Origin of the sequence: Nocardia sp. BMG51109, from assembly GCF_000526215.1 — a bacterium.
Lineage (GTDB): Bacteria > Actinomycetota > Actinomycetes > Mycobacteriales > Mycobacteriaceae > Nocardia.
The window spans coordinates 4,821,766-5,744,511 of sequence record NZ_JAFQ01000004.1 but is presented as its reverse complement, the minus strand read 5'-3'; the positions used below and the strand labels follow the sequence as shown (position 1 = coordinate 5,744,511).

Below are 922,746 nucleotides of genomic sequence, written 5' to 3'. Positions count from 1 at the left end.
CGAGCGCGGCCTCCGAGCCGCGGGTGTTCCGGGAGCTGCTGCCCGCGTCCCGCGACGTCACCACGGCGGTGCTGCTGGACGGCAGTTCCTCGCTCGGCGTGCACGGCGGGCGGATCTTCCGGCTGGAGCTGGACTGCGCCGACGCGCTCTCGCGTGCCATGGCGCTGGCCCGGGAACGGCACGGCCTGTTCGTCTTCACCGGCAACACCCGGCATCGGGTCGAGGTTCGGTGCCTGAAGGACTTCGGCGATCCGCGTTTCGTGGATCCGGGCGGTCTCGGGCTCGGCACCGGCGGCTACACCCGGCTCGGGGCGCCACTGCGGCACCTGACCCGGCGCCTGCTCGCGCAGCCGTCCGAGCGACGGCTGCTGCTCGTGATCGGGGACGGGCTGATGTCCGACGAGGGCTACGAAGGGCGTTACGCCTGGGCGGATGTCGCGCATGCCGTCGAGGAGGCCGACGAGGCCGGCGTCTCGATCTACTACCTCGGCGTGGGCCCGACTCGGGTCGATCCGCTTCCGGAGGTGTTCGGGGCGCGCCGATCCCACCGGATCCGGCGGGTGGACGAGCTGCCCCGGGTGCTGGCCCGGGTGCACCGAGAGTTGGTCGCCCCATGACGAATCAATCCTCGGGAGGTTCTCCGGTGAATACCGATTTCTACCTTGCCACGGGCACCGAGGTGCAGCTGTTCGAGCGCGCCTTCCACCAGCGGATGCCGGTCATGCTCACCGGACCGACCGGGTGCGGGAAGACCCGCCTGGTCGAGCACATGGGCCATCTGCTCGGCCGGCCCGTGGTCACGATCAGCTGTCACGACGATCTCACCAGTTCGGATCTCGTCGGCCGGTTCCTGGTGTCCGGCGGCGACGTCACCTGGACCGACGGCCCGCTGACCAGGGCGGTCAAGTCCGGTGCGCTGTGCTATCTGGACGAGGTGGTCGAGGCCCGGCACGATTCGCTGGCCGTACTGCATTCGCTCACCGACCACCGGCGCACGCTGTTTCTCGACCGCGCGGACGAGGTGGTCGCGGCGCCGGCGTCGTTCATGCTGGTCTGCTCGTACAACCCGGCGTATCGCAGCTCCCTCAAGGAGCTGAAGCCGTCGTTCCGGCAGCGCTTCGTCACCCTCGCCATGGACTACCTGCCGGCCGAGCGCGAAACCGAGGTGCTGGTCGAGGAGTCCGGTGTCGCGTTGCCGGTTGCCCGGCGACTCGTCCACTGCGCCAACACCATTCGCCATGCCGACGACGTCTTCCACTTCGAGCCGCCGTCGACCCGCGTGCTGGTGGCCGCGGCGCGGCTGGTCGCCGCGGGCGCCGACGAGCTCGAGGCCGCCGAGGCATGCGTGCTGGCGCCGCTGAGCGGCGACGGCGCCATTCACGAAGGTCTGCGTGAGATAGCGGCGGCAAGCCTGCTCGCCGCGGACGACTCACCGGTGTGATCACCAGGAGGACACCTTTATGAACGAACAGGACCGCAAGCGCCGCCGGGCGCTGATCGTCTTCCAGATCGCCATCTACGGATTCCTGCTGGCGATGTTTCTCATCCAGTTACAGATGTACATGACCAGGGACTGGTAGGTGCGCTCATGAACATGCCGACCTTCACCCGGCGCCGCGGTGCCGGAAAAGCACCGGGGGCCAACGGGAATGCCTCGGTCACCTACGACGAGCACCACGACGAGAGCCGCCGGGCGCAGCGCCGGGCCGACCGCTGGCTCACCACCGGCACCGCACTGATGGGCACCTTCATCTTCGGATTCATCGGCCTCCCGTTCTTCCTGCGCGGAGTGTGGTTGCAGCGCAAGGCACAACGCGACGGCCTGTCGGTACGGCCGATCATCGTCACGCTGATCGGTTACCTGGTGATCCTCGACGCCTTCCTCAACAGCATCGGCTGGGTGCTGGACCTGTTCGCCAGCCACACCCTGGTCACCCGCGTATTCTTCACGGCCTGGGGGAATTTCGTCGACGCCGGCTACTTCTGGCACTACAACGAGCTGGGCATCGGCGGCGCCGGGGCGCCCGGTGAGAAGGGCTGGGAGGTCGCGCTGATCCTCACCGTCTTCCCGATGCGGGTCGCCGCCGCGATCGCCTTCCTGCAGATGAAGCGCTGGGGCCACCAGTGGCTGATCGTCACCTGCTGGTTCGGGGTGGTGATCTGGATCGGCTACGTCGTGAACATGACCATGTACGCCGACGTGCGCTTCGACGGCGTCGTACTGCCGGTGACCGGATGGTGGTTGTACGACATCTTCTACATCACACCGTTCCTCGCCATCCCCTACCTCCACACGGTCAACCGGGAAATCTTCTCCGACTGATCCGAATCACCCTGTGCGCCAGGAGAACATCATGAGCACTCAACCATCTGCCGCCGAGACCTCGCCGGAGCCGGAACTACCGCTCGGCACCACCGCGCCGTTCGCGAGAATGCACAGGTGGCTCAAGCGGGGCATTCTCGTCTGCCTGGTCGCCCTGGTCGTCGAGGGATCGCTGACCGTGCCCGCGCTCGCGCTCTGGTACGGCTGGCCCACCTTGTCGCTCACCGAGATCTGCGACGAGATGATGAAGGTCCGCTATTCCGACGACACCCTGGAATGCGAGCAGGGTGCGTTCAACGCGCCGCCGCTCGGTGGTAAGCCGGAGGCCGAGGGCCAGACCACGGCCCGGGACCAGTGGGGCGTCCAGCCCAAGCCGGAATGGAAGCGGATCGGCTATCGCGAGCTCGTCCGCAACCACGACGAGCGGATCGCCCGGCAGCAGGCCGGGCACCCCTGAGGCAGCGTCGTGCCGGTGGGCGCGCTCATGAGCGTGCGATGGTTCACGACGGGTCTCGCTGTGGGACTGGCTGCGCGAGAAGGGCTTCGGGCCGGGCTCGATCGCGTCGTGCCCGGCCCGGCAGCTATTCCGCGGCGAGCCGAGGAGATCACCGCACGCTGGCTCGCGACCGCGCTCGGTGCTCCGCCGGGCGCGATCGACTCGGTGCGCGTGCTGGAGTCCGGCTCCGGCACGGCGGCGCGCGCTCGCATGGCCGTGAAATCCGATCGCGGCGATATTCCGGAGCAGTTGTTCGTGAAACTGCCGCCGCGGGATTATCTTCAGCACGTCTTGATGAACGTCTTCCGGCTGGGGACCCGGGAGGTGCACGCCTACCGCGCGCTGGGTCCGAATCCGCCGGTCCGGGTGCCGCGATGCCATGTGGCGCAGCATGATCGGATTCGGCGGCGGAACATTCTGGTCCTGGAGGATCTCTCGGAGGTGGCGCAGTTCCGCACCGTTGTCGACACGGTGACGCGGGACGAGGCGGAGGCCGTCGTCGACGCCATGGCCGATCTGCATGCCGCGTTCTGGGGGACCGGCCGGTTCGCCGGTGATCTCCGTCCGCTCGCCGTGCGGACGGCGGCCGATATCCGCCTCGGCGATCTCATCCGCCGGCAGTTCCTGGGGCAGATCACCGGGCATGCCGCCGATCTCGTCCCCGACGCGATGAAGCAACGGTGCCGAATCTTCTACCGGCGCAGCGCCGCTATCGATACCTTCTGGGCCGCGCAACCGCGGACGCTCATCCACGCCGACCCGCACCTGGGCAACCTCTTCTTCACCGAGGGCGGGCCGGGACTGCTGGACTGGCAGATCGCGACGGCCGGTGCGGGTATCCGCGATATCGCCTACTTCGCGAATGCCTCGGTCGAGCCGGTGCTGCTGCGACGGATCGAACGCGCTCTCGTCGAGCGCTACACCGCCCGGCTCGACGCCGCCGGTATCGGTGTCGACGCCGAGCGGATGTGGACGCTGTATCGGGCGGCGATCACCGAACTGTTCCTCGCCGCCGTCTGCACCGCCGAGGCCGGGGAGCGCATGCAGCCGTTCGAGGTGTCGCGGGTCGGTGTCGAGCGCGCGGTCGCCGGGGTCGCGGCGCACGACAGCTTCGACGTACTGGCGGCACTGATCGACGGCAAGCAGGTGTGACGGGGCTCAGGTGAAGTCGGAGCCGCCGTCGACGTTGACGTCCGCTCCGGTCATGTAGGAGTTCCGTCGCGAGGCGAGGAATGCGACGACCGGTCCGATCTCCTCGGGGCGGCCCGCGCGGGGCAGCTGGGCCGGATGGCCGTAGTGGCCGGCGATCGCGGACATCAGCTCGTAGGGGTCGTCGCTCTCGACACCGACCGAGCGAGCCCAGCCGATCAGCGACGGGGTGACGAACGTGCCGGGCGACACCACGTTCACGAGGATCTCGTCCGGGGCGAGCAGCAGCGACAGATTCTTCGACGCGCTCGTCAGCATCGCCTTCGCGGCCGTGTAGGCCGCCAGCGGAATGCTCTGGCGCTGAGTCGAATGCGCCGAGAAGTTGACGATCCGGGCCCAGTCGGCGGCGCGGAGCAGCGGCAGTGCCGCGCGCACGCAACGGGTCATCGACAGCACGCCGTCGTCGACGGCCTCGTGCCACTGCTCGTCGGTCAGCATGTCGAAGCGGCCCTGCACCGTCGGCCCGACGGTATTGATCAGTACGTTGAGCCGGCCGTCCCAGCGACTTCCGAGTTCGGCGAACGCGGCATCGATCCCGGCGGTGTCGCGCACGTCCGCGACCAGGCCGAGGGCGTCCGGACTGCCTCGGTGAGCAAGATCACCGACCGCGTTGTCGAGGTCGGCGCGGGAGCGGCCGACCACGGCCACCCGGGCGCCCTCGTCGGCCAGGCAGCGCGCCGTGGCCAGGCCCATTCCCCGGCTGCCGCCGACCACCACCGCGGCGGCGTCCTTCAACCCCAAATCCATTGCACTACCGCTTCTTCCGTTGTTCTCGAGTTCCGCTGCGGCAACTGCCGACAGGGCCTCCGGCATGCAGCGAACGCGTTCTCCTGCCGTCGGCCGGCACAGTGACCGATACACTTACTGTATTATATTCCGTAGCAATCCGCGGAGCGTTCGCCTCGGCACACCCGCGGCTACACCGCCCCGGCGCCGGCAACGCGCCGGTAGAAGACCTAGCGGTATGCGTTACGGTTACGTGTACGATCGGTGTTCCCCGCCGGTCCCCCGGACCGGAAACAGCTGCATCGGAGCGGACTTCACGGAGGTGGTCACGAACATGGCTAAGCGGGCAACCGCGGAGAAACGACCGCGGCGCGAGCGCGGTTCCCTCAATCCCGAGGATATTCTCGACGGTGCGTTCGAGCTGGCCGAGCAGGTGTCGCTGGACAACCTGAGCATGCCGATGCTGGGCAAGCATCTCGACGTCGGCGTCACGAGCATCTACTGGTACTTCCGCAAGAAGGACGACCTGCTCAACGCGATGACCGACCGCGCCCTGCGCCAGTACGTCGACTTCGTCACCCCGTTCGTCGAGGCCCGCGGCTGGCAGGAGTCGCTGCGCAGGCACGCTCGCACGATGCGGGATACGTTCCGGGGCAACCCGATCCTCTGCGATCTCATCCTGATCAGGTCGGCGCTGAGCCCCGAGGCCGCGCAGCTCGGCGCCCGCCAGACCGAGCAGGTGATCGCCAACCTCGTCGAGGCCGGGCTGTCGCTGGACGACGCCGTCGACACCTACTCGGCGGTCCAGCTGCATGTCCACGGAACCGTTGTGCTGCAACGCCTTTACGATAAGAACAAGGAATCCGAGGCCGGCCCGAGCGCCTACTACGAAAACCTCACCATCTCCCCCGACACCACTCCCCTACTGGCGGAAGCGAGTTCGAAGGGCTTGCACAGCGGCGCCCCCGACGACCGCAACTTCGAGTACGGCCTCGACTGCGTCCTGGAGCACGCCGCCCGGCTGATCGAATCCGGCTCGGCCACCAAGCCGAAGAGGTCCGCCGCCAAGAAGGCCCCGGCGAAGGCCGCGACCACGAAGGCCGCGACCACGAAGACGACAGCCAAGAAGACGACGACGGCCGCGAAGGCACCCGCCAAGAAGACGACGGCCAAGCGGACCACGACGGCCAAGACATCACCCCGCCGTCCCGCCAAGGCGGCCGCGCGAAAGTAGTTATATCGCTGCGGGCGAAGACAGTTCGGCGTCGCCGATCCCGGCCGCCGCCCGGACGACCGCGGCAACCGCCGCGGATCGACTGTGCGGCGGCCACGCGATCACCGTCGTGACGTCCGGCGCGTCGACGACGGGTACCGCGACGTGTTCGGGCCACTGCCAGGCCCGGCTGGAGGCGGGGATGACGAGCAGCGTCCTACCGAGCGCCACGAGCTGAGCGAGTTTCGACTGGGTGTGCACCTCCGGTCCGGGCCCGTCCGGGTAGGTCCCGTCCAGCCGCGGCCATCGAGCGATCGGCAGGTCCGGCACATCGCGGACATCCGCCAGCGTGAGCCGCTCGCGCGACGCGAGCGGATGCTTCGCGGGAAGGATCGCGACTTGGCCTTCGACGCAGAGGTTTTCGGTATCGAACCCGGCGAGGTCGTCGAACGGGCGATGCATGAGCGCCACGTCGGCGTGCCCGTCGCGCAGCAGCCCCGCCTGCTCGCCGACCTCGCACAGGAGGACCTCGACGGGTGGCACGCCGGGTTCGCCCGCACACACGTCGAGAAGCCGGCTCAGCAGCTCGTGCGACGCCCCGGCCTTCGTCGCGAGCACCAGCGGCCGCTCCGGATTTCCGGCACGCCGCGTCCGGCGCGCGGCGGCCGCGACCGCATCGAGGGCCGCTCGGGCCTCCCGCAGGAGCGCCCGGCCGGCCTCGGTGAGCGCCACGCCGCGGCGATCGCGGTCGAAGAGCCGGACGCCGAGCCGGTGCTCCAGCTGCCGGATCGCCCGGGAGAGCGGCGGTTGCGCGATCCCGAGCCGGTCGGCGGCGCGACCGAAGTGCAATTCCTCGGCGACGGCGACGAAGTACCGGAGCTCGCGGGTCTCGAGGTCGTCCACACGAGAAGCCTACCCGGCTGATACCTGGCGGGTATCGCACCGAACCGGATCGGTCTTGGACCGCAAGCGCGCGGCCCGCCGACCATGGACCGCGTGAACGACACGAAGACCGCGCTGGTCACCGGCGCGAACAAGGGAATCGGCTTCGCCATCGCCCAGGGCCTCGGAGCGATCGGCTTCACGGTCGCGGTGGGAGCCCGCGACGACGCCAGGCGCGAGGAGGCCGTCCGGCGGCTGCGTGCCGCGGGCGCCGACGCGTTCGGGGTCGCCCTCGACGTCACCTCCGACGACAGCGTCACCGCGGCGGCGGCGACCGTCGAGCAGACGGCAGGACGGCTGGATGTGCTGGTCAACAATGCGGGCATCGGCGGCCGGACCGACGGTGGCGCGCAGGACCCGACGACGCTCGATCTCGACGTCGTCCGCTCCGTCCTCGACACGAACGTGTTCGGGGTCGTTCGGGTGACCAACGCGATGCTCCCGCTGCTCGCCCGTGCCGACTCGCCGCGCATCGTCAACATGTCGAGCAACATGGGCTCCCTGACACTGCGGACCGGCCCGATCCTGGCCGCGTACGCACCGTCGAAGTCGATGCTCAACAGCGTCACGGCGCAGTACGCCCGCCGCCTCGCCGACACGAACATCATCGTGAACGCCGGCTGTCCCGGTTACGTCGCCACCGATTTCACCGGCTTCGACGCACCCAGGACACCCGCGCAAGGCGCCGCCATCGCGATCCGGCTCGCCACCCTGCCGGACGACGGACCGCGCGGCGGCTTCTTCGACGACGAGGGCGTCGTCCCCTGGTGAGCCCGGATCAGCCTGCCGGGCAGGACAGGTCGTCCGCCGGCATCGTTCCGTCGACCAGGAAGGCCGTGACCGTCGCCTTCGAGCAGGCGTTGTCGTGCAGGACATAGGCGCCGTGGCCGCTCTGGTCGACACTCACCAAACGCGCACGGTCACCGAACTTCTCGCGCAGCAGTTCCGCATTCCGGTACGGCGTCACCGGATCTCGCCGGTTCTGCACGAGCAGGACGTTGTTCGGCCCCTGGTTGCCGACCCGGACCGGCGGCTCCGCGGGCTCGTTGTGCCAGAAGGCGCACGGCATCACGTTGGCACCGGCCGCGCCGAAGAGCGGGTACTTCCCGCGATCCTCGGCGACCGCGCGCCGGTACGGCTCGACCCCCTTCGGCCACGCGACGTCGTTGCACGTCACCGAGATGAACACCGACCACGAGTTGTCGACCGGGTGCGGCCCCGTCGCGGGCGGCGCCGCGCCGTCCACCCCCAGCGCCCGCCGGAGGCCCTCCGCGTCGTTGTCGCGCACCGACCGCCAGATGTCCGCGGTCGAGCCGTATTTCTCCGGGCTGTAGAGCCCGAAGTAGGTGATGAACCGGAAGGCTCGGCCGTCGAGGTCGGGCATCGGGGTCTTGTCGAGATGCTCCGCGAGTTCGAAGTACTTCTCGCGCACCGCATCCGGCGTCGAACCCAGGTGGTACTCGCCGTCTCGCTCCGCGAGCCATGCCGCGAATGCCGGGAACGTATCCTCGGCGCCGAGGGCGAACCGGCGGATTCCGTCCTGATCGAGATAGGTATCCGCGAGGTTGCTGTCGAGCACGATCCGGTCCGACCGCTCCGGGAACATCGACGCATACGCGGCGCCGAGCGCCGAGCCGTAGGACGCGCCGTAGAAGCTCGCCTTCTCCTCGCCGAGCGCCGCCCGGATCCGGTCGAGGTCGCGGGCCATGTTCGCCGTCGACAGCGTGCGCATCCGGCCGTCCTTGTCGTTGGCCGCGCACCGGTCGGCGACATCCTCGGCGACCTTCGCCTGCTCGGTGACCGCCGCGTCGTCGACCGCATACGGCGGGATATTGCCGGTGTATTTGCCATCGATGGTGAAGCCGCAGCTCACCGCCGCGGAGTGGCCGATGCCGCGGGTATCCATGCCGATCAGGTCATAGCTGTCCCGGACGCTCTCCGGCAGCCCTCTCGACGCGAGCAGCGTCGCCATGGTCAACCCGGACCCACCCGGCCCACCGGGATTGAGCAGCAGCACACCGCGCCGCCCGGCCGGATCGGTGCTGGGCATTTTCGAGATCATGAGATCGATCGTGCCGCCGTCCGGTGCGGAGTAATCCACGGGCACCGGCACAGTGGCACACTGCAATTCGGGCGATTCGGCGGCGACCTCCGCGGGGCACGCACCCCACTGCACCTGTGCCGCCGGGTTCTCTTCGGCCGAGGCCGGTGCCGCGACCAACGCCCCCGCTACGATCGCGGCGGCCGCCAGTACCGCGCTACTTCTTCGAATCATTCCGATCTCCCGCACTCGTGCCGATACCGCCACAACTCCACCCGGTGCCGCAGGGGCACAGTCAATTCGTCTCGTCATCAGTTCGCCGCGCCGTCGAGCAGCCAGTTGTAACGCAGGCGGAGCGCCCGTTCCGTGCTGCCCAGCGCGGCAGCGAGCCCGAGTGCGATGTTGAGCCACACCGGCAGGCTGATCGGCGATCGGAAGCTCCCGATGGATTCGGCGATCGGCGGGATCGCGGAAACGGGTTCGATAATCTGCACGGCGAGAAGTGCCGCGCCGATCAGCAGCATGACCAGCGAGACGAAGCCGATCGACCGACTCACCACCGGGTGCTTGCGGTCGAGGTTGGCGCGGCGTCCCTCGGCCGAGCGAGGGTCCGGGACGAGCTGCCGCTCGGTGCCGTCAACGCCGACGTAGTGGCACCGCTTGATCCCGAAGCCGCTCATCGCCACCTCGATCGCGCCGCCCTCGACGGGAAAGAGCGCGGGCAGCTTGGACTCGGCGTGATGCCTGCCGTCGAGATACAAGTGCGCCTTCACGTCGCCGGACCCTTGGTTCTGCCAATGCCGGACATCGACGGCGTACGCCCACTGCCGGCCGTCACCTCGCTGCGGCCCCAGATGGAACAGCGCCCGGCCCGGCAGCTGCCACCAGCGAAAACGTTCGAGAGCCCGACCGTCCCCGCCCTTCACGCGCTGGGCGGCCCTACGCCGCCGCCTCTCCTCGAACACGACTTCTCCTTATTTCCCGGACATGGACTAACACGCTGTACTACCGGCGTCGGCGCAACACTAACACAGTGTGCTAGTACATTGTGTTAGTCGGATGTGAGAAGGTGGTCGAGATGACGAACCAGGGCAAGCGCGGTCTCAGCTCCCGAGAGAAGGTCATCGTGGCGGCCGCGGAGATGATCGGCGAGGATGCCGGCGCAGCACTGACCGTGCGGGCGGTCGCGGCGAGGGCCGGGGTGAGCACCGGCTCGCTCCGGTATCACTTCCCGACGCAACGCGAGCTACGCGACGTGGTGCTCACCACCATCTACGACGTCGCCCTCCCCGACAACCAGATCATCCACGACCGCTCGAAACCGGCCCGCGACCGGCTGGTCGAATGTCTCCGGCAGGTGATCGCGCCCGCCGGAGTGGGCCGGCAGGCGCGCGAGGCTTGGGCCAAGGTCACCGAGGCCTTCATCACTCCCGAGCCGACCGACGAGCGGCGCGCCGCATACCTGGCCATGGAGCAGCAGGGACAGCGCCGCGTCGAGTACTGGCTGACGGTCCTCACCGCCGAAGGCGCACTGACCGAAGGCGACACCGCACGGCGCGCCAGATTCCTGTGCACGGTCCTCAACGGACTCTCGATGGAGCGAGCACTCCCCGCCGAGGACTCGATCCTCGAATCCGAAACCCGAACCCTGTACACCGCCGTCGACGCCATCCTCCGACCACCCTCGTAGCCCAGGTGCACCGTTGCCGGAGCGGCGGCACGTCGCCGGAGGTGGTTTGGCACAGTGGTTCGGAGGCGGGCCCGAGTTGAGGAGTGGAGACGATGAGCGGACGTACCCCCAGCCAGTGGGAGGAACTCACTGCTGCCGATCCGGCGCATTCGACGTGGTATGTGGAGCGGTTTCGGACGATGGCGGCCGAAGGCCGGGACATCGTCGGGGAGGCGCGGCTGGTCGATGCCATGCTCGAGCGCGGCGCCCGGATCCTGGACGCGGGGTGCGGTCCGGGGCGTGTGGGTGGCTACCTGCACCGAGCCGGTCACGTCGTGGTCGGCGTCGACGTCGACCCGGTGCTGATCGCCGCCGCGGAGCAGGACCATCCCGGCCCGACCTGGATGGTCGGCGATCTCGCCGCACTGGATCTGCCGGGCCGCGGCATCGCCGCCGACTTCGACGCCATCGTGTGCGCGGGAAACGTCATGACATTCCTGGCGCCGTCCACGCGGGAGGCCGTGCTGGCCGGGTTCGCCCGCCACCTCGCCCCGGACGGTCGAGCGGTGGTGGGGTTCGGCGCCGATCGCGGCTACGAGTTCCCGCAGTTCCTGGCCGACGCCGAAAACGCCGGACTCACAGTGGATCTGCGGCTGTCGACATGGGACCTGCGCCCGTTCACCGACGAGTCCGACTTTCTGGTGGCGGTGTTCTCGCGCACGGCGTGAAGCTCAGGGAACCGGAGGCCGATCAGCGATCTCGGTCGTCCGGCGGGCACCGAATCGGGTTCCCGGCAAGGCAGTCGGCTGCATGGCGACCGCATTCGCCTGGCCGATGCAGAGGACCTTGTCGTCGCGGAGGAGGCGGGCCGTCGAATCGATACCGGACTCGCCGACGGAACGGGTTATGTCGAAGCGCAACTCGGTGAGCAGGGGTGTGGGGCGGCGGTAGGTCACCGTCAGGGTGCGGGTCTTGCCCGCGAGACCCGCCGCGCAGTTCTGGTGTTGCACTACGCAATCGAAGAAGACCGCCAGGAAGCCGCCGTGCACCAGGCCGGGTGGACCCTCGTACGGCAGGGGGAAAGTGACAGTGCCGTGGGCCTTCTCGGGATCGACGTGGTCGAAGCGGTATTCCGGGAAGCACGGGTTGAAGGCACCGATGTCGAAGGCGTGGTCGAGGTAGACGCGCTGGGTGTCGGTGCCGGCGGGGCCTATACGCGGTGCGCTGTCCGGCGGGGCCGCCGCCGTCAGGTCACGTTCCCAGTCGGTGAATCGCGCCAGCATGTCGTCGACCGCCGCGTGCGGCTGCTCCAGCGACAGCAGCAGTCCGGTGAGCCGGCGCATCGCGTCCGCGGCCGCGCGGGTCTGAGCGAGCGGCGGTGCGCCGAATCCGGTCCCACCGCCCGAGGGGTTCGACTGCCCGGTGTGCGGCATATGCCCTCTTTCTTCGGCGTGGGTTGCCTCGAGCAAATATCGACGGTATCACATACCGTATGAAAAACAGTATGCGTCTCTTCCCGACGTGGACGTAGGACTTTCACATCCTCGCGATGGCGCTCGCCGACATCCACAACAATAGTTCCCGGTCGGTGCCGTTTCAGATCTTCGGCCTGTCCTGCTTCGGGGCGGTTCGCGGCCGGAGGCCGTCGAGGGCGAGGGCGACCAGTCGCCGCCAGTCGCCGCTGCGGGTTCGGATGGTCGCCGAGATGGCGCCGACGAGTAGATAGATGTCGGCGGTGCGGCAGTCCTCTCGGAGTGTGCCGGCGGCGCGGTCGACGGCGATGATCTCGCCGATGACCGATTCGAGCCGGTCCCGCGCCGTCCCGCGCGGTTCGCTGCCCGTTGACCGCCGCGTGAATTCGATGGCCGCCGACAGCCCGCGGTCGGTGGCGAGCACCTCGCCGACGTGGTGCAGATAGCGAACCAGCGCCTGTCCGGGCTCGGTGTGTTCGAGGCATTCGGTGCGGGCGAAGGTCTCGATCTCGTGGAAGCGTTGTTCGGCGGCGGCCTCGATGAGGTCGGGCAGTGTGGGGAAGTGGCGGTAGACCGTGCCGATGCCGACCCCGGCTGCGCGTGCCACCTCGGGGAGCTGTACCTGAGATCCACGCTCGGCGAACAACATTCGAGCCGTCTCCAGGATGCGTTCTCGGTTGCGTGCGGCGTCGGCGCGAGCCTTGCGCGGGGCCGGTGGTGTTGACACGCGTCGTTCCTCTCGGGATAGACTAAAAACGGAACCGGAATCCGATTCCACTTTGTTCGAGAGGATAGCACGCGATGTCCGATGATCGTTTTCTCTGCCTGTCTGCCGGTGAGGTCCGCCCCGGTCGTGTTCCACTACCGCCGGCATTCGCGGTGAAGGCCGCGACGGAGGACACCGAAGGGCGGTTCTCCCTGCTGGAAGTGGCTCTGGCGCGCGATATTCCGCGCCACACCCACCACGTCGCCGACGAATGCATCTATGTGCTGGACGGCGAACTCGGTGTGGACTTCGACGACCGGACGTTCACCGCGACGGCGGGCATGTTCGTGCTACTGCCACACGGGATTCCGCACGCGTTGCGGTGCGTCTCCGATCCGCCGCCGCGGATGCTGCAGATCTCCTCGCCCGGCGGGTGGGAGTGCTACCTGCGGGATCTGTTCGAGGCCGGCCCGTCGGTCCTGACCGACGGCGTGCTGGACCCGGTGAAGATCAACCCGATCGCCGCCAGGTACGACATCCGCTACGAAGAGCGGTAACGGGCATCAGAGCTCGCAGAGTGCCACCCGCATGACCTACCCCCATCAATCGTGCACAGCCCCGTTGGGGACTGTCAGACGGACGGCTCCGGCTCGATCGCGGGTGCCGGCGCTGGACGCATGCGGAGGGCGACGATCAGGGTGAGGAGGACGATCACGGTCATGATCGAGAAGACGTCGGAGTAGGCGGCGGCCGCGTGGCCGGTGTGCCAGGGGTTGAGGGCGACGCTGCCGCTGTGCTGCCGGGCGGTCACCAGGATGCCGAACAGGGCCGGGCCGGTGCCGGCGCCGAGGAACTGGGCTCCCTGCAGGATTCCCAGGCCGACGCCGACCTGGTCGGGCGGCAGCGCCGTGGCCGCGGCGCTGATGATCGGGGTCATCACGAGGATGAAACCGACACTGAGACCGAAGATTCCGACGCCGGCCGGGATCACCGACGCCCCTGCCGCGAACGTCGACAGGAACAGGGCGAACAGGCCCATGAGCGTGAGGCCCGTCAGTACCAGCGACCGGGTGCCGATGCGGTCGGTGAGGCGGCCGATCAACGGCGACAGGACCGCGACGGCAACGCCGGCCGGGATCATGACCAGGGCACCCGCCCCCGGCTCGAGACCGTTGACGTCGACGACGAGCAGCGGAACGAATACCAGGCCGCCGAGGTTGACGATCATGGCCAGAAATCCGACGCCCACCGCGGCGCGATAGACCCGGTTGGTGAACAACGCGGGCGGGACGAACGGCTGCGCGACGCCGACGGTGCGCCACCCGAACAGCGCGAGTGCCACGACCGCCACCACGAGACTCCCCCACGCCGAGGCGGCGCCGAAGCCGGCGGCCTGCGCCCGGGTCATGCCGAACAGCACCGACCCGGCGCCGAGACCCAGCAGGATGCCGCCGAGAAGGTCGAACCGTTCCGCACCCGCCGGGGGCTCGCCCGGCAACACGCGCCAGGCCGCGGGGAGCAGGACCACCGCGACCACCAGCATGAGCCAGAACAATGCGGGCCACCCCAGGAGCTGGCCGATTCCACCGCCGACCGCCGGGCCCGCGGCGGTCCCGATCCCCGTGGCGGCGGAGACGATGCCGATTCCCATGCCGCGCTTGGTCATTGGCAGCACCTTGGTGACGGCGATGATCGAGAGCACGGGTATCGCCGCCGCGCCCATCCCCATGACGATCCGGCCGATCACGAGCACGAGCAGATCGGGGGCGAGCGCGCAGACCAGGCTCCCGGCGGCGTAGGTCACCAGGGCGAAGACGAACAGTCGCCGCAGGCTCACCCGGTCGGAGATGCGGCCGTACAGCGGGACACCGATCGAGAACATCAGCAGGAAGCCGGTCACCACCCACGCCAGCTGCGCCTCGGAGGCGCCGAACTGCGCTCCGATGGACGGCAGCACGAGATTGACCATGTCGCTGGCGATGACCGTGGCGAGCATCGCGGGCAGCAGCACCGCGAACAGGGCGAGCCCCGAGGTGGCCCGCGCGGGCGTGGTCGACGTGGTTGTCATGTGACGCGTCCTCCGTATGGAAACTACTGCAACCATCTTGGTTGCAGTTAGGGGAAGAAAATGGCGGAGGGGCTGCCTCCGCCGACGTTCAGCTAGCGATTCCGTAGTGCGACTTCACGTTCCCTCGCCAGCACCTGCCGGGCCAGATCCGCGATCGTGGTCCGGCCGAGCCGCTGCTCCATGGCTTGTTCCGCCTCCCGGAACTCCGCCTCGAGCAGGGCTTGCATATGGCGCCCGACCTCGCACGCATCGCTGGCCGGATGGGCGTGCCGCGACAGGATCGGTCCCTCCTCGACGGCGGCGTACGCGTCGTAGAGCGAGATCTCACGCGCGGCACGCGCGAGCGACCAGCCGCCGCCACGCCCTTCGGTGGACCACACCAGGCCGGCATCGCGCAGGCCACCGAGGATGCGCCGCACCAGAACCGGATTGCTGGCCAGGCTGTCCGCGATCTCCGCGGACGTGAGCGACCGATCCCAGCGCGCCAGCATCGTGAGCGCGTGAATCGCGACCGCACTCCTACTACTGAGACCCACTGCGCCCCTTTCGCACTCGTCACGGACCGACTGAACTGCAACTAGACTAGTATCAGTTCGGGTGGCCGTCAATCCCGGCCGAGGTTCGAGTCCGGAAGTGCCGGTGCGCCCGGCGGGGAATCCACAACAGCGCGAACACCGTGAGCGACACCGCCCACCCGGCGACCAGGGCCACATGCACCCCGGCCTCGGGGAACAACGCCCACACGACGAAACGACCGGCGAACTGGCAGCCGAGCAACACGGTGATCACGACGCGGGCCCAGTTGCGGCCGCGCAGCACCGGAAGTATCAGCGCCGCGTACACCGGTGCGCTGATCAGGTGATAGACGGTTCCGACGTGCCAGCTCACCGGCGGAATCAGCGGGACGATCACATGATTGGTCGCGTGGAAGGCGATACCCGCGGCGGCGATGCGCACGACTGCCGGTGTCACAGGCATCGAAATTGTCCCCTCGCAGCCGGTTTCATCCTGTCGACCGAGAAGGCTATGGGTGCGGCGGCGAGGCCGTCTTGGAAGAATGGGACATATCGCTCCGCACCAGGTGGCCCGGTGTCGTCCCGGCGAACCGCCGGAAATCCCGGGTGAGATGCGATTGGTCGTAGTAGCCCAAGGTGTCGGCGATCCGGGCGAGGTCGGGCGTGTGCGTCTCGTCGGCACGGGTCAGCAAGGTCAGTGCCGCGGTGAAACGGCTCAGTGCCGCATACGATTTCGGCGACAGCCCGACCTGATCGGCGAAGCGGCGGGAGAAGTGACGCCGGCTCCATCCGGCGTCGGCGGCCAGGTCGGCTATCGGCACCGACCCGCGGGTGGTGTGCAGCCTGCGGACGGCGGCCGCCACGACCGGGTCGGAATCCGCGTGTGCGGAATGGTCTCGCAGGTAGGCGGCGATCAACGCGAAACGGCCGTCCCACGTGGGTGTCTCGGCGAGCCGTTCGGCCAGCCCGCGCGCCGACCGCCCGAACAGATCGCCCGCGTCCAGCGTCGTGTTGCGGAACTCCGACAGCGGAACACCGAGCAACCGGCGGGCGGCCAGCGGCCCCAATTGCAGTTGCGCACTCCACATCCGGCCCTCGTGCGTGGCCGTCGTGCCGCGGTCGTACATGCCGACCACCAGTCCGGCCGGGTCGCGCCGCACACCGTCGACGGTGCCGTCGAGCGCGAAGACGATCTTCACGGTCCCGCCGGGAATCTTCCTGCGCCGCACCTGTCCGGGTTCGACGACATCGAACCCGAACGCGCGGTGCGTATGCAGCCCCTCGAACAATGCCGGCCGCGCGTACACGACATGTTCGGCGGCCACCTGCAAGGTGCCCCGGACCTCCAGCAACCGCCTACCGTCCACCCCGGCCAGACTACCGCCGGCGCCCCGGTCCGCTGCCGGAACGACGGCCGCCGCTCCGGGCGTCACGCTCGGCCTGGCGGTCAGCGCGGGCGGTCTGTTCATGCCGCTGCTCGGGACGATCGCCGACCATCAAGGGCCACAAGCGGTTCCGACCACCTTGTGCTTCGTCCCGATCATCGCGACCGCACTGGCACTGCGGCCCATCGGATGGCGCCTCGCGCTCGCGCACCCCGAGCGGATCTCCGCCGTCGTCACCCAGAACGGCAACGGTGACGAGGACGGTTTCGTCGAGTCGTTCTGGGCCGACGTCCGGGCCTACGCGGCGAACCCCGGCCCCGGCACCGAAACCGCCGTCCGCGCCGCGCTGAGCCTGGCGGCCATCCGCTGGCAGTACGTGCACGGCGTGCCCGATCCGAGCCTGGTCAGCCCGGACACCTGGGAACACGACTTCGCCCTCGTCTCCCGCGCGGGCAACGACGAGATCCAGCTGGCGCTGCTGCGCGACCATCGGAACAACCGCCCGCTCTACCCGCTGCTCCACGAATTCCTGCGCACCGGCGGGGTTCCGGTGCTCGCCGTGTGGGGCCGCAACGACGAGATCTTCGGCCCAGCCGGTGCGGTGGCCTTCGCCCGCGACGCCGAGGACGCGGAGGTGCACCTGATCGACGGCGGCCACTTCCTGCTGGAGAGCCACCTGGACGTCGTCGCGGGGTACCTGCGCGGCTTCCTCGGACGGGTGCTGAGCCGAACGGCTGTCTCGTGATGCGCTGACGCCAGAATCCTTGTCGTGCAGGATCTTCCATGCGAGCCAGCGTGTCGCGAGGCCCAGGCCCTCACCCCGGCAGGGCGGCCAGTATCTCCGTGCGGGTGGCGCGCAGGTGGGCGATGGCGAGTTCGGCAGCGCGGCCTGCCCGGCCGGTGGCGATGGCCTCGGTGATGGCGGTGTGTTCGGCGAGGATCCGGTGGCTGTCGCCGCTGTGCCGCAGCAGGCATTGGACGCGGCCGCGGAGCGGGGCGAGAGTGTGGTCGAGGACGTCGTTGGCGGCCAGGCGTGAGATCTCTTCGTGGAGTGACATATTCACGCCGTTGGAGACCGGGCACTCGCCCGCCGCCAGCCCGGTGCGGCCCACCTCCAGCACGGTGCGCAGCCGATGCGCGCCCTCGGCGGTGATCTGTTCGGCGGCCTGCCGGGCGGCCAGCGCCTCGAGCGTCTCGCACACGTCGAACAGGTTCGCCACGGACGCCGGATCCAGGGCCCGGACGCGGATCCGGCGGCCGTGCACGGTCACGTATCCCTCGGCCTCGAGCATGCGGATGGCCTCCCGGACCGGCACCCGCGACATATCCAGGGAGACCGCCAAATCCTGTTCGTACAAACGCATTCCGGGAGCGAGGACGCCGTCGGCGATCCACTCGCGCAGCACGTCGCGCACCCGTTCCCGCAGCGGTGGCCGCCCGGGGCCGTAGGCGTGCAGCATTCCCTTCAGCGCGGGCGGTACCGAGGGTGGTGTCGCATGCCGCGGTTTCGCATGCCCTGGAACGGGTGCCGGTAACGCCATGATCGTAGTGTTATCACCCGGATGCTAATTGTTCGCGCCATTCACGTTTCGGCCGTGTTTCCGGCCCGGTATACGTGGCGAAGTATACGTGGATACCCGTTGACTTCGGCTGCCGCACATTCCCAGAATGTCGAAATCGACGCTACGGAAAACGAGCCGGAGGAACGCAATTCATGACGGCACCGATTGCGGACCGGCACGGACCGGACCGGGATTTCACGGGATACGGTCGCGGCGGCGCGGGAGTGCGCTGGCCGAACGGCGCGCGGATAGCCGTATGCCTGATCGTCAATTTCGAGTCGGGTGCGGAGGCGTCGTACTGGGCCGGTGACGGCCGCAACGAACCGCCGCAGGAGTTCGGCTATCCGCCGCCGCCGATCCGGGATCTGGGCAACGAGTCGATCTTCGAGTACGGCAGCCGGACCGGGGTGTGGCGGTTGCAGCGCCTGTTCGACGCCTACGGGCTGCGGGTCACCTTCCACGGCTGTGCCCGGGCGTTCGAGCTGGTGCCCGAGGTCGGCGCCTATATCGCCGAGGCCGGGCACGAGGTGTGCGCGCACGGCTGGCGATGGGAGGAGGTCAGCCGGCTCGCCCGGGACGTGGAGCGCGAGCACATCGCGTGGACCGTCGAGTCGATCCGGCGCACCTGCGGGCACCGCCCGGTCGGGTGGTACAGCCGGTGCCCGGCCTCGCTCAATACTCGGGAATTACTCGTCGAGGAGGGCGGATTTCGTTACGACAGCGATTCTTTCGCCGACGACGTGCCGTATTTCACCCGGGTCGGGCAGACGCGGCATCTGGTCGTTCCGTATTCCTTCGTGACGAACGACTCGCTGTTTCATCCGGGACAGGCGTATTCTTCGCCGTCCGATTTTCTGGACAGTTGCCGACGCACCTTCGATCTGCTCTGGGAGGAGGGCGCGCAGCGGCCGCAGATGATGTCGGTCGGGATCCATCCGCGGCTGATCGGACAGCCCGGCCGCGCCCACGCGCTGCGCGAGTTCCTCGACCACTGCCTGGCGCACGACGGGGTCTGGTTCACCCGCAAGGCGGATATCGCGGAGTGGTTCCACGAGCACGCCGGCGAGTTCGGCCGCACCGGGGAGTTCGCGTGAGCACGCACCGGCGAGTCCGCGTGAGCGACATCGAGACACTCCACGCCGATCCGGCGTTCGCGCCGTTCACGCGGCGGCAGATCGGTTACACCTCGGTGGTCGCCTTCCTGGCGTGGACGCTGTCGGTCTACGACCAGATCACCTTCGGCAATCTGCTGCCGGTGATCCGCGACGATTTCCACTGGTCGTCCAGTACGGCGTCCTACGTCGCGACCGCCGTCTCCGCGGGCTCGGTCGTGCTGGCGCTGGCGGTGGGGCCGATGATCGACCGGCTCGGCCGGCGGCCCGCGCTGCTGCTGACCACCTCCGGCGCCGCGGTCAGCTCCGGGCTGGCGGCCGTGGCCGTGGGACCGGTCAGCCTGGTACTCGCCCGGGCGCTGTCCGGCTTCGGATCGGCCGAGCAATCGGTGAACGCGGCCTATCTGAACGAGGTCTACGGTCCCCGCCGCCGGGGTCTGCTGTACGGGATGGTGCAGGCGGGCTGGCCGGTCGGCGTCATGCTGTCGGCCGGGCTGGCCGCGCTGCTGGAGCCGGTGATCGGCTGGCGCGGAGTGTTCGCGGTGGCGCTCTTCCCGCTGCTGGTGATGCTCGTGCTGCGGACCCGGCTGCGCGAGTCGCCGCATTTCCTGAAGCTCCGGCGGCTGCGCGAACTGCGTTCCGCGGGTGCGACGGCCGAGGCGGCCGCGCTCGCACGGGACTGGGGCATGGAAGAGCCCGGCGCACAACGCAATACGTATGCCGAACTGTTCCGCGGCCGGCTGCGGCGGCCGACGCTGTGCCTGGCGCTGGGCTTCTTCGTGAAGCTGATCGCCGACTCGCAGCTGACCGTGCTCGCGACCACGGTGCTCGGCGACGTCAAGGGCGTATCGGTGACGAGTGCGCTGTGGATCGTGGTGGTGGCCAACCTGGTTGCCCTGGTCGGCTACCTGGTCCTCGGCCATCTCGGCGACCGGATCGGGCGGCGCGAGACCGTCGCCGCCGCCCAGCTGCTCGCCGGAGCCCTGACCGTCTATCTACTGTTCGGCGCCACCGGCAGCACGGCCGTCATCGTGTCCTATTCGCTCACACTGTTTTTCGCGCAGGGCGCCGCCGCACCGCTGTTCACCTATCTCGGTGAGGTGTTCCCGACCCGGGTGCGCGGCAGCGGAGCGGCATTGATCGGCGCGGTCGGACCGCTCGGCGGAATCGTCGGGCCGCTGCTCTACGGCGGGTTGCAGGACCTGGGGTGGAGCGCCACGGCCGCCGCCGGTTCCGGGGCCATGGCCTGCGCGGTGGCCGCCGTGCTGATCCTCGGCGCGCCACGGATCCGGCCCGGCCACGCCGTGGAGGGAAGCGCCCGATGACCACCGAACCCACACTGCCCGGCCACTTTTCGAGGAGTCGTCCGATGCCCGAACCGCCGGCCTCGCGCCTGCGCAATCCCGATCTCGCGCCGGCCACGGTGAAGAGCTGGAGCGGCTACAGCGTGTTCGCGCTGTGGATGTCGGTGCTGCACAACGTCGGTGCCTACACCTTCGCCATCGGATTCTTCTTCCACGGCCTGGGCACCTGGACCGTCCTCGCGGCGATGCTCGTGGCGCTCGTCCTGGTCTACGCGCTGATGAACCTCAGCGGCGCGATCGGGCAGCGCACCGGCGTCCCGTATCCGGTCGTGGCGCGCATCAGTTTCGGCGTCTTCGGCGCCAACGTCCCCGCGCTGGTGCGCGGCGTGCTGGCCGTGTTCTGGTACGGCGTGCAGACCTATCTGGGCTCGGTGGCGATTTCGGCGCTCGCGTTGCGGTTGGCGCCCGGACTGGAGTCGTGGAACCGGACCGGCTTCCTCGGCCTGTCCGCCCTGGGGTGGTGCGCGTTCCTGGCGCTGTGGGCGGCACAACTGCTGGTGGTGCGGCACGGCATGGAAGCGGTGCGCAAATACCAGAACTGGGCGGGTCCGGCGGTCTATCTGGTGATGTTCGTGCTGCTGGGCTGGGTGCTGGTGCGCACCGGGTTCGCCCCCGGCGTCGAGGTCTCGCCCGAGCGGGTGCACGGCGGGTCGGCGGTGCTCCAGTTCGCCTCCATCGTCGGGCTGATCGTGTCGTTCTTCGGCACATTCCTGCTCAATATCAGCGATTTCACCCGCGCCAGCCCGTCGCCGCGGTCGATGCGGCGGGCGAATCTGTGGGGGCTGCCGGTGAATTTCCTGGTCTTCGCGGTGACGGTCGCGGTGGTCACCACGGCGAGCGTCACACTGTTCGGGGAGCCGATCACCGATCCGATCGAGCTGGTCCAGCGCATCGACAACACTCCGGTGCTGGTGTTCGCCACCCTCGTGTTCACCGTCGCCACCGTCGGTGTCAACGTCGCCGCGAACGTGGTGTCCCCCGCATTCGATTTCGCCAATGTGGCGCCCCGGTACATCACCTTCGAGCGGGGCGGATTCATCGCCGCGGTCGGCTCGATCCTGGTGTGCCCGTGGGCGTTGTACTCCAGTCCGGTAGTCGTCGACTATTTCATCGGCGGTCTGGGCGCGCTGCTGGGCCCGTTGTTCGGGGTGATCATGTCCGATTACTACCTGGTGCGCCGCACCCGGGTCGTGGTCGACGAGCTCTATGTCGAAGGCGGCGGGAGGTATTGGTACCGGCGCGGGGTCAACCCGCGGGCGATGCTGTCGGCGGCGATCGGCGCCGCCGTCGCGATACCTGTCGCGCTGGTGCCCGCATGGCATGCGGCCGCGCCGTTCTCGTGGGCGCTGGGTGCGGCACTCGCCGCGGGAACATACCTGGCGGCGAGTCGCGTCGCCGCGCCCGGACCCGCCGGCAGCGCGCCGGAGGCCACCCATGTCTGAGCACGGGAACGCCGGCGCCGGCCCGCGTCGCGATTTCGTCGGCTACGGCCCGGTGCCGCCGCAGGTGGTGTGGCCGGGCGGCGCGCGGATCGCGGTCAGCATCGTGGTCAACTACGAGGCCGGCGCCGAGTACAGTTTCGCCGCCGGAGACGGGCGGCGGGAGGCGGCGGGCGAATTCGGGGTCGCCATCAACCCCACCCGGCCCGGTATCCGGGACCTGTGCGTCGAATCGAGCTTCGAATACGAGAGCCGTTCCGGAACATGGCGTCTCGGCCGAATCCTGGACGAGTACGGGTTGCCCGCGACGTTCAACTGCTGCGGGCGCGCGTTGCGGGAGAATCCCGCGATCGGCGAGTACATCGCGGCGGCGGGGCACGAGCCGATGGCACACGGCTGGCGCTGGGAGGAACTGTGGCGGCTGTCGGAGTCCGAGGAGCGCGACGATATCGCCCGCGCGGTGGCCGCCATCGAAACGGCCTGCGGCACCCGGCCGGTCGGCTGGCATTCCCGCTGCACACCCACGGCGCACACCCGGGAACTCGTCGCGGCCGAGGGCGGATTCCTCTACGATTCGGACGCCTACAACGACGATCTGCCGTACTTCACCGAGACCGCGGCGGGCCGGCATCTGGTCGTCCCGTACTCGCTGACCTTCAACGACATGCGGTTCGCCTTCCCCGGCTATGCCGACCCCACGTCGTTCTTCCGTTACCTGGCAATGGGTTTCGACGACCTGTGGGATGAGGGGGCGACGCACCCCCGGATGATGACGATCGGCCTGCACGGTCGCTGGGCCGGCATGCCCGGCCGGGCCCGCGCCGTCCGCGATTTCGTCGACCACGCCCTCGCCCGCGGCGACGTCTGGTTCGCCCGCCGCGCCGACATCGCCCGATGGTGGCTGGACCACCACGAGGAATTCGGCTGACTCGGAGCCCCGTCTTCCCGAAGTGACACTGCACTTCGCCAGCCCGGCGGGCTTCGGCCGAGATGACCACAACGCTCGCGCCGGAATGATGCCACCGCGTGCACCGGACGCCGGTCACCCTCGCGCGTGACCGGCGGGGACCGGTAACGACTGCCGCGTAATCACCTGTGCTGCCCGGTAATCCATTCGGAGAATCGGCGGCGTGGCAGGCGTGGACGTCGGTACAGTAACTGCGACGGGGCGTGCGAGCGCGACCCGGAACGGACGTTGCGCGCCGCCGGGCCCGAAGGACCGAATCCGGGCGATTCGGATTGCGTACAGTCGGGTTCGGCGCCCGTGGCGCACGGGCATCGCCGCCCCCGAGGAGGATCCGATGGGTATCGCACTGACCGACGACCACCGCGAACTCGCCGACGTGGCGCGTGCGTTCCTGATCAGCCACAAGGCGCGCGGCGCGGCGCGGGAACTGCTCGACTCGCCCGAGGAGAGCCGGCCCGGGTTCTGGCCGGAGCTGGCCGAACTCGGCTGGCCGGGCCTGCACATCGGCGCCCGGTACGGCGGCTCCGGGTACGGGCTGCCCGAACTGGTGATCGTCGTCGAGGAGCTGGGGCGCGCCGTCGCGCCGGGCCCGTTCGTCCCCACCGTGATCGTCTCGGCCGTGCTGGCGGCGCGCGGCACGGAGGAGCAGCGGGCCGAATTGCTGCCCGGGCTGGTCGACGGATCGGTCACGGCCGGTATCGGTTTCGGCGGCGATCTCACCGTGCGCGACGGCCGGGCGAGCGGCGCGGCCGGTGTCGTGCTCGGTGCGGGGCTCGCCGATCTGCTGCTGCTCGCCGCGGGCGACGACATGCTGATCGTGCGGCGCGACGCCGCCGGTGTCCGGGTCGAGGTGCCGGAGAATATGGATCCCACCCGCCGCTCCGGCCGGGTGACCCTGACCGATGCCGCGGTCGGCGTCGTGGCGGGCGCGCGTCCGGCCGCACTCGCCCGCGCCCGGACGGTCCTGTCCGCCGAGGCCGTCGGCGGCGCGGCCGAGTGCGTCGAGACCGCCGTCGAATACGCCAAGGGGCGCAAGCAGTTCGGCCGCACCATCGCCACCTTCCAGGCGGTCAAGCACCACTGCGCCACCATGTTGATGACGGCCGAATCGGCGGTGGCCACGGTGTGGGACGCGGCGCGCGCCGAGGGCGCCGACGAGCGGCAGTTCGAGCTGATGGCCGCGGCCGCCGCGGCGCTCGCCCTGCCCGGATACGTGCACAACGCCGAACTGAACATCCAGGTGCACGGCGGCATCGGCTTCACCTGGGAACACGACGCGCACCTGCATCTGCGCCGGGCGCGAACCGCCCAGGCGCTGCTCGGCGGCGACGGCCCGGCCCACGACGTGTTCACCCTGACCTCGGCGGGCGTGACCCGGGACAACAGCCTCGACCTGCCCGCGGGCACCGATGAGCTGCGCGCCTCGGTCCGCGCGGCCGCCGAGCGGATCGCCGCCCTCGACGCGACGGCGCAACGCGACGAGCTGATCGCGACCGGATACATCATGCCGCACTGGCCGCGCCCCTGGGGCCGGGCCGCCGGCGCCGTCGAACAGCTGGTGATCGATGAGGAGTTCACCCGGGCCGGCGTGCGGCGCCCCGACTACTCGATCACCGGCTGGGTCGTGCTCACCCTCATCCAGCACGGAACGCCCGGCCAGATCGAACGATTCGTCGGCAAGGCACTGCGCCAGGAAGAGGTCTGGTGCCAGCTGTTCTCCGAACCCGGCGCCGGATCCGACGCCGCGGCGGTGCAGACGCGGGCCACCCGCGTCGAGGGCGGCTGGAAGATCACCGGCCAGAAGGTCTGGACCAGCGGCGCGCACTACAGCCGCCGCGGCCTCGCCACCGTGCGCAGCGACGTCGACGCCGCCAAACACGCCGGCATCACCACGGTGATCATCGATATGCAGGCGCCCGGCGTGCAGGTCCGCCCGCTGCGCATGCTCACCGGCGGTTCGGAATTCAACGAGGTGTTCTTCGACGACGTGTTCGTGCCCGACGAGGACGTCGTGGGCGCGCCCGGCACCGGATGGACCGTCGCGCGGGCAACGCTCGGCAACGAACGCGTCAGCATCGGCGGCGGCTCCGGGGCGGCCATGTCCGCCGCGGCCACCCTGGTGCCGCTGGTCGCCCAGAATCCCGGCCGGGTCGCCGACGCGCCCGTCCGGGTCGGCCGATTCCTCGCCGACGACCACGCCCTGCGCCTGCTCAACCTCCGCCGCGCGGTGCGCAGCATCGAGGGCACCGGGCCGGGCCCCGAGGGCAATGTCACCAAGCTGAAGCTGGCCGAGCACGTCGGCGAACGGGCGGCGATCCTGGCCGGGCTGATGGGCCCGGATCTCGCACTGGCGGAAGGCCCCACGGCGCTGGCGAACCTCGTGGTACTCGGCGCGCGGGGTATGGCCATCGCCGGCGGCACCTCCGAGGTCACCCGCAATCAGATCGCGGAACGAATTCTCGGCATGCCGCGCGATCCGCTGATCGATTGAGCCACCCCCTATTTCATCCGTTTGCGCAACCATTCCCCTTGTTCGGGTGTCAGCAGCGATTCTTCGATACCGGCCTCGACCACGGATTCCATGCGGATTCTGGCGCAATCCTCGATCATCTTGTCGCGCAGATCGGCATCGATCGTCACGCCGACACGACCGTACTCGAGATCGTGGGGGTACAGCGGGATCGGGTCGTCGTACCGATAGAGCGAAGCATCGGCAATCAATTCGACGAGTGCACGATCCTCGTCGAATCCCGCGATGACTCCCTGCGAACCGTGCAGATGCGCCACCCCGTCGGAGCTGCCACGCACGGTGACCGCGTCGCCGACCTGTAGTTGCCAGCCGAATCGGTCCAGCACAATTCCCCCAGATGTGTCGATGTAATTGTCGGAGTATAGATTCCGGAATACCCGGGCGGTGGCGTTCTACGCCCGCAGGCGGACCGGCAGTTCCTCGAGTCCGCGAATCAACGCGCCCCGATGCCATTCGGGTGCACCGGACCATGCCGGCCGGAGGCCCGGAAAACGCCGCACCAATTGCGTGAACGCGATCTCCGCCTCCAGCCGCGCCAGCGGGGCGCCGAGGCAGAAGTGGATGCCGTGGCCGAAGGCCAGGTGCCCGGAGGTCTCCGCGCCGATGTCGAGACGGCCGGCGTCCGGGTGATGACCCGGGTCGTGGTTGGCGGCGGTGAGCGCGACGTAGACGAGCTGGCCGCCGGGGATCTCGACACCGGCGACCCGCACCGGCTCCTCGGTGTAGCGCACCGTCGCCCAGCCGACCGGGCCGTCGAAGCGCAGCAGCGCCTCGACCGCCGCGGGCACCCGGGACGGGTCGGCGCACAGCGCCTCGAACTGGGATCTGTTGCACAGCAGGGCGTATGTGGCGTTGCCGATGAGATTCGCCGTGGTCTCGTAGCCGGCCACCAGCAGCAGGAACGCCATCGCGACCAGTTCCCGCTCGGACAGCTGATCGCCGTCGTCGCGGACCTGCAGCAGGCCGGAGAGCAGATCCGCACCGGGCCGGGCCCGCTTGGCGGCCACCAGATCTCGCAGATAGCCCGCCATGGCGGAGAACGCCGCGGCGATCTCCTCGGCGCCACCGGACGAACTCACCAGAGTCCGTGCCCACGACTGGAATTCGGCGCGATCGTCGTACGGCACGCCGAGCAGTTCGCAGATCACGGTGATGGGCAACGGGTTCGCGAACGCCGTCACCAGATCGACCTCGTCGTGCCGGGCCATCTCGTCGAGCAGGTCCGCGGTGATCTGCTCGATGCGCGGCCGCAGGGCCGCCACCCGGCGCGGGGTGAAGCCCTTGGTGACGAGCTTGCGCAGCCGGGTGTGGTCGGGCGGATCGCTGTTGAGCATGTGCGATGCCAGCACCTGCGCGTCGGAGTCGGCGCCGTTGACCTCGGTGGCGGCCTCGGAGTCCGCCGCCTCGGCGGCGGCCTTCGCGGAATCGCCGAACAGCCGGTAGTACCCGGCCGCGCTCTTGCGCAGCCGCGGCTCGGTCAGCGCCTCGCGGGCCTCGGCGTGGCCGATGATCACCCAGCCGCCGGTGCCGTCGGAGAACCGCACCCGGTGGATCGGGCCGCGCTCCCGCCAGCGCCGGTAGTATCGATGCGGATCGACGTGGAAATCGTCGCCGACTTCTTCGATACGGTCGCCGATCTCGGTCTCGACCATGTTTTCCTCGCTAACTCCCATGCGATGATGCGTGGTCGCCGAGCCCCCGGTTCAGTGCACGGCACCCCCTCGACAGCACCGTGGCTTTCGCACTTCTCGGCACCGCACCACATTCATAGCGCAGGACCGGCCCGCGCACAACCACACATTCGGCCCGAGCGGGATTCCCCGGCCTTTGCCCCGAGTATTCGGGGCACCCGTCTGCCCCGAATACTCGGGGCATCTCACAACCGCTCCCACCGGCAAAGAGGCAACGGTCACACGGCAGTTGCCAACCCCGTGAGGATCTGTTTGACTGTGGCCGAGACGCAGAACATGAAGTAACCCGGGGGGTTTGCCAGATGTCGCAGTGTCCGGCCCATGATTCATCGGTCCTGGAGGCTTTTCCCACTATTCGGCGGGAGCTGTTCCATCCCGCCGAGGAATTGCAGATACGGCGCGAGAACGAGCCGATCAGTAGATTTCGATTCCCGGACGGACATCTGGGATGGGTGATTTCGGGATATTCGGCCGGGCGTAAGATTCTCGCCGATTCCCGTTTCAGTTCGCGCAGCGAACTCATCCATATTCCGATGCCCGGACCGTTCGTGCCGAACCGGCCGGCCTATCCGGGATTCTTCATGGAAATGGATCCGCCGGAGCACACCCGGTTCCGCCGCCTGCTCACCGCGCAGTTCACGGTGCGCCGGATCAATCAGCTCGAGGCGCGGATCGAGGAGATCGTCGAAAGCCACCTCGACGAGATGGCACGGGCGCGGCCCCCGGTCGATCTGGTGTCGATGTTCGCCATGCCGATCCCGATGCTGGTGATCTGCGAACTGCTCGGGGTTCCGTATACGGATCGGGAGTTCTTCCTCGACCGCACGGAGACCGCGCTGAGCCTCGGCTCCGATCACACGAAATCCGAAGCGGCGCTGGGCGAGATCGTGCAGTACATCGCCGATCTCGCGGTGCGCAAGCGAGCCGAGCCCACCGACGACCTGCTCAGCGGCCTCGCCGCCGATGCCGAACTCACCGAGCTGGAACTCGGCAATATCGGGATGCTGCTGTTGCTGGCCGGCCACCAGACCACCAGCGACATGCTGGCACTGGGCACGCTCACGCTGCTGTCCTATCCGGAACAGCTGGTGAAGCTGCGCGCCGATCCGTCGCTCATCGAGGGTGCGGTGGAGGAGCTGCTCCGGTTCCTCAGCGTCGTGCACATCGGCCCGAGCCGGACCGCGCTGGAGGACGTCGAGGTCGACGGCGTGCTGATCAGGCAGGGTGAGACGGTCACGCTGTCGCTGCCGTCGATCAACCGGGATCCGGCGCAGTTCGCCGACGAGCCGGACGCCCTGGACGTCACCCGGGCGCCGCGCGGCCACCTCGCCTTCGGCCACGGCGTGCACCAGTGTCTCGGCAAGCAGCTGAGCCGTATCGAGCTGCGCATCGGATTCGGCGCCCTGCTGCGCCGGTTCCCGGGTATCGCGCTCGCCGTGCCGCCCGATCAAGTGCGCATGCGCGACCAGGTCGCCATCTACGGCGTCGAGCGGCTGCCCGTCACCTGGCCCGACGGGTCGGCCGACTAGCTTTCGGCACCCGCCCCGATCGGGGCGGCAGTGCATTCGCGGGGTGTGCTCGGCACACCCCGATACAGACGTGACATGTTCGAGTGAGGTTGCGGTGGGGGAAGATTCGATCGAATCCGGTGTGTTCGGCGGCGCGATCGCCGTCGTGGGGATGGCCTGCCGCCTCCCCCGGGCCGCGAATCCGGAGGAGTTCTGGGCGCTGCTGCGCGACGGCGTCGACGCGATCGGCGAGCCGCCCGAGGGACGCGATGTCGGTATCCCCGGGTATCGGGGCGGATTCCTCGACCGGGTCGACGAATTCGACGCCGGGTTCTTCGGTATCGCGCCGCGCGAGGCCGCCGCGCTGGACCCGCAGCAGCGCCTGATGCTCGAACTCGCCTGGGAGGCCGGCGAAGATGCCGGGATCGTGCCCGGCGCCCGGACCGGTGTCTTCCTCGGCGTCGCCGCGGACGACTACGGCGCGCTGAGCGGCCGGCAGGACGCGGATGCCCTCACGCCCCATTCGTTCACCGGTGCGCACCGGAGCATGACCGCCAACCGCGTCTCCTACCACCTGGGGCTGCGGGGCCCGAGCTTCACCGTGGACGCCGGTCAGTCGTCGTCGCTGGTGGCGGTGCATCTGGCCGGTGAGAGCCTGCGTTCGGGCGAATCGGAGATCGCGTTCGCCGGCGGCGTGAGCCTGAATCTGGATCCGGTGGCGACCGCCCGGATCGCGAAATTCGGTGCGCTGTCGCCGGATTACCGCTGCTTCACGTTCGATGCGCGTGCCAACGGCTACGTACGCGGCGAAGGTGGCGGCGTCCTGGTGCTCAAGCGGCTGTCCGCGGCCGTCGCGGACGGCGACCGGGTGTACTGCGTGATCGACGGCAGCGCCGTGGGCAACGACGGTGGTGGGCAGACCCTGACCAGCCCGAACCGGTATGCGCAGGAGGAGGTGCTGCGGCTGGCCTACGAGCGGGCCGGGGTCGATCCGGCCGCCGTGCAGTACGTCGAATTGCACGGCACCGGAACGAAGGTCGGGGATCCGATCGAGGCGGCCGCGCTCGGTGCGGTGGTCGGCACGGCGCCGGGGCGGGTCCGGCCGCTGGCCGTCGGGTCGGTCAAGACCAACGTGGGGCATCTCGAGGGTGCGGCCGGAATCACCGGGCTGCTCAAGGTGGTGCTGAGCATCCGGAACCGGAGTCTGGTGGCGGGGCTCAATTTCGACAACCCGAATCCCGGGATTCCGCTGGGCGACCTGAATCTGCGGCTGCCGCGGGCGACCGAGCCGTGGCCCGGGGATGAGGAGCGGCTGATCGCCGGGGTGTCGTCGTTCGGGATGGGCGGCACCAATTGCCATGTCGTGGTGTCGGAGTGGGCCGGGGCGGCTGCGATGCCGGATGCTCTCGGCGATCGTGATGCGCACGGTGTCGTCGGTGGCCGATCCGGTAACGAGCCTTCCCTTGTGCCGCTGGTGGTTTCGGCGCGGACGCCGGCGGCACTGCGAGCGCAGGCCGCGCGGATCGCCGGGCATGTGCAGGCGGCTCCGGCCGGGCTGCGGGATATCGGGTTCTCTTTGGCCACCACGAGATCGGCGATGGAGTACCGCGGCGTCGTGCTGGCTTCCGACAGCCGATCGGCGCTGGACGGTCTGCGCGCGTTGACTCGCGGGGAGTCCGCGACGGGCGTGTTCGAGGGGTCGGCACGCGCCGAAGGGCCGGTGGCGTTCGTGTTTCCCGAGCGGGGAATGCCCTGGCCGGGTGTGGGTTCCGAGTTTCTGCGGCGGTCCCCGGCCTTCGCCGAGGCATTCGATGCCGTCTGCACCGCACTGGACACATATCTGGACCGGCCGTTGCGTGACGTGGTGTCCGACGGCGACCTGGTCCGGCGCACCGAATTCGCACAGCCCGCACTGTTCGCCTTCCAGGTGGCGGCCGCCCGGATGGCCGAAACCTGTGGCATCGTCCCGGGACTCGTGCTCGGGCTGTCGAGCGGTGAATACGCCGCCGCGCATCTGGCCGGGGTGCTGTCGCTGCCGGATGCGGCCGCGCTGGTCGCCGCGCGCACCCGGGTACCGGCGGAGCTTCCGGCCGAGGGCGCGTGGGCGGAGCCGATACTCGAGGAGTTCCGGTCCGTCGCCGAGACCGTAGGCTGCCAGGAGCCACGGATCGCTGTTGTTTCCGGCGTCACCGGTGAGGTGATCACCGACGAACTCCGCGCGGCCGGACACTGGGTCGACGCCATCCGGCAGCCGGCGCGGTTCGCCCGCGCGGCGCGTTCGGCGCAGGCCTTGGGGTTCGGCCACTTCCTGGAAATCGGGGCGGATGATTCGCTGTCCGGGCAGGTGCGTGACGTGCTGGCCGACGTGGGTGCCGTGGCGGTTCCGCTGTTGCGCAACGACTCTCCCGAAACCAGCCTTCCGGAGGCCGCGGCCGCCCGGCTGCACGCCGAGGGCGCGCGACTCGACTGGCGCCGCGTATTCCCCGGCGCCGCGCGAGTCGCCCTGCCGACCTATCCGTTCCAGCGTGCGCGGTACTGGTTCGACGAGGCACCGGTCGGTCAGCAGGCGGAACGCATCTCGACCACGGGTGCAGACCTGTCCGGCGTCCTGTCCGATGTGCGGCGGCAGGCGGCCGCCGTGCTGGGGCACGCCGATGCGGAATCCGTTGCGGCGCACCGGACTTTCAAGGATCTCGGATTCGATTCGCATCTGCTGGTGGAACTGTGTCGGGCGCTGGGCAGGCGATTCGGGCTGCGGCTGCTGCCGAGCGTGCTGTTCGATCACCCCACGCCCACCGAGCTGGCGCGGTATCTGTATGCCGAAATGTCCGGCGCTCGAACGGATTCCGGCGAGCACCTGCCGGAGCGGGACAGCTTCGCGGACGAACCCGTCGCGGTGGTCGGGATCGGCTGCCGGTATCCCGGTAACATCGCCTCGGCCGGCGACCTGTGGAACTTCGTCGCCCGAGGCGGAGACGCCATCGGGCCCTTCCCCGCCGACCGTGGGTGGAACATCACCGAACTGTACGACCCGACGCCCGGCACGGCGGGCACGACCTATGTCCGCGAGGGCGGATTCCTCGCCGACGCGGCCGGATTCGACAACGACTTCTTCGGCATCTCGCCGCGCGAAGCCACCGCGATGGACCCGCAGCAACGTATCGCCCTCGAAGTCACCTGGGAGGCGATCACCCACGCCGGTATCGACCCCGGCTCGCTCCGCGACAGCCCCACCGGTGTCTTCCTCGGCGCCACCCACAGCGGCTACGGCCACAACTCCGCCGACAGCGACGGCTACCGGCTGACCGGCACCACGCCCAGCGTCATCTCCGGCCGCATCGCCTACAGCCTCGGGCTGCGCGGTCCCGCCGTCACCCTGGACACGGCGTGCTCGTCGTCCCTGGTGGCCCTCCACCTGGCCACCCGCGCCCTCCGCACCGGCGACTGCTCCCTCGCCCTCGCCGGCGGCGTCACCGTCATCGCCACCCCCGACGGGTTCATCGAGTTCTCCCGCCAGCGCGGCCTCGCGCCCGACGCCCGCATCAAGGCGTTCGCCGCGGCGGCCGACGGGACCGCCTGGAGCGAAGGGGCCGGGGTCCTCGTTCTCGAAAAGCTCTCCGACGCAAGGCGACACGGGCATGCCGTGCTGGCGGTCGTCCGCGGCTCGGCCGTCAATCAGGACGGCGCCGGCAACGGGCTCACCGCGCCCAGCGGCCAGGCCCAGGAACAGGTCATCCGGGCCGCGCTCGCCGACGCCCGGCTCTCCCCCGGCGACGTCGACGCCCTCGAGGCGCACGGCACCGGGACTACCCTCGGCGACCCCATCGAGGCGCAGGCGCTGCTGGCCGCCTACGGGCGGGACCGGCCGGAGCACCGGGCGCTGTGGCTGGGGTCGGTGAAGACCAATATCGGCCACACCCAGGCCGCCGCCGGGGTCGCCGGTGCGATCAAGATGATCATGGCGATGCGGGAGCGCACCGTGCCCGCGACATTGCACGTGGACGCGCCGACGCCGCACGTCGACTGGTCGGCCGGCGCGGTGCGGCTGGCGACGGAGCGGGCGCCGTGGCCGGAGACGGGGCGGGCGCGGCGGGCCGGTGTGTCGGCGTTCGGGATCAGCGGCACCAACGCCCACCTCATCCTGGAGGAGGCGCCGGAGCCAGAACCCTTGAACCATCCTGTGCCACTGCTGGTCTCGGGCCGGACACCGCACGAACTCCGGGCGTCGGCCGACCGCCTCGTGCCGCAGGTCGACACGCGCCGGCTGGCGGACGTCGCCTACACCCTGACCCGGCAGGCGGCCTCGGAACATCGTGCGGTGGTACTCGCGGCCGACGCGCGGCAGGCCCGCGCCGGACTGACCGCGCTGGCTCGGGAACAGCCCGCCCCCACCGTGATTCAAGGCACCGCGGGGCAGGGGGACGATCGCGTCGTCTTCGTGTTCCCGGGCCAGGGCTCGCAATGGACCGGCATGGCGGCGGACCTCCTCGACACCCACCCGGCCTTCACCGCCCGCCTCGCCGAATGTGACTCCGCGCTACGGCCTTTCGCCGACTTCTCGGTCATCGACCTGCTCCGCGACGGCACACCGCTCGAGCGGGTCGACGTCGTGCAGGCCGCGCTCTGGGCGGTCATGGTCTCGCTCGCCGCCGCCTGGGAGTCGCACGGCGTCCGGCCCGCCGCCGTCGTGGGCCACTCCCAGGGGGAGATCGCCGCCGCCTGCGTGGCCGGCGCGCTGTCGCTCGACGACGGCGCCCGCATCGTCGTCACCCGGGCGCGCGCCATCGCCGAAAGCCTGTCCGGCCACGGCGGTATGGCGACGGTCGGCCTGTCCGCCGACGAGACGGCCGCCCGTCTGACGCCCGGGCTGTCCGTGGCGGCGATCAACGGGCCCACCGACACCGTCGTCGCCGGGGATGTCGCGGCCCTCGACGCCTTCCTCGCCGAATGCGAGAGCGCCGCCATCCATGCCCGCCGCATCCCCGTCGACTACGCCTCCCACTCCCCGCACGTCGACGGCATCACCGACCGGCTCGTCGCCGACCTCGCCACCCTCACCCCGCGGGCCGGCGAGATTCCGCTCTACTCCACCGTCACCACCGAGCCCGTCGACACGACGACGCTCACCGGCGACTACTGGGCGGCCAACCTCCGGCAGACCGTCCGGTTCGCGCCGACCATCCGGCGGCTGCACGGCTCCGGCTGCCGGAACTTCGTCGAGGTCAGCCCGCATCCCGTCCTCACCCCGGCGCTCGCCGCCACCACCGGGGACGACGCCACCATCCTGCCCACCCTGCATCGCGGGCACGACGCACACGACGAACTCCTCACCGCCCTCGCCCTGGCCCACACGCACGGCCTCACCGTCGGCTGGTCCCCGCTCCTCCCCGACGCCGAAGCCGTCGAACTTCCGGCCCTCGCCTTCCATCATCGACACTTCTGGCAGGAACCCGCGAGCGGCCGGACCGCCGGTGTGGCGGATGCCGGGCACCCTCTCGCCGAGGGCGTTGTGCCTCTCGCGGACGAGGATTCGGTACTGCTGACCGGGCGGTGGTCGCTCGCCGGGCAGACGTGGTTCGGCGATCATCGGGTGGCCGGAAGCGCGGTGGCGCCGGGCACGGTGTGGGTGGAGCTGGCCCGGTTCGCCGGAACGACGGTGGGCTGCCCGCTGATTCAGGAACTGACCCTGCACACCGCGCTCGTGCTGCCGGAGGACGCGGCGGTCCGGGTGCAGGTCCGGGTCGGCGCACCGGACGGGTCGGGGGTCCGCGAGGTCGGCATGTACTCGCGTCCGGACAGCGACGCATCCGAGCGGTCGTGGACCCGGCATGCGTCGGGATTCGTTGCCGCATCATCGGATTCGCCGGAGTGGCGGCCGGGCAGCTGGCCGCCCGAGGGCGCGCGGCCCGTCGATGTCAGCGACTGCTACGACCGGCTGGCCGAGCGAGGGTACGGCTACGGGCCCGCGTTCGCCGGGCTCCGCGCGTGCTGGCGGCTCGGCGCGGAGACGTACGCCGAAGTCTCCGTTCCGGTCCGGGGCGCAGACGAATGGTCCGGCCCGGCGCCGATGCTGCTCGATGCCGCTCTGCATGCGGTGCTGGCGGCGCCGTCCCAGGACGACGACCGGCTGCTGCTCCCCTTCTCGTTCGGCGGGGTCACGCTGTCGGCGGTGCCTACGGATGTGCTTCGGGTGCATGTGATTCCCCGCGGCGACGCGGTCACGGTCGAGCTGGCCGACGGCACCGGGGCGCCGGTGGGTTCGATCGAATCCCTGAGCCTGCGGCCCGTCTCGCCCGACCAGCTCGCGGTCGGCGAGGATTCCCTGTTCCGGCTGGACTGGGTTCCGGTGCCGGCCACGGAGATCCGGCCGCCGCGGTGGGCGACCATCCGCACCGTCGACGATCTCGCGGCCTTGGCAGAGTTCGCCGATCCGCCGAAGATCGTGCTGGCCGTCTGCGATCCGATGCCCGGCGGGCTCGCCGAGTCGGTGCATGCGGCCGCCGCCGAGGCGCTCGGTCTCGTACAGGCTTGGCTCGCCGATCCCCGGTGGGAAGGCGCGCGGCTGGTTTTCGTCACTCGCCATGCCGTGTCGGTCCACGACGAGGATGTGGCCGGCCTCGGCCATACGCCGGTGTGGGGGCTGGTTCGCACGGCGCAGGCGGAGAACCCCGGGCGCTTCGGGCTGGTCGACACCGACGGTTCCGATGTCACCCTGGCGGCGGACGAACCGCAGTTGGCGATCCGGAAGGGACAGGGTTATGCGCCGCGGCTGGTCCGGAAGCCGCGCGGTGGCCTGCCGGTGCCGGACGCGCCCGCCTGGCGGCTGGGCACCACTGGAGCGGGGACGCTGGAAAACCTTGCGCTGCTGCCGGATTCCACGGGTCTCGCGCCGCTGGAGCCGGGGCAGGTGCGGGTCTCCGTCCGGGCGGCGGGAGTCAACTTCCGGGACGTGCTGATCGCCTTGGGTACCTATCCCGGTCGCGCCGAACTCGGGCTCGAAGGTGCCGGTGTCGTGACCGGCATCGGTGCCGGGACGACGGGGTTCGCGGTCGGCGACCGCGTCTTCGGCTTGCTGCCCGAGAGTCTGGGGCCGGTCGCGGTGGCCGATCGTCGTCTGCTGGCCCGGATCCCGGACGGCTGGTCCTTCGAGCAGGCGGCCTCGGTGCCGGTAGCGTTCCTGACCGCGCACTACGGATTCTCCGACCTCGCCGCGCTGTCCGCGGGAGACACGGTCCTGGTGCATGCGGCGGCCGGTGGTGTGGGAATGGCCGCGGTGCAGCTCGCTCGGCACCGGGGCGCCGAGGTGTTCGGCACCGCCGGCCGCGGCAAGTGGGACCTGTTGCGGGACATGGGACTCGCCGACGAACACATCGCCTCCTCGCGAGATCTCGAGTTCGAGGAGAAGTTCGGCGCGGCCACCGCGGGCCGCGGCGTCGACGTGGTGCTGAATTCTCTCGCAGGCGATTTCGTCGATGCCTCGCTACGGCTGATGCCGCGCGGCGGCACGTTCCTGGAGATGGGGAAGACCGACCCGCGCGACCCACGAACCGTGTCCGCCGCACATGCCGGAGTCGGCTATCACCCGTACGACCTGACCGAGGTGGCCCCGGAACGTCTCGGCGAGTTGCTGTCCGAGCTGGTGACGCTGTTCGAGCGGGGAGCCCTGCGGCCGTTGCCGGTTCGGGCCTGGGACGTCCGGCGGGCGCCGGACGCGCTGCGCACGATGAGCCAGGGCCGGCACACCGGCAAGATCGTGCTGCGGATGCCGCGGCGCCTCGATCCCGAAGGCACCGTGCTGATCACCGGAGGCACGGGCGTGCTGGGTGGTGTGCTGGCACGGCATCTGGTCGCCGCGCACGACGTGCGGCACCTGGTGCTGGCCGGACGGCAGGGCCGCGCCGCCGCCGGCGCCGACGAGCTGGCGGCCGAGCTCGGTGCGCTCGGCGCCTCGGTGACCGTCGCCGCGTGCGACGCGGCCGACCGCCGTGCGCTCGCCGCGGTGCTCGACGGAATTCCCGCCGAGAACCCGCTGACCGCCGTCGTGCACACCGCCGGGGTCCTCGACGACGGCCCGATCGAGTCGCTGTCGGCCGAGCAGGTGCATCGCGTGCTGCGCGCCAAAGTGGATGTGGCGGTGAACCTGCACGAGCTGACCGCGGACCGCGATCTGGCGGCATTCGTGCTGTATTCGTCGGTGACCGGCGTGCTCGGCAGCCCCGGCCAGGCGAACTACACCGCGGCGAACGTATTCCTGGACGCGCTGGCCGCGCACCGCCGCGCCTCCGGCCTTCCCGCCACGTCGATGGTGTGGGGGCTGTGGGAACAGGCGAGCAACCTGACCGGCGCCCTGCAGCGCGCGGATCTCGCGCGGCTGCGGCGCGCGGGTCTCGTGCGGATGCCCACGACCCGCGGGCTGGCATTGTTCGACGCCGCTTTGCGAGCCGGCGAGGCCGTATCCGTCACGGCGGCACTGGATCTCGCCGCCTGCGCCTCCGGTGAGGTGGGCCGGGCGTTGACCAAGGGACAGGTTTCCGCACCGCGGCGCACCGAACCCGCGGAACCCGCCGGTACCTCGTTCGCCGACCGGATCGCCGGACTGCCGGCCGCCGAACGGGACATGGCCCTGCGCGATCTGGTGCGCCGGCACGCGGCGGTCGTGCTGGGCCATGCGACCTCGGACGTGATCACCGGCGAAAAGCCGTTCAAGGACACCGGTTTCGATTCGCTGACCTCGGTGGAACTGCGCAACCGGCTGAACACCGCGACCGGGCTGCGCCTACCGGCCGGTGTCCTCTTCGACCACGCCACGCCGGACGCGCTCGCCGCCTACCTCGGCACCCAACTCGCCGGCGTGACACCTGCGGCCGAGGTGCCGGAGTCCGATACCCCGGCCGACGATGCGGCCCGCCACGAGCCGATCGCGATCGTCGGCATGACCTGCCGGTTCCCCGGCGGCGTCGAATCCCCGGACGACCTGTGGGATCTCGTCGCGGCCGGCCGCGACGCCATCGGCGAGTTCCCGGCCGACCGCGGCTGGGACCTCGAGCACCTCTATCACCCGGATCCGGATCGCTCCGGCCACAGTTACGCCCGGACCGGCGGATTCCTTTCCGGCGCCACCGATTTCGATCCGGAGTTCTTCGGCATCTCCCCGCACGAGGCGCTGGCCATGGATCCGCAGCAGCGGCTGATCCTGGAATCCACCTGGGAACTGTTCGAACGCACCGGAATCGACGCGTCGACGCTGCGCGGCAGCGGCACCGGCGTGTACATCGGCGCCATCGCCAGCGGATACGGCAGCGACAAGCGCCAGGTCCCGAGCAGCGTCGACGGCTACTCCCTCACCGGCAACGTGCTGAGCGTGATCTCCGGCCGGGTCGCCTACACGTTCGGCCTGGAGGGCCCGGCGGTCACCGTGGACACGGCGTGTTCGTCGTCGCTGGTGGCGCTGCACCTGGCCGTGCAGGCGCTGCGGTCCGGCGAATGCTCGATGGCGATCGCCGGCGGCGTCTCCGTGATGCCGAATCCGGATATCTTCGTGGAGTTCAGCCGTCAGCGGGCGGTGGCCCCGGACGGCCGGTGCAAGGCGTTCGGCGCGGCGGCCGACGGGTTCGGCCCGGCCGAGGGCGTCGGCCTGCTGCTGGTGGAGCGGCTGTCCGAGGCGCGGCGGCACGGGCATCGAGTGCTCGCGGTGGTGCGCGGCTCGGCGACCAACTCCGACGGTGCGAGCAACGGGCTCACCGCGCCGAACGGGCCCTCGCAACAGCGGGTGATCCGGGCCGCGCTGGCGAACGCCAGCGTCGCGGCCGGCGCGGTCGACGTCGTGGAGGCGCACGGGACCGGCACCGCACTCGGCGATCCGATCGAGGCCGAGGCGCTGCTGGCCACCTACGGGCGGGACCGACCGGCGGATCGTCCGCTGCGGCTCGGTTCGGTCAAATCGAATATCGGGCACACCCAGGCCGCGGCCGGGGTGGCCGGACTGATCAAGGTCGTGCAGGCGATGCGGCACCGGATGCTGCCGCGCACCCTGCACGTGGCCGAGCCGTCGCGCGACATCGACTGGTCCTCCGGCGCTGTGGCGCTGTTGACCGAGCCGGTGGAGTGGGCGACGGACGGGCCCCGCCGGGCCGCCGTGTCGTCGTTCGGGATCAGTGGCACCAACGCGCACGTCATCGTCGAGGAGGCACCGGAGGAACCGGCCGGTCCGGACCCCGCCGAGGCGCCGGATTCGGTGGTGCCCCTGATTGTCTCGGGAGCATCGGAGGCCGGATTGCGCGCCCAGGCAGGACGATTGGCCGCCGCTCTGGGCACCGGGTCCCGGCTCGCCGATGTCGGATTCACCTTGGCGACAGCGCGAACGGCCTTGCGGCACAGGGCGGTCGTCCTCGGCGGCGAGGGAACGGACCCGGTTCGCGCGCTGGGCACGCTCGCCGGGCCGAACGTGGTCTCCGGCGTCGCGGATGTCCGGGGCGGCACCGTATTCGTCTTCCCCGGGCAGGGCTCGGAGTGGGCGGGGATGGCGGAGGATCTGCTGGAGCGGTCGCCGATCTTCGCGGCGAAGTTCGCCGAATGCGCACGGGCGCTACGGCCGTATGCGGACTGGTCGCTGACCGAGGCGGCGCGGGACGCGGAGTCGTTGCGCCGCATCGACATCGTGCAACCGCTGCTGTTCTCGGTCATGGTTTCCCTTGCGGCACTGTGGCGTTCGGCCGGTGTCGCCCCAGCGGCCGTGGTGGGCACCAGTCAGGGCGAGGTGGCCGCAGCCCATGTGGCGGGCGCGCTGTCGCTGGACGATGCGATGCGCATCGTCGTGCTGCGCAGCCGCCTCTTCGCCGAGGAACTCACCGGACGGGGCGCGGTGGCCGCGGTGGCGCTGCCACCGGAGTCGGTCGAGCCACGGCTGGCCGCGTGGCCGGGCGAACTTACGATCGCGGGCCACAACGGGCCGAACGCGGTGACCGTGGCCGGGGCTTCGACCGCGCTGGACGAGTTCGTCGCGGCCTGCGAGGCCGACGGGATCCGGGCCAAGGTGGTGGTGACCACGGTGGCCTCGCACTGCGCGCAGATCGATCCGCTGCGCGAGCGGATGCTGGAGATGTTCGCGGAGGTCTCGCCCCTGCGGGGCGACGTGCCGTTCTATTCGACGGCGAGCGGCGGACCGGTGGACACCACGGCCCTCGACGCGGAGTACTGGTTCGACAACGCCCGCCGCCCGGTGTCGTTCGATCCCGCCGCGCGCGCCCTGCTGTCGGCCGGATATCGGTTCTTCGTCGAGGTGAGCCCGCACGCCGTGCTCGTCCCCGCACTGCGGGACATCTTCGACGACACCGCAACCGAGGCCGTCGCGCTGAATACCCTGCACCGCGACCACGGCGGCCCGGACCGGTTCGCGACCGCGCTCGCCGAGGGTTTCGTGCGCGGCCTCCCGGTGACATGGGACGGGTTCTTCCCCGGAGGACGCCGAATCGACCTGCCCACGTACGCATTCCAGCGCCGCCGATTCTGGTTCGATCCGCCGCCGGCCGAGGCGGCCGGGCCGGACGTCACGAGCGGCGACGACAACCTGTGGGGCGCAGTCGAACGCGGCGACGTCGACGCCGTGGCGGCCGAACTGCGGATCGACGACCGGTCGCTGGCCGGCGTGGTGGCGGCGCTGCGCCGCCGGCGGCTGCGGACGCGAGCCGACCGGTGGTGGTACCGGGTGGTGTGGCGGCCGGTGACGGGCACCGCGGCACCGACCGGGACCTGGCTGCTGGTGGTTCCCGGCGACGATACCGAGCACCCGTGGATCGGCGGCTGCGCCCGGGCACTGACCGATCGCGGAGCCCGCGTCCGGACGGTCACCAGAGGCGAATTGCCCACCGCCGCAACCGAGGAGAACGACCTTGGCGGAGTGGTGTCACTGCTCGCACTGGATGTGACGCCGCACCCCGAACATCCCGGATTGACCGTGGGGCTGGCAGCGACCGCCGAGCTGGCCGCGCTCGATCTCGGCTGCCGGCTGTGGGCCGTCACCGCGGGCGGTGTGGTGACCGGGCGCGATGATCCCGCCCCGAGCCCGGTCCAGGCGCAGATCTGGGGGCTGGGCCGGGTGATCGCGCTGGAGCGGCCCGAACGGTGGGGTGGCCTGATCGACCTGCCGGACACGCCCGGCCGGGACGCTGTGGCCGGGCTGGCGGCCGCGCTCGGCGGGATCGGTGACGAGGACCAGCTCGCGGTGCGGCCGTCGGGGATTTTCGCCCGCCGGCTCGTGCGCGCCACCCCCGGCGACGACCCCGCGACTCGTCCGTGGCGGCCGAGGGGCAGCGTCCTGATCACCGGCGGCACCGGGGGAATCGGGGCCCACGTGGCCCGGTGGCTGGCCGCCAACGGGGCCGAGCATGTGGTGCTGGTGGGGCGGCGCGGTCCGCAGGCGCCCGGCGCCGCCGAGCTGGCCGCGGAGCTGGAGGACCTCGGTGCGACGGTCACCGTCGCCGCCTGCGATGTCGCCGACCGGTGCGCCGTGGCGGCCTTGCTCGCGGGCATCCCCGGCGACCTTCCGCTCACCGCGGTCGTCCATGCCGCCGGCGTCGCGCAGCCGTTCGCCGACGTGACGGAGACCGGCCTCGACGAGTTCGAGCAGGTGGTTTCCGGAAAGGTCGACGGCGCAAGACATTTGGATGAACTACTGGCGGACACGCCCCTCGACGCCTTCGTGCTGTGCTCGTCCAATGCCGGTGTCTGGGGCAGCGGCGGCAACGGCGCCTACGCCGCGGGCAACGCATTCCTCGACATGCTCGCCGAACGGCGCCGCGCCCGCGGGCGACCGGCGACGTCGATCGCCTGGGGCGCGTGGGCCGGCGGCGGAATGATGGCCGCGCTGGACGGTGTCACCGAGTACATGGACCGGCGCGGTGTGCTGGAGATGGCGCCGGAGGCGGCGGTGTCCGCGCTGGTGCGGGCCGTCGAACGGGACGAGACCTGTGTCGCCGTGGCGGATATCGACTGGGCGCGTTTCGTTCCCGGGTTCACCTCCGGCCGGCCGAGCCCGCTGCTCGCGGAACTTCCCGAGGCACACCAGGTTTCCGATCCGGTAGTGGCCGACGCCGGTGAGGCACAGGAGAGGTTCGCCGAAAAGCTCGCCGGCCTGTCCGGCGCCGAGCAGACCCGGCTGCTGGCCGACACCGTGCGCTCCGAGGCGGCGACCGTGCTCGGACATACCGATGCGATTCCCGCGAGCCGGGCCTTCCGGGAACTCGGCTTCGATTCGCTCACGGCCGTCCGGCTGCGCGACCGGCTCCGCGGCGTGACCGGGTTGCGGCTCCCGGTGTCCGTGGTGTTCGACCACCCGACCCCGGCCGCCCTGGCCAAACATCTGCGGGCGGAACTGGTCCCGGCCGACGAACCGAGCCCGGCCGGTGCGGCGCCGGAGGAGTCGGGCACCGAACTGGACGCGGCGTCGGCCGAGGAGATATTCGCCATCGTCGACCGCGAGCTCGGTGAGGCGTGAGGAGGGGAAAACCCGTGGAAGAGAACGAAAAACTGCTCGCCTACCTCAAACGGGTGCTGGGCGATCTGCGCGAGACCCGGCAGCGGTTGCAGGAGGCCGAGGCGGCGAACGACGAACCGATCGCCGTCATCGGCATGGCCTGCCGGTATCCGGGCGGGGTCGGCTCGGCGGACGAGCTGTGGACCCTGGTGGCCGAGGGGCGCGACGCGATCACCGAATTCCCCGCCGACCGCGGCTGGGACCTGGACAACCTCTACGATCCGCAGGCCGCCCGCCCCGGCACGCACTACGTCCGCGGCGGCGGATTCCTGCACGACGCCACGGAATTCGACGCGGAGTTCTTCGGGATCTCGCCGCGCGAGGCGCTCGCCATGGATCCACAGCAGCGGCTGCTGCTGGAGATCTCCTGGGAGCTGTTCGAACAGGCGGGTATCGATCCGAAGTCGTTGCGGGGCACCGCCACCGGCACCTTCGTCGGGTTGAGCATGGCCGACTACTCGTGGGGGCACCGGCCGGTGCCCGAGATCGTCGACGGCTACCTGGCGACCGGCAACTTCACCAGCGTGGCATCCGGGCGGATCGCCTACGAACTGGGCCTGACCGGGCCGGCGGTAACGCTGGACACGGCGTGCTCGTCCTCGCTGGTGGCCCTGCATCTGGCCGGACAGGCACTGCGTTCGGGTGACTGCTCGCTGGCCGTGGCGGGTGGTGCGACGGTGATGTCCAGCCCGATGGGGTTCGTGGAGTTCTCCCGGCAGGGGGCGCTGTCGCCGGACGGCCGGTGCCGGGCATTCGCCGCGTCCGCGGACGGGTTCGGCCCGGCCGAGGGCGCGGGAGTTCTTCTGCTGGAACGGCTTTCGGATGCCGAACGGAACGGGCATCGCGTGCTGGCGGTGATTCGCGGCTCGGCGGTCAACCAGGACGGCGCCAGCAACGGGCTCACCGCGCCGAACGGCCCGGCGCAGGAACGGGTCATCCGCGCGGCACTCGCCAACGCCCGTCTCGGCCCCGCCGATATCGACGCCGTGGAGGCTCACGGGACCGGCACCAGCCTCGGCGATCCCATCGAGGCCGCCGCACTGCTCGCCACCTACGGGCGGGACCGGGCGGCCGATCGGCCGTTGTGGCTCGGGTCGATCAAATCGAATATCGGGCACACCTCCGCGGCCGCCGGAGTGGCCGGGGTGATCAAGATGATCATGGCCATGCGGCACGACACCCTGCCGCGGACGCTGCACGCCGACACGCCCACGCCCCATGTGGATTGGGCCTCGGGTGCCCTGGAACTCCTCACCCGTGCCACTGCCTGGCCGCACCTCGATCGCCCGCGGCGCGCGGCCGTTTCGGCCTTCGGCGTCAGCGGCACCAATGCTCATGTCATCCTCGAGGACGCGCCCGGGCGAGCCGAGCACGGCGACGACTCGGCGAGGACGACGGTATCGGCCGGGCGCACAGACGGCGAGCCGGAGCAGACGGTGCCGCTCCTGATCTCGGCCCGCACCGCCCGAGCGCTCCGAGACCAGGCCGGCCGTCTCCTCCCCCACATCGATACCGGACGCCTGGCGGATGTCGCCTACGCCCTGACCCGGCGCACGGCATTCGAACACCGGGCCGTGATCCTGGCCGACGGCCCCCGGCAGGCACGCGACGGCCTCGACGCGCTCCGCTCGGAAACCGCGGCGCCGCAGGTGATTCAGGGCGTGGCCACGGTGGACGACGAGCTTCCCGACACGGTTGTCTTCGTGTTCCCCGGCCAGGGGTCGCAATGGCGCGGCATGGGGGCCGACCTGCTCGATTCCAGTCCCGTCTTCGCGGCCCGATTCGCCGAATGCGAGGCCGCGCTGCGGAATTTCGCCGACTTCTCGGTCACGGAGGTGGTGCGCGACGGTGCCGCGCTGGACCGGGTGGAGGTGGCGCAGGCCGCGCTGTGGGCGGTGATGGTGTCGCTCGCCGCGGTCTGGCGGTCGCACGGGGTGGAACCCGCGGCGGTCGTGGGACATTCGCAGGGCGAGATCGCCGCCGCCTGTGTCGCGGGCGGATTGTCCCTGGCCGACGGTGCGCGCATCGTCGTCACCCGGGCTCGGGCCGTGGCGCGGGAGCTGTCCGGGCGCGGCGGCATGGTGTCGGTGGCGGCGGCCGCCGGCCGGGCCGCGGAACTGGTGCGGCCGTGGGGCGAGGCGCTCGCGGTCGCCTCGGTGAACGGGCCGGCCAGTGTGGTCGTGGCCGGCGAGAACGGGGCGCTGGACGAGTTCGTCGCCGCGTGCGAGGCCGACGGCGTTCGGGTGCGGCGCGTCGAGGTGGACTACGCGTCGCATTCGCCGCAGGTCGACGCCGTCACCGCGGAGATCACCGAGGCGCTGGCCGGGCTCGCGCCGGCCCGGGGCGAGATTCCGTTCTTCTCCACGGTGCGTGGGGAATTGGTCGACACCGGGTCGCTGACCGCGGAGTACTGGGCGGCGAACCTGCGCCGGCAGGCGGGTTTCGATCCCGCCGTGCGCGCGCTGGTGGCGGCCGGACACCGGTTCTTCGTCGAGGTCAGCCCGCATCCGGTGCTCGTGCCCGCACTGCACGACATCTTCGACGACGCCGGTGCCGACGGTGTCGCCGTCGGCACGCTGCGGCGCGGTGAGCCGGGCGAGCGGCAGCTGTCGGCCTCGATGGCCGAGGGCTATGTGCGCGGCCTGCCGGTGGATTGGCAACGGATGTTCGACCCCACCGAGCATCGCGCGGTCGGCCTGCCGACGTATCCGTTCCAGCGCCGCCGCTATTGGCTCGACGCGCCCGAAGCCCGTCCCGCCGCCGTCCACCACGTCGGCACCACCGAGCGGGACGAACCGGATTTCCGCCGGCGGCTGGCCGAGACGCCCGGAACCGGTCGGTACCGCCTCGTCCTCGAGGTGATCCGCGGGCAGGTGGCCGCCGTGCTGCGGCACGCCACGGCCGACGAGGTGAGCGCCGACCGCAGCTTCAAGGAACTCGGCTTCGACTCGGTCACCGCGGTCGAACTGCGCAACCGGCTCGGTGCCGCAACGGGTTTGGCCCTGCCCGCCGCGCTGGTCTTCAGCTATCCGACGCCGACGGCGCTCGCCCGGCACATCCTGGACGCGCTGGAACTCGAGTCGCCCGGTGACGCCGCCGAACCGAGCCTGCCCCGGCACTCGGACCCGCACGAGCCGATCGCGATCGTCGGGATGGCATGCCGGTATCCGGGCGGCGTCGAATCTCCGGAGCAGCTCTGGGAACTCGTCCACTCCGGCCGGGACGCCCTGTCACCGTTCCCGTCCGACCGCGGCTGGGACCTCGGCGACGGCGACTATGCCCATCGGGGCGGATTCCTCACCGACGCCACCGCATTCGATCCCGAGTTCTTCGACATCGCGCCGCGCGAGGCGCTGGCCATGGATCCGCAGCAGCGGATCCTGCTGGAAGTGTCGTGGGAGGCACTGGAACACGCCGGCATCGACCCGCGATCGCTGCGGGGCAGCCCGACCGGCGTATTCGCCGGGATCGTCGCCCAGGACTACGTGTCGCGGCTCGGTGCCACGCCGGAGTCCGTCGAAGGGCATGCGGTGACCGGCAATATGGCCAGCGTCGCCTCGGGCCGGGTGGCCTACACGCTCGGGCTGGAAGGCCCGGCCATCAGCGTGGAGACGGCATGCTCGTCGTCGCTGGTGGCGCTGCACCTGGCCGGCCAGGCCCTGCGCTCCGGCGACTGCTCGCTGGCGCTGGCGTCCGGTGTCGCGGTCATGTCGACTCCGGCGTCGTTCGCGGACTTCGCGCGGCAGGGGGCGCTGTCCCCCGACGGCCGGGTGAAGGCGTTCTCGGCGGCCGCCGACGGGACGACCTGGGCCGAGGGCGCCGGAGTGGTTGTCCTGGAACGGCTTTCGGACGCACGCCGGAACGGTCATCCCGTGCTGGCGGTCATCCGCGGTTCGGCCGTGAATCAGGACGGTGCGAGCAACGGGCTCACCGCGCCGAACGGGCGGGCGCAGGAGCGCGTCATTCGCGCCGCACTCGCCAACGCCCGGCTCTCCGCCGCCGATATCGATGCCGTCGAGGCGCACGGCACCGGGACCACCCTTGGTGACCCCATCGAAGCCGAGGCCCTGCTCGCCACCTACGGACGGGACCGCTCACCGGAGCACCCGGTGTGGCTGGGCGCGATCAAGTCCAATATCGGGCACTCCGGACCTGCCGCCGGGGTGGCCGGGGTGATCAAGATGGTCATGGCCCTGCGGCACGGCATCCTGCCGCCGACTCTGCACGCCGATACGCCCACGCCCCATGTCGACTGGGCCGTCGGAACCCTCCGGCTGCTTGCCGAATCCACCCCCTGGCCACCGGACGAACGCCCGCGCCGAGCGGGAGTCTCCGCGTTCGGCGTCAGCGGCACCAACGCCCACGTCATCCTCGAGGACGTCCCCGCACCACCGGCCGCCGAATCCGGGCCACCGGAAAACCCCGTACCACTCACGGTTTCGGCCCGATCGCCGAAAGCGCTCCGGGCACAGGCCGATCGGCTCCTCCCCGCCGTCGACGCGCACCACCTGGCGGATATCGCCCACGCCTTGGCCGCGCGCACGGCGTTCGAGCATCGGGCCGTGGTCCTGGCGTCCGACGCGCGGCAGGCCCGACTCGGGCTCGCCGCGCTCGCCGCGGACGAACCGGCGCCGAATCTGGTGCAGGGCCGGGCTTCCCGCGGCGACGACGGCGTGGTGTTCGTGTTCCCGGGGCAGGGCTCGCAGTGGGCCGGCATGGCGGCGGACCTGCTGGACTCCCATCCGGTCTTCGCCGCCCGGCTGGCGGAGTGCGATGCCGCGCTGGGCGCCTTCGCCGATTTCTCCGTGGCCGATCTGCTGCGCCGGGGCGACTCGCTGGAGCGTGTGGACGTCGTGCAGGCCGCGCTGTGGGCCGTGATGGTCGCGCTCGCCGCCGTCTGGGAATCGCACGGCGTGCGTCCTGGTGCCGTCGTCGGTCATTCGCAGGGCGAGATCGCCGCCGCCTGCGTCGCGGGCGGGCTGTCGCTCGACGACGGCGCCCGGATCGTCGTCACCCGGGCACGGGCGATCGCCGACAAGCTTTCCGGGCGCGGCGGAATGGCCTCCGTCGCCCTGTCGCCGGACGATGCCGCCGCCCGGCTCGTGCCCGGGCTGTCCGTCGCGGCGGTCAACGGGCCCGCCGATACCATTGTCGCGGGCGACATTCCGGCGCTGGAGAAGTTCCTCGCCGACTGCGAGGCGGCCGACGTGCGTGCCCGCCGGATCCCGGTCGACTACGCCTCGCACTCCCCTCATGTCGATGCTGTCACCGGACGACTCGTCGCCGATCTCGCCGGCATCGCCGCGCGCGCGGGCCGGATTCCGCTGTACTCCACGGTGACCGCGCAAGCCGTCGACACGGCCGCGCTCACCCCGGACTACTGGGCCACGAACCTGCGGCAGACCGTCCGATTCGGCGCGGCCGTCACGGAACTCCTCGAGGACGGTTTCCGGCATTTCGTCGAGATCAGCCCGCATCCGGTCCTCACGCCCGCGCTGCACGGCGGCGTGGGCCACCGCCACGACGTCGCGGTCCTGTCCACGTTGCAGCGCGACCGCGGCGGGCGGCAGCAACTGCTCACGTCCCTCGCGCACGCGCACGCCCAGGGTCTGCCGGTCGCCTGGGGGCCCTTCGTTCCGGGCGGCCGGCACATCGATCTGCCGACCTACGCCTTCCAGCGCCGCCGATTCTGGCTCGACGGGCCGGCACCTCACCGCTCGTCGATCGACGACTGGCGTTATCGCGTGGAATGGCAACCGATCACGGTGCCCGAACCGGCCGGCGTGCACGGTACGTGGCTGGTGGTGGCCGAGGATCGGGCGCTCGCGCAGTCGTGGACGTCGGCGCTCGCCGGACAGGGTGTCCGGGCGGAGCCGGTTTCGCCCGCGGACGTTCCGGAAGCCGTGCGCGGCAGCGACATTGCCGGAGTGCTGTCGTTGCTGGCGCTGGACGAGACGCCGCTCCCCGGCCACCCGGCCCTGCCCGCCGGTCTCGCCTCGACCGTCGCGCTGATCCAGGACCTGATCCGGGTCCGGGAGCAGCACGGCGTCGAAGCACCGCTGTGGTGCGCCACGCGCGCCGCGATGAGCGTGCGGCCCGCCGATTCGCCGTCGTCGCCCGTGCAGGCGCAGGTGTGGGGACTCGGTCAGGTCGTCGCGCTGGAGCATCCCCGGCTCTGGGGCGGCCTGATCGATCTCCCCGACGAACCGGAAGAGGCGGTCGCGCCGCTGGTTTCGGTGCTGGCCGGCGCCGGCATCGAGGACCGGCTCGCGATCCGGTCCGGCACGGTGCACGCCCAGCGCTTCGTCCGCGCGCCCGCGACACCGCCGTCCCGCGCCTGGAAACCGCACGGCAGCACGGTGATCACCGGCGGCACCGGCGGCGTCGGCGCGCACATCGCCCGGTGGCTGGCCCGGGCGGGCGCCGAGCACCTCGTGCTCCTCGGCCGCCGCGGAGGGGAGGCGCCGGGCGCCGCGGAACTCGCCGCCGAACTGACCGAACTCGGGGCCGCGGTGACCATCGAGGCCTGCGACGTCGCCGACCGGGACGCGCTCGCGCGGGTGCTCGCGAGAATCCCCGAGGAGCATCCGCTCGACGCCGTGTTCCATGCCGCGGCGGCGCTGGACGACTGCGTGGTCGAGGCGCTGACACCCGAACGGATGGATCGGGTGCTGCGCGTCAAGGCGCTCGGTGCGCGGCATCTGCACGACCTGACGCTGGACGCGCCGCTGTCGGCATTCGTGCTGTTCTCCTCGTTCTCCGCCACCTTCGGGCTGCCCGGGCTCGGGAACTACGCCCCGGGCAACGCCTACCTCCAGTCGTTGGCCGAAGTCCGTCGCGGACAGGGGCTTCCGGCCACGGCGGTCGCGTGGGGCACCTGGCGGGCAACGGGTATGGCGGCCGACGGCCTCGGCGCGCGCGGCCGCCTCGAGGGTATTCACGAGCTGGCACCGGAACCGGCCACCGCGGCCCTGCACCAGGCGCTGGACCGGGAGGACTGCGTGCCGATCCTCGCCGACCTGCGCTGGGACCGCTTCGCGCGGACGTTCCGGGCCAAGCGGCCCACCGCGTTGTTCGCCGAACTCCCGGACGTCGAGGCCGAAACCACCGGCGACGAACCGGAATTGCCCGCCCGGCTGGCCGGATTGCCCGCGCCCGAACAGGATCGGATCCTGCACGATGTGGTTCGCGCACACGCGGGCGCCGTGCTCGGCCATCTCACGCTGGACGAGGACGCCCGCGACGCGATCGAGCCGAGCCGCCCGTTCCGCTCGCTCGGCTTCGATTCGCTGATGGCGGTCGAACTGCGCAACCGGCTGAGTTCGGCGACCGGCGCGGGCCTGCCGTCCACGCTGGTGTTCGACTTTCCCACACCGGATGCGGTGGTGGCCCACCTGCGGCGCGAACTCGGTCTCGACAACGGCGCCGCCGCACCGGGACTCGCCGAACTGGACCGGCTGGAGGCGTTGTTCACCGGCGAGCGCCCGGCCGACGAACTGGCCGTGCTGGCGAAACGACTCGACACGATGCTGTGGACCTGGCGGGAGAACTCGGCCGGACAGCTCGACCACGCCGAGTTCACGACCGCGACGAACGACGAACTGTTCGACCTGATCGACCGGAAACTGGGGGGCTTCGACGATGCCGAACGATGAGCGGAAACTCCGCGACTACCTGAACCGGGTCATGGCCGAACTGCGCCGGACCGAACGGCAGCTGCATGCCGCCGAGACCAGGAACCACGAGCCGATCGCCATCGTCGGCATGGCCTGCCGGTTCCCCGGCGGCGTCCGCTCCCCGGAAGAGCTGTGGCGGCTGGTGGCCTCGGGCGGCGACGCCATCGGCGAACTGCCCCCGGATCGCGGCTGGGATCTCGACGAGTGGTACGACCCGGAACCGGGGCGGGAGGCGCGGACCTACGTCAAGGTCGGCGGATTCCTGGACGCCGCAACGGCATTCGACCCCGAGTTCTTCGAGATCTCGCCGCGCGAGGCGGTGGCGATGGATCCGCAGCAGCGGCTGCTGCTGGAGGTCGCCTGGGAGACGTTCGAGCGGGCCGGAATGGATCCGGTTTCGCTGCGCGGCAGTCGAACCGGCGTCTTCGCCGGGCTCAGCCATCAGGGTTACGCGGCACAGGCGGGCGAGGTCCCCGAGGAGTTGCGCGGATATCTGGTCACCGGGGAGGCGGCCAGCGTCGCCTCCGGCCGGATCGCCTACGCCCTCGGGCTGGAGGGACCGGCGGTGACCTTGGATACCGCGTGTTCGTCGTCGCTGGTGGCGGTGCATCAGGCCGGGGCGGCGCTGCGGGCGGACGAATGTTCGCTGGCGCTGGCCGGAGGCGTGACCGTGATGTCCGCACCGGACGGATTCGTGGAGTTCTCCCGGCAGCGCGCGCTGTCCGTCGACGGCCGGTGCAAGGCGTTCGCCGAGGGCGCCGACGGGTTCGGCGCCGCCGAGGGAATCGGCCTGCTGGTACTGGAACGACTGTCGGACGCCCAACGGTACGGGCATCCGGTGCTCGCCGTGCTGCGCGGGTCGGCGATCAATCAGGACGGCGCCAGCAACGGCCTCACCGCACCCAACGGTCCCGCCCAGGAGCGGGTCATCCGGGCGGCATTGGCCAACGCGCGCTTGACGACCGGTGATATCGACGCCGTCGAGGCGCACGGCACCGGCACCGCGCTGGGCGACCCCATCGAGGCCCGCGCGCTGCTCGCCACCTACGGCCGCGACCGGTCCGGGGCGCCGCTCCGGCTGGGTTCGGTGAAGTCGAATATCGGGCACACCCAGGCCGCCGCGGGGGCCGCCGGTGTGATCAAGATGGTGATGGCGCTGCGGCACGGCGCGCTGCCGCGCAGCCTGCACACCGAGGTGCCGACCTCGCACGTGGACTGGTCGCCGGGTGGCGTCGCGCTGCTGACCGAGGGCATCGACTGGCCGGAGACGGGGCGGCCGCGCCGGGCGGGCGTCTCCGCCTTCGGGATCAGCGGCACCAATGCGCACGTCGTCCTGGAGCAGGCGCCCGCCGCGGAACCGGCCGATGCCCCGGAGCAGGCCGACACCGACGGCCCCGCGGCGGTGGTGCCGATAGTGTTGTCGGCCAAGACCTCCGACGCCCTGCGCGCCCAGGCATCCCGGCTGGCAACGCATCTCGCCGAGGCGGATCCGAAACCCGGTCTGCGCGATCTCGGATACTCGCTGGCCGCCACCCGGTCCCGCTTCGGGCATCGCGCGGTCGTGCTGTCCGGCGACCATGCTGGTCTCGCGCGCGGACTGGCGGCGGTGGCCGCCGCGGAACCGGCGGCCGAGGTGATCTCCGAGGTGGCCGACGGCGATACCGGCGCACCGGTGTTCGTCTTTCCGGGCCAGGGTTCGCAATGGGCCGGCATGGCCGCCGAACTGCTCGATTCGCATCCGGTCTTCGCCGATCGGCTCGCCGAATGCGATGCGGCGCTGCGGCCGGTCGTGGACTGGTCGGTGGTGGAGGTGCTGCGCAACCGGGAGCCCCTGGACCGGGTGGAGGTGTTGCAGCCCGCGCTGTGGGCGGTGATGGTGTCGCTGGCCGAGGTCTGGCGGTCCTACGGTGTGGAACCGGCGGCCGTGGTCGGGCACTCCCAGGGCGAGATCGCCGCGGCCTGCGTCGCGGGGGCGCTCGGTCTCACCGACGCGGCGCGGGTGGTCGTGATTCGGGCGCGGGCCATCGCCCGCCGGCTTTCCGGCCGGGGCGGCATGGTGTCGGTGGCGTTGCCCGCCGAGGCAACCGCCCGCCGCATCGAAGCGTGCAGCGGGACGCTGTCGATCGCGTCGATCAACGGGCCGGACAGCACCGTGATCGCCGGGGACACCGCGGCTCTCGACGAGTTCGTCGCCGGCTGCGAGGCCGACGAGGTCCAGGCCCGCCGCATCGCCGTCGATTACGCCTCGCACTCCGCGCACGTGGACGCGATCACCGGCGAACTGTCCGGAGCGATGGCGGGAATCACCGCGACGGCGGGCGAGATCCCCTTCTATTCCACGGTCACCGGCGAACGGTTCGACACCGCCGGCCTCGACGGCGAGTACTGGTGCACGAATCTGCGGCGCACGGTGAACTTCGACCCCGCGATCCGGTCGCTGCTCGCGGACGGGCATCGGCGCTTCGTGGAGATCAGCCCGCATCCCATCCTGCTCCCCGCGGTGACCGGAATCATCGAGGACGCCGGCGGTGACGGCACCGCGCTGGCCACCCTGCGACGCGACGAGGACGGCACGCGGCAGCTGCTCGCGGCCCTCGCGCAGGCGCACGCCCGCGGGCTGTCCGTGGACTGGCGGCGGCACTTCACCGGGGCCCGGCGGATCGACCTGCCGACCTATCCCTTCCAGAGCCGGCCACTCCGGTTGCGCGGCAACGCACCTCGATCGGACATGCTGTTCCGGCTCGACTGGGCACCGGCACCGCTTCCCGGACGCGGCGCGGACTGGGCCGTCCTGGGCGACGACGCACTCGGCGTGCTGTCGCGGCTGCGGGAATCGGGGGCGTACCCGCGGTCGTATGCCGACCTGACGGACCTGCGCGCGGCCGTGGACGCGGGCGCGGCCGTTCCCGAACTGGTGGCCTTGTCGCCCGCGACCGGAGAGCGGACCGCCGTGGCGGCGGTGGCCGATCTGCTCGCAGTCGTTCAGGAATGGTTGTCCGACAACCGGTTCGGCGGGTCGACGCTGGTCGTTCTCACCCGTCGCTCCGTCGAGGCCGATCCGGGCGAGGGTGTGGACGACCCGGCCGGTGCCGCGGTGTGGGGCCTGGTGCGGTCGGCGGAGGCGGCCTTTCCCGGGCGGTTCCTGCTGGCCGACCTGGACGAGAATTCCCCTGCGGCCGTGCTCGATACCGTGCCCGCCGCGGTGTCGGCCGGGGAGCCGCAGCTGGCGTTTCGCGGCGGCGAGGCCCTGGTGCCGCGACTCGCACCGGTCGGCAAGGCCCCGGCGCCGCGATGGGACCCCGAGGGCACGGTGCTGATCACCGGTGGCACCGGCCTGCTCGGTGCGCGGGTCGCGCGGCACCTGGCCGGTGAGCACGGCGTGCGTCATCTGGTGCTGATCAGCAGGCGAGGCGACTCCGCCCCGGGCGCCACGGAACTCGCGGCAGAACTGAACGGCATGGGAGCCTCGGTCACCGTCGAAGCCTGTGATGCGGCCGACCGATCCGCGCTCGCCGGAGTGCTGTCCCGGATACCGGCCGACCATCCGCTCACGGGAGTCGTGCACGCGGCCGGGGTTCTCGCCGACGCGAGCGTGGAATCGCTGACCCGGCGCGACCTCGACGCCGTCTTCGCGGCCAAGGTGGACGCCGCGCGGCACCTGGACGAGCTGGCCGGAGACGTGTCCCTCTTCGTGCTGTTCTCCTCGGCGTCCGGCACGCTGGGCAGTGCGGCACAGGGCAATTACGCGGCGGCGAATGCCTATCTCGACGGCCTGGCCGCCCGGCGGCGGGCCCGGGGCCTGCCCGCGGTGTCGCTGGCCTGGGGGCTGTGGGGCGAACGCAGCGAGCTGACCGGAACGCTCGGCGCCGCCGACCTCGCGCGGATGACCCGCATGGGCCTGCTCCCGCTGTCCACGGCGGACGGATTGATGCTCTTCGACGCCGCACTCGGCGCGGAGCACGCTGTGCCGGTGGCGGTCCGCTGGGACCGCCCGGCCCTGCACCGGCTGGCCGAGTCCGGCACCTTGCCCTCGGTCCTGCGGAATCTGCTCGATCGGACCGAATCCGCCGTCGCGATCAGCGGGCCGAAGGCCCTCGCGGCCGAGCGCTTCGCGGCGCTCCCGGAAGCCGAACGGGAAGGCGCCGTCCTGGATCTCGTGCGGCAGCACGTCGGGATCGTGCTCGGCCACTCGGGGCCCGGAGGGGCCGCCGCCGGGAAGACGTTCAAGGAAATGGGTTTCGACTCACTCACCGCGGTCGAACTGCGCAACCGGTTGAACGCCGCCACCGGACTGCGGCTGCCGGCCACCCTGATCTTCGACGAGCCGACCCCGGCGGCGCTCGCGCGCTTCGTGCGCGCCGAACTGTTCGGCACGACCGACACCGCGCCCACGACCGCGGTGGCCGCCGTGAACGACGACCCGGTGGCCGTCGTCGGCATCGGCTGCCGCTTCCCCGGCGGTGTCGAATCGCCCGAACAACTCTGGTCCCTGCTCGCCGACGGCCGCGACGCGATCGGTCCGCTCCCGCTCGATCGCGGCTGGGACGTGGCCCGGCTGTACGATCCGGTGCCGGGCACGATCGGGAAAAGCTATGTGCGCGAAGGCGGATTCGTCTATCAGGCCGGCGAGTTCGACCCCGGATTCTTCGGGATCTCCCCGCGCGAGGCGCTGGCGATGGACCCGCAGCAGCGGCTGCTGCTCGAGGTCGCGTGGGAGGCCGTGGAGCGCGCGGGCATCGACCCGAACTCGTTGCGCGGCAGCGCGACCGGGGTGTTCGTCGGCTCGACGCACGGCGACTACGGCGGCGGATGGTCGTCGGCCGCCCCGGACGGCGACGGATACCGGCTGACCGGCACCGCGGGCAGCGTGACCTCCGGCCGGGTCGCCTACGCCCTCGGCCTGGAGGGCCCGGCGGTCACCGTCGATACGGCCTGTTCGTCGTCGCTGGTGGCGCTGCACTGGGCGGCCTCCGCGCTGCGGGCGGGTGAATGCTCGCTGGCGCTGGCCGGCGGTGTCACGGTGCTGTCCAGCCCGGAGGGCTTCATCGAGTTCTCCCGCCAGGGCGGCCTGGCCCCGGACGGGCGGGTGAAGGCGTTCGCGGGCGCCGCGGACGGCACGGCATGGGGCGAGGGCGCCGGAATCGTCGTGCTCGAACGGCTTTCCGAGGCGCGGCGACACGGGCACCGCGTGCTCGGGGTGGTCCGCGGAACCGCGGTGAACTCCGACGGTGCGAGCAACGGGCTCACCGCGCCCAACGGGTCGTCGCAGCGCCGGGTGATCGGCGCCGCGCTGGCCGGTGCGGGGCTGACCGCCGACGAGGTGGACGCCGTGGAGGCGCACGGCACCGGCACCACCCTCGGCGACCCCATCGAGGCGCAGGCCCTGCTGGCGACCTACGGCCGGGATCGGCCGGCGCCGCTGTGGATCGGCTCGATCAAGTCCAATATCGGCCACACCCAGGCGGCCGCGGGCGCCGCCGGGCTGATCAAGATGCTGCTGGCGCTGCGGCACGGTCTGCTGCCCAGGACCCTGCACGTGGACGCGCCCACCCCGAACGTCGACTGGTCGGCGGGCAACGTGCGCCTGCTCACCGAGCCGGTCGAGTGGCCCCGCCGCGAACGTCCCCGTCGCGCAGGGGTTTCCGCGTTCGGGATCAGCGGGACGAACGCACACGTCATCCTCGAGGAGGCACCCGAGCAGGACGATCCCGAAGCCGTGCGGGCACCGGACCCGGCCGTGGTGCCGTGGGTGCTGTCGGCCGCGACGCCGGAGGGACTGCGGGCGCACGCCCAGCGGCTGGCCGACCACCTGGCCGAACGGCCGCACGGCCTGACCGAGGTCGGGTTCTCGCTCGCCACGACGAGGGCGGCGCTGCGGCACCGCGCAGTCGTGCCGGCCACCGACCGTTCCGAGGCCCTGGATCGGCTGCGGGCGCTGGCCCGGGGCGAGGCGACGCCGGGCGTGGTCGAGGGCAAGGCCGGGGACGGCGGGCCGCTCGCGGTGGTCTTCGCCGGGCAGGGGACCCAGCGTCCGGGGATGGGTTCCGGGTTGTACGAACGGTTTCCGGTCTTCGCCGAATCCTTCGACCGGACATGCGCATTCCTGGACGCCGAACTCGGGCTTTCGCTCCGCGATGCGGTGTTCGCCGCCGACGACGCCCGCCTGCACGGCACGGGGCTCGCTCAGCCCGCGCTGTTCGCCGTCGAGGTGGCGCTGTTCCGGCTGCTCGAATCCTGGGGCATCGCACCGGACTACCTGCTGGGCCACTCGATCGGTGAGCTGGCGGCCGCCCATGTCGCGGGCGTGTTCTCGCTGCCCGACGCCTGCCGGCTCGTGGCCGCGCGCGGGCGGCTCATGCAGCAGCTGCCGGAGGGCGGCGCCATGGTGGCGGTCCGCGCGGATCCGGACGAGGTCGCGCGCTCGCTGACCGGCCGGGACCGGGTGAGCATCGCCGCGATCAACGGCCCGGCCGCCGTGGTGATCTCGGGCGATGCCGACGCGGTCACCGATATCGCCGGACAGTGGCAGGACAGGGGGCACAAGACCACTCGGCTCACGGTGTCGCACGCATTCCACTCGCCGCATATGGATCCGATGCTCGACGAGTTCCACCGTGTCGCACAGGGCATCACGTACCGGGCACCGCGAATCCCGCTGGTGTCCAACGTGACCGGGCGGCTGGTGACCGACGAGGTCTGCTCGCCGCGCTACTGGGTCGACCAGGTGCGGCAGGCGGTGCGGTTCGCCGACGGGGTGCGCACCCTGCGCGAACACGGCGTCCGGCGGTTCGTCGAGGCCGGTCCGGACGGAGCGCTGTCGGCGATGGTCACCGACACGGCGGGCCGCGACGCCACGGCGGTCCCGCTGCTGCGCAAGAACCGGGACGAGCAGCTGACGGTGTGCACGGCGGTAGGCCGGTTGTACGCCGAGGGCGCCGAAATCGACTGGCGGAACCTCTTTCCCGCCACGGGCTGGGTGGACCTGCCGACGTCGGCCTTCCATCGCACGCACTACTGGCTGCGGACCGACCGCGGGCCCGGCGATTCCACGGCCGATTGGTGCTACCGCATCGACTGGAAGCCCCTGACCTCGGCCCCGGCCTCGCAGCTGAGCGGTACGTGGGTGCTGGCCGTCCCGGCGGACGCGGATACCGAGGCCGCCCCGATCGATCCGCGGGATCGCAACCATGGCCGCATGCGGCTCCGCCCCGCGGGAGCGGGAGTCGAACCTACTGTTGCACAAGCCGACACAACGGCTCCGCGGGAGCCGACGCAGCGTAGGGGGACGGGGATCGACGCTGCCGACACCCGAGCTGTGGCGGAAGCGATGACCCGGCACGGCGCACGGGTGCTGGTTGTGCGGGGCGATGATCGGGCGGCGTTGGCGCGGCAGATCGGCGCGCTGTCCGAGGTCGACGGTGTGGTGTCGCTGTTCGGCGGCGACCTGGCCGCCACGCTGTCGCTGATCCGGGCGCTCGGGGACTGCGGAGTTCCGGCGCCGCTGTGGTGCCTGACTCGCGGTGCGGTGCCGGTCGGCGAGCCGATCGACCCGGCGCAGGCGCGGATCTGGGGGCTCGGCCGGGTGGCCGCGCTCGAATACCCGCATCGCTGGGGCGGATTGATCGACCTGCCCGAGACGCTCGACACGGCGGCGCTGGATCTGCTGTGCGGACTGCTCGCCGGTGGCCACGGCGAGGACCAGCTCGCCCTACGCCCGAACGGGATTCATGCCCGGCGGCTCGTTCCCGCCGGCAGTCCGCCCACCGCGACCACATCGTGGAAACCGTCCGGCACCGTGCTGATCACCGGCGGCACAGGCGGACTGGGCGCGCACGTCGCCCGCTGGGCCGCCCGCGAGGGAGCCGGTCACCTCCTGCTGATCGGCCGCCGGGGCCGTGCGGCACCGGGCGCCGACGAACTCACGACCGAACTGGAAGGCTTGGGCGCCAAGGTGACCGTCGCCGCCTGCGACGTCACCGACCGCGACGCCCTCGCCGAGCTGATCGCCACCGTGCCCGCCGACCATCCGCTGACCGCGGTGGTGCACGCGGCGGGGATCGCCGACGGCGGCCCGCTGGCCGAGACCTCTCCCGCCGACCTCGCCGACCTCACGGCCGCGAAAGTCGTAGGCGCACAACACCTGGACGAGCTGACGGCCCGGGCGGACCTGTCCGCGTTCGTGCTCTTCTCCTCCGTCGCCGCGGTGTGGGGCAGTGCGAACCAGGGTGCCTATGCGGCCGCGAACGGCTATCTGGACGCGCTCGCCGAGCACCGCCGCGCCCGCGGCCTCCCGGCGACCTCACTCGCGTGGGGCCCGTGGGACGGCGAGGGAATGGCCGCCGGTGCCGAGGCTCGCGACCGGATGCGTCAGCTCGGCCTGCCGATGATGGCGCCGGAGTCGGCGATCCTGGAACTGTGGCGGGCCCTCGACCGGGACGACACCGCGGTCGTGGTGGCCGACGTGGACTGGGCGCGGTTCGAGCGAATGTTCACGATGGCCCGCCCGAGTCCCCTACTGCGAGAGGTCGTTTCCGCCACACCGCCCCGGCAGACCGGCACGGACGGCGCGGAGTCCGCGTTGCGGAAGCGGCTGTCGGCACTGCCGGACGCGGAACATCTGCCCGTCCTGCTGGATGTGGTGCGGTCCTCGGCCGCGGTCGTGCTCGGCCATCCGAGCGCCGCGGAGGTGCCGGAGGATCAGGCGTTCAGCGATCTGGGCGTCGATTCGCTCGCCGCGGTGGAACTGCGCGACCGGCTCGGCGTGGAAACCGGCCTGATACTCGCCGCGACAGCGGTCTTCGATTATCCGACCCCGATCGCACTGGCCGAATATCTGCACACCGAACTGGATGTGAGCGGCACCTCGGTCTCGCTGCTCGACGAACTCGACCGGCTGGAGGAGGCGTTGTCGGCCGCCGCGCCGGACGAATCCGTTCGCGCGACGGCGGAAAGGCGGCTGCGCATTCTGCTCCGGAGACTGCGGGACGGGGCGGAACCCGACATTCCCGACGACGATGCCGCCGGGCTGACCACCGCCACGGACGAGGAAATGTTCGATCTGCTCGGCAAGGAATTCGGTATCTCATGATTTCGTACGTTGATCTCCCGAACGACCCGAGGAGTGTGTGAATGTCCAACGAGGAAAAGCTCCGTCACTTCCTGAAGCAGGTCACGGTCGATCTCCGGGAAGCAAGGAATCGCATTCAGGCGCTGGAGAGCGGCGCGAACGAGCCGATCGCCGTGGTCGGCATCGGCTGCCGCTATCCGGGCGGCATCGCCTCCGCCGACGACCTGTGGGCCTTCGTGGCCGACGGCAAGGACGCCATCGGCCCCTTCCCCACCGACCGCGGCTGGAACACCACCGAGCTGTACGATCCGGCACCCGGAACGACCGGCAAGACCTACGTCCGCGAGGGCGGATTCGTCTACGGCGCAGCGGGATTCGATGCGGACTTCTTCGGGATCTCACCCCGCGAAGCCACCGCGATGGACCCGCAGCAGCGGATCGCCCTGGAGGTCACCTGGGAGGCGGTCGACCACGCCGGCATCGATCCGCACGCCCTTCGCAACAGCCCCACCGGTATCTTTCTCGGCGCCACCTACAGCGGTTACGGCCACGATCAGACCGCCGCGACCGATGGCGACGGCTACCGGCTCACGGGCACCACGCCCAGCGTCATCTCCGGGCGCATCGCCTATTTCCTCGGCACCCACGGCCCGGCCATCACCCTCGATACCGCGTGCTCCTCGTCCCTGGTGGCGCTGCACCTCGCGACGCGGGCGCTGCGCACCGGTGAATGCTCGCTCGCGCTGGCCGGCGGCGTCACCATCATCTCCACCCCGGACGGATTCATCGAATTCTCGCGACAGCGCGGACTGGCGGCCGACGGCCGCATCAAGGCCTTCGCCGACGCGGCCGACGGCACCGCCTGGGGTGAGGGCGCCGGGGTCCTGGTTCTCGAAAAGCTTTCCGACGCAGAGCGGCACGGTCATCCCGTGCTGGCGGTCGTGCACGGTTCGGCCGTGAATTCCGACGGGGCGAGCAATGGTTTGACCGCCCCGAACGGACCTTCCCAGAAGGCCGTCATCCGCGCCGCGCTCGCCGATGCGGGCCTGACCGCCGACGAGGTGGACGCCGTGGAGGCGCACGGCACCGGCACCACCCTCGGCGACCCCATCGAGGCGCGGGCGCTGCTCGAGACCTACGGCGCGTCCCGCCCCGCGGACCGGCCGCTGCTGCTGGGCACGGTGAAATCCAATCTCGGGCACACCCAGGCCGCCGCCGGCGCGGCCGGACTGATCAAGATGATCATGGCGATGCGGCACGGCGTGCTGCCCGAGATCCTGCACCTGGACCGCCCGACCGCGCACGTGTCCTGGTCGTCCGGCGGTGTCGTCCCGCTGGCCGAGCCGACGCCGTGGCCGGACACCGGGCGGGCCCGGCGGGCGGCGGTGTCGGCGTTCGGGATCAGCGGCACCAATGCGCACGTGATCGTCGGGCAGGCGCCGAAGCAGCCCGCCGCGGAGCGGGGTGACGGCCCGATTCCCGTGCCGCTGGTGCTGTCCGCCAAGACACCGGCGGCGCTGCGCGCGCAGGCCGACCGGCTGCTGTCCGTCATCGACGCCCACGATCTCGCGGATGTGGGTTTCTCACTGGCAGTGGGCCGGTCGACATTCGGGCACCGTGCGGTGGTGCCGGCGGACGACGTGGAACAGGCGCGCACCGGACTGGCGGCGCTGCGTGCCGGAGAGACCTCCCCGCACGTCGCGGAGGGAACCGCCGTCGCGGGCAAGGTGGTCTTCGTTCTCCCCGAATCGCCGCAGGCGGGAGCGGCCGAGCTGCTGGACGCCAGCCCGGTGTTCGCCGCCCGCCTCGCGGAATGTGCTGCGGCCGTGCGGTCGATGACGGATCGATCCCTCATCTCGGAGTTGCGGACGGCCACCGCACCGGACGCGGTGCTGTCCTGGGCGATCCTCGTATCGGCGGCCGCACTGTGGCGCTCACGCGGCGTCGAACCGGATGCCGTACTGGGCCGAGGCAATACCCGGATCGCCGCCGCCTGCATCGCCGGTGCACTGTCCCTCGAGGACGGCGCCAGGGCGGTGTGTTCGGAAGGGCACCAGGAGATTCCCGGCGGCACGATCGCATGCTATGCCACCGACGATCTCCCCGCCGAGGTCCGCTCGTTGCTGGACGGCGGTCATCGGCACTTCGTCGACCTCGACCCCGCCGCGGCGCTCGTTCCGGCGATCGAGGACGTCGTCGGCACCGGCGGCACGGTGCTCGGCACACCGCACGCCGACCACGTTCCGGCCCTCGCCGAGGCGTATTCGCGTGGGCTCCCGGTGGACTGGAGCCGGCACTTTCCGCACGGCCGCCGCGTGGAGTTGCCGCCGTATCCCTTCCAGCACCGGCAGTTCTGGCTCTCCTCGGGGAATGCCGAACGGGCCGAGGAGGAGTGGCGATACCGGATCACCTGGGAACAGCTGATCACCGAACCGGCCCCCGCGCCGTCCGGCACCTGGCTGCTGGTGGCCCCCGAGGAGGCCGCCGAGCTCGGGACCGTCACGGAAGCGCTGACCCGCCACGACGCCCACACCGTCGTCCTGCCCGCACCGCCGGAACCCGACCGCGACTCGCTCGCCGACCGGATTCGGGAAATACAGCGGGACACAGTGTTTCGTGGCGTGATCGCTCTGCTCGGAGACGACACGGTCGCCACTCTGTCGCTGATCCAGGCGCTCGGCGACTGCGGCATCGACGCGCCGCTGTGGTGCCTGACCCGCGGCGCGGTGCCGGTCGGAGAACCGGTGACCCCGACCGCGGCGCGGGTCTGGGGGCTCGGCCGCGTGGCCGCGCTGGAACATCCGAACCGGTGGGGCGGCCTGGTCGATCTCCCGCAGACCCTCGACCCGGTGGCCGTGACCCGATTGTGCGGCGTACTGACCGGCGACCACGGCGAAGATCAAGTGGCGGTGCGCCCGACCGGGATCTTCGCCCGGCGGCTGGTTCCGGCGGCCGGCCGGTCCGCCTCCGCCGAGCGCTGGAAACCGGCCGGAACCGTCCTGATCACCGGCGGCACAACGGGATTGGGCGCACACGTCGCCCGCTGGGCCGCCCGCGAGGGCGCCGAACATCTCCTGCTGATCGCCCGAGCGGAGACCGAGGACCAGGCCGCGCTGGAAGCGGAGCTGCGCGAGCTGGGCGCGGGCGTCGGCGTCGCCGTCTGTGACGCCACCGACCACCAGGCCCTCGCCGCGGCGGTCGATGCCCACGACGGACCGCCGATACGGGCCGTCGTGCACGCCGACGCCCACCGCGAACCCGCCCCGCTCGCGGCCACCACACCGGCGATGCTCCGCACCGCGATCGCCGCCAAGGCGACCATCGCGGCACACCTCGACGCGCTGTTCGACGACGAGGACCTGGACGCCTTCGTGCTGTTCTCGTCGGTCGCGGGAGTCTGGGGCAGCGGCGAACTCGCCACCTACGCCGCCGCCAGCGCCGAACTCGACGCCCTGGCCGAACGGCGGCGGGCCCGCGGACTGACCGCCAGTTCGATCGGCTGGGGACTGATCGACCTCTCCGGCGACGAACCGCGGGACGGGAAACGCACGGGGCTGGGCCATCTTCCGGTGGATCCGGCGCTGTCGGCCATGCGGCACACCGTCGAGCGCGACGAAACCGCGGTCGTCGTGGCCGATGTGGACTGGGAACGGTTCGCGTCCACGTTCACCCTGTCGCGGCCGAGTCCGCTGCTGCGCGGCATCCCCGCGGCGAATCCCGCACCGGCCGAACAGGATTCCGTCACCGCCGCCGGCGATGCCGAGCTGCGGCGACGACTGGAGGCGATGCCCGAGGCCGGGCAGCGCGCCGCCGTACTGGAGATCGTGCAATCCGCCACGGCTTTCGTGCTCGGCCACGGCGGCGTCGCGGACGTCGCGTCGAACCGGCCGTTCAGCGATCTCGGCTTCGATTCGCTCACCGCGCTCGAACTGCGGGACCGCCTGGACACCGAGACGGGCCTGCGGCTGCCGTCCACGCTGATCTACGACTACCCGACACCCGCGGCACTGGCCGAGCAGCTCCGCACCGAACTGCTCGGCGTCGCGGACGACACCGCCACCACCACCCGCACCGGGGCGAGCACCGACGAGCCGATCGCGATCGTGGCCATGGGCTGCCGTTTCCCCGGCCACGTCCGCTCGCCGGAAGACCTGTGGCAGTTGGTCTCCGAGGGCCGCGACGCAGTGGCGGAGTTCCCGTCCGACCGAGGCTGGGACGTGGAGAACCTCTACGACCCCGCGCGCGGCGTGGTGGGCAAGTCCTACGTGCGGCACGGCGGATTCCTGGACGACGTCGCCGATTTCGATCCGGCGTTCTTCGGCGTCAACCCGCGCGAGGCGCTGGCCATGGACCCGCAGCAGCGGCTGCTGCTCGAAATCTCCTGGGAGAGCCTGGAACGCGCCGGCATCGACCCCGCCGCGCTGCGCGGCAGCGACACCGCGGTCTTCGTCGGCACCAGCATCCAGGACTACGGCGATCGTGTCATGCGCAGCGCCGACGAGGCACTGGCAGGCTATGCCGGAACCGGGAATTCGGCCGCCGTGATGTCCGGCCGGGTGTCCTACGCGTTCGGATTCGAGGGACCCTCGGTCACCGTGGACACCGCGTGCTCGTCCTCGCTGGTCGCCATCCACATGGCGGTGCGGGCGCTGCGCAACGGGGAGAGCGCGCTCGCGCTCGCCGGCGGCGTCACCGTCATGGCCAGTCCCGTGATGTTCATCGAATTCAGCAGGCAGGGTGCGCTCGCGGCGGACGGGCGGTCCAAGTCGTTCTCCGACGACGCGGACGGCACCGGACTCGCCGAGGGCGCCGGAATGCTTGTGCTGGAACGTCTTTCCGACGCACGCCGCAACGGGCATCCGGTCCTCGCGATCCTGTCCGGCACCGCGATCAACTCCGACGGCGCGAGCAACGGCCTGACCGCGCCGAACGGTCCGTCCCAGCAGCGGGTGATCCGCAACGCGCTCGCCGACGCCGGCATCGGGCCGTCCGAGGTCGACCTCGTGGAGGCGCACGGCACCGGCACCGCGCTCGGCGACCCGATCGAGGCGCAGGCGCTGCTGGCCACCTACGGCCGCAACCGGTCCGGCCACCCGCTGCGGCTCGGCTCGCTGAAGTCGAATATCGGCCACACCCAGGCCGCCGCGGGCGTGGCCGGGGTGATGAAGATGGTGCTCGGCATCCGGAACGGGGTGCTGCCCAAGACATTGCACGCGGCCGAGCCGAGCACGCATGTCGACTGGTCCGCGGGCACGGTCGAGCTGGTGACGGAGTCCCTCCAGTGGCCGGAGGTCGACCGGCCGCGCCGGGCCGGGGTGTCCTCGTTCGGGATCAGCGGCACCAACGCCCACGTGATCGTGGAGCAGGCGCCCGCCGAGGAGGCGGCCGTCGGCGTGGCCGGTCCCGCGCCGACCGCGGCGTCCTGGCTGTTGTCCGCCAAAAGTGAAGCGGCTCTGCGCGATCAGGCCGACCTGCTGCGGCGCTACGTGACCGAGCATCCGGACCGCTCGACCATCGACATCGCGTACTCACTGGCCACCCGTTCGCTTTTCGAGCACCGCGCGGTCGTGATCGGAGGCCGGGACGAACTCACCGGCGGCCTTGCCGCGCTGGCCGAGGGCGCGCCCACCGACGGCGTGGTCACCGGGATCGCGCCACCGGATGCCAAGGTGGTCTTCGTCTTTCCCGGCCAGGGCTCGCAGTGGGCCGCGATGGGCCGGGAACTCCTGGACAGTTCACCGGTGTTCCGGGCGCAGGCCCAGAGCTGCGCGGAGGTCTTCGATCCGCTGCTCGGCTGGTCGCTGCTGGACGTCTTGCGCGGCGCCGAGGACGCGGCCGCGCTGGACCGGATCGACGTGGTGCAGCCGGCGCTGTTCACCATGATGGTGTCGCTGGCAGCGCTGTGGCGTTCCTACGGAGTCGAACCCGCCGCCGTGACCGGCACCAGTCAGGGCGAGATCGCCGCGGCGTACGTGGCCGGCGTCCTCTCCCTGGAGGATGCCGCGCGGATCATCGGCCTGCGCAGCAAGGTGCTCGCCGACCGGCTGGTCGGGCGCGGTGCGCTCGCCTCGGTCGCGCTGTCCGCGGCGGACGCCGAAGCGCGGATCGCGCGCTGGGACGGACGGCTCGAGGTCGGCGGCATCAACTCCCCCGGGCTCGTCACGGTCGCCGGTGACCGCTCCGCGCTGGACGAGCTGACCGCGGAGCTGGACGCGGAAGGCATCCGCGTGCGGGAGGTCCCCGTCTCGGTCGCCACGCACTGCGCTCAGGTGGACGAGATCCGCACCGAGCTGATGCGGATTCTCGAGCCTATCGCCCCGCGCGAGGCCGAGATCCCGTTCTATTCGACGGTCACCGGCGCACTCCACGACGCCGCGATGGACACCGAGTACTGGTTCGCCAACACTCGCGAGCCGGTCCTGTTCGAACGGGCGACGCGGGCCCTGCTCGCCGACGGCCATACGGTATTCATCGAGGTGAGTCCGCACCCCGTCATGGGATTCGCGGTCCAGGAAACCGTCGACGCCCTGGACACCGGCGTCGCCGTCCTCGGTTCGCTGCGCCGGGAGCGTGGCGATCCGAGCCGGTTCCTGACCTCGGTGGCCGAGGCACACGTGCACGGTGTCGGCGTGCGCTGGGCCGCGGCCGCCGCCGAGGCGGGCGGACGGCGAATCGACCTGCCCACCTACGCCTTCCAGCGGCAGCGGTACTGGCTGAACGACGACACCGCGACCGCGGACGTGGCCGCGGCCGGACAGCGCTCGCTCGGCCATCCGCTGCTGCCCGCCGGGCTACCGCTGGCCGGCGACGGCTATCTGGTCACCGGCAGGCTGACCTCCGCGGCGCTCCCCTGGCTGCCGGACGACTCGTCGATGGTGCCCGGCGTCGTCGTCGAGCTGGCGATCCGGGCGGGCGACGAAGTGGGGTGCGGGCGACTGGATGCGCTCACCCTCGATGAGCCCCTGGTACTTCCGGAATCCGGCGGCCTGGCGGTGCAGGTGTCGGTCGCGGCTCCGGATGCGTTCGGGCGCAGGGCAATCGATGTGCACTCCCGCGCCGAGGAAGCTCTGGCGGCCATGCCGTGGACCCGGCACGCCACCGGAGTGCTCGCGCCCGAGGCGAAACCGGCATCGTTCGATCTCGGCGAATGGCCGCCGCGCGACACGTCCGCGACCGGTTCGACGTGGCGGCGCGGGGACGAGATCTTCGCCGAGGTCACACTCGACGAGGCGGACCATGCCGACGCCGCCCGATTCGGACTGCACCCGGCATTGATCGACGCCGCATTGTCGGCGACGCTGGGCGAGTCCGAGACGCCCGCGAGCATCCGCGGAATGTCGCTGTACGCCACGGGCGCAACCACCGTGCGGATCCGGGTGACCAGGATCGATACGGACACCGTAGCGGTCGCGATGGCCGATCACACCGGCGAGCCGCTGGCCGTCATCGACTCGCTCACGCTGAGGACCGCACCCGGGGTGCGGCCGGAGGTGACCGACGGTGCGCTCTTCGACGCCGAATGGGTGCCCCTGCCCGCCGACGCCGATGCCCCGGCCGGCCGCTGGGCGGTGCTCGGCACCGACCCGATCGGCGTGGCCGCGGCACTCGGCACGGCCGGAATCCCGGTGAACACCTACGAAACCCTGGCGTCACTGCGGAAGGCCCTCGACGTCCCGGACGTCGTGTTCGTACCGTGCGACCCCGCGCTCCCGACGGACGCCGCCACCGTGCGCGAGGAAACACACCGAACGCTCGAACTGGCCCGAACATGGCTCGCCGACGAGCATTTCGCCACCAGCCGCCTCGCCTTTGTCACCAAGGGCGCGACCGCCACCGGCACCCACGACGACATCCCCGACCTGGTACACACCGCCACCTGGGGCTTGATCCGCTCGGCCCAGTCCGAAAACCCGGACCGCTTCCTCCTGATCGACCTGGACGAAGCCCCGTATCCCGCCCTCCCCGCGGCCGTGACCGGCACCGAACCCCAACTCGCCCTGCGCAACGGCACCATCCACGGCCGCCGCCTCCGCCCAGCGAACCGCTCCCGGCCAGCCGACCAGACCCGCCCGGCGGACCACTCCGAGCCGGCCGATCGCTCCCGCGCGACGAACCGGTCCCGCCCAGCGCCCGACTCCGGCACGGCGGATCACGCTGACGCGACAGGCCACTCCCACACGGCAGACCAGTCCCGCCCAGTGATCCACCCCAGCACGGCTGATCACTCGGACCCGACCGGCCGCTCCCGCACAGCGGACCAGTCCCGCTCAGCGATTCACCCCAGCACAACCGGCCGCTCCGGCCCGACCGACCACTCCGACCAGGCCGACCAGACCCGCCCGGCAGACCAGCCGGGCTCGGTAATCCACCCAAACACGGCCGAGTGCTCCAACCCGGCCACCCGATGGCACCTGGACCCGACCGGCACCGCGCTGATCACAGGAGCCAACGGCACGCTGGGCGGACTGGTCGCCAGGCATCTCGTCGCCGAACACGGCATCCGGCGTCTGCTGCTGATCAGCCGAAGCGGCACGGGGACAACCGATTTGGAAGCGGAACTGGCAGACCAGGGCGCCACCGTCAGCACGGCGGCATGCGACGTGGCCGACCGGGACGCACTCGCCGAGGTGCTGGCCGACCACCCGGTCAGCGCGGTCTTCCACACCGCGGGCGTCCTGGATGACGGCGTGCTGGCCTCGCTGACCCCGCAGCGGCTGGACAAGGTGCTGCGGCCGAAGGTGGACGGCGCCCTGAACCTGCACGAACTGACCGGCGACCTCGACGCGTTCGTGCTGTTCTCCTCGTCCGCCGCCACGTTCGGCAGCCCGGGCCAGAGCAACTACGCCGCGGCCAACACGTTCATGGACGCCCTGGCACAGCACCGGGTCGTGCGTGGGCTGCCCGCGACCTCGCTCGGCTGGGGATTCTGGGCCCAGCGCAGCGGCATGATCGGCGAACTGGACCACGAGGAACTCGAAAACCGGATGCGCCGCAACGGCATGCGGCCGATCCGCCCGGCCGAGGGCCTCGCCCTGATGGACGCCGGAATGCGGTCGGGCCGCGCCGCCGTGCTCCCCTTGCGGCTGGATGCCCCCGCACTGCACCAGCTCGCCGAGACCGGCCTGCTGCCACCGCTGCTGCGGGACCTGGTCCGGATCCCGATGCGCCGGCAGGTGGATGCCGCTGCGGGCGAGGATATTTCGCTGCGGGAACGACTGGCCGGCCTGACCGGCGCCGAACGCCGCACCGCGCTGCTCGGCCTGGTCTGCGAGACCGTGGCGGCGGCGCTCGGCTACCCGTCCGCGGACGAGGTGGCGCCGGCCCGGGCGTTCCGGGATCTCGGATTCGACTCGCTGACCTCCGTCGAACTGCGCAACCGGCTGAACGCGGCCACCGGCCTGCGGTTGCGGGCGACGGTCGCGTTCGACTTCCCGAGCCCGGCGGCCATCGCCGAACACCTGGCGGCCGAACTGTTCGGCACCGCCGAACAGACCACCGGCGGACAGACCACCGGCGGACAGACCACCGGCGGACAGACCACCGGCGGACAAACCACCGGCGGACAGACCACCGGCGAGCAGGGCACCGACGACCTCGAACCGGACTCGGCGATCGACGACATGGACCTGGCAACACTCGTGGACCTGGCGCTGGAGAGCGACGGCCCGGCGCCGGAAAGGATGGCGTGATGGCGATTTCGGCCGAAAAGCTCGAGGCGGCGCTGCGGGCCTCGATGAAGGAGAACGAGCGGCTGCGGCGGGAGAACTCGCGGCTCACCGAGCCGATCGCGATCGTCGGGATGGCCTGCCGCTTCCCGGGCGGGGTGTCCGCGCCGGACGAGCTGTGGCAGCTGGTGGCCGCGGGCGGCGACGCGGTCTCCGGGTTCCCCACCGACCGGGGCTGGCCGGACGCCGAGTACGCCAGTTCCGGCGGCGGATTCCTGTACGACGCAGCCGATTTCGATGCCGGACTGTTCGGCATCGCACCGCAGGAGGCGACGGCGACCGACCCGCAACAGCGACTCCTGCTGGAGATGTCGTGGGAGGCATTCGAACGGGCCGGGATCGACCCGCTGTCCGTACGCGGAAGCCGGACCGGCGTTTTCGCCGGGCTGATCTTCCACGACTACGGGTACCGCTTCGCGCAGCCACCCGAGGGAGTACTGGGCTACAAGTACTTCGGCAGCGCGGGAAGTATCGCGGTCGGCCGGGTCGCCTACCACTTCGGCCTGGAGGGCCCCGCCATGTCGCTCGACGCGGCGTGCGCCTCCTCGCTGGTGTCGCTGCATCTGGCCTGCCAGGCCCTGCGCCGCGACGACTGCTCGCTGGCCCTGGCCGGCGGGGTGGCCGTGATGTCCACCCCGGAGCTGCTCGAGGAAAGCACCCGCCAGCAGGGTGGACTCGCGCCGGACGGCCGCTGCAAGTCGTTCTCGGGAGCCACCGACGGCATGGGCCTGTCCGAGGGCGTCGCGATGCTGCTGGTCGAGCGGCTGTCGGACGCGCAACGCCACGGCCGTCGCATCGCCGGGATCGTGCGAGGCAGCGCGATCAACCAGGCGGGCGCCGGCAACGGGTTCACCGCTCCCAACGGCCCGTCGCAGCAGCGGCTGATCGAACGTGCCCTCGCCGACGCACGGCTGGCGCCGTCGGATATCGACGCCGTCGAGGGGCACGGCACCGGTACGACGCTGGGCGATCCGATCGAGGCCCAGGCCCTGCTCGACACCTACGGCCGGGACCGTCCCGCCGGCCGGCCGCTGTGGCTCGGCTCCCTGAAGTCCAATCTCGGCCACACCCAGGCCGCGGGCGGCGCCGGCGGGGTGATCAAGATGGTGCAGGCGATGCGGCACGGCCTGCTGCCGCGCACGCTGCACGCGGATCCTCCTTCGCCGCAAGTGGATTGGGGCGACGGCACGGTCGCGCTGCTGACCGACGCGGTCCCGTGGCCGGACGCCGATCGGCCCCGCCGGGCGGGCGTCTCGGCGTTCGGGGTGAACGGCACCGCCGCCCACGTGCTGCTGGAACAGGCTCCCGAGCCGGAGGCCCGGTCCGGCGCCGCGTCCGCCGCCCTGCCCTGGGTGCTCTCCGGCAACACCGGCGAAGCACTGCGAGCGCAGGCGGAACGCCTGGCGTCGTTCGTGCACGACCACCCGGATGTTCCGTCGGCGGACATCGCGTACTCGCTGGCGACGGGCCGCGCCGCCCTCGCACACCGCGCCGCGATCGTCGCCTCCGACCGGGCCGGCCTCCTCGCCGGACTGACCGCGCTGGCCGGGAATCGTGAAGCGCCGCAGGTATTCCGGGGTGTGGTGACGAAACCGGGCAGGGTGGCCTTCGGCTTCTCCGGCACCCGCCGCACCGGCGAGAGCGGGCGCGAACTCCACCGGACGTTCCCGGCGTTCGCGGCGGCATTCGACGCGGCGCCCGCCGAATTCGCTGCCGAGGTCGGGCTTTTCGCGCTGCTGGCCTCCTGCGGAATGGTGGCCCCGCTGTCCGCCGACAAGGCCGCCGCACTGGCCGCGGAGGGCGCCCGGTGGCCGGCCGGCTCCGACGGATCCGTCGTCATCGACGCGGGCGACGTCCTCGACCGGGATCCGGCGCGCGGCACGGCCACCGCGCTGGCCCGGTCGTACGTGCACGGTATCGCCGTGGCGTGGCGCGAGCTGTACACCGGACTGGACGTCCGGCACGCGGACCTGCCGACCTATCCCTTTCAGCACCAACGGTTCTGGCTGGAATAGCCGGCCGCGAACAGCTCAGTCGTCGTCCCGGCTGCCGAGCATGCGACGCAGCGGGAACGACGCCAGATAGCCGAGGACGGCGATCACGCCCACCGTCGCGGTGCCGATCAGCGCGACGTTGCGGGCGGTGTGGTCGGGTTCCGGCGGCTCGGCCGGCACCGGCAGCTGCGCCGAGACGCCGATCGCGGCGGTGGGCTTCTTCTCCAGCACGTCGTTCGGGTCGACCTCGTGGGTCAGCGCCGCCAGCGGGTCGATGGTGCCGAAGCCCACCGAGGTGTTCCAGCCCTCGGGCGGATGCTGCGCCGTCGCCTCGATGCGGGCGATCACCTGCGACGCGCTCAGCTGCGGGAAGCGGGAGCGCACCAGCGCCGCCAGCCCGGCCACGTACGGCGCCGCGAACGAGGTGCCGGCCAGCTTGCTCTCGCCGTTCTGCGCCACCGTGCCGTCCATCAGGCCCGGCCTGGTCGGGTCCAGGGACACGATCTGCTCGCCGGGCGCGGCGACGCCGACCCACGGACCCGGCACGGTGAACTGCGACGGCTGCCCGTTCAGGTCGACCGCGCCGACCGACAGCACGTACTGGTCGTACCAGGCCGGGGTGACCGCGGTGGTGAGCGAGGCCCAGGGATCGGCGCCCGGATGGATCGGGTCCAGGCCCGGATTGCCCGTGCACGCCTTGTTGTCGTTGTTGCCGGAGGACGCGACGACCACGATGTCGCGCACCGTGGCCGCGTACTGCACGGCCGCGCCGAGCGCCGCATCGTTCAGGCTCGGGGGACCGCAGGCGACCTCGGACAGGTTGATGACGGTGGCGCCCATATCGGCCGCGTGCCGCACCGCCTGCGCGAGGGTCGTGGTGTTGCCGACGCCGCCGCCGTTCTTCGGGTCGTTGGGATCGGGCTGAGTGCCCTTGGCCCGGTACAACTCCGAGAGCTGACGGATCGCGATGATCTCCGCCTCCGGGGCGACACCGGAGAATCCGTCGCCCGGCGCCGGCTGCCCGCCGATCAGTCCCGCCACCGCGGTGCCGTGCGCGTCGCAGTCCTGGGTGCCGTCGCTGGTGCCCACGTAGTCGCCGGCGCCGGTGAGATTCGGCAGGCGCGGATGCCGGGCCACGCCGGTGTCGATCACGGCCACCGTCTGCCCCGCGCCGCGGCCGAACTGCCAGGCGCCCGGCAGGCCCAGGAACTGCTGAGCCGGCGGAATGGACGAGGAGCTGCTGGCCTTGGTGATCGTGCACTGGTTCGCGGGCTCGATCTCGAACGGCGGCCGCGGGGCGCTGTCGGGAGGGAGCGCCCCCGGATTGATCGGCGGCGGGCCCTCCGCGACCGCCCCCGGCGCACAGATTCCGGCCGCCAGTCCGGCTACCGCCGCGACCGCCGCCATCCGGATACCCGCGCCGCGCGCCCACCGGCGCCAACCACCCCGTGCGGGGCCCACCCCCGCCCTACTTCCTCGCACCGCCGCATTGTTGCACACCACCGAACCCGCCGGTCAGCCGAACTCCTGCCGCAACCGGCGGCGCACCAGCTTTCCCGTTGCGTTGCGGGGCATTTCGTCGACGAACACCACATCGCGCGGCACCTTGTGGCGGGCGAGACGGGCCTTGACGTGGTCCCTGATCTCCTGCGGATCGCGGGCGGCGCCCTCGGCCGGCACGATGAACGCGCGCAGCCGGGTGCCGAAGTCGCGGTCGTCCACCCCGACTACGGCGGCATCGAGCACGTCGGGCCGTTCGACCAGCAGGTTCTCCACCTCCAGCGGGTAGACGTTCTCGCCGCCGGAGACGATCATGTCGTCGTCGCGGCCATCGATGAACAGTCGGCCCGCGGCATCGAAATGCCCGACGTCGCCGCTGTTCAGCAGGCCGTCGACGATCTCCTTGCCGCGGCCGTCGGTGTAGCCGGTGAAACTGAGCCCGCTGGAGACGAAGATCGTGCCGACCCGGCCGGTCTCGGTGATCCGCCGCCGCCGCTCGTCGTACAGGGCGACCCGGCAACCGACCGGCGGCCGCCCCACCGTTCCGGGCGCCGCGCGCAGATCCTCCGGGGTCGCGACCGCCGCCACGGCGACCTCGGTCGAGGCGTACAGGTTGTAGAGCACGTCGCCGAAGGCCCGCTCGGTCCGGCGGCCGAGATCCGGCGACACCGCCGACCCGGAGGAGAAGATCACTCGCAGCGACGAGGTGTCGTATTCACTCAGCACGTCGGCGCCGAGATCGATGATCCGCTGCAGCATCGTCGGCACCAGCACCAGCGTGGCCGCGCGGTATTTCGCGATATCCGCCAGCACGCCGCGCGGATCGAACTTCCCGTGCCGGAACACCACGGCATTACCCAGCGCCCACCCCAGCGTGAGCTGGGACAGCCCGGTCCCGTGGAAGGTGGGCGCCGCCATCACCATGGTGTCGTCTCGCGGCAGCGGGATCCGGTCCAGGAACTGCGCCGATTGCAGGGGCGAAACCTTGTCCCGCGGGGCGCCTTTGGGTGTTCCGGTGGTTCCGCTGGTGAGAATGACGGTGCCGCCCACGCGCTTCGGCGCGGGTAGCGCGCCGGTGTCGTGGTCGGCAATGAGCGAATCGATGGTTGCCCCGGGGAGATTGCCGGAATCCGAATCGTCCGCCCAGGTCAGGACGCGCGGGACGGTTGCCGGAACGGCCTCCACCAAGCCGAGGAACTCCTCGTCCAGCAGGATCGCGCCGACCTTCTCCCGCTCGACGACGGCGGCGAGCTGCGGCCCGGCGAACCCGGTGTTCATCAGCACCACCCGGACGCCGAGCTTGCCCGCGGCCAGCAGGCCGAGCACCATGCCGCGATGATCGCGGCACAGCACGCCGACCACTGCCCCGCAACCGATTCCGGCCGCCGCGAGCCCGCGGGCGAGCGCATTCGACTGCGCGTCGAGTTGATCGAAGGTGAGCGTCCCGCGCGCGTCGACGATCGCCGGCGACGACCCCTTCCGCCTGCACACATGCCGGAGCACCGTGACGAACGGGCCGTACACGGCCGCGTCCCGCACCGTGCGGATCGTGTCGACCGGGCGCAGCGGATCGACCGCCCCTCGTTTACGCAGAACGGTGGCGGCCGACAACGAGTCGGACACCGACCGCGCGGCCGTCGAGACAGCCGCAGACCAGTTCGTCACATACCACCTCCGGGTCACGCGAATCAGGACGCCGAGAACCCTCCGCGTCCGAGGGTTCTGCCGCTTCCGTAGCGAGCGGAGTCTATCAATCCGACAGAATGACGATTAACTTTTCGGGCAAGAGTTCCGAGAAATATGCCGTTGCCAAGACCTCGGCAAGCTGACAATATGTAGTAACATCCTTCTCATCGAATCGTGGAGTACCGATGCCCGACCGCGCGCGAACCACGACCAGGAACGACAGCGACACAACCACCCCGGACGACCGCCGGCGCTACATGTCCGGTCCGGCGGCCCTGCTGGGCGGCCCCGCCAACGTGATCATGCAGCTGAGCCACGCGCCCGTGGGCCGCGGCGTCGTGGAGAGCACCGTCGAGAGCGGACGCTTCGACCTGCATCCGCGCAAGCGAGGCCGCACCACCCTCACCTACCTGGCGGTGGCGATGCTCGGCACCGACGAGGACCGCGCCGCCTATCGGGCGGCGGTCGACACCTCGCACCGCCAGGTGCGGTCCGCGGCGGGAAGTCCGGTGCGGTACAACGCCTTCGACCCGCACCTGCAGCTGTGGGTCGCCGCCTGCCTCTACCGCGGCACCGCCGATTCCCTCGACTTCCTGTACGGCGGCATCGAGGACGACGTCGCCGACGAGCTGTATCGCGACGCCGCCGCGTTCGGCACCACCCTGCAGATGCCCGCGGAGCTGTGGCCGGCCGACCGGGCGGCGTTCGCCGAGTACTGGGATCGGATGACGGGCGAGATATCCCTCGACGACGAGGTCCGCCGCTACCTGCTCGAGCAGGTCGTCGACCTCGGCCCCTACCGCTGGTTCGAGCGGCTGGCCTTCCGGCGGGTGAACCGATTCTTCACGACCGGCTATCTGCCCCCGGCGTTCCGCGACGAGCTGGGCCTGGCGTGGAGCCCGCGACGGCAGCGCGCGTTCGACCTGGTCATGCGGTCCATCGGCCACCTGACGGCGGTCATGCCGCTGCGCTGGCGGCTGCACCCGTTCGAGACCTACCTGCACGACATGCGTATACGCCAGGCCGAAGGCAAGCACCTGGTCTGACGGAGTTCCCCTCGCCCTCCGGCTCGGCGGCCTCCCGCCGGCGGGCCGGATTTCGTGCCGCCTTCCCGGCCCCGATCGGTGCTGCTATCTTGAAACTAGAATTGATTTCAGTTTGGAGGTGGCGTGGTATGACCTCGGTGCTGAGTTCGCATACCGCCGACCCGGCCGACACCCGGCTGTCGGCTCAGTCGGCCGACACGAGACTGCCCGCGCAGTCGATGGCCGAGCGGATCACGCTGATCATGGACGTCTTCGACCGTCCGCAGACCGTGCGGACGCTGGAGGAGGTGGCGCGGCGCGCCCGGCTGCCGCGGTCGACCACCTATCGCATCCTCGATCAGCTCGCCCGGCTCCGCTGGGTCGACCACACCGACGCCGGATATCGGCTGGGCCAACGGTTCCTGAGCCTGGGCGGCCGCGCGATCGACCACGACCGGTTGCGGGCGGCGGCCGCGCCGGTGCTGCACGAACTGGCGGTGCGCACCGATCTCGTCGTGCACCTGGCGGTCCTGGACGGCCCGGAGGTGCTCTACCTGGACAAGATCGGCGGGCGCGCCGCCGGTGCGGTGCCCTCGCGCGTCGGCGGCCGGGCACCGGCGCACTGCACGGCCCTGGGCAAGGCGATACTGGCCGGCCTCGAACCCGAACACATCGACCGCGACTACCCGCGCGGCCTGCCCCGGCGCACCCCGCGCAGCATCGCCGACCTGCCGCGGCTGCATCACGAACTCGCCCGCATCCGCGCCCGGAACGGACTGGCGTTCGACGACGGCGAATGTGCTCCCGGAATCGCCTGTCTCGGAACGGCTTTGCGTGGTCCGACGGGGACGGTGGGCGCCGTCTCGGTGGTGGGCGACCGCCGTGCCGTCCTGGAGCGCCTGGCACCGCAGGTGATCGCGGCCGCGCAGGCGATCTCCGCCGCGCTCGAACGTCCGGTGACGTAGATGGCGCGCATCGCCGCCGCGCGCACACCCGCGTCCCCGGCCTCTCGGAGTCAGGCCGCACGCCGTGCGCGAATCCTCGACGCCGCAGCGGAATTCGGCGCCACCGCGGAATTCGACCGGGTGCAGATGGCCGATATCGCGAAGGCCGCCGGTGTCGCCCTCGGCACCCTGTACCGGTACTTCCCGGCCAAGACACACCTGTTCGCGGCGGTGTTCGAGGACCGCATCGCCCGCTTCGCCGACCAGCGGTGGACGCGCACCGACGACGGCCCGGTCGCCGATATCGGCGCGAACCTGGTCGCACTGAACCGCGCACTGTTGGAACAACCGCGGCTGTGCGAGGCGATGCTGCGCGCTGCCGCCGCCGGGTTCATGAAGGACCTGCCGGCCGAAACCCTGTGGCTGGACTCGGGATCGGCGTTGACCACCGCCATCCTGGAGACTCTCGGCGTGCACGAACCGGGCACACACGACCGCAGCGTCGTCGGCCTGCTCGTCTACAGCTGGTGGGGCGTGCTGGCTTCCAGCCTGAGCCACCGGATCTCGTCCCGGCGCGCCGAGAACGACCTGCGCCTGGCGGCCTCGCTGATCCTCGCCGGGTACGCGGAATGAACCGTCGGCGCCGTCCCCGCGACGCCGATTCCGATGAGTGAGAACGGTATTCGCCGACGGCCCCGCACCGGCCTAGCGTCGGCCGAGCCACCATCGGGCAGCGACGCCCGCATCGAATCGGAGGTTTTCGCATGGCGCAGCACGAGGTCGTCCGCCGCGTGGAGGAACTCGCCGACCGGCTGGCGGCGACCGCCGGCGACACCGAACGCCTGGGCCGGTTGTCGGACGACAGCGTCGGCCTGCTCCGCCGGGCGCGGGTGATGCGGCTGCTGCAACCCACCGAATTCGGCGGGTACGCGGCACATCCCCGCGATTTCGCCGAGGCCGTGATGGCGGTGGCGCACCGGTGCGGTTCGGCGGGCTGGGTGTGCGGGGTCGGCGGCGTGCATCCGTGGGAGATGGCGCTGCTGGACCGCAAGGTGCAGAACGAGGTGTGGGGCGAGAACCCCGACACCTGGATCGCGTCGCCGTACGCCCCGCAGGGCGTGGCCGTTCCGGCCGACGGCGGCTACCTCCTGACCGGGCACTGGAACTTCTCCTCGGGCACCGACCACTGCGACTGGGTCTTCCTGGGCGCCATGGTCGGCGGTGCCGACAGCGGCGTCATGGTCGGCGGTGCCGACGGCGGCACCACGGTCGGCGGTGCCGACGGCAGGCTCGCCGAGCCCCGCAGGGTGCTGCACGTCGTGCTCCCCCGCGCCGACTACACCATCGTCGACGACTCGTGGGACGTCATCGGGCTGTGCGGCACCGGCAGCAAGGACATCGTCGTGGACGGCGCGTTCGTCCCCGCCTACCGCACGATCGGCGCCGACGAGGTCGCCGAGGGCGAGCTCGCCGCCGAACGCGCCGGCCGCACCGAAACCGTCTACAAGCTGCCGTTCTGGGCGATGTTCCCGCTCGGCATCACCGCCGCGGTCGTCGGGATCGCCGAGGGCGCGCTGGCCGCGCATCTGTCCTATCAGCGCACCCGGGTGGCGGCGACGGGAACGAGGATCAAGCACGACCCCTACGTCCTGTACTCGATCTCCGAGGCGGCCGCCGAGATCGATGCCTCGCGCACCCAGCTGCTCGACGGCATCAGCCGCCTCTACGACCTGGCCGACACCGGCCGCCCGATCACCTTCGAGGACCGTTCCCTGGTGCGCCGCAACCAGATTCGCTGCGCCTGGCGTGCGGTGTCGGCGGTCGACGAGATCTTCGCCCGCTCCGGCGGCAACGCCGTGCGACGCGAGAACGTCATGCAGCGCTTCTGGCGCGACGCCCACGTCGGCCTGCAGCACGCCATCCACACGCCGGGCAGCCTCTACCACTCGGCGGCACTGACCTCCATGGGAGTGGAGCCGACGGGCTTCCTGCGCGCCATGATCTGATGCTCCCGGCCCGCCGGGCATGGGCGGGTTACCACGGTAAGTAACCAGACATTCGATCTATCCACCGGCACCGGCCCGCCTCGGCGCCACCGGACACCGCCGACCGCCGCGGGGGCGGCCCCGCGGCACGGAAACTCCACGAATAACCGTTGCTTACAGGTAAATACATCGGAGGAGCCCCGCACCGCGGGTGCCGATCGATCGTCGCCCATTCTCCGTACAGAAGTGGACCACGCCATTACTATGTTAATGGAGATTCCACAACTAAGGAGCGCGATGATGCGTACCCCCTTCCGCTGTGCCGCCGCCTCGATCGCGGCGGCCGCCCTGGTCGTCACGGCAGCCGGGGCGACGGCCGAGCCGATCGGCTCGGCGCCGGTGACCCCCGTCGAAGGCGGAACCGGCTCGTCGACACTGGACTCGGGATCGGCGGCGGCGCAGACGGCCGTGTACTTCATCCAGACCGGCAACGTCATCGGCTTCCTCACCCTGCTGGTCGCCACTCCCCTGCAGATCATGACCGGCACCGTCTGCGAGATGGCCACGCTCTCGGCCCTCCCGAGCCCCTGCCCCAAGCCTCGCTGACCGAGGCCGAGCCCGTCGCGGCGGCCGACCGCCGAAAGCGTGCGTTCCCAGGGTATTTCGGCGTCAGATCAAGCCGAGTTCCTGGGCGCGGGCGCCGGCCTGGAAACGTGAACTCGCGCCCAGCGCGGCCATGAGTTCGGCGACGCGGCGGCGATAGGTGCGCACCGACAGGTCGAGCGCGCGGGCGGCGGCCTCGTCGGTGGCGCCGGTGTTGAGGTGGTCGAGGATCCGCGGGGCGAGGCGGCGCAACTCGGCGGCGTCGCGGTCGTAGACGGCGAAGTCCGTGGCCGCGCGCCACGCCGCGTCGAACAGCGACAGCACCCCGTGCACGACCTCCGGCACGGCGACGATGCTGTAGCTGCGCTCGCCGTGCGAGGTGTCGCCCGCGAGGATGGCCACCTTCCGGTCCAGGATGATGGTCTCGCTGATCTCCTCGTCGCTGATGCGCACGCCCGCCCCGCGCTCGACCATGGTGTGCAGGTGCTGCGACAGCGACGGGTCCAGCAGCGCCGAGGGCCGATAGAGTTTCCGCAGCGCGACGCCGGCGCGGATGCTGTCGTGCCGGGCGTTGTGCCAGGTCACCAGGTCCTTGGCGGCACAGTCGAGGCTGCCGGTGGTGCGCTCGAACAGGTGCGAGGTGCGCTCGTAGAGCTCGCGGGGGCCGCGCACGACGGTGACCTGCTGCGTCTGGATCATCTTTCGAGTGTCGCGACCCGGGCGGTGCGAAGCAACCTCTGGCAGTTTGCTGCCAAGGTCCCCGGATGCGGAGCCGATCGTCCCATGCTGGATGGCATGACAGAGACACTGGCGGCCCGCGCGGCGGGCGAAGGACGTTTGGGATCGTTCCGGGTGAACCGGATGGGCTACGGCACCATGAAGCTGACCGGCTGGCCCGAGGGGAAGCAGCCGGCCCGCGAGACGGCGCTGGCAGTGCTGCGCCGCGCGGTGGAACTGGGCGTGAACCACATCGACACCTCGCAGTTCTACGACCGCGACGGCCTGAATGCCAACGAGCTGATCCGCGAGGCATTGCACCCGTACCCGGACGGCCTGGTCCTGGTCACCAAGTTCGCCGCGTTCGATCCGGGACTCACCCCCGACGGCCTGCGCAAGAACGTCGAGATCAACCTCGAGACGCTCGGCCTGGACCGGCTCGACGTGGTGAACCTGCGCGTCGGCGACGCCGCCGCACCGGCGGAAGGCTCCCTGGCGGAGCCACTGACCGCCCTGGCTCGATTGCAGGAGGAAGGGCTGATCAAGCACCTGGGCATATCGAATGTCACCCGGCGACAGTTCGATCAGGCCCGCGACCTCGCACCGTTCGTCTGCGTGCAGAACGCCTACAACGTCGCGATGCGCGATGCCGACCCGCTGATCGACGCGTGCGAACAGGCCGGAATCGCATTCACCCCCTTCTTCCCCGTCGGCGGCTTCCAGCCCCTGACGGCCGAGCACCTCGACATCGTCGCGAAGCGCCACGACGCGTCGCCACAGCAGGTGGCGCTGGCGTGGCTGCTGGCCCGTTCCCCCTCGATCCTGTTGATCCCCGGCACCTCGGATCCGAAGCACCTGGAGGAGAACATCGCCGCCGCGAGCCTGAAGCTCACCGACGACGATCTGGCCCTGATCGGCTGAGCCCCGCGCGACGAGGACCGCCGTGCGGTTCGATGCGCGGTCACCGCGGCGGTTGTCTCCCCCGTGCACGACGAGCACCGTGACGTCCCAACCGGCCACGGCCCGATCGAACAGCCGGCCACCCGCGGGCTCGACGACGTCGTCCATGCTCGTGGCGACCACGTCGAGCCGATACCGCGAGGGACGCGGATACGGTTGCGCGACAGGCAGATAGCGGACCGGAGGCAGGTCCGGGCCGGACGGTTCGTTACCGGTCGTGGGAACTCCGTCCGGGGGTGCGGGCTGACGGTCAGCCCTCGGGCATCGGCGGCGCGGATTCGGTGTCCCGCCGGTCGGCCCGGTACCGCCGGCGATACTCGATCAGCCCGGAGACGGCGACGACGGGAAGCCGGGCACCGCGACTGAGTCCGGCCAGTTCGAAACCGCGCGCGAATCCGCCGTCGGGGCCGCGCACCGGGCACAGCACGCCCGCCGGGGTCAGTCCGGCGAGTTCGGCCAGGTCGGCAGCGGCCTCGGCGATGCCGCCCCAGGCCGGCGCGCCGGCGTCGCATTCGATCGGAACCACCTGTCCCGGGCGGATGAAATCCCCGGCGGCGCTGCGGATATCGACGAGCGCGCGGACCGTCTCCGCGCGACCCTCGGCACTCGCGGCCGGAGCCGTCGCCGTGGCCAGGTCGACCGGGGCACGAAAAACGGTGCGGCCGTTGCCCGGCACCGGCACATCGGCGGGCGGGATCTCGAGCGCGTCCAGTAGCGCCGCCCGCATCGCCACGCAGACCGGTCCTCGGGCAACGGTCGCCATGAATTTCACCGCGTCGACGGTCACGTGGCCCGCGGCCGTCACCAGCACCCCGATCGTCCGGTCCCCGAGGTCGTCGATCATGAGCACCGTCCGCCCCGCCCGGATCGCCGACAACGCGATCGCGATTCCGCCACCCGCGGGCATCCCCGGCGCGGCGCCGCTCACCGGTGCCTCCGGACATGCGGCCCGCCCGGACCGTTCACGGCCCCGGGCCGCCGTCGGCTCGCCGTCGAGGACAGTTCATCGGCCACGATGCGGACTTCTCTCCCCCGGCACGAGGCCAGCCACGAACTGGCGTGCTCCGAGCGCCTCGAGCCGGATACCTGCAGGAACGATTACGTTCTTCTCGGATTGGGAGAATCTAATACTCAGTTAGACACTTGTCAATTTTCATACAGATGTCTAGGTTGAGGGCATGCGAGAAGAGTCGGCGCGGGCCGCGGCGGCCGGCGACCGCCGCGTGCACCGCACCCGTGCGGCCCTGTTCGCGGCCGCCGTACGGCTCGTGTCGGAGCACGGCACGACCTCGATCTCGGTCACGGAACTGGCCGACGCGGCGGGCGTGAGCCGCCAGGTCGTGTATCTCCACTTCGGCGACCGGGAATCGCTGTTCGCCGCGGCCGCAATGGATCTCGCCGAGCGGGAGCTGTATCCGCTGTTCGCCGAGCTGGATCAGGGCAGCCTGCGGATGCGGATCCTGTCGGCCGCCCAGCACCTGTCCCGCTATCACCGGTTCTTCCGGGCGCTGGTCACCGGACCGTGCGCGTTCGCCGTCAGAGCGGCGGCAGTCCGCTCGTTCGAGGCCCTGCACGGCCGCGCCACGGTGCCGGTCTTCGACGAGACGGGACCACCGGACGCGGCCGTCACCGCCACCTTTCTCGTCGGCGGCGCCATGGCGGTCATCGACGACTGGCTGCTGGCCGACGCCCACGAGCCCGACCCTCAGATCCTGACCGACCGCCTCCTGGCGGTAATCGCATACCTCGGCCATCGGCCTCCGGCTACGTTCGGATCAGGGCTCGAGAGCGATATCCGGTAGCGAGGCAGATGCTCGGGAAAGACGTAGGCCGGTGCTCACGGAATCAGCACCGCGCGCCCGCGAATCTCCCCGCGCGCCAACCGATCGAATGCCACACGGCCCTCGGTGAGATCGAACCGTTCCACGGCGACCCGCACCCGCCCGGCCCGAGCCAGCTCCACCGCGGCGATGAGGTCACTCTTGGTGCCGCCGTAGGACTTTCGTACCGTGGCGCCCCACGGCCAGCCCGGCCCACCGGCCGGCCCCGCGGTGAGTTCCGGTGCGCCGCCGCCGAGTCCGACCATCCGGTAGGCGCCGTTCGGCGCGACGGCCCGCACGGCCAGCCCCGCGGTGGCGTCGGTGCCGACGAAGTCGAAGACGGCCTCCGCGCCGCGGCCCCCGGTCAGTTCCAGAATTTCCGCGGCGGTGTCGGCGCCGGCGAGCAGGCCGAGATCGGCGCCGCATTCGGCCGCCAGCTCCAGCTTGTCCGGCCCGACGTCGACGGCGATCACGCGCACGGCGTCGGTCGTCTTCAGAATCTGCACGGCCACGTGCCCGAGCCCGCCGATCCCGATACACACCGCGGTCGCACCGGGATACAGCTGCTCCCGCGCGCCCCGGACGGCGTGGTACGACGTGAGCGCCGCATCGGCCAGCGGTGCCGCGGCACCGAATTCGAGATCGTCACCGATCGCCACGAAAGAGCTTGCGGGCACCCGGATATACTCGGCCATACCACCGTCCGGCCCGAGCCCCGGGCACGGCGGCATGGCGGTCCGTCCCGCGGCCCGGCACACATTCTCGTTGCCGCTCACGCACTCCCGGCACATCCCGCACGACCAGCACAGGTAAATCAGCCCGCGCTCCCCCTCGGCGATCCCGCCGACGGCACTACCCACCGCGGCGACGGTCCCCGCTACCTCGTGCCCCATGATGAGCGGATTCGGCAGCGCGAACGGCAGTTCGAGCACGTACAGATCCGAATGGCAGATCCCGACCGCCCCGACCCGCACCAGCAGATCGTTGGGCCCCACCTCCGGTACGGGCACCTCCCGCACCTCCATCGTGCCCGGCCCGGTCAACTGCAAGGCCCGCATCATCGAGGTCTCGCCCATCCCACACTCCTGTCCGCACCGGCACGACGAGCCCGGTACTGGCACGCTAACAGCCCGGCCCGAAAAGCATTGGCGCATCACGCCGATGAGTGCCCCGGCGCGGCACCGGCCCCCGAGGTTCGCCACCAGGACGGCGCCGGGACGACCCGGCGGAGGGGCGGCACCCGATCTCCCGGGCGCAGATCACCGGACGCGATGCCCGCACGGATCTCCGCGGCGAGTGTTCGTCACGCCGCATCCGGGCGCCGCGCGGGTCAGGCAGTTCGCAGCACCGCGGCGGCCATGTCCTTGGCCAGCAGGATGGGGGCGACGCTGCGGGTCGCCTTCGAGCCCGCGAGCCCGCCGTCGTAGAGGACGGCGAGTTCGGCCGCGCGTGCGGCCGGATCCGGGATGCCGAGTTCGGTGAGGGCGGCGGTCCACAGGGCGTCGAGCCACGCGCGATGGTCGCGCACCACGGAGCGGACGGGGTGGCGGGCATCGGGGAACTCGGTGGCGGCGTTGAGGTAGAGGCAGCCGCGGAAGTCGCGGCGGCGGGCCGCCTTGGCGGCGAGGTCGAACACCAGCAGGATGCGTTGCGCGGGGTCGGGGGTCCGGGCGGCGGTGCGCCGGTAGGTCGCGCGGTCGTGGTCGTCCTGGCGGCGCAGATACGCCTCGATCAGCGCGTCCTTGGAGCCGTAGGTCTGATAGAGGCTGGCGCGAGCGACCTTGGCCTGCTGCAGGATTCGGTCCACGCCGACGGCCCGGATCCCTTCCCGGGCGAAGAGATCGGAGGCCGCGTCGAGGAGCCGTTCGGCCGGGAGCGCGCGGTCGTGCGTGGTGGGCATGGCGGACAGCATAACCATTGCTCTTGCAGACCGAACGTTCTATCCGCTAGCGTGAGTCGGGTGAACCTTTTCGCGCTGGTCCAGCGTCGGCATGTCGACCTGCAACGGGTCGCCAGCGCCGCCTGTCTGTAGGTTCTTCGCACGCTCCGCGGCGCCGTGGCGCCCGGATTCCCGCAACGCGATCACAGCGGATTCCCGCGTGGAATCCGCTGTGCGCTCAATGCATTGGTAGGAGTCGACGATGTCGCTGTATCTGTTCGAAGTCGTGCCCTCGACCGCCGACCGCACCGGCGCCCGGCAGGTGCTGGAGCAGATCGCGAAGGCGGCCGCCGCGGCGGGTGTCGACCTGATCGAAGCACAGGTCACCGCCGATCACGGCCGGGTGTTCGCGGTGGTCGAGGCCACCGCCGAGACCGCGGCGCGGCCCGTGCTCGACGGCCTGTCGGCGGCCGGCCGGGACGTGTCCGGTCCCGACGAGGTGCGGCTCGTCGGCGCCGATCCGGACGAACTGAAGGCGGCCCGGCCGCACGCCGGATACCTCGTCGAATGGGATCTTCCCGAGGACCTCGACATGGAGACCTACCTGGCCCGGAAGCAGGCCAAGGCGCCGCGGTACGCCGACGTGCCGGAGGTCAGCTTCCTGCGCACCTACGTGCGCGAGGACATGGACAAATGTCTGTGTTTCTACGACGGCCCCGACGAGGGCGCGGTGCGGTCGGCGCGCCGGGCGGTCGACACCCCGGTCGATCGGCTGCACGCGCTCGAGGATCCGGAGTGCGGCGGATGAGCGCACCGGACACGATCTCGGTCGCGGACTTCTTCGCCGAGCGGGCGCGGCCGGTCGACACCGGCGCGGCCGATGTCCGCGACGGCCTGCGCTATCTCGGCGATCGAGATCTGCTGGCGCTGGGCGCCGGAAGCGACGGTGGCGCCGATCTGGTGGCGGCCGTGGAACTGCTCGAGTCCGTGGCGGGCGAGTGCCTGAGTTCGGCGTTCGCGCTGTGGGCACACCGGATGGTCCTGGAATATCTTGCGCGAGCGGAGGATCGCGGTGTCGCCGGGCGCGTGGCCGAGCCACTGCGGTGCGGCGAGCTCACCGGCGCCACCGCCATGGCCACCGCGCTGCGCGATGTCGCGGGCCTGGCTCCGGTCCCGGTCTCGGCCGAGGCGTCCGGGGGCGGGCTGCGGCTGCGCGGCCGGATCCCCTGGGCGTCGAACCTGTTTCCGGACGCCGTCGTGGTCCTCCCGGTCCGGCTGCCCGAGCAGGGGCGAGCCGTGGTGGTGACCCGCGTCGGCACCGCGGGAATGACGGTGGAGCGGTCGCCGGAGTTGTTGGCGCTCAACGGCACCGCATCGTCGTCGGTGCGATTGCAGGACGTGCGGGTGCCGCCGGACGCGGTGCTGAGCACGGATCTGCGGGCATTCGTCGACTCGTTCCGGCGGCCGTTTCTCCTGTTGCAGACGGCATTCTGCGCCGGTCTGGCCCGCCGCTGCCTGACGGAGGCGCGAGCGGCGTCGGCGGACACCGGATCCGAGTTCGGCGCCGACCTGTCGGAGCAACAGGCGAGCGTCGGAGGTCTCCGGAAATCTTTGCGGGAGCTGGCTTCCGACACTCGCGGCACGGGCGCCGCGGACTTCGTCCGGTTGCGTCTGGCCGGGGCCCGGGCGGCGGTGGCGGCCTCGCGGCTGGAGGCGAGCGTGCGCGGCGGGGCGGGATACGTGGCCGCCAGCGGTACCAGCAGGCGACTGCGCGAGGCCGCATTCCTCCCGATCCAAGCGCCCACGGAAGGACATCTGCGGTGGGAACTGTCGCGCTCCGGCTGAGCGGCGGGCACAAGTCCTATGCCGGCCGGCCCGTCCTGACCGGTGTCGATCTCGAGCTCGAATTCGGCGGGCGGCTGGCGATTCTCGGCCCCACCGGTGCGGGAAAGTCGACGTTGCTGCGCATCCTGGCGGGCCTGGAGCCGCCGGACGGCGGCGCTCTGGTGACCGATCCCGACGCGACCAGGGCCACCGTATTCCAGCGGCCGCTGCTGCTGCCGTGGCTGACCGTCCGCGAGAACATCGAGCTGGGCGGCCGCTACCGCGCGAACCGCGAGCGCTTCGATCCGGCGGGCATCGCCGGGCTGCTGGCCCTGCTCGGCCTCGCCGACCTCGCCGATATGCGGCCGGACCGGCTCTCCGGCGGGCAAGCCCAGCGCGTGGCGATCGCGCGGGCGCTCGCGGTCCGGCCCCGCGTGCTGCTGCTGGACGAACCGTTCAGCGCCCTGGACCCGGCCACCCGGACGGACCTGCGGCGCCGGCTGCGCGACAGCCTGGACCGGCTGTCCGTGTCGATGGTCCTGATCACCCACGACGTGGACGAGGCGCTCTACCTGGCCGATACCGTCGCGGTGCTCGACGGCTCGGGATCGATCCGGTCGATCGAGGTGACCGCGCACGACGGAGACGGCGAGCATCCGCTGCGGGAAACGCTTCTGGCCGAATACCGTTCGCAACTGGGCGCGGCCGGGTGACGGCCGGGTGGACCCGGCGCGCCGCGCTGCGCGCCGGGCTGGGAGTGGGCGTCGCCGGCGGCATCGCGGGCATCGCCGATCTCGCACCGGGCGGTACCGGTGGCCGCGGCGGCGGCTCGCTGCGCATCGGGTACCTGCCGATCACCGATGCCGCGCCGCTGCTGGTCGGCCACGAACAGGGGTATTTCGCCCGCGCCGGGCTCGCGACCGAACGTCCGGTGTTGTTCCGCGGCTGGGAGTCGCTGGCGCAGGCGTTCCTGACGGGGGCGGTGGATGTGGTGCACCTGCTGATGCCGTTCGCGGTGCAGCTGCGGTATGCGCTCGGCGCGGACATCACCGTGCTGGGGTGGAATCACACCAACGGCTCCGCGGTCACCGTCGCACCGGATGTGCGCGAGCTCGGGCAGCTGGCCGGGCGCTCGCTGGCGATCCCGTTCTGGTGGTCGATCCACAACGTGATGGTGCAGCGGATGCTGCGCGCCGCGGGGCTGCGGCCGGTCGTGCGCGAGGACCCGTCGGCCCGTGCCGGAACGGTCCGGCTGGTCGTGCTCAGCCCGGCGGATATGCTGCCGGCCCTGCACACCGGGACCATCGGCGCCTATGTGGTCGCGGACCCGTTCAACGCCGCCGCCGAGGCCGAGCACGCCGGGCGGATCCTGCGGTTCGTCGGCGACGCCTGGCGCGACCACGCCTGCTGCGTGGTGGTGGTCCGCGGCGAGCTCGTGCGCACCGCACCCGATCGGGTGCAGGCCCTCACCGACGGGCTGGTCGCCGCGCAGCGCGGCATCTCGGGCGACCGGCGGGCGGCGGCCGGCCTGCTGTCGCGCAGTCGCTATCTGCCGCAACCACTTCCGGCGATCACCCGGGCCCTCACCTATCCGGAGCCGACCGCGACCGCGGCGCACCCCGGCTGGCAGGGCCAGCGCATCGGATTCGCCCCGTACCCGTTCCCGAGCTTCACCGACAGCCTCGTGGACGCCATGCGCGACACCGTGGTCGACGGCGACCGCGGCTTCCTGGACGGCATCGGCGGGCGCACCGCGCACCGAGAACTCGTCGACGACCGATTCGTCCGGCATTCCCTCACCGATCTCGGCGGTCCCGCCGTATTCGGACTCCCCCCGTCCCTCACCCGCATCGAAGAGATCCGACCGTGACGAACACAGATCCGCACGTGACGAACACACCGACGACATCCCCGTGGCGATTCGGCCTCCCGCTGGGCGGGGCGGCCGTGGCGGTCGGGCTGTGGTGGCTGGGCACGACCGTGCCGGCGGCCGACGGAAGCATGGTGTCGCGGTTCGCACCGCAACACGCCGTCCCGGCCATCGGCGACCTCGCCGCGCGGGGCGTCCTGATGGACGACATCGTCACCAGCGTCGGCCGTCTGCTGACGGGATTACTGATCGCCGGCGTGGCCGGTGCGGTCGTCGGCATCGCGGTCGGCTCGTCGGACCGGGCCGACCGCGCCACCCGTCCGGTCTTCCAGTTCCTGCGCATGGTCTCGCCGCTGTCGTGGGCGCCGGTCGCGATCGGGCTGTTCGGCATCGGGGACCGCCCGGTGTACTTTCTCGTCGCCGCCGCCGCGGTGTGGCCGATCGTGCTCAACACCGCGCAGGGCGTGCGCGGCATCGATCCCGGCCACCGGCTGGTCGCCCGCTCGCTCGGCGCCACCCGCCGCGAGCTGTTCGTGACCGTGACCGTCCCGGCCGTGCGCCCGCACCTGCTGACCGGCCTGCGGCTCGCGCTCGGCATCGGCTGGGTGGTGCTGGTTCCGGCCGAAATGCTCGGGGTCACCTCGGGTCTGGGCTACCAGATCCTCAACTCCCGCGATCAGCTCGCCTACGACCAGGTGATGGCGGTGATCCTGGTGATCGGGGCGCTCGGCTATCTCCTCGACACTCTGACCCGCTGGGCGCTGACCCCGCGTACCCCGTGAGTCCTTCTGTGCCGCGGTGAAAGCCGTTATGTCGCGGTGAAAGCCGTCATGTTGCGGGGTCCGGCCGGGTGGCCGCGTCGATGAGCGTGCGGGCCATGGACTCGGCGCGGTGGATCGGCGCTACGGAACGGTCCAGCTTGGAACCGGTCAGGCCGCCGTCGTAGAGCAGCTGTACCGACTTGGCGATATCGGACGCACCGGCGAGGCCGGCGGCGGCGAGCAGCCGGCCGACCTCCTCGCGCACCCACCGGCGATGCTCCCCGACGGCCCCGTGCACCGGATGGGTGCGATCGGGAAACTCCGCTGCCGCATTGAGATACAGGCATCCGGCGTAGCGGCGTCGCTTGGCGGCCTTGGCCGCACAGTCGAACAGTGCCAGCACCTGGTCCACCGGATTCGCACCGGCGTCGCGCGCGGCCGCCTGCCAGGCGCGCCGGTCGATGTCGTGCTGGCGCCGCAGGTACTCCGTGATCAGCTGATCCTTCGAGCCGAAGGCCTGATACAGGCTGGCGCGGGCCACGCCGGCCTCGCTGATCAGCCGATCGATACCGACGGCCCGGATACCCTCCGCCGCGAACAGCAGGGCCGCGGTAGCCAGCAGACGTTCGGACGGCGATGGCGAGCTCGGCGGTGTCATACCCACATCATGGCAGATGAGCGTATAGAACGGTCCGTCCGGATTGTCCGGAAACCGGTTGTGCCACAGTACCATTCATCCTAATTTGAACGGTTAGGACAGATCGATCGGTCTGCCACACTGAGGTGGCCGACAATGACCGGGAGGGTCGGTAGGGGGGCTTCCATGGCTTTGTGCTTCCGCCGCAACGTGATCGACGTCGTATCCGAGACTTCAGGACTTTCAGGAGGTTGCCGAATGCTGTCCTCGGTAATAGCGGACAACGAGAGATTCCGAACGATCATCGATCGACTGAGCGAGAAATCGGTCGACGACTACTACAACCCGTATCAGATGTTCCGCTGGCCCGACACGCTCCCCGCGGACATGTGGTGGATGAGTCCGCATCTGACCACATTCGCCGGCACCGACCTGGCGGATGAATTATCCGAACAGCAACAGCGTGCGGTGTCACGCTACGAGAGCATCAATTTCTACAGCCTGAATGTGCACGGCATCCGGGAGCTGCTCGTCGAGGTGACCCGGCGCATCCACACCCGGGGCTACGAGTCGGCCTCGGAGTTCTTCCACCACTTCATCGGCGAGGAGAACGAGCACATGTGGTTCTTCGCCGAGTTCTGCCTGCGGTACGGCGGCAAGATCTACACCGCGCCGCGCGGCGGGGCGAGCGTGCCGCGGTCGGACGAGGTCGAGACGCTGCTGGTGTTCGCCCGCATCCTGATATTCGAGGAATTGGTGGACTATTTCAATTCCACGATGGAGCGCGACGATTCGCTGCACGAGACGATCCGCCTGGTCAATCGCATTCACCACCAGGACGAAACCCGGCACATCGCCTTCGGGCGGGAGCTGGTCTCGCTGCTGTACCGGGATCTGCGGCGTACCGCGACGACGGACGATCTCGCCTTCGTCGACCATTACCTCGAACGGTATATCCGCTACAGTTTCGAGTCGCTGTTCAATCCGCGGGTCTATGCCGATGCCGGTCTCACCGACCCGCTGCAGGTGCGCAACCGGCTGCTGCGCGCCCACGAGAACAGCGATTTCCGGCACCGGATCTTCCGTAAGCCGCGAAGCTTTCTCGAGAAGACCGGTATCTTGGCGGGCCGGGTGCTCGCCGAGGAACCGGCCGGGCGGCAGGAGGCGCGATGACCGCGTCGCCGGCCATCGGTTCGGGATCGGCGATCCAGATCCTCGACCCGGTGCACACGCAGCTGTTGCGGACGCTGGACGCCGTCTTCACCGGGTGGGCGACCGATATCGGTGCGGCCGAACTGCTTCCGCCACCGCTGTACGACGTGGCCGACCTGGACCGGTTCGACGTGTACCAGAATTTCCCGCACCTGGCGCTGGTCGCCAGTCCGCTTGTCGCCGAGTCGGTTCCGGCCGACGGCAACCGCGCGTTCGAGGCCGGCCGGCTGGGCACGGCGCGGTTCGGGCTCTCCACGGCAACGTGTTTCGGCGCGTACCTGTACTTCGCCGGGCGAGCGGTATCGCCGGAGACGACGGTGACGCTGGTCAACCGATGCTTTCGCAACGAGCAGAAGTTCGAGGGGCTACGGCGGCTGGTCAGCTTCCAGATGCGGGAAATCGTGGCACTGGGATCGCGGGAGCACGCCGGCCGGCTGCTCACCGCCTTCACCGAACGCATCGTCCGGTTCGCCGCCGACCTGTCCATCGACCTCACCGTCGTCGCGGCCTCGGATCCGTTCTTCCAGCAGGACGGCTCGCGCGCACTGCTGCAGAAGCTGAGTCCGGTCAAACACGAATTCCAGCACCGCAGCGGGCTGGCCATCTCCTCGGTGAACATGCACCGGAACTTCTTCGGCGAGCGCTGCGAGATCACCGACGCGGCGACGGGTGAGCACGTCTTCACCAGTTGCGTCGCCTTCGGCCTGGAACGATGGGTGTCGGTGCTGGTCGAGGAGTCGGGCGGGGATCCGGCCGCGGCGCTGGCACGCCTGCGCGACGTGACCGGCGCCGGATCGGGCGGCGCACCGTGAGTGTCCGGGTGGGAGTGGACATCGTCCCGTTCTCCCGTGTGCGGCAACTACTTTCGGACGACTCGAGCCTGCTGTCACGGTATCTCACGGCGGCCGAGATCGAGGTGTCCGGCACGGCCTCCGGCTGGGACGTCGCGGGCATCGCCGGTCGGCTCGCGGCCAAGGAGGCCTACTTCAAACTGCTTCGGACCCAGGGCAAACCGGTGCCCTGGCTGGCCATCGAGGTGCTGCGGGGAGCGGGCGGATGGCCGGTACTCACCACCCGCGACCCCCCGATACTGCGCGACATCGACATCAGCATCACCCACGACGACGGATACGCCGTGGCCGTCGCGATCGGCGCGACCGCCGCCGAAACAACCCGACCCCGAGGAGGAAACAGCAATGAGCACGACCGTGGGCAGCATCGATGACGTCCGGGCATGGATTCTCGAGAAGAATCCCGGCGTCGAGACCGTCGAGCACACCACCGACCTGATCGAGAACCGGCTGATCGATTCGCTGCGATTCGTCGAGTTCGTCTTCGTCATCGAGCAGGCCAGTGGTGCGTCCATCGACGTGGAGGAGATCGACGTCGACGACTTCCGGAGCCTGGCGGCGATCGAGCGGAAGTTCTTCGGCCCCGACGACCCGGCCGTCCGGCCGCGGTGACCAGGAAGGAACCGATCAGATGACCCGAACACCGGACGCGACAACCGCTTCCACCGCCGCGCTGCGCGAGGTGTCCTACACCTCGCAGTGGACCGCCGCCGCACGGGCGCTCGAGACCGAACGCGAGGGCGAGCGGCTGTTCGAAGACCCCTACGCACGAGAACTGGCCGCCCCCAAGGGCTTCGAACTGCTGGACAAGTACGGCGGCGGCGGATTGCGAGAATTCGTCGCCATCCGCACCCGATACCTCGACGACGCCATCCGGGAAGCCCTGGCCGACACCGACATCCGGCAGGTCGTGTTGATCGCGGCGGGCATGGACACCCGGGCGTTCCGGCTGACCCCGCTCCCCGACGACGTCACGGTCTACGAGGTCGATCACGCCGACCTGCTGACCGAGAAGCGCCGCCGGCTCGAACGGCTCGGCGCCCAACCGACGGTGCGGCGGCAGGAGGTCGGTGCCGACCTGGCGACCGACTGGCTGCCCGCGCTCACCACCGCCGGCTTCGATCCGGGCCGGCCGACGTTGTGGATTCCCGAGGCGCTGCTGTTCTTCCTCACCGAGGAGCAGTCGTCGACCTTGCTGCGGACGCTGCGGTCCGCCTCGGCACCGGGCAGCCGGCTGGCGGTGGACATCCTCAGCCGCTCCCTGCTGGTCAATCCGGCGACACAGCTGTTTCTGGCGGCGCTGCGCAAGGACGGCATTCCGTGGCTGTTCGGCACCGACGAACCGGCGGGCTTCCTCGCCGGCAACGGCTGGACCGTGCGGGAAGTGAAGGAGCCGGGGCAGGCCGGCGCGGGCGAAGGGCGCTGGCCGTACGAGGTGCAACCGCCGAATGTGCCTGGCGTCGCCCGCAATTGGCTGATCACAGCGGAGCCCGACAGCGATTGACCAAGACGATAACGATCGTTACCATCTGAGGGCATTGCGCCACGGGCGACGGTCGGCCCGCGCCGTGGCGCCGCTCGACCCCGCACCGTGGCGCTGCTCGACGGGGAGCCGGCGGGATCGGGCGACCGGCGCCACCCGGTCCCGCCGCGGCCCGCAGCGGATGAACAGTGTGACAACCGACAGGAATCTGGTGTGAGCGACAACGAAAACACGCCCTCCGAGCAGGGGTGGCGGGCACGGACCGCAATCCTGACGCTGGGCGCCTTCGCGGTGGGGACCGATGGCTACGTCATCGTGGGACTGCTGCCCGAAATCGGCACGACATTGCATGTCAGCAGCGCCGCATCCGGTCAGCTGGTGAGCACCTTCGCCCTCGTCTACGCGCTGTTGTCGCCGGTTCTGGCCACGGTGACCGGACGGTGGCCGAGGCGGCGAGTTCTCGTGACCGGGCTCGTTCTCCTCGGCCTGGGAAACGCCGTCACCGCGGTGGCCGGCGACTACGGACTCGTGCTCGCGTCGCGAATATTGGCGGGCGCCGGGGCGGCGTTGTTCGCCGCGAGTGCGGTGGCCACGGCCGCGTACCTGGCCGGTGACCGGTACCGGGGGCGCGCCATCGCCATGGTCACCGCCGGATCGACGTTGTCGCTGGTCCTGGGTGCCCCGTTGGGCACGGTCATCGGGAAGGCGTGGGGCTGGCAGGCGGCGATCTGGTTCATCACCGCCATCGCCGGTGTCGTCGCGGTCGCCCTCGCCGTCCTGCTACCGGCCACCAGGCTCGATCAGGGGATCACGCTGCGAGAACGTCTGGTGCCGCTGACCGATGGGCGGGTGCTGAGGGTCCTGGTCGTCACGCTGCTGGCATTCATCGGCATCTTCCTTCCCTTCACCTATATGAGCGCGGTCTTCGCGCGCGCGACCGGTGGTGACCAGACTCGGCTCGCGCTACTGCTGATGATTTTCGGCATTGCCGCCACCATCGGAAATCTGACGGCCGGTCGAGCGGCGGACCGATACAACCCGCGATTCGTCGTTATCGGCGCCACCCTCGGCATCGCGGTGGTTTTCCTGACCATGCTCACCGTGCGCGACAGTTTCGTCCCCGTGGCCGTCCTGCACGCGGTAAGTGGTTTCGTCTGTTTCTCGGTCATCGGACCGCAGCAGCATCGCATCATCGCGTATGCGCCCGCCGGCGGTGCGCCGCTGGTGACATCGCTCAACATGTCCACCGCCTACCTGGGCAACTTCGCCTCCAGCGTGATCGGCGCACTGATTCTCTCGGGGCCCTCCCCGTCCGGGGCCCTCATCCTTCCCGTGGCGGCCGTATTCGCCTTGGCCGCAAGCATTCTCGCCTGGTGGTCCGCGCGATCGACCGGGGCACGCGGCGAACGCGCCGCCGCGGAAATCGGGAAGCCGGCGGCGACCACGGGGTGACCCTCGCCGGAATCCGTTCCGGCACAAGCCGTGTGACACGGCCGAACGACATCGGGAGTAATCGAATGACGCAACCAGACATGCGGAGTATCGAGGTCGCCGGAATCCCCGTCGGCTACTTCGTGCAGGGCGAGGGCCCGGAGATCGTCCTCGTGCACGGCGCCGGCGGACATCCGGAGTCGAGCTTCACCAACCTGCTCGAGCACCTGGCACAGAGCCGCACCGTGATCGTGCCCGGCTACTCGGGCAGCAGCTTCACCCCGCTGCCCGAGGAGAAACTCACCTTCGAACTGCTGACCGAGCAGATCCTGGGCGTCATCCGCGCCGCCGCGCGCGGGCCCGTGGACATCATCGGGTTCTCCACCGGAGCGGTCATCGCCGGTGTCGCGGCGGCCAAGGAACCGGAACTCGTCCGCCGGCTGATCTCCTGCGGCGGCTTCCTGCACTACCGGCAGCCGCGGCAGCGCATGTTCGTGCGGACCTGGCTCCGCCTGGCCGACGCGGATGCCAACGCCTTCGCCGACTACACGGTCATGCACGCGCTGTCGGATCGCTACCTGGACTCGATCAGCGCCGCCGAACGATTCCAGATCCGGATCGGACTGATGCCGACCACGGGACTGGTCGCGCTGTGCCACCTCGTCAACGACATGGACGTCACCGAATACTGGCAGAACATCACCTCCCCCGCGCTCGTGATCGCGCCGAAGGAGGATCACCTCGTGCCGATCAGATACGCCAGGCAGCTGCACGACACGATCCCCGGCAGCGAGTACGTGGAAATCGACTCCGGCCACCTCGTGCCGGTGGAGAAACCGGCCGAACTGCTGAAGATCATCGACGAATTCTTCGCGCAGCCCACCCCATGAAGGTCCCCCTGACCAGACTCTGGCTGGCGGTGCTGGCCGGCTACCTGGCGCTGGGCGCCACCATTCAGGAGATGCCCGCATTCGTGGCGGGCCGTTTCGACGGCAGCGTCGTGCTCAGCGCCACCGCCGTCGGGATCGCATTCCTCGCCACCGCGCTCGGACGACCGTTCGCGGGCACCGCGGCCGACAACGGCCGGGCCCGCCCCGTCGTGCTGCTGGGCGCGACGCTCACCGCGGTCGGCGGGGCCGGGCACCTGGTGGCGCTCGATCCCGCCGTGCTGCTGCTGTCCCGGCTGGTCATGGGGGCGGGCGAGGCGGCACTGTTCTCCGGGGCGCTGCCCTGGGTCCTCGCGGGCACGAACCCCGACAGGCGCGGCCGGGTGGCCGGATGGTTCGGATTGTCGATGTGGGGCGGACTGTCCGCCGGACCGGTGCTGGCCGCCGGGGTGGACTCGACGTACGGATACCGCGGCGTCTGGTGGGCGGTGGCAGCACTGGGACTGCTGTCCGCCGGGCTCGTCGTCACGACCCCGAGTCAAGCACGGGCGGCCCGGGCGCCGTGGTGGTCCGGTACGGTGATTCCCGCCCGAATCGCGGTGCCAGGCTTGGTATTCGGCCTGTCGGCATACGGGTACGGCACCGTGTCCGCGCTCGCCGTGCTGTATCTGCACAGCATCCGCGGCGGCGGCGAAACGGCGGTGCTGGCACTGTTCGCCGCCGCCTTCCTGGTGACGCGGTTCGCCGGGAGCCCGCTGGTCGACCGGATCGGCGGCGCGGCCGTCGCGGCCTGGTCACTGGCGGCGGAGACGTCGGGCCTGCTGGTGGCCGGCCTGGCCGGATCGGAACCCGCGGTGCTGGCCGGGGCGATGCTGGCGGGCGCGGGGGTGGCGCTGATGTACCCGGCCACCGTGGCGGTCACCCTGCGCCGGACCGAGACCACCCGGCCCGGCGCGGCGGTCGGCGCGGTCACCTCCTTCTGGGATCTGGGCATTCTCGCGGCCGGTCCGATCGGCGGGGTCCTGGCCGCCACCGCGGGCTACGGGATCGCGTTCGTGGCCGCCGCGGCGCTGGGGGCCGTCGCCGCCGTGCTCGCGGGTACATTGCTGCGCAAACCCGTCCGGGAAGCCGTCGCTCGGTCACCGGACACCACGGAGGTGAGGTGACGCCATGCCGGTGACAGCCGGATCGACGATGGATCCCGACGCGACTCGCGCGCGCGTGCTGGACGCGGCCGCGCGCCTGTTCTACGAACGCAGCCTCGCGGCGGTGGGGATGCGCGAGGTCGCCACGGCCTCGAACGCGTCGCCGCTGACCATCTACCGATACTTCGAATCCAAGGAAGGGCTGGCCGCGGCGGTGGTCCGGGAGCGCAGCGACCGCATCCACGCCTGGCTGGAGGCCGGCCTGGCCGACATCCCCGCGGGACGCGAGCGCGTGCTCGCGCTGTTCGACCTGCTGACACGCTGGTTCGCCGAACAGGGATTCCGCGGCTGCGCGGTGATCAACTACGCCGCCGACAGCCGCGGCGGGCAGACCGTGCACGAGATCACCCGCCGGCACCTGGCCCGGTACCGGCAACTGCTGGAGCGACTGCTGACCGAGGCCGGCGTCTCTGCACCGGGCCCGCCGGCCCGGCAGCTACTACTGCTGATCGAGGGCGCCACCGTGGTCACCCAGATCGATGGCGACGGCGCGGCCGGCGCCGACGCCCGCGCGGCTGCCGAGGCACTGCTCGACGCCGCCGGCCGACCGCAACGGCGGTGACAACGCCACCCACACCGTGAGCAGGGAGAGCGAATATGGGACGTTACGCACATCTGGCCTACACCGACTCCGTGCGGGAGGTCCAGCGCGAAAACGGCAGCGCCGCAGCGGTCGAGCGCCCCCTGCGCCAAGGCGCCGACCCGGAACCGCTGCTGGACAACGAAACCGCGTTCATCGAGTCCCGCGACGGGTTCTACCTCGCCAGCGTCAGCGAAACCGGCTGGCCCTACCTGCAATTCCGTGGCGGCCCGCCCGGCTTCGCGCACGTACTCGACCAGCACACCCTCGGTTTCGCCGACGTGCGCGGCAACCGGCAGTACATCACCACCGGGAACGTCCGCGCCGACGGCCGGGTCGCCCTGTTCCTGATGGACTATCCGAACCGCATGCGGCTGAAGATCTTCGGCCGCGCGACGACCCACCCGCTGACCGAGAATCCCGCCCTGACCGAGCGGCTGTGCTCGGTGCGCACCGACGGCCGCCCGGAACGGCTGGTCGTCATCCGAGTCGAAGGCTGCAACTGGAACTGCCACCAGCACATCACCCCGCGCTACACCCCCGCCGAACTGGAAGCCGCGCTGACCCCGATCCGCGAGAAGCTGACCGCCCTCGAGGAGGAGAACTCCCGGCTGCGCGCGCAACTCCCGGCGACCCCGTAACCGGATACGCGCGGTGATGCAGGCTCCAGCCCGGTGTCACAGCGCGTTGTGGAGCGCGATCCGGAGTTCGGCCGCGTGATCCGGTGCGCCGATGGTGCGCAGTTGCCGGATCAGACGGTAGAGCTGGATTTCGGTTCGGGTGGACTGGGTTTCGGCGACGATGGCGAGGGCGTGCTCGGCCACGTCGAGCGCTCGGTCGGGTTTGCCGGTGCGTGCCAGGGCGAGGGCCAGGAGGGCCAGGCTGCGGCCCAGGTCGCGGCGGTTTTCGGGATGCCAGCGGGAGAGCCGGGGTTCGAGGGCGTCGATGGCCTGTTCGGGGCGGCCGAGGTCGACCAGGCAGTCCGCGGCCTCCATGGCGATGTACTCGGTGGTGCAGTGCCGGGCGGGATCGTCGGCGCGTTCCTCGGGATGTGCCACGTGCCGGGCCGCCTGGTCGAGATCACGGAAACAGCTGTCGGCGTGGCCGAGACGGGCGTGGCCGTGGGCGAGCTGGCACAGCGCCATCGCGCGCTGCCGGTGGGACAGATCCACGGGCGCGTACAGCGCCGCCCGGGCCAGTTCGATGGCGGCGTGCGCATTGCCGGCATCGGCGGCGAGACTGCTCTGCCGGGTGCGGATATAGGACAGCAGCCGATCGGCGCGTGATTTCTGCGCCAGACTCGCCGCGCGGGACGTCCACTCGGTGGCGGCGGCGAGATTCCCGGAATCCTGGTGCAGCCAGCCGAGGAACTCGGCGAACCTGGCGTGCACGATGCGCAGTTCCGCGCGGGTCCCCTCGCGACCGGTGCGCTCGAGGTGCTCGATGAACTTCGCCTGCTGGGTCACGATCGGCAGCAGGGAATGCGAGCCCGCCAGCCGGTCGGCGAGCACGTACTCGCCGAGGGTGCTCAGCAGCGAATCGGCGAGGACGGGCTCCGGAGCCGGTGTGGCGGTGGCGATCACGGCGCCGTTGGGCAGCTGGAGCCGCTCCGCGGGAGCGGCGGGCGACGGCGCCGGATCGTCGAGTTCGAACCACAGCAGTTCGGCGGGCACGCCGAGGACCCGCGCGTAGTGTGCGAGCTTGTCCAGATCACGAACCCGGTTGCGACCGTTCTCGATCCGGCTGAGCTGTCCCTGCGTGATGCCGAGCGAGTCGGCGAGTTCGGTCTGCGGGATCGGACGCGGCCCGTGGGCCTCGTGGTGCCGCCAGGCACGCATCACGGCGCCGATATCCTTGCCGTGCAACGCCTTGCGCATCTCGTCGCTGCGCCACGCCGCCGGCGGCAGCTGGGGTATCCGCCGACCGGCCCGCCCGCAGGCGGCACAGCACACCGACGTGTTGTCCCGGGCCAGCCGGGCTCCGCATCGCACACACATGCGGAACCCGCTGTCGGCCTGACGTTTTCCACTATGTCCGCACCCCGTCACCATTCGGCTACCGATGTGGGCACTATCCGATACCGTCATGTCACGAACCAGCCTTGCCAGTCGTCGCCCCCGACGCGACTATCCTTTCCTTTCAGCACGCAATAATGCGTTCTCAAAATTGCGTGCAGCCGATAGCCCAATGGTATCCGGAATGCCCTCGGAAACATCCGATACACAAGCCTTGTTCGGAACCTATGCGACACACGCATATTTCCACCGAAACAATTGATCTTCGAGCTACCCGTCCACCACTCGACGCCTCGGCGAATAACATTGCGCCACAAGGAGAAAGCTCCACCGAAAGCCCAATACCCCTGACCTCAACCAGAATCCGAGCCAACCGGTCGACTTGGTAAAGCCCCCTTCAGCCCCCGGCCTCCGTTGATCTCGCAACACACGGGCGTACTCGAAGATTGATCAATTACCCACCGGCACCGCGCCGCCCGTCACCGGACCCCGGAACCGGTCCCCTACCCGCACCGATCCGCAACGCCCAGCGCCGCTCCCACAGAGTTCCCGCGCGCCGCACCCACCGCCGCGAGCAACCGGCCCGCAAGACCTTGCCGACGAACCGGGGGCACCCCACCCGCCCCAACGCAGGTTTACCCCCACCGGAAACCGATCTCCAACCAACCGCCCGCCACCCACACCGGCCCCTGACCGAACCAGCCCGCCGAAGCGGCAGCACCTCCACGGCCGGCCTTCTCCACCCCTGCGAGTCCACCCCCGCCCCGCGAAACCGATCAGCCCCACCCCGACACCCCGAAGCCGATGCCATGCCGATTTGGCTCCCGGAGGGGGTCCTGGGGTAATCTCATCGAGCACCCGCACCAGCGGGAGCAACGGGCTGTGGCGCAGCTTGGTAGCGCACCTGACTGGGGGTCAGGTGGTCGCAGGTTCAAATCCTGTCAGCCCGACCAGGTCAGAGGGGGTTTCCCCCTTCTCGGGTCCTGTTCTGTGGACCAATCGTGGACCACGGGCAGGAGCCCGGGTACGCCGAGACTGCCATGCACAGGCGTCATTATCGGGTGCGAGGCACTCGATCAGCACCGCGGTCCCGCTCACTCGAGTCCGAAGTCCGACACGGGTCGGTCACTCCCCCAACCAGGGATGCTGGAAGGTTGCGGGCATGTCGCGCACGGACTTACCGTAGAGGTGCACTCCAGTTCGTGGAGGTTCCCGGCAACCGCCGCAGGGCCGAGCGCATGCGCAAACTCGCTGCCCGCGGCATCGACCCCGTCAAAGCCGACATCACCCTGCTCGACTACGGCGCCAACAACATGGACACCGCCCCGGTAGGGCTGGAAGACAAAAGCAAAGACCCCTACCTGTGCGGCTGGCGCCAGCGGGTCGTACCAACGCTCGGCCACCTCCAGTACCGACGATCACCAACGGCGTCGTCGACCGCGCAGTGGTCCAGTGGATCGCCGAAGACGGCTGCGGCAAATCGACCATCAAGAACACCCTCGCCGTCCTGGTCCGCGTCATGGAGCAGGCGCGCCGTGACGGCCTGGTCGATCTCAACCCCGCCCGCGTCCGCGGCTGGCAGGCGCTGTATAAACAGATCGAAGACGAGCTGAAAGACCCACGCACACTTGCCATACCGAACTGGCAGGCGCTCGGGGACCTCTGCGATGCGCTGGTGGCGGCCACTTACGTGTTCACGCTGCCGAACCCTCGTCCGGGGCAGCTGTTGGACCTGACCTGGGCCACCGTTCGGCTACGGCGTGGAACGGCTGTCCGCGCAGATCAAGAATGTCGGACGACGGCTCGACGTCGATGTGTGCTTCGGGGTCAACGAGGCCGGTCTAGTGATGGCCAGCTTCCTGGCGTCGTCCCGCTTCTCCCGCTGCAAGATCGGCTACCTGCGCGGCAACAAGATTCCGCGACGGCATCGACCTCGACGACGCCTCGTTCTTCCCCGCCACCGAAACAGCCACCACCATCTTCATCTGCGATTTCGAGATCAAGCACGCCGACGTCATCGGATACCTCACCTGCCGAGTGCGCGAACACTACCCGACCGCAGACCTGTACTTCGCCGTGTTCGGCGCCATGACCAAGAGCCGCGACCTGCGAGTGACAAGCTTCGACGACCTGACCGGAGCGAAAATCATGCACGCCGCCGACCTCGAAGCCGTCTTCATCGCTGCCACAAGGAGCCCGCCCGGAATCGAGCCCCCGCTGGAGTTGCGATGGCTCACCAAGAAAGCGTTCAGCCAGCGACCGAACCGAACACCATCCCCGACCTCGCGCAGAACATCGCCGGCCTCGTACGTCGGATGATGCTCGAACTCCGGCCACGACTGATCGACGCCGCCCTCACCGGCCGCCGCGCGGAAAACGAGAACCTGCGCCACACCGACAACTTCCTGTCCGACTACGACCTGTGGATGCACCAACGCTACAAAGACCTACTGGTCGAACACATTCCAGCCTTCGTCTACGCCTCCGAAGAAGCCGACCCCGAAGTCATCGGCGACGAAACCGACCCCGACCTGTGCGTCCTCGTCGACCCCCTCGACACCAGCGAACTGGCCGTGCGCGGCCTCTACGGCTACACGCACATCCTGATCTACTCGCGCTCTCAGGCGCGGCCGATCATCGCTGTCGTCGGCGACATCTTCCACCACGTCCAGCTCTACCTCGCCGCCCGGGACGAAAACGGCACCGATCGAGCCTTCATGATCACCGCCGACAGCATAGAACACACCCTCGACCAGCCCTCACAGGCCACACTGCCCGACGCGCTGGTCACCAACTATCTGATGCGTCCCGAACAACGATTCCAGCCGCTGGCTCGGCAACAGCAATTCCTGACCGCACCGAGCGCCGCACCCGGCAACGGCAAGGCAAAAGGCTGCATCGGTGTCGACTTCGGGTCCGTCGGCCTCTGCCACGTAGCCACCTCGCAAACGAACCACTTCGCAAGATCGTCAGCGCGAACCCCACCCAAGCGGTACCGCCCGTCGACACGGCTCCCGAACCAAAGTGGACAACAATAGGACAGCTGAACTTACCATTCTTATCGAACCAACCGCGCCTCGCATGTCCAGCCAGGTGATGAAATCCGCTGCTCACCACCGCAATAAATACTCTCGTATGGACAAAGTTGATCGCAATAACTGTTGCCATTAACGGTCACTTCATCTATCCTTCCAACATCATCGACGGCGGCACGCACACAGGCCGACGCCAAGCTGACACCAACTGTCGGCTCGCGTAAGGCCCCACCCGAACCGCCGGTCGTTCCGCAGTCAGTGGTGGACGAAGGAGTCCTTCGGCGACCACCGCCAGCACCGAAGATTGACGAGCCGCCGACCCAAGGAGTAAATCGTTGACACGTCTGACCGGATACGCCGACAAGCTCAGCGTCAAGAACGGCGAATCGATCACCTTCTTTGTGAACGCCCCGCGTGGCCGCTACGACTGCCAGGTCAAACGACTCTTCAGCGTCGACGATCGCCCCCACGCGCCGGGATGGTCCGAACAGGATGTCCCGAGCCCGATCGACGGCAACCATGCTGGACAGCCGCAGGAGATCGTGTCGGGGTCATACCTTGTCGCTCCCGCTCCTGGCGTGCTCGATGGCGACGAGGGTTGGGCGCTGGCCCTCGCGGTCCAGCCGTCGAGACTGTCACGGGAAGAGCGCACACCTGTGCTGACACGAGCGGCGGGCACGGCGGACGTCGGACTGTACGTTTCGCCAAGCGGCTTCGAGTTCACCTACCTCGAGTCCGGTGAACACACAGCACTCACCGCGAAGCTGCCGGTCGAATGTGGCCGCTGGTACGACGTGGTCCTCGGCCGGCGGGTGCAGAATGCTGGTAGCAGCGCGGTGGATCTGATCATCCGTAGCTCTCCTGCACGTCGCACAGGAGCGACGAGCATCCGCGTGAGCGCCGTAGCCAGCTCGTTCGAGTTCGGATCGGGCGAGCTGTTCGTGGCCGCCACGATGGGAGCAGAACGACCAGCTCGGCTCTTCGACGGCAAGGTGTCCTCCCCCGTTCTGACACGAGGCAACCGCTCCGAGGACGAGCTCGACTTGTTGCTGACAGACCGGACCCCGCATCGCCACCGCGCCGTCGCGGCCGCCTGGGACTTCGCCGCCGAGCCGCACGCCGACCGCGTCCGCGACGTCTCAGGAAACGAGCTGCACGCACGGACGGTCAATCTTCCCGCCCGCGCGGTCACCGGCCCGAAGTGGGACGGCACCGAACATGACTTCCGGCACTACCCGGAGCACTACGATGCCATCCACTTTCACCACGAAGACCTCGAGGACGCGCGCTGGCAGCCATCCCTCGAGCTCACGATTCCTGAAGGCTGGGACAGCGGCGCCTACGTTGCCGCCCTCACCGACGCCGAGTCCACAGAGTACGTGCCCTTCTACGTCCGTCCCCGCATCGCGTCCGGCGACGTCCTCTTTCTCGCACCGACGAACACCTACCTGGCCTACGGCAACCAGCAATACCAGAACGACGCTGCGGAAAGCTCGCTGTCGCTGATGAAAGACGAGCCCATCGTCGGCAACAGCTATGACCACTACCTCGCGCAGCATCCGGAGTACGGCCTCTCGCTGTACGACCTGCACGCCGACGGAGTCGGAGTGCGTTACTCGTCCGCCCGGCGCCCCATTCTTACCTGGCGGCCTGACTACAGCGCATGGCTCACCAGCGCACCCCGGCACTACGCGGCAGACTTTTACATCATCGGTTGGCTCGCCCACGAAGGCTTTACGGTCGACATAGCCACCGACGAGGACCTCGATGCCGAAGGAACCGACCTCCTGAACCAGTACAAGGTCGTCATCACCGGCTCCCATCCCGAGTACTACACCGGCAAAATGCTGGACTCGCTCGAGGAATTCACCGAGCGCGGCGGCCGAATGATGTATCTCGGCGGCAACGGCTTCTACTGGGTCACGAGCTACGACCCCGAACGACGCCACGTCATCGAAGTGCGCCGCGGCTACGCCGGAAACGCCGACTTCCGATCGCCCTACGGCGAAGCCCGGCACTCCACCACCGGCGAGATGGGCGGCATCTGGCGACTGCGCGGACGAACACCGAACGAGCTCACCGGTGTCGGCTACACGGCCAATGGCTGGTCAAGGGGATCAGGATACAAGCGTGCCGAGCCGAGCGCGTACGACTGGGTGTTCGACGGCATCGGGTCCGAGGAAACCATCGGCGACTTCGGACTCGTGCTCGGTGCCGCGGGCGGCGACGAACTCGATCGAGCCAACACTGCGGCGGGCACCCCACCTCACACCGTCATCCTGGCGACTACCACGGGCTTCTCCGACTACTACCAACCTGTGAGCGAGGAGCACAGCGTCTTCGTCCCCGGACAAGGCGGCACGAAGAACCCCAACGTCCGAGCCGACATCACCGTAGTCGAGACCTCCTCTGGGGGCGCCGTCTTCAGCGTCGGCTCTATCTCGTGGGCAGGAAGCCTGGCTTACAACAAATATGACAACAATGTCGCAAAATTGACGTTGAACGTCCTTCGCGGCTTCCTGAGTCGTCGCTCCCTGAAGGATTCAGCTAGCTGACGATTGACCAACGATCTCGTATCCAATTACGCGAACATACACCGGCAGACCCGGCAGGACCTACGATTATGTCTGACGAATCAATGACGCTTCAGCATGCCTCAAAACCATCCATCCCTCCAGAGGACCTTCCGGTGCTCGAAGAGCAGCACCGGCCACTCAGTTACTTCCTGGGATTTTTCGCAGGTGAAAACATTGCCGGCACCGCCTTCGTCATCGGCGCGTCCTTTGTGGCATGGGGTGCCGGAGTCGTACAGACGCTTGCGGGCATGCTGGTCGGCGCAACGCTGGGAGTGCTGAGTTACACACTTGTCACCACCAGGATCAGTGTAGATGTACGCGTTACCCTTTATACCTACCTCAAACGAATAGCCGGCCCATGGTTTACCAGGGTCTACAACATCACCAATGGCGTCATCTCCTGCATCATGGCGGGCGCGATGATCGCCGTCGCGGCTTCGGCGATCCGAATCGTACTTGGTATACCACCGCAGACCGAGTGGTTCCCCTCGAGCGTCAGCTACGTACTAGTGGTTGTCGCCGTCGGCCTACTCATCACGGTCGTCGCTGCTTATGGATTCAACTCTGTCGCCAAGTTCGCCACGGTGTGCACCCCGTGGCTGGTGGTTGTTTTCGTCGTAGGGCTCATCGTCTCCTATGGCACCCTGATCCAGGGTTCAGACACGAGCGGCGGCTTGTGGAATAGCATCGGTGACGTCAGTTCATCGATGATCTGGCCGTCCGGAGTCGGTGAGGGGCTCACCTTCTGGCACGTCGCTGCGTATACCTGGGGCGTGACCGTCGTATTCCATCTCGGTCTGACCGATATGGCCGTCATGCGATACGCGAAGAGCACCTGGTACGGCCTTGCCTCCGCGACCGGCCAGTTCGGCGGCTTCGTGCTGTCCTGGATCAGCGCCGGTGCGATGGGGGCAGCGGCAGCCTTCTCTCTCGAAACGACCATTGGTCAACTCGACGCCGGAACCCTGGCCTATTCCACGCTAGGGATATTCGGGATCGTGGTCGTCATCATTTCCGGCTGGAGTACCAGCAACCCTGCCATCTATCGCGCTGGACTCGCATTTCAATCACTCAAGCCAGGATTCAGCGAGAAGAAGGCTATCTTCGCAACAGGACTCACTGTCACCTTCATCGCATGCTTCCCCTTGGTCTTCAATAAACTCGTCGATATCATCGCAATATACGGACTGGTCCTCATTCCCGTCGGCGCACTCGTTTCCGTCGAACACTGGATATTTCCCAGGATTCGTTTTACACGATACTGGTCCTACTTCAAGGGAAATCGCTGTAACCCCGCTGCGTTCGCGACCTGGCTCATCAGTGCACTCCTCACGACCGCACTCATCGTGTGGTCGCCGATCCACATGTACTTCCTCTTTCCCATCATCTATATCTTTGCCGCCGTGCTCTACACGATTCTGGCGGGTATGGCGGGCGCGCGGAGGAGCTACCCCACGGAATCTCTGCAATTGCAAGCCCTTGACGAGGAGGCAACCGCGGCCGCGCGCACAGCCGGAGAAGCGACGCCAAAGGTGGTCGAAGCCTCCTTCATCGACGGACTGACGCGGCGGCCACAGGCGAGGGTCGTGCTCACCATGATGGCGACGACCACTTTGGCTCTGGTAGTCGTCGTGTCGGCACTATGGGCAGCCGGAGAAGTCACCTCCACGACTTATCAGACGGCGGTTCTAATCCTCACCGTGGCGTACTTCGGAGCCTCTATCCTCTTGCTATATGCACTCGAAGCGCGGCGCTCTTGCGAATCACGGACCAGCGATCACCCTAAAACTGCTATCGGTAGTTGACATCTGGTCTGTTGACCATATGGATTCCGTGCGAGTGAGCCCGTGTTGGACCGCGAGTTGCGCCGATGTCTCGCCCTGGCAGTACTACGAGCGAGGGTGACTCGTTCTTAACCTTGGCGATTCACGCTGGTGAGCCGACGGTGCCCCGGAAAATGGCGAAAGGTGCTCTGAACTGCGATAATTCAGCGTGCTGAGGGCTGGATTTTCGAGTTTGCAGGAGCACCTTTCTGGTGAGGGATTCTACGTGGTACCCGCGGCTGGCCGCCGACGGGGACGGGCAGTCAGCGGAAGAGGCGGAAGAACCCGCGGACCTGCTCGACCAGTGACTCCGGCTGCTCCAGCGCGGCGAAGTGGCCGCCTCGCGGCAGTTCTTCGAACCAGCGCAGGTCGGTGAACCGCAGCTCGGCCTCCCGCCGCGACGGGCGGGTTATGTCGCGCGGGTAGACCGACAGCCCGGACGGCGCGGTGACCTTGTCCCGGAAGTTGGCGAAACTCTCCCAATACAGGCGCGCCGATGACGTGGCCGACGCGGTGAACCAATAGACCGAGATCTCGTCGAGGATCGTCTGCCGCGACACCGCGTCCTCGGGGTGGCCGTTGTTGTCCGTCCAGGCCCAGAACTTCTCGGCGATCCAGGCGGCCTGGCCCGCCGGGGAGTCGGTGAGGCCGTAGCCGAGCGTCTGCGGCCGGCTCGCCTGCAGCGCCGAGTACCCCCGGCCGGTGCGCTGGAACTCCTTCTCGGCCTCGAGGTTCGCCAGCTCCGCGGGCGTCGGGTCGTCGAACGTGCCCGCCGTCACGGACCCCAAGTTCAGGTGCACGCCGGCAACCCGGTCGGGCGCCACCTCGCCCAGCGCGCCGGACACCGCCGAACCCCAGTCACCGCCCTGCGCGCCGTACCGCTCGTAACCCAGCGAAACCATCAATGTGTCCCAGGCGCGCGCGATGCGAGTGATGCCCCACCCGGTCGTCGACGGCTTGTCACTCCAGCCGTATCCGGGCAACGACGGCGCGACCACGTGGAATGCGTCCGCCGGGTCCCCGCCGTGTGCGCGCGGGTCGGTCAGCGGGCCGAGGACCTCCAGGAACTCGAGCACCGAACCCGGCCACCCGTGCGTGAGCACCAGCGGGAACGCCTCCGGCTCCGGCGAGCGGACGTGCAGGAAGTGGATGCCCAACCCGTCGATTGTGTCGCGGTACTGCGGGAAAACGTTCAGCCGCTCGGCGAACCCGAAGTCGTAGTCGTCGGCCCAGCTGCGGCAAAGCTCCTGTGCATAAGCTAGCGGCAATCCCTGCGACCAGTCGTCCACCGGCTCGGGCTCGGGCCACCGCGTCCGTCGCAACCGTTCGCGCAGATCCGCGATCTCGGCTTCGGTGATGCTGACCTGGAACGGCTCGGCGGCCACAGCGGGGCTCCTTTTCCTCGGCAAGACGTTATCGGATCAGATGTAGGTCACAGGGTGAAGCCGTCGATCGGCTCCGAGGTGTGGACCGTCATCGCGGGCTCCCACACGTGTCGTCAGGTTCGGGTCGGCGGCCGGCGCCAGGGCGCCGGGTCAGGCTGAGGACGAGTCCGGTTAAGGGAAGTGCCGCGAGCACGGCGAGCGCCACCGGCACGGACACGACGCCGGACAGGCCTGCGACAGCGGCCGGACCGATCCCGCCACCCAGGAAGATCATGAAGTTGAGCAGGCCCTGTGCGGTGTTGCGGTCGCGCGTGGCGACCAGTTCCGGCGCGAGGCTCACCAGAACGGCCTGAGCGCCGGCGAACCCACACACGGTCAGCGCCGCGCCGGCGACAACCGAGATCGGCCCGGTGAAGACCGCGACCACGAGCACGCCGACGACGGTGAGTGCCGCGAGCCCGGCCGACACCTGCCAACCGGTGAACCGGTCGGTCAAGGTGCCGACCAGCCGCCCTGCCAGCACCGAGCAGGCGGCGGCCGGGACCAAGAGTGCGCCGGCTTCGAGGGCGCCACCGCCCGTGGCCTGCTCGATCAGGGACGGGGCGAGGAACAGCACCCCGTAGTAGCCGGCGAAGACCGTCCCGCCGACGAGCCCGGCCGACAGGAAGCCGCGGGCCGATATCACCCGCCGAGGCACGAACCCGTCGGGCGTGCGTCGCACGCGCCACCAAAGCCCCACGGCGGCGAGCGCCCCGGCGGCAGCCACGACGAGCGTGATCGGAGCGGGCAGCCCGACCGAATGCGCCTGCAGCAACGTGATCACCGAGCCGGCGAGTACCGAAAGCACGGCCGCGCCGGCGATGTCGAGTCGCCCGGCCGAGCCGTCCCACTCGCCGCCACCGATCCGCGTGAATGTGCGCCTACCCGCCATTGCGGCCAGCAGAAGGGGCAGCGCGAGGACCGGGATCGCGAGCACGGCACGCCACCCCAGCCATGCGGTCACCGCCCCGCCCAACAGGGTCCCGCACGCCGACGCCGTCGCGCTGGCGGCGGCAATGACTCCCAGCGCGCGGATCCGTTCCCGCCCGGGAAGTGCGGTGGCCGCAGCGAAGACGGCGATCACGGTCGCGCCCGCACCGGCGCCACCGATCAGTCGACCGACGATCACGACCGGCAGTGTCGGGCCGGCTCCCGCGAGCGCCGAGCCCGCGGCGAGTGCCACGACCCCGGCGACGAGTACCCGGAAGGGGCTCCACCGGGCCATCAGCCGACCCGCGACCGGCATCGCAAGCGCGGAGGTCAACGACCATGCGGCAAGAATCCATGCCGTGGCCCCGAACGGCACCGCGAGCGCGCGGCCGATGGCCGGCAGCGCCACCGACGGCGCTCCCAGCGCTACGTACTGTGGCAGCACCAGTATCCCCAGGGCCAGCCCCAGCCAGCGCCCATCGGGGCCGTGGTTCGACACGCCGCTGAGGGCCCTTCCGGACGGGATCGTCTGCGGCATCGTCGTCTCCTCCCCAGGTACGTTGTGACATGTGAAAGCTACTATGGGTGTCACGTTACGGAGCAATGAGGAGACACGTCAAATGCTTGATGCGTGTTACACCGCCTCGGCGGTCCAGACGGCCGTCGATCTTGCCAACACCTTGAAGCCGATCAAGGGAGAGGACGCGCTCGAAACCGTGGAGCAACTCCGGGACTTCCTCGATGAGCATTTCCCCGCAGGCCCGGTCGAGCCTCCGAGTTCGGCCGCAGACCGATGGGCCGGTATGCGGCAGCGTCTCACCCGCGCCGACCTAGCGGAGGTCCGCGCGTTGCGGGAGACGGTTCGTGCCGTGCTCGAACAAGCGAGCACCGACCCGGTTGGGGCCGCAGCCCTGATCAATGACGGCCTGCGTCACAGCCGCGCCACCCCGGCGCTGCGCCACGATCACGACCGCTGGTGGACCGAGGTCACCTCCGACACCGACCACTGCTCGGCGCACCTGGCCGCGGCCACGCTCAGCGCACTGGCCTCCGTGATCGCCACGCTCGGTCCGACTCGTCTCGGCGTATGTGCCGGGCCGAACTGCCGGGCCACTTTCGTGGACCTCTCACGCAACGGCTCGAAGCAGTACTGCACCCGAACCTGCGCGCACCGGGCCAGCGTCGCGGCCTACCGGAGTCGGCACAACCCGCGTTGAGTGCCGCCACATGACCCAGTCAGGTCCGCTCGGGTGTCCCGTCCGGGCCGGTGAGAGGGTTCAGCGTCGCATTCGCGATCCTCCCGTGCAGGGCCGATGGGCACGACCGAGCATCCGGACAACCGCCGGGTTCGTATCGATGATGGCGAAAGGTGCTCTGAACTGCGATAATTCAGCGTGCTGAGGGCTGGATTTTCGAGTTTGCAGGAGCACCTTTCTGGTGAGGGATTCTACGTGGTACCCGCGGCTGGCCGCCGACGGGGACGGTGCCGGTCTGGTGTCGCAGGCTGGGGCGGTGCTGCTGGTGCGTACGGCGGAGAGGATCGGGCTGGTGAAGAGCCTGTCCGAGGTGCTGGCGCCGTGGCAGAAGCCGCTTGCGACACATGATCCGGGCAAGACCGTGCTGGATCTGACGATCGCTGTGGCCGCGGGCGCGGACTGCGTGTCGGATGTGATGGTGCTGCGGGACCAGCCGGGGGTGTTCGGCCCGGTCACGAGTGCGGCGGGCCGGTGGTCTCCCGGATTGTGAGGTTCCACGGCAGGCCCAGGTGTCCGGTCGGCGCGCCGTTGATCGCGGCGAACAGCATCTCCGCCGCCCATTGTCCCTTGTCCATCAGTGGTTGGTGCACCGTCGTCAGTCCCCGGTGCTCGGCAGCAGGGATATCGTCGAAGCCGACCACCGACAGCGCGGTGGGAACGCCTATCCCCCGTTCGGCACAGATGTCGAGAACCCCTACGGCCATGACGTCGCTGATCGCCAGAACCGCCGAGACCGCCGATTCGTGGCTCAGTAGGATTTCCGCAGCCCGCCGTGCGTGCGTCGAGGAGTACCCGCCGGCCTCCACGATCGGCACCTCGGCGATCGGCAGCCCCCGGTCGGCGAAGGCGTCGGCGTAGCCGCGCAGGCGTTCCCTCGCCACGAGATCGCGGCCGCGGCTCACTCGAGCCTCCGATACCGCGCCGACGTAGCCGTCCGGCGAGAGCCGGTCGACCAGTACACCGATGCGTCGATGCCCCTGCGCGAGCAGGTGTTCGGCCGCAGCGCCGGCGGCGGCACGCTCATCGATGCCGACCCAGCCGACTCCCTGGATCTTCGGCGCGTCGACAATGACGAGTGGCGCACCCCGCTGCCGCACGCTGCCGACAGCGGGATGCTCATCGGGCAGATTGAACGCGATGAACCCGTCGACCACCGCCCGTTGCAGTATCGACCGCGCACGCTCGCTCTCCGACCGGCCGCCGCGGCCGGCCGCCCCACCGAGCGGCAGCAGTGCGAGTACCGTGTCCGCGGTCTGGCTCGAGTGCGCGATCCCCTGCAGGAGCAGGGTGCTCGCGGGGTCGTCGACCGCGTATGACAGCCAGTCCGTGATCATGAATCCGATCGAACCGACCGTCCCCGTCCGCAGGCTGCTCGCGCCGGGGTGCGGCCCGCCGTACCCCAGCGATTCCGCCGCAGCGAGGATTTCGGCGCGTTTGGATTTCGACAACCGCTCCGGATGATTGAAGGCATTCGACACCGTGGCCACCGACACCCCGGTAGCCGCGGCGATCTCCTTCATCGTCAGCACCATGTGAACACCTCCTCGAGAACAATACGGCGTTCACAGGACACCGGACGAGTGGATCAGGCGTTGGTGTACAGCGCGGCGCCCAGGCCGCCGTCGACCACAATCGCGGCGCCATTAACGAAAGACGACTCGTCCGAAACGAGGAAACGGACGACATTGGCGACCTCGGCAGGGTCGGCGATCCGCTCCACCGGGTATGCCGACGCGACCTGTCTGCGCGCCTCCTCCGGATCGTCGTGAGCGGCGAAGTACTGCTGCACCATCGGGGTGTCCATATCGCCGGGTAGCACCGCGTTCGCGCGGATTCCACTGCGAGCGAGCGAACGGGTGACCGCAATGCTGCGGGTGAGCCCCAGCACGGCGTGCTTGCTCGTGGTGTAGGCGGTCAGCATGGGATCCGCGGACACCGACAGCACCGAGGCGATATTGACGATGCTCCCGCCGGTCCGCGCCCGCAGCATCGCCTGCGCACCGTACTTGCAGACCCAGAACGCGCCGCGAACATTGGTGCGGTCGATCTCGTCCCAATCCTCGTTCGTGGTCTCCAGGAAGTCGCGCTCGATCTGGCGGCCGGCATTGTTGACCACGTAGCGCAGCGCGCCGAACTGCTGCTCGACGGCCTTGATCGCGGCGCGGACCTGCTCTTCGTCGCCGACATCACCCTGCCGGGCGATCACCGAGCCGGCGAGACCTTCTGCCAGAGCGGCGGTTTCGCTCAGACCATCCATATTGCGGCTCAACGCCAGCACATCGGCGCCGGCGGCGGCGAGCGCGAGAGCGGTCGCGCGGCCGAGCCCACCGGACGCACCGGTCACCAGACCGGCCATCCCTGCGCATGAGGTCATGAGAGTTCTCCTTCTCGAATGATGAAGTGGGAGATTGATCCCGGGCAGCCCGGAATCAATCCATCAGCAGACCGCCGTTGACGTTGATCGCCTCGCCGGTGATCTGGCGGGCACGACGGGACGAGAGGAAACACACGGCATCGGCGATGTCACCGGGCTCCTGGAACTCGCCGAGCGGCATGTCCTTCAGCCAGTTCTGCTCGATGGCCTTCGGATCCTCGCCGGTCAGGCCGGAGATGATCTGGTACTCCCGCTGTTGCATCTCGGTGTTCACGACGCCGGGGCACACCGCATTGACCCGGATTTCCGGCGCGGCCTCCAGCGCTGCGGTCTGGGTCAACGAGATCACCGCCGCCTTCGAGGCACAGTAACCGGCCAGGTTGACCATGCCCTTCTTGCCTGCCAGCGAGGAGAGGTTGACGATGCTTCCGCGGCCCTGGGCCTTCATGATCGGCAGCACCGCGCGCATACCGAGGAACACGCCGGTGACGTTGACATCGACGACCCGCCGGAACGCCTGCGGTTCGGTGTCGACGATCGGGCCGATGTGCAGAGTGCCGGCGTTGTTGATCCAATGATCGATGCGGCCGAACTCCGCGACCACTCGCTCGGCGAGAGCCGCCACCTCCGCCGGCGCGCTCACATCGCACTGCTGAGCGAGGGCGCGTACACCGTGCGCCGAACCGAGCTCCGTCGCGACGGCCCGCGCCTTATCGCCGTCCAGGTCGCACACCGCCACGTCGGCGCCACGTCGAGCCGCCTCCACGGCGATCTCTCGGCCCAGCCCCTGCGCGGCCCCGGTGACGACAAAGACCTCACCTGCGAACTCGCGAGAAGTGTCCGGCCGTTGCTGGTTCTCGGTAGACATGACCCTCCAGGTAAATCGATTAACTAACTTGTATCGCAGAATGCCAGATCAACACGATGAGAGCAAGATTTGAGCAGGAGAAACTCCGACTCATAGCAGTGAAACGATTTATCTCACTCAATCCACCAGCGGGCTCCCGCGGTGGCCAGGGCTACACGGTGTATCTCTCCGACACCAGCGGGATCAGGGCGCGAAAGTACTCCGCCTGTGTCCGGACCATGTGCAGCAGGACCAGCGGAGCACTGCTGCCCGCTTCGAGATAGCGCAACTTTCCCTCATGCCCGTAGTGTCGACGGCACGCGAATCCCGGGACACGGTGCGCCAGCGATGAATTGAGGGCGTGCTCCGAATTCGCACGGGGAGCACGCCCTCGTTCCGGCTGGGCAGAGTCTCAGCCGGAGATCGTGACGGTGCCTTCGCCTCGGTCGGCAACCACCTCGACACGACTACCGCTCTGCAAGAGCCTGTACTCCGCTTCACCGACGACTACCACAGGGCATCGCACGCCGTAGAGTTCGTCGCCGACAACGGCGCCGACGCACAGTACGAAGTCGGGGCGCGCGAGTACGACGGCCGCGGGGCCATGACCCGAGGCCCAGGTCTGGGCGAGAACCTGGGCGTTGGTGCCCGACCCCCGCGTCTCCTCCAGCACGAGCACACAGCCGGTGATGTCGGTGTCTCGTTGCGGATGACTGTGATGAACGATTACACCGGTAGCCGGGTCCAGTCCGCCCCATGCGTTCAGCGGTTCGGTGAGCACGCAGGCGGTGCCGGCTCCACGGCCGTCGACAAGGGCGGTCGCGGCCAGGTGGAGTTCAGAGTGCGTGCTCACGGACGATCCGTCCTTCCACCGCCGATTCGACACAACTGCGCAGGTTCGCGAACAGCACGTCGACCCCGACGTTGCGGGGGGCGTACCAGGCCCATTTCGCCGAGTCGGTCATGACCAGGCCGTCCAGCTTGCCCAGGATCGGCGTGTTGTAGGTGCAGGTGTCCGTCACGATTCGAACACCCAGCTCCCCCAGGGCAGCGGCCCACCCTCGAGTTTCGATCTCGTGGTACACGAACCGGCCGGTGTTCACGTACAGCGGCGAGTTCTCGTGAACCCGACGGTCGTCCAGCATGTCGAGCAGAATTTCGAACTGCCGTATCGAATAATGCGGGGTGCCGAGGCATACCGCTGCCAGTCTTCCGTCGGCGCGGGTGCACAGCTGCTCGAATGCCCGCCGCAGATCGGCGACACCGATATCGACGATCGGCAACCGATCTCCCTCCGGCAGCACCGATTCCAGCGTGGGGGCTTCGGGGGTCACCCCGACGACATGGAAGAGCGCGACCGCACCGGAGGAGGCCGAGGCGGCACCGAACGCTTTCAACTGATCCTCGTTCGCCTCCGGTACGCCGACCACGACCGGAATTCGGCTGCCGCAGATCTCACCTACCACGTGGCCGAGCAACGGAAACACGGCGTCGTCGTCGAACGCGGTCGGCGGCAACCCGCGGACATCGATGACGACTTCGGCCCGGCGACCGCTGTCGAGGTGCAGACCCGCCAGCGGTGCGCGTCCGACGATCGCGGCAGCGATATCGACGAAATCCCCGTAACGCTGAGTTCGCGCTCCCAGGACGCTGTTGGCGAACACGATCGCGTTCGATTCCCCCCAGGCCACGTGAGCGCCGAGCCCGGGACGCTCGGAGAGCTGATAGGGCGCGCACGTCCAGGTGGGCGAACAACCCAGCGCAGCGTACAAGTCCATGAGCTCACGGCCGCGGGCCGCCAGTTCGGCGTCACCGTTCCACAGTTCGGGGTGCAGCAGGTCGACAGCGCCGACGTTCAGCGTGGTGGGTACCGAAACCTTCGCACCGCCCTCGACGAGCCGACGAGCGAAATCGATGGACACCGGCCCGATGTAGATACAGCCGTCGACGTGCGCACTGTCTATATCGATCAGCCTCTCGGCACCCATAGCGCGAGCGACGGCCACGAGTACCCGCATCGCGAGGGCGGCACCCGGTCCGTGATCACCGGCAAGGTAGGACCGGTCTCGAGCGTCGAGAACGAGTGCGGGCGAGGCGGTCATGCTCGCAAGGTCCTTTCATTCGGTCCCGTCACACGGGTCGCGTCGGCGGCGCCATCGGACCTGGGCGCTGCGCTCGTCTCGTGGATAACGCCGGGTGCGAGCGCACCGTGCGCGTCGTGGGCCGCAGCAGTCGCCCGCATCTGCTCGGCGACGGCGATCGCGTCCCCTTCCGGACCGGTAGCGTTCGCATCGGGGTTCCGGGTGAACAGGTAGATCGCTCCGACACCCGCCACCACTACGAAACCGATCAGGGCGATCCATCGGTCGTAGAAGGGTCCGTCACCGGACGGCATACACAGCACCACGATCGAGAACACGCCGTAGACCAGCGCCGCGATCGTGATCGGCAGCCCGAGGCGACCCAGGCCGAAGGCGCCCGCGGGCTTCCAACCACGCAGCCGCATCCGCAGGCTCGCGAAGACCACCATCTGGAAAGCGACATAGACGGCGACCACTTGGAAAGCCGCGATGCGGTACACCGCATCGGGTGCGAAATAGACGAAGAAGATCAGCAGCGCCGGAATGATATTCACCGCAATGAGTGCGTTCACCGGCACCTTGTGCTTCTTCGACATGCGGGCGAAGCGGGCGCTTCCCGGGAACATGTTGTCGCGGGCGAACGAGTACACCAAGCGACTCGCCGCGGACTGCTGGCCCATGACGCAGGCCAGGAACGAAGTCAGCGCGATGACCAGGAACACCTTCATCCCGATCACACCCAGGCTCGCCTCGAGGATGGCCGGAATCGGATTGCCGACCGCGCCGGACACGATCGCAGCCAGATCGGGCGCAGCCAGCAGATATCCGAGGAAGGAAAAGAAGGCGGCACCACAGCCGACCACAACCGTCAACTGCATGGCGCGGGGAATCCGGCGGCCCGGATCGGCCACCTCCTCGGCCACCTCACCACACGCCTCGAATCCGTAGCACAGCAACAAGCCGACCAGCGCAGCACCGATGAAGGCACCCGCGTAGCCCTGGCCATGGCCGGCACCCAGTGTGTCGAACAGCACCGAGAACGACTGCTTGCGCTCGAAAACCAACAGGTACAGGCCCACCACGATGACGCCGCCCAACTCGGCGACGAGGCCGATCTTGGCGAAGCGGGCCAGCGTCGTCGTGCCCCTGGTGCTCAGCAAGAAACAGACCGCAACCATCCCGCCCGCGATGAGCACCCGGGCCAGCGGGCTCGCTCCGGTATCGAGCGAATCGGCGTCGGAGAACAACGCCAGGACGAAATCGGGGCTGAACAGCGCCGTCGTCGTGATGGCCACGATGACCGCGAACACGTAGATCCAGGACACGATCCAGGCATATCGCCCACTCCACAGTCGCCTTGCCCATTGATAGAGACCTCCGGCGAGGGGATACTGCGACACGATTTCCCCGAACACCAGGACGACCAGGAACTGGCCCACCCCGACAATGACGATCCAGAAGATCGACGGCGGGCCCGCCGTGGTGAGTCCCAGTCCGAACAGCGAGAAGACACCGACCATCGGGGACAGGTACAGGAACCCGAGCGCGAAGTTCGCCCAGAGACTCATCTTGCGATCGAAATTCTGCTCGTAGCCCAGCGACCGGAGATGCTCTTCTTCGGCGGTAAGAGTACGCGGATGGGCGGATTCATCGGACATGGCAACCTGCCTGATATCTTTGCTTCCCCGGTGGCCGAGGACAATATTCGAAGTGGGACGGTGGAGCGCTCAGCGGGTCGAATTGTGGGCAAGACTCGATAAGTAGGCGTCACGAGTCAGTCGGCCAGATTCATCGAGTTCCGCCGGTCGGAGCGGTGCGCGGTGACGAGATCGTGTCCGTGGCCGGTCAGCTGGTCGTGCCGAGCGCTTCCGATTCGGCCCCCACCTCCGGTGACGGCGACTCTTCATTCTGCTGCTCCTCGGTTCACGAATGTTCGGCAACAACGATCTGCAGCCCGACGGTGCCTCCCAGGTCATCCGGCCGGCTGAAGTTGCGGAACTGCCGCGCATACCCCTCATCTGCACGCGCGAGCACTGCGCCGACAACGAGGACGCCTCGCGGAACTGTGACATCGCAGGACTACCTGGCTGCCTGACCGGCGGGCGGTACTCGTCTGCGACGGATTCGGCCGCGCTCGGCCGCTCAGCGAGCAAATCCGTGAAGTGCGACATTATCGATCCGATCTGTCGAACCAGGCGGAGTCCGGCCTGGACTGACGAGCACCAAGACCCGAGTGTGATCGGGCTTACCCTCAGTAGGCTAAGTGAACAGACCTTTAAAGGCAAGGAATGTGGGTTAATTCCTTGCAACTCCTCCGACGGCCTGCGAATCCTGCGTCACAGAAGGTCAGCTCTACTAGCCACCCGTCTCCGGCCACATGTCGCGAAGGACGGGCAGCCGGGTTACCGGTTTCGACGTCGGGGGTGCCCTCGTCGAGCGCGGAGGGCTCCGGCTATGGAGCCGGAGCTCCCGGCATTCGCCAAGGCGGCCACAGTTGGCCATGGCCGGGTGTGCACCGGGTCGCCCTACCTGAGGGGCTGAGGCACTTCGAGACTGCCTCGAGGGAAGCGGAGTGGGCGTTCGGAAATGCAGGAATGCACGATCATGGCTCAGCGGGTCCGCCGAGGCAGTGGGCGCCGTCGCTACGCTCGGTCGGCTGCGGTCAGCCGACGTTGTAGACGCGGCCTGTGTGCACGCCTTCGACCGATTTCACGAAGGCGCGGGCCACTTCTCGGGCCGGCGTGGGTGCGAATCCGGGGAAGAACGCGCCGTACTTGGGCAGGGCTTCTTCGACCACGGTCGGGCTGACGGCGTTGATGCGCACACCTCGGGGCAGTTCGGTCGCTGCCGCGGCGACGAAGGATTCGAGGCCGCCGTTGACGGTCGCGGAGATCGTCCCGGTGGCGATCGGTTCGTGGGCGAGGATGCCGGTGATCAGAGTGAACGACCCGTTGTCGCGGATGTGGGGCAATCCGTGGAGTACGAGGTTGATCTGACCGCCGAGTTTGTCGGCGAATCCGTTGCCGAAGTCGGCGGGGGTGGCGTCGGGCAGGGCGACGAACGGGGCGCCGCCGGCGGTGCAGACGACGGCGTCGACGGGGCCGATCGTCTGGTAGAGGGCCTCGATGGATGCCGGATCGCGGATGTCGACGGGGTTGAGGCCGCGACGGGATGCGCGCACGACGTCGTGGCTGTCGCTGAGGTGATCGGCGACCGCGCGGCCGATCGTGCCCGTCGCTCCCACCAACAAAATCTTCATGTACTGCTCCTCCTGTGTATGCCACCGGCGGCCGGACGCTCGCCCGGATGTACCGGGGACTGGTCAATTGATTCCCGACATGCGGCGGATGTGGGTCGCCGCGACAGACAGCGCCGCCAGGTTATGGGTTTCGGTGGCGCGCAGTTCGGCGAGGGTGCGCCGGGAGCGTTCGAGCAGTGGGCGGTTGCGCTGCTCCCAGGCACCGATGTTCCCGGCCGGACCCGGACGGTGATCCGGTACCGTCCGTGCGACGTCGACGGTGAGTGTGCGCAGGGAACGATAGAGGTCTTCGCGTAGCGCGAGCCGCGCCAATGCATGCCATCGGTCGCCGCGGGGCAGCGAGGACACGGCCAGCAACAGGACGTCGATGCCGAGGTGGTCCGAGAGTGCGTAGTAGGTCGCGGCCAGCTCTTCCGGCCGGCCGGTTCCGTCCAAGTGGGCGGCCTCGATGATGTCGAGGAGGCTGTATGTGTACAGCGCTTCACTCAGCGCTCGCGCGATGGGGTCGGGCACACCGGCGTCGCGGTAGCAGCGGCGCGCGGCCGCCACGGTGTCGGCCTCCTGGCCGCGCAGCATGGCCCCGACCTTGCCTTCGAGGAGGGCGACGTCCTCGGCGAACCGTGCGATCTCGGCCTCGATATCGAGCGGCTGGGGCCGGTTTCCGAGGAACCAGCGAGCGGAGCGGTCCAGCAGGCGCCGGGTCTCGGCGATCAGCGAGTTCGTCAGCGGCGACGGCAGGCCGGCGTCGCGGATGGCCCGGATGCGGGACTCGATATCGAAGATCTCGGCGGCGATGGTGCAGGCCCGCACGGCATCGGCGGTGTCCGCAGCGGTTTCGTCCATCAGGCGGGCCGTGAAGGTCGGTCCGCCGATCGCGACGATCCGGTTGACCACAACGGTGACCAGGATTTCCCGGCGCAGTGGATGCCGGTGGATGTCCTCGCCGAGGAGTTCGGTGAGCCGGTGCGGGAAGTACTCCTGCAGCAGGGTCGAGAAGTAGGGCTGGTCGAACAGGTCGCTGCCGGCGAGGTCGGCCTTCAGGTCGAGCTTGACGTGGGCGAGCAGGGTGGCGAGCTGGGGTGCGGTGAGTCCCTCGCCGCGGGCGGCGAGTTCGGCGAATTCGTCCGGCTCGGGCAGGTTTTCGAGTTTGCGGCGCAGGCCCCGGCGAGCTTCGAGGTGCTCGACCATCCGAGCGTGCACCTCGACCATCCGGGCAGCCTCGTCACGGGACTCGCCGAGGACGTTGTTGTGGTCGCGGTTGTTGGTGAGCACCAGTGCTGCCACCTCGTCGGTCATCGATGCGAGCAGGTCGCCACGGTGGCCGGGAATCCGTCCGCTGCTCGCCGTCGCGTCCAGGAGGATCTTGATGTTCACCTCGTGGTCGGAGCAGTCGACACCGGCGGCGTTGTCGATGGCGTCGCTGTTGATCCGGCCGCCGCGACGGGCGAATTCGATCCGTCCGCGCGGGGATACGCCGAGGTTGCCCCCTTCGACGATGACCTTGGCGCGAACGTCGGCGGCGTCGACGCGCACCGAGTCGTTGACCTTGTCGCCGACCTCGGAGTGCGGTTCGGCGCTTCCCTTGATGTAGGTGCCGACGCCGCCGTTCCACAGCAGGTCGACCGGCGCGCTGAGCACGGCGCTGATCACCTGGTCCGGGGTGAGCTCCGTGACGCCGTCGGCGATACCGAGTGCCGCGCGCAGCTGTGCGGTGACCGGCACGGCCTTGGCTTCGCGTGCCCACACGCCGCCGCTGGCGCTGATCACCGTGCGGTCGTAGTCGTCCCAGCTGGATCCGGGCAGCTGGAACAAGCGGAGGCGTTCCTGGAACGAGGTGTCCGGGTCGGGATCCGGGTCGAGGAAGATGTGCCGGTGATCGAAGGCGGCGACGAGCCGGATGTGGGTGCTGAGCAGCATGCCGTTGCCGAAGACGTCGCCGCTCATATCGCCGATGCCGACGACGGTGAAATCGTCGGTGGTGACGTCGATTCCCAGCTCACCCAGGTGGTGGGTGGCGCTGACCCAGGCGCCCCGGGCGGTGATGCCCATGGCCTTGTGGTCGTAGCCGGCCGATCCGCCGGAGGCGAAGGCGTCGCCGAGCCAGAATCCGCGCCGGGTCGCGATCTCGTTGGCGGTATCGGAGAACCGCGCGGTGCCCTTGTCGGCGGCCACTACGAGGTAGGGGTCGGGGTCGTCGTGGCAGACGACCGATGCGGGCGCGACGATCGTGTCGCCGTCGCGGTTGTCGGTGAGGTCGAGCAGGCCGCCGATGAATTCCCGGTAGCTGTGCAACCCGTGCTCGAGGGAGGTGTGTGGGGAGCGGGTCGCCCGATCTGCCGCTGTGCCCGGCGATTTCGCGATGAACGCGCCCTTCGCGCCGGCGGGGACGATGACGGCGTTCTTCACCGCCTGCGCCTTCACCAGCCCCAGAACTTCGGTGCGGTAGTCGTCCACGCGGTCCGACCAGCGGATACCGCCACGCGCCACCGGGCCGAACCGCAGATGCAGCCCCTCGGTCGCCGGCGAGTAGACGAAGGTTTCGAACGCGGGGCGCGGGTGCGGCAGCTCGCCGACCAGCTCACCGCGGATCTTGAACGCGAGGTACGGGCACTGCGTGCTGAGCACGCCCTCGCGGTAGGCGTTGGTGCGCACGCCGGCATCGATGACGCTGCGGTAGCCGCGCAGGATGCGGTCGGCGTCGAGATTGATCACCTGCCGGACGCACTCGTCGAGCCGCTGACGGGCCGCGACGATCCGCTCGACGCGTGCGGGGTCTGCCGCGTCGATGCCCGGGTCGGCAAAGCGCGCGTCGAGCAGCTCGACCAGCCGATGGGCCGCCTCCGGGTTGTCCAGCAGGACGTCACGAATCCTGGCCTGGCCGTAGGGCAGCCGCGACTGCCGCAGATAGCGGCCCAGACAGCGCAGCACCGCGACCTGACGCCAGCTCAGGCCCGCGGCGAGGATCAGCGCGTTGAGCCGGTCGGCCTCGGCGAGCCCGAGCCACATGGCCTCGAACACCAACCGCACCGGGCCGGTGACGTCACCACTGTGAACGGCCGCGGCCGCGAGTTCGCCCGCCTGCAGCGTCAGCCGGTACACATACACCGTGGAGGCCTCGGCCAGCACGGTGGTGTGCTCGTCGAGAGCCTCGAGGTCGAGGCTCTCGAGCAGTGGCAGGATTCGGCGTAGCGGCACGGGCCGACGTGCGTACAGCGTGAACCACAACCGCCCGTCGGCGATGTCGGGTGCGTCCACGCTGATCTCGATAGCGTCCGGAGACAGGTTCTCGATCGCGTCGGTGTCGAACATCGCACGGCTGCTGCGGATGTCGGCAGCTCCGTGCGCCACGACCGGCTCGGCCGCTACGTCGAACGAACTCATGGGTCCTCCACCCGGATATCGCGTAAGGCGTGGTCGCGCTCAGCGCAGACTCTGATCGGCGAGGTCGAGCGCGGCGTCGAGGATCGCCAGGCCCTCCCGCGCCTGTTCATCGGTGACCGTGCAGGGCGGCACCACGTGGATGCGGTTGAAGTTCGCGAACGGCAGCAGCCCGCGTGCCTTGCAGTCGGCGAGCACGGCATTCATCGCCGGGCTCGATCCGCCGTAGGGTGCCAGCGGCTCCCGGGTGGCCCGGTCGGCGACCAGCTCGATCGCCCAGAACACGCCGGTGCCGCGCACGTCACCGATGCTGGGGTGCCGGTCGGCCAGCTCCCGCAGTCCGGGGCCGAGGATCTGCTCGCCCACCCGGGCCGCGTTCTCCACCACGCACTCCTCGGTCATCGCGTTGATGGCCGCGACGGCGGCGGCCGTGGCCAGCGGGTGACCGGAGTAGGTCAACCCACCGGGATAGGACCGGTCGGCGAAGGTGGCGGCGATGGCCGGGCTGATCGCAACACCGCCCAGGGGCACGTAGCCGGAGTTCACGCCCTTGGCGAAGGTGAGCAGATCCGGGACGACGTCGACATGGTCGATCGCGAACCATTTCCCGGAGCGGCCGAAGCCGGCCATCACCTCGTCCGCGATGAAGACGATGCCGTACCGGTCGCACAGTTCCCGCACACCGGCCAGGTAGCCGGGCGGCGGGATCATGATGCCCGCGGTGCCCGGAATCGATTCGAGCACGATCGCGGCGATGGTGGACGGCCCCTCGAGCCGGATCACCTCGTCCAGATGCGCGAGCGCCCGTTCGGTTTCCTCGACCTCGGTGGTCGCGTGGAAATGCGACCGGTACAGGAACGGGCCGAAGAAATGGACGACGCCGCTGTTGGCGTAGTCGTTGGGCCAGCGTCGCGGATCACCGGTCAGGTTGACCGCGGTATCGGTGCCGCCGTGGTACGAGCGGTACCGCGACAGCACTTTGTACCGGCCGGTGTGCAGCCGAGCCATCCGGACCGCGTGTTCATTGGCGTCTGCGCCGCCATTGGTGAAGAAGATCTTGTTCAGCTCGCCCGGGGTGCGGTCGGCGATCAGTCGCGCCGCTTCCGAGCGGGCGCTGTTGGCATGCTGCGGTGCGATCGTGCACAGCTTCGCGGCCTGTTGCTGGATCGCCTCGACCACACGCGGATGCTGATGCCCGATATTGGTGTTCACCAGCTGCGACGAGAAATCGAGCAGCCGATTGCCATCGCCGTCCCACACATAGCAGCCTTCGGCGGCGGTGATGGCCATCGGGTTGATCTGTGCCTGGGCCGACCACGAGTGGAAAACATGGGCACGATCGAGGCTGTAGGCCCGGTCGGCCTCGGCGCGCAATGATTCCGGCGTCGTTTCGGCGGGCAGGTGACCGGTGTCTGTGGTGAGTGCCATGATCAGTCCTCTCGATCAGACGTTCTGCGGGAAGCCGAGTTCGATGCCACCGTGGCTGGGGTCGAGCCAGCGACTGGTGACGGCCTTGGCGCGGGTGAAGAAGTGCACGCCCTCGGTGCCGTGGGCGTGGGTGTCGCCGAACAGCGAGTTCTTCCAGCCGCCGAAGCTGTAGTAGGCCATGGGAACCGGGATCGGGACGTTGATACCGACCATGCCGACCTCGACCTCGTTCTGGAACCGCCGCGCCGCGCCGCCGTCGTTGGTGAAGATGGCGGTGCCGTTGCCGAACGGGTTGGCGTTGACCAGTTCCAGCGCCTCGTCGTAGGACTCGACGCGCACGACCGACAACACGGGCCCGAAGATCTCGTCGGTGTAGACCGACATGTCCGGGGTGACCTCGTCGATGAGGGTGGGCCCGAGCCAGAACCCTGCTGCGCCGCCGTCCGCCTCGACGGTGCGGCCGTCGACGACGATCTTCGCGCCCGCGGCCTCTCCCGCATCGATATAGGAGGCAACCTTGTCGCGGTGCGCCTCGGTCACCAAGGGGCCCATGTCGACCGCGCCGGTACCGTCGCCGGTCTTCAGGGTGCGGGTGCGCTCGGCGATCTTCGCGACCAGATCGTCGGCGATGGGCCCGACTGCCACACACGCCGAGATCGCCATGCAGCGTTCACCGGCGGAGCCGAAGCCCGCGTTCACCATCGCATCGGCGGCCAGGTCCAGATCGGCGTCGGGGAGCACCACCGCATGGTTCTTGGCTCCGCCCAGGGCCTGCACCCGCTTGCCGGCTGCCGTGCCGGTGGCGTACACGTACTGCGCGATCGGGGTCGAACCGACGAAGCTGACCGACTTGATCTTCGGATTGGTGAGCAGTTCGTCGACCGCGGTCTTGTCGCCCTGCAGCACATTGAACACACCGGCCGGCAGCCCCGCCTCCGCCCACAGCGCGGCCAGCCACAGCGACGCCGACGGGTCCTTCTCACTCGGCTTGAGCACCACGGTGTTACCGGCGGCGATCGCGAGGGGGAAGAACCACATCGGCACCATCGCCGGGAAGTTGAACGGGCTGATGATCGCGACCGGGCCGAGGGGCTGGCGAACCGAATACACGTCGACCTTGGTCGAGGCGTTCTCGGTGAACCCGCCCTTGAGCAGATGCGGGATGCCGCAGGCAAATTCCACGACCTCCTGGCCGCGGCTGACCTCGCCCAGGGCATCCGAGCGCACCTTGCCGTGTTCGCGGGTGATGATCTCGGCCAGCTCCGGCTTGCGCTCGTCGAGCAGCTCACGGAACTTGAACAGCACCTGGGTGCGCTTGGCCAGCGAGGTGTCGCGCCATTCGGGATAGGCTGCCGCGGCCGCATCGATCACCTGCCGGGCATCGGCGACGTCGGCCAGAGCCACCCGGGCTGTGATCTCCCCGGTCGCCGGATTGGTCACCGGTGCGGTCTGCCCGGAACCGCCGGCAAAGATCTCGCCGTCGCGCCAGTGCTGGACTGTGTCGGTCATGGATAGCCCTTCCTCGATCGTGGTGCCACGCAGGCTGCGCGTGTCCCGTCGGCATTCAGCCTCCCCCCGCCGACACCACCCGGAGGCGAGCAATCTGTATTGGCAGACCGATTCCGCGATACACTTTGTAACGTGACGCTGACCGTGGCCGAGATCGTCGCGCTGCCGGTGATCCAGCGCGGCGAACCCGCGATCCTCAGCGCCCGCGGATTCGACACCAGAGTCCGGTGGGTGCACGTCAGCGATGTCGCCGACCTGTCCGGCCTGCTTCAAGGGGGCGAGCTGGTCCTCACCACCGGCTCGGCGCTGCGCACCGATCCGCACCGGTACCTCTCCGCGATCGCGGCGGCGCATGCGGTGGGCGTGATCGTCGAACTGGGACCGGCCGGCCCGCTGCCGACCGTCGTCGGCGATATCGCTGATGAGCTCGGCCTGGCGATGGTGGCGCTGCCTCGAGTGATCCGGTTCGTCGAGGTCACCGAGCAGGTCCACCGCGCGATCGTCAACGATCAATACGAGGAGGTCGCCTTCGCCCGCCGGGTGCACGAGGTTTTCACCGACCTCGGGATGCGCCGCGGGTCACCCGCCGACATCGTCGACGCGACCGCCCAGCTGCTCGACGCACCGATCGTCCTCGAAGACCTGTCCCACCAGGCGGTCGCCGTGGCCGCGGCCGGACATCTCACCGCGGAACTGCTGCACGACTGGGGCCGCCGCTCGCGCTTGCACGCCGCCGACGCCGATCGGCCCGAAACGCGGGAATGGGTCGACACCCCGGTCGGTCGCGGCGGCGAGTCGTGGGGACGGCTGATCGCCTTGCGCGCGGCCGCCTCACCCCGGACCACCATGGTGCTCGAACGCGCCGCGCAGGCGCTGGCGATGCACCGCATGGCCGAACGCGGCCGCTTCGACATCGAACACCAGGCCCAGGCCGGACTGCTCGACGACGTCCTGCGCGAACGCATCCGCACCGAAGAGGACGCCACGGCGCGCGCCTTCGCGCTCGGATTGCGCGCGGCACCGGAGTACCTGCCGGCGGCCGTGCGGGTCGGCGGCTGGCCGCAAGACGGCGACCCGGTCACCGCCCACCGGCACAACACGCGCCTGCTCGACACGATCGTGCGGGCGGTGCGCGCATCCGGGCACACCGGCCTGTTCTCGCTGCGCAGCCCGGGTGAGGTCGGAATGGTGCTGTCGTTACGGACCGGCCGCGGCCGGTCCCAGCACCACGTGCTGACCGCACTCGGTGACTCCCTGCGCCGCGATACCGAACGCGCCACCGGCGCCGGTGATCTCGTCCTCGGCGTCGCGGCACCGGCATCCGGCCTGGTCGAGGCCATCCAGCAGATCGCCGACGCAGCTCACGTCGCCGAGGTCGCGCTCGCCATGCCCACCCGCGAGCGCAGCTACTTCCGCGTCGCCGACATCCGGCTACGCGGCCTGGTGACGCTCCTGCGCACCGATCCCCGCGTGCAGCGGTTCGCCGAAACCGAACTGCGGGCGCTGATCCTGCACGACCTCGAGACCGGCGATCGCTACCTCGACGTTCTGCGCGGCTATCTGGAGTCGGCAGGTAACAAGTCCGCCCTCGCGCACCGGCTGCATATGAGCAGGCCCGCCCTGTACACCAAGCTCGACCGCATCGAAACGCTGCTCGGCGTCGACCTCACCGATGGCGAGTCGATGACGTCCTTGCACGTAGCGCTGATGATCCTCGACGCCCAACCGGCACCGGCCCCGGCGGGATCCTGATCCCGCCAACCCCCATCGCACCGCGACCGAGGACGCGCTTGCCGGAGGGCAACTCGCCGGCTCGGTTGACATGACCACGCTGCCACCCGCATAGTAATCGCCAGCACTGTCTGATTGTCAGACATCCGATGTTTACCAGGTCGTGGGGAATCGCTGCCGACCTGACTCGGATTCGTTTGCCACGGAGCCGCCGCCCGCCTCATGAGACGAGTGCCCTCGCCAACTCCCCTGCACCGAAAGCGGACAAGACCACATGAGCTGGACCATCGCCACACTCACCGATCCATGCCCTTGGCCGGCGCGCGCACCCATCGGCCGAACGCAGGCAGGAGCCGAGCGGACAGGAGTCCAGCGATGACCGCCGCACGCTTCGCCAAGGTACTGGTGGCGAACCGCGGCGAGATCGCCATCCGCGCCTTCCGAGCCGCCTACGAACTCGGCATCGACACGGTCGCGGTATTCCCGCACGAAGACCGCAACTCGGTGCACCGGATGAAGGCCGATGCGGCGTATCAGATCGGCGAGGTCGGCCACCCGGTCCGCTCCTATCTCTCCGTCCACGAGATCGTCTCTGCCGCACGGCATTCCGGCGCCGACGCCGTCTATCCCGGGTACGGGTTCCTGTCGGAGAATCCGGATCTGGCGCGGGCGTGCCGTGCCGACGGCATCACCTTCGTCGGGCCCACGCCGGAGGTACTCGAGCTGACCGGGAACAAGGCGCACGCGGTTGCCGCGGCGCGCGCGGCGGGCCTGCCCGTGCTCGCCTCGTCGGCGCCGTCCGCGGATGTCGAGGAACTGCTCGCGGCGGCGGAGAACATGGACGTGCCGGTATTCGTCAAGGCCGTCGCCGGTGGCGGCGGTCGCGGGATGCGCCGGGTTACCGACCGCGACCGGTTGCGTGCGGCGATCGAGGCCGCGTCGCGGGAGGCCGAATCCGCGTTCGGCGATCCGACAGTGTTCCTCGAGCAGGCCGTGATCGATCCGCGTCATATCGAGGTCCAGATTCTCGCCGACCAGCACGGCGACGTCGTGCACCTGTACGAACGTGATTGTTCGCTGCAGCGCCGGCACCAGAAGGTGATCGAGTTGGCGCCCGCGCCGAACCTGGACGCCGCCGTCCGAGACCGGATCTGCGCCGATGCGGTGGCCTTCGCCCGCCACATCGGCTACTCGTGCGCCGGCACGGTCGAGTTCCTGCTCGACGCTCGCGGCAATCATGTCTTCATCGAGATGAACCCGCGCATCCAGGTCGAACACACCGTCACCGAGGAGATCACCGATATCGATCTGGTGCAGGCGCAACTACGGATCGCCGCCGGGGAATCGCTGGCCGATCTCGGGGTGAGTCAGGACCGGATCACGGTGCGGGGCGCGGCATTGCAGTGCCGCATCACCACCGAGGACCCGGCCAACGGGTGGCGGCCCGACACCGGCCGCATCACCGCCTACCGGGCGCCCGGCGGCGCGGGCATTCGGCTCGACGGCGGCGCGAACCTCGGCGGCGAGATCAGCGCGCACTTCGATTCCATGCTGGTGAAGCTGACCTGCCGCGGGCGTGACTTCCCCACCGCGCTGGCACGGGCGCGGCGCGCGGTCGCCGAGTTCCGCATTCGCGGCGTCGCCACGAACATCCCGTTCCTGCAGGCACTGCTGGACGACCCCGACTTCCGCGCCGGACCGGCCACGACATCGTTCATCGAACAGCACCCACAGCTGCTCACCTCCCGCGGTTCGGCCGACCGCGCATCGAAGATCCTGCACTATCTTGCCGACGTCACGGTCAACAAGCCGCACGGTGAGCGCCCGACACCGATCTACCCGCACGCCAAACTGCCCGAGATCGACCTCACCACCGCGCCGCCCCCGGGATCCCGGCAGAAACTGCTCGCCCTGGGACCCGAGGGCTTCGCCCGGGCCCTGCGCGACCAGGAGGCGCTCGCGGTCACCGATACCACCTTCCGCGACGCACACCAGTCGCTGCTGGCCACCCGCGTGCGCACCGCCAGCCTGCTCGACGTCGCGGGGCATGTCGCGCGGATGACTCCGGAACTCCTGTCGATCGAGTGCTGGGGTGGCGCGACTTACGATGTGGCGCTGCGGTTTCTGCACGAAGACCCGTGGGAGCGGCTGGCCGCGCTGCGCGAGGCGGTGCCCAACATCTGTTTGCAGATGCTGCTGCGCGGGCGCAATACCGTCGGATACACGCCGTATCCGGAAAAGGTCACGCGCGCATTCGTTTCCGAGGCGACCGCGACCGGTGTCGACATCTTCCGCATCTTCGACGCGCTGAACAACGTCGACCAGATGCGACCGGCGATCGACGCGGTGCGCGAAACCGGCACGGGCATAGCGGAAGTGGCGATGAGCTACACCGGTGACCTGGCCGACCCGAGCGAGAACCTCTATACACTCGACTACTACTTGAAGCTGGCCGAGCAGATCGTGGACGCCGGGGCGCACGTCATCGCTGTCAAGGACATGGCCGGGCTGCTGCGCCCACCCGCCGCCCACACCCTGGTGACCGCGCTGCGGGAGAACTTCGACCTGCCGGTGCACGTGCACACCCACGACACCCCGGGTGGCCAGCTGGCGACGTACCTGGCGGCCTGGCACGCCGGGGCCGACGCGGTCGACGGGGCGTCGGCGCCGATGGCGGGCACCACGTCTCAGCCCGCGTTGTCGGCAATCGTTGCGGCGGCGGCGAATTCGCCGTTCGACACCGGACTCGACCTGCAGAACGTGTGCGATCTGGAGCCGTACTGGGAGGCGCTGCGAAAGGTGTACGCGCCGTTCGAATCCGGGCTGCCGGGGCCGACCGGGCGGGTCTACCACCACGAGATTCCGGGCGGGCAGCTGTCCAATCTGCGGCAGCAGGCCATCGCGCTGGGTCTGGGCGACCGGTTCGAAGAGGTGGAAGCCAAATACGCTGCGGCGGACCGGTTGCTGGGACGGCTGGTGAAGGTGACGCCGTCGTCCAAGGTGGTCGGGGACCTAGCGCTGTCACTGGTGGGTTCGGGTGTGACAGTCGACGAGTTCGCGAGCGACCCGGGCCGCTTCGACATCCCCGATTCCGTAATCGGTTTCCTGCGTGGCGAACTCGGCACACCGGCCGGCGGCTGGCCGGAGCCCTTCCGCACCAAGGCACTCGAAGAGCGCACCGAAGTCCGGCGCGCCACCCGAGAACACAGCCTGGACCGCGCGGACGAAGCCGCGCTCGACGGTGATTCGACCGGCCGCCGCGCCACGCTGAACCGGCTGCTGTTCCCCGGTCCCACCGCCGAATTCCTGACCCATCGCGAAAAGTATGGCGACACCGCACTGTTGTCGACCAACCAGTTCTTCTACGGCCTGCGCCACGGCGAGGAACACCAGGTCCGGCTCGAACCCGGCGTCGTCCTCATGATCGGTCTCGAAGCGATCTCCGAACCCGACGAGCACGGGATGCGCACTGTGATGTGCATTCTCAACGGACAACTGCGCCCCATCGCCGTCCGCGACCGGTCCATCGCGGCCGAGGTACCGGCGGCGGAGAAGGCCGACCAGAACAATCCCGGTCACATCGCGGCCCCCTTCGCCGGTGTCGTCAGCCTCATCGCCGACGTCGGCGATGTGGTCAGCGTGGGTGACACCATCGCGACCATCGAAGCGATGAAGATGGAAGCCGCCATCACCGCGCCCCGCACGGATCATATCCACCGCGTCGCCATCGGCGCGGTGCAACAGGTCGAAGGCGGTGACCTACTCGTCGAAATCAGCACCGACCATGGCCGGACCAGCGAACTTTCTGTCTGACCCCGGCGATCAGGACCACATCCCATGCACCTGTCCGGCTACTGTCCTCCGGCCGACCACACCGTCATCCATCACCGAGCCGACCCGGCAGCGGCACCCGCCCGCCGCTGCCGACGGGTCGCGGACCTGCCCGCCGTCGGCGACCGGATCGATTGCCCCGACTGTTTTCGCAGTGAGGGCATCGGGCACGACCTGGCCTGTGAATCCTGTACGGCACGCCTGCTCATCGCCGAGGCGTTCGTCTCGATCGACATCGCATCGATCCACGGCCGGTGGCTCTCGCGCGCCATCCGATTCCTGCGAAAAGTGTTGTCGCATCTGCACGGTTCTCAGCCGTGCACACAAATCTGGCACGTTCCCTGACCGCACTGCCGACGACGGCCGGACTCCCTACCCCGCCTCGCTCAGCGTCCGTGCCAGAAACTGCGCACTCTCGAGAGTGTGCGCCGCGAAGGCATCCCGAATGAGATCTCGCTGTCCGGATTCGACCGCGTCGACCAGCGCCTTGTGCATGGCCAAAGCCCGCTCACCGTCCTGCCGGGTCGCCTGATCGTGCGCCAGGACCACCGTCATATGCGCCTCGGTCGCCGGCCACAGCGCCATGAGGAACGAGTTCTCCGATGCCTCCCACATGCCCCGGTGAAAAGTGATATGGGTTTCGTGCAGAACCAGCGGGTCGGTGGAGCGTGCCTGGCGCTGGTAGGCGTTCCAGACATCTCTCAATCGTGCCATCCGCCGCCCGCTGCGGTCGGCGAGAATCGCTTCAGCGGCTTGCAGGTCGAGGGCGACCCGGACGGCGGCGATGTCCAGGATCTTTTGCGGATCCAGATCGGTCACCCGCAGGCCCCGATACGGCTCCTGAACGAGCAGCCCGTGCCGCGACATCTTGGTCAACGCCTCGCGCACCGTAGGTCGGCTGACGCCCAGGGAGCTGCACAGATACGCCTCCGTGAGCTTCTCTCCAGGTTTGATCCGGCCCAATACGATTGCTCGCCGAACCTCGGCGATCACCGCATCCACTCGCGTCGATGTCGGTATCGGCGCCAAACCGCGCCGCGGGGATACGTTGGCCTCGTCAACCACCAGAACTCCATCCAGCTTGCATCGCTGGGGGCCGACCCGCGCCGAGACAGCCCGATTGCCTGACAATCTTACGTGCAACGGGTCTCGATCGGTGCAGACGCTTCTGCTGTGCCGATGCCGCTCTGCAGCGGCGCAGCAGCGTCGAGCGCTCAGTCCTGGTTCATCCAAGTGTCGCTGGGCGTGTAACCGTGCGGAAACGGATCGGAGGGATCCAGGACGAGCTGATTGAACGAGGTGATCCACGACCGGCCGGAGACGCTGGGCACCACTGCCGGATAGTCGCCGACCGCAGTGGTCTCCTCCACCCGGGAATCGAATTCCGATCCGATCAGCGACTCGTGCCGGAACAGCTGCCCCACCTCGATCTCGCCGCGGGCGTGCAGCAGCGCCAGCCGCGCGGAGGTGCCGGTGCCACAGGGCGATCGGTCCACGCGCCCGGGCGAAACGATCACCGCGTTCTTCGACCGCAGGAATTCCGTGCCGTCCTCGTCGCGCTCGCGGAAGACAGGACCGGTGAACGCGGTCTGCGTAATCCCCGGAATGTCGGGATTCACCGGATGCCGGACCGGCAGTTGCTCGGCCGCGGCGACCTTGATGCGCTGACCGGCCTCACACAGCGCGCGGGCCTCCGACGGCACCAGGTCGAAGCCGACCTTGGCGGCCTCGACCAGGACATAGGTCATGCCCCCGTAGGCGACATCGACGACGAGCGAGCCGATACCGGGTACGTCGATGCTCTGCTGCTGGTGGTAGACGAAAGCGGGCTGGTTGAACAGCTTGGCACGCAACACCTTTCCGTCCCGGCATTCGCACTCGACGCGAATCAGGCCCGCGGGAGATTCGAGTACCAGCTCGGTGACCGGTTCGGTCATGGGCAGCATGCCGGTCTCGAGCAGAACCGTCGCGACACACATCGTGTTGGACCCGGACATGGCCGGATATTCGGTCGACTCGAGGATCACATAACCCAGCTGGGCGGCCGGGTTGCCGGAGGGCAGCACGATGTTGGCGTTGTGCCATACCGCACCGCGCGGCTCGAACAACAGCAGCTCACGCAGCTGGTCGAGGTGGGTCTCCAGATACACGCGCTTGTCGAACATGGTCTCACCGGGAACGTTGCCGACGCCCCCCACCACAACCTTGCCCGATTCCCCCTCGGCGTGACAGTCGACAACATTGAGCATCCGACTGAACTTCACAGGTCCTCCATCCGGATTGGCGGCGCGATGGCCGATGAGGGCCGCCGAACACCGTCAGCGAACCAGAAATCACCCTTAAAGGTAAGTTAGAATAGCCTTTATGTAAACTGACGATCCAGGACCAGCGTCGGCCACGGGGCGAGATTGTCGGGCTCCCGCGATCGGCAAGTCTTGTTTACCATTTGCATACAGGCGCGACAGGAGGCAGTGTGGTTGCGATGGCGGAGTTTCATCCGGTCCGAACACGAAGTGTCACAACGGACGTCATCAACCAGATCGCCGACCGGATCCGCGCCGGGGAACTCAAGGTCGGCGACGTCTTGCCGGGTGAGCGAACCCTGGCCACCCAGATGGACGTCTCCCGCCCCACCGTGAGTGTCGCGATGACACGGTTGGCCGATGCCGGGATCATCACCCGCCGGCCCGGACGCAACGGCAACTCCGAGATCGTCTCGATCTGGATCCCCGATGGGCTGATCGACAGCCCTCAGCTCGACGGGGGCGAACTGAAACCCGACGATACCTTCCGCATCCTCGAAGCACGCAAGACGCTCGAGCCTCGCATCGCCCAGCTCGCCGCGTTCCGCGCCACCGAGCAAGACTTCACCGAGCTCCAGGAGTCGATCGACCTACTCGCCGCCAACAGCGACAACATCACCCGCGCCGCTCAGGCGGAGTCTCTGTTCCATCGGATCATGTGGCGGGCGGCGCGCAACGCGTCGCTGCAGGCGATGATGCTCGGCCTGGAAAAAGAGCTCACCCCGATCCACGACATGATGCTGCGGACGCCCGAGGACTACACGGCCGGCATCGAGCTGCACACAGCCACACTGGCCGCGCTCCGCCGGGGCGATCCGGCCGAGATCGAGCAAGAGATGTATCGCCACCTGGGCCATTTCGAGTCGATCGTGGCCGATGTGCTGCGGCAAGCCCCGCGCCGCCAGAAGCCGGACTTCGTCGTCGCCGACGCCTGATCCGCCTCGGTGGCGGCATGCCCGGCGTGCCGTCACTCGACGCCGATGAACCCTGCGGACGACCGTGCCCCGGAGCGCCCGGTGACCGTGTCGTTTCCCGCCGCTGGAGTGTCCACCGCACGTAGCCCTGCCTGCATCCCTCCACCGCGGTTGCGGACACGGTAATTGCCATTAATGGCTATTTGATTTAGCCTTATGGCACCTCTCGCACCGAAGGAGTTCCGATGAGCAGGAGTGTGTCCACAACCGAAGCCGACCGTGTCGACGTCCTCATCATCGGCGCGGGCCCCTCGGGCGCTGTGGTCGCTCAGCACATGGCTCAGCACGGGTTCTCGGTCACCTGCCTCGAGCAGAGCCGATGGTTCAATCCCACCGAGTTTCCCGGTGACAAGCCGGAGTGGGAGCTGTTGTCGCAGCAGAAGTGGCATCACGAACCCAACATCCGTGCGCTGGCCACCGATTATCCGACCAACGTCTCGGAATCGGATGTCCATCCGGTGATGCTCGGCGGCGTCGGTGGCAGCACCCTGCTCTACGGCGGGCATTGGATGCGGTTGCTGCCGTCGGACTTCCGGACCTACACCCTCGACGGTGTCGCCGAGGACTGGCCGATCTCCTACGGGGAACTCGCACCGTACTACGACCGCATCGATCGGGCAGTCGGTGTCGCCGGGGTCGAGGGCGATCCGATGTATCCGCCGATGGAGGTGCCGATGCCGCCGCATCCCATCGGCGCGGTCGGCCGTATCGCGGCCCGCGGGATGAACAAACTCGGCTGGCACTGGTGGCCGGCGCCCAACGCCATCGCCTCCCAGCGGATCGGCGAACGCGCACGGTGTGTCCGATGGGGCACCTGTGAGACCGGATGCCCGGAGGGCGCCAAGGCCTCGTTCGACATCACGCACTGGCCGACCGCCATCAAACACGGCGCGAAGCTGGTCACCGGCGCCCGGGTCCACAAGATCCTCGTGGACGACCGTGGCCGAGCCGACGGCGCGCTGTACTTCGACGCCGACGGCACCGAGCATCGCCAGCGTGCGCGCTTCGTGGTGCTGGCCGCCAATGGCATCGGCACGCCCCGGCTACTGCATCTGTCGGCGCACCCGGGCGCACCGGACGGGCTGGCCAACTCCTCCGGATTGGTGGGCAAACGGCTGATGCTGCACCCCAACGCCGAGGTCACCGGCGTCTACGACGAACCGCTGGAAAGCTGGCTCGGCCCGGCCGGGCAGTCGATCCATTCACTGGAGTTCTACGAGACCGACCTGTCGCGTGGATTCGCGGGTGGGGCGAAATGGCAGGTCATGCCCACGGGCGGTCCGCTGCGGGCGCTGTCGCTGTACGACCGCGACGATTTCGACACCCAGTGGGGACCGGCCGTGCACCGGCGCATCGACGAGACCTTGGGACGCAGCCTGCAATGGGGGATCAACTCCCAGGACATGCCCGAGGAATCCAACACTGTCGATCTGGACCCGGAACTCACCGACAGCAACGGCATCCCGGCACCACGCATCCGGTACCGATTGTCGGACAACACCCGCAAGCTGCTCGCGTTCAACATCGAGCGCGCCACCGAGGCGCACCGCGCCGCCGGTGCCGTGGCCACCATGGCGACCGATCTGTGGCCGGACCAGCCAGGGCATCTACTGGGCACCGCCGCGATGGGTGACGATCCGGCGCGCTCGGTGGTCGACCGCTGGAACATCACCCACGACGTGCCCAACCTGGCGATCGTCGACGGCAGCGTCATGACCACCTCCGGCGCGGTCAACCCGACCGCCACGATCACCGCGCTGGCCCTGCGCGCTGCGGAACATCTCGCCGAAACAGCCAAGAATGTCGAGGTAGCCCAATGATCGCGCTGACAGCACCGCAACTGAAGACCGCGCTGGCCATCGCCGATGTCCTGGTGCCGGAAACCACCGACCGGCCCGCACTGCGGTCGGCCGACCCCGATCACGAGTGGCTCGCGCGAGCACTGCGCGCTCGCGACGACATGGCCACCGAACTCACCGCCCTGCTGGATCGGCTCACCGACAGCAATTCACTCGACGCCGACCTACGCGCTCTCCGCGACGACCACCGCGAGCTGTTCGACACCCTCGCGGGCGTCGTCGCCGGGGCGTACTACATGACGCCGATCGTTCGCGACCTCATCGGCTACCCCGGCCAGGAGCGCAGGCCGGCACCGGTCTCGCTGGCCGCCGACGAACTCTCCGACGAGGTTTTCGACGGCGCGACGGCCTATCACGGCGGCTTTCGACGCCCACCCGATTTCGACCAGACGATAAGGAGCATTCCATGACCGCGGTCACCGAAACCGGCTACGACCAGGCACTGACGGCGATAGCCCGCCGTATCGACGGCGCCAATTTCATCGACGGCACATGGCAGCAAGCCGACACCACCGAACGCATCACCGTGTTCAATCCCTCGACCGGCGGCGAACTCGGCCGGGTACCGGCCTCCACACCGGCCGACGTGGCCGGCGCGGTCGAGGCGGCCCGCCGCGCCCAGCCCGGCTGGGCGGCACTGACACCCGGGCGGCGCAGCAAACTGCTGCTCGACGTGGCGGCAGCCATCGAAGCGCGCCTGCCCGAATTCTCCTACGTCGAGGCGATCGACGCGGGTAAGCCGCTCCAGGTCGTCGTCGACGAGGAACTGCCCGGCGTCGTGGACGCCATGCGGTTCTTCGCCGGTGCGGCACGCACCCTGCCCGCGCCCGCCGGCGGCGACTATCTCGACGGCGTCACCTCGATCATGCGGCGTGAACCGCTCGGCGTGATCGCGGGCATCACCCCGTGGAACTACCCGCTGCTACAGGCCGTCGCCAAAGTCTTCCCCGCACTCGCCACCGGCAACACCTTCGTCCTCAAACCGGCCGAGACCACCCCGTACTCCACCGCCCTGCTCGCCGAAGCGATCGCCGAGCAGTTGCCGCCGGGTGTTTTCAACGTCGTGTTCGGCACCGGGGCCGTGGCCGGGGACGCCTTGACCCGGCATCCGGCGGTGGCCGCGGTGTCGTTCACCGGATCCATCGAGACCGGGCGACGCGTCGGCGCGGCCGCCGCCGACGGGGTGAAGAAGTCGATCATGGAGCTGGGCGGCAACTCGCCGGTCCTCGTCTTCGACGACGCCGATCTCGAGTCCGCGCTCGACGCGATCGCCGCCGGCGGCCTGTACAACACCGGCCAGGAATGCATGGCGGCCAGCCGCGTCATCGCGCACTCCTCGATCGTCGACGCGGTCGTCGAGGGCCTGAAGGTCCGGTGCGAACGCGAGAAGGTCGGCGACATCCTCGACCCGGCCACCACGATCGGCCCGATGAACTCTCTCGCGCAGCGCGATCGCGTGCTGGACAAGATCGCGGGACGCAGCCCCGGCGCACGGATCGTCACGGGCGGCGGGATCGTCGAAGGGCCCGGCTACCTGCTCGCCCCCACGGTCGTCACCGACGTCCGCGACGACGAGGAATTGGTGGTCGAGGAGATCTTCGGCCCGGTGTTCACGGTGCAGTCCTTCGATTCCGAGGACGACGCCCTGGCCAAGGCCAACGGCACGCGGTACGGACTGGCCGCGTCCGTATTCACCACCGATGTCGGGCGCGCGCAACGGGTGCAGAACGCACTGAACTTCGGCACGGTCTGGGTCAACAATCATCTGGTGTTCGCCGCGGATCTGCCGGTCAGCGGATTCGGCGCCTCCGGAGTCGGCACCGAGAACGCCGAACTCGGACTGCTCGAGTTCACCCGGCTCAAGCACGTCATGGTCGACACGCGCTAGCGGCGGAAGGACTACACACATGTGGAAAGAACCACTTCAGTTCGTCAACGGCCGCTTCGCCGACGGCACCGGGACCGGCGAGGTGATCGTGATCGACCCCTCGACCGGAGCCGAACTGGCCAAGGGCCCGGCCGCTGATGCCGCCGACGTCGACGCCGCGGTCGCGGCCGCCGGTGCGGCCTTCCGCGGCTGGAGCCGGGCCACCCCCGGCGAGCGGTCCGGTCTCATGCTCGCCTGGGCTCGAGAGCTCGAACGTATCCGCGACGACCTGGCCGCCGTGGAATCGCGACAGGCCGGTAAGCCGATCCGGTTGACCATGAACTTCGATGTGCCCGGCGTTATCGACAACGTGTCGTTCTTCGCCGGTGCCGCCCGCAATCTCGAGGGTAAGGCGGCCGGTGAATACTCACCCGAGCACACGTCGACGATTCGGCGCGAACCCATCGGAGTGATCGGATCCATCGCCCCCTGGAACTACCCGTTGCAGATGGCGGCGTGGAAGATTCTGCCCGCGGTCGCGGCGGGCAACACCATCGTGCTGAAGCCGGCCGAACTCACGCCGCTGACGTCGCTGATGTTCGCCGAGGCGGCCACCCGCGCCGGTATCCCGGACGGGGTGATCAACGTGGTGACCGGCTCCGGCCGCGGTGCCGGGCAGGCGCTGGTGACCCATCCGGACGTCTCGATGGTCTCGTTCACCGGATCGACGCCGGTGGGGCAGGCTATCGCCGCGACGGTGCCCGGCAAACGCCTGCATCTGGAGCTGGGCGGTAAGGCGCCCTTCGTCGTTTTCGACGATGCCGACCTGGAGGCCGCGGCCCAGGGCGCGGTCGCCGCCGCGCTGATCAACACCGGCCAGGACTGCACCGCGGCCACTCGCGCCTACGTGCAGCGACCCCTGTACGAGAAGTTCCTCGACCGGGTCGCCACGATCATGTCGGCGGTGACCCTCGGCCCGACCGGCGACCACGACACCGACCTGGGACCGTTGATCTCATGGACCCAGCAGCACCGGGTCGCGGCGATGGTCGACCGGGCGCGCGATGACGGTGCCCGAATAGTCTGCGGGGCAACGATTCCCGGTGATGATCTCGACGCGGGCAGCTACTACGCTCCCACGCTGATCGCCGATGCTCGTCAGGACAGCGAGATCGTCCAGCAGGAGGTGTTCGGCCCGGTCCTGGTGGCCCTGCCGTTCGACAGCGACGACGACGGCCTCGCATTGGCCAACGACACCGTCTACGGACTCGCCGCCTCGGCATGGACCAAGGACATATACCGGGCGGGCCGCGCCGCACGCGACATCCAGGCGGGGTGCGTGTGGATCAACGATCACATCCCGATCATCAGCGAGATGCCGCACGGCGGATACAAGGCATCCGGCTACGGCAAGGACATGTCCACCTACTCACTGGACGAGTACACCAACATCAAACACGTGATGACCGACATCACCGCCGAGGCCCACAAGCCTTGGCACCGAATGGTTTTCACCAACACGATGTAGGACACCGCCGCACCGAAGCGCTCCCCGGCGCGAGCAGCTCGGGCCCGCCGGTGAGTCATCCCTCGGGTAGAGCATCGGCGGGCCCTTTTACACAAGACAATCGTGGCCGGCCTGGTCTACCTGCTCGTCGCGCGCCCGGGCGAGGACTCGGAGGCGCCCGAAGGCGACGCCGTGGCATTACGCGCAGGACGTGCCTGAACAACCTTGCACCCCGCGGCCAGACCACACGGCTACCGCAACCCAACTCCGCTGTCCGAAACATGGTCAGCACCAACCACATTGGAGGAAACCATGGCTACCAAGCTCGCCGGCGTGTACTCGGCGGTTGCCACGCCTTTCACAGCCGATGAGAAGCTCGATACCGCTCGTCTGCGCACCCTGGTCGACCACACCCTCTCCGAAGGCGTGCACGGCCTCGTTCCCTGCGGATCCACCGGTGAGTTCTCGACCCTGTCCCGAGCCGAGCGCGAAGAGGTGCTCGAAGTGGTGATCGAGGCGGCCGACAGCCGGGTTCCCGTCGTCCCGCAAACCGGCGCCACCAGCACCGCCGAGGCCATCGCCTTGTCCAAGCACGCCGAACGCCTCGGCGCCCAGGCCATCATGGTCGTGGCACCGTACTACGAGCCGTTCAGCGTCGAGGAGATCAAGAGCTACTACAAGGATGTCGCCGCGTCGGTGTCGATCCCGGTCATGGCCTACAACCTGCCGGCGGCCACCGGCGTCAACCTCACCCCCGCCATCCTGGGCGAACTCATCGACGAAGTACCCAACGTGCAATACGTCAAGGACACCAGCGGCGACTTCACCGCCGCCGCCCAGCTCATTCACGAGTTCGGCGACAAGGTGTCGGTGTTCGTCGGCTGGGACACGCTGTTCTGCGCCGCGCTACTCGAAGGCGCGGCAGGCTCCGTTATCGGCGCCGCCAACGTCGTGCCCAGGCAACTGGTCGAGGTCTACGACGCGGTCACCGCCGGCGATCTCATACTCGCCCGCAAACAGTGGCACAGCATCTTCCCGGTCATGAGCAACTTCGTCAGCGGCGGCTACAACGCCGCGATCAAGGCCGGTATGGAAATCATCGGCCGCCCCGCTGGGCCGCAGCGTTCGCCCGGAGCTCCGCTGCCCACCGCGCAGCATGCCGCGCTCGAAGCGGCGCTGGCACCGTTCGTCTGACAGACTTCCTGCCCGGACGCCACCGCCACGTCTCCGGAACGGTGGCGTCCGGGCAGGCATCCGGCCCAAGGGTAATCAATTCCGATCCAGCCAGGGGCTGCCGCTTCATCGTAACCGTGACGAACGTTGCGGTGATCGCACGGGTTGCCGCCATTGTGCTCGGCGACGTGGATCCGGGTCGACCCGCGAGATGTCGGCGACCGCCGCCGGCTTGGCGCCTTCGACGCCCGGCTCGGTCCTACGGCGATGGGAGTCTCTCGACGCCGTCGCCAGATCCTTCTCGCCGTACCCTGTACGTGTTCTGTCCGCCGAACGCCTGTACGGTCCGGTCGAGTCTGGATCCTGTTGTTTCCCAGATTGTTTGGAACTTTGCAGGGAGGTTGTGGACCGGACTACGGCGTCCTCGGTCTCTGCGCCGCCCGCCTTGTCTGCCGGGCGCGGCATGAGGCCGTTGCCATTCGACTGCACCGGGCTTCCGGCCGGAGAAGGTTCTCCGTCAAGCCCGGGGTGACACTCGATACACAGTCCGTCGCGTAGCTGCCGCCAGTCCTGGCATTGGTCGCACACACCGTTCATGTCCTGCTGGGTGGGTTCCCCCGAAAAAGTGGACGCGGTTAGCTTGCTTCGGGGGCGACGTTGAGGGACTGCTCGTAGTCGATGGGTGAGAGCATCCCGATCGCCGAGTGCCGCCGCTGATGATTGTAGAAATGCATCCAATTATCAACTGCGGCAACGAGTTCGGTCTTCGTAGCGTAGGTGTGCCGGTAGTAGCATTCGTGCTTGAAACTCGACCACAGGCTCTCGGCGCCGGCGTTGTCCCAGCATATGCCGGTGGCGCCGGCAGAGCGGAGCAGGCCGTGCCGGGCGCAGGCGGCAGCGGTGGCCTGCGCGGTGTGATGGCCGGATTCAATCGGTCGAGTTCACCGCCCACCTCACCGCGAAAGCCTGCGAACGTCACGGCCTTCGCCGGTCGATGGGCGCTACCGGCATATGCTGGGACAACAGCCCCTCCGAATCGCTGTGGTCAACCCTGAAACACGAGTTCTACTACCGCCACACCTTCACCCGGAAGCCCGAACTCGTTGCCGCAGCTGACAAGTGGATACACTGGTACAACACTACGAGACGGCACTCCGCGATCGGCGGCATCAGCCCCATACGCTACGAGCAGTCCATCACGACAGTCGCAGCGAACGGTGCGTAACCAACTGTCCACGGTTCGGGGTGAACCTCACACGCCCGAGAGACTGTCCGAGATCTGGCTGTGCCGCACTTCGGTGGTAACCGGCCGCGGTCCACAAAGGAGTATCCAGTGTCGAAGTAGCCAAAATCCGGCACGGCCGTACAAGTGGCCCCCGGACTTTCCTCGAGGAGGTCGACGGGGGCCCGACAATGGGCTGCTGCAACACGTTCCGCGAGCAAGTGGCTGCGCCCCGCTGATGCGTGATCGCCGTGTAGCGCCCCCGGGTATCGTCAGCGTCCATGTGGCCCAAGAGAATTCAGTGGCGCGATCGCAACGGGAACGACCGCCAAGACTACAGCCCGGCCCCATTCGCCATCACCTACACCGGGATGCTGGCACTTGGGCTGCTCGGTTCCTTTGTCGCCTACCTCTTGTTGCATCAGCTCGACCACACAGCCGCGCGTCTGGACGTGATCAAGACCGCGCTTGCCGTTGTCGCAGGATCCGGTGCCGGAGCGGCGCTCTATGTCTCGTATCGCAAGCAACGCACCGACGAGGCCAACAGCCTTCGCGAGCAAGACAGGCTGTTCACCGAGCGCTACACCAAGGCCGTCGAGCAACTCGGTCACTCTGCACCGGCGATCCGCCTCGGCGGCGTCACCGCCCTGGTCCGCATTGCCGACGATTCTGCTCGTGACCGGCCGACCTGCCTCAGTCTACTGTGTACCTACCTCCGTCTCGCCGCCGGCGACGAGGCCGTTGTCCCGGGTGAACGCCACGTTCGCGACACCATAGTCAGAGAGCTGGCGAACCGGTTGCGGCCCGATCACCCCGGATTCTGGCATCACGCAGTGATCGACCTCTCCGGAGCGCGCTTGGACGACCCGGCCGACTTCAGCGGCTGCACAATAGACCGGTGCGTATGCATCGGCACGATGTTCGGAGACGACGTCTCGTTCCGCGAGGCGACATTCGAGGGCAACGCCTCATTCCGCAAGGCAGTGTTCGAGGGCAACGCCTCATTCCGCAACGCGACATTCAAAAGTATGGCCTTGTTCGCCCAAGCAACGTTCGAACGCCGAGCCACCTTCGAAGACGTGGAGTGGACCGGCGAACGCAACGTGCGCACCGCCACCTTCGCTCAAGGCTCCCCATTCCCGGACCAGCTTGCAAGCCCGTAACAGGCATATACCGCGCCGACCCATGGTCCGCTCGCCAACCGAGCGGTCCGCAGCCAGGTGCCGACGGATTGGTCAGCTGCTGTCGATACCGCCTCCTGATCGAAACCACCGCCGCCTTCCGGGGGTTCGGTTCTGGTGCTTTCGGGGGCCTCGTAGCTCGGGAAATTGTTCACAGATGAGGACTCCTTTGGTGACCGCGTGCGTGGAGTGTGTCGTAGACGGTCTGGCGGACCCTTGCCGGAGCCCGGAACCACGAGGTTGATCAGCGCAGGCCGTCGAGGGAGATGCGCAGCAACCGGTGCCACATGTGCGGGCGAGCGCGAATGCAGGCCGAACGAGATTTCTGTGGACCTACAGGTTTCCTCGGGCGCCTACCGGGGCGCTACCTCAGTTCGATTCCGGTGGGTGCAGATACCGTCGGGCAAGCCCGCTGTGGGACTCGGCTCCATGCGCTGCGGGACCGGCGGTGGGCAGTACGTCTTTCTGTCCCAGTGCAATTCGAGCACCACGGTCAGGATCTTCGCCGAGGCCGGCGGCGGAAGCTGGGAGATGACCTCACTGACCACTTCGGGGTTCATGTCGACGAGCATGGTGGCGGCCACCCGCGGTCGGCGTTCGGCCGATGTGCCGGGATGACGGTGGTTGATTTGGCCGTTCGGCGATCGCGCTACGCGGCCGACACTGTGTGCTGGGGCTGGATGTGGAGGGCCTCTGGATTGTCGCAGGCGCAGTAGCGGACTTCCGCGGTGAGGGTGTCGATGCGTCTTTGCAACGCGGTGAGGTCTGCTCGGACGTCCGGTGGTACGGCCATGGGTGGTAGATGTTGGCCGACGCGGTCTTCGCAGCAATAGGGGGCACCGAGTGCGAGATCGTCGAACAGGTCGGTGACCCGCGCGTAGTGGGGTAATCCAACGGGGCCGATCTTGCGGAGCCGGCAAGCTGTCAGGGAATCGCTCTGCCGGTATTCGACAGCCGTCCACGCACGGTCGATCATCCCGATGGTCATGACTCGGCGTGGTTCTGCGGGGTCGGTGAACCGGACGGTCAGGCCTTGGTCGAGCACCCGATCCAATGCCGCCACTGCCTTGCGCGCCGGGTCTGCCGGGACGTTGACGGATCTTGCGGTCCGGCTGCTGCGCCCATCCGATGTCGGCGAAAGCACCAAGTCGTCGAGTTGCCGGGCCATCGCGAGGGCCGTGCCGACACCCATGTGGCGGATCGGGCGCAGCCGTTGTACACGGGATTGGTCGATGACGATGCTTGCGCCGACGATCGCGTCATCCGCGAATGTCATTCGCCGCGCGCGGTCGCGCAACCAGATCAAGGCGTCGCGGTCGGAGCCGAAGCGTGCGGTAGCCGGCACGGTCGCCTTGTCCGGGTGTCCCAGGTCGACAAGGATCGATGTAGCAAGGTAGCGGTCGCCGCGGTGCAGCGAGTTGGTGAGGCTGATCACGGCTGGCCTCTTCTCGGTTCGCGGGGCTTGTCACAGGCGCGAACCGCATGGGCGTTGGCGGATCGTTGCCGGTAGCCGCCGCATGTGTTGTCGGCATGGTTGTGGGGTGGCTGGTGGCGCGTGCGCGGCTCGTCCGCGCACCTCGTGTTCAGCGCAAGCCGGATCCCGGTGACAATGCGGGGTTCGATGGCGGCGACAGTGTTCTCGGCGGGACCTATCCAGGGGTGTAGGGCCTGCAGGTAGTGGTCCACTCGATCCGGAGCGGTGACGATGCGGGCCAGGCCGGTGACCATCACGCTCCATCCGGTGTGGTGGACCGGATCGAGATTGTCGGCCTCGTACGCGACCACGGTTCCGCGGTCGGTTCCGCGGTCGCGGACGAACATCGCGCCCTCGGAGGACGAGATCACTCGGAGGCAGACGATGATCTTGCCGTCGGCGACAAGGTGATTGACCGGGCGTATCGCAGGCAATACGCCGCGGCTGAACACAATTCGTCCGTAGCCGGTACTCGCCAACAGCCCCATGGCCTGAGCACGATCAAGATCGACGATGGCATGACCACCGCTGTCGAATCCGGCGCCGTCCATTCTCTGCTCTCCTTCGCTTGGAGCAAATCCCCGATAGCCGATACCGCAAATCTTGGGAACAGGACCAGCATCACGCATCGGTAGCCGACAGGGCGGACATACCTACAGACTCGCCTGCGTCCTGGATCTCGGTCGAAATGCGCACCACAGTGTCCAGCTCGGCGGCACGAAAAAAGCAGAGCGCGGCCCTGGGCGAGCCTTCCCCTGTCGCAACCCGAATCCGAGAACACCAATTGCCTGGTCTACGAGTCGGTGCACACCCTCGGCCCACAAAGCATGGTCGGGGTGACTACATAGGTATGCCCGCCCTTCGGCTACCGATGTGTGGACGTCGTCGTGATCCAATAATTGAATTCTGGTATCGGCCATGGGGCCATGACGGAAAGAGACTACAGTACGGCGCACGTACATTGTGGGAGCGCTCATCGGCATTCCGCACCGCGGTCTTACTGCTGAGGAGAAAGGTAGAAATGAACGGTACGGTCAAGCTCGGTGGCGGCGACCGTAGTGTCGCGTTCGCCCGCATGCGGTGTTCGCAGTCCGACCGGACTATCACCTCGTTGGCGGCGGGCGAGGTCATTCGCGTGTGGACGACGGTCTCGTCAACGGAGACGAGACCGTCCTCCACACCCGAGTGATCCCGACCTCCGGCACCGCGGTCCGCCGTCAGCGACTGCGAAATCGGCCCGATCTGCCACATCGGATGGGACGTGAGGGGCATCAGCCCGGCAGGTCGGTGGCCGAGCTGTCACTGTTGCCGTGGCTTACGTGGTCGTTCGCCTGTTCGGCGGGGCCTGCTGGCTACTTCCGCCCAGACCTGACCGATCCGGTCTCGCGGAACAAGACCGATGATGTCCTCGCGGGAGGAGACCATCAATTTCTGCAGGATCGCGGCCATCTGCGCGTCGACGGTCTTGCGGGAACTACCCCGGCGGGCCGCGATCGCAGAGTTTGCCCACCCCGCCGCCGCCAGGATGGCGACCTGCTGCTCGGCACCCGACAGCTCGTCCCACAGCGAGCGGACGGACTTCTTCGGGGCGGAATGGTCCGGCTTGACGGACTGGTTGGCCGGCAGCTTGTCTGCGGGCAGCGTGCCCAGGGCGAGGAGCTGCACCTCGCCCAGCTCGGGCCGTAACAGGGCGCCCTGTGTTTCGGCAGCCGTGCATGCCTCACGGCCCAGTACTCGGCGGGCAACGTCGATCGCGTTGCTCGTTTCGTCGGCGACAGGTCCCAAACCATTGATATCGATGCCCATCTCCACCAGCTCCCGTGTGGTTCCTCCCGCGAGGTGAGCGACCTCGGTGGCCAATGCGCTGAGCCTGGCCCGGTCGGCGTTCCCGGCCGCGATCGAGTCCGTGATGATCTGTGCCAACGACCACATCCGAATGCGCACCGCCAAATTCGCACCCCATGCGTCGCGCGCAGCGACCTGATATGCCAGAGCGGTGCGCCCGACGGCCAACGCCTCGGTGGGATCACCGTGTCTGGTCAACGCGATCGCCCACGTCAACTCGGCCCATGCTTTCGCCCACCCGACCTCGGTCCCGGTGGCGTGATCGAGGTGACGCCGGGTGAACTCCAGGGCCTGCTGGGCCGGCCCCAAGAAGCTCGCGGCCAACGCCTCATGCAGCTCGCTCCACGCCTCGCCGCGGAGATCGCCGAGGTCACGGTATTTTTCGCGAGCGCGGCCCAACACGGTCACGGCCCTCGGATCTCGATGCGCGTGCATCAGTATCGTTCCCCATGCGAGTTCGACGGGAGGGGGTAGGCCGATGTCGGTTTCCGGGGTGTGCCGCCAGCTCTGTCCGGCCTTCGGGTCGCCGATACAGGCGGCGACGCAGCCTTCGAGCAGCCGTTCAGCGTCCTCGATCCTGCCCTGGAACACGGCCAGCCACGCGATCCAGGCCATGGCCTCGATGTGAAGTTCAGTCGGCTGCGGGGTCAGCGTGCGGGTCGCCTGCAGCGTGCGCTCGGTCCACGCGCGGATTTCCCACAGTGAGCGTCTGAATATATGCAGGCCCCTAAGGCCCATGGCGATTTCCAGACCGAGTGTGGGCTCGCCCGCGGTGAGGCTCGACTCGATCGCGGTCACAATGTCGGCCCGCGCGCCACGAGCCCACAACTGCAGGTCCTGCTCGGCAGAACCGAACCACTCGAGCCGTACCTGAGCGACTTTGTCTCGGTAGTATCGGCGGTGACGCTGGGCCAGTCGTGCCGGTTCGTCCACCGTGTCTGTGGAGTGTTCGGTCAGCCGTTGCTGCGCGAAAAGCCGGATGCTTTCCGGTAGGGAGTATCGCACCGTGGTCGGGGTGAGGTGCACGGTCACCAGCGACTGGTCGGCCAGCCGCTCCAGCAGGCTCTCAACCTCCTGCTCGCTCAGGCTGACGTCCGGCGCGTCGCTGCTGCGTGCGGTGTCTTGATCGTGTCCGGGGCCCGGATCGTCGTCGGCGCAGACCGCTTCGATGGCTTCGAGGTCGGCGCCGACGTCCAGGGCCGAAGCGGTGTGGCCCTCGGGGTTGGTGTCGTATCCCGCGGCGAATACCGACATCCGGTCGAGCAGCAGCTGTTCCTTGTCGCTGCACAGGTCATAGGACCAGGCGATCACGTCACGCACGCCGCGGTGCCGTTCGTCGGCGCCCACCCGCGGCCCGTGTGACCACCGCATCCGCCTGTCGGTCGGCTCGCCACTGAGCTCGGCCAGGATCCCCGTCAGCGGCTGCCGCAACAGCCGCGCCGCCGCCAACCGGATATACAACGGATTACCGTGCACATGCCGGCAGATTTCACCGGCGATCGCGGCCTGCTCCCCCTCGGCGACCGGGTGACCGGTGAGTTCGGCACGCTGCCGGAACAATATCAACGCCTGCCCTTGCGTCAATGGGGGAATCGCCACCAGATTCTCGTCGGCCCACCCCACGGCCTCCCGGCTGGTCGCCAGAATGGTCAACCCCGGCACCACCTCCAGCAACTGCGCGATCACACGGCCGGCACCGACCAGGACGTGCTCGCAGTTGTCCATCACCAGCACCGTCTGCAGGCTGCGCCCTGTCCCGTCGGCCCGGGTCAGCGCGTCGACAAGCGCCTCCCATGCCGACCGGCCGGAGAAATCGGCCTCCACCACCGACCGCGCGACTTCCTCCTCCACCGCGACCACATCGGAATCCTTGGGCAACCGCAGCAGCCGCACCCAAAACACCGGAGTGTCGGTGGCCTTCCGGAAACGACGCACAGTCTCGGCCGCGAGCCGCGTCTTCCCGATCCCACCCGGGCCGATCAACGTAATCAACCGGGCCGAACCCAGCAGCAGAACACTGGTCCTGTCCCGCTCCGGCTCCCGGCCCACAAACCGATCCGTAGCCGCCGCGTCCCCCACGCGTTCTCGGCGCGACGCCGACATACCGCCGAAGTGTAACCACCGGCCATTCGACCGACCACAACCCGACCGGGGTACGAACGTTTGCAATCGGCCGTCGCGGACCGCCGACTACGACAACGTACCCGGTGCCGTCACTGTCGAATCCGCCACCGAAATTCACTGCCGCCCAACCACATCCGAGTTCGCCGGCCGCCTCCTGCTTCGCATCCGAGGATCCCGTGCCAGGCCCCGGCCCGACTCCGGTCTCGATACGCGACCGTCGGGCGGGCTATACGATGCCGAGCGAGGTGAAACTACCGGAGGCCGACCGGACCGGCGAGAAGGCACAGGAAACCGAACCATTTGCCACACAGCCGGATCCGGGCACGCGCTGGTGGCTTCCGGTCACCGCGCCACCGACATCTACCTGGGTGTCGGCGCACGCAGCCGACCGCTGCGCTGAGCACTATCGGGCCCGAGCTATCTCCGCAGCGGTGCCGATCCCGGCACACATGCTCGGTCGCACCGTCGCGGCCACGGCGTCGTTGCCGCCTGCATATGCGTGTGCCGGCATCGATGTCGCTCGCCGTAGTTCCCGATAACCGACACTGAAATCGTCAGGGAACGACGATGTCCCCGCATCAATGGATGAAGAGCGGGCATACCTACGGGGGAACGAGGCGCCGATCCCGTTCCATCATTCGCACCGCAATCGCCGCGGAGCATCGGCTCCGACCCGCCATGGGCGTGCTGATACCGCCCGGCGAACTACCCAAGACGTCGTGACGAGGGCAAGGCCGAGCGGTTGCGTTGTGCGGCGGTAGTCCCGGCCGTTGGTCGGCCGATCAGTCGGGAAGGTCCGTACCCGCGCGGGCAGCTGCGGCAGTGACGGCGGCAGGGAAGATGTTGCGGAACAGGTAAAGGTCGCTGCCCAGGCGCCAGCGCGGGGCGAGGGCTACTGCGTAGCGCTCGAAATAGCTGAGTTGTTTACCCATCAGGATGAGCGGTTGGGGGCCGATCATGCCACGTCGACGGCCGAACTCGACCAGTTGCCCGGTGAGCGTACCCAAATCCAAATGCGCCAGTTCGCCGGACAGGAGCGGGCCCAGCACGATCGCCAACTGCGCGCCGATCGCGGCGTCGTCGGCGTTGTGGTCCTCGAACAGTTCCAGTTCTCGCAGGGCCCGCGCGACCGGGGTGTAGTCGCCGTCGATGGCGCTGGCGTGGAACATCGCCTGCAGTAGTGCGCGCCACGCCCGTGGCATGGTGCCGACGATGCCGAAATCCAATATCGCCAGCCGGCCGTCGTGCAGTAGCCAAAGATTTCCCGCGTGCACGTCGCCGTGGAACAGTCCGTGCACCATCACGCTTTCCATCCATGCCTTCACCAGTCGTCGAATCAGCAGCTCGGGATTCGGATGCGTCGAACGTACGGTGTCGAACCGGTCCAATGGCACCCCGTGAACGCGCTGCATGCAGATCGTGCGGGTGCCGCAGTACCGTGGATACACCTCCGGTATGACGACGCCGTCGTTGTCGCCGAACGTCGACAGGTTCTCCCGGATCCTCGCCTGGTTGTCTGCCTCGGCCCGGAAGTCCAGCTCGGTGATCGTGGATCGGTACAGGTCGTGGGCGACGCCGACGGCGTTGGCGATACGGGCCGACTCGTATCGCCGCTCCAGCAGGGTGGCCAGTTTCCATGCCACTCGTAGGTCGACGATCATGCGACGGGCGATGCCCGGGCGTTGCACTTTCATCACCGCCTCGCGGCCGTCGGCGAGTACACAGGCGTGTACCTGCGCCACCGAGGCCGCCGACAGTGGCTCGTCCTCGAAATCGCGGAACATGGCCGACATCGGTTGCCCCAGATCGGCTTCTATCACGGCGCGGGCTTCGGCTGCGGAGAACGGCTGCAGGTCGTCGAGGCAGCGTAGGCAGGCATCCGCGAGCGGGCTCGGGAACACTCCGGGCGAGGAGCCGATCAGCTGGCCGAGTTTGACGAACATCGGGCCCAGCGCCTGGAATCCGTCCACCACGCCGTCTGCAGTGACCCGTGCCCGGGCCCGGGCATCCATCGCGTCCCGCGGAGACCGCCCGAACCGCAGGCCCATCCGCCGGCCGACCGCGCCGCCGAGCGTACCGGCCACTGCCGCGGTCCGGACCAGTTCACGCGGGCCGAACCGCTCCATCGGTGGTCCGGTCTCTCCGGGCCCTGTCTCGGTGAACGTCGATGTGACACGGTCGGGAACCCGTTCGGCCGTCATGACCGCGTCACATCCGCGTCCGAGGCGTGGGTGGGTACGACGTCCGGCCGTTGCCCGGCCGGGCTGTCCTGCCGGTCTGCCGCGGTGTCGGTGAACCGGGCGCGGATCCGGGCTTGCCACTGCGCGTACTCCGGTCCGCCCTGCGGATCCGCCGGCGGCTCGGCCTCGGCTTCCGCCAGCTCCCCGATGACGGCAACAGTATCCCCGCACAGCAGCTCACAGGCGAGGGCGGTGCCGTCGGGTACATGGTCGGCGTGCCGGCGGGCTGCGGTGGCCATCACCGCACCGACGGCGAGGTCGGCGGCGTACGCGCCGGACTCGCGGATCAGCGTCTCCAGTCCCGGCCTGTCCGGGCTTGCGGAATAGGTTGCGGCGGCGGCGATTCCGCTCCAGATGTCGGCGCGTCGGTCCGGATCGAACTGCATGGCCGCGGCAGCTACCGCCTCGGCGTCTCCGCCGTGGAAGAACCACAGTGCCCGGCCGATGCCCTGGTCGAACACGGGCGCGAAATGGGTGTCGTCCCCGGCCCAGCGGTGCTGCGGCGGCCGTTGCCGCCGGATCAGCCAGCGCTGTGGGTCGAAGAATGCGCGGTCGAATCCGTAGCCGTCGACGGCCAGCCAGTGCAGTTGCTCGACCAGGGGGTTGGAGTCGAGCCGGGGTATCGCCTGCTGCCACATCCGGCGCGGCAGGCGTGACATGACCAGCCCGTAGCCTATGTACGCGAGGAGGGAGTACGGTTCGCCGGGACCGCGCATGAATTCCTCGGCGAGCCGAGTCCTGCCGAACGCCATCGCATCTCGAATCGCCAGGGCCGCAAAGGCCCCCTCGTAGGCGAGACCCCGGTAGTGCGGGTCGACCCACTCCAGCCGACGCGCCACCTCGTCCGGGTCGGTGATATCGGCACCGTATTCGAAACCTTCCATTACCGCCCTCGGCACCCCCTCGAGCAGTCGGCTCATTGCGTTCGCGGTTACCGGGAAACCGCGGTCGGCGAATTTCATGTCCCGCATCGACGGTGCCGGCACCAGATGCCTGATCACAGTCAGTACAGTAGCCATCGAATTACCTCTTGTCATCAATTTTCGAAGTCTTCAGAATTTTCCGAACCGGAATCTCACCCCACCCGAAACATGTTGTATCGCAGGCCGAATCCCTCGATGAACCGACCCTCACCGACGAAAACGGTGTGATTGACCCAAGCAAGGTCGTTGTCACCGGTCTCCAGTCTGGGTGTCACTCGAAAGTACTGGTCGCCGAAATCTGTTGCCGAGCCCTCGGAGAACGCCTGCTGAACCCTGTCGTTCATCTCGAGGAGGCCGGGGAAATTGGCATAGATCACGCCACTGCCGACGGTCTGGAACTGTACCCGCACGTCCAATCGCACCCAGCCGTCGGCGCCGATCAGTGCCCAGTCGCCGCCGCCGGACAACACTTTTCCGGTGATCGATTGTACTGCAGTGACATTCGGATCTCCCTCCAAGACTCCGTCGAGGATCTCGACGAATATCCGCAAACCGTGGGGGCCGGGTCCGATCATCACGGGTGGTTTCAGGTTCGCGGTGACGGTGCCGATTCGGGTCAGTTCCATCTCAGTCCTCGCTGTCGTTGACATGGCGCAGGGCGAGGGTCACGTTGTGGCCGCCAAAGGCGATCGAATTCGACAGCGCCACATCGACTCTCGTGGTCCTTGCGGTGTTCGGTACGTAATCCAGATCGCATTCGGAATCCGGCTCGGTATAGTTGATGGTCGGTGGCAGTTGGCCGCGTTCGAGTACCAGCGCGCAGATCGCGGTCTCCACTGCTCCGGTCGCGCCGAGCATGTGTCCGGTCATCGGTTTGGTGGAGCTGATCGGCACGGTGCAGGCGTATTCGCCGAAGGCCCGGTGCACGGCCCGGGTTTCGGCCGGGTCCGACAGTTGCGTGCCGGTGCCGTGCGCATTGATGTAGCCGACCTCGGCGGGGCCGACGCCGGCCTGGTACATGGCCAGCATCATCGCCTTGGCTGCGCGTTCGCCGTTCGCTCGCGGGGCGGTAACATGATGGATGTCATTCACCGGCCCGTAGCCGCACACCTCGGCGTAGATGTGTGCGCCGCGGGTCCGCGCCGAGTCCAGGGGCTCCAGCAGCAGTATTCCGGCGCCCTCGCCGAGGACGAACCCGTCGCGGTCGGCCGAGAAGGGCCGCCCCGCCCGTTGGGGGTCGTCGTTGCGCTTCGACAGCGCCCGCATACTGGTGAACCCGGCCAGCACAGCGGGAGTCACCGGGGCTTCGGCACCACCGACCACAGCCGCGGCGGCGTGGCCTTCGCGTACCATTCGGTAGCCTTGCCCGACCGCGTCGGCCGATGATGCGCACGCGCTCAGCGGGGCATAGCTGGGCCCGCCGAGTCTGTGCCGGAAGGCAACGGTGGAGGCGGAGAAGTTCGCCATCACCATCGGAATGAACAACGGCGACACGGTCTTCCCCACCATCTGCGCCCGGATTGTGGTCATAGCCGTCCCGGCGCCGCCGAGGCCGCTGGAGATGACGGTGGCGATTTCGTCGCGGTCGAGGCCGTCGAGGCCGGAGTCGACCAGAGCCAGATCCGACGCGGCCGTCGCAAGGTGGCCGACTCGGTCGAAGCGGCGCACATCTTTATATTCCAGCCATTGTCCTGGGTCGAAATCCGGTATCTCCGCGGCAATCTGGACATCGTTGAACGAGGGGTCGAAGACAGTGACGCGGCGTGCGCCGCTGACGCCGTCGACGAGGCGTTTCCAGAACGGATCGGTGCCGATGCCGATCGGAGTCACCAGGCCGATACCGGTGATGACCACGCGTCGCGCGCTCATCGGGTTGCCCCGGGGTCGGCCAGGCCGAAGAAGGTTTCCATCTTCATCGCCACCTGCACGTTGCCCTGCACCCGCAGTTCACCGCGCATCATGAGTTCCAGGCCGCGCACCAGGGCCGTGGCGATACGGGTGAATCCGATCGCGTCGAGAGATATGCGCAGATCCGGTTCGACTGCGGGATCGACCTCGCGGACATGGCAGAAGTCGGGACCGAACACCACGTCTTGTTCCACCGGGTTGCCGGCGCTGCGAGTCACCTCGTAACGCACCGTGACCGGGGTGTCGAAGCCGCCGGGCCGGTAGTAGGCCGGCATGAGCGCGAACGCGTTGCGGAGCGCCTGCTCACCGATCTCGGTTCCCAATGCCCAATCCAGCTCCGGCGCCGGCAGCACCTCCACCACGGCACGCACCCGGGCACGTTCACCGGAAAGCAGGTCCTGTATCTGCTCGCGGCTGGCCTTCCCGGTTCGGGTCGCCAGCGCAATGGCGCCCTCGAGGGCCTCGACGTCCAAGGACTCGGTCATATCCTGATCACCTCTCTTGTCGAATCTGTTGTCACGGCCGCGATCACGGCGAAGACGAGTTCGCTGTACGGATCGACGCCGGGCAGTACGGCCGCGACGTGCGCGTCCGGCCGCAGCAGCACGGCGCCCCCGTCGCGCAAGCGGTAGGCGCCGAGCATGCGCCCCGAGTCATCGGTGAGTTCGGCATCGTCGTCGGCGGTGCCGACGATCACTGCCTGCACCGGCACCGTATTCATCAGACGCACGTATCCAACTGCGTCCAGCCAGATTTCGGCGGCCGCTGTGCCCGCGACGACGGCGAACTCGGTGCCCGGAAGGTCGAGCGTGGACACCAGTGTGCGGTCCGCGCGTCGTAACCAGAAATGTGGTGCGCGACAACCGGGTTCGACGCAGGGGAGGTAGTTCACCACGTCCTTGACGACAGTTGTTGCACCGTACCGGAATCCGAGGGCCTGTCCGGAGAAGTCGAAATGCGGTCGTTGTGCCTCGATGCCGGTTGCCAGTTCCCTTCGTGCCCGCTCGGTCAGCGCATCGAAGTGCTCCGCACCGGTCAGCTCGGCGGCTCGGTCACCGAACTTCTCGATAGCGTGTGCGTTTCGCTCGCTCTGCTCGCCGTTGAACCGGGCCACCGGGCGCCGCTCGTTCTCGTAGCTGCTCAACAGTTGCGCAGGCGCCCAGCCCTCCACTACCCCGGCCAGTTTCCAGGCAAGGTTGTGAGCGTCCTGAATTCCCGTGTTCATCCCGAACCCACCGGTCGGCGGAAACGTGTGCGCCGCATCCCCGACGACCAGGACCCTCCCCGAGGGGTCGTCCCAATGATCGATTCGTGTCGTTGCCATCGTCCAGCTGCGGGCGGACAGAATTTCGACCGCCACGGCAGGTTCTCCGGCCGGGACGGCGGACCGCTCTGCCGTGTGGACGGGCACTCCCAGTGCGGCTTGGAGGAGCGTACGCGGATCGTGCTCTGAATTGCTGCTCCTGCACGGGAGTTCCAACAGCCACTCGTCGGTGTCGGGCGAGACGGTGATCAGTACGCCTCGTACCAGGTCGTTCATCAACCACGTCAGCACACTGTCGATACCGTCGAGCAGCGGCCGCAGGTCCGCCCGGAAGTGGATATCGAGCAGCGTGCCCAGGGTGGACGCAGTTGTCCCGGAGATGCCGACGGTCTGTCGCAACCGGCCGTGGACGCCCTCGGCGAGCACCACATACTCCGCCCGCAGATGGTGCTCTGTGGTGCTGTCGGAACGGTAGACCAGGTCGACCCGGTCATCTTCCGGCCGTAGCTCCACGACGTCCGCCCCGGTGCAGACGCTCACCGAAGGCCGGTCACGTAGCCGTCCCGCAAGGACCTGCTGCAGGCGATTCTGTGGGCAGATGACCGGCAACGTTGGACTCTGTCCCGTCAGGCGCATCAGCTTGTCCGTCGACTCCACCAATTCGAGGCAGCCGAGTTCGGGACCTGCCACCGCCCGCTTGAACCGGATACGTGCGGCACTCTCCAGACTGGTGGACTCGGCCAGAACAGCATCGAGCAGCCCGAGTTCGCGGAAGATCTCGGTGGTGCGCGCGTTGACCATAGTCGCCTGCGGATGTGCCGACGGCTGTGAACGACGTTCCAGCACTATGGTTTCCACGCCGTAATGGCCGAGGCAATGTGCCATCGCCAGGCCGGCCGGGCCACCACCGACGATCGCAACGGGGACCGTCATTCGCGCGCTCCTCTCGGTTCGATCGCCGCTACCACTCGAGCGGTCACGACCGCGTCGAAGCGGTGTCCGGCCACCAGCCGCGCCAGCGCCAACGACGGCAGCCCTATCGCGATACTCGCTCCCAACCAGCCGACAAACGCGGCTAGCGCCGCTGTGCGGGCGGGGGTCCCGCGGTCCGCGGCCCACCGCACGACCGATCCCCAGCGGCGGAACATGGCGCCGGCCAGCAGATCCGCCGCAGCGATCACCGGCTCCACCGGTGCTGAATCGGTATCGGCGAGCACCTTCGCCAATTCCTCCGAGGATCCGGTCGTTGCGATCCGTTCGCCCACGGCCCGCACCCGCGCCAGTTCCTCCGCACCGACCCCGGCACGTCCGAGTCGGCCGTCGCGGTTGCCGACCAGCAGCCAGCGCAGGGTGGTGACGAAGGTGATCGCCTGCGGCCGAGTATCAGTGGCTGCGACGGTGCCCAGATGCCTGGCGCCCGCATCGTTCAGCCGCCTCCGCACCTCCGCCGCCGCGGAGTACCACATGTTGCGGCAAGCGATCACTGTGAGCACATCGCGCCCCGCGAAGGCATCCGCACGCGTGGTCAGTAGCGCGCGCACCGGCAGTGACGGCGCCAGATACCAGACCTGATAGGCCAAGATCACCAATTCGTCGGGCTCGGAACGAGTTTCGCGGCCGTCTCCGGCCAGCGGTACCGTCGCACGCTCGTCCGCGCACTCCGGAAACACTCCGAAAAAGCGGGTGAGCGGCCACGGGAACGGGAACGGGTTCGCCGGAGCAACCGGCACCCGCCGGACCCGCCATCCGGAATCGATCAGCGGACCGATCAGTGCGTCGACGACCTCGGCCAGCTGGCCGGTCTGGGTGTACTCGAAGACGACGGCTCCGGTCATTGCGGGACCACCGCTGTCAAATGCATGAACGAGATGGCGAATCGGCCGGATTCGGGAACCATGCACAGGAGCGTGTCGCCCGGACGCACCAGTCCCTCGGTGACCATTTCGTCGAGGATGACGTAGATGCTGGCGCTGCCGATATTGCCGACCCGCGTGAGGTTGCTGTACCACACCTCCGGGCGGGCGGGCGACACGTTTCGGCGCTTCAACTCGCCGATGAGCATCGAGCGCATACGTTCACTCGAATAATGCACCGGGAACCACGTGACGGAGTCCGGGTCGAATTTTCCGGCAGCCGCCAGTCGCTCGTATTCATCTATTCCGACACGCACCAGGTGCGGCAGCAACGACAATTTTTGCCGGGCCACCAGTGCACCATCGGCGGCTGCCGCCGCCGCATTTGGATAGTCGGCCCAGCACTTTTCCGCCTCATTGGACCTGCTGCCGAAATACATACACGCCTTCTCAGTATCGGCGTACGATGTCAGCGAAATCCAGTCGATACGCAGGCTGACCCTCTCCGGGGGCGGGTTCGCCGACACGACCACCGCACCAGCGCCATCGGAGAGCATATAGCGCAGGAAGGCCGTCTCCATCGGCAGCGAGCCATCATCGGCAGGCACCTTGATATCCTCGTACCGGGTGCTTTTGAAGCCGCGTGAGGCCAACTCGCTGGCGACCGCGACCGCGGTCCGTTTCTCTCCCACCTTCACCTGCAGATAGGCGCTCTTCAGTGCCATCATTCCCGAACTGCAGATGCCGTGTGTGGAAATGATCTCCATCGGCGGAAACCCCAGCTCGCCGTGTACCATGCTGGCGTGCCCCGGACCCATCAGATCCGGCAGTGTCGTAGCTGCGGCCAGCATTTCGACATCCCCTGGCACGATGCTTGCGCGTTCGACCGCGTTGCGCACTGCAGAGGCGGCCATCGACGCATTCGACACAAGTGTGCGCTGTTGTTTGTCGATCGCGTAGTGTCGCGTCTTGATGCCGCTGTTGTGTACGATCTGGTCACGTAGATCCGAAGACGCACGACCGACTTTTCCGATGTAGTCTTCGATCTCGTCATTCGAAATCGGTTCACCCGGAAGAAACCGGCCCGTCGCGGTGATATAGGCTTCCACAGCATCCCCTCAGACGTTTTCTGCGGCTTTGATCCGGATCAGGTCCAGCAGATCCGAAAAGGAGCGCACCGATGCGATTCGTTCGTCGTCCAGCGAGATCCCATAGTCGTTCTCGATCACAGAGGCGACGGCGAGCACACCGAGCGAATCGACACCGATATCGGCCAGATTTGCGTCCGAATCCATCTGGTCCAGGTCGATGTCGTAATGGGTTTTCAGATACTCACCGATATTCTGACGAACGTCTGAAACGTCGATCCGCATGATTACACCTTCTTCTAACTATTCGTACGTAACATTTCTGAACGGGAGAGTCCGAGCGGGGCGTCGAGCCCGCGGTAGCGGACACCCGAAATCCTCGGGCAGGGCGGACGTACCCGCATCGGTACGTGACGGGGCTGGCATACCTATGGATTCGGCCGCGTCGCCGGCTTCGGTCGAAATGGCATGGCGTTGTCGCGCCGGATGGAACCTGGTGTGCTACCCGGACCGGTGACGTGCGGATACGGCGGTGGACCGCGGCCGCGTGCTGGCTGAATGTCCCGATGGCAGATCGAGTGCCGACTCAGGCGCCGGCGGCTCGGACCAGGGCCGCGAGCGGCTCCGGTAGCATGGCCGCGGCGCGATCACGGCTGGAGTTGTCCATCAGATGTGCGATCGCGAGAATGGCCTCTTCGTCGAGGGCGGCGAGGCAGGCCGACAGGGCCGAATCGGACACGATCGTCATAGCACCGGACAGGGTCAACCAGTCCTGTTGTGCGGAAAGGTTTTCGGCGACCGACACCATGATCCGTTCGGGCAGCCCCCGGATGACAGGTGCGGTTCGGTCCAGGTCGAGCAGGCTTGCCACCTGGGCGAGGTACTGCGGCGGCAGCCGCGTGGCGACGGCCGTGGCTCGATCCGGATCGAGCACGGTGGCCAGATACGCGGTCATCAACGGCGCAGCGTTGTGGGCGACCATCTTCGCCACCATCTGTGGCGGAATGATACGGGCCGCCGCCGCAGCCTGGCGCAGCCTCGGGGCGGCGATCTCGAACAGGTGATCACAGATGCGACGCCGGAAGGAGTCGAGGTCGGCGGGAGGTACGTCGGTGAGATAGCCGAGCCGGTCGACCGGCACGTCGAGTACCCGTGCCAGTCGTTGCAGGGCAAGGGAATTCGTCACAGCCCGACCGCCTTGCGCACGGCGGGGCGGAGGAACACCGGGATACTGTCGAGGGCGCGGTGAGCGGCCTGTTCCAGGTCGGTGGTGCGAGCCCGTTCGGCGGCGCGGATCAGGTCGGCGAGATCGGCGTGCCGATCCGCGGGCAGGGCCGAGATACTCGGTGGCAGCGGGCCGGGGAGCAGGTTATCGAGTGGCGATCCGCGGTCGTCGGCGATATCTGGGCTCATGGGAATTCCTGAACAATGAGAGCTGCTGGCGCAACGTGATTCAACGGCGAGTTGGTCCCCGGGCGGACCCAGGGACGAGCCCAGCCAGAAGACATCCGACAACCGGAATCTTCGGATGGGGACGATGATTTCGCATCGGTAGTCGAAGGGCGGACATACCCATGCGGATCCATGGCGCAGTCGAACTCGATCGGTGGCGTCGTCGGAGCATCAGGCTCGGCCGGCTCGTTGTCCGAGTTTCGGGTTGGGGTTCGACGTTCGGTCCGCATCCCCTTGCCAGTTCCCGCACCTGCTCGTAGTTCCGGGGCTGCGGCGCCCGTTCCGGGCGCCCACCGGGCGTGACGGGTGGTTCCGGGCCTTCTGCGAGGCCCGGTGCCCGTCCTACGTGCTCGATGTCCCGATCCGCCAGACCGGTAGCCGATCTCGACGGCCGCCGCCGTGTCGACTCCGCCACCAGCAGAAACGATTATGAGACAACGAAATACAGCTGTCGTGCCAGGTGTACTGACCTGAGAGGTTGGGAACGCGGCCGGCTGGCGGGTTGCCGCCGAGTGCGGTGTGGCCGCGGTGGTGATTGTAGGTGTGTAGCCAGTCGGTGAAGGCGTGCAGCGTTCGGTGTCACTGCGGTAGAGGCGGGCGTAGGCCCATTCGACATGGACCAGGTCACCGGGCCGGGGGTGTTCGTAGCGGCGCACCGCCCGGCCGGTGGCCCGGTCCAGCCACCGCAGCCTGGCCAGCCCGTAGCGGGCCGGTACCCGGTGCACGGTCGAGGGATTCAGCCCGAGCAGGTAGGCGATGCGGGCCGGCCCCCAAGCGGCGCAGCACACGGACTTTGATGATGCGCCGCTCGGTCCGGGGCGTCGGAGTCCGGTACGGACTGCGGCGTGGACGGCTGGGCCGGTCCGCCATCCCGGCGCAGCCGTGGAGGCGGTAGCGGTCGGCCCACCGCTTGGCCGTAGTGGCGCACACCTGGAACCGCTCAGCTGCCCGCCGCAGGGGCCGGCCCTCCTCGACAACACAACGCGCGAGCCGCAACCGGCCCAACTCCGACAATGGAGCATTGCGGTGGGACACGAAGACCTCCGGCAGGTGAGTGCTTTGCTTGGCAGCTCGCACTGCACTCGGAGGTCTTCGCCATGTCAGCTCGCCACGTCGTCACCAACGTCCATGGTCGGTACAGCTAGGCCGGGTCGAAGGTGAGCGTGACCTTGTTGCCCGGTGAGGTCATCGTCCACGTGAACAATGGGTCACTCAGGAGCCCGCAGCCGGTGAATCGGCCCATATCGAAGGATCCGGTGGCAGTGAAGCCGTTGCGGGGGTCGGTGACGCCGGGGGCGGTGAGGGTCATGACCGAGTCGTCGGCGGTGTTGCAGGCTTCGCCGGAGGACCAGTTGATCGCGGGGATCCAGTCGAGGGTGAGGTTGGGGACAATAAAGCGGAAAGGCTGGGTGAGGGTGAGTCCGTTCGCATCGACATGTCCTTTGGCCGAAGCGGTCGGGACGATGCCGATGTCGCGGCTGGTGTAGGGGATCAGTCCCCACTGGCGGCCGCGATCCATCAGCCGGGGCAACTGGATGTCGACGGTAACGTCGCCGGTGTCCGGATCGAAGCTCCCTACGGCGGTGCCGGGATCGATGGGGGCGTCGAGGTTCTGGACGGCCATGTGAGCAGCACCGTGAATGGTGCCGGAGAAGGCAACCGGATCGGCCAAAGCCGCAGGCGCCTGCGCGAGGACCGAGCCGCAGACCGCGGCGGCGACGGCCGCCAGACCGAGTCCATATCGAATCATTACAGGGACCTTTCGACTGGAAATCGTTGTTGTGGAGAATATTTCGACTCATATCGGTCACCTGTCCGGTGCCGCCCCGTTTGTCCGCCAAAGGGGTAACGCATCATCACATCCCTCTTCCACTCGCGGTCGGTGCGAAATAGCTGACACGAGAGATCTTCGGAGCGAGACATGAGCGCCGCATCGGTGACCGAGGGGTACTCATACCTACGAGCTCGACCACTGCCCCGCCGACAGGAGGGCCTGAACATCACACTGGCGCTTCGGCATCGGTGAGATTGACCCGTCGACACCCACTTCAGAAGATCCTGGGCACTCCTCGTCACATTCCTCCATGCTCTCGGCAACCGGTCAGTTCGGCTCGCTGCCGAACAACACCAACGCCTGCGTCGTCGCCGGTGGTGCTAGCCCGTGTTTTGAAAGTGATTCGAGCTGAGGACGCCGCTGCGGGGCGCCTCAGCTGGGGTGTGTTGGAAGACGCTGTCTGCGTTGGTGTGTCGGTGGCCTGACGAGACGAGGTCTCCGGTAACAACTAGGGAATTGTCGGAAACGTATTAGGCAACAGCTTGACGCTCGCCGGTGATGACCAGCATCGCCGGGTCGGCGCGCACGACACCACACTGCTGAACTGTGCCGCGACACCGACGAATCGAGTTACGCGGGCGGTCACCGCCCCGGGTATTGCAACGCCCGATACTCACCCGGCGTCATTCCCGTCTCCTGCTTGAAGACGCGGTAGAAATGCCGATCCGAGGCGAAACCGCATGCCGCGGCGATCGATTCGAGCGACCGGACACCGTCCGCGCAGAGCCACGCCTGGGCGGTACCGATGCGCCGCCGCCGCACCATCGCGCCGACACCACCCTCGACATCCTCGAACAATCGATACAGGGTGCGCCGCGACACCGCGCACGCCCGCGCGATCTGGTCGATGGTGAGGTCCGGTTCGGTGTGATGACTCCACACGAACGCCAGTGCCTGCTGCCGGGCCAGCGCCTGCGCCGACCGTTCGGTGAGCCGGGCCCCGCACGCCAGCAGAACCGCCGAGGCCATCAAGTCGACGGCGTGCTCGCCCAGCACCGCCGCGGCCGCCGGATCGCTCTGCTGCACCTCCAGCAGATCCCGGAAGAACCGCTTGATCACACCGACCGCACCGGTGGTCGGGATCCGGACATTGATCGGCAGCCGACCGATCGGCACCCCGGTCCGCTCCACGATGCTGGACATCGGCGCCCGCATGGACATTATTCCCCACGTACTGTTGAAGTGCGTAGCCGTCGGCCGGGCGCTGTCGTAGAGGAGTAGCCCGCCCGGCTCGAACGCGCTCGTCCGGCCGGACCCTTCCACGGTGCCGCGGCCGGCGATCGCAAAGGGCGCCGACAGAAACTGTTCGTCGGGCCGATGCATATGCCGCCGCGACCGGTACACGCATTGCGGCGTGCCTTCGATCAACGAGACGCCCACGACACCGTAGGTGACAGCCCTGATCCGGCAGTGAAACCTCTCCACCTGCGGATTACTGATCCCCATAGGGTAGTAGGACTCGGCGAGCGCACTCTCCCATTGCTCGAGCGCCCGCTTGGGCGCAAGCTCACGTGTCGATCGTATGTCGACGAGCGTGTTCCTCGGGGCGTCACCCACGCGACAATTCTTGCACCGGGATCGTCGGACCGGCGCCGAAATCCAGCCTCCTATCACAACTTCGGCAACACCACACCGACAAATCACGCCTCGGTACCGATGGGTATACAGCCGGATCACGTACCTGGCACCTCCCCCGCCACCGCAGCCCACGCTTCTCGCCGAACGCCTGCGGCCCCCATGCGCGTCCTCGCTCGTGTAACACCGACCGAGGCGTGCTGGGCAGCCTGGAGTGGGTACCTGGAGAGTTCGCGGACAACCTGCCGCGGTGGCGTGGTGGGGGACGGCTTTACGATCGGGGAGGCTATCGGGGAGGCCGTGGTCAGGTTTTCGCGCCGACCGCGGCGTAGAAGGACACTTTCGCGTCGAACGAGGCAGGTAACTCGATACCCGTTGGCCGCCACCGGTGCGGCACGACGATCCCGGGGTCGACGAGAGTCATGCCGGTGAAGAACTTGGCAATTTCGTCGTGGGTGCGGACTCGGGTGCGTAGACCGCGGTCGCGGTAGACTGCCTCGGCTCGTGCGGTGCCTTCCGGGTCCAGATCGCCGGTGGCGTGACTGATCACGAGGTAGGAGCCGGGTGCAAACGCGTCCATCAGCGTCGCGACCGCACCGTAGGCGTCACGGTCGTCCGGGACGAAATGCAGCAGGGCAATCAGGCTCAGCGCCACCGGCCGACTCGAGTCCAGTGTCTCGTGCAACGCGCGTGTGGCCAGGATGGCCCCGGGATCGACGGCATCGGCGTGTACGTAGGTAGTGCGGCCTTCGAAGGTTCCGGTCATGAGGGCGCGTGCGTAGGTGAGCACCAGTGGGTCGTTGTCCACGTACACCACCCGGGATTCCGGGGCGATCTGCTGGGCCACCTGATGCAGATTCGGCTCGGTCGGGATTCCGGTGCCGATGTCGAGAAACTGCCGGACACCGGCCTCGCGTACGAGGTATCGGGTGGCGCGGTGCATGAAGTCCCGGTTGGTGCGGGCCATGATCTCGACCGACGGGAATGCCTTCTTGACCTGTTCGACCGCAGCCCGGTCGACATCGTAGTTGTCTTTCCCGCCGAGATACGCGTCGTACATTCGGGCCGTCGACGGCATGGTCACATCGACGGTGGGACTCGGATCAGAAGACGTCACAGCTCCTACTCCGACTTCGGCTCGTTTGGCCCCGAACGACCGCGTCCACAATCGTAGTCGGTTCGTGTGGGCAGTGGGCGCGGGTTCGGTCCGACAGCATGGCCGGCTCGTGACGCTCCACGTATCTACAGAGCGGCCGGCACCGCGCGGCGGGCGAGTACCTCTGCCTACCCGGACGGCATGTGCTGTCGCGCCGCCAGCAGCACCGCCGAGTTCAGCAGTCCGGCACCGTGTCCGGCCAACTGGGCGGCCTGATCGATATCGACGGTGTTCAGTTCGGCCAGCCCCGAGAAGAATCGGGTCAGCACACCGACCGCACTGCTACCCGAAATCGAGAGGGCCGTCGGCAGCTCGTCACCGGACAGACCGGTCTCGTCGAGTACGTGCTGCAACGGAGCACGTACCACTACGGACTCACCCCATTGGTCGCTCCGGCAGGTGAAGGGGCGGCTGGTGTCACAGAAGGTTATCGAACCCGGGACAGTGACGGTCACCCGGTTCTGCTGCTCGATCCGGCAACTCCCCGCCGTCGGCATGATCGCCACCAGGTACTGCTCCCCCGACCGCACGACCTGCCGCCGCGTCCGTCGTACCTGCTGTGGACTACCTCCGACCATGGACATGCCGAACCGGTCGAATTCGACGTCGGCGACGCTACCGACGAACTCACCCGACCCGACACGCTCGACGGACACCGGCACAAATATGTTGCTGACCAACGCCTCCCACTGCTCGCACGCATGCTCGGACGAGAACTCTGTGGACGAGCGAATCTCCACGGTGCTGACACGTGCAGCCACACCATCCGGCCCTGATGTGGGCGCCACGACACCCCCTTGCCATTCCGATGAGTCCTTCGGATCCCCGGTATCGGTCGACCGATACTGCCAGTCTGCGACGCTCGGTTCTGCTACGGACCGGCCACCTGTGCCGCAATGCTGACGAGCCGTGCCGAATCGGCACACCTGGTCACCTGAGGGGCACTGCGGGTCGGTGTGCCGCCCCACCCGACACCGCATAGTAGTTATGGGTCGATGTGAGCAAGATCGGTATCCGCGAAACAGGAGGCACACACGGTGTCGATGATGCGAGCGTCGGGCTGTCCGGTCGGCCGCAGTGAGTGCACAACGACGTGTCGAACACGGCAACGACGCCGAGACTGCGGCAAGCCGACAACGGGGCGTCGAGGAGTCCACGGCCGACTCCAGGACGGCCGAGGAAGGCATCCACACACCGCCGACCGGAGAATCCCCGGCTCCTGCGCGGCGGCGCAGCCGAACAGGAGGGCAAGCAGCGATGCCGCGGCGGCACATCAACAACCACAGTCCACGCGCCGGCGAACGGACCACGGTGCCGCCGACCCCGATCACCGATCTCGCTGGTGCACGAGCCACACGACGGACGACGACCGAGGCCACGCACAAGACCGTGGCAGCGCGTGACATCGCGCCCGACGAGGCGCTGCGGCTGCTGGCCAGTGTCAACTTCGGTCGAATCGTGTTCTCCCGCCACGCATTACCCACCATCCGCCCGGCAAACCACGCTGTCGTCGACGGCTCCGTCATCACCGACGCCCCCCTCGCCACATCGATGACACCCCATCGACAGGTCGTCGCCTACGAGGCCGACATCATCGACCACACGACTCATCTCGGATGGTGCGTCATCGTCACCGGCCCCACCGACGAGATCACAGACCCACACCAGCGAGAACGCTACCGTGCCCTGCTGAACCCGGGGCTGCCCGGACCCCGCGATCGGGTGATAACGATCCGCCCCGACATCGTCACCGGAATCCGGTTCATCGATCCGGACGAGGCCGCGACAAAACGACCCCCACAGTGAACCGACCACACCGGCACCCTGCTTGCGGGGCCTTTCCGTAATCCGCTGTGGGCCAACCTGTCTCGGTTGCCGCGCCCGGGTGTTCCGAGCGGACGGCAACAAGAAGGGTGTATTCATCCGCGATCGCCGTCCCAAAGCGGCCGCGTTCAGCCTGCGCCGACGCTGGCGTGAGGGCACACGGCAGTGAGCGCGGAAACCGAACCCATCGAGGCGCGAATGCAACGTTCGATTGGGCATCTCGTCAGATTCTTTGCGAGTGTGAATCGAATGTGTGAACTGTGGAGCTCAGTGTGCGACCACGGGCTCGCCCTCGGAGGGAGCCAGGGCCGCATTGGGCACCAGGATCGCCGCGAGTACCGCACCGGCCACGAATATCCCGATGCCCCACCGGAAGGTGGCCGTGTAACTCTCGATGTGGGCATGCAACACCGTCAGCGCGCCCGGCTGGTGCGAGTGCAGATAGTCGGTCATCGCCGAGGTGGCAACGGTGGTCAGCAGCGCCGTGCTGATCGACCCACCCACCTGCTGACTGGTGTTGATCAGCGCCGAGGCGACACCCGCGTCCTCATGGTGCACACCTGCGGTCGCGCCCTGGAACGCGGTGGTCATCACACCACCGAGGCCGATACCCAGCAGGATCAACCCGGGCATGACGTGAGTGGCGAAGCTGCTGCCCAGTTCGAGCCGGGCCAGCAATGCCATACCGACCGCGGAGACCAGGAAACTACTGCTGATCACGATCTTCGGCCCGACCCTCGGCAGTAGGAGCGAGGGCAATGTGGTCGATGCCGCGACGATGCCTGCGACCATCGGCAGGAACGCCAGACCGGACTTGATCGGCGAGTAGCCCAGGCTGACCACCAAGTAGTAGGTCAGGAACAGGAAGATCGAAAACATCCCCATCCCGATGACGAACACCGCCAGGAACGAGCCACCGCGGGTCCGGTCCAGCACCAGCCGCAGCGGCAGCAGCGGATGCTCGGCCCTGGTCTCCAGCACCACGAACACCGCGAGCAGCACCACGCCGCCGATCAGGAAACCGAGGGTGACCGGGCCAGTCCAGCCGGCGGATTCGGCATGCGCGAACCCATAGACAATGGCGAACAGCGCGGTGCTCACCACGAGCGTGCCCGGAATATCCAGCTTGGGCCGCTCGTCCGCCACATGCTTGGCCAACAGCAGCACCGCACCGACCAGCGCAACGGCCGCAAAGCCGACGTTCACGAACATCACCCACCGCCACGACGCCCATTCGGTGAGCATGCCACCCAGCAGCAGCCCGATCGCGGCGCCCGCACCAGCCAGTGCACTGAAGATGCCGAACGCTTTCGCCCTCTCCGCCTTTTCGGTGAAGGTCACACTGACCAGCGAGAGCGCCGCGGGCGCCAGCAGCGCGGCGAAGACGCCCTGACCGACACGCGCCGCGACGAGAATTCCGAAGCTGCCGGCCGCACCACCGACGACGGAGGCGCCCGCGAAACCGATCAGGCCGAGCATGAAGGTCGTACGTCGGCCGAACAGATCACCAAGGCGCCCACCGAGCAGCAGCAGGCTGCCGAAAGCCAGGGCGTAACCAGTGATGACCCACTGCCGGTTGCCGTCACTGAAACCGAGATCCTGCTGCGCTGCGGGCAGCGCGATATTCACCACCGTCGCATCGAGCATGACCATGAGCTGTGCGACGCCCAGGACGACCAGCACCCACCAGCGCAAGGCATGGGATCCGCGGCGGCCCCGGTTCGATTTCACGGAGGCGAGTGCCCCCTGGCCGAAAGTGGTAGTCATTTGTCCTCCTTGTCTCTGACGTAGGCCCAACATGGGCAGAAAACCGATCTGTTTCCCACCAAGGGAAACAGATCGGTTTCCAAAGCGCAAGCTGATGAGTAGCCTGTGGTCTATGACTGATCCGACAACGCCCGTGGCGGCCGCAGGTGCCGTCTCGACGCGCGACCGGCTGCTCGACGCCGCCGCGCGGCTGTTCTACGAACAGGGCGTCCACATCGGCGTCGACACTCTGTGCCGTGCCGCCGGGGTCTCGAAGCGTTCGATGTACCAGCTGTTCGACAACAAGGATGAGCTGGTGGCCGCCAGCCTGCTGGAACGCACCGCACCCGACTATCAGGCCACGCTGCTACCCGCCGAAGACGACAGCCGTCCGCCGCGAGCACGAATCCTGCACGTCTTCGAACAATTGGAAGTCCTCGAACAACGGCACGACTTCCGTGGCTGTCCATTCGTCGCAGCGGCGGTCGAAGTCAAGTCGCCCGAGCATCCGGCGAGCCTCGTCGCACGTCAGCAGAAAAATAGGTTGACCGCATTCTTCCAGCACGAAGCCGAACGCGGCGGCGCTGCCGACCCCGCCCGGCTGGCCCGGCAGCTGACCTTCGTGTTCGACGGAGCCAGCGCTCGGTCCGTCGTTCAGGCGCAGTCTCTCGACGGTCTCGCTATCGCGACCGCCTGCACCCTCCTCGATGCCGCCGGCATCGGCGATTCTGCACCTGACAACGGCTAGCTGTTACGGGTCATGACGTTGGTGACGCCGGGTTGGGTCGGGTGAGCTGAGGGGCGATTCTTCCGGCGGCAGGATGTGAAGCGCCAACGACACGTCCGCCACGAACTCGAAGACATCGCTGGTGCGTGGTGCGCTCGACATGGCCATCATGTCTCGCTCACCAGTGGTCACCTGGCTTGCGCCCCAATCACGCGGCTGCGCGGCGGCATGCCTCGACGGCATGCTCTCGGGCTACGTCAAGAGAGGAAAGAGCATCGGTACAGCCACCGCCGAAGGGGTTCTCGCCGCCCGAGCACGCGGCCTCTACCTGCTGGCGAGCGGTATAGCCGAGACTTTCCAAGTACGCCACGCAGTCAACCGGATCGGCCTGGGCGGGTGCGGCGGCGGCGAGGGTGAAGGCTGTCGCGGCGAGGAACGTCGCGCCCGACGCCGCGATCATTCGAATAGTCTTGTGCATCAGCATGTCCCCTCAGCTCGGTTTTCGGGCGCGGTGGATTTACGCGCCGGTGAGAACCGTCCAGCTCCTGATCGCTCCGAGCGGATCGACACCTCGGTCTCGAGGTCACTCTGTCAGGACCGGAAGCGCACGTCCTTGTCTGTTCACGCACGGTGCTTGTCTGTTCGCGCAGGCGAGCCAGGGATGAACCGTCGACTTGTCTGGAGGCAGTTCAAGATTGCCTTCGCGCGGTCAGCACTCGCTGACGTCGACGGGGACGTTGACCGCGAGTCCGCCGGTCGAATTCTCCTTGTACTTGTCGCTCATGGCGCCCGGTGGCGCGCATGGCATCAATGACCTGGTCGAGGGAGACCCGATGAATGCCGTTGCCGCGCATCGCCATTCTGGCGGCATCGATCGCCTTGCCTGCGGAGATGACGTTACGTTCGAGGCAACCGGATCTTCCCCATGGCGAGCAAGCCCGAATCCAAGCCCCCTCTGGCCCCTCCGGTGTCCGGCGGCATGCTCGTAGTTCGGGAAAGCCCGGGTCAGGGCTGGGCCGAACCCGATCGATGACGACATGATGCCGCCGATCAGCTCCGTGAGGCTCGAGAAGGTTGCGGCGAGCGAGGAGAGCGGATACGGCAACGTCGTTATGATCGGATCCGGCGCGACGGCATCGGCCGGAGCATCCCCTCGGTGCGAATCGTGGCGCTGACGCGGAGGCATTGCCTGCCGGCTACCTGGCGTGACCGGCTGACCGGACCGGTGAGACTCCGTCGAGTCCTCAGCGCACGGTGATGTCGAATTCACGCGAAATTTCCGACTTGTGTTGTTCGGCAATGTGATTCGACCTCATAAGGTATCTGTAGCCGTGTCGTTGTGTTATCGTGCCTGCACAGTGTTTTGGGAGGAGCACGTGTGGATCCGTTTACCACCATCATTACGGCGTTGATCGCGGGGGCGGCAGCCGGGGGAAAGGATGCGGCGTCCACGACCGTTCGGGACGCGTATTCGGCGTTGCATGATCGGCTCACCGGTGGTGGCGACGATTCCGGCGCCGTCGCGGTTATCGAGGCGAACGAAGCCGCGCCGGGCGGCAATGTCGGTGAACTCGAGGACACGCTGCGACTCCACCGTTGGATAGGGGACGATGAACTGCGGTCGGTCGCGGAGACCATAGTGTCCCAGTTGCCGTCGGACCGCGTCGAGGACGCCCGCAGCAGGATCGATCTGCGCCACGCTCAGGGTATACAGATCGGCGATCACGGCACCCAGCACAACATCTTCGGATGACCGGCGGCGATCGCGATTCCGGTGCAGAGGTAGGTGGTATGGGCGACGAGTCCGGCACCTCTGCCGACCGGTTGGTGGATGCCCGTGCGGCACAGGGTGTACAGATCGGTGACCACAACACGCAGGTGATCTACAGCTACCGCGGGACGTGGACCGACGGGGTGGCACCGGCCCCGCTGATCGGTGTCACCGGTGAGGTCGAGTCGCCGTATCGGGGGCTGGGCTGGTTTTCCGAGCGGGACGCGCCGTTCTTCTTCGGCCGCGACTCGGCGGTCGACGAAGTGCTGCACCGGCTTTCGCGGCGTGTGCGGCAGCCCGGGATTGTGATGGTGTCGGGGGTGTCGGGCGCGGGAAAGTCGTCGCTGGTGCGTGCCGGTGTCATACCCCGTATCCGCGGGCAGGGCTTGGACGGGGCGCCGCAGGCACACGCGTGGCCCTGCCTGTTGCTCACAGCCGGGCACTCCCCGGTCGACGAGTTGGCGGTGGCCACCGCGCACCTGGCCGGACTCGATGCGGCGACCGTACGACGCGAAGTGCGTGACGATCCGGCCGGATTCGCCGTGACCGCCGCCCACGCCGCCCGCAAGTTGTCTGCGTCCGAGTCGGGCGACGCCGGCGGACTGGTGCTGATAATCGATCAGTTCGAGCAGTTGTTCACCCAATGCTCGGACTCCACACAACGCCAAGCGTTCGTCACCGCTCTGCACGCGGCTGCCACGACCCGTCATGCGGATACCACGGTGCTGGTGGTGCTCGTGGTGCGCGCCGATTTCGAGGCCGACTGCGGCGACTACGAACAGTTGACCGATGCGATCCAGCACCACTACTTCGTCACGGCGATGACCGAGCGGCAATTGCGGATGGCGGTCACCGAACCGGCCAAACGAGCGGGCTCCCGGGTCGAGGACGATCTCACCGACCAACTGCTGCGGGAAATCCGCACCCGCATAACCGATTCCACGGTACGAGTAACGGAGCGGTCGACGGCGGGGGTACTGCCGTTGTTGTCCTATGCCCTGGACCGGACATGGCACACTCGCCGCGGCGACATGCTCACGGTTGCCGACTACGAAAACACCGGGGGGATAGACCGCGCCGTCGCCGACAACGCACAGCGGGCCTACGACTCGCTGACCCTGCCGCAGCGCACGGTGGCACGGCAGATCTTCACCCGGCTCACCGTCCCCGGCGCCGACGGCACCGATTACGCCAACCGCCTGCGGCGGCGCGATATCGCCGGCGTCGGCGACCCCGGTGATATCGCGGTGGTATTGGAGGTATTCGCGGCCGAGCGGCTACTTACCCTGGGGGCCGACACCGTGGAGATCAGCCACGAGGTCCTGCTCACCACATGGCCGCTGTTGCGGGATTCCTGGCTGGCCGAGACCCGGGCCGACCGTGTCGTTATCGCGCGCCTGCGCGCCGCCGCCGAGGAATGGTCCCGTCACGCCTGCGACGCGTCCTACCTCTACACCGGCAGCGTACTGGACGCTGCCACCGCGGCTGTGGCCCGCGCCACCGCCGATCCCACCCGGCATGCACCGCTCGGCGACATCGATACGCGGTTCCTCACCGCCGCCATCGGCGCCGATCGTGCCCGAGTCCGCCGCCGCCGAGCATTGGTCGCCCTCCTCGCGGTATTGGTCGTCGTCCTGGCCGCCACCACGGTCGTCGCGCTCCGGGCGAACAACGAATCCGCGCATCAGCGCGATATCGCTGTCGCGCGCCAGCTGATCGGCCAAAGTGAACTTCTCGCCGGGACAGACCCCCTCGGCGCCAGGCTTTCCGCCCTCGCCGCATGGCGCATCGACCCGAGTTCCAAGTCCGCGTCCCGGTTCGCCATGGTCACCGCGGCCCACAACCCCTTGACCGGCAAGATAGACGCCGGCAATCCGTGGAACACACCCGTCGCCAATCGTCCCGACCGCGGCGCCCTCGTGAGCTTCGCCCCGGACGGCCGAATCATGGCCGCGGGCAACATCTATGGGGTGACGTTGTGGGATTCTGCGGCCCGACGACAGATCGGCGAGTTCATACCTGTCCCACTCGTCACCGCACTGCAATTCGCGCCGGATGGGAAAACTCTCGCGATCGGAACCTTCAACGGAATCGAGCTGTGGGATACGCAGACCAGGCAGAGCATCATGCAGCTGCCAGTATCGGCAGACCCCAGCGGCGTCGCCTCGATCACGTTCGCCCCGGACGGCGGGACGATGGCCGTCAACAACTTCGGCAGCAAGTTCACGCCGTGGAAAAGCGCGGTGACGCTGTGGGATGTGCACACACGGAAACAGCTCAACTCCCTCGCCGATCTGGGCCGGGTCCAGTCGATGGCGTTCACGCCGGACGGCACGTCCTTGATCACCGGTGGCGATACGCTGCAACAGTGGGATGTCCGGACCGGAAAGCCGCTCGGCGACCCTCTTCCCGGTACCGACGCCGCCACGATCTCTGCGGTCGCCATGGCGCCGGATGGCAAAACCCTTGCCGTAGGCAGGGTTTCCGGCATTGTGCAATGGCGGGATGTGACGAGGCCTCAGCAGGTCGGTGGCGAATCGTCCGGCCACATCGGTGCCGTCTCCTCGATGGCATTCACTCCGGACAGCAAGACTCTTGCCACCGGCGGCAGCGACGACACGACGCAACTATGGGATGTGACCACCGGGGAGAAGATCGGGGCCCCCGTCACCAGCCATTCCGGCGGTGTCTCGTCGGTGGCGTTCTCCAGGGACGGTGGGACTCTGAGTGCCGGTGGTCTCGACCAGAAGGTGACGTTGTGGGACGCGCGGTCTCGCAGGCAGATCGGCGACGCGTTGCGCGGCCACGCCGGACCGGTTTCGTCGATGGCGTTCACTCCGGATGGAAAGACGCTCGCCACAGCCGGCGACGACGGAACAACGCGGCTGTGGGACACGCAGATCGAGCAGCAGATCGGCGCCCCGCTGCGCGGTCACGATGGCCCGGTTTCGTCGGTGGCGTTCTCTCCGGATGCAACGATGCTCACCACGAGCGGCCACGATCGGACAACGCTGCTGTGGGACACGCGGAATCGGCAGCAGATCGCCACTCTGCCGGAAGAGTCGGGCAGCTGGCTCAGCTCGGTGGCGTTCTCCCCGGACGGCAAGGTGCTCGTCACCGCCGCCCACGACGGCAGTGTGCGATTGTGGAACGTGCAGAACCGGCGGCAGATCGGTGGCCCGCTGCGGTGGGACGGCTCCGATACCATCTCGTCGGTAGCGTTCTCCCCGAACGGCGGCATCCTCGCCGTCGGAAGCGTCCGGGGCCTGGTGGCGTTCTACGACATAAGCGGACACCGAAATATCGGCAAGCCCTCCCCTGATATCTCCCACCCGGTGTCGTCGGTGGCGTTCTCCCCGAACGGCGAAACCCTCGCCGCCGGCGGTAGCGACGGCACCGTGCGGCTCTGGGACGCGCAGAATCGAACCGCCCCCAGCCAACTCGGCGAGCAAACCCGCCCGGTGTCGTCGGTGGCGTTCTCCCCGAACGGCGAAACCCTCGCCGCCGGCAGTGACGACGGCACCGTGCGGCTCTGGGATATGCAGACTCGGCGGCAGATCAGCGACCCCATCGCCGGTCAGCCCGACGGAGTCACCTCGGTGGCGTTCTCTCCGAACGGTGACACCCTCGCCGTTGGCAAGAAGGACGGCACCGTGCAGCTCTGGGACGTCACGTTCACGGCGCAACCCGAAAAGCAGCTGTGCGACTGGGCCGACGGACGCTTCACCCGCGACGAGTGGGACCGCTACGTGCCGAAAGAACAGGAGTACCAGCAGCTGTGCCCGTGATACCCTCGGGTTTCAGCCCGACCGAGTGTGCCGCGAGCCGGCAGACGAAGCCGACATGCCGTCGGCGACGACCACCTCCTCAGCGGTGGACGAGCCGATCGACAGGGCACTGCATGACCACGTGCCCACCCTCGAGGCGCTGCTCGGTCGCGAGGACATGCTCGGCCTCGACGTCACCACCGTGATCCCCGAGCTGACCATGGTGCCCCACGCCCCGGCTCTGGCCGCGCTGCTGCCGAGGCACGAGGCATCCATGGCCGGCGCCCACCACCGTGCTCGCGAGCTCGCCGCCACGATCGCCGGCGGCACGACCGCGCCTGCCATTTCAACAGCGCGGTAAGGGCCTTCGCCTGAGCGGCAGCGATATCGGTAGCGTTCACTCGCCGAAAATCGTCTGCCAATCACGGCGCATGCTCACGATGGTCCATCCCTCCTGCCCGGCGTGATCGAGGGCATCCTCCGCGCCTGTCACGTAGTCGAACTCGCGGTCGAGGTCGTCGTGCAGGATCAACATCCGCAGGGCCGGTCGGCTGTCGAGTTCGGAGAACGCCAGCATCGGGATGTCTCCGTTGGAGTTGCCGACCGAGAGAATCGGGCGGCGGCCGATTCTGCTCCAAATTCGGACCGGTTTCTCGGGACCGTCATCGAAGTAGTCCATCACCGGCTCGTAGAGCAACTCGGCGCGGTCGCCGGTATCGCGGTAGATCAACCCCAACGTACTGCCGATCACCCGCTCGGGTGGGACGCCGTAGAGGGCCTCGGCGACCGGGCGCATGAAATCGCGATCCCCACCGGAGGCGATGTAGTTGGTGAATCCGTGACGGCGCAGGTACGTCATCAACTCGACCATCGGCGTGTATCCGCACGCACGATACGGCCTGCCGAGGCTGGGATGGTCGGTGCCGGAGAAGAACTCGTGGACACGGCGCTGGTATTCCTCGACGGTCAGATCGCCGAACGCGCGGCTGAGCCCGTCCATCAATACAGCCATGTCGGTGTCGTCACCCCGATAGTGCTTGATCAGTGCCTGGGTCATCCAGTCCGTGTCGCCGTCGAAGGCCGCCCGCCAGGGTTGGCGCGACCGCAACTCCCGGTCGGCTTGCGCCATCTCCCGTAGTCGGCGAATGGTGAAATCGAGCTGCGGCTGCATCGGCCTCTCGCACCACAGGGTTCCGTCGTTGTCGAAAACCGCTATGCGCGAATCCGGTTCGACGAAGTCAGCGCCGTTCGAGTCGGTGACCCGATCGACGAATTCGCGGACCGTCGCGGCCGCGCCGTCCGTGCTCCACGTCCCCAGATCTCCAGCCATGCTCAACCTCCCGCCGACCTGTCGCATCGCTGCGGCCGATCAAGATGTTCGCGTGCCTACTCGCGGGCGAGCATGGCCTCGGCTTCGCGTTCGAGGTCGACGTAGGGTTCGCCGCTGACGTCGACGGCGATGCTGTGCAGGGTGCCTCCGGTGAATGCCCAGGGGGCGTCGCCCGGGTAGCGGTCGGTGACGGGGTCGCCGCCGTCGCGTCCGGCGTTGAGCCCTTCTCCGGCGAGGGTGAATTTGCCGGGCTGGGTTTTGATGCGGGCTGCACCGACTTTCCGGTCGCCGTGGTAGAGGCTCAGGATTCCGGTCGCTACGCCGGGTGTTTCCTCGCCGTCTTTGTCGAATGAGGCTGCGAGGAGGATCTTTTCGCCGACGGGCAGGTCCTCGGTCGCGTCGACGTGTTGCTGTTCGATGCCGAGGAAGTTGTACACGTAGCGCAGCCGGTTGTCGCGCACGTACAGGGCGTGCCCGCCGAAGCGTCCGCCGTGGGAGAACAAGACGCCGGAGGCGCCGGGCGCGGGGAGGTCGACCAGGGCGCCGATGGAGTAGGACCGGTTGCGTACGTTGACGGCGACGGCTTCGGGAACCTCGGATCCGCCGGGGTGGTAGGTGTAGCGGTTGCGTGGCGGGGTGGGTTGCGGCCGTGGCGTGGACAGGATTTCGAGGGCGGAGCGATCGTCGAGCGGGAAGGCGTGATTGACACCGGCCTCGTAGTACCAGAGCCCGATCAGTTCGGTGAGCCGCTGCGGTTCCTGTTCGGCGAGATCGTATAGTTCGGAACGGTCCTCGTCGGTGTGGTACAGCTCCCAGGTATCGGCGGAGTAGCCGCCCCAGCCGCTGATCGCGGGGTGGGTGGTGACGGCTTTCCAGCCGTCGTGCCAGATTCCGCGGGTGCCCAGCATCGAATAGAACTGGGTGGCCTTGGCCGAGGGAATGTCGGGGGTGTCGAAGCTGTAGCGCATGCTGACCCCTTGCAACGGCACCTGGGGGTGTCCCTTCACCGTGCCGGGCAGTTCCAGGCCCAGGCAGTCGAGGACGGTGGCGACGATATCGACGGCGTGGTGGTATTGGCCGCGGATCTCGCCACGCGAGGCGATCCCGGCCGGCCAGGAGATGATGCACGGATCGCAGGTGCCGCCGTTGAACGAGTACCGCTTCCACATCTTGAACGGGGTGTTGAAGGCCATCGCCCACCCGTTCGGGTAGTGGTTGTAGGTTTCCAGTCCGCCGAGTTCGTCGATCATCGCCAGGTTCTGGGTGATGTCGTCGGCGACGTTGTTGAAGAATTTGTTCTCGTTGACCGAGCCGTCGGGGCCGCCTTCGCCGCTGGCGCCGTTGTCGGAGACCAGGACGATGATCGTGTTGTCGAGTTGCCCGATATCGGCCAGATGGTCGAGCAGCCGGCCGATCTGGTGGTCGCAGTGGGAGACGAATCCGGCGTAGACCTCGGCCATGCGGGCGAACAATCGTTGTTCGTCGACGCTGAGTTCGGACCAGGGGCGGGTGTAGTCCAGGGGCGGGAACGGCTCGCCGTCCGGGCCGGTGCGGGTGTCGGGTTCGCCGATCGGGTTCAACGGTGGCAGTTCGGTGTTGTCGGGGACCAGGCCGAGTTCCTTCTGGCGGGCGAGGATCTGTTCGCGGATCGCCTCGTAACCGGCGTCGAAACGGCCGCGGTATCGATCGATCCATTCCCGGGGCGCCTGATGGGGTGCGTGCGCGCAGCCGGGAGCATAGTAGAGAAACACCGGCCGTTCGGGCGCGATGGCCTTGACGTCGTCGACATAGCCGATGGCCCGGTCGGTGATGTCTTCGCTGAAGTGGTAGCCCTGCTCGGGTGTCTTCGGCTGCTCGACCGGGTGGTTGTCATGGACGAGATCCGGGTACCACTGGCTGGTTTCGGCACCGAGGAATCCGTAGAACCGCTCGAATCCGCGGCCGAGTGGCCAGTTGCGCCGCGTCGCGGCGAGGTTGGCCTCGTCTTCGGGGCACAGGTGCCATTTGCCGACCATCGCGGTGCTGTAGCCGTGCTCGACGAGAACTTCGGGCAGGGTGGCGCATTCGGCGGGGATACGTCCGTTGGCGTTCGGGAACCCGACTGCGGCCTCGCTGATGCACGCCATCCCGTTGGTGGTGTGATTGCGGCCGGTCAACAGCGCCGACCGAGTAGGCGAGCACAGCGCGGTCGTGTGCCACTGGCTGTACCGCAGACCGTTGTCGGCGAGCCGGTCGATATTCGGCGTCTCGATCGGTCCGCCATAGCAACTCAGCGCACCGAAGCCGATATCGTCGAGCACGATGTAGACGACATTCGGGGAACCGTCGGGGGCTTTCGGTGGCTCGTAGGGCGCCCAGTCCGGGACCGAGTCCCGGATGTCTTCGTTGATCACGCCCCGGAAAGTCCCCGCCATGATTCGCCCACCTTTCGCCACTTCATGCGCTCACGTCAGAAGAAATGCAGGATGGTGCATGCCCATGCTAGGGAGCGGGCGGTCCCGCGGAAAAGGATGTGTTCGCGAAGTAATCGGATCGAGACCGCAGAAGACGTCCGAACTGCGTCGATACCGACTAGAGGGCGCTGGAATCGGCGGATCGGCGGATGACGCACCGGAAGCCGAGGTGAAACGTCGAGGTGTCCTCGGACTGCCCGGCTGTTCGCCGGGCCGAAGGGCGGGCGCATCTTCACCGGAAGTCTGCGCAAGGCCACCCACTGGGATGACGAGGACGGGACCGGCGCCTTAATCCGGGCCGGCGGACTCGTCCGCAACAGGCGCGAAAACCGGGACATACTCGTCGGTTTCGGCCGGTCCGGACTTCGGGAATACCGCGCGAACTCGAAGTCCCTCCGCGACGGCGTCTCGGTCGACGCCGACCAGCTGGGTCCACCACCACGGGCCCTCGTCCAGTTCGACCACGCCGATCGTGAGCTCCACCGGGCTGTCCGAACCGGCGACCCGCTGCGGAACGAACGCCCAGGACACGACTCTTCCCCTCCCCGATGCCTCCATCCAGTCCAGATCGGTGTTTCCCACACTGTCCTGCTCCGCCGACGGGGTCACGATTTCGCCGGATTCCGCGGACCTGCGCAGCAGGAAGACCCCCCGCGCGGCGCCGTCGAAGAACGCCGCCGTGGCGGCATCGCGCACAACAGGCTGAATGTTCATCGGTTCTGGGAGTCCCTCCGCGGTGTCCGGACCCGGCCGACTCACGAGCCCACGATCAAGGTCGAGTGATGGTCGAGAATCCCCCCGTTGCCCGAGACCAGGATGAGTTCGTTCCGGTCCTGCTGCCGGGCGCCCGCCTGTCCGCGCGCCTGAAGAACGGCTTCGGACAGGGGGGTCATACCCCACATGTAATACGAAGACAGTTGTCCCCCACCGGTATTCATCTTCAGCTTGCCCTCCGGGCCGAGGTTTCCCGGCGTCGACACGAACTCGCCACCTTCGCCCTTGCCGCAGAAACCGTAATCCTCGAGGGTGACCAGAGCGGTGTAGGTGTAGCAGTCGTAGATCTCGACGATATCGATATCGTCGGTGGTGACGCCCGCCATCGCCATGGCGGCCGGCCCGGATCGGGCCGCACCCGTCACCAACCCGAAGTCGTCGTTGCGGCGCAATCTCGTCCCCGGATGGCTTTGCGCCCACCCGAGTACGTGGACCGGCGGTTGCTTCAGGTCGCGGGCACGTTCGGCGGTCGTCACGACCACGGCGACACCACCATTCGATACCAGGCAGCAGTCGAAGAGGTGGAACGGATCACTGATGATGCGCGAGTTCTGGTGGTCGGCGAGGGTGATAGGCGTACGCATCTGTGCCAGCGGATTGAGCACCGCCCAGTCACGCTGGGCCACCGCGATCGCGCCGAACTGTTCCGAAGTCGTTCCGTACCTGAGCATGTGGCGCCGCGCGGCCAGCGAGTACAGCACGTTCGGGGTCACGGCACCGGTCGACCGCTGGATCCCCGCCCATCCGGCGGGCGTGCGGTGACCATCGGAATAGGCATTGCCCGCCCCGCTTCCTTCCGCGAGCGGAGCGTCGCCGAAGACACACACGACGACCTCGGCCATCCCGGCCTCCACGGCCATCGACGCGTACTGGACCATCGCTCCGGCTGTCGATCCGAACGCCTGCATCTGTGTCAGGACCGCGAGATCGCGCAGGCCGAGTTCGACCTGCAGCCCGAGGCCGACATCGTTGGCGACGCCCGCCGAGACGAGTAGACCGTCGACATCCGACAGCAGCAGACCGGCGTCGGCCACGGCCAGTCGAGCGGCCTCAGCGGCGAACCGGCTGCTGGATCTGCCGTATACCTTTCCCAGCTCGGTCATTCCGAGACCGGCTATGACCGGCGATCGCGACGTTCGAGGTCGTTGTTTCATCGTCCCGTCCAGTTCGGTGGTCGTTTTTCGACGAAGGCCCGAATCCCTTCCTCCGCGTCCTGCGAGAGCCGCACGCGCCCCGCTTCGACACGGTTGCGAGCCCAATCGGCGGCGTCGCGCTCCACACCTCCATCGGTGATTCCACCCGCAATACGCTTGGTGGCCTGCACCGCCAGCGGCGCGTTGGCCGCGATGGCGTCGGCCAGTTCGAGTGCCGCCGGAAGGACCTGGTCCTGCGGAACGACCCGGGTTACCAGTCCCAGCTCCAAGGCCCGTGCGGCCGAGATCTGCGCACCGGTGAACACCATTTCCAAGGCGACCTTGCGGGGAATCTGCTGCGCCAATCGGAACGCGCCACCCGCGGCGGCCACCAGACCGCGCCGCACTTCGGGCAGGCCGAACTGGGCGGTGTCCGCCGCGACGACCAAGTCGCTGGCCAGCGCCAATTCGGTGCCGCCACCGAGGGCGAACCCGTTGACCGCGGCGATGGTTGGCTTGCTGACCGGGTGATCGACATACCCGGCGAAACCCCAGCGAGCGCGGGGGCCCGCAGGGTGGATGTCTTCCCCATCGGCCAGCGCCTTGAGATCTGCCCCGGCGCAGAATGCCCGATCACCCGCACCGGTCAAGACGATCGCTCGCACCGCCGGGTCGGCCTCGGCGGTGTCGAGTGCCTCGCCGATGGCCTCGGCGACCACGCGGTTGATGGCATTGCGTGCTTGTGGCCGGTTGATCGTGATCAGCAGGACATTGCCGCGCTGCCGGGTCACTACGTCATCGGTGTGCGGCTCGCGACCGCCTCCGAGCGGGTTCATCATCGGACCGAATCCGACGTCACCGTCGGCACATCACTACCCAGCACATCGAGCTTCATCGTCCGATACCGCTCACACATAGCCAACAACTCCTTCGAAGGCGTCACCAACAACGGCCACATCAAGATCAAATGTCACGCCGGACCCTCCGTCCCCCACCACCGAACGTCACTCACGAGGGCCGCGCCCTGGAGGGATCGAACACCGGGCACGGTCGGGCAGCGGCGCGCCGTCGCTATACTGACATATTTAGTCCAAAACAGGAAGCGGTCGAGAGTCCGGGCCGCAACGGATCGACGAGCAGCCCGGAGCGACCTACTCGAAGCGCCAGCGCCCCGTGAAGGTCGGCGTCGTCTTGGCCTTGAAGGCCCGCAGCCCGCTCTCGATGTCCTCGCCGGCGAAGTTCACCGCTTGAGCCATCGCCTCGGCCTCGAGGCTGCCCGAGAAGTCCGTGCCGGCCGCATGGTGCAGGAGAGACTTCGTCAAGGACATGGCGACCGGCGGACCGGCGGCCAGGCGCCCGGCGAGCGATTCGACGACGGAATCGAGGTCGCCGGGTTCGACGACCCGGGTGACCAGCCCCAACCGTTCGACCTCCGCCGCAGTCAGGACATCGCCCGTCATCGTCAGCAGCTTCGCCTTCTGCATCCCGATCAGACGGGGCAGCAGCCACGACCCGCCGACATCGATGGACAGCCCCCGCCGCGGGAAGATCTGTGCGAACGTGGCGTTGCTCGAGCAGACGACGAGGTCACAGCACAATGCGAGGTTCCAGCCGCCGCCGATCGCCGGGCCCGGCACCTTCGCGATCGTCGGCTTCGGGAAGTCGTGCAGGGCCACCGCCGTCGCCGAGATGATCCGCATACGGTCCAACGGATGCGCGGGACCGTCGGCACCCAACTCACCCCCGGACGAAAACACCCCGTTGGCGCCCGTCAGAACCACCGCGCGCACGCTGGTGTCGTGCGCTGCGTCGCCGAGCGCGACGGCCAGGCGGCGCCACTGGCCGGCATCCAGCGCATTCTTCACCGCGGGCCTGTTCATGGTGAGGGTGAGGACCCCGTCGACCAGCCTGCTCTCCAGCGGGGCGGACGTCGGATCGTTCGGATTCGCCATCGGACTTCCTCTCGAAGGGGTGGATTGCGCGTGAGTTCGACCGGCCGACCGGAAGCAGACCTCGGTCAATTTTGGACGAAACTTATCAGAAATATACCGCGAGTGGCGGGACCATCGCGCTGAGCCGGACGGACGGCTTCGCCCGCACCGCGAATCGCGGTATGGTGCAAGCTATGACGTCATCGTCACGCACGGTCGGACGGCCACGAGAACCTGATCTCGACGAGCGGGTCCTGGACGCAGCCAGGACGGTGTACGGCGATCGCGGGTGGAGCGGTTTCACCGTGGACGAGGTGGCCCGGCGCGCCGGTGTCGGCAAGGGGTCGCTGTACCTGCGCTGGCCCAACAAGGCGGCACTGCTGGTCGACGCCGTTCGCTCGGCCGCCCCCTCGGTGGGAAACATCAACCTGGGCAACCTCGAGCTGGATCTCCGGGAGTTCGCCAGGCAGTGGATGGCGTTCGTCCGGAGCGTCGAAGGCTCCATGGTCACCCGCCTTTCGATGGACAGGCAGTCCAACGAGGAGCTGGCCGCGGTCATCGGCGAGCACGACTATCCGGACTACATTCGTTCGACCCGGGCCCTCGTCCGGCGAGCGATCGAGCGTGGCGAGCTGGACCACAGCGTCAAGCCCACCCTCATCGCCGATCTCGTCGCAGGCGCCATCACGACCCACGTTCGGAGCACGCCACCGGGGTTGGCCGAGGTCGCCCACACCGAGAGCTATGTGACGGAACTCGTGGACACGGTGCTACGCGGCGTGGGCTACCGCAATCCTTCCGCGCAGGACTCCCCCGCATCGTGACCTCGACGGCCGGTAGATGCGCCGGCCGCAGCAGGGGACAGAAGGATATCCTGTATCGCAAGGATTTCCGTATCGCAGCGTTCACGCCGGTGCGGCTCCCGGTGTACCCGTTGTCGTGGATCGAGTTCGAATAACCCAGCAGCGGTGACGATTTCGTCGTGAGCACACCCCCGCTTCGCTGCCGCAAGCGTCACCGCTTCGCGGGCAGATGACGTGATTTCACGTCGCGTATTTGCAGAAGAACGTGACAACCATAATACTGACGGCTAATGTCCATATTAGGATGATCCAGCCCGCGGCGCGCCGGACTTGCCCGGTGGGACCTCACTCGACAAGCACGGAGGTATGAACATGCAGGTGTCCCTCGAGGGGAAGGTCGCGCTGGTGACCGGATCGGGTCAGGGCATCGGAGCCGCCATCGCCACGCAGCTGGCGCAGTCGGGCGCGCACGTCGCCGTCTGCGACCTGAGGGGCGACCGCGCGGACGCCGTGGCACGGGACCTGTCGGAGCGGGGCCTGCACGCCCGCGCATTCACCTGCGACGTCACCTCACCGGAGGCGGTGTCGGCATTGGCGCGCAGCGTCACCGCCGACCTCGGTCCTATCGATATCGTGGTGAACAACGTGGGATGGGCGGGCGATGACCCGTTCGTCTCACTCGGCGTCGAGCAGATCCGCAACCTCGTCGATGTCAATCTCATGTCGACGATGTTCGTCTGCCACGAAATCGGCGCGGGCATGATCGAACGTGGCGCCGGCCGAATCGTCAACATCGCCAGCGACGCCGGCCGGGTCGGTAGCGGCGGGCAGGCCGTCTACGCCGCCACCAAGGGCGCAGTCATCGCCTTCACCAAATCACTGGCCCGAGAGTGGGCCAAGCGCGGTATCACCGCGAACTGCGTGTCCCCCGGCGCCACCGACACGCCGCTGTGGGCCCACGACACATCCGACCGCATCAAGTCCACGCTGCTGTCGACCATCCCCCTCAAACGAGTCGGCCGGACCGAAGAGATCGCCACCGCGGTCACCTTCCTCGTCTCCGACCAGGCCGGCTACATCACCGGTCAGGTACTCAGCGTGAGCGGTGGCCTGACCATGGTCGATTGATCCGCAGCATGCCGTACTCGCCACTATCCGATCAGTCGGGTCGGCGGTCCTCGGTTGCGGTTCAACGTCCTCTACGAAGACGAGTACGCGAAGGTCGACTCCGTGTGGCTGATCTCCGAGAGGGGGCTTGTCACGACATTCGAACCGGGGCAGGTAGGGCAGGTCCCGGCCTGACCTGCCCTACCCATGTCCGATTCCTTGCATTATCCGAATCGACGACAAGGTGCCCCGGTCTGCCCGTCATACAGCTGTCCAACCGCCATCGATGACGAGCGTTTGCCCCGTCATATACGACGACGCGTTGCTGGCGAGGAACACCAGGGCACCGTTGAGTTCGTCCTCCCGTCCCCCGCGCCGCATCGGCATACGGCGGAACCGGCGCTCACCGGCACTACTGGTGAACAGCTCTTCGGTCAGCTCGCTGCGAAAGTATCCCGGCGCCAGGGCATTGACCCGGATACCGCGGTCGGCCCACTGCGCGGCGAGTTCGCGAGTCAAGCTGATCACCGCGCCTTTGCTGGCGCAGTAGCCCGCCTGGGGAATCGACCAGCTGGCCACCAGGCCGTTGATCGAGGCGATGTTGATGATCGTTCCCTCTCCCTGTTCCAGCATGCGACGTCCGGCGAGGTGGCACAGGCGATAGAGCGCGACCAGGTTCACGTCCAGTACTTTGCCGAACGTTTCCGCGTCCTCGTCCTCGGCCGGCTGAATCGAGGTGATACCGGCGTTGTTGACGACGATGTCGATCGTGCCGCGCCATTCTACGGTGCGGTCGATGACGTCGCGGATCCGGTCGTCCTCCGTGACATCCGCCGAGACGGCGAGGATGTGTTCCGGGTATTGCTCGACCAGCGCGAAGAGCGGATCGGCCCGCCGTGCCACGGCCACAACGTAGGCACCACGCCGGGCCAGAGCCGTGGCGAACTGTCGACCGAGACCGGAGCTTGCGCCGGTGACGATCGCTACTTTATCGGCGACATCGAACAGCGGGTCGCTTATTTTCGATGCCGTTGCTGCGAAATCGTTCATGCGAGCATATGTCCTGAATCCCCCAGGGGTGATAAGTTTTCTGATTCGACCGGAACAGCCGACGCCACGAGCACGCGCTGATGTCAGGCGCGCTTACCGAGTGCGCCGAAAGCCTCGTAGGCAAGCCCGAGCCCCAGCAGCTCGAGCACCTGCTTCTTGAGGGGCTGAATCATGAGCGCACGGGTGAAACGCAGCGTCGTATCCGATTTTTCGGCAATTCCACGTGCGATCTCCCGAGCGCGCTCGAGCACCTGTTCGGGAGGAAGTACCTCTTTGACGAGGCCCCAGCGAAGCGCCTCCTCGGCGGTGATGATCTCACCGGTGAGCATGTAGGAACGCGCGCGGTTGATTCCGAGCAGTGCGGTCGTCCAGATGTGGGAACCGTCGCCCGGTGCCATATCCTCGAACGCGAAGTGTCCCGAGTCCTCGAACGACGCCGTGTCGGAAGCGATGATGATGTCGGAGAAAAGCGGGATCTCGCAATGCCGTCGAGCGGGACCGTTCACCGCCGCGATCACCGGTACCTGAATATCCAGCAGGGCGTTGACCAACTCGCGATGATCCGTCCACGCATCCTGCTCCCACACCGAATATTCCGCCGAATAGTCGGGGATCACCGTCATGATCTGGCCACTGTCGGCGGTCGGTTGCGGACCGATGAATTCCGCTCCGGTTCCGGTGATGAGCACGACCCGGTTTTCGCGATCGAGTGCTATGTCACGGAATGCACGCGTCAATTCGCGATGCTGCGGGACCAGCAGCTGAAGCGAGTCGTCATCGGAATGTAGCCGGATCTCGAGAATTCCGTTCTCGTCGCGGCCGAACTTCAGGTGCCGGTACTTCTCGCGGTAGTCGTCCAGTACGGTCATGTAAACCATCTCCTTCGAGGTTACAGGGGTAAAAAAATTTCCCGAGGCTCCGGCGGCAGCGTGGGGCGTCAGGCCGGATTCTCGAGCGCCTCTCTCAAGGTCTTCTTGTCGAACTTTCCGGTGCTGTTCCGCGGAATGCTCTCGACGAGACGGAAATCGTCCGGGATCCACCACTTCGCCACGCGTCCCGTCAGGTGGTCGCGTAGCTCGTCCGTTTCGACCGTTCCGTCGGTCACGACGAAGGCGGCCGGTCGCTCGCCCCAGCGCTCGTCCGGGCGGCCGACGACGGCCGCCTCACGCACCGATGGATGGGCCATCAGCGCCGACTCCAGGTCCAGGGAGCTGATCCACTCGCCACCGGACTTGATCGCGTCCTTGAGCCGGTCGGTGATCCGCACCCACCCGTTCGCATCGATGGTCCCGACGTCCCCGGTGCGCAGCCAGCCGTCGTGGAACCTGTCCGCACCGACATCGGAGTCGAGATAGGCGCCGGCCACCATGGGACCGCGAATCTCCAACTCGCCCACGGTGTTTCCGTCTCTGAACAGCTCCGCGCCGTCGGCGGCGACGGCACGCATCTCGTAGAGGGGCGAGATGCGGCCGGCCGACGTGCGCGCCCGCCACCCGTCGTCGGTATCGGCCATGGCCGACGGCGTGACCATGGTGGCTCCGGGGAAGACCTCGGTCATGCCCCAGCCCTGGACGAAGTCGATCCCGAGGGCGGCGTAGGCGCGCATGAGTGCCTCCGGCACCGCGGTCCCTCCGCCGACGATGGTCTGCAGACTCGACGAGTCGACCGGGGAGCTGCCCGATGCCCGCTCATGGATCACTCGCAGCAGGTCCATCCAGACGGTGGGTACGCCGCCCGCCCAGGTGACGCGGTGCTCGGAGATCAGCTCGGCCACCGCCTCCGGCGCCAGGTTCGGTCCGGGCAGGACCATGTCGGCGCCCGTGAGGCCGCAGACGAAGGGCAACCCCCACCCCAAAGCATGGAACAGCGGAACCAGCCCGAGGACGGTGTCCCGCTCGCTGATCCGGAAGACGTCGTGACCGGCCATGGACAATGCGTGCAGGACGATCGACCGATGGGAGTACAGGACCCCCTTCGGGTTCCCGGTCGTACCGGAGGTGTAGCAGAGGGCCGCCGCGGCCCGCTCGTCGACGTCGACCGGCGCCATCGGCTCGCGCACCTGCGCGATCAAATCCTCGAAACCGATCTCGCCGGGAGCGAGGTCCTGGTCGGCAGCCCCGATGACGACCACCTGCCGGAGGTGCGGCAGCCGATGCCGCAGACCTTCGATCCGGGATCGGAACCCCGGCTCCACGATCAGCACGGTGTCCCGCGCGTGGTCGATCGTGTATGCCAGCTGGTCCTCGTGCAACCTCGGGTTGGCCGTGTGCAGCACCGCACCCATGCCCATGACCGCGTAGTAGATCTCGAGATGCTCCTGGGTGTTCCACGCCAGACTGCCGACCCGGTCCCCCGGCTGCACGCCCAACCGCGCCAACGCCGCGGCGAGGCGCTCCGAACGATCCAGGACCGCACCGAAGGTCGTCTGCCGCGAGGGCCCGCCGGGACGGCTCGCCGACCTGGAGAACACCCGCGACCCGTGGTGGATGGCACGCATCCTCCGCAGCAACAGCGCGATGTTCAGGTCCACGTCCATCATGAGGCCCGGCACGGATGCCGGCTCGAGTGGTTTCACTGTCGGACCGCGGTCTGCGCACGACGACGAGCACGGGCCTCGAGCGCCGCCCCGACCAGATGCTGGTGATCCTCGGACACCGCGGAAAACCGCTCGGCCTGAAACCCGAGATCCAGCGTCACACCCGACAACAGGTGCAGCACACCGTTGAGCGCCTTCTTCGTCCCCTGCACCGCAGCAGGCGGCGACGCCGCCATCCGCTCGGCCCACTCCTTCGCCCGCGGAACAACATCACCCACCGGACACGCCTCGGTGACCAGACCCCACTCCGCGGCCACCCGGCCCTCCACCGGATCCCCGGTCAGCAGATACCGTTTGGCGCGCGCCATACCGACGAGAATCGGCCACATCATCGCCCCGCCGTCGCCCGCGACGAGTCCGATCACCACATGCGGATCCGACAATCGCGCATCCTCGGCGACGATGCTGAAATCACTCATCAACGCCATCGTGAACCCATAACCGGCCGCGGCACCGTTGACCGCCGCCACCACCGGCTGCGGAACATTCAGCAGATCATCGACGATCTTCCGGGCCTCGAAAAACGTGGTCTCCCTCGTCACCGGAGTCTCCCCCGCGATCCATTCCAGATCACCGCCGGCACAGAAGGCCCGCCCCGAACCGGTCAGGACCACCGCCCGCACCCGGCGATCCATACCGATATCGGCAAACACCGTCGACAGCTCACGATGAAATTCGGCATCGATCGCATTCAACTTCTCGGCACGCAAAAACGTCACCGTCAGCACACCACTGTCCGACAGCTCGAACTTCATCGTCCGATACCGCTCATACCGTTCATCCATAATCAGCAACTCCTTCGAAACGACAACGCGAAGAACCACGCCGGGAGCCGGACACCACACCGACCACCCACCCGGACGTGACTCCGATCATACTGACATATTTTGTCCAAATTAGGAACGCAGCTGCACCACCGGCCCGAACCACCAGGCTGTTCTCCTGTAATCCGTTGTGGCAGTTGGTGTCAGCCGTAGGCCCGACTAGTCTTGCTCAGCACGTTCGGGCCTCGCCTGTCCGGTTGACTCACCCGGCCTACGGGCTCGATCGATGGTCGACAACCCGAGAACGGTGCGGGGTCCGGGTGTGCGGATTCATAGGCGTCGAGGCCGATGAAGTCGTGGCCCATACGGTCGCGTTTGGTCCGCAGGTAGGTGAGGTTCTCGGCGTTGACACGCAGCGGCATCGGCACGCGCTCGGTGACATGGAGCCCGTAGCTGTCGAGCCCGACACGCTTGGCGGGGTTGTTCGTCAGCAGCCGCATCGTCGAGATTCCCAGGTCGGCGAGGATCTGCGCCCCGGTGCCGTAGTCGCGGGAGTCGGCGGGCAACCCGAGCTGGAGGTTGGCGTCGACAGTGTCCGCTCCGGCGTCCTGCAGCTGGTAGGCCTGCAGCTTGTGCAGTAGGCCGACGCCGCGGCCTTCGTGGCCGCGCATGTACAGCACGACTCCGCGACCCTCCCGCGCGATCATCTCGAGGGCGGCGTCGAGCTGGGGCCCGCAGTCGCAGCGCAGCGATCCGAACACGTCACCGGTGAGGCATTCGGAGTGCACGCGGACGAGAACGTCGCTGCCGTCGCCGTCCGGTCCGGCGATGTCTCCGCACACGAACGCGACGTGCTCGACCTCGTCGTAGATGCTCCGGTAACCGACTGCCCGGAACGTGCCGTGGATGGTCGGAATGCGCGCGTCGGCGACGCGGACAACATGCTTCTCGTGCTTGCGCCGCCACGCGATGAGGTCGGCGATCGAGATCAGGGCGAGGCCGTGCTCATCGGCGAAGACCCGAAGCTCACCGGTCCGTGCCATCGCGCCCGCGTCCTTCTGGCTGACGATCTCGCAGATGACGCCCGCCGGACGGAGCCCTGCCATCCGGGCGAGATCGACGGCGGCCTCCGTGTGACCGGGGCGGCGCAGCACGCCGCCGTCTTTCGCGCGAAGTGGTACCACGTGGCCGGGCCGGGTGAAGTCGGCGGCGCCGGTGGTGGAGTCGGCGAGCAGCCGCATGGTCGCCGCCCGGTCGGCCGCGGAGATGCCGGTGCCGATGCCTTCCCGCGCATCGACCGTCACCGTGTACGCCGTACCGTGTTTGTCCTGGTTGATGGCGAACATCGGCGGCAGGCCGAGGCGATCACAGTCCTCGCCGGCAAGCGGGACGCACAGATATCCGGACGTGTAGCGCACCATGAAGGCCACGAGTTCGGGCGTCGCCTTCTCCGCGGCGAAGATCAGATCGCCCTCGTTCTCGCGGTCCTCGTCATCGACCACCACCACGGGCTTGCCGGCGGCGATATCGGCAACCGCGCGCTCGATTCCGTCGAGCCTTGTCACGATCTGTACTCCCAACTCTCGTTCCGCGCCCTGACCGGACGGACGGCGGCGGTGTGTCGCCTACTCGACGTCGACCGACCGGGCATCGACCAGCTCGCGGAATTTCGCGCCGTGCCAAATGAGCGGCTCGTTCTCGCCGAGTCCGAGCTTGTTCACCTCGAGCAGGGCCAGCCAGTGGTCGCCCGCCTCGGACACCTCGTGGATCGAGCACTCCAGCCACAGCGCCGCGTCCTCGAGGAAGACGGCGCCCTGCGCACCGATCTCGACGGCGACCTGCTCGAAACGTGCCGCGCGGTCCTTACTCGCGAGCTTGCGGGTCAGGTCGCTCTGTCCCTTGCCCAGGATCGATACGCCGATCGAGCGGGCGTCCTCGAGCAGGCCCCACGTCTCGGACGACTTCTGCACCGCGACCGCGCCGAGACACGGATCGAGCGACACTCCGACCATGAACGACGAGGCGACGAGCGCGTGCTTCCTGCCGTCGATGTCGACCGCGAGCACCGCCACACCCGAGGGGAATTGTGCGAACGCGTTTCGCGCGACCGCCGGATCGCCGTCGAAAATACGCACCTTGGTCCGAGTCATCAGTTCTCTTCCTTATCGCCCGGCCGGCTACCTAATTGCCGGAAACATCCGCCGCGTCCGCCGGGATTTCCTTCGCCATCTCCGGCGCGAGGAAGACCATCTGTGCACGGAGCGACTCGCTCGCGTCGAACAGCGGAGTGAGATCTCCGTCCCGCATGAGGTTCGCAGCGTTGTCCGCCCAGGCTTCGGGGGTGGGTTCGGCGACCTTGAGCCGCGGCATAGCGGTGATCACGGTCCGGGCGGCCGCTACGCCACCCACCTCGAAGGCTTCACCATGAACAGTCGTGTCCTGGTGGGCGAGCCACGTGACGAAAGCCGCGACGGCATCGGCCGGAAACTGTTCGCGCATGAGCTTTCGAACGACCGAATCGCTGTTGCCGAAGGCATCTTCCGTCATAGGCGTCCAGGCGACCGGCAGCAGCGTGGTGACTTGGACACCGACCTCGCGAGCCTCGGCCACGAGGGAATTTCCGAGGCCCCAGATCGCGGCTTTGGCAGCGCCGTAGGACGTGTCGTTGGGCAGGCCCATCAAACCGTTCGAAGAGATATTGATCAGGCGTCCGCTACCGGACTCGATGAGATGCGGCATGGCGTGGCGCGCGACCTCGACAACACCCCGGAAGCTGGTATCGAAGACGCGCCACCACAGGTCACTGTCCATCTCCCAGAAGCGGCCGTAAGCGTTGATCCCGGCGTTGTTGACCACGATGTCCAGGCGCTCGAAATTCTCGATCGCCGTCTGCACCAGATCCGCCGACTCGGTGACGATATTGTGGCTGTCGGGTACCGCCGTCCCACCGGCTCCGGTAATCCGTTTCACCGTCTCCTCGGCGCGAGCTGCGGCAATGTCGTTGACCACGACTCTCGCGCCCCGGGATGCGAGCATGACGGCGTGCTCACGGCCCATTCCCTGCCCGGCCCCGGTGACGATTGCCACTCGTCCGCCGAAGTCGAGTTCACTCTGCCCTGTCATTTCATATACCTTTTTCGATCTGTGGATAATCTGCTCGGCCGTTCGAGTACATGCGACACGCGGCGCTAGGCATTGGGGGTATTGACATAATCGCGTTGCGCCTCGGCCGGAAGGTACTTTTCCTCCGTGCCTCGCACATACTCCGCCGACGGCCGCCCGAGGCGAGCGCCCCAGCCGAAGTCGTAAGCGGTGCCCTTCGCTTCGTTCATCTTCTCCACATAGGCCGCGAACGGAGTAGCGTCGCCCGCTTCCTTGATGTCCAGGAGCAAGCGCCACACCTCATGAACGCCGGGCAGCACGAACGGCACTGCCTCGATCGCCTGCCCCACCGCGGTCAGCTCGGCGAGCGGCCGCCGACCGATGAGATCCGCACCCATCACGTAGCTCGGCCCGGGCGTTTCTCGCAGCGCCAGTTCGGCCTGCTGCCACGTCTGGAAACCCTCGAAGAAGATGGCATCGACGCCCGTCTCGGCACGGTAGAGCCGTGCCCGCCGAATCGCCTCGTCGACACTGCCGCCGGCAGCACCGAATCCGTCGGTGCGCGCGACGATGACGAAGTCGGCGTCCAGGCGGTCACGCGCGTCGACCGCCGCGTTCAGCCGTCCGATCGCTTCCGCGTCCGATACCAGTTCGATTCCGGTCGTCCCGCCGGACTTCTTGGGCTCCCGCTGATCCTCGATATGGATACCGGCCACGCCGGCATCGATGAACTCCGCGACCGTGCGCTGGACGTTGATCGGGGCACCGAACCCCGTATCGGCGTCGCAATACACGGGGATGTCGACACTTCGCGCCACGCGCCTCGCGTGCGCCACCACCTCGGTCAAGGTCAGCCAGCCGACATCGGAAGCACCCTCGGCCCACCACGCCGACATACCGCCCGAAAGCTCGAACGCCTCGAATTCCGCGTGCTGGGCCATCTGAGCGTGGATCGGTAGCGAGCCGAACGGCATGACAACTGTTTCGGGCCGCTCGAATATTTCGCGTAGCGCCGCACCGGGCGAACTCGGACCCATGATTTCTCCTTTTATCCGGATGGTCCTGTGTGAATTGTTGCGGCGGCTAGTGCCCGTCGTTGTAGCCGATCGTCACGACGATGTAGACACAATCCTCGTCGTACGGGTTCTTCCAGGCGTGGGGCACGCCGGCCAGGACGAGCAGGTCGCCGGGTCCGAGAGTTCGCACCTTGCCACCGGGGAGTTCGAGATCCACCTTCCCCGAGATCACGACCTCGTAATCGATCGTGTCGCTCGCGTGCATGTTGGGGTCGCCGTCATCGCCGGTACCGGACATACTCGGATCGAGTTGCTCGGGATCCAGCTCGTTTCCGGCCGAGCGCGCCGGGAAACTGCTCACACCGAACGTCGAACCATTCGGCCCGGCCAATTGAACGCGGCTGGGAGGCCCGCCGATGTTCTCTTTACTGTGCCCGTCCGCTACGGCCCAGTAAAAGGCCCCGTCGGCGATGCCCGGCATATTGATCAGCGCCGGACCGCCGACCTCCAGGAAGTCGGCTTCGCCCGAGTCGGTGGTTCCCGCAACGACCAGGCGGAATTCTTTCGGATCCGGAAAATTCATCTACCTTCACTCCCTTGTAAAGGATCTTCGGGTCGTCCGTGGTCAGGCGCGGAGCCCGGCGCTGCGCATCAGCGGGAAAATCTGCTCGTTCAAGCGATCCAGCCCCTCGTCGTAGTCGACCAGCCCGGTGCAGACACCCGCTATACCGGCGTCGGACAGCTTCTGGAGCCCCTCGACGATCATCTCCGGCGTACCCACCAGTGGAACGAGCCCGGCCCGCATGAAGGTGCGGACGGATTCGTCCTTCTTGAAGTCCTTGTCCCGCTTGTAGTCCTCCCAGCGCATGCTGCGGGCATCACCCGAGGCGAGGATCTGCTGATAGCGAACGGCGCTCTCCCAGTCGCCCTTTTCGTCGACGACGTACTTCACGTAGTCCTGCGCCTCTTTCTCGGTGTCCTTGCACACGATATGGACGCCCGCCCACAGCCCGAGATCCGGCCGCCCCGCCTCGTCGGCACTCGCTCGAACTTTCTGCGTGACCGCTGTGCTGCTGTCCACGTCGGCGACCATGATGAACAGGATGTTGGCGTGTTCGAACGCGAATTTCTGACCCGCCGGGCTCGCGCCCGCACTCATCACCATGGGCCCGGGCGATTGAACGGGCTTGGGGTAGGCCTGCGCGCCCGCCAGCTCGAAGAACTCGCCGTCGAAGTCGAACTCGAATTCATCGCCCTCATCGGACCAGAGTCGCTCGACGATCGTCATCCATTCTTCGGCCATCTCGTAGCGCTTGTCGTGCTCGGGGAGTTCGAGACCGAACATCCTGTACTCCGGCTGGTGGTAGCCGGCGACAGCGTTCAGGCCCATCCGACCGCCACTGATGTGATCGACCGTGGCGCTCATCTTCGCCGCCATGAGCGGGTGCACGAACGGGACGTGGCAGGTGGCGAAGATCTGGATGTTCCGCGTCGTCGCTGCCAGACCCGCCGCCCAGGTGAACGTCTCGTGCTGCCTGCCCCACGGCCGATCGGGACCGGAAAGCCCCTGCCATCGCGCGATCGGGATGAACCCCTCGACGCCGTACCTGTCCGCCTTTTCGGCAAGGCCCCGAACCTCGTCCCAATTGCCGAGCGCGATCGTGTTCTCGGCGAGCGTCAGGCCGCCCTGACCGGTAGAAACGTTCGCCCCGAAAATCGCGAATTTGAATTTGTTCGGTCCGTCGACCATGGGTCGTCGATCGCGTTCGACGGTGTGATCGGCGACAAATTCCCGCGCAGCGTCGCTTCGGGTCATTTCGGGGACACTCATTGAACTTCTTCTCCAGATTCTCGTGGTTTCAGGCGCCCACAGCACCTCGAGTTATGACGGATTGCGCGAGCCGCATTGACGGATCTTCCTCGCCGCCGAGGCGCCGGTGTCCTTGCTCACATTCGCTACGGCTCAGGTTAGGAGCCGTCGGCACCGGACCGGCATGGCATTCGACGCCAACAAGGCCGGAAAGTGCGTCAAGTGCCTCCTATTGCCGCGTAATGGCGCAGGATGCAAAGCTACTGGCGGGACTTCTGATGCCTACCGGTACTCCAGCCGCCGCGGCGCTCCTCAGCGGCGGCCCGGTCACCTCAACGAAGAGGAGAGAGATGCGTCGTGGGACCGCCTCCCGCCAGCCGGTCGAACACGGCGCGCGAAGGAGGCCGCGATGAAGTTCAACTCGTATCAGAACCTGCGCGTCGCGAACTTCAGCGTCCATGCGCTGTGCCGGCTCCTCGAGGAGGCGAATCTCGACTGGCGAACGGCACTCGCCGAGGCGGACATCGACCCCGACGCGGTGAACCGCCCGGGGGGCACTATTCCCGCGAAGAAGGAGTTGGCCTTCCAACTCCGGTTCGTCGAGCTGACAAGAGAGCGTGCCGACCTGTGGGTGCGCGCCGCGCGCGCCTACACCACGGCCACCGTCGGCGCACGCGGAATGGCCCTCGCCACCGCGCCGACCATCGCGGCCTGGGTGGAAGTCGTCAGCGCAGCGGATTACGCCCCCGGGCTCCTCGACATCACACCACTGCGGACCTCGGACGACACGGTGACGGGGATCGAGTACACCTACCCCGAGGCTCCGGAGGAGTTGCTCCCGTTCAGCGCCTACCGCGAGGTCTATGTCACCACCCGGTCGTTCGCGTGGCTGTACGGCGGCCCGTTCCCCTTCACTCGTATCGAGTTCCCACTGCCGGAGATCTCGCCCGACGTCTTGACGTATGTCTCCTGCCAGGTCGACTGCGGCTCCGACGTGCTGCGGCTGTGGTGGGACCCGGCGATATCGTCGGAAGAGCTTCCCTTCGGTAACGCCTTCCAGCATGCGGCCTGGGTCAAGGCGGATACCGAGGTTCTCGAGTCGTTCCGGGCGACCGACGACTGGCCCGACACCGTCGCCAGAGCCATCAGGGCCGCGCCCGCGCTCAACCGCAAACTGGCGAATGTGGCCGCCGCGCTACAGGTCTCCCCACGCACCCTGCAGCGCAAGCTCGAACTGACCGGTCACGACTTCGCCCGGCTGCGAGACGAGATCCTGGGCGATCTCGCCTCCGATATGCTCTCGAATACCGATCACTCGGTATCGCGGATATCCCGCACGCTGGGCTACAAGGACGCGGCCAGCTTCACGATCGCCTTCAAGCGGTGGCGGGGGATGCCTCCGACCGCGTACCGGGAGGCGTCGCACTACAGGAACAACAGCAGCTCCGAGGAGTAGCTCACACCCTGCCGGAAACGCACCCTTCCCTGTTCGGACGATACGTGTCATCCGCTGGGCGCCTTTCGGCGGCGCCGACTCCGGCGAACTGCTCGTCGCGTTCGGCGTCGATCGCCGCCGCTTCGTCGAGACCCTCGGCACCGCCCTCCGGCCTCGCCGAACCGACTGGCACGAAGCGGCCTGGCTGAAGCGAGCCCTGTGGGAGGCGTTGGCGTCGGCGTGGCACGCCGATATCACCCTCTCGGCGGTGCCGGTGCGGTGCTGACATGCGCCGACTCGGCGTCCGATGCCTACCCTTCACAATTTGGACGATATGTGTCAGTATGGTGGCCATCACATCGCTGGACGCCCGTGTTCGGCGGCTCGATGTGCTCCGGACACTCGAACGTCCCGTGCAGCGGCTCCAGGCCGGGCACCACTACCAGTCAGGGCGCGGTAAACGCCCTTCTTCTACCCGAGATCGGAGTTTCAGCAATGGCTGGACGCATGGACGGCAAGGTCGTCTTCATCACCGGCGCCGCACGCGGTCAGGGCCGCGCCCATGCGGTCCGCCTCGCGGAGGAGGGCGCGGACATCATCGCGATCGACATCTGTGCGTCGATCCCCACGGTCGTCCAGTACGACGGCGCCACGGCGGCGGACCTCGAGGAGACGGTGCGCCTCGTCGAGGCACGCGGTAGGCGAATCGTCGCAGAACAGGCCGACGTGCGGGACGTCGCGCGGCTCGACGAGGTCGTGCGCGCCGGAGTAGCCGAGCTCGGTCGGCTCGACGGTGTCGTCGCCAACGCCGGCATCGAAATCTTCAAGCCCTGGGACAAGTTCAGCGAGCAGGAATTCCGGGACGTCATCGACGTCAATCTCATCGGAGTGTGGAATACGGTGCGGGCCACCGCGCCGGTCCTTGTCGACGCCGGTGCGGGCGGGTCGATCGTCCTCATTTCGTCGGGCAACGGACTCAAGGGCGGTCCGTTCAATCTCGCCTATACCGCGTCGAAGTACGCCGTGAACGGGATCGGGAAAACCCTCGCCGCCGAACTCGGCAAACACCGCATCCGGGTCAACACGGTGCACCCGGGGCCGGTCGATACGGAGATGTCCCGGCACATCGCCCCCGCATTCGGCGAGATCGCCGCCGGCAACGAGGCACTGCTGGGCACCTACGCCCACTTCCACCCGGACAACATGATGGATCCCACCGAGATCTCGCACGCCGTCGTATATCTGCTCTCCGACGAATCGACCTGGACGTCGGCACTCTCGATGGCCGTCGACGGCGGCGTCACGGCGTTTTGAGAACCAGCCGAAAGGAAAGGAGCGCGCCCGCGCCATGGACGTGGTCATCGAGAAGAATCTCCGGGTGGCGATGCGCGACGGCGTCGAACTCGCCACCGATGTCTACCGTCCGGCCACCGGCGGACCCTTTCCCACGCTGCTCGAACGCATCCCGTACAACAAGGAGAGCTACGGGATGATCAGCGGCTGGGTCGATGTGCTGCGCGCGGCGCGCGAGGGTTTCGCGGTCGTCGTCCAGGACACGCGGGGCCGGTACCAGAGCGGCGGAACCTTTCGTCCATTCGCCGACGAGCGGACCGACGGCGCGGACACCATCGCGTGGGCCGCCGGCCAGGCGTGGTCCACGGGGTCGGTCGGGATGTTCGGCAGCTCCTATACCGGCGCCACACAGTGGCTGGCCGCCGCCGAGCGACCGCCTGCCCTCACCACCATATCGGCGGCCGTCACCAGCAGGGACTACTACGACAACTGGCTGTACCAGGGCGGCGCGTTCCGCCTGGGATTCGCCTTGCAGTGGGTCACGTCGGCGCTCGGCCCCGGTGAGCTGTTGCGCAACGCCGCTGCCGAGGAAGGGCACGTCACCGACCTGCGGCGAATGCTCGACAACATGGAGGAAGTGTTCCGCACGCTGCCGGCGCGCGAGCACCCCACGCTGACCACGATCGCGCCGTACCTCGCGGAGTGGCTGGATCATCCGGAGCGCGACGACTACTGGGAGCGTCTTTCGGCCCGTGGCCCGGCCGTCCCGGATATCCCGGTACTCAACATCGGCGGATGGCACGACCTGTTCCTGGGCGGCACGATCGACAACTATCTCGCCCTGCGGACTCGCACGGCAGGACCGGACGCGCGGCGCCAGCGACTGATCATCGGTCCGTGGGCGCACGGCGCGACCAGCGGGGTGTTCCCGGAGCGCGCCTTCGGGATGCGGGCCGGGTTCGACGGGGCGGACATCACCGGCATGCAACTCACCTGGTTCGAGGAACACATGACGGGCGCGCCCGCGGCGACGCCGTCGAGCCCGGTGCGGATCTTCGTCATGGGGCCCGATGTCTGGCGCGACGAGCCGGATTGGCCCCTGCCGGACACCGAGTACGTCGACTACTTCCTCGGCAGCGCAACCGATGCGCGAACCAGCGGTGGTGACGGCACGCTGTCCACCTCGACCGGATCGGCGACGGTCTCCGACTCCTTCGCCTACGACCCGGCCGACCCGGTCGTCACCTGCGGCGGCGCGACGTTCTTGCCGGGCCTGTTCATCGGAGCCAACGCGGGACCGCGGGATCAGACGCGGACCGAGGCCCGTCCGGATGTGCTGTGCTACACCAGCGAGCCGCTCGACCGGTCGCTGGAGGTGACCGGCCCGGTCCGCGCGAGACTGCACGTCTCGTCGAGCGCGGTCGACACCGACTTCACGGCGACGCTGGTGGACGTCTCCCCGGACGGCCGGGCCGAACTCGTGTGCGACGGCATCCTGCGATGCCGCTATCGGACGTCTACGACGGGTCCGGAATTCCTGGAGCCGGGCGCTGTCTACGAGATCGAAGTCGACCTCGTCGCCACCGCGTACGTGTTCGCCGCCGGGCACCGCCTGCGGCTGGACGTGTCCAGCAGCAACTTCCCGAAGTTCGACCGCAATCCCAACGCCGCCGTTCCGGTCGCCGACGCCGGCCCCGCCGACCTGGTGGTCGCCACCAACACGGTGTGGCACGACAGCACCCGGCCGTCGCGGCTCGTGCTTCCGGTCGTCCGGCGATCGGCGTAAGTCCGGTCGAGCCTGCGAGTAATGATGAATTTCGACCTGAGAAAGGTGCGGTTATGAATTCGGTGGATTATGACGCCGTGGTGGTCGGTGCCGGTGCGGGCGGTATCTACGCTGTGCACAAGCTGACCCAGGAGGGGTTTCGGGTCATCGCATTCGAGGGTGCGCCCGAAGTGGGCGGCGTCTGGTATCACAACCGCTATCCGGGAGCGCGCGTCGACATCGAAAGCTACTTCTATTGCTTTCCGGACGAGGAGCTGTATCCACGCTGGTCCTGGAAGGAACGCTATCCGGCGCAACCCGAGATCCTGGCCTATCTGAACTTCGCCGCCGATACCTGGGGAATCCGCCCGCACATCCGCTTCTCGACATGGGTCACCGGTGCACAGTGGGAGCCGGACGCGCACCGCTATCGCGTGCGCACCAGCAGCGGCGAGTCGGTCACGGGACGCTATCTGATCATGGCGTCCGGACAGCTCTCGAAGGCTCGCACGCCGGCCTTTCCCGGACTCGAGGATTACCGCGGTCGCTGGGTCCAGACCTCCCATTGGCCGACCGACCACGTGGAGACGGCGGGTAAACGCATCGCCGTCATCGGAACCGGCTCCTCCGGCGTCCAGGCGGTGCCGGCGCTGGCGCGGGACGCCGACAACGTCACCGTCTTCCAACGCACCGCGCACTACTCGGTGCCCGCGCACAACGGTCCGCTCGATCAGCAGAAGTACTCGGATCTCGCCGGCCGGGTCGGCGAGATGCGAGAGGAGATCCTGCACCATCCGACCGGCTCGGACATACCGCTCGGCGCCGGCCCGGCAGGCGCCTACTCGCCGGACGAGCAGCAGGCGCTGCTACGGGAGCGCTGGGCCCGCGGCGGGCACACGATGAACGCGGTCTTCACCGACCAGGGCACCGATATCCACGCGAACACCATCGTGGCCGACTTCGTCCGGCAGCACGTGCGCGACACCGTGCGGGACCCGGCAACGGCCGACATCCTCACGCCGCATGCCTATCCCATCGGCACGCGGCGCCTGTGCGTGGACACCGGCTACTACGAGGCGTTCAATCAGAGCAATGTGCATCTGATCGATATCAACGCCGATCCCATAGAGCGAATCACCGCGAACGGCATACGAACTCGCGACCACGATCTCGAGTTCGATCTGATCGTGTTCGCGCTGGGATTCAACGCATTCACCGGCGCCCTCGACGAGGCGAACATTCGCAACGAATTCGGGGAGCAACCGACCGACCGGTGGAACCGCGGGCCACGAACCCTCCTCGGGCTGATGACGCGGGGGTTCCCGAATCTGTTCCTGCTGACCGGCCCCGGAAGCCCCTCGGTGCTGGCCAACATGATTCTGGACAATGTCCAGCACGTCGACTTCGTCGCCGACCTGCTGCGCCACATGGGCGAGCGGGGCCACACCCGAGTCGAACCCGAGGAAAAGGCCCAGGACGAGTGGACCGCCCATGTCGCCGACGCCGCCTCCACCCTGCTCCGGCTCAACGTCGAGAACTACATGGTGCACGTGAACCGCGACGGCACCAGGGTTTTCATGCCGTATGTAGCGGGACTCGATCGATACGTCGCCGAATGCGAGAAAGTCGCTGCCGACGACTTCGCCGGGTTCGCCCTCTCCTGAGCCTCGAACGGACACCGGGGTATAACGTAACGAGGCATCCGGTAGCTGAACACTTGCTCGACAAGTCCTCGGATCGATCACTTCGAGCGCTCTCCGGCGGGGCGATCCGTTCGTCCGCCGATCCCGGAAAGGACGTATGAGAACCATGAAATCTTGGCGATTTCACGGAACCGGCCGGCCCCTGACACTGGAAGAGGTGGAAACACCACACGCGGGCCCGGGCGAGGTCGTCGTCGACATTCGAGCAGCCGGACTGTGCGCCTCCGATATGGGCGCGCTCCACGAGCCGGAATGGATGGCGTCGTTCCCGCGGCTGCCGATGACACTCGGGCACGAGAACGCCGGCGTGATCAGCGAGGTCGGCCCCGGGATGGACCGATGGCAGGTCGGTGACCGGGTGGGGCTGTCGCCGTCGATGCCCGACGGCGATGCCATCGGCTACGGCGCCTGGGACGGCGGCTACGGGCCCAAGGTGCGCGCCACCGAGGCAAATCTCGTCCGGCTGCCGGAGGAGCTTTCCTTCGAACTGGGAGCGGTGGCGACCGATGCGGGCCTGACGGCGTATCACGCCATGGTCGCGCTCGGCGGCGCGAAGGAGGGCATGCGGATCGGAGTGATCGGCCTCGGAGGTCTCGGATACCTCGGCGCCCGCATCGCCGTACTGACGGGTGCCGAGGTATATGCCGCCGAAACGAACTCGGCCACAAGGGAACTGGCCGCCGAGATCGGACTGGCGGGCGTAGCCGAATCGATCGGCGAGTTCGCGGACAAGAACTTGACGCTGATCGTGGACTACGCCGGCTTCGGGACCACTACCGCCCAGGCAGTACGGACACTCGCCAAATCCGGAACACTGGTGCAGGTCGGTCTGGGCCGACCGGAGTCCACTGTGGACACCCAGGCGATCGTCTTCAAACAGCTACAGATCCTCGGCTCGCTGTCGGGCACCCGGCAGGACCTTACCGAGTTGTACGAGCTCATGCGCGGCGGCGAACTCGAGCCGCCGATCCACCGGATCACACCGGACCGCATCCCCGAAGGACTGGAGCTTCTCCGGCAGGGTGGGGTCGTGGGACGCCTCGTCGCCCTCTACGAGGACTGAATGACGAACCCCGGGTGAGTGGAAAACCCTGTACCGCTACGGATTTCCACTCACCCGGGGTCGGCGTATCGCCTGACTACCGGGGGAATTCGGTCGGCGGGCTCTCGATCCAGTCCAGGTAGATCGGATCCTCGGGATACCAGGCTCCCCAGTGCGACACGCGAGGCACGTTGACGATGTCCCAGTCCGAGTTGATCGGCCTGACGTCGATCCAGTCCCAGACGCAGGTGCGGTGCAGGATCTTCCACACGCCGTCCCGTTTCTCGCACAGGTCGCGGTAGCGGCCGGCCTGGAACATGGTCACCTCGGGCTCTTCGAACGGGACCACGCACACGAACATGCTCTCGCGCCTGGCCCGGTTGCCGTCGATCTCGGACAGGACGTTGGAGACGTGATGGTTGCAGCTGTAGATCTTGTCGTGCCAGGTCATGGCCGCATCGGCCCACCCCTGGCCGTCGCCGACGTAACCACCGTGGTCGTCGAAGGAGTCCGGCCAGTACGTCGACCTCATCAGCTCGCGGTCGTGCCGGTCCGCACCCCGCACATACATCATCAGGTTGTCGTGGAGCGCCTGTTTGTCCCACAGTTCGGTCAACTGTGCATCTGTCAGCGACATATATTCCGTTCTCTCGTCGAGCATCGGCGACCTGTTCGGATTATTTGAGGAGGGAACCCGCGTCTACCGGCAGAGCCACACCGGTGATGTACCGGGAGTCGTCGGAGGCCAGAAAGAGCACGGCGTTGCTGACGTCCACGGAATCCACCCAGGGGATCGGGAGCGCGTTCACCGTTTGCGAGGCCGGCGCGAAATCCTCTTTCGTCGGATGTTCGAGATCGGGCCGGAACAGCCGGCGCATAGCCTCGTTCTGGATCATGGGCGTGTCCACCTGTGTGGGATTCACCGCGTTGGCACGGATGCCGTGCGGCGACAATTCCAGCGCGAGCGCACGCATCAATCCGATCACGCCGTGCTTGGCCGCGACGTAGTGCCCGATATTCGCGTACGCCTTCTGCCCCGCCGCCGAACTGGTGAGAATGACCGAGCCGCCGTTGTTCGCGAGGAGGTGCGGAACCGCCGCCTTCGCCGTGTGCCACACCCCGGTCAGGTTGATGTCGATCATCGTCTGCCACGTTGCGGCGTCGTACTCCCAGACCGACTGCGGCCGGCTGGTGATCCCGGCGATTCCAGCGTTGGCGCAGACGATGTCGAGCCTGCCGAGCCGAGCGACGCCGTCGTCGACCACCTGCTGCAGCCCCGCGTAGTCGCGGACGTCGGCCTTCCTCGCCACGATGCGGCGGCCCAGGGCCTCGACCTGTTGCACCGTCTCGGCGAGGTCGGACTCGGTGGCTCCCGCATAGGGACTGTCCGGGATGTCCTCGCAGATGTCCACCGCGATGATGTCGGCGCCCTCCTGCGCCAACCGGATCGCGTGGCTGCGTCCCTGACCGCGCGCCGCACCAGTGATGAAGGCGACCTTGCCGTCGACGCGTCCCGCCATTGCGAAACTCCGTTCTCCTGTAGGACCAGGGCGGCGTTTGCGGGCCCACCTGGTAGAAGTGCTCGGCCCGAGCCGTCCACTCGGGACGATCGAGCCCTGGAAGTGAGTCGATTTCACCGAGCCCGACAGTCCATGCGATGTGACGGCCACTATACTGACATGAGTCGTCCAAATTTGGAAGGGTGCCGCGCTTTCCGTCGGACCGTTGACACCTCGGATATGCCCCTACCTGCACCCAGGCCCTGCACCGCTACTATAATGATCGGATAAACGGCTTCGCCAGAACCTCCATATACCTAGCAACACGCTTGATTTGGACAAGTTTGGTCAGTATTGTGGCCGTCGCATTCCTTCCACCAGTGCCACACGCCGGTGATGCAGACTCCCTGCCACGGGGACGACGGGCGCGGCGCCCGGTCACGACGAACATTCATCAGGAGAGCTAGTGAGCCCCGAAAGAGCGCAGACGGCCGAGGCGTACCCCGACATGATCGCCGAGATCGCCGCGGAGTCGCCGGACGCCGTCTGCCTCGAGGAGGTCGACGGGCCCGTCCGCACGTACGGCGAGGTCCACGCGAACGCTCTGGCGTGGCGGCAAGCCTTGAACGACCTCGGGGTGGCCGCGGGCGACACCGTCCTGACGTTCGTGGCGTCGTCGGTGGCCTCGGTCGAATTGTGGTGCGGCACAGCCTACGTCGGCGCCATCGAGGCGTCGGCGAACCCCGCGTACCGGGGTGCGGTCCTCGATCACATCGTCGGTGACACCCGGGCCCGGGTCGCCGTCGTCGACCATCGGTACTTCGCCGGAGTCCGAGAAGCGCTGGTCCGAGCGCCGAATGTCGAGCACGTCATCGTCATCGGCGGCGACAGCGATCTCCGTTCCGAAGGCTCCACGGTAGTCGTCCGGGCAGACGCCGTCCTCGGTGCGGCGAGGGACGCCGCGGGCACGTGGTCCGGCGGCCCGATACCGGGGCACGCGGCCGCCTGCATCCTCTACACCTCGGGCACGACGGGCTTGTCCAAAGGGGTCGTCGTACCCTTCGCCCAGTTGAAGGAGGCGTCTTTCGGGGTCTTCCCGCCATCCGTCCTCAGTCATGAGGACGTCGTCTACCTCCCGTTTCCGCCGTCCCACATCACGTATCGTGCCAACTTGATCACTGCGGCCCGGGTACGTGGGCGAGCTGTGCTTCGCGAGCGGTTCTCCACCGATGCCTTCTGGGCGGACATCGAGAAGCACCAGTGCACCCTCACGCTGCTGCTCGCAGCGATGGCTAATTTCGTCAACCGCCACGACGTCCAGCCGGAGTCGACGCCGCTGCGGCTGGTGCAGATGATTCCGGTGATCCCGGAGGTGGAGGACTTCAAGAAACGGCACGACGTCCTGGTGACCACGCAATGGGGGATGACCGAGGTCTGCGCGCCGATCGCCGCGGTCGACTGTGACGTCAGCATCCCGCAGAGTTGCGGTCGCTTGCGCGACGGGTTCGAGGCCAGGATCGTCGACGAGTTCGATCACGAGGTCCCGGACGGCGAGGTCGGCGAACTCATTCTGCGGCCGCGGGAACCGTGGCACTTCGCGACCGGATACTGGCGAAACCCGGAGGCGACCGTCGCCGCCTGGCGCAACCTGTGGTTCCACACCGGCGACCAGTTCCGTCGTGATCGGCAGGGCAACTACTACCTCGTAGATCGTCTCAAGGATTCGCTGCGCCGCCGCGGTGAGAACATCTCCTCGGTCGAGGTCGAGGCGGCCGTGCTGCAGCATCCCGACGTGCTGGAGTGCGCGGTGGTGGGCGTGGACTCGGAGTGGGGCGAGCAGGAGGTGATGGCCTTCGTCGTCCCGAGACCGTCGCAGCGCATCGACGAAGCGGCTCTGGCCGAGTTTCTGTCCGGCCGGTTGGCCGAGTTCATGCGGCCGCGCTTCATCGAGGTTGTCGACGGACTGCCGAAGACGGCGACCGAGCGGGTCCGCAAGGGCGAACTCCGTGAGCGTGGCCGAGGGCCCGGCACCTGGGCCCGGCCCGAACGCGTCCGTCCGGCGGCACCGAAGTCCGACGGCGGTGCGTCCTGAACGACCTGAATCATGGAGGAGCTCCCGTGAGCACAGCAGTCATCGTCGACGTCGTACGCACTCCGTCCGCGAAAGGAAAGCCCGGCGGCGCACTGTCGGCCGTGCACCCGGCCACTCTCCTCGCCGGCCTGCTGCGGACACTCGTCGAGAAACACGACCTCGATCCGGCACTGGTTGACGACGTCATCACCGGCTGCGTCACGCAATCCGGCGAACAAGCTTTGAACATCGGACGAACCGCCGTCCTGGCCGCGGGATTCCCCGTATCCGTACCGGCCACGACGATCGATCGCCAGTGCGGATCCAGCCAGCAGGCAGCCGCTTTCGCAGCGCAGGGTGTCGCCGCAGGCGCGTACGACATCGTGATCGCGTGTGGTGTCGAATCGATGAGCCGCGCACCGATGTTCTCCAACGCCGGCGACGAGGACCCCGCGGCCGGTCCGCTCGCCGCCCGGTACCCGGACGGACTCGTGACACAGGGCATCGGCGCCGAACTCGTCGCCGCCCGGGGGAAATTCGACCGAGAACAGCTCGACGAATACGCGGCCCGCTCACATCGCCTGGCCGCCGAGGTCGCCGCGGCTCAGCAGGCCGCACAGATCGTCGGCGTGCCCACCACCGACGCCGCGGGCGCACCGGCCGTCATCGACCTCGACGAGACAGTACGTCCCGCAACCACTCCCGAGTCGCTGTCGACGTTGCGGCCGGTGTTCGAGAGCGCCGAGATGACGGCCCGCTTCCCCGAGATCAACTGGTCGATTACCGCCGGTAACTCCTCGCCGCTGACAGACGGCGCCTCGGCCGCACTCATCATGAGCGAAAAGCAAGCAGCCGCACTGGGTCTCACACCGCGGGCCCGGTTCCACAGCTTCGCGGTCGTCGGCAGCGATCCCCTGCTGATGCTGACCGGCCCGATTCCGGCCACCGAGAAGATCCTCGACCGCAGCGGATTGCGACTGTCCGACATCGACACCTACGAGGTGAACGAGGCGTTCGCACCCGTTCCGCTGATGTGGCAGAGCCACTTCGACACCGACCCGGAACGCCTCAATCCCGCCGGCGGCGCAATTGCCCTCGGCCATCCGCTCGGCGCCTCCGGCGGCCGGCTCCTCGGATCGATGCTCGCCTACCTCGAAGCGACCGGCGGACGGTACGGGCTACAGACCATGTGCGAGGGCGGCGGCATGGCCAACGCCACCCTCATCGAACGACTCTGAAAGAACGTAATCATGAAGCTGGACAACACGATTGCACTCGTGACCGGCGGTGCGTCCGGCCTCGGACTCGCCACCACCGAGGTCTTGCTCGAGGCCGGCGCCCATGTCGGCGTGCTGGACCTGCCCTCCTCCCCCGGCGCAGAAATTCGAGAAAAACACAGCGGGGCACTGACTTTCGTGCCCGCGGATGTCACTTCCACCGACGACGTGACCCGGGCGCTGGACATCCTGGCCGAGCGTGGTCCGCTCCGCATCGTCGTCAACTGCGCGGGAATCGGGCCGCCCGGAAAGGTCCTGGGCAAGGATGGGCCGCTCCCCCTCGACGGCTTCGAGCGCATCGTCAGGATCAACTTGACCGGCACATTCAACGTCATCAGGCTCGCCGCGGAGAGAATCGCGGCGACGGAGAGCGTCGACGGCGAACGCGGCGTCATCGTCAACACCTCCTCGGTCGCGGCCTTCGACGGGCAGATCGGCCAGCCCGCCTACGCCGCCGCCAAAGGCGGAATCGTGTCCATGGCGCTGCCCATCGCACGCGAACTCGCCAGGCACCGGATCCGCGTAGCGACGATCGCTCCCGGCACCTTCGACACGCCGCTGCTGAAAACGCTCCCGGAGGACGTCAGACAGTCCCTCGGCGCACAGGTACCACATCCGTCCAGGCTCGGAGACCCGGCCGAATTCGGTGCGCTGGTACGACATATCGTCGAGAACCCGATGCTCAACGGCGAGGTCATCCGGCTCGACGGGGCGATCCGGATGGCACCTCGATGACCGGGCCCACAGCGTACGTTCGAGATCGGAGAAGGAGGAGTCTGCGATGACCGAGATCAATTTCGGCAGTCGTGTCGGCGTCTGGTGGACCAGCGATATGGTGCCGATCACCGACGTGATCGCCCGAGCCCGCGAGATCGAGCGACTCGGCTACGCTTCGCTGTTCTACGGTGAAGCGGGTTTCAAGGAGGCGTTCACCCAGGCCGCCGCGTTGCTCGGCGGCACCGAGCGGCTGGTGATCGGCACCGGGATCGCCAACATTCACGCGCGTGGCCCTCGTGCCGCCGAATCCGGGGCTCGCACGCTCGGGGCACTGTACCCGGGCCGTTTCGTTCTCGGACTGGGTGTCAGCCACGCGCCGTTGGTGGAGCACAGCTACGCCGGCTCGTACAGTAAACCGCTGGCCACGATGCGGGAGTACTTGGGAGCGATGGAAGCGGTCCCCGCCGAGGTCGAGCCGGGCGCACAGCGTCCCGCGCGGCTGCTGGCGGCGCTGGGCCCCAAGATGATCGAGCTGTCCGGCACCGCCGCGGACGGTGCGCACCCCTACCTGGTGACCCCGGAACACACCGCGGGCGCTCGCGAACTACTGGGCCCCGGCAAGTGGCTGGTGACCGAGCAGGCCGTCGCGCTCACCTCCGACCGGGAGACCGGTCTGCGTCGCGCGCACCAGCATCTGCACGTCTACTCGCAGCTGCCGAACTACCGGAATTCGTGGCGACGCCACGGGTTCGACGAGTCCGACCTGATCGTCGGTGGCTCGGACAAACTCGCCGAGGCCTTGGTAGCCATCGGCACCGTGGACAGTGTCGTTGCGCGAGTGAACGAGCACCTCGACGCGGGCGCGGACCAGGTGGTCATCCAGATCCTCGGCGACGACCCCGCCGCCGACCCACTACCCGCGCTGCGCGAACTCGCACCGGCGCTGGCTCGAGTTTCCGGCCCAGCGGGCGGATAAGCACGAGCCGTTCGAGCGTGAACAAAGGTTGCTCGGACGGGACGAGAACAGGCGCGACGCGCCACGCAGGAACGGCGACCGTGCCCACGGTGGGCGCGCGGTCGCCGTCCTTATCCGGGCCTCGAGCCGGTCAGCGGGAGCTGGTCCGGTGGTGCGCGGCGCGGTTGGTCGCGACGACTTCGTCCAGTGCAGGTGCCTGCGTGAGGCTCGCGAAGTGCTCCATGAGCCGGTCGCGAGTACGGGGCGCTTCGTCCTTGTCGGCCTCGGCCAGGGCTCGTTCCAGCTCCTCGGCGTTCAGTTCGGTGCAGTAGGCGGGCGTTCCCGGCTGCTGCCGCCACGATTCGGCCAGCACGCCGGCATCGACGGGATCGAAGCCGGTGTCGTCGACGAGCCGCATGACGGTACGGCGCGCCCGGTCCGAATCGGCGGCGACGGGAATGGCGATCCGGCCCGGTGATCCGGCGGGAAGGCCCTTGGTCTGCTGCGTGCCCGCGAGCGCGGCATTCCACGCCTTCACGATCGGGCGGCCGAGTTGTGCTGCGCTCCATAAGCTTTCGACCTGCCCGTCATCCACCGCCCGGATGTGGCCGGTCAGGCCGGGATAGTAGTTGGACGTGTCGACGATCACCGTCTCACCGGGGACCGTGGCGAGCAGGCCGGCGAGTTCGGGTTGCTTCGAGAACGGAATCGACAGGATGATGACCTCCCTGTCGTGCGTCGCGTCGTCCGGATCCACCGCGCGAGCGCCTGCCGCCAGGACGTCGGCCGCGACGGCCTCCGGCCCGCGGGCGTCCGCGACCAGTACCTCATGTCCGGCCTCGCCGAGCCGGCGCGCGATGTTGCTACCGATCACTCCGGCACCGATAACGGAGATTTTCATAGTGCGCCTTTCCCTGGTCCATCTCATTTCGTTGACAATACGGAGGATGCCTCCGAATTCTTGATTAGAAACGGACCTAGCCTCCGTTTTGTTCCGGAGCCCGCGCGCAGTACGGGCTCAACCAGTGGCCCCTCGGAGCCGCTGGTTCCGGCTGCCGGATGTCCGGGTTACGGTCTGGCTGTTCCGTGCCGCAACGCGTCGTCGAGCCATCGGTCCAGGCGGGGGCTCGCGCGAAGGGTGCCGCGCCAGGCCAGGTGTGCGTCGGGGCGGACCAGCCAGACGTCTCGCCGGTGGGGTGTGTCGGGGATGAGGGGCGTGACGGTGTCGCCGAGGTATTTCCTTATCCCGGCGAGGAGGTCGGTGAGATCGTGGGACGGGAGCAACAGCGCCCACGCCCGGCCCAGTTCGGTGTGCAGGGTGGTGCGGCTGCCGTCGGAGCGGGTGCAGGGCAGGTCCGGGACACGGTCCCCGGGCCGTGGGCCGCGCCCCGTCCGGGAGCGGACGCCTCGGCTCAGCGGGCCGCGGCGATAGGTTACCCACAGTTGCGACGCGATCCGGCTGGCGCGGCGCTGCGTCGACGGGAGGGCGGCGACCGGGATCAGCAGCCGCCGGCGCAGGAAGCGCATGAGTGCGCTGTCGCCGACCTGGAGTCGTGTCGCGGTGGTGGTTCGCCGCAGCACATCGGTTGCCACCGGGCGGCGTTCGGCTTCATAGGTGTCCAGCAGCGCGTCCGCGGCTCGTCCGTGCGCGACGAGGGCGAGTTTCCAGGCGAGGTTTTCCGCGTCACCGATTCCCGTGACGATCCCTTGCCCGCCGAGCGGGCTGTGCACATGGGCTGCGTCGCCGACGAGGAAGACCCGGCCGTCGCGGTAGCTGTCGGCAAGGCGGCGGTGGATGCGGAACACCGATGTCCATGCGGCGCCGGTGATTCGGATGTCGGTGCGGCCGGTGCGTTCGGGTACCAGCCGGCGGAAGCGGTCCAGGATCTGCTGTGTGGTCTGCGCGTCGTCGTCTCCGGCCGGGTCGTAGGCCATCAGCCGCCACAGGTTGTCCGGGCGGCCGACCTCGCGCATCGGCACGGCGAACAGCGGCCCGTCCCGGTGCGGCCAGCCGTGTCCGCCGGCGCGGTCGACAGGCCAGTCCGCGTACACGTCGGCCAGCAGGAATCGTTCGGTGAGGCGGACGCCGGGGAATCCGATACCGGTCAGCTTCCGCACGGTGCTGTGCGCGCCGTCGCATCCGGCCAGCCATCGGCATCGCATGGTGCGGCCGTCGCCGAAGGTAGCGGTGACGCCGTGCTCGGTGCGGACGAGGTCGGTCACGGCGGTGTTCCATTCGATCGTGACGCCCAGTTCCTGCAATCGACGGCGCAGCTGGGCCTCCACGTCGGCCTGTGAGGCGTAGAGCGCCGGGCGAGCCGTGCCCAGGCCGGCGTCGCCGAACCGGACCGTGATCGCGGGCCGGCCGTCGAGGTACTGGGTGATGGTGAGCGCGGTGAGCGAACGCTCCGGCAGATCCCCGAGGCTGCCGAGGCGCTCGAGGACCTCGACGCCGCGCGCATGCAGGATATTCGCCCGCGACGTCGATGCCGGGCCCGGCGCGGCATCGACCACCCGCACCTCTATGCCGTGCAGGCATAGCGCACAGGCCAGGGCCAGTCCCGCCGGGCCGGCGCCGACGACCAGTACCCGGGTTTCCGCAACGTCCATAGCTACCTCACGATCTACATGCGTCGGAACGGTTCCGTTCCGAACTCAGGGGAGCGTATTCTCGGATGCGTCGGAACGCAACAGTTTCGTTCCGGTCTAGACTCGTCGCATGACCGATTCGACGCGACGTCCCGTGGCCGGCGCGGCCCTGCTGCGAGAGCACGTCACCGAGGCGATCACCGCGGCTGCCCTGGACGAGATCGCCGAGTCGGGCTATGCGCGAATGTCGATGGACGCCGTGGCGCGACGTGCAGGGGTCGGCAAGGCGGCCATCTACCGCCGCTGGGAATCCAAGCAGGCCCTGGTCGAGCAGATCGTGTCGGAGCTGACCTGGAACGCCGTGCCGATACCCGACACCGGAACCCTGCGCGGCGACGTCGACAGCTACGTCGCCCACGCCACCGAGGCCCGCGAAGATCTGCGCACGACCCGCATCGTCGCCGATCTCGGCGCCGAAGCCATCCGCAATCCCCGGCTGGCGCAGGCATTTTCCAGCGCGCTGCGTGAACCGCGCCGCGCGTGCGGGAAAGCCATGCTGTACAAGGCGGTCGAACGCGGCGAACTCCCTGTCGACCTCGATACCGACCTCGCCCTGGACTGCTTGGTCGCCCTCACCCACGCGCGGCCGCAAAACCTCACCGCCGCAGGTGATCTCACCGACCCCTATCCCCGGCGACGCCTCGTCGACGTCATCCTCGCCACGCTCGCCGCCTGCCGTGCCCAGGCGGGTACGTCGACCGGATAGACCGGACACCGGCGCACCCGCCGCGGGTGATCATCGCCGATGACCGGTGCGCCTGCGCGAATCGGGATTTCCGGCAGGGTCTTACGCTGCGACCGCGGCCTCTGCGACCAGGTCCGCCACCTGGTCCAGCTGGTCCTCGGTTGTCAAGTGCCCCATCCCTTTTCGCACCCGCAGCCAGCACCTCCGCCCACGACGATGGCATGGCCGCGTTGAAGTTCGTCCCCGGCACCGGAAGCCCGCAGGACAGCAACGTTGGGACACCCGGTGGAAGGCAGCCTGAACGCTTTCGACATCACCTTCGAAGGCCGCCTGTCCGCCGGCCGGAAGTAGAACACTGAAAACCCTTGTTACACCGCTGGTTAGATGGACACTCCCGATCCGGGGATGGCGCGTGCCCGATGCCGGCGCCTGCTTGTGTCTGCTCGGGCTCGGCCGGATGCCGGGTCCTCGGTCTTCGGGTGGCGATTCGGGCTGGTCTTGCGCAGGGACGGTCTTTACGGCATCTTTACCGTCAGGAGCGCCGGGAAGTCTGGTCGGCAGCTCGGGCCGCGCGAGGCGGGTTCGGGTTTGTCGCGGAACGAGGTGCGTGGCCGGTGCTACAGCGGGTTGCTCGGGAATTGTTGTCCGGCCTGACGGTGGCCGTCGTGGCGTTGCCGCTGGCGATCGCGTTCGGTATTTCGGCGACCGGCACGCCGGAGGGGGCGCTGGTCGGTCTCTACGGCGCGATTTTCGCCGGTTTCTTCGCCGCGGTGTTCGGCGGCACACCAGGGCAGGTAACCGGCCCGACGGGACCGATCACCGTCGTCGCCACCGGTGTCATCGCCGCACACGGCCTCGAGTCGGCGTTCGTCGCCTTCGTCATGGCAGGCATGTTCCAGATCCTGTTCGGCCTGACCAGGCTGGGGTCGTTCATCCGGTTCATCCCGCACCCGGTGGTGTCGGGGTTCATGGGCGGCATCGCGCTGATCATCATCCTGGGCGAGCTGGACCAGGCCGGCAAGAGTTTCCTGATCGTGGCCGCCACGATCGTCGTGATGCTGGCAGCGGGGCGGGTGATCAAGTCGATTCCCGCCAGCCTGATCGCGCTCGTGCTCATCACCGCCGTGCTGCTGCCGGCCGGCCGGTGGCTGGAGGACGTGCGGATCGGGCCGCTCCCGATCAACACCGCGATCGACTACATCGGCCGCATCCCCGAAGCCGTCCCGGCCGTCCACGTTCCGGAACTGGGTGGGTCACTGATCGTTTCGCTGATCCTGCCGGCGCTCAGCATCGCGCTGCTGGGATCGATCGATTCGCTGCTGACCTCGGTCGTGATGGACAACATCACCGGCGGCCGGCACCGCAGCAACCGCGAGCTGATCGGGCAGGGGCTGGGCAATATCGCCACCGGGCTGTTCGGTGGCATGGCCAGTGCCGGGGCCACGGTCCGGTCGGTGGTCAACATCCGCAACGGCGGCCGCGGCCGGTTGTCGGCCGCCACCCACAGCGTCATCCTGCTGGCGCTGGTCGCCGGTCTCGGCGGTGTCGTGCAATACATTCCGCTCGCCGTACTGTCGGGAATCCTGATCCTGACCGCCGTCGGCATGTTCGACTGGGACACGATGAGAAAGGCACACGTGTCGCCGAAAGGCGACGTGCTGGTGCTGTTCGTGACGATGATCGTCACCGTCGTCGTCGACCTCACGGTCGCGGTCGCGGCCGGTGTGGTGCTGTCGCTGATCGTCCACGGTGTCTGGTCGCGGCAACGGAAGGCGTCGGTGATCGCCGACGGCGATGCGGCCTACCGCATCCACGGTCCGCTGTCGTTCCTGTCCGCCGACACCGTGTTCACCGCACTGCCCACCGATGGCCGGAACCTGTCCTTGAACCTGGAGAGCGTCAGCTACCTGGACATGTCGGGCGCGAAAGCACTGCTCACCTTCCTCGATCACTCCGACCGGTCCGGGACCGAGGTGAGTATCACCGAGATGCCCGCTCATGTGGAGGACAAGCTCGTCGCGCTCGCCACCACCGCACAGCAGGACAAGCTCAAAACCAGCTGATCCGCGAGTTCCGGTGGGCGACCGGTACCGTTCCCGGTCGCCGAGGCAATCGTGGACGCAACGGATCGGATGGTGCGCGACACCCGTGTATCCGGTGCCTTCCAAACGGTCAGCGGCGGTTCGAGCCTAGTGTGCGGTGAGTCCGCGTACCGCGGCGAGTTGGGTGGGGGTGCCCAGGATGATCAGGACGGTGCCGGGAATGATCGCGGTGTCGTCGGCGGGGTTGGCGACGAACCGCCCGCCGGGCGTACGGAGAGCGAGGACGAGTGCTCCGGTGCTGGGGCGCACAGCGGCGTCGGCAAGGGAGCGGCCGTCCAGCGGAGACTGCGAGCCGATCGTGATCTCCTCGATCCGGTACTCGAGGGCGTCGTCGTGCATGACGACGTCGAGGAACTCGGCGACGTTCGGTTGCAGGGCGAATGCCGCCATGCGGCGGCCGCCGATCAGTTGCGGGTTGATCGCACGGTTCGCTCCCGCTCGGTGCAGCATGGCCTTGGCGTTGTCGCTTCCTGCTCGCGCGACGATCACCAGGTCCGGACGTTGCGAGCGCGCCGACAGCGTGACGTAGACGTTGTCGGCATCGCTGTCGAGTGCGGCGATCATGGCGTGGGCGTGCTCGATACCGGCCGCGCCGAGGACGCTGTCGTCGGTGACGTCGCCGAGGACGTAGGCGAACTCGATGTCGTCGAGCCGGTCCGGGTCACGATCGATGACCACGATCGCTCTGCCGAGGCTGCTGAGGTACTGCGCGGTGGAGCGGCCGACCCGGCCCCAGCCGCACACGATGACGTGCCCGCGCATGCGAGCTATCTGCCGATTCATTCGTCGTCGCTCCAAGCGGTGCCGTAGGTGTCCGTCGATGAGGGCCTCCAGCAGGACCCCGAACATGTAGAAGACGGTGCCCGCACCGACCAGGATCAGCGCCATCGTGAAGACCTGCCCGAGCGGGGAGAGCGGGTGGACCTCCCGGAAGCCGACGGTCGATATCGTCGTCACCGTCTGGTAGAGCGCGTCGAGGACACCGAAACCCAGGATCACGTAACCGACAGTCCCCACCAGGGTCACCAGCAAGAACGCCACCATCACCCGGGCAAGGCGTCGCAGCGGGCTCACGCGACGATTGTGACACCGGCGCCCCCGGCCCGCTCTCCGGGCGGGCGAGCACAGCCGGTTCGTGGCGTTCGGCACGACTGCTGCACAACTCGCCCACACCGGTACGCCGCTCAGGATGGTCTCGACGTCGTCGCCGAGACCACCCCGACCGCCGCCCGGCTCCACGAGATGCGCGACTTCTACAACTACATGGCACAGGAAAATGCCCGCACTCATCGAACGCTGGCGAGAACGCTACGACCCCGACCCGCACCCGCCCTCCGGGCTGAGTCCCGGTAGCCGGGAGCCATAGAGATCCTAGAGTCGACTCGAAACAAGTAGTGGGAGAATAAGATTCGACAGTTGATGGACACCCCCCAACTGACGACCACGGCCGGTCCGCCCCCCACACCGAACCCATCTCGAGCGAATACTCTTCCGCCACAGGGAAACGAGGCACGGAAGAGCGCAGCGTGGCCGGCGCGATCGGGTTGGTGGTGCGGCAGGCGGGGGTCGGGTTGGTTGGTCCTGCGTTAATATCGGAGTCCGATATCGGTTTGGTGATCGTGAGGGTGGTGGTTGCGGTGCGGGAGTTTCAGCGGGGTGCGGTGCGGCTGCACATCCTGCATCACGCGGACGAGGACGAGGTGCACGGCGCCTGGTTGACCAAGGAGCTGGCCGGCCACGGCTACGAGATCAGTCCGGGCACCCTGTATCCGACGTTGCATCGGCTGGAGGCCGAGGGGTTGCTGATGTCGCGGCAGGTGGTGGTCGATGGCCGGGCGCGGCGGGTGTACCGGGCGACGGCGGCGGGGCGGGCGGCGCTGGCCGAGGACAGGCGCGCGTTGCGGGAGCTGGCGCGCGAGATCCTCGGCAAGGACGCCGCCGACGGTCGGCCGGGCCGTCCAGGACCGGGGCGTGGGGTATGAGCAGGCCCCCTCATTCGGTGTTCCGCATCGGTGATTGCCGTTCCGCTGTGTCGTTGGCGGGGTTGTCGGTGAGCAGGCGGCGCAGGCCGTAGACGCCTGCTCCGGCGGCGACGACCGCCGCGCCGGTGAGCGCGGCCGACAGCGGCAGGGTGAGCGCGAGGGTGAGGCAGCCGAGCAGGCCGAGGACCGGAATCACCCGTGGGGGCCGGTTCTCCGCGCGGGTGAGTGTCCAGGCCGCCGCGTTGGCGACGGCGTAATACAGCAGCACACCGAACGAGGAGAAGCCGATCGCCGCCCGCAGATCGGCAGTCGCCGCGACCACAGCGACCACGGCGCCGACGGCGATCTCGGCGCGATGCGGCACCCGGTAGCGGGGATGCACGGCCGCCAGCGGCCGCGGTAGGTGCCGGTCGCGGGCCATGGCCAGGGTCGTGCGGGACACGCCGAGGATCAACGCGAGCAGCGAACCGAGAGCGGCCACCGCGGCGCCGGCCCGCACCACCGGTTCCAGCCGGCCCACGCCCGCCGCTGCGACCACCTCCGACAGCGGAGCGGTCGCGGCAGCGAGGCGCTGCGGTCCGAGTACCAGCAGGGCGGCGACCGCGACGACCGCGTACACGCCGAGCGTGACGACCAGGGCGATCGGGATGGCGCGCGGGATGGTGCGGGCCGGGTCGCGGACCTCCTCACCGAGGGTGGCGATACGCGCATACCCGGCGAAGGCGAAGAACAGCAGCCCCGCCGCCTGCAGCACCCCCGCCACCGTGACATCGGAGCCCAGGTCGAGGAAGCCGGTGTCGGCGGTGCCCGACCCGAACGCGACCACGGTCACGGCGGCCAGCACGGCCAGCACGACCGCGACGATCAGCCGGGTCAGCCACGCCGATTTCTGCACCCCGGCGTAGTTCACCACGGTCAGCGCGACCACCGTCGCGGCAGCGACCGCGTGCGCATACTGCGGCCAGGCATACAGGCCGACGGTGAGTGCCATCGCCGCACACGAGGCGGTCTTGCCGACCACGAACGCCCACCCCGCCAGGTAGCCCCAGAATTCGCCGAGCCGTTCCCGCCCATACACATAGGTGCCGCCGGACGCCGGGTAGCGTGCGGCCAGCCGCGCCGACGACGTCGCATTGCAATAAGCGACCACCGCCGCGACCGCCAGCCCGATCAACAATCCCGACCCGGCCGCGCGGGCAGCGGGAGCGAGGGCGGCGAAGATCCCGGCACCGATCATCGCCCCCAGCCCGATCACGACCGCGTCGCCGACACCGAGACGGCGGGCCAACCGCCCCGCCTCTCCTGCGGGCGGGGTGCTGGTTCGGGCGGAGTCGGGCACCGGCACTTCTCCTATCGCCTTCCGATATCGGATGACGATATCCTCTACCTCGGCCGACCACCAAGCTCGAACGATTTCGGCTCGGGTGATCGCACCGGCGCGTGCACGGCGGCCTCCCCGTCCGACGACGAGCCGGGCCGGTCAGCCGCGAGCCGGGAGCAACTCGGCAACCAGATCCTCGACGAGCTTGCGGATCTGATCACGGATCGGCCGCACCGCCTCCACCCCGAGACCGGCCGGGTCGTCGAGAACCCAATCGCGATACTCCACACCCGGAAAATACGGGCAGGCATCCCCGCAACCCATCGTGATCACCACATCCGATGCCTGCACCGCGTCGGGAGCGAGGATCTTCGGGGCCTGGGCGGTGAGGTCGATCCCGACCTCGCGCATGGCCTCGACCGCGGCCGGATTGATCGACTCCGCCGGCGCCGACCCCGCCGAGCGCACCTCGACCCGATCCCCAGCCAGATGCGTGAGGAACCCGTAGGCCATCTGGGAGCGGCCCGCGTTGTGGACGCACACGAACAACACACTCGGCTTCACCGAGTCACCGGGTGTGGGAGTCATTGCGCGGCAGGCCCTTCCGGATCGGGGAGGTCGAGTTCGGTGAGCAGGATCCGCACGCGGCCCTCGATGTGGTCACGGATCCCGCGCACGAGATCGGCGTGCGCGAGCGGGTTGCCGGTCATGACGGGGCTCCGGAGGGTTCGGTCGCGGATGTGGTGGCGGGGAAGCGTTTTCGCAGCGCGAGGGACACGTAGACCAGGCCGACCAGGACCGGCACCTCGATCAGCGGGCCCACCACCCCCGCCAGGGCCTGGCCGGACGCGGCGCCGTAGGTGGCGATCGCGACCGCGATCGCGAGTTCGAAGTTGTTGCCCGCCGCCGTGAACGCCATCGTCGTTGTCCGTGCATACCCGAGCCGCATCACAACGCCGAGCAGGTAGCCGCCGCCCCACATGAGCGCGAAGTAGATCAGCAGCGGGAACGCGATGCGTATCACGTCGAGCGGTCGGGAAGTGATCTGCTCGCCCTGCAACGCGAACAGGATCACGATCGTGAACAGCAACCCGTACAACGCCCACGGCCCCAGCCGGGGCAGCAGTGTGGACTCGTACCAGGTGCGGCCCTTCGCGCGCTCGCCGAGGCGGCGGGTGAGGAACCCGGCCAGCAGCGGGATACCGAGGAAGATCAGCACCGATTTCGCGATCTGCCACGGGGAGGTATCGATCGTGGTCTGTTCCAGGCCGAGCCAGCCGGGCAGCACGGACAGGTAAAACCAGCCCAGCACGGCGAACATGATCACCTGGAACACCGAGTTCAGCGCCACCAGCACGGCGGCGGCCTCGCGGTCCCCGCAGGCGAGGTCGTTCCAGATGATCACCATCGCAATACATCTCGCGAGACCGACGATGATCAGCCCGGTGCGGTACTCGGGCAGGTCCGGCAGCAACAACCACGCGAGCGCGAACATCAGCGCCGGGCCGATCACCCAGTTCAGGATCAGCGAGCCCAGTAGCAGGCCGCGGTCGCCGGTCACCGAATCGAGGCGGTCGTAGCGCACTTTCGCCAGCACCGGATACATCATCACCAGCAACCCGACCGCGATCGGCAGCGAAATCCCCTCCACCTCAACAGCACTCAGCGCATCACCCAAGCCAGGGACCAGACGCCCGAGCAGCAGGCCCGCGGCCATCGCCGCGCCGATCCACACCGGCAGGAACCGGTCCAGCGTCGACAGCTTCCCGACCACCGCAGGATGCTCAGCAGTCGTGGTCACGCGGTCACCCCCAGCCCGGCCTCGGCCGCCAACACGTCCGACAACCGTCGCAGCGCGGCGGGAACCACCCGGTAGTACACCCACGACGCCCGCCGCTCACTGGTCAGCACACCGGCCTCACGCAGCACCTTCAGATGATGGGAGATCGTCGGCTGGGATACCTCGAGACCGTCGGACACGTCGCACACGCACGCCTCCTGCCCCGCACGAGCCGCGATAGCCGACAGCAACCGCAACCGCACCGGATCCGACAACGCTTTGAACACCCCCGCCAGATCCTCCGCATCCGCCGCGGTCAACGGCTGACGGACCAGTGGCCCCGGGTCGCAAACTCCGGTCACAGTGAGGGGCAACCTCGGTTTAGACATGCCTCGATATTGATCGATATCGAATCCGATGGCAAACGAACATTCGGTGAACCGGCGCATACCCAGTCCACCCCGCACGGAAAGGGCACCCGGGCCGAAGTTTTCGTAGGCGCTGCCTACGCCTCGTCGCGTGCTCGTCATCGGATGGCCGTTCAGTGTCACGGGTCGGCGGGCGGCTGTCGATAATGGGTGCGTGACGAGCGGAGACGTGTGGAAACCCGGGGATCCCGACCTGGGCGAGGTTCAGCGTCGGCATCGGCAGGCCACCTACGAGGCGAACCCGGAAATATACGGGCAGGCACCGTCGCAGACCGCGGTGCAGGCTGCCGGGGCGTTCGGAGCGGCCGGAGCACACCGGGTCCTCGAGTTGGGTGCGGCCGCGACACCCTGTATCTGGCCCGAGCGGGATTCGCTGTTCACGCAACGGATTTCAGTGAGACGGGACTGCGGCAGTTACGCGCTCGTGCCGAGGCCTCGCCGATGTCACCACCGAGACGGTGGACGTCCGGCAGTCGTTGCCGCTGCCGAGCGAGTCGGTGGACGCGGTGTATGCCCGCATGCTGCTGTGCACGGCACTGTCGACCGCCGAGATCCGCGCCCTGGTCGCGGAGATCCGGCGTGTACTGCGGCCCGGCGGTGTCCTGTTCTACACCGTCCGCCACACCGGAGACGCACACTACGGTGCCGGCATCGACCACGGCGACGACAGCTACGAGCACAGCGGATTCGCGGTGCACTTCTTCTCCCGGCGCCTCGTCGACGACCTCGCCGCCGACTGGAAACCGCAGCAGCTCAGCGAGTTCGAGGTGGAACAGGTAGTCGGTCGCAGCAGTCGCAGGCGTGCCCGGCCCGCTGTCGTTCACCGGTCACGAACGTGGCGGGTGCGGGGCAGCACGTGTCGCCGCGCCAGGCGTTGATGCCTTCCCTGAGGGCGATCGCGGCGATCACGAGAGCGGCGATCGGGTCGGCCCACGACCATCCGAACAGGCTGTTGAGCAACAGTCCGATGAACAGCACGGCCGACAGGTAGGTGCACAGCAGGGTCTGTTTGGAGTCGGCGACCGCGGACGCGGAGCCGAGTTCGCGTCCCGCGCGGCGCTGAGCGGCCGACAAAACCGGCATGATCACCAAACTGGCCGCGGCCACACCGATTCCGATCGGAGAGGGCTCGGCTTCGCCGACGCCGAGCAGCCCGCGGACCGAGTCGACGGTGACATAGGCGGCGAGGGCGAAGAACGAGAACGCGATGATCCGCAGCGCGATCTTCTCTCGTGCCTCAGGGTCGCGGCCGACGAACTGCCATGCCACCGCCGCCGCGGAGGACACCTCGATCACCGAGTCCAGGCCGAACCCGATCAACGCGGTCGACGACACCCGCGCGCCTTCGGCGAGGGCGATGCTCGCCTCGACGACGTTGTAGGAGATGGTGGCGGCGACGAACCAGCGGATCCGCCGCGCCAGCAGCGCCCGCCGCTGTGCCGACGGGCCCGCCGGCGGAACGGCCGAGGGCGACGGCATCCCGAGCGGCGCGGACATCAGCAGCATCCTTCCGAGTCGGCAGTCGGGCAGCAGGCCGGATCGACGGCCAGCACCAGCCCGAGCAGGTCGCCGAGGGCGGCGGCGATGCGGTGGTCGGCAAGTTCGTAGCGGCTGCGCCGCCCTTCCGGAACCGCGACAACCAGGCCGCAACCACGAAGACAGGCAAGGTGATTCGACAGAATCTGCCGCGACACCCCGATCTGCTCGGCCAGCTCCGACGGATACGCCGGACCGGCACGAAGGCTCAGCAGGATCTGAGTGCGGGTCGCGTCCGACAACGCGTGCCCGAAGCGGGCCAGCGCGTCACGCTGCAACACGGCTTCCACCAACCGAATAATACAGATTCCAGTGTATTCATCAATATCTGGACTGTGCGTGGAACCAACCCTGGCTCCCTGAGTTACTGTCCCGTCCTGCTGATCGTGAGGCAGATTGCCGAATGCCAGGGCCGAACGGTGATCGACGATCTGCTCACGGCCTGATCCGCGGTCTCCCGGCCCACGGTAATTCGGTGGCTGCACTCCAGCGCGACAACTAGTTTCGGGCCGTGGCCTATGAACATCCGCTGGCGTATGTGCTGGGACTGGAAGGGATCGCGCTGCTGCGCGCATTCGCGGGGGAACACGACCGGGACTTCGTCGACGCGCGCATCGCCGAGATCCGGCGGGTACTGGCCGACCACGCATTCGAGGGTGTGGACGTCGAACACCTGAGCACCGTCGACGGCTACCGGATCTGGTCCGCGACCTACGACAATCCCGATAATCCGGCGTTCGATTTCGACGAGGGGATCGTTCGCGCGGTCGCGGGCACTGTGCCGCACGGTGTCGCGCTCGATGCCGCGTGCGGCACCGGGCGGGTCGCGGCAATGCTGGCGGACTGCGGGCACCGGGTCATCGGCGTCGACAATTCGGCGGAAATGCTCGCCCACGCGGAAAAGCGCTTGCCGCGAGCCGACTTCAGGCCCGGCGAGCTGCAACAGCTACCCGTCGAGACCGACGGCGTCGACGTGGTGGTGTGCTCATTGGCCCTTACCCACGTGCCGGACCTGGCGCCCGTTTTCGGCGAGTTCGCCCGTGTGCTCCGGCCCGGTGGCCATCTGGTGATCGCGGACATCCACCCCGAACAGGTTGCGCGCAGCCGAGTCCCTGCCATCCGCGGCGCCGACGGAGCGGCCGGACGGGTGCGGTCCTACCACCACCGCACCGGCGACTACGTGCGCGCCGGTATTGATGCAGGCCTAGCCATCCGGAGCTGCGACGAGCCCGTCACTGCCTCGCCCCTCCGCGACCGGACCGCCGACCCGGGCCCGTGGGAAGCCTGGCCCTGGTCACTCGACCTTCTCGCGCCGGAGGCGGCCCACGCCGCACACCTCGGCGTTCCATCGATGATCCTGTGGCACTGGCAGGCACCGGCGACCACTGCCCTCGACTCGGCCAACGCCTCCACTCGCCGACGGCCGGGACCGCGGCGATCGACGATGTAGGCCCCGACCACACGAGACGAATTCGGCAACTGCCTCGATTCACCGGGACTGCCGCATGATCAACGAGATCGGACAGTTACCGCAACCCGAGCACTACCCTTGGCCCGGAAGCCTTCCGCCCCTGGGGTTCCCACTGAGATCGAGCACCGAGTCGGCGTCTGTCTCGTCAGCGATGCCGATGTAGAGGTCCAGATCCTCGCGATCACCCTCGAACTCGTCGACATGCTCGATCCACGGGTAGCGCGCGGACAATGCGCCCCTACCCTGGGTATGTCACGACAGGAGCCGCCCATGACAAAGCAACGCCATCTGCATCTGAACCTGGTAGCCAACGACCTCAACTTGCACCAGGGAGCCTACAAATACGAACGGGCGCAGGGCGTTCCCGAACGCAGCACCTTCGAGCGCCTGCTCGAGTACGGCGCGTTCGGCGACGAGGGTCTGTTCACCGCCTTGTTCGTCGGCGACATCCCCGGCATGCAGGGGTCCCCGGCATTCGACGGCGGACCGGCCGAGCCCATCACCGCACTGACCGCGATCTCCCAGCACACCGAGCACGTCGGCCTGATCGCGACGGCGTCGACGACCTTCTACGACCCGTACAACCTGGCCCGGCTGCTGGCCTCGCTCGACCAGGTCTCCGACGGCCGCGCCGGATACAACGCGGTCACCTCGGTGATCGATCGGTTCGCGCTGAACTACAGCCTGCACGACCATCTGGATCGCGCGGCGCGCTATCAACGCGCCGACGAGTTCCTTCAGGTCCTGCGAGCATTGTGGGACAACCGAGCGATGCGCCGCGATCCCGACGGCCGCACCCGGTTCCACGCCGAACCGATCGACCACCGGGGCAACCTGTTTCAGGTCTCCGGACCACTCAACATCGCGCCCAGCCGACAGCACCGGCCGCTCATCGCGCAGGCCGGCGGGTCGGGTCCCGGTATCGCAGTCGCCGCCAAACACGCCGAGATGGTCTTCACCAACTCCTCCACCCGCGCGAGCGCCGCGGCCTACCGCGAGGCACTGGACAAGGCGCTCGTCGAACAGGGCCGGACCCCGGGCTCGGTTCCGGCCGTCCCCGGTCTCATCCCCTACCTCGGCCGGACCGCGCAAGAGGCCGAGGAGAAATTGCGGGAACTGGACAGTCACGTCGATTGGGAACCGCTCGCCCCATTCGCGCTGGGACAGTTCGGCATCGACATTCCGCTCGACGACATCACCGAGCCGTTCCCCACCCATCTGCTACCGCGCCCGGAAGACGTCGAGGAGACGATCAAGAGCACCTTCGGCAACTACGTCGGGCTCTACAACTGGATTCAGGAGCGCCCCGATGTCACCGTGCGCGAGGTCGTCGCACAGGCGGTCGGCCGCGGCGGCGCGACGCACCGCAAATTCGTAGGCACCTACGACGACCTCGTCGACGACTTCGCGGCCTGGCACGACGACGGCAACGTCGGCGGTTTCAACCTCATGTTCGCAGCGGGTTCGACAGCCATCCGGGAGTTCATCGACGAGGTCGTGCCCCGCCTCATCGACCGCGGCATCTATCCCAGCACCCCCACCGATCTCCCGCTGCGTGAACGATTCCGAGACTGATCCGCAACGGCCCGAGATCATCTCGGGGTTTCGGTCGGTGCGGGCCCCGGCAGCGCCCGAGGTCTAGACAACCTTGGCGGCGATCAACAGGTTCCAGATCTCGCCTTGGTCGACGACCTCGACACCCAGTTTCTCCGCCTTGGCCAGCTTGCTCTCGCCGACCCCCGCACCGGTGACGAGCAGGTCGGTGTTCGCCGACACCGAGGACGCTGCCGTCGCGCCCGCCTTCTCACACAGGCGCTGGAACGTCGGGCGAGCGACCTTCTCGCCGGAGCGTGGGTCGCTGAGAGCGCCGGTGATCACCACGGTCTTGCCTGCCAAGGGCGCACCGGCCGCGACGACCGGTGGCAGATCCTCCTCGCGCACGTCCAGACAGACGCCCGCCGCGCGCAGCCGTTCCAGTTCCGGGCGCAGGCGGGTCAGGTGCTCGACCAGGGAGGCAGCGACCTTCGGTCCGATGTCTTCCACCGCCACGAGCCGTTCCTCGCCCGCGTCGGCGACCTCCTCCAGAGAACCGAATCCCGCCCGGGCCAGGCGGGCGGCGGTGCCGTCGGAGGCCATCGGGATCGCCAGGCCGATCAACGCGCGGCGCAGGCCGACCCGGCGACTCGCCTCGATCGAGTCGATCATGCGGGCGGCCGACACCTCGCCGATCCGGTCGAACTCGAGCAGGCGCTCCCTGGTCAGCGTGTAGAAGTCCGACGGGTTCTCCAGGATGCCCGCCTCGGCCAGGCGTTCTATCCACACCTGCCCGATGGCGTCGATATCCGCCGCGGCCCGCGACGCCCAGTGGATCAGCCTCCGCACCGTCTGCGCCGGACAGGAGACGTTGGTGCAGAACAGTTCCCGGCTGTTGCCCTGCTCGGTCACCGGCTGCCCGCACGACGGGCAGACGGCGGGCGGCACGATCTCACGCTCCTCGCCCGTGCGCCGGGAAGCATCGAGCACACCGGCCACGAACGGGATCACGTCGCCCGCGCGCCGCACCAGTACCGTGTCACCGACCTTGATGTCGCGGGCGCGGATCACCTCCTGGTTGGCCAGTGTCGCCTTCGTGACCGTCGTGCCGCCCACGAACACCGGCTCCAGCCACGCGACCGGAACGATCTTGCCCGTCTTGCCGACGTCCCACACCACCTCGGCCAGCACCGTGGTCTTCTCCTCAGCGGCGAACTTGAACGCCAGCGCACCCCGCGGGGAACTCGACCGAGTCCCGGCCGCCGCGTAGGCATCACGATCGGCCAGCCGCAGCACGGCGCCGTCGATGTCGTAATCCAGCTCGTTGCGGCCCTGCTCGATCGCGGCGATCGCCGCCTGCGCCCGCTCCGCGTCGGCACAGTGCCACATGTGCGCACCTTCGATCCCCAACGCCCGCAGCCCCTCCTGCAGGTCGACCGCCGCACCGCCCGCAGAGGCTTCCAGGTCGAAGCCGAAGAACTGCAAGCGGCGCTCGGACACCGTGGCCGGATCCTTCGCGCGCAGCGTGCCCGCTGCGGCGTTGCGCGGATTGATCAGCGGCTTGTCCGGGTGCGTGGTGTTGTAGGCAGCGAAGGTCGAACGCAGCATCACCGCCTCACCACGCACCTCCACCCGCCCCGGGACGCCGATCCGCTCGGGAACGCCATCGACCAACGCGCGGACCAGCACCGTCACATCGTCACCGGTGCTGCCGTCACCCCGGGTCACGGCACGCACCAGCCGGCCCTCCTCGAACACCAACGCCAGCGACAACCCGTCGAGCTTCGGCATCACCACCACCGACTGGCCGGGAAAACGGCCGAAGAACGCCACGACCTGCTCCGGCTCGGTGGCCTTCTCGAGCGACAACATCGGACGCGAGTGCCGGATCGGGGCGTGCAGCACCGCGGGCGCGCCGACCTGCTCCAGCGGATTCGGGTCCGGCGTGAGGTCGGGGTGCGCCTCGACCAGACCACGCAGCTCGTCTTCGATCGCGTCGTACTCGGCGTCCGCGACCAGCGGCGAGCCCCGATAGTAGGCATCGCGCAGCGCCACGACACGGTCCGCGAGCTCCCGGATACGTTCCCCAGTCTCCACAGCACGTGACGCTACCGAAACCCACCGACACCCCAGGCGACACCACGTATCCGCCCACAACGGTTCCGAGGGGACAGTCGAGCCTGTTGCTGCGTCGGGTTCCGGCGTGTGCCGCAGTCGGAGCCACCGACGAGCGGCCACCACCGCGATGGTCACCGGCCACAAGCCGACGAGAACGACGTGTGCGGCGACGAACCCACCGCTACACGGCCCTGCCGCACCTCGGGTTCGCCCCGGTGGACCGAGCCCGCCTCCCTGCCGGTGCCTCGCTGCGCCGGACGAGCACGGAACTCTCGAATCTGTTGCGCGAACTGGCATTTTATGCCCAGTCCGGCGGGCCGATAGCGTCGGATGCATGGACTGGAGTTATCGGTCGGCCGAAGCGCTTTCGGCTGCGTTGCGCGCTGGTGAAGTGAGCTCGGTGGAGCTGACCGAGGAGACGATCGCTCGTATCGAGCGGGACGACAAGGCGATCAACGCGATCTGCGTGCCGGACTTCGACCGTGCGCGGGCCGCCGCACGCCGGGCCGACGAGGCGCGCGCCCGCGGCGAGGACCGGCCGCTACTCGGAATTCCGGTGACGGTCAAAGAGTCCTACAACATCGCCGGGCTGCCCACTACCTGGGGTATGCCGCAGTACGAGGACTATGTGCCGACCGAGGACGCGGTGCAGGTGGCGCGGTTGAAGGCGGCCGGCGCCGTGGTGCTCGGTAAGACCAATGTGCCGTTGATGCTGAAGGATTGGCAGACCTTCAACGAGATCTACGGCACCACCAACAACCCGTGGGATCTCGATCGCACGCCGGGCGGATCCTCCGGTGGATCGGCGGCGGCCCTGGCGGCCGGATTCGGCGCGCTGTCCCTCGGCTCCGACCTCGCGGGTTCGTTGCGCACACCCGCGCATTTCTGCGGCATCTACGCACACAAACCGACCTTCGGGCTGGTGGCGGCACGCGGTATGGTCCCGCCGCCCGCGCCGGCCTTGCCGGCCGAAGGCGACCTCGCCGTCGTCGGCCCGATGGCCCGAACCGCTCGCGACCTCACGCTGCTGCTGGACGTGATGGCGGGCCCGGATCCCCTGACCCTCGGCGTCGCGTTCGACCTGGCGCTGCCGGCCGCGCGTCATCTAGAGCTCCGCGACTTCCGGGTCCTGGTCCTCGACGAGCATCCGCTCCTTCCCACCGGTTCCGCCGTGCGGGCCGCGGTGAACCGCGTCGCCGATGCGCTCGCCGCCGCCGGCGCCCGCGTCGAACGGCACAGTCCACTGTTGCCCGACCTGACCGAGGCCGCCACGCTCTACACGCAGTTGATGGTTTCGAGCGTCGCCGCGAGTTTTCCCGCGGAGAGATACGAACAGCTGCGGGCCGCCGCGGCCGGACTCGACGCCGAGGACCGGAGCCGCGACGCGGCATGGTTGCGTGGCACGGTGTTCAGTCACCGCGACTGGATCGAGGCCAACAACCGTCGCGAGCTGCACCGCCACGGCTGGCGGCAGCTCTTCGCCGAGTTCGACGCCGTGGTGTGCCCGATCACGCCGACTCCCGCGTTCCCACACGACCACACCCCCGACGCGCGGGAACAGCGAATCGACACCGACGGCGTCGCGTACCCATACGGCGACCAGATGGTCTGGCCCGGTGTGGCGACCATGCCCGGCCTTCCCGCCACCGCCATACCCGCGGGCCGGTCCCCCGAAGGCCTGCCGGTGGGGGTGCAGCTGATCGGCCCGATGTTCGAGGACCGCACGCCGCTGCGGCTGGCCGAACTGCTCGAGCAGAACATCGGCGGCTTCGAGATACCCAGGTAGGGCGCGAACTTCGGTTCGGAGCCGAAGCCGCCCCGGAAGAACGTGCTCCCGGGGAGGGTGAAGTCGCGGTCGGGGCCGGCCCGGTACGGGAGGCAACGACGTGAATCCTCCACGGGTGATCCGATCCTCCCGCGTCTACGTGCTGGAGGACTGCGGCGTGCCGAGGACCCGGTCGTAGGTGAGGAAGGCCGCGCCGCTCTCGAGGACGGTGTGGTCGATGAGCCTCCAGGCGTTGGGCGCGAAGGCCGCGTTCCGTCCGAAGAGGGGTATGCCGGTGCCGATGGTGAGCGGGCTGAGTTTGACGATCATGCGGTCGATCTCGCCGTAGAGTGCGCCGGCCAGTTCCCCGCCGCCGACGAGCCAGATGTCTTTGCCGCCATCGCGTTTCAGCTCCCGTACCGCCGCTACCGGGTCGTCGGCGACGAGTTCGATTCCGGGGTCCGGGCTTTCGGTCAGCGTGCGGGAGAAGACCAGGTGCTCGAGGTGGGCGTAAGCGTCGGTTACGCCGGCCGCGAGGCCGACCTCATAGCTTTTGCGGCCCTCGACGACGGTGTCGAAGTGGACGCCTTCGGCGGTGACACCGAGCGCGGCCCGGGCCGGGCCCGGCAGGGTCTCGGGGTACTCGTCGATGAGGTGCTGCACGTAGTCAGCGGACGGGGCCCAGAAGCCGCCGGGACCAGTGGGGTCGGAGCCGTCGGGACCGGCGATGAAACCGTCCAGAGTCGAGGCGATGAAGTACACGAGCTTGCGCAAGAGTTGGTCCTTCGTTGATCGGTCGGCACGGATGGTACGGCAGGACGGCTGCCCACCCCGTGCGCGCCGCCAGGGATCCATGCCATCACCCGGCAGGACGGCGGCGCACCTGTCGAGTCCTTCGGTCGGAGCAGGTGACCAGGCTGAGCAGCACGGTGGTGAGGGTCGATCGGGCGCTGTCAGGACTGATCGTTCCGCGAGCGGCCGCATGGCCGAGTGCATCCGCCGCGCCTATGAATGCGATCGCTGCTTCCTCGTCGAGGTCCGCGGCGCCGTCGGCGCTTCGTATGCCTTGCCGGCAGATCTCTACGTAGCGGCGTTCGGATTCCCGCCTGGCACTCTCGAGGTCCGGTGTGCCGACCAGTGCGGCCACCACTCCACCGAGTTCGGCGCCTTGGGCGACCACGCACGCAATATGAGCCGTCGCAATCGCTTCGACCCGCTGCCGCAGATCCAGCGGGGTGCGCGCTATCGCCGCACGCAGATCAGCGATGTGCCGATGGTCGAAGTCCTCATACAGCGACAGCAGCAGCGCCGAGCGCGAGGAGAAGTGATCGTAGACGACGGGCTTGGAGATCCCTGCCCTGCCGGCCAGGTATGCGAGCGTCAGCGCGTCGGTACCTTCGGCGGCGATGACGTCGCGGGCAATGCCGACGAGCTGGGCTCGCCGGTCGGCGCTGGAGAGTCTTCGCCCGGTCATGTCCAGCAGTCTCTCACTCATAGGTAACCTACTAGTAGTAGGTTACTCTTCGAGCGGACGGAACTTGTCGATGCACACCTTGCTGGTCGCCACGAACCCGGACCCCCGGTCCCTGACACACCACGTGCTCGACAGAGTCGAGGCAGCACTCCATCCGGCGTCGGTCGAGGTCGCCGACCTGTCCGAGGAACGGTTCGACCCCACGTTCAGCCCGGCCGATCGCCGGGCATACCACGGCGGCGACTATCCGGCCGAAATCATCAATGAGCACCGTCGTCTCGAACGTGCCACCGACCTCGTATTGATCTTCCCCGTGTACTGGTGGTCGATGCCCGCCCAGCTGAAGGGGTGGATCGACCGTGTCTTCATCAACGGCTGGGCCTTCGAGTACTCCCCGGCTTCGGGCCTGCGACCGAAACTCCAGGCGCTCACCACGCATCTTCTGCCGATCGCCGGCGTCGACTCCGGCGTGTACGAGCGTCACGGGTACGAGAGAGCACTACGGACGCAGATCGAGCACGGAATCGTCGACTACTGCGGCAGCCGACGCGGCGCCACAGCGTTCATCTACGAGTCCGAGCAGGATTCCGCCGAGGCCACAGCGCAGAGCGTCGACCGCGCGGTGCGGACCATCAGCGGAGCCATTCGTGGGCCGAGTGGCCGGGCGGGCACGGTGGTGTATCCGGTTGCCGGGTAGTTCGACGTCTTTTCATCACGCGGACGACGTACAGCACGAGGGTGGTCAGGCCGGCGACCAGCCACAACGTGCTCACCGCCGCCGTTCGGCGGCGGCCAGCCAGACCGCCGGTGCGCCATCCGAGTTGTCGGCGACCGCCGGTGTGTCGCGCCCCAGTTCGGCAGCAACGCGGTTGAAGTCGACGGTCTCTGCGGTCCAGCCGTGGCCGGCCGGCCAGCCGAGTGGGCCATCGACCGTCGACAACCAGCTCGCGCCGACCCGGCCCAGCGCGCCGATCTGCTGTGACCGGTGTTCGGCGAGCTTCCACACCCGCGAGCTGAACTGGTCGGCCAGCAGGATGCCGCTGGCCGCGGAGTCGCGGTGAACGCTCCGGTGACGGTGATCTTCGTGGCCGCATCCATCCGGGCGGTACCGAAATCGGTGAGTACGGCGCGTTCTGCGCGGCCGACGTCGACGGCGGCGAGCAGGATGTTGGCCGGTTTGATATCGCGATAGCGAGAATGTCCGAAATGGCCCGTTGGGGTGCGAGCGCGGCGAGGTTGCCACGCGGGAACCGGGAATCAGGACACTAGGTGAGGGTGTCGAGGAGCTTGTGGAGGAAGAGAGGGGTTTGTTCGGGGGGTTGGGCGTAGCCTGCGCACAGGATGTCCATCAGTTTCCGGTAGCGCTGTAGGTCGGCGTGTTTGTCGAGATAGAGTGCGCCGGTGAGTTGTTCGAGGTAGACGACGTCGGGCAGTTCTTCTTCGGGGAAGCGCAGCATGCTGAAGGAACCGCCTTCGGCCGGGGTGGGGCCGGCGGTTTCCGGGAGCACCTGCACGGTGATGTTGGGCTGTTCGATCAGCTCGAGCAGATGCCGGAGTTGATTGCGGGCTACCCGCGGGTCGGGCGGCTGCCTGCGCAGCACGTGCTCGTCGATGACCGCCCACACGGTGGGCGGGTTGGGTGTTCGGGTGAGTATGCGCTGGCGCCGCATCCGCATGTCGACCAGGCGCTGGGCGTCCTCGCGTGAGTCGAGACCGAAGATGTAGCGGGCGTAGTCGGCGGTCTGGAAAATGCCTGGGATGTAGTGGGTTTCGTAGATGCGGATGCCGAGGGCGGCCTGTTCGAGGCCGACGTAGGTTTCGAACCAGGAGGGTAGAAGGTCGCTGTAGCGGTGCCACCAGCCCGGCCGGTTGGCTTGGCGAGCCAGAGCCAGGAACCGGTCGCGCTCGTCGGCGTCGTGCACCCCGTACAGCGTGAGCAGGTCGCTCATGTCGCGTTCTTTGAACCCCGTCTGCCCCAACTCGAGTCGGGTGATCTTGGTTTCGGACGCGCGCAGTGCGTCGCCGGCGGCCTGGCGGGTGATCTCGCGTTCCTCACGCAGCTTCCGTAGCTGCCCCCCGAGCGCGATTCGCAGGACGGTAGGGCCGCGGTCGGCGAAGGCGTGGGGCACCACGCTGCTGTCACGATCGGCCCTGGCTGTCATCGAGTCGACTCCCGTGTAGTAAAGAATCCGCAGCCTCGTGGAGGCACCACCGCAACACTTTACAGCATGAGGCTATCGAAGCAGCCGCTCTTGATGTCGCGCACCAACGCGGCGAACTCCGCACGCGTGCAGGTCAGCACGGAGCCCTGCGGATCTCGGGAGTTCCGCACTCCGATGCAGTCGCCGGAAAGCCGGGCCAGCTCAACACAATTGCCGTGCGGACCACTGTATGAGCTTTTCCGCCAGGCGATTTCACTCCGCTCTAACGGGGGCTCGGCGGTGGGATCGGACATGACACTCTCACAGTTCCTATCGATGAATGAGACTCGCGGTAACACTGTACATGCAGTCGCACGTGCAGTTGCATGTCCGTTCGCAGGTGCAGATGCAGCTGCCGTTGCATCTGCGCCCCGAGTTTGGAACACTGTCGTCAATCGGACACGCCCGATACGGGTGGGCGGCCGAGTACTGTTCTGCGACAGGAGGAAGCGGGATGAGGGGCCTCGCCGGACGAGCGGTCGACGCGTTACCTGCCCCGAGTGTCTCGTTGCCGGTCCGAGGCCGCGAGGCGGCAGGCATTCTGGGTTCTGTTGCTGCGGCCCGATTTCCCGTTGCCGGTGAATGGTGTTGGGGGAATACCGATTCCACTCGGCATGCGGGAGCCCGAGTCTTTCCGGTGCGGGAGTGCAGCGTCCTCCCGCACCGGGAGCCACTAGCTGCGGGACAGGCCGAATGAAGCGAAAAGGACTGCGTACGACGACAACCGCCGACGGGAGGAAAGTCGCGGACTGGTCGCTGACGCGGCGGCGGCCGTGGATTCAGCGCGTATTGCTGCTCGGCGACTCGAGCCCCGCGGTGCAGTGGCCCGATAAGCTGTTGCCACTGGCGCAACGTGGCATGATCGTCTTCGCCGGAGACACGGGTTCGCTGGATCTCGCCGATGCCCGTGAGGTGTTGCCGCAGCATCAGGACCTGTGGGATGCGGTACAACACGAGTTCTGGACGGCCCTGCTCGATACCAGCCAAACCCGGGCGTAGGTCTGTCGAATCCCTGCCGGGCCGTCATCGGCCACGCCCGCGGCGGGTGTGTCGCGCTGTTGGGGCAGCCGGTATCGCCGCCGCCGACCTGACCGCCAGGACGAGCCGGTCGGGCCCCGGAGTTGCGGATCGACAAGTTTCCCTGTCGCGCGCCGAGGCCGCCCTTCATGCTCGGCGCCTGGTCAGGCCGGGGTGTCCGGGAGCGGGGTATTGCGTCCGACTGCGGCCCACAGCCAGTCGGTGCGCATCTCTTCGTTCTCGTACTGTGATTTCAGCCAGGGCTGCCATTGCCATGGGTGGACCAGGCCGGGAGCCGCCAGGTGGAACCCGTCGAACATGCGCTCGATCTGCGGGCCGGAGCGGAAGACGATCGGGGAGGTCGCCGCCTTGTACACGTCGACCACGCGCTGGACCTGGTCCGCGGGGACGATGTCGGATGTCAGATGGGACAGTGTCAGGTAGCTGCCGGGGGCCAGGACGTCGCGGAACGCTGCGATCGCACGGTAGGGGTCGGCCTCGTCGGGAATGAAGTGCATGATCGCGACGAACAGGATGGCGCACGGGCGGGTGAAATCGATCAGCGCCTGCAGGTCCGGGTGTCCGAGGATGCTGTCGGGCTCGCGGATGTCGGCGGTGATGACGGTGGTATTCGGATTGGTGGCCAGCAGGGCGCGCCCGTGACTGAGCACGATCGGGTCGTTGTCGACGTAGACCACACGCGCCTGCGGCGTGATGGCCTGGGCGATCTCGTGCACATTGCCCTTGGTCGGCAGGCCGGTGCCCAGGTCGATGAACTGGTCGATTCCCGCCTCGGCCAGGTACCGGACGGCACGTTGCAGGAAATACCTGTTCTCCCAGACGATGTCGCGAGTATTGGGCAGTGCGGCCTTGACCTGCTCTGCGGCGTCGCGATCGATGTCGTAGTGGTCCTTGCCGCCCAGGAAGTAGTCGTACATGCGGGCGGGGGTCGGACGATCGATGGCCAGGTTCTGTGTGCTCGGATCGGTGCGCCGGGAATCGTTCACACCGGACAGCCTAGCCACTCCGGCGGAAACGTTGTGCTGCTGCACCTTTCAGTACGAGCGTTGGCGGATCAACCGGCCGGAACGGCCGCCCGCCCGGAAGTCCACCAGCGCGGTTCCCAGCAGCTCGCGCTCGGTGTCGTGCCGTGACCCGGTACTCGACCAGAGGTCTGTCGCATGCCGGTAGCCGTTCGAATGCGGCCGGTGTGTGATGGTGCGGTGAGCCGGGCGCGATAATCGGCCGATGACGTCTCCGCAGCTCGGTCGCCGGGTGCCGGCACGATGACGAGCACACTTCTCGCGATCCTCGCCGCGGCGGTAGTGACCTGTGGTGTCCTCATGCTGTGGTTGCGCACGCGGCGCGTGGTCACCACGCCCGCCGAGCGCGCCGTGCATTCGGCGCTACATACGGCCTCGCTGGCGGCGGTGCCCCTGCGGCGGGGGCTCACCGAGGAGTCGGCGCGCGCCGCGGCACCGCATCTGCGGACGCTCACCGGGGGCGAGGCACTGGGGATCGCGGACGCCGACGGCGCCGTGCTGGCGTGGGAGGGACCCCATGCCGATCTCGCCGCCGCTTTCTCCGAGGCCGCCGAGCGCGCCATCTCGGGCGGCCGGGCGGTGCTCGTCCGAGGGAAAGGCAACAGCGAACAAGCAGGCCGGACCCTGATAGCTCAGCCGCTGGTCATCGACGGTACGGGTGTGGCCGGGGCGTTGGGCGTCGTGATCATCGGACCGCCGGGGCCGGGGCGGCTCGGCGCGCTGTCGGACGTCGCCCGGTATGCGTGCGGTCAGCTGGAGCTGGCCGAGCTGGATGCGTCGCGGGCGCGGTTGGACCGGGCCGAGGTGCGGGCGCTGCGGGCCCAGATCAGCCCGCATTTCATCTACAACGCGCTCAACACCATCGCCTCGTTCGTGCGCACCGACCCGGACCGCGCCCGTGAGCTGATCCTCGAGTTCGCCGATTTCACGCGGTACTCGTTCCGCACGGCCGGCGAATTCACCGTTCTGGCAGATGAGCTGCGCAATATCGAGCGCTATCTGGCGTTGGAGCGTGCCCGCTTCGGCGACGCGTTGCAGGTTCGGCTACAGGTCGCACCGGAGGTACTGGGTGTGGTGCTGCCCTTTCTGGCGTTGCAGCCGCTGGTGGAGAACGCGGTCCGGCACGGATTGGCGGGCAGGCGGGGCGGCGGCACGGTGAGTATCGTCGCCGACGACGCGGGCACCGACTGCGTCATCAGCGTCGAGGACGACGGCGTGGGCATGGATCCCGAGCTGTTGCGATCCGGTGTTCTCGACACGGTCGACACCGGCCCCGGGCCTGCCCGACCCGACGAGTCCGCACACGTCGGACTGACCAACGTCGACGATCGCCTGCGCGCGGCGTTCGGCGACGACTACGGCCTGATCGTGGAAACCGCTCCGGGCGCCGGGACCAAGGTGAACCTGCGCGTACCGAAATTTCGCCCGGGCGTCAGGGCCTGATCCGCTGCCGACCTACGATGGGTGAGTTGTGATGTGGGCCATCGAAGAGGCCGGCGCGAGGCTGCGCGTGCTGGCCGTAGACGACGAGAAGCCGGCGCTGGACGAGCTGGTGCATCTGTTGCGTGCGCAGCCGGAGATCGGCGAGGTGCACGGGGCGGACGACGCGACCACGGCGCTGCGGTTGTTGCGCGCGCATCCGGTGGACGCGGTGTTTCTGGATATCAATATGCCCGGTCTCGACGGGATGGAGCTGGCGGGGATCCTCTCGGAGTTCGCGAATCCGCCCGCGGTGGTCTTCGTGACCGCACACGACGACCGCGCCGTATCGGCCTTCGACCTCGGTGCGGTCGACTACCTGTTGAAGCCGCTGCGGGAGGAGCGGTTGGCCGCGGCGGTACGGCGGATCGTGGACTCGCAGGCGGCGATCCGGCCGCACCGGGACCCCAACGAGGTCATCCCGGTCGAACTGGGTGGTGTGACCACGTTCGTCCACCGGTCGACCGTGACGTGGGTCGAGGCCGACGGTGACTATGCGCGCCTGCACACCGGCACCGGATCTCACCTGGTACGGATTCCGTTGTCGGCGTTGGAAGCCCGCTGGCGTGACGCGGGGTTCCTGCGGGTGCACCGTTCATACCTGGTGGCGCTGTGGTCGGTGACCGGGCTGCGGACGGTCGGCACGGGCACGGTGGTGTGCCTGCGCGCCGACGGCTCCGGCGACGCGGTGGAACTGCCGGTCAGCAGGCGTCAGGTACGCGAGCTCAAGCAGCGACTCGTGCACGCACCGCCGCAGGCACGGACCGAGCGGTGACGGGGCCTCAGCGGCGGCCGCCGCGCCAGCGGGTGGTGCTGGCCGAGCGGCGCGGGGCGCGCAGGGTGCGCACACGGGTCGAGGTGGCCGAGCAGACCGAGATCGGTGCCGCACTGATCGGTGGCCTGATCCGCGCTCAGTTCGCGTTGGCCGTGCGGATGGGCCTGCTCGCCGTGCTGGTGCTGAGTTCGCTGCCGCTGCTGTTCCGCCTGGGCGAGTCGGGATCGCTCGTCGTGCTCGGCATCCGCCTGCCGTGGCTGCTGCTCGGGGTCGCGGCGTATCCGCTGTTGTTCGTTGCCGGTTGGGTCTTCGTCCGCCGGGCGGACCGCAACGAGAACGACTTCCTCGATCTGGCGGAGGACTGATATGCGCGGCACCGTGGTCCGGCCGGCGGCGGAACGGTCCCGGCTCGTCGCACGTGCTGTGGCCGGCCGAGGCAGTGAGCGACGATCGTGAGCACCGCGACGTCGCCGGCGCTGACCGTCGCCGCACTGGTCCTGGCGGCCGGCGCGACCATGGCGATCGGCATCTACGGCGTGCGGCTGGCGCGCACCACGTCGGATTTCCTCGTGGCCTCGCGCAGCGTCGGACCTCGCTGGAACGCGGCGGCAATCTCCGGCGAATACCTCTCGGCCGCATCGTTTCTCGGCGTTGCGGGCCTGATCGCGAAGTACGGCGCCGACGCGCTGTGGTATCCGGTCGGTTTCACCGCCGGGTACCTCGCCCTGTTGTTGTTCGTCGCGGCGCCGTTGCGACGGTCGGGCGCCTACACCGTCCCCGACTTCGTCGAGTTCCGGCTCGGCTCGGTGCCGTTGCGGAGGCTGGCCGCCGTGATCGTGGTGCTGATCTGCGCGGTGTATCTCATCCCGCAGTTCCAGGGTGCGGGGCTGACGCTCCGGATCCTCCTCGGCGTCCCCGGCTGGGTCGGCGCGGTCGCGGTGGGCGGGCTGGTGATCGCCAATGTCGCCGGCGGCGGGATGCGTTCGACCACACTGGTGCAGGCGTTCCAGTACTGGCTCAAGCTCACCGCGGTGGCGCTGCCCGCCCTGGTGCTGCTCGGGCACTTCCTGGACGCGGACCGGGAGCTGGGCCGGCCGGCGCCACCGGTGGTCAGCGAACACACCGCGGTCGACATCTCCACCGACGTCGTAGTGCAGGTCGGCGCCGCCCAGCAGGTGTCGATCACCGGCACACTCGACGGGCGTGCCGTGGACGGCCCCACCGTCCTGGCCGCCGGGGAGCACGAACTCGGATCGGGCACGCGGCTGGTCCTGGCGGCGGGCGACGCGGTGCCCGTGGTGGCCGGTGCCCCGACGGACGGTGACGCGTGGCTGTCCCCGGGCGGCGGTTTCGGCGGGAAACATCCTCTGTACCAGGTGTATTCACTGATCATCGCGACGTTTCTCGGCACCATGGGACTACCGCACGTCCTGGTGCGCTTCTACACCAACACCGACGGCCGTGCCGCCCGCTCCACCGCGCTCGCCGTCATCGGACTGGTCGGCGTCTTCTACCTGTTCCCGGTCCTGCTCGGCGTGTTCGCGCGACTGTACGTACCGCAGCTGCTGATCACGGGAACATCCGACGCGGCCGTGGTGCTGCTGCCGGGGTCGGTGCTGGCGGGACTGCCGGGGCAGTTGCTGACGGCGGTGGTCGCCGCCGGTGCGCTGGCGGCGTTCCTGTCGACCTCCTCCGGTTTGCTCGTCAGCATCGCCGGTGTGCTCAGCACCGACGTGCTGCGCGGGCGAATCCGCGACTTCCGTGCCGCCGCGCTGGCCGCGGGAATCGTGCCGCTCGGCCTGTCGCTCGCGGTGACCTCCCTCGACCTGTCCCGCACCGTGGCGCTGGCCTTCTCGGTGGCGGCCTCCACACTGTGCCCGGTGCTGGTGCTCGGCATCTGGTGGCGCGGTCTGACCGCGGCCGGCGCCGCCACGGGGCTGATCATCGGCGGCCTCACCGCCGGCGGCGCCACCACGATCTCGGTCCTGGGCGGCATCTCCGACGACGTCGCCGACGGCTGGCTCGCCACTCTCCTCGATTACCCGGCCGCGTTCAGCGTCCCGCTCGCCTTCCTGTCGATGATCATCGTCAGCTCGTGCACACGGGGGCAGGACCCCGTGCGGGTCGGCCGCATCTTCGTACGGCTGCACGCACCCGAGCGACTCGGTATGGGCGCCGACCGCGAGCGCACCCTGCGCCCACGGTGATTCCACACCCTGCGCCCACGGTGATCCCTCACCCTGCGCCCACGGTGACCGATCACGCGCCGACCGTTCGTCGCGTCCGACCGACCGCTTATCGCACAGTCGGCCGCCTTCGCCGAGTGACCGCCGCCACATGCCGCGGCCGGCCGGGACGGGCCGATAACGTCGACGACTCGTAAGACCCGTCACATGCGAGGAACCCGATGACCGACATCGACAGCGCTCCGGCGGCGCCGCGGCCGACGCCGAGCGCGGCGGATTTCGAGACCGTCCGCTCCAGCCCACAGTTCCAGGAACTGCGAACCCGGTTGCGGCGCTTCGTGTTCCCGATGACCGCCGTATTCCTGCTCTGGTACCTCGCCTACGTGCTGCTCGGCGCCTACGCGCACGACTTCATGGCCACCAAGGTGTTCGGTGATATCAATACCGGATTACTGCTCGGGCTGGCGCAGTTCGTGTCCACCTTCGTGATCACCGGGCTGTACGTCCGTTTCGCCGGGCGGCAGCTCGACCCGCGCGCGGCCGCCCTCCGCGACCGGCTCGAAGGAGGACGGGCGTGAACCGGACATACCTCGCCGCCGCCGAAACGGTGGGCAATCCGGCCGCGAACATCGCGATCTTCTGTGCCTTCGTCGCGATCACCATGGTCGTGGTCATCCGGGCCAGCCGCAACACCCGTACCGCCGCGGACTATTTCACCGGCGGCCGCGGCTTCACCGGCCCGCAGAACGGCATCGCCATCGCGGGTGACTACCTGTCCGCCGCAAGCTTTCTCGGCATCGCCGGCGCCATCGCCGTCTACGGCTACGACGGGTTCCTGTACTCCATCGGATTCCTCGTCGCGTGGCTCGTCGCCCTCCTGCTGGTCGCCGAAATGCTCCGCAACACCGGCAAATTCACCATGGCCGACGTGCTCAGCTTCCGGCTGAAACAACGTCCGGTCCGCACCGCCGCCGCGCTCACCACGCTCGCCGTGTCCCTGTTCTACCTGCTCGCCCAGATGGCGGGCGCCGGCGGCCTGGTCGCCCTGCTGCTCGACATCTCCAGTAGGACCGGGCAATCGATCGTCATCGCCGTCGTCGGTGTGCTGATGATCGTGTACGTGCTCGTCGGCGGCATGAAAGGCACGACCTGGGTGCAGATCATCAAGGCCGTGCTCCTCATCGCGGGCGCGGCACTGATGACCGTCATGGTGCTCGGCAAGTTCGGCTTCGACGTCTCCGCCATCCTCCGCTCCGCGCAGGAGTCGGTCACGGGCTCCGCGAGCAAGACGGTGGCAGCCCGCGACGTACTCGCACCCGGAGCACAGTACGGCGGCAGCGCCACCTCCAAGCTGAACTTCGTCTCTCTCGGTCTGGCGCTGGTGCTCGGCACCGCCGGTCTGCCGCACGTCCTGATGCGGTTCTACACCGTGCCGACCGCGAAGGAGGCGCGCCGGTCGGTCGTGTGGGCGATCGGACTGATCGGCGCGTTCTACCTGTTCACCCTCGTCCTCGGCTACGGCGCCGCCGCCATCGTCGGCCCCGACCGCATCCTCGCCGCTGCCGGCGGACAGAACTCCGCGGCGCCGCTGCTCGCCTTCGAACTCGGCGGTGTCGTCCTGCTCGGCGTCATCTCCGCGGTCGCCTTCGCCACCATCCTCGCCGTCGTCGCCGGCCTCACCATCACCGCCGCGACATCCTTCGCCCACGACATCTATGCCGGAGTCATCAAGCGCGGCACCGTCGACGACGGTAAACAGGTCCGGGTCTCCCGGATCACCGCGGTCGTGATCGGCGTGCTCGCCATCGGCCTCGGAATCCTCGCCAACGGCCAGAACATCGCATTCCTGGTCGCGCTGGCCTTCGCCGTCGCCGCCGCCGCGAACCTGCCGACCATCCTCTACTCGCTGTTCTGGCGACGGTTCAATACCACCGGCGCGCTGTGGAGCATGTACGGCGGCCTGATCTCGACGCTCGTGCTGATCGTGTTCTCCCCCGCCGTATCCGGCGACAAGGCCGCGATGATTCCCGGCGCCGATTTCGCCTGGTTCCCGCTGTCGAATCCCGGAATCGTATCCATCCCACTGGCTTTCGCGCTCGGTGCGGTCGGCACGCTGCTCGGGGCGAAGGACGACGACGGCAAGGCCGCCGAGATGGAGGTCCGCTCCCTCACCGGCGTCGGCGCGGAGAAGGCCGCCGCGCATTGACCGGTGTCCGGCGCGTTCGCCGCGGACAACCGAACGCGCGTGCCCCAGGCGGCACCAGCACCACGCGAAGCACTACGCACTAGTCCAGCAGTACAGGAGATCGACGTTGACCGACACAGTCACCGGTAATGGCACCGCAACGGATACGACTTCGCCACCGGCGTATCCGCCGACCGCGGAGTTCGCCGCCGCTGCCAACGCCGACGCGTCTCTCTACGACCGGGCCACCGCCGACCGCGAGGCGTTCTGGGCCGAGCAGGCCGGCCGCCTGCACTGGCACCAACCGTGGACGCGGGTCCTGGACTGGGACGACGCCCCGTTCGCGCGCTGGTTCACCGGCGGGAAGCTGAACGTCGCCTACAACTGCGTGGACCGCCACGTGCTCGACGGCCACGGCGACCAGGTCGCCCTCCACTGGGAAGGCGAGCCCGGCGACTCCCGCGCGATCACCTACGCCGATCTGCTGGCCGAGGTGTCCCGCGCCGCGAACTACCTCACCGAGCTGGGCCTCGAGGCCGGTGACCGGGTCGCCATCTACATGCCGATGGTGCCCGAGGCGATCGTGTCGATGCTGGCCTGCGCGCGGCTGGGCCTGACCCACTCGGTGGTGTTCGCCGGGTTCTCCCCCACCGCCCTGCGCCAGCGCGTCGACGACGCCGAGGCCCGCCTGGTGATCACCACCGACGGGCAATGGCGGCGCGGCAAGGCGGCACCCTTGAAGGAGGCCGTGGACGAGGCGCTCTACGCGCACGCGGGCGCACCCGCGTCAGGCCCGGAGGAGGCAGCGGAGCGTCACCACGCAGGGCCCGCGGGTGCGCCCCGTGAACACAGCACACCGTCGAGCGTGGAGCACGTGCTGGTGGTGCGGCGCACCGCGATCGAGATCCCGTGGACCGAGGGCCGCGACCTGTGGTGGCACGACACCGTCGCGAAAGCCTCCCCCGAACACGAGGCCCAGCCCTTCGACGCCGAGCACCCGCTCTACATCCTCTACACCTCCGGCACCACCGGCAAACCGAAAGGCATCCTGCACACCTGCGGTGGCTACCTGACCCAGGTGTCCTACACCCACCACACCGTGTTCGACCACAAACCCGGCCGCGACGTGTACTGGTGCACCGCCGACATCGGCTGGGTCACCGGGCACAGCTACATCGTCTACGGGCCCCTGTCCAACCGCGCCACCCAGGTCGTCTACGAAGGCACCCCGAACTTCCCCGACGAGCACCGGCACTGGCAGACCATCGAAAAATACGGCGTCACCATCTACTACACCGCACCCACACTGGTACGCACGTTCATGAAATGGGGCCGCGAGATCCCCGCCGGCCACGACCTGTCCAGCCTGCGGGTCCTCGGCTCGGTCGGCGAACCCATCAACCCCGAGGCATGGCGCTGGTTCCGCGAGGTCATCGGCGCCAACCGCACCCCGGTCGTGGACACCTGGTGGCAGACCGAGACCGGCGCCATCATGCTCTCCCCGCTGCCCGGCGTCACCGCCACCAAACCCGGCGCCGCCATGCGCCCGCTGCCCGGCATCTCCGCGAAAGTCGTCGACGAAGAAGGCACTACGGTGCCGCTCGGCGACACCGAAGCCAACGGCTACCTGGTACTCGACCAGCCCTGGCCGTCCATGCTGCGCGGCATCTGGGGCGACCCGCAACGCTTCCAGGCCACCTACTGGCAGCGCTACGCCACACACGGCTGGTACTTCGCCGGCGACGGCGCCAAACTCGACACCGACGGCGACCTGTGGATACTCGGCCGCGTCGACGACGTCATGAACATCTCCGGCCACCGCATCTCCACCGCCGAGGTCGAATCCGCCCTCGTCGGACACCACGGCGTCGCCGAAGCCGCCGTCGTCGGCGCCAGCGACGACACCACCGGCCAGGGCATCGTCGCGTTCGTCATCCTCACCGGCGCAGCGACCGACACCGGCCAGGACCTCGTCGACGAGCTGAAAGCCGAAGTCTCCCGCGAGATCTCCCCGATCGCCCGCCCCCGCGAAATCCACACCGTGCCCGAACTACCCAAAACCCGCTCCGGCAAGATCATGCGCCGCCTGCTACGCGACGTCGCCGAAGGCCGCGAACTCGGCGACACCTCCACCCTGGTCGACCCCCACGTCTTCGAAGCCATCCGCGCCCGCAAAACCAACTGGTAACCAGTGCAATGTACTGCGAGAAGCACGAGAGAGCCGGAGCGGTTGCGGTCGGCCCGGGCACAACATCCTCGACGGAGCGCTGCTGCCGGGCAACGCCGCGACGTACTGCCCCGCGACAACCATCGCCGCTGTCGCCGGACGCGCACCGGATACCATCGTCGCCCATGACATCGGCCACCGCATCCGACCGGCATCAGGACGACGGCGCGGCAGCACACCGCCGGTCCCGCCGTAGTCTCGGCCCATAGAGGTCCTCGGCCGACCGGTATCCGAATCGGAAAGTTCACAACGAAGTGAAATGAGAGTTCGACCATGAGCACCACACGTAGGCCGTCTCGGCGGTCACGCACACGGCTGGTCTCGCCCCGCACCTCCTTGCTGGCCGCCACCGTACTGGCATTCGCCTCGGCCATGACAGCGACACAGCCCGCCGCGGTCCACGCGCAGGAAAACGATTGCGGCGGGACGCATTTCGTGGCGGCGTGGACAGGTAGCCCCACCGATGCCGTGACTCCGCTGGACGCGACAGGCGGACCGGTCCCACTCGCCGTCGATGATCAGACCTTCCGTATGGTCGTCACCCCGCACCTGGGCGGATCACAACTGCGGGTGCACCTGACGAACCGATTCGGACTCGCACCCGTCACGTTCGACAACGTCAGCATCGGCAACCAGGTATCCGGCGCGGCGGTTACCGATATCCAACCGGTCCTGTTCGACGGGAAGGCGGCTACCACCGTGGCCGCCGGCGCCGATGTCGTCAGCGACCCGGTGTCGTTCCCCGTCGCGGCATCCGCACCGCTTGCCGTCAGCATCCACGTGGCCGATCGGGCCGGGCCACCGACCAAGCACTGGAACGCCAATGCCACCTCCTACTATTCGCCCGCCGGCAGCGGCGACCTGACCGCACGACCAGGCCCCGAACAGTTCACCTCGACCACAGGATCCTGGTTCTACGTCAATGCGGTAGACGTCCTCGCACCCGGCGGCACCGGAGCCGTCGTGGCCTTCGGCGACTCCATCACCGACGGCTTCGTCGGCACGAGCCCGCTCTCCGTTCCGGCCGACCGCGCGGTGGCCGACACCAACGGCCGCTACCCCGACATCCTGCAACGCCGCCTCGATGCCGAAGGCATCCCGATCTCGATCGTCAACGCCGGAATCGGCAGCAACCGTGTACTCACCAGCGGTGAACCGCTGCTCCTCGGCCCGAGCGGCCTGTCGCGGTTCGAACGTGACGCCCTCGGGCAAGCCGGCACCGGCGGCGTGCTCGTCCAGGAGGGAATCAACGACCTCGGTCTTCCCCCGGCCGCCGACGCCTCGGCGATGATCGCCGGATACGAGCAACTCATCGCCACCGCGCATCGCCACGGTAAGAAGATCTGGCTGGGAACGCTCCTGCCTGCCTCCGATGCCCTCGTCGACGGCGTCCTGATCGCGCCCCGCAGCGAGACCAACCGCCAGCAGATCAACGCCTGGATACGTGATCAGGCCCCCGCCGACGGCATCGTCGACTTCGACGCGGCACTCCGCGACCCCGCCGACCCGACCGTCCTGCGAGACATCTACTCCAGCCCCGACCACCTGCACCCCAGCCCCGCCGGTTACCGGGCCATGGCCGAGACGATCGACCTCGCCATGCTCGCTACTTCCCGGCCCCCCGCTTGCTGAACGGAATGACCGTCGTCCGTCAACAGCGCGACCTACCGAAACCGCCGCTCCGCGAGGGCCATTCGAATCGAGGAATCGGCCGCCGTCCGCACCCGGCAGACAGGCTGAGCCGCCCTCGCCACCGCCGGCACACGGTTCGGCCGAACCTCTACGGCCCAGATGTTTTCCGTTCCAGCCGGACGTCCGAATACATCGCGCTGGTGACCTGACCGTGTGCACTACAGATCGGCTGGACGAGGGATGTCAAGTGATACCGGGATCCGGAGCGCATGAAGACAATTCCGCCGTCCTCGTCGTCGCCCTGCGTCATGAGCCGGTAACGAACGCCCTGCCGATCGCCGTCGACCTCGATCCACCCGTCGCCTTCGGCGGCTTCGGCTGCTTCGCCGGAATCGCCTGTCAGATGGACGATGGTATTGCCTCCGACATACTCGGCCTCCTGCCCATCGCCGACCCAGCTCTCCAGCGTCGTACCGCACCGCGACTCGGAGGCGTCGGCAATCGGTGACGACAACGTCACGATCGCCATCGCTACAAGGACGGGGGCCATTCCGGAAATTGCGAACCGTGGCCTCACGGAGATCCTCCAAATCTATGACCGGAGCGAATCAGGTGCGCGCCGATTCGTCCCGATCTCCCCGGATTCGACACGCGATCACAAGCTATCGAACCGGAACCTCGCCACCTCGGAGGTAGGTCGCGCAGGGTGTCGGGGCCGAACTTTCCCATTCGATTCCCTATGCCACCGCATCATTTACGGACGTTGGGCTTTCGCACGGTAATCCGGGTACGCCGGTCCCGGTTCGGCCCGGCCATGCGCGCCCGGAATAGTGGAGATGCGCGGACGGGTCCTCCGTTCGGACCGTTGCCGGACGAGGATGTATCCCACTGGCTTTCGTTGGTCGAGCCATGGTGGTGCGGAAGGTGTTCCGTCGATATCTCGCACCGTTCCATACCCTCATCGGATGTGACAGGAGGGCGCCATGATGTCGATGGATCCGGCGATCACCCGTGATTCCGGGGACTTCGGGCAGTGCGAGTCAGCCGAGCGGTCACGTTCGGTTTCCCAGATCCTGGACGAGGCGCGGCAGCTGACGGAGCCTTCCTACCGTGCCGCGATCGAGCGCCTGCCCGGTCCGCTCGACGCTGTCGCCAAATACCACATCGGCTGGGCCGACAGCGACGGAAATCCGGCCCGCGCCACGGGAAAGGCGATCCGCCCGGCCCTGACACTCCTGTCGGCGCGTGCCGCCGGTGGCCGGCCGGTCCGGGCCGTACCGGCCGCGGTGGCGGTGGAACTGATCCACGACTTCTCCTTGCTGCACGACGATGTCATGGATGGCGACCGGACCCGGCGGCACCGCCCGGCGGCATGGACGGTGTTCGGAACCGGCACCGCGGTGCTGACCGGTGACGGTCTGCTGGCCCTGGCCTCGGATCTCGTCGCATCCGTGCCGGTGCCGACCGCACCGGTGGTACTGGCCCGGACCTTGATGGATCTGTGCCGGGGACAGGCCGCCGACACATCCTTCGAACAGCGCAGCGACGTGACCCTCGCCGACGCGATCGCGACGGCCGAGAACAAGACCGGCGGTCTGCTCGGGGCGGCCTGCCAACTGGGCGCGCTGACCGCCGGCGCCGATCCCGGTGCCGGGCTGTGCTATTGGGAGTTCGGCCGGCAGCTCGGGATGGTGTTCCAGCTGGTCGACGACCTGCTCGGCATCTGGGGCGACTCCCGGCGCACCGGCAAACCCGCCGGTGCCGATCTGGCGAGGAAGAAGCAGACGCTGCCGGTGGTCGCGGCACTGGCCTCCGACAGTGCGGCCGGGAAACGCCTGGCACAGCTGTATCGCAGTGCACGGGTACCGGATCAGCGCGCAGTCGGCGAGGCGGCGATGCTCATCGAGCAGGCCGGAGGCCGGGACTGGGTCCGCACGGAGATACCCCGCCGGTGGAAGCGCGCATTCGATTCCCTGGCGGAGGCCGATCCCGTCGACGACGACGCCGTCACCGAGCTGAGGGCGCTGGCCCGCTACCTGGCACATCGGTCGAGCTGACACGCGCCGCCGGCGGGCAGAGGCCCCACCCGATCAGCCCGGCGAACGGTGGCTGTGACGGACTCCGGCAGCGGACCGCCGGAATGGGGGGCGGGCCGCCGGCGCACAACAACTATGCAAGCCGCTCATCACCGTCATGCGGGCGATGACGTTCAGCTTCGACTGCCGGTAGGTGAGTCTGGAATCAGGGTTGCCGCCGCGCTCGGCGCGTTGCGAGCCCGCCGCGATCACCGCCGAAGCCCGCGCCGCCCTGTACGCCGTCGCCCACGCTGCCACCACACCGCAGCCACCCGACCCGACAGAAAGTATCGATCGTGCCCTCGCTCGCACCGGACAACACCGGCCACCCATATCCCGAATCGCTGCCTCGACCAGCGGCCGCCGCCGACATGGACGGGTTGTCCCGGATCCTGTTCGGGCACGCGGCCTTCCAGTACCTCCACGCAGCTTGCGAACTCGGGTTGTTCGAGTTGCTCGGGGAGAACGTCGGCCGCACCAAGGGCGCCATCGCGGCCGAACTCCGGCTCGAACCACGGGCCGCCGACATTCTCCTGCTCGGCTGCACCGCGTTGCGGCTGCTCCGCAAAAAAGGTGACCTCTACATGCTCGGCGAAACCGTTTCCACCCTGATGGGGGCCGGGCAATGGAAGCACATCGAGAACACCGTCTTCTTCGAGCACTACATCACCTACGAAGGGCATGCGGATTTCGTCGCCTCACTCCGCTCTAACACCAACGTGGGCCTGCGCCGGATCCCCGGGACCGACACCGACCTGTACCGGCGCCTCGGCGAGAATCCGCACCTGTCGGGTGTGTTCTACCGGTACATGCGCTCGTGGTCGGAACTGGCCAATCAGCACCTGGTCGCCAACCTGGACCTCACGGACACGCATCGGATCCTCGACTGCGGCGGCGGTGACGCGGTGAACGCGATTGCCGTCGCCAGGGCCAATCCGCAGCTGAAGGTGACCGTCTTCGAGATTCCGGCCTGCGTCACCGTGGCCGAACAGCGCATCGTCGAAGCGGAACTGGCCGACCGGGTTTCCGTCGTGGCCGGGGACATGTTCACCGAACCGCTGCCCGGCGGGTACGACTGCATTCTCTTCGCGCATCAGCTTGTCATCTGGACGCTCCAGCAGAACACCGTGCTGCTGCGCAAGGCCTATCAGGCGCTGCCCGAGGGCGGGCGCGTGGTCATCTTCAATTCGATGTCGAACGACGCCGGGGACGGCCCGCTGGTCGCCGCACTGGACAGCGCCTATTTCGCCGCGGTACCCGCGGAGGGCGGCATGATCTATTCCTGGCGTCAGCACGAGGAATGCCTGCGCGAAGCCGGATTCGCGCGTTGTGAACGGATCAGTTTTCCCGGGTGGACGCCACACGGGATCATCATCGCGACGAAATGAGCAGCACGATGACCGGGGCGCATCCGGCGGCCGTCACCGCGGGCCGGCCGGGCCCGCTGGCCGCCTTCCTGGCCATGGGCCGATTCAAGTTCCTCTTCCAGAGCCTGCTGGTGGTCGGTTTCGGTAGCTCCTTGGCGGTACACGGCGGTGCCCGTTTCACCGTCGGCTGGTACCTGGTCACGGTCGCGTTCGCCTGGTGCGCCCATCTCATGACGCATTACTGCAACGAATACTTCGATCTGGAGGCCGACCGCGCCAACGACACCCCCACGTCGTGGACCGGCGGCAGCCGGGTCCTGGTCCGCGGGTTCCTGGACCCGATCGTCAGCCTGAGCGCCGCGTTCGTACTCCTGTTCCTGGCGATCGTGCCGATCGTGTACATGCCCGGCGTCACCTCCCGGACCATCGCGCTGCTGATCCTGCTGCTGGCGTGGTTCTACACGGCGCCACCCCTGCGGCTCAACTACCACGCGCTCGGGGAGATCACCTGCGCCTCGGTGCTCTACGCGCTCGGACCGGTACTCGCGTTCTCCCTCCAGACCCCGCGATTGTCCGGGATGCTCTTCTCCTGCGTCGGGATCGTCTTCGTGCTCCAGTTCCTGCGCTGCCTGATCATGAACCTCTCCGATATCGAAGGCGATCTCCGGGTCGGGAAGAAGACCCAGGCCGGGGTCCTGACCCGCACCGGGGTCGCCCGCGTCTACGCGGCCGGTCAGCTCGCCACCTACGCCGCGTTGATCGTGGCGGCGGTCGCGGGCCCGATACCACCGGTCACCGCGGCGATCATGGCGGTCACCCTGCCGGTGCCGCTCTGGGTCGTGCACCAGGTGCACACGGGAGCCATGGGCGACGCGCGGCGCGCGAACCAGGTCACCCTGTGGTCCTCACTGCATATGCCGCTCATGTCCACCGCGATCATCGTGGGCCTCGTGGCCGACATGGCCGCACACGGTCGCGACCTTCCGGTGCTCTGGCTGGTGTGTTGCGGCGTGTCCCTCGCACTCTTCGCCGTCTGGGTGACACGCACCCTCGTGCTGGGCAGGAGATCGTGATGACCGCGCGAGCCTCGTCGGCGGCCGAGAGGTGGCGGCGCACCGGAGCCGACCTGCCCTTCGGCGATCCACTTCCGTTGCACGGCACCGAAACCGAGGGGTACCTGTGGCGGTTCACCGACGCCGCGAACGGGCGCGTCCTGCTCGCGGCGTGCACCGTCAATCAGCACCCCGAAGGCGCCTGGGCCGGCATCGTGCTGGCCGCCGAACCCGGCGGCTTCCAGCGGACCATGGTGGTCGAACGGGACGTCGCCGGCAGTCCCGGCTTCGGTTTCCGCGCCGGGACCCGGTTCCGGTACCGGGAGGGGCAGCTGGACGTGAACCTGGGCGAGGAAGCCGAGCTCAGTACCGCTGTCCTGCCGACCTCGTCGTGGCCGGGCCGAGGGCTGCACGCCGGCGGGCTGTTCTCGGTGCTGCCCGGCCTCCCCCACTACTGGCATCCCCATGTCTTCGACGCCCGGCTCGACGGCTACGCCCGGGTGGGCACCGAGTCCTGGAAGCTCGGGGAGTTCACGGCCTACGCGGAGAAGGCGTGGGGCAGGGGATTCCCGACGCGGTGGTGGTGGGGCCAGGCACACGGCTTCGACCGGCCGGACGTCTGTGTCGCCTTCGCCGGCAGCGCGCTCCGGCTGGGGAACGTGTCGGCCAATCCTTCCGTGCTCGTCGCGAGGGTCGGCCCCCGGGTGATCCGCCTGGCGCCACCGTTCGCCGGCGTGCGGACCAGGATCGGCCAGGGCACCTGGCAGGTGACCGGGCGGGATCTCCGCTCCCGCGTCGTCGTGACCGCCGACACCGGCGGCAGCGTCCCCCGCACGCTGCCACTGCCGATGCCCGCGCTGCGCCGCACCCGGCCCGCCACGCACTACCTCACCGGCCGCCTGCGCCTCGATGTGGAACGCGACGGACGGCCGGTGTTCGCCGGCGAGACCCCACTCGCGAGCCTCGAAGCCGGAGGGTTCGACACATGAACTCGTCCCCGCCGGATCTGGAGCTGCTGCTGCGGCGCACCGACCGGATCGAACCGCCGCCCGGCCTCGTTCGGTCGGCGCGAACGCTGCCGGTCCGGCCGGTATCCCTGCCCGGAGGCTCGGCCGCGTACCTGGTCACCGACTACGACGCCGTGCGGGCGGTCCTCGAGGACCCGCGGTTCAGCCGCGCGGCCTCCCAGATCCGATTCACCGGGTTCGAAGGCGGCGGCGGGCAACTCGTCGACATGGACCCGCCCGCGCACACGGCGCTGCGCAAGGTCCTGATGCCCGCCTTCTCCGCGAGACGGATCGCGCGGCTCCGGCCGGCCGTCGAGCGCGTGGCGAACGGTCTGCTGGACGACCTCGTCGAGCAGGGTCCGCCCGCCGACCTGATGTCCTCCTTCGCGATCCCGTTCCCGCTGATGATCATCTGCGAGATGTGGGGTATCCCGGACGCGGACCGGGACCGGATCAGGCAGTGGACCCTGGAGGCGGTCGACCTGACCTCCGTCGAGCGGTCCCGGCGTGCCGCGCGGGAGATGACGGCCTACGTCGAAGGGCTGATCGCCCTGCGGCGCCGGGAACCCGGTCCCGATATCGTCACCGAACTGCTCGCCGCCCGCGAAACCGGTGCGCTGACGGACATTCAGCTGACCACGATGCTCGCGAGCATCGCCTGCCTCGGTTACGAGACCACGATCGCGACGCTCGGCCGGAGCGTCGTCCGGCTGCTGCGCGAGCCGGACCTCTACCGCGCCCTGGCCACGAACCCGGACACCGCGGCCCACGTCGTCGAGGAGTTGCTCAGGCTCGCTCCCCCCACGCAACTGGTCCTGCCGCGCGTCGCGACCAGCGACGTGGAGCTGTCCGGCGTGCCGATCCCCGGCGGCTGCCCCGTTCTGCCCTGCACCTCGGTCGCCAACCGGGATCCGCACCGGTTCCCCGCCGGCGACCGGCTCACCGGCACGCGCGCCGACACGCACCATCTCAGCTTCGGACACGGGCCGCACTACTGCCTGGGCGCGTCCCTCGCACGGCTGGAGCTGACCGTCGCGCTCACCGAGTTCGCCCAGCGACTGCCGTGGCTCCGGCCGGCCGTCGGCGAGGAGGAGCTCCGCTGGACGGACGGATCGCTCACCGAAGGGCTGCACGCCCTGCCCGTCACGTGGTAGCCGAAGGAGGCGACGACCGTGGGCGAATCCCGCGACACCAGGAAGACGGCATTTCTCGGCCAGGTCACCACCGAACTGGGCATCTCCCTCTCGGCCGTCCTCATCCATCTCGGGGACCTGCTGGGCTTGTACCGCGCGATGGGCGACAGCGCGCCCGTGACCTCCGGGGAACTCGCCCACCGCTGCGGCGTCGCCGAGCGCTACGTCCGTGAATGGCTGCACAACCAGGCGGCCGCGGGCTGGGTGGAGTACCGGCCCGGGGACGGAACCTTCGTCCTTCCCCCGGAACACGCGGAAGTGGTCGCCGACCCGGACAGTCCCACCTATCTGCTCGGCGGCTTCGACGGAGTGGCCGCCGCGTGGGCCGATGCCGGGATGCTCGCCACCGCGTTCCGCACCGGGGCGGGGATTCCGTGGGGCGAGCACGATCACCGCCATCTCAGCGGGCTGGAGCGTTCCTTCCAGCCGTTCTACCGGGAGCTGCTCGTGCGGTCGTGGCTGCCCTCGATAGAAGGCCTCGTCCCGCGGCTGCGCCGGGGCGCCCGGATCGCCGATATCGGCTGCGGGGCAGGCGGTTCGGCGATCCTGCTGGCCAGGTCCTTCCCCGCCAGCAGGGTGACCGGATTCGACTTCGACGACGCCACGATCACGACCGCGCGCTCCCGGGCCCGGGACGCGGGCGCACCCGCCAACCTCTCCTTCCAGCTCGCGGACGCGCGCGGTTTTCCCGGCACCTACGATCTGATCTGCGCCTTCAACGCGGTGCACGACATGGGCGACCCGGTCGGGACCGCCCGCCACGCCCGCGAGCACCTGGCCTCCGACGGCGTGCTGATGCTGGTGGAACCCACCGCTTCCGACCACGCCGAAGGCAACCATCATCCCCTCGGTCGCTTCTTCTACGCGGCGTCGACGATCGTGTGCGTGCCGGGCGCGCTCGCCCAGGACGGCGAATTCGACCTCGGCAACCAGGTCGGCCCGGCCCGGTGGACCGAACTGCTGACCGAAGCCGGCTTCACCTCGATCCGGCTGGCGGCCCACACACCTGTCCTGTCCGTTTTCGAAGCCCGGCCGTGAGCCCCAGTGAAAAGAAGAGTCATGTCCAGTCACACCACGCTCGGCGACCGCACGGCCCGGACCGCCCCGCGGCTGCCGTTCGACATCATCGATATCGACCACATCAGGTTCCAGGTGGGAAACGCCAAGCAGGCGGCACACTTCTACGCGCGGACGTTCGGCATGACCCCGGTCGCGTACCGGGAACCGGCCGCGGGCACGCGCGACGGCAACGTGGAGTACCTCCTCCGGTCGGGTTCCGTCCGCTTCCTGCTCACCGGAGGGGTCTCCCCGCGGTCGGCACCGGCCGCCTGGGCCGCGGCCCACGGCGACGGGGTCAGCGACATCGCCCTGACCGTGTCCGATGTGGACGAAGCGCACCGGCACGCGGTCGGTCAGGGTGCCACGAGCCTGGCCGAGCCCCGCGACATCGCCGACGAGCGCGGTGTGGTGCGGCACGCCGCGATCGCCGTCTACGGCGACCTGCGCCACACCCTCCTGGACCGCTCCCGCTTCACCGGCTCGTCCCTGCCCGGCTTCACCGAGTACCCGGCACCGGCCGAGCCGCACGCCTGGTACCGGCGGATCGATCACGTCGTCGGCTGCGTCGAGGTCGGCGGCATGGACCAGTGGGTCGACTTCTACCGGCGCGTCCTCGGATTCACCACCATGGCCGAGTTCATCGGCGACGATATAGCCACCGAATACTCGGCCCTGATGAGCAGGGTGGCGGCGGACCCGGCCCGCCGGATCAAGCTCCCGATGAACGAACCCGCCGCCGGCAAGCGCCGGTCCCAGATCGATGAGTACCTCGAGTACCACGCGGGTCCGGGTGTCCAGCACATCGCGCTGGAGACCGACGACATCCTCGGCTGCACCGACTTCCTGCGCTCCGGCGGCATCGAATTCCTCCCGACACCGGACTCGTACTACGAGGACCCCGAGCTCCGCGCGCGGATCGGCACCGTACGCGTGCCCATCGAGGAATTGCGGCGGCGCGGGATCCTGGTCGACCGCGACGAGGACGGCTACCTGCTCCAGATCTTCACCCGCCCGCTCCTCGACCGCCCCACGTTCTTCCTGGAAATCATCGAACGAAACGGCTCGGCAGGGTTCGGCAAGGGCAACTTCAAGGCTCTGTTCGAGGCCGTCGAACGCGAGCAGGGGAAACGGGGAAATCTGTGACTCCCGGCCGCACCCGGGGGAACGCGCGGCGCCGCGCCGTCGTGATCGGCGCCGGGCTGACGGGCTGCCTCGCCGCGCACGTCGTCGCCCGGCACGTCGACGACGTGATCCTCGTCGAGAGCGACACGATCCCGGAGACAGCGGAGAGCCGCGGCGGAGTACCGCAGGACCGCCTGCCCCACATGCTGCTGCCCGGCGGCCAGCGGGCACTGCAGCAGTTACTTCCCGGAATCGTCGAGGAACTCGTGGACGCCGGCGCGGTCACCGTCGGCCTGCCCAGCGGTATCCGGATTCTCACGACGGCGGGCTGGCTGACGGCCACCCCGGCCGACCGGACCCTGCTGACCTGCACCAGACCACTGATCGACTGGACCGTGCGCAGACGGGTACTGACCGATCCCCGGATCACCATCAGACAGTCCACCGTCGTCACCGGCCTACTGGGGACCAGCACGGCGGTGCGAGGCGTCCGCACCCGCGGCCGCGGAGCAGCCCGCGACCGTGCCGCCGGCGAACTGGCGGCGGATTTCGTCCTCGACGCGAGCGGCCGCAGATCCCGGGCCCCGGACTGGCTGACCCGGCTCGGCCTGCCGCCGACCGCCGCCGACTGTGTGGATTCGGGCGTGGCCTACACCGCCAGGATGTACACCCGCCCGGCCGGCGCCGAGGCCGATGCCGTACTCCTGCAACCGAAATCCGAGGAGACGACTCGCTGCGGGCTCCTTCTTCCGGTGGAGGGTGACCGGTGGATGATCGGCCTCTGCGGGATGCGCAACGACGAACCGCCGACCAGCGAAGAAGGCTATCTCGGCTTCATGGACCAGCTCCGCGATCCACTCCTGGGCAGGCTCGCGGGCACCGCACGGCCGCTCGGCCGGATCAGCGGTTTCCGGCCCCGGCCCAGCAGACGGCTTCGCTTCGAGCGGTCGTCACGCTGGCCGGACGGCTTCGTGGTGCTGGGCGACGCCGTCTGCACCTTCAATCCTATTTACGGCCAAGGGATGTCGGTCGCCGCGGCCAACGTGCTCGCGCTGCGCACCGTCCTCGCCGCGCACGGCCTCGACGCCGGCGCCGCCTTCGCCGCCCAGCGAGCCGTCGCCAAGACGGCCGACGCCGCCTGGCAGCTGGCGTCACTCGAAGATGCCCGGTACGAGCACACGACAGGCGGTCCCGGCGGGCCACTGGTCCGCCTCCAGCATCGCCTGCTCGACCGACTGGCCGCGCGCGCCTGTCGGGACGCCGACGTCGCGGGCCGCTACATCGACGTCATCTCCCTCACCGCGCCACCGACCGCCCTGCTCACCCCGAAGATCCTCGCGCGGGCGCTGTGCTCGACGGCCGCCACGTGAGAACTATCGCTCCGGTACCCATCGGACCACCGCTCCGTGATGGTCGGGAAAGGTGAGCCGATCCGGTCGGTCCTCACCGAGGTCGAGGTCCGACCCGGCGCGGAGGGAAAACGGTGCCGAGCCGGCGAACTCCCTCCGTGATCTGCTCCGGCGTCGGGCGGCAGTAGGCCAGGCGCAGCTGTCGCGTGCCCGTCCGATCGGCATGAAACGCGGTGCCCGGTACGTAGGTAACTCCCCGGTCGATCGCATGGGGCAGCATCGTCTCGGTGTCCAGCCCCTCGGGCACGGTAAGCCAGACGTAGAAGCCGCCGTCCGGTTCGGTCCAGGAGCAGCCGGTGGGCAGGTGCCGGGCGAGCGCGGTGAGCATCGCGTCTCGGCGTATCCGGTAGGTCTCCCGGTCGCACTCGATTCGGCCTTTCCAGTCGTTCTGGTTCATGTAGTAGCTGACCAGATACTGCGTGAGTCCCGAAGGGCAGAGCATTGCGGATTCCGATGCCCGGAACAGCCTTTCGCGGATCGAGGGCGGAGCGAGTACCCAGCCGACCCGCAGTCCTGGTGCGAGGATCTTGGAAAACGAGCTGAGGTAGATCACATTGTCCGGCGCGATGGCACGCAGCGCCGGATATGTTCGGCCGTCGAAGCCGAGCAGGCCGTAAGGATTGTCCTCGACCACCAGGAGATCGTGCTGGGCGCAGATCTCCATGATTTCCGCTCGTCGTCCCACGGCGAGTGTCACCCCGGCCGGATTGTGGAAATTCGGAACGCTGTAGAGGAATTTCGGCCGACGGCCGCGGACTGCCGAGGCGCCGAGCACTTGTCGCAGTGCATCGGGGACGAGTCCCTCGGCATCCATCTCGACATGAACCACATCGGCCTGGTGGAAGGCGAACGTGCTCAATGCGCCGACGTAGCAGGGCGCCTCGGCTATCACGACATCGCCCGGGTCGCAGAATGTCCGGGTTATCAGATCCAGGCCCATCTGCGAACCGGCGGTCACGACGACATCGTCGGCACGCGCGTGGATTCTCTCCAGCGTCGAGATCTCGCAGATCTGCTCGCGCAGCGCGGGGATGCCCTGCGGCGATCCGTACTGTAGCGCGTCCAGGCCATCGTCTCTGATCAGCCGCGACGCCTCCTCGGCCAGGCCGTCCAGATCCAGGGCGGTGAGGTCGGGCATACCGCCGGCGAGCGAGACGACCTCCGGCTTCCCGGCGAGGCTGAACAACTCCGGGATCTGCCACCTGGCCATCACCGCGGCTCGCTGTGCGTACCGGTGCGCGTGCGGGTCGCTCCGGTGTGCGGTATCGGGAATGCCCATGTCGTCGTTCCGGATTCTCTCGAGTCGGGATCCGGCAGTACAGCCTGCTTCCAGATTCGGGCACGAACCACGACAACTGAATATCGTCGTGCGCTTGACGAAAATGCACGTCCGGCATACCGATCCGTCGACATCGGACTCATCCGGGTCAGCGGTGCGGTGGTCGTGCGGGGGTGGATGGCAATCGATTCCCTGGGAACCATCAGTCACGGGAATGACCAGCCACCAAGCGAAAAACTATTCGGTCTGTATTGTCTGATTGCTCGACTGCTCGATCGGATGAGGATCATGAGATTTCCCAGACTGGCCGCGGTGCTCACCGCCGGCATGATCGCGCTGCTGCCGTCCGCTCTCCCGCAGATAGCGCAGGCGGCCCCGGATCAGCCCCCTCCGCAGTACGCGCCGACGATGCTCGTCCTGGATGCTTCGGGTTCGATGCAGCGACCGGACCCGGCCGGCACGATGATGGATGCTGCCAAGAACGCGGTGCGCACCTTTGTCGGTTCCGCACCTGCCGAATCCAAGGTGGGCCTTGCCACCTACGGCACCGGCACCGGCAACAGCGAAGCGGAGAAGTCGGCGGGGTGCCGCGATGTCCAGCTGTTACGCCGGCCGGACAATGTCGACAAGGCGGCGCTCACCGGTGCGGTCGAGGGCATCCAGGCGCGCGGCTGGACCCCGATGGGTACCTCGTTGCGTGCGGCCGCCGAGGCGCTGCCGAAATCGGGACCGCGGTCGGTGGTGCTGGTCTCCGATGGAGATGACACCTGCTCCCCGCCCGACCCCTGCGATGTCGCTCGCGAACTGAAGCGGGAGGGGCTGGATCTGATCGTGCACTCGATCGGCTTCGCGGTGGACACGAAGGCCCGTGCGCAGCTGACCTGCATGGCTCAGGCCACCGGCGGCACCTATTCCGATGCCGCCGACGGACGCGCCCTGGAGCGGATCCTGCCCCGCGTCACCGCGGCAGCGCTGCGCAACTACCAGGCGACGGGAACCCCGATCACGGGTACTTCGAACTATCAGTCCGCGCCGGTGGCCGTGCAGGGCCAGCACGTCGATACCATCGGGCAGAGGGAGAAGCGGTACTACGCCGTCGACGTCCCGGCCGGTGCCACCGCGTATTTCAGCGGCATCATGTCGTTCCCGCGCTTACCCGGCGTCGACACCGTCGACGACTTCAACAGCCTCCACCTGGACGTCTACGGCCGGGACGGCAAGGACTGCCTGACGTCGGAGGTCGAGCAGGTCGCCAATTCCAGCGACGGCGCGACGCTGACGATCGGCAAGGCGTTCGACGGCGCGACAGAACCCGCGACGGGCGGCAGCGCCGACAAGTGCAAGGGCGGTGGCCGCTACTACGTCGCGCTGACCTGGCAGCGAGTGTCCACCGGGGTGCCGGAGCGGCTGCCGCTCGAGTTGCTCGTCGGAATCGAGCCCGCCGCAACCGATCCCGGCCCGAAGGCGATCCTGCCGACGGCCACATTCTCCGAACCGGGCAATGCCGGGACGCCTGTTGCCGGCGGCGGCTCGTTCACCACCGCGGCGACACTCGATGGCAGCGGCCGCTACACCGATACGCTGCGGCACGGCGAATTCGTCTTCTACCGGGTGAAACTGGACTGGGGCCAAGGGCTGGCGTATCGGGTGCACTACGACGCCAACGGCGCGGGCGGGATCGGCGCTCTGGCGCACATCTACACCGCCGTGTACTCCCCGCTCGCCGAGGAAATCGCTTGGGAATCAAGCGTTCACGGCGGCCAGGACACTGTGCTGCCGACCAGCGACCCCGCCGTGAGCACCGTCCCGGTCCGGTACGGCAACCGTAACGCCGACGATACCCACGCCCGCAGCCAAGCCCTCGCGGGCTGGTACTACATCGCGGTGAAACTCGGCTCCGCCCGGGAGGCGGACGGCGACATCCCGGTGCCGATACGGCTGGACCTCACCGTGTCCGGCACCCCGGAACCGGGCCCGACATACGCGACGGCGGTTCCCGACGGGATCCTCGGCAAGGCATCACGCGGCGGCGGCGATGCCCCCCGCGACTCCGTCACCGCCACAGCCGAATCCGAGACGACGTCGTCGCCCACCTGGATCGTGGTCGGTGCGGGCGCTGCGCTCGTCGTGGTCGTCGTCGTGGCCGCCACCGGCTTCTCGGTCCTGCGAAAACGCCGACGCTGAACGATCGACCCGCCGCCCTCGGCAGCAGACGAGGGCGGCGGGTGCGGCACCTTCGGATGCTCGCTCCTGGATACGGGGTACAGGTTGCGGGAGGCGTCGCGACATCCGAACTGCCATATGGCTTCTGATCTACGGGTACGCGATGTAAGGTGAGGCTCTATACCCCTAGAGGGTATAGAGTCGATGGCGTGGATCCACTGAAGCCGGGAGAGTGGTGGTCGAAATGAGGTGGCCGGAGCGACCATGTCGCCTGGTCCCCGCGTCGTCGGGTCGTATCCGCGACTCGCGGCGTCAGGTGCGGTTTCTCCGGTCCTGCTACAGTCGGCTCACTGTGAGGCCCATCCGTCGATTGCGACATGGTGGCTCGGTGGCGGCGCTGCTGGCTGTGGTGCTGCTGGTCGTGCCGATGGTCGACTGCTCGACAGCCCGAGCCCATGCACAGACTCATGCCTCCGTCCACGTGGGGGCCGGGCATTCCGCACACTCGGCGAACGATCACGCGCATGCCGTGGTCGTCGACGTGCTGGATGGTCACTGTGTGGCGCACTTCGATCACTGTGTCGCGAAATCGGTGCTGCGTGCTCCCGAGAATCTCGCGCCGCAGCATCTGCTGCTGTTCGCGCTGATGTCGGCGATTCTTGTCGTCGGCGGCGTCCGCCGGACCGTTTCCGGGAGTGTGCGTGGTCCACCGATCGCGTGGGTGCCCGTTGCCGGTGGCCGGGCCATTGTGACGCAGTTCTGTATCGCTCGACGCTGACAGGTCAGCGCCAGGCCGACGTTTATCCGTCGGCCGGTGTCCGCTGCCTGCTCACGTCCGCCTGCGGGCGGTTCGATACAGAAAGCGACAGTCATGAACAAGGTTGTGCTCGATGCGCTCACCGACCGTTCGGCGGCCCTGGTGGGCGCGCCGGCGGCTGCCCGATCGCCGCACTCGCTGATCGGCAACACGCCCGTGTTGTGGGTCGGTGCGCCGTTGGCGCCCGAGGGGCGCGGGTTCTGGGCCAAGCTCGAAGGATTCAATCCCGGCGGTATGAAGGACCGGCCGGCGCTGCACATGGTGCGCAGAGCCGAGGAACGTGGTGATCTGGTCGCGGGGGCGCGGATCATCGAATCCACCAGCGGCACTCTCGGATTGGGGTTGGCGCTGGCGGGGATCGTCACCCGTCACCCGGTGACCGTGGTGACCGATCCGGGTCTGGAGCCGATCGTCGCGCGGGTGCTCGCCGCCTACGAAACCCAGGTCGATGTGGTCACCGAGTTCCATCCCACGGGTGGTTGGCAACAGTCCCGCCGGGACCGGGTCGCGGAGCTGCTCGCGGGTGAGCCCGATGCGTGGTGCCCGGATCAGTACAGTAACCCCGACAACGTCGACGGCTACGAATCGCTCGCGCTCGAACTGGTCGAGCAGCTCGGCATGGTGGACGTGCTGGTGTGCGCGGTCGGCACCGGAGGGCACTCCGCGGGCGTCACGCGGGTGCTGCGCCGGTTCAATCCGGAGATGAGGCTGATCGGAGTCGATACCGTCGCATCCACGATCTTCGGCCAGCCCGCGGGCCCGCGGCTGATGCGGGGCCTGGGATCGAGTATCCACCCGATCAATGTGGACTACGACGCGTTCGACGAGGTGCATTGGGTCGCGCCGCCGGAAGCGGTGTGGGCCTGCCGCACGCTGGCCGCGACCCATCACGCGACCGGCGGCTGGAGCGTCGGCGCCGTGGGGTTGGTCGCGGGCTGGGCGGCCCGCACCCACGACACCGACACCCGGATCGCCGCGGTATTCCCCGACGGGCCGCACCGCTACTTCGACACCGTCTACAACGACGCCTACTGCGACGAGCATGGGCTGCTCGACGCGGACCCACCGGTGGAACCGGACACGATCACGCATCCGGCCGAGCGAGTGGCGCGGTCGTGGACACGGACCACCACCGTCGTCGATCCGAGACAATTCGTCCACGACCGGGGGTTGGCATCGTGACCGTCTTCGCGAAATTTCGCACCTTCGACCTGCCCGCCCGGCTGTTGATGATCAATCAGTTCGGCATCAACCTCGGTTTCTACATGCTGATGCCCTATCTGGCCGGGTACCTGGCGGGGCCCCTCGGCCTGGCGGCGTGGGCGGTGGGGTTGGTGCTGGGCGTGCGGAACTTCTCCCAGCAGGGCATGTTCCTGATCGGCGGCACGCTGGCCGACCGGCTGGGATACAAGCCGCTGATCGTCGCGGGCTGTCTACTGCGCACAGCCGGGTTCGCGCTGCTGTTGTTCGCCACCTCACTGCCGGGACTGCTGATCGCCTCGGCAGCGACCGGGTTCGCCGGAGCCCTGTTCAACCCGGCCGTACGCGCCTACCTCGCCGCCGACGCCGGCGAACGCCGGGTCGAAGCGTTCGCGGTGTTCAACGTCTTCTATCAGGCCGGCATCCTGGCCGGACCACTGGCCGGTCTGGCACTGATGGCCCTCGACTTCCGGGTGGCCGCCGGCGTCGCGGCAGTGGTATTCGCGATCCTGACCGCAGCGCAGTTGTTCGCGCTGCCAACGCGGGCGGCGCACACCCCCGCACAGCAGGCTTCCGTGCTCGAGGACTGGCGCACGGTGATCGCCAATCGCCGGTTCGTGCGGTTCGCGCTGGCGATGATCGGCTCCTATGTGCTGTCGTTCCAGGTCTACCTCGCACTGCCACTACAGGCCGAGTTCGTCGCCGGTGCCCGTTCGCAGGTGCTGGTGTCGGCGGTATTCGTGATCTCCGGTGTGGTGGCGGTCGCCGGTCAGCTGCGCATCACGGCCTGGTTCCGGGCCAGATGGGGCACCGGGCGCAGCCTCGTCGTCGGGTTGGGGATCCTCGCGGGCGCATTCGTCCCGCTCGTGGTCGTCCCTGATCCGGAGCGGTTCGGTGCCCCGGCCGCAGCTGCCGCGCTGCTCATGTCGGCGGCATTGCTGGCCGTGGGGACAGCGGCCGTGTTCCCGTTCGAAATGGACACCGTCGTGTCCCTCTCGAACGGGAAGCTGGTCGCGACACACTACGGTTTCTACAACACCGTCGTCGGTGTCGGCATCCTCGTCGGCAACCTCGCCACCGGCACCGTGGTCGGCGCCGCGCGCGATGCCGGGATCAACTGGGCGGTCTGGGCCGGCCTGAGCGTGATCGGTGTTGCCGCGGCATTCGCCCTCCACCGTCTGGACCGCCCGCAGCTTGCCGAGGAACACATCGTCGGAGCTGCGTCGGCTGATCAAGAGTTCGAGTACACCGGACACGGCCACTGGCCGACAAAGATACCCACCGGGCGCCGCTGACCAACCGCCGTCAACGCGTCGGTAGAGCGTCGGGGGCGCAGGCAATTACGTCCTCGTTGTCGCGACCTACGTTCTCGATCACCGTGATGTCGGCAAATTCCGAAACCACGTGGATGGGGTAGGTGGGCCCCTGGTCACGGTACGCGCGCATGCGAGGGAGATGGTCGTTCTGGAAGAGGACCGTTCGTTCGGGGTGTTCCTCGACCCAGCGGGGAAAGAAGATGACGCCGTGCGATATGCGCCGGGCGGGGACGAGGGTGAGGCACACGGACGTTCCCGTGGGTTCGTTCCACGATATCTTGTAGACACCGTCCGTCAGGGTGACGAGGTCGATCGTCTGGTCTTTGACCCAGCGACCGCCGACCATGCCGCTGTGGATGCGGTAGTCGACGGTGGTGGCGTTCTTCACATACAGTTCGTAACGCCATCCGTTGGCGTAGGTGTACTCGAGTCGTCGGCCGATGATTCCGTCACCGTCGTTCCGCGGAAGGCCGAGATGGTGAGCCAGTTCGGTGGTGGTACAGCCTGGATGGCGATCCAGTATGCCGAAAACGTCCAATTCCACTGCGGTTGCAAGGGCTTTCGAGGCCCACAGGCCGGAGGCCAGTTCCATGATGCGTCGTGGGCCGGTCACGCCGCCGGGTTGTCGGGTCGCGAGTCGCTCGGTCACGATGGTCCTTCCATCGGGTGGGTGTCAGCTGTCGTGCTTGCGGGCGAGGGTCAGGCCGTCGGCGATCGGCAGCATGACGCTGTCCACACGGTCGTCGGCGCGCACGTGGCGGTTGAACGCGTCGATCGCCGCTGCGTTGCCGACCGGTTCGTCGTCGGCGGCTTCGCCGTAGTAGAAGACGTTGTCGGCGAGCAGTACACCGCCCGGGCGCAGCCGGGGAACGAGTTGCTCCCAGTAGTCGATGTATCCGACCTTGTCGGCGTCGAGGAACACGAGGTCGATATTCGCGGTCTCGGGGAGGCCGCGAAGGGTCTCCGCGGCGGGCCCGAGGCGTAGCTCGATCCGGTCGGCGACACCTGCGTCCCGCCAGGCATCCTGCGCGATGCGGGCCCACTCGGCCGACAGATCGCAGGTGATCAGCCGGCCGGCCGGTGGCATTCCGAGCGCCAGTGCCAGTGTCGAGTAGCCGGTGAAGGTTCCGACTTCGACGATTCGTTGCGCTCGGATCAATCGTGTCAGCAGCGTCAGAAAGGCTGCCTGCTCGTGAGGTACCTGCATCTCCGCAGCGTCGCCGAGCGTGGCGGTAATCGAGATCAACTGTCGCTGAACCGGATCCGGTGGCTCGACGTGCGACAACAGGTAATCGTGCAGCCGCGGAGTCATCGCGACGGTTTTGAGGTCAGGTGGGTTCATCGATGAGCCTCTCCAGCCGATTGAGGATGGCGACGCCGTCGCGGTGGAACCGATCGACTGCGGCGGTGTAGGTGTCCCGCGTGTTTTCCCAGCCGCACGGCACAGGCAGCGGGTTCCGCGTCAGGTCCGACCGGACCTGACCGATCCTGGTGCATAGTTGTGCACGGAATTCATTGCGACACAATGGCATTCGAGTGACTCGAAAGAAGCCGTCGAAGATGTCCCGCTGCGCTCGGGTAGGTGGCGCATTCGTGTCCTGGCCGGACTCGCGCAGCAGGGACTCCCCATCCGGGACGAGACGGTCGGCCACCGCCATATGAACTACGCGATTGGATTTGACCGCAGCAGTGAGCGGTTCGAGCAGGTCCGGCGGGAGGACCCGGCGAACCGTAGGCAGCAGCGGGACGACATATTCGTAATCCCGCGCCCATCGGCCGCTGAATGCCGGATCGGCGCGCATCATCTGCGGGCGGATCGCCTCGCCGTAGACGGCGGGCGAGCAACTGCCGCAATACAGCAGCAGCACCGAATACCCGTCGTAAAGCGCTGCGGCGGTGGAAATCGCACTGTCGTCCGGTGCTCGGCTGTCGGCCAATGTCTGCAAAGCCTCGGCCAGCCACTGCCAGGCGCAGAACACCAGCTGATGTCCGACAAGCCAACGGTACTGCGCGAGCGGCACCGGCTCCCCGACCGGCGGCGGGCACCGCACGACCGTATGCCACGGAACACCTCGCGGCGACAGGTCGGCATGACGGCAGTGCCGGAAGGCGGTGCCCGGCCGCGGCAGGTACAACGTCTCCGCCGGTACGAAACGAACGTCGGTCTCGCCGTATCGGCTACGGATCGCGGTTGTCGCGCTGATCATCGCAATTCCCCCGATTCGTCGAGCAGCCGGCCCGCACACCGGTCGAGCACATCGGCCGCGGCGTGGACATCGCCGCGAAGCGGACGATCCGGGTCGATGGCGGGCACCACCGCCGCCAACCGGCCGATCAACTCCGCGCACTCGGGTGCGGTCGGTTTCCGGCCCTGCAGGTAGACCGCCTGACGCAACGCCACGGCCAGCGACCCGTGCAGCCATCGCAGTGAATCGGCCAATTCCAGCGCGTTGAGCGCTGCCTGCGTACCGAAGGGCACCACATCCTGGTTGTGCCCATTGGTCGGCAGACTTTGAATCGACGCCGGCATCCCGGCCCTGCGCATGGCCGCGATTGTTGCGGTCGCAGCCAACTGGACCCCCTGCAAGCCGTGTTGACGGCCCGGGGACACCGACAACATCGGGGCCAAGTCTCCGTTGCGACGAGCGTCGAGCATCAGGTCCAATTGCCGTTCGGCCAGATTGCCCATTTGAATCAGGCCCGACGCCAGCAGATCTGCGGCGAACGACACGGGCTGGCCGAAGAAATTGCCGCCGTGGACGACGACACCCTCGTCCGGAAAGAACAGAGGATTGTCGCTGATGCCGTTGAGATCGTCCTCGATAACTTTCGAGGCATGGGCGGTCGATGTGCCGACAGCCCCGAGCAGTTGCGGAGTACACCGGATGCTGTACGGCTCCTGGAGCGGCCGCCGGCCGGTGGGGCGGCAGCCGGCGAGCATATTCCGCAATAGTTCCGCCACAGCGGCCGCGTGCGGATGACCGAACGCGTCGAGAAGGGACGCCGACGCGAACTGCGCGGGATCAGATCGCCACTCGCTCCGACCGATCCGATTCGGGGTACCGCCGGAGAGAAATCCGTCGCCAACGCGTCCACCAGAGCCGAGACCACCCCGACCGACACTCCCGAGTGCCCCCTCGACAACGACCACAATCGCGCGAGCAGCGCCGCCCTTACCACCGCACGGGGAAGGTCGGGTCCCTGGCCGGCAAGAAGATGCTCAATGGCGTTGTCGCACTGATCCTCCGAATCCGGACGACCGTCATAGGCCACCAACGGTCCGAATCCGGTAGTACTGCCATATATTTGGGCACCCGCTGAGATCCGGTCCTCGAGAAAACTACGACATTCGGCCACGCGACTCATGACCTCGTCGCCGACGGGAACGGCCATGGGCGATTCCGCGCGTTCCAGCATGTGAATTGTCAGTCTGCCCGGCGTGCGGGAGTCGACGGTGCCGACACGGTGAGGTGCTGACTGCATCGTATTTCGCTCCTCCGGTGATATGTCGTGCCGTACCCATTGCGCTGTCCGGCATTTGGGTGTCGATCCCGCACGAATCCCCTTGTCGACATGTAGAAGCACATCCCGGCCGACCCCAGCGCTCGACCCTCAGAATCGTGCAGAGCAACGAGATCGGCAATTCAATTCGACACATGACGAGAATGCGTACGACACATACGCTTCACCGCGAAGCAGCCAAGCCGCCCGGCGGCCGCCCGGGGCCGCCCGGAACCCCTCGATCCGGACGGCCGGCGCCTCCGGGCGGCCGCCCGGCGGTCTTCGGTGGTGGTCGCAGCCGCGCGCTTGTGCCGTCATCGGGCGACCGGGTAGGCCCCGAAGAAGGGCAGCCGGGCAAGCGAGTTGCCGCGCCCACAAGTACAATTCAGATGATAGCAACATCAGGATGGCGAGAACATCCGAAATACCGCTCGGAGAGCGCTCGTTCAGCTAATCGGTCCGATCGCCGAGCGGGCGCCGCCGGGCATCGGCCCGAGGCCGGCACCCCCGCCGGCCATCACCACAAGGATGGCAGAGGGAACCGATGGGACGGCGCACCAGGGCGGAACAGCGGAAATTCACTCGACAGCGGGTGCTCGAGGCGGCCCTGGCCGAGTTTACCGAGTTCGGGTTCCGCGGTGCGACGGTCGACGGGATCGCCGAGCGGGCGGGGGCGACCAGGGGCGCGGTCTATTCCAATTTTCCCGGGAAACGTGCACTCTATCTGTCGACCTTGGCGCAGGTCGCCGAGTGCGCCCCGTGCCCCTCCCCCCGCGCGCCCGGCGAGACCCCCGAGGCCGCCCTCCGGTTGTTCGCCGCGACCTGGGCCGAGCGGCTGCCACGAACCAGCGACTATCGTTGCGACGCAACCGAACAGCTCCGCTCCCCGATGCTCAGCATCGATCTGATTCCGGAGATTCAGAGCGACCAGCGGATCCGCCGGCCGTTCGCCCAGCTGATCGAGCTCGATGCGATCCTGCTCGGAACGGCCCTGCAGGCACTGAGTCCCACGCCGACGCGCTCGCCCGAGCCGTTCGTCCGTATCGCGGAGTCCGTATTGACCGTTCTCTACGGCGCCACGCAACTGTCCCTCGCCGCACCGGGTTTCGTGGACCCCGCTCGGCTGGAGGGTTTCTGCGAACAGATCGCGCACCTCGATCCGGGCGCCGACACTCCGGCGCCCGAGCCGCCGATCCGGCCCGCACTGCACCGGGTCTGCGAAACCTGGCCGGCCCCGGCCGGTTTCGATATCGTCCGGGCCACCCGCTGCGGCCTCGACGGCCACCGGATGGTGGCAGTGCTCGGCATGCACCGGGTAGCGGCGATCCAGGACGCGCTCGGGCCCGGTCCGCGCCCGGGCGCGGTCACGGCCGTGCTGGTCACCGACGATCGCACCGGTGAGTTCGTTCCCCTGGCGCGGCTGGCGCTCACCGATCTCAGCCGCTCACTGCGCTGCGCGTTCCCGCTGTCGGCGCTGCCCGAACTCCAGGTCGTCATCGACGAGGACCGCACGATCGCGAGCGCGTGCGGATTCGATTCCGTCGACAACGATTTCGAGGCCGCCCTCACCGTCGGCGACGGCCGGATCACGGCCCGCGCCCAGGGCCCCGGTGCGTGCCTGGCGGTGGCCGCCGCGGTGATCGCCAGCTACCCGTAGTCCCGCAACCGATCCGCATACCGCGCGGCAATTGTTGATACCGAACTTCTTTCGGTCTTCACCAGCACGGATACCGCGCGCATCCGGCCCGCACCGCCTGCGGCGCAACGGTTTCTCATCGAAAGTGCGGGCCAGTTACCGGCTGGTTGCGTACCGTGGGTTACGGGACATCTCACCACGAGGGCAACGGATAGGCGAATTCCTTCGAGGCAGGGGAGGATCCATGTGGTGGGCGTGGGTTGCGCTGTTCGTTCCGGCGATCACGATGGCCGCAGGGGCCATCGTGATGCGCCGATGGCTGCGGTACGGGGCGCCGGCCGAGCACAACAATGTTGCCGGGACGTTGTTCCAGACGATCGGCGCGCTGTATGCCGTGTTGCTGGCGTTCATCGTGGTCAACGAGTGGACCTCGCTGGAGGAGGCGAAGGCCAATATCTTCACCGAGGCCAACGAGCTGGGCGCGCTGTACTGGGACGCGCGCGCCCTTCCGCCGGAGCTGGGCCGCGCCCTGGAGGCGACGACCCAGCGGTACGCGCGGGTCGTCATCGACACGGAATGGCAGGAGCTGGGCAGGGGCGGCTACAGCACGGAGGCCACCGAGCTGGTCTATCGCATGCGCGACGAGATCAACGCGCTGCCGAGCGACAACCCGAGGGTGCGTTCGGTCTTCGAGCACTCGCTGGCGACCGTCAACGAACTCGAGGCGGCACGGCGCGAACGGCTCAGCCAGACCGGGCACAACGTGCCGACGGTGATGTGGATCGTGCTGGCGGTCGGCGCGCTGGTGACCGTCGGCTTCACGTTCGTCTTCGACCTGCCGCGGTTCTGGATGCACCTGCTGCTGGTGGGCTCGCTGACCTCGCTGATCGTGTTGTCGCTCTCGCTGATCCTGATACTGGATCAGCCGTTCGTAGGCGCCGTCGCCGTGAGCCCCGACGCATTCGAGATCTTCCTGCGCGGCCTCCCGGCACAGCGCTGACGACCGAAACTGCCCGGCGGCTGTGACTATGAGCCGCCCGGCGGCTGTGACTATGAGCCGCCCGGCGGCGCTGTCACCGCATCGATCTGCTCGCCGAGATAGCGCACCACCACGGCGATCACGGCCGCCACCGGCACCGCGAGGAACGCGCCCACGATCCCGAACAGCGAACCACCGGCCGTGACGGCGAGCAGGACGACGACGGCGTGCAGCTTCATGCTGCGGCTCTGCAACACCGGTTGCAGCACATTGCCTTCCAGCTGCTGCACCGCGACGATGATGCCGAGCACGATCAGGGCCGTGGTGAATCCATTGGCCACCAACGCGACCAGCACCGCCAGCGCCCCCGCGACGAAGGCGCCGACCATCGGGACGAAACCACCGATGAAGGTGATCACGGCCAGCACCCCCGCCAGCGGCACGTGCAGGATCATCAGACCGGCTCCGATGAAGACGGCGTCGATCAGGCTCACCAGCGCCTGGGTGCGGATGAATCCGCCCAGCACGGCCCAGACCCGGTTCAGCACCTCCTCGACGTGCCGGCCGCCGCGGCTGCCCAGCAGGGCGTGCAGCCACGGCAGGAATCGCGGGCCGTCCTTGACGAAGAAGAACGTCAGCACGAGCACCAGGAACACGGTGATGATCGCCGAGGTCGCCGTGGTGACCCCGGTGAACACGCCGGAGGCGATGCGTTCGGAGCTGGACTGCAACCGGTTCACGATCGCGTTCACCGCCGAATCCAGTTGCTCCTGGCGGATGTTCAGCGGCGGGCCCTGCAGCCAGTCCTGCACCTGGCGGACGCCCGCACTCGAGCGGTCGGCCAGCTCCGGTGCCTGGTCCACCACCGAGGGCACGATCAGCGCGATGATGCCGGAGAACAGGGCGAGAAAGCCGACGACCGTGGTCGCGGCCGCCGCGGCGGGCGGAAAGTGGTGGTTGGTCAGCCATCGGGTCGGCGGCCACAGCACGGTGGCGACGACCAGCGCCAGCAGGACCGGCAGCAGCACCACCCACAGCTTCGCGACCAGGTAGGCGAGCACCCAGGCGCCCGCCGCGATCGCCACGATGCACACGCCCCACTTGGCGAGCCAGAGCAGACCGTCGCCGATCACCCTGCCGCGGTCGGGGCTTGTGGCGGTCGAATTACTCACGCCCGCAGGCGAATCCGCGGACCCGGCCGGTGCGGAGGACTCGCTCCCGGACCCGCTCGATGCGGAAGTCCCGCGCGCCGGCTCATCGGAGGCAGACGATCCGCTCGACGCTGCCGACACACCCACAGACCCGCTCCCGGACTCGTCCGAAGCCGACGGCTCCCTCTCAGGCTCACTCACGGGCAACAGTCTGACACGCCGACCGTCCGGCGTGTCGACGCAAATCTCCGCTCAACGCACCCGCACCGGAAAAGCCGCCAGATCGTTCTGGGTCAGCACGGGAAGGTTGCCGATCTCCTCCGCCGGGGCCGCGAGGCGGAGATCCGGGAAACGGTCGAACAGCGCGGGCAGGGCGACGGCGGCCTCGAGCCGCGCCAGGGCGGCGCCCGGGCACACGTGCGGGCCGTAGCCGAAGGAGATGTTGCGGCCCGCGGTCGGGCGGGAGATGTCGAATTCGTCGGCGTCGGCGCCGTGCACCGAGGTGTCGCGGCCGATCGTGCGGTACGACATCACCACGCCCTCCCCCTGCTCGATCACCGTGTCGCCGACGACGATGTCCTCGGTGGCGAACCGCATCAGCAGATGGATCACCGGGCCGTCCCAGCGCAGCGTCTCCTCGATCGCCTGCTTCCAGTCGATCTCACCGCCGCGGACCCGCTCGAACTGATCGGGATGGGTCAGCAGGGCGCGCACGGTGGTGAGGATCAGGCTGACAGTGGTCTCGTGCCCGGCGGCCACCAGCGCCTTCAGATTGCCGACCACCTCTTCCTCGGTCAGCGGCTCGCCGCCTTCGTCGGCCTGGATGAGCGCGGTGGTGAGATCGTCGGCCGGGTGGGCCGTCTTGTCCCGGACCATGTCGAGGTAGTAGTCGTCCAGCTCGGCGATCACCCGCAGCCGCTCGTCCTGCGGGGTCAGCATGGAGAAGAACTTCTTGTACGACGCCAGCAGCATCGGATGATCCGACCGCGGCACGCCCATCAGCTCGCTCACCACCCGCATCGGCAGCGGATAGGCGAACACCGCCTTCAGGTCCACGCCCTCGCCCCCGGCCGCCGCGGCGTCTAGATCGTCGAGCAGCTCCCCGGTGAATCGTTCGATCATGGGCCGCAGCGCCGCCAGCCGCCGCGGCGTCAGCGCCTGCGTGGTCTTGATCCGTAATCGGCGGTGCTCGGCGCCGTCGACGGTGAACATGGAGCGGCCGGCGTCGATCATGCCGATCAGCGGCCACTGCCTGGTCACCACGCCGGACTGCCACAGCGACCACGCGCCGATATCCTTCACCAGCCGGGGATCGACGAGCAGTTGGCGGGCCAGCGAGTGCTCGGTGATGGTCCACGCCGGAACACCGAGCAGCTCGATCCGCGTGATCGGGCCGGATGCTCGCAATCGCGTCGTCTCGCCGGCCAGATCGCCGATCATCGGGTCGATGACGAGGGGGCATTGTGCTGCTGCGCTCACGGCGTACCTCCGACTGCGCGAACGGGAGTGAAATGGACTGGGAGGGAGGTCATTCCGCGCAGGAAGGGCGAGGGGCGCCGGACCAGGTTGCGGGCGGGCACCGCCAGATCGATATCGGGGAGCCGATCCAGCAGCACCTCGATTCCGGTGCGGGCGATGATCTCCGCCATCTGCTGCGCCGGGAACGGGCAGCGATATTCGCCGTGGCTGAACGCGAAGTGCGCGCTGTTACCGGAGTGCGCCGGCTCGGCGTCGGTCAGGTGCTGGCGCACGTGCGGGTCGCCGTTGGCCGCCGCCAGGCCCAGCAGCAGCATGTCGCCGCGGCGAATCACCTTGTCCGCCAGGCGGGTGTCGCGGGTCGCCCAGCGCCCGGCCAGGATCTGGGTCGGGGTGTCCTCCCAGAGCGCCTCGTTCATGGCCTGCCCCACGCTGCGCCGCCCGCCGCCGAAGGCCGCCGCGAAGCGCTCGTCGGTGAGCATCAGGCGCAGCGAGTTCACCAGCCAGTCGGCGGTGGGGAGGTGACCCGCGGCGATGACCGCCTGCAGGTCGAGCGCGTACTCCTCGTCGGTGAACGGTTCCGGGTGGCGCAGCATCTCCGAGGTCAGATCCTCGGCGGGCAGCCCCTGCTGCCGCGCCGCCTGCTTGGCCGCGACCAGCCGCCGCATCAGCTCGTTGAAGCGCAGGTACGCCGACTGTGCGTCGGCGCCGCCGTCGGCCAGCGTCTTCATCGTCCAGGCCAGTTCGGGGGCCTCGTCGTCGGGGATGCCGAGCACCCGCGCCAGCGCCAGGACCGGGAGCGGCTCGGCGAATTCGGCCATCAGATCGGCCTCGCCGCGGCCGCAGAACGCATCGATCAACCGGTCGGCCCGCTCCTCGCAGCTGCGCCGCAGTTCGAACGGATCGACCGCTTCCAGGGCCGGTTCGACCATCGACACGTGGCGGCGGTGTTCGGCGCCGGCCGTGAAGTAGATCGACGGCATCGGCCGGCCCACCATCGGGATCAGCGGCCAGTCGTCGGGAATGTTCGGCCACTGGTTCCACAGCGCAACATCGCGCGGGAACAGCTCCGGATCGCTGGTCACCTGGTGCAGTTCGCGGTAGCCGATCACCAGCCAGGCCGGGATGCCCCCGACGAGCTCGACCGCGACCACCGGACCGTGGTCGCGGCGCATCTCGGTGTAGAGATGGTGGGGGTCGGTGTGAAAACGCGGGCCGCTCAACGGAACCAGCGACGATTCGGTGCGGATCGGGCAGCCGGTGGCGGCGGGCTCGCCGCCGGACAGGTCGGTGCCGGGAAGGCTCATGACGCGGTCTCCGGGATCAGGGCGGCTGCGGCGTAGAGATATTCGACCAGCGTGATCAGCACCGTCTTACACGACTCGCGGGAGCGGGCGTCGCAGCCGAGCAGCGGGACGTGCGGGTCGAGATCCAGCGCCTCGCGGATCTCCCCGGCCTCGAACGGCTCGCCGCCGAAGTCGTTGCACGCCACCACGAATCGGGTGCCCTGATGCTCGAGCCGGTCGATGGCGTACCAGCAGTCGGCGATCCGGCGCGGGTCGACCAGCACGATGGCGCCCAGCGCGCCGGTGAACAGGCGGTCCCACAGGAACCAGAACCGCTCCTGCCCCGGGGCGCCGAACAGGTACAGCACGTTCTCGTCGTCGATCGTGATGCGCCCGAAATCGAAGGCCACGGTGGTGCTCGACTTGCCCGGCGCCGCCCGCGGATCGTCCACGCCGACACCGAGACTCGTCATCGTGGCCTCGGTGTCCAGCGGGCGGATCTCGCTGACCGACCGGACCATCGTCGTCTTCCCGACGCCGAATCCGCCGACGATGACGACCTTCAGGCCCAGCCGCACGGTGTCGTGCAGCGGCGCCTCGGCCCGGGCCGGTGCGGCGGCGGGAACGGAATCAGAGGTTGCGTAGTCCAACGAGCACCTTCTCCAGGGTGGCGGCGTCGGTGACCGAGGCCCAGCTGCCGGGCACGGCGGGGTCCTCGTCCATCGGCCGTGGATGACGCACGGTGATCTTGCCGGCGTGCAGCAGATCGGCGAGCAGGATCGTCGTGATACCGACCGGCAGCCGCAGTTCGGCCGCGATCTCGACGACGGCGGTCGGAGCGCGGCACATGTCGAGCACCGCGGCCAGTTCCGACTGCATGCCGGGCGTCGGATCGCATTCGCTCATCACGAGGGTGACCAGGTCGAACGCGTCGGAGTCCGGCGTGCTGCGGCCCCCGGTCAGCGTGTACAGCCGGTCCGGATCCTCGTCGCGCACCGCCCCGGTCACGGCGTCCCTCTGTCTCGGGGCGCCGCGGCCAGGTATTCGCCGAGCTGTTCCACCAGCTCGCGCATATTGTGCCCGACCAGTCCGGCGTCGGCGTCCTCGGCGGCGATGACCGCGATGTGCGCGCCCATCCCGGCCTCGACGATGAACAGGATGCCGCCGTAGAACTCTGTCATGGATTGGCGCACACCGCTTTTGCCCGAACCGAATTCGGCGGACGCGCCGTGCGACAGGCTCTGGATCCCGGCCGAGATGGCGGCGAGCTGATCGGCCTTGTCGGCCGAGAGTTCCGGGCTATGGCAGATCTTCAGCCCGTCGCTGGACAGCAACAGGGCGTGCCGGGTCTGCGGGGTACGGGCCAGCAACTGCTCGAGCAACCAACCCAACTGCGACGGCGCGGACGTTGTCATCGATCGTTCTCCACTGTTCCGGAAGGGGTCTCGGCCACGGTGTCTCGCCCGGACATGGCGCGCTGGAACGCGCCCAGTGCGGACGACTTCGCCGGCGGCGGGGGCTCGGTCCTGGCTGCCGGACCGTTCGGATTCGACAGGCCGTCCGGGTGGACCGCCGCCAGCGTGTCGCCTCGGCGCCGCTTGGGCAGCCGGGGCCCGGCCGCCGCGGGGGCGTCCTCGGACGACGTGCTCTCCTTACTGTTCTCCTTACTGTTCTGGGCGAAGGTACTGTTCTGGGCGAGGGCGACCTCGGGAGTGGCGCGGCGGGGTGCGCCGTCCGCGAGTTCTCCGTCGCCGGCCGGGGAGCCCGACAGCTGCTGCCGGGAGTCGTTGCGCGGCACCGCCGTGGGGGTGCCGGTGACCGCCGTGCGCTCCATGCGGGTGATCAGGTCGCGCGGCACGATCACGACCACCGCGGTACCGCCGATGGCCGACGGCCGGTAGGACACCGTGAGGCCGTGCTTGCGCGCCAGATGCCCGACCACCGACAGCCCGAGACGGGTTCCGCTCAGCGACGAAAGGTCCACTCCCCCACGGCCTTCGGCATCGGCCCCCGAGACCGCGCGCTCCGCCTTGCGCAGCGCGGACTCGCTCATCACCAGGCCGCTGTCCTCGAGGGTGACCACCACGCCGGCCGGCACCTCGGCGGCGTAGACGTGCACCTCGGTCGTGGGTGGCGAGAAGTTGCACGCGTTGTCGAGCAGCTCGGCCAGCGCGTGCATGACGCCCTCGGCGGCGTGCCCGGCGACGCCGACGCCCGCGACGGACCGTAACCGGATCCGCTGATAGCCGGCGACCCGCCCCATGGCGCCACGCAGAATCGATTCCATGGCAATGGGTTTGGCCCACCGCCGGCCGCTGCGCGCGCCGCTCAGCACTGCGATGCTGTCGGCCAGCCGCCCGGCCTGGGCGGTGCGGTGATCCAGTTGCAGCAGATCGGCGAGGACCTCGGGGTCGGCGTGCCGGTGCTCCATCTCGCGCAGTTCCGCCAGCATGCTGGTGGTCATCGCCTGCATGCGTCCGGCGGCGCCGGCGAAGGCGGCCAGCGCTGCGGCGCGGCGGGACTCGCTGTGGCGCACCTCCCGCGCCCGCACGGTGGCCTCGCCCTCGGCGGCCGCGACCCTGGCCGATGCCGCCGCGGCCGCCGCCGCGATCCGCTCGTCGGCCCGCTCGGCCACCCTCCGGTACCGGCCGGCCTGCGCGTAATAGTGCACCGCTATGGTCACCGTGGCGCACAGCAGGATCGCGACGAGGGCGGCGCCGCAGGCCAGCGGGATGCGGAAATCCGCCGGGGCGGCGAGGATCGCGGCGACGGCGGCGCAGCCCGTCACGACCGCGCAGATCACCAGGGCAGAGTAGGTCGCGCGGTTCTCCCGACCCTCGTGCCCGGCCTCCGGACCGGCCTCGTTCTCACCATCGGCAAAGTCACCGGGCTCGACACTCGTCGAGTTCACCGCGATCGCCACATCCCGCAATTCAGGCCCCCATCACCGGGCGGAAACACCAGCACACTGCCCCCTGAGACTTATCAAACGTCCAGGTAGAGAGGCCATTTCAAGACCCGGGCACGAGCTTAACCGCACCGGCCCGCCGCCGCCACCCGAACGAAGACCGAGTGGTACGCGATCCGCCGGGACACCTCCGCGCCCTGCCCGGTTCCGTGCCGCACCAGATTCCAGAGCCCCCGCGCCGACGCCGCCGAGGCGCACACCCTGGGGCACACGCCGTCGGCGACGCCGACTATCCGAGATCGCCTCTCCACACGTGAGAGACGAGTACGAGCCGAAGGGACGGCCCGCGTCGAGCCGGTTGCGCCGCCGTGCGCAACCGCCAAGCAAACATATCCCCCATAGCCGCGTCGCGACAGGCCGATCGAACGAATTAGGGGGTGATGTGTGTAACCCGGGGTAACAGTGCTGGTCGGCGGCGATGCCGGGCGAGCCGGCGACCGACCGTACCGTTAGGGGATTCCCATACTGGGCGCATGCTCGAGACTGGATCGCGGCCACACTCCCCCCTCAGCGCACTCGGCGGACGGTGCACTCAGCGGAGGAGACGGATCCACCGCCGGGTGTCGGCCGGGTCGATCACGTCGTCCAGTTCGTTCACGGTCGCCGCGGTGAGCGCCTTGCCGCCGTCGTAGGCGGCGCGGACGAGAGCGTCGAAGGCGGCGCGGCGCTCGTCGGGATCCTCGATCGCGGCCAGCTCCTTGGCGAATCCCAGCCGGACCGCGCCCTCCAGGCCCATCCCGCCGATCTCGCCCGTGGGCCAGGCGACGACGAAGCGGGGAGCGCGGAAGGTGCCGGCGGCCATCGCCTGCGCCCCGAGGCCGTAGCCCTTGCGCAGGATGATCGTGCCGAACGGGACGGTCAGCGCGGCGGAATCGATGAACAACCGGCTGAACCTGGTGACGGTCGCCTCCTTCTCCGCCTCCGGCCCGACCATGAAACCCGGTGTGTCGCACAGCGAGACGATCGGCAGCCGGTGCGCCTGGCACAGGCGCAGGAAGGCGCCGAGCTTGTCGGCGGCGGGCGCGTCGATGGCGCCGCCGAGGTGATGGCAGTCGTTGGCGATCACCCCGAACGGGCGGCCCTCCACCCGGGCCAGCGCGGTGACCACGCCCACGCCCCACTCGCGGCGCAGTTCGAGCACCGAGCCGACGTCGGCGACGGCATCGATCGCCGCGCGGATGTCGAAGGCGCGCAACCGGTTCTCCGGCACCACGTGCCTGGCCGACCGCGGATCCGGCGACTCCCAATCGGCCAGCGGCCCTTGGAAATACGACAGGTACCGGCGGGCCGTGGCCACCGCCTCGGCCTCGTCCGCGGCGACGACGTGCACGACCCCGTTGCGCCGCTGCACCTCGATCGGGCCGATGTCCTCCGGTGCGCACGCCCCGAGCCCGCCGCCCTCGATCATGGCGGGCCCGCCCATCCCGATATTGGCGTCGGGGGTGGCGATCACGACGTCGCACATGCCCAGCAGCGCGGCGTTGCCGGCGAAGCAGCGCCCGGACACGATGCCGATCAGCGGCACCCGGCCCGACAGCGCGCCCATCGCCCGGAAGGTCGTGATGTCGAGGGCGGAGATGCCGGACCGGTCGGTGTCGCCCGGCCGCCCGCCGCCGCCCTCGGTGAAGAACACCACCGGCAGCCGCTGGTCGGCGGCCAGTTTCAGCATGCGGTCGGTCTTGTCGTGATTGCGCATGCCCTGGGTGCCGGCCAGCACCGTGTAGTCGTAGGACAGCACCACGGCCCGGGCCGCGTCGGCGCCGAAGCGGTCGGCGCCGATCGTGGCGACGCCGGCGACGAGCCCGTCCGCCGGGGTTCGGGCGATGAGATCCTCGAGGGTGCGCCGCTGTCGCTGAGCGGCCACGGCCAGTGCGCCGTATTCGACGAAGCTGTCGTCGTCGACGAGGTCGGCGATGTTCTCCCGCGCGGTGCGCCGGCCGAGCCGGTGGCGCTTCGCGACCGCGTCGGGGCGGGCCGCGTCCCGGCCGATCTCGTGGCGCTCCCGCACCTCCGCCAGGTCGGCGCGCACGAGATCGGGATCCACCGGACCGGACGCGTCCGGGGTGTCGTCGTGCTCGGCCTCGGCCCAGATCAGCAGCGCGGCGTGCGGATCGACGACGTCGCCCGGCGCGACGGCGTGGCGCAGCACCCGCAGCGGGCGCTCGGCGCGCACCACATGCTGCATCTTCATCGCCTCCAGCACGGCCACCTCGGCGCCGACCGCGCAGACGGCGCCGGGTTCGGCCAGGGCGACCACGGTACCGCCCATGGGAGCGCGGACCGCCTGCTCGCCGACGGGCAGCGGCACCGTGTCCGCGCCGCGCGATGCGGGGGAACCGGCCGGATGCGGCTGGGCGTAATCGGCGGCGCGCGTGAGTAGTTCGCCGATACTGTCTTCGAACCAGGAGGTCGGCACCGGACCGTCGAGTTCGGCGAGCGCCGCGCGCAGCACGGCGATATTGGTGTCGATGCCCGCGACGGCCGTCTCCGCCAACGCATCCGCGCAGCGCCGCACGGCCGCCGGATACGACGAGCCGCGGGCGACCACCTTCGCCAGCAGCGAATCGAATCGCGCGCCCTGCCGCAGCCCCGCGACGCAGGCGGTGTCGACCCGCACGCCCGGGCCGGACGGCGCGGTGAACTGCGTGACGACGCCGGTGCTGGGTAGCGGATCGCCATCCGCGCCAACGGTTTCCGCATTCACCCGGGCCTGTACGGCGCAGCCGCGGGGCGGGTCGCCGGGCAGTTCCAGATCGGCGAGGACGCGGCCGCGCGCCAGGTCCAGCTGGATCGCGACCAGATCCACGCCGAACACCTCCTCGGTGACGGTGTGCTCGACCTGCAGGCGCGGATTCACCTCCAGGAACCACGCCTCGGCGCCGTCGACGAGGTACTCCACCGTGATCACGCCCCGGCACCGCACCGATTCGGCGAGCCGCACCGCGTCCCGGTGCAGCCGATCCCGCAGTGCCGCATCCAGATCCGGCGCCGGGGCGATCTCCACCAGCTTCTGCCGGCGGCGCTGGACGCTACAGTCGCGGTCTCCCAGCGCGACCGCGCGCGCACCGTCCGCGATCACCTGCACCTCGATATGCCGCGCCGGCGACACCAGCGCCTCCGCGTACACCGTGTCGTCACCGAAGGCGGCCGCCGCCTCGGCGCGGCACAGCCGGTGCGCCTCCTCGACGCCGTCCGCCGCGCAGACCACCCGCATGCCCCGGCCGCCACCGCCCGCGGCGGCCTTGATCACGACACCGCCCGGGTACTGCCGCAGCAGGGCGCCGACCTCCGCGGGGCCGGCGCCGGCCGCCGTGGCGGCCAGGACCGGAACGTCCACCCGCCGCGCCGCCTCGCGGGCGGCGACCTTGTCGCCGAAGATCCGCAGCACCTCCGGATCCGGACCGGCGAACACGAGGCCCGCGGCCGCGCAGGCGGCGGCGAAATCCGCGCTCTCGCTGAGGAATCCGTATCCGGGATGCACCAGCGCGCCGGCCCCCGCCTTGCGCGCCGCCGCCACGACCGCGCCGGGATCGAGATAGGCCGCGGCCCCGTCCCCCGGCAGCGGCACGGCGTCGTCGGCGAGCCGCACCGGCAGCGCATCGGCCTCGTCGGCGGTGTGCAGCACCAGAGTGGGGAACCCCTGGTCGCGCGCGGTCCGCAGGATCCGGACCGCGATCTCTCCCCGATTGGCCACTACCAGATGCATAGCGCCACGATCGCACACCGGCGCCGCGCCTTGACGACCACTCACCAGGCGCTCCCCGTCTGCTCGGGCGCACCGTGACCGTACGGGTATTTACTGATACTAAGAGTACCGGTAAATTCGTCCGGGTACGGCCATCACTGAGGAGGCATCGATGACGCTGTCCACTGCACCGCCCACCGGACCGTTCGGCGAGGCGTACCGGGAGACGCTGCAGACGTTGTCGGAGGGTTCGGTACATCGGCGCTTCGACCCCTACCTCGACATCGACTGGGACGCACCGGAGATGCGGCTCGACCCGGACGATCCGCGCTGGGTGCTCTCCCCCGTGTCCGATCCCCTCGGCGCGACGCGCTGGTACCGGGAGTTGCCGCGGGAGCGGCAGATCGAGATCGGCCGGTGGCGGCTGGCCAACGCGATCAAGGTCGGCGCGGCCTTCGAGAGCGTGCTGATCCGCGGGCTGATGCAGTACATCATGAAGCTGCCCAACGGATCTCCGGAGTTCCGCTACTGCCTGCACGAGATGACCGAGGAGTGCAACCACATCCAGATGTTCCAGGAGCTGGTGAACCGCATCGGCGACGACGTGCCCGGCATGCGGCCGCTGTTCCGGAAGCTGTCTCCCCTGATCGGCGTCGCGGGCGGATATGCGCACGTGGTCCTGTTCATCGGGATCCTCGGCGGCGAGGAACCCATCGACCATTTCCAGAAGGCGCTGATCCGCGACGGCGCGAACCTGCCGCCGGCGGTGCTGCGCGCCATGCAGATCCACATCGCCGAGGAGGCGCGGCACATCTCCTTCGCCCACGAATTCCTCGAGGCGCACGTCGAGCGGATGAGCCCGGTGTCGACGGCGGTGTGCGGGCTGGCGTTCCCGCTGGTGATGCGCTGGCTGGCCGGCGAGATCATGACGCCGCCGCGCTCGTTCGCCCGCCGCTTCGACATCCCGCCGGAGGTCTTCGCCGAGGCGTTCTGGCGCGGCCCGCAGTCCCGCGCCATCCTGTCCGGCTACTTCGGCGAGATGCGCTCCCTCGCAGACAAACTCGGCCTGATGAACCCCGTCACCCGGTCGGTGTGGAAGCTGCTGCGCATCGACGGCCCGAAGGCCCGCTACAGGGGCGAGCCCGACCGAGCAGGACTCGCCGCGGCCTGAGCGCCGGAACTCAGCCGGACGCGGCCGAGCAGCGCACCCGCTCGCCGGGCCGCCGGATACGGCTGCCATCAGGTGTCGTAGAGACGTCTCACCCGGCCACATGCCACGGCGGCGCACCGTAGCGCCGCGGCGGGCGCGGGTCGGCGGGAACGGCGAGCACACCGTGCCCTCGACCCTCGTGTGCGGGCCGAGGGTATCCAGGTCGGCCGACAACCGTTACGCGGTCTCCGCGACGCCGAATCCGACGCGCCCGCAAGGGCTTCGGTCTCGATCACGAGCGTCGGCAAGATCCGCCGGGTCGTCTTGCGGTTCCGACTTCAATCGGGGTGGGCGGTGGTGTGATTGCCCCACCGGTTCCAATGCGTGACTGTCCCGGCAGGGACTCGGGGACCCCGGTGGAAGGTCGTGCCGCGGGTGTAGGCGACAGGGAGCAGGACCGTCTGCATGACATTGTCGTAGTCGATGCCGAGCAGCTCGGCTACCTCACGTTCGTGGTGCAAGTGACCGGGAAGCCACACCGTGCCGAGGCCGTGTTCGCGGGCCGCGAGCGCGAAACTCCACGCGGCGGGCAGGATCGAGCCCCACACGCCGGCCTGCTGCACGACCGAGGGATTCGGGGTACGCACCATGCGCACACACGGGAGCACCATCACCGGCACCTCGTGCAGCCGGGCGAAAAAATCCTGGGCTCCGTCGAGGAGTTTCGATCTGGCGACCGGATCCCAGCGGTCCGAGTCGTCGAAGTACACCGGCTGCGTCGGCCGGGTCATTCCGTTGAGACAGTAGGCGGCCAGCGCCTTGCGCAGTCCGGGATCGGTGACCACGACGAACTCCCAGTGTTGCCGGTTGCGACCGGTCGGAGCCTGCGTGGCCAGGTCGAGACATGCCTCGACGACCTCGGGCGGTACGGGCCGGGTGAGATCCATCCGGCGGCGCACACTGCGGGTCGTGGACAGCACTTCGGTCGCCGACAGGCCCAGTGACTCGATCATCGTCGACACCTCCTCCGGGACAAGATTTCGATGGTTGTCGAAATCTAAGAGTGGCATCAAATTCGATATGTGTCAAAGTCTCGAAATCAAGTAGCATGGGTGGTGTGCGGGCACTGAACCATCCGAATGCCGACTCGATCGAACTGGCCGGCGTGCTCGACGCGCTGGCCGATCCGATCCGGCTACAGATCGTCGGGCAACTGGCGGCGGCCGGCGGTGTGGTATGCGGTGGATTCGATGTGCCGGTGAGCATGTCGACGCTGTCGCACCATCTGAAGGTGTTACGGGAAGCCGGCCTGCTGCGTGTGACGCCCGACGGCAGTTTCCGCCGGCACGAGTTGCGCCTGAACGAGGTGGAGGGGCGTTTTCCGGGGATTCTGTCCGCGGTGGTCGACAATGTGATCGGCGAGTTCGCCCGGCCTTGACTTCGGTGCGCGCGACCATGGGTATATCTGACGGCATGACCAGTGCCACTGTGCCGGAACATGATCCGCGCACCACCACGCAGCGCGACGGGCGTATACGAACCCGGACCGGCACCGGACTGCATCCCGGCCGCTGACATGCCCCGGGTACATGACATCTCGACGTGCACTACTTTGCCGCATTGTGGAAGTACCGATCGTCCCACGGGCTTCAGGCTGGTTGCCGACGCAGCGGAGCACAGTGCGGAGGAGGGCCTGTCAGGATTCGGCTTGTTCTGTCAGGCATTCGGTGATGCCGTGCACCATGTCGGTCAGGGGTTCGAGGGTGCCGGAATCGACTTCGAGGCTGTATCGGCGGGTGGTGCCCACGCGCTGGACGCCGAGGACTCCGGCGTCGCGCAGGATCTTGAGGTGGTGTGATACCGCGGGCTGGGAGAGCTCGATGGCGTCGGCGATCTCGCCGACACTGAGCACGCCGCCCGCCTCGATCAGCCGTTGCACGATTTCCTGGCGGCGTTCGTCGCCGAGCGCGATCAGCAAGGGTCGGGCCGCCCGAAACAGTGCGGAGATGTCGTGCCTGGTCATGCTCACAGTGTTCCGGGTCGTTCGCGGCCCGCGGGAAGGGGTGGCATCGACGCTTCGAGGCTGCGCAGGTGTGTCACCGCCAGCCCGCGTTGCTCGCCGAGATCGGCCCAGTCGCGCAGCATCGCCCGTGTCTGGGGGCCGACCTTGGTGAAGTGCGCCCGCAGGAAGCTTTCCGTATCGAACGGGGCCAGCGCGGGCAGCATCCGCAGCATCACTCGCATCTGCCGATCGAGCACCCGGCGGTACGGGGCGCGCAGTCCGTGTTCGGCGGCCACCACCGTGGCGGCCTCGACTGCCGCCCGCGATGCCGGCGTGGTGTCGGCGCGTAGCGCGGCGAGTGACCAATCGGCGACCTCCAGCGACGCCACGTACGGGACGGTGCGTGCGGCATAGGCAACGCCGTTGCCGACGCGACCGGTTCGCGCCGCAACCCCCGCATTCCGCAGTAGAGCCCGCACGGGTGCGACTCGTTCCGGTGAACCGGCCAGTACCGCGGCACCGCCCGGCGGGCGGTAGTAGGCGGTGTGATCGGGGTCCGGGGCTCCCAGTGGTGCGGCCCACGCCAGGTCCGGGACGGTCAGCGAGACCAGTTGCTCGGCGGGCCATACCGCCGTGAGTGCGGGCCGGTCGCCGAGGCTCTGGTCGAGTGACACGACGGTGCTGCCGCCGACGGCCCGGCGCAGCGGCCGCAGCCAGGCGCCCTGCAACGCTGTCGAGTCGACGAACAACCAGACGCTGTGCCAGTCGGTGTCGGCGACGGCGCCCGGATCGGTGTACACGCGCGCCGGTGTCAGCGACATCGCGGCCGGCTCGCGCAGGCGACGCAGCCGCGCCACCCTCGCCCCGTCCCGGACGCCGTCCGCGCGGCCGGGCTTGACCAGATAACTGACAGTCGCTGCGCCGCGCGCCAATTCGGCTCCGTAGACCTGGCCGAGCGCACCCGCGCCCACAATCAGTACGTCCATATCCCCACCATCCATATATCGAAATGTTCGGATGTATGGATCATAGACGGGTTCGGGTGCTACGGCTACGTGTCACGAGCGCAAATCCTCGTCGGCGTGTTTCACGCCCGGCCGCGAGCAGCGCGGTCGGCAGGGCATCGGGAAAGTCCGTCGATCCATCGGGCACGGTGGGCACGTATCCGGTGCGTCATGTAGGTGTGCGGAGCGCATGGAGTCGCACCATCGAGCGATACGTCGTAGGCTCGCCAGCGTGACGGCTGGGGTATCGGTGTGGGTGCCGTTGGGAGTAGCAGCAGTCGGTTTCGCCGGAGTCATTGCGGCTCAATTGATTGCGGCGTGGCGCGAGGATCTGCGCTCGCGGCGCGATCACGAACGGCACGAGACCGACCGGCTATTCGCCGCTCGCCAGGAATCGTATGCCAAGCTGCTCGGGACGATCGAGCATTGGGACCACGTTCTCTACCCGATGGTGAGGGGCCACGCGAACGAACGCACCGTGACGCAGTCGGACGAACAGCGGCTGCGGGATGTCCAGGACGAGGCGAGCCGAGCCTTGGGGATGGTGGTTCTCGTTGCGCCCGAACCCATTCGGTATCGGACTCGCGACGTCATGATCCCGCGCTCGCAGATGACCCGCCGGCTCTTGTCCGATGGACAGCGAAGCAGCGAGTTCGACCGGCTGTGGGCCACAGGCCAAGCGAACTATCGGACGATGCGTGCGTTGATGCGCACCGATCTCGGCCTCGACGCCGAGCAGGCATACCTCCAGCGCGCCGAAGAACAGCCGGTCCCGGCGCGGACCGCGGCCGACAGCCAGGAAGCATTACCCCCGGCCGATCCATCGGAAGCGGCAACGTAGCTCGAGGTGCACCGTCATGCCGCGACCCGCGCGTTCGACCACAGACAAACGTTGGCTAGCAGTTGATCTCGCGAACGCGCACTCATGCCGACAAGCGTCCGATTTTCAAACGTCTAGAACGGCCGGGGCCAGGCGCTCGAGGATGTCGACGGTGGCCGGCAGGTCGGGAGCGACGGGGTTGATCAGGACGTGGTCGGCTCCTGCGGACAGGTGTTCGTGCAGGCGTTCGGCGATGGCCGATTCGTCGCCGTGGGCGATGATGGCGTCGATGACCGTATCGTCCACCGTACTGACCTGTTCCTCGGTGTAGCCGAGCCGAATCAGGTTGCGGCCGTAGGGTGAACCGGCGGCGCCGCCGATCACCTGGAGGGCGGACAGCGACTGCGCTCGGTATGCGCGCGCCTGCTCGCGGGCCTGTGCCGGGTCCGGGTCGTAGATGACGAGTTGCTCCGGGATCACCAGCTTGCCGGGGCCGAGAATGGCTCGTGCCCGCGCGGTCGTTGCGACCGGTGCCGCGTACGGGTGGGCGCCGTCGGCGCGCTCGCCCGCCAGGGCCAGCATCTTCGGCCCGACCGCGGCCAGCACCCGGGGATACGGTGTTTCGGCACGGGAGGCCGCGGGTGTCAGCGCCGCCTCCGGCCGGGTGTCCATCTCGTCGAGGTACTCGCGCATGCGGGCCAGCGGGCGGCCGTAACTCCGCCCGACACTCTCGGCCTGCCTGGGGAATCCGACGCCGACGCCGAGGACGAACCGCTGCGGATACGCCTCGGCGAGGGTGGCCGCGCCGGCGGCCATCGTGATCCCGGGCCGCGCCCACATATTCGCCACCCCGGACCCGATCACCAACCGATCGGTAGCCGCCAGCCAGACCCCGAGTTTGGCGAAAATATCCCTGCCGCCGGTACTTTCACCGGTCCACGCGGATCCGTACCCCAGCTGCTCGATCCGCACCAAGGCCCGCCTCTGGTCGTCGGCCGGAGCAGTCGCGGTGATCGCGTTGTTCAGCCACACACCGATCCGCCCCAAGCGCCGCCGCGCCTCGGTTACCGTCGTCATCCGCTGACCCTCTCGCCAGTACCGGAGAGAATTCTCCGTTTTCAGCCGCAACTATACGGAGAGATACTCCGTTTCCGCAAGGGTGCAAGCACCCGAGGGGCGTTGCCGAGCCGCACCGTCGGCGACGACGCGGCGATGCCCGGACAGCTCGACCACCTGACCGAAAACCATCGCCCACCCACGTATCCGGCTCGGCATCTTGCCGCTCACTGCCGAATACCGCTTGCCTGCAAAATATCTCGTCAGCCATGACCGCACCAAGCGGACAGGACCGATGAAGTCTTCGATGCGTCTAGGGTGGCTGCCATGACCACAGCGCCGGTGTGGACAGTCACCTCCACGACACCGACCGAAGAGGACGGACGGACCATTGCGAGGGCGGCGGTGGGCGAGCGGCTCGCGGCGCGAGGACCTCGAACGGCTTCTAGTTCAGTATCGAGTCATCCGCGACCCGGATCTCATTCATTTAGATCGAAGGTGGCACACCGGAATCCGGTGTCGTCGTCACACATTGTGTGGTCGGCGTCGTTGTGGGCTGCGGGTGCTGCTCGATCGAAAGGGGAGGTGAAGGCGCTGCCTTTGAGTTCGTACCTGCCGCCGGTGGTTTCGCTTGCTTGCCATTCCCACACGTTGCCGCACATGTCGAAGGCGCCGAATGGACTGACACCGCTCTTGTAATTGTCGACAGGTGTGGTTTTTCCGGGGCCGCTGCCGCGTACGTTGCATTTCGCGGGGGTGGCCTGGTTTCCCCAAGGGTACATATTGCCGCGGGTGCCGCGTGCGGCTTTCTCCCATTCCAGACTGTCGGGGAGCCGTTTGTGCGCCCACTGTGCGTAGATGGTGGCGTCGTCGTGGGTTACCCACACGACGGGATGTTCGTCGATCTCCGGTGGTGGGCACCCGTCCGGCCAGTGCCGAGGCGGTGTGTAGCCGGTGGCGGCAACGAATCGGGAATAGTCACGGTTTGTGACAGGAAAGGTGTCGATCCAGAAACCGGGCACCCATTCGGGTTTGTCTTGTGGCCCGGACAGATAGACTCCTTCGGGGATCCAGATGATCCATTTGCCATCGACTGGGTGACGGGTTCGGGGCGGCTGGCTGAAGGCGTCGATATCGCGGTCGTTGCCGATCGCTTCCGGTGGCACGAGTTCGGTGAATCGCGCGGATTCGTCGGCGGTCAGCCTGGCCAGGGAGGTATCGAGAGCTTCCTGGTTGACTGGCCGTGGCGTTATCTCGTCCCCGCCAGCTTCCCATTTCGATACCAGGCGCTCATTCACCCCTAGGTGTGCGGCGAACTGACGCAGGCTCATCCGCCGTGCGTCACGCAGCGCGCGTGTTTCGGCTCCGGTCCAGGGCCGAATCAGGCCGACCATCGCTTGTGACGCCCCTTTCCCTCGTCTTGGCGCATCAGCCTAACTACCGCCGGGACGAGCCGCTGGTCAGATCCGCTCCGGCGGAATGGATTTGTAATCCTTACGCAGGGTTTCGATCAGTTCGTGGTCGGCCGGCCACCACATGTCGTCGATGCGGGACACCGCGCGCACTCCGACCGCCGCATTGGTCGCCACCGCCCCGACGAACTCTCCGAGCCGGTCCAGCGTCACCGGCTCGGTGACGACATCCTCGTCGCGAGCTCGTGCTAGCAACCGCATGGTGGTGCCGACCAACATGTCGGCACAAGGCCAGACCAACTGGCCTTCGTCAGTGATGAATCCGATGTTGCTGGTGGTAATTTCGGCAATTGTGCCGTCGGGCCGAGTGAACACGGCATCGTCGAACCCCGCCCGCTGCGCGTTGGCACGATGATGCAGGGCACCGAACAGACCGGTGTGCTTCACCCTGGGCAAGTCACGAGCGTAGACCATCGCCTGCAGAGTCAGTGGCTCTTGCGGCGCGGACGGGGCGTTGCGCATAGTGACCAGCAGCTGCGGACTCGCGGTTGCGCCCGGATGACCAAGCGGTATGGCCGGGTCGTACACGGTAACCCGCACGGTAACCGGTTCGGTGACACCACGCAGCGCGTGGCGGATGTGCTCACGTACGCGGTCGGGATCGAGTTCGATGTCGAATACCTCGCGGCAGTCGCGGGTGAGCCGGTCCAGATGCAGCGAGAATCCTCGGGTCGAGCCGTCCTCCACACGCATCGACGTAAAGTGCCCGTAGCCGACCAGCCCCAGAGGAGCCAGGTCGGTGAGTGTGACCGGTGCACCGTTGAGTTCCATGCCGCCAGTGTTCCACCGCTCAACGACGCCGCAGCACAGGGTGGTGCTGAAGTTCGGCAAAGGGGCGGTGCGGTTCAGTGCACAGGCGGTTCCCAGTCTGCGGACCTGCGCCAATGCTGAAGTGCATGAAAAACGCGTACGGGGATCTGAATCGGTTCGCCGGGCGCGGCGGCGGGGTCGGCACGAATGTTTCGGCCACTGAGCAGGACGACGGTTTGCCGGATTGGCATGTGCTGGAAGCGGCGTTCTTCAGCGGGAGCCCCGCGAATGCGCATCCGGTCGCGCTGTATGCGTATCGATTGGGTCGACTACACCGGCAGCGGTGCGCGGTACCAGGCATGGCAGTAACGCGCCGCCAAGCGATTTCGGCGATCGATGCATGGGCGACCGAGCATGTGCACGAGTCGACGCGGGTGCCGTCACTCGGCGCCTATATCGACCAGATGGCGATGTCGTTCGTCCGCGCGTACGAGGTTCTGCGCAGTTGTGAGTCGGTAGGTGATGCGGTGCACGCGGCCGTGGTCGATGCGGCCGAGTGGGCGACAGGGTGGACCGAGATCGTCCTCAACTCGGCACCGCTCGCCTACAACGAGCGGTGGAGAGTGAGCTATCCGTGACGCCCCACCATTTTTCCCGTGGGAACTGGTTCTCGTAGCGTGCCGCAGGATTTCCTACACGGGATCATTAAAAAACAGTCTTCAAGGGTTTGATCCGAACGTATCCGGCTCGCGACATGCAATCCCATCCAGCCGAGCCGGGTACACCTTACACACCAGCATCGAGGACCAGGGGGTCAACGATGATCTACCCCAGATACGAAGGTGCACAACGAGATCCGGGCGAGAGCATGGAAGTGTTCGGCCCTCCCGTCCTGGCGGATCTACTGCTGCGGCTGGAACCGGATGAGATCCCGAGATCCTTCGATGAGGTCACGCCGGAACTCCTGCGACGGACGCGCGACGGATTGGAGGCGTGGGATTCGGAATCTTCCGGGCCCCGGGGTGTAGTGGCCCCCGGGGCCTGGAGGCCAACCTCCGAGGACGGGCTGTCATGAGCTTGGGGGGAATCTTCGGGAGCCCCGGGGCTGTCGGCTACGTGGATCGGGATGTGTCCGGGTTTCGTCAGATGGCCGATGAGGAACGGATCCGTTCGCGTGCAAGACGTCTGGGCTACAACCTTCTCAAGATCGTGGCCTTCGGCGTCCACACCGATCGGCCGATGGAACGCCTGACCAACGTGGTGAAACATCTCGAGGTGGAGGCGGTGTTCACTCCGAATCTGCACCATTTCGATGGCTTCGAGATTCCTCGGGAGCTTCACGCGATTGCGACCGTGTACACGGTGGATCAGGAGAGCGAGTACAAGCGCAAGCGTCGGCGGGCTCACCAAGGCCGGAGGGCTTAACCAATGGACCATACGAGGAATTACAGGTGGTGGGATGACGACACCAGCGGATACACCAATCTCGTCGCTCGGTTGACAGAACACCGCAATTGCTGTCCCGGTCCAGCGGGAACCGAGGAGTCCTGCATTGCCAAACGGTCACTTCTCGGAATTCGCCGCACCATGGGGTATTCAGGGCTTGAAATACCGCAGGACGACTCCGGAGACGTGCGAGATGAGCCTAAGCCTATACCTGTCAAGCCGGAAGACATCACAACGAAAGGACTGCGGATCGTTGCCTTTCCTCCCGAACGGTAACCATGCCTTCTCCCCGCACAAGCGCCGGATATTCGAGGCCATGGACGATGGCAAGGCGCACACCGCCGCCGAGTTGAAAGACAGCGCAGAGATAAGCCGAATAGGGCATGTTTCCAGGACGCTTAATTGGATGGTGAAATACGGCTTCGCTGTAGAGCGTAAGGGGTTGCACAAGCTTACGCTCAAAGGCCGTGAAGCGGCCCGGAATCTCGATGACGGATACGACTACGTTCCAGGCTGAGACCGAGGACACCAGCGAGTAGCAACCACGGCGACGCGGGATGACGGGGAGGCACGAACCGAAAGACGGAACGTACGTAGCGGAATGCGGAAGCCGGGGCCGGCCGCGAGGAGGTCGCGCTGTTGGCCGGGGTGAGGGGTTCACTACACCCTACTTAGCGGTGCGCCTGGGCAGCTCGCACGGACGCCGGATCAGAACGGCGTGATGCCACACCACGCCGCGAAGCCCCGGATGGTCTCAGTGCTCCGTATTTCGTCGCGAGCGAGCTGCCGCACTGTCTCGTGGACTTGGGGGTGGTACCTGGTTTGTGTCGGCACGATCCGCTTGGCGATGTGCAACGAATGCAGCGCGCCCTCCCGGTCTCCGTGCAGCAGGAAGCCTCTGGCGAGGTCGATGTAGTGGTGTCCGGCCCGCTCCTTCGGCGTCTGTCTCGGAAGCTTGATCGACTGTGCGCGCTTGACTGCCTCGGTGCCGTCCATTCCTTCTACGGCCAGCCCGACCCGCCAGATATCCACGTTGGTCGGTCCGAAGCAGAGCTGATAATCGTTTCGGTCCTCGCCGATGCGCTGGGCGGTCTCGGCGGCCTCGACCAGGTGCGCGTCGGCGACATCGCGCCGCCCGGCTCGAGCGGCGGCGAGGCCACTCTTCAGATGCAGGTTTCCCCACATGCTCAGTACCGCCGGATCTCCGGCACTGAGCTGACCTTCGATCCGTGATCGGCTGCTCTCGAGGAGCCGCTCGGAGGCGGCCCAGTCGGCACCCATGATCAGCTCTCCAGCGCGCTGGTAATCGCCCGCGAGAACCATCAGCTCGTCACCTGACTGGGCGGCGGCCCATTCGTACCGCTCGACGGCAAGTGAGGACAGATCAATGTAGCCGAGCTTGTAGACGACCTGGCTGGTTGCGGCGTACGCCTCGGCAGCCAGCCCGAAAACGCGTTCCCGCACGGAACCCGATGTCGAATACCAGGCTGTTCGAAGATCGGACAGCAACCCTGGCAACATGTGGCCGAGTTCGCCGAGCTTGACGCCATGCCGATAGGCCGATGCGGTCGCTACCTCGTTCGCGAGCTTATCGATCGGCTGCACCGGAACGTCCCCGAACGGCTCGATGCGATACGACGCGAGCTCGCGGCGGATGCCCACGACACCGGCATGTACCTGCTGCTCATCGCGAGTGTTACGCGGGAACGGCTGATCGGTGAGGTCGTCGATACCAGTGTTCAGTGCTCGGGCGGCGGCGCTGATGAAGGCCGGTGAGGCCGGTTTGTCGCCCTGCTCCACTTTCCGAATCAGCGACAGCGAAATATTCGATCGCTGTGCCAGTTGCTGCTGCGTCAATCCGGCAAGCTTGCGCCGCTCCTTGACGTGCCCGCCGACTCCGTCGACCGTTTGGGTCATCGTTTTCACATCCCCAATTGGACAGTGCCCCTGGCGCCAAGGGTGCCACAAACGGTGGCACTCCGTCTCTCTCCCGCCGATCAGGCTCTATTACAGGCCCCGCCGCCGGGTCGATGCCGCACTCTTCCCGGCACATCGACCGACAGCTCTGAGACCCCGGTCGGTGGCGAACGCTCCTCGGCGGCGGGTGCCTTCCGACGACGGACGGGGAGCGTGATGGGCAGGACGAACGGCGGCAAGCTGCCGCAGCGACTGGTGCACGTCGATTCGGGCGGGTCGAAGCACCCGGCGATCGTCTACACCGCACGCCCGGATGTGATCGTGAGACTCCTTCGGGCACTACGGGATTGGAATCCCAGGTACCAGGCCGAGGTCGAACCGGTCGAGGCTGAGGACGACGGGAACGTTCCGCCGCTGCCGTTGTGGTGCCTGCGGGCGTGGGAGAACTGATGAGTGCCCCGGCGGCTTGCTCGGTTCTCGTGGCGCTGCTCGCGAAATCAAGCCCGACACGGGCCGGACCTACTGACCGGGGCACCAGTGCGATTGGAGGCGGAATGCGTTGTGCGGCAATGCTTATCTGAGTCGTCGCGGTCGTGAGCGGGATCGTGGTCTTCGGTGCGTGGACGAGATCCGGGGAGCGCATCGAGGATGAGGACGGTCGCACCGACCGACGAATATAGTGACGGCCAACCGACCACAGAGGGGATCAGACGTGGGTGACGACGAACAATTGGGCATGGATCTCGGTGTTCCAGTGGAGCAAACCGAGTGGGGTAAATGGTTCGACCCGGACCGCCGGGCGGCGCAGGTACGAAAGTTCTTGGACTATGCGGGGTTGCGCGCTATTCCGTCCGAGCCGTGGCCCGAAGGGGCGCAGGAACTGACGAAGCTCGATGCCGTCGTGTCCGAACTGTTCCCGGATATGGCTACCGCGATGAAGCCTGAGAACGCCGATATGGCCGATGCGTTCATCTGTTTCCTCGGCGAGTGCTTCATCAAGTACGCGGGCGCCCATTGGGAGGACTATGAATGGTTCGGTCGTGAACATTCGTTCTACGACCACGTCAACCCGATGCTGGAATACGGATTCGATACCGACGGCGACACCGCCTATGGGTTGATGAAACTCATGATCGAAGATTACGACCCGACCGAGGGAGGCATGTTCTCCGGTATGGCCGAGATGATGCGCGAATTCGCCGACGAGTATGCAGCGGCACGTGACCGTATGTAGGGCAATACTTTTCACCTGAGCTTATCACCACATTCGGGGGGTGGGTGCCACCATGCCTGACGAGTACGACAAAATCCGGGACCGGTACAAGAATCCCGCCGTTCGCGGACGGATTTTCGAGCGCGGATTCGGACTGTCGCCGGCGAGCAGATATCGCCGAAATACCGAGAACTGCTGAAGGCATTGCAGCGAGAATTCGGCGGCCGAGTGGTGCATCACGAGCTGACACGGGAACAAGCCCGTGAAGCATTCGCGAAGGGACTCGCTCACGAAAAGGATTCCCGGCAGCTGGAATTGAGGACGCGGTACGAACTGAACCGCGCCGAACGTGCCCGTAAGCGGCTGGAAAAGATCCGTGCGATAACGCGGGAGCGCGAAACCCGGGAAAAAGCGGCACGAGAACGGACCGAACGGCAACGCGAGGTACGCACAGTTCCGACTCGGGCCGAGCGGGAACGGGTCATTCAGCAGGCGAAAGAGCGTGCGGTGCGTGAGTGGATGGACGAATGGAACGCAGCACTCGGCCTCGAACCACGCGAGCAGCAGCCCGAGCAGACCGGACAGCAGGAGCGGGAACGGGAAGAGCGAGAAAAAGCGCGCGCGAAAGAACTCGAAGCGGCTGGCAACGCCGCACATCGGCGACGACTGGAGGCCGCTGCCCGGCTTGCGGAGGACCGGGAACGGCATCGGGAGGCGGCCGAGCGCGGACAATACAGCCCGGCGACGGCCCGCGAGATCGTGGACTTGTTGGCCGTGGGGCCGGCTACGCCGATCGAGCAGGAACGGCGGCGGGACGCGCCGACTCCACAGATAACGCGGGATCGGGGCGAGCGTGGGCGGGAAAGGGTGCAGGAACGGGATCGGTGGTGAGAGCGTCTGTGCCGCAAGAGTTCCTGCGCTGACTCGAGGAGTCGACTTCGCCGCTCCGCATGGCCTCCAGTCGATGCTCCAGCGCATCGTGTTCGGCCTCGGTGTCGCGCCGTCGTCGGCGATAGCAGGCGGCCTCTGTGCCAGCGTTAGCGGGACCGCCTAGCGAATGCCGAAGCCGGGCCCCGACCGCACGCGACGCCGGCGCGGCTCAGATCACTCCGTGCAGTGGAGGTGGGGTGTCGTGCAGCAGGGCTCGGCCGAGGTGGTGGTATTTCCAGCGGACCGGGTCGTGCAGGGTGTGGGTGCGGGCGTTGCGATTGTCGTGGCGCAGCAGCAGTTCACGGCCGCCGTGCTGAGCAACTGCCCGCCGGGTCTACGCCCGGATGTGTTGTCGCTGTATGCCGAGTGGACCGGCCTGGCCGGATCGCTGGCCTGGGACGCCCGCGATCACGCAACGTCGGCCCGGCTGTACACCGAGGCACATATCGCGGCAACTGCCTGGCAGTCCACGGTGACGCGCGCCCGGCGGCTGAGGCGTCGCGACAGGCGCTGGCAACGATGCGAGACAGGGGCGGTCACACTGCTGGAGTTGGAACGTGCTCTGATTCAACTCGATGAGATCGAGGAAGCCGCCGATGTTGTCGGGCACTCTGCGGAGCTGACAGACCAGAACCGGTCGCCCCGGCTCGCCGCCGCCATCATCGAGGGTCGCCACCAACTCGCCCCTTGGGCCGATAGCCGGTCGGTGCACGAACTCGACCAACGGCTCACTGCCCGGGATATCGTGGTCGCATGAATACCGACCGCGTATCCGAGGTGCTGACGAGGATCGCGCGTGCCCACGCCGCTATTCACGCAACGGGCGAACTCCAAGAGGTCGGCCGAGGAGGTCGAATGTCGTCCAGATCGGAGGCATTCACGTTGGCATCGGCAGAACTTCACGCCGCCGAGCAGGCCCGCAATCGGCTGTTTGTGGAGATGGCAGGCGATACCGCGACTGTGTCATTCGACCTGGCGGACCGCTTCGGGCTCACCGGGCGCGAGGCCGCCACCCTCGTGAACGTGGCGCACGGAGGCCCCCGACGGCTCCGGGACCACCTGCTCGGCGAGTCAGACGCCACACAAGTGGTGTGGACTTCGGAAGGTCACAACCCGCCATAGGGACCGATTACCTCAAAAGGCGGCCGGTGTGCAGCAACCGGAAAATCGGTATACATGATTCGGCTCCATATACACGAAAGTCCGTATATTGTCCTGGAGAAATAATTTGGGAGGAACTGGCATACCGACCGACAATTGGGGGCGTTGATATGCACATGACGACCGGCGAAGTTATCCGCCGTGTTCGGAAATCGCTCGGTATGACGGTGATCCGGCCCAAGCCTACGCGTTGCTGAACGCCGACTACGCGACGATCGGGAACGTGGGGTCGGCACGGTTACAGCGGAAGTTGGACGCCATCGCCACGGCGGTGCGGCCACACGCGGCAACGCCAGAGGTACAGGAATTCTTGGATCGGCCGGGCGGTAGCGCGTAGCGACCTGCTCAGCTTGTCTCGGTGGCAGAATCCGGGGCCTGCCGCACCCGACGCCGGCGCGGCTCAGATCACTCCGTGCAGTGGAGGTGGGGTGTCGTGCAGCAGGGCTCGGCCGAGGTGGTGGTATTTCCAGCGGACCGGGTCGTGGAGGGTGTGGGTGCGGGCGTTGCGCCAGAACTGGTGGAGGTTGAGGTCTGCTGCGGCGCTTCTGGTTCCGGATACTTCGAACAGGGCGGTGGAGACCTCGTTGGCGGCGCGGTCGGCGAGGATCTTGGCGGCCGCGACGGCGAGGGATGCGGCGGCCACCGGGTCGGCGGGCTCCCCGTTCGGGCTCGGCGCGAGCGTGGAGGCTTGCGAATTCTCCTCGGGCCGAACGGCTTCGGCGCCTGTGCTCGGCACGGCGATCGCGGCGTCGACGGCGGCGGCCGCGGCGGTCAGGGTGGCCTCGGCGGCCGTCACCGTCACCGACAGTTCGCCGAAGCGCTGGATCAGTAGGGGGTCGTCGACGGCGCGGTCGACGCCCGCCTCGAACCAGGGGCGGCTCTTGGTGCGCACGAATTCGGCTGCGGCGGTGAGGGCTCCGCGCGCGATACCGGCGTCGATGGCGACGTGCAGCAACTGCGCGAAGGCGCCGTAACCGGTCGGTGCGCGCACCGCCGACGAGCGCGGGACGAGCTGATCGGCGTCCACCTCGACGCCGTCGAACGAGACGGTCCCGCTGCCGGTGGTGCGCTGGCCCATACCGTTCCAGTCGTCGATGATCCGCACACCCGGCGACTGCGCCGGGAGGTAGGCGATGTACTCACCGGGGGCCAGGCCACTGATCTCGTCCGGGTCGTCGAGCCGGGCCAGCACCGCCAGCACATCCGCGAAAAGCGAACCGGTGCAATAGTATTTGACGCCGTCGACGCGGAACCGGCTGCCCGCCGGGCGGATCGTCGTGCCGACCTCGGCGACCGTGGCGCCGGACCGCTCGGACTGCGCGTTGGCGATGCGGCCACCGTCGAGCACCCGGCCGAGATAGCGGCGGCGCTGCTCGTCGGATCCGGCCAGCCGCAACAGGTTCACGTACACGAAGTGGCTGTGCGGGATCTGCGCGATATTCGGGTCGGCGGTCGCCAGGATGCGCACCACCTCCGCGACCGCGCTCGGCGGCAGATCCGCGCCACCGAGGTCGGCCGGAACCGTCACGGCGAGCAGCCCGCTCGCCGCCAAGCGCTCGATTTCCTCGTACGGCAACTCGCGCTCGCGATCGCGCCATCCGGCGTGCACCGCGAACTCGGCCGCCAGCCGCCGGGCGACCTCACGGGCCTGCGCCGCGGTGCCGATGCGTTCGGCCGTCTCGACGGTCATCGGGCGGCGACCGGCGTGCGGGCCGCCTCCAGTTCCCGCACCAGCGGCAACACCTTCTCCCCGAAGTATTCGATCTCCTCCTGGAAGTGCAGGAACCCGCCGAGGATCAGATCGACCCCGAGGTCGCGGTAGGCGACGATGCGTTCGGCGATCTGCTCCGGGGTGCCGATGAGCTGGGAACGGAACCCGTCGTTGTACTGCACCAGATCCTCGAACGAGGAGTCGGCCCACATGCCCTTGCCGTCCCGGGTGGAGGCGCCCGCTTGCTGGACCGAGTCCCGGAACCCTTCCACGGCAGGGCGATTCGCCTTGTCGACGATCTCGCGCAAGGTGTCGCGCGCCTCCTTCTCGGTGTCGCGGGCGATGATGAACGCGTTCAGCCCGAACCGCACCTCGCGCTCGTTCTCCCGCGCCACCGCGCGCAGATCGGCCAATTGCTCGGTGACGCCGTCGAAATCCTTGCCGTTGGAGAAGTACCAGTCGGCGTAGCGGCCCCCGTTGCGGCGCGCGGCGGTCGAGTTACCCCCTTGGAACAGTTCGGGATTCGGCCGCTGCGGGGTGTTGAGCGGTTTCGGCTTCAGCGTGAAGTCGCGGATGCGGTAGAAGTCGCCGCCGTAGTTCACCTCGTCCTCGGTCCAGATCTTCCGGATCGCCTCGAGGAATTCGGCGCTGCGCCGGTAGCGTTCGTCGTGTTCCAGCCACGGCTCGCCCAGCGCGGTGAACTCGCCCGCGAACCACCCGGAGACGACGTTGATGGCGAACCGCCCGCCGGACAGGTGGTCGGCCGTGGCGCCGAACTTGGCCAGCACCGCCGGATGCCACAGGCCCGGATGCACCGCCGCGATGACCTTCAATCGCTCGGTAGCGAGCAGCAGTGCCAGGCTGAAGGAGGTGGACTCGTGCTGGTACTCGGCGCCGTAGGAGGCCATGTAGCGCACCTGCGACAGCGCGTAGTCGAATCCGTTGCGCTCCGCGGTCTGGGCCAGCTTCTTGTTGTACTCGAAGTCCCAGCCGGTGCGCTGCTCGATGGTGCTGGTGACCAGTCCCCCACTGACGTTCGGCACCCAGTAGGCGAACCGGACCTGGTCGGCGATGCTCTCGGTGGTCATAACCGCCTCTCGGTGATCGGGGCAGGGCCGGTCGTGTGCGAACACCGGGCGCGGCAACCGTGCGCCCGGGTGTTCGCTCCACCTCAGCACCGCGGGCATCGGCACACGAGGGTTTGAATCGGTGCGATCCGATCCCGGTGCCGCGACGCGAGCCGCTCCGGTCACCGCGACCGTCGCGTATTCGGCCGCTCCGTCCCGAACGCGCTCCGTCCCGAAGACGCTGTGTCCCGAAGACGCTGTGTCCCGAAGACGCTGTGTCCCGAATCGTCGCAATGTCCCCAAAACGCCGCTCTGTCTCGAACACGCCTCGCCATCCCGAGTATTCGAGCCGCGGTGTCGCTGATCACCGCGACACCATCCGGCTGCGGCTCGCCGGCTACCGCGTCGCGGTCGCGCTCGGTGCGGCGGTCGTCGAGTCGGGTTCCGTTGTCGTGACCTGTGTTCCGGCGGGCTGCCGGATCTCGGTGGTCGACCGCACCGCCGTGCGGGCCGGTGGTGCGGGTGTCGTGCTGACGGTGACCGAGGATTCCGTGGTGGTCGATCCGCCGCCGGTCGTCGTCGGGACCGAGGTCGTCGTGCGGCCCTCGGCATCGGTCGTCGGCGACGAACTCGTGGACGAACTCGTGGACGCTGTCGTGGGCGCTGTCGTGGACGATCCGCTGCCGGACGTCGCCGCACTCGCCGGCGGTGTGGCCGAAGCACTCGTCGACGCTGCCGCCGCCCGGTACGCGGCCGCCAGATCCTCCTCCTTCGGCACGGCCTTCGTGTCCACCGGCTCGCCCGCCTGTGCCTGCCGGGCCAGCTGGGTGAGCCAGGCGGCGGCGTATTCGGCGGAGGTCAGGGGCTTGCCGGCGGCCGGGTCGGCGTCGTTCCAGTAGTCGAAGTGGCGGCCGGTGTGGTTCGGCCCGAAGGTCTGCTGGTACGGGTCGCTCAGCAGCACCGGGATCGTGTTCCGGTTGGTCAGGATGAGGCCGACGACCTCGTTGAACAGCTTCTGCGGCAGGTAGGCCAGCGGCGACATCTCCTCGACCGCGATCGACCCGGCCTGTTGCGGCGCCGTCGGCGCCTGCCCGGGCCGATACTCCGGATCCGACACCCGCAGCAGCACCTGGAGGAAGGTCTCGTCGCTCGCCATCCAGTTCGGCTGCGACCGGATGTCCTGGAACGCGAGGAATGCGATGCGTCCCACGACCCCGGCGACGTCCTGTCCGGTGGCCGGGGTGAGTCCGTCGCGCTCGAGCGCGTCGACGTTCAGCTGCCGGCCCACGTTGACCGCCAGTTGCAGCAGCGAGATGTTCTGCGGCGCCGAGCAGGTGAGATCGCCGTCGGAGCAGAACGACGCGACCTTGCCGTTCAGCGCGCCGAAATCACCGCTGGTGCCCGGCAGGACGCCCTGACCCGCAACGGGTTTCGCGGCGTTCTGGTAGCGCTGGTCGAAGCCGTCCGGGCTGCCGTACGGGTCCTGCGCGCCGGGGAACGGGCCCTCGCCCGCCCGGCGGCCCGCGTCGGCGAGGATGACGACGCCGGTGACGGCGGCGGGATCGACGATCCCGTACTTGCCGTCGGCGCCCGGTTCCTGATGCCCGATCGTCGTCGCGACGCGGCGCACGACATCGGCGCCCTCGCTGTAGCCGACGATCGCGAACCGGGTGTCGGGGCATGCCTGCGAGATCTCCCGCATCACCTGCTGGGTATTGGCGACGCCCGCGGTGACGGCGTCCTCGTAGGAGTCCATGTTCGCCGGGTAGGCGACGTAGACGGCGGCGTACGAGCCGGGATCGACCGATCCGGCCGGTGCGTTCACCACCGGATCGACCCATTCGCTGTGGTAGTCATCCGACAGCGCGGCGGGCAGTTCCGCGCCGTTCGCGTCGACCAGCAGTTTCGTCGATCCCGCGACCGGAGTGTCGCCGCGGCCCGCCACCGAGATGGTCACCATGTCGTGGCATTCGGTGACCGACGAGGTCAGCCGGGTGTCCCTGGTCTGCGGCGCCGAGGTGAGCGCGAACGACGCGGCGACGATCGCCGCGATCCCCAGCACAGCGGGCGCGGCGACCGCCGACGCGATACGGTGACGCGCGAAGAAATTACGGTGACGCGCGAAGAACTCGCGAAGAGCCATGTCCTGATCCCCATTCCGGTTGAGACAAATGGACGGACGGGCCCCCCGACGGGCCGGGTGTCACCGGAAACGTCGCGGCCGGTGGCCCGGGCGTTACCGGCGATCCCGCAGGCCCGGACACGATGTGTGCGATACCACTGTCCGGCGGACCGCACGGTAACGTGACGGGACCATGCCAGGAATCGGGTGTCCGTGATAGACGTACGAATCGGAAAGCCCGCTTCTCGAGAGGAAACCAGCCTGATGATGAAACGCACCGTCGCTGCGGCAACGGCAGCGGTCGCGGCCTCGCTCTTCGCCTTCGGCCAGTCCTGGGCGCAGGAACCGACGAGCCAGTTCGTGGTCACCGAGAACGCCACGGCGATCGCCAATATCACCGATCCGGCCGATAACACCTGTCACCCGGCGGTGGTCACCGCCGACGCGCCGCGGACGGTGTACTGGGTCAACAAGACCCCCCTCTACGCGACGCTCTACATCCGCGCGGCCGACGGGCCGGAATGCGGCGGCGCGGTGCTCAACCGGCTGCGCCCGGGCGCGGTGGGGGCGGCTCCGGCCACCCTGCAGGGGACCGTCGTCGACGTCAGGTTCTCGTCCTACCAGTAGGTCTCGCCCCGTTGCGGGACGGTTCGAACCCGAGCGCCGGGATCCCTTGTGTGACAAGGGGTCCCGGCGTTGTCATGTCCGCGGTCGCCGGGCGGCAACGGGACCCGGCTAGCGCGCGGCGGCGCCACCGGCGTGCGGTGACCGGCCCCGGCCGGCACTGGTGCGGCCGTAGCTCGCGGTGATCGCGGCCAGCTCGTCCGGGCCGAGCACGTCCTCGATGCGGCCGAAGCCGTCCGGGGCTCGTTCGGCCACGGTGCGCAGGATGCGGTCCATCGGCATATCGCGGTTGGCGAGCACGATGTCGTTGACCGGCTCGCGGCGAACGGTCTCGTAGCCGATCGCACCCTCGCGCGCCCCGCCGGTGCGTGCGAGCTCGGCGGCCAGGACGCGCGCATCGATGATCGACTGGGAGCCGCCGTTGGAGCCGATCGGATACATCGGGTGGGCCGCGTCGCCGAGCAGGGTGATGCGGCCGAAGGTCCAGCGCGGCAACGGATCCCGGTCGACCATCGGATATTCGAGGATGGTTTCGGTGGCCGTGATCAGCGCGTCGATGTCGAGCCCGGCGCAGTGCCAGCCCCGATAGAACGGCAGCACGTCCCCGACCCGGCCCACCCTGTTCCAGTCCGCGGGATCCTCCTCGGCCGCGGGCATCCGGACCTCGGCGACCCAGTTCGTCAGGCAGCGGTCGGAGGGCAGCGCCCGCGAGATCGGGTAGGCCACGAACTTCGCGGCGTGGTTGCTTCCGGCGAACATCATCGTCGCCCCGGACAGGAACGGAGGCGCCGGGGTCACGCCGCGCCACATCCGGATGCCGTCGCCGCGCGGCGGGCCCTCGTCCGGATACAGCTGGGCGCGCACGGCCGAATGCAGGCCGTCGGCGCCGACCAGCAGATCGGCGTCGAACTCGACGTAGGTGTCGCGGCGGCGGTCGTGCAGGCGGGCACGCACACCGCCCGTGTCGTCGGCTGCGTCGGTGGTGTCGGCGGTGTCGGCGGCGGAGACGAATCGCAGGCCCGTCCGTACCGCGTCCGGGCCGAGCCGGTCGCGCACCGCGGTCAGGAGCATGGCCTGGAGCTTTCCCCGGTGCACCGAATACTGCGGCCAGTCGTGTCCGGCCGCGATTCCCCGGGGCTCGCGCCAGATCTCGTTGCCGAACCGGTCCAGATGCACCACTTCCGCGGTCGCGACCGCGAGTTCGGCGAGACCGTCGGCCAGCCCCAGCGCGCTCAGCTCGCCCGTCGCGTGCGGCAGCAGGTTGATGCCGACGCCGAGCGGGCGCAGCTCGCTCACGCTGTCCACCACCAGCGCCTCGATACCCACCGCGTGCAGGCTCAATGCCGTTGTCAGGCCGCCGATTCCGGCGCCGATGATCAGGACGCGCATCAGTCGGCACACACCGGAACGTAGGCCGGATTGAACCGCTCGTGCAGGTAGGCCACCGCGGCCGAGGTGTGGTCGAGCAGCACGCTTTCCTTACAGGCGCAGGGGATTCCGCCCGCGTCCTCGTCGGCCGGCCAGATGACCCGGCCGGTGGACAGCACGGTCCGGCCCAGATGCCGCCCGGCGGCGGCGAGGCTGTGCCCGATGGGGAGCCGCTGCTGTGCGAGCAGCGCCGTGAGATCGCGGTCCGATCCGGTGATCACCACCGCGTTCACCGACACCAGCGCGCCGGCCTCCGACGACAGCCTGGACCGGCGCACGATCACCGGATCATCATCGGTGGCGCAGCGCAATGCCGTGCGTATCGTCTCGGAGAGGGTGACTGCCGTCGCGGCGCGCTGGTCGATCACCTCCACCGTGAGCCGCTGCCCGGTCAGCGCCTCCAGCAATGTGGTGGTTGAACCGTCGGCCGACAGCAGCATGCGTGTCACCGGCGGCCATGTAGATTCGCTCGTCTCCGTGTGCATTTCGATCACCTGACCCGGGAATGGGGCCACCCCGGCGTTGCGGCGGCCGGACTGCCCGACCGCACCGACCCGTCCCGAGCGACCAGCAGGACCTCACTGCCGTCGAAGTTACCCGGGGATCCCCCGCACCGCCCGCCCTTGCCGGGCCCGGACGACTCGACGGCGGCGCGCGACCTGCGGGCGCGCCGGCCGACGATCGGTTATAGCTTGGCCAGGCGGGGCTTTCGCGCGTTCTGTCGAGTCCGTCACATCCCTACCGACCAGCACGTCTCCGCACGGGACCGGATTCGTCCGCCTGGGCCGTGGAGAGGCGCAGTATGCCGTCGTCGTCGATGGACATCCCCCATCCATATTCTCGCGAGGGACAGCTGGACCTCGACATCGTGCAGTGCGCAGGAGCGCGGCCGGTCCCCGTCATCGGTGGCACGGTTCCTCCTCGCAGCCGGTGAGGCTGCCGGAACCGGCCCGGTCCCCGCGCGGGGACCGGGCCTTCTCGGTGTCGAGCGAGGGAGCACCACTTGCCCGGGCCAGGACGCCGACGCACGGACCGGGCCCGGAGAATCGCTAAGCCGTCGCCGCGGAGGCGCGGTAGGCGGAGCGGGAGAAGCGGCCGGCGGGCTGGAAGCGTTCCACCAGTTTCGCGGCGTCCTCGCCCGTTGCGGCGGTGATGAATTCGGCTGCGGCGTCGGTGGTCTCGATACCGGCGAACGGCTGCGGGCGGTGCAGCAGGCCGACGAGGGCGGAGGCGAACCTCGGCTCGACCGCCGCGGCGGCGAAGAGCTGGTTGGCGACGTCGCCGAGTTCGGGGTCGCTGAGGAACAGGCGGGTCACGTGGGCGGCGGCCTCCGCGCGGGCGGCCAGGAAGTCGTTGTGCTGTGCGGTGATCCACGCGTCGTCGAACGGTCCCTGGTGGGCGGCGGCCGCGGCGACCAGTCGCTGGGCCTGGATCAGGCCGCTCTGCGCGCCCTGCCCGGCGATCGGGTCGTAGGCGACGGCCGTATCCCCCAGTGCGGCAACGGCGTGGCCGCCGGCCGTGTGCCCCAGGCCCGCACGGAACACCGGGCGGACCGCGCCCTTCAGCCACGAGTGCCGGTCCTCGGCGATCGGCCGGGTGGCCAGCACCTCGGGCAGGTCCCAATCGAGATAGTCGCGGTAGAGGTCGACCACGACACGGTGCGCGGACTCGGCGGAATCGGCTGCGGCGAAACGCTTTTCCCAGTCGCTGCCGGGCCGGGCCCAGCCGAGGAAGGCCCAGGTCGGCCCCGCGTCCTTGTGCAGGTACGGTCCCCACCAGCCCTCGCCCTGATCGGCCAGAATGGAGAATCCGCTGCGCGCGCCGCCGGCGGGGCTGCGGTGGGCGAAGACGTCGCCGTCGAAGCCGAGCCCGGTGACGGTGACCGTCAACAGCTTTCGTTGCGGTGCGTCGTAGACGGTGCGGTCCGCATCGATCGGGAACAGGTCCGACAGGCCGCCGCGTCCGGTGGCGACGAGCGTGAGATCGTGTGCGGCGGCGATGGTGTCGAGCTTCTCGGGCGTCACCGTGTCGACGACGAAGCGACCGCCGCCCTCCTGCAGCGCGGTCAGCCGGTCGTCGGCCTTGAGCCGGGTGTCGACCGCGACACCGGTGTAATCGTCGAAGGCGCCGTCGAATTCGATGAGTTCGGAACGGTCGGGTCCGGCGATGCGAACGGTGAGCCCGCTGTGCAGCGGCGCCGTATCGGTGTAACTCGACAGGCCGAGTGCCTTCTCGGCGTCCTGGGCCTCGCCGAAGATCAGCGCGGTGCCGGTGGCGGGCACGTCGTCGCGCAGCGCGCGCTGATCGCGGTCGCTGTACACGGTGACATCGAATCCGGCGTCGAGCAGGCCGAGCGCCGCGGTGACGCCGGTCTGGCCGGCGCCGATGATCGCGGCCGAGCGGGTGGAATCGGGGCGGGGAGTCTGTGTGGTCATAACGAGATGGTCCGGGCCGGAGCATCGGGAGTGGAGTATTGCAATCACCGGGAGTTTCTCTGGTCCCCGACCAGCGCCGCCCCCGGCCTCGACTCCTCGTCGGGCAATACCGTGGACCCGGGCCCACCGAGCCGGTATCGCGCCCCGCGGTGATCGCCCGGCAGCCGGTCCCCCGCACCGAACAGCGCGTTGCGCAGCGTTCCCGGCACATACTCCTGCGGGTACGCGCCCCGTTCCGTCAGCACCGGAACCACATGCCGCACAACGTCTTCGAATGTTGCGGGCGTGACGGCGTAGGCGAGGTTGAAGCCGTCCACGTCGGTGTCGGCCACCCATTCCTGCAATCGGTCGGCGACCGTGGCGCCGGAGCCGGCGAATACCGGGCCGATGCCGCCGATCCCGGCCCAGCGGCCGATATCGCGCACGGTCCACTCCCGCCCGTCGTCGTCGAACTCCTGGAAGGCCGCCACGGCCGACCGGATGGCGTTGCTCTCCACCTGCCCGATCGGATCGTCGAGATCGTAGCGGGACAGGTCGATTCCCATCCATCCCGACATGAACACCAGCCCGCCCTCGATGCTGGCGTAGGACAGGTACTCCTCGTGCTTGGCCCGCGCCTCGGCGTCGGTCGCGGCGGTGATGATCGTGGACAGCGCGTAGACCCGCGCGGCGTAGCGATCCCGGCCGGCCGCCTCCAGCGCGTCGCGGATGGCCGACACGGTCTGCGCGAGAACACGTTTCGAGGGCGCCGCGACGAATATCGCCTCCGCATTCTCCGCCGCGAACCGCACGCCGCGCGGCGACGCGCCGGCCTGGTAGATCACCGGCGTCCGCTGTGGCGACGGCTCGGACAGATGGATGCCCGGCACGGTGTAGTGGCGGCCGCGATGCCCGATGTGGTGCACCTTCGCGGGATCGACGTAGATGCCCTGCGCGACATCGCGAACCACCGCGTCGTCCTCCCACGACCCCTCCCACAGCTTGTACAGCACCTCGAGGTACTCGTCGGCCCGGTCGTAGCGTTCGTCGTGGTCGAGCTGATCGTCGGCGCCGAAATTGCGTGCGGCGGAGGGCAGGTAACCGGTCACCACGTTCCAGCCGACGCGGCCGCCGGTGAGGTGATCCAGCGTGGACAGCCGGCGGGCGAACGGGTAGGGATGTTCGAAACCGGTTCCGGTGGTGACCCCGAAGCCGAGATGCCGGGTCACCGCGGCCATCGCCGACACCAGCAGCAACGGGTCGGCCACGGGGATCTGGGCGCCCTGGCGCAGCGCCGCGAGGTCGTTGCCGCCGTACACGTCGTAGGTGCCGAGCACGTCGGCGATGAACAGTCCGTCGAATCGCCCCCGCTCCAGCAGGGTCGCCAGCTCCGTCCAGTAGCTCAGCTCCTTGTACCGGTGCGACTGGTCGCCGGGATGCCGCCACAGTCCGGGTGACTGGTGGGCGACGCAGTTCATGTCGAAGGCGTTGAACCGGATCCGCCGCGTCACCGCGCACCTCCCGCGCTGCCCGGGCGCTCGCCCGCGCTCCACGCGAACGGCAGGTCGGTTCCGTTGATCAGGTGGTCGCCGATGGCGCGCGCCTTGTAGATGGCCGGATTGTGCAGCGAGATGGTGCGCGCGTTGCGCCAGTGCCGGTCGAGCCGCAACCGCTCCGAGGTCACCGACGCACCCCCGACCTCGAAGAGCTCACTGGTCGCCGGCAGCACCGTGCCGATGACCGACAGCTGCGCCTGGGCCGCGCCCAGTTCCGCGGCCACCAGCAACTTTTCGTCCCGGGCGCCGTCCGCCAGCACGGCGTCGAGGGCGTCGGCGACGGCCAGCACGCTCGCGCGGGCGCCGAACGCGGCGGCCGACAACCGGCCGATCACCTGCTGCACCAGCGGATCGTGGCGCGGCAGGTCGGCCGGCGCGTGGGTGTAGCTGCGGGTACGTTGCGACACCCATTCCCGGGCATCGCGTTCGGCGCGCTGGGCGATGCCCGCGAGCACCGCCAGCTGCACCAGTTGCAGGTACGCCGTGGCGTGCGTCGGCCCGGCGACGCCGTAGCCGGGCCCCAGGACCCGGTCCTCCGGCACCACCACGTCGGTGAATTCCGTTGTGCCGCTGGCTGTCAGCCGCTGCCCGAAGCCGTCCCAGTCGTCGTGCTGCCGCACCCCCTCGGCCGTCGCGTCGACCAGCACGCCGACCCGCTCCCCGTCCCGGTCGGCCGCGGCGAGGATGTGATCGGCGAACAGCGACCCGGTGCTGTAGTACTTGGTCCCGTTGAGCAGCAGGCGATCCCCGTCGCGGGTCAGCCGGGTCCGATAGCGGTCGACCGCCCCGACGCCGGGTTCGCTGATCGCGTTGCCCACCAGCACGCCCTCGGCGGCCGCCCGCAGCCACCGCTCACGCACCGGCCCGGGCTCGGCGAGCAGCTGATCCTCCACGAACGAGAAGTGCACCCGCAGCGCCTGCGGGATATTCGACTCGGCCGCCGCCAGCTCGATCAGCTGCCGGAACAGCTGCCGCACGCTCGCGCCGTAACCGCCGAATTCGACCGGCACGCGCAGGGCCCCGAACCTGGCCTCGCGCAGCGCTTTCACCTCGTCGTAGGGGAGCTTTCGGTCGATCTCGCGGTCGACGGCACCGGCGGCGATGCGCTCGTAGATCGGCGTGAGGACCGCATCGAGCTCGGCGTCGGTCACGGAGGACGCAGCGGTGGAAGTCATGCCCCACTCTCACCCGGACCCCCCTGGTCACTCACCCGTTGCGCGCACCGCGATCGAAATTCGCCGTGCGCGGGCCACGCTATCGGCGACCGTCGTGGCGGCATAGCCCTTTTCGGGGTGGTTCCGGGGCCGGTGCCGCGGAGCCCGCACGCGGTCGGCAACCCCTGCGCACCATCAGCCCCGATAGATGCGATCGACCGTCGTGTCCAGCAGTTCCCGCAGCATCGCGAGCGAGGCGTCGGCGTCCCCACTGTCGTTGAGCCCGTCGGCAATTCCCAGTTCGACCGCGCCCCGCACCGCGTCGCGGGGCACACCGCTGCGGCGGCAGTGGGTCGCCGCGTGCTCGAACCAGTCCAGGGTCGACACCCCCGACGCCTCGACCGCCTGCACCACCGAGAGCGCGGCGTCGAAGCCGGCCCGCACGGTGGCATCGTGCGCGGCCCGCACCGTGGCATCGTGCGCGGCCCGCACCGTGGCATCGTGCGCGGCCCGCACCGTGGCATCGTGCGCGGCCCGCACCGTGGCATCGTGCGCGGCCCGCACCGTGGCATCGTGCGCGGCCCGCACCGTGGCATCGTGCGCGGCCCGCACCGTGGCATCGTGCGCGGCACTGCCGAAGGCATCGTGCGCGGCACCCCCGAAGTCGCGGGGACGGGACGAGTATCGATCACCGGAATCCGCGTCGTATGGTCCTGCGCTCATCCCGCTCCTTCCACCCACCGGCACCTACCCTCGACGGTACGACATCCGGTCCAATAAAGTCGGACCGATGTCCAAATTCCCTTGGGCGTCCTAATGTCGTACGACCATCCGGCCCGCCCGCGCTGTGGCCGCTCACAGTCTCGTTCCCGCACGACTCTGCGCTGTTCACAGAACCTGCGCCGCTTGTTGTTTCGATTCATGACCATCGCGTTACGGTGAAGTACTCGCGAGTGCCGCGGCGGCGGAAGGGAATCGACGATGACTGCTACCGATCCGACTACTGCTGACAGCCCGATCACTGCTACCGGCCCGGTCGCTGCCCCCGGCCCGGTCACTGCGGCGGGCGCCGAATCCCTGGACCTCACCGTCTCGGGACGGCCGGTCAGCTCGCCGCTCAAGGATGTGCGCGCCCTGGCCCGGAAGATGGTGGGGCACTTCGTCGACAACGTCGCCCCCTGCGGAACGCTGCCCGGCGACGCGCTGCGCGGCGACATCACCGCCGTCACCCGGGCCTGCCTGGAGCTGGCGATCAGCATGCTCGACGGCACCGACATTCCCGACAAGACCGCCCGGCTCGAGCAGGCCGCCGCCAACTGGGCCCGCGAGGGCATCCCGATCGACACCATTCAGCACGCGCTGCACGAGGGCTTCCGGATCGGCTTCGACCTGGTCCTGGACCGCGCGACGCCGGACGACTTCGACAGCCTCAAGGGCGCGTCCCGCCGGCTGCTGGACGTCCTGGACATCATCAACGCCACCGTGTCGCACGCCTACGTCAAGGAACTGCGCGGGGTCGTCAGCGAACATCACACGGCGGTGCACACGCTCACCTCGGCGCTGCTGGCCGGGCACCCCACCTCGGTGATGGCGCGGGAATCCGGGATCGAGATCGCCAGCGCGTATCACGTTGTCGCGCTGGCCGTTCCGCAGCATCCGGACGAGCGCAACCCCACGCTCAACGGGCACGTCGTGGCGCGGCGCAAGCTGCGACGGATGCAGGCCGCGCTGGCCGACCGCTGCGCCGGCGCGGCGCTGTCGCTGCTGAGCGTGGACGGCGGCACGGTGCTGATCCCCGCCGACGCCCTCACCGACGACGATCTCGACGAGTTCGCGGCATCGCTGTCCCGCAGCGCGCAGGTGCCGATCACCGCCGCCGTGGTCGACTCGCCCGCCGGCGAGATACCCACCGCCGCCCAGCGCGCCCACGAGCTGCTCGACATGGTGCAGCGCCTGCAGTGCCAGCCGGGGCTCTACCGCTTCGACGAGCTCGCCCTGGAGTACCAGCTCACCCGCCCGGGCCCCGGCCGCGAACATCTGGGCGCGCTGGTGGACATCCTCGACGAGCACCCCGAACTGCTCGACACGCTGCGCCGGCACATCAGCACCAACCTCAGCCGACGGCAGACCGCACGCGCCCTGCACGTGCACGCCAACACCGTGGACTACCGGCTCAAGCGCATCGCGCAGCTCACCGGCTTCGATCCCACCCAGGCCGCCGGGCTGTGGTACCTGCGCTCGGCGCTGGTGGCGCGCACCTACCGGTGAGATCCGGAGTTCTCGGCGAGGGCGGCGAGCCGGTCGAGTGAGGCCAGCAGCCGCTCGGCGGTGGTGGCGCGGGCCCGGACGAGACGCTTCTCGTCGGTCAGCTCCGACCAGTCGTAGGTATGCGTGACCCGGGTGCGCGACTCGCCCAGTGGCTCGATCTCCCAGCGCCACAGGTGCCCCGGCGGCCGCGCGCCCGGCTCCGCGGGACGCCAGGCGATGCGGCGGCCCTCCTCGAACTCGACCACGTGATTCTCCCGCACGCTGCCCATCGTCAGCGTCGTCACGAAGACGTCGCCCGCGGCGCGCGGGCGTTGCCCCGCGGCGGCCTCCGCCAGGTTGTCATTGCCGTCCCAGCGCGGCTGCTGGGCCGGATCGGCGATGAGTTCGAAGACCGGGCCGGCCCCCGCGGCGATCTCGCGGGTGGCCGATACGATGCGCGCTCGAGCGGTGTCGGTCATATCACGATCGAAGCACTCCGCCGCCGGTCGCGCCACCGTACGGCTATCGCATTCCGGACGGGGGATTGGACCCGTATTCGCGCACCGTGGTAAAGAGAAATACCGTGCCGTGTCCAACCCCCGTCCGCCTCGCACCCGGTCTCCGCTATTGCGGATTCGCGCAGCGGTACTTCCCGCTTCCGACACGGTGACGGGGCGATCGGCGGGGGCATCCAGCGGCGCGCGCGCCCGGCGAATCGGCCCGGCGCGCCGGCCGGATGGCCCCGGTGCGGCCCAGGGCCCCACCGTCGCACCCGATGCCACCGCCGCACCCGATGCCACCGCCGCACCCGATGCCACTGTCACACCGAATACCAGCGTCGCACCGAATACCACCGTGTCCCACCAATCCGCCCGCGGCCCCGGAGTTTCCGACGGCACGACCTACCGGCTCGATCTGGACGGGCTGCGGGGCGTCGCCATCGCACTGGTGGTGGTCTTCCACGTCTGGTTCGGGCGAGTGTCCGGCGGTGTGGACGTGTTCCTCGTGCTGTCGGGGTACTTCTTCACGGGAATGCTGTTGCGCCGAGCCGATTCCGGGTCGGTGGGCGTCCTGGCCACCCTGCGGCGCACGGCCCGGCGGCTGCTTCCGGCGCTGGTCACGGTGCTGGCGACCGTCGTCGCCGCGACCGTGCTGCTGCGCCCGTACACGCAGTGGAACGAGCTGTCCGGGCAGGCGCTGGCCTCGCTGCTCTACTACCAGAATTGGCAGCTCGCGCTGACCTGGTCGGATTACGCGGCCGCCGATCCCGCGGTCAGCCCGCTGCAGCATCTGTGGTCGATGTCGGTGCAGGGCCAGTTCTATCTGGCGGTGATCCTGCTGGTCGCCGCGCTGGCCTGGCTGTGCGCGGCCCGTGGCGGGGCGGCGATCCCGCGGCGGCTGTCGGTGACGGTGTTCACCGTGCTCGCGGCCGGCTCGTTCGTCTACGCCACGCTGGGCACCGCGAGCCATCAGGGCTGGAACTACTACGACAGCGTCGCCCGGGGATGGGAACTGCTGGCCGGGGCGGTGCTGTACCTGGTCGTGCCGTCGCTGCGGCCGTCGCGGGCACTGCGCGCCGTACTGGCCGGGTTCGGGATCGCGGCGGTGATCGCGTGCGGATGGTTGTTCGACGGCTCCAGCCTGTTCCCGGGCCCCGCGGCACTGCTGCCGGTGTGCGCGGCGGCGGCGCTGATCGTGGCGGGCAATACCGCCGATCCGGACGCCCGCCCGCTGCCCAACCGGATCCTCACCCGGCCGGCGGCGGTCCGGCTCGGCGACCTCGCCTATTCGCTCTACCTGTGGCACTGGCCGATCCTCATCTTCTACCTGGCCGAACGGGGCAGGGCCACGGCCGGAGTCGGGGACGGCCTCCTGGTGATCGCCGTATCGCTGGCCGCGGCGTGGGCCACCCACCGGTTCATCGAGCAGCCGCTGCGCAGGCGGGATGCCGCGCCCGCGCCGTCGGCCGCCTACCGCCGCCGCCTCACCGGCGTGGTGTCGGTCGCGGGGTCGGCCGTCGCGGTGCTCGCCACCGTCTGGATGGTGGTCGTCGGGTCCAATCCGCCGGAGCCGGTCGGCGCGCTGGACCACGCCACCTACCCCGGCGCGGACACGCTCGCGGCCGGGGCCGGGGCGCCGAAGGCCCCGATGCGGCCGTCGATCGTCGACGCACCCGCCGACCGGGCCTATCCGGCGCGCGACGGATGCATCGCCGACTTCGACACCCGCGACGTCGTCACCTGCACCTACGGCGACGCCCACGCCCAGCGCACGCTCGCCGTGGTGGGCAGTTCACACGCCGAGCACTGGATCCCGGCGCTGCAGGAACTCGGCGAGCGGCACGGCTTCCGCATCGTCGTCTACCTGAAGATGGGCTGCCCGCTGACGGTCGCCGAGGAGACGATGTACAAGGGCGAGCGCATCCCCGACTGCCGCGACTGGTCCCGCGAGGTCATAGACCGCCTCGGCGCCGAACAACCGGACTGGGTGTTCACCACCGGCACCCGCCCGCGCGACGCCGGAACCGGCGACGAAACCCCGCCCGACTACGCGGACGTCTGGACCCAGCTGGCCGACCGCGGCCTCAATGTCGTGGCCATCCGGGATACGCCGTGGCTGCGGCACGACGGGATCCGCTACCGCGCCATCGACTGCCTGGCCCGCGGCGGCGACGGCCACAGCTGCGGCATGCCCCGCGCCGAGGCCCTCGATCCGGTCAACCCCGCCGCGACCGCGGCCGCCGCCTACCCCAACGTCTTCCCCCTCGACCTCACCGACGCCGTCTGTGATCCCGAGACCTGCCCGGTCGTGGCCGGCAACGTGCTGCTCTACTTCGACGAGCACCACCTCACCGCCACCTATTCGCGCAGCCTCGCGCCGGCGCTGGAGCGGCAGTTGCAGCCGATCCTGAGCTGGTGGTGAGGAGAGGGCCGCGCGGACGGCGGGCCGGTGGCGCGGCAGCGCAGGTCACCGGAGCGGCCGGCCCGGGCGGCGGGGTTAGGCTCGACAGCAGCACCGATCCCGACTCCCGCGGAGGCCGACGTATGCGTCACCCGTTCCGACATCTGCTCATCGCATCGGGTGTGCTGCTCGCGGCGGCCACCTTCGCCGCTCCGGCGGGTGCCGACCCCTGGCCGCCCGCGCAGATCACCCTCACCGTCACGCCGGGCGACGGCTCCGCGCCGCCGCTGCGGACGGTGACCCTGGACTGCCCGCCCGGCGGGACGCACCCGAATCCCCTGGCCGCCTGTACCGAGCTGGCCGCCGCCGGCGGTGACTTCGACGCGCTGACGACCCAGGCCCCCCATCGCGTGTGCACCATGATCTGGGATCCGATCACCGTCACGGCGACGGGGCACTGGGGGACGCGGGCGGTCGACTACCGGCACACGTTCGCCAACAGTTGCGTGCTGGAGGGGGCGGCGGCGGTGTTCCGGTTCTGAGCGGCGGCCCCGTGCGGGCGTCGCGTCGCTCCGTAGCGCGTACGGCCCGGCGAGGCGAAACCCCTTGCCACGTCAGGGGTGTACCGAATCGGAGTCGGGTTCCAGCAGGTCGACGAATTGCGGCGGTCCGTCGGGACTCATTTTCAGGATCGGTACCGGCTTGTTCACCGGGTCGCCGGGCTCGACGAGATTGATGAAACGTACGGGCTGCGGAATTTCCCACCCGGCAACGCTCCGAAACACCCTGCCGTGCCGCCAATTCCCGGGGCAGGCAGACGATTGCGCGAATCTGCCGTCCACACAACGCTTTCGGGGCCGATCCCGGGCGGTCCCTGTCGCCACGTCAGGGTGCGGAGAACGTCAGGGTGCGGAGAAGTAGTGCTCCGAAATCCGGCGAAGCGTGCGAAGCGTATCGATGGCTTGCTCGTCGATATCGATGGGGGCGCCGGTGGCCTCGCCGAGCAGGAAGACGAACTCGACGAGCCGCATCGAGTCGATCAGGCCGGAGTCTATGAGGTCGAGATCCGGATCGATCGCGTCCGCGGGGGCTGTGTCGAGGACCCGGCTGCGTTCGACGAGCCAACGCTCGACGATCGCCAGACCTGCGCTGTCGCTTACCATTTCAGGTCAACTCCTGCCTGTCGGACTGCGCGCACGCGGCCGCCGCCCGGGCAACCGCGTCGGACATGTCGCCGAACCTCCCGTCGTAGCGCTGCCCGATGGCCTCGATCCACCGTTCGAGGCCCATGCCGACGCAGCCCGTCGAGACCACGGCGCCGGATTGCTGCCCGATGATCCGGCAGGCCTCGCCGAAGAATTTGCGATGCTCGTTGATCGAGGCGAGTGCGAGACCGTCGGCCCGGATCTCGTGCTTGCCCGGCCGCAGTCGCTGCCAGCGGGCGGCCTGCCCGGCCGGGGAGTAGAACGGGTCGGACGCCACGTCACGGGTCACCGGAATGTCCAGCTCGCAGGCGAAACGCAGCAGCTGCGTGCCGAACATCGTCAGCTTCTGACGGATCTGGCTGGGCGTTCCGAGCACAACGATCTCACGCATCCGGAAGGCACGCAGCCGACGCAGACCGGGTTCGCTGCGGGTCTCGTTCCGGAAACAGATTCCCCGTGCGGTCACCAGCGTCGGCTCGGCCACCGCCTGGTCGCGGAAGTGCGGATACAGGCCGTAACAGACCGCGGTCGGCAGACACAGCCGAGCCGGTTCCAGCAAGTCGGCGGGGATCTCCGCGCCGATTCCGTCCACATCGGTCGCGCTGGGACACAGCGGAGCCGCCGCCCACATCAGGTGGGGGAAGTTCCGGAACACCTGGAAGTCGGCCAGATCGGCGGCCTCGACCAGCGCGGGGGCCGTCATGGGCGCCGCACCGGCGCGCCGCGCCCAGCCGAGAAATACGCCGTCGAGCTGGTCGAGCAACCGGGTCGCATCGGACCCGAGCGTCGCGATCCCGTTGCGCACCACGGTATCCGCCCGGGCCGCCCCGGTGGGCCGGGTCATACCGGCACCTCCTCGACGAGACCGATCCTGCGCAGGAACGAGGTGGGCCTGCGCAGCAGCCTGGCCTCGGCCGCCCGCCGGCCGGGATGCGCCATCACCGCGCGGCGGAAGGCGACGGGGTCGGCGATGCCCGCGTCCCGGTATGCCTCGAGGCTGTAGAGCAAACCGACGCAGTACGACAGGTAGTCCCGCAGGTACCGCGCCACCTCGGTGTGTTCCGGTTCGGTCAGCCGGTCGCGCAGCCGCCCGTTCAGCAGCCCGACAAGCTCCCGGTTGAACGCGATGTGCCGGGATTCGTCGCGGTGGTGAATCGCGTTGATCTGCCTGATCGTCTCGTGCAGGGTCTCGTCGCGCGAGAGCACCTTGTTGCAGTGGTCGACGATCTCCTCGAACAGCAGGATCTTGGCGAACACCAGGAAATCCTCGACCTCGCGGCGGTGCAGCGGTGCGGTGCGGGCCCGGGGAAACCGGTAGACCTTCCCCCCGTAGCGGCGGCAGAACTGGGCGAAGAACCACATGTGTTCGTTCTCCTCGCCGATCAGGTGATGCAGATACTCCGACGGAATCTCGAATCCCGGCGTGTGCACCAGGCCGATCACCTCGATGAGCAGTTCCCGGATGCCGTGCACGTTCAGGCTGTAGAAGTTGACACTTTCCCATCTGCCGAGCCGGAGCAGCTGGTCGGCGGGGAGTTCGTCGCCGTACGGGGTGTTGTGGACGCTCAGGAGTTCCGGGGTCATCCACGGCCGGTCGGCGGGCAGCGAATCGGGCCACTCGAACATCCGGTACGGGTTGTAGTAGTCCTCGACCGACATCCGGCCGAGCCGGTCGAGCAACTCGACGAACCGGGAGTTCTCCAGGTCGTTCGGGATCAGGGTCATGCGCTGCCTCCTCGGCTCAGATCGACGGGGAGCGTGCTGAAGCCGCGCAGGAAGTTCGAGTAGATCGGGCTGGGCCGCCCGGCCGGCTCGATACCGTGCGCGGCGAGGCGCACCTCGTCCAGCACCACCGCGAGCTCGAGCCTGGCCAGCTGCGCGCCGATGCAGAAGTGCGGGCCGTACCCGAACGACAGGTGCGGATTGGGTCTGCGGCCGAGCCGGATCCGCTCGGGCTCGGGGAAGCGCTCCTCGTCCTGGTTGGCGGATACGTTCCAGAGCGTGACGACGTCCCCCGAACGGATCTGCCGCCCGCCGAGTTCGACATCGGTCAGGGCGACCCGTCCGAAGTGCATCGCGGGGACGTGCCAGCGGATGATCTCCTCCACCGCAGTGCCCAGATCGACTGTCCCCGAACGGAACTCGCGCCACAGCTCCGGCCGTTCGGTGAAGGTGTGGATCGCGCCGATCATCGACAGCCGGCTGGTCTCGTCCCCGCCGAGCAGCAGGCTGTAACAGTTGGCCACCACTTGCTCGTCGGTCAGCGGGGTTCCGTCGATCCGGGCCCGCACGAGCGTGCCGACCAAGTCCGAACCGGGGCAGTCCCGTTGCCGGGCAACATATTCGAGGAAATACAGCAGGATCTCCTGCCGACTCGCCAGACCGTCCGACTCCGGCCGGCCGGAACCCTCGGAGCTCAACGCCCGCTTGATCCAGGACAGCAGCATGTCGTGGTCGGACTCCGGGACACCGAGCAGGTCGCAGATCGTCCAGATCGGCACCCGGGACGCGATGTCGGCCGCGAAGTCGAACGCCCCCGCGCCGACCCGTTCGGCGAGCAGCGCCCGGGTACGCTCGCGCAGCCGCTGCGCGAGCCGGGACACGGCCTCCCTGGACAACGACGGTGCCATCAGCGCCCGGATCCGGCCGTGCCGGGGCGGGTCGGTCACCGCGAGCATCCGGCCCGCGGCGGAATCGTATCCGTTCAACAGGGTCAGCAGGATGTTGCCGCGCTGCGAGGTGAACCTGGCCGTATCCCGGTAGACCGCCAGGGCGTGCCGGTGCGTGCTGAGCACCCAGAAACCTTGGGCCCCATCCTGTCCGGGATGCCAGTGCACCGGCTCGGTGGCACGCAGCCGGCGCCAGTAGTCGGCGAGGTCGGGCCGCAGATGCGTCAGCGGGTCGGTGAGGTCGACGACGCCGGATCGGTCACCGGCCGGGGCCTCACCGAGCCGCGGCATGGGTCCGCTCGTTCCGGTCCAGTTCGCCGGCCAGCAGCCGGCCGATCTGCGCGATACTCGCAGCCTGGGTCAGGCCGCCGTGGGTTCCCGGCACCCGGTGCTCGACGGTATCCCCGTCGACGTGCGCCGCCCACCGATCCACCTTGTGTGCGGTGTCCTCGCCGCCCTCGCCGAGTGCCCGGACGTAGTCCAGCCGGCCGTGCAGCTTGCGGCGCGGCACGTACCTGCGCGACAACACGTAGTTTCTCTTGTGCAGTTCGAACATCCGCTGGAAGTGGTTGTCCGACAACAGGGAGTACGGGCCGGCGAGCCGGTCGAGTTCGGCCTTGATCTCCGGCAGCGGCGCGTCCCGGTACGCGTCGTCCGAGATCGGCGAGGTCTCGGCGAGGATCGCCAGGAAGTATCTGCGCAGGGCGTCGTCGCGGTCGAAGTCGGCGGTGGACGCCTCGAACGCCACCGGCGGGGGCGGCGAACTGTCCAGCAGGACAACGGATCCCACCTCATGCCCCATCCCCTGGAGCACGGTGGCCATCTCGAAGGCGACCCGGCCGCCGAACGACCACCCGAGCAGGTGGTACGGACCGTTCGGGGTGCATTCGCCGACCCGCGCGAGGTAGTCGGCCGCGAGTTCCTCCACCGACTCCGGCCGGTAGGCCGGGTCGCCCATCGCCCGGGCTTGCAGGCCGATCACCGGCCGGTCCGGCAGATAGCGGAGCAGCCCGGCGTAGCACCAGCTCAGGCCCGTGGCCGGATGCACGCAGAACAGCGGCGGCCGAGTTCCCGTGCGGCGCAACGGCAGTAGGACATCGAGCGAGCCGGACAGCCCATCCGGCGCGTGCATCAGCTCGGCCAGGCCCGCCGGCGTCGGCGCCTCCAGCAGGGTCCGCATCGACAGATCGATGCCGAGCACGGCGCGAACCCGCAGTACCAGCCGGGCGGCGGCCATCGACTGCCCGCCGAGATCGAAGAAGTCGTCCGACCGGCCCACCCGCTCGTGCCCGAGGACCTCGGCGAACAGCCGGCACAGCAGATGTTCCTGCGGCGAGCGGGCGGCGTCCGGGGCAGCGGGCGGGGCAGCGGCCTCGGCGCCCGCCGCCAGGGCTCCGTAGTCGAGCTTGCCGTGCCGGGTGAGCGGCAGACGGTCGCAGCGGATGACCCGGTCCGGGCACAGGTGGCGCGGGAGCCGTTGTGCGAGATGGGCTCTGAGCGATCCCGCGGCCACGGTGCCGGCGGCGACGGCGTAGGCCACCAGCTGTTCGCCCGCGGCGACCACGGCGGCCTGCCGGACCGCCGGATGATCGACCAGCGCGGCCTCCACCTCGCCCGGTTCGATGCGCCGGCCGCGCAGCTTGATCTGCCGATCGAGCCGTCCCGCGAATTCGAGCTGCCCGTCGGCCAGTTCCCGGACGAGATCGCCGGATCGGTAGCGGCGCACACCGTCGGCGCCCGGCACGAACCGGGCGGCGGTCAACTCCGGCAACCCGAGGTAGCCGAGTGCGACACCGTCGCCGCCGATGAGCAGTTCACCGACCTCGCCGGGCGGAACCGGCCGCAGGCGCTCGTCGACGACCCGGACGGTGGTGCCGGGGATCGCCCACCCGATGGGTGCGGGAGCCGCGCCGCCGGATACCTCGCCGATCGTGGTGCACACCGTCGCCTCGGTCGGCCCGTAGGCATTGCGGACCCGGTGCCGCACACACCACCGGCTCAGCACGTCCCGGCTCGGCGCCTCGCCCGCGACCACGATGCGCAGGCCGCCGGGCACGCGGTCCTCGGGTACCGTCGCCAGCACCGAGGGCACCATGATCAGGTGGGTGACACCGTGGGTGCCGATCAGTTCGGCGATCGCGGACCCGCTGACGGGCTGCCCGGGTGGCGTGAATACCGCTGTCGCACCGGAACACAGCGCCAGGGTGAGTTCGGCGATCGAGGCGTCGAACGTGGTCGCGGCGAATTGCAGCACGCGGGCGCCGGCTCCCGCGTCCAGCGCGGCGGCCAGGGCGCGGGCCATGGCCGGGATGCCGCGATGGCCCACCAGCACGCCCTTCGGCGCGCCCGACGAGCCCGAGGTGAACAGGAGATACGCGCCGTCGCCCGGCGCGATCGGCACCGGTGGCGGCGCGGCGGCGTCGCCGAGTTCCCCCGCGGGCATCGCCTCGACCCGGATCACCCGGATATCGGCGCAGCACTCCGGTAATACGGTGTCGGCGCCGGTCAGCAGCGCGACCGGCGTGGCGACCGAAAGACGGTGCCGGACTTGGTCTTCCGGCTGGTCGAGGTCGAGGGGCAGATAGATCGCGCCGAGCCGCCACAGCGCCGGTACGGCCGCGGCGGTCAGCGGTGCGGGGCCGCCGGCCACGGCTACCACGTCCCCCTTGCCGACGCCCTGCTCGCTCAGCCGCCCGGCCAGCCGCCCGCACCACCGATCGAGCTGCCGGTAGCTCAGCGACCGGTCGCCGAGCGCGACCGCGGGGGCGAACGGCGTCCGGTCCACCTGCTCGGCGAATGTCGTCGGCCAGCCCTGCCACCGGACCGCCGCCGGTGCGGCGACATCGCGCACCCGGATGTGCGGCGAACCGGCCGCCCGGGCGATGAGTTCACACAGCCGATCCAGCAGCGCCCGCAATTCCGGCCTGCGGTATCGGGCGGGATCACCGGCCAGCTCGAGCGCGAGGGCGCCGCCGGCCACCGGACGATGGACGGTCAGCTCCAGATCGGCAACCGGGCCGTAGTTCCAGGGCAGGATCGCCGCCGCGGCCGTGCCGAAATCCGGTCGCTGCTCGTCGAACAGCATCATGTTGACGCCGGCGCCCGTCGACACGGGCAGACCCGCGGCGAGCAGGTCCCGGCGCATGTCCTCGCGCCGGTAGCGCTGGTGCGGCAGTGCGCGCCAGATCGCGGTCCTGGCCGATGCGGTGACCTCGGCGAGGGTCGCGGCGGGGCGCACCGTCAACAGCAGCGGCACCCGGTTGGCGGTGACGCCGGTGGTGCGCCGCAGCGCATCCGAATCCCGGCCGCTGACGCTGAGTTCGAGCCGGACGGTGCCGCCGTCCTGGACGACACGGCCATTCGCGGCGGAGCCGAGCGCGATCGCGAAGCAGCCGACGACCGTCGCGGAGACCCCCGGACGTTGTGCCGCACGGGATTCCACCGCGACGGACAGCTCCGCCCCGAGCGAGCGACGCACTCGGACCGGAAGCCCGGACGGCTCGGCCGCCGGACCGGCCGTGCCGCCCCGCCCGAGGGCGGCCAGCCAATGCGCGCGGTCGGCGGCGTAGGCGGCCGACTCGCGGTAGGCGGATTCGGCACGCAGAACCGTGCCGACACCGGGATCGTCGGCGATCGATGGCGCCGTGCCGCGGCACAGCGCCCGGTAGGCCGCCGCGATCCGGCTCAACCGCAATCGGGCGGTGTGCCCATCGAGCAGCACGTGATGGCCGCGCCACGCCAGCAGGTTCCGATCACCGGCCAGCCGGACGAGGACGAGGGCCCAGGCCCGCTCGGCGGCGGCGCCCACCGGGGCGGACAGACGCCCCGACAACAGCCGCCACGCCGACGTCCACCCGTTCGGACTGTCGCTCAGATCGACGATCTCCAGCGTCTCGCGCGCGTCCGGGGACGCCGCGAAGCGCAGCTCACCGGCGTCGTCGGCGACGATCCACGAGGCCGTCTCGTCGTGCTCGGCCACCCACCTCGCCGCCCGCGCCAGCAGGACGGTGTCCAGCGGCCCGGTGAGGACGACGATCTCGGCGGCCAGGTACGGATCGCGCCGGCCGAGCGGAGACTGCGCCAGCCAGATCTCCTCCTGTGCCCGCGACAGCCGGATGCCGGTCATGGCCGAGACCTCCTGCCCGCCGCCGCCCGGAGGTTCAGGACGCCCTTGAGCATGCAGCGCTCGCCCCAGAACGAGTTGCGCCCGTGCAACACCCTGCGGTTGTGCACGAACACCGCGTCGCCCGGCGTCAGCCGGACCGGTGTCACCAGTCCACCATCCACGAGACGGTGTTCACAGAACTCGGTGAAGCGCCCGCACATCTCGATCACGCGGGCCGGGTTGTCCGGGGCGACCCGGGTACTGCTCCAGGTGAACACCGGATCCGCACCCTCGTATCCGATCACCTTCCCGCTCGCCGACCGCTCCCCCTTGACGAAGGTGACGTCCAGATTCAGCAGCGACTCGAGCAGGTCGGGGTCGTACGCGGCGAGATAGTCGACGACGACGGCGCCGTCGACCACGAAGGTCGCGCCGCCGAACCGGGCGGCGGTGCGGCACCGGAGGAAGAAGACGTCGAAATCGACATCGCTGTAGGCGCCGTCGACGTGCAGGGGCATCCGGTGGTCTCCGTAGCGGTAGGGCGAGGTGGCCACCAGGTCCGGTTCGAAACGGATGTCCAGCCAGCCCGGCCGGTCGAGCCCGGCGCTCACCGGATCCTCGTCCCGGAAGTGGAACTCGCCGATCGCGTCGGCCAGGCCCCGGTAGAAACCGTCGTCACCGGAGGGGGCCCGCCGCAGCACCACGACCTTGTGCTCGGACAACGCCGTGCGCACGGTCTCGGCGACGCCCGAGATCTCCCCGGCGGCCGCGAACTCAGTGAGAAATCGCATCGACGGCCCCTCCCCGCAGTTCCCTGGACGGTGCCCGCCCGTCGCTGACCAGCACGCGATGGATCTCTCGCCGCCGACCGTGGTAGTCGTTCAGCGCGTGGTGCTGCACGCACCGGTTGTCGATCACCACCACGAGCCCGGCGGACCAGCGGATCCGGCCGGTGAACCGGTCGTCGACCAGGTGCCGCGAGAGTTCCGCGATCAGCCGTTCGGCCTCGGCCGGCGGCAGCCCGACGATGCCCGACATGTGACAGGCACTGACGTAGAGGCCCTTTCGGCCGGTCTGCGGGTGCCGCCGGACCAGCGGATGGGCGAACGTGCGGTCCGCTCGGTCCCGGTCGTCGATCCGCGCCACGTCGCCGATCGAGAAGTTCGTCGCACGGCCGCTGCCGTGCACCTTCGAGGCGGTGAACACGCCGTCCAGGTCCTCGATGCGCTCCTTGACGTCGCCGGGGAGGGCGTCGTAGGCCGCGCACATGCTCGCCACCAGCGTGTCCCCGCCGCGCTCCGGGATGTCGACGCCGCGCAGCACGGTATATGCGGGCGGGACCTCGTGATACGGCGAATCGGTATGCCACACACCACCGAAATTGCTGCTCGAGTCCCTCTCCTTGATGATGCGGAAGATTCCCGGATACCCGTCGAGCGGCCGGCCGAACGGATACTCCTCGACGGTGCCGAGCCGCCGGGCGAAGGCCAGATGCGCCGACGGATCCAGGTTCTGCTGCCCCTCCAGGCAGACGACGTGCCGGTCGAGCACCAGCCGCGTGATCCGGTCGAACTCCCCGGGGCCGAGCCGGTCCAGCCGAACGCCCGTGACGCGGGACCCGATCGCCGGTGCGATGTCGGCGGCCCTCATCGCGTTCCCTCCCGCACGGATACCGGCCCGAGGTCGATCCGGGGGAACTCGCTCGTGACCCGGCGCAGCCGGGTCGCGGACGGTTCGGTGGTGATCATCTGACCGCAGCCGGCGTCCACGTCGCGCGCCTTGCTCGGGATGACGTAGGCCGGTTGCCCCTGGTCGGCGAGCCAGTCGGCGAAAAGTACGGCGTGCTCGTCCGGCACCCGCTCGAACGGCAGGCCCGCAACCTCGTTCCACAGCAGGACCTTGACCGTGAACAGGTCCGGATCCAGCAGGGCGGCCAGCTCCCGGGCATCGCCGGCCGAGTCGTTGATCCCGCGCAGCAACAGGTAGCTGATGTCCACCCGCCGCCCCGTACTCGTCGCGAACTCGGTCGCGGCGGCCAGCACGGCCTCGATCGGATACTTGCGGTTCAGCGGCACCAGAGTGGTGCGGAGCGGGTCGGTGGCGGCGTGCAGCGAGACATAGAGATCGACGGTGGGCGCCTCGGCGGCCAGCCGCCGGATCGCGGGCACGATCCCCATCGTCGATATCGCCACGTTCCGGATGTCGTCGTGCCCGGCGAGCCGCAGCGCGGCGTCGCGCACCGGCTCGTAGTTCAGCATCGGCTCGCCCATCCCGGCGAACACCACCCGGATACCACCCGAGATGCCCTCCTCCCGCGCGGCGGCGAACACCTGCGCGGAGATCTCCTCGGCGGACAGGTTCTTACGCATCGGTTGCAGGCCGGTGGCGCAGAAGCGGCATCCGACATTGCAGCCCGCCTGGCTCGAAATGCACACCACCGCACCGCTCGGCAGATCCAGCCGGCGCTCGCCGCACTGCGCGGCGGGCTGGATGAAGCTGGTGGGTGTCGTCCGGAACAGGACGCTCTCCACCTCATGGCCGCCTTCCAGCCGCCAGACGAACCGGACGCTGCCGTCTTCGCTGCGGGATTTCTTGGCGAGTTCCACCATCACCGGTTCTCCTCCCAGGCTCGGGAAACTCCGCACTGCTGCGGCTTTTCCAGACGTTTGCCGGACATCACTTCTTCGTGCGTGCGGACCGGATCCAGCCGCCACGCCTCGAGCTGATCCCTGTCGAGGGCCGATCGATACCGCCAGGGCAGGCCGGGGTAGTCGGCGGGCACCGAGGTGATGGTCGGCACGGGGAGCCGGTCGCCGTACAGCCTCCCGGCCCAGAGATCCCCGCTGCCGTCGAGCACCCCGACCCGGTCGTGGTCGAGCAACCGGCTCACCGGCAGGTGCGGAGGGATACGCAGGCTGTTCTCGGCACCAGGGAGATCCTCGCGGCCGATCCAGTCCACGAGTTCGTCCTGCCGGTCGTTGAGGTGGTCGTCGGCGTACAGCGTGGACATCACGATGGGGACGGCGACGCCACCCGCCGCGCGGAAGGCCAGCAGTCCGGCGCGGCGCTGCCGCGCCTGGTTCGGGGTGTCGAAGGCGCTCACCGAGACTCGCAGCTCGGCACCGGCGGCGACCAGCCCGGCCAGCGTGTCCGGATCGATGGGCCGGAAGTGCTTGGTCACGAAGACGGGGCAGCGGTCCGAGTCGCGGACCAGGCGGGCCAGTTCGAGCGCCTTGGGCCAGTTCCAGGACGCGTCGCTGTTCCAGCCGTTGCGCAGGAATCTCTGGTTCGCGGGCAGGGCCCGCAGATCCGCGGTGAACACGGCGGCATCCAGCACGTTCTCGACGCGGACGCCGAAGTCGTAGCCGGCGTCGAACGCCCCGCGAGCCGCGAAACAACTCCCGTAGCAGATCTGTGTCGCCGGCAGGCAACCGAGATAGAGGTCGGAGGTCAGGCTGTCGAACGGAAGCCCGCCGGCGCGTCCGGCGCGGATGGTGGCGGGGGCGGGGGCATGGAGTTCGCGGTCTCCGATCATCGCCCGGGAACTCTTCGCGACTGCGTCGCGGATCTGTTGATCCGCACTGGTGACGACCTTCATCCTGCAACCACCCTTCCGGTAGGTACTGCGAAGATTTCCTTGGGCGCGAAGATCTTTGTCGCTTTCAGCCACCGCCGGCCGCGGAACTCCTCGCGGCGGTGCAGGAGCTGTGCGTTGTCGTAGAGTGCGAGATCGCCCGTCGACCAGCGATGGGAGTAGATCGCGGCGGGGCGGGTGAGCCGCTCCAGCACGCATTTCTTCAGCTCCGCCGAACGTGCCTCGTCCAGGCCGCTGAAGTCGATGGTGTTGTCGCTGACGTAGGCGCACCGCTTCCCCGAGGAGGGGCTGACCAGCAACGCCGGATGCGACACCCGCACCCGCGGCACGTTGTCGTGGTTGTGGGCCGGCTCGTAACCGGCTCGCCGCGTGGCGAGTTCGGTGATGCTCGCGCCGTCGAGTCCGGTGCTGTCGACATCGGTCGACACGAAGCTGGTCGCACCGCCGGAGCGAGCCGGGACGACACAGTACAGAACGGCCAGCGTCGCCGGTTGCTCGCGATGCTGCTGATCGGAGTGCCAGAAGTCGGTGGTGTCGCCGGGAAAGCCGATCGGGTCCCCGCCGTCGTCGCGCAGATTGGACAGGTATCCGATGGCGGGATAGTCCGGCGACAGGCACACCTTCCGGGAGGATTCCTCCAGCGGGCCGATGCGCCGCGCCAGCCGGAACAGGTCGTGGTCGTCCAGCGACTGGCGCCGGAAGATCACCAGGCCGGCCCGCTCCACCAGTTGCAGCACCTCGGCCAATTCGTCGGATGAGCTGTCCTGTAGCGCGATATCCTCGACCAGCACACCGAACGCGCGGGTCAATGGTGTGACTCTCATGCATCCTCCCCTGGTAGCGACGAGACGTGTTCTTCGCCGAGATGCAGGCGCCACAGGGCGGCGTACGGGCCGCCGCGGGCCACCAGCTGCTCGTGTGTGCCTTCCTCCGCGACCGCTCCGCCGTTGTCCAGCACGACGATTCGATCGGCGCGCCTGGCCGTGGACAGCCGATGGGCGATGACGATCAGCGTGCGGCCGCGGGCGAGTTCCCCGAGCGAGCGCGCGATATCGGCCTCGGTGCTGTTGTCCACCGCGGAAGTGGCCTCGTCGAGCACCATGATCGGCGCGTCCTTGACGATCGCGCGGGCCAGGGAGATTCGCTGCTTCTGCCCGCCGGACAGGGCGACCCCGCGCTCCCCCGTCCTGGTTTCGTAGCGCAGGGGCAGGTTCTCGATGAACCGGTCGGCCACGGCCGCCTTCGCGGCGGCGGTGATCCGGTCCTCGTCGGCACCGCGGCTGCCGTATCCGATATTGCCGGCGATCGTGCCGTCGAACAGGAACGCGTCCTGACCGACGAACGCGATCGTGTTCCGCAGATCGGCCAGGTTCAGCTCGCCGATATCCTTGCCGTCCAGCAGAATTCGGCCCGCGTCGGCCTCGTGCAGGCGCAGCAGCAATTTCGCGATGGTCGTCTTCCCGAGGCCGGAGGCACCGACGATCGCGGTGACCCGGCCGGGCGCGATGCGCAGGGACAGGTTCCGCAGGACCGGGGGCCGCTGCGGGTACGCGAACGTCACCTCGTCGAAGACCAGCTCGCCCCGGACCGCTGCGGGAGACAGCCGCGCACCGTGACCGTTCGGCTCGACCGACAGCTCACGCAGCAGGAGCAACCGCCGCAGCGACGCGACCGTGCGCTGGTACTCGCCGATGTTGCCGCTCAGGGCCGGCAGCCGCCACAGCAGTTGCTGGGGCAGCATGAACAGCGGATAGAACGACTCGAAGGCCAGCGCACCGCCCGTGACGGCGAGCCCGCCCCCGAACAGCGTCGCACCGATCGAGGCCGTCACGATCGCCCGCACGGTCTCGTTGTAGGTCGCGGCCGCCCTGTCGATGCGGTTGTTGCTCGCGCGGGACTCCGCGCTCAGTTCCCGGATGCGCCGGGCCTCGTAGTCCTCGGCGCCGAAGCTCTTGACCGTGGTGCCGGCCTCCAGCGTGTTGATCAACCGGCTCATCAGCTCCGACCGGCTGTCCATGGCAGTCCGGTGACGCGGCGCCGAAACAGTGTTGTGCCGCACCGACATCCAGACGATCAGTGGCACCGGCAGGAAGACGATCCAGGCGATCACCGGGGCGAACGCCGTGAAGGCGAGCAGCAGCACGGTGAAGCTGGTACCGAGCTGGACGATGTCGTTCGCCGAGGTCGCCAGGAATCGGCCGAACTGCTCGGTGTCGGCGGTCAGCATCTGCGCGATCCTGGTCGTGCGCTCGTTCTCGAGATGGCGTAGTTCGATTCGCAGTGCGTGCGAATACATCTCGTGCCGCCACTCGTGCTGTACGGCCTGGGCGAGATCGCGCCAGAGCGTCGCGGCATGGTAGGCGAAGATCGATCCGACGGAGTACACCACGGTCGCGGCGCCGGCCAGGAAGGCCAGCTGGACGCCGGCCGTCTCCAGGCCCAGCCCGAGCAGCAGGCCGGCCGGACCGTTGAAGAACACCAGCCCGATCCATCCGATGCACATGCTGAAGGTGGTCGTCATCACCTGGGCCAGTACGGAACAGGCCGAGGCCGCGTACAGGCGCTGACGATGCCGGCCGACCATGCGTAGCAGCGGATTACGGACGATCGCCGTCGTGTCCGAGCCCGCTCGCGAGGTGTCCGAGCCCGCTCGCGAGTCGTCGCCTCCCCGGGCCGCCGGTTGCGACCGGCGCCAGGCATAGCACACCGCACCTGCCGTGCCCGCGAGCACGACACCGAGGCGCACCAGCGGTTGCGCGGCGATCAGCGCCATCGCCACCGAGCCGCCGCCGGTCGCGAACAACGCCAGCGGTGTGCCCGGGGACCTGCGGCGCGGTGGCACAACTGGACGGGTGATCGAATCCTGGTGCGCGGCAACGGCATCTCGAATGAACCCGCCGATCTCGGCCTCGCTCAGCGCCGGATCGTGCAGCACCAGCACCCGCCCGGTGACCGGATTGACGCGCACCTCCAGAATGCCGGGCAATTGCCCGATCGTATGCTCGACCCGGGCCGCGAGGGCCTTTCTCTTCCGTAAGGGTTCGACATGCCAGCGTTGCCGTCCCGGAATGACGGACCGCGGACATATCGAATGTCCAATAGAATTCATATCGCCTCAACCGTTCACTCAGATCTCACGCCATTGCCTGAATGGCATATGGCGCAAGATTTTTCGAACGCCCATATCACGGTTCGAATGAACCGCGTGGCGGCGAATTGAAGAGAGGGGTATCCGTCAGCGGGTTGTGTTGCGCGCCTTCGATGACGGCTTGACCTCGCGGGTACGGTCACCCTCGGGCGACTCCGCGGCCGGCTCGGTGAAGGTCGCCTCGGCGGCCGCCTCGGCGACGATGTCCTGTAAGTCCTCACTCACCTCGGCCGCAGCGCGTTTGGCCTCGATGGCAAGTCCCACAGTGGTTTTCACGGCTCCGCGTATCACGGGCTTCACGATTTTGGTCGCCAGTGGCGCCGCCACCATCCCGACAAGAAATGAGACCGCAGGCACAGGAAGCATGAGATTTCACTCTTTTCCGCCCGCTACCAACCCACCCGGCGGGCATTCTGGTGTCGACCGTCATGAACTGTTGAAATCCGATGACGCGGACGGTCTTCTACAAGATAGCCCGCCGCTTTGAGAGGGGTCAAGGGATCCGGACCGACTGGCCGCATCTCTTAAGCTGTCGCCCTTGGCTTTTGCGGCGGCGGCACCACCGCGCGGACGTCCGGCGCCGTAGGATGGTGGTGGTATCCGAGGCTGTCCCGCGCGGCTACCGGCAGCATTGGCCCGCAGGTCGCGGCATGGTTGCCCGGTCACGAAGAGCACTCGGTCGCAGGGTTCCCGCCGCAGACGTTGCCCGATCGACGAACGGTGTGTGCAGCCGATGATCCCGAACACGCCGACCTACAACCCGCCCTCCGTCGGCGTGCCCCGCGGCCGCCCGCGGAAACCATTGCGTGCCTTCGGTTTCTACGCCATTGCCACATCGCACACGCCACCGGCCGGAGCACGCCGGCAAGCCCCGATCAGGCGGATCGATCATCCGGGGAGTCGCCGACGACATACAGCGGCAGGCGCAGCGCGGCGGGCGCGTCCGCGGGAACCACCGGCCGCCGCGGGCGGACCGGGCGGATGCGGCGGTAGGTCTCCCCCATCGCCGGGCGGGTGTCGTCCTCGTCCTTGTTCGGCCACAGGGAGGCGGCGCGTTCGGCCTGGGCCGCGATCGTCAAGGAGGGATTCACGCCGAGATTCGCCGAAATCGCCGATCCGTCAACGACACTCAGCGTCGGATAGCCCCACACGCGGTGGTAGGGATCGAGCACGCCGTGCTCGGCGTCGGCGCCGATCGCGCAGCCGCCGATGAAATGGGCCGTCATCGGGATGCCGAAGATATCGGGCCAGGTGCTGCCCGCGGTGGCGGCGAGCTTGTCGGCGACGCGGCGGGTCACGTCGTGGCCGGGCGGGATCCAGGACGGGTTGGGGTCGCCGTAGCCCTGCGTGCTGGTGTAGCGGCGCCCGAGCAGCCCGCGCTTGGTGTACGTGGTGATCGAGTTGTCCAGGCTCTGCATGACCAGCAGGATCAGGGTCCGCTCGCTCCACCGGTGGGTGCGCAGCAGGCGCACGGTGCGGAGCGGATGCGCCGCGGCCGTGCCGAGGACCCGAGCCCAGCGCGGCGTCCGGTGACCGCCGTCGACCATATAGGTCTGCAACAGCCCCATCGCATTCGAGCCCTTGCCGTAGCGGACCGGCTCGACGTGGGTGTCGGAGGTCGGATGGATCGACGAGGTGATGGCGACACCGGCGGTGAGATCCAGCGACGGGTCGACCTCCGTGCGGCCCGCGCCCAGGATGGCCTCGGAGTTGGTCCGGGTCAGCACCCCCAGCCGCGCCGAAAGGTCCGGCAGCACACCACGATCCCGCATCCGGAACAGCAGGTTCTGGGTGCCCCAGGTGCCGGCGGCCAGCACCACCTGCCGGGCGGCGAACGTGCGCGGCCGGCGCCGGACCCAGGAGCCGGTGCGCCGGGTGTCGACCAGCCAGCTGCCGTCGGCCTGCGGGCGCAACGCCGTCACGGTGGTCAGCGGATGCACCTGGGCGCCGGCCCGCTCGGCCAGCCCGAGATAGTTCTTGACGAGGGTGTTCTTCGCGCCGTGCCGGCAGCCGGTCATACATTCGCCGCACTCGACGCAGCCGGTGCGGTCGGGCCCGACACCGCCGAAATACGGGTCGGGAGCGGACTTTCCGGGCTCGCCGAAGTACACGCCCACCGGCGTCGGCACGTAGGTGTCGGCGACGCCCATATCCTCGGCGACCGATCGGATGATCTCGTCCGCCGGCGTCTCGTGCGGATTGCGCACCACGCCCAGCATCGCCTGCGCCTGCTCGTAGTGCGGGCTCAGTTCGGCGTCCCAGTCGGTGATGCCGGCCCACTGCCGATCACCGAAGAACGCCGGACCCGGCTTGTAGAGCGTATTGGCGTAGTTCAGCGAGCCGCCGCCGACGCCGGCCCCGGCGAGAATGAAACAGTCCCGCAACCGATGGACCCGCTGAATTCCGAAGCAGCCCAGCCGCGGCGCCCACAGATAACGGCGCAGATCCCAGTTCGTCGCGGCGAAATCGGCATCCGTGAATCGCCGCCCGGCCTCCAATACCGCGACGCTGTAACCCTTTTCCACCAATCGCAGCGCCGTCACGCTGCCACCGAATCCGGATCCGACGATCAGCACGTCGACATCGAAATGCCGCTCTGCGGCCATGGCCACCTCCTGGCCTCGACGCTAACAGCCCGGACCGTCGCAGAAACCACATTCTGTGGCCGCTACCAGCACGCCGCGCCCTGATTTCCAACAGATCACAGTACCCGCAATTCACACCGCACCCGCACGCCGCCCCACCCGCGCCGAGTCCACCAGACGCGCGATGAAACTGGCCCGCAGATACCACAGATCCGCCGGCGCGTCCGGATCCAGGCCGGTCAACGACGCGATCCGGTCGAGGCGGCGGCGCACGGCACTCGCCGAGATGCCCAGGATGCGGGCCGCGGATTCGCGCTTGCACTGGGCGGCGAAGAAGGCGTCGACGGTGTCCAGCAACTCCGGTTCGGCCTGCAGCGGGTCCAGCAGCGAGCGCAGCTGCCGGTTCGCCGGGCCCGGCTGCACGAGCTGATACTCGCAGGCCAGCTGCCGGAACCGGTGCAGGCCGGGCCCGCGCCCCAGGCCCAGCGCCAGGTCCAGCAGGCGGTGCGCGCGTTCGGCGGCGTCGGGGATCCGCTCGGGCGTCGCCGCCACGAACGTCGCGGTGACCGGCGCGGCCGCGGCACGGCCGAGCCGGTCGATCAGCTCGGCCAGCCGCGTTTCCGACGAACCGGGCGCCGCATCCTCCGACGGCTCCCCGACCAGCTCCTGCGGCGGCTCCGCGACCAGCACCGTGCCCCCGTCGACGCTCAGCAGCGACAGCACCCCCGGACCGCGCTCCCGGGCCAGTTCGGCCTGCACGCGGCGCAGTTTGCGGCGCGCGACCACGCCGCCGTCGAGCAGCGGATCGTGCTCGTCGGGGTGCGCGCCCAGCGCCATCGCCACCACCAGGTACGTCCGCGCGAGCTCGATTCCGCGGCGGCGCACCAGGACCGAATCGGCACGGCCGGTCAGCAGCGCCGACACCAGCGTCTGGGAGGCGGCCCGCTGGTCACCGGACATCGCCCGCACCTCGGTGGCGTAGCCGCGCGCCACCGAGGTCGACAGCGTGCGCAGCGACTCGATCAGCACCGCGCCGGCCGCGGGCAGCCCCGAGGCCGCGCACGCCCGCTCGGCGCCGCCGACCACCTGATCGGTGACGGCCTCGGCCGCGGCGTGCACCGCGTGCTGGATCACGTCGATCGGCAGGTGCCGGTCGGCCCAGCGGGAGGCGATCGCCGCCAGCCGCTCCGCCGTCCGTTCCGGCACGGCCGTACCGGTCTGGGCCGCGATCACGATGGCCTCCAGGGCGCAGCGCACGACCGTGACCAGATCGCCGCGCACACCCACGTCCGATCGCATCGGCTCGCCCAGAGCCGCGAGATCGAGCCCGTCCACGATCCGCCGGGACAGCACCTGATAATTCGGCGGTATCCGGGACGCATCGGCCGCAATTCCCGGACGCGCCACTCCGTCGGTCACGGTCACGACGAACTCCCCGGCCGAGAAAATTCACCGATAATGACCGAATTATTTTGTGACACTTCCTGTATCGGCCGCTGGATTATCATGACATTTCCCCGTTCGACGACGCGAGGGCACAGTGCACGGCGAATTCACCAAGCAAAAACTCTATCCCGAAGTCCTACAGGGAGAACAGGGCTGAATGCACACTACTGCACCGGACCGTTGTGCAGTTTCGCATCGGCGACCGGTCCGGTGGCACAGCCGCACCCGACGCGCCTCCCGGTCCGGCCCTGTCGGTTCGGCCGCCCGGGTGCGAGCCGTCGGCCGCCACCGCGCCGGCCGGCGGCAGGCCGCGAGCCACGGGCAGGGTGAACAGCTGGAGCGCGATCAGCAGCACGTGACCACTCATCACGACGGATCCTCCGAGAACGGCGAGGGTGGACGCCGCGGCCGGGCGGTCACGGCGTGAGCATCGAACAGTCGCTCCGGTATCCGGCCGCGTCGCCCGGCGCCGCGAGCAGGTCCGCCATCGCCGGACGGTCCTCCAGCGAGACGGTGGTGGTGTGCCGCCGCCAGCTCGCGCCGTCCGGACGGTACTGGGTCAGCCCGATACCGGAGTCGTCGATGCCGAGCCGGTCGAGCAGGGTGGCCACGATCTGGCGGCTCATGACGGCCAGCTCGTGGGTGGGCCGGTTGCGGTGTACCCGGACGCCCAGGTCGACCTGACCGATGGCGCGGGCCCCGTGCCGACGCCAGGCATCGATCAGAATACCGATCTCGACACCGTACCCGGGCGCGAACGGTATGGCGCTCAACAACTCCCGGGTGGCGGCGTACTCCCCGCCCAGCGGCTGCACCACGTCGGCGAGTTCGGGGACCAGCGCGGCCAGCAGCGGGCGCGCGGCCAGCTGGGTGACCCGTCCCCCACCGTCCACGTCGCCGGACGGATCGTTGCCCAGCGGCCGCCGATAGCAGCCCTTCACCAGCCGCACCTCGTCGTCCAGCAGCAGCGGCGCCACCAGCGAGGGCACGAAGCGGGGGCTCGGATCGCGCAGATCGGAATCGATGTAGACGACCAGGTCGCCGGTGGCCACGGCCAGCGACCGCCACAGCACCTCGCCCTTGCCGGGGCGCGGCGGCACTCCCGGCAGCGCCTGCTCGCGGGTGTAGACGGCGGTGGCGCCGGCGGCCCGGGCCCGCGCGATGGTGGCGTCGGTGGAGCCCGAGTCGACCACGATCAGCTCGTCGACCAGCGTGCCCACCAGGCCGCGGATCGAGGCGAGCACGCCGCCGACGGTGTCCTGTTCGTCGAGCGCCGGGACGACGACCGAAATGCCCCGCCCGCCTTTGTATTCCATCAGCTCCGACAGCGAGTATCCGCACCCGAACCAGGTGATGCCGGTGGACTGCGTCATCGAATCTCCTCGTGGGTCAGATGCCCGCGTCGAGCACGGTGGTGGTCAGCCTCGGCCAGAGGGCGGCCCAGGACTCGCGGGGGCCGTCGCAATACCAGACGACGAGGCCGCGATCGATGCCCGGGAAGCCGAGCGGATCGTCGAGCCGGACGGCCGGGCGCACGGCCGAGAACGTCCGGCGCAGCAGCGGTTCGGCGGCCTCGGCGGCGACGTACAGCACGGTGGTGGCGGTCTCCGGCGGCGTCCCGAGGTAGGCGAATCCGCGATTCGGGCTGTACACCGGCGGCAGGTCCGCCGACGGCCGGTCCAGAGCGCCTGCCTGCCAATAGGTCTGGGTCACGAGCACGGCCCGTTCCCGCTGTTCCGGCGGCAGCCCGCGGTGGGCGGTGCGCGCGGCGTCCGCCAGCCGGTCCCAGCCGCTGGTGCCGAATGTCCGCATGCGGGTGGATAATCGGCTCTGCGATTCGGTCGGCTCCCGCAGCGCGGTGTGCGGGCGCGGCAGCGCGAAGACGACGGTGAGGACGATCGCCGCCGACAGCGCGCAGACCACCGGCGCGGCGACCCGCGGCCATCGCGTCTCGCGCTCCAGCACCCACACCGCCCCCGCCGCGAAGACCACCGGGAACAGCGCGGTCAGATAGTAGGGCCGGGTGCCGGTCGCAACCACGAACCCCACCTGGCACAACACGGCGACAGCCAGAAATCCGTACGGGCGCAGCGCGGCGGCTCCGAGACGCTCCGTCGCGGCAGGGGTATCGAAAGGCCCTGTCGCGCCGGTGAATCGCGTCCGCCGCACCGCCGCACCGCCCAGCACCCACAGCCCCGCGAGGGCGAGCAGGCCGCCGAGCAGGCCCACCAGCAGGATCACCTGTAGCGGCAGCCCCGCGACCCCGCCGGTCGCGGCCTGCTGTTCGGCGCGGATCACCCCGCCCATCGCCACCTGGGGCCACCCGTGCCGGGCCTGCCAGAGCACGTCGGGCAGCGCCGCGACGGCCACCAGCAGCAGCCCGGCCCACAGCGCGGGCCGGCGCAGCAGTTCGCGCGGCCCGCAGCACAGCACGCCCAGGCCCAGTCCGGCGAGCAGCACGGGCACCAGCAGCTTCACCTGGACGTCGACGGCGGCCACCGCCGCGGCGGCCGGCAGCAGCCGATCGTCGCGAATCCGGTTCCAGCGCACCAGCAACCAGATCACCGCCGCCGCCAGCGTGGTGTCGAAGGCGAAGGTGGACAGCGTCGCCGCCTGGGTGATCAGGTACGGGCACGTCGCGTAGGCCAGCGCCGCGAGCGTCTGCGCCCCGCGCCGCCCGCCGAACTCCCGGGCCAGCGCCGCGGTCACGATGATCGCGGCCACGGTCGCCAGGATGGCCGGAAGCCGCAGCACGACAAGCGAATCCGGGGCGAGCGCATCGGCCCCGCGAGCCAGCAGCGGCAGCAGCGGCCCCTGGTCGACGTACCCGAACGCCGGGCGGCGGCCGGCCGACAGGAAATACAGTTCGTCGCCGAAGTAGTCGTAGCGCCCGGCACGCACCAGCAGGATCACCGCCGTGACCGCCGCGGTCGCCAGGACCGGCCGAATCGCGAACGGCGGCACGGCCTTCGACGCGGGTTCCGGATCCGCCCGGGCCCGCGGCGGCCCGTCGGCCGCGGGCTCGCCGGCGCGGGACGTCGTGGTCACCGGCGCCTCCGCCCGGCCGGGCGCGCACCTCGGGCGGCGCGGGACGGACCGGTCATGACAGCAGATCGGCGCGCACGCCGTAGTCCCCCTCCGCGGCCACGGCGGTCACGATCGAGGTCAGCGCCTTCACGTACCGGTCGATCGACTCGTGGGCCTGCGGGGTGTCGGGGAACAGCAGGCTCAGCTTGGTCACGTCGTTGAACCGGTTGACCCAGGTGTAGACCTCCCCGGCGGACGCCCGGTTGCCGTAGAGACCGCCGTTGATCTGGTCGAACATATCCGCGCCCGCGATCTTGCGGACGTCGACGTAGGACAGCATCGGCGCCGACCAGCCCGGCCGCGTCCGGATGCCGAGGTCGGGTGTGGCCAGCTCCAGCACCCGGTGCACCGAGACGTCGAGCAGATCCTTGCCGCGCTCGGTCGCCTCCTGAGCGGCGGTGACCAGCGTCGTGAACGTGTCGTCGGGCCGGATCGACACCGTGACCGGGATCAGATTGGTGTACCAGCCGATCGACGCCGCCTCCCCTGGCGTGCCGCGGGTGTTGACCGGCGTGAGCCCGAAATACCGGTCCCGGCCGGTCGATTCGAGTTCGGCGAGCGCGATCGCCGCGAACAGGCCGCCGATGAAACGCCCGCCGTGATCGAGGCAGACCTGCTCGAAGCGCAGGGCGTCCTCCTCGCTCAGCAGCGGCACCGTCACCTGCGAGCCGCGCGTGTATCCGGTGCCGCCACCCAGATCCAGCGGAAAGGCCGGCAGGTCACCGTCGTTGCGCTGAAGTAGCTCGACCCAGCGGCGAACCTGCGGCGAATCCAGGGTCAGCTGCTCGTTGTGGCGGCGTTCCCGAAGGCAGTGGTCGATGTGACCGTCGACGGGCGCCACCGGCACCTGCCCGCCGGACAGTTCGTTGCCGTAGAGCGCCAGCAGGTCCACGCACGACAGCGCCTGCCCGACGCCGTCGGTGTGCAGGTGATCCACCACCGCGTACACCGTGAACGACTGCTCGTGTTCGATGACGCCGAAACTGAAGCAGTCCCAGTCGAACGGGCCCGGCGTCTCGTTCTGCACATGCGCGCGGATCGTGTCGCTGTCGCCGAATTCGCCGTGGCCGGTGGGCACGGCATCGATATCGGCGGGGTCGGCCACGTGCCGCTCCATCCGCCCGTCCGCATCGAGCGCGAACCAGCTGGAGAACGTGTCGTGGCGGCGCAGGAACGCGTTCACCGTGCGGGTCATCGCGTCGTGGTCCGGCGCGCCGGGTATGTCGAACGAGATCATCATCAGCCGCGACGCCCGGAATCCCGTATCGGCATTGCGGTGCGCGGCCCGCAGGTACGCCTCCTGCTGATACGACGGGCCCGCCTCGTGCACCGGCGCCCGCGCCACCGCGGCACGCGACGCCGGCGACGCCGTCCAACTGGTGAGCCTGCCCGCCCCCGGATGCCAATCGTCGAAGAAACCGAAACTGACCACGGACGCCCTCAATTCGTACGGCACACAAGGGAACTCGATAACCGGCGAGGTAACCTGCCTGTAACACCGTTCCGAGTCAACGGCACGCCGCCACCGCGGGCCAACCGGAGGGCGGAAATCTTGTGACCTTCCCCAGCATCCGGCGACCGCCCCGACAGGTGGTCCCAATTCGAGCCGTAAGCCCTTGTCGCGCCGGATTATCCGCGCCTACGGTGGCACCGGACCGGCTGCGGCGCAAGCGCGCAGCGGGAGTGATGGGAGGTATCGGTGAGCCGTCGCGGCCACAGCTTCGCGCAGCGTTCCCGGGCGAAATTCCGGCTGCTGCTCGCCACACTGCTGACCGTCGGGCTGACCCCGCTGTCGGCGGCCGGCGCCGATCCGGCCGTCCCGGCCGACGTGCCCACGCTCGCCGCCGCGGCCCGCCCCGCACCGAACGGCTCGCACCTGGTCGGCGCCGCGAGCGCCGCCGACGGCATGATCGACCTGCAGGTCTACTCCGCGGCCATGGACTCCGTCCTGACGGTGAAAGTGCGCCCCGCGCCGGACAATTCGCGCCCGGCGCCAGCGTTGTACCTGCTCAACGGCGCCAGCGGCGGCTCGGACGCCAGCAACTGGTTCGAGCAGACCGACATCGCCGGCTTCTTCCGCGACAAGCAGGTCAACGTCGTGGTCCCGATGGGCGGCAACGGCAGCTATTTCGCCGACTGGCGCGCCGACGACCCGGTGCTCGGCAAGCAGCGCTGGACCACGTTCCTGACGAGCGAACTGCCGCCGGTCATCGACTCCGCGCTGAACGGCACCGGCGCCAACGCGGTCGCGGGCATCTCGATGGCCGGAACCTCGGTGTTCCAGCTCGCGCTCGCCGCGCCCGGGGTGTACCGGGCCATCGGCTCCTACAGCGGCTGCGTGCAGACCAGCGATCTGCAGGGCCAGGCCTTCGTCGACCTGGTGGTGCTGCGCTGGCGCGGCAATCCGGTGAACCTGTGGGGGCCGCCGAACGATCCGGCGTGGACGGACAACGACGCGTTCCTGCACGCCGAACAGCTGCGCGGCACCGCGATCTACGTCTCCACCGGCACCGGCGTGCCCGGCCCGCTGGACAACCTCGCGGGTCCCGGCATCCAGGGCAATCCGGGCAAGCTGATCGGCCAGCTGGTCAGCGGCGGCGTGCTGGAGGCGATCATCAACGGATGCGCCCGCAGCCTGCAGGCCCGCCTGGGGCAACTGGAGATTCCCGCGACGTTCTCCTTCCGCCCGACCGGCACCCATTCCTGGGGATATTGGCAGGAGGACCTGCACGATTCCTGGCCGCTGATGGAGGAGGCGCTCAACCGCTGACTATGCTGGCCGGGATGACCGACCCCATGGTGACCGTTCCCGCCGACGTGCGCTCGGCGACCACGACCGGCCCCGAGGACGACCCGGCCGAGGCCGGGGTGCCGCGCGCGGCCGTCGAATCGGTGTGGGATTCGGTGCTCGACTGGTACCGGCTGGGCAGCACGCCCGCGATCCAGGTGTGCCTGCGGCGCAACGGGAAGATCCTGCTGAACCGGGCCGTCGGCCACGCCTGGGGCAACGCGCCCACCGACGGGCCGGACGCGGAGAAGATCCCGGTCACCCCCGACATGCCGTTCTGCGGTTTCTCCACCGCCAAGGGCGTCTCGGCGACGCTGATGTCCATGCTGATCGAGCAGGGCGCGTTCGCCCCGGACGACCCGGTCTGCCGGTACATCCCGGAGTTCGCGGCCCACGGCAAGTCCGCCATCACCATCGGCGACGTGCTGTCGCATTCGGCCGGGGTGCCGTTCATCACCCCGCCCTACCGCGGCGCGGAGCTGGTGGTCGACGAGGAGCTGGCGGTGCGGGCGCTGGCCGATCTGAAACCCGGCTGGCCGCGCGGCCGCTTCCGCGTCTATCACGCGATGACCAGCGGCCTGATCCAGCGGCTGCTGGTGCAGCGGGCCACCGGCAAGCGGATGCGTGACCACCTGGCCGAGCAGGTTCTCGAGCCGCTCGGCTTCCGCTGGACCAATTTCGGGGTCCGCCCCGAGGACCTCGACCTGATCGTGCCCAGCGTGCGCACCGGGCCGCCGCCGTCGCGGGTGTGGAAGTTCCTGGCGCACCGGGCGCTCGGCGGCGGGCTGAGCGGGACGGTCTCCGAGGCCGACAACCGGGCCTTTCTCGTCGCGGAGCTGCCCTCGGGCAATCTCGTCAGCACGGCCGCCGAACTGTCGCGGTTCTACGAAATCCTCGCGCGCGGTGGCGAACTCGACGGCGTCCGGATCATCGGGCCCGATGCCCTGCGCCGGGCGGTGTCCCCGGCGCCGTGGCTGCCCGGCGCGGCCGGCCGGATCAGCAGGGCCGGATTCGAACTGGGCGGGCGCCGATCGAAATTCGGCGCGCACACCCGATCCCATTTCGGCCGCAGCGGCCTGACCACCCAGTACGGCTGGGCCGACCCCGAACGGTGCCTGTCCGGGGCGATCCTCACCAGCGGCAAATCGGCGACCGACACCGACCGCCCGGCGCGGCTGTGCGCACAGATCTCGGCCACGGTCGACCGGCTGGCCCCGGCCGAACGGCCCTTCGTCCTCTGAACCGGGATTCTCCGTCGCGACCATTGGGGCCGGTGAGAATTTGTCCGGTGAGCAGGCTGGGACCGGCCACAACTTTTCCCGCCGAGACTGGCCGGACGGGTCGGGATGGGGTTGACTCGAAGACGTTTCAGGGGGCGGCCCCGCCTGCGCACGGCGGGGATGTAGGCGTCAGATCGGAGAGCGACAATGTCCGAGCGGCTGTCGCGGGGCCTGCTCACGGCGGCCACCGTACTCGCTACCGTGTTGAGCGCCAACGGTTTCGCCGTCGGCATTGCCGCGGCCGAGCCCACCGGGGCGCCGCTGACCGCCGCGGACGGCACGCGCATCCAGGACATCCGCCCGGTCACCGATCGCATCCTGGATGTCGGCGTGCACTCCGCCGCGATGAACATCGTCACCCGGATCACCGTGCTGCGGGCCGCCGATCCGGATCGCCCGGCGCCCACGTTCTACCTGCTCAACGGCGCCAACGGCGGATCCGACGGCAACTGGATGGAGACCACCGACCTGGTCCGGTTCTTCCGCGACAAGCAGGTCAACGTCGTGATCCCGTTCGGCGGGGCGGGCAGCTACTTCACCGACTGGAAGGTCGACGACCCGATCCTGGGCCGCCAGCGCTGGGCGACCTTCCTCACCGAGGAGTTACCGCCCGTCATCGACGCCGCCTTCCGCGGCGACGGCGCCAACGCCATCGCGGGCCTGTCCATGGCCGGCACCTCGGTGTTCCAGTTGGCCATCGGCTCGCCCGGCCTGTACCGGGCGATCGGCTCCTACAGCGGCTGCATCCGCACCAGCGACCCGCAGGGACAGGCCATGGTGCAGGCGGTCGTCGGCGGCCAGCGCGGGAACGCCGCGAACATGTGGGGCCCGCCGAGCGATCCGGCGTGGGCGGCCAACGATCCGTATCTGCACGCCGAAAAGCTGCGCGGCACCGACGTCTACGTCTCCACCGGCAGCGGCCTGCCCGGCTCGCACGACACGATCCAGGGCGCCAAGGGCGATCCGCTGCAACTGATGTACCAGCTGTTCTTCGGCGCGCCGCTGGAGGGGATCACCAACGTGTGCACCCATCAGCTGCAGGATCGGCTGCGGCAGCTGAACGTCCCCGCCACCTTCGACTTCCGTCCCGCGGGCACCCATTCGTGGGGCTACTGGCAGGACGACCTGCACAACTCCTGGCCCATGTTCGAGGCGGCGCTCGCCCGGCCGGTCGGCGAGAATCCCGCCGACCGCTGATCCGCACCGTTGGTGCCACCTCACAACGGCGGCCTCCGCGTGCTGTGTGATCACGGAACATCCGAATACAAAGGGAGACCGGCATTCCCGCGTCTGCCACAGTGAAAACGAAAACACCGGGACGCGCCCCCGCACCACTCCCCGTCCGGGGAGTGCGATTCCCGCTGTCCCCGACCGGAGGATCTCAGATGCCGGATAGTGGCCCGCAGTTGCCGGACGGCGACGAGGTCCGGCCATGACCGAGGCCCAATCCCCCACCGCGGTCGCCGCGCCGGGCGGCGAACGCGCGGCCTGGCTGGCCTTCGCCGGCTGCCTGATCTCGGTGTTCATGCAGATGATCGACGTGACGATCGTGAACACCGCGCTGCCCGACATCACCCGCGACCTGCACGCCTCGCAGACCTCGCAGCTGCTGGTGGTGGCCGGCTACTCGCTCGCCTTCGCCTGCACGCTGCTGACCGCGGCCCGCGTCGGGGCGCTCGTCGGCCGCCGCACCATGTTCCTGGTGTCGGCGATCGCCTTCACCGCGGCCTCGGTGTGGTGCGGAATGTCCGGCACCGCAACGGAACTGGTGATCGCCCGGGTGGCGCAGGGCGTCGCCGGGGCGGGGATGGCGGCGCAGACCATCGCGATCCTCACCGCCAGCTTCCCGCGCGAGCGGCATCAGATCGTCTTCGCGCTCTACGGCGCCACCGCCGGATTCGCGGGCATGCTCGGCCCGATCGTCGGCGGCACCCTGATCACGGTGAACCCCGCCGGGCTGGGCTGGCATTCGATCTTCTGGATGAACCTGCCGCTCGGCGTGCTCGCCTTCGCGCTGGCCTACCGGTACCTGCATCTGGGCCGCGACGCCGAGCGGGAACGGCTGGATCTCGCCGGGGTGGTACTGTCCACGATCAGCCTGCTGCTGTTGCTGTCGGCGCTGGCCGATGTGCAGCAGAACGGTTGGCGCGCAGTACATGTCGCGCTGATCGCCGCGGGGCTGGCGCTGGCGGCGGCGTTCGTCGGCCATCAGCGCCGCCGCGAGCGCGCCGGTCGCCCGACGCTGGTGTACCTGGATCTGTTCACCGATCGCCGCTTCGCCGTCGGCTCGGTGCTCATCACGATCTTCTTCGGCCTGTTCACGGCCTTCGTCTTCGCCGCGTCGATCCTGCTGCAGGACGTACTGCACTGGTCGCCACTGCGCACCGGCATCGCGATGACACCGTTCGCGCTCGGCGCGGGTGCGGGCGCGCTGTCGTCGCCGCTGTTCATCCAGCGCTGGGGCGCCCGCGCGCTGTCGGCGGGGATCGTGGTCTACGGCGGCTGCGTGGCCATCGCGGCCGGCTACCTGCACATCACGTCCGGCGACGTGAACCTGCTGCTCGCGGTCGGCCCGGTGTTCGTCGCCGGATTCGGCATCGGCCTGTTCGGCATCCCGCTGCAACCGCTGATGCTGGCCGGGTTGCAGGAGCGCCGGATGGCCGAGGCGTCGGGCACGGTGCCCACCATCGAACAGGTCGGCAACTCGGTCGGGCTGGCCGTGCTGAGCACCGTGTTCTTCCGGTCGCACACCCTCACCGGCAGCATCACCATGCTGCTGGCGATCACCGCGGTCTCCTTCGGCCTCGGCATCCTGGCACTGGCGCTCCCGATGCCTCCGGAACAGCAAGCGGCACAGGAACAACAGCCGTAACGGCTGCCCACGATCCCGGCACACCATCCACCAACCCGACACCCATCCACCAACCCGGCACACCCGTCCGCCAACCCGGCACACCCGTCCGCCAACCCGGCACACCCGTCCGCCAACCCGGCACACCCGTCCGCCAACCCGGCACAACCATCCGCCACCCGGCACAACCATCCGTCATTCCGGCATGCTTTCGGCCGGGATCCCCCCGCCTCGACCTCCCCACGGGCGCAGTGTACTCCGGCCAAGAGCATGCCGGAATCACGGGCAGCACCCGGGTGCGCTCAGCCGGTGATGGAGCCCGCGGTCATCCCGCCGTCGACGACGTACTCCCCGCCGGTGCAGTAGCTCGACTCCTCGCTCGCCAGATAGACCACCAGCGGGGTGACCTCCTCCGGCTCGCCCAGGCGGGTCAGGGTGTTCTCGGCGCGGTCGATGGTCACCGTGCCCGGCAGCGCACCGATCATCGGGGTGGCGATGCCGCCCGGATGGACCGAATTCACCCGCACACCATGCGGCGCCAGTTCCAGCGCGGCCGATTTGGTGAATCCGCGCAGCCCGAACTTCGAGGCGGTGTAGGCGTGCATGCCGGCCACGCCCTGCATACCGGCGGCCGAGGAGATGTTCACCACCGCGGCCGGCCGCGCGGCGATCAACGCGGCGCGGGCAGCGGTCAGTCCGAGGAACGGCCCGGTCAGATTGATCGCCAGGACCCGCTGCCACTGCTGTTCGGTGTAGCTGCCCAGCGAGCCACCGTCGAGCACGCCCGCGTTGTTCACCAGCACGTCGAGCTTTCCGAACAGATCCAGCGTCGCGGCCACGGCGGCCTCCCAGTCACCGGAGCGGGTGACGTCGAGCGGCACGTAGGCGGCGCGCTCGCCGAGTTCGTCGGCGAGCCGCTTGCCCGCGTCCACGGCGACGTCGCCGATCACCACGCTCGCGCCCTCGGCGACGAAGGCGCGGGCGTGCGAGGCGCCCATTCCCGAGGCCGCGCCGCTGATCAGCGCGACACGTCCGGCCAGGCGTCCGGTCATAGGTCCTCCCTGTCGGCCCCGATCGGCCGCGGCGACCGGTCGGGGCGGTAGATGCAGCGGGTGCGGCTGTAGATGGTCGGCATGCACTGGTTGCAGTGGATGCACACCGATCGGGTCTCGGCGTCGGATCGGATGCGGTGCAACAGATCCGGCTCGCGCAGCAGCGCCCGGGCCATCGCGACGAACTCGAAACCCTCCGCCCGGGCCGTGGTCATGGTGTCCAGGTTGGTGATGCCGCCCAGCAGGGCCAGCGGCATCGTGAGCTCGCGGCGGAACTGCCGGGCCCGGTCCAGCAGGTATGCCTCCCGGTACGGGTACTCCTTCAGGAAGACCGGACCCACGACGCGCATGCCCCAGCGTGCCGGTCCGGGAAGGGTTTTCGCGAACTCCCGCCGGGGCGCGTCGCCGTGGAACAGCAGCATCGGATTCAGCAGCGAACTGCCCGCCGTGAGGGTCAGCGCGTCGAGGGCGCCGTCGTCCTCCAGCCGGCACGCCACCTGTAGCGCCTCCGGCACCGTGAGGCCGCCGCGCACGCCGTCCTCCATGTTCAGCTTCGCCGTCACCGCCAGCCGTCCGCCCACGGCTTCGCCTACCGCACAGGCGATTTCGCGCGCCAGGCGCGCCCGGTTCAGTGTCGATCCGCCGTACCGATCGGTGCGCCGGTTCAGCAGCGGGCTCAGGAACGAACTCACCAGATAGTTGTGGCCGAAATGGATTTCCACCGCATCGAATCCGGCCTGCTCGGCCAGCCGCGCGGCCTCGGCGTGCGCGGTGACGAGTGCGCGGATCTCGGCCTCGTCCGGAACGTGCATGGGGCGCATGCCGAGCGGGCTGAACAGCCGGCTCGGCGCGAGCGCGGGCGCGCGGTTGGAGGCGGCGTTGGCCACCGGGCCCGCATGCCCGATCTGCGCGCTCGCCGCCGCCCCCTCGACGTGCACCGCATCGGTCAAGGCACGCAGTCCCGCAACGACTTCCGGGCGCATCCACAGCTGGTGCCGGTCGGTGCGGCCGCCCGGCGCGACGGCGCAGTAGGCCACCGTCGTCATGCCCACCCCGCCCGCGGCGACCTCGCGGTGGAACTCGATCAGGTCGTCGGTCACCTCCGCGCGCGGCGTGCGCCCCTCGAACGTGGCGGCCTTGATCACCCTGTTGCGCAGCGTGATCGGACCCAGTGCGGCCGGGGCGAAGAGGTCGCTCATCGGTCGCCTCCCGCCGGTGCCGTCAGGCCCGCCACCACGAAATCGCGCAGTGCGGCCACCGATTCCGGCGACGGCTGCCGGTCGCGGGCGCCGCCGAAGCGCATGATGATCAGCTCGAACGCCAGCATCCACCGACGGCCGCCCTCGGCGGCCGGCACGCCCGGCAGCAGATCGGTCCAGGCATCCATCCGGAACCACGGCTGCCGCCAATCGCCCGCCCGCCGGCCGGGCACGAACTGGGCCAGCAGCGACAGGTGCAGGCGCCCCACCGGATCGGCCGACAGCTCGACGAACGGCGCGATCACCGCGTCGACCAGCTCCGGCACCGGGGCGCGCCGCTGCGCCAGCGTGGACAGCCGATCCGCCCACAGCGGACCCAGCCGGGCCTCCAGCAGCGCCGACACCAGCGCGTCCTTCGATCCGAAGTGGTAGTGCACGGCGGCCGGATTGGCCTGCGCCGCAGCGCAAATGGCACGCACCGACACATCGTCGTATCGCTCGGTCAGCAGCAGGCGCTCCGCGGCGGTCAGCAGCCGCTCCCGGGTTCCGGTCACCGAGACCTTCTCGCTCATATCCGACAGTCAAGCACAGATTCAAGCAATGTTTCAATCAATGATTGAATCCGGCTATCCGGCGACGCGGTGCGCAGCATTACCTGCCGGGTAATCGCTTCGCGACGCCCTGCCGGGCATGCTCGGACCATGGCATACGACCAGGAATCGCAGGCATACGACCAGGAACGGCACGAAGACCGGGCGCTCACGACGGCCCTGCGCGGTCTCGCCGCCGGCCGCATCCTCCTGGGGGTGGCGTCCCTGGCAGCGCCCCGCCGGTTCGGCCGTCTCCTCGGCGTCGCGCTCACCCCCGAATCCGTCTATCTCACCCGCATCTTCGGCGCGCGGGCGCTGGCACTGGGCCTGGGATATCTGACCGCGTCCGGCGGCGAGCGCCGGCGCTGGCAGCGCCTGGCCCTGATGGTCGACATCATCGACACCACGCACGGCGCCGGACATCTCGCGCGCGGCGACGTTCCCCGCGGCGCGGCGGTGCCGCTGGTCGCCATGACCGGCAGTTACATGCTGGTCGGGGCGGCCCGGTTGGCCCGCGACCTCCGCTGAGTGGTACGAACCGGAAACGTTTGCCGGGCTGCCCGGACGATGCCGCCGGACGCCCTCTACGCTGTCCCCCGCAATCGCGGCGGAACGGCGGTTGACCTGGACAAATGACTGAAATTCCGCCGTGTCGATTCAAGGAGCAAGGAGGAATTTCGTGCGATTCGCCAAGACCGGTGTCGCCGCGCTGGCAGTGGCCGGCGCCGCCCTGGGGTCCGGCGTGGCCCACGCCGACGAGACCATCGAGGTCACCGCCGAACTGCTGGGCTGCTCGGTGCAGAACGATGTCGGCGTGGACGTCCTGGCCAACGTCGAGCCCGGCACGTCGATCACCGTGTCCAACGAACTGGCCGCCGATCTGAAGGCCAAGGGCTGCCTGCCCTGATCCACGCCCGCGTCCTGCCCGTCGCACGCCGCGGCGGGCAGGGCGTGTCGTAACACGGTGGACCACGAGGATTTCCGGGAAACTACCGGGGCTGCGACGGTCCGGCCGGCCCGTGCACCCGCGTCGGGTCGGCGCCCGCCGTGCGGGGGTCCGCACAGTCGGTGATGTCCGATCATGCGAATCGATCAGGGATTCCGGGTGTAGTTCTCACGCAGGAGGTGCTTGCGGAGCTTTCCGGAGTCGTCGCGCGGAAGGCCGTCCACGACCCGAATGGTCGTGGGGTGCTTGAAGTTCGCGAGTTCGCCGCGCAGGCCGCGTCGCACGCCCTCGGCGGTGATCTCCGCGCCCGGCCGGGGAACGATATGCGCCGCAACCGCTTCGCCCAGATCCCCCGGGTCGGGTATGCCGAAGACGGCGACGTCCTCGACGCCGGGCAGGCCCGCGACGGCGTTCTCGATCTCCGCGGGATAGATGTTCACGCCGCCGCGGATGATGATGTCCGAGGAGCGGCCGGTCAGATACAGGTAGCCGTCGGAGTCCAGGTATCCGGTATCGCCGACCGAGCTGAAACCCGGTAGCGGACCGGACTTTTCGTCGGTGTTGAGATATCTGAAGGTGGGCCAGTAGTCCGCGCCGCGCACATACACCCGCCCGATCTGCCCGGGCGGCAGCGAATCTCCCCGCTCGTCGGCCACGACGACCGCCGATCCGTCCGCGGGCCGGCCGACACTCCCGGGATGTGCCAGCCACTCCGATGCCGAGATCCACGTGACGGTGCCGGATTCCGTGCAGCCGTAGAACTCCAGCACGGCGTCGCCGAACCACTCGATGACGGCGCGCTTCACCGCCGGCGGGCACGGTGCCGCGGAATGGATCAGGTGGGTCAGGCTGGAGACGTGGTAGCGGTCGCGCACCCCGGGCGGCAGGGACAGCAGCCGCGACAGCATCGTCGGCACCACCTTCGCCTGGGTGATCCGATAGGTGTGCACGTGCCGCAGGAAGCGCTCGGCGTCGAAGCGCGGCATGATCGTGATGTTGGTGCCCATCCGCAGCCCCAGCACCGCGACGGCATTCGGGCTGGTGTGATACAGCGGTCCGGCCACCAGCATCTGCCCGCCCGGCGCCAGGCCCATCCGCTCGGCCGTGCCGCCCGCGATCGTTATCAGCTGATGCGGTGTCATCCGCTCGCGGACAACGCCTTTCGGGCGGCCCGTGGTCCCGGAGGTGTAGATCAGGCCCATGGAGTCGGCGAGCGCGCCTTCGAGGTGGTCGAGCGGTTCGGGCCGGGCCGCGATCCACTGCTCGAGCGTCGGATACCGCCCGGTGGGCCGCGTGAGCCCGCGGTCGAGCCCGGCCTCGGCGACCAGTTCGCGGGGCATGGCGACCTCCACCAGATCGGCGGCGCCGGCGGTGAATTCGATGGCACGCTCGGCGGTGCCCACGAATTCGGTGTGCGCGATCACCAGCCGGGCGCCGCTGTCGGCGAGCACATGCGCCACCTCCGGCGCGCGCCAGTGCGTGTTCACCGGCACCGGATTGGCCCCGGCCGCCGCCACCGCCAGCGACACCTCCAGAAATTCGATGTCATTGCGCAGCATCACCGCGACCCGCTCGCCCCGCCCGATCCCCGCATCGACCAGCGCCGCCGCCAGCCGCCCGGCCCGCGCGTGCGCCTGCGCCTGCTCCCGAAACCGCCCACCACACCGGATCACCGGCGTATCCCCGCTCGTCACATCCTCCACTTACGCAGTCTGCCACCGAACCGACGAACCACGCCGCCCGTACCCACCCCTACCGAGTGCCGCCACAAGCCCGTTCCGGCTCTGTCCGCCCGGCCTCTCCCGCAGCCCGTTTCTCCGTCACCCAGGGCATTTCCAGTCACGATCCGGTGCACTTCCCACCACCACCCGGCGCATCTGCCCGTCGTCACACCGGCGCACCTGCCCGTCATCCCGGCGTGCTTCGGCCGGGATACCCCCTCCGGTCGCGGTAACGGCAGTGGATGCGGCCGCGGCCGCATCAAGCCGGTGCCGACCCCCGGGAAGCAGCCCGGGTACGCGCGGAGCGGGCCCAGCCGTAGGTCAGCTCCACCGCGCGCTTCCAGTTCTCGTACTCCTGCTCCCGCAGCGCCGGATCCATCCGCGGCACCCACTGTGCCGCGACCCGCCAGTTCCCGTGCAGCCCTTGCAGATCCGGCCAGTATCCGACGGCCAGGCCCGCCGCGTAGGCGGCGCCCAGCGAGACGGTCTCGGCAACGAACGGGCGCATCACCGGGATATCGAGAACATCGGCGACGACCTGCATCAACAGATTGTCGGAGGTCATCCCGCCGTCGACGCGCAGCGCACGGGCCGCCAGCCCGGAGTCGGCGTTCATGGCATCGACCACCTCGCGGGTCTGCCAGGCCGTCGCCTCCAGCACCGCCCGCGCGATATGCCCCTTGGTGACGTAGGAGGTGAGCCCGATCAGCAGCCCGCGGGCGTCGCTGCGCCAATGCGGCGCGTACAGCCCGGAGAAGGCGGGCACCAGATAGCAGCCGCCGTTGTCTTCCACTGTGCGGGCGAGGGTTTCGATCTCCGGCGCGGTGGCGACCAGTCCGATGTTGTCGCGCACCCACTGCACCAGCGAACCGGTCATCGCGATCGGCCCCTCCAGCGCGTACACCGGCTCGTCCGCGATCTGATAGCCGATCGTGGTGAGCAGCCCGTGCTCGGAGCGCACCAGTTCGCTGCCGGTGTTCATCATCAGGAAGGCGCCGGTGCCGTAGGTGCACTTGGTTTCCCCACGGGCGAAACAGGTCTGGCCGAACAGCGCGGCATGCTGATCACCCAGGGCGGCCGCGATCGGGAGCCCCGGAACGACGCTGCGGACGCGGCCGAACGATGCCGTGGACGGCTGGATCCGCGGCAGCATCGCGGCGGGTATGCCGAACAGCCGCAACAACTCCGGATCCCAGGCGCGGGTGGCCAGGTTCATCAGCAGGGTGCGGCTGGCATTGGTGACATCGGTGACGTGCAGCCCGCCGTCGATGCCGCCGGTGAGGTTCCAGATCAGCCAGCTCTCCATCGTCCCGAACAGCACGTCGCCGCGTTCGGCGCGCTCGCGCAGCCCGGGCACGGTGTCGAGCATCCAGCGCAGCCGCGGCGCCGCGAAGTAGGTGGCCGGCGGCAGGCCGCACAGGTCGCGGATCCGCTCGGCGCCCGGCGCGTCGGCGAGTTCGGCCACCAGTTCCTCGGTCCGCACGTCCTGCCACACGATGGCGCGCCCGACCGGCACGCCGGTGCGCCGATCCCACACCACGGTCGTCTCCCGCTGATTCGCGATCCCCACGGCCGCGACCTGCTCGGCGGTCACCCCGGCATCGCGCAACACCTGCGGCAGAATGCGCTCGACATTGCGCCAGATCTCCAGGGCGTCCTGTTCCACCCAGCCCGGCCGCGGATAGTGCTGCCGGTGCGCACGCTGCGCCACTCCCACGAGCCGGGCCCGCTGGTCGAACAGGATGCCGCGGCTCGAGGTGGTGCCCTGGTCGATCGCCAGGACATATCGCTGCGTCATCGTCGACCACCTTCCCGCGAGAGTTGCCCGGCGCCTCCGGCCGACGACCCCGGCACGTCCTCGCCGCGGCCCGCACGGTCGACCGCGGCGCGTGCGCTGTGCGACACCGTGGCGCGTGCGCTGTGCGACACCGTGGCGCTTGCGCTGTGCGACACCGTGGCGCTTGCGCTGTGCGACACCGTGGCGGCCGGAGGCGGACACTCGAGCGTCACTGCTCCCCCAGTTCCCGCGACACCGCGCGCGCCGCATCACGCACGTGCTCGACCACCGGCCGCCGAAACCGCAGCCGGGCATCGCACAACCGATCGACCGGCCCCGTCACACCGATCGCGCCGACGACCAGCCCGCCGTGCGCCCGCAGCGGCGCGGCCACCCCGGCCACGCCGCTGCGGAACTCCTCGACCACACCCGCCCATCCGGCGCGGCGCGCCTCCGCCACGACCCGATCCAGCTCCGCACGGTCGACGACGGTGCGATGGGTCAGCCGCGGGAGCTTCCCGGACAGCACCTGTGCCGCCAGATCCGCATCCGAGGCGAGCAGCACCCGGCCCAGCGCGGTGGCGTGCGGCGGCAGGTCCTCGCCGACCTCCAGCGCCTGCTCGGTGTTGTCGGGGCGGAAGACGTGATGCACCACCACGACACCGTCGCTACCGGCCCGGGCGGCGATCCGCACGGCCGCACCGGTCCGCGCCGCGAGCGCATCGGCCCAGTTGATCGCGCGCGAGCGCAGGTCGTTCGGGTCGAGATAGCCGCCGCCGACCTCCCGCAGCGGCGTGCCCAGCCGGTACTTGCCACCCGGATCCTGCTCGACGAATCCGACGCCCCGCAGGGTGCTCAGAATGCCGTGCGCGGTCGGCTTCGCCAGCCCGAGCGCCGCGGCGACGTCGCCCACCCCCAGCCGGCCGGAGCGGGCGAGCAGTCGCAGCACGGCCGCCGCGCGTTCGATCGACTGAATCGGACCCGGCATGCACGCAACCTTACGGACGGGCCCGCGCGGCCGTCCCCGTGCCGCGCACGCCCGGCACGGCACCCCGGATTCGACGATGTCGAACACCCGCGACGCCCCGGCGCCGTCCTCGAACACGGTATGTGACCTGGGCCATATGATTCCTACGACTGCCGGACAGTAGCGCTCCCGGCGATCATGCTCCACCCCTGCGGTTCGACATTGTCGAATGACCACCGTGTCCGGGCCGCAGGAGCGCCCGTACCGTCACGAACAGGACGGCCGCAGCGGCGGCCGATGGCAGACGGAGGCTCAACGGTGAACTTCGGCTCGATCTTCCTCAGCGAGGCACTCGGCACGGGCGTGCTGGCCCTGCTCGGCGTGGGTGTGGTCGCGAACGTGCTCCTGGCGAAGACCAAGGGATTCGACGGCGGCTGGTTACTGATCAACTTCGGCTGGGGCCTGGGTGTGTTCAGCGGCGTCTACGTCGCCTACAAGACCGGCGGCCACCTCAATCCGGCGGTCACGATCGGAAAACTGTTCAGCGGCGCCGACGAGTACGCGCCCGGCATCGACATCACAGTCGGTACCACGATCGCCTATCTCGCCGGTCAGATCGTCGGTGCCTTTTTCGGCGCGAGCGCCGCCTATCTGACCTACAAGCAGCATTTCGACGCCGAGCCCGATGCCGGGAAGAAACTCGGCGTCTTCGCCACGGTTCCCGAAATCCGTTCCTACACGTGGAATTTCGCGACCGAGGTGGTCGCCACCTTCGTGCTGGTGCTGGTCATCATCGGGATCGGCAACACCCCGACCGGGCTCGGCCCGCTCGCGGCCGCCCTGCTCGTCGTCGGCATCGGCGCCTCTCTCGGCGGCCCCACCGGATACGCCATCAACCCGGCCCGCGACCTGGGCCCTCGGCTGGCGCACGCCGTACTCCCGGTGCACCGGGCGGCACCCGACCGCGTCCCCGCCGGCACCGGCGCCCGATCCGCGGGCGAATACGCCGAAACGACCGTGCCGCAACGCAAGAACAGCGACTGGGCCTACGCTTGGGTGCCCATCCTCGGACCGCTGGTCGGCGGGGCGCTCGCCGGCCTGGTCTCCGCGGCCGTCTTCTGAGCCCCCGAATTCCCCCGTCTCCCCTCCCCCTTCCGGAAAGGAACCCCGCGATGACCCGGTACGTCGGAGCCATCGACCAGGGCACCACCAGCACGCGCTTCATGGTGTTCGACCACGGCGGCAACGAGGTCGCCCGCTGGCAGCTCGAACACGAGCAGATCATGCCGAACGCCGGGTGGGTCGAACACAATCCGGCCGAGATCTGGGAGCGCACCAGCACCGTCATCAAGACCGCGCTGGCGAAGGCGGATCTGACCGCCGAGGATCTGGTCGCGATCGGCGTCACCAACCAGCGCGAGACCACGATCGTGTGGAACCGGCACACCGGGCGCCCCTACTACAACGCCATCGTCTGGCAGGACACCCGCACCGACCGCATCGTCACCGAACTCGACCGCGCCGGTCACTCCGACACCATCCGGAACAAGTCCGGCCTGCTCCCGGCACCGTACTTCGCCGGCGGCAAGCTGAAGTGGATCCTGGACAACGTGCCCGGCGTGCGGGCCGCGGCCGAACGCGGCGACGCGCTGTTCGGCACCGCCGACACCTGGGTGCTGTGGAATCTCACCGGCGGCCCGCGGGGCGGCCACCACGTCACCGACGTCACCAACGCCAGCCGCACCATGCTGATGAACCTCGAGACGCTGGCGTGGGACGACGAGCTGCTGGAGCTGTTCGGGGTGCCGCGCGCGATGCTGCCCGAGATCCGGCCCTCGGTGAATCCGGACCTGTTCGGCACCACGCTGGCCGACGGACCGTTCCAGGCCGAGGTGCCGATCGCGGGCGTCGTCGGCGACCAGCAGGCCGCCACGGTCGGCCAGCTGTGCTTCCGCCCCGGCGAAGCGAAGAACACCTACGGCACCGGAAACTTCCTGCTGCTCAACACCGGTCACGAGATCGTGCGCTCGCAGCACGGCCTGCTCACCACCGTCGCCTACCAGTTCGGCGGCGAGGATCCGGTATACGCGCTGGAGGGCTCGATCGCGGTCACCGGCTCGGCGATCCAGTGGCTGCGCGACCAGCTCGGCATCATTTCCGGTGCGGCACAGAGCGAATCGCTGGCCCGGCAGGTCGACGACAACGGCGGCGTGTACTTCGTCCCGGCGTTCTCCGGCCTGTTCGCGCCCTACTGGCGCTCGGATGCGCGCGGCGTCATCGTCGGGCTGTCCCGCTACAGCAACAACGCGCACCTGGCCCGCGCCGCGCTGGAGGCCATCTGCTACCAGACCCGCGATGTCGTGGAGGCCATGGAGGCCGATTCGGGTGTGACGCTGGACGTCCTGCGCGTCGACGGCGGCGTCACCGCCAACGAGCTGTGCATGCAACTACAGTCCGACTTCCTGGGTGTGCCGGTGTCGCGGCCGGTGGTCGCCGAGACCACCGCGCTGGGCGCCGCCTACGCCGCCGGACTCGCGGTCGGCTTCTGGAAGGACGTCGACGAACTGCAGGAGAACTGGCAGGAATCCAAGCGCTGGACCCCGACCTGGTCCGAGGAGCAGCGCGAACGCGGCTACGCCCGATGGAAGCGGGCGGTCGCCCGCACGCTCGACTGGGTCGACGTCGACGACTGATCCGTAAGGAACGAGAGAGAAATACCGCTGTGACACCACAATTGGATCCGCAGTACCGCGCCGAGGGCCTGAACGCCCTGCGGCGTAACGATATCGACGTGCTGGTCATCGGCGGTGGCGTGGTGGGTGCCGGGGCGGCGCTGGACGCCGCGTCCCGGGGCCTGACCACGGTCCTGGTGGAGGCCCGCGACTGGGCCGCCGGAACCTCCAGCCGCTCCAGCAAACTCATCCACGGCGGCCTGCGCTATCTGGAGCAGCTGGACTTCGCGCTGGTGCGGGAGGCGCTCAAGGAGCGCGGCCTGCTGCTGAACCGGCTCGCGCCGCACCTGGTGCGCCCGGTGTCGTTCCTGTTCCCGCTGCAACGACATTGGGAGCGCCCCTACATCGGCGCGGGCGTCGCGCTCTACGACACCCTGGGCGGGGCCCGCGCGCTGCCCATGCACCGGCACCTGAGCCGTTCGCGCGCACTGGAATCGGCGCCGGCCCTGCGCGCGGACGCCATGACCGGCGCGATCCGCTATTCCGACGCACAGGTCGACGACGCCCGCCACACCATGATGATCGCCCGCACCGCCGCCCGGCACGGCGCCACCGTGCTCACCCGCACGAGGGTGACCGGGCTGCTGCGCGACGGCATCAGCGGTCAGGGCCCGGAGCAGGCGGCCCGCGTCACCACGCAGGGCCCAGAGCTGATGCCCGACAGGCACTGCGGGCGCGTGGTCGGGGCAACGGTCACGGATCAGGAGACCGGCCGCACCTACGACGTGCGGGCGCGCAGCGTGATCAGCGCGACCGGCGTGTGGACCGACGAGATGAATGCACTGACGGGCGTGGACTTCCCGTTCCACGTGCGGATGTCCAAGGGTGTGCACATCATGGTGCCGCGCGAGCGGCTGGACCTGCACACCGGCCTGATCATGAAGACCGAGAAGAGCGTGCTGTTCGTGATCCCCTGGCGCGAGCACTGGATCATCGGCACCACCGACACCGACTGGTCCCTGGACCGCAACCACCCGGTGGCCACCGCCGCCGACGTCCGCTACATCCTCGACCACGTCAATGCGCTACTGCGCGAACCGCTTTCGGAGGACGACATCGTCGGCACCTACGCGGGCCTGCGCCCGCTGCTGTCCGGCGCGTCCGGCGTCACCTCGAAGCTGTCCCGCGAACACGCTGTGGCCGAACCGGTTCCGGGCCTGTTCGTGATCGCCGGCGGCAAGTACACCACCTACCGCGTGATGGCCGCCGACGTGGTGGACGCCGCGGTGACGGGCTTCGGGCAGGCGGTCGCACCGTCGATCACCGAGAGCCTGCCGATCGTCGGCGCGGTCGGCTACCATGAACTGCTCCGCGACCGCGAGGGCGTAGCCCGGCGAGCCGGACTGTCCGCCGAAACGATCTCCCACCTGCTGGAGCGCTACGGATCCCTGACGACGGAGCTCCTCGGAATGATCTACGCCGCACCGGAACTCGGTCTGCCTCTCCCCGGCGCCGCCGACTACCTCGCCGTGGAAGCGGTCTACGCCGTCACCCACGAGGGCGCCCTCCACCTGGACGACATCCTCACCCGCCGCACCCGAATCTCCATCGAATACACCGACCGAGGCCGCACCGCCGCCGAAGCGATAGCCGACCTCGTGGCCCCCTACCTCGGCTGGACCGAGGAAACCAAGACCGCCGAACTCACCCGCTACCACAATCGAGTCCACGCCGAACTCACCGCCAACGAGGCCCCCGACGACGCCACCGCCAACGCCGCCAGGCTGATGGCGGCATCCTGACAACCGGCCCGCCGGGCCCGAAACGCAAGAGGCCGAAGGCGGGCGGCGACCGCGCCTACTTTCATACGGTTCGCGCCCTCCCCAATACTCGTGTAACTACGCACCAAGACGTGCGTGTCCTCGCAGAGCGGTCGCGGCAGCTTCCTCGGCCTCGACACCGCAACCGGTCAACAGTCCGGTCCGTGGCAGACTCGCGCGGTGACAGCTTCCAGGACCGCTCGCCACCGAAGACTCTCGGCCTTGCTGGCTTCCCACAGCGACATCGAGCTCGCTGCGCTCGTGGCCACCGGCCGGGTAACCAACGTGGGTGTGGGCGGCGGGACGGCGGTCATCGACGTCGACGGCGTGCCGGTATTCGCCAAGCGCATCCCGCTGACCGATCGGGAGCTCGCGAACCCGGGTTCCACAGCGAACCTGTTCGACCTGCCGATGTTCTGCCAGTACGGCATCGGCGGTCCCAGCTTCACCGCGTGGCGGGAGCTGGCCGCGAACGGCCTCGTCACCGACGCCGTCCTGGCCGGTGAGACGCAGTCGTTCCCGGTGCTCTACCACTGGCGGGTGCTACCCGGCCGCTCGCCGATCGCGGCCGAACACGCCGACATCGACATGGTGGTCACCGCCCAGGGCGGCTGCCCGGCGGTGCGGGCCCGTCTCGAAGCGCTGGCCGCCGCACCGTGCAGCCTCGTGCTGTTCTGCGAATACATCCCGCACCCGATAGCGGACTGGCTGCGCGAGAACCCGGCCGCCAAGGCCGCCGCAGTCGAGCGGCAGCTTTCAGAGATCGTGACGTTCCTGCGCCAGCGGGACCTGCTGCACATGGACGGGCACTTCGGCAACATGCGCACCGACGGACACCGGATCTATCTCAGCGACTTCGGGCTCGCCACATCGCCACATTTCGACTTGTCGCCCGCTGAGCGCGATTTCGCCGAGCGCCACGCCACTCATGACGCAGGCTACGCCGCCATGCGACTGGTCAACTGGCTGGTGACCGACGTCTGCGGGGTACCGATGCCCGCCGGCCGCGGCCCGGCCGCCCGCAACGAGTACGTGCTCGAATGCGCCGCCGGCCGCGTCCCGGATGACGTTCCGCCGACGGTGGCCGCGATCCTCACCCGGCATGCACCTACCGCCGCGAAGATGAACGCCTTCTACTGGAGACTGTTCGGCGGCGACATCCACGCGGAGTACTCCGGTTTGTGACACAGGTTCACTCGGTATCGACTTCGACTGTGGCACCACGGTTTCGCCTCGCCCTCGAACGGCCGCCATAGCGTCGGCGAGTCGCCGGCTGCGGCGGCGGCTCTCGGCAAGCTCATGCTGAAGTCGGCGTTCCCCCTCCCTGCTCGTCGGCGGTCAGGTCCCACCGGATCAAGCCAATCGCCCTGTTGCTCAACGTCTTTCCCTCGGGCTCGGCGTATTGGAAGGCACCCGCTGCCGAGGAGAGCGGGTCCGACGACCGAGGAGTGTCCGTGCGTTGGGGTTCGATCGGCGGACCGAAGGGCCGGGCATCGGCTCGACCCGGCGACGGGGCCGGACTTGGCGTTGCAAGGGAGAAGCCCCGAAGTGTCCGACAGCGGGACACAGTGGAGAGCATCGTGTTTTCCGGTGATATCCAGGGAAGTGCGCACGGGTGCGTCGCGGATCGGCGGGCCGACCGGTCATGCGCGCGTAATGCGATGTGCCACAGTCTTGATCACTGTTGCGGAGAACCTATTTCATCCCGGCGGCGCGGAAGAGGCGGTCGTAGATCTCGCGGATCACCTTGTGCTTGCGTCCGTTGTAGTCCATGACGTTGCCGCCGCCGGGAATCGCCGCGCGTTTGGCGTCCTCGTAGAGAACGCGATCGTCCGGGTGGGCACGCAACCAGTCACGGAACATGCGCTGCCGGAGGGTCTCCGGACAGTCCGGGCCGAACACGTGCAGGTTCACGCGAGGGTCGCGGAGTCGAAGGCATCGATGCTCGTGGAACGAGGGCTCTCGGACAGTGAGGAAATAGCCGAGGCGTTCGAGCGCGGGGACATATACGCTCTCCTGTCGCGAGTCGGCGACGGTGAGAGCGATGTCGATGACGTCCTTCGCCGCCAATCCCTCGACCGCGGTGGATCCGACATGTTCGATGTCCAGGACGACATCGCCGAGCACGGACCGGATATCGGCAGCCAGGGTCCGAAATCGGCGCGGCCACTCCGGGTCGTAGGAGACGATCGTGATCGTTTCCGGCGGGGGCGGCCCGTCGACCCACGGATCCTCGGACGGGTCCGGTTCGCGGTGGCGGGTGATCTCCTCGAACGTCGGCATCACACGTAACCTACCGGGGTGACGAGTGTTCGGCATCACCGAACAGCGTGACCAACCTGATCCGGGAGAGGTATGCGAAAGCTTCGGAACCACTGGGCACGTCCGCTGGGAACACTCGGCTACTACTGGTTCCTGACGTTCGAGAAGTCTCCGGCACTGCATTCGCTCGCGGCGGAATGCCAAGCGCTCATCGACTATCCGTACTTCGACCCGACACCACCGGAGGGCTTGCACCTCACGCTGGACAGGATCGGAGCGGGTGACGAGATCACATCCGACCAAATCGGTTCGATCGAAACCTCGGCAAGGAAGGCGTGCGAGTCCTTCTCTCCCTTCGAGATCGGGACCGGGCGCTCGAGCGGCCTGGGCAGCGCGGTGGCGTTCGATGTCTTGCCTGCGGAGCCGATACACGACCTCCGCGACACGCTGCGCTCGGCGGCACTCGCCGGATACCCGGAACTTTCTTTGCGAGAACCGAAACCGTACCCTCCGCACATCACCATCGCCTATGCGAATTCCGATGAGATACCGACCGCGGACAGCGTGACCGCGGTCGACGAGATCAACCGGACCGCGCGAAAGGCGCATATCACCATCGACGAGGTGCTGCTGGTGATACTCGAGCGACGAGAGAGATCGTATGCGTGGCAAGTCTTTTCACGCATTTCCCTATCAGGCGATCCTGAACCATAGGCCACCGCTCGGACAACCGGCGCGGCAGCGGGCGATCGACAGTACCGATGGTCACTCCCTCGGCGGGCACCGCTGTGACCGGGTTTCCACACGCTGTCGGCGACGTTCCGCGGCGATACCGAGGTACCGGGCCGGGAAGAACGGAGCCGGCATTCTCGAGTGCAGACGAATCAGGACCGAGATCACCCACCAGACCAGTCGTATCAACGCTCTGCCCGGGCCGTGTAGCGACCGCTCGATCCGGTTGAGGCGGTGGTACGGAATCAACGCTTCGTTTGCGCGGGTCGTCAGCAGCTGGTCGGACGGGATGCGACCGAAGAAGTAGCGCGGAACCATCCAGTGGGGCTTTCGGAAAACGAGCGCGCAGCCGGTCGCGTGAGACGCGGCCCAGGTCGCCAGGTCCAGTGCCGACTTCCCCGCGCCCACGACGACGACCCGCTGCCCTTCGAACAGCGCAGGATCGGTCGCCTGGCTGGAGTGCAGTAACCGGCCCCCGAACCGGAGCATTCCCTTGATTTCCGGTATCTGCGGCTCGCAGAAAACACCGGCACATACCGCTACGAAATCGAAAATCGATGTGACGCAATCGCTTCCGGTGTGAACGACGACCTCGAATACCGTACCACGACGGGACAGCGGACGACCTCGGCCGCCAGGCGAAGGTGGGGTTCCAGGCCGAAGCGACGCACATAGGAGTCCAGATACTCACGGACCTGCGCCGCGGTGGGAAACATATCGGCCGACCTGCTGTACGGATGGTCGGAGAACGCGTAGGTGTCGCGAGAGTTGTTGGTACGCAGACCCGGATACGTACGCGATTCGGACCACACGCCACCGATCGCAGGTCCCTTCTCGAATATCACGACGTCGAACCCGTCGTCCCGCAAGACCTTCGCCGTCACCAGCCCGGAGATACCGGCTCCGATCACGGCCACACGCACACCAGACATACCAACTACCGTTCGGCTGAAAAGTCTTGCCTTCCAGGACTTTACGTTCGTGAAATTTCACGGACAACCCCCTGTCGCACGCCCGTCCCGGCCACGGCGTCGAGTCCGTAGGCGACAACGACAACGAGGATCGAGAGCTGCCGGTCCAGCGATCTGCGAAACGTCGCCGAACGGATCGCCGTCGAAGGTAGTTCCGGGCGATGCACCGATCTCTCCCTCCATGCATGGGAGATCGGTGTGCCGTGCGGCGGCGTATGAGGCGCTTCAGCCGGGTGCGGCCGGTAACAAGGTGCCGGGCACGCAGGGAGCGATGTCGATCCCCGCGATCAGCCCCCTGTCGATCCGGAAACGAATGAGGGCGAACGGATGTCCGCCCGGGGCGATGACCGCTCCCGGGTGCCCGCCCACGAGAAGTGGGACGGCGGCGGTGATCCGGTCGACGAAGGCTCGGGTTTCCTCGGCGACCTCCGTGGCTCCGCGGACGGTGGTCCGGCCGCCTTGCGGAAGCAGCGCGGGGTCTGCCGTGCGGACGACGCCGGGTGCCATGAGGGAGACCAGCCGGGCGATGTCGCCACCCCGGGCCGCGGCCAGGAAGGCGTCGATGATCTCGAAATGTTCTGCGCTGCGGTCGGGTTCGGCCGGGTCGGCCTCGCGGAGCCGGATCCGCGCGCGACTGGCCAGCTTCTTCGCCGTGGCCGGAGTCGTGTCGAGCACGGCCGCGACCTGGTCGAACGGGACGGCGAACAGGTCGTGCAGGACGAACGCCACCCGCTGTTTCGGCGACAGCTCGCCGAGCAGGACGAGCAGGGCCCGGGACACCTCGTCGCGGCGGAGGAACTCCTCGTCGGCGGCCAGCTGCTCGCCGGGGATGTCCGAGGGCAGCAGCGGAAGTTCGGCGCGTCGTTCGCGGCCGCGAAGGTGGTCGAAACAGATCCGCGCGGTCACCGTGGTGAACAGGCCGTCGGGATTGACCACGGCGGCCGGGTCGGCGGACTGCACCCGCAGCCAGGCGGTCTGGACCGCGTCCTCGGCGTCGTGCTGTGAGCCGACGATCCGGTGGGCCAGCGACAGCAGCCGCGGCCGCGCGGCCTCGAACTTTTCGACGAATCCCACGGCGGTGTCACCTTTCCTGCATGCGCGGCGTCAAGAAGAGCGAGAGCAAGACGAACGCACCCGTAGAGGAGACGACTCCCATGAGCGTACCGATTGTCGGCACCACCCCCGAGCGGGTCCCGGACGTCGACGCGGCCAACCTGTTCGCCGCGATCGAGCGAGCCGCACCGAGGGCGGAATGGGCGGGCGGACAGGCCGCCCCGCGACCGGTCACCGCGCTGAGCAGGTACACCCGATGACAGCGGTACTACTCGTCGCGACCATCTGCTGCATCGTCGCCAACGCCCTCGAGGTAGCCGCGAAGACCGTCCGGGCCCGGATCGTCATGCAGAACTCCGCCGAAGTGGGGGTACCGCCGCAATGGATCCCCTACCTGGCCCTGCTGGAGGGAGCAGGCGTAGCCGGCCTGATACTCGGCCTCCTCGGCGTGCCGCTCCTCGGAGCGGCCGCCGCGGTCGGCCTGACGCTGTTCTTCGTCGGCGCGACCCTGGCCCACGTGCGAGCGCGGGTATTCCACAACATCGCCTTCCCCGCGGCCTTCCTGCTCCTGGCCGTGGCCTCGGTCGGGTACTTCGCGACCGCCTGAGGGCTGCGCCCGGCAGAGCGAACACCGCCCTGCCGGGCGCGACCCGGGTTTCGGCGAGCCGGGGATCATCCCGCGGGCTCGCCGCCGTTCGCGGTACAGGCACCGTGCTCGTCCGGCGGGTCCCCTCCAGGCACGCCGGGCGGCACCGTTGCCCACCGCGACCATCGGAATCACGTCAGGATCGCGTCGAGCATCCCGCACAGCGCCTCGCGGTCGGCGGCCCGGCACCGCAGGCCGATGTACCCGTCGGGGCGCACCAGGCACAGGATGTCCGCGCCGGGGTCGCCGTACAGGTCGTGCACCGCGGTACCGCGGGCGACGATGGCCCCGGCCGGCGCGACCACCGCCATGTCCGGGGGCACGACCACCATGACGCGCACCCGGTGCCCGTAGGGCGCGGCGGCCTCCGCGATCGCGGCCGCGGCCGCCGACCGCGGGTCCCGCTGCAATACCAGCAGGGTGTAGTCGGGGTGGCGCAGCAGTTCGTGCAGAGACAGCGCCGGTGTGACGGCGACATCCGGCGCGCGGTCGCCGGCCGTGAGCCCGCCCGGCGGCACGAGGCCCGGCGGCTGGGGCACGACATCGCGATAGGTATAGGAGAGGCCCGAAATCTGTTCCACGGCTTTGTGATTGAACCCGGGTTCCCGGGCGATCGCGACCCGCTCCGGGATCGGTTCGCCGTGCGCCATCATGACGCGGTGCAGCAGGTGGGTCCCCTCGGCGACCTGCTCGCCGATCGGGCGCCGTTCCCGCTCATAGGAATCCAGCAGCGCCTCGCGAGCACCGCCGTTGACGACGTCCGCGAGCTTCCACCCGAGGTTGAACGCGTCCTGGATACAGGCGTTCATCCCCTGCCCGCCGGCGGGCGAATTGATATGGGCGGCATCGCCGCAGACGAAGATGTGCCCGCGCCGATAGCTCGTACTCATGCGCCGCCAGATGTCGAAGACGGTATTCCATTTCGGCGTGCCGAGGGTGACACTGCCGTGAAAGTAGTCGTCCACGACCCGCTGGAACGCGGCGCGGGCGGCCTCGGTGGTGGCGTTGGTCTCGGTGCCGCGCTCGCCCCGCCTGTCGCTGATCAGTATCCGGTAGCAGCCGCCCGGCAGCTTGGTGATCAGCAGCATCCGATCCTCGTTGATGAGGTAGTGAATGCTGTTGCCGCTCAGCGGAAAACCCTCGAGCGGCACATCCATCATCCGCATCTCCATGCCCGTGTACTCGTCGCCCTGGAAGTCCGAGCCGATCTGCGTGCGCACGGTGCTCCGAAGCCCGTCGCACCCCACCAGCCAGGCCGGGTGCGCGGTCTCCTCCCCCGGGCCGTGCCGCAGGACCGCCGCGATGCGGCCGTCGGCGGCGGTCGTGACGGTGCACAGTTCGGTGTCCCACTCCACGCACACGCCGAGCACGGCGAGCTGCTCGCGCAGGATCTCCTCGGTGGCGTCCTGCTCGATGACGAGGGTGAAGGGGAAACGGCTGCGCAGTTGCGTGAAGTCCAGTCGCGCAACATCTCCGAAGCCCTGGAAGTGGTAGTCCATGGACACGCTGCGGATTCCGCGCTCCAGGAAGCGGTCGGCGAAACCGGCCCGCGCGTACCCCTCCAGCGTGCCGGCATGCAGTGTGAAGGAACGCGACGTCTCGGCGGGTCCGCTGCGCTTGTCGATCACCCGGCACGGCACGCCCCGGCGGCGTAGTTCGATCGCCAGCGTGGTGCCCGTGGGCCCGGCGCCCACGATGAGTACGGAGTCATCCGGAATGGCGGAGCGAGACATGTTTTCCCTCGTATCGGATCGCTGACGACACGACTGTCACATGTCCACGGCGGCAGCGGAATAGAGTGTTCTCGCCGGGTACCTAGAAAGCTGCCTACCTACCCACCGGGTTACGCGAGCCGCCGCCGGAGTTCTGCTTCGACGTCGGGCACGAGGCGGGCCGGTACGTCCTTCTCGATCTCCCGCCGCGACGAGACCCCCAGTTTCGAGAATATCGCCGCGACCTGCGCATCGACCGTACGCTTGGATTTCCCCCGGCGACGGGCGATGTCGCCGTTGGTGTAGCCCGCCGCGACCAGGACGGCGATCTCCAGCTGGACCGCGGACAGCGTGCACCACGACTCGGTGACGATCGGCGTGGTATCCGCGATCGCCTCGCCCAGGGCGAGCCGATGCACCTCGTTGTGTTCCGGGCGCAGCCGCGCCCCGCGCGCCTCCGCGGCCGCGTAGGCGGTGCCGCCCAGCACCCGGCGCGCGGCCGCGACGGCCCGGCGCGACTCGTCGGCGAACGTCCCCATCGCGTCGATGTCGATGCCCAGCCTGGTGCGCAGGGCACGCACGCCCCCGGCGAGCCGGGCGATCTCGGTGGCGAGCGCCCGGTCGCGCTCCCCGCCGCCGCGCCCGATGAGCGCGCCCAGCGCCCAGGTGCGCAACTCCACCGACCACGCCGCGCCCCACTGGTCACGCATCGTCAGCTGATGTGCCAGCGCGTGCCGCAGCACGGCCTCGGCCGCCGCGGGATCGCCGTGTTTGATCAAGGTGATCGCCCAGCTCAGCTCGGCCCACGAGGTCGCCCACAGCGCCCCCGAACCGCGGGCGTGCTCGAGGCAGTACCGGGAGATGTCGTGGGCCTGCCGCGACGATCCGAGCAGACCCGCCGCGATGCCGGCGAACATGCCCGCCATCATCTCCCCGCCGCCGTCGTCGAGGCGCCGGAACTGGTCCCGGGCCCGCACCAGCACGACGATCGCGCGCGGATCGCGCTTGTCCATGAAAAGCTCGGTGCCCCAGGCCAATTCCAGCTGCGGCGGCAGGCCGAAATCGGTCTCCGGGTGGTTGCGCCAGTCGGTGCCGCCGGCCTGCGGAACGCAGGCCGCGACGCAGTCCTCCAGCAGGCGGTTGGCGTCGGCCGACTGGCCGCGGCGCACGGCGAGCCAGGCGATCGCCGAGCGGGCGGCCACCTGCAACTCGGCCGGTTGCGGGGTCTCCGTCGCCGTGGCGTCCAGGCAGCGTTCGGTCCAGCGCCGGATGTCGCGCATCGACCCACGCACGAAGGGCACGCGCAGCGCGATCAATCCGAGGCAGATCTCCAGACCCGACGCCGCCTCGCCGGGCGAGGTGAGCGAGGTCTCGATGGCGGTGACGATGTTGTCCCACGACGCCCTCGCCCAGTCCAGCAGCTCTCGTTCCGCCGGGGAGAACCAGCGTCCGGCGGCATCGCTCACCCGGTCCCGGTAGTAGCGCAGATGCCGGCGGGCCAGGCGGGCCGGTTCGCCGGCGTCGTCGCCCGAGCGCCGGCGCAGCTGTTCGGACGCGAACACCCGTAAGCTTTCCAGCAGGCTGTACCGCACGGTCGACGTGGTGATGTGGACGGTCACCAGCGACTGGTCGACGAGCCCGTCCAGCAGGCGTTGAATCTCGTTGCCGGGCAAGGATATAACCGTGTCGCCGTCGTCCGGGCCGGAACCGCAGACGGCCCGGATCGCCGCCAGGTCGGCCCCCACGTCGGCCACGCCGGCGTTGCCGTCGTCCGGATTCGTGTCGTATCCGGCGGCGAACACCGACAGCCGGTCGAACAGGAGACGCTCCGCGTCGGAACACAATTCGTAGGACCATCGAATGACGTCGGTGACCCGGCGATGGCGCGGGTCGGCCCCCGCGCGCGGCCCGGTCGTCCACTGCATCCGCCGATCGTCCGCGCGGCCACTGAGTTCGGCGCGGATACCGGCCGGCGACCGATGCCGCAGCCGCGCGGCGGCGAGCTGAATGTAGAGCGGGTGGTTGTGCACACGGCGGCAGATGTCGGCGGCGATCGCTTCCTGGTCCGCGCCGGTCACCGGATGGCCGGTGAGTCCGGCGCGCTGCCGGAACAGCGTCAGGGCCTGCTGTTCGGTCAACGGCGGCACGTTCACCAGATGCTCATCGATCCAGCCGATCGGGCCGCGGCTGGTGGCGACCACGGTCAGTCCCGGGATCGCCTCGAGGAGGTCGGTGATGAACCGCACGAGTCCGTCGAGCACGTGTTCGCAGTTGTCGAACACGAGGACGGTGCGCCGGTCGCGGCCCGCCGCCTCCCCGCCGGCCAGCGTATCGACCAGGACCTCCCACCCGGGCCGCTCGGAGAAATCGGCCTCGATCACCGAACGCGCCGTCTCGCGTTCCACCGCGGCGTGGTCCGAGCACGCGGCCAGACGGGCCAGCCGCACCCAGTGGACCCGGACGGCAGTATTGCCGGCACGGAAACGGCGCACGGCCTCGGCCGCCAGCCTGGTCTTCCCGATACCGCCCGGACCGGCCAGCGTGATCAACCGGAACACGCCGCTCAGCAGCAGGTCGTCGATCTGCGCCAGTTCGCGGTCCCGGCCGACGAAGGTGTGGGTCGGCATCGGCAGGTCACCGACCGGCCCGATGCCCGGTTCATACACACCGAGGACTATATAACTCCGAATACGGTGATCACTTTTCGAACGCTCGACCGAGATCCGTTACGCCCCAGTAACATCCGCCACGCCAGTCCAGCGCAACCACTATCTCGAGGCCGTGTGCGGGAACGAATCCGGTTCGGCGGCAATCGATCAGCGTCCGATCCGGATAGAAATCCCGACGCCGCGCGTCGAACACGCACGAGGCCGGGATTCCGTCAGGGCGCCTACCGCCCGAGGCGACTCACTGCACGGTGACGTTCAGCGAGAACTCCTGCGCCGGAGCGGGGTCCCCCGCACGCACCGAGACCAGGGACAGCCGGGTGGTCCCCGGATCGCCACCGGTGAAGGCCCACACCGAGGTGCCCGGCCCGCCGATCGTCAGGCCGCCGCCCGGGTCCTGCCGGAACTGCGGCTCGCCCTCCTGGTGCAGCACGCCCTGATCGATCTCGCTGATCTGCCAGCGATAGCCGGTGGACGGCGTATCGGGCAGCGCGACCACCAGCTCCTGCCCGGACGACAGCGAGGTCGACTGGCCGTTGGCGTCGGTGCCCACCACCATCGGCTCGGACACCGGCTCGGCCATCCGCACAACCGGCAGCGGATCGGCCACCGCCAGCGCACTCGGGCCACCGGCCGCCAGGGCCAGTCCGGACACAACCATCAGCAAAGGTGTACGCACCACAGTCCTTCCATTACGTCGAGGCGCCCACACCTTACAGCCGCGCACCGGCACTCGGCTACGGGCAGCGAAACCCGCCTCCCGCCAACATGTTCCGCTGTCGCGGCGGCCGCTACCGGTCCTTGCGCGCGAGCCCGCCGTACGCCCCGGACAGCTCGGGCCGGTCCCCCACGTCGCCCGGATCGTCGGGCCGCCACAGCGGCAGAGGCACCAGGCCCGGCTCGAGCAGCGTCCAGTCGCCGAAGTACCCGGCGATCTCCTCCCGGGAACGCAGGACGATCTCGGTGGAGGTGCGGCCGGACAGCCTCTGCGCCTCCAGCACCTCGGCGGGCTGGCCGTCCGCGGTGGCATGCGTGACGGCCAGATAGCTGCCGGGCGCCACCGCCTCCCGCAGCCGCGCCACGCAACCGGCCGGATCGGCCGCGTCGGGCACGAAATGCAACACGCCCAGCAGCAACACGGCTACCGGCCCGCCGGATCCCAGCAACCGGGCCACCGCCGGATCGGCGAGGATCCGGTCGGGCTCGGCGACGTCGGCCTCGACGACGGCCACCCGCTCGTCGCCGGCCAGGATCGCCCGGCCGTGCGCGACCGCGACCGGATCGATGTCGACGTAGACCACCCGCGAGCCGGGATCGCGCGCCTGCGCCACCTCGTGCACGTTGCCGACGGTCGGAATGCCCGAACCGAGATCGAGGAACCGGGTGATCCCGGCATCCACCAGATGACGCACGCACCGCCGCAACAGATCCCGGTTCGCCCGCATCACCTCGGCCACGTTCGGGGTGAACGCTTCGATCTGCCGGGCCAGCGCGCGGTCGATCTCGAAATTGTGCATGCCGCCGACGAAGAAGTCGTAGACACGCGAGGCGCTGGGCCGATCCGGATCGATCCCCTCGGGCGCCCAACTCGGTCCGGCCATCGAAACCTCCCTGTGGAACATCGCGCCGCGCACCGGATTCCGGACACCGCCGGTACCGGAAGGCACAGCATCGCAATGGTATTCGAGCGACCACCGACACGTAGGCGGTTCACGCTCGCCGGGCGGCGCGACTAGGATCGCTCTTCATGGCGTGGGAAGGGTCCGACGACGTCTCGCACGCCGGCCTGGCCGAGCGGTGGGCGGCCGCGCTCGACGGCGGGCCGCAGGATCACTTCGTGCCCCTGAGCCCCGCCGAGGTGCGCGAGCTGCTGACCGACCTCGCCGCGGAGCTCGACACCGTCGCCGAGCGCGGCGGCACCGGGCGGGCGGCCGAGGCCGGGGTGCGGCTGGCCCGTGCGCATTTCGTCGGCGACGAGGTGCTCGGCCGCAGCATCGCCGCCCTCAGCACCCACTTCGCCGCGGCCGGCATACCCGCCGACCGGTCCGCGGAGGTGCTCGCCGCCTTCGCCGCCGGCTACCTGCGGGCGTTCCGGGCCTGGCTGCTCAGCGAGCAGGAAAGCCTGCGCAGCGCCGACATCGCCGCCCGGGGCCTGGTCGAGAAGCGCCTGCGCGCCAGCGAGGCGCGACTGCGCGCAGTGTTCTCGCAGGCCGGCATCGGCACTGGGCTGTCCGATATGACGGGCCGGATCATCGAGGTCAACGCCGCGTTCGCCACCATGCTCGGCTACCGGCCGGAGGAGATGACCGAGCTGAACGTCGACGACCTCACCCACCCCGACGACCCGCCGGACACGTGGAAGCTCTACGGCGGCGTGCTGTGCGGCAAGCACGACAACGTGTCGGTCGAGAAGGCCTACCTGCACCGCGACGGCCACACGGTGTGGACCAACATCAACGTCTCGCTGATCCGCGACGAGGGCGGCCGGCCCCAGTACACGCTGGTGCTGGTGGAGGACATCTCCGAGCGGCGCGCGCTGCGCGAGCGGCTGCACCACCGCGCCCACCACGACCCGCTCACCGGCCTGGCCAACCGCACCCGCTTCTTCGACGCCCTCGCCACCGCCTTCGCGGCCCCGGACACGCGCATCGGCCTGTGCTACGTCGACCTCGACCATTTCAAGAACGTCAACGACACCTTCGGGCACGCGGCCGGCGACGAACTGCTGCGGCAGGCCGCCGTCCGGCTGAACTCGTGCCTCGCCCACCCGGACCAGGTCGTGGCCCGCATGGGCGGTGACGAGTTCGTCATCCTGGTGCCGCATTCGGCCGACAACGCCGAACTGACCCGGCTGGCCCGCACCGTGCTCGACGCCTTCGCCGCACCGTTCGACATCCACGGCCACCGGTTCGCCGTCACCGCCAGCATCGGCGTGGCCACCGAACGCGCCGACCACACCACCACCGACGAACTGCTGCAGGCCGCCGACACCACCATGTACTGGGCCAAGGCCGACGGCCGCGGCCGGTACGCGGTATTCGACGCCGATCGGCGCCGCCGCGAGCACACCCGCGCCGAACTGTCCGCGGCGATGCCGGCGGCGCTGGGCCGCGGCGAGTTCTTCCTGGAGTTCCAGCCGATCATGACGCTCACCGACCACACACCGGTGGCCGTGGAGGCGCTGGTGCGCTGGCGCCACCCCGAACTCGGCGTCCTCACCCCGACCAGGTTCGTCGATCTGGCCGAGGACAACGGCCATATCGGCGCCCTGGGCGCGGTGGTGCTGACGGAGGCCTGCCGCGCCGCCCGCGCCTGGTACGACCGCTTCGGCGCGCACACGCCGGTGCTCAGCGTCAATGTCTCGGCGGCGGAGGTGGCCGACCCGAGCTGGCTGGACCGGGTACAGCGGACCATCGACGATACCGGGATCGAACCCGGCCGCCTGCAACTCGAACTGACCGAGCGGGCGTTCATGCACACCACCGGGCGGCCGCTGCAGGCCCTGCGCACCCTCGCCGAGACGGGCGTGCGCATCGCCATCGACGACTTCGGTACGGGCTATTCGAATCTCGCCTATCTGGGCCGGCTGCCGCTGCACGTGGTCAAGCTGGCCGGCCCGTTCATCCACCGCATCCGCACGCCCGGCGTGTCCGGCCGCAGCGATCTGCTCGTCCTGCACACCGTCGTCGACCTCAGCCACGCCCTCGGGCTCAGCGTCACCGCCGAATGCGTCGAAACCAGGCATCAGGCCGAGCGGCTGCTGGAGCTGGGCTGCGATACCGCCCAGGGCTGGTTCTTCCACCACCCGATGCCCGCCGAGCAAATCGCCAAGCTGCTCGCCGACACCGAATTCACCTGACCGCACCGAATTCACCTGACCGGCACCGAATCCGGCCCGCCGCCTTCGAGGTTCGACGACGGGCCGCCGGCGATCCGGGCGGCCGGAGCGGCCGGGTGTGATACACCACGATCCCCCGGTCGCGACCAGCGCGATCGTCCGGATCCGCCGGCAAACCCACCCCCGCCGCCACATCGTGTTGCACACTTATTCACTATGCTCACGATCTACTACGGGTTGTTCCTCCTACTGCTGGAGGGCGAGAAGCTGCTGGAGCACATCCTGCAGCAGTGACATCCCGGCCGGCCACCGTGTGCGCGGCCTCGTACTCACCGCGGAGCACGAGGCCGGGGCCGCGCGGCGCGCGGATCTCCCGGTCCCGCATCGTTTCTCCGAGATTCCCCTCCCGCCTCGAAGATTTCCGCTACGAATCCGGCCGCACACCCTCGCCCGGCACGGCACGGTCGACGGGCGCCGGACCGCCGGTCATCGGCAGCGCGGCCAGTACCACCGGGATCATCGCCGCCGCGGCGAACCAGAACACCGCGTGCAGCCCGTCGAGCCACCCCGTGGTGACCGTGGTGGTGATCGCCGCGAAGGCCGCGATACCCAGGCCGCCGCCCATCTGCCGCGCGGTCATGCTCATGCCGTACCCGGAGGCGAACTTCTCCGGCGGCACGGCGGTCGCCGCGGCCGACGACACCGCCGTCATCAGCAGGCCGATGGCCAGCCCGGACAGCAACCCGACCGGCAGCCACACCGCCAGGAATCGCGGCTGCTCGTGCAACAGCAGCGCGAACAGCACGCCGGACACGCCGAAGAGCACCGCCCCCGCGACGGTGGCGATGCGCTGGATGTCCGGATTCTTGGACCTGCCGACGATGCCGGCGCCGACGGCCGCGGTGAACGCGCCCGGTGAATTCGCCAGTCCCGCTTCCCAGATCGAGTACTTCCAGACCACGATCGTCCACAGCGGACAGGCCAGCAACCACGCGAACATCGCGATGCCGAACAGGAACGACACCGCGCCGGCGGCGGCGAACTTCCGGTCGGCCCACAGGTGTACCTCGAACGTCGGCGCACGATGCCGCATCGAACGCCCGATCCCGGCCGCCAGCAGCACCGCGCCGCCGATCGAGGTCACGAGGAATCCCGCACCGGCCCATCCCCATTCGCCGCCCTGCGTCAGCCCGACGACGATCGCGCCGACACCGAGCGCGATCAGCGCCGCGCCCACCGGATCGGGCCGCACCCGCAGATCGGGCGCGAGTTTCGGCAGCCACGACCGGCCGGCCGCGAGGGCGAACACACCGACCGGGACGTTGATCAGGAACACCGCCCGCCAGTCCCACGCCCACACCAGCAGGCCGCCGAGCGCCGGACCGAACGCCGCGGCCGCCGAGGACACCGCCGCCCAGGCCGCCACCGCCGCCATCCGGCGCTCGGGCGGGTACGCGCCGAGCACCAGTCCGAGCGCGGCGGGAATCATGCCGCCGGCCGCGGCGCCCTGCAAACACCGTGCGGCGATGAGGAATTCGATGCCCGGCGCCGCCGCACACAACGCCGACGCGACGGTGAAGGCCAGCAGCGACCACAGGAAGACGGCCTTGCGGCCGAATACGTCGGCGTAGCGGCCGACCGGGGTCAGCACGGCCGCGAAAAATACGGCGTATCCGGACACCACCCACGACAGCGTGGGCAGCGCCGTGCCGGGGAAGCCGGCGGCGATATCGGAGAACGCCACGTTCACCACGGACATGTCGAGGAAGGCCACGAAGGTGGCCACCGAGGTGAGCAGGAGCACGCGGCGCGGCTCGATCGCCGGACCGCTCGCCGTCGGTACGTGGCCCGCCGGAAACCGCACGGGAATCCGGCCGGCGATGTCGTCGGTCATCGTTCACCCACCGGGGGAATCGTCGAGAAGGGGCACATCGGTCATACCTCTCAATCGCTGGAACCGAACGTTCGTGCGGAAACATTAACGCACGACCGTTCGTTCCGGTCAATGCGAGACGAAGAGTTCCGAGGCCCGAGGCGCGGCAAGCGCCCCGGCGAACCCGCTCGTACCCGACAGCCGCCACCCGCCGGCCGCACACATTGGCCGAACGACCGTTCGGCTACGATGGAGATCCGAAACGACCGAGGGGGCTGCGAAGAAGGAGACCAGGCGCGATGACCGAGACCCGTCCGGCACGCGGGCACGACACCCGCCGCGCGATCGTGCGCGAAGCGGTCCGCATCGGCGCGGTGGAAGGACTGGACCGGCTGACCATCGGCCGCCTGGCCACCACCCTCGGCGCCAGCAAGAGCGGCGTATTCGGCCTGTACGGGTCGAAGCAGGAGCTGCAGCTGGCCGCCGTCGAGGAGGCCAAGGCCACCTTCATCGCCGAGGTCATCGGCCCCGCACTGCGGCAGCCGTCCGGCATCGACCGGCTGCGCACGCTGTGCGAGGCGTGGCTCGAGCACACCCGCGACGCCGCCGCCGACGGCGCCTGCTTCTTCCTCTCGGTCGGGGAGGAATTCGCGTCACGCCCCGGGCGGGTGCGCGACGCCATCGTGTCGGTGTGGCAGCAGTGGCACGAGTTCCATCGCCAGACCATCGTGGAAGCCCAGCAGCTGGGCGAGATCACCGCCGACACCGATCCGGCGCAGCTGGCCTTCGAACTGGCCGCACTGGAACGCGGCGCCGTCACCGACTCGACGCTGCTCGACGATCCGGCCGTCTTCGACCGGGCGCGCACCGGAATGCTGCGGCTCCTGCGCGAGCACGCCACGGATCCGGATCGGATCCCGGTCCCGCACACACCCGTTCGGCGGAACGGCTAGGTGGTGTGTCGAAGTGAAGTGAGGGTGGCACCGCTGCGTGGTGCCACCCTCATTTGCTTCTGAAAGTTGTTGTCTGCGTTGGCAGATGGGTGAGGTCTCCGGTAAGTAGTTCAGCGACCAAGCCAGAACGAATACCGGAGACCTCGTGCCCAGCGTAGCGGTGGCGGGGCGGTGGCGGGGCGGGCGGATCTCACCGATGCCCAGTGGGCGCGGCTGGAGCCGTTACTGCCTCGTCCGAAGAAGGCGGGACGCCCGCCGACATGGACGAAACGGCAGCTCATCGACGGGATCCGGTGGCGGACGCGGGTGGGTTGCCCGTGGCGTGACGTGCCGCCGCAGTACGGGTCGTGGTCGGCGGTGTACGGGTTGTTCCGCCGCTGGCAGCGCGGCGGGGTGTGGCTGGTGATCTGGAAGTTGTTGCAGGTCTTCGCTGATGCGGCCGGGCTGATCGGATGGCAGGTAAGTGTGGACTCCACGATCACCCGCGCCCATCCCCACGCTGCCGGTGCCCGCCGCGAGGGCGGCGGGCAGGCCGAACCGCCGGGCGGGCGCGGTGAGCCCGAGCCTGCCGATCACGGGTTGGGCCGGTCGCGGGGCGGCTGGACGAGCAAGCTGCATCTGGCGTGTGAGCAAGGCTGCCGAGTGCTGGCACTGTTGATCACCGCCGGTCAGGCCGCCGACAGCCCTCAATTCACGACCGTGCTCGACGCGATCGAGGTCGGCAAGCCGGTCGGCGGGCGGCCGCGGAAACGACCGGATCGGGTCCTTGCCGACAAGGCGTACTCCAGCCGTCATAACCGGGACTGGCTGCGTCGGCGCGGGATCAAGGCGACGATCCCGGTCCCGGCCGACCAGGCCGCCCACCGCCGCAATCGCGGCCGTGCCGGTGGCCGCCCCTCAGCGTTCGACTCGGTCGTCTACCGCGACCGCAACACCGTCGAACGAGGCATCAACCAGCTCAAACAGCACCGCGCCGTGGCGACCCGGTACGACAAGCTCGCCGTCCGCTACCTGGCCACCATCCACATCGCCGCAATCAACCAATGGCTCCGACACCAGTGAAGGCGGGCCACAAGCCCGCCTTCACTCACTTCGACACAGGCCCTAGCGCGGCGGCCCGCCGTCTCAGCGTGTGGACGGACGGGCTACCCCACCGCACCAGACCTGGCGAATGGCGCGGGTGGCGCCGATATCCGCGACCGGATCACCGTCCACCAGAACCAGATCCGCGCGGCCGCCGGGAGCGATCACACCCCGATCCGCGATGCCGAAGTAGCGCGCCGGCAGCGCGGTGGCCGCGTTCAGTGCCGCCACCGTCGACAACCCCGCCCGCACCAGCAGCTCCAGTTCGTGGTGCAGGCTCGCACCGAACTCGGGGTGAAAGGGAACCCCGGGAGTGTTGTTGGCGTCGGTGCCCGCCAGGATCGGCACGCCCGCGGCGTGCAGCTCGCCCACGCTCGTCAGTGCCGCCGTCCAGGCGTCCCGATCGCCGCCCGAGGCGATCCCCTCCGCCATGGCGAGGGTGGGCACCGCGACCCGGCCCCGACTCGCCATCCGGACGACATCGTGCCCCGGCAGCGGCGCACCCAGCGGGACGTGCGTGACGACGTCGGCGCCGGCATCCAGCGCCATCGCATACGCACCCGGCGCGGCGGCATGCGCGACGACCAGCATCCGCTGCGCATGTGCCGCCGCCACAACGGCTTTCGCCGTCACCGCGTCGGGGCCACCGGCACCGGGCTCCTCCAGCACCAGTTTCAGATAATCCGAGCCCGAGGTGACCCGCGCCGTCACCGCCTGCTCGGCCTCTTCGGCGCGATGGATGATCGCCTCCGCCGGGAGTATCCGGGCATGGCCGCCGCCCGGACCGATGACGGGCAGACCGGCGCTGCGCACGCTCGCCGTCCCGGTCAGCTGCCGCAGCGCGGCCACCGCCTCCGGTGGCCAGGCCGCCATGTCCAGCGCGGTCGTCACGCCTTGTGCCGCAAGCCGGTCCACCGCCTCCGGCCCGTCCAGGTGGACGTGCGCGTCGATCAGGCCCGGCAGCAGCACCCCGCCCTCGGCGTCGAGTATGCGCGCACCGGCGGGATCGGTGCCGATCACCGCTCCGTCGATCACCACGGTCACCGGCTCGCCGACGCGATGGCCGTCGAAGATCCGCACATTGGTCACCGCAGTCCTGGAAGGGGTTTCGGCTGCACTGTTCACGACGCTCGGCCTCCGATACATGGTTGGCTGCTGGTCACTTCCGGTCGGCCGCACCCACCGGTGTCGCACACCGACTGTATGCCACCCCCGCCCCGGCCCGGCTCGTCGTCGCGCGGCCTCCGCGGTGATCACGACCGGAAGATGTTGTGGCGCACGCGGCCCGACTCGCACACCGCCATCGCGAACAGTTCGCGCAGATGATCCTCGGACTGCCGCTGGATACCCCACCGGAAGCTCGACCAGGTCGGGTACATCGGCCGCCGCCCATCGACAACCCCACCAGCAACGGCGGCGAGTCGAGGGATTCGGCGTACTCGACCATGTCGGCGGCGTAGTCGAGCAGACTCAGCCCGGCGATGAGCGGCGCCCCGTCCTCGACGGGCAGGTCGTGATACCGCAGGTCCGGCGTGTGGACCCGGTATCCCCGCGCGGCGAATTCCTTCTCCGCCTCCGTCCAGAAGCCTCCGGTGCAGCCTGCCCGTGCATGAGCACAACGTGGCGGGGTGTCACGGCCGCGAAGTGGCGGGGTGTCACGGCCGCGAAGTGGCGGGTTGTCATGGCCGCGAACGTATCAGCTCATCAGGACGCAACGATGTCGCTCACCCTCCGGAAGACACCGCGTCAGTCGGGGAACGAGACCGAGAACGCATAGCCGATCAGGGCCGCGCTGATCACGGAGATGACGGCGATACTCCACATACGAACTCTCTTCGATTGGGTGACAAGCGAATTCAATCTACCGTGAGCTACGTCACGATGCGACCGCTACGGATATCCGCACAGGTGGAAGGGATTTCCCCCGGACGCCGAAGGGATCCGGCCACGCTCCTCGAGGCGCCGCACACACCGCCTGGGCCACACCGGACGAGATACCGCCCGCCGGTATGACTAGGATCGCCGAGACGGACAGCGCCCGGCGTGCCGCCGGGCTACGACGGGGGTGCCATGCGGATCGGTGTATACCTTGCCAAGACCATGCCATTGGACCAGGTGCTCGAACTGGTCCGGTCGGTCGCCGAGGCCGAGCTGGACAGCATGTTCTTCGGCCAGGTCTTCGGATGGGACGCGTTGACCCTCGCCGCCCTCGCCGGGCAGCACGCTCCCGGACTCGAGGTCGGCACCGCGGTCGTGCCGACCTATCCGCGCCATCCGGTCGCGCTCGCCGGGCAGGCGCTCACCACCGCCGCCGCACTCGGCGGGCCGCTCACGCTGGGCATCGGGCCCAGTCATCCACCCGTGATCGAGAACGCCTACGGGGTGCCGTATGCGCGCCCCGCCGCGCACAGCCGCGAGTTCCTGTCGATCCTGGGGCCTCTGCTCCGCGGTGAGCAGGTCGACGTCCACGGCGAAATCCTCAGCGCCACCGCCGCACTGGACATTCCCGCACCGGCCACGCCCTCGGTGCTGCTCGCCGCCCTCGGCCCGAAGATGCTGGACATCGCGGGAACTCTCGCTGACGGCACGGTAACCACCTGGGCGACACCGGAATTCATCGCCGACACCATCGCCCCGCGGCTGCGCGCCGCCGCCGGCTCCGCGGGACGGCCCGCCCCGCGCATAGCCGCCATCGTCACCGCCGCGGTGACCGACGATCCCGGCAGCGTCGGCGAGGCCGTGGCCCAGCGGACGGCGCCGGTGGCCCGACTGCCCAGCTACCGTGAACTTCTCGATCGCCAGGGGCTCGCCGCCGCGAGCGAGACCGCCGTCCTCGGCGACGAGTCCACGGTCGCCGCGCACGTGCGTGACTTCGCCGCCGCCGGCACCACGGACCTGCTGGTCAGCCCGATCGGGTCGCCGGTCGATCAGTCCCGGACACTCGCGCTCCTGCGGGACCTGCGCGCCACGACCTGAACCTCGCGGACGTCGAAAGCCCTGCGGCGCAATTCGTTCGCGCTGTAGCCCTTGTCAACGGGTCGATTCTCCCACTGTCGGCATCAGGCAGGCCGGTCGGTCATGCTCGCCGTGGCCCTCGATTTTCCCTCCCTGCTTTGTTGTTCGAATCGACTTGTTCGTCGTTCGTCAGTGTCAGCCGGACATGAGAGGAGATTAATGTTCAGATGCGCATATAGGTGTATAGGTATCAAATCAACCAGCTCGAATCGGAAGACTTGTGACGAGCCGGATGTTGTTCTCCCGCACCAGGAGAAACGGCAGGCGCCGGTGTCCCGGCGCCTGCCGTCGAGGGGCTCTCCCCTACCGCTTGTTCCGCTCCCGCTTCTCGCGCACCCGAACCGAGATCCGGACCGGGGAGCCGTCGAAGCCGAATTCCTCGCGCAACCGGCGCTCCAGGAAGCGGCGGTAGCCGGCCTCCAGGAAGCCGGTGGTGAACAGCACGAAGGTCGGCGGGCGGGTGGTGGCCTGGGTGGCGAACAGCACCCGCGGCAGCCGGCCGCCGCGCATCGGCGGCGGAGTGGCCGCGACGACCTCCTTGAGCCAGGAGTTCAGCCGGCCGGTGGAGATGCGCTTGTCCCAGGATTCCAGCGCGGTTTCCATTGCGGGAACAAGCTTCTGGACCGCGCGCCCGGTGTGCGCGGAAATATTCACCCGCTGTGCCCACGGCACCCGCAGCAGATCCCGGTCCACCTCGCGCTCGAGCTGGTACCGCCGATCCTCGTCGACCAGGTCCCACTTGTTGAACGCCAGCACCAGCGCCCGGCCGGCGTCGGCGATCATGGCGATCACCCGCTGGTCCTGCTCGGTCATCGGCTGCGAGGCGTCGATCAGCATGACGGCGACCTCGGCGGCCTCGATGGCGGCCTTGGTGCGCAGCGAGGCGTAGTACTCGGTGCCGCTGGCATTGGCGACCTTGCGGCGCAGCCCGGCGGTATCCACGAAACGCCAAGGCTTACCGCCCAATTCGACCAGCGAATCGACCGGATCGACGGTGGTGCCGGCCACGTCGTGCACCACCGAGCGCTCGTCGCCGGCCAGCTTGTTCAGCAGGCTGGACTTACCCACGTTCGGCTTGCCGACCAGCGCGACGCGGCGCGGGCCCCCGGCCACGCCGCCGCCCTCCCGGGGCGTCTCGGGCAGCACCTCGAGCACGTCGTCGAGCAGATCACCGGTGCCACGACCGTGCGCGGCCGACACCGAGCGCGGCTCACCGAGCCCCAGCGACCACAGCACCGCGGTCTCGGCCTCCATCCGCTCCCCGTCCACCTTGTTGGCGACGAGGATGACCGGGGTCTTGGAGCGGCGCAACACCTTTGCCGCGGCCTCGTCGGTCGCCGTCGCACCCACGGTGGCGTCGACGACCAGCAGGATGGCGTCGGCGGTCCGCATCGCCAGCTCGGCCTGCCGGGCCACCGCCTGCTGCAAACCCTTGGCGTCGGGTTCCCAGCCGCCGGTGTCCTGCACCAGGAACTGCCGGCCCAGCCAGGTCGCCTCGTAGGAGATGCGGTCGCGGGTCACGCCCGGCACATCCTCCACCACGGCCTCGCGCCGGCCCAGGATCCGGTTCACCAGTGTCGATTTGCCGACGTTCGGCCGCCCGACGACGGCCAGCGTGGGCATCGGCACGTGCTCGTGTGCCTCGACGTCACCGTCGAGATCGGCCATCTCCCATTCGGTTTCGTCGGTCCACACGCCGTCGCCGGCGAAGGTGTCCGGTGAGGTCACGATCGGCCTCCTGCCGAAATCTTTTGCAGCACAACGCGGTACAGCTCGTCGATGACCTGTTCCCGGGTGAGCTCGCTGGTGTCGACCGGGATCGCGTCGGCGGCCGGGCGCAGCGGCGACACCGCCCGGGTGGAGTCCAGGTTGTCGCGGCGCTGCACATCGGCCAGCACCGCGGCGTAGTCGTCGCCGCGCCCCTCGGCGATGTTCTGCTGGTTGCGCCGCTCGGCGCGCGCCTCGGCCGAGGCGGTCAGGTAGATCTTGGCGGCGGCGTCCGGCAGCACGACCGTGCCGATGTCGCGGCCCTCGACGACGATGCGCCCGGCGCCCGCGGCGATCTCGCGCTGCAACGCCACCAGCTGCTCACGCACCTCCGGCACCGCCGACACCGCCGACACGGCCCGCGTGACGGCGCCGCCGCGGATCTCCGCGGAGACATCCTCGCCGTCGAGCTCGATCACCTCGCGGCTGGGGTCGGTGCCGACGGTCAGCGCCATATCCTTCACCGCGGTGCCGATCCCCGCCGGATCGGTCAGCTCGACGCCGCCGCGCAGCACCCGCAGCGTCGCCGCCCGGTACATGGCGCCGGTGTCGAGATAGCGCGCGCCCAGCCGGGTGGCCAGCCTGCGCGACACGCTCGACTTGCCGGTGCCCGACGGACCGTCCATCGCGACGACCAGCGCCGCCCGGGACGGTTCGTGCGTGACCTCCGCATCGTCCACGACGACCCCTCCTGCATACCCACCGTTCACAACGCCACCGCCTCGTAGAGCTTGCCGATTTCGTCGCGGCCCAGCACCCGCAGCGTGCCGGGCCGTTGGTCGCCCAGCGCGACCGGGCCGATGTTGGTGCGCACCAGCGCCGTCACCGGATAGCCGACCTGCTCCAGCAGCCGGCGCACGATGTGTTTGCGCCCCTCGTGCAGCACGATCCGGACCAGCGACCGGCCCTCGCCGACCTCCAGCACGTGGAACTTGTCCACCGTCGCCGGGCCGTCGTCGAGCTGCACGCCCGCGCGCAGCTCCTTGCCGACCCCGCGGTGCACCTCGCCGTTCACCGTCGCCAGATACGTCTTGTGCACCTCGAACGACGGATGCATGAGCCGGTGCGCCAGATCGCCGTCGTTGGTGAGCAGCAGCAGGCCCTCGGTCTCGGCGTCCAGGCGGCCGACGTGGAACAGCCGCTGCCCGGCCATCACCCGCTCGGCGACGATATCGCCCACGCAGGGGCGGCCGAGCTCGTCGGACATGGTGGACTGGTAGCCCTTCGGCTTGTTCAGCGCCAGGTACACCTGCTCGTCGCGCACCACGACCCGCACGCCGTCGACCCGGACCACCGCCTGGTCGGGATCGATGCGCAGGCCCTGCTCGCGCACGATCGCACCGTCGACCTCGACGCGGCCCTGGTCGATCAGCTCCTCGGCGGCGCGGCGGGAGCCGACGCCGGCCCGGGCCAGCACCTTCTGCAACCGCTCCCCCTCGCCCCAGGGCAGCTTCTTCGGGCCGGTCTCGCGGGACTCCTCCGCCTCGACGTTCTGATGCCGGGCGGGCTTGGCGAAGCTGAGCACGGTCGGCGACTTGCGCTGCGGCTTCGGTTTCGGCTTGCGGCCGGGCGCGGGTTTCGGGGTCAGCGGGCGGCCGCCGCCGATGCTCGGTTTGCCTGCGAGCGAACGGCTTTCGCCGCGTCCCGGTGGAAATCCCTGGTCCGCCTGGCGATTACCGCCGCGACCGGTGGCACGCCCGCGCGCGCTGTCGCCGCGGTCCGGCCGCGGGCCGCCGCGACCGGTATCGAACCCGCCGCGCCCCTGGGCATTCCGGTGCGCACCGAAACCTCCGCGATCATCCCGGAAGCCGGGCCGGTCGCCGGTGCGCCCCTGTGCGGAACCGCCCCGGCCCGGCCGCCCGCGCGACGCGTTCTCCCGGTCGAATCGATCCGAATTCTCGCGGCGGGCACCATACCCACCACGATCGTCACGACGAGCGCCGTAACCACCACGATCACGACGGGCATCGCTACCACCACGATCATCCCGGCCGGCGCCATAGCCACCGCGATCGTCACGACGGGCACCGTAACCACCGCGATCGTCACGACGAGCATCGCTACCACCACGATCGTTGCGGCGAGCGCCGTAGCCGCCGCGATCGTCCCGCCCGGCACCGTAACCGCCGCGGCCTTCCCGGCCGGCCCCTCCCCGTCCGGAGAACCCGCCACCGCCGTCGCCGCCGCGGCCACCACCCCCGCGCGACCCCGGGGCGCCGCGGCCCCGCGCCGCGCCGCCACGGGGCGGCTCCGCGCTGCGTTTTCTACGATCCGGTGTGCCATCTCGGCGAGCGGGTGTATTCACGATGTCCTGTCAATCCTCGGAGCCGAGGTCGATGTCGTCCTCGGCGGGTTTCCTCAGCCTGGTGTACCGCGGATCGGTCTCCAGGCTCTCGTTGATCTCATCGATCAGGTCGACCCCCGGCAGCAGCGGGGCCAGCGGCGGCAGTTCCGCCAGCGACGCGAGCCCGATCCGCTCCAGGAACAGTTCGGTGGTGACGTACAGGGTGCCGTTGGTCTCCGGGTCCGCCCCGGACTCGGCGATGAGACCGCGGGCCACCAGCGTGCGGATCACACCGTCGACGTTCACACCACGCACGGCGCTGACCCGTGCTCGCGTAACCGGTTGACGATAGGCGATCACCGCCAGAGTTTCCAAAGCGGCCCTGGTGAGCTTGGACCGCGCGCCGTCGAGCAGCATACGTTCGACGTACGGCGCGTAGTCGGTGCGGGTGTAGTAGCGCCAGCCGTCCCCGACGAACCGCAGGTCGATCCCGCTCCCCCGCGCCGTCAGTTCGGCCGCCATCTCCCGCAGCGCCCGCTCGACCCGCTGCCGGTCGCCGTCCAGCGCCGATGCGAGCGATTCGGCCGACGCGGGCGCGTCGACGATCAGCAGCATCGCCTCCAGCGCCGCCCGGAACTCGGCCTCGTCGAGGACGCGGTCACCGGCCTCCCCCACCTCGCCGGCAACGGCCGTACCCGTGCCGGAAATCACGTCCGGCCGCGTCTCCCCAACGGCCACACCGGCGACGGCCACAACGCTCTCCGACTCCGCGGCAAGCCCGTCCCCCGAAGCAGTCCCGCCACGCCCCGGCTCGGCACCGGATACAGCCACATCCCCGGCGACGACATCGCCCTCTGCGTTCGTGGTGGCACCGATAACCGCTGCCGCATCGCTTCCCGGCCCGGGAGCGGGCGAGTCCCCGCCGCAGGCGGCGGAAACGTCGTCCGCGGCGGTCGCAGCTTCGGAATCGGTACCCGCGCCTGCGGCGACGGCCCCGTCCCGGCCGGGCTCGGCGGCCGGGACGGTCACATCCGAGTCCCCGGCGGCCGCCTCGGGGGTCTGCGGTTCGGCGGCGTCGGAGCGGCCCGCATCGGTATCGGTGGGGGCCTCCGGTTCGGGGCCGCTCGGCTCCGTCGCCCCGGTGTCCGCCATCGTCATGCGTAGTCCTCGTCTATCGAGATCGTCGGTGTCTGCCCGTCGGTCGATTCCCCGAGCCAGCTGATCGCCAGGGGGCCCAGCGGGTCGGGCTGGTCGAATTCGATGGTCTTGCCTCGGTAGAGCTCCAGCAGCGCCAGGAACCGGGCGACGATCTCGATCGGCACGTCGCAGTCGGCGCACAGCTCACGGAACGTCGTCCATCCGCCCGGCCCGCGATTCTTCAGCATTTCCAGCACCAGCGCGGCCTGCTCGGCGACCGAGACGGTATGGGCGTGCAGGTGGTCCAGGCCGACCTTCGGTGCCGGGCGGGGCCGGAACGCCGCCGCGGCGATCTCGGCGAAGCCGGCGGCGTCGACACCCAGCGTAACCTCCGGCAGCAGGTCCAGAAACCGCTCCTCGAGCGAGACCGCCCGCGGGTACCGCCGCAGCGCCGCCTGCTCCAGCTCGCCCAACAGCTCCGCGACCTGCTTGAACGCCCGGTACTGCAGCAGCCGCGCGAACAACAGGTCGCGCGCCTCCAGCAGTTCCAGATCGTCCTCGTCGCTGACCTCACCGGACGGCAGCAGCCGCGCCGCCTTCAGGTCCAGCAGCGTCGCGGCCACCACCAGAAATTCGGTGGTCTGGTCGAGGATCTTGTCCGCGCGCAGGGCCGGATCCGCTTCCAGCGTCGCGGTCAGTTCCCGCGTATACGCGATGAATTCGTCGGTGACCTGGTGCAGCGCGACCTCGGTGACATCGAGGCGGCGTTGACTGATCAACTGCAGCAACAGGTCGAACGGACCCTCGAAGTTGCTCAGCCGCAGGTGGAATCCGGTGGATCTGTCCGGATTGTCCGGCGCGGCGTCGGCGGCCGGGTCCGCGACGGAACTCGGCGAATCGGCGGGGGTGGGCGAATCCTGAACTGCTGGCTGGGGAGTCTCCGTCACCGGCCCGACCGGTGGATGACTTCCCGTGCCATCGACCGATACGCTTCCGCGCCACCGGATTTCGGCGCCCACGTGGTGATCGGCTCACCGGCGACACTGGCGTCCGGGAACCGCACGGTCCGGTTGATCACGGTGTCGTACACCAGATCGCCGAACACCTCCACCACTCGGGTCATCACCTGCCGCGAATGCAGCAACCGCGCATCGAACATGGTCACTACGATGCCGGACAGGCTCAGCCGCGGGTTCAACCGGTCCCGCACCTTCTCCACGGTGTCGGTCAGCAGGGCCAGCCCGCGCAGCGAGAAGTATTCGCATTCCATCGGGATTATCACGCCGTCGGCGCAGGCCAGGGCGTTGACGGTGAGCAGGCCCAGCGACGGCTGGCAGTCGATGAGGATGTAGTCGTAGCTGTGCCGCAGCGAGGCCAGCACGCGGCCCAGCGTCTGCTCCCGGCCGACCTCGTTGACCAGCTGGATCTCCGCGGCGGACAGGTCGATGTTGCTGGGCAGCAGATCCATGTTGTCGACCTTGGTCTTCATCAGCACGTCGCTCGCGGTGGCGCGGCCGCCGACCAGCAGGTTGTGCACGGTGAGGTCCAGGTCGTGGTGGGCGACGCCGAGACCCGCAGATAACGCGCCCTGCGGATCCAGATCGACCAGCAGCACGCGGCGGCCGTATTCGGCGAGGGCGGCACCGAGATTGATGGTGGAGGTCGTCTTGCCGACGCCACCCTTCTGGTTGCACATGGCGACGATCTGCGCCTCACCCTCGCCGGAGACCGGTGGGGGATCCGGAATCTCGCGCAGGGGGCGTCCGGTCGGTCCGAGTTCCGTGCCGTCCGCCACGATGTCCTTCGCCTCCCATAGTGTTTGGGCCGCCTGCTCTATTCGCGGGCCTGACCGGGTCTGTGAAAGCGGTTCTGCCGCAGCTCCGATCGGCGGCTTGGCCGCACCGGCTGTCGTCATATCCGCTGCTCCTTCAGTTTTCCTGCCCATGCCCCGCCGCGCGCTGCGAGGCAGTTCCCACCTGGCGCTACCCAGGGTCGCACCGGGACCCCATAGACGCTACCGCCTCCGAGCGCAAGACCTACGCTCGGACACGCTCTGTGAGGATGCCCGCCGCACCGCCGGTTCCGAGTGTGACCACGAGTACCACGCTGCCGTCAACAGTAACCGCGGAGCCGATCCGGCATCGGCCGGTTCCGGCACACGCGCGGCCCGCGATCAGGTCCCGTCCGGTGACCTCGGCGGGACGACCCAGGTCGGCTCGTCGCCACTCGACGCGGCATCGGGGACGGCGCGTCCCGGGAATCCCTGCGGTACGGCCGGTCCGGGCTTGTGCACCGAACCGTCCGCGAACAGTTCCCAGCGGAAGGCCGGGTCACCGACGGCGACCGTCGCAAGGGTACGGGTGAACTCGCCGAGATCCGCCGATTCGCGATGCGATGTCACAAGAACGCCGAACTCGGCGTCCGCCCGGCCGCCGAGCGCCCGGGCGGACAATTGCCATATCATCCCATCACTGGCCGCTCCGGCAACACGTCCCGAGGACGGCGGGCCTACCGCGCCCGCGGATGTGCCGTCGCCCAGACCTCGTGCAGGGTGTTCACCGTGACCAGCGTGTAGATCTGGGTCGTCGTGACCGACGCGTGCCCCAGCAGTTCCTGCACCACCCGGACGTCGGCCCCGCCGTCCAGCAGATGGGTCGCGAACGAATGGCGCAGCGTATGCGGCGAGACGGCCGCGCCGATGCCCGCGCGGTCGGCGGCGTCCTGCAGCACCTGCCAGGCGCTCTGCCGGGTCAGGCGCCCGCCCCGGGCGTTCAGGAACAGCGCCGGGATCCCCTTGCCGCGCAACGACAGTGCGGGGCGGCCGCGCACCAGATACGCCTCCAGCGCCGCCAGCGCCGGGCGGCCGACCGGCACCATGCGCTGCCTGCCGCCCTTGCCGTGCAGCACCACCGCCCGCTCACCGGTGTCGATGTCGTCGACGTCCAGCCCGATCACCTCGGAGATCCGCGCGCCGGTGGAGTACAGCAGTTCGAGCAGCGCGCGATCGCGCAGCCCGCGCGGGCCGCCGTCGGCCTGCCCGGCACCGCCCGCCGCCTCGAGCAGCCGGGAGATCTGGTCGTAGGGAAGCGCTTTCGGCAGTCGGCGGGCGGGCGTGGGCGGTTTCACCGCATGGGCGACGTCGCCGGCGGTGAGGCCCTCGGCGGCGGCGAACCGATGCAGGCCGCGCACGGCGACCAGACTGCGCGCGGCCGAACTGGCCGCCAGCGGCGGATGGTCGCCGCCCCCGGCGCGCAGCGACACCACGAAATCGCCGATATCGCCCTCGGTGACCCGGTCCAGTTCCTCGATCCCGCGGCGCGCCAGGAACTCCCGGTACCGCTCCAGGTCGCGCCGGTAGGCGCTGGAGGTGTTGCGCGCCGCGCCCCGCTCGACCGTCAGATGGTCGAGATACGCCTCGATCTGCCGCCGCAACACCCGCCGCTCCTTACCGCCGCGCCCGGCGCCGGAACCGCATGCCCTCGGCCACGACGACCCGCGGCTGCGGCATCCGAGACGACCCTGCGGTATTCACGGTCACATCATGGCAGCAGGGCCCGACACCGCGCAGACCGAGACACGCGACACGGGTACACCCCTCGCCGCGCCGACGGCCCCTCGGGCCGAGCAGCGTCCACCGAGCCGCGGACAGAACCCCCGAGCACCGTCAGGGTGGTGCACCGGGCACCGCAGATCCAGCACGCACCGCCAGGATCCACCACGCACCATCAAGATCCAGCACGCACCACCAAGATCCAGCACGCACCATCAGGGATCCACCACGCACCACCAAGTCCGCCGGACACCATCAAAATCCACCAGGCACGGACGAGGCCCACCGGCTCACAGGCTCAGCGCCGCCCGCAGCCGGGTGTCCAGCGCGTCCATCTCCTCCGCGCTGAGCTCACCGGTCAGTTCGGCCAGCCACACCCGGTAGACCCGATGGAACTCGAGCGCATCGGCCCAGCCGTGGCAGGTGTGGATGGTCAGCACGTGCCCGGGATCGGCCTCGGCGATCGGCACCACGTGCAGCCAGCGATAGGGCGAGGTGATCACCGCGTGATCCGAGACCACCACGACGGTCGTCCGCCGCGGGGCCGGCGTGCCGTCGGGCAGCACCGGGGCGTATCGCCAGACCTCGCCGCGCCTCATGCGGCGCCGCGGGCAGACCGACGCGGATCGGCCTCGTTCGTTCCCCCGGCGGTAGTCGGCAGCGGCGACAGGCTCCGGCTCGCACGTCCGGCCGCCTCGCGCACCCGGGTGTCCACCTGCGCATCCAGCAGGACTGTCACCGGGTTCGCCTCGCGCATACACTCATGCATACCAGAGCGACGCCACGCCAGAAACCCGGCGGCAACCCGCCCGCGAGGATTCGGTTCGCATGAGTCGCAGCCGTTTTCGTTCCCGCGATACGCACCGGCCGGTTCCGTCTCAGTCCGCCCCGCCCGCCTTGCGCTCGAGAAACGCCGTCGGCATGCCGGGCCACGGGGAATCCGCCGGGCGCGGCGCGATCCCCCGGCCGCGCGCGGCCGACAGCGCCAGCACACCCGCCACCGCCGTCGCGTTCACGATCTCGCCCGACAGCGCCGCGCGCACCGCCTCGTCCAGCGGCATGCGCACGATCTCGAGGTCGGCCTCCTCGAATTCCGGTTCGGGGCGATCGGTTTCGGACAGCCCGGCGGCCAGATAGATGCGCAGCGACTCGTCGGTGAAGCCGGGCGACAACGCGACATCCACCAGCACCGACCAGTCCCGGGCCGCCAGGCCGGTCTCCTCGGCCAGTTCGCGCCGGGCCGCCGCCAGCGGATCCTCCCCGGGCTCGTCGAGCAGGCCGGCGGGCAACTCCAGCAGCCGGCGGCCGATCGGATGCCGGTACTGGTTGATCAGCACGAGATCGCCGTCGTCGTCCAGCGCGGCGACCGCGACCGCGCCGTGGTGCTCGATCACCTCGCGCTCCACGACCCGGCCGCCCGGCATCGCGACCTGATCCAGCCGCAGCGCCAGGATCGCGCCCGAATAGACGGTCTCGCTGGACACCGTCTCGAAGTCGTGACTGCCGGGAACGACGGGCCCCGCCTGGTCACGCGCGTCACTCGGCCCGGTCGTCACTGGGCTACCCACTGCCCCTCGTCGGCGGTGACCTCGCCCTCGATATCGACCGGAAGCCGTTCGGCCGCCTTGTATTTCAGGGCCGCGTTGACCAGCCCGGCGAACAGCGGATGCGGCCGGGTGGGCCGGCTCTTCAGCTCCGGATGCGCCTGGGTGCCCACGAAATACGGATGCCGATCGGCGGGCAGCTCGATGAACTCGACCAGATGGCCGTCCGGGGACGTGCCGCTGAACCGCAGCCCGCTCTGCGCGATCTTGTCGCGGTAGGCGTTGTTCACCTCGAAGCGGTGCCGGTGCCGCTCGGACACCTCGGTGGCGCCGTAGGCCTGCGCGACCACCGAATCCTGCTGCAGCACGGCCGGATAGGCGCCCAGCCGCATGGTGCCGCCCAGATCGGCCTCGCCGGCCACCGCCAGCTCCTGATCGGCCATCGTCGAGATCACCGGATGCTTGGTGTCGGGCTCGAACTCGGCCGAGTTCGCGTCGTCCAGGCCGATCGAGCGGGCCGCCTCGATCACCATGCAGTGCAGCCCCAGGCACAGCCCGAGCAGCGGGATCCCGCGGGTGCGGGCGTAGTGGACGGCGCCGATCTTGCCCTCGATGCCGCGGATACCGAAGCCGCCGGGGATCAGCACCGCGTCCGCGTCGTGCAGATGATGCTGGGCGCCGGCCGGGGTCTCGCATTCGTCGGACTGCACCCAGCGCAGGTTCACCTTCGCCTTGGCCGCGAATCCGCCCGCGCGCAACGCCTCGGTCACCGACAGGTAGGCATCCGGCAGATCGACGTACTTGCCGACCAGTGCGACGGTCACCTGCTCGCGCGGATTGTGCACCCGATCGAGCAGGTCGCCCCACACCGTCCAGTCCACGTCCCGGAACGGCAGCCCGAGCTTGCGCACCACGTACGCGTCCAGGCCCTCACGGTGCAGCACCCGCGGGATGTCGTAGATCGACGGCGCGTCCGGGGTCGATATGCAGGCGTCGACGTCGACGTCGCACATCAGCGCGATCTTGTTCTTCAGCGGCTGCGGCACCTCGCGATCGCAGCGCAGGATCAGCGCGTCGGGCTGGATGCCGATATTGCGCAGCGCCGCAACGGAATGCTGGGTCGGCTTGGTCTTCAGCTCACCCGACGGCGCCAGGTACGGCACCAACGTGACGTGCAGGAAGAAGACGTTCTCCCGCCCCACCTCGTGCCGGATCTGGCGGGCGGCCTCCAGGAACGGCTGCGACTCGATATCGCCCACCGTGCCGCCGATCTCGGTGATCACGATGTCCGGCACCTGGCCGTACAGGTCCGGGCCGGCGGTCGCCAGGATGCGGAACTTGATCTCGTCGGTGATGTGCGGAATCACCTGGACGGTGTCGCCGAGGTATTCGCCGCGCCGCTCCTTGGCGATCACCGACGAATAGACCTGCCCCGTGGTGACATTCGCATCCCGCGACAGATTCCGGTCCAGGAAGCGCTCGTAGTGACCGACGTCGAGGTCGGTCTCGGCGCCGTCCTCGGTCACGAACACCTCACCGTGCTGGAAGGGGTTCATGGTGCCGGGATCGACGTTCAGATAGGGATCGAGCTTCTGCATCGTGACGCGCAGGCCCCGCGCGGTGAGCAGCTGGCCGAGGCTGGAGGCGGTAAGTCCCTTACCCAGAGAAGAAGCGACGCCACCACTGACGAAGATGAATTTGGTGGTCGTCTGAGGGGGAGAGAGCGCCGGAATCCGTGATTGACCCACGGGACTTCACGTTAACACGAAAATCGTTCGTGAATCGAACGCCACGCGAGGTAACCGCGCGATGGCTGGGCCGATTCTCGTCCCATCCGTCCCATCCGGCGCTGGCTGCACATCCGCACCTTCTTACCCGGTCGCGGCCACCGCGGCGAGGTCATCGACCGTTCCCGACATGATCGTCCGGAGGTGTGCCGTGATGCGCTCGAGTGGCCAGTCCCACCACGCGAGGGCGAGCAGCCGGTCGATATCCGCGGGGTCGTAGCGGTGCCGGATGACCCGCGCCGGATTGCCGCCCGCGATCGCGTAGTCGGGTACGTCGTCGACGACGACCGAACCGGACGCGACGATCGCGCCGTGCCCGATGCGCACGCCCGGCATCACCATCGTCCGGTAACCCAGCCACACATCGTGGCCCAGCACCGTGTCGCCGCGGCCCGGCAGACCGGCGATCAGGTCGAAGTGTTCGGCCCAGGAGCCGCCCATGATCGGGAACGGGAACGTCGACGGCCCGTCCATGCGGTGGTTGGCGCCGTTCATGATGAACCGCACACCCTCGCCCAATGCGCAGAACCTGCCGATCACCAGCCGCTCCGGACCGTAGTGATACAGCACGTTGCGGGTCTCGAACGCGGTGGGATCGTCCGGGTCGTCGTAGTACGTGAACTCTCCCACCTCGATCAGCGCGGAGGTGATCAGCGGCTTCAGCAGCACCACCCGCGGCTGGTCCGGCATCGGATGCAGCACGGTCGGATCGGCCGGCACGGGCATTCGAGTCATCCTTCGCAGTCGGATGCCCGGCCCGCCCGCGGCACGCGTTGCGGCGCGACCGAAGACGGCCGGACTCGGGCCGACAATGCTAGCCACCCGGAGAATCGACGCCGGTCGCGGGTCGCGGCCGTCGGCTAGCGAGGCATGGCGACGACGGTGAGCGAATTCGCCTTGGCGCCCGTGCCGTACCGCCCGGTGACGCCGTTGAGCTGTTCGACGAGCCCGAGAGCCGTTGTGACGCGGCCGATCTCATGATCCGAATTGTCGACGGTGGTCACCTCGGAGCTGAGCTGGGAATCGCCGCGCACCACCGCGATCGGCCCCGCCCCCTCGGCGGCTCCCGAGCGTCCGGCGAGGACGACCGCGGGGCTGCGCGCCTTCAACCCCCCGGCGAAGCGGCCGATGATCGAGCCCTGATTGTTCTCCCCGGCCCGCGCGCCGTCCCCGGTCACCACGACCGCCAGCTGCGCCGGCCGCACGCCGTCGGTGTTCAGGAAGGCGCCGCCGCGCAACGTGTCCAGGATCAGCCCACGCTCCTGATCCGTCGCCCGCGGCTGTCCCGTACCCGGATCGGTCAGCAACGCCAGGCCCAGCAGATCACCGGCCAGGCTGCCCTGATCGACGGCACCGGTGCGGAGCCGGCCACCGGCCGGGATCATATTCGTCACGGCCGTGCGCAACCGATCGCCCTGCCCGGAATCCACGAAGGCCTCCGTCAGCGCGACCTTCCCGGTCACCGCCGCCCCGGCGGTGGTCAGCGACTCGGTGACGGCCTCGACGTCGGCATTGTCGGCATCCGGAGTGGTGAAGACCAGCACGGAACGATCGGCGAGCGTCCCGCCCAGCAACCGCCCCGACGAGCGTGCGATGAACGCGTCCGCGGCGTTCAGCTGATCGGTCAGCCTGCCGTTCTCCGATGTCAGCGCGTCGCCGGCGTGATCGGCCCGCAACGGGTTCCCGCCGAGCGCCTGCCCGCCCAGCACCAGCCCGATCGCGAGCGCCAGAAAGATCGCCGCGATCGATATGGCGTGCTGGCGTAACGAAATCACTTGTCCCCCTTACTATTTTCTGTCGAGCAAGCTCCGCGTCCAGGACTCGGCGTGCTGCCAGGTGTCGCGCACCCAGTCCAGTGCCTCGCCGCCCGTGTGCTGCGTGGCCAGCACGGCCACGATCAGCGCGACCAGCGCGGCCAGCACCACCAGCGCGGCGGCCCAGCCGGAGGTGTGGTTCCGGTAGAGCGTCGCGACGGCCTTCGCGTCCATCAGCTTGGTGCCGGCCTTGAGCCGGGTCAGGAACGTCGCCGGATTCGACCCGCGCCGGCCGCGATCGAAGAAGTCGTCCAGCGACGCGGCCGAACCGCAGGTCACGATCAGCGCTGCGCCGTGATGGTCGGCCAGCAGCAGCGCCAGGTCCGTGGCCGATCCCGACGACGGAAAGGTGGTGGCGCCGATGCCGAGATCCTGGATGCGCTCCAGGCCCTTGGCATGCCCGTCGGTATCGGCGGGCAGGATGACCTCGGCCCCGCTCTCCAGCGTGGTGGCGGTGATCTCCTCGGGATCGCCGACGATCAGGTCCGGCCGGTAGCCGCAGCGCATCGCGGTATCCGCGCCGCGGCCGACACCGATCAGGATCGGCGCGTACTCCTTGATGAACGGCTTGAGCGACTGCAGATCGTCGCGATGGTCGGGCCCGTCGGCGACGACCACGACGTGCCGCTTGCGCATCGACAACCGGAGCTCCGGCACGCCGAGTCCGTCGATCAGCAGCGCGCTTTCGGTGCGGATGTACTCGATCGCGTTGCCCGCGAACGCCTCCAGGTGGTCGGCGAGCCCGTTGCGGGCCTCGATCATCCGCTCGGCGATCGTGGATTCGGTCAGCACGATGCCCTCGACCAGGGCCTCCGGCTCCTTCTTGGTCAGCCGGTCGGCGTAGACCACCCCGTCGTCCACGCGGACCTTGATGCCGTCCTTGATCTTGGCGAACACGTCGGACGACACGGCGTCCAGCAGCAGGATCTCGTTGGCCACCAACACCTCCGGCCCCAGATTCGGGTATCGCCCGGAGATCGACGGCGAGGCGTTCACCACCGCTCCCACGCCCGCCTCGACGAGGCGATCGGCGGTCGGCCGATCCAGATCCATCTCGTCCAGCACCACGACGTCGCCCGGCCCGACCCGCGCGAGCAGACGCCGGGTGTCGCGGTCGACCCGGGCGATCCCGGACAGGCCGGGCAGCGTCTCGGTGTTTCTCGACAGCAGCGCCAGCATCTTCATGAGGTCCGATGATGGGTGCAAACCCTCAACCATTGGTGGAGGCGCGCCGAAATCCGCTAGGGATTCGTCACAGTGATGGCGGTGCTCTCGCCGCGCGGAACGCCGAGGTCGATACCGATATGCTGAGCCGCACGGCGTCCGGCGCACCCCTGCGGAGCGCCGCCGGGCCACCGGCTTCGTGCCTGGTGGCGCACAGGATTCGAAGGAGACAGACATGGCAAGCACCACCGTCGACACCGTCATCCCGGCACCGCGCGATGTCGTGTACAAGATGTTCAGCGAGCGCGACAGCCTGAACACCCACCTGCTGCTCAGCCTGACCCTCAAGCAGCCCGGCTCCCCCGAACCGGCCGGTGTCGGCGCCCGCTACGTGGTGGGCGTCGGCGGCATCGGCGTCACCGAGGAGACCACCGCTCTCGTCCCCGGGGAGCGCGTGGAGTACAAGATCGTCGCCGGCGCCCCGGTGCGCAGCCACACCGGCACCATCACCTTCGCCGACGCCCCCGGCGGCACACTGGTGACCTACACCATGAACTCCGACCCGAAGGTGCCCGTCCCCGAGCGCCTGACCGAACTCGTCCTCAAGGGCCTGATCAACCCGTTCCTCAGCGCCGCCCGCAAGGCCACCTCGAAGTAGGCGGAGGGCCGTGGCCGGACCGTCGGCCGCACTGCGCTGCGCGCGGCGGCCTCTCGTCCGGCCAAGCGCATTAGGGTGTACCAGCACTCACTCCGCGCAGACACCCGCCGACAGCACATGGAACATGGACGCCGCAGCAGGGAACGCGGGAGCCTACGCATCCTCCGACACCTCGACGTGAACGAAGTCGGCCGCACCACACTGCGCACCACGACCTCCCGCCCGGCCGAACGCATTGGAGTACACCAACACTCACTCCGCGCAGGCGCCCGCCGACAGCACACCGAACGGGAACGCCGCAGCAGGGAACGCGAGAAGTGCCTGCGCATCCTCCGACACGTCGACATGAACGGCCCGGAGGCGGTCGGCGCGGCGGCTCAGGTGGTTGCGGTTGCCGGGCTGTCTTTTTCGGTGCGCGCGGTTTCCAGGAGTTCCTCGGCGTGGGCGCGGCCGGTTTCGGTGTCGTCGAGGCCGGCCAGCATGCGGGCCAGTTCCTTGACCCGCTCCTCGGTGGTGAGGGCGTGGACGCCGCTGTTGACGCCCTTGCCGTCGTCCACCTTGTCGACCACCAGGTGGGTATCGGCGAAGGCCGCCACCTGGGGAAGGTGGGTCACCACTATCACCTGGTGGGTGCGCGCCAGCCGGGCCAGGCGGCGGCCGATCTCGACGGCGGCACGGCCGCCCACCCCGGCGTCGACCTCGTCGAAGACCATGGTGCTGCCGTGTTCGGAGCTGGCCAGCACCACCTCCAGCGCCAGCATCACGCGCGACAGTTCGCCGCCGGAGGCGCTCTTGCTCAACGGCAGCGACTGCGCCCCCGAATGCGCCGACAACCGGAACTCCACCTCGTCCACGCCGGTAGAGCCGGCGTGTAAGTCCTTGCCGCCCACCGTGATCGGGGCCGAATCCTGGGCCGCGGCGGGCACCGGCCGGACCGCCACCTCGAGCTTCGCCCGGCCCATCGCCAGGCCGGACAGTTCCGCACTCACCGCGGCGGCCAGCTTCTTGGCGGCCTTGCCGCGCGCCGCGGTCAGCTTCTTGGCCGTCTCGCGCACCTGCTCCGCGGCGGACTCGACCTCCTTCGCCAGGGCGGCCAGTGCCTCGTCGGACACGTCGAGCGAATCGAGGCGGCCGCGCGCATCGTCGGCCCACGCGCGCACGCCGTCGATATCGGGCGCGTACTTCCTGGTCAGCGCCTTCAGCTCGGCCTGCCGGGTGAGCAGCGAATCCAGCGCGCCCGGATCCGAGGGCAGATCCGACAGGTAGGTGCTCAGTTCGGTGGTCACGTCGACCACCACCGAGATCGCCTCGCCCAGCCGCGGCGCCAGCTCGGACAGCCCGCGATCCTCGGAGGACTCCAGCCGGGCCCGCGCCGTGCCGAGCAGGTCCAGCGCGCCCGCGCCCTCCCCGGGCGAATCGGCCGGACCGGCCAGCGCGTCGTGTGCCGCCGTCGCCGATTCCCGCAGCGAATCCAGATCCGACAGCCGGCGCACCTCCGTGACGATGTGCTCGTCCTCGCCCGGTTCCGGTGCGACGGCGTCGATCTCGTCCAGCGAGTACTTCAGCCGGTCGGCCTCCAGCGCCAGCTCGCGGCTGCGCTCGGTCCGCTCCAGCAGTTCGTCGCGCGCCTGCAACCAGGTGCGGCGCGCCAGTTGATACTTGCGCAGCAGCCCGTCCATCACCGGCCCGGCGAACTGGTCGAGCGCGCGCAGTTGCTGTTCGGGGCGCTGCAACCGCAGCTGATCGTTCTGGCCGTGCACGGTCAGCAGCGGCGCGGTGAAATCGCCCAGCACCGCCGCCGGCACGCCGCGCCCGCCCAGGTGCGCGCGCGAGCGCCCGTCGCCGCCGACCGTGCGCACCGCGATGATGCTGCCGTCGTCGTCGCGTTGCGCCCCAGCCGATTCCAGGACCTTCTCGACCTCGTCGCGGGCGCCGTCGTGCACCTCGTCGACGGTGAAACGCCCCTCCACCACCGCGCGGGCGGCACCCTGGCGGACTCGCCCGGCGTCGGCCCGGGCGCCGCCGAGCAGATGCAGGCTCGTCACCACCATCGTCTTGCCGGCGCCCGTCTCGCCGGTCAGGCACGTCAGCCCCGCATGGAATTGCGCTGTGGCGGTGGAGATGACGCCCAGGCCGTCAATCCTGATCTCTGTCAGCACTCGTGCTCTCCGTTCGGCGGTGTTCGCTGTCGCCCGAGCGGGGCCCCTCGCTCGCGTCGGGCCGCTCCGGCGGACGGCCACGCCAGCCTTTCACGGGCAACTGGAACTTGCGCACCATCCGATCGGCGAACGGTGCGGAATCCAGCCGCACCCAGCGCACCGGCTCGGCCCCGCGGACCGCCTCGAACCGGGCGCCCTTCGGCAGCGCCAGAGTCCGGCGGCCGTCCAGGAAAACTATCGCATCATGGCCCGTCGCAACGGTTTCCACCGCGATGCGGGAATCCGGGCTGGTCACCAGCGGGCGCGCGAACAGGGCGTGGGCATTGCTCGGTATCACCAGCAGGGCCTCCAGTTCGGGCCACACCACCGGCCCGCCCGCCGAGAACGCGTACGCGGTGGAGCCGGTCGGCGTCGCGATCAGCACTCCGTCGCAGCCGAACTGGGAGACCGGGCGGCCGTCGACCTCCAGCACCACCTCCAGCACGCCCATCCGGGCGGCATTCTCGATACTGGCCTCGTTCAGGGCCCATCCGCGTTCCACCACCACATCATCGACGCGGACACTGACATCTATCGTCATCCGCTGCTCGATGCGGTAGTCGCCGCGCACCACCTGGGCCAGCGCCTCGTCCAGGTGCTCGGCCTCGGCCTCGGTGAGGAATCCGATGCGGCCCAGATTGATTCCCAGCACCGGTACCCGCGCCGGATGGGCCATCTCGGCGGCGCGCAGGAAGGTGCCGTCGCCACCGAGCGCCAGCACCATCTCGCAGCCCACGGCGGCGTCGGGGCCGTGCGTACTGACCTGCACCGGGTAGCCGTCCGGCTCGCCCTCGTCGTCGCGGTCCAGCCGGGTGCTGTAGGCCTCGTCCGCCAGCACGCGCAGGCCGATCCCGGCGTCGGCGAAGATCTTCGCCACCCGGTGCGCGGTCTCGGTCAGCTCCGGGCGGGCGGGGTGGGCGACGAGCAGAATCTCCCGTTTCACTGTGGTCCCTCCTCGACCGCACGCCGCACCAGCTCCGCGATATCGCGCTCCGCCACGGGGTTCTCGCCGCGCTCCGTCCCAGGATTCTCGTCGCGCCCCGCCACGAGGTTCCCGTCACGCCCCATCACCAGGTTCACGTCGCGCCCTGCCACGGTGCCATCTTCGCGCTCCGCAACGGTGCTTTTTTCGCGCTCCGCCACGGTGCCGACTTCGCGCTCCGCAACGGTGCTCTTTTCGCGCTCCGCCACGGTGCCGACTTCGCGCTCCGCAACGGTGCTCTTTTCGCCGTCTTGCTCCTTGCGCAACCACAGGAAGTACTCGACATTCCCGGACGGCCCGGGCAGAGGGCTGGCGACCGCACCGCGCGTGCGCAGCCCGAGGCCGGCGGCCGCGGCCGCCACCTCGCGCACCGCCTCGGCCCGCAATTCCGGATCACGCACCACGCCGCCGGAGCCTACTCGCCGCTTGCCGACCTCGAACTGCGGTTTCACCATGGGCAGCAGGTCGGCGCCCGGCGCACAGCAGCGCGCCAGCGCCGGCAGCACCAGCGCGAGCGAGATGAACGACAGATCGGCCACCACCAGGTCGACCGTGCCGCCGATCTGCCCGGACTCCAGGGCGCGCACATTGGTGCGGTCGTGCACCCGCACCCGCTCGTCGGTGCGCAGCCGCCAGACCAGCTGGCCGTAGCCGACATCCACGGCCACCACCTCCCGCGCGCCGCGCGCGAGCAGCACATCGGTGAATCCGCCGGTCGAGGCCCCGGCATCGAGGCAGCGCCGCCCCGCGACGGCCACACCCTCGGGTTCGAACGCCGCCAGCGCACCCAGCAGCTTGTGCGCACCGCGCGAGGCCCAGCGCACCTCGTCGGGCTCCTCGCGCACCAGCAGCGGCGTATCGGCCGCCACGGCCGTCGCCGGTTTCGACGCGACCGCACCGTTGATCAGGACGCGGCCCGCACCGATCAGCTCGACCGCGTGCTCCCGCGATCGCGCCAACCCGCGGCGAACCAGTTCGGCGTCCACCCGCGCGCGCTTGGCCAACTCAGATCTTGTCCACCGTCGCCAGCGCCTGGACCAGTACCTCGTGCGCCTGCTCCAGGATGCGGGCGCGCCGGGTGATATCGGTGCCGGCCTGTGCCGATTCGGCGGTCGGCGGCGAGCCCATCGGGTCCGAACGGCGCGCTCCGGCAGACAGTTCCGACAGCAGGGCGTCGATCTCCGCGCGCACCTGTTCCGGGTCGGCGAACTCCGCCGGATTCGCACCCGCCAGGTGCTGGCCGGGCAGCGGAATACCGGGCCGGGGCCCGTGCGATCCGGAGTCGTGCGGACGAGACGTCGGGTTACTCATGGTGCCGACAACGCTACCGGAGTTCACATTCGCACACACGTTCTGACACGTTTTGCGACCGGTTCAGGAGTCGCGCGGAACCAGCGAGCAACCGCCGCCAGGCCGGCGAATCCCGCAGGACACCGTGCGCATGCTGTAGTTCGTCACCGAGTCGTAGGCGACCACGTAGCCGACGTCGGCCGTAAACGATTGCCCCCGTGCGAGATCGACGACCTCCGCACCACCGGACGCGCCGATCACGACGTGCCCGTGCCCGGAGAAGATCCGTCCCCGGACGGTGTCCGGCATCGGCCGGTGTCTCCACCCCGCGGTCGTGCCCGAGCCAGCAGTGCTCCTCGACGACATACGAACGGCCCCTGCCGATCTCGAGCGGCTGCCCGTCACCGGGGAAGGCGGGGCCAGCTCGAGCCAGCCGCCCTGCCCGGACACCTCGGTGATCATGCCGAGCGGCCGGGCACGCGGAACCGGCGGGCCGTCGCGGAGGACCTCCCGGAACGACCGCCGGGCCGGTTCGGGTGCGTCGCCGGGGCGCACCGTGACCTCCGCCGAACACGCACGGACCGCCTCCGGATCCACCCGCATCGCTTCCCGACCCGCCAGGACACACCGCACCACGGTGGAGAAGGAGTGCCGTCGCGGCTCGATGTGCATGCCGGCGACGCCACCGACCGCCCGCGTCGGTTGTCGCGGCATTCACGGCACGCGGAACCTGCTGTCCGGCACACCTCTTCGACATCGCTTCAGAAGGCAGCACCCCGGACGACGTCCGCCGCCGGGGCCGCAGGCACAGTGGCGGGGCCGCAGGCACAACCAGGGCTTGCGCTCGGGCGAATCGCGACTAATACTTTGCCATATGGCTAAGTGTTCGGAGACGTTGGACTCGGAGACGTTGGACGGAGTGTTCGCCGCCCTGGCGGACCCGTCTCGCCGCGCGGTGATCCGTCGGCTGGGCTCCGGCCCGGCCAGTGTCGGCGAGCTGGCCGAGTCGGCGCCGATCACGCTGCCCTCGTTCCTGAAGCACATTCGCGCCCTGGAGGCGAGTGGGCTGATCCGGACGTCCAAGAGCGGCCGGGTGCGCTGGTGCGAACTCGATCCCGAACGGCTCGGCCGGGTCGACGACTGGCTGGCCGAACAGCGACGGATCTGGGAAGCCCGCACCGACCGCCTCGAACAATTCCTCACCACGACCAAGGAGACCCCCGATGAACCCTGACCTCGACCTCACGCTGAACCGGATCATCCGCGCGCCCCGCACCCGCGTGTGGAACGCCTGGACCGACGCGGCCGACCTGGCCCGGTGGTGGATTCCCGCGCCGATCCGATGCCGCGTCGAACGGCTCGAGGTCCGCCCCGCGGGTGCGTTCGTGACCATGATGAGCGAGGACGGCGAAACGTTCGTCCCGCACCTGGACGCCTGCTTCCTGGTGGTCGAGGAGTACGAACGCCTGGTGTTCACCAACGCCCTGGACAGCGACTGGCGGCCGGCCGCACCCGTCCCGGTGTCGATGACCGCCGAGATCACCCTGCGAGACCATCCCGACGGCACCGACTACCGCGTCCTCGTCCGGCACGGCGACCCCACCGCGCGGGCCCGCCACGAGGACCTCGGATTCGCGCAGGGATGGGGAACGGTCGCCGACCAACTCGCGGAGTTCGCCGAGAGCACGGTCCGGGCATGACACGCACCGGTGAAGCCGCCCCCCGCACGCCGCAGGCGACGCGGTCCGGTTCTTCGCCCGGCAGCGAACCAACCGGCCCATAGACCGCCGGGCGATCCGCGACGAACACTCCCGTGTGCCCGTCGTCATCCGCGCGCGGTGTCACCCGCGCCCGCGATGCCGAACCGGGTCGGCGATGGACGCCACCCGCCCGTTGCCCGCAGGATTATCCGCAAGGAGTTTCCCCGTGCGCCCCTCGCCGCCCGTGTCGCGGGCCCGGTCGGCGGAGGCCGCCACGCGGTGCACCGCCGTCCGATACCGGGCCCGGATTGGCAGAATGTGTCCCGTGCGAGGTGATCGATTACGAACGGCCGGGCGGTGGTCGGCGACCGCCGTGGGGACGGCGTTCGTCACCGCCGTCGCCACGGCCGAGTGGCTGAGCCGGCGGGCCTCCCGGCAGTACCTGGATCCCGGGGCGCCCGCCGCGTCTCCCGGCGGATCCGAAGCCGTCGTGGTGCTGGGTTTCCCGGCCCGGCACGACGGCACCACGCATCCGCTACAGCGCTGGCGCTGCCGGATCGCCGTCCGCTCCCTGAACCCCGACCGCGCCGGCATCCTGGTCTTCACCGGCGGGCCCGTCCGCCGCGACCGGCCCGAGGCCGAGGTGATGGCCCGCTACACGAGCGCCGTGCTCGGCGTTCCGGAGAGTCGCATCGTCACCGAGACCAAGGCCGAAAGCACTTGGCAGAACATCGAATACAGCGCGCCCCTGATCGAGCACGCCGACCGCATCAAGATCGCCTCCGACCCCATGCACGCCGCCCGCGCCCGCCGCTACCTGCTACTCCAGCGCCCCGACCTGGCCGCCCGCCTCGCTCCCGCGGCCGATTACCGCTTCGGCGAACGATGGTGGCTCAAGGTCCCCACCGCGGCCCACGAACTGGCCGCCATCGCCCGCCGCCGGGCGGGCGCGGTGGCCATGGGTGTGCTCGCCCGGCGCACATCGAGACAGCCGCCGCCGGTGGTCCGGCACAGTGGTTTCCGTGAGCAGTGACATCGGTAGGCCGGTCGTCTCGAAGGTGTTGTGCTACATCGTGCGCGACAGCCGCCTCCTCGTCTTCCGGCACCGGGACGTCCCGTGGGAGGAGGTGGGCGTCCAGGTTCCGGCGGGCAGCATCCGCGCAGGCGAGGCACCGGAAGTCGCGGCGCTACGAGAGGCGCGGGAGGAAACGGGGCTGACCGATTTCACGGTCGTCCGCAAGCTCGGTGACACCCATTACGACGTCAGCCCGTACCGCTTCGAGATCCAGCATCGCCGGATATTCGAGCTCGCACTGCACGAGGACACCCCCGAGCGCTGGTTCAGCCGGGAAGACCACGACGGGGAGGGCGAGCCGACCCGGTTCGAATGTTTCTGGATCCCGCTGGCGAACGGCCATGTCCTGCAGTCCGGGCAGGGCGCACTGCTGGGCCGGTTGGTGGAGTAGGGCTCAGCCCGCGACCGGAATCGCGCGGCCGGGATGCCGCCGCACCAGCCCGGTCAGCCGGTCGGCGAAATCTCCCTCGTCGGTACTGATCGGATCAGCCTCCAGCACAGGGTGATTCAGCGCATCCAGCGAGTCGGACACATACGTGGGCAACCGGTCCGGGGGTTGCTTACGGAGGTCCGCCAGAGTGCTGACGCCGGTGAGGACCATCAGCGACGGAAGTCCGACGCAGTGCGCACCGTCGATATCGGTGTCGAGGCGATCGCCGACGACCAGCGCACCGCGCGTACCGGCCCGGTCCAGCGCATCCTCCAGCAGCGGGGCGTAGGGCTTACCGGCCACGATCGGCTCGAGGTCGGTAGCCGCGCGCAGGGCAGCCACCATCGAGCCGTTTCCGGGCGCGAATCCGCGCTCGTTCGGCAGGGTGGCATCGGTGTTCGCGGCCACCCACAGCGCGCCGGCGCGCAGCGCGTAGGCCGCCTCGGCAAGATCCGGCCAGGCGGTCTGCGGCGAATGCCCCTGTACCACGGCATCCGGCGACACCTCGCCGAAGCGGCGGATCGCGCGCAGACCGACCCGTTCGATCTCGGCGGCCAGATCGTCGGTACCGACGACCAGCACCGTCGCCTCCGGGCGCAGCCGGTCGGCCAGCACGTGCGCCGCCGCCTGGGCGCTGGTCACGACGTCGTTCTCGGTTGCGGCGAAACCCAATTCGGCCAGATGCCCCGCGACCGTCGCGGCCGACCGGCTGGCGTTGTTGGTGACGTAGACCAGCGCCTGGGAACCGGCACCCGAAAGCACCTCCGGCGCACCGGGAATGACATCGTTCCCGCGGTACAGCGTGCCGTCCAGATCCAGCAGCAGCGCACCGTATCCATCTCTCAACCGCGTCACGTCGCTCCACCTACCCCGGGCGCCGGGCACCCGTTCCCTTGTCCTACCGTCCACTGCCGCCGAAGTCCGATCGCACACCGAGCGGTCGATGCGGCACGGCGACGGTCACCACTCGCGTTTCCCGCACCGTGCTACTCCTGATCTCCGCGGACGGCTTCGTCGATCGCCACACCGCTCCGCGACGTCATGCCCATCGATCTGTCCGGCGCCCGGGCGACGTCCAAGACACGGTCTCCGCGACGGCCGGGCCCATGCTCCGCCGACGAAGCCACCGCCAGTATTCCCCACCACCGTCCTCGCCCGCCGCACTACCGGCACCGCCGATCCCGGCGACACGGTCTCCGCGAGGACCGTGTCCAGGCTTCCTCCGGCGAAACCACCCCACCGGGCCCCATCACAGCCTGCACCATCGATCCGCACCGCCATACCCGCACTCGTCGGCCAAGCCACCGCCAGTATTCTCCACCGCCGTCCTCGCCCGCCGCACTGCCCGCACCGCCGATCCGGCGACCCGGTCTCCGCGAGGATTGTGGCCGGGTTGCTTCCGGCGAAAGCCACTCCACGGGGACCTCATCACCGCCGCACAGTCGGCATCATCGCTCCGGACTGCCATGCCCCGCACTCGTCGGCGAAGCTATTGCAGGTCTTGTCCACCGGCGTCGTCGCTCCCCCGATCGGCGCCGCCGTCTCGGCTCGTGTCGGGCCGGCCTGTCTCCTCTTCCGGAAGGACCTCCTCGTGGTCGGTGAACGTTGTTGTTCCACCGGCCAATTCGTCCGCCCGCTCCTCGGCGTCGGTTTCCGCGTCGAGATCGGCGGACGCGGCGTTGAGGAACCAGATCAGTGCCTCGTCGGCGCGACCGGCCGCCAGCAGCGCCTCGGCATAGGCGTAGAACAGACGCGCGGACGCCGAACCCGTCCGCGAGGGATCCAGTTCCGACGTCTGCAACGTCACCACGGCCTGGTCGTGCTGGCCGAGATCCATCCGGGCGCCCGCCACCACGATCCGTAGCTCGGTCGCCTCGTCCCCGCGCAGCTGCCGGGCCTCGTCGCTCCGGCCCAGCTCGATCGCCCGCTCCGGCCGCCCCAGGCCGCGCTCGCAGTCGGCCATCACCGCCAGCAGCCCGGCACCTCCGGACATCCGGCGCGCCGTCCGCAGCTCCGAGAGCGCCTCCGCCCACTCGCCCGCGTGATACGCGATGACACCGGCGGTCTCCCGCACCACCGCGATGCGACCGGCCCGCTGCCGGGCCGCCCGCGCATGTGCGAGCGCCAGCGCCGGATCGTCGTCCAGCAGACGCGCCGCCATCACGAGGTGGCGGGCGACCGCCTCGGCGTTGTTCTTGTCCAGGCTGACCAGATCGCGCCGGACCGCCGGCTCGAGTTCCCCGGCCTCCACGTCGTCGGGCAACGCCGGCTCGTCCGGGCGTGCCGCGCGACGGTCGGCGCCACGACCACCCGACGCCTGCGCGCCCTCGCCTCCGCGGCGACGCTCCGGACCCGCGGCCTCGTCGCGCGCCCGGTTCGGTTCCGCACCGCCCCTTCGGAATTCACCGTCGGCACGGGACTCACCATCGGCACCGGCCGGACGACGATCGTGTCCGCGCCGAAAGCCCCCGCGATCGGACTCACTCCGGTCCGGCCGGCCGGCCGCGTCGAACGGCCGCCCGAATTCTCCCCGGCCGGATCCGCCGCGACCAGCGTCGTCCGAACGCCCCGGGCCACCGCGCTCGGCGTCTCGTCGGCCGGCGCCACGCCGATCATCGAACGAGCGGCCCGGACCGCCGCGACGATCGTCCCCACGGCCGACACCGCCGCGGTCCTTGCCGTACGGCCGATCCGCACCGGCCCGACGATCGTCCCCACCGCCGGAACCGCCGCGGTCGTTGCCGTACGGGCGGTCCGATCCGGCACGGCGATCGTCTCTCTCGCCGAAGCCGCCCGGGCCCTTACCGTAGGAGCGATCCGATCCGCCGCGGCGATCGTCCCCACGGCCGTAACCACCGCGGTTCTCGCCACCGCGGTTCTCGCCACCGCGGCGACCCTCTCCTCGGAAGCCGCCCCGGTCTTCGCCACCACCGCGGTCGAACCCGCCACCGCCGCGCTCTCCGCGGCCCGGCTCGCGGCCTTGCTGACCACCGTCGCGACGGAAGCCGCCGCCGGAACCGCGCCGGAAGCCGCCCGGCCGGTCGCCGCCCCCGTCACCGGAGCCGGCTCCCTGGGCGGACCCGCCGCTACGGCGGAAGGGCTTCCGACCGTCGTTCTGCTCCGACACGGTGATCCCTTTCTCTGTTCTTGCTCGGTCTCGGCCGAGGCACGATGTGCCGACCTCGGGTCCGGTTCGCCTACGGAAATTGAAACACGTGCGGACGAACGACCCGGCACTCGGCACAGCCCTGAAACGGCGAGAAGGGGGCCCGGTAACGGGCCCCCTTCTCGGGAAAGATGTTCCGGCGGTGACCTACTCTCCCACACCCAGTCGAGTGCAGTACCATCGGCGCAGGCGAGCTTAGCTTCCGGGTTCGGAATGGGACCGGGCGTTTCCCCACCGCTATAACCACCGTAACACTATGAAACTATCCACCACCCACCATCCACACGCTCTGCCGAGCAGGCGGGGGTGTGGTGTGTTGTTTCAGAACACCGCACAGTGGACGCGTAGCACCTTCGTTCATAAGCCCTCGGCCTATTAGTACCGGTCACCTACACCCCTCACAGGGCTTCCAGCTCCGGCCTATCAACCCAATCATCTCTTGGGGACCTTAACCCCTCGAAGGGGGAAAGAAACCTCATCTTGGAACAGGCTTCCCGCTTAGATGCTTTCAGCGGTTATCCCTCCCGAACGTAGCCAACCAGCCATGCTCCTGGCGGAACAACTGGCACACCAGAGGTTCGTCCGTCCCGGTCCTCTCGTACTAGGGACAGCCTTCCTCAAGTTTCTCACGCGCGCGGCGGATAGAGACCGAACTGTCTCACGACGTTCTAAACCCAGCTCGCGTGCCGCTTTAATGGGCGAACAGCCCAACCCTTGGGACCAACTCCAGCCCCAGGATGCGACGAGCCGACATCGAGGTGCCAAACCATCCCGTCGATATGGACTCTTGGGGAAGATCAGCCTGTTATCCCCGGGGTACCTTTTATCCGTTGAGCGACACCGCTTCCACACGCCGGTGCCGGATCACTAGTCCCGACTTTCGTCCCTGCTCGACACGTCCGTCTCACAGTCAAGCTCCCTTGTGCACTTACACTCAACACCTGATTACCAACCAGGCCGAGGGAACCTTTGGGCGCCTCCGTTACCCTTTAGGAGGCAACCGCCCCAGTTAAACTACCCACCAGGCACTGTCCCTGAACCGGATCACGGCCCGAGGTTAGAAGCCCAATACGACCAGAGTGGTATTTCAACGACGACTCCACCCGAACTAGCGTCCAAGCTTCACAGTCTCCCACCTATCCTACACAAACCGTACCGAACACCAATACCAAGCTATAGTGAAGGTCCCGGGGTCTTTTCGTCCTGCCGCGCGTAACGAGCATCTTTACTCGTAATGCAATTTCGCCGAGCCTATGGTGGAGACAGCAGAGAAGTCGTTACGCCATTCGTGCAGGTCGGAACTTACCCGACAAGGAATTTCGCTACCTTAGGATGGTTATAGTTACCACCGCCGTTTACCGGGGCTTAAATTCTCAGCTTCACGGAACAAATCCGTTAACCGGTCCTCTTAACCTTCCGGCACCGGGCAGGCGTCAGTCCGTATACCTCGTCTTACGACTTCGCACGGACCTGTGTTTTTAGTAAACAGTCGCTTCTCTCTGGTCTCTGCGACCCACCCCAGCTCCCCGTGCAAGACGGTTCACCAGAACGGGCCCTCCTTCTCCCGAAGTTACGGAGGCATTTTGCCGAGTTCCTTCACCACAGTTCGCTCGATCGCCTTAGTATTCTCTACCTGACCACCTGTGTCGGTTTAGGGTACGGGCCGTGTACCAACTCACTAGAGGCTTTTCTCGACAGCATAGGATCACTGAATTCACCTCAACCGGCTACGCATCACCTCTCACCCTCCATGTGACACGGATTTGCCTATGTCACGGGCTACAGGCTTACACCCGGTAATCCACCACCGGGCCCAGCTACCTTCCTGCGTCACCCCATCGCTTGACTACTACAACCAGGATCCCGTGCATCCCTCTTGGGTCCCCCGAAGGAGATCCCGCCAGTTCAGGACGGTTAGCACAGCTGATTCGCCATTGGGCGCGGATACACGGGTACGGGAATATCAACCCGTTGTCCATCGACTACGCCTGTCGGCCTCGCCTTAGGTCCCGACTCACCCTGGGCGGAATAACCTGGCCCAGGAACCCTTGGTCATCCGGCGGACGAGTTTCTCACTCGTCTTTCGCTACTCATGCCTGCATTCTCACTCCCACAGCCTCCACACCTGGATCACTCCGGCGCTTCCCTGGCTGCAGGACGCTCCCCTACCCACCCAGCCGACTAGCCCGAAGGCGATCATATGACTGAGTGCCGCGGCTTCGGCGGTGTACTTGAGCCCCGCTACATTGTCGGCGCAGGACCACTTGACCAGTGAGCTATTACGCACTCTTTCAAGGATGGCTGCTTCTAAGCCAACCTCCTGGTTGTCTCAGCGATCCCACATCCTTTTCCACTTAGTACACGCTTAGGGGCCTTAGCCGGCGATCCGGGCTGTTTCCCTCTCGACCACGAAGCTTATCCCCCGCAGTCTCACTGCCACGCTCTCACACACCAGCATTCGGAGTTTGGCTGACTTCAGTAAGCTTGTAGGCCCCCTAGGCCACCCAGTAGCTCTACCTCCGGTGTGAAACACGCAACGCTGCACCTAAATGCATTTCGGGGAGAACCAGCTATCACAGAGTTTGATTGGCCTTTCACCCCTACCCACAACTCATCCCCTCAGTTTTCAACCTAAGTGGGTTCGGGCCTCCACAACATCTTACTGCTGCTTCACCCTGGCCATGGGTAGATCACTCCGCTTCGGGTCCATGACATGCGACTCCACCGCCCTCTTCGGACTCGCTTTCGCTACGGCTCCCCCACACGGGTTAACCTCGCCACACACCAATGACTCGCAGGCTCATTCTTCAAAAGGCACGCCATCACCCAACAAGTGAGCTCTGACGGATTGTAAGCGCCCGGTTTCAGGTACTATTTCACTCCCCTCCCGGGGTACTTTTCACCTTTCCCTCACGGTACTAGTCCGCTATCGGTCACCAGGTAGTATTCAGGCTTACCGGGTGGTCCCGGCAGATTCACAGCAGATTCCACGGGCCCGCTGCTACTCGGGAGACATCCACAAGAGACAAACTGTTTTCACCTACAGGACTCTCACCCTCTACGGTCGGCCATCCCAGACCAATTCAGCTAACAGCTTGTTTTCTGACTCTCGCTCACCACGGCAGTAGCAAGAAGAATGTTCCCACGACCCCACACGGACAACGACTGCCGTCTATCACATCCGCATGGTTTAGCCTCATCCGCTTTCGCTCGCCACTACTCACGGAATCACAATTGTTTTCTCTTCCTGCGGGTACTGAGATGTTTCACTTCCCCGCGTTCCCTCCACACACCCTATACATTCAGATGCGGGTAACACGACATCACTCGTGCTGGGTTTCCCCATTCGGAAATCCTCGGATCTCAGCTCGGTTGACAGCTCCCCGAGGCATATCGCAGCCTCCCACGTCCTTCATCGGCTCCTGGTGCCAAGGCATCCACCGAACGCTCTTACACACTTACAAACAAAGATGCTCGCGTCCACTGTGCAGTTCTCAAACAACACACCCGGAGAAACCCCAACCCGGACCAACCAGCAGCCCACAGCCACCAGCGGTATCCAGGAAATCCCTCCGGATCCATTTTTTGCCTAGAAGAAACACCGCGTGTTCCCTCAGGACCCAACAGTGTGTCGACTACATCCCCACCGGCCGGCCACTCAGGACCAACCCCTCGCGAGGCACATGTCAGCGTTCCACCCATGAGCAACCACCGGAAGACACATGCTCCCGTAATGGCCTCTGCCAGAAGAACTCCCACCGACGCGGAAGCCTCACTGGAGAATGCTCCTTAGAAAGGAGGTGATCCAGCCGCACCTTCCGGTACGGCTACCTTGTTACGACTTCGTCCCAATCGCCGATCCCACCTTCGACAGCTCCCTCCCACAAGGGGTTAGGCCACCGGCTTCGGGTGTTACCGACTTTCATGACGTGACGGGCGGTGTGTACAAGGCCCGGGAACGTATTCACCGCAGCGTTGCTGATCTGCGATTACTAGCGACTCCAACTTCACGGGGTCGAGTTGCAGACCCCGATCCGAACTGAGACCGGCTTTAAGGGATTCGCTCCACCTCACGGTATCGCAACCCTCTGTACCAGCCATTGTAGCATGTGTGAAGCCCTGGACATAAGGGGCATGATGACTTGACGTCGTCCCCACCTTCCTCCGAGTTGACCCCGGCAGTCTCCCGCGAGTCCCCAACACGACTTGCTGGCAACACGGGACAAGGGTTGCGCTCGTTGCGGGACTTAACCCAACATCTCACGACACGAGCTGACGACAGCCATGCACCACCTGTACACCAACCACAAGGGGGGCCACATCTCTGCAGCTTTCTGGTGTATGTCAAACCCAGGTAAGGTTCTTCGCGTTGCATCGAATTAATCCACATGCTCCGCCGCTTGTGCGGGCCCCCGTCAATTCCTTTGAGTTTTAGCCTTGCGGCCGTACTCCCCAGGCGGGGCGCTTAATGCGTTGGCTACGGCACGGAGCCCGTGGAAGGAACCCCACACCTAGCGCCCACCGTTTACGGCGTGGACTACCAGGGTATCTAATCCTGTTCGCTACCCACGCTTTCGCTTCTCAGCGTCAGTTACTGCCCAGAGACCCGCCTTCGCCACCGGTGTTCCTCCTGATATCTGCGCATTTCACCGCTACACCAGGAATTCCAGTCTCCCCTGCAGTACTCTAGCCCGCCCGTATCGACCGCAAGCGTGCAGTTGAGCTACACGTTTTCACGATCGACGCGACGAACCGCCTACAAGCTCTTTACGCCCAGTAATTCCGGACAACGCTCGCACCCTACGTATTACCGCGGCTGCTGGCACGTAGTTGGCCGGTGCTTCTTCTACAGGTACCGTCAGTTCCCCTTCGTCCCTGTCGAAAGCGGTTTACAACCCGAAGGCCGTCATCCCGCACGCGGCGTCGCTGCATCAGGCTTCCGCCCATTGTGCAATATTCCCCACTGCTGCCTCCCGTAGGAGTCTGGGCCGTGTCTCAGTCCCAGTGTGGCCGGTCGCCCTCTCAGGCCGGCTACCCGTCGTCGCCTTGGTAGGCCATTACCCCACCAACAAGCTGATAGGCCGCGGGCCCATCTCGCACCGATAAATCTTTCCACCACACCCCATGCGAGGCACGGTCCTATCCGGTATTAGACCCAGTTTCCCAGGCTTATCCCAGAGTACGAGGCAGATCACCCACGTGTTACTCACCCGTTCGCCACTAATCCACCCGAAGGCTTCATCGTTCGACTTGCATGTGTTAAGCACGCCGCCAGCGTTCGTCCTGAGCCAGGATCAAACTCTCCGTTGAAGACTCTCAACCACACCCCCACCAAAAGAAAGGGGGCACAATCGGAAGTAACTCTCGAACCAGAGTCCGAAAACCTAACCATAAAAACGCCAGCCGGAATCAAAGCTGACAAAAATGCCCTGCCCTCACACGGGGGTATGAGAACAGGAACCAAAAACATTTGGCACTGACATTCATCGACACACTATTGAGTTCTCAAAGAACACACGCACTCCAACTCAGCCGACAACGTCGGCCTTGTTTGGAGGCAACTTTCCCAGCCTATCCACTCGCACCCTCCGAGTCAACCTCGGATCTGGAGCGGCCAGACTTGATGTCACACGCTTCCGTCCGACCTCGTGTCCCGGGCCTTGCGGCTCCGGGTCGGCGTCCGTGTCGCGGCGACGTGGAATAAGTTACGTGCCGGATAACGGATCGTCAAATCGCCACGACGATCGGCGTCCATGCAGGTCAGCGGACGAGGAAGGACTCCGTCACCGACCTGAATGACATCGGTGTGACTCAGGTCATGACGATCTTCAGCGCCCGCCCCGGCGCGCGCCGGCGAAGTTCTTCTTCCCGCGCCGCAGCACCAGCCAGTGTCCGTGCAGGTAGTCGGAATCGGCGGGGGTCCAGTCCGGATCGGAGATGCGGGTGTTGTTCACCGAGGCGCCGCCCTCGTTCACCGCGCGGCGGGCCGCGCCCCGGCTGTCCGACAGGCCCGAGGACACCAGGAGATCGACGATGGTCGACCCCTCGGGCACCTCCGCCGGTCCGGCCTCTCCCGCAGCCTCCGACAGCGCTGCGGCGAGCGTCGACTCATCGAGTTCGTGCAGGTCGCCGCGCCCGAACAGGGCCTGGCTGGCCAGCTGCACGGCGCGAGTGTCGGCCTCGCCGTGTACCAGCGTCGTCATCTCGGCGGCCAGCCTGCGCTGCGCCTCCCGGGCGTGCGGCCGCTCCTCGGTCGCGCGCTCCAGTTCGCTCAGCTCCTCGCGGTCGAGGAAGGTGAACCACCGCAGGTAGCGGACGACATCCGCGTCAGCGGTGTTGACGAAGTACTGGTACCAGGCGTACGGGCTGGTCATCTCCGGGTCCAGCCACAGGCTGCCGCCGCCGGTGGACTTGCCGAACTTCTGGCCGTCGGAGTTGGTCACCAGCGGTGTGGTGAGCGCGTGCACGTGCTCGCCGTCCAGCCGCCGGTTCAGCTCGACGCCGGCGATGATGTTGCCCCACTGATCGGACCCGCCGACCTGGAGCCGGCAGTCGTGCCGGCGGCGGAGCTGCACGAAGTCGTTGGCCTGCAACAGCATGTAGCTGAACTCGGTGTAGGACATGCCCTCGCCGTCCAGACGGCGCTTCACGGTGTCGCGGGCCAGCATGACGTTCACCGAGAAGTGCTTGCCGACATCGCGCAGGAAGTCGACGGCCGTCAGCGGTCCGGTCCAGTCCATGTTGTTCACGATGATCGCGCCGGTGGGCGAGTCGTCGAGCGCCACGAACCGCTCGAGCTGGCCGCGGATCCGGCCCGCCCATTCGGCCACGGTGTCGGTCGAGTTCATCACCCGCTCGCCGACGTCCCGCGGATCTCCGATCAGACCGGTGGCGCCGCCGGCCAGGACGATCGGCCGGTGCCCGGCCCGCTGGAAACGCTGCAGCGTCAGCAACGGGATCAGGTGCCCGGCGTGCAGGCTGGCCGCGGTCGGGTCGAAGCCGGCGTAGAGGGTGAGGGGCCTCCCTGCCAGCTCGGCGCGCAGCGCGTCGGGATCGGTGGACTGTGCGATCAGTCCACGCCAGGTCAGTTCATCGATGATGTCGACGCTCACGCCGTCCTATCTTTCCGCACGCTTCGGCGGCCCCGGTGCACAGGTCCGTCACCGGTTGTCGCCGAGTCCGGGCCGGAGATCCCGGGGAACACCGACGGCCGCCCCGCCCCGGTCCGGTGGCGCGGGACCCGGGGCGGCGGACCGATGTCGGCAGGCGGTGCGGATGCCCCGCTGCCGGGCCACACTGTTGCGAATCTGCCGAGGAAGGGCGGGGTGGGCGATGGCGGTCATGATCCGTGCCAGAACCCTGCCTTCGATCAGGTGAACGCGGCTATCAAGGAAGTCAGGTGCACCCGGCTCGCGGCCGCCGCGGACGCGGCGTCGCGGGCCCGCACGGCGTTCAGCAGCACCTCGTGCGCCCGGTGGTCGGCCGCCTCGTCGCTCAGCGGGCGCAGCCGGAGCATATCGATCATGGCGTGCCGCGAGCGCGGGACGAAGGCATCGAACATGCCGGTGAGCACGTCGTTGTGGGCGGCCGTGACGACCGTCCGATGGAATGCCGTATCGGCGTCGACGAGGTCCTCGACCGAGCCGACGGCCTCGGCGCGCGCCGCCAGGGCGCGCCCCATCGCCCGGAGATCGGCCGGGGTGCGCCGGTGCGCGGCCAGCGCCGCGGACTCGGCCTCGATCGCGATGCGGGCCTCGACGACCGTGACGATGCCGGCCCGGCGCAGCACCGTGTCCCAGTCCTCGGCCGCCTCCAGCGCCGTAACGAAAACGCCTGCGCCCTGGCGGCTTTCGAGTACGCCCCTGCCCGACAGCTCGCGGACGGCCTCCCGCAGGGTCGAGCGGCCGACCCCCAGCTGGGTGGCCAGGGTGGTCTCCCCCGGCAGCTTGTGGCCGAGCGGCCATTCGCCGGCGCGGATCCGCCCCAGGAGTACTTCTGCGGCCTGGGCGGCCAGCGGATGCCTCTGTACGTGCGGCAAGACCCTGCCACCTCTCTACTTGTCTGAGGAGTTCTCGCCCGCGAGTCTAGGCCACAGGGGACCGGGTCTGCTTCTCCTCGGTCGCCACGGCGGGACCTGATCGACCGGCACCCCGCCCACGCGTTGCCGGGCTGCGCCGGCTATCTCCCCGACGCGAAACCAACGGCGAATGTCCGCTGCTCCCCTCTCCTGGCATCGCCGGCGCTCGTCCGTCATGTCATCGCACCGCTATCGCGATGTCTACGAACGAGTTTCGGTACCGTCGGTCGATCGGCAGTGACCGGCCGACCGGATCACCGAGGCGCCGCTGTGGGTGCCGGTCGGCCTGCGTGACGGCAATCAGGCCCTGGCCGAGCCGATGGATTCGGCACGCAAGCGCCGGTTCTTCGAACCGACGGTGGCCGTGGGGCTACCAGGAGATCGAGGGCGGGTATCCGGGCGCTTCACAGGCCGACTTCGATGCTGTGCGACGAGATGACCGCGCTGTGGGAGGCGAGTGGAACAGCCTGCGCGGAGCCGGCCGTACCGGCGGGGCGCAACGTGTGGAGGGCTGCCTGTTCGGCAACGGACAGCGCACCGGCAATGTCGATATCGCCACGCCGGGCTGAATCTGCATGCGCAGGGCGTGGATCAGCGGATCGACTTCTCCGATATCGAGAGGTCCGCAGGACGGCCGAGCACGACACCGGCCTGCCGGTCCATCCGCTGACCGCCGGCCGCATGTCCCCGAGCCGCGATCCGGCTCGGGGATACGGCATGTCACGCGGAGCGCGGGGGTCAGGCGGGGCGCTCCAGTTTCGGCGCGCGGGGGCTGCGCCGGTAGGCGGACACGGCCGGGGAATCCGGCAGCCACAGCCGCCACGGCCGGTCGGCGGCGAGACTGACCCCGACACGCGGGCCCACACCGATCGCCTGCGAGTCGGTGATCTCCGGGCCCAGCTCCAGCCGGATCGGGGACCGCGGGTCGAACAGGCGGGTTCCGTAGTCGTCCAGCGTGATTCCCAGCGCACTGCCGAGATTGCCCGGGCCCCGCGCCAGGCCGGAGTCGGTGCGGGCGGCGGAGCGGCGGGAACGGGCGGTGTCGAGACCCTCGATCACCTCACCCGCCCGGACCAGTACCGCGCTGGCGACGCCGTCGGGTCCGCTGGTGACGTTCACGCAGGTGTGCATGCCGTAGCTGAAGTAGACGTAGAGCAGACCCGGCGGCCCGAACATCACCGCGTTGCGCGCAGTGCGGCCGCGGCCGGAATGTGCGGCCGGATCGTGCCACGGCCCGGCCGGATCACCGCCGTACGCCTCGACCTCCACGATCCGCACCGCCACCGGGCCCGACCGCAGGGTCGCACCCAGGAGCCGGCGCGCGGCGGCCGGCGGTTCGACGGCGAGTTCCTCGGCAGACACAGCGATCCATTCTCCCGAACGCCCCCGCCGCCGCAACAGGCGCATCCCGGGCGGAACATCCGGCGTCGGTTTCGTACCGGCCGCCGGGTAATCCTCGAAACGGCCCGGTGCAAGACGCACCGGGCCGATGTCGTATGCCGGTCCGGCCTACAGCCAGTGGTCCACGCCGTCGTGCCCGGAGCAGGTGCCCCGGCGATGCTGACTGAAGCTGTAGGTACCGTCCCGGCACTGCGCGGTGGCGCGGTCAGGTGCCGAGGGGTGCGGCCTCGGGGCGTGGCACACGGGCGCGGTCGACATTCTCGTATTCGTTCGCGCCGCAGACGAACTGCGGCGCCTCCGCCACTGCGGACGGAGCGATCAGGGCCGATCCGGCGACGACGGCCGCGAACAGCCAGGGCACGACGGCGAACGGCCGCCGCCGTCCGCCGACCACGGGGCGACCTCGCGCGCTGGTCCGGCGCAGCTGGTGAAGAGGCCGAAGGTCACCACCTCGAGGCCCGGAGGTCTCGGGAGCTTCACGGGCGGGCAGCTCGGTACACCGACGGGTTGTGTTCCGGGCCGCGAGGGCGCAGAATTCATCGTGCAATGAATTCACCATACGATGAATATGAGGGTGGGGTATGACCGGATCGGATTCGGCGCCCAGCGTCGCGGTCGAGCACCTGCGGGTGCACCGCGGTGGACGAGAGGTTCTGCACGATGTCTCGCTGACCGTGCCGCGCGGGCGGATCACCGGGCTGCTGGGGCCGTCGGGCTGTGGGAAGACCACGCTGATGCGCAGCATCGTGGGCACCCAGCTGATCGAGGCGGGCAGCGTCACGGTGCTCGGTGAGCCGGCCGGCTCCGCCGCGCTGCGCTCCCGGGTCGGCTATGTGACGCAGGCCCCGAGCATCTACGACGACCTCAGCATCACCGACAATGTCGCGTATTTCGCCGCGCTGTACGGCCGTTCGGCCCGCGACATCGCCGCGGCCGTCGACGCGGTCGGGCTGACCCGGCACGCCGGGCAGCGCGGCAACCAGCTGTCCGGTGGGCAGCGCACCCGGGTGTCGCTGGCCTGCGCGCTGGTCGCGGACCCGGAACTGCTGGTGCTGGACGAGCCCACCGTCGGCCTGGATCCGCTACTGCGCGTGGAACTCTGGGACCAGTTCCACGCCCTGGCAGACCAGGGCCGCACGCTGCTGGTCTCCAGCCACGTGATGGACGAGGCCGAACACTGCGACCGGCTGGTGCTGATGCGCGACGGGCACCTGCTGGCCGAGCTCTCGCCGGACGAGCTGCGCGCCGACACCGGCGAAACCAGTTTGGAGAGCGCATTTCTCGCGCTGATCAAGATGGGAGGGCCGCGATGACGACCGCGGTGCACGTATCCACCCGCCCGCTGCGCTGCTACACCGCCACCACGCTGCGCATCCTGCGCCAGCTGCGCACCGACCATCGCACGGTGGCGATGCTGCTGCTGGTGCCGACGCTGCTGATCGCCTTGCTGTACTTCGTGTATCACGACAGCCCGACGATGCCCGGCGCACCGCGGCTGTTCGACCGGGTCGGCATCAGCATGCTCGGCATCCTGCCGTTCATCGTCATGTTCCTGATCACCGCCATCGCCATGCAGCGCGAGCGCACCTCGGGAACGCTGGAGCGGCTGATGACGACGCCGCTGTCGAAGCTCGACCTGCTCGCCGGCTACGGCACCGCCTTCTCCTCCGCGGCCGCGGCACAGGCCGGCCTGGCCTGCCTGGTCGCCTTCGGGCTACTCGGGTTGCGGTCGGAGGGCAGCGTATGGCTGGTATTGCTGATCGCGGTGGTCGACGCGGTCCTCGGGGTCGCGCTCGGGCTGCTGGCCAGCGCCTTCGCGCGCACCGAATTCCAGGCCGTACAGTTCATGCCGCTGGTCGTCGGGCCGCAGTTCTTCCTGTGCGGGCTGCTGGTGCCGCGCGGCCAGCTGCCCGACTGGCTGGAGGTGATCAGCAACGTGCTGCCGTTGAGTTACGCGGTCGACGCGCTACAGCAGGTGTCGCGATATCCCGGTGTCACCGGCCAGATGTGGCGCGATCTGGGGATCGTGGCCGTATTCGCCGCCGTCGCACTGGGTCTGGGCGCGGCGACGCTACGAAGGCGGACGGCGTGAGCGGAGGCGGTGACGGCGACGGCGGCCTAGGCGGTGACGACCCGGACGCGACCGGGAACGGCCGCAGCGGCCGCCGGCCCGGGCAGTCCGGGACCCGGGAGGCGATCCTGGACGCCGCCCGCGCACGGTTCGCGGAGGTCGGATTCGACAAGGCGTCGATCCGTTCCATCGCGGGACAGGCGGGCGTCGATTCCGCCCTGGTGCACCACTACTTCGGCACCAAGCAGCAATTGCTCACCGCCGCACTGGATCTCCCGCTCGACCCCGCGCCGCTCCGCGAGCGCATCGCCGCGGCCCCGACCGAGCGGCTCGGCGAGACATTGGTGCGCACCGTGCTGGGTCTCTGGGATTCGCCGATCGGCGTGCACGCCGTGGCGGCCTTCCGCAGCGTGACATCCGGCGGCAACGATCCGGCGCTCGCCCGGACGTTCCTGCTGGACGTGGTGCTGAAGGATGTGCGGGAGCGGGTCGATACGCCGCCGGGTTCGGGCGTCACCCGGGTGCTGCTGACCGCGTCGCAGATGATCGGGCTGCTGGTGACGCGCACGGTGGTCGGCGTGGAACCGCTGGCCTCGATGAGTCCGGACGAGCTGGCACCCCTCGTCGGGCCGAACATCCAGCGGTATCTCACCGGCGACCTCGAGCTCCCGGCGATACCGGGCGAGTGATCAGCTCTGCGCCGAGAACGCCTCGTGCTCCTCGGCGCTCACCTCGCGTGCCTCGTCGATGAGCAGCACCGGGATTCCGTCATCGATCGGATAGGCGCGGCGCAGGCGGGGGTTGTACAGCACGCTGTTGCCGTCCCGATCGCGGACCAGCGACAGCGGACCCTTGTCCTGCGGGCAGGCGAGCAGGCTCAGCAGCGTGGGATCCAAGGTTTCCTCCGGCATAGCCGACAACCTACCGTCCCGCCGCCGGTGCGCGGCGCGGTGCCCGGCGGAACGAGAAGTGGCGGTGGCCGAAGAAGCTGGCCACCGCCACCACACCCATCACCGCGACGGTCGCGGGCGTCTCGGGCAGATGCACGACGCCGACCGCCAGCTGCACCCCGGCCATGTTCAGCAGCATCCCACCGGAATTCACCAGCACGAACCGGACGAAGTCGCGCAGCACGTGCCCGCGCACCCGGAAGACCAGCGTCCGGTGCGCGCCGAACGCGAACAGGATGCTGACGCAGTAGGCCAGCGCCACCGCCGTCGCGGGTGGCCAGTTGTCGGGCAGGATCTTCAGCCACAGCACGGTCATCACCATGCCCAGCAGCGTGTTGGCGCCGCCCACGGCGGCGAAGGCGATCTCCTGCCGCCGGATCAGGCGCAGCAGCAGTCCGGGAGCGGGCGCGTCGGTGAGCGTATCGCCGGACGTGCCACCCGGTTCCGGGCCGCCGGGCCCGCGGTCCGGCTCCGCACCGGCCGCGGAGGCCACCTGCCCGGTGGCACGATCCGCGGCCGCGGGCACCGTGCCGCCGGGCCCGGACGTTGTCGCGGCCTCGGTACCCGGATATGCCCGCGACCGAACCGGATCCGAGTCGTCCGGTGCGGAGCCGACCGGCAATTCGGACGGGTCCGGGACGGCCGAGAACGTGTCCCTGACGTCGATGCGGTCCCGATGACCGATGCCCGCGAAACCGGCACCGCCGGTCTCCGGCCGCGCGCTCCGGCCGTCCGTCGAGCGCACCGCGGCCGATCCCGGGATCGTGCCCGCCTGCCGGCGTTCCCGCGGACGGGGGTTGCTCATGAAACCGGCTCCTCCAGTGGGCGTTTCGCGGGCTCGTCCGGGCCCGCCGCGTCCCGCCGCCGCGAGCGCACGTACGCCCACTGCAGCGCGCCCACGCCGATCAGCCCCAGGATCGCAGTGCCGGAGCCGATCTTCCAGCCCGGCGGCCGCCAGGTCACCTCCAGCGCGCCGTTCTCGGTGCCGGCCGGGATGTCCACGGCGACAAAGGACTTCGCGACGGTGGTGAACGGGATCTGCCGGCCGTTCAGGCTGACCCGGTAGCCCGGCCAGCCCAGCCGCGCGAACACCACGCGCCCGCCCTCGGGCGAGGACACCCGCAGCTTGCTGGAGGTCTCCGACTCCGACGTCGAGGTGGCGGTGACGTCGTGGGCGTCGGCGATGCGGCCGTTCACGGTGGAGACCGGGCCGCCCACGCGTTCGAGCACCCAGATGTAGCGCTCGTGCCCGGGGACGTCCACGAACGTCCAGCCCTCGGGCGGCGGCTGGTTGCCGGCGTCGGGGAACATCGCCCTCTGCAACACGATCCGATCCAGTTTCATCAGATCGGCGAGGGTGCGGCCGGTGGTCGGCTCGGGCGTGAACAGCCGCCGGTAGGCGTCCGGGCAGACGCTGGAATCCCAGCGCATGCACAGCATGTCGCCGAACCAGTAGTGCCCGTTGGGCGTATAGCCGTTGACGTAGTTCTGTTCCACGTCCTTGGCGTAGTTGCCGAAGGCCAGCGAGCCGTAGGCGCCGTCCAGGCTCCGGTCGCCCGGTTGCAGCAGGCCCCGGTCGCCGAGTTGCAGTGTGACGCCGCCGAACTCCGGGAACGCGGCCTTGGCGTCGGAGCGGTTGGCGGGCAGCTGCCAGCTCATCAGGTTCGGCTGGATGTTCTCCACCTGCGCGTAGGCGATCGGCAGCATGGCCGCGACGGTCGCCAGGGCCGCCGCCGTCGCGCCGCGGGTGCGGGCCAGCCACACCACGGCCGCGCCGAGGGCGGCCACCGCCACCGCCGACAGCACGTGCCACCACACGTTGTGCGGATCGGCGGAGAACGTGCGCACCCACAGCAGCCCGATCAGCACCGCGGCCGCGATGCCGCGCCCGCGCCAGTTCGCGGTGGTGCCGAATCGGCCGAGCAGCACGCACACCAGCACCAGCAGGCCCAGCGCCAGCATCGGCAGCACCCGGGCCGGCCAGCGCAGCGGTCCGACCGTGCCGGGCCCGGCCGCCCACATCAGGAATATCACCGCGAACAGCGCCACCGCCGTCAGCTCGCGCCAGGCCGCGCGTGCCCGGCCCCAGTCGATGAAGGCCAGCGCCGGGATCAGGAACCACGCGATATACGTCATCGGCAGCGGCTGTATGTAGCCCCACCACGAGTTCAGCGCCGGCACCGCGGACGGCAGGCTGGCGTTCAGCGACTCCGACCAGGGCACCGTGAGGAATTGATCGTTGTTTATCTGCGAGGTGCCGCGCCAGCTCACCTTGGCCGACAGCATGCTCGGCAGGTAGGTCATCAGGCCCGCCAGGCCGGCGCACGCCGCGACCGCCGTCAACCGCGCGACCGGCTGCCACTTGCGCTGGTAGACAAGCTCTCCCACGGCGACCGAGACCAGCATCAGCGCCGATTCCACGGCCGGAAAGACGTATTCGACCGAAATGCCCAGATAGAGAAAGACGAAAACCGGTACAGGGCCGCCCTTTCCCCGGGAATACCGCACCGCGGCCGCCCACGCGTGCACCATCCAGGCGGTGCCGGTCAGCGCCGTCATCCAGCTGGCCTGGTCGAAGAACAGGAACCAGCCGCTCAGCGGGAACGCGACACCGGCGACCGCGGCCCACTGCACCCTGCCGCCGTAGGCCAGGCACACCCGATACACGCCGAGCGCGGCGATGATCGCGAAGATCAGCTTCACCACGGTGGCGTAGACGGCGAGATTGTCGACCGAGGGCGCGATCAGATCGATCAGCAGCTGCGGCGGGTTGAACAGGCCCGCCTCCTCCATCGTGTAATTGCCGGTCATCCACTGTTCGGGGATCAGCACCGGGAAGGTGCCCTCGCGCAGGTACCGGCCGAGCATCACCCACAGCGGCGTGTATTGGGATTCGGTGTCGTCGGTGAAGAAATGGCGCGCATCGGCGAGCAGGACCGCGGCGTAACCGAGAATGACGCCGAACGCCGTGATCGCGCCCCACCGGTACACGATCCGGCGCGATTGCCCACCCGCGACGCGTTCGGGGGACACGGAAGGTTCTGCCGCCGCAGGGGGTTCGGCAAGCGCCGTCGACACCGCACTATCCACGAGATCCAGACCCTACAGGTCCGCGTCACGGTTGGCAGGCACCCGTAACCCGGCAATGATGTCGGAGGCCACGACGCGCCGGAGCCCACGCGCCCGCGTGTTAGAGTTCACCGCGATTCGGGCTCTGCACTGCAACGAGGAGTTCCGGCACGCACCGTCGTCCCCGAAAGTCGAACCAGCTGATGCCGATTCCGTCCGCACCCTCGCACCCCGCCGATGCCGAGGCGCCGTCGTCCAACGGCCACTCCGGCCGGGTGCACGCGGTGTCGGTCGTCGTGCCGGTGTACCGGGGCGAACAGACCGTCGCCGGGCTGGTCGCCGAGCTGAACGAGCTGACCCGGCCCACCACCACGCCCGGCGGCGCCACCTTCACCGTCGCGGAGATCGTGCTGGTGCACGACCACGGCCCGGACCGGTCCGACGTGGTGCTGAAGCAGCTGAACCAGGACTACGAGCGGGTCCGCGTGGTCTGGCTGAGCCGCAACTTCGGCCAGGACGCCGCCACCATCGCCGGCATGGCTGCCGCGCGCGGCGAGTGGATCGTCACGATGGACGAGGACGGGCAGCACGATCCGGGATATATCGGCTCGTTCATCGATACCGCGCTCGCGCAGCGTGCCGATCTGGTCTATTCCAAGCCGACCAACACCCGGCCGCACGGATTCCTGCGCAACCTCACCTCGCGCGGGGCCAAACTGGTGCTCGCCACGCTGTTCGCCTTCCCCGACTCGACCCGGTTCGAAAGCTACCGGCTGATCCGCGGCGATATCGGGCGCCGGCTCGCCGAGGTCGCCTCCAACGGCGTGTACCTGGACGTGGCGCTGACCTGGGTGGTCGGCGACGCCGCGCAGGCGCCCGTGGTGCTGCGCTCGGAGGGGCGCGAGGAATCCGGCTACAACTATCGGCGGCTGTTCTCGCTGTTCTGGAAGATGGTGCTGTGCAGCGGAACTCGCGGCCTGCGGCTGGTGAGCCTGCTGGGTGTCACGCTGGCGCTGGCGGGCCTGGTGGTCGCGGTGATCGTCGTGTCCAGGGCGATCTTCGGGGACAACGACGACCCGGAGGGCTGGGCCTCGACCATCGTCGTGCTGCTGCTGGTCTCGGGCGCGACGTTGTTCTCGCTCGGGCTGATCGCCGAATACCTGGGCGTGGCCCTGCACGTCCTGGTGGGCAAACCGCTGTATCTGACGGTACATTCGCCTACGCCGCGGCCGGGCGCCGAACCCGCGGAGCATGCCGAGATCACCGGGCATGCCGGGATCGCCGAACATCCGGCTCCGGCCCTGTCCACGACGACGGCTGTGTCCACGACGGCCCTGTCCACGACCGCAGCGATCGGGGGAAACGGCACCGGTGAGCACTGACCGCATCATCTTCAGCCGGCCCTACCGCGCCGCGCGCGAACTGGCCAATCTCGAGGCCGTGCTGTCGTCGGACCACAGCCACGGCGACGGGCCGTTCACCGCCGCCGCCACGGCCAGGCTGAAGCACATCACCGGTGCCCCGCACGCGCTGCTGACCACCTCGTGCACGCATGCGCTGGAAATGGCCGGGCTGCTGCTGGAACTCGGCCCCGACGACGAGGTGATCGTGCCGAGCTTCGCGTTCACCTCGACCGCGACGGCGATGGCGCTGCGCGGGGCCACCTGCGTCTTCGCCGATATCGACGAGCGCGGCAACCTGGACGCCGATTCGGTGGCGGCGGCGATCACCGAGCGCACCAAGGCGATCATGGTGATCCACTACGGCGGGGTGGCCGCCGAGATGGACCGGCTGCTCGCGCTGGCCGACGCGCACGGCCTGGCGCTGATCGAGGACAACGCGCACGGGCTCGGCGGCAGCTGGCGCGGCCGGCCGCTGGGCAGTATCGGCACCGTCGGCGCGCTCAGCTTCCACGACACCAAGAACGTGCACTGCGGCGAGGGCGGCGCGGTGCTGCTCACCGACGAGATCCTGATGGGGCGCGCCGAGATCATCCGGGAGAAGGGGACCGACCGGGCCCGGTTCCTGCGCGGCGCGGTCGACAAGTACTCCTGGCAGGACATCGGTTCCAGCTATCTGCCCAGCGAGCTGAACGCGGCGGTGCTGGACGCGCAGCTCGCCGACTTCGACACCATCCAGGCCGGCCGGTTCCGGGCCTGGAACGCCTACGCGGCCGCGCTGCCGGACTGGGCGCGCCGCAACGACGTGCGCCTGATGCAGGTGCCCACCGACCGCGAGCACACCGCGCACCTGTACTACCTGCGCACGCCGACCGAGCGCCACCGCGACGATCTCATCGACCACCTACGCGCCCAGGGCATCTCGGCCCCGTTCCACTACGTTCCGCTGGACTCCAGCCCGGCGGGCCTGAAACTCGGCCGCACTCCCCATCCGTGCACGCGCACCGCCGAATTCGCCGGCACGCTGGTGCGGCTGCCCCTCTGGCCGGACCTCAGCGACGCCCAGGTCGCGCGGGTCATCGACGCCGTCACCGATTTCCGGGTCTGATCCGCGTCAGGCCAGCAGGGCTGCCAGGGCGTCGGCGGTCAGCACCTCGTAGGTATCGGTGGTGCGGTCGAGGTACCAGGTGTTCTCGCCGGGCTCGAGGCGGACCGACGCCTGCACGGCGCGGGTGGACGGGCGGTAGGTGGAGCTGCGGGGGATCTCGTCGACGACGTAGATCAGGTCGGGGCGGCGATCCGGGTCCAGGACGCGCAGGCCCTCGGTGACGTCCTTCGGCTCCAGCCGGTGGCCCGGGCGGACACTGACCGCGGCGACGGCGAGAGTGCGGCCGGCCCTGTGCCTTTCGCCGTCCGCCGCCTCCGTGGACAGGGCGAAGGCCACCTCCAGGTCGACGGCCGTGAGGTCGTTGAGGGCGTCCACGACGGGCTGGGTGTACACCGGGCCGCGCGCCGTCCGGATGACCGTGTCGCGGCGGTCCATCAGCCAGTAGTCGCCGTCGGCGTCGCGGCGGAACAGATTCTCCGTCGGCATCCACGCGTCACCGGGGGCGAACACACCGCGCAGGCCGCCCTGCGAGACGTCCACCCGGTCGGCCGCCCGGCCGAGCAGCAGGCCCACCTCGTTGTCGGCGGCGCGGCGCGCGAAACCCTGTGCGTCGGTGCTGATCTCGCCGGTCTCGGAATCGTAGGACACCAGCTCGACCCGGGCGGTGCCCGGCACCGGCCGTCCCTTGCTGCCCACCTTGGCGCCCGCCACATTCGCCAGCACCACGTCGCCCTCGATGGACGCGTAGAACTCCAGAACCCGTGCGGGAGCGAACTTCTCGGTGGTCCGCCGCCACAGCCCGGCCGGCATGCCGGAGCCGATGAACAGCCGGATCGGATGCGGGTGCCCGTGCGGGAAGGTGTCGGCGTCGAGGATGTCGCGCATCATCGTCCAGGTGTAGGTGACGACGGTGACCCCGTAGCGGTGCACCTCCTCGGTGAATCGCGCCGGATCCAGCGACCGGGCCAGCGCGATCCGGCTGCCGCCGGCGACCGCGCCGCCCAGGCTCACCAGCAGGCCCGACGAATGATGCAGGGGCGCCAGGCAATACACCGTGTCCTGGCGGCCCAGGTCGGCGGAGCCGGCCGTGCCGAACGCCGACACCGACCAGCGGTGGTTGGTGATGTACTTGATGTCCAGCTTGTCGCCGGTGCCCGTCACGAGCACGAACGCCAGCTCCCGCGCCAGGCCCGGATCCGGGCGGAACCAGCCCGGCAGCACCACCCGCGACGGATCGATCTGCTCGAGATCGATCACCTCGGATCCGAGCGGCACGTCCAGCCCGCGCGCATCGCCGCCGCCCAGCACCAGGATCCGCGTTCCGGTCGCCGCCGCGTCACGCAGGTTCTCCGGATCGGAGACGATCGTCGTGATGCCGGTCAGCTCGACCGCGCGGCGCAATTCGCTGCCCGGGGCCAGCAACACCGCCACCGCGCCCAGCCGCGACAGCGCGGCGACCGCGGCCAAGGCGCTCGGCCTGGTCTCCATCAGCACGCCGACCCGGGCGGCCGGCCGCACCCCGGCCGAGATCAGCCCGCGCACCACGTTGTCGATGCGCACGTTCACCGCGGCGTTGGTGTGCACGCGGTCGTCGAACAGGAAGCATTCCCGCAGCGGCGCCCGGCGCGCCTGTTCGGCGAGCAGGCGGCCCAGCGAGATCCGGGTGTGCGGCTGGATCATGCCCAGCCGGGTCAGGCGCGGCAGCGTCCGCACCGCCTCCCCCGTCAGTTCCATCGAGCCGCGCAGCGTGCTGCTCGCGATGCTGCCCAGCGCCGCGCCGAGCCCGGCGCCCGCCTCGGCGAGGGAGGCTGCGGTGTGCACGACCCTGGTCGCCACCGTGCGCGGGCGGTTGGCGGCACCCTGTTCGCGCATCGGGGTGATCCGGTCGGGCAGCGCACCGCCGCCGGCGAACCAGTGCACCCAGTCCCGCACGAGCGGCCAGGTCTGCTGGGTCGCCACCGAACCGGCCACCAGTCCGAAATGCCCGGCCACCACGGTGGCCTCGTACACCTCCGCGTTCGGGGCGGCCCGCACGATGCCGCGCACCGCGGCCGGCTGGCCGATGTCGTCCACCTCGCCCACGAAGGCCAGGATCGGGCACCTCAGCTCGGCCAGGGACACCGGATGATCGCGAATCACGAACCCGCCCAGCATCATCCGGTTGTGCGCCACGAACTGCTTGAGCAGATCGGCGGCCGCCGGACCGGCGTAGCCGACCCAGCCGTCGCGCTCCAGGAATCGGCGCTGGCGCTCCCGCGGCAGCAGCGCCTCCCGGTCGTGCAGCTGGCGCAGGAAGTCGACGCGGGCCTTGGCGGTCTTGACCGGATCGAGCAGCTGGAAGCCGACCCGCACCATCGAGTCGGTGATCGGCAGCCGGTTCAGCACGTGGTCGGCGACGAAATCGGCGAGGTCGGACACCAGGTCGTGCGGCAGGCCGAACGGCAGCCCGGCCACGATGTCGACGGGGCTGCCGAAGGTGACGATGCTGTCGATGCCCTTGCCGTAGCGATAGGCGGCGGTCTGGTAGGCGAACATGCCGCCCTGCGAATAGCCCATCAGGTGCACGCCGCGGCCGGTCAGCTCGGTGATCGTGTCCAGGGCGCTGTCCAGGGCCAGCACATGGTCGGCGAGATCGCGCTGCCAGCCGCCCTCCTCGCTCGCCGGTGAGCCGAAATCGATGACCCAGCAATCTATTCCGGCGCGGTGCAGAATGCCCACCGCGCCACCGTCGGCATTGACGTCGTAGATGTCGGCATTCACCATCAGGGGCGGCACCAGCAGCACCACCGGCCGGGCCTCCCGGAACTCCCCCTCGCCGGGGCCGTGTGGTCCGCCGGAAACATCGGGCTCACCACCCGGTTCGGGCGCGGGGGTGACCTCGTCGGGGAAGTACTCGTCGGGGAAGTAATGGCGCAGCCGATACATTCGCTTACGCTCGGTGACCTCGTACGGCGACGCCTCTTCGTCCTGTGTCAGCCCACCGAAACGGATCACCTCGAGCCCGTTCTGCGCGGTCGCCATCAACCGCTGCACCGGCTCCGTGACGAACCTCGTATCGAACTTCACGGTCACTCCCAGCCCTCGCCCTCGATGTGACGTACATCACGGACTCCTGCCTGTCCGGATGAGCTTGCCACATCATCAGCCTACTTCGCGGCGGCCGAGCCGGGCCGATCGGTAACGGAAGGTGCGCCATGGCGTTGCCGGAGCGGTGCTCGAATCCCCGACTCGCCCGGGCCATGAAACACGCGCAGGGCGTTCGTTGCCGAGGCGTCGTGGGTTGCTCTCGCGGACAGGAGATTCCAAATCGTTACGGCGCAAGGATTTTTGAGATCCGTTCGGTTCATTGGGTGGCGCGGCGGCGCCACCCGCATTTACTATGAGTGTGCTGTAACGCACTGTCGCGCATACCAATTCATCCGAGTCTCACGTTGACGCAGGCTGCTCCCGCCTGCCGTACAACCCTGCCTGAACCACCAGCGCCATCGCGGTGGACAAGAACGAGGTGAGGACCACAGCATGACCATCGAACTCCCGGCTCAGGCCGAGAACCACGCACAGAAGAGCCTGTCCACCACCGCCGCCCACAAACTCGCCCACACCACCAAATCCGAACCGCAGATGCAGGGCATCAGCTCCCGGTGGCTGACCCGCGCGCTGCCGTGGGTGCAGGTGCACGGCGGTATCTATCGCGTCAACCGGCGCCTGACACACACCGTCGGCAACGGCGAGGTCGAATTCACCGTCGACGGCGGGCAGGCCCGGATCATCCCGACCGAACTGCGGGAACTCCCGCCGCTGCGCACCTTCGAGGACGAGGAGGTACTCGGCGCGCTGGCGCAGCAGTTCGAGCAGCGCGAACTCGAGCCGGGCACCGTCGTCACCGAGTTCGGCAACCCGGTGGATCAGCTGCTGCTGATCGTGCACGGCAAGCTGAGCAAGATCGGCACCGGCGAATACGGCGAGACCACCCGGCTCGGAATACTGTCCGGCGGATCGTATTTCGGCGAGGACATCCTCACCGACCGCGACGCCATCTGGCCGGTCACGCTCACCACGATCACCAGCACCACGCTGCTGGCCCTGCCCCGGGCCGCCCTCGAGCGCGCCCTCGACGACATCCCCGCACTGCGCGAACAGCTGGCGCGCTTCGCCGACGCCTCCTCGCGGCCGCAGAACAAGCACGGCGAGGCGAATATCGAGATCTCCTCCGGGCACGCGGGCGAACCGCTGCTCGACGGCACCTTCGTCGATTACGACATCAGCCCGCGCGAGTACGAACTCGGCCTGGCGCAGACCGTGCTGCGCGTGCACACCCGCGTCGCGGACCTGTTCAACGAGCCGCACAACCAGATCGAGCAGCAGCTGCGCCTGACCATCGAGGCCCTCTACGAGCGCCGCGAGAACGACCTGGTGAACAACCCCGAGTTCGGGCTGCTGCGCAACTGCGATCCGAAGCAGCGCATCTCCACCGAATCGGGCCCGCCGACGCCCGACGACATGGACGAGCTGCTGAGCATGCGGCGCAGCACGAAACTGTTTCTGGCACACCCCAAAGCGATCGCCGCCTTCGGTCGCGAATGCACCAGGCTCGGCATCTACCCCGACCCGGTGGACGTCGACGGCCACCGCGTCCCGGGATGGCGCGGGGTACCGATCTTCCCGTGCGGCAAGCTCCCGGTCAGCGGCACCCAGACCACCTCGATCCTGGCCATGCGCACGGGCGAGAAGGACCAGGGCGTCGTCGGCCTGCACCAGACCGGCATCCCCGACGAGTACGAACCCGGCCTGAACGTGCGGTTCAAGGGCATCGACGACCAGTCGATCATCTCCTACCTGGTCAGCTGCTACTACTCGGCGGCGGTGCTGGTCCCCGACGCGCTGGGCATTCTCGACGACGTCTCGGTCGCCCGGCAGAGCGATTGACGGGGGAGCAGCCATGTCGGTGCTGTCGCGCGCGGCGGCACCGCCGGCCACCGATGAGGTGGCCGGCGTCGTCGCCGCGCTTCTGACCAACCTCGACCACGCTCCCCCGGCTCGGCTGCCGACGGCGGACGAACCGTCGGCACCGGATATCCCCGATACCTCCGAAACACCGGCGCCCGAACCGGTTTCGGCGCCGTTGGGCGATATGACCGGGGCCGCCGTCCCGTTCCGCCTGCTGGGCCCGCGCGGCCTCGGCGCGCCCTTCGTGCCGAGACCGCCCGCACCGGACGACGACCCACCCGATGGTGCCGCCGCGCATGGGGGCGGCGGCACCGGACAGGCCGGCCCCGTTATTGCGCAGGCCGATGCATTACCTGTCGTACCGGACCCGGGGCCGGAGGGCACGGACGAACCCTCGGATCTGCCGGGAATCCGGCGATTTCCGCAGGGTCCCACCGGTTTCGGTACGACATCGCTCCGGCCGACCCTGTCCCGAACCACGGTGTCCCGGACCGACAGCGACGGCGACGGACAGGGCCGACCGGCCTCCCGGCGCGATATCCCGGCGCTGTACTGTCCGCCGCCGGTGCGCGACGACCCCCTCCTCGCCGAGGCGGTGAACGAGGGAATCACCCTGTGGGCCCAGTCGATCGGGCTGTACGAGGGCAGGCTCGACGAGCTGCGCAAGGCCGACTTCGGGCGGCTGATCATGCTGGCACACCCCGACTGCGACGACCCGGACCGGCTGCTGGCCGCGGCCAAGTGCGCGGTCTCGGAGTGGTCGGTGGACGACTACTACTGTGAGGAGGACGCCGACGACCGCGCACCCGACGGCACCCCGTCCAGCGCCGAGGCGGAGCTGGGGCCGCGGCTCGAATTGGCCGCCGCCGCCATCGATCCCGTCCATCTCCCGGCCGCATATCAGGCACAGCTCGAATGCGCCCTGGAGGCGGACCCGATCCTGCGCGCCTTCCGCACCTCGTTCGAGCATCTGTCGCACTACGCCACGCCGGCCCAGCTGGCGCGGCTGCGCACCGAGATCGCCGGCTGGTTCATCGCGCTCGGCGCGGAGGCCGGGTGGCGTACGGCCGGGCGGATGCCGCCGGTGTGGGAGTACCTGACCAATCGCCAGCCGCACAGCTTCCTGCCGTGCATGGCCCCGATCGACGCGGTCGGCGGCTACGAGCTGTCCGCGCCGGAGTACACCGACCCGCGGGTGCGCCGCGTGGTCACCACCGCTGCCCTGGCCGCGCAGATGGTCAACGACCTGTACTCGATGGCTCGCGAAGACCTCTCCGGCGGAAGGGAATTCAACCTGCCGACGGTGCTGGCCGCCGAGGAGGACTGCCCGCGGCGGGAGGCGGTCCGCCGCACGGCGGAGATCCACGACGAACTGATGCACCGTTTCGAACGGGAGGCGGCCCCGCTCGCGGCCGCCGGCTCCCCCGAACTGCGGCGCTTCCTGGGCGGCCTGTGGGCCTGGCAGGGCGGTAACCGCGCCTGGCATGCCGACAGCCGCCGCTATCACGACAAAGGCTGACGCTCAGCGCATTTCGATACCTCATCCCCCACGAGATCCCCACCACGAGATCCCCACCACGACCGGGTTCCACCGAAGTTCGAGAGGATGATCCGCGATGACGATGCTCGACCGCGAGACCGATGGAGTCCTGCGCACCAACTACCAACGCTCGGTCGCCGAGTACTGGAACAACAACCCCAACGACGACCGGGTCAACACCAAACTCGGCGAGGTGGACGGTCTCTACCATCACCACTACGGGATCGGCGAGCCCGACTGGTCGGTGCTCGAGGGCCCGGCCGAGACCCGGCAGGACCGGATCGTGCGCGACCTGCACCGCCTCGAAACCGCGCAGGCCGACCTGCTGCTCGACCACCTCGGCGATATCCGCCCCGGCGACGGGCTGCTCGACGCCGGCTGCGGCCGCGGCGGCACCAGCATCATGGCCAACCAGCGGTTCGGCTGCCGGGTGGACGGCGTGACGATCTCGCAGTACCAGGCCGGGTTCGCCAACGACCAGGCCCGCGAACGCGGCGTCACCGACTCGGTGCGCTTCCATTTCCGCAACATGCTCGACACCGGCTTCGACGCGGGCAGCATGCGCGGCCTCTGGACCAACGAGACGACCATGTACGTCGAACTGCAGGATCTGTTCGCCGAATTCGCGCGGGTGCTGGAACCGGGCGGGCGCTACGTCTGCATCACCGGCTGCTCCAACGACGTCACCGGGGGCCGCTCGGCCGCGGTGAGCTGGATCGACGCCCACTACGGCTGCATGATCCATCCGCGCGGCGAATATTTCCGCGCGCTCGCCGCGAACGGGCTGGTCCCGATCTCCGTCACCGATCTGACCGCGGCCACCATCCCGTACTGGGAGTTGCGCACCCACTCCGAACTCGCCACCGGCGTGGAGAAGCCGTTCCTGAGCGCCTATCGAGAGGGGAGTTTCCAGTACCTGCTGATCGCAGCCGATAAGGTAGGCCGGTGACCCGCGCAACTGTGACCGATCGCGAGGCTCTACCCGTCGAACTGGTGGACGAGCACGGCCAGGCCATCGGGGCATGCCCGGTGGCTCAGGCCCACGCCGCTCCCGGCCGCCTGCACCGGGCGTTCTCGGTGCTGCTGTTCGATGCCGACGGGCGGGTGCTGGTGCAGCAGCGCGCCGGGGTGAAGACCCGGTTCCCGCTGCTGTGGACCAACACCTGCTGCGGGCACCCGGCACCGGGCACCAAGATCGCGGCCGCGGCCGCCGACCGGCTCGTCGAGGAGCTCGGGGTGCACACCGAGCTGACCGAGGTGGGCACGTTCACCTATCGTGCCGCCGATCCCGGCACCGGCCGGGTCGAGCACGAGTGGGATCACGTTCTGGTCGGCCGGTTCGACGGCCGGCCGCCTCGCCCGGATCCGGCCGAGATCGCCGACCACGCCTGGGTGTGGCCGGCGGATCTGGCCGAGGCGCTGGCGGCCGATCCGAGCCGGTACACGCCGTGGCTGTCCGGGGTGCTCACGGTCATCGGCGACAACGAGCAGGACGGGTAGGCCGCCACCGGCCGGTGCGCGAGAGCACCGGCCGGTGCGCGAAAACGCTGGTCAGTGCGCGAAGGAGATGTCGTCCGGCGGGGCGAACAGCCCGGTGTCGGTGGGCAGCGTCGCCAGCGCCGACTCGAGCCGGACGTGATGCTGCTGGGCCAGTGCGGTCAACCGCTGCACGTCGGCGGCCAGGAAGGCGTCCAGCATGAGGGCGTGGTCCGTGTGCAGCCGCACCCGGTCGGTGCGGGACACGTGCACCATGGACTGCACGGGTTCGGTGACGTTCCAGGCGGATTCGAGCAGGTGCAGCAGCCGGAACATGCGCGAGGGCCGGGTGAGCGCGAGGTGGAACCGGCGCGAGCGGCGGTGGTAGGCGACGGGATCGTCGTCGCGGATGGCCTGTTCCAGCGCCGCGTGGGTCTCCACCAGAAGGGCCCGGTCCGAGGGGGTGGCGCAGCATACGGCCGCGGCCAGCGACGCCTCCTCCAGTGCCTGCCGCACGAGGTACATCTCGCGCAGCTCGGTCGCGGTCAACCGCGCCACGGTGTAACCGGAGTGCTGCTCGTGGGCAACCAGGCCCTCGCCGAGCAGGATCTTCAACGCCTCGCGCACCGGAATGTGGCTGACGTCGAACAGCTCCGCCACCTCCCGGACCGGAATCGCAGTCCCCGGCGGCACCGCGCCGTCGAGGATCACCCGGCGCAGTTCGCCGAGGATGATCTGCGGCCGGCCGGGCTCGTCGACCACCAGCTTCGCGAGCAGAGCGGAGTGTCGTCGTGGGGCCATGTAGCGACGCTAGGCGACCGATGTGTGCGGCAGCGGTCGCCGGTGTGACGATCGCGAAAACCGATCTCGGCCGCGCTCGGTCGACACCGCTCCGCCGACCTGGCACGTTCCCGATCGCCGGGCGGCCCGTCTGGCAGCATGACCGCCATGGATCCGATCGGGCTCGGCCGCATCGAGGCGGCCGCGACGCTGCTGGAACCGGTCGTGCGGCGCACGCCGCTGCTGGCGTCGCGGGTGCTGTCCGAGCGCACCGGATGCGAGGTGTGGCTGAAATGCGAGAACCTGCAACGCACCGGATCGTTCAAGCCGCGTGGAGCCTACAACCGGATCGCCCACCTGCGCGAGCCCGACCGGCGGCACGGCGTCGTCGCGGCGAGCGCGGGCAATCACGCCCAGGGCGTCGCCTGGTCCGCGACGACGCTGGGGATCGAGTCGACGGTGTTCATGCCGGTGGGTGCGTCGCTGCCGAAGCTCATGGCCACCAGGGCCTACGGCGCCACCGTGCATCAGGAGGGCGACAACGTCGACCGATCCCTCACCGCCGCACTGGATTTCGCCGAGCGGACCGGCGCGACGCCGATCCATCCGTTCGACCATCCCGACATCGTGGCCGGGCAGGCGACGGTGGCCCTGGAAATCCTCGAGCAGCTGCCGGAGGTGGGCACGGTGATCGTGCCCACAGGCGGCGGCGGGCTGCTCGCCGGCGTCACCGTCGCGCTGCACCACCTGGCGCCGCGGGTGCGGGTGGTCGGCGTGCAGGCCGCGCGGGCCGCCGCCTGGCCGGATTCGCTGGCGGCGGGCAAACCCGTTGCGCTGGAACACATGTCGACGATGGCCGACGGTATCGCGGTCGGGCTGCCCGGCGAGGTGCCGTTCGCCCAGGTGGCCGCGCACGGCCCGGCCGTGGTGACGGTCGGCGAGGACGCGCTGTCGAGCGCGCTGCTGTTGTGCATGGAACGGGCCAAGCTGATCGTCGAACCCGCCGGCGCGGCGGCGGTCGCGGCGCTGATGAGCCGCGCCGGCGAACTCGGCCTGCGGGGACCGGTGTGCGCGATCCTGTCCGGCGGCAATGTCGACCCGTTGCTGCTGACCCGGCTGATCGGCCACGGGCTCGGCGCCGCCGGCCGCTATCTCGCCGTGCGCGTGACGATCTCGGACCGGCCCGGCAGCCTGGGCACGCTGCTGGACATCGTCGGGGCGAGCGCTGCGAGCGTGCTGGACGTCGTGCACGCCCGCACCGGCGCACGGCTGGCCGTCGACGAGGTCGAGGTCCTGCTCACTCTCGAGACCCGCGGCCCCACCCACCGCGGCGACGTGCTGGAGGCCCTGGGCGACGCGGGATACGCGGTGCGCGTACAGGATTGAGCCGCACACCGTACGACCGGTGCTCAGCACTTGCTCCTGTAGAAGTACTTCGCGTTCGCGTCCATATCGGCCCGGGTGAGGGCGATCATGTCGGTCCGGATGTTCCGGGTCACCGGCTTGCCGTCGATCGCGGCGGCGGCCTGGTCGACGCCCTGCGCGCCGATATCGGCGGGATTCTGGGCGATCAGCGCCTGCACCGTGCCGACCCGCAGGTCCTCGACCTGTTTCGGGCTGGCGTCGAAGCCGACCAGCTTCACCTGGCCGAGCTTGCCGGCGTTGCGCAGGCCGGTGGCCGCGCCCTCGGCCGAGCTCAGGTTGGTGGCGAAGATGCCGACCAGATCCGGATGTGCGGCCAGCGTGGCGGTGACGATCGAGGCGGCCTGGGCGGCCTCGTTGTTGTTGTACTGCACACCCAGTGACGCCAGCCCCGGCTGGTTCTTCAGCTCGTCCTCGAAGCCCTGCGCCCGCAGATCGGTGGTCGAGGTGCCGGCCTTGGTGTTGATCGTGAGCACGGATCCGTTGCCGCCCACCAGTTTCGACAGCGTCTGCGCCGCCAGCCGACCGCCCTTGCGGTTGTCCGAGGAGATCGAGGACACCGCGACCGAGGTGTCGTCGAGCGCGGTATCCACCTCGACCACCTCGATGCCGGAGTCCCTGGCCTGTTTGATCGGGCTGGCCATCGCGGTCGCGTGGGTCGGCGTCACGAGGATGGCGCCGGGCTTGTTCGCGATGACACCGGTGACGATCGGGGTCTGCTGCGACGCGTCGAACTGGGTGGGCGCCTGGGTGTCCAGCCGGAACCCGAGCTTGTTCGCCTCCTCCTGCGCGCCGCACTGCATCGAGATGTAGAACGGCTCGTTGGCCACACCGGGGATGAGCACGAGCCTGCGGGCGTCGGTCGAACCCGAATCGCCCACCGTGCCACCACATCCGGTCAGCATCGCCGCGGCCGTCACCGCGGCGCCGATCATTCCGGCGGTCCGTCTTCCGGTCCTCATCGCCGCCCTCACCTTCGAGATAGGTTGTGTCACTTCCGGTCCCGCAAGCTACCGCCTTCGGTCCCGACGCGAGCGCCGGCGGATCTGGTCGAACCACACGGCGGCCACGAGCACTACGCTCACCGCGACCGGCTGCCAGAACACCGGCACGTCCGCGATCACGAAGCCCTTGCGCAGCACCGACGGGATGAACACCCCGATCACGGTGCCCAGCACCGATCCCACCCCGCCGAACAGGCTGGTCCCGCCGATCACGACGCCCGCGATGGCATCCAGATTGTCCGTGGCGTGCCCGGCGATGGTGGTGGTGCCGAAATAGGCGAGATTCATGAAACCGGCCAGCCCGGAGAGGGTTCCGGCCATCAGGTACACCAGGATCAGATGCCGGGTGACGCCGATGCCGGCCCGCCGGGCGGCCTCGGTATCGGAGCCGATCGCATAGGTGTAGCGGCCGAAGCGGGTGGTGTGCAGCAGCCAGGCGCCCGCCAGCGTGACGACCGCGGCGACCAGCACCAGATCGGGGACACCGCCCAGCACCGTGCCGAAACCCAGTGAGTTGCGCAGCTTGTCGGGCACCGTGCGGGTGTCCACGCCGCCGGTGATCAGCTGGGCGGCGCCGAGCGCCGCGCCGAACGAGCCCAGCGTGACGATCAGCGGCGGAATCTTGGCCTTGGCCACCAGGAATCCGTTCACCAGACCCCAGCACGCCCCGCCGGCCAGCGAGGCGAGCAGCCCGGCCGTCACGATGCCCCAGTCGGCCCCGGTGGCGTCCTGGCCCGGACTGAGCCACTCCATCGTCTTGGCGCCGATCACGCCGGAGAAGATCAGCACCATGCCGACCGACAGATCGATGCCGGCGCTGACGATGACGAAGGTCATCCCGATCGACAGCACCAGCAGCACGGAGGTCTCGATGAGCAGCGTCTGCAGCGTGAACCGGGTCGGGAACGCGTCCGGGCGCACGACGCTGAACGCGGCGTAGAGCACGATCAGCACCAGCCCGATCCACAGCGTGCTGGTGCCCAGGAGCCGTTGCCACACAGTGGGTTCCGGGAGCCCCGCGGTCTCGGCCTCCGGCGCCGCTGCCGTCGTATCGGTGTCGCTCATGCGGCATCCTCCTGGGTCAGGGCGCCCGTCATGGCGCCCACCAGCTGTTCGAGGGTGGCGTCGGATCCGAAGCGCGCCACCCGTTTTCCCAGCCGCAGCACCTCGATCCGGTCCGCGACCGACAGCACCTCGGGCATGTTGTGGCTGATCAGCACGACCGCGATGCCCTGATCGCGCACGCGGCCGATCACCTCCAGCACCCGCTCGCGCTGCACCACGCCCAGGGCGGCGGTCGGCTCGTCCAGGAACACGACCCGGCGCGCCCACAACACCGCGCGAGCCACCGCGACGGTCTGCCGCTGGCCGCCCGACAGCGACCCGATCGGCACGTCCGCCCGCGGCAGCGTCACCCCGAGCCGCCGGAAGTGTTCGGCCGCTTCGGTTCTCATGGCCTTGCGGTCCAGCATGCCCAGGCGCCCGAGCACCCCGCGCCGGAACAGCTCCCGGCCGAGGTAGAGATTCGACGCCGGATCGAGGTCCGGTGCGACGGCCAGATCCTGATACACCGTCTCCACGCCCAGCCGGCGCGCGGCGGTCGGCGACGCCATCCGCACCGGCTCGCCGTCGAGCACGATCTGTCCCCCGTCGGGTTGCTCGGCGCCCGACAGGCATTTCACCAGTGTCGATTTGCCGGCACCGTTATCGCCGATGAGCGCGGTGACCTCGCCGGCCCGGACCTGAAAGTTGGCTACCCGCAGCGCTTCCACGCCGCCGTATCGCTTGGTCAGTCCCTCGGCTTCCAGAACCACGGCAGACATCAGCGATCACCCCGGCAATTTCGACGGCGCGGACATCCGTCCACCCGGCCGATGTTAACGCTCACGCGAGGCGTCGGGAGGAGAATCGGGAAGATCAGGCGCGAACCGCTGCCGCCTCCGGAGACGATCCCGCGCCGGTGGATGTCAGTGCGCGGCGCCGAGTTCCAGCGCGAGCACGCCGACGATGACCAGCACGATGCCGCCCATCTGGACCGCCGTGAGGCTCTCGTCCAGGAACAGCGCGCCGATCGTCGCCACGGCCGCGACACCGATCGCCGACCACACCCCGTAGGCGACGCCGATCGACATGCCGCGCTTCAACGTCTGCGACAGGAAGAAGAACGCTCCCCCATACCCGGCCACCACGATGATCGACGGCACCAGCTTGGTGAATCCCTCGGACAGCTTCAGCGACACGGTCGCCGTCACCTCGGACGCGATGGCCAGGACAAGCAGCAGGAACGTCATGGCCGCAGGATATCGGCCGGGCGTCCGGGCCACCGACACCGCGGCCGCTCGCCACCGCCGGCCGCCCGGGCCGTGGCGCGGTTGCGGGCAGGTGGCCGAACCGCTCCGGCCGGCCCCGCCGCGGCCGGGTACCGCCGAATATTCGCCGGCGGCATCGGATTCGATCAGCCCGGGTCCACGCGGAAGCAGACCAGGCCATCGGCCGCGGCCTCGAACGCGTCGGAATCACCGGGCGGCCGCACCGCACCGGTCCGCAGGAAGAACTCGACACCCCGCGGCACCTGCACCGGGAACTCGCGCACCACCGGCCGCCGCTCCTCCGGCCCGACCTCGACGAGCGCGACCCGCCGCTCATCTTTACCGCGCGCCAGCAGCCCCCAGCCGGACACCCGCGCGTTCTTCACCCAGCCGGTCGGCCCGACCGACAAGATGTACTGCTTACCCTCCACCACGAACGGCGACACCGGCGTGGTGAACATCTTCCCGGACTTCCGCCCCGGCACCGTCAGCAGATGAAACGTGAAGAACGCGATCCCCCGCCGCTGCAGGAAGATGACCACCCGGTTCAGATACTTCAACCATCCCGGCAGCAATGCGACGGAACCCTGTGTACCACCACTCATGTCGAGCCCTCCACCCGGTCGTCCTCCCGACGGCACAACGGTACGCCGCACCGCCGGAACCCACCACGTTTCCGCTCACCGCACCGGAGCACCCCGGGTTCATCGGCGGGTTACCCGGGAACCACAACCACCACAGGCAGCTTCAGGTCCGAGGCCGGACGGCCCGGGACCGCTCAGCCGGCCTCGCGCAGCGGGTGGAATTCGACACTCAGCCGTACCTCCAGCGCCTGAGCAATGCGCTCCAGGACGGGGATCGTCGGCATCGTCCCGCCGCCCTCCAGGCGCGCCACCGCGGGCTGCTTCAGACCGGCCCACTCAGCCAGCTCGGCCTGCGTCAGACCGAGTTGCCGCCGACGCTCCCGTACGGCTTCACCCACCTCGAAGCGGATACGTGCGGCCTCGTAGGCACCACTGGCACCGGGATGTGACAGCGCCTCGGCACGCAACTCGGCCCAACTCTTATGTGCACCCATCGAATCCACTCCTCCGCCCCGACCGGACGGACGCCGGTCGCACCGTCGCGCTTCCGAACGCCGGCGGTCGGTCGGTCCCGGCTCGCCGGGCAGCGCTGCGCCTGTGACCACGGGATCGCCCCGGCGCAGCACGGTCTCCCCGCAGTCGTTGCCGACTGGGTCGAACCGCTGTAGTCCACCGGCCGTAAGCACCCATCTTATAACATGAATGTTATATCGTCTGCGGTTCCGCGCTCGGCAGATCGGGGATCAGTTCAGCCAGGTGCGGGCGGTGGTGGTGGCCGCGCGGACCTCGTTCAGTTGCTCGGCGACCTGTTCGCCGGCGGTGCCGCCGCGGGCGTTGCGCGACGCGATGGAGCCCTCGACCGTCAGCACCTCGCGGACCTTCGGGGTGAGGGCCGGGTCGACGGCGGCGAACTCCTCGTCGGTGAGTTCGTCCAGGCCCACGCCGCGGGATTCGGCGGCGCGGACGCAGGCGCCGGCGGCCTCGTGCGCGACGCGGAACGGAACCCCCTGGCGGACCAGCCATTCGGCGATATCGGTGGCCAAGGTGTAACCGGCGGGGGCCAATTCGGCCATGCGGCCGGTGTGGAAGGTCAGGGTCGAGACCGAACCGGCGACGGCCGGCAGCAGCATCTCCAGTTGCGCCACCGAATCGAACAGCGGCTCCTTGTCCTCCTGCAGATCCCGGTTGTAGGCCAGCGGTTGCGCCTTCAGGGTGGCGAGCAGGCCGGTGAGGTTGCCGATCAGCCGCCCCGACTTGCCGCGGGTCAGCTCCGCGACGTCGGGGTTCTTCTTCTGCGGCATGATCGACGACCCGGTGGACCAGGCGTCGGCGAGGGTGATGTAGCCGAATTCCGGTGTGCTCCAGATGATCACCTCCTCGGCCAGCCGGGACAGATCGACCGCGATCATGGTCAGCACGAAGGCGGCCTCCGCGGCGAAGTCCCGCGACGAGGTGGCGTCGATCGAATTGGCCGCGGCGGCATCGAAATCCAGTTCGGCCGCGATCGCGTCCGGATCCAGGCCGAGCGACGAACCGGCCAGCGCCCCCGAACCGTACGGAGACACCGCGGCCCGCTTGTCGAAATCGCGGAGCCGGTCGACGTCGCGCAGCAACGGATGCGCATGCGCCAGCAGCTGATGGGCGAGCAACACCGGCTGCGCGGCCTGCAGATGCGTCTTGCCCGGCAGCACCGCGCCCGGATGCGCGGCGGCCTGACCGGCCAGCGCGTCCACCACGTCCAGCACACCCGCCGCGACCCGACGCACCGCGTCCCGCAACCACATCCGGAACAGGGTGGCCACCTGGTCGTTGCGCGACCGCCCGGCGCGCAGCCGGCCGCCGAGCTCGGCGCCGGCCCGCTCGATCAGACCGCGCTCCAGCGCCCCGTGCACGTCCTCATCGGATTCGGCGGGCCCGAACGCGCCCGATTCCACGTCGGCGGCAAGGCGATCCAGCCCGGCGAGCATGCCGGCCAGGTCGCCGTCGGACAGCAGCCCCGCCTTGTGCAGCACCCGCGCGTGCGCCTTGGACGCGCGAATGTCGTAGGGCGCCAGCGCCCAGTCGAACTGGGTCGACTTGCTCAGCGCGGCCATCGCCGCGGCCGGGCCGGACGAGAACCGCCCACCCCACAGCGCGCCCTCGTTGGTGCCGCCTGCCTGGCTCATCGGTCGTCGTCTCCTAGTGTCGCTGTCATGAGTACGTGTCGGTCGATCTCGGCGCGGGCGTCGGCGGGCACCTCGCGGCCGTACCGGGCCAGCACGGCGGACGGCTCCGTTCCGGACACCGACCAGCCGCGGCCGGCGAACCAGTCCCGCGGATCGGTGCGGCCCTCCCACGAGTACCACAGGTTTTCCAGGTCGATCCGCACACCGGCCTCCGCCAGCGCCCGGCCCCGCGCGGCGCGCAGTTCCCGCACCGCCGCCGAGTCCTCGCGCTGGTCCAGGCCGATGTTCAGCGCGGCCCGGCTGCCCGGCGCGCTCAGTGCCGCGGCGTCGTCCAGCAGGCGGTCCTGCGCGTCGGCCGGCAGGTAACGCAGCAGCCCCTCGGCCAGCCACGCCGTCGGCGCGTCCACGTCGAACCCGTTGTCCCGCAATGCCTTCGGCCAGTCGTGCCGCAGATCCACCGGAATACCGCGCACCTCGGCGCCGGGCCGCTCACCGGCCAGCACCCGGGACTTGAACTCCAGCACCTTCGGCTGATCCAGCTCGAAAACCACGGTGCCGGAGGGCCATTCGATCCGGTAGGCGCGGGCGTCCAGCCCGGAGGCCAGGATCACGATCTGCCGGACGCCTTCGGCCGCGGCCACGCGGAAGTAATCGTCGAAGTACACGGTGCGGGCGATCAGCGCGGCGGCCATCGGCCGGTTCAGCCGGTCGTTCTCCGGCGTGGCGGCGTGCACCTCGCCGCGCAGGATCCGGCTCCAGCCCGAGCCGACCGCATCCACCAGCCGCTCCGCGTAGGGATCGCGGAACAGCCCGTCCGGCCGGCGTGTCTCGACCGCCCGCATCGCCGCGACACCCACGGCGGTAGCACCCACGCTCTCGGTGATGTCCCAGCTGTCGTCATCGCTACGCACCGGACGACCTCCTCGTTCCCTGCCGAACCATGCCTCGCCGGGCGGGCGGTTCGCCGCGCCCGGCCGACTCTGCGACCACCGTAGTCCCGGCGCTGTGTGCCGGGTTCCGCACTGCCCCGACACGCGAGGCACCACCGGCCGGCACTCGCCCGGTCCACGGATTCGCGATCGCCGCCCCGGCGGCACGGCGCACCACGAGCCCTCGCGTCACGGTCGCACCCGGGCCGCCTGTCGACGGTGCCGATCCATCGGAGCACGGCTACCGCGCCTCATCACGACGCAGCTTCGCGGCCATGGCCGATGAGGCTTCGTGCACCGACGGCCGCACGGCAATCGCCGGTCCGGGGCCGGGCCCGACCTCCGATCCTGCCTGCGACGACCGGAACACGGCGGACCCGCGCCGGCCGCCCACACGATATCGAGTGCCCGGCACAGGCCGTCCCTCGCGGGATTCTCCGGCGCACCCCGCGGTCGCTACTTCTTACCCAGATCCCGGCGCGCGGCGACCTTCGACGACAGGCCGTGGATCTGCACGAAGCCCTTGGCGAGCGACTGGTCGAAGGAATCGCCCTCGTCGTAGGTGGCGAGGTTGAAGTCGTAGAGCGACTCCTCGCTGCGGCGGCCGTTGACGACCACGGTGCCGCCGTGCAGCACCATCCGGATCTGCCCGGACACGTGCTCCTGGGTGTCGCGCACGAACGCGTCCAGCGCGCGCTTGAGCGGGGAGAACCACAGGCCGTCGTAGACCAGCTCGCCCCAGCGCTGCTCCACCTGGCGCTTGTACCGGCCCAGCTCGCGCTCGACGGTGACCGCCTCCAGCTCCTGGTGCGCGGCGATCAGCGCGATGGCGCCCGGGGCCTCGTAGATCTCGCGGCTCTTGATGCCGACCAGGCGGTCCTCGACCATGTCCAGCCGGCCCACGCCCTGGCGCCCGGCGCGCCGGTTCAGCTCGGTGATCGCCTCCAGCACGCTGACCGGGCGGCCGTCGATGGCCACCGGCACGCCCTTGTCGAAGGTGACGATCAGCTCGTCGGGCGCCTCGAAGTTGACCGTCGGGTCCACCGTGTAGTCGTAGACGTCCTTGGTCGGCGCGTTCCACAGGTCCTCGAGGAAGCCGGTCTCGACCGCGCGGCCCCACAGGTTCTGGTCGATGGAGAACGGCGACTTCTTGGTGACCGTGATCGGCAGGCTGTTCTCCTCGGCGAAGGCGATGGCCTTCTCGCGGGTCCAGGCGTAGTCGCGCACCGGCGCGATCACGTTCAGGTCGGGGGCCAGCGCGCCGATGCCGACCTCGAAGCGGACCTGGTCGTTGCCCTTGCCGGTGCAGCCGTGCGCGACGGTGCCTGCGCCGTGGTACTCGGCGGCCTCGACCAGATGCTTGACGATGAGCGGGCGGCTGATCGCCGACACCAGCGGGTAGCGGCCCATGTAGAGCGCGTTGGCCTGCACGGTCGGCAGGCAGTACTCGTCGGCGAACTCGTCGCGCGCGTCCACCACGATGGCCTCGACCGCGCCGCAGTCGATCGCCCGCTTGCGCACGAGCTCCATATCCTCGCCACCCTGGCCCAGGTCGATCGCGACCGCGACCACCTCGGCCCCGGTCTCCTTGCCGATCCAGCTGATGGCGACGGAGGTGTCCAGCCCGCCGGAATAGGCGAGTACGACGCGATCGGCCATATCTGTAGCTCCTCGAGGTTTCGTGCGTGTGCAAGTCTGGTGCCCGATCCCCGGGCCGGGTGACGGTGCGCGGCCTCCGCCGGGGCGGCCCTCCGTATGCAAATGATTATGCATGATGGTGCAATCCCATTCATCACCGGGGTACGCACGACCGGACCGCCGGTCGTCCCGGCTCCGAGCACGGCCGACAGAAGACACCGTACGGTCGGTTGCCCACCGGATGCCGGCGATCGTGACACGAGGCGGGGACACGCCGTGCAATCACGACAAATGTGGCGGAATCCCCTGGGAGTCAAGGGTTTACCAGCCGTCGCGGGCCCGCTGTGTCACGCTGAGGGAAATACGGACCGGGCAGGCAGAAGGGCGGGCGCATGTATTCGACGTTTGCGGAGTACTTCGGCATGATCGGCCGGGACGTGCTGAGCATCGGCGAGGCCGTGATCGGCCTCATCCAGCACATCATCGGCATCGGCGGGCAGGGGCCGGGCGGCCACGGAGCCTATCCGCCGGGACAGTATCCCCTCGCGTAACCGCGTCAGCCGAAGCCGACGCGGTCCAGCCAGAAGTCGAAAAGGTCACGATCGCCGAGGATTTCGACGCCCGCGGCGTCCGGGGTGAGGCGGCGGTAGATCAGCAGGAGCAGATCGGTGAGCGGGCCGCGAACGGCAACCGCGGCCCGTTCGTGCACGCGGCGCCAGGTGATCACCGCACCGGTCAGGTCGACCACCCATTCGGCGTTCAGGTCCGGTGGGGTATCGGTCGCGTGGAAGTGCAGGGTACGGCCGGGCCCCAGCAATTCCCTGGTCCGGGGGTTGTGCTCGAGCATCATCGGCAGCGAGCCGAGTTCGAGCCATTCGTCGAAGGCATCCGTGGCGACCCGCGGATCGGCGGTGAACTCCGCGCCGAGGGCGAGGGTGGCGTCGGCACGATGGATCAGGGTCTCGTGGGTGAACCGGCGCGCGTAGAAGTCCACGATCCCCACCGCCGGAACCGGGGTCCAGACCGACGCTCCGGGTCCGGCCCCGCGCAGCGCCGACGCCAGCTTCTCGGCCCCCTCGGCCAGCCAGGGGTCGAGCTCGCTCGGATTCCCCTCGAGATCCTCGGAAAAGGTGCGGAAGGCGAATTCGTCCTCCGGCATCGGCTCCTGGACGCGGGCGGACACGGCGGCGGCGGCCCAGCGTTGCGCGCCACCGAGATGCCGCAGCAGCTGCCACACGACCCAACCGGGACAGGACGGGACCGGAGTCGTGAGATCCGCCCCTGGCAGTATCGACCGCACCGCGTCGGTCTGGGCGACTATCTCGGTGCAATATCTGTCGAATTCGAGCGTCACGCGGTCACTCTGGCACATCCGATCGCACAGTGCCGCCGACATGCAATCGCACAGTGCCGCCGACATGCAATCGCATGGTGCCGCCGACTTGCGCGGGCCGCTCCGCTCAGGCCAGCTGCTCGATCTTGGCGGCCAGTTCCGCGCCGGTCAGTGGTTCGCGGGCGATGACGGCGATGGTGTCGTCGCCGGCGATCGTGCCGACCACCTCCGGCAGGGCCGCGCGATCGAGGGCGCTGGCCAGGAAGTGCGCGGCGCCCGGCGGGGTGCGCAGCACCGCGATGTTGCCGCTGTGATCGGTGGACACCAGCAGATCGCCGAGCAGCTTCGACAGCCGCCCGGTGCCGCCGGTGACGCCGCGCACCGGGCTGCCGTCCTCGGGCACCACATAGATGCCGGCGCCGCCGTCGGCGGCGCGCAGCTTCACCGCGCCCAGTTCGTCGAGGTCGCGCGACAGCGTGGCCTGGGTGGTCTCGATGCCCTCGGCGGACAGCAGCGCGGCCAGTTCGCTCTGGCTGCGCACCGCGTTGGCGGACAACAGTTCCACGATCCGCTGCTGGCGACCGGCCCGGGTGCGCGCGATCACGGGCCCCGGCTCGGGCGAGCCGGACCTGCCCACCGTGCTCACGCCGCCCGCCCGCCGGACCGCCGGGCCAGTAACCACACCAGCAGCGCCTTCTGCGCGTGCAGCCGGTTCTCGGCCTCGTCCCACACCACGCTGTGCGGGCCGTCCAGCACGTCGTCGGTGATCTCCTCGCCGCGATGCGCCGGAAGGCAGTGCAGCACAACGGCATCGGGGGCGGCGCGGGCCAGCAGCTCGCCGGTGACCTGGAACGGCCGGAACGGACCGAGCCGATCGCGCCCGTCGTTCTCCTGGCCCATCGAGGTCCAGGTGTCGGTCGCCAGCGCGTCGGCGCCCGCGACGGCCGCCGCCGGATCGTCGGTCACGGTGATCGCCGCGCCGGTCTCCGCGGCGCGCTTCCGGGCGGCCTCGAGCACCCAATCGGCCGGTTCGAATCCGGCCGGCGCGGCGATGGTCACGTTCAGCCCGGCCGTCACGCCGCCCAGCAGCAGCGAGTGCGCCATATTGTTGGCGCCGTCGCCGAGGTAGGTGAGCGTGCGGCCGGCCAGCGGCCCCTTGTGCTCGGTGAGCGTCAGCAGATCCGCCAGCACCTGGCACGGGTGGAATTCGTTCGACAGCGCGTTGACCACCGGAACCGTTGCGGCGGAAACCATCTCGTCCAGTCGGCGCTGTTCGAAGGTGCGCCACACCACGGCCTCCACGTAGCGCGACAGCACGCGGCCGGTATCGGCCAGCGTCTCCTCCCGGCCCAGCTGGGTGTCGCGGCCGCCCACGACCACCGCGTGGCCGCCGAGCTGCGCGATGCCCACCTCGAACGAGAATCGGGTTCGGGTGGAGTTCTTCTCGAAGATCACCCCGACCCCGCGCGGCCCCTCCAGCGGCCGGTGCGCGAACGGCGACTTCTTCACCTCCGCGGCCAGCGCGAGGATCTCGGCCTGTTCGGCGGGCGACACGTCGTCGTCCCGCAGGAAATGACGGATGCTCACTGGTCCCTCTTCTCCTGTGCCGAAGCCGTGGCGGTACTCCCGGCGCCCTGCGCGGTGACGCCGGCTTCCGTCTCCGGGCCCGTCGCTCGCACCGCGGAGTCGAGGATCCCGGGCAGGTCGGCCAGGAAGTTCTCGGCCTGCGTCTCGGTGAGCACGAGCGGGGGCGCCAACCGGATCACGTCCGGCTTGGCCGGGTTCACCAGATAGCCGGCGGCCCGGGCCGATTCCTCCACCCGCGCCGAAACATCTTGCGTCAGTTGAATTCCGATCAGCAATCCCGCGCCGCGCACGTGATCGACCAGCGGATGCCCGAGGTCGCCGATGCCGTCGATCAGCGTCTTGCCCACGGCCTCCACCTGGGCGAGCAGATCGGTCTCGTCGAGGGTGCGCAGCACCGCCAGCGCGGCCGCCGCGCACACCGGATTGCCGCCGAAGGTGGTGCCGTGCAGCCCCGGGGTGAACAGCTCGGCCGCGGGTCCCTGGGCGAGCACCGCGCCGATCGGCAGCCCGCCGCCCAGGCCCTTGGCCAGGGTGATCACGTCGGGCACGATGCCCGCCGCGCGATGCGCGAAGAACTGGCCGGTGCGCCCGACACCGGTCTGCACCTCGTCCAGGATCAGCAGCGCACCCCGCTCCGCGGTGACCGCGCGGGCCTTGGCCAGGTAGTCCGGCGGCGGCACCACCACCCCGCTCTCGCCCATGATCGGCTCCAGGACCACCGCCGCGGTCTCCTCGTCGACCGCCGCCTCCAGCGCCAGCGGGTCCCCGTACGGAATGTGCACCACGCCCGCCGGCAGCGGTTCGAACGGCGTCCGCTTGGACGGCTGCCCGGTCAGCGCGAGGGCGCCCATGGTGCGGCCGTGGAACGCGTCGTCGCAGGCGATGATCTTGCGCCGCCCGGTCAGCCGGGCGATCTTGAATGCCGCCTCGACGGCCTCGGCGCCGGAATTGCAGAAGAACGCGCGCCCGTTCCGGCCGCCGAACTGCGCCAGCAGCCGCTCCGCCAGCTCGATCGCCGGTTCGCTGGCATACAGATTCGAGACGTGCCCGAGCGTGCCCAGCTGCTGGGTGACCGCCTCCAGGATCGCCGGATGCGCGTGGCCGAGGCTGTTGACGGCGATGCCGCCGACGAAGTCCACGTACCGCGTGTCCTCGGCGTCGTAGACCACCGCCCCGGCGCCGCGCACCAGCGCCACCTTCGGGGTGCCGTAGTTGTTCATCAGCGCGGACGACCAGCGCTGCCGCAATTCCTCTGTGCTCATGGTGTTGTCGTTTCCGTCTCGGGTGGGGTCACCATCGTTCCGATGCCTTCCCCGGTGAACAGTTCCAGCAGAACCGAGTGCGGCACCCGGCCATCGATCACGTGCGCGGTCGGCACGCCGCCCTGTACGGCGCGCAGGCACGCCTCCATCTTCGGGACCATGCCCTCGTCCAGGCGGGGCAGCAGCGCCGCCAGCGCGTCGGCATCGATCCGGCTGGTCAGCGACGACCGGTCGGGCCACCGCGTATACAGCCCCTCGACATCGGTGAGCACGACCAGCTTCTCCGCGCCGATCTCCTCGGCCAGCGCCGCCGCCGCGGTGTCGGCGTTGATGTTGTGCACCACGCCGTCGGTGTCGGGGGCGATGGTCGACACCACCGGAATGCGGCCCGCCCGAATGAGATCCAGCACCGCGTCCGGATTCACCGAGGTGACGTCGCCGACCAGCCCGATATCGGTGGCGACCCCCTCGACGTTCACCGTGCGCCGGGTCGCGGTGAACAGCCCCGCGTCCTCGCCGGAGATGCCGACCGCGTAGGGGCCGTGCGCGTTGATCAGCCCGACCAGCTCGCGACCGACCTGACCGAACAGCACCATGCGCACGACCTCCATCACCTCGGGCGTGGTGACGCGGAAGCCGCCGCGGAACTCGCCCTGCAAGCCGAGCTTGCGCAGCATGGCGCTGATCTGCGGGCCGCCGCCGTGCACCACCACCGGATGCACGCCGACGGTGCGCAGAAACGCCATATCGGCGGCGAACGCCTCCTCGAGATTGTCGTCGACCATGGCGTTGCCGCCGAATTTCACGACGACGATCTTGTCGCGGAACTTCTGCAGCCACGGCAGCGCACCGGCGAGCACGTGCGCCTTGTCCAGCGCCGACAGGTTCGCCGTCGCCGACGAATGTTCCACTGCTTCCCCGATACTCATGAGCTGTAGGCCGAATTCTCTTCCACGTACCCGTACGACAGATCGGTCGTGCGGACGGTCGCCGTGCCCGCGCCCAGCCCGAGATCGGCCACCACGTGGATGTCCGGACCCGACAGATCCACCTCGCGGGCGCCCTCCGCACCGAAGCCGTTGGCGCACACCGGACTTCCGTTGAACGACACCGAAACCCGGTCGGGCTCCAGGGCGATCGGCGCGATGCCGAGCGCGGCCAGCACCCGGCCCCAGTTCGGGTCGGAACCGAAGAACGCGCACTTGACCAGGCTGTCGCGGGCGACCGCGCGGGCGCCCGCCAGCGCCTCGTCCTCGCTGACGGCGCCGGTCACGGTGATCCGTACCCGCTTGGTCACCCCCTCGGCGTCGGCCATCAGCTGCTCGGCCAGGTCCTCGCACACCGACAGCACGGCGGCGTCGAGCTCGTCCTGGCCGGGCGTCACGGCACTGGCGCCGTTGGCCAGCAGCAGCACGGTGTCGTTGGTGGAGCAGGAGCCGTCGACGTCGAGCCGTTCGAAGGTGAGCCGGCTCGCGTGGCGCAGCGCCCGATCCAGTTGTTCCGGGGTGGCGACGGCGTCGGTGGTCAGCACCACCAGCATGGTGGCCAGCGACGGCGCCAGCATGCCCGCGCCCTTGGCCATGCCGCCGACGTTCCACTTGTCGCGGTGATGGAACGCGGCTTCCTTCGGCACGGTGTCGGTGGTCATGATCGCGTGCGCCGCGTCGGTCCCGCCGTTCAGCCCGCCGCCCATCTCGTGCACGATCTCCGTCACACCGGGCAGCACCTTGTCCATCGGCAGCCGGTCACCGATCAAACCGGTTGAGCAGACGGCGATCTCGCCCGCGCCGGTCTCGGTGCCCCAGTTGCTCAATGCCGTGGCGAGCTGTTCCGCGGTGGCGTGCGTGTCCTGGAAGCCGCCCGGGCCGGTGCACGCGTTGGCGCCGCCGGAGTTGAGGACGACCGCGCGCAGGTGGCCGCCCTTCAGCACCTGCTCCGACCACAGCACCGGGGCGGCCTTCACCTTGTTGCGGGTGAATACCCCGGCCGCCGAGTACTCCGGGCCCTCGCTGAAAACCAGTGCGAGGTCCGGCTTTCCGCTCGCCTTGATCCCGGCGGCGATACCGGCGGCGCGGAAGCCGAGCGGGGCGGTCACGCCCTGGGTGCGGACGATTTTGCCGTCGGGGCTGCCGGTCGCGCCGTTCGCCGCCGTATCGGTCGATGTCACGGTGCCACTCCTACGGTGGAAAGTCCGGCGGTCTCGTCGAGACCGAGTGCCAGGTTCATCGATTGCACCGCGGCGCCCGCGGTGCCCTTGGCCAGATTGTCGACCGCGCCGATCACCACCAGCAGGCCGGCGTCGGCGTCCACGGTCACCTGCAGGGTCACCGCGTTGGAGCCGAGGACCGAACCGGTCTGCGGCAGTGCGCCTTCCGGCAGCAGGTGCACGAAAGGCTCGTCGGCGTAGGCCTTCTCGTAGACGGCACGGGCCTGCGCGGCGTCGACGCGGACCGGTGCCGTGCAGGTGGCGAGGATGCCGCGCGGCATCGGCGCCAGCACGGGGGTGAACGACACCCGGACGTCCACACCGGCGGCGGCCGTCAGGTTCTGCGCGATCTCCGGGGTGTGCCGGTGCGCGCCCGCGATGCCGTAGGCACGCGCCGAACCCATCACCTCCGCACCGAGCAGGCCCACGTCGAGCTTGCGGCCCGCCCCCGACGCTCCGCTCACGGCCACGACGTTGACGGACGGCTCGACGATCCCCGCCGCCACCGCCGGGGCCAGCGCCAGGCTCGCCACGGTCGGGTAGCAGCCCGGCACCGCGATCCGGGTGGCGCCGCGCAGCTTCTCGCGACCGCCCGGCAGCTCCGGCAGCCCGTACGGCCAACTGCCGGCGTGCGGCGTCCTGTAGTACTTCTCCCACGCCCGCGCATCGGTCAGCCGGAAGTCGGCGCCGCAGTCGATGATCACAGTCGATTCCGGCAGCGCCTCGGCAAGGGCCGCCGACCGGCCGTGCGGCAGGCCGAGGAACACGACATCGTGGCCGGCCAGGACGTCGGGGGTGGTCTCGGCGAGCACCCGGTCGGCCAGCGGGAGCAGATGCGGCTGCGACTCGCCGAGCGTCGTGCCGGCGTTCGACCCGGCGGTCAGCGCCCCGATCTCGAGGCGCCCGGTTCGGTACTCCGGATGCCCGAGCAGCAGGCGCAGCACCTCGCCGCCCGCATACCCGCTCGCACCGGCCACCGCGACCCGCAGCGCGGGCCCACCCGAGGTATCCGTCATGTGATGATTATGCATGATCATGCAAGCTCATTCAGAGCCGGGTGCGGGGCAATGTCGCCGGTTCGCCCGATGAACCAGTCGCCACCAGGGGAAATCCCGACGACCACGGGAATGCGGGCCACGCGCTGTCTCCCACCCGGATACGACCCACGCTCCGGATCCAACCCCGCACCCGCGCCGCAGCCGGGACTCGCGCCGACGACCCGGCACACCCATGAGCACGCCCCCGCCCTCCAGCATGCCGCGGAACACCTCCGGCAGCCGCTGTTTCTCGACCGCCCCGACCTCGCCCGGCAGCCGCGCTCCACCCCGGACGTCGGTCGTGCCGGCATGTTCGCGACCGGGATCACCGCCGGACAGCCGAACTCAGGTACACGCCGGAACAACAGAGGGATTCGCCACCACGAAATCCGCGCGGATACCGAAACGCACCGAGGTCGAACAACCCGAGCGCAGGACCGGCGGTAGCCGTCCGATGCCGCACACCGGCCCACTCCGCCCGGGCAACGATCGGCAGTTACTAGTTGGTAACTTGAAGTTTCACGGGAAACGCCAAGCAGCACAGCATAATTCACACTGCAGAGCACAACCGAACGTGCCGGGCAACTCCGGTACGGTCACACATCCCCGGATAGTACTCACCACAGGAACACGAAGTTGATAAGCGCGCATATCATTACTACCCTCGTCGATACGTCCGGCAAGCAACCACCGGGAGGCACCCGTGTCCGTCATCGACACCCGAGCAGACCTTCTGACCCTGATCATCACCATGCACGTCCAACCGCACAACTGCGATGCCCTGCTCGATGAAATCCGGCGCACCACAGCGGATTTCATCTCCCAGCAGCCCGGCTTCGTCTCGGCCAACCTGCACCGCGCCGCCGACTCGACGCGCCTCGTGAACTACGGCCAGTGGGCGAGCGAGGAACTGTACGCGCGGGCACGGGCACGGCCGGAGTTCGAATCCTTCTCCGCCCGCGTGGCCGAACTCGCCGACCGCATCGATCCGGTCGCCTGCTCGGTCGTGTTCACCCAGGAACGATCGGCAGGCAGCTGAGGCCCCACCGGTTCCGAGCCGGCGGCCGCCCCGAAGCAGGAACACACCCGGACGGGTAATTCTCCGTGCGCACGCTTCCACCGTCGCCCGGCGCGCTCGAGGCCCGGAAGCCTTTCGCGCAGCGCGGATCCCGGCCACACGCATGCCGGGACAGCGGCACGCACGCAGTTCCCGGACGCGATACGCCGGAGCGCCACGGCCTCGTCGGCGCAGGCCGCCGTCGCGAGCCGGATCTCGCCGATACCGCCCGAACCGGTCCGCGCGGCCGGGCGAGACGGCCCGGAAAGGCGGCCTAGAAGTACGTGTGCAGCAGGTCGACCACGCGTGGACGGGCGGCGTCGGCGTCATCGATCACCGGGATCAGCCGCCACTTGTCGAAAGCCGTGCACGGATGCGAGAGACCGAGCCGCACGACGCTCCCGACGGGCACGTCCCCGCCCTCGGGCAGCCGCAGGAAGGCGTGCTGATCGTTGAGCGCCGATACGTGCGATCCCGGCGGCACCTCGGCGGAGCCCGAAAACCGTTGCGGCACCGGCAGTCCCTGGTCGAACGGCACATCCCGCTTGCCGGCGTCCAGCAGTGCCAGACCGGACTCCGGCCGCGACACCACGCGCGCCCAGGCGTGCATCGCCGGGCGCAGCCCACGCCCGGCACGCGGCGCGGACAGCGGTGAGATGCCGGCGTAGAAGCCGTCGTCGTGGATGAGATAACAGCCCGACCGCAGCACCACCGTCGCCGGAACACCGTGCGTCCCTTGCCCGTCCGCGATCGCCGACAGCTCCTCGACCACCAGGTCCGGATAGGCGCTGCCGCCGGCCGTGACGATCGCGGGCCGCTCGTAGCGATCGGACAGGGCACGATGCAGCCGGACCATGTCGCGGAGATAGCCGCGCACGGCGGTCACGGAGCCGGCGGAACGGTCGTGCGCCAGCGCCGCCTCGTACCCACCGACTCCCGCCAGCACGAGCCGCGGCGAATTCCGCACCGCGGCCGCAACGGTGAGCGCCTCCTCGACGGTCCGCGCGCCGGTCCGCCCGGGCGAACCGCCCAGCTCCACGAGCACGGGGATCCGCGCGTCCGCGGGCAGGTGCCGCTGCATCCATTCGACGGTCGTCACGCTGTCCGCCCAGCAGACCAGCTCGAAGCCCGGGTCCCGCCGCGATTCGCCTGCCACCCACCGCAATCCGGCCGGATCGACCAGCGCGTTGGCGAGCAGGATGCGGGACACCCCGAACGAGCGCGCCACCTGTGCCTGCCACGCGGTGGCGAGGGTGATGCCCCAGGCTCCGGCCGCGAGCTGCTCGGACCACAGCTGCGGTGACATGGTGGTCTTACCGTGCGGGGCCAGCCGCGCGCCCGCGCCCGCCGACCACTCGGCCATCACCGCCAGATTCCGGTCCAGTGCGGCCCGCTCGATGGCCAGGACGGGTGTCGCGAAATCGTCCAGATACGGTGTGGTGGAAAGGAACTCGCGCACAGTCCGCCCCCAGGCGGCGGCCGGCAGCGACTTGAACTCCGGCCCCAGCACTCGGTCGTGCAGCGCCGCCACCGCGCCGGTATCGATTCCGGGCGCCCGCGTCTCCTGGAACGGAGCGGCCACTACGCCGTCGGTGGAATCCATTGCCGGGCAACTCCCTCCACTGCGTCACGGGTGCCGGTCCACGCCGGCACCACACCGGTTTCGCGTCGGGCGTCAGGCGTCCGCGAGGATACCGAGCGCTTGCTCCGAGGTGTAGAACGGCTCCAGCCGCTCCCGGATCAGCTTGGCCAGCACACCGCCCTGCTTGGCGGCCTCGATCACGGCCGGACCGTAGGCGAGGATCTCCTCGGCGATATCGTCCGGCGACACACCCAGTTCCGGCAGCAGCCCCGCCAGCGTGTGGTCGCCGTACTTGTCGAAGAACACCTCCACCGACTCGTCCAGCAGCAGCCCGACGTACTCCTTGTTGCGCGTGGTCACGACGATACGGTGCACGATCAGCACCAGTTCGCGCAGGTCGGCCCGGGTGAGGTAGTCGCGCAGGCCGCTCACCGGCTCGTCCGCGTGCACGTCCCAGAACTCCATCGCGGCGCCGTGCACCGGGGCGTCGCGCAGGGTCTCGCGGATCGCGTTCGTCACCCGCCGCAGCGCGTACAGCGTGCCCTTCGCGGCCAGATCACTCACCCGGCTGCCCTCGGCGGCCTTGCGCGCGGTCTTCACCGCGGACTGCCCGATCGACATCAGCGAATTCACGCCCGGGACCTTGCCCGCGATCTTCTTGTTCGCCTCGAGAATGTCGTCGAGCAGCATGTCGGTGAACTTCGCGGCCACCGGGCCCGCCGTCGGCGCGTCACCGAGCCGGTCCAGCAGGCGTTCCTGGGCGCCGTGCATCGCGACGAGCTTCTCCACCAGCGCCTCCACCGGTTCGCGCTCCACCACGTCACCGAGGGTGTAGTCGTGGTTGTCGGCGATGTGGTCGTAGAGGGCGTCGGACAGCACCCCGACCAGATCCCGCACGAGCGGGCCGTCGCTGCGGTCGACCACCTTGCGGACGGTCCGTTTGGCGTCCTCGAGCGTCACCGCGTCACGGAACACGATGGTGTCGGCCACGCCGATCACCTGCTCGACGTCGCGGGCGACCACCTCGGCGAAACGCTCACCGGAGACCTCGCCGACGAGGAACTCCACCTGCGCGTCGAGCAGCCGCTCGGCGATCTCCCGCGGCTCGGTCATCGCATCCACCCTCAATCCGTTCCCGGCCCGCTCAGCCGGAATCGTTGCGGCGCACCGACTTCCGGATCCGGTCCAAGCGTTCGCGCGCGGCCTCGTCCCGCGCCTCCCATTGTTCTTCGACACTGCGGCCCGCCGGCGTCTGCGAGGACAGCTCGCTCATTCCCTGCGCGGTACCGAAGCGCCGCTCGACCTTATCCCGAACCGAGTCGAAAGTCGGGACACCGGATTCGGAGTAGCCGCCGATGCCCGCGGTACCGGTGGGCGGTACGGGTACACCGACTGCCGGTGCCACCAGCCCAGATGTCTCAGACAGCGGGGAGGCATCCGGGCCGCCCGTGGTGGACGTCACAGCCGGTCCGGACGGCACATGACCTGCGCGGGCGGCCAGCTCGGCCGCGACCAGGTGCAGTTGTTCCAGCGCCGGCCGTCCGGTGGTCGCGGCCGCCACGACGGCCAGCAGGTCCTCGTCCGGCAATCCCGCCAGCAGGGCCGCCATATCACTGGTATCCGACATGAGTCCAGGCTACGCAGGAATCCGCGCGGCGGAGCCGGGTCATCGACCGCGGTGCCGGTGCGGTCCTTCGCCTGCGGCCGTGGAGGTTTGCGCGAGCACACCGCGGGCCCAGTCCCCGACCGTCGCGGCCCAGCCGGGGGTCGTGACGAGATCGTTGTGCCGCCCGCCCGGATAGATCTTCAGCGCCTTGGGCTCCGGCGCCGCCGCGTGCAGCGCGCGTCCCATCTCCACGGGCAGCAACTCGTCGCTGTCACCGTGCATGACCAGCGTCGGGGTATGCAGCGTGCGCAGCCGGCGCAGACTCGGAAAGGCGTTCGGCACCAAGGGTTTCGGGAGGAACGGGTACACCGCCCGGGCGGCGTCGCGCAATCCGGTGAAGGTGGACATCAGGATCAGCCCCGCGGGCGGGAATTCGGTGGCCAGCTCGATCGCCACCCCTCCCCCGAGCGATTTCCCCAGGTAGAGGACCCGGTCCGGATCCACACCCGGACGCCCCAGCAGCGCCTCGCGGGCGGCGCGCGCGTCGAGATAGCAGCCGGCCTCACTGGGCCTGCCCTCGCTGCGGCCGTATCCGCGGTAGTCGAACACCAGCACGTCGAGTCCGGCGGCCGCCAGCAGCGCCAGCACCGGCGTCCGGTCGCCGATATTGCCCGCGTTGCCGTGCGCGAACAGGATGTGCCCCACCGGTTCCGCCGCCCGCACGAACCACCCGTTCACCCGGACGCCGTCGGCGGCGGTGAAGTACAGGTCCTCGTACTCCACGTCCAGCCGCGCCGGTGTCACGGCGATCCGCCGCTCGGGCAGGAACGTCAGCGCGTTGAGGACGGCGGTGGCGGGGTGTCGCATGATTTCCTTCATACCTCGAGCGGCCGTCCGGAAAACCATTTGTCCGCCCGCCCGGGCCGCGGCTACGGTGCCCGGCATGGCTGTCGAGGCATCCGAGACGCCCACCGCGTCCTAGCCACCCCGCCCCGCACCCGGCCGCACGCCACGGCCGGGTCCTTCGGCATACCCTGCCCGACAACCGTTTCGAGGTATTCCCGTGCGCGCAGCCACGCTGTCATCCGCCGTTCTCGCCCTGGTCCTCCGTCCCGACGTGGGGCGGGATCCGCCCGTCCCCTCCGCGATCCACGGGCCCGACCGGCCCCGCAGCGGAAGACGACGGGAAGGAGATACATGTCCAGTTCCATGTTCCGGAGGAGGTCCCGCGCCAATGTCCGGGCGCACCGCGCCCGCTGGCTGGCACAGGCCGGAACACCGCAGCTGACGCGCTGCCCGGACCCGGCCTGCGGCGCGGTCGTCCCGCGGCATACGGCCTGCCCGGAGTGCGGCCGGTACCAGGGCCGCCAAGTGCTGCGACCACGTAAGCGCGGTTAGCGAGTGGCCCGTTCCCGATCGCCGGGAACGGGCCACTTCACCGCCCGGCGAGACCGGCGGTGGCGATCCCGCGCACGAAGACCTTGTTGGCGAAGGCGTACACGACGAGCATCGGCGCCAGCATGAGCAGCGAGGCCGCCATGAACACCGGCCAGTGCGCGGTGTACTGGCCCTGCATCCACACCAGCCCGAGGTTGAGGGTGGCAATGCTGGTGCGCTGCAACATGATCAGCGGCCACAGAAAGTCGTTCCACACCGTCACCCAGGTGAGCACCGCGAGCACGAGAATCGCGGGCTTGGTGTGCGGCAACAGAACTCGCCAGAAGGTCTGCCAGACACTGCATCCGTCGAGGATCGCCGCCTCCTCCAATTCCGCCGGGAGAGTGAGGAAGAACTGCCGCATCAGGTAGGTCCCGAACGCGCTGCCGAACAGGCCCGGCACGATCATCGACAGCGGGCTGTCCACCCAGCCGAACGTGCGCATGAGGATGAACTGCGGGATCACCGTGACCGTCAGCGGCACCATGAGCGTGGCCAGATAGGCCAGGAACACCACGTCGCGCCCCTTGAACGGCAGGCGCGCGAACGCGTATCCGGCCAGCGAGCAGAAGAAGACCTGACCGGCGGTGACACAGCCGGCGTACAGCACCGTATTGAGAAACATCCGGCCGAACGGCACGTACTCGAATACCAGACGGTAGTTCGACCACTGCGGCTCGGCCGGGAGCAGCGACGTTCCGGCGACCTCACCCTGTTTCTTCAACGATCCCGACAGCGCCCACAGCACGGGCAGCAGCGCACACCACGCCATCACCACCAGCGCGAGATAGACCAGCAGCCCGCGCGCCGTGCAGCGGGCGACCACCCGGTTCGCGCGGTTGCTCCGGGCCGCGGTGCTCATCGAACCTCCCCGGTGTCGTCGCGTCCCATCCGCAGCTGCAGAGAGGTGAGCGCCAGCAGGATCACGAACACCACCCACGCCAGCGCGCAGGCGTATCCGAGATCGTTGAACTGGAAAGCGTTCTGGAACAACATGATTCCGAACAGATACGTGGCTGTCTCGGGCCCGCCGTTACCGCCGGTGAGCACGTACGCCTGGTCGAATGCCTGGAACGAGTTGATGATCGAGATGACGAAGACGAACCCGAGCGCCGGGCGGATCATCGGCAGCGTGACCGACCAGAACCTGCGCGGCCCGCCGGCCCCGTCGATGCGCGCCGCCTCGTGCAGATCCTCGGGCACGCCCTGCATCGCGGCCAGCAGCACGGCCGCGGCGAACGGCACACTCTTCCAGATGCTGACCAGGCACAGCGACACCAGCGCCCAGCCCGGATCGATCAGCCAGCGCACCGGACCGAGACCGAACCAGCCCAGCATGGTGTTGAACAGGCCGCCGTCGGTGTTGAACATGAAGCCCCACACGACGGTCATCGCCGCCGTCGAGGCCACCAGCGGCATGAACAGCACGCTGCGAAACAGGCCGATGCCCTTCAGCTTCGCGTTCAGCGCGGCGGCGACGGCCAGGCTGATGACGACCGTCGGCACGATGGTGGCGACGGTGAAGATCACCGTGTTCATCAGCGCGGTGTAGAACAGCCGGTCACCGGTGAACAGCCGCCGGTAGTTCCGCAGGCCGACGAATTCCGGCGGATCGAACATATTCCAGTGGTGGAAGCTCAGATACAGCGAGAATGCCAGCGGGAACAGCAGGAACACCAGCACCGCAAGCAGATTCGGCACGATGAACACGCGGCCGGCGGCGGCCCTGCGGCGGGTCAGCGCCGAGCGCCGGTCGTTCTGCCGCGCCGGGGCGCGGTCCGCCCGCACGGTCACGACACCGCCCCCTGCAGCAGGCCGTCGAGCTCACCGGTCAGCCCCTCGGCGAACCACGAGGCCGGGGCGCCGCCGCGGAGCACCCGATCGGTGGCCCGATGCCAGGCGGCATCGACCTGGGGCCAGCGCGGACTCACCGGGAGATGATGCGAATGCGTCGGCCCACCGGTGAGCACCTCGAGATTGCGAATCCGGGTGTGCGCCCGGGCGAATTCCGGCGACTCCAGGGCCGACCGCAGCGCCGGCACGAACAGTCCGGACGCCGCGACGGCCCGCTGGCCCTCCGGCCCGGTGGCGAACTTGACGAATTCCCAGGCCAGGTCCTTCTTGGCACTGGCCGCGGCGATACCGAGCCCGGTGGTGCCGATATCGGATTTCGCGCTCTGCCCGCGCGGGCCGACGGGCAGCACCGTGACGTCGAAGTCCAGGTCCGGTTCGGCGGTCAGCGCGCTGTACTGCCAGTGCCCGGTCAGCACCATCGCGGCCTTGCCCTGCGAGAACACGTCCATCGCCGACATCGAGGCGGAGGCCGACTGCATATCCGCGGACGTGGGCGCGACCCGGTGCCGCACCGACAGGTCCGCGTAGAACTGGAACCCCTCGATGAACCGGTCGTCCTCGACGTTGGTCCGGGTCGGGTTGATCGGCGGCGTGAACCATTCGGCGCCGTTGTTCATCCCGAAGATCGCCCCCGACCAGCGCGGCACCGGCCACGCGTCGACGAAACCCCACTGGCTGGTCCGGCCCGAGGCGTCCCGTTTGGTCAATGCCTGTGCGGCGCCCAGGAATTCGGCGAAGGTCCAGGGATCTTCCCAGCGGGCCGGGGGCGGCGGCACCCCGGCCTCCTCGAACAGTTTCCTGTTGTAGTACAGGAAGATTCCCGCCCACTGCTCGGGCAGGGCGTACTGTCCACCCTCGAACGTGAAGGTTTCGTACAGCTGAGGAATGCTGTCGGCGCGCAGCCGAGCGGCGTAGTCGGGATCCCGGTCGAGCATGCCGTTGAGGTCCTGCAGCACACCGAGTTCGGCGAACCGCGAATACGACTCCCACTGCATCAGCACATCGGGACACTTCCCACCGGCACAGTAGGTGAGGATCTGCTGTTGCGGATCGACACCCGCCATCTGTACCCGAATGCTGATGTCGGGGCGGACCTTCGCGAACTCCTCGATGATCCGCAGCCGCACCGTCGCCTCGTCGGGCGTGGCCTGGTAGAAGAAGGTCAGCTCGTTCGGATCGCCGGAGCACCCGCTCACTCCCGGCACCGTCGCCGCGGCACCCGCTACCACCGCACCGCGCAGTAGTGCGCGCCGGCTCACCATCCGACCCTCCCGAAACCGTGCCCTTCGAAAACCGTTGATACGAAACGCCACACACGGTAACCGAAGGTGTCCGGGATCACACCGGGAATCGCCGAACCAACATCAAGTTCGAGCGCTCGGCGTATCCCGGGAACCCGGATCAAGGCTCGACGACCTCACGACGCATTCCACTTCATCTGTTCCGCCGGGGCGGACAGGATCGACCGTAGGTCCTCCAGCAGCGGCAGCAGGTCCGTCGAGCCGGCGGACCCCGATGGAGCCGCGCGGACACCCGTCACCGGATCAGCCGTCATTTCCACCGATCCGGTGACGGAGCGCCGCCCTACTACGTCCGCAGCACCGCGCCGACGGCGGCGGAAGCCGATGCCACGGCGGCATCGCGCGCCGCGCTGGCCTCGTCCTCGGTCAGGGTGCGGTCGGTGGCGCGGAAGCGGAGGGCATAGGTCAGGGATTTGCGGCCCTCACCCGCCTGGGCTCCCTCGTACACGTCGAACAGCGAGATGTCCTCGAGCAGCGCACCGGCGCCGGTGCGCAGCGCCGACTCCACCGAGGCCGCCGGAGTCGCCTTCTCGACACTCACCGAGACGTCCTGCAGCACCGCGGGGAACGCGGAAACCACCGGGGCGAAACGGGTTTCGCGCAGCGGCAGCGCGTCGAGGTCGAGTTCGAAGGCGCAGGTGCGGGGCGGCAGGCCGGTGCGCTCCAGCGCCGCGGGATGCAGCTCGCCCGCGTGGCCCACGACCACACCGTCGACAACCAGCTCGGCGCAGCGACCCGGATGGAACGGCAGATACGCCGCGGCCCGCCGCTCGATCGTCACCCCGGCGGCGTCGGCGACGGCATCGGCGAGCGCGAACGCGTCGGCGGCCTCGGCGGCCCGGCCCGGACCCCACGGCCCGCGCGGCTCCCGGCGGCCGGTCAGCACCGCCGCCACACGCACCGGCTGATCCGGCAGCGACGCCACCAGGGTCGCGATCTGCTCGTCGGTCGGGCGCCGGTCCACCGGCAGCGGATCGACGGCACGGGTCTCCCCCGTCGGCAGCACCACCTGAGCGATGCTGTAGATCGTCAGGTCGCGCTCGCCGCGAGAGATGTTGCGGGCGGCCACTTCCAGCAGTCCCGGCAACAGCGTCGTCACCAGCTCGGCGCGCTCCACGTCGAGCGGATTGAGCACGCGCAGGGTGGTGCGCCGCGGATCGTCGGCGGCCAGGCCCCAGGCGTCGAACATGCCCTCCTGCAGGAACACCGGCGCGGGCACCTCGACGGCGCCGGCGAACGCCAGCGCGCGGCTCACCGCGCGACGGCGGCGCTGGGCCGCGGTGAAGCCGCGCCCGGACGGGGCGGCGGGCAGCACGGACGGGATCTGCTCGAGCCCCTCCAGCCGCAGCACCTCCTCGACCAGATCGGCGGGCTGCACCAGATCGGGCCGCCAGCTGGGCGGGGTCACGACGAGCTGCCCGTGCCCGGTCTCGCTGACGCTGACGTCGACCGCGCAACCGATCTGCGCCAGCCGCCGCGCCGAGGTGCCGGTCGGGTAGATGATGCCCGCGGTGCGGTCGGCCCGATCGAGGTCCATCCGGATCGGCTCCGGCTCGGGCACCGGCACCCGGACGTCGGTGAGCTCGGATTCGACAGTGCCACCGGCGATCTCGGCCAGCAGCGTGGCCGCCCGATCGAGCGCGGCGACGTTCACCTCCGGATCGACGATGCGCTCGAACCGCCGCGACGCCTCGGACGCCAGCTTGTGCCGCCGCGCGGTGCGGGCGATGGCGACCGGATTCCAGGTCGCCGCCTCCAGCAGGATCTCGGTGGACTCGGCGCCCACCTCGGTGGAGGCGCCGCCCATGACACCGGCCAGCGACACGACACCGGAATCGTCGGCGATCACGACATCCTCGGCGTCGAGCACGCGCTCGGCGTCGTCCAGGGTCCGCAGCTTCTCGCCCGCCCGCGCGCGGCGCACCACCAGGCCGCCGCGGAGCTCGGCCGCGTCGAAGGCGTGCAGCGGTTGGCCCAGCTCCAGCATCACGTAGTTGGTCACGTCGACGGCCGGCGAGATCGGCCGCACCCCCGACAGCAGCAACCGCCGCTGCAACCACCACGGACTGACCGCCGCCGGGTCCACCCCGGTCACCCGCCGCGCCGCGAACCGGGTGCACAGCGACTCCGGCTCCAGCCGCACCTGCCAGGCGTCGGCCTCGTCGTCGGGCAGCGTCCGCACCGCCGGATCGGCGTATTCCAGATCGAAGCCGCAGGCCAGCTCGCGGGCGAGGCCGCGCACCGAGAAGGCGTAGCCGCGGTCGGGGGTGATGGCCAGCTCGATCACCGTATCGTCCAGGCCGAGCACGTCGTTGGCATCGGCACCGGGCTCGGCGGTCCCCGGCTCGAGGACCAGAATGCCGGAATGATCCTTGCCGATGCCGAGTTCGGCGACCGAGCAGATCATGCCGTTGGACACGTGCCCGTAGGTCTTGCGCGAGCTGATCTCGAAACCACCGGGCAGGATACCGCCCGGCAGCACCACCACCACCAGATCGCCGACCGCGAAATTGGTGGCGCCGCAGACGATCTCCTGCGGCTCGGACCCGCCGATATCCACCTTGCAGAACCGGATCGGCTTCTTGAACTCGGTCAACTCGGTGATCTCGGCGACCCGGCCCACGACCAGCGGGCGATCGGTCCCGCCGGTGATCCGCTCCAGCCGGTCGACCTCCTCGACCTCGAGGCCGACCCGGACGAAACCGGCGTCGAGCTCGTCCGGCTCCACCGACCACGCCGGGGTGGTGCGCTGCAGGACTTCGGTCAGCCAGGACTGCGCTACTCGCACTTGACGTTTCGCTCCTCGTGATTGGCGCTGCTCGAATGTGGTGCTGCTCGAACGGTGACGGTCAGGACTGGATGCCGAACGGCAGCGTGAACCGCACGTCGCCTTCGACCATGTCGCGCATGTCGGGAATGCCGTTGCGGAACTGCAGCGTCCGCTCCATGCCCATGCCGAAGGCGAACCCGCTGTACTCGTCGGGATCGATACCGGAGGCGATGAGCACGTTCGGGTTCACCATCCCGCAGCCACCCCATTCGACCCAGCCGGCGCCGCCCTTCTTGTCCGGGAACCAGACGTCGACCTCGGCCGACGGCTCGGTGAACGGAAAGAAGCTGGGCCGCATGCGGGTCCGGGTGTCCGGCCCGAACAGCGCCCGCGCGAACGCGTCCAGCGTGCCGCGCAGATGCGCCATCGTCAGGCCCTTGTCCACGGCCAGCCCCTCGACCTGCGAGAAGATCGGGGTGTGCGTGGCGTCCAGCTCGTCGGTGCGGAACGTGCGGCCCGGGCACACCACGTAGATCGGCAGCTCCCGCTCCAGCAGCGAGCGCACCTGCACCGGCGAGGTGTGCGTGCGCAGCACCTGCCGCGACCCCTCCGGCGCGATGTGGAAGGTGTCCTGCATGGTGCGGGCGGGGTGATCGGGCAGGAAATTGAGCGCGTCGAAGTTGAAGTGCTCGGTCTCCACCTCCGGCCCCTCGGCGACCTCCCAGCCCATGCCGACGAAGACCTCCGCGATCCGCTCGGACAGCACGGTGATCGGATGCCGGGCACCGACCGCCCCGCGCGGGGCGGGCAGCGTCACATCGATGGTCTCGGCCACCAGCACCGCGGCGTCCCGCTCGGCCAGCAGCGCGGCACGGCGCGACTCGTAGGCCTCCGACACCCGCGACCGGGCCACGTTGACGCGCTTGCCGGCGTCGGCCTTCTCGGCCTTCGGCAGCCCGCCCACCGCCCGCTGCGCCAGCGCGATCGGCGACTTACCGCCCATGTGCTCGGTCTTGGCGGTGGCGAGCGCATCCAGGTCGGCCGCCGCGGCAAACGCCTTCTCCGCCGCTGCTGCGGCGGCGGACAGCGATTCCTCGCTCGGTGCCGTGCTCTGCTCGGCTCGTGCGTTCTCGTCGGCCACGATGATTCGTCTCTCCCCTGGCTGGTTCGGGTTTCGGCGGACTGCCCACCTGACATTGTTGCTGGTCGAATCGTACGCAATGTACCCAGGCCACTTCACCGGGATTTCGGCCGAGGTCACTATGACCACCCCCACCCGTGACAGCGGCGGCACCGAGGGCATATAGTTAGCTGCGGCAACCAACTTGTTGGCACGGCCACATAACTTCGACGCGGTCCCGCAGCCGGCCTCGACGGCCCCTCCGCCCGGCCACCGCGTCCGCCCATCCAGGGGAACGACCAGGGGAGAAGACCGTTGACCACCACCACCGCGAGAGATCCCGCGCAGGACCAGGCGCCGGCCGACGACAGACCGATGACCCACCGGCAGATCATGGAGGCCCTGTCGGGCCTGCTGCTGGGCATGTTCGCCGCGATCGTCTCCTCGACGATCGTCTCCGCCGCGCTACCGAAGATCATCGGCACGCTCGGCGGCGGCCAGACCGCCTACTCCTGGGTCGTCGCCGCCGCCCTGCTCGCGATGACGGCCTCCACCCCGATCTGGGGCAAGCTGGCCGACCTGTACAGCAAGAAGGCCCTCGTCCAGATCGCCCTGCTCGTCTTCGTCGCGGGTTCGCTCGTGGCCGGACTGTCGCAGAACGCCGGAATGCTGATCGCCTGCCGCGTGGTCCAGGGCATCGGCGCGGGCGGACTGTCGGCGCTGGCCCAGATCGTGATGGCCGCGATGATCGCGCCGCGCGAACGCGGCCGCTACAGCGGCTATCTGGGCGCGACCTTCGCCGTGGCCACCGTCGGCGGCCCGCTGCTGGGCGGCGTCATCACCGATACCAGCTGGCTGGGCTGGCGCTGGTGCTTCTATGTCGGCGTCCCGTTCGCGCTGATCGCCCTGGTGCTGCTGCAGAAGACCCTGCACCTGCCCGTCGTCCGGCGCCGGGTGAAGGTGGACTGGCTCGGCGCATTCCTGGTCACCACCTCGGTCTGCCTGCTGCTGATCTGGGTCAGCTTCGCCGGGAGCAAGTACGACTGGCTGTCCTGGCAGACCGCGGCGATGGTGGCCGGCTCCGTGGTGCTGGGCGTGCTGTTCGTGCTGGCCGAGTTCCGGGCCGCCGAGCCGATCGTGCCGATGCGCCTGTTCCGCAACCGGACCATCACGCTCGCGTCGGCGGTCTCGCTGCTGGTCGGCGTCGCGATGTTCGCCGGCACCGTCTTCTTCAACCAGTACTTCCAGCTGGCTCGCGGCAAGTCGCCCACGATGTCCGGCGTCATGACGATCCCGCTGATCGGCGGCCTGTTCATCGCCTCCACCGTCTCCGGCCGGATCATCACCCGGACCGGCCGCTGGAAGGTGTGGCTGGTCTGCGGCGGCGTCCTGATCACCGCCGGCCTGGGCCTGCTGGGCACGATGCGGTACGACACCAACTACTGGCTCGTCGCGATCTACATGGCGTTCATGGGCCTCGGCATCGGCATGACGATGCAGAACCTGGTGCTGTGCGCGCAGAACCAGGTGGCCCCGGAGGATCTCGGCTCCGCCAGTTCGCTGGTCGCCTTCTTCCGCTCGCTCGGCGGCGCGGTCGGTGTCTCGGCGCTCGGCGCGGTGATGGCGAGTCAGGTCAGCGACCATATCGCCAGCGGTCTGGCCCGGCTGGGTCCCGACGCGGCCAAGGCCCTGGGCAGCGGGTCGGGCAGCGGTATTCCGGATATGGCGACCCTGCCCGGACCGGTCCGCACCGTGGTCGAGGAGGCCTACGGGCACGGTATCGCCGACATCTTCCTGTACTCGGCGCCGATCGCGTTCGTCGCGTTCCTGCTGACGCTGTTCATCAAGGAGGTGGCGCTGCGGACCACGAGCGGACCGGCCGCGGAGACGGAATCGGTCGCCGCGATCGCGACCGCCGAGGCCGGCCTGGACAGCTGGGTGTACGAGGACGTCACCGAGTCCGGGGGCAGCGGGGTGCGCGGGTTCGTGCGTTCCGGTGACGGCGCGCCGCTGCCCGGCGCCGCGCTGACGCTGATCTCGCCGACCGGACGCCAGGTCGGCCGGGCCATCGCCCACGCCGACGGCCGGTTCGGCCTGGACGCGCCGCACTCGGGTTCCTATGTGCTCATCGCGTCCTCGGACGGATACCAGCCGCAGGCCGCGACGCTGTCGATCGACGGGCGGCCGCTCGACCACGACTTCCGGCTGAGCGGCATGAGCGGGCTGTCCGGCACGCTGCGCGCCGACGGCGACGGCGCCCCGGTCGCCGATGCCGTGGTGATCGTCACCGACGCCCGCGGTGAGGTGATGGCCGCCGGCGCGTCGGGCACGGACGGGAAATACGAACTGGCCGACCTGATCCCGGGTCCGGCGACGGTGGCCGTGAACGCCGCCGCGTTCCAGCCCGTCGCCGTCTCGGCGGAGGTCCGCGGCCACGGCACCACCCGGCTCGACCTCGTCCTGTCCCGGGGCACGGTGCTGCGCGGCACCGTCCGCACCGCGGCCGGCCCGCTGCCCGATGCCCGGGTCACGCTCGTCGACGCTACCGGCGGCGTGGTCGGCACGACCATCACGGGCCCCGAGGGGACCTACGCGTTCGGCAACCTCGGCAACGGTGACTACACGGTCATCGCCACGGGCTACCCGGAGACCACGACCACGGTCCTCCTCGAGGCCGGCGAGACCGGGAGCCACGACATCGAGCTGTCGCACCCGGCCGACTAGGGATTGGGCGAACGACCCTGCGGGCCACCGGCAATGCCGCCGGTGGCCCGCAGTGGTATATCCCGGTATGAATCCTCGCTCCGAATCGACGGGATCCACACCGACCGCGATCGGGTAGTACAGGGCGAACTCCCGCCGCACGCACCCCCTTTCACCAGGCTGCGCGGGCCGAGCGCCGTTCATGGCCGCCGCGGGCCGAACACCCTCGCGACGACGGGCCGACTGCCGTTGCGGCGCTGGGGGTTGCGGGCAGAACCGTCCTCGGTGCCGGTGGTGCTCGCCTACTCATACCGACCGCGCCGACGCACATCAGCGAGATGACGGGCCTGTCACCGGCGTTTCGGCGAGTGCTGGACCCGGGCGCCGGCGTAGAGGCAGATGGCCGCCGCGGCAGCGAGATTCAGGCTCTCGGCGCGGCCGTGGATGGGGATGCGGACGCGGTGGTCGGCGCGGGCGGCGACGGCCGGGTCCAGTCCGTGCGCCTCGTTGCCGAACAGCCAGGCCACCGGACGCCGCAGGATGTCGTCGGCATCGTCGAGATCGACCTCGCCGCGGGCCGTGGTGGCCAGCACGGTGACTCCGGCGTCGCGCACCGTCGACAGCACCGTGTCGATATCGCGCTCGCGGGCGATGGGCAGATGGAAAAGGCTTCCGGCGCAGGCGCGTACGCATTTGCCGTTGTGCGGGTCCACCGAGTCACCGGCCAGGACGACACCCTGCGCCCCCACCGCGTCCGCGACCCGAATCACCGTGCCCGCATTGCCCGGGTCGGACATCTCCACCGGGATCGCGAGCAACCGCGCGGGCCCCGATCCGGTCTGTCCGATGCCCGCCCGCGACCCGCCCGCCACATCCGTTCCGGACATCGCGCCGACCGGTGGTTGCGCCGAAACCACCTGCGCCAGTGAAACATTCACCTGACGGCACACCGCGACCAGGCCGGGCGGGGTGACGGTCTCGCCCAGCTGTTCCGCCGCCCGGTCGCTCACCGGCGTCGTGCGCACGCCCCGCGCGGCCGCGCTCGCCACCAGCTCGTGCTCACGTTCGGCGGCCCGGTTCGAGAAGTACAACTCCTCGACGTGTCCGGTATCCAGCGCCGCCGCCACCGAATTGGCGCCCTCGGCCAGAAACAGCCCGGTCTTGCGCCGCTGCGCCGCGCGATGCAGCTTGACGGCGGCGACGATCCGAGGATTGCGCCAGTCGAGGAGATCGGAGTTCACGGCCGGTCGCCGATCGTGCGGTGGTACCGACCCGCAACAAGCACCGGTTCGCCGAATCGGTGTACGACGTCCCCGTCATTCGGCACCCGGCACCGGCTCGCGGGGTTCGCCGGACCGATGCGATCAGCGCTCACGGCCGTGCCCCCGGCACAACGCGACGACCCGCGGATCGCGCTCTCCGGGGAGAGCGTTCCGCGGGTCGTCGGCAGTAGTTCGGGAGACCCGATCGGCTCACGCAGCGGGGGCGTTGACGTCGGCGGGCAGCGCGGCCTTCGCCACCGCGACCAGACCGGCGAACGCCTCGGCATCCGACACCGCCAGCTCGGCGAGGTTCTTGCGGTCCACCTCGACACCGGCGGCCTTCAGGCCCTGGATGAACCGGTTGTAGGTGATGTCGTTGGCGCGGGCCGCCGCGTTGATGCGGGCGATCCACAGCTTGCGGAAGTCACCCTTGCGCGCCCGGCGATCCCGGTAGGCGTAGGTGAGCGAGTGCAGCTGCTGCTCCTTGGCCTTGCGGTACAGCCGCGAGCGCTGCCCGCGGTAGCCCTTGGAGGCCTCGAGGATGGAACGGCGCTTCTTCTGAGCGTTGACGGCCCTCTTGACGCGTGCCACTGGTCAGTCCTTGTTCGAATCGAGGGGCGCCTGCGGCGCCCGGGTGCGGGAGATGGTGACGGCGGATCCTGCTCAGATACCGAGCAGCTTCTTGACGCGACGGACGTCGGCCTTCGCGACATCCTCCGTGCCTTCCAGACGACGAGTCCGGCGCGAGGGCTTGTGCTCGAACAGGTGACGACGGTTCGCCTGCTGGCGCAGCAGCTTGCCCTTACCGGTCACCTTGAATCGCTTCGAGGCGCCGCTGTGGCTCTTCATCTTCGGCATGGATTCCCAATCTGTCTCGTGCCGGCGGCAGCGCACTGCCGCCGGTGCTGTATCGGTTCTACTGCGGAATGACCGCTTCGGCCTCCGGCGCGGGCGCCGCGTCGGATCCGGACGCGGGCTCCGAACCGGGTCCCGGCGTCCGCCGCGGCACCGCCGCCGGGGCGGAACCGCCACCGGCCGGCGCGGTGCCCCGCTGCGACACCGTCTGCTGCGCCTTGGCCCGGGTCTTCGCACCCTTGTGCGGCGCGAGGACCATCGTCATGTTCCGGCCGTCCTGCTTGGCCGAGGTCTCCACGAAGCCGAGATCGGCGACATCGGAGGCCAGCCGCTGCAGCAGCCGGAACCCGAGCTCGGGCCGCGACTGCTCGCGACCGCGGAACATGATCGTCACCTTGACCTTCGACCCGGCCTCGAGGAACCGCATCACGTGGCCCCGCTTGGTCGCGTAGTCGTGGTCATCGATCTTGGGGCGGAGCTTCTGCTCCTTGATCACGGTCTGCTGCTGGTTCTTCCGGGACTCGCGCGCCTTCTGCGCCGTCTCGTACTTGAACTTGCCGTAGTCCATGATCTTGCAGACCGGCGGACGCGCGTCCGGCGCGACCTCGACCAGATCGAGGTCGGCTTCCTGCGCGACGCGTAGTGCATCTTCAACACGCACGATCCCAACCTGCTCGCCGCCCGGTCCGATGAGCCGGACCTCGGGCACGCGGATGCGATCGTTGATGCGGGTCTCAGTGCTGATGGGGCCTCCTAGGTCAAGCGGTGTCGTCCAACGACCGCGCGCTATAACTGCAACCCCATATCCAACACGAAAGCCCCGGTGCGGTATTTCACCGCCACGGGGCCCGATGTCGACCGGTCTCCGATGCGCACTACTACCGGTGCATCGGCCTCGCCGGATATCCCGCACGAGGAACCCATCGTCTCGCGATGGGTGACCGGACCGCCGGGCCTGGCTCACGCTGACAACTTCCAGCGGGGTGCCGGTCGACGGTGGGAGTCGGGCTCCACTTATGGCCCCGATCCGGTTGCGTAACACGGCTGCAGTTACCGGCCCGGGGCGGTCGTCGCAGCACAGCTTAACACCCGGCTACCCGCAACTCCCAATCGGTGGCCCCCGCGACCAGGCGCGCCGGTTTCGGGTGTCATGCTACGGGCATGAGTGAGGCGTCGCCGGCCGAGGCCGTATCCGCGAACGACACGGCCTCCGGGCATCCGGACGAGGCCGTGCGCGAGCTGGCCGATATTCCCGCGGTCGAGGTGATCAGCCGGGCGGCCGTGATGCTGATGAGTTCGGCCGCCGAGAAACTCGGCCTCGCCGACGACGATCCGGAGACCAGCCCGCGCCGCGATCTCGACGAGGCCCGCCGCCTGATCACCGCCCTCGCCGGCCTGATCACCGCCTCGGTGGAATATCTGGGCCCGCACGCCGGCCCGCTGCGCGACGGACTGCAGTCGCTGCAGCGCGCCTTCCGCGAGACCTCGGCCCACCCCGACGAACCGGGCAAGGGTCCCGGCGAGAAGTACACCGGCCCGGTCTACTGAGCCCGCGCTGTGCGGCGAACCCCCCACTGCTCCAACCGAATACAATATTCCCGGTTCGAACCACATCGGCCGCTGTCACCCGTTAGATTCGACGGATGTTCCTGCGGGTAACCACAGCTGTCAAGACGCGACATCCGGGAGCAGCATGACGGCCAGAACCGACCTGGAAAACGAGCTACGCGGCCCGACCGCGGCCCTGGACCCACTGTCCGACGGCGAGATCGCCGATCTGCTCGGCCTGTTCACCGCGGCCCGGCAACAGGAGCGGTTCGCCCTCGCCGAGGCCATCGACGGAGTGGTCGGCGCCCTGCCTAAACCGCTGCGCGGCGTGACGCGGAAAATCATGTTCGGCGACGCGGGCAGCTGATGAGCGAGCTCGTCACCCGCGCCCAGATCATTCTGCTGGCCCGCACCCTGCACGTCTCGCCGCACCGGCTGGCGCATCTGGAACGCCTGGGCGCCGACCGGCTGCACGAACTGCAGCAGCGAATGGCGGCCGTGATGTTCGACGAGCACACCGAGACCTTCCGGCGGATCAGCAGGCTGGTACCGGTCATTCCGCTCACCATCTCGCTGCCCCTGGTGCAGCGGATCGTGCCGCCGATGATGACCGGCCGCGCCGCCGGCGCCGTCGGCGTCGACCACCCGAAGAAGGCCATCGAGACGATGGCGATGCTGCGTACCTCCTACGCGGCCGACTGCGCGCCGTACCTGGATCCCGTCACCGTCGGCCGGTTGGCGGCCGACGCGCCGCCCGGACCGCTCGTGCGCATCGTCAACGAGATTCTGCGCCGGCGCGACTACGTCACCGCTGGGCCGTTCCTGGAGTACGCCACGCCGAGCCTGATCGAGGCGGTCGAGCAGGGTGTGCCCGACGACGAGGGGCTGATCTTCTCCGCCGCGTTCGCGTATTCGACGACGAGCATCAGCGCCACCGTGCGGCAGCTGCTGAACGGTCCGGCGCAACGCATTCCGCGGATGGTGCACACCGTGCTGGTCGGCTCGCCCGAGCTGCAGTCGGCGGCGCTGTCGGTCTTCGGCCGCTGCGACCCCGATATCATCACCGCGGTCGGCGACGTGCTGTTCAGCATCGGGTCGGCGGAGTCGATCGGCACTCTCGTCAGCAACGCCGGGCGCATGGGCGTCACGGTGGAGCTGCTGTCGTTCACCGCCCACCTGAGTCCGGTGGCACTCGACCGGATGGCCGCCAATCCGGTTCTCGCCGACCGGAATACCGTGACGGGGATGGTCGCGGCTCTCGCGGGCCCGGTCGGGTCGAGCAGCTGGCGTGGCCTGTTCGAGCTGGCGGCACGCACCGACGTCGATACGCGACGCACGATCGCGCGGCTGCTCACCGAGGCGTCCGAGGATATGGTGGCCACCCTGCCGTCCCGCGCCACCGAGGCCGCCCTGTGGCCGCTGCTGCTGGAGGTCGTCGCCGACGCCGACGCCGACGTGCAGGCCCGCATCGGATCCATCTGGGCCGCACTGCCTCCCGAACGCCGCGCGGGCCTGCACCGCCACCTCGACGAGCGCGCGGGCGACGTGCGCCTGGCCGGGCTGCGCGCCGCCGTCCCCTCGGTCGCGATCGAGGAGGTGTTCTTCCGCCGCCGCCAGATGCGCCGCCACGGCCCCGGCGGTGACGGCACCGAATTCGGTGCTGCCGCAGGGGGTTTCGGGAACCGGTAGGCCGCCGCGGGTACGCCCTGCCGGTATCTGTCGTGGAGCGACGGATCGCCGGCCGCAGATCCGCTGCTCGCGGTCACCTGTCACGCTTCCGACCCCTGGCGAGCGCCGGAACTGCGCGATCGTGGGCGGCCGAGATCAGAGCCGCGCCGCGAATGTGCAGGCGCAGAACAGGGTCGGCATCGCCCGCTCGTCCAGGGCGCCGCACCTCGAGCAGTTCGGTGGAATCGCCCTCGGCGACGGTCTGCACCCGGCTGTCGGCGTCGATGGCGCGCGAGATCCGTTCGGGTATGGCCGATCCGGATCACCCTGCCGCACGGAGCCGCCGACCGCAGCGCACGGTCCGGCGCGCCCTCAGCGCAGCGCGGCCGCCTTGCGCCGGGCCGCCGCGGCGCGCTTGGGGTCGGCATCCGCCGCCTTCTTCACCGCGGGCTTCTTCGCGGTCGTCTTCTTCGCCGGCGCCTTCTTCGCCGCCGGCTTCTCGGTCGCGCCGTTTTCCGCCGCGGTGACCTCCGCACGCGCCGGCGCCGGTTGCTGTGCGACCGCCAGCACGTCGCGCAGGAACTGGCCGGTGTAGCTCTCCGGCACGGCCGCAACGTCTTCCGGAGTGCCCTGGGCGATGACGGTGCCGCCGCCCGAACCGCCCTCGGGGCCCATGTCGATCACCCAGTCGGAGGTCTTGATGACGTCCAGGTTGTGCTCGATGACGATCACCGTGTTGCCCTTGTCGACCAGGCCGTTGACGACGCCGAGCAGCTTGCGGATGTCCTCGAAGTGCAGGCCCGTGGTGGGCTCGTCCAGGATGTAGACCGTGCGCCCGGTCGAGCGCTTCTGCAGTTCGGCGGACAGCTTCACGCGCTGCGCCTCGCCACCGGACAGCGTCGGGGCGCTCTGCCCCAGCCGGACGTAGCCCAGGCCGACGTCGACGAGGGTGCGGAGATAGCGGTGGATCGAGGTGACCGGCTCGAAGAATTCGGCCGCCTCCTCGATGGGCATGTCCAGCACCTCGGCGATGGTCTTGCCCTTGTAGTGCACCTCGAGCGTCTCGCGGTTGTACCGGGCACCGTGGCATACCTCGCACGGGACGTAGACATCGGGCAGGAAGTTCATCTCGATCTTCAGCGTGCCGTCGCCCGAACACGCCTCGCAGCGGCCGCCCTTCACGTTGAAGGAGAACCGGCCCGGCTGGTAGCCGCGCACCTTGGCCTCGGTGGTCGCCGCGAACAGGGTGCGGATCTTGTCGAAGACGCCGGTATAGGTGGCCGGGTTGGAGCGCGGCGTGCGGCCGATCGGCGACTGGTCCACCTGCACCAGCTTGTCCAGGTGGTCCAGGCCGTTGATCCGGGTGTGCCGGCCGGGCACCTGCCGGGCGCCGTTCAGCTTGTTCTGCAGCACGGTCGCCAGGATGTCGTTCACCAGCGTGGACTTACCCGAGCCGGAGACACCCGTGACGGTGGTGAGCACGCCCAGCGGGAAGTTCACATCGATGCCGCGCAGGTTGTGCTCGTTCGCGCCGACGACCGTGAGCTGCTTCTTCCTGTTCACCGGGCGGCGCACCATCGGCACCTCGATGCGCTCGCGGCCCGAAAGATACGCGCCCGTCAGCGAATTGCGATCTTCCAGCAGACCCTTGTAGGGGCCGCTGTAGACCACCTGGCCGCCGTGCTCGCCCGCCATCGGGCCGATGTCGACCACCCAGTCGGAGGCGTGGATGGTGTCCTCGTCGTGCTCGACGACGATCAGCGTGTTGCCGAGATCGCGCAGCCGCGACAGGGTCTCGATCAGGCGCCGGTTGTCGCGCTGATGCAGGCCGATCGACGGCTCGTCCAGCACGTACAGCACGCCCACCAGGCCCGAACCGATCTGGGTGGCCAGCCGGATGCGCTGCGCCTCACCGCCGGACAGCGTGGCTGCCGCCCGCGACAGCGTCAGGTACTCCAGGCCCACATCGAGCAGGAAGCCCAGCCGCGCCTGGATCTCCTTGAGCACCTGCCCGGCGATCGCCGCCTCCCGCTCCCCCAGTTCGAGCGAGTGCAGGAACCTCGCGCAGTCGCGGATCGAGAAATCGCACACCTCGGCGATCGACCGGCGGCCCTCTGCCGAGTTCAGCGTGACGGCCAGGATCTCCGGCCGCAGCCGCGCCCCGGAACACACCGGGCACGGGATATCGCGCATGTACCCCTCGTAGTGCTCCTTCATCTGCTCGGACTCGGTGTTGTCCATGCGCCGCTGCAGGAACGGCATCACGCCCTCGAAATCGGCGTAGTAGGAGCGCTTGCGGCCGTACCGGTTGGTGTAGGACACGTGCACCTGGTCGTTGCTGCCCTCCAAAACGGCCCGGCGGGCCTTGGCGGGCAGCCGATTCCAGGGGGTGTCCATCGAGAAGCCGATGGCCTCGGCCAGGCCCGACAGCAGCCGGGTGAAGTACTCGGCGGTCTGCCCGCGCGACCACGGCGCGATCGCGCCCCCCGCCAGGCTCAGGTCCGGATCGGGCACCACCAGATCCGGGTCGACCTCCTTGCGGATGCCGAGGCCGACGCAGTCGGGGCAGGCGCCGTAGGGCGAGTTGAACGAGAACGAGCGCGGTTCCAGGTCCTCGATGTCCAGCGGGTGCCCGTTGGGGCAGGCCAGCTTCTCCGAGAAGCGGCGCTCCCGGTCGTGCGCGTGCTCCTCGCGGTCGACGAAGTCCAGCACCACGATGCCGTCGGCCAGGCGCAGCGCCGTCTCGATCGAATCGGTCAGCCGCTGCTTGGAGCTCGGCTTCGCGGTCAGGCGGTCGACCACGACCTCGATGTCGTGCTTCTCCTGCTTCTTCAGCTTCGGCGGATCGGTCAGCGAATGGACCACGCCGTCGACCCGGACGCGCGAATAGCCCTGGGTGTTCAGCTGATCGAACAGGTCGACGAACTCTCCCTTGCGGGTGCGCACCACCGGCGCCAGCACCTGGAAGCGGGTGCCCTCGGGCATGTCCAGCACCTGGTCGACGATCTGCTGCGGGGTCTGCTTGGCGATCAGCTCACCGCATACCGGGCAGTGCGGGGTGCCGGCCCGCGCGTACAGCAGGCGCAGGTAGTCGTAGACCTCGGTGATGGTGCCGACGGTCGAGCGCGGGTTGCGGTTGGTGGACTTCTGGTCGATGGACACCGCCGGCGACAGGCCCTCGATGAAATCGACATCGGGCTTGTCCATCTGGCCCAGGAACTGCCGCGCGTAGGCCGACAGCGACTCGACGTAGCGGCGCTGGCCCTCGGCGAAGATCGTGTCGAAGGCCAGGCTGGACTTGCCGGACCCGGACAGCCCGGTGAACACGATGAGACTGTCGCGGGGAAGGTCGAGGTCCACTCCCTTGAGGTTGTGCTCCCGTGCTCCGCGCACCGTCAGGCGATCCGCCACCGGCCGTCCCTTCTCGATCGTATTCAGCGTCCAATTGTTTGGGGATCCTCGCCCGAGCGCCGCGGCTCGGGCGCCGCCCCTCGTCGTCATGCTAAGCACACCCACCGACAAGTTGGCAGCGAAGCGGACGCGAGGCGCCGGACCAGGGATTTCGGCGGTCACCGGCGGTACCGTCGGCCGACCGCACCCAACCAGACTACGTGTCGCCGCCCTCCGCGCACGGCCGGTGTGCGTGGCCGGACACGACAGCCGGCGGCTCAGGCGGGACCGAGCACGAGCACCGAATTGTGCCCGCCCATACCGAGCGACGTCTTCACCGTGACGCCGCCCGCGAACGGGGCCGGGCCGTCCAGCAGCCGCGGATGCGCGGTCGCGACGATCGGCGGGGCCGGCACCACGCCGCGCTCGTAGCCGAGGGCCGCCGCGGCCACCTCGACCCCGGCGGCCGCCCCCATGCAGTGCCCCGTCATCGGCTTGATCGAATAGATCAGCGGGCCATCGGCGAACACCTCCCGCAGCAGCGCCGTCTCCGCGACGGCGCACTGCTCGGTGCCGGGCCCGTGCGCGTTGTAATAGGTCACCTCGGCCGGCCGCACATCGGCGAAATCGAGTGCGCGACGGGCACATTCGTAGATCTGAGCCAGACTCGGCTCGACCGAGACGACGTGGTGCGCATCGTTGGTCATGGCCCCGCCCAGCACCCGGACATAGGGCCGGTCGGCGGCCCGGGTCGCCACGAACGCCACCGACGCCTCGCCGAAGCCGAAGCCCCGGCTCCCCTCCTGGAACGGACGGCACGCCTCCAGCGGCTCGGTATCCGACACCGCCGCGCCCATCCGCACGAAATGCTCGACCATCTCGGGACTGCCCGACAGGTCGGTGGTCACACAGATCACATCGTCGGCGAAGCCCTGGTCCAGCCACAGCTTCGCGGTGATCAGGGCGACATTGGCCGAACTGCACGCCGCCGACACGTTCATCGACGGGCCGTGGAACCCGAACTCCTGCATCACGACCGAGATCGGCGTGGACGGTAATAGTCGGAGGTAGTCGCGGGATCTGCGGTGGCCCTGGTCGACGGTGTAGAAGTCGCGCCACTCGTAGACGTCGCCGAGCACGATGGCGTGCAGCAGGCCGACGGTGCGCCCGGGCCGCCAGCCGCGCCCGGTGGCGTCGGCGATCGCCTCGCGCGCCGACTCGTGCACCGCCCGGCCGTAGCGGCTGGGGCTGATCGCCGGATCACCGCCGTCGGGTAATCGGGCAACCCAGGCGTACTCGTCGCGCTCGGGGCCGTACCCTGGATACAGCCGGGCCGCGGACTTGCCGCTCAGCAGGCCGTGCCAGAGCGCCTCGCGCCCCCAGCCGTACCCACTGACGACTCCGATCCCGGCTATCGTCATATGATCTTGATATTGTTCCGCGGGCCGCGGAGTGGTGGTGCCTGGCATCGCATAGCTCCTTCACCGGTCCCGGGCCGGATAGCGAACACTGTGCCATCGCTGAGCAAACCCGTAGCAGTAATGATCGCCGATCGGGACCGGATGACGTGCCCGGAATGCGATGACGGAATACCGTCGGCGCTGTGATCTCGTACACGCCGATTGGGAAGATCCCATGTGCCATTGTCAAAGGTCACCGATGATCAGGGGGTACGTGTGGTGGAGGCGGGTAACGACCGGGACGTCCGGGTCGATGCCGAACAGCTTGCCCAGCGGTACCGGACCCTGGTCGAGCACAGCCCCGACGGGGTAGTGGTCCATGAGCGCGGCATCATCGTTTTTGCCAATCCAGCAATAGTAAGGCTACTCGCTGCCGAGACCGCCGATCAGGTCATCGGCCGGCCGGTGACCGACTTCGTCGACGCGCGGTCGGTGCCCGCCATGCTGGAGCGGATCGGCCGGCTGGAGTCCACCGGCGACGCCTCCGATCCGGCCGAGATGACCCTGATCCGCCTCGACGAGAAGACCGTCGACGTCGAGACGGTCTCGGTGCTCACCGCCTGGCAGGACCACCTCGCCTACCAGGTCGTCATCCACGACCTCACCGCCCAGCGCCGGGCCGAGGCCGCCCAGCGCCGCGCCGAACAGCACTTCACCACCGTGGTGTCGCAGCTGGAGGAGGGCGTGGTGGTGATCGATCGGGACGGCCGGATCGAATCGGTCAATCCCGCCGCCAAGCGGATCTTCGGCCACGACGGCGACGATCTGGTCGGCACCCGCATCGACGCGCTGCCGCTGACGCTGCTGGACGCCAACGCCCAGCCGCTGCCACCGATCCGGCATCCGGTCGCGCGCACCCTGGCCACGGGCGAGACCATCACCCGCTACGTGTTCGGCGTGGACCGGTCCGACGGTCAGCGCCGCTGGCTGTCGGGGTCGAGCCGGCTGCTCAATCCGGGCGATCCCGCCTCCCCGGCCGTCTCGTCGTTCAACGACATCACCGAATTCCGGGCCAGCCGAAGGCAATTGGAGTATCAGGCCACGCACGACCCGCTGACGGGACTGGCGAACCGGTCGCTGGTGCTGGCCCGGCTGGCGGCCGCCCTGGGCACCAGCGAGGAGCAGCCGGTGTCGACGGTGCTGTTCATCGATCTGGACGGGTTCAAGGCCATCAACGACACGCTGGGCCACGCCATCGGCGACACCGTGCTGCAGATCGTGGCGCAGCGCCTGCAGCGCAGCCTGCGCGACGACGACGTGGTGGGCCGGCTCGGCGGCGACGAGTTCCTGGTGCTGCTGTCCGGCCACACCCGGCCGGCCGACCTCGACACCCTGGTGGCCCGGCTGCGCCAGAGCATGGCCGAACCCATCATCGCCCGCGGCCACCGCATCCACGTCGACGCCTCGATCGGGATCACGCCGCTGCACCCCGGCGACACCCGGACCCCGGAGGTGGTCCTGCACGATGCCGATCTGGCGATGTACCGCGCGAAGCCGGGCGGCCACCGCGAGGGCAACGGCTTCGGGCGGCCGAACAATACCCACGCATCCTGATCCGGGCGTCCCGGGTGTCCGGTGTCTCACCTGGGATTACGGCGAGCCGGTCGAACCCGAACTAGACTCGACGACTCGGTTTTCCCTTCGTGCGGCCCGTGCGCGGCCGACCGTGGTGACAAGGAGTTGACGTCTTGCCCGACCGCCGCACCGACGATCGCCCGGCAACCGACCACGCCGCCGAACTCGACCGCGAACAGGACCATCTGACGCTGCTGTATCAGCGCCTGGACGCCATGCGCGAGTACGCCCAGCGCCGCCTGAAAACGGTGCTGCTGGAGACCGGCGGCACCCCGCAGGCGCGCAGCGAGCGCGAATCGTTCACCCAGCTCTATTCCGAGGATCTGGCCAAGTACGACGCCGCCGAGCACGGCCTGTGCTTCGGGCGAATAGACCTATCCCAGAACGACACCGACGAGAGCCGCTACATCGGCCGCCTGGGGATCCTGGACGAGGACGACGACTACGCCACCCTGCTGCTGGACTGGCGGGCCCCGCTGGCGCGGCCGTTCTACCTGGCCACCACCGCCCAGCCGGACGGGGTGACGCGGCGGCGGCACATCCGCTCGCGCAACCGCGCGGTCACCAAGATCACCGACGAGTTCCTCGATCTGGAGACCGCGCGGCAGGCCGGCGCCATCGAGTCCGACGACGCCGGCGTGGGCAGCGAGAGCGCGCTGCTGGCGGCCCTCAACGCCGCCCGCACCGGGCATATGACCGATATCGTCGAGACCATCCAGAGCGAGCAGGATGCCATCATCCGCTCCGAGCACAAGAGCGTGCTGGTGGTGCAGGGCGGCCCGGGCACCGGCAAGACGGCCGTGGCGCTGCACCGCGCGGCCTACCTGCTCTACACCTACCGCCAGCAGCTGGACCGGGCCGGCGTGCTGATCATCGGCCCGAACACGACCTTCCTCGACTACATCGGCCAGGTGCTCCCGTCGCTGGGCGAGACCGGCGTGCTGCTGTCCACGATCGGCGATCTGTATCCGGGAGTGCATGCCACGCGGGAGGATTCGCTGCGGGCCGGGGAGCTGAAGGGTTCGACGGCCATCCTGGACGTGCTCAAGCAAGCCGTGCGCGACCGGCAGCAGGTACCGCGCGAGCCGATCCGGCTGAGCTTCGACGGCAACGAACTCGTGCTGGACCGCAAGATCGTCACCAAGGCCCGCGGCCGCGCCCGGTCCTCCCGCCGCCCGCACAACCTGGCGCGGCCCCTGTTCGCCGCATCCGTGGTGGACGCGCTCACCGATCAGCTGGCCCAGATCCTGGGCCGCGACCCGGTCGCCGAGGAGAACGGGCAGCGCACCGACCGGAGCCGGAATCTGCTGAGCCAGGCCGATCTCACCGAGATCCGCGACGAGATGCGCGCCGACGCCGACATCCAGCGCGAGATCGCCGCGCTGTGGCCCATTCTGACCCCGCAGGAGGTCCTGGCCGAGCTGTGGGCCGATCCCGGCCGGCTGGCCCGCGCCGCCGGCGACCTCGCCCCGGAGGATCGCGAGGAGCTGCACCGGCCCGGCGGCGCGCACGAGTTCAGCGCCGCCGACGCACCGCTGCTGGACGAACTGGCCGAACTGCTCGGCGTCGACGACGCGGAGGAACGGGAGCGGGCCCGCCGCCGCTGGCGCGCCCAGCTGGCCGAGGCGCAGGACGCGCTCGACATCCTGACCGGTTCGGCGCCGCAGGATCTCGAGGACGACCTGGACCCGGAGATCCTGATGGCCTACGACCTGATCGACGCGAGCCAGCTCGCCGAACGCCAGAACGTCGGCACCCGCCAGACCACCGCCGAACGCGCCGCCGGCGACCGCACCTGGACCTACGGGCACGTGATCGTCGATGAGGCGCAGGAACTTTCGGAGATGGCGTGGCGAATGGTCATGCGGCGCATCCCGAATCGCTGGGTCACCGTCGTCGGCGATGTCGCGCAGACCGGCGATCCGGCCGGCGCCTCGTCGTGGCGGCGGATGCTGGAACCGTATGTGGCCCAACGGTGGAAGCTGACCGAGCTGACCGTGAACTACCGCACCCCGGCGGAGATCATGGCGGTGGCCGCCGACGTCCTCGCCGCGATCGATCCGGACGCCGCGGCGCCGCGGTCGGTGCGCGATTCGGGGAGTTCGCCGGAGGCGTTCCGGGTGGGCGCGGACGACGCGGTGGCGACGGTGACCAGGCTGGTGGGCGAGGAGGCCGGTCGCCCGGGCATCACCGCGGTGCTGGTGCCGCACGACCGGGTCGGCGACTACCTGGGCCTGGCAGGAGATTCCGTGCGGGTGCTGACGGTGTCGGAGGTGAAGGGCCTGGAATTCGACGCGGTCGTCCTGGTGGAGCCGCAGGCCGTGCTGGACGAATCCCCGCGCGGACTGAACGATCTCTACGTCGCGCTCACCCGCGCCACCCAGCGGTTGTCGGTGGTGCACACCGGCGCCCTCCCCGACGTGCTGAGCCGGCTGAAGGCGGCCGACTGACGCGAAACCCGAAGCGGCCGTGAACGGGTGGAAGGCCCGTTCACGGCCGCGTGCGTGGCGTCCGGACGCTCAGCGCACGGTGTGCACGATCAGCACGTCGGTACGGGACTTGCGGGCGACGTCCGAGGGCACCGAGCCGAGCAGCCGGCCGGTCAGGGTGTTCAGGCCGCGGTTGCCGACCACCAGCAGATCGGCCTCCACCTCCTTCACCAGCGTCAGCAGCGATTCGACGGGCTCGCCGACGATCGACTTCTCGACGATGTTGGCGGCGCCGGCCGCGGTGGCCCGGTCCCGGGCGGTGCGCAGGATCTCGTTGGTGGGCGCCGAGCCGCGCACCTGATATGCCTCGTCCTTGAGCACGTCGGCCGCGGCGGCGACGTCCCGGTCGTCGGTCGGGTAGAAGGCACAGGCGATGTACAGGGTGGCCTGCGCGTCCCCCGCCAATGCGGCGGCCTTGTCGACGGCGACATACGACGAGTCCGAGCCATCGGTACCGACGACAATGGATCGGTAGGCGGTCATCTCTCCTCCAAACGTGCAACTTGTCGGATGCCGGCGCGTTTCGCCCACGAGTGCGGGCTCCGCGCGGCAACTGCGCTAGACCATAACCGCTGAACGGTCGGAAAAATCCGAAATCGCAACACATCACACTTTCGTGCCGGGTAACGCGCGGCACACATTCGCGCGCCGGATGCCGGAAACGACCCGCACCACCAGCGCTGATTCCGGATCGCCGACGGTTCCGGGCGATCCGTGACACCGACCGAACGGTATTGTGCCACTGGGATTTTCGTCACAACACCATATTCCGCTCGCGCACTCCTTCCCGGTGCAACGGCCCGGACGCACCGGGACCGCTGGTGAGGGTTCACAATTGCGCGGTCTCCGCCGATGCTGGTAGTTCGCCGGAAATCACCGATCAATGTCCGAATATCCTCCGGCCCGCGTCGGCCGCGCCATTCCGGGGAATCGACGCCGGGAAAGCTCGCGAAACCTCCGCGCGACGAGTTATCGGCACACCAGTTCCGTATCGGCGTCCTCGGCCGCGTCGGTGCCGTCGATCGGATGCGGGTGCGGCCGGTCCGAATCCATCGCGGCCAGATCGACCCGGATCCGGCGCAGCACGCGCGTGGCGCGGGCCCGGAACGTGCGGGCGGCCGCGGCGTCGCCGATCGACTCCGCCAGCTCCGCGAGCACGGCGTCCATCGGACCGAATACGGCCGTGCCGCCGGCCAGCCCGACCACGGTTCCCGAACTGGACCGCAGCGCTTCCAGCAGTTCCCGCGCCGCCTCCACCTCACCCAGCGCGACCGCTGCCCGCGCCCGGAATGCCGCCATCACCGGCCAGTAGAAGTCCGTGCGCACCGTGCCGTGCCGCCGGAACACCGTCCGGGCCCGGCCGGTATCCCCCGCGTGGGCCAGCGCCACCGCATACACCTGGGCCACCAGATCGGGTTCGGCGGCATACAGATCGGCGATCCGGCCGACCAGACCCGACACGTCGCCGCGCGCCCACGCCACCGTCAGCGCGCCGGCGAGCAGCGCCTCCTCCTCGTTGGCGGCCCCGGACTGCCGCACGCGCGCGTCGAACCGCCGGTACTCGGCCTCGGCGGCGTCGAGATCACCGCGCAGCACCTCGACGACGGCCGAGAAGGCCACCAGCATGTCCAGCAACGGCCGCACCTGGCCGGTGGACGCGTACTCGACGGCGCGGGACGCGTGCCTGCTCGCCGCGCGGAGGTCCGTGTCGCGGCACGCTGCGCGGAATCGCACGTAGTGGCCGACGGCCTGATACTCGGGCAGGCGCCCGGCGCGCGCGGCGTGCAGCAGGTCGTCCGCGACGCGAGACCAGCCGTCCAGCGTCGCGGGTCCGGTGATCGCGTACGCCAGCGCGTTGAGCGCGGCGCAGGACAGCTCGGCGTCCCGGGCCGGCTCCGCCGAGGCGACCGCCTCGCGCGCCCATCGGTGCACCCGTTCGGCGTCGCCGACCGCCTCCGACTCCAGGACCAGCGTCACCAGCAGCCGGGAGCGCTCGGCCGGCGACCGCACCTGCGCGAGCGCCGCCTCCAGCTTGCTCACCAGGCACGGTTCCGGTGCGCGCCAGTTCCGGATCCCCCAGATCACCGGCGGGCGCCAGCAGGTGAGCGCCCGGACGAGCAGCGCGGTGTCGCCGAGCTTCTCGGCCAGTTCGACCGCGCGCCGCCGGGCCTCGCGCGCCGCGGTGCTGCGGCCGCCGTAGGCGAGCGCTCCGGTCAGCGCGCACAGGGCGTCCACCAGGGCCGCGCGATCGGAGCGGGCGGCCGAATCCGCGCCGTGCCCGGCCAGGTCGTGCAGCGTGATCGCGGCATACCAGTGTTCGGCGGCATCCGCCCGGGCGCCGCCGAGATCGCAGCGGCGGGCGACCGCGACGACGTAGCCGAGCGCGTGCGTCGCGGTCGTCTCCGTAGCACCCCGCGCCGCGTGCCAGGCCAGCTCCGCGACGTCGGCGACGTCGCCCGGTCGCTCCAGCCAGCGCCGCTCCAGGAATTCCACCGCGTGCCAATGCATCCGGCGCCGGCGCAGCGGCGGGATGCTGTCGTACACGGTGTCCCGGATCAGCGCGTGGTCCAGCGCGATCCGGCCGTGCGGGTCGAATCCCACCAGACCGGCGGCGGCCGCGGCGTCGATGTCGTCGGCGACGTCACCGGTCCCCGACAGCCCGATCAGGGTGTCGAGATCGATCGCCCGGCCCCACACCGCGAGCTGCTGCAGCACGGCCAGCACGCCCCGGGGAAGTCGTTCGATCCGCTCGCCCAGTACGGCCCGGACGCTCTGCGGCAGCCCCCGCGACTCGCCCCGGGTCAGCATCAGTTTCGACAGTTCCCGGACGAACAGCGGATTGCCGCCGGTCCGGCGGTGCAGCCACCGCACGGTCTCCCGGTCCGGTGCGACGAGTCCCGCGCTGTGCGCGATCTTCCGCGTCCCCGGCAGGTCGAGCCCCGCCAGTTCGATGCGCTCGCTCACCCGATCGGCCAGTGCCGCCTCGGCGGCGCGCAACCCCGGTGACGGTTCGGGACCGCGGACGGTCACGACGATCAGCACGGGCTGGTGGCGCAGCCAGCTCACCAGCTGGCGCAGCACCTGCAGGCTCGCCACGTCCGAACGGTGCATATCGTCCAGCACGATCGCGAGCGGACCGTGCTCGGTGATGTCCCGGCACCGCTTGGCCACCGCGAGGACGACGGTGAACGCGTCGACGGGCCCGGTGCGATCCTCCGACAGCACCGACTCCCCGCCGAGCTCCGCCAGAATCTCCCGCCACACCCACGCGGCGGGTGCGCCGTCGACCTCGGGCGCGTTCGCGTAGGCGGCGGTCCAGCCCGAACCGGCGAGATCCGCTGCCGCCGCGCGAGCCAGCGTCGTCTTGCCCGCGCCGACGTCGCCGACCACCCACACCAGCCGCGTGCCGACGGTCCGGGTCTCCGCCGCAGCCGCGACGATCGCGGCGTGCTGGGCGGGGTAGCAGCTGTGTTCCGCCGCCCCGGTCCCGCCGCCCGGCCCGCCGTCCTCCGGCCCGCCGCCGGCCACTGTGGAGCCGACCGCAGTGGAGCCGACCGCAGTGGAGCCGGTCACTGCGGAGCCGGTCACTGCGGCGTCGTCCGGTGCGGCGAGCACGGTGACGGGCGGAGACGCCCCGGGGGCGGCCGGCAACGGCTCCGTCCGCAGCTCCGTGAGCGGCCGGTCCGGAACGATCGTGTGATTCAGTAATGCCGTTTCCAATTCGCGCAGCCGCGGTCCCGGATCTATTCCGTATTCCGAGCGCAGATGATCGCGTACCCGGCGCACGGTCGCCAGCGCCTCCACCTGCTGTCCGAGCCGATATTGCGCCAATGCCAGCAGGCGGGCACTTTCCTCACGACCGGGAAACTCCTCGACCTGCTGCCGGAGCACCGCCACCACCTCGCCGATCCGGTCGAGTTCGAGCGCGGCCTGGGCACGCATTTCGGTTGTGGTGGCGCGCAGATCGGTCAGGCGCGCCGACTCCGACGCGGCCCACGAGGCTCCGGAAAAGGATTCGAAAGCGGCCCCGTTCCAGCAGGACAGTGCCGCGCCGAGCATTCGATATCGTTCCTGCGGACCGGGCGGGCCGGTCGCCTGGTGAACCCGATCCTCGTACTGTCGCAGCAGCGCCTCGAACTGCCACGCATCGACATTTCCGGAATCGAGCCGGAGGGCGTATCCGTTGCCCTCGGAGACCAGAATCAGCGCCTGCGACCGCGGTCTCCGGGCGGGCTCCAGGATTCTGCGCAGATTGTGGATTTGGACTTGTAACACCGAAGGGGCATGCGGCGGCGGTGACCCTTCCCACACGTCCTCGATCAACCGATCGACACCGAGTGACTTTCCTCCCGCCAGTACCAGCCGCCCGAGTATCGACCGTTGTCGGCCCGCGCCGATACGAGCGGTCCGATCGCCGAACAAGACTTGCAATGGACCGAACACTTGAACATGCGGTTCCGACATCACACGAAGTCCTCCAGTCGCAGGCCTTACAAAGTACGAATAACACGCAAGGTCATCCGGGAAATTACCGTTACTCTAGCGTGAAGACAAACCCCCTACATCCGCGATACGGCAGCAAACAGCCTGGGGGACAACTGCATCCGCGATTCACACCGGAATCTCCACGAACCCGCACAGACGACAGGTTCGTTCGGGCGACCCGGCGGAAATGACCCGCCAGCACCGCACACACCGTCGTTGCGGACCGCGTCCGGCCGCAATATCACGCAAATGCACTGCGCTGCCCCGATCGCCCACGGGCCATACTCCGGCGGCTATCTCGCGCGGCAGACCGACCGCCAGCGAATGCCGGGCGCAGTCGGCAACCACCGAACAACGCCGGCAGTACGCGAGCGCCGGCCGGGGGTCTCCCCTGGGTGGCGGCGGGGGATGAAAGATCCCCGGCACCGCGTCGCGGCAGGCCGCCTCTTTTCGCCAGTTCACCCGATCGCCTCCCGTTCCAGCGTGTCACGAGCCCCATGGCGGCCCGAGCTCCCGGGCCGCCCGAAAGACCGGCCCGGAATGTCGCCACTGTATTCACCCGGCACCCGAATTCCGCAACCTCAATGAATTACGAAACGACAACGAAATAACTCGGAAGTACCGGGTAAGCACAATGGAATCACAGCGGAAGAACCACGAAAGTCACCTGCCGCATAATCTGCGAAATATGTTGCTACAACCGCAGGAGCTGAACATTATGGAGATGACGGTAATGCCTGGATCGGATTCGGGATTTTCCGGTGATCGACCAGGTCGCCCGGGTGCCGATCCGCTCCGGGGCATCGTTCTCGCCGGCTTGCTCGGCGTCGCCGAACGGGTGATGGAACTCGCCGGATACCTCGTCACGACACCGCTTCCGGCCGAGGCGGACACCATGCTGACGACACGGCCCGAAACCCCGGAACCACCCGATCCCGGCTGGTACCGCGATCGGGACGGCGATATCTGGCGGAAGACCGCATCGGGCTGGCAGCTCCACCTGCAGTGCGGTGTCGCTGTGGACACCACGTCGACGTGGGATTGGACGGACGGGCATGTCCGCGACTACGGGCCGTTCGTCCCGGTGGCCGCCGCCCGGCAGTAGGGCCGGAACACCCTCGGAAAGTACGCTCCGGCGTCGCCGGTGAATTCGGAGGAAAGCGATGCCGGAGCCGTCCGAAAGAAATACGGAAGTGCCCCACTGAACACCGACCACACACCGACCGCACCAGTCGTTCGATCGGCCGCACCGGCGGCGTCGAATTACGGAGGGCAAATGACCGATTCATCCGTATCGATCGATATCACCTTTCCCCGATTCGCATTCACGCCGATCGCACGGCCGGAACTGTACGTGTGGCTCGACACCCGGGTGGCCGCCCCCGACGGCGGCCGGGTCCTGTTGATCACGGGTGCGGCCGGCACCGGCAAGACGGTGCTGATCGCGCAGTGGGCGGGCGACCATCTGCCCAGGTCCCGGCCCGACGTCCGGGTCGGGTGGGTCACCGCCGCCGCCGACGACGACGCGCGCGGGCTCTGCCGCGCGGTCGCCGCGGCGATCGGTCTCGAGGAGGCGGCGCCGGCCGGCGAGGCCGACCCCGATCCGGACGCCGCGGCGGCCGGGCTCATCTCCGCGCTCGACCGGCGCGAACACCCGACGGTGCTGGTCGTCGACGACGCGCACGCGATCACCCGGCCCGCGGCGATCACGTATCTGGAACGCCTCCTGACCGGCGCGCCGCCGAACCTCACCGTGGTGCTCTGCGCACGCCACGACCCTCGGCTGCGCTGGCACACGGTGGATCTGCATCGGCGGGTATCCCGCCTGCGCGCAACGGATCTGGCGTTCGGCGAGGCACGCGCGGCGCAACTGTGCAGTCGGCACCACTGTGCTCTCCCCGCCGCGGAACTCGCCGTGCTGCTGCGGCTCACGCACGGCTGGCCGGCGCTGATCACGATCGCGGCCGGCCATATCGCCGCCCACGACGATCGGTCGACCGCGGTGGCCGAGCTGGCCGACGCACCGGCGCCGATCGCGGAGTTCCTCGCCGACGAGGTCCTCGCACCGCTGCCCGGCCCGGTTCGGCGGTTCGTCCGGGTCACGAGCGTTCCGGACACCTTCACCGCCGCGCTCGCCGAACACCTGACCGGCGATGCGGCGCCACCGGTCCTGCACGAACTGGTGCGCACGGGCTTCCCGATGACCCGCCTCGCCCGCGACGGCGACGTGTGGTTCGCCTACCACCCGCTGCTCCGCGCTCACCTGCGGGCCGAGGCGCGGCGCCACGACGACATGGACGACCTGCACCTGCGGACCGCCGGCCATTACCTGTCCGCCGGCCTGCCGCGCCCGGCGCTGCACCACCTGCTGCGCGTCCCGCACTCGCCGCACCTGCCGGAGTTCCTGCGGGACAACGCGATGCGGCTGGTGCTCGACGGCCACGGCCCCGACCTGTTCCGGCGACTCGACCACGGCCCCGTCACGGCGGACGATCCGCTGTTGCAGGCGCTGCGCGGCGTCGCCGCGCTCGAACACGGCGATGTCGCCAGGGCGGTCGTGCACCTCGACACGTTGTACCGGCAGCCGGTCGGCGCCGGCACGGTCGCACCGGACGCCTGGATCGGGGTGCTGACCTCGGCCGTCGCCGCCGGCATCGCCCTGACCGCCGGTGTCGGGCTCACCGAGTTCCGGATCCCGGAGCATGATCCGGCCACCGGGCAGCCGGATATCGACGGCTACACGGCGGTCCAGTTCGGGATGGTCGCCCTCGCCCACGACGACACCGACGCCGCCGAGTTCCGGTTCCGGCACGGGCTCGCCCTGGCCGACTGCGCGGGCAACGGACCGCTGGCCGTCCGGGCACACAACCGGCTCGCCTTCGCCGCGGGTGTCCGCGGATCGATCACCCGGATGGGGGAACACGCCGATCGCGCGGCGGCCGCGGCGGCGCAGCACGGGCTCGGCGAGGGCACCGAGGCGCTGCGGGCCCGGATCGTTGCGGCGTTCGCCCGATACCTCCAGGGCGAGCCGGTGGACCGCACGCTCGCCGCCGCCACCGGGCGCACCGGCCGGCACCTGCGGGTCGTCGCGCACCTGCTCGAATTCGACTGCGCGGAGGACAGATACACCGCTGCCGAGACGTTGCGGCGCAGCACCGCGGTCCTGCTGCGCAAGCCGATGCCGCTGCCCGCCGTGGCCGATCTGCTCCTCCCGCACGTCGTGTGGGTGCTGTTGGAGGTCGACGCCACCCACTCGGCACGGCTGCTCATCGAGCAGGCCGCCACCGTGCTCGGCGACACGCGCGACGTCGCGCTCGCGCGCGCGTCGGTGTATCTGCGCAATCGCCCCGCCAGCGCGCACACCGTGCTCGAGCCCGTGCTCGACGACACCGCCGCGGCGCCGGCGCCGAGCGCGGTCACGGCCTGGTTGCTCGAGGCCGCCGCCCAAGCCGCGCTGGACAATCCGCCGCAGGCGCGCTCCGCCCTGGCCACGGCCGTCCGCCACGCGGCACCCGACCGCCTGGTCCGCCCGTTTCTCGGGATATCCGGCGTCGCCGATCTGCTCGACGCGCACATCGGAACCCTCGGGCACGACAACGATTTCGCGGCGCTCGTGCGCCGCCATCCCGCCCATAGGCGCCGGCACCGGCCCCCGCGCCTGACCGCGACCGAACTGACCGTGCTCGAGCAACTGCCCTCCGGGCGGACGGCCCAGCAGATCGCCGACATCCTCGGCGTATCCATCAATACCGTGAAGACCCACCTGCGGGGCATCCACGCCAAGTTCGGCACCAGCTCCCGCGCCGACGCCCTCGACTCGGCCCGGCGCAGCGGTCTGCTGTGAACGGTTCTCACCCACCGGGAACGACCTCCGCTCGCCGAGTCAACGCACGTCCGCCACGGCCGCCGCCACCGTGGGATACACCGTGATCGGGCCGCCCCCGGACCACGCCTGCCGCGACGCGTCGGGGATCGCGAGAGCGGGACGGGCCAGCCGCACGCCGATACCGCGCCAGGCCAGTGCGGTACTCAACTCCCCCAGCGCCTGCGCCGCGGCCGTGTCGATGATCGGACACGCCTCGGTATCCAGGACGACCACCCTGGTGTGAGCCGTGCACTGCCGGCAGACCCGCTGTCGCCACCGATCCACATTGGCGAAATACAGGCACGACTCCACCCGCAGCACGAGCAGCTGGCGGCGTGCCGCCGAGGGGCCCGCGAATCGGCCGTCACCACCGGGTTTTCCGGTGGTGACGGCCGGCCGGATCGCACGCCGCAGGAGCAGCACCGACGAGATGCCGATCCCGGTCAGCAGGCCCGGCAGGACACCGAACGCCAGGACGGCGGCGGCAGTAGCCGATGCCGCCGCGAGGTCCGCGCGTACGGCGTCCTCGTAGAGGCTGCCCCGCCGCTCCCGCCACATCCGGCACAAGCGCCGCAGTTCGGCGGGCTCGGCCACCCGGACCGCCAGGACGATCGCCGTCGCGGCGATCACCGTCGTCGGCAGTCCCTCGAACATGCCGATGAGACCCACCAGGACGAGCATCGCGCAGGCCGCGGTGACGATCCCGCCGAGCCGGCCGCGAGCGCCCGCGTCACGAAGGACCCGGCTGTGTCCCGCATCGGGGCCCACCATCATGCCCGAGCACAACGCCGCACCCAGATTGGCCAGGCCGAGCCCGACCAGTTCCCGATTCGCGGGCACAGGGTCACCGCCCTGTGCGACAAGCGTTCCGGTGATCGCGGCCCCGCCCGCGAACCCGATCGCGAGCGCGGCGAGCGCCGGTCCCGCCAGGACGGCGTACTCACCGGGCGCGATCCCCGCCGGCGCGCCGATCCGGGGCAGCCCGGCCTCGATATCGTTCGCCACCGCGACGCCCTTGCTCTCCCACACCATCAGCCGGACGGCGGCGATGCCGACGACCGCCGCGACCAGTGCCGCGGGCACCAGCGGACACCACCGCCGCAGCACCATCATCAGCAGCAAGCAGCCGGCACCGAGTACCGCCGTCCGCCAGTGCAGCTGATCCAGTCGCGCGGCCGTCGACCAGGCCCGCTCCCAGGGCCGACCCGAAACATCGTGCAGCCCGAGCAGTGTCGGAATCTGCCCGACTCCGATCAGCACGGCCAGTCCGGCCCCGAATCCGTGCCGCACCACCGGGGATATCGCCGCCGTCACGAAGCCCAGGCGGGCCAGTCCGGCCCCGAGGCCGGCGAGCCCGCACAGCAGAGCCACCGCCGCGACCCGGTGCCCCTCCGTCGCGGCCACCGCCGCGACCGCCGCCGACAACGCCGCGGTCCCCGGTGTGGGCCCGACGACGAGCTGCCGCGAGCCACCGGCAATCGCGTGCAGGATCAGCGCGGGAACCAGCGCGTACAGCCCGCTCATCGCGGAGACGCCGGCGATGGCGGAGCACGCGAACGCCTCCGGCACCGCCATCGCCGAGACGGTGAAGCCTGCCGACACATCGGCGCGCAGGCGTGCGGGAAAACCCTCCGGCACAACGGCGAACCGCCGGATCACCGAATCGGGCTCGTGTGCGCGTGCCAGGTCGCGACCGCCCACAGGACCACCACGTCCAGCACGATCACCAGGATGGACCAGGCCGGGTAGTACGGCAGCGACATGAAGTTCGCCACGATCGACAGGGCCGCGATCACCATCGCCGCCATCCGCGCCCACGCCGTACCGCTCATCAGGCCGATGCCGGTGAGGACCAGCGCGATTCCGATCCCGATGTGGATCCATCCCCAGGCCGTGGTGTCCCATTTGTAGACGTACTCCACGCCGACGACGTACAACTGATCCGCGCCGACGCCGGAGATGCCCTGCAGAATATCGAGCACCCCGACGGTCACCAGCAGAATCGCCGCCGCGACGACACCGCCGGGCACCTCGGTCCGTTCGGTCACCGCTTCGATATCCGACGTCTCTCTCATGGTCGTTTCCTTTCGTGACGGTCACTGACGCAGTACGAATCTGCGCCCGCGCCACGGGAAAGCACTTCCCCCGAACCGAATGAAGCGAGCCGATCGGGTCCCGTGAGATTTCATCCGGCACGAACGAGGACCGCCGCGCGCCGGATGGGCACCGTCGAATACGCACGGCTCGTCGCATCGTTCGGAAAGGTCGAGAATATGTCGTTCTGGGACGTCGTCTGGCTCATCGTGCTCGGCTTCTTGTTCATCGCCTACCTGATGCTTCTGTTCTCGATATTCGCCGACCTCTTCCGGGACCACGGCGTGTCCGGGTGGATGACAGCGCTGTGGGTGGTGTTCCTGATCGTGTTCCCGTTCCTGGGCGCGCTCGTCTACCTGATCGTCCGGGGCGGCTCGATGACCGAGCGGTCCGCGGCGGAAACGCTGCGCCGCCGGGACGCGGAGGTGCAGTACATCCGCCGGGTGGCACGCAGCGACACGACCGCACAACTGGCCGACGCATACAAGCTGCTCGAGGACGGCGCCATCACCGAAGCCGAATTCGAGCGCATCAAACGATCGGTGCTCGGGTGAGCGCCACCGGGCCACCACTCCGGCCGTTCTTCGGACCGCCCAGCCGTGATCGGGCGGCGGCGCGGGGACGAGGTCCCCACACCTCCGGACCCCGGCCCGCGCGACAATGCGATGCGCCGAGTGCTCAGTCCTCGAGCGAGTCGCGATCGCGTAACTGCCCGCGCCGCAACCGGACCGAGGCGGTCAACAGGCGCACCGCCAGACCGAGCAGTATCAGGTTCCCGATCATCTGGGTGAGCACGACCGCCCGGGACACCTGCGCGGTGGCCACGATGTCGCCGAAGCCGACGGTGGTGAACACGGTGACGCAGAAATAGAGCGCGTCCAGCCGCGTCAGCGGCGCATTGAAGTTCTGCGGCTCGGCCGCCAGCAGAAAATACACGGTGGCGTATCCGACGAGATAGCAACCGAATGTCGCCGCGAGCGCCTCGACCGCCTGCACGAACGGATACTCGCCCCGCAGCACCCGGCGAATCTGCCAGGCGCACACGACGGCCACCACCAGCACACCGGCAACCAGCACGACGACCGCCGAAATGCCGGCAATTCGCCGGAAGGGCAACACGAAATAGGCACCCAGCAATACCACTGTGGTGCCCACCGGCCGTGCCACTGCGCGAAACAGGGCTCGACGCCCCGGTGACTCCGGAGAATTGAGCGGACCACGCGATGTTTCCGACATCGATTCGACTTTCCGGTGAAACGACCGATCCGAAATATCCCCGCCTCCACGCTACCCGGATTCCCCACGAACCGGTGGCCGGCAGCCTGGTCCACCGGCACGGCCCCGAGCCGGCACCGGTCCGCGCGCCACCACCGATCAGGTGTGTCGACTGCTCTCCGAGACCACTGCCGCCCGGGCGTATTCCAGCGGAGCCATGCCGACCTCCTTGGCGAACTCGCGGGAGAAATGCGCCTGGTCGAAATAGCCGAGATCGAGGGCGAGAGCGGCCAGGTCGGCCGGGCGGCCGTCGGCCAGCAGCTGGGCGCCGTCCTGCAGGCGGTAGCGGCGCAGCACCCACTTCGGACCGGCGCCCACGTACCGGCGGAACAAGCGCTGCAGGGTACGGATCGGGATGTCGAACCGCTCGGTCACCTGATCGACGCGCGTCAGGTCGCGGTCGCTCTCCATCCGCGCGACGATGCGTAGCACCAGCAGGTAGGACTCGTCGACCGGGGCACGGCGGGCGGCCTCGGTGAAGAACTCCTCGACGATGTCGCGGCGCTGCTCGGGCGCGGATGCCGACAGCACCTTCTCGGTCAGCCCGGCGGCCTCCGGCAGCACCTCGGTGATCTCCACCGCGCCGTCGCGGAACGAGCCGACCTCGCGTCCGGTGAACGCCCCGAAGCCGCCGACGCGGAACTTCAGCGCGAACGTCTCCCCCTCCCCTGCCAGTTCGCGGGTGAATTTCGTGGTGCAGACGCCGTTGACCCAGCCGCCGCAGCGCGTATGGGTGCGCTCGAAGGTGACGTTGACGCAGGGAAACGGCAGCACCTCGGCCACGTACGGCGGACGGCCGCGCAGATCCCACCGCACCGCCCAGTACCACTCGGCGAACCGCCCCGTCTCCGGTCCGGCGGGCAGGCGCACCAGGGTGCGGTGCCGCGCCTGCTCCCGCGGGTGCAGGATCCCCTTGGCCACCTCCGGCGGCGGTACCGGAATCGGTTCCGGCGCAACGGCTTCCGCATATTCTCCGGCGCTCGTCATCACCGGGCCCCGCACTGTCGCGTTCTTACAAGACCCCGGGCGCGGAACCGGCGAGAGTAACCGCCATGACGAACACCGTGAACCCGATCCCCGAGGGCTACCACTCCATCAGCTGTTTCCTCGCCGTCCCGGACGGCAACAAGGCCATCGACTTCTACACCGCCGTATTCGGCGCCGAGGTGCTCAGCCGCAACGACCTGCCCGACGGCCAGCCCGCGCACGCCGAGCTGAAGATCGGCGACTCGACCGTCCAGCTCGGTGTGCCGATGCCGGACCACGGAATCCGGGCGCCCGAGGACGACTGGGTGCACACCAGCATCGTGCACTACTGCCCGGACGTCGACGCGGTCGTGAAGCTGGCCCGTGAGCACGGGGCGCGCCTGGTCGACGATCCGGAGACCTTCGTCACCGGCGACCGCTACGGCCGGGTGATGGATCCGTTCGGCCACCGCTGGGTCGTCATGACCCGGGTGGAGGACGTCTCGCGCGAGGAGGGCGAGCGACGCGTGAACGAGTGGATGGCGTCGCAGGGCTGAACGCGCTGCCGTCGCGCCACCGCCGGCCTTCCCCGGCCCGGCGGTGACGGCGCCGCCCACCGCCACCGCACGGCCGGCGCCCACCGCCGCATCGGGCGAGGCACCGGAAACCGCCGTGCCGCAGCTCATTTCAGTCCGGCGGCATCCATCCCGCGCAGCTCCTTCTTCAGGTCGGCGATCTCGTCCCGCAATCGGCCGGCCAGCTCGAACTGGAGCTCGCGGGCGGCGTTCATCATCTGGTCGGTCAGTTCCTTCACCAGGTCGGCCAGTTCGGCGCGCGGCATGTTCTTGACGTCGCGGCCCTCGTAGACGCCGGCGCTGACGGCGCGCCCGGGCTCGCCCTGGGCGCGCCGGCCGCGGCTGGCGTTGCGGCCCGAGCCACCGACCTCGACCTCCGTCTCGTCGGCCTCCCGGTACACCTGATCGAGGATGTCGGCGATCCGCTTGCGCAGCGCCCGCGGCTCGATGCCGTTGGCCTCGTTGTAGGCGACCTGCTTGGCGCGGCGCCGCTCCGTCTCCTCGATGGCCTGCCGCATCGAATCGGTGACCCGGTCGGCGTACATGTGCACCTGACCGGAGACGTTGCGCGCGGCGCGGCCGATGGTCTGGATGAGGCTGGTGGTGCTGCGCAGGAAGCCCTCCTTGTCGGCGTCGAGGATCGCCACCAGCGACACCTCGGGCAGATCCAGGCCCTCCCGCAGCAGGTTGATGCCGACCAGGACGTCGTACTCGCCCAGGCGCAGCTGCCGCAGCAGCTCGACGCGGCGCAGCGTGTCGATCTCGGAGTGCAGGTACCGCACCCGGACGCCGAGGCCGAGCAGATAGTCGGTGAGATCCTCGGCCATCTTCTTGGTCAGCGTCGTGACCAGGACGCGCTCGTCCTTCTCGGTGCGCTCCCGGATCTCGTGCACCAGGTCGTCGATCTGGCCCTTGGTGGGCTTCACGACGACCTCCGGGTCGACCAGGCCGGTCGGGCGGATGACCTGCTCGACGAACTCGCCGCCGGTCTGGCCCAGTTCGTATGGGCCGGGCGTGGCGGACATGTAGATCGCCTGACCGATCCGGTCGGCGAACTCCTCCCAGGTCAGCGGGCGGTTGTCGACCGCCGACGGCAGCCGGAAGCCGTATTCGACGAGGTTGCGCTTGCGCGACATATCGCCCTCGAACATGCCGCCGATCTGCGGCACGGTGTTGTGCGACTCGTCGATGATCAGCAGGAAGTCCTCGGGGAAGTAGTCGAGCAGCGTGGCCGGGGCCGAACCGGCGGCGCGGCCATCGATGTGCCGCGAGTAGTTCTCGATACCGGAGCAGAACCCGACCTGGCGGATCATCTCCAGGTCGTACTGGGTGCGCATGCGCAGCCGCTGCGCCTCCAGCAGCTTGCCCTGCCGATCCAGCTCGGCCAGCCGCTCCTCCAGCTCGGCCTCGATATCCCGGACCGCCCGCTCCATTCGCTCCGGGCCCGCGACGTAGTGCGTGGCCGGAAAGATGCGCAGATTGTCGACCTGGCGCACCACGTCCCCGGTCAGCGGGTGCAGGTAGTACAGCGACTCGATCTCGTCGCCGAAGAATTCGATGCGGATCGCGAGTTCCTCGTAGGAGGGGATGATCTCGACGGTGTCGCCGCGCACCCGGAACGAACCGCGGGTGAACGCCATGTCGTTGCGGGTGTACTGGACGTCGACCAGCAGCCGCAGCAGCCGGTCGCGGTCGACCTCGGCGCCGACCTCCAGCTGGATGGACCGGTCCAGATAGGACTGCGGGGTGCCCAGGCCGTAGATGCACGACACCGACGCCACCACCACGACGTCGCGGCGGGACAGCAGGCTCTGCGTCGCCGAATGCCGCAGCCGCTCGACATCGTCGTTGACCGAGCTGTCCTTCTCGATATAGGTATCGGTCTGGGCGATGTACGCCTCGGGCTGGTAGTAGTCGTAGTACGAGACGAAGTATTCGACCGCGTTGTGCGGCAGCATCTCCCGCAGCTCGTTGGCCAGCTGCGCGGCCAGCGTCTTGTTCGGCGCCATCACCAGCGTCGGGCGCTGCATCCGCTCGATCAGCCACGCCGCCGTCGCGGACTTGCCGGTGCCGGTGGCGCCCAGCAGGACGACGTCCCGTTCGCCCGCGGTCAGCCGCCGCTGCAGCTCGCCGATCGCGGTGGGCTGATCGCCGGCCGGCTCGTGCTCGCTGACCACCTCGAACCGGCCGTCGGCCCGCTCGATCGCCCCGATGGGCCGGAACTCCGACTGGGCCAGCGGTGTATTTCCCAGCTCTGAGTCTCCCTCTGCGGGGACCTCGGTTGCGAAAGCCATGGTTACCAGACTAGGACGAGGCACCGACAACCGGCAGCGAGCCACGGCTCGCCCGACACGCGCGGGCGAGGGCGTGTGCCGTAAATCTCGCGTAAATGCCGGTCCGCTCCGCGGGGCGGCCACGCCGGACTCGATCATGCCCGCGGCGGTGCCGCCGATGGCCGCTCTCGCACGATCCGGTTATCTGCAGGCAATCGCACCGCCGACACGGCACCACCCGCCCTCCCACCGGCGGATACTGCACCGGGACGGCGGCCGACCGGCGGGGCGACGCCACGCCGCCGCCCCCCACACGCCCTGCCGCACGACACCGCGGCGTCTCGAAATAAATTGCCCCACAACATCTTCGAACGAAGTCGGCAACACCGGCCGCGACGGACGCCCCCGGGAACGCGCAGCGCGCACCCCGGCAGGCCGTCACCCGGCACCGAAATATCATCCGAAACACCTTGCCGGACAAGAGGAAAACCCCATTCGAACCGATCTCGGTCACCTCGCGAACGGTACCCGGATACCGCGAAGCAGCCGATCACACCCGCCACCCGGCGAGCAACTGGACAATGGGCCAAGAAAGGGTTGCCGCATTCGGCGAGCACCGCGCAGGCAAAGTATCGGCCATCCACCGAGACACCTTGGAAAATGTCCGAATTGTCCGGTGGCACAAGAGGTCTCATCGAGAGTGGCGATCACATGTCAAGACGGTTCCGGTCCGTTCACGGTCGGCCCGGAGCGGTTGCTCGGGTGTACTCTGGTCCGGTCCGCGTCGAGAAGGGCAGTGATATGGCCGGTTTCGTTTCACATCGCACCGCAACCGCGGCATCCGACAGCGACGCAGGCCGCGGCGTCGCCGAGGGCCTCGGTACCACCGCGCCTCACGGAGACGTACCCATGCAGTTCAAGCGCCCCGCCACACCGGGCAGCAACTCCGCCGCCACACCCGCGCCGCAGCGAGTACCTCATCGGCCGCGCGTCGAATTCTTCGATGTGGCCGATTTCACCGAGACCGACGCACGCGGCTTCGTGCACACGGTCGAGAACTACCACATCGAACCGTGGGGGCTCTACCTGTTCCGGAACGCGGACAGACCGCCGGACCGCTACACCGAGACGTGGCTGCTACCGGGCCTGTCGATCCGGGTCACGATGCACCACGTCAACGCCGCGCACGACCGCGATCCTCTGTACCACATCTACCTCGGGGATTTCACCCGGATCGAGCCGAAGCGGTGGCGTGCGGTGTACCACTACGTGGACATCGAGGCCCGCAACGGTCACGTCTGCGAACTACACGGGGTGGACGACCTGTTCGCCGCGCACGCCGCCGGGCATATCGACGCCGACACCGCGCACGGCGTGCTCGAGCGCGCGACGGCGGTCGTCGACGGCATCGCCTCGCACGACCACCGTGTCGAGCGCTGGCTGGCCGGCCGGGGCATCAAGCTGACCTGGTTGTGATCTCGGTCGGGTCCGCTCGAGGTGGCTCGGCGGTAGCCGACACGGGATAATCTGCGACCATGACCCAGGCGCACACGGTGGATCTGCACCGACCCAAGGTCGAGTACTTCGATGTCGCGGAGCTGACCAATACCGACCCGAAGGGCCATGTCCGGCCGGTCGAGCGGTATCGGGTCGAGCCGTGGGGCCTGTACATGGCCCGCACCGCCGATCACCCCCAGTTCCACTATCTGGAATCCTGGCTGCTGCCGAGCCTCTCGATTCGCGCGACGGTGTTCCACTACCGCCCCGCCGCGCGCCATCGCGACCAGGACTACTACCTCGACATCGGCGAATTCGCCGCGGTCGGGACCGACCGGTGGAAGTCCGTCGACCACTACCTGGACATCACCGTGCGCACCGGCCGCGACGCCGAGCTGCTCGACGTCGACGAGCTGCTGGCCGCCTACGGCGCGGGCTACCTGGGGCCGGCCGACACCCAGCGCGCCATCGAGTCCGCGACGACGGCGATCGACGGGATCGCGAGCCACGGATACGACGTCGATCGCTGGCTGGCCGCGCTGGGCATCCGGCTCAGCTGGCGGTAGCGGTCACGGCCGCTCCCGGCCGGCGAGCACGCGCCGATAGACCGCGTCGAACCAGGGCGTCTTCACATCGAGATAGGCCTGGATCGCCTGTTCGCCGGTCAGGCCCGCCGCGGCGTCCTCGGCCTTCCGCTTCACCGCGAGGTACTCCTCGCGCGCGGCCGGATCGGACCGTAGCCAGTCCCGGAATGCCAAGGCCCACTGCTGATTCGGCCAACCGTCGACCCGCAGATGCACATTCGCCGGGCGCCCCGGATCCGCGCTGACGTGGATGCGCTTATCCCACAGCGCCGGATCGGTGCCCGGCTTGGGATCGTCGGTGGTATAGCCGATGCGCGGAAAGCCGGCCTCCTCCAGCGCCTCCCGCAATTCGTCGGCGGCCGCGAGATCGGCCACGGTGACCTGGATGTCGAGCACGTCCTTGGCCGGCAGCCCGGGCACGGCGGTCGAGCCGATGTGATCGATGCGCCGGGCGGCGGCGCCGCAGGCGAGCGCCAGCCGGGCGACCAGCCGGCCCGCCTGCGCCTCCCACGTCGGATCGGGCCCGACCAGCTGAACATCGCCTCGCACGGCCCGGGTCCGGGTGCGCAGATTGTGTTCGAACGGCACCAGCCGGTGTTCCCACAGCGCGTCGATCTGCCGCGCGAGTTCCTCCGGTCCGGCGTTGTTGTCCAGCAGCACATCCGCCGCGGCCCGCCGCTGCTCGTCGGTGGCCTGCGTCGCGATCCGGGCCAGCGCGTCCGGCCGCGAGATGCCGCGGAACTCCTCGAGGCGGTGCACCCGGGTCTCGGTATCGGCCGTCACCACGACGACCAGATTCATCATCGCGCCCAGCCCGTTCTCCACCAGCAGCGGAACGTCCTGCACCACGATCGCGTCCGCGGGCGCGGCGGACAGCAGTTCGGCGGTGCGCCGGCCGACCAGCGGATGAGTGATGCCGTTCAGGGTCGCGCGGGCCTCGTCGTCGGCGAATGCCTTGGCCGCCAACGCCGGACGGTCCAGGTTCCCGTCGGCCGCCAGGATATCCGGCCCGAACGCCTCCACCAGGGCGGCCAGCCCCTCGGTACCGGGGGCCACGACCTCGCGGGCGATGACATCGCTGTCGATCAGCACGGCGCCCCGCTCGGTCAGCAGCCGCGCCGCCGTCGACTTACCCGCTCCCATGCCTCCGGTGAGACCGATACGCAACATCCGATCAGTCTCGCATCCGTGCCGCGCGGCGGAGTGCGGTGGTCCGGGAAACTCCGCCGCGAACAGCGCACAATCGGACCGGTTACCCACCGCGGCACTATCTCTCACACCGTCCGCGGCAAATTGCCCATACCGTGACGGCGGCGATATCAATTCGCAACTTTTTCCGACCGATCCAGACCTGTGGTCGGCAACTTTCCGACACGCCGGGACAAAAGTCGCGCAAAATACGCTGCCGCACACTTTTGTTCCGCTAATGTTTCGCGGCAGGCGAGCCAGGCCGTACCAAGCAGCGAAGGAACATCATTGGGCACCAGAAACATCCAGACGGGTCGCCACCGGCTGGGCATGCGAGGCGCGGTGCACTGCATCGAGATCCCCGAGGTAGCGGCGGCGCTGGCCGAGTATCGGCGCTCCTGGCTCACCGCACTGATCAGTCCGGCCCGCCACAGTCTGGCCGTGTTCCGCCGGCGGACCGCCGACGCCGCGGCCCAATGGGTTCCCGCCACCGCCGGTTAGCAGGCCCGCGAACCACCGGCGGGTGCGCGCTCCGCGCCCCGGCGACCGCTAGACGATCCCGCTGGGCCGCCGGCGCCGCCCCGGCTCCTGCGTCGGCATGCTGTTGGGCGGCACCGGATACGGCACCCCCTGATTCGCCGTGCCGAGGGCGATATTCGGACCGCATTGCGCGAGTGCGGATTCCGTTCGAGAATTCGGATCGGTGATCCGCGGCGGCACCGCGTCGGGTGCGGCGGAGAAATCGAAGGCCGTCGTCATATCGCCGGTGGCACCGCGCCGCCAGGCCGTCAGATTCGGCACCTCGACACCGAAACGCCGCTCCAGCAAACGCAATTGCGAGGTGTGGTCGAAGGTTTCCGAACTCACCAGCCCGCCCCGCGAATACGGCGACACGACCCAGCACGGCACCCGGTAGCCCAGCCCGATCGGACCGGCGATCCCCTTCGCGGCCGGCACCCGGTTCAGGTCGACGGTGAGAAATTCGCCCGGCGTGCCCGGCGGCGGTGTCGGCGGGACGACGTGGTCGAAGAAGCCGCCGTTCTCGTCGTACATGACGATCAGCGCCGTTTTCTCCCACACCGCCGGATTCGAGGTCAGGATGTCGAGCACCTGCATGATGCCGACCGCGCCGAGGGCCGGCGGCAGCGCCGGATGCTCGCAGTTGAACAGCGGCGGAATGACCCACGACACCGACGGCAGCCGGTTCGCGGCCACATCCGCGGCGAAGTCGTTCGGATAGACCGGCGCCTTGCCCCGTTGCGCCAGTTCGGAATTCGGATCGGCGGCCTGGGTGAAACAGCCCAGCATGCCGTCCAGGATCACCGAGGAGAGGGGGCCGACGTCGCGGTTGTTGTAGATCTTCCAGCTCACCCCGGCCTCGGAGAGATTCTCCGGATAGGTGCGCCAGCCGTAGACGTTCTGCGGGATCAGCGTCGGCGTCTCCACCAGCGGTCCGCCGGCCAGACCGTCCGGATCGATGGTCGCCGAGATCCAGTACAGCCGGTTCGGGTCGGTGGGCCCCAGCACCGAGCAGTGGTAGTGGTCGCACAGGGTGAACGCGTCGGCGAGCTCGTAGTGGATCGGAATGTCCGCGCGGGTGTGGTATCCCATTGCGGCGGGCCCGTTTCCGGGACCTACGCTGGCGATCGACATCGGCATCCAGCGGTCGTTCGCGCCGCCGTTCCACGCCTCGTGCATACCCTCCCAGCTGTGGTCGGGATCGTTGACGCACTCACCGTCCAGGCTCGCGCCCCGGGTGGTGTCGAGCCGGAACGGCACCAGGTGGCCGTCGGCGGCCGGACCGACGCCCGGCTGGTAACCGAACTGCCGCCAGGCGTCGGACGGGTCGTCGAATCCGCGCACCCCCGACAGCGTGCCGAAGTAGTGGTCGAAGGAGCGGTTCTCCTGCATGAGCAGCACGAAGTGCTCGATGTCGCCGAGCCCGCCCATCCCGGCGGGATCGGCGGCATGCGCCCGCTCGATGACGGGACCCGCCCACGACGCCAGGGCGCCGGCCCCGCCGGCCGCCATCGCCCTGGCCAGGAACTCGCGCCGATTGAGGCCGTCGAAGAGACCCATACCGCTGATCAACCTTCCACCGGATTCTGAGAAGACGTAATTTCGGGATCCTCGCCGAGCGTGACGGCGCTCCGGTGACGTGACGGTAGCGCACGGGTGAACCGATTCCTCTCACACGGCACCGGCCCTTGACACCGAACGGCCCCGATCCGCGTGGATCGGGGCCGTTCGACGAGCTGTGCGAATCAGGCGTTGCCGGACAGCTTCTCGCGCAGCGCGGCGAGCTGCGCGTCGCTGGCCAGCGAACCGCCGCCCGTCTCCTGCTGCACCGGCGCCTCGGCCCGGCCACCGCTCTCCGAGGAGTAGTTGGACGGGGCGCCGTTGGCCGCCTCGGCGGCGGCGTCGGCGGCCATCTTCTCCATCTGCGCGGAGTGCATCTTGTGACGGCGCTCCGCCTCGGCGTAGCGGCCCTCCCACTCCTCGCGCTGCTTGTCGAAGCCCTCGAGCCACTCGTTGGTGTCGGGGTCGAAGCCCTCGGGGAAGATGTAGTTGCCCTGCTCGTCGTAGCTGTCGGCCATGCCGTACTTCGACGGGTCGAACTCGGCGTGGTAGTCCTCGTTGGCCTGCTTCAGCGACAGCGAGATCCGGCGACGCTCCAGGTCGATGTCGATGACCTTGACCATCGCGTCGTCGCCGACGGAGACGACCTGGTCCGGCACCTCGACGTGGCGCTCGGCCAGCTCGGAGATGTGCACCAGGCCCTCGATGCCCTCCTCGACGCGCACGAACGCACCGAACGGCACCAGCTTGGTGACCTTGCCGGGCACGATCTGGCCGATGGCGTGGGTGCGGGCGAACTGACGCCACGGATCTTCCTGGGTCGCCTTGAGCGACAGCGAAACCCGCTCGCGGTCCAGGTCGACGTCGAGCACCTCGACGGTGACCTCCATGCCGACCTCGACGACCTCGGACGGGTGGTCGATGTGCTTCCAGGACAGCTCGGAGACGTGCACCAGGCCGTCGACACCGCCGAGATCGACGAACGCGCCGAAGTTGACGATGGAGGACACGACGCCCTTGCGGACCTGGCCCTTCTGCAGCTGGTGCAGGAACTCCGAACGCACCTCGGACTGGGTCTGCTCGAGCCAGGCGCGGCGGGACAGGACCACGTTGTTGCGGTTCTTGTCCAGCTCGATGATCTTGGCCTCGATCTCCTTGCCGACGTACGGCTGCAGATCGCGGACGCGGCGCATCTCGACGAGCGAGGCGGGGAGGAAGCCGCGCAGGCCGATGTCGAGGATCAGACCGCCCTTCACGACCTCGATGACGGTGCCCTTGACGGCCTCGTCCTTCTCCTTGAGCTCCTCGATGGTGCCCCATGCCCGCTCGTACTGCGCCCGCTTCTTCGACAGGATCAGCCGGCCTTCCTTGTCCTCCTTGGTGAGAACAAGGGCCTCCACCTCATCGCCCACGGAAACGACCTCTGCCGGGTCGACATCGTGCTTGATGGACAGTTCGCGAGACGGAATGACGCCTTCGGTCTTGTAACCGATGTCGAGCAGAACCTCGTCGCGATCGACCTTGACGATGGTGCCTTCGACGATATCGCCGTCGTTGAAGTACTTGATCGTCTTGTCGATGGCGGCGAGGAAGTCCTCGGCGGAGCCGATGTCGTTGACGGCTACCTGCGGCGAGGTGACAGTGGTGGGCATGTGTTGGGTTGCTCCGGACGGATTGTGGTCGGTATCGGACATGTGGACTTTCGGTTCTGCTGTGAACCCACAGCGGTGGAACTAACGTTGGTCGTGCACAGCACATCGCTGCCACACAGCACAACGCTGTACTCATTGCATGCGGAACTCACAGCACGCGCGGCCCCATTACACAAGTACTGAAGGCACTCGCGGGAATCAGCGTACGCGACGCGCATTGGGCCAAGCAAACAAGGTCCTCCGCGGCCCATGGCTACCCTGACACGATGCCCGAAGATCATCCCACGGCGCCCGCCACGCGCGGGCCGAACGCCACACCGGTCGACGAATTCGCCGGTGACGACCGCCATTCCCGGGCGAACGCACAGCTCGGCACGACCGGTACCGCGCGCTCCGCGGTCGGATCGGGCGACAGTCAGCGGGCCAGCCGGCGATGGTGGGATGCCGATGCCGAGCAGTACCACGACACCCATGCCGAGTTCCTCGGCGTGGATTCCGCGGACGGCGAATTCGTCTGGTGCCCGGAGGGCCTGCACGAGGGCGATTGGCATTTGCTCGGGGATATCTCCGGCAAGCGGATAGTGGAAATAGGTTGCGGGTCCGCACCGTGCTCGCGCTGGCTCGCGGCGAACGGCGGGAAACCGGTGGGCCTGGACCTGTCGGCGGGAATGCTGCGGCGCGGGCTGGCCGCGATGGCGCGGGGCGGCCCCCGGGTGCCGCTCGTGCAGGCCGGCGCCGAGGCCCTGCCGTTCGCCGACGCCTCGTTCGACCTGGCCTGCTCGTCGTTCGGGGCGATACCGTTCGTGGCGGATTCGGCGCTGGTGATGCGCGAGGTGGCGCGCGTGCTGCGGCCGGGCGGGCGCTGGGTGTTCTCGGTGAACCACCCGATGCGCTGGATCTTCCCCGACGATCCCGGGCCGGAGGGGCTGCGCGCGACCGTCTCCTACTTCGACCGCACCCCGTACGTCGAGGTCGACGCCGCCGGCGCGCCGACCTACGTCGAACACCATCGCACCCTCGGCGACCGGGTCCGCGAGATCGTCGCGGCCGGCCTGGTGCTGCGGGACATCATCGAGCCGGACTGGCCGGAGTGGCTGGATCGTGAATGGGGACAGTGGAGCCCGCTGCGGGGCGAGATCTTCCCCGGCACGGCGATCTTCGTCAGCGAGAAACCGGCCGACGGCTGAACCGGGCGCGCCGCCGTGCCCGGGCCCGGGCACGGTCGCGGCGCCGCCGGCGTGGAGCCGGACCGCACCGCGCTCAGCGCTTCGGGATGGGCCGGGTCTCGGCCGCCCCCGAGACGCCGGTCGACACGGGGCCGGTGGACACCGAACCGTCCGAATCCGGCGCACCCGCGGTAGATTCTCCCCGCGGGGTTCCCCCGCCGAACGGGATCGCCGTCGTCTCCGCGGCACTCGTCCCGGCCGGTTCGTCCTCGGTCCAGGGCGCCTCGCCCTCCGCCGGATCCGAGCGGTACCGATCGACCGCACCGGTCGGAATCGCCGTGGTCTGCCCCGGGTCCAGGACCGCGGAACCCGCCTGGGCCGGGGCCGCCGACTGCCCCGAATCCGGTGCGGCGGACCGCAACGCATCCCTCGCCTCGGCGTACGCCGGCTCCGCCGCCCGGTGCGCGGGAATGGCCGTGGTCTGCGCCGGATCGGCGGACATCGCCGTGGTCTCGTCCGGATCGGTGCGCGGAACCCCTTCCCAGGGCGACCCGGTCGCCGGGGAATCCGGCGGCGCCGCATCGCTCACGGCAGGCCCGAAGGGCAACATCGTGGTCTCCTCCGGCCGTATCACGGTCTCCTCCGGCTGCGCGGGCAGGCGCGGCGGCGCTCCGGCCGGCGCCTGCGGCTCGGCGTCCTCGGGTGACCACGCCGTACCCTCCGGATCGCCACCGGCAGGCATCGCCGTGGTCTCCGCCGCGGGCCGGTCGTCGAATTCGCCGGACGTCGCCGGAGTCGGCGGCTGCAGGAAGTTCACCGCGCTGGTCGCCGCGGACATCGGTTTCGCCGCGGCGGGTGTCGCCGCGTACGCGGCCGCGCTGGCCGGTAGTCGGGGAATGCTCGGCGGCGAGGAGCTCGGCGGCGCGGGCGGCGGGGTCCTGCGCGGCCCCTTCCCCAGGGCCGCCGCGCTCGGGATGGGCGCGGTCTCGGCCGCACCCGGCGCGCCCGCCGACTCCGCCTCCTCGGATTCCGGCCGCTCCACCGCGGCTGCGGGATCCGCGACCGCGGCGGACGGACCGGTGAAATCCGGGATCGCGGCGAATCGGGGATCCACCTGGGCGGTCCGGCTGACGTGGGCGATCCAGCGGCGCGCGCGGGTGAGCGGATGGTCGGGGAACTGGGTGTCCCACTGTGCGTCGTCGGCCACGTTGTAGGGCAGTTGGCCGCGGATCTCGGGAGCGTACGGATGCGGGGGGAACATGTTCTGGAAGCCGACCTTCGGCACGATCGCCGCTTCCCGCACGCCGGACCGGCCGTTCTCGCGGCACATGATCTTCAGAATCGCGCTGCAGGTGGCCTTCGGCAGCACGATCCCGGCCGTGAAGCCCAGTCCGGACCGGTCCGCCAGCGGGAACTTCTCCACCCGCAGCAGGGCCGGCTGTCCGGCGACCGTGATGGCATAGGCCTCGATGAGGCAGCCGAATTCGGCCTGCTGCTCGGTGAGGCCTCGGCGTAGCGTGTCCAGGTCGGCCAGCGGAGCCGGGAGGTCGGGGGCCGCCTCGATGTAGGCGAGCGTGACGAGATCGCCGGTGGCCGGATTTCCCCACGTGCTCGGATCGAGTTGCTGCAGTCCGCCGGTTTCGAACGCGATAGGCACGCGACCACGTTACCGATTCGAGTCATACTCGCACATCCTTGTGCGTTTTGTGCCCAACACGTGACTTATTAGTAATCTATACTGCACAAAACAGGCACGAAGTATTTTCTAACCCCTACTCTTGGGTGACCGGCCCGCCTGCTCGAGCGCCAGCCGCAGCGCATATTCGATCTGCGCGTTGACGCTGCGGAGGTCGTCGGCCGCCCACTTGGCGATCGCCTCGTGGACGGCCGGATCGAGCCGCAGCAGCACCCGCTTCGGCTCCCTCCCCGCCATTACGAGTACAGGGTTCCGGTGTTGACGACCGGCTGCGCCGAGCGGTCACCGCACAGCACCACCAGCAGATTGGACACCATCGAGGCCCGGCGCTCCTCGTCGAGTTCGACCATGCCCTCGGCGGTGAGCCGGTCCAGCGCCATGCCGACCATACCGACCGCACCCTCGACGATCCGGCTGCGGGCGGCGACCACCTGCGCGGCCTGCTGCCGGACCAGCATCGCCTGCGCGATCTCCGGCGCGTAGGCGAGGTGGGTGATCCGGGCCTCGAGGACGTCGACGCCGGCCAGCGCGGTCCGCTCGCTCAGCTCCGCCGTCAGCTCCTCGGCAACCTCCGCCCCGTTGCGCAGGCTGGTGCGGGCCGGGGCATCGCCGGGAGCATCGGGCCCGGAGGCGGCTCGCCCCGCGGGCGCCGTATCGGGCGCGGCGTCGTAGGGATGCACGGTGGCCAGATGCCGGACCGCGGCCTCGGACTGGGTCTGCACGTACTCCTCGTAGTCGTCGACCGCGAACGCCGACTTGAAGCTGTCCACCACGCGGTAGACGACCACCGCGGCGATCTGGATCGGATTGCCGTCGAAGTCGTTGACCTTCAGCGTCTGCGTCTCGAAGTTGCGCACCCGCAAGGAGATTCGACGCCGGTCGGTCAGCGGGACCAGGCAGAAGAAGCCCGGCTCGCTCACCGTGCCGATGTAGCGGCCGAAGAACTGCACCACCTTGGCCTCGTTCGGGCCGACGGTGGTCAGCCCCGTCAGCAGCACCAGCGCCGCCGCCGCGATCACGTACCCGATCACCGCCCCCGCCGCTGCCCCGGCGCCGCCGCCGTCGGACAGGGATTTCGTTGCGACGATCCCGCCGGCCAGCGCGGCACCGCCGACGACGACCAGCACCAGCAGCGCGAGAAATCCGTTCACCCGGAAGGCCCGGCGAAGCTCCATGACATCCTCCCAATATCGAAGTGATATCACGACGATAGTAGACAACGGAGCCGCGGTCCAGATCGAGCACCGCCCCCGAAACCCCCGGCACGGCGCGAAGACACCGGAGCGGTCCGGCCGGCCGGCTCACGCAGCCGAGCAGATCAGGCGAATCAGGCGGCCGGGTGGATGTTGCGGTTGTGGCGGAACAGGTTGGCGGGATCGTGTTGTGCCTTGAGCGCCGCCAGCCGCTCGTAGGTGCCGGGGTCGTATCCGGTGCGGGTCTGCTCCTCGCCGGCCCAGTCCCCCGCCCCGTACAGGAAATTGAGGTGGCGGCCGATCGTCCACGGGGACAAGGCCTTTCCGATGAGCTCGTGCCGGTCGCGCACCGCCGTGCCGTCGCCCTCGGGCATCGTGATGAACCGGGCGACGTACTCGGCCTCGCGGTGGTCCACCGCGACACCGGCCGGACCACGCCGGCGCAGCGCGCCGCCGAGATGCCGGAATCCGGCCACCACGGGCACCGTCGCGCCCGGTCCGGTCGTGTCCAGGAATGCCTGCGCCGCATCGGCGGGAAGTTCCGACAGCAGCGCGTTGCTCGCCGTATAGGCATGCGGGAAGTCCGGATCCCGGTGGATGCCATGGGTTTGCGCGTACGGCATGGACCGCAACTCGTCGTGCAGCCGGGGGCCGATCTCGCGCAGCGGGGCCACCAGGCGCTCGCCGTCCTCCGCCGATCCGGCATAGGCGACGGCGATCGTGGCGAGATAGCGGCCGCGCATCGGTTCCGGAATGGCGGGGACGTCGGGCATCGTCATGAGGGTGATCGCCGAGGTCAGCTCCTCCGGCAGGTCCTGGGTCCACAGCCGCCACCCCTCCAGCGCCGGCTCGACCAGCGGGGTGTCGAAGGTCAGTTGACCGCCGTAGACGGTCGCTATCGGGAGCAGTTCCAGTTCCAGCGCGGTGACGACACCGAGGTTGCCGCCGCTGCCGAGCACCGCGCCGAACAGCGGATCGCCCGGGACCAGGCGGCGCAGCCGGCCGTCGGCGGTGACCAGTTCGACCGCGCGGACGTGGTCGGCGGCATACCCGAAGGTCCGGGCGAGGATCCCGACGCCGCCGCCCAGGTGATAGCCGGCGACGCCGACCGACAGCGACGAGCCGTTCAGCGGGGCCAGCCCGTGCGGCACCGCCGCGTCGATCAGCGCGCCCGCCCGGATCCCGGCGCCCACCCGCGCCGTGCGGGTCCCGGGATCCACGCCGAGATCGGTCATGCGGCGGGTGCTGATCAGCACACCGCCGTCGGCGGCGACCGACAGGCCGTGCCCGGTGGAGTGCACGGCCACCGGAAGGTCGTGGCGCGCGGCGTATTCCACCGCCGCGCGGACGTCCTCGGCGTGCGCGGCGCCGACCACGAGGTCCGGGCGGTGGGTGTAGGCGGTCTGGAATCCGGCCACCTCGTCGTCGTAGCCGGCCGTGCCGGGACGGAAGACCGGTCCGGTGAAGGTGGGGAGAGCGGAACTCGTATTCGTCATGACATTCACGATTCCGCGACCGTATAGAGAAGTAAAACATATAGTTCTTCTCGAATCTAGAATTGTTAGTTATGGAATTACGGCAGTTGCGCTACCTGGTCACCGTCGTCGAGGAGGCCGGCTTCACGCGGGCGGCGGCCCGGCTGCACCTGGCCCAGCCGGGGCTGTCCGCCCAGATCCGGCAGCTGGAACGGGAACTGGGCCAGCAGTTGCTGAATCGTTCCGGGCGCACGGTGACCGCGACCGCGGCCGGTGCGGCCGTGCTCCCGCACGCGCGGGCCGCGCTCGCCGCCGCCGAACGGGTCCGGCACACCGCCGACGAGTTCACCGGGCTGTTGCGCGGGCATATCCGGCTCGGCACCGTCTCCGGCGTCGCCACCGGCGAATTCGACGTCGCCACGGTGCTGGCCGACTTCCACGACGACCACCCGCAGGTCGAGATCACCCTCACCGAAACGAATTCCGACCGGATGCTCGGCGATCTCGAGCGCGGCACGCTCGACATCGCGCTGGTCGGCCTCACCGGCGACCCGCTCGATCCCCGGATCGCCACCGATACGGTGCTCGACACCGGCATCGTCGCCGCGGTGGCCGCCGACCGGCCGGATCCGCCCGGGCCGATCGCCCTCGCCGAACTCCGCGACCGCCCGCTGATCTGCCTGACCCGCGGCACCGGCGTCCGGGGGCAGCTCGAACGATCCTGCGCCGCGGCGGGATTCGAGCCGTACGTCGCCTTCGAGGCGGCCGCTCCCCCGCTGCTGCTGCGCCTGGCCGCCCGCGGGCTGGGCACGGCGATCGTTCCCGCGCTCACTGCGGAGGAGGCGGCGGCCTTCGGCGTCCGCGCGGTCCCGATCGTCGAACCCGAGCTGCGCGGGCGGCTGGCCCTGGCGTGGCGCACCGACCGCCTCACCGCCCCCGCCGCGAAAGTCCTGCTGGGACAGCTGCGCATCGCACTGGCCCAGCAGAAGGGCGCCGCGCTCGGCGGCGTATCCCGAACATGATCGAATCCGCACCGCCGCCGAGCGGATGCGGTGAGGTAACCGTCACGAGACCCTGCACGCCGCGTCACACGCGGGAAATCAGCCCGAATCAGACTGGCAGGCGACCGTCCCCGTCGAGAGAACGATCCATGTCTTATCTGAAACCGTCCGAATTCACCACGAGCATGATCGATGCCGGTGAATCGAAGGTGTTCATGGCCACCCGCGACACGCTGATCCGCGCCTATATGGCCGGCGCCATCCTGGCCCTGGCCGCGGCCTTCGCGGTCACGATCACCGTGCAGACCGGTAACGCGCTGGTCGGCGCGCTGCTGTTCCCCGTCGGCTTCTGCCTGCTCTACCTGCTCGGATTCGACCTGCTGACCGGTGTTTTCACGCTCGTGCCGCTGGCGCTGATCGACCGCCGGCCCGGCGTCACCCTGCGCGGGGTGCTGCGCAACTGGGTGCTGGTCTTCCTCGGCAACTTCGCCGGCGCGCTGACCGTCGCGGTCATGATGGCCATCATCTTCACCTACGCGTTCACCACCGACCCGAGCGCGGTCGGCGAGCAGATCGGCCACATCGGCGAGAGCCGGACCGTCGGCTACGCCGACCACGGCGCCGCCGGGATGCTGACCCTGTTCATCCGGGGCGTGCTGTGTAACTGGATGGTGTCCACGGGCGTCGTCGCCGCGATGATGTCGACCTCGGTGTCCGGCAAGGTGATCGCGATGTGGATGCCGATCCTGGTGTTCTTCTACATGGGATTCGAGCATTCGATCGTCAACATGTTCCTGTTCCCGTCCGGACTCATGCTCGGCGGCGAGTTCACGCTGTGGGACTACTTCGCGTGGAACGAACTCCCCACGATCGCCGGAAACCTCGTCGGCGGAATCACCTTCGTCGGCCTGACGCTGTACGCCACCCACTACCGCACGGGTGCGTCCCGCCGGAAGGCCGCCGCCACACCGCGATCCGAGACGAACGGCGCCGCCGCCGAGGCCGACGGGGCACCGGCCGGCGACGCGCCGAGCCCGGCGGTCGCCGCCGCCGAATAGACCCGCGGGGATGGGGCCGCCCGGCGGCCGCACCGGCGTTCTCGAAGCCGGTGCGGCCGCCGGCGCTTGTGCCGCTACAGGATCCGCGACAGGAACGCCTTGGTGCGCTCGTGCTCCGGCTCGGCCAGCACCGCACGCGGATCGCCGGACTCCACGACCACCCCCTCGTCCATGAACACCAGCTGGTCGGCCACCTCGCGGGCGAAACCCATCTCGTGGGTCACCACGACCATGGTCATGCCGGAGGCGGCGAGCTCGCGCATGACCGCGAGCACCTCGCCGACCAGCTCCGGATCCAGCGCCGAGGTGGGCTCGTCGAACAGCATCAGCTTCGGATCCATCGCCAGCGCGCGGGCGATCGCGACGCGCTGCTGCTGCCCGCCCGACAGCTGCGCCGGGTAGGCATCGGCCTTCTCCGCCAGGCCGACTCGCTGCAGCAGTTCCTCGGCCCGGGTGACCGCATCCGCCTTGCGCAGCCGCTTCACCTGGGTGGGCGCCTCGATGATGTTCTCCAGCGCGGTGCGGTGCGGGAACAGGTTGAAATGCTGGAACACCATGCCGATATCGCGGCGCTGGCGGGCGGCCTCGCGCGGGTTGAGCTCGTAGAGCTTATCGCCCTTCTCGCGGTAGCCGACCAGATCGCCGTCGACGTACAGCCGCCCGGCATTGACCTGTTCCAGGTGGTTGATACAGCGCAGGAACGTCGACTTGCCCGAGCCGGACGGCCCGACCAGACACATCACCTCCCCGCGCGCGACCTCCAGCGAGATGCCCCGCAGCACCCGCAGCGCACCGAAGTTCTTCCAGACCCGCTCGGCCCGGATCATCGGCGGCGCATCGGCGCCGGGATCGCTTGCGGCAGCGGTCATTCCCGCCTCCGGCACGGTTGTCATATCCCCGCCTCCGGCACAGTATTCATTTCCCCGCCTCCGGCACAGTATTCACTTCCCCGCCTCCGGCAAAGTTGTCACTTCCCCACCCCCGACATGTGCGCGTCGGCCAGCGCCTGCAATTGTTTGGCGGTCAGCCGGCGGGTGGCGCCGCGGGAGAAGTACCGCTCCAGGTAGTGCTGCCCGATCATGAGGACGCTGGTGACGGCCAGATACCAGGTGGCGGCGACCAGCAGCAGCGGGATCGGTTGCAGGTTCACGGCATAGATGTCGCGGGAGCGGCCGTACAGGTCGATGGTCAGCGGGATCGCCGCCACCAGCGAGCTGGTCTTCAACATGCTGATCAGCTCGTTGCCGGTCGGCGGGATGATCACCCGCATCGCCTGCGGCAGGACGGTGCGGCGCATCGTCTGCCCCCACGACATGCCGAGCGCGAGCGATGCCTCGCGCTGCCCCTCACCGACGGAACTGATTCCGGCGCGCACGATTTCGGCCATGTACCCGGCCTCGTTCAGGCCCAGGCCGATCATCGCGAACAGGAACGGCGTCCGCCAGTCCTGGATGTTCAGGTGCATCAGCTGCGGCCCGAACGGCACGCCCAGGTCGATGACCTTGTACAGCGACGGGAACAACCCCCAGAACACCAGTTGCACATACACCGGCGTGCCGCGGAAGATCCACAGATACACCCAGGCCACCGACCGCAGCACCGGGTTCGGCGACAGGCGCATCACCGCCAGCGCCACGCCCAGTACCACGCCGATGGCCATGGCCAGCACGGTCAGCTCCAGCGTCACGAGAACGCCGGACTCGATCCGCGAATCGAACAGGTACTTCCAGTAGGTGTCCCACCGGTAGGCCGGGTTGGTGGCGGCGCCGTAGACGAACAGGGCCACCAGGACGAGGATGACCGCCGCGGCGACCCACCGGCCCGGATGCCGCAGCGGCACCGCCTTGATCGGCGCGGGTTCGGTGGCCGGATTCGCCGCGGCGCCACCGTTTTCCGGCGGGGCGGCACCGCCTTCCGGCTCGGACTCGGAGGCGCTCACGGCGTCACCTCGCTGACGCTCGCCGACACCGTGCGCGAGGCGCACTGTGTTGTCGGTTCGCTCGCAAGCTCGCTCACGGGTCTCAGCCCACCGCGCCGTTGATCGTGGCCTTGGTGATCGCGCCGTCCTGGACGCCCCAGCTCTCGGCGATCTTGCGGTAGTCACCCGCATCGATCAGGTGCTGCACCGCCTCCTGCAGCACCGGGCCCATCGGCCCGCCCTTCGGCACCGGCCAGCCGTAGGGCTGCGACTCGAACAGCGGCCCGGCCGATTCGATCTTGTCCTGGTTCTGCTTGATCGCGTAGGCCGTCACCGGGGAGTCGGCCGACATCGCATCCACCTGGCCGAGCACCAGGGCCGTCGACGCCGCGCTCTGTTCGTCGAAGGCCACGATCTCGATCTTCGGCTTACCGGCCGCCTCGCACGCCTTGCTCTTGCCCGGAACCTCCTCGGTCTCCTGAATGGTGGTGCGCTGCACCGCCACCCGCTTCCCGCAGGCGTTGTTCGGATCGACCGGCTTACCCGCCTGCTGTGCCCACTGGGTGCCGGCGCTGAAGTAGTTGACGAAATCGACGGTCTGCTCGCGCTCCTTGGTATCGGTCATCGAGGACATGCCCACGTCGTAGGTGCCGGCCTGGATCAGCGGGATGATCTTCTCGAAGTCCGACTCCTGGTACTCGGCCCGCACGCCGAGCACGGAGGCCACCGCGTCCATCAGGTCGACGTCGTAGCCGACGATCTCGCCGGAGGAATCCTTGTACTCGTTGGGCTGATACGGGACGTTCACCCCGACCACGAGCTTGCCGGACTGCTTCACCTTGTCGGGGAGTTTCGCGGCGATCGCGTCGACCTTGGCGACCTGGACCTTCTCCGCCGTGGGCGCATCGTCCTCGGTGTTGGTGGTGCAACCGGTCAGCGCCAGCGCGCCGCCGGCGAGGAGACAGACGGCCCGCAGGGCATATCCACGGACACCGGTTCGAACAGACACAGCAGTCCTCCATGTTCGGGCAGGTGACATCCGGAGGTCGCCCGCCGTTCGCAATCTAGGCGATTCGGACCGACTGTGCCGGTCGGTTACCGAAGGTTAATCCGCACCGAATACGAGGGAGGCGAAACACGCCGCGACGCCGCCAACGGTGTCCCCGCCGCCAACGGTGCCGCCGTGACCAGCGATGCGGTCGTCACCAGCGATGCAGTCGCGCCCGGACCTGCTCGGTGAATTCGCCGGTGGAGGCCAGTCCGCCCAGATCGGCCGTGGCGATGCCCGCGGCGAAGGTGGCCGCGATCGCCCGCTCGATCCGGTCGGCGGCCCGGGCCGGCGCCGGATCGTCGCGACGAGAACTCAACCACCGCAACAGCATCGCCGCCGACAGTTGCAGTGCCGCCGGATTGGCGCGGTTGTGCCCGGCCAGTGTGGGCGCCGCGCCGTGCACCGCCTGCGCCATCGCCTGGGTCTGCGAGCAGTTCAGCGACGCGGCCAGGCCCAGCGATCCGCTCAGTTCGCCGGCCAGATCGGAGAGGATGTCGCCGAACAGGTTCTCCGTCACCAGCACGTCGTACTCCCCCGGAGCGCGCACCAGGTGGGCCGCCGCGGCGTCGACGTGCTCGTCGTCGACCGCGACGCCCGGATGGTCGCGGGCCACCCGATAGCAGACGTCCCGGAACAGGCCCATGGTCAGCGGGAGCACATTCGCCTTGTGCACGATGGTCACCCGCTTGCGGCGGGTGGCGGCCAGCCGGCAGGCCACGTGCGCGATGCGCTCGCACGCGGCGCGGGTCACCACGCCGACCGTCAGGGCGACGTCGGGTGTCGGCGCAAACTCACCGGCCCCGGCGAACATGTTGCGGTCGGCATACAGCCCCTCGCCGTTCTCCCGCACGATCACCAGATCCATCTCCGGCGCGGCGGCCCGCACGCCGACGAACGCCCGAGCGGGACGGATATTGGCGTACAGCCCGAACCGCTTGCGGATCGTCCCGCCGGGCGGCGCCCCGGTGCGGTGCTCGGGGGCGTAGGAGGCGTTGTCGTGCGGGCCGAGAATCCACGCGTCGAGATCCGCCAGCGCGGCCAGGGTGTCCTCCGGCAGCGGATCGCCGGATTCGGCAATGGCCTTGTGCCCCATGGACAATCGCACCCACTCCGGCTCCGGCGCACCGGCCGCCGCCAGCGCCTCGTCGACCACGTCGCGGGTCGCGCCCACCACCTCGGGGCCGATGCCGTCGCCGTCGATCAGGCCCAGGCGCAACGGAAGTCGCCGATCGTTCCGCGCTTCGCTCACAGCACACATCCTCGGTCGTCGAGTTCGCCACCGGATCGGCGGGGCGCTCCGGCGGGTCCGGCCCCGTGCCGGCGGCCGCCGCCGGCACGGCGTATGTTGACCACGATCATGGTGCAATCGGTCGAACTGCTGCTGGACGACACGGCCGAGGCGGAGATCCGCCGGCAGTGGGTCCTGCTCGCCGACGCGGGCTTGCACAGCCCGGCCGCCGACCATCGCCCGCACATCACCGTCGCCGTGGCCCGCGAGATCCCGCCGCGGCTCGACCGGGCGCTCGCCGCCCGGGAGTTCCGGCCGCTGCCGATCCGGCTCGGCGGCCTGCTGGTGTTCGGGGCGCGCCACCCGATCCTGGTCCGGGCGGTGGTACCCACCGAGGCCCTGCTCGCCCTGCAGCGCCGGCTGTTCGCGGTGATCGCGCCGTGTCCCGGCGTGCCGGCCACCGTGCACCCGGACGCGTGGACCCCGCACGTCACGCTGGCGCGGCGGCTGCGGCCGCGGCAGCTCGGCGAGGCCGTGCATGCCGTGGCCGGTGATCGCGACATTCCCGCTACGGTGGTAAGTGTCCGTCGGTGGGACGGCGATCAGCGTCGTGCATGGCCGGTCGCAGGCGGAAGCGGAAGATAACCGACGTGTCCGGCGTTGCACGGGGCACCAGCGGCGGGAGCGACGGCCCCGGAGGGGCGCCGTTCGAACCGCGCCGGGCCCCGGGGCGACGCAATCGAACACGAGACGAGAGGACCCTATGCCCACCCAGACCCTGACCGCGCAGAACTTCGACGACGTAGTCACCGGAAACGACGTCGTTCTCGTCGATTTCTGGGCCGACTGGTGCGGACCGTGCAAGCAGTTCGCGCCGACCTATGAGAAGTCTGCGGAGAATCACCCGGAGGTCGTCCACGGCAAGGTCGACACCGAGGCCGAGCAGGGCCTCGCCGCGGCCGCCAACATCCGCTCCATCCCGACCATCATGGCGTTCCGGGAGGGTGTGCTGGTGTTCGCGCAGCCGGGCGCGCTGCGGCCGGATGCCCTCGAGGACCTGGTCAGCCAGGTGCAGGCCCTCGACATGGACGAGGTCCGCAAGCAGATCGCCGAGCAGCAGGAGCAGACGCAGGAGAGCTAGTCTCCCTCCGGCTCCCGAGGCGCCGCACCGCTTCCGATCATCGGAAGTGGTGCGGCGCTTCGCTTTTCGGGACCTCCCGGGCGATCAGCCGCCCAGTTTGTTGATTCCGGCGATCATGGCCCGCGCCGCGGACTCCGCGCCGTCGTCGGCGAGCGCGGCGCCCCAGCCGCGGCGACCGTTGAATTCGCACTGCACGAACGAGGCCGTGCCGGATTCGGTGCGCCGCTGGTGGAACTGCAGGATCTCGACCGGATAGCCCTCCTCGTAGAGGACCGACGTGAGCGCCGCCACCGGGCTACCGGCCGAGACGACGGTACGCAGATGGCCGGTGAACTCCAGCGTCGCGGTGTACTCCGAGCCGTGCCGGTGTCCGGCCCGGCTCCAGTCGCCGAGTTTCACCGGGCCGGTGTGCCCGCAGTAGCGGTCGTGGAATTCGGCGGGGGACAGTCCCGCGCATTCGGTCCGCAGGCTCTTGGGCGCGGCGGTGAGGAAATCGTGTGTGTCGATGGTGAGCATCATTGGACTAGGTCGTCTTCCCGAAGTCTTAGTCGTCGTGTCTTGGTAACAGTCGTGTCCTGGTGACAGTCGTGTCCGAGTGACAGGAGGGACCAGCGCAAAAAATCTGTACGGCCGCAGCGAGGAGGCCGGTCCGAATCAGACCCCGCTACGGCGAGTTACTACGAGAAGTCGCGCCGCGGCCACCATCGCGGTAAGCGGAAGGAGCGCGCGGGGATCGCGGTCGGCGATGTTCGGCGCGGCACAGCGGCTTGCGGCGGGATTCGGCACGGCACCGACAATATGGACTTTCACCTGCGATGGCAACCGCATTCACGGGGAACCGACGAGTAACTTCGTCACAATGGTCCGTGAACGGCGAACGAACACCGCATGGAGCGTTGGCAATCCGCGCAAATAGCACATCGGCACTGTTCAAAGCCATCGATCGAAACTCTGGCAAACTCATGGAAACCGGCCGCTCGGTGTGCCCGGCCGTGATTTCCAGGACACCGCCGACCGGTCCACCGTCCATCATGGCCGCCCGGCACCCGTCGGCACACCCGGTCGGCGCAAGGCCCTCCGCCACGCGCACGGCACTCGAGACCCTCCGCCACGCGCGGGGACTCCACGGGACTCCTCGATGCCCCACTACCGATGCCCACTACCGACCGAGTCGGCGCGCGGCGCGGCGCGCGTACTGCGCACGCGCGCGGTCGTGTGCGGCGCGGAGCAATTCGCGGATCGGCGCCGCGGTCCGGTCGCCCGGGTTGACCACCGCCAGCCACGCCGCCGCGCCGTAGACCGGATGAGCCATCAGGACGTCCTCGGCGCCGCGGTCGCCGTCGGCCGGGGTCGCGCGCGGGTCGTGGCCCACCCACCGGACGAAGGCGTCCTTTCCGGCCGCGATGTTCACGCGGAAGGCGCCGGGCCGGTCCAGCCGTGAGCCGCCGTCGCCGGGGTAGTCCTTCGTCACGATCGTCGCGAACGGCTGCGCCGCCGGGACCACTCCGTCGGGTGCGTAGTAGAAAAACGTGTCGCCCCAGGCGATTTCGGGCGAACCATCGCCCGGTCCCGGCCGCAGCACCAGGACGCCGCCGAGGGCGCGCACGAAGTCGATGATCTCGTCGATATTCATACCTTTCAGCGTTACATTCATGTGCTTATGGAGACTTTTTCGGCATCTGTCCGGGTAGCATCATGAAAAGTCGCAACTCGGGGGATCTGCGCACCGCCGACGTCGCGCGGCGGTCCGGGTACTCGGTGCAGCAGGTGCGCAATCTCGAGCGCGACGGCGTGCTGCCGCCGGCGCGGCGCACGCCCGCCGGATACCGGGTTTACGACGAGTCCCATGTGCGGTGTGCCCGCGCCTATCGCGCGCTGGCCGCGGGCACCGGCCCCGTCGAGGCCAAGGCGATCATGCGCGCGGCGCACACCGGGCCGGAGAGGGACCTGCTCGCCCGGCTCGATGCGGCACATGCGCGGCTCGACCGGGAACGCCGCGACCTCGCACTCGCCGGGGCGGCCGCCGAGGCGATCGCCGACGAGCCCCTCGCCGATGTGCGGCCCGCCGACGCGATGAGCATCTCCGAACTGGCGGGCGCACTGGGCGTCCGCACCTCGACACTGCGGCACTGGGATGCCGTCGGAGTGGTCGTGCCCGGACGGACCGACCGGCACGGAGCGCGCAGATACTCGCCGCAGGCCGTGCGGGACGCCCGGATCGTGCACCAACTGCGACTGGCGGGCTACCGCATCCCGCAGCTTCAGATGCTGATGCCGCAGCTCCGAGGCGCGGGTGGCCACGAGGACGTGTTCGCGAGCCTGGCCGCCCGGGTTGCCGGCATCGACGCGCGATCGCGGGCCGTGTTCGAAGGTTCCGCCGCACTCTACGCACTGCTCGCACCACCGGAACCCGAATAGCTCTCTCCGAGAGCGCCCACCGCACCGAGCACCGAGCGATCGGACGCCCAGCGGGCCTTTCACCCGGCCAACCGGACACCGCGCCGGACCGACGCCCGATGAGCCTTCCGTTCGGTCGGCCGCACGCCCCGTCGACCACCCATGCCGACAGCTCCTACGCCAGGCCGGCTCCGCGCGCGGCCGATGCTCCACCGTGCCCGATATCCCGACCGGCCCAGCCGAATATTCGGTCGGCGAGGACGCTCGGCCGACCGAACCGCTCAGTGGGCCGCGGCGTCCCAGCTGCGGCCGACTCCGACGGAGACCTCCAGCGGGACCGACAGGTCGATGGCCCTCGACATGTGGTCGCGGGCAAGCGATTCCAGCGCCTCCCGCTCCCCCGCCGCCACCTCGAAGACGAGTTCGTCGTGGATCTGCAGCAGCATGCGCGAACGCAGCCCGGCCTCGCGCACGGCGCTCTGCACGTTGATCATCGCGACCTTGATGATGTCGGCGGCCGTGCCCTGGATCGGGGCGTTCAGCGCCATCCGCTCGGCGGCCTCGCGGCGCTGGCGGTTGCTGGAATCGAGATCGGGCAGATAGCGGCGGCGGCCGAACAACGTCTCGGTGTAGCCGACCTTGCGCGCCTGGTCGACCGCGTCGTGCAGGTAGTCGCGGATGGCGCCGAAGCGGCTGAAGTAGACCTCCATCTGGGCCTTCGCCTCTTCGGCGCCGATCTTCAGCTGCTGCGACAGGCCGTAGGCCGACAGCCCGTACGCCAGGCCGTAGGACATCGCCTTGATACGGCGGCGCAGCTCGGGGGTGACCTCCGCGATCGGGATGTCGAACGCCTTCGAGGCGACGAAGCTGTGCAGGTCCTCGCCCGAGTTGAACGCCTCGATCAGGTTCGCGTCCTTGGACAGGTGCGCCATGATCCGCATCTCGATCTGGCTGTAGTCGGCCGTCATCAGCGACTCGTAGCCGGGGCCCACGACGAACGTGTCGCGGATGCGGCGGCCGGTGTCGGTGCGGATCGGAATGTTCTGCAGGTTCGGCTCGGTGGACGACAGCCGGCCGGTGGCGGCGATGGTCTGGTTGAAGGTGGTGTGGATGCGGCCGTCGTCGGCGACCGACTTGAGCAGGCCGTCCACCGTGACCTTCAGCCTGGTCGCATCGCGGTGCGCCAGCAGATGTTCCAGGAACGGGTGCTGGGTCTTCTCGAACAGCGACTCCAGCGCGTCGGCGTCGGTGGTGTAACCGGTCTTGGTGCGCTTGGTCTTCGGCATGTCGAGCTCGTCGAACAGCACCACCTGCAGCTGCTTCGGCGAGCCGAGGTTGATCTGCTTGCCGATCACCTCGTAGGCGGCGTCGGCGGCATCGGCGACGCGCTCGGCGAATTCCTTCTGCAGCTCCTGCAGATCGTCCACCGCGACCGCGATGCCCGCCTCCTCGAGCCGGGCCAGCACGCCGAGCAGCGGCAGTTCGATCTCGGTGAGCAGCCGGGTGGACTCGATGCCCTCGAGCTCGGCGTCGAAGGCGTCGGCGAGATCGAAAACCGCTCGGGCGCGCAGGATCTCGGCCTGTGCGAGTTCGGCGTCGACCTGGTTCTCGTCGTCGAGCAGCGACAGCTGGGTGTCCCCGGCCGACTCCACCCGCAGCTCCCGCGACAGGTAGCGCAGCGAGAGATCGTCGAGGTTGAAGGTGCGCTGGCCGGGGCGGACCAGGTAGGCCGCCAGCGCCGTATCGCTGGTGACGCCCGCCAGCTCCCAGCCGCGGGCGCGCAGGGCGTGCGTGGCGGACTTGGCCTCGTGCACCGCCTTGGGCGTCGCCGGGTCGGCCAGCCAGGCGCCCAGCGCCCGCTCGTCCTCCGGGGTCAGCCCGACGACATCGAAATAGCCGCCCTCGCCGTCGGCGGCCGAGATCGCGATCGCCTGCGCGTCGCTATCCACCGGCGTGCCCGTGCCGACGACCGAAATACCGTGCCGCACATCCGGTTTCGCATGCTCGGCCAGCCAGTCGGCCGCCGCGCCCGGGCCGACCGCCCCGCCGCTGATCTCGAAGCCGCCCTCGGCCTCCGGCTCCGGCGGCGCCAGCGTCTCGAACAGCCGGTCGCGCAGCACCCGGAACTCCAGATCGTCGAACAGGCGGTGGATCCGGTCGCGGTCCCACGGCTGCTGGGCCAGCTGCTCGGGGGTGTACGGCAGCGGGACGTCCCGGACCAGGTCGGTGAGCTGCCGGTTCAGCACGACGTTGGACAGGTTGGCGCGCAGCGCCTCGCCGACCTTGCCCTTCACCTGGTCGACCCGGTCGACCAGGGTGGCCAGATCGCCGTATTCGCGCACCCACTTGGCCGCCGTCTTCTCCCCCACGCCCGGAATGCCGGGCAGGTTGTCGCTCGGGTCGCCGCGCAGCGCCGCGAAATCCGGATACTGCGCGGGGGTGAGCCCGTACTTCTCCTCCACCGCCGCCGGGGTGAACCTCGTCAGCTCCGAGACGCCCTTCTTCGGATACAGCACGGTGACATCGGGATTCACCAATTGCAGGGAATCCCGGTCGCCCGTCACGATCAGGACCCGGAAGCCCTCCGGCACCGCCTGCGTCGCGAGCGTCGCGATGATGTCGTCGGCCTCGTAGCCCTCGAGCGCCATCACCGGGATGCCGAGCGCGCCCAGCACCTCCTGGGTGATCTCCACCTGGCCGCGGAACTCGTCGGGGGTGGTCAGGCGGTTGGCCTTGTACTCCGGGTACGCGTCGGCGCGGAAGGTCTGCCGACTGACGTCGAACGCGGCCGCCACATGCGTGGGCTTCTCGTCGCGCAGCAGGTTGATCAGCATCGCGGTGAATCCGTACACGGCGTTGGTGGTCTGCCCCGTGACGGTCTTGAAATTCTCCGCGGGTAGCGCGTAGAAGGCGCGGTAGGCCAGCGAATGCCCGTCCAGCAACAGCAGCGTGGGCCGCTCACCGGCGGAGTTCGGGGTCGCTGCGGGCACGCTGGGCTGGCGTTGATCGGTGGTCGCTGGAGTCACGGCACCGAGTCTATGTACCGGCACCGACAAGCGGACGAACCGGGGATGACGTGGGCCACATCGTCACCCCGGCGCGTCCGCTCGGTCGCCGCCGCGCACCGGCACGGACCTACGCCACACCCAGATACGCCGACTTCACCGCGGGATCGGTGAGCAGTTCGCGCCCGGCCCCGGTCTTGGTGACCTCGCCGGTCTCCAGGATGTAGGCGCGATCGCTGCGGGTGAGCGCCTGCTGGGCGTTCTGCTCGACCAGCAGCACGGTCGTGCCCTGCGCGTTGATCTCGCCGATGATCCGGAAGATCTGCTTGATCACCATCGGCGCCAGGCCCATCGACGGCTCGTCGAGCAGCAGCAGCTTCGGCCGCGCCATCAGCGCGCGGCCCATGGCCAGCATCTGCTGCTCACCGCCGGACAGCGTGCCGCCCACCTGCTTGCGCCGCTCGGCCAGCCGCGGGAACAGCTCCAGAACCCACTCCAGCGTCCGGGTGTATTCCGCGCGCTGCTTGAACGGCCGGGCGTGACAGCCCATATCGAGGTTCTCCTGCACCGTCATCCCGGGGAATACGCCCCGGCCCTCCGGCGCCTGGATCAGGCCGGTCACCACCCGCTCGTGCGCCTTCATCCGGGTGATGTCCTTGCCCTCGAACAGGATTCGCCCGCGGGTCAGCGGCAGCAGTCCCGACAGCGCGCGCATGGTGGTGGTCTTGCCGGCCCCGTTGGCGCCCAGCAGGGTGACCAGCTCACCCTGCGACACCTGCAGCGAAATCCCGTGCAGCGCTTGGATTCGGCCGTAGTTGACGACCATGTCCTCCACCACGAGCAGGCCCTCTCCGGCCGCGGCGGATGCCGGGGCGCCCGGCACGGCAGGCTGCGGCGGGGCGAATTCGCCGGACACCACGGGCAGCGTTTCCGTCGGGGCATCCCCCGACACCACCGGCAGCGTCTCGGTCGGGGCATCCGGACTCGCGAACTCCGGGCGTTCCCGGGACGAATCACGATCGCCCGCAACGGCCGCCGTGGCCTCCTCCACCTCGTCGTCGGGCACCCCGAGATACGCCGCGACCACCGCCGGATCGTCGCGGATGTCCTCCGGCAGCCCGTCGGCGATCTTGCGCCCGAACTCCAGCACCACGATGCGGTCGGTCACGCCCATCACCAGGCGCATGTCGTGCTCGATTAGCAGCACGGTGAACCCGTCGTCCCGGATCTTGCGGATCAGGTCCATCAGCGCGGACTTCTCGCTCGGATTGAATCCGGCCGCCGGCTCGTCCAGGCACAGCAGCTTCGGCTCGGTCGCCAGCGCCCGGGCGATCTCCAGGCGGCGCTGGTCGCCGTAGGAGAGGTTGCGCGCCTTCTCCACCGCCCGCGGCGCGATGCCGACGAACTCGAGCAGCGCCATGCCGCGCTCGATGGCGTCGCGTTCCTCGCGCCGGTGCCGCGGGGTGCGGAAGATGGCGCCGGGCACCGAGGTTCGATGCCGGGCGTCGGTGCCGACCACCACGTTCTCCAGCGCCGTCATCTCCTCGAACAACCGGATGTTCTGGAAGGTGCGGGCGATGCCGAGCCGGGTGATCTCGTTGCGCCTGGTCCGGGTCAGCGGCCGGCCGTCGAAGAACACCCGGCCCGCCGACGGCCGGTACACCCCGGTGATGGCGTTGAAGCAGGTGGTCTTGCCCGCGCCGTTGGGCCCGATGAGCCCGAGGATCTCGCCGCGGCGGATCTCGAAGCTCACCTCGTCGAGCGCGGTGAGGCCGCCGAAGCGCACCGTCAGCCCCTCGGTGCTCAGCAGCGGCGCCCCGATCTCGGTCTCGATCTCCCGGCTCGGCGCCACCACCTCGGCGACCGTCTGGGCGTCGGCCAGTTCCGGCAGCACGTCGCCGACGTCCACCGTGCCCGCACCGGGCGCCGCCTCCGGCGCCCTGGCGTAGCCGGCGGCCATATCCTCGTTGTCGAACAGCGCGCCGCCCGGCCCCGTCATCGTCCCGCTCCCGTCGTCTCGGCGGGCGCGGCCGCCGGTGCGGCGGGGCGTCGCACCGCCTGATAGACCTGCCGGCCGTAGGCGAGCAGTTTCTGCCGCACCGGGAACAGCCCCTGCGGACGGAAGATCATCACCACCACCAGCGTGATACCGAAGAACAGATATTTGTAGTCGCCCAGCGACTGCCCGCCGATATTCACCGACATGAACCTGTTGGGCAGGTAGACCACCAGGAACGCGCCGATGATCACGCCGAGCTTGTTGCCCTGCCCGCCGAGCACCACCGCGCACAGGAACAGCATCGAGTTGATGATGTTGAACCCGGTCGGATTGATGAACTGCACCTGTCCGGCGTACAGCGCGCCGGACAGCCCGCCGATGGCGGCGCCGATGGTGAACGCCCAGAGCTTGAACTTGAACGTCGGCACGCCCATCATCTCCGCGGCGTCCTCGTCCTCGCGGATCGCCACCCAGGACCGCCCGACCCGGCTGCGCTCCAGATTGCCGACCACCAGCAGCACGACGACCACCAGCGCCATGCCGATCCAGAACCACCATGTCCCGGAGTTGGCCCGGTCCAACGGATTCCACGAATCCGAATCGCCGAGGTTGCCGGAGGAGAAGAAGCCGCCCGGATGCTCGGCGGACTCGCCCACCCGCGGATAGGCGATCCCGGCGAGGCCGAGGCTGCCGTTGGTGATCTCGCCGAGATTGTCGGCCAGCAGCCGCACGATCTCACCGAAGCCGAGGGTGACGATGGCGAGGTAGTCGCCGCGCAGCCGCAGCGTCGGGGTGCCGAGGATCACGCCGGATATCGCGGTCAGCACGATGGCCAGCGGCACGCACGCCACCCATGCCCACTCGGAGTTCAGGAATCCGCCGTCGGTCTGGTTCCACGGGCTGTTCGGGCTGGTGAGCAGTCCGACCGAATAGGCGCCGACGGCATAGAAGCCGACATATCCCAGATCCAGCAGACCCGTCTGCCCGACAACGACATTCAGCCCGATCGCGATCAGCGCGTACATCGCGAACTGGGCCATCACGCCGCCGAAACTGGTGCCGGGGGTGTTCAGCAGCGGCGGCGGGAACAGCGGCAGCAGCGCCAGGACCAGCACCACGGGAATGCCGACGGCCCACTGCATCGGCCGCGACAGCCCGTCCCACCACGTCCGGATCGCGTCGCCCACACCATGTTTGGGCCGCGGCGCGGCGGTACTCGTACTCATGCGCGGGCCCTCCCCAGACTCTCACCGAGAATTCCGGTGGGCCGGACCATCAGCACCGCGACCAGCAGCACGAACGCGACCACGTCGCGCCATTCGGTGCCGAACAGGATCTGGCCGTAGTTCTCCGCCAGACCCAGCAGCAGCCCGCCCAGCAGCGCGCCGCGCAGATTGCCGATGCCGCCGAGCACCGCGGCGCTGAACGCCTTGATGCCCAGGATGAATCCGCCCGAATAGATGATGCCGTTGGGGATCTTGAGCGTGTAGAGCAGCGCGGCGGCGCCGGCGAGCAGGCCGCCGATGAGGAAGGTCAGCATGATGACCCGTTCCCGCGAGACTCCCATCAGCGTCGCGGTATCCGGGTCCTGCGCCACCGCACGGATGCCGCGGCCGAATTTCGTCCGGTTGATGACCAGTTCGGTGGCGACCGCCAGCACCACCGCGGAGGCGACGATCACCAGCGCCACGTTGGTCACCGTGGCGTCGAAGAGGTTGAACTGGTCGGTGGGCCGGACCAGGATGATCGGCTGCTGGGCATTCGTGCCGCCGAGATCCGGGGCGATCTTCGGCAGCACGTAGTGCACGAACTCCTGCAGCACGAACGACATGCCGATGGCGGTGATCAGGAAGATCAGCCGCTTGGCCCCGCGCCGGCGCAACGGCCGGTAGGCCACCCGTTCCAATCCGACCGCGGCGCCGCCGGAGACGAGCATGCCGATCACCATCGCCGCGCCGAGATATATCACGGTCAGCGCCGTGCCCTGCGAATAGATATCGCCGCTGGCGCCGAACCCGAGCACCATCAAACCCACCAGCTGGCCGAACATGCCCAGCATGAAGATTTCCGAATGCGCGAAATTGATCAGCAGCAGAACCCCGAAGACCAGGGTGTACCCGACCGCGACCAGCGCGTAGATCGAACCGTAGGTCAAGCCGTCCACCGTGAGCCGCCAGAACTGGTCGACGACACCGGAGACATTGAACTGTATGGACCCGCCGGCAGACAGGGTCTCGAGTGATGAACTCATCGCTACTCTCGCCGTGAGGAAAACAGCGTGCGCCGGCGGGTCGCCCTCATGCTCGACCCCTCGGATGCCGGCGCACGCTGTTTCGAACCGATACCGCCGCTACTTGACCTGGTACATCCAGATCAGCGCGTTCGACAATTCACCGGTCTGATCCCATTTGTAGTGCCGGGCCAGGCCCTCACCGTCGTAGCTGCGCGCGTACTCGACCAGGTCCGGGCGCGAGACCTTCCCCGCGGCGATGCCCTTCAGCACGATGGTGGTCAGGTCGTAGCCCTCGGTCGAATAGGTGCCGGGGTCGAATCCGTTCAGCGCCTTGTAATCGGTGGTGAACTTGTCGGGGGCCGGGCCGCAGGGGCACGAGAGCAGGGCGTCCTTCGACGCGTTACCGGCCTGCTTGACGAATTCGTCGTCCTTGGCGCCGTCGTCGGAGATGAACGTCGCGGTCACCCCGCCCGAGCGCAGCTGCTGCACGAACGGCGCGGCCTCGGCGTAGTACCCGGCGTAGAAGATGGCGTCGGGCTGTGCCGACGACAGCGTCGACACGGCGGCCGAGAAGTCCTTGTCGCCCTGTTTGACGTTCACCGCGCAGCTCGGGTCGGCCGTGGCGCCCAACGTCTCCGTCAGCGACTTCGCCAGGCCGACACCGTAGTCGGTGTTGTCCTGCACGACGCAGATCTTCTTGTATTTCCCGGTGCCGGCCAGATACTTCGCCACGGCCGGGCCCTGGATGCCGTCGTTGCCGAGACCGCGGAAGAAAGTCCGCCAGCCGTTCTTGGTGAGGCTTTCGTTGGTGGCCGACGGCGTCAGCGACAGCAGGCCGGCGTCACTGATCTGCTGCCCGGTCGCCTTCGTCTCGCCGGAGAACGTCGGGCCGATCAGCGCCGAGATCGACTGGTCCTCGATGATCTTCGGGACGACCTGGCTGGCCTTCTGCGGATCGCCCTCGGTGTCGAACTCCTTGACCTGCACCTGGCAGCCGGGATTGGCCTTGTTGTGCTGCTCCAGCGCCAGCTTCACGCCGCGCGTGATGTTCAGGCCGAGATTGGCGTTCGGCCCCGTCAGCGGGCCGGCCATCGCGATCGATGTGGGCGAGCACTTCGCGCTGCCGTCACCGGCCGGGTCGGCCGCCGCGGAGGTATCGGCCGCCGGCACGTCGTTGCCGTCCTTGTCGACCTGCACCAGCGGCGTGATCGTCATGCCACCGCCGGTGCCGGTGCCGCCACCGGAGTCGCTTTCCGTCGACTTGCTGCTACACCCAGCAGCCGCGAGCACGGCCGCGGCACCGATCACCAGCGCGCCGCGGGCCACACGGCTGCGGGTGGTGCTCCGCGTCATTGAACCAAGCACGATCCACCTCTATGTCCTGCTGTACCCCCGGGTTGCCGAGGAAGGCCGACCACGTCGACCCGGCTCAGAACATAGCGGTGCCAGGTTAGCTCCGCATCACAATCGAGTCATTTGCGTGACTTGGTCCCCGATTGTTCACACGTTTGCGTTGCGGAGGCGTTAATTTCTCGCAATCCGGTGTGCGGGGCGTACTTCCGTACGCCGTATCCGTATTCGGAGCTACGACTTCGGGGTCAGGTTCTCCAGCACCACCTCGGCTACCGCCTTCATCGTGGTGCGGCGGTCCATCGCGGTGCGCTGAATCCACTTGAACGCCTGCGGTTCGGTCAGGCCCTGGGTCTGCATCAGCACGCCCTTGGCCCGCTCCACCAGCTTGCGTGTTTCCAACCGGTCGGCGAGGCTCGCGACCTCGTCCTCCAACGCGGTGATCTCGTGAAAACGACTGGCCGCCAGCTCGATGGCGGGCACCAGATCGGACTTGGTGAACGGCTTCACCAGGTAGGCCATCGCACCCGCGTCGCGGGCCCGCTCCACCAGGTCACGCTGGCTGAAGGCCGTCAGAATCACCACCGGCGCAACGCGTTTCGTGGCGATCTCCGCCGCCGCGTCGATGCCGTCCCGACGCGGCATCTTCACGTCCATGATCACCAGATCCGGGTGCAACTCCTCGGCCAGGTCGACGGCCTGCTGGCCGTCGCCCGCCTCACCCACCACTTGATAACCCTCTTCCGAGAGCATCTCCGCCAGGTCCATCCGGATCAGGGCCTCGTCTTCGGCCACCACCACCCGCTTGGCGGCGGTCGCCGCATCCTTCTTCGCGCCCGAGCCCCCTGCTGTCGTTCCCATAGATAGACCCCTCGTGATTCCGATGCCAAATACTCGCCGCGCGCACCCGTCCGCCCCACCCTTCGCCGGACCGGCACACACCTCCGAGTGCCCTAAAGCGTACAGTTCAACCGCGGGCAGAACCCATCTACCCAGCACATGTTCGCCCGGAACCGGCAACTCCGCGCCGAAACCGCACCACACACGGACGGCGATTCGCAGCACCCCCCGGCCACCCGCTATCATTTCCCCCCGACAAGCCGAGTTGGCGGAACAGGCAGACGCGACGGTCTCAAAAACCGTTGTCCTCACGGACGTGTGGGTTCGAGTCCCACACTCGGCACCAAACAGACGGAGATTCCGTGATCATCCCCACTTCCCGGCGCACACCGTTGCCGCCGCGGTGCGCGGCAGGTGTGCTTGCATGGAGCGCGGTCGGGCTGCGGTGGAGGAATGGAGAGTGGTGTGCGGTACGGGTGGCGCGGAGTCGCGGTCGCCGCGGCCGTGGTGCCGGCCCTCGGACTGTGCGGATGTTCCGGGGCGTCCGGCGGAATCGATTCGGCGCCAACGACTTCCGCGGCCGCGTCGGCCGGCGAGCGGTTCGCCGGGCTGGAGAGCCGGCGCGGGGTCCGGCTCGGGGTGTTCGCGGTGAACGGGCGCGGCGACCGGGTCGGGTATCGGCAGGACGAGCGGTTCGCGTTCGCCTCCTCGTTCAAGGCGCTGGCGTGCGGGGCGCTGTTGCGTGAACATCCGCTCGACACCGGCTATTTCGATCGGGTCGTGCGCTACGCGGGCGAGGAGCTGGTGGCCAATTCGCCGGTCACGAGGGACCACGTCAACAGCGGCATGACCGTGGACGAGCTGTGCCTGGCCGCGATCACCCGCAGCGACAACACGGCGGGTAACCAGCTGCTGAAACTGCTGGGCGGACCGCCGGCCCTGACGGAGTTCCTGCGCTCGATCGGCGACGAGAAGACCCGGTCGGACCGCTGGGAGATCGAACTCAACACCGCCGTCCCCGGCGACGACCGCGACACCACCACACCGGCCGCGCTCGCGGCGGACTACCGCGCCCTCACTGTCGGGAACATCCTGGGCCCGGCCGAGCGCGACCGCCTGAACTCCTGGCTGGTGATGAATACCACCGGCGGACAACGGATCCGGGCCGGTGTGCCGGCGGACTGGCGGGTCGGCGACAAGACCGGGACCGGCGAGTACGGCTCGGCCGTCGACGTCGCCGTCGCCTGGACCGGGCGAGGGGAGCCCGTGGTGATCGCGCTGCTGAGCACCAAGCCCGATCGGCACGCCGAGGCCGATGACGAACTGCTCGCCGAGGCCACCCGGATCGTGGTCGACGCCCTGGGCTGAGCGCCTGCCGCATCGCCCCGGCCGCACGGCCGCATCGCCCCGGCCGCACGGCCGCATCGAACCGGCACGCGTCCCGCACCGTAGTTCTCACGGGGCGACGAGCACACGACCCCGAGAGCGAGTGGAGGTCGCGAATGCGGGTGAATCGGCTGACGACGGACCTGTCCGGATATCCGGATCTGGTCGTCATCTACCTGGGCATGCGCGTACGACGACCGCGGGGAGTCATCCGCCTGCTGGGGCTCGGCCCGAAACTGTATCGCTCGCACCGGGATCGGCCGGACGGGCTGCTGCTGCACGAGGACATCATCTGGTCGCTGTTCCCGCCGCACTGGGGCGCCCGGCAGTACTGGCGCGATCTCGACAGCCTGGAGCGCTGGACCCGCTCCGATCCGCACCGGGAGTGGTGGCAGCGGTTCCTGCGGGATTCGGGCGGCACGGGATTCTGGCACGAGGCCTACTTCCTGCGCGGCGGCATCGACACCATGTACGACGATATGACCACGCCGACCGGCCTGGCCCGGGTCGCACCCACCGTCGCGATGCGCGGCCGGCTGTTCTCCGCGCGCGGCCGGGTGGAACACGACGCGCCGCGGGTCGCTCCCGTCGTCCGGGAGAACGCCTACTACTCGGACGATGCGGACCGACCCTCGAGGATCGGGGCCCCACCCGGCAACCACCGCGAACGACCCGCAACGCCCGGATGAACTTCTGATCAAATCGGCGGTTTTCGGACGTTACGTACTATTGGTTTCGTTTCGGGCGCTCTACCGTACCTGACATGCATGTTCTGTTCGTCTGCAACGGCAACGTGTGCCGTTCGGTGATCGCCGAGCGGCTCACTCGCGCCGTCGCCGCCGAACACGGGCTCGCCGATCTGACCGCCGAGAGCGCCGGAACCCGCGCGCTGGTGGGCTTCGGCGTGGATCCGCTTGCCGCCGAGACGATCAGCGGGCTCGGCGCCGACCCGCGCGATTTCAAGGCCCGTAAACTGAAATCCGCCATGGTGGACCGCGCCGATGTGGTGCTGGCGATGACCGAACAGATCCGCGACGAGATCGCCGCGTTCGTACCCGCGGCCGCCGCACGGGTGTTCACCCTGCTCGAGGCGCACCGCATCGCCAAGGTCAGCGGCGCGCGCACCGTCGCCGCCCTCGACCGGGCCCGGCACGATCTCGCGCTGGTCGGGCGGGAGAACATCGCCGACCCGGTGGGATTGTCTCCGCAGAAGTACTGCGAGACCGGCGACCACATCGCCGAGACGCTCGTGCCGCTGCTGCTGGCACTGCACGTGCACCGCGGCGGCGGCACCGACGAGCGCGGGCGGCCCCGGCTGGTGCTGTTACCCGGCGGGCGCGGCGAACCGCCGCCGCCGCATATCGACCTCGCGCGAATCGACCGGCACGCCTGAGCATCCGACACACGCCCGGACACGCACGGTCCTCCCCATTCTCGGCGTTCAGGCACTACACTCCCCGCCGAACGCACCTGCCGCCGAAGGTTCGACACAGAACAGGAATCAGACATGCCGAAACGCATTTCGGATGTTTCGCTCCATGTTTATGTGACACCCGAGACCCTCGATCGCGTCGTGGAAACGGTCCGCCGCGTGGTCGACGACCATGTGGCCGACCGCGACGTGTTCGCCTGGCGCTTCACCCTCCCCGTCGACTCCGATCAGCCCGCCCACACCCTGCTCGAAACCCAGTGGCGGCTCGACCATCCCGGCGCCGACCCGGGCGAGCGCGGCACCTACGAAATCGCGCTCAGCCTGGTCGGCGACGAGAAGCTGCTCACCGAGGCCAGCCTGACCGCGCTGGAACAGCAACTGGTACTGAGCATTTCGAACGAGGACGCGGTCCCCTACTCGATCCACGCGCTACAGCGCGAAAGCTTCGATCTGGAAGAGAATCGCGAACTGATCTGAGCGCCAACCGAAGCCGGCTCGCGACACCGACCTGAGCCGCCTCGCGGCGGCAGCGGAAGCAGGCTCGCGCCCGTGCGGGGCGCGAGCCCTCAGCGGCGCGGCGGGAAGTGCCGGATGATGCCCTCCTGCACCACCGTCGCCAGCAATTCCCCGGCGCGCGAATAGAAGTGGCCGGTGGCCAGGCCGCGCGAACCCGCCGCCACCGGTGACTGCGTGGCGTACAGCGCCCACTCGTCGAAGCGGAACGGGCGGTGGAACCAGATCGAATGGTTCACCGTCGCCGCGATGATGCGGTCGAAACCCCACGACAACCCGTGCGTCGTGATGATCGAGTCGAGCACCGTGGTGTCCGACGAATACCCCAGCGTCGCAACGTGAATCAGCGGATCGTCGGGCAGCGTGCCGTCGGCCCGCATCCAGACCCGGTTGTAGTCGAGGGTGCCGCCGGTCTCCTTCAGGATCCACGCCGGATCGTTGGTGTAGCGCATGTCGATCGGATGCGGCGCCTGCACGAACATCTGCAGGCGGTCCTCCAGGCCGGCGAACGACTCCTCCACCCGCGGCAGGCCGTCGGGATCGGGGACCTGCGGCTGCGGGGCGGCGTGCTCGAGGCCCTTGGCCCAGTCCTGGAACGCCGCCAGCATCACGAACAGTTCCTGGTCGCCCTGGTAGGCGGTGACCGTTCGGTTCGCGAACGCGCGGCCGTCGCGGTGCCGCTCCACCCGGTACTCGATCGGCTTCTTCACATCACCGCCGCGCACGAAGTGCGCGTTCACCGCGTGCACCGGGCGCTTCGGTCCGACCGTGCGGCCGGCCGCCACGATGGCCTGCGCCACCAGCTGGCCGCCGAAGGTCCGGCTCCACACCTTCTCCGGATGCTGCCCGACGAAGGTGTCCTCGCCGGTCTGCTCCAGATCCAGCAGGCCGAGCAGCACCTGCAGATCGCCCCCGGCACCGTCGCGACGGCCCGAGCCGCCCCCGCCGGTCTCGACCGATTCGCCCAGCGACGCACTCACTTCAGTGATCCTCCTCGCCGATGCGGTGCACGTGGATCAGGTTGGTGGAACCGATGGTGCCCGGCGGCGAGCCGGCCACGATCACCACCAGATCGCCCTTCGTGTACCGGTTCAGCGACAGCAGTTCCTTGTCGACCTGGCCGATCATCTCGTCGGTGGTTCCCACCGGCGGCACGATGAACGTCTCCACGCCCCAGGTCATCGCGAGCTGGCTGCGCACCTCCGGAAGCGGGGTGAACGCCAGCAGCGGGAGCGGGGTGTGCAGGCGGGCCAGCCGGCGCACCGTGTCGCCGGATTGGGTGAACGCCACCAGCGCCTTGGCGTTCAGCCGCTCGCCGATGTCGCGGGCGGCGTAGGAGATGACGCCGCGCTTGGTCCGCGGCACATGCGTCAGCGGCGGCACCTTCGCGGACGATTCGGACTCCACCGCGTGCACGATGCGCGCCATGGTGCGCACCGTCTCGATCGGGTACTGGCCGACCGACGTCTCACCGGACAGCATCACGGCATCGGCGCCGTCGAGCACGGCGTTGGCGACGTCGGAGGCCTCGGCGCGGGTGGGCCGGGAGTTGCCGATCATCGACTCGAGCATCTGCGTGGCCACGATGACGGGTTTGGCGTTCTCCCTGGCCATTTGGATGGCGCGCTTCTGCACCAGCGGCACCTGCTCGAGCGGCAGCTCCACGCCCAGGTCGCCGCGGGCGACCATGATCGCGTCGAAGGCCAGCACGATCGCCTCGAGGTTGTCGATGGCCTCGGGCTTCTCCAGCTTGCCGAGTACCGGCACGCGGCGGCCGACGCGGTCCATGATGTCGTGCACCAGCTCCACATCGGACGGGGAGCGCACGAACGACAGCGCGATGAAGTCGACGCCGAGCTTCAGCGCGAATTCCAGGTCCTCGATGTCCTTTTCGGACAGGGCGGGCACCGACACGTCCATGCCGGGCAGCGATACGCCCTTGTTGTTGGAGACCGGGCCGCCCTCGGTGACCCGGCAGACCACATCGTTGCCGTCGACGCGGACGACGGTCAGGCCGACCTTGCCGTCGTCGACCAGCAGGCGGTCGCCGGCCTTGGCGTCCTCGGACAGCTGCTTGTAGGTGGTGGAGACGCGGTCGTGGGTGCCCTCCACGTCGTCGACCGTGATGCGCACCTCCTCCCCCGTCGCCCAGGTGGTCTTGCCGTCGGCGAATCTACCGAGCCGGATCTTCGGCCCCTGGAGATCGGCGAGAATGCCTACGGCGCGGCTCATTTGATCGGCCGCCTTGCGCACCTTCGCATAGTTGTCGGCATGGTCGGCGTGCTCACCATGGCTGAAGTTCAACCGGGCCACGTCCATGCCGCTTTCGACAAGTTCGCGAATCCGGTCCTCGGAGGCGGTAGCCGGCCCGAGGGTGCAAACAATTTTTGTTCGTCGCATCACGAGTCGAGCGTAGTCCTGCCACTCGGTGCCCGCTGCACGGGCATACCTCTCGCTATCAATACCCCGGAACACGGCCCGGATCCTCTCGGGGGGTGCCCGTCCGGCCGGGCCACGAGCGTGGTTCGAGCAAATCCGAGGCTCGCCCGGAGCGCTGACACCAGACCGCCGCAACCCCCGGACGGGCGGCACAACCGCCCGCCGGCGCGAACCTCGACAGGCGACCGCAATCATTCAGCAAACTAACGGTTCAGGGGCCGACAGCCCGGCACCCCGCGGTCGGCGAAGCGGCCGGAGGCGCCGGGGCCGACACCGGATGCTTCGTTCGGTCCCCCCGGTCAGTTCTCCTGCAACGGGCGGCCGTACTGGTCGCGCACCTTGCCGGTCAGGATCATGATCGAGTCGATCAGCGGCCAGATGCCGCCGATGCCACAGGTCAGCCAGGTGACGGCGATCTGGCCGACGGCCATGCCCGGATACCCCAGGTAGAAGCGGCCGACGCCGAAGGATCCGAGGAACAGCTGCAGCAGCCCCGCCACCAGCTTCGACTTGTCGGAGTACGGCTCGCCGTACATGTTGCGTCCGAACGGCGCGTCCGGATCCATGCCGCCCGGCTGGCCGTATGGTGCGGGCGGATACCCGCCCGGCTGGCCGTACTGCGGCTGACCGTACGGGTTGGGCTGACCGTACGGAGCCGCGGGCTGCCCCGGCTGGACCGGCTGCCCCGGTTGCCCCATGCCCGGACCGGTGCCCGGAGCGCCGTACTGCGGCCCGTATCCCGGCTGCTGCTGGTAGGGGTCAGTCACTCAGTTCCTCCTAGATTTCCCGGGCCTACTTCGACGGCCCGGCCTCCCGTCCCGCCGCACGACCGCGACGGTTGAAATCAATTCTTGCCCGACTCGGCCGAATTCGTCGCGCCGGAAGTCCCGTGGTCGCCGGCACTCACGGAGTTATCGTCCGCGGCGCCGGATTCGTTGACATCCTCGGCGGGCGTCTCCGACGCCGGGGAACCGTCCTCGCCGGATTCGCCGGCACTCGTCGAATCCGGTTCCGCGGCAGCACCTTCCGCGGCAACACCTTCCACGGCAGCACCTTCCGCACCGGCGCGACGCAGCGCGCCGAACTGCCACGGCCACGGCCGGTCCGCGCCCGGCCGCAGCTGCGCGGCGGTCTCGCGGCCCTTCGTGGCAAGCAGGAAGTACGCGATGGCGCACAGGAATACGACCGCCGAGGTGAACGAGTTGATCCGGATCCCGAGAATGTGCGTGGCCTCGTCGTCGCGCAGCAGCTCCACCCAGAACCGGCCGAAGCAGTAGAGGGCCACATACAGCGCGAACAACCGGCCGTGGCCGATCCGGAAGCGCTTGTCCACCCAGAACAGCACCAGCACGCCCAGCAGGTTCCACACCAGTTCGTAGAGGAACGTGGGCTGCACGACCTTCTCCACGACACCGGTGGACACGCCGTTCATCATGTCCAGCTGGCCGTCGGAATCGAAGCGCAGGTAGATCTCCAGCCCCCACGGCAGATCGGTGGTGCGGCCGTAGAGCTCCTGGTTGAAGTAGTTGCCGAGGCGGCCGATCGCCTGCGCCAGCAGGATCGCCGGGGCGATGGCATCGCCCAAGGCGGGCAACGGAATTCGATACACCCGGCAGCCGATCCAGGCCCCGACGCCGCCGAGGAACACCGCGCCCCAGATGCCGAGGCCGCCCTCCCAGATGCGCAGCGCGTTCATCGGATGGCCGTCGTCGCCGAAGTACTTCTGCCAGTCGGTCGCCACGTGGTACAGCCGCCCGCCGATCAGCCCGAACGGCACCGCGAACATGGCCACGTCCAGCACCGCACCCGGCTCCCCGCCGCGCTCACGCCACCGCCGCTCCCCCCACCAGATCGCCGCGACGATGCCGACGATGATGCACAGCGCATAGGCCCGCAGCGGCACGCCCCCGATGAACCACACCCCGCGCGGCGGACTCGGAATCGCCGCGAGCACCGCACCGTGCGCCACCACACTGTCTGCCAGGACTGGAAAAGTCACGCGCCCACCGTAACGGACCAACCGCCGGCCGTAGTCGCCACGGTCGGCGACCTACGAGGCGACGGGGGCCGAGCGGACGCCCTCGGCGAGTTCGGCGGTGAGGGCGCGGACGCTGTCCAGGCTGTCGCCGGCCGCGGACACCAGGGCGGAGCCGACGATCACGGCGTCGGCGTAGGCGGCGATCTCGGCGGCCTGGGCGCCGCTGCGGACGCCGAGGCCGACGCCGATCGGGATGTCGGAGTGGGCACGGATGCGCCCGCACAGTTCCGGCGCCGCCGAGGACACCGCGTCCCGCGCGCCGGTCACGCCCATCGTGGAGGCCGCGTATACGAAACCGCGGGTCGCCTCGATCGTCTTGACCAGCCGCTCCTCGGTCGAGGACGGCGCCACCAGGAAGATGCGGTCCAGATCGTGCGCCTCGGAGGCGGCGAACCATTCGCCGGCCTCCTCCGGGATCAGGTTCGGGGTGATCATCCCGAGCCCGCCCGCGGCCGCGAGATCGCGGGCGAAGCGGTCCACGCCGTAGCGCAGCACCGGATTCCAGTAGGTCATCACCACGGCCCGGCCGCCGGCATCGCTGATCGCCCGCACCACCGCGAACACGTCGCGCACCCGCACACCGCCGCGCAGCGCGGCGTCGGCGGCGGCCTGGATGGTGGGGCCGTCCATCACCGGATCGGAGTAGGCGATGCCGACTTCGATGACGTCGCAACCGGATTCGACCATCGCGGTGCAGGCGGCGATGGAGCCGGCCAGATCCGGATAGCCCGCGGGCAGGTACCCGATCAGGGCGGCGCGATTCTCCGCGCGGCAGGCGGCGAAGGTACCGCCCAGACGGCTCGCATCGCTCACTGGCGCTCCTCCGGCTCCTCGTACAGCTTGCCCCCGCGGCCGGACACGGCGTTCATCGCGCGTCCTCGTCGTACAGGCCGAACCACTGGGCGGCCGTATCCATGTCTTTGTCACCGCGGCCGGACAGGTTCACCAGAATGATTGCGCCCTCGCCCAATTCGCGGCCCAGCCGCAGCGCGCCCGCCACCGCGTGCGCCGACTCGACGGCCGGGATGATGCCCTCGGCGCGCGACAGCAGCAGCAGTGCGTCCATCGCCTCGGCGTCGGTGACCGGCCGGTACTCCGCCCGCCCGATGTCCTTCAGATGGGCGTGTTCGGGACCCACGCCCGGATAGTCCAGGCCCGCGGACACCGAATGCGATTCGATGGTCTGGCCGTCCTCGTCCTGCAGCAGATACGAGTAGGCGCCCTGGAACGCGCCCGGGCTGCCACCGGTGAACGTCGCGGCGTGCCTGCCGGTGTCGACGCCGTCGCCGGCCGCCTCGTAGCCGATCAGCCGCACCCCCTCGTCCTCGAGGAAGGCGTGGAAGATGCCGATCGCATTGGATCCGCCCCCGACACAGGCGGTGACGGCGTCGGGCAGCCGGCCCGTGCGGGCCAGCACCTGCGCCCGGGCCTCCAGCCCGATCACGCGCTGGAAATCGCGCACCATCACCGGGAACGGATGCGGGCCCGCGGCGGTGCCGAAGCAGTAGTAGGTGTCGTCGGCGTGGGCGACCCAGTCCCGCAGCGCCTCGTTGATGGCGTCCTTGAGCGTCTGCGAACCGGTGGTCACGCTCACCACCTCGGCGCCGAGCAGCCGCATCCGGGCCACGTTCAGGGCCTGCCGGGCGGTGTCGACGGCGCCCATATAGATGATGCACTCCTGCCCGAGCAGCGCGCAGGCCGTCGCGGTGGCGACGCCGTGCTGACCGGCGCCGGTCTCGGCGATCACCCGGTTCTTCCCCATCCGCTGGGCGAGCAGGGCCTGGCCGAGCACATTGTTGATCTTGTGAGAACCGGTGTGGTTCAGGTCTTCCCGCTTCAGCATGATCCGGGCGCCGCCGGCGTGCTCCGCCAGCCGGGTGCACTCGAAGACCGGCGACGGGCGGCCCGCGTAGTCGCGCTGTAACCGGTCCAGCTCGCCGAGGAAGTCCGGATCCACCCGGCACTTGTCGTATTCGGCGGTGACCTCCTCGATCACCGCCATCAGCGCCTCCGGCACGTGCCGGCCGCCGTACACACCGAAGTGGCCGCCGCCGTCCGGTTCGTGGCTGCGCTGGGCGATGCCCGCGCTGGCCTGCGGCAGCACCGGTTCCCCGGTACTGGGCTGCCGCGGCTGGGTCATCGTGCCGCTCCCCGCCGCAGCGGGCGCGGGCAGGACGGATGGGTGCCGGCGGTCGCGAGCTCGGAGACCGCGGCCCGCGGATCGCCGCTGGTCACCAGGCTCTCGCCGACCAGTACGGCGTCCGCGCCCACACCGGCGTAGGCCAGCAGGTCGGCGGCGCCGGAGATCCCCGACTCGGCGACCCGGATGACCTCGGTCGGCAGGCCGGGCGCGATCCGCGCGAAGACGTCGGTATCCACCTCGAGCGTCTTGAGGTTGCGGGCGTTGATCCCGATGACCGAGGCGCCGGCCTCCAGCGCCCGGTCGGCCTCCTCCTCGGTGTGCACCTCGACCAGGGCCGTCATGCCCAGCGATTCGGTGCGGTCGATCAGCGAGGACAGCACGTCCTGTTCCAGCGCGGCCACGATCAGCAGGATCGCGTCCGCGCCGTGCGCGCGGCCCTCGTGAATCTGATAGGGGCCGACGACGAAGTCCTTGCGCAGGATCGGCAGGTCCACCACCGCGCGCACCGCGTCCAGGTCGTCGATCGAGCCGTGGAAGCGGCGGCCCTCGGTCAGCACGCTGATGATGCGCGCGCCGCCGTCCTCGTAGGCCTTCGCCAGGCTGGCCGGATCGGTGATGTCGGCCAGCTCGCCGCGGGAGGGGCTGGCCCGCTTGACCTCGGCGATCACGCCGACACCGTCGAGGTGCAGCGCGGCCAGCGCGTCGCGCGGCGACGGCGCCGCGGCGGCGGCCTTCTTGACGGCCTGGAAATCCAGGAGGGCTTCCCGAGCGGCCACATCCGCGCGGACCCCGTCGAGAATCGAGTCGAGTACCGTCATCTGGCTCGAATCCTTTCTGGGGAGACGGACTTGCTACCTGAGAATCCCCCCAGGCGCTGTCTCACCGATGCTGATAAAGAGTAAATGGCTATGCTCCTGGCAGTGACGGCGGGGTGTTTCGCATCGCATCCGTCCGGAAGGGGATAATGCTCACCTTCTCCGCTCGTCGTCGGTGGGGTCGGAGCCCGCGTCGAGCGCGTCCCACAGCACCCGCTCGGACAGTTGCTCCGGCGCCGCGGACCCGGGCCGGGCCGGCTCGGAACCGGCGCCGGTGGCCCCCGATGGCGGCCGTGCCCGTTCCGCCTGCCGCGCCGCCACCTCGTCGGCGGCCGCCGCGCGGCGGAACACCGGATTATCGTATTTGCCCGACAGCCGTGCCGCCTCGGCGGGCATGCGGGCCAGCAGCACACCGGCCGCGAACGCCGCGAGCGCGCCGATCAGGCTCAGCACCGGCGGCAGCGCGGCCGTGGTGACCTGATCCACGTGCGCGCGGGCGGGCAGTTCGGCCAGTGTCGCCGCGCGCTCGGCGGTCCGGCCGTGGCCGGTCAACAGCGCGAAGCCCGGGACGGCGGCCACGGCGGCCAGCACCGCGACCACCACGCCGACCAGCCGGCGCAGCCAGCCGCGGGTGGCCAGCACCGCGGCGATCGCCGCCACCAGCACCAGCGCCAGCGGCGTCAGCGCCCCGAACCACACCCCGCCGTTGAGCGCGTGCGTGCGGGGCTGGGTGAGCCCGTCCGAGGTCGCCAGCGTCACCCAGGTCATCCGCGACGCACCCCACAGCGCGGCGGCGGCCAGCACGAGCAGCACCACGGGACCGACCGGATACCTGCGCGGGTTCGCGGTGGGCTCGGCACCCGCACCGGCCGTCGCGCCGCCGATGTCGGTCGTCCCAGTGCCCGATTCGGTTGCTCCGGTACCCGATTCGGCCGTCCCGGTGCGCGATTCGACCGTCCCAGTACCGGATTCAGTCGCCCCGGCACCCGGTTCGGCAGCCCCAGTGCCGGATTCGGCCGTCCCGGTGCGCGATTCAACCGTCTCGGTACCGGATTCGGTCGCCCCGGCACCCGGTTCGGTAGCCCCAGTGCCGGATTCGGCCGTCCCGGTGCCGGAACGCGGTGAATCGGGTTGGGGTGGTTCGGTTTCCTGGGAACTCATCGATTCTCACCGTCGGGCCGGTCGGGGGTGAACGCGCGCACGGTCCGCGCCGCGGCGACGGCCTTGAGCACGGCCATCGCCTTGTTGCGGGCCTCCAGGTCCTCGTACTCGGCATCGGAGTCGGCGACGATGCCGGCGCCGGCCTGCACGTAGGCGGTGCCGTCCTTGAGCAGTGCGGTGCGGATGGCGATCGCTGTATCGGCGTCGCCGGCGAAATCGAGATAGCCGACCACCCCGGCGTAGACGCCCCGGCGGGTCGGTTCCAGCTCCTCGATCAGCTCCATCGCGCGGACCTTCGGTGCGCCGGACAGGGTGCCCGCCGGGAAGCACGCCCGGACCGCGTCGAGGGCGATCTTTCCCGGCGCCAGCCGGCCCGTCACGGTCGACACCAGGTGCATGACGTGGCTGTAGCGCTCGATGTGCCGGTACTCGGTGACCCGCACCGAGCCCGGGACGCACACCCGGCCCAGATCGTTGCGCCCGAGATCGACGAGCATCAGGTGCTCGGCGTTCTCCTTCTCGTCGGCCAGCAGCCCCTTCTCCAGCAGCACATCGTCCTCGTCGGAGGTGCCGCGCGGCCGCGTTCCGGCGATCGGGTGCGTGGTCGCCACTCCGTCCTGCACCGTCACCAGCGCCTCCGGGCTGGAACCGACGACCGAGAAGGCGGTCTCGCCGGAGCCGTCCGGGATGTGCATCAGATACATGTACGGGCTCGGATTCGACGCGCGCAACATCCGGTACAGATCCAGCGGGCTGCCGTCGTAGTCCATCTCGAACCGCTGCGACAGCACCACCTGGAACGCCTCGCCGGCCTCGATCTCCTTCACCAGCCGGCGCACGCCCGCGCCGAACTCCTCGGTGGTGCGCCGGCGGCGGTAGTCCGGTTCGGGGCGGTCGAACACCGACACCGTGGAGTCGGCGGGTGCGGCCAGGGCGGCGGTCATCCGGTCCAGCCGGGCCACCGCGTCGTCGTAGGCCTCGTCGACCCGCTCGTCGGTGCCGTTCCAGTTGACGGCGTTGGCGATCAGCGTGATCGCGCCCTCGTGATGGTCGAACGCGGCCAGGTCGGTGGCCAGCAGCAGCACCATCTCCGGCAGGTGCAGATCGTCGACGGTCAGCTCCGGCAGCCGCTCCATCCGCCGCACGCTGTCGTAGCCGAGATAGCCGACCAGGCCGCCGGTCAGCGGGGGCAGGCCGGGCAGCCGCTCGGTGCGCAGCAGTTGCAGGGTGTCGCGCAGCGCGTCCAGCGGGTCACCGCCGGACGGCGCGCCGACCGGGGTGGCGCCCAGCCACGCGGCCTCGCCGTCGACCACGCTCAGCGCCGCGGGACTGCCGGCGCCGATGAACGACCAGCGCGACCACGATCGGCCGTTCTCCGCCGACTCGAGCAGGAACGTCCCCGCCCGGTCCGCGCCGAGCTTGCGGTAGGCCGACAACGGAGTCTCCGAGTCGGCCAAAACCTTTCGGGTCACCGGCACCACCCGGTGCTCGGCGGCGAGGGTGCGGAACCGCTCGCGTGTGGTCGTGGTCCCCGGGCCGTCGGTTGCTGCGCCGTGCATCCGTCCATCATTCCAGGCTGGGACGATCACGATCCGGACACCCCGCCCGGCCGAGCCGCGATCCGCACCGAATACCCGGCACAGAGATCACCGGCCGGACCGCCGGCCGGGGCCGCCGCGGCCTCGCGGGTCACAAACGCACTACATCGCACGCGCGGGAGGGCACAGCACCGCCGACCCTCACTAGGCTCACGGCGTCCGACATCACATGAGGTATCCCCACATCGAGAGGAGTTCAATACAGATGTACCCCTCGCAACCGGTCACACCGGAGGGTGCACGACACACAGCACCACCGACCATGCCGGGCCACCAGCCCCGGATGGTCCACCCCGGCCACCACTCGAGCGGCCAGAATCCCGGTAAGCACAACGCGCTCGCCTCGTTCGTCACCTACGTCAAGGCCATCGAGAACCTCGATCCGACTCGCTTTCCCGACGAGTACGCCGAGCACACCGACCGGATCAAGGAGCTCAAGCCCTTCCTGAAGGCCCACGGCATCCTCGACGTCATGGCGATCAAGAACCCGGACGTCGCCGCGCTACTCGGCGTCTGAGCATCGCCGGCCGGACGCTTCGCGCGGTACCGGGCACCCGGAGTGCCCGGTACTGTCGCAGCCTATGAAGCCAGGCCAGCGCGCGCCCCAGTTCGACCTCCCCGACCAGTCCGGCATCTCCCGCACCCTCGACGCACTGCTGGCCGACGGCCCGCTGGTGCTGTTCTTCTTCCCCGCCGCCAACACCCCGGTCTGCACCGCCGAGGCGTGCCACTTCCGCGATCTGTCCGGCGAATTCGCCGCCCTCGGCGCCTCCTGCGCCGGCATCAGCGCCGATTCGGTCGAGACCCAGGCCGGCTTCGACGACAAGCAGCGGCTGGGGTATCCCCTGCTGTCCGATAACGAGGGCGTGGTGGCCGAGCGGTTCGGCGTGAAGCGCGGCCTGCTCGGCAAGCTCGCGCCGGTGAAGCGGCAGACCTTCGTCATCGATACCGATCGCACGGTCCTGAAGATGATCGGCAGCGAACTGCGAGCGAATGTCCACGCGGATAGCGCACTGGACTTCCTGCGCACCCGAAACAGCTGACAGAAACGCCGAATCGGGACATTCCCGAGGACCGGCATCGGCGCATACGCTGTTGCTATGACTTCGCCAAGCGTGGAGCAACCGTCCGGAACCAGATCCGCGCTCACCACGTGGCGCAATCGGTTCCTCGCGATCCTGGCCGTGGCCGTCGTGCTGGTGGCCGCCTACTTCGTCCTCGCGGCGTTCATCCCGCGCTGGTGGGCGCAGCGCGTCGCGAACATGTCCGGGCACGGCAGCTTCGCCAAGGGCATCTGGTCCGGGCTGGGGCTGGGCCTGGTCTGCACGCTGGTGCCGCTGCTGCTCCTGCTGTTCGCCGTCCTGGTCTGGCGGCGCCGGGCGGGGCGGTTCCTGGCCGGCGCCGCCGCCGTGCTCGCGGTGGCCGTGGCGTTGCCGAATCTGATGACGCTCACCATCGTGCTGGGCGGCAGCAGCGCCGCGCACGCGGGCGAGCGGATCCTGGACGTGGACGCGCCCGGCTTCCGGGGCGCCACCCTCATCGCGGCGATCGTGGCCGCGGCGCTGTTCGCCCTGCTGCTGTTCGTGGTGGGGCGCCGCCGGCTCCGCACACGCCGTACCGCGGGGCGGGCCCGGCGATCCCGGCCGGACGCCGGCTCGGCACCCACGCCGCCCACCGGCGCGACCCCGCCGCCGGAAGCACCGCCGCTGCACTGAACCGCACGTGATAGGTGTCACGTCATCAACAACAGTCGTGACCCACGAGCGAAATCATGGCAAACTTGAGATCTGCCCGTGACCGATTTGAAGTTTCAATCATCGACAGTCCGGCCAACGGAGAGACGTCACGCGGCTGTTTTGAGAGGGCGCGATGTGACGAAGTGGCTGAATCCCACCGAACAGCGAGCTTGGCGGACTCTTGTCGCGCTGACGACTCGGCTACCAGCGGCGATGGATACCCAGCTGCAGCGAGAGTCGGGCGTGACGCATTTCGAATACCTCGTCATGGCGCTCTTGACAGAAGAACCGGGCCACCGCTTGCAGCTGAGCGAGCTCGCTTTTAAAGCAAATGCATCGCTATCTCGACTGTCCCATGTGGTGACGAAATTGGAGCGGCTCGGCTGGGCGCAGCGTGAAACGGTGCGCGGCCGCCGCGGTGCGCACGCCGTGCTCACCGACGCCGGTTACCGCAAGGTGCAGGACACGGCGCCGGGCTATCTGGACGCGGTGCGAGCGCTGGTATTCGACGGACTGGACGACGCGCGGACCGCGGAACTGGTCGAACTCGGTGAACTGCTGGTGGCCCAGCTCGACGCCGGACTGATCCGCGGAATCGGGCGACCGGCCGGCCACCCGGCCCCGCTCACCGACGACGAGCCACCGGACGGGTCGTGACCGCGGCGAGCCGGTGAGCACCCGCCGGCGCGAGATTCCGGGGACGGTCCCTAGGCGCCGGACAGCAGCACGTCGCCGTCCCAGCACGTGTGCGTTCCGGTGTGGCAGGCCGCGCCCTCCTGATCGACGATCAGCAGGACCGCGTCGCCGTCACAGTCCAGGCGCACCTCGTGCACGTACTGGGTGTGCCCCGACGTCTCCCCCTTGACCCAGTACTGCTGCCGCGACCGCGAATAGTAGGTCGCCTTGCGGGTGGCGAGCGTCCGCGCCAGCGCCTCGTCGTCCATCCACGCCATCATCAGCACGTCGCCGGTGCCGCGTTCCTGGGCGATGGCGGCCACCAGCCCGGCCTCGTTGCGCTTCAGGCGAGCGGCGACGGCGGGATCCAGACTCATGCAGACCTTTATATCAATGCGCCGGACGCGCCCGGCGCGCACGACCGGACGCGCTCAGCGCACGACGATGCCCTCGGCTCGCATCGCGTCCTTGACCTGCGGGATGGTCAGGTCGCCGAAGTGGAAGACGCTGGCGGCCAGCACGGCGTCGGCGCCGGTCTGCACGGCCGGGGCGAAATGCTCCACGCGGCCGGCGCCGCCGCTGGCGATCACCGGCACCGAGACCGCCTTGCGGACCGCCTCGATCATCGGCAGGTCGAAGCCGGCCTTGGTGCCGTCGGCATCCATCGAATTCAGCAGGATCTCCCCGACGCCCAGCTCGGCGCCCCGCCGCGCCCAGTCGATCGCGTCGATACCGGTGCCGCGCTTGCCGCCGTGCGTGGTGACCTCCCAGCCGGACGGGGTCGGCGCAGTGCCGTCGGGCACGGTGCGGGCGTCGACCGACAGCACGATGCACTGGGAGCCGAACCGCTGCGACATCTCGCGCAGGATCTCGGGTTCGGCGATGGCCGCCGTGTTGACCGAGACCTTGTCCGCGCCGGCGCGCAGCAACCGGTCCACGTCGGCCACGCTCCGCACACCGCCGCCGACGGTGAGCGGGATGAAGATCTGCTCGGCGGTGCGGGTGACCACGTCGATCATGGTGCCGCGGTCGCCGGAGGAGGCGGTGACGTCCAGGAAGGTCAGCTCGTCGGCGCCCTGGGCGTCGTAGGCGGCGGCGAGTTCCACCGGATCGCCCGCGTCGCGCAGGTTGTCGAAGTTCACGCCCTTCACGACGCGCCCGGCATCGACGTCCAGGCACGGAATCACGCGTACGGCGAGAGTCATGACGGTCCTCCGGTCGTCCCTCCGGTGGCGCGGTCCACCGCGCTGTCGATCAGTTCCAGCAGCTGCTCGTGCACGCCCGGCGCGGCGGCCAGCACCGAGCCCGAGGTGATGGTCCACGGCTCGCCGCCCAGATCGGTCACCACGCCGCCGGCCGCGCGCACCAGCGCGACACCGGCCGCGTTGTCCCACGGATGATGGCCGAACACAACGGCGCCGCCCAGCACGCCGGACGCGGTGAGCGCCAGGTCGATTCCCGTGGAGCCGTGCATCCGCATCCGCCCGGACAACCGGCTCAGCGCGCCGAGCAGATCGAAGCGGAACCGGCCCGGGATGCGGCCGTGGCTGTCGATATTGAATGTGCCGAAGCCGATCATCGCGTCCGACAGCCGGTGGGAGGCCAAGGGCGGCAACGGCTCACCGTCCAGCAGCACCGGCCCGCCGGCCGCCGCGGCGTAGCGCCGGCCCAGCAGCGGCAGCCAGGTCAGCCCCAGCACCGGTTCGCCGCCGTCGACCAGGGCCAGCAGCATGCCCGAGAGCGGATGTCCCGCCGAATAGTTGAAGGTGCCGTCGATCGGGTCGAGCACCCACGCGGTGCCGGAGGTCAGCTCCGGGCCGCCGAATTCCTCACCGTGCACCGGGATTCCGGTGCGCTCGCGCAGCCGGGCCGACAGCGTGCGCTCCAGCTCGAGGTCCAGCTCGGTGGCGAAATCGCCGCGGCCCTTGAGCACCGCGCTCGGAGCGCCGACGCCCTCGACGAACCGCGGCGCCGCGGAGTCCAGGACGCTGCTCGCGACCGCGAGCAATTCGGCGAGGTCGGCGGTGACGGTCATCGCCTCAGCGCACCGCCGCCAGCGCCTCGGGCAGCGTGAACCGCCCGGCGTACAGGGCCTTCCCGACGATCGCGCCCTCCACGCCCTCGTCCGCCAGCCCCGCGACGGCGCGCAGGTCGTCGAGCGCGGAGACGCCGCCCGAGGCGATCACCGGCGCCTCGGTGGCATTGGTCACCTCGCGCAGCAGGGCGAGATTCGGGCCGGTCAGGGTGCCGTCCTTGGTGACATCCGTCACCACGTACCGGGCGCAGCCGTCGCGCTCCAGGCGCTCCAGCACCTCCCACAGATCGCCGCCGTCGCTGACCCAGCCGCGGCCGCGCAGCCGGTACTCGCCGTCGACGAGGCGCACGTCCAGGCCGACCGCGATGCGCTCGCCGTACTCGGCGACGGCGCGGGCGCACCACTGCGGATCCTCCAGCGCGGCGGTGCCGAGGTTGACCCGGGCGCAGCCGGTGGCCAGGGCCGCCTTGAGCGAATCGTCGTCGCGGATACCGCCGGACAGCTCCACCCGCACGTCCAGCTCGCCGACGACCTCGGCCAGCAGCTCGCGATTGGAGCCGCGGCCGAAGGCGGCGTCCAGGTCGACCAGGTGAATCCACTCGGCGCCGTCGCGCTGCCAGGCCAGCGCGGCCTCGCGCGGCGAACCGTAGCGGGTCTCGCTGCCGGCCTCCCCCTGAACCAGGCGCACGGCCTCACCATTGGCGACATCGACGGCGGGTAGCAGCACAAGACTCACGCTCGCAGCCTACTGGGCCGCGGTCCTGGTCCCGGCGCCGGGATGGCGCAAATAGGACGTCGGTCACGGCCACGCGGAGGCATTCACGAGGTTTGCCCGCACGGCTCACGGGCTATCCGTAGAGCGCTGCGCACCCCACGACCGTGATACGGATCGCACGCCGGACGTGGGTATCCTGGGGTCCGCCACCCGACAACCAGCACCACGTCGACGAACAAGGATTCCAGTCATGCCCCGGATCACGCTGCGCCGCTTCGCGATAGCGCTGCCCTCGGCGGCGATGGCCGTGTTCGTGCCGATTGTGGCGCCCACGGCGGCCGCGGCGCCCACCGACCCCGCGCAGCTGGCCGCCTGCGACTTCGGCCGCCAGCTCACCACTTTCGACTTCAACAACTACGACAACTACGACCAGCGCGTCCTGGACCGCTCGACGGGCCCGTTCCGTGATCAGTTCCTCGGCTCCGCCGCCGACCGCCGGGGCCGGGCCACCGGTTCGCACACCATCGCCGAGGCGAAGACCGTCGAATGCCGCACCGAGGCCGCCGATCCCGAACACGCGGAGATCCTGGTGACCGTCGACCAGTCCACCCGCAGCGACGCCACGTTCGGGCTGCCGCAGCCGACGAGATCCAATATGCGCGTCTTCCTGGACAATACGGAAGGCCGGTGGCTGGTCAACCGGGTCGACCCGGTGCAGCCGCCGCACTGAGCGCCCGGATCCGGCGGGGGTCAGGATCCGGCAGAGGGTCAGGATCCGGCGGAGCCACCGTCGACGGACCCCGCGTTGATGTATGCCAGCCAGGTCGGGATGTCGAATGCGGTCGCCAGCAGTGCCGGAATGTCGCCCATGACGGTCCTTTCGACGTGCTCGGGATGCGTGAGACGCACGATAGCCCGAAAGTTGCCCGAATTCGGCGAGCAACGCCGTTCGGACGCGCCGCGCCGGTATCGGGTGCGGCTACAGCGCATTCACCCAGTTGCGGAGCAACCGGGCGCCGGCGTCGCCGGACTTCTCCGGGTGGAACTGGGTGGCGCTCAGCGGTCCGTTCTCGACGGCGGCGAGGAACGGGCCGCCGTGCTCGGCCCAGGTGAGCCGGGCCGGGGCGAGGGGGCCGCCGGCCGGCAGATCCCAGGAGCGCGCGGCGTAGGTGTGCACGAAATAGAAGCGGGTGTCCGGATCCATCCCGGCGAACAGCACCGTATCGGCCGGGGGCGTCACCGTATTCCAGCCCATGTGCGGCAGCACCTCGGCGGGCAGGCGGTCCACGGTGCCCGGCCACTCCGCGCAACCCTCGGTCTCGACACCGAATTCGACGCCGCGCTCGAACAGGATCTGCATGCCGACGCAGATCCCGAGCACCGGCCGGCCGCCGGCCAGGCGCTTGCCGATGATGCGTTCCCCGCGCACCGAGCGCAGGCCGGCCATGCACGCGGCGAACGCGCCGACGCCCGGAACCACCAGGCCGTCCGCGTTCACGGCGATATCGGGGTCGGCGGTCACCGTCACGTCGGCCCCGGCGCGGACCAGCGCGCGATGGGCCGAATGCAGATTGCCGGAACCGTAGTCCAGCAGCGCGATACGGGGAGCGGACACGGTCACAGCGTTCCCTTCGTCGACGGCACCCCGGACACCCGCGGGTCGATCTCCACCGCGGCGCGCAATGCCCGTGCCACGGCCTTGAATTCGGCCTCCGTGACGTGGTGCTGGTCGCGGCCGTACAGCACCCGCACGTGCAGCGCGATGCGAGCGTTCAGCGCGATCGACTCGAAGACGTGGCGGTTGAGCACCGTGGAATAGGGAGCACCGGGGCCACCGGGAGCGGAGCCTGCGGAGCGACCCGATACCGGGCTGCCGGGAATCACGGTGTGCAGCAGGTGATCCGGCTCGCCGGTGTGCACGCAGTACGGGCGGCCGGACACGTCGACGGCGGCGTGCGCCAGCGTTTCGTCCATCGGGATGTACGCGTCGCCGAACCGGCGGATGCCGTGCTTGTCGCCCAGCGCCCGGCCCAGCGCCTGGCCGAAGACGATCGCGGTGTCCTCCACCGTGTGGTGGGCCTCGATCTCGATATCGCCCTCGGCGCGCACGGACAGGTCGAAACCGGCGTGGGCGCCGAGCGCGGTCAGCATGTGGTCGTAGAACGGCACGCCGGTGCCGATATCGGTCCTGCCGGTGCCGTCGAGGTTCAGCTCGACGACGATGCTGGACTCCTTGGTGGTGCGCTCCACCCGGGCGGTGCGGTTCATCGGTGTTTCCGTCATACCTCGACCCCTGTCTTGCGGGACACCCGCACCCGGTCGGCACGATCAGCAGCTGCGCCATTGTCGCTCATCGTGCCTCCAGTTCCGTCGCGGCCAATTTCCCACTGACCCGCAGGAATTCGTCGTTCTCGGCGGCCAGGCCGATGGTGACCCGCAGGTGTCCGGGGATGCCCACGTCGCGGATCAGCACGCCCTCGTCCAGGTACTTCCGCCAGGCCGCCGGGGCGTCGGCGAAGCGGCCGAACAGCAGGAAGTTCGCGTCGCTGGGCGACACCCGATAGCCCTGCTCGCGCAGTTCCCGGGCGACGCGGTCGCGCTGCGCCGCCAGTTCCGCGACGGTGCCCAGGGTTTCGCCGGCGTGCCGCAGCGCCGCCCGCGCGGCCGCCTGGGTGACCACCGACAGGTGGTACGGCAGCCGCACCAGCAGCAGCGCGTCGATCACCGCCGGGGCGGCGGCCAGGTAGCCGAGGCGGCCGCCGGCGAAGGCGAACGCCTTCGACATCGTCCGGGTGACAACGAGTTTCGCCGGGAACCGGTCGATCAGCTCGATCGCGCTCGGGGCGCCGGAGAATTCGGCGTACGCCTCGTCGACGATCACCAGGCCGGGCGCGGCCGCCAGGACGCGCACCAGGTCCGGCAGCGGAATGCTGTGCCCGGTGGGGTTGTTCGGACTGGTCACGAACACCACGTCGGGGCGGCGCTCGGCGATGGCGGCCAGGGCGTAGTCGATGTCGAGGGAGAAGTCGGCGTTGCGCTTCGCCTCCACCCACGCGGTGTCGATGCCCTCGGAGATGATCGGGTGCATCGAGTACGACGGCACGAAACCCAGTGCGCTGCGGCCGGATCCGCCGAACGCCTGCAACAGCTGCTGCAGGATCTCGTTGGAGCCGTTGGCCGCCCACACGTTCGCCACGTCCAACGCCACCCCGGTCTGCCGGGTCAGGTAGGCGGCCAGATCGGCGCGCAGCGCGACCGCGTCGCGGTCCGGGTAGCGGTGCAGATCCACGGCGGCGGCGCGAATCGACTCGGCCACGTCGTCCACCAGCGCCCGGCTCGGCGGATGCGGGTTCTCGTTGGTGTTCAGCTGCACGGGAACCGTCAGTTGCGGTGCCCCGTAGGGCTTCTTGCCGCGCAGGTTCGCGCGCAGCGGCAGGTCGTCGAGGGAGATCGCGGATCCGGGGATGGTCACTGCAGGGCCTCGAATCGAATCCGCACGGCCTGGCCGTGGGCGGGCAGATCCTCCGCGTTCGCCAGCGCGACCACATGTCCGGCAACGTCCTTCAGCGCCGTCTCGTCGTATTCCACGACGTGGATGCCGCGCAGGAAGGTCTGCACGCTCAAACCCGAGGAGTGCCGGGCACATCCGGCGGTGGGCAGCACGTGGTTGGACCCGGCGCAGTAGTCGCCCAGGCTGACCGGCGACCAGGGGCCGACGAAAACCGCTCCGGCGCTGCGTATCCGGGCCGCCACCGCCGCGGCGCCGGCGGTCTGGATCTCCAGGTGCTCTGCGGCGTAGGCGTTCACCACCCGCACGCCCTGGTCGATGTCGTCGACCAGCACGATGCCGGACTGCTTGCCGGACAACGCCTCCGCCACCCGCCGGTCGTGCTTCACCACCGCGAGTTGCGCCGTGACCGCGACGCCGACGGCGTCGGCGAGCTCGGCGCTGTCGGTCACCAGCACGCTCGCCGCCAGCACGTCGTGCTCGGCCTGGCTGATCAGATCGGCGGCGACGTGTGCGGGATCGGCGGTGGCGTCGGCGAGGATGGCGATCTCGGTCGGGCCGGCCTCGGCGTCGATGCCGACCAGACCGCGGCACAGCCGCTTGGCGGCGGTCACGTAGATGTTGCCGGGCCCGGTGATCATGTCGACCGGTTCCAGGGTGGTTCCGTCGGTGTCGGTGCCGCCGTAGGCCAGCAACGCGACCGCCTGGGCGCCGCCGATCGCCCAGACCTCGTCCACGCCGAGCAGTTTCGCGGCGGCCAGCACGGTCGGATGCGGCAGGCCGCCGAACTGCTCCTGCGGCGGCGAGGTCACCACCAGCGATTCCACGCCGGCGGCCTGGGCGGGCACCACGTTCATCACGACGCTGGACGGGTAGACGGCATTGCCGCCGGGCACGTACAGGCCCACGCGCTCCACCGGTACCCAGCGCTCGGTGACCGTGCCGCCCGGAACCACCTCGGTGGTGCTGTCGGTGCGGCGCTGGTCGGCGTGCACCCGGCGGGTGCGCTCGATCGCGACCTCGAGCGCGGTGCGTACCTGCGCGTCCAGCTCGTCGAGTGCCCTGTCCAGTTCGGCGGCCGGAACCCGGACCGTCGCGGGGACCACGCCGTCGAACTTCTCGCCGAACTCCAGCGCCGCCTCGACGCCCCGGTCGCGGACGGCCTCCACGACCGGCCGCACGTGGTGCAGCACCGAGTCGACGTCGACTCCCCCGCGCGGCAGCGCGGCGCGCAGCTCGGCGACGGAGGGAGTGCGACCGCGCAGATCGACGCGGGCCAGCTCGATGCGGGATGTCATAGTCGTGCGGAGTCCTTGCCTGTGCTGGGTGTCACAATCAATGCTGGTCATCGCGTCGACGACGGACGCCGGGGACCATTTACCAGACTATCGGGTGTGCCGAGCGATTTTTCCCACCGCCTCCGGCTCCACCGCCGTCCACCCCGGGCGAGCCGCAGTCACGCCGGGCGCGCTGCGCCGACCGAGACACCGGCGCCGACATCGACAGGAGGCTGCATGGCCGCGACCGACATCCCGGAGAAGGCCCGGGACCTGCTGGAACATCCGCCCTTCGCGAGTCTGGCCGCGATCCGGGGCACTCCCGGCCGCCGGTATGATCGGCGGCCGGGACGAGCGAAAACACGGCCCGGTCGGTAGTCCGGGCGGCCTCGAACGGCTCAGTAACCTCCATCCCAGGGTGTCCGGTTCGTCCTCTCATCCGCGGCCGCGGCACGCCACGTCTTCGGATCCGAGCCGAGCGGCGCCGCGAACTGGCCGCCCGCAAGCGCAAGGCCGAGCGCCGCGGGCATTGACCGTGTTCCGGGCGCAGTTCCCGCACGCAAGGCAGCGGCGAGCGCGCGGCGCCGGGGTCAGCCGAGGCGTTCGCGCAAGGCCGGGAGGCCGTCGCCGTCGAGATCGGCGAGGGCGGCGGGGCGGCCGACCATGACCAGGGCCAGCGCCTCGCCGGGGCCGCGTACCTCGGGGCCGTCGCCCCGCGACCAGTCCACGTCGGTGGCGGTGAAGCGCAGGCCGCGGGTGTAGCGGCGGGGGTTCGCGAACGGGTCGGGATGCGAGAGCACCGCGGCGAGCCGCTCGGGCGGGACCGCACGCGTGCGGCCCAGCGGGCGGCGGATGTCCTGCTGGTGCACGAACGTGTCGGCGAGGGCGAGCTTCGGCAGCAGGCGTCCGAACCATCCGGCCGGAGCGGCGAGCCGGTCGGTCAGCGTCGCGGGCGGGAGCGGTGAGAACTGCCGCACCAGAAGGTCGTTCACGCGGTCGGGCGATCGTCCCCGCAGGGACAGTCCGAGATAGGTCGTCAGCGACACGGTGTCGGTCTGCAAGTGCGCCACCACATCCCGCACCCGCCAGCCCGCACACAGCGACGGTGTCTCCCATTCCTCGTCGGACAGTGTGCGCAGCAACGAGACCAGCTCGGCGCGTTCCTGCGCCAGCATCTGCCGGGTATCCATCGCGAAAGACTAACCGGCGCACCGGGCGCCGGAACAGTGCCGCGACATCCGGTGGCCGCGGCGGCCGGGCGGCCCTCAGACGCGGTCGAAGATGTCGCGGGCGATGGCGAGGGCGGCGTCCCGCCGCTGCTGGTCGGTGAGCTCGAGATCGTTGGTCATCGTCACCGACCAGCTGATCGCGAGCAGGGCCTGCCGGGCGTGGAACACCGCGAGCGGGTCGGCGTCCGGGCCGGTCATCGCCGCGGCGACCTCCACGAACTGGTAGCGCAGCGCGGTACCGATCTCCAATTTGCGGAAGGCGGGCCGATTTTCGGCCATGAAGCGGACGATGTCCAGACCGACATCGTGCATGACGGCGCCGTACCGGGCGAGGATCTCGTGGCCGGTCTCCTTCCCCGGCGGCTGGGCGGCGGCCCAGCCGAGGATCTCGCCGACACCGGCACGCACCTCGTCGGACAGGTCCGCGACGATGTCCTCCTTGGTCTTGAAGTGGTAGTACAACGCGGCCTTCGTGATCCCCAGCCGCTCCGCGATCTCCCGCAGCGAGGTGTTGTCGTAGCCCTGCTCGGAGAACAGCTCCATGGCGACCGCGCGAATCCGTTCGCGCGTATCGGTGCGACGCCCCGCCACCGGGTCACCCGCCTTTCCCATCCATTGCTTGACGGCCGGTCAGCAATCGGCCTACCGTAACGGACCAATACTAGCCGGGCGGCAAGTAATCGGTTTGGCGCCCGTTCGTCAGCAGAGGAGTCGTGCCGTGGCCACACCGAAACTCACACAGATCCTGGCGGGTGCCTCGATGTCGGCGCTCGGCGTTGCCGTGATCCGGGCGCAGGAGACCGCGCGCACGGACCGCCTCTACGCCGATCCGTACGCACAGGTATTCGTCGACGCGGCCCGATCGGCGTTCCTGGACCCGGCGGCGCCGGCGGGTTCCGCCGACACGTGGGAGCGCGTCGAGACGCTGGCCGGCCGCTTCTACGAGGGCCGCACGGTCGGCGTCCGCCTCGCCGACGACCGGGTCCGCGACTGGGTGGGCGCCGGCTGCCGTCAGGTCGTCGATCTCGGCGCCGGGCTCGACACCCGGCCGTTCCGGATGGACCTGCCGGAGGAGGTGTCCTGGTTCGACATCGACCTGCCCGCGACGTTCGAGTTCAAGGAACCGGTGCTCGAACGGGCCGGTGCCGCACCGAGGTGCGGCCGGCACGTCGTCCCCGCGGACCTGTCCGGGGAGTGGGCGAATGCGTTGGCCGAGGCCGGATTCCGCCCGGAGGAGCCCACCGCATGGCTCGGGGAAGGGATCAGCCTGTCCCGCGACAGCGCGATCGCTCTCGCCACGACGATCACCGCGCTGTCGGCTCCCGGAAGCCGCTACGCCCTCGACCGTCTCGCGGTCGCCGAGCGGGACATGCGAGACCTGGAACGGCTGGTCCGCGAGGGGCGGAGCACGCCGGTATCGGCCCGGGGGCTCCCGGACGGCGAGCGGTGGCTCGCCGAGCACGGCTGGCGCACCGAATTTCGCAGTTGGGACGACCTCGTCGCCGGCCTTCCCCGCCGCTGGACCACCGGAAACCCCGAGATCGGAGTCGTTCTCGCGGTGCGGGTGTGACCGGCCGGGCGATCGTCAGGCGCGGGTGTCGCTGTCGATCAGCAGCTTTCCGCTGTTCCCCTTGACGAAGCGCAGGTTCGCCGACTTACTCTGTCCGCCTTTGTAATCCACGCTGGCCACCCGGACGGTCACCGAGCCGTCGGTGCTGGTGGCGCCGCTCGCCACGTCGATGGTGTTGTAGCCCATCACCCGGTTCTGCTCCCAGTACGACTTGAAGGCCTGCTGGCCGCCGTACAGCTGCTGCGCGGCGGGCGTGAGGTAACTCCACGCCTCGCTCGCGTCGGATTCGGTGAGGAGGTCGAAGAAGTTCTGGGTCTCGTCGATGGCCTGCTGCGCGTCCACCGCACCGACGCTCTTGGTCTGGCCGACCGCCGACGCGGCCGAGCTGGAGCCGGACTGGGCGGACGCGCTCGCCGCGGCCGAATTGCCCGGCTGCGACGGGGAATTCGTCTTCGGCGGGCTGAACATCAGGAACATCGCCGCGGCCACGACCGCGACGGCCGCCACCACGCCGACGCCGATCAGCAGCGGCCGGCGGTTCGGCCCCGGCTCGGGTTCGGGCTTCGCCACCCGGTGCGACCTGGTCGGGGGCGAGCCGGGCGCGGCGGGGCGCACCGGCGGCAGATCGGGCTCGGAAATCGTTGCGGCCGCGGCCATCATCTCCGAGGTGGAGATGTCGGCCTGGGCGGCGCGACGGTCCAGGGTGGGTGCCGCGCGGCGGCCGGCGGGCCGATGAGTGGCCAGCATCCGGGTGGTCTCGGTGCCGTCGCCGAACTCGGCGAAATCGGCCAGCTCGTCCCGCACGTCCGTCATGCTGGGCCGGTCCTCCGGCTCGAAGCTCAGCAGCGACAGCAGCAGATCGGTGAGCGGGCCGGCGTTGCGCGGCTGCTTCAGCTGCCCGTTGGCGGCGGCGTACAGCAGCGCCAGCGGATTCGGGTTGGTGCCGTACGGCGGCTCGCCCTCCAGGGCGTGGAAAAGCGTTGCGCCCAGGGCGAATACGTCCGAGGCCGGCGTCGGCTCGGCGCCGCGGGCCACCTCCGGCGCCAGATAGGCCGCCGTGCCGGAGATCAGGCCCGTCGCGGTCAGCGTCACATCGCCCTTGGCCTTGGAGATGCCGAAGTCGGTGATCTTCACCGTGCCGTTCTCGGAGAGCAGCACGTTGCCGGGCTTGACGTCGCGATGCACGATGCCGGCCCGGTGCGCGGCCACCAGCGCCGAGGCGACCTGCTCGCCGACGCGCGCCACCTGCGGCAGCGGCAGCGGGCCCTGCGAGGACAGCACCACCGCCAGGCTCTGCGACGGCAGATACTCCATGATCAGGCACGGATCGCCGTGGTGATCGGTGATGTCGAAGACCACGATCGCGTTCGGATGCTGGAAGCGGGCGGCGTTGCGGGCCTCCCGCGAGGCGCGCTGCCGCACGATTTCCTTCTCACCCGCCGGCAGGCTGGGCTGGGTGAGGATCTGCTTGATCGCGACGGCTCGCTCGAGACGCTCGTCGACGGCACGCCAGACGACGCCTGTGCCGCCGCTACCAATCCGTTCGACCAGGCGGTAATGCCCTGCGATCACTTGGCCGGTTTCGATGGCACTACTCCGAGTTCTCCGCGATCCGTGACTTACCGCGCGCAGTTGCCCGCGCGTTCCTCGCACGAGTGTAGCGGTCCCCACGGGCGGGTCTGTCGCCGGAGCGAGATACGCGCGAAATATGTGCGGATACACGGAGATGCGGGCGAGATCACGGCGCGATCCGGCCGAGACCGGCCGCGCCCGACATCACCGGCCGGTCACCGTTGCGCCGATTTCACCCCTGCGCCCGCAGGAACCGGCCCGCGGCCTCCACGGCCGGTCCGGAGCTGCCCGCATCGCTGATGAACACCGCCACCGCCAGGTCGCCGTCGATGCCGACGAACCAGCCGTGCGCGTGCTTGTCGTCGATGTACTCGGCCGTGCCGGTCTTGCCCAGCATGCCCGGGATATCGCGCAGCCCGGTCGCGGTGCCGTTCGTGACCGTCTCGCGCATCATCGTCCGCACCTGTTCGGCGACGGCCGCCGGGAGTGGATCGGGCACGCGGTCGGGCACGCCCGGTTTACCGGCGACGACGGTCGGGGCGGGCACGGAGCCGTGCGCCAGCGTCGCGGCGGCCAGCGCCATACCGAACGGCGAGGCCGTCACGGTGCCTTGACCGATTCCCTCCTCGACGCGCAGCGCGGAGGTGTCGGCCGGGGGCACCTTGCCGGTGACCGTGGTCATCCCGGGCGCGGTGTAGTCGACGCCGATACCCAGTTGCGCGGCCGCCTCGGTCAGGCCGGCGGGCGGCAGATTCGCCGCCAGCCGGCCCATCGTCGTATTGCACGACCGCGCGAACGCCGTGTGCAGCGGGACCGTGCCGAGGTCGAAGTTGTCGTCGTTGGGGATCTGGCGGCCCTCGATGTTCTCGGTGCCGGGGCAGGCCACCATGCTGTCGGGGGTGACCTGACCGGCCTGCAGCGCCGCCGACACGGTCACGGTCTTGAACGTCGAGCCCGGCGGATACAGGCCGGTCAGCGCGATCGGCCCCTGCGCGTCGGCGGCGGGATTCTGGCCGACGGCGAGCAGGTTTCCGGTCGAGGGCTGGATCGCGACCAGCGCCGCCGGGGTCGCGATCGGCTCCAGCGCCGCGTCGGCGGCGTGCAGCATGCCGGTGTCGAGGGTGGTCGGGATGTCGGCGACCGGTTTCGGGTCGGCGCCGCCGACCCGCTGGGTGGTGCCGTCGGCCGCCCGGGCCCGCACCGCCCACCCGGACGCGGCGTCGGCGTCCTGCTGCCACAGCTCCGACAACCCCGACAGCGCGGCCGAGGAGAGCGTCCGGTCGGTGGTCAGCAGCCGGTTCTGCGGCGACAGCGTGACATTCGGCAGCGCGGCCAACTGCTCGCGGATCGGGTCCAGGTCGGACTGGCGCAGCGCGAGCGCGGTCACCGGTTTGCCCTGAGCCCCGGCCAGTTCCGCCCGCAGCGATGCGGCCGTGACGCTCGGCTCGATCGGATTCAGCAGCGCCGCAACGGCTTCCAGGTCGGCACCCGGTGCCACGCCGACCAGCGTGACGATCTGCTGGGTGAGCAGGTCGGCCCCGGTGCGGTCGAGCACGCGCGCGGCGGGATCCGGTGCGACGGTGTCGTAGCCGAGCGGGCCGGCGTCCAGCCCGGGCGCGACCGTCGCCGGATTCCAGCGGATCTTCCAGGTGTCCCCGGATTCGACCGCGTCGCCGGTGGTCCGGTAGGTCCACGGATTCTTGCCGTCGGGCCCCAGCTTCCAGGTGGTGTCGAGGGTGAAAGTCGCGCCGGCGTCGGTCTTGTCGATCCCGGCGACCTCGATGCGCACGTCCTTGCCGAGTCCGTCGAACAGCGTGCCGAGCGTGCCGGACGCCTGCGCCGGATCGGTGGTGACCGCGGCCGCGGCGGCTGTGTCGTCGCGGCCGATCGCATCGGCGAAGGTGTGTACCGTGCTGTCCAGCCGATCGGCGGACTCGTCGCCCGAGCAGGCGGTGGCGACCAGGAGCGGAGCGGCGAACAGGGCGAACAGTTTCATACCGGTGCGCACCCGGCCGACCCTACCGGGCGCGAGCACCGGTGCGCGGGACGCGCGCGGGCTCAGTGGTACAGCCACGGCGCCGCGACCAGCGCGTCGATATCCGCGTCGTCGAGGTCGATATCGAACACCTCGGACAGGGTCTTCGGCAGGTCGGACTGCGCCACGTCGCGCGAGTGCGAGCTGCCGTCGGGATACTCCGTGACCCAGCCGGCGCCGTCGAGGACGTCGTGCGCCTCCGGCCGGAACCGCTGTACGTACGGGCGGGTGACGAACGGCGAACGCGGCGAGGTGGAGACGAAGTGGCTGCCGACCGCGTAATCGATGCGGTACTGCGGGTTCAGCGTGAAGCGGTACCGGGCGATCCAGCCGTCGCGCGCGAAATGGTGCAGCGTCCACTGCTCGGCGCCGAGTTCGCCGCGCCCGCGCTCGAGCCGGAAGCGCCAGTCCCCCGCCCGCACCTCCCCGGCCCCGGGATCCAGTTCCAGCGGCGCCGACGGGCCGCCGCCGAAACCCACGTCGCACAGCCACACTCGCTCGTCGTCGGCGGTGGTGACGCGCAGCAGCGCATGGGTCGCCGGGCGCAGCCCGCCCGCGGCGCCCATGTCGACGCGCCCGTGCAATCCGGTCACGCCGAAGCCGAGACGTTCCAGCGCGGCCGCGAACAGGCCCACATGCTCGTAGCAGTAGCCGCCCCGGCGTCGCCGGATCATCTTGTCCTGCAACGCCTCCGGCTCCAGCGGGATCGACCGGCCGAGGATGATCTCCAGATTCTCGAACGGGATCGTCGTGGTGTGGGCGTGCTGCAGCCGGTGCAGGGTCTCGACGGCCGAGACCCGCGCACCGTCGAAACCGATGCGCGCGAGGTACGCGTCCAGGTCGAGGGCGTCGCCGTTCCAGTGGTACGCCGGATCCGCCGGCTTGGTCATCGCGCCTCCTCGTCGGGTGCGCCGGAATCGACCGGCCTCTCCCTCAACCCGGTTCGGCCCCGGCATGTTCCGCGCACGGCGGCGGACCGGATCATCGCGGGTCGGCGAGGGTGGCCATGCCGTCGCGATAGCTCGGCAGCGCGGGATGCCAGCCCAGTTCCGCGGCCGCCTTGGCGTTCGACACCCGGATCGACATGTCCAGCATCTGCCGGGCCACCAGCGGCGCGCCCAGCCGCACCAGCCGGGCCGGGAGCCGGGGCGGCCGCGGCGCGCCCACCGCCCGGGCCATCGCCGTGTACACCTCGTCCCAGCGGGCGGGTTCGTCGTCGACGATGTTGTAGGCCGTATCGGCCCGGCCTCGTTCCAGCGCGGCCACGGTCGCCGCCGCCGCGTCGTCGACGTGGATCCAGCCGGTCAGGCCGGTGCCGCGGCCGGGCAGCGGCAGCAGCCGCAGTTTCAGCATCCGCACGAACGGGTCGGAGGCGCCGGGGCCGTAGAAGAATCCGTAGCGCAGCGCGACCGACTCGAGGCCAGGCGCCCGCGCGGGCAGCGCCTCGGCCGCGCGCAGGGCCGCGAGGAAACCGGCGGCCGGACCGCCGTCGGACAGCCCGAACTCGGCCTCCTCACCGACCGGTTCGGCGCCGTGCTCGCACAGGCCGTAGCCGAGGATCAACGACTGCGTCACGAACCGGTGGGCGCCAACGGCTTTCGCCACGTCGAGCAGGTTCTCGGTGCCGGTGGTGCGCAGCCGGTCGGTGCGGCGCAGGCCGGGACTGCGGTAGTGGGTGGGCGGGGATCGGCGGTAGGCGGTCAGTTCGTGGATCACCGCGTCGGCGCGCACGCCCTCGACCGCGCGCAGCAGATCGGCGCGATCCAGCACGTTCGCGACGATCGGCCGCAGCCCTCGATCCGCGAGCCGCCGCGCCCCGCCGGCGCCCCGGCTCAGCGGAATCACCTCGTGCCCGGCCGCGCCGAGCGCCCGGACCAGGGGCCGGCCGATCGCTCCGCTCGCGCCCGCCACCACGACTCGCACCCGAATCACCCCACGGTATCGCTGGTCCGACAATGACCGTCTCCCTCGACGGTACCGACGCCGCCTGCGAACCCGCCGATATCGGCCGAGCGCCGCATCGACGTCCGGCGCACGCGCTCACGCAACCACGACGCCGCACACCACCCAGGCAGACACCTGCGTCCGGAGAAGACGGCCGGGCGACCTCGACGCCGACGTCGCTCCGGCCCCACATACGGCGCCGAATAGCAGCGACCTCGACGACAGCGGCCTGGCGACCGCGGCGACGCTGGTCGCCACTCCGGTCACACGCTCGGTGCCGGGCGGGGGCGACCTCGACTCATGCTGCGCACTTCGCGTCGGGTGGGGCGGGTGGGGCCGTCACGATGCCGCGGGCCACGTCGACCACGTAGTCGGTGCTCGGACCGGCGGGCTCGGTGCCCTGCAGGAGGCGTTCGACGACGCAGCCGCCCTCGAAATAGGCGGGGCCCACGGTGTGCTCGCCGGGGACCACCCTGCCGTCGAGGTCGCGGCCGGTGACGATCGTGTACATCGAGACCGGCTTGCCCGCGGCGGCCAGCGCGACGCGCATCTCCACGGTGGTGGGATAGGGCACGACGCGGTCGGCGACGCCGTGCACCAGGAAGCTGCGGCGCACCCCGATCCGCTGGGCCAGCAGCGCCGGGGACCGCTCGGCGTAGACCTGGGGGCAGGCCGCGGGCGGGCAGCCGGCGTCGCGTTCGATCTGACCGCGCAGCTCCGGGCCGGCCAGGTCGGCGAACAGCCAGGCGCTGAAATCGTCTGCGGGACCGAAGTTGTCGACCCAGTAGTCGAACAGGCCGGGCGGCGCGGCGGCCGCCACCAGGCCGCTGGTGATGCCGCCCTGACTCCAGCCCCACAGCACCGTGCGCGCGATCGAGGGATGCTCGTCGCGATACCAGCGCGTGGCGGCCAGCACGTCGTCGCGGCCCGCCCGCAGATTCCACTCGCCGGGAATCCACCGGCTGTCGTCGCCGCGCATGTCCATCAGCAGCATCGGCGTCCCGGTGCGGCGGACGATGGAGATCAGGTAGTCGGACAGGTCGGCGGAGGTGCTGTTGTGGCCGTGCACCGCGACGACCAGGCTGCCCGGATCGGCCGCGGCCGCGGCGCAGCCGGTGGGCTCGTAGACGCGGCCGGTGGCCGTCTCGCCGTCCACGGGCAACTCGACCGGCCGCACCGCGACCCCGCACGGTTCGGCCGAGACATCCGGTGCCGCAACGACTGTCGACGCCAGGATGCCGAGCAGCACCAGGCTCAGCACCGGCCGGCGGATGTGACGCCTCATCGTGGCATCATCGCACGTCGAGGGCCGTACCCGTGGCGGGTTAGGATTCGTGCATGCGTTCGATCGATGCCGCGCAGCGGCGGAACCGCGCCGCCGTACGGCACCGGCTGGCACCCGCGTCCCGCACCGACGACGCGACCGCGATCGCCGAGGCCGTCGTGGCGTTGCACGCCACCGATCCGGCGACGGTGTTCCTGTCGGTGACGGCGCGCAGCCGCGACCTCGAGCCCGCGCACGTCGAGAAGGCGCTGTACGAGGACCGCACACTGCTGCGCCTGCTCGCCATGCGGCGCACCATGTTCGTGGCCCCGGTGGATCTGCTCCCGGCGTTGCAGGCCGGGGTGGCCGACGCACTGGCAGTCAAGCAGCGCCGCACCTACGGGAAGTATCTCGAGGGCGTCGTCGAGGGGGATATCGCGAGCTGGCTGGCGGAGGTCGAGGAGGAAACCCGGCGCGAACTGCTGGCGCGCGGCTCCGCGACCGGGGCCCAGCTCGGCGCCGCGGTGCCCCGGCTGCGCACCCAGGTGGACACCGCGCCCGGCAAGTCGTACTCCAAGCCCACCAACATCACCACCTGGGTGCTGGTGACGCTCGGCTGCGCCGGGCACATCGTGCGCGGCCGCCCCGGCGGGAGCTGGACCAGCAGCCGGTACAGCTGGGCTCCGACCGAATCCTGGCTGCCCGCAGGGGTTCCGGCGATGGCGGCCGGCGAGGCGCGCACCGAACTGGCGCGCCGCTGGCTGTACGCCTTCGGCCCGGCACCCGTCGCCGACCTGAAATGGTGGACCGGATGGTCGCTGGCCGAGGTGCGAAAGGCGTTGGCGCCGTTGGACATCGCCGAGGTGGACCTCGACGGCGCGACCGGGATCGCCCTGGCCGGCGATCTCGACCCCGTGCCCGCGCCCGACCCGTGGGCGGCCCTGCTGCCGGCGCTGGATCCCACTCCGATGGGCTGGCAGTCGCGGGACTGGTTCCTCGGCCCGCACGGCCCGGCGCTGTTCGACCGCAACGGGAACATCGGCCCCACCGTGTGGTGGGACGGCCGGATCGTCGGCGGCTGGGCGCAGCGCCCGGACGGCGAGATCGCCTGGCGGCTACTCGAAGACGTCGGCAACGATGCGCGGGCGCTGATCGAGAGCGAGGCCGAGCGGGTGCGCGGGTGGTTCGGCGACGTGCGGGCGATCCCCCGCTTCCGCACGCCGCTGGAGCGCGAGCTGAGCGCCTGAGCCCGTGGATCGGACCGGCGCTACATGTCCAGCCCCAGATCCAGTGCTCGGACCGAGTGGGTGAGGGCCCCGACGGCCAGGTAGTCGACGCCGGTGCGGGCGTAGTCGGCGGCCATGTCCAGCGAGAGGCCGCCCGAGGACTCGAGTTTCGTTCGCGGTGACCGGGCGTCGCGCCGCTGCACGGCGGCCTGGGTGGCCCACAGCGGGAAGTTGTCCAGCAGCACCAGTTCCACGTCCTCGGCCAGGACCTGGTCCAGCTGTTCGAGGCTGTCCACCTCCACCTCGCACTCGATGTCCGGGGCCAGCTCCCGCACCGCGCGCAGCGCCGCGACCACCGACCCGGCGGCGACCACGTGGTTGTCCTTGATCAGCGCCGCGTCGCCCAGCGCCATCCGGTGGTTCGTCCCGCCGCCGACCCGGACCGCGTACTTCTGCAGGGAACGCAGGCCCGGCAACGTCTTTCGGCTGTCCCGGATCCGGCACCGGGTGCCGTCCACCGCATCCACCCAGGCGGTGGTCGCGGTGGCGATGCCGGACAGGTGGCACACCAGGTTCAGCACGGTGCGCTCCGCGGTCAGCAGCCCGCGGGTCGGCGCGACCAGGTCGAGCACCGCGTCGCCGGCACCCACCCGGGTGCCGTCGGCGACCCGGCCGGTCACCTTGTAGTCGTCCGCGCCGATCACCTCGTCCAGCACGAGCAGGCCCACATCGAGCCCGGCCACGGTCCCCGGCTGCCGCGCCGTGATCGACGCCTCGACCGTGGCGTCCTCGGGAACCGTTGCCGCCGTGGTGATATCGGGCCCGTACCGCAGATCCTCGGCCAGCGCCGTGCGGATCAATTCCACGACCTCCGCGCGGTCGAGCCCGCCGTCCCAAGCCATCATCAGCCCTTTCCTTCGTTCACCGGCGGAGCCGCCGCCGGGCCGCGATTCGGCATCATGCCCGGGACGCCGCCAAGGGCGTTCCGGCCGGACCGGTCCCCTCGGCGACCAGTTGCGGGCGGCCGTCGGGGCCGAGCCGGACCGGAAGGCTGCGTCGCAGGTCGTCGCGGGATTCGGGGTGGTCGGAGCGGGTGTGGCAGCCGCGGCTCTCGGTGCGGGCGGTGGCGGCGACCAGGAAGGCGCGGGCGGTCAGCGTCAGCGCCGCGTCCTCCAGTGCCGTGATCGTCGCCGCGGCACCGGTGTCGCGCGGATCGGGCCGATCGCGATCGGTGGCCGAGATACCTTCCGCCGGTGCGCCCTCCGCCATCTCGGTCGCCGAATCCGTTGCGGGCCGGTTCCGTTCGCCGGAGCCGTCCGCCGATCCGGCCGTCAGCGCGCCGTGCCCGGCCGCCGGACGCCCGGTCGAATCCGAGAGCAGCTGCAACACCCGCAGCACCGCCGACCGCAGGCCCTCGCTGTCGCGGACGACCGAGGCATGGTCGGTCATCAACTCCTGCAGGGATTCCCGATCGGCGCGCGGGTAGGTCACGGGGTCCAGCTCCGTGACATGCACGCGCTCGCCGAGCCGTTCGGCCGCCACCGCACCGGCCCGCTCGCCGACGACGAGCCCCTCGAGCAGGCTGTTGGACGCCAGCCGGTTCGCACCGTGCAGGCCGGTGCGGGCGACCTCACCCGCGGCGTACAGGCCCGCGACGGCGGTGCGCCCGTGCGCGTCGGTCACGATCCCGCCGCACTGGTAGTGGGCGGCGGGGGCGACGGGGATCGGGTCCGAGCGCGGATCGACTCCGGCGGCCAGGCAGGACGCGGTGATGGTCGGAAACCGCTGGGCGAAACCGTCGATCGCGCGGGCGTCCAGGTACACGTGGTCGGCGCCGAGGGCGCGCATGCGGGCGGCGATGGTCCGCGACACCACGTCGCGCGGCGCCAGATCGCCCCGCGGATGCGCCCCGGCCGTCACCGGCTCACCGTTCGCGTCGACGAGGGTCGCGCCCTCGCCCCGGACCGCCTCGCTGATCAGCGGTCGCCGGCCGAGCGCGCCGGGGGTGTACAGCACCGTCGGATGGAACTGCACGAACTCCAGGTCGGCGACCGTGGCGCCGGCTCGCAGCGCCAGTGCGATCCCGTCCGCGGTCGCCCCGGGCGGATTGGTACTGCACGCGTACAGCTGCCCCAGTCCGCCGGTCGCCAGCAGCACCGCGGGGCTGTGCACGACCCCGAACCCCTTGTCCGACACCGTGATCACGCCCCGCACGCCGTCCGGCCCGGTCACGATGTCGACGGCGGCCGTACCGAACAGCACCGGCAGCCCGGCCGCGTTCAGCGCCCGCTGCACCTCCGCGCCGGTGGCGTCGCCGCCGGCGTGGATGATCCGGCGGGTGCTGTGCCCGCCCTCCCGGGTACGCGAGACCTGACCGTCCCGTCTCAGGTCGAAGACGGCGCCGAGATCCGACAGCGCGGCCACCGCAGCCCGGCCGCCCTCGACGACCGAGCGCACCACCGCCGGATCGCAGAGGCCCGCGCCGGCCGCCAGGGTGTCGCGCACATGCGCTTCGACCGAATCGCCGTGCGGCGCAACGACGGCGATGCCGCCCTGGGCGTACTGCGTCGAGGTGTCGGTCGGACCGCCCTTGCTGAGCGTGAGCACCCGCAGCCCGCGCACGGACGCGGCGCGCGCGGCGGTGAGGCCGGCGACTCCTCCCCCGATCACCACCAGGTCGGCCTCGGCCTCCCAGGTGCTGGACGGCGTGTTCATCGGCTCGCACCGCCGCGGCGTACTCGACGGGCGCGGATCCCGTTCACTCGCCACCGCCGGGGTTGCCCAGGGAGATCATCCGCCGCACCGACTCGCGGGCCAGCGCGGCGGTGTCGGCGTCGACGTGCACCTCGTCGCGGTTGTCGGTCAGGCAGCGCAGCAGCGCCGCCGGGGTGATCATCTTCATGTACTTGCACGACGCCCGGTCGTTGACCGCTTGGAAGTCGATTCCCGGTGCGGCCCTGCGCAACTGGTGCAGCATGCCGATCTCGGTGGCGACCAGGACCCGGCTGGATCCGCCCCGCTCGGTCCGCACCGCCTTGGCGGCGTCGACCATGCCGCCGGTGGACAGGATGTGCACCCGGTCGGCCGGGAAGGCGCCCGCGCCGGCCAGATACAGCGCCGAGGTGGCACACCCGCATTCGGGATGGACGAACAGGTCGGCGTCCGGGTTCCGGTGCGCCTGCTCGGTCAGCTCGTCGCCGTTGATGCCGGCGTGCACATGGCATTCACCGGCCCAGATGTGTATGTTCTCGCGGCCGGTCACGCGCTTGACGTGGGCGCCGAGGAACTGGTCGGGCAGGAACAGCACCTCGCGCTCCGGATCGATGGAGGCCACCACGTCGACGGCGTTCGACGAGGTGCAGCAGATGTCGGTCAGCGCCTTCACCGCGGCCGTGGTGTTCACGTACGACACCACCACGGCGCCCGGATGTTCGGCCTTCCACGCGCGCAGTTCGTCGGCCGATACGGAGTCGGCCAGCGAGCAGCCGGCCCGCTGGTCGGGGATCAGCACCGTCTTGTCGGGGCTGAGGATCTTGGCCGTCTCCGCCATGAAGTGCACACCGCAGAACACGATGGTGTCCTCGGGCGCCTCGGCGGCGATGCGGGACAGCGCCAGCGAGTCGCCGACGTGGTCTGCCACGTCCTGGATCTCGGGCAGCTGATAGTTGTGCGCCAGGATGGTCGCGTTGCGCTCGCGCGCCAGGCGCCGGATCTCCTGCGCCCATTCCGGGGTGGCGTCCACTCCCGTGAACCCCGTGGGACCGTCCGTGACGTGCCCGGCAGACGTCATAGTCGCCATGGCATGGCTCCTTCCTCATGCGCTCGGCAGCTCGCCGATTCGCATCCACGCAGTTTTCGACTTATGATCGAAAACGTGGCCTATGGTAGCACCATTCACGAATCGCTCACCGCGGTGTTCCAGGTTCGTCGCTTTCCCGACACCGTCTCCGCAGGTCGCGGCGACAGTGCGCCGGTCGATCCGCAGTTGGCGCGGTGCGCGGAGGGCTGGCATACCGAACTGGCGGTCCTGCTGTGGGAGCGAGCCATGGAGCCGCAGACCGGCACCTGGTCGCTACCCGGCGGCCGCCTGCGCGACGACGAGGACCTCGACGTGTCTGCCCGCCGCCAGCTCGCGGAGAAGGTGGACGTGCGCGAGCTGTGGCATATCGAGCAGCTGTCGGTGTTCAGCGATCCGTGCCGGGTCCCCGGCCCGCGCCGCATCGCGTCGGCCTATCTCGGCCTGGTCCCGCTGACCGCCGATCCGCGGCTGCCCGACGACACCCGCTGGCATCCGGTCTCCGCACTGCCGCACATGTCGTTCGACCACGGGACGGTCGCCGACCACGCCCGCACCCGCCTGGCCTCGAAGCTCTCCTACACGAATATCGCCTTCGCCCTGGCCCCGTCCCGGTTCACCATGTCGACCCTGCGCGAAATCTATTGCGCGTCCCTGGGTTACGAGGTGGACACCACGAACCTGCAGCGAGTCCTCAGCCGCCGCAAGGTGATCACCCCCACCGGCGACACCGCCTCACCGGGAAAATCGGGCGGCCGCCCCGCCGCGGTCTACCGCTTCACCGACGACGGCCTCCGCGTCACCGACGAATTCGCGGCCCTGCGCCCCCGCGCGTGAACTCCGCACCCGCGAACCGCCGCCCGGCCGCCGCGACGCGGTTCAGCGCTCGTCGTGGCGGTGCTTGGGCGTGCGACGGTAGCGCCGCTTACTCGGAACCGGTTGCGCCGCATTGGATCTGCGCAGTTCGTGCCGGCGGCGCCAGGCGGCGAGATCGGCGCGCTCGGCCGACTGCGCCCCCGCCGCGCCGTCTCGCGCCCGCACCGAACGGGGTACCTTGCCCATCGCCGACCTCCTTTCGCTCCGGCCGTACGCACCGTAGCGCCGAGATCCGGCGGCCGCGAGTGATTTTCGGGTCAGGTGCTCAGGCGCGTGCGTGGTCTCGGGATCGGGGCCTCGGTGCGGCCGGCCAGCCGCCCGCCGGCCCAGAAGGCCGCCTCCACCGCCCAGAAGAGGAGTAGCCACAGCTGTACGACGGCCACCGGGAAGACCAGGAATATCGATGCGGGCAGCGCGACGAGGAGGAACAGCGCGATATCGGCTGCCGTGGCGCCCTTCAGCCTCGATCCCAGCCGCACGGCCGCCCACATCATCCAGCGCTGCGGCATCGAGACGCCCTCCTCGCGCAGCACGCGGCGGAACAGGCCGTCGGCATCGGGGGTGCTCACCACCGCGGCACTGCGCAGGTAATCGTGCAGGATGGCGGCGCGGGTGTAGGCGCCGTAGCGCGGGATCAGCCAGATCAGGACGCGGGGCACCGAGGCGAAATCGGTGCGGAAACCGGCGGGGACCACGAAATCCTCGTGCCTGCCGCGGTATTCGAGAGGTTCGCGCAGGCGCCAGGACGACGCATCGATCTCCTCGACGACCAGTGCGCCACCGGTGAATCCCACGACTCGACCCTCTCCCTCGAAGACCCGATCTCAGCCTACGGCGCGCGGGGAAACCTCAGGCAACGGTTCGGCTTCGAGCCGGCGTCAGGGTGTGGAACCGGAATCCGCGCCCTCGAACGGGCCGAACCGCACGTTCTGCGCGACGGGCGTGCCGTACGGACCGTAGGTGACCTCGGAGGCGTAGGGCCGGACACCGTCGGCCCGGTCGGCGGCGACGCGGGTGCCGGCGCCCAGATCCTCGGAGGTGCTCAGCGCCGCCAGCACGAGCACCACCAGCGTCGCCACCAGCGGCTGCACCAACAGCTGGGTCCAGCCGGTGAACTCCGACGGCGCCACGCTCGGCGCCAGCTCCACGATCGTCCGCAGCGGCGGATCCGGCGCATGCGGATGCAGCAGATCCGCGACCCGATCCCCGACGAAGGACATCAGCCAGGCACCGGCCAGCGATCCGAACAGCAAGCCGCCCAGCAACATCGGCCCACGCACCCGGCGCACCCGCCAGGCCGCCGCGGCGGTGAGCAGACCGACGACGGCGCCGAGGCAGACGAAGATCGCCACCGCGTCGAACCGGTGCGCGCTCTCCCCCGGCAGCACCGAGCCCCGGCCCGGCTCCACCACGACCACCTTCTCCACCGGCGCCAGCAGGCCCCACACGACACCGGCGACGGCGCCGGCCAGCAGCACGGCGACCACCACCCACAGCACGGCGCGCAGCTCGCGGCGGGCCGCTCCGGACGGTACGGCGCTGTTCTGATGCGCCATCAGCGCCGATCCGCGGACTTCGAATCGATCGTCCCGTGCCGGGAGCACTTCGCCCACCAGCCGTCGGGACTCACCTGGACGACCATCCGCCGCCCGCACTGCTCGCAGTACCGCGGCGGCTCCAGGCCCAGGGCGGCGGCCGGCGGAACCGGATCGGCCAGATCCGCTACCACCCGCCGACCCGTGTACGGGTTGTAGCGCTCCTCGCGCCCCTCGATGATGCCTCCGATGTCCACGACCACCTCGTAAAAGTGCGGCTCCCGGGCTGCCGACACTACCCGAACCGGATATCCCCGCCGCGCAGCGGTGCCGTCCCGGGCCGGACGGCGCTCACCGGCGAGCTGATTCACAGGGTTTCGTTGAGCGCCTTGATCGGCATCTGCAACTCGCCGAGCAGATCCAGGTCGTGCTCGGCCGGGCGGCCCAGTGTGGTCAGGTAGTTGCCGACGATCACGGCGTTGATACCGCCGAGAATTCCCTGCTTGGCGCCCAGATCGCCGAGGGTGATCTCGCGGCCGCCGGCGAAGCGCAGGATGGTGCGCGGCAGCGCCAGCCGGAACGCGGCGACGGCACGCAGCGCATCCGCCGCCGGCAGCACCTCGAGATCGCCGAACGGCGTGCCCGGCCGCGGGTTGAGGAAGTTCAGCGGCACCTCGTCGGGCTCCAACTCGGCCAGCTGCGCGGCGAATTCGGCGCGCTGCTCCAGGGTTTCGCCCATGCCGAGGATGCCGCCGCAGCACACCTCCATGCCGGCCGTGCGCACCATGCGCAGCGTGTCCCAGCGCTCCTCCCAGCTGTGCGTGGTGACCACGTTCGGGAAGTGCGACCGGGCGGTCTCCAGGTTGTGGTTGTAGCGGTGCACGCCCATCTCGGCCAGCCGGTCGACCTGCTCCTGGGTCAGCATGCCCAGCGAGCAGGCCACCTGGATGTCGACCTCGTCGCGGATGGCCTCGACGGCCGCGGCGACCTGCGCCATCAGCCGCTCGTCGGGGCCGCGGACGGCCGCGACGATGCAGAACTCGGTGGCTCCCGTCTTGGCGGTCTGCTTGGCGGCCTCCACCAGGCTCGGGATGTCGAGCCACGCGGCCCGCACCGGCGACTCGAAGAGCCCGGACTGCGAACAGAAGTGGCAGTCCTCCGGGCAGCCGCCGGTCTTGAGCGAGATGATGCCCTCGACCTCCACCTCCGGGCCGCACCACCGCATCCGCACGTCGTGCGCCAGCTGCAGGAGCTGCTCGAGCCGGTCGTCGTCGAGGCGCAGCACCTCGAGGGCCTGCTGCCGGTCGAGGCCCACGCCGCGGTCGAGCACCTGCTCGCGAGCGATCGCCAGAATGTCGGTGTCGGTCCGGGCCGATGCCTGAGTCATGCGCGAGGAATCCCTTCGTCCGGCCGGGCTGCGGCCGCGCGACTTGAACGGTGTTCAGGCTAGGGTAGCGTGGGGTGCGAGTCAAAGCACGAAAGGATTGTGGCCCAGTGCAGCTGCATCGCACCGACGTCGTGGACGGCGCCGTCGCCATCCTCGACCGGTACGGCCTGGCCGATCTCACGATGCGCCGCCTGGCGACGTCGCTGAACGTCCAGCCCGGCGCGCTGTACTGGCACTTCCCCAACAAGCAGGCACTGCTGGGCGCGGTCGCCGACCGCATCCTGGCGCCCCTGGACGAACCGGTCGCCGAGGACGACTGGTCCGCGCAGGTCGGCGAGCTGGCGCACCGGATGCGCTCGTGCCTGCTCGCCTACCGCGACGGCGCGGAACTGGTGTCGGCCACCTACGCCTCGCGGCTGACCACCAGCAAGGGCCGCGAGCGCGTCGCCGGGGCGCTGATCCGGGGCGGCATGACCCGCGAGGAGGCCGACCTGGCCGCCTATACGCTGCTGTACTACGTGCTCGGCGAGACCGTGGACGAGCAGTCCCGGATACAGATGGATTCGGCCGGCGCGCTGGCCGACGACTCCTCGCCGCTGTACGAGAACACCACCGCCACCGACCGTTTCGACTTCGGCCTGCAACTGTTCGTCGGGGGCGTGCGGCATCTGCTGGGCGGCCGGGTGCGCCGGAGCGGTCACCGCCCGGCCGCCACCAGCTCCTGATTGCGGGTCAGCCGGACGAACGGCACGATCTGCTGCTCTATGACCTTGTTGTACGCCGACGGCTGCTGAGCCGGATTGGCGTGCCCGGTCCCGCGCGTGAGCGTCACCAGCAGCGTCCCGTCCACGCCGCCGACCCGGTCGATGAGTACGCGGTGGCTGTCCTCGACGTCCACGATCGGATCGCGCTCCGGATTGGCCGGGCGGACGAAGGCGATCGCCGGGCGCGGCTTGCCGTTGGCGGGCTTGGCCATCGCGCGCAGATCGTCGACCGCGCCGCCGGCCACGATCGCGCGGAACTGGGATTCGATCAGCCCGTTGCTGGCGGCGTCGGGATTGCCGACCTTCTGCCGCAGCACCTCGCCCACCACGGTGCGCAACCGCTCCAGGTGGACGATCGGCGGCAGGGTGGACTTGTCCACGAAACGGTCGCGGCGCGAATAGGTCTCGACGAGCAGGCGCAGCGCGCGACTCTCCCGGATGCCGGGCAACCACCCGGCCCAGCGCAGCAGATCCTCGCCCTGATTGCGGCTTTCCGGCCGGACCGCGTCCAGATTGACCGGCGTGCAGTCCAACAGCACCGCCTGCAGTCGCTTGGTGCTGTCGGTGTGGATGCGCTGGCCGATCTCGAGCGCGATCACCCCGCCCATGCTGTGGCCGACCAGCACGATGTTGTCGATATGCGCCGCCTCGGTGACCTTGAGGATGAGATCGCTGATCACCTTGGTGTCGATACCGGTGTTGTCGTAGCGCACCGCCCAGACCGACCCCAGCCGGGTCAGCGACGGCAGCGCCCGCGCCGTATCGGTGGCGTCCAGCGTGCCCAGCCCGGTCATATCGAAGACGGCGGTGCCGCGGGCCTCCGGCACCGGGGCGGCGATCGGCAGCACCGCCGGCTCGGTGCGCGCCAGCCGGGCCCGCTCCGGGCCGACGTCGACGGCGAGGTACTGCGCGAACAGCACCAGCAGCAGGAGCGGGATCAGGGACAGCCGGGTCAGCACGACACGGGTGCGCCGCAGCCGCAACCACCCGTGTCCCGGCCTGGTTTCCGCCAGGCGTGCCCGCCGCCGCGCGTCGTCGTAGTCCGCGACGGTGGACGGGGGCCGGTCCTCCGGAGACATCGTCACCCACTGTAGGACCGGCCCACCGACACGTTCCGCATCCGAGCGGTGCGGGTGGCGCGTCGCACAGTCCGGGCGCTCCGATACCCGTGCAAGCTGCGGCAGGACGGAACCCCGGCAACGGCTTCCGCGAGCGAATTCCGGACGGCCCGGTTCTTCGGGAACGACGCCGCCCACGCCCACGAACTCAGCTCTCGCACGGCGGCCCGCATCGTCCGGCGATGCCCGCGCGAACGACCCTCAGCTCAGGTAGCGCTCGCGCCACTCGGGGCGGAACCAGCCGGGGGCGGCCTCGGCGAACGCGTCCGGGTGCCGGCGGGCCGCTCCCTCGGGGACCGCGCCGACCACCTCCGCGCCGGTGACCTCCGGCAGGTCGGCCAGGTTGCACTCGGCGGCGAGATCCGGTGCGGCGGGCCAGGATCCGATCACCAGGCCCGCGCACGGGATGCCCGCGGCGGCGAGGGCGCGGGTGGTGAGTGCGCTGTGGTTGAGGGTGCCCAGGCCGGCGGCGGCGACGACCAGGACGGGGGCGGCGAGCTTCTGGGCGAGTTCGACGACGGTGAAGTCGCCGAGCCGCACGAGTAATCCGCCCGCGCCCTCCACCAGGGTGAGGTCCGCATCCGCCAGCGAGTCGACGGCCCGCACCGTCTCGCCGAGCGTGAGCAGCGGTTGCCCGGCGCGGCGGGCCGCGGTGTCGGGAGCGAGAGGGTCGGGGTACCTGGCCAATTCGAGGGTCCGGGTGACACCGGCCAGCCGCGCGATCTCCGACAGATCGCCGTCCTCCCCCGGCCGCACGCCGGTCTGCGCCGGTTTACACACGGCCACCGAACGCCCGCGCGACCGCGCGAGGGCGGCCAATGCCGCGGTCACGACCGTCTTCCCGACGTCGGTGGAGGTCCCGGTCACGATCAGCACGCTGCGTCCTCTCCGGCATGTCGCCCGCGGGTCCGGTCGCTCATGCTGTATCGCACTGCGACACACGCGGAGTCCTCCGCAGTGACGCTCCGCTGCCGCCTCCGGGTCCGACCACTCATGCTGTATCGCACTGCGGCAGGAGCGGGCTCCTCCGTGGCGACTCTCCGCTCCCGTCTCCGGGCTCGACCGCTCATGCCGGGACCACTCCGCGCGCCTCGGCCAGGACGTCGGCGAGAGTTGTTGCGATGAGCTCCATTTCGCTGTCGTCGAGATCGGCGCGGGCGGTGAGGCGGAGCCGCGACGTGCCCTCGGGAACCGACGGCGGACGGAAGCAGCCGACGCTCAGACCTCGGTCGCGGCACGCCTGCGCGGCGTCGTAGGCGACCTGCGGCGCACCGAGTACGACCGAGACGACGGCCGAATCCGGTTGCGGCGCATCGGCGATCCGCGCGATCTCCGCGGCGCGGTGCAGCACCCGACCCGCCATCTCCGGCTCGGCGCGCAGCAGGCGCAGCGCGGCGCGGGCGGCCCCGACGGCGGCCGGGGCGAGCCCGGTATCGAAGATGAACGTGCGCGCGGTGTCGATCAGGTGTGCCCGCACCCGTTCGTCGGCCAGTACCGCTCCCCCTTGGGCGGCAAGGGATTTCGACAGTGTCGCGGTGATGATCAGATCGGGTTCGCCGGCCAGGCCGACCTCGTGCACCAGCCCGCGCCCCCCGGCGCCGCGCACGCCGATCCCGTGCGCCTCGTCGACGATCAGCACGGCCCCGTTGGCCCGCACCACGCGATGCAGGTCGACCAGGGGCGCGAGATCGCCGTCGGCGCTGAACACCGAGTCGGTCAGCACCACCGCCCGCTCCTCGGCGCGGCCGGACAGCAGCCGATCCACCGCGGCCACGTCCCGGTGCGGCGCCACCTCGACCCGGGCTCGGGACAACCGGCAGGCATCGACCAGCGAGGCATGGCTCCCGGCGTCGGACACCACCAGCGCGCCCCGCCCGGCGAGGGCCGTCACGACGCCGAGGTTGGCGGCGTAGCCGGAGGCGAACACCAGCCCGGCCTCGGCGCCCACGAACTCCGCGAGTTCGGCCTCGAGCTGCTCGTGCTCCAGGGTCGTGCCGGTGACCAGCCGCGACCCGGTGGACCCGGTGCCCCATCGGCGCACCGCCGCGACCGCACCCTCGAGCACCTCGGGATGCCGGGACAGCCCGAGGTAGTCGTTGGATGCCAGATCGATCAACCCGGCTCGCGGCGCCCGCGCCCGCAGTTCCCGCCGCAGCCCGTCCCGCACGCGCTCCGCGGCCCGCGCGTCCAGCCAACTCAATGGATCGGCACTCACAGCCCAGCAGCATACTTGAACACCGTTCAGGGCGGGAGTGGCGGGTCGATATGCCTACACCACGAGCAGCGGATGGCTACGCTCGCCGCATGCCTGCCCACCGCCTGCACACGCACGACACGGAAGTGCTGCGCCGGACCGAAGCCGGTGAAGCGATCGAGATCGTGCGCGACGACCGCCCCGTGGCAAGAGTGGTCCCGCTCCCTCGGCGCCGACAGTGGGTGCCCGCTACCGAGATCCTTCGCGAACTCGGCCGGCTCGGCCCCGACACCACACACTCCCGGGAAGAGCTGCGGAACACACTCACCGATACGACGGACGATCTGCGGTGGTGAAAGATCAACCCGCCGTGCCGGATACATCGACCTTGGTGAGCGTCCAGGCTGGCGAGTCGATCCGGCCGAATTCACCGGTTACTCCCGGGCCACATCCATGATCACGCTCGTCGGGCTCGGCTCCACGGCCCGCGCGACACCGATCCGCCGACCACCGCACGCAACCCGCCCACCTGTCGGCCGACGCCGCGAGGCGAACCACTGCCCACCGGCCTTCGTCGTACCCGTTGCACGCGTTGACTTCTCACCGTAGATCCGGCCGCCTCGCCTCGGGCCCCGGGTGTTCGGAAGACACCGAGATCTGGCAGCATCGCGCGCATGAGTGTCACACACGCCGTGCTCGCCCAGTCCGTCGACGCCGCCCAGTACTACGAGGCGGCGGGTGTGATGAAGAAGATCCGCGACGCCGTGCTGATCTTTCTGCTCGTCATCCTCCTGATCGGCCTCGTCGTGGGCGGATTCGTCGGATACGCGATCGGCAAGGCCGTGGAACGCACCCGGCATTGAACCCGGTCACGTTGTGGCAGAGGACGTCCCGCCCGCCCGGACAGCGGCCAGCACGCCCGCGGTGATCCGCCGCACGTCCTCGGGGCTGCTGATGAACGGGGGCATGGTGTAGACGAGGTTGCGGAACGGGCGTAGCCACACGCCCGCCTCGACGGCGGCGTGCGTGGCCTTGCGCATATCCACCGGGCGGTCCAGTTCCACGACGCCGATCGCGCCCAGCACACGAACCTCGGTGACACCCGGAATATCCTGTGCCGGAGCGAGTCCCGCCTTCAGCCCCGCCTCGATGCCCGCCACTTCGGCCCGCCAGTCCCGCGACAGCAGCAGTTCGATGGAGGCGACCGCGACGGCGCAGGCGAGCGGGTTGCCCATGAACGTCGGGCCGTGCATCAGGCCGCCGTGCCCGGCGCTGATCGTCTCGGCGATCTCGATGCTGCACAGTGCGGCGGCCAGGGTCATGTACCCACCGGTGATCGCCTTGCCCAGGCACAGCACGTCCGGCCGCACCCCGGCCCGGTCGGCGGCGAAAAGCGTTCCGGTGCGGCCGAATCCGGTGGCGATCTCGTCGAACACCAGCAGCACCCCGTGCTCGTCGCACAGCCGCCGCAGCTCGTTCAGGTAGCGCGGATGATGGAACCGCATCCCGCCCGCACCCTGGACGACCGGTTCCACGATCACCGCCGCCGTCTCCTCGGCGTGCGCCTCGAACAGCCGCTCGAGTTCCCGGACATACTCGGGCACATAGTCTTTCGGCGGCACCGGCGCGAAGATCTGCTCGGCGAGCACGTCGGTCCACAGCGAGTGCATGCCGCCGTCCGGATCGCACACGCTCATCGGCGTGAAGGTGTCGCCGTGATAGCCGCCGCGCCAGGTGAACAGCCGCCGCTTGCCCGGCCGCCCCCGCGCCCGCCAGTACTGCAGGCACATCTTCGCGGCCACCTCCACCGACACCGAACCGGAATCGCACAGGAAGACCTTCTCCAGGCCCGCCGGCGTGATCTCGGCCAGCAGCCCCGCCAGCCGCGCGGCCGGTTCATGGGTCAGGCCGCCGAACATCACGTGGCTCATCCGCTGCGCCTGCGCGGTCAGGGCCGCGTCCAGCACCGGGTGCCGGTAGCCGTGCACGGCCGCCCACCACGAGCTCATCCCGTCGATCAACTCCCGGCCGTCGGCCAGGGTGAGCCTGGTCCCGGCGGCCGACTCGACGATCAGCGGCTCGGTACTCGCCGGGAATCCGCCGTAGGGATGCCAGACGTGTGCGGCGTCGAGTGCGGTGATCTCGTCGGGTGTCAGTGCCACGGGAATCCTTTCTTGAACGCCGTTCAAGTTATCACGGCTCCCGGATCCGGCAGCGAAAACAGTCGCCACCGGGACCCGGGCACAGTAATCTTTGACAAAGTCAAAGATCCGACCCGAGCGAGGCACCCGAGGCATGAGCACCGCCACCGTCCCGCCCGCCACCGCCGAGCACATCGCCGCGGTGCGCGAGTTCAACCGCCGCTACACGCGCCTGATCGGAGTGCTGCACGAGCACCTCGTCGACACCGACTTCTCCCTGGCCGAGGCGCGAATCATGTTCGAACTGGCCCATTTCGGCCCGGTCGAGGTGGTCGCGCTGCGGCAGGACCTGGGCCTGGATCCCGGCTATCTGAGCCGCATCCTGTCCCGGCTCGAGGAGTCCGGGCTGGTGGCGCGGCAGCGCTCCGAGACCGACGGCCGCCGACAACTGGCCCGGCTCACCGAACGGGGCGAGACGGCCTTCGCCGACCTGAACACCCGCTCCAGCCGCGACGTCGCCGCGCTGCTGGAACGCCGCTCCCCCGCCGACCGCGACCGGCTCGTCGACGCCATGCGCACCATCGAGCACATCCTCGACGACCACGCGGCCGCCCCGTTCACCATCCGTGATCCGCGCCCCGGCGACTACGGCTGGGTGATCGAACGCAATGCCGCCCGCTACGCCGCCGAATACGGCTGGGACGCCGACTACGAGACGCTCGTCGCCCGGATCGTCGCCGACTTCCTGGAAACCCGCGAGCCCACGGCGGAACGGGCCTGGATCGCCGAGCGGAACGGCGAGCCGATCGGCGCCGTCTTCTGTGTCCGCGAGGACGACAGCACCGCCCGGCTGCGGCTGCTGCTGGTGGAGCCGTCGGCCCGCGGCCTCGGCGTCGGCAGCGCCCTGGTCGGCGAATGCCTGCGCTTCGCCACGGCCGCCGGATATCGCGCCATGGTGCTGTGGACCAACGACGTCCTCGTCTCGGCCCGGCACATCTACGAGCGCGCCGGATTCGAACTCGTCGAATCCGAACCACACCACAGCTTCGGCAAGGATCTGGTCGGCCAGACCTGGCGCAAGTCGCTGCGCTGAACGGCCCCGCCCGCTACTTCGGGTCGAGCACGAATACCGGGATCTGCCGGTCGGTCTTCTCCTGATACTCGGCGTAGGACGGGTAGGCGGCCACCGCCCGATCCCACCACTCGGCCCGCTCGGCGCCCTCGACCTCACGCGCGACGTAGTCCTTCGTCACGGTGCCATCCTGCAACGGGAACTCCGGGTACGCCTTGATGTTGTAGTACCAGGTGGGATGCTCGGGAGCGCCGCCCTTGGACGCCACCACCGCATAGCTGCCGTCGTGCTCCACCCGCATCACCGGCGTGTAGCGGAGCTTGCCCGTCCTCGCGCCCCGCAAGGTCAGCAACACCACCGGCGAACCGAGCACCTCGACCCCGTCCGTGGTCCCGGTCTCGAGGATCTTCTTCGTCTGGTCGTGCACCCACCCCGTAGGGCTGAATTCCGCGGTTTCGTGTGCCATGGCCAGCAACAACGTCTCCCGGATCGGCCGCATTCCCGCGCCGTGCAAAACCGCGGGTCTCAGCGGCCACGGCGGTCGTTCTTTCCTCGAACCGATCGGCGGTACGGCAGGCGACCCGGCGCCGGAGGCGTCGGAACACACTCGGATCCGGCACTGTTGCAGCCGGGTATGCGCTCAGTCGTCTATTCCGAGACCGGCCCGTCCGCCGTCCTTCGACTTGTCGAACGCCCCGAACCTGCCGCGGGCCCGGGGGAAGTCGTCGTCCGTGTCACCCGTTCGGGGGTGAACCCGACGGACTGGAAACACCGTGCAGGAACAGGACTGAGCGATCTCCACGGTGAGGTCGCACCGGGACACGACGGCGCGGGCGTCGTCGAGGCGGTCGGGCCGGGTGTCGACCACGTCGGTGTCGGTGACCGGGTGTGGCTGCTGCTGGCCCGGCACGGCCGGGACTATGGCACCGCCGCGGAACGGACGGTGCAACCGGCGAATCGGGTTGTGCCGCTACCGGACGGAGCGTCCTTCGACCTGGGAGCCGCGTTGGGCGTGCCGTTCGTCACCGCCCACCGGCTGCTGACCTCCGGCGCCGTGCCCCGGCTCGCGCCTGGTGCGCTGGCAGGGCACACCGTGCTGGTCGCCGGCGGCGCGGGCGCGGTGGGCAACGCCGCGATCCAGCTGGCCCGCTGGGCCGGGGCGACCGTCGTCACGACCGTCAGCTCCGCGAGGAAGGGCGCGCTGGCGCACGCTGCCGGGGCGCACCATGTGGTGAACTACCGCGAGGGCGACCCCGCGGCCGGGATCCTGGCCGTCGCGCCGGCGGGGGTCGACCTGATTGCCGAGGTCGCACCGGCTGCCAACACCGCGCTCGATCTGGCGGTGGCCAGGGTCCACGGCACGATCGCGGTCTACGCCATCGACGGCGGTGGCGATCTGGTGCTGCCGGTGCGGCCGGCCCTCAGCAAGAATCTGCGCTTCGAGTTCACCGTTCTCTACACCCTGGACGAGACGCTGGTGCAGGCGGCCGTCGACGACATCACAGCCGCCCTCTCCGACAACGCCGTGCGGGTGGGAGAACCGGCCGGACTGCCGCTACACCACTACGACCTCGCCGAGACCGCAGACGCCCACGACGCGGTCGAACGCGGGGCGGTCGGCAAGGTCCTGGTGGACCTGGACTGAGCGCCCGCCGCACCCGGCATCCGTGTTCACGCACCGAAATCCGGCCGGAGGTCCTGGTGAGCGGACCGGATACCGGAGTGGCGTCAGTTGTCCAGCCAGATGCCCGCCGGTGCGCAGACCAGGCCGACGTCTTTGAGGGTGGAGATTCCGGGCGGTGCGGCGGCGACTTCGAAGGCGGCGTTCACCGCGGGCATCGCGGTCATGGTGTCCCACTCGTGGTTTCCCCAGCTGTCGGGGGGAACGAACCGAATGCGGGTCTGCACTTCGGGTTCGCCTTCGATGACGACGTGGTAGTGGTCGTCGTCGAAGTGCCAGTCCTCGTTGAGCTGTTTGGTCAGATACCACGCGACGTTGGTCCGGACGACGGTCTTGCCGCCGACCTTGCCGTTCCAGCCTGCGCGGAGGGCGGCGATGGTGTTCTTCTCGATGCGCAGCCACCCCAGGTCGACGTCTGCCGAGGCGGTGGCGTGTTCGATGAAGAACTCGATGTCGTCGAGCCGGTATCCCAATGCGGCGGCCATGCGCTGGTTCGAGTCGCGGAAGGTGCTCAGCCACAGTTTCGACATCTCGATCTTCTCGGGCGTCGCCTCGGGGAGCGAGAAGCCCAGCGCCTGCCAGGTTTCGGCGGACTCGTAGACCGAGACGTCGGCCGACTCGAAGATCGATACGGTCTCCACCTCGCGGCACACCGCGGTCATCGCCGTGACCATCGAGTTGATCCAGCCCGGACTGATTCCGGTGATGAACAGCGAGCTGTTGCCGCGCTCGCATGCGGCGGCCAGCTTCTCCTGCGTCTCCCCTTGGATGCCACCGAGATTGAGGAACAGGTTGGTGCTGATCACGTCGAGGCCGCTGTCGAGCAGCCGGACCGCGTGCTCGAGATCGGCCATGAACGGCGTGTAGAGCACCATGTCGGCGTTCAGGGCGAGCAAGGAGTCGATATCGGTGGTCGCGAGAATTCCGGTATCGGGGCGACCGCACAGGGACCCGGCATCCCGACCCGCCTTGTCGGGCGAGTAGGCGTAGACCCCGACCAGTTCCAGCCGGGGGTCGTCGAGGATGCCGCGCAGGCTGAGCTTGCCGACCTTTCCCGTGGTCCATTGGATGACTCGCAGTGTGGTCATAGGTTCCTCCAACGCTGGCGCCGGCCACGGGCCGCAGGTCGAGTGGCCGTGCTTCTGCTGGCGAGAGTCAGCCGATGACATCGAGTCGGAACGATATTCTCGCCTGCGAGAGGATGCTAGTCCATCAAGGAAATCATATTCTCGCTTTCGCTCCGATCGAATCCTGGAGACCGGACGCAAGCCCGGCGGTGCGGTGCTCGGGCCGCGGCGCCGAAAAAACTTCGCGGACAGCGATGACTCCTCGGATGGTGCGCCGTCCTATCTGCTGAACGCGCTACCAACCCGGCGCGACGGACCAGAAGGACCAGACATGACCACCGCCAACCCCTCCGCCCACGTTTCCGACGCCGTCACCGGCCGTCCCGGCAAGATCCGCAACCGCGTTCTGTGGGCACTGCAGATCCTGCTCGGCCTGTTCTTCGTCATCGCCTCCGGCGGGCCGAAGCTCGTGATGCCGAACTCCTTGGCGGACAACGCCCCCGAGAATCTGACCATCCCCCTCGGGCTGCTCGTCTTCATCGGAGTGGTGGAGGTCGCGGGCGGTGTCGGCCTGATGGTGCCGCGGCTCAGCGCCCTGGCTGCCGCGGGTCTGTCCGTTGTCACCGTGCTCGCCGCCGGGACGCAGGCCTTCATCGCCGACGAGCCCTCGATGGGGATCTTCCCGCTGGCGCTCGCCGCGATCTTCGCCTGGATCGCCTACGAGCGCCGCGCCACCCTCACCGACCTGCGCAACTCGCTGTCGCGGTGACGAATCCATAAGCACGACCGGCGGTCGGTGGCCATCCACCGACCGCCGATCGTGCGTTCTCGGATCGATCGCCCGTCGGGTTGGCGGCGCAGGTGGTCGTGCTCGGCAACAGTGCCGAACAGTGCGGCGGAACGGATTTCCGCCGGTATCCCGAGTTGATCGTGTCCGACAGCAATACGTTGAGGTGCCGCCGCGAACCGATCTGACGACTGCGGTCTCGCGGCCGGACGACGGGGCCGACCAGTAGCAATCCGAACAGACATCCGCCCGTCGGCCTGTCCGACCGCGTCGGCAGCGTGCGGCGGGGAACCGACACCACGTCGCCCCAACCGTCGGTGGACCTGCTGATTTCGCGGCCGGGTCGTCGGGGGGGCCGTGGCCCATCCGCTCGGGGCGGCGGCGGTTAGCCTGGGCCGGTGAGCCTCACAGAGTTGCCGTTCGGGTCGTGGCCGACTTCCATCACCTCCGAATTCGTCGTCGCCGCCGCGGTGCGGCTGTCGGAGGTGCGGGTGGACGGGACCGATATCTACTGGTCGGAGGGGCGTCCCGAGGAGGGCGGCCGGACCCAGATCGTGCGCCGCGGCGCCGACGGGACGGTCACCGATCTGCTGCCGGACGGGATGGACGCGCGTACCGCGGTGCACGAATACGGCGGCGCGGCGTGGTGGGTCCGCGACGGCGTGCTGTGGTTCGCCAACTGGGCCGACCAGCGGCTGTACCGGCTCGGGCCCGGAGGTGCGCCGGTGCCGCTGACGCCGGCCCCCGCCGAGCCCCGCGGCGACCGGTACGGCGACGGAGAACTCGCCCCGGACGGCACCACCGTCGTGGCCGTCCGCGAAAGTCATCCGGCCGGCGGGCGGGGCGCGATCGATGTCCGCAACGAGATCGTGCGGCTGTCCGCGGACCGGGCGTCGCAGCCGGAGATCCTGATGAGCGGCCCGGATTTCGTCGTCGCACCCCGCGTGAGTCCGGACGGGGGTTCGCTGGCCGTGGTGTCGTGGGATCACCCGTCCATGCCGTGGGACGACACCGTCCTGCGGGTGCGCGATCTCGCCGGCGGCGCCGACACGGTCGTCGCGGGCGGGCCGGGGGAATCGGTGCTGGAACCGCGCTGGCAGGCCGACGGCTCGCTGCTGTTCCTGTCCGACCGTAACGGCTGGTGGAATCTCTACCGCTGGACACCCGGCGGTGCGGTCACACCGGTGATCGAGCTGGACGCCGAGATCGGCATGCCCGCTTGGCAATTGGGGTCGGCGCGCTACACCGTGCTCGGCGACGGCAGCATCGTGTTCGCCCGCTGGCGCGACGGCTACGACGGCCTCGGGGTGCGCCGGACGGACGGCTCGGTGGCCGATCTGGACCTGCCCTTCTCCGCGATTGCCGCGATCGAGCGGGCCGGTGCGGACGCCGTCGTCGTGGTGGCGGCCACGCCCACCGCCGAATCCGGTGTGTACCGCATCGGTTTCGGCGGCGGCACACCGCAGGTCGAAGTCCTGCGCCCGCCAAGGGAACTCGGCCTCGACGACGCCTCGGTCTCGGTGCCCGAACCGATCTCCTTCCCCTCGGTGGACGGCGCCGGCGCGCCACGGACTGCACACGCGCTGTTCTATCCCCCCGCGAGCAGACGTTACGGCGGCACGGCCGGGGAACTGCCGCCGTTGCTCGTCATGATTCACGGCGGCCCGACCTCGCTCGCGGTGCCCGCATTCTCCCCGCACACCCAGTACTGGACCAGCCGCGGATTCGCTGTCGTGGACGTCAATTACGGCGGCTCCACCGGATACGGTCGCGCCTACCGTGAGCTGCTCACAGGCGCGTGGGGCGTGGTGGACGTGGCCGACTGCCTCGCCGCGGCCCGGTGGCTCGGTGAGCAGGGCCGGGTCGATCCGCGGCGGCTCGCCATCCGCGGCGGCTCGGCGGGCGGCTACACGACGCTGGCCGCGCTGGCCCGTGCGGACACCGCATTCGCCGCGGGCGCAGACCATTTCGGCGTCGCCGACCTGGAGGCGCTCGCGGCCGAAACACACAAGTTCGAGAGCCGATACCTCGATGGCCTGATCGGGGAATATCCGGCCAGGCGCGACATCTACCGCGAGCGGTCCCCGATCCATCACGTCGACCGGCTCCGCAAGCCCCTGATCGTGTTGCAGGGCAGCGAAGATGCGGTGGTGCCGCCCAATCAGTCGGAGATGATCGTCGAGGCGCTGCGGACCCGGCAGATCCCGGTGGCCTACCTGGTCTTCGACGGCGAGCAGCACGGCTTCCGCCGCGCGGAGAACATCCGCCGCGCCCTCGACGCCGAATTGAGTTTCTACGGCCAGGTATTCGAGTTCGCCCTGCCATCGGCCGAAGGTATCGAGCCGGTCACCGTCGAAAACCTCGCTTAGCCGATCCGGGCTCGACCAGGACGAGCCCGCGGCCATCAGCGACCGGTGGGATCCCGTGCGACGGTTGATGGCGGCAACGCCGAACCCTCATCGACCGGCTACAGGCGTTACCGTGATCTCCCGGCTCGCCGTCGCGTTTCCCCGCGCACCGACGGCGAACACACGCCGAATGTGCGGGTCGTGCGACATCCGAGCCGCGGCCGCGCACGGGATCCGGTATCGGAGGGGCGGTTTCGCTGTTACGGCCTCTCGTGGCGGGACAGCTCGCTGGTGATGATCGTGTCGAGGTTGGCGCGGGTGGCTTCCAGTTCCTCGATCGCCCCGTCGATCCGGTCACGCTGGCGCACCAGACCGTCGACCAGGCCCGGGCAGCCGGGGGTCAGCAGCCCGTCGTCATCGACGATGCACGGCAACGCTTCCAGGATCTGCGCGGTGCTCAGCCCGGCCGCGAGCAGGATCCTGATCCGCCGCACCACCGCGACATGCTCGTCGCCGTACACGCGATAGCCGCTCGGCCGTCGTTCCGGCGTCAGCAGCCCTTGGTGCTCGTAGTACCGCAGGGCGCGCTCGCTGACACCGGTGCGCCGTGCCAATTCCCCGATTCGCATCCCACTCCCGCTTGACTCTGACATCGACGTCAAGGTTTAGCTTAACCGGCATGACCACCGTGACCGTCCTCGGACTCGGCCCCATGGGACACGCCCTGGCCGCCGCATTCGCCGCCCACCACCCCACCACCGTGTGGAATCGCACCCCGGGGAAGGGGACCGACCTCGATGCCGCCCCTGCCGGTACCGCCGCCGAGGCGATCGCGGCCAGCCCGCTCGTCATCGTGTGTTTGCCGGATTATCCAGTGGCGCAGTCGGTCCTCGACGCCGACGCACTGAAGGGCCGCACCCTGGTGAACTTCTGTGGTGGCTCGCCGGAGCAGGCCCGCGCGATGGCAGCGTGGGCGGAACGGCACGGCATCGAGTACATCGACGGCGTGATCGTGTCCACGCCCGAGGCCATCGGCAGCCCCGAGGCGGCGCTGTACTACAGCGGGCCGCGCGACATCTACGAGACGCACCGGACCACGCTGTTCGCGCTCGGTGAGAACGCGAACTACCTCGGCCGGGAACCCGGCCGGGCCGCCGCGTTCGACCTGGCCCTGCAGGACATGCTCTGGACGTCGATGAGTGGCGTGACGCATATGTTCGCGTTCGCCGCCGCCGAGGACATCGCGGCGGCCGATATCGCCGGGCACGCGAAGGCGATGCTCGGATTCTTCCCGGACATGATCGACATGCTCGCCGAGCAGGTCGCCGCGGGCCGCTTCCCCGGTGACGGAGGCACGATCACCGCCGCCGCGGCGATCATGGACCGCATCTCGAGCGCCGTCCGGGCGCAGGGCCTCGACGACGGTGCACTCGGCGCCGCGCGGGCCGCGGTACAGCGAGCGATCGACGCGGGCTACGGAGCCGACGGATTCGGCCGGCTCGCGGCGCTCGATTAGTGCCACGATCACCGGTACCAGCAATTTCCGGCACCGCACCGGGGCGACGGGCTACGACTTGTACGTACCGCCGACCCATCCGCGGACCAGGGCGGGGTCGGACGGTGCGGCGGGCCACAACTGGAGGCGGACGCGATTCAGGATCTCGAAGCTGGGCTTGTCCCGGGAGTACAGCGGGATGCTGTCCTCGTCGAGGTCATCGGCGGCCACCGTCTCGACCCGCAGGCTCTCCCACTCATCGGGCCACCAGGCCATCGACACGCGCAGCCGCAACCAGCCGGCGGGTACGTCGAACGCCGGGCCGTCCGCCGCGGGCAGCGTCGGCGATCCGAGGACCACGCGACCGGAATCGGCGCGCAGGCTGCACTCCAGCACGACCTCGGCGTCGGCGCCGACGGCCGACGGCTCGTCCGCGACCTCGACGGCGACCACCAGATACCCGTTGACGCCCGTCTCGACCGCGACCGCGTCCCTGCCCAGCGCCAGATACGCCGCCAGGGGATCGTCTCCGCCCCAGAGATCGCACGGGTCGTCGGCCATGTCCCGGTCGAAGACGTGGATCTGGTGGTAGTCGGAGAACAACAGCACATCCTTCGACACCGACACTCCTTCCGCACACCGACGAACCCACCGCACAACCTAATCCAGCCCCACCGCCCTCGCTCGCCGGGCAGCGGTCCGGGGAGCCCGAGCATGCGGGGCAGTTCGGCACGCCTGCTCCGGTTGCTCTCCGATCCGGCGGTAATGGGAACCGACCTCGTGTCCCGCAGCGCCGCACTGGCAACCCTCGATCGAAAGCTCGCAGCCCGCTACCCATCGGTCCAGGTCATAGCCCTCGACGCAGAGCAGGCGCCGACGGCCGGGCAACACCGCCGTCGGCGGCATCCGACTCCGGCTGAATCCTCGCCGGTCGACCTTTTCTACGCTCTTGCCGATCTCAGCGTGATCGTTCGTTGCCTCCGGCCAGCGACCGCCGCGCGGCGCGCAGCGATTAGGGTCGGGGGCATGGTTACGCCCCACCGGCTCGCGGACGTGGCGCCGCTGGGCGTGTGGCCGGGTGCCGCGTACCCGCTGGGCGCCACCTATGACGGGGCCGGCACCAATTTCTCGGTGTTCTCCGAGGTGGCCGAGCGGGTGGAGCTGTGCCTGATCGACCGGGCGGGCGCCGAGGCGCGCATTCCGCTCGACGAGGTCGACGGCTATGTCTGGCACGCCTATCTGCCGAACGTCGGGCCGGGGCAGCGCTACGGATTCCGGGTGCACGGCCCGTACGATCCCGGGCGCGGGCTGCGCTGCGATCCGGGCAAGCTGCTGCTGGATCCGTACGGCAAGGCGTTCGCGGGTGAGTTCGGCAACGATCCGGCGCTCTACACGCACGGCCGGGATTCGCTGGGGCACACCATGTCCGGGGTCGTGATCAACCCCTGGTTCGACTGGGCCGACGACCGCGCGCCGCGCCACCCCTACCATGAGACGGTGCTCTACGAGGCGCACGTCAAGGGCATGACGATCACGCATCCGCAGGTGCCGCCGGAGCTGCGCGGCACCTACGCGGGGCTGGCGCACCCGGCGATCGTCGAGCACCTGAAGTCGCTGGGCGTCACCGCGATCGAGCTGATGCCGGTGCACCAGTTCCTGCACGACCGGATGCTGCTGGACCGGGGGCTGCGAAACTACTGGGGCTACAACAGCGTCGGCTATCTCGCCCCGCACCACGAGTACGCCGCCGATCCGCGGGCGGGCGCGGCGGTGACCGAGTTCAAGGCCATGGTGCGGGCCCTGCACGCCGAGGGCATCGAGGTGGTCCTCGACGTGGTCTACAACCACACCGGCGAGGGAAATCACCTGGGGCCCACGATCTCGCTGCGCGGCATCGACAACGCGGCCTACTATCGGCTGGTCGAGGACGACCCCACGCACTACATGGACTACACCGGCACCGGCAACAGCCTCAATGTGCGCCACCCGCACACCCTGCAGCTGATCATGGACTCGCTGCGGTACTGGGTGCTCGAGATGCACGTCGACGGCTTCCGCTTCGACCTGGCGGCCACGCTGGCGCGCGAACTGCACGACGTGGACCGGCTGTCCACCTTCTTCGATCTGGTGCAGCAGGATCCGGTGGTGAGCCAGGTGAAACTCATCGCCGAACCGTGGGACGTCGGCGAGGGCGGCTATCAGGTCGGCAACTTCCCGAGCCTGTGGACGGAATGGAACGGCAAGTTCCGCGACACCGTGCGCGACTACTGGCGCGGCGAACCGGCGACGCTGGGCGAGTTCGCCTCCCGGCTCACCGGTTCCTCGGACCTCTACGAGGCCACCGGGCGCCGCCCCGGCGCCAGCATCAACTTCGTCACCGCGCACGACGGGTTCACGCTGCGGGACCTGGTGTCCTACAACGACAAACACAACGAGGACAACGGCGAGGACAACCGCGACGGAGAGAGTCACAACCGGTCCTGGAACTGCGGCGTGGAGGGCCCGACCGACGATCCGGAGGTGCTCACGCTGCGAGAACGCCAGAGCCGCAACATGATCGCGACCCTCGCGCTGTCGCAGGGCACGCCGATGCTGCTGCACGGCGACGAGCTGGGCCGCACCCAGCACGGCAACAACAACGCCTACTGCCAGGACTCTCCGCTGTCGTGGATGGATTGGACACTGGCACACAAGAATTCGGAGCTGCTGGAGTTCACCCGCACTGCGATCGGGCTGCGCGCCGCGCATCCGGTGTTCCGGCGGCGGCGCTTCTTCGGCGGCCGGACCGCCGGCGGGCATCCGGTCACCGACATCGCCTGGCTCACGCCGTCCGGCGAGGAGATGACCGACGCCGACTGGGAGACCGGATTCGCCCGCTCGCTGGCGGTGTTCCTGAACGGCGACGCCATCGCCGAACCGGGCCCGCGCGGTGAGGCCATCCGAGACGATTCGTTCCTGCTGTGCTTCAATGCCCACGACGCGCCCATCGACTTCACCGTTCCCGGCCCGGACCACGGCGCCGAATGGTCGACCGCCCTCGACTGTTCGGCGCCCACCGGGCTCGTCCCCGCCACCTATCCCGCAACGAGCACGGTCGAGGTGCCCGCCCGCTGCCTGCTCGTGCTCCGCCGTACCGCAGTGGGGCATGATCGATCGGGCCCGGAGGCGACAGCCCGCGTAACCACGTAGGGCCCCGATCATGCCCGAGATTGACACAGACATGGAAATGAACGACCCCACGCCCGAACGCAACACCGGCCCGATAGCCCGCAAGACCCCCGTGCGCAGCACTTACCGATTGCAGCTGCGCCCGGACACGCTCACCTTCGCCGATGCCCGCACCATCGCGGAATACCTGCAGCAGCTGGGCATCTCCCATCTGTACCTGTCGCCGATCATGACCGCGACGCCCGGGTCGACGCACGGCTACGACGTCACCGACCCGACCACCGTGTCCGCGGCGCTGGGCGGCCCGGGCGGGCTGAAGGCGCTGTCGGACGAGGTGCGCAGCCGGGGCATGGGGCTGATCGCCGACCTGGTGCCCAACCACGTCGGCGTCGGCGACGCGCGGCACAATCCGTGGTGGTGGGACGTGCTGCGGAACGGTAAGAACTCGCAGTTCGCCTACTGTTTCGACATCGACTGGAGCCAGAACAACGGCGCCGGCGGGCGGCTGGCGCTGCCGGTGCTGCAGAGCGAGAACGATCCGGCCGCGCTGACCGTCGACCGCAGCGGCCCCGAACCGATGCTGGCGCTGCACGATCTGCGCTTCCCCATCGCCCCCGGCACCGACGGCGAGAACGCGCTGCGCATCCACGACAAGCAGCACTACCGCCTGGTCAGCTGGAAGGCCGGGATCTGCACGTACCGCCGGTACATGGCGGTGTCGGGCCTGGCGGCGCTGCGGCAGGAGGATCCGGCGGTCTTCGAGCTGACCCACCGCGAGCTCGCCGCCTGGTGCGAGCACGACCTCGTCGACGGGGTGCGGGTCGACCATCCGGACGGGCTGGCCCGGCCCGCGGCCTACCTGACGAAGCTGCGCCGGCTGATCGGCCCGAACCGGCTGCTGCTGGTGGAGAAGGTGCTGGCGATCCGGGAGCCGCTGGACGCCACGCTGCCCATCGACGGCACCACCGGCTACGACGCGCTCGCCGAACTGGGCGGGGTGCTGGTCGACCCGGCCGGCGAACCGGCACTGACCGGCCTGTCGCGGACGTTCTGCGGGCACGGCAGCAACGGCGCCTGGATCGGCAACAACGAGCACCGCATCAAGCGCGCGGTGGCCGAGCGGCTGCTGGTGCCGGAGGTGCGGCGGCTGGTGGCCGCGATCAAGCGCGACGCCGTGGTGAGCGGATTCGACGCCGCCGCGATCAGCGACGTGGCCCTGACCAACGCCACCGTCGAGGTGCTGTCGTTCATGCCGGTCTACCGGACCGACTACGCACCGCTGTCGGGGATGATGAGCACCGTCGTGGCCAAGGTGGGCAAGCGCAATCGCGAACTCACCGTGCCCCTCTCGGCGCTGGTGACGGCGCTGTCGGCGGGTGGCGAGGCGACCGTGCGGTTCTTCCAGGTGTGCGGCGCGGTGACGGCGAAGGCCGTCGAGGACACCATGTTCTACCAGGCCGCGCGGCTGGTGTCGCTGCAGGAGGTGGGCGGCAACCCGGCCCGGTTCGGCCATTCGCTGCTGGAGTTCCATCTGGCCGGCGCCGAGCGCGCCCACCGCTGGCCCGCGACGATGACCACGTTGTCCACCCACGACACCAAGCGCGGCGAGGACGTGCGCGCCCGCATCGGGGTGCTGTCGCAGTTCGCGGACACCTGGTCGCGGGCGGTGACGGCGTGGAACGAGATCACCCCGCCGCCGGACGCCGCGACGGCACTGTTCCTGTTGCAGAACATGTTCGGGGCGTGGCCGGCCGACGGACGGTCCGCGGGCGCGACGCCGGGGCTGCGCGAGCGACTACATCTGTTCGCCGAGAAGGCCGTTCGCGAGGCGGGCACCCGATCTTCCTGGGAGGAACCGGATTCCGACTTCGAGTCCCGGCTGCACCGCTGGGTGGACGTGGTGATCGACGGCCCGGTCGGCGCGGAACTCGACGCCATGGTGGCCAAGGTCGCGCCGCACGCGTGGTCGGACTCGTTGTCACAGAAGCTGTTGCAGCTGTGCGGGCCGGGCATCCCGGACCTCTATCAGGGCAGCGAGCTGTGGGAGGATTCGCTCGTCGACCCGGACAACCGCCGCCCGGTGGACTTCGGCCACCGGCTGGCGATGCTGCAATCGCTCACCGGCACACCGGAACCCGATTCCACCGGCGCGACGAAGATGTGGGTGGTCGCCTATGCGCTGTGGCTGCGCCGGGAGCGGCCGGACTGCTTCGTCGGCGGCAGCTACGTCCCGCTGTTCGCCGCCGGCGACGCCGCCGAGCACCTGGTCTGCTACGCCCGGGGGCGGGCCGGCGAGGCGCCGCAGGTGATCGTCGCCACCACCCGGCACAGCGTGCGACTGGCCGAAACCGGTTGGGGCGACACCACACTCGATCTTCCCGAGGGCTCCTGGACCGACCGCCTGACCGGGAACACCTTCTCCGGGCGGGTACGCCTGGAGAAGGTGTTCACGCGGCTGCCGGTGGCGCTGCTGGTGCGCTGAGCGCCCGCCCGCCGTGCGCGGCGGCTCGCGACGCCACGGCACGGTGGGTCCGGCGGCCGCTCAGCACGGTGGGTCCGGCGGCCGCTCAGGCCCCCACGGGCTCGGGCTCGGGTTCCGGTTCCGGCGCGGGCCGCTCGACGACGTTCTCCACCGATTCGACCGGCAGCCGCTCCGCCTCCTGCTGCCACCGCTCGATATTGGGCGGGCAGTAGTCGTCGCAGATCTCCACCGTCGAGGACAGGTACACCTTCTTGTCCTCCGGCGCCGCCAGGCGACGCCAGGAGTCCGTATGGAACCGCCGCCGGCTCTGCGCATTGGCCAGCAGCCACAGCAGATTCGCCAACCGGTACATGATCGGCACGTCGTTGTGCGGCTGCACGGCGCTGTCGAACGCGGGACGCCCCATCAACTGCTCGAGCCGCTCGTGGTCGAACTGCAAACCCTGGGCGGCGGCCTCGTCCACCATCCAGCGCAGCGTGAGATCCGACAGCCTGCTGTCGGACAGACCGCCGCCGATATCGGTGTGGCCACCCTTGAACCACACCTGCTTGACCCGGTCGGGACGCTGCCGCTGCACGCCGGCCTCGTCGGTCACCTCCCACAGGCACGGGGCGAAGATGCGGCGGCGATCGTCGATCGCCAGCGCCTGCCGCGCGCAGTGCACGTGCGGGGACAACCGCACGTCGTGGAAGCGGTACCGCCACGACGTCAGCCCCGGCACGCCCATCGCGCCGACGGTGTCGAACACGCCGATGAACTTCACCGGAACCGGATAGTGGCAGTACTGCTCACGGAACTCGGCCCACCGCTGCGGATCCGGATCGTCGGGGTGCCGCTTGCGCTCCCGGTAGATCTTCAGCGCCTCCGGATACTGCCGGGCGATCATCGCCTCCGGCGTCAGCAGGCCGAGGCGGTTGATCATGCCGGACAGGCTGCGCGCGACGTAGGCGCCGCGGCTGAACCCGAAGATGAAGATCTCGTCGCCGGGCTCCCAGTTGAGCGCCAGCTGCCAGTACATCGTGGCCAGGTTCGCGTTCAGGCCCAGCCCGAACGCACCGCCCAGCAATTTGTCGGTCAGATATCCCTGCGAACCCGGCCCGTCGGCGTAGAAGATTCGTTGCCCCACCCGCTCACCGGCGTCCGACGTGCTACTCAGCCGCACCGATTCGGCGATCTTGACCACGTTCGACACCGACGGATTGCGCTCGGACCCCCACGTGCCGTCGCAGCACACCACCAGTCGTTTCATGTCCTGAATCCTCCCGCTCCTCCCTAGCACGGAACCCGCGTAGCGAACTACCCGTTTCATCGCGGCGACCGCCCGCGGGCGTTAATGACTCCCGCACATCGGGTTGCCGCACACCGGATCCGTGCGGGCACACACCATAGTGGGCGGCGGCCCGGCAGGCCGCATCCGGACACCGCCGGCACCGGCCCCGACACGGCTTCACCGCTGCCACATGCGCTTTCGCCGGATCGGCCCCCGGGTACACCGGAACCTGTCGGTGGCGGGGCATAATCTCTAGCCGTGTCAGCCTCGTCGGGATTCGTTCATCTGCACAACCACACCGAGTACTCGATGCTCGACGGCGCCGCGAAGATCACGCCGTTGTTCAAGGAGGCGGAGCGCCTCGGCATGGCCGCGGTCGGCATGACCGACCACGGCAACATGTACGGCGCCTCGGAGTTCTACACCTCGGCCGTGAAACAGGGCATCAAGCCGATCATCGGCATCGAGGCCTACATCGCGCCGGAGTCGCGCTTCACCACCAAGCGCACCCTGTGGGGCGACCCGAGCCAGAAGAGCGACGACGTCTCCGGTTCCGGCGCCTACACGCACATGACGATGGTCGCGGAGAACGCGACCGGCCTGCGCAACCTGTTCACACTGTCGTCGCTGGCCTCCATCGAGGGTCAGCTCGGCAAGTGGGCGCGCATGGACGCCGAGATCATCGCGCAGTACGCCGAGGGCATCATCGCCACCACCGGCTGCCCGTCCGGCGAGGTGCAGACCCGCCTGCGGCTGGGGCACGAGCGCGAGGCTCTCGAGGCCGCCGCCAAGTGGCAGGAGATCTTCGGCAAGGAGAACTTCTTCCTCGAGGTGATGGACCACGGGCTGTCCATCGAGACCCGGGTCCGCGAGGGCCTGCTCGAGATCGGCAAGAAGCTCGGCATCCCGCCGCTGGCCACCAACGACTGCCACTACGTGCACGAGTCCGAGTCCACCAACCACGAGGCGCTGCTGTGCGTGCAGACCGGTAAGACGCTGTCGGATCCGACCAGGTTCAAGTTCGGCGGCAGCGGCTACTACCTCAAGTCCGCCGACGAGATGCGCGCCCTGTGGGACGCGCAGGTCCCCGGCGCCTGCGACAACACGGTGCTGATCGGCGAGCGCGTGCAGTCCTACGAGGAGGTGTGGACCCACCGCGACCGGATGCCGATCTTCCCGGTCCCCGACGGCGAGGACCAGGCCAGCTGGCTGCGCCGGGAGGTCATGCGCGGGCTGGAGTGGCGGTTCCCGAGCGGCGTGCGCCAGGAGTACATCGACCGCGCCGAGTACGAGCTGAAGGTCATCCTCCAGATGGGCTTCCCGGCGTACTTCCTGGTCGTCGGCGATCTGATCAACCACGCCCGCAAGGTAGGCATCCGGGTCGGCCCGGGCCGCGGTTCGGCGGCCGGTTCGCTGGTCGCCTTCGCGATGGGCATCACCAACCTGGACCCGATCCAGCACGGTCTGCTGTTCGAGCGCTTCCTCAACCCCGAGCGCGTCTCGATGCCCGACATCGATATCGACTTCGACGATCGCCGCCGCGGTGAGATGGTGCGCTACGCCACCGACAAGTGGGGCAGCGACAAGGTCGCCCAGGTGATCACCTTCGGCACCATTAAAACCAAGGCGGCGCTGAAGGATTCGGCCCGCGTGCAGTTCGGCCAGCCGGGCTTCGCGATCGCCGACCAGATCTCCAAGGCGCTGCCGCCGCCGATCATGGCCAAGGACATTCCGCTGTCGGGGATCATGGATCCCGAGCACGAGCGGTACAAGGAGGCCACCGAGGTCCGCGAGCTGATCAACACCAACCAGGACGTCAACAAGATCTACGAGACGGCCCGGGGCCTGGAGGGCCTGATCCGCAATGCCGGCGTGCACGCCTGCGCGGTGATCATGTCCTCCGAGCCGTTGATGGACGCGATCCCGCTGTGGAAGCGCGCCCAGGACGGCGCGATCATCACCGGCTGGGACTACCCCTCCTGCGAGGCCATCGGCCTGCTGAAGATGGACTTCCTGGGCCTGCGCAACCTGACGGTGATCGGTGACGCGCTGGAGAACATCGAGTCCAATCGCGCCACCAAGCTGGACCTCGACACCTTGCCGCTGGAGGACCGGCCGACCTACGAACTGCTCGCCCGCGGCGAAACCCTCGGCGTGTTCCAGCTCGACGGTGGCGCCATGCGCGATCTGCTGCGGCGCATGCAGCCCACCGGATTCGAGGACATCGTCGCCGTGCTCGCGCTGTACCGCCCCGGCCCGATGGGCATGAACGCGCACAACGACTACGCCGACCGCAAGAACGGCCGGCAAGAGGTCAAGCCCATCCACCCGGAGTTGGAGGAGCCGCTGCGCGAGATCCTGGCGGACACGTTCGGCCTGATCGTGTACCAGGAGCAGATCATGCAGATCGCGCAGAAGGTGGCCGGGTACTCGCTCGGCCGAGCCGATATCCTGCGCCGCGCCATGGGCAAGAAGAAGGCCGAGGTGCTGGAGGCCGAGTTCGAGGGCTTCGAAAAAGGCATGCAGGACAACGGCTATTCCAAGGCCGCCATCAAGGCGCTGTGGGACACGATCCTCCCGTTCGCCGGGTACGCGTTCAACAAGTCGCACGCCGCCGGTTACGGCCTGGTGTCGTTCTGGACCGCCTACCTCAAGGCCAACTATCCGGCCGAGTACATGGCGGCGCTGCTCACCTCCGTCGGTGACGACAAGGACAAGGCCGCCGTCTACCTGGCCGACTGCCGCCGCCTCGGCATCCAGGTGCTGCCGCCCGACGTCAACGAGTCCGAGCACAACTTCGCCTCGGTCGGCAACGACATCCGGTTCGGCATGGGCGCGGTGCGCAATGTCGGCACCAACGTCGTGAGCTCGATCATCGCGGCCCGCAAGGAGAAGTCGAAGTTCACCGACTTCTCCGACTACCTGAACAAGATCGACACCGTGGCCTGCACCAAGAAGGTCACCGAATCGCTGGTCAAGGCGGGCGCTTTCGACTCGCTCGGGCATCCGCGCAAGGGCCTGATGCTGGTGCACTCCGATGCCATCGACGCGGTGATGGCCACCAAGAAGGCCGAGGCGATCGGCCAGTTCGACCTGTTCGGCGGCCTCGACGAGGGTGACGACTCGGTGGCCGGCGTCTTCGATGTCAAGGTGCCCGACGAGGAGTGGGACACCAAGCACAAGCTGGCCCTGGAGCGGGAGATGCTGGGCCTGTACGTGTCCGGGCACCCGCTCGACGGTGTCGCGCACGTGCTGGCGGCACAGACCGATACGCCGATCCCGACCATCCTCGAGGGCGACGTGAAGGACGGCACGCAAGTCACCATCGGCGGCATCCTCGCCTCGGTCACCCGGCGCATCAACAAGAACGGAATGCCCTGGGCCTCCGCGCAGTTGGAGGATCTCACCGGTGGTATAGAGGTGCTGTTCTTCCCGCAGGCCTACTCGGTGTACGGCATGGACGTGGTCGAGGACGCGGTGGTGCTGGTCAAGGCCCGGGTCTCGGTCCGCGACGACCGCATCTCGCTGATCGCCAACGATCTGGCCGTGCCGGACCTGTCCTCGATCGGCGTGGAAAAGCCGCTGGCGGTGACGATTCCGACCAGGCTGTGCACCCCCGACAAGATCACCGCTCTCAAGCGCGTGCTGTCCAGCCATCCGGGCACGGCCGATGTGCACATCCGCCACATCGGTTCCCGCGAGAAGACCACCATGCTGCGGATCCCCGACAACCTGCGGGTGTCACCGTCCTCGGCGCTGATGGGCGACCTGAAGGCGCTGCTGGGGCCGGGCTGCCTGACGAGTTAGGCCCGGCACGGGGCGGCCGGCGCCATCGGCCGGGCCCGGGTCAGTCCCGTTGCGGCCCGGCCGAACTCCCGCGCACGACCAGCGTCGGCACCACCGGCGGCGGGTTCGGCACCTCGCCCTCGGCCTCCATCAGGTGCAGCAGCAGGGCCATGCTGCGCCGGCCCACCTCGTCGAAGTCCTGGCGCACGGTGGTCAGCGGCGGGGACAGGTAGGCGGCCTCGGGGATATCGTCGAAGCCCACCACCGACACCTGCTCGGGCACCCGGATGCCGCGTTCGGCGAAGGCGCGCAGCAGGCCCAGCGCCATCTGGTCGTTGGAGGTGAACACCGCCGTCACGTCCGGCTGCGCGGCCAGTACCAGGCCCGCCTCGTAGCCCGAGCGCGCGCTCCAATCGCCGCCGATCGGCGGCGGGGCGGTCGCACCGGATTCCGCCAGCGTGCGCCGCCAGCCCTCGATCCGGTCGCGGGACTCCAGCGAATCGCCCGGACCGGACACGTGCCACACGGTCTCGTGCCCCAGGTCCAGCAGATGCCGCACGGCCAGGCGGGAACCCTCGAACTGGTCGACGGTGGCCGAGGGCAGCGGCGCGTCCTGACCCACCTCGACCGCGACCGCCACCGGCCGGGCGGGCAGGTTGTGCAGCGCGGCCACGGCGGAGGTCTGCGGGGCGATGATGACCACCCCGTCCACGCCCTGCCCGGCGAGCGTATCCACGGCCGCCAGCACCCCGGCCCGGTCGACCCGCTCGAGGGTGACGATGCTGACACCGTAACCCGCTGCGCGCGCGGCCCTTTCGATGCCGAGCATCATGCTCGCCGGGCCGTAGAGCACGGTGTCGAAGGTGACCACGCCGAGCACCCGGGACCGCCGGCTCACCAGCCCCCGCGCCATCGCATTGGGCCGATAGCCCAGCTCCGCCACCGCCCGCAGCACCTTGTCCCGCGTTTCCGGCCGCACCTGGGGGCTGGCGTTGAGCACCCGGGACACCGTCTGATGCGACACCCCCGCCAGCTTGGCCACGTCGGTCATCACCGCCGGCCGATCCGGTACGCGTCCGTGGCTCGCGAGCTCTTTCACATCCCTGCTTCCCGGGCCGCTGTGCCTGCGCGGCCCCGATCGTTCCCGAATTCCAGGTTAGCGCTCGCCCGAACCGGCCCCCGGCACCGCTCTCGGCGACCACCGAAACCGGTTGCCCGTCAACCGCTGTCGACACTGCGCCGGAGCACGACACCGACTCTGTTAACGTTAACACCTCCGGCCGGGCACCCCACTGTGCCGAACATCCGTATCGTCGGGCCGGTGCCCGTTTCACGCATCGACGAGATCGTCGACGGCAAGCTCGCCTGGACCGAGGTCGATCTGCTCAACATCAGCGACGGCTCGGCACGATCGTTGCGAAACGCCCTCGAGGAACTCGGAATCCGAGTCAACTACCACTCGATCGGCCAACCTCGGCCGAGACCGGTCATTTCGGGATGCCGCGCGCAGGGTCGGCGGTTACGACGCCGAACTTGCCATGTGGCGGCTGTGGGAACGCTGACTTCCGGTGCCCCGGACGGCACCGGCGATCCAGCGGAGCGCGGCGGCGGCCGCGCCGGACAGCACCGCCACCTGCAACGAGCCGGTGATGAGAACGAGCAGCAGGAAGACCGCCACCCCGAGGGCGAGGGCCTCGAGCTTGTAGACCGGCCAGGGGGTGCCCGCGATATCGATCGTCCGGCGGCCGACGGCCGCGGGACGCGCGAGAGGGTCCGCCACTACCATGTCTTCAGGCTACACGGACAGCAAAGTTCGGTCCAACGAACATTTCGATCCCAGGAATATCCGCGCGCGTTCCGGGCCTTGTCGGGGACATGCCGCTTATCGGAGAGTACGAACCCAGCACCTGGGATTTTGCCCGGAAACAGGCCGAGAAGTACGAGGCATCGAACGGTGCCGAGGCCGGCACGGCCGGGGGCCGGCCGATCGTCCTGCTCACCACGCGCGGGGCGAAGACCGGGAAGCTGCGCAAGACCGCGCTCATGCGGGTGCAGCACGACGGCGAGTACGCCGTGGTCGCCTCGCTGGGCGGGGCGCCGAAGCATCCTGTCTGGTACTACAACATCAAGGCCGAACCGCACGTCGAGCTGCGCGACGGGGCCGTGGTGCGGGACTACACCGCCCGCGAGGTGTTCGGCGAGGAGAAGGCCGTGTGGTGGGAGCGGGCCGTCGAGGCGTACCCCGACTACGCGGACTACCAGACCAGGACCGATCGCCAGATCCCGGTCTTCGTGCTCACCCCGCGGTAGCTCCGGCCGGCACCGTCGCCCGGCCCGTTCGCGCGGGCCGGGCCGCCTCGTCTCCGGACGTCCGGAGATCGGCGCCGAGGGGCACCCAGCTAGCATGTTCGGGTGTCGAACTCGCTTGATATCGCAGAGAAGGTGTCCGGTCCGCTGCCCGTACTGAGCGCGGACGAGATCGATGCGGCCACCAAGCGAATTTCCGACATCATCGAGCCGACGCCGCTGCAGCGGATCGAGCGGCTGTCGACGGTCTCCGGCGCGAACGTCTACGTCAAGCGCGAGGATCTGACCGCGGTCCGCTCCTACAAGCTGCGCGGCGCCTACAACCTGATCGTGCAGCTGTCCGACGCCGAGCGCGCGGCCGGCGTGGTGGCGGCCAGCGCCGGGAACCACGCGCAGGGCGTCGCCTTCGCCTGCAAGGCGATGGGCATCCAGGGCCGCATCTACGTGCCGACCACGACCCCGAAGCAGAAGCGCGACCGGATCCGCGCGCACGGCGGGCCGTTCGTCCAGCTGATCGCGATCGGCGACACCTTCGACGCCGCGGCCGAGGCGGCGGCCGACGATGTGGCGGGCACCGGCGCCACCATGGTGCCGCCGTTCGACGATCCCCGCACCGCGGCCGGCCAGGGCACCATCGCCGCCGAGTTCCTCGAACAGCTCGGCGGCACACCGGATCTGGTGATCGTGCCGGTCGGCGGCGGCGGCTGCCTCGCCGGTATCGGGACGTATCTGCGCGAAAGGTCGCCCAGCACAGCCATTCTCGGCGTGGAGCCGGCCGGCGCGGCGTCGATGACGGCGGCGCTGGTGGCCGGCGGCCCGGTGACGCTGCCCGAGATCGACCCGTTCGTCGACGGGGCGGCCGTGCGCCGGATCGGCGGCCTGCCGTACTCGACGGTGGCGAAATTCGGCGGCCGGGTCCGCTCGCACGCCTCGCTGCCGCTGCTGACCACGACCGAATCACCCACGGGCGCAGGCTCGTTCCGCCTGATGCAGGTGGACGAGGGCGCGATCTGCACCGCCATGCTGGAGCTGTACCAGAACGAGGGCATCATCGCCGAGCCCGCCGGCGCGCTGGCGGTGGCGGCGCTCGCCGAGATCGACGTGGAGCCCGGGTCGACGGTGGTGTGCCTGGTGTCGGGCGGCAACAACGACGTGTCCCGCTACGGCGAGGTCATCGAGCGCTCGCTGGTGCACCAGGGGCTGAAACACTATTTCCTGGTGGACTTTCCGCAGGAGCCGGGCGCGCTGCGGCGCTTCCTCGACGAGGTGCTCGGCCCCGAGGACGACATCACCCTGTTCGAATACGTCAAGCGCAACAACCGGGAGACCGGCGCCGCGCTGGTCGGCATCGAACTGGGCACGCCCGAGGGCCTGGCACCGCTGCAACAGCGCATGCACGACTCCCCCATCCGGGGCGAGCGCCTCGACCCCGACTCCCCCGCCTACCGCTACCTGACCTGAGCCCGCGGGTGCACCTGCCCTACGCGGCGCGGCGCTGCGGCGCGGGGACCGGGCGCCGGGCGGCGCGGGCGCCGCGGACCGCCAGCGGCAGCACCCAGGCCGAGGCGATCTGGTCCCACGCGAACCGGTCGAGGCTCAGGCGGTTGTGCACGAAACCGACCGACAGGCCCAGCCGGGGTTCGGCCCAGCCGAAGGATCCGCCGAGACCGATGTGCCCGAATCCGGTGCGGGCGCCGGGAACCGGGAACGAGTGGTAGCCGAGATGCCACATCATCGGCAGGTAGAACAGCGCGTTGTCGAGCCGGTAGCACTCGACCCGGCGCACGGCGCGCACGGTGGCCGGGGACAGGTAGCGGCGCCCGGCCACCATGCCGTCGCAGGCGATCGCGCCGTACAGCGCGGCCAGCGCGTCGGCGGTGCAGACGCCGTTGGCCGCGGCCATCTCGGTATCCAGCATCGGCGGTTCGTCGCCCTCCAGCATGGCCTCGAGGCCGGGCAGGAACATCGACCGCGCCACCGCGCCCGGCCAGCCCGGAATCCCGGGGACGCGGCCGAGGACCAGCGACCCGACCGGTGAACCGGCCGCGGCGAGCCGCGAGCCCGCCATCCGCGCCACCGTGGTCGGCGAGCCCGCCGGCGGGCGGCCCAGATGGATGCCCTCGATTCCCAGCGGCTCGGCGACCTCGGTGCGGAACAGCTCCGCCATCGGGCGGCCGGTGATCGACCGCGCCAGGCCCGCCAGCAGCCAGCCGAAGGTGAGCGCGTGATAGGTCGGAACGCCCAGCAGCGCATCGGGTTCGGCCGCGGCCAGCCGCCGCTCCATCAGTTCGTGGTCGAGCACCTCACTCGGCCCGGCGGCGACCGGGCCCAGCCCGGACAACCCGGCGCGGTGAGTCAGCAACTGCCGCACCGTGATCCGCTGCTTGCCGCCGGCGCCGAACGCCGGCCAGTACTCGGCCACCGGCGCGGCGTAGTCGAGCAGTCCGCGGTCGGCCAGCCGGTGGATCACCGTGGCGGCGATGCCCTTCGTCGCCGAGAACACCAGGGCGCCGGTGTCCTCCGTCCAGGGCGCGGTGGCCGAGGCCCGGCCCGTGTGGATGTTCACCAGCGGCTCGCCGTGGCGGTACACCGCCAGCGCGCCACCGGCCCCCGCCCGGCCGCCGACGAATCCGGCGAACGCGCGCACCAGCGGCTCGAATCCGGGCGCGGCGTGACCGGCCACCCCGGCGGGCAGATCCGCCGAATCGGCGGGGAAAGCGACGTTGCTCACCTGTCCAACGTACGGCGGGCGGCACGGTGCGGCAATGACGTTGTCCGAGTGGTGATTTCCCGCCCCCGGCCGGTGACCCGGCGGTGCGGGCGCGGATGCCCCGGGCATGCTGGGGTTTTCCGGCGATGCGGCCGTGGCGCCGGACCCGGACTGGTTATCGTGAGTTATGCGATCGTTGCGATCATTGGCGCCGTTGTTGCTCGTCGTCGCGGTCGCGGCGGGCTGCTCGCGGTCCGAATCGCCGCAGCCCGCGCCGGTGACGGCGGACCGTGCGGTGATCGGCTCGTGGCACGGCACGCTGCCGGTGCCGGAGCAGCCGCTGCCGCTGGGCGTGACGTTCACGGAGACCGGCGCCACCGCGTCGGTACCGGTGCAGGGCATCTACGACCGGCCGCTCGAACAGGTCTCGGGCGACCCCGCCGAGCTCGGCTTCACCATCCCGGGCATCCCCGGCACGCCCACCTTCCAGGGCCGCTACGACCGCGGCGCCGAGACGATCACCGGCACGTTCACCCAGTCGGGGCAGCCGCTGCCGCTGACCCTCGAACGCGGCGAGGTGGCCGTGCCGCCGCGGCCGCAGGAGCCGCGGCCACCGTTTCCCTACCGGTCCGAGGACGTGAGCTTCCGCAGCGGAGCGCTGAACGTCGCGGGCACGCTCACGCAGCCGTCCGCGCCCGGTCCGCACCCGGCGGTCGTGCTGATCTCCGGCAGCGGCGCGCAGGACCGCGACGAACAGATCCAGGGCCACAAGCCCTTCCTGCTGCTGGCCGATGCCCTGACCCGTGCCGGATACGCCGTGCTGCGCACCGACGACCGCGGCGTCGGCGGCACCGGGGGCACGCTCGCGCACGCCACCTACGACGACCTCGCCGGTGACGTGGTCGCCGGCATGGACTTCCTGCGCGGCCGGCCCGATATCGACGAGACCAGGATCGGGCTGCTGGGCCACAGCGAGGGCGGCTATCTCGCTCCCCTGGTGGCGTCCCGGCCCGGCAGCGGCGTCGCCTTCGTGATCATGATGGCCGGTCCGGCCGTCGACGGCGCGGACGTGCTGCTGGAACAGAATCGCGCGCTGCTCGCGGCGCGCGGCGGCACCGTCGAGGAGAACCGCGACCGGACCGGATTCGTCAGCACGCTCTCCACGCTCGTCCGCACCGGCGACACGGAGCAGGTGCGCCGCTACCTCGCCGACGTCAACACGAAGGTCCCGCCGGAGCAGCGGATGCCGCCGGCGATGATCGAGGAGTACACCAGCCTGTACTTCCAGTCGCTCATCTCCTACGACCCCGCCCCGGCGCTGTCGGCGCTCCGCATGCCGGTTCTCGCCTGCTACGGCGGCAAGGACCTGCAGGTCCCGGCGAGGCAGAGCGAACCGGCGGCCCGGCGGCTGCTGGCCGCCGACCCCGACGCCGACGTCCACGTCTTCGACGGCCTCAACCACCTCATGCAGCCCGCCGGCACCGGCGACCTTGCCGAGTACTCCCAGATCGAAACCACCGTCTCCCCGGAGGTCTTGGACTACGTCACGGGCTGGCTCGGCGGGCGGTTCCCGGCGGCGGGGTAGAACCCTCGCACCGAGCGACCTTTCGAGATACGGCGCGGCCACCACAGCACCGACCCTGGGGCTCCTACCACTGGCACTTCCGGCACGGCGAGACCATCGCCCCAACGAATAGAAGTACCCAGGTCAGAGCGTGCGTGCCGGTGCGACGTTCCGGCGCTATGAAGGTTGCGCCGACGGGCGCGGTCGATACCGGCACACGCCTCGCGTCTCTTCCGAATACCGCGCGTCCTCGACCGGGTCGGCGATTCGGGGTGGTCCGGGCACGCCCGTGTCACAGTGGTGAGGTGGGTATTTACAGCGAGCGGGTGGTGCCGCGGATCATCGACGTGGCGTGTGGGTTGCCGGCCAATGCGGCGATGCGGGAACGGGTGTGCGGCGGACTCAGCGGGCGCGTGGTGGAGATCGGGTTCGGCTCCGGGCACAACGTGCCGTACTACCCGTCCGCCGTGCAATCGGTGACCGCCGTCGAACCGGCCGACGCGGGCTGGCGGCTGGCCGCGAAGCGGCTGGCGCAATCGACCGTCGAGGTGCGCCGCTCGGGTCTGGACGGCCAGTCACTCCCGTTCCCGGACAACAGCTTCGACACCGCGCTGTCGACCTGGACCCTGTGCACCATCCCGGAGATGGCGGCCGCCCTGTCCGAGATCCGGCGAGTCCTGGTCCCCGGCGGCACCTTCCACTTCGTCGAGCACGGCCTGGCCCCCGACGCTCCGGTACAGACCTGGCAACACCGGCTGAACCCGGTACAGAAGACCCTGTTCGGCGGCTGCAATCTGAACCGCGACATCGACACCGCGATCGAACAGGCCGACTTCGAGATCCGCGAACTGGACCGTTTCTACGAGGAGTCGACCCCGAAATTCCTCGGATCGCAGTATCTGGGCGTAGCCGTCTCCCCCTGAACCCGCTAACTCGGCGAGGCTTCGTTCTCCGCTGCCCGCAGTTGTGCGAACCACGTCATGACCGACCGCTTGTAGCGTCACGAACGACCACGCCCTTGATCGAAATCGAGTACATGTGCGGCACATAACCGGAGGCAGTCATGCCGGTGACGCTAGCAGCGGCAACACGGTCGCGGCGGGTCTCGACAGTGTCATGAGCCCTCATCCGTTCAAGAACCTCTCCAGGTCGTCGAGGTACGCCGAGCGGAGCACTTCGTGTCCTGTCTCCGCGTCGCACAGGCGGTAGCCGTCGGGGCCGGTGGCGCCCGATTCCGCGAGTTTGCGGTCCATGCGGTATCCGCCGCGGCGGGCGCGAGCTTCGATCCATATCGCGCGCAGGCGATTCGGGTCGTCGGCGAACATGTAGTCGGTGATCGGCATCGTCCGCCCCTGTCAGTTGGATTCGGCCCGCGCGCGGGGGCTGTGTTGACGCCATGCCTGCGGCAGTGCGCGGGCGGCCGACCACAGCGCCAGCATCGTGAAATCGTCGGAGACGAACGGCCGCTTGCCATCCGGGGGCGCGGACATATAGATGGTCTTCGGTATCCGGCCCTGCTCGGCACGGAATGTGGTGGTGTGGCACACATTTCCGCGAATGTCGGCCAGTACCGCCGTCGCCGCCGCGCTACCGTGTCCCGGCCCGGTGACGGCCATCTCGAAGTAGGAGCCCTGGTCGGTGATCGACACGAAGTGTTCGAACAGCAATCCCAGCCCCCAGCACGCGATGCCGTTCTGGATCATCCGCGCCGACAGCTCGATCATCGCCGCCGCCTCGTCGTCGCCGGTTGCCAGCGGGACCGGGTAGGCGTTGATCCCTTGTGCCGGAAGGTATTCGAATCCGAACACCACCGGTGCCATATCCCATTCGTGATGACACGCCATCATCACCCGGCACGCCTCTGCCGCCGCGTGGCGCGGCGGGTAGGGAATGCAAGTCACTGCGGTTGTGTCCCTTTCGTATTCGGTGTCGTCGCGCTGCCGGTTCCGCGGGCGAGTTGTCTCAGGACGGCCGCGCCGTGCCGGGTGATCCGCCATACGTCGTCCTGACCGGGTGCCGAGTGGCCGCCCGCGAGCATGCGCTGATTGCGCAAACGGAGTGCGGCCCAGCGCACTACCCACTGGTCCATGCCGGCCTCGGCCGCCAGCTGCGTGACCGTCAGCCACTCGACGCGGCCGAGCAGATCGAGTACTCGCAGCTCGGCTGCCGCGACGCGAGCCATCACCGCCGTGAACGGTGGATGCGTCATATCCATCGAGTCACAGACGCGCCGGGCGAACTGCGGCGGCTGGGGACCCACTCGTCCCACATCGCGCGGTGCACCCGATCCCACAATGCACCCCAGCGCCACGATGTCTGTTCGCGGGCATCGACGAGATCGGTGCCCGGCGTGAACATCACGTGCTCCCCCGTGGTGTAGTCGCGGGCCTCCACGATCTCGACGTGCTTGTCGCCGCTCAGGTCTCTGGCCGGTTTCCACATGGCCTCTCGCCCGTCCGCCTCGCTCCGGCGCAACGCCGGTCCCGTCGTGTCGTCCATCTCGGCTCCCGGTGCGCGTCAAGCGCTTTCGCGTCGATGGGCGGCCCGACCGGCCACCGAGAGGTCGTCCGGATCGTCCGGCACCGTTCGCGGCACCGGCCCGGCCGATTCCGCGTCGTCGGCAACCGGATCCCACGGGTGCGCCGCCGGGGCGGCCGGAGGCGGAAACGCCCGCGCCCACGTTTCTCCCGGGCAGACGGTTTCGAGGTCGAACCGGTCGCAGATCCTTGCCGGGCTGTGGTCGACCACGTCCAGGTCGTAGACGATGATCGCCGCCGCACGGATACCGGTGGCCATGGTGATCGCGTAACCGATCGGATCGGGGCAGTCCCTGGGCGGGCACGCCGTATAGACGTAGTAATAGCCCAGCTCCTCGGCGCGGCGTCGGAGCGCGCAACGACGTACCGGCGCATCCAGCAGGGACACGTCGAACCCAATTGCCTTGGGCCGCTGAGCCGGTGGTCGATTGCGGGCGGCGGCGGGCCGACTCTGCTGACTTCCCTGCTGATTTGCTGTCGCGGTAATGTAGCTTCCGAACGTGTCGGTGGTGGGGTGTACAACGGAGCCGTAGACCGCACACGGCCCTGGCGGGGGCTCGATCTCTCGGGTTGCTGTGGTTGTTGCCATGCGATCAGGAAACCTGAGAAAGCGCAGTTCACACGGCATTACACAGCATCTCTAGGAATTCGCGCGTTTCCCCAGCACCTGTGGCACGCAATGACACACGTTTCTTGCGTGGTGCAACAAACCGACTACGGAGGACGCAACGCCCCATGATTGCCAACGACGATCCCGAGGACACCGAGACCACCCTGCCGCGCCGCCAACTCGGTCGGCTGATGCGCGAATCCAGGGAAGCTACCGGCATGACCACCGACCGCGCGGGAATGCTGATCGGTGTCGACAAGTCGACGATCAGCCGTCTCGAGCGGGGCCGGACGGGCCGAGTTCAGATGCTCATTATCAAAGCACTGTGCGACCTGTACGGAGTCGACGCCGAAAAGCGCGCGGTCATCATGGATTTAGCGCAGCAGAAACCGGTCCGCTCATGGTGGAGCAAATACAGCGACGTCATGACGTCCAAGTACGGCATCTATGTCCAATTGGAAGCCGCCGCAAGCGAAATCGCGGTGTTCCAATCCCTGATCGTGCCGGGCCTGGCACAGACCCGCGACTACGCCACGGCAGTCAATCAGAGGCACTTTGACGACCCCGCGGAGCTGGAACGCAGCGTGTCGCTTCGCCTCAAACGGCAACATCTCGTCACACGTAATCGAAACCCGTTGCACGTCCACATGATTATTACCGAATCGGTGGTACGTACCACGGTCGGCAGTCCGGCGACGATGGCCGCGCAAACCCGCCACCTCGCTGACCTGGGAACGCTCGACAACGTGACCGTTCAGGTCCTGCCCATGTCGAGCGGCCTGCCGGTGGGGGCCGGTATCGCCCCGTTCGTCATCGTCACGTTTCCCAGGGATGGGCAGGGCAAGCCGATCGAGCCGACGACCGTCTACGCGGAGAGCCACTTGATTGGTGATGTGTACCTCGAAAGACGGGAAGACGTTCGCCAGTGCCGTTCGACGTTCCATATCTTGTCCGAGGCATCATTGGATGACCGGGCGAGCAGAGCCCTGTTGAGAGAGGTAGCACAAGGCTATGACCGATACCATTGACCTATCCAACGCGCGCTGGTTCAAGTCGAGCCGCAGCGCGGGAAAACAAGAATGCGTCGAGGCAGCGCACGTGTCGGGCGGCCGTGTGGCCGTACGGGATTCGAAGAACCCCACCGGTCCGGCGCTGGTATTCACACCGAGCGAGTGGGACGCCTTCACCACGGGTGTGCTCGACGGGGAATTCGACCGCCCCTCGGCCTGATCGTCGACCAGCACACGTAAGCGAAGCGGCATTTCACCACTCTCCGCAAGGCGGTCGGTGACATCCGACAGCGCAGTGCCCCAGCCCGGCACGCTATAGGGCTGGGGCCATTGCTGTTTCGCGCACGCGTGCTTCCGCGACCGACGGCGCGCGGACTACTCCGGCCAGCCCCCGTACGGGACGGTCAGCATTTCCAGGAAGTGACCGTCGAGGTCGAGGAAGTACACCCCGCGACCCCCGTCGCTGTGGTTGATCTCGCCCTCACGTGCCTGGCGCGGATCCGCCCAGTACCGAATCCCCCGCTCCCGGATCTTCGCGAAGGCGGTGTCGAACTCCTCCTCGGAGACCAGGAAGGCGTAGTGCTGCGGCTGGATCTCGGTGATATCCGGTGGGACGACGGCGAAGTCGAAGGTGATCCCGTTGGCGACGCTCACCGGAACGAACGGACCCCACTGCTCCCCGGCCTCCAGGCCGAGGATGTCCGCCCAGAATTCGGCGGATTTCCGGTTGTCGCGGCAACCGACAATGGTGTGATTCAACTGAATGGACAAAGGATTTCTCCCGTACTCGTGACGGTCCCGACCCCGGACCGGTACACGTCGGCCAACGGGAGCACCGCCACGAACCCGACGTTATACCCGCGCTCGGCGGACCGGCAAACGGCGCGAGGGGCGCCCGCGACGGCCGGTCACACGGTGGCGGTCCGGGCCGCGGCCGCCCGGCGGGCGCGCAGCAGCGCATCGGTCGTGAACACCGCCAGCGCCACCCAGATCAGCCCGAATCCGGCCCACCGGGATCCGGGCATCGCCTCGTGCCCGACCAGCACGCCCCACGCCATCTGTAGTGCGGGAGTGAGATATTGCAGGATTCCCATCATCGACAGCGGCACCCGGCCGGCGGCGAAGGCGAACAGCAGCAACGGAATCAGCGTGACCGGCCCGGTCGACATCATCAGCGCGGTGTTCCCCACGCCGTCGCCGAACGCGGCGTTCCCCGTCAGCCCGAATCCGAGGGCGGCCGCCAGCGCGAACGGCGCCGACACCACGCCCTCGGCCGCGACGCTGCGCAGCGGGTCGAGGCGGATCACCTTCTTCACCAGGCCGTAGGTCGCGAACGAGCAGGCCAGGACCAGCGCGATCCACGGCAGTTTGCCGTAGTCGACGGTCAGCACCACCACCGCGGTCGCCCCCAGCGCCAGCGCCAGCCACTGCGGCCAGGTCAGCCGCTCCCGGAACAACACCACCCCGAACAGCACCGTGACCAGCGGATTGATGAAGTATCCGAGAGCGCACTCGACCACGTGCCCGGTGGTGACCCCGAAGACGTAGACCCCCCAGTTGAGCGCGATCGCCGCCCCCGCGACCGCGGCCAGCCGCCAGGTGCGCGCATCGATGGCGAACAGCTCGCGGATCCGCCCGGCGGCCAGCAGAACGGCGAGCACCACGACCAGTGTCCACAGGATCCGCTGCGCCAGAATCTCACCGGGACTGGCGAATTCGAGCAGTCCGAAGAAGGCGGGGAAGGCGCCCCACAGCAGATAGGCGCTCGCGCCGACCGCGACTCCCCAGTTGTCGGTCCGCCGGCCGCTGCCCTCGCCACCGGAGCCCGGGATCACCGGCGCTGACGGTCTCCGTAACTGCACTGCACAGACGGTACTTCCGGGCGGTAACAGTGTCGAGCGGGTTTCGGCCGTAGCAGCCGCCCGGCGACGAGGCTCACACCGGCAGCTGCACGACCCCGTCCAGATAGCGATGGCAACGCCCCGCCACCAGCACCCGCTCCCCTGCCACCGTGCACCGCAGCCGCCCGCCGCGCCGGGACAGCTGGTGCGCCGTCAGCTCCGGGCGGCCGAAATCGCGGCTCCAGAACGGGGTCAGCTGCGCGTGGGCCGAACCGGTCACCGGATCCTCCGGGATGCCCACGCCGGGGGCGAAGAATCGGGAGACGAAATCGGCCGTATCGCCGGGCGCGGTGAGAATCACCCCGCGCGCCACCTTCGGGAACGCGGACAGATTCGGCCGGGCCGCGCGCACCTCGCGTTCGGAGGCGACGACGATCACCTCGTCCTGCCCGGTGAGCGTGCGCAGCGGGCGCACACCCAGCGCGTCCACCAGATCGGGATCGGCGACCACGTCCAGCGAGGGCAGGGCCGGCAGATCGAGGACCAGTTCGGCGGAATCGGTGCGGGCCACGGTCAGCCAGCCGCTGCGGGTGTAGAAGTGCACCCGGTCGGCGCCCGGCTGCATATCGTCGAAGATCTGCGCGGCCGACGCCAGGGTCGCGTGCCCGCACATGTCCACCTCCACCTCGGGCGTGAACCAGCGCAGGTGAAAGGCCGGGCCCTCGCCCGGCACCGCGCCGGCCTCCGGCGGCAGGGGCGAGGTGTAGTAGGCGGTCTCGGCGAGGTTGTTCTCCTCGGCCAGTTGCTGCAGCAACTCGTCGGGCAGCCATTCCGGCAACGGCATCACCGCCGCCGGATTGCCCGTGAACGGCGCGTCGGCGAACGCATCGATCTGATGCAGCAGGACCTCCATACTGCCGAAGGTACCCGCGTCGCCAATAGACACGCGTGACACCGACATTCCCGGCGCGCCGTAGCATGTGACCAGTTGGCACGTCGAAAAGCCGCTGAGGTCAGCCGTTTTCACCCGGCGCGGCCGGGAGCAGCTGCCGCTCACCGCCCGTCAGCCGGGCACTCAGCCACCAGGCCAGCTCGACCAGCACGATGCCGATGGCGCCGCAAACGAAGGCGACGCCGGTCAGCGACCAATTCGACGGATCGAGTTTGAAGAAATGCCTGGTGAACGGAACGGTGAACAGGATCAGGTATCCCACCACCGATCCCGTGATCAGCACGACCTTCCACCACGACCACGGCCGGGCGACGATCGCCAGCACCCACACCGCGATGATCAGCAGGGTGATCAGCGCCGTGGTGCCCGCCTGCACCTTCTGTTCCTCGCTCTGCGCCGCGCCCTGGTAGGCGATCAGATACACGATGAACGTCATCACCCCGATCACCGCGCCGGACGGGATGGCCAGCCGCAGCACGCGGGGGACGAAACCCGTTCGCGCCCTTTCGTTGTTGGGCGCCAGCGACAGGATGAACGCCGGAATGCCGATGGTGAACCAGGCGGCGATCGTCACGTGCCGGGGCAGGAACGGATAGGGCACGGGGTCGTAGTCGAACAGCTGCGATCCGATGCCGGCGACGCCGACCAGGAAGGCCAGCAGCACCGAGTAGACGGTCTTGGTGAGGAACAGATTCGAGACCCGCTCGATATTGCCGATCACCCGCCGGCCCTCGCCGACCACATACGGCAGCGTCGCGAACTTGTTGTCCAGCAACACGATCTGCGCCACCGCGCGGGTGGCGGGGCTGCCCGCGCCCATCGCCACGCCGATGTCGGCGTCCTTGAGCGCGAGCACGTCGTTGACGCCGTCGCCGGTCATGGCGACGGTGTGCTCGCGCGACTGCAACGCACCGACCATGGCGCGCTTCTGATCCGGCCGCACCCGGCCGAAGGTGGTCTGCTGCTCGAGCACGTCGGCGAGGTCGTCCCGCTCGGCCGGCAGAGTCCGGGCGTCGACGGCGTTCTTGCCGCCGGGCAGGCCCAGCGACGACGCCACCGCGCCGACCGAGACGGCATTGTCGCCGGAGATCACCTTGATCGACACGTCCTGGCTCGCAAAGTAGTCCAGGGTGTCGCGGGCGTCCGGCCGGACCTTCTGCTCCAGCACCACCAGTGCGCGGGGTGTGACCGTGCCGGGGGCGTCCGGGGCGTCCACCGGACGGTCGCTGCTCGCCAGCAGCAGCACCCGCAGGCCCTGCGCGCCGACCTCCTGCGCGGTGGCCGCGGCCTCCGACCGCGGGTCCAGCAGCACGTCGGGGGCGCCGAGCAGCCAGTTGCCGTGCTCGCCGTAGGAGAATCCGCTCCACTTCTTCGCCGAGGAGAACGGCGCGACCGCGGTGTAGCGCCAGCCGGGGGAATCCGGCAGCGCCTCGGCGATGGCCGCGACGCTGGCGTTGGGCCGCGGGTCGTCGGAGGCCATGGCCGCCAGCACATCTCGCAGCGGCTGCGCGTCGGCGCCGTCCACGGCGCGCAGTTCCGACAGCCGCATGCCGTTCTCGGTGAGCGTGCCGGTCTTGTCGGCGCACACCACGTCCACGCGCGCCAGCCCCTCGATGGCCGGCAGCTCCTGCACCAGGCATTTGCGCTGCCCCAGCCGGATCACGCCGACCGCGAACGCGATCGAGGTCATCAGCACCAGTCCCTCGGGCACCATCGGCACCAGCGCCGCCACCATGCCGTTGAGCGCGTTCTGCCAGGACTGGTGGCTGGAGAACAACTGGTTGTAGATCGTCACCAGGCCGGCCGGGATCAACAGATAGGTGATCACCTTCAGGATCGTGTTGATGCCGTTGCGCAGTTCGGAATTCACCAGCGTGAACTTGCTGGCCTCGGCGGCCAGTTTGGCGGCGTAGGCGTCCCGGCCGACCTTCGCCGCCCGGTAGGCGCCCGAGCCGGCGACCACGTAGCTGCCCGACATCACCTGCGCGCCAACGCCTTTATCGATCGAATCGGCCTCGCCGGTGAGCAGCGACTCGTCGACCTCGAGCAGTTCGGACTCGACCACCTCGCCGTCGACGACGATCTGGTCGCCCGGGCCGAGCTCGATCAGGTCGTCGAGCACCACGTCCTTCGGGGGGAGCTGCTCCGCGCGGCCGGCGCGGCGCACCGTCGGCTGCGCCTGCCCGACGATGGCCAGCTTGTCCAGCGTCTGCTTGGCCCGGATCTCCTGGACGATGCCGACCAGGCTGTTGGCGACGATCAGCAGGCCGAACATCCCGTCGATGATCGATCCGGTGGCCAGCACCAGGACGAACAGCACGCCCAGGATCGCGTTGATCCGGGTGAAGACATTGGCCCGGACGATGTCGGCGACCGAGCGGCTGGCCCGGTCCGGCACGTCGTTGGTCTGCCCGTCGCGGACGCGCTGCTCGACCTCGGCCGCGGACAGTCCCGGCGCCCGTGCCGCCTGTTCGGTGATCGACATGGCGACAGCCTAGAACGTTTCGGACGAGCCGGGCCCCGGGGTGCCTGGCGCGTCCTCGGCCCCGGCGCCGCTATCGCGGGTCGCGGGGACGCATGACGAGCGCCGCGACGTAGTAGACGCAGGGCCGATCGGTGTGATTGGCGTAGTGCAGGGTGCTGTCGGCGGCCAGATAGATCGAATCGCCCGGGCCCAGCTCGACGACCCGGTCGCCGTCGATCGTCAGGGTGACGGTGCCCGACTCGGCGTAGAGGAACTCGTGCGAACCCGGCGCGTACGACGGGTACTCGCCGGGCACGCAGCCCGGCGGCAGCGTGGACCGGATCCATTCGAAGTTCACCCCCGCGACCACGGGCGTGAGAATCGTGCGCTGCCACCCCGATTCGTCGACGACGTCCTGATCGGCCGCGCGGCGCACGATGATCCGCTCGCTCTCGGGTTCGGACACCAAGGCGGACAGGCGGATTCCGAGCCCGGCCGCCACCCGGTCGAGCACGACCACCGTCGGCGCCTTGTCGCCGCGCTCGACGGCCGACAGCATGCTCACGCTCACCGACGACAGCTCGGCGAGGGACTGCAGGGTCAGCCCGCGGTCGTGACGCAGCCGCTGGATGCGCTGGCCCAGGGCGACGAGATCCATATACACTATAGTAGTGATAGATTCCCCTATAGAGAAATTTCCTATGCTGGAGAGATCGTCGGTGCGGGCGGGCACCCCGGGCGATCTACCCGCGGTCACCGAGATCTACGGGCACTACGTGCGCGACACCGTGGCCACCTTCGAGCTGCGGGAGCCCGATCTGGCCGAATGGCACCGCCGGTTCGACGCGATCACCGCCGCCGGGCTGCCCTTCCTGGTGGCCGAGGACGACGGCCGCGTCGCCGGATACGCCTACTGCGCGCCCTGGAAGCAGCGTCCCGCCTACCGGCAGACCGTCGAGAACTCCATCTACCTGGCCCCCTGGGCGCTGGGCCGCGGCCTCGGCGGCCGCCTGCTGGACGCCCTGCTCGCCGCGTGCCGATCCCGCGACCTGCGCGAGGTGATCGCGGTCATCGCCGACAGCGGCAACCCCTCCTCCCCCGCCCTGCACCGCAGCCGCGGTTTCGCCGACGCCGGCCGGCTGCACCGCGTCGGCTACAAGCACGACCGATGGATCGACACGATTCTCATGCAACTCAGCCTCGAGCCCGAGCCGGCCTGAGCGAACGAGCGGACAGCCTCCTCGACGGGCCGGAACGCCCTGCTGTAGGGCGAGTTCCGCACCGATCACCGCCGGACGAACACCACACTGGCCATGAACTCGGGACTACGCCCCTCGACCTGCCGAATGTCCTGCCGCAGGACGGGTTCCGCGCCTGCGACAGCCGACCGAGCGTGCGCACCGTAACTACCGGTCGAGTACCGGGCTCGGGGCCGACGACGGACCCGGCCGGAAACACCTGCCGCCGGACAGGTTCCATGCCCGTCGCGAGGGCCGGGCATGCACACCGCGCAACCCGCTACGGGGCGGGCACCGGCCCGTCGTCCGGCTCGGGAGTAGCGGCGTCGACCTGTTCGGGCAGCAGTGGCGTCACCGCGAACGCGCCCGCGGCGGCGTCCGGCGGCAGCGCCTCGACCGCACGGATACCGGTGTGCGAGGCCAGGTCTCGCAGCCGGTCGAGGCGGCCGCGGACGACCATGCCGACGGCGCAGTCGCAGCCCGCGTGCAGCCGGGCCGCCACGACGGCAGCCGTGCGATCGGCGCGCTCGCCCGCCGGAAGCGCGTTGTCCATCGCGCCCGCCGCGGCCCGCAGCGAGGCGAGCGCCGCCGCATCGCCCGCCGGGACCGGCACGGTGATCGCCGGGGTGTACACCCGGTCGAGGGGCACGTGATAGATCACCTGCGAGATCCGCAGTCCCGCAGCCTGTTCCGGTACCCGATCGACCGCCACGCCACCGCCGAACGACACCAGCGCCCAGCGTTCCCCGGCGTCCGCGCCGGACAGCGAATCCCGCGCCCGCGCAAGGTAGTCGTCGATCCGCTCCCCGGACTCCGGCCCCAGCCGATCGGTCGACACCACCGCCGGATGCGGCGGCACGGCCCAGCCGAGCACCACGATCAGAACGACGAATGCGACCGCGGCACCGGCGATTCCGGCCTGCCGCACCCGCTCACGCATCGCGCAGGACGCCGAGCGCGTGCTCCAGATCCGGGGGATATTCGCTGGTGATCTCGAGCCACCGCCCGTCGGCGGGATGGGCGAAGCCGAGCGCCCGGGCGTGCAGCCACTGCCGCTCCAGTCCGAGCCGCTCCGCCAGCCGAGGGTCCGCACCGTAGGTGAGATCGCCGCAGCAGGGATGCCGGATGGCCGAGAAGTGCACCCGGATCTGGTGTGTGCGACCGGTTTCCAGGTGGATGTCGAGCAGGCTCGCCGCCTGGAACGCCTCCACGGTGTCGTAGTGGGTGACGCTGGGGCGGCCGTCCGCGGTCACCGCGAACTTCCACTCGTTACCGCGCGCGCGGCCGATCGGCGCGTCGATGGTCCCGCTGGAGGGATCCGGATGCCCCTGCACCAGCGCGTGATAGCGCTTGTCGACGGTGCGCTGCTTGAAGGCGCGCTTGAGCACCGTGTACGCGTGCTCGGACTGCGCCACCACCATCACTCCGGAGGTGCCCACGTCCAGCCGGTGCACGATGCCCTGCCGCTCGTGCGCGCCCGAGGTGGAGATCCGGTAGCCCATCGCGGCCAGCCCGCCCACCACGGTCGGGCCCGACCAGCCGACACCGGTGTGGGCGGCCACCCCGACCGGCTTGTCGACGGCCACGATGTCGTCGTCGGCGTAGAGGATCGTCATCCCCTCGACCGGCGTCGCCTCGACCTTCAGCTCCCGCTTCGGTTCCGGGAACTCGACCTCCAGCCAAGCGCCGCCGACCAGCCGGTCCGATTTGCCGGCGGCCGACCCGTCGATCTGCACGGCGCCCTCCTCGGTGAGCGAGGCGACGGCCGTGCGCGACAGCCCCAGCAGCCGCGACAGGCCGGCGTCCACGCGCAATCCGTCGAGACCGTCGGGCACCGGCATGGCCCGGGTCTCCCTCATGCCTGCTCCCCCGCCGCCGAATTGCCGGTGGAACGACCGTCGTCCGCGTGCCGGGTGCGGGTGCCGTCCGGCTCGAATCCGAACAGCGTCAGCGCCACCAGCAGAATCGCCCCGCACACGATGGACGAGTCGGCGACGTTGAACACCGGCCACCACTTGGTGACCGAGATGAAATCGACCACATGCCCCTGTAGCGGGCCGGGGGCACGGAACAGCCGGTCCATCAGGTTGCCGAACGCGCCGCCCAGCACCAGGCCCAGGCCGATGGCCCAGCCCACCGAGCGCAGCGAACGCCCGATCCGGATCACCCCGACGACGACGGCCGCCGCGACGAGGGTGAGCAGCCAGGTCATGCCGGTGGCCATGCCGAACGCGGCGCCGGCGTTGCGCACCAGCGTCAGCCGCACCAGTTCGCCGACGATCGAAATCGGCTCGCCCGGAGTCATCTTCGCCACCACCAGGACCTTGGTGCCCAGGTCGAGGGCGAAGACGACGGCGGCGACCAGCAACAGGGCGGGCAGCCGACGCGACGGGACGGCGGCGGTATCCGACGACGCGGCGCCCGGCGAGGCCGCGTCGTCGCGCGGTGGTTCGTCGTGCTCGTCGGGGTGTTGCTCGCTCGGCCGGTCGGTATTCACAGCAGCCATCATCCCCCATGGGCGCCGCGGCCCCGTCGCCCACCGGGTACAACCGCCACCGGCACCGGGCGCACCGGTCACCGTCCCGCCGATCGCGTCCCAGCCGATTTTCAGGAACCGGTCGTAGGCTGTCCGCGTGACGGTGTTGTCTTCTCCCTCTCGCGCTACCGCCGATGCGCGGCACGCCCCTGCCGCCAGACCCGTCCGCTCGGGCGTCCTGCTGGTGGTCCTCGCCGTCGCACTGTCGACCATGGGTGTCGGCTGCACCGATGCCCGCGAGTCCGGTACCGACGCCGAGATGGAGCCCACCGGCTCGGGTGGTGAGGTCACGGTGCCGATCGCGGCCATCGTGACCAATGTGGTGGACCCGGGCGCGGAACCGCGCACGCTGCTGCGGCCGAGTTTCGAGACCGGCACCGCGCAGCAGGTGACGCTGCGCACCGAGCACCACATCGAGGAGCAGATCGGCGACCAGCCGATGCACGACTCCTCGCCTCCGGCGATCACGATCCCGCTGACCGCGACCACCGACCGCGAGGGCGTCGATCTGACCCTGGGCGCGGCCACCTCCACCGACCCGGAACTGGCCGAGCAGCTCGGCATCGCCGACGGCTCGCGCGCGGGCTTCGAGATGAGCGAGCTGGGCGCGATCACGGCGCTGCGCATGAAGCCGACCCCGGCCACCCCCGACGCCGCCCGCACCGCGCTGGAGCAGGCGTTCTTCCAAGCGGTGTACCAATCCATCGCGTTCCCGACCGATCCGGTCGGCGAGGGCGCGGTGTGGACGGTGCACCAGCAGGTGTACTCCGCCGGGGCGCCGCTGGACCAGGTCACGACGGCGACGCTGACGAAGCGCGACGGGAACCTGCTCACGCTCGCGCTCGACGTCGTCCAGATCCCGAAGTCCGACGTCTGGCACCTGCCGAACAACGCCGGCCCGCTCGAGATCATCGACTACGTGATGCACGGCACCGGCGTCATCATGGTGGATCTCGGTCTGCCGCTGCCGGTTTCGGGTTCGGTGACCGTCGGCGGCCACCAGTCCTACGAGGACCCGCGCGGCGGCGTGCTGCTGCGCCAGGACATCAGCACCCAGGTGCACTGGGGGGACTGACCGGGTCCGGCAGCACCGTGGTCCAGATCGCCGAGACCGCGCCGCAGCCGATCGATCCGGCCACGCTGCACGACCTCACCGACCGCCGGGTCCCGCGCCTGCGGGGCGCCCCCGGCCCGTGACCGCCGGCGGTGCGGATCCCGCGAGACCCGCACCGCCGCAGCCGAGATCGGCACCGCCGCACGATGCCCGGCCGGTCACCAGCCGGTGTTGATCGGCCCCGGGCTCCACAGGCCGGAGTGGCTCTGCTGGGTGACCTCCGGATCCGCCAGGGTGGCCGAGGAGTCTATCGGCGTGAGCTTCTGCAGCTGACCCCAGTCCTGGTTCCAGTCGTCCTTCAGATAGGTGGCCAGGGTCTGCGTGCGCAGCAGCTGCTGACTCCAGCCCAGCGGGCCGCCGCCGTCGTGGCTCTCCCACAGGTCGGTGTCGTGGGCGGCCGGACGGTCGGGCAGGATGCGCCAGCCCGGAACCTGGGCGATGCCGTCCTTGTGGTCGAACGGCCGCTGGCACGGGAACTGCAGGCCCACCGCCCAATCCAGCAGCACCGGATCCTTCGACCCGATCAGCTCGTTGAGCGTGCGGGTGTGCGGGATCCGCGGCGGCGTCAGCGCCATCCACTGCCTGGGGTCGAGCGTCTTGTCCTTGGCCACGATGCGGATCACATCGGCCTGCGGCGGGATCTGGTCCAGCGGCACCCGCAGGTTGCGCCACGACGGCGTGGGGCCGATATCGAGCGGCATCACCGTGCCCAGCGACCGGGCGGTCGTCGGGGAATCGCTGGTGCCGTACTCGATGTCGATCGGCTGCCCGGGCATGACCGAGCCCTCCTGCGTGATGGCGCGGAACCGCCCGGCCGCCGTGATCGCCACGATCCCGCTCCGGTCGGCCGGGTCGGGCAGCCGGTACCAGCCGGTGGTGAGGTCGGCCGCCTCCTGCTGGCCCGAGGTGCCCAGCTCCGGTGTGCCGGGCGCCAGCCCGAACGGCAGTGGCGCACCGCCGGTCTGGGTGCCCGAGCTGCCGTCGGACTTGTCGCCGAAGGCGTTGGCGATGCTGCTGTTGTTGCCCGCCGGCTGATCGTCGGGGGTGAGATCGCCGACGCCGTTCGGCATATACCCGTTGTTGCCCTGGGCGAACGCGCTCATCGGATCACCGGTCAGCGGGGTCAGCATGGAGGAGTTCGGGTCGTCCTCGACCAGCACGTCGTTCGCCAGCCCGCACGGCTCGCCCAGTGCCGCATTGATATTCGAGCGCGCCAGCGAGAACGCCGGATACTGCGTGACCGCGCCCTTGGCGAACGACAACACCTCGAACAGCACGATCAGCGCCGCCACCACCGTCAGCGGGGGTATCTTCGCGAACCGCCAGGCACGTGGCGAGATCCGGTGCGGCGTACCCGGTTCCGGCGCCCGCACATGCCACCAGGCGGCCAGCAGCAGGCACAGCACGGCGATGATCAGGAACACCTTGCTCAGCCCGATCCCGAAGATCGAAGGCGCCGAGTCCCACCACGGGATGCCGTAGCTGGATACGTACCACCACTCGTTGACGCTGGTGAAGATCTGCGCCATGGCCACCGCCACGATGGCCGCGAACAGTGCCCGGTAGCGCGGCGCCCGCATCACCCGCGGTCCCACCGCGACCGCGGCGACCACCGCGACCGCACCGGCCAGCCCGGCGTAGACGCCGTTGTGGTGGGTGAACTTGGTCGGGACCGTCGCCATCAGCAGCATGGCGCCGAAGGTGATGCCCAGCAACCGTTTCGCCGGACCGGCGGCGACGAACGGGATCCGGCCGCCCTTGCGCAGCATCACGAATGCGCACACCAGCAGGCCCACCCACATCGCGATGATGCCGAAGCGCCGTCCGATCGAACCGTCGGCGCTCGGCATGAACAGCCACTGGTAGGTCAGGTAGTCGTCGAACCAGGGCACCGACGGGCCGACGGCGTTGTGCACCCGCTTCATCTCGAACATCGCCGACAGCGGTTCGACGGCGAAGGCGAAGGCCAGCACCAGCACACCGGACGCGGCCAGCGGCGCCAGCAGCGCCCCGTAGGCCCGCACCCACGCCCATCGGGATATCCCGGAACCGTCCGAACCACCCTGTTCCGCACCGGAATCCACGGCCAGTTCGCGGGCCCGGACCATGCCGAACCGCACCACCGACCGCGCCCCGGCCAGCAACGGCGCCACGCAGATGATCCCGGACGGCGCGGCGGTCAGGCTGAAGGCGGCCACGAGAATCGCGATCGCGTACGGCAACAACCGCCGGGTGGCGATCGCGCGTTCCACGAAACACCAGGTGAGCAGCACGCTGACGGCTATTATCGGCTCCGGGCGCAGCCCGTTGTTGTAGGGCAGCCAGACCGCCAGGAACCCGAGCGCCCCCGTCCACACCGCCACCTTGTCGTGCCGCACCGCCACCCCCAGCCGCGGAATCACCTCGCGACTGAGCGCCAGCCAGGTGATGACGGCGGCCAGCAGGGTGGGCAGCCGGATCCACGGACTGGCCGTGCTGATCTCGGTCATGTGCGCGATGACGTCGTACGGCGGTGTGCCGACCGGATTCTCGGGCACACCGAAGAACCGGAAGTAGTTGGCCATGTACCCGGCGGCCAGCGAGGTGCGGGCCATGCCGAACTGGTAACCGTCGTCGGAGGTGGTGGACCCGATGAAATGCCACAGCACCAGCGTCCCGAGCACGACGGCGTCGGGCGCGGTGAACGTCCACCACCGCTGCGGCAGCAGGCGGCGCACCCGCCGCCCGTCGAATCGATCCAGCCGGAACAGCGCCGCGAGGGCGATCAGCGCGAAGCCCACGGCCAGCACGGTCGCCGCCCGCTTCAGGAATGTCGGGGTGACCGAGAACCGGCTGTCGACCTCGGCGTTCACCGTCGTCCCCGCGGCATCGGGCAGATCGCTGAACACGCCTACCAGCTGCGGACGGAAATCGCCCTGCAACTCAACCGGTTTCGCCCCGGTCCCGGCCAACTCCGCCGTGGTCGAGGACATATCGGAGTGCACCTTCAGCGTGGCGTCGGCGAGTCCGTCGACGGGGACGCTGAACATCGACTGGCTGCGCAGCACCACCTCGAACCGGGCGGGCCGATCGTCCTGGGCGGGCCGCACCCGCGCGACGAATCCGTACTTGTCCAGATCGGGCGCGTCCGCGGGCATGCTCGCCGCGGCCAAGCCCCCGCGCTCGCCCAGTTGTTGCAGCGCCGCGCCCGGGATGGTGGCGTCGAAGGTCAGCGGCGCGTAGGACACCAGCGGCGCGGTGATGCTGCGGGCGGAATCCTGTTGCGGCCACGCGAGAGTCGTCTTGTCGACCTGCACCGGCAGCAGCGGCACCGCGATGGCGAACAACGTGGCGAGTACCCCGGCGATGAGCGCTACGGGCTTGGCCCATCTTCCACCGCGGGCCCTCGCGGCCCGCTGTGCCTCGCCTACCGCGGACGGTTCGTCCGCCCTCACCATCGTGTTCGTCACGGGGGCCGATCGTAGCGTGACGCAATCGTGACCGCCGAAATCCTCCCGCGGATTCTCAGCGTGCGCTTAAGTTCCCGGACACGGCCGACACGACGACCGGGCCGGTGCCCACCTGGGCACCGGCCGCTGCGGAAGCCGGATCTACGAGCAGGCCGGCGATGCCTGGCCCAGGTTCTGAATACCGGCACACGCCCAGCTCTTCTGCAGCACCCACTGATCGCCCTGCACGACGAACGGAACGCTGGCCTCGTTCGGAGGCTGGCCGTTGACGGAGAAGTTGGCCTTCGCGGTCAACGTGTCGCCGCCCAGGTATGTGACGTCCGTCACTTGAATCTGGGCATTGTTCTGCTGATAGGCATCGCTCAGCTTCTTGATCATGTCGGGATCCTTCTGCAGCGACGCCTGGCCGTCCTCGAGGAACTGCACCTTCTGCTCGGCGGGCACGTTCGGGTCCAGCGCCTGCCCGAGCTCGGTGTTCAGCTGCTCGACGGTCGGCACGGGCGGCACGTTCTGTACGGAGGTGGCCGCCGGCTTCGAAGTCTTCGGCTTGGAGCCCTCGTTCTTGTCACCGCTGCCACAGGCGGACATCCCGAGTGCGGCCACGACGGCCAGCGTGCCGACCGCGATGCGTCCAGTCATCTGAAGCTTCAATGCTCGTCCTTTGCGTTCGAGGGTCTTATCGGTGTCCGTGACAGCGGCCGCCCGACCGGCGGCGCCGCACGAGTGGCCTCACGCTACCCGCCGAAATTCAACGAAGACTAAGGAGCGGGTCGGCCGGCGCGAGGTCGATGTCGTCGGCGGCAAAGGTATACGCCGGGCCCGGCCCTGTCGAGCGCGTCTCGAAACGCACCGTGACGCGGCCGTGTCCGGAACCCTGCACCCAGCCGTGCCCGTGCGCGCTGTGGGTGACATCCCGTCCGGGATACCAGAATTCGGTGGTGTAGGAGCGAGTGGCGGGCGGCACCGCGGGGGGCGCGCCGGCCGGCTCGGGGACCGCGGCGGGCGCGAGAGTCGGCTCGGGCGCGACGAATTCGTCGAGCGCGCTCGACGGATCGGCCGCAGCGGGACCGGCCCGGCCCGACGCGGCCAGCGCCTGGTCCAGCTCGGGGAACAACGACTCCTGCCGGACCGTGGACAATCCTCCGAACCCCACCCCCACCAACCGAATCGGCCCCAGCTCGCCCGGATCGATGGCCGAGCGCAGCGCGGCCGCCGTCAGCGTGGACAGCTCCTCGGTGGCGTACGGCAGCGTGAACGAGCGGGTCACGATGCCCATATCGGCCTTGCGCAGTTTCAGCACCACCGTGCGCGCGGCCCGGCCGTCGGCGGTCAGGCGCCGGTGCGCGGCCGCGGCCATCTCCTCGATGGCCGGCCGCAGCTGGGCGAGGGTGAGAATGTCGCTCTCGTAGGTGGTTTCGGCGCTGATCTGCTTGGCCTCGGCGCGCTCGGCGACCGGGCGGTCGTCGATGCCGCGGGCCAGCCGGTGCAGGGCCGCGCCCACGCTGCCGCCCAGCAGCGACACCGCCTCCTGCTCGGGCAGCGCCGCGAAGGCGCCGACGGTCTCGATGCCCACCGAGCGCAGCCGCCCCTCGGCCACCGGGCCGATCCCCCACAGCCTGCGGACCGGCAGCGCGGCCAGCATCTGCTGCTGTTCGGCCGGCGAGACGACCCGGACCCCGTCCGGCTTGGCCAGCCCGGACGCGATCTTGGCCAACTGCTTGCCGGTGCCCGCGCCGACCGACGCGACCAGCCCCGTGCGCTCGCGCACCAGCGCCCGCAGCTCCTCGCAGAACTCCAGCACCCGGCCCGCCGTGGCGCCGGCCAGCTCCGCGGGCTCGCCGAACGCCTCGTCGAACGACAGCGTCTCCAGCACCGGGATGCGCGAGCGCAGCGTCTCGAACACCTGCCCGCTCACCTCGCCGTACACCACCCCGCGCGGCGGCACCACCACCGCCGTCACCCCGACCAGCCGGCGCGCCTGATGCATCGGCATGGCCGAGCGCGCCCCGAACACGCGGGACTCGTAACTGGCCCCGGCCACCACCCCGCGCGCCCCGGTGCCGCCGACCAGCACCGGCCGCCCGCGCAGGGTGGGCCGGGTGAGCTGCTCGACCGAGGCGAAGAAGGCGTCCATATCGATGTGCAGCACCCAGCGCCGCGCCGGGACCCCGAGATCCGGGCCGCCCGCCGCCGGGCGCACCCCCGAGCCCGGCGGCTCGCTGACGGGTTGCTGCGCATCGTGAGACCCCCGGCCCTGGCCGCCCACAGCCCTGCCGACCCCGGACAATACTCTCCGACCAGGAACGATCCGGGTGGATGCCGGGTCCGAGGCGGTGTCCATGACGGGGAATCTACGCCCGGTTACCGACATGATTCGCCACCCGCATATGTGATGATCGAGGCATGACGATCCGCAAGGCCGTGATCCCCGCCGCCGGTATCGGTTCCCGCCTGCTCCCGCTGACCAAGGCCATTCCCAAGGAGATGCTCCCGGTCGGCGACAAGCCGGTGATCGAGCACACCGTGCGCGAGCTGGTGGCCTCGGGCATCACCGACATCACCATTGTGGTCAGCGCCGGAAAGTCGTTGATCCAGGACCACTTCCGGCCCAATCCGGCGCTGGTGGCGCAGTTGCGCGCGGACGGTAAGACCGCGTATGCCGATGCGGTGGAGGAGGTCGGCGAGCTCGGCCGCCTCGGCCACATCACCTACCTGGACCAGCACGGACCCTACGGCAACGGCACCCCGGTGCTGAACGCGGCGCGCGCCCTGGGCGACGAGCCGATGCTGGTGCTGTGGCCCGACGACGTGTTCGTCGCCGAGGTGCCGCGCGCCCAGCAGCTCATCGACGCCTACAACAAGACCCATTCGCCGGTGCTGGCGTTGCTGCCGATGGACCCGGCCGATTCGAAGCGCTACGGCGTTCCGGTGGTCGAGGAGACCTTCGACAACGGGCTGATGCGCATCACCGGTCTGGTCGAGAAGCCCAAGCGCGAGGACGCGCCCTCGGCCTACGCCGCGATCGGTGGCTACGTCGTCACGCCGGGCATCGTCGAGGAGCTGCGAAAGCAGGTGGCCGAGTGGTACACGCACCGCTCCGGCGAGGTGTACCTGACCGACGCGATCAACGTCCACGCCGCCGCCAACGCGGTCTACGGCCAGGTCATTCACGGCAGCTGGTACGACACCGGCAATCCCGCCGACTATCTGGTCGCCCAGTTCGCCTCGGCCCTGGCCCATCCCGAGTACGGCCCGCTGCTGCGCGGGCTGGTCACCGACTGAGCGCCGGCCCGGCCGCCGCCGGACCGGCATCGCCCTCCCCGGACCGGCATCGCCCTCCCCGGACCGGCGTCGGCCTCCGTGGACCGGCGTCGGCCGTCGGCGGACCGGCACAGGCCCTCAGTAGAAACGCCGGATCGCATAGATGTCGAAATCGCTCAGCGGCGTCATGACCACCCCGACGCCCAGGGAGTGGGCGTTGAGCAGCTGCCCGTTCCCGGCGTAGATACCCTCGTGCGAGCCGTCGGCGTTCACGACGACGATGTCGCCGGGCTGGATGGCCCCCAGCGGAACGGCGCTGCCGGCCTCGGCCTGCTGCCACGTGGTGCGCGGCAACATGATGCCGACGTGCCGGAACGCCCAGAACGCCAGGCCGGAGCAGTCGTAGGTGGCGGGCCCGGTGGCGCCCCACTCGTACGGCTTGCCGGCCTGGGTCTGCGCCAGGTTCAGCGCGATCATCGCTCGCGGACTGGCGACGGGCAGGGTGGCGGACCCGCTGGCGCTGCCGGAGGACAGTCCGTCCCCGGAGCCCGAACTGCTCCCGGAGCTGCCGATGTCGTCGGCACCGGTCGCGGCCGCGGTGCCGGCGAGGGACGACACGGCCAGCAGGCCGGTCAGCGTGGCGAACAGAACTCGGACGATGCGGATGCGCGAGGAACTGGTGCGCGATGCAGTTGTGGCCATGACCTGCCCTTCGGTTGGCGCACACCACCCCGACGGCGAGCGGTCCGGCGACTACTCAGCACACACGACGTACACGGGACGACCGCTTCCCCACGGGCATCTCATCCGGACAGCTTGCCTGGCAGTGCGGTTTTCTCAGCGTGGTCGAAAGGTTGGAACACACAAGCTCAACTAGACATTCACGGTTGCCATTGCATAGCTGTTGTACCGCAATTCACATGCGCCCCACAAGATCTAATTTGCACCCCGCGCCCCCGCCCCAGGTCAGAGGCCCTATCCGGGGTGTCGGAATGGGGTACTCAGGCGACCAACTCGCCCGGACCGGGGCGGTAGCCGGTTGGTACCGACGGAGAAGTGAGCCGAGTGCCGTTGCCCGGTATCAGCGCGTCGTCGCCGCCGACCGCAGGAAGAACGCCAGGTTCGCCGGCCGCTCGGCCAGCCGCCGCACGAAGTACCCGTACCACTGATCACCGAACGGCACGTAGATCCGCACGTGCTGGCCGAGCGAGATCAGCCGCTCCTGCTCGGCGGGCCGGATGCCGTACAGCATCTGGTACTCGACCTCGCCGCGCCCGCGACCGGCCGCCGACGCCAGCAGCGCCGCCGCCTCGATCATCGCCGGATCGTGCGTGGCGATCATCGGGTATCCCTTGCCCGCCAGCAGGATTCGCAGGCACCGCAGATACGAGGCGGCCACCTCGTCCCGGCGCCGGAACGCCACCGCCTCCGGTTCGCTGTAGGCGCCCTTGCACAGCCGGATCCGCGCGCCCTCGGCGGCGAACGCCCGGCAGTCGTCCTCGGTGCGCCGCAGGTACGCCTGTAGCACGGTGCCGACGGTGTCCGGGTGGTCGCGCCGCAGCTCGCGCACGATCGCCAGGGTCGAGTCGGTGGTGGTGTGGTCCTCCGCGTCGACGGTCATCCAGATCCCGGCCGCCTCGGCGGCCCGGGCGAGGGTGCGGGCGTGCCGCGCGGCGGTCTCGTGCCCGCCGCCGGGCAGCGCCTGTCCCAGGGCCGACAGCTTCACCGACACCTCCAGCGACCGGGCTTCCCCTTCCCCCGAGACCCCCTCCCCCGCGACGGCCGGAAGGGCCGCCAGTGCCTCGATCAGCCGCAGGTACTCCCCGGCGACGCGCTCCGCCCGCGCCGCATCGGTGGTGCCCTCGCCGAGATAGTCGACGGTCACGAAACGATTGCCCCGCAACAGTTCTCGCACGGACTCCAGCGCCGCGTCCCGGGTGTCCCCGGCAACGAACCGGTCGACGATGCGCCGGGTGGCCGGCATCCGGGTCACCGCGCGTTCCGCTCGCGGCGAGCGAGCCGCCGCGAGCAGGGCGGGACGCAGCGGATTGGCGAACGCGGTCACGGTTCCTCCCGGCAGGTGGGTACCGCACCGGTATCTCGGTCGTTCCGGCATGCTCGTCGCCGGAATCCCCGGCTGCCGGTGATGGATCCCGGCCACCGGCCTGCCGCCGGGACGGCTGGGACCGGCGACGAGTGCCGTGGCGGTATCGAGGCATACCGGAGACCCGGTGCGCGATCAGGACTCCGCCGCGACACCCCGGACCGGCCGGTGCGGCGCGCACCAGGGCACTGCATCACGCCTCCCCCGGATCCGGTGTCTGGTGCGGATATTCGTGCGTCGTCGGCGGCACGAAGGTCTCCTTGATCGAGCGCGGTGCGGTCCAGCGCAGCAGGTTCAGCGGCGATCCGGCCTTGTCGTCGGTGCCGGAGGCGCGGGCGCCGCCGAACGGCTGCTGGCCGACCACGGCACCGGTCGGCTTGTCGTTGACGTAGAAGTTGCCCGCCGCGAAACGCAGTGCGGCGCTCGCCGTGTCGATGGCGTCCCGGTCCCGGGCGATCACCGCGCCGGTGAGACCGTACGCCGCGCCGGTGTCGACCAGCCGCAGCGCGTCGTCGAAGGCGTGTGCGCGGGAGTCGTCGTAGACGTGCACCGACAGAACCGGGCCGAAATACTCGGTGCGGAAAGCCTCGTCGCCCGGATCGTCGCCGAGCAGCAGCGTCGGGGCGACGAAATAGCCGACGCCGTCGTCGTAGGTGCCGCCCGCCGCGACGGTCAGCCCCGAGGTGGCCTTGGCGCGTTCGATCGCGGCGGCATTGCGGTCGAAGGCGCGCCGATCGATCACGGCCCCACCGAAATTCGTGAAATCGGTGACGTCGCCGTAGCGCAGCGCGCCGACCCGGTCGATCAGCTCGTCGCCCATGCGGTCCCACACCGACCGCGGGACGAACGCGCGCGAGGCGGCCGAACACTTCTGACCCTGGTATTCGTAGGCGCCGCGAATCAGCGCGGTGCTCAGCACATCCGGATCGGCTGAGGCGTGGGCGAGCACGAAGTCCTTGCCGCCGGTCTCCCCGACCAGCCGCGGATAGGTGCGGTAGCGCTCGATATTCCCGCTCACCTCGCGCCACAGGTACTGGAAGGTGCGGGTGGACCCGGTGAAATGGATGCCGGCCAGCCGCGGGTCGGGCAGCGCCACCTCCGACACCTCGGGTCCGTGCCCGTGCACGAGATTGATCACGCCCGGCGGCAGGCCGGCGGCCTCCAGCAGCCGCATGGTGTGATAGGCCGCCAGGGCCTGGGTGGGCGAGGGCTTCCACACCACCGTATTGCCCATCAGCGCCGGTGCGGTGGGTAGATTGCCCGCGATGGCGGTGAAGTTGAACGGGGTGATCGCGTAGACGAACCCCTCCAGCGGGCGGTAGTCGCTGCGGTTCCACACGCCCGGCCCGGACATCGGCTGCCCCGCCAGCAGCTGCCGCGCGAAATGCACGTTGAAGCGCCAGAAGTCGATCAGCTCGCAGGACGCGTCGATCTCGGCCTGATACGCCGACTTGGACTGGCCCAGCATCGTCGCGGCGGCGACCGTCTCGCGCCACGGCCCCGACAGCAGGTCGGCCGCGCGCAGGAATACCGCGGCGCGCTCGTCGAAAGGCAGTGCGCGCCAGCCGGATGCGGCCCGCATCGCCGCCTCGACCGCGTCGTGCGCGTCGACCGGTGTGGCGACGCCGAAGCTGCCGAGTACCGCTCGGTGATCGTGCGGCTGCACCACCTCGACGCGCGGCCCGGACCCGGCCCGGTGCTCGCCGTCGATGACATGACAGATCTCGGCGCGGGTCCCGGCCAGCTCGCGCAGCGCGGCCCGCAGCCGGACCCGTTCCGGGGTGCCCGGCGCGTAGGAGTTGACGGGTTCGTTGGACGGTGCGGGGACCGTGGTGATCGCGTCCATGGTAGGAAATAAACTCCTCCCGGCGGCCGCAGGTGTTGTCCTATCCGACGAATTGCGCCCGGAGTTTTCGTCCGATTGAATGAAGAGTGTGCATCGCCCCATACCCCTGTCGGAGCTGCTGTCGGCCCTGACCAGCACCGTGGTCACGCTGGTCGACGCGCCCGCCGGGGAGGACGTGATCACCGATTCCGTGGCGTTCATGGATATCGACGACCTGACCATGGAGATGCCGCCGGGCCGGGCGCTGCCGGAGGTGTATCTGCAGGTCGGCATCGGCGACGAGGATGCCGCCCGATGGGTGCGCGACCTGGGCGAACGCTGTCCGGCCGAACACCGCCCGCGGGTGGTGTTCTCCAAGAGCGTCTCGCCGCGGCTGTGCGCCGCCGCCCACGAGGCGGGGATCGCTCTGGTCGCGGTGCATCCGCACGCCCGCTGGGAGATGGTGCACGCGCTGATCGAGCGGATCACCGGGCACGGCGCCGGGCCGCGGGCCGTGGAATCCGCCCCCGCGCTGGATACCGATCTGTTCGGGCTCGCCCATTCGGTGGGTGAGTCGACCCGCGGGCTGGTCTCGATCGAGGACGCCCAGTCGCGGGTGCTGGCGTATTCGGCCGACAGCTCGGCCGCGGCCGACGAGGTGCGGCGGCTGTCGGTGCTGGGCCGCCAGGGGCCGGCCGGATACCTGCACTGGTTGCAGCGGGAGGGAGTGTTCGACCGGCTGCGCAATACCGGTGACGTGGTGGAGGTTCCGGCCCAGCGGGAATGGAACACCCGGCGGCGCATCGCGATCGGCATCCGCGAACCGGGCCGCGACGGCCTGCGGTCGCCGACGGTACTCGGCACCATCTGGGTGCAGGAGGCCGGCGAGCCGCTGCACACCGACAGCGTCAAGATGCTGCGCGGCGCGGCTTCCATTGCGGCGCGGGTGATCTGGCGCACCCGGCACGCCCCGACCACGGACGCCCTGCTGATCCAGCGGCTGCTGGGCGCGCACGGCGGCGATGTCGACCTCGCGGCCTTCGCCGAGACCTTCGGCATGGTCGCCGACGGGCAGGCGGCCGTGGTCGGATTCGCCCGGCACTCCTCCCGGGACGAGGCGGAGGCGGCGATGCATCGCGGCACGGTCACACTTCGCCTGCACGCCAGCGCCTTCCGCCAGGACTGCGTGACCACCCGGATCGGCGAGCGGCTGTACGTGCTGTTCCCCGAGCATCGTTCGGTGGACCGGGTGACCTCGTGGACCCGGCAGGTGATCGGCCAGATCGCCGACCGCTCCGGGCTCACCCTGCGCGCGGCCGTCGCCGCCCCCGTCGCCGGTCTCGCCGACGCCGCCCGCGCCCGCGCCGAGGTGGACCGGGTGCTGGACCGCACCGCGGCGCTGCCCGCGGCCGAACCGGTCACGACGCTGGCCCGCTCCCGCACCACGGTGCTGCTCGCCGAGATCCTGACCCTGATCGGCGACCACCCGCAGCTCCGCGACCCGCGCCTGGACATCCTCGTCGACTACGACACCACCTACTCCGCCGACCTGCGCACCAGCCTCGACGCCTACCTCTCCCACCACGGCGACGTCCGCACCGCCGCCACCGAACTCAGCATCCACCCGAACACGCTGCGCTACCGAGTCCGCCGAGCCACCCAGCTGATGGGCCTCGACCTCACCTCCCCGCCCGACCGCCTCCTCCTGGAAATCCAATTGGCCGTCCACCGGCACACAAACGCGACGTGAGACCGCACGCAACGGCCGCCGTCAGCGCTTCGGGCCGATTCCCCGCTCGTGGTGCACGGTGCGGCCGATTCCCTGCTCGCGCAACACGTTGCGGCGACCCACATCCGTCCGGGATTCGCGGTCCGTGGTGTCGAGCAACTCCGGCACACACCGCTGCGCTTCGGTCGGGCCGAATGTCCGGTCCAGGTCGACAAGCAGTGTCCGGATTCGCGCTCCACCGCAGCAAACTCCAGTTCGGACAGCACCGAGACGTCACCGCATTCGTCGATCGCGTGCTCGTCGATCGCGTGCTCGGAGCCTGACGCACCGCCTCAGGTGCCGGACCGCCATGCACCGCTGCGCATCAGGCCGGCGATCAGGCCCGCGATATTCCAGGCATCGTCGCCGCCGCGGTGGTGGACGCCCTCGAGCGGGAGCCCGGCCAGCCGCAGCGCCTCGTCCATGCCGTATCGCCGTCTCGTCTCGCGTGATTCGGAGAACATTCGCTTGGCATTGGTGTGCCTCGCGCCGAACGGGTACGCGACACCGGTTGCGGCGCACTGCCGTTCGAACTGCCTGCGGTCGAAGTCGCCCCAGCTCGCCCACGGGCGGGTGGCGGCATCGTGCTCGTAGCCCAGCAGCTCACAGGCCGCGCCGAATTCGATACCGCTGTCGAGCTGCTGCTGGGTGAGCGTAGTGAGCCGCGTGCAGAACTCGCTCACCGTGGAGCGGTCGGGCCTGACCAGAATGCTGTGCTTCTCCGATCGCTCCAGGGTGTCCAGATCCAGCACGCACAGCCCGATCTCGATGATCTCGTTCGGCTGCCCGGGCGGATTCGTGCCCTCCCAGCACGTCGCCTCCACATCGACGACGTTGAGGTAGTGATCGCTCATCCGGCGACTGTACCGAGCGGGAGCCGTTCCCCGACATTCCATTTCGCACCGCACCGGCCGCGTGCCGCACATGCCGGTCGTCGACGAGATCCGCACCGGCGTCACCACATTCGCCGACGGCGTCCGCTCCGGAGGCCCGGTCGCTGCCCGGGTGAGCCGGTCGCTCACCCGGGCAGCGGCCATCAGACCTTGGTGATTCAGACCTTGGTGATCGAAACCCGCACTCCGCCGACCACTTCGGGAGCGTCGGTACCGGCGTCGCCGAACGTGAGGGTGGTGGCGAGGATTTCGCCCGCGATCAGGTCGCGGTGGGTTTCGGCCCACCGCTTGTGGTCGGCGGGGACGTCCAGGATCACCGTTATGCGGTCGGAAACGTCCAGTCCCAGCGACTTTCGCGACTCCTGCAGGTCGCGGATCAGGTCGCGGGCCCAGCCCTCGGCCTCCAGTTCCTCGGTCACCTCCGAATTCAGCACCACCAGACCGGCATTGCCGGGCAGGGCGGCGGTGGATTCGGGTTCGGCGGCGACCAGGCGCTGGGTGTACTCCTCGGGCAGCAGGCCGACACCCGCCGCGGTGACGACACCCTCGGCGCTCTCGGTCCATTCGCCCGCCTTGACCGCCTTGATCACCGCCTGCACCTGCTTACCCAGCCGCGGGCCGGCGGCGCGGGCGTTGACGACCAGTTCGAACCGGCCGTGCGCGGCGATATCGGTGGTCAGGTCGACCTTCTTGACGTTCACCTCCTCGGCCACCAGATCCGTGAACGGCGCGAGCCGCCCGGCGTCGGGCGCGGCGATGGTGAGTTCCGACAGCGGCAGGCGCACCCGCAGATTGCGGGCCTTGCGCAGGCTCAGCGCCGTCGAGCACACCTCCCGCACCTCGTCCATCGCCGACACCAGCTCCGGATCGGACGGAAGCCCGGCTGTGCTCGATGAGTGCTCCGCACCGGCGGGCCAGTCGGCCAGATGCACCGAGCGGCCGCCGGTCAGCCCGCGCCAGATCACCTCGCTGATCAGCGGCAGCAGCGGCGCGGCCAGCCGGGTGGTCACCTCCAGCACGGTGTGCAGGGTGTCGATGGCGTCGCGGTCCTCGTCCCAGAACCGCGAACGCGACCGGCGCACATACCAATTGGTGAGCGCGTCGGCGAACGTGCGCAGTTCGTCGCAGGCGGTGGCGATGTCGTAGACCTCGAGCGCCTCGGTCATCGCGTCCCGCACCGCGGCCAGCTTGGCGAGAATGTAGCGATCCAGCGCATGTGTCGAATCCGTGCGCCACTCACCGGGTTTCGACGCGTACAGCTGCAGGAAGGTCCACGCGTTCCACAGCGGCCGCAGCGCGTGGCTCACGCCCTCCCGGATGCCGCGTTCGGTCACGATCAGGTTGCCGCCGCGCAGCACCGGCGACGCCATCAGGAACCACCGCATGGCATCCGAGCCGTCGCGGTCGAACACCTCGTTGACGTTCGGATAGTTGCCCTTGGACTTGGACATCTTCAGCCCGTCGTCGCCGAGCACGATGCCGTGCGCCACAACGGACTCGAACGCGGGCCTGTCGAACAGCGCCGTGGACAGCACGTGCAGGTTGTAGAACCAGCCACGCGTCTGCCCGTTGTACTCGACGATGAAATCGCCGGGGCTGTGCGGTGCCTCGGCGTCCGTCCCCTCGAACCACTCCTTGTTCTCGAACGGATAGTGCACCTGCGCGTAGGGCATCGACCCGGACTCGAACCAGCAGTCCAGCACCTCGGGCACCCGCCGCATCATCGACTTCCCGGTCGGATCGTCGGGATTCGGCCGCACCAGCTCATCGATCGCCGGGCGATGCAGATCGGCGGGGCGCACGCCGAAGTCGCGCTCGAGCTCGTCCAGCGAGCCGTACACGTCGACGCGCGGGTGGTCCGGGTCGTCGGACGCCCAGACCGGGATCGGCGCGCCCCAGTACCGGTTCCGGCTGATGTTCCAGTCCCGCGCGTTCTCCAGCCACTTCCCGAACTGGCCGTCGCGGATGTGGTCGGGCACCCAGGTGATCTGCTTGTTCAGCTCCACCATCCGGTCGCGGAACCTGGTCACCGCGACGAACCAGGACGGCACCGCCATGTAGATCAGCGGCTGTCCCGAACGCCAGCTGTGCGGATAGGAGTGCTCGATCGTCTCGTGCCGCAACAGTTTTCCGGCCGCCTTGAGATCCTTGATGATGACCGGGTTGGCGTCGAACACCCTCAGCCCCTCGTACGGCGGCACCATCGAGGTGAACTTGCCGCCCGGGTCCAGCGGCTGCACCAGCTCGATACCCGCCTCCGAGGCGACCGCCATATCCTCCTCACCGAAGGCGGGCGCCAGATGCACGACACCCGTACCGGAATCGGTGGTGACGTAGTCGGCGTTCAGCACCCGGAACGAGTCCGGGTGGCCGGCGAAGAAGTCGAACGGCGGGGTGTAGCGCAGGCCCGTCAGGGCGGCGCCGAGATGCTCCGACAGCACCACCGGTTCGTCGCCCAGTTCCCGCGCGTAGTGCGAGACCCGTTCGGCGGCCAGCAGATACCGCTTGCCGTCCGCGCCGCGGACGTGCGCGTAGGTGAGCTCCGGGTGCACCGCGATCGCCAGGTTGGACGGCAGCGTCCACGGCGTCGTGGTCCAGATCAACGCGTTCGCGCCGTCCAGCCGATGCAGCGGATGATCGGCGGGCACGCTCAGGGCCATATCCACCGTGACGGCCGGATCCTGGCGCATCCGGTAGGCGTCGTCCAGGCGCGCCTCCTGATTCGACAGCGGCGTCTGCTCGTACCAGCTGTAGGGCAGCACCCGGAAGCCCTGATAGATCAGGCCCTTGTCGTACAGCGACTTGAACGCCCACATCACCGACTCCATGAAGTCGGGGTCGAGGGTCTTGTAGTCGTTGTCGAAGTCGACCCAGCGGGCCTGGCGGGTCACATATGCGCGCCACTCGTCGGTGTAGCGGAGCACCGATGATTTACATGCCGCATTGAATTCGGCGAGCCCCATCTCGTCGATCTGTGATTTGTCCGTGATACCGAGCTGCTTCTCCGCTTCGATTTCCGCGGGCAGCCCGTGGGTGTCCCAGCCGAACCGGCGCTCCACCTTCTTGCCGCGCATGGTCTGAAAACGTGGGATCAAATCCTTCACGTATCCGGTGAGCAGATGGCCGTAATGCGGCAACCCGTTGGCGAACGGCGGACCGTCGTAGAAGACGAACTCCGGTGCGCCGGAACGGTTCTCGATGCTGGCGCGGAAGGTACCGTCGGCGGCCCAGTAGTCGAGCACGCGCCGCTCCAGATCGGGGAACGACACCTGGCCGCCGGAACCGAGATCCGCGCGCGGGTAACCGGACGTCTCGTCGGAATCGGTGTTGCTGGTGGATGTCTGATCCGCCATAGGGGGCCGTGGTCTCCTCGTGCCGGCGCCCGGGTGCGGGCGCGTAACCGTGGGCACGGGGACGATTCCGGCGCCGGTGCGCCGAGACCGCGGTACCACCCCGCTTGCCCGGGAAGCGATCCCGGACCTCTCGTCGTGAGCTGTGACGGGCTCACCCGTTCGGTTCTACTGGGCCTCGCACCGGCCCGAGGGCCGCGAGTGCCGTTCTTCCGAAGACTCCCCGGTGATCGCCGGATCAATGCCGATGTTCAGGTTTGATTGTAGCCAGCATGGGTAACCGTATTTTCGGGCCCCATCGGCGTGGCCCTTCCAGGCCGGGTCGACCACGGTCGACCTTCGGTCGGGGCTCATCGCTTCGCATGCCGACCGGGACGCGACGACTGATCGTCATCCTCGGAATCGCGCATCGATAGCGCACTCACCAGCAGCAATACGGCGCCGATGACACAGACCACGATGCACCCCCACGCCCATACCACCGATCCGGTGGTCAGTGCTGTCACCAGCAGGGCGAAACCGATCGCGGCCAGGACGAGCGTCAGGACGAGCATGGTCACCCCCTAGGCGGGCCAGGTGGCTCGACGAGCTTCCGGACCACACGGCTGCGCGGCACGCCGAATCCGACACGACCACCACAATCCGAGACGACCGCGGAGTCGGCGAGCGTTCGAACGGAACTAGTTGCCGCCCTGAGCGAACGACGCGGGCGCATGGTTGTTGTTGGCGCCGTCGAACGACTCGCCGCCGTCCACCGGCACCGCCGAGCCACGATTCTCGAGCTCCTCGAGCTGCGACTCCAGGTAGGACTTCAGCCGCACCCGGTACTCGCGCTCGAAGGTCTTCAACTGCTCGATCCGGCTCTCCAGCACGCTGCGCTGCTGGGTGATCGTGGCCATGATCTCGGTGTGCTTGCGCTCGGCGTCGGCCTGCAGGGCGTCGGCCTTCTCCTTGGCCTGGCGGAGCTGGTTGTCGGAACGAGTCTGCGCGTCGGACAGGATGGTCTCGGCCTTCTGCCGCGCCTCGGCGACCATGCCCTCCGACCGCGTGCGCGCATCGCTGACCATTCGCTCCGAATTTGCCCGGGCGTTCGACAGCAGCTGCTCGGCCTCGGTCTTGGCGTCGCTGGTCAACCGGTCGGCCATCTCCTGAGCCAGGCTCAGTACCTTGGCGGCCTGGAGGTTCGCGTCGGCCGCGTCCTGCGGAGTACCGGCCGGAGCGGCCGGCACCGGGATCTGCGGGGCCACCGGCGCCGGCTTGGGTGGTTCCGGCTGCGGCGGCGGGGGCGGTTTCACCGCCTGCGGCGCGGGGCGCGGGGCCTTCTTGGCCTCGGCCAGTTCGGAATCGAGCTCGGCAACCCGCTGGCGCAGGTCGGCGTTCTCCTCGATGAGGCGTGAGAGCTCCTGCTCGACCAGGTCGAGGAAGGCGTCGACTTCGTCCTCGTTGTAGCCGCGCTTCCCGATCGGCGGTTTGCTGAACGCGACGTTGTGCACATCGGCTGGGGTCAGCGGCATGGAAGGATCCCTTCACGCTTCGTACGGAGATCTAGCGGTAGATCTGGCAAGCTATTGTTCACGGCCCATTCTGTCACACCTAGGCGACCGGCTGCCCGAGCCTGCTGGTCACCGACATCAGGATGAACACGATGAAAAGCAGCACCATAATCGACAGATCGAGCCGAATTCCCCCCAGGTTCACCGGCGGTATCAAGCGCCTCAGCAGTTTCACCGGAGGATCGGTGATCGTGAAGATCACCTCCAGCACCACGGCAACCGCCCCGCGCGGATGCCAGTCACGAGCGAAGTTGCGGATGAACTCGACGATCACTCGGCTGATCAACAACAGCCAGAAGAGGAACAGGAGTACATACAGCACCTGGAACAAGGCCACCAGACCACTTTGCCTCAGAATCGGTGTGCTGCAAACTCCCCGCGCCGTCCGGTCGTGACAGCACTCCCCCGCTCGCGGCGTGTCGACCGGGACGACGGCCGCGAGCGACGCCCCGGTGCCCGACTATTTCTGGTTGTAGAAGCCGGTTTCGGCGATCCGGCGGCGCTCCTCGGCCGATACGTCCACGTCGGCCGGTGAGAGCAGGAACACCTTGGTCGCCACCTTGTCGAACGATCCGCGCAGCGCGAAGGCCAGGCCGGCGGCGAAATCGACCAGGCGGCGGGCGTCGGCGTTGCTCATCTCCACCAGGTCCATGATCACCGGCGTGCCGTCGCGGAAGCGCTCGCCGATGACGGCGGCCTCGGCATAGGTCCGCGGGCGCAGCGTGGTGATCTTGGACAACGGGCCTCCGTCCTCGAAGACGGGCTGGCGGCGCGGCGCGGGCTCGAAGCGGGCGCGCTCCTCCATCCGCCGCTCCGACTCGGGATCCACCGCCAGGGCACCGTGCGTGGTGCCGCGAACCATCGGAGTACCGCCGCCGAGCCGGTCCATGTTCCGGCCGCGGCCCGACGGCGCGCTCTCGATGCGCGTGGGGCGGCGCGGCTCGTGCTCGTACCGGTCGTCGGAGTAGTCGTCGCGCCGCGCGACGCTGTAGCCCGGCTGATAAGGGGGCTTGTAGGCCGGCTCCGAATATCCGGGGTCGCCGTACCCGGGGTCGCCGTCGTAGCGGTCGTCACCGAACCGGGAGCGGCCGCCCTCATACCGATCGGAGTCGTATCGATCGGCGTCGTACCGGGATTCACCGAAATCGCGGGGCCGGCGGGCGCCGCGGTCCTCGGCGCCCCGGGGGCCGCGATCGTCGACGTAGTCGTCCTCGTACTCTTCGAGCGGAACCATGCCGAAGTAGGCCTTGAACCTGTGCAGCGTGCTCATGCTCGCACCTCGGCTTCCACCTCGCTGGCGCTCGATTCCAGCACGAGCACGCTCGTGGCTGCGCTGACATCTCGCTCGCTGCGCTCGCTCATCCTGGTCGACCTTCCTACGGCACCCGGTTGGCCTGGGGTGTTGAAGTCCTGCTCAATCCTTCGTCAGTCTCCGAGCATATGTTTCGAATGTGACTGATGAGGTTTGTTTGCTATCCCGAGGTTATCGGTCGAGCGCCCATCAGGGCAGTACCGACACGCACGCAGGTCGAGCCGTGTCGGATTGCGGCCTCCAGGTCCGCGGACATCCCGGCGGACAACTCGGTCGCCTCCGGATGGGTATCCCGCAGCCGGGCGTGTAACTCGGCCAGCCGCGCGAATTCGGGTTCCGGGTCGGCGTCCAGCGGCGGGATCGCCATCAGGCCCGCCAGCCGGAGGTTGTCCGCGGCCGCCACCCGCTCGGCGAGCCGCGGCAGATCGTCCGGCAGGACGCCGCCGCGGCTCACGTCGCCGTCCAGGCTGACCTGCAGCAGCACCCGCAGCGGCGAGTCCCGGTGCCCGGCCGCGCGGGCCGCGCCGACGCCGGTGTCGAGGGCACCGGCCAGCCGCTCGCTGTCCACCGAATGCACCGCATAGGCCCAGCGCGCCACCGATTTTGCCTTGTTGCGCTGCAGGCGGCCGATCATGTGCCAGCGCACTCGAGACAGGTGTCCCAATGCGGACACCTTCGCCGCGGCCTCCTGCTCCCGCGATTCGCCGAACTCCCGGCGGCCGAGGCCGTAGAGGATCTCGACATCCGACGCCGGGAAGAATTTCGTTACCGGCAGTAACCTCACCCCGGCCGGATCCCGTCCCGCCGCCCGGCAGGCGGATTCGATGCGCGCCGACAGACCGGTCAGGGCGGTGGACAGGGCCGCCGTTCGCGTGGATTCCGCGGCGGCGATGCCGGATTCGCCGGTCATACAACAACTCCCTCGAATGCGTAACTGGTCACGAATGCCTCCGGGCGTGTCGATCGTCCATTTTCCGCACCTATTCCCGGTATCACTTTCCCGCAAGCCCCAGAAATAGGGGCAAACACCCCGCGAATGCCTCGGACGGGGCCGTCCATCGCGCGCGTGCCGTCCGGCCCGGCGCTCACTCGGGCGAACTCTCGGTTTCCCTCCAGATGACACCGGCGATGCGGCCCGTCGGCGCACCGCGGCGGTGACTGAAGAGGGTCTCGTCCTCGATCGTGCAGCGCGGGTCGACCGCGACCGCGCCGACGCCGGCCTGTTCGAGCTGGCGGCGCACCCCGGCCCGCAGATCCAGGCCCGGGGTGCCCTTGGCGGTCGTGGTGGCGCTGCCGGGCAGGTGGGTGTCGACGTCGGCGCGCATCTCCGCGGGAACCTCATAGTGCCGGCCGCTCGCCGCCGGACCCAGGAATGCCCCGATGCGTTCCGCTGCCGCACCGGCCGAGACCATCGCCTCCAGCACGTGCGGCACGATGCCGATGCGCGCGCCCACCCGCCCGGCATGCACGGCCGCGATCACCCCGGCCTCGTCGTCGGACAGCAGGATCGGCACGCAGTCGGCGGTCAGGACCACCAGGGCCAGCCCCGGCACCGTCGTGACCAGCGCGTCGGTCACCGGAACCGGTTCGGCCCGTGGCCCGTCGACGACCTCGACGCGGCGCCCGTGCACCTGTTCCATCCAGACCAGCCGCTCCGGCGCCAGCCCGATGCCCTCGGCCAGCCGTAACCGGTTGCGCCGCACCGCCTCCGGATCGTCCCCGACATGATCTCCGAGATTGAACGAGTCGTACGGCGCCCGCGAGAAGCCACCGGCGCGCGTGGTGGTCACCCGGCGGGTCCGAACCGAAGCAGCAGTCATACCCCGAGATTAGTAGCCGGAGCGACGCCGCCCGGCGCCGCAGCGACGAACGCACCCGCTCCCTGGAGCCGGGAGAGCGGGTGCGATCGCCGGCTAGCGGCGCATGAAGGACGGTACGTCGACGTCGTCGTCGTCCGAGTCGTCGTCCGGGGGCTGGATGTGGGTGCGCGAGTTGTGCGCGACCGTCGGGTCGCTGGCGGGACGGGGCTCGTAGGACGGCGCCGGGCCGCGCTGGACCGGGGACGGCGTGGGCGACGGGGCCGACTCCGTACTGCGGCCGGCACCGAAATCGGTGCTGCGCGAGGAGGTCTGGCCGACCTCGCCCGCGCGGGCCGACCCGATCGTCGAACGCCCCGCGGTATCGACCCGCCGGGCGGGGGTGCCACCGTCGAAACCGGCGGCGATCACCGTGACGCGCACCTCGTCGCCGAGCGAATCGTCGATCACCGTGCCGAAGATGATGTTGGCCTCGATATGCGCGGCCTCCTGCACCAGCGAGGCGGCCTCGTTGATCTCGAACAGGCCCAGATCCGAGCCGCCCGCGATGGACAGCAGCACGCCGTGCGCACCATCCATCGAGGCCTCCAGCAAGGGCGAATTGATCGCCGCCTCGGCCGCCTTCACCGAGCGGCCCTCGCCGCGCGAGGAACCGATGCCCATCAACGCCGAACCGGCCCCGGACATCACGCTCTTGACGTCGGCGAAGTCGACGTTGATCAGGCCCGGTGTGGTGATCAGGTCGGTGATGCCCTGAACACCGTTGAGCAGCACCTCGTCGGCGGAGCGGAAGGCATCCATCAGGCTGACCGCCGCGTCGCCGAGTTGTAGCAGCCGGTCGTTCGGGATCACGATCAGCGTGTCGCAGGACTCGCGCAGCGACTGTATGCCGGCCTCGGCCTGGTTGCTGCGGCGCTTGCCCTCGAACGAGAACGGCCGCGTGACCACGCCGATGGTCAGCGCGCCCAGCTTGCGGGCGATGCTGGCCACGACCGGTGCGCCACCGGTCCCCGTGCCACCACCCTCACCGGCGGTGACGAAGACCATGTCGGCGCCCTTGAGCACCTCCTCGATCTCGTCCTTGTGATCCTCGGCGGCCCGGCGGCCGACCTCCGGATCCGCACCGGCGCCCAGTCCGCGGGTGAGTTCCCGGCCGACGTCGAGCTTGACGTCCGCGTCACTCATCAGCAGCGCTTGCGCGTCGGTATTGACCGCGATGAACTCGACTCCCTTGAGTCCCTGTTCGATCATCCGGTTGACGGCATTCACGCCGCCGCCGCCGATACCGACGACCTTGATCACTGCAAGGTAGTTGTGCGGGGGCGTCATGGGCTCTCGCCTTCCTTCGATCTCAAGCCTGTCGTTTGCGGATCCCCGGCAGAACACCGACCGTTCGGTCCGAGCCGCCCCGAGTCCAATCTCGGGCAAACCCTAAACCTCAACAATAGGGTTGGCGTTATGTCAAGTATCCGACTGCTGCGGAACGCTATTCGCACCCGCTGCAATCCGCGCGCAGGCGCGCCGAAACGAGCATGAGAATCTTGTGCGACCCATGTCGTCCGAGCCCGCCCCGCATCGTATCGCGAACGGCCGCCCCGGGTGTGGGGAATCGTTCCTGGTGCCCGCGAGAATTCGGCGGCTGCCGTGGGGCAGTCACCGAAAACCCCGAAGGCACAACGGGTATCACTCACTTTACCGTTACCAGATCGGGGCTCGATACGTCGAACACCGTGCCGGGCCGAGTCAGCACCGGCAGCACCACCGCAGCCTTGCGCGCCGAATCCTCGACCCCACCCCACAGTACGGTGCGCCCGTCGGTCAGGCTCAGCTCGACGTCCGAAACAGACCGCGCCACAACCTCTCCCACCTGGTCTCGCAGCGCCGGCGGGGCGGCGTCGAGCACCGTGACCGCGGCCCGAGTGACCGGATCGCTACCGCCCGGGCTCGCGGTCACCAGCTTGGGCAGACCGGGCGGCGGTGGCTCGATGGCGTATTCGACGCTGTCGATATCGAGCAGGTGCGTGCCCTGTGGACTCTCGAAGTAGGCCACCGGGGTGCGCTCCTCGACCGTCACCCGCACCGTCCCCGGGAAGCCGCGCTGTACGCGCGCGGAATGCACCTTGGGGATGGTCGCCACCCGCCGCGCCATCGCGTCGGTGTCGATGCGCAACATCGAACGGCCACCGGGAATCCGGAGCACGTCGCGAACCTGTCGCTCGGACACCGTGACCAGGCCCTCGATCCGCACGGTTCGCACCGAGAACACCGGTGTGAAATATGCGACGCCGACCAGGATCACGAGCAGCACGGCAACGGGCAAGGCCCACCGGACGATTCGGCGCACCGGCAGTTCGGCCACGGCCGCACCGACGCGCCGGAGGCCGGACTCGCGGTGCGGATCCCGCGCCGAGCCGGACCGTCCGCGCCGGTCGCGGCCGTCGCGCCCGGGGCGGGCGGAGCGCCGGCGGGGCTCGGCGGCGTCCGGGTCGTCGGAGTCCGGGGGGTTCGCCCGGTCGAAATCCGCCCCGTCGAAATCCGCCGGTTCGTCGCCGGGGTGGCGCCCCCGGCCCGGGCTTCGCGTTCGCGAGCTGCTCATGCGCCCCCGCTCACCGGCCGGCCGGCGGCCGCACCCGCAACCCGTCCAGGATCTGCCCGCCCAGCATGGTCACATCGCCGGCGCCCATGGTGATCACGACGTCGCCGGGGCGGGCCAGGCTCGCCGCCTGCCGGCCGACCCGCGACATATCCGGTTGATAGTGCACGGGTTTCGTGACCGACTGGGCCACCAGGGCGCCGTTGACGCCCGGCAGCGGCTTCTCGCGGGCGCCGTAGACGTCGAGCACCACCACCTCGTCGGCCAGATCGAGCGCGGCGCCGAACTGGGCCGCGAACGTGGCGGTCCGGCTGTACAGGTGCGGCTGGAACACCACGATCACCCGGCCCTGCCGGGAGCGTGCGCCGTCGGCGGCCTCCTGCCGCACCAGTTCGGCGGCGGCGCCCAGCACCGCGCGGACCTCGGTGGGATGGTGGGCGTAGTCGTCGAACACCCGGACGCCGTTCTCCCGGCCGACGAACTGGAACCGGCGGTGCACTCCCCCGAACCCCTCCAGGCCCTGCAGCGCCTCGTCGGGCGCGGCCCCGGCGTCGCGCGCGGCCAGCAGCGCGGCGAGCGCGTTCAACGCCATGTGCCGGCCCGGCACCGCCAGCCGCAGCGTACGCGGGGCCGGCTCGTCGGTGAACCGGAAGGTGATCACGCCGCCCACGTCGCGCGGCTCCCAGGACAGCAGCCGCGCGCCGATCGGCACCGGTACGCCGGTGAGATCGCCGGAGCCGTAGCCGAGAATGCGAATGTCGAGTTCTCCTGCCGCCGTACGCGCGGCCACCCGCTCGGCGAGGGCCAGCGAACCCGGATCGTCCAGGCACACCACCAGCAGCCCGCCGGGGCGCAGCCGCGCCACGAAGTCGTCGAAGACCTGGACGTACGCCTCGTCGGTGCCGAAGAAATCCAGGTGGTCGGATTCGATATTGGTGATCACCGCGACGTCCGGGTCGTACTGCAGCAGCGAGCCGTCGGACTCGTCGGCCTCGGCGACGAAGTAACCGCCGGTGCCGTGGTGGGCGTTGGTGCCGGCCTCGTTCAGCTCGCCGCCGACGGCGAAGGACGGGTCGAATCCGCAGTGCTGCAACGACACCACCAGCATCGAGGTGGTCGAGGTCTTCCCGTGGGTACCGGATACCAGCAGCGTGTAGTGGCCGTGCATCAGCTCGGCGAGCACCGCCGGGCGCAGCAGCACGGGCACCCCGCGCCGCTTCGCCTCCACCAGTTCGGGGTTGGTCTTGGGGATGGCGGCCAGGGTGGTCACCACCGCGGTCGGTCCGCCGGGCAGCAGGTCCAGGGCGTCGGCGTCGTGGCCGATGCGCACCTCGGCCCCGCGGGCCCGCAGCGCGAGCACGCCGCGGCTCTCCTTGGCGTCGGATCCGGACACGGCACCGCCGCGCGACAGCAGTATCCGGGCGATACCCGACATGCCGGCCCCGCCGATACCGACCATGTGCACCCGCCGCAGCAGCGGCGGCAGCTCCTGATCTTCCGTTCCGCTCACCGGCCGGCCACCTCCACCACGATCCGCGCCACCGCGTCGGCGGCCTCACGATGCCCGGCGCCGGCGGCCGCCGACCCCATGGCCGCCAGCCGCGACGGATCGGTGAGCAGCGGAATCACCTCGTCGATCACGTACTTCTCGGTCAGTTCCGAATCGGGGACAATTCTGCCACCGCCCTGGGCCACGACGGGGCGGGCGTTGAGCTCCTGTTCGCCGTTGCCGTGCGGCAGCGGGACGTAGAACGCCGGCAGACCGACCGCGGAGACCTCGGCGACGGTCATGGCACCGGAGCGGCACACCGCCGCATCGGCCGCGGCATAGGCCAGGTCCATGCGCGAGACATACGGCAGCGCAACGTACTTCGCCGCGCCGTCCGGATCGGCGCGCACCTGCACCGTGTTCTTGGGCCCGTGCGCGTGCAGGACCGAGATCCCCGCCGCGGTCAACTGCGGCGCGGCCGCCGGCACCGCCTCGTTGAGCCGCCGCGCGCCCTGCGAACCACCGAACACCAGCAGCACCGGCCCCTCGGCGGGCAGCCCGAAATGGGCGCGGGCCTCGGCGCGCAGCGCCGCCCGGTCCAGCGTCGCGATCTGCTCGCGCACCGGGATTCCCACGATCTCGGCGTCCGCGCGGCCCGGCGCGCGCACCCCGGAGTTCGCCACCGCGGCCAGCACCCGGGCGGCCCGTCGCGCGCCGACCTTGTTCGCGATACCCGCCTTGACATTCGCCTCGTGCACCACCACGGGCACCGGCCGCCGGCGCGTGCCCCCGCCCCGCCGCCCCGGCCGGAACCCGCGCCCGGCGGCCAAATAGGCGGGCAGCGCCACGTATCCGCCGAAACCGACGATCACATCGGCGTTCTCGGCATCGATCACCGCGCGAGCGCGGGCGACCGACGACCGCACCCGGCCGGGCAGCCGCAGCAGATCACCGGTCGGCTTGCGCGGCAACGGGACCGGCGGGATCAGCTCGAGCGGATAGCCGCGTTCGGGGATCAGCGTCGTCTCCAGGCCCCGCTCGGTGCCCAGCGCGGTGATCCGGATCGAGGGGTCCAGCCGGCGCAGCGCGTCGGCGACCGCCATGGCGGGTTCGATGTGGCCGGCGGTCCCTCCGCCCGCGACGATCACCGAGAGTGCCCGGCCCCCAGGTCTTTCCGTACCCGACCCGAAGCTCTCGGCGGTTGTCACCTCGAATTTCCCCGTTCTCTCGCATGTTTCATGGGATAGTTCGGCTCCCAGGCCCGGGTGGAGCGCCACGAACTGGTACTGCGGCTCTCCCGGCGGCCCGAGTCCGCCGCCCGGCGGCGGGCGGAATCCGAATCTATCGAGCGGCGCGGCGCGGGTTCCGAGCCGCCCCGCCGCCCGGACCCGCCGCCGCGCCGGTCACCGGCGGACAGCTCCCGGCGCGCGGGCGCCGCGCGTAATCCGGACCGGGCGGCCCGGGCGGGCGCGTACATCTCCGGCGTCGGCAGCCGCAGCAGCCGGCTCACCCGGCCGTCCTGGCCGTTGCGCAGCGCCGACACCGCCTCCGGTTCGTGCCGCGCCGCGTTGGCGATGATCCCGAACATCAGCAGCGTGATCGCCAGCGACGAGCCGCCCGCCGATACCAGCGGCAGCTGCAGACCGGTCACCGGCAGCAGGCCCACCACGTAGGCGATGTTGATCAGCGCCTGTCCGGTGATCCAGGTGGTCGCCGAGGCGGTCAGCAGCCGCAGGAACGGATCCGCCGACCGGCTCGCGATCCGCAGCCCGGTGTACACGAACAGCGCGAAAAGCCCCAGTACCAGCGCGCATCCGAGAAATCCGAGTTCCTCGCCGATGATGGCGAAGATGAAGTCGTTGTGCGCGTTGGGCAGATAGCTCCACTTCGCCCGGCTCTGCCCCAGGCCGCGGCCCCAGATGCCGCCGTCGGCCAGCGAGTACAGCGCCTGGCGCGCCTGATAGTTGTCGCCCATGTGATCGGAGCTGGGGTCGAGGAACGACCGCACCCGGTCGGACCGATACCCGGCGGACATCGCGAGGACGCCGGCGGTGACCAGCCCGGACACGGCGATGGTCACGAACAGCCGCACCGGCAGCCCGCCGAACCAGAGCAGTCCGGCCACGATGAGACCGACCGCGACCGTGGTGCTGAGGTTCGGCTGCACCACGATCAGCGCACACACCAGCAGGCTGGCCGGCAGCAGCGGCACCAGCAGCTCCTTCAGGCCGGCCCGGTCGGCCCGGCGCGACGCCAGCAGGTGGGCACCCCAGATGATCAGCGTCACCTTCACGATCTCCGAGGGCTGCACCGAGATGGGGCCGAGCACCAGCCAGCGCCGCGCACCCAGCACCTGCGACCCGATCCCGGGAATCAGCACCAGGATCAGGAGGAAGACCGAGACCGCGAAGATCGGGAAGGACGCCTGCCGCAAGCGCCGCAGCGGAATTCGCAGCGCGAGGTAGAACAGCACCGCACCCAGCAGCGCGAACATGCCCTGCTGAATGAACAGCGAATACGCCGAGCCACCGCCGGCGTACTCCACGACACCCGACGCCGACAGCACCATGACCAGGCCGAGCAGGGTGAGCAGGGTGGCGATCGTCACGACGAGATGGAAGGACGCCAACGGCCGGGACAGCCAGGCGCCGAGATTGATCCGGGGCCGCGGCGTGCCCGGCGCGGCCTTCGCCGACCTGCCGGCGGATGCGGAGCGGCCGCTCATGAGTTCACATCGCGTTCGTGCAGCACTGCCAGCGCCCCTCCTGCCTAGCCCTCCGCGCGGGGCGCGGAAGTCACCGTAGTCTCCCACCGTCGGCGGTGCCGAGATCTCCCTCGTCGAGCCCCTGCACCGCGGTGGCGAAACTGCGCCCGCGGTGGGTGTAGTCGGCGAACATGTCCAGCGAGGCCGCGGCCGGCGCCAGCAGCACCGTGTCGCCGCGGCGGGCATAGCCGGCGGCCAGGCGCACCGCCCGGGCCATCACCGCGTCCGCGCCGTCGATCTGCGCGACCAGCGACGCGGGCGTGAGTTCCGCCGGTATCCCTGCCATCCCTGCATCGTCACCCGAACCGAGCGCCACGACGGGGACATCGGGCGCGTGTCGCGCCATTGCCGAGGCGACGACCGGGGCGTCCTGCCCGAACAGCACCGCGGCGACGAGCCGATCGGCGACCTCCTCGACCAGGTCGTCGACGTGCGCGCCCTTGAGCTGCCCGCCGGCCAGCCAGATCACCTGCGGATGCGCCAGGATCGACGACCGCGCCGCATGCGGATTGGTGGCCTTGGAGTCGTCGACGAACGTCACCCCGCCGAGCTCGCGCACCAGCGCCGCGCGGTGCGGGCCCACCTTGTGCTCCTGCAGGCCCTCCTTCACGAATTGCGGTACCACGTCGACGGATCGGGTGAGCGCGGCCGCGGCCAGCGCATCGGCCACACCGGCCGGACCGGCCGGGCTGACGTCGCCCACCTCGGCCAGTATCGCGGCCTTGGTGAACGCGCGGTCGAGCAGCTTGCCGTCCACCACGCCGAGTTCGCCGTCGGCCGGCACTCCCACCCGGAAGCCGACGGTGCGGCGCGCCTTGGACTTTCGCGCGAGCGCGGCGGCCACCGGATCGTCCAGGCCCACGATGCCGACGCGCCCGGTCAGCGCCCGGGCCTTGGCGGCGGCGTAGGCGTCCAGGCCGCCGTGCCAGTCCAGGTGGTCCTCGGCGACGTTGAGCACGACCCCGGCCTCGGGCCGCACCGACGGCGCCCAGTGCAGCTGGAACGACGACAGCTCGACGGCCAGGATCTGCGGACCCGGATTGCGCCGCAACGCATCCAGGATCGGCAGGCCGATATTGCCGCAGGCGACCGAGGCCAGGCCGGCCGCGCGCAGGATGGCGTGGGTCATCTGGGTGGTGGTGGTCTTGCCGTTGGTGCCGGTGATCACCAGCCACTTGCGCGCCGGGCCGTAGAGCCGGGCCTGATCCACCCACCAGGCGAATTCGACGTCGCCCCAGACCGGGATGCCCTCCGTGACCGCCGAGACCAGCACCGGGGAGTCCGGCCGCCAGCCCGGACTGGTGATCACCAGCGCGAATCGGTCCAGGGCGGCGGGCAACAGCAGCTCGTCACCGGTCGCGGTGGTCAGCCCCAGCTCGGCGGCCTCGGCCATCGCCTTCTCGCCGGCATCGGTGACCACCGGCCGGGCGCCGACATCGCGCAGCGGCTCGATCAACGATCTGCCCGACACCCCCCACCCCGCGACGAGAACGTCACGGCCACGCAGGAACTCGAGCATCGGCCCCGGTGAACGCAGGGCCCGCGGAATCTGTTCGTCCATGGCTGCTACCCGACCTGAGAGAGATATTCGCTGTAGAACAATCCCAGTCCGACTGCTGATGCCATGCCGGCCAGCAACCAGAACCGAATGATCACGGTAGTCTCGGCCCATTTGCTGAGTTCGAAGTGGTGGTGGAACGGCGCCATCTTGAACAATCGGTTGCGCGTGGTCCGGAACACCGCGACCTGCAACACCACCGACACGGTCTCGGCGACGAACAGCGCGCCGATGACGATCATCAGCAGCTCGGTGCGGGTCGTGATGGACAGCCCGGCGATCAGGCCACCCAGCGCCAGCGAACCCGTGTCACCCATGAAGATCTTGGCGGGAGCCGCGTTCCACCACAGGAACCCGACGCACGCCGCGGCGCCGGCGGCGCACACCAGCGCCAGGTCCAGCGGGTCGCGCACGTTGTAGCAGCCGGCCTCGGGCTTGGTCTCGCAGGCGTGGTAGTACTGCCAGAACGTGATGATCACGTAGGCGCCCAGCACCAGGCTCATCGCCCCGGCGGCCAGGCCGTCCAGCCCGTCGGTGAGGTTGACCGCGTTCGACCAGGCCACCACCACCAGGCAGACGAAGGCGAGGAAGATGATCACGCCCATCGACACGGTCGTGATCTCGCGAACGTAGGACAGGTGCCGGCTGGCCGGGGTGCGGTCGCCCGCACCCGGGAACTGCAGCGCCAGCACCCCGAAGAACACCGCCGAGGTCAGCTGGCCGAGGTATTTGCCCGCGGCCGTCAATCCCAGATTGCGCTGCTTGCGCAGCTTGATGAAGTCGTCGACGAAGCCGACCGCGCCCAGCGCGGTGGCCAGGCCCAGCACGAGCAGCGCGGAGACCGACGGCCCGTCGGCGTGATATCCGATGCCGATCAGGTGCGAGCCCAGATATCCGGCCCACATGCCGATCAGGATCGCCACGCCACCCATGGTCGGCGTGCCGCGCTTGGCCTTGTGGCTCTCCGGCCCGTCGATCCGGATCTCCTGACCGAACCCGCGCCGGGCGAACATCCGGATCAGCAACGGCGTCAACAGGATCGACACCGCCAGCGCGATGCCGGCCGCGAACAGGATCTGTCTCATACCGCCGCCTCCGTACCGGACGGTGGCACCTGGGGACGCCGCACCGCCTCCGCATCCGGCTCGGATGCCGCGGTCAGATGCTGCGCGACCGCCCACAGCCCGGCCGAGTTGGACGCCTTCACCAGCACCACATCACCCGCCGCGAGCTCGTTGTCCAGCACCGCGATCGCGGCCTCGATGTCGGGTACGAGAACCGATTCCTCACCCCATGACCCTTCCATGACCGCCCCCTGATGCAGCGCGCGGGCCGGGCGCCCGCTGCCGACGACGATGAGGCGGTCCACATCCAGGCGCACCGCCAGCCGGCCGATCCGGTCGTGCTCGACGACGGATTCCTCGCCCAGTTCGGCCATTTCCCCCAGCACGGCCCAGGATCGGCGGCCCGGCCCGCCGTCCCCCTCGCTCCCCTCGGCACGCGCCATGCTCACGAGGGCCTTGAGCGCCGCGCGGACCGAATCCGGGTTGGCGTTGTAGGAGTCGTTGACGACGGTGACGCCGTCGGCGCGGGTGCGCACGTCCATGCGGTGCGCCGACACGATCCGCGCGCCCGACAGCGCGGCCGCGACCGAGTCGAGATCGGCACCGCACTCCAGCGCCACCGCGGCGGCGGACAGCGCGTTGCCGACCTGGTGCTCGCCGTGCACGGCCAGCCGGATCTCGGTCTCGGAACCGTTGGCGTGCAAGGTGAACCGGGCACGAGCAGCCTCGTCGAGCACGACGCCGGTGGCCCGCACGCCGGCGGCGCCGGACTGGCCGACCGTGACCACGCGCGCCCGCGTGCGGCTCGCCATCGCCGCCACGTTCGGGTCGTCGGCATTCAGGATCGCGATGCCGGACGGCGGAAGCGCCTCCACCAGTTCGCCTTTGGCCCGCGCGATCGCCTCGCGGCTGCCGAACTCGCCCAGGTGGGCGGTGCCGACGTTGAGCACGACGCCGATCGCCGGCGGCGCGGTCTCGGTGAGCGCCGCGATATGTCCCACCCCGCGGGCCGACATCTCCAGCACCAGGAACCGGGTGCCGGCGTCCGCGCGCAGCACCGTCCACGGGTAACCGAGCTCGTTGTTCAGCGAACCCGGCGGGGCCACCACCGGCCCGAGCGGAGCCAGCACGCTCGCCAGCAGATCCTTGGTCGAGGTCTTCCCGGAGGAGCCGGTCACCCCGATGACGGTGAGGCCACCGGTCGCGAGGCGGTCGATGCTCACCCGGGCCAGCTTCGCCAGCGCGGCGAGGACGGCCGCGCCGGAACCGTCGCGGTCGTGCGCCAGCACCAGCGCCCTGCTGCCGGTGACCGGCAGCGGTTCCACCACGATGGCCGGAACGCCCACCGGCCGCGCCGCCAGCACGGCCACCGCACCGGCGGCCACGGCACCGGCCGCGAAATCGTGCCCGTCGGCGTGCTCACCCGGCATCGCCAGAAAAAGATCACCGGAATCGACTCGGCGCGAATCGAATTCGACCGCACCGGTCACCGTCACCGCAGGATCGGGTACATCGTGCAGCGTGCCGCCGACGACATCCGCGATCTCCCGCAGGGTCATCTCGATCATGAAACGGTCAGATCCTTGTCATCAGGCGCGGGCCGCCGAGAGAGGGCCTCAGCCAGCACCTCGCGGTCGTCGAACGGATACTTCACACCCGCGATCTCCTGCCCGGTCTCGTGCCCCTTGCCCGCCACGAGCACCACATCCCCCGGCCGCGCCCAGTCCACGGCGGCGGCGACGGCCGCGGCCCGGTCCCCGATCTCGGTGACCTCGCCGCGTTCCGGCTCCGGAATCCCCTGCGCGCCGGCGTGAATCGCCGCACGGATGGCCGCCGGGTCCTCGCCGCGCGGATTGTCGTCGGTGATGATCAGCAGGTCGGCGCCGCGGGCCGCGGTGGCGCCCATCAGCGGCCGCTTGCCGGCGTCGCGGTCGCCGCCCGCACCGACCACCACGGCCAGCCGGCCGCCGGAACCCTTGACGTACTCGCGCAGCGTCGCGATGACCGATTCCACCGCCGCCGGCTTGTGCGCGTAGTCCACCACCGCGAGAAAATCCTGCCCCCGGTCCACGCGCTGCATCCGGCCCGGCACGTCCACGTGCGCCAGCGCCGCGGCCGCGGTCGCCGCATCGACACCCGCGGCCGCGCACACCGCGACCGCGAGCAGCCCGTTGGCGATGTTGTAGTGGCCCGGAAGGCGCAGGCGCACCGGGATTTTCGCGTCCCGGCCGACGGCGGTGAACGACTGCTCGCCACCCTCGGCGGAGACACCCAGTGCGACCCAGTCCGATTCGTCCTCGCCCGTCGGGCTCGTGGTCGTGGCGACCGTGACGACCGGCGCGCGGCCGCCCACCTCGCGGGCCAGCCGCCGCCCCCAGGCGTCGTCGACGCAGATCACGCTGAGCTGCGCGGCGACCGGCGAATCGGGGTCGAACAGCCGGCGCTTGGCGGCGAAGTAGTCCTCGAAATCGGCGTGGAAGTCGAGGTGGTCCTGCGACAGATTGGTGAACGCGCCCACCGCGAAACGCACGCCGTCGACGCGGCCCAGCGCCAGCGCGTGGCTGGACACCTCCATCACCACCGCGTCCACGCCCTGCTCGACCATCAGCGCGAACATGGCGTGCAGCTGCGGCGCCTCCGGCGTGGTCAGCGCGCTCGGCACCCGGCCGTATCCGAAGCCGCCCGAGCGGGGGCCCTGCGTGGTGACGCAAGCTACCGCCTCCGGGCCCTGACCGCTCGGGCGGAAACCCATGCGAGTCTCGATGGTCCCGATCAGCGCGGTCTGCCGCCCGGCCGCGGCGAGCCCGGCCTCCACCAGATACGACGTGGTGGTCTTGCCGGAGGTGCCGGTGATGCCGACGACCCGCAGCCGCTGCGACGGGTGGCCGTAGATCTCCGCCGACAGCTCACCCAGCACCGCGCGCGGACTGTCGTGCACGAGCACGGGAACGCCGATCTCACCGATCAATTCGGCGCCGGCCGGATCGGTGAACACCGCGACCGCCCCGCGCTCGACCGCCTCGGCGGCGAACCGGGCGCCGTGTGCGCGCGCACCGGCCAGCCCGGCGAACAGATCACCCGGCCGCACGGCGTCGGACCGATGCTCGATGCCGGTCACCACGGTGTCGAGGCACTCGGCTTCGAGGCGCTCCGTGTCGAGGCGCTCGGTCTCGGGGAGCTCGCCGCGGCTCGGCCGCGCACCGGTGACCTCGACGACCGTTCGCAGCGCGGTGGACGGCGGCGCCGCCGGGCGCAGTGCCTGCGGACTGGGCTGCACGGGCACGAAGCTCCTCTCGGTTCGATATGGCCCTCGGCTCGGCGGGCCGCTGCCGGGGCGATCTCATGACGTCGGACTCGAGTCGACGTGTCAGGTTACCGACGTTCGCTCGGCCCCGGGCACTGCGGCCGGGTATTGGGCTCAATCGGCCTGCAACACCCACTGCCGCGCCGGTGGGGACGGCGGAATCCGGTCGCGCTGCAACGCCCAGGACGCGATGTTGTGGAACAGCGGCGCCGCGGACTGACCGCCGCCGCCGTCGGTGCTGCGGATCGGCGCGTCGAGCATGATGCCGACCACGTAGCGCGGGTTGTCGGCGGGGGCGATACCGGCGAAGGTGATCCAGTAGCGATCGGTGAAATAGCACCCGCAGTTCGGATCTATCTGCTGTGCGGTGCCCGTCTTGCCCGCGATCTGGTAGCCCTCGACCGCGCCGGACGGACCGGAGCCCTGCTGCACGCCCGCCGGATCGTGCTGGACCACCGCCTCGAACATGTCGCGCAGCGTCCGGGCCGTCTGCGGGCTCACCACCCGCACGCCCTCGGGTTGTTCGGTCTCCCTGCGCTTTCCGTCCGCCCCGACCTCGGCCTTGACGATGCGCGGCGGGATCCGCACGCCGTCGTTGGCGATCGCCTGGTACATTCCGGTCATCTGCAGCAGGCTCATCGAAAGCCCCTGCCCTATCGGCAGATTCGCGAACGTCGAGCCCGACCACTGGTCGCGCGGCGGGACGACGCCCCCGCTCTCGCCCGGCAGTCCGACATCGGTGCGCTGCCCGAGCCCGAATCGCTTCACCATCTCCGCGAAGCGAGTCTCACCCACCCGCTGGGCGAGCATCAGGGTGCCGACGTTCGAGGACTTACCGAAGATGCCCGCGGTGGTGTACGGGGTCACGCCGTGTTCCCAGGCGTCGTTCACGGTGACGCCGCCCATGTGGATCTGCCCCGGAACCTGATGCACCTCGTCCGGATTCGTCAGCCCGTACTCTATCGCCGAGGCCGCGGTGACGATCTTGTTCACCGACCCCGGCTCGAAGACGTCGGAGACCGGCGGATTGCCCATGTGGCCGGTGTCCCAGTTCTTCGGCTCCAGTTGCGGGTTGAAGGTGTTGTCACCGGCCATCGACAGCACCTGCCCGGTGTGCGCGTCCAGCACCACCGCGGAGGCGTCCTGCGCCCCCGAGTTCTGCTTGGCCTGCTGCACCTGCTGCTGGACGTAGTACTGCATATCCGAGTCGAGGGTCAGCTCCACCGAGGACCCGTCCACCGCGGGCTGGCGGTCGCGCTCGCTGCCCGGGATCACCGCGCCGTCGGAGCCCCGGTCGTAGGTGTGCGAGCCGTTGGTGCCGGCCAGCTCCGAATCCATCGAGGATTCCAGGCCGACGACGCCGTGCCCGTCCCAGCCCGTGGCGCCGATGATGTTGGCGGCCAGCGAACCACCCGGATAGTTGCGGGTGTCCTGGCGGTCCACCGTCACCTCGGGGAACTGCTCCTTGATCTCCGAGGCGATCCGGGAGTCGACGTGGCGGGCCAGATAGACGAACGTCTCGTCACCGCGCAACTGCGCCAGCAGGTCGGCCTCCTTGGGCGCCGCCGGGCCGAGCTTGTCGTGGACCGTCTTGGCGATGTCCTGCAGCCGCTGGTCCGGATCGGGCGCCTTGGCCGATTTCGCGCGCGCCTCGGCGAGCTTCTTGCGCACGCCGACGGGCTGGAAGGACAGATCCTTGGTCGGCAGCGTGAAGGCCAGCGACTTGCCGTCGCGGTCGGTGATCGCCCCGCGCAGGGCCGGATCGTCGGCGTGCACCGTGCGCTGGCTGGCCGCCTGGGCCGACAGGCTGGGCGCGGAAACCGTCTGTACCCACAGCAATTGGGCCGCGACCAGCAGCAGCGCGGCCAGCATCACGACCCGGCCCACCCCGAACCGCAGCCGGAACGAGGCGTCACCGGCGGCGCCGGGCCCGGAACGCGGACGACGCCGGACCGGGCCCCGCCGCGGCTGGGTCGTACGGCCCGCGGACCGGGTCATCGAACACCCTCGTCCGGCACCGGGGCCGGCGTCTCGGTGGGCTCGGCGGACGGTCCCGGCGCGGGTGTCCCGGCCTGAGACGGCATGTCGGGTGCGGTCCCGGGCGCCGCCCCGAGCAGCGGCGGCTCGGCCGCGACCGGCGCCGGCGCGTCGGCCGGTGCCCGCACCGCCGAATCCGCCGGAGCGGCGGCCTGATCGGGCGCGGCCGGGACCGGCGCCGCCGCGTTCCCGTCCGGCGCCTGGTCGCCCGCGGGGACCTGACCGGCCTCCGGCGCCTGGCCCGGCACGGAGTGACCGACGCGCTGACTCGTCTCCGCCGGATTCTGACCCGGGCCGGGTGTGCTCGGCACGGGCACGAGCTGCTCCCCCTGTGCCCGGGCGAGCCGCGGCACCGGGGTGGGCGCGGCCGGAGAGGTGTTCAGCGGCGGCGCCGGGGGCCCCTGCTCGGGCGTCTCCGCGCCGACCACCGTCACCGTGCCGTCGGGCGCGACGAGCAGGCGGGACGGATCCTGCGCCGGGACCATGCCCAGCTCGCGGGCCCGGTTCGCCAGCTCCGGAGCGGAGTCGGCGGCCGCCACCTCGCGCTGCAGCGCCGCCCGCTCGTCCTCGAGGTGGCGATTGGTCTGGCGCGCATCGCCGAGCTGATAGCTGTCCTCGGCGGCACGGGTGGTCAGCAGCAGGGTCAGCACCAGGCCGCAGCCCAGCAGCGCGAGGATGGCGGAGACGAACGGCAGCCGGCCGGCCATCGCCGAGGCGGCCCGGCCCGGCAGCGGCGGGAGCCGCCGGCCGCGCTCGGAACGGTTGTGCCGGCGCGCGTAGGCGCGCTGGGCCGCACCGGATTTCACCCGCTCGGCCTGCTCCACCCGCCGGGGCGCGGCCGGGGCGGCACCCCGGCCGCTCCGGCGCGGCGTCTCCCGCACCTCTCGCCGTGGTGCGTCCACCCGTGTGCGCACGCTCATGGTCCTGCCTCCCCTACTGCGTCCTGTATCCGTTCCGCGGCCCGCATCCGTACCGGCGCGGCCCGCGGGTTGTCCTCGACCTCGTGCGCGGACGCCTTCTCCGCCCCCCGGGTCAGGATCGTGAATTCCGGCCCACCGCCGGGCAGTTCCATCGGCAGGTCGATCGGCGTGCGCGACGCCGAACGGCGCGCGAACACCTGCTTGACCGCCCGGTCCTCCAGCGACTGGTACGACATCACGACGATGCGGCCACCCACCTCGAGCGCGTCCAGCGCTGCGGGCAACGCGGCCTCCAGCGATTCCAGTTCCCGGTTGACCTCGACGCGCAGCGCCTGGAAGGTGCGCTTGGCGGGATGCCCGCCGGTGCGCCGGGTCGCCGCGGGGATCGCGTCGTACAGCAGCTCCACCAGCTGAGCGCTCGTGCTGAACGGGCGCTGCTCCCGCTTCCGGACGATCGCGCTCGCGATGCGCCCCGCGAACCGTTCCTCGCCATAGGTTTTCAGCACCCGGGCGAGTTCGCCGTGACCGTAGGTGTTCAGCACGTCGGCGGCCGTGAGCTCGGCGGTGGGATCCATCCGCATGTCCAGCGGCGCGTCGACCGAATAGGCGAACCCGCGCTCCGACTCGTCCAGCTGCATCGACGACACGCCCAGATCCATCAGCACCGCCCGGACCGAACGCACCGCCGGAACTCCGGCATCGCGCAGGGCCTCGGCGATGCCGTCGTACCGGGTGTGCACCAGCGTGATCCGCTCCTCGAACGGGCGCAGCCGCTCGCCGGCCAGCCGCAGCGCCGCGCTGTCGCGGTCCAGCCCGATCAGCCGGATCGTCGGATACTCGCGCAGAAAGTGCTCGGCGTGACCACCCAGGCCGAGCGTGGCGTCGACCAGGACACCACCGGAAGTCAGTGCGGGACCGAGGATCTCGTCGGCGCGACGCAGCAGAACCGGAACATGACGGGGAGTCCGGCTGGCATGATTCACCTCGACCTCCCGGATCCTGCCTCACGGTGTCGCGCGCGGTATCCGGCGCGGCGCACACGCCGCAGAGGGCCGCCTGCGATTCGGCTTCACACGTTGGTGGGAATGCCCCGTGGTCTCTGTCCGACGACGGCACCTGGCGTTGGGGAAGTACGTCAGGGTCCGTGTCGGGCAGAGGCCGCGGGGCACCCGCCTCGCTCGGGGCTAGAAGATGCCGCCCAGCGACTCGTCTCTGGCCATCGAGTAATCCTCCTCGTGCTCGGCGAGGTAGGACTCCCACGCCTGCTTGTCCCATATTTCGAGGAAGTCGACCGAGCCGATCACCACGCAGTCCCTGTCCAGGTTCGCGTAGCGGCGGTGTTCGGCCGACAGCGTGATCCGGCCCTGTCCGTCCGGACGCTGCTCGTCCGTCGAGGCCGCCAGAGCTCGGACGAAAGCCCGTGCCTGCGGGTTGTTCCGGGACGCCGCGGCGGCCCGCCGCGCGAGCGCGGTGAACTCCTCTTTGGGATACACGGCAAGGCTGTGGTCCTGACCTTTCGTCACCATCAACCCTCCCGCAAGCTCGTCCCGAAACTTCGCAGGCAACGTCAGTCGCCCCTTGTCGTCCAGGCGAGGCATATAGGTACCGAGAAACACCGCCTCGACACCTCCTGCTGGATCACCTCGTCTGGTCGGTCTCCATCAGTGCGCGCTCCACATTACCCCACTTTCCCCCACTTTCAATCGAAAGCCGGAGCGATCTCGACCCCCGCGCAGTCGATTGCCCAGTTCACGTCAGCTATCACGGCGGTGGGGAGATTTCTCCGAGTTCCCCCGACACGTTCCGCGAAGCCGCCGGACGACCCGACAACGATCAGCAAACCCGCAGATGGGGAAGGCCCTCAACCGCCGAGTGGGTCGAAGTGGGGGTAATCGGTGGGGGGAGGTGGGGCGTCTCGGGGAGGCGGGGTGAGTGATACCCGCCCACCCCGGAAAGAGATCCACACAACAAACGACACGCCGTGCATTGCACGGCGTGTCGCTATGGTGTCAGCGGCTCTGGTGGCCTGGCTAGTTCTCCCCCTCGAACCGGCGCCTGAACCGGTCCTCCATCCGGGCGGCGAAGCCGCCACCCGGCTTGCGCTGCTTACCCTTCGGACCCCCGGCGCCACCGGCACCACCGGCGCCGCCCGGACCACCCGTGCCCGGCTGCGCGTCCCCGCCCTTGCGACCGGTGCCCGGCAGACCCGAACCACCCATCAGCAGCAGGACGCCCGCGCCGAACATCACGATGAAACCGAACAGGCTGATGATGGGGAAACCGCCCGGCTTCACGGGCAGGGCGATACCCGCGACGAGAAGAACCAGGCCGAGGACGAAGAGCGCCGCCGCCTGAAATCTGCGTCTGCCCGTAGCCGAACGTAGCCGTCCGCCTCGGACGGTCGAGGCGAACTTGGGGTCCTCAGCATAGAGCGCGCTCTCGATCTGTTCGAGCATGCGCTGCTCGTGCTCGGAGAGTGGCACGGTACCTCCCCCGGCACTTGTCGTGGTGGTCGCCTCCGGGTAGACGACAAGTAGCCGACCTTGGCGGCTACCTGCTCCCAATGATACGAGTTCGATCAGTGCGCTACCACCTACTCGCCGATACTCAGGCCGTGCCGTCGCCCAGCCGGCCCTCCGCGGGACGCAGTCGAGCCGCCGTACTCACCAAGTCTTCCACGTCGTGCAGGAATGCCCCTACCCGAGAAGCGAACTCATCGGCGCGTCGCGCGTCGACCGGACGGTCCAGCCCGGCCTCGATCGCCGCGCGCGTCTCGGAGAAGGAACTGAAGTAATCCGCCCACATCACGAACTCGGGCGCGGCCTGCTGCATCAGCACCCACGCGTTGCGGGACCGGGCCCGCGGCGCGCGGTCGGCCCCCGTGATCGCCAGTACCGCACCCGCGCCCCGCAGCGCCGCCAGGTACGCCGTGCGGAATCGTTCGCGCGGATCACCGTCGGCCGTCGACTGCAGCAGCAGCGCGTCGGCGCGGTCCAGCAGACCGCCCGCCCGCCCGGAACGCCCCGGATGTCCGATCCGACCAGCCATTGCGGTACCTCCACACCTTTCGCACGCCCCGGCCCGTCGAGCACATCGCCGACCGGACGGACCGAACAGGCATTCGAACGTTTCAATTGAGTGTGAATATAGAGACGACCACCGACAAACTTCCGTGCCCACGCTCGTCTCCCCCCGCGAGCCCGGCATCCGCGTCGAACGAGAGCCGCCCAGCCCAGATATGACAGCGCTCAGACCGCACCACACTCCCGCCCCCGTCGTCGTCGATCTGTCGGTCGCCGCCCTGCGCGCCCGGCTGCACGATGCGCTCGCGGTGTACGTCGCGGCGATGGACTACCCCCGCGGCACCGAACACCACCGCGCACCGATGTGGTCCGAGCACACCACCCGGCCGGGCTGGCAGGCGGTCGGCGCCGTGATCCCCGACGACACCGGGCGATTCGATCTCCGCACCGCGCCCCTGGTGGCGATCGCCTACGGCTACCGCGGCGCGCCACACCAGTGGTGGCATCAACAGGTACACAACGGCATGCGCCGCTCCGGATGGCCCGAGCAGGCGGCGCAGGACCTGCTCTCGGACTACTTCGAACTCACCGAACTGCACGTCCATCCCAGCGCGCAGGGCCGCCGGATCGGCGAGACGCTGCTGGTCCGGTTGCTGCGCAACCGGCCGGAGCAGGCGACCCTGCTGTCCACCCCGGAGGTCGACCACGAGGACAACCGCGCCTGGCGGCTGTACCGGCGGCAGGGATTCACCGACGTGATCCGGCATTTCGTGTTCTCCGGGGATACCCGGCGGTTCGCGGTACTCGGCCGGGGGCTGCCGCTGGACCCGGCGTGACCGGACCACCCCGTCGGCGCGACGCGGTCGTGGTCGTCGGGTCCGGGCACAACGCGCTGGTCGCCGCCTGCTATCTGGCCCGGGCCGGACATGCCGTGCAGGTGCTCGAGCGCGACGAGGTGCTCGGCGGCGCGGTCTCCACGGTGCCGCGGTTCCCGGGGCATCTGGTCGACCGCGGCTCCTCGGCGCACATCATGATCCGGCACACCGGCATCATCGAGGAGCTCGGGCTCGATCGGTTCGGGCTGCGCTACCTCGACTGCGACCCTTGGGGTTTCGCACCGGCACCGCCCATCCGTGAACCATCGGCGCGGGGCGAGCGGGCGCCGATCGTGTTCCACCGGGACGTCGACCGGACGTGCGCATCGATCGAGGCCGCCTGCGGCGCCCGCGACGCCGACGCCTATCGGCGTTTCGTCCGGGTCTGGGGGCCGCGCGCCCGGCGGGTGATGCGGTCGTTCTCCGGGCCGCCGGGTCCGGGGCGGTTCGTCCGGGCGTTCTGGGGGCTGGACACCCGGGGCGGCGGCAGCGCGCTGTCGCGGGAATTCCTGCAGTCCGGGGACGCGCTGCTGGACAGCTGGTTCGACGACGAGCGGCTGAAGGCGGCGCTGGCGTGGTTCGGCGCGCAGTCCGGGCCGCCGATGTCGGAACCCGGCACCGCGCCGATGGTGGGTTTCGCGGCACTGCTGCATACGCTGCCGCCCGGGCGCGCGGTCGGCGGCAGCGGCGCCCTGACCGACGCGCTGGTGGCCCGGCTGCGCGCGGACGGCGGCACGGTGACGGCCGGCGACGCGGTCACCGCACTGCGCCGGGCCGGCGACGGCTGGCAGGTGCGCACCGAATCGGGCCGGAACCTGTCCGCGCGCACCGTGATCGCGGGCACGCACATCCTGACCACGCTGGAGCTGTTGCGGCACGGCGGATTCGACCGGGACGTGCTCGCGGGCTGGCGGCGGCGCATCCGGGTCGGCCCCGGCATCGGCATGGTGGTGCGCGCGGCGACCGACGCGCTGCCGTCCTATCCGGGCGCCACGGCCGGCGAATCCGCCCGCGGCCTGCAACTGCTGGCCACCGATCGGCGGCAGCTGCGGCGCGCGCACGCCGCCGCGCTGGCCGGCGACCTGCCGCCGCGGCCGGTCGTGCTGGCGATGAGCTTCAGCGCGCTCGACCCCTCGCTCGCGCCGCCCGGACAGCATCAGCTGTCGCTGTGGGCGCAGTGGCACCCGTACCGGCTCGCCGACGGCAGCGACTGGAGCGCGCACGCGGAGCGGGCGGGTGACGACATCATCGCCGAGGTCGACTCGTACGCACCGGGTTTCGCCGCCACCGTGCGGGACCGCTTCGTGCAGACCCCGGCCGATCTGGAACGCGAACTGGGCCTGCTCGGCGGCAACGTGATGCACGTGGAGATGTCGCTGGACCAGATGTTCTTCTGGCGGCCGCTGCCGGAACTGGCCGGACAGCGGGTGCCGGGCGCGCCGGGCCTGTATCTGACCGGGGCGTCGACTCATCCGGGCGGCGGCGTATCGGGAGCGAGCGGGCGCAGCGCCGCCCACGCGGTGCTGCGCGACCTGCGCCGCGCCCGGCTGCCGTTCCTCGGCCGGTGAACGCCGCGCACCGGCTGCCCGCGGCCGCGGCGGCCGCGCTCGTTCTCACCCAGATCGGATATCCGCTGACCGCCGGCGCCGCCCGCGACCGGGTGACCGTGGCGGTCGTATTGCTCTCGGCGGCAACGGCCTTCGCGCATGCGTGGTGCACCCGCGGCCTCGGCGTGGCGGCCGGATTCGTGCTGATCGTGTCGGGTCTCGGCCTGGCCGCCGAAATCACCGGCACCGCACACGGATTCCCGTTCGGCTGCTACGGCTACGCGACCGGGCGGCTCGGTCCGGCGGTGGCCGGTGTGCCGCTGGTGGTCGCGCTGGCCTGGACCGGCGGGCTGTATCCGGTGTGGGTGGTGGCCGGGCGGCTGTGTTCCCGGGCCCGCCCGCACCTCACCCGCGCCGGCACGCGCGTGCTGCTCACCGCCGTCGGCGCGGTCGGCTGGGACCTGTTCCTGGATCCGCAGATGGTCGCCGACGGACAGTGGAGCTGGTGCTCGGCCGCGCCCGGACTGCCCGGCCTACCGCAGATTCCGTACACCAACTACCTCGGCTGGTTCGCGGTCGCCACCGTGATGGCGATCCTGCTCGGCGTGCTGGACCGCGAAGCCGCCCGGACCGCAGGTGGTGGGTGGCCCCTCGGCATGCCTCCTGCCGGACGGCCCGCTGGTGGGCCGACGGGCGACGGACGGGCGAGCGACCAACGGCCGGGCGACGGCGTCCCGATCGCGGTGTTCCTGTGGACGTGGCTGGGATCCGCGCTGGCGCACGCCGCCTTCCTCGGCCTGCCCGCGTCGGCCTGCTACGGCTTCCTCGGACTCGGCGTGCTCGGAATCCCGCTGCTGGAGAGCATGTTCCGGGCTCCCGCCCGCGCGCCGGACCGATCCCGCCGAGATCGGCCGCCCGGCCGGGGGCCGGGCACGGCGTGACCGGTCCGGACGACTGTCGGATAACGGGCAGGTCACGCCGCCGGTGCGGGCGTCCCGGCCCGTCGCGTACCGAGAGACCCCGCGTGTCATGGCACGATGTGTGCCGTGCAGCCGAGTCCGACAACACCGCAGCCCGCCGGCACGGACGTGCCCAAGCCCCGCCGGCGCCGCCGGCGCGCCTGGTCCCTCGTGGTTCTCGCGGCGTTGCTGATGCCGATGCTGGCGGGCTGCCTGCGGGTTCAGGTGTCGATGGGCGTGTCGTCGAACGACCGGGTGTCGGGGCGCATCGTCGCCGCCGCCGTACCGGCCAACGCCAACGACAAGGGCCCGCAACTCACCGTGCCCGAATCGCTGGCCGGCAAGGTCCGGGTGGAGCCGTACACCCAGGACGGATACTCCGGGAGCGAGGTGTATTTCGACGATCTCAACTTCGGTGAGGTGCAGCAGCTGAGCCAGCTGTCCGACGAGACGCAGGGCATGTTCAACCTGCAGTTCACCCGCACCGGCGACCTGGTCACCCTGAACGGCCGGGCGGACCTGCGCAACGTCCCGCCGCAGGGCACGGACGTGCAGTTCAGCGTGGCCTTCCCGGCCCGGGTCGCGACCACCAACGGCACCCGCGAGGGCGACTCGGTGGTGTCCTGGAAGCTGCCCACCGGCGACGTGAGCACCGTGCACGCCGAGGTGAAATACGCCGATCCCAACACTCGCTCGTTCGCCGGGTGGGCCGGCATCGTCGGCGGGATCACCCTCGCCGTCGCCGCCATCGTCGCGGTGCTGGCCTACCTCAGCCGCAACCCCACCCCGCCGTGGTCGCCGCGCTCGTAGACGATCTCGCCGGCGCGGGGACCGTCATCGCGGGGAAAGTCGTCGCAGGCACGGTCGTCACAGGCACGATCGTCGCCGGTGCGAGCGCGGCGATGGCGGCGGTCAACCGGCTGACGGTACGGCAGCTGAACGCGGCGCATACCACCGTGATCGAGCCGGTGACCGTCTGCGTGCCGGCGCGGGACGAGGCCGCCGAGGTACCCGCGCTGATCGCGGATCTGCGGGCCCAGCGCGGGGTTTCGCGGCTGCGTGTGCTGATCCTCGACGACGGGTCGACGGACGGCACCTACGCGGCCGCGGCGATCGCGGCCGGCGGCGACGAACGGTTCACCGTGATCGCCGCCGATACCGGGCTCGCCCCGGGCTGGACCGGCAAGTCCGCGGCCTGTGCCCGGCTGGCCGAGATCGCCGCGGCGACCGCCGATTCCGGCGCCGTCCGGGCCGGGGCGCTGGTCTTCCTCGATGCCGACGTGCGGCTGCGCCCGGACGCGATCGCCGCGGCGGTCGGCGAATTGCGCAGGACCGGAGCCGGTTTGGTCTCGGCCTGGCCCCGGCAGCGGGCCGGATCCGTCGCCGAGGTCCTGGTACAGCCGCTGCTGTGCTGGTCGTGGGCGGCGACCCTGCCGGTCCGGATGGCCGACCGCGGCCTGCGCCCCTCGACCGCGGTGGCGTGCGGGCAGTTCCTGGTGTTCGACGCCGCGACCTATCACGCCGTGGGCGGACATGCCGCCGTCGCCTCGGACGTCACCGAGGATCTGGCGCTGGCCCGGGCGTTGCGCCGGGCCGGACGGCACACCCGGCTGGCGGCCGCGGGCCGCGTCGCGAGCACCCGGATGTACCGGGGCGCAACCGATCTCGATACCGGGTACACCCGGTGGCTGTGGTCGGCCTACGGGTCGGCCGCCGGCAGCGCGGCCGTCGGCGTGGTCGCGACCCTCAGCTTCTGGACGCCCCCGCTGGCCGCGCTCTGCGCACGCGGCAGCACTCGCCGGATCGGCGGGATCGGCTACCTCTGCGCGGTCGCCTCCCGCCTGCTGGCCCGGTCGCTGGAATCCGGCGGCGGCCCGCGCCCCGCGGATGTCGTTGCGGCCCTGGCACATCCCGTCTCGATCGCCGCCTACCTGCGGCTGTCGGTGCGTTCCCATCGGCTGCGCCGGGCGGGCTCGTTACGCTGGAAGGGCCGCCCGCTGCCCGATCTCGCGGTGTAGATTCCCTGCGGCACAGGGCAATCCACTCCTCGCGCGGCACAGCGCACAGCACCCTCACGGCACCGGGACGACACCCACCGTCGGCAGGAAGAAGCAGGTCTGGTCGCCGTTGCGCACCGAACCGAAGACCGCGGCCAGCACGGTGCCGGAGCCGGTGTCCACCGGAACGGCCCGGACGCCGCCGACCGGTAGCGCGGCGGCGAAGAAATCCTGCACGGCCTTCTCGGCGAGCGGACGGACCTCGGCCGGGACATTCGGCGGCACCATCGCGCGCGCCACCTGCGACAGCGGGTTCATCGCGGCGAAACCCCCGCGCCCGGTGCCGGTGTTCAGCCACGCCACCTGCATGCCCGAGGTGTCGGCGCCGTCGGCGCCCAGCCCGTACGGCACGAAGGCGAACACGGTCTGCCCGGACCGGACGGCCGAGGCGTCCAGGCCGGGAGTCGGCACGGCCGGTTTCGGCCACGGACCCGGCAGCGCCCCGGCCAGCGCCGGCACCATCCCGACGGTGGTGCCGGTGTGGCAGAACGCCGACGCCGTCGGGTACAGGAACGGCTGCACGCCGAGCCGCCGCAACCCCTCCACCGCGGACTGATAGGCGCCCAGCAAATCGCTGGAGCCCGCGGTCTCCACCCGGCCGGCGGCCGCGATCGCCGCGCCCGGATCGGGCGGCGCCGATGTCGCGGTCACGGAACCGGCGCAGGTCAGCGCGACAGACGCGCCCACCGCACCGGCGATACGGACCAGACTGCGCACCACGGCCATCGGAGTTCTCCTCGTCGTCACGGTCGGGACGTGACGGTACTCCGGCGGCCGGGCATATCCCCGGTTATCGGCCGCGAAACGCCGGGGCCGGCGGCGGATCGCCGATCAGGCGCTCACCGGCGCGGGCGTCATGGTGTAGCCCAGGTTGGTCAGCACCTCGGTGGTGGCCTTGGCGAAGTTGAGCGTGATGAAGTGCAGGCAGGGCGCGCCCTCGTCGATCAACCGCTGACCGATCTCGGTGGCGATCTCGATGCCGACGGCGCGCACGGCGTTGCGGTTGGCCTCCGGGTCGTTGCCGGCGGCCCGCTCGAGCCGCTCCATCAGCCGCGGCGGCAGCGGCCGGCCGGACAGTTCCTCGGCCCGGCGCACGGTGCGCAGCGAGGTGACCGGCATCAACTCCGGGATGATCGGTTTGGCGCCCTCGGTCGGATCGCAGGCCACCACCCGATCCCGCAGGCGCAGATAGTGTTCCACGTCGAAGAACATCTGGGTGATCGAATACTCCGCGCCCGCACGCAGTTTCGCGCACAGGTAGGCGGTGTCCTGGTCGAGGTCCGGGGAACGGTGATGACCCTGCGGGAACGAGGCCACGCCCACGTGGAAGTCGCCGAGCCCGCGCACCATGCGCACCAGTTCCTCGGCGTACTCCAGCCCCTCGGGATGCTGCTGCCATTCGCCCAGCGGATCGCCGGGCGGATCACCGCGCAGCGCCAGCAGATTGCGGATGCCGGCGTCGGCGTAGGTGCCCACGATCGAGCGCAGTTCGGCGACGCTCTGCTCGACGGCGGTGAGATGCGCCACCGTCAGCAGCGTGGTCTCCTGCGCGAGTTGCCCGGTCACGCGGGCGGTTCGGTCGCGGGTGGACCCGCCCGCACCGTAGGTCATCGAGACGAATGCCGGATGCATCCGCTCGAACTCGCGCACCGCCCGCCACAAACGCGCCTCGGCCGCCTCATCGCGTGGCGGATTGAACTCGACCGAGAACGGAATGCTCCCGTCGGAGCGCCGCATCAGCTGCTCCACGACGGACGGAGTTCCGGAAATTTCTGGCGTGCGGGACGGTCGGCCTGGGGTCGAACGTCCCCGTACGTTGTCGAAACTCACCGGTCCAGTGTAAGTGGCGAAGGCCCGCCGGTTCGCCGCCCGTGCGATTGCCGGGGCGAATCCGGAGGTCGGTAAGGTTTTCCGCGGGGCGCGCGGTCGCGTCCCGAACAATATGCCGCCGCGCGCACGTTCGGCCGGCCGACGTGTCGAATCACCCTGGAGGTTCCGATGTCCACCGGACCGGGCGCCCCTACCCGTTCGACCCCGATCGGCCCCGCGCCCTTGGTCGCCGCCGTCGAGGGCGCCCTGACCGAGTTCTTCGCCGCGCGCCGGGAGCTGGTCGGCGAGCTGGGCCCGGTGGTCGTCGACGCGGCCGTGGAACTCGAGCACTTCGTGCTGCGCGGGGGCAAGCGCACCCGCCCGTCGTTCGCCTGGACCGGCTGGCTCGGCGCGGGCGGCGACGCCTCCGGGCCGCAGGCGACCGCGGTGCTGAACGCCTGCGCCGCTCTGGAACTGGTGCAGGCGTGCGCGCTGATCCACGACGACATCATCGACTCCTCGCGCACCCGGCGCGGATTCCCCACCGTGCACGTGGATTTCGAGCAGCGCCACCGAGAGCTCGAATGGCACGGCGACCCGGCGCATTTCGGGATCAGCGCGGCGGTGCTGATCGGCGATCTCGCCCTGGCCTGGGCGGACGACATGGTCGCGGCCGCCGAGCTGGACCCGGCCGCCCGCGCCCGGATGGCCCCGGTGTGGGCGGCGATGCGCACCGAGGTCATGGGCGGGCAGCTGCTCGACGTGCACGGTGAGGTCGGCGCCGACGATTCGGTGGAGGCGGCGCTGCGCATCAACCGGTTCAAGACCGCCGCGTACACGGTCGAGCGGCCGCTGCACCTGGGCGCGGCGCTGGCCGACGCCGACGCCGAACTGGTCACGGCCTACCGGGAATTCGGCACCGACATCGGCATCGCCTTCCAGCTGCGCGACGATCTGCTGGGGGTCTTCGGCGACCCGGCCGTCACCGGCAAGCCCTCGGGCGACGACCTGCGCGAGGGTAAGCGCACCGTGCTGGTGGCCGAGGCGCTGCGCCGCGCCGATCCGGCGGCCACGACGCTGCTGCGCACCTCCCTGGGCACCGACCTGACCGCGGCCGAGGTGAGCCACCTGCGCGAGCTGATCACCGAACTCGGCGCGGTCGACGAGGTGGAGCGCCGCATCGCCGAACTCACCGACCGCGGCCTCGCCGCCCTCGACTCCAGTGCGGCCACCGCGGCGGCCAAGCAACGGCTGCGCGCGATGGCACTGGCCGCCACCCGGCGGGTCGCATGACGTTCCGCGCGCGGATGCCCTCGGCCGCCGGAGCGCCGTCGTGAAAACCGTTGCGGGACCGACCGATCGGGTCGTCGTCGTGGGCGCCGGACTGTCGGGGCTGTCGGCGGCACTGCATCTGACCGGCGCGGGACGGTCCGTCACGCTGCTGGAGCGGGCCGATCATCCCGGCGGGCGGGTCGGCGTCCTGCGCGGAACGGATTACGAGATCGATTCCGGCGCCACCGTTCTCACCGTCCCCGGACTGATCGACGAGGCCATGGCGGCGGCCGGGACCAGCACCGCGGCCCAGGGCCTGCGGATCCACCGGCTCTCCCCCGCCTATCGCGCCCGGTTCGCCGACGGCTCCGTGATCGACGTCCACGACGACCCGGAGGTCATGGCCGCCGAGGTCGCTCGCGCCTGCGGCCCCGCCGAGGCGCACCGCTACCGGCGGCTGCGGGCCTGGCTCGCGGACATCTACGGCGCCGCCTACGACCAGTTCATGGACACCAACTTCGATTCGCCGCTGGATATGATCCGGATTCCGGAGAAGCGGGCGGCGCTGTTCGAGCTGACCCGCCTGGGCGCGTTCGGGGGTCTCGGCCCGCGGGTCGCGCGCATCCTGGACGACCCGAGGCTGATGCGGCTGTTCACCTTCCAGGCGCTCTACGCGGGCATGGCCCCGTCGCGAGCGCGGGCCGTCTACGGCGCCATACCGCATATGGACACCGGGCTCGGCGTCTTCTTCCCCGAGGGCGGGATGCGCGCGATCCCGGCCGCGATGGCCGCCGCGTTCACCGCCGCCGGCGGGCGGATCGAACTGAACACCGAGGTGACCGGCGTCGACTACGCCGACGGCCGGGCCCGCCGGGTGTGCACCGCCGACGGCCGCGACTTCGCCTGCGACGCACTGGTACTCACCGCCGACCTCGGGTCGCTGGACCGGTTCGGTCTGCGCCGCCGGCGTCCGCTGCGCGCCGCGCCGTCGGCCGTGGTCGCGCACGGCACCATTCCGGCCGGCGTGGCGGCGGCCTGGCCCGTGCGCGCGCACCACACCCTCGACTTCGGCGCCGCCTGGGACGGCACGTTCACCGAGATCGCCGCCGCCCGGCCCGGCCGCGGCCGGACGATGCGCGACCCGTCGCTGCTGCTGACCCGTCCGGCGCTGGGCGACCCGGGGCTGTTCATCGATCGCCGCACCGGCCGGCACGAGCCGCTGTCGCTGCTGGCGCCCTGCCCGAATCTCGACGCGGCACCGCTGGATTGGGATCGGCTCGGGACCGCCTACCTGCGGGAACTGCTGATCGTCCTGGAGCGGCGCGGCTATCGCGGCATCGCCGACCACTTCACCGTCGATCACCTGGACACGCCGCGGACCTGGCGGGATCAGGGCATGATCGCGGGCACGCCGTTCTCCGCCGCCCACCTGTTCCGCCAGACCGGCCCCTTCCGCACCCGCAACCTGCCCCGCGCCGCGGAGAACGTGGTGCTGGCCGGATGCGGCACCACGCCCGGCGTCGGGGTGCCGACCACCCTGCTGTCGGGAAAGCTCGCGGCGCGGCGCATCACCGGAACGCCCGTCGCGACCGCGACACCGGCGGCCGTCCGCCGGCCGCGGCAGGACGCGTGACCGGGCGGCACGGGCACTGTCCGATACGTCCGAGGTGATACCCGCCGACCGACGCGCTAGTGTTCTCGGCAACCAACTACACTGGCGGCGACCTATCGACCGCACCGACCTTCCCCGGGGGGAACCGACGACCTATGCCGACCCCCGAGATCCCTACCGCCACCGCCACAGCCACCGTGATCGCCGAGGCGCCTCGTACCGACGCCCCGGTCGTGCCACGCACGCCGCGCTGGTGGGTCCACACCTCCGCCGACTTCCTGCGCAGCCCCGAGGGCCACGCCGCGCTGCTCGGTTTCTGGGGCTCGCTGATGATCACCGTCGGCGGCCTGGGCGCCGGCGCGGTGCGGCGCAGCGATCCGCTGCTGGAGGCGGCGCACCTGTCCTGGCTGCGGTTCGGGCACGGGTACACGCTGGCCACCATCGGCGTGTGGCTGGGTGTGCTGGCGATGATCGTGGCGTGGGTGCGGCTGGGGCGCATCACGATCGGGACGGGGGAACACGGCAGTTCCGGCGGGAGCGCCTGGCCCGGAGGCGGCAGCTCGCGTAACCACGCAGGGCCCGCGGACGCCGCATCGGACACAGTGACTCTCAACGAGTTGCGCGCGATCGTCGGCATCTGGATCTTCCCGCTGCTGTTCGCCGTCCCGATGTTCAGCGCGGACGTCTACTCCTACCTGGCGCAGGGCGCGCTGCTGCGGGACGGCTACGACCCGTACACCGTCGGACCGGTGGTACGCCCGGGTGTGCTGCTGGACAACGTGAGTCCGGTCTGGACCACCACCACGGCGCCGTACGGCCCGATCTTCCTGCTGCTGGGCAAGTGGATCACGATGGTCTGCGGCGACAACCCGGTGGCGGGAACCTGGGCGATGCGCCTGGTGATGCTGCCGGGCCTGGCGCTGATGATGTGGGCGATCCCCCACCTGACCAAGCATCTGGGCGGTAAGCCGACCGTCGCGCTGTGGCTCGCGGTGCTCAATCCGCTGGTGCTGGTCCACCTGATCGGCGGCGTGCACAACGAGATGCTGATGGTCGGCCTGATGGCCGCCGGCATCGCGCTGGTGCTGGAGCGGCACCACGCCGCCGGCATAGTGCTGGTCGCGATCGGCGTGGCGATCAAGGCGACCGCGGGAGTGGCGCTGCCGTTCCTGGTGTGGATCTGGATGATTCACGAACGGGAGCGACGAACGGCCCAGAACAAGGGGCCGCTCCCGCATCCGATCTGGACCTTCGCCAAGATCGGAGGACTCGGGCTGTCGGTGTTCGCGGTCGTCTTCGCCGCCGCCACCGCCGTCGCCGGGGTCGGCATCGGCTGGCTCACCGCGCTGTCCGGCTCGAAGAAGATCATCAACTGGCTGTCGCTGCCGACCATCATGGCGCACATGGTGACCTGGGTGTCGCCGCTGCGGGTGGAGTCGGTGCTGACCTGGACCCGCGCCCTGTGCGCGGTGGTGCTGGTGGCGATCCTGCTGTGGACGTGGTGGCGGTTCAAGCGCACCGAACGGGAAGCGATACTGGGCATCATGATCGCCTTCGTCGCGATCGTGATCCTGTCCCCCGCCGCCCTGCCCTGGTACTACTCCTGGCCGCTGGCGCTGGCGGCCGGATTCGCGATGTCGACGCCGACGCTGATGGTGCTGGTCGGGCTGTGTACCTGGCTGATGCTGATCTTCCAGCCGGGCGGCGCGATCGGCCTGTACAACTTCTGGCACGTCGCGGCGGCCACCTTCGTCGCGGTGGTGGCGGCGCTGTCGCTGCGCACGGTGGACCCGCTGCGGCTCCGCGCCGACAGCGGCAGAACCAGGCAATGACCGGCGCGACGATCGGATACGACGCCGCATACCGCCACTGCCGAACGATCGCCGCCGCCCACGGGCGCACCTATTTCCTCGCCACCCGGTTGCTCTCCCCCGCCCAGCGACCCGCCGTGCACGCGCTGTACGCGTTCGCCCGCACGGTGGACGACATCGTCGACCACGGCACGAAAGGCAGTGCGCGACAAGAAGTCGGTGCGCGACAAGAAGACAGTGCACGGCCAGAAGACAGTGCACGGCAGCTGGATCGGATCGAGACCCGGCTGCGCGCGCGGCTGGCGCAGCCGGTGCGGGACCGGGCGCCGGCGAGCGGCGCCGGCCTCGTCGGGCGCGAAGTCACCACCGGGCACCCGCACCGCAGCACGCGACCGGCGGGCGCATCGGTCGCCACGATGCTCGACGACCGGCACCCGGGAAGTGGCGCTCCCGACGCGGACCCGCCGGAGTGGGAACCGGTGCTGTCCGCGGTCGCCGACACCATCACCCGGTTCTCCGTTGCGCCCGAACACTTCTGGACGTTCCTCGACGCCATGCGCATGGACGTGCCCGGCACGCCCGCGTTCCGCACCCGCTATGCCACCATGGCCGAGCTGCGCGACTACATGCGCGGATCCGCGGCGGCGATCGGCCTGCAGCTGCTGCCGGTGCTGGGCACGGTCGTCCCGGCCGCCGAGGCCGAACCCGCGGCCGCCGCGCTGGGCGAGGCGTTCCAGCTGACCAATTTCATCCGCGACGTCGGTGAGGATCTCGACCGCGGGCGGATCTATCTGCCGTCGGCCGAGCTGGCCGCCTTCGGGGTCGACGACGACCTGCTGGCACACGGCCGCCGCACCGGCCGCACCGATCCCCGCCTGCGCCGCGCCCTGGCCCACCTGATCGCCACCAACCGCGCGCTGTACCGCCGCGCCGAACCGGGAATCGAGCTGCTGCGGCCGCGGGTGCGCCCGGCCATCCGCACCGCCGCCGTGCTCTACGCCGGCATCCTCGACGAGGTCGAGCGCTCGGACTATGCGATCTTCACCCGGCGCGCGACCGTCCCGCTCGCGCGCCGATTGCGGGTCGCGACCGCCGAATTCGCCACCGGGACACCGCATCCCAGGATGGGAATCGCGAAACGATGACGACCCTCGACGCCGAATGGCCCGCCCTCCGGGAGATCGTCGCCCGCGGCGGCCGGTCCACCGGCCACTTCGCCATCGCCTCGGTGGACGCGGACGGCATCGCCTCGGTGGACGCGGACGGCATGCCGAACATCACCCCGGTGGCATCCGAACGGCTCGGCGTCAGAACGGCTCGGCGGCCGCCCGGCGCAGGACCTCGCGGGCGAGCGGGCCGTGGATGGCGTCGACGGGGCGGCCCGGCAGGGTGGTGTCGTCGGTGTAGATCCACCCGAGGATTTCCTCGTCGGTGTACTTCGCATCGCGCATCACGGTGATCAGGCCCGGCAGCGGCTTCACGACGGCGCCGGTGGAGTCGAAGAAGTCCTTCGGCACCCCGGCGACGCCGGCCCGGCGCACCGCCAGCAACTGGTGGTCGCGCAGCATCTGATGCACCCGGGTCACCGGGAGGCCGAGCTGCTCGGCCACGTCGGGCAGCGGGAGCAGGGTGACCGACTCCGGAACGACATCGTCGCTGCAGGGAAATACACTCACGCGAACAACGGTAGCCCGTCGCATACCGGGTACCGCGTACCCGGTCCCCGTAGTGACCGCACGTCGTGAACCGCCCCGGCGGCCTCCGCCTATACCATCGGGAGAGCCGCCACGGGGGCGGTGTTCGCTTGTCGCGACGAGGCGAGAGGTGAGAACTTTGTGAAAGTCGGAGGACATCAGTTGATCGGCCAGATGCTGGACGGGCGCTACCGCATCGACGCACCGATCGCGCGGGGCGGCATGTCGATGGTCTTCCGGGGCGTGGACACCCGGCTGGACCGGCCGGTGGCGATCAAGGTGATGGATCCGAAGTTCGCCGGCGATCCGCAGTTCCTGAGCCGGTTCGAATTCGAGGCCCGCGCGGTGGCGAAGCTGAAGCACCCGTCCCTGGTCGCGGTGTACGACCAGGGTATCGACGGTGATCACCCGTTCCTGATCATGGAGCTGGTGGAGGGCGGCACCCTGCGCGAACTGCTGCGCGAGCGCGGCCCGATGCCGCCGCACGCGGCGTACGCGGTGGCCGAGCCGGTGCTGCAGGCGGTCGGGGTCGCGCACGCGGCGGGCCTGATCCACCGCGACATCAAGCCGGAGAATGTGCTGATCTCCGACGCCGGCGAGGTGAAGATCGCCGACTTCGGCCTGGTCCGCGCGGCCGCCGGTTCGACCATGACCTCGTCGAGCGTGATTCTGGGCACCGCCCAGTACCTGTCGCCCGAGCAGGTCACCGACGGCGACGCCGACGCCCGCAGCGATGTGTATTCGTTCGGCATCCTGATCTTCGAGATGCTCACCGGGCGCACCCCGTTCACCGGGGACACCTCGCTGTCGATCGCCTACCAGCGGGTGGACAAGGACGTGCCGAGCCCGAGCCGCTTCATCGCGGGGGTGCCGCCGGAGATCGACGAACTGGTCGCGCACGCCACCGCCCGCGAGCCCGCGCATCGCTTCGCCGATGCCACCGATATGGCGCACGAGCTGCGGCAGCTCGCGGCGCGGCTGCGGCTGCCGCCGTACCGGGTGCCGGCGCCGAAGGAGTCGGCCGAACACCTGTCGTCGCACTACCGGATCGGCCCGACGTCGGCGGCCGCCGCGGCCCCGCCGGCCGACCAGACCGTCCGGTTCGCCGCCGAACCGCCCGCCCCGCAGCACACCCGGGTGATGACCGCGCCGCATCCGCAGCCCGAACCGGACGCGTACCGCAACGACCAGTCGGCCCGGCCGGACCCCCCGCCGCCCTACGGCCGGGATCTGTCCGGTCACGGCCGGTCGCGCCGCCGGGCCCTGATCTGGGTGGCCATCGTCGTCGCGCTGGCGCTGCTGCTCGGCATCGGGGGGTGGTGGCTGGGGGTCGGGCGGTACTCCGCGGTGCCGCCGATCGCGGGGATGGACACCGAGCGCGCCTCGGCCGCCCTGCACGACGCCGGCTTCGACACCACGGTCCGCGACCGCGCCTCCGACACCATCCCGGTCGGCGGCGTGGTCGGCACCGACCCCTCGGCCGGTACCCGCGTCGTCAAGGGCTCCACCGTGGCGGTGCTGGTGTCGAACGGTAAGCCGAAGGTGCCGCAGTTCCAGCCGGGCCAGGACCCCGAGCAGGTCCGGCAGGCGATCCGCGACGCCGGCCTCCGCCCGGTCGACGGCGGCGAGAGACCCAACGCCGCACCCAAAGGCACGGTGGCACAGCTCGATCCGGAACCGGGCACGGTGCTGCCGATGGGTGCGGCGGTAGAAGTGGTGCGCAGCAAGGGATCCACGCCGGTACGCATCCCGGACGTGCGCGGAAAGACCGCCGACGAGGCGCGGACGACCTTGGAGAAGGCCGGAATCACCGTGCAGGACACCAGATCCGAGTTCGGTCAGGGCATCGCGTCCGGTCAGGTGACCGGCACCGACCCCGCGGCCGGGCAGAACGTGCTGTCGGGCAGCACGGTCACCCTGCTCGTCTCGAATGCCGTCCGGGTTCCCGATGTGGGCGGCAAGAGCGTCGCGGCGGCGCGGGCCGAACTCGAGGGCCTCGGCCTACGGGTGACACTGAGCAACATCTTCACCGGTAACGACCGCGGCACGGTCCGCGGCCAGACGCCCATCGCCGGGGCCAACGTCGAGCCCGGCAGCTCCGTCACGCTGGTCGTTCTCCCCTTCTGACCGGGGATTTCTCGTCCTGCTGCCGTCCGAGCGCCAGATCCTCCCCCACCGTCGCGCCGCCGAGCACCTCGGCCACGCTGAGCCCGACCCGCGTCGCGACCAGATCCACCGCCTGTTCCAGGACCGCGCTCGCGCTCGTCCCCACGACCTGCGACTGTTCGAGCCGGCCGATACCGCGGGCGATCCGGATCCGGCAGCGCCAGGACCGCGCCGCGCGGTCGGCCTCGGGCCTGTCGATGACCACCGACGCCGGAACGCCGTCGATCACGAGCTCGTGCTGCACCAGGGCGACCCCGTCGCGTCCCATCCATCGGGCGCGGCCACCGCCGAGCCGATCGGCGCCGGCTCGCGAGTCTCCGGTTGCTGTAACCACCTTCATCGGTCCTCCCAGGGCAGATCCACCATCAGCCCATTGCCCTCGGCAACGGACGTGTTGTGAACCTAACCCAACCGGCCGGTATCAGCAACCGTTCAGCTAACTTCAGGAACGTGACACCGGCCGGGACGGACCGATCAGGCCACCGCGAGCAGTGGTGCGCCGGTTTCCGGATCGTTGACCGCGACCACGGCCGAGGTGCTGAACACCTCCACCGGCATACCGCCGACGTTAGGGCTGATATTCGTCGTGACCTGCGCCGACGCGGCGTCCTGGCGGTAGCCCCAGGAGATGTTGAAGATCAGCAACCGGCTGCCGTCGCGCAGCACCACCTCCGACGGCACACCGTCCCGGTCGCGATCGCTCAGCAATCGCAGGATCGTGCAGTCCGCCCGGTCGAGGCGCACGGTGCCCAGTTCGCGGAAGACGACGTTCACCGCGCCCTCACCGCAGCATCTCCGCGACCAGGAAGGCCAGCTCCAGCGACTGCTGAGTGTTCAGGCGCGGGTCGCAGGCCGTCTCGTAGCGATCCTCCAGGTCGAGATCGGAGATGTCCTGCGCGCCGCCGAGGCATTCGGTGACGTCCTCGCCGGTCAGCTCGATGTGCAGGCCGCCCGGGTGGGTTCCCAGCGCGCGATGCACCTCGAAGAACCCCTGCACCTCGTCGACGATGCGGTCGAAGTGGCGGGTCTTGTAGCCGGTGGACGACTCGTGGGTGTTGCCGTGCATCGGATCGCACTGCCAGATCACCTGATGCCCGGTGGCCTGCACCTTCTCGATGATCGGCGGCAGCACGTCGCGCACCTTGGTGTTACCCATGCGCGACACCATGGTCAGCCGGCCGGGCTCGTTGTTGGGATCGAGCCGCTCGACGTACTCCACCGCCTGCTCCGGCGTGGTGGTCGGCCCGATCTTCAGGCCGATCGGGTTGGCCAGCAGCTCGGCGAAGGCGATATGCGCGCCGTCGAGCTGGCGGGTGCGCTCACCGATCCACAGGAAGTGCGCCGACAGGTCGTAGAGCGCCGGGTCGCCGGTCGCGTTCTCGGCCAGCCGCAGCATCGCCCGCTCGTAGTCGAGCACCAGCGCCTCGTGGCTGCAGTAGATCTTGGCCGCCTGCAGGCTCGGATCCTGCACCCGGCAGGCGTTCATGAACCGCAGGCCGCGGTCGATCTCCTCGGCCAGCTGCTCGTAGCGGGCGCCGGCCGGGGACTTGGCCACGAAGTCGCGGTTCCAGTCGTGCACCTTGTGCAGGTCGGCCATCCCGGCGCCGGTCAGCGCACGCACCAGGTTCATCGCCGCGCTGGCATTGGCGTAGGCGCGCACCAGCCGGGACGGATCGTGCTCGCGCATGGCGGCGTCCGCCACGATCGAGTTCACCATGTCGCCGCGGTAGGAGCGTAGGCCCAGCGCGTCGATATCGGCCGAGCGCGGCTTGGCGTACTGCCCCGCGATCCGGCCCACCTTCACCACCGGCAGGCTGGCGCCGTAGGTGAGCACCACGGCCATCTGCAACAACGTGCGGATGTTGCCCCGGATATGCGGTTCGGTGTTGTCGGCAAAGGTCTCCGCGCAGTCACCGCCCTGCATCAGAAATGCCTCGCCGCGCGCGACCTCGGCGAGTCGCTCGCGCAGTTCCTCCACCTCGGCGGGCACGCAGACGGGCGGCACGCTCTCGAGCACGGTGCGCATCTTCGACGCCAGGTCCGGATCCCACGAGGGCTGCTGCACGGCGGGGCGCGCGAGCGCGTCGTCGAGTCGCCGACGTAGCTCGGCAGGCAGCGGAGGCAGTTCCGGCAGGCGGTCGATCGGTACGTCGACGGTCCAGTTCACCAGATCAGAATAGTGACCCCGTGCTGCCCCGTGGTAACCGAGATGTAAGGGGGCATGCGCGAACGCCCGCGACCGGGCCGTACTCTCGAGAAGCCCGCGGGCATCGCCGCGGGCGGACACCGCCGGTGCACCTGCCCGGCCGACCACGAGGAGCGGATCGCGCTGAGGTATTTCTACGACTGCGAATTCGTCGAGGACGGAAAGACGATCGACCTCGTCTCGATCGGCGTGGTCTGTGAGGACGGGCGCGAATATTACGCGGTCTCCACCGAATTCGATCCGGAGCGGGCCGGGCCGTGGGTGCGGCGCAACGTGCTGCCCAAGCTGCCCTCCCCCGCGTCGCCGCGGTGGAAGCCGCGCGCGCAGATCCGGGACGAGCTGCACCGGTTCGTCGTGCCGCGGCAGGGTGTGGAGCCGGAGCTGTGGGCGTGGATCGGGGCCTACGATCACGTGGTGCTGTGCCAGCTGTGGGGCTCGATGGTGGACCTGCCCCACAACATGCCGCGCTTCACCTATGAGCTGCGCCAGCACTGGGAGATGGCGGGGCGGCCGCCACTGCCGCCGGTCCCGCCGGACGCACACGATGCCCTCGCCGACGCCCGGCACAACCTCGCGAAATACGAAGCGATCGAGGCATTCCGCCGCCGCGAGGCGTCGTAACCGCCCCGCCACCCGCAGCCCCGGCGCGCTCTTGACCCGAACGCGACTAGCCGGCCAGCGTCTCCGGGACGCGGTCGGCGTCGGGGCGGCTGCCGGACGGGACGTCCTTCTTCAGGCTGGCGGCGTACACGTCGACGTACTCCTGACCCGACATCCGCATCAGCTCGTACATGATCTCGTCGGTGACGGCGCGCTCGACGAAGCGGTTACCGCCCATCCCCTCGTAGCGGGAGAAGTCGATGGGGGTGCCGAACTTCACGGTCACCCGGCGGGGGCGCCACCGGAACGGACCGGGCGGACACACCTCGTCGGTCCCGATCAGCGACACCGGGATCACCGTGACGCCGGTCTCCAGGGCGAGGCGTGCCACGCCGGTCTTGCCCTTGTACAGCCGGCCGTCGGGCGAGCGGGTGCCCTCGGGGTACAGGCCCACCAGCCGGCCCTGCTCCAGCAACCGGCGCGCGGTGTTGAGCGCGGACTCCGCCGCGTCGGCGCCGCTGCGATCGATCGGGTACTGGCCGGTGCCGGAGAAGAAGAACTTCTGCAGGCGGCCCTTCAGCCCCGGGGAGGTGAAGTACTCGGCCTTGGCGAGGTAGGTGATCCGCCGGGGGCTCATCAACGGGGTGAACAGCCAGTCGGTGAAGGAGAGATGGTTGCCCGCGAGAATGGCTGGGCCGTCTGCCGGGATGTTCTCCACACCTTCGACCCTGGGCCGATTGAGCAGATGCATGAGCGGTCCTACCAGAACGAACTTGAGCAGCCAGTAGAACATCGCGTCCTTTCCCAGGTGATCTGTACGGGACCGGCCTCCTTGCAGGCACCTCCGTCGGTGCCGACTCTACCGCCGCCGACGAGCTGTGACCAAGCCCGCACGAGGGAATTCACACGGCCGGAACCACACTCGTCACCGCCGGGCACCGGCCCTGTTTCACCGCCGGGCCCCGGCCCTGCCGCCGGCGCCGGACGGACGGCCCGCCCCGGTGCCCGAATCGGCCGGCGCCGGCTTCGCGCCGCGCCGCGTCCCGGTGCGGGAGCCCCGGTCGCCGGACGGTTCGAGCGCCGACCGCGCCAGCTCCGCCGCGCCGACCATGCCCGCCGCCTCGCCCAGCTGGGTGGTGCGGATGCGGGCCAGCGGCCGGTGCCGGGCGCCGGTGACGGCGGCCGCGTAGTGCTCGCGGGCGTCGTCGAGGAACAGCGGCGCCGACGAACTCACCCCGCCGGCGATCACGACCAGATCCGGGTCGAAGATGTCACCGACGAACGCCAGGCCCAGGCCCAGCCAGCGGGCGAACTCGGCCATCACCCGCGACGCCACCGGATCGCCGTCCTGCGCGGCGCCCGCCACCCGGCGCCCGGTCAGCGCGCCCGGATCGGAGACCACCTCGCGCGACAGGATGGTCGAGTGGATCGGATCGGTCGCCAGCATCTCGATCGCGGTATCCACCAGAGCCGTTCCGCTGCAATACCGTTCCCAGCACCCGCGCTTGCCGCACGGACAGGCCCGGCCGTCCGGCACCACCTGGAGATGACCCAGTTCCGGTGCGACACCGTAACTTCCGCGATACAGCCGGCCCTCGACCAGCAGCGCCGCCCCGATCCCCGTGCCGATCGCCACCAGCACGCCGTTGTGCGCGCCGGCGGCCGCGCCGAACCGGTACTCCGCCCACATCGCCGCATTGGCGTCGTGCTCGAGGATCACCGGCAGCCCGAGCAACTCGGCGAGCCGCTCCGCCACCGGGCTGTCCTGCCACGGCAGATGCGGGGCGAACCGCACCGACGACCGGGTCTCGTCGACGAATCCGGCCACCGCCAGGCCGACCGCCCCGATGGTGTGCCGCGCCCGCAGTTCGCGTACGGCGCGGGCGAGCCCGTCCTCCAGTGCCCGCTCCGAATGCGGGGTCGGCGCCTGCACGGTGTCGAGCACCTCGCCGGCGCCGTCGACCACGGACGCCCGAATGTTGGTGCCGCCGACATCGATGCCGACGGTCAGCGGCGCCTCCCGCCCGATGCGTGTCGTCATCCCTTGATCTGTACCGGAATGGGGACGTATCCGGACGCACCGGGACGCGATCCGGGTTCGGCGGTGTCGCGCGGCGCCCCGCCGTCCGGATCGGATCCGGGCGGGAACACCGGATCCACCGGCAGCCCGGACAGCGCCTCGCGCAGCACCGTCACGATGGCGGTGCCGTGCTCGGCGACGGCCGTCAGCACGTCGTGATGCTCGCCGCGCAGCAGCGCGACCGCGGCGCAGACCGGGCACCAGCCGCAGCCGCTCCACTCCGCGCGATCCTCGGCGGCGGCCCGGCGCAGCATCGGCTCGACCCGCTCCAGCATCGTCTCCGCGAGCAGCCGCAGTTCCTCGGTCAGTTCGCCCAGCTGGTCCTCGTGCCGGTGGTCACCGGCCGCCCCGTCGCCGCCGGCCTCGCTCATCGCGGCCACACCCCGGGATCGGGGCGGAAGCGCACGACGAGCTGATCGCCCTCGAATTCGGCGCCGTCGACCGTGCATCGCCGCAACACCGGTGCCAGGCGCATCCGGCGCCGCACTCCGTCCGCTCCCACGATCAAATCGTCCTCCACTCGTCCCAGCCGCAGCGTCGCCGGGTCGGCCACGGGCAATCGCATCCGCAGCGTGAACACCGACCGCGGCCCGCTCCCCGACTCCCACCGGACCACCGGCTCGCCGAGCCGGACCTCGCCGGGGTCCGTGCCGCCGGTGGTCACCTCGCCGCCCAGCATAGGGTCTGCCGGTGACGTTGCCCGGCTCCCGCGCGAATCCACCGCATAGGACAGTTCGGTCAGCGGGGTGATGCCGATCGGCTCCGGTCCGCTGTGGTGGGCCACCGACACCGGCACGTCCGCCCGGCGCCGCAGTTCCTCGATCACCTCCAGCTGCTCGGCGCGCCGGTCGAGATACCACCGGACGGCCGGATGGGCCGAATCCGCGGGCGGTGCCGGGGGCAACACCTTGTTGACGATCACCTCGTCCAGCCGCAGACCCAGCAGCGCCGCCGCCGACCGCACCCGCGCCGTCTCGGCCAGCGCCACCCGCTCGGCGCCGGTGATCAGCCGCGCGCCGGTGCGTTCGGGGTCGGCCAGCAGGTCACGGACCCCCGCGACGGCGGTGGCGATGCGTTCGGCCGTCGTCGCCAGCACCGCGCGCCGCAGGTCCCGTCCGGTCGCGCTCAGGGCGCGGGCGTGCGCCGGCCACATCCGGTCCAGATAGCCCAGCAGGGTTTCCGGCGCGGTCACGATGCGCAGCATGTCCGCCGAGGGCGGGCAGTCGACGACGATCACGTCCCAGTCGTCCTCGGCCGCGAAACCGGCGATCTCGGTGAGCATCAGCAGTTCCTGCACGCCCGGCAGCCCGGTCAGCTCGGCCGGATCCAGGGCGGCCAGGTCGATGCCGTGTTCGTGGCCGCCACCGCCGAGCGTGCGCAGCACGTCGCGGAAGCGGTCCTCCAGCAGTTCCAGCGAATCGATCTCGATGACGTCCAGGCCGGGCAGCACCGACGCCACGCCGGTCACGGTGCCCGGATCGTGCGGGAAGCGGAAGCCGAGCGCGTCGCCGAGCGAATGCGCCTGATCCAGCGAGGCGATCAGCACCCGGGCGCCGGATCTGGTGTGCGCCATGGCCGTTGCGCAGGCCAGCGTCGTCTTGCCGACCCCGCCCTTGCCGATGAACAACTCCAAGCGGGTCCGGCCCGCCGCACGATCCGCCGCCACCGGGCCGGTCAGCCTTCGACCCGCTTCTTGAGTTCCTTCAGCGCGGTATCGGTGATGACCTTCTCGGCCTTGCGTTTGAACATGCCGATCATCGGGATCGTCAGGTCCACGGTCAGCTCGTAGACGACCTGGGTGGTGCCGTCCGGCTGGTCGATCAGCTCGTAGGTGCCGTCCTGGGCCTTCTGCAATTCGCCGCTGACCAGCTGCCAGCTCACCGCCTTGCCGTCGGCCCGCCAGAGGTAGGACAGCACGTAGGTGTCCTTGACGACGCCCGCGTCCAGCACGAACCGGGCGGTCCGGGCCCGGCCGTCGGCGAGTTTGTCGAGCACCTCGACCGACCGCGCCGCCGACACCCACTCCGGATACGACTCCAGATCGGCGATGACGGCCATCACCCGATCCGACGGGGCATCGACGATGATCGACCTCTGGGTCCGGTCGGCCATGACTGGCAGCGTTTCCTTTCCGGCTGACGGTGCGGGCGAACGAGTTTCACACGGAGTGCAGCGGGGCGACCCCGGCCGGGCGGCCCGCCTCGAGCCGCGCCTTGATCTCGAACGACATCCTCTTGCCCGCCACCCGCCGCGCCCGGTTGGCCGCCGCCAGATCGCGCGCCGACAGCCGGGACGCGTCGCCCGGTTCGGCGTGCAGGAAGTAGTGCAGGAGCACACCGTCCAGGCACGGCTCCAGCCACACCTCCATGGTGCCGTCCAGCGGCCCGCGGACAGTCCACCGAAATCCCTTGTCGCCACGGTCCTCTCGCACGTCCAGGGTCAGATCGGGCCACCACAGCGGCCAGCGCCCGCGATCGGCCAGCACCTCCGCGACGGCCGCGCCCGGCGCGGCGACGAAGGTCTGATCGGCCACCTGAACAGTGCTCATGCCGGTGAGCCTAACCCACCGGCGGGGGTTCGCTCACCGATGGTTCGATCGCATGCTCGCGTGCAGCAGCGTGCGCAGGCGGGCGCCGAGCGTATCCCAGCGCCACTGTTCCTCGACCCAGGCCCGGCCCGCCGCACCCATCCGGGCCGCGGCGTCCCGATCGGACAGCAGCGTGACGAGGGTGTCGGCGATCTGGCTCTGGCAACGACCGTCGACCACGTGGCCGGTCTTGCCCTCCCGCACGGTTTCCGGTGCGCCACCGGAATTCCCGGCCACCACCGGCACCCCGGTCGCCGAGGCCTCGAGGTAGACGATGCCCAGGCCCTCCACGTCCAGCCCGGCGCCGCGGGTGCGGCACGGCATGGCGAACACGTCGGCGAGGGTGTGGTGCGCGGCCAGTTCCGCGGCCGGCACCCGGCCGGTGAACACCACGTCGTCGGTGAGGCCGAGCGCCTGCACCAGCCCGCGCAGCTTCTCCTCGTAGGGCCCGCCGCCGGCGATCACCAGCGCCGCGCCGTCGACCCGCTCCTTGATCTCCCGCATCGCGAGGATCAGCGTGTCCTGACCCTTGCGCGGGACCAAGCGCGACAGGCACAGGATGGTGGGCCGGTCGCCCAGCCCGTAGCGGGCCCGAAGTTCTTCGCGCGCAGCCGGATCCGGGCGGAACTCCTCGGTGTCGACGCCGGGCGGCAGGTACTCCAGGGCCGCCTGCGGACCGAACGCGGCGGCGAACCGCCGCCGGGTGTACTTGCTGACGTAGGTGATCACGTCGGTGTGATCGCCGATCGACCGCAGCGACTGCCGCGCCGCCGGCAGCATCGACCAGCCCACCTCGTGCCCGTGCGTACTGGCCACGATCCGCCGCGCACCGGCGCGCCGCAGCAGCGGCGACATCAGCGCCAGCGGCGCGGCGGCGCCGAACCACACCGTCTCGCACCGCTCGTCACGCAGCAGCTTGGCCGCCCGCCGCAGCACCAGCGGGGTCGGCAGCATCAGCGTCGTCGGGTGCCGGACCACCTGGAACGGTTGCTCGGCATCGAACCGCAGATGGCTGTCGCCCCGCCAGCGCGGCGCGTACACCACCAGTTCGTCCGGCGGCAGCTGCCGCGCCAGCGCGTGCACATACGCTTGGATGCCACCCGGCCGCGGTGGAAAGTCGTTGGTGACCAGCAGGGTGCGCGCCATGGGGGGAGAGTCTATTGCCGCCCCGCTCAGGCGGTGATGCGGGACCTGATCCAGTCGCGCCAGCGGGTGACGAATTCGGCGTGGTCGACGCCGAGGCAGGCGCGCAGCGCATCGTCGACCGCCTGCCCGTCCTGGGGCCCCGCGGCCAGGCGGCGATACAGCTCCACCAGCTTCGCCGCACCGAACCGGTCCGCGGCGAAGGCGTTCGCGGACCATGCCTGTTCGTAGGCGAGGGCGGCGTCGTTGCCGGCCGTGGGCGTGAACGCGCGGTCGGCGGGCAGGTCGGCGGGCAGGTCGCCGGACCTGGCCCGCGCCGTCAGCAGCGGTGCCTGCCGGTCCAGCGGATCGCGGTCGTCGCGGCGGGCCGAATATTCGGCGAATCCTTCCAGCACCCACTGCGGGGAGCCGTCGACGGTCTGCGCCCGGGCGGCCACATGAGTGAGCTCGTGGCGCAGCGTTTCGCGCAGGCCGTCGGCGCCGAGACGGCGGCCGGCGTCCGGGCCGAACACGATGCGCTGACCGGTCGGCCGGCTGCCGGGCCGGAACGGATCGGCGACCGAGGCCGCCGCCACCTCGGACGACACCATGCCGGTCGTATGGGTCAGCGCCGCGAACTCGGCGGGACCGGACGCGATCGTCACCACCGCCCGCTGCGCCCAGTCGTGCCCCCACAGCTCGGTGACCTCCTCGACGGCGGGACCGATCTCCCGCGCCAGCGTGTCGACATCGCCGCGCTGGCGCGGATGGCCCAGCACCGTCGACAGCCGGCCGTCGTCTCCGGAAACCTGTTGCGTGACAACGGGTCCGTAGGATTCCATCACCCGCCGCAGCTCGCCGAGCTGCGGATCGGGATCGACCGGGGCGGAGGCCCGCGCGGCCGCCGGCATCGGCTGCACCCGCGACAGCGCCGCCTTCGGCAGCAGGATCAGCGCGCCGCCCGCCGCCGTCAGCGCGACCACCGTCGCGACCGTGGCGACGAACTCGAATCGCCGCCGCGCCGTCAGCCAGGCCCGGATCCGCCGCCAGGCGGTCATTCGGCCGGCCCCGGACCGGCTTCTGCTCGCCTGCTGTGTTCGCTGCGCTCGGTCACGCTCACCTCGGTGTGATTACGACATGCCCATCCAGTATCGCCGCGCGGAGTGGAACGGGGTCGAGTCCATCGGAGCCACCGCGACCGGAACGCCGAAGGTCGAGGCGTGCAACATCAGACCGTTCCCCGCGTAGATACCCACGTGCGAGGCGTCGGAATAGAAGAAAACCACATCGCCGGGCTGCAGGTCGCCCCTGCTCACCCGCGTGCCGACATTGGCCTGCGCCTCACTGGTGCGCGGCAGGTTGATGCCGACCTGGTGGAACGCCCATTGCACCAGCCCGGAACAGTCGAACCGATCCGGGCCCGTGGCGCCCCACACGTACGGATCGCCGACCCGGGTGAGCCCCGCGGCCAGCGCACTCGTGCCACTGCCGGGAACCAGGCCGTTCAGCAGCCGGTCCCGGTCGAAGCCGGGCGGGAACAACGTGCCCGACAACGACGCCTTGTCCCCCGCCGACAGCTGCCCCCATGCCCCGATGACCTGCGCGATCGAACCCTGGAGATCGGCGCGCTTGCGCTCCAGACCGGCACGTACCGCATCGGCCTGCTGCGCGGCGGTGCGGGCGGCGTCGGAGGCGGTGCGGGCGGCCGACTCGGCCGCGGCGGCGGCATCGGTGGCGGTCTTGTACTGCGCGACCTGCTGGGCGGTCTGCGCCGTCATCACGTCCAGCGTCGACATCTGGTCCAGCAACTGCTGCGGCGAGTTGCTGACCAGCACCGAGAACAACCGGTTGGTCCGCGCGCCCTGATAGGCGGCGACGGCGGTGCGGTCGATGGCGGGCTGATACTTGCGGACCTCGGCACGGGCGGCGTCCACGGCCGCGGTGGCACCCGACAGCTTGGTGTCGGCATCGCCGGCGGCGGCCTGCTTGACCTCGAGATCGGACTGGGCGGCGAGCGCCTGCTGGTTGAGCTGCTCGGCCTGGTGCGACATGTCGAGCAGCTTCTGCACGGCATCGCTCGCGCTGGTCGGCTGGGCGATCGGGTCGGCGACGGCGCCGCCGCCGGTGCAGGCCCCGAACACGAGGACTCCTACCGCCAGTGACCCGCCCACCAGGCGGCCCGTTCGGTTGCTGCGGTGCTCAGTCACTGCCTGCCGTGCCCCGTTCTCGCTGAAAGTCCGACTGCGTATCCGCGGAGACCTGCTGCGCGGAGATGGAACTCACGAAGGTCTCGATCAGGTTACGGAACGGCGACCACCTGTGTCCAGTAGGCCACAGAACGATCACGGCCGGTAGCCGCGGCGGCCAGGACGGGCCCGCCGTTCCGCCCCTGGCGACCTCTCCCCTCGCACATCCCCACGCGACCGTCAGTAGCGGCGCGCGCCGCTCAGCGGCATCGAGGAGATCGGCGCGACGGATACCGGCTGACCGGCGGTGGAGGCGTGCACGATGTTGCCGTCGCCCACGTACAGGCCGGAGTGGCCGCCGCCGTAGAACGACACCACGTCGCCCGGCTGCAGATCGTCCGAGGACACCGGCGTACCGGAGTCGAGCTGCGCGTAGCTGGTGCGCGGCAGGTCCACGCCCGCCTGCTGATAGGACCACTGCACGAGGCCGGAGCAGTCGAAGGCGTCCGGACCGGTGGCGCCGTACGAGTAGGGCGTGCCGACCCGGCTCAGCGCCGCGTCGGCGGCGCGCTGGCCGGTCGACGGCCCGGGGGCGGCGGGCGGCGGCGGGGTCACGCCCGGGATCTCGACGCCCGGGGGCAGCACGCCCGGCGGGATGGCGCCCGGAGGAATCTGCGCCAGAACCTCGTTCGGCACATCGAAGCTGCCGACACCCGGAACGGTGACCGGCGCCGCCGACGCGGTCGCGGCGGGCAGCAGCAGCGCGCTGAGGGTGGCAGCTCCGACGGCTCCGGCCGCAACGACCTGTCGCTTGATCGCCATGATGCGTACTCCTCATCTGCCCCACGACGCCGCACCCGGTGGTGCGTCGGACTTCGTGAGGTCTCGAAGAGATTACGAACGCATAACGGCGATTTGTAAAGCGCCGGGCGGCCGGATCAAGTCCCGGAGAAAAATGCCACCCCCCATATGTGCGAGATATATCACACCAATCACAAAAAGATAACACACATCATCTACCAGGGAATACTCGACGTGCAACCCACCCGCCCACCTGGCTTGTTGATCTTGGGTTTACGAAGCATTAATTGGTGGAAATACCACGTCGACCGGACGATTCCGCGCCTTATGCGACCGATCGGTTTTTCCTTCGTGATCGGCCGGCGCCATGGACCCACGCACGAGGACGGCGCCGGCCGGTTATCTTCGAATCGCCGAGGATTGATCCCGATCGGACATGAATGTGATCCCGGTCTCATTTATGAGTACTCCGGCAATTCGGCCGGTGCGGCCGGGCCGATCCGGCCGCGACTCCGGGGGCCGGCGCCACACCGGGTCATCTGTCGGACCCCCGCCCTACGCTGCACGCCGTGCCCTCCGTGTCCGATGCGACGTCCGGGTTCGCGGCCGAACCGGTCGCCCGAGCCGGCTCCGCCCGCCCCGCCCAGCTGGCCTTCGACGATCTCGACACGCCGCTGTTCGACACCACCTTCGTCGTGGTCGACCTGGAGACCACCGGCGGGAGCCCGGATCAGGACGCGATCACCGAGATCGGCGCGGTGAAAGTGCGCGGCGGCGTGGTGCTCGGCGAGTTCGCCACCCTGGTCGACCCGGGCCGCTCGATTCCGCCGCAGGTCGTCCAGATCACCGGGATCACCGCGGCGATGGTGCGCGACGCGCCGCGGATCGAGGCGGTGCTGCCGGGATTCCTGGAGTTCGCCGCGGGTGCGGTCCTGGTCGCCCACAACGCCCGCTTCGACACCGGTTTCCTGAAGGCGGCCGCCGCCCGCTGCGAGCTGGCGTGGCCCGCGTTCCAGGTGCTGTGCACGGTGCGGCTGGCCCGCCGGATCCTGGCGCGCGACGAGACCCCGACCGTGCGGCTCTCGGCGCTGGCCCGACTGCTGGGCACGAGCACCCAGCCGACGCATCGCGCGCTGGACGACGCCCGCGCCACCGTCGACGTGCTGCACGCGCTGATCGAACGGGTCGGCAATCTCGGCGTGCACAGCCTCACCGAACTGGTCGACTATCTGCCCGAGGTGAGCCGCCGGCAGCGGTCCAAGCGGTTCCTGGCCGCCGACCTGCCGACCGCGCCCGGGGTGTATCTGTTCCGCGGCCCGTCCGAGGAGGTGCTCTATGTCGGCACCGCGGTGAATCTGCGCCGCCGGGTGCGCAGCTACTTCACCGGATCCGAGACCCGCACGCGGATGCGGGAAATGGTGGCCCTGGCGACCCGGGTGGACCATGTGCAATGCGCACACGGGCTGGAGGCCGGTGTGCGCGAGTTGCGATTGCTGGTGGCGCACACGCCGCCCTACAACCGGCGTTCGAAGTTTCCCAAGCGGGCGTGGTGGCTCACGTTGTCCGCCGAGTCCTTCCCCCGGTTCGCGATCACCCGCACGCCGACCTGGGACGCGTTGGGCCCGTTCGGTTCTCGCACCGACGCGGCCGAGGTCGCCGCCACCGTCGCCGAGTACTGCGGGCTGCGCACCTGCACCACGCGCATCCCCCGGCACGGGCGGCACGGGGCCGACTGCCCGCCCGCCGCGGTCGGCGGCTGCCCGGCGAGCGCCGACGGACGGCTGCGCGACGCCGACGAATACGCGGTAGCGCCGCGCGCCGCCCGCGACCTGTTCACCGGCCGCAGCGACATACCGCTGCGCACCATCCGCGATCGGATCGACGAGTACGCCACCGAGGAACATTTCGAGGCGGCAGCCCACCTCCGCGATCGTCTGGCCGTGATCGTGCGAGCACTGCGCCGGACCCAGCGGCTGGCGGCCGTAGCCCGCATCGACGAACTGGTGGCCGCCCACCCCGACGGCTCCGGCGGCTGGGAATTCGCGGTGATCCGCTACGGCCGGTTGGCCGCCGCGGGGACGGCCGCTCGTGGCATCGCCCCCATGCCAGTTGTCGACTCCCTCGTAGCCTCCGCCGAAACCGTCCTCCCCACGAAACTGGAGACTGGCACCGGACGGTCGCGGCCCGACCCGTTCGCCGATCGGCGCTACCCCCCGTTACGGGGTGCCTCGGCGGAGGAGACGGCCCTCATCGCACGCTGGCTCGAACAAACCGGCACCCGCATCGTCCGCACCACCGACAGCTACCACGAACCCCGGCTCGGCGCCGGGCCCTGGCTGTCCTGGCTGGACCGCGCCGAATCCGCCACCCGAACGGAATCCTCGGCGCCGGACCGCATCGCACACAACTGACGGTCCGGCGCGCCGGATTCTGCCACGCCCGAGTCGATACGAGTACCACGCGGCCTGGTGCCCACGTCCCGCGGAACCCATGCGCTGACGACAGGTTCGTGCACGTCGGTACGGGCGAGCCGACAGCGGTGTGTCGCGGTGCCACGACGGTGTGAATGCTGCGGGGGTCATTGGCAACGTGCGGCGCGGGCGGCGGTCAGCGCACCGCGACGGGTTCCGGAGCGGCCTCGCCGTCTCGGCTGCCGATGTGTTCGGTCCAGCCCGGAGGGCCGAACACGTAGCCGAGGCGGCCGCGCCAGGTGCGGGCGCCGCGCACGTCGCGCAGCAGCCCGGCCAGTTCGTGGTAGTTGACCCGCAACGGGTTGTCGGTGCCGATGTTCTTGGTCAGGCCGTAGCGGATGGGTTCGGTCTCCGCGGCGAAGCTGCCGAACATCCGGTCCCAGACGATGAGGATGCCGCCGTAGTTCTTATCGATATAAGGCTGGTTCGATCCGTGGTGCACGCGATGGTGTGCCGGGGTGTTGAACAGGAACTCGACCGGCCGCGGCAGGGTGCCGATCCGCTGGGTGTGGATCGGGAACTGATAGACCAGCCCGATGCTCTCCAGCAGGAAGATCATCCACGCGGGCAGCCCGATCAGTGCCGCCGGGACCCACGCGAAGCCGCGCAGCATCGCCGCCACCGGATGCAGCCACGGCAGGCGGATCGCGGTGGACAGATTGAAGTACGTACTGGAGTGATGCACGCTGTGCGACGTCCACAGCAGCCGGACCCGGTGGTCGGCGCGGTGCGCCCAGTAGTAACAGAAGTCGGTGACCACGAGCCCGACGATCCACACCCACCAGCTCGCGGGCGACAGATGCAGCGGCGTCAGCTCGGCCGCGACCACCACCGCCGAGAACGGGACCACGTACTGCAGCAACGGCTTCGCGAGCCGGCCCAGGGCGAACGTGGTCACATTGCCGACGGTGTCGCGGCCCGACCGCTCGTTCCCCGGGCGGTCCGGGTCGCGCCGATACGCGATCCACTCCACGAGCATGAGCACGGCGAATGCCGGTACGGCGAAGACCAGCAGCGTCCCATCCATGACAGCTCTCCTTCACATTCCGCTGATGCACGCCACGTTATGGGCGCTGACCTGGAAAAACATCGCGCCGCAGGGGGATGGCGCCTCCCCCGTGCGGGGGACGCGCGGCGGGTGCGGGCAGGGCATGGTGAGCACATGGCGACACGAATCGGCTGGGTAGACTCGCGCCGGTCCGACGAGGAGGTAGCGGATCGGTGGATGTGAGCACCTCGCTGGCCCGCCAGTCGATCACGGTCGCCGTGGTGGCCGCGGCGATCGACTGCGTGGTGTTCGCGCTGAGCGGGGTCTTCGACACCGCGCCCTGGCAGGCCGCCGTGCTCACGGCCGCCATCGCCGCGGCCGACCTGGCCCTGGCCGCCCCGCCCCGCACGGCCGGTGTGGTCGCCGCCGCACAGGTGGCGCTGCGGCTGCTGGCCGTCCTGGTGCTGCACCGCAACGGCTTTCCCGCCCGTTTCCCGGACGTCGGCTTCCTGGTCGCCGGATATCGCGCCGGGGCCTGGCTGTCCGGGTGGCGATCGCTGTCGACCGTGGCCGTGCTCACCGCCGGTATGGCCGCGGCGCACCTGCTGGTCGACACCGGGGCCGACCGGACTCCCCTGTTGCTGCTCGCCTCCACCGTCTCCGCCGGCGTGGTGCCCTGGCTGGTCGGCCGGTACAACGCCGCGCGCGGCGCCTATATCGCCGACCTGGAACAGCGGGCGCGGCTGCGGGAACAGGAGCAGCGATCGGCCCTCGAACGCGCGGTCGGCGACGAGCGCGCGGCCATCGCCCGGGACCTGCACGACGTGATCTCGCACCACGTCAGCGCGATCGGTATCCACGCGGGCGCGGCCCGGCTGGCACTGACCGGCACCACCGCCCCCGCCGCCGCGCGTTCCCTGTCGGCCGTGGAGGCCGGCAGCCGGGCGGCCATGGTCGACCTGCGCCGGCAGCTCGATCTCCTGCACGGCCGCGAGGACGAGGGGCAGCGCCAGCCCGGCCTGGACGGCGTCGACGAACTCGCCGAACGGATCCGCGCGGCCGGACTGGGCGTGCGCGTCGACATCCGCGGCGCACCGGCGGAACTGCCGCAGTCCCTGAACATCACGCTCTATCGCGTCGCACAGGAACTGCTGACCAACGCCCTGCGGCACGGCGACGGCGGCGACGCCCGGCTGACCGTGCGCCACGAGCCCGACCGGATCGTGGTGGACATGGTGAACACCGTGGCGCCGGAGGAGCCCGCTGCCGACGACACCTCGGTGCACAGCGGCCTGCGCGGTATCCGCGAGCGGGCCGAGTTGTTCGGCGGCACCGCCGAATTCGGCCGGATCCCGGACGAGGACGTCTGGCGCAGCAGCGTCTCCGTGCCGATCGGGGCGGCATGACGGCGCCGCTGCGGGTGCTGGTCGCCGACGATCACACCATGTTCCGCTCCGGCCTGCGCGCCGTGCTCGACAGCCAGGCCGACCTGGACTGCGTCGCCGAGGTCGGCGACGGGCGTTCGGCCGTGGCGGAGACGTTCCGCCTGCGGCCCGATATCGCCATTCTGGACGTGCGGATGCCGAAGCTGGACGGGCTCGCGGCCACCGAGTCCATCGTCGCCGCGGGCGGTACCCACGTGCTGGTGCTCACCACCTACGACAGCGAGGCCAACCTGTATCGCGCCCTGCGGGCCGGCGCCAGCGGCTTCCTCCTGAAGAGCCTGCCGCCGGAGGAACTGGTCACCGCGATCCGGATCGCGTCGCGCGGCGACGCCCTCATCGACCCGTCGATGACCAAGCGCCTGGCCGCGCGCTTCGCCGGCAGCCTGACCGCCCCCGCCGCCCCGCCGGAACTGGCGCTGCTCACCGCCCGCGAACGCGAGGTGCTGCTGCTGGTCGCCGCCGGGCACAGCAACGGCGAGATCGCCGTACACCTGGGCGTCGGCGACGAGACCGTGAAGACCCACGTCTCCCGTGTCCTGGCCAAACTCGGTGTGCGAGACCGCATCCACGCCGTGGTCTACGCGCACCGGCACGGCCTGACCGGCACCCACCCCGCCGCGCAATAGACTCGGCGGCATGATTACCGCGATCGTGCTGATCCACGCCGAGGCCGCCCGCATCCCCGAGACCGCGCAGGCACTGGCCGATCTCGACGGCGTCGCCGAGGTCTACTCGTGCGCGGGCGATGTCGATCTGATCGCGGTGGTACGCGTGCGCGACCACGAGCGGATCGCCGAGGTGGTCACCGGCCGTATCAACAAGACGCCCGGCGTCCTGCGCACCGCCACCCACATCGCCTTCAAGTCGTACTCGCGCGCCGATATCGAGGCGGGGTTCTCCATCGGCGAGTGACGCCCGTCCACCGGGCGCTCCGCCCCGGCGAACGCGACGGGCCCCGAGCCGGATTCGACTCGGGGCCCGCGGCTGTCGCGGCGCGGAGGGCGCGCGAACTCAGTGTCCGTGCTTCGCGAACTCAGTGTCCGTGCTTGTCGCCCTCGCCGCTGGACTGCTCCTGGTATTCGGCCAGGATCTCCAGCTGCTTGTGGTGCTCCTCCTTCTCGTAGGAGGTGAGCTGCTCGGCCTGATCGGCCGGGTCCGAGCGGAGGAACGAGCCCAGACCGGGCTTGCCGGCCCATCCCAGCTTGTTCATCTTCTTCGGCACCGGCGCGCCCTGGTACTCCAGCGGGATCGGGTGGCCGTGCTGGTCGACCGGGCCCAGCGGCTGGTGCACCTCGATGTACTCGCCGTGCGGCAGCCGCTTGATCACGCCGGTCTCGATGCCGTGCTCGAGCACCTGCCGGTCGCTGCGCTGCAGGCCCAGGCACAACCGGTAGGCGAGGAAGTACGCGAGCGGCGGCCCGACCAGCAGGCCGATGCGGAAGAACCACGTCGTCGCGTTCAGCGAGATGTCGAACTTGTAGGCGATGATGTCGTTGACGCACGCCAGGGTCAGCACCAGGTAGAACGTGATCGCCATGGCGCCGATCGCCGTGCGCACCGGCACGTCCCGCGGCCGCTGCAGCAGGTTGTGCCGGGCGTCGTCGCCGGTCAGCCGCTTCTCGATCCACGGGTAGGCGATCAGCACGGTGAACACCAGGCCCATCAGCAGCGCCACCCAGAACACCGCCGGGATGGTGTACCGGCCCAGGTACAGCTCCCACGGCGGCATCAGGCGCGCCATGCCGTCGGTCCACATCATGTAGAAGTCGGGCTGCGAACCCGCCGACACCTGAGAGGGGTTGTAGGGACCCAGGTTCCAGATCGGGTTGATCTGCAGCACGCCGCCCATCAGCGCGACCAGGCCCAGGGTGAACATGAAGAACGCGCCCTGGTCCAGCGCGAACACCGGCACGATGCGGGTGCCCACGACGTTCTTCTCGGTGCGGCCCGGGCCGGGGAACTGGGTGTGCTTCTGGTACCACACCAGCGCCACGTGCGCCGCGATCAGCGCCAGGATGATGCCCGGGAACAGCAGCACGTGCGCGATGTACAGGCGCGGGATGATGATGTCGCCGGGGAAGTCTCCGCCGAACATCAGCCAGTGCATCCAGGTGCCGATCAGCGGGATCGAGATCGTGATGCCCGAGAAGGCGGCCCGCAGGCCGGTCCCCGACAGCAGGTCGTCGGGCAGCGAGTAGCCGAAGAAGCCCTCGAACATCGCCAGGATCAGCAGCAGCGAGCCGATCACCCAGTTCGCCTCGCGCGGCTTGCGGAACGCGCCGGTGAAGAAGATGCGGAACAGGTGGACGATGATCGACGCCGCGAACAGCAGCGCCGCCCAGTGGTGCACCTGCCGCACGAACAGGCCGCCGCGCACCTCGAAGGAGATGTTCAGGGCGGTCTCGAAGGCCCGCGACATGGTGACGCCGCGCAGCGGCTGGTAGGCGCCGTCGTAGACGACCTCGCTCATCGACGGATCGAAGAACAGCGTCAGGTACACACCCGACAGCAGCAGGATGATGAACGAGTACATGGCGATCTCGCCGAGCAGGAACGACCAGTGGGTCGGGAAGACCTTGTTGATCGACCGCTTGACGAACGCCGCCATGTGATAGCGCTCATCCATCTCGTTGGCCTGTGCGGCCGCTTTGCTAGGACTCATGAACGACGCTCCCAGTAAGCCGGACCGAGCGGCTCGATGAAGTCGCCGTTGGCGACCAGGAAGCCCTCGGAGTTGACGGTGATCGGCAGCTGCGGCAGCGCCCGGGCGGCGGGGCCGAAGACCGGCTTACCCCACTCGGTGGCCGAGAACTGCGACTGGTGGCACGGGCACAGGATGCGGTTGGTCTGCTGCTCGAACAGCGAGGTCGGGCAGCCGAGGTGGGTGCAGATCTTCGAGTAGGCGAAGTAGTCGCCGTAGTTGAAGCTCTCCTGCCCCTTGCGCTTGATCGCCTTCTGCGCGTCCTCGGTGCGCAGCCGGATCAGCATGACCGCGTTGCGGATGCCGCGCAGCGACTCCAGCGTCTCGTGCTCGTTGCCGCGCCACTCCTCTTTCCAGGGGAACACGGTCTCCATGCCGCCGGCGTCCAGATCCTCGGGCCGCACCAGCACCACGTCGTCGGGACGGCCGACGTCCTTGCGGATGTAGATGGTCTGACCCGGGTAGTCCGGCGTCCAGCCCGACACCCACAGCGGCGACTTGTCGCCCTTGGCCCACGGGTTCTTGATCATGCCGCCGACGAACATGAACAGCGCGCCGATGCCCAGCACGCCCGCGCCGAGACCCGCGGTGCGGGTGATCATCTTGCGGCGGCCCAGCGTGGAGGTCTCCAGCGCGTCCTGCAGCTCGGCGGCCAGGGTGCGCCGCTCCACCTCGGCGGACCTGCCGTCGTGGCGGTCCTGGATGGAGATCTCCGCCGGGACGAACTTCTTGCGGATCAGCACCACCGCGATGCCGATCGCCAGCACCGCCACGCCCAGCGTGAGGCCGTACAGCGGGGTGGTCAGCGAGTACAGACCGGCGCCGTCCTCGTGCCGGCTCTTGTACTCCCACGGCCAGAACAGGAACACGGCGACCAGGCCGAGCGCCGCGATCGCCGACAGCCCGAACCACAGCGCCACCTGGCGCTCGGCCCGCTTCTCCGCGCGGGTGCCCGGAACCGGCCAGCGCGGGGCACGATAGGCGACGTCGACACCGTCGCGTTTGGTGCCGAGCTCGACCAGCTCGTCCCGCGACATCGCGTCGAGCTGCTCCTCGGTGGGGTTCAACTCGTCCCCCGGCTTGCCGTCGTCGGGCGCGCCCATGTCGTTTCGCTCCTGTTCACTCGTCCCGCGCTCGCTCATGACAGCATCCTTTCGGCCATGACCGCGGGCCCTCCGTGGTTACGCTCCGCTGCCGCCTCCGGGCCTGACGCGATCATGGCAGCATCCTTTCGGCCATGACCGCGGGCCCTCCGTGGTTACGCTCCGCTGCCGCCTCCGGGCCTGACGCGATCATGGCAGCATCCTTTCGGCCATGACCGCGGGCCCTCCGTGGTTACGCTCCGCTGCCGCCTCCGGGCCTGACGCGCTCATGACCGGGAGCCGATCCACATCGCCGAGCCGACCAGAACCACGATGCCCACGACCCAGATGGCCAGGCCCTCGGTGGCGGGGCCGAAGCCGCCCAGGCCGTAGCCGCCCTCGGGGTGGGACTCCGTCCGGTCCTTGACGTAGGCGACGATGTCGCGCTTCTCCTCCGGCGTCAGCTCGCGGTCGGAGAACTTCGGCATGTTCTGCGGACCGCTCAGCATCGCGGCGTAGATCTGCTGCTCGTTGGCCTCGTCGAGCGCCGGCGCGAACTTACCCGACGACAGCGCGCCGCCCTTACCGGTGAAGTTGTGGCAGGAGGCGCAGTTCATCCGGAACAGCTCACCGCCGCGGCCCAGGTCGGCGCCCTCGGTCATCGACTCCTGCTCGACCTCGCCCTTGGCGTCGCGCACCAGCGTCGGTCCGCCGCCGTTGGCCGCGATGTAGGCGCCCAGCGCGTCGGTCTGCCGCTCGTCGAACTTCGGTGGCTTGCGCACGATCTGCGCGCCGTTGGTGGCGGCGGGCATGCGCCCGGTGGACACCTGGAAGTACACGGCGGCCTCGCCGACGCCGATCAGGCTGGGGCCGCGGTCCTGCACGCCCTGCAGGTTGGCGCCGTGACAGGTGACGCAGGAGGTGTCGTAGACCTGCTTACCCTCGCGGATCAGCGCCGACTGGTCCTCGTTCGCCGTCGCGACCTGCGCCTGCGGGGTCAGCGCCGAGGCCGCGAAGCCGGCTCCGGCGAGGCCCATCAGAAGAACCATGCCACCCGCCACCCTGCGGCGCATTCGCCGCTGCTTGCGGATCTTGGCCTGGCTTTCCTGAGCGCTGACGATCCCCGGGCCGTTGGGATCTGGCGCTGACGGGGGAGATGAACTCATCTGTGTCCCTTTGGAGTAGACGGAACCGACTGATGCTGGGGCTGGTGCTTGCCGAAAAGCGTAGGGGTCCTATCGGACGAAGTAGATCGTGGCGAACAGCCCGATCCACACGATGTCGACGAAGTGCCAGTAATAGGAGACGACGATCGCCGCGGTGGCCTGCGCGGGGGTGAACTTACTGATCTTGGTGCGGATCAGCAGCATGATGAACGCGATGAGACCGCCGATGACGTGCAGGCCGTGGAAGCCGGTGGTGATGAAGAACACCGAGCCGTACACGCTGCTCGAGATCGTGGTGCCCTCGCCGTAGAGCGCGTGGTACTCGTATGCCTGGCCGCACACGAAGAACAGGCCCATCAGGAAGGTCACGACGTACCAGCGCCGCAACCCGAACACGTCACCCTTCTCGGCGGCGAATACGCCCATCTGGCAGGTGAACGACGACGCGATCAGCACGGCGGTGACCGGCACGGCCAGCTTCAGGTTCAGCTCGGTCGGTTCCGGCGGCCAGTTGCCGTGCGCCTGGGCACGGGCGACGAAGTACATGGCGAACAAGCCGGCGAAGAACATCAGCTCGCTGGACAGCCAGATGATGGTCCCGACACTGACCATGTTGGGCCGGTTCAGCGAGTGCACACGCTGAGTGATGGCCGATCCTTGGGTGCCTACTGCGGTCGTCACGACGGTTAGTATGACTCGTCGTAGTACGACAGGCGTAGCCGGGTTCGAAACTCGGCACCGCGTGTCGGAAATCGCTCGGCCCGTGCGACTCTCACCGACCCACCGGCGTGTCACACGAACACCCAGCTCGAAGGCGGTAAAGGCCGTATCTCACCGACCCCGTTAGGCTGCTACCGAGCACCTGATGTGCGAAAACCGCGACGGGAGAGATTGATGAGCGCGCGCAGCTGGCCCGAGATCCTCGGGGCCCTCACCGATGGGGTCGATCTGACCGCGGAGGAGGCGGCGTGGGCGATCGACGAGATCTTCTCCGACAACGCCACCCAGGCCCAGATCGCCGCGTTCGGGGTGGCCATGAAGATGAAGGGCCCCACCGCATCGGAGCTCTCCGGCCTGGCGCGGGGCATGCTGGGGCACGCCCGGCGGGTGCCGCTGGAGGTCTCCGCGGTCGACATCGTCGGCACCGGGGGCGACCGCTCGGGCACCGTCAACATCTCGACGATGTCGTCGATCGTGGTGTCGGCCAGCGGGATTCCGGTGGTCAAGCACGGCAACCGGGCGGCCTCGTCGAAGAGCGGCGGCGCCGACGTGCTGGAGGCGCTCGGGGTGCGCATCGCCCTGGGGCCCGACGAGGTGGCGCGGTGCGTGCGCGAGGTGGGCATCGGGTTCTGCTTCGCGCCGCTGTTCCATCCCGCGCTGCGGTTCGCCGGGCCCGCGCGCAAGGAGATCGGCATCCCGACCGTGTTCAACGTGCTCGGTCCGCTCACCAATCCGGCGCAGCCGGGCGCCGGCCTGATCGGCTGCGCCTTCGCCGACCTGCTGCCGGTCATCGCCGGAGCGTTCGCCGAGCGCGGCCACAACGCCCTGGTGGTGCGCGGCAACGACGGGCTCGACGAGATCACCACCGGCGACACCACCGACGCGTGGGTGGTCACCGGCGGCTCGCTGCGCGAGACGACCATCGATCCCGCCCGGATCGGCCTGCCCCGCACGCCGCAGGACGCGCTGCGGGGCGGCGATGCCGAGACGAATGCCGTCGTCGCCCGCAACATGCTGGCCGGGCAGTCCGGACCGGTGCGCGACGCCGTGCTGCTGAACTCGGCCGCCGCCATCGTCGCGCACGAGCTGACGCCCGACGCCGCCGGCAAGGACATCCACGACGCCCTGGGCGCCGGACTGGAGCGGGCCGCACAGGCGGTGGATTCCGGGGCGGCCGCACGGTTGCTGGACCGGTGGGCCGCCTACACCACGGAACTCGGCGGCGCCTGACACCACTCGGCGGCGCCCGGCACAACTCCGCGGCGCCCGGCACACTGCGCGCTTCCGGTGTCCGATTCCCTTCGGACGGCCCATGGTACGCGCCCGGACGCTCCCTCCGACCCGGATGGCGCGTTCGCGCCGAAGCGCGCTGATCGGCTGTGTAGCAGCGTTATTCGAGTGACCATGGAGGCGGCCCGTGTCAGCGCCGGGTTCCCGGCGCGGTTGCTTGGGAGGTCCGACTTGTCTCCGACCGTTCGCTCCAACCGATTTCGCACGATCACCCGCTACGCCGTTCCCCTCCGGCCGCTTTCGCCGGTCGCCGCGTTCCCGGCAATCGCCGGGGCCGCGGTCGTCTCCGCCGCCGCGCTGGGCGTGCTGTTCGCCGCGGCGACGCCCGCCCGCGCCGACGACCCGCCCGATCCCGTTGCGGCGGCACTGAACTCCGCCTCGTTCCCGCTGCCCGGCCTGCCGCTGATCGCGGATCTCGGCTCCGACACCGCCATCGTCGTGCTGGGCTACGGCCTGCAACCGGACGGGCAGATGCAGCCCGAACTCATCGATCGCCTGTCCGCGGCCCACATCCAGGCCGTGCTGACGCCGGCGGCGCCCGTGGTGGTCACGGGCGGCAATCCGGAGGGCGGCGTCACCGAGGCGCAGGTGATGGCGGATTGGCTTGTCGGCCGCGGCATTCCGCCGGACCGCGTGCACCTCGAGGACCGGGCGGAGTCCACGCTGGAGAACGCCGAGTACTCCGCGGCGATGATGGACTCGATCGGCGCGCACAGCGCGGTCCTGGTCACCTCGTCCGATCACATGTACCGGGCGCGCGGAGACTTCGCCGACGCCGGAATCCCCGTGGTGGCGACGCTGACTCCCGACCAGGCGCCGGAATCGGTCCTGCCGTTCGGGCCGCCGCCCTGACGACCCGTCGGATCAGGTGGCCGCGACCGCTCAGGTCAGGTAGCGCACGATGCTCTCGGCGAGGCAGGCCGGCTTCTCGGCGCCCTCCAGTTCGAGGGTGACGGTCCGCTCGGCCTGCACGCCGCCGGGGATGTCGCGCACCGAGTCCAGGGTGGTGCGGGCGCGGATGCGGCCGCCCACCGGGACCGGGGTGATGAAGCGAACCTTGTTGAGGCCGTAGTTGATCCCCATCCGGATGCCGCCCACGGTGGCGGCCCGGTTGGTGAGCGGCACGAGCAGCGACAGCGTGAGGAACCCGTGCGCGATGGTGCGCCCGTAGGGGCCCTCCGCGGCCTTGGCGGGATCGACGTGGATCCACTGGTGGTCATCGGTGGCGTCGGCGAACGTGTCGATGCGATCCTGATCGATCGTCATCCAGTCGCTGACGCCGATCTCGGTGCCCACCGCTGCCCGCAGCGCGTCCAGATCGGCGAAATCGGTCATGGGCGTTGATCTTAGTCGGCCACCGCCACCGCCATCGGACTCCGGCGACAGATCATTTCGGCGCGCGGGGGCGGCCGCCGCCCGAGCACGGGTGGCGCGGGCGCGTCTCGGAGGGCGCCTCCAGGGTGTGCAGGACCCAGTGCCCCTTACCGTTGGTCTTGGCGTAGTAGAGGCTGGTGTCGGCGGCGTCGAGCAGCGATTCCGCGTCGGCCCCGACGATCGGGGTCACCACCGCCCCGATACTCGCCGAGATCCGCAGCGCCCGGCCGTCGACCACGATCGGCTCGGCGAGCGCCGACAGCAACCGGTCCGCGACGATGGTGGCGCGCGACGCGGTGGCCGGCGGCGGGATCAGCGCGACGAATTCGTCGCCGCCGATCCTGGCGACGAGGCAATCGCATTCGCGCACGTAGTCGCGCAGCCGGACGGCGACGGCGGCGAGCGCCTTGTCGCCGATGCCGTGCCCGTAGCGGTCGTTGATGTCCTTGAAGTGGTCCAGGTCGGCGAAGCAGAACGCGGCCCGGTCCTCGTCGTGGGCATTCGCGATCAGTTCGTCGACCCGCTCCAGCAGCAGGCGCCGGTTGGGCAGTCCGGTGAGGGCGTCGTGGCGGGCCTGGCGGTGCAGCTCCTCCTGCCGTTCGTGCAGTTCGGTCACGTCGGCGCCCACGGCCAGCAGGTAGTCGGGCTGCCTGCCGCTGCCGGGCACGTAGGTGATGGCGAACGACATCCAGCCGACGCTGCCGTCGGCGCGCACCAGCCGCCGTTCCAGCCGCACCGTGCCGGATCGGGCCGGTACCAGCTCCTCGTACAGCAGCTTGCGGATGTAACCCCGGTCGTCGGGATGCGCGAAGTCGAAGACCGAGATCCCCCGCAGGGAGCCCACGGGCACGCCGATCATGTCCGCCAGCCCCTTGTTGGCCTCCACCAGCGTGCCCGTGGTGTCGCCGAGCGCGACCGCCACGGCGATGTTGTCGAAGACGATCCGGAACCGCCCGTCGTCACCGCTACGGTCGTGCGATCCGGCCGCCGTCTCCGCGGGGTGACGGTCGAGGCCGGACAGATCGCGCACGCCGGCCTCGTGGCCCTGCCCGATCGCCGCGAGCAGTGCGGCGAAACGGGATCCGGAATCCGGATAGTCGTCGTGGTCGGCGAGCCGGTGCAGCACACGCGCCGACAGCGCCGGCACGCTCGAATCGGTCCAGTGCGCCGCGACCAGGGCCCGGCCCACCTGCGCACCCGCCGCCGCGTCGAAGGGGTCGGTGTGCAGCACGGCCAAGAGGTCGACGATCAGGCCGTGCAGCAGCCGCTGCGCCTGCGCGGCGGGCATGGGCGCCGTCCCCGTGGCCGCCAACGCCTCCCACCACGCTCGCGCCAGTGCCGTCCGCTCCACCTCATCCACCACAACCCCTTCACGTCCTACGCCGCTCGGACCATCCCTCTCCGGCGGCGACCGGTGTTCCTCCGACAACGGAACGTTCCGAACCTACCGTGCGGAACCATCCCGGTTGTCGAAAAAGTCTCTTTCCCGATTCTCCGTGAAGATCGATGCTCCCTTGTAGCGCCGGGTCACGTTCTGCCAAACCCAGGTTGCCTGCACGCAACCGACCAGGTCCACCACGTGCGCCCGCACCTGCGCGGCGAGTGCGGGATCGGGCAGTCCGGCACACCGGTCGTCCACCCGCTCCCGCAGCAGGCGGAACTCGGTGAACCGCTCGCGCACGATCCGCCCGGCCTGCTCGACCGCGCCGGCCAGGGTCTCTCCGGGGGCATTCAGCAGGCAGATCGGGACAAGGTTGAAATCGGCACCGTCGATGATGCACTCCTTCTCGAAGGAGAACATATCGTTCATGAGCGCGCCGATGTCCACCGCCAGCCGCCGCAGCCGAACCAGATCGGCCTTCAGCCCGGCGTCGGCGATCCGCCGCCACGGCAGGTAGTCGTCGCGACCGAATTCGCACAGCGCGACCGCCGGATACATGCCCGACACCCGGGCACGCAGGTCGATGTACTCATCGATGCTCAGCAGCCCCTTGCGGGCGCGCGCGTTCTGATCCCGGATCGCGGTGCGCAGATGGTCGGCCGTCGAGTCCAGGAACCGCTGTAGCCACCGCGGTTCCGCGTCCGCGGCCAGCAGCTTCAGGAACTCGGCCGCGGCGATCTCCGGCGACGTCGGATCCGGCGACATCCGCTGCTTTTCCAGCAGCAGGCACAGGCCGTCCACCGCGATGCCCGCGCCGCGCTGGGCATCGGGTGCGAGATGCCGGAACTTCTCCCGGCCCACGGTGTCGTTGAGCCAGAACAGGATCGCGTTGTACATCCCGATGATCGTCATCCGCTCGGCGGTCACCGCGCCCGGATGCAGATACGGGGTCATGCTGTTGTAGTGCGCCCCGCCGGCCTCCAGCCAGATATCGTGCCTGCGGCAGAACGTCTCGACGGCCGTGCACGCCTCCGCGCCGAACCGGTTCGGCCGGAAGTCCCGGCAATAGTCCACGATGTCGCAGTCCGGCGTGCTGAACAACGCCGCCAGCGACCAGGGCCGCTCCTCCCGCACCAAGCGCTCGTGATCGGACCGCATCGTTTCGAGCGCAGCCTCGATCGCCACCACATACTCACCCGCCATGACGACTTCCTCCCGGCCACACACCGCACAGCCGAACTGCCAATCGCCGTCCATACCGAGTGACCCACACTGTGCCGAGCGCCCACGTTGTGTGGGACCCGGCGTACTCCGATAAACCGGCCTCTTACGGTTGTATTACAGTCGAGGGGGGTTGGCAAACCCGTCACGACGCCCGGAACTGCTCCCTGACCCCGGCTTCGCTCAAACCGTAATCGGCCAGCGAATACCGGTGCGCGGGCCTGCGGTCGCCGGTGCGGCTCTCCTCGTCGAGCGCGGCCATGGCCGCGCGGGCCGCATCGGTGAATTCGATCCCGAAGGCACGATAGATCGATTCGACCGTCCCGAGCGGGTCGGCGCGCAGGTCGGCGAAGTCGATATCGAGGAACTGGGACTCGTCGTAGCGGGCCCGGGCCGCGGTGAACTCGCGCAGGCCGCGCGACCACAGTTCGAGCTGGCTCTCGCCGATCCGGCTGCCGGTGAACGTGTCGGACCAGCCGCGGGTGGCATGCTCGGACAGGCTGCACACCGAGGCGAGCACGGTGGTCGGGTCGCGGTGGGTCTGGATCACCAGCGCGTCCGGGTAGACGGCCATCAGCGCGTCCAGGGCGAACAGGTGGCTGGGGTTCTTCAGGATCCAGCGCCGGTCGTCGCCCAGGCCGATCAGCTGGAGGTTCTTCCGATGGCGCGCGTAGGCGTCGGTCCAGTCCTGGGTGCGCAGCCACTGCGAGTAGGTCGGCAGGTAGGCCAGGCACTCATAAGATACCGATTTCACGGTCTGGCGCAGCAGCTGCCAGCACTCCTCCACCTCGGCGGCGGTCATGTAGTGCAGGCCCATGAATTCCGGATTCTCGACGTGATGCTGCGCGAATCCGGCGTCGAGCTGCCGGAAAACCGGGTTGTCGGACCAGGTTTCGCGCGGCGGGCGGGGCTGCGGGAACTCGGCCAGCCACATCTCCAGCGCCTGATGCCGCGGGTCGGCGGCCAGCAGGCGATGCAGCGCCGTGGTGCCGGTGCGCGGCAGGCCGGTGACGAAAATCGGCCTGGCGACCGGGGTTTCGGCGTGGGCCGGGTTGGCCCGCCAGGACGCCTCGCTCAGCGCGCGGGCGACCAGGGCGCCGCGCAGGAAGTAGCGGTTCATCTTGCTGCCGAGCTCGGTCAGGCCGGCGTCGCGTCGATAGGACTCCAGCAGGACGGCCAGGCCCTCGCGGTAGTCGCCGGAGCCGAAATCGGTGAGGCCGCAGGCCTTCGTCGCCGAGGCGTGCAGATCGTCGACGGTGCCGACGTCGGTGCGTGTGGTCATGGATTCGTTCCTCGAGTCAGGGCGTTCGCGGGTCAGACGTGATATTCGCCGCAGTTCACGTCGAGGGTCTGGCCGGTGACTGCCGACGCCCAGTCGGAGGCCAGGAACACCACGGCGCGGGCGATCTCGTCGGGTTCGGGCAGGCGCTTCAGGTCGCAGCGGTCGGCGGTCTGCTGGTAGACCTGCTCTGCGGGGATGTCGTACTTCTTGGCGATCTCGCCGAAGTACCACTTCAGCTGGCCGCTCCAGATATAACCCGGCGCCACGGTGTTGACCCGGATCCCCTTGTCCCCCAGTTCGGTCGCCAGCGTCTGCGACATGGCGAGCAGGGCGGACTTGGCCGCCTTGTAGCTGCCGTAGCGCGGCTCGGAGTGCCGCAGCACCGAGGAGTTGATCATCACGACCGAACCCTTGGTCTCCGTGAGGGCGTCGGTGAACGCCTGCGTCATCCGCAGGCCGCCCAGCACCGTGACGTCCAGGCTGTCGCGGATCTGCTGGAAGTCGGTGCGGGACAGCGGTTTCATCGATGGGACCGCGAACGCGTTGTTCACCAGGGCGTCGACGCGGCCGAAGGTGTCCAGGGTGCGCCGCACCAGATTCCGCACGGCGTCGTCGTCGGTGATATCGGTGGGCACGCACAGGGTTTCGCCACCGGCGGCCTCGATCTCCGCGGCGACTTCCTTCAACCGGGATTCGGTGCGGGCGGCCAGCACCACCTTCGCGCCGGCGGCGGCGGACTCGGTGCCGATGGAGCGGCCCAGGCCGGGGCCGACGCCGCTCACGACGACCACCTTGCCGGAGAGCAATGCGGTGCTCATGCGGATTCCTTCCGGGCGGGCGACCGCCGAGAGATATTCGTACGGAGGGTGTTTCGGATCCGGCGGACACTCATCCGAGCATCCGTTCCGCGAATCCGCGCTGGCGGGCGGCGATGCGTTCGCGCCATCCCGCCTCGTCGACGGCGTTGTGGCCGTAGTGCGGCAGCAGTTCCCGGACCTTCCCGAACGGCACCCGCTCGATGGCCGGCCCGTCGGCCGCCGTCACCGCGCGATCCGCACGCTGCCAGCGGAACTGCAGGATGCCCTGCGAGCAGCCGGTGGTCTCGATCCAGTTGGCGATGCCCGGATTACGCGCCGAGACCACCATCCGGATCATGCCGTCCGGATCCACCTGGGCCTGCGCGCTGTTGAGGCTGGTCTGGTGGTTGACGTAGTCCAGCGAGATGTACCAGCGGCTGCCGAGCTGGAAACCCTGGTACGGCACATCGGATTTCGGCACGGTGATGAGCAGGGCGTCGTCGTCGGCGAGGTCGAAATGACCGACGGAGGAATACTGGGTGCTCAGGCCGCCCGGGGTGAGCCGGGGTTCGGTGAGGGTGTTCACCGGGAGGTCCAGATAGAACCACTTCGGGAAGTTGAACCAGGTGTGGATGCGCTGCACCAGCATTCGCCCGGCCGCGCGGTACCGCTTGCGCAGCCGGTCGACGTCCGGAATGGCCGGGGCCGTGCCGATGGTGTCGAGGCGCTCGATGCGGATGCTGCCCTTGCGTTCGGCGGTCCAGCCGCCGTACACCTCACGGACGGCCAGCGTCGACGCGCCCTCGCCGAGCACGAAGTAGTTCGGGCCGGGGTTCTCCTTGGGCGGGCCGTATCTCAGCTGATAGCTGCCGTCGGGCGCGATGTCGAGGCGGCGGTCGTCGAAGGCGTCGTCACCGTTGGGCACGTCGGTCGCCGAGTAATCCCCGTTGAGCACCTGGAAACTCAGGTCCACGGTGCTGCCGCGCACGCCGGTGATCAGGTACTCGGCCTCCGGCTCGATATTCGCGTGGTAGTAGAGCGTATCGGGATTGTCCAGGCCCATCTTGGTGTACGGGCCGGTGGAGCTGACGAAGTACGGGTGGCCGGTGCCGTGCGCCCGGGACAGCTGCATGACGGCCTGAATACTGCCGGCCAGATAGTCGTAGCCCTCGGCCAGATCGCGCTCGGTCCGGATGAAATCGGCGGCGGCGATGAGCTTCTCGGCCTCGGCGATGGCTGCTTGCAGGGGCTCGGTCGGCGACCGGTCGTCGGCAGAGGGTGGCATCGGGTTCCTAGCTGTCGGTTCGGGGCTGTCGGTTCGGGGCTGTCGGTTCGGGGCTGTCGGTTCGGAAAAGTGGTGCGGCACAGTCACAGTCGCAGCGCGCTCCGGATGAGCGCGACGACCTCGGCCGGTGTGCCGTGTTCGGGCGTGACGACCAGATCGGCGTGTTCGGGCCGCTCGTACGGTGAGTCGATTCCGGTGAACTCGCGCAGTTCACCCGCGCGGGCCCGGGCGTAGAGGCCCTTCGGGTCGCGCTGCTCGCACAGCTCCAGCGGGGTGTCGACGAAGACCTCGTGGAACGGCAGCTCGCGGTCGCCGTGCACTGCCCGCGCGTGGGCTCGCTGCGCCTCGAAAGGGCTGATGACCGAGACGATCGCGGTCGCCCCGGCATCGGCGAACAACGCGGCGACCTCGGTGACGCGGCGGATGTTCTCGCGGCGGTCGTCGGCGCCGAAACCCAGATCGGCGTTCAGGCCGTGCCGCAGATTGTCGCCGTCCAGCACGTAGGCGGGACGACCCTCCGCCACCAGCTGGCGTTCCAGTTCCACGGCGATCGTGGACTTTCCGGAGCCGGACAGTCCGGTCAGCCAGACCGTCGCACCGGCATGCGGCCGGTCCGCGCGAGCAACCGCCGAGCGCTGCCACACGACGGCGGCTCCGGCCGTGCGGGGCCCGGTGTCGCGGGCGAGGATCATGCCCGCCGCGACCGTCCGGTTGGTCGCCGGGTCGACGAGGATGAAGCTGCCGGTGCGGCGGTTGTCCCGGTACGGATCGAACATCAGCGGCCGGTGGCTGCGCAGCGATACCCGCGCGATGTCGTTGAGCGCCAAGCTCTCCGCGTCCACGACCCGGTGCAGGGTGTTCACATCGAGGCGGTAGTCCAGGCCGGACAGCCGAACCCGGCTGGTCTGGGCGGCCGTGCGCAGTTCGTACTCGTCGCCGGCCCGCAGCACCGCATCGTCGTCGAACCAGCACACCATGGCGTCGAGGTCGCGATCGAGGTGCGGGCGATTTCCCGGGCGCGCCAGCATATCTCCGCGGCCGAGGTCGATATCGTCTTCGAGGGTCAGCGAGACGGCCATGCCGGTGAACGCCTCGTCGACCTTGGTGCCGCCCGGGCCCCAGAGGCGATCGACGCGGGTGGTGCGGCCCGCCGGCAGCACGACCACCTCGTCGCCCGGCCTGAAGATGCCGCCCGCGACGGTGCCTGCGTAACTACGGTGCCCGGTATCGGCCGGGGCGCCCGCCGTACCTCGCGGCCGGATCACGTACTGCACCGGCAGCCGGGCATCGATCAGGTTGCGGTCGGAGGCGATGTGCACGTCCTCGAGGTGGCGCAGCAGCGGCCGTCCGGAGAACCACGGCGTCTGCGGCGACAGATCCACGACATTGTCGCCGTGCAGCGCCGAGACGGGGACGAAGCTCAGGTCGCCGACGGTGAGCTTGGCGGCGAAATCGGCGAACTCCGAACGGATCTCGTCGAATCGCCGTTCGGACCAGTCCACCAGGTCCATCTTGTTCACGCACACCACCAGGTGCGGAACCCCGAGCAGCGCGGCGAGAAAGGCGTGCCGCCGGGTCTGCTCGACCACGCCCTTGCGCGCGTCCACCAGGATCAGCGCCAGATCCGCGGTGGAGGCGCCGGTCACCATGTTCCGGGTGTACTGCACGTGCCCCGGGGTGTCGGCGATGATGAACTTCCGGCGCGGCGTGGCGAAGTAGCGGTAGGCCACGTCGATCGTGATGCCCTGCTCGCGCTCCGCGCGCAGCCCGTCGGTCACCAGCGCCAGATCCGTCGCGGCGTCGCCCCGTTGCACGCTGAATCGTTCGATGGCGGCCAGCTGATCGGCGAACAGGCTCTTGGAGTCGAACAGCAGGCGGCCGATCAGCGTGGACTTGCCGTCGTCGACGCTGCCGGCCGTCGCCAGCCGTAAGATGTTGCGGCTCATCAGAAGTAGCCCTCTCGCTTGCGGTCTTCCATGCCCGACTCGGAGATTCGGTCGTCGGCGCGCGTCGCACCTCGCTCGGTCAGCCGGGTGGCGGCCGTCTCGGCGATCACCGCGGACGGGTCGGCGGCCGCGCTCTCGACGCAGCCCGTGCAGGTGGCGTCGCCGACGGTGCGGAAGCGCACGGTCGCCTCGAACGTCCGCTCGCCGTCGCGGGGTTCCAGGAACCGGTTGGCGGCCAGCAACATTCCGTCGCGCCGCAGCACCGTGCGGCGATGCGAGTAGTACAGCGACGGCAGTTCCACGGCCTCCCGCTCGATGTACTCCCAGATGTCCAGCTCGGTCCAGTTCGACAGCGGGAACACCCGGATGTGCTCGCCCGCACGATGTCTGCCGTTGTACAGGTTCCAGATCTCCGGCCGCTGCGCCCGCGGTTCCCAGGCGCCGAACTCGTCGCGGAAGCTGAACACCCGCTCCTTGGCCCGCGCCTTCTCCTCGTCGCGCCGGGCGCCGCCGAACACCGCGTCGAAGCGATGCTCGCCGATGCCGCGCAGCAGCGTCGGAGTCTGGAGCCGGTTGCGGCTCTCCCCCGGCCGCTCGGTCACCCGACCGGCATCGATATCGTCCTGCACCCGCGCCACCAGCAGCCGGGCCCCGGTCCGCGCCGCGGTCCGGTCCCGGAACTCGATCACCTCGTCGAAGTTGTGCCCCGTGTCGACGTGCAGCAGCGGGAACGGTAGCGGCGCGGGCCAGAACGCCTTGCGCGCCAGCTCCAGCAGCACCGCCGAGTCCTTGCCGCCGGAGAACAGCAGCACCGGACGCTCGAAGGTGGCCGCGACCTCCCGGAAGATGTGCACCGACTCGGCCTCGAGGGCCGCCAGATGCGACAGCTCGTATCCCGTCCGCATCGCTCAGCTCGCTCACCGCACCGAACCGCCACCGGCGGCCGGCGGGTCTGTCGCCGGCGCGCTTGAGGTGTCGAATATTCGACGCTATCGTTCGATATTGTGACATCGAAGATAGGGCGGACCGGGGACCGCGGTCAAGAACCTGTTTCAGAAAACGGCGCGGCGGCCGCCGCGTCGCCGCCCACCCATCGCGTCGTCCAGGTCGTCGAGCTGCTGTCCCGCCGCCCGGCCGACCACCTGCCGCTGGCGCGCATCGTGCGCGACACCGGCTTGTCCCGGGCCACCGCGCACGCCGTCCTCGCCCAGCTCACCGCCGACGGCTGGACCGTGCGCGACGCCGACGGCAACTACGGACTGGGCCTCGGGCTGCTCACCGTGGCCCGGCGCGCGGAGCCGGCCTTCCCGCTGCGGCGGCTGGCGCTGGCTCCGATGCGAGAACTGTCCGCCCGCAACGGCGTTCCGATATTTCTCGCCGAGCGCGACAGCGGGTCCATCCTCATCACCGAGGTCGTCGGCACCCCCTCGGTGCCCTGGATCCGGCAGGGGCGCCGGCTGCCGCTGGCGCCGCCGGTGGCCCGCGAATTCATCGCCTGGGCATCGGGTTCCGAGCGCGAGGACTGGATCGACCGGGCAGACCCGGCCCATCGCGAGCGGCTGGCCGTGGTCCTCGCCGAGGTCCGCACCCGCGGCTACTCGGTCGAACGCCTCACCGACGACTCCGCCCCGATGGTGGAAGCCCTTGCTGCCCTGCGCAACTCTCCCGTCACCGACCCGCTCCGCAACCGCCTCGCCGCCATGATCACCGACCTGATCACGATCGACTACCTGCCCGACGAGCTGGGCGAGGAGAACGCCGTGGTCACCGTGGCCGCGCCGATCTTCCAGGGCGACACCGTCGCCGCCGCCCTGGTCGCCTGCCCCGACACCCGCCTGTCGGCGGCGGCCCTGTCCCGCCTCGGCACCGACCTCCGCATCACCGCCGGCGGCCTCGCACCGATGAACAGCACTGAACCGGACCAGTAGGTTTCGAAGCCGGCGATTCGGCGGGCGCCGGTGTCGCCGGTACTGGATAGATGCCGGATTCGGGACCAACGGCCGCATCCGACCGGGAGGCATCCGGCGCACAGTGGAGGACGCGGGTGCATACGCACAAGTGAACTACACGGTGCATCCGAGATTTGCCAGTACTTCGACGGGAACTGTCATGGGCGACGACAACTTCGGCATATCACTCTCCGCGGTGCACGTGAGGTGGTCGGCTTCCGACAGTGCGTTCGAAGCGATCTCCGACCAGTTTCCCGGGCTCGCCTACACCGACGGTGGATCCGCGATCGCCGCGATCGACGGGCTCATGGACCTGATCCGGCGTGCGCACGGCCCCGGCAACCGTGCACGCGACGCGGAGCCCGCCGGGAAGCGCGGCCCTGGCGCCTCCGCACCCCCGCCGAAGCCCCGGCCACACCACGACCGCCGGAAGCGGCCGGCCGCCGACCACCAGATTCGGAACCGGCTCTCCCAGCTCGACTGAACCGAGCCCGCCGATGCGGGGCCGAGTTCACGGTGTCGCGTAGACGACGAGAACCTGCTCGGGGGCATCGGCCACGGTGAAGGCCGCGTGGGTCAGGGTCAGCACGCCGCGGGAGGGATGGCGGATCTGCTTGCTGCCGGCGCGATTCGTGGCGATGTCGTACCGCGGCCACCACGCCTCCGCCTCGGCGCTACCCGCGCGCAGTTGCCCGGCCAGCCGCGCGAACCGATCGTCCCCCGGATGCCGTCCCGCGTTCGCCCGGAGCCGGGCCAGCACCGACTGCGCCACCGCCTCCCAGTCGACCAGCACCCGCCGGGCCTCCGGATCGAGAAATACCCAGCGCGCCAGGTTCGGCGAGCCGGCGGCGGAGCGGACGAGCCCCGGAAACAGTTCGGCGGCCGCGGCGTTCCATGCGAGGACGTCGGTGGTCACTCCGGTGATGTAGGCCGGGGCGGGATCGAGAAGTTCGGGCACCGCGGCGATCTCGGCGGACACGACCTCGGCGGCGGAACCGGCGGACGACGAATCGGTGGCTCGCTCGCCACCGGCGCCCGCGAGCGCGCGCAGATGGGCGCGCTCATCGGCATCGAGCCGCAACGCATTCGCGATCGCCGCGAGAACCTGATCGGACGGATGCACATCGCGCCCCTGCTCCAGGTACGCATACCAGGTGGTGCTCACACCCGCCAGCACCGCAAGCTCCTCCCGTCGCAGCCCGGGCGTCCGCCGCCGGTCCGAACCGGGCAGCCCCACCTCCCCCGGACCGGTCCGCTCCCGCCGCGCCCGCAAGAACGCACCCAACTCGCGCCGCCGCGCGAGCCCCGCGTCCCGCTCGGCGCTCATCCTGGCACTCCCGGTTCCACGATCACACAGCTCTGGATACCACCCCGGGGTGCGAGTGGACTGGCCGGCATGAAGGCATGGCAGATGATTACCCCCGACAGCGGGCTGCACCTGGCCGAAGTGCCCGATCCGCGGCTGCGCGGCGGCGGTGCGACGCTCGACGTCCTGGCCGCGCAGGTGCCCTCGTACACCGATGCCGTGGTGTCGGGCGGGCGCGGCGGGTTCCCGACGCCGATTGTGCTCGGTCCCACCGGGATCGGGCGGGTCACGGCGACCGCCGACGACGTGTTCGGCGTGCGGCAGGGCGATGTCGTGGTCGCCACCGCGCTGTTCCGGTCGGGTCGCGTGGCCGAGCCGGAGGAGGCGCTGCTGGGCTGGACCGGGCTCGGCGGGGACGGCCGCCCGACTCCCACCACCGACCGGATGCGCGACGTCTGGCGCGACGGCCTGTACGCCGAGCGGGCGCTGCAACCCGAGCGGACCCTCGTCGCCCTGCCCGGTGCGGACGGCTACCCCGTCGAACGGCTGGCGTTCCTGCCCTGGCTCGGCATCGCGGCAGAGGCGATCGACCGGGCCGGCGTGCGCGCGGGGCAGGTCGTCGCGGTGGTCGGCGCGACCGGGCAACTCGGTGCGGCGGCAGTCCTCGTCGCGCTCGCCCGGGGCGCCGCCGCCGTCGTCGCGGTCGGTCGCAACCGCGCGTCGCTCGACTCGCTCGCGGGCATCGATCCGCGCGTAACGCCCGTGCCGCTGACCGGTGACCGCGGCGTGGACGGACGGGCGATCGCGGCGGCCGCCGGACCCGTCGACGCCGTGGTCGACACGCTCGGCGCCGTTCCGAGCGCGGATCCGACGATGGCCGGCTACGACGCGATCCGACCGGACGGCAGCTGGGTCCTCGTCGGCGGTGTGCGACAAGACCTTCCGATCCCCTACGGCGACTTCATGCACCGGCGGCTGACCCTGCGCGGCTCCTGGATGTGCCGCGACACAACCCTTCTCGAACTGTGGTCGATGGTCCGCGGCGGCGTCATCGACCTGTCGCACCTCCGGGTACGCACCGTCGGACTGGACGACCCCGCCGCCGCTCTCACCGCGGCCGCCGCCTCCCACGCGCTGGATATAGTCGTCCTCCTCCCCTGATCGCCGCCTCCCACAGCATTACATCGCGCCGGTGCCGACGAGTCGGGCCGCTCGGTGGGCGGGGAGAGTAAAGCCGTGCCGGGCGTGGACGTTCCAGGCGTGGCAGAACCCAGCCGGATCGTGGCCCGCTTCGAATACCCCATGGTGTCCGGTGGTTGCCGTAGGGCCTGCCGGGCACCGGCTCGGATACGACCGGCGCCGGTGGACGGGTGCACATGAGCCGCTTCCGTCCGCCGGCGCCGGCGAGTCAGGCTCCCAGCATGCGGATCTTGGTGTTCACCGTTTCGGCCTCGGCGGTCAGTTCGGACAGCTCGGGCTCGGCACCGACATGTTCGATGAGTTCGCCCCGGGTGATCAGGGGCATGCCACCCGTGCCGTCCTCGGCGCCGGAGTCGAGTCCGATCCGGCCCTCCCGCAGCACGAGCCGACTGCCGGGGCCACCGACCTGGAGCAACTGACGCAGATCCGACTCGGTGACAACTGACTGCGGTTGCGTATCGGGGTTCATGTCCGGCGGATGCCCACCGGAAATCGAGAGAAACCACAGATCGCGGCCGCATCCCTTTCGATAAGGACCTTTGTCACAACGAGGGCGACGAAGGTCTGCCGTTCGGCACAACGGCTCGTTTCGACCCGGATTCGCTGTTACGTTGCTCTCGCGACGACCGGTCGGGGGTAGCCGCACCCGGGCTCGCCGGGTGACTGAGAAATACACCGACGAGGAATGTCGTGATGACCGATTCGCATCTCCGGAGAAATCTCGGCGCCGGCCTGCTGGGCGCCGCATTCGTGCTCGCGCTCACCGCGCCCGCGGCGTCCGCCGACCCGCTCACCGACCTGCTGTGCAATTCCGGTTCGGCGCAGTTCTGCCCGCCGCCCGCCGGTCCGCCAGGACCCCCGCAGTCGGCGTACTACAAGAACTGCGACGAGGTTCGGCAGGCGGGCAAGGCCCCGCTGTATCGCGGCCAGCCGGGCTACGCCCCGCACCTCGATCGGGACGACGATGGAATCGCCTGCGAATAAGGCGAAACCGGCACCGCTCCGATGCGAGGGGTCAGTCCCGCGGCACGCCACCGCTCTGGCCGAGTCCCGGTCAAAAACCTTCTATCAGTGTTGCTGTCAGCCAAATACGTTGCGGGCATGCGAATAACGAGAATTGCCACGTTCACCGCGGCCACGATTGCACTGGCGGGAGCGGCTATGGCCGCAACTGCTCTCCCCGCTGCCGCAACTGTTCTCCCCGCTGATGCCGCTGCCCCGTTCACCCGGACATCCAACCCACTCTGCTTTCGCGGCATCTGCAACGTGGGACCGTACGACACGCGAGAAGACTGTCAGCAGAGCCTGGACGACCATGCCCAGGACAACGTTCCCATCGTGAGGGGATGCGAGGGGGGTACCAGCGGAGGGGCCTGGTTCTTCCAGATCATGGTTCCGATATAAGGTCAGAGGTCGGCGAGCTGCGGGACGGCCGGGGCCATGGCATCGATCCACGCGGCCGGGGAGCCGGTCGTCGGGATGATCATCACGGCGTCGACGCCGAGGGCGGCGTAGTCGGCCATGCTCCGGACGAACTCGTCGCGGGTCTCCGGGCTCGGCCGCGGGTTGTTGGCGGTGATCGTCTTGCGGATCTCGCCGTAGTCGCGCCCCACCTCGTCACAGTGCCGCCGCAGGACCTCGAGCTTGTGCCGCACGTCCTCGGGCGAGGTGCCGAACAGGTTGCAGGCGTCGCCGTACTGCGCGACCAGCCGCAGCGTCCGGCGCTCGCCGCCACCGCCGATCAGCACCTTGGGGCGGCGGATCGGCTGCGGCGAGCAGAGCGTCTCGGCCAGCTGGTAGTACTTGCCGTCGAACGGCCCGTTGTCGGCCGGATCCCACATCTGCGCGCAGATGCGCAGCGTCTCCTCCAACCGGTCGAACCGCTCGCCGGTCGGCGGGAACGGCACACCCAGCCCGCGGTGCTCGCGCTCGAACCAGGCCGCGCCGAGGCCCAGCACGGCCCGGCCCCCGGACAGCACGTCCAGGGTGGTGACGATCTTGGCGAGCAACCCCGGATGCCGGTAGGTCACGCCGGTCACCAGCAGGCTGAGGTCGATGCTCGATGTGTGCGCGGCCAGATAGCCGAGCGTGGTGTAGCCCTCCAGCATGTTCGACTCCGCCGGAAGCCCGGTCGGCTCGATCTGGAAGTAGTGATCCATGAACGACAGCCAGGTCGCGCCGGACGCTTCCGCCGCGGCGCCGACCCGGGCCAGCTCGCCGGCGATGGCCGTGGTGCCACCGTCGATATCGAAGACCGGTACGTGAAAACCGAGTTCCATCAAGGACTCCCGCTGCTGTGTCGACAACTTCACCAGGAACGCTACGACTTGGAGTTCGCTCCAGGTCAATAGCTCTCCGACGCATCGGGATCAGCTGACAGCGAACACGAGCCGGGGCCCGAACAGGCGGAGTACGACCCCGGCCCGCACTCGGTGTGCCGGACCGGCTCGGACGGTCGGCACCGCGCTGCCAGTCGCCGCAGACCGCCTACCTAGGGTGCCGGAACACCAGCACCAGCCGCCCCCGCACTCCACCGGCCTCGAGCAGGCGGTGCGCCTCGGCGGCCTGTTCGGCAGGAAAGGTGCGGGCCACCCGCAACGTCAGAACGCCTTCTCCCGCAAGCCGGCTCAGCTCGCGCAGTGCCGCGGAATCACGCACGTGGTCCGTGACCATGACGTAGTCGAGGTCGATACCACGTTCGGATTCGACACCACCGGTCAGCACGGGCGGGCGCAGCGCGACGTAGGAGCCGTTGTCGCGGACGGCGGGCAGCACGGCCGCGCCCAGCAGCGCACCGTCGATCACCGCATCGACGCCCGACGGGAAGTGTTCGCGAATACGCCGTGCCACATCACTTCCGCGCTCGACGACGATATCGGCACCGAGATCTTCCACCAGCTGCCGGTCGGCCGCCGAGGCATCGGCGAGCACCGTGAGCCCGGCATGCTTTGCCAGCTGGACGACATAACCGCCCACCGCACCCGCGGCACCGGTCACCGCGACGGTCCGCGCGGACCCGATCGCGTCCAGAGCGATGCGGGCCGTCAGACCGTTCATCGGAAGCGTCGCGGCCGCAACCATATCCGCGCCCTCGGGAATCGGAGCAACCGAATCATCGGAGACGACAATCCGTTCCGCGTAGGCCCCGCCACCCTCGAGGACCGGCTTGGTGACGGCGACGACCCGGTCGCCGACCCGCCAGCTCGAACCCGGCCCGGTCTCGTCGATCACACCGGCCGCATCCCACCCCGGCACATACGGCGGTTCGACATCCCGATACCGATCGTGCGCCTGCCCCGACCGAGTCACCACATCCGACGGATTCACCGTCGCGGCCTCGACCCTGATCCGCACCTCACCGGCCCCCGCATGCGGTTCCGGCACCTCGACGCCCCGCAACACCTCGGGCCCGCCCGGTTCCTCGAATCCGACAGCCAGCATCACCACTCCCATCCGTCACCAGCCCCCACTCGGGCAACCCCGGCCCATGCGGCACTGTTCCCGGGATCCGGGACCGTACGCGGCACCCGCAGTATGAGCCTCCTCTCCGACAAGCTCCCTGCCCGCGAACTGGGGCACCCATCACGATGACCGACCGCCCATCGGAAATTCGTGCAGAACCTGACGACCCGTCATGAGTTTCCGATGGGAACCTCGCCGAGAGACCGCACTCGGCCCTGGCGCAACCCGACGCTCAAACCGAACTCGCCGGAGCCGACGAGGTCCGGCGCGTCCTCGCGCAGCAGCCTGAGGAATTGCGGAAGGCCATCCAGCAACCGAAGAGGAGAGACCGGTGAACGAGCCGGTTCCGACCGTAACATCTTCGCACGCAGGGATTTTCGTCCGGCTGGGACAACTATCGCACTCGCGATCTCTGATCACCCCGGCACGTAATCGTAGCCGTCGTCGAGGTTTCGGGCGGCCGTACGTCCTTTGAGCGTGAGCTTATAGAACTCGCCACGTCCGACAGCGAAGCCGCATCTCACCATCCAATACAGGGTTCGTGTAACAGATCCCACGTGGCCGATATCCAGTCTTCTCTGCAATTTGTCAGCCGTATGCGCCCGGCCGTCGTCCATTGTCTCGAATATCCGGCGCTTGTGCGGAGAGAATGCATGGTTACCGTTCGGGAGAGACGACATGGCAGACCTTTCGTATCGACATCATCGTCGGTTCGGCCACAGGACGGCCCACAGCAGGATTACGAGCGGGATGGCTACCGCGAGGACCCACAGGACGGTCATACGTTCACCCTCCAACGGGCGAAACTCATTCTCGGACAGACAGTTTCGATATCCGCAACATGCAGGACAGCGTTCAGCGTGAGCGGGTCCAGGTGCTCGGGTGACGGAACGATCAGCGCGTCCACATCGGAATCGCGCACGTGATCGGCGAGAGGCACCAGCGATGGCTCCTCCCACAGCACGAAGAAGCCGAGGTGCTTGGCAAGCCGCTGTACCTGGGCTCGATCCCACACAGGTGATGTGCTGACGCTCGTGTCTATCCATCCGAGCGCAGTCGGCCGGAATCCCATCGCGCCTGACCTTCCTGTGGGGCTGGCTCGGGTGCTGGATGGCATCCGCTGTGGAGGACCCCGGCGCGCGGTTGGTCGCAGGGTTGGGGCGGCCGGTATCGACTCCACAGCGGAGCCACCAACTACCCTGGTCGTGACCCATAGGAGACGGAAGCGCGATAGTGTTCGGTAGTGTTCGCCAAACACGAAGTGACCGGACAACTACTGCGTGAGCTGCGCATGGTGGCAGGCATCGGCCTGCGTCAGATGTCGGGAAAGATCCACTATTCACCGGCGTACATATCCGAAATCGAGAGCGGCAAGCGGCCCGTCTCTCCGGGTGTGGTTGACGCATACCGCCGAGTACTCGGCAACGATTCGGCGTTGGATGTGGACAGGCTGGTTGCCACGGTGGCCGATCCGTCGTCAGCTGGAAGCTCAGCGCTGGAAGACATCTCGGTTGTTCTCGAGCGGACCAGACGTCTCGAGGACCGCGTGGGGGCCGCGCTCGTCACTCCAGCCATTCGCGGATTTGACAGTGTCGCAAGGGCTTTGGCTCCTGCAGGAGGCTCATCTCTCGCTGCGGAGGTTGCCACCTATCGAGGTTGGCTCGAACACGTGGCAGGACGCTATACGACCGCCGACAAAGTGTTGTCCGACGCTGCGAGACTCGCTGAAGACGCCGACGGCACCCTGTACGCGCACGCTCTGAGCTTCCGCGCCTACAACGCCTGGCATCAGGGTGATATAGGTGGTGCGCTGGACGTCAATGAGGCAGCGATACAGGTACCACGCGCACACCCCTCATTGCACGCCTACGACATCTATCAGCGAGCCGAACTACTCGCGGCGAGCCGAGACCACACCCGGGCGTACCGAGCGCTCCACAGGGCCGACAGGGCAGCGGAAGCACTCGACGGTATCGAGCCCCCGGCTGACGGGTACTGGTACGTCGACGGTTTCTGGGGCGTGCAACGCGGCGTAGTGCTGGCACTGCTCGGGAGGCAGGCCGAAGCCGTACGGGAAGCCACAGCGGGGGTCGCTGCTCTGCCGTCGGAGTTCCGGCGAGCCGAATGGCTGGGCATCATGCTCGACAGGATCGACCCGGAGATGTCGGTACCCGGCTAGGGGTGTAAAGCTCGACTACCGAATACACCGTCGGCACGGTGGCGGAGATGACCGGCGTCTCGATCCGGGTGCTGCACCACTACGACGAGAGCACCGGTCCACGTTTCCGGCGGCCCGGAATGACCCGCGATCAGTTCTGGCGCGGCAGCAGTTCGGTGGCGAACCGGTCGATGAACTCGTCGATCGGCTGCGGCCCCACGGATCCCACGACGAACTTGGTGAGTCCGGCTTCCAGGTAACCGTCGATCAGGCGATGCAGCTGCGGCCAGCTGCCCGCGATCAGATCGCCCAGGTCGACGCCGGGCCTGCGGCGTCCGATGGCCGAGGCCAGCGCGTCGGGGATGCCGCCCTCGGCGAGGACCAGGCTGGTGCCGAAGTGGTCGGCCTCGATCTCCCGGCCCGCCTCGGCGGCCGCCGCCTCGATCGCCTCCCGGCCCTGTTTCGCCTCGCCGGGAGTCAGGAAGCTGCCGAGCCAGCCGTCGGCGAAACGGCCGATCCGCCGGAACGCGGCGGGTGCGGCACCGCCGAGCCAGATATCGAGCCGCCGGGCCGGAGGCACCCGGACACCCTCGACGGTGAAGAACTCCCCAGAGAACGCCTCGCCGCCCTCCAGCACCTCGCGCAGCACCCGCAGCGATTCGTCGAATACCTTGCCGCGCTGACCTTCCGGCACCGGGAACAGGTCCCGCTCCGTCGGCTGCGCGGGTTGCAGCCCGAACACCGGCAGCACCCGCTTGGGCGCCAGCGCGGCGAGCGAGGCGAGTTGCTTGGCGACCAGCACCGGATGGCGGCCCGGCAGGATCGCCACCGAGGTGCCGACCTTCAGCCGGGTCGTGCGCGACAGCGCGTACGACATGCCGACCACCGGATCGACCGACTCCGAGTACACCAGTTCCGACAGCCACAGCGAGTCGATCCCCGCCGCCTCGAGCCGGTCCACGACGTCCGCGAACTCGCCGGGCCCGTTGTTCGAGCCCAGTCCGACACCGAAACGAACCTTCATCCCAACACTCCCGATGCTCATCCGCGCCGGCCGCGCAGGTAGTCGCGGACGACGGCGGCGCCGAGCCCGTCCAGGTCGGGCGCCACCACGCGGCCGCCGCTACGCCGCGCCACCAGGTCGACGAACGACGCCAGCCGCGGATCCTCGCCCAGCATGAATACCGTCACCGAGGCGCCCAGCTTGGCGAGCGCGTCGACCTGGGCCATCGTGACGCCCAGCGTGCGCGGTTCCGGCGGCCAGTTGAAGTACGCCTCGCCGTCGGGCTCCAGGTGCGCGGTGGGCTCGCCGTCGGTGACGACGAGCACGACCGGCACCGCGTCGGGATGGCGGCGCAGGTGCCGGGCGGCCAGCAGCAGCGCGTGGTGCAGGTTGGTGCCCTGCGCCCAGACCGCTTCCAGCGCGGTCAATTCGCCGATCTCCACGGTCTCGGCGTGGCGGCCGAAGGTGATCAGGCTCAGCGCGTCGGAGCGGAATCGGGTGGCGATCAGGTGGTGCAGGGCCAGCGCCGTGCGCTTCATCGGCACCCAGCGGCCGTCCTGCACCATCGACCACGAGGTGTCGACGCACAGCGCCACGGCCGCGCGGGACCGCTGCTCGGTCTCCATGATCTCGACGTCCGAAACGTCCAGCGCGACACCGCGACTGCCCGTCGACGCCGACCGGAGCACCGCGTTGCGGACGGTGCGCGGCACGTCCCAGGGTTCGGTGTCGCCGAATTGCCAGGGGCGCGTGGAACCGATCGGCTCGCCCGCCGCGCCGGCCAGGGCGGTGTCCCGCTCGCCGCGCCGGGATCGCAACTGCCCGATCACATCTCGCAGCGCCGTCTCGCCGAGCCGGCGCAATGCCCTGGGCGTCAACCGGAGCGAGCCGTCCGGCGCCCGTTCGAACAGCCCCTGGCGGCGCAGCTCACGCTCCAGTTCGGCCAGCCGGGCGGCGTCCACGCGGGCGTCCTCGCCGAGCTGGCGGGCCAGCGCGTCCAGGTCGATGTCCTCGAGCCGGGCGCCCGGGTAGGACTGGCCGAGTTGCTCTGCGAGGGCATCCAATTCGGCGAGATCCTGCAGCGCCTGCGCGCCCTCGCCGAGGCCCAGCGGGTCCTGGCCGCGGAAGCGCTGCGACGACTCCCAGTCCTCGCCCGGGCGCAGCGCACGCAGGTTGGCGTCCAGCGCCGACACCTGTTCGGCGATCCGCGGATCGCCGAATGCCTGGCCGGTCAGCTCCATCAGTTCCGCGCGCTGCTCGTCCGACATCGAATTCATCATGCGCTGCGCGGCGGCGGACCGGGCGGCCAGCGCGTCGATCAATTCCTCGGTGTTGCGGGGGTTTTCGGGGAAGAACTCGCCGTGCTCGGCCATGAACTCGGCGAACTGCTGTTCGGTGTCGTCCCCGCGCGCGTGCGCCGCCAGCAGGTCGTTCAGGTCCGACATCATCCGCCGGATCCGCTCGACATCCTCCGGCGACGTGTTCCGCAGGGCCTGCTTCATGCCCTGGAAGCGGGACTCCATGAGATCGCGGCCCAGCAGGTCGCGGATCTTCTCGTAGTTCTCCCGGCCGGTCTCCGAGCGCCACGGGTATTCGGACAGCTCGGTGACCGCGGCGGCCGTGCTCGACGGCAGCGCGTCCAGCCGCGCCTCGGCGAACCGGGCGTCGTCGGACGGATCGGGGAACAGCGCGCGCCGCTCGGCCTCGAGCGCCTCGTCGAGCAGGTCGCGGATCTGCTGCAGCGAACCGTCCAGCCGGTGCCGCCGGGAGATCTCCGAGCGGCGCTGCCACAGCCGACGGGTCAGCTCGTCCAGACCGCTGGTGTCGCGCATGCCGCGCCGGAGCAGCTCCTCCAGCGCGGAGCGGGGCGAACTGCCCTCCATCACGTCGCGGCCGACCTGGTCGAGGGCCTCCCGCAGGTCCAGCGGGGGCGCCAGGGGGTCGGGGCCCTCGTGGTACGGGCCGTACGAATAACGGTCGGGGATCGTCATGACACCTCACCAACACCAGCGGCGGATTTCGCGCGCATCCGGCCGTCGTCCGAATCCCTCTCCGGGCCAAGGGGTTCGGACATTCGCGGAGTTCCGGTCACTGCCCGTACACTCACTGCCCGTACACCGTCGTGCCGTCATCGGAATCCTTGGCGATCCGCCGGGCCAGGTACAACGACTCCAGGCCGAACTCGACGGCCGCGGCGATGCGGGCGGGCGAGTCGTCGGCGCCCGCCCCCAGCCGTTCGGCGACCTCGTGCAGGACCGGCAGTTCGGGCAGCGCCGAGAGCACCTCCCTGCCGGGCACGCGCTCGCCCGTGGTGACCATGCGGCCGTCGCCGACCGCCTCGGCCAGCGGGCGCAGGTCCAGTCCGCCCAGGCGGTCGCGCGCCGTCTCGGCGAACGCGCGGCGCAGCAGATGGGTGAGGTGTTCCTGCTCGCGTCCCTCCTCGCCGGATTCGAACTCCAGCTTGCCGCGCAGCACCGCGGGCACCGACTCCAGATCGACGGGGCGGGCGACGGCGGGCCGCTCGCCCGTGATCGCCGAGCGGCGCAGGGCGGCGGCCGCCACCGTCTCGGCAGCGGCGACGGCGAACCGCGCGGACACGCCGGACCGCTGGTCGATGGCGGCCGACTCGCGCAGGTGCCGCACGAACCGGGCGAGCACCTCGATCAGCGGATCGCCCACCTCCGCCACCAGATCCGCCTCCTGGCGGACCAGATCCACCTCGGCCTCGATACCGAGCGGATAGTGCGTGCGGATCTCCGCGCCGAACCGGTCCTTGAGCGGCGTGATGATCCGGCCGCGGTTGGTGTAGTCCTCCGGATTGGCCGTCGCGACGAGCAGCACGTCCAGCGGCAGGCGCAGGGTGTAGCCGCGCACCTGGATGTCGCGCTCCTCCATCACGTTCAGCAGCGCGACCTGGATGCGCTCGGCGAGGTCGGGTAGCTCGTTGATCGCGACGATGCCGCGGTGCGAGCGCGGCACCAGCCCGAAGTGGATGGTCTCCGGATCGCCCAGGCTGCGGCCCTCGGCCACCTTCACCGGATCGACGTCGCCGACCAGGTCGCCGACCGAGGTGTCGGGGGTGGCGAGCTTCTCCGCGTAGCGCTCCGAGCGGTGCCGCCACGCGACGGGCAGGTCGTCGCCGTACTCCCCGGCCAGCCGGCGGCCCGCCGGGCTGATCGGGTCCAGCGGGTGCTCGCCCAGTTCGAGGCCCGCGATCACGGGCGTCCACTCGTCGAGCAGGCCGGCCAGCGTGCGCAGCAACCTGGTCTTGCCCTGGCCGCGCTCGCCCAGCAGGACGACGTCGTGCCCGGCCAGCAGCGCCCGCTCGAGCTGCGGCAGGACGGTGCGGTCGTAGCCGACGATGCCCGGCCACGGATCGCCGCCGGAGCCCAGCAGCGCCAGCAGGTTCTCGCGGATCTCGGTCTTCACGCCCCGCGGCTCGTGGCCGGCGGCGCGCAGCTCGCCCGCGGTGCTGGGCAGGTGTTCTGGAACAGTCACGATATCGACGCTACGACGATTCGGCGGTCCGGTCGACGTGGAGTTACTCCAGTTACATGCCGGAAAACAGGTTGACAGCGGAAGTAACAGACGGCACGTTCAGCCGAGTTCGTCCACCAGATCCCGCGGCGCCGCCTGCCGCCAGGAATCGGCGACGATCGCCTCCAGCTCCTCCCGATCGTCGAGGGCGGCCAGGCGCACCCGCACCCACGCGTTGTTCGCCTCGTGGGCGGCGATCCAGAACTTGGCCGGTTCGGCCACGACCAGCTCGTCCCGGTCGACGATCGGGCAGCGGACCGCCATCGAGGTCTCGTTCTCCGGCAGGGTGAGGAACAGCTTGCCCGCGACCCGGAAAATCGGCATCCCCCAGGCGAATTGCTCCGTCGTGCCCGACAGCGACAGGGCGAAGGCGCGGACATCCTCCGCGGTGACACTCATGGAGCCGAATCCTGCCAGGCCCGGCGGGATCCGGCGGCGACACCTACCCGCGCAGCCGGTAGACCCGGTCGGGAACGTCGGCGACGTACTGCGCCCAGGTCCGGGTGCCGTCGGCGTGATTCGGGCAGGTGTTGTCGCCGGCCCGGAAGGCGCAGGCGACCTTGCCCGTCATCGGCAGGCGCACCACCCGCCGCGGCCCGCCCCGCCGCTCCCGCCACGCTTCGGCCAGCTGCCCGAGGGTCAGCACCTCCGGGCCGCCGAAATCCGCTGCGTGGCCGACCGGTTCGCCGTCGATCAGCTCGACCACCCGGGCCGCCACGTCCTCGGTCGCCACCGGCTGGAAACGGAAGTCCAGCGGCAGCGGCGACACCGGCAGCCGCTCGACGCCGCGCAGCACCGCGCCGATCAGGTCGTGGAACTGGGTGGCCCGCAGAATCGTGTGCGGCACATCACTTTCGGTGATCAGGTCCTCGCACGCGAGCTTGTTGCGGTAGTACCGGAACGGAATCCGATCGATCCCGACGATGGACACGTACAGCAGCTGGCGCACACCCTTGGATTCCGCCAGCAGGTTGCGCGTCTGCGCGAGATCCGGTTTCCCGAACCGGCGGAAGTCCGACGCCGCGTGCACGATCAGGTCGGCACCGGCCGCGGCCTCCCGCACCCCCTCGCCCGTTGTGAGATCGCCGACGTGCGTGCCGGCGCTCGCGCGCCGCGACAGCACCCGGACGTCGTGCCCGTTGCCTCGCAGTCCGGTCACGATGTGCTGTCCGAGGGCGCCGCTTCCGCCGGTGACGAGAACCGTGGTCATGCGTCATGCCTACCCCGGCGCCCCGTGCACCACACCCATCGGGGCAGACGAACCGGCGCGACTGTGGTTAGCTGTGAGGTCATGAGCGAGCGCATCGAGCGAATCATGAAACACGGAGTCCCGACACGCCGAGTCATGAAACATGATGCGCCGGTGCGCATGCCGAAGCAGCTGTTCGGCGAGGCCCGTTCATGAGCACTCCCCTCGCCGACCTTCCCGAGGAGTACCTCCCCCGCGATACCGCGGATGTCGTCCGCACCGTGCGCGATGCCCGCCCGCAGCCGCTGACCGTCCGCGGCGGCGGCCACACCGAACACGGCGAGGACGAACTCGAGCCGCCCGATCACCGCATCGTGCTGTCGCTGCGCCGGATGAACCGGGTGCAGGCGGTCGACGCCGACGCACGGCTGGTCCGGGTGCAGGCGGGGGCGCGGCTGTCCGATATCGACCGCACGCTCGCCGCGCACGGGCTGGGGCTGCCCATCGTCGGCGACCACCGCGAGATCACCGCCGGCGGCTTCGCCGCGGTCGGCGGGCTCAGCGCCGCCTCGCACCGCTACGGCATGTTCAGCGATAACGTCGTCGCCCTCGAATACGTCGACCAGGACGGCAGATTCGGCACCTGCGGCCGCAACCACCACGCCGACCGCTTCCGCCGCATCCTCGGCGGCGCCGGCCGCACCGGTATCATCACCGCGCTCACGCTGGAGGCCGTCGAGGTCGACAAGGACCACACCTGGCTGGCCTCCGAGGCGCACCGCTTCCTCGACTTCGACACCTTCGTCGAGCACTCGGCCGCCGAGATCGAGCAGCCCGGCGATTCCCTGCTCCAGGTCGGGCGCTGGGTCGACACCGCGCCGCTGCGGGTGTCGCGGCCGGTCGGCACCGGGCACGTGCAGCTGGGCACCGTCCGGTTCGGCCAGTGGTCGAGCCTGCACCCGACCACCGCGACGCCGTCCCTGAAGGCCCGCCGCGAGCTGGGCTCCCGGGCGCGAAAGTCGCTGGGCGCCATCGCCTCCGCCGCCCGCGGCCCCGCCGGGATGCCGGTGCGCAACGCCGCCGCCGGTGCGCTGATGTTCGCGCCGAAGGTGCTGACGCTGCGGGATGCCGAGTACCTGGCCGATACGGTGATCACCTCCGCCGAGCGCGGCCCGGCCTGCCGGGTCGCGGTGTTCGCGCCGCTGTCCACCTACACCGCGGTGTTCCACCGACTACACGACCTGTTCACCGAGTATCGCGAGCGCAGCGGCTGCTTCACCGTCATCTCCGCCATGACCTACGGGGTGCGCTCGCCCTACCTGCGCGAACTCGCCGGCGAGGACCACGGTTTCCTCACCTTCACCTGCCGGGTGCGCCCCACCGAGACCTACACCGGCAAGACCGGCACCCCGGAACTGCTGCGCGAGATCGACGCCGAGATCGAGGACATCTGCCGGTCCGAACGGGCCCGCCGATACGACTCCGACTGAAGTCCGGACACAGCACGGCAGCCCGGACACAGCACGGCTACCCGGACACAGCACGGCGCCCCGGCCGAATCCGGCCGGGGCGCCCGCGTGAACTCCGTGAGTCAGTGCTTCTCCGGGCCCAGGTGGTACTCGAACACCAGGCCCCCCACCGCGACCAGAACGCAGATCACGCCGAGACCGATCAGCCACGGCTGGAAGAACGCGAACCCGATGGCGGTCACCGAGGCGGCCGCCGCGATCAGGATGGGCCAGAAGCTGCCGGGCGAGAAGAAGCCCAGGTCGCCGGAGCCGTCCGCGATCTCGGCGTCCTCGTAGTCCTCCGGGCGCAGGTCGAGGCGGCGCGCCACGAACCGGAAGTAGGTGCCGACGATCAGGGTCAGGCCCGCGGTCAGCACGATCGCGGTGGTGCCGGCCCATTCGACGCCGGTGCGCGACTGTGCGGTGAAGATGGCGTAGACGACCGCCACGATGATGAAGAACACCGTGAGCAGCTCGAAGATGCGTGCTTCGACCTTCATGTCAGTTCATTCCTCACTTGCCGTCGGCCTGGGAAGCTTCGCGCGCCGTGCGCTTGGTGTCGAACGGATGCGTCACCACCGCCACCGGCGATTCCCCGATGCTCGACAGCGCCTCGGCGTTGGTCGCGCCGCGCTCTCGTGCCTGCAGGTAGCGGTCGAACTTGTCCGGGGACACGGCCCGGACCTCGAAGTTCATCATCGAGTGGTAGGTGCCGCACATCTCCGCGCAGCGGCCGACGAAGGCGCCCTCCCGCTCGATCTTGGTGATCTGGAAGGTGTTGTCGGAGTGGTTTTCCTTCGGGTTCGGCATCACGTCGCGCTTGAACAGGAACTCCGGCACCCAGAACGCGTGGATGACGTCGGCCGACGCCAGCTGGAACTCGACGACCTTGTTGGTCGGCAGCACCAGCACCGGAATCTCCTGGCTGGAGCCGATCGTCTCGACCTTGTCGTAGTTCAGGTAGGTGGTGTCGTTGGCGGGCAGGCCGTTGTTCGGACCCGGTCGCGGGTGGCCGTCGACCTTGCGCTCCTTGTACTCCTCGATGATCTCCTGGTTCAGGCCCTGACGCTCCTGGTCCACGCCGTCGTAGACCTGGCCGTTGCCCTGTACCGCCTTCTGGTAGCCGAACTTCCAGTTCCACTGGAACGCGGTCACATCGACGACCACGTCCGGGTCGCCCGTCTTCTCGTGCACGTAGTTCTGCACGACGACGGTGAAGTAGAACAGCACCGCGATGATCACGAACGGGATCGCCGTGTAGGTCAGCTCCAGCGGCACGTTGTAGCCGGTCTGCCGGGGGAACTCCGGCGAGCTCGACTTCTTGCGGTGGAAGGCGACCGTCCAGAAGGTCAGGCCCCACACCAGCACGCCCATCGCCAGGGCGGCGATGACCGACCACGTCCACAGCTCCCGCATCCGGGTCGCCTGCGGGGTGATACCCGTGGGCCAGCCGAACCGAAGCACGGGGTTGTCGATCGAGCAACCCGAGACGAGCAGCACGGTGATCCCCATGGACACCGCCAGCCCGGCCCGCCGAAGGATGCGGCCCCGTCCGCCGGAGGTAGAGCCCCCGCCGGGGCGTGCCCCTATCGCTTCGCTCGCCTTGTGCGCCACGCTCAACGCCTTCCTGGTCGTCTCTCCGACTCGCCGCCGCCGGTGTGGGCCGGACGGCGGCTGTTCAGCACGTTCGGGCCGCCGCCGGCGGCCGTGCGCAACGCGCGGTCCATCCGGGGAGTTCCCGAGTACTACGCAGCGTAGACCAAACCGGGTACCTCGTTGTGCCCGGGTCGCATTCGACACACCGGGAAGACGCCGACGACCTCCGGATAATCCGCCGACCGCGCTGTCCGGTGCCCCGCCGGACCCTCCGGCGCACGCGCACCCCTCGGCCCGCGCACCCGCGACCCCGGTACGGCATACTCGGAGACTGGGTTTCGCTCCTCCCGCCCGACCCCGATCCCGGAAACGAGGTTCTCGACGCAGTGTGTGGACTGCTCGGATTTCTGTCCGCCGACGTGGCTCTGCCGGTCGACGAGAGTGTGCCAGCCGACGGGAGTGTGCCAGCCGACGGCGCTGTGCCAGCCGACGGAGCGACGGACAACGTCGTACAGCAGGTCTACGACGCCTTGCAGTGCGGGCGCCATCGCGGCCCGGACGAGCGCGGCACGTGGCACGACGAGCACATGATCCTCGGCTTCAACCGGCTCTCGATCATCGATATCGAGCATTCGCACCAGCCGCTGCGCTGGGGCCCGCCGGAGAACCCGGAGCGGTACGCGCTGGCGTTCAACGGCGAGATCTACAACTATCTGGAACTGCGGGAGCAGTTGCGCGCCGAGCACGACGCGCGGTTCCGCACCGAGGGTGACGGCGAGGCGATCGTCGCCGCCTACCACCACTGGGGCACCGAATCGTTCGCCCGGCTGCGCGGAATGTTCGCGTTCGCGATCTGGGATACCGAGACCGAGCGGCTGGTCGTCGCGCGCGACCCGTTCGGCATCAAGCCGCTGTTCCTGGCCACCGGCCCGAACGGCACCGGCTACGCCAGCGAGAAGAAGAGCCTGCTGGAACTGCTCGGGGCGCTGGGCCTTTCCGACGAACTCGACGTCCGGGCGCTCGAGCACTACACGGTGCTGCAGTACGTGCCCGAGCCCGAATCGCTGCACCGCACCATCCGCCGCCTGGAATCCGGCTGCTTCGCCACGCTCGGTCCGGGCGAGACCCCTGAGATCACACGGTATTTCGAGCCGAAGTTCCGGGTGGTGCCGTTCGGCAAGCCCGGCGACGACACACCGCAGAACCGGCGCGCGGCGGGGGTGCACACCAACACCGCGGAGGCCCGGTACCGCCGGATCGCCGAGGTGATGGAGGATTCCGTCGCCAAGCACATGCGCGCCGACGTCACCGTCGGATCGTTCCTGTCCGGCGGCATCGACTCGACCGCCATTGCCGCGCTGGCGATCCGGCACAATCCGAACCTGCTCACCTTCACCTCCGCCTTCGAGCGGGAGGGGTACTCCGAGGCCGACGTGGCCGCCGAGACCGCGGAGGCGATCGGCGCGAAGCACTACATCCGCACGGTGAGCCCCGCCGATTTCGCCGCCGCCATTCCCGAAATCGTCTGGTATCTCGACGATCCCGTGGCCGATCCGGCGCTGGTGCCGCTGTATTTCGTGGCCAAGGAGGCGCGCAAGCACGTCAAGGTGGTGCTGTCCGGGGAGGGGGCCGACGAGCTGTTCGGCGGGTACACGATCTACCGGGAGCCGTTGTCGCTCAGGCCTTTCGAATATCTTCCGAAGGGCGTGCGCCGGCTCGCGGGCAAGCTGTCGGACCGGATCCCGGAGGGCACCCGGGGCAAGAGCCTGCTGCATCGGGGCTCGCTCACGCTACAGGAGCGCTACTACGGCAACGCCCGCAGCTTCAACGACGCGCAGCTGCGCGCGGTGCTGCGCGAGTTCCGGCCGGAGTGGACCCATCAGGACGTCACCGGCCCGATCTACGCCAAGCAGGATGCCGGCATGGATCCGGTGGCGCGCATGCAGCACCTGGACCTGTTCACCTGGCTGCGCGGCGACATCCTGGTGAAGGCCGACAAGATGACCATGGCCAACTCGCTGGAGTTGCGGGTGCCGTTCCTGGACTCCGAGGTGTTCGCGGTCGCCGAGCAGATTCCCTACGACCAGAAGATCACCAAGGAGACCACCAAGTACGCGCTGCGCCGGGCGCTCGAGACGATCGTCCCGCCGCACGTCCTGCACCGGCCCAAGCTGGGCTTCCCGGTGCCGCTGCGGCACTGGCTGCGCGGCCCGGAACTGCACGACTGGGCCGCCGCGCAGATCGCCGACTCGCAGACCGACCACCTGCTGGACAAGTCCGCGATCAAGGCGATGCTGGAGGCCCACCGGTCCGGTGCGGCCGACCACAGTCGCCGCCTGTGGACGCTGCTGGTGTTCATGATCTGGCACGGCATCTTCGTCGAGAACCGGATCAAGCCGGAGATCCAGGAGCCGACCTACCCGGTCCGGCTGTAGGCCCGCCCTCGTAACCCCGAAGCCCCTGGACAGGGCGGTTACTGTCGAGGCATGTGCAGAAACATCACCGCCCTGCGCGGTCTGGAGCCCGCCGCGACGCCGGAGGAGATCCACGCGGCCGCGCTGCAGTACGTCCGCAAGGTCGGCGGCCTGGCCGGCATCTCCGCCGCCAACCGCTCGGCCGTGGAGGCGGCGGTCGCCGACATAGCGGCCGCCACCACCCGCCTCCTGGAAGACCTCCCCGACCGCAAGGTCCCCCCGAAATCCGTCCCGCCGCTGCGCCGCCCCGAGGTGCGCGCCCGCATCGAAGCGCGTGGCTGAGCGGATCCGCAGACGACCTCCTGATATCATCGATATCAGGAGGTGGAAGCCGTGACAGACATATTGATCCGGGATATCCCCGACGCGGCGATCGAGGAGGTCGATCGGCGCGCCCGGGATGTGGGGCTGTCGCGCAGCGAGTTTCTCCGGCGCTGGATCGCCAGGGATTTCCAGCCCAGTATCCCCGTCGGCAAGGACGATCTCAGGCGCCTCAGCGAACTGGCGAAAGATCTGAACGACCCCGATGTCATGGGCCGTGCATGGTCGTGAGCAGCCGTCCATGGTTGATCGACAAGTCCGCTCTCGTACGACTCGGGCAGTCTTCCGATGCGCACGAATGGGCGGCGCGGATCGAGCGTGGCGTCGTACGGATCGCCACCGCAACGCTGCTGGAGACGGGCTACTCCGCGCGCTCCGCGACTGATCTCTCCGCGCTTCTCGACCTGCCGCCGGTGGCTCGGATGCCGGTGGAGTACCTGACACCGGCAGCGGAAGACCGAGCCGTCGAGGTGCTGCGCGCCCTCTCCGATCGCGGGCACCACCGTGCACCATCGATCCCGGATCTGTTGATCGCCGCCATCGCGGAACAGGGCAGGCTCGTTGTCCTGCACGCCGACAAAGACTTCGAGATCATCGCCGAGGTCACCGGTCAGCCGGTGGAGCGACTGCTGTTCGACACGGAATGAGCGCGGCGGCGCTACGGCCGACAGGCGAGCACGGCCGCGGCGCAGACGACGGCCAGCTCCAGGGCCGCGCCGAGCACGTCGCCGTTCAGGCCGGCGAAGCGTCGTACGCAGTGGGCTACCAGCAGCCAGGCGACGATCAAGGCCACGGCGACCGCGAGTACACCCTGCCAGGGGTACTCCGGTGCCGCGAAAATGCCTGCGGCGAGGGCGATCACCGAGCAGGCGGCGACCGTGAACGCTGACTGTGTACCGGCGACCAGCGCACCGAATCCCGCACCCGGTGCGGCCTCGACACCGCGGCGGCAGGCCAGGACGACCGCGACGCGGCCGGTCGCGACCGCCAGCGCGATGGCGAACCAGCGGCCGTCGTCGGCGAGCGCCGCGAAGGCCAGGGCCTGGATGCCGACCACGAAAATCAGCGCGGCCACCCCGAACGGCCCCGCGCCGCCGCTCTTCATGATCTCGCGGGCTCGCTCGGGCGGCCCGTAGCTGCCGAGGCCGTCCACCGTGTCGGCCAGCCCGTCCAGATGCATGCCCCGGGTGCCCAGGGCCAGCGCCCCGACGGTCAACAGTCCCGCCAGCCCGGAAGTCGTTCCGGCCGTGGTGAACACCCACATCAAGCCCGCCGCGACACCACCGAGCACGATCCCGACGAGCGGCGCGAACGCGATCGCCCGGGCCGCCCCCGCCCGATCCACCGCCTCCGGCCCCCGCACCGGCAGCACCGTCAGCCAGGACACCGCCAGCCGAATCCCGTTCACCGGCACCGGCTCCGGCACGTACCGGCCGTCGAATCGCCGAGCCGGCCCCACAGCATGAGCCGATGCTCGTCGACCACGTGGATCGGTATCGACCTACCGCCGCCGACGCGAACCGTCCGGCAGGCAGAGCCGCCTACTCGGCCGGTATACGCCCCAGGGAGACCGGGGACGCGTTGCCTGCCACGGATGTGGGGCGATGGAGACCGTGATGCGTCTCGATACCCCCGCGGCTGCTGTGCCTCCCGGGCTGCGATCCCGGCACCCGACGCCCAGTGCGATGCCGGACGTGTCGATGTCCGCGAACCGGATGCCGTTCGCCGCGCACACGGCGATGGCTCGATCGGCACGGACCGGTCCCGCCGCAGCCACGGGCAGCGGGTACGGGGCCGCCGGTCGACGCTCATCACTTCCCCGGTCAGGGCGCCACTTCGGCGGGAGTGTCGGCCCCGGCGGTGCTCACGCCCGCGTCGGCGAAGGTGGCCATATCTGCGAGGGCGGAGACCGCGGCGCGCAGGATGGGCAGGGCGGTCAGGGCGCCGGAGCCTTCGCCCAGGCGCATGCCCAGATCCACCAGCGGTTCCAGGTTCAGCCGGGTGAGGGCCTGGGTGTGGGCCGGTTCGGTGGAGCAGTGGCCCGCCACCCACCAGGATCTCGCGCCGGGGGCCAGCATGTCGGCGAGCAGGGCGGCGGCGGTGATCACCACGCCGTCCAGGATCACCGGGGTGCGGCGGGCCGCGGCCTGGGCGAGATAGCCCGCGGCGGCGGCCAGATCGGCGCCGCCGGCCACGCGCAGCAGCGCGACCGGATCGTGGCGGTGCGCACGGGCGCGCCACATGGCGTCCCGGATCGCGGCGAGCTTGCGCATCCATCCGGCGTCGTCGACGCCGGTGCCGCGGCCGACCGCCACCACCGGCTCGGTGTCGGTGACCGAGGCGATGAGAACCGTTGCGGGCGTGGTGTTCCCGATTCCCATATCGCCCGCGATCAGCAGATCCGCGCCGCCGTCGATCTCCTCGTCGGCGATGGCCTTGCCGGCCGCCAGCGCGGCGTGCACCTCGGCCTCGGTCAGCGCGTCCTCGCGGTCGATGCTGCCGCTGGCGCGGCGCACCTTGTGCGCCGAGACGGCCGGGTCGGTGTCGCCGTCGACGGCGATATCCACCACCCGCACGGACGCGTCCGCCAGCCGCGCCAGCGCGTTCACCGCCGCTCCCCCGCCCAGGAAGTTGGCGACCATCTGCGCGGTCACCTCGCTGGGATAGGCCGAAACCCCGTGCCGCGCCACACCGTGATCGCCGGCGAACACCACCACCCGGGCCCGCTGGAACTGGTGCGGCGGGCACACGCCCTGACAGGCCGCGACCCAGTTCCCCAGCGCCTCCAGCCGCCCCAGCGCACCGGCCGGCTTCGTCAGCTCCAGCTGCCGTTCCTCGGCCCGGGTCCGGGCCTGGGCGTCGGGTGCGGTCACCGGGCCGAATGCGGGTGCGGCGCCGGCTGTTCCGGTAGTCCGGGCACTCTCGATGCCGGAACCGGAGCCGGTCGCCGACGGCCCCGTCGAAGACCCCGCCGCGTCGCCCGCGGATCCGGGTACCCCGGCCGAGGACTCGGCACCGGTCACAGGCGAGGATTCGGCACCGGTCACAGCCGAGGATTCGGCACCGGTCGCAACGGACGCCGCGTTCCCCGCCGTCTCGCCGGGCTTCCGCGACGCGGCCGCAGGCTCCGGTGCTCCGTCCGCGGATGTCGTGAAACCCGCTGCGGCAGAGGATGTTCCCGCGGCCGCCGCTCCCCCGGGATCCGCATGCCCCGACCCCGCCTCGCGCGGTTGGCCCGTCCCGTCGCCCACGGCGGTCGCCGCGCCCGCCGCCACCGGCCCGGCGAGAGCGCCTGCGCCGGTACCCGGCCGATCGGTTCCGCCCGCGGTCGCCGCCGGCCCGGCGACAGCGGCTGCGTCCGCCCCCGGCTTGATCCGGGTCGGCAGGCCCGCGACCACCAGGTACACCTCGTCGCACACCTCGGCCAGCCGCTGGTTCAGCTCGCCGATCTCGTCCTGGAACAGCCGGCCCGAACGGGTCGCGGGGAGAACGCCGAGCCCGGCCTCCGGGCTCACGATCACCAGCCGGTCCCGGTAGCCCGAGACGACCGCGACCAGATCGTCGGCATCGGGTCGCACGGTGCCGCGCGGCAGCTCCCATGCCTCGCGCGCGTCGATGCGCCCGGTCAGCCAGGTACCGAGATCGTCGATCAGCGTCACCGCCGCCGGCTCGGCAAGCACCGCCACCGGATCACCTTCGACGACGTTCCACACCCCGGGCCGCCGAACCCGATGCGCCGCAATCCGTTCGGCGAAGTCGGCATCCGACGGATCCGGCACCGCGGTCGCCACGTACCGCACGGCCCCGGCGCGCCCGGCCAGTCCTTCGGCAAAAGCCGACTTCCCCGACCGCGCTCCACCGAGGACCAGCGTCCGCACAGCTCGCGCGCTCGCAGCATCGTTCACCACGCCAGAACGGTACCAACAGGACTCCCTCGCCCGGCCACCAACGCACGCTCGGGCCCCCGCCCGGACGACGCTCGCACAGGATGTGACAGCCCGCGATCGGCGATCGGTGATGTGCGACGCGCCGGGCGACAGCGCAGGCCGGACCCGTCCTCGTCGAATCGAACCGGCAAGCCCGGTCATCCGCAGCCGAGATCGCTCCGCGCCCCGGCCCGGTATGTCGCCTTCTCCGACGAATCCGGGCGCCCCGTGGCGGCATCCGGTCACCGAGTCGGATGATGGCGTCCCCGAGTGCCCACAGCCGGGCCGGACGATCCTGGCGCCGAACGCCGCGCACCGGCGCAGGTCCAGCGGCCACCGAAGCGGCACCACCACGCCGACGTCCAGTACGCGCGAACGAAGCGTGCGCCGTCGTCCGGGACATGTCGGCTGCACGGCGAGGCGGTGCATCGCCGAGAGAATTCCGCATGACAAGTCGCGCATCACCGACCGCTACGTGGCCGACGTGTTCATGGCGCGCACCAGTGCCGGTGAGACGCGACCACCGATCGTGAGACGCAACCGCCGGCGGCTCAGCTCCCGAAGCGGCGGCGGTATTCCGTGGGGGCGATGCCGACCAGGCGCTGGAAGTGGTGGCGCAGCAGGGCCGCGGAGCCGAAACCGGAACGGCCGGCGATGGTTTCCAGGTCCAGGGTGGTGTCCTCGAGGAGCTGCTTCGCCAGCAGAACGCGCTGGTTGGTGAGCCATTTGACGGGGGTGGTGCCGGTCTCGGCGGCGAAGCGGCGGGCGAAGGTGCGCGTCGACATGGCCGAGCGCGCGGCCAGGTCCTCGACCGTATGCGGCAGCTCGAGGTGCCGGTCCATCCACAGCAGCGTGTCCCGCAGGCCGTCGGAGGTGCATTCCGGCACGGGGCGCTCGATGAACTGCCGCTGGCCGCCGTCGCGCTGCGGCGGCACCACCATCCGCCGGGCGATCTTGTTGGCGACGGCGCTGCCCAGTTCGCGCCGCACCAGGTGCAGGCAGGCATCGATGCCGGCCGCGGTGCCGGCGCTGGTGATCAGGTTCCCCTCGTCGACGAACAGCACGTCCGGGTCGACGGTGGCCGACGGGTAGCGCTCGGCGAGCTTTCCCACGTGCCGCCAGTGCGTGGTGCATTTACGCCCGTCCAGCAGTCCGGCCGCCCCGGCGAGAAAGGCGCCCGAACAGACCGTGAGCACGGTGGCCCCCGCGTCGACGGCATCCCGGACGGCCCGCAGCACGCGGGGATCGAACTCGTAGTCCTCGGCGACCGGATAGGCGGGCACCGTCACCAGGTCGGCGTCGGCCAGTTCGTCCAGGCCGTACTCCGGAGTCACCGTGATGCCCGGTGAACTACAGCGCAACGGCACACCGGGTTCGGTGCCGCACACCCGGAAGTCGAAGCCGGGCAGCCCGTCGTCGCGGCGGTCCAGCCCGAAAACCTCACAGAGAACGCCGAATTCGAACATGGCGACGTTATCGCAGAGCACCGCGGCGACCTTGGACAGCATGCAGTCAGTCTACGTGGCCGAATATTTACGAACAATGTCGCAACTGCCACTGGTGGCAGGAAGTCTGTGGCAGAAAAATTACTGCCATGCTGACCTTCCTGCTCTCCTTCCTGTTCATCCTCCTGATCGGGCTGGCCGTCCGGGTGTTCCTCCACCACGGAATCGCTCTTCCCCCCACGGGTTCCAGCGATATCGACGACCGCGACGCGCAGCGCATCGACATCGAGCTACAGGCCATCACCGCACTGCGGCAGTCCCGATGAGCAGGCCCGCCGGAACGAGCAGCCTAGACCGAGTCCCCGGCGCCGACGCGCGGCTTGGGCGCGCGCATGCGGCGGATCTGCGAGGCGCGCACGAAGGCATACCACCCCAGCGACCACGGGGAGCTGGTGTCGTCCGGAAAGCGTTCGCGCACCCGGCGATTGATGGTGCGGCCGATCAGGAACCCCTCGCCGGCCATGAACACCATCATCACGAGCATGGCCAGCGTGACGTAGGCCTGCACGGCGGGCGTCAGGAACATGGTCAGGATCAGCAGCAGTGCCAGCGGCATGAACAACCCGACCAGATTGCGGCGCGCGTCCACCAGATCGCGCACATAGGCGCGCACCGGGCCGCGGTCGCGCGGTAAGAGGTACTTGTCCTCACCCGCCAGCATCCGGGCGCGCCGGTCGGCGGCGGCCGCGCGCCGATCGGCCGAGGCCGCCTTGCGGTCGGCACGTGTGCCGCGGTTCGCCTTGCGGCGGGCGCGGGCCTCCTTCGAGGTCATCGGCGCCGGCGCGATGGGGCCGCGGCGCTTGCCCTCGGCATCCCGGCGCTTGGGGGTGGGCCGGCCCTTCCCGGCGGTGGCCGTGGCGGCCGGCCGGTCCGAGGCGTCGGCCGCGCCGCCGGACTCCCCGACCGGATCGGCCGAGGTCTCGTCGGCGAGGTCGTCGGTCTTACTTGCATCGCCGCGGCGGAGGAACTTCACGCCGACCAGGCTATTCGATGGCATACCGCCCGGGAAATCCGGTTCGCCGAGTTGGTGTGCCGAATCTCATCCACAACTGTTCACCGGCCGCTAACCGAGGGTTTCCACAGGGTGCGCGGGTACGGTGAAGGGCGAGCAGACAACCACGGCACGCATACAACCCGGGTCCGGATGGGTATACGCACTGGGACATCACCGGGCGAGAGTGGCAAGATCGGACGTGAGTGGCAGGATTGAGGGAAGGGAATAGCCACCCGCGAAGTGGTGTTGACAGATGTCGGGCCATGCTTCCGGCCGTTCCGGCCGGGCTCCATTGCGGCAACACGGGTCCTGAGGAGACTTCATGACTGTGCAGAACGAGACCACCACCCACGGTGTGACGCTGACCGACGCGGCCGCCTCCAAGGCGAAGGCGCTGCTCGATCAGGAGGGGCGTGACGATCTGGCGCTGCGGATCGCCGTACAGCCCGGTGGTTGCGCGGGGCTGCGCTACCAACTGTTCTTCGACGATCGCTCGCTCGACGGCGACCTCACCGCCGAGTTCGGCGGCGTCGCGCTGACCGTCGACCGGATGAGCGCCCCGTACGTGCAGGGTGCCGCCATCGACTTCGTCGACACCATCGAGAAGCAGGGTTTCACCATCGACAACCCGAACGCCACCGGCTCCTGCGCCTGCGGCGACAGCTTCAACTGACCTTCGCCACGAGCACGGGACCTCCGACCTGGGGGTTCCGTGTCGTTTGCTGCCCGGAGCCGGCCTATCCGATTGTCCGCCAAGGTAAGCGCCCCTGACTGGGACGCTGCTCCGTCGGGTGGTGAGGGTCCCGTTCGACGGTGTACGTTACGAACGACCGTTTTTGTGCGTTCATGGGTGATTCACCTGTGTGCACAAAGCCCCGGTCCCTTTCCGCCGGCCCGCTACGCGTCTGTCGAGCAGCGACGGCGTGCGCAGCACGACACCGAAGGATTTCCTCTGTGACTATCGCCGTGTCCGCATCCATTGCGTCCGATAACCTCATGCATTTTCCTGGCAAGTTCTCCGAGTCCCTGCTGGCAGATCAGCTGGAACACATCTCGGTGAGCTTCCTGGTCGATGACCTGACCATCCGCCGCGGCGGCGTCGCAGGCAACATCGTCTACGCGATGGGTCAGCTCGGCCGCAATCCGCTGCTGCTCGGCGCGGTCGGCCAGGACTTCGGCGAGTACCGCGAGTTGCTGGAGCGCAACGGCGTGGACTGCTCGGCCGTGCTGGTCTCCGACAAGGCGCACACCGCGCGCTTCATCTGCAACACCGACGACGAGATGGCCCAGATCGCCGCCTTCTACCCGGGCGCGATGAGCGAGGCCCGCGACATCTCGATCGCCGAGGTCGCCCGCACCCGGGAGCTGGAGCTGGTGCTCATCGGCGCCAACGACCCGGAGGCGATGCTGCGGCACACCCGCGAGTGCCGGGAGCTGGGCATCCCGTTCGCGGCCGACCCGTCCCAGCAGCTGGCCCTCCTCGACGGCAACCAGGCCCTCGAGCTGATCGACGGCGCCGCATACCTTTTCACCAACGAATACGAGCTGGGCCTGCTGCTGCAGAAGACCGGGGTGACCCTCGAGGAGATCGGGCAGAAGGTCGGCATCCGGGTCACCACGCTGGGTGCGAAGGGCGTGCAGATCGTCGACCGCGACGGCACCGAGGTCAACGTCGAGGTGGTGCCGGAACGCGCCAAGGTCGACCCGACCGGCATCGGCGACGCCTTCCGCGCCGGCTTCCTGACCGGACACCAGGCCGGACTCGGCCTGGAACGCGCCGCGCAACTGGGTTCGCTCATCGCGGTGCACGTGCTCGAGACCGACGGCCCGCAGGAATGGGAACTGAAGCATGACGAGGCGCTCGAGCGGCTTCGCACGGCTTACGGCCCGCAGGCCGCCGACGACATCGCGCCACTGCTGAGCTGACCGACAGATCCGACCCGCGCCGCATCGTCCGACCGACGGTGCGGCGCGTTTCCGCAATCCGCAAATAGCGAATCGGCGATTCGCCCGTGTCCGAACCGATTCGGCCGCCGCACTATACGGTGACGAATCACAACCGGTCGAATGCGCGCCGATCGCCGCCGAGCCATAGGGTGGTTCGTATGGGATCCGACCGTGTGTATTTTCGTCAGCTGCTGGCGGGCCGGGACTGGGCCGTGGGCGATCCGATCGCCACGCAGATGCGCAATTTCGCGTATTTGATCGGCGACAGAGACAGCGGCGAGTGCGTGGTCGTGGATCCCGCGTACGCGGCGGGCGATCTGGTGGATATCGCCGAATCCGACGGGCTGCGCCTGACCGGCGTGCTCGCCACCCACCATCACCCCGATCACGTGGGCGGCACGATGCTCGGATTCACCCTGCGCGGGGTGCGTGAACTGCTCGAACGCGTGCAGGTTCCGGTGCACGTCAATGCGGAAGAACTACCTTGGGTGGCGAATGTCACCGAAATCGCGCCGAGCGAATTGACCGGGCACGACCACGGCGACAAGGTGGCCGTCGGCGGGCTCGAGATCGAATTACTGCACACCCCGGGCCACACGCCGGGCAGCCAATGCTTCCTGTTCGACGATCGGCTGGTCGCCGGCGATACCTTGTTCGTCGACGGCTGCGGGCGCACGGATTTCCCGGGCGGCGATTCCGACTCGATGTTCCGCAGCCTGCGGTATCTGGCGGGCCTGCACGGAGATCCGGTGGTTTATCCCGGGCACTGGTATTCGCAGGAACCCAACGCCGCGCTGTCGGCGGTGCGCGACAGCAACTATGTGATGCGCCCGCAGACTTTGGAACAGTGGCACATGCTGATGCCGGGCTGACCGGTCGCCCGTTCACGCCCCGGTCATCCACTCATACCAGAGTGCGCATCCAGCCGTGAATATCGGCGAACGTGCCGCGCTGGATTCCGGTCAGCGTGTCGCGCAGCGCCATGGTGACCTCGCCGGGTTCGCCGTCGCCGATGGTGAATTCGCCGTCGGCCGAATGCACCGAGGCGACCGGAATCACCACGGCCGCGGTACCGCAGCCGAAAACCTCGGTGATCTCACCGGATTCGGCGCCCCGGCGCCATTCCTCGACCGAGATCTTGCGCTCCTCCACCTGGTAGCCGGAGTCGGCGGCCAGGGTCAGCAGCGAGTCGCGGGTGATGCCGGGCAGCAGCGAACCGGACAGTTCGGGAGTCACCAGCCGCGCCTGCGAACCCGAGCCGTAGACGAAGAACAGGTTGTTGGTGCCCATCTCCTCGACGTAGCGGTGGTCGCAGGCGTCCAGCCACACCACCTGGTCGCAGTCCTTCTCGGTGGCCTCGGCCTGCGCCAGCAGCGAGGCGGCGTAGTTGCCGGCCACCTTGGCCTCGCCGGTGCCGCCGGGCGCGGCCCGCACGTACTCGGTGGACAGCCACACCCGCACCGGCTTCAGGCCGCGCGGAAAGTACGCTCCCGCAGGCGAACCCAGAAGCAGGTACCGGTAGGCGCCGGCCGGCTTGACGCCGAGGCCGGATTCGGTGGCGAACATGAACGGGCGCAAGTACAGCGAATCCTCGCCGCCGGCCGCGGGCACCCAGTCGGTGTCGACCTCGAGCAACTGGCGGATCGACTCGACGAACAGCTCCTCGGGCAGCTCGGCCATCGCCATCCGGCGCGCCGACCGCTGGAACCGGCGGGCGTTGGCGTCGATGCGGAAGGTCGCGATGCCGCCGTCGCCCTGCCGGTACGCCTTCAGCCCCTCGAAGATGGCCTGGCCGTAGTGGAACACCATGGTCGCCGGGTCCATCGTCAGCGGGGCGTAGGGCTCTACCCGCGGATCGACCCAGGCACCGTCGCGGTAGTCGATCGACACCATGTGGTCGGTGAAGTACCGCCCGAAGCCGGGATCCACCAGAATCTCCTGTCGCCGCGCCGCCGGGGTGGGCGACGAATGCGGGAGACGGGTGAACTGTGCGGCAACGGTCATGACCCGATCCTAGAACGCGGCGTCGAGCCCGCGCGGGCCCGGTCCCGGCATCGCCGCAGGCGCGGGCGGCGGCCGGCGTGCCGCGGCCCGGTGCGCGGGAGCCGGCGTCAGGAGGTGCGCGGGGTGACGAACGGGGGCTTGACGACCTCGGCGCGCAGCCGACGGCCGCGCACGTCGACCGCCACCTCGGCACCCGGTTCGAGACCGGCGGTGCGGTCCAGCAGCGCCAGGGCGATACCGGCCTTCAGGGTCGGCGAGAACGTGCCCGACGTGGTCTCGCCGACGGCCTCGTCGCCGCTCAGCACGGTCTGTCCCGGCCGCAGCACGCCGCGGTCGAGTGCCTTGAGGCCCAGCAGGATTCGGCGCGCGCCCGCCGCCTTCTCCTGCTCGAGCGCGGCCTTGCCGACGAACTCCGGCTTCTTCCAGCCGACCGCCCAGCCGCAGCGGGCCTGCACCGGGGTGATGTCCGGGGACAGCTCGTGGCCGTGCAGCGGATAGCCCATCTCGGTGCGCAGGGTGTCGCGGGCGCCCAGGCCGGCCGGCTCGCCGTCACGGGCGCGGACCTCGGCCAGCAGCGCCCGGAACAGCGGCTCGGCGTCGTCCCAGCGCGGCAGCAGTTCGTAGCCCTGCTCGCCGGTGTACCCGGACCGGCAGACCCGCACCGGGCGGCCCTCCCAGTCGGCGTCGGCGAAGGCCATGAACTCCATCTCGGTCGGCAGCCCGAGCGCCGCGAGCACCTCCGCCGACCTCGGTCCCTGCACCGCGAACACCGCGTAGTCGCGGTGCTGGTCGGTGACCGTAATGCCGTCCGCCCCTTCGGTGATCGCCTTCCGCAGCTCGCCGACCACGCCGGCGGTGTTGGCGGCGTTGGGCACCAGGAACAGTTCGTCGTCGCTCACGTAGTAGACGATCAGGTCGTCGAGCACGCCGCCGTCCGGCGCGCAGCACAACGTGTACTGCGCCTTGCCCGGGCGGATCCGGCCCAGGTCGTTGGTCAGCACCGTATTCACCAGCCGCGCCGCGCCCGGACCGCGCACGGTGGCCTTGCCGAGGTGACTCACGTCGAACAGGCCGGCCGCGGTGCGCACCGACGTGTGCTCGGCCACGGTCCCGGCGTACTGAACGGGCATTTCCCATCCGCCGAACGGCGCGAAGGTCGCGCCCAGCTCGGCGTGCACGTTCCGGATCGGGCCCTGCTGCAGATTCGAGTCGGTCACGAGGCGAGCCTATCGGTCGAGGCGCCGGCGCCGGCCATACCGGTGCGGCGAATCACGGTGCCCCGGCGGACCGGAGATCGCGGGATCGGCCGGGGAACCACATCGGGATCAGGATCGGGCCGTTCTCGGGCAGCGGGATCGGATCGCCCGTCCGCTCGAAACCGTGCCGGGCGTACAGCCGCGCCGAACGTTCGGTGCTGGCCTCGAGATACGCGGGCACACCCGCCTCGGTGGCCGCCCGGATCCGGTCGGCCAGCAGCGCACCGCCCGCCCCCGAGCCGCGGTGGCCCGGGAGCGTCACGATCGCTTGCAGGTAGCGGTGCGGGAACCGCTGCGGATGGTGTTCGGCGATCGCGGCGGTCACCGCCGCCATCCGGCGGAACGGCCGCCGCGGCATCGCGTCGAACAGTTCCCGCGACTGCTGTGCCTCCTGCCGGGCGCGGTCCGGGCTCGTCACCGTCTGCCACACCGACACCGTCCAGATGTCGTCGCCCGCTCCGGCCACCCAGATCTCGTCCTCGCTCAGCGCCCGGGCGATCATGTCGGGCATGTACTGCTCGCGGAAGCTCTCCGCGACATCGGGGTGACCGTCCATCACCCACGCCGACACCGCCTCGTCCGCCGCGGCCGCGGCGAACACCTGCGCCACCGTCCGCGCCTCCGCCGGTTCCGCGCGACGCACCGACACCTCCGAGCCCATCTCCGGCCTCCTCCTCGTGAACTCTGCGTGTGAACGCCGTCTGTGACCGTCAAGATATGGTCTGCCCTGCGGAGTGACGAGCATTTCGTCACACTGGATGGTGTGACGAAATCGGAATCGGCGTGTGCCGTCTGCGCCGAGCCGCTCGCCCAGCCCCGGCGCGGCCGGCGCAGGCGGTACTGTTCGCGGTCGTGTCAGGCCCGCGCCTACCGCGGCCGCCGCGACACCACCGAAACACTTCCGCGCCGGCCGCGCTCACGGCGCCTCACCGCCGTCGGAATCGTCCGTGCCGCAGTGGAACTCGCCGACCGGGACGGCCTGCACGCACTATCGATGCGCCGGATCGCGACCGAACTCGGCGTCGCCACCGCCGCCCTGTACCGCCACTTTCCCGACCGCGACACCCTGCTCGCCGCGATGACCGAACTGGCGCTCGGCGAAAACCCGCCGCCACCAGACGATCTCACCGGCTGGCGAGCCCGGCTCGCCTACGAGGCCCGCGCGGAATGGCGGCTGTACCGCGACCATCCCTGGATCCTGCCGGTCCTCGCCCGCACCCGCCCGCCGGTGAGCCCCGCGCTCCTGGACAGCCTGGAACGCTTCTTCGCCGCCCTGGACCGCCCGGGCATCACCCGAGACCAGACGCCGGCTATCTACCTGTCGGTCTCGGGCCTGGTCCAGGGCCTGGCACTGCTACCGAGTTCCGAACACGGACCCACCACCGGCGCGGCATCCTTCCGCGCCACCGCCATCGACCTGGTCACCCACGGCACCTACCCCACCCTGTCCCGCCACTTCGCCCCCCGAACCGACGACCTCACCCTGAACTTCGACCACCTGCTCGAGGACGGCCTCACCCTCCTCCTGGACGGAATCGCCGCACACCACTTCCCGGACGACCGACCCGTTCCACGCAGCGGGCGGGTCACCTCCGCACCGGCGGGCGGCGGGCCGGACAGTAACCTTGGGCGCATGACAGGTGTTGCAGATCGTTCGCTCGGACCGGAGTTGGCACGTACCACGGAGATCGACGCCGATGTGCTCGTCGTCGGGCTCGTCACGACCGAGGACGGGCCGGCGATCGCGCCGGACGACGCGTTCGGCGACGTGCTGGACGCGCAGGTCCGGGCGACGCTGCTGGAGCAGTTGCGGGCCGTGGGGGCGAAGGGGAAGGCCGACGAGCTGACCCGGATTCCGGCCGTGGTGGGCCTGCGGGTCAGCAGTGTGCTCGCGGTGGGGCTCGGTGCCGCCGAGAAGGTGGATGCCGAGCAGATCCGCAAGTCGGCCGGTGTCGCCGGGCGCGCGCTGGCCGGGACCGGCACCGCCGTCACCACCCTGTCGGGCCTGGATCTGGGCCCCGCGGCCGAGGGCTTCTATCTGGGCGCCTACTCCTTCACCCCGTTCCGGTCGGACAAGTCCGCGCCCAAGCCGGACGAGCAGCCGGTGCGGCGGGTCGAATTCCTGGTTCCCGAACCGGGTTTCGGCGAGGAGGCGCTGTTCCGGGCGCAGGCCACCGCCGAGGCCGTCGCGACCGCGCGCGATTTCGTCAACACTCCGCCGAGCCACCTGTACCCCGCCGAATTCGCCGCGCGCGCACAGGAACTGGCCGAGGCCGCCGGACTCGAGGTCGAGGTGCTCGACGAGAAGGCGCTGGCCGACCAGGGTTTCGGTGGCATCCTGGGCGTCGGGAAGGGCTCGTCGCGGCCGCCGCGGCTGATCCGGATCGCCTATCGCGGCGGCGCCAAGAAGGTGGCGCTGATCGGCAAGGGCATCACCTTCGACACCGGCGGCATCTCCATCAAGCCGGCCGCCAACATGGAGAACATGACCTCGGATATGGCCGGTGCCGCCGCGATCATCGCCACCGTGCTGCTGGCGGCGCGGCTGAGTCTGCCGGTCACGGTCGTCGCGACCGTGCCGATGGCCGAGAACATGCCGTCGGACACGGCGCAGCGGCCCGGCGACGTGCTGACCCAGTACGGCGGCACCACCGTCGAGGTCGTCAACACCGATGCCGAGGGCCGGCTCGTCCTGGCCGACGCGATCGTGCGGGCCGGCGAGGACGAGCCCGAATACCTGATCGACGTCGCCACCCTGACCGGCGCACAGGTCGTGGCGCTCGGCACCCGCACCCCGGGCGTGATGGGCACCGACGAATTCCGTGACCGCGTCGCCCGCGTCTCGCAGCAGGTCGGCGAGAACGGCTGGGCCATGCCGCTTCCCGCGGAACTACGCGCCGACCTCAACTCGAAGATCGCCGACCTGGCCAACGTCACCCCGCACCGCAACGGCGGCATGCTCGCGGCCGGCCTGTTCCTGCGGGAGTTCGTCCCGGAGGGCGTGCAGTGGGCGCACCTGGACGTCGCCGGCCCGGCCTACAACACCGGCGGCCCCTTCGGCTACATCGGCAAGGGCGGCACCGGCGTCCCGGTCCGCACCCTCCTCGCCGTCCTCGACGACATCGCCGCCGAATAATCTCACGGGTTGGCGTCGCCGCGCAGTTCCTGCTCCAGCGCCCGCTTCCGCTCGATGCGGCGGCGGGCGTCGTAGTCGCGCATGCGTTGCGGGTAACCGGTGCGGCCGACGTCGTAGACGGGGATGCCGAGCCGGCTCGACAGCTGCCGGGCGCCCTTCTCCCCCACCGCCCGCCGGGTCCACTCGCCATCGGTGGCGATGAGCACCACCGTGACATCGGTCACGGTGGTCTTCGGCTCCACATAGGCCTCGACACCAACATGGGTGCGAACCCAGTTGTCGAGATAGCGATACTCGCCGGCATCGGCGCCGCCCGGACCACCGCGGCGGAAACGATCCAGCAAACCCATCCCCGCCCCACCTCCTCATTCCTCACAAACCGGACACGCTCGAACCCGGTCCCATCGATACTGCCAGGAGCGCGGTGACCGCCGCAGAATCCGGATCCGCCCATAGCGAACAGGGTCGTGTGAACGGGGCCCGACAGCACACACGGCCCGCCCTGTGCTACGTGCCGTGGCGGCGAGTGCAAGGATGGAGACTCGGAACATGAACCACACGGATCTCCGGTGCCACACAGAATGATCGGTGGCTGATGCGGACACCGCCGCGACCGCGGTGCGCGCCCGCCGCGAGAGACGAACTGTTGTAGACCCGTCGAGCAGTTAGAGGAGTCAACGGACATGGCCTTCTCCGTCCAGATGCCAGCTCTTGGTGAGAGCGTCACCGAGGGCACTGTGACCAGGTGGCTGAAGCAGGAAGGAGACACGGTCGAGGTCGACGAGCCGCTGCTCGAGGTGTCCACCGACAAGGTCGACACCGAGATCCCCTCCCCTGCGGCCGGTGTGCTGACCAAGATCGTGGCCAATGAGGACGACGTCGTCGAGGTCGGCGGCGAGCTCGGTGTGATCGGCGAGGCCGGTGAGGCCGCCGCAGCCGCGCCCGCCCCTGCCCCCGAAGCCGCCGCGCCTCCGGCCGCCGCACCGGCGCCCGCCCCGGCACCCGAGCCGGCCCCGGCCGCGCAGCCCGCCGCCCCGGCGCCCGCACCCGCCGCGGCCCCCGCGCCCGCGGCCGCCGACGGAACTCCGGTGCAGATGCCCGAACTGGGCGAGTCCGTCACCGAGGGCACCGTCACCCGCTGGCTCAAGCAGGTCGGCGACGAGGTCGCGGTGGACGAGCCGCTGCTGGAGGTGTCCACCGACAAGGTCGACACCGAGATCCCGTCGCCGGTGGCCGGCACGCTGCTGGAGATCAGCGCGAACGAGGACGACGTGGTCGCGGTCGGCGGCAAACTCGGCGTCATCGGCAGCGGTTCCCCCGCACCCGCACCGGCTCCCGCGCCTGCCCCGGCGCCGGAGCCCGCACCCGCACCGGAACCCGCGCAGCAGCCCGCGGCCGCGCAGCAGCCGGCCCCCGCTGCGGCACCCGCCCCCGCTGCGGCACCCGCCCCCGCTGCGGCACCCGCCCCCGCTCCGGCACCTCAGCCCGCCCCGGCTCCCCAGCCGGCCCCCGCACCGCAGCCGGCCCCGGCCGCGCAGAGCCCCGCGCATGCCGCCTCGGGCGACGGCGAGGCTCCGTACGTGACCCCGCTGGTGCGCAAGCTGGCCGCCGAGAACAACGTCGACCTGTCGTCGGTGCAGGGTTCGGGCGTCGGCGGCCGCATCCGCAAGCAGGACGTGCTGGCCGCCGCCGAGGCGCAGAAGCCCACCGCGGCACCGCAATCCGCCGCGCCGTCCGCACCGGCCGCCGCGGCGCCGCAGTCCGCCCCCGCCGCCGCGGCGGCCGGCGTGCGGCCGCAGCTGCAGGCGCTGCGCGGCACGGTCCAGAAGGCCAGCCGCATCCGCCAGATCACCGCGGTCAAGACCCGTGAATCGCTGCAGACCACCGCGCAGCTGACGCAGACCCACGAGGCCGACGTCACGCGGATCGCGGCGCTGCGCGGCCGCGCCAAGGACGCGTTCAAGGAACGCGAGGGCGTCAACCTGACGTTCCTGCCGTTCTTCGCCAAGGCCGCGGTGGAGGCGCTGGGCGTGCACCCGAACGTCAACGCCTCCTACAACGAGGAGACCAAGGAGATCACCTACCACGCGTCGGTGCACCTGGGCATCGCGGTGGACACCGAGCAGGGCCTGCTCTCCCCGGTCATCCACAACGCCAGCGACCTGTCGCTGGCCGGCCTGGCCCGCGCAATCGCCGATATCGCCAACCGCGCCCGCACCGGCGGCCTGAAGCCGGACGAGCTGGCCGGTGGCACGTTCACCATCACCAACATCGGCAGCCAGGGCGCGCTGTTCGACACCCCGATCCTGCTGCCGCCGCAGTCGGGAATGCTGGGCACGGGCGCGATCGTCAAGCGGCCGGTGGCGATCTCCGACAACGGCAACGAGTTCATCGGCATCCGCTCGATGTGCTACCTGCCGCTGACCTACGACCACCGGCTCATCGACGGCGCCGACGCGGGCCGCTTCCTCACCACCATCAAGCACCGGCTCGAGGAGGCCGCGTTCGAGGCCGATCTGGGTCTGTAACACGAAGATCCGGTCACCCGCATGAAGGTTGTCATCGCCGGCTCGTCCGGACTGATCGGGACGGCGCTCGTCGCGGCACTGCGCCGCGAAGGCCACGAGGTGGCCCGCCTGGTGCGCCGTCCCGCCGAGGCCGGCGACGAGTTCACCTGGGATCCCGTCCGCGCGCAGCTCCCGCGGCAGGCGCTGCGGGGTGCGGACGCGGTGGTCAACCTGTGCGGTGCCGGTCTCGGGGCGCGGCGCTGGACCGGCAGCTACCAGCAGCTGCTGCGCGACAGCCGCCTCACCCCGACCGACGTGCTCGCCGAGGCGGTCGCCGACGCGGGGGTGCCGACGCTGGTCAACGCCAGCGGCGCGCACTACTACGGCGGCGCCACCGGTGACCGGGTGGTCACCGAATCCGATTCGGCCGGAACGGATTTCCTGAGCACACTGTGCCGGGACTGGGAGGCCGCGACGCGACCGGCCGCCGACGCCGGTGCCCGGGTGGTCCTGCTGCGCAGCGCCCTCGTGCTGTCGCGCACCGGCGGCCTGCTGGGCAAGCTGCGGCTGCTGTACGCACTGGGACTGGGCGGCCGGCTCGGCAACGGCCGCCAGTACATGCCGTGGATCTCCCTGGACGACGAGGTCGGCGGCATCGTCTTCGCGCTCACCCACGACACCGTGTCCGGACCGGTCAACCTGACCGGACCGGCACCGGTGACGAACGCCGAATTCAATCGCGCCCTGGCCGGCGCCCTGCGCCGCCCGGCACCGTTCGTGGTGCCCGCCTTCGCCCTGCGCCTGGCCCTCGGCGACATGGCCGACGCGGCGATCCTGCACGGACCGCGGGCCATCCCCACCGTGCTGGAGCAAGCGGGATACCCGTTCCAGCACAACACGATCGGCGAGGCGCTGAACGCGACGGTCGGCCGCGGCGCCGGGTGACCGACTCGGTCGGGCGGGCTCGACGTACCGTTCCCAGCACAACGGTTGTCACGATGCGGCCGGTCGGCGCCGGCGCGCGGGGAGCCGCGCCCGGCCGTCCGCGGTGGTGGCCCGATCCGGCGGCTCGGCGGCTCCTCGCTACCGTTCCCCCGTGAGCGACAACGAGACGTCCGGTGTGGTGATCCGGGATGCGCGTGCGGCGGACCTGCCGGAGATTCTGGCGATCCACAACGACGCCATCGCCGAGACGACCGCGATCTGGGACACCGCGCCGGTGGACCTCGAGGAGCGGCGGGCCTGGCTGCGCGACCGCACGGCCGCCGGATATCCCGTCCTCGTCGCCGAGTCGGCGGGCGAGGTCGCCGGCTACGCGAGTTACGCGCAGTGGCGGCCGAAGTCGGGCTACCGCTTCACCGTGGAGAATTCGGTGTACGTCGCCGACCGGTTCCATCGCCGGGGAATCGCCACCGCATTGCTGACCGAGCTGCTGGCCCGGGCCGAGCGGTCCGGCACGGTGCATGCCGTGATCGCCGCCATCGAATCCGCCAACACCACCTCGATCGTGCTGCACGAGAAGTTCGGCTTCCGGATCGTCGGCGAGTTACCCGAGGTCGGCCACAAGTTCGGCCGGTGGATGGATCTGACCCTGATGCAGCTCACGATGCCCGGCGCGGTGTGCGGATCCGGGGGCGGCCGACCGCCCCGGTGACCGCCGACCCGCGCTCGCCCGCCGGTAACGATGGCGTAACCTCGCTCGGGTGAGCGAGCCTTCTCTCCCTGGCAGCCGCAGGCCGGCAGAGTCCGCGCGATACGACGACACCCCCGTCCTCGTCGAGAACCTGGGCCTGATCGATTACCACCGGGCGTGGGAACTGCAACGCGAGATCGCCGAGCAGCGCGCCGAGGGCGCGGGCCGGGATCGGTTGCTGCTGCTGGAACATCCGTCGGTGTTCACCGCCGGCCGCCGCACCGAACCGGCCGACCTGCCGCTCGACGGCAGCCCCGTGGTGCAGGTCGACCGCGGCGGCAAGATCACCTGGCACGGACCGGGGCAACTGGTCGGCTATCCCATCGTGCGGCTGGCCGAACCGGTCGACGTCGTCGACTACGTGCGCCGCCTGGAGGAGGCCCTGATCACCGTGTGCACCGGCCTCGGCGTCGACTGCGGCCGGGTGGACGGCCGGTCGGGCGTGTGGGTTCCGGCCGACGATGTGCTGCCCGAACGGAAGGTCGCCGCGATCGGCGTGCGGGTGCAGCGCGGCGTCGCCCTGCACGGCGTGGCGCTCAACTGCAATTCCGCCCTGGAGGGCTTCGCCTCGATAGTGCCCTGCGGCATCCGCGACGCCGGGGTGACGACCCTGAGCCGGGAGCTGGACCGCGAGGTCACCATCGGCGAGGCGCTCCCCGCCGTCACCGACGCGATCCTCCGGGCCCTCGACGGCGAGTTACCGGTCGCCGAGCACGCTGTTGCCCGTGTCACAGCCGACCGCGCCCGGTCCGGAGCACCCGCCCGGGCCGAATGATCACGGGCGTAGCATCGGTCCAGTGACATCCGTCGACACCACGGCATCGCAAGGTTCGGCCCACAACGCCGACTCGCCGCACAACACCGGCTCGCCGCATGATGCAGCAGCGGCCGACACATCGTCCTCCCGACCGGCTCCCTCCGTGGATACGCAGGCTGCCGCCTCCGGTCCCATCGTTCGGGAGGAGAACGGCCGCAAGCTCCTTCGCATCGAGGCCCGCAACGCGCAGACCCCGATCGAGCGCAAACCCTCGTGGATCCGCACCCGCGCCACCATGGGCCCGGAGTATTCGGAACTCAAGAGCCTGGTGAAACGCGAAGGGCTGCACACGGTCTGCGAGGAGGCGGGCTGTCCCAACATCTTCGAATGCTGGGAGGACCGCGAGGCGACCTTCCTGATCGGCGGCGAACAGTGCACCCGCCGGTGCGATTTCTGCCAGATCGACACCGGTAAGCCGGCCGAACTGGACCGCGACGAGCCGCGCCGGGTCGCCGAGAGCGTGCAGGCGATGGGCCTGCGCTACTCGACCGTCACCGGCGTCGCCCGCGACGACCTGGACGACGGCGGCGCCTGGCTGTACGCCGAGACGGTCCGCGCCATCAAGCGGCTCAACCCGCACACCGGCGTGGAACTGCTGATCCCCGACTTCAACGCGATCCCCGAGCAGCTGGCCGAGGTGTTCTCGGCCCGCCCGGAGGTGCTGGCGCACAACGTCGAGACCGTGCCCCGGATCTTCAAGCGGATCCGCCCGGCGTTCCGCTACGAGCGGTCCCTGCAGGTCATCACCGAGGCCCGGGAGGCCGGCCTGGTCACCAAGTCCAACCTCATCCTCGGCATGGGCGAGACCCCCGACGAGGTCGAGCAGGCGATGCGCGACCTGCACGAGGCGGGCTGCGACATCCTGACCATCACCCAGTACCTGCGCCCCTCGCCGCGGCATCACCCGGTCGACCGCTGGGTCAAGCCGGAGGAGTTCGTCGAGCACTCCCGTGTCGCCACCGAGATCGGCTTCGCCGGCGTGATGGCCGGTCCGCTGGTGCGCTCCTCCTACCGCGCCGGCCGGCTCTACGCCCAGGCCATGCGGCGGCACGGCCGGGAACTGCCGGCCGAGATGGCTCATCTCGGCGACGAAAGCAGCGCCTCGCAGGAGGCGTCCTCGGTGCTCGCACGCTTCGGTTCCTGACGCCGCCCGGGCCGGGGCCGTTTCATCACGGCCCGGGCTCGTTCCCGGCATGTCGTCTCGGGATCTTGCGAATCGATGACAGGCCGCGGTCCCCGGTGGGAAGCTCGGGTTGACCGCACGTGTCTACTCCGGGAGCGAGGACACATGGCCGAGAGAGCGAGCACATCGGCAGGCGCCAACGGCACGACGATCACGGCGGAACGTCCCGACGCGATCCGCAACGTGGTCCTCGTCGGTCAGAGCGGCTCGGGTAAGACCACGCTGGTGGAGGCCCTCTCGATGGCCACCGGCGCGCTCACCCGGGCAGGCCGGGTGGAGGACGGCACCTGCGTGTCCGACTACGACGACATCGAGCATCGCCAGCACCGATCGGTGCAGCTGTCGGTGGTGCCGGTCGCCTACGGCGGCATCAAGATAAATCTCCTGGACACGCCAGGATATGCCGATTTCGTCGGCGAGCTGAGGGCCGGTCTGCGGGCAGCGGACGCGGCCCTCTTCGTTATCTCGGCCGCCGCGGGCGCGGCGGGCGTCGGCGGGCAGACCCTCGCGCTGTGGGAGGAGTGCGCGAGCGTCGGCATGCCGCGCGCGCTGGTGATCACCCACTTGGACGCCGCCCGCGCCGATTTCGACGAGATGACCGAGACCTGCCGCGACATCCTCGGCGGCGGCGCCGCGGAAAGCATGCTGCCGCTGCATCTTCCGGTGTACGGCCCGCGGGGATCCGACGGGCACCGGCCGGTGACGGGGCTGATCGACCTGCTCACCGAGCATGTCTTCGACTACTCCCGGGGCGAGCACACCCGTGCCGAGACGACCGCCGAACAGGCCGCCCTGATCGACCGGGCCCGCGGGCGGCTCATCGAGGGCATCATCGCCGAGAGCGAGGACGAGACCCTGATGGACCGGTACCTGGCCGGTGCGGAGATCGACCTCACCACCCTGGTCACCGATCTGGAGCGGGCCGTCGCCCGGGGCACCTTCCACCCGGTCCTGATCGCGGCGCCGCCGCCGGAGGGCGCCCGCGAGGGCCTGGGCATGGTGGAGATCCTGGATCTGATCACGCGCGGATTCCCCACTCCCGCCGAACATCCGGTGTCGGCGTCGCGACTCGGCGACGGCTCCGGTCCGGTGCCGCTGACCTGCGATCCGGCCGGCCCGCTGGCGGCGGAGGTGATCCGCACCGCGTCCGATCCCTACGTCGGGCGGGTGTCGCTGGTGCGGATGTTCTCGGGCACGCTGCACGCCGACGACACCGTGCACGTCTGCGGGCACGGTCCGATCGAGGAGCGCAACCACGACGTCGACGAGCGGGCGGGCGGGCTGTCGGCGCCGTTCGGCAAGCAGCAGCGCCCGCTCGGCCAGGCGATCGCCGGCGATATCGCCTGCGTCGGCAAGCTCGGGCACGCCGAGACCGGCGACACTCTCTCGGCCAAGGACGCCCCCCTGCTGATCGCGCCCTGGCCGATGCCGGAACCGCTGCTGCCGGTGGCCATTCGCGCACACGGCAAGGCCGACGAGGACAAGCTCTCGCTGAGCCTGTCGCGCCTGGTCGCCGAGGATCCCGCGGTGCGGCTGGAGCAGAACGGCCAGACCCACCAGCTGGTGCTGTGGTGTCTGGGCGAGGCGCATCGCGACGTGGCGCTGGAGCGGCTGCGGTCCCGCTTCGGGGTGCAGGTCGACACGCTCGATCATCGGGTGGCGCTGCGGGAGACGTTCGCCACCGGCGCATCCGGGCGGGGCCGGCACGTGAAGCAGTCCGGCGGCCACGGCCAGTACGCGATCTGCGAGATCGAGGTGGCGCCGCTGCCGGAGGGGTCGGGCATCGAATTCGAGGACAAGGTGGTGGGCGGAGTCGTTCCGCGCCAGTTCATTCCGTCGGTGGAGAAGGGCGTGCGGGCGCAGGCCGCGCGCGGGGTGGTCGCCGGATATCCGCTCGTCGATGTGCGCGTGACGCTGTACGACGGCAAGGCACACTCGGTCGATTCCTCCGACGCCGCCTTCCAGACCGCCGGTGCGCTGGCGCTGCGCGAGGCCGCCGCGGCCGCCCGGGTCGACCTGCTGGAACCGATCGCCGAGGTGCGGGTGACGGTATCCGACGACCACGTCGGCGCCGTGCTCGGCGACCTGTCCGGCCGCCGCGGCCGGGTCCTGGGCACCGAACCGACGACCGGCGGCCGCACCGTCGTCCGTGCCGAGGTCCCCGAACTCGAACTGAGCCGCTACGCCATCGATCTGCGCTCGCTGGCGCACGGCTCCGCGCACTTCACCCGCGCCTACACCCGGCACGAGCCGATGCCCGCGCAGCGTGCCGAGGACATCCGGGCACAGGCGAGCGCCCCGGCGTGAGCGGTCAGGCCCGGAGGCGGTAGCGGAGCGTAACCACGCAGGGCCCCGCTCAGGCCGACAACGACACAGCCTGAGCAGTCAGGCCCGGAGGCGGCAGCGGAGCGTAACCACGGGCCCCGCATCCCCGGCGCGGGCAACCGGGCATTCCCGGATATCCTGAGAATCATGGCAGCAGGTAAGGGCGGGCAGGCGTCCAAGGAAGCGAAGGCCGCCGCCAAGGCGGCACGCAGGCAGGCGTCGAAGGAGCGGCGCCAGCAGCTCTGGCAGGCGTTCAACATGCAGCGCAAGGAGGACAAGCTCCTGCTGCCGTTGATGATCGGCGCGCTGGTGGGCATCACCGTGGTGCTGTTCGTGATCGGCCTGTTCGTGCACCTGCAGTGGTTCTTCCTGCCGGTCGGCCTGCTGCTCGGCGCGCTGGTGGCGTTCATCATCTTCGGCCGCCGGGTGCAGCGCAACGTCTACGCCAAGGCCGAGGGCCAGGCCGGGGCGGCCGCATGGGTGCTGGACAATCTGCAGGGCAAGTGGCGCGTCACCCAGGGCGTCGCGGCCACCACCCAGCTCGACGCCGTGCACCGGGTGATCGGCCTGCCGGGTGTCGTGCTGGTCGCCGAGGGCTCCCCGTCGCGCCTGAAATCGCTGCTGGCGCAGGAGAAGAAGAAGACCGCCCGGCTGGTCGGCGACACCCCGATCTACGACGTCGTCATCGGCAACGACGAGGGCCAGGTCCCGCTCAAGGGTCTGCAGCGCTACCTCACCAAGCTGCCGCGCAATATCGACACCAAGCGGATGGATCTCATCGAGGGCCGGTTGTCGGCCCTGGCCACCCGCGGCGGCCCGGCCATGCCGAAAGGCCCGCTGCCCACCGGCGCCAAGATGCGCGGCATGCAGCGCACCATCCGCCGCCGCTGACACCGAGGACGAGCCGCTGCGGACGAGACAACGTTGACGAGACAGCGTTGACGAGACGACAGGCCCGCGCCCCGCACACCGGGATGCGGGCCTTTTCGTTGCCCGGGCGGGAATGATTCGGGCGCGGAGACCGTCAGCGCAGGCGGACCAGGGCGGTGCCGGTGGCGCGGTCGTGCATGCCGCGGCCGTCGGAGTCGGTGAACAGGGCGGGGACCACGAAGATCAGCAGGACCTGGCGGGCCAGCGCGCGGACGACACCGACCGGGGCCTCGGCGTCCACCCGGATCACGCGCATCCGGAGGAAGAACTGGCCCGGGGTGAAGCCGAACAACGTCACGGTGACGATGCCGATCACGAACCACACCAGCAGCGTGAGCGTGTTGATCGAGCCGCCGCGGGCGATCAGCGCCGCGATGCCCATGGCGATGAACCAGTCCACGAACAGCGCGACGATCCGCCGCATCATCGACACCAGGGAGCCGGCCCCGGACTCCGGCAGCCCCAGCAGCTCGCCCGGGTACTCGTCGGGACCCGGCTCGCCCGGATCGGACGCGTTCGGTCCGGACAACCAGGAGCCGGTGATTCGTGCCATGTCCTCAGCTTAGGCATCCGGTGCACGCCGCCCGCGTCACACCCGTGTCCCCTCCGCCGCGATCGGTGCGCCAACCGGGCCCGCGGTGTTGCGCGCGAGAAACTCACAGCGGCGGGTCCCGTGCGAGGCGTGCTTTTTCACACATCTTTTCGGTACCTTCGCAGCCAGCCGGGCTCCGCGAATGGCAGGATATGCGTGCTGGTCCGGCCGTTATCGGTGGCCCGCCCTCCTCCGCGGGAGGCGCCGGGACGCCGAAACCCGAGGCCAGCGGTACGTGTAACACTGGCGAAACACAGTCTTGATTGTCGGGAAACACCGCATCCATAGCGTTCAGCGACGACACCCAGCAATCGGCACAGGCTGGGAACCGATCCGTAAGGAGTACTACGTGGCGTTCAGCACGGCCGACGAGGTCATCAAGTACATCAAGGAGGAGGAGGTCGAGTACGTCGACGTCCGGTTCACCGACCTCCCCGGTGTGCAGCAGCACTTCTCGATCCCGGCGAAGGCGTTCACCGCTGATCTCGCCGAAGAAGGCATGGCGTTCGACGGATCGTCCGTGCGCGGCTTCCAGTCGATCGACGAGTCGGACATGCTGCTGCTCCCCGACTTCAGCACCGCGCGGATCGACCCGTTCCGCGCCGCCAAGACGCTGAACCTCAACCACTTCGTGCACGACCCGTTCACCCGAGAGTCCTACAGCCGCGACCCGCGCAACGTCGCCCGCAAGGCCGAGGAGTACCTGAAGAGCACCGGGATCGCCGACACCGCGTTCTTCGGCCCCGAGGCGGAGTTCTACATCTTCGACTCGATCCGCTACGACTCGGCGATCAACGGCGCCTTCTACGAGATCGAGTCGGTCTCCGGCTCCTGGAACACCGGCGCGGAATACAACCCGGACGGCACCCTGAACCGCGGCTACAAGGTCCGCAACAAGGGCGGCTACTTCCCGGTCGCGCCGTACGACCACTACGTCGACCTGCGCGACAAGATCTCGACCAACCTGCAGAACGCCGGTTTCGAGCTGGAGCGCGGCCACCACGAGGTGGGCACCGCCGGCCAGGCCGAGATCAACTACAAGTTCGGCACCCTGCTGTCGGCGGCCGACGACCTGCAGCTGTTCAAGTACATCGTGAAGAACACCGCGTGGGCCGAGGGCAAGACGGTGACCTTCATGCCCAAGCCGCTGTTCGGTGACAACGGCTCGGGCATGCATGTGCACCAGTCGCTGTGGAAGGACGGCAAGCCGCTGTTCCACGACGAGGCCGGCTACGGCGGGCTGTCGGATCTGGCGCGGCACTACATCGCCGGCATCCTGTACCACGCGCCGTCGCTGCTGGCGTTCACCAACCCGACGGTGAACTCCTACCACCGCCTGGTGCCGGGCTTCGAGGCCCCGATCAACCTGGTGTACTCGCAGCGCAACCGCTCAGCGGCCGTGCGCATCCCGGTGACGGGCAACAACCCGAAGGCCAAGCGCATCGAGTTCCGCGCGCCCGACTCCTCGGGCAACCCGTACCTGGCCTTCGCCGCCATGATGATGGCCGGCCTGGACGGCATCAAGCGCAAGCTGGAGCCGCAGGCCCCGGTCGACAAGGACCTCTACGAGCTCCCGCCGGAGGAGGCCAAGAGCATCCCGCAGGCCCCCACCAGCCTCTCGTCGGTCATCGACAAGCTGGAGGAGGACCACGAGTACCTCACCGAGGGCAACGTCTTCACCGAGGACCTGGTCGAAACCTGGATCTCGCTCAAGCGCGACAACGAGATCGCCCCGGTCAACCTCCGCCCGCACCCCTACGAGTTCGAACTCTACTTCGACGTGTGAGTTGCGCGTTTCACGGAGCCCCAGCCGAATTCGGCTGGGGCTCCGGCCGTTTCGGGACCGGAAATCACGAACGATCCGTCGGGTCCGATGTGCCGACCAACTGCTCGGCGTGACGCCGGGCATCAGCAAGCGGGCGAACCGGTTTCATATCGAACCACCCAACTATCGAGAAGACCGACGCAGCGTGATCTCACCAGTGAGTCACCGGCCCGGAGCCTCGACCGATCACGGCGGACGACCCTCGTAACCGCGTTACTACGAATTCGGCCGGGGCTCCGGATGTTTCGGCTGTCCGAGGTACCGTACTGCCGTCATCTTCTCCGAGGTCGCCCACAACGTGGCCTGCAGGTGCGGATCGTGGGATCGGGTCGCGGATTTCGCGACCGCCGGAAAGCCGCGGATCTCGAACAACCCTGCCGGGCCGTAGTATTCGCCGCCGCGTGCGGCCGGGTCGGTGGCCGCGCGCAGGGTGGGTAGTGCGCCCATGGCGGGCGTGCGGCCGAACAGCTTGGCTACGGCCACGTTCGGAATCCGGAACCACGGTGGCGAGTACCGGAACACCTCGGTGGTCGCGCCGCCGGGATGGGCGGCCAGCGCCGCCACCGGGCGGTGCACCGCACGCAGGCGCCGGTCCAGCTCGTAGGTGAACAGCAGGTTGGCCAGCTTCGAGTCGGCATATGTGCTTGTGCCGCAGGGCATGCCGTCGCGGTTCATGCGGCCGAACCGGTGCCCGATGCTGCTGACGGTCACGATCCGCGCATCCGGTACCAGCAGGTCCAGCACCAGGCCGGTGAGCGCGAAATGCCCCAGATGGTTGACGCCGAACTGGATTTCGGCGCCGTCGCCGGTGCGACCGTGCAGGCCGGTGACGCCCGCGTTGTTGATCAGTAGATCGATCCGCCGGTAGCGGCGCCGGATATCGTCCGCTGCCGCCCGCACAGAGGTCAGCGAACTCAGATCGAGCCGGACGGTCTCGACGACCGCTCCCGGTACCGCGGCGGCGATCCGTCGGGCCGCCGACTCTGCCTTGCCGGTGCTGCGGCAGGCCAGTACCACCGCCGCGCCGCGGGCAGCGAGCGCGCGGGCGGTCTCGTAGCCGAGGCCGGTGTTCGCCCCCGTCACCACCGCGACCCGGCCGCGCTGATCCGGGATATCCGTCTCTGTCCACATGACCTCTCCTAACATGAACTATTCGTTCAGGTTAAAAGTGAACCATTCGTTCATGTATTGTCAAGAGCGTTCCACGACGACGGAGCCGGAGATGCCCACACGGAACCCGCGACGAGCCGACGCACAGCGCAACCGGGAGGCGATCCTGCGCGCCGCCCGCGACCTGGTGATCGCCCGCGGGCCGGAGGTCGGCATGGACGACATCGCTTCCGCCGCAGGCGTTGCCGTCGGCACGCTGTACCGGCACTTCCCGGCGAAGAAGGATCTGGTCGAGGCGATCGTGGCCGGCCTGGAAGAGCAGATCACCGCCTCACTGGACGCCGCCTCGGCCCGGGTGGAGTCCGGCGAGTCCACCGCGCTGGACGAGATCATCGGCCTGTTGCACCAGGTCACCGTCGAACTGCGGGAGGAGCGCCTGTTGCGGCACGCGGTGACCGGGCTGGCCGACGATTCCCTGGCCCGGCTCCGCGACAGAGCCGCCGCGTCGGTGGGCGGGCTGATCGCCGCGGCGCACGAGGAACAAGCGCTCCACCCGGACGTCACGGTCGACGACGTGGTCCTGCTGCTCGCCACCGCCCCGGCCGACAATGCCACCGCGGCAACACGATCGAGATGGCTCACCCTCGCCCGGCGCGCCCTGTCCCCGGACCGCCGGTGAGATCCCGGACCCGGGGGTTCGGCGGGTGCATCACGGTACCGGCCCTTGCCGATCCGGTAGACATGATGAGAAGATTAACGAGTAAGACTCTCATGATGTCGAGTGATCAGAGGAGATCACCATGACCGCGTCGGTAGCACGCATCGACCGTCCCGCCAGCGACCTGCCGCCCCGGCAGCCGTTCGAGCCCGGCTCCCGGATGTGGGACGAAACGGGCCTGATCACGTTCTCGCTCACCGCGGGATCGGCGTTCCTGCTGCAGACCATGGAGCCGACGATCGCCGCCGTCGTGGACGAGCATTCGACGTTCCGCACCGATCCGATGGGCCGCGCCACCCGCAGCCTGGCATCGGTGATGATGTGGGTGTACGGCGGTGAGGAGGCGCTGGCCGAGGCGGACCGGCTGCGCACGATGCACGCCACCCTCAACACCGTCGACGCGCAGGGCGTTCACCACAAGGCCCTCTCCTCCGGCCCGTGGGCGTGGGTGCTGCACACCGGCACCTTCGCCTTCACCGAGGGCAGCCGGTACTTCACCCGCAAGCCGCTCACCGACGCCGACAAGGATGCGTACTACGGCGAAGTGGTGCAGCTGATGCGCAACTTCTCGGTGCCGCCCAAGGAGATTCCGGCCACCTTCGCCGAATGGGAGACATGGTTCGACGAGATGGTCGACCACCATCTCGTGGCGACCAACGTCGCGCACGACTACCTGCGGGTCATCCGCAAGATCGCGCCGCCGGCCGGGCTGCCGCGGGTGCTGGCCCCGGTCTGGCGGCTGGCGACGGCGCCGGTCGGACAGCTGCAGTACTTCTTCACCGTCGGCACGACTCCCGAATCCGCCCGCCGCAAGCTGGGTCTCACCTGGTCCGATGCCGACGAGCGCAAGCTGCGGCGGCTGGGCCGGCTCATCGGCCGCACCGTCCCGCTGCTGCCGGAGCGCATCCGCTACTTCCCCATCGCCTACGAGGCCCGGCGCCTGGAGCGGGATCGCGCGCGGCTGCGCAAGATGATCGACCTGCGTCCGCTCTGAGGCCGCCCAGCACGCGGCCGGGCTTCCCAGCGCGCGGCCCGGAAGTGCTGAACAATACAACGGTGACCGTTCTCCGCTCCCCGTGTGGTGGTGACCGATGACCAGCAGCACCCACGTCGCGACCGGCGTCGACGACCGGACAGCCGAGCGGCTGGCCGCGGCGCTGCGCTGTGTGACCGTCTCGTCCGATACCGGCGACGACCCGGCCGACGCCGAGTTCGACCGGCTCGCCGCGCACCTCGAGCAGTGTTTCCCGCTGGTGCACGGCGAGCTGGAACTCGAGCGGTTCGGGCACAGCCGCCTGTATCGCTGGCCCGGCGCCGAGCCCGGCACGGCAGCGATCCTGCTGGCGCACATGGATGTCGTGCCCGTCGACGACGAGCGGCGGTGGACCCATCCGCCGTTCGCCGGAGTGGTCGACGACGAATTCGTCTGGGGCCGCGGCGCGATCGACGACAAGAGCCGGGTGATGGCGATCCTGGAGGCCGTCGAGGCGGCGCTGGCGGCCGGAAAACGCCCGCGCCGCACGGTATTTCTCGCCTTCGGGCACGACGAGGAGGCGTTCGGGCGCTCCGGCGCCGCGCGCATGGCCGCGCGTCTGCGCTCGCTCGACGTGCGCGCGGATCTGCTGCTCGACGAGGGCGGGGTGATCACCGCCGGTGTCGCGGGCGGACTGCGGAAACCCGCCGCCTTCCTCATGCTCGGCGAGAAGGGCTGGGCCACGGTGCGTTTGGCGGTGACCGATGTCGGCGGGCATTCCTCCATGCCGGGGCGGCAGACCGCGGTCGGACGGATCGCGCGGGCGGTGGCGCGGCTGCAGGACAAGCCGATGCCGCTGCGCATGACGGCGCTGACCGCGGACATGCTCGATCGCGTCCGGCCGGCGCTGTCGGGGCCGCCCCGCGCCGCGCTGAAGCTGTTCTCGCCGGCGGGTGCGGCCGTCACCCGGATGCTCGCGACCCGGCCGCAGACCGAGGCGATGGTGCGCACCACCACCGCGCCGACGGTCATCCGCGGCGGGGTGAAGGCGAACGTGCTGCCGCAGTCGGCCGAGGCCCTGGTGAATTTCCGTATCCTGCCCGGCGATTCGGTGGCCGGGGTGCTCGAGCACTGCCGCCGGGTGGTGCGCGACGACGAGGTCGCGATCCACCTGGTCGGCACGTCGTCGGAGCCGTCCGAGACCACCGGTCCGGGCCCGGCGTTCGACGTCGTCGCCGGGATCACCCGGGCCGTGGTGCCGGAGGCGGTGATCACGACGGGAATCGTCCCCGGCGCCACCGACTCCCGCTACTACGACGGCCTCGCCGCGACCCGCTGCAACTTCGCCCCTGTCCTCTTCGACCAGGCCGACCTCGGGCGTATCCACGGCACCGACGAGCGCCTGTCCCGCGCCAACTACGCCCGGCTCATCGAGTTCAACGGGCGGCTGATCGACCACTTCGCCACCCACTGAGCCGCCGCGACCAGCCCGGTCCGGCGCGTGGGAGACTGGCGGCACCGAGGCGGCGGACGGAGCGGTGATGACGCGGAGCGAGACGGGCGAGTTCGACGGGCGGGGTGGGCGGATCTTCTGGCGGGCGTGGCTGCCCGAGGGCGAGGTGCGCGGGGCGGTGGCGCTCGTGCACGGGGTCGCCGAGCATTCGGGGCGGTACGAGCATGCCGGGGAACGGCTGGCGGACAGCGGGTTTGCCGTGTTCGCGCTCGATCACACCGGGCACGGCAGGTCCGCGGGCAGCACGGCGAATATCGAATCGGTGGATGCGGCCGCGGACAATGTCGCGGCCGTGCTCGATATCGCGTCGCGGCGGTATCCGGACATCCCCCGGTTCCTCGTCGCGCACAGCATGGGCAGCCTGATCACGCTGTACCTCGCCACCCGCGCACCGTTGGACGTCGCCGGGATCGCGGTGTCGGCGCCGCCGCTGGCGATCGAGGCGGGTACTCCCGTGCAGCGGCTGCTGGCTCCTCTGTTGAGTAGGTGGACACCGAATCTCGGTGTGCTGCAACTGGACTCGTCGCAGATCAGCCGCGATCCGGCGGTGGTGCGCGCCTACGACGCCGATCCGCTGGTGTTCCGCGGCAAGCTGCCCGCCCGCACCGGCGCCGAGATCCTCCGGGCGACCGAGACCGTCGTGGCCCGCCTGGACCGGCTCACCGTCCCGACCCTCGTGCTGCACGGCACCGCCGACACCCTTGCCGCGCCCGCGGGCGCCGACCTCATCGAACGGCGCGCGGGCGCGAAGGATCTGACCGTCGAGCGCTACCCCGGCCTCTACCACGAGGTTTTCAACGAACCCGAACGAGAGACCGTGCTGTCGGATCTGGTCGGCTGGCTGGACGACCACCTCGCCGCGTAGCGCTCGACCGCCGAACGTGTGATCGAGGTGCGGGTGCCGTCCGGCGCCGCGCTCGCTCCAAGCCGCAGGCGAACGGGACCAGCGACGATGACGACGATCTTGCGGCGGCGACCGGTGTCGAACCGTCCGCATTACGACCGACGGTGTTCAGCTGACCGCAACCGGCCGCTGTTACCGTGCGCGCGTGTCTGCACGCCTGGTGGTGAGTGTCCATGACGTGGCTCCGGCGACCGCCGCCGAGACCGCACGCTGGTGCGCGGATGCCGACGCGCTCGCGATCCCGGTGTCGCTCCTGGTGATTCCCGGGCCGTGGCGCGGCACCGGCCTGGCCGACGACCCCGACTACGGAACGTTCCTGCGCGAACGCCGCGCGCACGGTGACGAGATCATGCTGCACGGCTGGGAGCACCGCGCGCCGCGCGAGGGCGCACTACCCCGCCGCGTGGTGGCCGCGGCCGTGGCGCGGGGAGCCGCCGAATTCGCCGCCCTCGACACCGCCGCCACCGCCGACCGGCTGCGGCGGGCCATCGCGGTCATGGACGAGTCGGGCCTGACCACCACCGGTTTCACCCCGCCCGGTTGGCTCGCCTCCCCGGCCGCCGAGCGGGAGCTGTGCCGAGCGGGATTCACCCATACCACCGACCACTTCGGCGTGCGGGACCTGCGCTCCGGCAGGCGAATTCGCGGCTTCGCGCTGTCGCAGCGACCGGCCGGCCGGGGCGAGAGCGCCGCGGCCGGACTCATGCGCGTCATGGCCCGCCGCACCGCGCGGCGCGGCGGATTCGTCCGCATCGCACTGCATCCCGACGACCTGCACCGCCCACGCCTGCGCGACACCGCCCTGCGCGCGATCGAGTCGGCCCTGTCCGCGGGCGCCCGCGCCACCACCTACGCCGAGGTAATCGGGTGAAACCCCGCACCCGGCGCCCGACCACGATTCCGGACGAGCCCGGCGGGACACCCACCACCGGATCGCCGGTCACCCGGGAATCCACAGTGCCTGCGCGGCAACGCTGTCCGCACGGTCGGGGCGGCGCTTCCCGGTGGCGTCGGCACCGCCTACGCCGAGACGATCCGGCGACACCCGGGCGCCCGTCCCCGGCGCCGGACGCGTTCGACCCGACACCGACGGCCGGCGGCACACCACCCGTTGCCGCGCCACGGACAATGGGTATATCCGTGGGTGTACCCGCCGGAGATCGCCGCACCGTGCCCGACGAGGAGACCTGCTGATGCGTATCGTGCAGCTGGCCAACTTCTACACCCCCGCTTCCGGCGGACTGCGCACCTGTGTCGACGAGATCGGGCGCGGATATCTGGCCGCCGGTCACGAGCGCGTGCTGGTGGTGCCGGGCCTGGCCGACGCCGACGAACTCACCCCCGCCGGTCGGCGAATCACGGTGCGGGGGCTGCGTTTCGGTACCGCGGGCTACCACGTGCTCACCGCGCGGCGCACCCGGCCGCTGCTCGAGCGCCTGCGGCCGGACGTCCTGGAATGCAGCGACAAGCTGAGTATGCGCTGGCTGGCCCCGTGGGCACGCCGCGCCGGCGTGCCGCTGGTGCTGTTCTCCCACGAACGCATCGACGCCATCCTGCGCACCCGCGTACCGCCCGGATTCCCGCTCATCACCGCCGCCGACCTGGCCAATCGCCGGCTGGCGACCCGGGTCGACCGGATCGTCGTCACCTCGGACTTCGCGCGGGCCGAATTCGCGCGCATCGGCGCCGACCACGTGTCGCGCATTCCGCTGGGCGTCGACCTGGACACCTTCCGCCCGCTGGATGTTCCGGCCACGGCATCCGGACCCGTCCGGTTGATCCTGGTCAGCCGCCTGTCCCGGGAGAAACACCCGGAACGCGCGATCGAGGCGCTCCCTCTGCTGCGGCACGGCGCCGTCGACGCCGAACTCACCGTGGTCGGCGACGGCCCGCTGCGCGACGGCCTGGGACAGCTGGCGGCCGATCTCCCCGTGCGGTTCGCCGGCCACGTCTCCGACCGCCATGCCGTCGCGGCCGCCCTCGCCGCCGCCGATATCGCGCTGTGCCCCTCCCCCGCGGAGACCTTCGGGCTCGCCGTCCTCGAGGCCCTCGCGTGCGGCACCCCGGTCGTCGTCCCGCGCGCCGGAGCCGCCCACGAACTGCTCGGCCCGCCGGGCTCGGGCCTCGCCTGCGACGGCAGCCCGGCCGGTCTCGCCGCCGCCGTCCACACCCTGCTGGCGCTTCCCGCCGAAACCCGCCGCGGCGCCGCCCGGCACACCGCCGAACGCTTCCCCTGGTCGCGGACGGTCACCGAAATGCTCAGGCTGTACGCCGATTTCGAGCCCGCCCTGCGCTCGGCGTGAACATGCCGTGATCGTCGCCACAGCCGCCCGGTCCCCGAGCACCGTAGCGATGGCCTTCCGGCCGGAACGCCCGCAACTGCCCGCCACCGGCAATCCCGCCGGCGCCGCCGTCGTGCTGGAGCTACGGTCCGGCCGAGGGCTCGCCCGGTCGGCTGTCCTGCGCGGCAACGACTCCCGTGCACGCGTCCACGACGGCCGGTTCCCGCAGATCCCGCTCGTCGTGCAGCGTGGGCGAGTTCGCCAGCAGCACAACCCCGCCGACCACGACCGCGGCGGCCGCGACCACCCCGGCCGGATGCGGCTGCGCGGCGGTGGTGACGAACAGGGTGAGACCCGCTATGTAGCTCAGGGCCGGGTCGGTGATGGTCATCGTGGTCAGGGCGGTGGGGAGCGAGCCGCGGGCGAACGCCTCCTGGGTGAGGACGCCGCCGACGACAGTGGTCAGTGGTACTCCGAGCCAGGCCCAGTGCAGCTGCGGCAGGACGGGTGTCGCCACCGTGACCAGCACAGCGGTTGTGGCGAAACAACATCCGGCGGCCATCGCGGTCAGTGCCGAACGCAGTTGCGCCCCACCGGTCATGCGCCCCAGGACCAACAGGACGACGACCGCCCCGAGCACCGCGCACCCCGCGATCGGAAGCCGCTCCAGGCGCACCGATCCGTGCGGGGTCCCCTGGGCGACAAGCAGTACCAGCCCGGCACACACCGCGACCGTGCCCGCCCAGTCCCGGCGCAGCAGCCGGGTCCGGCGCCGCCGGGCCGCCAGCGGCAGCGCGAACAGCAACTGCACCACCAGCAACGCCTGCACCGTCGAGATCGCCCCGTACCGCAGGGCCGCGGCGTGACAGACGAACCCGGCGACGCTGAGCCCCTGCCCCACCAGCCACCGCCGCCCGGTGAGCAGGGTGCGGGCGATCCCGAGCACCGCCAGGGTCCCGGACTCGCCCCGCGCCAGCGCCGCACTGCGGGCGCTGCTCTGCTGTAACGCCGCCGCCACCGCGAACAGCAGGGCGGCCAGCAGCGCGAGCGCGCCACCGGCCGCCCCTGGGCCCAGGGTGATCACGATGCCCATCCTCGGCCGTCCGGGTTAATCCCGGATGTCGCCGGAATATGGATCTACCGACTATTTGTAGGACGACAGGCAGGCGCCCTCGCCGTCGAGCACACCGGTCCGGAACGCCTCCAGCCGCTCGTAGCCGCTCGGTACCACCTTGCCGTCCACGTCGGCGGCCGCGAGACCGTCCGACAGCAGGCCGGAGACGGCCGAGTCGAGATCACCGGAGGTCAGCCGCGGATCGCTGTTCGGATCGCTGAGCTTGGTGGTGATCACCCCCGACAGGCACGCCGTGCGCAGGCCCGCCGTTTCCGGACCGGACAGCGGCATGTTGCGGTCCTTCTCCACCGCCAGCGCATACCGCGAGATGAACACCAGGAAGGCGTCGTAGTTGCCCGCCACCATGGCCGACAGCGGCTCGTCCGCACCGGACACATTCGCCCGGCCCGACAACCGCGGCACGTCGGTGCCGATCGTGTTCTTCGCCGGGCAGTACGACACCGGTTCGGCCGCGGCATTCTTCGGACAGGCCGCGGCGACGCCGGAGTAGTCGTAGCGAGGCGGCTGCGGCACCGGGTAGATCCGGCCCAGCGCCTGAGCGACCGTATCGAGCGACGGCTGATCGACCGGGAGCTGGTTCTCCTTGTCGCCCTCCTCGAAGCTGTCGGGCAGCCCGCCGCGGCGCTGCTTGATCTCCTTGCGGTCGATGGTCTTACAGCTCTCCGTGCCTTCCTGCCAGCCGAGCTGCACCGCGGTCACCCGCTCGAACGCCGAACCGTGCGAGTTGTTCTTCCCCTCCGGATCGTGGTCGCGCACGGCCACCGTCGCGCCCAGCACGCCGTTGAGGCCCTTGGTGGTGTCGAGGGTGAAATGCGCCGAATTGCCCTCTGCCGCATGGCGCAGGAACACCCCGGCGAAGCAGTCCGCCTGCTGCTCCAGCACGAGTTCCGGGGTGAAGAACCCGTTGAGCCGGGCCTGACTCTGCAGCGAGTGCCCGTATTCGTGAGCGAGCACCATCACCACCGCCATCGGGCCGTACTTGTCGGTGACCAGCGGCAGCAGCTTGCCCCGGTCCCAGCCGATCGTCTTGTCCAGCTTGCAGTAGGCGGCGTTGACCATGCGGTAGGTCGACGACTTGCAGAAACTGACCGCCTGATCCTGGGGAGCGCGGGCGTCCCACGAGATGAACCGGTCCACCGGCTGGAACGTGCCCTTGAAGAACTTCGAGTACTCGACGCCCCAGTAGTCCTGCAGGTCCGCCAGCGCATTCAGCGCCAGCCGGTCCATCTCGCCGCCGTCACCGTTCTCGGCGCGCAGCGGTCCGTCCGGAACTCCCGCGCGCGGGCCGCTGGGGCCGCTACCCTGCGTCGCACCCGCCAGCGCCCACGGATTGCCGGGATCGGTCGCCGCGGCCTTCTGCACCGTCGGACTGCCCGGCTCGCCGCCGCAGCCGGCCGCTGCCAGGCCGAGCACCAGCAGTCCCGCCAGCGCCGCGAACCGCAGCCGTGAATGTCGTATCAACTTGTTTCGCCTCCCCGAATACCGCTGTGTCTCACCCGGACCGATCCGGATCCGCGCCAGCGGTCCCCCCGTCTCCGAGCGCCCACATCGTAATCTCATCCGGGGCCGATGGCGCAACGTCCGCGCGAATTCGCCGCCGGTTCAGGCGAGACGGGGCAGATCGTCCTCGCCGCGTCCTTCATCCTCGGCGGCCTCACCAAGGCCGCCCTCCCCAAGGACAAGCTGCGCGACCCGATGCCGTGGGTCGACGACCTGTCCCAACGGGCGGTGATCGGCATCGGGGCGGTCGAGGTGCTCGGCGGCGGAGTGGTATTGCCTTGGGCGACAGGCATTGCCGAGGTGCCCACCCCGATCGCGGCCGTCGGGCTGGCGCTGGTGATGGTCGGCGGCTTCGCCACGCACCTGCGGCGCGGCGAGTACGCCCGCTCGCTGTCCAATGTCGTCCTGTTCGTTATCGCCGTGCTCGTGGCAATCGGCCGTTTCGCCTGACCGGCAACGAGATTCGGCGTGTTGCCCGATGGGTCGGCAACGCCGGACGGCTGCTGCGGCGGCGATATGCCGCTGGACCGCGCGGCGCCCGGCTGTCCCGGAATTCTGCTCGGGTGTAGCGGAGAGGATTTCCGTTCCGGCGCGCGGCAGACAGAGCCTCCGCTTCCAGCACGACCGACAGCAGCCCGGCACTATCGACAGGACCTCGCTACGAAGGCTGAACCGAAAGCGGGTGCGATGAACGACATCGATCCACCCGAACTGCGGATGCGCCCTCCGTACGGATCGGCGGGCGGGGCTTCCGGGGCAGGTGCGTGCACGGTTGTCCGGCACAACCGACGGGGCCTCCGACCACACACAGCCGCCGTACCTCCCGTTCCGGCACGCGGCGGACAGGCTCGGCGATCATGCCTCGGCGGGGTGCGGCCGATGATCCTGAGGCCGCATGGTTCTCGGAGCTGTTGTGGGCATCGTCGGCAGGCAGGTCCTGAGGGGACGGGAATCTCCCCGGCCAGCGGCCGCGTTGCTTCCGGGGAGTAGAACCGGCCGTGACGACAACGGGTGGACCGCGGTCCGCCGGACAGGGACGGAAACAGATGACCCTTCGCCAGTACGAGTACGCCCTGGCTGTCGCCGAGGCGGGCTCGGTGACGGCGGCGGCGGAACTGCTGCACGTGGCGCAACCGTCGATGTCGCAGCAGATCCGCGGCCTGGAGCGGGAACTCGGCGTACAGCTGTTCGCCCGCACGCCGACCGGGCTGGTGCCGACCGTGGTCGGGCGCGCGTTCCTGCGGGAGGCGGAGGTCGCGGTGAGCGCGGCGCGGCGGGCGCGGGCGACGGCCCGCGCCGGCGCCGAGGAACTGGTGGGCGAGCTGCTGGTCGCGGCGCAGATGGGTTTCGGCACGCGGCAGCTGCCGGGCGCGCTGAGCGCGTTGCGCCGCCGCTTCCCTCGGCTCGAGGTCACCGTCTTCGAGGAGCCCAGCTCCGCCGAGCTGGACCGCCTGTGTCGCCAGGGCGTACTGGATCTCGCCCTGATGGCGGCATGCGACCGGTCCCCCGACGACGCCCACCACCTCGGCGACGAGGAGTTCGTCGTGGTGCTGGGCGCCGGGCACCGGCAGCTCGCGACGGACCGCGTCGACCTGCGCGAGCTGGCGGGCGAGCCGTGGGTGCGGTTCGACCGCGACAGCGCGCTCGACGCCGTGCTGCTGGAGGTGTTGCGGCACAACGCACTGACCCCGATCACGGCCGCCCGCGTATCCCAGACGGCGACGGCCGTGCGCTGGGCCGCCCACGGACTGGGGGTGACACTCGTCCCGGCCTCCGCGGTGCCCCACGGCTACGAGCACCTCGTGCGCCCGGTGTCCCCCGTCGTGACCCAGCCCGTCATCGCCGTGCTCCGGCACGACTCCGGCCCGGCGGAGACGGCCCTGCTCGACCTCCTGCGCCAGGAGACCTGGGACAACTCGGCCTCATTCGCGCCGGTGGCCTGACGGCGGCGCAAGAAGCAGGTGCCGCTGAGACTCACGAGCGGCCGGCGCGCGTTATCGACAGAAACAGGCTCAGAGTTGGGTGGCGCCTCCGTCCACGGCGAACTCGGCACCGGTGGTGTACGTGGCGTCGAAGGCGAGAAATGCTGCCGCCCTGGCGACCTCGTCGGGCGTGCCGAAACGCCGCATGGGATTGTCCGCGACCCGCTCCGCCTTGAACTGCTCGGCGGCCGCCTCGGTCATCGTATTCTCCAGAATTCCCGTATCGATGGGTCCGGGGCTGACCGCGTTGACCCGAATTCCGCGCGGCAGCAGCTCGCGGGAGAGGCTGCGGGCCATCGAGCGCAGCGCCGCCTTGCCCGCCGCATAGACACTGGTCTCCAGCATGCCGATAACGTTCGCGATCGAGGTGGTGAGAACGACGCCGGCGCCCGGGCTCAGCAGCGGTGCAAGTTTCTGCACCGTGAAGAAGGCGCCCTTGACGTTGATCGCGAACAGCTCGTCGTACACCTCCTCGGTGGTCGACTTGAAGGGTGTCAGGGGTGCGATGCCGGCGTTGACGAACAGGGCCTCGATCGTGCCGAATTCGCTCTGCACGCGGTCGGCCAGGGCATCCAGGTCCGATAGTGCGGCCACATCGCCGCGGACGGCCACCACATTCTTGCCGAGCCGCTCCCGCGCGGCATCGAGCGTGGCCCGAGAACGGCCGGTGATCACCACGCGTGCTCCGCCGTCGGCCAGCAGTTGCGCCATCGCAAATCCGATGCCATTGCCACCGCCCGTGATTACCACGCTCTTGTCGCTGTATTTACCCATGGCAGAACTTCTTTCGCTCACATCTCGGTTATGCGCCTGATGCACCGGGGCCGGAATGGTGTCGTCGTCACCGGTGGAATTCACCGCCGTCCACGACGAGGCTGCTCCCGGTCAGCCAACTCGCCCGGCCGGAGACGAGGAACAGCACCGCGTGGGCGATGTCATCGGGCGAACCATCGCGCCCCAGCGGCACGGCCGGAACGTCGCTCTGGCCCGGCGCGGCACCCATCTGCGCCCACTGCTCCCGCGTCGCCTCACCGCCGGGAGTGGCGGTCCTGCCCGGAGACACGGTGTTGACCCGGATTCCGAACGGGGCCAGCTCGGAGGCCAACCCCCGGCTGTAGTTCTCCAGCGCCGCCTTCGCCGCCGTGTAGTGCAGGAACGGCGCGACCGCGGCCGGGACCGCGGCCGAGGAGACGTGCACGATCGCCCCCGAACCCCGTTCCCGCATCCCCGGTGTCAGCAGCGCGTCCAGCCGCACCGACGCCAGCAGGTTCAGGTCCAGCGCGTCCTGCCACTCCTCGTCGGGAATGGCCGAGCTGCCCGGGTGTGGCCGCGCCCCACCCGCGTTGTGGACCAGGATGTCCACCCCGCCCAGCTCCTGCCGCGCGGCCGCGGCGAGCGCCTCCGCTCCGGCCCGGGTCCGCACGTCGGACTGCACGAAGGCGGCCCCCTCGGGCACCGTGCCCGTCGCCGACTTGGCGGTCGCGAGCACCTCGGCGCCCGCGTCCAGAAGTTGGCGCACGACGGCCGCCCCGATACCCCGGGAACCACCCGTTACCAGAGCGCGCTTTCCCGCGAGTTCCCGCGTTGCCGATCCGTTTTCGACAGTGGTCATTGCCACCCTTTCCATTGCGTATCCGTCCGCTCGACGGAAGAAGTCGGCATGCGCAGAACGTGAATATCCGCCAGGAGTCGCAGTGCGCATATCGTCGAGCTGCTTCACGGTAAGTCCCGAAAATAACGAAAGGCAAAGACGAAATTGCAGTGTGCGCCATAGGAGGTTCCTATACCCCTCCGACCGTGGCCGGCGGGTTGACGCTTCAGCGGGGAGAAACCATATCCATCCGGCACTCCGGCCATTCACCAGCTCGTCGCCATGACGCAGCCGGAAACCCCTCGGCCTCACATCATTTCCCGGTCACCGCACGCAAGGGCCTGCAGTTCGGAGTCGAACGTCGGGTGAGGACTCGTCCGTGCGACAGCGGCGCGGCGGATACTCGGACAAAGCGCTGAGTCGATCGGCAAGGTCGGACTTTACTGTCGCATCGGACGTTCCACTACCCGGCTGCTCAAAGCCTCGTGCCGCTCCTTCGTGTGGTCGTCGGCCGAACAGTACCGACGGCCGACGACCACACGAAGGAGCAGATTACAGACCGAGGTAGAGCCTTACGGCGTCCTCGAGGAGGTTCATGTCCTCGCGATCCAAATACGCCACCATGTCGCCGTGGATATAAGACCACGCCGTAGCGTCGGCCGCGCTGCTCATATCCGCGACAGGCAGTGCCCAGGTCGATGCGATAGACAGCGCCGCGGATCACCAGGCATCAGGTTCGCGGTTCAGGTCCTCACCGCTGGCATCGATACGTTCGGCATCCTGTTGAGCAGCCAATACCCATTCCCTGCGGTCCAGTTCGTGCAGGGCTCGGCGAATCACGTCGGATTTGGTTTCCCCCGGCTTGGCCAGCTTGTCCAGCAGTTCTTGTTCCGCGGGCGCCAAGCGGATGCCGGTGGTGCTTCTGGTGCCCTTCTTGGCGGCGGCGTGCACAGCCCGCTGACCCCTCCCGGTCTTGGTGCCCATAAGTCCAGTGTAAGCGCGCCGTGCAACACATGTGCAACGGCGGCGGCGCTCAGTCCTGTTTGCGGTGGGGGACGAATTCCAGGGTGAGGAGGGCCAAGGCGGTGAAGACTATTTCGCGCCAGCGGATCAGGACGTAGCGCTGGTTGGCGAAGGAGTTGAACTTGCGGAGGAAGCGGTAGAGGGATTCCAGGCGGATCAGGGGGTCGAGGATGCGGGCGGCGGCGTAGAGGGTCTGGCGGGAGCGGCTGCGCTCCTTTTCGGCGAACAGTTCGGGGAACGCCGCGAATGCCAGCGAGATGCGGTGCAGGCCCGTGGCCTTGCCGTACTCGACCAGGTCCACGATCATGCGCTCGTCCAGGCCGTTGGGGGCGTTCTTGCTGCGCCAGGGCACGTCCAGGCTCAGCTCGGCGCCGCCGCCGGATTCGCCGTAGCGCTGGAAGCCGGCCACGCGGCCGTCGGCGTCGCGGGCGATCACCAGCAGCATGCCGGGATGGCGGCCGTCGAGCAGGTGGTCGAGGATCATCGAGAAGCCGCGGGTCTGGCGGCCCTTGCCCCATTCGTCGACGATGTCGAACAGGGTGCTGCGCAGCGAGGTGTCCAGTTCGATCTCGCGGACGATCTCGGTGGTCACCCCGAAGTTGCGGGTGCGGCTGACCGCCTGGCGCAGATTGCGGAACTTGCGGCCCACCATATCGAAGGTGTCGACGTCGACGACCACGTCGCGGCCGATCGGAATCGCGCGCAGGCCGGGATGCTCCACGGCCCGGTCGCGCCACAGCTCCACGACCTCCGGGCTGGCGCCGAGCACCGCGACGCGCCAGCCGTGGTTCATCGCGAACTCGGAGAACTCGCCGATCAGCGCCGGGAACGCGGACCGATTGCCGACCGGGTCGCCGGCCACCACCGCGATACCGAACCGGGCCCGGTAACCGAGGGCCGCGGTCGAATCCGCGCCGAAGTAGTAGCTCTTCGCCGAGTGCAGCGCGAACGGTGCGAGCGGGTCGCCCGTCGTGCGGTCCACCAGCGCCGCCACCCGGTACTGCTGGTCGGGCTGCGGGCGCGAGGACTGCGGCAGCATCAGGATCCAGCCGGTCGAGGCCAGGCAGACGAATCCCACGCCGGGATGGCTGTTGTGGTAGACGATGTTCGAGACGCCGAGCACGACGACCGCCGCCGTGAAGTGCGGCAGCGTGATCGGCCGGCGCAGATGCAGCCCGCGCGCCACGAACAGCCCCGACAGCGACACCGCCACGAACCAGCCGTGGTCGACGCCGTGGCGCGAGGCGCGGTCGGCCGCGTACACGAGCACCACGCCCACGACCACCAGCACCACGATCAGCGGCACCCGCACCACGGGGGCCGGCGTCAGCGAGACGTCGCGATAGGTTCTCCGGTAGCCGGTGACGGCCGAGTTCATTTCCGTCACGTCACAGCCCCCGTCCGCACCGCGATCGCCGTGCCGGCCGATGGGCGTGCCGCACGTCCACAAACTTGTTCGTCATGCCGTCCTCCCGATGGTCACGTCCCGCACAGGGTGCAGAACGAACGTTCCGGTCGGTAACACCCGATCCGTCCGGTGCGCGGCTCCGTGCGCCCCGGCAGACGTTGCGCCCTCTCCGAAACGACCTCTCCCCCGAATCATAGGATGAATCGGGCGGAACACCGCCCACCGGGTGTCAACCGATACCCCGCCGTCGATGTTCCCGCAACGTATTATGCGTTGCGCCGCACCGTAATCCGACCGTGACCATCGGGCCGTAATACCCGGGCACCAGGCACCGACAGCATCGCCCGCTGGGCGTCACAAAAATCGGCCGGGACCGCCCCATCGGCGAACCGGCAACCACAACGTCGACGAGGGCCCGGCACTACCGCATCGACCAGGCCGAGCCTCGGGCAGCGCCGACCGCCACCCCGATCACCGTGCGACGCCCAGGGCACTGCGCGAACCCGGCCGCTCAGGCCCCGAAGACCCGCTCCACCACGGTCTTGGCCCGGCGGGTGACGCGCATGTAGTGATCGAGGAATTCGCTGCCGTCGTCGTTCGGCCACCCCGCGACCCTGGCCACGGCCGATAGTAGGCGGCCCGGACCGGGCAGCTGATCGGCCGGCTTGCCCCGGACCAGCACCAGCGCGTTGCGGGCGCGGGTGGCGGTCAGCCAGGCGTCGCGCAGCAGGGCGACGTCCTCGGCATCGAGCAGTTCGGCCCGCTCGATGGCGTCCAGGGACTCCAGCGTGGAGGTGTTGTGCAGCTCCGGCACCTCGTGGGCGTGCCGCAGCTGCATCAGCTGCACGGTCCATTCGACATCGGCGAGACCGCCGCGCCCCAGCTTGGTGTGGGTGGCGGGATTCGCACCGCGCGGCAGCCGCTCGGAATCGACCCGGGCCTTGATCCGGCGGATCTCGCGCACCGCGTCGGCCGACACCCCGCCCTCCGGATAGCGCACCTTGTCGATCATGTGCAGGAACCGCACGCCCAGCCGCTGATCGCCGGCGACCTGGTGGGCGCGCAGCAGCGCCTGCATCTCCCAGGACTGCGCCCACTGGTGGTAGTACGCCTCATACGCGGCCAGCGTGCGGACCAGGGCACCGTTGCGGCCCTCCGGGCGCAGGCCGGCGTCCACCTGCAGCGGCGGATCGGTGCTCGGCGCGCCCAGCAGCCGCTGCACCTGCTCGGCGACGCCGATCGCCCACTTCACCGCGACCGTCTCGTCGGCGCCCGGCCGCGGATCGCAGACGAACAGCACATCCGCATCGGAGCCGTACCCCAGCTCCTTGCCGCCGAGCCGGCCCATCCCGATCACGGCGATATCGGCCGGCGCGGCGGTCCCCAGCTCGGCCTCGCCCGCCCGGATCACCGCCTGCAGCGCGGCCTCCAGCACGGCCACCCACACCGAGGACAGCGCCCGGCACACCTGCGGCACCTCGAGCATGCCGAGCACGTCGGCGGAGGCGACGCGGGCCAGTTCGTGGCGGCGCAGCGACCGCGCCGTCTGGATCGCGCGCCGCGGCTCCTCGTACCGGGCGGCGCCGGCGAGAATGCCGCCCCGCACGTCGTACAGCTTGGGCGACAACAACAGTGGACCGTTCGGGCCGTCGGCGAACATCCGGATCGTCTCGGGCGCGTTGATCAGCAGGTCCGGCAGATACGCCGAGGAACCCAGCACGATCATCAGCCGCTCGGCGATGGCGCCCTCGTCGCGCAGCTCGCGCAGGAACCAGATCTGGTTCTCCAGCCCCTCCGAGACTCGGCGGTAGGCGAGCAGGCCCTGATCGGGATTCGGGGTGTCGCCCAGCCATTCCAGCAGCGTCGGCAGCAGCAGCGCCTGGATGCGGCCCTTGCGGCCGACCTCGGCGGTGAGCGCCTCCAGATGGCCGAGGGCGTTCTCCGGGGCGGCGTAGCCGAGCGCGGCCAGCAGCCGCACCGCGGCCTGCGGGCTCAGCCGCAGCGCATCGGCGTCCAGCCGCGCCACCGATTCCAGCAGCGGCCGGTAGAACAGCTTGGCGTGCAGCCTGCGCACCCGCACCGTGTTGCGCTTGATCTCGCTGCGCAGCACGCCCACCGCGTCCTGGCGGCCGTCGGGCCGCATATGCGCCGCGCGGGCCAGCCAGCGCATGCCCTCCTCGTCGTCGGCGGCGGGCAGGGTGTGCGTGCGCTTGAGCCGCTGCAGTTGCAGCCGGTGCTCGAGCAGCCGCAGGAACTCGTAGGAGGCGGTGAGGTTCGCGGCGTCGTCGCGGCCCACGTAGCCGCCCGCGGCCAGCGCCGTCAGCGCCTCCACCGTGCCCTGCACGTGCAGCGACTCGTCGGCCTTACCGTGCACCAGTTGCAGCAGCTGCACCGCGAACTCGACGTCGCGCAGGCTGCCCTGGCCCAGCTTCAGCTCGCGCTCGCGCAGATCCGCGGGCACCAGATCCTCGACGCGGCGGCGCATGGTCTGCACCTCGGCCACGAAATCGGTGCGCTCCGAGGCGTTCCAGACCATCGGCATCAGCGCGGCCCGGTACTCCTCGCCCAGCGCGAGGTCGCCGGTGGCGGGGCGGCCCTTCAACAGCGCCTGGAACTCCCAGGTCTTCGCCCAGCGCTTGTAGTAGGCCACGTGTGAGTCCAGCGTGCGCACCAGCGCGCCCGCCTTACCCTCCGGGCGCAGCGCCGCGTCCACCTCGAAGAAGGCGTTGGCGGCCACCGTCATCAGCTCCGCGGCCAGCCGGGTGGCGACCGTGTCGGCGGGTTCGGCCACGAACACCACGTCCACGTCGGACACGTAATTCAGTTCGCACGCACCGCATTTGCCCATCGCGATCACGGCGAGCCGCACCGGCACCGGATGATCGGGGCACACCCGCGCCACGGCGACCGACAGTGCCGCGGTCAGCGCCGCGTCGGCCAGATCGGTGAGATGACGGCCGACCCGCTGATAGGGCAGCACCGGTTCGTCCTCCACGGTGGCGGCCAGATCGTGCGCGGCCAGCAGCATCAGCTGATCGCGATACCGCTTGCGCAGCAACGCGATCGACTCCGGACCGGAGATCTCGGCCCGGAACAGCATCGGAGCTGTGCCGAATGCGGCGTACGCGGGGCCCTCCGTGGTTACGCTCGCTGCCGCCTCCGGGCCCGTCGCTCCCGCCGGGTGTGGACCGGTCTCCGGCACCGCACCCACCGCGTCGAGCAGATCGGCGACCAGCTCCCCGCGCCCGGGCAACTCCGCCCGCAGCAACTGCCAGCAGTCCGGGTCGGCGACCAGGTGGTCGGCGAACGCGCTGGACGACCCGATCAACGCGAACAGCCTGCCGCGCAAGGGGGTTTCGGCACGCAGCGCCGCGTCCAGGGCGTCCCAGCCGGGGCCCAGGCTCTCCCGCAGGCGCACCAGTGTCAGCAGTGCCAGATCGGCGTCGGGCGCGCGCGACAAGGCCCACAGCAACGGAACACTGTCGACGTTGTCCCAGGCCAACTCTCGCAGCGAAGCGGATGCCGTCGGCTCGAGGAGCCCGAGCCGTCCGGCACCGGGAACCACGGGACGGGCAGTCGGTGGCCGTACCATGCTCTCAAATTACATGGTCGGCCCGGCCACCGCGCCCACATGCCCCGGCAGCGGAGAAAGTGTTCTCAGTTCGTTCCGCAACCGGATGCCGACCTCACAGATCCAGGTACTCCTGAAGTTCGTACTGGGTGATCTGCGTGCGGTAACCGGCCCACTCGCGGCGCTTGTTGCGCAGGAAGAAGTCGAACACGTGCTCGCCGAGGGTCTCGGCGACCAGCTCCGAGCGCTCCATCGCCTTCAGCGCCTCGTCCAGGCTGCCCGGCAGTTCCTTGAAGCCCATCGCGCGCCGCTCGGCGGTGGTCAGCGACCAGACGTCGTCCTCGGCCTCCGGCGGCAGCGTGTAGCCCTTCTCCACGCCGCGCAGGCCGGCGGCCAGCAGCACCGCGAACGTCAGGTACGGGTTGCAGGCCGAATCGGGGCTGCGGACCTCGACCCGGCGCGAGGACTGCTTGTCGGGGGTGTACATCGGAACCCGCACCAGCGCAGAGCGATTCGACCGGCCCCAGGACGCGGCCGTCGGCGCCTCACCGCCGTGGATCAGGCGCTTGTAGGAGTTCACCCACTGGTTGGTGACGGCGCTGATCTCGTTGGCGTGCTCCAGGATTCCCGCGATGAACGCCCGCGCGGTCTCCGACAGGTTGACCGGATCGTCGGCGTCGGCGAACGCGTTCTGCTCGCCCTCGAACAGGCTCAAATGCGTGTGCATCGCCGAACCCGGGTGCACGGCAAAGGGCTTCGGCATGAACGACGCGCGCACGCCCTCATCGATGGCCACCTCCTTGATGAGGTAGCGGAAGGTCATCACGTTGTCGGCCATCGACAGCGCGTCGGCGTAGCGCAGGTCGATCTCCTGCTGGCCCGGTGCGCCCTCGTGGTGGCTGAATTCCACCGAGATACCCATCGACTCCAGCGCGTCGATGGCGTGCCGGCGGAAGTTCGGGGCCTCGTTGTGCACCGCCTGGTCGAAGAAGCCGCCGTTGTCCACCGGCACCGGGTTGCCGCCCTCCAGCTGCGGCTTCACCAGGAAGAACTCGATCTCCGGATGCACATAGCAGCTGAAGCCGAGATCGCCGGCCTTGTTCAGCTGGCGCCGCAGCACGTGCCGCGGATCGGCCCACGACGGCGAGCCGTCCGGCATCGCGATATCACAGAACATCCGGGCCGAATGCTGGTGGCCCTTGCTGGACGACCACGGCAGCACCTGGAACGTCGACGGGTCCGGTTTGGCGACCATATCGGCCTCCGAGACCCGCGCGAAGCCCTCGATGGCCGAGCCGTCGAAGCCGATACCCTCCTCGAAGGCCCCCTCCAGCTCGGCGGGGGCGATCGCGACCGACTTCAGATAGCCCAGCACGTCGGTGAACCAGAGTCGTACGAAGCGGATATCCCGCTCCTCGAGCGTCCGCAGCACGAATTCCTTCTGGCGATCCATGCTCGCGAGCGTAAGCATCCGGCGTTAAATCCGTGTTACATGGCCAATGCGGGGCTAATTAACGGAGTGTGAGGCCGGTCAACCGCACGTCAGCCCCTCTTCGGGCGGGGTGAGGTCGGTGAGGTAGCGGATCACGGCGTCGTCGACGCACGGCACGCCGCCGGACAGGAAGGCCGTGTGCCGGGTGCCCCGGTTGGTGATCAGCGCGGCATTCAGCTCCTTCGCCAGGTTCACCCCCGCCTCGTATGGCGTCGCCGGATCCTGGGTGGTGGAGATGACGACCGTCTTCGGCAGTCCGGGCGCGGTGATGTTGTGCGGAGCGCCGGAGGCGGGCATCGGCCAGAACGCGCACACCTCCAGCGGCGCCTGCCCGCTGGCGTGCCCGTCGTCGAGGAACGGGGCGACCTTGCGGTACTCGGCATCCTGCCGCGCGGCGACGTCCCGGTCCCTGACGGCCGGATCGTCGGCGCAGTGGATCGCCATGAACGCGTCCTGGGAGTTGTCGTAGCTGCCGTCCTTGCGCCGGCCGTCGTAGAGATCGGCCAGCCGCAGCAGGATGTCGCCCTTGCCGGTGGCCAGCTGGGTCAGCCCGGCGCTGAGCACGTTCCAGCTGTCCTCGGCGTAAAGCGTGTTCTGCACGCCGGTGATGGCATCGCTGTAGGTCAGGGCGCGGCCGTCGTCGGTGCCGACCGGCCGTTCCCACAGCGGCCCGACCAGCGCCTGGAACGTCGCCACCGCCTGGGCCGGATCGGTGCCCAGCGGGCAGTCCGGCCGGCTCGCGCAGTCGGCGGCGTAGGCGTCGAACGCCTGCTGGAAGCCGGCCGCCTGCTGCACCGACTCCTGGACCGGGTCGGCGTCCGGATCCAGCGCGCCGTCGAGCACCATGGCGCGGACCTTGTCCGGGAACTTCTCGGCGTAGGCCGAACCCAGCCGGGTGCCGTAGGAATAGCCCACGTAGTTGAGCTTCGGATCGCCGAGCACGGCACGGATCACGTCCATGTCCTGCACCACCTCGCGGGTGCCGACGTGGGCGAGGAAGTCGTTGCCGGTGCGTTCGGTGCAGCGCGAGACGAACCGCTTGTTGTCGTCCTCGGCGGCCGCGATGCCGGCCGGACTGTTGTCCTTCGGCGGCTCGGCGCGCTCGTCGTCCCATTCCTTGGCGTCGAGGCAGCTGATCGACGGGGTGGACGCGCCGACCCCGCGCGGATCGAACCCGATCCGGTCGAACCGCTGCGCGAGGGGGGTGTCCTGTCCCTGCTGCGCCATCCACAGGCCGGTCTGTCCGGGGCCGCCCGGATTGAACAGCAGCGAACCGACACGGTCACCAGCGGCCTTGATGCGCGAGATCGCGATCTGCGCGGTGGCGCCGTCGGGCCGGGCGTAGTCGACCGGCACCGTGACGTGGGCGCACTGCGCCTCGGCGGGAAAGCGGTCGGCGGAGTCGGCGAAACCGTTGCACTCGCGCCACTCGGGTTTCTGGTCGTAGAACTTCTCCAGCTCCGCCGGTGGCGCCGGTGCCGACGAGGCGCCGGGCCGGTCGTTCGTCGAGCTGGAGCAGGCTGTGACCACACCGATCGGGGCCACGCACGTCAGGGCCAGCACGGCTACCAGACGGCCGGTTCGCGACAAGGGCATGCCGGAGATCCTTGCAGACCGGGCGCTGTGACGAATTGCATGGTCGGCGCGGGTTAAGGCGGATGTCGGCCCGGTGGCACACTGAAAGCGTCCGGATTGGACGAGTCACGACAACCCGGGGACCCGCACGGGCCTCGAGGAGACGACGAAAGGGACGATGATGTCCGCATCCCAGGGAACAGCTGTATCCAGGGACAACACCGACACCACCACCGCCTACGGTGCCGCGCCGGCGACTTCCCGGAAGAAGACGCGAGTGCAGCACCTGCGGCAGCTGAAGTCCGCGGGCGAGAAGTGGGCGATGCTGACCGCCTACGACTACTCCACGGCGAAACTGTTCGACGAAGCCGGGATTCCGGTGCTACTGATCGGCGATTCGGCGGCGAACGTGGTGTACGGCTACGACACCACCGTGCCGATCACGACCGACGAGCTGATTCCGCTCGTGCGCGGCGTCGTGCGCGGCGCGCCGCACGCGCTGGTGGTCGCGGATCTGCCGTTCGGCAGCTACGAGGCCTCCCCCGAACTCGCGCTGGCCTCGGCCACCCGGTTCATGAAGGAGGGTGGCGCGCACGCGGTGAAACTCGAGGGCGGCGAACGGGTTTCCGAGCACATCGCCCGGCTGACCGCCGCGGGTATTCCCGTGATGGCGCATATCGGGTTCACCCCGCAGAGCGTCAACACGCTCGGCGGGTTCCGTGTCCAGGGCCGCGGCGACGGCGCCGAGCAGCTCATCGCCGACGCCATCGCGGTGCAGGAGGCGGGCGCGTTCGCGGTCGTCATGGAGATGGTCCCGGCCGAGCTGGCCGGGCAGGTCACCCGCAAGCTGACCATCCCGACCGTCGGCATCGGCGCCGGCGCGGACTGCGATGCCCAGGTGCTGGTGTGGCAGGACATGGCCGCCTACACCAGCGGCAAGACCGCCAAGTTCGTCAAGCATTTCGCCCAGCTCGGCGACCAGCTGCGCGGCGCCGCGGCCACCTACGCCGACGAGGTGCGGCAGGGCGTGTTCCCGGGTCCGGAGCACAGCTTCTGAGCACGGGCGGCTCGTCCCGGTCGTCGAGGCCGGGACGTGCCGCATCTCGCCGCGCCCACGGCCGGCGACCGGACCCGGCGTCCCGGCGCGCTTTCGGCCGGGACCCATCGTCCTCGTACGTCGAGTGCGCGGGGGTCCGGCCGAAATGTGCCGGAACGGCGGAGACCGGAATTTGTCGATCAGCCTCGCGGCTTCGGCTAGTGTGCCGGTCATGACTCAGGGGGAGGCCGGGGGGAATGCGCCCGTCTCGATGCGCGACCAGCCGCTCGAACCGCTGCTGGCGTGGGCGGCGAGGGAGCTGGCGGCGCAGGGGATCACGGTGATCGGCGCCGCCGAGGAGACGCGGCGGCGGGATTGGACGCTGCTGGCGCGCGTGCCGACCGATGCCGGGCCGATGTGGGTGAAGGGCAGCGCGCGGGCGTTCGCGCACGAGGGCCCGCTGCTGCGGGTGCTGGATCGGCTGGCGCCGGGCAGCGTCCTGAAACCGGTTGCGGTGCATCGGGACAACGGGTGGATGGTGAATCCGGACGGCGGCGCGACCATGAGCCGGGGCCCGGCCGATCGCGGCCTGTTCGCCCTGGACGGCGTCGAGGTCGCGCCGGGCCGCCCGCCCGGCTGGGACGCGGTGCTGCGGTCGTATGCCGCTCTGCAGCAGCGCCTTTCGGATCACGTCGCCGAGCTGCGCGGCACCGGGACGCCGTATCTGCCGCCCGGGCGGCTGATCGAGGTCTACCGCGATTTCGAGCATCGCGCACCGGGGCTGGGCCCGGCGGTCGAGCGGACCGCCGCGCAGCTCGACCGGTACGGCCGCCTCACCGTCGAGCACAACGACCTGTTCCCCGGCCACGTCCTCGCCGACGGCGGGTACCTGTTCGACTGGGGCGATGCCGTGATCACGCATCCGTTCCTGTCGGCGCGCACACTGGCCGACCCGCTGCGGGCGGACTACCTCGGCGCCTGGCGCGCTACGTGCACGATCACCGACACCGAGATCGCCCTGGCCGAGCGGCTGGCGCCGCTGACCGCGCTGCATCCGTTCCGCGCCATCGACCACTCGCCCGGCGCGCCCGCGGCACACTTCGCGCCGTTCGTCGCCGAACTCGTCGACCGGCTGCGGGCGAATCTCGGCTGACACCACGGCCGCCCGCGCCCACCCGAGCGCGGCCCAGCCGTGACAGCGAGCAACACCCGAGCCGGATCGGTGGCAAACTCGAAGGTCGACGGAGCACGAAACGAGCAGAGGAAACAGATGTCGCAGAGCCGTTGGATGACTCGCGGAGCGCTGGGGACCGCCGGAATGGCCGCACTCGCGCTGATCGCCGGATGTGGGGGTGGCGGCAGCAACCAGACACCCGCGCCCGCCGGATCGAGCGGGTCGGCCACGTCCACGGCCGCACACAGCGGTGGATCGGCCACGCCGACCACCAGCACGGCGCAGGGCTCGGTGGAGGTCCCCGACCAGGCCGCGGCGCAGCTGTGCGACAAGATCCAGCCGCAGCTGTCGGATTGGCGAGTCCAGGGCCCGTCGCTGGGCCGGGTGGCGCTGAACATCACGGTGCACGAGTGGGCGGCCCAGAACGGCGGCATCAACCTGCGGGTGATCGGCGACAAGGCCCTGGTCGACCGGGTCACCACGGCCCGCTGCTCGGACATCCGCACCCAGGCGCTGGACGCGCTGCAACTGCCGAACCTGGCCGCGGGGATCGCCTGATGCGCACGCTGTACCCGCCCCTGGAGCCCTACCGCGACGGCATGCTCGACGCCGGCGACGGTCAGCGGATCTACTGGGAGGAGTGCGGTAATCCCGACGGTAAGCCGGTGGTGTTCCTGCACGGCGGCCCCGGCGGCGGCAGCGCGCCGTTCCATCGCCAGTTCTTCGACCCGAAGGCGTACCGCATCGTCCTGTTCGATCAGCGCGGCTGCGGGCGCTCGGTGCCACATGTCGCCGACGGCGCGAGCCTGGAGACCAACACCACCTGGCATCTGGTCGCCGATATCGAGAAGCTGCGCGAGCAGCTGGGCATCGAGCGCTGGCAGGTGTTCGGCGGCTCGTGGGGGTCGACACTGGCGCTGGCCTACGCGCAGACCCATCCCGAGCGCGTCACCGAGCTGGTGCTGCGCGGCATCTTCCTGTTGCGGCGCAAGGAGATCGACTGGTACTACAACGGCTCCGCCGGTTACGTCTATCCTGACGAGTGGGAGAAGTTCCTGGCGCCGGTGCCGGAATCCGAGCGCCGGGGAGATCTCGTGAACGCCTACCATCGGCTGCTGCACTCCCCCGACCCCGACGTCGCCACCGCGGCCGCGGTCGCCTGGTCGCGCTGGGAAGGGGCGACGAGTTCGCTGCTGCCGCAACCCGATCGAGTCGCCGAATCCGCCGAGCCGCGGTTCGCGCTGGCCTTCGCGCGCATCGAGAACCACTATTTCGTGCACGGTGGTTTTCTCGACGACGGCCGGCTGCTGCGCGATATCGATCGCATCGCCCATCTTCCCGCGGTGATCGTGCAGGGTCGACACGACATCGTGTGCCCGCCGGTCAGCGCGTGGGATCTGCATCGGGTGTGGCCGAATTCGACGCTGCACCTGGTCGCCGACGCCGGTCACGCCGCCGGCGAGCCCGGCATCACCCACCATCTGGTGGAGGCCACCGACAAGTTCCGGAGTACCTGATATGAGCACCACAACAACCGGCCGCGCGCTGCGCACCGCTCTCGACAGCGATATCGACCGCCTGTTCTCCGCCGAACCCGATGTGCGCGAGGACGTTCCGGATTCGGTCCACCAGATGCGGGTGGCCACCCGCCGGCTGCGCAGCGTGCTGCGCTCCTACCGCGCGATGTTCCGCGGCAAGCGGGTCGACGACCTGCGCGACGACCTGCGCTGGCTGGCCGGCCTGCTCGGCGTCGCCCGCGACGCCGAGGTGCGGGCCGAGCGGTTCGAGGCGCTGGCGGCGGAGCAGTCCGACAAGGCACGCGCCGCCGGGCGCCGGCTCGCGAAGTCGGAGCGGGCTCGCTACGCCGAGGCGCACCGGGCGGTGCTGGCCGAACTCGACGGCGAGCGCTACGCCCGCCTGCGCAAGCGGCTGTCGCGGCTGCGCAGCGATCCCCCGCTACGCCGCAAGGTGGCCCGCAAGAATGCCGCGAAGCAGTTCTCCGCGGTGCTGGGCGACGACTTCCGCCGGGTGCGCCGCCTGGTTCGCACCGAACCCGAGCCGGAGGCTCCGGAGCGGGTCGAGCATCTGCACGATATTCGCAAGTCGGCCAAGCGGTTACGCTATTGCGCCGATGCCGCGTCCGCGGTACTCGGCGGGCCCGCCGAGGAGCTGTCCAGTCGCGCCAAGAAGCTGCAGACGGTGCTCGGCGATCATCGCGATGCGGTCGAGGCCGCCGAGACCATCCGGGCCCGCGCCGAAGCCTCCGCCGCCCGCGGCTCCGACACCACGGGCTACGAGCGGCTCCGCCAGGCGGAAACCGATTCGGCCCGTAAGGCCCTCGACCAATACCCCGCGGCCGCGGCGTTCGTCCGCAACAAGTACCGCAATTGAATCCCCCTGAGTTCGGAACCCCCTGACCCCCTTCGAGCGGGCCGATCGTCACCGGCGGGTGTCGGTGCGATCGGCCCGGATACCCGCGAACGCGTGCGCCGCGCCGCGGGCCTCCGAGACGAACCTCGCCGGCCCTTACTGCAGCGCCAGCATGGTGCCGCTCAACTGGTCGACCGGCCCGTACACCGTGAACACCACCCGGCCGTCCGGGTACTGCGAGGACAGCCCCGACGCCGCGTCGAGCGCCTGCCCGAACGACGCCGCCGACGGATGCGGCAGGCCCGAGATCGCCTGCCCGATGTGCGACCGATGCACAAACTGCGTATCCGAGGGGGTGAGATCGACCTGCATACCACCCGGCAGCGGGGTCACCGCGACCGCATTCGCGGACCCGGCGCCCAGCACACCCAAAACCGAAGCAGCACCGGCGATCAGCGCACCGGTGACCAACTTGCGAACTACTCGCATAGAGACAGAACCTGCTTTCCGACGTTCGTTGACACCCACAGCTCCATTGCCACCCCCAGCAACGGAACTTTATCCAACGGGCAACACTTTATGACGCCGGTCACCTGCCCGGCCAGTTGAGGGCGGATATTTTCCGTCCGACACGCCGACAGGTAGGGGCGCTACGCACGAAATGGCCGGATTCCGCGAGTCGGTGTGTCGCGCCGGTCGCTCCGGACCGGACGGGACCTCGAGTACCTGCACACGCCCGTACCCACCCCAGATACCGGGCAGTCGTCTTTCTTTTCGGATCTCCGGCCGCGACAGCAACCCGCCGCCGGGGATCGCCCCTTGTTACTCCGTCGCAGACGAAGGGCAATTTTCCGGACGGCGAGAGCGAACTTCTATGATCCCGGCAATTCGTTAGCTTCCGAATGGGAGGAAAGGGCGTTTCGCCCGAACGATTTTCCGGCGATCGTGCGGTGTCCCGCACACGCTGTTACTGTGACCCGAAGCGCGGCCGGGGGCCGAATTTCCCACCCGCGCCCGCAATAATCCCGCACCATCGAGAAACAAGGGAGTTCCGCACCGTATGTCGTCCATCGTCTACGACTACCTGTTGCCGCTGCTCGGACCGGAGCAGGCCGCCTACTGGGCGCAGATCCTCGTGATCAACCCGGCGGGCTGAGGACGCCCCCACGCTTCGTCGGCCCCCGGCCGACCACACGGCGGTGCCCGAACGGGCGCCGCCGTTGCCGTGTCCGGGGCCGGGCGACCGCCGCGATGTCAGGCCGCCCCGGCGCGGAAACGTCCGGGCGCCGTGCCGAACTCGCGCTTGAACGCCTTGGCGAAGGCATATTCGGAGCCATAACCGGACCGGGCGGCGATCACCCGCAGCGTCTCGTCGGTCTCGCGCAGCAGCCGGGCCGCGATCGTCATCCGCCACCAGGTGAGGTACGCCTGCGGCGCGACACCGACGGTCGAGGTGAAGCGGTGGGCGAACACCGAACGCGACAGACCTGCCTGCGCGCCAAGCGATTTCACGGTCCACGGCGCGGCGGGATCACGATGTACGGCCTGCAGGGCCGCCCGGACGGCCGGATCGCGCAGCGCGGCGCTCCAGCCCGTCGCGCCGTCCCGGTCCAGATGCCAGGCACGCAGCAGATACAGCAGCAACAACTCCAGTAGCGCGGCAACGGCACCGGAGCTGCCCGGCGCATCGGTGTCCAGTTCCCGGCCCAGCAACTCGATCGCGTTCCGCAGCGACGGATGCCTGCCCAGGCGAGCGGGCAGATGCACGACGTCGGGGAGTTCGGCCAGCAGCGGGTGGGTGCGGGTCTGGTCCAGACGATAAGCGCCGCACAGCAGCACCGTCACCGGCCCGGACGGCGCGGCGGCACCGTCCTCCGGCAGCGCGGATCCGTCCAGCAGGGCGCGCGAATCCACCTGTGCCAGAGGCGTATCCGGACCGTCGGCGATCGCGTGGCCGAGTTCCCGTGGCAGGAAGGCCACATCGCCGACCTCGAGGCGAATCGGCTCGCCGCGCACCGGAATCAGCAGGCACGAGCCCTGCAACAGCACGTGGAATCCGGCTCCGTCCTGCGGCGTGAACCGCATGCCCCACGGCGCACGGCGCTCCGTGCGAGAGGAGTGGGGCGTGCCGAGGCGCATCGCGGCGACCGCGTCACTGAGAACGTCCACACACTTATCGTACGGCGGCACCAGAAGTAGCCGGATGATCAGACATCTTCTCCGGCGGATCGGATATGGAGAGTCCTGGGCAGTCGACCATAGCGTCGTATCCGTGATCCGCCGACGGATCACGCGAAACGACCTGGGAGACAGACAGATGAAGATCGCCGTATACGGTGCCACCGGATTCACCGGAGGGTTCGCCGTCGCCGAATTGCACCGCCGTGGCATCGATCTCGCCCTCGCCGGCCGCGACGGTGCGCGGCTGCGCGCGGTGGCCGACGGCCTCGGGATTTCGACGCCGGATATCCGGGTCGCCGGACTCGGCGACGCCGACGCCCTGGCCGCGGCGTTCGCCGGATGCGCGGCGGTGGTCAACGCCGCCGGGCCGTTCGACCGCTGGGGTGAGCCGGTCGTGCGCGCCGCGCTCGCCGCCGGTTGCCACTACGTCGACACCTCGGGCGAACAGCGGCACATCCACCGGACCTTCGAGCGGTTCGGGCCGGAGGCGGCCGCCGCCGGCGTGACGATCGTCCCGGCCATGACCGACGACGGCGGACCGGGTGATCTGATCGCGGCGCTCACCGCCGCCCGGTTGCCCGCCGTCGACGAGCTGACCGTCGCCGATCTGCGCCTGACCGGCGGGATCTCCCGCGGCACCGCCCGGTCGATGGCGGGCGCGGCGGATGAGCCCGCCCTGGACTACCGGGACGGCGCGTGGCATCCGGCCGACGATGTCCCGCCCCGGTCCCTCGCCGTACCCGGCGAACCGGACGCGGTCCGGGTGACCGGGTTCGCCCTTCCCGGGGTCGTCACCGTCCCGCGCCACGTCCGCGCCCGGCGCGTCCGCGGGGCGATCCGGGCCGAGGTGGCCGACCTGCTCACCGCCGTCACGCCGGAAGTCGTCGAGACGATCCCGGCGACCGTCGACGAGGAGAACCGTGCGGCACGGTGGCTGATGCTGGCCGAGGCCGGCGCCCCCGACGGCACCCGGGCACGCGGCTGGGTGACCGGCACCGACTGCTACCGGCTCACCGGGGTCATCGCCGTCGAGGCCGCCCGCCGCCTCGCTGCCGGCGACGCTCCGCCCGGTGCACTCGCGCCGGCGCAGGCGTTCGATCCGGCGGATTTCCTCGACTTCCTCACCGCCGAAGACGTAGTCTGGCGGCTCGAAACCCTGGCGGTGTAAGTGCATCCAGGTTGCGATTCGAGTGCGGACCGGATCAGGTTCTGTCACGTGCCGAACTCCCGTGCGTCGCACGGCTATACGTCGCCGGAGGGGTTTCTCGCCGTTGTAGCATCGGATGCGGCGGCGAAAACCTCTCGCTCCCTGTCGAATTGATCGGAAGACGGCCAGGCTGCCGACCGGTCCGTTCGTGATACGTAAACGAAATATCCTCGCCACCAACCGATTCGATGTGACACAAGCCTGCTCCACTTGTCGGACCAGCCGCGTAGCGTGGCAGTTACCAGCGCCCCGGCAGCAGTTCGCGGGGCCACGTTCCAAAGGCGGAAGGGCCGTGTCGAACATCGACGAGCGCATCCTGATGGCGGTGGAATGGCTGCGCGGCAGCCAGATCCCGCATATCGGCGGCGGCGCGGGCTGGGGCTGGATTCCCGATGTGCCGCCGAATCCCCAGAACACGGCCGAGGTGGTCTGCATACTGCACCGCGCCGAATGCGAGATCCCGCGGGCCGAAAAGGTTGCCGCACTGGTCCGGGCCACGGTGGTGGAGCGCCCGGTCGGCGACGAGTGGTATTTCCGCACCCCGATCGATGTGGCCTGGCGGATCCGCGCGCTGCGCTGCCTGGGTGTCGAGGAGAGCGATCCGGGCCTGGTCGGCGCCGTGCGATCGCTGCTGGAACAACAGGATTCGGAGACCGGCGGCTGGCGGATGTCGGGCTTCCTGGGCCCGGTGTCGATCACCGCGACGGCCGCGGCGATCCCGGCCCTGATCGGCGACGGATCCTTCGACGGCGAACGGCAGCAGGCCATCTCGCGCGGCATCGCCTTCCTGGTCGCGTCGGTCTTTCAGGAGCCGCGGTCGCTGCCGATCTACGCCGCCGCGCACATCGCCACCGTCCTGGCCCGCCCCGAGATCGCCGAGATCGGCGACAAGAAGGCCGAGCGGGCCCGCTCGCTCGCGGTCAAGAGGTTGCTGCACGGCCTGCGCCGCAACGAATGTGAGATCGAGACCGAGATCTTCCGCCGCGACGATCTGGTCGACACCTGGCGCCACCTGACCCTGCACCTGGCCATCGGCGCGGTGGTGTCCGCCGACAGCCGCACCATCTTCGATCCGGCGGTCCGCGCCGCGATCGTCGAACTGCTGGAGATGCAGGAGGTCGACGCGCTGGCGATCTACCGGGGCGGATTCCGCATCTCGGCCGAGGGCCCGGTCACCTCCTACGCCACCACCCAGGCGCTGGAGGCGCTGCTGCAGGTCCGGCCCGCGATCAACGAGCGGGTGAATCCGGCGAAGGTGTACGACGAGATCTGCCGCGCCGACGGCGCCCACCACACCGATCCGCAGACCGTGGCATCGGTGCGCGGCCGCCGGATGCTGGTGAATTCGACTGCGGGCGCGGCGCTCTGGCTGCTCGGCGCGGCCGCGGGGGGCACCGTGTTCGCGCTGGCGGTCGGCTTCGACCAGGCCCTGGGCAAGGTCGGCAGCCGGGCGCTGGTGGTGTGGGGCACGCTGCTGATCGCGCTCGGCGTCTACTCCGGCCTCGCCACCCGTTTCCCGCGACTGCCCAAGCGACGGGTTGCCGCCACCGTCTTCGCCGCGTTCACCGCGCTGGTGTTGCCGGTGGTCACCTTCCTGTTGTCGTAATCGTCGTGCGCCCCCCGCTGGTCCCGCTCGCCCTGATGGTGGCGGTGACCTGTCTGTGGGGCGCATCCAGCGCGTTGCTCGCGGTGCTGGCCGCGCCGACGACCGCGGGCCTGGTGGCGCTCGGCGGCGCGGTGACGCTGCTGGTGCTGGCGCGGCTGTGCGGGGAGCGTCCGTGGGCGGCGCTGACCGCGCGGCCGGCGCTGTATGCCCGGCTCGGCGGGCTGGAGACGGCCAACCTCGCGCTGTACGTCGCCGCGCTGCGGATCGGCCCGCTGCCGGTCGTGGTCGCCCTGCACCTCACCGCGCCGGTGCTGATCATCACCGCGGCCGTGGTGCGCGGGCGGCGGGCGCCGACGGTTCCGGTACTCGTCGAAATGCTGCTGGTGGCGGCGGCGATCTGGCTGGTCACCGGCCGCCATCCGGCGGGCGGCGGGACGAGTGCCGCGGTGACGGGATGCCTGCTGGCGCTCGGCAGCGCCGCCTGCGTGGCGACCCTGGTCAGCCTGATCGCCCGGGAGGCGGGGCCGCATCACACCATCACCTCGGCCGGGTTGCAACTGCTGGTGGCCGGGATCGCGAGCAGTCCGCTGCTGCTGCTCGACCTGCCCCGGGCCCGGACGGCCGCCGAACTGGCCGCGGTCGGCGCCCTGCTGCTCGGGCCCGGCTTCGCCCTCTACTGGCAGGCGCTGCGCTGGCTGGACGCGGCGACGGCCAGCATCATCGGGCTCAACGAGGCGGTGGTGGCGGCCCTGGTCGGCGCGCTGTGCACCGGAACCCGGATCACCACGGCGACGGCGGCGGCGGGGGTGCTCATTCTGTGCGCGGTCGGGCTGGAACAGCGGTGGGCAGCGCGGCGTCGTGTGCCGCCCTGACGAACTCGGCGCAGGCGACCGGATCCTTGTTGCCGTCTCGATCGTCGACGCCGGAGTTGACGTCGACCCAGCACGGATGCACCGCGTCGATCGCCGCCCCGACGTTGTGCGGGTGCAGCCCGCCGGCCAGCATCACCGCGAAATCCGTTCCGGCGAACTTGTCGGCGATGCGGGCGCTGACCGACCAGTCGTGGGTGCGGCCGGTGCCGCCGAGCCGATCGGCCGACCGCGAATCCAGCACGATCCCCTCGCAATCCGGGGCGGCCTCCACCGCCGCATCGATCGCCTCCGGGCCGGCGACGTGCACCGCGCGTATCACGCGGCGGCCGTCGGCACCGGCCCGCACCGCGCGCACGGTGTCGAGGGTGATCAGGCCGTGCAACTGGATGCAGTCCACCTCGATGCGGTCGGCCAGGCGCAGGATCGCGCCCGCGTCGGTGAGGTGGGTGACCAGCACCCGCTGCACCGACGCCGGAACCAGCCGCGACAACCGTCGCGCCTGTTCGGCGGTCAGCACATCCTCGCTGAAATGCGTTGTGCCCGAGATGAATCCGGCCGCATCAGCCTCGGCCGCCAGCACGGCCCGGAGATCGGATTCGCTCCGGATACCGCAGATCTTCGCTCGGACGGTGATCATCCGGCACACGATACTGCCTAGTCTGTACGGCATCCGGCGAGCTAACGCCGGAGCACGACCGCTTTCACTTCCGGCGCAGGGAGCCGGACCGGCCGGAGTCGCCGATCAGACGACTACCGGAGCCGCCGGTTGCCCCGGACGACCGCTTCAACGTTGATGCATGCCCCTCAGTATGAATACTCCCTGCCGCCGAACATACCACTTTCCAGTCACACCGAAGACACGAGTTGACCCGCCGCCCGGGTTAACCTGCCCGTCGCTGCGTGAAAGCACAGGAACCGACCGGTCTGCGATTCACCTGCCGAAACTACTTGTCGGCGAGCTTCTCCCAGGATTCGACGTGCGCACAGCTGTCGAAAACGAATCGCTGCGCGGGTGGTACCAGCGCCTCGCTCGTCTGCTTCGTGATGCCGAACTGCCTCGCGATGACGAGATCCGAGGCAGGCGTCGCGTTCTGCACAGAGTTGCGCAGGGTGGCCCTGTCCTCGATGTACCGGCCGAGCTTGTCCAGCCACTCGGTCAGATCGTGTATCCCTGTAGCCGGGATCGGAAGGTGGGGACGAGTCGGTCTGTAAGCCGGATCCTGTCCCAGCTTGCGCTGGGGGCGGCCATCCATCTGGGTGCACCGTTGCCGGGCACCTCGAGCGGCCTACCCGCAGGCTCGGGCGAGCAGCCCTCGGGCGCCTGCGCAGCCGCACTCCGGGGAGTGCGGCCTTCGGCCTTGCTCCGGGCGGGGTTTACCGAGCCGCCCCGGTCACCCGGGGCGCTGGTGCGCTCTTACCGCACCGTTTCACCCTTACCGGCGCCGCGCCTGCGAAAAGGTGCGGCGCCGGCGGTCTGCTTTCTGTGGCACTGTCCCGCGGGTCACCCCGGGTTGCCGTTAGCAACCGCCCTGCTCTGTGGAGTCCGGACTTTCCTCGGCGACAGGCGGCGACACGTGCGTGCCCGTACCTGTCGACGCGACCGCCCGACCGACTCGTCCGAGGCCATTGTGCCGCTGCGCGATCCCGGCGCGCCCGCGACCCCCTGATCGATACGTATCACGCCTGGTCACACCCGCAACCCAGGCCCGGCCCGGACAGCTTGCGGCCGAAGCCCGCCGGTGCCGGGGCAGACCCGCGGCTGTTTACTGCTACCCGCCCGGCGACACCGGGAAACTCCGCGCGTGCCGGCCGGGGCCTCGCACCCGCCCGGACAGACAGGGTCCAGGTCAGCACCCGTTACGGCAACGCGTTACCGTATTCGGCCATGGAGCGTGTCGAGGTGGGGTTCCCGTCGGGAAGCGAGCAGTGTGCAGCGTGGCTCTATCGTCCGGACGGTCCGCCGAAGCCGCGGCCGCTGGTGATCATGGCGCACGGGCTGGGAGCCGACCGGGAGATGGGACTCGACCGGTACGCGCGGCGGTTCACGAATACCGGAATGGGCGTGCTGGTCTTCGATTACCGGCATTTCGGTGCCAGCGGCGGGAAGCCGCGGCAGCTGGTCCACATCGGCCGCCAGCGCGAGGACTGGCGGGCGGCGATCGCCTACGCCCGCACGCTGCGCGGCTTCGACGCCACCCGGATCGCCCTGTGGGGCACCTCGTTCGGCGGCGGGCACGTGCTGTCGATCGCGCACGAGGACGACTACCTCGCCGCGGTGGTCGCCCAGTGCCCGTTCACCAGCGGGTGGGCGTCCGCGCGGGCGAAGGGTGTGATCGGACTGATCAAGACCGGCACCGTGGCGCTCACCGACCTGCTGTTCGGGCCGATCCTGCGCAAGCCCGTCCGGGTGCGGCTGGCCGGGCGCAAACGGTCCGCGGCGCTGATGGCCGCCTCCGACGTGCCGGAGGGTTTCGGCCGGCTCGCCGAGGAGAGCGAGCAGTACCAGCCGAAGGTCGCCGCCCGCATCGGGCTCAAGACGCTGTTCGACTCCCCGTGGCGGCAGACCAAGGGGATCAAGGTGCCGGTGATGTACGCGATCTGCGAGGACGATTCGATCGCGCCGATCGGCCCGACACTCAAGGCCGCCGAACGCACCAAGCACGCCGTCGTGAAGCGTTATCCCATCGGTCATTTCGACATCTACTTCGACGACTGGTTCGAGAAGGCGGTCTACGACCAGGCCGAGTTCCTGGTGTCCGTGCTGCGGCCGTAGGACGAATTCGATTGCCGGGACCGGCGCGCACCGGGCACGATCGGACGATGATCGTGCGACGGATCGGCGACGAGGACTGGCGGCTGGCCCGCGCGGCGCGGCTCGACGCGCTGGCCGGTTCGGCACCGGGGACGTTCTCGATCGGCCTGGAGGAGGCGGCCCGCTGGGACGAGCAGCAGTGGCGGCGGTGGGCCGGTAGGCGCACGCTGTTCGTCGCCGAGGACGGCGCCGAGGTGTTCGGTTGTGCGGGCGGCCTGGTGGAGAACGGGTCACCGGTCCTGGTGTCGGTGTTCGTCGCCGCGGCCGCGCGCGGCACCGGAATCTCCGACCGGCTGATCGAGGCGGTCGCCGACTGGGCCCGCGCGGAGGGGCACACGGAGCTGAGCCTCTGGGTGCTCGACGGCAATACGCCCGCCGAAAACCTCTACCGGAGAAGGGGATTCGTCCCCACCGGGGAACGCAGGCCGAACGCCCCCGACGATCTCAGGATCGAGTACGAGATGGTCCGGGCGCTGTCACCGGCGCGCTGACAACGGTGAACCACGGCAAGCGGCCGGGCATCCGGGTCGACCCGAACCGGCGGCATATCGAGGCGTACAGCGCCTTTCGAATCCACCTCGCACCTCGCCGAGGGACGGGCACGGCCGCTGGACGGCATACTGAGCGACGATCGGCGGACAGTCAGGCGCGTCCGCCCCGGCGATGCCCCGGTGCGCCGCGAAGCACCGTTCGGATGACATCAGTTCTCCCCCGCGGGAAGGGCATTCCCGTTCGCCGGTGAGCGGGGTGCGGGCACGCACACCCACCGACACCGCCGGTCACAGCGCGGCACCCGCCCGCCAGCGCGCCGTGGCCCGGCCGATCTCGGTCGCCGGCGGGTCGCGGTAGAGCCACTCCCGGGCGATGCGGTGCCAATTGTTGGTGGTCTCCAGCTGGCCCAGCGCGGCGAAGGTGAACAGGTCGGCGCGGCGGGAGAAGACGTGCTCGGCGGGCAGCCGCTGCCGCCGCATGCCGCGGAACCGGGCGGCCCGGGGATCGACGGCGAGCACCACCGCCCCGGTGGCCAGCTCCGGGGTGATGGTGATCTCCTCGTCGAGCAGATGCCAGCCCGCGGCGGCCCAGACGTATTCCAGGCATTCCTGGGCGCTCACGTCCGCCTCCGGATCGATGATGCCGCGCCCGACCCAGGCGTCGTACAAGTCCTCGGCGCGGAATTCGCCGGCGGCCCGCAGGCAGTCCCGTTCGAGTTCGACGTGCACCGGATCCATGGTGTGGTAGAGCCCGAAATCGACGAAGGCCACCCGCCCGTCGGCGGCCAGCATGATGTTGCCGGGATGCGGATCGCCGCAGAATTCGTAGTCGGAGAACAACGACGTCACGTAGAAGCGGTAGACCAGCTCGCCGATCCGGTCGCGCTCGGCGGCCGGCAGCTCCCGGATCTGCTGAAACGACAGGCCCTCGACGAACTCCGTCACCAGCACGTGGTGCCCGCAATACTCCTGGACGCTGTCGGGGACCGTGATGTACGGATGATCGCGGTAGCGTTCGGCGACGCGGCGCTGGGTGCGGGCCTCCCGCAGATAGTCGAGCTCGCTGCCGATGTTGTCGGCGATCTCGTCGAGCACGTCGCCGTCCGCCGCGCTCGGCAGCACCGATTTCCACAGCCGGCTGAACATCGCCAGATTGCGCATATCCGCCTCGACGGCCGCGTCGACGCCGGGATATTTCACCTTGACCGCGACCTCGCGCCCGTCGTGCAGCCGGGCCCGGTAGACCTGGCCGATCGAGGCCGCGGCGATCGGGGTCTCGTCGAAGTCGGCGAAGACCCGCGCCGGCGGCCCGAGATCGCCCTCGAGTACCGCCCGCATCTCCGCGAACGGGACCTCCGGCGCGTGGTCGCGCAGCTCGGCGAGCTTGGTACGGAACATCTCCCGACGCGATTCCGGCAGCAGGTCGACGTCCAGCACCGACAGCATCTGCCCGAGCTTCATCGCCGCGCCCTTCAAACCGCCGAGCACGGTGACGAACTGCTGCGCGGCCTGCAGCGTGGACCGCTCGGCGAGCACCCGCCGGGCCTGTTCGGGCCGGCCGACCATGGACAGCCGGGTGCCCACGCCGCGCAGGGCCTGCCCCGCGGCCAGCCGGCCCAGCCTGCTCCCCCGCGCGAGGCGCCCTTTCGGCACCCGATCACCCACGGTCGTCACCCACTGTCGCACCTCCGTTGGTACTCGCTCCGCCGGTCACCGTGCACCCCCGGAGTGTTGCTCGTCCACCACATTCCACCCCACGCGGTGCCGCGGGACCGGCGAATGCGAATCATTCCCGCGACGGTTCGCCCGCCGCTAAACTGAGCGACGCTCATCTTCGAACGACCCCAGGCAGGAGGATGCGATGCCCGCGAAGGCCGTGGGTCAGCGCCGCCGCCCGACACAGGAACGCGCCAAGGCGACCAGGGAACACATCTTGGATACCGCCGCCGAGCTTTTCGGGGAGCGCGGCATCGCCAACACCTCGACCAACCGCATCGCGGCCAAGGCCGGCGTCAGCATCGGCACCGTCTACCGGTATTTCTCCGATCGGTCGGTCATCGTCGAGGAACTGCTCGGGCGGCTGCTGGAGAATATCGAGCAGCGCTTCACCCAGCGCGTATTCGGTGTCTCGGAGGAGTCCATCCTGGCCACGGTGACGGGCATCCTGGAGGTCATCTCCGACGAGCTGGTGGCCAATGCCGAGCTGGTGCGGGCGCTGGTGGCGGGCGTGCAGTTCTACAGCAGCGGCATCCCCGAATTCGAGCCGCGCCTGCGCCTGCTGGTCAAGGTCATGGTGATCCAGATGCTCGGTCCCGGCGACGATCACGAGTACGACGTGATGACCTTCGTGCTGATCAATACGGGTTTTGCTGCGGTACTGCGGGTTTCGGCGCTGGAGGTGGACCCGCGGGAGCGCCGGGAGGCCATCGAGATGACCGCGCGGATGATCGCGGCCTGGACCGAGGCCGAGCGTAAGGCCGTGGCGGCATGAGTCGGCCCGCCGGGCGACCGGAAAGTGAGCACCTCCCCAACTATCGGCGACTCCGGTGCTTCCCCGGCACTCGCCACATTCGGTATTTCTCCTGATCGCGGCCCATTTCCACGACCACTGCGGATTTCACAAAGAGGAGTAGAAGGTGAGCTTCCGCTCGGTTTACCGTTTCCGGAAAGCAAACAGCACGTAACAGCCCACCGGATCCGGATCGAGGTGGGCATCCGGATCGGGCGGAAGGAAGTCGCCGATGGCTGCCGAGATGTCGAACAACCCGGGCCTCACCTACTCCGGGACACCGTTCTCCACGCCGCTGAAGGATGTGCGGGCGCTGTCCCGGCAGATGGTCGGGCATTTCGTGGAGACGGTGGCGCCGTGCCGGACGCTGCCCGACGACGCGATCCACGGTGACGTCACCTCGATCACCCGGCTGTGCCTGGAGCTGGCGGTCGGCATGCTCGAGGGCGCCGACGTCCCGGAGAAGACCCGCAAGCTCGAGGACACCGCCGCGCAGTGGGCGCGGGAGGGCGTGCCGATCGACACCATCCACCACGCCATCCACGAGGGCTTCCGGTTCGGGCTCGATCTCGTCGTCACCAGCGCCACCAACAGCTACCGGCACACCCGCGACGGCGACGACCGGATGCTGGTGCTGCGCCGCGGCGACTACGACAACCTCGTCGGCGCCGCCAAGCTCGTGGTCGACATGCTCGACACGATGACCACCGCGGTGTCGAAAGCCTATGTGCGGGAACTGCGCTCGGTGGTCAGCGAGCACCACACGGCGGTGCACACGCTCACCTCCGCGCTGCTGGGCGGCCACCCGACCTCCACCATGGCCCGGGAATGCGGCATCGAGATCGCCGACCGGTACCACGTGCTCGCCCTGGCCGTGCCCCCGCATCCCGAGGAGGCCAACCCCATGGTGGACGGGGCGGTGGTCGCGCGGCGCAAGCTGCGGCGCATCCAGGCCGCGCTCGCCACCGGTCACGCCGACGTCACCATCCTGTCGCTGCTCAGCGTGGACGGCGGCACCCTGCTCATCCCCGCCGACGGCCCGTCCGTCGATCTCGATCGCCTCGTCGCCGTGCTGTCGCAGGAGGCGCAGGTGCCCGTGCTCACGACCGTCGTCACCGCCGCCACCTCCGACATCCCCGCCGCGGCCGACCAGGCGCATCAGCTGCTGGACATGGTGCACCGGCTGCGGCTCGTCCGCGGGCTGTACCGATTCGACGATCTCGCGCTGGAATACCAGCTCACCCGGCCCGGCCCCGGCCGCGAGCACCTGTGCACGCTGCTCGACCCGCTCGACGCCCACCCCGAGCTGCTCGACACCCTGCAGCGGCACATCAGCAACAACCTCAACCGGCAGCGCACCGCGCACGCCCTGCACATCCACACCAATACCGTGGACTACCGGCTCAAGCGCATCGCCACCCTGACCGGCTGCGACCCCACCCAGGCCGGTGGGCTGTGGTACCTGCGCTCGGCGCTGGTGGCCCGCAGCTATCGGCGGCATCCGGACATCCTCGGACGGGACGGCGCGGGCCCGGACCGGGGCGACCGGCTGACCGGGCCGGCCGAGCGGGTCGCGGTCGCCGACGCGGGGTGAGGCGGCGCCCACCCCGAGGCCACGCTCGCGGGTGCTACAGGTACGACGTGTCGTTGACCAGTCGAACCGAGGCGCCGCCGTCGGGATAGAACTCGGCGACCGACAGCGACGCCAAGTCCAGGTGCAGGCGGTACAGCAGCGACGGGCCGACGCCCAGCGCCAGTTGCAGCAGGGTCTTGATCGGCGTCACGTGGCTGACGACCACGACGTTCCGCTCGGGGTACAGCGCCACCAGATCGCGCCGGACCGCCTCCACCCGCTCACGCACCTGGTCGAAGCTCTCTCCGCCGGGGGCGGGCAGGGACGGATCGCCCAGCCATCGCGCGTGCCGTTCCGGATCCTGTTGTGCCGCTTCGACGAACGTGAGCCCCTCCCAGTCGCCGAAGTCGGTCTCGGTCAGCCCGTCCAGCACCCGCACCGGCGCGCCGAGGGCCTGCGCGGCGGCCTCCGCCGTCTCCCTGGCCCGGCCCAGCGGGGAGGTGACCACCTCGGCGATATCACCCTTGGCCGCAAGATGTTTCGCGGCCCGGGCGGCCTGTTCGCGGCCGAGTTCGGTCAGCGGCGGGTTGCCGCGGCCCGAATAGCGCCGCTGCACGGACAATTCCGTCTGGCCGTGCCGGAGCAGGAGCAGTCGCGTGGGGCGGCCGCGGGCGCCGGTCCAGCCGGGGGCGGCGGCCGATCCGGCGGGGTCGGCGGCGTGGCCGGACTTCGCCCCCGCGACCTCATCGATCCAGCTGGGCAGGGAACGCTCGGCTCCGGCCGCCGACTCGTGGGCCGCCGGCCGGCCGCCGCCGGGATTCGACGCCGGCCCCGATCCGGCGTCCCGCGGCCCGGCCTGCCCCGCGTCGCGCACCTCGGCGATCACGCTCGCATCGTCCATCGCCTCGTTGGCCAGCCGGTCGGCATGCGAATTCCGTTCGCGCGGAATCCATTCGAAACTCACCCGGTCGAATCCAGCGACCAGCTGCCGGGCGCGTTCGGCGAGCGGAATCATGCCGGCGTGCTTGACCTTCCAGCGACCCGACATCTGCTCGACCACCAGCTTGGAGTCCATCCGGACGTCCACCTCGCGCACGCCGAGCTCGGCCGCCGCGGCCAAACCCGCTATCAGACCACGATATTCGGCGACATTGTTGGTGGCGACGCCGATCGCCTCCTTGCGCTCGGCCAGCACCTCGGCCCGGTCGGCGTCCCACACCACCGCGCCGAATCCGGCCGGTCCGGGATTACCCCGCGATCCGCCGTCGGCCTCCACGATCGCCTTCGTCACCGCCGCACTCCCTCCGCCTCGCCCCGGAACCCCGTCCGGCCGTCGCGCGCACCGCAATCCCCCGACACACTCGCGGGGAGACGCCGATCAGCCACGGCGACAACCGGACTCGATACCCGGGCCGTCGCGATACCGATCACGTCACAGCCCGCCGAACTCATAGCCCGGACTGTTTGGTGCGCACCATCACCGCACCGCATTCGGGGCAGCGGACGACGGCTTCCGGGGCGGTCTTGGTGATGCGGGCGATCTCGCCGCGGTCGAGCTCGATCCGGCAGGCGCCGCAGCGGCGGGCCTGCAGCAGCGCGGCGCCCACCCCGTTGCGGGTGCGCTGCTGGTCGTAGATCGTCAGGAGTTCGGCGGGGAACTCGGGGACCAGCCCCTCCCGGTCGGTGGCGCAGCGCTGCCCGGCGACCTCGAGATCGGCGAGTGCCTCGTCCCGGCGGCGCTGGGCGTCGGCGAGCTCCTCCTCCGCGCGGGACAGAGTGGCCCCGGCGTGCTGATGGTCGGCGACGGCGGCCTCGCGGCGCTCCATCACCTCGAGCATGTCGTCCTCGAGCACCGTGCGGCGCCGCTCCAGGCTGCCCAGTTCGTGCTGCAACTCGGACAGCTGCTTGGCCGCGACGCTGCCGCTCTCCAGCATGCCCTTGTCGCGCTGTTCGCGTTTGCGGACGCCGTCGACCTCGGTCTCCAGCTTGCGGATGTCCCGGTCCAGGTCGTCGATCAGGATCTCGACCTTGACCGCGGCATCCTTGCGCGTGGAACGCTCCCGCTCCAGCCGCTCGACCTCCTGCTGCTCGGGCAGCACCTTGCGGCGATGCTCGATCCGCGTCAGCTCGGCGTCGACGGCGGCAAGATCGAGCAGCTTGGCCTGGATCGGTGGTTCGACATTCAACGCGGAACTTACTCCTCGACGCTGTGGACGGTTCGACGGCGGCGATGGCCCGACCGGGCGACCGACACCAAAGTTCAACCGTACCCCGCCGGCAACACGTTTCGCCCCAACCCCGCCAGGCCGGCCGGGCCGCGCGGGCCGGCCGCCGCGGCCGGACTGCCCGGGCAACCGGATCCGGCGTTGTGGCAGGCTCGTTCGCATGCATCGTTACGAGGTGGAGGTCGCTTGGAGCGGCGCGACGACCGGTCACCGGGAGTACTCGCGCAATCACGAGGCATTCGCGCCGGGACGCCCGCCGCTGCCGAGCAGTGCCGATCCGGATTTCGCCCGCGGCGACGCCGATCGCTGGAATCCGGAGCTGCTGCTGATCGCGGCGCTGTCCGAATGTCACATGCTGTGGTATCTGCACCTGTGCACCGAGGCGGGCATCGTGGTGACCGACTACCGCGACACCGCCGAGGGCACCATGGACAACACGCGCTTCCAGCAGGTCACCCTGCGCCCGCGAGTGACCGTCACCGACGCGGCGCACACCGAGACGGCCCGCGACCTGCACGCGAAGGCCCACGAGCGCTGCTTCGTCGCCAACTCGATGAACTTCCCGGTCGGCCACGAGCCCACCATCGTCACCGCCTGAGCCGCCGGCCTGCCCTGCCGTCACCGGGACCGTCCCGCCGTGTCGAACCGCCGGTCTCCCAGCGCACACCGGGCCCGTCCGTCCGGCGTGCCTGTGGCCCGGAATCCGGGTGCCGCAGTGTGGATGCCGGCCATCGGCGCGCCGGGACGACGAAGGACCGATCCGCCAGGAGACGAAGCGAATGCGCTGAGGAATGGCGGTTCCGTGCAAGATGCGGTGGGTTGGTCACCCCTCAGCCGTCGGCGGCGCCCAGGGTCCACGGGTCGGTGCGAAGGGTCGAGACCCGAGTCTCCAAGCTGGGCAACGCCTTTCGAACTACCCCCTGCGCTTGCTCGCACCAGGGGAATTCGGTGGCCCAGTGGGCGGCGTCGATCAGTGCCGGGCCGCCGGCGCGCAGGTGTTCGTCGGCGGGGTGGTGGCGGAGGTCGGCGGTGACGTAGGCGTCGACGCCGAGCCGGGAGACGGTGCCCAGGAAGGAGTCTCCGGCGCCGCCGCACACCGCCACGGTCCGGATCACGCGGTCCGGATCGCCCGCCGCCCGCACGCCCCACACCGTGCCGGGCAGGGCGGCGCGCACGCGGGCGGTGAAGGCGCGCAACGATTCCGGGTGCGACAGCGTGCCCACCCGGCCCAGGCCCAGACCCGACGGCAGCGCGGCCCGTTCGGTGACGTGGAAGGCCGGCTGTTCGTACGGATGTGCCGCGCGGATCGCCGCCAGCACGGCGGCACGCGCGGACGGCGGGGCCACCACCTCGATCCGGTCCTCCGCGACGCGCTCCAGCGCGCCCACCCTGCCGACGGCCGGATTCGCGCCCTCGAGCGGCCGGAACTGCCCGGTGCCCGGCGCCTGCCAGCAGCAGTCGCGGTAGTGGCCGCTGCCGCCCGCACCGGCCGCGAACATCGCCGCCAGCACGGCGTCGGTGTGCTCGCTCGGCACCTGGACCTCCCATTCGTCCACGGCGGCAGCGGGTTCGGGGTCGACCGGGCCGGTAACGGCGAGTCCCAGGGTCCGGGCCAGCGCATCGGAGACGCCCGGGTCGGCGGAGTCGGCGTTGGTGTGGGCGGTGAACAGCGCACACCCGCCGCGGATCAGCCGGTGCAGCAGCGCGCCCTTCGGCGTGCTCGCCGCCACGGTGTCGACGCCCCGCAACAGCAGCGGATGGTGCACCACCAAAGCCTGTGCGCCCCACTCGAGCGCCTCGTCCACCACCGCGGCGGTCGCGTCCACGGCGAACAGCACCCGCGCCACCGGTTCCGCCGGATCGCCGCACACCAGCCCCACCGAATCCCACGATTCGGCCAGCGCCGGCGGATAGGCCGCATCCAGCGCACCGACCAGTTCCGACAGCACCACGGATTCCGACTGCGTCACCGCTTCCGACTGCGTCACCGAACCTCCTCCACCTCAGTCACCTTCGCCGCCTCGGGCATTGTCCCGCTCACCGGCCGCCGAACCAATCCCTGCGCACCTCTCTCCGAGAACACGGCATTCGACCGGCCCCTGCCCGGCCATGCCGTCACGGACCGGTCTCCCCAGAGCACGGTCACCGATCGACCGACACCGACGTGGCCACATGGTCGTGCACCGACATCCCGGCAGCGACGACCGATCACTCCGCCCCCGCGCGGCCACGGGCCGGACACCGGGACGACCACTCGGCCTCGGACCAACCACGAACCCCTCTCCGAGAACACGGCATTCGACCGGCCTCCGACGAGCCATTCCGTCACGGGCCGATCTCCCGCAGCGCGGTGATCAATCGGTCCACCTCGGCGCGGCCGCGCACTGCCAGGCGCAGATGTCCGGGGGCGAGCCCGGGGAAGGTGTCGCCGCGGCGGACGACTATTCCCTTGTCCGCCAGGCGTTTGCGGAGGAGTTCGGCGTCGGGGACGCGGATCAGGAGGAACGGGCCGTGTGCGGGCTCGTGCACCTCGATGCCGAGTTCGCGCAGGCGCGGGATCATGGCGGCGCGGTCGGCGGCGATACGCTCGGCGCGCGAACCGGATTCGGCGACGGCGGCCGGGCCGGCCGTCGCGGCAACGGCTTCCAGCTGCAAGGTGCCCAGCGGCCAGTGCGCGCGGCCGTGGTTCAGCCGCGCCAGCAGCGGCGCCGGGCCCAGGAAGTATCCGCAGCGCAGTCCCGCCAGCGCCCAGGTCTTGGTGAGGCTGCGCAGTACCAGGACGTCCGGAAGGGATTGTCCGGCAACCGACTCCGGCTCGCCCGGCACCGCGTCGGCGAATGCCTCGTCGACCACGACGATCCGCCCCGGCCGCCGCAGCGCGTGGATCGCCGAGGCGGGATGCAGCACGGAGGTCGGGTTGGTCGGGTTGCCGAGCACCACCAGGTCGGCGGCGTCCGGGACGGCCGCCGGATCCAGCCGGTACGGCGGTTCCAGGATCGCCTGGGCGACGGGCACCCCGGCCTCCCGCAGCGCCAGTTCGGGTTCGGTGAACGACGGGTGGATCACCGCCGCCTGATCCGGCGCGAGCCTGGGCAGCATGGCGAACCCCTCGGCCGCGCCCGCGAGCAACAGCACCTCCTCGGGCCTGCGCCCGTGCCGCGCCGCCACGGCCGCGCGGGCGGCGGACTCCTCGCCCGCATCGGGATAGCACCCGAGATCGGACACCCTCGCCGCCAGCCGTTCCCGCAGCCACTCCGGCGGCGCACTCCCCTGCACGTTCACCGCGAAGTCCAGCATCCCGGGACGCACATCCGCATCACCGTGATGCCGCAGTGCCGCCCGGTCCACCCCGCCCCCGGCCTCGTCCCCCGGACCATCCCGGCTCATCCGATCACCGCCGCCGCGCGGCCTGCGACCGGGCGGATCGACGCAGGTGAGCGACTGGACCCGGCGTTGCCGCGGTGCACGGCGGCGGCCGGGCGCGGGTGGGGCGTCGTGTCCTGTGGCACAGCAGTCCACCCTACGTGGCCGCGGTCGGCACCGACCGGACAGAATGGCTGTCGTGGGCGAGCTGCATGTGACCTTCATCTGTACCGGCAACATCTGCCGGTCGCCGATGGCCGAGAAGATCTTCGCCGCGCATCTCGAGCGAGCCGGGCTCGCCGACCGGGTACGCGTCAGCAGTGCCGGCACCACCGCCTGGCACGTCGGGTCGGAGGCCGATCCGCGGACCACCGCGCTGCTGGTCCGGCACGGCTATCCGATCGGGCACGTCGCCGCCATGATCGGCGCCGACCACCTGGACGCCGACCTGCTGGTCGCCCTCGCCACCTCGCACGAGCGCGACCTGGCCCGGCTGGGCGTCCCCCGCGCCCGCCGCCGCCTGCTGCGCAGCTTCGACCCCGGGGCCGACGGCCGGTCCGTACCCGACCCCTACGACGGCGACACCGCCGAGTTCGAACTGGTCCGCGAGCAGATCGAGGCGGCCGTACCGGGCCTGCTCGGCTGGGTCCACGAACAACTCGGCGAGCCCGGCGACGGCCGATGACCCTCCTGCGCCGGCTCACCTTCCTGCTGCGACCCAGCTGGGTGATCCTGGCCGTCGTGGTGGTGGCGTTCGCCTACCTCTGCTTCACGGTGCTCGCGCCCTGGCAGCTGGGCAAGAACGACCGCACCTCGCATCGCAACGACCTCATCGCCGATTCGGTGCGCGCCGCACCCGTCGACGTCACGACGCTGCTGAACGGCACGGCGACCGACGACACCGAATGGCGCCGGGTCGTCGCCACCGGCAGCTACGTTCCCGGCTCCACGGTGCTGGAACGGCTGCAGCGGCTGAACGACAAGCCCGCCTACGGCGTGCTCGCCACCTTCCGGCTCGACGACGGCCGGACGCTGCTGATCGATCGCGGCCTGGTCCCCGCCGCGGACGGCGTGCGCATTCCGCCGATCGCCGAACCACCGGCCGGCCCGCAGCGCATCGAGGGCCGGGTACGCCGGTCGGAGGGGGTGATTCCGGGCAGGGACCCGGCGGCCCAGGAGGGCTTCCGGCAGGTGTATTCGATCGACACCGGACAGCTGTCGGCCGTGCTCGGCGCGCCGATCGATACGGTCCCGCCCGACGGCTACCTGCAGCTGACCGAGGGTCAGCCGGGCGCCTTCACCCCGCCCCCGTTGCCGCAACTCGACTCCGGCCCCTATTTGTCCTACGGCCTGCAGTGGATCGCCTTCGGGATCATGGCACCGCTCGGCCTCGGCTACTTCGTCTGGGCCGAACTGCGCGAGCGCCGCCGGGAGAAGGCGGCGGCCACCACCGGAACGACCGGCGCGCCAACCGATTCCGAGGCGCCGGCCGGCACGCCGCCCGCACCGCGTTCCAACGCCGACCGGCTGGCCGACCGATACGGCAACGCCCGCCGCTGAACCCGCCGGGTCGTCCGGAGCCCGGAACGGCGATTCCGCGAACCGGGGATTCTGTTTCATATCACAAGAACGGACGGATCCGGCCATTCCGTTCTCCAACAAGTGCGGGTCAATGAAAGAACACTGTTGGTCAAGCGCCCAACGGGGGGTTCCCGGACCGAAGGAGGGGTCCGGAAAACGCAATTCGGCCGGATAATGTTCATTGACGTAATCTTCCCGTGACCTTGAACCGAATAGACCGTCAAGGGAGGCCGGAATGGTCGGACATCTGGTGCCCAATATGAAATTGCAGCGTCTCTTGCGCGAGTCCGGCATGACCCAGCGGCAACTCGCTGACCTGCTGAATGCCCACGTCGAGCAGCGCGGCGGTAAGCCGGGCCGCTACACCGACGAAACGATCAGACGTTACCTGCGCGGCGAACGCACCTGGCCGAACCCCCGCTACCGCGAGGCTTTTCGGCACATCTTCGACGTCGCCTCCGACCACGACTTGGGATTCTACGACCAGCGTTCGACTCCGACGCTGGTTGCCGACACCACCGAGGAGGAAAGCGTGCGTCGATCGGACTTTTTCCGTGTGGCGTTGGGCACAGCGGCGACGTTCGCCGCATCAGTGCCCCTGAAGGATTTGACCAGGCTCACGCAGCCGACACCGGTTCCGTCCGTGGTGGGCCGGACCGAGATCCAGCAGGTGCTGAACACGGCGCACGTCTTCAGCACCTGGGACAACACCTACGGTGGGGGTCTGGTCCGGGAAGCCGTTGCCGCACAACTGACTTACGCGGTCGAGCTGCTGAATGCCCGGTGCGCCGCCGGTCATCGGCCCGACCTGCTGACCGCGGTGGGATTCCTGGGCCAGATCTCGGCGTGGATGGCCTTCGACGCGTTCGCCCACGACGACGCCCGGCGCATGCTCCGGCTGGCGTTGACCTGCGCCGAGCAGGCCGGTGACCCGCATCTGCGCGCCGAGGTGCTGTCGCGCATGGCACGCCAGGCCATCTGGTGCGGCGATCCCGACAGCGGCCTGACCCTGTCCGAACTGGCCCTGGTGCGCGCCGAGCAACTGACGCCGACCGAACGGGCCAACCTGCACTCGGTGCGGGCACGGGCGCTGGCGGCGCTCCATCGGGTGGACGAAACCGTCCGGGCGGTCGGGCAGGCCGACGACGAATTCGACAATCGCGTGCCGGACAACGACCCCCCGTGGATGGCCTACTACGACGCCGCCCAGCACGGTGGCGACACCGGGCACGCCCTGTATCCGCTCGCGGTCCACGGCCGGTTCCGGTCCGAGGCGCGGCACCGGCTGGAGACCGCCGTCGACGGCCACGGGGACACCTATGTCCGGTCCCGCGCCTTCGCCCGCCTGAAGCTGGCCTCGCTGGTGATGGCCACCTGCGATCCCGCGGAAGGTGCGGCGATCGGGCAGTCGGCGCTCGACGACGCCGCCCATGTTCGCTCGCACCGGGCGGATTGGTATCTGCGCGAACTGAACTCGCTGGCGGCGACGCACAGCACGCTGGACGGGGTCGTGGATCTGCGGCGCCGCCTGGGCGGTCTGACCGCCTGATGAACGGCGAGTCCCAGATCCGGTCGGTCCTCGAATCCGCCTGTGCGGCGGCCGGTCTGTCGGCGGACGGGGCCGAGGCGATCAGCGTCGGGGAGAACGCCGTCTACCGGCTGCCGGGACATATCGTCGCCCGGATCTCCCGGCCGGGCCGATCGGGGGTGGCCCGGCGGGAGGTGGCGGTGTCGCGGTGGCTGGCGGCGTCCGGGATGCGGGCGGTCCGAGTCGTCCGGGAGGCGCCGCAGTCGGTAGCGATCGACGGCCGGCCGGTGGTGTTCTGGCGCGAACTGCCGCCGCACGGCGTCAGCCGGCCGGTCGTCGTGGCCGGCGCGCTCCGGCGGCTGCACGGCCTGCCGCCGCCGGTCGATATCGGCCTGCGGGTATTGCGGCCGTTCGCCCGGCTGGACGGCAGGATCGACGCCGCGACCGGCACCAGCGACGAGCAACGGTGCTGGATGCGCGGCCATCTGGCGTCGCTCGCGCGGCGCTGGGCGGATCTGCCGAAGGGCCTGCCCTGGTGCGTGATTCACGGCGACGCGCACGAGGGCAATATAGTCACCGCCGACGACGGCGAGGCGATCGTGCTGGATCTGGAGCGATTCTGCATCGGCCCGCCGGAGTGGGACCTGGTGCAGACCGCGGTCAACCGGGCGACCTGCGGATGGATCACCGGCGACGAGTACGCGGCCTTCACCGCCGCGTACGGCTTCGATGTCATGCGGTGGGAGGGATTCGAACTACTGCGCGACATTCGCGAGTTCCGCATGACGGCGTGGCTCCTGCAGCAGGTGGCGGAGCGTCCCCAGCTGCGTGACCAGGCCGTCCATCGCCTCGCGTGCCTGCGCGGTGAGCACGGTGCGCGTCCCTGGACGGGATGGGCGCCGGTGTACTGACGCGCGCCGGAACCGGGCCGGCGCGCGGCCGGCTCATCTCCCGGTGCCGAAGACGGTCGCTCCGCGGTCGGCGGGACCGACGGCAGCCCGGAAACAGCCGAACAGCTCGCGGCCGCTGCCGAGGGACGGCGCGGTCCGGACGGCCGGTGCGCGATCGTGGAACGTAACCGGATCGATGAGGATGTCGAGCCGGCCGGCCTCGGTATCCAGCTCGATGAGATCGCCGTCGGCGATGCGGGAGAGCGGGCCGTCGACGGCGGCCTCCGGGGTGAGGTGGACCGCGACCGGCACCGTTCCCGGGGCGGCCGACAGGCGGCCGTCGGTCACGACGGCGACGGAGTAGCCGCGCTCCGCCAGCGTGTCGAGGGCGGGCACGAGGGTGCTCAGTTCGGGCATGCCGCCGGCGCGCGGACCCTGGAACCGGACGACCACGACGGCATCGCGGTCGAGTTCCCCGGTGCGCAGGTCGACCAGCACGTCCTCCGGACTGTCGTATACCCGGGCGGGGGCGCGGACCACGCGGTGCCCGCGGCCGGTCGCCGGCAGCCTGACCACCGCCCGGCCGAGCGGTCCGGAGAGTATCCGCAGGCTGCCGTCCGCGGCGAAAGGATCTGTCGCGGAACGTAAGACGGTCGTGTCACCGCTCCCGCTCCCCCGCTGCTTCCACCGGATGGCGCCGGCGTCGTCCAGGGCCGGGCGGCGGCAGTAGTGGCGCCGGAGCCCGTGTCCGGCAACGGTGATGACGTCGTCGTGCAGCACTCCGGCGTCGAGCAGCTCGCCGATGAGAAACGCGGTACCGCCGGCCGCGTGGAAGGCGCCGGCGTCCGCGTCGCCGTCGGGATGGATCCGCGCCAGCGTCGGGACCACCGCGGACAGATCCGCGAAATCGTCCCAGCGCAGGTCGATTCCGGCCGCGGCGGCGATCGCCACCAGGTGCAGCGTGTGGCTGGTGGCACCGCCGGTCGCCAGCAGCGCCGCGACGCCGTTCACCACGGAGCGTTCGTCGACGATCGCACCGATCGGCGCCGTGCCGCCGCGCGGGCCGGTGAGCTCGACGACGCGCCGACCGGCGGCCACCGTGAACGCCGCGCGCAGCGGCGTGTCCTGTGGCACGAAGCTCGTTCCCGGCAGATGCAGACCCATGACCTCCATCAGCAGCTGGTCGGAGCCGGTGCGCGGCGGTCCGGCCGGCCCGGGCCCGGCGGGCACCACGACGACCGGGAGATGGCCGAAGGCCAGGGCGCCGATCACCATGCCGGGCACCACCTCGTCGCCCGCGCCGAGCAGCAGTGCCCCGTCGAACATGTTGTGGGACAAAGCGATCGCGGTCGACATGGCGATCACATCGCGGCTGAACAGCGACAGTTCCGAGCCCGGCTGCCCCCGGACGACGCCGTCGCTCAGCGCGGGTACGCCGCCCGCGAACTGGGCGACACCGCCCGAATCGGCGACCACGTCGCGCAGCAACCCCGGAAGATCCCGATACGGAGGCACCGCGAGCAGATCGTTGTAGGCGGATACCACCGCGATATCGGGATGCGCGCGACCACGCAGCGCGTGTTCGTCGTCCGGGGTGCCCGCGGCGACCCCGTGCGCGAGATTGCTGCCCGGCAACGACATTCGAGCCGGACCGTCCGACTGGTCCGCATAGATGCGGTCCAGATAGCGGCGGCGGGAGGCGATGCTGCGATCGACTATCCGGGCGGTCACCTCGGTGACCACGGGGTGCGTGATCATATGTGGCGCTGCGTCTTTCATATCGGCAACAACGACGGCGGCCGGGGATGCCCGGCGACGGCGTCCTGTTCGGCACGGATGACGTGGGTGAGGGCGTTGATGAGGGCCAGGTGGGTGAACGCCTGCGGGAAGTTGCCCAGGTGCCGGCCCGTGCGCGGGTCGATCTCCTCCGCGTAGAGCTGGAGTGCGCTCGCGTGGCCGAGCAGCCGCTCGCACAACCACCGCGCCCGGCGCACCTCGCCGATCTCCACCAGCGCCGACACCAGCCAGAACGAGCAGATGGTGAAGGTGCCCTCGGTGCCGGTCAGCCCGTCGTCGGTGGATTCGGTGCGATACCGCAGCACCAGGCCCTGATCGGTGAGATCGTCGGCGATCGCCAGCACCGTCCGGCGCACCCGGAAATCGTCCGGCGGCAGAAAGCGGACCAGCGGCACCAGCAGTAACGAGGCGTCGAGCGCGGCGCTGCCGTAGGTCTGGGTGAACACCCCGTCGGAGTTCACGCCGTGCTCCAGGATGTCGGCGCGAATCTCCTCGGCGATCGCGTGCCACTGCTCGGCACACTCGAATTCGCCGTGCATCTCGGCCAGTTTCGCGCCGCGGTCCAGCGCCACCCAGCACATCACCTTCGACGAGGTGAAATGCCGTGGTTCGCCGCGCACCTCCCACAGGCCCCGGTCCGGTTCGCGCCAGTGCTCGATCGCCGCCCGGACCTGTCGCTCCAGCAAGGGCCACAAGGCTTCCGGCACGTGGCGGTGCGCCTTCACGTGCAGATGGACCGAATCCAGGATGGTGCCCCAGATGTCGTGCTGCTGTTGCTGATACGCGTCGTTGCCGACGCGGACCGGCCGGGCGCCGTCGTAGCCGTGCAGATGGCCCAGCTCGTATTCGGTGATCTCGCGCTCCCCGCCGATGCCGTAGAGCACCTGCACCGGAAGGATATCGCCGTCACCGTCGGTGGCCACCTCGCGCAGAAATGCGAAGAAGTCGTCCGCCTCCCTGTCGAGCCCGAGAGTGTAGAGGCCCCACAGGGCGAAGGTGGAGTCGCGGACCCAGCTGTAGCGGTAGTCCCAGTTGCGTTCGCCGCCGGGGGTTTCCGGGAGGGAGGTGGTGGCGGCGGCGAGCAGGGCGCCGGTGGGGGCGTAGGTGAGGCCTTTCAGGGTGAGTGCGCTGCGTTGCAGGTAGCCGCGCCATTCGTGGTCGGGGAACTTGCCGAGGGTGATCCATTGCCGCCAGTATTCGGTGGTGGCCCACATCTTCTCGGCGGCCTCGGCGAAGGTGCGTGGTGGCGGGAGCGGGGACCAGGACAGGGCGACGAAGACCTCGTCGCCTTCCTTCATGCGGGTGCGGGCCTGCGCGGAGCGGCCCTCCAGGCCCAGCCGCATATCGGTGGTGAGAGTCAGCGTCGGGCAATCGGATACGGCCGCGCAGGTGGCCCGCGCCTGCCCGTATCCGCCACCGGTGTATTCCCAGTGCGCCGCGGCGCGATGGTAGTCGAAGGCGGGTTCGCACTCCATTTCGAATTCCACCACGCCGCTGACGCATTTCGCCGTGCGCAGCAGAACATGCTCCGCACTCCAGTCCCTCGGGGTGCGACGGTAGGTGCGCGAACGCACGTCGTTGTCGTGCCACCGGCCCAGGACCAGGGCGTCGCGCACGATCAGCCAGCCGGTCACGGTCTGCCAGCTGGTTTCCACGATCATGCCGCCGGGCAGATAGCGGCGGGCCGAGGGCACGCCGACCCCGTAGGGGCCGACCCGGAAATGGCCGGCACCGCGATCCAGCATGGCGCCGAACACGCTCGGTGAGTCGGGCCGCGGCAGGCACATCCACTCCACCGAGCCGTTGCGCGCGATCAGGCAGGTGTTCTCGCAGTCGGACAGGAAGGCGTAGTCCTCGATGGGCAGATGCGCCGGACGGCTGCGGATCCGTTCCACCGCGCCGGATGCGAGACCGTCGGCCGGCATCGCGTCGGTAACCGCGAGAACCCGTTGCTCGGTCGTGATGGCTGTCGAGATGTCCAACATCGACGCACTACCCGATCCTGGCTTGCGGAATCGACTGGCCGCACCGGTATGCCGCACCGATGATGTCGCGCTGTCCCGGCAGGGCGTCGTCGGACGCGGCGGGTTCCGAGACCCACCGCGCTCCCCACCCCGCATCGGAACCCGGCAGCACGATGCCTCGCCCCTGGCCGGCGACGGTGACACCCCATTCGGCCAATTGCGCCGCCAGACACATCGGCACCGGGCAGTCGGGGCGGACCAGAAACGTCCAGCGGCTATCGCGGAGGTCACCCACGACGGGCACCGGAACCGGCAGTGCGTCGAGGACCTTCGCCCCGACCGACGGCGGCATCGTCACCGCGCCGATCGTTCCCGTGGTCGACAGGACGGGACGGTCCGAAACGACACGAGCGGGAAGTGCGTAACGACGCCGGTACAGATGAACGACATCGTGAACCGAAGAGCATGATTCCAGCATTTTTCCTCCGATACTTCTCCAACCTGGGGCCGCCCGAACTCGCGGCAGTCGATCCGTCGGCAAGCGTCCAGAACAGTCCGATGCGCGGGCCGCAGACAATCGTGATATTCGATCGGGCGGATTGCCAAGCCCCTACCCCGCAATCGAGTATCCCCAGCCGAGTACACGTCGTGGTTCCAACAATTTGGCGTGCCGACCAAAAGCATATGGGGCGAAGTATCCCGACCGGAATCGGCGGAAGTAGTCATCTGTGTTCACACAGCCTAGCAACCCGGGACGGGGGGTCACACCGGCAGGACGGCAAATACTTGTCGCACTCGCCGCGGACCACGACAATATTTGCGTTTCTACCCCCGGTCGGCCGATGGCTTGCCGACTACGATAATTCGATGAAAGGGGGGTTCTCCATTCCTCCATAAAGGGGGGTGTACAGGCATGGCGGCTGTGATAGAACTGGAGTGTTCCGTGGTGAACAGGGGGCGATACTGTGCAGTTTCGTTCGCCCGGTCGTCACGGTTCTCGGTAATCGGTTTCGACGTAGAGCCGGTTCATTTCTTCGGCGCCCTAGTCGGGCGCAGTATCCGCGAATGGTGAAGCACCCGATGCTGCCTCCAGCAGCAACGGATACCAACTCACTCGGGACGGACAGTCATGAACAGAGGACAGTACATATCCGACCGCCGGATCTCTCCGGAGAATTTGGCAGACCTGTTGTCGTCGATCGACATCGGAGAGAGGGCGTTGCGGGGCACGACGATCGATATTTTCGCCATCGCCTCCGAGCCGGCCGAATTCGGCGAGCACCCCACGGTCCTGCCACCCGACGGGGTCGAATCGCCGGTGCGGGTGGCCGCGCTGTCGGAGGACGAACGTGCCGAGCTGAGGTCGCTGCGCAGCGAGAACGACGAACTCCGGCGGGCCAACCGGAAGTTGGTGGTGGCCTCACGATACTTCGCGGCGAGGTCCCGGCCGCCGGTATTCGAGTGACGGGGGAATTCGAGGTGTACTTGATCACCAGGAATACGGGGATATCGGCCCGCCCCTCGAGCCCGAGCCCGGGCGACATGGATCTGCACATATCCTTCGTCCACCGGGAACTCCGCGCCGATTACCGGGTCTGCGCCACCGCCGCGTCGAACCTCGCCCGCGACTGGGTGCGCCGGCGCTGGTCGGACTCGATCACCATCGGCTTCGACACCGAGCTGACAGACCGGCTGGAACGAATACCGTGCGAACAACTGTTTCTATACCCGTAATGGTCACGGCCGGGCGGCGGTATCCGGATCATCGCCCGCGCCGACAGTCACCGTCGACGCCGGGGACGGGCACAGGCGGCGGCCGTTGCGACGACGGCCGCCGCCTGGACCGCCTCCGACAGCCGGACCGCGCGCCGCAGATCCGGCACCCGCGGCGGCGGTCCGTCGCCCAGGGTGGGCCGCATCTCGATGCCGTGGCGGTATTCGGTGCGGCCGCCGAGCCGGATGCCGAGCGCACCGGCCAGCGTGGATTCGGCCACGCCCGCATTGGGACTCGGATGTGCGGCGGCGTCGCGCCGCCACACCCGGACGGCCTCGGCCGGGCGGCCAGCGGCCAGCGGCGCCAGCGCCGCGGTCAGCACGCCGCTCAGGCGCGCCGGGACCAGGTTGGCCAGGTCGTCGGCGCGGGCGGCCGCCCACCCGAAGTGGCGGTAACGCTCGTTGCGGTAGCCGACCATGGCGTCGAGGGTGTTCACCGCCCGGTAGCCGAGCAGCCCCGGCACCCCGGCGACCGCGCCCCAGAACAGCGGCGCCACCGTGGCGTCGGAGGTGTTCTCCGCGATCGACTCGACGGCCGCGCGGGCGAGCCCGTCGGCGTCGAGCAGCTCCGGATCGCGCCCGCACAGCGACGGCAGTATCCGCCGGGCGCCGGCCACGTCCCCGGACTCCAGCCGACCGGCCATCTCCCGCCCCGTCCGCGCCAGCGTCGTCCCGCCCAGCGCGACCCAGGAGGCCAGTGCCGTCGCCGCGATCTCTCCGCGAGAACCCTTGCGCGACAGGGTGATCACCCGGCCGGTCGGCCGGTCTACATCGCGCCGGCTCGCGCCGGCCAGCCGCTCGGCGCCTACCGTCACGGCTACGACACCCCCGACGAGCACGACCTCGTGCACGACCCCGGCGGCACGCCGGTCGCGGTACGTCAGCGATTCCAGCGCGGCGGCCACCGACCCGAACCCCGCCACCGGATGCCACCGCCGCGGATCCCCGAGCGCCCGATCCAGCGCGAACCCCAGCACCAGCCCCAACGCCCTCGCAGTCCCCGTACGCACCGAGTGAGAGTAACCGGCCGCCCCGGCGCACTCGCATCCCACCACACCGGCACGCGGCCACCACCGGCGGCATTCGAACGCCCCGGCCCGATGTCACACTCCGCAGCGCACCGTCGTCATACCGATGACGCGGCGATAGGCTCGCGTGGACGGAAGGACGGCAGCAGGTGACCACCGACGAGCGCACCGGCGACACCGACCGGTCGGAGCTGGCCCGGCAGTTCGAGGAACACCGCGGGTACCTGCGCCGGCTGGCCTACGGCACGCTGGGCAGCCTCGCCGACGCCGACGACGTGGTGCAGGAGGCGTGGCTGCGGTTGCAGACCTGGCACGAGAACCGCGCCCCCGGCGACCGGATCGACAACCTGCGCGCCTGGCTGACCACGGTGACCGGCCGCCTGGCACTGGACCAGCTGAAATCGGCCCGCGCGCGGCGCGAACAGTACGTCGGCGAATGGCTGCCCGAACCGGAGGTCACCACCGTGGACGATCCCGCCGACCGAGTCACCCAGGACGAGCGGGTGACGACCGCGCTGCTGGTGGTGCTGGAATCGCTGTCGCCCGCCGAGCGCACCGCGTTCGTGCTACAGGAGGTGTTCGGGATGACCGGGCCGGAGGTGGCCGAGGTGGTGGGCCGAACCCCGGCGGCGGTGCGCCAGTTGGCTTCTCGCGCCCGCAAGCACGTCGAGGCGGGCACCCCGCGCTTCCCCGCCACCCGCGAGGAACAGGAGCGGGTGGTGTCGGCATTCGCCCTGGCCTGGCGGTCCGGCGATATGAGCGCGCTGCTCGGCGTGCTCGACACGGACGCCACCCTGACCGCCGACGGCGGCGGCAAGGTGCCGGCCGTCCGGCGGCCGGTGCGCGGGGCCGAACTGATCGCCAAGGTGCTCCTCGGCTGGTACCGCGCGGGCGCGAACGCCTCGGGCCGGCACGTCCTGGTCAACGGCCGCCCGGGACTGATGGTGTTCGACGGCACCCACACCGGCGTGTTCTCGTTCGTCGTCGACGACGGCCGGATCACCGGCATCACCATCGTCCGCAACCCCGACAAGCTGCGCGACCTGCCGACCGAGGGCGAGCCGGACTGGTATCTGTAAGGCGGAGAACGAGTTTCACGCCGCGTTCGGACCGCTCGCCGCGACCAGCCCGTGCGCCTGCGCCACCTCGGCGGAAAACAGCTGCCCCGCATCGGCGGTCAGCCCGTGCGCCAATCCCGGGTCCGCGTGACAGGCCTGCCGCCACCCCAGATCGGCGATCGCGCGCACGTACGGAAGCGTCGCGTTGGTGAGCGCCACGGTCGCGGTGTGCGGAACCGCGCCCGGCATATTGGCGACGCAGTAGAACAGCGCGTCGGCGACCCGGAAGGTGGGATCGGCGTGCGTGGTCGGATGCGAACTCTCGAAACAACCGCCCTGGTCGACGGCGATGTCGACCAGCACCGAGCCCGGCCGCATCCGGCGCACCAGCGTGTCCGGCACCAGCCGCGGCGCCCGCGCACCGGGCACCAGCACCGACCCGATCACCAGATCCGCTGCCGCCACGGACCTTTCGACCTCGACGGTGTTGGAGCCGACGGTCGTGACGCGGCCACCGAACCGGGCATCCAGCTCGCGCAGCCGCACCGGGTTGGTGTCCAGCACCGTGACCCGCGCACCCATGCCCACGGCCACCGCGGTGGCGTTGGTTCCGGCGACACCGCCGCCGAGCACCACGACCTCCGCGGGCCGCACCCCCGGCACCCCGCCCAGCAACACACCGGCTCCGCCGTGTGGCGCCATCAGATGATGTGCGCCGACCTGGGCGCCGAGCCGGCCCGCGACCTCGCTCATCGGCGCCAGCAGCGGCAGCGAGCCGTCGCCGACGCGCACCGTCTCGTAGGCGAGCGCGGTGATCCCCGACGCCAGCACGGCATCGGTGCAGTCCCGGGACGCGGCCAGGTGCAGGAAGGTGAACAGCACCTGCCCGGCCCGCATCCGCGGATACTCCGGCGCGACCGGTTCCTTCACCTTCAGCACCAGTTCGGCATCGCCCCATACCCGTTCGGCGGACGGCGCGATGCGCGCGCCCACCGCGACGTAGTCCTCGTCGGCGAACCCGGACCCGGTGCCGGCGCCCGTCTCGAGCAGCACCTCGTGCCCGTGCCGGCCGAGCTCGCCGGCGCCGGCCGGGGTCAGCGCCACCCGCCGCTCCTGCGGTTTGATCTCTCGCGGAACCCCGATTCGCATACCCCCATGGTCGTCCACCCGCGGCCCGCCCGCCACGATCGATGATCGGCGATTCGCGACAGCAATCATCCGGCAATATCGGGTCGGGTTCGGCACCGCCGCATTCCGCGCGCGTTCCGGGCGCAGGCTAGGGTCGGCGAACATGAGGATTCAGTTGGGTGAACACCCGCCGCGGATCGACGACACCGCGTGGGTTGCGCCGAACGCGACCGTGATCGGGCGGGTGCGGATCGCCGCGGACGTGAGCATCTGGTACTCGGCGGTGATCCGGGGCGATATGGAGGAAATCTCGGTGGGCGCCGGAAGCAATATCCAGGACGGCTGCGTACTGCACGCCGATCCCGGCTTCCCGCTGACCGTGGGCACCGGAGTCTCGGTGGGACACAATGCGATCCTGCACGGCTGCGCGATCGGCGACGACGTGCTGGTCGGCATGGGCGCTACCGTCCTGAACGGCGCGGTGGTCGGTGCCGGCAGCCTGATCGCGGCCAACGCGCTCATCCCCGAGGGCGCCGAGATTCCGCCCGGATCCCTGGTCGCAGGCGTGCCGGGGAAGGTCCGGCGCGAACTCGGCGATGCCGAGCTGGAGCGGATTCGCCTCAACGCCACCGTCTATCGGCACAACACGGCCACCCATCGCGACGGAATCGAGCTGTGATACATCGCACACCCGTCAGGTTGCCGGCGGCCGGTCTTGCTAGCATTTGGCCAGCGTGCCCGGGTTCCGGCCGAGTGTCGAACGAAGACGGTTGGCTCGTTACGCGAGGCGAGTCAGGGCCGGGGCGGCGGGCTCGCCACGTGGGCGAGCAGGAGGTTCAACGGTGGCGTACGAGCAGTCCGGTATGCACCGACCCAAGGGGCGGATCAGTGTGGCCGATATTGCGGCCCAACCGGGGGGTATCGAGGCATTGCAGCGTCGAGTTCACGAACTGCGTTCCAGCGGAATAGATTTCGCCGCGAACGCGATCGAGCGGGAGATGACGGAGCTGAACCTGCGCTGAGTCGCCGGTCGCAACCCGCACAGAACCGGCCGGTCGCACGCCGCACAGGGCCGCCGGTCCGCGCTGCGCGGTGGCCACCATCCGGGTGCGGCCCGATGAGATACTGGCTGCTACCTTCCGCAGTAACGCGGTATCGCAGCGATATCGACTGGAGACTCGATGCCCTCAGTTCCCCCGATCCTGGCGCGCATCCTGGAGAAGCCGCGTGCCGACGGCGAGCAATTGCTGGAGAGCGCGCTGTCGGCATTCCTCGACTTCGGGATCAAGCGCACCAGCATGGGTGAGATCGCGCGGCGCGCGGGGATCAGCCCGGCCACCCTGTACCGGCGCTACGAATCGAAGAACGACCTGATCGAGGCGGTCGGGGTGCGCGAGGCGCAGCTGTTCGTGGCCGAGATCGAGCGCCGGGTGGCCGATATCACCGACACCGAGGATCAACTGGTCGAGGTGTTCGTCTCGTTCATCACGCTGCTGGCGCGCAACGAGTTGCTGCGGCGGCTGCTGCGCACCGAGCCGGATCTGATCCTGCCGCGGCTGACCACCGAGGCCGGGCCGATCCTCGAGGTCGGCCGGACCTACCTGGCCGGCAAGCTGCGCGAGTTGCAGAAGAACCGCGATCCGCGGCGCACCGGAGCACCGGGGCACACCGCCGCACCGGATTTCGACGCCGACCTGGTCGCCGAGATCATGGCCCGGCTGGCGCAGTCGCTGTCGCTGACGCCCGACGGGCTGATCCCGCTCGGCGACGAGCACGCCGCCCGCGAATTCGCCGGCCGCACACTGCTGCCCATGGTGGGCGTGCATCGCGACTGACGCACCGGGCTAAGCCGATTCCGGGCCGAATGCCGGTGCGGGGCAGCCCGGTTCGGGCAGCCGGTCCGACGGTCCGAGGCCGAAGGCGGCCGCCACCGCCTCGTCCAGGACGGCGGGGTCCGGATCGTCGGCGCCGTCCACGCCGTCGCGGACCAGCTCGGCCAGTGCGGTCGCGGCCGGTGCGGCCGGATCCGGCAGCGGCAGCCGCGCGACGTACTGGGTGATCCAGCGGCGGCGCCCGGCATAGAGGCGATTGCCGCAGACGGCGTCGTAGTAGCGCAGGCCCAGCGTCGAATTCGCCACCCCCATCAGCAGATACGCCAGGGTCTCGTCGCCGAGGCCGGGCAGCGAGATCCAATAGCAGTCGCCGTTGACGATCGCGCCGCTGCGGTCGAGCGCGAATCGCGGGCGCACGCTGATATCGGGAAATACCAGCTTCGGCCGCGACCACAGATGCGGCCGCTGCGGAACCCAGATCTCGTACCATTCGCGGCCACCGGCGGTGACGTAGGCGCGGGCGGCCAGGATGTCCCGGTGTTCGGCCAGATAGGCCGCGGCGCCGGGGAATTCGGCCAGATCCACCGGCGTGCGCCGCGGGCGGGTCACATCGTAGGGGTACAGCACCTGTGTCGGGCGCGCCCGGGTGATCCGCCACGGCGCCAGATCGTGGTGGGTGAGCAGGTCGAACAGCAGCTCCGGTTCGGGCCGGGGATCCCGCCGCGCCCAGTCGGCGGAGATGAACACCCGGTCGGCGGTCGTCTTGATGCCCACCCGAATCCGCGCCACCTCACCGAACGTCCGCCACGTCCCCGCGGTCACCCGCCGCAGCCAAACGTCCAGGCCCGGGCGCGACATCCGCCACGGCACGGCCGGGTCGATCGGAGGTAGCGCGACAGCGCAGGGCGGCTCCCCCGATCCCGCGGCGGACCCCAGCGCTACGTCCGAATCCGCCGAACTCGCCGGCGGCCGATCTCCATGTGGCGCAACAGGGCCCACGGAAGCCGACAGCGAGCGATCCCGGTCCGACACAACCGACCCCGCAGACCCCGACAGCAAACCATCCCCGTCCGACACAACCGACCCCGCGGAATCCGACGGCGACCGATCCCGATGTGCCGCAGTCGGCAGCGTGATCTCCGAGGACGCGGGCGGAATCTCCGAGGCCGTAGGCGTAGTCCCCGAGACCACGGGCGCAGTCCCCGAAGCCGCAGGCGCACCCGAAGCCGGCGGCGTGATCTCCGAGGCGAGGGTGCCGACCTCGACGGCGATCGTGCGCCCGGCATGTGTGATCACGGTGCCGGCGGTACCGGCCAAGGCGGTGAACAGGTCCGCGGTTCCGGCGCCGCCGCCGTTCTCCAGTTCGTAGGCCGACACGTAGCGGCAGGGACCGGCGGGACGGCCGCGCACCGCGACGGTGACCGCGGGCAGGACCGCCGCCTCGAACAGGCGGGTATCCCCCAGGTCGTACAGCTCCACCGGGGTCAGCTCGGAGCGCAGCAGCGCGCGCAGATTGGCGCCGGCCTTGGTGGTGAGAAAACGGTTGGCGCACAACAGGCCGAGCACTCCCCCGGGCCGCAGCAACCGGGGCATGCTCGCCACGAAGGGATGCGTGAGATCGATGCGTCCCCGCAGGCCGAAACGCAGGCTCAGCAGCCGCGCGGTCGCCGAACCCAGCTGCTGGGTCCGCACGTACGGCGGGTTGGTGATCACGGCGTCGAAGCTGTCGTCCGCCAATTCCTCTGCGGCGCGAAGAAAGTCGCCGACATGCCACTCGACGGCCAGCCGGCCGCCGCGCTCCCGCGCCACCCGGACGGCCTCCGCGTCGAGGTCGTAACCCACCAGCCGCAGCCGCACCCCCGGACATCGCAGCGCCGCCGCCTCGTGCAGCGCCAGCAGCAGTTCCCCTTCCCCACAGGCGGGATCGAGCACCCGCAGCTCCTCCCCCGGCGCCACGTGCTCCAGCACCCGCTCGGCGAGGAACCGCGCCAGCCGCTCGGGCGTGTAATGCCGCCCGTGCCGCTTGCGCGCCCCCGCACCACCGAGCCGACCACCCGCCCCCGCACCACCGGGTCGATCACCCGCCCCCACACCACCGAGCCGACCACCCGCCCCCGCACCACCGGGTCGATCACCCGCCCCCACACCACCGAGCCGATCACGCGCGTCTGCACCACCGGGTCGATCACGCGCGTCTGCGCCGCCGAGCCCCGTACCCGCCCGCCGGTCCGCCGATGCCTGCCCACCCCAGCCATCCATACGGGGCATTGTGCACGGCCCCGCCCCTGTCTCCTGCGAAACCACACCGTAAGGCCGAATCCCGACCAAGTGCCTCGGAAACCCTGGCCTGCTCTCCGCCTCGTTCCGGTTTCAGTCGCCGACGAAGACCCGGACGGCTGTCGCCTGTTTTCCGCCTCGCGCCATTTCGATCTCGGCGATGCCCCGGACCGACGGGGTGGTCACGGTCGCGGTCACGAAGCGCCCGGCGGCGATCGGCTTGGCCACGCGTAGCCCGGGCGATCGGGACAGCAGGCCCTCGACGCCGATCGGGGTTGCGCCCCAGCGCAGTTCCGCGTGGGGTGCCAGGGCGATCCGTACCGCGGCGCCGTCGCCGCGTCCGGCGGCCCGCAGCAGGCCCGTGGCCGCGCGCTTGCCGGACGCGCCGACGCGGGCGAAGCCGCGCGCGAAACCCAGTGCGCCGCCGACGCCTTGGTTGCCGAGCAGCTGCGGCACCAGCTTCGTCGCGGCGGTCAGTCCCGGCGTTCCCGCGGCCAACAGCTGAGCGACCATCACCGGCAGCTCCCAATGGGCGTGCAGCTCCCGGATTCTCGGCCGGCCGTCCACCTCGGCCAGGTCGTAGCGCAGATGCATCGGCACCCGCAGCGTCACTCCGGTCGACATGCTGGTCTCGGTCACCCCGGTCGACATGCTGGTCTCGGTCACCCCGGTCGACATGCTGGTCTCGATGGCCAGGTCGCGGTACACGGTCGCGCCGCAGACGATGTCGTGCTCCACCTCGAACGCGATGGTGTTGGGCGCGATGAAGGTGTCGTAGAACCGGCCGATCGCCGAGCGCCCCACCGCCGGCCGCGACCCGACCGGATCCTCGACCCGGGCGTCGGCCGTGAACAGGCCGACCCACGCGGCCCGATCGTGCACGGCGACGGCCTGCGGCGACCGCTCGACGGCGGCCAGCAGTTCGGCGGCGGTGGCGGGCATCGTCTCCCTCTCGGAACGGCTGACGGGTGCCCCCAATCTATAACTTGTTCTATTTCGCGGCACAGGAACGCCCGGATCGATCGGACACGCTCCGGCCTCGCCCGATCGCATTCGAAGTATTCCTTGCCACGTATATACGTCTCTGAGTATATTAATCCCCGTGGCAACCGACCCCTTCACCGTGGTGGCCGAACCGCAGCGCCGGCGAATCCTCGACCAGCTGCGGACCGGCGATGCCGCCGTCGGCGAACTCGCCACCCGGCTGCGGCTGCCGCAACCGACGGTGTCGAAACACCTGAAGGTCCTGCGCGATTCGGGCTTCGTCACCTGCGAGGTGGCGGCGCAGAAACGGATCTACCGCCTCGCCCCCGGCCCCTTCGAGGAATTCGACACCTGGCTCACGCCGTATCTGCGGCTGTGGCACCGCCACCTCGACGCCCTGGGCCACCACCTCGACAGAAAGGACCGGTCCTCATGACCACCCGCCAGTACCGTCCCAGCCCGCTGCACCAGGTCGACCTGATCGACGACGGCGGGCGATGGTCGCTCGTATTCACCCGCGACTTCCCGCACGGCCGCGACGCGGTCTGGTCCGCCCTCACCGAGCCCGGAGAACTGCGCGAATGGGCGCCCTACACCGCCGACCGCCCGCTGTCGTCGACCGGCCCGGTCACCCTCGTGATGATCGATGGCGAGAAGCACGAGGAGCTGCCCGGCGAGATCACCGCCGTCCAGCGGCCGGATCTGCTCGAATACACCTGGGCCGGGGAAACCCTGCGCTGGGAGCTGCGCGAGCACGGCGGCGGCACCCGGCTGCGCCTGACCCACCGGCTCCCGGACCGTACCCGCGCGGCCATGCTGGCGGCCGGCTGGCACATCTGCCTGGACGTCGCCGCCGAACTGGTCGCCGGCACCCCGCTGGGCCCCATCACCGGCGCCAACGCCCTGAACTACGGCTGGTCCGACCTCAACCGGCAGTACTCCGACCGGCTGGGCGTCGAGGTGCTGGAACCGCCCATACAGTGAACACAGGCTAATTCGTCGTCCCGGCACCGTCTTTCGCCGCCCGCACGACGATGATCGGGCATTCGACGGACTGCAACAACGCGGAACTGGTGGAACCCAGCAGCATTCCGGTGAATCCGCCGCGCCCGTGACTGCCGACGACCACCAGCTGCGCGTCTTCCGACTCCTCCAGCAGGGACCGAACGGGCCGGTCGCGCACCAGAATTCGGCGCACCGGCACGTCCGGGAAACGCTCGGCGTAGCCGGCCAGCGCCTCGCCCAGCACCGCGTCCTCGCTGCCCTCGATCGCGTCCCAGCCCATGATCGACACGTCCAGCCCGGCACTGACATCGGTCCAGGCGTGCAACGCCACCAGCCCGGCCTTGCGCCGCGACGCCTCCTCGAAGGCCAGTTCGAGGGCGGGCACGCTGTTGTCGCTGCCGTCCACGCCGACCAGCACCGGCCTGCTCGCCGACACCGGATCGATCGCCGACGTCGAATGCACCACCGCCACCGGGCAATACGCATGCCGGGTCACCGCCGTGCCGACCGACCCCAGTAGACCGCGCCGGAACGCGCCCAGACCGCGGCTGCCGAGCACCAGCGCCCGCGCTCGCCGGGACAGTTCGAGCAGATGCGGGATGATCGGGTCCGTCGTCACCTCGGTGCGGATCCGCACGCCGGCCGCGACCTCGCCGGCCGAGCGGCTCGCCTCCGTCAGGGCCTGCTCGGCGACCGCGCGCATGCGGCCGAGATCGTCCTCGCCGAACACCGGCACCGGCCCGAATCCGACCGGAATCGATACCGAGGTGACCAGGTGCAGTTCGCAGCCGTACAGGGCGGCGTCGGCGGCCGCCCACGCCGCGGCGTGCTGCGACACCGCCGAACCGTCGACCGCCGCCACGATCGGCGGGTTCGGCTCGGCGCCGGGCATCGTCGAATCGCTCATCGTGTGCTCGCTTCCGGTAGACCCGTCACTACTACTTGTCCTGTCCGATCGGGCGGCCCTGCTCCCGCCACTCCCGCGCCCATTCGCCCGCACGCCGGCGGCCGAGCAGCCACGCCACCAGCCATACCACCGCCAGGTCGACGACCCAGACATCCACCAGGACGCCCAGCGCCAACCCGATCCCGCGCCACGCGGCCGCACCGTCGGCCAGCGGCGGCGTGGTCGGCCGCCCGTCCGGGCCGAGCCATACCGAGATCGTGTCGCCCCGCTTCCCGGTACGCGACACCTCGACCTGCGCATGATCGGCGCGCCCGTCCCGTGCCCACTGCGCCGTCGCTTCGAACCGGCTCTCGTGAGCGCCGTCGGCCGCCGCCGGCACCCGCACCGGATCATCGGAAATCGTCGCCGCCACTTCGACTTTCGCGGCGTTCTCGGCACGGATCTCGAGTACCGCGTCGGTATAGCGGGCGGTCCCGATCGCCGCCGACACCGGGATCGCCGCCAGCGCCATGAGCACCGCGAACACGCGGAACGCGCCCTCCAGCCGATCCGACACCCGCAGCAGCGGGTTGCGGGCCCACGGGGCGGTGCGCCAGATCCGCAGCGCCACAGACGGATAACGAGCCATCTCGATCATCTCCCGTTCCTACAGCTGCCGGACCACGCCGAGTCGGCGGCCCGGAAGGGCCGGCGGGTGTGATTCAGCATCGCGCACCGCGACTTCTACCGGGACGGCCGAAAGTCACCGGGTTACCGGGCCGTCCGGCTGCCGCGGACCCGGCCCGGGCGGACCGACGCCGGTCAGGCCCGCGCGACCAGCCGGATGCCGGTGACCATTTCGGGTTCGATCACGATCACGGTGTCCACCACCTTGCCGACCCACGGCTGGAGCAGACCCTCGTAGCGGGCGACGCGCACGGGATCGCTGATCGGGCGCGCGAAACCGACCACCACGACCGACCATCCGACCCGCAACACCGGATCGATATCGTCGGCCTCGTAGGCCACCACCACGGGGGACGCTCCGCCCATCGCCGAGGTGAACTGCCCGGACAGCCGGGTCCGCAGCACCACGGCGCCGTCGTCCACGAGGTGGCTGACCGGGCGCACGGCCGGTAATGCGTTGCGGGTGAACACGATTCGCCCCACCGGGGCACCGGCCAGCAGCCGCATCGCCTCCGCTCGACCCAGTTCCACCACTACCCGACCGGCGCGATCGCCGGCGGCAATATCGACCACGGCGTCCTACCTCTCGCCCGGCCGCACGACCGCCGGATCGACCTCGGTGACCGTCCAGCGAACCGAAACCTCCGGTCCGACACCGGTTTCCCGCCGCAGCTCAGCAGTACCCACACCGACTCGCTTCCTCTGTCGTGGCCCGCTCCACAATCCCGGTCATCCCACCATTGCGCCGACCGACCCCTGTAGGGCCGAAGGTCCCGGGAAGGCCCGAAGCACCGGAAGCGATCAGACGATGGACTTTCGGCCCTACAGACGACCCGCTCTCGACCTGCGCCGTGGTGCTGCGACGCCGGACCACGACGGCTCCCGCCGACCCCGGCGGGTGCCACCCGCTCGAATTCGGTCGCGGCCGCCGGCGCCGCGTAGAATTCTCCGACTCGACTCATTGCCCGGAACACAGGATTACCGAGATGGCCGACGAGGCACCGACCGGGTCCTACTCGGTGCGGGACACCCTTACGAGGGCATCGACGAGCATGCCCGCGCGCTGATCGGCGACCTGCCCGAGGGGCACGGCGTGCTCGGGCTGCTGTTCAGCCAGCCCAAGACGATCCGGCTGGACAACCTCGCCGACCATCCCGCCTCCGTCGGCTTCCCCGCGAATCACCCGCCGATGCGGACCTTCCTGGGCGTTCCGGTGCGCATCCGGGAGGACATCTTCGGCAACCTGTACCTGACCGAGAAGTCCGGCGGGCAGCCGTTCACCGAGGACGACGAGCTGATCGTGCAGGCCCTGGCCGCGGCCGCCGGCATCGCCATCGAGAACGCCCGCCTCTACGAGTCGGCCCGCGCCCGGCAGGCGTGGATCGAGGCCACCAGCGATCCGACCACGGAATTCCTCGCCGGATCCGATCCCACCGAGGTGCTGGCGCATCTCGTCGACCACACCCGCCGGCTGACCCGCTCCGCCCAGGCGTTCCTGGCAATCGTCCCCGACGCGGACACCGCGCCGGACGCGATCACCGAACTGGTCATCACCCAGTCGGCGGGCGCCGACTCCGTCACACAGTCGGCGGGCGCCGACTCCGTCACACAGTCGGCGGGCGCCGAGTCCGTCACACAGTCGGCGGGCGCCGACTCCCTCCCGCACGACGGGTACCTCGGCCGGAAGCTCGCCGTCGGCGGCGCCACCGTCGGAGCGGCCTTCGAGCGGCACAGCCCGCTGCGCGTCGAGAACGTCGGCCGCACCGAACTGGCCGATCTGCTGCCCGCGGCCGGTCCGGCGCTGATCCTGCCGCTGCACGCGCCGGACGCCCCGCTGGGCGTGCTGATCGCGGTGCGCCCCAGCGAAACCGCGCCCTACGACGACGAAATGCTGGATCTCGCGGCGACATTCACCGACCAGGCGGCGCTGGCCATGCAATTGGCCGAAACCCAGCGGCGGATGCGCGATCTCGACGTGCTCACCGACCGCGACCGCATCGCCCGCGATCTGCACGACCACGTCATCCAGCGGCTGTTCGCGATCGGCCTGGCACTGCAGGGCACCGTGCCGCGCACCAAGGCGCCCGAGGTCCGGGGGCGGCTCACCGAAGCCATCGACGATCTGCAGGACGTGGTGCAGGAGATCCGCACCGCGATCTTCGACCTGCACAGCGGCAACACCGAGAGCACCCGGCTGCGGCAGCGCATCGAACAGGCCATCCGCCAGCAGTCCGGCACCACCGGGATCCGCACCGCGCTGCGGGTGACCGGGCCGCTGTCGGTGGTCACACCGGACCTCGCCGATCACGCGGAAGCCGTTGTGCGCGAAGCGGTCAGCAACGCCGTCCGGCACGCCGACGGGACCACCGTCGACGTCGACATCGACGTCGCGGACGATCTCACCGTGACCGTCACCGACGACGGCCGCGGCATCCCCGCGGACATCACCCGCGGCGGCCTGAGCGACCTGGCACAGCGGGCCGAATCGGCGGGCGGAAAGTTCGCCACCGAACCCGGCGCCCCGGACGGCGACTACCCAGGCACCCGCCTGCACTGGTCGGTGCCGCTGCGCTGACCACGCGGCGATACCCCGTCCGTACCTGGGGAATCCGCCGTTTCGAACCGGATGGCGGCCCGGCCGCCGGACGCGGGCCGAGCTAGATCCACAGATCCGCGTTCGGCAGGTCGGCCAGGGCGTCGGTGACCTGGTCGTCGATGTGCACGTCCACGCCGTGCCGGGTGAGCTCGGTGGCCAGGCGCGCCGCGATGGTGGACGCGGCGCGGTAGTCGAGCACGACTCCGCCCTGCGGGAACCTCATCTGCACGTGGACTACACGATGGATCTCGACCATTGCCGTCCCACCCACTCGATAGCGGTTTGCACGATTGCGTTCAGCATCCTTCGAGCAACCTCAGTGTATCCGGGGTCCCGGCCGATGTGGGCCACGATGTCCGCGAGTGGGGCGGAATTGTCCTCGGCCGTTAGCCGGTCACGGCACGATAACGAGCCGATCACGGCCGCGCACGACGGGTTCCCGACCCGGCGGATGGCACCGGCGGACATCTACCGGACAACCGCGTCACCGGGTATATCAGCAGGATGTCCGGGCGTGCCGAAACCCTTTGGACGGCCGGATTTCCCGGACGGACGGACGAGGGGGAACGTAAGAGGAACGAGGCGGTCGATCGGGTGAGTGCGATGAGGGGACACACCCACACCGATCGACCTACGCCGACCGCTATCGGTCGGCGCCTGCGTGTCGTGTGCCGGCACGACACGAGGTCTACTGCCTACGTACGTAGATAGTAGTACCACGGAACGGGACGCCACACAATCCGTCTCCTCACTGCGATCGTCCGGCGATCCAGCGATCGCAGGCCCCCCGTGGTACAACCAGCACACCCAGCACACCCAGTACACCCAGCACACCCGGCATGCGATCAACGCGACCTCCCCGCTGCCGGTGACACCCACCATACAGGGACGTACACGGCCGATTGCCGACGCGTTAACGGCAGCTCGCGGACCGGTCGCCCGGCCGGCGGCGCAAGGCCGCGCGCAGGCTGTCGAACTGCTCGACGCTGATGCCGTCGACGAAATGCGCCAGCACCAGCTCGGCCCGGCCGCCGGCGCCGAGCGCCTCCCGCATCAGGCGCGCGCTGTACTGCTCCCGGGTCAGCGCCGCCCGATAGCGGTAGGCCCGGCCCTTCCGCTCCCGCTCGAGCCACCCCTTGCGGTGCAGGTTGTCCATCGTGGTCATGACGGTCGTGTAGGCGATGCTGCGTTCCCCGGACAGTTCCTCGAACACCTCGCGCACCGTCGTCGGCGCCGCCCGCCGCCAGAGGCGATCCATCACCACGGCTTCCAGATCGCCGAAGCCCCGTACACCCACCGTCGGTTCTCCCTCATCGTCCACGGCACGGGCCGCGCACCGAACGGGATGCGGCCGGTCGCCGGCACGACCGGCCGCATCCGTCCACCGCACCGGCGGCGGTCGGCGACGCGATCTACGTACCCAGAGCGTAGGTCATTCGCGAGACGCCCGTATGACAATCGTTGTCGAACCAGCAGCGGTATCAGGCAATCGATTCCGATCGAAATGAACGAGGGTGAAACACTGTCTGAATGACAGGGCTGTCCACACCATCAACCGACCGGGCCGAGGCTGCCGAAGGGCACCCCGCGATGCGGCAGGCGGTCCGGCTCGCGGTTCGATACGGCTACCTGGTCGCGCTGGTCATCGCCGTCGTCACGGGCGCGGTGCCGGGCGGCCGCATCTCCGAGGCCGTCTGGATCCTGGCGGGCATCACCGCGTTCACCATCGATCGCCCCTGGCGCACCCACCTGCGCACGCTGTTCGATTGGCTGCCCCTGATCGGCGCGCTGCTGGTCTACGACTACACCCGCGATCTCGCCGACAAACTCGGAATGCCCTTGCGGATGACCGAACTCGCCGACGCCGACAAGTGGCTCTTCGGCGGCACCGTCCCCACGGTGTGGCTGCAACAGCATCTCGCCGGAGACGGGCAGCCCTGGTGGACACCGATCATCGGCCTCGTGTACACCACGCACTTCATCGTGCCGTGGGCGGTGGCGGCGGCCTTCTACGTCTACTCGCGGCCGCTGTGGACGCGGTACATGCGGCGCATCGTGCTGCTGTCCTATCTCGCCCTGCTCACCTACATCCTGGTGCCGGCCGCCCCGCCGTGGTACGCCTCGCGCGAGGGGGTGATTCCCGAGGCGGTGCAGCGCATCTCGGGATTCGGCCTGGGCATGGTCTCCCCCGACGTCAGCTCGCAGTGGCTCGAGGAGAACGGCAACTACGTCGCGGCGCTGCCCTCGCTGCACACCGCCTTCGCGGTGCTCGTCACCGTCACGCTGTGGCCGCTGGTCCGGTCGTGGTGGCTGCGGATCCCGCTGGCGCTGTTCCCGGCGGCCATGGCCTTCACCCTCGTCTACGGCGGCGAACACTACGTCGTCGACGTCCTGCTCGGCTGCGTGTACGTCGCGATCACCGCGCTGCTCGCGCGGGCCTGGGAACGGCGATCCCGGCCGGCCGGCGCCGGCCCGTCCGCGGAGGTCCCGGTGAACTCGGTTCAGGCGACCCGCTGATCCGGATCCGGGTCGCCCAGCCGGGACCGCACCGCCGTCCACGGATCGGCGAAGGTGCCGGGCGCGTCGCGATAGGGCGACCGCCGCTGCATGAACTCCCGCACCAGGGGCGCGAGGACGCGCAGCAGGTAGCGCTTCGGGCCCGCCTTGGCGCGCAGCTCGTTCACCATGTCGGGGAAGGAATGCTGCTGGTAGGCAAGCACTTCCTGGGAACGGGTGGTATCCATCCAGTCGGTCGCGAACCAGGCCTCGTCGTTGTCCGGATCGCCCGGCCGCCCCTTCGGCAGCCCGCCCGACAGGCCCATGGCCTCGGCGAGGGCGGAACCGACCTCGGACTGCACCAGCCGGTGCGATTCGTCGCCCGCTACCAGGAAGGTCTCGCGGACGGAGTCGGTGGTGATCGCGGCCCGGAACGCGGCCGCGACATCGCGCACATCCACGGTCTGGATCCGGTTGTCGGCGGGCAGCGCGGCCTCGAGGGTGAGCAGGTCGGTATCGGTGCCGAGGCTGAGCTCGACCGACAGGACACCGCCCAGCCGCAGGATCACCCACTCCAGCTCCGACTCCCGCACCAGCTCCTCGACCTCGACCTTGTGCGCGCCGTACAGATCCGCCGGCCGGACCGGCGTATCCGGTTCCAGCACACCGTTGTCGCGATGGGGGTTGCGCGGGCCGTAGACCGCGATGCTCGACGCCTGCACGAAACGCGGCGGATCCGGTAGCGCGGCCGCCGCGGTCAGCAGCGTCTCGGTGCCGTCGATGTTGACCGCGCGGGCCAGCTCGCGGCGGCGGTAGCACCGCGGCGGAATGACGGCGGCCAGGTGCACGATCGCGGCCGGCGCGACGGCCTTCAGCAGGGTCTCGACCTGCGCCGGCCTGGTCAGGTCGGCCCAGCGCACCTCGACCGACGGCAGGCTCATCAGCCGCCGCCCGGCGTTGCGATTGGCCGGGGTATCGATATCGGTGGCCACCACGCGGGTGCCGTCCGCGGCCAGTGCCCGCACGACGGACGGGCCGACGAATCCGAATGCCCCGGTCACCAGCACGGGTCCGGGCGACTGCGCTTCGGGATCCGATTGTGCGTTCGGATTCGACGTGGTCATGGGCAACCTTTCGGATAAGCGTGCAGGACAGGCGCTTACGGTCCGGTGCGCGGCCGGTACGGCCCGATCACGCGCGCGGGCGGGCACGGGAGCGTCGTCGGTCCATGCTGTCGGGCAACCCTATCCGCCCCGTCAACCATCGTGCCGACGCTCAGTCCGCCGCGTCGTCGCCCATCTGCTCGTAGATGCCGCGGAGTTCGAGAAGGTGGGCGCGGGTAAGGCGTTCGGCCTCGGCGCCGTCGCCGCTCGCCACGGCCTCGTAGATGCCGACGTGATCGTGGTCGACCGCATCCCACGCGGCGCGCTCCACCCGGTCGCGGTGCAGCCGGCCGCGCAGCACCTCGTTGATCGGCTGGCACATCACCTCCAGCAGCGGGTTGCCGGTGGCCGCGACGAGCCCCTCGTGGAAATCCCAGTGCACGACGAAGCCGCGCGCGGGCGCCATCTGATGGGTGCTGGTGGTCGCCCGGTGCAGATCGGCCAGGGCCTGTTCGTCGGCGCGCTCGGCCGCCAGCCGCGCGGCGACCGGTTCCAGGATCAGGCGCGCCTCCAGGAGGTGCGCGACCGTCAGGTTCCGGTTGTTGACCAGCAGTCCCAATGAGCCGCTGAGGTTTTCGGCGATGGCGGCCACGTCGGGCGAGGAGACGAAGCTGCCGCCCGTGACGCCCCGGGTGGTGTTGATCAGGTTCTGGCTGGCCAGCAGGCGCAGCGCCTCGCGGATCGTGCTGCGGCTGGCGCCGAACATCCGCGACAGTTCGGACTCGCTCGGCAGCCGGGTGCCCGGCGCCAGCTCACCGCCGACGATCCGCTCCTTGAGCTGATCGGCAACCTGCCGGTAGGCGGCCTGCACGCGCTGTACGCGCAGCCCCTGCTCGGCGGCCGTCCCCTGTGCCGACATCCCGTGCCTTCCGCTCGCCCGGGCCGTCCCCGCACCCGGTTGTCCTCACCGCTCCCGCAGTCGCAGCCTACCGGCTCGGCACCGCGGCCCACCACACCGCATGCGGTAGGTCTGATGTTTCAACAAACTGCTCAACAGGGCGCTCGATCGGCCGATAAGCCTTTACAACAAAATGTCTGATGTTTACATTTCAGAGGTACCGAGCTTCCAAGGAGGAAACGTTGACCGAGCAGCCGGGCACCCCGCTGGCCGCACGCGTGGCCGCATTCGCCGCCGAGACCACGGCCCAGAACATCCCCGGCGAGGTGCTGGAGCGAGCGCGCCACCTGGTGCTGGATTCCGTCGGGCTCGCCTTCGCCTCGACGGCGTACCCCTTCAGCACGACCGCACGCGACGCGCTGACCACCTTCGGCACGGGTGACTGCCCGGTGCTCGGCACCAAGGACCTGCTGTCGCCGCGCGATGCGGCCGTGCTCAACGGTGTGCTGGTGCACGGGCTCGACTTCGACGACACCCACATCCCCGCGGTCACCCACGTCTCCGCCGCGGCGCTGCCCGCCGCGCTGTCGGCGGCGGTGGCGACCGATGCCACCGGGCTCGACCTGCTGACCGCCTACATCCTCGGCATCGAGGTCTCCGCCCGGATCGGCATCGCCGCGCACGGCGCGTTCCACGACATCGGCTTCCACCCCACCGGCGTGGCCGGCGCGTTCGGCAGCGCCGTCGCCGCCGGCAAGCTGATCGGCCTGGACGCGGCGGGGCTGACCATCGCCCAGGGTGTCGTCGGGTCGATGGCGTCGGGCCTGCTGGAATTCCTCGAGGACGGGGCATGGACCAAGCGGCTGCACCCCGGCTGGGCCGCCATGTCCGGGCTCACCGCGGCCACCTTCGCCCAGGCGGGCTGGACCGGCCCGGCGGCGGTCTACGAGGGCCGTTTCGGGCTGTTCAACACCCATCTGGCCGACCGGGAACGGCGGCCCGAGGCGGTGGCCGAGGGCCTGGGCACGCACTGGGAGCTGCTGCGCACGGCGGTCAAGCCGTACCCGGTGTGCCATTTCATCCACGCCTTCGCCGACAGCGCGCGAATTCTGCGGGAGGGCAACGCTCTTCGACACGGCAGCACCGGAGCCATACAGCTCGGTGACATCGAGTCGGTGCGGTGCGCGATCCATCCCACGCCGCGCAAGGTGGTGTGCGAACCGGAGCCGAACAAGTGGGCGCCGCGCTCGGAGTACGACGCGAAGTTCAGCCTGCCCTACGTGGTCGCCACCGTCCTGGCCCGCGGCCGGTTCACCCTGGCCGAACTGGACGATGCCGCCCTGGCCGATCCGGACGTGCTGGCGCTGGCCCGCAAGGTGGAGGTCGTCGACGACGCCGACAGCGCGTATCCGGCGGCCTATTCCGGCGCGGTCGAGATCCGGCTGACCGACGGCCGCACGATCAGCCACCGCGAACAGGTCAACCGCGGGCACGACGAGCGGCCGCTGACCAACGCCGAGATCGTCGAAAAGTTCACCGACAGCATGGCTCTGGCAACCGATACGGCGACGGCGGAACGGGTGCGAAGCGCCGTGCTCGGCCTCGGAACCGGCGCATCCGCCCGGGAGTTCGCCGAAGCCTGCCGCGGATAGTTCCACGCGGAAACGCGTGTGCCGTAGTGTTCGGTTGCTAGGATTTTCGGAGGGAATCCGAGGTCTGAGGGAGGTGCGGTGTCGGAAGAGAGGTCAGCGCCGAAGGGCGTCAATCCGTCTCAGCCGAGCTCCGCCCGGGTGTTCGATTATCTACTCGGCGGCAAGGACAATTACGAGGCCGATCGAGCCCTGGCCCAGCGCATGCTGGAGATCGCGCCCGATACCCGCACACTGGCCTGGTTCAGCCGCAAATTCCTCACCGGCGCTACACAACTGGCCGCCGAGGAGGGGGTGCGGCAGTTCGTCGATATGGGTGCCGGACTTCCGACGTCGCCGAACGTGCACGAGGTGGCGCAGAAGGTCGATTCCGCGGTGCGGGTGGCCTCCGTCGATTTCGATCCCATCGTGTTCGCGCACGCCAACGCGATGCTGGACGGCGAGCCCGATGTGACGGCGATTCTGGGCGATTTCCGCGACCCGCGCAACCTCCTGCACCGCCTGCGGACCGAGGCGAAGATAGACCTCGATCAGCCGATCGCGATGCTGGTCGTCGGCGTTCTCCACTACATCATGGACGACGAGAAACCCGCCGACCTCCTCGCGGTGTACCGGGAGGCGATGGCACCGGGCAGCTATCTGGCCTTCACCCACGGATCCACCGAGACCGCCGACGAATTCATCGACCGGACCACGACCGCGGCCCACGGCAGTCCGTCCCAGGTCGTCTATCGGTCCGCGGCCCAGGTCGAGGCGCTCCTCGGCGGCTTCGAGATCCTCGATCCCGGCATCGTGCCCATTCAGAAATGGATCGGCGACGACCTGCCGACGACCAGGCTGGAACTGCTCGGCGGCATCTGCCGCAAGCCCGGCTGACCGCGCGGCTCGATTCGCCCGGCCCCACGGGCACCGCCTACCGGACCACCGGCCATCCGACCACTGTCGGCACCGACTATTCGGCCACTGTCGACACCGACTATTCGGCCGCGGCCAGCGCGGCGGCCCGCCCGACGAGCGCCTCGGCCACCTCCCGGGTGCGGCGGCCCAGGCCGCACGGGCTCGCGACGCCGTCCACCGGGCGGCCCAGCCCGCGCTCGATGCGGTGCAGGGTCTCCACCTGCTCCGCCTCGCTCGGCACGTCGTCCACGAATCCCGCGTAGAACGCGGTACCCGGGCCGAGGGCCAGATCGGCCAGCGGGGCGAAGAATTCGGCCTGCGCGGACTCCGGCAGATGTCTCGCGGCGAGCGGGCCGTGCACGAACTCCAGCGGCCGCCCCGACGGCCAGTGCCGGACAACCGAATTGGCGAGATCCACGAGCGGCCGGGCGGTGCGCAGGGTGGCGCGCGCCCGGTTGCGCCTGCTGCCCAGGCACAGGTGCACCCCGAATCGCGTGCCCCCCGGCGCCGCCGCGGCCAGCGCGGCTATTCCCCTGCCGAAGCCCATCGCCGCATCCAGCTGCCGGTGCACCGCCTGCCCCTTCGCCATGAACACCAGCTCCGCGGGTGCCTCCAGCTGGATGACCACGTCGCTGCCGGCCGATCGGCGCACGTCGGCGATGGCACGCACGGTGGCGTCCGCGAATGCCTTGCGATAGGTGGGTATACCGGATACTCCCATGCCGGTGAAGGCCATCGTCACGGCCGACGGCATGCCGATCTGGAGGGCGAGATCGGTCCGGCCGGACGCGGCGCGCAATTCCCCGAAGATCGGCAGCGCCTCCTCGGCTTCCCGGAGATAGCCGAGATCCATTGCGTCACCGCGCAATTCGGAGCCACGGGGAACGCGGTGGTAGATCCGGTCCGGATTGGCCCGGCGCCCGGGCGGCTTCACCTCCAGCACCCCCTGCGACACCAGATCCGCGAAGATGGGCTCGACGTAGAATTCGTACCGGCGAGTCTCTCCGATGGGCAGGGTCCGCAGCCGGGATCCCGCACCGTCCAGCATGGTTCGCATGGCGTCCGACGTGCTCGCAGCCGGAAAACTACCTACGAAATGGACGGCCCGCTCGAACATGCCCCGTATGTTAGCCGCCAGGTTTCTCCGGATTCGCCCAATGCGGACAATATCGTCGGCGAGTCGCACGCCAGCGCGTACGAATACCGAACCGATCGGTCGACGCCGAAAGGTTGCCACAGCCCTCCTGGTAACGGGTTGCGACGCAACCGAATCCGCTATAGCCTGCTTCACCGACCCCCTGCTTCACCATGGGATATGGATCTCGACTGGCAGTCCCCCACATCTCGGCACAAGGGAGCGCTTCGCGTGCGAGCCTCGGTACGAGCAATTTCCGCCGCCCTGGCGACAGTGGCGTTCGCCTGTTTCGTGCCCGCCGCGGCCCAGGCCGATCCGCCGTCCGACCGGGATTGCCGGTCCTTTCCCTTCGCGGTGCCGCAGGGACAGCTGGCGGCGACGCTGTGCCTGCCGCCGGGACAGCCGACCGACACCGTGATGGTGCTGATGTCGGGCTCCAACTACAACGGCCAGTACTGGGACTTCCCGTACGAACCGGAGACCTACAACTTCCGGCAGGCGATGAACGAGGCCGGCTACGCGACGCTGGTGGTCGACCGGCTCGGGAACGGTGCCAGCAGCAAGCCGCCCGCCCTGTCGCTGACCGCGAACACCACGGCGGAGGCTCTGCACCAGATCGTCCGGTCGGCCCGGCGCGGGATCGCGGGCGCACAGCCGTTCGGCAAGGTCATCACCGTCGGCCACTCGTTGACGTCGGGCACCTCCGTCATGGAGGCCGCCGCCCACCGCGATGTCGACGGCGTGCTGCTGACGGGGTACTCGCACGCCCCCAGCTACGGCGAGATCCTCGGCGTGATCTCCAGCTACTACCCGGCCGTCAACGATCCGCGATTCGCCGGCCGCGGATACGATCCGAACTATCTGACCACCCGGCCCGGCTCTCGGATGCACGATTTCTTCGACCCCGCCGACGCCGACCCGGCGGTGGTCGACCTGGACGAGAAGACGAAGGAGGTCTTCTCGCTCAGCGAATATCCCGACGGGATGCTCTCCATGCTGCCGGGCATGTCGTCCTTCATCGACGCCCCGGTGATGATCGCCACCGGCAGCAAGGACCGGCTGTCCTGCGGCATCGGTTACGCGGTGTGCGCGAGTTCCGAGACGTTGCATGCCGCGGAGGCGCCGTACTTCGCGCCGGAGGCCCGGCTGCGCACCTTCGTGCTGCCCGGCAGCGGGCATTCGGTGAACCTCGCCCGCAACACGGTCGATTACCAAGCCGCCGTTGTCGATTGGGCGAACTCGATCACCGGGCGCTGACCGCGAACTCGGTCACCGGGCGCCGACGTGCACCGGATCAGTCGTCCGGATCGCTCACCTGCACCAGCGATTTGCCGATCTTGTCGCCGGTGAACAGCTTCGCGTACGCGTCGAGCGTGTTCTCGATGCCCGGCGTCACATCGAAGGCCATGCGCAGCTTGCCCTCGTCGTACCAGGGGCGCATGCTGCGGTTCAGGTCCGGGCCGCGGTGGTAGAAGTCGGGGGAGAAGAACCCCCGCACCGTGAGCCGCTTCATCAGGATCTGGTCGAACCTGGCGGGGCCGGGTAGCGCCTCGTCGTGGTCGTAGTGAACGAGTAAGCCGCACAGGGCGATTCGGCCGAACAGCGCCATATTTCCCAGTACGGAGTCCAGCACCGGGCCGCCCACGTTGTCGAAATAGACGTCCACGCCGCCGGGGCAGGTCTCCCGGAGGGCCCGCTCCAGGTCACCGGCGCCACGGTCGATGGCCGCGTCGAATCCGAGTTCGCCCGTGAGCCAGGCGGATTTCGCCGCGGAGCCGGTGATGCCGACGACGCGGCAGCCGTGCAGCTTCGCGATCTGCCCCGCGAGCGCACCCGTGACCCCGGAGGCCGCCGAGACGACGAAGGTCTCCCCCGGCTGCGCCGCGCCGTACTCCAGCACGCCCAGGTAGGCGGTCCAGCCGTTCGCGCCGAAGACGCCGAGATGCTGACGCGGGTCGGCCAGTCGCCGGGTGACCCGCTCGGCATACACCTCGTCCGGCCGCACCACCGAGAAATCCGACCACTGGCCGTACGCGCGGACCAGATCCCCGCTCCGGAAATCGGGATGCCGCGATGCCACCACCGACCCCAGCACGGTGCTCACGACCGGTGAACCCAGCGGTGTCGCCGGTGAATACGAGTCCTCCCGCGGGCCCATCCACATCCGGGTTCCGGCATCCAGGGAGAAGTAGATGTTGCGGACGAGAACCTCACCGTCGGCCAGGTCCGGGGTCTCGCCGTCCACCAACTCGACCGCATCCGCGTAGCGATGCCCGTCGGGCCGGCGCGCCAATACCCACTGCCTGTTCTTCTCGCCCACAGGAGAACTCGCTTTCCGGAATCGGGCCCGTCGTCTCGAGCCGCTGGCGGAGCGCCAGCCTAGTGCCGCGACCGGCGCCCCTGCCCGCCGACGACCGCGACGCGATGCACCCGCGGCGCTCCCCCGGGCCACGGTCGACGGACGGAAACCGGACACCGAAGCGCCCGCTAGAGCGGAGGTTATGGCTCCCGAATCTCACCACCCGCCCGCATCCGGACCTGTGGGCAAGTTCACGGCGAGGATTCAGCCGGCGCGGCTACTCGGAGAGGGCGAGGGTGCGGCGGGCTCGGCGGACGACGGCGAGGTCGACAAGCTTGCCGTCGAGCACGAGGACGCCGGAGCCCTCGCGGTCGGCCTGTTCGGCGCTCGCGACGATCTCGCGGGCGCGGTCGACCTCGGCGGGAGCCGGGGTGAGAACCTCGTGCACCGCCGCGGCCTGGGCCGGGTGGATGCACATCCGGCCGAAGAAGCCCCAGCGCTGCAGCGTGGCCGTATCCGCGCGGAAACCCGCGTCGTCGTCGAGGACGGCCGAGACCGGGGCGGGCGGCGGGGCGATGCCCGCCGCCGACGCCGCCGCGACCACCCGCGAGCGCGCCCAGGCCAGCGGTCCGGCATCGACATCCGGTGCGGCCGTGCCGAGTTCGACGGACAGGTCGTATTCGCCGATGCCGAGCGTGCGTACCGTGGCACACGCCGCGATCTCGGCCGCCTGCCACAGGCCCGCCGCGGTCTCCAGCAGCGGAAGCAGGGGGCGGTCGGTCCGTTCCGCGAGCGAACGCACCTGGGCCGCTTCGGCTTTCGGTATCACGATGCCGGCGAACGGTACCTCACCGAGCAGCGCGTCCAGATCGCCCGCGAGATAGTCGGAATGGCTGTTGATGCGCACCCACACCGCGGCGGCGGTCGCCGGATTCTCGCGCAGCCAGCCCACCAAACCGTCTCGCGCACCCGGCTTCTCGGCGGGTGCGACGGCATCCTCGAGGTCCGCGATCACGACATCGGCGCGGGCGGCCGCCCCGGCCAGCCGGTCCAGCCGGTCGGCCGGGCAGAACAGCCAGCTGCGCGGCGGCGCGGTCACCAGCCGACCTTTCCCTTGCCCGCGCTCAGCGAGCGGGCGATGACGGTGCGCATGATGTCGCTGGTGCCCTCGCCGATCGTCATCAGGATCGAATCCCGGTACAGCCGTTCGACTTCGAATTCGGTCGAGAAGCCGTAGCCGCCGTGGATGCGCATGGCGTTCTGGGCCGCCTGCAACGCGACCTCGGAGGCGAACAGCTTGGCCATGCCGGTCTGCAGATCCGAGCGCTCGCCGCGGTCCACGTGGGTCGCCGCCCAGTAGGTGAGCAGCCGGGCCGCCTGCAACTGGGTCGCCATATCCGCCAGCTTCATCTGGATCGCCTGGAAGCCGGCGATCGGCTGACCGAATGCCTGCCGCCCGTTGGCATAGTCGAGCGACTCGTCGTAGGCGCGCTGCGCGATGCCCAGGCTGCGCCCGGCGATGTTCAGCCGGCCGATCTCCAGCGCCGACAGCACCTGCTGCATGCCGCGGCCCTCGGTGCCGCCCAACAGGTTTCGCGAAGGAACCCGGACGCCGGTGAACACCACCTCGCACGATTCGGTGCCCTTGTAACCGAGCTTCGGGATGTCCCTGGTCACCTCGAAGCCCGGGGCGTCGGCGTCCACCAGCAGCACGCTCATGCCCTTGTGTGCCGGCGAGGCCGACGGATCGGTCTTCACCAGCACCGGCAGCGGATCGGCGTAGCGCGCGTTGGTGATCCACATCTTGCTGCCGTTGATGATGTAGTCGTCGCCGTCGCGGGTGGCGACCGTGCGGATGCCCTGCAGGTCCGTGCCCGCGTCGGGTTCGGTCAGCGCGATGCCGGTGCGGCGCGCCCCGGTCGCCAGCTCCGGCAGGTACCGGGACTTCTGCTCGTCGGTGCCGTGCCGCGAGAGCATCCAGCACGCCAGCGAGTGGCTGCCCAGGATGCCGGCCACGCCCATCCAGCCCCGCGCGATCTCCTCGAACATCAGCGTGAACGAGACGAAGTCGGCGCCGGACCCGCCGTACTCCTCCGGGATCGTCAGGCCGAACAGGCCCATCTGCTTCATCTGCTCGACGATCTCGGTCGGATAGCGGCCGGACTGCTCCCAGTCCCGCGCCACCGGCACGATCGCGGAGTCCACCAATCGGCGCAGGGCGGAACGGAATTCGCGCTGATCCTCGTTCAGTTGGAAATCCATGTGTCAGTGTCCTTTCGAGGCTGTCATTCCGGGGCGGCGGCACCGAAGGCGCCGCGGCCGGCGAGCTCGTCGAACCGCTCGGGTGACAGGCCGGCGATCTCGCACAGCACCGAGCGGTTGTCCTCGCCCATGCGCGGGGCCCGGCGGTGGTCGTCGCGGAACCGGCCGGCGCGCACGGGCGACACCACCTGCCGCACGGCGCCGAACCGCGGGTGCTCGGTGGCGACGACCATGCCGCGGGCCGCGGTGTGCTCCTCGTCCAGCGCCTGCGCCACCGTGTTGACCGGCGCGCACGGCACGCCGCGTTCCTCCAGCAGCGCAAGCCATTCCGCGGTCGTGCGCCGGGCCAGTTCGGCCTCCATGCGCTCGATGCATTCGGCCGAGTTCTCGTAGCGCAGCGCGGGTGTGCCGAACCGTTCCTCGGCCGCCCAGGCCGGGCTGTCCATCGCCTCGACGAGGCGCTCCCAGAACTTCTGCTTGGCGCAGCCGATGACGATCCAGGAGTCCGCGGTCGGGAAGTTCTGGAACGGCACCAGGCTCGGATGCGCCGAGTTGTGCGTGCGCGCCGGTTCGAAGCCCTCGTTCAGATGCCAGGTCGCCAGGTAGGTGAGCATGTTCAGGGCGGTGTCGAAAAGGCTGACGTCACAATCCATTCCGACGCCGTCGCGGCGGGCGGCGTGCACCCCGGACAGCAGCGAGATCGCCGCCACCAGGCCGCCGGAGTAGTCGACCATGGACAGCCCGGACTTGGCGGGCGGGCCGTCCGGCTCACCGGTCACCGACATCCAGCCGCACAGCCCCTGCAACATGTAGTCGTAGCCGGGCTGGGTGCTGCGCGGCCCGGTCATCCCGTACCCGGACAGCGAGCAGCACACGATGCGCGGATTGATCTCCTCGAGATCGGCGTAGGTGATCCGCATCTTGGTCGGCACGTCACCGCGCAGATTCGAGTACACCGCGTCGCTGACCTTCACCAGCTCCTCGAACGCCTCCCGGCCGGCGGGATCGGACAGGTCGAGGGTCACCGACCGCTTGTTGCGGTTGAAGGTCTCGAAGAACAGCGAGTCGCCGTCCTCGGCGTAGGGCGGCACCCCGCGACCCACGTCGCCGCCGATCCGCGGATCCTCGATCTTGATCACCTCGGCGCCCAGGTCGGCCAGGTGCACGGAGCCGAAGGGCCCGGCGCCGTACTGTTCGACCGCCACGATGCGCACGTCCGCCAGCGGCAAACGGGTTGTGCCGCCCCTCATTTCGGCACCACTCATGTCGACTCCGCTCACTTCGATTCCCCGGTCGCCTCGATCGACAGCGGGCCGTTCTTCGCCCGCGGGAACGAATCGATATCCGCCGCCGCGCTGCGCCGGTACAGCAGGATCGTCCGATCGAACGACAGGCACTCGTCGCCGTCGGCGTTCAGCGCCCGGCTGTGCACCTCGACCAGCCCGGCATACGGCTTCGAGGCCGATTCGCGCTTACCCGTGCACAGCGACTCCGCGTACAGGGTGTCGCCGACGAACACCGGGTGGGTGAGCTCGACATCGGTCAGCGCCAGGTTCGCCACCGCGCGCTGGCTGACGTCGGTGACGCTCATGCCGATCAGCATGGCGATCGTCAGACCCGAGTTGACCAGCACCTTCCCGAACGGGGTCTGCGACGCGTAGTGCGCGTCGAAGTGGGCCGGGTGGGTGTTCATGGTGAGCAGGGTGAACCAGGTGTTGTCGGCCTCGCTGATCGTGCGGCCCAGCGGATGCCGGTATACGTCACCGACCTCGAAATCCTCGTAGAAACGTCCCTGCCATCCGGTGTGCACCGTCACGGCGCAGCCTCCTTCATCCCTGATCGGCGGTCCCGCCGGAGCCCCGGCGGGCGTCGATCCAACGTCCTCGTTGAATACATCAGATGTTTTACATGTCGCGCGATGATTAGCGATACTAACAGCCCAGTAGCGCCACAAGGCAAGGGTTGACAGCGCCAGATCGTTAATGTCTGATGTTTTAGGTTGTAAGCTACGTCACTGGGGAGTGTCAATGGACGCCACACCCGTCGCACCGCCGACCCGCGCGGCCGACGCCCGACTCGACCGGATCCCGGTCGTCACCCGCTCGCACCGCATCTGGGTGGCGCTGCTGGGAATCTTCTTCACCTTCGACCTGGTCGACCTGAACACGTTCGCCTACGTCGCGCCCGCCCTGCGCAGCGAATGGGGGCTGTCGATCACCGCCGTCGGCGCCGTGACCTCGGTGTCGTTCCTCGGCATGTTCCTCGGCGGGCTGCTCGGCGGCCGCCTCGCCGACCGATTCGGCCGGCGGCCGACCATCCTGGGCTCCGCGGTGTTCTACTCGACCTTCTCGCTGCTCTCGGCGGTGTCGGTGAACGTCGAGATGCTCGCCGTCACCCGGGTGCTGACCGGCTTCGGCCTGCAGGCCATGACCGGCGTGCTGCTGGTGTACGTCACCGAGATGTTCCCGAGGGAACAACGCGGCCGTTACCAATCGCTCACGCTCGCACTGGGATTGCTCGGGGTGCCGATCGCGGCGGCGGTGTCGCGGCTGCTGGTGCCGATCGGGCCCGGCACGTGGCGGTGGGTGTTCGTGATCGGCGCGGGCGGCATCGTCGGGGTGATCCTGTCGGTGCGACTGCTCCCGGAGTCGATCCGCTGGCAGGTCGCCCAGGGGCGTGCCGAGGAGGCCGAACCGGTGCTGGCGAAGCTGGAGTCCGAGGCCCGCGGGATCCTGGGCCGCGACCTGCCGGAACCGGGCCCGGCCGTGGAGACCGCGGAGTCCGGGAACATCCGCGAACTCCTGCGGCCGCCCTACCTCCAGCGGCTGACCGTCGCGTCCGCGGTGATGATCTGCCTCATTCTGGGGTTCTACGGGTTCAGCTCGTGGATCCCGACGCTGCTGGTCGAGGACGGCTACACGCAGACCGAGAGCCTGAACTACTCGCTGGTGCTGGCCATCGGCGCGGTGCCGGGCGCGCTGCTGGCCTGGCCGCTGGTGGACAGGTTCGAGCGTAAGACCCTCATCCTCGGGATCAGCCTGGTCGTCACCGTGTTGCTGCTGGCGTTCGGCATCTCGTCGGGGGCCGTGCTGGTCATGGTGATCGGCTTCCTGATCAACATGCTGATGCAGATGCTCGTGGCGGTGCTCTACACCTATCTACCGGAGGTCTTCCCGACCCGGCTGCGCGGGCTGGGCGCGGGATGCGCCAACAGCGTCGGGCGGCTGTCCGGTGCGGCGGGCGCGTTCATCGTGGGCGGGGTGTACTCGGGTCTGGGATACACCGCGGTCTTCCTCTATCTGGCCCTGGTCATCCTGCTGCTCGGCACGCTGCTGGCGCTGTTCGGCGAGCGCACGACCCGGCGCCGGCTCGAGGATGTCGGCTCGGCGCCCGAACCCGCGTAGGTGGCCGGGAGCCCCGCCCCGGTCCTCCAGAGGAGCGGCCGGGGCGCGGTGATCACCGACAGGCCGCGCTCACCGAAGGCGGCGAAAATCAGCCTCGCACACGGTAGTTCCGCACCACCACGGCCAGGCAGGCGATCGCCACGAGCGCGCCCGCACCGAGCATCCACGGATAACCGGCTCCCACGGCCTGGTGCAGGAAGGCCAGCAGTGCGGGCAGGCCGAAACCGATGTAGCTGACCGAGTAGAAGACCGCGGTCAGACCGGCGAGATCGCCGGGCTCGGCGAGGCGCTCGATCTCCTGTAGCCCGGCGACCAGGCCCATGCCGTTGCCGGCACCGAGAATCAGCGCGGCGACCAGCGCCACCCACAGCGTCAGCGTGGCCGCGGCGACCGCGGCGACGACCATGCCCGCCGATACCAGGATCAGTGCCACGATCGACGTGCGCGCGGTGCCGGGGCGATCGATCCGGCGGGCCATCGACTGCAGGGCGAATCCGGTGCCCAGGGTGAGCACGGTGAGCAGCGCCGAGAACGCGATCGGCGCCCCGCGCACCTGGTCGGCCAGCAGCGTCGGCAGCACCGCGTAGGACGTCCCGACCGACGCGAACACCCAGACCGCGACCGGCAGCGCGACGCCGCGGAACCGGCGATGCCCCGACACCGGAACCTTCAGATCATCGATGAGGCGGCCCGGATTCTCCTGCGGCGCCAGCGTTTCCGGGGCGCGAGCCACCCAGGCCGTCCCGGCGAGACACAACGCGAGATTGACCAGATAGGCGAGCGAGTTCGGCCACGGCGCCCACTGTGCCAGCGCCCCGGCGATTCCGGCGCCGAGCGCGAACCCCGCCGTGAGGCTCATGGCGGAACGGCGGGCGCCGGTGCCGACGGCTGCCGCCGAATACGGTTGCTGCGACAGCTCTTTCACCCAGCTGCCGCCCACGGCCATGGCCAGCCCCAGCGCGACCCCGCTGAGCACCCGCCCCACCGACAGCACCGCCACCGACTCCGCACCGGCCGCCAGCAACAGCGATCCGGCACCGGCGATCAGCGGCGCCGGGCACATCAACCGGCGGCGCCCGTAGCGATCCGACAGCGGCCCGCCGATCAGCAGCGCGGGCACGATGCCCAGCACGTAGTCGAACAGCAGCACGTCCACGGTGGTGACCGACAGGCCGTGGTTCTTGTACATCACCAGCAGCGGCGTGAATTCGTTTCCGCCCCAGGCGATCGCGAACATCGCCGCGGCGACGCCCCACCAGGCCCGCGGCGCCGTCCCCGCCGCCGGCGACAGTTCGGGAGCCGTCGCCGTACTCGCCACCGAAGCCTGCGCTCCGACGACACCTCGCATGTCGGTCACAGTCCCTTCAGCTCCAATTGGTGCACCCCCGACAAGTGTTCGACCAGCAGCGCCGCGAACCCCTCGGCATCACCGGCCTCGATACGGTCGGCCAGGCGGCCGTGCTGTTCGACGATCTGCTCGGCGCCGCGGGCATGACGGCGCACCGCGGCGCTGTTCATCCGCCGCTGCCGTTCGCGCAGCGAATCGTAGAAACCGATCAGCAGCGGATTGCCCGCGGCGACCACGAGCGTGCGGTGGAACTCGGTATCCATCGCGGCGAACTGTTCGAGGTCCCCCGCCGCCGCGAACTCGCGCTGCCGTTCGATCGCTTCTCGCAGCGCCTCGGCGACACCGGCCCGATCCGCCGCCGCCAGCCCCCGCGCCGCCGCCGTCTCCACGACGTAGCGCGCGTGCACCACATGTTCGGCCTCCCCCGCCGGCACCGGCACCACCAGCGCACCCCGCTTGGGATACAGCTTCATCCACCCCTCGGTCTCCAGCCGCAGGAACGCCTCCCGCACCGGGGTCCGCGACGTCCCGAGATCCGTCGCGATCTCCCCCTCGCTGATCAGCTCCCCGCCGGGCAGCGCCCCGGCCAGAATGCGCTCCTTGACCTCCCGGTACGCCCGCTCGGCCGATGAATACGTCTTAGACACAAGATGCACACTAGCTGTCGGCACAGCACGCCGACTCACCGACCCCTTACCGGGGCTAACGAATTCCGGGGTGCCTGCCGGTCACCGCGGCGCAAAAGCGCGCAAGAAGGTATCCACTCCGGCGGAGACCGTCTCGTCGACGATCGAATCCGACAGCGGAAGGGTGCCCGAGCCCGACAACATCGCCAGCCGGTCGGTGACCAGGGCGACAAACTGACTCGCCGCACGAGTCGGATCCGGCAACCGGAGGTGGCCGTTGTTGGCCACCAGCGCCAGCCGCCCGGCCAACATGTCCAGAACCTCGCCGGAGCCGCCCAGCTGAACCTCTTCGTACAACTCCGGGAACCGGGCGATCTCGGCGTCCAGCAGGCGCCGCATCAGCCACACCCGCTCGCTGCGCATGCATCTGACCAGCTCGTACCCCATCCGGAGCAGTTCGGCCCGCAGATCCTCCGGATCGGCCGGCAGCGACCGCGCCGCCCGCAGCGGACTCGCGTGGAACTCCTGCGCCGCGTCGAGTATCGACGCGCGAAACAGATTCTCCTTGCCGCCGAGGTGGTTGTAGATCGTCCGCTTGGCCACGCCCGCGCGCGCGGCGATCTCGTCGACGGTGGCCGCCGGGTATCCGACCTCACCGAACACCTCGAGCGCGGAATCGAGGATGGCCCGACGCTTGTCCAGCCTGCCGCGCGGTGTGACCGGGATCTCTGTGGCAGCCATATTGCCAGGGTACCAGCATGGACATTACCTTGCACTTATCAGTGCAATTATAGAATCCTGATCGGATACTTAATTATGACGACAAGGTCAGAACGCCTGGACCCCGCGCTCCGCAAACTCCTGGTCACGATGACCCTCGGGGCATTCCTCGCCCTGCTCGATACGACGATCACCGGTGTCGGGGTCGAGACCCTGGTGCACGAGTTCGGTACGACGCTCGCGGCCATGCAGTGGGTGACCACCGCATATCTGCTGGCCGTCTCGATGGCCGCGCCCCTGACGGGCTGGGCTATCGACCGGTTCGGCGCCCGGCGCATGTGGCTGATCGGGCTGTCGCTGTTCGTCGCCGGCTCCGTGGCCTCCGGGTGTGCCTGGGACGTGCCGAGCCTGATCGCGACGCGACTGCTGACCGGCTTCGGCGGCGGCATGCTCGAACCCATCATGCTGGCGACCCTCGCCGGCGCGGCCGGGCAGCACCGCGTCGGCCGGGTGCTCGGCCTGGCCTCGATCCCGCTGACGGCCGGGCCGGTGATCGGTCCCGTCGTCGGCGGGCTGCTGCTGCAGGTCCTGCCGTGGCAGGCGATATTCCTGATCAAGGTGCCGGTCGGTGTGCTGGCAATCGTGCTCGCACTACGGGTCATGGCCGCCGACAAGCCGGTCTCCGGCAGCGCGGCCCAGCGCCTCGACGTACTCGGAGTCGCCCTGGTCCCGCCGGGTTTCGCCGCCATCATGTTCGCGCTGACCCAAGCGGCCGGCGGCTTCTCCACACCGGTTCTCCTCGCCGGAGTCATCGGCGTCGCCTTGTTCGCCGGATACGCCGTGCACGCGTTGCGCACCCGGCACGAACCGCTGATCGACCTGCGGTTGTTCGGCAGCGGCGGGTTCGCCGCGAGCGTGTCGGTGTTGTTCCTGGTCGGCGCGGTGATGTTCGGGACGATCTTCCTGCTGCCGCTGTATTTCCAGCAGATCGGCGGGCACGGCGTCATGGCGGCCGGATTGCTGTTGGCGCCCTTCGGAATCGGCGCCATGATCGGGCAACCGCTGTCGGGGCGGCTGTCCGACCTGATCGGCGCGCGGCCCCTCGTAGCCGGCGGCGGCGCGCTGCTGGTTCCCGGATTCTTGTCCTATGCGCTGGATGGCAACGGAATCCTCACTGTCGCAGGACTTGTCGCCGTCGGATTCGGACTCGGCGTCGTCGCTTCGGCCACGATGGGATCGGTGTATCGCACCGTCGCACCCACCGCGACCTCGCGGGCGACGGCGGTGTTGTTCATCGTGCACCAGATCGGCGGCGCGCTGGGAATCACGCTGCTCACCCTGATCCTGCAGAACGCCGCGGACACCGGGCCGGGGGATGCGACGTTCCGCGTGACGTTCTGGTGGCTGGTCGCCGCCGGGCCGGTGATCTGCGCCGCGGCGACAATTCTGCCGGGACGGACCACACCGGCAGCCCAGCCGGTTCCCGCGGCCTCCGAAGCCGCATGACATTCCGTGCCGGACGACGGTCTCAGCCGGAGCCCGGCCGGATGACGACCCCGGTCGCGCGGCGACTCCGATCGGACGGGCCCGTGCCGGAATCGGTTGTTCCGGAGGTACTTCTAGGGGCGGACAGGCCGTATCTCCTGGCCGTCGGGCTGCCCGGGCTCGTGCTCGGCATCGGCAGCGCCGCCGCGTTCACCCCGATCACCGTGGCCGCGACCAGCGGGGTCCCCGACGCCGAGCAGGGCACGGCCGCCGGACTTCTCAACACCACACGTCAGCTCAGCGGCGCGATCGGCCTGGCGGCACTGAGCACGGTGGCGGCCACCGTGACCGGCCGCTCCGGCGGACCGGACGATCCGGCTGCGCTGTCGCACGGGTATGCCGTGGCGCTCGCCGTCGCGGCGGCCTGCCTGGTCGTCGCCGCGTTGCTCGCCGCGGTCGTCATGCCGCGAGATGCCTGAAGCCCCGGAAAAGACCGGGCCACAACCGATGTAGGCACTATCCGAGCGGGCCGTCGTGGCCTTGCGCTTCAGTCGCCCGTGGTGCCCGGCTCGGGTATCTCCTCGGGACGATAGTTCGGCAGCCGGGTCGCGGGAACGATGGCGGTGGCGCTGATTCCGGCAAGAATCAGCAGGCCGAACTTGAGCGTGTCCAGCCGGACCTGTTCGTTCACGGCCACCGCGGCCTCCACCTCGGCCGGCGACGCGCCGATCCGGTGCAGGGTTTCGCGCAGCTGGTCGTTGCCGACGAAGTTGACATTGTCCAAATTCACCCGGGCGACAAGCGATTCCGGCAGTTCCGTGTGATCGGCCAGGGCCCTGCCCACCCCGAGGCCGAGAATGGTCACCAGCAGCGCACCCGCGACGGCCGTGCCGACGGCCGATGCCAGGTTCTGCGTGGTTCCGCGGACCGATCCGACATCGCCCGCAAGGCTTTTCGGCACGGCCGTCACCAGGACGTTGAAGACGAGGGTGACCAGTGCGCCCTGGCCGATGCCGAAGACGATCAGCCCGGCGATGGTCGGCAACGTCTCCCAGTTGTTGGTGACGACGTAGGCCAGCCACACCAGGGCGACGGTCGTGAGCACGAAGGCGAATACCCCGATCGCCTTGGGGCTGAAGCGTGTATAGAAGCGGACGACGAGGGTCGCGGTGAGGAACACCGTCAGGTTGAACGGCATCATCGCCAGGGAGGTGTCGAAAGGCGTTCGCCCCTGCACGATCTGGATGTAGAGCGGGACGGTGAAGTTCAGCGCCGCCTCGAGCGCCACCACGACGAACATCGCGTAGACCGCGGCCCGTTCACTGGAGCGGCCCAGCACCGACAGATCCACCAGCGGCACCTGCCCGGCCCTCGTGCGGCGGCGGGTCCAGAAGAAGAACGCCTGTCCGAGAACGACTCCGGCGACGATCAGCACCGGCGCGGGCGAGACGCCGAGCACGTCGAAGGGCGCGGACTCGTCGGCGAAGAAGACGCCCCAGGCGTTGAGGTTGTTGAATCCGAGCGTCAGCACCACGATGGCGGCGCCGATCAGCACCGCACCCACCAGATCGATCGTGATTGCCGCATCGCCGCGATCGGAGCGCAGGGTGAAACTGAAGACGAATACGAGTACCGCGATGCCGATGACGATCGCGAACACCGGGCGCCAGCCGACGAGGGTGCCGAGCGCGCCGCCGATCAGGAACGCGCTGACACCCGACAGGGCACGCGCCGAGCCGAGCGATCCGATGGCCGTCGCCTGCTGGCCGCCGTGATAGTTCTCGGCGATCAGCGCGACCAGGGACGGAACGATGATGGCCGCCGACGCCCCGGCCACGGCCTGTGCCGCGATGGCCCACGCGATCGACGGCGACAGCACCATCATCACGGCCGACACGCCGAAGGTGGCGATCACCACCCGGAAGGTCAGCACCCAGCCGATCCGCTGCCCGAGCTTGGCGCCCACCATGACCAGGGCGGCGACGGCGAGTCCGTAGACCACGATGGTCGAACTCACCACCGTGGGCGCGGAATCGAAGTCGTCGACCATGCCGCCCAGCGAAACCGGCAGTGCGGCAACGTTGAACGACATCAGCACCTGCGCGAGGAACAATCCCGCCATCGGCAGCCAGGATCTGCGCTCGTCCGGCGGTGCGCCGGTGGTCGGCACGGTGGTCATGCGGTACCGCTCCTCTGCGTCGTCGGGGGAACAGTCGGCGGGTGGACCTCGGAAGCGAAGACGTTCAGGCCGAGCGTGCGCGACAGATAGGCGACGGCCCGCTGGCCGCGCACGCTGTTGCCGGCGGAATCCAGTGGCGGCGAGAAGGTTCCGATCGCGCCCTTGCCGGGCGCGACGGCGACGATGCCGCCGGACACCCCCGATTTCGCGGGCAGTCCGATCTCGAACAGCCATTCGCCGGAGCGTTCGTACATCCCGGTCGCCGCCAGCACCGACAGCGTGTCCCGGCACACCGCGGGAGTGACGACCCGCTCGCCGGTCACCGGGTTGACGCCGCCGTCCGCGAGCGTGGCCCCCATGACGGCGATATCGCGGGCGCTGACCCGCAGCGCGCACTGCCTGGTGTAGACGTCGACGACTCGCAGCGGGTCGATATCGATCCGCCCGTAACTTTCCAGCAATTGCGCGAGGGCGCGGTTGCGATGATTGGTGGCACTCTCCGAGCGGAAGACGGTGGTGTCGATGTCGAGCGGCCGCCCGGCGAATCGGGACAGACCCGATCGAATCCGTTCCCACCGCTCGTCCGGGGAGGCGGCGGGCATCAGCGCGGTCGTCGCCAGCGCTCCCGCGTTGACCATCGGATTCATCGGGTGGCCGTCGTTGAGTTCCATCGCGATCACCGAGTCGAACGGCAGACCGGTGTTGTCGACGCCCACCCGATCGCGGACCACGTCGTGCCCAAGTTGGTCGCAGACCAGCGCGTACACGAATGCCTTCGAGATGGATTGGATCGTGAACTCGACATCGGCCGCGCCCGCGGCGTGCATATCACCGGCCACCTCCGCGACGACGACGCCGAACAATCCGGGGTCGGCCTCGGCGAGCACGGGAATGTAGTCGGCGACGGCTCCGGCACCGTGTCCGCGATACCGCCCGTAGGCCGCCGCGACGAGTGCTTCGACGCGATCCCACGCGGGGAGACGCCCCGTCGACACGGCCTGCCGGACCCCCGCCACATCGGTCTCCACTCGCCCCTCCCGGCTCCGCAGTCGGCACCTACGACTTCCCGGCAAACGCTAGGTTATGAAGGATGCCGATCCCGGTATTCCGGCGGCGTTTCTCGCCGCGGCTCAGCCGAGTGACCCGTTCGGGCCGTGTCAGCCCGCGGCCCCGGGATCGTCGGACAAGCCGAGGCGGAGATGTTCGCTGTGGTAGACCGCCTCGTCCAGGAGTTGGGCGACGTGGTTGTCGTAGAGGCTGTAGACGATGCTGCGGCCGGTGCGGGCACCGACGACCAGGCCGAGGTTGCGCAGCAGGCGGAGCTGGTGGGATACCGCGGACTGTTCCATGCCGACCGCCTCCGCCAGCGCGCTGACCGGCTGCGGCCCCTGGCGCAGTTCGGTGAGGATCAGCAGCCGGCTCGGCGTCGCCAGCGCCTGCAGGGTCGTCGCGACGTGCGTGGCGGCATCGACATCCAGCCGCGCCGCGGCACGGCTGCGGCCCTCGACTCCGTGTCCCATACCGGCGCATTCTACCGGGGGCTTAATACATGAAGACGTCTTCATTTATTCTGATATTGTCGCGGAGGTCCGATCGTCGTCACCGTTACGGAGGTGCCTCGTGGTCGCGCCGACCCGCACACCGCCCCGCCCGGCACCCGCCTTGCCGAGGCAGCGCACCAAGCTGTTCGCCCTGCCGGAAATGCGGTGGGCCGCACTGTCGTCCGGGCTGTTCCTGCTCGGGCTGACGGCTCAGCTCGCCGGCGGTCCGGCATGGCTGTGGTGGATGCTCTACCTGGCCTGCTACGCCGCGGGCGGATGGGCGCCCGGCCTGGCGGGGTTGCGGGCGCTGCGGGAGAAGACCCTGGATGTCGACCTGCTGATGGTGGCGGCCGCGATCGGGGCGGCGGCGATCGGGCAGATCACCGACGGCGCCCTGCTGATCGTCATCTTCGCCACCTCCGGCGCGCTCGAGGCGTTCGCCACCGCGCGCACCGAGGATTCCGTGCGCGGTCTGCTGCACCTGGCACCCGACACCGCCACCCGCACCACCGCCGACGGCGCCGAACAGACCGTCCCGGTCAGCGATCTGGAGCCCGGGGACGTGCTGGTGGTCCGGCCCGGCGAGCGGATCCCCGCCGACGGCACCGTGCTGTCCGGGGGCAGCGAGGTCGACCAGGCCACCATCACCGGCGAACCGCTGCCGGTGGACAAGGGCGAGGGCGACGAGGTGTTCGCCGGGACGTCGAACGGCACCGGCGCGCTGTGGGTCCGGGTCGACCGGCGCGCGGAGGATTCGGTCGTCGCACGGATCGCGGCGCTGGTGGAGCAGGCCGGGCGGACCAAGGCCCGCACCCAGTTGTTCATCGAGAAGGTCGAACAGCGCTACTCGATCGGCATGGTCGCGGTCACCGTCGCCGTGTTCACCGTGCCGCTGCTGCTCGGTGACTCGCTGCAACGAGCGCTGTTGCGGGCCATGACCTTCATGATCGTCGCCTCGCCGTGCGCGGTGGTGCTGGCCACGATGCCGCCGCTGCTGGCGGCGATCGCCAACGCCGGGCGGCACGGCGTGCTCGTCAAGTCGGCGGTCGTCATGGAACGGCTGGGCGCCACCACCCGGATCGCCTTCGACAAGACCGGCACGCTGACCAGCGGCAGTCCCGAACTCGTCGAAATCCGTTGCCTCGATGAGGGTCTCACCGACGACGAGCTGCTGCGGCAGGCCGCCGCGGCCGAATATCCCAGCGAACATCCCCTGGCCGCGGCGATCGTGCGCGCCGCCCGCAACCGCGGTCCGGCCCTGCCCGCCACCGAGGAATTCACCGCGCATCCGGGCCGGGGTGTGACCGCACGGGTCGGCGGCCGGTCCTTCGGTGTCGGTTCTCCGGCCGCGATGCTCGGGTCCGTGGACCGGGGATCCGAAAGTATCAGCACCGCAGACGATTCCGTCGCCACGGCGATCACCGCCGTCGCCGCGGCGCAGGAGCGCGGGTACACCGCCGTCGTGGTCACCTGCGAAGGCCGCCCGGCCGGGGTGCTGGCCCTCGCCGACCGGCTGCGCCCCGAGGCCCCCGCCGCCGTCGCGGCCGCGCGGCAGCTGACAGGTGCCGATCCGGTTCTGTTGACCGGCGACAACCGGACCACCGCGGAGCGAGTCGCCGATCGGGTCGGGATCACGGACGTGCGTGCCGGGCTGCTGCCCGGCGACAAGGTCGCCGCGGTCCGTCGGCTACAGGCCGACGGGCACCGGATCGCGGTCGTCGGCGACGGCATCAACGACGCTCCCGCGCTGGCCGCCGCCGATGTCGGGATCGCGATGGGCGGCGCGGGGTCCGACCTCGCCCTGCACACCGCCGACGCCATCGTCGTCCGCGACGACCTCACCGCCGTCGCCGCCGTCGTCGACCTGTCCCGGCGGGCACGCCGCATCGTGGTCGCCAATCTCGCCCTCGCCGCCACGTGCATCGGCGTCCTCGTGCTGTGGGACCTGATCGGCGCCCTGCCGCTCCCGCTCGGCGTCGCCGGGCACGAGGGTTCCACGATCCTCGTGGGGCTCAACGGACTTCGGCTCCTGCACCGGTCGGCCTGGAGCGGTAGCGACCGCCTCGGCTGAGCCCGCCGGCCACCGATATCCGGCCAGGCAATCGGGCCGGATGGTGCGCCACCCGAGGCCGGGTCGAGCATTCGAGCGCGCGGGATCAGGCTCGGGATGATGATCACTTGCGTTGTCGAGTACGTGATCGATCCCGCGAAGATCGAGACCTTCGAACGATTCGGGCGTCGGTGGATCGAGTTGGTCGATCGGCACGGAGGCACCCACCGCGGCTATTTCCTGTCGGCGGAGGGCGCCTCGGCGTCGACCCCGGCTTCATCGAGGCCGATCGCATCAGGGACGAAAGCGGCTGCGTCCTCCGCTACGAGCAATCCTTCATGCGGCCCGCTGCTTCCATAGACGGCCACGGTGGCCGCGAGCCGGTACCTGGTGGGTGTCACCTCATGTGCACCAGAGACCGGTGCGGAACGCTCGTGTGCCGGTCGGGACGGCGAGCGGATCCAGGAGACCGACCACCGCCGAGCACACCGACCGCAATGAGCCACACCGAGCCGTGGGCGAGAAACGCCGGGCCTCCGACCGCGCACCAAGGCGATGTCGAAGATCAGGTTCGTCACTCACGCCCCGATCGGCAAGGTCACCAGAATCGGGTGGAACGGTGTCTGTACGGCCCGGCAAACATGGCGTTGACCGGACCGACCCCCTCGGATACCGGCGATGTGGAAAAGTCGAGGACAGTCAGGATCGTGTGTCGCGCGCGAAGTGTTCGGAGGTCATGAGTTCGGATGCCAAGGAATCGACGCATGTGGACCCGGGGGCTCGGCCACGAGCACGCCGGGACCACGCAGCAAGTTCCGGACCACGACGGTTGCCCGAACCACGGAGCGAGCTACCGGGATGACGGCCGGCATCGCCGGAACGTCGCAACACGCGACACTGGAATCACACAGAGGGCTGCCGGAATGACGCAGAGGTGGCCGGAATGACGCAGAGGGTTGCCGTGCGGCCCGTCGGGCTGAGCGATCTCGCGGCGGGAGTCGCCGAACTCGCCGTCGACGCCGAGGGCGCTCCGCCGAATGCGCCGGTCGTGGTCGATCTGGGCCGGGACGAATGGGCGCAGGCGCAGGCGGCCGTGGATGCCCTGCGGCGGCGCTCGGTCGTGGTCGTCGGATTCAGCGATACGCCCCTGCCGCCCGCGGCCGAACCGGTGCTGGAGGCGCTGACCTGCACGGTCGCACCGGATGGGCCGGGCCGGGCCTGGACGCCCGGCAGCACCGCCGACCTGGAAGCCATCGCGGGCACGGTGGCCGGCGCTCCGCGTGCCGCGCTCACCCTGGTGAGCCTGCTCGAGGTCACCTCCCGGGCGAACGTCGCGGACGGGCTGGTCGCGGAGTCCCTGGCCTATTCGATGCTGCTGGCCGGACCGGAGTTCGCCGCCTGGCGCGCCCGCACACCCGGGCGCCCGGTGCCCGACAGCACGGATCCGGTGCTGCTGGACCGCGCCGGCGACGTGCTGACCGTGACGCTGAACCGTCCCGAGCGGCACAACGCGTTCGGCCGCGCGGTCCGCGACGGGCTGCTGACGGGACTGGCCGTCGCCGAGCACGACGACTCGATCCGCGAGGTGGTACTGCGCGGCAACGGCCGATCCTTCTGCAGCGGAGGCGATCTCGACGAATTCGGCACCGCGACCGATGTGCCCGCGGCGCATCTCGTGCGGCTGCGCTACAGCGCGGGCCACACCGTGCACCGGCTGGCCCCGCGCGTGCGGGCCGTCCTGCACGGGGCCTGCATCGGCGCGGGTATCGAGGTGCCGGCGTTCGCCGGCCGGGTCGAGGCGGCCGACGACGCCTGGTTCCAATTGCCCGAGCTGTCCATGGGACTGGTGCCGGGCGCCGGGGGCACGGTCGGCATCACCCATCGCATCGGCCGTTGGCGCACAGCGTATCTCGCGCTGACCGGGCAACCGGTCGATATCGGCACCGCGCTGGCCTGGGGGCTGGTCGATGGCCGAGCATGAACCGTCACCAACGCGGGCATGGGGCAGCTTTCAACGCGCCGGTCGGTGTCGATACCGCGCTGATCCGGGGGCGAGTCGATGACCGGGCATGAACCGTCCCCGCTGCGGGCCTGGGCGGCCTCCGGGGCGATGGCGCTCACCGGCCGCCCCTACGGGCCGCCCCGCGCCGCGCCCGGACGCGCCGCCGCGCGAGTATCGGCCGCGCTGAGCCGTTTCGGCGAGTTGTCCAGTTCCAGAACCGGACTGCGGCCGTCTCTTCCCGGAGTCGAGGTGCTCGGGGAACGGGCCGCCGTCGCCGGACTGACGCGCCGTGGTCCCCGCTCCTGCGGCGGCGCGTTCCGCACGCTGCGTACCCGGGACGGCTGGCTGGGTCTGTCCCTCCCCCGCGCCGACGATCTCGATCTGATTCCCGCGCTCACCGAACGGGAGCCGCGCGACGCGGATCCCTGGGACGTCGTGACCGGTTGGGCCCGGACGACCGAAACAGCCTTCGCCGCCGAACGAATCGCCCTGCTCGGCCTCGCCGGGTCGGCGGTCCCCGCCGATGGGCTGAATTCCCGTGCGGGAGTGGAGATCACCGAATCAGGTACCCGGCGGCACAAGCGCGAGCAGCCGGTCGTCCTCGATCTGACCGCCCTGTGGGCCGGGCCGCTGTGCGCGCACCTGCTCGCCACCAGCGGCGCGCGGGTGATCAAGGTCGAGAGCCGGTCCCGCCCGGACGGGGCGCGCTTCGGCCCGCCGCCGTTCTTCGACCTTCTGCACGCCGGACATGCCATGGTGGCCTTGGACCTGCACGACGACCGCGACCTCGACGCGCTGCGGGCGCTGATCGCCGGCGCCGATCTGGTGCTGGAATCCTCGCGGGCCCGCGCGCTCCGCCAGCTCGGCATCGACGCCGATGCCTGCGTCGCGGCCGGAACCTCCTGGCTGTCGCTCACCGCGCGCGGACGCGCCAGCAACGCCATCGGATTCGGCGACGACATCGCGGCCGCCGCCGGCCTCGTCGTCCCCGACGGCGACGATCTGCTGCCGTGCGGCGACGCCCTGGCAGACCCGCTCACCGGGGTCTGCGCGGCGGAGGCCGCCGCCGAGGCGCTGCTCGCCGACCGCGCTCGCCTCGTCGACGTGTCGATGCTGCACCTGACCGCCGAAATCGCCTTGGGCACACCGGAAGAGCACGTCGTCCGGCGGACGGACGACGGCTGGTGGATCGAATCCGCCGACGGCCGCTTCCCGGTGTCGCCCCCGACCGCGCGGCCGCCGTCGGGCCGTGCGGGCACCCTCGGCGCGGACAACACCGAGCTGCTCGGAGCACAGCGTTCCTCGGAGCACGACGATGAGTGAACGCGATCCCCGCACCGGTCACGGCGCATCCACAGGCCGGCGGACGGTTTTCGGCACACCCTCGGGACGGGGACCGGACATCGAGCCGTGCGCTGCCCTCACCCCCACAGCGGTCGACGACCGGGGCACGACCGCACGACCCGGCCTGCGCGACCGACGCACACATCTGCCGACATTGCAGGCGGTGCGCTGCGATTCCGTTTCAGCGAACCCGGCAGCTTCAGCGAACCCGGCAGCGGCGAGGCAGCATCGGACAACTGCCCGGCGAGGTGAGCTGGGAAGCAACCCGTTCCGCACCTCCGGCATCGGCGGTGCGCGAACCGATCTCCGCATCGCCCGCAGCCCAACCGACGGCATCGGCTTGCCCGGCACCTGCGCCACAGCGAACGACGAACGAGGCCGGGCCACGCTTGCCGAGGACGGCCACGGCATCCATCCGCCATCGGCCGCACCGGGAAAGATCGCACGCGATCCGGTCGCGGCGAACCCGACCGGCACAGGGCGCGAAGCCCTCCGGCTACAGCACGGTGGGGTGCGCCCGTGAGCATCCTGTTTCACAATGTCGAGATACGCGGTGCGCGAGCCGATCTGCGTGTCGTCGGCGACCGGATCGCCGAGATCGGCACCGGGCTCCCCCTCGGCTCCCCAGCCGATGCCGTCCGCACCGAATCCGGCAACGGACCGACGCGAACCCCCGACACCGTGGTGGACGGCCGGGGCGGCGCCCTGCTGCCCGGGCTGCACGACCACCACATCCACCTGCTCGCCCTGGCCGCGGCGCTGCGATCGGTCGACTGCGGTCCCTCCGCCGTGGCGAATGCAGCCGACCTGCGCCGCGTACTCGCCGCACGGCCGGGTCGCGGATGGCTGCGCGGCACCGGGTATCACGAGTCCGTGGCGGGCGATCTCGACCGCGATGTGCTGGACCGCCTGCTTCCGGATCGGCCCGTACGGATACAGCACCGCAGCGGCGCCTTGTGGATGCTCAACTCGCTTGCGCTGGAACAGATATCATCAGTACTCGACGATTCCGCCGACGTCGGGCGCGATGCCACGGGCAGGCCCACCGGGCGGCTGTGGCGGTACGACGCACGGCTGCGTGCGGCACTGCCCGACGATCCCCCGGATCTCGCCGAGGTGGGCGCGCTGCTGACCCGGTACGGCCTCACCGGAGTCACCGACGCGACGCCTGATCTCGACGATTCGGCGATCGCCGTACTCGCCGAGGCGCGGCGCGAAGACGTTCTGCCGCAACACATCACCTTGCTCGGCGCGCCCACGGAAAAGACCCTCGCTACGAACATGACCACCGGCCCGCGCAAACTGCTGCTGCGCGATCACGATCTGCCGCCCTACGACCGGCTCGCCGCCACGATCGCGGACACCCATCGTTCGGGCCGCCCGGTCGCGGTGCACTGCGTCACCCGCGAATCGCTCCTGCTGACGCTCGCCGCACTCGACGACGTCGGCAGCATCGAGGGCGACCGCATCGAACACGCGGGTGTCGTTCCCGGCGATGTGGCAGAACAGATTTCACGCCTGGGCGCGGCCGTCGTGACCCAACCGGGCTTCCTGTCCGACCGCGGCGACACCTACCGCCGCGAGGTCGACCCCGACGATCTGCCCCACCTCTACCCGCACGCCCGCCTGCTGCGCGCCGGTGTGCCGGTCGCCCTGTCCAGCGACGCACCCTACGGTCCGGTCGACCCCTGGACGGTCATGCGCTCGGCGGTCGAACGCTCCACCCGCACCGGCACCGTGCTCGGCCCGGAGGAACGCGTCGACCCCGCCGTCGCCCTGGCCGGCTACCTGGGTTCACCCGACCGTCCGGGCGGCCCTCCCCGGCGACTCACCCCCGGCGCGTCCGCGGATCTCTGCCTGCTCCATGTCCCCCTGGCGGAAGCTCTGGAGAGCCTCGACAGCAACGTCGTCCGGACGGTCGTGATCGGCGGCCGGACAGTGGCCGAGGAACGCCACGGCCGCTGACGGCACGTCCGTGAGCACCCGGCCGTGTACACGAATCCGGTTGCCACACCGCCATATTCGGTGATTCCCAGCACGTGACATATCGATGCGCCGTTGCTACAGTCCGGCCGTGGCAGATGATTATGTCCGATCCGTGACCTGGGATAAACAGGCCAACGCCGCTTACCTCACGTTCCGGCGCGATCCGGACCACCCTCGTCGGGTCGCCTACACACTTCCGGTCCACGACGCCGAGGGATCCGCCGTCGTGGCCGCCCTCGACTTCGCGACCGACGGATCGCTCATGGGCATCGAACTGCTCGACGCCGAAACCCAACTCGGCACCGCGATGAAGGAGCAGGCCGGAACCGACGGCTGAGCCGACCGGACGTGCCCGTGGAATACTCGTGCGGACAGTGGTTTCGACGAGGGGGCCGGGGTGGGGCATATCCGCAGGCAGCGTTGCGTTGGAGGGCGACAACCAGCCACACGAACTCGATCACCGATAACGCGCGGTGTCGCCGCGATGCTCGCGGCGACCGCGGTTCTCGCGCTGACGGGCGCCTGCCGGAGCGACGGCGGCTGGCATCCCGATGCCCAGTTCGCGCCGTCGCTGCGACCGGCATTCGGCGCCCGGGTCACCGACGGGCAGTTGCGGATCTGGACCGGCTCCCCGTGCCGCGACGTCACCCGGCTGGCCCTCGCCTTCGGACCCGAACGCGCCGAGTGGGTCCTGACCGCGCCCACCGAGCACCCGGCGACGGCCGAGCATCTCACGCTCGGGCAGACAGGTCCGGGATTCGCGGTCGCCACACCGCTACCGGCCGGATTCGACTGGCGCACAGCGCAATGGGTGCGCATCTCCGTCTACGGACCGGAGGCGTGGGGATCGTACGCGACCATCGCCGACGTCATCGACGGCTCCGCCCGGCATCCGGACGACACCTACCTGTTCCAGGACGTCGGCTGGCTCGACACCGCCGGAGTCGCCACCGGCAACGGCAAGACCTTCCTCACCACCTGCACCCCCGACCCGGCTCGCAGATAACCCCGCGATACGGCCGGCAATCGGCTCACCGCGCCCGGCGATTCCGCTCGGCCTGCTCCTCGATGGCCCAGCGGGCCCACTCCCGGGTGGCGCGGTAGGTGTGGATGCCGAACTGGGCGGCGTACGCGCCCGCCGGTAGCTCGCCACCCTCGGCGGCGAGGAAATCGTAGGTTTCGGTGAGTTCCCCGAGCATCTCCGTGGCGCGTTCCTCGACGGCCCGCAGCGCTCGGAGCGCATCGTCCGGGTCGAGACCGCCGATCAGAAACATCCACAGCAGCAACGGATTTCGCACCGTGCCCTCGTCGGGTCCGCGCAGCAGCCACTCGCGCAGCTCGGCCCGGCCCGGCTCGGTCACCCCGTAGACCCGCTTGCCGCGGGCGCCCTCCTCGACGACCTCGATCAATCCCTCGTCGGTCAGTTTGCGCAGCTCCGGGTAGATCTGGCTGTGCTTGGCGCTCCAGGCGTGCCGGCCGATGCCCTGCGCGAAACGCTGGGTCAGCTCGTATCCGGTCGCGGGTTGGTCGCGCAGCAGCCCGAGGAGTGCGTAACGAATCGACATGCCCGAATCGTACCAGTCGACATTGACATGTCAGTTTCGACATGTCATCTTCTACCTATGACACGCACCGCGCCCACCTTCACCACCGCCCACCTGGCGCCGGTCCCGGACGAGACGGAGGCCTACGACCTCGACGTCACCGGGACGCTCCCGGCCGAGCTGGACGGGCGTTACCTCCGCAACGGGCCGAATCCGCTCCCCGGCGAAGCCCCCGGCCATCTCTTCACCGGCCACGGGATGCTGCACGGCATCCGGCTGCGCGGCGGGCGGGCCGAGTGGTATCGCAATCGCTGGGTGCGCACGAAAAAGTTGTCGTGCGAACCGCCGAACCGGGGCGACCGCGCGGTGCATTCGGCGAACACCCACATCATCGAGCACGGCGGACATCTGCTCGCGCTGTGCGAGGCCGGCTTTCCGTACGAGGTGACCGGCGGGCTGGACACCGTCGGCCCGTACGATTTCGCCGGCCGGCTCACCACGGCGATGACCGCGCACCCGAAGACCGACCCGGTCACCGGGGAGCTGCTGTTCTACGGCTACTCCACGACCGAGCCGTACGTGGCCTTCCACATCGCCGATGCCGCAGGCACTCTCGTGCACAGCGAGCCGATCGAGGTGCCGGGTCCGACGATGATGCACGACTTCGCGATCACCGAGAACTACGTGCTGTGGCTCGATCTTCCGGCGGTGTTCGATCCGGGCCGCGCGGGTATGCCGTTCGGCTGGGACGACGACTACGGTGCGCGGATCGGCGTGCTGCCGCGCTCCGGCGGGACCGTCCGGTGGTTCGAGATCGATCCCTGCTACGTGTTCCACGTCGGGAACGCCCGCGAGGAGGGCGGTTCGATCGTGCTGGACGCGGTGCGCTACAGCCCGCCCGCCTTCCTCGCGGCATGGCACGGCGACGACCGGCCCGCCGCCGAGGCGCGGCACGCACCCACGGCCGAGCGCGGAGCGCTGCACCGGTGGACCCTCGACCCGGTCGCCGGTACCGTGCGCGAACAACGACTCGACGACCGCACCGTCGAATTCCCCACCGTCGCCGACGAATTCGTCGGCCGGCCGAACCGGTTCCTCTACGCGATGGGCGGGCCGGGCCTGGTCAAATACGATTCGAACAGCGGCGCGGCGGCCGAGTACGTCGCCGGGCCGGACGACCGTCTCGGCGAGGCCGTGTTCGTCCCGGCCGCGGGGGCCACCGCCGAGGACGACGGCTGGCTGCTGACCATCAGCACGCCGGGCGACGGCTCCGCATCCCGGCTGCTCGTCCTCGACGCCACCGACCTGCACGAAACTGCCGCGGTGCGACTGCCGCGGCGAGTCCCCGCCGGATTCCACGGCTCCTGGATCGAGGAGGAGAAATGACCACGACCCCACCGCAGTCCACGACGGCGCCACGATCCGCGACACCCCGGATGTTCACCATCCTGTGGGGCATCTTCCTCGACGCGGGACTGGCGATCGTCACCTATTTCGGGCTGCGCACGGCCGGATTCGAGCCGTACTGGGCACTGCTCGGCGGTGCGGTCGTCGCCGGTCTGCGGCTCGTCTACGGACTGGTGCGGGCGCGGAAGATCGAGGGCTTCGCGGGGTTCATGTGCGTCGGATTCCTGATCGGCACGGTACTGGCGCTGGTCACCGGTAGCGATCGGTTCCTGCTGCTCAAGGATTCCGCCACCACGGCCCTCATCGGATTGTTCTTCCTCGGTAGCTGTTTCGTCGGCAAGCCGTTCATCTTCCACGCCGCCAAGCGGTTTCGCGCCGCGGGCAGCACGGAGCACGAGGAGTGGGACCGGAAATGGCACGAACTGCCCGGCTTCCGCAGGACGTTCCGCATGCTGACGGCGGTATGGGCGGTCGCCTTCGTCGTCGAGGCGATGGTGCGGGTGCCGCTGATCTTCCTGTTGCCGATCGACGCCGCCGCGGCGGCCTCCGCGGCGCTCATGCCCATCATGCTCGTCGGGCTGCTGACCTGGACGCTGCGCCGCGGCAGGCAAGCCGAGCAGCGCCTGGCAGCCACCTGATCCCTGCCGCCCGACCTCCGCCGAGGGTGTCCGTGCCGACGGTACGGGCACCCTTTTCGCTTGTCGCCCACCGCATCCGGCAGCCGGAGTCGACGCGGGGGTGCCGGGGCCATCCACACGTCCCCCGACGGCGCCTCGCCGGGCCGCACGCCTGGGATCAGGCAGGCTCCACGCGGAACAGGGCGATTCGATCCGCTGCCGCCGCAACGCCGTCCGGGGTCGGCGAGTCCGACAGCCCGGTGGTGACGAAGCGGTTGCCGACGCTCGCGGGACTCATCGCGACCAGCTCGCGCAACAGCGGTCGGCGCTCATCCACGGGAACCTCGATCAGGCGCGCGGTCGCCGCCTTCCGCCCGCGGGTCAGCGTCACCGTGTCCGCCGCCCGCGCGTTCGCCACCCACGCCGCCTTCGGAAACGCCTGGACGATGTAGCGGCGGCCGTCCAATTCGTTCACGGCTATCGGGAAGGTGAGCAACCGCCCGGTGCGGCGCCCGTGCACCGTGAGCATCTGCATCGGCCCGAACACGATGCCGATCCGCTGCAACCCGGCGATGACCTTGTTGATGGTGTTGACCCTGCGACGGTAACTGTCTGCGCTCATATCCACAGTCTAATTCATAAAATATGGTTTGGATATAACATGTTGCCCGTATTACTTCCGGGCCGCATCACCTCGCGGACGGTGCGCCCGCCTCGGTGGGTCGTTGGAACATCCCGGATACGGGCGCCCGTACACTACGGAAGTCGTACAAACTGATTCGGAAGCGACACTGTATGAGTTCGGTAGCACAGCGGGCGACGGGACGGAATCGGCGCAGGCTGACCGTCGCCGTCAAGGATGCCTTGCGCGAGTTGAACATTCAGCTGTCGCTGCTCAACCGGCGCTCCGGCGGCCGCGTCGAACTCAAGGACATCGACCTCACCTGCCTGGACCTCATCAATCGCCACGGCCCGCTGACCCCCACCGCACTGGCACGCCGGACCGGGCTGCACCCGGCCACCATGACGGGAATCCTGGACCGGCTACAGAAGGGCGGCTGGATCGTCCGAGAACGCGACTCCGAGGCGACCGACCGGCGCGCGGTCACCCTGCGGGCGGTCCGGGAACGCAATGCCGAACTCTACCAAGTGTTTTCCGGCATGAACACCCGCATGGACGAACTGTGCGGGCACTACACCGCCGCCGAACTCGAGATCATCGCCGACTTCCTCCGCAGAACCTGCGCGGCCGGGCGGCAATCGACGGAGGAACTCGGCGGCGGCTGAGCAGCGCCCGCATCGAGGGCTCACCCGTCCGGCTGGGCGGTGGCCTCGATGATCGACAGCGCGTTGAATGTGGCGGTCGGGAGTATGCGGGTGAGTTCCAGCCCGGCGGCGGCGAGCAGCGTCTCGTAGTGCTCCCGGGCGCGCTCACGCCCGGCCGTTACGGTCATGATGAGCAGATCGACCGTCCACGCGTAGTGCGGTGTATTCGGTTCGGGCGTCAGGGTTTCGGCAATCAGCAGCCGGGCGTGGGCGGGCATCGCCCGGCGGCAGCATCGCAGGATGCGAACGCATTCGTCGTCGTTCCAGTCGTGCAGGACGTGTTTGAGGAGGTACAGGTCGCCGCCCGCCGGGACTGCTTCGAAGAAGTCGCCGGCCACGGTCGTCCACCGGCCGGCCAGGTCCGGGGTGCCCAGCACGTGACCGTCGAGGGCCTGCGGCTGATCGAACAGGATACCCGTCGGATGTGTGTTGTGCCGCAGGAGCATGCGCAGCAGGCCGCCGCGGCCGCCGCCGACATCGACGATGCTGTGGACACCGGACAGATCGTAGGTGTCGGCGATGGCCGCGTCCTCCGGGCCGGACAGAGCGGCCATGCCGGTGTCGAACGCCCTGCCGACGGCCGGGTTCGCGGCGAAGTACTCCCACAGCGACATCCCGAAGGTGTCGTCGAATACCGTGCTGCCGCGGCGCACGGCGTCGGCGAGCCGGCCGGCCGGTTGCCAGAACATCGGCTCGGTCAGGAAGATCGCCGCGTCGCGCAGCGATCGTGGGGCCGTCGTGACCAGTGGCGCGGCGGCCGGTGTGAGGTGGAATCGGCCGCGGCCGTCCTCGTAGAAGATGCCCGCGCCGGCCAGAAGCCGCAGTGTCCGTTGCAGATTCGCCTCGTCGACCTCGGCCACCTGCGCCAGCTCCGCGGCGGTCCGCGGCCGTTCTGCGAGGTGATCGGCAATGCCGACCCGCGCGATGGCGCCGACCGCGGCGCTGCCGAGATACGCCAGCAGCAGGGAGATCAGCGTTCGGTCGGAGGTCGGATCGGAGTCACTCACGACGATGCCCCTTTCCTCGAGACCGCGGCCATGAACTTCGCGGAACGGACCGGAATGTCGCGTGGGTCCCGCCGCAACCGGCCGCTCACCCATCCGCGTGTATTACGCCTGTATGCGCCGCGTCGTTATGGTCCGACAATACGCCCGGATCTGTTGCCGGACGGCCAAAATTGCTGGGGTACAATAATATTCGTGTGACGCATACAAGCCGCCGACCAGCAGTCGGTGCGGCGGGCCGGGTGCCGACCGCAGGGTGGTGCGACAGGGTCAGGGGCGGCCGATCGAGCCGACCCTCGACACCGGCCTCCGAGCCCTCACCGTCGCCGTCCTCGCCTGGGTCGGCCCCTGAACCGCCGGCCGCACCCACGCGGCCGGAGTTCCCGGCGGCGGAGGTGGCCCGGCGGCAACGCCCTCACGAAATACGCTCCGGTTTCGCCACTTTCGCCGAAATCGGACACATGACAGCCACCCGACGGCCGACTGTCGCGGCAAGGTTCCCGGGGAACCGGCCGTGGGCACAGCGGCCTTGACACGCGCCGGACGGCAATCGTTAGGCTTCCCAAATCATTACCGATAGGAAGCAATGATTGCTCACAACCGGATACGGGGGCGCCGCTCTTGAACCCGACGATGTCGACCACTCCGGTCAGCGATATCGACCTGTTCACCGACGACGCCCGGTTGCATCCCTATCCGCTGCATGCCGAGCTGCGCGCACTCGGCCCCGTCGTCTACCTGTCCCGCCACGACGTCTACGCCCTGACCCGGTACCGGACCATCCGGGATGTGCTGGGCGACTGGCAGATGTACTCGTCGGCACAGGGCACGACGATGAACCCCGGCATGAATGCCGATCTCGCCAACGTGATCACGCTGTTCCTCGATCCGCCGGAGCACACCGCGGTGCGCCGGGTGCTCGGCCGTCCGCTGCGGCCGGAACGCCTCCGCGAGCTGGCACCCCGCATCGAGGCCGAGGCCGAGGCGATCGTCGGCCGGCTGGTCGACCGCGGCGAGTTCGACGCCGCCACCGAGCTGGCCGAACATCTGCCGATGACCATCGTCTCCGAGCTGGTCGGGCTGGGTGAGCACGGCCGGGCCAACATGCTGCGCTGGGCCGCGGCCACATGGGAGTCGCAGGGCGTGCCGAACCAGCGGGTGGCCGACGCGGCGCCGGTGGTCGAGGAGTTCATCTCCTTCGCCATGACCGAGGCGGTCCCCGGCAAGCTCGACCCCGACGGCTGGGCCGCACAACTCTACGAGGCGGCCGACGCCGGCGAGGTGTCCCGCGACCGATGCCCGTTCCTCATGCTCGACTACGTCACGCCGAGCCTCGACACCACCATCTACGCGGTCTCCAACGCGGTGCGCCTGTTCGCCGAGCATTCCGAGCAGTGGGACCTCGTGCGCTCCGACCCCACGCTGATCCCGCACGCGATCAACGAAACACTCCGGCTCGAGAGCCCCGTCCAGCAGTTCACCCGCGTGGTGACCGCCGACCACACCCTCGAGGGCGTGGATCTGCACGCCGGCGATCGGGTGCTGGTGCTCTACGGATCGGCCAACCGTGACGAGCGCAAATACCCCGACCCCGAACGCTTCGACGTCACCCGCAAGCCGTCCGACCACCTCGCCTTCGGGCGCGGCGAACACGTCTGCATCGGCATGCAGCTCGCCCGGCTGGAGATGACGGCGCTGCTGCGGTCGCTGGTGTCCCGGGTGCGCCGATTCGAGATCCTCGCCGCGGAACCCGTCCTGAGCAATGCCCTGCACGGCATGCAGAGCCTGCGCGTCCGGACTGTGACGTAGCCGGGGCCGAGTTGTGCGGCGGCGGGGTTCTCGTGTGGGATCGGGGCACGCCGGCCGTGAGGTCGGCGCGGCACATTGGTGGAAGGACACGGTTGACGGATGCGCCCACTGGAAGCCGAGGATCCGGCGGCGATCGGCCGCTACCGGCTGCTCGGTGTGCTCGGCTCCGGCGGCATGGGGCGCGTCTACCTCGGGCAGACCGGCGAGGGGCGCACCGTCGCCGTGAAGGTGGTGCGCCCGGATCTGGCCGGTGACAACACCTTTCGCACGCGATTCCAGCGTGAGGTCGCCGCCGCCCGCCGCGTCAGCGGACGCTACACGGTGCCCGTGCTGGACGCCGAGGTGGACGTCGCGCGGCCGTGGCTGGCCACCGGCTACGTGCCGGGGCCGTCGCTCACCGACGCCGTCGAAAATCACGGCCCGCTGCCGGAACAATCGCTGCTCGCCCTCACCGCCGGTCTCGCCCGCGCGCTGGTCGACGTGCACGCCGCCGGAATGGTGCATCGCGACCTCAAGCCCTCGAACGTCCTGCTCGCCGCGGACGGGCCGCGCGTCATCGACTTCGGCATCGCCCGCGCCGCCGACGACACCGCGCTCACCACCACGGGCAAGGTCATCGGTTCCCCGGGCTACATGTGTCCCGAACAGATCACCGGCCGCGAGCCCATGGGCCCGGCCGGCGACGTCTTCTCCCTGGGCGGACTGCTGGTGTACGCGGCCACCGGGCGGGCCCCGTTCGGTACCGGGGATTCGGCGTCCATGCTGTGGCGAGTGGTCCAGGAGGAGCCCGGCCTCGACGGCGTCCCCGGCAGCCTGCGACCGATGGTGGCCCACTGCCTGTCCAAGGACGCCCGATCTCGGCCCACCGCAACCGATCTCGCGCACCGCTGCGCCGCGCTCGCCACGCCCGGCGGCCCGGGCTGGCTGCCGCGCCCGATCCTCGACGACATCGACCGCCGCGCAGCCGACCTGCTCGACCTCGAGACCGCCCCCGCGCGCCCGCGCGCAACCCCACCGCCGCCCCGGACCCTCCCGGCGCCGTCCGGGACAACCACCACGTCCCCCGGCACCGCCCCACCACCGCCGGAGACCGCTGTGGCACCGCGCGGGACAACCCGATTGCCGCACAACGCCATCCCGGGAGCGTCCGGAAGCGGGCCCGCGCCGTCCGGAACCGGCTGGCGGCCACAGGAATTCGTGGATACCGTTGTCCGCCCGGGTGGTTCGCCGCCCACGGGATCCGCACCGGATTCCCTTGCCGGCGCACGGAATCCCGCGCGCCGGAACAGGCTCGCGCTCGTCCTCGGCGGCGCGGCCGCCGCCGTGATCCTCGCGGCCGGCGTGGCCGTCGGCCTCGTCGTCCGCGACGACACACCCGCGGCCCGCCCCGGTATTTCGGCCGGGGTGCCCGCGGCGGCCACCCGGAATCCGGGGCCGAAGCCCGCCGGCACCACCGAGGCAACGCCGTCCAACGCACCGTCTTCCCACACACCATCGTCCGGCGCACTGCCCCGCAAGGTCGTCGGCACCTGGAAGGGCACTGCCACCGACGGGGCCGCCACCTATGACGTCGTCGTCACCCTGAAGGCCGGAAAGACCGGTGACGAACTCGGCACCGCGAACAACACCGGCCGCGGCGATCAAGGCACCTGCAAGCGCGCCGAGACGCTGACCGATATCGGCGATTCCGTCGTGACGCTGCGCGCCCGGACCCTCGCCGGTGCGACGACCGGCAAGGGATGCCGAGAGGACGGCCGATTCTCGACCCTGCGGCTCAACAGGGACGGCTCGGCCACCTACCTGCTCGGCCTCGACGGCGGCGATCTCACCGGAATACTGCATCGCGGCGGCTGACGGCGCCGGCAGGATATTACGCCCGGGCGAAGCCGAATTCGCCGATGAGCCCGGCCAATTCGAGCGGGCGGTCGCCCTGCACCGAATGCCCGGCGCCGTCGACCACCTCGACGCGCGCGTGCGGGCGGCGGCGCAGCAGCTCCGCGACATCGGCGTCGTCGACGACCGGGGAACGGGCGCCGCGCACGAGTAGCAGCGGGGCCTGCACGGCCGACACGTCCTCCCACAGGCCGCTGAAGTCGTGCGAGCCGTCGGCGGTCGGGCGCAGGCGGTCGTAGCGCCAGACCCAGCGGCCGTCGTCGCGCTGCCGGGCGTTGTGCAGGATGCCGCGGCGCAGCGACTGCACCGACCTGCCGGGATTGTGTGCGACGGTGCGGTCCAGGATCTCCTCGAAGGATTCGAAGTCGGTGGGGCCGTTGACGAACGCGGCGATCGCCGCCGTCTTCTCGGGGCGGTCCCCGGTACCCGGCGTGACGTCCACGACGACCAGCCGGCGCACCAGTTCGGGGCGGCGCGCGCTCAGCGTGAGCGCGGTCAGCCCGCCGAGGGACATGCCGACCACGACCGCGGCCCGCGGCGCCAGCTCGTCCAGGGCGGTGGCCACCGCGTCGGCCATGCGTTCGGGTGTGTACAGATGACCGGGCCACCAGTCGGAATGACCGTGGCCGGGCAGGTCCACCGCGATCAGGGGGCGGCCCAGCGCCAGCGCCACGGTGTCCCAGGTGTGCGCGTTCTGCGCGCCGCCGTGCAGCAGCACCAGCTCCGGTTCCCCGTCACCCCAGCGCAGGCCGCTGACCCGCAGTCCGCCGCCGATCTCGGCCGAGACCCGGCGCACCCGCGGCGGACCGGACCAGGGCAGCCCCGCCTCGGCCGCGTTCTCGGCGAACAGTCCGAATTCGTCATAGTCCGACATACCAGGAGTATGCGTGCCCGTACCGCACCCGCGCACCCCGACCGCCTTGGCCTGCACAGAGAGTCGAGGCTCCCGAGTTGGCGCGGAGGTTTCTCAGCCCGTCAGCTCGTCGGTGAGGGCATCGACGAAATCGGGCAGATCGTCCGGCCGGCGGGAGGTGATCAGGGTCCACCCGTTCTGCGGGCACCGCACCACCGACCGGTCCACCCACGTTCCGCCCGCATTGCCGATATCGGTGCGCAGCGACGGATACGACGTCAGCGTCTTGCCGGGCAGCACCCCGGCATCGACCAGCAGCCACGGGCCGTGGCAGATCGCGGCGATCGGCTTCCCGGCGGAGCTCAGCGCGCGCACCAGCTCGCGGGCCCGGTCGTCGGTGCGCAGCGTATCGGCGTTGACCGTGCCACCGGGCACGACCAGGGCGTCGACCTCGTCCGCGGCCACGGCGTCGAGCGTCACGTCCGGCTGCACCGTCTCGTCGGGGTCCAGATCGTGCCGATAGGTGCGCACCGCCTCACCCTTCATCGCCGCGTGCCGCACCGAGGCCCCGCGTTCCCGCAATCGGTCCCGCGGCACCAGCAGTTCGTCGTGCTCGACTCCGGCATTGGAGGTGACGACCAGGACGCGCGCACCCTCGAGTTGTGCAGGCACAGCTACCTCCCTGTGATCGGCTTCCGGTTACGTGTGCGCACTACCCGCCGCGAAACGGCCGAAACCCGGCACGACTCACCGTCCCGGAGAAGCGATACTGGGAACGGCCCGAGTAACGGCGAAACTCAGCCCGAAGTTGTTGAAGGTCAACGGAAGTGGCTCGTCAGGTGTCGGGCGTGGCTGCGACACCAGCCGGAACTCCAAGGCGTGCAGCAGGTGCGCGAGCAGGGTGCCGGTGGTGAACAGGACGAGGTTTCGCCCCGGACAGACGGCCGGGCCTCCGCTGAACGGCACCAGTTGCGGATACCGCTCGGCGCGCCCGTCCAGCCAGACCTCGGGAACGAATTCGTTCGCGAACGGGACCAGATCCGGATCGCGGTGGAATGCGGGAACGGTGATCAGCACCGTGGCATCCGGTGCGAGGGCGAAGGAGTCGTCGCCGTCGCGCCAGGTCGTGTCGTCGGTGAGTTCCCGCAGGATGATCGGGGTCGTGGGCCACAGCCGCACCGACTCCAGCATGCACGCCCGGAGGTACTGCCGCAGGTCCGGGCGAGCCGGGTCGGCCGCGTCGGACATCGCCCGGGCACGCTGCCGCGGGTGGGTCGCCAGCAAGGCTACGGCCCTGGTCAGCGCGATTCCGGCGGCGTCGAAGGCGAACAGCCAGTGCGGGATCTGCCCGACCGGGTCGACCGCGCCCTCGCCCGGGACCTGTTTCAGCGCCCCGGCCAGGCTGTCGGGCGGCGCGTCCTCGACATACCGGTACAGCCGGGCGGTGAACCGATCCCGCTGGCGGCGGCGCGGCGGGACGAGGAACGACCAGTTCGCGGCCGAACGCAGCCGCCACAGCTCATCGGTGATCGCGTCGTCGTCACGCGCCGCCGAGCCGAGCACCAGCCGCCGCACCACCTGCCACCAGCCGGTGATGAACTCGCCCGCGCCGGCCTGCCCGCGCCGCACGGCGGCATCGATGAAACCGCCCGCCTCCTCGGCGATCGTCTCGGCGAACGGTTCGGCCAGCCGATGCATCGGCGCATCGGTGTCCAGGACCGCCTCGTTCACGGCACGACGCCGGGCGCGCACCGGGCCGTCGGAGATCAGCACGCCGTGCGGCTGGAACTGCCGCAGCGCCGCGACCTTCTCCCGGCTGGCGGGATGGAACGGCGCGGGCGCTCCGCGCAACACCGTGCCGACATCGTCGGGGTCGAGAACGACCACCACCCGCCGTCCCGGGAGCACCAATTCGACCGGGCCACTGCCGAATCGGAGCCGCAACTGCCGAATCCGGGCGAGCGCGCGCCGGTCGGCCCGAGTCCGCTCCAGCAGGCCCATCACCGGCCGCCGCCGGGCGATGACCCCCGACGCGACCGCCGCGAACCCGAGGTCGGCGAGTACCGCCGCCGCACCTGCTCCGGTGATCCGGTGACCTTCGTTCATATCGTCCTCCCGGGACAGCCGCCGTTCGCACTCCTGTCGTTCCGCGCGTACCCGCCGTTCCCGTTTCGAACCACCGTCGGCCGATACCGCGCGGTGCACAGCAACCCGCTGACGACCAACCCCATTACCGCGGCTGCACCGGCCGCCGACCACGCGGCATGGCCACCGGCATCCGAGCCCGAAACCGCAACCACATCTACGCCCATCGGGCCCGAAACACACCCGGACGACGAGGACCGTCGCCTCCCGTTGCGGCGCTCGGACGATTCGACGTCACGGGGTGTTCACCTGCCGCAACACGTGCAGGGAACGAGCCGACGCCAGCAGTGTGCCGTCCTCCGCTTCGCGCACGGCCGGGGTGCTCGTGCCGGGCCGCACAGTCAACCGCCGGTGTCGTTCGGCGACGGTCGCGAGGCGATCCGGCAGGTCGTCGAACCGTTCCTCGGCGCTGTCGAGACACGACACCGCCTCGGCCAGCGCGTCGAGCAGCGGGGCGTAATAGGCGGCGAACCGCCAGTCGAACTTCTCGTCGTGGGCGGCCGTGGTCATGGCCTCGGCGATTCGCTTCACCTGCTCGGACACCTCGGCCAAGGTCCGCAGGGGCGCTTCGAATTCCGACGGCGGACGGTAACCCCGCCGCCGATGGACCAGCCAGCGGATGTTCCATCGCGTGCTCTCCCGGCCGTGGGCGACGGCCGCGTAGGCCCGGTCCACCGCGGAGTCCAGCCGGCGCGCGCGCCGCAACCACCGCGCGGCCGTATCCAGTTCCCATTTCTCGCCCAGCTCGGCGGCCATCGTCCGCAACAGGTCGCAGACCTCCCCGACCAGTGTCGAGACCGCGTCGCGGGGGCGCCGCAGGTATACCGGGGGCACGATGAGCATGTTGACCGCCACCCCGATCACGCAGCCGAACACCATCTGGCCCATCCACTGCACCAGATAAGCGACATTTCCCGCGGTGCCGTAGGTGATCGACAGCAGCGCCGTCACGCCCACCCAGATGCCGTTGGCGCCGAAGCGATGCCACTGCCCCAGCATCATCCCGACGAACACCGCGATCCCGAGCGCCGCTACCGGCTGCGGGACCAGCACGCCTACCCCGTACGCGACCACCAGGCCGACCAGTAGCGCACTCGCCTGTTGCACCGCGTTGGTCAGCGAGCGGTACACCGTGGCGGTCATCAGGAACACCGCCGCGTAGGGCGCGACGAACGACTGCGGCGAGGAGGTCACCAGCCGCGCGGCCACCCACGCCAGCACCGCGGCCCCGGTCATCTTCGCCGCCTGCAGGACCGCCTCCCGCTCCCGGCCGCGCGGCACCCACCGAGCGACCGTCGACGCGGCGGACGACAGCGCTGCCCGCACCGCGGACATCAACCGCGCGGGGCCCGGCGGTGCCGCCGATGGCTGGTGTCGCAGAGTGGATAGCTGCGCGAGCGTCGGCAGGTGCAGACGGCGACGACGAAGCGGTCGCAGCGGATCGTGGTGCCGTCGGCGGTGACGAGTTCGACGGGGCCCTCGATCAATGCGGGGCCGTCGGCGGTCAGAGTGACCCGGCGGCGGTCGACCGCGTGTTCGTCCGGCGCGCCGCACTCGGTCGGCGCAGCACGCTCGCTCCGTGCACCACGCTCCCTCGGCATACCGGGCTCGGTCCGCGCACCACGCTCGCTCGGCACACCGGGCTCGCTCGGCACACCGGGCTCGCTCCGCACACCGGGCTCGCTCCGCACACCACGCTCGGTCCGCACACCATGCTCGGGCGGCACACTCTCTTCGGCCGACGCGCCCGGTCCGGGCGCCGCTCGCTTGTCGGTCGGGCCATCATGGTCGGTCGGCACGGATGACCACCAGCTCTTCGTCTCGTTGGCCGGGCTCGATCAGTCCGGCCCGTTCCAGCCACGCGGCGCGTTCGCGCAAGACCGGACCGAAGCCGGTCGTCTCCCGCGCCACGACCGCGGCCTTCAAACCGTCGGCCCGCAGCCGGTGCACCGTGATGTCCGGGGCGCTCAGCGTCGACTGCACGATCAACGCGATCCCGTGCGGGTTCAGCAGGTTCGGCAGCACTCGGCACAGCGGGTCGAGCACCGCCCGGCCCGCCGGTCCGGCGTTCCAGGCCCGGGCGCGGCCGCCGCGAGCCGTAGGCTCCGGTCCGGGCACGTACGGCGGGTTCGCCAGCACCGCGTCGAATCGGCGATGTCGCAGGACGCGGGTGAACTCACCGCGCACCAGTTCGATCCGGGCGCCGTGCAGCCGGCTGTTGAGCCACGCCGACAGCAGTGCCGAACGCGAAATGTCCACCGCCGTCACGTGTTTCGCGCCGTTGCGGAGCGCATCCAGGGCGATCGCCCCGGTACCCGTGCACACGTCCAGCACATGTCCGCACGGCACGGCGGCCGCGGCCATCGCCCGCATCAGCAACGCCGTATCCGCCTGCGGCCGATACACATCCGGACTGCGAAGGTAGATCATATTCGGCGGATACCCGGTTCGGCGCGTTCAATCCGCTCCGACCGGTGCCGAATCGCACAGCGCCTCAGGATTTTCCAGCGCCTCCGGATTTTCCGGTGCCCGCGGGGCGCGCAGGGAACTGCGCCCGGCGTACCAGCTGTGGTCGAGCAGATGCCGCTCGAGGTGTTCCTCGAGCAGATTCGTGGCCTGGATGCCGAACACCACCGAGCCGAGGAGACCGGGTTCCTGCGTGAGCAGGTCACCGATCACGTCGCGGCGCATGACCTGCTCGTGCACGGCGTCCGCCTCGATGTGTTCGGTGTAGAACCGCACGCACTCCGGGGCCGCCGCCAGCCGCCGCAGGGTCTCGACCATGCGCCGGGCCGCCGGGGGCGAGGTGATCTCGACGGTTGCGAAGTGCCCGACGAGCGCACCGCGGAACTCGCGATGCAGCCCGAACAGCGACATCATGTTGACCAGCGCCACCATCGGCGCCGGTGTGACAGTCAGGTAGTGCAGGTAGCCGGAGTTCAATCCGGCGCCGTCGAGCAGGTCGGCGAACAGCCGGGCGTGCACGCGCTCGCCGCGCCCCGCGCCGAACTCGTCGAATTCGACCGCGACCAGCGCCGCCTTGGCCTGGCCGCGCAGCCGGGGGATCACCCAGGCGTACGGGTCGGCCTCCTTGTGGTGGTAGATCGACCGCTGCGCGAAGTACTCGCGGACCTGCCACCAGCGCCCCTCGTCGCACAGGAACTGCCCGACGCCGGTCGCCTCGACCGGCTCGGTGATCAGCTGTTCCAGTTCGGCGTCGAGATCGTCGCCACCGGCCACATCGCGGCGCAGCGCGGCCAGGAACCGTTCCTCCAGCTGCGCCCGGAACCGCAGCAGCGCGGGGTTCCATTCCCAGCCCGGATCCACCGATTCGAAACCGTGGTAATGCAATTCGTAGCAGAGATGCAGCGCCAGCTGCAGATCGTCCCCGTAGGGGTCGGCGCCGGCGGGATCGAAACGCACACAACGGGAATCGCCGCGCAGCACATCGATTACGGCACCGGACAACGGCCCCCGGGGTTCCGGCAGTCGCGGCGCGGCCGGATCGGCAGCACCGACCGGGCGTCGGCCGCTAACCCGGCCACTTGCCTCGGCCTGCAACAATTTCGAGCTGGAGTCCACAGTCGCCTCCCATCCCCGGGCGGAACCTCAGGAGTAGGGCGGGTACGGGTCGGAGCGCAGCAGCCGGGCCGTGTGGATCGCGTTGCGGACCACGGCGCCGTTGGTGGATTTCACCTGGGGCGGGACCTCGTTCAGATCACGGTAGTCGGTGCCGCTCATGGCTTCTCCATTCCAATAGGTGGCACCCTGGGCCGGAATGGTGAAACCGATGTCGTTGAGACCCTGGAACAGGTCGGCGATCACCTTGTGCGCGCCGTCCTCGTTGCCGACCACCGCCGCGGTGGCGACCTTGCCCACCATGTCCGGGCGGCCCTCGCCGTCGGTCTCGGACAGTTCGGCATCCAGTCGCTCCAACACCCGCTGCGCGACCGAGGACATGTGCCCGACCCAGGTCGGCGTGGCAAGCAGCAGGATATCGGCGTCGAGTACCGCGCGGCGCAGGATCGGCCACTCGTCACCGTTCCCTTCGTCGGCCGTGATGCCGGGACGCACGTCGTAATCCACCACGCGCGCCGAATCGACGGCCACTCCCTGGTTTCGGAATTCGTCGAGCAGCTGATAGGTGATCAGATCGCTACTGGACTGCTGCGGCGATCCCTTCAGCGTGCACACCAGCGCGTGCGCGGTCAGTGTCATCACCGTCTCGTCCTCTCTCCCGGGAACCGGTTTGCGGTGCTATGAGCCGTAATTGCCCGACCGCAACGAGCCAAACGCCCCACTCGGAACACCCTGAAGCGCTTCGGGTTTCCCCCGCCCCTGCCTCAGCGCCCCGTGGATTCGGCGACCCGCGGATTCAGCGCCCCGCGGAAGCACGGGCGAGCGCCGCCGATCGGGCGATGTCGAGATACGAGCGCAGGGCCGCGCGGGCATGCTGCCGTAACGGCCGGTCCGCGCCGGTCCCGCGGGCGGCGAGGATGTCGACGACCCGGGAGCGGAACCGCAGCTCACTCATCCCGAAGTTGACGAGGATCTCCTCGGCCGGCGGGCCGCCGAAGGGCTGCCACAGCAGCGCGAAGTCGATGATCTCCAGGTCTTCCTTGTCCATCAGCTGCTCGCGCGGTCCCGCCGTCGCCGCGGACGGCCGTCTCGCACCGCAGCGCTCGACCATTGTTCGGAATAATGTTCGGACATGTGTCCATACACTACCGGCCATCCCTGCGCAGGACAATCTCGGGGCCGACCTGGCCGGATGGCGCGGGCCCGCCACCGTCGCCGCATCGCGGACGAATCCACCGGTGCCATCTCCCCGAAAACGCTTGCCCCGGACCCCCGACTGAAATAACATCCGGACACATGTCCGGTGCTATGTCCAGACCTCCGCATCACCCGTGCGGCACACCGGCGCTGCCGACCAGGACCAATCGGACACCGAGGCCGGGTGACGGCGCCCGGATCGCTACCACTTGTCCCGCGCCGCATCGAGGAAGGCCTCCCATTTGCTGACCAACCGAAGATAACTGTCCAATTCCGCCCGGGAAGTATCGAAGAGTTCGCTCGCCATGGCCCGCGCATAGTCATCGGCGACATCCGCGGCCCGACGCCCCAGCGGCGTCACGAAAAGTTTCTTACGCTTGCTATCGGAAGGATCCGGAACCTCGACGACAAAACCTTTCTGCTTCAATTTCGCAATGGTCTGCGACATCGCCGAACGAGTGACACCGAGCTGCTGAGAAAGCTCACTGCCGGTGACACCGGAATGGTGCGAGATCAGGAAGCACATTTCGGCTTCCAGCATGGTCATCGGCGGCCCGGCGCCGTAACTGCGCGGCGTCCGCCGACCCTGGTTGATTTTGTTGACGACGCGCAGCAGCCCCATCGCGATCTGCCGGCCGACCTCGGCATCGGATTCAGCCACAGCACTCCTCTCCTGGCAAATGCCCGAACTCACGAAAGTCGTTGACAGCCTACAACCCCGGGTGTACCTTCCCTGTTAAGTTGCTTAACAAGCGTGTCGCCCGATTCGCGGAACCGGCCGCCCGAGCAATGTACGTCGCTTATACCAAGCAAGAAAAGAATGTCGGTTCTCATGCAGCCCACAGTGCCGATACCAGCCCGATGGATCAGTAATACGAGTGCACCCGATCTCGCCAGACGAATGAGCGGTGCCGAATTCTGAAATCGGCTCGCAGAGCGCGACACATTCGTCGAACAAGGAGGTTCGGTGTCGACGACGAATCCGGCCGTCCGCCCGTCCGGCGGTGACGCGGCGACAGCCCTGCGCCGAAATTTCTCCGAGACGGTGCTGTCCAGTCTCGCCACCCTCGGGCGAGCCCTGCGGATGGGCGCACAGGCGATCCGCGTCGCCGTCGTGGACCTGATCCGGCTGCGCTTCCAGGTGCACGAAACCCTCACGCAGGCATGGTTTCTCATCAAGGTGACCGCGGTGCCCAGCATCCTGATGGCGATCCCGTTCGGGGTCATCGTCTCGGCCCAGGTCGGCAACATCGTCTCGCAGCTCGGCGCCGATTCGATGATCGGCGCGGCCGGCGGGCTCGGCGTGATCAAGCAGGGTGCGCCCATGGCCGCCGCGATGCTGCTGGGCGGCGCGGGTTCGGCGGCCATCGCGGCCGACCTCGGCGCCCGGACCATCCGCGAGGAGGTCGACGCCATGCGCGTCATGGGCGTCGATCCGGTGCAGCGGCTGGTCGTCCCGCGCATCACCGCGATGATGCTGGTGGCGCCGATGCTCACCACGCTGATCGTCGTCGTCGGCATCGCGTCCGGATTCGTGGTCGCGGTGTCGGCCCTGGACGTCACGCCCGGCAGTTACTGGGATTCGTTCGGCTCGTTCACCACCTCCGTCGACGTCTGGGTGGCGGTGCTCAAGTCGTTCCTGTTCGGCTTCCTGGTCGTGGTCATCGCGTGTCAGCGGGGGCTGGAGGCGAAGGGCGGCCCGCGCGGCGTCGCCGACGGGGTGAACGCCGCCGTCGTCATGTCGATCGCCGCCGTCACCGTCCTCAATACCGCTGTCACCCAAGTGGTTACGATGTTCATCCCGGTGAGGATGGCGTGATGACGGCGACCCCGTACCTGCCGGCCGGGCTGCGCTGGGCGAACCGGATGCGTCACCGGATACACCCGCTGGGCCCGATCGACGCGATCGGTTTCGTGATCGGCTTCTGCTGGCAGGTGTTCTCGTCGGTCCCCTACACGCTGCTGAAATACCGGCGGCAGACGATCACCGTGATCACCGATATGACCTGGGGCCGCGGCTCGGTGATCATCGGCGGCGGGGTGGTTCCGCTGATGCTGCTACTGGGCGCCTCGATGGGCGCGTCCATCGGCATCGAGGCCTACAGCGCGCTGAATCTCCTGTCGCTGGGCCAGCTCAGCGGGCTCATCTCGGCGTTCGGCGTCACCCGCGAGCTGGCCCCGATCGCGGCCGGCGTCGGGTTCGCGGCGCAGGCCGGCTGCCGGATGACGGCCGAGATCGGTTCGATGCGCATCTCCGAGGAGATCGACGCGATGGAGTCGCTGGGCATCCGCTCGGTGCCGTTCGTCGTGACGACCCGGGTGATCGCCGGAATCGTCGCGGTGGCACCGGCTTTCGTGGTGGCGCTGATCCTCAGCTACCTGTCCTGCGAGCTGATCGTGACGACCGTCCACGGCACCCCGTCGGGCACCTACGACCACTACTTCGATCAGTTCGTGCTCGGCTGGGACGTGATCGCGGCGACGATCAAGGTGATGGTCTTCGCGATCGCCGTCGTGCTGATCCATTGCTACCAGGGCTATTTCGCCACCGGCGGCCCCGAGGGGGTGGGCATCGGCTCCGGCCGCGCCATCCGCGCCAGCCTGGTGTCGATCATCGCGCTGGACATGTTCGCGACCATCGTCCTGTGGGGCTTCCAGTCCCCCATCACGTTCACGGGGTGACCGCATGCCCGCCTACGCTCTCCCCGGAACCGACGTCGGCCCGCGCCGCGCCCGCATCCTCGGCCTCTGCGCGGTCCTGCTCGTCGTCGCACTCGTCATCGGCTGGCGGCTCGCGCCCGAGCGCCGCTCCGCGGACGAGATCCGCGTCGCGCTGATCACCGGCCACGTCGGCGAGGGCATCGAGCCGGGCACCGACGTCCGGCTCGACGGCGTGCGCATCGGATCGATCACCGGAATCGACAACGCCGCGCCGGGCCGGCAGCGCGTCGACCTCGGCCTGCGACGCTCCCAGCTGTTCGGCCTGACCGATGCGCTGAGCGTCGACTACGCGCCGGGCAACCTGTTCGGAATCAGTGCGCTGCAACTGCATTCGAACAGCGGCGGCACGGCGCTCGGCAACGGGTCCACGGTCGACCTGACCGGCCGCAACGCCGGCCGGATCCAGGACGCCACGCTCTCCTCGCTGCTGCGCTCGACCGGCCTGCTCACCAACGACGTGCTGACCCCGAAACTGGCCGAGCTGCTGCGGAAGACGTCGCAGGACCTCAGCGCGTTCACGCCGCTGCTGCAGGCGATCGGCACGACGGCCCGCTCGTTCGCGGAGACACAGCAGCTCCCGCCGTCGCTGCTGTTCGACCGGTACGGCTCGGTGCTGGCCGGCCTGCCGCCCATGCTCAGCGGTGCCATCTCGGTGTTGTACGGGGACCTGACGAACGCGTACCTCGCGGATCCGGGGCGCCTCGCCCGATACGGCGATTTCTGGACCGAGGTCCAGAACAAGTTGCTCCCCTCGGCCACCCGGACACTCGGCACCGCCGAACAACACTTCGGCGGGATGATGCCCGTCGCCTCGATGATCCTCGACCGGCTGTCGTCCTCGGTCGGCACGCCGGAGCGTTCCGCGGGGCAGCTGAGCGAGCTGCTCGACCGGCTGGACAAGGCATTTCACGATTCGCCGACCGGCCCGGTCCTCAACGTCGGCGTCGAGCTGAACACCCCCGCGGGTATTGCTCCGGGGAACGTTGCCGGCGCTGTTCCAGGCACCGATCCGGGCGTTGATCTGAGTACCGTACCCGGGCTCGCCGCGCCGCTGGCGGCCATGCTCGGCGACCGGGCCGGCGGGGGGCATCCATGACGACCCGATCGCTGGCGATCCGCCTCGCCGTGGCCGCGCTGCTCACGGTCGTCGTCCTGTTCGGGGTGTTCCGGGTGATCGAACGGCCGGTCCAGGGCGATACCCAGACCTACACGGCGATGTTCACCGACGCGAACGGGCTGCGGGCCGGCGACGACGTGCGCCTCTACGGGGTGCAGGTCGGCAAGGTCCGCGACGTCGAACTGGACGGCGCGCTCGCGCGCGTGCACTTCACGGTCACCCGGGGGCATCCCCTGTTCGAGGGCGGCAAGATCGCCGTCCGCTATCAGAACCTCACCGGCTTCCGCTATCTGGACATCCAGCAGCCCGACCGGCCCGAGCGCCCCCGCGATCCGGAGACCGTCTTCGAGACCGCCGACACGATTCCGGCCTTCGACATCACCACGCTGTTCAAGGGGCTGCAACCGGTGCTGGCGCAGCTGTCCCCCGCCGATATCAACCAGTTCGCGACCAGCATGCTCGCGGTCATCCAGGGTGACGGGACGGGCATCGGCCCGGCGCTGGATGCCGTCGACAAGCTGAGCCGCCACGTCTCGGACCGGCAGGCCGTGGTGTCGACGCTGGTGGGGAACCTGGCGCAGATCTCCGACCATCTCGGTGGCAAGTCGGGGAACACGATCCTGCTCATGACCAACCTGACCAACCTGTTCGTCAACATCACCGACAAGCTCCCGGGACTCGTCCAGTTCGCCGTCACCATTCCGCCGATTCTGAAACCGCTGCGAAGCACCCTGACCACCCTCGGCGTGAGCGGTGATCGAGACAGGGATCTGGATGCCTTGCTGCAGAACGCCTTTCCCGATCCGCACGAGGCCGCGGTGGTGTTCGGGCGGATGCCCGGCCTGATCCAGTCGATGACGGCGGCCGTCCCGCCGACCGGGCCCGACGCCGCGATGACCTGTTCGCGCGGCACCGCGGCGGCGCCTGAGCCCCTGCAGCTGCTCATCTCCGGACAGAGGATCACGCTATGCAACAGGTAAGGGGCCGAGGGCGATTCGCGGCCCTGCGCGAATTCTTCGGCCGGACACGGAGATCCACCGATTCGCGCACCGCCGAACTGCGCTGGGGGATCGCCGGGCTGTGCGCCGTCGTGCTCCTGATCATCGCGATCGGCGCGGTCTACGTCACCGGCACCACGGCGGAGCAGGAGTACTCCGCGGACCTGGCCCAGGCCGGCACGATCCGGACCGGTGACGACGTCCGGGTCGCGGGGATCCCGGTCGGCAAGGTGACATCGCTGACGCTCCTGCCGGATCGGGTCCGGATGACGTTCACCGTCGAGGACAAGGTGTTCGTCGGGAATCAGACCGCGCTCGACATCCGCATGCTGACCGTCGTCGGCGGCTACTACCTGGCCGTGCAGCCGGCCGGAACACAGCCGCTCGGCTCGGCGGTCGTCCCGCAGGAGCGAGTCACCTTGCCCTACAACCTCACCCAGGTCTTCCAGGACGCCATCCAGCCGGTCCGGGAGATCGACGGAGATGTTCTGCGCCAGAACCTTTCGACCCTGGCCACCTCCATCGACGGCAGCCCGGAATCCTTCCGCGCCGCCGTCGGCGCGGTCGGCGACCTGACCGGGGTCATGGACCGGCAGAACGCCGACATATCCCGCACTCTCGCGATGGCCGACGAATATCTGACGGCGATGAAACTGAATTCGGATGTGCTGGTGCGGCTGGTCACCGCGCTGGGCGGCATGGAGTCGGTCATCAACAACTACCGGACGGAGATCTCGGAGGCGCTGGACGATCTGGCGGTGGTCCTGCACAAGCTCACGCCGTTCGGACGCGCCTGGGACGAGACGCTGAAGGAGCGTGCCCGCCCGCTCGCCGATCAGGCGATTCCGCAACTGCGAGAACTGGGTACCCGCATGGGCACGCTCCTCGATGCCATCCGCGGCCTCGAACAGCGCCTGCTGCCCCTGATGCCGGACGGAAGCGGCGTGCAGGTCGATCAGTCGGGCGCGACGGTCCGGCTGCCCGGCGTGTGCGTTCCGGTGCCGGGAGGAGGGTGCTGATGCTCGCGAAGATCCTGGGCTCGCGCGGGCTGATGTCCGCGGCGGTGGTCGTCGTCCTCGTCGCGGCGGCCGCGGTGGGCCTGCAGCTGAGCCGATCGGGCCCCGGCGAGCGCGGCTACTGCGCGGAGATGCCCGACAGCATCGGGCTGTACGAGGGCAGCGCGGTCACCGTCATGGGCGTGCAGGTCGGCAAGGTCACCGACATCCGGCCCGACGGCGCCAAGGCCCGCGTCCGTTTCACCGTCCGGGAGGACCGCACGCTGCCGCCCGATGTCGGGGCCGTGACGGTGAGCGAGAACCTGATCGCCGACCGCAACCTGGCACTCATCGGCGCCGAACCCTCCGGCCCGGGCTGGAATCCCGCCGCCTGCATCACCAAAACCCTGACCCCCAAGAGCCTTTCGGAGACGTTCGACGCACTCGCCGGGCTCGCCGACAAGCTCAACGGCGCACAGGATCCCGCCCAGCAGGGTGCGTTCGGCGCCGGGCTCGATGCGGCCGACCGCGCCACCGCCGGAACCGGCGACCAGCTCAACGACCTCATCCAGCAGCTCGGCAAGGCACTCGCCGCGCCGGACGCGGCCATCGGCCACATCGGGCAACTGCTCGACGCCCTCGCCGAACTCGCGCACCGCGCACACGGTGGCTGGGCACAGCTGAAGGAGACGATCATCCAGCTGCCCCGGGCCTTCCACGAGATCAACACCCTCGCTTTCCCTCCGGTCGTGGAGATCGTCGCCTCGCTCGCCGAGGTGCTGCCACAGCTCAACGACGTGTTCATGATGTTCGGGACGCCGGCGATACGAGCTGTCGACGCCATTCCCGATCTGCCACAGCTGCTTTCGGCCGGGGTCGGTTCGCTCACCGATGTCATCCGGATGGCGCCGGCCATCGCCACGGGCTTCACGAACTCGATCGACCCGGCCAGCGGGCGGCTGACGATCGGCTACGCGCCACCGAAACTCGCGCTCCCCCAGCCGGATGCGGATCGGGTGTGCGCCGCGGTGCAGGCCGTCACCGGGCAGCCGTGCGCCCCGCCGGACGACGGCTCGGTGACCCTGCCTGCCCTGCCCGCCCTGCTCGCGGGGGTGAGCGCCCGATGACGCGATTCGCCCGCGCGGCACGGCGTTTCGGTGTCCACGCGATGCTCGCCCTGGCAGTCCTGGTGTCCCTCACCGGATGTGGCTTCCAGCCCGCCGACGTCCCGGTGCCCGGGACGGGTGTCGACGGCCCGACCTATCGCCTGCGCATCGAGTTCGCCACTGTGCTCAATCTGCCGCAGGGCGCCAAGGTCATCGCCAACGGGGTCCGCGTGGGTCAGTTGAGCGGGGTCACCGTCGTTGATCCGGACACCGTGAATCCGGACACCGTGAATCCGGATACGGCAGTACCGAATCCGACCGGAGAGCCGAACCCGAGCGGACCGCCGAATCCGAGCGGTACCGAGGGGTACGTCATCGCCGACGTCGACATCCGCGACGCGGTGCGACTGCCGATCGGCACCACCGCGGAGCTGAGACAGGAAACCCCGCTCGGCGACGTGCACATCGCGCTGACCGAGCCGGCGACGCAGTCCGCGGGCCGACTCGAACCGGGCGCGACGATTCCGCTGTCGAACACCACCCAGTCACCGCCCATCGAGGACATCCTCGCCGGGCTGTCCACCTTCGTCGGCAGCGGCGCCGTGACCGACGTCCAGGACATCGTCCGCAAGATGAACGGGATCCTTCCCGAGGACCCGCGCGACACCGCCCGCCTCGCCGGCACGCTGGGCGCCGACCTCACCGATCTCGGCGGCCGCCTGGACTCGGTCGACGCCGTGCTCGACGGCCTGCACACCACCGTGGACGACGGGGTGCTGAAGAACACGCCGTTCCTCGACGAGCTCCTCACCCCCTACGGCGTGCAGCACACCACCGATTCCGTGAACGCGCAGATCGGGGTCATCCTCGTGCTGACCGCGCTCGGCCCGCTCGGGCCGGCCGCCGCCTGGCTGGGCCCGATGCTGCACTCGCTCGACGGCACCGTCCGGGCCGTGGTGCCCATGCTGTTCGGCAGCTACCCCCTGGACACCGGGTCGCCGTCGAATATGAAGAAGCTGGTCGAGCTGATCAACAACAAGATCATTCCATTCGCCGACCGGGGACCGAAGGTCAACCTGGTCCAGGCCACCATGGCAGCACCGGCTCCGGCCGCGTCGATGCCGCCCGAGGAGCAGACCGGTCGAATCGTCGACTCCCTCCGCATGATCGGGGTGGTCCGATGAATGCGCGTGCGGCCGTGTCCCTCACCGCGATCGCCACGGTGCTGGTTCTCGGCATCACCTACATGACAGTCGGTGTGCTGCATCTGGATCCGCGGCGATCCCACATCACCGCGGATCTGCGGCTCGCCGACTCCGGCGGGCTCGGGCCGAATGCCCCGGTGCTGCTGCGGGGCGTGCAGGTCGGGCGCGCCCAGGAGGTCCGCAAACAGGCACAGGGTGTGCTCGTCCGGCTCGAGATCGACACCCGTTACCGAATTCCCTTGTCCAGCAACGTCATCATCGAACAGCTGTCGGCGCTCGGCGAGCCCTACATCGAATTCGAGCCGCCCGACGGCAGCGGACCGTACCTCGCGAACGGCCAGGTCGTTCCCACCGACAGGATTCGCACGCCGATGACGATCACGGCGCTGTCGTCCCGGTTGGTCGAGCTGCTGAACCAGTTTCGTCCGGAAGTCATGGCCCGCCTGGTCGACACCTTCGACCAGGCGCTCGCCGGTACCGACGCGACGATGCAGACCCTGCAGCGATCGACCACCCTGCTGGCCACCACCCTGCTCAGCCGCACCGCCGCCGTCCGGCAGCTGTTCAGCGACATCCAGTCGATGGGCGGCGACATCGACTGGCTCGGGCCGTCCCTCGCCGCCGCGGGCCCGGAGCTCGGCGAGTTCGGCAACTTCCTCAACAGGATCGTCGAACAGGGACAGGGACTGGTCGAGGCCCGCCCGACGTCGGACTACTTCACCGGCGACGGGGTGGTCCCCTTCCTGGACAACACGACGAACCTGCTGAACAAGATCGGCCCCAGCATCGCGCCACTCGCGCCGGTGTTGCGGCCCGCAGTCGCCGACGCGGTCCACCGCACACCGAACATCGACATCAGCGCGCTGATCGACCAAGCGCTGGGCAGTGTCGATACCGACGGGACGCTGCATTTCCGAATCGGCGTCAAATAGCCCACCGACACCCTCGGCCCGGCAAAGGAACACAGCATGACGACAGCAACGGACGAAGACACCACCCGAACCGACACCGCATCCGCGACCGAACCGGCCGGCGGCAAGACCCCGCGCACCCTGTCGATCCGACTGTCGACCGTACTGTCCACGGTCGTCATCGCCGGACTCCTCATCGCCACACTGGTTTTCGCGTCGCTCTACTGGTCCGCGCGCTCGACGATCGCCGACCGCGACAGCCGCGCCGCGGACGACCGGCACGCGGAAAAGATCGCCTCGGACTACGCCGTCGGCGCCTCCACCATCGACTTCCACGACGTCAAGGGCTGGATCACCCGCCTGCAGGCCGGCACCACACCCCAGCTCTCCGCCAAATTCGACGCCACCGCACCACAACTGGAGCAGATCCTCCTCCCCCTGCAATGGACCTCGAAGGCAACCCCGCTCTCGGCACAGGTCACCTCCGAATCCGGCGGCATCTACAAGGTCAACGCCTACCTCAACGTGAACTCGACCAGCGCCCAAACCCCCGACGGCGCCCAAACCACCGTCACCTACTCCCTCACCATCGACCGCAACGCCGACTGGAAGATCACCGACGTCGGGGGGCTACAGAACGCCCTGCCGGTGAAATAGGCTGGGCCGGTACGGGTTCGGAACGCCCGGTGTTCCGGAACGGAACCTGTCTCGGCCGGTCAAGGGCTGAGGAGGTCGTAACCCGCATCGAGGTTCGCGGCGGCTCGGCGGCCCCTGTCGGTGATCACGAACACCTCGTCGGTGCTGTCCTTTCCGATGACGACATGCCCGTCGTCACCCTGAACACGAGCGATGTAGCCGTATTTGAGAAACCAGTTGAGTGCCATGGTCACACCGTTGCGACGCGGCATCCCGAGCCGCTGGTACAGCTGTTCGGCCCAATGCCGTTCGCCGTCGCTCATGGCCTCGAGGATGCGGCGCTTGTTGGGCGTCAACGGTTCTCGCGCGTGAGTCACCGGCCACCTCGCTCGCTACTCGTCCCGGCGTTGTGTCACCAACAAACACGACATGATCACGCGGTGGCCGCTCCACGTCCAGCCCGCTGACCAGCAGCGTCACCCATCACGAAGTCGGCTGGAGTTCTCATCCGGGTGAGAGCGACCCAACGAGGGCACGTCGGTTCAGGATGCCGGTACGTCGCCGAGATGGCGACATGCCAGCATTTCGTTGCCGCCCACCTGGAATTCGTAGTCGACATCCACGATGCGACCGTCGATATCGTGGGTGCGTAGCTCGGCGAGCAATGTGTCCAGAAGCGGGTAACGGGTACTCGCGCCGATCGGCACGAGCGGGAACACCCGCAACTCGCCTCGTGTGAGGCGCATCAGCTCGAGCACCGCGCGCAGATGGAACTCGTAGTCGAGATCGCGGGCGTAGCTGAACAACAGATGCGAGCTGAGCACGAGCTCGAAATCGTTGTCGGGGAAGGGAAGCGCGGGAAGCTGCCCGGCAACATAGCGGCTGCGGTCGTGCCGAGTGTGGGCAGCAAAACGTACCGCAGCAGCCTGACGCTGACGCTGGTGCTCGTCAGGATCGGCGAAAAAGCTCCACTTGTACAGATCCTCGTGAGCACGCACGTATTGGTTGCCGCGCTCGGCCTCTGCCACCGCGGTCGCGGCGACCTCGTCGATGCCATCGTCCGCGTACGCGATATCACACGCGGTGACATCGCCTCCGAGACGGCATACCTCGGCAGTGAATTCCGCTGCGCCACTGGGGCAATCGAGGATGCGGCGGACTAGATCGTCGTCGGTGAGCGCGAACATGGCGCGGTACTCGGCGAGTGAACGGGAGCTGATCAGGATTCTGCCGAAGCTTTCGGCAGCCGTGTGCTCGTCAGGGTGGGTCACAGGTGGTGGTCCTTTCTCCATTCCGAGGCCACCTCGCACACGGCCGGAATGAGCTTTCGTCTCGCGACGGGACAATGGCCGCAGGCAAGGCGGCCACGACGCACAGTCTCAGGCCGCTAGGACAGCGGCCACCAAAGCTGAGCGAAGATCATCACCTCCTCATTGGACCACAGCATCGACACTCTTTCTCAGCAGAGCTCTGATCCGGACATCCGACTACTGGCTCTACGCCGAACTGTTCTCCTCGACCTGCCCCGTCGCGATCGACGACGACACCACCATCACCGGGGTAGTGATCGCATTCCGCAGCCAGGACCGGCCCTCGGACGTGTACGTCCAGGACGTCATGACTCACCCGAAGCACCGGCAGCGCGGAATCACCCGCGCGCTGCTGCACAACGTGCGGTCACAAGCCGAGAAGTGGAACTGCGAACGCTTGTACCTGACATCCGAGCCCGAAAACCATGCGGCGCACGCCAGTTGGACCACGCTCGGCTTCGACAACGTTTCCGGCGACCACGAAGTCGACGGGATTTCGGTCATCACCGACTTCAAAGGACCAGGCCGTAGCAGGGCCGTCTACGAGTTGCGTTTGAGGCACCGGGGCTGAATGGGTATTTCGGCCCGCCCAGCCGATTTCAGACACCCTCGGCGGCAGCCCACAACAGCTCAGATCCGCCTCGGGCACAGGCCGACTGTGCAGGGCCAGGCGGCTTCGATGTTCACGGAACGAGCTTGTCAGCGGAGCTGAGTTGAGCTCTCCCGCAACTGATTCCGACTGTTCACCTGGCGGAAGGTAGTTGGGCAGGTCGGCGCAACCCGGTTGATCGACGGTGTGCCGCTGCGGCTGGCGCACCCTGTGCACGCGAATCCGGGGTAGCGAGCGGGTTCACGGCGTGGACCACAGCAGCGGGCAGTACTCAGGGTCCGCGTAGTCCGGGTGCCCGCCGGGGGTGCGCCGGACCAGCCAATCATGGTTGTAGGTGGCGAGCGTGCCGTCCGCCAGGGTGATCTCCCGGTAGGTATTCGCGGTGTCTTGCAGGTGCAGCGAGATGGCTCTGCGAGGACGGCCGGTACGGTTGGCGCCACTGCCGTGGTAGGTGCGACTGTGGTGAAAGCTCATGTGCCCCTTCGGGATAACCATGGGAATGGGATCGAGGGTGCTACCGTTGCGCGCGGCGTGCGCTGCGACCAAAGCCTCCCATGTGGCGGGAGCGCCGGCGGCGAACTGCCCTGCGGCGACACGTTCGTCGACGCCCGATTCCGGCCATCGATGGCTGCCGTCGACCATGGCGATCGTCCCGTTCTCCTCGCCACAGTCGTGCAGCGGAATGAAGGCGGTAACGATGTTGTCCGATGCCGAGGTCGCCCAGTAATGCCGGTCGGAGTGCAGAGGCACGATATTGGTCGGCTCGTCCACGACCGGCGGTTTGTAGATGAGTGTGGCTTGCAGGACTCGAATCTCGCGGACCTGTAACAGGCGAGCGGCCGCCGCGCCGATCAGCGGTTTGAGGCACAGTTCGGCGATGGCGTCACTTTCGTAGTGGACATAGTCGTTCTCCCGTTTCACCGCGCCGTGCTCGGGTTTCCAGTACTTCAACTGTGGCGGTCGAACGGGCAGGCACCGACTCCGCTCACCGGCGTAGAACCCTTCGGTGGCCGCCACCAGCGCATCGATCTCGGTGTCGGCGAGCAGCTTTCGAGACAGGAACCAGCCGTGCTCGGCGAAGAACGCGACGTCACGACCAGACGGCAACAGCACCGTATCTGCCGGGGACAACGTGTGCATGGGCCAATGCCTCCGCAATGTCGACTGTGCACACAGTATCCATCAAAAGCCCTGGCGCAGAACCGATTTTCGGTCCAATAGAAGCCGATCCACCGAAGCTCCATCTCGCTGCAACTGTTCGGTAACGTGTCAGTGCCAACGCCCCACCCGTCCGGGCGAACAGCCTCACCTTTTGTACCGTCGGCTCGAGCGCGCCGCCTGGTTGGCACAGACTCTGCCCGATCTGATGCGGACATCCTTGCTAGGTGGAACCGACCACAGGCGCATGTTTACATGCCATCAAGAACCGACACGAGTGCGAATCGGGCTATTGCTTTGTGCCGTGCACAACGGGCCTCAGAGGCAATCTGGGTGTTATTCCGCCGATAGAGGAAACGCGGATTACGTCGATCGACCTGGACCCCAAATAGGTAGCTCAACAGGCAGTTGAGATTACCGGACGGACCTCTTCTCGCATCTCGGCGACGACGGGATTGCGGTCGTAGCGGGATGCAAGGGAATCGAGATCTTGCAGCCGCGTGCGGCAACGTTGCGACGACACCGTAGACAGGATGTCGACCGTCTCGCGGCCGTACCGCGCCGCGCCGTCGTAGTCGCCGGCATACAGGCAAGCTGAGGCCAGTGTCCAGCTGTCTGTTTCCGCGCCGGGGAGATAGCCGTGAGTGGGGGTGTGAGTGGCGGCGATGTTGAGGAACAGGAACAGTGGCTGCCTGCCGTCGTTAGGATGGCCCGCATTCGGTTCACCTCGCACCCAACTAGATAGGAGGCGCATTGCCCGCACAACCGGTCACCCAAGCCCTCATTCTGGCGGGCGGCCAAGCCACCCGCATGAGGCCCTACACCGACGACGCCCCGAAAGCGATGGTCCCCGTCGCGGGCGCACCGATCGTCGGCTATCAACTGGCCTGGCTGGCCGAACACGGCGTGGACGCGGTCACCATCTCCGGTGGCTACAAACACGAGATGATCACCGACTACGTGGGCGACGGTTCTCGCTTCGGCCTGCGCGTCGACTACGCCATCGAGGACGAGCCTCTCGGCCGGGGCGGTGGATTGAAATACGCCGCAACACATTTGGCCAACCCGGATGCACCGTTTTTCGTGCTGAACGGTGACGTGATCACCACGTTCTCACTCGCCGACCTCGCGCAGTTCCACCATGCCCACGACGGCGCGGTCACCATCGCATTGTCGCCCTACCGATCGAACTGGGGCGTCGCCGAATTGGACGGAGACAAAATCCGCGGCTTCGTCCAGTCGCCGGAACTGCCATACTGGATCAACGCCGGAATCTATGTCTTCGACCCCGACGTGGTGGACGAACTGCCCGACATCGGCGACCACGAAGACACCACCTTCCCCAAGCTGGCCGAAGGCGGCCAACTCATCGGCTACCGGCTCGCCGGATACTGGCGCGGCATCGACACCGTGAAAGACGTCATCGCAGCCACCCAGGAGGTAAAACAACACGGCCGAGTCCTCCCGGAACAGTTCCGCACCACAGCAGTCGACGCATAGCAGCTGGCCCTGGCCGTGCGTGTCGGGCCGATTTGCTGTGGACCAGTGGACTCAACTCAGTCTGACACGCAGGGCACCGGCAGTGCCTTGGTTACTGCGTCAGAGTGAAACCGTCGTAGTCGTCGGCGGCGACCTGGTCGCATTTTTCGCGATATGCTCCGACGCCGCCGATGTACGCGTACATCACCCTCGGCTTGCCGGGCACGTTCGACCCGACGTACCAGGAGTCCACCTTCGGATAGAGCGTCATATCGCCGGCTTCGCCGACGTGTCGGGTCCATTCCTGCTCCGCGTCGACCTCGGCCTCCATGGTCGTGACGCCGTTGGACCGCATCGTATCGATCGCGTCCGCCACCCAGTCGACGTGCTGCTCGATGGACACCATCATGTTCGACAGGACCGAGGGGCTACCCGGGCCGGTAAGCGTGAAGAGGTTCGGGAAGCCCGCCACGGCGAGACCGAGGTAGGTGACGGGCCCGGCGGCCCACTTCTCCCGCAGCGACGCACCACCCCGGCCGCGAATGTCGATCGCATCCAGCGCGCCGGTCATCGCGTCGTATCCGGTGGCGTAGATGATGTCGTCGAACTCGAAATTCTCCTCCGTCGTCGCAAGTCCGGATTCGGTGACCTCGGTGAGCGGGGTCGCGCGAACGTCCACGAGCCGGACATTGGGACGATTGAAGGTCTCGTAGTAGTCCGTCCCCAGGACCGGGCGCTTGACGCCGAAGAAGCCGACGGGCTGCAGTAGCCGGGCGACAGCCGGATCCGTCACGATCTCGGCGATTCGGTCGCGGATGAACTGGGCGGCGGTCTCGTTGGAGGCTTCGTCGGAGAGTGTGTCGGTGAATCCGACCATCATGCTGACCAGTTCGCTGTCTTTGTCCGCCCATACCTTGCGGTAGAAGGCATTGCGCTCCTCTTCGCTCACCTCGAGCGCCCCCTTGGTGGCCTCGGGTTGCGCGATGCCGAACGACGATTCCCGGTTGGCCTTGCGCACATCGCGGTAGCGAGACTTGATCCCGCGCTGGAATTCGGGATCGATCGGGTGATTGCGAGCGGGAAGAACATAGTTCGCGGTTCGCTGGAACACGGTGAGCTTCTCGGCCGTTTCGGCGACGAGCGGAATAACCTGCACCCCGGAGGAACCGGTGCCGATCACCGCGACCCGCCGGCCGGTGAAGTCCACCTCCTGCTCGGGCCAGTCGCCGGTGTGGAAGCTGCGGCCCCGGAACGTCTCGATGCCCGGAACTTCCACCATCTTCGCCACCGACAGACAGCCTGTCGCCATGACCGCGAACCGCGCCGAGAGGACCTCGCCCTGATCGGTCGTGATCCGCCACCGCGCGGCGGACTCGTCGTAGACCGCAGCGGTGACCCGGGTCCGCAACCGCACGTCCTTGCGCAGATCGAAACGATCCGCGACGTGGTTGATGTAGCGGAGCAACTCCGGCTGCGGCGGATACTTCTCCGTCCACTCCCACTCCTGCTCGAGCTCCGGGTCGAAGGAGTAGTTGTAGTACACGCTCTTCACGTCGACGCGTGCGCCCGGATAGCGGTTCCAGTACCACGTGCCGCCGAGTCCGTCACCCGCTTCGTACACCTGCACCGAGAGTCCGAGTTCGCGCAACTTGTACAGCATGTGGAGCCCGGCGAATCCGGCTCCGACGACGACTGCGTCGATCTCGCGAGCCTCTTGCCCGGTCGCGAATGCGGAGTGCTCCGAGGTCGTTGTCATCGTGGGACCTGCCTTTCAATGAGTCGCCGTGGGACGCCCGGACAGCGGTTCGGCTCGACTACGTGCCGAACCGGCAGTTGCCTGGCCGAGGGAAGAGCTGGGCGTGATGTGGTGGTCGGATCCTCGTCCGTCAGGCGAGACGCATCGGCGGGCACGCCGGAAACCGAACCGGTAGCGCCGCCAACGCACGGTGGAACTGCCCCGGCCGCCAATCCAGTTGCTGCGCAGGTACTTGCGAGCGGATGTCCGGCAGGGCGTCTAGCAGCAGGTCGATGCCCTGCGAGGTGATCGTCCGGGCGAGGGACTGGGCCGGGCAGGCGTGCGGACCGCCTCCCCATGCCAGGTGCGACCGGTTGCCCCTGCGGTCACCGCCCGCGACGGCGGGATCGTTGTTGCACGCGGCCAAGCTGATGACCACCGGTTGATCAGCCGGTAGCCACGCATCGCCGACGAGTTGTGGCTGTCTGGGGTAGCTCACGCACCAGTTCGCCAGCGGCGGGTCCTCGAACAGCACGGCATCGATGGCGTCCCGGGTAGCCATGGCGCCGCTGAGGACCTCACCGCCGTATTGCTCGTCGGTCATCAACAGCAGCAGCGCGTTGAGGATGAGATTGCAGGTCGGCTCCGTACCCATCGAGAACAGCAGCGCCGCCTGATTCACCATCTCCATGAGATCGAGCCCGTCGGGATGCCTCAGCAGCTCCGAGGTCAGATCGTCGCCCGGCTCGGCCTGCTTGTGCTGGACAACTCCGATCAGAGCCTCGACGAAACGCTGCTGCCCCTCCTCGGCGCCCACTCCCTCCAGCATCGCGGCCATCCCCTGGTAGGCCGCGGCCGCGGCGTCTTCGGGAAAACCCATCAGCTCACTCAGGACCCGGAAGGTCAGCGGAAACGCGTAGTCCATCCGCAGGTCGGCGGTACCGTGCTCGCAGAAGGTATTGATCAGCGCCTCGGCGGCCCGCGCGACCGCGTCGTGCACCTTGTGCAGGTCGACGGTTTCCAACGCCGCGATGATGGTGCGCCGGTACCGCTCGTGTTCCGCACCCGCGGTTCGCAGCGCATTCTGGCGATAGCCCAGCATCGGCACCAGCGGGCAGTCCGAGGCGGCGTTCTTCTCCCAGCGGCGGGAGTCGGCGGGGAAATGGTGCTCGTCGTTGAGGATTTGCACGGCCACCTGGTACCCGATCACGAGCGTCGCCGGCACCCCCGGCGAAAGCTCGATCGGCACCAACGGGCCGTGACGTCGCATGCCTGCGTAAGCGCGGTGCGGATCGGCCGCGAACGAGGGGGCATCCAGCCGAACATGCGAGTCGGCGGATACCGGGGACCTGTACGCGATCGGGGGTCCGCCCGGCAAACCCGGATCTGTATTGCTCAACGCGTGACCCTCGCGCTCGGTGCCGCGTTGTGTCCCTTTCTGCCTGCTGCGGGACGGCCTGGCATTTGTTGTGGTGTGAGCACGTTCCGGGACCTTACCGGAAATTGTTGCAGTGCAACGTCTTTAGCGGAAACCAGCACGGTAACTTGTTGCTTGCGTGTAGCTGTCGGCGAGTTCGTGCCCATCGTTCCGCGAACCGAAGGCTAGCGAGCCGGCGCCGGCATTCGGTTGTCTGCCAGGCGCGACTCGCATCGTGATCATGAACCACCGACCACACGATCGGACACTCACCGGTTGGTTACTCCCCGCCGGCAAACCGAGCGACCATGTTTGCTGCGACTGGAATACGGCAGGGTCAGAGTGCGAAGCGGCCGGCGAAGCCGCGCAAGGGTAGGTCTGCGCTGGTGATGATGCCCGGGCGGGCGGCTACGACCGCCCTGATCGCGTTGAGGGCGGGCATGCCGGTGACCGTCATGCCGATCGAGGCGAAGTTCTCCGGGTTCGAGAGGTCCATGCCCTCGCGGGGGAAGATCATGTGTTTGCTGTAGATGTTCGGGTCGCCGGTCACCTGGGTGATGTAGCAGCCCTTGATGTTCCATGCCGGGTCGGTGTGCGGGGTCATCTGCCACTCGAGGTGGGTTTCCACCCGCGGGACGCCGTCGACCAGGCCCCGGTACCTGATGTAGTTGGCGCCCAGGGAACCCTTGGGCAGCCGGTACCAGCCGAGGTCGATGTCCTTGGTGCAGGCGCCGAGCTCGTAGCCGAATGTCACCTCGTCGAGTTCCAGGTCGAAGGCGTCGGCCATCAGGTAGACCGCGTCGGCGAAGACCGCGGTGTACTTGTAGAGAGAGTCCGGGATGGTCGGGTCGTCGACCGGCCGGCCGTAGCCGACGGCCTTCCAGGTGTCGACGGAATGATGGCAGGAGACGTCGACCGATTCGGTGACGGTGACGTTCTCGATCTCGGAAACGTCTGCGGTGTGGACGATTCCGAGGATCTGCGCCAGGCCGGGATTCATGCCGGTGCCGTAGAAGGTCGCGCTGCCGCGCTCGCACGCGGCCTGGATCACCTCGCTGACCCTCCTGCCCGAGGGATGCGGGTGGTTGGTGTCGCGGTGGAAGCCGGTGATCCAGTCCGCGGTGGTCACCACGTTGATGCCCGCCTCGAGCACCTTCTCGTAGAGATCCTCGTCCGGGAACACGCCGTGGAAGGTGAGCACGTCGGGGCGGGCGGCGAGAATCTCCTCGACCGAGCCGGTGGCGATCACCCCGATCGGCCCGATGCCGGCGATCTCGCCCGCGTCGCGCCCGATCTTGTCCGGTGAATAGCAGTGCAGCCCAACGAGTTCCAGATCCGGATGATTGCGGATGCGGCCGATCGTCTCGGTGCCGAGGTTGCCGGTCGCGACCTGGAACACCCGGACCTTGTCCGCGGTGACACTCATGCTGTGCTGCCTTTCGCTCGTCTACGGGCGGCCGATCACCTGCCGCCGGAACAGGTCTCGCGGATCAGGCCCGAGTCGCCGCCGGGCCCGGGGAGGATTCGACGGCGCCGCTCTCCGGCCCGCGCGGCGTACCGGTCGGGGCGCCGCCGGGGTAGAACTGCGTCGCCCATTCGCGCAGTGCCTTGAACCCCTTGTACTCCTTGGGCGACAACGCGGGCGGGTCGGAGTACCGCTGGTGCGCCCAGATGTGGATATCCGCCTCGAACTGCTCGATCACGAAGTCCGCCATGGTCTTTCCGTACCGGCCGATCTCGGCGGCGTCGTCGCCGGGCCTGCGCCCGATCCACACGGTGAAGCGCACGTCCGAGGTGTGCTCGTCCACGGGTGTCACCGCGGGCATGGTGCGGTTGTCGACCATGCCCCAGCTCTTGGTGATCGAACAGCCCAACCCGGCGTTGATCGACTCGACTCCGCTGTTGACCTGGTCCTCGGCCACGCCCTCGTCGAAGGCGATGGTGAAGTCGACGTAGGAGACCGGGCCGGAGAAGTCGTGCCGGGTGAACTCCGGGACGAACGGCGTCTTGTGCACGAACTTGAAGTGCGCGAAGTCGACGCCGTTCTCCATGATGTACTGCGGATGCAGCTCCAGCCCCTGCCGCAACAGCGTGGCCGCGGGCACGGGCGGGTAGTAGTCGGCGGCGGTCCTGCCGTCGCCGAATGCCTCGAAGATGTCCGGCACCTCGAAATACGGTGCGCGGCCGTCGATGTCGTACCAGATCCACACCGCCTCGTTCCGCTCGGCCACGGGGTAGCTGCGGATCCGCCGCACCTTGTTCGGGTGGTTCTCGTACGGGATGCACACGTTGCGCCCCTCGCGATTCCATTCCCACCCGTGGAACGGGCAGACGAGACTTTCGCCCTCGACGTGCCCGCCGTATCCGAGGTGCGCGCCGAGATGTTCGCAGTAGGCGTCGAATACCGCGATCCGGCCGGAAGCCGAACGCCAGGCGACCATTTCGCGCCCGAAGTACTTCATCTTGTGCACGGCGCCGACCTCGATCTCGGCGCTCCACGCCACCTGAAACCAGCCCGTCGGCTCCATCGACAGGGGCGGTTTTGCCATCCCGATCCTCCAGGCGCTCGAGGGGCCGCTTGCTCCGGCACAAGAATAGAACCCTCTTTGAAAGAAGGCAAGAGACCTCTGCGGAACCGAAGCGCCCTGATCAGGACCAGTAGAATCGGCGGTCGTGACGGATACGGCCACCACCGGGCGACGCGCGAACAAGCGCGGCATCGCCTCCCGGGAGAGCATGCTCGAGGCGGCGATCACCTCGCTGGCGACGGGCGATCCCGCGGCCGTGTCGGGCAACCGGATCGCCCGCGATATCGGCGCGACCTGGGGCGTGATCAAGTACCAGTTCGGCGATATCGACGGTCTGTGGGCGGCGGTGCTGCGTCACACGGCCGACAAGCGCGGCGACCTCCCGGCCGGCATCAAACCGGACGGCACCCTGCACGAACGGGTGTCGGCCCTGATCAAGGCGATGGCGACCGGCCTGCGCAGGCCGGAGTCCCTGGCCATCGAGACCCTGCGCGCCGCGCTCCCCCGCGACCACGCGGAGCTGGAACGCGACTACCCCCTCACCGCCGCCGAACTGGCCTCCTGGAAACCCAACTGGGACAAGGCCTGTGAACGAGCCTTCGCCGACCTGAACCCCGACCCGGCCAAGATCCGCCGGGTGGCCGCCCTGATCCCCGCGGCCATGCGCGGCATCACCTCCGAACGCACCCTCGGGACCTACGGCGACCTGGACGACGCCCTCGACGGCCTGATCGGCGCCCTGGTCGCCTACCTCGACAACTGACGACCTCGACAACCGACGACAGAACCGCTTGTGCGGCACGGTGTTCGTCCCGTGACCGAACGGTTGCGCGGAGACCATAGGATCGAGAAGACGATCATGGTCGGCAACGGAACGGAGCGAGAATCATGAACGAGCCAGGCGACGCGGGGATCGACCTAGGACTCGATCGGGCGCACGGCGCCCGCATCTACGACTACATCCTGGGCGGCAAGGACAACTTCGAGGCCGATCGCGAGGCCGCCGAGGCGTCCCTGCGCGTGTGGCCGGCGCTGCGCACCCATATGCGGGCCAACCGGGCGTTCATGCACCGGGCGGGCCGGTTCCTGGCCGCCGAGCGCGGCGTCCGCCAGTTCCTGGATATCGGGACCGGCATCCCCACCCAGCCCAACCTGCACGAGGTCGTGCAGGCGGTCGTGCCCGACGCGTGCGTCGTGTACGCCGACAACGACCCGATCGTGCTCGCCCACGCCCGGGCGCTGATGACCGGGAACGGCCACGGGAAGACGGCGTACATCGACGCCGACATGCGCGAGCCGGAAAAGATACTCGCCGCCCCGCAGCTGCGCGACACCCTCGACCTCGACCAGCCCATCGGGCTGATGCTGATCGCCATGCTGCACTTCATCGAGGACGACGACGAGGCGCTGCGCGTCGCCCGGCACGTGATCGACGTCCTGCCGCCGGGAAGCTATTTCGCCGCGACCATCGCCACCGACGATTTCGCCCCCGAACCCCTCGCCAAGGTCCGCGAGGAGTACCACGCACACGGCGAGACCCTGCGATGGCGCCCGAAGGAACAGGCCGAGCGTTTCTTCGAGGGTCTCGAACTCGAGGAGCCCGGCCTGGTGCAGATGCACAAGTGGCGCCCCGACCCGATCGACATCGGCAGTATCGACGATGCCGATATCGCGATGTACGGAGCCGTCGGCCGCAAGCCGTGACGACGATCAGCTGATCGGCCGTGTCGCCGGCGGCAAGTTCGGTCAGGCTCCCATCATGTTTTCCAGACAGCTGAGTTCCTGGCTCGACGCCTTTCCCGCACCCTCGTATCGCGAGGTTTCCGACAGGTGCCAATGCAGGTAACCCGCCATCCAGTCGCGGTAACCGGCCACGCACCGCCGGGCGCCGGCTTCGACGGTGCCGCCGAGTTCGAGCCGGGCGAACGCCTCGGGCAACGACTGCTCCAGCCGCAGGTAGTCCGCGAGGCGGGATTCGAGCAGTGCCCGGGCACGGGCCACGGCCTCGGCACGGTCCACCGCGGCGGAATTCTCGATGACCAGGACGAGGTTGTTCACCTCGCCGTGGATCAGTTCCTTCTGCAAACCGAGAATGTCGTTGATGTAAGCGATAACATCGATGGTGGCATCCCGGAGCCCCGCCCATTCCGGGCAGTCGTAGAGCCTTTCCGGTAGCTCGGTCCGTTCGGCGATCTCCATCAAGTCGAAGGCATGCGTCATGCCGACCGTCTTGCGCCGCAAGGCGATGTAGTCTCCGATGCTCCCGGCGCTCCCCGCGGTCTGGTTTCGGAACTCTTCGAGAAATCCCTCGTAGAAGTCGAGGGCATTCCGCAGGAACCGGTCGCACCAGGCGGGCGACCGCCCGGCCAGGGTCACCTGCCGCAGCTCGGCCAGCGCCCGCAGACACGGCCCATCGGACCGGCCGCCCACCACCGAGCCCGACTCCAACGTCTCCGCGATGCGCGCCACCGCCGAGTGCATCTCCCCGGGCGACGGATCACCTTCGGTGCAGATATCGTCGAAGAAGAACCCGATGGTGAGCCATTTCTGGCACAACGCAAGACTTTCCCGGGTTGCCCGGGGATACGCGTACGCCATCAGGGAACCGTAATTCTGGTGCACGCAACGACGCCTGGCCGCGGGACTCCGCAGCAGCCCCTTGTCGTAGAGCCACCTCCTGGTCTCGACATCGGCACGGCCGGCACGCGGATTTCTCCTCGCCACTGGAAACGGCAGCTCGATCGGCGAGATTTCGAGGTGGTCGTAGAACTGTTGCATCCGGCCTCCAGACAGCTACCGTGCTCCATCGATTTTCCGAATCAGGCCGGCACCCCGGCACCCGTGCCGAGCCACCGCGCGCATCCGCAAACCCCGCGGGCTCATGAACGTGCCGATGGCGGGCCGGACATGCGTTCCGGATATCGGCTCGAGCCGCCACCGACCGGCGATGGTCGCCAGCGTGAGCGCGGCCTCGGTCTTGCCGAAATTGTCGCCCAGGCATCTGCGGGCACCGTCGCCGAAAGGAATGAATGCCTCGCGCGGAACGGAGGACGGTCGATCGGGTGACCAGCGATCGGGATCGAACCGCTCGGGATCCGGGTAGGCACCGGGCCGGCGATGCAGCAGGTAAGGGCTGAAGACCACGGTGGTACCGGGCTCGATCGGGTATCCGCCGAGCTGTGTGCGAGTGCGGGTCGTCCGGGTGATCATCCATGCGGGCGGCCACAGCCGCATGGTCTCCGTGATCACCCGGCCGGTCACCGGGAGCCGAGGCAGATCGGGGTGGCGCGCCGGCCGGCCGGCGAGGACGGCGTCCGCCTCGTCCGCTACCCGGTCCGCGATGTCCGGATGCCGGCCGAGGGCATACAGCGCCCACGCCAACACGTTCGCCGTGGTCTCGGTCCCGCCGATGAAGAACGTCATGATCTGATCGGCGATCTCGGCATCGGTCAGGCCACCGCCGTCGCCCTCGGGATCGCGGGCGGACAGCAACGCCGACAACAGATCCCCGCTCTCGAGACCTCCGCTCTCGAGACCTCCGCTGTCGACACCGGCGGCGCGGCGATCCGCGACGAGCCGGTCGACGAGGCCGCGCAGGCGTGCGTTCGCTCGCCGATAGCGGCGGCTGCCGCGGCTGGGCAGCCGCCGCAGGGCGGACGGCTGGAACATGCGGCGGTACCAGCCGGTGGCGATCGTGGTCAGGTCGTCCAGCGCCGCCCGCAGTTCGGCGGGCTCCAGGGAGTCGGCGAACATCGTCTCGACCGTGACACGAGCGGTGAGGGCCTGCATCTCCGGGACGACATCGACTGTCTGTCCACCACACCAGGATTCGGTCAGCTCCGCGATGCGGGCCGTCATGGCGTCCGCATACCGCGCCAGCCGGGCGGGGCGGAACGCGGGCTGGACCAGGCGCCGCTGCCGCCTGTGCATGTCGTACGGGCAGCTGGCCAGCCCGTTGCCCAGGACCTCCCGCGCCCGATCGAACAGCGGTCCGCCCTTGTCGAACGTGCGATCGTCGCGCAGCACCCGGCGCGTCGATGCCGGGTCGCAGACCACGATCGCGGTCGCGGGGCCGATGCGGACTTCGACGAGATCGCCGTGCTCGGGTAGCGACTCGAGGAAGTCGAGCGGGGCGGTCAACAGCGGGACGGCGTGCCCGAGCACGGGCACACGGCCGGGGGCTCGTGGAATCGTAGATGCGGACGCCATGTTTCCCTTCCGATTTCGGTGTGTCCGAGTCGGTCACCTGCGATGAGGCAGGTACGATCCCAGTGTCTTACCGCCGTCGGCGGTGGGCACCGGCATCTCGTGTATGGCCGAGATGCGTGAGACGCATATCGAAGGCACGATCCCGGCGTTGCCGAATCTGTCGTCCACCGACCGTGTTGATGCCCATCCGATTCGATTCCGTCGGCCACCTCTCGCTCCGAACACGGTGGCGGCGCTGTCACGAAACCCGTGAGGTGTATCGGAATGCTGTCACGATGACGCTCACACCGATCGTCCCGCCCAGATCACCGAGTTCCGGAATACCCCGGGCGAGAATACGCGCGCGAATTCCCGCCGTGCTGTCGCGCGGCGTCCGAGCCGACGCCGAACTCGTCACGTTCGACCATCTCGTCGACGGGCGCGAGCATCTGGCGATAGTTCCCGCCCGCCCCGCCCGGCCGCATCGGGATGTCCCGCTGGTCCGGGTGCACAGCGAATGCCTGACCGGCGATGTATTCGGTTGCGACCGTTGCCGATGCGGGCCGGAGCTGCGGCATTCGCTGATTCGAATCGCGCAGCGCGGCGGCGCGCTGCTGTACCTGCGCCAGGAGGGCCGTGGCATCGGTTTGTACAACAAACTCGACGCCTACCTGGTTCAGGACGCCGGATACGACACCTACGAGGCCAACCGCATACTCGGGCACGATGCCGACGAGCGGGACTATCGGGTGGCGGCACAAATGCTTTTCGCCCTGGGCATGCCGCGGATCGAGTTGCTCACCGGCAATCGCGACAAGATCCGGCAATTGCGTGCGTACGGCATCGAGATAACGGCGGCCAACCCGCCCGTACCGACCGGCGCCTGACCTACCCGCCGGTTTCGTTCAGGGCCTCTCGAATAGCGAACAGCGCCGGTTTGGGCCGGTATCGGGCATCGAACGGCAGCGGCGCACACCCCGCACCGAGAAAGTCGTCGATCCAGGTGTACTTGTCGGTGAACCCCCATGTCGTGATGTCGTGACACTCCACGGCGAGGCATGCCTCGAACACCTTCCGGTACGCCTCGGCTTGGGTACGGAGCGGGTCGGACGTGTGGTCCCGGACGGGAATGTCCAGCTCGGTGACCGCGACGTCGACCCCGGCCGAACGCAGGTCGGCCAGCATCGCCGCATAGCCGTCCGGCACGGCGCCGTGCACGAGATGGGATTGCAGGCCCACACCGTCGACGGGGACGCCCTCCCGCTTCAACTTCCGGACCACCCGCTCGAGAGCTTCGATTTTCGCCGGATCGTATTCGATGGCGCCCTCGTTCAGGAAAAGCCTTGCGCCGCCGTCGAGCTCGCGTGCGATCCGGAATGCCTCGGCAACGTAATCGGGCCCGATGACCCGGTAGAAGTGGTTCGCGTACGTCTCGGTCCCGTGCGTTTCCAGCGGCTCGTTCACCACATCCCACCGGTCGACCCGGCCCCGATAACGCTCGAACAGCGTCCGCATATGGTCGCGCACCACGCCGAGTAGTTCGTCGCGGTCGGTGATCTCGCGGACCCACTGCGGCAGATGACCGCCTTTCGCCTGATCCCAGAGCAGGGTGTGGCCCTTCACCGCGAGACCGTTCGCCGTGGCGAACTCGACGATGCGATCCATCCGCGCGAAATCCCAGACGTCGCGCCGGGGATGTATCGAACTCCATTTCAGCTCGTTCTCGGGGGTCACGCTGTTGAACGTCGACCGCAGGGTTCGCGCGTACTCCGGTTCGCCGAGATATTCCGCGTCGACGGCGGCTCCGAGGGTGACACCCGCCCGATCGGCCAGCGAACGAGTCGACTCGGACTCCTCGAGATTCGGCGGCGAGGTCTGCTCGGACCGGGTCACCGGCAACTCGTCGCGCGACTGCCCGGGCGTACCGCTCGCGACGGCGGGCGTGCCGATCGACGCCGTCATCAGGAACGCGGCGCCCGAGGCCAGTAGCGCGATCATGCGTCCCGACAGGCTGTCCCGGATGCGGCGGCCGGGCGGCCGCGCCGGCCGAACGAGCGCGGTCACACCGACCGCCCTCCGATCTCGAGGGCCGCCGCATCCGATAGGTCGCCGGCGGGCCGCCGATCGGCTGCTTCGGCGGCCGGTCGCCGATCGGCGGCGACATCCCGGGGCAGGTCCCGGTCGATGGCGACATCCGCGATCACCGCCGCCATCGGCGCGGTCAACAGCCGGAACGCCCGCAGCGCGATCATCGCTTCCAGAATCACCAACCCGCTGCGGTGGTCCACCACGAACGCGATCACCGCGAGAACGGCGAGGCACCCGCCGAAAATGAACTCGGCTCGCGCGGACCTGATTGCGCGCCAGCTCGATCCGCGACGGTGGGCGCGGAATTTATCGGTCCGCCGCCACGCGGTGTTGCTGGTGAACAAGGCGCTGAGATTGGACATCGCGATGGTGTAGGTGATCGACGACGAGGCGAACGCACCCGCAACGATCTGCGACCAGTGCGCACCCGTGACCCGGTGGACAGCGGTCCATCGGAGCAACGGCTGCAATGCGACCGCGAGCCCGACCGCCAGCAGGGTATTCGCACCGACCGGCCACGACTCACCGTGCGATATGATCGACGCCACCAATCCCACCGTCAGCGGCCCGCCGACCATGACGCCGATCATCGTCGATATATGCGCCGTCGACCAGTGCAGTTGGAGCACGCGCTGGCTTGCCGACAGCGACGAGGGTGGTCCCCACGGATTCGGCACCAGTAGTCGCCAATGGTGTTTCAGTGTCTGGACCGGTCCGTAGGTCCAGCGGAACCGTTGCTTGGCATAGTCGGAGAACCGTTCCGGAATCAGGCCGTATCCGTAGCTTTCCTGTGCGAGGACCGCCCGATATCCGGCGGCATGCAGGCGCAGGCCGAGTTCGGAATCCTCCGTCAGCGACCAGCAGGCCCATCCCCCGACCTCGACCAGCGCCGACTTGCGCAGAATTCCCATCGTCCCCATCGGGAATCCGGCTTGCCGCTCGTACAGGCTGCGCATCACCGTCGGAAACGCGAATCGGTACTCCCAGAAGCACATGCGATGGAACAGCCGGTGGGTCCAGTCGCGAAAGTCGTAGCGCGACTGGACATATCCCACCTGCGGGTCCCGGAAGTGACCGACCAGATCCGACAGGAAAGCAGGTGTGGCCTGATAGTCGGCGTCGACGAGTCCGATCAACTCGGCGTCGGGGTCGGTGCGCTCCAGCGCGTAGTTCAGCGCACCCGACTTCGCTCCGGTGAGTCCTTCGACGTGAAAGAAACGAAACTGCGGGCCCAGGGTGCGGCAGTGCGCCTCGACCGGTCGCCAGAGCGCGGGATCGCTCGTGTTGTTATCGATGACCACGACCTCGAAATTGTCGTAGTCCTGTCGCGCGAGACTGTCGAGCGTGGCTATCACGACGTCGGGCGGCTCACGGTGACAGGGCAGATGAACCGACACGCGCGGCCGGTAATCGCCGGGCGGCGGGACGATCGGCCGAGGCACGGTCGACCAGTGATCCCGGTACAGGAATTCGAGGGCGAGGAAACTCTGCAGCAGGCTGGTCGGCGCGCACGCCACGAGCACGAGCACCAATCCCAGCAGGAGCACCCGGGTCGGCCCGCTGAAGCCGGGGGCGAACGCATAACAGCCGATCCAGATCGTCGACATCACGGTGGCCGACGCGCCGTACACCACCACGGCGGCACCGCCCGGATGCAGATATCGGCACCGGTACCGCACCAACGCCACCGCGACGTACGCCCCCACCATCGCCGCGCTCGCCCCTACGAAGGGCCAGCAAGCGGCCAGTGAACAGATCGAGGCGGCGGTCGGCACCAGTGGATCCAGCCGCCGCATGCGCATCGAAAACTGACGCACGACGACCGCCACCGAGCACACGGCCAAGGCGAGCGCACAGCCGAAGAACATCGTCTCTATCGAAATTCGCAGAGATTCAGCCATCGTCCCGTCCACCACAATCCCCTCTTCGTCGCAACGACCACTGCTGTCCGAACGGAATCGCCAACCGGCGGCGGCCAGCCTATTGGCGAGAATCAGCCAATTTCGGAGACACACTCGGTCGAACCACAACGAATCAGCAACTTCTTGGCGAACTTCGGGCAGGCATCGGTAGGCACCCGGAGAGACGGCTCGCGTCCCGCACATCCGACCGCGGCACGGCGGCAATCGGTGGAACGGATCTGGACGGGCGAATTACTACCGGCTGCCTATCGCAACATCCTGTGCAACGCGATACGGAGTTCGGCGGCATGGTCGTGCGCATCGTTGACATGTAGTTCGCGGACGACCCGATAGAGCTGGAGTTCGGTTCTGGTGGAACGCGTTTCGGCGGTGACGGCCAGCGCGTGCCCGGCAACGTCCAAGGCCTTGTCGGGCTGCCTGGTCCGGGCCAGCGCCACCGCGAAGAGGGTGAGGCCACGGCCGAGGTCGCGACGATTCTCGGGATGCCATCGAGGAAGGCGGGGCTCCAGGACGTTGATGGCCTGGTCGGGACGGCCGAGCGCGATCTGGCACTGCGCGGCCTCCATCGCCAGATATTCGGGTGTGCAGTAGCCGGCCAGGTCGTCGTCGGCATTTCCGGGGCGGGCCGCGTTCTCCCATGCCTGGCCGAGGGCCCGCGCACACGCGTCGCCGTTACCGAGCCGGGCGTGACCGTGCGCCAGCTGGCGCAATGTCGTGGCCCGTTGCCGGGCCGTGAGATCGGCGGAGGTACGCAGCGCCGCCTCGGCGAGGTCGATGGTGGCCTGCGGATTGTCAGCGTCGAAGGCCAAGTTGCCCTGCCGCATCCGGATGTAGGCCAGCAACCGGTCGTCCCGCAGCTCCCGGGCGAGGCCGACGGCGTGCGCCGTCCACTCGACGGCCGCATCGAGATGTCCGGCGTCCTGGTGCAGCCAGCCCAGGAATTCGGCGAACCGGGCGCGCGCCGCCCGGAGTCTCGTGCGGGTGCGGCCGCGGCTGGTCTCCTCGAGGCGCTCGATGAACTGCACCTGCTGGGTGACGATCGGAAGCAGCGAATGCGGTCCGGCGAGGTTGTCGGTGAGCACGTACTCGTCCAGCGTGGTCAGCAGCGAATCGGCGAGCATCGGTCCCGGCGTCGACACGGTGGCGGGCACCGTGCCGGTACTCAGTCGCAGGGTTCGGGTGGCCGGCGGTCGCGGCGGTTCCTCGTCCTCGACCTCGAACCACAGCAGTTCCGCCGGCACACCCAGCACCCGGGCGTACTGCATGAGCTTGTCCAGATCACGAACTCGGTTGCGGCCGTTCTCGATCCGGCTGAGCTGGCCCTGCGTGATACCGAGCCACGGTGCGAGTTCGGTCTGCGAGATGGGCCGGGAGCCGTGCGCCGGATGATGCCGCCATGTTCGAAGAACCGCTCCGATATCCCTGCTGCGCAGCACTTCTCGCATGGAATCGCTGCGCCACGCATCGAGTGACAACCTGGGCGGGCGGTCCTGGAGATGGCCGCAGGGGGCACAGAGCACGCCGCCGTTGTCGCGCGCCAGCCTGCTGCCGCACCGGGTACACGTACGAATCGGCCTGGTCATCATCGCGTCCGATCCATGCGCGAAACCACGCCCCGGCGGACGCGCCCCACCCGGCGATGTCGTATCCACGAAACAGTCCTGCCAGCCATTCCGGCCTCCTGCGGCATGGATTCAGCACGGCACGCAATCTGGAGCACACAACCATGCGAATAATGGTCGATGGACCAATAGTAGCCGGAATATCAACAGCGGCAGAGGTTTACGATGTAATGACATGATTTGTATGCGCACGCCTCATAGGCGTCGGCGCCACCGAACGCACACGCGAGACCGGTTGGTACTCCATCGAGTCCGGCCCGGCGACACCGGCTCGCACCGATGGTCCGAAGCACCTACATCGTCAATGCCTCGAGATGGCCGCCGAAGGTCTTCGTGAGACTGTCGAGGGCCGCCCTGCCCTTCTCCGCACTCGCAAGCGAGGGCCTGCCGATGATGCCGCCGGGCGCGTACCCGGCCATGCCGGTGATCAGGAAATGCGGCCGATCGACGACGTCGTGATCGGCACAGGCGTACGTCTCCCCCACAAGCTCGGGGAACGCGTACATCAGAATCGAGGTCTCGAATTCACCGCCGTGCATATCGTCGTGCAGCGAGGTGAGCATGCCGGCGCACGAACGCGCCGCGCTCCAATCCTCTTTACCCGGGAACAAGACCGCGTGCCGGCCCTCCTCGTTGTACTGGCACACCACATTGGAGAGCACATAGTTTCCGCCGTGCCCGTTGACGATGACGATGGTGGAAATGCCCGAACGAGCCAGGGACTCGACGATGTCGTCCACCACGGCCACCAGCGTGGTAGCCCGGATGGACACCGTGCCCGGAAACCCGGCATGTTCGTGCGAACACGACACGGTGATCGGCGGTAGCAGAAACAGGTCGTAGAGACTCGCGATGCGCTCGGCGATCAGGCATGCGATGGCGGTGTCGGTCACCAGCGGCAGATGGCTCCCGTGCTGCTCGAAGCTCCCGATCGGCAGCACGGCGGCCCGAGCGCGGCCGGCCGCCGCGTCGGCCGAGGTCGCGGTGGTGAGAAGAGAAAACATCGGAACTACTCCTCGAGAATACGGACTCACCGTCGCCGCACGAACTCCGAGCCACGCGGTGCCCACCGAATGCATAGTAACGAGGGCGACACTATCGAACCGACGGGTAGGTCGGGCCTGGCACACCGTCGTGCGCGACCTCGTGAACCACAGCCGCCGTGGTTGTTTCGCCTGCCGGCGATCCCACGCGGCAACGTCACGCCTCACCGTTCAGGCTGGCACGAGAACGGTCCGGCATGGGCACCATGACATGCATCGGCATTATGCGTTCGCGACTGCCCGAGACACCCGTGTCGTTCTCCCGGACGATCGTTGCTGCCGGTCACCGGTCCATGACCACTACCGTCGACGGATTTATGCACTGAGCGAATGGCTTTCATGCGATCGGTCTCATTCACGCCGTCCACATGTGGCGAGAGGCTGGTAACAGATTCGCCGAGACCGCGCCGACACGACCGGACCGGCGGTCTCCCCGATATCCACAGGCCGCAACGGAAACGGATTGCCACACCATGACTTTCACCGAGACGCCACCGGCATCCGCGGTCGGGACCGGCCGTTCCTGCGGTAAGGCCATTCTGCTCGGTGAGCACACCGTCGTCTACGGTCTACCGGCGATCGCGGTGCCGCTACCGGACCTGCCGGTCACGGCGACGGCCTGTTCGCCGAACACCCGACCTATCGTCGACGACCCGGCACAGCAGGGTGATGCCCACGGCGATGCCACCACCGTGCGGTTCACCTACCGCCCCGGCGCGGCGGCCGAAGCCGATTCCGGTGCGGCCGCTGCGGTGCGGGCGGCGCTGCGGCGCTGGGGGTCCGGCTCGGCCGATGTCGAGGTGACCGTGCGGAGCGCGATTCCACCGGCCAGAGGGCTGGGATCGAGCGCCGCGTGCGCGGTGGCGGCGGTACGTGCCGTGGCCGATCTCCACGCGCGATCGCTGGATCACGCCACCCTGCACGAGCTGGCGCAGTGCGGCGAGCGCCTGGTGCACGGGCGAGCCAGCGGCGTCGACGCGGCCGCGGTGGCGACCACCGGACCCATCCTCTTCCACGCCGGGGACGTCCGGCCGCTGATCACCGGCACCGCCGCCACCCTGGTAGTCGCCGATTCCGGGGAACCGGGCGACACCCGGCAGGCGGTCGACTCGGTGTGGACGACGCTGCACCGCGAGCGTGCCAATGCCCAGCGGCTGCTGGCGCGCGCCGGCGAAATCATCGACGCCGCCACGGTGGACCTGACGGCCGGGCGGACAGCGGCACTGGGGATGCGGCTGATCGAATTCCAGGCGTTGCTACGCGAACTGGGGGTCAGCACAAGCAGTCTCGACCGATTGATCGCGACCGCGCTGCGAGCCGGCGCGCACGGAGCGAAGCTCACCGGCGGCGGATTCGGCGGATGCATGGTGGCGCTCACCGAACCGGATGCCGCCCCGGCGGTCTGCCGGGAACTGCGGGCCGCGGGCGCCTGCCGGACCTGGACCGTGCCGATGTGGGGGTGGTGACGGTGGTGATCACCCGCCGCGCGCCCGGGAAGCTGTACATCGCCGGGGAGTATGCCGCCCTCGAGCCCGAATATCCCTCCGTACTCGTCGCCGTCGACCGCTACGCCGCCGTCACGGTCGCCGACACGGGCCGGAGCACCACGCTCACCTCCGATCTCGGTGAGGGCGCCCCGGTGCGATGTGCGCGGGATGCGCATTCGCGGCTGTCGCCGATCGACGAGGTCTCGGAGGAGCCCGCTTACGTGCTGGCGGCCGCCGCGGTCGTGGAACGACTGCTGACCGAGCAGGGCCGCGCCCCGAGGCCGTTCGAATTGCACTCCGCCACCGCCGATCTCACCGACGGATCGGGCAACAAGCTGGGGCTGGGGTCCAGCGCCGCGGTCACCGTGGCGGCGGTCGATGCGCTCGGTGCGTTCTATCGGCTCCGGCTGACCACGGCCGACCGGTTCCGGCTGGCGATCCTCGCCACCATCACGGTGAACCCGCACTGTTCCGGGGGCGACGTGGCGGCCGCGACGTGGGGCGGCTGGCTCACCTACCACTCTCCCGATCGCGGACAGCTGGCCGGCCTCGCCGCCGAGCGCGGTATCGCCGGCGCGCTCCGCGCACCATGGCCGGGTCTGTCGGTGCGGCCGCTGCCGACACCGCGGCAGGCACGACTGCTGGTCGGTTGGACCGGGCAGCCCGCCTCGACCCGCGCCCGTGTCACGCGAATCGGTCCCGGGGAGTTGAGAACCCCGGCCCACGGCAGATTCCTCACCGAGAGCAGGACCTGTGTCACTCAGTTGACCGCCGCGCTCACGGCCGACGACGTGACGGCGGTGCAGCACGAAATCCACCAGGCCGCAAAGCTTCTCGATGAATTCGACCAGGCGACAGGACTCGGCATCTACACCCCGCGACTGCGGGCGTTGTGCGAGGCGGCCGAGCCGGTCGGCGCGGCGGCCAAGCCCTCGGGTGCGGGCGGCGGCGACTGCGGCATCGCCGTCGTCGACCGCTACCGACCTGCCCAGACCGCCGAACTGGCCAGACAGTGGGCCCGGGCCGGCATCCGCCCGCTGGAGCTGCACACCCACCCGCCCGAAGGAGACGCCGCATGACCGATGCGACCGTCATCGGCAACCGCAAGGACGACCACGTGCGGCACGCCGTCGACCAGCACCACGGCGCGGTCGGCGGAAACGACTTCGACTCCGTCACCTTCGTGCATCACGCCCTGGCCGGCATCGACCGCGCCCGAGTCGACCTGAGCACCACCGTCGGCGAAAGCACATGGGCGACACCGCTCTACATCAACGGCATGACCGGCGGCAGCGCACGCACCGGCGCCATCAACCGGCAGCTGGCCATCGCGGCGGCCGAGACGGGGCTGCCGATCGCCTCCGGCTCCATGAGCGCGTTCCTGCGCGACGCCTCGGTCGCGGGCACCTACCGCGTGCTGCGCACCGAGAACCCGCGCGGGTTCGTGATGGCCAATATCAACGCCAACACCACCCCGGCGCAGGCTCAGCGCGCGGTGGACCTGCTCGAGGCCGACGTCCTGCAGATCCACATCAACGCGATCCAGGAGATCGTCATGCCCGAAGGCGATCGCGATTTCACGCACTGGCCGCGGCGGATCGGGGACATCGTCGGCGCCGTCCCGGTGCCGGTGATCGTGAAGGAGGTCGGATTCGGGCTGAGCCCCGAAACCGTTGCCCTGCTGCGGGATCTGGGCGTCACGATCGCCGACGTGGGCGGCCGCGGCGGCACCGACTTCGCGCGGATCGAGAACAGCCGCAGATCCGGTGACGATTTCTCGATCATGCAGCACTGGGGTCAGTCGACGGTCTGCTGCCTGCTCGGCGCCACGCGAATGCCCGGTATCGACGTCGTGGCCTCCGGCGGCATCCGCTCACCCCTCGACGCCGCCCGCGCGCTCGCCCTGGGCGCCCGCGCCACCGGCGTCGCCGGCAGCTTCCTGACCGTTCTCGTCGACAACGGCGTCGACGCCCTGATCGACACCATCAAGTCCTGGCTGGACCAGCTGTCGCTGATCATGACGGTGCTGGGCGCCGAGACTCCCCGCGCACTCGAGCGCTGCGATCTACTCCTCACCGGCGAGGTCGAAAACTACTGCCGCGCTTACGGTATCGACGCGAGAACATTCTTCCGTCGCGGCCGGACACCGTCCGTCGACGACTCTCCCCCGGCGCCGAGCGCCCGATCGACCCGCTCGGCGGCCGAACACGCTGCCCCGCAGCCCGGCCCAGCGACCAGAAAGTGGTGGGATCCGACATGATCGAAGACGAGTACGCGGCCGTCCCCTTGGCCTGGGTGGGACCGATTCGCCTCACCGGCGGCACGGTAACCGGCGAATTCGACGTCCCCCTGGCCACATTCGAGACGCCGCTGTGGCATTCGGTCCGGCGCGGAGCCCGCCTGTCGACGCTGACCGAACGCGGCATCGCCGCCACCGTCGTCGACGACCGCATGACCCGATCGATCCTGCTCGAAGCGGACGACGCCGCGACGGCGCTCGCCGCGGTCGGCCGGCTCCGCGACCGTTTCGACGAACTCCGCGACGTGGTGACCGCGGGCAGCCGCCACGCCCACCTGATCGATATGCACCATCGGATCACCGGGAACCTGTTGTACCTGCGGTTCGAGTGCACCACCGGTGACGCCGCCGGGCACAATATGACCACCCAGGCCGCCGATCAGCTCACCGCCTGGATCCTCGCCCGGATCCCGGGCCTGCGTTACGGGTCGGTCTCCGCGAACTACTGCACCGACAAGAAGACCAGCGCCGTGAACGGAATCCTCGGGCGCGGCAAGAATGTCGTCACCGAGATCACCGTCGGGCGCGAGGCCGTCGAACAGCGGCTGCACACGACGGCCGACCGAATCGCCACCCTGAACACCCGCAAAAACCTGCTGGGCACCGTGCTCGCGGGCGGAATCGGCACGGCGAACGCCCATTACGCCAACATGCTGCTCGGCTTCTACCTGGCCACCGGGCAGGACGGCGCCAATATCGTCGAGGGCTCCCAGGGCATCACCTACGCCGAGAACCGCGACGGCGACCTGTACTTCTCGTGCACGCTACCGAATCTCGTCATCGGAACCATCGGCAACGGCAAACAACACCCGCACGTCGAATCGGCGCTGTCGCGCCTCGGCTGCCGTGACGAACGGCCTCCCGGCGAGAATTCCCGCCGCCTCGCCGCGATCGCCGCCGCCACCGTCCTGTGCGGCGAGCTGTCCCTGCTTGCCGCGCAAACGAATCCGGGCGAGCTGATGCGCGCCCACACCCGCCTCGAGCGCACCACCCGGTGACCCGGATCGAGCCCGACAGAATCGAGTATTCCGATGATCCTGCCCCGCTGTGGAATTCACGATATCTCGCTCGCCACCACGCATTACGTACTCGACCACGCCACCCTTGCCCGCCAGCAGGGCGTACCGGTCGAGAAATACCACCGCGGGCTCGGTCAGGAGGCGATGAGCATCGCCGCCGACGACGAGGACGTGGTCACGCTGGCCGCCACCGCCGCCGCACCGGTCCTGCGACGACACGGCACCGAACGGCTGCGCACGCTCATCCTGGCCACCGAGACCGGCATCGACCAGTCCAAGGCCGCCGGACTCCCGCTGCATCCCCTGCTCGATCTCCCCCCGACGACCCGCGTCGTCGAACTCAAGCAGGCCTGCTACGCCGCCACCGCCGCACTGCAATTCGCCGTCGGACTCATCACCCGCGATCCCGCCCAGCAGGTCCTGGTGATCGCCAGCGATATCGCCCGCTACGATCTCGACACCCCGGCCGAGGCCACCCAAGGCGCCGGTGCCGCAGCGATTCTCGTCTCCGCCGACCCCGCCGTCGCCGAGCTGGGGCCGGTCACCGGCGTGTACTCCGCCGACGTGATGGACTTCTGGCGTCCGAACCACCGCGCGACGCCCATCGTCGACGGCAAGCTGTCCATCACCGCCTACCTGGACGCCGTCCGGCACGCCTATGCGGACTACCGCCGCCGCGGCGGGCACGACCTCGCCGAGTTCGGCGCGTTCTGCTACCACCAGCCGTTCACCAGGATGGCTCACAAGGCACACCGGCATCTGCTCGAATCCGCAGGGGCCCCTCCCGAAGACCACGACATCGATGCCGCGGTCGCGGCCACCACGCGCTACAACCGGGTGATCGGCAACAGCTACACCGCCTCGCTCTACCTCGCCCTGGCCGCCCTGCTGGATCAACCGGACGACCTCACCGGCACGCCCATCGCCCTGCTCAGCTACGGATCCGGATGTGTCGCCGAATTCTTCTCGGCCACACCGGTACCCGGATACCGCGAGCACCTGCGCACCGACGCCAACCGCGACGCCGTCGACGCCCGCAAACCCATCGGCTACGACCGGTACCGCACACTGCACGAGACGCCGCCGCCCACCGGGAGATACGTGCCCGACGCGGAGACCGCCGGCCCGTACCGGCTCGCCGCCGTCACCAACGACATCCGAACCTACGAGGCCACCGAAAACCGGCGAGTGGCAACGTATTCCGTGAACTCCGGCAGCCGCGGAGAGTGATCGGCGATGTCGGCACCCGACCGCGATCGTGACACCGTGGCGCTCACCGCAATCGGTACCCATCTGCCCGCTCGGCGGGTGTCGAACAGGCCGCTCGCGGCCGGGCTGAACGTCTCCCGGGAGTTCCTGGACACCAGGATCGGCATCGGCGCCCGCGCGGTCAAGGAACCCGAGCAACGCACCAGCGACCTGTGCCTCGAGGCATTCGACGATCTGATCCGGCACACACCGGTCGACCTGGACGCCGTCCGGTTGCTGTGCGTGATCACCCAGAACCCGGACCAGCGCATCCCGCACACCGCCGCGATAGTGCACGACAAGCTCGGCCTCGCCGAGCACTGCATGACCTTCGACCTCTCCCAGGGCTGCGCCGGATACGCCCACGGCCTGACCGTCACCACCGCCTTGGCCGACCGGCTGGGTTTCGGCCACGCGCTGCTGTTCACCTGCGACCCCTACACGCCCATCGTCGACCCGGGCGACCGCAACACCGCCCTGTTGTTCGGCGACGCCGCCACGGTGTCCTACCTCGCCACCGGCGCGGACGGCTACCGGGTCCTCGATGCCGACTTCGGCACCGCACCCGGCACCACGAACGTATTGTCCTGCGACACCGGATATCTCGCGATGGACGGCCGCGGCGTCCTGCTCAACGCCGCCCGCACGGTTCCCGGCAGCCTCCGGCGCGTGCTCGGCCGCAACGCACTCGGCCTGGGCGATATCGATCTGATCCTGGCGCATCCCGGCTCCCGGCGAATCATCGAGACCCTCCGCGAGGAATTGGCCGTCGACGAGAAGCTGCTGCCGTTCGAGATCGCCGACTACGGCAATACCGTCTCCTCCTCGATACCGCTCGCGCTCGCCCCGCGACTGCGCGAGAACCCGCCGCTCACCACGCTTCTGGCCGGCTTCGGGGTCGGCTTCTCCTGGGGCACCTGCCTCCTCCGATATTCCGCGGATACCGATCACACCGGGAGCAACACATGATCACCACGCACGAGATCACCGACCTCATGACCGGTCTCGACGCCACCGGCGACGACCTCCGGCCCGACGTCCCGCTCGAAGACCAGGGCATCGACTCCATGGATATGACCACGCTGCTCGTCCGCATCGAGCGCACCTACAGCGTCGCCATCCCCGCCACCGTCGCCGACGAACTCCAGACCCTCGACCAGCTCGTCGACTACGTGAACTCGGTGGAACAGAACGACTCTCCGCACCGGGCATGACTGTCGCGCCCCGGCCGGCGGCCGCCGTCGCGTACCCGAACATCGCGCTCATCAAGTATTGGGGCAAGCGGGACGATGTCATGGTCCTGCCCGTCACCGGCAGCCTCTCGATGACGCTCGACAGCTACCCGACGACGACGACCGTCCGGCCCGTCACCGGTTCCCGCCACGACACCGTCGTCGCGAACGGCAACGAGACCGACGGCGAGTTCCGCCGCCGGGTCACGCGTTTCCTGGACATCGTGCGCGAGCTCGCGAACAGCACCGAACGCGCCGCGGTGGAGACCGTCAACACGGTTCCCACCGCCGCCGGATTGGCCTCCTCCGCAGCAGGTTTCGCGGCGCTGGCGACGGCCGCCACGGCCGCCTACGGCATCTCGCTGGACCGCCGGGACCTGTCCCGCCTGGCACGCCGGGGGTCCGGATCGGCCTGCCGATCGATCTTCGGCTCGTTCGTCCTGTGGCGTGCCGGAACCGGCACCGGACCGGACGGCGACCGCAGTTCCTACGCCGAGCCGGTCGACACCGGCGCACTCGACCCGGCGATGGTGCTCGCGATCGTCGACCCCGGCCGGAAGGCCGTCTCGACCGGCGACGCGATGCGCTCGACCATGGCCACGTCACCGCTCTACCGCTGCTGGGCGGAAGCCGGCTCGGCCGACCTCGTCGAGATGACCGCCGCCATCGCGAAGGGTGATCTGGCACGCGTCGGGGAAATCGCCGAAGCCAACGCGCTGGGTATGCACGCCACCATGCTGGCCGCGCGGCCGGCGATCAGATATCTGACACCGCGGTCACTGTCGGTTCTCGACCGCGTGGTCGAGCTGCGCCGGCACGGCATCGCGGCCTACGCCACCATCGACGCCGGCCCGAATGTGAAGGTGCTGTGCGCCCGCACGGAGGCACCGCGGGTGGAGACGGCGATCCGGGAACTGGACCGGGTCACGACCCGGACCACGTTGCCCGGCACCGGTTCCCACCTCGTCGATCTCCCCGACTCGAGGCAGGAAGAATGACCCGAACAACCAGCTCCCACCGGCCCGCCGCCCTGCTCGAACAGGCCCGGAAACTCTGCGAGCCGACGCTGCGAGACACGATCTTCGCCATGCCCGAGCCGCTGGACCGGATGGCGGCGTACCACTTCGGCTGGCGCGATCCGTCCGGCAATCCCACGCAGGCGGGATGGGGTAAAGGGCTGCGCGCGGGGCTGGTTCTCGCGGCGGCCGCGGCCTGCGGCGCCGACCCGCGCGCGGCCCTGCCGGGTGCGGCCGCGGTGGAGCTCGTCCACAACTTCAGCCTGGTCCACGACGACATCATGGACGGCGACCGGCTGCGGCGCGGCCGCGCCACGGCGTGGGCGGTGTGGGGCGTACCCGCCGCGCTCTGCCTGGGGGACACGCTGCATGCCGAGGCGATCCGGATACTGGTCGGCGCGCTACCGGCCGTGCCGGCCGTGGATGCCGTCACTCGGCTGGAAGACGCGGCGGCACAACTGTGCCGGGGACAGTGCGAGGACTGTTCGTTCGAAACTCGTCCCGCGGTCACCGTCGACCAGTACGTGGCCATGGCGGCCGGGAAGACGGCCGCCCTGATCGGCTGCGCCTGCGCGCTGGGCGCCTCGTGTGCCGCGGCCGATGCCGCCACCATCGACGCGTTCGGCACGTTCGGCCACGAACTCGGCATCGCCTTTCAGGTCACCGACGACATACTCGGCATCTGGGGAGATCCGGACCGGACCGGAAAACCGGTGGGCAACGACGTGATTCGCCGAAAACGCTCGTTCCCGGTCGTCGCGGCGCTCGAATCGGCCACCGCGGCCGGCGCCGAACTCGCTCAGCTGTACCGGTCGGCCGACCCCATCACGCCGGCCCAGGCGGCCCACGCCGCGAAGCTGATCGCGGATGCGGGCGGCAGACGGCGAGCCCAGCAGTTCGCCGACCGCAGGGTCGCGGCGGCGCTGGCGGCTCTTCCCGACAGCGCCGGGACGGCGGACCTCGTCGCGCTGACGAATTTCATCGCACACCGGCGTCTCTGAGGAACCGGTCCAAGAATATCTCGACACCGAAAAAAATCACCCCCGAATCCGTTGTGAGGTATCGGCATGTTGGCATCCTCCCTGTATGTTCCGCCGGTCACCGGCACCGCTCCCGAACCGGTCGATACCGCGGCCGCCCCCGCGGAATGGGAGCCTCTCGCGCGCCTGCGTGCCCACGTGATCGGCCACGTGGGCGACGACGGGGCGGTGCGGGACCGCTGCGGTAGTCGCGTGCTCGAATCCTGCCTGCTGCTGTATCTGCTGCGCGCCGAGGGAATTTTCGAGGACACGCAACGCGGAATCGTCGAATATCTGGAAACACACCGAGCGGACCCACCCGAATCGGGTGCGTACGATCCGGAGGTCGCGGCCGTGGAGCAGACCCTCGTATCGGCACTGCTCGGCGAGTCCGGCGCGAGCCGGGTCCCGTTGGAGGCCATCGACCGCTACCGGCACTTCACCTCGCCGCGGAAACGATTCATGTTCCACACCCTGTTCACCGAGCTGTCGGTTGCCGACAGCGACGTGCCCTTCGACCTCGCCGCCGTGCGCTACGACAGCTACGCGACATGGGTGAATCTGGAGATGTGCGCACTGAAGATCATGCGGGCACATCAGCAGGGCGAACCCGGCGCCGTCACCGACGCCGACCGCACCTACCTGCTGCACCATCTCGCCACCGGTTCCGACCGCAGCGTCTTCGAGGCCGATATCTTCGCCCACGCGGTCGGCCTGCTGGGTCTGCGCCGGATCGATCCGGCGTCACCGATGATCCGGTCCGGCCTGGAAGCACTTCTGCGCTGCCAGAATCCGGACGGCGGGTTCCCTTTCATCGCCGGCTGGGAGCCGTTCGGCACCGCGGTCTGTGGTCTCGCCCTGGCTCATTCCGGCGCCGACCCCGCCGTCGTCACGAGTATGGCCGAATACCTCGTGCGCACCCGGAGCGACGACGGCGGGTGGGCGTTCGCCCCCAGAGTGCGGCAGAGCGACGCCGACTGCACCCCTTACTGTCTGGAGTTGCTCCGCGCCACGAACGACGAGCGCTTCGACACCGCGATCCGGGCGACCGAGCGCTATCTGCTCGAATTGGTGAACTCCGACGGCGGATTCGGCACCTACCGGTATGGCGACGATTCGGAGGTCGGCGTCACCGGCAGCGCGGTCAGCGCGCTGGAACCGTTGCGGCACAACGACGCAACGAGCGGCAACGGACGAGACCACGCCGCAATTCTCGACGGTGCCGTGCGGTACCTGCTGCACAAGCAGCAGACCGACGGCACCTTCGAACGCGGCTGGAGCGCCAGCGAGGCGAACGCGATGTTCCGGGCCCTGTTCGCCTTCCGGCACTATCGGTCCGGGCCGCCGGACGAATTGCGGGAATCCGTGGAAAGCGCTGCCGGAGCGGCACTCCGCTACTTCCGCCGGACGCAGAACCCCGACGGCGGCTGGGGCCAACGGCCGGGCGATCGCAGCGATGTGCTCAGCACCTCCTACTCGCTGCTCGCGCTCACCTGCTGCGACACGGACCCGGCGGTCGTCCGCAAGGGCACGGACTGGCTTGTCGCACAGCAACATCGGGACGGCGGATTCAGCTCCCGCCCGGATTCGGCAGGGCCGCGGCCCTTCCCGCACGACCTGCCGGTACTCGCCGACGGATTCGCCCTGCTGGCCCTGGCCTATACGGGCGGTCGAGGATGAGCGGGAGCGTCGGCTCGGTGCCCTTGGCCTATCGGCGTGGCGGGCACCAGCCGTACGAGCCGAGTCCGGAGCTGTTGCGGTTGCGCGACGAGGAGGCGCCGACCCGCCAGACCGCGCCGAACGGGGATCCGGTGTGGCTGGTGACCCGGTACGCACAGGTCCGCCGGGTGCTGGCCGACCGCAGCTTCAGCGTCTCGAAGGTTCCCAACACCGTCCTGCGGCCCAAAGCCACCGGACGAGCCTTCGTGGCGAGCCCGGCCAGGCAGCCCGGCAGTTTTCTCGGTGCCGATCCCCCGGAACACACCCGGCTGCGCCGGATGGTGTCGTCCGCCTTCACCCCACGGCGAATGCGGACGCTGCAAATCAGGATCGAGGAGATCGTCGCCGACCGCATCGAATCGCTGACGGCGTCCGGCCCGCCCGCGGATCTGGTGCAGTCCTTCACACTGCCCATACCGTCGGAGATCATCTGCGAGATGATCGGTGTGCCGCAATCCGATCGCCCCGAATTCCGTTGCCGCGCACAGCGCATGTTCGACCAAACCCTGGACCGCGAGGCGCTCATCGACACCTTCGCCCCGGTGTGGGAGTACCTGACCGATCTGGTCGCCCGGCAGCGCCGGCACCCCGACGACACCATCCTGGGGGGCCTGGTCCGCACCCACGGCGCGGAACTCACCGATCCGGAAGTCACCGGCATCACCAACCTGCTCCTCGCGGCCGGCCACGACACCACGGCCAACACGCTCGCGCTGGGTGCCCTGCTGCTCATACAACGTCCGGACGCACTGGCGACGATCCGCGAGGACCCCGACAGCATCGACGGAGCGGTCGAGGAGATCCTCCGCTACCTCTCCGTCGCGCAAACGGGTCTGATCCGGACCGCGACCGAGGACACCGAATTGGGCGGGCAGCACATCGCCGAAGGGGACCTGGTGATGCTGTCCCTCTGCACCGCCAACCGAGATCACCAGATCTTCCCCGATCCCGACACCTTCGATATCACCCGGCGAATCGACGATCACGTCGCATTCGGGCACGGAACCCACCGCTGTCTCGGCGCTCCGCTGGCCAGAACCGAGATGTGCGTCGCGCTCCCGGCATTGGCGCGAGCCTTTCCGGGGCTTCGGCTCACCGTGGATGTCGAAGACCTCGTCTTCCGCCCGTTCGCGACCGTCTTCGGTCTCGCCGCTCTTCCCGTCGAATGGTAAATCCGAACCCGCAACGAAAGATTGGTTTCTCATGGCCCGCATCCCTTATCCGTCGGCAGCCACCCTCGACGCCGAGAGCGCCGCTGCCGTCGAACGATTCCCGGTCACGATCAACATCGTTCGCATGATCCCGCATGCGACGTCGTTGGCCGGCCCGCTGCTGGAATTGGCGGAACGCGTCATGTCGACGCTCGAACTCTCACCCCGCCATCGCGAGATGCTCGTGCTCGTCGCAGCCCACGAACTGGACTGCGAATACGAATGGGTCCAACACGTCCCACAGGCCCGTTCCGCCGGGCTCGACGACACCGACCTGGAACGGCTGTCCGCCACCAACCCATCGGCATGGCCGGACCCGGTCGACGAAACGGTCTTCCGAGCGGGCCGCGCCTGCGTCCGCGGAAACGGTTGCGACGCCGAGACAATGGCGGATCTGACCGACAAACTGGGCGTCCGCCGAGCCCTCGAGGCGCTGTACGTGGCCGGTTTCATCCGAATGTTCGCCGCCGTCATCAATTCCATCGATCTCGAGATCGACCCCTCCGGTGATGTATTGGCAACGGCTTGGCGAACCCGGGCCGAGGCCCGGTGACCGGCCGCGACAACTCCCTCTGGTCCTCCGCACCGGGCGTTCTCGTTCCGACACGAGTGTCCGACGCTCTGATACCCGGACACAGGCCGGGCGGCGGCTAATCTGTGCCCGAACGGATGTCTGTCACCATCTCGGCAACTGCTCGTACGCCCTTGCACGACGCACGGTCATGAAGGTTCGACGAACCACCGGGAGGACACGTGAAGAGCACGAAATCACCGGCGAAACCGGCTTCCGGCCGCAGCCTGTGTGCAGTGGCCGGCGCCGCCGCGGCACTATTGCCGCTGTGGGCCGGAGCCGGAACGGCATACGCGGCAACGGGCGGATTCCCGCCGGAGAGCGTCTTCTTGATCCAGGCCGAGACCGCCGACGGCACCCGCTGCGCGACCCAATCGGACAGCGACCAGTTCATCAGGTTCCAAGCATGCGACAGCAGCAGCACGAACCAGCACTGGTTCCAGCAAGAGGTCGACGGCGACGGCTACGGCATGGTCTTCGGCGCGGCCGGGCTGTGCATCAATGAGAAAGCCGAGAAGGAACGGGTGGGCCCCTGCTCCAAGGACCCGTATCCCGAGAACCGTTCGTGGAAGCAGCAATCCGACGGCACCGTGGTCAGTGATAGCAAGGAACCCGGTTACTGGGCCGTGGCCGGGGCCGACGACCAGATGGCGCTCCGCGCCGTCTCGCATGCCGGCGGAGCGACCGAGTTCACCATGGTGACCGTCGGCAAGAAGTAGATCCGCGCAGACAACCACCGAAAATTCGCGCGCCCGCAGGTCCGGTGCTCGTCGTAGCACCGGACCCGCGTCTGTCGCGGGCGCCCAGCGACACCCCGAACCCTTTTATTTAGACACGCTAATAAGGTAGCCTAAACAGAGTGCGGGAACTGACCTCCGAGAACGACCTCGCCGCCGTGACGACGCTGCGCGGCGCGATCATGCGGCTCTCCCGCCGCCTGCGCCACCAGCAGGTCGAGCACTCCCTCAGCCCGACCGAGATGGCCGTGCTCGGCACGCTCGCCCGGCACGGCCCCGCCACACCCAGCGAACTCGCCCGCACCGAACACGTGCGGCCGCCGTCGATGACCCGGATCCTCGCGATGCTGGAGGACAAGAACCTGGTCCGGCGCGAGCCGCACCCGCAGGACGGGCGGCAGGTGGTGATGACCGCCACCGAGACGGCGGCGGAGATCCTGGCCGAGAGCCGCCGCCGACGCGACGCCTTCCTGACGGAGCTGGCCGCCGGACTCACCGAGGAGGAGTGGGCGTGCGTGCGCTCCGCCGCGCCGGTGCTGGAACGCCTGGCAGATCTGTGAGCGAGCCGACACCCGAACGGCCCCGGCGCAAGGGCGGCATGTTCGCCTCCTTCGCCGTCCCCAACTACCGCTATTACTTTGCGGGCCAAGTGGTTTCCAACACCGGCACCTGGATGCAGCGCATCGCCCAGGACTGGCTGGTTCTCGGCCTCACCGGCAGTTCCTTCGCCGTCGGCATCACCACCGCCCTGCAGTTCCTGCCGATGCTGCTGTTCGGGCTCTACGGGGGCGTCCTCGCCGACCGCTTCCGCAAGCGGCGGCTGCTGATCCTCACCCAGGCCACGATGGGCCTGCTCGCCGGCGTGCTCGCCGTCCTGACCCTCACCGGCGCGGTCCAGGTCTGGCACGTCTACCTGCTGGCATTGCTGCTGGGCATGGTGACGGTGGTGGACAACCCGACCCGCCAGTCGTTCGTCCCGGAGATGGTCGGCCGGGAGCAACTGCGCAACGCCGTCAGCCTCAACTCCGCGAACTTCCAGGCAGCGCGCCTGATCGGGCCGGCGGTCGCCGGGATCGTGATCGCCGCGGTCGGCACCGGCTGGGCGTTCGCGATCAACGCCTGCTCCTTCGCAGCCGTCATCGGCGGCCTGCTGATGATGCGCCCGGCGCAGTTGACCCCGGGACCGCGCCTGCCGCGGCAGAAAGGCCAGCTGCGCGAGGGCTTGCGCTACGTGAGTGCGCGTCCGCAGCTGATCTGGCCGATCGTGCTGGTGGGCTTCATCGGAACCTTCGGCTACAACTTCCCGACGGTGCTGTCGGGCTTCGCCTATCACGTCTTCCACGTCGACGCCGGCAAGTACGGACTGCTCAATACCGCGCTGGCGCTGGGCTCGCTGACGGGCGCGCTGCTCGCGAGCCGCCGGGGCCGAGTGCGGATGCGCGTACTGGTGGGCACCGCAGCCGGTTTCGGCGTGCTGGAGGCGGTCACCGCGTTCGCCCCGGAGTACTGGCTGTTCACCGCGATGCTCACCGTGGTGGGCCTGCTCGGGCTGACCTTCAACACCTCGGGCAACGCGATGGTGCAACTGGCGACCGACCCGGCCATGCGGGGCCGGGTGATGTCGCTGTACATGATGGTGTTCACCGGCGGCACCCCGATCGGCGGACCCGTCGTCGGCTGGCTCACCGAGGAGTTCGGCCCTCGGATCGGCCTGTTCACCTGCGGCGCGGTCTCGACGGCCGCCGCGGTCGTGGTGGGCATGATCCTCGCCCGCACCGGCAATCTGCGCCTGCGGGTCTCGCGGCACGGCATCGCGTTCGTCCCACGCGAGAACCCGGAGCCGACGGCCCCCGAGCTGCGAGTACGGTAGCCCGGCGAGCATGTGCCGGAATGCGGCCGGATCGGGCCGGTGCGGCGCCGCTCGGAACTCGCTACGGCCCAACAGTTCTCCGAGATCCGGAGCATCGTCACACCGGGTAACCATGAGCGGCCGGGCGGTTGTCGGGACGGACCGACACCGGAACCACCCACCGATGCGAATCGCCCACGGCGACCGAAGGGCTCCGGTTACCCTGAGCCGATGCGCTCCCGGATTCGGCGGTGCTTCCTGGCCGCGTTCGTCGTCGTCGCGTCGACCTTGCCGGTCGGCGTGCACTCCGCGGCCGAGCCGCCGCTGCGGCCGACCGGCTCGGCGCTGGACGCCGGATTCCTGTGGGGCGTCGCGAGTTCCGGATTTCAATCCGAAGGCCATGCGCCCGACAGCAACTGGACGCGCTATATCGCCGGGAGCCCCGGATACGACCAGCCGGGTGATTCGGCCGACTTCACCGACCGTTACGCGTCGGATATTCGCCTGGCCGCCGACATGGGCGTGCGGGTGTTCCGGGTCGGAATCGAATGGGCCAGGCTGCAACCCGCGCCGGGGGTATGGGACGACAACGCGTTTCGTTTCTACGATTCGGTCGTCGACACCATCGTGCGGTCCGGGATGCGACCGATGATCACCCTCGACCACTGGGTCTACCCCGGTTGGGCGGCGGACCGCGGCGGATGGCGCGGGGACGGAATGGTCGACGACTGGCTGACGAACATGCGCGCGGTCGTAGACCGCTACGCCGCACGAGATCCGTTGTGGATCACCGTGAACGAGCCGGCCGCCTACATTCAGCACGAGATCCGCAAGGGCGCCGCCGACGGCACCGCGATGCAGGAGCGTCTCGTGCAGGCGCACAACGCCATCTACGACCACATCCATCGAGTGCAGCCCGGCGCCCAGGTGACCGCCAACGTCGGCTATGTCGCCGGCTCGGAGGACCGGGTCAACGGCGCCTTCGCCGACCGCATCGCGGACCGGCTCGACTATGTGGGCGTGGACTACTATTTCGCCTTCGACCCCGCGCAGTCGCTGCTCGGTGACATCGGGAAGGCCACCGGCTCGGCCATGCCGGAACTGCCGGGGTCACGCATCTGGGAGATGCCGCTGCGCACCGAGGGAATTTATTATGCGCTGCAACACTATTCGCGGCGTTTCCCGGGCAAGCCGCTCTACGTCGTGGAGAACGGCATGCCGACCGAGAACGGCATCCCCCGCGCCGACGGCTACACCCGCAGCGATCATCTGCGCGATACGGTCTACTGGATCCAGCGCGCGAAGGCCGACGGTATGAACGTGCTCGGCTACAACTATTGGAGCCTGACCGACAACTACGAATGGGGAAGCTACACACCACGGTTCGGCCTCTACTCCGTCGACGTCCGCACCGACCCGGCCCTCACTCGCCGCCCCACCGACGCTGTCGGCACCTACACGCAGCTCATCGCCGCGAACGGCGTCCCGGCCGACTACCGCCCGACCCGCGCTCCGGCACTCTGCGTACTCGTCGATCCACCGAACAGCTGCCTGAACCCGGTCGCGGGCCGCTAGCCCGTTCGGGTATCGGCCGACCGGTCGCAGACCTGGCCCGAACCGATGTCGCCGGGCATCGAGCACGGAACCTGACGGACAGCTCGCACCTGCGGACGCAACCGACGACGGCCGCCCACCCCTGTCCGCAATGCCCGAATCACACTTCCCCCACTTGACCATCGACTGTGTTTCTGGTGCCCTACAGGGGGGAGAAACATGCTTACTACATCTAAGTTTTCCTGGTAACTCGTGAGGAGGTCGATCAATGACAGGCACGACCCGATACGACGGTGACACGTGGGATCTGGCGTCCAGTGTGGGCGCCACGGCAACGGGCGTGGCGGCGTCCCGCGCACTGGCGACCAACCAGCGTGAACCGCTGATCCACGACCCCTATGCCGATCCGCTGGTCAAGGCCGTCGGGCTGGACAACTTCAACCGGATGGCCGACGGCGACCTACAGATCGAGGACGACCAGGGCGGTCTCGTCCTGGATCAGCGGGAGATGTGCGAGCAGATTGCCGTGCGTACCCGCTACTTCGACGATTTCTTCACCGACGCGACGACCGCGGGCGTGCGCCAAGCGGTCATTCTGGCGTCGGGCCTCGACACTCGCGCCTACCGGCTGCCGTGGCCCGCGGAGACCGTGGTGTTCGAACTCGACCAGCCCGAGGTGATCGAGTTCAAGACGACCACGCTGGCCGGAATCGGCGCCGAACCGGCCGCCGGGCACCGGACGATCGGCATCGACCTGCGCCAGGACTGGCCAACGGCGTTGACCGACAACGGTTTCGACCCGACCCGGCCGACAGCGTGGATCGCGGAGGGCCTGCTGATCTATTTGCCGCCCGAAGCACAGGACCGCCTCCTGGACAACATCACCGCCCTGTCGGCGCCCGGCAGCCGACTGGCCACCGAACATATGGACATCGACGCCGCCGACGAGCTGACGAAGCGACTCGACGAACTGTCCCACCGCTCCGGATTCGGGATCAACATCACCGAACTCTTCTACCTGGACGACCGCACCAGCCCCGCCGACCACCTGCGGGCCGGCGGCTGGGACGTGACGGTCCGTTCGGGGCAAGAAGCCTACGCCGCCAACGGATTCGACCTCCCCGAGCGAGTAGACGTACTCGGTCAGGGATTCGGCTACCTGTACGCCACCTCGGCCTGATCGCCGTCCGCCCCTCGGTGTTCGCGCCCGAGGGGCGGGTCAGCGGTACCGCCGCCTCATCCGTGACGCCGCACGACCACGGTTTCGCGCTGAATCGCGCAACGCCACCACCGCAGGTCACTTACCCGGCACTTCGGCGTCACCGGGAAAGCGATGAGTCACCGAGTCACAAACTCCTCAGGCCCCACCGGCCTCCACAGGCACGTCGTCGATCCGACCTCGCCAACACCTTTTCATTCAGATCGCACGGCCGGATCCATGGGTCGCGCCGGCGTAGTCGAGTGCGTTGGCTACCAGGGGACGGTCAGGGCTCGATCCGAGGTCAGGCTGCGCGGAGGCAGAAGGGATGTCCGGCAGGACTGGCGTATACCCGAGAGGTTCGAGGAGCGGAGCCGACGGCATCGTCGGTTGGTTGCAGTCGCCGGCCGCCTGCGTCGAGTACTCGTTTGTCCGCGGTCTTCGCATCGTCGGTGGCGAGGTCGAAGTGCATCTGCTGGGAAGTGCCGTCGGGCCACTGCGGCGGCTCGTGGCCGGGAGCGTGCTGAATTACGACCACGGGGAACCCGTCGGTCTGCAGAAAGTGGTGCGCCGGCGTCTTCGTGATCGAGCCGCCGAGCAGCCGATGCCAGAACGCGCTCTCGCTTTCCAGGTCGGCAGCTTCGATGATCAGCGACATCAGGCTGACGTTCATGGTGTTTTCCTCAATTCTTGTGGGGTGCGGGTCGGACGACGGGGATGATGCCGCCGTCGACCCCTTTCAGTAAAGTGAACCCGACTCCGGAAACTGTACACATAAACGGAGTCCGACTCACCTTATGGAGGATCATTGCCGTCACCACGTCCACTGCGCGCCGATGCCCGCCGCAACCGCGAGGCGCTGCTGACGGCGGCACGTGCGGCGCTGCTCGCCGACGGTGACGCCTATGTGGAGGAGATCGCTCGCCGAGCCGGCGTTTCCGTCGGCACCCTGTACCGCCACTTCGACACGCGCGAAGCACTCGTCGCGGAGGTGTACCGCCAGGAGGTGGCCGAACTCTGCGCAACCCCCACCAGGCTGCTCGCGCTGCACACTCCGGACGAAGCGCTACGCACGTTCCTGCTGCTGCTCGTCGAGCATGCGGCAGTGGGCAGAGGCATGGGCGAAGTGCTGGAGAGCATCATGGCGACCGACTCCCCGGTCTTCGACGACACCCGCAACGAGATGGCCCGCGCCCTCGACGAACTGCTCACCGCAGGCGTTGCCGCCGGCCTCCTGCGCAGCGGCATCAGCGGGCGCATCGTCCTGCGCGCCCTCGGCGGCATCTGCGGAATGCGCACCACCGGCTGGAAGGAAGACGCGGTACACATCGCCACGCTCCTGTACGACGGATTGCGTTACGGCGCAACGAAACACGAATAACTACTATGCCGTACTCGAAACTACGGATCCGCCTCGGTGGACCGGACGGCCTCTGACGAGGTTCAGGAATACCCCGGCTTGACCGTGCCGTTACGGCTGGGTGTGTCCTCGGCCCCGACAGCAGTCACCAATCGGAGAGATCGCCATGGTATTGCTGTCAGTCGTCGAGCACGACGCGTAGCGGGTTCGGCACCACACGCGCTCGGAGCACAGCGCCGAGCAGGACATCGGCGTCACGGGGAGCATCGAAGCAACGAACATGAGGGATCGGCCGGAAATGCACTCCACAGCAACGGATTCGGACACGTCGCGGGGGGCGTTTTCCGTGGAGTCCACACTTCCGGGTCAAAGGTCGCACCACCCGGTTGCACGACCTCGCGGTCACCGACATCCATACCGCGTCGGCCGTCCAAGCGGTCAACGGCGTCGTCGCAGATCGGATCCAACTGTTCGTCGTAGCGCGCGGCGCACGGACGGTGGGTGACCAGTCCGGTCACGACAAGCACACCGTATCGGGCGGACAGTTCATGCTCCGGCGCCAAGGGAGACTCGTACCTCGCCCTCACATCGCCGCGCAACGGGCTGAGCATCTCGGAACTCGCCGCCTATTGGCAGTTCGCGGATCGAAGTCACTTCATCCGGGCGTTCAAGAAGGCCTACGGCCGGACCCCCGGCGAATACGCCCGCTCCGTCGACTCGGATGACCGGTTCAGCGAGAGCGGATCAACTCCAGCGTCGACTCCAGGACCGCACGGTCGGCGGATCCCGGAACCAGGATGAACTCGTCGAGTCCGGCGGCCTCGGCGGCGTCGAGAGTTCGGTGCAGCGTATCGGCTTCGTAGGTCTTCATCGAAGCGGCTGCGCCCGAAGCGTTCTCGGCACCGAGGAATCCCAGATACTCGGAAGCGAAGTCGCGCAGCACACGCTCGGGCTCCGGCACACCGAGCACGTAGAAACAACCACTCACCAATCGCGGCGCCTCGCGGCCAGCCTCCGCCCAGGCCCGCCGCGCCGCGTCGGCCGACCAGGCGATCTCCTGAGAAGTCCCGCCGACGCTGAACGACACCACTCCGTCTGCCCACCGCGCCGCGCGGGCAAGCGATTTCGGCCCGAGCGCCCCGGCAAGGACGGACGGACCACCGGGCTGGACGCAGGGCGGTCCGATCGGATCGGTTCCGTCCGACGGTGGTTCGCCCGCCCACAGCGATCGCAGCTCGGCCACGGCGCGATCCAGCCGCGCGTGGCGGCGGCCGAATCCCGCTGCGAGACTGCGGTAGTCATCGGCCCGCCCGCCGACGCCCACACCGAGGGTGAACCGGCCCTCGGACAGGACGTCGATCGTCGCGGCCTGCTTGGCCACCAGTGCCACCGGATGCGCCGGCAGCACCGAGAGATTGGCGATGATCCGTACCCGCTCGGTCACCGCGGCAGCGGCCGCCAGGGTCGTCCACATCTCCGGATTGTGGAAGGTCATGCGCTCGCCGCACGAGATACTCGACACCGGCCCCTCGTCGGCGAGCCGACTCCATTCGACAGTGGCCCGCCGGTCGTAGCCTCGGCACATGGTGGGCAACGCGATTCCGATATCCATGGACACAGCATCAGATACCGCACCATGGTCGTCAAACGCCCCGATCGGCTCGTCCCTCGTGCGCAAAGACCACGACCGTCTGAACGGCCGACCGTCGGAGCGTACGAAGTCCGGCACCGCCGGCGCGTGAACCACAGTGCCATCCGGGCAGAACCTGCCTGCCACAAACCTTGAACAGCCGTTACGGCCTGGCAGACGGACCGGAGGGTTGGACTCCCGACACGATCGTCGTGACCCCACCACCACCCAGCTACAGGTGCCGTGGCCACAGGCCGGAAGTGTCTCGCGCCAGGACGCCGCCACCCACCCAGGCACCTACATCGGCCCCTGCGCCCCGCCTGACCAGGCCTACCTCCGGGCGGGGCCGATGACGGCCGAGGAGAACTCCCCTGATTCGGCGATCGCAGACATCAGGCCCTGGCGGACAAGGACTTCCGAGACTGCCGGGGCCTGTTCCGTGCTCGATTCGGCGATCTGCATAGAGTGAGTGGTCGCAGAGGGGCTCGAAACCCCCGACCGCTGGTGCCTAAGGAGGGCAAGGGCTTCTGTGGGTCCGTGTGGTATTGGTTCGTCCAGGTCAGAGGCCGTGGCGGTGTCCGCCTTTTGGTTCGTCTGAATGATGTTGTGGCCGATGACGTTCGACGTAGCGTGCGGGTTTCGATGACGTGTTCGCCCGGTCTTCCGAATCCGATGAATAGCGGAATATGTTGCAGCACAAGGATTACGAGTCTCACGGTGCATAGACGTGGCGTGACTCAGTGAAGGTCGAGTCGGGTTCGTGACAGCAAGAAACCCCAGCCCGGCAATCATCTTCATATGACATTCGGCCGGTCAGCTCGACCCGTCCGGCACAGCATGTCGCGAAAGCGTCTGCGCCCCAAGGCAGCTCACGTGATGCATCAAGACCGGTTGACAAGACACTCGGCAAACCCCAGGATACTTCCGTGCAAAAAGAACATTTCGCGTGGAAACCATTGGTTTCGAAGATTGTCGCGATTGCGGCCTTCGCGGCGGCCGGCCTCGGCGTCGCGACCGGCACCGCGTCGGCAGTAGAAGGCGTAGACGATTGCATCTCCTACTCGTACGAGGAGGGCATCATGCATACCACGGTCTATTACCACAATCGCTGCGATACGACGCAGGGCGTCACGGTCTATCCGGCGGAGAACGGATGCGGTAATTGGTCGACCAGACTCGCCCCCGACGAGAAGAGTAGTCACGAGTTCGGCCGGTGCGGAGTGTCGGCCGTGAGCAACGTAGACGGCTGACCGGGCACAATCCCATTACCTCGGCCGCCCGGGCCACCTGTACTTGCCGAAATCAGATTCCGGTAGTCTTGCCGGCTGTTTCGGAATGCCCCAGCGTATGGCACGCAACGGTTCCGGGCGGCCTCTCGCTTGGGCGACGAGACCCTTTCCACGACAGGCAAGTCGCCTGCACGAAACCGGAGAATCGCAGCCCCAGTGGATTGCTTCAAAGGTAAGCGAATGTCGTCTCCCACGCTGCTTCGCACGATCAAGGTGGTGTCGACGGCGGCGAAACTCCTTCGCCTGTCCCGGATCTCCGTAAGCTGCGCGGCAGCGCGTTTGGTGAACTCGACGGGCGGATCGGCACCTAGCAAGATCGTACGGAGACAGGGCCGCTCCGCCAGGCATTCGGCCCTATTACGTTGAAGATCGCCACAGCACGCCCGCTTCCGGTTTCGGATACCGCAACGACTCAGTCCGCCGCCGTAATTCCTCTGCCGCTCCCGGCTCAGCAACGGACCGCCGGACAAAGCCCGTCAGTGTATGGAGATCGCGCATTTCGCGCAGTACCGTGAAGCCAGACCACTCGCGCACGTCCCAGCCGTACGCTGCCGTGAATTCATCGAAAACGTCATCGCTGACGCCATAGCGTACACCCTGGTAAATATTCACCAGATCAAGCTCTCTCGGCGCAACTGACGCTTCGTCCCAATCACCGAGCAGCACGCCATGCGGCCCCCACAAGGTATTGCCGCGGTAGGCGTCGCCATGAACAAATCCCACGCCAAGATGAGAATCGAGCTGGTAGTACTGCTGGATAAGAAACTCTGCCCGCTCTTTCAGCCAGGCTCGGTCGTCATCGCCGAGCACGTTTGGCCGTTCCAAGGCGCGCAGCAGGCCCATCAGCGGCTGATAGGCCGGTAAGCGGAAGGGCGGCGGGCGGAGCCCATGAAGACGCCGCAGAATCAGGCCAAGCGCTCTGGCTGGTGGTTTCTCCCGCCCTTTCTGGGAGTAGTACCGCCAGAAGGTCACCACCGAGCTATCGACCTCGATGGCGTGGTCGAGCAGCGGCTCTGTGGCCGGGAAGTCTTGCTCAACCAGCCAGCGCGCAATCGCAACCGATGCCTTCGCCTGCACCCCCTGATGCTCGTACGAGCTGATCCTGGCCACCGTACTTTCGCGTGGCAGCAGGTAAACCGACGCCGAGTGCGCCCGGAGCAAAGCGGCATCCTCATACGTCAGGCCGACTTGCTTGCAGGCTCGAACCAGGACCATTTCACTGGAGTTGGCCGGTGTGATCACATAGCCCTCAAGTCAGTCGATGGATCAAACACAGCGATCTCCTGGTGCAGGCTGAGTGCGGCCGGATCACGCGCGTATCGGCTCGCGTCTATGGCAGCACCTACCCGCTCCACGCCGTCGGTAATCGAGTAGATTCGTTGGCTTGGCGGCAGAGCCAGCACCGGTGTCAGGGCATCATGCGCGCCGTCAATCTCGCCGCGCATGATGCGGGCCGCCGCGACGTCCGTCCGTGCCAGCGCCTCGTCGCCGTAGCTCCGGTCCTCGCTCGGTCCGGACTCGTACCCGGCGATGGCGTCCAGGGCGTAGCGTTCGGCGTCGACAAAATCACCGAGCAGCGCGTAGGTGCTTCCGGCGTAGTAGAGCGCTTTGGTGGCTGGGAAATGCAGCACGCCGCCGAACTGCTGAAGATCGTCAGCTCCTGGGGCGTGGTCCATGGCCAGCCGGGTTTGACGCAACGCTGCGTGGGTGTCATCGGCCTTGCCGAGACGGGCAGCATTACGTGCCTCGATGGCAGCCAGCCGCACCCGCTGATGCCCCGGCGCAGCAAACGGCAGGCCACGCCTGGCGAAATTCAATGCCCCGACGGGATGCCTGTTCCATTCAGCGATGAGGGCTTGGGTACCGGCGATCCATGCCTTGAGGCCGGGATGGTCAGCCTGTTCCGCAAGGGCAGCGGCAGCGTTGGCCTGTCGCATGGCCACGACTGAATTACTGAGATTGTCCGTCACGTGGGCGAGTAGAAGGACGGTCACGCCCCCGAGAAAGAACAGTTCACGGCTCTTACGCGGATGCGGACGATCCCGCAGCAGCTGCCAAATATGGTCGCGCAGCAGCTGCAAATCCCGAAACAACGGCGGCAGCGCGCCATGCACATAACTGACGGCAATTCGGCCGAGTTCATAGTGAATGCCCTCGATCGACAATTGATCCGCGGGGCTCGTAACAGCCCACTGCGCGAAGGTGAATGAGGCGTCCGCCGCTCGAGCGAAATCGTCAGGGGTGGGCTGCTCTCGAGAGACGGCATCGTTTCGGATCGCATACCTGTCAAGTACGGTCTGCGCCCTACCAGCATGAGCATCGTCGCTATGCCGCTGCCGCCACACCGCCTCCCCTTCACCCACGATCTCCTCGAACCGCGCTCGGTCATCGTCGCTCGCCCGCAGGTCGAGCATAGTGTCCAGCATCTCCTGCGTCGCTGTGCGCGGCTTCACACTGCCAAGGCCAGTCCGCCAGTTGTTGACCGTCGTCGTCTCCAGGCCGAGTAAGGCAGCGAAGTCCCGCACTGATTTGCGCATCGCTTCTTGCAGCGCTGCTGCTTCGAACCCGGTCCACTCCCGCCCTCTGACCATAGTCCTTACCTTCGCATTAGCCGCCTGACCTGGGAAAACGCCTACTTGGGCCAACACTACCCGAACGTTAGGCGGTCGCGGGCCGTACGGCCAAACCGCCAGGGTTGAACCGGTACCCGGCCCCAAGCCGACGCCGTAGCCCTCGGGCAGCGCACCCGCCCCGGTGAGCCGGGTAGGTGGCGAAAGCCCTTGGTGCCGGGTACCTCCCATCGTTTTGCATTACTTCCGGGAAGGTGCCCCGAACCGATGCTCTACAGAACGCTCGCCATCCACCAACTTGCCGCCATGACGCCACCAGAAACGCATCACGCCCCTGATCGTTCCTTCACCATCGAGCAGGGTAGGGTCGATCACGGGCGCGGTAATTGCGTTGCCGCAGTTCCGTTTCCCGTGACCGCCCTCCGAACCGGACGTGCGGCTTTCACCGCATCCGGCTCTCCATGGAATTCATGCTGGCGTGGTTGTCGCCAGACGTTGTGCCGCGTTGCTCCAGGGTGTCGGGATGGTGTAGCCACGCCACCGGTAGCGTTCGATTCCGGTGTCGGTCGGGTTATAGAGCACGATCCCGTTCTCTGCTGGGCGGCGCATCGGAGCCGGGGTGCAATACCGGCGAAGCACTTTGCGCCAGCTCAGGCGCGAGTGTCTCTTGTAGAGCCACCTCATGGCGCGAACCCACGTGTAGTGCTGCAGGTAGCGGTAGGTAGCAAACGAGACACCGTGTCGGAAATAGAGACACCAGCCCCGGACCGTTCGGTTCAGGTGAAAGAGCATGTCGGCCAACGTCTTGTAGGGTGCGGATCTGCGCGTGTGAAACTTCACCTTCCGCATGATCGAAGCCAGCGACTTCTTCGACGGATAGGTGTGAATCACTGCCTTGTTCACCGTGCCCGGCTTCGTCCGGCGCTGGATGCGCCAGCCGAGGAAGTCGAACCCGGTATCCATGTGCACCACATGGGTTTTCGGCTCCGACAGGGTCAAACCCATCGGGGCCAGAATGTCCGCGACCTCGGTCCTGGCTTGTTCGGCGTGGTGTCTCTCGCCGTTGACCAGGACCACGAAATCGTCCGCGTAGCGGACGAGCCGGTAGGTCGCGCCCCCGTTGCGGCGCTCTCGTTGCCGTCCCTGCCAGCCCGCGTTCGGCGAGGGCTTCCCGGCAGAGAAGGCATCCCACTTGTGTTGATAGTGGTCATCGAGCACCGACAGGGCGATATTCGCCAGCAAAGGCGACAGAATCCCGCCCTGCGGGGTTCCGGTGAGCGCTTCCCGGTCGATGCCGTCCTCGCTGAGGATTCCTGCTTTGAGAAACGACTTGACCAGGGCGAGAACGCGTTTGTCCCTGATCCGGTGACGCATCCGGTCCATCAGGGCCGTGTGGTCGATCCGGTCGAAACACGCCTCGATATCGGCCTCCAGCACCCAGGTGTAACCCCGGTTGCCGAACAAGTGAATCTCGGCGATCGCGTCCTGAGCGCGACGATTCGGGCGGAACCCGTAGGAACCGGGCTGGAAATCCGCCTCGAAGATCGGCTCGAGTACCAACTTCAACGCCGCCTGAACAATGCGGTCGCCTGCGGTCGGTATCCCCAACCGGCGCTTCTTGTCCGTGCTGCCCGGTTTCGGAATCGACTTCTCCCGGACCCGGTCCGGACGGAAGCTCCGGTCCTTCAACTCCGTTCGCAGCCGCGACAACAAGACCATCGAGTTCCTCGGGATCGAGGCAGGCTTCACCCCATCAACCCCGGCGGTTCGGCCACCTTTGTTGCTACGCACCCGTTCCCAGGCATGCACCAGAAACGCCGGATCACTCACCAGATTGTGCAGATCCTCGAACACGCGACCCGGATCCCGGATCGCCCACCAGTGCAGTTTGGCCTGCATCCGCCGTACTCGCGACCAGGCTTCGTCGAAGTCCGGCCACGATTCACCCGTATTCACAAGCGCCTCCGGCCATTACAGCCCCTCTCCGCTGAAATCCACTGGGGTCCTTCGCCCTGTGACCGGCTCTCCCGGCCTCCGACTACTACGACCCCTCCGCCCCACCCACGCCCCACCAGCCGACGACGGGCCTGCCCACCGCACACCGCTGGCAGCGGTGTGCGGTGGGCGAGACGGGATGGTTCCCACGTTCACTGTCATCCATTCGGGACAGGAGGCAGCCAGCTCTACCCCTGCGGCATCGTCACGGCTACGCCGCAGACCTTCACCGTGACCTCCCCGCCGGACTATGAGACACCGACGGAAAAGTTCCCCGCCGCCCTCACAGGCGACGGGTGCGCACCGCTATCCGGCCCATATCCACCGAGTTCGAGCCGGCGCATAACCTCGAGGGGCTTCTACCACTGGTTTCTCGCGTCTACCTTTGTCCCACGCTTGCCGGACCCACACCATTCGGCAGTACTGACGCGTCCCGGCTTTGTCAGGGCTGCTCCCACCCTCCCCGGCGTCTCCCGGACCAGGCTGCCCTCAGCTACAGCAATCGTGCTGCGACACAATCACTTCGGAGTCATTCCACCTCCAATATGGATAACAGCGCCTCGTGGCGCACCCCATACCGTGATGCAATTTCATGTGGCGTGCCGGGCGAAGCGCTGCCCGCGTAAAGCAGCGGCGCTCCAAGCGCTCGCCGAGGCCGGCCGGGTCGTTCCCTCCACGAGCAGACCCAGTTGATGCCCGATGCGGACCGTCACCTCATCTCGACGTATCCGGCACATTCACATCGAATCCGGTGCGCTGCAACTGGATTACCAAGCCAGCGAAGAACAAGCACAGAACGTGGCGGACGAGCTGGCGAGGACGTTCGCCGACATGGACTTACGGGTCACGGTGGACGATGAGGTAAGGCCGGGTCTCCCGCCACTCCCATGCGGTGAGTTATGGGAATGAGGCTGCGTCCCGGCCAGTCACTTCCGAATCCAAACATCTTCCCTCCCAGTGCTTTTGGACCTTCTCACCTTTCATTCCTTCCCCTACCGAAAGAGACCACTATCTATGCCTGACGACCACCCGGCCGCGCCCTCTGACCGCCCGACCGAGGCAGCCGATCGCCCCGTGCACCACGTCTACTACGGGCTCTCCCCGGATCGGCCCGCCGCCTTCACGGTGCCGCCGGTGGAGGCGACCCCGGATACACCACTGCCGGATGCCGCACCGTTCCTGCGCGTCTGTGCCGGGGCGGAAGAACCGAGCACGGTCATGCTGCGCGGAGCACGGGAGTTTGTGGGAATTTGGCGGCATGTCTATGAGCAGCGACCAAAGGACATGAACAAGCTCAATGAACAGCTGAGCTTGTACACCTGGTTCATCGACCGCGAAGCGGTCGGACACACCAAAGACGTGGTGTACCAGGAAGATACACCGCTCAGCCCGTCGACCTACGGCCAATGGGTGGCTTGGCTCGTTTGGAAATATGTGCTGTATGCCCTGCGGCAGCACGACCCCGAGCACGGCGAGCGGGATGCCGCTGAACTGAGCTGGTACATCCAGTCATTCGACGAGCTGGTGACGGCAGTTCGGGCCGGACAATTGCGGTTGCCGGACGAACAGGGGGATGAGGCGGACGGGGCGGAGTTTCCGCCAAGGCGGGTGTGGCCGGAGGGATATAGCGCAGCGACGGACGACGAGAGCCGTAGCGGCGTGACTCCTGGCAGCGGTGCCGGAGAAAGTTCGGTGGGTAACCCGGCCACCGGCCATAGCGACAACGGTTCGGGTGGTGACTCGGCCCAATGACGATGCCAGAGCCGTTGCCCTGCCGGCACTTTGTCTATGCCGAGGGCAAGCTGGCCGAGTTCATGTGCCAGGCGTCCTTGATGGAGCTGACCCTGCCGCGGGCGCGGGAACTGCGGTATCTCCACCGGGAGCACCGCCCCGACGAATGCCTCGTGCACTTGGAGACGGCCTCCTTCGTGCTGCGGCACGAAGAGGAATAGGACAACTCGCCTCCCGGCCAGGGCGACGGCTGACCCGATGTCGCCGCTGCTGGTCGTGATCGGGTGGCCTGCCTCGGTGTTCTTTGCCGGGTGCTGGGGTTCCGTGCTGGGGTGTGGTGGCGGCGTGCCAGAGTTTGCGCACCCCGTAGACGCGCCGGCCGGCCCTCCACAGGTCGAACAAGGCGTTGGCCGCGTACGCGTCGGCCCAGACCACGGCACTGATACCGCGCTCCTTCGCGGCGTAGTAGGTGGACGGGGCGGTCGCCACGCCGTGCCCGGTGTATTACGGACCCTCCAAAACCCCAGGCTACTCAACATGATTCGCTGTGATGCTCGCCCGCGTTACCGACTTACTCGGATACCTTGCGAGGTCATCGACCAACACCCCCAATCCCTCACGCCGACACCCGGCTCAATCATCTTGACCCTGCCCGCTGCCACAACGCAACCGGCAAATTTGACGCCGCCTTCCTGCTGCGGGCATTGACGAGCCCTGCTGTGCAACAACACTATTCACTACAAGACATGTCAAGAACCGGTAGCGCGGACCAGGAGCCGCGGACAGATGATGCGCAATAATTCGGTAGATCGGATAATCCTGAGGGCCGAAAGCATCGCCCCCGCAACGGATCGACGGTTCACTTACCGTTGGCATATGGCGCCACGCAGGTGTCGGCGACGCGCGGTCAAGCTCTCTCGATACGGCCACTACGGTCCACTCGCACTGACCGCATCCAGTCCGTGACGAGCTGTCCCGCGACGGTTCCCGATGCAAAACAGCTGGGCGCCAACGAATGGCGGGGGTTCACTTCACATCCCAGGGCTGCCCGTTGATCGGTGCCGACAGAAGGCACCGAGCAGCGAATAAGTCGGCCACAGGCTGTGGGGCTGATAGGAGACACGGCGCCAGACCCCTCAGCACCACCAATGGCGCCGACAGAGCCGGCTTTCACCGCCGCCTCCCTCGTTACCGTCTCCGTAGCTGGAATGATCGCGCGGCGGGTCATCGTCAGTGCCGACCTTCCCATCCGGACCCCACCACGTGCGGCGCTGTTCATCCTCGCGATCCAGGCGCGCGCGGCAGTCGCTGATAGCTCCGATCCTGTTGTCCCAAGCGGCGATATCGGCGACAGACAACGCGTCGACATAGGCGGCTGTCTCCATGGCGCTAGCGCGTACGGTCGCGATCTGATCCGCAACCGGTGCCGCTTCCTCTGTGCGCCGGATCGGTGGGTCCAGTACGGCGTTGCCTTCCGCGATGAGTTGTTCGTTGACGCTGACGCCGTACGGGTTCTCGGTTGCGGTCTTGGCCGGCTCCGCGAGGTGGACGTACGCCTCCCCGGTGTCGTAAGTCGAGTTTGGCGGTTTCAGCCACACCACAGTCACTGATGCACCGGCTGGGAGCAATGCCGTCAAACGCGGTTGAAACACGCGCAATAGCTCCGTGAGGTTCACCCCGGGTTATGGACACCGAGTTGACAGGATCACCGATCCTATTGAAAGGATGTCTGCATGCCTCCTCGTAAGCGTCGGTCGTTCACGGCCGAGTACAAGGTCGAGGCTGCGCATCGTGTGATCGATTCGGGTCGCACGGTCGCTGAAGTCGCCCGGGAACTGGGTATTCACGAGAGTTTGCTGGGGACGTGGGTCAAAGACGAGCGGCGCAGGATCGCCGCCGCCGAGGTCCACGGGGAAAAGCCTTTGGATGCCGCCGAGCG

794 protein-coding genes, 2 tRNA genes, 3 rRNA genes, 1 other RNA gene and 16 pseudogenes (2 of these 816 cut by a window edge) are annotated in these 922,746 nt (G+C 69.4%); 345 read left to right on the top strand and 471 right to left on the bottom strand.

Features of this window, described 5'->3' with window-relative positions:
* From D892_RS0127315 to D892_RS0127290, 5 genes are all read left to right on the top strand, one after another.
* Nucleotides 1-617 carry the end of a nitric oxide reductase activation protein NorD gene (locus tag D892_RS0127315; protein ID WP_024804286.1) on the top strand. Its footprint begins 913 nt before the window's first position, so only the last 617 of its 1,530 coding nucleotides appear in the window; its start codon lies off the left edge, out of view; its stop codon occupies nt 615-617.
* Nucleotides 618-643: 26 nt separating this feature from the next.
* Entirely contained in the window at nt 644-1,441 is a 798-nt protein-coding gene (locus tag D892_RS0127310) for an AAA family ATPase (protein WP_024804285.1), read from the top strand.
* 147 nt (nt 1,442-1,588) lie between these two features.
* Complete coding sequence (locus tag D892_RS0127300; protein ID WP_024804283.1) at nt 1,589-2,323, top strand: hypothetical protein; 735 nt, start codon at nt 1,589-1,591, stop codon at nt 2,321-2,323.
* A gap of 31 nt (nt 2,324-2,354) precedes the next feature.
* Nucleotides 2,355-2,780 carry a hypothetical protein gene (locus D892_RS0127295; protein WP_024804282.1) on the top strand — a complete coding sequence of 142 codons (426 nt, stop codon included), beginning with the start codon at nt 2,355-2,357 and terminating at the stop codon, nt 2,778-2,780.
* A gap of 15 nt (nt 2,781-2,795) precedes the next feature.
* Nucleotides 2,796-3,971 carry a phosphotransferase family protein gene (locus D892_RS0127290; RefSeq protein WP_232236184.1) on the top strand — a complete coding sequence of 392 codons (1,176 nt, stop codon included), beginning with the start codon at nt 2,796-2,798 and terminating at the stop codon, nt 3,969-3,971.
* A 6-nt stretch (nt 3,972-3,977) separates the two neighbouring features.
* Here the strand turns inward: D892_RS0127290 and D892_RS0127285 are convergent, their stop codons facing one another.
* Complete coding sequence (locus D892_RS0127285; protein ID WP_024804280.1) at nt 3,978-4,775, bottom strand: SDR family NAD(P)-dependent oxidoreductase; 798 nt, start codon at nt 4,773-4,775, stop codon at nt 3,978-3,980.
* Nucleotides 4,776-5,088: 313 nt separating this feature from the next.
* Between D892_RS0127285 and D892_RS0127275 the strand changes: the two genes are divergently transcribed.
* Nucleotides 5,089-5,988 (top strand): TetR/AcrR family transcriptional regulator, encoded by a 900-nt coding sequence (locus D892_RS0127275; RefSeq protein ID WP_024804279.1) that lies wholly within the window; start codon nt 5,089-5,091, stop codon nt 5,986-5,988.
* On the opposite strand, the gene D892_RS0127270 is transcribed toward D892_RS0127275, so the two are convergent.
* Entirely contained in the window at nt 5,989-6,870 is an 882-nt protein-coding gene (locus D892_RS0127270) for a LysR family transcriptional regulator (protein WP_024804278.1), read from the bottom strand.
* Nucleotides 6,871-6,963: 93 nt separating this feature from the next.
* Between D892_RS0127270 and D892_RS0127265 the strand changes: the two genes are divergently transcribed.
* The gene (locus D892_RS0127265) at nt 6,964-7,680 is read left to right on the top strand and encodes an SDR family oxidoreductase (RefSeq protein WP_369801775.1); all 717 of its coding nucleotides are present in this window, start codon (nt 6,964-6,966) and stop codon (nt 7,678-7,680) included.
* A 7-nt stretch (nt 7,681-7,687) separates the two neighbouring features.
* Here D892_RS0127265 and D892_RS0127260 read toward each other — a convergent pair whose 3' ends face one another.
* Both D892_RS0127260 and D892_RS0127255 read right to left on the bottom strand, forming a co-directional pair.
* Nucleotides 7,688-9,184: an alpha/beta hydrolase gene (locus D892_RS0127260; protein ID WP_051499911.1), complete on the bottom strand. Its 1,497-nt coding sequence runs from the start codon at nt 9,182-9,184 to the stop codon at nt 7,688-7,690.
* 77 nt (nt 9,185-9,261) lie between these two features.
* The gene (locus D892_RS0127255; RefSeq protein WP_024804275.1) at nt 9,262-9,915 is read right to left on the bottom strand and encodes a hypothetical protein; all 654 of its coding nucleotides are present in this window, start codon (nt 9,913-9,915) and stop codon (nt 9,262-9,264) included.
* 113 nt (nt 9,916-10,028) lie between these two features.
* Here D892_RS0127255 and D892_RS0127250 point away from each other — a divergent pair, with 113 nt between their 5' ends.
* Nucleotides 10,029-10,640, top strand: coding sequence for a TetR/AcrR family transcriptional regulator (locus tag D892_RS0127250; RefSeq protein ID WP_024804274.1), 612 nt, complete (start codon nt 10,029-10,031; stop codon nt 10,638-10,640).
* Between the two features lie 92 nt (nt 10,641-10,732).
* Nucleotides 10,733-11,347: a bifunctional 2-polyprenyl-6-hydroxyphenol methylase/3-demethylubiquinol 3-O-methyltransferase UbiG gene (locus D892_RS0127245; RefSeq protein ID WP_024804273.1), complete on the top strand. Its 615-nt coding sequence runs from the start codon at nt 10,733-10,735 to the stop codon at nt 11,345-11,347.
* A gap of 3 nt (nt 11,348-11,350) precedes the next feature.
* On the opposite strand, the gene D892_RS0127240 is transcribed toward D892_RS0127245, so the two are convergent.
* Together D892_RS0127240 and D892_RS0127235 are read right to left on the bottom strand one after the other, a co-directional pair.
* Nucleotides 11,351-12,052: a hypothetical protein gene (locus D892_RS0127240; RefSeq protein WP_024804272.1), complete on the bottom strand. Its 702-nt coding sequence runs from the start codon at nt 12,050-12,052 to the stop codon at nt 11,351-11,353.
* A gap of 163 nt (nt 12,053-12,215) precedes the next feature.
* Entirely contained in the window at nt 12,216-12,818 is a 603-nt protein-coding gene (locus D892_RS0127235) for a TetR/AcrR family transcriptional regulator (protein WP_036567517.1), read from the bottom strand.
* A 74-nt stretch (nt 12,819-12,892) separates the two neighbouring features.
* Here D892_RS0127235 and D892_RS0127230 point away from each other — a divergent pair, with 74 nt between their 5' ends.
* Complete coding sequence (locus D892_RS0127230; protein WP_024804270.1) at nt 12,893-13,354, top strand: cupin domain-containing protein; 462 nt, start codon at nt 12,893-12,895, stop codon at nt 13,352-13,354.
* Between the two features lie 74 nt (nt 13,355-13,428).
* Here the strand turns inward: D892_RS0127230 and D892_RS0127225 are convergent, their stop codons facing one another.
* The 4 genes from D892_RS0127225 to D892_RS49750 all read right to left on the bottom strand — a co-directional run bounded on the left by D892_RS0127225 (nt 13,429) and on the right by D892_RS49750 (nt 16,849).
* Entirely contained in the window at nt 13,429-14,865 is a 1,437-nt protein-coding gene (locus D892_RS0127225; RefSeq protein WP_024804269.1) for an MFS transporter, read from the bottom strand.
* Nucleotides 14,866-14,957: 92 nt separating this feature from the next.
* On the bottom strand, nt 14,958-15,401 hold the full coding sequence (locus tag D892_RS45660) for an Rrf2 family transcriptional regulator (RefSeq protein ID WP_232236183.1): 444 nt from the start codon (nt 15,399-15,401) through the stop codon (nt 14,958-14,960).
* Nucleotides 15,402-15,453: 52 nt separating this feature from the next.
* Nucleotides 15,454-15,843: a hypothetical protein gene (locus D892_RS48810; protein ID WP_232236182.1), complete on the bottom strand. Its 390-nt coding sequence runs from the start codon at nt 15,841-15,843 to the stop codon at nt 15,454-15,456.
* A gap of 46 nt (nt 15,844-15,889) precedes the next feature.
* On the bottom strand, nt 15,890-16,849 hold the full coding sequence (locus D892_RS49750; RefSeq protein ID WP_084161247.1) for a helix-turn-helix transcriptional regulator: 960 nt from the start codon (nt 16,847-16,849) through the stop codon (nt 15,890-15,892).
* Between the two features lie 97 nt (nt 16,850-16,946).
* On the opposite strand from D892_RS49750, the pseudogene D892_RS48805 reads away from it, so the two are divergent.
* A pseudogene (locus D892_RS48805) lies at nt 16,947-17,510 on the top strand (alpha/beta fold hydrolase); the annotation flags it as partial.
* Nucleotides 17,511-17,580: 70 nt separating this feature from the next.
* Here D892_RS48805 and D892_RS0127200 read toward each other — a convergent pair.
* Complete coding sequence (locus D892_RS0127200) at nt 17,581-18,306, bottom strand: GntR family transcriptional regulator (RefSeq protein WP_084161246.1); 726 nt, start codon at nt 18,304-18,306, stop codon at nt 17,581-17,583.
* Between the two features lie 173 nt (nt 18,307-18,479).
* Here D892_RS0127200 and D892_RS0127195 point away from each other — a divergent pair, with 173 nt between their 5' ends.
* The 5 genes from D892_RS0127195 (at nt 18,480) to D892_RS0127175 (ending at nt 25,700) form a co-directional block, all read left to right on the top strand.
* Nucleotides 18,480-19,421, top strand: a complete 942-nt coding sequence (locus tag D892_RS0127195) for a polysaccharide deacetylase family protein (protein ID WP_024804263.1) — start codon at nt 18,480-18,482, stop codon at nt 19,419-19,421.
* Between the two features lie 20 nt (nt 19,422-19,441).
* Entirely contained in the window at nt 19,442-20,764 is a 1,323-nt protein-coding gene (locus D892_RS0127190; RefSeq protein ID WP_198037000.1) for an MFS transporter, read from the top strand.
* Nucleotides 20,765-20,808: 44 nt separating this feature from the next.
* Nucleotides 20,809-22,245 carry an NCS1 family nucleobase:cation symporter-1 gene (locus D892_RS0127185; RefSeq protein WP_156959704.1) on the top strand — a complete coding sequence of 479 codons (1,437 nt, stop codon included), beginning with the start codon at nt 20,809-20,811 and terminating at the stop codon, nt 22,243-22,245.
* Nucleotides 22,238-23,170, top strand: a complete 933-nt coding sequence (locus D892_RS0127180) for a polysaccharide deacetylase family protein (protein WP_024804260.1) — start codon at nt 22,238-22,240, stop codon at nt 23,168-23,170. The genes D892_RS0127185 and D892_RS0127180 overlap by 8 nt, the downstream gene beginning before the upstream one ends.
* A 373-nt stretch (nt 23,171-23,543) precedes the next feature.
* A complete protein-coding gene (locus D892_RS0127175; protein WP_024804259.1) occupies nt 23,544-25,700 on the top strand; it encodes an acyl-CoA dehydrogenase in 2,157 nt (718 codons plus the stop codon).
* A gap of 8 nt (nt 25,701-25,708) precedes the next feature.
* Here D892_RS0127175 and D892_RS0127170 read toward each other — a convergent pair whose 3' ends face one another.
* Both D892_RS0127170 and D892_RS0127165 read right to left on the bottom strand, forming a co-directional pair.
* Nucleotides 25,709-26,065, bottom strand: a complete 357-nt coding sequence (locus D892_RS0127170; protein WP_024804258.1) for a hypothetical protein — start codon at nt 26,063-26,065, stop codon at nt 25,709-25,711.
* 66 nt (nt 26,066-26,131) lie between these two features.
* Entirely contained in the window at nt 26,132-27,391 is a 1,260-nt protein-coding gene (locus D892_RS0127165) for a cytochrome P450 (protein WP_036567516.1), read from the bottom strand.
* Between the two features lie 572 nt (nt 27,392-27,963).
* Here D892_RS0127165 and D892_RS0127160 point away from each other — a divergent pair.
* The 6 genes and pseudogenes from D892_RS0127160 (at nt 27,964) to D892_RS42225 (ending at nt 70,952) form a co-directional block, all read left to right on the top strand.
* Nucleotides 27,964-28,959: a cytochrome P450 gene (locus tag D892_RS0127160; RefSeq protein WP_232236181.1), complete on the top strand. Its 996-nt coding sequence runs from the start codon at nt 27,964-27,966 to the stop codon at nt 28,957-28,959.
* Nucleotides 28,960-29,053: 94 nt separating this feature from the next.
* On the top strand, nt 29,054-42,430 hold the full coding sequence (locus D892_RS0127155; protein ID WP_024804255.1) for a type I polyketide synthase: 13,377 nt from the start codon (nt 29,054-29,056) through the stop codon (nt 42,428-42,430).
* Nucleotides 42,431-42,444: 14 nt separating this feature from the next.
* Nucleotides 42,445-50,124 (top strand): SDR family NAD(P)-dependent oxidoreductase, encoded by a 7,680-nt coding sequence (locus D892_RS0127150; protein ID WP_024804254.1) that lies wholly within the window; start codon nt 42,445-42,447, stop codon nt 50,122-50,124.
* Nucleotides 50,105-58,981, top strand: a pseudogene (locus tag D892_RS0127145) (SDR family NAD(P)-dependent oxidoreductase); the annotation flags it as partial. The gene D892_RS0127150 and the pseudogene D892_RS0127145, both read left to right, overlap by 20 nt.
* 293 nt (nt 58,982-59,274) lie before the next feature.
* Nucleotides 59,275-68,901: an SDR family NAD(P)-dependent oxidoreductase gene (locus D892_RS47955; protein ID WP_024804252.1), complete on the top strand. Its 9,627-nt coding sequence runs from the start codon at nt 59,275-59,277 to the stop codon at nt 68,899-68,901.
* The gene (locus D892_RS42225; RefSeq protein WP_036567514.1) at nt 68,901-70,952 is read left to right on the top strand and encodes a type I polyketide synthase; all 2,052 of its coding nucleotides are present in this window, start codon (nt 68,901-68,903) and stop codon (nt 70,950-70,952) included. The genes D892_RS47955 and D892_RS42225 overlap by 1 nt, the downstream gene beginning before the upstream one ends.
* 15 nt (nt 70,953-70,967) lie before the next feature.
* On the opposite strand, the gene mycP is transcribed toward D892_RS42225, so the two are convergent.
* Together mycP and D892_RS0127125 are read right to left on the bottom strand one after the other, a co-directional pair.
* Nucleotides 70,968-72,413 (bottom strand): type VII secretion-associated serine protease mycosin, encoded by a 1,446-nt coding sequence (mycP, locus tag D892_RS0127130; RefSeq protein WP_232236180.1) that lies wholly within the window; start codon nt 72,411-72,413, stop codon nt 70,968-70,970.
* Between the two features lie 33 nt (nt 72,414-72,446).
* Complete coding sequence (locus D892_RS0127125; protein WP_024804250.1) at nt 72,447-74,096, bottom strand: acyl-CoA synthetase; 1,650 nt, start codon at nt 74,094-74,096, stop codon at nt 72,447-72,449.
* Between the two features lie 206 nt (nt 74,097-74,302).
* On the opposite strand from D892_RS0127125, the gene D892_RS0127120 reads away from it, so the two are divergent.
* From D892_RS0127120 to D892_RS0127100, 5 genes are all read left to right on the top strand, one after another.
* Nucleotides 74,303-75,163 (top strand): oxygenase MpaB family protein, encoded by an 861-nt coding sequence (locus tag D892_RS0127120; protein ID WP_024804249.1) that lies wholly within the window; start codon nt 74,303-74,305, stop codon nt 75,161-75,163.
* Between the two features lie 128 nt (nt 75,164-75,291).
* A complete protein-coding gene (locus D892_RS0127115; RefSeq protein ID WP_024804248.1) occupies nt 75,292-76,107 on the top strand; it encodes an IclR family transcriptional regulator in 816 nt (271 codons plus the stop codon).
* Nucleotides 76,108-76,719 (top strand): TetR/AcrR family transcriptional regulator, encoded by a 612-nt coding sequence (locus tag D892_RS0127110; protein WP_024804247.1) that lies wholly within the window; start codon nt 76,108-76,110, stop codon nt 76,717-76,719. It begins immediately after the preceding gene.
* A 131-nt stretch (nt 76,720-76,850) separates the two neighbouring features.
* Nucleotides 76,851-78,092 carry an acyl-CoA dehydrogenase family protein gene (locus tag D892_RS0127105; RefSeq protein WP_024804246.1) on the top strand — a complete coding sequence of 414 codons (1,242 nt, stop codon included), beginning with the start codon at nt 76,851-76,853 and terminating at the stop codon, nt 78,090-78,092.
* A 276-nt stretch (nt 78,093-78,368) separates the two neighbouring features.
* The gene (locus tag D892_RS0127100) at nt 78,369-78,677 is read left to right on the top strand and encodes a hypothetical protein (protein WP_156959703.1); all 309 of its coding nucleotides are present in this window, start codon (nt 78,369-78,371) and stop codon (nt 78,675-78,677) included.
* Between the two features lie 63 nt (nt 78,678-78,740).
* Here the strand turns inward: D892_RS0127100 and D892_RS0127095 are convergent, their stop codons facing one another.
* Nucleotides 78,741-79,373: a response regulator transcription factor gene (locus D892_RS0127095; RefSeq protein WP_024804244.1), complete on the bottom strand. Its 633-nt coding sequence runs from the start codon at nt 79,371-79,373 to the stop codon at nt 78,741-78,743.
* Between the two features lie 96 nt (nt 79,374-79,469).
* Here D892_RS0127095 and D892_RS0127090 point away from each other — a divergent pair, with 96 nt between their 5' ends.
* Entirely contained in the window at nt 79,470-80,312 is an 843-nt protein-coding gene (locus D892_RS0127090; protein ID WP_024804243.1) for an oxidoreductase, read from the top strand.
* Nucleotides 80,313-80,601: 289 nt separating this feature from the next.
* On the opposite strand, the gene D892_RS0127085 is transcribed toward D892_RS0127090, so the two are convergent.
* Nucleotides 80,602-81,279 carry a 3,4-dihydroxy-2-butanone-4-phosphate synthase gene (locus D892_RS0127085; RefSeq protein ID WP_156959702.1) on the bottom strand — a complete coding sequence of 226 codons (678 nt, stop codon included), beginning with the start codon at nt 81,277-81,279 and terminating at the stop codon, nt 80,602-80,604.
* 250 nt (nt 81,280-81,529) lie between these two features.
* Between D892_RS0127085 and D892_RS0127080 the strand changes: the two genes are divergently transcribed.
* Nucleotides 81,530-82,153 carry a TetR/AcrR family transcriptional regulator gene (locus D892_RS0127080; RefSeq protein WP_024804241.1) on the top strand — a complete coding sequence of 208 codons (624 nt, stop codon included), beginning with the start codon at nt 81,530-81,532 and terminating at the stop codon, nt 82,151-82,153.
* A 35-nt stretch (nt 82,154-82,188) separates the two neighbouring features.
* Here the strand turns inward: D892_RS0127080 and D892_RS0127075 are convergent, their stop codons facing one another.
* Both D892_RS0127075 and D892_RS0127070 read right to left on the bottom strand, forming a co-directional pair.
* A complete protein-coding gene (locus D892_RS0127075) occupies nt 82,189-83,229 on the bottom strand; it encodes an NAD(P)-dependent alcohol dehydrogenase (protein ID WP_024804240.1) in 1,041 nt (346 codons plus the stop codon).
* Nucleotides 83,230-83,501: 272 nt separating this feature from the next.
* Nucleotides 83,502-84,071 (bottom strand): TetR/AcrR family transcriptional regulator, encoded by a 570-nt coding sequence (locus D892_RS0127070; protein ID WP_063630055.1) that lies wholly within the window; start codon nt 84,069-84,071, stop codon nt 83,502-83,504.
* Between D892_RS0127070 and D892_RS49745 the strand changes: the two genes are divergently transcribed.
* From D892_RS49745 to D892_RS0127045, 6 genes are all read left to right on the top strand, one after another.
* A complete protein-coding gene (locus tag D892_RS49745) occupies nt 84,057-84,203 on the top strand; it encodes a putative leader peptide (RefSeq protein ID WP_369801774.1) in 147 nt (48 codons plus the stop codon). The genes D892_RS0127070 and D892_RS49745 overlap by 15 nt on opposite strands.
* A 109-nt stretch (nt 84,204-84,312) precedes the next feature.
* Entirely contained in the window at nt 84,313-84,858 is a 546-nt protein-coding gene (locus D892_RS0127065; RefSeq protein ID WP_024804238.1) for a DUF4242 domain-containing protein, read from the top strand.
* Nucleotides 84,855-85,895, top strand: coding sequence for an acyl-CoA dehydrogenase family protein (locus D892_RS0127060; protein ID WP_036569994.1), 1,041 nt, complete (start codon nt 84,855-84,857; stop codon nt 85,893-85,895). The genes D892_RS0127065 and D892_RS0127060 overlap by 4 nt, the downstream gene beginning before the upstream one ends.
* Entirely contained in the window at nt 85,871-86,587 is a 717-nt protein-coding gene (locus tag D892_RS0127055; protein WP_024804236.1) for an ABC transporter ATP-binding protein, read from the top strand. Before D892_RS0127060 ends, D892_RS0127055 begins: the two co-directional genes overlap by 25 nt.
* Nucleotides 86,584-87,744 carry an ABC transporter substrate-binding protein gene (locus D892_RS0127050; RefSeq protein WP_024804235.1) on the top strand — a complete coding sequence of 387 codons (1,161 nt, stop codon included), beginning with the start codon at nt 86,584-86,586 and terminating at the stop codon, nt 87,742-87,744. The genes D892_RS0127055 and D892_RS0127050 overlap by 4 nt, the downstream gene beginning before the upstream one ends.
* Nucleotides 87,745-87,761: 17 nt before the next feature.
* Nucleotides 87,762-88,526: an ABC transporter permease gene (locus tag D892_RS0127045; protein ID WP_036569992.1), complete on the top strand. Its 765-nt coding sequence runs from the start codon at nt 87,762-87,764 to the stop codon at nt 88,524-88,526.
* 46 nt (nt 88,527-88,572) lie between these two features.
* Here the strand turns inward: D892_RS0127045 and D892_RS0127040 are convergent, their stop codons facing one another.
* A complete protein-coding gene (locus D892_RS0127040) occupies nt 88,573-89,163 on the bottom strand; it encodes a TetR/AcrR family transcriptional regulator (RefSeq protein WP_051499906.1) in 591 nt (196 codons plus the stop codon).
* 237 nt (nt 89,164-89,400) lie between these two features.
* Between D892_RS0127040 and D892_RS0127035 the strand changes: the two genes are divergently transcribed.
* The 10 genes from D892_RS0127035 (at nt 89,401) to D892_RS0126990 (ending at nt 97,432) form a co-directional block, all read left to right on the top strand.
* On the top strand, nt 89,401-90,315 hold the full coding sequence (locus D892_RS0127035) for a diiron oxygenase (RefSeq protein WP_024804232.1): 915 nt from the start codon (nt 89,401-89,403) through the stop codon (nt 90,313-90,315).
* Nucleotides 90,312-91,166, top strand: coding sequence for a hypothetical protein (locus D892_RS0127030; protein WP_024804231.1), 855 nt, complete (start codon nt 90,312-90,314; stop codon nt 91,164-91,166). The genes D892_RS0127035 and D892_RS0127030 overlap by 4 nt, the downstream gene beginning before the upstream one ends.
* Complete coding sequence (locus D892_RS0127025) at nt 91,163-91,579, top strand: holo-ACP synthase (RefSeq protein ID WP_024804230.1); 417 nt, start codon at nt 91,163-91,165, stop codon at nt 91,577-91,579. The genes D892_RS0127030 and D892_RS0127025 overlap by 4 nt, the downstream gene beginning before the upstream one ends.
* Nucleotides 91,551-91,817, top strand: coding sequence for a hypothetical protein (locus D892_RS0127020; protein WP_036567510.1), 267 nt, complete (start codon nt 91,551-91,553; stop codon nt 91,815-91,817). The genes D892_RS0127025 and D892_RS0127020 overlap by 29 nt, the downstream gene beginning before the upstream one ends.
* A 19-nt stretch (nt 91,818-91,836) precedes the next feature.
* Nucleotides 91,837-92,709, top strand: coding sequence for an SAM-dependent methyltransferase (locus tag D892_RS0127015; protein WP_051499187.1), 873 nt, complete (start codon nt 91,837-91,839; stop codon nt 92,707-92,709).
* A 192-nt stretch (nt 92,710-92,901) separates the two neighbouring features.
* Complete coding sequence (locus D892_RS0127010) at nt 92,902-94,140, top strand: MFS transporter (protein WP_051499186.1); 1,239 nt, start codon at nt 92,902-92,904, stop codon at nt 94,138-94,140.
* Between the two features lie 65 nt (nt 94,141-94,205).
* Nucleotides 94,206-95,009: an alpha/beta fold hydrolase gene (locus D892_RS0127005; protein WP_156959701.1), complete on the top strand. Its 804-nt coding sequence runs from the start codon at nt 94,206-94,208 to the stop codon at nt 95,007-95,009.
* Entirely contained in the window at nt 95,006-96,172 is a 1,167-nt protein-coding gene (locus D892_RS0127000) for an MFS transporter (RefSeq protein ID WP_051499185.1), read from the top strand. Before D892_RS0127005 ends, D892_RS0127000 begins: the two co-directional genes overlap by 4 nt.
* Nucleotides 96,173-96,176: 4 nt before the next feature.
* The gene (locus tag D892_RS0126995) at nt 96,177-96,773 is read left to right on the top strand and encodes a TetR/AcrR family transcriptional regulator (RefSeq protein WP_024804224.1); all 597 of its coding nucleotides are present in this window, start codon (nt 96,177-96,179) and stop codon (nt 96,771-96,773) included.
* Between the two features lie 35 nt (nt 96,774-96,808).
* A complete protein-coding gene (locus D892_RS0126990) occupies nt 96,809-97,432 on the top strand; it encodes a pyridoxamine 5'-phosphate oxidase family protein (RefSeq protein WP_024804223.1) in 624 nt (207 codons plus the stop codon).
* A 36-nt stretch (nt 97,433-97,468) separates the two neighbouring features.
* On the opposite strand, the gene D892_RS0126985 is transcribed toward D892_RS0126990, so the two are convergent.
* On the bottom strand, nt 97,469-98,788 hold the full coding sequence (locus tag D892_RS0126985; RefSeq protein ID WP_024804222.1) for a helix-turn-helix transcriptional regulator: 1,320 nt from the start codon (nt 98,786-98,788) through the stop codon (nt 97,469-97,471).
* 894 nt (nt 98,789-99,682) lie between these two features.
* Here D892_RS0126985 and D892_RS0126980 point away from each other — a divergent pair.
* The 5 genes from D892_RS0126980 (at nt 99,683) to D892_RS0126960 (ending at nt 106,222) form a co-directional block, all read left to right on the top strand.
* Nucleotides 99,683-99,759: transfer RNA gene (locus D892_RS0126980), tRNA-Pro, on the top strand.
* Nucleotides 99,760-100,008: 249 nt separating this feature from the next.
* Nucleotides 100,009-100,419, top strand: coding sequence for a hypothetical protein (locus D892_RS47035; RefSeq protein WP_156959700.1), 411 nt, complete (start codon nt 100,009-100,011; stop codon nt 100,417-100,419).
* 615 nt (nt 100,420-101,034) lie between these two features.
* Nucleotides 101,035-101,844, top strand: a complete 810-nt coding sequence (locus D892_RS42220) for a hypothetical protein (RefSeq protein WP_024804220.1) — start codon at nt 101,035-101,037, stop codon at nt 101,842-101,844.
* 332 nt (nt 101,845-102,176) lie between these two features.
* Nucleotides 102,177-104,396 (top strand): N,N-dimethylformamidase beta subunit family domain-containing protein, encoded by a 2,220-nt coding sequence (locus D892_RS0126965; RefSeq protein ID WP_024804219.1) that lies wholly within the window; start codon nt 102,177-102,179, stop codon nt 104,394-104,396.
* A gap of 134 nt (nt 104,397-104,530) precedes the next feature.
* Entirely contained in the window at nt 104,531-106,222 is a 1,692-nt protein-coding gene (locus tag D892_RS0126960) for a nucleoside transporter (RefSeq protein WP_156959699.1), read from the top strand.
* Between the two features lie 281 nt (nt 106,223-106,503).
* Here the strand turns inward: D892_RS0126960 and D892_RS0126955 are convergent, their stop codons facing one another.
* Together D892_RS0126955 and D892_RS0126950 are read right to left on the bottom strand one after the other, a co-directional pair.
* Nucleotides 106,504-107,625 (bottom strand): epoxide hydrolase family protein, encoded by a 1,122-nt coding sequence (locus tag D892_RS0126955; protein WP_024804217.1) that lies wholly within the window; start codon nt 107,623-107,625, stop codon nt 106,504-106,506.
* Nucleotides 107,626-107,713: 88 nt separating this feature from the next.
* Nucleotides 107,714-109,132 carry an MFS transporter gene (locus tag D892_RS0126950; RefSeq protein ID WP_036567507.1) on the bottom strand — a complete coding sequence of 473 codons (1,419 nt, stop codon included), beginning with the start codon at nt 109,130-109,132 and terminating at the stop codon, nt 107,714-107,716.
* Nucleotides 109,133-109,214: 82 nt separating this feature from the next.
* Here D892_RS0126950 and D892_RS0126945 point away from each other — a divergent pair, with 82 nt between their 5' ends.
* Complete coding sequence (locus D892_RS0126945; RefSeq protein ID WP_024804215.1) at nt 109,215-109,811, top strand: ABATE domain-containing protein; 597 nt, start codon at nt 109,215-109,217, stop codon at nt 109,809-109,811.
* Nucleotides 109,812-110,031: 220 nt separating this feature from the next.
* Complete coding sequence (locus tag D892_RS0126940) at nt 110,032-110,340, top strand: transposase (protein WP_024804214.1); 309 nt, start codon at nt 110,032-110,034, stop codon at nt 110,338-110,340.
* Here D892_RS0126940 and D892_RS0126935 read toward each other — a convergent pair.
* From D892_RS0126935 to D892_RS0126885, 10 genes are all read right to left on the bottom strand, one after another.
* Nucleotides 110,303-111,382, bottom strand: a complete 1,080-nt coding sequence (locus tag D892_RS0126935) for a substrate-binding domain-containing protein (RefSeq protein ID WP_051499184.1) — start codon at nt 111,380-111,382, stop codon at nt 110,303-110,305. The genes D892_RS0126940 and D892_RS0126935 overlap by 38 nt on opposite strands.
* A 53-nt stretch (nt 111,383-111,435) precedes the next feature.
* A complete protein-coding gene (locus tag D892_RS0126930) occupies nt 111,436-112,224 on the bottom strand; it encodes an SDR family NAD(P)-dependent oxidoreductase (protein WP_024804212.1) in 789 nt (262 codons plus the stop codon).
* A 55-nt stretch (nt 112,225-112,279) separates the two neighbouring features.
* Entirely contained in the window at nt 112,280-113,092 is an 813-nt protein-coding gene (locus D892_RS0126925; RefSeq protein ID WP_024804211.1) for an SDR family NAD(P)-dependent oxidoreductase, read from the bottom strand.
* 391 nt (nt 113,093-113,483) lie between these two features.
* On the bottom strand, nt 113,484-113,924 hold the full coding sequence (locus D892_RS0126915) for an aconitase X swivel domain-containing protein (RefSeq protein WP_024804210.1): 441 nt from the start codon (nt 113,922-113,924) through the stop codon (nt 113,484-113,486).
* Nucleotides 113,908-115,173, bottom strand: coding sequence for an aconitase X catalytic domain-containing protein (locus tag D892_RS0126910; protein WP_024804209.1), 1,266 nt, complete (start codon nt 115,171-115,173; stop codon nt 113,908-113,910). Before D892_RS0126910 ends, D892_RS0126915 begins: the two co-directional genes overlap by 17 nt.
* Nucleotides 115,170-116,810 carry an APC family permease gene (locus D892_RS0126905; RefSeq protein ID WP_024804208.1) on the bottom strand — a complete coding sequence of 547 codons (1,641 nt, stop codon included), beginning with the start codon at nt 116,808-116,810 and terminating at the stop codon, nt 115,170-115,172. Before D892_RS0126905 ends, D892_RS0126910 begins: the two co-directional genes overlap by 4 nt.
* A gap of 1,004 nt (nt 116,811-117,814) precedes the next feature.
* Nucleotides 117,815-118,411: a short chain dehydrogenase gene (locus D892_RS0126900; RefSeq protein WP_024804207.1), complete on the bottom strand. Its 597-nt coding sequence runs from the start codon at nt 118,409-118,411 to the stop codon at nt 117,815-117,817.
* A 63-nt stretch (nt 118,412-118,474) separates the two neighbouring features.
* Entirely contained in the window at nt 118,475-121,792 is a 3,318-nt protein-coding gene (locus D892_RS0126895) for an NAD-glutamate dehydrogenase domain-containing protein (protein WP_024804206.1), read from the bottom strand.
* Between the two features lie 39 nt (nt 121,793-121,831).
* A complete protein-coding gene (locus D892_RS0126890) occupies nt 121,832-123,217 on the bottom strand; it encodes an aspartate aminotransferase family protein (RefSeq protein ID WP_024804205.1) in 1,386 nt (461 codons plus the stop codon).
* Between the two features lie 15 nt (nt 123,218-123,232).
* Nucleotides 123,233-124,726 (bottom strand): CoA-acylating methylmalonate-semialdehyde dehydrogenase, encoded by a 1,494-nt coding sequence (locus tag D892_RS0126885; RefSeq protein ID WP_024804204.1) that lies wholly within the window; start codon nt 124,724-124,726, stop codon nt 123,233-123,235.
* 132 nt (nt 124,727-124,858) lie between these two features.
* Here D892_RS0126885 and D892_RS0126880 point away from each other — a divergent pair, with 132 nt between their 5' ends.
* Nucleotides 124,859-126,478 carry a PucR family transcriptional regulator gene (locus D892_RS0126880; RefSeq protein WP_024804203.1) on the top strand — a complete coding sequence of 540 codons (1,620 nt, stop codon included), beginning with the start codon at nt 124,859-124,861 and terminating at the stop codon, nt 126,476-126,478.
* A gap of 354 nt (nt 126,479-126,832) precedes the next feature.
* The gene (locus tag D892_RS0126875; RefSeq protein ID WP_024804202.1) at nt 126,833-130,270 is read left to right on the top strand and encodes a pyruvate carboxylase; all 3,438 of its coding nucleotides are present in this window, start codon (nt 126,833-126,835) and stop codon (nt 130,268-130,270) included.
* Nucleotides 130,271-130,660: 390 nt separating this feature from the next.
* Here the strand turns inward: D892_RS0126875 and D892_RS0126865 are convergent, their stop codons facing one another.
* Nucleotides 130,661-131,353, bottom strand: coding sequence for a GntR family transcriptional regulator (locus tag D892_RS0126865; RefSeq protein ID WP_198036999.1), 693 nt, complete (start codon nt 131,351-131,353; stop codon nt 130,661-130,663).
* Between the two features lie 149 nt (nt 131,354-131,502).
* On the bottom strand, nt 131,503-132,552 hold the full coding sequence (locus D892_RS0126860; RefSeq protein ID WP_024804199.1) for a proline racemase family protein: 1,050 nt from the start codon (nt 132,550-132,552) through the stop codon (nt 131,503-131,505).
* A 218-nt stretch (nt 132,553-132,770) separates the two neighbouring features.
* Between D892_RS0126860 and D892_RS0126855 the strand changes: the two genes are divergently transcribed.
* The 6 genes from D892_RS0126855 (at nt 132,771) to D892_RS0126830 (ending at nt 139,992) form a co-directional block, all read left to right on the top strand.
* Nucleotides 132,771-133,526, top strand: a complete 756-nt coding sequence (locus D892_RS0126855) for a FadR/GntR family transcriptional regulator (RefSeq protein ID WP_024804198.1) — start codon at nt 132,771-132,773, stop codon at nt 133,524-133,526.
* A 224-nt stretch (nt 133,527-133,750) separates the two neighbouring features.
* Nucleotides 133,751-135,385 carry a GMC family oxidoreductase gene (locus D892_RS0126850; protein WP_024804197.1) on the top strand — a complete coding sequence of 545 codons (1,635 nt, stop codon included), beginning with the start codon at nt 133,751-133,753 and terminating at the stop codon, nt 135,383-135,385.
* Entirely contained in the window at nt 135,382-135,834 is a 453-nt protein-coding gene (locus D892_RS0126845) for a hypothetical protein (protein WP_024804196.1), read from the top strand. The genes D892_RS0126850 and D892_RS0126845 overlap by 4 nt, the downstream gene beginning before the upstream one ends.
* Nucleotides 135,831-137,312, top strand: coding sequence for an aldehyde dehydrogenase family protein (locus D892_RS0126840; RefSeq protein WP_084161241.1), 1,482 nt, complete (start codon nt 135,831-135,833; stop codon nt 137,310-137,312). Before D892_RS0126845 ends, D892_RS0126840 begins: the two co-directional genes overlap by 4 nt.
* A gap of 19 nt (nt 137,313-137,331) precedes the next feature.
* On the top strand, nt 137,332-138,819 hold the full coding sequence (locus tag D892_RS0126835) for a gamma-aminobutyraldehyde dehydrogenase (RefSeq protein ID WP_024804194.1): 1,488 nt from the start codon (nt 137,332-137,334) through the stop codon (nt 138,817-138,819).
* Nucleotides 138,820-139,023: 204 nt separating this feature from the next.
* Nucleotides 139,024-139,992, top strand: coding sequence for a dihydrodipicolinate synthase family protein (locus D892_RS0126830; RefSeq protein WP_232236179.1), 969 nt, complete (start codon nt 139,024-139,026; stop codon nt 139,990-139,992).
* A gap of 614 nt (nt 139,993-140,606) precedes the next feature.
* Here the strand turns inward: D892_RS0126830 and D892_RS49740 are convergent.
* On the bottom strand, nt 140,607-140,846 hold the full coding sequence (locus tag D892_RS49740) for an integrase core domain-containing protein (protein WP_369801838.1): 240 nt from the start codon (nt 140,844-140,846) through the stop codon (nt 140,607-140,609).
* Between D892_RS49740 and D892_RS49735 the strand changes: the two genes are divergently transcribed.
* The 3 genes from D892_RS49735 (at nt 140,816) to D892_RS0126815 (ending at nt 142,992) form a co-directional block, all read left to right on the top strand.
* Nucleotides 140,816-141,196, top strand: a complete 381-nt coding sequence (locus D892_RS49735; protein ID WP_369801837.1) for an integrase core domain-containing protein — start codon at nt 140,816-140,818, stop codon at nt 141,194-141,196. The genes D892_RS49740 and D892_RS49735 overlap by 31 nt on opposite strands.
* Nucleotides 141,197-141,474: 278 nt before the next feature.
* The gene (locus D892_RS42210) at nt 141,475-142,356 is read left to right on the top strand and encodes a pentapeptide repeat-containing protein (RefSeq protein WP_024804192.1); all 882 of its coding nucleotides are present in this window, start codon (nt 141,475-141,477) and stop codon (nt 142,354-142,356) included.
* Between the two features lie 405 nt (nt 142,357-142,761).
* Entirely contained in the window at nt 142,762-142,992 is a 231-nt protein-coding gene (locus D892_RS0126815; RefSeq protein ID WP_024804191.1) for a hypothetical protein, read from the top strand.
* A 31-nt stretch (nt 142,993-143,023) separates the two neighbouring features.
* Here the strand turns inward: D892_RS0126815 and D892_RS0126810 are convergent, their stop codons facing one another.
* From D892_RS0126810 to D892_RS49245, 19 genes and pseudogenes are all read right to left on the bottom strand, one after another.
* Nucleotides 143,024-143,809, bottom strand: a complete 786-nt coding sequence (locus tag D892_RS0126810) for a hypothetical protein (protein ID WP_024804190.1) — start codon at nt 143,807-143,809, stop codon at nt 143,024-143,026.
* Nucleotides 143,810-143,949: 140 nt separating this feature from the next.
* Nucleotides 143,950-144,399 (bottom strand): annotated as a pseudogene (locus D892_RS42205) (pyridoxamine 5'-phosphate oxidase family protein); the annotation flags it as partial.
* A gap of 748 nt (nt 144,400-145,147) precedes the next feature.
* Nucleotides 145,148-147,796: a LuxR C-terminal-related transcriptional regulator gene (locus tag D892_RS0126800; RefSeq protein ID WP_084161238.1), complete on the bottom strand. Its 2,649-nt coding sequence runs from the start codon at nt 147,794-147,796 to the stop codon at nt 145,148-145,150.
* An 803-nt stretch (nt 147,797-148,599) separates the two neighbouring features.
* Nucleotides 148,600-150,018 carry an AarF/ABC1/UbiB kinase family protein gene (locus D892_RS0126795; protein WP_024804187.1) on the bottom strand — a complete coding sequence of 473 codons (1,419 nt, stop codon included), beginning with the start codon at nt 150,016-150,018 and terminating at the stop codon, nt 148,600-148,602.
* Nucleotides 150,015-151,076: a DUF1702 family protein gene (locus D892_RS0126790; protein ID WP_024804186.1), complete on the bottom strand. Its 1,062-nt coding sequence runs from the start codon at nt 151,074-151,076 to the stop codon at nt 150,015-150,017. Before D892_RS0126790 ends, D892_RS0126795 begins: the two co-directional genes overlap by 4 nt.
* 56 nt (nt 151,077-151,132) lie before the next feature.
* Nucleotides 151,133-151,606: a DUF3237 domain-containing protein gene (locus tag D892_RS0126785; RefSeq protein WP_024804185.1), complete on the bottom strand. Its 474-nt coding sequence runs from the start codon at nt 151,604-151,606 to the stop codon at nt 151,133-151,135.
* 1 nt (nt 151,607) lies between these two features.
* The gene (gene fabF, locus D892_RS0126780) at nt 151,608-152,849 is read right to left on the bottom strand and encodes a beta-ketoacyl-ACP synthase II (protein ID WP_024804184.1); all 1,242 of its coding nucleotides are present in this window, start codon (nt 152,847-152,849) and stop codon (nt 151,608-151,610) included.
* A complete protein-coding gene (locus D892_RS0126775) occupies nt 152,846-153,373 on the bottom strand; it encodes an SCP2 sterol-binding domain-containing protein (RefSeq protein ID WP_024804183.1) in 528 nt (175 codons plus the stop codon). Before D892_RS0126775 ends, fabF begins: the two co-directional genes overlap by 4 nt.
* The gene (locus tag D892_RS0126770; RefSeq protein ID WP_024804182.1) at nt 153,370-155,085 is read right to left on the bottom strand and encodes an FAD-dependent monooxygenase; all 1,716 of its coding nucleotides are present in this window, start codon (nt 155,083-155,085) and stop codon (nt 153,370-153,372) included. Before D892_RS0126770 ends, D892_RS0126775 begins: the two co-directional genes overlap by 4 nt.
* Entirely contained in the window at nt 155,082-155,987 is a 906-nt protein-coding gene (locus D892_RS0126765) for a hypothetical protein (protein ID WP_024804181.1), read from the bottom strand. Before D892_RS0126765 ends, D892_RS0126770 begins: the two co-directional genes overlap by 4 nt.
* Entirely contained in the window at nt 155,984-157,114 is a 1,131-nt protein-coding gene (locus tag D892_RS0126760) for a StlD/DarB family beta-ketosynthase (RefSeq protein ID WP_024804180.1), read from the bottom strand. Before D892_RS0126760 ends, D892_RS0126765 begins: the two co-directional genes overlap by 4 nt.
* Before the next feature lie 9 nt (nt 157,115-157,123).
* Nucleotides 157,124-157,378, bottom strand: a complete 255-nt coding sequence (locus D892_RS0126755) for an acyl carrier protein (RefSeq protein WP_024804179.1) — start codon at nt 157,376-157,378, stop codon at nt 157,124-157,126.
* 301 nt (nt 157,379-157,679) lie between these two features.
* The gene (locus D892_RS0126750; protein ID WP_156959698.1) at nt 157,680-158,279 is read right to left on the bottom strand and encodes a hypothetical protein; all 600 of its coding nucleotides are present in this window, start codon (nt 158,277-158,279) and stop codon (nt 157,680-157,682) included.
* Nucleotides 158,276-158,506 (bottom strand): hypothetical protein, encoded by a 231-nt coding sequence (locus D892_RS0126745; RefSeq protein ID WP_024804177.1) that lies wholly within the window; start codon nt 158,504-158,506, stop codon nt 158,276-158,278. The genes D892_RS0126750 and D892_RS0126745 overlap by 4 nt, the downstream gene beginning before the upstream one ends.
* A 498-nt stretch (nt 158,507-159,004) precedes the next feature.
* A pseudogene (locus D892_RS45640) lies at nt 159,005-159,580 on the bottom strand (leucine zipper domain-containing protein); the annotation flags it as partial.
* Between the two features lie 106 nt (nt 159,581-159,686).
* The gene (locus tag D892_RS0126740; RefSeq protein ID WP_156959697.1) at nt 159,687-160,217 is read right to left on the bottom strand and encodes a hypothetical protein; all 531 of its coding nucleotides are present in this window, start codon (nt 160,215-160,217) and stop codon (nt 159,687-159,689) included.
* Nucleotides 160,218-160,961: 744 nt separating this feature from the next.
* On the bottom strand, nt 160,962-161,936 hold the full coding sequence (locus tag D892_RS0126735) for a helix-turn-helix domain-containing protein (RefSeq protein ID WP_156959696.1): 975 nt from the start codon (nt 161,934-161,936) through the stop codon (nt 160,962-160,964).
* 322 nt (nt 161,937-162,258) lie between these two features.
* On the bottom strand, nt 162,259-163,071 hold the full coding sequence (locus tag D892_RS0126730) for an SAM-dependent methyltransferase (protein ID WP_036567502.1): 813 nt from the start codon (nt 163,069-163,071) through the stop codon (nt 162,259-162,261).
* A 167-nt stretch (nt 163,072-163,238) separates the two neighbouring features.
* The gene (locus tag D892_RS49245; RefSeq protein WP_255360252.1) at nt 163,239-164,090 is read right to left on the bottom strand and encodes a hypothetical protein; all 852 of its coding nucleotides are present in this window, start codon (nt 164,088-164,090) and stop codon (nt 163,239-163,241) included.
* Between the two features lie 277 nt (nt 164,091-164,367).
* Here D892_RS49245 and D892_RS42200 point away from each other — a divergent pair, with 277 nt between their 5' ends.
* Nucleotides 164,368-164,916, top strand: coding sequence for a pyridoxamine 5'-phosphate oxidase family protein (locus D892_RS42200; protein WP_024804172.1), 549 nt, complete (start codon nt 164,368-164,370; stop codon nt 164,914-164,916).
* Nucleotides 164,917-165,201: 285 nt separating this feature from the next.
* Here D892_RS42200 and D892_RS0126715 read toward each other — a convergent pair whose 3' ends face one another.
* Nucleotides 165,202-166,701 carry an MFS transporter gene (locus D892_RS0126715; protein WP_024804171.1) on the bottom strand — a complete coding sequence of 500 codons (1,500 nt, stop codon included), beginning with the start codon at nt 166,699-166,701 and terminating at the stop codon, nt 165,202-165,204.
* Nucleotides 166,702-166,732: 31 nt separating this feature from the next.
* Between D892_RS0126715 and D892_RS49730 the strand changes: the two are divergent.
* Both D892_RS49730 and D892_RS49725 read left to right on the top strand, forming a co-directional pair.
* A pseudogene (locus tag D892_RS49730) lies at nt 166,733-166,993 on the top strand (TetR/AcrR family transcriptional regulator); the annotation flags it as partial.
* Nucleotides 166,938-167,228 (top strand): hypothetical protein, encoded by a 291-nt coding sequence (locus tag D892_RS49725; protein WP_369801836.1) that lies wholly within the window; start codon nt 166,938-166,940, stop codon nt 167,226-167,228. The pseudogene D892_RS49730 and the gene D892_RS49725, both read left to right, overlap by 56 nt.
* A 387-nt stretch (nt 167,229-167,615) precedes the next feature.
* On the opposite strand, the gene D892_RS0126705 is transcribed toward D892_RS49725, so the two are convergent.
* Nucleotides 167,616-167,891: a hypothetical protein gene (locus tag D892_RS0126705; protein ID WP_024804169.1), complete on the bottom strand. Its 276-nt coding sequence runs from the start codon at nt 167,889-167,891 to the stop codon at nt 167,616-167,618.
* 225 nt (nt 167,892-168,116) lie between these two features.
* A pseudogene (locus D892_RS48790) lies at nt 168,117-168,318 on the bottom strand (L-serine ammonia-lyase, iron-sulfur-dependent, subunit beta); the annotation flags it as partial.
* Nucleotides 168,319-168,785: 467 nt separating this feature from the next.
* Here D892_RS48790 and D892_RS0126695 point away from each other — a divergent pair.
* From D892_RS0126695 to D892_RS0126685, 3 genes are read left to right on the top strand one after another with little or no spacing between them, the layout of a single operon-like run.
* Nucleotides 168,786-169,160 carry a hypothetical protein gene (locus tag D892_RS0126695; protein WP_024804168.1) on the top strand — a complete coding sequence of 125 codons (375 nt, stop codon included), beginning with the start codon at nt 168,786-168,788 and terminating at the stop codon, nt 169,158-169,160.
* Nucleotides 169,161-169,198: 38 nt separating this feature from the next.
* The gene (locus D892_RS0126690; protein ID WP_156959695.1) at nt 169,199-172,966 is read left to right on the top strand and encodes an AAA family ATPase; all 3,768 of its coding nucleotides are present in this window, start codon (nt 169,199-169,201) and stop codon (nt 172,964-172,966) included.
* 55 nt (nt 172,967-173,021) lie between these two features.
* Nucleotides 173,022-173,306, top strand: a complete 285-nt coding sequence (locus D892_RS0126685) for a hypothetical protein (protein WP_024804166.1) — start codon at nt 173,022-173,024, stop codon at nt 173,304-173,306.
* Nucleotides 173,307-173,342: 36 nt separating this feature from the next.
* Here D892_RS0126685 and D892_RS0126680 read toward each other — a convergent pair whose 3' ends face one another.
* The 6 genes from D892_RS0126680 to D892_RS0126650 form a co-directional block, all read right to left on the bottom strand.
* Entirely contained in the window at nt 173,343-174,275 is a 933-nt protein-coding gene (locus D892_RS0126680) for an HAD family phosphatase (protein ID WP_024804165.1), read from the bottom strand.
* A 56-nt stretch (nt 174,276-174,331) separates the two neighbouring features.
* Complete coding sequence (locus tag D892_RS0126675) at nt 174,332-176,689, bottom strand: arylsulfatase (protein ID WP_024804164.1); 2,358 nt, start codon at nt 176,687-176,689, stop codon at nt 174,332-174,334.
* Between the two features lie 327 nt (nt 176,690-177,016).
* Nucleotides 177,017-177,442, bottom strand: a complete 426-nt coding sequence (locus D892_RS0126670) for a Zn-ribbon domain-containing OB-fold protein (protein WP_024804163.1) — start codon at nt 177,440-177,442, stop codon at nt 177,017-177,019.
* Between the two features lie 41 nt (nt 177,443-177,483).
* On the bottom strand, nt 177,484-178,605 hold the full coding sequence (locus D892_RS0126665) for a thiolase family protein (protein ID WP_232236177.1): 1,122 nt from the start codon (nt 178,603-178,605) through the stop codon (nt 177,484-177,486).
* A 47-nt stretch (nt 178,606-178,652) separates the two neighbouring features.
* The gene (locus D892_RS0126660; protein ID WP_232236176.1) at nt 178,653-179,474 is read right to left on the bottom strand and encodes a crotonase/enoyl-CoA hydratase family protein; all 822 of its coding nucleotides are present in this window, start codon (nt 179,472-179,474) and stop codon (nt 178,653-178,655) included.
* 312 nt (nt 179,475-179,786) lie between these two features.
* Nucleotides 179,787-180,587 (bottom strand): enoyl-CoA hydratase/isomerase family protein, encoded by an 801-nt coding sequence (locus tag D892_RS0126650; protein WP_024804160.1) that lies wholly within the window; start codon nt 180,585-180,587, stop codon nt 179,787-179,789.
* Nucleotides 180,588-180,760: 173 nt separating this feature from the next.
* Here D892_RS0126650 and D892_RS0126645 point away from each other — a divergent pair, with 173 nt between their 5' ends.
* Nucleotides 180,761-181,390 carry a TetR/AcrR family transcriptional regulator gene (locus D892_RS0126645; RefSeq protein WP_024804159.1) on the top strand — a complete coding sequence of 210 codons (630 nt, stop codon included), beginning with the start codon at nt 180,761-180,763 and terminating at the stop codon, nt 181,388-181,390.
* Between the two features lie 345 nt (nt 181,391-181,735).
* A complete protein-coding gene (locus D892_RS0126635; RefSeq protein ID WP_232236175.1) occupies nt 181,736-182,497 on the top strand; it encodes an SDR family NAD(P)-dependent oxidoreductase in 762 nt (253 codons plus the stop codon).
* Between the two features lie 240 nt (nt 182,498-182,737).
* On the opposite strand, the gene D892_RS0126625 is transcribed toward D892_RS0126635, so the two are convergent.
* The 10 genes from D892_RS0126625 to D892_RS0126580 all read right to left on the bottom strand — a co-directional run bounded on the left by D892_RS0126625 (nt 182,738) and on the right by D892_RS0126580 (nt 192,880).
* A complete protein-coding gene (locus D892_RS0126625) occupies nt 182,738-183,526 on the bottom strand; it encodes an SDR family NAD(P)-dependent oxidoreductase (RefSeq protein ID WP_024804157.1) in 789 nt (262 codons plus the stop codon).
* A gap of 83 nt (nt 183,527-183,609) precedes the next feature.
* Complete coding sequence (locus D892_RS0126620; RefSeq protein WP_156959693.1) at nt 183,610-184,566, bottom strand: enoyl-CoA hydratase/isomerase family protein; 957 nt, start codon at nt 184,564-184,566, stop codon at nt 183,610-183,612.
* Complete coding sequence (locus D892_RS0126615; protein ID WP_051499180.1) at nt 184,464-186,101, bottom strand: long-chain-fatty-acid--CoA ligase; 1,638 nt, start codon at nt 186,099-186,101, stop codon at nt 184,464-184,466. Before D892_RS0126615 ends, D892_RS0126620 begins: the two co-directional genes overlap by 103 nt.
* On the bottom strand, nt 186,098-186,907 hold the full coding sequence (locus D892_RS0126610; protein ID WP_051499179.1) for an enoyl-CoA hydratase-related protein: 810 nt from the start codon (nt 186,905-186,907) through the stop codon (nt 186,098-186,100). The genes D892_RS0126615 and D892_RS0126610 overlap by 4 nt, the downstream gene beginning before the upstream one ends.
* A gap of 182 nt (nt 186,908-187,089) precedes the next feature.
* The gene (locus tag D892_RS0126605; RefSeq protein WP_024804153.1) at nt 187,090-188,451 is read right to left on the bottom strand and encodes a bifunctional 3,4-dihydroxy-2-butanone-4-phosphate synthase/GTP cyclohydrolase II; all 1,362 of its coding nucleotides are present in this window, start codon (nt 188,449-188,451) and stop codon (nt 187,090-187,092) included.
* 60 nt (nt 188,452-188,511) lie between these two features.
* Nucleotides 188,512-189,036, bottom strand: a complete 525-nt coding sequence (locus D892_RS0126600) for a flavin reductase family protein (protein ID WP_024804152.1) — start codon at nt 189,034-189,036, stop codon at nt 188,512-188,514.
* Nucleotides 189,037-189,067: 31 nt separating this feature from the next.
* Nucleotides 189,068-190,009 (bottom strand): SDR family NAD(P)-dependent oxidoreductase, encoded by a 942-nt coding sequence (locus D892_RS42195; protein WP_024804151.1) that lies wholly within the window; start codon nt 190,007-190,009, stop codon nt 189,068-189,070.
* 65 nt (nt 190,010-190,074) lie between these two features.
* Nucleotides 190,075-191,025, bottom strand: coding sequence for an oxaloacetate decarboxylase (locus tag D892_RS44010; RefSeq protein WP_084161232.1), 951 nt, complete (start codon nt 191,023-191,025; stop codon nt 190,075-190,077).
* Between the two features lie 46 nt (nt 191,026-191,071).
* Nucleotides 191,072-191,587: a cupin domain-containing protein gene (locus D892_RS44005; protein ID WP_024804149.1), complete on the bottom strand. Its 516-nt coding sequence runs from the start codon at nt 191,585-191,587 to the stop codon at nt 191,072-191,074.
* Between the two features lie 42 nt (nt 191,588-191,629).
* Nucleotides 191,630-192,880, bottom strand: coding sequence for an LLM class flavin-dependent oxidoreductase (locus D892_RS0126580; RefSeq protein ID WP_156959692.1), 1,251 nt, complete (start codon nt 192,878-192,880; stop codon nt 191,630-191,632).
* A gap of 343 nt (nt 192,881-193,223) precedes the next feature.
* On the opposite strand from D892_RS0126580, the gene D892_RS0126575 reads away from it, so the two are divergent.
* From D892_RS0126575 to D892_RS0126555, 5 genes are all read left to right on the top strand, one after another.
* On the top strand, nt 193,224-194,270 hold the full coding sequence (locus D892_RS0126575) for an AraC family transcriptional regulator (protein ID WP_024804147.1): 1,047 nt from the start codon (nt 193,224-193,226) through the stop codon (nt 194,268-194,270).
* A gap of 474 nt (nt 194,271-194,744) precedes the next feature.
* Nucleotides 194,745-195,563: a mycofactocin-coupled SDR family oxidoreductase gene (locus tag D892_RS0126570; RefSeq protein WP_024804146.1), complete on the top strand. Its 819-nt coding sequence runs from the start codon at nt 194,745-194,747 to the stop codon at nt 195,561-195,563.
* A gap of 34 nt (nt 195,564-195,597) precedes the next feature.
* Nucleotides 195,598-197,328, top strand: coding sequence for a CocE/NonD family hydrolase (locus D892_RS0126565; protein WP_024804145.1), 1,731 nt, complete (start codon nt 195,598-195,600; stop codon nt 197,326-197,328).
* 53 nt (nt 197,329-197,381) lie between these two features.
* Nucleotides 197,382-198,971, top strand: coding sequence for an NAD(P)/FAD-dependent oxidoreductase (locus D892_RS0126560; RefSeq protein ID WP_024804144.1), 1,590 nt, complete (start codon nt 197,382-197,384; stop codon nt 198,969-198,971).
* Nucleotides 198,972-199,167: 196 nt separating this feature from the next.
* Entirely contained in the window at nt 199,168-200,073 is a 906-nt protein-coding gene (locus D892_RS0126555; protein ID WP_198036997.1) for an alcohol dehydrogenase catalytic domain-containing protein, read from the top strand.
* A 76-nt stretch (nt 200,074-200,149) separates the two neighbouring features.
* Here D892_RS0126555 and D892_RS42180 read toward each other — a convergent pair whose 3' ends face one another.
* Nucleotides 200,150-200,689 carry a nuclear transport factor 2 family protein gene (locus D892_RS42180; RefSeq protein ID WP_198036996.1) on the bottom strand — a complete coding sequence of 180 codons (540 nt, stop codon included), beginning with the start codon at nt 200,687-200,689 and terminating at the stop codon, nt 200,150-200,152.
* 40 nt (nt 200,690-200,729) lie between these two features.
* Nucleotides 200,730-201,572, bottom strand: a complete 843-nt coding sequence (locus D892_RS0126545; RefSeq protein ID WP_024804141.1) for a mycofactocin-coupled SDR family oxidoreductase — start codon at nt 201,570-201,572, stop codon at nt 200,730-200,732.
* 445 nt (nt 201,573-202,017) lie between these two features.
* Here D892_RS0126545 and D892_RS0126540 point away from each other — a divergent pair, with 445 nt between their 5' ends.
* The 4 genes from D892_RS0126540 to D892_RS0126525 are packed head-to-tail and all read left to right on the top strand — an operon-like array spanning nt 202,018 to nt 206,592.
* Nucleotides 202,018-203,643, top strand: a complete 1,626-nt coding sequence (locus tag D892_RS0126540) for an AMP-binding protein (RefSeq protein ID WP_156959691.1) — start codon at nt 202,018-202,020, stop codon at nt 203,641-203,643.
* Nucleotides 203,644-203,669: 26 nt separating this feature from the next.
* Nucleotides 203,670-204,860, top strand: coding sequence for a thiolase family protein (locus D892_RS0126535; protein ID WP_024804139.1), 1,191 nt, complete (start codon nt 203,670-203,672; stop codon nt 204,858-204,860).
* Nucleotides 204,861-204,872: 12 nt separating this feature from the next.
* Nucleotides 204,873-205,634 carry a 3-hydroxyacyl-CoA dehydrogenase gene (locus D892_RS0126530; RefSeq protein ID WP_024804138.1) on the top strand — a complete coding sequence of 254 codons (762 nt, stop codon included), beginning with the start codon at nt 204,873-204,875 and terminating at the stop codon, nt 205,632-205,634.
* A 46-nt stretch (nt 205,635-205,680) separates the two neighbouring features.
* Nucleotides 205,681-206,592: an LLM class F420-dependent oxidoreductase gene (locus D892_RS0126525; RefSeq protein ID WP_024804137.1), complete on the top strand. Its 912-nt coding sequence runs from the start codon at nt 205,681-205,683 to the stop codon at nt 206,590-206,592.
* Between the two features lie 130 nt (nt 206,593-206,722).
* Here the strand turns inward: D892_RS0126525 and D892_RS0126520 are convergent, their stop codons facing one another.
* Complete coding sequence (locus D892_RS0126520) at nt 206,723-207,499, bottom strand: NADPH-dependent F420 reductase (protein ID WP_156959690.1); 777 nt, start codon at nt 207,497-207,499, stop codon at nt 206,723-206,725.
* Between the two features lie 140 nt (nt 207,500-207,639).
* On the bottom strand, nt 207,640-209,181 hold the full coding sequence (locus D892_RS0126515; protein WP_024804135.1) for an FAD-dependent monooxygenase: 1,542 nt from the start codon (nt 209,179-209,181) through the stop codon (nt 207,640-207,642).
* Nucleotides 209,182-209,290: 109 nt separating this feature from the next.
* On the opposite strand from D892_RS0126515, the gene D892_RS42175 reads away from it, so the two are divergent.
* Entirely contained in the window at nt 209,291-209,926 is a 636-nt protein-coding gene (locus D892_RS42175; RefSeq protein WP_024804134.1) for a TetR/AcrR family transcriptional regulator, read from the top strand.
* 593 nt (nt 209,927-210,519) lie between these two features.
* Entirely contained in the window at nt 210,520-211,968 is a 1,449-nt protein-coding gene (locus D892_RS0126500) for a SulP family inorganic anion transporter (protein WP_024804133.1), read from the top strand.
* 126 nt (nt 211,969-212,094) lie between these two features.
* On the opposite strand, the gene D892_RS0126495 is transcribed toward D892_RS0126500, so the two are convergent.
* Nucleotides 212,095-213,081, bottom strand: a complete 987-nt coding sequence (locus tag D892_RS0126495) for a TrkA family potassium uptake protein (RefSeq protein ID WP_024804132.1) — start codon at nt 213,079-213,081, stop codon at nt 212,095-212,097.
* A 563-nt stretch (nt 213,082-213,644) separates the two neighbouring features.
* Here D892_RS0126495 and D892_RS0126490 point away from each other — a divergent pair.
* Nucleotides 213,645-213,989, top strand: a complete 345-nt coding sequence (locus tag D892_RS0126490; RefSeq protein WP_024804131.1) for a PadR family transcriptional regulator — start codon at nt 213,645-213,647, stop codon at nt 213,987-213,989.
* Between the two features lie 10 nt (nt 213,990-213,999).
* Here D892_RS0126490 and D892_RS0126485 read toward each other — a convergent pair whose 3' ends face one another.
* From D892_RS0126485 to D892_RS0126465, 5 genes are all read right to left on the bottom strand, one after another.
* A complete protein-coding gene (locus D892_RS0126485) occupies nt 214,000-215,277 on the bottom strand; it encodes an APC family permease (protein WP_051499903.1) in 1,278 nt (425 codons plus the stop codon).
* A 192-nt stretch (nt 215,278-215,469) separates the two neighbouring features.
* The gene (locus tag D892_RS0126480) at nt 215,470-215,898 is read right to left on the bottom strand and encodes an arsenate reductase ArsC (protein WP_024804129.1); all 429 of its coding nucleotides are present in this window, start codon (nt 215,896-215,898) and stop codon (nt 215,470-215,472) included.
* On the bottom strand, nt 215,895-216,020 hold the full coding sequence (locus D892_RS49240) for a hypothetical protein (protein ID WP_255360251.1): 126 nt from the start codon (nt 216,018-216,020) through the stop codon (nt 215,895-215,897). Before D892_RS49240 ends, D892_RS0126480 begins: the two co-directional genes overlap by 4 nt.
* Nucleotides 216,017-217,111 (bottom strand): ACR3 family arsenite efflux transporter, encoded by a 1,095-nt coding sequence (arsB, locus tag D892_RS0126470; protein ID WP_024804128.1) that lies wholly within the window; start codon nt 217,109-217,111, stop codon nt 216,017-216,019. The genes D892_RS49240 and arsB overlap by 4 nt, the downstream gene beginning before the upstream one ends.
* Nucleotides 217,108-217,479, bottom strand: a complete 372-nt coding sequence (locus tag D892_RS0126465) for a helix-turn-helix transcriptional regulator (RefSeq protein WP_024804127.1) — start codon at nt 217,477-217,479, stop codon at nt 217,108-217,110. Before D892_RS0126465 ends, arsB begins: the two co-directional genes overlap by 4 nt.
* A gap of 497 nt (nt 217,480-217,976) precedes the next feature.
* Between D892_RS0126465 and D892_RS48785 the strand changes: the two are divergent.
* A pseudogene (locus D892_RS48785) lies at nt 217,977-218,066 on the top strand (methyltransferase domain-containing selenoprotein MduS); the annotation flags it as partial.
* Nucleotides 218,067-218,271: 205 nt separating this feature from the next.
* On the opposite strand, the gene D892_RS0126460 reads toward D892_RS48785, so the two are convergent.
* On the bottom strand, nt 218,272-219,015 hold the full coding sequence (locus tag D892_RS0126460; RefSeq protein WP_024804126.1) for a cation transporter: 744 nt from the start codon (nt 219,013-219,015) through the stop codon (nt 218,272-218,274).
* On the bottom strand, nt 219,015-219,344 hold the full coding sequence (locus tag D892_RS0126455; protein WP_024804125.1) for a helix-turn-helix transcriptional regulator: 330 nt from the start codon (nt 219,342-219,344) through the stop codon (nt 219,015-219,017). The genes D892_RS0126460 and D892_RS0126455 overlap by 1 nt, the downstream gene beginning before the upstream one ends.
* Nucleotides 219,345-219,565: 221 nt before the next feature.
* Here D892_RS0126455 and D892_RS0126450 point away from each other — a divergent pair, with 221 nt between their 5' ends.
* Both D892_RS0126450 and D892_RS0126440 read left to right on the top strand, forming a co-directional pair.
* Entirely contained in the window at nt 219,566-220,504 is a 939-nt protein-coding gene (locus D892_RS0126450; protein ID WP_024804124.1) for a class I SAM-dependent methyltransferase, read from the top strand.
* Nucleotides 220,505-220,795: 291 nt separating this feature from the next.
* Entirely contained in the window at nt 220,796-222,100 is a 1,305-nt protein-coding gene (locus D892_RS0126440; protein WP_024804123.1) for an NtaA/DmoA family FMN-dependent monooxygenase, read from the top strand.
* A 63-nt stretch (nt 222,101-222,163) separates the two neighbouring features.
* Here the strand turns inward: D892_RS0126440 and ligA are convergent, their stop codons facing one another.
* Nucleotides 222,164-224,155 carry an NAD-dependent DNA ligase LigA gene (gene ligA, locus D892_RS0126435; RefSeq protein WP_024804122.1) on the bottom strand — a complete coding sequence of 664 codons (1,992 nt, stop codon included), beginning with the start codon at nt 224,153-224,155 and terminating at the stop codon, nt 222,164-222,166.
* 355 nt (nt 224,156-224,510) lie between these two features.
* Here ligA and D892_RS0126430 point away from each other — a divergent pair, with 355 nt between their 5' ends.
* A complete protein-coding gene (locus D892_RS0126430) occupies nt 224,511-225,962 on the top strand; it encodes an amidase (protein WP_024804121.1) in 1,452 nt (483 codons plus the stop codon).
* Between the two features lie 135 nt (nt 225,963-226,097).
* On the opposite strand, the gene D892_RS0126425 is transcribed toward D892_RS0126430, so the two are convergent.
* Complete coding sequence (locus tag D892_RS0126425) at nt 226,098-226,715, bottom strand: dihydrofolate reductase family protein (protein ID WP_024804120.1); 618 nt, start codon at nt 226,713-226,715, stop codon at nt 226,098-226,100.
* Between the two features lie 85 nt (nt 226,716-226,800).
* The gene (locus D892_RS0126420; RefSeq protein WP_051499177.1) at nt 226,801-227,436 is read right to left on the bottom strand and encodes a TetR/AcrR family transcriptional regulator; all 636 of its coding nucleotides are present in this window, start codon (nt 227,434-227,436) and stop codon (nt 226,801-226,803) included.
* 49 nt (nt 227,437-227,485) lie between these two features.
* Between D892_RS0126420 and D892_RS0126415 the strand changes: the two genes are divergently transcribed.
* Entirely contained in the window at nt 227,486-228,112 is a 627-nt protein-coding gene (locus tag D892_RS0126415; RefSeq protein WP_024804118.1) for an NAD(P)H-dependent oxidoreductase, read from the top strand.
* A 72-nt stretch (nt 228,113-228,184) separates the two neighbouring features.
* Here the strand turns inward: D892_RS0126415 and D892_RS0126410 are convergent, their stop codons facing one another.
* From D892_RS0126410 to D892_RS0126400, 3 genes are all read right to left on the bottom strand, one after another.
* Nucleotides 228,185-228,421 (bottom strand): hypothetical protein, encoded by a 237-nt coding sequence (locus D892_RS0126410; RefSeq protein WP_024804117.1) that lies wholly within the window; start codon nt 228,419-228,421, stop codon nt 228,185-228,187.
* A gap of 259 nt (nt 228,422-228,680) precedes the next feature.
* Nucleotides 228,681-229,577, bottom strand: a complete 897-nt coding sequence (locus D892_RS0126405; RefSeq protein ID WP_024804116.1) for a helix-turn-helix transcriptional regulator — start codon at nt 229,575-229,577, stop codon at nt 228,681-228,683.
* 59 nt (nt 229,578-229,636) lie between these two features.
* Nucleotides 229,637-229,870, bottom strand: a complete 234-nt coding sequence (locus tag D892_RS0126400; RefSeq protein ID WP_024804115.1) for a DUF397 domain-containing protein — start codon at nt 229,868-229,870, stop codon at nt 229,637-229,639.
* A gap of 439 nt (nt 229,871-230,309) precedes the next feature.
* On the opposite strand from D892_RS0126400, the gene D892_RS0126395 reads away from it, so the two are divergent.
* Nucleotides 230,310-230,615 (top strand): hypothetical protein, encoded by a 306-nt coding sequence (locus tag D892_RS0126395; RefSeq protein ID WP_156959689.1) that lies wholly within the window; start codon nt 230,310-230,312, stop codon nt 230,613-230,615.
* Nucleotides 230,616-230,797: 182 nt separating this feature from the next.
* On the opposite strand, the gene D892_RS0126390 is transcribed toward D892_RS0126395, so the two are convergent.
* Nucleotides 230,798-231,640 (bottom strand): SAM-dependent methyltransferase, encoded by an 843-nt coding sequence (locus D892_RS0126390; protein ID WP_024804113.1) that lies wholly within the window; start codon nt 231,638-231,640, stop codon nt 230,798-230,800.
* 279 nt (nt 231,641-231,919) lie between these two features.
* Here D892_RS0126390 and D892_RS0126385 point away from each other — a divergent pair, with 279 nt between their 5' ends.
* From D892_RS0126385 to D892_RS0126350, 8 genes are all read left to right on the top strand, one after another.
* Nucleotides 231,920-233,119 (top strand): sensor histidine kinase, encoded by a 1,200-nt coding sequence (locus tag D892_RS0126385; protein ID WP_024804112.1) that lies wholly within the window; start codon nt 231,920-231,922, stop codon nt 233,117-233,119.
* A gap of 31 nt (nt 233,120-233,150) precedes the next feature.
* A complete protein-coding gene (locus D892_RS0126380; protein ID WP_024804111.1) occupies nt 233,151-233,930 on the top strand; it encodes a LytTR family DNA-binding domain-containing protein in 780 nt (259 codons plus the stop codon).
* Nucleotides 233,927-234,295 carry a hypothetical protein gene (locus D892_RS0126375; RefSeq protein ID WP_024804110.1) on the top strand — a complete coding sequence of 123 codons (369 nt, stop codon included), beginning with the start codon at nt 233,927-233,929 and terminating at the stop codon, nt 234,293-234,295. The genes D892_RS0126380 and D892_RS0126375 overlap by 4 nt, the downstream gene beginning before the upstream one ends.
* Nucleotides 234,296-234,445: 150 nt before the next feature.
* Nucleotides 234,446-236,137 (top strand): cation acetate symporter, encoded by a 1,692-nt coding sequence (locus tag D892_RS0126370; RefSeq protein WP_084161728.1) that lies wholly within the window; start codon nt 234,446-234,448, stop codon nt 236,135-236,137.
* A gap of 200 nt (nt 236,138-236,337) precedes the next feature.
* Nucleotides 236,338-236,694: a DUF485 domain-containing protein gene (locus D892_RS0126365; protein ID WP_024804108.1), complete on the top strand. Its 357-nt coding sequence runs from the start codon at nt 236,338-236,340 to the stop codon at nt 236,692-236,694.
* On the top strand, nt 236,691-238,322 hold the full coding sequence (locus tag D892_RS0126360; protein ID WP_024804107.1) for a cation acetate symporter: 1,632 nt from the start codon (nt 236,691-236,693) through the stop codon (nt 238,320-238,322). Before D892_RS0126365 ends, D892_RS0126360 begins: the two co-directional genes overlap by 4 nt.
* Before the next feature lie 106 nt (nt 238,323-238,428).
* On the top strand, nt 238,429-240,489 hold the full coding sequence (locus D892_RS0126355; protein WP_024804106.1) for an acetate--CoA ligase: 2,061 nt from the start codon (nt 238,429-238,431) through the stop codon (nt 240,487-240,489).
* Between the two features lie 312 nt (nt 240,490-240,801).
* A complete protein-coding gene (locus tag D892_RS0126350) occupies nt 240,802-242,160 on the top strand; it encodes a GDSL-type esterase/lipase family protein (protein WP_051499175.1) in 1,359 nt (452 codons plus the stop codon).
* A 148-nt stretch (nt 242,161-242,308) separates the two neighbouring features.
* On the opposite strand, the gene D892_RS0126345 is transcribed toward D892_RS0126350, so the two are convergent.
* A complete protein-coding gene (locus D892_RS0126345; RefSeq protein ID WP_024804104.1) occupies nt 242,309-242,689 on the bottom strand; it encodes a hypothetical protein in 381 nt (126 codons plus the stop codon).
* A 454-nt stretch (nt 242,690-243,143) separates the two neighbouring features.
* On the opposite strand from D892_RS0126345, the gene D892_RS0126340 reads away from it, so the two are divergent.
* The 8 genes from D892_RS0126340 to D892_RS0126305 all read left to right on the top strand — a co-directional run bounded on the left by D892_RS0126340 (nt 243,144) and on the right by D892_RS0126305 (nt 252,405).
* On the top strand, nt 243,144-244,217 hold the full coding sequence (locus tag D892_RS0126340; protein WP_024804103.1) for a polyprenyl synthetase family protein: 1,074 nt from the start codon (nt 243,144-243,146) through the stop codon (nt 244,215-244,217).
* A 314-nt stretch (nt 244,218-244,531) separates the two neighbouring features.
* On the top strand, nt 244,532-245,623 hold the full coding sequence (locus D892_RS0126335; protein ID WP_024804102.1) for a methyltransferase: 1,092 nt from the start codon (nt 244,532-244,534) through the stop codon (nt 245,621-245,623).
* The gene (locus D892_RS0126330) at nt 245,620-246,675 is read left to right on the top strand and encodes a prenyltransferase (protein ID WP_024804101.1); all 1,056 of its coding nucleotides are present in this window, start codon (nt 245,620-245,622) and stop codon (nt 246,673-246,675) included. The genes D892_RS0126335 and D892_RS0126330 overlap by 4 nt, the downstream gene beginning before the upstream one ends.
* A complete protein-coding gene (locus D892_RS0126325) occupies nt 246,675-247,643 on the top strand; it encodes a tocopherol cyclase family protein (RefSeq protein WP_024804100.1) in 969 nt (322 codons plus the stop codon). Before D892_RS0126330 ends, D892_RS0126325 begins: the two co-directional genes overlap by 1 nt.
* Nucleotides 247,640-248,815: a cytochrome P450 gene (locus D892_RS0126320; protein ID WP_024804099.1), complete on the top strand. Its 1,176-nt coding sequence runs from the start codon at nt 247,640-247,642 to the stop codon at nt 248,813-248,815. The genes D892_RS0126325 and D892_RS0126320 overlap by 4 nt, the downstream gene beginning before the upstream one ends.
* 18 nt (nt 248,816-248,833) lie before the next feature.
* Nucleotides 248,834-249,892: a methyltransferase domain-containing protein gene (locus D892_RS0126315; protein ID WP_024804098.1), complete on the top strand. Its 1,059-nt coding sequence runs from the start codon at nt 248,834-248,836 to the stop codon at nt 249,890-249,892.
* Between the two features lie 21 nt (nt 249,893-249,913).
* Complete coding sequence (gene hppD, locus D892_RS0126310) at nt 249,914-251,056, top strand: 4-hydroxyphenylpyruvate dioxygenase (RefSeq protein ID WP_024804097.1); 1,143 nt, start codon at nt 249,914-249,916, stop codon at nt 251,054-251,056.
* The gene (locus D892_RS0126305) at nt 251,053-252,405 is read left to right on the top strand and encodes an NAD(P)/FAD-dependent oxidoreductase (protein WP_024804096.1); all 1,353 of its coding nucleotides are present in this window, start codon (nt 251,053-251,055) and stop codon (nt 252,403-252,405) included. The genes hppD and D892_RS0126305 overlap by 4 nt, the downstream gene beginning before the upstream one ends.
* 73 nt (nt 252,406-252,478) lie before the next feature.
* Here the strand turns inward: D892_RS0126305 and D892_RS0126300 are convergent, their stop codons facing one another.
* Nucleotides 252,479-253,723, bottom strand: a complete 1,245-nt coding sequence (locus D892_RS0126300; protein WP_024804095.1) for a PLP-dependent aminotransferase family protein — start codon at nt 253,721-253,723, stop codon at nt 252,479-252,481.
* A 288-nt stretch (nt 253,724-254,011) separates the two neighbouring features.
* Here D892_RS0126300 and D892_RS0126295 point away from each other — a divergent pair, with 288 nt between their 5' ends.
* The 4 genes from D892_RS0126295 to D892_RS0126280 all read left to right on the top strand — a co-directional run bounded on the left by D892_RS0126295 (nt 254,012) and on the right by D892_RS0126280 (nt 259,198).
* Nucleotides 254,012-255,907 (top strand): VWA domain-containing protein, encoded by a 1,896-nt coding sequence (locus tag D892_RS0126295; RefSeq protein ID WP_036567496.1) that lies wholly within the window; start codon nt 254,012-254,014, stop codon nt 255,905-255,907.
* A gap of 367 nt (nt 255,908-256,274) precedes the next feature.
* Nucleotides 256,275-256,664, top strand: coding sequence for a hypothetical protein (locus D892_RS0126290; protein ID WP_024804093.1), 390 nt, complete (start codon nt 256,275-256,277; stop codon nt 256,662-256,664).
* 93 nt (nt 256,665-256,757) lie between these two features.
* A complete protein-coding gene (locus tag D892_RS0126285) occupies nt 256,758-257,885 on the top strand; it encodes a PLP-dependent cysteine synthase family protein (RefSeq protein ID WP_024804092.1) in 1,128 nt (375 codons plus the stop codon).
* Nucleotides 257,882-259,198, top strand: a complete 1,317-nt coding sequence (locus D892_RS0126280) for an MFS transporter (RefSeq protein WP_024804091.1) — start codon at nt 257,882-257,884, stop codon at nt 259,196-259,198. Before D892_RS0126285 ends, D892_RS0126280 begins: the two co-directional genes overlap by 4 nt.
* Before the next feature lie 10 nt (nt 259,199-259,208).
* Here D892_RS0126280 and D892_RS0126275 read toward each other — a convergent pair whose 3' ends face one another.
* From D892_RS0126275 to D892_RS49720, 5 genes and pseudogenes are all read right to left on the bottom strand, one after another.
* The gene (locus D892_RS0126275) at nt 259,209-259,706 is read right to left on the bottom strand and encodes a phenolic acid decarboxylase (RefSeq protein WP_036569913.1); all 498 of its coding nucleotides are present in this window, start codon (nt 259,704-259,706) and stop codon (nt 259,209-259,211) included.
* A gap of 186 nt (nt 259,707-259,892) precedes the next feature.
* A complete protein-coding gene (locus tag D892_RS0126270) occupies nt 259,893-260,561 on the bottom strand; it encodes an O-methyltransferase (protein WP_036567495.1) in 669 nt (222 codons plus the stop codon).
* The gene (locus tag D892_RS44000; protein ID WP_156959688.1) at nt 260,548-261,240 is read right to left on the bottom strand and encodes an L-tyrosine 3-hydroxylase; all 693 of its coding nucleotides are present in this window, start codon (nt 261,238-261,240) and stop codon (nt 260,548-260,550) included. The genes D892_RS0126270 and D892_RS44000 overlap by 14 nt, the downstream gene beginning before the upstream one ends.
* Nucleotides 261,241-261,422: 182 nt before the next feature.
* Nucleotides 261,423-262,370, bottom strand: coding sequence for an aromatic amino acid lyase (locus tag D892_RS42165; protein WP_198036995.1), 948 nt, complete (start codon nt 262,368-262,370; stop codon nt 261,423-261,425).
* Nucleotides 262,292-262,585, bottom strand: a pseudogene (locus tag D892_RS49720) (aromatic amino acid lyase); the annotation flags it as partial. The gene D892_RS42165 and the pseudogene D892_RS49720, both read right to left, overlap by 79 nt.
* Nucleotides 262,586-263,264: 679 nt before the next feature.
* Here D892_RS49720 and D892_RS0126255 point away from each other — a divergent pair.
* Together D892_RS0126255 and D892_RS0126250 are read left to right on the top strand one after the other, a co-directional pair.
* Complete coding sequence (locus D892_RS0126255) at nt 263,265-264,377, top strand: TetR/AcrR family transcriptional regulator (RefSeq protein ID WP_024804087.1); 1,113 nt, start codon at nt 263,265-263,267, stop codon at nt 264,375-264,377.
* 223 nt (nt 264,378-264,600) lie between these two features.
* Nucleotides 264,601-265,356 carry a DUF4239 domain-containing protein gene (locus D892_RS0126250; RefSeq protein WP_024804086.1) on the top strand — a complete coding sequence of 252 codons (756 nt, stop codon included), beginning with the start codon at nt 264,601-264,603 and terminating at the stop codon, nt 265,354-265,356.
* A gap of 50 nt (nt 265,357-265,406) precedes the next feature.
* Here the strand turns inward: D892_RS0126250 and D892_RS42160 are convergent, their stop codons facing one another.
* The 8 genes from D892_RS42160 to D892_RS0126205 form a co-directional block, all read right to left on the bottom strand.
* Nucleotides 265,407-266,507 carry an AI-2E family transporter gene (locus D892_RS42160; RefSeq protein WP_051499173.1) on the bottom strand — a complete coding sequence of 367 codons (1,101 nt, stop codon included), beginning with the start codon at nt 266,505-266,507 and terminating at the stop codon, nt 265,407-265,409.
* 231 nt (nt 266,508-266,738) lie between these two features.
* Complete coding sequence (locus D892_RS0126240; RefSeq protein ID WP_036567494.1) at nt 266,739-267,965, bottom strand: cytochrome P450; 1,227 nt, start codon at nt 267,963-267,965, stop codon at nt 266,739-266,741.
* Nucleotides 267,962-269,269 carry a cytochrome P450 gene (locus D892_RS0126235; RefSeq protein ID WP_024804084.1) on the bottom strand — a complete coding sequence of 436 codons (1,308 nt, stop codon included), beginning with the start codon at nt 269,267-269,269 and terminating at the stop codon, nt 267,962-267,964. Before D892_RS0126235 ends, D892_RS0126240 begins: the two co-directional genes overlap by 4 nt.
* Entirely contained in the window at nt 269,266-269,898 is a 633-nt protein-coding gene (locus D892_RS0126230) for an ATP/GTP-binding protein (protein WP_024804083.1), read from the bottom strand. Before D892_RS0126230 ends, D892_RS0126235 begins: the two co-directional genes overlap by 4 nt.
* The gene (locus D892_RS0126225) at nt 269,879-270,256 is read right to left on the bottom strand and encodes a DUF742 domain-containing protein (RefSeq protein ID WP_024804082.1); all 378 of its coding nucleotides are present in this window, start codon (nt 270,254-270,256) and stop codon (nt 269,879-269,881) included. The genes D892_RS0126230 and D892_RS0126225 overlap by 20 nt, the downstream gene beginning before the upstream one ends.
* Nucleotides 270,253-270,663 (bottom strand): roadblock/LC7 domain-containing protein, encoded by a 411-nt coding sequence (locus D892_RS0126220; protein WP_024804081.1) that lies wholly within the window; start codon nt 270,661-270,663, stop codon nt 270,253-270,255. The genes D892_RS0126225 and D892_RS0126220 overlap by 4 nt, the downstream gene beginning before the upstream one ends.
* The gene (locus D892_RS0126215; RefSeq protein WP_232236174.1) at nt 270,660-272,159 is read right to left on the bottom strand and encodes a sensor histidine kinase KdpD; all 1,500 of its coding nucleotides are present in this window, start codon (nt 272,157-272,159) and stop codon (nt 270,660-270,662) included. The genes D892_RS0126220 and D892_RS0126215 overlap by 4 nt, the downstream gene beginning before the upstream one ends.
* 589 nt (nt 272,160-272,748) lie before the next feature.
* Entirely contained in the window at nt 272,749-275,922 is a 3,174-nt protein-coding gene (locus D892_RS0126205) for a carboxyl transferase domain-containing protein (protein ID WP_024804079.1), read from the bottom strand.
* Nucleotides 275,923-276,073: 151 nt separating this feature from the next.
* Between D892_RS0126205 and D892_RS0126200 the strand changes: the two genes are divergently transcribed.
* Nucleotides 276,074-277,072, top strand: a complete 999-nt coding sequence (locus tag D892_RS0126200; protein WP_024804078.1) for a diiron oxygenase — start codon at nt 276,074-276,076, stop codon at nt 277,070-277,072.
* Between the two features lie 317 nt (nt 277,073-277,389).
* Here D892_RS0126200 and D892_RS0126195 read toward each other — a convergent pair whose 3' ends face one another.
* A complete protein-coding gene (locus D892_RS0126195) occupies nt 277,390-278,064 on the bottom strand; it encodes a nitroreductase family protein (protein WP_024804077.1) in 675 nt (224 codons plus the stop codon).
* Nucleotides 278,065-278,168: 104 nt separating this feature from the next.
* Between D892_RS0126195 and D892_RS0126190 the strand changes: the two genes are divergently transcribed.
* A complete protein-coding gene (locus D892_RS0126190) occupies nt 278,169-278,489 on the top strand; it encodes a helix-turn-helix transcriptional regulator (RefSeq protein WP_024804076.1) in 321 nt (106 codons plus the stop codon).
* Nucleotides 278,490-278,747: 258 nt separating this feature from the next.
* On the opposite strand, the gene D892_RS0126180 is transcribed toward D892_RS0126190, so the two are convergent.
* Complete coding sequence (locus D892_RS0126180; protein ID WP_198036994.1) at nt 278,748-279,029, bottom strand: helix-turn-helix transcriptional regulator; 282 nt, start codon at nt 279,027-279,029, stop codon at nt 278,748-278,750.
* 47 nt (nt 279,030-279,076) lie between these two features.
* Nucleotides 279,077-280,039, bottom strand: coding sequence for a ketopantoate reductase family protein (locus D892_RS0126175; protein WP_024804074.1), 963 nt, complete (start codon nt 280,037-280,039; stop codon nt 279,077-279,079).
* A gap of 208 nt (nt 280,040-280,247) precedes the next feature.
* On the opposite strand from D892_RS0126175, the gene D892_RS0126170 reads away from it, so the two are divergent.
* Complete coding sequence (locus D892_RS0126170) at nt 280,248-280,898, top strand: hypothetical protein (protein ID WP_156959686.1); 651 nt, start codon at nt 280,248-280,250, stop codon at nt 280,896-280,898.
* 105 nt (nt 280,899-281,003) lie between these two features.
* On the opposite strand, the gene D892_RS0126165 is transcribed toward D892_RS0126170, so the two are convergent.
* The 3 genes from D892_RS0126165 to D892_RS0126155 all read right to left on the bottom strand — a co-directional run bounded on the left by D892_RS0126165 (nt 281,004) and on the right by D892_RS0126155 (nt 284,176).
* Nucleotides 281,004-281,954 (bottom strand): TIGR03620 family F420-dependent LLM class oxidoreductase, encoded by a 951-nt coding sequence (locus D892_RS0126165; RefSeq protein ID WP_024804072.1) that lies wholly within the window; start codon nt 281,952-281,954, stop codon nt 281,004-281,006.
* 458 nt (nt 281,955-282,412) lie between these two features.
* Nucleotides 282,413-283,327: an SUMF1/EgtB/PvdO family nonheme iron enzyme gene (locus D892_RS0126160; protein ID WP_198036993.1), complete on the bottom strand. Its 915-nt coding sequence runs from the start codon at nt 283,325-283,327 to the stop codon at nt 282,413-282,415.
* A 66-nt stretch (nt 283,328-283,393) separates the two neighbouring features.
* On the bottom strand, nt 283,394-284,176 hold the full coding sequence (locus D892_RS0126155; RefSeq protein WP_024804070.1) for an aminotransferase class IV family protein: 783 nt from the start codon (nt 284,174-284,176) through the stop codon (nt 283,394-283,396).
* Nucleotides 284,177-284,253: 77 nt separating this feature from the next.
* Here D892_RS0126155 and D892_RS0126150 point away from each other — a divergent pair, with 77 nt between their 5' ends.
* The 3 genes from D892_RS0126150 (at nt 284,254) to D892_RS47030 (ending at nt 286,118) form a co-directional block, all read left to right on the top strand.
* Nucleotides 284,254-284,793, top strand: coding sequence for a hypothetical protein (locus D892_RS0126150; protein WP_156959685.1), 540 nt, complete (start codon nt 284,254-284,256; stop codon nt 284,791-284,793).
* Nucleotides 284,794-285,301: 508 nt separating this feature from the next.
* Nucleotides 285,302-285,580: a hypothetical protein gene (locus D892_RS42155; protein ID WP_232236173.1), complete on the top strand. Its 279-nt coding sequence runs from the start codon at nt 285,302-285,304 to the stop codon at nt 285,578-285,580.
* Nucleotides 285,581-285,917: 337 nt separating this feature from the next.
* On the top strand, nt 285,918-286,118 hold the full coding sequence (locus D892_RS47030; protein WP_156959684.1) for a hypothetical protein: 201 nt from the start codon (nt 285,918-285,920) through the stop codon (nt 286,116-286,118).
* Between the two features lie 191 nt (nt 286,119-286,309).
* On the opposite strand, the gene D892_RS0126140 is transcribed toward D892_RS47030, so the two are convergent.
* Entirely contained in the window at nt 286,310-287,518 is a 1,209-nt protein-coding gene (locus tag D892_RS0126140) for a helix-turn-helix domain-containing protein (RefSeq protein WP_024804067.1), read from the bottom strand.
* A 216-nt stretch (nt 287,519-287,734) separates the two neighbouring features.
* Here D892_RS0126140 and D892_RS0126135 point away from each other — a divergent pair, with 216 nt between their 5' ends.
* From D892_RS0126135 to D892_RS0126115, 5 genes are all read left to right on the top strand, one after another.
* The gene (locus D892_RS0126135; protein ID WP_024804066.1) at nt 287,735-287,968 is read left to right on the top strand and encodes a hypothetical protein; all 234 of its coding nucleotides are present in this window, start codon (nt 287,735-287,737) and stop codon (nt 287,966-287,968) included.
* Between the two features lie 262 nt (nt 287,969-288,230).
* Nucleotides 288,231-288,752, top strand: a complete 522-nt coding sequence (locus D892_RS0126130; RefSeq protein WP_024804065.1) for a hypothetical protein — start codon at nt 288,231-288,233, stop codon at nt 288,750-288,752.
* 210 nt (nt 288,753-288,962) lie between these two features.
* Nucleotides 288,963-289,622 carry a hypothetical protein gene (locus tag D892_RS47025; protein WP_198036991.1) on the top strand — a complete coding sequence of 220 codons (660 nt, stop codon included), beginning with the start codon at nt 288,963-288,965 and terminating at the stop codon, nt 289,620-289,622.
* Nucleotides 289,623-289,842: 220 nt separating this feature from the next.
* A complete protein-coding gene (locus tag D892_RS0126120; protein ID WP_156959682.1) occupies nt 289,843-290,418 on the top strand; it encodes a hypothetical protein in 576 nt (191 codons plus the stop codon).
* Nucleotides 290,415-290,783, top strand: coding sequence for a hypothetical protein (locus D892_RS0126115; RefSeq protein WP_156959681.1), 369 nt, complete (start codon nt 290,415-290,417; stop codon nt 290,781-290,783). The genes D892_RS0126120 and D892_RS0126115 overlap by 4 nt, the downstream gene beginning before the upstream one ends.
* A 439-nt stretch (nt 290,784-291,222) precedes the next feature.
* On the opposite strand, the gene D892_RS0126110 is transcribed toward D892_RS0126115, so the two are convergent.
* From D892_RS0126110 to D892_RS0126100, 3 genes are all read right to left on the bottom strand, one after another.
* A complete protein-coding gene (locus tag D892_RS0126110; protein ID WP_024804061.1) occupies nt 291,223-292,512 on the bottom strand; it encodes an acyl-CoA dehydrogenase family protein in 1,290 nt (429 codons plus the stop codon).
* Nucleotides 292,509-293,621, bottom strand: coding sequence for a dimethylsulfone monooxygenase SfnG (gene sfnG, locus D892_RS0126105; protein ID WP_024804060.1), 1,113 nt, complete (start codon nt 293,619-293,621; stop codon nt 292,509-292,511). The genes D892_RS0126110 and sfnG overlap by 4 nt, the downstream gene beginning before the upstream one ends.
* A 376-nt stretch (nt 293,622-293,997) precedes the next feature.
* Complete coding sequence (locus tag D892_RS0126100; protein WP_024804059.1) at nt 293,998-295,743, bottom strand: cutinase family protein; 1,746 nt, start codon at nt 295,741-295,743, stop codon at nt 293,998-294,000.
* A 243-nt stretch (nt 295,744-295,986) separates the two neighbouring features.
* Between D892_RS0126100 and D892_RS0126095 the strand changes: the two genes are divergently transcribed.
* Nucleotides 295,987-296,349 (top strand): hypothetical protein, encoded by a 363-nt coding sequence (locus tag D892_RS0126095; RefSeq protein ID WP_024804058.1) that lies wholly within the window; start codon nt 295,987-295,989, stop codon nt 296,347-296,349.
* A 108-nt stretch (nt 296,350-296,457) separates the two neighbouring features.
* Here the strand turns inward: D892_RS0126095 and D892_RS0126090 are convergent, their stop codons facing one another.
* The 6 genes from D892_RS0126090 to D892_RS0126065 all read right to left on the bottom strand — a co-directional run bounded on the left by D892_RS0126090 (nt 296,458) and on the right by D892_RS0126065 (nt 303,621).
* Nucleotides 296,458-297,735 carry a flavin-dependent oxidoreductase gene (locus D892_RS0126090; protein WP_024804057.1) on the bottom strand — a complete coding sequence of 426 codons (1,278 nt, stop codon included), beginning with the start codon at nt 297,733-297,735 and terminating at the stop codon, nt 296,458-296,460.
* The gene (locus D892_RS0126085; RefSeq protein WP_232236385.1) at nt 297,735-298,214 is read right to left on the bottom strand and encodes a chorismate pyruvate-lyase family protein; all 480 of its coding nucleotides are present in this window, start codon (nt 298,212-298,214) and stop codon (nt 297,735-297,737) included. The genes D892_RS0126090 and D892_RS0126085 overlap by 1 nt, the downstream gene beginning before the upstream one ends.
* A gap of 609 nt (nt 298,215-298,823) precedes the next feature.
* Nucleotides 298,824-300,209: a styrene monooxygenase/indole monooxygenase family protein gene (locus tag D892_RS0126080; protein ID WP_024804055.1), complete on the bottom strand. Its 1,386-nt coding sequence runs from the start codon at nt 300,207-300,209 to the stop codon at nt 298,824-298,826.
* Nucleotides 300,210-300,253: 44 nt separating this feature from the next.
* Nucleotides 300,254-301,699: an LLM class flavin-dependent oxidoreductase gene (locus tag D892_RS0126075; protein WP_024804054.1), complete on the bottom strand. Its 1,446-nt coding sequence runs from the start codon at nt 301,697-301,699 to the stop codon at nt 300,254-300,256.
* A complete protein-coding gene (locus D892_RS0126070; protein ID WP_024804053.1) occupies nt 301,696-302,919 on the bottom strand; it encodes an acyl-CoA dehydrogenase family protein in 1,224 nt (407 codons plus the stop codon). The genes D892_RS0126075 and D892_RS0126070 overlap by 4 nt, the downstream gene beginning before the upstream one ends.
* 174 nt (nt 302,920-303,093) lie before the next feature.
* The gene (locus D892_RS0126065) at nt 303,094-303,621 is read right to left on the bottom strand and encodes a hypothetical protein (protein WP_024804052.1); all 528 of its coding nucleotides are present in this window, start codon (nt 303,619-303,621) and stop codon (nt 303,094-303,096) included.
* Nucleotides 303,622-304,044: 423 nt separating this feature from the next.
* Between D892_RS0126065 and D892_RS0126060 the strand changes: the two genes are divergently transcribed.
* A complete protein-coding gene (locus D892_RS0126060) occupies nt 304,045-305,166 on the top strand; it encodes a helix-turn-helix domain-containing protein (protein WP_024804051.1) in 1,122 nt (373 codons plus the stop codon).
* On the opposite strand, the gene D892_RS0126055 is transcribed toward D892_RS0126060, so the two are convergent.
* Nucleotides 305,157-305,624 carry an SRPBCC family protein gene (locus tag D892_RS0126055; protein WP_024804050.1) on the bottom strand — a complete coding sequence of 156 codons (468 nt, stop codon included), beginning with the start codon at nt 305,622-305,624 and terminating at the stop codon, nt 305,157-305,159. The two genes, D892_RS0126060 and D892_RS0126055, sit on opposite strands and share 10 nt — an antisense overlap.
* Before the next feature lie 376 nt (nt 305,625-306,000).
* Here D892_RS0126055 and D892_RS0126050 point away from each other — a divergent pair, with 376 nt between their 5' ends.
* Both D892_RS0126050 and D892_RS0126045 read left to right on the top strand, forming a co-directional pair.
* A complete protein-coding gene (locus D892_RS0126050) occupies nt 306,001-308,067 on the top strand; it encodes an acyltransferase family protein (protein WP_036569893.1) in 2,067 nt (688 codons plus the stop codon).
* Between the two features lie 122 nt (nt 308,068-308,189).
* A complete protein-coding gene (locus D892_RS0126045; protein WP_024804048.1) occupies nt 308,190-308,588 on the top strand; it encodes a subtilase-type protease inhibitor in 399 nt (132 codons plus the stop codon).
* A gap of 360 nt (nt 308,589-308,948) precedes the next feature.
* Here the strand turns inward: D892_RS0126045 and D892_RS0126035 are convergent, their stop codons facing one another.
* From D892_RS0126035 to D892_RS0125945, 17 genes are all read right to left on the bottom strand, one after another.
* Nucleotides 308,949-309,209 carry an acyl carrier protein gene (locus D892_RS0126035; protein ID WP_024804047.1) on the bottom strand — a complete coding sequence of 87 codons (261 nt, stop codon included), beginning with the start codon at nt 309,207-309,209 and terminating at the stop codon, nt 308,949-308,951.
* 1 nt (nt 309,210) lies between these two features.
* On the bottom strand, nt 309,211-310,095 hold the full coding sequence (locus D892_RS0126030) for a hypothetical protein (protein ID WP_024804046.1): 885 nt from the start codon (nt 310,093-310,095) through the stop codon (nt 309,211-309,213).
* Nucleotides 310,092-310,976, bottom strand: a complete 885-nt coding sequence (locus tag D892_RS0126025; protein ID WP_036567491.1) for a diiron oxygenase — start codon at nt 310,974-310,976, stop codon at nt 310,092-310,094. Before D892_RS0126025 ends, D892_RS0126030 begins: the two co-directional genes overlap by 4 nt.
* Nucleotides 310,973-312,211 (bottom strand): cytochrome P450, encoded by a 1,239-nt coding sequence (locus D892_RS0126020; protein ID WP_024804044.1) that lies wholly within the window; start codon nt 312,209-312,211, stop codon nt 310,973-310,975. Before D892_RS0126020 ends, D892_RS0126025 begins: the two co-directional genes overlap by 4 nt.
* Nucleotides 312,195-316,046 (bottom strand): non-ribosomal peptide synthetase, encoded by a 3,852-nt coding sequence (locus tag D892_RS0126015; RefSeq protein WP_024804043.1) that lies wholly within the window; start codon nt 316,044-316,046, stop codon nt 312,195-312,197. Before D892_RS0126015 ends, D892_RS0126020 begins: the two co-directional genes overlap by 17 nt.
* Entirely contained in the window at nt 316,043-316,816 is a 774-nt protein-coding gene (locus tag D892_RS0126010; RefSeq protein WP_024804042.1) for a TauD/TfdA family dioxygenase, read from the bottom strand. The genes D892_RS0126015 and D892_RS0126010 overlap by 4 nt, the downstream gene beginning before the upstream one ends.
* The gene (locus D892_RS0126005; protein ID WP_024804041.1) at nt 316,800-317,675 is read right to left on the bottom strand and encodes a TauD/TfdA family dioxygenase; all 876 of its coding nucleotides are present in this window, start codon (nt 317,673-317,675) and stop codon (nt 316,800-316,802) included. The genes D892_RS0126010 and D892_RS0126005 overlap by 17 nt, the downstream gene beginning before the upstream one ends.
* Nucleotides 317,672-318,634, bottom strand: a complete 963-nt coding sequence (locus tag D892_RS0126000; protein ID WP_024804040.1) for a 23S rRNA (adenine(2503)-C(2))-methyltransferase RlmN — start codon at nt 318,632-318,634, stop codon at nt 317,672-317,674. The genes D892_RS0126005 and D892_RS0126000 overlap by 4 nt, the downstream gene beginning before the upstream one ends.
* Nucleotides 318,634-319,623, bottom strand: coding sequence for a hypothetical protein (locus D892_RS0125995; RefSeq protein ID WP_024804039.1), 990 nt, complete (start codon nt 319,621-319,623; stop codon nt 318,634-318,636). Before D892_RS0125995 ends, D892_RS0126000 begins: the two co-directional genes overlap by 1 nt.
* Complete coding sequence (locus tag D892_RS0125990; protein WP_063629974.1) at nt 319,620-320,444, bottom strand: TauD/TfdA family dioxygenase; 825 nt, start codon at nt 320,442-320,444, stop codon at nt 319,620-319,622. The genes D892_RS0125995 and D892_RS0125990 overlap by 4 nt, the downstream gene beginning before the upstream one ends.
* Nucleotides 320,441-322,606: an ABC transporter ATP-binding protein gene (locus D892_RS0125985; protein ID WP_024804037.1), complete on the bottom strand. Its 2,166-nt coding sequence runs from the start codon at nt 322,604-322,606 to the stop codon at nt 320,441-320,443. The genes D892_RS0125990 and D892_RS0125985 overlap by 4 nt, the downstream gene beginning before the upstream one ends.
* A 249-nt stretch (nt 322,607-322,855) precedes the next feature.
* Complete coding sequence (locus D892_RS0125980) at nt 322,856-323,098, bottom strand: DUF5132 domain-containing protein (protein WP_255360303.1); 243 nt, start codon at nt 323,096-323,098, stop codon at nt 322,856-322,858.
* Nucleotides 323,099-323,643: 545 nt separating this feature from the next.
* Nucleotides 323,644-325,374, bottom strand: a complete 1,731-nt coding sequence (locus tag D892_RS0125975) for a GMC oxidoreductase (protein ID WP_024804035.1) — start codon at nt 325,372-325,374, stop codon at nt 323,644-323,646.
* Nucleotides 325,375-325,485: 111 nt separating this feature from the next.
* Complete coding sequence (locus D892_RS0125970) at nt 325,486-326,778, bottom strand: CdaR family transcriptional regulator (RefSeq protein ID WP_024804034.1); 1,293 nt, start codon at nt 326,776-326,778, stop codon at nt 325,486-325,488.
* 437 nt (nt 326,779-327,215) lie between these two features.
* Nucleotides 327,216-328,172 carry a glucosyl-3-phosphoglycerate synthase gene (locus tag D892_RS0125960; protein WP_024804033.1) on the bottom strand — a complete coding sequence of 319 codons (957 nt, stop codon included), beginning with the start codon at nt 328,170-328,172 and terminating at the stop codon, nt 327,216-327,218.
* Nucleotides 328,173-328,188: 16 nt separating this feature from the next.
* Nucleotides 328,189-329,847 (bottom strand): glycosyltransferase family 39 protein, encoded by a 1,659-nt coding sequence (locus tag D892_RS0125955; protein ID WP_156959679.1) that lies wholly within the window; start codon nt 329,845-329,847, stop codon nt 328,189-328,191.
* A gap of 52 nt (nt 329,848-329,899) precedes the next feature.
* On the bottom strand, nt 329,900-331,318 hold the full coding sequence (locus tag D892_RS0125945) for a condensation domain-containing protein (RefSeq protein ID WP_024804030.1): 1,419 nt from the start codon (nt 331,316-331,318) through the stop codon (nt 329,900-329,902).
* A 267-nt stretch (nt 331,319-331,585) separates the two neighbouring features.
* Between D892_RS0125945 and D892_RS0125940 the strand changes: the two genes are divergently transcribed.
* From D892_RS0125940 to D892_RS0125925, 4 genes are all read left to right on the top strand, one after another.
* Nucleotides 331,586-332,656, top strand: a complete 1,071-nt coding sequence (locus D892_RS0125940) for an alpha/beta hydrolase family protein (RefSeq protein ID WP_232236172.1) — start codon at nt 331,586-331,588, stop codon at nt 332,654-332,656.
* Between the two features lie 14 nt (nt 332,657-332,670).
* Complete coding sequence (locus D892_RS0125935; protein ID WP_036569872.1) at nt 332,671-333,915, top strand: serine hydrolase; 1,245 nt, start codon at nt 332,671-332,673, stop codon at nt 333,913-333,915.
* A 186-nt stretch (nt 333,916-334,101) separates the two neighbouring features.
* The gene (locus tag D892_RS0125930) at nt 334,102-335,151 is read left to right on the top strand and encodes an alpha/beta hydrolase family protein (RefSeq protein WP_024804027.1); all 1,050 of its coding nucleotides are present in this window, start codon (nt 334,102-334,104) and stop codon (nt 335,149-335,151) included.
* Nucleotides 335,152-335,386: 235 nt separating this feature from the next.
* Complete coding sequence (locus D892_RS0125925; RefSeq protein WP_024804026.1) at nt 335,387-336,826, top strand: MFS transporter; 1,440 nt, start codon at nt 335,387-335,389, stop codon at nt 336,824-336,826.
* A 281-nt stretch (nt 336,827-337,107) separates the two neighbouring features.
* Here D892_RS0125925 and D892_RS0125920 read toward each other — a convergent pair whose 3' ends face one another.
* The 3 genes from D892_RS0125920 to D892_RS0125910 are packed head-to-tail and all read right to left on the bottom strand — an operon-like array spanning nt 337,108 to nt 339,628.
* The gene (locus D892_RS0125920; protein WP_024804025.1) at nt 337,108-337,857 is read right to left on the bottom strand and encodes an SDR family oxidoreductase; all 750 of its coding nucleotides are present in this window, start codon (nt 337,855-337,857) and stop codon (nt 337,108-337,110) included.
* Nucleotides 337,854-339,056, bottom strand: a complete 1,203-nt coding sequence (locus tag D892_RS0125915) for an NADH:flavin oxidoreductase (RefSeq protein ID WP_024804024.1) — start codon at nt 339,054-339,056, stop codon at nt 337,854-337,856. Before D892_RS0125915 ends, D892_RS0125920 begins: the two co-directional genes overlap by 4 nt.
* Entirely contained in the window at nt 339,053-339,628 is a 576-nt protein-coding gene (locus D892_RS0125910; protein WP_024804023.1) for a TetR/AcrR family transcriptional regulator, read from the bottom strand. Before D892_RS0125910 ends, D892_RS0125915 begins: the two co-directional genes overlap by 4 nt.
* Before the next feature lie 129 nt (nt 339,629-339,757).
* Here D892_RS0125910 and D892_RS0125905 point away from each other — a divergent pair, with 129 nt between their 5' ends.
* Entirely contained in the window at nt 339,758-340,174 is a 417-nt protein-coding gene (locus tag D892_RS0125905; protein ID WP_024804022.1) for a hypothetical protein, read from the top strand.
* 151 nt (nt 340,175-340,325) lie between these two features.
* Nucleotides 340,326-340,553, top strand: coding sequence for a hypothetical protein (locus D892_RS0125900; protein ID WP_024804021.1), 228 nt, complete (start codon nt 340,326-340,328; stop codon nt 340,551-340,553).
* Nucleotides 340,554-340,738: 185 nt separating this feature from the next.
* On the opposite strand, the gene D892_RS0125895 is transcribed toward D892_RS0125900, so the two are convergent.
* From D892_RS0125895 to D892_RS0125885, 3 genes are all read right to left on the bottom strand, one after another.
* The gene (locus D892_RS0125895) at nt 340,739-342,295 is read right to left on the bottom strand and encodes an AMP-binding protein (protein WP_036567490.1); all 1,557 of its coding nucleotides are present in this window, start codon (nt 342,293-342,295) and stop codon (nt 340,739-340,741) included.
* A 277-nt stretch (nt 342,296-342,572) separates the two neighbouring features.
* A complete protein-coding gene (gene glpK, locus D892_RS0125890; RefSeq protein ID WP_024804019.1) occupies nt 342,573-344,111 on the bottom strand; it encodes a glycerol kinase GlpK in 1,539 nt (512 codons plus the stop codon).
* A 208-nt stretch (nt 344,112-344,319) separates the two neighbouring features.
* Nucleotides 344,320-345,078 carry an IclR family transcriptional regulator gene (locus D892_RS0125885; RefSeq protein ID WP_024804018.1) on the bottom strand — a complete coding sequence of 253 codons (759 nt, stop codon included), beginning with the start codon at nt 345,076-345,078 and terminating at the stop codon, nt 344,320-344,322.
* Between the two features lie 297 nt (nt 345,079-345,375).
* Between D892_RS0125885 and D892_RS0125880 the strand changes: the two genes are divergently transcribed.
* The 4 genes from D892_RS0125880 (at nt 345,376) to D892_RS0125865 (ending at nt 350,734) form a co-directional block, all read left to right on the top strand.
* Nucleotides 345,376-346,179, top strand: a complete 804-nt coding sequence (locus D892_RS0125880; protein ID WP_024804017.1) for an MIP/aquaporin family protein — start codon at nt 345,376-345,378, stop codon at nt 346,177-346,179.
* A gap of 50 nt (nt 346,180-346,229) precedes the next feature.
* On the top strand, nt 346,230-347,750 hold the full coding sequence (glpK, locus tag D892_RS0125875) for a glycerol kinase GlpK (RefSeq protein ID WP_024804016.1): 1,521 nt from the start codon (nt 346,230-346,232) through the stop codon (nt 347,748-347,750).
* 29 nt (nt 347,751-347,779) lie between these two features.
* On the top strand, nt 347,780-349,531 hold the full coding sequence (locus D892_RS0125870) for a glycerol-3-phosphate dehydrogenase/oxidase (RefSeq protein ID WP_024804015.1): 1,752 nt from the start codon (nt 347,780-347,782) through the stop codon (nt 349,529-349,531).
* A 240-nt stretch (nt 349,532-349,771) separates the two neighbouring features.
* Nucleotides 349,772-350,734 carry a serine/threonine protein phosphatase gene (locus D892_RS0125865; RefSeq protein WP_232236171.1) on the top strand — a complete coding sequence of 321 codons (963 nt, stop codon included), beginning with the start codon at nt 349,772-349,774 and terminating at the stop codon, nt 350,732-350,734.
* A gap of 510 nt (nt 350,735-351,244) precedes the next feature.
* Here D892_RS0125865 and D892_RS0125860 read toward each other — a convergent pair.
* Nucleotides 351,245-351,832, bottom strand: a complete 588-nt coding sequence (locus tag D892_RS0125860) for a GrpB family protein (protein WP_024804013.1) — start codon at nt 351,830-351,832, stop codon at nt 351,245-351,247.
* A 72-nt stretch (nt 351,833-351,904) separates the two neighbouring features.
* On the opposite strand from D892_RS0125860, the gene D892_RS0125855 reads away from it, so the two are divergent.
* The gene (locus tag D892_RS0125855) at nt 351,905-352,525 is read left to right on the top strand and encodes a 2'-5' RNA ligase family protein (protein ID WP_024804012.1); all 621 of its coding nucleotides are present in this window, start codon (nt 351,905-351,907) and stop codon (nt 352,523-352,525) included.
* Nucleotides 352,526-352,576: 51 nt separating this feature from the next.
* On the opposite strand, the gene D892_RS49715 is transcribed toward D892_RS0125855, so the two are convergent.
* The 3 genes from D892_RS49715 to D892_RS0125840 form a co-directional block, all read right to left on the bottom strand.
* The gene (locus D892_RS49715) at nt 352,577-353,098 is read right to left on the bottom strand and encodes a SidA/IucD/PvdA family monooxygenase (protein ID WP_369801835.1); all 522 of its coding nucleotides are present in this window, start codon (nt 353,096-353,098) and stop codon (nt 352,577-352,579) included.
* Nucleotides 353,083-353,475 (bottom strand): FAD-dependent oxidoreductase, encoded by a 393-nt coding sequence (locus tag D892_RS43990; RefSeq protein WP_084161222.1) that lies wholly within the window; start codon nt 353,473-353,475, stop codon nt 353,083-353,085. The genes D892_RS49715 and D892_RS43990 overlap by 16 nt, the downstream gene beginning before the upstream one ends.
* Nucleotides 353,476-353,739: 264 nt before the next feature.
* Complete coding sequence (locus D892_RS0125840; protein ID WP_024804009.1) at nt 353,740-354,588, bottom strand: sigma-70 family RNA polymerase sigma factor; 849 nt, start codon at nt 354,586-354,588, stop codon at nt 353,740-353,742.
* Between the two features lie 80 nt (nt 354,589-354,668).
* Here D892_RS0125840 and D892_RS0125835 point away from each other — a divergent pair, with 80 nt between their 5' ends.
* Entirely contained in the window at nt 354,669-354,827 is a 159-nt protein-coding gene (locus D892_RS0125835; RefSeq protein ID WP_156959678.1) for a hypothetical protein, read from the top strand.
* Complete coding sequence (locus tag D892_RS0125830; RefSeq protein ID WP_024804007.1) at nt 354,824-355,174, top strand: DoxX family protein; 351 nt, start codon at nt 354,824-354,826, stop codon at nt 355,172-355,174. The genes D892_RS0125835 and D892_RS0125830 overlap by 4 nt, the downstream gene beginning before the upstream one ends.
* A 170-nt stretch (nt 355,175-355,344) precedes the next feature.
* Here D892_RS0125830 and D892_RS0125825 read toward each other — a convergent pair whose 3' ends face one another.
* The 4 genes from D892_RS0125825 to D892_RS0125810 all read right to left on the bottom strand — a co-directional run bounded on the left by D892_RS0125825 (nt 355,345) and on the right by D892_RS0125810 (nt 361,192).
* Entirely contained in the window at nt 355,345-356,946 is a 1,602-nt protein-coding gene (locus D892_RS0125825; RefSeq protein WP_036567488.1) for an FAD-dependent monooxygenase, read from the bottom strand.
* Between the two features lie 110 nt (nt 356,947-357,056).
* Entirely contained in the window at nt 357,057-359,591 is a 2,535-nt protein-coding gene (locus D892_RS0125820) for an AAA family ATPase (protein ID WP_024804005.1), read from the bottom strand.
* Between the two features lie 241 nt (nt 359,592-359,832).
* Complete coding sequence (locus D892_RS43985) at nt 359,833-360,252, bottom strand: protease inhibitor I42 family protein (RefSeq protein ID WP_156959677.1); 420 nt, start codon at nt 360,250-360,252, stop codon at nt 359,833-359,835.
* A 130-nt stretch (nt 360,253-360,382) separates the two neighbouring features.
* Nucleotides 360,383-361,192 (bottom strand): SAM-dependent methyltransferase, encoded by an 810-nt coding sequence (locus D892_RS0125810; RefSeq protein ID WP_024804003.1) that lies wholly within the window; start codon nt 361,190-361,192, stop codon nt 360,383-360,385.
* Between the two features lie 146 nt (nt 361,193-361,338).
* Here D892_RS0125810 and D892_RS0125805 point away from each other — a divergent pair, with 146 nt between their 5' ends.
* Nucleotides 361,339-363,450: a bifunctional diguanylate cyclase/phosphodiesterase gene (locus tag D892_RS0125805; protein ID WP_024804002.1), complete on the top strand. Its 2,112-nt coding sequence runs from the start codon at nt 361,339-361,341 to the stop codon at nt 363,448-363,450.
* Between the two features lie 403 nt (nt 363,451-363,853).
* Here the strand turns inward: D892_RS0125805 and D892_RS0125800 are convergent, their stop codons facing one another.
* A complete protein-coding gene (locus D892_RS0125800) occupies nt 363,854-365,323 on the bottom strand; it encodes a DHA2 family efflux MFS transporter permease subunit (RefSeq protein WP_024804001.1) in 1,470 nt (489 codons plus the stop codon).
* A 278-nt stretch (nt 365,324-365,601) separates the two neighbouring features.
* Between D892_RS0125800 and D892_RS0125795 the strand changes: the two genes are divergently transcribed.
* Nucleotides 365,602-366,255 carry a TetR/AcrR family transcriptional regulator gene (locus tag D892_RS0125795; RefSeq protein WP_024804000.1) on the top strand — a complete coding sequence of 218 codons (654 nt, stop codon included), beginning with the start codon at nt 365,602-365,604 and terminating at the stop codon, nt 366,253-366,255.
* Nucleotides 366,256-366,426: 171 nt separating this feature from the next.
* Entirely contained in the window at nt 366,427-367,317 is an 891-nt protein-coding gene (locus D892_RS0125790; protein WP_024803999.1) for an IS5 family transposase, read from the top strand.
* Between the two features lie 63 nt (nt 367,318-367,380).
* On the opposite strand, the gene D892_RS0125785 is transcribed toward D892_RS0125790, so the two are convergent.
* Nucleotides 367,381-368,427 (bottom strand): amidohydrolase family protein, encoded by a 1,047-nt coding sequence (locus tag D892_RS0125785; protein ID WP_024803998.1) that lies wholly within the window; start codon nt 368,425-368,427, stop codon nt 367,381-367,383.
* A 70-nt stretch (nt 368,428-368,497) separates the two neighbouring features.
* Nucleotides 368,498-368,875 (bottom strand): annotated as a pseudogene (locus D892_RS49710) (hypothetical protein); the annotation flags it as partial.
* Between the two features lie 533 nt (nt 368,876-369,408).
* Between D892_RS49710 and D892_RS0125775 the strand changes: the two are divergent.
* Nucleotides 369,409-370,314 carry a TIGR03564 family F420-dependent LLM class oxidoreductase gene (locus D892_RS0125775; protein ID WP_024803997.1) on the top strand — a complete coding sequence of 302 codons (906 nt, stop codon included), beginning with the start codon at nt 369,409-369,411 and terminating at the stop codon, nt 370,312-370,314.
* Between the two features lie 342 nt (nt 370,315-370,656).
* Here D892_RS0125775 and der read toward each other — a convergent pair whose 3' ends face one another.
* The 15 genes and pseudogenes from der to steA form a co-directional block, all read right to left on the bottom strand.
* Nucleotides 370,657-372,081, bottom strand: coding sequence for a ribosome biogenesis GTPase Der (gene der / locus D892_RS0125770; RefSeq protein ID WP_024803996.1), 1,425 nt, complete (start codon nt 372,079-372,081; stop codon nt 370,657-370,659).
* The gene (gene cmk / locus D892_RS0125765; RefSeq protein ID WP_036569860.1) at nt 372,078-372,746 is read right to left on the bottom strand and encodes a (d)CMP kinase; all 669 of its coding nucleotides are present in this window, start codon (nt 372,744-372,746) and stop codon (nt 372,078-372,080) included. The genes der and cmk overlap by 4 nt, the downstream gene beginning before the upstream one ends.
* 80 nt (nt 372,747-372,826) lie before the next feature.
* A pseudogene (locus D892_RS0125760) lies at nt 372,827-373,981 on the bottom strand (pseudouridine synthase); the annotation flags it as partial.
* A gap of 453 nt (nt 373,982-374,434) precedes the next feature.
* A complete protein-coding gene (gene scpB / locus D892_RS42140; RefSeq protein WP_063630051.1) occupies nt 374,435-375,112 on the bottom strand; it encodes an SMC-Scp complex subunit ScpB in 678 nt (225 codons plus the stop codon).
* A gap of 446 nt (nt 375,113-375,558) precedes the next feature.
* On the bottom strand, nt 375,559-376,488 hold the full coding sequence (locus D892_RS0125745) for a segregation/condensation protein A (protein ID WP_024803991.1): 930 nt from the start codon (nt 376,486-376,488) through the stop codon (nt 375,559-375,561).
* A complete protein-coding gene (locus D892_RS0125740; RefSeq protein WP_036567485.1) occupies nt 376,485-377,456 on the bottom strand; it encodes a ParA family protein in 972 nt (323 codons plus the stop codon). The genes D892_RS0125745 and D892_RS0125740 overlap by 4 nt, the downstream gene beginning before the upstream one ends.
* Nucleotides 377,457-377,714: 258 nt before the next feature.
* Nucleotides 377,715-378,005, bottom strand: coding sequence for a hypothetical protein (locus tag D892_RS0125735; protein ID WP_024803989.1), 291 nt, complete (start codon nt 378,003-378,005; stop codon nt 377,715-377,717).
* Between the two features lie 44 nt (nt 378,006-378,049).
* Nucleotides 378,050-378,976, bottom strand: coding sequence for a site-specific tyrosine recombinase XerD (xerD, locus tag D892_RS0125730; RefSeq protein WP_024803988.1), 927 nt, complete (start codon nt 378,974-378,976; stop codon nt 378,050-378,052).
* 405 nt (nt 378,977-379,381) lie between these two features.
* On the bottom strand, nt 379,382-379,690 hold the full coding sequence (locus tag D892_RS0125725) for a hypothetical protein (RefSeq protein WP_024803987.1): 309 nt from the start codon (nt 379,688-379,690) through the stop codon (nt 379,382-379,384).
* Entirely contained in the window at nt 379,687-379,848 is a 162-nt protein-coding gene (locus D892_RS47020; protein ID WP_156959676.1) for a hypothetical protein, read from the bottom strand. The genes D892_RS0125725 and D892_RS47020 overlap by 4 nt, the downstream gene beginning before the upstream one ends.
* A 121-nt stretch (nt 379,849-379,969) precedes the next feature.
* Nucleotides 379,970-380,647, bottom strand: a complete 678-nt coding sequence (locus D892_RS0125715; protein WP_024803986.1) for an NUDIX hydrolase — start codon at nt 380,645-380,647, stop codon at nt 379,970-379,972.
* Nucleotides 380,644-382,383 (bottom strand): CTP synthase, encoded by a 1,740-nt coding sequence (locus tag D892_RS0125710; protein ID WP_024803985.1) that lies wholly within the window; start codon nt 382,381-382,383, stop codon nt 380,644-380,646. The genes D892_RS0125715 and D892_RS0125710 overlap by 4 nt, the downstream gene beginning before the upstream one ends.
* 123 nt (nt 382,384-382,506) lie before the next feature.
* Nucleotides 382,507-383,148, bottom strand: a complete 642-nt coding sequence (locus tag D892_RS0125705) for a CatB-related O-acetyltransferase (protein WP_024803984.1) — start codon at nt 383,146-383,148, stop codon at nt 382,507-382,509.
* 134 nt (nt 383,149-383,282) lie between these two features.
* Entirely contained in the window at nt 383,283-384,197 is a 915-nt protein-coding gene (locus D892_RS0125700) for a copper transporter (RefSeq protein ID WP_024803983.1), read from the bottom strand.
* Nucleotides 384,198-384,209: 12 nt separating this feature from the next.
* Nucleotides 384,210-385,421: a putative cytokinetic ring protein SteA gene (steA, locus tag D892_RS0125695; RefSeq protein ID WP_024803982.1), complete on the bottom strand. Its 1,212-nt coding sequence runs from the start codon at nt 385,419-385,421 to the stop codon at nt 384,210-384,212.
* 214 nt (nt 385,422-385,635) lie between these two features.
* Between steA and D892_RS0125690 the strand changes: the two genes are divergently transcribed.
* Nucleotides 385,636-386,058, top strand: a complete 423-nt coding sequence (locus D892_RS0125690; protein WP_024803981.1) for an SRPBCC family protein — start codon at nt 385,636-385,638, stop codon at nt 386,056-386,058.
* Between the two features lie 377 nt (nt 386,059-386,435).
* Here D892_RS0125690 and recN read toward each other — a convergent pair whose 3' ends face one another.
* The 5 genes and pseudogenes from recN to D892_RS0125665 form a co-directional block, all read right to left on the bottom strand.
* On the bottom strand, nt 386,436-388,217 hold the full coding sequence (gene recN, locus D892_RS0125685) for a DNA repair protein RecN (protein WP_024803980.1): 1,782 nt from the start codon (nt 388,215-388,217) through the stop codon (nt 386,436-386,438).
* Nucleotides 388,195-389,199 carry an NAD kinase gene (locus D892_RS0125680; protein ID WP_024803979.1) on the bottom strand — a complete coding sequence of 335 codons (1,005 nt, stop codon included), beginning with the start codon at nt 389,197-389,199 and terminating at the stop codon, nt 388,195-388,197. The genes recN and D892_RS0125680 overlap by 23 nt, the downstream gene beginning before the upstream one ends.
* A 284-nt stretch (nt 389,200-389,483) precedes the next feature.
* Nucleotides 389,484-390,242, bottom strand: a pseudogene (locus tag D892_RS42135) (TlyA family RNA methyltransferase); the annotation flags it as partial.
* Nucleotide 390,243: 1 nt separating this feature from the next.
* The gene (locus tag D892_RS0125670; RefSeq protein WP_024803977.1) at nt 390,244-390,549 is read right to left on the bottom strand and encodes a hypothetical protein; all 306 of its coding nucleotides are present in this window, start codon (nt 390,547-390,549) and stop codon (nt 390,244-390,246) included.
* A gap of 63 nt (nt 390,550-390,612) precedes the next feature.
* Nucleotides 390,613-391,242: an AIM24 family protein gene (locus tag D892_RS0125665; protein ID WP_084161220.1), complete on the bottom strand. Its 630-nt coding sequence runs from the start codon at nt 391,240-391,242 to the stop codon at nt 390,613-390,615.
* Nucleotides 391,243-391,402: 160 nt separating this feature from the next.
* On the opposite strand from D892_RS0125665, the gene D892_RS0125660 reads away from it, so the two are divergent.
* From D892_RS0125660 to D892_RS0125645, 4 genes are all read left to right on the top strand, one after another.
* Nucleotides 391,403-391,762, top strand: a complete 360-nt coding sequence (locus D892_RS0125660) for a helix-turn-helix transcriptional regulator (RefSeq protein ID WP_024803975.1) — start codon at nt 391,403-391,405, stop codon at nt 391,760-391,762.
* Entirely contained in the window at nt 391,752-392,228 is a 477-nt protein-coding gene (locus D892_RS0125655) for an SRPBCC domain-containing protein (RefSeq protein ID WP_024803974.1), read from the top strand. Before D892_RS0125660 ends, D892_RS0125655 begins: the two co-directional genes overlap by 11 nt.
* A gap of 325 nt (nt 392,229-392,553) precedes the next feature.
* Complete coding sequence (locus tag D892_RS0125650) at nt 392,554-393,261, top strand: YdcF family protein (protein WP_198036987.1); 708 nt, start codon at nt 392,554-392,556, stop codon at nt 393,259-393,261.
* Nucleotides 393,251-393,694, top strand: a complete 444-nt coding sequence (locus D892_RS0125645) for an NUDIX domain-containing protein (RefSeq protein WP_232236169.1) — start codon at nt 393,251-393,253, stop codon at nt 393,692-393,694. The genes D892_RS0125650 and D892_RS0125645 overlap by 11 nt, the downstream gene beginning before the upstream one ends.
* Nucleotides 393,695-393,697: 3 nt before the next feature.
* Here the strand turns inward: D892_RS0125645 and D892_RS0125640 are convergent, their stop codons facing one another.
* The 7 genes and pseudogenes from D892_RS0125640 to D892_RS0125605 all read right to left on the bottom strand — a co-directional run bounded on the left by D892_RS0125640 (nt 393,698) and on the right by D892_RS0125605 (nt 404,937).
* On the bottom strand, nt 393,698-394,588 hold the full coding sequence (locus D892_RS0125640) for an HAD-IIA family hydrolase (protein ID WP_024803971.1): 891 nt from the start codon (nt 394,586-394,588) through the stop codon (nt 393,698-393,700).
* A 760-nt stretch (nt 394,589-395,348) separates the two neighbouring features.
* Nucleotides 395,349-396,395 (bottom strand): annotated as a pseudogene (locus D892_RS48780) (hypothetical protein); the annotation flags it as partial.
* 638 nt (nt 396,396-397,033) lie between these two features.
* Nucleotides 397,034-397,150 (bottom strand): 5S ribosomal RNA (gene rrf, locus D892_RS0125630).
* Between the two features lie 104 nt (nt 397,151-397,254).
* Nucleotides 397,255-400,363 (bottom strand): 23S ribosomal RNA (locus tag D892_RS0125625).
* 329 nt (nt 400,364-400,692) lie between these two features.
* Nucleotides 400,693-402,209: ribosomal RNA gene (locus D892_RS0125620) — 16S ribosomal RNA — on the bottom strand.
* Together the 16S, 23S and 5S rRNA genes form the textbook arrangement of a ribosomal RNA operon.
* Before the next feature lie 518 nt (nt 402,210-402,727).
* A complete protein-coding gene (gene tyrS / locus D892_RS0125615; protein ID WP_024803969.1) occupies nt 402,728-404,011 on the bottom strand; it encodes a tyrosine--tRNA ligase in 1,284 nt (427 codons plus the stop codon).
* A gap of 257 nt (nt 404,012-404,268) precedes the next feature.
* Nucleotides 404,269-404,937 carry a FadR/GntR family transcriptional regulator gene (locus tag D892_RS0125605; RefSeq protein ID WP_024803967.1) on the bottom strand — a complete coding sequence of 223 codons (669 nt, stop codon included), beginning with the start codon at nt 404,935-404,937 and terminating at the stop codon, nt 404,269-404,271.
* A 358-nt stretch (nt 404,938-405,295) separates the two neighbouring features.
* Between D892_RS0125605 and D892_RS45615 the strand changes: the two are divergent.
* Nucleotides 405,296-405,639, top strand: a pseudogene (locus D892_RS45615) (hypothetical protein); the annotation flags it as partial.
* Nucleotides 405,640-405,714: 75 nt separating this feature from the next.
* On the opposite strand, the gene D892_RS0125595 reads toward D892_RS45615, so the two are convergent.
* The 3 genes from D892_RS0125595 to D892_RS48770 all read right to left on the bottom strand — a co-directional run bounded on the left by D892_RS0125595 (nt 405,715) and on the right by D892_RS48770 (nt 406,771).
* Nucleotides 405,715-406,338, bottom strand: coding sequence for a DNA-3-methyladenine glycosylase (locus D892_RS0125595; RefSeq protein WP_036569844.1), 624 nt, complete (start codon nt 406,336-406,338; stop codon nt 405,715-405,717).
* Nucleotides 406,339-406,485: 147 nt separating this feature from the next.
* Entirely contained in the window at nt 406,486-406,635 is a 150-nt protein-coding gene (locus D892_RS48775) for a DUF3761 domain-containing protein (protein WP_084161218.1), read from the bottom strand.
* The gene (locus D892_RS48770) at nt 406,583-406,771 is read right to left on the bottom strand and encodes a hypothetical protein (protein ID WP_024803965.1); all 189 of its coding nucleotides are present in this window, start codon (nt 406,769-406,771) and stop codon (nt 406,583-406,585) included. The genes D892_RS48775 and D892_RS48770 overlap by 53 nt, the downstream gene beginning before the upstream one ends.
* A gap of 187 nt (nt 406,772-406,958) precedes the next feature.
* Here D892_RS48770 and D892_RS0125585 point away from each other — a divergent pair, with 187 nt between their 5' ends.
* The 3 genes from D892_RS0125585 to D892_RS0125575 are packed head-to-tail and all read left to right on the top strand — an operon-like array spanning nt 406,959 to nt 409,137.
* Nucleotides 406,959-407,690, top strand: coding sequence for an ABC transporter ATP-binding protein (locus D892_RS0125585; RefSeq protein ID WP_024803964.1), 732 nt, complete (start codon nt 406,959-406,961; stop codon nt 407,688-407,690).
* Nucleotides 407,687-408,469: an ABC transporter permease gene (locus tag D892_RS0125580; RefSeq protein ID WP_036567483.1), complete on the top strand. Its 783-nt coding sequence runs from the start codon at nt 407,687-407,689 to the stop codon at nt 408,467-408,469. Before D892_RS0125585 ends, D892_RS0125580 begins: the two co-directional genes overlap by 4 nt.
* A complete protein-coding gene (locus D892_RS0125575; RefSeq protein ID WP_024803962.1) occupies nt 408,466-409,137 on the top strand; it encodes a TetR family transcriptional regulator in 672 nt (223 codons plus the stop codon). Before D892_RS0125580 ends, D892_RS0125575 begins: the two co-directional genes overlap by 4 nt.
* Here the strand turns inward: D892_RS0125575 and D892_RS0125570 are convergent, their stop codons facing one another.
* From D892_RS0125570 to D892_RS0125560, 3 genes are read right to left on the bottom strand one after another with little or no spacing between them, the layout of a single operon-like run.
* The gene (locus tag D892_RS0125570; protein ID WP_024803961.1) at nt 409,138-409,359 is read right to left on the bottom strand and encodes a Trm112 family protein; all 222 of its coding nucleotides are present in this window, start codon (nt 409,357-409,359) and stop codon (nt 409,138-409,140) included.
* Between the two features lie 10 nt (nt 409,360-409,369).
* Complete coding sequence (locus D892_RS45605; protein WP_024803960.1) at nt 409,370-410,203, bottom strand: GtrA family protein; 834 nt, start codon at nt 410,201-410,203, stop codon at nt 409,370-409,372.
* Entirely contained in the window at nt 410,200-412,431 is a 2,232-nt protein-coding gene (locus D892_RS0125560; protein WP_051499169.1) for a hypothetical protein, read from the bottom strand. Before D892_RS0125560 ends, D892_RS45605 begins: the two co-directional genes overlap by 4 nt.
* Nucleotides 412,432-412,742: 311 nt before the next feature.
* Between D892_RS0125560 and D892_RS0125555 the strand changes: the two genes are divergently transcribed.
* Nucleotides 412,743-413,849, top strand: coding sequence for a glycosyltransferase (locus D892_RS0125555; protein ID WP_024803958.1), 1,107 nt, complete (start codon nt 412,743-412,745; stop codon nt 413,847-413,849).
* Nucleotides 413,839-414,975, top strand: coding sequence for a dTDP-4-amino-4,6-dideoxygalactose transaminase (gene rffA, locus D892_RS0125550; protein ID WP_024803957.1), 1,137 nt, complete (start codon nt 413,839-413,841; stop codon nt 414,973-414,975). Before D892_RS0125555 ends, rffA begins: the two co-directional genes overlap by 11 nt.
* A 6-nt stretch (nt 414,976-414,981) precedes the next feature.
* Here rffA and D892_RS0125545 read toward each other — a convergent pair whose 3' ends face one another.
* A complete protein-coding gene (locus tag D892_RS0125545; RefSeq protein ID WP_051499887.1) occupies nt 414,982-417,996 on the bottom strand; it encodes an AMP-binding protein in 3,015 nt (1,004 codons plus the stop codon).
* A 498-nt stretch (nt 417,997-418,494) separates the two neighbouring features.
* Between D892_RS0125545 and D892_RS0125535 the strand changes: the two genes are divergently transcribed.
* From D892_RS0125535 to idi, 4 genes are all read left to right on the top strand, one after another.
* Nucleotides 418,495-419,901, top strand: a complete 1,407-nt coding sequence (locus tag D892_RS0125535) for a family 2B encapsulin nanocompartment shell protein (RefSeq protein WP_024803955.1) — start codon at nt 418,495-418,497, stop codon at nt 419,899-419,901.
* 13 nt (nt 419,902-419,914) lie between these two features.
* Complete coding sequence (locus D892_RS0125530) at nt 419,915-421,441, top strand: family 2 encapsulin nanocompartment cargo protein terpene cyclase (RefSeq protein ID WP_024803954.1); 1,527 nt, start codon at nt 419,915-419,917, stop codon at nt 421,439-421,441.
* A gap of 97 nt (nt 421,442-421,538) precedes the next feature.
* Entirely contained in the window at nt 421,539-422,411 is an 873-nt protein-coding gene (locus tag D892_RS0125525) for a geranyl diphosphate 2-C-methyltransferase (protein WP_024803953.1), read from the top strand.
* On the top strand, nt 422,408-422,962 hold the full coding sequence (idi, locus tag D892_RS0125520) for an isopentenyl-diphosphate Delta-isomerase (RefSeq protein WP_051499168.1): 555 nt from the start codon (nt 422,408-422,410) through the stop codon (nt 422,960-422,962). The genes D892_RS0125525 and idi overlap by 4 nt, the downstream gene beginning before the upstream one ends.
* A gap of 51 nt (nt 422,963-423,013) precedes the next feature.
* Here the strand turns inward: idi and D892_RS0125515 are convergent, their stop codons facing one another.
* On the bottom strand, nt 423,014-423,739 hold the full coding sequence (locus D892_RS0125515; RefSeq protein ID WP_024803951.1) for a GntR family transcriptional regulator: 726 nt from the start codon (nt 423,737-423,739) through the stop codon (nt 423,014-423,016).
* A gap of 138 nt (nt 423,740-423,877) precedes the next feature.
* On the opposite strand from D892_RS0125515, the gene ilvA (D892_RS0125510) reads away from it, so the two are divergent.
* Entirely contained in the window at nt 423,878-425,104 is a 1,227-nt protein-coding gene (gene ilvA / locus D892_RS0125510) for a threonine ammonia-lyase (RefSeq protein WP_024803950.1), read from the top strand.
* A gap of 23 nt (nt 425,105-425,127) precedes the next feature.
* Here ilvA (D892_RS0125510) and D892_RS0125505 read toward each other — a convergent pair whose 3' ends face one another.
* The 9 genes from D892_RS0125505 to D892_RS0125465 all read right to left on the bottom strand — a co-directional run bounded on the left by D892_RS0125505 (nt 425,128) and on the right by D892_RS0125465 (nt 433,790).
* Nucleotides 425,128-426,102: an ABC transporter substrate-binding protein gene (locus D892_RS0125505; protein ID WP_024803949.1), complete on the bottom strand. Its 975-nt coding sequence runs from the start codon at nt 426,100-426,102 to the stop codon at nt 425,128-425,130.
* A 48-nt stretch (nt 426,103-426,150) separates the two neighbouring features.
* The gene (locus D892_RS0125500) at nt 426,151-427,209 is read right to left on the bottom strand and encodes an ABC transporter permease (protein WP_024803948.1); all 1,059 of its coding nucleotides are present in this window, start codon (nt 427,207-427,209) and stop codon (nt 426,151-426,153) included.
* Entirely contained in the window at nt 427,206-427,967 is a 762-nt protein-coding gene (locus D892_RS0125495; protein WP_024803947.1) for an ATP-binding cassette domain-containing protein, read from the bottom strand. Before D892_RS0125495 ends, D892_RS0125500 begins: the two co-directional genes overlap by 4 nt.
* Nucleotides 427,968-428,111: 144 nt before the next feature.
* On the bottom strand, nt 428,112-428,435 hold the full coding sequence (locus tag D892_RS0125490; RefSeq protein WP_024803946.1) for a multidrug efflux SMR transporter: 324 nt from the start codon (nt 428,433-428,435) through the stop codon (nt 428,112-428,114).
* 164 nt (nt 428,436-428,599) lie between these two features.
* Nucleotides 428,600-429,058, bottom strand: coding sequence for a hypothetical protein (locus tag D892_RS0125485; RefSeq protein WP_036567478.1), 459 nt, complete (start codon nt 429,056-429,058; stop codon nt 428,600-428,602).
* A gap of 173 nt (nt 429,059-429,231) precedes the next feature.
* Complete coding sequence (locus tag D892_RS0125480) at nt 429,232-429,531, bottom strand: helix-turn-helix domain-containing protein (protein WP_024803944.1); 300 nt, start codon at nt 429,529-429,531, stop codon at nt 429,232-429,234.
* A 249-nt stretch (nt 429,532-429,780) separates the two neighbouring features.
* On the bottom strand, nt 429,781-431,202 hold the full coding sequence (argH, locus tag D892_RS0125475) for an argininosuccinate lyase (protein WP_024803943.1): 1,422 nt from the start codon (nt 431,200-431,202) through the stop codon (nt 429,781-429,783).
* Nucleotides 431,199-432,113 carry an SAM-dependent methyltransferase gene (locus tag D892_RS0125470; protein WP_024803942.1) on the bottom strand — a complete coding sequence of 305 codons (915 nt, stop codon included), beginning with the start codon at nt 432,111-432,113 and terminating at the stop codon, nt 431,199-431,201. Before D892_RS0125470 ends, argH begins: the two co-directional genes overlap by 4 nt.
* A gap of 474 nt (nt 432,114-432,587) precedes the next feature.
* Nucleotides 432,588-433,790: an argininosuccinate synthase gene (locus tag D892_RS0125465; RefSeq protein WP_024803941.1), complete on the bottom strand. Its 1,203-nt coding sequence runs from the start codon at nt 433,788-433,790 to the stop codon at nt 432,588-432,590.
* A gap of 371 nt (nt 433,791-434,161) precedes the next feature.
* Here D892_RS0125465 and D892_RS47010 point away from each other — a divergent pair, with 371 nt between their 5' ends.
* On the top strand, nt 434,162-434,320 hold the full coding sequence (locus D892_RS47010; RefSeq protein WP_156959674.1) for a hypothetical protein: 159 nt from the start codon (nt 434,162-434,164) through the stop codon (nt 434,318-434,320).
* 5 nt (nt 434,321-434,325) lie between these two features.
* On the opposite strand, the gene D892_RS0125455 is transcribed toward D892_RS47010, so the two are convergent.
* The 7 genes from D892_RS0125455 to argC all read right to left on the bottom strand — a co-directional run bounded on the left by D892_RS0125455 (nt 434,326) and on the right by argC (nt 441,173).
* On the bottom strand, nt 434,326-435,123 hold the full coding sequence (locus D892_RS0125455; RefSeq protein ID WP_232236168.1) for a maleylpyruvate isomerase family mycothiol-dependent enzyme: 798 nt from the start codon (nt 435,121-435,123) through the stop codon (nt 434,326-434,328).
* Between the two features lie 106 nt (nt 435,124-435,229).
* On the bottom strand, nt 435,230-435,739 hold the full coding sequence (locus D892_RS0125450) for an arginine repressor (RefSeq protein WP_051499885.1): 510 nt from the start codon (nt 435,737-435,739) through the stop codon (nt 435,230-435,232).
* Between the two features lie 5 nt (nt 435,740-435,744).
* The gene (gene argF, locus D892_RS0125445) at nt 435,745-436,689 is read right to left on the bottom strand and encodes an ornithine carbamoyltransferase (protein ID WP_024803938.1); all 945 of its coding nucleotides are present in this window, start codon (nt 436,687-436,689) and stop codon (nt 435,745-435,747) included.
* Nucleotides 436,686-437,951: an acetylornithine transaminase gene (locus tag D892_RS0125440; RefSeq protein WP_024803937.1), complete on the bottom strand. Its 1,266-nt coding sequence runs from the start codon at nt 437,949-437,951 to the stop codon at nt 436,686-436,688. Before D892_RS0125440 ends, argF begins: the two co-directional genes overlap by 4 nt.
* The gene (argB, locus tag D892_RS0125435) at nt 437,948-438,880 is read right to left on the bottom strand and encodes an acetylglutamate kinase (RefSeq protein ID WP_036567474.1); all 933 of its coding nucleotides are present in this window, start codon (nt 438,878-438,880) and stop codon (nt 437,948-437,950) included. The genes D892_RS0125440 and argB overlap by 4 nt, the downstream gene beginning before the upstream one ends.
* Nucleotides 438,877-440,118 (bottom strand): bifunctional glutamate N-acetyltransferase/amino-acid acetyltransferase ArgJ, encoded by a 1,242-nt coding sequence (argJ, locus tag D892_RS0125430; protein WP_024803935.1) that lies wholly within the window; start codon nt 440,116-440,118, stop codon nt 438,877-438,879. Before argJ ends, argB begins: the two co-directional genes overlap by 4 nt.
* The gene (argC, locus tag D892_RS0125425) at nt 440,115-441,173 is read right to left on the bottom strand and encodes an N-acetyl-gamma-glutamyl-phosphate reductase (protein WP_024803934.1); all 1,059 of its coding nucleotides are present in this window, start codon (nt 441,171-441,173) and stop codon (nt 440,115-440,117) included. Before argC ends, argJ begins: the two co-directional genes overlap by 4 nt.
* Before the next feature lie 724 nt (nt 441,174-441,897).
* Between argC and D892_RS42125 the strand changes: the two genes are divergently transcribed.
* Complete coding sequence (locus D892_RS42125; protein ID WP_024803933.1) at nt 441,898-442,233, top strand: putative quinol monooxygenase; 336 nt, start codon at nt 441,898-441,900, stop codon at nt 442,231-442,233.
* Between the two features lie 292 nt (nt 442,234-442,525).
* Here D892_RS42125 and D892_RS0125415 read toward each other — a convergent pair whose 3' ends face one another.
* From D892_RS0125415 to D892_RS0125400, 4 genes are all read right to left on the bottom strand, one after another.
* Nucleotides 442,526-443,854: an alanine racemase gene (locus tag D892_RS0125415; protein WP_051499167.1), complete on the bottom strand. Its 1,329-nt coding sequence runs from the start codon at nt 443,852-443,854 to the stop codon at nt 442,526-442,528.
* A gap of 72 nt (nt 443,855-443,926) precedes the next feature.
* Entirely contained in the window at nt 443,927-444,946 is a 1,020-nt protein-coding gene (locus D892_RS0125410; RefSeq protein ID WP_024803931.1) for a hypothetical protein, read from the bottom strand.
* Nucleotides 444,947-444,977: 31 nt separating this feature from the next.
* Nucleotides 444,978-445,460, bottom strand: a complete 483-nt coding sequence (locus D892_RS47935) for a PspA/IM30 family protein (RefSeq protein WP_024803930.1) — start codon at nt 445,458-445,460, stop codon at nt 444,978-444,980.
* 39 nt (nt 445,461-445,499) lie between these two features.
* Nucleotides 445,500-446,306 (bottom strand): alpha/beta hydrolase, encoded by an 807-nt coding sequence (locus D892_RS0125400; protein WP_024803929.1) that lies wholly within the window; start codon nt 446,304-446,306, stop codon nt 445,500-445,502.
* Between the two features lie 330 nt (nt 446,307-446,636).
* Here D892_RS0125400 and rpmF point away from each other — a divergent pair, with 330 nt between their 5' ends.
* Nucleotides 446,637-446,837: a 50S ribosomal protein L32 gene (rpmF, locus tag D892_RS45600; RefSeq protein WP_232236167.1), complete on the top strand. Its 201-nt coding sequence runs from the start codon at nt 446,637-446,639 to the stop codon at nt 446,835-446,837.
* 37 nt (nt 446,838-446,874) lie between these two features.
* Here the strand turns inward: rpmF and D892_RS0125395 are convergent, their stop codons facing one another.
* From D892_RS0125395 to pheS, 6 genes are all read right to left on the bottom strand, one after another.
* Complete coding sequence (locus D892_RS0125395) at nt 446,875-447,738, bottom strand: carbohydrate ABC transporter permease (RefSeq protein WP_036567472.1); 864 nt, start codon at nt 447,736-447,738, stop codon at nt 446,875-446,877.
* Nucleotides 447,735-448,664 (bottom strand): carbohydrate ABC transporter permease, encoded by a 930-nt coding sequence (locus D892_RS0125390; RefSeq protein WP_369801834.1) that lies wholly within the window; start codon nt 448,662-448,664, stop codon nt 447,735-447,737. The genes D892_RS0125395 and D892_RS0125390 overlap by 4 nt, the downstream gene beginning before the upstream one ends.
* A 2-nt stretch (nt 448,665-448,666) precedes the next feature.
* The gene (locus D892_RS0125385; RefSeq protein ID WP_024803926.1) at nt 448,667-449,992 is read right to left on the bottom strand and encodes a sugar ABC transporter substrate-binding protein; all 1,326 of its coding nucleotides are present in this window, start codon (nt 449,990-449,992) and stop codon (nt 448,667-448,669) included.
* 155 nt (nt 449,993-450,147) lie between these two features.
* Complete coding sequence (locus D892_RS47005; protein WP_156959673.1) at nt 450,148-450,285, bottom strand: hypothetical protein; 138 nt, start codon at nt 450,283-450,285, stop codon at nt 450,148-450,150.
* A 32-nt stretch (nt 450,286-450,317) separates the two neighbouring features.
* Complete coding sequence (pheT, locus tag D892_RS0125375; RefSeq protein ID WP_024803925.1) at nt 450,318-452,819, bottom strand: phenylalanine--tRNA ligase subunit beta; 2,502 nt, start codon at nt 452,817-452,819, stop codon at nt 450,318-450,320.
* A 61-nt stretch (nt 452,820-452,880) separates the two neighbouring features.
* Nucleotides 452,881-453,942: a phenylalanine--tRNA ligase subunit alpha gene (pheS, locus tag D892_RS0125370; RefSeq protein ID WP_024803924.1), complete on the bottom strand. Its 1,062-nt coding sequence runs from the start codon at nt 453,940-453,942 to the stop codon at nt 452,881-452,883.
* Nucleotides 453,943-454,236: 294 nt separating this feature from the next.
* Between pheS and D892_RS0125360 the strand changes: the two genes are divergently transcribed.
* A complete protein-coding gene (locus tag D892_RS0125360; protein WP_232236166.1) occupies nt 454,237-456,645 on the top strand; it encodes an MFS transporter in 2,409 nt (802 codons plus the stop codon).
* A gap of 329 nt (nt 456,646-456,974) precedes the next feature.
* Here D892_RS0125360 and D892_RS0125355 read toward each other — a convergent pair whose 3' ends face one another.
* From D892_RS0125355 to infC, 4 genes are all read right to left on the bottom strand, one after another.
* Nucleotides 456,975-457,865, bottom strand: a complete 891-nt coding sequence (locus D892_RS0125355; RefSeq protein WP_024803922.1) for an RNA methyltransferase — start codon at nt 457,863-457,865, stop codon at nt 456,975-456,977.
* A gap of 231 nt (nt 457,866-458,096) precedes the next feature.
* Nucleotides 458,097-458,477, bottom strand: coding sequence for a 50S ribosomal protein L20 (rplT, locus tag D892_RS0125345; protein WP_024803921.1), 381 nt, complete (start codon nt 458,475-458,477; stop codon nt 458,097-458,099).
* Nucleotides 458,478-458,549: 72 nt separating this feature from the next.
* Nucleotides 458,550-458,744: a 50S ribosomal protein L35 gene (gene rpmI / locus D892_RS0125340; RefSeq protein WP_024803920.1), complete on the bottom strand. Its 195-nt coding sequence runs from the start codon at nt 458,742-458,744 to the stop codon at nt 458,550-458,552.
* 58 nt (nt 458,745-458,802) lie between these two features.
* A complete protein-coding gene (gene infC, locus D892_RS0125335; protein WP_024803919.1) occupies nt 458,803-459,531 on the bottom strand; it encodes a translation initiation factor IF-3 in 729 nt (242 codons plus the stop codon).
* A 371-nt stretch (nt 459,532-459,902) separates the two neighbouring features.
* On the opposite strand from infC, the gene D892_RS0125330 reads away from it, so the two are divergent.
* The 3 genes from D892_RS0125330 to D892_RS0125320 all read left to right on the top strand — a co-directional run bounded on the left by D892_RS0125330 (nt 459,903) and on the right by D892_RS0125320 (nt 461,978).
* Nucleotides 459,903-460,289: a DUF1844 domain-containing protein gene (locus D892_RS0125330; protein ID WP_024803918.1), complete on the top strand. Its 387-nt coding sequence runs from the start codon at nt 459,903-459,905 to the stop codon at nt 460,287-460,289.
* 145 nt (nt 460,290-460,434) lie between these two features.
* On the top strand, nt 460,435-460,656 hold the full coding sequence (locus D892_RS0125325; RefSeq protein WP_024803917.1) for a hypothetical protein: 222 nt from the start codon (nt 460,435-460,437) through the stop codon (nt 460,654-460,656).
* Entirely contained in the window at nt 460,656-461,978 is a 1,323-nt protein-coding gene (locus tag D892_RS0125320) for a hypothetical protein (RefSeq protein WP_024803916.1), read from the top strand. The genes D892_RS0125325 and D892_RS0125320 overlap by 1 nt, the downstream gene beginning before the upstream one ends.
* A 351-nt stretch (nt 461,979-462,329) precedes the next feature.
* Here D892_RS0125320 and uvrA read toward each other — a convergent pair whose 3' ends face one another.
* Together uvrA and D892_RS0125305 are read right to left on the bottom strand one after the other, a co-directional pair.
* A complete protein-coding gene (gene uvrA / locus D892_RS0125310; RefSeq protein WP_024803915.1) occupies nt 462,330-465,368 on the bottom strand; it encodes an excinuclease ABC subunit UvrA in 3,039 nt (1,012 codons plus the stop codon).
* Between the two features lie 257 nt (nt 465,369-465,625).
* A complete protein-coding gene (locus D892_RS0125305; protein ID WP_024803914.1) occupies nt 465,626-466,768 on the bottom strand; it encodes a beta-ketoacyl synthase N-terminal-like domain-containing protein in 1,143 nt (380 codons plus the stop codon).
* A gap of 216 nt (nt 466,769-466,984) precedes the next feature.
* Here D892_RS0125305 and D892_RS0125300 point away from each other — a divergent pair, with 216 nt between their 5' ends.
* Together D892_RS0125300 and D892_RS0125295 are read left to right on the top strand one after the other, a co-directional pair.
* The gene (locus D892_RS0125300) at nt 466,985-468,361 is read left to right on the top strand and encodes a diguanylate cyclase domain-containing protein (RefSeq protein WP_369801772.1); all 1,377 of its coding nucleotides are present in this window, start codon (nt 466,985-466,987) and stop codon (nt 468,359-468,361) included.
* A gap of 134 nt (nt 468,362-468,495) precedes the next feature.
* Entirely contained in the window at nt 468,496-470,832 is a 2,337-nt protein-coding gene (locus D892_RS0125295; protein ID WP_024803912.1) for an ATP-binding domain-containing protein, read from the top strand.
* Nucleotides 470,833-470,901: 69 nt separating this feature from the next.
* Here the strand turns inward: D892_RS0125295 and D892_RS0125290 are convergent, their stop codons facing one another.
* The 3 genes from D892_RS0125290 to D892_RS49705 all read right to left on the bottom strand — a co-directional run bounded on the left by D892_RS0125290 (nt 470,902) and on the right by D892_RS49705 (nt 475,818).
* Complete coding sequence (locus D892_RS0125290) at nt 470,902-471,354, bottom strand: universal stress protein (protein WP_024803911.1); 453 nt, start codon at nt 471,352-471,354, stop codon at nt 470,902-470,904.
* A 486-nt stretch (nt 471,355-471,840) separates the two neighbouring features.
* Nucleotides 471,841-475,335: a BTAD domain-containing putative transcriptional regulator gene (locus D892_RS0125280; protein ID WP_084161217.1), complete on the bottom strand. Its 3,495-nt coding sequence runs from the start codon at nt 475,333-475,335 to the stop codon at nt 471,841-471,843.
* Between the two features lie 147 nt (nt 475,336-475,482).
* Entirely contained in the window at nt 475,483-475,818 is a 336-nt protein-coding gene (locus D892_RS49705) for a WhiB family transcriptional regulator (RefSeq protein ID WP_084161216.1), read from the bottom strand.
* A 262-nt stretch (nt 475,819-476,080) separates the two neighbouring features.
* Here D892_RS49705 and D892_RS0125275 point away from each other — a divergent pair, with 262 nt between their 5' ends.
* Nucleotides 476,081-476,461, top strand: a complete 381-nt coding sequence (locus tag D892_RS0125275) for a hypothetical protein (protein WP_156959672.1) — start codon at nt 476,081-476,083, stop codon at nt 476,459-476,461.
* Between the two features lie 171 nt (nt 476,462-476,632).
* The gene (locus D892_RS0125270; RefSeq protein WP_024803908.1) at nt 476,633-479,200 is read left to right on the top strand and encodes a LuxR C-terminal-related transcriptional regulator; all 2,568 of its coding nucleotides are present in this window, start codon (nt 476,633-476,635) and stop codon (nt 479,198-479,200) included.
* 39 nt (nt 479,201-479,239) lie between these two features.
* Here the strand turns inward: D892_RS0125270 and D892_RS0125265 are convergent, their stop codons facing one another.
* Together D892_RS0125265 and D892_RS0125260 are read right to left on the bottom strand one after the other, a co-directional pair.
* Entirely contained in the window at nt 479,240-480,922 is a 1,683-nt protein-coding gene (locus D892_RS0125265) for a SulP family inorganic anion transporter (RefSeq protein ID WP_024803907.1), read from the bottom strand.
* On the bottom strand, nt 480,877-481,296 hold the full coding sequence (locus D892_RS0125260; protein WP_232236165.1) for a hypothetical protein: 420 nt from the start codon (nt 481,294-481,296) through the stop codon (nt 480,877-480,879). Before D892_RS0125260 ends, D892_RS0125265 begins: the two co-directional genes overlap by 46 nt.
* Nucleotides 481,297-481,440: 144 nt before the next feature.
* On the opposite strand from D892_RS0125260, the gene D892_RS0125255 reads away from it, so the two are divergent.
* Nucleotides 481,441-481,869 (top strand): SHOCT domain-containing protein, encoded by a 429-nt coding sequence (locus D892_RS0125255; RefSeq protein WP_232236164.1) that lies wholly within the window; start codon nt 481,441-481,443, stop codon nt 481,867-481,869.
* A gap of 124 nt (nt 481,870-481,993) precedes the next feature.
* Here D892_RS0125255 and D892_RS0125250 read toward each other — a convergent pair whose 3' ends face one another.
* Nucleotides 481,994-482,470, bottom strand: a complete 477-nt coding sequence (locus tag D892_RS0125250) for a potassium channel family protein (RefSeq protein WP_369801771.1) — start codon at nt 482,468-482,470, stop codon at nt 481,994-481,996.
* A gap of 219 nt (nt 482,471-482,689) precedes the next feature.
* Entirely contained in the window at nt 482,690-483,577 is an 888-nt protein-coding gene (locus D892_RS0125245; RefSeq protein WP_024803903.1) for an AraC family transcriptional regulator, read from the bottom strand.
* A gap of 65 nt (nt 483,578-483,642) precedes the next feature.
* Between D892_RS0125245 and D892_RS0125240 the strand changes: the two genes are divergently transcribed.
* Nucleotides 483,643-484,113: a VOC family protein gene (locus D892_RS0125240; RefSeq protein WP_024803902.1), complete on the top strand. Its 471-nt coding sequence runs from the start codon at nt 483,643-483,645 to the stop codon at nt 484,111-484,113.
* Between the two features lie 125 nt (nt 484,114-484,238).
* Here the strand turns inward: D892_RS0125240 and uvrB are convergent, their stop codons facing one another.
* Nucleotides 484,239-486,425: an excinuclease ABC subunit UvrB gene (gene uvrB, locus D892_RS0125235; protein WP_024803901.1), complete on the bottom strand. Its 2,187-nt coding sequence runs from the start codon at nt 486,423-486,425 to the stop codon at nt 484,239-484,241.
* 888 nt (nt 486,426-487,313) lie between these two features.
* Between uvrB and D892_RS0125230 the strand changes: the two genes are divergently transcribed.
* Together D892_RS0125230 and D892_RS0125225 are read left to right on the top strand one after the other, a co-directional pair.
* Nucleotides 487,314-487,880 carry a hypothetical protein gene (locus D892_RS0125230; RefSeq protein WP_036569815.1) on the top strand — a complete coding sequence of 189 codons (567 nt, stop codon included), beginning with the start codon at nt 487,314-487,316 and terminating at the stop codon, nt 487,878-487,880.
* Nucleotides 487,881-487,939: 59 nt separating this feature from the next.
* Nucleotides 487,940-488,467: a DUF402 domain-containing protein gene (locus D892_RS0125225; protein ID WP_024803899.1), complete on the top strand. Its 528-nt coding sequence runs from the start codon at nt 487,940-487,942 to the stop codon at nt 488,465-488,467.
* A 3-nt stretch (nt 488,468-488,470) separates the two neighbouring features.
* Here the strand turns inward: D892_RS0125225 and coaE are convergent, their stop codons facing one another.
* Nucleotides 488,471-489,655 (bottom strand): dephospho-CoA kinase, encoded by a 1,185-nt coding sequence (gene coaE, locus D892_RS0125220; RefSeq protein WP_024803898.1) that lies wholly within the window; start codon nt 489,653-489,655, stop codon nt 488,471-488,473.
* A gap of 306 nt (nt 489,656-489,961) precedes the next feature.
* On the opposite strand from coaE, the gene D892_RS47000 reads away from it, so the two are divergent.
* The gene (locus tag D892_RS47000; RefSeq protein ID WP_024803897.1) at nt 489,962-490,174 is read left to right on the top strand and encodes a hypothetical protein; all 213 of its coding nucleotides are present in this window, start codon (nt 489,962-489,964) and stop codon (nt 490,172-490,174) included.
* 48 nt (nt 490,175-490,222) lie between these two features.
* Here D892_RS47000 and D892_RS0125210 read toward each other — a convergent pair whose 3' ends face one another.
* Both D892_RS0125210 and rpsA read right to left on the bottom strand, forming a co-directional pair.
* Nucleotides 490,223-491,752 (bottom strand): phospholipase C, encoded by a 1,530-nt coding sequence (locus D892_RS0125210; protein WP_024803896.1) that lies wholly within the window; start codon nt 491,750-491,752, stop codon nt 490,223-490,225.
* A gap of 185 nt (nt 491,753-491,937) precedes the next feature.
* Nucleotides 491,938-493,404, bottom strand: coding sequence for a 30S ribosomal protein S1 (gene rpsA, locus D892_RS0125205; protein WP_024803895.1), 1,467 nt, complete (start codon nt 493,402-493,404; stop codon nt 491,938-491,940).
* 266 nt (nt 493,405-493,670) lie between these two features.
* Here rpsA and D892_RS0125200 point away from each other — a divergent pair, with 266 nt between their 5' ends.
* Nucleotides 493,671-494,591 carry a class I SAM-dependent methyltransferase gene (locus D892_RS0125200; protein WP_024803894.1) on the top strand — a complete coding sequence of 307 codons (921 nt, stop codon included), beginning with the start codon at nt 493,671-493,673 and terminating at the stop codon, nt 494,589-494,591.
* Between the two features lie 73 nt (nt 494,592-494,664).
* Here D892_RS0125200 and D892_RS47930 read toward each other — a convergent pair whose 3' ends face one another.
* The 4 genes from D892_RS47930 to D892_RS0125180 form a co-directional block, all read right to left on the bottom strand.
* Nucleotides 494,665-496,227 carry a hypothetical protein gene (locus tag D892_RS47930; protein ID WP_024803893.1) on the bottom strand — a complete coding sequence of 521 codons (1,563 nt, stop codon included), beginning with the start codon at nt 496,225-496,227 and terminating at the stop codon, nt 494,665-494,667.
* Nucleotides 496,228-496,335: 108 nt separating this feature from the next.
* Nucleotides 496,336-496,503 carry a hypothetical protein gene (locus D892_RS47925; RefSeq protein WP_198036985.1) on the bottom strand — a complete coding sequence of 56 codons (168 nt, stop codon included), beginning with the start codon at nt 496,501-496,503 and terminating at the stop codon, nt 496,336-496,338.
* The gene (locus D892_RS0125185; RefSeq protein ID WP_024803892.1) at nt 496,503-497,441 is read right to left on the bottom strand and encodes an SPFH domain-containing protein; all 939 of its coding nucleotides are present in this window, start codon (nt 497,439-497,441) and stop codon (nt 496,503-496,505) included. The genes D892_RS47925 and D892_RS0125185 overlap by 1 nt, the downstream gene beginning before the upstream one ends.
* A 152-nt stretch (nt 497,442-497,593) precedes the next feature.
* A complete protein-coding gene (locus tag D892_RS0125180) occupies nt 497,594-498,955 on the bottom strand; it encodes an FAD-binding oxidoreductase (protein ID WP_024803891.1) in 1,362 nt (453 codons plus the stop codon).
* Nucleotides 498,956-499,026: 71 nt separating this feature from the next.
* Here D892_RS0125180 and D892_RS0125175 point away from each other — a divergent pair, with 71 nt between their 5' ends.
* Together D892_RS0125175 and D892_RS0125170 are read left to right on the top strand one after the other, a co-directional pair.
* On the top strand, nt 499,027-499,956 hold the full coding sequence (locus tag D892_RS0125175) for a LysR family transcriptional regulator (RefSeq protein ID WP_024803890.1): 930 nt from the start codon (nt 499,027-499,029) through the stop codon (nt 499,954-499,956).
* Between the two features lie 128 nt (nt 499,957-500,084).
* Nucleotides 500,085-500,993: a formate/nitrite transporter family protein gene (locus tag D892_RS0125170; RefSeq protein WP_024803889.1), complete on the top strand. Its 909-nt coding sequence runs from the start codon at nt 500,085-500,087 to the stop codon at nt 500,991-500,993.
* A gap of 74 nt (nt 500,994-501,067) precedes the next feature.
* On the opposite strand, the gene D892_RS0125165 is transcribed toward D892_RS0125170, so the two are convergent.
* From D892_RS0125165 to D892_RS0125150, 4 genes are all read right to left on the bottom strand, one after another.
* Nucleotides 501,068-501,820 carry an amino acid ABC transporter ATP-binding protein gene (locus D892_RS0125165; protein WP_036569802.1) on the bottom strand — a complete coding sequence of 251 codons (753 nt, stop codon included), beginning with the start codon at nt 501,818-501,820 and terminating at the stop codon, nt 501,068-501,070.
* A gap of 140 nt (nt 501,821-501,960) precedes the next feature.
* Entirely contained in the window at nt 501,961-502,842 is an 882-nt protein-coding gene (locus tag D892_RS0125160; RefSeq protein ID WP_051499880.1) for an amino acid ABC transporter permease, read from the bottom strand.
* Between the two features lie 172 nt (nt 502,843-503,014).
* The gene (locus D892_RS0125155) at nt 503,015-503,950 is read right to left on the bottom strand and encodes an ABC transporter substrate-binding protein (protein WP_051499166.1); all 936 of its coding nucleotides are present in this window, start codon (nt 503,948-503,950) and stop codon (nt 503,015-503,017) included.
* A gap of 163 nt (nt 503,951-504,113) precedes the next feature.
* Nucleotides 504,114-505,211: an isocitrate/isopropylmalate dehydrogenase family protein gene (locus tag D892_RS0125150; protein WP_024803885.1), complete on the bottom strand. Its 1,098-nt coding sequence runs from the start codon at nt 505,209-505,211 to the stop codon at nt 504,114-504,116.
* Between the two features lie 108 nt (nt 505,212-505,319).
* Between D892_RS0125150 and D892_RS0125145 the strand changes: the two genes are divergently transcribed.
* Nucleotides 505,320-505,835: a 2'-5' RNA ligase family protein gene (locus D892_RS0125145; RefSeq protein ID WP_024803884.1), complete on the top strand. Its 516-nt coding sequence runs from the start codon at nt 505,320-505,322 to the stop codon at nt 505,833-505,835.
* A gap of 118 nt (nt 505,836-505,953) precedes the next feature.
* Nucleotides 505,954-506,331, top strand: coding sequence for a thioredoxin (gene trxA, locus D892_RS0125140; RefSeq protein ID WP_024803883.1), 378 nt, complete (start codon nt 505,954-505,956; stop codon nt 506,329-506,331).
* A gap of 84 nt (nt 506,332-506,415) precedes the next feature.
* Here the strand turns inward: trxA and D892_RS0125135 are convergent, their stop codons facing one another.
* On the bottom strand, nt 506,416-506,850 hold the full coding sequence (locus tag D892_RS0125135; RefSeq protein ID WP_024803882.1) for an alpha-isopropylmalate synthase regulatory domain-containing protein: 435 nt from the start codon (nt 506,848-506,850) through the stop codon (nt 506,416-506,418).
* Between the two features lie 640 nt (nt 506,851-507,490).
* Nucleotides 507,491-507,964, bottom strand: coding sequence for a DUF6194 family protein (locus D892_RS0125130; RefSeq protein ID WP_024803881.1), 474 nt, complete (start codon nt 507,962-507,964; stop codon nt 507,491-507,493).
* Between the two features lie 62 nt (nt 507,965-508,026).
* On the opposite strand from D892_RS0125130, the gene D892_RS0125125 reads away from it, so the two are divergent.
* Entirely contained in the window at nt 508,027-508,749 is a 723-nt protein-coding gene (locus tag D892_RS0125125) for a MerR family transcriptional regulator (protein ID WP_024803880.1), read from the top strand.
* Between the two features lie 260 nt (nt 508,750-509,009).
* Here the strand turns inward: D892_RS0125125 and polA are convergent, their stop codons facing one another.
* The 7 genes and pseudogenes from polA to D892_RS0125095 form a co-directional block, all read right to left on the bottom strand.
* Nucleotides 509,010-511,754, bottom strand: coding sequence for a DNA polymerase I (polA, locus tag D892_RS0125120; protein WP_024803879.1), 2,745 nt, complete (start codon nt 511,752-511,754; stop codon nt 509,010-509,012).
* Between the two features lie 109 nt (nt 511,755-511,863).
* A complete protein-coding gene (locus tag D892_RS48765; RefSeq protein WP_232236383.1) occupies nt 511,864-512,559 on the bottom strand; it encodes an ABC transporter ATP-binding protein in 696 nt (231 codons plus the stop codon).
* A gap of 222 nt (nt 512,560-512,781) precedes the next feature.
* Nucleotides 512,782-513,732 (bottom strand): annotated as a pseudogene (locus D892_RS48760) (ABC transporter ATP-binding protein); the annotation flags it as partial.
* Nucleotides 513,729-514,958: a branched-chain amino acid ABC transporter permease gene (locus tag D892_RS0125110; RefSeq protein ID WP_024803877.1), complete on the bottom strand. Its 1,230-nt coding sequence runs from the start codon at nt 514,956-514,958 to the stop codon at nt 513,729-513,731. The gene D892_RS0125110 and the pseudogene D892_RS48760, both read right to left, overlap by 4 nt.
* On the bottom strand, nt 514,955-515,983 hold the full coding sequence (locus tag D892_RS0125105; protein WP_024803876.1) for a branched-chain amino acid ABC transporter permease: 1,029 nt from the start codon (nt 515,981-515,983) through the stop codon (nt 514,955-514,957). The genes D892_RS0125110 and D892_RS0125105 overlap by 4 nt, the downstream gene beginning before the upstream one ends.
* A 99-nt stretch (nt 515,984-516,082) precedes the next feature.
* On the bottom strand, nt 516,083-517,318 hold the full coding sequence (locus D892_RS0125100; RefSeq protein WP_051499164.1) for a branched-chain amino acid ABC transporter substrate-binding protein: 1,236 nt from the start codon (nt 517,316-517,318) through the stop codon (nt 516,083-516,085).
* Nucleotides 517,319-517,549: 231 nt separating this feature from the next.
* Complete coding sequence (locus D892_RS0125095; protein ID WP_024803874.1) at nt 517,550-518,176, bottom strand: ANTAR domain-containing response regulator; 627 nt, start codon at nt 518,174-518,176, stop codon at nt 517,550-517,552.
* A 238-nt stretch (nt 518,177-518,414) separates the two neighbouring features.
* Between D892_RS0125095 and D892_RS0125090 the strand changes: the two genes are divergently transcribed.
* The 5 genes from D892_RS0125090 (at nt 518,415) to D892_RS0125070 (ending at nt 521,450) form a co-directional block, all read left to right on the top strand.
* Nucleotides 518,415-518,501 (top strand) — tRNA-Leu (locus D892_RS0125090).
* A gap of 107 nt (nt 518,502-518,608) precedes the next feature.
* Nucleotides 518,609-519,523, top strand: coding sequence for a class A beta-lactamase (bla, locus tag D892_RS0125085; protein WP_024803873.1), 915 nt, complete (start codon nt 518,609-518,611; stop codon nt 519,521-519,523).
* 134 nt (nt 519,524-519,657) lie between these two features.
* Entirely contained in the window at nt 519,658-520,230 is a 573-nt protein-coding gene (locus D892_RS0125080; RefSeq protein ID WP_024803872.1) for a phenylacetaldoxime dehydratase family protein, read from the top strand.
* A 74-nt stretch (nt 520,231-520,304) separates the two neighbouring features.
* Complete coding sequence (locus tag D892_RS0125075; protein WP_024803871.1) at nt 520,305-520,934, top strand: protein-tyrosine-phosphatase; 630 nt, start codon at nt 520,305-520,307, stop codon at nt 520,932-520,934.
* 153 nt (nt 520,935-521,087) lie between these two features.
* Nucleotides 521,088-521,450 (top strand): hypothetical protein, encoded by a 363-nt coding sequence (locus D892_RS0125070; RefSeq protein WP_232236163.1) that lies wholly within the window; start codon nt 521,088-521,090, stop codon nt 521,448-521,450.
* 89 nt (nt 521,451-521,539) lie between these two features.
* Here D892_RS0125070 and D892_RS0125065 read toward each other — a convergent pair whose 3' ends face one another.
* The 9 genes from D892_RS0125065 to D892_RS0125025 all read right to left on the bottom strand — a co-directional run bounded on the left by D892_RS0125065 (nt 521,540) and on the right by D892_RS0125025 (nt 531,641).
* On the bottom strand, nt 521,540-522,454 hold the full coding sequence (locus tag D892_RS0125065; protein ID WP_051499878.1) for an acyl-CoA thioesterase II: 915 nt from the start codon (nt 522,452-522,454) through the stop codon (nt 521,540-521,542).
* Between the two features lie 13 nt (nt 522,455-522,467).
* Entirely contained in the window at nt 522,468-523,889 is a 1,422-nt protein-coding gene (gene pyk, locus D892_RS0125060; RefSeq protein WP_024803868.1) for a pyruvate kinase, read from the bottom strand.
* Between the two features lie 335 nt (nt 523,890-524,224).
* Entirely contained in the window at nt 524,225-524,692 is a 468-nt protein-coding gene (locus D892_RS0125055; RefSeq protein WP_024803867.1) for a TM2 domain-containing protein, read from the bottom strand.
* Nucleotides 524,693-524,769: 77 nt separating this feature from the next.
* Complete coding sequence (gene lgt, locus D892_RS0125050) at nt 524,770-525,924, bottom strand: prolipoprotein diacylglyceryl transferase (RefSeq protein WP_232236162.1); 1,155 nt, start codon at nt 525,922-525,924, stop codon at nt 524,770-524,772.
* A 51-nt stretch (nt 525,925-525,975) separates the two neighbouring features.
* On the bottom strand, nt 525,976-526,776 hold the full coding sequence (gene trpA / locus D892_RS0125045) for a tryptophan synthase subunit alpha (protein ID WP_024803865.1): 801 nt from the start codon (nt 526,774-526,776) through the stop codon (nt 525,976-525,978).
* Nucleotides 526,777-526,828: 52 nt separating this feature from the next.
* The gene (gene trpB, locus D892_RS0125040; protein ID WP_024803864.1) at nt 526,829-528,103 is read right to left on the bottom strand and encodes a tryptophan synthase subunit beta; all 1,275 of its coding nucleotides are present in this window, start codon (nt 528,101-528,103) and stop codon (nt 526,829-526,831) included.
* Nucleotides 528,100-528,924 (bottom strand): indole-3-glycerol phosphate synthase TrpC, encoded by an 825-nt coding sequence (gene trpC / locus D892_RS0125035; RefSeq protein ID WP_024803863.1) that lies wholly within the window; start codon nt 528,922-528,924, stop codon nt 528,100-528,102. Before trpC ends, trpB begins: the two co-directional genes overlap by 4 nt.
* 150 nt (nt 528,925-529,074) lie before the next feature.
* Nucleotides 529,075-529,737 carry a TIGR02234 family membrane protein gene (locus tag D892_RS42115; protein ID WP_232236161.1) on the bottom strand — a complete coding sequence of 221 codons (663 nt, stop codon included), beginning with the start codon at nt 529,735-529,737 and terminating at the stop codon, nt 529,075-529,077.
* 341 nt (nt 529,738-530,078) lie between these two features.
* The gene (locus D892_RS0125025) at nt 530,079-531,641 is read right to left on the bottom strand and encodes an anthranilate synthase component I (RefSeq protein WP_024803861.1); all 1,563 of its coding nucleotides are present in this window, start codon (nt 531,639-531,641) and stop codon (nt 530,079-530,081) included.
* 322 nt (nt 531,642-531,963) lie between these two features.
* Here D892_RS0125025 and D892_RS42110 point away from each other — a divergent pair, with 322 nt between their 5' ends.
* From D892_RS42110 to D892_RS42105, 4 genes are all read left to right on the top strand, one after another.
* Nucleotides 531,964-532,197, top strand: a complete 234-nt coding sequence (locus D892_RS42110) for a hypothetical protein (RefSeq protein ID WP_024803860.1) — start codon at nt 531,964-531,966, stop codon at nt 532,195-532,197.
* 64 nt (nt 532,198-532,261) lie between these two features.
* Entirely contained in the window at nt 532,262-532,723 is a 462-nt protein-coding gene (locus tag D892_RS0125015; protein WP_024803859.1) for a peroxiredoxin, read from the top strand.
* A 57-nt stretch (nt 532,724-532,780) separates the two neighbouring features.
* Nucleotides 532,781-533,395, top strand: coding sequence for a hypothetical protein (locus D892_RS0125010; protein WP_024803858.1), 615 nt, complete (start codon nt 532,781-532,783; stop codon nt 533,393-533,395).
* Between the two features lie 156 nt (nt 533,396-533,551).
* The gene (locus tag D892_RS42105) at nt 533,552-534,073 is read left to right on the top strand and encodes a MarR family winged helix-turn-helix transcriptional regulator (RefSeq protein ID WP_232236160.1); all 522 of its coding nucleotides are present in this window, start codon (nt 533,552-533,554) and stop codon (nt 534,071-534,073) included.
* A gap of 50 nt (nt 534,074-534,123) precedes the next feature.
* Here D892_RS42105 and hisI read toward each other — a convergent pair whose 3' ends face one another.
* The 4 genes from hisI to priA are packed head-to-tail and all read right to left on the bottom strand — an operon-like array spanning nt 534,124 to nt 536,862.
* Entirely contained in the window at nt 534,124-534,468 is a 345-nt protein-coding gene (gene hisI / locus D892_RS0125000; RefSeq protein WP_024803856.1) for a phosphoribosyl-AMP cyclohydrolase, read from the bottom strand.
* Nucleotides 534,469-534,522: 54 nt separating this feature from the next.
* Nucleotides 534,523-535,296 (bottom strand): imidazole glycerol phosphate synthase subunit HisF, encoded by a 774-nt coding sequence (gene hisF, locus D892_RS0124995; protein WP_024803855.1) that lies wholly within the window; start codon nt 535,294-535,296, stop codon nt 534,523-534,525.
* Nucleotides 535,293-536,126 carry an inositol monophosphatase family protein gene (locus D892_RS0124990; protein WP_024803854.1) on the bottom strand — a complete coding sequence of 278 codons (834 nt, stop codon included), beginning with the start codon at nt 536,124-536,126 and terminating at the stop codon, nt 535,293-535,295. The genes hisF and D892_RS0124990 overlap by 4 nt, the downstream gene beginning before the upstream one ends.
* Before the next feature lie 4 nt (nt 536,127-536,130).
* The gene (gene priA / locus D892_RS0124985; protein WP_024803853.1) at nt 536,131-536,862 is read right to left on the bottom strand and encodes a bifunctional 1-(5-phosphoribosyl)-5-((5-phosphoribosylamino)methylideneamino)imidazole-4-carboxamide isomerase/phosphoribosylanthranilate isomerase PriA; all 732 of its coding nucleotides are present in this window, start codon (nt 536,860-536,862) and stop codon (nt 536,131-536,133) included.
* Nucleotides 536,863-537,091: 229 nt separating this feature from the next.
* Between priA and D892_RS0124980 the strand changes: the two genes are divergently transcribed.
* Nucleotides 537,092-537,571 carry a hypothetical protein gene (locus D892_RS0124980; protein ID WP_024803852.1) on the top strand — a complete coding sequence of 160 codons (480 nt, stop codon included), beginning with the start codon at nt 537,092-537,094 and terminating at the stop codon, nt 537,569-537,571.
* A 249-nt stretch (nt 537,572-537,820) separates the two neighbouring features.
* Here the strand turns inward: D892_RS0124980 and hisH are convergent, their stop codons facing one another.
* The 6 genes from hisH to D892_RS0124940 all read right to left on the bottom strand — a co-directional run bounded on the left by hisH (nt 537,821) and on the right by D892_RS0124940 (nt 543,467).
* Nucleotides 537,821-538,456 (bottom strand): imidazole glycerol phosphate synthase subunit HisH, encoded by a 636-nt coding sequence (hisH, locus tag D892_RS0124970; protein ID WP_024803851.1) that lies wholly within the window; start codon nt 538,454-538,456, stop codon nt 537,821-537,823.
* A 2-nt stretch (nt 538,457-538,458) separates the two neighbouring features.
* Nucleotides 538,459-539,124 (bottom strand): imidazoleglycerol-phosphate dehydratase HisB, encoded by a 666-nt coding sequence (gene hisB, locus D892_RS0124965; protein ID WP_024803850.1) that lies wholly within the window; start codon nt 539,122-539,124, stop codon nt 538,459-538,461.
* A 67-nt stretch (nt 539,125-539,191) separates the two neighbouring features.
* On the bottom strand, nt 539,192-540,313 hold the full coding sequence (locus D892_RS0124960; protein ID WP_024803849.1) for a histidinol-phosphate transaminase: 1,122 nt from the start codon (nt 540,311-540,313) through the stop codon (nt 539,192-539,194).
* The gene (gene hisD / locus D892_RS48755) at nt 540,310-541,647 is read right to left on the bottom strand and encodes a histidinol dehydrogenase (RefSeq protein WP_024803848.1); all 1,338 of its coding nucleotides are present in this window, start codon (nt 541,645-541,647) and stop codon (nt 540,310-540,312) included. Before hisD ends, D892_RS0124960 begins: the two co-directional genes overlap by 4 nt.
* Before the next feature lie 569 nt (nt 541,648-542,216).
* Complete coding sequence (locus D892_RS0124945) at nt 542,217-542,816, bottom strand: maleylpyruvate isomerase family mycothiol-dependent enzyme (protein WP_024803847.1); 600 nt, start codon at nt 542,814-542,816, stop codon at nt 542,217-542,219.
* 75 nt (nt 542,817-542,891) lie between these two features.
* Nucleotides 542,892-543,467, bottom strand: coding sequence for a TetR/AcrR family transcriptional regulator (locus D892_RS0124940; protein ID WP_024803846.1), 576 nt, complete (start codon nt 543,465-543,467; stop codon nt 542,892-542,894).
* A 106-nt stretch (nt 543,468-543,573) separates the two neighbouring features.
* On the opposite strand from D892_RS0124940, the gene D892_RS0124935 reads away from it, so the two are divergent.
* Nucleotides 543,574-544,425 (top strand): SAM-dependent methyltransferase, encoded by an 852-nt coding sequence (locus tag D892_RS0124935; RefSeq protein WP_024803845.1) that lies wholly within the window; start codon nt 543,574-543,576, stop codon nt 544,423-544,425.
* Nucleotides 544,426-544,440: 15 nt separating this feature from the next.
* Here D892_RS0124935 and D892_RS0124930 read toward each other — a convergent pair whose 3' ends face one another.
* From D892_RS0124930 to D892_RS0124910, 5 genes are all read right to left on the bottom strand, one after another.
* Complete coding sequence (locus tag D892_RS0124930; RefSeq protein WP_024803844.1) at nt 544,441-545,997, bottom strand: serine/threonine-protein kinase; 1,557 nt, start codon at nt 545,995-545,997, stop codon at nt 544,441-544,443.
* A 232-nt stretch (nt 545,998-546,229) separates the two neighbouring features.
* Nucleotides 546,230-547,993 (bottom strand): penicillin-binding transpeptidase domain-containing protein, encoded by a 1,764-nt coding sequence (locus D892_RS0124925; protein ID WP_036569777.1) that lies wholly within the window; start codon nt 547,991-547,993, stop codon nt 546,230-546,232.
* 62 nt (nt 547,994-548,055) lie between these two features.
* A complete protein-coding gene (locus tag D892_RS0124920) occupies nt 548,056-548,922 on the bottom strand; it encodes an arylamine N-acetyltransferase (protein ID WP_024803842.1) in 867 nt (288 codons plus the stop codon).
* A gap of 91 nt (nt 548,923-549,013) precedes the next feature.
* Complete coding sequence (locus D892_RS0124915; RefSeq protein ID WP_024803841.1) at nt 549,014-549,955, bottom strand: NAD(P)-dependent oxidoreductase; 942 nt, start codon at nt 549,953-549,955, stop codon at nt 549,014-549,016.
* Between the two features lie 319 nt (nt 549,956-550,274).
* A complete protein-coding gene (locus D892_RS0124910; protein WP_024803840.1) occupies nt 550,275-551,261 on the bottom strand; it encodes a S9 family peptidase in 987 nt (328 codons plus the stop codon).
* A gap of 53 nt (nt 551,262-551,314) precedes the next feature.
* Between D892_RS0124910 and D892_RS0124905 the strand changes: the two genes are divergently transcribed.
* Nucleotides 551,315-552,487, top strand: a complete 1,173-nt coding sequence (locus D892_RS0124905; protein ID WP_024803839.1) for a winged helix DNA-binding domain-containing protein — start codon at nt 551,315-551,317, stop codon at nt 552,485-552,487.
* A gap of 20 nt (nt 552,488-552,507) precedes the next feature.
* Here D892_RS0124905 and nadC read toward each other — a convergent pair whose 3' ends face one another.
* Genes nadC through nadA form a run of 3 tightly spaced genes read right to left on the bottom strand, consistent with a single transcriptional unit; the run spans nt 552,508 to nt 556,265 of the window.
* Nucleotides 552,508-553,368, bottom strand: coding sequence for a carboxylating nicotinate-nucleotide diphosphorylase (gene nadC, locus D892_RS0124900; protein WP_024803838.1), 861 nt, complete (start codon nt 553,366-553,368; stop codon nt 552,508-552,510).
* Nucleotides 553,369-553,423: 55 nt separating this feature from the next.
* Nucleotides 553,424-555,181 carry an L-aspartate oxidase gene (locus D892_RS0124895; RefSeq protein ID WP_024803837.1) on the bottom strand — a complete coding sequence of 586 codons (1,758 nt, stop codon included), beginning with the start codon at nt 555,179-555,181 and terminating at the stop codon, nt 553,424-553,426.
* A gap of 43 nt (nt 555,182-555,224) precedes the next feature.
* Nucleotides 555,225-556,265: a quinolinate synthase NadA gene (nadA, locus tag D892_RS0124890; protein ID WP_024803836.1), complete on the bottom strand. Its 1,041-nt coding sequence runs from the start codon at nt 556,263-556,265 to the stop codon at nt 555,225-555,227.
* A gap of 75 nt (nt 556,266-556,340) precedes the next feature.
* Here nadA and D892_RS0124885 point away from each other — a divergent pair, with 75 nt between their 5' ends.
* Nucleotides 556,341-557,099, top strand: a complete 759-nt coding sequence (locus D892_RS0124885) for an NUDIX domain-containing protein (RefSeq protein ID WP_024803835.1) — start codon at nt 556,341-556,343, stop codon at nt 557,097-557,099.
* Nucleotides 557,100-557,141: 42 nt separating this feature from the next.
* On the opposite strand, the gene D892_RS0124880 is transcribed toward D892_RS0124885, so the two are convergent.
* The 5 genes from D892_RS0124880 to bioB all read right to left on the bottom strand — a co-directional run bounded on the left by D892_RS0124880 (nt 557,142) and on the right by bioB (nt 560,060).
* The gene (locus tag D892_RS0124880; protein WP_024803834.1) at nt 557,142-557,324 is read right to left on the bottom strand and encodes a hypothetical protein; all 183 of its coding nucleotides are present in this window, start codon (nt 557,322-557,324) and stop codon (nt 557,142-557,144) included.
* A gap of 71 nt (nt 557,325-557,395) precedes the next feature.
* Entirely contained in the window at nt 557,396-557,932 is a 537-nt protein-coding gene (locus tag D892_RS0124875) for a DUF1353 domain-containing protein (protein ID WP_024803833.1), read from the bottom strand.
* A gap of 84 nt (nt 557,933-558,016) precedes the next feature.
* On the bottom strand, nt 558,017-558,694 hold the full coding sequence (locus D892_RS42100) for a DUF2567 domain-containing protein (RefSeq protein ID WP_024803832.1): 678 nt from the start codon (nt 558,692-558,694) through the stop codon (nt 558,017-558,019).
* The gene (locus D892_RS0124865; RefSeq protein WP_036569772.1) at nt 558,694-558,930 is read right to left on the bottom strand and encodes a hypothetical protein; all 237 of its coding nucleotides are present in this window, start codon (nt 558,928-558,930) and stop codon (nt 558,694-558,696) included. The genes D892_RS42100 and D892_RS0124865 overlap by 1 nt, the downstream gene beginning before the upstream one ends.
* 110 nt (nt 558,931-559,040) lie before the next feature.
* Complete coding sequence (bioB, locus tag D892_RS0124860) at nt 559,041-560,060, bottom strand: biotin synthase BioB (RefSeq protein ID WP_024803830.1); 1,020 nt, start codon at nt 560,058-560,060, stop codon at nt 559,041-559,043.
* A gap of 107 nt (nt 560,061-560,167) precedes the next feature.
* On the opposite strand from bioB, the gene D892_RS0124855 reads away from it, so the two are divergent.
* Complete coding sequence (locus tag D892_RS0124855) at nt 560,168-560,785, top strand: TetR/AcrR family transcriptional regulator C-terminal domain-containing protein (protein WP_024803829.1); 618 nt, start codon at nt 560,168-560,170, stop codon at nt 560,783-560,785.
* On the opposite strand, the gene D892_RS0124850 is transcribed toward D892_RS0124855, so the two are convergent.
* The 3 genes from D892_RS0124850 to D892_RS0124840 all read right to left on the bottom strand — a co-directional run bounded on the left by D892_RS0124850 (nt 560,758) and on the right by D892_RS0124840 (nt 564,157).
* Nucleotides 560,758-561,903: an alpha/beta fold hydrolase gene (locus D892_RS0124850; protein WP_024803828.1), complete on the bottom strand. Its 1,146-nt coding sequence runs from the start codon at nt 561,901-561,903 to the stop codon at nt 560,758-560,760. The two genes, D892_RS0124855 and D892_RS0124850, sit on opposite strands and share 28 nt — an antisense overlap.
* A gap of 240 nt (nt 561,904-562,143) precedes the next feature.
* A complete protein-coding gene (gene bioD, locus D892_RS0124845; RefSeq protein ID WP_024803827.1) occupies nt 562,144-562,818 on the bottom strand; it encodes a dethiobiotin synthase in 675 nt (224 codons plus the stop codon).
* 190 nt (nt 562,819-563,008) lie between these two features.
* The gene (locus D892_RS0124840; protein ID WP_024803826.1) at nt 563,009-564,157 is read right to left on the bottom strand and encodes an 8-amino-7-oxononanoate synthase; all 1,149 of its coding nucleotides are present in this window, start codon (nt 564,155-564,157) and stop codon (nt 563,009-563,011) included.
* Nucleotides 564,158-564,246: 89 nt separating this feature from the next.
* On the opposite strand from D892_RS0124840, the gene D892_RS0124835 reads away from it, so the two are divergent.
* On the top strand, nt 564,247-564,492 hold the full coding sequence (locus tag D892_RS0124835) for a type II toxin-antitoxin system Phd/YefM family antitoxin (protein WP_024803825.1): 246 nt from the start codon (nt 564,247-564,249) through the stop codon (nt 564,490-564,492).
* A gap of 318 nt (nt 564,493-564,810) precedes the next feature.
* On the top strand, nt 564,811-564,999 hold the full coding sequence (locus D892_RS0124830) for a hypothetical protein (RefSeq protein WP_024803824.1): 189 nt from the start codon (nt 564,811-564,813) through the stop codon (nt 564,997-564,999).
* 6 nt (nt 565,000-565,005) lie between these two features.
* Here D892_RS0124830 and D892_RS0124825 read toward each other — a convergent pair whose 3' ends face one another.
* Nucleotides 565,006-566,298 carry an adenosylmethionine--8-amino-7-oxononanoate transaminase gene (locus D892_RS0124825; RefSeq protein ID WP_024803823.1) on the bottom strand — a complete coding sequence of 431 codons (1,293 nt, stop codon included), beginning with the start codon at nt 566,296-566,298 and terminating at the stop codon, nt 565,006-565,008.
* A gap of 133 nt (nt 566,299-566,431) precedes the next feature.
* Between D892_RS0124825 and D892_RS0124820 the strand changes: the two genes are divergently transcribed.
* Nucleotides 566,432-567,370 carry a bifunctional helix-turn-helix transcriptional regulator/GNAT family N-acetyltransferase gene (locus D892_RS0124820; protein ID WP_024803822.1) on the top strand — a complete coding sequence of 313 codons (939 nt, stop codon included), beginning with the start codon at nt 566,432-566,434 and terminating at the stop codon, nt 567,368-567,370.
* A gap of 13 nt (nt 567,371-567,383) precedes the next feature.
* Here the strand turns inward: D892_RS0124820 and D892_RS0124815 are convergent, their stop codons facing one another.
* Nucleotides 567,384-567,848 (bottom strand): nitroreductase family deazaflavin-dependent oxidoreductase, encoded by a 465-nt coding sequence (locus D892_RS0124815; protein ID WP_232236159.1) that lies wholly within the window; start codon nt 567,846-567,848, stop codon nt 567,384-567,386.
* A 135-nt stretch (nt 567,849-567,983) separates the two neighbouring features.
* Here D892_RS0124815 and D892_RS0124810 point away from each other — a divergent pair, with 135 nt between their 5' ends.
* On the top strand, nt 567,984-568,994 hold the full coding sequence (locus tag D892_RS0124810) for an NADPH:quinone reductase (protein ID WP_024803820.1): 1,011 nt from the start codon (nt 567,984-567,986) through the stop codon (nt 568,992-568,994).
* An 83-nt stretch (nt 568,995-569,077) separates the two neighbouring features.
* On the opposite strand, the gene D892_RS0124805 is transcribed toward D892_RS0124810, so the two are convergent.
* The gene (locus tag D892_RS0124805) at nt 569,078-570,118 is read right to left on the bottom strand and encodes a hypothetical protein (protein ID WP_024803819.1); all 1,041 of its coding nucleotides are present in this window, start codon (nt 570,116-570,118) and stop codon (nt 569,078-569,080) included.
* A 310-nt stretch (nt 570,119-570,428) separates the two neighbouring features.
* Between D892_RS0124805 and D892_RS0124800 the strand changes: the two genes are divergently transcribed.
* Both D892_RS0124800 and D892_RS0124790 read left to right on the top strand, forming a co-directional pair.
* Nucleotides 570,429-570,866 carry a DoxX family protein gene (locus D892_RS0124800; RefSeq protein WP_024803818.1) on the top strand — a complete coding sequence of 146 codons (438 nt, stop codon included), beginning with the start codon at nt 570,429-570,431 and terminating at the stop codon, nt 570,864-570,866.
* 416 nt (nt 570,867-571,282) lie between these two features.
* Entirely contained in the window at nt 571,283-573,253 is a 1,971-nt protein-coding gene (locus D892_RS0124790) for a S9 family peptidase (protein WP_024803817.1), read from the top strand.
* Nucleotides 573,254-573,492: 239 nt separating this feature from the next.
* Here D892_RS0124790 and D892_RS0124785 read toward each other — a convergent pair whose 3' ends face one another.
* Entirely contained in the window at nt 573,493-573,861 is a 369-nt protein-coding gene (locus D892_RS0124785) for a MerR family transcriptional regulator (RefSeq protein ID WP_024803816.1), read from the bottom strand.
* A 50-nt stretch (nt 573,862-573,911) separates the two neighbouring features.
* Here D892_RS0124785 and D892_RS0124780 point away from each other — a divergent pair, with 50 nt between their 5' ends.
* A complete protein-coding gene (locus tag D892_RS0124780; protein WP_024803815.1) occupies nt 573,912-574,748 on the top strand; it encodes an NAD(P)-binding domain-containing protein in 837 nt (278 codons plus the stop codon).
* Between the two features lie 51 nt (nt 574,749-574,799).
* On the opposite strand, the gene D892_RS0124775 is transcribed toward D892_RS0124780, so the two are convergent.
* Nucleotides 574,800-575,348: a hypothetical protein gene (locus D892_RS0124775; protein ID WP_156959670.1), complete on the bottom strand. Its 549-nt coding sequence runs from the start codon at nt 575,346-575,348 to the stop codon at nt 574,800-574,802.
* A 405-nt stretch (nt 575,349-575,753) separates the two neighbouring features.
* Between D892_RS0124775 and glgX the strand changes: the two genes are divergently transcribed.
* A complete protein-coding gene (gene glgX, locus D892_RS0124770; protein WP_024803813.1) occupies nt 575,754-577,916 on the top strand; it encodes a glycogen debranching protein GlgX in 2,163 nt (720 codons plus the stop codon).
* A 37-nt stretch (nt 577,917-577,953) separates the two neighbouring features.
* On the top strand, nt 577,954-580,377 hold the full coding sequence (treY, locus tag D892_RS0124765; RefSeq protein ID WP_051499873.1) for a malto-oligosyltrehalose synthase: 2,424 nt from the start codon (nt 577,954-577,956) through the stop codon (nt 580,375-580,377).
* An 85-nt stretch (nt 580,378-580,462) separates the two neighbouring features.
* On the opposite strand, the gene D892_RS42095 is transcribed toward treY, so the two are convergent.
* Entirely contained in the window at nt 580,463-581,626 is a 1,164-nt protein-coding gene (locus D892_RS42095; RefSeq protein ID WP_024803811.1) for a DUF2235 domain-containing protein, read from the bottom strand.
* Between the two features lie 279 nt (nt 581,627-581,905).
* On the opposite strand from D892_RS42095, the gene dnaE reads away from it, so the two are divergent.
* On the top strand, nt 581,906-585,454 hold the full coding sequence (gene dnaE / locus D892_RS0124755) for a DNA polymerase III subunit alpha (protein WP_024803810.1): 3,549 nt from the start codon (nt 581,906-581,908) through the stop codon (nt 585,452-585,454).
* 40 nt (nt 585,455-585,494) lie between these two features.
* On the opposite strand, the gene D892_RS0124750 is transcribed toward dnaE, so the two are convergent.
* Nucleotides 585,495-586,532 carry a LacI family DNA-binding transcriptional regulator gene (locus D892_RS0124750; RefSeq protein ID WP_232236158.1) on the bottom strand — a complete coding sequence of 346 codons (1,038 nt, stop codon included), beginning with the start codon at nt 586,530-586,532 and terminating at the stop codon, nt 585,495-585,497.
* A 420-nt stretch (nt 586,533-586,952) separates the two neighbouring features.
* On the bottom strand, nt 586,953-587,219 hold the full coding sequence (locus D892_RS0124745) for a hypothetical protein (RefSeq protein WP_024803808.1): 267 nt from the start codon (nt 587,217-587,219) through the stop codon (nt 586,953-586,955).
* Nucleotides 587,220-587,308: 89 nt separating this feature from the next.
* On the opposite strand from D892_RS0124745, the gene D892_RS0124740 reads away from it, so the two are divergent.
* Entirely contained in the window at nt 587,309-587,743 is a 435-nt protein-coding gene (locus tag D892_RS0124740) for a nitroreductase family deazaflavin-dependent oxidoreductase (protein ID WP_024803807.1), read from the top strand.
* A 102-nt stretch (nt 587,744-587,845) separates the two neighbouring features.
* Nucleotides 587,846-589,201 (top strand): threonine ammonia-lyase IlvA, encoded by a 1,356-nt coding sequence (gene ilvA, locus D892_RS0124735; protein ID WP_024803806.1) that lies wholly within the window; start codon nt 587,846-587,848, stop codon nt 589,199-589,201.
* 19 nt (nt 589,202-589,220) lie between these two features.
* Here the strand turns inward: ilvA (D892_RS0124735) and D892_RS0124730 are convergent, their stop codons facing one another.
* Nucleotides 589,221-590,471, bottom strand: coding sequence for a serine hydrolase domain-containing protein (locus D892_RS0124730; RefSeq protein WP_024803805.1), 1,251 nt, complete (start codon nt 590,469-590,471; stop codon nt 589,221-589,223).
* 166 nt (nt 590,472-590,637) lie between these two features.
* On the opposite strand from D892_RS0124730, the gene D892_RS0124725 reads away from it, so the two are divergent.
* Nucleotides 590,638-592,035 carry a S9 family peptidase gene (locus D892_RS0124725; RefSeq protein ID WP_024803804.1) on the top strand — a complete coding sequence of 466 codons (1,398 nt, stop codon included), beginning with the start codon at nt 590,638-590,640 and terminating at the stop codon, nt 592,033-592,035.
* 284 nt (nt 592,036-592,319) lie between these two features.
* The gene (locus D892_RS0124720; RefSeq protein WP_024803803.1) at nt 592,320-592,937 is read left to right on the top strand and encodes a class I SAM-dependent methyltransferase; all 618 of its coding nucleotides are present in this window, start codon (nt 592,320-592,322) and stop codon (nt 592,935-592,937) included.
* Nucleotides 592,938-593,138: 201 nt separating this feature from the next.
* Here D892_RS0124720 and D892_RS0124715 read toward each other — a convergent pair whose 3' ends face one another.
* Genes D892_RS0124715 through D892_RS0124695 form a run of 5 tightly spaced genes read right to left on the bottom strand, consistent with a single transcriptional unit; the run spans nt 593,139 to nt 594,939 of the window.
* Entirely contained in the window at nt 593,139-593,357 is a 219-nt protein-coding gene (locus D892_RS0124715) for a hypothetical protein (RefSeq protein ID WP_024803802.1), read from the bottom strand.
* A 12-nt stretch (nt 593,358-593,369) separates the two neighbouring features.
* Nucleotides 593,370-593,915, bottom strand: a complete 546-nt coding sequence (locus D892_RS0124710) for a hypothetical protein (RefSeq protein ID WP_156959668.1) — start codon at nt 593,913-593,915, stop codon at nt 593,370-593,372.
* Nucleotides 593,912-594,223: a hypothetical protein gene (locus D892_RS0124705; RefSeq protein WP_024803800.1), complete on the bottom strand. Its 312-nt coding sequence runs from the start codon at nt 594,221-594,223 to the stop codon at nt 593,912-593,914. The genes D892_RS0124710 and D892_RS0124705 overlap by 4 nt, the downstream gene beginning before the upstream one ends.
* The gene (locus tag D892_RS0124700) at nt 594,220-594,513 is read right to left on the bottom strand and encodes a hypothetical protein (protein ID WP_024803799.1); all 294 of its coding nucleotides are present in this window, start codon (nt 594,511-594,513) and stop codon (nt 594,220-594,222) included. Before D892_RS0124700 ends, D892_RS0124705 begins: the two co-directional genes overlap by 4 nt.
* Before the next feature lie 18 nt (nt 594,514-594,531).
* A complete protein-coding gene (locus tag D892_RS0124695; protein ID WP_024803798.1) occupies nt 594,532-594,939 on the bottom strand; it encodes a hypothetical protein in 408 nt (135 codons plus the stop codon).
* Between the two features lie 347 nt (nt 594,940-595,286).
* Between D892_RS0124695 and D892_RS0124690 the strand changes: the two genes are divergently transcribed.
* Together D892_RS0124690 and D892_RS0124685 are read left to right on the top strand one after the other, a co-directional pair.
* Nucleotides 595,287-596,189 carry a helix-turn-helix transcriptional regulator gene (locus D892_RS0124690; RefSeq protein ID WP_024803797.1) on the top strand — a complete coding sequence of 301 codons (903 nt, stop codon included), beginning with the start codon at nt 595,287-595,289 and terminating at the stop codon, nt 596,187-596,189.
* A complete protein-coding gene (locus D892_RS0124685; protein ID WP_024803796.1) occupies nt 596,173-596,391 on the top strand; it encodes a DUF397 domain-containing protein in 219 nt (72 codons plus the stop codon). Before D892_RS0124690 ends, D892_RS0124685 begins: the two co-directional genes overlap by 17 nt.
* A 155-nt stretch (nt 596,392-596,546) precedes the next feature.
* On the opposite strand, the gene D892_RS0124680 is transcribed toward D892_RS0124685, so the two are convergent.
* The 5 genes from D892_RS0124680 to D892_RS42090 form a co-directional block, all read right to left on the bottom strand.
* The gene (locus D892_RS0124680) at nt 596,547-596,942 is read right to left on the bottom strand and encodes a VOC family protein (RefSeq protein WP_024803795.1); all 396 of its coding nucleotides are present in this window, start codon (nt 596,940-596,942) and stop codon (nt 596,547-596,549) included.
* A gap of 137 nt (nt 596,943-597,079) precedes the next feature.
* Nucleotides 597,080-598,003 (bottom strand): EamA family transporter RarD, encoded by a 924-nt coding sequence (rarD, locus tag D892_RS0124675; RefSeq protein WP_036569767.1) that lies wholly within the window; start codon nt 598,001-598,003, stop codon nt 597,080-597,082.
* Nucleotides 598,004-598,106: 103 nt separating this feature from the next.
* Nucleotides 598,107-598,925, bottom strand: coding sequence for a PhzF family phenazine biosynthesis protein (locus tag D892_RS0124670; protein ID WP_024803793.1), 819 nt, complete (start codon nt 598,923-598,925; stop codon nt 598,107-598,109).
* 100 nt (nt 598,926-599,025) lie between these two features.
* Complete coding sequence (locus D892_RS0124665) at nt 599,026-601,449, bottom strand: cation-translocating P-type ATPase (RefSeq protein ID WP_024803792.1); 2,424 nt, start codon at nt 601,447-601,449, stop codon at nt 599,026-599,028.
* A gap of 70 nt (nt 601,450-601,519) precedes the next feature.
* Nucleotides 601,520-602,086 (bottom strand): helix-turn-helix domain-containing protein, encoded by a 567-nt coding sequence (locus tag D892_RS42090; protein WP_036567460.1) that lies wholly within the window; start codon nt 602,084-602,086, stop codon nt 601,520-601,522.
* Between the two features lie 43 nt (nt 602,087-602,129).
* Here D892_RS42090 and D892_RS0124655 point away from each other — a divergent pair, with 43 nt between their 5' ends.
* Nucleotides 602,130-602,648, top strand: a complete 519-nt coding sequence (locus tag D892_RS0124655) for a GNAT family N-acetyltransferase (protein ID WP_024803791.1) — start codon at nt 602,130-602,132, stop codon at nt 602,646-602,648.
* A gap of 298 nt (nt 602,649-602,946) precedes the next feature.
* On the opposite strand, the gene D892_RS0124650 is transcribed toward D892_RS0124655, so the two are convergent.
* Genes D892_RS0124650 through lspA form a run of 3 tightly spaced genes read right to left on the bottom strand, consistent with a single transcriptional unit; the run spans nt 602,947 to nt 605,172 of the window.
* On the bottom strand, nt 602,947-603,606 hold the full coding sequence (locus tag D892_RS0124650; RefSeq protein WP_051499162.1) for a hypothetical protein: 660 nt from the start codon (nt 603,604-603,606) through the stop codon (nt 602,947-602,949).
* Complete coding sequence (locus D892_RS0124645) at nt 603,599-604,525, bottom strand: RluA family pseudouridine synthase (protein WP_024803789.1); 927 nt, start codon at nt 604,523-604,525, stop codon at nt 603,599-603,601. Before D892_RS0124645 ends, D892_RS0124650 begins: the two co-directional genes overlap by 8 nt.
* Nucleotides 604,522-605,172 (bottom strand): signal peptidase II, encoded by a 651-nt coding sequence (gene lspA / locus D892_RS0124640; protein WP_051499870.1) that lies wholly within the window; start codon nt 605,170-605,172, stop codon nt 604,522-604,524. The genes D892_RS0124645 and lspA overlap by 4 nt, the downstream gene beginning before the upstream one ends.
* 127 nt (nt 605,173-605,299) lie before the next feature.
* On the opposite strand from lspA, the gene D892_RS0124635 reads away from it, so the two are divergent.
* The gene (locus tag D892_RS0124635) at nt 605,300-606,277 is read left to right on the top strand and encodes a hypothetical protein (protein WP_369801769.1); all 978 of its coding nucleotides are present in this window, start codon (nt 605,300-605,302) and stop codon (nt 606,275-606,277) included.
* 197 nt (nt 606,278-606,474) lie between these two features.
* Here the strand turns inward: D892_RS0124635 and D892_RS0124625 are convergent, their stop codons facing one another.
* The 3 genes from D892_RS0124625 to D892_RS0124615 form a co-directional block, all read right to left on the bottom strand.
* Complete coding sequence (locus tag D892_RS0124625; protein WP_024803786.1) at nt 606,475-609,765, bottom strand: arabinosyltransferase domain-containing protein; 3,291 nt, start codon at nt 609,763-609,765, stop codon at nt 606,475-606,477.
* Between the two features lie 141 nt (nt 609,766-609,906).
* On the bottom strand, nt 609,907-610,404 hold the full coding sequence (locus D892_RS0124620; protein ID WP_051499161.1) for a hypothetical protein: 498 nt from the start codon (nt 610,402-610,404) through the stop codon (nt 609,907-609,909).
* Nucleotides 610,405-610,513: 109 nt separating this feature from the next.
* Nucleotides 610,514-611,899: a DNA polymerase IV gene (locus D892_RS0124615; protein WP_036569764.1), complete on the bottom strand. Its 1,386-nt coding sequence runs from the start codon at nt 611,897-611,899 to the stop codon at nt 610,514-610,516.
* A 269-nt stretch (nt 611,900-612,168) separates the two neighbouring features.
* Here D892_RS0124615 and D892_RS0124610 point away from each other — a divergent pair, with 269 nt between their 5' ends.
* Nucleotides 612,169-613,047 carry a UTP--glucose-1-phosphate uridylyltransferase gene (locus tag D892_RS0124610; RefSeq protein WP_024803783.1) on the top strand — a complete coding sequence of 293 codons (879 nt, stop codon included), beginning with the start codon at nt 612,169-612,171 and terminating at the stop codon, nt 613,045-613,047.
* Nucleotides 613,048-613,164: 117 nt separating this feature from the next.
* On the opposite strand, the gene D892_RS0124605 is transcribed toward D892_RS0124610, so the two are convergent.
* From D892_RS0124605 to pruA, 3 genes are all read right to left on the bottom strand, one after another.
* The gene (locus tag D892_RS0124605) at nt 613,165-613,728 is read right to left on the bottom strand and encodes a C40 family peptidase (RefSeq protein WP_024803782.1); all 564 of its coding nucleotides are present in this window, start codon (nt 613,726-613,728) and stop codon (nt 613,165-613,167) included.
* A 379-nt stretch (nt 613,729-614,107) separates the two neighbouring features.
* Entirely contained in the window at nt 614,108-615,142 is a 1,035-nt protein-coding gene (locus D892_RS0124600) for a proline dehydrogenase family protein (RefSeq protein WP_084161694.1), read from the bottom strand.
* A 181-nt stretch (nt 615,143-615,323) separates the two neighbouring features.
* Complete coding sequence (gene pruA / locus D892_RS0124595) at nt 615,324-616,976, bottom strand: L-glutamate gamma-semialdehyde dehydrogenase (RefSeq protein ID WP_024803780.1); 1,653 nt, start codon at nt 616,974-616,976, stop codon at nt 615,324-615,326.
* A 79-nt stretch (nt 616,977-617,055) separates the two neighbouring features.
* Between pruA and D892_RS0124590 the strand changes: the two genes are divergently transcribed.
* Nucleotides 617,056-618,705 (top strand): CdaR family transcriptional regulator, encoded by a 1,650-nt coding sequence (locus D892_RS0124590; protein WP_051499160.1) that lies wholly within the window; start codon nt 617,056-617,058, stop codon nt 618,703-618,705.
* 21 nt (nt 618,706-618,726) lie between these two features.
* Here D892_RS0124590 and D892_RS49230 read toward each other — a convergent pair whose 3' ends face one another.
* The 24 genes from D892_RS49230 to D892_RS0124465 all read right to left on the bottom strand — a co-directional run bounded on the left by D892_RS49230 (nt 618,727) and on the right by D892_RS0124465 (nt 646,425).
* Nucleotides 618,727-618,852 (bottom strand): hypothetical protein, encoded by a 126-nt coding sequence (locus D892_RS49230; protein ID WP_255360248.1) that lies wholly within the window; start codon nt 618,850-618,852, stop codon nt 618,727-618,729.
* A gap of 164 nt (nt 618,853-619,016) precedes the next feature.
* Nucleotides 619,017-619,577: a 3'-5' exonuclease gene (locus D892_RS0124575; protein WP_024803778.1), complete on the bottom strand. Its 561-nt coding sequence runs from the start codon at nt 619,575-619,577 to the stop codon at nt 619,017-619,019.
* A 197-nt stretch (nt 619,578-619,774) separates the two neighbouring features.
* Nucleotides 619,775-622,969 carry an isoleucine--tRNA ligase gene (gene ileS, locus D892_RS0124570; protein ID WP_024803777.1) on the bottom strand — a complete coding sequence of 1,065 codons (3,195 nt, stop codon included), beginning with the start codon at nt 622,967-622,969 and terminating at the stop codon, nt 619,775-619,777.
* Between the two features lie 347 nt (nt 622,970-623,316).
* Nucleotides 623,317-623,520, bottom strand: coding sequence for a hypothetical protein (locus tag D892_RS0124565; protein ID WP_024803776.1), 204 nt, complete (start codon nt 623,518-623,520; stop codon nt 623,317-623,319).
* Nucleotides 623,521-623,646: 126 nt separating this feature from the next.
* Nucleotides 623,647-624,480, bottom strand: a complete 834-nt coding sequence (locus tag D892_RS0124560; RefSeq protein ID WP_024803775.1) for a DivIVA domain-containing protein — start codon at nt 624,478-624,480, stop codon at nt 623,647-623,649.
* A gap of 79 nt (nt 624,481-624,559) precedes the next feature.
* Complete coding sequence (locus D892_RS42085; protein ID WP_036567455.1) at nt 624,560-624,856, bottom strand: YggT family protein; 297 nt, start codon at nt 624,854-624,856, stop codon at nt 624,560-624,562.
* Nucleotides 624,857-624,979: 123 nt separating this feature from the next.
* On the bottom strand, nt 624,980-625,789 hold the full coding sequence (locus tag D892_RS0124550; RefSeq protein WP_024803774.1) for a cell division protein SepF: 810 nt from the start codon (nt 625,787-625,789) through the stop codon (nt 624,980-624,982).
* Nucleotides 625,790-625,991: 202 nt separating this feature from the next.
* Nucleotides 625,992-626,741 carry a YggS family pyridoxal phosphate-dependent enzyme gene (locus D892_RS0124545; RefSeq protein ID WP_024803773.1) on the bottom strand — a complete coding sequence of 250 codons (750 nt, stop codon included), beginning with the start codon at nt 626,739-626,741 and terminating at the stop codon, nt 625,992-625,994.
* A gap of 175 nt (nt 626,742-626,916) precedes the next feature.
* Nucleotides 626,917-627,651 (bottom strand): peptidoglycan editing factor PgeF, encoded by a 735-nt coding sequence (gene pgeF / locus D892_RS0124540; RefSeq protein WP_024803772.1) that lies wholly within the window; start codon nt 627,649-627,651, stop codon nt 626,917-626,919.
* A 93-nt stretch (nt 627,652-627,744) separates the two neighbouring features.
* A complete protein-coding gene (ftsZ, locus tag D892_RS0124535; protein WP_024803771.1) occupies nt 627,745-628,977 on the bottom strand; it encodes a cell division protein FtsZ in 1,233 nt (410 codons plus the stop codon).
* Nucleotides 628,978-629,335: 358 nt separating this feature from the next.
* Nucleotides 629,336-630,244 carry an FtsQ-type POTRA domain-containing protein gene (locus tag D892_RS42080; RefSeq protein ID WP_024803770.1) on the bottom strand — a complete coding sequence of 303 codons (909 nt, stop codon included), beginning with the start codon at nt 630,242-630,244 and terminating at the stop codon, nt 629,336-629,338.
* Nucleotides 630,245-630,254: 10 nt separating this feature from the next.
* On the bottom strand, nt 630,255-631,700 hold the full coding sequence (murC, locus tag D892_RS0124525) for a UDP-N-acetylmuramate--L-alanine ligase (protein ID WP_051499867.1): 1,446 nt from the start codon (nt 631,698-631,700) through the stop codon (nt 630,255-630,257).
* A 47-nt stretch (nt 631,701-631,747) separates the two neighbouring features.
* A complete protein-coding gene (gene murG / locus D892_RS0124520) occupies nt 631,748-632,938 on the bottom strand; it encodes an undecaprenyldiphospho-muramoylpentapeptide beta-N-acetylglucosaminyltransferase (RefSeq protein ID WP_024803768.1) in 1,191 nt (396 codons plus the stop codon).
* Nucleotides 632,935-634,455 carry a putative lipid II flippase FtsW gene (gene ftsW / locus D892_RS0124515; protein WP_024803767.1) on the bottom strand — a complete coding sequence of 507 codons (1,521 nt, stop codon included), beginning with the start codon at nt 634,453-634,455 and terminating at the stop codon, nt 632,935-632,937. The genes murG and ftsW overlap by 4 nt, the downstream gene beginning before the upstream one ends.
* A 70-nt stretch (nt 634,456-634,525) precedes the next feature.
* Nucleotides 634,526-636,013 (bottom strand): UDP-N-acetylmuramoyl-L-alanine--D-glutamate ligase, encoded by a 1,488-nt coding sequence (gene murD, locus D892_RS0124510; protein ID WP_024803766.1) that lies wholly within the window; start codon nt 636,011-636,013, stop codon nt 634,526-634,528.
* 47 nt (nt 636,014-636,060) lie between these two features.
* The gene (gene mraY, locus D892_RS0124505) at nt 636,061-637,137 is read right to left on the bottom strand and encodes a phospho-N-acetylmuramoyl-pentapeptide-transferase (protein WP_024803765.1); all 1,077 of its coding nucleotides are present in this window, start codon (nt 637,135-637,137) and stop codon (nt 636,061-636,063) included.
* Nucleotides 637,134-638,684 (bottom strand): UDP-N-acetylmuramoyl-tripeptide--D-alanyl-D-alanine ligase, encoded by a 1,551-nt coding sequence (gene murF, locus D892_RS0124500; RefSeq protein ID WP_024803764.1) that lies wholly within the window; start codon nt 638,682-638,684, stop codon nt 637,134-637,136. Before murF ends, mraY begins: the two co-directional genes overlap by 4 nt.
* The gene (locus D892_RS0124495) at nt 638,681-640,399 is read right to left on the bottom strand and encodes a UDP-N-acetylmuramoyl-L-alanyl-D-glutamate--2,6-diaminopimelate ligase (protein WP_036567450.1); all 1,719 of its coding nucleotides are present in this window, start codon (nt 640,397-640,399) and stop codon (nt 638,681-638,683) included. Before D892_RS0124495 ends, murF begins: the two co-directional genes overlap by 4 nt.
* Before the next feature lie 135 nt (nt 640,400-640,534).
* On the bottom strand, nt 640,535-642,418 hold the full coding sequence (locus D892_RS0124490; RefSeq protein ID WP_051499159.1) for a penicillin-binding protein 2: 1,884 nt from the start codon (nt 642,416-642,418) through the stop codon (nt 640,535-640,537).
* Complete coding sequence (locus D892_RS47920) at nt 642,415-643,377, bottom strand: hypothetical protein (protein ID WP_024803761.1); 963 nt, start codon at nt 643,375-643,377, stop codon at nt 642,415-642,417. The genes D892_RS0124490 and D892_RS47920 overlap by 4 nt, the downstream gene beginning before the upstream one ends.
* Nucleotides 643,374-644,360 (bottom strand): 16S rRNA (cytosine(1402)-N(4))-methyltransferase RsmH, encoded by a 987-nt coding sequence (rsmH, locus tag D892_RS0124480; RefSeq protein ID WP_024803760.1) that lies wholly within the window; start codon nt 644,358-644,360, stop codon nt 643,374-643,376. Before rsmH ends, D892_RS47920 begins: the two co-directional genes overlap by 4 nt.
* A gap of 201 nt (nt 644,361-644,561) precedes the next feature.
* Nucleotides 644,562-644,993: a division/cell wall cluster transcriptional repressor MraZ gene (mraZ, locus tag D892_RS0124475; RefSeq protein WP_024803759.1), complete on the bottom strand. Its 432-nt coding sequence runs from the start codon at nt 644,991-644,993 to the stop codon at nt 644,562-644,564.
* 414 nt (nt 644,994-645,407) lie between these two features.
* Entirely contained in the window at nt 645,408-645,860 is a 453-nt protein-coding gene (locus D892_RS0124470) for a DUF3040 domain-containing protein (RefSeq protein WP_024803758.1), read from the bottom strand.
* 124 nt (nt 645,861-645,984) lie between these two features.
* Nucleotides 645,985-646,425 carry an SAV_6107 family HEPN domain-containing protein gene (locus D892_RS0124465; protein ID WP_051499157.1) on the bottom strand — a complete coding sequence of 147 codons (441 nt, stop codon included), beginning with the start codon at nt 646,423-646,425 and terminating at the stop codon, nt 645,985-645,987.
* A 190-nt stretch (nt 646,426-646,615) separates the two neighbouring features.
* Between D892_RS0124465 and D892_RS0124460 the strand changes: the two genes are divergently transcribed.
* The 5 genes from D892_RS0124460 to D892_RS0124440 all read left to right on the top strand — a co-directional run bounded on the left by D892_RS0124460 (nt 646,616) and on the right by D892_RS0124440 (nt 651,799).
* Nucleotides 646,616-647,236, top strand: a complete 621-nt coding sequence (locus D892_RS0124460; RefSeq protein WP_024803756.1) for an N-acetyltransferase — start codon at nt 646,616-646,618, stop codon at nt 647,234-647,236.
* Entirely contained in the window at nt 647,233-648,843 is a 1,611-nt protein-coding gene (locus tag D892_RS0124455; protein ID WP_036567446.1) for an NAD(P)/FAD-dependent oxidoreductase, read from the top strand. The genes D892_RS0124460 and D892_RS0124455 overlap by 4 nt, the downstream gene beginning before the upstream one ends.
* Nucleotides 648,840-649,763: a carotenoid biosynthesis protein gene (locus tag D892_RS0124450; protein WP_024803754.1), complete on the top strand. Its 924-nt coding sequence runs from the start codon at nt 648,840-648,842 to the stop codon at nt 649,761-649,763. Before D892_RS0124455 ends, D892_RS0124450 begins: the two co-directional genes overlap by 4 nt.
* 210 nt (nt 649,764-649,973) lie before the next feature.
* Complete coding sequence (locus D892_RS0124445) at nt 649,974-650,591, top strand: DUF3153 domain-containing protein (RefSeq protein ID WP_232236378.1); 618 nt, start codon at nt 649,974-649,976, stop codon at nt 650,589-650,591.
* 92 nt (nt 650,592-650,683) lie between these two features.
* Nucleotides 650,684-651,799 carry a glycosyltransferase family 2 protein gene (locus tag D892_RS0124440; RefSeq protein WP_084161691.1) on the top strand — a complete coding sequence of 372 codons (1,116 nt, stop codon included), beginning with the start codon at nt 650,684-650,686 and terminating at the stop codon, nt 651,797-651,799.
* A gap of 54 nt (nt 651,800-651,853) precedes the next feature.
* Here D892_RS0124440 and D892_RS0124435 read toward each other — a convergent pair whose 3' ends face one another.
* Entirely contained in the window at nt 651,854-652,564 is a 711-nt protein-coding gene (locus tag D892_RS0124435) for a hypothetical protein (protein ID WP_024803751.1), read from the bottom strand.
* Nucleotides 652,565-652,669: 105 nt separating this feature from the next.
* A complete protein-coding gene (locus tag D892_RS0124430; RefSeq protein WP_084161209.1) occupies nt 652,670-653,668 on the bottom strand; it encodes a methylenetetrahydrofolate reductase in 999 nt (332 codons plus the stop codon).
* Between the two features lie 168 nt (nt 653,669-653,836).
* Here D892_RS0124430 and D892_RS0124425 point away from each other — a divergent pair, with 168 nt between their 5' ends.
* The 4 genes from D892_RS0124425 (at nt 653,837) to D892_RS45585 (ending at nt 659,487) form a co-directional block, all read left to right on the top strand.
* Nucleotides 653,837-654,940 (top strand): polyprenyl synthetase family protein, encoded by a 1,104-nt coding sequence (locus tag D892_RS0124425; protein ID WP_084161208.1) that lies wholly within the window; start codon nt 653,837-653,839, stop codon nt 654,938-654,940.
* A 40-nt stretch (nt 654,941-654,980) separates the two neighbouring features.
* On the top strand, nt 654,981-656,552 hold the full coding sequence (gene crtI, locus D892_RS0124420; RefSeq protein ID WP_024803748.1) for a phytoene desaturase family protein: 1,572 nt from the start codon (nt 654,981-654,983) through the stop codon (nt 656,550-656,552).
* 134 nt (nt 656,553-656,686) lie between these two features.
* Entirely contained in the window at nt 656,687-658,363 is a 1,677-nt protein-coding gene (locus D892_RS0124415; RefSeq protein WP_024803747.1) for an alpha-(1->6)-mannopyranosyltransferase A, read from the top strand.
* Nucleotides 658,360-659,487: a phytoene/squalene synthase family protein gene (locus D892_RS45585; RefSeq protein ID WP_024803746.1), complete on the top strand. Its 1,128-nt coding sequence runs from the start codon at nt 658,360-658,362 to the stop codon at nt 659,485-659,487. The genes D892_RS0124415 and D892_RS45585 overlap by 4 nt, the downstream gene beginning before the upstream one ends.
* Before the next feature lie 162 nt (nt 659,488-659,649).
* Here the strand turns inward: D892_RS45585 and D892_RS0124405 are convergent, their stop codons facing one another.
* Nucleotides 659,650-660,042 carry an Rv2175c family DNA-binding protein gene (locus D892_RS0124405; RefSeq protein WP_156959667.1) on the bottom strand — a complete coding sequence of 131 codons (393 nt, stop codon included), beginning with the start codon at nt 660,040-660,042 and terminating at the stop codon, nt 659,650-659,652.
* Between the two features lie 168 nt (nt 660,043-660,210).
* Between D892_RS0124405 and pknB the strand changes: the two genes are divergently transcribed.
* The gene (gene pknB / locus D892_RS0124400) at nt 660,211-662,163 is read left to right on the top strand and encodes a Stk1 family PASTA domain-containing Ser/Thr kinase (RefSeq protein ID WP_036569748.1); all 1,953 of its coding nucleotides are present in this window, start codon (nt 660,211-660,213) and stop codon (nt 662,161-662,163) included.
* Here the strand turns inward: pknB and D892_RS42070 are convergent.
* From D892_RS42070 to D892_RS0124385, 3 genes are all read right to left on the bottom strand, one after another.
* Nucleotides 662,138-662,542, bottom strand: coding sequence for a hypothetical protein (locus D892_RS42070; protein WP_198036983.1), 405 nt, complete (start codon nt 662,540-662,542; stop codon nt 662,138-662,140). The two genes, pknB and D892_RS42070, sit on opposite strands and share 26 nt — an antisense overlap.
* A gap of 134 nt (nt 662,543-662,676) precedes the next feature.
* Nucleotides 662,677-662,976, bottom strand: coding sequence for a hypothetical protein (locus D892_RS0124390; RefSeq protein WP_024803742.1), 300 nt, complete (start codon nt 662,974-662,976; stop codon nt 662,677-662,679).
* 7 nt (nt 662,977-662,983) lie between these two features.
* On the bottom strand, nt 662,984-664,369 hold the full coding sequence (locus tag D892_RS0124385) for a class II 3-deoxy-7-phosphoheptulonate synthase (RefSeq protein ID WP_024803741.1): 1,386 nt from the start codon (nt 664,367-664,369) through the stop codon (nt 662,984-662,986).
* A 162-nt stretch (nt 664,370-664,531) separates the two neighbouring features.
* Between D892_RS0124385 and D892_RS0124380 the strand changes: the two genes are divergently transcribed.
* On the top strand, nt 664,532-665,029 hold the full coding sequence (locus D892_RS0124380; protein WP_024803740.1) for a polyadenylate-specific 3'-exoribonuclease AS: 498 nt from the start codon (nt 664,532-664,534) through the stop codon (nt 665,027-665,029).
* A 46-nt stretch (nt 665,030-665,075) separates the two neighbouring features.
* On the opposite strand, the gene D892_RS0124375 is transcribed toward D892_RS0124380, so the two are convergent.
* The 10 genes from D892_RS0124375 to D892_RS0124330 all read right to left on the bottom strand — a co-directional run bounded on the left by D892_RS0124375 (nt 665,076) and on the right by D892_RS0124330 (nt 673,805).
* The gene (locus D892_RS0124375; protein ID WP_024803739.1) at nt 665,076-665,801 is read right to left on the bottom strand and encodes a 1-acyl-sn-glycerol-3-phosphate acyltransferase; all 726 of its coding nucleotides are present in this window, start codon (nt 665,799-665,801) and stop codon (nt 665,076-665,078) included.
* 156 nt (nt 665,802-665,957) lie between these two features.
* Nucleotides 665,958-667,049: an ROK family protein gene (locus D892_RS0124370; RefSeq protein WP_024803738.1), complete on the bottom strand. Its 1,092-nt coding sequence runs from the start codon at nt 667,047-667,049 to the stop codon at nt 665,958-665,960.
* A complete protein-coding gene (locus D892_RS0124365) occupies nt 667,046-667,459 on the bottom strand; it encodes a hypothetical protein (RefSeq protein ID WP_024803737.1) in 414 nt (137 codons plus the stop codon). The genes D892_RS0124370 and D892_RS0124365 overlap by 4 nt, the downstream gene beginning before the upstream one ends.
* Nucleotides 667,456-668,754 carry an ArsA family ATPase gene (locus tag D892_RS0124360; RefSeq protein ID WP_232236157.1) on the bottom strand — a complete coding sequence of 433 codons (1,299 nt, stop codon included), beginning with the start codon at nt 668,752-668,754 and terminating at the stop codon, nt 667,456-667,458. Before D892_RS0124360 ends, D892_RS0124365 begins: the two co-directional genes overlap by 4 nt.
* Nucleotides 668,755-668,762: 8 nt before the next feature.
* A complete protein-coding gene (locus D892_RS0124355; protein WP_024803735.1) occupies nt 668,763-669,200 on the bottom strand; it encodes an SRPBCC family protein in 438 nt (145 codons plus the stop codon).
* A 46-nt stretch (nt 669,201-669,246) separates the two neighbouring features.
* A complete protein-coding gene (locus tag D892_RS0124350; protein ID WP_024803734.1) occupies nt 669,247-669,636 on the bottom strand; it encodes a hypothetical protein in 390 nt (129 codons plus the stop codon).
* Between the two features lie 33 nt (nt 669,637-669,669).
* Nucleotides 669,670-670,821: a glycosyltransferase family 4 protein gene (locus tag D892_RS0124345; protein WP_024803733.1), complete on the bottom strand. Its 1,152-nt coding sequence runs from the start codon at nt 670,819-670,821 to the stop codon at nt 669,670-669,672.
* Between the two features lie 26 nt (nt 670,822-670,847).
* Nucleotides 670,848-671,855 (bottom strand): hypothetical protein, encoded by a 1,008-nt coding sequence (locus D892_RS0124340; protein ID WP_024803732.1) that lies wholly within the window; start codon nt 671,853-671,855, stop codon nt 670,848-670,850.
* 72 nt (nt 671,856-671,927) lie between these two features.
* Nucleotides 671,928-673,004, bottom strand: a complete 1,077-nt coding sequence (locus tag D892_RS0124335; RefSeq protein ID WP_024803731.1) for a C40 family peptidase — start codon at nt 673,002-673,004, stop codon at nt 671,928-671,930.
* Between the two features lie 219 nt (nt 673,005-673,223).
* Complete coding sequence (locus tag D892_RS0124330) at nt 673,224-673,805, bottom strand: C40 family peptidase (protein ID WP_036567441.1); 582 nt, start codon at nt 673,803-673,805, stop codon at nt 673,224-673,226.
* Between the two features lie 626 nt (nt 673,806-674,431).
* Between D892_RS0124330 and D892_RS0124325 the strand changes: the two genes are divergently transcribed.
* Complete coding sequence (locus D892_RS0124325; protein ID WP_036569739.1) at nt 674,432-676,195, top strand: DEDD exonuclease domain-containing protein; 1,764 nt, start codon at nt 674,432-674,434, stop codon at nt 676,193-676,195.
* Nucleotides 676,196-676,391: 196 nt separating this feature from the next.
* On the opposite strand, the gene D892_RS0124320 is transcribed toward D892_RS0124325, so the two are convergent.
* Nucleotides 676,392-677,282 carry a sterol desaturase family protein gene (locus tag D892_RS0124320; protein ID WP_024803728.1) on the bottom strand — a complete coding sequence of 297 codons (891 nt, stop codon included), beginning with the start codon at nt 677,280-677,282 and terminating at the stop codon, nt 676,392-676,394.
* A 194-nt stretch (nt 677,283-677,476) separates the two neighbouring features.
* Here D892_RS0124320 and D892_RS0124315 point away from each other — a divergent pair, with 194 nt between their 5' ends.
* From D892_RS0124315 to D892_RS0124305, 3 genes are read left to right on the top strand one after another with little or no spacing between them, the layout of a single operon-like run.
* The gene (locus tag D892_RS0124315) at nt 677,477-678,649 is read left to right on the top strand and encodes a sensor histidine kinase (RefSeq protein ID WP_024803727.1); all 1,173 of its coding nucleotides are present in this window, start codon (nt 677,477-677,479) and stop codon (nt 678,647-678,649) included.
* Nucleotides 678,646-679,314, top strand: coding sequence for a response regulator transcription factor (locus D892_RS0124310; RefSeq protein WP_036567440.1), 669 nt, complete (start codon nt 678,646-678,648; stop codon nt 679,312-679,314). The genes D892_RS0124315 and D892_RS0124310 overlap by 4 nt, the downstream gene beginning before the upstream one ends.
* Nucleotides 679,315-679,324: 10 nt before the next feature.
* Nucleotides 679,325-679,600 carry an Lrp/AsnC family transcriptional regulator gene (locus D892_RS0124305; RefSeq protein WP_024803725.1) on the top strand — a complete coding sequence of 92 codons (276 nt, stop codon included), beginning with the start codon at nt 679,325-679,327 and terminating at the stop codon, nt 679,598-679,600.
* 121 nt (nt 679,601-679,721) lie between these two features.
* Here the strand turns inward: D892_RS0124305 and D892_RS0124300 are convergent, their stop codons facing one another.
* From D892_RS0124300 to D892_RS0124285, 4 genes are all read right to left on the bottom strand, one after another.
* On the bottom strand, nt 679,722-681,350 hold the full coding sequence (locus tag D892_RS0124300) for a cytochrome bc complex cytochrome b subunit (RefSeq protein ID WP_024803724.1): 1,629 nt from the start codon (nt 681,348-681,350) through the stop codon (nt 679,722-679,724).
* Nucleotides 681,347-682,492 (bottom strand): ubiquinol-cytochrome c reductase iron-sulfur subunit, encoded by a 1,146-nt coding sequence (locus D892_RS0124295; RefSeq protein WP_024803723.1) that lies wholly within the window; start codon nt 682,490-682,492, stop codon nt 681,347-681,349. The genes D892_RS0124300 and D892_RS0124295 overlap by 4 nt, the downstream gene beginning before the upstream one ends.
* 266 nt (nt 682,493-682,758) lie before the next feature.
* Nucleotides 682,759-683,637: a cytochrome c gene (locus tag D892_RS0124290; protein ID WP_051499156.1), complete on the bottom strand. Its 879-nt coding sequence runs from the start codon at nt 683,635-683,637 to the stop codon at nt 682,759-682,761.
* Between the two features lie 69 nt (nt 683,638-683,706).
* Nucleotides 683,707-684,318, bottom strand: coding sequence for a heme-copper oxidase subunit III (locus D892_RS0124285; protein WP_024803721.1), 612 nt, complete (start codon nt 684,316-684,318; stop codon nt 683,707-683,709).
* Nucleotides 684,319-684,531: 213 nt separating this feature from the next.
* Between D892_RS0124285 and trpD the strand changes: the two genes are divergently transcribed.
* Both trpD and D892_RS43965 read left to right on the top strand, forming a co-directional pair.
* On the top strand, nt 684,532-685,587 hold the full coding sequence (gene trpD, locus D892_RS0124280) for an anthranilate phosphoribosyltransferase (RefSeq protein WP_024803720.1): 1,056 nt from the start codon (nt 684,532-684,534) through the stop codon (nt 685,585-685,587).
* 231 nt (nt 685,588-685,818) lie between these two features.
* Entirely contained in the window at nt 685,819-686,499 is a 681-nt protein-coding gene (locus tag D892_RS43965) for a YdcF family protein (protein WP_232236155.1), read from the top strand.
* A 30-nt stretch (nt 686,500-686,529) separates the two neighbouring features.
* Here D892_RS43965 and D892_RS0124270 read toward each other — a convergent pair whose 3' ends face one another.
* The 8 genes from D892_RS0124270 to cysD form a co-directional block, all read right to left on the bottom strand.
* On the bottom strand, nt 686,530-686,982 hold the full coding sequence (locus tag D892_RS0124270; RefSeq protein ID WP_024803718.1) for a MaoC family dehydratase: 453 nt from the start codon (nt 686,980-686,982) through the stop codon (nt 686,530-686,532).
* A gap of 52 nt (nt 686,983-687,034) precedes the next feature.
* Nucleotides 687,035-688,381, bottom strand: coding sequence for a sensor domain-containing diguanylate cyclase (locus D892_RS0124265; protein ID WP_051499864.1), 1,347 nt, complete (start codon nt 688,379-688,381; stop codon nt 687,035-687,037).
* An 84-nt stretch (nt 688,382-688,465) separates the two neighbouring features.
* Entirely contained in the window at nt 688,466-689,605 is a 1,140-nt protein-coding gene (locus tag D892_RS0124260) for a terpene synthase family protein (protein WP_036569724.1), read from the bottom strand.
* A gap of 163 nt (nt 689,606-689,768) precedes the next feature.
* A complete protein-coding gene (locus D892_RS0124255) occupies nt 689,769-690,905 on the bottom strand; it encodes a sulfotransferase (RefSeq protein WP_024803715.1) in 1,137 nt (378 codons plus the stop codon).
* Nucleotides 690,906-690,937: 32 nt separating this feature from the next.
* Nucleotides 690,938-691,723, bottom strand: a complete 786-nt coding sequence (locus tag D892_RS0124250) for an SDR family oxidoreductase (protein WP_024803714.1) — start codon at nt 691,721-691,723, stop codon at nt 690,938-690,940.
* 70 nt (nt 691,724-691,793) lie between these two features.
* Entirely contained in the window at nt 691,794-692,987 is a 1,194-nt protein-coding gene (locus tag D892_RS0124245; RefSeq protein WP_024803713.1) for a hypothetical protein, read from the bottom strand.
* A gap of 83 nt (nt 692,988-693,070) precedes the next feature.
* Nucleotides 693,071-694,933, bottom strand: a complete 1,863-nt coding sequence (gene cysC, locus D892_RS0124240) for an adenylyl-sulfate kinase (RefSeq protein WP_024803712.1) — start codon at nt 694,931-694,933, stop codon at nt 693,071-693,073.
* Nucleotides 694,933-695,838, bottom strand: coding sequence for a sulfate adenylyltransferase subunit CysD (cysD, locus tag D892_RS0124235; RefSeq protein ID WP_024803711.1), 906 nt, complete (start codon nt 695,836-695,838; stop codon nt 694,933-694,935). Before cysD ends, cysC begins: the two co-directional genes overlap by 1 nt.
* 99 nt (nt 695,839-695,937) lie before the next feature.
* Between cysD and D892_RS0124230 the strand changes: the two genes are divergently transcribed.
* Complete coding sequence (locus D892_RS0124230) at nt 695,938-696,861, top strand: helix-turn-helix domain-containing protein (RefSeq protein WP_024803710.1); 924 nt, start codon at nt 695,938-695,940, stop codon at nt 696,859-696,861.
* Nucleotides 696,862-697,042: 181 nt separating this feature from the next.
* Complete coding sequence (locus D892_RS0124225; protein WP_024803709.1) at nt 697,043-697,366, top strand: hypothetical protein; 324 nt, start codon at nt 697,043-697,045, stop codon at nt 697,364-697,366.
* Between the two features lie 27 nt (nt 697,367-697,393).
* On the opposite strand, the gene D892_RS0124220 is transcribed toward D892_RS0124225, so the two are convergent.
* Nucleotides 697,394-698,209, bottom strand: a complete 816-nt coding sequence (locus tag D892_RS0124220; protein WP_024803708.1) for a helix-turn-helix transcriptional regulator — start codon at nt 698,207-698,209, stop codon at nt 697,394-697,396.
* Between the two features lie 84 nt (nt 698,210-698,293).
* Here D892_RS0124220 and D892_RS0124215 point away from each other — a divergent pair, with 84 nt between their 5' ends.
* The gene (locus D892_RS0124215) at nt 698,294-699,349 is read left to right on the top strand and encodes a zinc-binding dehydrogenase (RefSeq protein ID WP_198036982.1); all 1,056 of its coding nucleotides are present in this window, start codon (nt 698,294-698,296) and stop codon (nt 699,347-699,349) included.
* 247 nt (nt 699,350-699,596) lie between these two features.
* Here D892_RS0124215 and D892_RS0124210 read toward each other — a convergent pair whose 3' ends face one another.
* Nucleotides 699,597-699,857: a hypothetical protein gene (locus tag D892_RS0124210; RefSeq protein ID WP_024803706.1), complete on the bottom strand. Its 261-nt coding sequence runs from the start codon at nt 699,855-699,857 to the stop codon at nt 699,597-699,599.
* A 224-nt stretch (nt 699,858-700,081) separates the two neighbouring features.
* Between D892_RS0124210 and D892_RS0124205 the strand changes: the two genes are divergently transcribed.
* Nucleotides 700,082-700,372, top strand: a complete 291-nt coding sequence (locus D892_RS0124205; RefSeq protein WP_024803705.1) for an excalibur calcium-binding domain-containing protein — start codon at nt 700,082-700,084, stop codon at nt 700,370-700,372.
* A 422-nt stretch (nt 700,373-700,794) separates the two neighbouring features.
* Here D892_RS0124205 and D892_RS0124200 read toward each other — a convergent pair whose 3' ends face one another.
* The 3 genes from D892_RS0124200 to D892_RS0124185 all read right to left on the bottom strand — a co-directional run bounded on the left by D892_RS0124200 (nt 700,795) and on the right by D892_RS0124185 (nt 703,922).
* Complete coding sequence (locus D892_RS0124200; protein ID WP_024803704.1) at nt 700,795-701,667, bottom strand: LLM class F420-dependent oxidoreductase; 873 nt, start codon at nt 701,665-701,667, stop codon at nt 700,795-700,797.
* Between the two features lie 208 nt (nt 701,668-701,875).
* On the bottom strand, nt 701,876-702,829 hold the full coding sequence (locus tag D892_RS0124195; protein WP_024803703.1) for an NADP-dependent oxidoreductase: 954 nt from the start codon (nt 702,827-702,829) through the stop codon (nt 701,876-701,878).
* A 799-nt stretch (nt 702,830-703,628) separates the two neighbouring features.
* Entirely contained in the window at nt 703,629-703,922 is a 294-nt protein-coding gene (locus tag D892_RS0124185) for a hypothetical protein (protein WP_024803702.1), read from the bottom strand.
* A gap of 171 nt (nt 703,923-704,093) precedes the next feature.
* On the opposite strand from D892_RS0124185, the gene D892_RS0124180 reads away from it, so the two are divergent.
* Entirely contained in the window at nt 704,094-705,029 is a 936-nt protein-coding gene (locus D892_RS0124180; RefSeq protein WP_232236154.1) for a helix-turn-helix domain-containing protein, read from the top strand.
* A gap of 130 nt (nt 705,030-705,159) precedes the next feature.
* Here the strand turns inward: D892_RS0124180 and D892_RS0124175 are convergent, their stop codons facing one another.
* The 5 genes from D892_RS0124175 to D892_RS0124155 form a co-directional block, all read right to left on the bottom strand.
* Nucleotides 705,160-706,032 (bottom strand): TIGR03854 family LLM class F420-dependent oxidoreductase, encoded by an 873-nt coding sequence (locus D892_RS0124175; RefSeq protein ID WP_024803700.1) that lies wholly within the window; start codon nt 706,030-706,032, stop codon nt 705,160-705,162.
* Between the two features lie 17 nt (nt 706,033-706,049).
* Entirely contained in the window at nt 706,050-708,002 is a 1,953-nt protein-coding gene (locus D892_RS0124170) for a VWA domain-containing protein (RefSeq protein WP_024803699.1), read from the bottom strand.
* A 112-nt stretch (nt 708,003-708,114) separates the two neighbouring features.
* On the bottom strand, nt 708,115-709,509 hold the full coding sequence (locus tag D892_RS0124165) for a sigma 54-interacting transcriptional regulator (protein WP_198036981.1): 1,395 nt from the start codon (nt 709,507-709,509) through the stop codon (nt 708,115-708,117).
* A 99-nt stretch (nt 709,510-709,608) separates the two neighbouring features.
* Nucleotides 709,609-709,947, bottom strand: coding sequence for an MmcQ/YjbR family DNA-binding protein (locus D892_RS0124160; protein ID WP_024803697.1), 339 nt, complete (start codon nt 709,945-709,947; stop codon nt 709,609-709,611).
* A 43-nt stretch (nt 709,948-709,990) separates the two neighbouring features.
* Entirely contained in the window at nt 709,991-710,758 is a 768-nt protein-coding gene (locus tag D892_RS0124155; protein ID WP_024803696.1) for an SDR family oxidoreductase, read from the bottom strand.
* A 191-nt stretch (nt 710,759-710,949) separates the two neighbouring features.
* On the opposite strand from D892_RS0124155, the gene D892_RS0124145 reads away from it, so the two are divergent.
* Nucleotides 710,950-712,227, top strand: a complete 1,278-nt coding sequence (locus tag D892_RS0124145; RefSeq protein WP_024803695.1) for an FAD-binding oxidoreductase — start codon at nt 710,950-710,952, stop codon at nt 712,225-712,227.
* A gap of 101 nt (nt 712,228-712,328) precedes the next feature.
* Here the strand turns inward: D892_RS0124145 and D892_RS0124140 are convergent, their stop codons facing one another.
* Nucleotides 712,329-712,745 (bottom strand): cytochrome c oxidase subunit 4, encoded by a 417-nt coding sequence (locus D892_RS0124140; protein ID WP_024803694.1) that lies wholly within the window; start codon nt 712,743-712,745, stop codon nt 712,329-712,331.
* 13 nt (nt 712,746-712,758) lie between these two features.
* Nucleotides 712,759-713,757, bottom strand: a complete 999-nt coding sequence (locus D892_RS0124135; protein ID WP_084161205.1) for a cytochrome c oxidase subunit II — start codon at nt 713,755-713,757, stop codon at nt 712,759-712,761.
* Between the two features lie 470 nt (nt 713,758-714,227).
* On the opposite strand from D892_RS0124135, the gene asnB reads away from it, so the two are divergent.
* The 4 genes from asnB to D892_RS0124110 are packed head-to-tail and all read left to right on the top strand — an operon-like array spanning nt 714,228 to nt 717,283.
* Complete coding sequence (gene asnB / locus D892_RS0124125) at nt 714,228-716,276, top strand: asparagine synthase (glutamine-hydrolyzing) (RefSeq protein WP_024803692.1); 2,049 nt, start codon at nt 714,228-714,230, stop codon at nt 716,274-716,276.
* Nucleotides 716,277-716,327: 51 nt separating this feature from the next.
* Nucleotides 716,328-716,597 (top strand): DUF2277 domain-containing protein, encoded by a 270-nt coding sequence (locus D892_RS0124120; protein ID WP_024803691.1) that lies wholly within the window; start codon nt 716,328-716,330, stop codon nt 716,595-716,597.
* Nucleotides 716,598-716,648: 51 nt separating this feature from the next.
* A complete protein-coding gene (locus tag D892_RS0124115) occupies nt 716,649-716,867 on the top strand; it encodes a ribbon-helix-helix protein, CopG family (RefSeq protein WP_024803690.1) in 219 nt (72 codons plus the stop codon).
* Nucleotides 716,858-717,283, top strand: a complete 426-nt coding sequence (locus tag D892_RS0124110; RefSeq protein WP_036567437.1) for a PIN domain nuclease — start codon at nt 716,858-716,860, stop codon at nt 717,281-717,283. The genes D892_RS0124115 and D892_RS0124110 overlap by 10 nt, the downstream gene beginning before the upstream one ends.
* Before the next feature lie 11 nt (nt 717,284-717,294).
* Here the strand turns inward: D892_RS0124110 and D892_RS0124105 are convergent, their stop codons facing one another.
* The 4 genes and pseudogenes from D892_RS0124105 to D892_RS42055 form a co-directional block, all read right to left on the bottom strand.
* Complete coding sequence (locus D892_RS0124105; protein ID WP_024803688.1) at nt 717,295-718,044, bottom strand: adenosylcobinamide-GDP ribazoletransferase; 750 nt, start codon at nt 718,042-718,044, stop codon at nt 717,295-717,297.
* A gap of 415 nt (nt 718,045-718,459) precedes the next feature.
* The gene (gene cobT, locus D892_RS49700; RefSeq protein ID WP_051499860.1) at nt 718,460-719,563 is read right to left on the bottom strand and encodes a nicotinate-nucleotide--dimethylbenzimidazole phosphoribosyltransferase; all 1,104 of its coding nucleotides are present in this window, start codon (nt 719,561-719,563) and stop codon (nt 718,460-718,462) included.
* A gap of 456 nt (nt 719,564-720,019) precedes the next feature.
* Nucleotides 720,020-720,724, bottom strand: a pseudogene (locus D892_RS49695) (bifunctional adenosylcobinamide kinase/adenosylcobinamide-phosphate guanylyltransferase); the annotation flags it as partial.
* Nucleotides 720,725-721,113: 389 nt separating this feature from the next.
* Nucleotides 721,114-722,070 carry a helix-turn-helix domain-containing protein gene (locus D892_RS42055; protein ID WP_036567436.1) on the bottom strand — a complete coding sequence of 319 codons (957 nt, stop codon included), beginning with the start codon at nt 722,068-722,070 and terminating at the stop codon, nt 721,114-721,116.
* 86 nt (nt 722,071-722,156) lie between these two features.
* On the opposite strand from D892_RS42055, the gene D892_RS46990 reads away from it, so the two are divergent.
* Nucleotides 722,157-722,333 (top strand): hypothetical protein, encoded by a 177-nt coding sequence (locus D892_RS46990; protein ID WP_156959664.1) that lies wholly within the window; start codon nt 722,157-722,159, stop codon nt 722,331-722,333.
* A gap of 23 nt (nt 722,334-722,356) precedes the next feature.
* On the opposite strand, the gene D892_RS0124085 is transcribed toward D892_RS46990, so the two are convergent.
* The gene (locus D892_RS0124085; protein ID WP_024803686.1) at nt 722,357-723,040 is read right to left on the bottom strand and encodes a DUF3043 domain-containing protein; all 684 of its coding nucleotides are present in this window, start codon (nt 723,038-723,040) and stop codon (nt 722,357-722,359) included.
* A gap of 343 nt (nt 723,041-723,383) precedes the next feature.
* Between D892_RS0124085 and D892_RS0124080 the strand changes: the two genes are divergently transcribed.
* From D892_RS0124080 to D892_RS0124070, 3 genes are all read left to right on the top strand, one after another.
* Nucleotides 723,384-723,734, top strand: coding sequence for an iron-sulfur cluster assembly accessory protein (locus D892_RS0124080; RefSeq protein WP_024803685.1), 351 nt, complete (start codon nt 723,384-723,386; stop codon nt 723,732-723,734).
* A 281-nt stretch (nt 723,735-724,015) separates the two neighbouring features.
* Complete coding sequence (locus D892_RS0124075; RefSeq protein ID WP_024803684.1) at nt 724,016-724,987, top strand: carbohydrate kinase family protein; 972 nt, start codon at nt 724,016-724,018, stop codon at nt 724,985-724,987.
* A gap of 179 nt (nt 724,988-725,166) precedes the next feature.
* On the top strand, nt 725,167-725,880 hold the full coding sequence (locus tag D892_RS0124070; protein ID WP_024803683.1) for an MBL fold metallo-hydrolase: 714 nt from the start codon (nt 725,167-725,169) through the stop codon (nt 725,878-725,880).
* A 31-nt stretch (nt 725,881-725,911) separates the two neighbouring features.
* Here the strand turns inward: D892_RS0124070 and D892_RS0124065 are convergent, their stop codons facing one another.
* The 3 genes from D892_RS0124065 to D892_RS0124055 form a co-directional block, all read right to left on the bottom strand.
* Entirely contained in the window at nt 725,912-727,012 is a 1,101-nt protein-coding gene (locus tag D892_RS0124065) for a branched-chain amino acid aminotransferase (RefSeq protein ID WP_024803682.1), read from the bottom strand.
* 107 nt (nt 727,013-727,119) lie between these two features.
* Nucleotides 727,120-728,229: a glycine cleavage system aminomethyltransferase GcvT gene (gene gcvT, locus D892_RS0124060; RefSeq protein ID WP_024803681.1), complete on the bottom strand. Its 1,110-nt coding sequence runs from the start codon at nt 728,227-728,229 to the stop codon at nt 727,120-727,122.
* A gap of 52 nt (nt 728,230-728,281) precedes the next feature.
* A complete protein-coding gene (locus tag D892_RS0124055; protein WP_051499154.1) occupies nt 728,282-728,929 on the bottom strand; it encodes a GNAT family N-acetyltransferase in 648 nt (215 codons plus the stop codon).
* A 42-nt stretch (nt 728,930-728,971) separates the two neighbouring features.
* Between D892_RS0124055 and D892_RS49225 the strand changes: the two are divergent.
* Together D892_RS49225 and D892_RS48740 are read left to right on the top strand one after the other, a co-directional pair.
* A pseudogene (locus D892_RS49225) lies at nt 728,972-729,799 on the top strand (TetR/AcrR family transcriptional regulator); the annotation flags it as partial.
* Nucleotides 729,800-729,901: 102 nt separating this feature from the next.
* Nucleotides 729,902-731,404: a leucyl aminopeptidase gene (locus D892_RS48740; protein WP_024803679.1), complete on the top strand. Its 1,503-nt coding sequence runs from the start codon at nt 729,902-729,904 to the stop codon at nt 731,402-731,404.
* Between the two features lie 2 nt (nt 731,405-731,406).
* Here the strand turns inward: D892_RS48740 and D892_RS0124045 are convergent, their stop codons facing one another.
* On the bottom strand, nt 731,407-731,754 hold the full coding sequence (locus D892_RS0124045; RefSeq protein ID WP_024803678.1) for a hypothetical protein: 348 nt from the start codon (nt 731,752-731,754) through the stop codon (nt 731,407-731,409).
* Between the two features lie 333 nt (nt 731,755-732,087).
* Between D892_RS0124045 and sucB the strand changes: the two genes are divergently transcribed.
* From sucB to D892_RS0124010, 7 genes are all read left to right on the top strand, one after another.
* Nucleotides 732,088-733,932: a 2-oxoglutarate dehydrogenase, E2 component, dihydrolipoamide succinyltransferase gene (sucB, locus tag D892_RS0124040; protein ID WP_024803677.1), complete on the top strand. Its 1,845-nt coding sequence runs from the start codon at nt 732,088-732,090 to the stop codon at nt 733,930-733,932.
* Nucleotides 733,933-733,953: 21 nt separating this feature from the next.
* Nucleotides 733,954-734,856, top strand: a complete 903-nt coding sequence (locus D892_RS0124035) for a TIGR01777 family oxidoreductase (protein WP_024803676.1) — start codon at nt 733,954-733,956, stop codon at nt 734,854-734,856.
* Nucleotides 734,857-735,031: 175 nt separating this feature from the next.
* On the top strand, nt 735,032-735,565 hold the full coding sequence (locus D892_RS0124030; RefSeq protein WP_024803675.1) for a GNAT family N-acetyltransferase: 534 nt from the start codon (nt 735,032-735,034) through the stop codon (nt 735,563-735,565).
* 49 nt (nt 735,566-735,614) lie between these two features.
* Nucleotides 735,615-736,379 carry a lipoyl(octanoyl) transferase LipB gene (gene lipB / locus D892_RS0124025; protein ID WP_024803674.1) on the top strand — a complete coding sequence of 255 codons (765 nt, stop codon included), beginning with the start codon at nt 735,615-735,617 and terminating at the stop codon, nt 736,377-736,379.
* A gap of 145 nt (nt 736,380-736,524) precedes the next feature.
* Entirely contained in the window at nt 736,525-737,565 is a 1,041-nt protein-coding gene (gene lipA, locus D892_RS0124020; RefSeq protein WP_232236152.1) for a lipoyl synthase, read from the top strand.
* 144 nt (nt 737,566-737,709) lie between these two features.
* Nucleotides 737,710-739,911, top strand: coding sequence for an elongation factor G-like protein EF-G2 (locus tag D892_RS0124015; protein WP_024803672.1), 2,202 nt, complete (start codon nt 737,710-737,712; stop codon nt 739,909-739,911).
* A gap of 165 nt (nt 739,912-740,076) precedes the next feature.
* Nucleotides 740,077-740,820, top strand: coding sequence for a DUF4191 domain-containing protein (locus D892_RS0124010; protein ID WP_024803671.1), 744 nt, complete (start codon nt 740,077-740,079; stop codon nt 740,818-740,820).
* Nucleotides 740,821-740,953: 133 nt separating this feature from the next.
* Here D892_RS0124010 and D892_RS0124005 read toward each other — a convergent pair whose 3' ends face one another.
* Nucleotides 740,954-741,412: an RDD family protein gene (locus tag D892_RS0124005; protein ID WP_024803670.1), complete on the bottom strand. Its 459-nt coding sequence runs from the start codon at nt 741,410-741,412 to the stop codon at nt 740,954-740,956.
* A gap of 388 nt (nt 741,413-741,800) precedes the next feature.
* On the opposite strand from D892_RS0124005, the gene glnA reads away from it, so the two are divergent.
* On the top strand, nt 741,801-743,237 hold the full coding sequence (gene glnA / locus D892_RS0124000; protein WP_024803669.1) for a type I glutamate--ammonia ligase: 1,437 nt from the start codon (nt 741,801-741,803) through the stop codon (nt 743,235-743,237).
* A 255-nt stretch (nt 743,238-743,492) separates the two neighbouring features.
* On the opposite strand, the gene D892_RS0123995 is transcribed toward glnA, so the two are convergent.
* Complete coding sequence (locus D892_RS0123995; protein ID WP_024803668.1) at nt 743,493-744,422, bottom strand: oxidoreductase; 930 nt, start codon at nt 744,420-744,422, stop codon at nt 743,493-743,495.
* Between the two features lie 76 nt (nt 744,423-744,498).
* Between D892_RS0123995 and D892_RS0123990 the strand changes: the two genes are divergently transcribed.
* The 6 genes from D892_RS0123990 (at nt 744,499) to D892_RS0123965 (ending at nt 750,797) form a co-directional block, all read left to right on the top strand.
* The gene (locus D892_RS0123990) at nt 744,499-745,065 is read left to right on the top strand and encodes a TetR/AcrR family transcriptional regulator (RefSeq protein WP_024803667.1); all 567 of its coding nucleotides are present in this window, start codon (nt 744,499-744,501) and stop codon (nt 745,063-745,065) included.
* Nucleotides 745,066-745,186: 121 nt separating this feature from the next.
* Complete coding sequence (locus D892_RS0123985; RefSeq protein WP_024803666.1) at nt 745,187-746,098, top strand: oxygenase MpaB family protein; 912 nt, start codon at nt 745,187-745,189, stop codon at nt 746,096-746,098.
* Between the two features lie 97 nt (nt 746,099-746,195).
* Nucleotides 746,196-747,551, top strand: coding sequence for a M20/M25/M40 family metallo-hydrolase (locus D892_RS0123980; RefSeq protein ID WP_024803665.1), 1,356 nt, complete (start codon nt 746,196-746,198; stop codon nt 747,549-747,551).
* A gap of 67 nt (nt 747,552-747,618) precedes the next feature.
* Entirely contained in the window at nt 747,619-748,455 is an 837-nt protein-coding gene (locus D892_RS0123975) for an alpha/beta hydrolase (protein ID WP_024803664.1), read from the top strand.
* Nucleotides 748,456-748,639: 184 nt separating this feature from the next.
* Nucleotides 748,640-749,365, top strand: coding sequence for a DUF2334 domain-containing protein (locus tag D892_RS0123970; protein WP_024803663.1), 726 nt, complete (start codon nt 748,640-748,642; stop codon nt 749,363-749,365).
* 322 nt (nt 749,366-749,687) lie between these two features.
* A complete protein-coding gene (locus tag D892_RS0123965; protein WP_024803662.1) occupies nt 749,688-750,797 on the top strand; it encodes a glycosyltransferase in 1,110 nt (369 codons plus the stop codon).
* Nucleotides 750,798-750,918: 121 nt separating this feature from the next.
* Here D892_RS0123965 and D892_RS0123960 read toward each other — a convergent pair whose 3' ends face one another.
* On the bottom strand, nt 750,919-751,860 hold the full coding sequence (locus tag D892_RS0123960) for a DMT family transporter (protein WP_232236151.1): 942 nt from the start codon (nt 751,858-751,860) through the stop codon (nt 750,919-750,921).
* Nucleotides 751,861-751,920: 60 nt separating this feature from the next.
* The gene (locus D892_RS0123955; RefSeq protein WP_024803660.1) at nt 751,921-753,372 is read right to left on the bottom strand and encodes a metallopeptidase; all 1,452 of its coding nucleotides are present in this window, start codon (nt 753,370-753,372) and stop codon (nt 751,921-751,923) included.
* A 108-nt stretch (nt 753,373-753,480) separates the two neighbouring features.
* On the opposite strand from D892_RS0123955, the gene D892_RS0123950 reads away from it, so the two are divergent.
* Together D892_RS0123950 and D892_RS0123945 are read left to right on the top strand one after the other, a co-directional pair.
* Entirely contained in the window at nt 753,481-753,861 is a 381-nt protein-coding gene (locus tag D892_RS0123950) for a DoxX family protein (RefSeq protein WP_024803659.1), read from the top strand.
* A gap of 596 nt (nt 753,862-754,457) precedes the next feature.
* Nucleotides 754,458-755,354, top strand: a complete 897-nt coding sequence (locus D892_RS0123945; RefSeq protein WP_024803658.1) for a LysR family transcriptional regulator — start codon at nt 754,458-754,460, stop codon at nt 755,352-755,354.
* A gap of 69 nt (nt 755,355-755,423) precedes the next feature.
* On the opposite strand, the gene D892_RS0123940 is transcribed toward D892_RS0123945, so the two are convergent.
* The 7 genes from D892_RS0123940 to D892_RS0123905 form a co-directional block, all read right to left on the bottom strand.
* Nucleotides 755,424-756,167, bottom strand: a complete 744-nt coding sequence (locus tag D892_RS0123940; RefSeq protein WP_024803657.1) for an SDR family oxidoreductase — start codon at nt 756,165-756,167, stop codon at nt 755,424-755,426.
* 67 nt (nt 756,168-756,234) lie between these two features.
* Nucleotides 756,235-757,005: an oxidoreductase gene (locus D892_RS0123935; protein ID WP_024803656.1), complete on the bottom strand. Its 771-nt coding sequence runs from the start codon at nt 757,003-757,005 to the stop codon at nt 756,235-756,237.
* Between the two features lie 699 nt (nt 757,006-757,704).
* Entirely contained in the window at nt 757,705-757,968 is a 264-nt protein-coding gene (locus D892_RS0123925; protein ID WP_156959662.1) for a hypothetical protein, read from the bottom strand.
* A 49-nt stretch (nt 757,969-758,017) separates the two neighbouring features.
* A complete protein-coding gene (locus D892_RS0123920) occupies nt 758,018-759,385 on the bottom strand; it encodes a bifunctional lysylphosphatidylglycerol flippase/synthetase MprF (RefSeq protein WP_156959990.1) in 1,368 nt (455 codons plus the stop codon).
* 541 nt (nt 759,386-759,926) lie between these two features.
* A complete protein-coding gene (locus tag D892_RS0123915) occupies nt 759,927-763,007 on the bottom strand; it encodes a bifunctional [glutamine synthetase] adenylyltransferase/[glutamine synthetase]-adenylyl-L-tyrosine phosphorylase (protein ID WP_024803653.1) in 3,081 nt (1,026 codons plus the stop codon).
* A 94-nt stretch (nt 763,008-763,101) separates the two neighbouring features.
* The gene (locus D892_RS0123910) at nt 763,102-764,439 is read right to left on the bottom strand and encodes a glutamine synthetase family protein (RefSeq protein ID WP_024803652.1); all 1,338 of its coding nucleotides are present in this window, start codon (nt 764,437-764,439) and stop codon (nt 763,102-763,104) included.
* 78 nt (nt 764,440-764,517) lie between these two features.
* A complete protein-coding gene (locus D892_RS0123905; RefSeq protein ID WP_156959661.1) occupies nt 764,518-766,074 on the bottom strand; it encodes an alpha/beta hydrolase in 1,557 nt (518 codons plus the stop codon).
* A 160-nt stretch (nt 766,075-766,234) separates the two neighbouring features.
* Between D892_RS0123905 and panB the strand changes: the two genes are divergently transcribed.
* From panB to D892_RS0123880, 5 genes are all read left to right on the top strand, one after another.
* Entirely contained in the window at nt 766,235-767,110 is an 876-nt protein-coding gene (gene panB / locus D892_RS0123900; protein ID WP_024803650.1) for a 3-methyl-2-oxobutanoate hydroxymethyltransferase, read from the top strand.
* A gap of 211 nt (nt 767,111-767,321) precedes the next feature.
* Nucleotides 767,322-768,242 (top strand): phosphotransferase, encoded by a 921-nt coding sequence (locus tag D892_RS0123895; RefSeq protein ID WP_024803649.1) that lies wholly within the window; start codon nt 767,322-767,324, stop codon nt 768,240-768,242.
* A 117-nt stretch (nt 768,243-768,359) separates the two neighbouring features.
* Nucleotides 768,360-768,821, top strand: coding sequence for a hypothetical protein (locus tag D892_RS48730; RefSeq protein WP_024803648.1), 462 nt, complete (start codon nt 768,360-768,362; stop codon nt 768,819-768,821).
* Nucleotides 768,821-769,780 (top strand): prolyl aminopeptidase, encoded by a 960-nt coding sequence (gene pip, locus D892_RS0123885; protein WP_024803647.1) that lies wholly within the window; start codon nt 768,821-768,823, stop codon nt 769,778-769,780. The genes D892_RS48730 and pip overlap by 1 nt, the downstream gene beginning before the upstream one ends.
* A gap of 1 nt (nt 769,781) precedes the next feature.
* Complete coding sequence (locus tag D892_RS0123880) at nt 769,782-770,654, top strand: CHAD domain-containing protein (RefSeq protein WP_024803646.1); 873 nt, start codon at nt 769,782-769,784, stop codon at nt 770,652-770,654.
* Between the two features lie 135 nt (nt 770,655-770,789).
* On the opposite strand, the gene D892_RS0123875 is transcribed toward D892_RS0123880, so the two are convergent.
* Together D892_RS0123875 and D892_RS0123865 are read right to left on the bottom strand one after the other, a co-directional pair.
* Nucleotides 770,790-771,122, bottom strand: coding sequence for a hypothetical protein (locus D892_RS0123875; protein ID WP_024803645.1), 333 nt, complete (start codon nt 771,120-771,122; stop codon nt 770,790-770,792).
* A gap of 765 nt (nt 771,123-771,887) precedes the next feature.
* Nucleotides 771,888-772,802: an AraC family transcriptional regulator gene (locus D892_RS0123865; RefSeq protein WP_024803644.1), complete on the bottom strand. Its 915-nt coding sequence runs from the start codon at nt 772,800-772,802 to the stop codon at nt 771,888-771,890.
* A gap of 148 nt (nt 772,803-772,950) precedes the next feature.
* Here D892_RS0123865 and D892_RS0123860 point away from each other — a divergent pair, with 148 nt between their 5' ends.
* The 3 genes from D892_RS0123860 to D892_RS0123850 all read left to right on the top strand — a co-directional run bounded on the left by D892_RS0123860 (nt 772,951) and on the right by D892_RS0123850 (nt 776,499).
* Nucleotides 772,951-773,982, top strand: coding sequence for a trans-acting enoyl reductase family protein (locus D892_RS0123860; protein ID WP_024803643.1), 1,032 nt, complete (start codon nt 772,951-772,953; stop codon nt 773,980-773,982).
* A 331-nt stretch (nt 773,983-774,313) separates the two neighbouring features.
* Entirely contained in the window at nt 774,314-775,627 is a 1,314-nt protein-coding gene (locus D892_RS0123855; RefSeq protein ID WP_024803642.1) for a hypothetical protein, read from the top strand.
* Nucleotides 775,628-775,632: 5 nt separating this feature from the next.
* Entirely contained in the window at nt 775,633-776,499 is an 867-nt protein-coding gene (locus D892_RS0123850) for a DMT family transporter (RefSeq protein WP_024803641.1), read from the top strand.
* On the opposite strand, the gene D892_RS0123845 is transcribed toward D892_RS0123850, so the two are convergent.
* The 3 genes from D892_RS0123845 to rnpB form a co-directional block, all read right to left on the bottom strand.
* Complete coding sequence (locus D892_RS0123845; protein ID WP_036567431.1) at nt 776,438-777,136, bottom strand: phosphoribosylanthranilate isomerase; 699 nt, start codon at nt 777,134-777,136, stop codon at nt 776,438-776,440. The genes D892_RS0123850 and D892_RS0123845 overlap by 62 nt on opposite strands.
* Before the next feature lie 307 nt (nt 777,137-777,443).
* Nucleotides 777,444-777,596: a hypothetical protein gene (locus tag D892_RS46985; protein WP_156959659.1), complete on the bottom strand. Its 153-nt coding sequence runs from the start codon at nt 777,594-777,596 to the stop codon at nt 777,444-777,446.
* Between the two features lie 96 nt (nt 777,597-777,692).
* Nucleotides 777,693-778,115, bottom strand: an RNA gene (gene rnpB, locus D892_RS44355) — RNase P RNA component class A.
* 269 nt (nt 778,116-778,384) lie between these two features.
* On the opposite strand from rnpB, the gene D892_RS0123835 reads away from it, so the two are divergent.
* The gene (locus D892_RS0123835) at nt 778,385-779,272 is read left to right on the top strand and encodes an alpha/beta hydrolase (protein ID WP_024803638.1); all 888 of its coding nucleotides are present in this window, start codon (nt 778,385-778,387) and stop codon (nt 779,270-779,272) included.
* A gap of 47 nt (nt 779,273-779,319) precedes the next feature.
* Nucleotides 779,320-779,802, top strand: coding sequence for a GNAT family N-acetyltransferase (locus D892_RS0123830; RefSeq protein ID WP_024803637.1), 483 nt, complete (start codon nt 779,320-779,322; stop codon nt 779,800-779,802).
* A 288-nt stretch (nt 779,803-780,090) separates the two neighbouring features.
* On the opposite strand, the gene D892_RS0123825 is transcribed toward D892_RS0123830, so the two are convergent.
* Nucleotides 780,091-781,467, bottom strand: coding sequence for an AarF/ABC1/UbiB kinase family protein (locus tag D892_RS0123825; protein WP_024803636.1), 1,377 nt, complete (start codon nt 781,465-781,467; stop codon nt 780,091-780,093).
* Between the two features lie 196 nt (nt 781,468-781,663).
* On the opposite strand from D892_RS0123825, the gene D892_RS0123820 reads away from it, so the two are divergent.
* Both D892_RS0123820 and D892_RS0123810 read left to right on the top strand, forming a co-directional pair.
* A complete protein-coding gene (locus tag D892_RS0123820; RefSeq protein ID WP_024803635.1) occupies nt 781,664-782,293 on the top strand; it encodes a TetR/AcrR family transcriptional regulator in 630 nt (209 codons plus the stop codon).
* 250 nt (nt 782,294-782,543) lie between these two features.
* Nucleotides 782,544-783,905, top strand: a complete 1,362-nt coding sequence (locus D892_RS0123810) for a CdaR family transcriptional regulator (protein WP_024803634.1) — start codon at nt 782,544-782,546, stop codon at nt 783,903-783,905.
* 34 nt (nt 783,906-783,939) lie between these two features.
* Here the strand turns inward: D892_RS0123810 and D892_RS0123805 are convergent, their stop codons facing one another.
* Nucleotides 783,940-785,175 (bottom strand): bifunctional RNase H/acid phosphatase, encoded by a 1,236-nt coding sequence (locus tag D892_RS0123805; protein WP_024803633.1) that lies wholly within the window; start codon nt 785,173-785,175, stop codon nt 783,940-783,942.
* A 157-nt stretch (nt 785,176-785,332) separates the two neighbouring features.
* The gene (locus D892_RS0123800; RefSeq protein ID WP_024803632.1) at nt 785,333-786,070 is read right to left on the bottom strand and encodes a zinc ribbon domain-containing protein; all 738 of its coding nucleotides are present in this window, start codon (nt 786,068-786,070) and stop codon (nt 785,333-785,335) included.
* Nucleotides 786,071-786,269: 199 nt separating this feature from the next.
* On the opposite strand from D892_RS0123800, the gene D892_RS0123795 reads away from it, so the two are divergent.
* Nucleotides 786,270-786,707 (top strand): OsmC family protein, encoded by a 438-nt coding sequence (locus tag D892_RS0123795; protein ID WP_024803631.1) that lies wholly within the window; start codon nt 786,270-786,272, stop codon nt 786,705-786,707.
* A gap of 232 nt (nt 786,708-786,939) precedes the next feature.
* Here D892_RS0123795 and D892_RS0123790 read toward each other — a convergent pair whose 3' ends face one another.
* Nucleotides 786,940-788,097: a Nif3-like dinuclear metal center hexameric protein gene (locus D892_RS0123790; protein WP_232236150.1), complete on the bottom strand. Its 1,158-nt coding sequence runs from the start codon at nt 788,095-788,097 to the stop codon at nt 786,940-786,942.
* Nucleotides 788,098-788,434: 337 nt separating this feature from the next.
* The gene (gene cobC, locus D892_RS0123785; RefSeq protein ID WP_051499153.1) at nt 788,435-789,496 is read right to left on the bottom strand and encodes an Rv2231c family pyridoxal phosphate-dependent protein CobC; all 1,062 of its coding nucleotides are present in this window, start codon (nt 789,494-789,496) and stop codon (nt 788,435-788,437) included.
* Between the two features lie 166 nt (nt 789,497-789,662).
* Here cobC and D892_RS0123780 point away from each other — a divergent pair, with 166 nt between their 5' ends.
* From D892_RS0123780 to D892_RS0123765, 4 genes are all read left to right on the top strand, one after another.
* Nucleotides 789,663-790,157: a low molecular weight protein-tyrosine-phosphatase gene (locus tag D892_RS0123780; protein ID WP_024803628.1), complete on the top strand. Its 495-nt coding sequence runs from the start codon at nt 789,663-789,665 to the stop codon at nt 790,155-790,157.
* Nucleotides 790,158-790,162: 5 nt separating this feature from the next.
* Nucleotides 790,163-791,032, top strand: a complete 870-nt coding sequence (locus D892_RS0123775; protein ID WP_024803627.1) for an SURF1 family protein — start codon at nt 790,163-790,165, stop codon at nt 791,030-791,032.
* A 256-nt stretch (nt 791,033-791,288) separates the two neighbouring features.
* Nucleotides 791,289-792,602, top strand: a complete 1,314-nt coding sequence (locus tag D892_RS42050) for an XRE family transcriptional regulator (RefSeq protein ID WP_198036979.1) — start codon at nt 791,289-791,291, stop codon at nt 792,600-792,602.
* Nucleotides 792,602-793,492 (top strand): phosphotransferase enzyme family protein, encoded by an 891-nt coding sequence (locus tag D892_RS0123765; protein WP_024803625.1) that lies wholly within the window; start codon nt 792,602-792,604, stop codon nt 793,490-793,492. Before D892_RS42050 ends, D892_RS0123765 begins: the two co-directional genes overlap by 1 nt.
* Nucleotides 793,493-793,525: 33 nt before the next feature.
* Here D892_RS0123765 and D892_RS0123760 read toward each other — a convergent pair whose 3' ends face one another.
* The 3 genes from D892_RS0123760 to D892_RS42045 are packed head-to-tail and all read right to left on the bottom strand — an operon-like array spanning nt 793,526 to nt 797,590.
* Nucleotides 793,526-795,229 carry a dihydroxy-acid dehydratase gene (locus D892_RS0123760; RefSeq protein WP_024803624.1) on the bottom strand — a complete coding sequence of 568 codons (1,704 nt, stop codon included), beginning with the start codon at nt 795,227-795,229 and terminating at the stop codon, nt 793,526-793,528.
* Between the two features lie 17 nt (nt 795,230-795,246).
* Nucleotides 795,247-797,253: a glycoside hydrolase family 15 protein gene (locus tag D892_RS0123755; RefSeq protein ID WP_024803623.1), complete on the bottom strand. Its 2,007-nt coding sequence runs from the start codon at nt 797,251-797,253 to the stop codon at nt 795,247-795,249.
* Between the two features lie 7 nt (nt 797,254-797,260).
* Complete coding sequence (locus D892_RS42045) at nt 797,261-797,590, bottom strand: hypothetical protein (protein WP_156959658.1); 330 nt, start codon at nt 797,588-797,590, stop codon at nt 797,261-797,263.
* A 771-nt stretch (nt 797,591-798,361) separates the two neighbouring features.
* On the opposite strand from D892_RS42045, the gene D892_RS0123745 reads away from it, so the two are divergent.
* Together D892_RS0123745 and D892_RS0123740 are read left to right on the top strand one after the other, a co-directional pair.
* Nucleotides 798,362-798,697, top strand: coding sequence for a hypothetical protein (locus tag D892_RS0123745; protein ID WP_024803621.1), 336 nt, complete (start codon nt 798,362-798,364; stop codon nt 798,695-798,697).
* Nucleotides 798,694-798,966: a hypothetical protein gene (locus tag D892_RS0123740; RefSeq protein ID WP_156959657.1), complete on the top strand. Its 273-nt coding sequence runs from the start codon at nt 798,694-798,696 to the stop codon at nt 798,964-798,966. The genes D892_RS0123745 and D892_RS0123740 overlap by 4 nt, the downstream gene beginning before the upstream one ends.
* 47 nt (nt 798,967-799,013) lie before the next feature.
* Here D892_RS0123740 and D892_RS0123735 read toward each other — a convergent pair whose 3' ends face one another.
* Complete coding sequence (locus D892_RS0123735; protein WP_024803619.1) at nt 799,014-800,015, bottom strand: cobalamin biosynthesis protein; 1,002 nt, start codon at nt 800,013-800,015, stop codon at nt 799,014-799,016.
* Nucleotides 800,016-800,182: 167 nt separating this feature from the next.
* On the opposite strand from D892_RS0123735, the gene sigJ reads away from it, so the two are divergent.
* Nucleotides 800,183-801,112 carry an RNA polymerase sigma factor SigJ gene (gene sigJ, locus D892_RS0123730; protein WP_024803618.1) on the top strand — a complete coding sequence of 310 codons (930 nt, stop codon included), beginning with the start codon at nt 800,183-800,185 and terminating at the stop codon, nt 801,110-801,112.
* A 15-nt stretch (nt 801,113-801,127) separates the two neighbouring features.
* Here sigJ and ald read toward each other — a convergent pair whose 3' ends face one another.
* On the bottom strand, nt 801,128-802,240 hold the full coding sequence (gene ald / locus D892_RS0123725) for an alanine dehydrogenase (protein ID WP_024803617.1): 1,113 nt from the start codon (nt 802,238-802,240) through the stop codon (nt 801,128-801,130).
* Between the two features lie 142 nt (nt 802,241-802,382).
* Here ald and D892_RS0123720 point away from each other — a divergent pair, with 142 nt between their 5' ends.
* From D892_RS0123720 to D892_RS0123710, 3 genes are all read left to right on the top strand, one after another.
* Entirely contained in the window at nt 802,383-802,898 is a 516-nt protein-coding gene (locus D892_RS0123720) for a gamma carbonic anhydrase family protein (protein ID WP_024803616.1), read from the top strand.
* 163 nt (nt 802,899-803,061) lie between these two features.
* Nucleotides 803,062-803,241 (top strand): hypothetical protein, encoded by a 180-nt coding sequence (locus tag D892_RS0123715; RefSeq protein WP_024803615.1) that lies wholly within the window; start codon nt 803,062-803,064, stop codon nt 803,239-803,241.
* Between the two features lie 159 nt (nt 803,242-803,400).
* Nucleotides 803,401-804,054: a TetR/AcrR family transcriptional regulator gene (locus tag D892_RS0123710; RefSeq protein ID WP_024803614.1), complete on the top strand. Its 654-nt coding sequence runs from the start codon at nt 803,401-803,403 to the stop codon at nt 804,052-804,054.
* Between the two features lie 9 nt (nt 804,055-804,063).
* On the opposite strand, the gene D892_RS48725 is transcribed toward D892_RS0123710, so the two are convergent.
* Nucleotides 804,064-806,142, bottom strand: a complete 2,079-nt coding sequence (locus tag D892_RS48725) for a methyltransferase domain-containing protein (protein WP_024803613.1) — start codon at nt 806,140-806,142, stop codon at nt 804,064-804,066.
* A 279-nt stretch (nt 806,143-806,421) separates the two neighbouring features.
* Nucleotides 806,422-807,270 (bottom strand): ketosteroid isomerase family protein, encoded by an 849-nt coding sequence (locus D892_RS0123700; protein WP_024803612.1) that lies wholly within the window; start codon nt 807,268-807,270, stop codon nt 806,422-806,424.
* Between the two features lie 160 nt (nt 807,271-807,430).
* On the opposite strand from D892_RS0123700, the gene D892_RS0123695 reads away from it, so the two are divergent.
* Together D892_RS0123695 and D892_RS0123690 are read left to right on the top strand one after the other, a co-directional pair.
* Nucleotides 807,431-807,748, top strand: coding sequence for a helix-turn-helix transcriptional regulator (locus D892_RS0123695; RefSeq protein ID WP_024803611.1), 318 nt, complete (start codon nt 807,431-807,433; stop codon nt 807,746-807,748).
* Nucleotides 807,745-808,296 (top strand): SRPBCC family protein, encoded by a 552-nt coding sequence (locus tag D892_RS0123690; protein WP_024803610.1) that lies wholly within the window; start codon nt 807,745-807,747, stop codon nt 808,294-808,296. The genes D892_RS0123695 and D892_RS0123690 overlap by 4 nt, the downstream gene beginning before the upstream one ends.
* Nucleotides 808,297-808,303: 7 nt before the next feature.
* Here D892_RS0123690 and D892_RS0123685 read toward each other — a convergent pair whose 3' ends face one another.
* From D892_RS0123685 to D892_RS0123675, 3 genes are all read right to left on the bottom strand, one after another.
* The gene (locus D892_RS0123685) at nt 808,304-809,224 is read right to left on the bottom strand and encodes a universal stress protein (RefSeq protein WP_024803609.1); all 921 of its coding nucleotides are present in this window, start codon (nt 809,222-809,224) and stop codon (nt 808,304-808,306) included.
* A gap of 31 nt (nt 809,225-809,255) precedes the next feature.
* Entirely contained in the window at nt 809,256-809,861 is a 606-nt protein-coding gene (locus D892_RS0123680; protein WP_024803608.1) for a hypothetical protein, read from the bottom strand.
* Between the two features lie 164 nt (nt 809,862-810,025).
* Entirely contained in the window at nt 810,026-810,397 is a 372-nt protein-coding gene (locus D892_RS0123675; RefSeq protein ID WP_084161675.1) for a pyridoxamine 5'-phosphate oxidase family protein, read from the bottom strand.
* A gap of 454 nt (nt 810,398-810,851) precedes the next feature.
* On the opposite strand from D892_RS0123675, the gene D892_RS0123665 reads away from it, so the two are divergent.
* Nucleotides 810,852-812,465 carry a GAF domain-containing sensor histidine kinase gene (locus tag D892_RS0123665; RefSeq protein ID WP_024803606.1) on the top strand — a complete coding sequence of 538 codons (1,614 nt, stop codon included), beginning with the start codon at nt 810,852-810,854 and terminating at the stop codon, nt 812,463-812,465.
* An 82-nt stretch (nt 812,466-812,547) separates the two neighbouring features.
* On the opposite strand, the gene D892_RS0123660 is transcribed toward D892_RS0123665, so the two are convergent.
* Nucleotides 812,548-812,709, bottom strand: a complete 162-nt coding sequence (locus tag D892_RS0123660; RefSeq protein ID WP_156959656.1) for a hypothetical protein — start codon at nt 812,707-812,709, stop codon at nt 812,548-812,550.
* A gap of 690 nt (nt 812,710-813,399) precedes the next feature.
* Entirely contained in the window at nt 813,400-813,783 is a 384-nt protein-coding gene (locus D892_RS0123655) for a BlaI/MecI/CopY family transcriptional regulator (protein WP_024803604.1), read from the bottom strand.
* Nucleotides 813,784-814,016: 233 nt separating this feature from the next.
* Between D892_RS0123655 and D892_RS0123650 the strand changes: the two genes are divergently transcribed.
* Nucleotides 814,017-815,003 carry a phosphatase PAP2 family protein gene (locus tag D892_RS0123650; RefSeq protein WP_156959655.1) on the top strand — a complete coding sequence of 329 codons (987 nt, stop codon included), beginning with the start codon at nt 814,017-814,019 and terminating at the stop codon, nt 815,001-815,003.
* Here the strand turns inward: D892_RS0123650 and D892_RS0123645 are convergent.
* Nucleotides 814,988-816,106, bottom strand: coding sequence for an NAD(P)-dependent oxidoreductase (locus D892_RS0123645; protein WP_024803602.1), 1,119 nt, complete (start codon nt 816,104-816,106; stop codon nt 814,988-814,990). The genes D892_RS0123650 and D892_RS0123645 overlap by 16 nt on opposite strands.
* 151 nt (nt 816,107-816,257) lie before the next feature.
* On the bottom strand, nt 816,258-817,004 hold the full coding sequence (locus D892_RS0123640; RefSeq protein WP_024803601.1) for a FadR/GntR family transcriptional regulator: 747 nt from the start codon (nt 817,002-817,004) through the stop codon (nt 816,258-816,260).
* Nucleotides 817,005-817,225: 221 nt separating this feature from the next.
* Between D892_RS0123640 and D892_RS0123635 the strand changes: the two genes are divergently transcribed.
* Together D892_RS0123635 and D892_RS0123630 are read left to right on the top strand one after the other, a co-directional pair.
* A complete protein-coding gene (locus D892_RS0123635; protein ID WP_024803600.1) occupies nt 817,226-818,635 on the top strand; it encodes an MmgE/PrpD family protein in 1,410 nt (469 codons plus the stop codon).
* A 78-nt stretch (nt 818,636-818,713) separates the two neighbouring features.
* Complete coding sequence (locus D892_RS0123630) at nt 818,714-819,508, top strand: SAM-dependent methyltransferase (protein WP_024803599.1); 795 nt, start codon at nt 818,714-818,716, stop codon at nt 819,506-819,508.
* Nucleotides 819,509-819,608: 100 nt separating this feature from the next.
* Here D892_RS0123630 and D892_RS0123625 read toward each other — a convergent pair whose 3' ends face one another.
* Nucleotides 819,609-820,646: a hypothetical protein gene (locus D892_RS0123625; protein ID WP_024803598.1), complete on the bottom strand. Its 1,038-nt coding sequence runs from the start codon at nt 820,644-820,646 to the stop codon at nt 819,609-819,611.
* A 249-nt stretch (nt 820,647-820,895) separates the two neighbouring features.
* Here D892_RS0123625 and D892_RS0123620 point away from each other — a divergent pair, with 249 nt between their 5' ends.
* Nucleotides 820,896-821,921 (top strand): alpha/beta hydrolase, encoded by a 1,026-nt coding sequence (locus tag D892_RS0123620; protein WP_024803597.1) that lies wholly within the window; start codon nt 820,896-820,898, stop codon nt 821,919-821,921.
* Between the two features lie 37 nt (nt 821,922-821,958).
* Here D892_RS0123620 and D892_RS0123615 read toward each other — a convergent pair whose 3' ends face one another.
* The 5 genes from D892_RS0123615 to D892_RS0123595 all read right to left on the bottom strand — a co-directional run bounded on the left by D892_RS0123615 (nt 821,959) and on the right by D892_RS0123595 (nt 827,041).
* Nucleotides 821,959-822,984 (bottom strand): NADP-dependent oxidoreductase, encoded by a 1,026-nt coding sequence (locus tag D892_RS0123615; protein ID WP_024803596.1) that lies wholly within the window; start codon nt 822,982-822,984, stop codon nt 821,959-821,961.
* A gap of 256 nt (nt 822,985-823,240) precedes the next feature.
* Complete coding sequence (locus D892_RS47915) at nt 823,241-824,062, bottom strand: CoA ester lyase (protein WP_024803595.1); 822 nt, start codon at nt 824,060-824,062, stop codon at nt 823,241-823,243.
* Nucleotides 824,059-825,225 carry an acyl-CoA dehydrogenase family protein gene (locus tag D892_RS0123605; RefSeq protein ID WP_024803594.1) on the bottom strand — a complete coding sequence of 389 codons (1,167 nt, stop codon included), beginning with the start codon at nt 825,223-825,225 and terminating at the stop codon, nt 824,059-824,061. The genes D892_RS47915 and D892_RS0123605 overlap by 4 nt, the downstream gene beginning before the upstream one ends.
* A 23-nt stretch (nt 825,226-825,248) precedes the next feature.
* A complete protein-coding gene (locus tag D892_RS0123600) occupies nt 825,249-826,490 on the bottom strand; it encodes a CaiB/BaiF CoA-transferase family protein (protein ID WP_232236149.1) in 1,242 nt (413 codons plus the stop codon).
* A gap of 11 nt (nt 826,491-826,501) precedes the next feature.
* Nucleotides 826,502-827,041, bottom strand: a complete 540-nt coding sequence (locus D892_RS0123595) for a MaoC family dehydratase (protein WP_024803592.1) — start codon at nt 827,039-827,041, stop codon at nt 826,502-826,504.
* Nucleotides 827,042-827,252: 211 nt separating this feature from the next.
* Here D892_RS0123595 and D892_RS0123590 point away from each other — a divergent pair, with 211 nt between their 5' ends.
* Entirely contained in the window at nt 827,253-828,629 is a 1,377-nt protein-coding gene (locus D892_RS0123590) for an MFS transporter (RefSeq protein WP_024803591.1), read from the top strand.
* Nucleotides 828,630-828,717: 88 nt separating this feature from the next.
* Here the strand turns inward: D892_RS0123590 and D892_RS0123585 are convergent, their stop codons facing one another.
* The 3 genes from D892_RS0123585 to D892_RS0123575 all read right to left on the bottom strand — a co-directional run bounded on the left by D892_RS0123585 (nt 828,718) and on the right by D892_RS0123575 (nt 831,344).
* Nucleotides 828,718-829,977 (bottom strand): MFS transporter, encoded by a 1,260-nt coding sequence (locus D892_RS0123585; RefSeq protein WP_084161669.1) that lies wholly within the window; start codon nt 829,975-829,977, stop codon nt 828,718-828,720.
* 5 nt (nt 829,978-829,982) lie between these two features.
* Nucleotides 829,983-830,624 carry a GntR family transcriptional regulator gene (locus tag D892_RS0123580; protein WP_024803589.1) on the bottom strand — a complete coding sequence of 214 codons (642 nt, stop codon included), beginning with the start codon at nt 830,622-830,624 and terminating at the stop codon, nt 829,983-829,985.
* Between the two features lie 81 nt (nt 830,625-830,705).
* Nucleotides 830,706-831,344 (bottom strand): TetR/AcrR family transcriptional regulator, encoded by a 639-nt coding sequence (locus D892_RS0123575; RefSeq protein WP_024803588.1) that lies wholly within the window; start codon nt 831,342-831,344, stop codon nt 830,706-830,708.
* 75 nt (nt 831,345-831,419) lie between these two features.
* Here D892_RS0123575 and D892_RS42030 point away from each other — a divergent pair, with 75 nt between their 5' ends.
* Complete coding sequence (locus tag D892_RS42030; RefSeq protein ID WP_036567427.1) at nt 831,420-832,829, top strand: DHA2 family efflux MFS transporter permease subunit; 1,410 nt, start codon at nt 831,420-831,422, stop codon at nt 832,827-832,829.
* An 83-nt stretch (nt 832,830-832,912) separates the two neighbouring features.
* A complete protein-coding gene (locus D892_RS0123565; RefSeq protein WP_156959653.1) occupies nt 832,913-833,287 on the top strand; it encodes a hypothetical protein in 375 nt (124 codons plus the stop codon).
* A 68-nt stretch (nt 833,288-833,355) separates the two neighbouring features.
* On the opposite strand, the gene D892_RS0123560 is transcribed toward D892_RS0123565, so the two are convergent.
* The 3 genes from D892_RS0123560 to D892_RS0123550 form a co-directional block, all read right to left on the bottom strand.
* Complete coding sequence (locus tag D892_RS0123560) at nt 833,356-834,987, bottom strand: MFS transporter (protein WP_024803586.1); 1,632 nt, start codon at nt 834,985-834,987, stop codon at nt 833,356-833,358.
* Nucleotides 834,984-836,015: a glutaminase A gene (gene glsA / locus D892_RS0123555; RefSeq protein WP_024803585.1), complete on the bottom strand. Its 1,032-nt coding sequence runs from the start codon at nt 836,013-836,015 to the stop codon at nt 834,984-834,986. Before glsA ends, D892_RS0123560 begins: the two co-directional genes overlap by 4 nt.
* Nucleotides 836,016-836,144: 129 nt before the next feature.
* Complete coding sequence (locus tag D892_RS0123550) at nt 836,145-836,507, bottom strand: metalloregulator ArsR/SmtB family transcription factor (protein ID WP_024803584.1); 363 nt, start codon at nt 836,505-836,507, stop codon at nt 836,145-836,147.
* A 181-nt stretch (nt 836,508-836,688) separates the two neighbouring features.
* Between D892_RS0123550 and D892_RS0123545 the strand changes: the two genes are divergently transcribed.
* The 6 genes from D892_RS0123545 to D892_RS0123515 all read left to right on the top strand — a co-directional run bounded on the left by D892_RS0123545 (nt 836,689) and on the right by D892_RS0123515 (nt 844,916).
* Nucleotides 836,689-838,599 carry a heavy metal translocating P-type ATPase gene (locus D892_RS0123545; RefSeq protein ID WP_024803583.1) on the top strand — a complete coding sequence of 637 codons (1,911 nt, stop codon included), beginning with the start codon at nt 836,689-836,691 and terminating at the stop codon, nt 838,597-838,599.
* 922 nt (nt 838,600-839,521) lie between these two features.
* On the top strand, nt 839,522-840,559 hold the full coding sequence (locus tag D892_RS48720; protein WP_024803582.1) for an enoyl-CoA hydratase/isomerase family protein: 1,038 nt from the start codon (nt 839,522-839,524) through the stop codon (nt 840,557-840,559).
* Nucleotides 840,560-840,637: 78 nt separating this feature from the next.
* On the top strand, nt 840,638-841,903 hold the full coding sequence (locus tag D892_RS0123530) for a CoA transferase (RefSeq protein ID WP_024803581.1): 1,266 nt from the start codon (nt 840,638-840,640) through the stop codon (nt 841,901-841,903).
* A gap of 540 nt (nt 841,904-842,443) precedes the next feature.
* Nucleotides 842,444-843,889, top strand: a complete 1,446-nt coding sequence (locus tag D892_RS0123525) for an amidohydrolase family protein (protein WP_024803580.1) — start codon at nt 842,444-842,446, stop codon at nt 843,887-843,889.
* A 109-nt stretch (nt 843,890-843,998) separates the two neighbouring features.
* Nucleotides 843,999-844,247, top strand: a complete 249-nt coding sequence (locus D892_RS0123520) for a DUF2283 domain-containing protein (RefSeq protein ID WP_024803579.1) — start codon at nt 843,999-844,001, stop codon at nt 844,245-844,247.
* A 147-nt stretch (nt 844,248-844,394) separates the two neighbouring features.
* Entirely contained in the window at nt 844,395-844,916 is a 522-nt protein-coding gene (locus D892_RS0123515) for a hypothetical protein (RefSeq protein WP_024803578.1), read from the top strand.
* Between the two features lie 25 nt (nt 844,917-844,941).
* Here D892_RS0123515 and D892_RS0123510 read toward each other — a convergent pair whose 3' ends face one another.
* The gene (locus D892_RS0123510) at nt 844,942-845,475 is read right to left on the bottom strand and encodes a PadR family transcriptional regulator (RefSeq protein ID WP_024803577.1); all 534 of its coding nucleotides are present in this window, start codon (nt 845,473-845,475) and stop codon (nt 844,942-844,944) included.
* Nucleotides 845,476-845,532: 57 nt separating this feature from the next.
* Here D892_RS0123510 and D892_RS0123505 point away from each other — a divergent pair, with 57 nt between their 5' ends.
* Nucleotides 845,533-846,840: a carotenoid oxygenase family protein gene (locus D892_RS0123505; RefSeq protein ID WP_024803576.1), complete on the top strand. Its 1,308-nt coding sequence runs from the start codon at nt 845,533-845,535 to the stop codon at nt 846,838-846,840.
* Nucleotides 846,837-847,499 (top strand): VC0807 family protein, encoded by a 663-nt coding sequence (locus D892_RS0123500; RefSeq protein WP_198036978.1) that lies wholly within the window; start codon nt 846,837-846,839, stop codon nt 847,497-847,499. Before D892_RS0123505 ends, D892_RS0123500 begins: the two co-directional genes overlap by 4 nt.
* A gap of 157 nt (nt 847,500-847,656) precedes the next feature.
* On the opposite strand, the gene D892_RS0123495 is transcribed toward D892_RS0123500, so the two are convergent.
* A complete protein-coding gene (locus D892_RS0123495) occupies nt 847,657-848,100 on the bottom strand; it encodes a nitroreductase/quinone reductase family protein (protein ID WP_024803574.1) in 444 nt (147 codons plus the stop codon).
* 173 nt (nt 848,101-848,273) lie between these two features.
* On the opposite strand from D892_RS0123495, the gene D892_RS0123490 reads away from it, so the two are divergent.
* Entirely contained in the window at nt 848,274-848,765 is a 492-nt protein-coding gene (locus tag D892_RS0123490) for a MarR family winged helix-turn-helix transcriptional regulator (protein ID WP_024803573.1), read from the top strand.
* 20 nt (nt 848,766-848,785) lie between these two features.
* On the opposite strand, the gene D892_RS0123485 is transcribed toward D892_RS0123490, so the two are convergent.
* Nucleotides 848,786-849,811: a methyltransferase gene (locus D892_RS0123485; protein WP_024803572.1), complete on the bottom strand. Its 1,026-nt coding sequence runs from the start codon at nt 849,809-849,811 to the stop codon at nt 848,786-848,788.
* Between the two features lie 630 nt (nt 849,812-850,441).
* Here D892_RS0123485 and D892_RS0123475 point away from each other — a divergent pair.
* A complete protein-coding gene (locus D892_RS0123475) occupies nt 850,442-851,617 on the top strand; it encodes a cytochrome P450 (RefSeq protein WP_036567424.1) in 1,176 nt (391 codons plus the stop codon).
* A gap of 99 nt (nt 851,618-851,716) precedes the next feature.
* Entirely contained in the window at nt 851,717-853,471 is a 1,755-nt protein-coding gene (locus D892_RS0123470; protein WP_024803570.1) for a serine/threonine-protein kinase, read from the top strand.
* 16 nt (nt 853,472-853,487) lie between these two features.
* Here D892_RS0123470 and D892_RS0123465 read toward each other — a convergent pair whose 3' ends face one another.
* The 10 genes from D892_RS0123465 to D892_RS0123420 all read right to left on the bottom strand — a co-directional run bounded on the left by D892_RS0123465 (nt 853,488) and on the right by D892_RS0123420 (nt 861,945).
* Nucleotides 853,488-854,384 (bottom strand): alpha/beta fold hydrolase, encoded by an 897-nt coding sequence (locus D892_RS0123465; protein WP_024803569.1) that lies wholly within the window; start codon nt 854,382-854,384, stop codon nt 853,488-853,490.
* A gap of 93 nt (nt 854,385-854,477) precedes the next feature.
* Nucleotides 854,478-855,035 (bottom strand): type 1 glutamine amidotransferase domain-containing protein, encoded by a 558-nt coding sequence (locus D892_RS0123460; RefSeq protein ID WP_024803568.1) that lies wholly within the window; start codon nt 855,033-855,035, stop codon nt 854,478-854,480.
* Between the two features lie 75 nt (nt 855,036-855,110).
* A complete protein-coding gene (locus tag D892_RS0123455) occupies nt 855,111-856,469 on the bottom strand; it encodes a cytochrome P450 (protein ID WP_024803567.1) in 1,359 nt (452 codons plus the stop codon).
* 273 nt (nt 856,470-856,742) lie between these two features.
* Complete coding sequence (locus D892_RS0123450; RefSeq protein ID WP_198036977.1) at nt 856,743-857,834, bottom strand: aromatic acid exporter family protein; 1,092 nt, start codon at nt 857,832-857,834, stop codon at nt 856,743-856,745.
* A gap of 8 nt (nt 857,835-857,842) precedes the next feature.
* The gene (locus D892_RS42025; protein ID WP_036569633.1) at nt 857,843-858,109 is read right to left on the bottom strand and encodes a CDGSH iron-sulfur domain-containing protein; all 267 of its coding nucleotides are present in this window, start codon (nt 858,107-858,109) and stop codon (nt 857,843-857,845) included.
* A gap of 181 nt (nt 858,110-858,290) precedes the next feature.
* Complete coding sequence (locus tag D892_RS0123440; protein WP_024803564.1) at nt 858,291-858,938, bottom strand: HemK2/MTQ2 family protein methyltransferase; 648 nt, start codon at nt 858,936-858,938, stop codon at nt 858,291-858,293.
* 27 nt (nt 858,939-858,965) lie between these two features.
* Nucleotides 858,966-859,997, bottom strand: coding sequence for an iron-containing redox enzyme family protein (locus D892_RS0123435; RefSeq protein WP_232236372.1), 1,032 nt, complete (start codon nt 859,995-859,997; stop codon nt 858,966-858,968).
* A 120-nt stretch (nt 859,998-860,117) separates the two neighbouring features.
* Entirely contained in the window at nt 860,118-860,726 is a 609-nt protein-coding gene (locus D892_RS0123430; protein WP_036567423.1) for a flavodoxin family protein, read from the bottom strand.
* Between the two features lie 157 nt (nt 860,727-860,883).
* On the bottom strand, nt 860,884-861,198 hold the full coding sequence (locus D892_RS0123425; RefSeq protein ID WP_024803561.1) for a hypothetical protein: 315 nt from the start codon (nt 861,196-861,198) through the stop codon (nt 860,884-860,886).
* A gap of 288 nt (nt 861,199-861,486) precedes the next feature.
* Nucleotides 861,487-861,945 (bottom strand): MarR family winged helix-turn-helix transcriptional regulator, encoded by a 459-nt coding sequence (locus D892_RS0123420; RefSeq protein ID WP_232236148.1) that lies wholly within the window; start codon nt 861,943-861,945, stop codon nt 861,487-861,489.
* A gap of 306 nt (nt 861,946-862,251) precedes the next feature.
* On the opposite strand from D892_RS0123420, the gene D892_RS0123415 reads away from it, so the two are divergent.
* The 9 genes from D892_RS0123415 to D892_RS0123375 are packed head-to-tail and all read left to right on the top strand — an operon-like array spanning nt 862,252 to nt 870,994.
* Nucleotides 862,252-863,103, top strand: coding sequence for an ABC transporter permease (locus tag D892_RS0123415; RefSeq protein ID WP_024803559.1), 852 nt, complete (start codon nt 862,252-862,254; stop codon nt 863,101-863,103).
* Nucleotides 863,103-863,966: an ABC transporter permease gene (locus D892_RS0123410; RefSeq protein WP_024803558.1), complete on the top strand. Its 864-nt coding sequence runs from the start codon at nt 863,103-863,105 to the stop codon at nt 863,964-863,966. The genes D892_RS0123415 and D892_RS0123410 overlap by 1 nt, the downstream gene beginning before the upstream one ends.
* A gap of 4 nt (nt 863,967-863,970) precedes the next feature.
* Nucleotides 863,971-865,101 carry a hypothetical protein gene (locus D892_RS0123405; protein ID WP_024803557.1) on the top strand — a complete coding sequence of 377 codons (1,131 nt, stop codon included), beginning with the start codon at nt 863,971-863,973 and terminating at the stop codon, nt 865,099-865,101.
* Nucleotides 865,098-866,102, top strand: a complete 1,005-nt coding sequence (locus D892_RS0123400; RefSeq protein ID WP_024803556.1) for an MlaD family protein — start codon at nt 865,098-865,100, stop codon at nt 866,100-866,102. The genes D892_RS0123405 and D892_RS0123400 overlap by 4 nt, the downstream gene beginning before the upstream one ends.
* Nucleotides 866,090-867,139, top strand: coding sequence for an MlaD family protein (locus D892_RS0123395; RefSeq protein ID WP_024803555.1), 1,050 nt, complete (start codon nt 866,090-866,092; stop codon nt 867,137-867,139). Before D892_RS0123400 ends, D892_RS0123395 begins: the two co-directional genes overlap by 13 nt.
* Nucleotides 867,139-868,242 carry an MlaD family protein gene (locus tag D892_RS0123390; RefSeq protein ID WP_024803554.1) on the top strand — a complete coding sequence of 368 codons (1,104 nt, stop codon included), beginning with the start codon at nt 867,139-867,141 and terminating at the stop codon, nt 868,240-868,242. The genes D892_RS0123395 and D892_RS0123390 overlap by 1 nt, the downstream gene beginning before the upstream one ends.
* Nucleotides 868,239-869,405 (top strand): MlaD family protein, encoded by a 1,167-nt coding sequence (locus tag D892_RS0123385; RefSeq protein WP_232236147.1) that lies wholly within the window; start codon nt 868,239-868,241, stop codon nt 869,403-869,405. Before D892_RS0123390 ends, D892_RS0123385 begins: the two co-directional genes overlap by 4 nt.
* Nucleotides 869,402-870,358 carry an MlaD family protein gene (locus tag D892_RS0123380; RefSeq protein ID WP_024803552.1) on the top strand — a complete coding sequence of 319 codons (957 nt, stop codon included), beginning with the start codon at nt 869,402-869,404 and terminating at the stop codon, nt 870,356-870,358. Before D892_RS0123385 ends, D892_RS0123380 begins: the two co-directional genes overlap by 4 nt.
* A 36-nt stretch (nt 870,359-870,394) precedes the next feature.
* Nucleotides 870,395-870,994 (top strand): hypothetical protein, encoded by a 600-nt coding sequence (locus D892_RS0123375; RefSeq protein WP_024803551.1) that lies wholly within the window; start codon nt 870,395-870,397, stop codon nt 870,992-870,994.
* Between the two features lie 59 nt (nt 870,995-871,053).
* Here D892_RS0123375 and D892_RS0123370 read toward each other — a convergent pair whose 3' ends face one another.
* Nucleotides 871,054-871,350, bottom strand: coding sequence for a hypothetical protein (locus tag D892_RS0123370; protein WP_156959652.1), 297 nt, complete (start codon nt 871,348-871,350; stop codon nt 871,054-871,056).
* Nucleotides 871,351-871,515: 165 nt separating this feature from the next.
* The gene (locus D892_RS0123365; protein WP_232236371.1) at nt 871,516-872,160 is read right to left on the bottom strand and encodes a hypothetical protein; all 645 of its coding nucleotides are present in this window, start codon (nt 872,158-872,160) and stop codon (nt 871,516-871,518) included.
* Between the two features lie 283 nt (nt 872,161-872,443).
* Between D892_RS0123365 and D892_RS42020 the strand changes: the two genes are divergently transcribed.
* Complete coding sequence (locus D892_RS42020) at nt 872,444-872,854, top strand: GNAT family N-acetyltransferase (RefSeq protein WP_036567421.1); 411 nt, start codon at nt 872,444-872,446, stop codon at nt 872,852-872,854.
* Nucleotides 872,855-873,133: 279 nt separating this feature from the next.
* Here the strand turns inward: D892_RS42020 and D892_RS0123355 are convergent, their stop codons facing one another.
* Both D892_RS0123355 and D892_RS46975 read right to left on the bottom strand, forming a co-directional pair.
* Entirely contained in the window at nt 873,134-874,033 is a 900-nt protein-coding gene (locus tag D892_RS0123355; RefSeq protein ID WP_024803547.1) for a phytanoyl-CoA dioxygenase family protein, read from the bottom strand.
* A 415-nt stretch (nt 874,034-874,448) separates the two neighbouring features.
* The gene (locus tag D892_RS46975) at nt 874,449-874,784 is read right to left on the bottom strand and encodes a hypothetical protein (RefSeq protein ID WP_156959651.1); all 336 of its coding nucleotides are present in this window, start codon (nt 874,782-874,784) and stop codon (nt 874,449-874,451) included.
* A 20-nt stretch (nt 874,785-874,804) separates the two neighbouring features.
* On the opposite strand from D892_RS46975, the gene D892_RS0123350 reads away from it, so the two are divergent.
* Complete coding sequence (locus tag D892_RS0123350; protein ID WP_024803546.1) at nt 874,805-875,551, top strand: nucleotidyltransferase family protein; 747 nt, start codon at nt 874,805-874,807, stop codon at nt 875,549-875,551.
* A 91-nt stretch (nt 875,552-875,642) separates the two neighbouring features.
* Here D892_RS0123350 and D892_RS0123345 read toward each other — a convergent pair whose 3' ends face one another.
* The 4 genes from D892_RS0123345 to D892_RS0123330 all read right to left on the bottom strand — a co-directional run bounded on the left by D892_RS0123345 (nt 875,643) and on the right by D892_RS0123330 (nt 881,231).
* The gene (locus D892_RS0123345) at nt 875,643-877,286 is read right to left on the bottom strand and encodes an NAD(P)/FAD-dependent oxidoreductase (protein ID WP_024803545.1); all 1,644 of its coding nucleotides are present in this window, start codon (nt 877,284-877,286) and stop codon (nt 875,643-875,645) included.
* A 130-nt stretch (nt 877,287-877,416) separates the two neighbouring features.
* On the bottom strand, nt 877,417-878,514 hold the full coding sequence (locus D892_RS0123340; protein ID WP_156959650.1) for a cytochrome P450: 1,098 nt from the start codon (nt 878,512-878,514) through the stop codon (nt 877,417-877,419).
* 505 nt (nt 878,515-879,019) lie between these two features.
* Nucleotides 879,020-880,108: a dihydrodipicolinate reductase gene (locus D892_RS0123335; RefSeq protein ID WP_024803543.1), complete on the bottom strand. Its 1,089-nt coding sequence runs from the start codon at nt 880,106-880,108 to the stop codon at nt 879,020-879,022.
* 64 nt (nt 880,109-880,172) lie between these two features.
* A complete protein-coding gene (locus tag D892_RS0123330; protein WP_024803542.1) occupies nt 880,173-881,231 on the bottom strand; it encodes a Rieske 2Fe-2S domain-containing protein in 1,059 nt (352 codons plus the stop codon).
* Between the two features lie 187 nt (nt 881,232-881,418).
* Between D892_RS0123330 and D892_RS0123325 the strand changes: the two genes are divergently transcribed.
* A complete protein-coding gene (locus tag D892_RS0123325) occupies nt 881,419-881,973 on the top strand; it encodes a TetR/AcrR family transcriptional regulator (RefSeq protein WP_369801833.1) in 555 nt (184 codons plus the stop codon).
* Nucleotides 881,974-882,098: 125 nt separating this feature from the next.
* A complete protein-coding gene (locus D892_RS0123320) occupies nt 882,099-882,914 on the top strand; it encodes an SAM-dependent methyltransferase (protein WP_024803540.1) in 816 nt (271 codons plus the stop codon).
* Nucleotides 882,915-882,956: 42 nt separating this feature from the next.
* Here D892_RS0123320 and D892_RS0123315 read toward each other — a convergent pair whose 3' ends face one another.
* Both D892_RS0123315 and D892_RS0123310 read right to left on the bottom strand, forming a co-directional pair.
* A complete protein-coding gene (locus tag D892_RS0123315) occupies nt 882,957-883,988 on the bottom strand; it encodes a hypothetical protein (RefSeq protein ID WP_024803539.1) in 1,032 nt (343 codons plus the stop codon).
* 15 nt (nt 883,989-884,003) lie between these two features.
* A complete protein-coding gene (locus D892_RS0123310) occupies nt 884,004-885,419 on the bottom strand; it encodes a cytochrome P450 (protein WP_024803538.1) in 1,416 nt (471 codons plus the stop codon).
* Between the two features lie 275 nt (nt 885,420-885,694).
* On the opposite strand from D892_RS0123310, the gene ribA reads away from it, so the two are divergent.
* A complete protein-coding gene (gene ribA, locus D892_RS0123300) occupies nt 885,695-886,285 on the top strand; it encodes a GTP cyclohydrolase II RibA (protein ID WP_084161196.1) in 591 nt (196 codons plus the stop codon).
* Between the two features lies 1 nt (nt 886,286).
* Here the strand turns inward: ribA and D892_RS0123295 are convergent, their stop codons facing one another.
* The 4 genes from D892_RS0123295 to D892_RS0123280 all read right to left on the bottom strand — a co-directional run bounded on the left by D892_RS0123295 (nt 886,287) and on the right by D892_RS0123280 (nt 892,034).
* Entirely contained in the window at nt 886,287-887,462 is a 1,176-nt protein-coding gene (locus tag D892_RS0123295) for an endo-1,4-beta-xylanase (protein ID WP_024803536.1), read from the bottom strand.
* Nucleotides 887,459-889,387 carry a glycosyltransferase gene (locus D892_RS42015; protein ID WP_198036976.1) on the bottom strand — a complete coding sequence of 643 codons (1,929 nt, stop codon included), beginning with the start codon at nt 889,385-889,387 and terminating at the stop codon, nt 887,459-887,461. Before D892_RS42015 ends, D892_RS0123295 begins: the two co-directional genes overlap by 4 nt.
* Nucleotides 889,388-889,653: 266 nt before the next feature.
* A complete protein-coding gene (locus tag D892_RS0123285; protein WP_198036975.1) occupies nt 889,654-890,853 on the bottom strand; it encodes a helix-turn-helix domain-containing protein in 1,200 nt (399 codons plus the stop codon).
* A 470-nt stretch (nt 890,854-891,323) separates the two neighbouring features.
* Nucleotides 891,324-892,034 (bottom strand): creatininase family protein, encoded by a 711-nt coding sequence (locus D892_RS0123280; protein ID WP_024803533.1) that lies wholly within the window; start codon nt 892,032-892,034, stop codon nt 891,324-891,326.
* Between the two features lie 512 nt (nt 892,035-892,546).
* Between D892_RS0123280 and mvk the strand changes: the two genes are divergently transcribed.
* The 17 genes from mvk (at nt 892,547) to D892_RS0123195 (ending at nt 910,214) form a co-directional block, all read left to right on the top strand.
* Entirely contained in the window at nt 892,547-893,539 is a 993-nt protein-coding gene (gene mvk / locus D892_RS0123275) for a mevalonate kinase (RefSeq protein WP_024803532.1), read from the top strand.
* The gene (locus D892_RS0123270) at nt 893,527-894,639 is read left to right on the top strand and encodes a phosphomevalonate kinase (protein WP_232236146.1); all 1,113 of its coding nucleotides are present in this window, start codon (nt 893,527-893,529) and stop codon (nt 894,637-894,639) included. Before mvk ends, D892_RS0123270 begins: the two co-directional genes overlap by 13 nt.
* Nucleotides 894,636-895,820: a type 2 isopentenyl-diphosphate Delta-isomerase gene (fni, locus tag D892_RS0123265; protein ID WP_024803530.1), complete on the top strand. Its 1,185-nt coding sequence runs from the start codon at nt 894,636-894,638 to the stop codon at nt 895,818-895,820. The genes D892_RS0123270 and fni overlap by 4 nt, the downstream gene beginning before the upstream one ends.
* On the top strand, nt 895,817-896,857 hold the full coding sequence (locus D892_RS0123260) for a hydroxymethylglutaryl-CoA reductase (protein ID WP_024803529.1): 1,041 nt from the start codon (nt 895,817-895,819) through the stop codon (nt 896,855-896,857). Before fni ends, D892_RS0123260 begins: the two co-directional genes overlap by 4 nt.
* A gap of 39 nt (nt 896,858-896,896) precedes the next feature.
* A complete protein-coding gene (locus D892_RS0123255; RefSeq protein WP_024803528.1) occupies nt 896,897-898,108 on the top strand; it encodes a hydroxymethylglutaryl-CoA synthase in 1,212 nt (403 codons plus the stop codon).
* Between the two features lie 6 nt (nt 898,109-898,114).
* A complete protein-coding gene (locus tag D892_RS0123250) occupies nt 898,115-899,095 on the top strand; it encodes a ketoacyl-ACP synthase III (RefSeq protein WP_036567419.1) in 981 nt (326 codons plus the stop codon).
* The gene (locus D892_RS0123245; protein WP_024803526.1) at nt 899,092-899,340 is read left to right on the top strand and encodes an acyl carrier protein; all 249 of its coding nucleotides are present in this window, start codon (nt 899,092-899,094) and stop codon (nt 899,338-899,340) included. Before D892_RS0123250 ends, D892_RS0123245 begins: the two co-directional genes overlap by 4 nt.
* Complete coding sequence (gene mvaD / locus D892_RS0123240; protein WP_024803525.1) at nt 899,337-900,356, top strand: diphosphomevalonate decarboxylase; 1,020 nt, start codon at nt 899,337-899,339, stop codon at nt 900,354-900,356. Before D892_RS0123245 ends, mvaD begins: the two co-directional genes overlap by 4 nt.
* The gene (locus D892_RS0123235; RefSeq protein ID WP_024803524.1) at nt 900,353-901,375 is read left to right on the top strand and encodes a polyprenyl synthetase family protein; all 1,023 of its coding nucleotides are present in this window, start codon (nt 900,353-900,355) and stop codon (nt 901,373-901,375) included. Before mvaD ends, D892_RS0123235 begins: the two co-directional genes overlap by 4 nt.
* Before the next feature lie 66 nt (nt 901,376-901,441).
* Complete coding sequence (locus D892_RS0123230; RefSeq protein WP_024803523.1) at nt 901,442-903,073, top strand: prenyltransferase/squalene oxidase repeat-containing protein; 1,632 nt, start codon at nt 901,442-901,444, stop codon at nt 903,071-903,073.
* Nucleotides 903,070-904,284 carry a cytochrome P450 gene (locus D892_RS0123225; RefSeq protein ID WP_024803522.1) on the top strand — a complete coding sequence of 405 codons (1,215 nt, stop codon included), beginning with the start codon at nt 903,070-903,072 and terminating at the stop codon, nt 904,282-904,284. The genes D892_RS0123230 and D892_RS0123225 overlap by 4 nt, the downstream gene beginning before the upstream one ends.
* A 31-nt stretch (nt 904,285-904,315) precedes the next feature.
* On the top strand, nt 904,316-904,876 hold the full coding sequence (locus D892_RS43950; protein ID WP_024803521.1) for a carboxymuconolactone decarboxylase family protein: 561 nt from the start codon (nt 904,316-904,318) through the stop codon (nt 904,874-904,876).
* Between the two features lie 254 nt (nt 904,877-905,130).
* A complete protein-coding gene (locus D892_RS0123215; RefSeq protein ID WP_024803520.1) occupies nt 905,131-905,613 on the top strand; it encodes a hypothetical protein in 483 nt (160 codons plus the stop codon).
* A 140-nt stretch (nt 905,614-905,753) separates the two neighbouring features.
* On the top strand, nt 905,754-906,191 hold the full coding sequence (locus tag D892_RS0123210; RefSeq protein ID WP_024803519.1) for a MarR family winged helix-turn-helix transcriptional regulator: 438 nt from the start codon (nt 905,754-905,756) through the stop codon (nt 906,189-906,191).
* Nucleotides 906,188-907,501 carry an MFS transporter gene (locus D892_RS0123205; protein ID WP_232236145.1) on the top strand — a complete coding sequence of 438 codons (1,314 nt, stop codon included), beginning with the start codon at nt 906,188-906,190 and terminating at the stop codon, nt 907,499-907,501. Before D892_RS0123210 ends, D892_RS0123205 begins: the two co-directional genes overlap by 4 nt.
* A 210-nt stretch (nt 907,502-907,711) precedes the next feature.
* A complete protein-coding gene (locus D892_RS0123200) occupies nt 907,712-909,055 on the top strand; it encodes a family 1 glycosylhydrolase (RefSeq protein ID WP_024803517.1) in 1,344 nt (447 codons plus the stop codon).
* Between the two features lie 247 nt (nt 909,056-909,302).
* Entirely contained in the window at nt 909,303-910,214 is a 912-nt protein-coding gene (locus D892_RS0123195) for a class I SAM-dependent methyltransferase (protein ID WP_024803516.1), read from the top strand.
* A 322-nt stretch (nt 910,215-910,536) separates the two neighbouring features.
* On the opposite strand, the gene D892_RS0123190 is transcribed toward D892_RS0123195, so the two are convergent.
* Nucleotides 910,537-910,905 (bottom strand): VOC family protein, encoded by a 369-nt coding sequence (locus D892_RS0123190; RefSeq protein ID WP_024803515.1) that lies wholly within the window; start codon nt 910,903-910,905, stop codon nt 910,537-910,539.
* A 135-nt stretch (nt 910,906-911,040) separates the two neighbouring features.
* On the opposite strand from D892_RS0123190, the gene D892_RS0123185 reads away from it, so the two are divergent.
* Together D892_RS0123185 and D892_RS45555 are read left to right on the top strand one after the other, a co-directional pair.
* A complete protein-coding gene (locus D892_RS0123185) occupies nt 911,041-911,613 on the top strand; it encodes a TetR/AcrR family transcriptional regulator (RefSeq protein ID WP_024803514.1) in 573 nt (190 codons plus the stop codon).
* A 480-nt stretch (nt 911,614-912,093) separates the two neighbouring features.
* Nucleotides 912,094-912,393: an AraC family transcriptional regulator gene (locus D892_RS45555; protein ID WP_084161192.1), complete on the top strand. Its 300-nt coding sequence runs from the start codon at nt 912,094-912,096 to the stop codon at nt 912,391-912,393.
* Here the strand turns inward: D892_RS45555 and D892_RS0123180 are convergent.
* Nucleotides 912,323-913,204, bottom strand: a complete 882-nt coding sequence (locus tag D892_RS0123180) for an LLM class flavin-dependent oxidoreductase (RefSeq protein WP_024803513.1) — start codon at nt 913,202-913,204, stop codon at nt 912,323-912,325. The genes D892_RS45555 and D892_RS0123180 overlap by 71 nt on opposite strands.
* A gap of 944 nt (nt 913,205-914,148) precedes the next feature.
* Here D892_RS0123180 and D892_RS0123170 point away from each other — a divergent pair.
* Complete coding sequence (locus tag D892_RS0123170; RefSeq protein WP_024803512.1) at nt 914,149-914,472, top strand: hypothetical protein; 324 nt, start codon at nt 914,149-914,151, stop codon at nt 914,470-914,472.
* 396 nt (nt 914,473-914,868) lie between these two features.
* Here the strand turns inward: D892_RS0123170 and D892_RS0123165 are convergent, their stop codons facing one another.
* The 3 genes from D892_RS0123165 to ltrA form a co-directional block, all read right to left on the bottom strand.
* Nucleotides 914,869-915,753 carry an aminoglycoside phosphotransferase family protein gene (locus D892_RS0123165; RefSeq protein ID WP_024803511.1) on the bottom strand — a complete coding sequence of 295 codons (885 nt, stop codon included), beginning with the start codon at nt 915,751-915,753 and terminating at the stop codon, nt 914,869-914,871.
* A complete protein-coding gene (locus D892_RS42005; RefSeq protein WP_156959649.1) occupies nt 915,750-917,102 on the bottom strand; it encodes an XRE family transcriptional regulator in 1,353 nt (450 codons plus the stop codon). The genes D892_RS0123165 and D892_RS42005 overlap by 4 nt, the downstream gene beginning before the upstream one ends.
* A gap of 447 nt (nt 917,103-917,549) precedes the next feature.
* Nucleotides 917,550-919,037, bottom strand: a complete 1,488-nt coding sequence (gene ltrA, locus D892_RS0123155) for a group II intron reverse transcriptase/maturase (protein ID WP_024801232.1) — start codon at nt 919,035-919,037, stop codon at nt 917,550-917,552.
* 1,053 nt (nt 919,038-920,090) lie between these two features.
* Here ltrA and D892_RS0123150 point away from each other — a divergent pair.
* The gene (locus D892_RS0123150; RefSeq protein ID WP_024803509.1) at nt 920,091-920,828 is read left to right on the top strand and encodes a hypothetical protein; all 738 of its coding nucleotides are present in this window, start codon (nt 920,091-920,093) and stop codon (nt 920,826-920,828) included.
* Nucleotides 920,825-921,028, top strand: a complete 204-nt coding sequence (locus D892_RS0123145; RefSeq protein WP_024803508.1) for a hypothetical protein — start codon at nt 920,825-920,827, stop codon at nt 921,026-921,028. The genes D892_RS0123150 and D892_RS0123145 overlap by 4 nt, the downstream gene beginning before the upstream one ends.
* A gap of 915 nt (nt 921,029-921,943) precedes the next feature.
* On the opposite strand, the gene D892_RS0123140 is transcribed toward D892_RS0123145, so the two are convergent.
* Nucleotides 921,944-922,414 carry a hypothetical protein gene (locus D892_RS0123140; RefSeq protein WP_156959648.1) on the bottom strand — a complete coding sequence of 157 codons (471 nt, stop codon included), beginning with the start codon at nt 922,412-922,414 and terminating at the stop codon, nt 921,944-921,946.
* 126 nt (nt 922,415-922,540) lie between these two features.
* Here D892_RS0123140 and D892_RS0123135 point away from each other — a divergent pair, with 126 nt between their 5' ends.
* Nucleotides 922,541-922,746 carry the 5' portion of a transposase gene (locus D892_RS0123135; protein WP_024802946.1) on the top strand. Its footprint extends 118 nt past the window's final position, so the window shows 206 of its 324 coding nt (coding positions 1-206); the start codon lies at nt 922,541-922,543; the stop codon falls past the right edge of the window.

Bases quoted from the DNA above. Each gene is read 5' to 3' on its own strand.
- D892_RS0127300 (WP_024804283.1), top strand. From the start codon at position 1,589: ATGAACATGCCGACCTTCACCCGGCGCCGCGGTGCCGGAAAAGCACCG.
- D892_RS0127295 (WP_024804282.1), top strand. From the start codon at position 2,355: ATGAGCACTCAACCATCTGCCGCCGAGACCTCGCCGGAGCCGGAACTA.
- D892_RS0127285 (WP_024804280.1), bottom strand. From the start codon at position 4,775: ATGGATTTGGGGTTGAAGGACGCCGCCGCGGTGGTGGTCGGCGGCAGC.
- D892_RS0127275 (WP_024804279.1), top strand. From the start codon at position 5,089: ATGGCTAAGCGGGCAACCGCGGAGAAACGACCGCGGCGCGAGCGCGGT.
- D892_RS0127260 (WP_051499911.1), bottom strand. From the start codon at position 9,184: ATGATTCGAAGAAGTAGCGCGGTACTGGCGGCCGCCGCGATCGTAGCG.
- D892_RS0127250 (WP_024804274.1), top strand. From the start codon at position 10,029: ATGACGAACCAGGGCAAGCGCGGTCTCAGCTCCCGAGAGAAGGTCATC.
- D892_RS0127245 (WP_024804273.1), top strand. From the start codon at position 10,733: ATGAGCGGACGTACCCCCAGCCAGTGGGAGGAACTCACTGCTGCCGAT.
- D892_RS0127240 (WP_024804272.1), bottom strand. From the start codon at position 12,052: ATGCCGCACACCGGGCAGTCGAACCCCTCGGGCGGTGGGACCGGATTC.
- D892_RS0127230 (WP_024804270.1), top strand. From the start codon at position 12,893: ATGTCCGATGATCGTTTTCTCTGCCTGTCTGCCGGTGAGGTCCGCCCC.
- D892_RS0127225 (WP_024804269.1), bottom strand. From the start codon at position 14,865: ATGACAACCACGTCGACCACGCCCGCGCGGGCCACCTCGGGGCTCGCC.
- D892_RS48810 (WP_232236182.1), bottom strand. From the start codon at position 15,843: ATGCCTGTGACACCGGCAGTCGTGCGCATCGCCGCCGCGGGTATCGCC.
- D892_RS49750 (WP_084161247.1), bottom strand. From the start codon at position 16,849: ATGAACAGACCGCCCGCGCTGACCGCCAGGCCGAGCGTGACGCCCGGA.
- D892_RS0127200 (WP_084161246.1), bottom strand. From the start codon at position 18,306: ATGGCGTTACCGGCACCCGTTCCAGGGCATGCGAAACCGCGGCATGCG.
- D892_RS0127195 (WP_024804263.1), top strand. From the start codon at position 18,480: ATGACGGCACCGATTGCGGACCGGCACGGACCGGACCGGGATTTCACG.
- D892_RS0127185 (WP_156959704.1), top strand. From the start codon at position 20,809: ATGCCCGAACCGCCGGCCTCGCGCCTGCGCAATCCCGATCTCGCGCCG.
- D892_RS0127180 (WP_024804260.1), top strand. From the start codon at position 22,238: ATGTCTGAGCACGGGAACGCCGGCGCCGGCCCGCGTCGCGATTTCGTC.
- D892_RS0127175 (WP_024804259.1), top strand. From the start codon at position 23,544: ATGGGTATCGCACTGACCGACGACCACCGCGAACTCGCCGACGTGGCG.
- D892_RS0127165 (WP_036567516.1), bottom strand. From the start codon at position 27,391: ATGGTCGAGACCGAGATCGGCGACCGTATCGAAGAAGTCGGCGACGAT.
- D892_RS0127160 (WP_232236181.1), top strand. From the start codon at position 27,964: ATGCCCGGACCGTTCGTGCCGAACCGGCCGGCCTATCCGGGATTCTTC.
- D892_RS47955 (WP_024804252.1), top strand. From the start codon at position 59,275: ATGTCCAACGAGGAAAAGCTCCGTCACTTCCTGAAGCAGGTCACGGTC.
- D892_RS42225 (WP_036567514.1), top strand. From the start codon at position 68,901: ATGGCGATTTCGGCCGAAAAGCTCGAGGCGGCGCTGCGGGCCTCGATG.
- D892_RS0127120 (WP_024804249.1), top strand. From the start codon at position 74,303: ATGCCCGACCGCGCGCGAACCACGACCAGGAACGACAGCGACACAACC.
- D892_RS0127115 (WP_024804248.1), top strand. From the start codon at position 75,292: ATGACCTCGGTGCTGAGTTCGCATACCGCCGACCCGGCCGACACCCGG.
- D892_RS0127110 (WP_024804247.1), top strand. From the start codon at position 76,108: ATGGCGCGCATCGCCGCCGCGCGCACACCCGCGTCCCCGGCCTCTCGG.
- D892_RS0127105 (WP_024804246.1), top strand. From the start codon at position 76,851: ATGGCGCAGCACGAGGTCGTCCGCCGCGTGGAGGAACTCGCCGACCGG.
- D892_RS0127100 (WP_156959703.1), top strand. From the start codon at position 78,369: ATGATGCGTACCCCCTTCCGCTGTGCCGCCGCCTCGATCGCGGCGGCC.
- D892_RS0127095 (WP_024804244.1), bottom strand. From the start codon at position 79,373: ATGATCCAGACGCAGCAGGTCACCGTCGTGCGCGGCCCCCGCGAGCTC.
- D892_RS0127090 (WP_024804243.1), top strand. From the start codon at position 79,470: ATGACAGAGACACTGGCGGCCCGCGCGGCGGGCGAAGGACGTTTGGGA.
- D892_RS0127080 (WP_024804241.1), top strand. From the start codon at position 81,530: ATGCGAGAAGAGTCGGCGCGGGCCGCGGCGGCCGGCGACCGCCGCGTG.
- D892_RS0127075 (WP_024804240.1), bottom strand. From the start codon at position 83,229: ATGCGGGCCTTGCAGTTGACCGGGCCGGGCACGATGGAGGTGCGGGAG.
- D892_RS0127070 (WP_063630055.1), bottom strand. From the start codon at position 84,071: ATGCCCACCACGCACGACCGCGCGCTCCCGGCCGAACGGCTCCTCGAC.
- D892_RS0127065 (WP_024804238.1), top strand. From the start codon at position 84,313: ATGTCGCTGTATCTGTTCGAAGTCGTGCCCTCGACCGCCGACCGCACC.
- D892_RS0127060 (WP_036569994.1), top strand. From the start codon at position 84,855: ATGAGCGCACCGGACACGATCTCGGTCGCGGACTTCTTCGCCGAGCGG.
- D892_RS0127040 (WP_051499906.1), bottom strand. From the start codon at position 89,163: ATGACACCGCCGAGCTCGCCATCGCCGTCCGAACGTCTGCTGGCTACC.
- D892_RS0127035 (WP_024804232.1), top strand. From the start codon at position 89,401: ATGCTGTCCTCGGTAATAGCGGACAACGAGAGATTCCGAACGATCATC.
- D892_RS0127030 (WP_024804231.1), top strand. From the start codon at position 90,312: ATGACCGCGTCGCCGGCCATCGGTTCGGGATCGGCGATCCAGATCCTC.
- D892_RS0127020 (WP_036567510.1), top strand. From the start codon at position 91,551: ATGAGCACGACCGTGGGCAGCATCGATGACGTCCGGGCATGGATTCTC.
- D892_RS0127015 (WP_051499187.1), top strand. From the start codon at position 91,837: ATGACCCGAACACCGGACGCGACAACCGCTTCCACCGCCGCGCTGCGC.
- D892_RS0127005 (WP_156959701.1), top strand. From the start codon at position 94,206: ATGACGCAACCAGACATGCGGAGTATCGAGGTCGCCGGAATCCCCGTC.
- D892_RS0127000 (WP_051499185.1), top strand. From the start codon at position 95,006: ATGAAGGTCCCCCTGACCAGACTCTGGCTGGCGGTGCTGGCCGGCTAC.
- D892_RS0126995 (WP_024804224.1), top strand. From the start codon at position 96,177: ATGCCGGTGACAGCCGGATCGACGATGGATCCCGACGCGACTCGCGCG.
- D892_RS0126990 (WP_024804223.1), top strand. From the start codon at position 96,809: ATGGGACGTTACGCACATCTGGCCTACACCGACTCCGTGCGGGAGGTC.
- D892_RS0126985 (WP_024804222.1), bottom strand. From the start codon at position 98,788: ATGTGTGTGCGATGCGGAGCCCGGCTGGCCCGGGACAACACGTCGGTG.
- D892_RS42220 (WP_024804220.1), top strand. From the start codon at position 101,035: ATGGCTCACCAAGAAAGCGTTCAGCCAGCGACCGAACCGAACACCATC.
- D892_RS0126950 (WP_036567507.1), bottom strand. From the start codon at position 109,132: ATGCCGCAGACGATCCCGTCCGGAAGGGCCCTCAGCGGCGTGTCGAAC.
- D892_RS0126945 (WP_024804215.1), top strand. From the start codon at position 109,215: ATGCTTGATGCGTGTTACACCGCCTCGGCGGTCCAGACGGCCGTCGAT.
- D892_RS0126935 (WP_051499184.1), bottom strand. From the start codon at position 111,382: ATGGTGCTGACGATGAAGGAGATCGCCGCGGCTACCGGGGTGTCGGTG.
- D892_RS0126930 (WP_024804212.1), bottom strand. From the start codon at position 112,224: ATGACCTCATGCGCAGGGATGGCCGGTCTGGTGACCGGTGCGTCCGGT.
- D892_RS0126925 (WP_024804211.1), bottom strand. From the start codon at position 113,092: ATGTCTACCGAGAACCAGCAACGGCCGGACACTTCTCGCGAGTTCGCA.
- D892_RS0126910 (WP_024804209.1), bottom strand. From the start codon at position 115,173: ATGACCGCCTCGCCCGCACTCGTTCTCGACGCTCGAGACCGGTCCTAC.
- D892_RS0126905 (WP_024804208.1), bottom strand. From the start codon at position 116,810: ATGTCCGATGAATCCGCCCATCCGCGTACTCTTACCGCCGAAGAAGAG.
- D892_RS0126900 (WP_024804207.1), bottom strand. From the start codon at position 118,411: ATGAAGATTTTGTTGGTGGGAGCGACGGGCACGATCGGCCGCGCGGTC.
- D892_RS0126895 (WP_024804206.1), bottom strand. From the start codon at position 121,792: ATGAGTTCGTTCGACGTAGCGGCCGAGCCGGTCGTGGCGCACGGAGCT.
- D892_RS0126890 (WP_024804205.1), bottom strand. From the start codon at position 123,217: ATGGCACTCACCACAGACACCGGTCACCTGCCCGCCGAAACGACGCCG.
- D892_RS0126885 (WP_024804204.1), bottom strand. From the start codon at position 124,726: ATGACCGACACAGTCCAGCACTGGCGCGACGGCGAGATCTTTGCCGGC.
- D892_RS0126875 (WP_024804202.1), top strand. From the start codon at position 126,833: ATGACCGCCGCACGCTTCGCCAAGGTACTGGTGGCGAACCGCGGCGAG.
- D892_RS0126855 (WP_024804198.1), top strand. From the start codon at position 132,771: ATGGCGGAGTTTCATCCGGTCCGAACACGAAGTGTCACAACGGACGTC.
- D892_RS0126850 (WP_024804197.1), top strand. From the start codon at position 133,751: ATGAGCAGGAGTGTGTCCACAACCGAAGCCGACCGTGTCGACGTCCTC.
- D892_RS0126845 (WP_024804196.1), top strand. From the start codon at position 135,382: ATGATCGCGCTGACAGCACCGCAACTGAAGACCGCGCTGGCCATCGCC.
- D892_RS0126840 (WP_084161241.1), top strand. From the start codon at position 135,831: ATGACCGCGGTCACCGAAACCGGCTACGACCAGGCACTGACGGCGATA.
- D892_RS0126835 (WP_024804194.1), top strand. From the start codon at position 137,332: ATGTGGAAAGAACCACTTCAGTTCGTCAACGGCCGCTTCGCCGACGGC.
- D892_RS42210 (WP_024804192.1), top strand. From the start codon at position 141,475: ATGTGGCCCAAGAGAATTCAGTGGCGCGATCGCAACGGGAACGACCGC.
- D892_RS0126800 (WP_084161238.1), bottom strand. From the start codon at position 147,796: ATGTCGGCGTCGCGCCGAGAACGCGTGGGGGACGCGGCGGCTACGGAT.
- D892_RS0126795 (WP_024804187.1), bottom strand. From the start codon at position 150,018: ATGACGGCCGAACGGGTTCCCGACCGTGTCACATCGACGTTCACCGAG.
- D892_RS0126790 (WP_024804186.1), bottom strand. From the start codon at position 151,076: ATGGCTACTGTACTGACTGTGATCAGGCATCTGGTGCCGGCACCGTCG.
- D892_RS0126785 (WP_024804185.1), bottom strand. From the start codon at position 151,606: ATGGAACTGACCCGAATCGGCACCGTCACCGCGAACCTGAAACCACCC.
- fabF (WP_024804184.1), bottom strand. From the start codon at position 152,849: ATGAGCGCGCGACGCGTGGTCATCACCGGTATCGGCCTGGTGACTCCG.
- D892_RS0126775 (WP_024804183.1), bottom strand. From the start codon at position 153,373: ATGACCGAGTCCTTGGACGTCGAGGCCCTCGAGGGCGCCATTGCGCTG.
- D892_RS0126770 (WP_024804182.1), bottom strand. From the start codon at position 155,085: ATGACGGTCCCCGTTGCGATCGTCGGTGGTGGCCCGGCCGGCCTGGCG.
- D892_RS0126765 (WP_024804181.1), bottom strand. From the start codon at position 155,987: ATGACCGGAGCCGTCGTCTTCGAGTACACCCAGACCGGCCAGCTGGCC.
- D892_RS0126755 (WP_024804179.1), bottom strand. From the start codon at position 157,378: ATGCGGATCGACGTTTCAGACGTTCGTCAGAATATCGGTGAGTATCTG.
- D892_RS0126745 (WP_024804177.1), bottom strand. From the start codon at position 158,506: ATGAGCCCAGATATCGCCGACGACCGCGGATCGCCACTCGATAACCTG.
- D892_RS49245 (WP_255360252.1), bottom strand. From the start codon at position 164,090: ATGCGGTGTCGGGTGGGGCGGCACACCGACCCGCAGTGCCCCTCAGGT.
- D892_RS42200 (WP_024804172.1), top strand. From the start codon at position 164,368: ATGCCGCGGCGGCACATCAACAACCACAGTCCACGCGCCGGCGAACGG.
- D892_RS0126715 (WP_024804171.1), bottom strand. From the start codon at position 166,701: ATGACTACCACTTTCGGCCAGGGGGCACTCGCCTCCGTGAAATCGAAC.
- D892_RS0126705 (WP_024804169.1), bottom strand. From the start codon at position 167,891: ATGCTGATGCACAAGACTATTCGAATGATCGCGGCGTCGGGCGCGACG.
- D892_RS0126690 (WP_156959695.1), top strand. From the start codon at position 169,199: ATGGGCGACGAGTCCGGCACCTCTGCCGACCGGTTGGTGGATGCCCGT.
- D892_RS0126685 (WP_024804166.1), top strand. From the start codon at position 173,022: ATGCCGTCGGCGACGACCACCTCCTCAGCGGTGGACGAGCCGATCGAC.
- D892_RS0126680 (WP_024804165.1), bottom strand. From the start codon at position 174,275: ATGGCTGGAGATCTGGGGACGTGGAGCACGGACGGCGCGGCCGCGACG.
- D892_RS0126675 (WP_024804164.1), bottom strand. From the start codon at position 176,689: ATGGCGGGGACTTTCCGGGGCGTGATCAACGAAGACATCCGGGACTCG.
- D892_RS0126670 (WP_024804163.1), bottom strand. From the start codon at position 177,442: ATGAACATTCAGCCTGTTGTGCGCGATGCCGCCACGGCGGCGTTCTTC.
- D892_RS0126665 (WP_232236177.1), bottom strand. From the start codon at position 178,605: ATGACCGAGCTGGGAAAGGTATACGGCAGATCCAGCAGCCGGTTCGCC.
- D892_RS0126660 (WP_232236176.1), bottom strand. From the start codon at position 179,474: ATGATGAACCCGCTCGGAGGCGGTCGCGAGCCGCACACCGATGACGTA.
- D892_RS0126650 (WP_024804160.1), bottom strand. From the start codon at position 180,587: ATGGCGAATCCGAACGATCCGACGTCCGCCCCGCTGGAGAGCAGGCTG.
- D892_RS0126645 (WP_024804159.1), top strand. From the start codon at position 180,761: ATGACGTCATCGTCACGCACGGTCGGACGGCCACGAGAACCTGATCTC.
- D892_RS0126635 (WP_232236175.1), top strand. From the start codon at position 181,736: ATGAACATGCAGGTGTCCCTCGAGGGGAAGGTCGCGCTGGTGACCGGA.
- D892_RS0126625 (WP_024804157.1), bottom strand. From the start codon at position 183,526: ATGAACGATTTCGCAGCAACGGCATCGAAAATAAGCGACCCGCTGTTC.
- D892_RS0126610 (WP_051499179.1), bottom strand. From the start codon at position 186,907: ATGGATGAACGGTATGAGCGGTATCGGACGATGAAGTTCGAGCTGTCG.
- D892_RS0126600 (WP_024804152.1), bottom strand. From the start codon at position 189,036: ATGACTCGGACCAAGGTGCGTATTTTCGACGGCGATCCGGCGGTCGCG.
- D892_RS42195 (WP_024804151.1), bottom strand. From the start codon at position 190,009: ATGACAGGGCAGAGTGAACTCGACTTCGGCGGACGAGTGGCAATCGTC.
- D892_RS44010 (WP_084161232.1), bottom strand. From the start codon at position 191,025: ATGGGTCCGAGTTCGCCCGGTGCGGCGCTACGCGAAATATTCGAGCGG.
- D892_RS44005 (WP_024804149.1), bottom strand. From the start codon at position 191,587: ATGAATTTTCCGGATCCGAAAGAATTCCGCCTGGTCGTTGCGGGAACC.
- D892_RS0126575 (WP_024804147.1), top strand. From the start codon at position 193,224: ATGAAGTTCAACTCGTATCAGAACCTGCGCGTCGCGAACTTCAGCGTC.
- D892_RS0126570 (WP_024804146.1), top strand. From the start codon at position 194,745: ATGGCTGGACGCATGGACGGCAAGGTCGTCTTCATCACCGGCGCCGCA.
- D892_RS0126565 (WP_024804145.1), top strand. From the start codon at position 195,598: ATGGACGTGGTCATCGAGAAGAATCTCCGGGTGGCGATGCGCGACGGC.
- D892_RS0126560 (WP_024804144.1), top strand. From the start codon at position 197,382: ATGAATTCGGTGGATTATGACGCCGTGGTGGTCGGTGCCGGTGCGGGC.
- D892_RS42180 (WP_198036996.1), bottom strand. From the start codon at position 200,689: ATGTCGCTGACAGATGCACAGTTGACCGAACTGTGGGACAAACAGGCG.
- D892_RS0126545 (WP_024804141.1), bottom strand. From the start codon at position 201,572: ATGGCGGGACGCGTCGACGGCAAGGTCGCCTTCATCACTGGTGCGGCG.
- D892_RS0126530 (WP_024804138.1), top strand. From the start codon at position 204,873: ATGAAGCTGGACAACACGATTGCACTCGTGACCGGCGGTGCGTCCGGC.
- D892_RS0126525 (WP_024804137.1), top strand. From the start codon at position 205,681: ATGACCGAGATCAATTTCGGCAGTCGTGTCGGCGTCTGGTGGACCAGC.
- D892_RS0126520 (WP_156959690.1), bottom strand. From the start codon at position 207,499: ATGAGATGGACCAGGGAAAGGCGCACTATGAAAATCTCCGTTATCGGT.
- D892_RS0126515 (WP_024804135.1), bottom strand. From the start codon at position 209,181: ATGGACGTTGCGGAAACCCGGGTACTGGTCGTCGGCGCCGGCCCGGCG.
- D892_RS42175 (WP_024804134.1), top strand. From the start codon at position 209,291: ATGACCGATTCGACGCGACGTCCCGTGGCCGGCGCGGCCCTGCTGCGA.
- D892_RS0126480 (WP_024804129.1), bottom strand. From the start codon at position 215,898: ATGACTCCCACACCCGGTGACTCGGTGAAGCCGAGTGTGTTGTTCGTG.
- D892_RS49240 (WP_255360251.1), bottom strand. From the start codon at position 216,020: ATGACCGGCAACCCGCTCGCGCACGCCGATCTCGTGCGCGGGATCCGT.
- D892_RS0126465 (WP_024804127.1), bottom strand. From the start codon at position 217,479: ATGTCTAAACCGAGGTTGCCCCTCACTGTGACCGGAGTTTGCGACCCG.
- D892_RS0126460 (WP_024804126.1), bottom strand. From the start codon at position 219,015: ATGTCCGCGCCGCTCGGGATGCCGTCGCCCTCGGCCGTTCCGCCGGCG.
- D892_RS0126440 (WP_024804123.1), top strand. From the start codon at position 220,796: ATGACAAAGCAACGCCATCTGCATCTGAACCTGGTAGCCAACGACCTC.
- D892_RS0126430 (WP_024804121.1), top strand. From the start codon at position 224,511: ATGGACTGGAGTTATCGGTCGGCCGAAGCGCTTTCGGCTGCGTTGCGC.
- D892_RS0126420 (WP_051499177.1), bottom strand. From the start codon at position 227,436: ATGAGTGAGAGACTGCTGGACATGACCGGGCGAAGACTCTCCAGCGCC.
- D892_RS0126415 (WP_024804118.1), top strand. From the start codon at position 227,486: ATGCACACCTTGCTGGTCGCCACGAACCCGGACCCCCGGTCCCTGACA.
- D892_RS0126405 (WP_024804116.1), bottom strand. From the start codon at position 229,577: ATGACAGCCAGGGCCGATCGTGACAGCAGCGTGGTGCCCCACGCCTTC.
- D892_RS0126400 (WP_024804115.1), bottom strand. From the start codon at position 229,870: ATGTCCGATCCCACCGCCGAGCCCCCGTTAGAGCGGAGTGAAATCGCC.
- D892_RS0126395 (WP_156959689.1), top strand. From the start codon at position 230,310: ATGAAGCGAAAAGGACTGCGTACGACGACAACCGCCGACGGGAGGAAA.
- D892_RS0126385 (WP_024804112.1), top strand. From the start codon at position 231,920: ATGACGAGCACACTTCTCGCGATCCTCGCCGCGGCGGTAGTGACCTGT.
- D892_RS0126380 (WP_024804111.1), top strand. From the start codon at position 233,151: ATGTGGGCCATCGAAGAGGCCGGCGCGAGGCTGCGCGTGCTGGCCGTA.
- D892_RS0126370 (WP_084161728.1), top strand. From the start codon at position 234,446: ATGGCGATCGGCATCTACGGCGTGCGGCTGGCGCGCACCACGTCGGAT.
- D892_RS0126365 (WP_024804108.1), top strand. From the start codon at position 236,338: ATGACCGACATCGACAGCGCTCCGGCGGCGCCGCGGCCGACGCCGAGC.
- D892_RS0126350 (WP_051499175.1), top strand. From the start codon at position 240,802: ATGAGCACCACACGTAGGCCGTCTCGGCGGTCACGCACACGGCTGGTC.
- D892_RS0126345 (WP_024804104.1), bottom strand. From the start codon at position 242,689: ATGGCGATCGTGACGTTGTCGTCACCGATTGCCGACGCCTCCGAGTCG.
- D892_RS0126340 (WP_024804103.1), top strand. From the start codon at position 243,144: ATGATGTCGATGGATCCGGCGATCACCCGTGATTCCGGGGACTTCGGG.
- D892_RS0126330 (WP_024804101.1), top strand. From the start codon at position 245,620: ATGAGCAGCACGATGACCGGGGCGCATCCGGCGGCCGTCACCGCGGGC.
- D892_RS0126325 (WP_024804100.1), top strand. From the start codon at position 246,675: ATGACCGCGCGAGCCTCGTCGGCGGCCGAGAGGTGGCGGCGCACCGGA.
- D892_RS0126320 (WP_024804099.1), top strand. From the start codon at position 247,640: ATGAACTCGTCCCCGCCGGATCTGGAGCTGCTGCTGCGGCGCACCGAC.
- hppD (WP_024804097.1), top strand. From the start codon at position 249,914: ATGTCCAGTCACACCACGCTCGGCGACCGCACGGCCCGGACCGCCCCG.
- D892_RS0126300 (WP_024804095.1), bottom strand. From the start codon at position 253,723: ATGGGCATTCCCGATACCGCACACCGGAGCGACCCGCACGCGCACCGG.
- D892_RS0126295 (WP_036567496.1), top strand. From the start codon at position 254,012: ATGAGATTTCCCAGACTGGCCGCGGTGCTCACCGCCGGCATGATCGCG.
- D892_RS0126285 (WP_024804092.1), top strand. From the start codon at position 256,758: ATGAACAAGGTTGTGCTCGATGCGCTCACCGACCGTTCGGCGGCCCTG.
- D892_RS0126270 (WP_036567495.1), bottom strand. From the start codon at position 260,561: ATGAACCCACCTGACCTCAAAACCGTCGCGATGACTCCGCGGCTGCAC.
- D892_RS0126255 (WP_024804087.1), top strand. From the start codon at position 263,265: ATGGGACGGCGCACCAGGGCGGAACAGCGGAAATTCACTCGACAGCGG.
- D892_RS0126250 (WP_024804086.1), top strand. From the start codon at position 264,601: ATGTGGTGGGCGTGGGTTGCGCTGTTCGTTCCGGCGATCACGATGGCC.
- D892_RS0126235 (WP_024804084.1), bottom strand. From the start codon at position 269,269: ATGAGCCTTCCCGGCACCGACCTGTCCGGCGGCGAGCCCGCCGCCACC.
- D892_RS0126220 (WP_024804081.1), bottom strand. From the start codon at position 270,663: ATGACAACGTCCGCGCCGTCGCAGTTGGGTTGGTTGCTCGAGCAGTTG.
- D892_RS0126205 (WP_024804079.1), bottom strand. From the start codon at position 275,922: ATGCATCTGGTAGTGGCCAATCGGGGAGAGATCGCGGTCCGGATCCTG.
- D892_RS0126200 (WP_024804078.1), top strand. From the start codon at position 276,074: ATGACGCTGTCCACTGCACCGCCCACCGGACCGTTCGGCGAGGCGTAC.
- D892_RS0126195 (WP_024804077.1), bottom strand. From the start codon at position 278,064: ATGATCGAGTCACTGGGCCTGTCGGCGACCGAAGTGCTGTCCACGACC.
- D892_RS0126175 (WP_024804074.1), bottom strand. From the start codon at position 280,039: ATGGACGTACTGATTGTGGGCGCGGGTGCGCTCGGCCAGGTCTACGGA.
- D892_RS0126170 (WP_156959686.1), top strand. From the start codon at position 280,248: ATGGAGTCGCACCATCGAGCGATACGTCGTAGGCTCGCCAGCGTGACG.
- D892_RS0126165 (WP_024804072.1), bottom strand. From the start codon at position 281,954: ATGACGACGGTAACCGAGGCGCGGCGGCGCTTGGGGCGGATCGGTGTG.
- D892_RS0126160 (WP_198036993.1), bottom strand. From the start codon at position 283,327: ATGGTCGGCCTGATTCGGCCCTGGACCGGAGCCGAAACACGCGCGCTG.
- D892_RS0126155 (WP_024804070.1), bottom strand. From the start codon at position 284,176: ATGGAACTCAACGGTGCACCGGTCACACTCACCGACCTGGCTCCTCTG.
- D892_RS42155 (WP_232236173.1), top strand. From the start codon at position 285,302: ATGGCCGATGAGGAACGGATCCGTTCGCGTGCAAGACGTCTGGGCTAC.
- D892_RS47030 (WP_156959684.1), top strand. From the start codon at position 285,918: ATGGACGATGGCAAGGCGCACACCGCCGCCGAGTTGAAAGACAGCGCA.
- D892_RS0126140 (WP_024804067.1), bottom strand. From the start codon at position 287,518: ATGACCCAAACGGTCGACGGAGTCGGCGGGCACGTCAAGGAGCGGCGC.
- D892_RS0126135 (WP_024804066.1), top strand. From the start codon at position 287,735: ATGGGCAGGACGAACGGCGGCAAGCTGCCGCAGCGACTGGTGCACGTC.
- D892_RS0126115 (WP_156959681.1), top strand. From the start codon at position 290,415: ATGAATACCGACCGCGTATCCGAGGTGCTGACGAGGATCGCGCGTGCC.
- D892_RS0126110 (WP_024804061.1), bottom strand. From the start codon at position 292,512: ATGACCGTCGAGACGGCCGAACGCATCGGCACCGCGGCGCAGGCCCGT.
- sfnG (WP_024804060.1), bottom strand. From the start codon at position 293,621: ATGACCACCGAGAGCATCGCCGACCAGGTCCGGTTCGCCTACTGGGTG.
- D892_RS0126100 (WP_024804059.1), bottom strand. From the start codon at position 295,743: ATGGCTCTTCGCGAGTTCTTCGCGCGTCACCGTAATTTCTTCGCGCGT.
- D892_RS0126095 (WP_024804058.1), top strand. From the start codon at position 295,987: ATGATGAAACGCACCGTCGCTGCGGCAACGGCAGCGGTCGCGGCCTCG.
- D892_RS0126090 (WP_024804057.1), bottom strand. From the start codon at position 297,735: ATGCGCGTCCTGATCATCGGCGCCGGAATCGGCGGCCTGACAACGGCA.
- D892_RS0126085 (WP_232236385.1), bottom strand. From the start codon at position 298,214: ATGCTGCTGTCGGCCGACGGTTCAACCACCACATTGCTGGAGGCGCTG.
- D892_RS0126080 (WP_024804055.1), bottom strand. From the start codon at position 300,209: ATGACCACACAGACTCCCCGCCCCGATTCCACCCGCTCGGCCGCGATC.
- D892_RS0126070 (WP_024804053.1), bottom strand. From the start codon at position 302,919: ATGACTTCCACCGCTGCGTCCTCCGTGACCGACGCCGAGCTCGATGCG.
- D892_RS0126065 (WP_024804052.1), bottom strand. From the start codon at position 303,621: ATGAGCGCAGGACCATACGACGCGGATTCCGGTGATCGATACTCGTCC.
- D892_RS0126060 (WP_024804051.1), top strand. From the start codon at position 304,045: ATGGTGGGGCACTTCGTCGACAACGTCGCCCCCTGCGGAACGCTGCCC.
- D892_RS0126055 (WP_024804050.1), bottom strand. From the start codon at position 305,624: ATGACCGACACCGCTCGAGCGCGCATCGTATCGGCCACCCGCGAGATC.
- D892_RS0126045 (WP_024804048.1), top strand. From the start codon at position 308,190: ATGCGTCACCCGTTCCGACATCTGCTCATCGCATCGGGTGTGCTGCTC.
- D892_RS0126035 (WP_024804047.1), bottom strand. From the start codon at position 309,209: ATGGTAAGCGACAGCGCAGGTCTGGCGATCGTCGAGCGTTGGCTCGTC.
- D892_RS0126030 (WP_024804046.1), bottom strand. From the start codon at position 310,095: ATGACCCGGCCCACCGGGGCGGCCCGGGCGGATACCGTGGTGCGCAAC.
- D892_RS0126025 (WP_036567491.1), bottom strand. From the start codon at position 310,976: ATGACCCTGATCCCGAACGACCTGGAGAACTCCCGGTTCGTCGAGTTG.
- D892_RS0126020 (WP_024804044.1), bottom strand. From the start codon at position 312,211: ATGCCGCGGCTCGGTGAGGCCCCGGCCGGTGACCGATCCGGCGTCGTC.
- D892_RS0126015 (WP_024804043.1), bottom strand. From the start codon at position 316,046: ATGACCGGCATCCGGCTGTCGCGGGCACAGGAGGAGATCTGGCTGGCG.
- D892_RS0126010 (WP_024804042.1), bottom strand. From the start codon at position 316,816: ATGCGATTTCTCACTGAGTTCGCGGCCGCCGGGGAGATCTCGGGCGTC.
- D892_RS0126005 (WP_024804041.1), bottom strand. From the start codon at position 317,675: ATGAGGGCCGCCGACATCGCACCGGCGATCGGGTCCCGCGTCACGGGC.
- D892_RS0126000 (WP_024804040.1), bottom strand. From the start codon at position 318,634: ATGGTGGAACTCGCCAAGAAATCCCGCAGCGAAGACGGCAGCGTCCGG.
- D892_RS0125995 (WP_024804039.1), bottom strand. From the start codon at position 319,623: ATGAAGGTCGTCACCAGTGCGGATCAACAGATCCGCGACGCAGTCGCG.
- D892_RS0125990 (WP_063629974.1), bottom strand. From the start codon at position 320,444: ATGAGAGTCACACCATTGACCCGCGCGTTCGGTGTGCTGGTCGAGGAT.
- D892_RS0125980 (WP_255360303.1), bottom strand. From the start codon at position 323,098: ATGGTGGCGGCGCCACTGGCGACCAAAATCGTGAAGCCCGTGATACGC.
- D892_RS0125975 (WP_024804035.1), bottom strand. From the start codon at position 325,374: ATGGCCGCAGAGCGGCATTTCGATGTCGACGTGCTGATCGTCGGATCC.
- D892_RS0125960 (WP_024804033.1), bottom strand. From the start codon at position 328,172: ATGACGCAGTCCACCGGCATCACCTGGTTCGGGTGCGGATACTCGCTG.
- D892_RS0125935 (WP_036569872.1), top strand. From the start codon at position 332,671: ATGACCGACCCCATGGTGACCGTTCCCGCCGACGTGCGCTCGGCGACC.
- D892_RS0125930 (WP_024804027.1), top strand. From the start codon at position 334,102: ATGTCCGAGCGGCTGTCGCGGGGCCTGCTCACGGCGGCCACCGTACTC.
- D892_RS0125925 (WP_024804026.1), top strand. From the start codon at position 335,387: ATGACCGAGGCCCAATCCCCCACCGCGGTCGCCGCGCCGGGCGGCGAA.
- D892_RS0125920 (WP_024804025.1), bottom strand. From the start codon at position 337,857: ATGACCGGACGCCTGGCCGGACGTGTCGCGCTGATCAGCGGCGCGGCC.
- D892_RS0125915 (WP_024804024.1), bottom strand. From the start codon at position 339,056: ATGAGCGACCTCTTCGCCCCGGCCGCACTGGGTCCGATCACGCTGCGC.
- D892_RS0125910 (WP_024804023.1), bottom strand. From the start codon at position 339,628: ATGAGCGAGAAGGTCTCGGTGACCGGAACCCGGGAGCGGCTGCTGACC.
- D892_RS0125905 (WP_024804022.1), top strand. From the start codon at position 339,758: ATGGCATACGACCAGGAATCGCAGGCATACGACCAGGAACGGCACGAA.
- glpK (WP_024804019.1), bottom strand. From the start codon at position 344,111: ATGACGCAGCGATATGTCCTGGCGATCGACCAGGGCACCACCTCGAGC.
- D892_RS0125885 (WP_024804018.1), bottom strand. From the start codon at position 345,078: ATGCCGGGTCCGATTCAGTCGATCGAACGCGCGGCGGCCGTGCTGCGA.
- glpK (WP_024804016.1), top strand. From the start codon at position 346,230: ATGACCCGGTACGTCGGAGCCATCGACCAGGGCACCACCAGCACGCGC.
- D892_RS0125860 (WP_024804013.1), bottom strand. From the start codon at position 351,832: ATGCCGACGTTCGAGGAGATCACCCGCCACCGCGAACCGGACCCGTCC.
- D892_RS0125855 (WP_024804012.1), top strand. From the start codon at position 351,905: ATGCGAAAGCTTCGGAACCACTGGGCACGTCCGCTGGGAACACTCGGC.
- D892_RS43990 (WP_084161222.1), bottom strand. From the start codon at position 353,475: ATGTCTGGTGTGCGTGTGGCCGTGATCGGAGCCGGTATCTCCGGGCTG.
- D892_RS0125835 (WP_156959678.1), top strand. From the start codon at position 354,669: ATGAGCGTACCGATTGTCGGCACCACCCCCGAGCGGGTCCCGGACGTC.
- D892_RS0125830 (WP_024804007.1), top strand. From the start codon at position 354,824: ATGACAGCGGTACTACTCGTCGCGACCATCTGCTGCATCGTCGCCAAC.
- D892_RS0125825 (WP_036567488.1), bottom strand. From the start codon at position 356,946: ATGTCTCGCTCCGCCATTCCGGATGACTCCGTACTCATCGTGGGCGCC.
- D892_RS43985 (WP_156959677.1), bottom strand. From the start codon at position 360,252: ATGGTTGTGTCCGGACTGGCCCTGGCGGCCGGTGGCCCGAGTGCGCTG.
- D892_RS0125810 (WP_024804003.1), bottom strand. From the start codon at position 361,192: ATGGCCGGACCGAGTTGGGCGCCCGAGGGGATCGATCCGGATCGGCCC.
- D892_RS0125805 (WP_024804002.1), top strand. From the start codon at position 361,339: ATGGCGTGGGAAGGGTCCGACGACGTCTCGCACGCCGGCCTGGCCGAG.
- D892_RS0125800 (WP_024804001.1), bottom strand. From the start codon at position 365,323: ATGACCGACGACATCGCCGGCCGGATTCCCGTGCGGTTTCCGGCGGGC.
- D892_RS0125795 (WP_024804000.1), top strand. From the start codon at position 365,602: ATGACCGAGACCCGTCCGGCACGCGGGCACGACACCCGCCGCGCGATC.
- D892_RS0125775 (WP_024803997.1), top strand. From the start codon at position 369,409: ATGCGGATCGGTGTATACCTTGCCAAGACCATGCCATTGGACCAGGTG.
- cmk (WP_036569860.1), bottom strand. From the start codon at position 372,746: ATGGACGGTCCGTCGGGCACCGGCAAGTCGAGCGTGTCGCGCAGGCTG.
- D892_RS0125740 (WP_036567485.1), bottom strand. From the start codon at position 377,456: ATGACGACAGCCGGTGCGGCCAAGCCGCCGATCGGAGCTGCGGCAGAA.
- D892_RS0125735 (WP_024803989.1), bottom strand. From the start codon at position 378,005: ATGATATGGCAATTGTCCGCCCGGGCGCTCGGCGGCCGGGCGGACGCC.
- D892_RS0125725 (WP_024803987.1), bottom strand. From the start codon at position 379,690: ATGAGGCGCGGCGAGGTCTGGCGATACGCCCCGGTGCTGCCCGACGGC.
- D892_RS47020 (WP_156959676.1), bottom strand. From the start codon at position 379,848: ATGCGCGAGGCGAACCCGGTGACAGTCCTGCTGGATGCGCAGGTGGAC.
- D892_RS0125705 (WP_024803984.1), bottom strand. From the start codon at position 383,148: ATGCCCGTGCCGGCCGATCCGACCGTGCTGCATCCGATGCCGGACCAG.
- steA (WP_024803982.1), bottom strand. From the start codon at position 385,421: ATGAAGATGCTGGCGCTGCTGTCGAGAAACACCGAGACGCTGCCCGGC.
- D892_RS0125690 (WP_024803981.1), top strand. From the start codon at position 385,636: ATGGCAAGCACCACCGTCGACACCGTCATCCCGGCACCGCGCGATGTC.
- D892_RS0125670 (WP_024803977.1), bottom strand. From the start codon at position 390,549: ATGAGTAACCCGACGTCTCGTCCGCACGACTCCGGATCGCACGGGCCC.
- D892_RS0125665 (WP_084161220.1), bottom strand. From the start codon at position 391,242: ATGCCGCGACAACCGACGCGGGCGGTCGGTGGCGTCGCCGGCATGCAC.
- D892_RS0125660 (WP_024803975.1), top strand. From the start codon at position 391,403: ATGGCTAAGTGTTCGGAGACGTTGGACTCGGAGACGTTGGACGGAGTG.
- D892_RS0125655 (WP_024803974.1), top strand. From the start codon at position 391,752: ATGAACCCTGACCTCGACCTCACGCTGAACCGGATCATCCGCGCGCCC.
- D892_RS48775 (WP_084161218.1), bottom strand. From the start codon at position 406,635: ATGTCGACCGCGCCCGTGTGCCACGCCCCGAGGCCGCACCCCTCGGCA.
- D892_RS0125585 (WP_024803964.1), top strand. From the start codon at position 406,959: ATGACCGGATCGGATTCGGCGCCCAGCGTCGCGGTCGAGCACCTGCGG.
- D892_RS0125580 (WP_036567483.1), top strand. From the start codon at position 407,687: ATGACGACCGCGGTGCACGTATCCACCCGCCCGCTGCGCTGCTACACC.
- D892_RS0125570 (WP_024803961.1), bottom strand. From the start codon at position 409,359: ATGCCGGAGGAAACCTTGGATCCCACGCTGCTGAGCCTGCTCGCCTGC.
- D892_RS45605 (WP_024803960.1), bottom strand. From the start codon at position 410,203: ATGAGCAACCCCCGTCCGCGGGAACGCCGGCAGGCGGGCACGATCCCG.
- D892_RS0125545 (WP_051499887.1), bottom strand. From the start codon at position 417,996: ATGGCGACCGCGCAGAACGGGCTCGAGGTGATCCGTTTCGGTGGGCTG.
- D892_RS0125535 (WP_024803955.1), top strand. From the start codon at position 418,495: ATGACCATCGAACTCCCGGCTCAGGCCGAGAACCACGCACAGAAGAGC.
- D892_RS0125530 (WP_024803954.1), top strand. From the start codon at position 419,915: ATGTCGGTGCTGTCGCGCGCGGCGGCACCGCCGGCCACCGATGAGGTG.
- D892_RS0125525 (WP_024803953.1), top strand. From the start codon at position 421,539: ATGACGATGCTCGACCGCGAGACCGATGGAGTCCTGCGCACCAACTAC.
- D892_RS0125515 (WP_024803951.1), bottom strand. From the start codon at position 423,739: ATGGCCCCACGACGACACTCCGCTCTGCTCGCGAAGCTGGTGGTCGAC.
- ilvA (WP_024803950.1), top strand. From the start codon at position 423,878: ATGACCGCCATGGATCCGATCGGGCTCGGCCGCATCGAGGCGGCCGCG.
- D892_RS0125505 (WP_024803949.1), bottom strand. From the start codon at position 426,102: ATGAGGACCGGAAGACGGACCGCCGGAATGATCGGCGCCGCGGTGACG.
- D892_RS0125500 (WP_024803948.1), bottom strand. From the start codon at position 427,209: ATGAGCGACACCGATACGACGGCAGCGGCGCCGGAGGCCGAGACCGCG.
- D892_RS0125495 (WP_024803947.1), bottom strand. From the start codon at position 427,967: ATGTCTGCCGTGGTTCTGGAAGCCGAGGGACTGACCAAGCGATACGGC.
- D892_RS0125490 (WP_024803946.1), bottom strand. From the start codon at position 428,435: ATGACGTTCCTGCTGCTTGTCCTGGCCATCGCGTCCGAGGTGACGGCG.
- D892_RS0125485 (WP_036567478.1), bottom strand. From the start codon at position 429,058: ATGAGTGGTGGTACACAGGGTTCCGTCGCATTGCTGCCGGGATGGTTG.
- D892_RS0125480 (WP_024803944.1), bottom strand. From the start codon at position 429,531: ATGGGTGCACATAAGAGTTGGGCCGAGTTGCGTGCCGAGGCGCTGTCA.
- argH (WP_024803943.1), bottom strand. From the start codon at position 431,202: ATGAGCCAGGCAGGCGGCACCAACGAGGGCGCGCTGTGGGGTGGGCGG.
- D892_RS0125465 (WP_024803941.1), bottom strand. From the start codon at position 433,790: ATGGCCGATCGCGTCGTACTCGCCTATTCCGGCGGGCTGGACACCTCC.
- D892_RS47010 (WP_156959674.1), top strand. From the start codon at position 434,162: ATGTATTCGACGTTTGCGGAGTACTTCGGCATGATCGGCCGGGACGTG.
- D892_RS0125440 (WP_024803937.1), bottom strand. From the start codon at position 437,951: ATGAGCACAGAGGAATTGCGGCAGCGCTGGTCGTCCGCGCTGATGAAC.
- argB (WP_036567474.1), bottom strand. From the start codon at position 438,880: ATGAGTATCGGGGAAGCAGTGGAACATTCGTCGGCGACGGCGAACCTG.
- argC (WP_024803934.1), bottom strand. From the start codon at position 441,173: ATGACGGATACCTCGGGTGGGCCCGCGCTGCGGGTCGCGGTGGCCGGT.
- D892_RS0125415 (WP_051499167.1), bottom strand. From the start codon at position 443,854: ATGGATTCCACCGACGGCGTAGTGGCCGCTCCGTTCCAGGAGACGCGG.
- D892_RS0125410 (WP_024803931.1), bottom strand. From the start codon at position 444,946: ATGACCGAGCCGCGGGAGATCGCCGAGCGGCTGCTCGACGCGCAGGTG.
- D892_RS47935 (WP_024803930.1), bottom strand. From the start codon at position 445,460: ATGTCGGATACCAGTGATATGGCGGCCCTGCTGGCGGGATTGCCGGAC.
- D892_RS0125400 (WP_024803929.1), bottom strand. From the start codon at position 446,306: ATGCGACACCCCGCCACCGCCGTCCTCAACGCGCTGACGTTCCTGCCC.
- rpmF (WP_232236167.1), top strand. From the start codon at position 446,637: ATGTCCAGTTCCATGTTCCGGAGGAGGTCCCGCGCCAATGTCCGGGCG.
- D892_RS0125395 (WP_036567472.1), bottom strand. From the start codon at position 447,738: ATGAGCACCGCGGCCCGGAGCAACCGCGCGAACCGGGTGGTCGCCCGC.
- D892_RS0125385 (WP_024803926.1), bottom strand. From the start codon at position 449,992: ATGGTGAGCCGGCGCGCACTACTGCGCGGTGCGGTGGTAGCGGGTGCC.
- D892_RS47005 (WP_156959673.1), bottom strand. From the start codon at position 450,285: ATGACGGCTGATCCGGTGACGGGTGTCCGCGCGGCTCCATCGGGGTCC.
- rpmI (WP_024803920.1), bottom strand. From the start codon at position 458,744: ATGCCGAAGATGAAGAGCCACAGCGGCGCCTCGAAGCGATTCAAGGTG.
- D892_RS0125330 (WP_024803918.1), top strand. From the start codon at position 459,903: ATGAGTGAGGCGTCGCCGGCCGAGGCCGTATCCGCGAACGACACGGCC.
- D892_RS0125325 (WP_024803917.1), top strand. From the start codon at position 460,435: ATGACGGCCAGAACCGACCTGGAAAACGAGCTACGCGGCCCGACCGCG.
- D892_RS0125320 (WP_024803916.1), top strand. From the start codon at position 460,656: ATGAGCGAGCTCGTCACCCGCGCCCAGATCATTCTGCTGGCCCGCACC.
- D892_RS0125305 (WP_024803914.1), bottom strand. From the start codon at position 466,768: ATGACGATAGCCGGGATCGGAGTCGTCAGTGGGTACGGCTGGGGGCGC.
- D892_RS0125290 (WP_024803911.1), bottom strand. From the start codon at position 471,354: ATGACCGCCTACCGATCCATTGTCGTCGGTACCGATGGCTCGGACTCG.
- D892_RS0125280 (WP_084161217.1), bottom strand. From the start codon at position 475,335: ATGTCGGAACCGCATGTTCAAGTGTTCGGTCCATTGCAAGTCTTGTTC.
- D892_RS0125275 (WP_156959672.1), top strand. From the start codon at position 476,081: ATGACGGTAATGCCTGGATCGGATTCGGGATTTTCCGGTGATCGACCA.
- D892_RS0125270 (WP_024803908.1), top strand. From the start codon at position 476,633: ATGACCGATTCATCCGTATCGATCGATATCACCTTTCCCCGATTCGCA.
- D892_RS0125260 (WP_232236165.1), bottom strand. From the start codon at position 481,296: ATGAGAGAGACGTCGGATATCGAAGCGGTGACCGAACGGACCGAGGTG.
- D892_RS0125255 (WP_232236164.1), top strand. From the start codon at position 481,441: ATGGGCACCGTCGAATACGCACGGCTCGTCGCATCGTTCGGAAAGGTC.
- D892_RS0125245 (WP_024803903.1), bottom strand. From the start codon at position 483,577: ATGACGAGCGCCGGAGAATATGCGGAAGCCGTTGCGCCGGAACCGATT.
- D892_RS0125240 (WP_024803902.1), top strand. From the start codon at position 483,643: ATGACGAACACCGTGAACCCGATCCCCGAGGGCTACCACTCCATCAGC.
- uvrB (WP_024803901.1), bottom strand. From the start codon at position 486,425: ATGGCTTTCGCAACCGAGGTCCCCGCAGAGGGAGACTCAGAGCTGGGA.
- D892_RS0125230 (WP_036569815.1), top strand. From the start codon at position 487,314: ATGCAGTTCAAGCGCCCCGCCACACCGGGCAGCAACTCCGCCGCCACA.
- D892_RS0125225 (WP_024803899.1), top strand. From the start codon at position 487,940: ATGACCCAGGCGCACACGGTGGATCTGCACCGACCCAAGGTCGAGTAC.
- coaE (WP_024803898.1), bottom strand. From the start codon at position 489,655: ATGTTGCGTATCGGTCTCACCGGAGGCATGGGAGCGGGTAAGTCGACG.
- D892_RS0125210 (WP_024803896.1), bottom strand. From the start codon at position 491,752: ATGGGTCTCTTCGACGGCCTCAATCGGCGCGAGTTCCTGGCCAGGGCG.
- rpsA (WP_024803895.1), bottom strand. From the start codon at position 493,404: ATGCCCACCACTGTCACCTCGCCGCAGGTAGCCGTCAACGACATCGGC.
- D892_RS0125200 (WP_024803894.1), top strand. From the start codon at position 493,671: ATGCCCGAAGATCATCCCACGGCGCCCGCCACGCGCGGGCCGAACGCC.
- D892_RS47925 (WP_198036985.1), bottom strand. From the start codon at position 496,503: ATGGCGGGGAGGGAGCCGAAGCGGGTGCTGCTGCGGCTCGATCCGGCC.
- D892_RS0125185 (WP_024803892.1), bottom strand. From the start codon at position 497,441: ATGGAGCTTCGCCGGGCCTTCCGGGTGAACGGATTTCTCGCGCTGCTG.
- D892_RS0125180 (WP_024803891.1), bottom strand. From the start codon at position 498,955: ATGACGAATACGAGTTCCGCTCTCCCCACCTTCACCGGACCGGTCTTC.
- D892_RS0125175 (WP_024803890.1), top strand. From the start codon at position 499,027: ATGGAATTACGGCAGTTGCGCTACCTGGTCACCGTCGTCGAGGAGGCC.
- D892_RS0125170 (WP_024803889.1), top strand. From the start codon at position 500,085: ATGTCTTATCTGAAACCGTCCGAATTCACCACGAGCATGATCGATGCC.
- D892_RS0125165 (WP_036569802.1), bottom strand. From the start codon at position 501,820: ATGATCCGGGCCGAGCGGGTCTGGAAGAACTTCGGTGCGCTGCGGGTG.
- D892_RS0125155 (WP_051499166.1), bottom strand. From the start codon at position 503,950: ATGTCACCTGCCCGAACATGGAGGACTGCTGTGTCTGTTCGAACCGGT.
- D892_RS0125145 (WP_024803884.1), top strand. From the start codon at position 505,320: ATGGTGCAATCGGTCGAACTGCTGCTGGACGACACGGCCGAGGCGGAG.
- trxA (WP_024803883.1), top strand. From the start codon at position 505,954: ATGCCCACCCAGACCCTGACCGCGCAGAACTTCGACGACGTAGTCACC.
- D892_RS0125135 (WP_024803882.1), bottom strand. From the start codon at position 506,850: ATGATGCTCACCATCGACACACACGATTTCCTCACCGCCGCGCCCAAG.
- D892_RS0125130 (WP_024803881.1), bottom strand. From the start codon at position 507,964: ATGAATATCGACGAGATCATCGACTTCGTGCGCGCCCTCGGCGGCGTC.
- D892_RS0125125 (WP_024803880.1), top strand. From the start codon at position 508,027: ATGAAAAGTCGCAACTCGGGGGATCTGCGCACCGCCGACGTCGCGCGG.
- D892_RS48765 (WP_232236383.1), bottom strand. From the start codon at position 512,559: ATGGTCGTCAACTACGGCCGAATCCAAGCGCTGCACGGGATTTCGCTG.
- D892_RS0125110 (WP_024803877.1), bottom strand. From the start codon at position 514,958: ATGAGTACGAGTACCGCCGCGCCGCGGCCCAAACATGGTGTGGGCGAC.
- D892_RS0125105 (WP_024803876.1), bottom strand. From the start codon at position 515,983: ATGAGTTCATCACTCGAGACCCTGTCTGCCGGCGGGTCCATACAGTTC.
- D892_RS0125100 (WP_051499164.1), bottom strand. From the start codon at position 517,318: ATGACGCGGAGCACCACCCGCAGCCGTGTGGCCCGCGGCGCGCTGGTG.
- D892_RS0125095 (WP_024803874.1), bottom strand. From the start codon at position 518,176: ATGGGAACGACAGCAGGGGGCTCGGGCGCGAAGAAGGATGCGGCGACC.
- bla (WP_024803873.1), top strand. From the start codon at position 518,609: ATGGAGAGTGGTGTGCGGTACGGGTGGCGCGGAGTCGCGGTCGCCGCG.
- D892_RS0125080 (WP_024803872.1), top strand. From the start codon at position 519,658: ATGCGGGTGAATCGGCTGACGACGGACCTGTCCGGATATCCGGATCTG.
- D892_RS0125075 (WP_024803871.1), top strand. From the start codon at position 520,305: ATGCATGTTCTGTTCGTCTGCAACGGCAACGTGTGCCGTTCGGTGATC.
- trpB (WP_024803864.1), bottom strand. From the start codon at position 528,103: ATGACCCAGCCGCGGCAGCCCAGTACCGGGGAACCGGTGCTGCCGCAG.
- trpC (WP_024803863.1), bottom strand. From the start codon at position 528,924: ATGACGGTACTCGACTCGATTCTCGACGGGGTCCGCGCGGATGTGGCC.
- D892_RS0125025 (WP_024803861.1), bottom strand. From the start codon at position 531,641: ATGCACGGCGCAGCAACCGACGGCCCGGGGACCACGACCACACGCGAG.
- D892_RS42110 (WP_024803860.1), top strand. From the start codon at position 531,964: ATGGTCCACCCCGGCCACCACTCGAGCGGCCAGAATCCCGGTAAGCAC.
- D892_RS0125015 (WP_024803859.1), top strand. From the start codon at position 532,262: ATGAAGCCAGGCCAGCGCGCGCCCCAGTTCGACCTCCCCGACCAGTCC.
- D892_RS0125010 (WP_024803858.1), top strand. From the start codon at position 532,781: ATGACTTCGCCAAGCGTGGAGCAACCGTCCGGAACCAGATCCGCGCTC.
- hisI (WP_024803856.1), bottom strand. From the start codon at position 534,468: ATGAGTCTGGATCCCGCCGTCGCCGCTCGCCTGAAGCGCAACGAGGCC.
- hisF (WP_024803855.1), bottom strand. From the start codon at position 535,296: ATGACTCTCGCCGTACGCGTGATTCCGTGCCTGGACGTCGATGCCGGG.
- D892_RS0124990 (WP_024803854.1), bottom strand. From the start codon at position 536,126: ATGACCGTCACCGCCGACCTCGCCGAATTGCTCGCGGTCGCGAGCAGC.
- D892_RS0124980 (WP_024803852.1), top strand. From the start codon at position 537,092: ATGCCCCGGATCACGCTGCGCCGCTTCGCGATAGCGCTGCCCTCGGCG.
- hisB (WP_024803850.1), bottom strand. From the start codon at position 539,124: ATGACGGAAACACCGATGAACCGCACCGCCCGGGTGGAGCGCACCACC.
- hisD (WP_024803848.1), bottom strand. From the start codon at position 541,647: ATGACATCCCGCATCGAGCTGGCCCGCGTCGATCTGCGCGGTCGCACT.
- D892_RS0124945 (WP_024803847.1), bottom strand. From the start codon at position 542,816: ATGGATACCCGGCAGATGCTGGCGCAGGAACGCGCCGAGCTGGTCTCG.
- D892_RS0124940 (WP_024803846.1), bottom strand. From the start codon at position 543,467: ATGGGAAAGGCGGGTGACCCGGTGGCGGGGCGTCGCACCGATACGCGC.
- D892_RS0124925 (WP_036569777.1), bottom strand. From the start codon at position 547,993: ATGAAACTGTTCGCCCTGTTCGCCGCTCCGCTCCTGGTCGCCACCGCC.
- D892_RS0124920 (WP_024803842.1), bottom strand. From the start codon at position 548,922: ATGACCAAGCCGGCGGATCCGGCGTACCACTGGAACGGCGACGCCCTC.
- D892_RS0124910 (WP_024803840.1), bottom strand. From the start codon at position 551,261: ATGAGGCGTCACATCCGCCGGCCGGTGCTGAGCCTGGTGCTGCTCGGC.
- D892_RS0124905 (WP_024803839.1), top strand. From the start codon at position 551,315: ATGCGTTCGATCGATGCCGCGCAGCGGCGGAACCGCGCCGCCGTACGG.
- nadC (WP_024803838.1), bottom strand. From the start codon at position 553,368: ATGGCTTGGGACGGCGGGCTCGACCGCGCGGAGGTCGTGGAATTGATC.
- D892_RS0124895 (WP_024803837.1), bottom strand. From the start codon at position 555,181: ATGAACACGCCGTCCAGCACCTGGGAGGCCGAGGCCGACCTGGTGGTG.
- nadA (WP_024803836.1), bottom strand. From the start codon at position 556,265: ATGGCGACTATGACGTCTGCCGGGCACGTCACGGACGGTCCCACGGGG.
- D892_RS0124880 (WP_024803834.1), bottom strand. From the start codon at position 557,324: ATGGGCAAGGTACCCCGTTCGGTGCGGGCGCGAGACGGCGCGGCGGGG.
- D892_RS42100 (WP_024803832.1), bottom strand. From the start codon at position 558,694: ATGGCGCATCAGAACAGCGCCGTACCGTCCGGAGCGGCCCGCCGCGAG.
- bioB (WP_024803830.1), bottom strand. From the start codon at position 560,060: ATGACTCAGGCATCGGCCCGGACCGACACCGACATTCTGGCGATCGCT.
- D892_RS0124850 (WP_024803828.1), bottom strand. From the start codon at position 561,903: ATGTCTCCGGAGGACCGGCCCCCGTCCACCGTCGCGGACTACGACGAC.
- D892_RS0124835 (WP_024803825.1), top strand. From the start codon at position 564,247: ATGCCTGCCCACCGCCTGCACACGCACGACACGGAAGTGCTGCGCCGG.
- D892_RS0124830 (WP_024803824.1), top strand. From the start codon at position 564,811: ATGAGTGTCACACACGCCGTGCTCGCCCAGTCCGTCGACGCCGCCCAG.
- D892_RS0124820 (WP_024803822.1), top strand. From the start codon at position 566,432: ATGAGCACCGCCACCGTCCCGCCCGCCACCGCCGAGCACATCGCCGCG.
- D892_RS0124815 (WP_232236159.1), bottom strand. From the start codon at position 567,848: ATGCGGCCGATCCGGGAGACGTTGTTGCTGGCCATGGCACACGAAACC.
- D892_RS0124810 (WP_024803820.1), top strand. From the start codon at position 567,984: ATGCGCTCAGTCGTCTATTCCGAGACCGGCCCGTCCGCCGTCCTTCGA.
- D892_RS0124805 (WP_024803819.1), bottom strand. From the start codon at position 570,118: ATGACCACACTGCGAGTCATCCAATGGACCACGGGAAAGGTCGGCAAG.
- D892_RS0124800 (WP_024803818.1), top strand. From the start codon at position 570,429: ATGACCACCGCCAACCCCTCCGCCCACGTTTCCGACGCCGTCACCGGC.
- D892_RS0124785 (WP_024803816.1), bottom strand. From the start codon at position 573,861: ATGCGAATCGGGGAATTGGCACGGCGCACCGGTGTCAGCGAGCGCGCC.
- D892_RS0124780 (WP_024803815.1), top strand. From the start codon at position 573,912: ATGACCACCGTGACCGTCCTCGGACTCGGCCCCATGGGACACGCCCTG.
- glgX (WP_024803813.1), top strand. From the start codon at position 575,754: ATGGTTACGCCCCACCGGCTCGCGGACGTGGCGCCGCTGGGCGTGTGG.
- treY (WP_051499873.1), top strand. From the start codon at position 577,954: ATGAACGACCCCACGCCCGAACGCAACACCGGCCCGATAGCCCGCAAG.
- D892_RS42095 (WP_024803811.1), bottom strand. From the start codon at position 581,626: ATGAAACGACTGGTGGTGTGCTGCGACGGCACGTGGGGGTCCGAGCGC.
- D892_RS0124745 (WP_024803808.1), bottom strand. From the start codon at position 587,219: ATGGTAGTGGCGGACCCTCTCGCGCGTCCCGCGGCCGTCGGCCGCCGG.
- D892_RS0124740 (WP_024803807.1), top strand. From the start codon at position 587,309: ATGCCGCTTATCGGAGAGTACGAACCCAGCACCTGGGATTTTGCCCGG.
- D892_RS0124725 (WP_024803804.1), top strand. From the start codon at position 590,638: ATGCGATCGTTGCGATCATTGGCGCCGTTGTTGCTCGTCGTCGCGGTC.
- D892_RS0124715 (WP_024803802.1), bottom strand. From the start codon at position 593,357: ATGCCGATCACCGACTACATGTTCGCCGACGACCCGAATCGCCTGCGC.
- D892_RS0124705 (WP_024803800.1), bottom strand. From the start codon at position 594,223: ATGACGCATCCACCGTTCACGGCGGTGATGGCTCGCGTCGCGGCAGCC.
- D892_RS0124700 (WP_024803799.1), bottom strand. From the start codon at position 594,513: ATGGACGACACGACGGGACCGGCGTTGCGCCGGAGCGAGGCGGACGGG.
- D892_RS0124690 (WP_024803797.1), top strand. From the start codon at position 595,287: ATGATTGCCAACGACGATCCCGAGGACACCGAGACCACCCTGCCGCGC.
- D892_RS0124685 (WP_024803796.1), top strand. From the start codon at position 596,173: ATGACCGATACCATTGACCTATCCAACGCGCGCTGGTTCAAGTCGAGC.
- D892_RS0124670 (WP_024803793.1), bottom strand. From the start codon at position 598,925: ATGGAGGTCCTGCTGCATCAGATCGATGCGTTCGCCGACGCGCCGTTC.
- D892_RS0124665 (WP_024803792.1), bottom strand. From the start codon at position 601,449: ATGTCGATCACCGAACAGGCGGCACGGGCGCCGGGACTGTCCGCGGCC.
- D892_RS42090 (WP_036567460.1), bottom strand. From the start codon at position 602,086: ATGGATCTCGTCGCCCTGGGCCAGCGCATCCAGCGGCTGCGTCACGAC.
- D892_RS0124655 (WP_024803791.1), top strand. From the start codon at position 602,130: ATGCTGGAGAGATCGTCGGTGCGGGCGGGCACCCCGGGCGATCTACCC.
- D892_RS0124650 (WP_051499162.1), bottom strand. From the start codon at position 603,606: ATGCGTGAGCGGGTGCGGCAGGCCGGAATCGCCGGTGCCGCGGTCGCA.
- D892_RS0124645 (WP_024803789.1), bottom strand. From the start codon at position 604,525: ATGAGGGAGACCCGGGCCATGCCGGTGCCCGACGGTCTCGACGGATTG.
- lspA (WP_051499870.1), bottom strand. From the start codon at position 605,172: ATGGCTGCTGTGAATACCGACCGGCCGAGCGAGCAACACCCCGACGAG.
- D892_RS0124620 (WP_051499161.1), bottom strand. From the start codon at position 610,404: ATGACTGGACGCATCGCGGTCGGCACGCTGGCCGTCGTGGCCGCACTC.
- D892_RS0124615 (WP_036569764.1), bottom strand. From the start codon at position 611,899: ATGGACGCCTTCTTCGCCTCGGTCGAGCAGCTCACCCGGCCCACCCTG.
- D892_RS0124610 (WP_024803783.1), top strand. From the start codon at position 612,169: ATGACGATCCGCAAGGCCGTGATCCCCGCCGCCGGTATCGGTTCCCGC.
- D892_RS0124605 (WP_024803782.1), bottom strand. From the start codon at position 613,728: ATGGCCACAACTGCATCGCGCACCAGTTCCTCGCGCATCCGCATCGTC.
- D892_RS0124600 (WP_084161694.1), bottom strand. From the start codon at position 615,142: ATGCCGGAACGACCGAGATACCGGTGCGGTACCCACCTGCCGGGAGGA.
- pruA (WP_024803780.1), bottom strand. From the start codon at position 616,976: ATGGACGCGATCACCACGGTCCCCGCACCGTCCAACGAACCCGTCAAC.
- D892_RS0124590 (WP_051499160.1), top strand. From the start codon at position 617,056: ATGAAGAGTGTGCATCGCCCCATACCCCTGTCGGAGCTGCTGTCGGCC.
- D892_RS0124575 (WP_024803778.1), bottom strand. From the start codon at position 619,577: ATGAGCGATCACTACCTCAACGTCGTCGATGTGGAGGCGACGTGCTGG.
- ileS (WP_024803777.1), bottom strand. From the start codon at position 622,969: ATGGCGGATCAGACATCCACCAGCAACACCGATTCCGACGAGACGTCC.
- D892_RS0124565 (WP_024803776.1), bottom strand. From the start codon at position 623,520: ATGCTCGTCCTGACGCTCGTCCTGGCCGCGATCGGTTTCGCCCTGCTG.
- D892_RS0124560 (WP_024803775.1), bottom strand. From the start codon at position 624,480: ATGCCGCTGACCCCAGCCGATGTGCACAACGTCGCGTTCAGCAAACCG.
- D892_RS0124550 (WP_024803774.1), bottom strand. From the start codon at position 625,789: ATGAGCACGCTGCACAGGTTCAAGGCCTACTTCGGCATGGTTCCGCTC.
- D892_RS0124545 (WP_024803773.1), bottom strand. From the start codon at position 626,741: ATGACCGGCGAATCCGGCATCGCCGCCGCGGAATCCACGCGAACGGCG.
- pgeF (WP_024803772.1), bottom strand. From the start codon at position 627,651: ATGACTGCTGCTTCGGTTCGGACCCGCCGGGTGACCACCACGCGCGCC.
- ftsZ (WP_024803771.1), bottom strand. From the start codon at position 628,977: ATGACGCCCCCGCACAACTACCTTGCAGTGATCAAGGTCGTCGGTATC.
- D892_RS42080 (WP_024803770.1), bottom strand. From the start codon at position 630,244: ATGAGCAGCTCGCGAACGCGAAGCCCGGGCCGGGGGCGCCACCCCGGC.
- murC (WP_051499867.1), bottom strand. From the start codon at position 631,700: ATGGTCGGTATCGGCGGGGCCGGCATGTCGGGTATCGCCCGGATACTG.
- ftsW (WP_024803767.1), bottom strand. From the start codon at position 634,455: ATGAGCGGCCGCTCCGCATCCGCCGGCAGGTCGGCGAAGGCCGCGCCG.
- murD (WP_024803766.1), bottom strand. From the start codon at position 636,013: ATGCTCGAGTTCCTGCGTGGCCGTGACGTTCTCGTCGCGGGGTGGGGG.
- mraY (WP_024803765.1), bottom strand. From the start codon at position 637,137: ATGAGACAGATCCTGTTCGCGGCCGGCATCGCGCTGGCGGTGTCGATC.
- murF (WP_024803764.1), bottom strand. From the start codon at position 638,684: ATGATCGAGATGACCCTGCGGGAGATCGCGGATGTCGTCGGCGGCACG.
- D892_RS0124490 (WP_051499159.1), bottom strand. From the start codon at position 642,418: ATGACCCGGTCCGCGGGCCGTACGACCCAGCCGCGGCGGGGCCCGGTC.
- D892_RS47920 (WP_024803761.1), bottom strand. From the start codon at position 643,377: ATGAGCGTGCGCACACGGGTGGACGCACCACGGCGAGAGGTGCGGGAG.
- D892_RS0124465 (WP_051499157.1), bottom strand. From the start codon at position 646,425: ATGGCTGGTCGGATCGGACATCCGGGGCGTTCCGGGCGGGCGGGCGGT.
- D892_RS0124460 (WP_024803756.1), top strand. From the start codon at position 646,616: ATGACAGCGCTCAGACCGCACCACACTCCCGCCCCCGTCGTCGTCGAT.
- D892_RS0124445 (WP_232236378.1), top strand. From the start codon at position 649,974: ATGCCGATGCTGGCGGGCTGCCTGCGGGTTCAGGTGTCGATGGGCGTG.
- D892_RS0124440 (WP_084161691.1), top strand. From the start codon at position 650,684: ATGGCGGCGGTCAACCGGCTGACGGTACGGCAGCTGAACGCGGCGCAT.
- D892_RS0124435 (WP_024803751.1), bottom strand. From the start codon at position 652,564: ATGGCCGTGGTGCGCAGTCTGGTCCGTATCGCCGGTGCGGTGGGCGCG.
- D892_RS0124425 (WP_084161208.1), top strand. From the start codon at position 653,837: ATGTCCACCGGACCGGGCGCCCCTACCCGTTCGACCCCGATCGGCCCC.
- D892_RS0124415 (WP_024803747.1), top strand. From the start codon at position 656,687: ATGCCGACCCCCGAGATCCCTACCGCCACCGCCACAGCCACCGTGATC.
- D892_RS45585 (WP_024803746.1), top strand. From the start codon at position 658,360: ATGACCGGCGCGACGATCGGATACGACGCCGCATACCGCCACTGCCGA.
- D892_RS0124405 (WP_156959667.1), bottom strand. From the start codon at position 660,042: ATGCGACGGGCTACCGTTGTTCGCGTGAGTGTATTTCCCTGCAGCGAC.
- pknB (WP_036569748.1), top strand. From the start codon at position 660,211: ATGCTGGACGGGCGCTACCGCATCGACGCACCGATCGCGCGGGGCGGC.
- D892_RS42070 (WP_198036983.1), bottom strand. From the start codon at position 662,542: ATGAAGGTGGTTACAGCAACCGGAGACTCGCGAGCCGGCGCCGATCGG.
- D892_RS0124375 (WP_024803739.1), bottom strand. From the start codon at position 665,801: ATGTTCTACTGGCTGCTCAAGTTCGTTCTGGTAGGACCGCTCATGCAT.
- D892_RS0124370 (WP_024803738.1), bottom strand. From the start codon at position 667,049: ATGACGACACGCATCGGGCGGGAGGCGCCGCTGACCGTCGGCATCGAT.
- D892_RS0124365 (WP_024803737.1), bottom strand. From the start codon at position 667,459: ATGAGCGAGGCCGGCGGCGACGGGGCGGCCGGTGACCACCGGCACGAG.
- D892_RS0124355 (WP_024803735.1), bottom strand. From the start codon at position 669,200: ATGGCCGACCGGACCCAGAGGTCGATCATCGTCGATGCCCCGTCGGAT.
- D892_RS0124350 (WP_024803734.1), bottom strand. From the start codon at position 669,636: ATGAGCACTGTTCAGGTGGCCGATCAGACCTTCGTCGCCGCGCCGGGC.
- D892_RS0124345 (WP_024803733.1), bottom strand. From the start codon at position 670,821: ATGGCGCGCACCCTGCTGGTCACCAACGACTTTCCACCGCGGCCGGGT.
- D892_RS0124340 (WP_024803732.1), bottom strand. From the start codon at position 671,855: ATGACCGCCTGGCGGCGGATCCGGGCCTGGCTGACGGCGCGGCGGCGA.
- D892_RS0124330 (WP_036567441.1), bottom strand. From the start codon at position 673,805: ATGGCGATCAAGCGACAGGTCGTTGCGGCCGGAGCCGTCGGAGCTGCC.
- D892_RS0124320 (WP_024803728.1), bottom strand. From the start codon at position 677,282: ATGGATGGGACGCTGCTGGTCTTCGCCGTACCGGCATTCGCCGTGCTC.
- D892_RS0124310 (WP_036567440.1), top strand. From the start codon at position 678,646: ATGACGGCGCCGCTGCGGGTGCTGGTCGCCGACGATCACACCATGTTC.
- D892_RS0124305 (WP_024803725.1), top strand. From the start codon at position 679,325: ATGATTACCGCGATCGTGCTGATCCACGCCGAGGCCGCCCGCATCCCC.
- D892_RS0124300 (WP_024803724.1), bottom strand. From the start codon at position 681,350: ATGAGTCCTAGCAAAGCGGCCGCACAGGCCAACGAGATGGATGAGCGC.
- D892_RS0124295 (WP_024803723.1), bottom strand. From the start codon at position 682,492: ATGGGCGCGCCCGACGACGGCAAGCCGGGGGACGAGTTGAACCCCACC.
- D892_RS0124290 (WP_051499156.1), bottom strand. From the start codon at position 683,637: ATGAGTTCATCTCCCCCGTCAGCGCCAGATCCCAACGGCCCGGGGATC.
- trpD (WP_024803720.1), top strand. From the start codon at position 684,532: ATGAGCGCGCGCAGCTGGCCCGAGATCCTCGGGGCCCTCACCGATGGG.
- D892_RS0124270 (WP_024803718.1), bottom strand. From the start codon at position 686,982: ATGACCGATTTCGCCGATCTGGACGCGCTGCGGGCAGCGGTGGGCACC.
- D892_RS0124260 (WP_036569724.1), bottom strand. From the start codon at position 689,605: ATGGCGGGTGAGTATGTGGTGGCGATCGAGGCTGCGCTCGAAACGATG.
- D892_RS0124255 (WP_024803715.1), bottom strand. From the start codon at position 690,905: ATGACCACACGCACCGACGTCGGCACCGTCGACGATCTGCACGCCTCG.
- D892_RS0124250 (WP_024803714.1), bottom strand. From the start codon at position 691,723: ATGAGCACCGCATTGCTCTCCGGCAAGGTGGTCGTCGTGAGCGGCGTC.
- D892_RS0124245 (WP_024803713.1), bottom strand. From the start codon at position 692,987: ATGCCACCCTCTGCCGACGACCGGTCGCCGACCGAGCCCCTGCAAGCA.
- cysC (WP_024803712.1), bottom strand. From the start codon at position 694,933: ATGAGCCGCAACATCTTACGGCTGGCGACGGCCGGCAGCGTCGACGAC.
- cysD (WP_024803711.1), bottom strand. From the start codon at position 695,838: ATGCGGACGGGATACGAGCTGTCGCATCTGGCGGCCCTCGAGGCCGAG.
- D892_RS0124225 (WP_024803709.1), top strand. From the start codon at position 697,043: ATGGGCGACGACAACTTCGGCATATCACTCTCCGCGGTGCACGTGAGG.
- D892_RS0124220 (WP_024803708.1), bottom strand. From the start codon at position 698,209: ATGAGCGCCGAGCGGGACGCGGGGCTCGCGCGGCGGCGCGAGTTGGGT.
- D892_RS0124215 (WP_198036982.1), top strand. From the start codon at position 698,294: ATGATTACCCCCGACAGCGGGCTGCACCTGGCCGAAGTGCCCGATCCG.
- D892_RS0124210 (WP_024803706.1), bottom strand. From the start codon at position 699,857: ATGAACCCCGATACGCAACCGCAGTCAGTTGTCACCGAGTCGGATCTG.
- D892_RS0124205 (WP_024803705.1), top strand. From the start codon at position 700,082: ATGACCGATTCGCATCTCCGGAGAAATCTCGGCGCCGGCCTGCTGGGC.
- D892_RS0124200 (WP_024803704.1), bottom strand. From the start codon at position 701,667: ATGGAACTCGGTTTTCACGTACCGGTCTTCGATATCGACGGTGGCACC.
- D892_RS0124195 (WP_024803703.1), bottom strand. From the start codon at position 702,829: ATGCTGGCTGTCGGATTCGAGGAACCGGGCGGGCCCGAGGTGTTGCGG.
- D892_RS0124185 (WP_024803702.1), bottom strand. From the start codon at position 703,922: ATGGGATTCCGGCCGACTGCGCTCGGATGGATAGACACGAGCGTCAGC.
- D892_RS0124175 (WP_024803700.1), bottom strand. From the start codon at position 706,032: ATGAAGGTTCGTTTCGGTGTCGGACTGGGCTCGAACAACGGGCCCGGC.
- D892_RS0124170 (WP_024803699.1), bottom strand. From the start codon at position 708,002: ATGACGATCCCCGACCGTTATTCGTACGGCCCGTACCACGAGGGCCCC.
- D892_RS0124160 (WP_024803697.1), bottom strand. From the start codon at position 709,947: ATGAGTGTCACCGCGGAGGATGTCCGCGCCTTCGCCCTGTCGCTGTCG.
- D892_RS0124155 (WP_024803696.1), bottom strand. From the start codon at position 710,758: ATGACCACGGTTCTCGTCACCGGCGGAAGCGGCGCCCTCGGACAGCAC.
- D892_RS0124145 (WP_024803695.1), top strand. From the start codon at position 710,950: ATGAGCACTCCCCTCGCCGACCTTCCCGAGGAGTACCTCCCCCGCGAT.
- D892_RS0124140 (WP_024803694.1), bottom strand. From the start codon at position 712,745: ATGAAGGTCGAAGCACGCATCTTCGAGCTGCTCACGGTGTTCTTCATC.
- D892_RS0124135 (WP_084161205.1), bottom strand. From the start codon at position 713,757: ATGGGGATCACCGTGCTGCTCGTCTCGGGTTGCTCGATCGACAACCCC.
- D892_RS0124120 (WP_024803691.1), top strand. From the start codon at position 716,328: ATGTGCAGAAACATCACCGCCCTGCGCGGTCTGGAGCCCGCCGCGACG.
- D892_RS0124110 (WP_036567437.1), top strand. From the start codon at position 716,858: ATGGTCGTGAGCAGCCGTCCATGGTTGATCGACAAGTCCGCTCTCGTA.
- D892_RS42055 (WP_036567436.1), bottom strand. From the start codon at position 722,070: ATGCTGTCCAAGGTCGCCGCGGTGCTCTGCGATAACGTCGCCATGTTC.
- D892_RS46990 (WP_156959664.1), top strand. From the start codon at position 722,157: ATGCTGACCTTCCTGCTCTCCTTCCTGTTCATCCTCCTGATCGGGCTG.
- D892_RS0124080 (WP_024803685.1), top strand. From the start codon at position 723,384: ATGACTGTGCAGAACGAGACCACCACCCACGGTGTGACGCTGACCGAC.
- D892_RS0124070 (WP_024803683.1), top strand. From the start codon at position 725,167: ATGGGATCCGACCGTGTGTATTTTCGTCAGCTGCTGGCGGGCCGGGAC.
- D892_RS0124065 (WP_024803682.1), bottom strand. From the start codon at position 727,012: ATGACCGTTGCCGCACAGTTCACCCGTCTCCCGCATTCGTCGCCCACC.
- D892_RS0124055 (WP_051499154.1), bottom strand. From the start codon at position 728,929: ATGGGCTCGGAGGTGTCGGTGCGTCGCGCGGAACCGGCGGAGGCGCGG.
- D892_RS48740 (WP_024803679.1), top strand. From the start codon at position 729,902: ATGACAGGTGTTGCAGATCGTTCGCTCGGACCGGAGTTGGCACGTACC.
- D892_RS0124045 (WP_024803678.1), bottom strand. From the start codon at position 731,754: ATGGGTTTGCTGGATCGTTTCCGCCGCGGTGGTCCGGGCGGCGCCGAT.
- sucB (WP_024803677.1), top strand. From the start codon at position 732,088: ATGGCCTTCTCCGTCCAGATGCCAGCTCTTGGTGAGAGCGTCACCGAG.
- D892_RS0124035 (WP_024803676.1), top strand. From the start codon at position 733,954: ATGAAGGTTGTCATCGCCGGCTCGTCCGGACTGATCGGGACGGCGCTC.
- D892_RS0124015 (WP_024803672.1), top strand. From the start codon at position 737,710: ATGGCCGAGAGAGCGAGCACATCGGCAGGCGCCAACGGCACGACGATC.
- D892_RS0124010 (WP_024803671.1), top strand. From the start codon at position 740,077: ATGGCAGCAGGTAAGGGCGGGCAGGCGTCCAAGGAAGCGAAGGCCGCC.
- D892_RS0124005 (WP_024803670.1), bottom strand. From the start codon at position 741,412: ATGGCACGAATCACCGGCTCCTGGTTGTCCGGACCGAACGCGTCCGAT.
- D892_RS0123995 (WP_024803668.1), bottom strand. From the start codon at position 744,422: ATGTTAGGAGAGGTCATGTGGACAGAGACGGATATCCCGGATCAGCGC.
- D892_RS0123990 (WP_024803667.1), top strand. From the start codon at position 744,499: ATGCCCACACGGAACCCGCGACGAGCCGACGCACAGCGCAACCGGGAG.
- D892_RS0123985 (WP_024803666.1), top strand. From the start codon at position 745,187: ATGACCGCGTCGGTAGCACGCATCGACCGTCCCGCCAGCGACCTGCCG.
- D892_RS0123980 (WP_024803665.1), top strand. From the start codon at position 746,196: ATGACCAGCAGCACCCACGTCGCGACCGGCGTCGACGACCGGACAGCC.
- D892_RS0123975 (WP_024803664.1), top strand. From the start codon at position 747,619: ATGACGCGGAGCGAGACGGGCGAGTTCGACGGGCGGGGTGGGCGGATC.
- D892_RS0123965 (WP_024803662.1), top strand. From the start codon at position 749,688: ATGCGTATCGTGCAGCTGGCCAACTTCTACACCCCCGCTTCCGGCGGA.
- D892_RS0123950 (WP_024803659.1), top strand. From the start codon at position 753,481: ATGGCGCAACGTCCGCGCGAATTCGCCGCCGGTTCAGGCGAGACGGGG.
- D892_RS0123945 (WP_024803658.1), top strand. From the start codon at position 754,458: ATGACCCTTCGCCAGTACGAGTACGCCCTGGCTGTCGCCGAGGCGGGC.
- D892_RS0123940 (WP_024803657.1), bottom strand. From the start codon at position 756,167: ATGGGTAAATACAGCGACAAGAGCGTGGTAATCACGGGCGGTGGCAAT.
- D892_RS0123935 (WP_024803656.1), bottom strand. From the start codon at position 757,005: ATGACCACTGTCGAAAACGGATCGGCAACGCGGGAACTCGCGGGAAAG.
- D892_RS0123925 (WP_156959662.1), bottom strand. From the start codon at position 757,968: ATGGGCACCAAGACCGGGAGGGGTCAGCGGGCTGTGCACGCCGCCGCC.
- D892_RS0123920 (WP_156959990.1), bottom strand. From the start codon at position 759,385: ATGAACTCGGCCGTCACCGGCTACCGGAGAACCTATCGCGACGTCTCG.
- D892_RS0123915 (WP_024803653.1), bottom strand. From the start codon at position 763,007: ATGGTACGGCCACCGACTGCCCGTCCCGTGGTTCCCGGTGCCGGACGG.
- D892_RS0123910 (WP_024803652.1), bottom strand. From the start codon at position 764,439: ATGGATCGCCAGAAGGAATTCGTGCTGCGGACGCTCGAGGAGCGGGAT.
- D892_RS0123905 (WP_156959661.1), bottom strand. From the start codon at position 766,074: ATGCCCTTGTCGCGAACCGGCCGTCTGGTAGCCGTGCTGGCCCTGACG.
- panB (WP_024803650.1), top strand. From the start codon at position 766,235: ATGTCCGCATCCCAGGGAACAGCTGTATCCAGGGACAACACCGACACC.
- D892_RS0123895 (WP_024803649.1), top strand. From the start codon at position 767,322: ATGACTCAGGGGGAGGCCGGGGGGAATGCGCCCGTCTCGATGCGCGAC.
- D892_RS48730 (WP_024803648.1), top strand. From the start codon at position 768,360: ATGTCGCAGAGCCGTTGGATGACTCGCGGAGCGCTGGGGACCGCCGGA.
- pip (WP_024803647.1), top strand. From the start codon at position 768,821: ATGCGCACGCTGTACCCGCCCCTGGAGCCCTACCGCGACGGCATGCTC.
- D892_RS0123880 (WP_024803646.1), top strand. From the start codon at position 769,782: ATGAGCACCACAACAACCGGCCGCGCGCTGCGCACCGCTCTCGACAGC.
- D892_RS0123875 (WP_024803645.1), bottom strand. From the start codon at position 771,122: ATGCGAGTAGTTCGCAAGTTGGTCACCGGTGCGCTGATCGCCGGTGCT.
- D892_RS0123860 (WP_024803643.1), top strand. From the start codon at position 772,951: ATGAAGATCGCCGTATACGGTGCCACCGGATTCACCGGAGGGTTCGCC.
- D892_RS0123845 (WP_036567431.1), bottom strand. From the start codon at position 777,136: ATGATCACCGTCCGAGCGAAGATCTGCGGTATCCGGAGCGAATCCGAT.
- D892_RS0123835 (WP_024803638.1), top strand. From the start codon at position 778,385: ATGGAGCGTGTCGAGGTGGGGTTCCCGTCGGGAAGCGAGCAGTGTGCA.
- D892_RS0123830 (WP_024803637.1), top strand. From the start codon at position 779,320: ATGATCGTGCGACGGATCGGCGACGAGGACTGGCGGCTGGCCCGCGCG.
- D892_RS0123820 (WP_024803635.1), top strand. From the start codon at position 781,664: ATGCCCGCGAAGGCCGTGGGTCAGCGCCGCCGCCCGACACAGGAACGC.
- D892_RS0123810 (WP_024803634.1), top strand. From the start codon at position 782,544: ATGGCTGCCGAGATGTCGAACAACCCGGGCCTCACCTACTCCGGGACA.
- D892_RS0123795 (WP_024803631.1), top strand. From the start codon at position 786,270: ATGCATCGTTACGAGGTGGAGGTCGCTTGGAGCGGCGCGACGACCGGT.
- cobC (WP_051499153.1), bottom strand. From the start codon at position 789,496: ATGAGCCGGGATGGTCCGGGGGACGAGGCCGGGGGCGGGGTGGACCGG.
- D892_RS0123780 (WP_024803628.1), top strand. From the start codon at position 789,663: ATGGCTGTCGTGGGCGAGCTGCATGTGACCTTCATCTGTACCGGCAAC.
- D892_RS42050 (WP_198036979.1), top strand. From the start codon at position 791,289: ATGGTCGGACATCTGGTGCCCAATATGAAATTGCAGCGTCTCTTGCGC.
- D892_RS0123765 (WP_024803625.1), top strand. From the start codon at position 792,602: ATGAACGGCGAGTCCCAGATCCGGTCGGTCCTCGAATCCGCCTGTGCG.
- D892_RS0123760 (WP_024803624.1), bottom strand. From the start codon at position 795,229: ATGATCACGCACCCCGTGGTCACCGAGGTGACCGCCCGGATAGTCGAT.
- D892_RS0123755 (WP_024803623.1), bottom strand. From the start codon at position 797,253: ATGTTGGACATCTCGACAGCCATCACGACCGAGCAACGGGTTCTCGCG.
- D892_RS0123745 (WP_024803621.1), top strand. From the start codon at position 798,362: ATGAACAGAGGACAGTACATATCCGACCGCCGGATCTCTCCGGAGAAT.
- ald (WP_024803617.1), bottom strand. From the start codon at position 802,240: ATGCGAATCGGGGTTCCGCGAGAGATCAAACCGCAGGAGCGGCGGGTG.
- D892_RS0123720 (WP_024803616.1), top strand. From the start codon at position 802,383: ATGAGGATTCAGTTGGGTGAACACCCGCCGCGGATCGACGACACCGCG.
- D892_RS0123710 (WP_024803614.1), top strand. From the start codon at position 803,401: ATGCCCTCAGTTCCCCCGATCCTGGCGCGCATCCTGGAGAAGCCGCGT.
- D892_RS0123700 (WP_024803612.1), bottom strand. From the start codon at position 807,270: ATGCCCGCCACCGCCGCCGAACTGCTGGCCGCCGTCGAGCGGTCGCCG.
- D892_RS0123690 (WP_024803610.1), top strand. From the start codon at position 807,745: ATGACCACCCGCCAGTACCGTCCCAGCCCGCTGCACCAGGTCGACCTG.
- D892_RS0123685 (WP_024803609.1), bottom strand. From the start codon at position 809,224: ATGAGCGATTCGACGATGCCCGGCGCCGAGCCGAACCCGCCGATCGTG.
- D892_RS0123680 (WP_024803608.1), bottom strand. From the start codon at position 809,861: ATGATCGAGATGGCTCGTTATCCGTCTGTGGCGCTGCGGATCTGGCGC.
- D892_RS0123675 (WP_084161675.1), bottom strand. From the start codon at position 810,397: ATGCGGCTGCTGGCCGGTGCCCCGGTGGGGCGAATCGTGTTCACCCGC.
- D892_RS0123660 (WP_156959656.1), bottom strand. From the start codon at position 812,709: ATGAGGTTCCCGCAGGGCGGAGTCGTGCTCGACTACCGCGCCGCGTCC.
- D892_RS0123650 (WP_156959655.1), top strand. From the start codon at position 814,017: ATGACAGGGCTGTCCACACCATCAACCGACCGGGCCGAGGCTGCCGAA.
- D892_RS0123645 (WP_024803602.1), bottom strand. From the start codon at position 816,106: ATGACCACGTCGAATCCGAACGCACAATCGGATCCCGAAGCGCAGTCG.
- D892_RS0123640 (WP_024803601.1), bottom strand. From the start codon at position 817,004: ATGTCGGCACAGGGGACGGCCGCCGAGCAGGGGCTGCGCGTACAGCGC.
- D892_RS0123625 (WP_024803598.1), bottom strand. From the start codon at position 820,646: ATGTTCGAGCGGGCCGTCCATTTCGTAGGTAGTTTTCCGGCTGCGAGC.
- D892_RS0123605 (WP_024803594.1), bottom strand. From the start codon at position 825,225: ATGGATTTCCAACTGAACGAGGATCAGCGCGAATTCCGTTCCGCCCTG.
- D892_RS0123600 (WP_232236149.1), bottom strand. From the start codon at position 826,490: ATGAGTGGTGCCGAAATGAGGGGCGGCACAACCCGTTTGCCGCTGGCG.
- D892_RS0123590 (WP_024803591.1), top strand. From the start codon at position 827,253: ATGGACGCCACACCCGTCGCACCGCCGACCCGCGCGGCCGACGCCCGA.
- D892_RS0123585 (WP_084161669.1), bottom strand. From the start codon at position 829,977: ATGCGAGGTGTCGTCGGAGCGCAGGCTTCGGTGGCGAGTACGGCGACG.
- D892_RS0123575 (WP_024803588.1), bottom strand. From the start codon at position 831,344: ATGGCTGCCACAGAGATCCCGGTCACACCGCGCGGCAGGCTGGACAAG.
- D892_RS42030 (WP_036567427.1), top strand. From the start codon at position 831,420: ATGACGACAAGGTCAGAACGCCTGGACCCCGCGCTCCGCAAACTCCTG.
- D892_RS0123560 (WP_024803586.1), bottom strand. From the start codon at position 834,987: ATGACCACCGTGCCGACCACCGGCGCACCGCCGGACGAGCGCAGATCC.
- D892_RS0123550 (WP_024803584.1), bottom strand. From the start codon at position 836,507: ATGGGACACGGAGTCGAGGGCCGCAGCCGTGCCGCGGCGCGGCTGGAT.
- D892_RS0123545 (WP_024803583.1), top strand. From the start codon at position 836,689: ATGCGGTGGGCCGCACTGTCGTCCGGGCTGTTCCTGCTCGGGCTGACG.
- D892_RS48720 (WP_024803582.1), top strand. From the start codon at position 839,522: ATGACGCAGAGGGTTGCCGTGCGGCCCGTCGGGCTGAGCGATCTCGCG.
- D892_RS0123530 (WP_024803581.1), top strand. From the start codon at position 840,638: ATGACCGGGCATGAACCGTCCCCGCTGCGGGCCTGGGCGGCCTCCGGG.
- D892_RS0123515 (WP_024803578.1), top strand. From the start codon at position 844,395: ATGCTCGCGGCGACCGCGGTTCTCGCGCTGACGGGCGCCTGCCGGAGC.
- D892_RS0123510 (WP_024803577.1), bottom strand. From the start codon at position 845,475: ATGTCGATTCGTTACGCACTCCTCGGGCTGCTGCGCGACCAACCCGCG.
- D892_RS0123505 (WP_024803576.1), top strand. From the start codon at position 845,533: ATGACACGCACCGCGCCCACCTTCACCACCGCCCACCTGGCGCCGGTC.
- D892_RS0123500 (WP_198036978.1), top strand. From the start codon at position 846,837: ATGACCACGACCCCACCGCAGTCCACGACGGCGCCACGATCCGCGACA.
- D892_RS0123495 (WP_024803574.1), bottom strand. From the start codon at position 848,100: ATGAGCGCAGACAGTTACCGTCGCAGGGTCAACACCATCAACAAGGTC.
- D892_RS0123490 (WP_024803573.1), top strand. From the start codon at position 848,274: ATGAGTTCGGTAGCACAGCGGGCGACGGGACGGAATCGGCGCAGGCTG.
- D892_RS0123475 (WP_036567424.1), top strand. From the start codon at position 850,442: ATGTCGACCACTCCGGTCAGCGATATCGACCTGTTCACCGACGACGCC.
- D892_RS0123470 (WP_024803570.1), top strand. From the start codon at position 851,717: ATGCGCCCACTGGAAGCCGAGGATCCGGCGGCGATCGGCCGCTACCGG.
- D892_RS0123465 (WP_024803569.1), bottom strand. From the start codon at position 854,384: ATGTCGGACTATGACGAATTCGGACTGTTCGCCGAGAACGCGGCCGAG.
- D892_RS0123455 (WP_024803567.1), bottom strand. From the start codon at position 856,469: ATGAACGAAGGTCACCGGATCACCGGAGCAGGTGCGGCGGCGGTACTC.
- D892_RS42025 (WP_036569633.1), bottom strand. From the start codon at position 858,109: ATGCCGAGGGAGCGTGGTGCACGGAGCGAGCGTGCTGCGCCGACCGAG.
- D892_RS0123440 (WP_024803564.1), bottom strand. From the start codon at position 858,938: ATGATCTACCTTCGCAGTCCGGATGTGTATCGGCCGCAGGCGGATACG.
- D892_RS0123430 (WP_036567423.1), bottom strand. From the start codon at position 860,726: ATGACACTGACCGCGCACGCGCTGGTGTGCACGCTGAAGGGATCGCCG.
- D892_RS0123425 (WP_024803561.1), bottom strand. From the start codon at position 861,198: ATGGTCGAGCGCTGCGGTGCGAGACGGCCGTCCGCGGCGACGGCGGGA.
- D892_RS0123410 (WP_024803558.1), top strand. From the start codon at position 863,103: ATGACGGCGACCCCGTACCTGCCGGCCGGGCTGCGCTGGGCGAACCGG.
- D892_RS0123405 (WP_024803557.1), top strand. From the start codon at position 863,971: ATGCCCGCCTACGCTCTCCCCGGAACCGACGTCGGCCCGCGCCGCGCC.
- D892_RS0123400 (WP_024803556.1), top strand. From the start codon at position 865,098: ATGACGACCCGATCGCTGGCGATCCGCCTCGCCGTGGCCGCGCTGCTC.
- D892_RS0123395 (WP_024803555.1), top strand. From the start codon at position 866,090: ATGCAACAGGTAAGGGGCCGAGGGCGATTCGCGGCCCTGCGCGAATTC.
- D892_RS0123390 (WP_024803554.1), top strand. From the start codon at position 867,139: ATGCTCGCGAAGATCCTGGGCTCGCGCGGGCTGATGTCCGCGGCGGTG.
- D892_RS0123385 (WP_232236147.1), top strand. From the start codon at position 868,239: ATGACGCGATTCGCCCGCGCGGCACGGCGTTTCGGTGTCCACGCGATG.
- D892_RS0123380 (WP_024803552.1), top strand. From the start codon at position 869,402: ATGAATGCGCGTGCGGCCGTGTCCCTCACCGCGATCGCCACGGTGCTG.
- D892_RS0123375 (WP_024803551.1), top strand. From the start codon at position 870,395: ATGACGACAGCAACGGACGAAGACACCACCCGAACCGACACCGCATCC.
- D892_RS0123365 (WP_232236371.1), bottom strand. From the start codon at position 872,160: ATGTTCGCGCTCACCGACGACGATCTAGTCCGCCGCATCCTCGATTGC.
- D892_RS0123355 (WP_024803547.1), bottom strand. From the start codon at position 874,033: ATGCACACGTTGTCCCCGGCAGATACGGTGCTGTTGCCGTCTGGTCGT.
- D892_RS0123345 (WP_024803545.1), bottom strand. From the start codon at position 877,286: ATGACAACGACCTCGGAGCACTCCGCATTCGCGACCGGGCAAGAGGCT.
- D892_RS0123335 (WP_024803543.1), bottom strand. From the start codon at position 880,108: ATGAGTGTCACCGCGGACAAGGTCCGGGTGTTCCAGGTCGCGACCGGC.
- D892_RS0123330 (WP_024803542.1), bottom strand. From the start codon at position 881,231: ATGGCAAAACCGCCCCTGTCGATGGAGCCGACGGGCTGGTTTCAGGTG.
- D892_RS0123325 (WP_369801833.1), top strand. From the start codon at position 881,419: ATGCTCGAGGCGGCGATCACCTCGCTGGCGACGGGCGATCCCGCGGCC.
- D892_RS0123320 (WP_024803540.1), top strand. From the start codon at position 882,099: ATGAACGAGCCAGGCGACGCGGGGATCGACCTAGGACTCGATCGGGCG.
- D892_RS0123315 (WP_024803539.1), bottom strand. From the start codon at position 883,988: ATGCAACAGTTCTACGACCACCTCGAAATCTCGCCGATCGAGCTGCCG.
- D892_RS0123310 (WP_024803538.1), bottom strand. From the start codon at position 885,419: ATGGCGTCCGCATCTACGATTCCACGAGCCCCCGGCCGTGTGCCCGTG.
- ribA (WP_084161196.1), top strand. From the start codon at position 885,695: ATGACGCTCACACCGATCGTCCCGCCCAGATCACCGAGTTCCGGAATA.
- D892_RS42015 (WP_198036976.1), bottom strand. From the start codon at position 889,387: ATGGCTGAATCTCTGCGAATTTCGATAGAGACGATGTTCTTCGGCTGT.
- D892_RS0123285 (WP_198036975.1), bottom strand. From the start codon at position 890,853: ATGCGAGAAGTGCTGCGCAGCAGGGATATCGGAGCGGTTCTTCGAACA.
- D892_RS0123280 (WP_024803533.1), bottom strand. From the start codon at position 892,034: ATGTTTTCTCTTCTCACCACCGCGACCTCGGCCGACGCGGCGGCCGGC.
- mvk (WP_024803532.1), top strand. From the start codon at position 892,547: ATGACTTTCACCGAGACGCCACCGGCATCCGCGGTCGGGACCGGCCGT.
- fni (WP_024803530.1), top strand. From the start codon at position 894,636: ATGACCGATGCGACCGTCATCGGCAACCGCAAGGACGACCACGTGCGG.
- D892_RS0123260 (WP_024803529.1), top strand. From the start codon at position 895,817: ATGATCGAAGACGAGTACGCGGCCGTCCCCTTGGCCTGGGTGGGACCG.
- D892_RS0123250 (WP_036567419.1), top strand. From the start codon at position 898,115: ATGTCGGCACCCGACCGCGATCGTGACACCGTGGCGCTCACCGCAATC.
- D892_RS0123245 (WP_024803526.1), top strand. From the start codon at position 899,092: ATGATCACCACGCACGAGATCACCGACCTCATGACCGGTCTCGACGCC.
- mvaD (WP_024803525.1), top strand. From the start codon at position 899,337: ATGACTGTCGCGCCCCGGCCGGCGGCCGCCGTCGCGTACCCGAACATC.
- D892_RS0123235 (WP_024803524.1), top strand. From the start codon at position 900,353: ATGACCCGAACAACCAGCTCCCACCGGCCCGCCGCCCTGCTCGAACAG.
- D892_RS0123230 (WP_024803523.1), top strand. From the start codon at position 901,442: ATGTTGGCATCCTCCCTGTATGTTCCGCCGGTCACCGGCACCGCTCCC.
- D892_RS0123225 (WP_024803522.1), top strand. From the start codon at position 903,070: ATGAGCGGGAGCGTCGGCTCGGTGCCCTTGGCCTATCGGCGTGGCGGG.
- D892_RS43950 (WP_024803521.1), top strand. From the start codon at position 904,316: ATGGCCCGCATCCCTTATCCGTCGGCAGCCACCCTCGACGCCGAGAGC.
- D892_RS0123200 (WP_024803517.1), top strand. From the start codon at position 907,712: ATGCGCTCCCGGATTCGGCGGTGCTTCCTGGCCGCGTTCGTCGTCGTC.
- D892_RS0123195 (WP_024803516.1), top strand. From the start codon at position 909,303: ATGACAGGCACGACCCGATACGACGGTGACACGTGGGATCTGGCGTCC.
- D892_RS0123190 (WP_024803515.1), bottom strand. From the start codon at position 910,905: ATGAACGTCAGCCTGATGTCGCTGATCATCGAAGCTGCCGACCTGGAA.
- D892_RS0123180 (WP_024803513.1), bottom strand. From the start codon at position 913,204: ATGGATATCGGAATCGCGTTGCCCACCATGTGCCGAGGCTACGACCGG.
- D892_RS42005 (WP_156959649.1), bottom strand. From the start codon at position 917,102: ATGGTCAGAGGGCGGGAGTGGACCGGGTTCGAAGCAGCAGCGCTGCAA.
- D892_RS0123150 (WP_024803509.1), top strand. From the start codon at position 920,091: ATGCCTGACGACCACCCGGCCGCGCCCTCTGACCGCCCGACCGAGGCA.
- D892_RS0123145 (WP_024803508.1), top strand. From the start codon at position 920,825: ATGACGATGCCAGAGCCGTTGCCCTGCCGGCACTTTGTCTATGCCGAG.